The sequence below is a fragment of the Pseudonocardia sp. DSM 110487 genome (assembly GCF_019468565.1).
Classification (GTDB): Bacteria; Actinomycetota; Actinomycetes; order Mycobacteriales; family Pseudonocardiaceae; genus Pseudonocardia.
In genome coordinates, this window is the sequence record NZ_CP080521.1 from 5,896,562 (window position 1) to 6,801,719 (window position 905,158).

Here is a 905,158-nt window from a genome sequence, read left to right on the forward strand (position 1 = left end):
CGCCACCGGATACCTGCTCTGCGCGCTCGTCGCCCTGCTCTGCAGCCTCCCGTACATCCTGCTGGGACGGCACACGCCGTACCGGCCGGACACGTGGCGATGGGGCGAGTTCCTGCGCGGGTTCTGGATCAACCCCGTGCGCCACCCCGACTTCGGCTGGGGCTTCCTCACCCGGTTCCTGGTGAACCTCGGCAACGCGGTCGTACTGCTCTACCTGTTCTTCTTCCTGTCCGACGTCGTGGGGCTCGCCGACCCGGCCTCAGGCGTGCTGGTCCTCACGGCGATCTACTCGGTGGCGATGCTGGGCTCCGTCGTCGTCGCCGGTCCGCTCTCGGACCGCCTGGCCCGGCGGCGCGTGTTCGTCACCGGCGGCGCACTCGTCATGGCCGCCGCTGCCGTGCTGATCTCGGTGTGGCCGGTCTGGGCGGGTGTGGTGGTCGCCGCGGTGGCGCTCGGGATCGGGTTCGGCGCGTACAGCGCGGTGGACTTCGCGCTGCTCACCCAGGTGCTCCCCGCGGCGCGCGACCGGGGAAAGGACCTCGGCGTGCTCAACATCGCCAGCTCGCTCCCCCAGGTCCTCGCCCCGGTGATCGCCGCACCGATCGTCACCGGTCTGGGCGGGTACGCGGCGCTCTACCTCGTGGCGGCGGCGATCGAGGTCACGGGCGCGGTGCTGGTCTACCGGATCCGCTCGGTGCGCTGACCCCGGGGCGCTGACGTCTCACGACGAGACGCTCTGCCCACCGCTCCAGATCGGCTGCCGATGCGCCGTGGGCCCGCAGCCATCCGGCGGTCCCCCCGGAATGGCCGTCGACGACGTCGAGCACGTGTTCGATGGCCTCCGGCGTGCTCAGGCCGGCCAGCGCAGCGCGCCCACCGGGGAAGCCCGCGGCAAGGGCGTGCCGATCGGCGATCAGCGCCTGGTTCTCCTCGGTGCGCCGGTAGTCGGCCACGACCGCGTCCCGGCGCACGCCCGCGGCCCGCAGCAGCAGCGCGGTGACGACGCCGGTCCGGTCCCGTCCGGCGGCGCAGTGCACGAGCACCGGGGGCTCCGCCCGAACGACTGCCGTCACAGCCGCAACGATCTGCACCGGGTGCTCGCGGATCCACCTGCGGTAGAGCGCGAGGAACCACCGCCCCAGTTCCGTGTCGGGCGGCAGCACCGGCGCCGCCGCGCCCGCGGCCCTCGTGTCGTCGATCAGCGCAACCGGCAGCACGACCGTCGCGCCGACGGCGAGCGGGTGCGGCGCCACCGCGCGCTCGCGCGTCGATCGCAGGTCGAGGACCGTGCGCGGCGGCCAGGCCGCGATCCCGGACGGCGGTGGGTCGCCGGCCAGCGGCGCGTCGCTGCGGTAGAGCACACCCGCGCGGGTGGTCCGGCCGTCCTCGGTGGGGAGGCCGCCGACGTCGCGCACGTTGCAGAGGCCGGTCACGATGCCCATCGCTACCGATGGTGCGCCCGCTCGGTGGCCCCGCGGCGAACCAGGGATGAACGATCGACCTACGCCGGCAGCCACACCCGCATCGTCGACGGGCCGCGCTCGGCCCAGTCGTGGTACGGGACGAGCGGGACGTCGAAGGTCTCGCCGGCACCGGCAGGCTCCGCGTCCGGCCCGCCGTACGGCCACGGGCGGGAGTGAGCGGGTGACCGGCGCAGCCGCACGACCACCGCGCCGTCCACGTCACGGGGAGCGACCGCCGGGTCGAGCCGGACACCCGAGATGTCGTCGACCCGGCCCGCGCTCGCGGCCACCAGGTCGACCGACTCCAGGCACAGCACCTCGGGGCCGCGCTCCACGGCGAGGCATCCGCGCACGGCGTCGATCCGCGGGTCGGCGGCGGTGAACCGCGGGGTCACGGGCAGGTGCAGCTCGACGACGTCGCCGGCGCGGAACGCCCGCCGCACCAGCGCTGTCCCGGGTGTCACCGCCTCCTCGGATCCGTCCACGACGAGGCGCGCCCCCTCCGCCCACGCGGGCACCCGCAGCGAGAGCGTCCACGGCGCGGCGGCATCCTCGCGGACCCGGACCCGGATCACCCCGTCCCGCGGGTAGCCGGTCTCGACGTCCAGCGCGATCGCCATCCCGGACGGCAAGGTCGTCCGGATCGCGGCGGGGGCGTACTGGTGCAGCTGCAGACCATCGTCGTCGACGGTCGCGACGTACGCGGCGAGGCTCGCGAGGGTCCGCGCCACGTTCGGCGGGCAGCACGACACCTCGAACCACGGCGCACGCACCGACGACGACGCCCGCGGCGAGAGCTCCCCTGCGGCGGCAGGCGTGCCGGGCGTGCGCTGGTGCAATGTGTTCGCGTAGAAGAACGCCGTGCCCTCTGCCGACGACGAGGTCGCGACGACGTTGACCAGGTTCCGCTCGATGAGGTCCGCGTAGTGCGCGGAGCCCCGCGCGAGCAGGAGGCGCCAGCTGAACATGATCGACGCGACGGAGGCACAGGTCTCGGAGTAGGCCCGGTCGGGCGGCAGCACCCAGTCGTCGCCGAACGCCTCGTCCTGGTGGTGCGACCCCACGCCGCCGGTGAGGTAGGTGCGCCGCGCCACGGTGTTGTGCCACTGCGTGACCAGCGCCGCGAGGAGCTCCTCGTCGCCCCGTTCGACGGCGACGTCGACCGCGCCGGCGGCCAGGTAGCCGGCCCGCACCGCGTGCCCGCGGAGCACGGTCGCGTCCCGGACAGGAACGTCGTCCTGGTAGTAGGAGCGCCCGAACTCGATGTCGCGCAGCGTGCCGCGGCCGCGGCGCTCCACGAAGAGCGCGGCCTGGTCGAGGTAGCGCTCGTCGCCGGTGACACGGGCGAACTCGACGAGGGCCGGTTCGATCTCGGCGTGCCCGCACACGGACTCGATCCCGCCGGGCCCGAACACCACGCACACGAGATCGGCGGCGCGACGGGCGACCTCGACGAGCCCGTCGTCGGCGTCCGGCCGGGTGCGGGCCCGCGCGACGGCCGCCTGCAGCAGGTGGCCGATGCAGTACAGCTCGTGACCCCACTCCAGGGCCGACCAGCGCTCCCCCTGCCCCGGCCTGCCGAACTTCGTGTTGAGGTAGCCGTCGGGCTCCTGCGCGGCAGCGACCCGGGCCGCCACCTTGCGGAACCGGTCCTCGAGCGCGGGATCGCCGGTGCGGCCGATCTCCCACGCCACGGCCTCCAGGTACTTGTAGACCTCCGAGTCGGAGAACTCCCGCCCGCGCCGTCCGTCGGGGAGCTCGCCCGCGGCGGCGAGGTCGAAGTTGCCGATCCACCCCTCGCGCTCGAGCCAGTGCTCGATGTGGGCGAGTGTCGCGGTGCCGTTCACGTGCTGGCGCTCCGCCCAGAAGCCACCGGTGATCGTCACCTCGCCCAGCGCGAGCGGCCGCAGCCGCCCGCGGGTGGGCACGACGGGGCTCGCGATCAGCGTCATGTGGTCATCCCTTGAGTGCGCCCGACATGAAGCCGCGCACGTAGTGTCGTTGGAGCAGCAGGAACAGCACGATGCACGGGAGCGCGAGCACCACGACGCCGGCCTCGGTGGCGCCGTAGTCGACCACCCCCTGCACCTGACCGCGCAGGTTGGACACGGCGAGCGGCAGCGTCATGCGGTCGGTGTCGTTGATGAGGATCAGCGGCGCCATGAAGTCGTTCCACGCCGCCAGGAACGCGAAGAGACCCACCGTGATCAGCCCTGGCGCCGTGGCAGGGATCAGCACGCGCCACAGCGCCGTGAACGTCGAGCAGCCGTCGACCATCGCCGCCTCGTCGAGCTCGCGCGGCACGGCCTCGAACGAGATCCGCATCATGAACGTCGAGAACGGCAGCTGGAACATCGTCAGCACCAGCGCGAGCCCCACGAGCGAGTTCTGCAGCCCGACCCGCGTGAGCAGCACGTACAGCGGGATCAGCAGCGTGGCGTACGGGACCATGAGGATCGCGAGCGTCACCAGGAACAGCAGGTTCTTGCCCGGGAACGAGAACCGGGCGAACGCGTACCCGCCGAGCGTCGACACGACGAGCGTGAGCGCCACGGTGAGCAGCGAGACGAACGCGGAGTTCGCGAGGTACTGCCAGATCCCGGCCTGGTACTCCCCGAGCGCCCGGTAGTTGCCGAACCCCCAACCCTCCACCTGGCTGGTGCCCGCGTGCGGTGACACCGACGCCACGGCTGTCCAGACGATCGGGTAGAGGAAGATCACCGCAAGGGCGCCGGTGAACACCCAGTACGGGGTGCGCAGCACGATCCCCGCGATGCTCGTGGTGGGGGCGGGCCCGGTGCCGCGCGGCGGGGCGGCCTGCGCGGTCGCGCGCGTGATCTGCGTGGTCAACTCTCCTCCGGACGACGGAACGCGCGGATCTGCAGCACGTTGACCAGCACCAGCACGCCCAGCACCAGCACGGAGAGCGCGGCGGCGACGCCGAGGTCGTTCTGGCCCTGGAACGCGACCGTGTAAACCAGCTGCACCACCGAGATCGTGCTGTTGTCCGGGCCGCCCTTGGTGAGGATGTAGAACTGCTCGAACGCGAGCAGCGACCCGGTCACGCACAGCACGGTGCAGAGCGCGAGCGTGGGGCGCAGCAGCGGGATCGTGATGTGGCGGAACGTCTGCCACCGCCCGGCGCCGTCGATGCGGGCGGCCTCGTACACATCGGCCGGCACGGACTGGAGGCCCACGAGCATGAGCAGCATGTAGAAGCCCGCGTACCGCCACACGATCAGGAAGAGCGTGGACCACAGCGCGGCGTCCGGCGTGCCGAGGAACGTGGCGCCCATGCTCTCCATGATCGGCGCGAACGGGCCTGCGAACGGCGAGTACAGCACGTAGAACAGCAGCGAGGCCGACGCCAGCCCGAGCGCGCTGGGCACCAGGAACGCGGTGCGCATGAGGCCCTTCCAGCTGGTCGACTCCTGCACGAGCAGCGCGAGGCCCAGCCCGAGCCCGATGAGCAGCACGGTGGCGAGCACCGTGTACTTCAGCGTGAAGACCACCGAGTCGAGGAAGAACCGGTTGGTCAGCGCGCGGGAGTAGTTCGCGGGGAAGTTCCAACCCTGGTTGCCCGACAGCAGCGGCCACCGCGACGCCGACATGAGCAGCACGAGCAGCAGCGGGAGCACGAACAGGGCCGCGACGAACACCGCCGTGGGCGTGGCGTACAGCCAGCCCTGCAGCGCCCGGCCAAGGGGTCGCCGCCGGACGGCCTCGACAGAGGCGGTCACCGAAACCTCCTTCCCTACTCCGACATGTCGTGAGTGGTTACGCGCGCTACAGCGCGCATAACCGCTCACGAGTGCCGAAGGCGCTGCTACTGCTGGGACAAGACCGCGGTGATCTCGTCGTTGTTCTTCGCGAGGTCGGCACCGTTGCCGAGCACTGCATCTCGTACCAGCGTGAGCCACGGGCTGTTCGTGGCGTTGAACGCCTGCTGGAAGTTGGTGGCGACGGGTGTCTCGCCCTCCGCGGCCACCTCGTTGATCGTCACGAGGCGCGGATCCGAGGTCGCGTACTTGTTGTTCGAGAGGTCCGAGCGCGACACGACGTCGAGGTTCTTGCCCAGCACCTCGACCTGCGCGTCCTCCGACATCAGCCAGGACAGGAAGTTCCACGCCTGCGCTGCCTTCTCGGAGTCCTTGGAGATGCCGATCCCGTCGCCACCGACGAACGTGGAGCTGCCGCCGGTGGGGCCGGGGATGCCGGCCACGCCGACGTCGAAGCCCTGCGTGGAGGACAGCAGCGTGGCCGGGTAGAACTGCAGTCCGACCTTGCCCTCGGTGAAGCCCGCGGTCCACGTCGGACCCGCCTCGTCGCGCGAGGACGGCAGCACCGCACCGGACGCCCACAGGTCCCGCCACATGTCGTAGACCTGTGTGGCGGTGGGCGAGGCGAGCAGCGACTGCGTGCCGTCGGGGCTCATGACCTGATCCCCCGCGGCCCAGATGCTGGGGAACCAGGTGAAGACGAGACAACCGCCGCAGTTCAGGCCGGTGGCGGTGCCGTACGTGTCGGGCTTGCCCAGCCCCTGGATCGCCGTGGCCGCCGCCGCGTACTCCTGCAGGGACGCCGGCGCCTTCTCGGGGTCGAGGCCGGCCTCGCGGAACAGGTCCTTGTTCCAGAACAGCATCGACAGGTCGAGCACGAACGGGAGCACGTGCTCCTTGTCCTCGAACGTGCCGGCCGCGAGGTGCCCCGCGTTGATCGTGTCCTTGAAGGGGAGGCCGTCGACGTTCGCGCTGATGTCCTGGAACAGCCCCTGCTGCACCCAGTTCGGCACGTAGACGATGTCGGCGGCGAACAGGTCCGGCAGGCCACCCGCGCCGGCCGCGGCGCCCACCTTCGCCACATAGTCGTCGTTCGGCGTGACCGTGAGCTCGACCTTGTTCTGGTGACTCGCGTTGTACGCCTCGACCAGCAGGTTCGCCTGCTTCTCCAGCGGCGCCCTCGTCCACAGCGTCAGGGTGGTGCCGTCGTCTACCCCGTCCGGCCCGGCTGCCGTCGCGGCGCCCCCGCCCGCCTCGCCGCCGCCACCGCAGGCGGCCACGCCCAGCATCAACGCCGCCACGGCACCGGCGAGCACCGAGCGGACCCGGGTGGATTTCCTCATGCTGTGCTCCTCGTTGAGCAGGAAACCTTTGAGTATCGCTGTCGGCAAGCGACGATCACCGCACGCCGAAAGGTCGAAAACCTTTTCGGAAACCTAGTCGCGGTGGTGCCCGCGGTCAAGCGTGGATCGTTGTTACAGTGCGGGCTCCAGGGAGGTCGGATGACTCGCACGGAGCCGGCGCGCAACCCGAAGCCGGTGACGCTCACGGACGTCGCCCGGCTCGCCGGCGTGTCGGTCGCCACGGCCTCCAAGGCGCTCAACGGCCGCGACCAGGTCGCCCCCGCCACCCGCCAGCGCGTGATCGACGCGGCCGACCGCCTCGCCTTCAGCCCCAACCCCATGGCCCGCGGTCTGATCGCGGGACGCACCGGCACCGTCGGGCTGCTCACCAGCGACCTGGTGGGCCGGTTCGTGATCCCCATCCTCATGGGCGCGGAGGACGCGTTCGGCGCCGGTCAGGTCAACGTCTTCCTCTGCGACGCCCGCGGCGACGCCATCCGCGAGCAGCACCACCTGCGCGCCCTGCTCTCCCGGCGCGTCGACGGGCTCATCGTCGTCGGGGAGCGCACCGACCCACGCCCGTCGCTGGGGCCCGACATCCCGGTGCCCGTGGTCTACGTCTACGCCCCGTCCGACGACCCGGCCGACCTCTCGCTCACCCCCGACAACACCGGCGCCGCCCGCCTGGCCGTGGAGCACCTGGTCAGCAGCGGGCGCACCCGGATCGCGCACATCTCCGGCGACCCCGGCTACGCGGCGGCCGAGGACCGCGCCGTCGGCACCCGCGATGCACTCTCCGCCGCCGGCCTCGAGCTCGTCGGGGACGTCATGTTCTCCGAGTGGTCCGAGCACTGGGGCCGCGACGCCGCCGCGCTGCTGCTCGACCGCCACCCGGACGTCGACGCGATCCTCTGCGGCTCCGACCAGATCGCCCGCGGCGTGCTCGACACCGCCCGCGACCTCAGCCGCAGGGTGCCCGAGGACATCGCCGTGATGGGGTTCGACAACTGGGAGGTGCTCACCACCAACGCCCGCCCCCAGCTCACGAGCATCGACGCGAACCTGCAGCAGCTCGGCCGCACGGCGGCCCAGCGCGTCTTCGCCGCCCTGGACGGGGTGGACATCGGCCACGGCACCCAGTACCTGCCCACACGACTGGTGATCAGGGGCTCGACGATCGCCCGACGGTAAGGCCTACCGCCGGGCGGGCCCAGCGGCTCAGCAGGATCCCGGCGGCCCCGGCCGACTGCCCCACGACCAGGGCGATGCCGACGCGCGTACGGGTCACGCATCGAGCGCGCCGTCACCCACGGTGCTCGGGTACTCGGGCGGCAGCGGCGTGTTGCCGAGGATGATGTCGGCGGCCTTCTCCGCCAGCATCATCGTCGGGGCGTAGGTGTTGGCGTTGGTGATCGACGGGAACGCGGCGGCGTCGACGACGCGCAGGCCTTCGAGGCCGCGCACCCGCATCGTGACCGGGTCCAGCACCGCCTCGTCGTCGGCGCCCATCCGGGCGCTGCAGGACAGGTGGAGGCCGGTCCGCGCGGTGCGCGCGACCCACTCCATCACCTCGTCGTCCGTGCGCACGGTCGGTCCCGGCAGCCACTCGGAGCCCCCGAGCGCCGCCATGGCCGGCTGGGCGAGCACCTCCCGCGCGATGCGCACGGCCTCCAGCCATCGGGGCCGGTCGTCCGCGCCGGACAGGTAGTTGAGCCGCAGCGCCGGGTGAGCCGACGGACTCGACGACACGATCTTCACGGAACCCCGGGAGTCGGACCGCATGACCTCGACGTGCAGCTGGTAGCCGTGCTGGTCGACCGGGAACGACTCCTCCTCGCTCTGCATCAACATCGGCGCGAGCACGAAGAAGATGTCGGGGTAGCCGCCCGCCAACGCGCTTCGGACGAAGCCACCTGCCTGCATGGGGTTCCACGCACCCGGACCGGTGCCGCGTACCAGCGCCTCCGTGATGATCTTCGGCCAGTTGGCCTTGTTGCGCACGGTGGCAAGCGAAACCGGCGCGGTGCCCGTGTGCTGGATGTGCACGGCCAGGTGGTCCTGCAGTGACTCGCCCACACCGGGCAGGTCGTGGACCACCGGCACGCCGAGCGCCTCGAGCTCAGCCTTGTTGCCGACGCCGGAGAGCTGAAGGAGCTGCGGCGACCCGACCGCGCCCGCGGCGAGGACGACCTCGCGGCCACGCGCTACGGACTCTCCGCCCTTCCCGCGCTGGTATCGCACGCCGACCGCCCGGCCCCCGATGATCTCGATCCCGGTGACCCGCACCCGGGTCAGGACCTCGAGGTTGCCGCGCCGCCGCACCGGGTGCAGGTAGGCGCGGGCGGCGTTCTCGCGCCGGCCACCGCGGACGCCCTGGTCGAACGGCCCGAAGCCCTCCTGCTCGAGACCGTTGAGGTCCGGCAGCACGGTGTGGCCGGCCTGCCGGGCCGCGCCGAAGAACGCCTCGAAGATCGGCCCGTCCGCCGGGCTGCGCATCAGCGTGTGCGGCCCCCCACGCCCGCGTGTGGAGTCGATCTCGCCGATGCAGTTCTCGAGCCTGCGGAAGTAGGGCAGGCAGTGCGCGTAATCCCATTCCGGCGTGCCGGTCTCCGCGGCCCATCGGTCGAAATCCGCCCGGTGGCCGCGGGTGTAGAGCATCCCGTTGATGCTGCTCGAACCACCGAGCACCTTGCCGCGGGGATGATCGAGCCGCCGCGAATGCAGGCCGGGCTCCGGCTCTCCCGTGTAGCGCCAGTCGTGCCACCGGCTCCCGACCGGCGCGCCCATGGCGAGCGGGAGCTGAACCGCCAGGTCCCACGCGTGGTCCGGCTGGCCCGCCTCCAGCACCAGCACCCTGGTGCGAGGGTCGGCGCTCAGGCGGTTGGCCAGGATGCAGCCCGCCGTCCCACCGCCGACGATGACGAAGTCGTAGATCGTTTCAGCCACGTTCGTGTCGGCCACCGACGGGTCAACCCCCAGCTCAGCAAAAGGACCAGGAATGAACAGCCGGGCCACACTACTGACCTTTCCGGCGGCGCTTGCCGGCCGCCCACTGCCCTGAACGCACGAACGGCACTTTCGCCCGATTGGGGTGTACGAAAGTGCCGTTCGTGCGGAAACGGACGCGCTCAGTGCCCCGCGGATGCCTCCGTCGACGAGCCGCGGATGAAGAACGCACCCACGATCGCGAGCAGCGACAGGGACGCTGCCACCAGGAACGCGGCGTGCACGCCACCCGCCGTCTGTTCGACCAGCGACGCGCCCTCCTCGGCGAGCCCGGCGGACCCGACCGACATGATGCTCACGAGGAGCGCCACGCCGGCGGCGCCCGCCAGTTGCTGGGTGGTGCCGAAGATCGCGCTGCCGTAGGAGTACAGCCGCGGCTCGACCGCGCCGAGCCCCGAGGTGAACAGCGGCGTGAACACGAACGCGAGCCCCATGGACAGCAGCAGGTGGAAGCCCAGCACCTGCACCATCGAGCTCCCGGACGTGAACAGCGTTGTGGACCACAGCGCCGCGCTGACCGCGACCGTGCCCGGCACCAGCAGCGCCCGCGCGCCGAATCGGTCGTACAGGCGCCCGACGACCGGCCCGAGCAGCCCCATCAGCAGGCCACCAGGCAGGAGCAGCAGGCCGATGGTGAACGTCTCGAGCCCCAGCACGCCCTGCAGGTAGATCGGCAGCAACACGATGGTGCCCAGCAGCATGGCCATCATCAGCATCATCATCGCGCTCGCCACGGTGAACGTCGGCGAGCGGAACGTGCGCAGGTCGAGCAGGGCGCGGTCGGAACGCTGCAGCACGAGCTGCCGGGCGACGAACGCCGCGAGCCCCACCACACCGACGCCGAACGCCCCCCAGAGCATCACCGGCGAAACGCTCCCGCCGGAGTGGCCGACGCTGCTCAGGCCGTACACGAGACCGCCGAACCCGAGCACCGAGAGCACGACCGACGGCACGTCGATCGGCGCGGACATGGGCTCGCCGACGTTGGTGATCAGGCGCAGCCCCAGCAGCACAGCGGCGAGTGCGATCGGAAGGACGAGCCAGAACATGTATCGCCAGCCGAACTGCTCGAGCACGATGCCCGAGACGGCGGGCCCGATCGCGGGCGCGACCGAGATGACGATCGAGAGGTTGCCCATGACGGCCCCACGACGGGCCGGCGGCACGAGCGTCATCACCGTGGTCATCAGGAGCGGCAGCATGATCGCGGTGCCGCTGGCCTGGATGACGCGGGCGCCGAGGAGGACCTCGAAGCCCGGGGCGACCGCCGCGAGGAACGTCCCCGCGCTGAACAGCGCCATGGCGGCGCCGAAGAGCCTGCGCGTGGGCACCCGCCGGATCAGGAAGCCGGTGATCGGGATGACAACGGACATCGTGAGCAGGAACCCCGTGGTGAGCCACTGGCCCACGCTCGCGTCGACCACGAGCTCGGTCATCAGCGTCGGCAGCGCGACGCTCATGATCGTTTCGTTGAGGATGACGACGAACGTGGAGACGAGCAGCACCCCGATCACCGTGCGGTCGCGGAGGCTCAGCTGCCCCGCGGTATCGGGTGCACTCGACGCATGGTCGAGCACCTCGGACTGCTGGTTCACTTCGTCCCCCACGTGGTGTTCAGTCGGCGCCGGCCGGTGGTCCGTTGCGCCGGAAGTGGAATCTAGGGAGTAGGACCGACAAAACGCGCGGGATTAATCCCTTGCTGATCTGAGGCGCGCGTCACCGTCTACCCTCGATCGGGTGTTCCTGGTGAGCGGCGCCACAGGCAACGTCGGACGCGAGCTGGTGCGCGAGCTGGTCGAGCGGCGGCAGCCGGTCCGGGCACTGGCCCGCCGCGAGGGCGGGCCGATCGAGGGGGCGCAGCGCCTGGTCGGCGACCTCGACAAGCCCGAGAGCATCCGCCCCGCGCTGGAGGGCGTCACGGGCTTGTTCCTGCTCCCCGGCTACCAGGACATGCCGGGCGTGCTCGCCGCGGCCCGCGACGCCGGCGTGTCGCACGTCGTGCAGCTCTCGGGCGGTTCCGCCGGCAGCGGCGACACCGGCAACGCCATCTCGGCCTACATGATCCGCACGGAGGACGCGGTGCGGGCCGGCGGCATCCCGTGGACGATCCTGCGCCCGTACGGCTTCATGACGAACGCGCTCGAATGGGCGCCGCAGCTGACGGCCGGCGACGTCGTGCGGGCCCCGTTCGGCGGTGTCCGCGTCGCCGTGATCGACCCCGCGGACATCGCGGCCGTCGCCGCCACCGCGCTCCTCGAGGACGGCCACGACGGCCGGGTCTACGCGCTGTCCGGACCGGAGTCGCTGCTGCCCACCGACCGCGTCCGCGTGCTCGGCGAGGTGCTCGGCCGCCACCTGCGGTTCGAGGCGCAGCCCGACGACGAGGCATGGGCCGAGATGACGGCCCGCATGCCCGAGGCCTACGTGCGGGCGTTCTTCGACTTCTACGTCGACGGTTCGCTCGACGAGTCCTCGGTGCTGCCGACCGTGCAGGAGGTCACCGGCCGCTCGCCGCGGACGTTCGCGGACTGGGCCCGCGCCCACGCCGACGCGTTCCGCTGACGAGCGGCGCGGCTGCAGCAACTCCCTGGCGGCCCACTCCCGTCACAGAGCGTCGTTCTGTTCGGCCGTTCGAGTGATCTAGCCGGACCGGCCCAGCAAGATCTCCGAATCGCCCACGCGGAGCGATCATGTCCGGCAAAGTAGCCGTCACCAGCGAACGCGAAACTCGAACCAAAACCGCGAGTTGCACGACTCACCTTCATCGCATCGGAGTCGCGCGCGTCGACCCGGCGGCGATTCCGGCATGCCCAGACCCAACCGGGATAAGAAAGGAGAAAGGAGGTGAAACATGCAGAACCATGACGACGCTGTGACCGTCAGATCGGCCGAGCTGGATGCCGTGGGCATCGAGTACCTCGGATTGGCCAGTGGTCTCATCAAGTCTGGAAACATGGGTGGACCTGATCCGCAGAAGCTGAAGTACGGCCCGACTGCACCGTCGGACCCCGCACTCGAGCTTCAGAACCGCTGATCGAGTACGACAGAGGGGTCGCGCAGGCCACGCGGCCCCTCTGCTCCTCGATCACCAAAAGGCGCGACAGTTTACGGGACACGAACTACGGGGGTGCCGCATTGGCCGAATTCAGCCATATGGTGTCGGTCGTCCAGCAATATGATTCGATCGTGCTCTTCGACCGACAAACAGGGAGAATCTTTCGAATCTCTCCGGAAGCTTACTCCACACTACAACACCCCGACCCAGTCAGTGATCCCGAGAAGAGTTCGAACAAGATCGCACTTGTCCATCAACTACGCGAGCTGAGACTTCTTTCGGCGTGAGCCTCCAGAGAGGGCCAACGAGATGTCGTACGAAGACCATCTGGACGCTCTCGAGTTGTTCTTCGGACCTTGTACCCCAGCCTTCGACGTGCCGGACGACGTTGTGGACGACGCAGAGGAAGTGCTCGTCGCGCTCAAGCGCAGGGGTTACGCGAAGGCGTTCGCCAGCTTGCGGAGTCGTCGACTACGACCACCGTACAACGAAGATCCTCACCTATCCTTCTGCCTCCGCGTGGCGGACGCCACTCGATTGGCACTGGAGAGACGTGGCCATGACCTCGGGCACGGAAAATGTCTTCCGCGCAGCCTCGCGATCGCCACCGGCCTATGGGGAGCAGGAATACCCGCCACAATGAAGGTCGGGGTCACGAAGATCGCCAGCGACAGCACCTCGGAGTTTCATGCCTGGACCGAGCTTCAAGGCCAGCCCGTTGCACCCTACTGCGAGATTCGCGGCGTCTACGAACTAGTCGATGAGGTAACGCGGGGCGTCGACTCGGAGGTCCGGCAATGAACGAGACACCCGACCTGATCCGGTTCACACTCGACGGCGAACACGTAGAGCCGACAGCAGACGTCCTAGCGAAGACGAAAGTACGACTGTCATCAATTCCGGCAATGCTCTTTCGCGGCTTTGGCAACATTTTGGACCGACTTCCCTTTGTCGGCTTGTCGACAGTGCCGCCGACAACTCTCACGGGAGCATCGCCGGGACCAGATCGCCTCGGCCCGGAAGATCTCGGAGATCCATCGACCGAGCTCGACAGGAGCAAGGCACCCGCCCTTGCCGACGCCACACTCGAACTACTCAAGCACTCAATTCGAGGCACCCTTTCGACGAGTGGCTCACGACATGTGGGCGTGTGTTTGAGCGGCGGCCTCGACTCGTCGTTGATTCTTGTTGCAGCTGCTGAGATGAAGCGAACAGGCGAGCTGACCGAGGTATCTGCGTTTCACTATGATTGGTCAGCGGTCGTCGAGTGCGAGGGCGAGCGAGCATGCGCCGCCGATTTATGCCGCCGGCTCGACGTGGACCATTACGTCCTCGACCAGTCACGCCTCTCACTGGACGATATGCTGCGAATTTACGACCGACTCCCCAGCCCATACCCACAGACCTTCCACGTACAATTACTGGATGCCACTCGACTCGCTGATCGCATAGGCGTGGACGAGCTCCTGACAGGAGTCGGGGCCGAATTGCACTTCGCGGAGCCCAGCTCGGCCAGCACCATTCAGCGAGCAGCGCACCACGAAGGCGACGCGCGCGACTGGCTACTGTCTCCCGAACTCGATCCGGGAAATATGTCGGCTTGGGTCACAGAACGCGCAAGCGATGCTCGTGATCGAGGTTGGCGCAGAACAGTTCGCACGAGCGACCCTCGTTACGCAAGCCGCCTGGCCAGGCTGTACAGCTACCACGAGCTGCACACATGTGTAGCGCTCGAGTTCCTGCTCCACTCGTGCGAGACGAACCGACCCGCCCTGCACCACCCGTACCTGGATCCGAGATTCACGGTGTTCGCGAGCGCCATCCCGCACCAGCTGCACTGGTTCAGATGCGGCGGTGAGGTCTACAACAAGGCACTACTCAGAATAGCCCTCCGCAACAGCGCGCCGCCTTCGGTCAGTCTGAGATCATCCGGCGCACCCTACGAAGCAGTCGAGCAGCGCTATCTGCGAAACTCGTGGGACGACGTCGTGGAATTCTGGAACGAGCCGTGCATGCTCGAGCAGCTGGGCATGATGAACGCACAGCGGATGCGGGCCACCTTGAACAATCGGCGTGACTTCTTGCGGCGCAGCACTTACAATCTGCCGGTCATGCTCGTCGAGTCTTGGCTGCGGGCGAACCCGCACCGGATCGAAATCGACATGTGACGGAGGACTGGATGGCAGTCACGATGCCCACCCGCTCGTCGAAGCCTGTCGAGGACGCGGATGGCTCGATCGTCGCATCGTGGGAGCGCCGAGTTCGATGGCGCTCAGTCCCTGGTTCCCTGTATCGTGCGCTCGTCTTCACGGCGCGCTCGTCACCGCGCACCGTCATTGTGTCGCTCGGTTTGTCGACGATCCAGGCAGCCGCGTACGCCACGCTGTACGTGATCCTCAGCAGTGTGGTCCCACTACTCTCGGGCCTCACGAGCGCCGGTCAGCTCCTGTCGAATCCGGTAAGCGGCCTCCTGGCTGCAGGTGGCGCGCTTCTCGTTCTGCTGGCGGCAACGGCCTCGATAGGCGACTACGTGCAGTGGAAGCTGCAACAAGAGGTCTTCATCCATACCGATATGGCCACGTTGAAGGCGGCGGTCGACGTTCCGCTTGAGCAGTATGAGGATCCGAGGTTCTACGAGCTCATGCAGCGGTGCACCAACTCGGTAGGCCAGATTTCTGCCGCAGCGCCCCGGATCGTACAGGTGGTGGGCGATATCGCCGCGATTCTCGCGATCACGTTGACCCTTGCCACGCAGAGCGCATGGATCCTCCCCATCGCCGCGGCTGCGGCACTGCCGGCATTGATCACTCAGCTGTTGTCTGCGCGCCGCTGGTACCGCGTGGAGGCGGAGAACGCCTGGCCGGCCCGGCTCCGCTACTACCTGTCCAACGCGTCGCAGCGCAAGTCCGCGGCCGCCGAAATTCGCTCCCTCCAGCTCGGCGGCACATTCGAAGCCTGGTCGGTCTCTGCATGGGACGAAATGTATCGAGCAATGCGGAAAGCACGCAAGAAGCGTGCGCAGCTACAGCTCGTGGCGAGCACCCTCGGTGGATTGATCATGGTCGGAGGGGCCGGCATGGCCGCGTCGTCGGCAACCAGCGGGAGCGCGCTCGCGGCGATGGTCACCATCGTGTTGGGCCTGGCCCAACTCAAGGCCATGTTCGGGCAGATGTTCGGAAGGATGTCGGCGGTCGCGGACGTCTCCCTCTACCTGGGTGATGTCGAGACGCTCGAAGGGCTCGCCCGGCAGATCAACACCCGGCCGCGGCTCGCGCCTTCTCGCTCCGCTCCGTCGCGTACCTTGTCGTCGATCGAGCTCAAGAACGCGAGCTATTGCTACCCGGGATCGAGCCGTCGGGCGGTCTCCGACATCACGCTGACGCTGCGACCCGGCGAGCTGATTGCGGTGGTCGGGCACAACGGATCGGGGAAGACGACGCTGGCGAAGATGATCGCGGGCATGCTACCGGCCACTGCGGGCACGATCACGTGGAATGGACACGACTATGCCGATGTCCAGGAGACGGTTCGGGACGGCGTGACGATCCAGTACCAAGAACCCACTCGCTGGTGCTTCACGGTTCGTGAGAATGTATGGCTCGGAGACACCACCCAGGCCGCTGGCTCGGCGAGGATCGGAGAGAGTCTCCGCGACGCAGGCGCCGTATCGCTGGTTCGATCGCTCGACGACGGTATGGACACCCGGCTCGGGAAGGAACTCGGCCCGGGTTCGGACCTGTCGGGTGGCCAATGGCAGCGCTTGGCAGTTGCACGTTGCTTCTTCCGCGACAGCCAGGTGGTCATCCTCGACGAGCCCACCTCGTCGTTCGACGCCAACGCCGAGGCAGAGTTCCTGACCTCGATGCGTCGGCTGCTGAAGGGACGCGCAGGCCTGCTGATCACTCATCGCTTCTCGAGCCTCAGGCGAGTGGATGCCATTTACGTCCTGGACGACGGGAAGCTGGTCGAGCAGGGAACACACGACGAACTCGTCAACTTGAACGGGATCTACGCCGAGCTGTACCGGCAGCAGATCAAGAACCTGCTCGAGGGCGACGATGCCACGTCGGCTCGGTGCGGGTAACTCGACTTGGCTCGAGTTGGTGCGGCCCTCCGGGCCTGCTGACGCGCGCGAGCGCGTCGCATAGGTCTCGGAAGTCGCGGCGGACTACGCGCGGCGCGGTCTGGCGTGCCGCGACTCCCTTGCCGGCGGAGACCAGCACTCACATCACTCTGGCACTAAGCAGTCGAGCGTCATCTGCAGGCGAGCTTGACGGCGAGCCGAGGCCCTGCGGCCAAACGCATAGATGAAAGCCCATTGAGGTCCGTCATACTCAGTCGCCGCGTAGCCGAGCTTCTGCGCCACACCCTGGCCGACCGCATATGCACCTGTTGCCAGCCCAATCGCTCCATAGACCGTGAGCTCTGCGGAAACGGCTTCGGCGACGCCTGCAGCGGTCCCGATCGAGCCGACAACTGACTGTGGCTCGAGGAAGATGTCAGCGAAATCATTTTCCAGTTTCCCTGCGTCGAATTCCTGGCGCAGTCGTGCGATCACTTCGCCGCGCGTGGAACCGGCGCCACCACGAGAAAGCGAACTGCACACCTGGCTCATCCACTTAGCGAGGAGTACGTGGCCCTCGCTCCGAAGAAAGCTACTGATCTTCGTTCGATGAGACGCCTCAAGGTGGCGTAGAACGTGAAGTACTTCGGCCGTTAGCTCAGCGAGTTCAGTCGATTTCAGGGCAGGGCTATCCAAATTCTCCAGGAATGCTACGTCGGACGCCTGTCGAACAGACTCCAACAACTGATGAAATCGAGCCTCCTTCCGAGCCAGAAGGAATGGTGTGCGCGTTCCGGATTGCGCGATTGCCGCGTCATGGTTGTAGGCATCCCGCACTACACGCAGAACTATGTTTCGTGGCTCATCGGAGGCCGACATCGCGGTCTTGATCACACCGAATGGAAAGTGGTCCAATGCGTCGGGCGCACTTAATGCGCCGTAGATCGCATCCACCAGCTGCGGATTCTCCGCGAGATGCCGCTCCGCCCAAACATCGCCCCGCTCGTCCTCCGCGAGCGCGACACGCCGCTCATTGAGAGGTAGTAGTTCATCATTTGTCGCGATCGACTTAACGGCGTCATCAATCTCGGACACCCAATGCGCGCCGGCCCACCGGTAGTTATTGCGGAAGTGCCGGCTCATGATCCAATTCTCGCGTCCGATGATGCGAACTTTTCCAGCCTCGACGTACTTCACGAATTCTCGTGGACCAAGGCGACATCTGGTCGACGAGATTTCTACACTGGACGGCGCCCACAGCACAACTGGTGAACTTGCAGCCACCATCCGATGCAAGTTCCCGTATCCATGCTCTCCGTATTCACTAATATGACAGAATGTCCTGAAGATGTCAGGGTCACGCGCAGCCATATCAGGTAGCGACCGTTCTGGCGATCGCGTCGCGACGGACGGGGTCAGTTTCGTGACGATCATATGGCTTATCACTTACAGCGACAATCCATACCGAGTTGGCGCCATCGTTACGCACGGCATGCGACCAATTGCGTGGTGGGACTACTGCAACAGCACCGGTACCCGAAAAATGCTTTGAGTTGACTCTTGTGTCGGGTCCAGTGTCCCAATGCAAGGACCATTGATCGGAGTAGATGACACCGATCAACTCTCCCCGACTGACGTGGTAGTGATTACCGCGGATGCATCCCGGGCGGATCTCGCCAATATGGATGTCGCGCGCCGGCCCGATTTCGGAAAGGTGATCTCCGAGGATCGAGAAACTCAGCCCACGAACGTCTGTGGAGTCGTCCAACGCCTGAACGTACATCTCTTCCAATCTGACTCCGCTCCGCCCGGCCTGGTGCTCCTTCGGCCCCGCCACGCCGCCTGGGTCGAAGGCGGCAACTCACGGGTACTCTACGCGGCTCCGGCACCGTCAAGCCAACTGGCGCGACCAGCTCAATGGCCATAACGAGGGAGTCGGGAGGGGGAAAGGGGCCGGGCACCGAGCGTGCACCCCGCGAATCGTGGAAGAGGGCCGGATCTTGTCATCGCCGTCGATGTCGTCCATCAGCAGTGCGACCGGCTCACCGGCCAGGTCGACCCCGGGTCGCACTCACCGATGTCGAAGGACCTCGACCAGGCCGCGGCACAACATCTTTGATCTCCCCGGGTTAATGCCGGCAAAGCCGGCAGGCGCTACGTCTGAAGGCCACTGTACCGCCGAATTTTATGGGTGCACTTTTCAATCTCCGCCTTCGTCCTCGCGATCGCTTCGGCAACGATCCGCTCGGATGCGGAAGGGTCGGGGTTGGACTGGAGCTGATGCAGCCTCTCCCCCAGTTCCACACGCCTCGTTCGATTCAGCTCAACTGCTCGACGCGCTTCAGAGTCTGTAGCCACCGTGATCTCCTTGTTGCTTCGAGCATCGGTCAGCGTTCGTCAAAGATCCAACCGGCTCCTTTTGGTGCCAGTACCTCGCTCGCGAAGGCCAGATCGCCGACTGTTGAGTTGATCGACACGTGTCACACACAGCTCGGCCGAGCGCGGTGCTGCACCTTACGAACGCGGGCAGAGTGGATCAAGGGGCAACCTTCGGCAGTCGATCACGAAGAGCGACCATCGGTTCTTGGTCAACGGCCATACGGGCACCAGGCCGGCCGCCGACATCTCATCTGCTCCGCCTCGCTTCACCGATCACCGCTTCTGCGCTTCCGGCCGGCGTCAGATGCCCGATCAACTCCGCACCCGCCGGGTACGGGCGTTCCTCGGGCAGGCGGCGCTGTGCAGCGGCCAGGTCACCGGCACGTACGAGCCCGTGGACCTCGTGCGCGAGCGGTGTGACGTCCCGGATGGACACCGTCCACTCGTCGGCGTACCGGGCCGACGCCTCGCCCGACAGCCCCAGTTGGAGGGAGCGATACGGCAGCGGCGCGAGGTGCAGGCTGCGCTCGGGGTCCCACTGGACACGCGCGGGCGACTGGCGCAGCCGCCGTTTCCAGGTGGCCTCGTTCGGGTGGACACCGGCGTCGTAGTGCGACAGGCAGGAGTGGCGCAGCGCCCACTCGAACCCGTCACGGGTGATCTCGACGGCCAGGACCGTCTCCTGGTCCGGCTTGGTGGCCCAGCCGCAGCGGTACATCATCCACAGGAAGCTCGGCTTGATCCACGTCATCCGGTCGCGCTTCCAGGACGCGGGGAAGCGGCCGGTGCGGGCGGCCGGACCGCCGATGCGGGGCGCGTACGCCTGGTAGACGGTGACGGTGTCATCGGTGTGGAGGGCGCGGATCCGGTACCGCGGTTCGTCGTCCTTCTGCATCTCGGAAGGATCAGCCGCCGAGCACGGTCCGGGCCAGCTGTTTTGCTCAGCCGATCCGACCCACGCCACCGAAGAGGTAGACCTCGGCCGGCTCACCCGCGCCGGACACCACGGGCCGCCATCGCGAGCAGGACACCACACCGGGGTCGAGCAGCTCCATCCCGTCGAAGAACCGCTCGATCTCCCCGCGGGTGCGGGCCCGGATCGGGGTGCCACCGCGGGAGGTCGTCTCGCGCATCACCTCGAGCATCAGCTCGCCGTGGATCTCGGCCGTGGAGTGGGAGAGCACCAGATGGCTGCCGGCGGGCAGCGCCGCGACCAGCCGCGCCACCGCACAGGAGGCTTCGGCGTCGTCCATGATGTGGTTCACGACGCCGAGCAGCACCAGGCCGACCGGCTCGCCGAAGTCCAGCGTGCGCCCGGCGGCCGCGAGGATCGTCTCCGGGTCGCGCAGGTCGGCCTGTACGTGGTCGGTGGCGCCCTCGGGGGTGCCCACGAGCAGCACGCGGACGTGCGCCATCACCAGCGGGTCGTTGTCGACGTAGACGATCCGGCAGGTGGGGTCGAGCTCCTGGGCCACCTGGTGGGTGTTCTCCAGTGTGGGGAGCCCGGTGCCGATGTCGAGGAACTGGTGGATCCCGGCCTCGCGGACGAGGAACCGCACCGCCCGCTTCAGGAACGCGCGCTCGGCGCGAGCACCGGAGGCGATGTCGGGGATGCGCACCAGCACGGCGTCGCCCGCCGCGCGGTCGACGGCGTAGTTGTCCTTGCCCCCGAGCCAGTAGTTCCAGATCCGGGCCGACTGCGGGACGGAGATGTCGATCTGCGCCGGCTCCATGCCGCCATCATGGCGCAGCTCGGTTCAGGAACCGAGCGACCCCCAGAACGAGCGCAGCACCGCCACGGCCGCCGCCGGGTCCTGCAACATCCACCAGTGGCCTAGGCCGTCCAGCCGCTCCGTGCGGGCACCGACCCGCCTGGCGACCTCCCCGGATCGGGCCGGGTCGTCATACGGATCGGCGGTCGGCTGCAGCACGAGGCCTGGCGCAGGCGCCGGCCGGGCGAGCTCGTCGCCCCAGTCGGAGTGCGGATTGGGCACGGCCGATCGGTACAGGTCGAGAATGCAGCCGGCCATCGTCTCGTCGTAGGCCGCAGCGACGGCCGCCGCGTCCGCCGCCGGCACGCCCGCGGCCTGCAGGAAGCCTGCGCGCGCGTCCGGCCCCGCTCCCAGCATGGCCGCATTGCGCTCCTCACCCGCACCGGGCGTCTGCCACGTCTGCGCGAGGTCGTGCCAGACGTAGTCCGGGTGGAACACCCCGCCGACGTCGGTGGCCCAACTGCGCAGCGGCACGTCGTGCGCTGTGGCCACGCGCAGCACGAACCCGGCTCCCCAGTCGTGCCCCACGAGGTCGACCGGCCGATCGAGCCTGCGCAGCGCGTCGGCCAGCCACTGCGCGTACTCGTCCTTCGTCGCGCCGAAGCCGGCTGGGCGGGGCGTGCCGAAGCCGGGCAGGTCGACCGCGATGGTGTCGCCGTCGAGGTGGGCGCGCACCCCGCTCCAGAGCGCGCTCGTTTCGGGGACGCCGTGCACGAAGACCACCGTCATGCCGGCAATAGTCGCGCGTCGTGGCGGGGTCCGACAGTGCTCCGGCCGTAGATCGTCATGCCCAGATCGTCGGCGCAGCCGCCGGGGGACCCCGTGCCGACGAGGGCCGCCTCAGTAGCCGAGGTTCACGTGTGCGCGGTGGTGGTCCCCCGCCTCGATGAGATCGACGAACCCGAGTGCGTAGTCCGGGCCGGAGATCGCGCCGCCGTCGTCGGGCTGAACCACGACGTCGTCGCCGAGCCGGTAGCGGCCGAGTCGCTCACCGGGCACGTGCGCGCCGAACCGGGCGGCCGGACTCACGAAGACCCAGTCGAGCGTCGCGGGCGTGGCGGGGAGATCGTCGCTCACGAGCGCCGCTACGGCGATGAGCTCGTCGTGGTACTCCGCGGGGGCATGGCTGAGGTCAGCGACGAAGCGCTCCGCTCCGGGCGCGGGACGCAGCGACGAGAATCCGCCGACGACGTAGAGCGGTGCGCCGGCGGCATCCGCCAGACGCGCGATGGTGCCGTAGACCTCGCGGAACGGGCCGGCGAGTGCCCCGCGCGGAGCCAGCGCGCCCACGACGACGTCTGCGCCCTTGATGGCCGACGACAGCGCCGTCTCGTCGGTGCCGTCGCCTTGGACGTAGGTGACGTTCGGGATTCGCTCGTCCGGCAGTGAGCGGCTGAAGGCGGTGACCTGGTGGCCGCGAGAGGCGGCCTCGGCGACGATGGCTGAGCCGGCGTAGCCGGTGCCGCCGAGAACGGTGATGTGGGACATGAGTGCCTTTCTCAGGGAGTTTCTCGAGGAGCGATGGCGTCGAGCAGGACGCTGGGGTTACCGTAAGAGACCAGGTCTCCATTCGGAAGAAGGCACCTTGTGGTAACCCAGTCGGCAGAGCACGTCGTCCTCGGCAGTCCGTATCGCGCGGACTGTCCGGCCCGCAGGATCCTCGATCGGATCGGTGACCGGTGGACGGTGCTCGTGGTGGGCGTCCTGGCCGACGGCGAAGCGCGGTTCTCGGAGCTGAGTCGGCGGATCGAGGGGGTGTCGAAGAAGATGCTGACCCAGACCCTCCGTGGTCTCGAGCGCGACGGCCTCGTGCGCCGAACCGCCTATCCCGAGGTGCCGGTGCGCGTGGTCTACGCGCTCACGGATGCGGGCCGCACCCTGTGCGAACCGCTCCGCGCCCTCCAGGAGTGGTCTATCGCGCACCTCGGCGACGTGACGGCGTCGCAGGAGGCCTACGAAGGTCTGAGATCGAAGATCAAAGACGCCGGAGAACCGGTCAGAGCCCGTTCAAGGTAGAACGGAGAGGCCGCACCGACTCGGCCACAGCGGCCTACCGCCGGGGAGCAGGCGCGCTCTGGTCGAGCGCCAAGAGGGCGAGAAAGACCGACAGGCGCGTGGGCGGGTCGTCGAGATCGCGGTCCAGGGTCTCGGACAGGCGCCGCACCCGCGCATACGCCGATGGCCTGCTCGTCCCGATCCTGGTGGCGAAGGTGGTGACCACCCCGTCCGCCTCGACGTAGGCGCGCAGAGTGCGCAGCAGCTCGAAGCGCCGCGGCTCGGCCAACCGCAGCACCGGACCCAGCTGCTCATCCACGTAGGACAACACGTGGCTGTTGTCCCGCAGTCGCCACAGCAGCTTGCGCGCGCCGAGATGGCGAGACCGCCAGACGGCGTGTGTCGACGGATCGCGCGAGGCGTCGGCCACGTCGGCGGTCTGGAGAGCGTCGTGCAGCGTGTCGGCCAGCCCGCCGAACGTCTCCGCGGACTCGGCCGCGGCCACGACCCGGACGCGGCCCGCGGGTATCCGTGTGACGAGCGCGTCGACCACCTCGTGCTCGTCTCCGGCCGAGCGGCAGCCCACCACGACGCCGACCCGCCCCGGCCGCAGCGGGCCGACCAAGGCGGGGCGGCCAAGGCCGCGCACCGCGGAGGCCACGTCGCCGAGCAACTCGCGGTCGTGGCGCTCCCCCGCCCCGACGAGCACCAGCGTTGCGAACGGCCCCTCGGACGCCAGCCCGAGCGCGCGCGCCCGGGCGCGCAGCGAGCCCTCCATGGCGGGGGCGGCTCCGAGGATGTCCGCCAGCAGCCCGCCCCGCGCCTCCAGCCCGACGCCGGGACCTGCGCCGTCCGATCGAGTCAGCACCGTGATCGCGTCTGCGGCCTGGCTCAGCACCAACCCGACCCGTTCGGCGTCCGCATCCCGGCGCGGCACGACGATCCGGCCCCAGCGCTCGACCCGTGGGCCGACCGGCGCGCCGAACCAGCCCTCCGGCCCTGAGGGGCGACCCGGGCCGGTCGGCGGGGCCTGCCGGGAGCGCAGCGTCCAGTCCCGCAGCACGTCCTGCGCGGTGTCGCCGGCGAAGGCGAGCGCGCGGTGTCCGAGGTCCTCGAGCACCACCGGCTGCCCGAGCAGCGCCGACGCCTCGCGCACCACCGTGCTCACGCCGGCACCGTCGACCATCAGCGTCCGGAAGGTCTCGGTGACCCGCTGGGTGAACTCCAACCGCGAGTACTGCTCGTTGAGGATCCGCGCGTGCACGACCTCTGTGATCTCCACGAACCGCACCGCGTTGCGCAGCTCCACGAGCGGGAAGCCGAGCCCGCGGGCGGCCTGGACGAGCGGACCGGGCAGCGCCCGCAGGTGCTGCCCCAGCTCGATGACCAGGCCGACGGCTCCGGCGTCGCGCAGCTCGGCGACGTAGGTGGCGTGATCGAGCGTCGGATCGGCGACGGCGGCGCCGATGGAGAGCACGAGCTCACCGCCGCTCAGCGTGCCCGCAGGCTGACGCTGCTCGCTGACGTGCACCCAGCGGACCGGGCTGTCGAGCACCTCGCGGCCCGCGCGCACGACGGGCCGGCCCGCCCGCACCGGCGGAAGCTCCAGCACCTCGGCGACGGTGAGGACCACCGACGGAACTTTACAGAATGTAGGCGATGGCACCGAATCGGCGACGATCTGTCGGGTTCACCGGCGCCATTCGGTCGCCGCACACTGCCGGACATGGCGGCATCCATGAAGGCCGACGAGGCCGTGTCCACGCTGTACCACTGGGCGGGAGGTCCGCAGCGAGGGCTCTCCGCCCGCTTCTCCGACGTCACGGACCCGGCCACCGGTGAGGTCACCGCTCGCGTGCCGTTGGCCTCGGAGGAGGAGGCCGCCGCGGTCATCGCCACCGCGAAGGCCGCGTTCCCGGACTGGCGCGACACCTCCCTGGCCAAGCGCACCCGGATCCTGTTCGCCTTCCGCGAGCTGCTCAACGCCCGCGCCGGCGAGCTCGCCGCGATCATCACCGCCGAGCACGGCAAGGTACTGTCCGACGCCGCCGGTGAGGTCGCCCGCGGCCAGGAGGTCGTCGAGTTCGCCTGCGGCATCGCGCACCTGATCAAGGGATCGGCGACCGAGAACGCCTCCACCAACGTCGACGTCCACTCGATCCGCCAGCCCCTCGGCGTGGTCGGCATCATCTCGCCGTTCAACTTCCCGGCGATGGTGCCGATGTGGTTCTTCCCGGTCGCCATCGCCGCCGGGAACACGGTGGTGCTCAAGCCCTCTGAGAAGGTCCCCACCGCCGCGCTCTGGATCGCCGAGCTGTGGCGGGAGGCCGGCCTTCCCGACGGGGTGTTCAACGTCCTCAACGGCGACAAGACCGCCGTCGACGCCCTGCTCACCCACCCCGACGTCAAGTCGGTCAGCTTCGTGGGCTCCACCCCGATCGCGAAGTACGTCTACGAGACCGGCACCGCCAACGGCAAGCGGGTGCAGGCACTCGGCGGCGCGAAGAACCACATGGTCGTGCTCCCGGACGCCGATCTCGACCTCGCCGCCGACCAGGCCGTGAACGCCGGCTTCGGATCGGCGGGCGAGCGCTGCATGGCGATCTCCACGCTGGTCGCGGTCGGCGACATCGCCGACGTCCTCGTCGGCAAGATCGCGGACCGGGCCAAGGCACTGCGGACCGGCGACGGCCGTCGCTCCTGTGACATGGGCCCGCTGGTCACCATGGCCGCCAAGGAGCGCGTTACCGGCTACGTCGACGCCGGCGAGGCCGCGGGCGCCAACCTGGTCGTCGACGGCCGCACCGGCGACTTCGACGCCGACGGGAAGGGCTTCTTCGTCGGCCCCACTCTGTTCGACCACGTCACCACCGACATGAGCATCTACACCGACGAGATCTTCGGCCCGGTGCTCTCGGTCGTCCGCGTGGACACCTACGAACAGGCGGTCGAGCTGATCAACTCCAACCCCTACGGGAACGGCACCGCGATCTTCACCAACGACGGTGGCGCCGCACGGAAGTTCCAGAACGAGGTCGAGGTCGGGATGATCGGTGTCAACGTGCCGGTCCCGGTCCCGATGGCCTACTACAGCTTCGGCGGCTGGAAGAACTCCCTGTTCGGTGACACCCACGCCCACGGCACCGATGGCGTGCACTTCTTCACCCGCGGCAAGGTCGTCACCACCCGCTGGCTCGACCCCAGCCACGGCGGCATCAACCTCGGCTTCCCGCAGAACGCCTGATCGGAGGGACAGCGATGACCACGCTCGACAACTCCCCGACGCCGACCGCAACCGGCTCCGCCGCGGCCGAGTCCGCCGCGCGGCACCTCTGGATGCACTTCGCCCGGATGGGCGGGCGCGGCCAGGAGAACCCGATACCGGTGATCACCAAGGGCGAGGGCGTCCACCTGTGGGACGACCGCGGCCGACGCATCCTCGACGGCCTCTCCGGCCTGTTCGTGGTGCAGGCCGGGCATGGGCGCCGCGAGCTCGCAGAGGTCGCCGCCAAGCAAGCCGCGGAGCTGGCGTACTTCCCGGTGTGGGGCTACGCCACGCCACCGGCCGCGGAGCTGGCCGAGCGTCTCGCGCACCTCGCGCCCGGCGATCTGAACCGCGTCTTCTTCACCACCGGTGGCGGAGAGGCCGTCGAGTCGGCGTGGAAGGTCGCCAAGCAGTACTTCAAACTCGTCGGCAAGCCGTTGAAGCACAAGGTGGTCAGCCGAGCGTGGGCCTACCACGGCACCCCGCACGGGGCGATGGCGATCACCGGCCTGCCCGCGATGAAGAAGGACTTCGAGCCGCTCACACCGGGCGGGTTCCGGGTGCCCAACACCAACCTCTACCGCCACCCCGAGTTCGACGGCGACGTCGAGGCCTTGGGCCGTTGGGCCGCCGACCGCGTCGAGGAGGCCATCCTCTTCGAGGGCCCGGACACCGTCGCCGCGGTGGTGCTGGAGCCCGTCCAGAACTCCGGAGGCTGCCTCACCGCCCCGCCGAGCTACTTCGCCCGCGTTCGAGAGATCTGCGACCAATACGACGTACTGATGGTCTCCGACGAGGTCATCTGCGCCTTCGGCAGGCACGGCCACACCTTCGCCTGCGAGAAGTTCGGCTACACCCCGGACCTCATCACCTGCGCGAAGGGCATGACCTCCGGCTACGGCCCGCTGGGCGCGCTGATCGCCTCGGACCGCGTGATGGAGCCGTTCCTGCGACCGGGCGTGACGTTCCCCCACGGGTACACCTGGGGCGGACACCCCGTCTCCGCCGCCGTGGCGCTCGCGAACCTGGACCTGTTCGAGCGCGAGGGGTTGTTGCAGCGGGTGCTCGATCACGAACAGGCCTTCGGCGACACCTTGCGCACCCTGCTGGACCTACCGATCGTCGGCGACATCCGCGGCGACGGCTACTTCTGGGCCATCGAGCTGGTCAAGGACAAGCACACCCGTGAGTCCTTCGACACCGACGAGCGCGAGCGGCTCGTCCGCGGCTTCCTGCCCGGCGCCCTGTTCGACGCCGGGCTCTACTGCCGTCCCGACGATCGCGGCGACGTGGTCGTCCAGCTCGCTCCGCCGCTGATCTCGGGACAGGCCGAGTTCGACGAGATGACGGCCATACTGCGGCAGGTGCTCATCGACGCGACCTCAGTCGTGTAGCCCCGCCGCGACCGGGCAGACGCGGCAGGCCTGCACCCCGCGTCACCCCACCTTGACCGACAGCTCGGTCGAGCCCTTGAGCGGCAGCGAGAGGGATCGGAATCCCATGGCCGGGTCGCGCACGTACTCGAGGTAGTCGGGCTCGGCGTTGTCGTTCACCACGAGCGCACCCACCCGGAGCTGGGGCGCGACGATCTCCATCACCTGGCGGGCCAGCGTGGGCCCGCTCCCGACCGGCCAGCCGTCGATGAGCGCGAAGTCGACGGGCCCGCCCAGGTCGCGCAGTGTCTCGCGGGCGTCGCCGAGGCGCAGGTCGACGACGTCCTCGAGGCCCGCGTCGGCCAGGTTGCGCCGTGCGGTGGCCGCCTTCTCCGGCACGATCTCGGAGCCGATCACCGTGCCGCCGCCGTTGTCCCGGACCGCGGCCGCGAAGTAGATCGTCGAGACGCCGATCGACGTGGCGAACTCCACCACCCTTGTCGCGCCCGTGGCCCGGCAGAGCAGGTAGATGAGGTCGCCCTGCTCGGGGCGGATCGAGAAGCCGATGTCGGCGTAGTCGTGCGGGTCGGCGGAACCACCGCCCCGGCGCGGGCCTCCCGCCGTTGGCCTGCGACGTTCGGCGTGGAGCCGGTCGAGAACGGAGACGACCTGTGGATCGAGCACCGGGCTCGTGAGTGCTGGAATGGGCATATCACTTCATATCACGATATATCTGTGGCCGTCGCCCAGCCGGAACGTCCGCAGTGGAGTAGAACCTGCGGATGGCATTCAGGTTGACGCCACATGAACGCGGCTTCTACCCGCTGTTCACCCGGGCCGCGGAGAACATCGCCAGCGCGGCGGACGACCTCGCGGCGCTGGTGGCCGCACCGCCCGCGGAGCGGGCCGAGCTCGCGAGGCGGGTGAAGGATGCCGAGCACGCGGGTGACGACGTCACGCACGAGATCATGGTGAAGCTGAACAAGACGTTCGTGACGCCGTTCGACCGCGAGGACATCTACCGGCTCACCTCGTCCCTCGACGACGTGATCGACGCGATGGAGGAGGCCGCCGACCGCATCGTGCTCTATCGCCTCGGCGAGCTGCCCGCCGGGATGAAGACCCAGACCGACGTACTGAAGCGCGCGGCCGCCGCAACCGCGGAGGCGATGCCCCAGCTGGCGACCATGTCGAAGCTGCAGGAGTACTGGGTGCACGTCAACTCCCTCGAGGACGAGGGCGACGTCGCCTACCGCGCGCTCCTGGAGCAGCTGCTCTGCCCCGCCGACGAAGTCGACGCGGCGGGCGTGCTGACGATCCTCAAGCTCAAGGAGGTCGTCGACTCGCTCGAGGAGGCCGCCGACGCGTTCGAGACGGTGGCCAACACCGTCGAGAGCATCGCGGTGAAGGAGTCCTGAGTGGAGCTCGCCATCATCGTCGTGGTGATCGTGGTGGCGCTCGTGTTCGACTACACGAACGGCTTCCACGACGCCGCCAACGCCATCGCCACCTCGGTCGCGACGAGGGCCCTCACACCGCGCGCCGCGCTGATCATGGCTGCCGTGATGAACCTGGTCGGCGCGTTCCTCGGCACCGAGGTCGCCTCCACGGTCGGCAGCGGCATCATCGACCCCCCGCAGGGGAGCTCGGGCCTCGTCGTGGTGCTCGCGGCCCTCGTCGGGGCGATCACGTGGAACCTGATCACCTGGTGGTTCGGCATGCCGTCCTCGTCGTCCCACGCGCTGATCGGCGGGCTCGTGGGCGCCGCGGTCGCCGCCGCGGGCACGGTGCACTGGAGCGGCGTGCTGGACAAGGTCGTCATCCCGATGGTGCTCTCGCCGCTCGTGGGCTTCGCGCTCGCCGGGCTGCTGATGACGGCCCTGCTGTGGATCTTCCGGCGAGCCCACCCGCAGCCGCTCGCCCGCGGCTTCCGCTACGCACAGACGTTCTCGGCCGCCGCGATGGCGCTCGGCCACGGACTGCAGGACGCCCAGAAGACGATGGGCGTGATCGTGCTTGCGCTGGTCGTCGGCGGCTACCACCAGGGGTTCGAGGTGCCGTGGTGGGTCATCCTGCTCGCGGCCGGTGCGCTGTCGGCCGGGACGTACGCCGGCGGCTGGCGGATCATGCGGACGCTCGGTCGGCGGATCATCGCCCTCGACCCGCCGCGCGGCTTCGCCGCCGAGATGACCGCGTCAGCGGTGCTCTACACGACCGCGTTCGCGTTCGCCGCGCCGATCTCGACGACCCAGACGATCACGTCGTCGATCCTCGGGGTCGGCGCCACCAAGCGGCTCTCGGCGGTGCGGTGGGGTGTCGCGGGGAACATCCTGGTGGCGTGGGTACTGACGATCCCGATGGCGGCCCTCGCCGCGGCGCTCGCGTTCTGGGCCCTGCACCCGGTGCTGGGATGACCTTCATCCACCCCGTACGGCCCTGCCGGGCAGCGCGCCGGTGTCGAGCACGCCGTCGCGCACCACGAACCGGCCGCCGACCAGGACGTGCCTGATCCCCGTCGACGGGCGGGTGGTGTCGGTGTAGGTCGACCGGTCGCTCACGGTCTCCGGGTCGAAGACCGTGACGTCGGCGTCGCACCCGAGCTGCAGCCTGCCCTTGCGGCGCATCGCGGGAGCCGCCTCCTGGACGATCCGCGCCGGCACGAGCGTGCAGCGACGCACTGCCTCGGGCAGGCTGAGCAACCCCAGCTCGCGGACGAGCAACCGCATGGTGCGCGCGAACGTGCCCGCGGTGCGCGGATGGGTCGCCACCTGCGGCGGGAGCGGCCAGCGCAGCGGGTCGCGCTGGCCTGCCGGCCACAGTGGCGCGATCGCGTCGCTCGCCACCGCGGCGTCCGGGAAGGCGAGCGCCCGCTGCACGACACCGAAGGCGGCCGGGTCGGACTCGTCGGTCTGGTGCACGAACGCGAGCGCGCCCGGATCCTCCTCGCGCACCCGGCGCAGCTCGTCGGCGTCGGAGATGCGCCTGCCGAGCGCGAGGTGGCCGATCGAGCTCGGGGTCAGCCCTCGCCGGTGCAGCAACTCGGGCGCGAGGAACGCGGCCCCGATCCCGGTCATCCCCGCGCCGTACGGGTACGCCTCCGTGGTCACCGTCGAGCCCTCGCGCCGCACCTTCTCCACCAGCGCCAGTACGCGGTCGACGTGCCGTCCCGATGTGCTGTTCAGGTGGCAGTAGTGCATGTGCGCGCCGGTCTCGCCTGCCGCGCGCACGATCTCCTCCGCCCCGTCGACCGCGACGTGCGGGTCCGCCTCCACCAGGTCGCGGGCGTGCGTGTACGTCGGCACGCCGTGCCGCGCGGCCAGCGCCGCGACGGCGAGGTACTCGGCGGGGTCGGTGCCCGGCGCGTACCCGAGGAGCACGCCGATCCCGAGAGCACCCACCGCGAGGTCGGCCTCGAGGAGCCCGATGATGCGGTCGACGTCCCCGGGCGCGGCCGCCGCCTGCCAGCGCGGATCGCCGACGTGGGCGAGCAGCTGATCGAGGTCGGCCACCGCCGGCGCACCGGCGAGGACGTGCATCCGCGCGGCCGCCCACGACGTCGAGAACCCGTAGTTCACCGGCCGCCCCTCGCCCGCGGCCCTTCGGTAGGCGTGCTCCACCGGGAAGGCCCCTGCCTCCAGCTCGAGCGCCGTGGTGACGCCGTCGAGCGCCTGCAGCCGCTGGCCCGGGACGTCCTGGCTGTGGCTGTGCAGGTCGACGAAGCCAGGGGACACGACGAGCCCGGACACATCGACGGTGACGGTCCCGGCGAGATCCGAGCCGATCTCCCGCACGGTGTCGCCGGCGATCCCGACGTCGCGGACGGCGTCGAGCCCGGACTCGGGGTCGATCACCCGGCCGCGGCTGAGGACGAGGTCGTACACGGTGGACACCCCATGACCGTAGATCAGGGGGTGTCGATCGCATCCGTCACGCCGCTGCCGCGAGCTGTCCGACCTCCGGCTCGGCGGTCGGCCCATCGGCGTGCGTCTCGAGGTAGTGACGTGACAGTCCCCGGTAGTGGCGCGTGGTGAAGGCGACGAGCGTGAGCACCAGTCCGAGGATGCCCGCGATCGTGAACAGCAGCGCCAGACCGCGCTCGGGCCCGGTACCGAACCACGGGCCGAGCAGGTCGGCGCCCGCGCCGGTGGTCATGAACGGCACGAACACGAACTGCGCGATGGGGCTGATCAGGAACGCCGTGAGCGGCGACGCGGCCTGCTCCACGCTCTGCGCGAAGCCGAACACCCGGCCCTGCCGCTCGAAGGGCACCACCTTCTGCAGGACGGTCTGCTCGGCCGCCTCGGCGAAGGGCACGACGCACAGGTAGATGAACATCCCGACGGCGAGCAGCACGATCGAGGACCGCAGCGTGAAGACGCTGCAGATCGTCCAGAGCACGATGTTGGCCAACAGGATCGTGCGCACCGGGTTGCGCCCCAGCCCGCGCTTGCTGATGGCGAGCCCGCCGATGATGAACCCGGCGCTCAGCACGCCCCAGAGCAGCCCCCACACCTCGACCGACACCAGCGACAGCCCGTAGGGGTCTGCGAGCGCCATGAGGATGCCGCCGAGGAAGTTGTTGATCGTCGAGAACACGATCAGCGCGAGCAGGCCGGGCACTGCGGCGACCAGAGCGACGGTGCCGCGCAGGTCGGTGCGGCGGGAGCCGTCCGCTGCGTGCACCGCGCGCACCTCGGGGATCGACAAGGTCACGAGGTGCACGATCACGGCGCCGGTGGCCACGAGCGCCACCAGCACCACGGAGAGCATGCCCGACATGCCGATCAGGAGGCCGCTGATCACCGACGTCACGAGGAACGAGACCCCGGTCGTGGTGCCGACCATGCCGTTGGCGCGGTCGCGGCCGGACTCGGGCACCAGCAGCGTGACGACGGTGGACATCGCGATGCCGCGGATGTTGCCGACGATCACGCCGCTCATCAGCAGAAGCACGAAACCCCACAGCACGGGGCTCGCGGGGTCGCGGAAGGGCTCCGGCCCTGCGGCCAGGTAGACGACGAGGCTCGCGGCGTACAGCCCGAAGGACGCGGCACTGGAGCCGAGCATGACGTTCCGCTTGCGGTGGTGGTCGACGAGGCTGCCGAACCACACGCCGGAAAGCGCCGTGAGGCCAAGGAAGATGCCGGCGATGATGCCGGTGGCGAACACCGAACGGGTCTCGAGGTAGACCCAGAACGTCACCGCGAACCAGACCGTCATGTTCACGACGGACGCCACGAGCGTGTTGGCGAGCACGTGGTGGAAGGAGCGGCGGGAGCGGGGGCTGCTCGTGGCGGTCATGCTCATGAGACCACGGGGCGCCGCGGAACTCATCGGTCGCGGCGCGGGCGGTGTCGCTCGTAGTGCCGCGCCACCCGCGCGCGGTTCCCACAGCCGGCCGAGCACCACCCGCGCCGCGGGTGGTCCTTCCGGAAGTACAGGACGCAGCCCGGGCCGTGGCAGGCCCGGAGCAGACCGGCCTCCGTGCCACCGAGCAGGCGGGCCGCCGCGAGCGCGAGCTCGGCTCGGGAGCGGTCTGCCTCCCGCGGACCGGGGTGCCACCGGAGCACGGGGTGGCCGCCGTCGTCGAGCACGAGGGCCGGCGCACAGGTGGCGGCGTCCGCGTTCAGCGCCGAGAGCGCGGCGACGAGGTCGTCGGAGCAGGCGAGGGCGGCCGGTCGGTCGTCGTCGGTCACGTGGGCCGCGATGCGGCGGGTGGCGTCGCGCAGCCGCCGGAACGCGGCCAGGTCATCCGGCCCGAGCTCCGCCGCACCGGCGAGGCCGGTACTCGCGAACCAGTGCCGGAGTCGATCGACGCTGGTCAGGTCGTCGTGCACGCCCTGCCGGTCGGCCCAGACCGTGTTCATCAGCCGGACGGGCAGCGGCTCGTCGGGCAGCAGGTCGGCGATCTCATCGGGCACGGCGGCAGTCTAATGCAAAGATGGGTTGACACCATTAGGCCCGCCGTGATGACATCCATCTAACGTCAAGAACTACGACAACCATTAGGGGATGCCATGGCCTTCGCACCCGGCCACATCGCGCTGAACGTCACCGACCTGGCCCGCTCGACGGCCTTCTACCGCACGGTCTTCGCGTTCGACGTCGTCGCGGAGCGCGCGGACGGCGATCGCCGGTTCGCGTTCCTCGGCCAGGACGGCACGCTCGTGCTCACCCTCTGGGAGCAGAGCGCCGGCACGTTCGCCACCGACCGCCCCGGACTGCACCACCTGTCGTTCGAGGTGGCCGACATCGACGCCGTGCGCCGGGCGGAGACCGTGCTGAGAGGGCTGGGCGTCGACTTCGCCTACGACGGGATCGTCCCGCACGGTGAGGGTGCCGCGTCCGGCGGCGTGTTCTTCACCGACCCCGACGGCGTCCGGCTCGAGATCTACACCCCGACCGGCGCCGACGTCGCACCCGCGCCGACGCCCGCCGCCCCCACTTGCGGATTCTTCTGATCCGACCCGAGGAGGAGGAGACCACGGTGGATCATCGAGGCGAACGGGCGGTACAACGCCGGGCCGGGTTCCCGGACCGGCCGTGGGGCTCGGCAAGGGTCGGAGCGGCCGTGCCGCCGGTCGCGGCCGACTTCCTGCGCCGGCAGCGGCTGGTCGTGATCGGCGCCGTGACGCCGGACGGGTCGGTGTGGGCCGGCCCCCTGACCGGCTCTCCGGGGTTCGTCACCGCACCCGACGAGCAGACCGTCGCGGCGCGGCGGTCGCCCGTGCCCGGCGACCCACTGGCGGACGTGTTCGCGAGCGAGCACGACGTCGGGATGCTCGCGATCGAGCCGGCGAGCCGGCGCCGGATGCGGGTCAACGGGCGCGCCCGACAGGTGGACGAGCTGCTCGTCGTGCGGACGGAGCAGGTGTACGCGAACTGCCCGAAGTACATCCAGGCACGCGACGTCCAGGCGCACGTGACCACCGATCCGGGCGGCGCCGCGGAGTCCGACGGGCTCTCGCCGGACCAGCAGTCCTGGATCGCCGCTGCCGACACGTTCTTCGTCGCGACGCACGCCGCGGGGTCGGGCGCCGACGCCTCGCACCGCGGCGGCGGTCCCGGGTTCGTGACCGTGGCCGGCGAGCGGCACCTGAGCTGGCCCGACTACGTCGGCAACTCGATGTACATGACGCTCGGCAACCTCGAGCTCGACCCGCGCGCCGGACTGCTCTTCCTCGACTGGGAGCGGGGCCGGTCCCTCCAGCTCACCGGGCGCGCGTCGGTCGACTGGGACCAGACGCGCGCCGCTCGCGTACCGGGCGCCCAGCGCATCGTCGACTTCGAGGTCGAGCGGGTCGTGCAGATCGACGGTGCCGTTCCGCTGCGCTGGACGCCTCCCGAATACTCCAGTTTCAACCCCACCCGCCCTCACCCACCCGATGCGGTCACACCTGTGCACCGCGATTGACATGCACTGATGCGGATGTTGGCATGCGTCGCACCACCGCGAAGGAGCGACTATGACCACCAGCGCACACGCCACCCATGCCGATCATGCCCATACCCATGGCGCCGGCTGCGGCCACGACGCCGTGCCACACGGCGACCACGTCGACTACGCCCACGACGGCCACCTGCACCGCCTGCACGAGGGGCACTGGGACGAGTGCGAGCCCAGGGAGCACGCTGCACACGACGGGCACGACCACGTCCACGGCGCCGGCTGCGGCCACGACGCGGTGCCGCACGGCGACCACGTGGACTACGTGCACGACGGGCACCGCCACGCCGAACACGACGGGCACTGGGACGAGCACTAGCGAATGCCCGGAGGTCGAGTAGCCCCTGCCCCTCTTCCGGTGGTCGAGTAGCGCCGGCCCGCCAGGGCCGGCGCGTATCGAGACCACACGCCCGTCTCGAGGATGGTGGTCTCGATACGGGCCGGCGCTGGGCGCCGGCCCTACTCGACCACCGGGGCGCCGGGACGCTCTAACTCGCGCTCCGCCTCGCCAGCATCCGCTGCAGCACCACGAAGACCAGCAGCAGGAGCCCGATCACGATCCGGGACCACCAGGAGCTGAGGGTCCCCTCGAACGACAGGATCGTCTGGATCGTGCCCAGGACGAGCACGCCGAGCACGGAACCGAGCACGAACCCGGACCCGCCGGTGAGCAGCGTGCCCCCGATGACGACGGCGGCGATCGCGTCGAGCTCCATCCCCACGGCGTGCAGGCTGTAGCCCGAGAGCATGTAGTAGGTGAAGAGCAGCCCGGCGAGCGCGGAGCAGGCCCCGCTGATCACGTAGACGCCCACCCGGGCCTGCGCCACGCGCAACCCCATCAGCATCGCCGACTGCTGGTTGCCGCCGACGGCGTAGACCGTGCGTCCGAACCGGGTCATGTGCAGGACGTAGGCCGCCACCGCGACCACGACGAGCGCGACGAGGGCGCTCGGGCTCAGGAACAGGTCGTCGCCCAGCGGGACCGCGGTCTGCGCGATCGTCCGGAACATCGGGTCGGTGATCGAGATCGACTGGAGGTCGATCACGTAGCACAGGCCGCGCGCCAGGAACATCCCGGCGAGCGTGACGATGAACGGCTGGATCTCCAGGTAGTGGATCACCGCGCCCATCGCGAGCCCGAAGATCGCCCCGCCCGCGAGGACCATGAGCATCACGACCACCGGCGGCCAGCCGGCGCGCAGCAGGGCCGCCGCCACCATCGTGGACAGCGCGACGACCGACCCGACCGAGAGGTCGATGCCCCCGGTGAGGATCACGAACGTCATCCCGACGGCGAGCACGACCAGGAACGAGTTGTCGATCAGCAGGTTGAGCAGGACCTGGCCGGAGGCGAACGACTCGTACCGGAGGCTGCCCCCGGCGAACATGAGCACGAACAGCGCGAACGTGGCCGCCACCGGGAGGAAGCGGGTGGGAAGGCGCCGTGCGACCCGGGTGCGTTCCGCGAGCGCGGTCACCGGGAGGTCCCCGTGGTCTCGGTGGCAGTCGTCTCGGCGGGTGCGGCCTCGACCGGAGCGGCGGGTGGTGCTGCCGGCGGCGGCGAGGCCCCTTCCCGACGGCGGCGGCGCCCGAGCAGCGCCCGCACCTTCGGCGCCTGGGCCAGGAACACCAGGATCACGACGACCGCCTTGAACACGAGGGAGACCTCCGGCGGGATGCCGACCGAGTAGATCGTGGTGGTGAGCGTCTGGATGGTGAGCGCGCCGAGCAGGGTGCCCGCGATCGAGTAGCGTCCGCCCGCGAGCGACGTGCCCCCGATGACTACGGCGAGGATCGCGTCCAGCTCCAGCCACAGACCCGCGTTGTTGGCGTCCGCGGCGTGGACGTTCGCGCTGATCATCAGTCCGGCCACGGCGGCGCACAGCGCGGCGAAGACGTAGACCATCCACACGATGGTGCGCGACCGCACCCCGGCGAGCCGGCTGGCTTCCGGGTTGATGCCGACGGCCTCCACGAGCGTGCCGAGCGCTGTGCGCCGGGTCACGAGCGCGACCAGCGCGTACACCGCGGCGGCCATGATCACCGTCACCGGCACGGTGAGCAGGGCACTCCCGCCGATGCCGGAGAAGAAGCCGTTGTTGACGGTGATGATCTGCCCGTCGGTCACCAGCTGGGCGAGCCCGCGACCGGCCGTCATCAGGACGAGCGTCGCGATGATCGGTTGGATGCCGAGACGGGCGACGAGGAACCCGTTCCACGCCCCGAGCGCCACCGCGAGCCCGAGGGCCAGCCCGATGCCGGCGATCGCGGCACCGGGACCCGCGGGGTCGGGGCTGCCCGCGATCCACGTGCAGGCGACGGCCCCGGATATCGCGACCACGGCGCCGACCGACAGGTCGATCCCGCGGGTGGCGATCACCAGCGTCATCCCGAGCGCGGTGAGCGCCAGCGGCGCCCCGTTGTGCAGGATGTCGACCAGACTCCCGTAGAGCCTGCCGTCCTGCACGCGCACGGCGAAGAAGCTCGGCGTCACCGCCAGGTTGAGCAGCAGCAGCGCGACGAGCGGCCAGATCGGCTTGCGCAGGAACTCACGCACCGGCCTCACCCCCGACGGCGATCAGCTCCATCACGCGGTCCATGTCCACGTCCTCCCCCGCGAGCTCCGCGACGGGTCTGCGGTCACGCAGCACCAGTACCCGGTCGGACAGGCGGACCACCTCGTCCAGCTCCGCGGAGATGAACACGACCGCCATGCCCTGGCGGGCCTGCTCGGCCACGAGGGCCTGGATCTGGGCCTTCGCGCCCACGTCGATGCCGCGCGTCGGCTCGTCGAGGATGAGCAGGCGCGGCTGGGTGATCAACCAGCGCGCCAGCAGCACCTTCTGCTGGTTGCCGCCGGACAGGTTGCGCAGCAGCGCGTCCGGGTCGGCCGGCCGGACGTCGAGCAGCTCGATCCAGCGCCGGGCCAGCTCGTCCTGCTTGCGACCGGGGATGCGCCGCATCCACCCGCGGGACGCCTGCATGGCGAGAACGATGTTGTCGCGCACCGACAGGTCGCCCACGACTCCCCCGGCCTTGCGGTCCTCCGGGCTGAACGCGATGCCGGCGTCGATCGCCGCGCGCGGGTTGCGGATCCGGACCGCGCGTCCGCCCACCGTGATCTCGCCGTGATCGGCGCGGTCGGCGCCGAACAGCAGCCGGGCGAGCTCGGTGCGCCCGCTGCCGAGCAGGCCTGCGAGGCCGACGACCTCCCCGGGACGCACCACGAGGTCGACCGGCTCGATCGCCCCGGTGCGCCCCAGCCCGACGGCCTCGAGGACCGGGACTTCCTCCTCGTCGGCGGGTGCGGCCGGTGCGCGATCGAGGCGTTCCAGGACCTCCAGCTCGCGCCCGACCATCGCCGATACCAGCTGCCTCCGCGAGAGCTCCGCGGTGCGGTACTCGCCAACCAGCTTGCCGTTGCGCAGCACCGTCATCCGATCGGAGATCTCGTAGACCTGCTCGATGAAGTGCGAGACGAACAGGATCGCCACGCCGTCGTCACGCAGCCTGCGGACCACCCGGAAGAGCTCGGCAACCTCGCTCGCGTCGAGGCTGGAGGTCGGCTCGTCGAGCACGAGCACCCGCGCGTCCACCTCGACGGCGCGGGCGATCGCGACCAGCTGCTGCTGCGCGATCGGGTGCGCGCCGAGCGGCGAGGACGGGTCGAGGTCCAGGTGCAGCCTTCCCAGCACCTCGGTGGCCCGCCGCCGGGCGCCGCGCCAGTCGATGCGACCGGCGCGGCGCGGCTCGCGGCCCAGCAGGAGGTTCTCCGCCACCGACAGGTTGGGGCAGAGGTTCACCTCCTGGTAGACCGTGCTGATCCCGGCGGCCTGGGCCGCGGCCGGCCCGCTGAACGCCACCGGCTCACCCTGCACGCGGATGTGCCCCGCGTCCACCGGGTGCACGCCGGTGAGGGCTTTGATCAGCGTCGACTTGCCGGCGCCGTTCTCGCCCATCAACGCGTGCACCTCGCCCGGGTACAGCCGCAGGTCCACCGAATCGAGGGCCTGCACCGGCCCGAACGCCACGGAGATGCCGGTCATCTCCACCAGCGGACGCGGAGCCCTCTCCATCAGTACTGGCGGCTGGGCAGGGCGGCCTTGGCGGCGGCGGTGTCGAACGTCGTCTCCTCGGTGACGACGCGCGCCGGCACCTCCTCGCCCGCCTTGACCTTCTTGACCAGGTCCATCAGCTGCGGGCCGAGCAGCGGGTTGCACTCCACGATGAAGTTGATCTTGCCGTCGGCCAGCGCCTGCATGCCGTCCTTGACCGCGTCCACCGTGATGATCTTGATGTCCTGGCCCGGCACCTTGCCGGCCGCCTCGATCGCCTCGATCGCGCCGAGACCCATGTCGTCGTTGTGGGCGTACAGGACGTCGATGTCCGGGTTCGCCTTCAGGAACGCCTCCATCACCTGGCGGCCGCCCGAGCGCGTGAAGTCACCGGTCTGCGACGCGATGACCTGGTAGTTCGGGTTCTGCTTGATCACCTCGTTGAACCCCTCCTGGCGGTCGATCGCCGGGGCCGAGCCCGTGGTGCCCTGCAGCTCCACGATGTTCACCGGCCCGGCGGACGCGTCGACGTTCTGCAGGAGCCACTGCCCGGCCTTCTTGCCCTCCTCGACGAAGTCCGAGCCGAGGAACGTCTTGTAGAGCGACGTGTCGGGCGAGTCGACGGCGCGGTCGGTGAGGATCACCGGGATGTTGGCCCGCTTGGCCTCGAGCAGGACGGTGTCCCACCCGGACTCGACGACCGGGCTGAACGCGATCACGTCCACCCGTTGCTGGATGAACGAGCGGATCGCCTTGATCTGGTTCTCCTGCTTCTGCTGGGCGTCGGAGAACTGGAGGTCGATGCCGGCGGCCGCCGCCGAGTCCTGCACCGACTTCGTGTTCGCGGTGCGCCAGCCGCTCTCGGCGCCGACCTGCGAGAAGCCCAGCTTGATCGTGTCCCCACCCGCGGCGGGCGCGGACCCGCCGCCACCATCACCACCGCCGCCACCACACGCGGCGAGCACCAGCGCGGCCGCCGCTGTGATCGCGAGAGCAGCGGCCCGCTTACGGAGCGCGGGCAACGTCGTCGTTGTGCGCACAGCGCCTCCCAAGGCGTTCGTTTTGGACTGGCGGGACCGTCGGAATCGTGTGATGCCCGTCCCACCCGGCGGTCACTGTGAGCGCTAACATGCCCCGCCGTCAAGAGAAGCTCGCGTCAAGAGCCGATAACGTTCCACCCTCTCCAGCGGCGGCCGTGACGCACCGTGACGGGCGGCCGCCCCGTGTAATCCGGTTGAATGAACGGGTGCGTCACAACGGCACTGGTGACGATGAGCCGATCGGACCGATCCCCGGAGGCGGCGACGAATGGCCGCTGCCTCCGGACGGCAGCGCGCTCACCGACGATCTGGAACTGGGAGATGTCTGGGATTCCGAGGGCCCTGGGAGCACCGCGGCCGCCGCCCGCGGCTGCCTCTGTCCGATGCTGCCGAACGACCCGCGCGCCGGTCTCGGAGTGCTCATCGCACCCGACTGCCCGGTCCACCGATCCCGGCTGGAGTGATCCCATTCCCCCTCGGTGAGTTGTAGCGTTCGCTCCCGTGACCACGTACCCGATGCCGGTCCTCGCCGACGAGGAGCTGGCCAGCGCACGGGCCCGCCTCGAGGACGCCGACGTTCGGCTGCTGTCCGGTTCGGTGGTCGACCCGGCGGGGGTGATCAGGGCAAAGCACGTACCGGCACAACGGGCAGGCGCGTTCCACGTCAGCGGGATGGGCGCCTCGCCCAGCTGGAACGTGTTCTGCGTCGACAACGCCATCGCGTTCACCCCGCGGTTCGGGGTGGTCGGCGACTTGCGGCTGCGGGCAGACCTCACCGCCCTCCGCGTGCTCGGCGAGGGGCTCGCCTGGGCGCCCGCGGAGATGTTCGACCAGAGCGGGGCACCGGCTCCGGTCTGCACCCGCGGCCTGCTCCGCGGGACCGTGGCCGGGCTCGCCGAGCGAGGGCTCGACGCACGCCTCGGCTGCGAGCTGGAGATGGTGCTCACGCCGCGTAGCGGTCCGGGCTGGAACGCCTACGGGCTGGGTGCGCTGCTGGACATCGAGCCGTTCGTGCTCGACCTCCTCGCCGCCGCCGATCGAGCCGGCCTTCCGATCGAACAGCTCCACGCCGAGTACGGCGACAGCCAGCTCGAGTTCTCGATCAGCCCGACCGATCCGCTCACAGCCGCCGACCACGTCGTGCTGGCTCGCCTGCTCGCCTGCCGCGTGGCGCGCCGCCACGATGTCGCGGTGTCGTTCTCGCCGCTGCCGTTCGCGGGCGGCAGCGGGAACGGGGCACACCAGCACCTCTCGCTGAGCCTCGGCGGGGCCCCGCTCCTGTCGGGTGGCACCGGGCCCTACGGACTGACCGACGACGGGAGCGCAGCGCTCGGCGGGATCGTCGCCGGGTTGCCGGAGCTCACCGCGGTGTTCGCCGGGTCCGTGCTGTCGCAGCACCGGCTCCAGCCGGGTCACTGGTCCGGTGCCTTCGCCTGCTGGGGGTGGGAGAACCGGGAGGCCGCGGTGCGGCTCCTCGCGGCGACGCCGGGCAACCCGCACGGCGCAAGCGTGGAGCTCAAGTGCATCGACCCGTCCGCCAACCCGTACCTCGCCGCCGCAGCGTTCCTCGGGCTCGCGCTGGAGGGCCTCGCCGAGAGCGAGCCGCTGCCGCCGGAGGTCACCGTCGCCCCGGCCGAGCTCACGGCCGAGGAGGCGGCCCGCACGGGCACGGTGCGCCTCCCGGCGGACCAGGCCTCCGCGCTGGAGGCGCTGGAATCCTCGGACCGCGCCCGCCGCCTGCTCGGGGAGGAGATCCTCGAAGCGCTCATGGCCGTGCGCCGCTACGAGCTCGAGACCTACGGCGGAAAGGACGTCGAGGCGGTCGCCGAGAAGCTGCGGTACTCCTGGTCGGCCTGATGGGATCCGGGTTCGCTGACGTCGCCGAGCACGTCGGGGCGCTGCGGCTGGTCGACCACCACGTGCACGGCGCCTTCACCGCCGACCTCGACCGCGCGGAGTTCGAGACCCACCTCAACGAGGGCTCCCCCGAGCCCGTCCCGGAGTGGATGACGCAGTTCGACTCGCAGCTCGGCTTCGCGATCCGACGCTTCAGCGCCCCCGTGCTCGATCTCCCGCCGCACGCGCCCGCCGATGAGTACTGGGCACGCCGCGCCGAGCTCGGCGTCAGCACGGTCACCGAGCGGTTCCTGCGGGCCGCCGGGGTGTCGGACTGGCTGATCGACACCGGGTACGGCGCCGGAACGGTCCTCGACGTCGGCGGGATGGCCGCCGCGTCGAAGGGCCGCGGCCACCTGATCGTCCGGCTGGAGTCGCTCGCCGAGGAGCTGGCCGCCTGCGGGGTGTCCGGCCGCGCCTTTGCCGACGAGTTCGCGTCCCGGCTGGAGCGCGCCACGCGCCACGCCGTGGGGGTCAAGTCGGTCCTCGCCTACCGGGCCGGGTTCGACATCGACCTCTCGCCACCACCGCCGCACGCCGTGGCCGATGCGGCTCGCCGCTGGGTGGACCGCGGTGGAGGGCGCCTGGTCGACCCGGTGCTCCTGCGTCACGGCCTGCATGCCGCGGTGCGCCTCGGCCTGCCGATCCAGATCCACACCGGCTTCGGCGACCGTGACCTGGACCTGCACCGCGCCAACCCGATCCACCTGCTGGACGTCCTGCGCACGCCGGGCGTGGCGGACGTGCCGATCGTGCTCCTGCACTGCTACCCGTACCACCGAGAGGCCGGTTATCTCGCGCAGGCCTTCTCGAACGTCCACTTCGACGTCGGCCTCGCGATCAACCACGTCGGGGTGCGCAGCACCCAAGTGGTGGCCGAGTCCTTCGAGCTGGCGCCGTTCGCGAAGCAGCTCTACTCCTCCGACGCGTGGGGCCCGCCGGAGCTGCACCACCTCGGCGCCGTGCTGTGGCGGCGGGCGGTGACCTCGGTGATCGGCCGCTGGGTGGAGGACGGCGACTGGTCGGCCACCGACGCCTTGCGGGTGGTCGACATGGTCGGGCGCGACAACGCGCGCCGCGTCTACCGGCTGGGGTGAACGCCCACCGCTCGCCACACATCCCCCTGGGAAGATCGGCACGTGACCGACGCAGCGACCTCCGACGGCACCCGCATCGCGTACCAGACCTCCGGCGCTGGAACGCCGCTGCTGATGCTCAGCGGCCAGGCGAGCTCGCACCGGTGGTGGACGCGGGTCCGCGCGGAGTTCGATGCGTACCGCCGCGTCGTCACGGTCGACTACCGCGGCACCGGCGGCAGCGACGCGCCGCAGGGCCCCTACAGCACGCCGGGCTTCGCCGAGGACGCGATCGCGGTGCTGGACGACCTCGGCATCGAACGCGCGGACGTGTACGGCACGTCGATGGGCGGCCGGGTCGCCCAGTGGATCGCCGTGAAGCACCCGCACCGGGTGCGCCGCCTCGTGCTCGGCTGCACGTCACCCGGCGGAACCCACGCCGTGGAGCGCTCCGCCGCGGTCCGCAAGGCGCTCGCCACTCCCGACCCGGCAGCGCTGCGGCGCAGCCTGCTCGACCTCATGTACACGCCGGAGTGGCTCGCGCGAAACCCCGAGCCGTACTGGACGCTCGGCGACCCAACGATGCCCCGGCACGCCCGCCACCAGCACCTGCTCGCGAGCAACGCGCACGACGCGTGGGACGCACTCCCGCTGATCGCCGCGCCCACTCTCGTCCTGCACGGCGACCAGGACGAGCTCAACCCCACGGCCAACGCGCCGCTCCTCGCGGACCGGATCCCCGACGCCAGGCTGCACCTGATCGCCGGGGCCCGGCACGCCTACTTCGAGGAGCGCAGCGACGTCGCCGGTCCGGCGGTGCGGGAGTTCCTGACGGCTACGAGCTGACGGACGACGTTCCCGTCTAGGAAACCGCCCGGTCGGCGAGTGCCCGCACCTCACCCGCGATGCGCGGCCAGAGCGCGCGGGGCAGATCGTGTCCGACGCCGGGCAGGAGCACGAGCCGGGCGTCCGGCACGGCGCCTGCCGTCGCCCGGGCCGCCGACGGCCGCGCCACCGGGTCCTGCTCGCCGTGCAGCACGAGTGCGGGAACGGTCAGCTCGGCCAGCCGGCCGCCGTGCCACGGGGCGCCGATCTGGCGGCTCTGTGCCCGCGCGTCCCGGATCCCGCTCGTGACCTCGCGCTCGACGGCGGCCCGAACCTCCGCCTCGTCGAAGGGGTAGCCCGGCGACGCGATGGCGCGGGCCAGCGCGAGCCCGGCGGCGACGTCTCCCTCGGGTCCCTCGGGGAACTTCAGCCGCGACATCCGCAGCACGAAGCCGAGCCGGACGTGCCGCAGCTGGCCGATCCCGGCCGCGTCGCTGGGCATCGCGCCGGAGACCGTGATGCTGCGGACCCGGCTCGGGTGGCGCAGTGCGATGCGCTGCGCGAGCAGACCGCCCAGCGAGTGGCCGAACACGTGCGCGGAGTTCCAGCCGACCGCGTCGAGGACGGCCACGGCGTCGTCGGTCAAGTCCTCGGCCGAGTACGGCGCCGACCGCGAACGGAACAGCGCGGCGAACGGGTGGACGTTGTCCTCGTCGGGGAACCGGGTGGACTCCCCCGAGTCGCGCTGGTCGTACGCGACGACGTGGAACCCCTGCTCGACCAGCGCGGACACGAGCCCCTGCGGCCACCACGCCCGGGAGACGCCGAGGCCCATCACGAGCAACAGCGGGTCGCCACCCGTGCCGCCGAGATCGGAGTAGGCGATCCGGACCGTGCCGTTGCGGGCGTAGTGGGTGTTCACGACTCCTCCTCTTCTGCGATCGATGTTCGCAGAAACGAGGTTACGCTACTGGGTACGCTGTTCGCAAAACGAGGGAGGTCACATGCCGGACCGGCCACGCAGCATCTGGCTGCGCCCGGAGCGAGCCGGGCGCGGCCCCGTCCCCGAGCACGACCGCGCCCGGATCTCCGCCGCCGCGGTCACGCTCGCCGACGCGGACGGGCTCGGGGCCGTCTCGATGCGCAGGATCGCCTCGGTGCTCGGCACCGGACCCGCGTCGCTGTACCGCTACGTCGACTCCCGCGACGAGTTGCTGGAGCTGATGGCCGACGCCGTCGCGGGCGAGCTCGACCTGAGCCGTCCCCCGTCCGGGGACTGGCGGGCCGACCTCGTGGCGCTCGCCCACCAACTGCGGGACGCCTACCGCCGCCACCCCTGGCTGCTCGACCTCGTCCCCGGCCACGTCGGGATCGGCCCGCGAGCGGTCGACCAGCTGGAGTACGCCCTCGCCGCGCTGGCCGGGGTGGACGTCGCGGGCCCGGTCAAGCTGGAGGCCGTGGCGATGCTGAACGGCATCGTCGCACTGGCCGTGCGCACCGAGCTGAGCGTCGGCGACTCCACGGCGTCCTGGAGCGCTGCCCAGGCCGAGTTCCTCGGGGCGGTCGTCTCAGCGGGTGGCCACCCGCACCTGGCCGCGGCGCTCGCCGACGCGCCACCGGTGCCCGAGGACGCCATCCTCGATCGGATCCTGCCGCGCATGCTGGCCGGCCTCCTGGAGGCGTAGCCGGTCCCCGTCCGTGGCCCCTAGTCCAGGTTCGGCCGCAGCCAGTCCTCGACCTCCGCCTGCGGGAGCATGCGGCGCTCGGCGTAGTCGCGCAGCTGGTCGGCCCCGATCCGCCCGACCGTGAAGTAGCGCGAGTCCGGGTGAGCGAAGATCAGCCCGCTGACGCTCGCGGCCGGTGTCATCGCGTACGACGTCGTCAGTCCCATGCCGGCGTGCTCGGCGCCGAGCAGCTCGAACAGTTCCTTCTTGAGGCTGTGGTCGGGGCTCGCCGGGTAGCCGAGCGCGGGCCGGATGCCGCGGAACCGCTCGGCGTGCAGGTCGGCGAGGGCCGGGTCGGCGTCCGGCTCGAACCACGCCCGGCGGGCCTCGAGGTGCACCTGCTCGGCGAACGCCTCGGCCAGCCGGTCGGCGAGCGCCTTGACCATGATCGCCCGGTAGTCGTCGTGCTCGGCCTCGAACCGGGCGGCGAGCTGGTCGGCGCCGTGCACGGAGACGGCGAAGCCGCCGAGGTGGTCACCGGCAGGCGCGACGTAGTCGGCGAGGCAGCGGTTGGCCCGGCCTTCCGGCTTCACCGTCTGCTGGCGCAGCATCGGGAAACGCACCTCCCCCACATCGGGCACGGGGCCGGCAACGACGATGTCGTCGCCGTCGGCATGGGCCGGCCAGAACCCGTACACGCCACGAGCCTGGAGCGACGCGTCCGCGACGATCTCGTCGAGGAGCTGGTTGCCCTCGTCGAAGAGCTCGCGGGCCGCCGGCTTCTCCAGGATCGCGGGGAACTTCCCCTTCAGCTCCCACGCGAGGAAGAAGAACTGCCAGTCGATGAACTCCCGCAACACCTCGAGCGCCGGGGTGACGGTGCGGACGCCGGTGAACGCGGGCACCGGCAGGTCGTCGAACGGCACCCGCTCGCGGTTGGCCCGCGCCTTCGCGATCGTGAGCATCGGCCGCTGCTGGCGGGAGGCGTGCTGGACGCGCAGCCGCTCCTGCTCGACGCGGTTGTCGGCGTCGAGCTTCTCGGCGCGCTCGGGATCGAGCAGCTGGGACACGACGCCCGTGACCCGCGATGCGTCGAGCACGTGCACGGTGCTGGAGTCGTACGCCGGCGCGACCTTCACGGCGGTGTGCTGCCGGGACGTGGTGGCGCCGCCGATGAGCAGCGGCAGCTTGAGCCCGCGCCGGTTCATCTCCTGGGCCACGCCGACCATCTCGTCCAGCGAGGGCGTGATCAGCCCGGAGAGGCCCACGACATCGGCGCCCTCGGACACCGCGGTGTCGAGGATGACGTTCGCCGGCACCATGACGCCGAGGTCGATGACCTCGTAGTTGTTGCAGGCGAGCACCACGCCGACGATGTTCTTGCCGATGTCGTGCACGTCGCCCTTGACGGTGGCGAGCACGACCTTGCCCTGGCCGCGATCCTCCTGCGCCTGGCCGGAGAGCCGCAGCCGCTCCTTCTCCGCCTCCATGAACGGCTCCAGGTACGCGACCGCGCGCTTCATCACCCGGGCGCTCTTCACGACCTGCGGGAGGAACATCTTTCCCGCGCCGAAGAGGTCGCCGACCACCTTCATCCCGTCCATCAGCGGGCCCTCGATCACGTCGAGCGGCCGGGCGGCCTCGGCGCGCGCCTCCTCCGTGTCGGCCTCGACGAAGTCGACGATGCCGTGCACGAGGGCGTGCGACAGCCGCTGCGCGACCGGCGCCTCGCGCCACGACAGGTCCACCTCGCGCTTCGTGCCGGACCCGGTGACCTTGCTCGCGAAGGTGACCAGCCGATCGGTGGCGTCCTCACGGCGGTCGAACAGCACGTCCTCGACCAGCTCCAGCAGGTCGGCGGGGATGTCCTCGTACACCGCGAGCTGGCCGGCGTTGACGATGCCCATGTCCAGCCCGGCCCGCACCGCGTGGAACAGGAACGCGGAGTGGATCGCCTCGCGGACCACGTCGTTGCCGCGGAAGGAGAACGACAGGTTCGAGATGCCGCCTGACGTTCGCGCCCCCGGGCAGCGCTGCTTGATCAGCGGCAGCGCGTCGAGGAACGCCTTGGCGTATCCGTTGTGCTCGGCCATCCCGGTGGCGACGGCGAGCACGTTGGGGTCGAACACGATGTCCTCTGGCGGGAAGCCGATCTCCCGGGTGAGCAGGTCGTACGCCCGCCCGCAGATGGCGACCTTGCGCTCGGTGGTGTCGGCCTGCCCCTTCTCGTCGAACGCCATCACGACGACGCCCGCGCCGTACCCGCGGACCCGACGGGCGTGATCGAGGAAGACCTCCTCGCCCTCCTTCAGGCTGATCGAGTTGACGATCCCCTTGCCCTGCACGCACTTCAGCCCGGCCTCGAGCACGCTCCACTTGGAGCTGTCGATCATGACGGGCACCCGGGCCGCCTCGGGCTCGGTGGCGATCAGGTTGAGGAACGTGGTCATCTCCCGCTCGCTCTCGAGCAGGTCGGCGTCCATGTTGACGTCGATGAGGTTGGCCCCGCCGCGCACCTGCTCCAGGGCCACGTCGACGGCGGCCTGGTGGTCGCCGGCCTTGATGAGCCGCCGGAAGCGCGCGGAGCCGGTGACGTTGGTGCGCTCGCCGATCATCAGGAATCCGGTGTCCGGCCCGATGGTGAGCGGCTCCAGGCCGCTGAACCGTGCGACGTCCGGCGGCGCCGCCACCGTGCGCGGCGCCAGGTCCGACACCGCGGACGCGATCCGCGCGATGTGGTCGGGCGTGGTGCCGCAGCACCCACCCACGATGTTGACCATCCCGGCGCCCGCGAACTCGCGCAGCAGTCCCGCGGTCTCGTCGGGGGTCTGGTCGTAGCCGCCGAACGCGTTGGGCAGCCCGGCGTTGGGATGGCAGGCGACGTACGTGTCGGAGAAGCGGGCGAGCTCCGCGACGTGCGGGCGCATCTCGGCGGCACCGAGCGAGCAGTTGACGCCGACGACGAGCGGCGAGGCGTGCCGGACCGAGTTCCAGAACGCCTCGACGGTCTGCCCGGAGAGCGTCCGGCCGGACAGGTCGACGATCGTGACCGAGATCCAGAGCGGCAGGTGCGGCGCGACGTCGTGGGCCGCGGCGATCGCGGCCTTCGCGTTCAGCGTGTCGAAGATCGTCTCGATGAGCAGCAGGTCGACCCCGCCCTCGGCGAGCCCCGCGATCTGCTCGGCGTAGCTCGCGCGGACCTCGTCGAAACTCACCGCGCGGTGGGCCGGGTCGTTGACGTCCGGCGACAGCGAGAGCGTGACGTTCAGCGGACCGATCGAGCCGGCCACGAACCGCCCGCCCGCCTCGTCGGCGGCCTGGCGGGCCAGCTGCGCGCCGCGGACGTTCATCTCCCGCACGGCGGCCTGCATGCCGTAGTCGGCCTGGCCGATGGAGGTGGCCGTGAACGTGTTCGTGGTGGTGATGTCCGCGCCGGCCGCGAGGTAGCGGCGGTGGACGTCGAGCACGACGTCGGGACGCGTGAGGTTGAGCAGGTCGGGGTCGCCCGTGACGTCGTGGGTGTGGTCGGCGAACCGGTCACCGCGGTAGTCGTCGGGCTTCAGGCCCGCGCCCTGCAGCATCGTGCCCCACGCCCCGTCGAGCACGGCGATCCGCCGCTCCAGCAGCTGGGACAGGGCCGTCACACGATTCGACATCCGCGCGCACACCTCCGAGTGATCGGAGGCGCCCTTACAGCAGATCGAGCGGGCCGAGCGTGGCGGACTCACGTCCGTTGCAGCGCCTCTCGACCCGTCCGCGAGCCTACCGCGCGTCGCAACCCGGCCTTAGGCTGCGAACGACAATCATCTTCACTTAGGGGGTAGCGGTGGAGTACCACGAGTACTCGGCCTCAAGCGAGTACGTGCATCTGCTCAGCGTGCCGATGTGGACCGACCTGCGTCCCCGGCTGGCCGCTGCGCTCGCGGGCGTCGACCCGGAGGCCGGGCCCGTGCTGGAGCTGGGCGCCGGCAGCGGCCTGGGCACCGACGTCCTGCTCGACAGTCTCGGCAACGACGTCCTAGCCGTCGAGCCGTCCGCGTCGCTGCGCGGCGTGCTGCTCGCGCGGCTCGCCGACCGCGGCACCCACCGGGTCACCGTGTTCCCGGGCGGTGCGACCGACCTGCCACTACCGGGCCGGATCGCGGCCGTCGTCGGGATGCACATGGTGGGCCACCTCGCCCCGACCGACCGGAAGCGGCTGTGGGCCGCAGCCGCCGAACGCCTCTCCCCCGGCGGCCCGGTGGTGCTCAACGTGCAGCCACCCACCGCCGCCGAAGCAGTGCCGGAGTCCCCGTGGATGGGCGTGGCCGTAGGCGGGCTCCGCTACGAGGGCACCGGCAGCGCGGAACCCACCGGCCCCGACTCCGTGCGCTGGCGGATGCGCTACCGCACGCGGCACGAGGACGGCACCGTGCTGGCCGAGGCGAGCGCCGAGTACTCCTGGTGGATCGTCACCGCGGAGGGCCTCGCCGCCGAGCTGGCCGAAGCGGGACTGGTGGCGACGGTGGACGACGATCTGGTCGTCGCGCGGAAGGCGGGCGCATGACCACAGGCCTGTACGAACGGACCGCCGGCTACCGGCCGCACTACGTGATCGACGAACCGGGGTACCACGTCGTACCGCTCGCGGCGCTCACCACCGGGAGGGCATGAGGACCGCGACACGTACCCGTTCTTGTCGCGAGCGGCGGACGTGGGAGTGTCGGGCCCGTGCACGGCTCCACGCATGACCTGACCATCGGAATCTCGGAGGTGTCCAAGCGGTTCATATCGTCGCAACGAGGCGAGGCAGGCCGGGAGTGGGAGGCCCTGACAGCGTTGGCCGACCGAGCACCTGGGCTTGCTCCACGGCCGTTGCGCCGGGCTGTCGAAGAGGGCCGCCCGGTGGTCGTGATGTCCCGCCTGCCCGGCATACCGCTGGGCGACCGACCATTGACTCCACCCCAGGTGATATCGGTGGCCGATGCGACGACGGAGCTCCACGAGGCCCTCCCCGCTGGAGAGCTCAGCCGATTCCCCCGGCGCATCTGGCACCCTGCCGACGCGGTGGAGACGTTGCGGGCGTGGGGCGCTGAATCGCCTCCGAACCTGCAGGGCGACGTCCGGCGCGCCTTCGTCGTCGGCGCGGAATGGATCCACTCGGCAGACGCGTCGCGGCTTGCCTTCGAGGACGGGCGACAGGTCCTCGGCCAAGGCGATGGAAACATCGCCAACTTCCTCTGGGACGGGGAACGCTGCAGGCTGGTCGATTTCGAGGACGCGGGCCTCAGCGACCAGGCTTTCGAGATCGCCGACCTGGTCGAGCATCTGTCGACCTGGCTGCACGGAGTCCTTGCGGCGGAGGACCTGCTCCAGCTCCTCGTACGGTGCCCGGATGCCGCCGATCGTGTCCTTCAGGCACGCCGGGTCCTGGCCTTCTACTGGCTGAACATGCTCCTACCGGGCAAGCCCGCTCATCGACGCAACCCGCCGGACAGTTGCGAACGTCAGGCACGTCGCCTGCTCCGACTGCTTACGTGACGAGCTCGAACCCCGCTCGAATACCGCATGAACTGCCGGGCCTCTGCTTCCACCCGGCGCTGCAGATCAGCCCAGGTCTCGTCGCCCTCCGGTCGCCGGGCGGGTAGCTCCCAGCGCCGTCCGTCGCGGCCGATCCCGACGAGCTCCGGCGCGATCGGACGAGCGTCGAGATCGGCAGGCCTGCGCTCGCATTATTCGATCAACCTCATCCTCCCGACAACCCGCAAGCACGCGATCTACGAGAGCGGGCGGACGAACTGGCCATGATCGAAGCAACGATCCCGGTAACCCAAGCCCCGATAGAACTCGTGCGCTGCTACTCGCCGGCGAGAGCTCGACACCATCATCGTGTCGCACCCAGCTGCCGTTGCTATTGCCTCAGCGCGTTGCACCAGCCGCCGCCCGACGCCCTGACGTCGAGCGGCCCGCCGAGTGACCAGGGCAACGATCTGAGCCCACCAGCCGTTGCATTCGAACCGTGGCGTGACGTACATCGCGAGCACGCCCTTGAGTTCATCCCCGACACCCGCCACGAGGACGTGGCCGGCAGCGTCGTTCGCCCATCGCTCGAGTCGATCGACGAGGTCTCCTTCCTGCTCATATCCCAGCTCGCGAAGCATGTCCGCCACCGCCACCGCATCGCTAGGAGTCGCCGTTCTGATCACGAGTTCCACGCCGTCATAGTGGCCACTCCGGTCGGCTCAATCCACCGGCCGGACCGGAGTTCAGTCAACCAACCGGTCAGAAGGGCGGGGCGTCCGCGTCGTCGGGCGGGACGGTCTCGCCGTTCAGAGGGCGGTGGCGCGTTGGTTGCGGTCGAGGCGTTCCAGCCGACACGGTGAGGTCTTTCGGAAGGCGCCGCCGAGTTGGCCGAAGCGGGACTGGTGGCGACGGTGGACGACGATCTGGTCGTCGGGGTCAGGGACGGCAGGCTCGCAGCAGTGTGATCAGGGTGTCTCCGGGGTCGTACAGGATTCGGGCTCCATCGGTCACGACCTGCCGCGTGCCGGGATCGACAGGGGCAGCGTTCGCCCATTCAAGGGAGCTAATGTTGATCTCGACTTCGAGCCCTGTGTTGGTGCGGAAGCGCCGTTCGGTGATAGGTCCCCACGGCCGGACTCGGGTCGGTTTCCCGAGGTTGAGCTCGTCGGCCCACGTATTGTCGGCGTAGCGGGTGATCTCATCGGTGAGCAGGACGAGATCGATGTCCGAGTCGGGCCGGGCAGCGTTGCGGGCGCACGAGCCGACCAGCAGCAGGCCGAGCACGTCCTTGCGGGCAGCGGCCCAGCGAGTGATCCGCTCGATCACATCCTCGATCTCGGCGGCGCGCTCGGGCGAGACCATCGAGTCAGACGCGGGCTGTTCGCCGCGGTGAGTCACGGTGGCCCTCCTCGGTGCGTGTGGCGGCTCATGTCGGCTGCGCAGGTGGTCCGGTCGCCACGCGACCAATCGGTCAGAAGGGTGGCGGCTCATCCTCGTCGTCGGGCGGGATGATCTCGCCGTTCCAGAGCGCGGTGGCGCGTCGGTTGCGGTCGATCCGTTCCAGCCGCGCGGCCAGGTCCTTCGGAAGGCCCTTCCGGGCGGCGGCCTTGTCCGGGGGCAGGTCGTGGTCGGTGCGGTAGTCGTAGGGGTGGCTGTGGTAGCGGTGCCCGGTTGGGGTGATCCATTGGATGCGTCCGTCGGGTAGTGCGCGGACGGCCCAGCCGGGGGCGTGTTTCATGCGGTGTTCGTGGCCGCAGCAGCCGTGGATGTTGGGTTCGTTGGTGGGGCCGTGCGGGTAGGGGGTGATGTGGTCGAGGTGTCCGTCCAGGGTGCGGCGGCGGCAGATGGGGCTGCGGCAGTAGACGTCGCGGGCGCGGACGAAGTCGGCGAGTGCGGCTGGGGGCCGGTAGGTGGTGCGGCCGTGGTCGAGGATGGTGCCGGAGAGTGGGTCGTACACCAGTCGTTTGAGGGTGGCGTCGGTGGCGATGTGGCGGGCGTGGTCGGCGGTGATGGGGCCGTGTCCGACCAGTTCGCAGGGGTGGTTGTCGGCGCCGAGCAGGGTGGTGAAGGGGATCAGGACCTGGACGAGGGGTTTGCCGGGGTTGACCGGCCGCGGTGTCGGACTCCTCGTCGCTGCAACTCTCGCTCCCGGTCTCGTTGCCGGCGTCGCCGCTTCCTCGGGTGGCCTCCTGCGGATCGGCGGTCGCAGTGGCGCGGGCCGGATCAGCACCGTCGGTGTCGGCCCCTGTGTCGGTGTCGGCTGCAGTGTCGGCTCCACCGTGAGTGTCGGGTGCGGCGTTGGTGAGTCGCCCGGATAGCAGGGCGGCGGCCAGGTCGGCGCGGCGGGCGTCCATGCTGCGCGGATCATCTCGGCCGCAGCCGAGGGCGAGCCGGGTCAGCCACTGGTAGCTGGCCTGGGCGTCCGGGGCGGTCATCAGCGCCCACAGCGACGCCATCCCGTCGGGTTCCTCGGTGATCGACACTCGCCGGTCCCGCCGGGCGGCCTGGTGCCGCTCCGCAGCACCCTCGGGATCCACCGCGATCACCGCGCGTTTCAACGCCGCCTTCAACTGCCCCACCGTCTGGTCCGGCGCCCGGTCCAGGATGCGATGCTGCACCGCCCGCGCCTTCTCCACCGACAGGTAGTGGGTGACCTCGCAGATCGCGGCGACCCGACGCTCGTCCAGGCGGCCCCGCTGCCACACGGCCAGGGTTTCGGGCAGCACCTGTTCCAGCTGCACCGACCGCCCGATCCGGGTCTTGACGGTCAGCCGGGCCAGCTTCAACGCGAGCCCGACCTCGTCGGGGGCGAACCGGCTCATCGCGCACGCCTTGTCGGTGGCCACCATCGTCGAGTCGTCACCGGGGCGGCGGCGGGCGAACTCCGCCAGAACCCGGGCCTGGCGGGCCTGCGCCCACGCAGCCAAGCGTTCGAACCCGACCATCGCATCGACCAGCTGCGCATCCGACAACCCGGCCACCTCACGGGTATCGGAATCGATCTCCAGGGCGAACAACCCGGACGGGGCGGTGTTGCCCCAGGTGCGGTCCTCCACACCGGACCGCAGCTCACGTTCGATGGCCAGCCAGTCGAAGGCGTCCTCAAGTTGGGGATCGACGGGGTCGCCGGCCTCCACCTCGCAGACACTATCGAACATACGTTCGATCGTACCCGATCGGAGCCGACCTCGCAACGCCGTCCGGCCTCACAGGCGACCCTGGGGCAGCGATGAATCAGCCCCTGGTCGACGTGTGGAATCCACGGTGCCGACGCACGGTGCTCCCGCGCCGTGGCGGCACGGGCAGCCCGTGCCGGATGGCGCTACCGGCATCGATGCCGTACGCGAAGTCCGCCAGGACCGAAAAGCCGCGGCGGAGGGCTTCCAGAAGAATCCTGTGGTTCGTCCGGTTCGTCATGCCCCAAGCCTGCGCTGTGACGGCCTCACAACACAGTGGCGACGACGCCGCACATCGCTAAGATATCGCCATGCGTGATCCTCGCTCCGTCGCCGTCCTCGCCTACGACGGGATGTCGGCCTTCGAGACCGGCATCGTCACCGAGGTGTTCGGGATCGCATGGCCCGAGATCGACGTCCCCTGGTACCGGCTCACGATCTGCACCGAGACCCCCGAGCCCGTGCGGATGATCGGCGGCGCCACGCTGCAGACCCCGCACGGCCTCGACGCTCTCGCCGCCGCAGGCACGGTCGTCGTCCCCAGCGTGGCCGATCCGGAGCGCGAGCCCTCCCCGCAGGTCGTCGCGGCGCTGCGGCAGGCCCGCGACGACGGGGCGCGGCTGGTGTCCATCTGCACGGGGGCATTCGCGCTGGCCGGGGCCGGCCTGCTCGACGGGAGAAGGGCCACGACGCACTGGCGCCACAGCGACCTCCTGCGCCGCCGTTACCCGCGCATCGATGTCGACCCCGCCCCGCTCTACGTCGACGACGGCGACGTGTTGACCAGCGCGGGCTGCGCGGCCGGCCTGGACCTGTGCATCCACCTCGTGCGGCGCGACCACGGGGCGGCTGTGGCGAATGCAGTGGCCCGCAGACTGGTGATCCCGCCGCACCGCGAGGGCGGTCAGGCCCAGTACATCGAGAGCCCGGTCGTGGACGATCCCGAGGACAACCGGATCGCCCTCAGCATGACCTGGATGCTGGAGAACCTCCACCAGCCGATCACGCTCGAACAGCTCGCCGAACGCGCCCACATGTCGGCGCGCAGCTACCTGCGCCAGTTCCAGCGGTGCGCCGGCACCAGCCCGATCAAGTGGCTCATCGCCCGCCGCGTCCAGGCGAGCCTGCCCCTGCTCGAGCGCACCGATCTCGGGGTCGAGCAGATCGCGGCCGCGGTCGGGTTCGAGACGCCGGTGACGTTCCGCCACCACTTCTCCCGCGCGATGCGGACCTCGCCATCGGCCTACCGCCGGGTCTTCCGCCCGCGCGAAGCAGGCCTCCATCCGGCCGCCGACGCCGGTGAGGTCGCTCGCCCTTCGCAGGGGGTCGCGGGTACGCCGATCCCGAGCAAACCCCGTCCCGCTCGACCGCGGTCACCCGAACCGCAGCGGTCCGCCGCTGGCATGCCATCGCACTGACGCCGGTCGCGCCGACCATGGGTCTGGAGTTCGCCCACCGCAACGGATCTTCGTCACCCTGCGCCTCGTTGTTGCCAACTTCGCCCACGACGGGCTCTCGTCCGCTATGAAGACGGGCGATCCGAGATCACGAACGACCAGGGCGGACATCCGATCGTGACGCAGTACCACCCCCGACAGCCCTACCCCCCGTACGGTGCCGTCCGCGAGCGGCGCAACGGCATGGGCACAACCGCGCTGGTGCTCGGGATCGTCGCTCTGGCGCTGTCCTGGGTCCCGATCGTCGGCGTCCTATGCTTCGTGTTCGGGCTCCTCGGACTGATCTTCGGATCCATCGGGATCGCGCAGGCCGGTCGTGGCCTCGCCGACAACATGAGCAGCTCGATCGCAGGCGTTGTCACCTCGGTTCTCGCCATCGTGGTGCGGCTCGCGATCTACACGGCCATGGCGGTGAGCGCCCAGTCGGGCACGGCGCCGGTCTCGCCCCTCGCTGCGCCGGGCGCGGGTGCGCCGGCGGCGCCGCATCAGGGGCGGACGGAGTTCCGCGCCGGCGAGTCGGGAGCGACAGGCGGCTGGGTGGTCACCGTGAACGCATTGCAGCCGCAGCGTGAATCGCCTTCCCGTCCGCCGCTGCTCTGCTCGACGGTGACGCTGTCCAACACCTCCGGCGAGGAGAGGCCGTTCATCGGCGGAGCCGACTGGAAGATCGACGACCCGCAGCGCGTCCTGCACGCCCCGACGCCGGTCGGCGACAACGTGCTGGGCTTCGGGATGCTCCCACCCGCCGGCGAGGTCTCGGGCAACATCTGCTTCGAGGACCCCGGACTCTCCGGGACATACGTGATCATCTACGACAACCGCGGACCGGACTCGACGCCGCTGAGCTGGACGGTCTCCCGGTGACGATTGCCGTCCCACCTCGCCATCGGCCTACCGCCGGCCTTCCGCCTGCGGGAGGCCGCCCCTCCCGGCCGTCAACGCCGGTCAGAGGCACGGCGGCCCCACGCCGGGATCCCCAATGTGGTCGCGCCACTCCGCTTCGGTCAGCCGCCGACCGGCGAGACGGCAGGCGACCTGCGCCCACGCCTCCGGGTGTAGGTCCCACAGCGTCACCCCGTCGCCCGAGTCGACGGCCAGCTCGGCACCGTCCGGCCGCACGGCAATGCCGTCGACCGGGCCTGGCAGCGGGATCGGGCCGCCGATGAGGACGCGCGCGGCGACGTCCACCAGCCAGACGGCCCCGTCGCTGCCACGCGCGGCCAGCAGGCGGCCGTCGGCGCTGTAGGCGTAGTGCTCGACCCGGCCTGGGATCCCGGTGACCGGCTGACCGACGACGGCGAGCGTCCGGGGCTCGTGGAACTCCAGCCGCCCGTCGGACGTCGAAGCGGCGACGAGGCCGTTGGGACCGAACGCGGCCGACACCACACCGGATCGCTCCGCGAGCTGCGCGCCGGTCGCGACGTCGCGCGTCACCAGCCGGAGGTCCGCCGGCCACACAGCGGCGACGACGGTGCCATCGGGTGCGAGCGAGGCCTCCTCGCCGGCTCGCACGAGGACCCGGCCGGCGTGCTCGCCGGTCTGAACATCCCACGTGATCACGGATCCCGGCAGCTCGCTGTCACCCCACGCCGTCACGCTGCTGCCGCCGGATCCGGTCCCTCGCGGTGGCTCTCCGAACCCACCGTCGAGCTGCACGATCTCCCGGCCGCTGGGCACGTCCACGACGTGCCCGGTGCCGCCGCGCTCCTCCCAGACGACGATGCGCGCCGGGTCCGCAGTCCACACCGGCTGCACGTATCCCGCCAGCGTGCGAACGACCGCGCCCGACGCGACATCGACGATGGCGACGCCGCCTTGCCCTGTCGCGGCGAGCAGCCGGCCGTCGCTGCTGTACCCGCGCGGCACGCCCGCAACGGGGAGCTGCCTTCCGAGCGGACCGGCCCGGTCGAGCCTCCAACGCGCAAGCACCGGCTGCGCCGCGCCGAGCTCGACGAGCGTCGCGCCGTCGACAGCGAGCAGGAGCGCCGAGATCGGGCCGCGGTGCAGGTCGTAGCGCTCCCCCGTCGGGCGGCCGGTGGCCAGGTCGAGCGCGAGCACCCGTCCCGTCGCGTCGGCGCAGAGGACGACCCCTGCCGCTTCGGCGACCGCCGCCTGCTCGCACGTGCCGGAGACATGCGGGCGCACCCACGCGGGCCGGCCGTTGCCCCGGTCCCAGCGCGCCACGCCCCGGGTGCCTGCCGTGAGGACGTCCCGACCGCCGGCCAGAGTGGCGACGAATGCGTCGGAGGTGCCTTCCGGTGCCCCCGTCAGCTCTTGGAGGACGGTGCCGTCGGCGGGATCGACCACGCGGAGCGCACCCACCGGGGAGCCGACCACCAGCGCGCCGTCGGCTCCGAAGGCCAGCGCGGCGGTGGTGCGCACCCGGTCGGTCTCGGCCTCGGCTATCGGCGGCACATCCACGCGCCCGCCTGCGATGTCGACGATCATCGCGCGGCCCGTCCTACCGCCGGAGACGGCGATGTGCCGGCCGTCGACCGAGACCGCGACGGCACCGGCATCGAGCGCCGGCTCGGTCTCCGGCAGTAGCCTCCGGCCCGTCGCCACGTCGAAGACGTCGACGAGGGACCGGCCGCCGCGCACGTCCGAACCCTGCCAGGCGATCGTTGCGGCGGTCCGGCCGTCGGCGCTGACGCTCACGGCCGCACCGTCGGCTGCAAGCCCCGGCGCTGGGAACGCCTGGCGCACGGCGCCGCTGTCGAGGTCGACGGCCCGCAGCACCGCATCCTGGCCGACCGCGAGCAGGGTGCGCCCGTCCGGCAGCAGGGCTCCCGAGCGTGCAGGTCCAGCGGTGAGCGGGACGTATCCGAGGAAGCCCGGCGCCGAAGTGACGATCCCGAGGAGGCCCGCCGCCGTCGCGGCTCCGGGACGGCGCCGGTACGCCTCCGCGGCCAGCAGGGCCGCGAGGTCACGTCGGCTTCCGCGCAGCGCCGCGCTTTCCGCGACGAGGCGGTCGACCTGGGCGTTCGCCGCGGTGCGCGTGGCCTCACCCCGCTGGTGCACGGCGACGCCGCCGGCGGCGAGCGCCAGGACGAGGAGCCCGGCAACGGCGACGACCGCCACGCGCAGGCGACGGTTCTGCCGCGCCTGCTGATGCGCCCGGCGCCGTTCCGCTTCCTCGTCGGCGCCTGCGCTTAGCACCGACGCGTCGAGGAAGGCGCGTTCGAGCCTCGTGAGGTCCCGCTCTCCGCGTTCGACGGCGTCGGTGAGCCGGGCGCCGCGGTACAGCTCGCTCTCCGGCCGTCCGCGCTCCTCCCACTCCGCGGCGGCGAGGGTCAGGTGGCGCTGTGCGCGCCGGCCCGCGGCATCCTCGTCCAGCCATCGACGCAGCCGGGGCCACGCGCGCGTCAGCGCCTCGTGGGCGATCGTCACCGTGTCGACGTCGACTGTGACGAGCCGGGCGCGCACGAGCTGAACGAGCACCTCGCGCCGGACGGGGTCCGACCCGATGGCCGCCCACGGAACTCGGGTCGGGACCGGCTCACCGTCCTCGGCGGCGCTCACCAGCCGCAGCAGCAGATCCCGCAGCACCGCGCGCCGAAGCGCGGGGAGCGCGTCGTGCAGCTGGTCGGCGGTGCGCGCAACGGCGCCTCGGATCCCACCCGTGGCCCGGTAGCCGTCGACGGTCAGGGTCCGGCCCTGCATCCGGTGCCACGTGCCGGCGAGCGCGTGCGACAGCAGCGGCAACGGGCCGGCCTCACCGTGGACCTCGTTCAACAGCAGCTCGACGAGCCCGGGTTCGAGCCGCGCGCCCGCGGCCTGTGCAGGTCGTTCGATCGCCGCGCGCAGCTGCTCCTCGGTCATCGGGGTCAGCACGTGGAGCCCGCGCTCGGCCAGACGCGCGAACGCGGGGACGGCAGCGAGCCCGCCGACGTGGTCGGCCCGCAGGGTCACCACCACCGGACGCCCGGCCTCCGCGAGCTCGACGAGCCGGCCCAGGAACTCCTGCACGACCTGCGGTGCATGAACGGCGGTGAACAGCTCCTCGAGTTGGTCCACGACGACCGCAGACCGCGCGGGGGCGCCGGCCAGCAGACCGGCCAGCTCCGCCGCGGGCTCAGCGGCCGGCGTCACGAGCACGGCAGGTCGGCCGAGCGCCGGCACGATCCCGGCCCGCGCCAGCGAGGACTTCCCGCTTCCCGACGGCCCGACCACCACGAGCAGCGGCGAGACGGCCAACGATCGCAGGCAGGCGGCCGTCTCCTCCTCCCGTCCGAAGAAGCACACCGCATCGGTGGTGTCGTAACTCGCGAGCCCGCGGTACGGGCATCCGCCGCTCAGCGGCCGGGACCGGACGTCCAGGGCCCGGTCCTGCCGCAGGATCGCGCCCTCGAGGGCCCGCAGCTCGGCGCCGGGGTCCAGACCGAGCTCGCGACGGAGCAGGTCGCGCGCCCGCCGCAGCCCGGCCAGCGCCTCGGCCTGGCGGCCGGTGAGGTACAGCGCCTGCGCGAGCAGCGCCCAGCGGTGCTCGCGCAGCGGCTCCTCCGCGACCAGCGCGGTGGCGGCGGCGACATCCGGGTCGCTCGCCAGCTCGGCCGCGACCAGGTCCTCCTGCGCCCGCCGCCACAGCTCCTCCAGCCGCGCGACCTCGACCCGCGCCGGAGGCCAGGAGGGAAGGTCCGGCAGCGGCGCCCCGCGCCACAGCGCAAGGCCCGCGCGGAGGGCGACCGCGGCTCGGTCCGGCTGCCCCGCCTCGAGCAGGTCCCGTCCCTGCTCGGTGAGCAGCTCGAACCGGTGCACGTCGATCTCGTCCGCGGCGGGGGCGAGCCGGTACCCACCGGGCACCGTCTCGATTGCGGCACCACCGAGCACCGCCCTCAGCCGCAGCACGCACCCCTGCACGATCTTGCGCCACGACTTCGGCGGCGTCCCCTCCCAGAGCGCGTCGGCGATCCGCTCGGGTGCCAGTACCGCACCCGAGTGCATGGCCAGGACCGCCAGCACGACCCGGTCCCGGGGCGTCAGCCCCGCCGCGCCGTCGACGTGCAGCGGGCCCAGGAGGCCGATCGCCACCGCGGGAGTGTGCGGCCGCCGCCGTCGCGGGTCAACGGCCCCGATACCGGCCCGATACCCCGCCGCGCCCCGCGCCGGAACCGCCGGCTCCCACCGTGCAAGCACCGGCACCCGGCCGGACGCTAGGAGGAGCCATGTCCGCCCTGACCGCATTCGCCGCCGTCGCACTCGCCGGCGCCGCACTGTTCACCCCAGCAGCGACCGCCACGTCGTGCCCGCCGAAGGACGGCGGCTACACCGTCATGGACGATTACGTTCGCAGCCTCGTCTTCTGGCACCGGAACCCCGATTGGGGCTTCCCGATCCGGGACGTGCCGGCGCCGTCGTGCCGACTCCACACCCCGTGCTGAGCTCAGCCCACCTCGTCCCGCAGCAGCCGCGCCGCCCCGGCCAACGCTCGCATCTTCCCGAACGCGGAGTCGCGAGGCAGGTACTTCATGCCACAGTCGGGGGCGAGGACGAGCTGTGCAGGCGGGATGCGGTCGAACGCCCGCCGGGCCCTGGCCGCGACCGTCTCGACGCTCTCGACCTCGGGCGTGGACAGGTCGAGCACGCCGAGGATGATCGTCTTGTCGGTGAGGTCGGAGAGCACGCCCAGGTCGAGGCCGGACTGCGCGGTCTCGATCGAGATCTGGTCGGTGGAGCACCCGGCGAGCTCCGGCAGGAACGAGTAGCCCTCCGGCCGCTCGTGGATGATCGCGGCGTAGCCGAAGCAGATGTGCACGGCCGTGGTGCCGGTGACGCCGTCGAGCGCGGCGTTCAGCGCCTTCAGCCCGTAGGCGCGCGCGGCGTCCGGGCGGGCCTGCATGTAGGGCTCGTCGAGCTGCACGATGTCGGCGCCCGCGGCGAACAGGTCCTTGACCTCCGCGTTCACCGCGGCCGCGTAATCCATCGCGGCGGCCTCTGCGTCGGGGTAGTGGTCGTTCTGCGCCTGCTGCGACATCGTGAACGGCCCCGGCACGGTCATCTTGATCGTGCGGTCCGTGTGGGCGCGTAGGAACCGCAAGTCGGCCACCTCCACCGGCCGAGGCCGGGTGATCGGGCCGACGATCCGGGGCACCGGATTGGGGTGGCCGCTGCGGTCGAGCGCGGTGCCCGGGTTGTCGACGTCGACGCCTTCGAGCGCGGTGGCGAAGTGGTTGCTGTAGCTCTCGCGGCGGATCTCACCGTCGGTGAGGATGTCCAGCCCCGCCTCCTCCTGCAGCCGGATCGCGACGACCGTGGCGTCGTCCTGCGCCTCGGCGATGTGCTCCGGCGGGATGCGCCACAGCTCCTTCGCCCGCACGCGCGGCGGGAACCGGCCGGCGAGCTTCGCGCGGTCGATCAGCCACTCGGGCTGGGCGTAGCTTCCGACCAGGGACGTCGGCAGCAGCGGCAACGACACGTGTCCTCCTCGGGTCTGATGGATACGGTTAGGCCGTGAGCGAATTGCCGAAAGAGCTCCGAGAACTGATCGAATCCGGCCCTCTGACCCACCTGAGCACCATCAATCCCGACGGAAGCCCCCAGGTGAGCGTCATCTGGATCGGCCTGGACGGCGACGACATCGTGTCCGGTCACATGGCGCGGTATGCGAAGCAGCGCAACATCGAGCGCGATCCACGGGTGGTGCTGTCGTTCGTCGGGCCGCGCGATCCGAGCGCGGTGCTGAACCCGTACGCCGTGCTGCGCGCGCGGGCCACCGTCGAGCCGAGCGACGAGGCGTGGGACCTGCTCAACCGTCTGACCAAGGTCTACATGTCGCCCGACGACGAGTTCCCCGCTCCGAAGGGCCCCGGCTACATCATCCGCTACTCGGTCGAGCGGATCGGCGGCGTCGGGCCCTGGACGGATTCCCACTAGGTGGGGCACTAGGGCCTCAGGACGATCCGGCCGGCGGCGGTGCCCTCGGCCTGCCGCTGCCATGCCGCACCCACATCCGCGAGCGGCGCCACCTCGTGCGCCACGGTGAGCGTGCCGCCGGCCGCGTGCTCGGCGATCGCCGTGACGGCGGCGGCCCGCTGCTCGCGGGTGAGGGCGTTGTTGGTGTAGCCGAGCAGGCGAAGCGACCGGCCACGTAGCGTCGACGAGTCGATCGGGCAGGTCTCCGAGGCCGAGCTGCCGAGGTTCACCAGCCGCCCGTGCGGGCCCAGCGCCTTGGCCGCCGCGGCGGCAGGCGCCCCGTACAGCGGGTCGAGCACGAGATCGACGGGCCCGTCGGCGGCGGCGATGAACCGCTCTGCGAGCTCGCCGACGTCGTCGGTGTCCAGGGCCACGACGACATCGGCGCCCGCCTTCTCGGCCCTTGCCCGCGCGGCCTCCGACCGCGCACCCGCGATCACGCGGCGGGCTCCGGTGGCGCGGGCGAGCTGGACGGCGGCCTGCCCGACCACTCCCCCCGCACCGAGCACGATCACCTGCTCGCCGGGGGCGAGCTCGCCGCGCCAGGTGAGCGCCATGTGCGCGGCCACCGCCGACAGCCCGAGCGCCGCGACCTCAACCGGGTCGACGCTCGCCGGCAACGTCACGAGGTCCGCCTCGGGCACGGCGGCCCGCTCGGCCATGCTGCCGTCGCCAGGGGCCATCCCGGCGGACGTCGGGAACCACACCACCCGGGCACCGGCCCGTCCCACGCCCTGCACACCGGGGACGTACGGGGTGGCCGGCCGCCCGAAGTACGAGGTGCCGGTGGCGCACAGCAGGTCGAGCGGGGTGATCGGCGCGGCCAGCACGTCGACCAGCACGTATCCCTCTGTGGCCGCGGGCGGTTCCCGATCGGACACCACCGGCGGCCGACCGCAGTCCACGACCTGGGCGGCCCTCATGTGGCGATGTCCGGGTAGGGCAGCGAGAAGTGGGCGAGCTTCCGGGCGTACTCCTTCTGGAACCCGAGCGGCTCGTCGTAGTCGCGCTCGAACATGGCGATGAACAGCGTGAGCGTCAGGAACGGGTGCGCGCCCAGCTCGAACAGCTTCGGGTAGTCGTGCGCCGACAGGGCTTCGCGCTCCTCGTCGTCGAAGGCGAGCCAGGTGCTCTTCTCGGCATCGGCGCAGTTCAGGATCCGGTTGGCCTCCTCGGCCTCCCACCACGCGACCGTGCCAACGGGGTCGGCGCGGTAGCGCTCGACGAGGTCGGCGTCGCGGTCGACGGTGAAAAGGAACTTGTCCAGCAGGTACTTACTCATCGAGCACCCCCTGGGTACCAGGTGAAGTAGGCCTCCATCGTGTGGAACAGGTCGTAGGTGTCGACGTAGTCGGCCTTCTGCCCCTCCCCCGCGACGCCCATCATCAGCATGAAGTCCATGAACCCGTGGGTGGCGTTGCCGGGGGCGTGCAGGCTGTCGAGGGTGACCTCGGCGAGGCAGCCCTCGATGTCGCCCGAAGAGATCCACTCCACGGCCTTCTGGTCGAACTGCGGATCGGGGCCGTGCGGGCCGAACTGGCGCGGCCCGCCCAGCTCGAGGGACAGGTGCCCGGTGCCGATCACCGCGACGCGCTGGTCGGACGGCCACGACTCGACCAGCTCGCGGATCGTCCGCCCCAGCTGCACGAACCGCTTCGGCTGAGGCAGCGGCGGCGCGAAGATGTTGGTGTAGACCGGCACGATCGGCAGGTCGGCCTCGGGCCGCAGCGTGATGATCGGGCAGGTGATGGAGTGGTCGATCCGCAGCTCGTTGGAGAACGCCAGGTCGAACCCGGAATCCAGGCCCTCGCGCAGGATGTACGCGGACAGGTCCTCCTGGCCCTTCAGGACCATGCGCGGCAGGCCGAACTCGCGCTCCTCGTTGTACCAGTTGGCGTCGTACATCGGCGCCTTGCCGACGAGGAACTGCGGCATGTTGTCCAGCCACAGCTGGTGGAAGTGGTCGGACCCGACCATCACGAGCACGTCGGGCCGGGCCCGCGTGAGCGTCTCCCGGAACGCCTCGACCTTGCGCACCCACTCGTCCGCGAACGGCGGGCGGTCCTCGCCGGTGGAGGTGCTGGCGCGGTAGTAGAAGGGATGGTGGGTCGAGGCGATCACCGCCACCAGCTCAGCCACGGGGGCCTCCCGGCTCGTAGGGATCGGGATCGACGGACCGGTTGTTCAGGTCCACCGACAGGAAGATGTCGTTCGCCACGGGGTGGCGCAGCTCCTCGGCGAGCTGGCCGATGAGCCCGGCTGTGCGGGCGAGCAGCGCGAACCCGCGCAGCAGTTCCAGCGGCAGGCCCAGGTCGGCGAGGGCAGCACCACAGACGCCGGCGCCGTTCAGCGGGAGCGTGCGCCCGAGCACCTCCGGGTGCACCCGCCCGATCGCGGCGAACAGCTGCAGGTGCGGCCCGAACAGGCCCTCCTCGTGGGCGATCTGCATCAGCCGCGGTGTGCGCGGGTCGCCGTTCTTGTGCACGTGGTGGCCGAGGCCGGGCACGAACTTCTTCGCTCCGCGCTGTTCCCGGACGGTCCGCAGCGCGACCGCGTCCCAGCCGTCGTCGTCGATGGGCTGATCGTCCAGCCCGTCCAGCACGTCGTGCAGGAACCGCCCGGTGTCCTCGGTGACGCCGAGGAACCGGGACCCGCCGCCGAGCAACCCGGCCGCGAGCGCGCCCTGCACGGAGTCGGGTGCCGAGAGATAGGTGAGCCGGGTGACGATCGCGGTCGGCGTGAAGCCGTGATCGGCGAGCGCCGCCAGTACGGCCTCGAACACCCGCGTCTCGCCCTTCGTCGGGCGGCGTTGCGTGGCGAGCCAGAACGCGAGCTCGCCGAACCCGACGGTGCCCATGACGTCCTCGGCCAGGTCATGGCCGAGGAGGGTGATCTTCTCCAGGCTCGAGGCGCCCAAAGCCGTCGGATACTGCGCTGTGGGGTGCTCAGGCATGCTGGTCATCCTGCGGGGTCGAGAGCCATTTGCGCAGCTCCGTGCCATGCTCGTCCAGGTCGGGCGGCGGCAGCCGGTAGCCGGCAGGGGTGGCGGAGAACCGGATCGGGTGCCGGGTGGTGGGCATGGCCCGCTCCCCCTCGCCCGCCTGGACGACCGGGTCGAGCCCGAAGCGCTCGGCCATCGCGAACCCGCCGTCGATCGTCTGGATCGGCCCGCACGGCACCCCGACGGCCACCAGCTCCTCGAACCACTCCACCGCACCGCGCAACGCCAGCCGCTCGAGCAGGAGTGGGCGCAGCTCCTCCCGGTTGGCGGTGCGGTCGATGTTGCGCGCGAACCGCGGGTCGTCGGCGACGTCGGGGATGCCGAGCACCTCGCACAGCTTGCGGAACTGCCGGTCGTTCGCGGCGGCGATGATGATGTCGTCGTCGGCGGTCGGCAGGGGCTCGTACGGGAACACGCTCGGGTGCGCGTTGCCCATCCGGTAGGGCACCACTCCCCCGGCCACGTACGCCGAGCTGTGGTTGACCAGCCCGGTCAGCGCCGAGGACAGCAGGTTCACCTCGACCAGCTGTCCCTGGCCGGACCGGTCGCGGTGGCGCAGCGCGGCGAGGATGCCGATCAGCGCGTGGTTGCCTGCCATCACGTCGAACACCGAGATCCCGGCCCGGTACGGCGGGCCGTCCGGGTCGCCGGTGAGGCTCATCAGCCCCGACATCGCCTGCACCATGAGGTCGTAGCCCGGGACGTGGCTGCCCTTCCCGGCCCCGAAGCCGGTGATCGAGCTGTAGATCACGCCGGGGTTCGCGGCCCGGACCGCCTCGTAGTCGAGGCCGTAGCGGGCGAGGCCGCCCGGCTTGAAGTTCTCGATCAGCACGTCGGCACGCCGCGCCAGCTCGCGAGCCACCTCGGCGTCGGCCTCGTCGCGCAGGTCGAGCGCGATCGACCGCTTCCCGCGGTTGATCCCCAGGTAGTACGTAGAGGTTCCGTTGCGTTCCGGCGGGATCCAGGTGCGCGTGTCGTCGCCGGCCGGGCCCTCGACCTTGATCACCTCAGCGCCCATGTCGGCCAGCAGCATCGTGGCGTACGGGCCGGCCAGGACGCGGGAGAAGTCGGCGACCAGGAGCCCGGCGAGCGGTCCCGTCGCAGTCTCGGCCAATTCACGCACCCTTCGTCCGCGCAACGGACATCCGTCCGCCAGCGCGATCCTTCTCCCGTGCTCCGACGCCCGTCAAGGTCCCCGGTGGTCGAGTAGCGCCGGCCCGCCAGGGCCGGCGCGTATCGAGACCACATGCCAGTCTCGGTGGGTGGTGGTCTCGATACGGGCCGGCGCCGGGGCGCCGGCCCTACTCGACCACCGGGGGCGCTAGGAAGCGGTCACGGTGATGTGCGGGACCGTGTCCAGGCGCGCGAAGTCCGCGCTGATCTCCCCCGCGGTCTGCAGCAGCAGCGGGAGGTGGCGTTCCAGCAGGTACTCGACCGAGGTCTCGGCGGCGTGGCAGTTCACGTTGACGCCGGCGATCACCCGGCCCGAGCCGTCCCGCAGCGGAGCGGCGATCGACCGGATACCCAGTGCGAGCTGCTCGTCGGTGAGTGCCCAGCCGCGGGCCCGTACCTCGCGCAGCACCGCGTCGCGCTCGGCGCGGTCGGGCTGCCACCGCGGTACGAGGCCGGACCGCGTCGGCTCGGCGAGCACCTTTTCGAGCTCGTCCGGGGGCAGCGCCGCGAGCTGCACCTTCCCCAGTGACGTCGAGAGCGCCGGGAACCGGGTGCCGATCTGCACGGCGAGGGCGACGATCTTCGGCACGGCGACGCGTGCCACGTAGACGATGTCAGAGCCGTCGAGCTGGGCGATGGAGCAGGACTCGTCGGTGCGCTCGACGAGCCGTTCCAGGTGCGGGCGCGCCACCTCCCACAGCCCCATCGACCGCACGTAGGACACGCCGAGATCGAGGACCCGGGGGGTGAGGGAGTAGCCGCGCTCCGCGGTGCGGACGTAGCCGAGCTCCTCGAGCGTCAGCAGGATCCGGCGCGCGGTCGGGCGGGCGAGGTCGGTGGCGGTCGCCACCTCGGCGAGCGTCATCACGGGGCGTCCGGGGCGGAAGGCGGTGATGACCTCGAGCCCGCGGGCGAGCGCCTCGATGAAGTCGGGACCGGTCCCTGCGCGTGGCATCGCACGAGCGTAACCGGCATGTCCGCGAGGCGGACACCAGCACGACGGGCCGGATCGATCGGAGAGCGGATTGACACCCGGCGCGACCTGCACGAAGCTGCGCGTCCAGGGACGTCCGGTACGCGGACGTCCGTCCGTCGCAAAGGAGCGCCCGGTGCCGAACCAGCCCACGCCCGTCGTCCTGCGGGGCGGCACGGTCCTCACGGTCGACGCGACGCACACGGTGCTCCCCGGCCACGACGTGCTGGTGGTCGGCGAGACGATCGCCGCGGTCGGCCCCGGCCTCGCGGTTCCCGAAGGCACCGTGGAGATCGACGCCACCGGCGGCATCGTCATGCCGGGGATGATCGACACGCACCGGCACATGTGGCAGACGGCAATGCGCGGCTACGGCGCCGACTGGACGCTCACCCAGTACTTCGTCTGGTACTACCTCGAGTGGGGCAAGCTCTTCCGGCCGGAGGACGTGCACGCGGGCAACCTGCTGTCCGCGCTCGAGGCCATCGACGCGGGCGTCACCACCACCGTGGACTGGTCGCACGGGCTGCAGACCCCCGAGCACGCCGACGCCGCCGTCGACGCTCTTGCCGCCGTGCCCGGCCGGTTCGTCCTGGCATACGGCAACCTCCAGGACGCGCCCGCGAACTGGACCGCGTCACCCGGCTTCCGCGACTTCGTGACCCGTCGCTTCCCGAACGGGCGCGGCGACGACATGCTGGGCTTCCAGCTCGCCTTCGACGTTCTCGGCGACCCGACCTTCGCGGAGAGGCCGGCGTTCGAGGTGGCCCGTGAGCTGGGCGTTCCGGTCACCACGCACGCCGGGGTCTGGGGCGCCACCGGCGACGAGGGCATCCGGCAGATGTACGAGCACGGCTTCATGACCCCCGAGACCGTGTACGTGCACTCCGCATCGCTGTCGCCCGACTCCTACCACCGCATCGCGGCCACGGGCGGCTCCGTCTCGGTGGCCACCGAGAGCGAGCAGAGCGCGGGCCAGGGCTACCCGCCCACGTGGGCGCTGCGCGCGCACGGCATCCCGGTGTCGCTGTCGATGGACACCTCGGTGTGGTGGAGCGCCGATCTCTTCTCCGCGATGCGGACCACGCTGGGGGCCGACCGCTCCCGCGAGCATCTGGAGGCGCACGCGAAGGGCGAAACGGTCACCAACTCCTCGCTGCGGGCCGCGCAGGTGGTGGAGTGGGCGACCCGCGGCGGGGCCCGCGCGCTCGGCCGGGAGGACCGGCTGGGCAGCGTCGAGGTCGACAAGCTCGCCGACCTCGTGCTGCTCAAGAACGAACAGTCGCCGGTGATGTTCCCGCTGCTGCACCCGCACGGCCACGTCGCGTTCCAGGCCCAGCGCGGGGACGTCCACACCGTGCTCGTGAACGGGCGCGTCGTGAAGACCGACCACCAGCTCGTCGGGGCCGACCTGGCCGGGGCGCGGCGCGAGGCGGAGCGCACGGTGGAGTACCTGCGCGCGCAGCTCGGCGAGGAGGCGTGGGAGAAGGGGATGCACCCGGACGTCCCGGAGAGCGGGGGCCTCGAGAACCCCTACATGTACTCCGACTACCGCCGGGCCGGCGCGCAGGAGGTCCAATGACCCAGCGGGCCGCCCCCGCGCAGGCGGGCACGGCGGCGATCGCCATCGGCTTCACCGTCCTGTGCCTGTCGTACCTGCTCAACGCGATGGACAGGCAGGTGTTCTACCCGCTGGTGCCCGAGATCCGCGAGGAGTTCGGCTTCTCGCTCGACCAGGCCGGCCTGCTCGCCACCGGTTTCACGCTGGGCCTCGCGCTCACCGGCGTTCCTGCTGGCTACCTGCTCGACCGCATGTCCCGCAAGACGATCGTCGTCGCGAGCGTGGTCGTCTACTCCGCCGGAACGGTCGCCATCCCAGTCGCGGCGGGTTTCCTGGACATGGCGATCTACCGGCTGGTCTCCGGCGTGGGCGAGGGCGTGCAGGCCACCGCCATCTACGCGATCATCGGCGCCTACTACTTCCACCGCAGGGCCCTTGCGGCCGGGTTCATCGGGGTCGCGTTCGGTCTCGGCGTGTTCCTCGGCCCGGTCGTCGGGCAGGGGATGGCCGCCGCCACCGACTCGTGGCGCACCCCGTTCTACGTGTTCGGCGTCGCCGGCCTGGTCGTGGCGCTGATCCTGCTGATCACGGTGCCGCGGGCGATGAGCGAGGCCCTGGCGGGCCGCACCGGCGCGCCCGACGCGGCGGACTACGACCACGTACCGGCGAACCCGTACAACCGCAACTCGCTCGCCTTCGCGATCACGTCGGCGGTGTCCGGCCTGGTGTTCTACGGCTTCCTCGGCCTCTACCCGACCTTCCTGCGCGAGGAGCTCGCGTTCGCCCCCGGCCAGGCCGCGCTGGCGGCGTCGCTCGTCGGGTTCGGGGCGATGATGGCGCTCCCGGTGGGATGGCTCGCCGACCGCGTCGACCAGCGGGTACTCCTCGCGGTCGGCTTCGTGGGCACGGCCGCGTCCACGCTGCTCGCCTACACCGTTGCCACCGGCGCCGCAGCGCAGTACGTACTCGCGTTCCTGATCGGCACGTTCGCCAGCGGCGTGCTGTTCACCAACTGCACCACGGTGTTGCAGCGCTCGGTGCGGCCCGAGCACGTCGGGCGCGGGGCGGGGCTGTTCATCCTCACCTACTACGTCGCCGCCGCGGTGTCCGGACTGATCTTCGCCCGGCTCGTGGCCGGGATCGGCTGGCAGGGTGCAGGGCTCGTGCAGCTCACGCTGCTCCCGCTGGTGGGGATCGCCGCGCTCGTGCTCGTCGACCCGCGGCGGATGCTGCTGCCGCCCGCGCTGCGGAAGGCGTGAAGGTCAGCTCTGCAGGGCCGCGACCAGCACGATCACTCCGACCGGCAGCAGCACCGGCACCCGACGACTCGGTCCCCCGCCAATGGGAGCAGTCTGGCGGGTGCCCGGCGCCGAGCGGCTGTCGGGCTGGATCACGGAAAGGGAGCGGGTATGGCGCAGCGGGTCGGGATCCTCGGAGCGGGAGCGGTCGGCGGGATGCTCGCGGTCCTGCTCGCCGAGGCCGGTCACCAGGTCACCGTGCTGGCCTCGGAGCGCACCAGCACCGCGATCAACGTCAGTGGGCTCGCACTCCGCAGCCAGATGGTCGGCGATCGGCAGGCGCGAGTGCCCGCACGCCCCTACCTCACCGCACCGGTCGACGTCCTGTTCGTGGCGGTCAAGGCCCCCGACCTGCTCGCCGCGCTGGGCCGGGTGCCGGCCGCGCTGCTGAGCGACGCCGCCGTCGCGCCCCTGCTCAACGGGACCGACCACGTCGCACTGCTGCGGGCCGCCCTGCCGAAGGCCGCGATCGTGCCGATGACGGTGTCGGTCGAGGCCACGCGCACCGCGCCTGGCGTCATCGAGCACGTCTCGCCGTTCGTCGAGTACGCGCTCGCCGACGAGCGGGAACGCGCCGGCGTCGACCCGGAGGACCTGCTCCGTTCCGCGGGCCTCGACGTCGACACCTCCGCCGCCGACGAGGCCTCGCTGCTGTGGCGCAAGCTCTCGTTCCTCGCCCCGCTGGCCCTGCTCACCACCCGCGCAATGCAGCCGATCGGGCCGGCCCGCGACGCCCACCCGGATCTCCTCGACGGGCTCGTCGCCGAGACCGCCGCCGCGGCCGCCACGGCCGGTGCCGAGATCGACCCGGCGGTCGTCGCGAAGCGGATCGCCGGCCTGCCGGCCGGGATGCGCTCGTCGATGCTCAAGGACGCGATCGCCGGGGCCACCCTGGAGCTCGACGCCATCGCCGGCCCGATCCTGCGGGCGCTACCCGACGGCGCCCCTGTCACGCGTGCGGTCGTGGCGGAGATCGCCGAGGCCGCGGCCCGTCAGTGACCGACTAGTCCGGCCCGCCACCGAACCCGATCTCGTTGCCGTCCGGGTCACGGAAGATCGCCTTGCGGACGCCGTTGGAGTAGACCTCTCGCTCGGCCGCTTTCAGGCCTCGCCCAGCGATCTGGGAGATGCGGTCGTCGAAGTCGCCGACGAATACGGTGTGGCTGGCGTGCCCGGCGTGTTCCGGCCGCACCTCGATGAACACGTACCGATGCTCGGCGAGCTCCCACACCGCCTCTGCCTCGTTGGGGACGAACGACGGCGGGGCGCCGAGGAGTCGCTCGTACCAGGCGGTCGCCGCGGTGTAGTCGCGTACGGGGATGCCCGCGAACAGTTCGATGGTCACAGGGACACGCTAGAGGTCGCCGCCCTCGTCCAGCAGGCGCGTGACCTCTCGGCTGATCAGCCCGAGCCGGGCCTCCTTGACCAGCGGGATGGCGCGCCGGCGGCGGCGGACGTCGAGCAGGTCGATGTCCGCCGTGACCAGGTGCTCCTCCCCCTCCTGGGCCTCGGCGACGATCTCGCCCCATGGGTCGACCACGTGCGAGCCGCCCCAGAAACGCAGGTCCCCCTCGGTGCCGACGCGGTTCACGAACACGACGAAGAGCTGGAACATCCGGGCGTAGAAGCGGGTGATGTCGCGCCAGTAGGCGCGCGAGTCGTAGTGCTCGGGAAAGTTGCTGTGCCTACCCGCCCCGCCGGCTCCGCGGGCTCCGCCGGCTTCCATCCCCCGCAGCGCGCTCGCCGCAGGCACCAGCAGGACGCGGGCGCCGTCCTGCGTGGCGAGGAACGCCAGTTGCGGCTGCCAGGCGTCGTTGCACAGCAGCACCGCCACCCGGGTCCCGCCGGGCCCGGGGAACGCGCGCAGGTTCGGGCCGGGTGTGAAGTGCTTGCGCTCCTCGAACGACATGTAGGTCGGCAGGTAGAGCTTGCGGTGCAGGTGCACGAGCTCGCCGGAGGCGAAGAAGCCCGCGGTGTTGTAGGTGTGGATACCGGGTCCGTCCTCGACGAACCCTGCGAGCACCCCAGCGGCGCCCGCCTGACGCGCGATGTGGGCGAGGCGCGGGTCGTCCGCCCGCATCGACACGTCGTCGGGCAGGCCGCCGATCGAGTACCCGGTGAGGTGCAGCTCCGGGAAGACGACCAAGTCCGCCCCGTCCGCCACGGCCTCGGCGACGACCTGCTCGGCTCGCGCGACGTTCGCGTCGACGTCCCCGAGCGTCGCGTCGACCTGCGCGAGCGTGATCCTCAACCGTTGCCTCAGCCCGTGAAGCCGTTGTCCCGCAGGAACTGCTCGGCGACCTCCTCGGGCAGCTCGCCGCCCACGTCCACGCGCTCGTTGAGCTCGCGCATGAGCTCGGTGGTGAGCTTCGCGGCGATCGGGTTGAACACGTCGGCGAGCTGCGGGTGCTGGTCGAGCACCTCCTGGCGCACGGTCATCGCCGCGTTGTAGGGCACGAAGAACTGCTTGTCGTCCTCCAGGATCACCAGGTTGTTGGCCGCGACGGCGCCGTCGGTGGCGGTCACCTCACCGAAGTTGCAGTTCGTACCCGAGGCGATCTCCTGCGGGACCAGCGACAGCTCCAGCTCGGCGACCCCGTTGTCGGGCAGGTCGAAGCCGTAGGTCTGCTCGAGGCCGGGCCAGCCGTCGTCGCGGGTGAGGAACTCCGCCGCCGCGCACATCCGGCCCTGAGCCGGGTCGCGGTTGACGAGCGCGGCGTACTCGCTCAAGGTCCGCACGCCCAGCTGCTGGTCCCGGCCCTGGGCGGTGGCGATGGCGTAGGTGTTGTCCACCGGAGCCGGGGCGAGCCAGGCGATCCCGTTCCCCTTGTCCTCGGCCGCGACAGCGTCGTAGAGCGCTTGGTCACCCTTGGGAGCGGACTGCGGCTCGTGCCGCATGTGCGTGGTCCAGCCGGTGCCGGTGTACTCCCAGTACATGTCGATCTCACCGGCCGTGAGCGCGTTGCGCACGTTGGTGCTGCCGGTGATCGTGGTCAGGTTGCCGGCGCTCGCGCCGGTGGCCTCGAGTGCCTGCACCGCGATCTGGCCGAGCACGATCTGCTCGGTGAACTCCTTCGACCCGACCCGGAACGTCGCACCGGACAGATCGATCGCGGCGAGCGACCCCTCGCCGCCTCCACCGCCGGTCGCACCGCCGCCACCACCACCGCCGCACGCCGTGACCGCCAGCGCCGCCGCGGCGAGTAACGCCATGAGCCGGATGTGCATGGCCAGTCCTCCCTAGAGTCCCTTGGGCCGGAGTACGTCTTCGGCGACGCGGCCCAGGTAGTCGATGAACAGGGCGAGCACCGCCGTGAGCACGCTGCCGACGACCGTGACGATCGGCCGGTTCTGCACGAGGCCGGTGATGATGATCGTGCCGAGCCCGCCCGCGTTCGTCAGCGCCGCGAGCGCAGCGGTCCCGACGTTGATCACGAGCGCGGTGCGCAGGCCGGTGAGGATGACCGGCACCGCGAGCGGCAGCTCGATCCGCGCGAGGACGCCGCGCCGGCTCATCCCCATCCCGCGTCCCGACTCGATGACCGCGGGGTCCACCTGCTGAAGCCCGACCACGGTGTTGCGCAGCACCGGCAGCGCCGAGTACGCCACCAGCGCGACGACCGCGGGCCAGAACCCGATGCCCCACACGATCGCGAGGAGCACCAGCACGCCGATCGACGGCACGGCCTGGCCGATGTTGAACACGGCGACCGCCGGAGCCACCGCCCGGCGTGCGAACGGGCGCGTCAGCAGGATCCCGATCGGGACGGCGATCACCAGCACGAGCGCGGTGGAGACCAGCGTGAGCGTGACGTGCTGGACCACCGCCGGAAGGATGAAGTCCAGGGTGAGGCGGCGTTCCTCGATGCTGTCGAGGCTCTGGCTGCCCACGTACGCGGCGAGCGCGACCAGCACCACCACGAGCACGGCCGGCGTGACGAGGTACCCGGCGAGCGAGCGGCGGCGCGGGCGCTCGACCTCCTCGGCGATCGCTACGGTCATGGCGCCGGATCCGCTTGAGCCTCGAGCCGGTCGCGGGCGGCGCTGCGCTCACCGGTCCGCATCCCGCGGATGGCCTCGTTGATGGTGTCCATGTCGACCACGCCGGTGTACGCGCCCGAGTCGTCGGTGACCACGGCAGTGCAGTAGCGGGCGGTGAGCATCTCGTTGAGCGTGTCGGAGAGCGTCGCGTGCCGTCCGACGACGGCGATCGGCAGGCCGACCTCGGACAGCTTGCGCTCACCCACCCGTGCCAGGTGGTCGGCGCTCACCCAGCTGCGCGGGCGCCGCTGGTCGTCGAGCACGAGCAGGCACCCCTTGTCGCTCGCCAGCAGCCTGCGTCGGGCGTCGCCGGGGTCGGTGTCCTCGGCGACCACAACGGGCCACTCCCCCAGCTCGATGTCGCGTACCCGCGACAGCGACAGGCGCTTGAGCGAGGCGCCGCGGCCGATGAAGTCGGCGACGAAGTCGTCGGCCGGATTCACGAGGATGTGCTCCGGGGTGTCGTACTGGGCGACGTGCGAGCCCTCGCGCAGGATCGCGATCCGGTCGCCCATCTTGATCGCCTCGTCGATGTCGTGCGTGACGAACACGATCGTCTTCTTGATCTCCGACTGGAGCCGGAGGAACTCGTTCTGCAGCCGGTCGCGCGTGATCGGGTCGATGGCGCCGAACGGCTCGTCCATGAGCATGACGTCGGGGTCGGCGCTCATCGCCCGCGCCACCCCAATGCGTTGGCGCTGGCCGCCGGAGAGCTGCTTGGGGTAGCGGTCGCGGTAGACCGAGGGGTCCATCCCGACGGTCTCGATCAGCTCGTCCACGCGCTCGGCGATCCGGGCCTTGTCCCACTTCAGCAGCCGCGGGACCGTGGCGATGTTCTCCGCGATGGTCTGGTGCGGGAAGAGGCCGATCTGCTGGATGACGTAGCCGATGCGCCGGCGCAGGCGGTCCGGGTCGACCCGGGTGACGTCCTCGTCGTCGAGGATGATCCGGCCCGACGTCGGCTCGATCAGCCGGTTGATCAGCTTCATCGTGGTGGTCTTGCCACAACCCGACGGCCCCACGAAGATCACGATCTCGCCCTCGGGGATGTCGAGGGAGAGGTCGTCGACCGCGGGCTTCTGCTGCCCGGGGAAGCGCTTGGTGAGGCCCTCGAGGCGGATCTTGGTCCCGGTCATCGGATCCCCCTCGACGTGGTCAGGCGGTTGAGCAGCACGTAGAACAGGTCGAACAGCACGGCGAGGACGACGACCCCGAGCGTGCCGCCGAGCACGAGGTTGAGCGCGTTCGGGCTGGACAGGCGGGATACGCCCGCGAAGATGTCGTTGCCGAGGCCGGGCCCCTGGATGTAGGCGCCGATCGCGGTGATGCCGAGCGTGATCAGGGTCGACACCCGCATCCCGGTGAGGATCACCGGCCAGGCGAGCGGCAGCTCGATGCGCAGCAGGCGCTGGCCGCGGCTCATGCCCATGCCCTGGGCCGACTCGACGACGGCCGGGTCCACCTCGCGCAGCCCCACCACCGTGTTCGCGACGATCGGCAGCAGCGAGTACATCACCAGCGCGATGACGACCGAGGTCGTCCCGATCCCGAACACGTTGATGAAGAGGCCGAAGAGCGCCAGCGACGGAATCGTCAGGAAGACCGACGTGGTGGCGATGACGAGCTGCCGCGACCGCGGATGCCGGTAGGTGGCCATGCCAAGGCCCACGCCCACCACGGTGGCGATCAGCACCGCCACGATCGTGACGATCGCGTGCTCGATGCCCAGCTCGAGGAGGTTGTCCCAGCGGGTGGAGAGGTAGTCGCGGAAGTTCACGTCTCGCCCCGGAATCCGGCGCGGCGCGAACCCTGCACGACCACCTCCTGATCGACTCGTCGGGCGACTCTGACACGGTGTTGCCCAGGGCACAAGCGGAGTGCCCGAGCGGCAACACAGTCGAGACCTGTCACATGAGCGTCGCCGCCAGTGCCGCCGCCCGTTCGCGGAGGTTCGCGACCGCCGCTGCCATCTCCCGCTCGCCGAACCGGCCCGCCGGGCCCTGCACGGCGAGGATCGCCACCAGCTCGCCGCGCGGATCCAGCACCGGCACCGCGACGGCGTGCAGCTCGGCCTCCCGCTCGGCGCGGGCCTGCGCCCACCCCTGTTCCCGGACCCTGGCGACCTCGTCGGCGAGCCGCCGCGGGTCGGTGATCGTGTGCGGGGTGAGTGCGGGCAGTCTCGCCGCGATCGGCGTGCCCGTCCAGGCCAGGTAGACCTTCCCGGTCGCGGTGGCGTGCGGGACGCTCGGCCGGCCGATCTCGGCGACGCTGCGGACCGTAGACGGGCTCTGCACGAAGTCGACGGTGACGGCCGTGTCCCCGGCCGGCACCGACAGCGTCGCGGTCTCGCCGGTGGCCTCCCGCAGGGCGACCAGGTGCGGCCGCGCGATCTCCCGCAGCTCCACGCCGGCCAGCGCGGCGTTGCCGAGCTGGATCAACCGCAACCCGAGGCGGTAGCGCCCGGTGGCGGGCACCCGCTGCACGAGCTCGTCCCTCGCGAGGGTGGCGAGCAGGCGGGACACCGTGCTCGCGTTGATGCCCGTGCGCCGGGCGAGCTCGTTGGTACCGAGCTGCCCCGGCTCGTCGGCGAGCGCCATCAGCACCGAGACCGCCCGCTCGACGCCGGCGATCAGTCGTTCTGTCGATTCGTTAGCGCTGGTCATGCTACGGTCCTCGGGAAAATGGAAACGGCGTTGCCTGTACGGCAACACTCTTCGTCCCATGATGCTCCCGTAGATCGATGCCGCCCACCACCACCACAGGGCGGTACGGCGGAGGTGGCGCGTTGTCCGTATCCCTCACCGACCAGCTCGCCCGTGGCCCCGTGGTCTGCGCGGAGGGCTACCTCTTCGAGCTGGAGCGCCGCGGCTACCTGCAGGCAGGCGCGTTCGTCCCCGAGGTCGTGCTCGACCACCCGGAGCGGGTCACCGCATTGCACGAGGAGTTCGTGCACGCGGGCTCGGACGTCGTCGAGGCCTTCACCTACTACGCCCACCGCGAGAAGCTCCGCCACATCGGCAAGGAACACCTGCTCGAGCCGCTCAACCGGCAGGCGCTCGCGATCGCCAGCCGGGTCGCCGCCGACACCGGCACCCTGCTGGCAGGCGACGTCTGCAACACCAACATCTTCGACCCCGCCGACCCGGCGAGCGCCGGCCACGTGCGGGGCATGTTCACCGAGCAGGTCGGCTGGGCGGCCGAGACGGGCGTCGACTTCGTCATCGGCGAGACCTTCGGCTTCCTCGACGAAGCCCTGATCGCACTGGAGGTCATCCGCGAGGCCGGACTGCCCGCCGTCATCACGCTGAACCTGCACGACGTGCCGGCCACCCGCGACGGCATCGCCCTGCCGGAGGCCATGCGACGGCTCGCGGACGGCGGTGCGGCAGTGGTGGGGCTCAACTGCGGGCGCGGCCCGGCCACGATGCTCCCCCTGCTGGCAGACCTCGTCGCCGCCGTCGACGTCCCGGTGGCCGCCCTGCCGGTGCCCTACCGCACCGACGCCGAGCACCCCCACTTCCAGGGCCTCGTCGACCCGGCCTACCCGCTGCCGTCCGGCCGGCCGTTCCCGACGGCCCTCGATCCGTTCACCTGCAACCGCTACGAGATCGCCGACTTCACGATCGCCGCCGCCGACGCGGGCGTGCGCTACCTCGGCCTGTGCTGCGGGGCGGCGCCCCATCACGTGCGCGCCATGGCAGAGGCACTGGGCCGCACGCCCCCGGCCAGCCGCTACACAGAGGACATGTCCCGGCACGTCTACTTCGGCACGGACCCGGCGCTGGCCCGGCACAACCTCGAGTACGGCCGATCGATCTGATGCCTCGCTTCGTCGTCGTCGGCGCGGGGGTCCACGGGCTCTCGACGGCCTGGCACCTCGCCCGCCGCACCGGCGACGGCAGCCAGGTCCTCGTGCTGGACAAGACCGGCGTCGCCGCGGGCGCGTCCGGTGTCGCGTGCGGGATCGTGCGCAACAACTACTTCCAGCCGGCGATGCGCGAGCTGATGGCGCACTCGGTGGCGTCGTGGGAGTCCGACCCCGACGCGTTCTCCTACCACTCCGTCGGCTACCTCCAGGTCGCACCGGAGAAGATGCGGGCCGACGTCGAGCGGATCCACGCCGAGCAGCAGGCGATCGGCTACGACTCCGAACTGGTCGTCGGCGAGCGGGAGTGCACGGCCTACCTGCGTCGCCTCTTCGCCGACTGGCGCGCACCCGGCATCGAGGTCGTGCTGCACGAGAAGCGCGGCGGCTACGCCAACAACACCGCGGCGATCGCCGGGCTGGCCGCGAAGGCCCGCGCCGCAGGCGTCGAGATCCGCACCGGGGTGCGCGTGACCGGCCTCGACCTCGACCGCGGCTCCGGCGCCGTCAACGCAGTGCGCACCGACCACGGCACGATCGGCTGCGAACAGCTCGTCGTCGCCGTGGGTCCGTGGATCCGCGACCTGTGGGAGATGCTCGACCTCCCGGAGCTGGTCGACGTCACCGGGCGGGACGGCGTGGTGCACCCGGGCCGTCGGATGTGGACCTACCTCGCGCTGCAGGAGGGCACGCTCGGCGTCGACCCGCACACGTTCCGCACGAACGACGGAGCGCTGCCACCCGTCGTACACGTCGACTCGGACCAGCCGCTGCACGACGAGGACGGCCGGCTCGTCAGCGATGAGATGTGGGGCATCTACTACAAGCCCGACTTCGCCTTCGGCGGCGTGCAGGGCGGCGCCGCCCCGCTCCCGGTGCCCGGCCCGGCCGCGGACGTCGCGATCGACCCCTACGGACCGGCCAGCCCTGAGTTCAGGGTCGGCGCCGGCTTCGTGCGCATGTGGACCGCGGCGCTGGCCCACTGCCACGCACGCTTCGCAGGCGCCCGCCACCACTACCGCGACGTGCCGTCCGGCGGCATCGGCGCGTTCACCCCGGACAGCTTCCCGGTGTTCGACACCTTCCGCGACAACGCCTACGTGATCGCCGACTCCAACCACGGCTTCAAGATGCTCGGCGTGGGCGAGCTCGTGGCCGGCGAGCTGCTCGGAGAGCGCAGCGCGCTGCTGGAGCCGTTCCGCTTCGCCCGCTACCGCACCGGCGAGCTGCACCCGGTGAGCAACTCACCGTTCCCCTGGAGCTAGTGCCAAGCCGGACTTCGTGATCGTTCTTCTGATCGCAGGGCTGGGGGAGCATCTCGGCACTGCGGAGCCGCCGACACCGGTGCAACCCGGTGCCGGTCGACGAACCTGGTCCACCGGCCAGCCACCCCCGTCGACCGCGCGCCACCCGAGAACGAGCGCACCGGAGACACGGGGCCGGGCCGGCGAGAGCCTGTGATCGTCAGATTGGCGCCTTTCCCGACGTGGGGCGTCGGGTTTCGCGCCGAACCGCTGATCACCGCCTGGGCCGCGGTGCGTTCCGCGGAACGCGCCCCGGGGGGTGCGGTGGGGTGCCGGACGCTTTCATGGGCGCGCCGTACCCGGCCCCGGGTAGCCCCAGGCCTCACCCACCAGCCGAGGGCTGCCGGCGTGTTCCCACCGGTTCACCTCAACCCCCTTCCCCTTGCGGGGGTGGCTGGGTCGGGTGCACTACCGAATCATGTGGTTGCTCGGGCGGCCGTCCCCGACTGGGGGGCACGCCCGTTCCGGACGAGACCACCGCAATTTGGGAGCCACTTGACTGGCTGTGGTCCCGATCCTCGCCTCCTGGCCGACCCGGGAACCTGGGGCGTGACAGCGGGATCGGGACCTGCGCGGCACCCCTGCAGCTGGTGCCCCGCTCTTCCTGATCATGGGGCTGCCCGCGGCCCAGCCCCGGGGTGGTCTCGCCTCGATCATCCGGGAGAGGGCTGGGTGTGGAGGGTCGGGACCACAGCCAGTCGCGTGGCACCCAACCCGCGGCGGTCTCGTCAAGAACAGGCGTGCCCCCCAGTCGGGGACGGCCGCCCGCGCAACCCCAGGGTTCGGTAGTGCACCCGACCCAGCCACCTCCACACGGCAACGGGTCAAGGTGAACGGGAGGGAACACCGCCGAGGCCCGGATCACGGGCGGGCGCCGGGTGGCCCGGGCCGGGAACGGCGCGCCCACCGGCAGCCGCCCAACCAGACTCGACCCGATGGATCGACACGATCGCGCCTGACCCGGCCGCCCGACCGGCGGCGGGGCATGATCCGAACTAGCGGTTGTCCACGGCTGCCGCCACGACCATGAGCACCCGAAACTCCGGATCATGCACGGGAAGATCGCGAGTAGCGGGTGCTCATTGCTGCCGGCACAACCATGAGCAACCGATACTGCGGATCATGGGCGCGGCCACCACCGAACGGGACCCGCCAACAACACCGCAACAACCGTCGCGCGGTGGCAGTCCACGTTCCCCCGCCTCGACCAGCAAGATCACGAAGTCGAGCTGCAGTACTAGTGCGTCAAATCCACCGTGCCCACCACGGCGGCCAGCCGCTCGCAAGTGGTGGTGAGCTCCACCGCCGCGTGGGTGTCGGCGGCCTCCTGCACCGACTCCATGATCTCCAGGACGTGCAGGCCGAGCTCGTCGCCCGCCCGGTGCGGCCGGTCCTCCGCGATCGCGAGCGCCATGTCGGCCAGTCCGTAGCCACGGCCGGAGTCGACGTACCCCGCCGTGGCACCGATGTCCACCCAGCCGTCGTCGACCGCGGTGGCGGAATACAGCTCGACGGGGCCCGCGAAGTTGTTCGGGTCGGGCACCGACAGCGAGCCGCCGGTGCCGTACACCTCGATGCGGGGCAGCCGGGCCGCCCAGATGTCGAAGCTCATGATCAGCGTGGACACGGCGCCGGAGGTGTGCTCGAGGATCCCGGTGATCGTGGAGTCGACGGCAACGTCGAAGGAGGTGCCGGCCTTCGGGCCCGAGCCGATCGTCCGCGTGGCGGACGGGCGCGTCGACGCACCCACCACCCGCGCCACCGGGCCCAGCAGGTGCACCAGCGACGTCAGGTAGTACGGCCCCATGTCCAGCAGCGGACCGCCGCCGGGCTGGTAGTAGAACTCCGGGTCCGGGTGCCAGCGCTCGTGGCCAGGCGTGGTCATGAACGCGGTGGCCGAGTGCGGGGTGCCGATCCGGCCGGCGTCGACGGCGGCGCGCGCGGTCTGCACGCCGGTGCCGAGCACCGTGTCCGGCGCGCAGCCCACCCGCAGGCCGGCCCCGGCGGCCGCCTTGACGACCTCGCTGCCCTCCGCCACCGACGTGGCGAGCGGCTTCTCCACGTAGACGTGCTTGCCCGCGGCGAGCGCCGCCAGCGCGACGTCTGCGTGCGAGGACGGCAGCGTGAGCACGAGGACGGCGTCGACGTCGTCGGCCGCGAGCAGGTCCGGGAGGTCGAGCACCCGGGCCCCCTCGTGCTGCGCGGCGAGCGCAGCGGCCCGCTCCTGCTGCAGGTCGGAGACGGCGGTGACCCGCAGCTGCGGCAGCCGCGCCAGGCAGGCGGAGTACTGGCCGGAGATGTTGCCGGCGCCGATGACACCGACCCTCAGCGGCTGGCCCACAACATCCCTCGCTCGATGATCGTGGTGACGTTCTGGTTCCGGACCACGTTCATGTCGTGCCCCGGCGTGCAGACGAACACCCGGCCCTTGCCCCAGTCCCGCGTCCAGATGGCGGGCGACGTGATCGGCCGGTGCCACGGCTCCCACTCGTGCTTGCCCACGGTGGTGGTGGCGAGAACGGTGTTGTACTCGTCCGACAGCACCCAGTACTGCTCGGTGACGAGGTCGAAATCGGCGATCCCCTCCATGATCGGGTGGTTGGGCGCGGTGATCTCCACCCGGTACGGGATGAAGTAGTCCGACTGCTCGCCGGTGCGCTCCTCGGCCGCCTTGGGCGGGTGGCAGGCGAACTGCCCGCCGATCAGCTGCAGGTAGTCGCTGGAGTTCCGGTAGGAGTCGGCGATCCCGCCGTGCCAACCTGCGATCCCGGTGCCGCTCTCGACGGCGCGCGTCAGCCCGGCGAGCTCGTCCTTCTCGATGGTGCTCATCGTCATGCACTGCACGATCAGGTCGACGCCTGCCATGTAGTCGGACTCTGCGTAGACCTTCGGCGAGTCCTCGACCCGCACCGAGAACCCGTTGGCCTCGAGGTGCGGGATGAAGTGGTCGGTAGCCTCGACCGGGTGGTGCCCTTCCCAGCCGCCGCGCACCACCAGTGCCTGCCGTTCGCTCACGTATGTCCTTTCACTTGGAGAAGCCTGCGGTCATGCCGGCCAACAGGTGCCGCCGACCGACCACGTACAGCGCGAGGATCGGCAGCGTCGCGAGCACCACGGACGCGAGCACGGCGGGGACATTGATCCCGTACTCGCCCTGGAACGCCCACAAGGCGAGCGGGAGCAACCGCATCTCCTGGCTCTGGGTGAGTACCAGCGGCAGCAGGAACGAGTTCCACACCTGCAGTCCCTGGTAGATCGACACCGTGATGAGCGCGGGCTGGGTCAGCGGGAACGCCAGCCGCCACATCGTGGCCCACTCGCTCGCCCCGTCCATCCGCATCGACTCGAACAGCTCGTTCGGCACGTCACGGATGAAGTTGGCCAGAATCAGGACCGACAGCGGGATGGCGAACGCGATCGAGGGCAGGATCAACGCGAGGTGGCTGTCGTAGAGGCTCAGCCGGATGATGATCAGATAGACCGGGATGATCACCGCCTGCAGCGGGAGAGCCAGCCCCATCAGGAAGATCGTGTTGCTGAACCGCAGGAACGGGCTGCGTCCGCCGCGGACGATCGCGAACGCGGCCATGAACGACACCAGCACCGCGGGTACCGTCGCGCCGATCGTCACGATCACCGAGTTCGTGAAGTACCTCAGGAAGTCGGCCTCGAGCACCGCCTGGTAGTTCTCGAGGGTCGGCTCCGCGGGCAACATCGGGTTGCTCGTGTAGTAGGCCGACTGCGGCTTGAAGCTGGTGATGACGACCCAGTAGATCGGGATGATGATGATCGCGAGCCACACGTAGCCCGCGACACCCCCGAGGTAGTTGGGCCGCTGTGCGGTTGCGGGGCGCCGTCGCGGCGCCTGTGTCCGCCCCGGACGCGGCACGGATTCCTCCGGACGCGCGCCGGCGGTGGTGCTGGTCGGCGTGGCCACGTCAGGCTCCTTCCAGCCGGCTCTCGGAGGCGTCCTTACCGCCGAGACGCTGGACGCCCATCGCGAGCAGCACCGCGACGACGACGATGATCAGCGCGATCACGCTCGCCGGTCCCATCATGTTGCCCCGGAACCCGCGCAGGTACATGTCGAGCGCCAACACCCGGGTGGCGTCGCTCGGGCCGCCGAGGGTGAGCACGAAGATCAGGTCGAACAACGTCATCGAGCCGGCCACGATCATCGTCGACGACGTGATCATCGTGTACTTCAGCTGCGGCAGCGTGATCGAGAAGAACTGACGTATGCGCCCCGCGCCGTCGATCCGGGAGGCCTCGTACAGCGACGCGGGGATCTGGCGCACCGCGCCCTGGTAGATCAGCGAGTGGAAGGGGATGAACTGCCAGGACACGACGAAGACCACGGTCGCGATCGCGAGCACGGGATCGCCCAGCCAGTTCTGCACCAGGAACGGGATCCCCAGCGAGGCGCCGAGACCGAAGTTGGGATCCAGCAGCGCTTTGTAGGTGATGGCGATCGCCGCCGAGCTCAGCAGCAGCGGGGTGAAGAACAGCACCGCGAGCACGGCACGGTAGCGGTGCTGGCCCGAGATGAACACCCCGACGAGGATGCTCAGCGGGGTCTGCACCAGCCAGGACAGCGCCATGATCAGGAACGTGACGCCGAGCGAGTGCACCAGGCCGGGGTCGGAGAGCACCGCGGCCCAGTTCTCGAAACCGATCGGCGTGATCTCGCCGATGCCATTCCAGCTGGTGAAGCTCAGCAGGAGCACCCCGACCAGCGGGACGAGCCCGAACGCCGTGAAGAACACCAACGCCGGTAGCACGAGCCACGTGAGCGACCCGTGCTGCCGCGCACTGACCGAACCGCCGGTCACGACGAGGGGACCGCATTCATGTTCGCCGCGAACTGCTCCGGGGTGATCGACAGCGAGAACAGCTGCTCGATGTTCCTGAGCATCTCGTCCGCGGGGCCCGGCAGCAGCGCCTGGTCCCATGAGTGCACCCACGACGACGCCTGGGTTGCCGAGTCGTAGACGAACTGCTGGAAGGGGGCGTCGGGCCCGGAGAACTTGCTGTCGACCCCGTTGACGATCGGCACAGCGCCGCTGGCCACCCACCCGTCGATGTCCGCGTCGGTCAGCAGCCCGGACTTGAAGTACTCGCGCGCGATCGCCTTCTGCTCCTCGCTCGCCTGGGAGGACAGTGCCAGGAACGACGCCGGGTTGCCGACGCCGGTGCTCGGGTCACCCGCGCCGCCCTCGATCGCCGGGAACGGGATCCAGCCGAGCTTGCCGCTCGGCACGAAGTCGCCGCCCTCCTCCTTCATCGAGCCGTAGGTCCACGCGCCGTGCAGCATCATCGCGGCCCGGCCCTGGTGGAGCAGCGCCTGGTCGGCGTTGGCATCGGCGGCGATCGACTGGAAGCCGTTGACGAACCCGTTCGCCCGGACGAGGTCCTGCACCTTCGTCAGGCCCGCGATCGCGGCCGGGTGCGACCAGGCGTTCGGCTCGCCCGCGGCGATGGCATCGAAGACCTCAGGCCCGCCCTGGCGGTCGAACAGGAACTCCAGCCACATCATGTTGGTCCAGCGCGACTGCCCTGCGAGCGAGAACGGCGCGATCCCGGCGTTGTTGAACACCGGCACGAGCGCCATCAGCTCGCTCCACGTGGTGGGCGGCTGCGCACCGACCTGCTCGAACAGCTGCCTGTTGTAGAACATGACGATCGGCGACACCTGCTCGCACGGCACCGCGTAGATCTTCCCGTCGATGGTGGCCGCGCCGAAGGACGTCTCGAAGCGCTTCGACTTGACGTCGGGGTTCTGGGCGAACCAGTCGGTGAGGTCGTCCACCTGGCCGTTGCGCACGTAGTCGCGCAGGCCGCCGCCGCCCCACGTCCAGATGATCGTGGGCGCCTGGTTCGCGCCGACGGCCGTGCGGATGCGCGTCTTGTACGCGTCGTTCTCGAAGAACGTGGCCGCAAGCTGCCCGTCGGGGTGCGCGGCGTTGAAGGCGTCGACCGACGCCTTGCGGAGACCTTCCTGGGGCGCGCCGGTGAGGTACCAGATGCTGGCCTCACCGGCGCGGGCCTGGCCGGGGCCGGACGTCCCGCAGGCGGCCAGCGCGCTCGCACCGATCGGTGCGGCCATCGCCAGTGCCAGGAACGACCGTCGGGAAACCCGCTTCTGATCCACGTCGATCTCCGTTGCGCCAGGCCGCACCGGTGCGGCCGCTCGATCCGGACGGATGAGCTGCCGTGCGACAGCTCCGAAAACTTTCGAAACAACAACGCGTGAGCCGCACCATAATGAGCCCCCGTTCGGGGCGTCAAGGCCTGTATTCCAGGATGTTATCGACCGAAAATTTTCGATCCGAGGGTTCCCCGAACGCCCCCGCTGGCCGTACCGTGCGTGCATCAGGCACCGAGGCCGGAGGAGGCTCCCTGACCGGACCGCGTGTGTCTGCCGGCGGGCGGCAGACCGAACGAACCACGCTCGCGCAGATCGCCGCGTCGGCCGGCGTGTCGGTGGCCACCGTGTCCAAGGTCGTCAACGGCCGCCATGACGTCGCGGAGGACACCCGCGCGCTCGTCGAGGAGCTGCTGCGCGCGCACGCGTACGTGCCGCCGTCGGCCCGCCGGCCGGCGGGCGCGGACGCGACGGTCGAGCTGATCGTCCACGGCGGGTTCGGCGCCTACGCGATGGAGGTGATCCAGGGGGTCGTGCACGCGGGCGCGGAGGTGGGCGCGTCGATCGTGATCGGCCAGGTGGACGACGAGCATCTCCCCGCCGGAACGCCGCAGGGGTGGGCACGCCGCCTCGCCACGAGCGGGCGGGCCGGGGTCGTCATCGTGACCGGGGCCCTCACCAGCGCCCACATCGACGCCCTTGCGGTCACCGGCCTGCCACTCGTCGTCCTGGACCCCATGAGCCTCCCCCGGGTCGAGGTCACCAGTGTCGGCTCCACGAACTTCGCGGGCGGGCTGGCCGCCACCCAGCACCTGCTCGGTCTCGGGCACCGGCGCATCGGCTACGTCGGCGGGCCACCTGGCTCGGGCTGCAACCAGGCCCGCCTGCACGGGTACCGCGCCGCGCTGGAGAGCGCCGGGATCGCCACCGACCCCGACCTGGTCCACAACGCGCACTTCCACTACGAGGTGGGGCTGCACGCCGGTCTGCGCCTGCTGGACCTCCCGCATCGGCCCACCGCCGTCGTCGGCGGAAGCGACACCATCGCGCTGGGGATCATCGAGGCCGCCCGACTGCGCGGCCTGCGGATCCCGCAGGACCTCTCGGTCACCGGCTTCGACGACACCGAGCTCGCCCGCATGGCCTCTCCCCCGCTCACCGTCATCCGCCAGCCGCTGCGGGAGATGGGCCGCGTCGCGGTCAAGACCGTGATGCGGATGGCGGCAGGCGAGTCGCTCGACTCGCACCACGTCGAGCTGGCGACCGAGCTGGTCGTCCGCAGCACCACCGCACCGCCGGAGAACTGAATCCGGCGTCACCGCCGCCGATGGCCGGCGGCCTCGATCCGGAGCATCTGGATTCCGCCCCGCTGGAAGCGGTAGGGCACGTCCCGAAGCTGTGAGTTGTGGCCGAGCGCCCGGAGCTCGGCACGCAGGGCGTCGAGGAATCCCACCGGCTCCCCGGTTCCCTGCACGACCACGGGGAAGATCCGGACCTCGCGACGCGCCACGCGCACGAGTTCGGCGAGGGCCCGGCGATGCCAGTGCTCGTCCAACCGGTCGGCCCACGTGAACAGCAGGTGCGAGCACAGCACCAGATCGACGCTCCCGGAGGACAGCGGCAGGTGGGGTAGGGCGCCCGCGACGTACCGCTCGGGGCGGCCTTTCAGGTCGGCGAGGAAGAGCTCGGCCGCCGCCCTCCGCATGTCCGCACGCCGGCCGGGAGTGCCGTACCAGCCCCATTCGAACCGGTCCGCGTTCCGGTCGATCATCCGATCGCCCTCGTGGAGAGCCATCCGCACCCGCACGGCGAGTTCCTCGCGACCCATCGCGTAGGCGGGGTCGACGGCGAGGATCCGGCCATCGGTCTCGGCCGCGAAGCTGGACCCGCCCGCACAGCAGTCCAGCACCGAGCCGGTGAGATCGTCGGGGGCGAGGTCGAACATCGCGCGGTACTCCGCGCCCGACCGGGAGGTGACGAGCACAGCACAGTCATTGCAGCAAAGCCACTTTCACGCAACGAGGTTGCATGAAAGTGGCATTGCCGCAACGGGCTCAGACGCCCACTCGCTCCCTCGGCGGCTCGGGTGGGGTCGGCGTGCGGCCCTTCCGCAGCTTCCCCACTAGCGGGAACAGGAGCAGGGCGGCGATCACCAGGTACACCACGACCGACAGGGGCGTGGAGACCAGCGTGCTGACGTCGCCGTTCGCCAGCTGCAGGGCGCGGCGCAGCTGCAGCTCCGCGTCCGGTCCGAGGATCACGCCGATGATCGCCGGGAGCACCGGGAGGCCGTAGCGCCGCATGAGGAACCCGACGGCGCCGATCGCGAGCAGCACCAGCAGGTCGACGGGCTGACCGCTCACCGCGTAGGCGCCGACGCAGGCGAAGAACAGGATCCCCGCATACAGGTACGGGCGGGGCACCCGCAGCAGCTTCGCCCACACCGGCGCGAGCGGCAGGTTCAGCACCAGCAGCAGCACGAGCCCGATGAACAGGCTGGCGATGAGCGTCCAGACGAGGTCCGGCTCGTTCTCGAACAGCAGTGGGCCGGGCTGGATGCCGAACTGCTGGAACGCCGCGAGCATGACGGCGGCGATCGCGGTGGTCGGCAGGCCGAGCGTGAGCATCGTGGCCATCGTTCCCGCCGACGACGCGCTTGCCGCCGCCTCCGGGCCCGCCACGCCCTCGATCGCGCCCTTGCCGAACTCGTCGCGGCGCTTCGAGAGCCGCCGCTCCGTCACGTACGCCATGAACGTCGACATCTCCGCGCCGCCGGCCGGGATCGAGCCGAACGTGAACCCGATGAACGGGCCGCGCAGCCACGGCTTCCAGGTGCGGCGCAGGTCGTCGCGCGAGAGCCACGGCCGCCCGACGGGGATCGGCCGGTCCACGGTGCGCCGCAGGTGGGCGGCTACCCAGAGCGCCTCGCCCACCGCGAACAGCCCGACCGCCACGATCACGACGTCGATGCCGTCGGCGAGCTGTGGGATGCCGAAGGTCAGGCGCGCCTGGCCGGTGAGCGGGTCGAGCCCTACGAGGCCGATCGTCAGGCCGATCGCGAGTGCCGCGTACCCGCGGACCCGGGAGCTGCCGAGCACCCCGGAGACGGCGACGAACGCCAGCACCATGATCGCGAAGAAGTCGGGGGCACCGATGTTGACGGCGACCGATGCCACCAACGGCGCCAGCAGCACGAGCCCGAGCGCACCCGCGATGCCGCCGATGAAGTGCCCGATCGCGGCGGCGGCGAGCGCCTGAGCGCCGCGTCCCGCCCTGGCCATCGGGTTGCCCTCGATCGCCGCCATCACCGACGCGCTCTCGCCGGGGGTGTTGAGCAGGATCGACGTCGTCGACCCGCCGAACATGGCCCCGAAGTAGATGCCGGCGAAGAGGATGAACGCGCCCGTCGGGTCGAACGCGTACGTGACGGGCAGCAGCAGCGCCACCGCCATCGCCGGCCCGATGCCGGGCAGCACGCCGATCGCGGTGCCGAGCAGCACGCCGATCGCCGAGAACAGCAGGTTGGCCGGCGTCAGTGCGTGGCCGAAACCCTCGAACAGGAGGGTGAGGTTCTCCATCACGTCAGATCAGCCCCATGAGCGGTCCGCCGGGCAGGTCCACGCCGAGCAGCGCGTCGAACACGAGCCACGTCGTCAGCGAGACGCCCGCGGCGATCAGGAGGTCGCGTGGGAACGCACGCGAGCCGAGCGCGTATGTCGCGCCCCAGAACAGCACGGTCCCGGCGATCGGCCAGCCGAGCAGCGGGATCAGCGCCGCGGTCGCGACGATCACGCCGGCGAGCATGAGCACCGTGCGCTTGTCGGCGGGTACCGCGAGGTCCACATCCTCGCCTGCCTCGGCCTCCCCGTGGCCGCCGCGCAGCACGTCGAGCGTGAGCAGCACGGCGAGCAGCAGGAGCAGGCCACCCAGCAGGAACGGCACGGCGTTCGGGCCGAGCGGGTCGGAGGCGTTGCCGGAACGGGGCGCGGTCAGGACGTCGGCGAGCACGAGAACGCCTGCCGCGAACAGCAGGGCCGACACGCCCAGCTCGGAGCGCTCACGGAGCCACGGAACGAGCGTGTTCATGCCACCAACCCCAGGTTCCGCAGGACACCGGCGACGCGGTCGTTCTCGGAGTGCAGGAACGCCGCGAAGTCGTCGCCGGGCAGGAATGCGTCCTGCCACCCGTTGCGCTCGAGGGCTTCCTTCCACTCCGGCGACTCGCGCAGCGCGGTGAACGCCGCCACCAGCTCGGCGCGACCTTCGTCGGACAGGCCCGGCGGCGCGACGATGCCGCGCCAGTTGGCGAACTCCACGTTCACGCCCGCCTCCTTCAGCGTGGGCGCGTCGACGCCCGGCACGCGCTGCGCCGCGGTCACCGCCAGCACCCGCAGCTCGCCCGCCTCGATCTGGTCGGCGTACTCCGACAGCCCGGAGACACCGAACGCGACCTTGCCGCCGAGCACCGCGGCGAGCAGCTCGCCGCCGCCGTCGTAGGAGACGTAGTTGACGGCGCGCGGGTCGATCCCGACGCCCTCGGCCATGAGCATCGGCGCGAGGTGGTCCGGACCGCCCGGGCTGGACCCGCCGCCGACCGGCACCGCGCCCGGGTCGGCCTTCCACGTCGCCAGGAGGTCGTCGAACGTGCGCAGCGGCGAGTCCTTGCCGACGACGACGATCTCGGTCTCCTGCGTGAGCCGCGCGATCGGCGTGGTGTCGGTGAGCGTCGCGGGCGAGTCGTTGGTGTAGACCGAGCCGACCACGCCGAGGCCCATCGACATGACGAGCCGGTCGTTGCCGCTCTCGTTGACGGTGCGCCCGAGCCCCACCGTGCCGCCTGCGCCGGGCAGGTTGAAGACCTCCACCGCGCCGGTGAGCCCGGCATCCTCCATGGCCTTGGCCGCCGTGCGCGCCGTGATGTCGTAGCCACCGCCGGGCGCGTTGGGCACCAGGAACCGCAGGCCACGCAACTGCGTGCCGTCGCCGCCACCGGTGAGCCCGCCGACCGCCGGCGGTACCAGCAGCACCGCGGCGAGCGCCACGAGCACTGCGACCACACTCCGGGTCCGCATGTGTTTCCCTCTCCGTCGAGGTATGTCGTGGCGCACATCGTGAGCTGCGGCGACGCCGCTGTCTGCCTTGGTCGCACATCGGTCGTTGTGGTCGTTGTGGTCGTGAGACCCTCCGTCACGTGGCACGGACGCTGGCGCGGCAGTTCCTGGGCTGGCAGCTCGGGATCGTGGGGCTGTTGCTCGTCGCCGTCACCGCGCTCGCGGTGGTCCAGTCGGACGCCGCGTTCCGGGAGACGCAGGGGCGGCGGATGCTGTCGGTGGCGGAGGACGTGGCGGCCACGGCGGGTGTGCGCGAGCGGCTGGCCGCTCGCGACTACGGGCCGATTCCCGCGCTCGGCACGAGCGCCCGCAACCTCTCCGGCGCCGACGAGATCGTGATCGTGGACGCCGATCTGATCGTGCGCAGTGCCGCCGACCCGGCGCAGGTCGGTGAGCCGTTCCCGGCCGGGGAGAGCACCGCGCCGGCCGGGAGGGCGTGGGTCGGCAACCCGGACGGGCGCACGGTCGTGGCGCACGTGCCGGTGCTCGCCGACGACGGGCGCGTCGTCGGGCTCGTGGCCGCCCGGGTCGAGGCGCCACCGCTGCTCACCGGGCTCCTCGCCGCGCCAGGGCCGGCCGCGGCGCTGGTGGGGGTCGCGGTCGTGCTCGGGGTGGCCGGATCATTGCTGCTCGCGCGGCGCGTGCGCCGGCAGACCCTCGGCCTGGAGCCCGCCGAGATCGTGGAGCTGGTGCAGCGGCGCGAGGCGATGCTGCTCGGCGTGAAGGAGGGCGTGCTCGGGCTGGACCGGGCCCACCGGATCACGCTGCTCAACGCCGCGGCGCGAGAGCTGCTCGGGATCGACGCCATCGGCACCCGGGTGGACGAGCTCGGCCTTGACGACCGGCTGTGCGACGTCCTCACCGGCAGGGCGGCCGGCGCCGACCAGGTGGTGCTGCACGGCACCCGGGTGCTGGTGCTCAACCGGATGCCGGTGGTGGTCGACGGCGCGGCCGTCGGCGCCGTCGTCACGCTCCGGGACCGCACGGAGCTCGCGGCGCTCGAGAACCGCCTGGACGCATCCCGTCACGTCACCGACACGCTGCGGGCGCAGGCGCACGAGTTCACCAACCGGCTGCACACGATCTCCGGGCTCACCGAGCTGGGCGAGCACGAGGAGGTGCGGCGGTTCGTGGCGGGGATCGTGGCCGGGTCCGACCAGTGGCGCCGCGAGGTCACCGGGAGCGTCGGGGACGCCGCGGTGGCCGCGCTGCTGGTGGCCAAGGCGAGCCTCGCCACCGAGCGCGGGGCCGAGCTGCGGCTCGCGCCCGGCAGCCGGCTCGACGCCGTCGACCCGGCGCGCGACCCGGCGCTCTCGGCCGACCTGGTCACCGTGCTGGGCAACCTCGTCGACAACGCCCTCGACGCCGCGGGCCCCGGCTGGGTCGAGGTGGGGCTGACGACCGAGGATGAGGCCGTGCGCGTGACGGTCCGCGACTCCGGCCCCGGCGTGGCGTCGGAGCTGGTCGAGGAGGTGTTCCGGCACGGCTTCAGCACCAAGGCCGCCGAGCACGACACCGGTGGCCGCGGCCTCGGGCTGGCGCTCGCCCGCCAGGTGTGCCTGCGCCGGGGCGGGACGATCACCCTGCACAACGAGGGCGGCCCCAACAACGTCGGCGCCGTGTTCACCGCCTGCCTGCCGCTGACCTCGAAGGTGCCTGCATGATGCGGGTGCTCGTCGTCGACGACGACTTCATGGTCGCCCGCGTGCACAGCGGCTACGTCGCCCGGATCCCCGGCTGCGAGGTGGTGGGCGTCGCCCACACCGGCGCCGACGCCGTGCGGCTCGCCGGCGAGCTGCGGCCCGACCTCGTGCTGCTGGACGTCTATCTGCCCGACCGATCCGGGCTCGAGGTGCTGCGCGAGCTGCGCACCGGCTCCCCCGACGACCCGTTCGTCCTCGTGATCACCGCCGCCGACGACCCGGACACCGTGACGGCCGCCCTCCACGGCGGCGCAACGCACTACCTCGTGAAGCCGTTCGACGCTGCCGCGCTGCGCGAGCACGTGGAGCGGGTGGCGCGGGTGCGCGGGCGCCTCGCAGGCCTGCAACGGGCCGCGCAGGACGACATCGACAGCGTGTTCGGCGGCCGCCACGGCGGCACGACCCGGCTGCCGAAGGGCCTGACCGCGCCCACCGCGCAGCTCGTGGAGCAGGTGCTGCGCGTGCACGACGGTGACCTATCCGCGGCGGAGTGCGCCGAGCTCACGGAGCTGTCGCGGGTGAGTGCGCGCCGATACCTCGAGCACTTCGTCGCCACCGGCGCGGCGACCGTGCGCCTGCGCTACGGCGGCACCGGCCGGCCCGAGCGCCGCTATCGCTGGAGCGCCTGATCGGGATCTGTCGTATGGTCCGAACCAGTCATCAGACAAGCAACACGAAGAGCAGGACGCGGCTGAGGGGGCGGCGTGCTTCGACGACGGGACTTCCTGCGCGCGGGTGCCGGCGCACTCGTCACGGCGGGCCTCGCGGCCTGCGGCCGCTCCGGCGGCGGGGCCGACGGCGACCTGCGGCTCGTGCTGAGCAACCACGTGTGGAGCACCGCCATCCGCGAGCGGATCGGCGAGTTCGAGGACCTCGCCCGCCGGCGGGTGTCCATCTCGCTGATGACGGCCGACCAGGTCTCGTCCACATACAACGTCAAGCTCAACGCCAGCGCACCGGACATTGACGTGATGATGTACCGGCCGCTGCAGGAGCAGCTGCTCTTCGCGCGCAACGGCTGGTTCGCCGACCTCACCGACCTCGTCACGGGCGACGCCGGGTACAACTGGGCCGACATGCAGGAGGGAGCCCGCGAGCGGGTCACCAACGCCGGCCGCGTGTTCGGGGTGCCGACCGTCACCGAGCGGGCCACGCTCTACTACCGCCGCGACCTCGTGCCCGACGGCCCGCCCGCCACGCTCGACGAACTCTTCGCCACGGCGGCGCGGCTGCACGACCCCGCCGCCGGCCTCACCGGGTTCGCCGGGCGTGGCCAGCGCAACTTCGCGGTGAGCCAGTTCTCCAGCTACCTGTACTCGTTCGGCGGCGACTTCGTCGTCGACGGCCGCTCCGGCATCGCCTCGCCGGAGGCGCTCGCCGCCTACGAGTACTACGGGAGACTGCAGCGCGAGGCCGGGCCGCTCGGCGTCACCAACATGAGCCTCGAGCAGATCACGCCGATCTTCGCCCAGGGCAAGGCGGCCTTCGTGATCGACGCCGACTCGGTCTACAAGAACTTCGTCGACCCGAAGACCTCGCTGGTGGGCGACCGCACCGGCTTCGCTCCCTTCCCGGCAGGGCCCGCGGGCTCCCGGCCGTACAACATCGCGTCATGGGGTCTCGCGATCAACGCGTTCTCGGAGCGCCGCGACGCCGCGTGGGAGTTCCTGCGCTGGGCGACGAGCCCGGCCACGGTGGTCGCGCTGCAGCGCGCCGGTGTCCCCGGCGCGCGGACGTCCGCGTGGCAGGACCCCGAAGCCGGGGCGGCGTTCCCGGCCGACCTCGCCACCTCGATGGAGGCCGGTACTGCCACCGGCGTGCCCCGCGACCGGCCGGACGTGGTGCAGGTCGGGCGCGCCCGCGACATCGTCGGCCGCCCCATGGTGGCCGCCATCCTCGGCGAGGACGTCGTGGCGGCGGCGCGCGACGCCTCGGACGAGTTCGACGACTTCCTCGCCCGCGACGCTCGGCAGCGCCGGATCTGACGGGGAGGATCTAGTGGCTCGCACCCTGGAGCAGGAGAAACGCCGCCTGAAGTGGACGATGATCGCCCCGGCGGTGGCGTTCATCGGGCTGATGGTCGTGTTCCCGCTGGCCTACACGGCGTGGCTCAGCCTGACCGACGCGTTCGGGGCGGTGAACGCCGATACGCGCTTCCTCGGCCTGACCAACTACGCCGACGCGCTGGGTGACACCCGTCGGTTCTGGCCTGCGGTGGGTCGCACGGCGGTGTTCACCGTGGCCGCGGTGGCACTGGAACTCGTGCTCGGGCTGGCGCTGGCGATGCTCCTGCGCCGCCCGTTCCGCGGGATGCGCTGGATGCGCACAATCCTGATGATCCCCCTGCTCGCCACACCGGTGGCCGTCGGCGTGGTGTGGCTGCTGATCCTCGACCCGACCGTCGGGATCGCCAACGCGCTGCTCGGCCTCGTCGGCATCCCGCCGCAGCCGTTCCTCGGCTCGGCGGCGCAGTCGCTGCCCACGCTCGTGCTGATCGACGTGTGGCAGTGGACGCCGATGATGACGCTCCTGCTGCTCGCCGGCCTCACCACGCTCCCCGAGGAGCCGGAGGAGGCGGCGCTCGTCGACGGCGCCACTGCCTGGCAGCGGTTCCGCCTCGTCACGCTGCCGATGCTCGGCACCACGATCGTCACGGCGCTCGTGCTGCGCAGCGTCGACGCGCTCAAGACCTTCGACCTCATCTACGCCACGAAGGGCGCGGGCGGTGGGTCCAGCTACGAGGCCGAGACACTCAACGTCTACGCCTACGGCATCACGTTCGACTACTCGGAGTACGGGCTCGCCGCGGCCGTGCTCGTCCTGTTCACCGTGCTGATCATCGGGATCGTCGTCGTCCTCAGGATCCGATCGGAGAGGGCCGGATCATGACCGCCACCCTGTCCCGGCCCACGGCGGCCACCCCCGTGCGGCGTGCCGTCGATCCGCGCAAACGCCGCCTGGAGCGGATGCGGCTGGCGGCGATCACGCTGGTCAGCCTCGTGTTCGCGCTGCCGCTGGTCTGGATGGCGCTCGGGGCGTTCAAGACCAACGTCCAGATCAGCAACACCGCCGACGCGGTCGTCTTCACCCCCACGCTCGACAACTTCCGCACCGTCTTCGACCAGGGCGTGTTCCTCCCCGCGATGGTGAACTCGATCATCGTCGCGGTGGTGTCGACGGTGCTGTCCGCGCTGATCGCGGTGCCGGCGGCGTGGGCGATCGGGCGGTTCGGGATGAGCCGGGCCGGCGGCTGGGTGCTGATCGCCCGCATCATCCCGGCGATCTCGCTGCTGGTTCCCTGGTACTACGTGTTCGCGCGGCTGGAGCTCGTCGGCGGCTACGCCGTGCTGGTGCTGAGCCACATGTTCGTCTCGGTCCCGCTGATCACCTGGATCATGATCGGCTTCTTCGAGGGCCTCCCGGTGGAGCTGGAAGAGGCCGGCCGCGTGGACGGGCTCTCGGCGTTCGGCGCGTTCCTGCGGATCTCGCTGCCGCTCGCCACCGCCGGAACGGCCACCGCGTGCGTGCTCGCCACCGTGTTCAGCTGGAACAACTTCATCTTCGCGCTGATCCTCTCCGACGAGAACACGAAGACGCTCCCGGTGGCCCTGTTCAACTTCATCTCCTACGCGAGCGTCGACTGGGGCGGGCTGATGGCCGCCTCCACGCTGATGAGCGTCCCGGTCGTGCTCGCCGCGGTGTTCGGGCAGCGCTACCTCGTCGCCGGTCTCACTGCCGGCGCCACCAAGAGCTAACCAAGGCGAGCTAACGGAAGGATCTCCATGCGGATCGCCGGCGCGGACGTCATCGTCACCTGCCCGGGACGCAACTTCGTCACCCTCGAGATCACCACCGACGACGGCCTCGTCGGCTACGGCGACGCCACCCTGAACGGGCGCGAGCTCGCCGTGGCGAGCTACCTGCGCGACCACGTCGTCCCGCTGCTCGCCGATCGCGACGCCCACCGCATCGAGGACACGTGGCAGTACCTCTACCGCGGCGCCTACTGGCGGCGCGGCCCGGTGACGATGGCCGCGATCGCCGCCGTCGACGTCGCGCTGTGGGACATCAAGGCGCAGGCCGCGGGCATGCCGCTCTACCAGCTGCTCGGCGGGGCGAGCCGCACCGGGATCATGGCCTACGGGCACGCACGCGGGAGGGACGTGCCGGAGCTGCTGGACTCGGTACGGGCGCGCCGCGACGAGGGCTTCCGCTCGATCCGGGTGCAGTCGGGCGTCCCCGGCCTGGACACGATCTACGGCATCGGGAACCCCCTGGATCGGACCGGGCTGCCGTCCGAGGAGGTCTGGGACACCCGCGCCTACCTGCGCCACCTCCCGACGGTCTTCGAGGCCGTCCGGAACGAGTTCGGCCCCGAGCTCCCGCTGCTGCACGACGTGCACCACCGGCTCACCCCGATCCAGGCGGCCAAGCTCGGCAAGGCCCTCGAGCCCTACGACCTGTTCTGGATGGAGGACTGCACGCCGGCCGAGAACCAGGAGGGCCTGCGCCTGGTCCGCCAGCACACGACCACCCCGCTCGCCATCGGGGAGGTGTTCAACACCGTCTTCGACTACCAGACCCTGATCCGCGAGCAGCTCATCGACTACGTCCGCTCCGCCGTGACCCACACCGGCGGGGTCACCGCCATGCGCAAGCTCTTCGACTTCGCCGCGATCTACCAGGTGAAGTCGGGCATCCACGGGCCCACCGACATCTCCCCCGTCGGGATGGCAGCCGGCCTGCACCTCGACCTCGCGATCCACAACTTCGGCATCCAGGAGTTCGCGCCCCACACCGCCGAGACCTACGAGGTGTTCCGCCGCTCCTACACGTTCTCCGACGGCTACCTGCACCCCGGCGAGACCCCCGGAATCGGCGTCACCCTGGACAAGGAGGCCGCGGCGAAGTTCGAGTATCAGCCCGCCTACCTGCCCGTGAACCGCCTGCAGGACGGCACGGTCCACGACTGGTGAACCTTTTTCACCGCTTCCGCAGCCGGTCGGCCTGATCGCCGCCCACCTCGGTGGCGCGGCGCAGGTAGCGCTCGATCACCGCGAGCTCATCGTCCGTGAAGTCGTCGAGCGCCTCGGTGAAGGCCCTGCCGGGCTCGTCCCACACGGCTTCGAGTTCGGTAGCTCGCCGCGGGCTCAGCGAGACCAGCGACTTCCTCCGGTCCTGCGGGTCCGGTCGCCGGTCGACGAGACCGGCCCGCTCCAGCCGGTCCACCAGCCGGGTGGCGGAGCCCGATGTCAGGCCGGTTAGCCTCGCGATGTCACCGGTGGTGAGCGGTTCGGGCTCGAGACCGAGCAGGCTGACGCACTGCACGTCCGTCGGGTGCAACCCGAGCCGGTCGGCGAGGCCCTGGTTGAACAGGGTGTAGGCGGCATGGTGCCGCCGTGCGGCCGTGGTCACCGCCGCAAGAAGATCCCCACGATTCCCGTTTGACACGGCCTCTCAGCGCTCCTAGCTTTTACCTGCGTCACACAGCTACTGCGTCACCCAGGTAACTTACCGCGATCGGAGACCACTGTGCACACCCTGTCCAAGGCCGAGGCCCGCGAGCTGTACGGCCGCTGGGCCGAGCTCTGGCGCGGCGACTTCACCCACGCCGACGAAATCCTCGACCCCGGCCTCCTCGTGCACCAGGCGCGGCCGGACGGCAGCGACTCCGAGGCGACGACGGGCCCCGCACGGCTGATTCCCGAGATCGAGCAGACGATGGCCGCCTTCGGCGACATCGCCATCACCGTGGACGTCGGGCCGATCGTCGACGGTGATCTGCTCTCGGCCCGATGGACCATGCGCGCCACCTACGCGGGCGGGCTCCCCGGGGCCACCGCACCCGTCGGCACCGAGATCGCGTTCAGCGGCCAGGACATCCTGCGGCTGTCCGGCGGCAAGTTCGTCGAGTACTGGACCTGCACCGACGTCCTGGACGGCCTCAACCAGCTCGGCGCGATCGCGGGCCCCAACGGCCCGGCTCCGCGCCCATCCTGACCGAGGACGTTTCCGACGAGCCCTAATCCACCGTGAGCACCGTCTTGAGGCGGCCCTCGCGGGGTGTGCAGGCCGCCGCGAAAGCAGCGGCCGCGTCCATGGCCGGCCGCACGTCCGTGACCAGGTCGTCGGCCACCTGCGGGGACTCCCGCAGCTCGGCGAGGGCCCTGGCGAGCACCGCGCGGCGGTCGCGGGTGATGCCGCCCGCGATCCGCAGGTTGCGCCGCACCAGGGAGTAGACGTCGATCGGGTAGGCCTCGTGCACGGGGGATGCCGAAGCAGTAGATCGTGCCGCCGTCGGCGACCGCGCGCACGGCGTCGGCCACGGTGGCGGTCTGGTGCCCCACCGCCTCGACGATCACATCGGGCCGATCGCCTGCGCCGAGCGACGCCGCCCACGGGCCGCTGGCCGTCACCAGCACGTCGTCGAGGCCGAAAGCGGCGGCGTGCGCGGTGCGGTCGACCGGGTCGACGCCGATGACGGCCGCCGCCCCGCGCCGGTGCAGCGCCCAGGCGAGCAACAGGCCGATCGAGCCGAGCCCCAGCACCGCCACCCGACTGCCGCGCAGGTCGCCGAGCTGGTCGACCGCGTAGAGCACGCACGCCAGCGGCTGCGCCACGACCGTCTGCGCGCGCCGCCCGTCCGCGATGGGGTGCAGCCCGGACCCGGCCGTGACCACGAGCTCCGCCAGCGCGTCCGCCGCCGACGCCCAGCCGACCACCCGCTCCCCTACCACGACGCCGGGGTCGCGGGAAGCGTGCACCCGCCCGACGATCTCGTGCAGCGGGAAGCCCGGCGGCGCTCCCGCGGGCCGGCCACCCTCCGCCACCGCCTGACCGCCCGCCCGGAAGTAGGGCAGATCGCTGCCGCAGATGCCGCCGTGTTCGACGGCCACGAGCACCTCGCCGGGGCGCAGGTCGCCCGCGGCCGGGGCGGGCACCTCCACCGGTAGGAACGTCGACGGCCCCGTCAGCTGCTGTGCCCACACCCGATCTTGCCTACCGCGTCAGCGCGTCCGCCGCCATCCCTGTCCTGCCCCGACTCATGGCGTGCAGCCGCCGCAGCGACACGATGTGCAGGGCGACCGCCAGCGGGACCGCCGTCGTGGCGATGAGCGCGAGCGGCAGCAGTGCCACCGCCTCGGTTGACGGGGTGACGTCGAGCAGCCGAGCAGGCCCGAGCCCGGCGAGGAATGCGACCCCGACAGCGACCACCAGGTCGACGATGCCCATGATGTTGAACCACACCGCGCGTGCGTCGTAGATGCCACTGGCCAGGCGCCGCGCCACGAACGGCGCGGCCACCCCGATCGCGATGTCGCCGAGGGCGGCGGGAATCGCGAAGGCGGCGGGCAGCCCGCCCAGTGCCCACACGACGAGGAAGACGCCGCCGGCGACCCGCAACGTGTGCGGCCACGTCAGCAGGGCGGGAGCACCGGGGTCGGCGAGGATCCGACGCGCGACCGGGATGCGCGCCGCGACCAGCACCGCGGTCAGCGCCGCGACGGCGGCCAGCCCGATCCACGGCCGGTTGGCCCCGGGATCCTGGCGGAAGGCGCCGACAGCGGCGAGCGCGCCACTGGTCACGAGCCAACCGGCCCATACGGCGCCCGCGGCCGTGACGATCACAGTTGCCGTGCGCCGGCCCATGCCGACGGCGACCGCACCGCGGTACAACGCCACACCTGTCACGGCAGGTATTCCGACCACTCCCACCATGACCAATGCCCACACGTATACCGGTAGCTCGTACATTGGAGACGCCTCCCCGAATCTCTGGACAACGTGTTCGCTGTCGAACAAACTGTTCGACTGGGCCGGACCGCGGTCAACAAGCAGTCCGCCCTGGGTGTCCGCTACCGAACAGATCTCACGGAATGTCCGGGAGGCCGGCATGGCCGTCGCCGCAAACCAAGATCGACGCGTTCGCCGTACCTGCCGCATCCTGCACGAAGCATTGATCTCGCTCGTCCTCGAGAAGGGGTACGAGCGCATCACGGTGCAGGACATCCTCGATCGCGCCGACGTCGGTCGATCGACGTTCTACGCGCACTTCCGCGACAAGGAGGCGTTGCTGGTCGCCGGCTTCGACACCATGCGCGACGAGCTGCGGCGCGATCTCGACGCGATGCGGCCGGGCGTGCAACCGGCGGACCCGACCTCCCCCGCCGCCGCCGTCTTCGGACACGCCTACCGCAACCGGCGCGTCTACCGCGCGATGTGCGGCAAGCGGGGCGGCAACGTCGTCCGTCGACACCTGCACGGCGTCATCGGCGGCATGCTGCGCGAGCACCTGCGCCCGCACCTCGCCGCTGCCGGCTCGGACCTGCCCGTCGACGTGGTCGCCGAGTTCTGCACCGCCGCAATGCTCGGTCTGCTCGTCTGGTGGGTCGACCAGGACTTCCCACACGGCCCCGCCGAGCTCGCCAGCATGTACCGACGACTGGCCGCCCCCGGCGTGCTCGCGGCGCTCGGCCACGGATCTTGAGGGAATCACCTGCCGGGCCGCGAGCGCCGGCTGGGACGTCAAGCCGCTCGCCACCGGCATTCAACGGATTTGTGCGACGATGATCGAGAACTGCTCCGAATCAGACGCGATGGGAGGTGGTTCCCGAGTGGGCTCACACCCTGCGGACACGGTGCCGGACCGGGATCTGCACGACGCCGAGTCGATCTGGGAATACCACCAGATGGGCCACGCGCTCCGCCCTTGCGACGTGGCCATCGGGCTCGGCAGCCACGATCTCGGCGTGGCGGTCCATGCATCGGAGCTGTTCCACGCCGGCTTGTTCCCGGTCGTCGTATTCAGCGGGGCGACCAGTCCGACGACGCGGCAACGGTTCCCCCGTGGGGAGGCGGCGCACTACCGCGAGCACGCGATGAAGCTGGGCGTACCTGCGCAGGCGATCCTGGTCGAGCCGTACGCGACGAACACCGGGGCCAACATCGAGCTCTCGCGCAAGGTCCTCGCCGCCGCCGGACTGGAGCCGCGCTCGGCCTTGCTGATCTCCAAGCCCTACACGCAACGGCGCGCCTTCGCCACTGCCGGAAAGGTATGGCCGGAACTGCAGGTCGTGTGCGCATCCGAACGGTTGTCCTTCCCCGACTACCTGAGCGGTATCGGCGACCAGCGACTCGTGGTCGACATGATCGTGGGTGATCTGCAGCGCGTCATCGAATACCCGCGACGGGGATTCGCCGTCGAGCAAGACGTACCGATCGACGTGGAGAAGGCGTATGCGCGGCTCGTGGACCGCGGGTACACGAGCCGACTGCTCAGATGACCCGTCCTGGTATTCACTCCGCTGTTGGCGGCAACAGCTTCGGAATCGGCCGCCGGTGCATCAGGTCGAACCGCGCCCACATCGCCTCCGCCGCCTCGATCGACGCGTTGGTCCGGGCCGGGTCGACGGCGGCGAGCTGCGCGACGATCGCCTGGACCATGGCCATGCCCGCGGTCAGGGACGGGAAGAACGTCACGCCCTCGGCCGGGACCATGAGCACCCGATCCGCGGCACGGGCCAGCGCGGGGCTGGCCGCGTCGGAGACGACGAACACCCGGGCACCCCTGCGGTGTGCCTCGTTCGCGGCCCGGACGGTGTTCTCGATCAGGCGCCAGAAGCTGATCGCGACGAGGACGTCGTCGGCGGTGAGCGCCGCCACCGCGTTGGCGAGCCCTTCGGCGGTCACGGCCTGCACGTCGTAGCCCGCGAGCCGCGCGTTGTGCGCGAACGCGAGGCCGACGGAGGCGTAGCTGCCCTCGGCGACCACGACCGTGCGACGGGCGGCTGCGACGGCTTCGGCGGCGGCCCGGATGTCGTCCTCGTCGAACCGCCTGGTGAGCAGCGCGAGGCCGTCGAGATCACGGCGCAGCGAGGCCAGCCCGGGCGAGCCGACGCCCGTCCGCGCCTCGGCCACCTGCGGAGCCGTCAACGACGAGAGATAGCGCGCCCGCAGCTCCTGCTGGAGCGCGGGCCAGCCGGCGAAGCCCAGCGCCTGCGCGGTGCGGGTGACCGTGGCGACGTTCACGCCTGCGAGCTGGGCGAGCTCGGCGGTCGACCCGAACGAGGCCCTCCGCGGTTGCGAGATCAGCACCTCGAGCACGGCGGCCGACTTGGGCCGGAGCCCGCGCGGGGGCAGCCGGCCGCGCAGCCAGTACTCGAGGCCGTCGTCGGCGTCCCCGTCGGTCATGCGACCCATCATTGCAAAATCTGTGCAACATCCGTTGCATCTGCCGAAATTTGCACCATACGCTGCCGCGGTGACCCTGCTGGCACGCCTGGACCGCCTCCCCCTGAGCCGTCCCCACTACAAGCTGCTGCTCATCGGCGGGCTCGGCTACACGTTCGATGCGATGGACGCGGCGGTGGTCGCGTTCCTCCTGCCGAGCGCCAAGGAGGTCTGGCAGCTCGACAACGCCCAGCTCGGCCTGATCGGCTCGGCGGCGCCGTTCGGCTTCCTCTTCGGCGCGATCGCCGCGGGGATACTGGGCGACCGCATCGGGCGCAAGAAGGTCATGATGTACGCGCTGGCCTTCTACGCCGCGTTCTCGGTGGTCGCGGCGTTCGCGCCGAACTACGAGCTCTTCCTCGCCGCGAGGGTCCTCGCCGGGGCGGGGGCGGGCGCCGAGAGCGCGATCATCGCGCCGTTCCTGTCCGAGTTCGTACCGGCGCGCAGGCGCGGGTGGTTCGTGGGCGCGCTCGCAGGCTTCTTCTCCTTCGGTTTCGTGGCCGCGGCGCTGATCGGCCGGTTCGTCGTGACGCCGCTCCCGGAGGGCTGGCGGATCGCGCAGGTCATCACGGCGCTGCCGATCGTGATGCTGCTGTGGTGGCGCCGCTCCCTGCCGGAGTCACCGCGTTACCTGCTGGCGAACGGGCGTCGCGAGGAGGCCGAAAAGGTGGTCCTCGCCATCGAGCGGGACGTGGAGAAGGCCACGGGTCAGCCCTTGCCGCCGGTCCCCGCCGCGGCGGCGGAGCCCGCGACCGATACCCCGAAGGTCAACCTGCTGACCGCGCTCCGGTTCCTGTGGAGCCGGGCGATGGCGCGGCGCACCGCGGTGATCTGGACGATCTGGTTCGTCATCACCTTCTCCTACTACGGGTTCTTCTCCTGGATCCCCACGCTGCTCATCGAGCGCGGGATCACCGTGACCCGCAGCTTCGAGTTCTCGATCATCATCTACCTGGCCCAGATCCCCGGGTACTTCTCCGCGGCATGGCTCACCGAACGGCTCGACCGCAAGCACACGATCGCGCTCTACCTCTGCGGCTCGGCGGTCAGCGCGTTCTGGCTGAGCCAGACCGACGCCCCGTGGTCGATCACCCTCGCCGGGGCCGTCCTCTCGTTCTTCCTGAACGGCACCTACGCCGGGCTGTACTCCTACACCCCCGAGGTGTTCCCCACCTGGATCCGGGCCAGCGGAACCGGCCTGGCCAGCGCGTTCGGCCGGGTAGGCAGCATCCTGGCGCCCACGATCATCGGCCTGTCCGCCGCGAGCCTCGGGTTCGCCGGTGTCTTCGGGCTCACCACGGCCGTACTGTCCGTCGGCGTGATCTGCGTCCTCGTGTTCGGCCTGTCCACCGCGGGCCGCTCGCTCGAGGAACTCACCGAACGCGTGGAGGTGCCGTCGAAGTGACCGCTGGCTCGCTGCTGCTCCGCAACGCCCGGCTGCTCGACCCCGCCGAGGGGAGCTACGTCGAGGGCGACATCCGGTGCGCCGACGGCCGGATCGTCGAGATCGGTACCGGCCTCACGGCGCCCGACGTGCCCACCGAGGACGTCCGCGGCGCGGTGGTGATGCCCGGCCTGATCGACGCCCACGTCCACGTCACCGCGCTCACCGCCGACCTGAGCTCGCTCCCCTCGCTCTCCCCGTCGTACGTCGCGGCCCACAGCGCCCGGATCATGGGGCAGATGCTCGACCGCGGGTTCACCACGGTCCGCGACGCCTCCGGCGCCGACTACGGGCTCGCCGACGCGCAGGCGGAAGGCCTCGTCCGCGGGCCGCGCCTGCTGTTCTGCGGGCGGGCGCTCAGCCAGACCGGCGGGCACGGCGACGGGCGTCCCCGCGGCACCCACCGCCACGACGACCACCCGTGCTGCGCGGGCCTCGGCCGCATCGCCGACGGGGTGGACGCCGTGCGCGCCGCCGCCCGCGACGAGCTGCGCAAGGGCGCCCACCACATCAAGGTGATGGCCTCCGGCGGGGTCGCGTCGCCGACCGACCGCATCGACTCCACCCAGTACGCGGTCGAGGAGCTGCGCGCCATCGTCGAGGAGGCGACGGCCGCCAACCGGTACGTGGCCGCCCACGCCTACACCGCCCGCGCCGTGAACCGCGCACTGGAGGTGGGGATCCGCTCGATCGAGCACGGCAACCTGCTCGATGACCGCAGCGTCGAGCTGTTCCGCGACCGCGACGCCTTCCTCGTGCCGACGCTGGTGACCTACTGGGCCCTCAAGGAGGAGGGCCGCGAGTTCGGGCTCCCGGAGTCGAGCTGGCGCAAGGTCGACGAGGTGCTCGGCGCGGGCCTTGCGGCCCTCGAACGCGCCGCGCGCGGCGGCGTCAAGATCGTCTACGGCACCGACCTGCTCGGCGGCATGCACCGCCACCAGAGGCACGAGTTCCGGCTGCGCGCCGAGGTGCAGGCGCCGCTCGACATCATCCGGTCGGCCACGTCCGTCGCGGCCGAACTGGTGAACATGCCCGGCGAGATCGGCGCGCTGCGGCCCGGCGCGCACGCCGACCTCCTCGTGTTCGACGGCGACCCACTCGCCGACGTCGGTGTGCTGGTGGAGCCGAAGCACCTCCGGCACGTCATACAGACCGGCACCATCGTCAGCGGGTAGGACATGATCGACGTCACGTCCCCCATCCGATCGATCGGCTACGCGGTCGTCCGTCATGCACGCGACAACCGATGAGCGGGGGGTTCGATGATCCGGTTCGAGGTGGACCAGGTGTGGGACCTGTCGGGTAGGGCTGGGCTCCTGGTCACGGGTTGGATGCGCGACGGGGTGATCGGCCAAGGCACGTCCCTGCGCGACGAGTCGACACGGCGCACGTGGGAGGTGCTCGGCCTGGAGTTCCACGCGCCGAAAGACATGGACCGGAGGTGGGAAGCACTAGCGGGAGGCGGCCACCGGCTCGCCGGTCTCGTCGCGCACCGGACGCATGCGGCCCACGCCGGGACGCGCGTGGGTGGCGTACAGCGTGAGCCCGACGAACGTGAGCCCGCCGACGAGGTTGCCGACCACGGTGGGGAACTCGTTCCACACGAAGTAGTCGAGGATCGAGAAGTCGCCGCCGAGCATGAGACCGGACGGGAACAGGAACATGTTGACGACCGAGTGCTCGAAGCCCATGTAGAAGAAGACCAGGATGGGCATCCACATCCCGATCACCTTGCCCGACACGGATGTCGAGATCATCGCGGCGACGACACCGGTGGAGACCATCCAGTTGCACAGGACGCCGCGCAGGAACAGGGTGAGCATCCCGGCGGCGCCGTGGTCGGCGTAGCCCACCGTCCTCGCCGAGCCGATCTCGCCGAGCCGCTGCCCGACGTCGTTCGGGTCCACGGTGAAGGCGTAGGTGAGGATCACGGCCATCATGAGCGCCACGGTGAGCGCGCCTGCGAAGTTGCCGACGAAGACCAGGCCCCAGTTGCGCAGGACGCCCTTGATCGTGACTCCGGGCCGCTTGTCGATCCAGGCCAGCGGCACCAGCGTGAAGACGCCGGTCAGGAGGTCGAATCCCAGCAGGTACAGCAGGCAGAACCCGACCGGGAACAGCAGCGCCCCGACGAGCGCCGAGCCGGTCTGCACGGTGACCGTGACCGCGAACGCCGCGGCGAGGGCCAGGATGGCCCCGGCCATGTACGCCCGGATCATGGTGTCGCGGGTGGACATGAAGACCTTCGCCTCGCCCGCGTCGATCATCTTTCCGACGAACTCCGACGGGTTCACGTAGGACATACGGCACTCCTCAGCACTTTCACGGCAGGCCGCATCGAGTCTCGAAACCGGGTGTTTCCCTGTCGTTACAGCCCGACGATCATCACGTCACGCCCCGCTCACGGCCATCAGGTCCACCCGGTAAGGCGTGCGTATCGCGCACGTAACACGCGTGCAAAACGCGCCCGCGAGCCTGACGTCACCCAACGATCTTCGAAGGAGCGGGCCATCAATCCGATCATGAGCAAGTCCGACGCCGCCGACCTCGTCGTCGCCGCCCGGAAGCGCAAGGGCCTCTCGTGGGCCGGGATCGCAGGCGCCCTTGGCACCCCACTGGTGTGGACCACCGCGGCACTGCTCGGCCAGCACCCGATGACCGGCGAGCAGGCCGACAAGGCGTGCGAGCTGCTCGGCCTGGGCGAGGCCGTTGCCGAGAGCCTCCAGCTCCAGCCATCCCGTGGCACCGACCCGGCCGTCATGGCCGACCCCACGATCTACCGCTTCACCGAGGCCCTCGCGGTCTACGGGCCCGCGCTCAAGGAGCTCATCCACGAGGAGTTCGGCGACGGGATCATGAGCGCCATCAACTTCCGCGTCGACGTCTCCCGGCGGCCCGACCCCGACGGCGACCGGGTGGTCGTCACCTTCGACGGGAAGTTCCTCGACTACCGCTGGTGACGCGAGGTCAGCAGCTCTCCTCGAGCTTCACGGCCCCGAAGTCGATCCGCGTGTCGCGGGTGATCGTGGCGCCCGGGGGGACGTTCTGCGTGCACACCTTCCAGTTGCGGTCGGCGACCTGCATGCGGTTGGCACCCGTCGCGTCGTGGGAGGTGGTGACGGCGATCCCGAAGCCCGTCAGCTCCTGGATCGCGTCCTGCGCCTCCTGGAGGCCCGTGCCGACCAGGTTCGGCATCGTCCAGCTGGCCGCGGTCTGCGTGACGGGCGGCGCAACGCTCGGCGGGTAGGTGATGGTCTCCGGCGCCCGGGGCGGGACGGTGACGGTCTCGGTGACGGGTGGTTCTGCGGGTGGCGGCGCGCCGCAGGCGGTGAGCGCTGCCGCGGCGACGGCCGCGGCGGACATGGCGAGACGCACGGGGGAGCTCGTTCGAACGCGCCGCCACGGGCGGCCCCGCGCGCTCACGACCCCGCCCCCGTGCCGTGGCTTCCATCCGTGGCCGCATCGAACGCCCGGATCGCCGCCGCCAGCGCCGTGGCGCGTGCGGCGAGGAGACCGCGGCCGGCCTCGGCGTCCGCCTCCGCCGCGTCGTCGGTGGCGCCGCCCACCCGCTCCCACTCGCCGTGCCGCGCCACCACCAGACCCGGGGCGGGTGAGCGGTGGAACAGCGGTGGCGGGTCCGGTTCCCGCCACCCGACCGGCGCTCGGACCAGGTCCGGGTGGACGGCGAGGAGCAGCGAGGTCTCGAACCAGCCCGCGTGCCCCGGGGTTTGGGGCGGCTCGCCGGGCCCGGCGAGGGCCCAGTAGGAGCAGGCGCCCAGCGCTACGTCCGACCGCAGCGCGCAACGCTTCACGGCGAGCCGCACGACCTCGTCGTTGCCGGCGTGCCCGTTCACCAGCAGGACGCGGCGGAACCCGCTGAGCACCAGCGAGTCGAGCGCGTCGTCGAGGACGGCGAGCATCGTCGTGGCCGACAGCGACACCGCCGCCGCGAACTGGTGGTGCGGGCTGTGCCCGAACGGCAGCGCGGGCAGCCGGACGAGCTCCGGGCCACCGTCACCGATCACGCCGAGAGCCGCGTCGACGACGGCCTCGGCGAGCAGCGTGTCGGTACCCATCGGCAAATGCTCTGAGTGCTGTTCCTGGGACCCGATGGGGAGCACGGCGATCGCCCCGCGTTCCCCCGCGGCCCGCACGTCCCGCCACGGCTGCCGGTCGAGTCGGATCACACCCTCACAGTAGGTCCCGCGGGATGCTGCGCTCCCAGTCCCGGGAGAACATGCGGTGCTCGCCCTCGTACGCGTCGAGGTGGCCGTGCACCTCGAACGCCGTGGGCGTGGCCGTCAGGACGGTGCGGGTGACGGTGCGAATGCTCCAGCTGTCCCGGGCGAACGTCATCGACCACTCGACGTCCCCGCGCGGCGATGCGAAGTCGTCGGCCACGCTGCTGTAGCGCTCCACGACGCGCCTGCCGACCGTCATGCCGGTGTCGTCGTGGCGCAGCACCCCGCCGTCCTTGACGATCTCCAGCACGGAGCGGTAGTCGACGAGGTCGCGCGACACAGTCCAGCTGTTCTCCCCCGGGTCCAGCTGGGTGGTGGGCACGGGCTGCGCACCCTCCGGCTCGTCGAACGGACGGGGTGTGACCTCGTCGTCCTCCGTGGTCGGGCGGACGGGCAGCACCAGGCAGCTGGTTCCGGTGCGGATGGTGAGCTCGGCCGGTTCCGGCGGCGGCCAGGCTAGTGGCCAGTACGACGTCGACAGCGACAGCCGGATCCGGTGTCCCGGCGGGAACGCCTGCGCCACGCCGTTGAGCTGCACGCGCACGCGCCGGAACTCCCCCGGGCCGATGGGCTCGGGGGCGTCGTCGCTCTCCCGGTGGGTGAGGTTGAGGAGGCCGTAGGTCACACGGGTGGCGCGCCCGTCCGGTGCCACGTCGGAGAGCCGGGCGGCGATCGTCGCAACCGGCCGGCTCGCCGCGACCATCAACTCCACGGCGGGCGCACCGAGGATCTCGCAGCGCTCGTCGAGGGGGTCGGTCTCGAACACCAGTGAGCCGCCGTCCTCCTCGCGCTGGTCGTAGGGCAGGTCGGGCGGCGCGTTGTAGGAGGCCCACTTGCCGGCGAACTGCCCCACCGACAGCGGCGACTGCACGCTCACCTCGCCCGGCGCGACCTCCTCCCCTGCCGGCGCGATCCGGTACCGGGCCAGGGCGTGCGCGCGCGGCTCGACATGCGGCGACGGCCACCCCGGCTCGCCGACCCAGCGCCCCGGCCGCTCCTCGTACGCGGTGGACGGCGGCACGCTCTCCTGCATCCAGGTGTGCAGCACCGGCCCGTCATCGGCGCCGTTCTCGCAGTCCTTCAGCCAACGGTCGAACCAGCGCACCACCTCCTGCAGGTAGCCGATCGCCGGTCCCGGTACGCCGAGATGCGGGTACTTGTGCGACCACGGCCCGATCAGGCCCTTACGGGGCACGTCGAGGTGTTCGAGCACCCGGAACACCGCGTTCGAGTAGCCGTCGGCCCAACCGCTGGACGCGAACACCGGCACCTGGACAGCGGCGTAGTCCTCGCACACCGAGGCGCGCCGCCAGTAGTCGTCGCGGCGCTGGTGGGCGAGCCACTTCAATATCCACGGCTCCGCCTGCTCCAGCCGCTCGCGCCACATCTCCCGCCAGCGCTCCCCCACCACAGCAGGATCGGGCGGCAGCGTCGAGTAGGCGAACATCGTGCCGGCCTCCGCGAGGTTGTCCGACAGCAGGCAGCCACCCATGTAGTGCATGTCGTCGGCGTAGCGGTCGTCGGTGAAGGACGCGATGACGATCGCCCCGAGGCTCGGCGGGCGCCGCGCGGCCACCTGCAGCCCGGCGAACCCGCCCCACGAGATGCCCATGAGGCCGGTGCGCCCGGTGCACCACGGCTGCTCGGAGAGCCACTCCAGGGCCGCCTCGATGTCGCGGTGCTCCTGCTCGGTGTACTCGTCGCGGAGCACGCCGTCGGAGTCGCCGCTGCCGCGCAGGTCGAGGCGCAGGCAGGCGTAGCCGTGCCCGGCGAGGTAGGGGTGGTGGATCGAGTCCCGCACGGATGTGAGGTCGCGCTGCCGGTACGGGATCGCCTCGCAGACCGCGGGCACCGGATCGCCGTCGGACGAGACCGGCCGCCACAGCCGGCCGGCGAGCTCGGCGCCGTCGGGCATCGGGATGCGGACGGTCTCGGCGGTGCGGACCTCGTGCGGGAAGGATGTGACGAATCGCATCAGGTGAACTCGTAGGTCAGGGCGCTGACTGCGCGCTCGTACTTGGCCCGGAGCTCCGCCTCGTCGCGGGCTCCGACGATCACGTCGGTGAGCTCGAAGCTGTAGCTGTCCTGCCCGAGCAGCTCCGACAGCCGCTGCCCTTCGCGCGCCACCGGGGTCACGCGCACACCGGGGATCTCGCGCTCGATCCGCGCGACCTCCTCGGGACTCGGGCCGCGCCGCAGGACGCCGTCCTCGAAACGGCGGTGGTACCACTTCGCCGCGATCTCGTACGGGCCCTCGCCGTGGGGCAGGTCCGGAGCGCGCCCGAGCGCGAGCTCGACCATGGCGTGGTGGTTGGCGATGCCGTCGACGTCGGCGAACAGCTGGGCGTGCGACTGCGAGTGCCGCGGGTTGATCTCCAGCAGCGAGACGTCGCCGGAGTCGGGGTCGCAGAAGAACTCGACGCTGAACGTCGTCCAGTTCAGCCCGACGCGCTCGATCACGCGTTCGGACAGCTCCACGAGCCGCTTCCGGACGGGCTCGGGCAGCTGCGACGGGTACTGGTGGCGCAGGAAGCTCGACCGCCCCGGATAGGTGATCGAGTCCAGCACCCCGTAGACCACGACCTCACCGTCGTGCACGTAGCCCTCGGTGGCCGCCCGCGCCCCGGTCATCGCCTCCTCCGCCAGGCACGCCTGCCCGCCGACCTCGGCGATCTCCGGCGGGAGATCGAGCTGGTCGAGGATCCACTCGAACGGCCTGCCGAGCCGGCCGATGCCGTCGCGGATCTCGGCGACGGCGTCGGCGAACTGCCGGTCGTCCGACACGTGGAACGCGAGCTCCGACGAGTACGACTTCACCGGCTTGAGCCACATCGGGTAGCGCAGGCCGTCGGGCAGCCGTGGGTCGTCGAGGTCCACGAGCCCGAACCGGGGGTGCGCGTCGGTCACCCGCTGCTGCTCGACCCGGCTCCAGTACTTGTGCTCGCACTTCACGACGGATTCGAGCGAGGCACCGTGCAGGTTGTAGCGGGCCGCGAGCAGCGGGACGAGTGTGCTGATGGGGAAGTCCCAGAACCCGATCACCGCGTCCACCGGGGTGTCCCGCCCGTCCAGCGTGCGGATGGCGCGGTCGAGCAGGTCCGGGATGCTCACCTCGCCCTCCTGCATCTCGGCGTCGGTCAGCACCGGCACGAACGTCTGCCGCTCGTGGCCGGGCATGCGGCGCAGGAGCTCGAGGTTGGCCTCGTCGGCTCCGAGCACCGCGATCGTCGGATCGTCGGGTTGCTGGTCATCCACAACTGACCCGTAACCGCGGTGCCCCGCCCGAAACGTGCGGTTCAGTAGCGCACGGAGCTCTGCAGGAGCGGTGGGTACACGGCCGACTCCACACCGTCGACTGTGGTGCCCGCGAACTGCAGCATCGCCCGCTGCGACCCGTGCATCGGTGCCGGGTAGTCCAGGGTCGGGGCGGAGACCTCGTCCAGCACGCTGAGGTGCTCGGGCGCGAGGTTCACGTCGAGGGCGACGAGGTTGGCCTCGAGGTGCTCCACGCGCCGGGCCCCGACGATCGGCACGACGGTGCCGCCGCGGGCGCGCAGCCAGGCCAACGACACCGCGGCGGAGCTGGTGCCGAGTTCGTCGGCGACCGCGGCGACGGCGTCGATCACGGCGAACTCGTCCTCGGTGGGCCCGCCGACGAAGGCGCTGCGGGCGGAGTCGGTGACCTGTGCGCCGCGCCGGTACTTCCCGGACAGGAAGCCGTTCTTCAGCGGGCTCCACGGCACCAGCGCCATGCCCTGGTCGAGTGCGAGCGGCGCGAGCTCGCCCTCGACGGTGCGAGCGAGCAGCGAGTACTCGACCTGCAGCGCGATCAGCGGGGTCCAGCCCTTCAGCAGCGCCATGGTCTGGGCCTGGGCGGTGACCCATGCGGGGGTGTTCGAGAACCCGATGTAGCGGATCTTCCCCGCCCGGACCAGGTCGTCGAGGGCGCGCATCGTCTCCTCGATCGGGGTGTGCCGGTCCCAGTTGTGCAGCCAGTACAGGTCCAGGTGGTCGGTCTGCAGGCGGCGCAGCGTCTCGTCGAGCTGGGCGGTGATCGACCCTCGCCCCGCGCCGCCGCCGTTGGGGTCGCCGGGGAACATGTTGCCGAAGAACTTCGACGCCAGCACGACGTGTTCGCGCAGGCCGGGGCGGGCGGCGAAGAAGTCCCCAAGGATCTTCTCCGAGTGGCCGTTCGTGTAGAAGTTCGCGGTGTCGACGAAGTTCCCGCCGCGGTCGAGGTAGGTCGCGAGGATCTTCTCCGACTCCTCCACGCCGGTGCCGGCGCCGCCTGCATCTTCTCCGAAGGTCATGGCGCCGAGGGCGAACGGGCTGACGCGCAGGCCGGACCGGCCGAGGGTGAGGTAGTGGTCGAGAGGCATGAACCCATGCAACCGCCGGGCCGTTCGCCGCGGTATCTCGATCCGCGCCGCCTCTTGCACGATCCTCGCAACTTCGATCGGATCGACCCGTGACTGCCCACCTGGACGAGATGCGCGGCCTCATCGCGACGCACGCCCGGCCCGACATGCGGACGCCGATCCCCGGGCTGCTGCTGTCCAGGGTCGAGACGACGGAGCCGGACTACTCGCTGACCGACCCGCTGCTCGTCGTCATGGTGCAGGGGGGCAAGCGGCTGCTGCTCGGCGAGCAGGTGTTCGAGTACCGGGCCGGTCAGCTGCTCGTGGTCACCACCGGCCTGCCGGTCACCGGCCACTTCCTCGGCGCCACGCCGCGGACCCCGGCGCTGGGCATGGGGCTGGTGCTCCGACCGGCCACGATCGCCGAGCTACTGCTGGAGACCACGCCGGGGCGGTGGTCCCGCGGCCACCCGGGCCCGGCGATCGCGACCGGCGACGCCGGCCCCGACCTGCTCGACGCCGCGGCCCGGATGCTGCGGCTGCTCGATCACCCCGCCGACGCCCGCGTGCTCGCCCCGCTCGTCGAGCACGAGATTCTCTGGCGGCTGCTCACCGGCCCGCACGGCGCGATCGTCCGCCAGATCGGGCTCGCCGACAGCAACACGTCCCACGTCGGCCGGGCCATCCGGTGGATCCGCGACAACTACGCCGAGCCGATGCGGATCGAGGACCTCGCGCGGATGGCCGGAATGAGCGCCGCGGCGTTCCACCGGCACTTCCGCGCCGTCACGACCATGAGCCCCCTGCAGTTCCAGAAGCGCATCCGCCTGCAGGAGGCACGGTCGCTCCTGCTGGCGCGCCCGGACGACGTCGCGGGCGTGGGGCACCTCGTCGGCTACGACAGCCCGTCGCAGTTCAGCCGCGAGTACCGCAGGCTCTTCGGTGCACCGCCCGGGCAGGACGCGACGCGGCTGCGCGCGGCGGCCGAACCCGGACCCGCCCGGCACCTGCCCTGATCGACACCATGCGGGGCTAGCCCCGCGCCGCCGATAGGCGTATTTTCGCCGTCCTCCATCAAGCGGGACTCCACAGAGGACCAGAGGCCGGCGCGAACAAGGCGTCGTCCCCGATCGCCGCACTGACCGACCGCCAGCGCCACTCCACGAGGTCCCGTACCTCCTCCAGGCACGGCATCGATCAGAACGGAAGAAGATCATGCTTGCTCATCGACTTCTCCGCGGCGTCGGATTGGCCTTCGCCGCCGGCACCGCCCTTGCCCTTCTGCCGGGATGCGGTGGTGAGAGCACGCCCCCCAGCGACAGCGGTACCTTCTTCGGCCCGTCGCAACCTCTCGGAAACGGCACCGTCAGGACCTACACGACGCTCGACGATGGCGGGCGTCCGACCGAGGTCGGCCTGCGACTGTCGGCCACCGCCCTGGACGGTCTCCCGGAAACGAACACAGGTCTCCCACCGACGCTGATGCTCGATTTCCCCGACCAGGCGTCCGCGACCGCATTCGACCACGTCATGCTCAACTGGAACCCGCAGGGACACGAGCCGCCGGAACTGTTCGGCAAACCGCACTTCGACTTCCACTTCGACATGGTCGACATGGCGACGATCCAGGCGATCATCGCATCCGATCCGGACTACGCGGCCAAGGCCGAACGGGCGCCCGAGACGAAGTACGTGCCACAGGACTACGTCGTTCCGCCCGGCGCGCCTGCCGCTGCACAGGCCGTGCCCGGCATGGGTGTGCACCTGATCGACTTCAGCGACGGGAGTCTCGTCCCCGGCTCCTACGACTTCGAACACATCGTCATCAACGGCACCTGGGACGGTCGCTACACGTTCATCGAGCCGATGATCACCCGCGAATGGTTGCTGACCGACCCGACGTCCCAGCAACCCCTCAAACTCCCCCAGGCGTACCACAAGTCCGCCTACTATCCGACCACCTACGGCGTCCACGTCGACGAGCAGTCGAAGGACTACGTCATCTCGCTTGCGGGGATGACAATGCGTGAAGCCTCGTAGATCCAGAAAGGTGAAAACGGGCGGCCCGCAACGTGCTGCCCGGAGTGGCACGCCGTCCGGTCAACGGCCGACAACCTGGACCACGGCGTGGACGACCGCCGGTCCGTCGTTCAGCTCGGGATCGTTGTGCCGCGCATCCGGCACTTCGACGTAGGCCGCACCCGCTGCCTCCGCGACCGCCCGGCTCTGCTCGACCGGCACGATCTCGTCGGCCGCGCCCGCCACCACCGCGACCGGCACCCGCACCGACCGCACGTACTCCAGCAGCGGGAACCGGTCCCGCAGCAGTGCCCGCACCGGCAGGAAGGGGTAGGCGCGCACGCCGACGTCGGCCAGCGAGGTGAACGGGCTGCGCAGCACCAGCGCCCCGACAGGGCGTTCGGTCGCCAGCCGGGTCAGCGGCGCGCCGCCGAGGCTCTCGCCGAACAGCACCAGCCGATCCGGTGCGACACCGTGCTCCTCGACCAGGTACCGGTACGCCGCACCGACATCAGCGGCGAGGCCCTCCTCGGTGGGCGAGCCGGGGTTGCCGCCGTAGCCGCGGTACTCCACCAGCAGCACGTCGAAGCCCTCCGCCGCGAGGGCTTGCGCGAGCGGCACCCGCAGCACCCGCGAGCCGCCGTTGCCGGGCGCCACCAGCACCGTCCGGTCCCGGGCCGGGCCGGTCGCGGGCGCCCACCACGCGGCCAGGTCGAGCCCGTCCTCGGTCTGCAGCACCACGTCGCGGCCGCCGTCCAGGTACGCGCCTGCCGGCCCGTCCGGGCCCCCGAACGGCAGGTAGACCATCCGCCGCTGGAAGACCCATGCCAACGCGACGACCACAACTACCAGCACGACGACGGCGACGCCCACCCGCAACGCGGTACCCATGCTCCGCCCGATGATCAGAGATTTCGCCCGCACTCATGCTAGTCGGGACGGCCGTGGACACCCGATACTCGCGATCATGGCCGGGAACACGCACCTCGACCGGGTGCTGGGAATGCCGTCGATCGTGCTCTTCGGGCTCGCCTACCTGGTGCCGCTCACGGTGTTCACCACCTACGGCGTGGTCACCGAGCTCACCGCGGGGCACCTGCCTGCGGCCTACGTCGTCACGCTCGTCGCGATGCTCTTCACCGCCTACAGCTACGGGCTGATGGTGCGCGCGCACCCGTTCGCCGGCTCGGCCTACACCTACACGCAGTGGTCGTTCGGTCCCCACCTCGGATTCATGACCGGGTGGGCGCTGCTGCTCGACTACCTGTTCCTGCCGATGATCAACTACCTGGTGATGGGCATCTACCTGGAGGCCGCGTTCCCCGGCGTCCCGGTCGCGGTCTGGATCATCAGCGCGATCCTGCTGGTGACCGGCCTGAACGTCCTGGGCATCCGGCTCGTGGCGCGGATGAACTTCGTGCTCGTCGCGATCCAGGTCGTGTTCATCGTGGTCTTCCTGGTCGCCGTCGTGCGCACGACTGCAGGCACCGGCCTGCCGTCGCTCGTCGAGCCGTTCCTGCCGGACGGCGGCGAGGCTCCGGCCGTCCTCGGCGGGGCCGCGATCCTCTGCCTGTCCTTCCTCGGGTTCGACGCCGTGTCCACGCTCTCGGAGGAGACCCGCGACCCGCGCAGGCGCATCCCCCGCGCGATCATGCTGGTGACCCTGATCGGCGGCGCCCTGTTCATCGTCGTCTCCTACGCCGGGCACCTCGTCTTCCCGCGGTACTCGGAGTTCACCGACGTCGACTCGGCCGCCCTGGACGTCGTGGGGGCCGCGGGAGGCGCCGCACTGACGGCGTTCTTCACCGCCGCCTACATCGCGGGCTGCTTCGGCTCCGCGATGGCGTCGCAGGCGAGCGTGTCGCGCATCCTCTACGCGATGGGCCGCGACGGCGCACTGCCCGCGGCGGTCTTCGGCCGGCTGCACTGACGCTTCCACACCCCCGCACTCGCCACGGCGGTGGTCGGCGTGCTGTCCCTGATCGCGCTCGTCATCAGCCTCGAGCTGGCCTCCTCGATGATCAGCTTCGGCGCCCTGGTCGCGTTCTCTCTCGTCAACCTGTCGGCCGTCAAGCACTACGTCATCGACGAGGGGCGGCGGACACCGGCGAACCTGCTGGCCTACGCCGTGGTGCCGGGGATCGGCGTGCTGCTCACGCTGTGGCTGTGGACGAGCCTGTCGGGCACCACGTTCGTCGTCGGGCTCGCCTGGATCGCGGCCGGGCTCCTCTACCTCGCCGGGCTCACCCGGATGTTCACGCGGCGGCCGCCGGAGCTGCGGCTGAGCGAGGCCGAGCTCGCCGCGTGATGGTCGGTCGGCGCCCGTCGGCCGGCGTTCATCCGCCCGCCACCGCGGTGTGCTTCCCTTCCGCTGTGAACGTGTCGAAGCAGGCCCTCCGCGGCGCCGGCCTGGCGGCGGTCGCACTCGCCGTCGCCGGGTGCGCCGTCAACGACGAGATCTACGTCAGCAGTTTCACCGACTCCCACGGCCGTGCCTGCACGTTCGTCTACACCGCCCAGGAGGGCGAGAGCTACGGGGAGGGCCGGGACGTGGACGTGAGCCAGCTCGACTGCGAGTACGCGCCGCCCGGCCAGAGCCCCGGCCCGTCCACCACGACCCGCCTCGACTCCGTGCCGGGCCGCTGAGATCAGGCCACCGGGACCGCCAGCCCCTGGGCTCCCAGCTCAGACGTCACGAGGTCGGGCGCGGCCCGGTGCAGGTGGGCCAGCCCGATCTCGGCGCGGCGCACCCGCTCGCGAGACAGCTGGACGTTCAGCGCCTCGTGCTGCCCACCGCTGGGGTAGACGTCGGGGTGGTTGCGCAGCCCGAACTTGACGTAGATCGGCGCGAGCACCCGCACCAGCTCGGCGATCTCGTGGTGGCGGACGAACCCGCCGAGGGTGTCGGGTGACTCGATGTACATGTCGATCGGGATCTGCGAGGCGGCGCGGATCGAGGCGAGCCGGGGCAGAGTGAGGCCGGGAGGCACGTTGTAGGTGTCGGCGCCCAGATCCTGCATGAGCCGCACGCTCACCGGGTTGGACGCCATCATCTGCACCGACACCTTCACGACGAAGTCGGGGGCGATCAGGCCCGCTTCCTTCATGTGCTTGGTCATCAGGAGCAGGCCCTCGTCGGCGACCAGCGCGCCGCGCACGCCCAGCCCGCCCGCGCGCACGAGGTCCTCCATCGCGTACGCCAGCTGGTCGGCGCCCTCGTGGCGGCAGCCGACGGCGCCCCCGGCGGGGGTGCGCGCCTGGGCGCCGATGTCCCACGGCGCCCGCGGGCCGACGAAGAGGGACAGCTCCACCCGCCGGGCCGCGCAGGTCTGCACCATGTCGGTGATCTCGGCGTCGGTGGCCAGCATGATCCCGCTGCCGGAGGAGACGCGGTGCACCCGCACGCCCCGCTTGTCCGCCTCGTCGAAGACGGCCTCGAGGGCGGCCGGGCCCTCGACGCTGGGGATCTCGGTGCGGTACTGCGCCCCGTCCGGGAACCGCAGCGGCGAGTCGGGCAGGTCGTTGACCTCGCTGGCGGGGTAGCCCAGACGCGTCAACAGGTCGGCGACGGCGGATCTCGTGTCAGTCATCGCGCCAGATCTTGCGTTGTCAGACAAGCTCGGCGCAACGTGTGCTCATGAACAACATGCCGGAGTTCGCGGGGCGGACCGCCGTGGTCACGGGCGCGGCGAAGGTTGATGTACTCGTCGGGCCGGTCACCGGAGGCCTCTGCCCCGCTGATGGTCACTTCACACACCCAGTGTCCGCTTCACACAGGGCCGGCGTTGTGTGAAGCGGACACTGGGTGTGTGAAGTCGCCGTGGCGGCGCGCTGGGGCGGCGTGATCGGCACGCCGAGCCTCATGTCCGCCCCGGCGAGCACGGCCTCGACGTTGTCCATGGCGAGGCCGACCTGCGCGCGCATGTCCCCGGGGTGCTGCGGGCGCCCGTCGGCGTCCACGGATGTCTGCCCCGAGCAGACGAGCTGCCTGCGCCCGCCCTCGATGAGCTCGGCCTGGTCGAAGCCGATGTTCAGCGACCAGTTCCACGGGTTGACGGCGGTCCGTTGCATGCTGCCCTCCTGAAGGCGGGAAGCGCCGGCGTCATCGCCGGTGCCGCTGTCGATGGTCGCGCACGAGGCGGCGGGTCGGGCGCCGTCAGTGGTGCTCGGCCCGCTCCACGGTCGCCTGCAGCGCCGCCAGCAGCGCGCGGGCGGAGTCGAGGGACAGTTCCACCGCCACGCGGGCGGCCGGGCCCTGATCCGGGTTCAGGAAGTCGATGTTCACGGTGTGGTCCCGCGGCGCGTGGACCGGGTGGTCGTAGTAGACCGTGGCCGTCTGCAGGGGGAACCAGCCCTGCGGACCCTTTCCGCTGCTCGCCGTGACGTCGAACTTCTCGGTGCTGTAGGTGCACACGGTGCGATCACACCTCCCCGTCGAGGTGCTTCGCGAAGAACGCCCGCACGCGCTGCCACCCGTCCAGCGCAGCCGCCACCCGGTAGGCGGGGCGGTCGACGGAGAAGAACGCGTGGCCCGCGTCGTCGTAGCGGTGGAACTCGTACTCCTTGCCGTGGGTCTGCAGCAGCTTCTCCAGCTCGTCGACCTGGTCGGGCGAGGGGTAGGAGTCCTCGTTGCCGAACAGGCCCAGCAGCGGGGCGCGCAGCTCGGCGGTGCGGTCGGCGAGGGGCTGCACCTGCAGCGGGAACCCCTCCGGCGGGGTGCCGACGACGAACGCGCCGTAGCAGTCGACGGCGGCCTGGATGTCGAGCTCCAGCGCGGACAGGAAGGCCTGCCGCCCGCCGGAGCAGAAGCCGATCGTGCCGACCTTCCCGTTCGACGTGGGCAGCGACCGCAGCCAGCGCGCCGCACCCGCGGCGTCACCGACGAACCGCGCGTCGGGCACCCCGCCCTGCGCCCGCGCGGTGGCGGCGGCGTCGTCGGGCTCCGCGCCGGGCGCCTCCCGGCTGTAGAGGTTCGTGCAGATCGCGTTGTAGCCCCAAGCGGCGAACCGGCGCACGATCTCCTTGGTGCCCCAGTCGTACCCGGGCATGTGGTGGATCACCACCACCCCGCCGCGGCTGCCCCCGTCCAGCGGGCGCGCGGTGTAGGCCTCGATCTCGTCGTCGTCCGCTCCTCGGATGCCGATGGTCTCGGCGAGCACGGCGTCGTGGCGCATGCGGATGCCTCCGGTCTCTCGATCGACGCCCCCAGGTCTACACCCCTGCGCGCAGCCCCAGCGCCCGGGACGCTTCCGCCGCCGCGGTGCGCAGCAGCCCCAGCTGGTGCTCCTGCTCGGAGTCGGGCAGGTGGGCGGTCAGCCCGCTCACGCTCAGGGCCGCGACGGTGGCGCCGGTGTGGTCCCGCACTGGGACGCTCAACGCCTTCACACCCAGCTCGACGTCGTCGCGGCTGACCGCGAACCCGTCCTCGCGGATCCGCCGCACGTCCTCGCGCAGCTGGTCGGCCGTGGCCTGGGTCGGCGAGGTCCGCCGCTGCAACGGACCCGCCAGGTAGCTCTCCACCTGCTCGTCGGGCAGGGTCGACAGCAGCAGCCGCGGGCCTGCGCCCAGGTGCAGCGGCAGCGCACCGCCGACGCCGAGGGTGTGGGTGGAGGCGTACCGGCCGTCGAGCCGCTCCACGCAGACCGCCTCGTCGCCGCGCAGCACCAGCAGGAACACCGTCTCGCCGGTGCGCCGGTAGAGCTCCTGCATGGCCGGCAGCGCCCGCTCGCGAACGGACAGCCGCCGCGCCATCGCGCTGCCGACCCGGAACGCCCCGATGCCGAGGCGGTACGTGCCCGGCGAGGGCCGTTCCACGAAGTCCCCGGCGGCAAGGGTGGTGAGGATCCGGTGGCAGGTGCTCTTGTTCAGCTCCAGCCGGGCGGCGATGTCACCGAGGGAGAGCTCGTCGGTGGCCTCGGCGAGCAGCTCCAACACCGCCATCGCCTTGACCAGCACCCGGACGGGCTCACCCGCACCCGCGGCCCTTTCGGCCATCTGCGGCTCCTCCGATCGTCGGATCGATCACGCTACGGCGCCGAACGCGAGCGTCGACGGGAGGTCGACGATGCCGGCGTCGGAGCCCAGCCCCTGCGCCACGAGGGCGGCGGCCGCAGTGCCCAGCCGCGCCGCGTCGCCCAGCGCACGCCCGGATCCGAGGCCCACCAGTAACCCGGCTGTGAAGGCGTCCCCGCAGCCCGTGGTGTCCACGACCGGAACCTCGAACGCCGGGATCCGCACGACGCCGCCGCCGTCCACGACCACGCAGCCTTCCGCGCCGGTCGTGACGATCACGGTGCCGACCCCGGCCGCCCGGGCCACCCCCGCGGCCTCGACCAGGTCGTCGTGGCCCGTCACGCCGCGGATCTGGTCGTCGTTGGGGAGTAGGTACCCGGTGTGCTCCCACGCGGGCCGCAGCACGTCCACCAGCTCCGGCCGGCCGACGCTGAGCAGGTCCATGCTCACGACCGTGCCGTGCGAGGCGGCGAAGCGGAGCAGGTCCGGGAGGGCGTCGCGGGTGAAGTCCCCCAGGACGTCCGGGCCGCCGACGTGCAGCACGTCGGCCTCCGCCACGAGGTCCAGGGGAACATCGGCCGCGGTGAGCGTCGCCATCGCGCCGGGGGCGTGCAGGGCGGGCCGCTCGCCGTTCGGCCGGATCGGCAGCATGGTCGCGGGCGTGGCGAGGCCCGGCCGGCGGGCCATGTGCCGCACGTCGACGCCGTGTCCGGCGAGCAGGTCGAGCAGCAGCCTACCGGTGACGTCGTCGCCGACCGGGCCGATGCTCACGACGTCGGCGCCGAGCTTGGCGAGGTCGACGGCGGTGCCGCCCGCGGTGCCGGCGGCCGTGATCCGGATCTCGTCGAGCACGCGGCGGCCCTGGCCGGGCGGGATGTCGGGGACCGGGCGGCCGAGGATGTCCAGGATGTGCGCGCCGAGGCAGATCACCTTCATGCCGGGACCTCCGTGCGGCGGCGGGCGACGGCGGCCAGCTCGTCACCGGTGAGCACCCGGGGTGTGCCCATGCCCGTCGCCGTGACGTGCAGCGTGCACAGCCACTCCAGCAGCCGGGCCCGGTCGTATGCCTGATCCAGCGTGTCGCCGTGGGCGACGGCGCCGTGGTTCTGCATGAGCGCAGCCGTGCGGCCCTGCAACGCCGCATGCACCGACCGGGCCAGCTCGGGAGTGCCGTAGGTCGCGTAGCGCGCGACCCGGACCGGTCCGCCCAGCTGCAGCACGTAGTAGTGCAGGGCCGGGAGCTCGTCGAGCACGGTTGACACCGCAGCGCTGTGCAGCCCGTGGTGGTGCACCACGGCGATGGCCTCGGTCGTGGCGTAGACGCCGAGGTGCATGGGCGTCTCGGAGGACGGGGCGTGCGGGCCGTCCACTCGGTTCCCGTCGAGGTCGACCACGGCGACGTCCGCGGGTTCGATCCGGTCGTACGCCATGCCCGACGGGGAGACCGCCACCAGCTCACCGACGCGGACGCTCACGTTGCCCGCGGTGCCCAGCACCAGCCCGTCGTCGAGCATGCGGCGGCCGCACGCCGCGACCTCCCGGCGGGCGGCGGCGAGCGCGTCCGCTCCCCCGCTCACCGCGCACCCGCCGCCACCGGGGTGGCCTGCACGTCGGCGGCCGGTTCCGGCTCGTCGTCCGGGACGAGCACGCCCGCGTCGCCGTCCCAGGAGACCTCGACCCGCTGGTCCACCGCGAGCGAGCCACCGGCGCCCGCGGTGTCGCGCACCTGTCCGGTGCCCCCGCCGTCGAACCGGACCAGCACCCGCCGGAACGCGCCGTGGTAGACGACGTCGGTGACGGTGGCCGACAGCACGTTCTCGACGTTCCCACCGGTGGTCGCCCCACCGGCCGGGGCGATCCGCAGCCGCTCAGGGCGCACCACCAGTGCCACCGGGCCGTCAAAGGCCGACGCCGCCGGCACCCGGAGGCTGCACCAACCGGTGTCGAGCCGGCCGGCGCGGACCCGGCCGGCGAACACGTTGGAGTCGCCGAGGAAGGTGGCGACGAACCGGGACGCGGGCGTCTCGTACAGCTCGGCGGGCGTGCCGGCCTGTTCGATGCGGCCCTCGCGGAACACCGCGATCCGGTCGGACAGCGCGAGCGCCTCGTCCTGGTCGTGGGTGACGAACACGAACGTGATGCCCAGCTCCCGGTGCAGCCGGGCGATCTCCAGCTGCAGCGACTCGCGCAGCTTCTTGTCCAGCGCCCCGAGCGGCTCGTCGAGCAGCAGCGCGCGCGGCTCGAACACGACCGCCCTGGCCAGCGCGACGCGCTGCTGCTGCCCGCCGGACAGCTGGGACGGCAGCCGCTCGCCGTGCCCACCCAGGTGCACCAGCTCGAGGGCCTCGCCGACCCGCCGGGCGATCTCGCCCTTGGCGACCTTGCGCTGCTTGAGCGGGAACGCGATGTTCTCGGCTGCGGTCATGTGCGGGAACAGCGCGTAGTTCTGGAAGACCATCCCCAGGTTGCGCCGGTACGCCGGGAGCTGCGCGATGTCGTTGCCGTCCAGGGCGATCCGGCCGGAGGAGATCGCCTCGAACCCGGCGATCATGTTCAGGGTCGTGGTCTTGCCCGACCCGCTGGGCCCGAGCAGAGTCATGAACTCCCCGGCCCGGATCTCCAGGTCGATGCCGTCGACGGCGGGGGCGGCCGCGCCGGGGAAGCGCTTGGTGAGGCCCTCGACCTCGATGCGGGCTCCGGACGGGACGTCAGGCACGGCGGGTCCTCCTGAGAGTGGCGGCCAGGGTCAGCAGGGCGGTGGTGAGCGTGACGACCACGGTGGCGGCCGCCGCGATCGTCGGGTCCACCTCGTTGGTCACGGACGTGAACATCCGCACCGGCAGCGTCTGCAGCTGCGGTGACTGGACGAACATCGACACCACTACCTCGTCGAAGGACGTGACGAACGCGAACACCGCACCCGACAGGACCCCGGGCATGATCAGCGGCAGGGTGACCGCGCGGAAGGTGGCGGGCGCGGAGGCGCCGAGGCTGGCCGCGGCCCGTTCCAGGGTGCGGTCGAACCCGCCCAGCGCCGACCCCACGTTCACGGTGACGAACGGGATCGCGAGCACCGTGTGCGCGATGATGAAGCCGACTGGCGTGCCGATCAGGCCCCACTGCAGGAACGCGGCGTAGACGGCGACCGCGACCACGATGCCGGGCACGATGAGCGGCGCGAGGAACAGCCCGTTCAGCACCCCGCGGCCCTGGAACGCCGTGCGGGAGAGGGCGAACGCGGCCGCGGTGCCGAGCAGGGTCGCGACCACCGTGACGATCACGGCGAGCTGGATCGACACCAGCAGCGCGTTGAGCCAGCTCTGCTCGGTGAAGAAGGTCTCGTAGTGCCGCAGGCTCCACGAGCTCGGCGGGAACGCGAAGCTGTCCTCACCGGAGAAGCTGATCGGGATGACGATCAGCGTGGGGACGAGCAACCAGGCGCCGATCAGGATGCCGAGCGCGACGAGCGCGCGGCGCAGGCCGACGGACCTCATGAGGCAGTACCTCCGACCAGGGCCGCGGGGGCGCCGCCGGTGCGGGTGAGCCGCTGCACGCCGGCCACCAGTACGAGGGTGACGACCAGCAGCGTCACCGCGAGCGCGCCGGCCGCACCGAAGTTCAGCAGCTGATTGACCTGGACCGAGATGAGCTGCGCCAGCATCGACTGCTGCGGCGACCCGACGAGCGACGGCGTCACGTAGAAGCCGAGCGACAGCACCATCACCAGCGTCGCGCCCGCGGCCACGCCGCGCAGCGACAACGGCAGGTACACGCGCAGGAACGCGTTGATCGGCCGGGCGCCGAGGCCCATCGCCGCATCGACGAGCCGCCGGTCGATGCCGCGCATGGCCGCGTACACCGGCAGCACCATGAACGGCAGCATCACCTGGGCCATCGCGATGCTGACACCCGCGGTCGTGCCCAGCAGGCGGGTCGGGCCGAGCCCGACCACCGCGAGCAGCGCGTTGACGACACCGGTGTCCTGCAGCAGCACGACCCACGCGAAGGTCCGCGCCATCAGCGACGTCCAGAACGGGAGCAGCACGAGTGCGGTGAGCACCGCCCGCCACCGGGGACCGACGATGGTCATCAGGTACGCGTACGGGTACGCACAGAGCACGCACAGCACCGTGACGACCGCGGCCATCCCGAGCGTGCGCAGCACCACCGTGACGACGACCCCATCGGTGGCGAGGCCGGTGTAATTGCCGATGCCGAACTCGGGCGTGCTCACCGAGAGCCAGGCCAGCCGGATCGCCGGGACCACGAAGAACACGCCGAGCACGATGACGGCGGGAAGCGCGAACAGCAGCAGCGCGCGACCCGCACGCCGCGTGCGGGACACCGCCGGGGGCGCGGGCGCCGCGGCCGCTGTCCCCGCCGGGCTGACCGACACCATGGACACACCCCAATTCGGTCGCCATGTGGCATGGGTTTCACGATTCGAAATGGCAGCGTCGCGGCCGAGCGGCGTGTTGTCAACCCGTCGAGGCGGCCGGTTACGTGGACGCAATCGGATCGATCAGGCCGTTCACGAGCGAAGCCTTGACTCCCCCGCCCTGCGCCAGCCATTCTCCTGGTGCCACATCATGAATCGCGTTCTGGATTGTGAAACGCAAAGGTGCGTTGCACCCTGTCGATCGAAGGTGGTCCCGTGCGCAACCGCAGGCTCGTCACCGCGCTGGCCCTCACCGCTGCCGTCAGCTTCAGCGCCACCGGGTGCTTCGCCACCGTCGGCGGGGGCTCGGCCGCGGGCGGCACCGTCGTGTTCAGCAACACCGGTGGAGCGCTCGCCGCGATCTTCGCCGAGACCGCCTACAAGGAGCTCGCATCAGAGGGCATCCAGGTGGCCGAGGAGTCCCCCAACAACGAGGCCAAGCTGACGGCGATGGTCGAGTCCGGCTCCCCCACCTGGGACGTCTTCTACTCCTCGCCCTACCGCACCGTGGCCAAGTGCGACGTGCTGTTCGAGAAGCTGGACAAGTCCAGGATCAACACCGCCGGGCTCGACCCCGCGCAGGTCACCGACTGCGGGGTGCCGGTGCTGAAGTCCGCGTTCCTGCTGGTCTACAACGCCGACAAGTACGGCGACCGGCCGCCGCAGAGCTGGGCCGACTTCTACGACACCACCAACTTCCCGGGCACCCGCGGGATCATGAACTACGCCAAGGACGCCGGGATGGAAACGGCGCTGCTCGCCGCGGGCGCGCCCGGCGACCAGCTCTACCCCCTCGACTACGAGCGCGCATTCGCCACGCTCGACAAGATCCGGCCCTCGGTGCGGTTCTACGACACCGGTGCACAGCAGACCCAGGCGCTCGAGTCCGGTGAGGTCGACATGATGCTGGCCTGGCCGGGGCGCGCCTACGAGGCGGCGAAGAACGGCGCCAACCTGAAGGTCGTCTGGAACCAGCCGCTCTACTACGAGGACTCGCTCGGCATCGTGAAGGGCGCCAAGAACCTCGACGCGGCGTACGCGCTGATCAACGCACTGGTCGACGTCCCGACCCAGGAGCTCATCATGCAGCGCCAGCCCTACGGCTCGCCCAACGCCAACGCGAAGCCCTCCGCCGACCCGCTGATCAACTCCTTCATCGCCACCAGCAACGTCACCGGCACGGAGGTGCAGCGCGACAACGAGTGGTGGGCGGCGAACCTCGACGAGGCCACCCGGCAGTGGACGGAGTGGGTGAACAGGTGAGGTTGCTCGGCTACGGCGACCGGCTCTCCGCCCCCGCGGGCGGGCGCATCGAGTTCAAGGTCAGCAGCGAGCTCCCGGAGTTCACGCCCTCCCTGGTGCGGCTACGCCGCGGCGGCTCCCCGGTGCACGAGTCCGACCTCCTGGAGCAGGAGGTCATCGCGGACCTCCCGGCGACGGTGCCCGGACGCGTCCAGGTGGCCCGCGCAGGCTCCTACGTCGAGGCGCCACTGCGTCCGGGCGCCGAGGTGTCCGGCGCCGGGCTCGCGGTCTGGCTGCTCCCCACCCGGCTGGACGGCGACCGGGAGCAGACCGTGCTCGCGCTCACCGCGCCCGGCTACCTGCTGTCCGTTTCGGCGCGCGGGTGCACGCTGCGCGACGCGGGTGGAACCGAGCTGGCCCGCCTCGCCGTGGCCCCGGTCGAACGCCAGTGGTCGTTCCTCGCGGCGACGATCTCCCCCGCCGGCGAGGTCCGGCTTGCCTTGCACCGCCCGGGAGGTGCTGCCCCGCGGGTTCAGGAAAGCCACATTCAGGGCCTCCAAGGCCAGGAAAGTGGCTTTCCTGAACCTCGGGGGACGGGCTCGTGGAGGCTCCGGGTCGGCGCCGGCCCGCGCGGGGGCTTCTTCAACGGCCGGGTGGCTCGGCCGGTCGTGTCCGCCACGAGCTGGACCGCCGACACGACCGACCGGCTCGCCGCGGGCGAGGACGCGGTCGCGCTCCTGGGCACCGACGGCGTCAGCGCCCTCGCGCTCGGCCGGGACCCCGCGGCCACCGCGGTGGCCGACGACGGGTCGCTCACCGCGGGCGGCACCGTCGTGAACCGGCCGGCGAGCGCAGTGCCCGGGCCGTTCTGGCGCTTCCGCGAGACCGACTTCCGGCGCGTGCCGGACGAGTACGACGCCCTGCACCTGCACGAGGACGACCTCGACGACGCCGGATGGGAGACCGATGTCGTCCTCACCGTTCCGGCCGATGCAGCCAGCGGCGCCTACGCCCTGAAGATCCGTGCGGGCGACCACGTCGAGCGCATCCCGTTCGTCGTCACCCCGCCCGACGGCGCTCCCCCGGCCCCGGTTCTCGTGGTGCTGCCGACCTGGACCTACCTCGCCTACGCGAACTGGCGCACCTACGCCGAGTTCGAGGAGGAGCGGGTCGCGCTCTACGGGGAGCGCCGCGGCGTGGATCCACGGGACCGCTGGCTGGCCCGCCATCCGGAGCTGGGCAAGTCGCTCTACGACGTGCACACCGACGGCAGCGGCGTCATGTACTCCTCCCGGTTGCGGCCGATGGTCAACATCCGCCCGGACTACTTCACGCCCACGACCCGCGGGTTGCGCCACTTCGCGCAGGACCTGTCGCTGCTGGACTGGCTCGACCGCCGCGGCGAGGACTACGCGGTGATCACCGACGACGAGATTGAAGACCGCGGCCCGGACGCGCTCGCCGGGCACCGCGTTGTGATCACGGGCAGCCACCCCGAGTACTCGTCGGCCCGGATGCTCGACGCCTACCAGGCCCACGTCGAGTCCGGCGGCCGGCTGATGTACCTCGGCGGCAACGGCTTCTACCACGTGACGGCCCGCCACCCGGGACCGTCAGGGGCGATCGAGATCCGCCGCGCCCGGGGCAGTCAGACGGCGTGGGCCAGCGGGGCGGGCGAGGAACACCTGTCCGGGACCGGCGAGCCCGGCGGGCTGTGGCGGTGGCGCGGCCGGGCACCGCAGCGCCAGTTCGGCGTAGGCATGACGGCACAGGGATTCGACAAGGCGAGCGGCTACCGCCGGACCCCGCAGAGCCGCTCCGATGCGGTCGCATGGGTCTTCGACGGCGTGGACGTGGGCGTCGGCGAGATCTTCGGTGACCACGGGCCCGGCCTCGGCGGGGCCGCGGGCGACGAGATCGACCGCGCCGACGTCGCGCTGGGCACCCCGGCCGACGCCGTCGTGCTGGCGAGCTCCGTAAGGCACTCCGCGAGCATCGTCCTGGTCCCCGACGACAAGACGATCTCCTATGCCGTGCCCACCGCACCCGATCCCCGGGTGCGGTCCGACATCGTCATCTTCGGCCGACCCGGCGGCGGCGCGGTCTTCGCAGTGGGCTCCATCGCCTGGTCCGCCGCGATGACCCACAAGGGCGGCGACAACGACGTCTCCCGGATCACCGCCAACGTCCTGGACCGCTTCCGCGACCACGCCGACCCGGTGGCCGGCGCATGAGGATCGTCGGTTACGCCGACCGGCTCTCCGTGCGCGCCGGGGACCCGATCGCGTTCCACGTCAGTTGCGCGCACGCGGACTACCGGCCGGAGGTCGTCCGGCTGCGGCGCGGCGGCTCGCCCCGCCACGGGCTCGCGCTCGTCGAGGAGAACGTCGTGAGCGGGCTACCGGCCCGACTGCCGGGGCGCGTGCAGAAGACCACGTCCGGCTCGTTCGTCGAGGCGGGCCCGGTCGGCCCTGTGGACGAGGTCGGGCTCGCAGTGTGGTTCCTGCCCACACTCCCCGGCACCGGCCCCCGGCCGCTTGTGGCCGTCGGGGACCTGGTCCTCGAGGTCTCCGCCGCTGGGATCGGATTGCGCCGCGGCTCGGCCGGGCTGGCCGTCCTCGACGCCCCGCCCGTCGAGCGGCAGTGGTCGTTCGCGACCGCGACCGTGGACGCCACCGGCGAGGTGCGGCTGTCACTGCACCGGCCGGGCCTGGAGCCGCACACCACGGCCGCTCAGGCGCCACCGTCCGCGGCCGGCGGGGTGCTGCGGATCGGCTCAGGCGGCACGGTGACCGGCGGGCTCGGCGCGACGTTCAACGGGAAGGTCGCCCGCCCGGTCGTCGCCGCGACCGCCTGGCCCGCGACGACGACGGCGGCGCTGGCGGCCGGCGCCAACCCGCTCACCCTGCTCGACCCGGCCACGACCAGCGCGCTCGACCTCGCAGCCGACCCCGGCGGCACCCGCGTGCCCGACCGCGGCGGGCTCACCGGCGGCGCGCTGATCAGGCACCTCCCCACCCGCGGCGTGCCCGGGCCGTTCTGGACCGGCGCGGAGGCCGACTTCCGCCGCGCCCCGGACGAGTTCGACGCGCTGCACCTGCACGACGACGACCTCGCCGACGCAGGTTGGGAACCGGATCTCAGCTGGGATGTCCCTACCGACCTGCCCAGCGGCGTCTACGCCCTGAAGACGACCGCGGGGGACGACGTCGACCGGATCCCGTTCGTCGTCACCCCGGCCCGGCACGAGGCGCCGGTGCTCGTGGTGCTGCCCACCTGGACCTACCTCGCCTACGCGAACTGGCGCACCTACGCCGAGTACGAAGCCGAGCGGCTGGTGATCTACGGGGAGGCGCGGGGGATCGACGAGCGGGACCGCTGGCTGGTCGCGCATCCTGAGTTCGGTCGCTCGCTCTACGACGTGCACACCGACGGCAGCGGGGTCTGCCACTCCAGCCCGCTGCGCCCGATCGTCAACATCCGGCCCGACTACTACACCCCCACCACCCGCGGGTTCCGCCACTACGCGCAGGACCTGCTGCTGCTCGACTGGCTCGACCGGCGCGGCGAGCACTACGCCGTCGTCACCGACGACGAGATCGAGCGGGAGGGAGCGGACCTGCTCTCCCGCTACGACGTGGTGCTCACCGGCAGCCACCCCGAGTACTGCTCGGCGGGCATGCTCGACGCCTACCTGGCGTACACGCACGCCGGCGGGCGGCTGATGTACCTGGGCGGCAACGGCTTCTACCAGGTCACCGCCCGGCACCCGGGTCACCCGGACTCGGTGGAGATCCGCCGCGGCCACGCGGGCGTGGCCACCTGGGTGTCCGACCCCGGCGAGGAGCACCTCGCGGCGACCGGCGAGCGGGGCGGGCTGTGGCGGATGCGCGGGCGCGCGCCGAACCTGCTGGCCGGCGTCGGGTTCACCGCGCAGGGCTTCGACTCCGGGTACGGCTACGCCCGCACCGAGGCGAGCGCGGACCCGTCGGTCTCGTGGGTGTTCGAGGGTGTGCCCGCCGGCGTCGGTGACGTCTTCGGCGTCGAGGGGCCCGGCCTGGGCGGCGCCGCCGGTGACGAGCTGGACCGCGCCGACGTCACGCTCGGGACACCGGCCGACGCCGTCGTGCTGGCCTCGTCCGTCGGGCACTCGGACAAGATCGCGCTGGTGCCCGAGGAGGCCGACCACGGCTACGCCGCGCCCCCGCCCGGCATCCACCCCAAGGTCCGCGCCGACGTCGTCCTCTTCGCGCGGCCCGGCGGCGGGGCCGTGTTCTCCGTCGGCTCGATCGCCTGGTCGAACGCGATGACGCACAAGGACGGCGACAACGACGTTTCGCGGATCACCGCCAACGTCCTCGACCGGTTCCGGGACGAGCCCGGCCCGGTAATCGGCGAGCAGTAAGGAGCAGGAGTGCCACTCACCAGCACCGACAAGGTGGCACACCTCGCCGATCGGGCGAGGTTCGTGCGCACCGAGACCGTCCGGCTCACCCGGATCGCGGGAGCAGGCCATTACAGCGCCGTGTTCTCCTGCGCGGAACTCTTCGCCGTCCTCTACTACGCACAGCTGCGCCTTGACCCGTCCCGCCCGGATTGGCCGGACCGCGACCGGTTCGTGCTCAGCAAGGGGCACGCGGCCATCGGCCTGTACCCGGTGCTCGCCGACCTCGGCTTCTTCGACCCGTCCGAGCTGGACACCTACACGCGCCTGGGCAGCCCGTTCGGCGACCACCCCGACATGCGCCGCATCCCCGGCGTCGACTTCTCCTCCGGCTCGCTCGGGCACGGCCTGTCGATCGCCGCGGGCATGGCCCTCGCGGGGCGGATGTCCGGGTCCGACCACCGCACCTACTGCATGCTCGGCGACGGCGAGCTGGCCGAGGGCCAGATCTGGGAGGCCGCCATGTCGGCCGGGCACTTCCGGCTCGGCAACCTCGTCGCGATCGTGGACGCCAACCAGCTCGGCATCGACGGCTTCGTCCGCGACGTCATGGCCGCCGAGCCCATCGACCGGCGCTTCGCCGCGTTCGGCTGGCAGACCCACCGCGTCGACGGCCATGACATCCCCGCCCTGCTGGAGCTGTTCGCCGGTCTACCGGGCGCCGCGGACGGCCCGCCGCAGCTCGTCGTCGCGGACACCGTGAAGGGCAAGGGGGTGGCCCGGATGGAGCTCTCCCCCGACTGGCACGTCGGCAACCTCGCCGGCGCCGACTACGACGACGTGCTGGCCGAACTCGGACAGGAGCGCGCATGAGCACCCAGGACCAGTCCGAGCTGTTCAACGGCACGGCGAACGTCGGTCTGAAGGACACCCGCTCCGTCGACGGCACCGACACCCGGGCGATCCCGGCGTTCGTCTTCGGCGAGGAGCTCGCCCACCTCGCCGACCACGACCCACGCATCGTCGTGCTCACCGCCGATCTCGCCCGCTCCAACCGGGCCACCGACTTCGCCGCCCGGCACCCGGAGCGGTTCGTCAACGTCGGGATCGCCGAGAAGAACATGATCACCATGGCCGCGGGCATGGCCGCGTCCGGCTACATCCCGTTCGCGGCGACCTTCGGCGCGTTCGCCGCGCTGCTGGGGGCCGAGCAGATCCGCACCGACTGCGCCTACCCCGGCATGCCCGTGCGGGTCGTCGGCCACCACTCCGGGATGTCCATGGGCTTCTACGGCACGAGCCACCACAGCCTGGAAGACCTCGGGATGATGCGCTGCATCGCCGACCTGACCGTCGTCTGCGCCACCGACGCCAACCACCTGCGCGCACTCCTGCGCCTGTCGCTCGACCACCCGGGCGCGATGTACATCCGGCTCGGCCGGGGCCGCGACCCGCAGGTCTACGACGAGGTGCCGGACCTGGCGATCGGGCGGGCCGAGACCGTCCGCGACGGCACCGACCTGACGATCATCGCGACCGGCTCCGAGGTGCACCCCGCGCTGCAAGCCGCCGACGAGCTCGCCGGCGCGGGCGTCTCCACCCGGGTCGTCGACATGTTCACCGTCGCCCCGCTGGACCGCGCCGCCGTGCTCGACGCCGCGCGCTCCACCGGCGCCGTCCTCACCGTGGAGGAGGGCAACGTCACCGGCGGCCTGGGCAGTGCGGTCGCCGAGTGCCTGTTCGAGGCCGGCGCACGGGTCCCGTTCCGCCGCCACGGCGTGTCCGACGAGCACGTGCCCGTCGGACCGCCCGCCGCGCTCTACGCCCACTACCGCCTCGACGGGCCCGGCATCGCCCGCATCGCCCGTGAGCTGCTCGACTCCAGCAAGGGAACCCCATGACGATCGCACCCGCCTCCGTCCTCGGCGAGCACGAGCTCGCGCTGCGCGAGCGGGCTCGCCAGGTGATCCCCGGCGGGATGTACGGCCACATGTCCGTGCAGGCGTTCAGCTCCGCACACCCCCAGTTCATGGCCTCCGGCGACGGCTGCCGGGTCACCGACACCGACGGGCGGACCTACCTCGACCTGATGTGCGGCTGGGGCCCGGTCGTGCTGGGGCACCGCCACCCGGGTGTCACCGCGGCGGTACTCGACCAGCTCGAACGCGGCGACTGCCTCGACGGCACCAGCCCCGTCGCGGTCGAGTTCGCCGAGCTGCTGGTGGACACGATCCCGTCCGCGGACTGGGCGATGTTCTGCAAGAACGGCTCCGACGCCACGACCACCTGCATCACCATCGCGCGCGCCGCCACCGGCAGGCGGAAGCTGTTGGTCGCTCACGGCGCCTACCACGGCGCGGTGCCGTGGTGCTCGCTGCGCGGCTCGGGCGTGACCGCCGAGGACCAGGCGCACCTGGTGCGCTACGAGTACAACGACCTGGCCTCCGCCGAGGCCGCCGCGGCCGAGGCGGGCGACGACCTCGCCGCGATCGTGGTCTGCCCGATGCGCCACGACATCAAGCGCGACCAGGAGCTCGTCGACCCCGCCTTCGCGCGCGGCCTGCGCGCGCTCGCCGACCGCACCGGCGCCGTCCTGGTCCTCGACGACGTCCGCTGCGGGTTCCGGCTCGACCTCGGCGGCAGCTGGGAGCCGCTCGGCGTCCGGCCGGACCTGTCGGCCTGGTCGAAGGCGATCGCCAACGGGCAGGCTCTGGGCGCCGTCACCGGGATCGAGGCGCTGCGCGACGCGGTCCGGACGATCTACGTCACCGGGTCGTTCTGGACCGCGGCGGTTCCACTCGCCGCCGGGCTGGCGACCCTGACCGAGCTGCGCAAGGGCGTGGCGCTGCCGGACATGGCCCGCACCGGGGCCCGGCTCCGGGAAGGGCTCGCCGCGCAGGCCGCCGCGCACGGGTTCGAGATCCGCCAGACCGGGCCGGTGCAGATGCCGATGCTCGCGTTCGCAGGCGACGAGGACTTCCGGCTGGTCACCGCCTGGGCCGAGGCCGCGGTCGAGCGGGGGGTGTACCTGCACCCATGGCACAACTGGTTCCTGTCCGCCGCCCACACGGACGCGGACATCGACGCGATCCTCGCGCGCACGGACGAGGCGTTCGCGGCCGTGCGCGGATGAGAGGACGCCCGGCCATACTCGGCGCGTGCCTGATGATCGGGAAGACCTGCCCGGCCCGTTCGACCTGACCGGGAGGACGGCGGTCGTCACCGGCGGCGCCCGCGGTCTCGGCCGGGGCATCACGCTCGCGCTGCTCGCGGCGGGCGCCGACGTCGTCTCGCTTGGCCGCTCGCCGCTGCCCGCCGAGCTCACCGACACCGCCGCTGCGCTGGGCAGGCGGCTGACCGCCCGCACCCTCGACCTCGCCGACACCGCCGCGATCACGGCGACCGCGCGGGACGTGCTCGCCGAGCACCGGATCGACATCCTGGTCAACAACGCGGGTGTGCAGGACCGGCACCCGGCCGTCGAGTTCCCGCTCGAGGCGTGGGACCACGTCATCGACGTCAACCTGCGGGCGGTCTTCCAGCTCTGCCAGCTCTTCGGCGGTCCCATGCTCGACCGCGGCGGCGCCGTCGTGAACGTGGCGTCGCTGCTGTCGTTCCAGGGCGGCATCACGGTGCCGGCCTACGCCGCCAGCAAGGGTGGGGTCGCCCAGCTCACGAAGGCGCTCTGCAACGAGTGGGCCGGCCGCGGCGTGAACGTCAACGCGGTCGCCCCCGGCTACATGGACACCGAGCTGAACTCCGCGCTCCTCGCCGACCCGGTCCGCCGCGAGCAGATATCCGCGCGCATCCCGGCCGGGCGCTGGGGCCGGCCGGAGGACGTCGGGAACGTCGTCGTGTTCCTCGCCTCCCCCGCCGCCGCGTACGTGCACGGCCAGGTGCTCGCGGTCGACGGCGGGTGGCTCGCGCGGTAGCCGCCTGTCACGTTCCACCGTTCTCGCTCGTCCTCGGTGAGACGGAAGGAGATCGATGAACGACACCTGGACACAGCCCATGGTGAACGCGATCGTGGTGCTCGGTGCCGTGATCATGGCGGGACTCGGGGTGTGGATGTGGGGCTGGCCGGAGGGCTTCGCCGCGTATGTGAACTTCCCGGTCCACGTGCACTTCCTGCACGACCTCGGCGTGTTCCACATCGGGGTCGCCATCGCGCTGCTCACCGCACTCGTGCAGCGGGACGCGATCGTCGTCGTGCTGGTCGGCTACACCGTGATCTGCGTGCTCCACGCGGGCAACCACGTGCTGGACCTGCACCTCGGCGGCCACCCCAGCCAGCCCGTCCTGATCGCGTTGCAAGCGATCATCGGCGGCGTCGGCGTTTGGTTGCGAGCCCGCCAGCTGCGACGGGCGCGAGTCTGATCATCCAGGTGGGTCGAGGGCGATGCCCGCGTTCTCCAGAGCCGCCTCGGTGAGCATGCGAGCGAAGGCGCGGTCGCTCGCTGAGGCCGTGGCCAGTGGCGCGTCGACGTCGACCATCGCGCAGGCCTCGAGCAACGTGTCGTCGTAGGCGGCGAGCAGCGCCACCGTGCGCACGCGCGTGGGCGGGCGGCAGTCTCGGACCAGTCGGTGCAGCCTGCGCAGGTTCGCGACCACGGACTCGATGCACGGACCCGTGGACAGGTCGGTGCGGCGCCTGCGCTCCAGGAACGACGTGACCACGGCGGGCAGTAGCCGCACGGTCAGCCATACGACCACGGTGGGAGCCACCGCGATCGCGACGTACAGGAGCAGCCCCTCGACGACCGGACGATCTCCCACCTCGGCACCTCCCCAACGAGGCATCGAATCGATTCGATAGGCACCGTACGCCGCTCTGCGTCGCGGGACAAGGCCGAGTAACGTCCGGGGCAGCGCGTGGTTGCGCCTAGGGTTCCGCTCGCCGTCCGCCGAGCACGGATGATCCACAATCAGGCCGGCGAGGGCTGGACCGAGCGGCGCCAGCACCTCACCGGCCGTGCCGGTGGGCCCACACCTGACGGGACAAAAGCCCTGAGGGCTCCTGATCCGACGCGTCCGCACCCGCGGACCGGCCCGAAGGAGCCCCACCGATGCATGCGCAGTCGCTCGGCCCGTTCATGATCGCCGCGGTGCTCGCGGCCGCCCTGCTGCACGCCGCCTGGAACTCCATCGCCCACGGCATCGGGGACCGGCTGATCGGGTTCGCCATGATCGGGATCGTCGACCTCGTGGGCGGCGGAGCGCTCGCCGCCTTCGCGGGCCTGCCACCCGCGGGTGCGTGGCCGTACATCGTCGCCTCGGCCGTGGTGCACATCGGGTACAACCTGATGCTGCTCGCCAGTTACCAGCTCGGCGAGTTCAGCCAGGCCTATCCCCTCGCACGGGGCACCGCGCCGCTCGTCGTCGCGCTCGCGTCCGTACTGGTGCTGCACCGGCCCCTCGCCGCGCAGGACCTCGCCGGCATCCTCGCGGTCTCCACCGGCCTCATCGGGCTCGTTCTCGCGGGCGGCCTCCCGGGGCGCAAGCAGCTGCCCGCGGTGGCGGCGGCGGTTGCGACCGGCCTGCTGATCGCCCTCTACACGGTGATCGACGGCGTGGGCGTGGCGGAAGGTCCGCTGCTCGCCTACATCGGTTGGATGTTCTTCCTCCAGGGCCCCGCGCTCCCCGTGCTCGCACTGGTGCGCCGCGGCCGCCGTCTGCCCGCGCTGCTGCGCCGCCACGCGCTGCCCGGACTCGCGGGCGGGGCGATCTCGCTCGCCGCCTACTCGATCGTCCTGTGGGCCCAGACGTCCGGCGCCCTCGCCCCGATCGCGGCGCTGCGCGAGAGCAGCATCGTGTTCGGTGCCCTCATCGGCGCGCTGGTCCTGCGCGAACCGCTCGGGCACCGGCGCGCGGCGGCGGCCGTCGTCGTACTGGCCGGGGTGTTGCTGCTGAGCGTCTAGCGCCCGCGGAGACGGTCGGTGACCCTGGGGCCGTAGCGCTCCATCACCCGCCTGCGCATGACCGGGTCGGTGCGCGGCACCGGCTCGAGGAACACCTCCTGCAGATCCGGGAACCGTTCGTGCAGCTCCGCGTCGATGTCGACGCAGGCGCGCTCCAGCTGCGCGACGCCGATGGCGTCGGCGAAGTCGAGCCGGGCGCACAGCAGCACCTGGTCGGTGCCGATGGTCATGGTGAGCAGGTCGACGACCTGGTCGACCTCCGGCCGCGTGGCGAGCGCATCGCGCAGTGCGAGGACGGTGGCCCGGTCGGCCTGGCGCCCGACCAGCAGACCCATGTTGGTGCGCCCGAGGATGTACGCGACGGCCGTGAGCAGCAGCCCGACCAGCAGCGACGCGAGCCCATCCCAGAACGACGAGCCGGTGAGCTGGTGCAGCCCGACGCCACCGAAGGCCAGCAGCAACCCGACGAGCGCGGCACTGTCCTCGAAGAACACGCTCCGCACCGTCGGGTCGTCGGTGGCGCGCAGCCAGCGCAGCGCGGTGGTGGACTCGGCGCGTGCCGCGGCGCGCACCTGCCGCACGGCCTGCAGCCATGAGATGCCCTCGAGCACGAACGACACCGCGAGCACCGCGTAGGCGACCCACGCGAGCGTCTGCTCGGCCTCATCGCCGAGGATCGTCCGGACACCCTCGATGATCGCGAACACCGCGCCGGAGACGAAGATGCTCACGGCCGCGATCAGCGCCCAGAAGAACCGCTCCTTGCCGTACCCGAAGGGGTGGCGTCGGTCCGGGCGGCGGGCCGAGCGCCGCAGCGCGGTGAGCAGGAGCAGTTCGGTGGCGGTGTCGGCGACGCTGTGCGCGGCCTCGGCGAACATCACCGCCGATCCAGTGAACGCCCCCGCCACGAACTTGAGCACGGCGATGGCCCCGTTGGCGGCCGTGGCCACCAGCACGGTGAGCGTGCTCTCCTCCTGTGCCACCCAGCGAGGCTAGTGCGCCGCTGTGTGCCGCACGCTCACCCCACGCGGGGACGTACCGCGTCCGTGAACCCGGCCGGGACGATGACGTCCTCCCGGCCCAGCTCGGCCACGGAGCTGCGCCCCAGCCCGAGCAGGGCGGAGTCGATGCCGCCGCGCAGGATGTCGAGGACGTTCTCCACGCCGGCCTGCCCGTTCGCGGCCAGGCCCCACAGGTACGCGCGGCCGATCAGGACGGCACGGGCGCCCAGTGCGAGGGCCTTCACCACGTCGCTGCCGCGGCGGATGCCGCCGTCGAGCAGGACCTCCACCTGGTCGCCGACGGCGTCGGCGATCGCGGGGAGCGCCCGGATCGATGCGGGCGTGCCGTCGAGGTTGTTGCCGCCGTGGTTGGACACCGAGATCGCGCTGACCCCCGCGTCGACAGCGCGCTTCGCCTCGTCCACCCGGAACACGCCCTTGAGCAGGAACGGCCCGTCCCACTGGGCACGCAGCCAGCGCACGTCCTCCCAGCTGGGCGGCGGGGTCTGCATCCACTGGCCGTATGCGCCGAAGAACGTGGGCTGGGGCTGGCCGGGGTCGGACATGTTCGGCACGGTGAGGTCGGGTAGCTGCCGGCTGCGGACCCAGTCGAGGAGCCACCGCGGGCGGGTGATCCCCTCCGGGGCGAAGCGGATCATTTCGCGGACGCCGAGCCGCTCCGGGATGCGCGGGCTCCCCCAGTCGCGGCCGTGGGAGAACGACCAGTCGGGAGTGAGGATCAGGCCGACGGCGCCGGCCGCGCGCGCCCGCTCGACGCGCCGCGCGATGTCGTCCCGGCTGCCGCACCAGTAGATCTGGAAGAGCGTCTGCGGGTTGGCCGCGACGACCTCCTCGACGGGCTTGCTCGCGAAGGAGGACAGCCCCATCGCGGTGCCCCGTGCCGCGGCCGCCCGCGCCACCGCGACCTCGCCGTCCGGGTGCACCGCCTGCACGCCGGTCGGCGAGATCAGGACGGGCAGGGACACCTGCTGTCCCAGGACGGTGGTGCCCAGCTCGCGCTTGCCGGAGAACCCGGCCGTGCGCGGCGCGAAGCCCAGCTCCTCGAAGGCGGCCTGGTTGTCGCGGACGGTGAGGCCCTTCTCGGAGCCGGCCACGAGGGCGCTGTACACCGACCGCGGCAGCCGCTTCTGCGCGCGTCGCTGCGCTTCGGCCACCGTCTCGAACCAGGCCCCACCCATGATCAGCCCTTCGCTGGACTTTCGACATGACGTGTCGAATTTGAGGGGACGATAGCGTCGCACCGTGACGGGAACAAGACCGGCGCGTCGTGGCCGCCCCCGCGGGACGAGCACGCGCGAGCTCGAGCTGATCGCGCTGCGCCTGTTCACCGAGCAGGGCTTCCACGAGACCACGATCGAGCAGATCGCCGCCGCGGCGGGCGTGAGCACCCGCACCTTCTTCCGCTACTTCGACGCCAAGTCCAGCGTGTTGTGGCAGACGTTCGACACCGAGGTCGAGGCGATCCGCACCGCACTCACCCAGGCACCCGACGACCTCCCGGTGATGGACGCCGTCCGCCACGCCGTGCTCGCCGCCAACCACTACCGCGCCGCCGACGTGCCCGAGCTGCGGATGCGCATGACCCTCGTCGGCACCGTGCCCGAGATCGCCGCCAGCGCCACCGTGCGCTACGACGCGTGGGAGCGGGCCATCAGCGAGTTCGTCGGCCGTCGCGTGGGGCAGCCGGCCGATTCGCTCCTTCCGCACGTCGTCGGCCGAGCCACGCTGGCCACGTGCCGGGCCGCCTACGAGCGGTGGGCGGTGCGCGCGGACGCAGACCTCGCCGTCTACCTCGACGCCGCGCTGCGCGCGCTCGCCGACGGCTTCCGCGAGCCGCTCGCCGAACCGGGGTCCGAACCCGCCTGATCCGCTCCTAGGAGCGCCCTGAACAACTCAGGCCTACTGCGCGGCGCCCAGGCGGCGCCCTCGCCGCGTTGGACGATCGCGCCGATACAACAGCGGTATCGGCGCGATCGTCCGCCTTGCGAGGACACCACCTGGACACCGCTCGCTACGGCCTGAGTTGTTCAGGACCCTCCTAGCAACATCCTCGGCAGCTCCGTGATCGCGCGGCGGAACGCGGTGGGGGTGCCGTTGAGGCGGGCCAGCACCAGGCTGCCCTCGATCCGGACGAACGCCTCCTCCGCGGCGAGCCGCGCATCGGCCGGGCGCGCGCCGCCGCGGCGGGCGGCAACGGCCATCGCCTCGATCCACGATGTGGTGATCTCGGCGGCCTTCGCGCGGATGCCCTCGGGGGCGCCGGAGAGCGTGAGCGTGTCGAGCACGCAGGGCAGCAGGCCGTCGGCGTAGATCTCGGAGATCCGCCGCGCCGACTCGACGACCCCCGCCGCGACGTCCGGGGCGCTCGTCATCGGCTCGATGGCGCGCGCGAACTGGTCCCCGACCCGGCCCATGACCGCTTCGGCCATCTGGACCTTCCCCTCGGGGAAGCGGTGGTAGAGGCTGGCTCTGCGGAGCCGGGCTCCGTCGGCGAGCGCGCCGAGCGATGCACCTTCGAAGCCCGCGACGCGGAACACCTGCGCGAGGCGGTCGAAGAGCTCGTCGTCGGACACGGTCTGCGGACGGGGCATGGGCCGACGTTACGGAACGAACGGTAAAGCCGCAGGGTCTACTTCCTCACATTGCAATACCGATCGTTCGGTAATACCGTCTCGACGTCAGCACCGGCCACCAGCGGAAGGGCTTCCGGCCATGTCGCACATCACCGTCGGGCACGAGAACAGCGCCGAGATCAACCTGCATTACACCGACCGGGGCACGGGCCAGCCGGTCGTCCTGATCCACGGCTACCCGCTCGACGGGGCGTCGTGGGAGAAGCAGGAGGATCGGCTGCTCGACGCCGGGTACCGCGTCATCACCTACGACCGCCGAGGGTTCGGCCAGTCCAGCAAGACCGCCGCCGGCTACGACTACGACACCTTCGCCGACGACCTCGACAAGGTCCTCACCACGCTCGACCTGAACGACGTCGTGCTCGTCGGCTTCTCGATGGGCACCGGCGAAGTGGGCCGCTACCTCGCCCGCCACGGCTCGGGCCGGGTGGCGAAGGCCGTCTTCCTCGCGTCGCTGGAGCCGTACCTGATCAAGACGGACGACAACCCGACCGGCGTGGACCAGGCCGTGTTCGACGGGATCCTCGCCACCGCCCGCAAGGACCGGTACGCCTGGTTCACGCAGTTCTACAACGACTTCTACAACCTCGACGAGACCCTCGGGTCCCGGATCAGCGAGGAGGCCCTGCGCAACAGCTGGAACGTGGCCGCCGGCGCTGGCGCGCTGGCCTCGTGGGCCGTCGTGCCGTCATGGGGCACCGACTTCAGGGCCGACATCCAGAAGATCGACGTGCCCGCCCTGATCGTGCACGGCACCCACGACCGGATCCTGCCGATCGACGCCACCGGCCGCGAGTTCGCCAAGCGCCTCCCGAACGCACGCTACGTCGAGATCGACGGCGCGCCGCACGGCATGCTGTGGACGCACGGCGACGAGGTCAGCGACCTGCTGGTGGAGTTCCTCGCCGGCTGACGATCATGTGGCGGGCGCTGACGCATGTCGGTGCCCGCCGCTACGGTCAGCGCATGGCTCTGCGCGCACGGGACATCATGACGACCCGCGTCGTCACGGTCGGCCCCGACGACACCCTCGACGTGGCCGTGCACAAGATGACCGAGCTGAGGTTCAGCGCTCTGCCGGTGATCGACCGGAGGTTCCGCCTCGTCGGGATGATCAGCCTGCTCGACGTGCTGCGCCACCGCGAGAACGGCGGCGCCGACTCCACGCGGGTCGGCGCCGTGATGAACCCCGACGTGCTGTCCGTACCGCCACGGGCGAGCCTCGGCCTGCTCGCCCACCGCCTGCGTTCCTACGGCGAGCTGCGCGTGATGCCCGTGGTCGACGGAGCCGTGCTCGTCGGGATCGTCACCCGCAGCGACCTGCTGCGCGCCCGCTCCCGGCCGGGCCCGCTCGGGCGGCTGGTGCAGCGCTTCACCGGCGACGACGACGTGGTGGGCCCGCTGCCGGCCCGCCGGAGGGCCGCCTCTCACCCGGGCACGGATCAGGTGCGCGCCGCCATGACGAGCGAGGTCGTCACCGCTCGCGCCACCGAGCAGACCGACGCGGTCGCCGCCCGGCTCGTGGAGCGGCGGCACCGCTCGCTCCCGGTGGTCGACGAGCAGCGGCGCCTCGTCGGGCTGGTCAGCGAGGCCGACCTCCTCGGCAAGGAGCCCCTGTCCGGGCGCACCAACGGCCGCACGGTCGCGTCGGTCATGACGAAGGACGTGATCACGCTCTCGCCCGACGACTCCATCTCGAGCGCCCGCCTCCTCGTCGCCGAGCACGGGCTGCGCATGGTGCCCGTGGTGGAGGACGGCCGGGTGGTGGGGGTGCTGAGCCGCAGTGACCTCGTGTAGTCGGTCCGGTGGTCGAGTAGCGCCGGCCCGTCAGGGCCGGCGCGTATCGAGACCACAGCCACGACCTACCTCGAGGTGAGTGGTCTCGATACGGGCCGGCGCTGGGGCGCCGGCCCAACTCGACCACCGGACATCGTCGGGCGCCGTCCCTACTCGACCACCATGAGCGCACTGACCGGTACCTCGGCCAGCACGATCCCCCGCCGCTGCCACGTGTAGCTGATGAACAGGCGGTCGCCGTCGAGCACCGCCGTCGGATACGAGTACTCCCCCGCGCCGCTGGTCAGGACACCGCCGTCGCCGGGGGCGAAGCCGCCTGTCGGGCCGGCTCCGTCGTCGAGGACCAGCACCTGCCGCCAGGTCCACCCGTCGTCGTCCGACACCGAGACGACCAGGGGGCAGCGCGGGCCCCAGTCGGACTCCGACGGGTTGTGCACGCAGGCCACCCGGCCCGACGGCAGCGCAACGGCGGCGAGCCCGGAGTTGCCGTTCGGCAGGTCGGTCGGTGCGGCCGTGGTCCAGGTTCGGCCGCCGTCCGGCGAATCAGACCGATGAGCGCGGCCCTCGGTACTGCGCATCAGCGCCACCGGCCTCGAGGCGCCCCACCACAATGCGGGCTGGATGTGGCCCGCACCGCGCAGGGCCGACCGGTCCACCGGGATCGGCGCGCGCTCCCAGGTGTGCCCGCCGTCGGCCGAGACGTCGACGAAGGGACTCCAGCGTGGCCGCTCACCCCACTCCTCGACCGATGCCGGGGCGAGCCAGAGCCCATCGGGCGTGCGCAGTGGCGGGTTCTTGACAGGGCCGCGACCGCCGGAGCGGTCGCCGGGCACCAGCTCGCGCACCGGCTCCCATGTCGCGCCGCCGTCGAGTGAGCGCGTGACGAGCGTGATCCACTCCGAGATCCGCTCGCCCGCCTTGCAGAAGAGCCACAACGCGCCATCGGGGCCCGGTGCGAGCACGGGGTTCCAGTGGGCAACGTCCCACCCGGTGTCGAGCGTCCTGATCCCGGCCGGCCCGGCGATGCGGATCCGGTTGTCGGGCGTGCCCTCGCGCGTGCCGGCGAACCAGGCGACGACCGGGCGCCCATCGACGACCGCGACCGTCGAGGCGTGGCATTGCACCCCCTCGTCGGGGGTCACGAACGAGCGCGTGATCACGCCACCGGGACGGGCCCCGCGAGCCGGGCGATCCGGTCGAGCGCGGCGGCCGGGACGTCGGGCGACGGCATGCGCAGCGCGCCGGTGCCGTGGCCGAGGTGGCGCAGCGCGGCCTTGATCCCCTCGACGGTGCCGGCCAGCGCGTCGAGCACGGCGTCCGCGCGGACCTGCGCGGCCCGTTCGGCCTCGGTGTCGCCCGCGGCCACGGCGTCGGCGAGCGCGGTGAACGGCTCCGGGAACGCTGCCGAGAGCCCGGACACGATCCCGGTCCCGCCGGCCCGCACGACCGCGGGAAGGGTGGTGTCGGCCCCGGACCACAACTGGGCGCCCGCCGGCAACGCGGCGACGTACTCGGCGAGCCGCTCGTTCGCCGCTCCCGAGAGCTTCACACCGGCCAGCCCGACATGGGCGGCGAGCTCGCCGAACTCCGCCGGGTCGAGGGCCACGCCGGTGCGCTCGGTGAAGAGGTACCCGTACACGCGCGCCGGGCCCGCCGCGTCGACCACGGCGGCCATGTGCCGGGCCACCGCCGCGGCGTCCACGGGGAGGTAGTACGGCGTCAGCGCCGCGATGCGGCGGCCGCCGAGCGCGACCGCGTCGCGGGTGAGCGCCACCGACTCGCGGGTGCCGGCCGCACCCACGTGCACCACGACCCGGTCCGGACCGTGCGCGTCGAGGGCGAGCTCGGTGAGCGTGCGCCGCTCTGCGCGGTCGAGCGCCGGGAACTCCCCGGTGGTCCCGGACACGAACACCCCGTCGACCCGCCCGGCGAGCGCCGCGTGGTGCGCGACCGTGGTGTCCCGGTCGAGCTCGCCGTCCGCGTCGAAGAAGGTCGGGACGGCAGCGAGGACCTCAGCGCGTGCTGATTCGGGCATGGGTCTCCCTCGGTTCGTGCGTGTCGTGGGTCAGGACGCGCGGCGCGTGCGCTCGGCGAGCACCGTGCGCATGCGGCCGCACGAGCCGTCGAGGTGCTCGTCCAGCGCGGCGAGCGCCGGTGCGAGCTCGCCCGTGCGGACGATCTCGGCGAGGTCGGCGTGGTCCTGCGCGATGGGGGTGAGGTCGCGATCGGTGGTGTTGGTGACGGCGAGCATCGCGGCGAAGAGCGGCCGGTGCAGGGCCCAGGTGGCCGCCAGCCTCCGGTTGCCGCCCATGTCGTAGAAGGCGCTGTGGAAGTCGAGGTCGGCGGCGGCGAAGGCGGGCGGATCGGCGTCGGCCGCCGCCGCGCGCATCCGGGCCACCGCGCCGTCGAGGGGAGTCCAGGTGACGCTCTCCCGCCGGGCGATCACGTCCCGGACCGCCCGTCCCTCCAGGGCGGAGCGCACGGCGTAGAGCTCGACGATGTCGTCCTCGGAGAGGCCACGGACGTAGACCCCGCGCCGCCGGGTCTCCACCAGACCCTCCAGCTCCAGCTGGCGCAGCGCGTCACGGACGGGGCCGCGGCTCACTCCGAACCGCTCCGCCATCCACCCCTCCACCAGGTGGGTGCCCGCCTCCAGCTCGCCGCGCACGATCAGCGCGCGCACCTGGGCGAGCAGCTGCTCACCCAACGGCGGCCGGTGGACGGGGCTGACGATCATCGGCACTCCTCGTTCGGATGCGGTAACCCTAGGCGCCCGCCCGGTCGACGGTCAACGTCAACCGTTGACGGTTAACCGTAGACAGGTCATAGTTTCGCCACCACCCACTCCGAGAGGGGCTGTCGCATGGCCGCGACCGTCGCGCAACCAGATCGCCGCTACGCCTGGAAGGTCACGGCGTCGAGCTTCCTGGGCAACACGCTGGAGTACTACGACTTCCTGGTCTACGGCACGGCAGCAGCCGTCGTGTTCCCCCAGGTCTTCTTCCCCGACAGCACCGGCTTCGTCGCGACCCTGGCCGCCTTCGGGACGTTCGCCGTCGGGTTCCTGGCCCGTCCGCTGGGCGGGCTGTTCTTCGGCCGCCGCGGCGACATGCACGGCCGCAAGTCCACGCTACTGGTCACGCTCACCGTGATGGGCATCAGCACGATCCTCATCGGCCTGCTGCCCGGGTACGACACGATCGGCATCTGGGCGCCCGTGCTGCTGGTGGTGCTCCGACTGGCACAGGGCTTCGCCGTGGGAGGCGAGTGGGGCGGTTCGATGATCATCGTGCTGGAGTCGGCGCCACCGAGCCGGCGCGGGTTCTTCACGGCATGGCCGAACACCGGCGGGTTCTCCGCGCAGATCCTCATCACGCTGTCGTTCGCGTGGGTCTACACGCTCCCCGAAGCGGACCTGCTGTCGTGGGGTTGGCGGGTGCCGTTCCTGCTCTCGGCCGTGATCCTGGTCGTGACGTTCTGGATGCGGCGCAGCCTGTCCGAGACCCCGGTCTTCAACGAGTCGGTTGCCCCCGTCGCCGGGGAGCCGGGCGCGAAGACCGGGGGCGGCACGATCGTCTCGACCTTCCGCGACGACTGGCGCAGCCTCCTGCTGATCCTCGGCCTGCGCTTCGCCGAGGCGCTGCCCTATTTCCTGCTCACCGTGTTCGCCCTGTCCTACGGCAACGGCACCCTCGGGATCGAGCGCAGCACGCTCAACAACGCCATCCTGGTCGTCTCCGTGCTGGCGTTCGTCTCGCACGGCGTGTTCGCCGCGGTGTCGGACCGCGTCGGCCGCCGCCCGGTCTACTTCTTCGGGTCCGTGGTCGTGTTCGTCATGGCCTTCCCGTTCTTCGGGCTGCTGCACACCGGGTCGTTCCTGCTGATCACGCTCGGCTACGTCCTGGTGCTCAACCTCGGGCACAACGCGATCAACGCGGTGCAGCCCGCCTTCTTCGCGGAGCTGTTCCCCGCCGACCGGCGCTACACCGGCGCCGCGGCGGGCCGCGAGATCGCCTCGATCCTCGCGGGCGGGCTCACCCCGTTCATCGCCACGGCGCTCGCCGGGCCCGACGGCACCCGCTGGCCGCTGGTGGCCGGCTACGTGATGATCGGTGCCGTGATCTCCATGATCGCGGTGTGGAAGGCGCCGGAGACGTTCCGACGCGACCTGCGCAAGACGAGCACCGCACCAGTAACCGCGACAGAGGCCGCGGCGACCGGCCACTGACCGGACCACTCCGCACGGTGGGGGCGCGGCGGCGAGTCCGCCGCACGCGCTACCGCCGGGACGGCCGGCGTGCCACGATCGGCCCGTGCCCGTCACACAAGGCTTCAACCACGTAGCCACCGTCACGTCCGATCTCGATCGGCTGATCAGGTTCTACGTCGAAGCGTTCGGGGCGACGTCACCTTCGAGATGGCGGCGACCGACGACCACCCGCGGATGGCGATCATCGACCTCGGCGGGGGCGCCGCGCTGAACGCCTTCGAAGTGGCCGAGGAGTCGATCGTCGGCGAGCGCCGGGCCATGGGTGGCCGAGGCCCGATCGACCACTTCGGACTCGCCGTCGACTCGCGCGCCACGCTCGACGTGCTGCGCGAGCGGATGGTGGCCGCCGGCGCGGAGATCGGCGAGATCCAGCGCCTCGGCGGCGAATGGTCGCTGTTCTTCCGTGATCCGGACGGCATGGAGCTCGACGTCTGCGCGCACGCCGGTCCGGACGGCACCGACTGACGAACACGGCGTCAGCCGGGGATCGGCTCCGGCCGCCGGAACACCCTTGCCGCCGCCACCTGGCCGCTGCCGTCGGGTGCGTCCAGCTCGGCGAGCTGCCGCGCCACGCGATCGTCGACCGAAAGGTACTTGCGCCCCGCGCGCAGGTCGGCGTCGTTCCGCAGCCGGATGATCAGCGGGAACGCGCTCAGCGCTCCGGCATCGAAGAGGCCGGTCGTGTAGATCAGCTGCACGCCCAGCGCGCGGGCCACGCCGAACTGCAGCTCCAGCAGGTAGCCGGCTGACGCGCGACCGATCGGGTTGTCCAGGAACAGCACGCCCGCGTGCGCCCGCCTGCCATGGCCGCGCTGGTGGGCGCGCAGGGCGGCCATCGTGCAGTACAGGACGATCGCGGCCGTCAGCTGCTGCCCGCCGGAGAACACGTCGCGGATCTCCGACACCCGCAGCCGCTCGGTGCGCAGCACCGCGTCGGGCTTGAGCATCTCCACGCGCACGCCCTTCGGCATCGCCGCGCGCACGCCCCGCAGCAGCAGTGACATGCCGTCGCGGCGGTCCCGGGCGTTGCCGGTGCGCTCGCCCGCGGTGCGGTCCACGACCTCGCCGAGCTCGTGCAGCAACGCGGCGTCGTCGACCTCGTCGAAGCGGATGCGCAGGAACTGCTGGCCGGACCAGTCCGAAAGGCCCTCGGGCAGCTCGGAGAGCCGCTGCGCGAGCCGCAGCGTGCGCAGGGCCTCGCCCACCATCCCGTGCAGGCGCGTCACGATCCCCGAGCGGTGCCGGCCGATCGTCGCGAGGTCGTCGTCGAGCGAGCGCAACCGGGGGCGCAGGGCCTGCTCCCACTCGGGCGCGAGCCCCGGCATCTCCGCGCGGGCCACCCCGAGGAGGTGGCTGCGCACCGGGCTCGCCACGGACGAGAAGCGGGTCTCCTGCGCGAACTGGGCCACCGCGTCCACGGCGGCGCGCACCGCGCGCTCGGCGGCCGCCCGGTCCCGTGCGGCGTCGCGCACGGCCGCCCGCAGCTCCTTCCAGCGCCCCAGCGCGGCGTCGACGTCACCCGCGAACGGGGCCACGCCCGGCTCCGCCGCCTCGACAGCGGTGTCGTCCAGGCCGGCCACCACGTGCCGGAACCCCTCGGCCGACGCCTCCGCCGCGCGGCGGGTGGACTCCGCCGCCGCGGCCGCGTCCCGGGCGGCGCTCGCCTCTGCGGTGGCCGCCCGCATGTCGCGCTCGGCCCGCTCGACCAGCTCGCGGCCCTGCTCGACATCGGTGGGCTCGCCGTAGGGCTCGACGGGCCGCGGACCCGCCGGGAACCGGCCGGCCTCCCGCTTGGCCACCGCGAGCTCCGCGCCCGCCTCCCGCAGTTCCTCGGCGCAGCGGGCGAGCGCCGACCCGGCCTGGGCCGTCGCGGCCCGGCGCGTGGCGGGGTCGGCGGCGTCGGGTGAGTGCAGCAGCGCGTCGGCGGCCGCCCGCACCTCGCCGGGCAGCTCGTCGAAGGCGGCCTGCGCCGCCCTCGCGTCCCGCTCCGCGTCGCCAAGGCGGGCCCGCAGGTCGGCATCGACCTCGGCAGCCGAGTACGCGGCCTCGGCGTTGCGGTACTCGGCCCGTAGCACCTCGAGGGCCCTGTCCGGAAGATCACCGTCCGGAAGATCACCGTCTGGCTCGACGCCATCCAGGGGCAGCTCCGCGAGTTCCGTCCGGCTCGAGTCGGCCACGGCCCGCTGCCGGTCCCGGACGCGGCGGGCATCGTCGGCGTCGCGGCGGGCGTCGGCCGCCTCGGCGCGCGCGGTCGCGGCCGCGGCCTCGGCACGCTCGACGGCGACCGTCGCGGCCCGCACCTGCTCGTCGAGCTCCGGTCGCCGCCGCACCTCGGCCAGCAGCGCGACGAGCGCGGCGGCGCGGGTCCGGGCCGCGTCGACGGCGGCGGCGAGCCGGGGCGCGTCCTGCTCGAGGCGGTCGGCCCGCTCGTCGAGCCCTGCGACATCGGCGTCGGCCACCTCGGCCTCCCGGGAGGCGCCCGCGAGGGCCGAGCGCGCCGTGTCGGCGGCCTCGGCGAGCACGTCGTGCTCCCCTGCCGGGTGCCGCTTCCGCCAGTCGCGCAGCCGGGCGAGCAGGGCGCGGTCGGCCTCGAGGCCGGCGCCGAGCGACTCCAGCGCCGCGGCGCGCTCGGCGGTCTCCCGATCCAGCTCGGCGCGGACCTGCTCGGCCGCCGCCTCGTCGACCATCGCCGGATTCGGCGACACCACGAAGTCGACGCCAGGAGCGTTCCCGCCTGCCTCCACCGACGCGGTGGCGCCCACGGCCACGGCAGCGCACGGCAGCAGCCGCGCCCGCTCCAGCTCCTCGCGGGCGCGCGGCGCGTCGTCGGGGTTGTTGAGCAGCACGCCCGCCACCAGGTGCGGGAGCCGCTCGACGACGACCGTGCGCTGTGCCCGCGGAAGCGTCGCGAGGTAGCGCCAGCCGGAGTACGCGGTGATACCGGCGCCCTCGAGCACCGCGAGCACCTGCTCGATCTCGGCGGGTTCGGGCAGCAGCCCGCCCTCCCCGAGGGCGCGCAGCGCCCGTGCGTCGCGGTCCTGGGCGGCGAGCAGCTCCGTGCGCCTGCGGTCCCCCGCGCCGATCGCCGCGACGAGGCGCTCCTCGAGTGCGGACGCGTCGGTGTCGGGCCGGATCTCCTCCACCCCGAGCAGGTCGGCGAGCCGCGGCTCGCCCGCCAGGGCGTCGCGGGCGGCGAGGGCGTCGGAGAGGGCGGACTCCGCGCGTTCCGCGGCCGCGCGAGCCGCATCGTCGGCGCGGCGGGCGGCACTGCGGCGCTCGTCGGCGGCGCGGCGGGCATGCCGCAGCTCGGTCAGCTCGGCGTGCAGGGCGGCCACCTCCGCCTGGGCCGCCGCCTCTTCTTCCCCGGCGGCGGCGCTCGCGGCGGCCACATCGGCGCCCTCGGCGAGGTGACCCGCCGTCACGGCCACGGCCGTGCGCCGCTCGATCCTGGCCAGCTCGGCGCGCGCCTGTTCGGCGGCGGCCCGGTGCGTGGCGGCCGAGCTGACCTGAGCCAGCTCGACCGACCGCGCCGCCTCGGCCCGCTCGTCGGCGGCCGCGGCGGCCTCCTCGGCCGCGGCGGCCGCGTCCTCGGCGTCGCGCACCATCGCCCGCAGTCCCGCGGCGAGCGCGCGGGCCGCGTCCTGGCGTGCCCGCAACGCGGGTCGCGCCCGCTCCTGCTCCGCGTCCACCACTCCGCGCAGCCGCCGCGCCTCGGCCTCGGCGACCCGGTGGCGCAGCACCGGCTCGACGGCCTGCCACGCCGCCACGTGCCGCTCGGCCTCGGCGTGGGCGCGCCGGGCCGCCGCCTCGACCTCCTGCGCGGCCGCCAGTTCCAGCGCGGCGACGCGGCGGCGCAGCTCGGTGGTGACCTCCTGCAGCCCGCGCTCACGCACCTCGGCGGCGCGCACCCGCTCCTGCGCGGCGTCGTGCGCCTGCGCCGCGACGGCCATCCGCTCGTCCTCGGCACCACGGCGGGCGACGATCGCCGCGGCGAGCGCGCGGGCGCCGTCCTGCGCCGCCGCCTCGTCGTGGCGGGCGGCCGCGGCGGCCCGCTCGGCCTCGGTCAGCGGGCCGAGGCGCGTCAACGTGCCCTCGACGAAGTCGCGCTCCTGTTCCAGGTCGGCCCGCTGCGCGAGCCGCGTGGCGTAGCCGGAGACGAGGTCGGCGAGGTTCTGCGGCTCCTCGGCGTCGAGCACGGCGCGCAGCAGGAAGTCGACGAACGCCTCGTCGGTGGGGAACGCGAACGCCTCCGCCGCCTCGCCCTCCCCCGCGTTCATCGCGCGCTGGTAACGGAAGAGCTCGGGGTCGAGGCCCGTGTCGGCGAGGTGGCGCGTCCAGTCCCGCGGCCCGGTCTCCCAGACCAGCTCCAGCGCGGGCAGCGCGCGGTGCCGCTCGGTGAGGCGGTCCTTGAACCCGGTGGTGGTGACGCGGCGGCCGTCGACGGTGAGCGGCAGGTCGTCGAGGCCGAAGCCGGGTGCGGGCCGGAACGAGTACCAGGCGGCGCCGAGCTTCTCCGGGTCCAGCGACGTGACGTGCCCGCGCCACTCGGACACCTTGCCGGTGACGAGCAGCTGCCCGGTGCCGGTGTGCATCCACTCCAGCACGACGTGCGCGACGTCCTCGCCGAGCACGAACTTCTCCAGCACGGTGGTGCTCGTCGTGCCGACGACCTGGCGCCGCCCGGGCAGGAGCACCGAGAACACCAGTTTGAGCAGCACCGACTTGCCGCCACCGTTCTCCAGGAACAGCACCGACGCCGGGGAGGGGCGGCGCGGCACGCGCTCCAGGTCGTCGGGCGCGAACAGGTCGACCTGCTGCGCCGCCTGCACAGCGGGGCCGACGCCGCGCAGGTCGAGCGTGACGTCCTGGTAGCGGGCCCCTGGCGGGCCGACCGAGAACAGCCGGACGCGGGAGAGCTCATACATCGGGCGCCTCGAGACCGTTCGGGGAGCGCAGGGCGCCGCGCGCCGTCGCGACCGGCAGCACGCCGAGCTGCAGCAGCTCGTCGAACGCGCGCTGCGCGGCGAGCTCGCGCACCTGCACCTGGTAGCGCGGGGTGGTGCGGTAGACGCCGCCTTCGGCGCCGACGGCGACGAGGAAGCCCTGGTCGGCGAGGAACCGCAGCGCCTTCCCCACGATCCCGCGGGTGGTCGCCTCGCCGGCGCGCCCGTCCTTGGTGGCCGTTGCCTCCGGCCTGCGCAGCCACGCCCGCCACGCCGCCTCCAGCTGCGGGGCGTCCGACAACGGGTCGGCCTCGCCGCCCGCCGTGCGCTCCTCGAGGGTGCGGCACGCCTCGCGCACGGCCCCGTCGACCTGGTCGACCGACACCCGGCCGACGTAGCTGTCGTCGCCGAGGTCGTCGGGGCGGGGGAAGGCCAGCGCGGCGGCGGCGAGGTGGGCGAGACCGTGCAGCATCTTGTCGCTCTGGCGGTTCTGCAGCACCGTGCGCCGCGCGTACTCGTCCATGCGGATCTCGAACACCGACTCCTCGACCGCGGCCAGCACGATCCCCGACTGCGGACCGACCGCGAGCACGACGAGGCCGAGCCCGGCCGCGACGCGCTGCACGGTGTCGGCGAACCCGTCGTCGTCGCGGTAGCGGCGCACCAGCTCCCCGTAGCCGGCATCGCGGGACGGCAGCGCCTTCGGCCGCATCCCGTGCGCGACGAGCCGCGCCGCGGACTCCACGTCCTGCGGCTGGATCTCCCGAGTCACGCGACCTCCTCGATCTCCGGCTCGCCCGCCAGGACGCCGGCCGTCGTGACCAGCAGGTCCGCCCCGCCGAACTCCGGGTCGCGCAGCACCGTGCCGTCGTCGATCGCGAGCAGGAGCGTCGGGTCGCCCTGGTTGCGGGCGGTCCCGACGCTCGAGCCGACCGCGTGCACCACGCGCAGTGCCACCAGCGTCGGCAGCTCGGGGTCGATCTCCCGCGCGTCGGTGAGCAGCTCGGAAAGGCGCCGCGCGCGCCCGGTGCCGAGCAGCCCGGCCGCCTGCTTCCAGAGGTGCTCGCCGAAGCGCTCCACGGCGGCGGGCGCGAGGTCGGGCTCCACCACCGGCTCCCCGAGCGGGTCGCGCTCGACGGGCGGGGTGAGCAGTGTCTCCACCAGCCCGGTGAGGCTCGGCACGCTCGGCACCCGCACGCCGGCCCCCGCGCCGAAGAACGCCGCGGCCGGCCCGGCGGCGGTGGCGGTGTCCAGGGTGAGGCACGGGCGCAGGAGCTGGCCGAACACGTCGATCGCCGCCCGTTTGGGCCGGCCGCTGAACTGCTGGCGGTCCTGCTCCGCGCGGAAGGTGGCGCCCGCCTCCTGCAGCCGTGCCTGCAGCTGGGTGTGCCGCTGGATGCAGTCGCTCACCACGTCGACGAGCTCGGCGGCTTGGCGGCGGCGCCCCGGCTCGGTGGCCTCGTCGCGGGCGTCGGCGATGTTCGCGAGGATCGCGGTCTCGGCCCGGTAGCGCGACTCGATGTGGGTCAGCGCCTCGTCGAGCAGCTCGGGCACCGCGGCGAGCCAGTCGACCGACCGGACGTCGCGGCGCGTGGCGTCGAGCTTCTGGCGGAGCGCCTCCGCGTACTGCACCGTGCGGTAGCGGGCCTGCTCGGCGGCGAGGCGCGCGTCGCCGAGGCGACCCCGGGCGATCAGGTTCTCCAGCTTCACCTCGGCCGCCACCTGGGCCGACTCGACGTCGGTGTCCAGTGCGCCGACCAGCACGTTGATCGCCTCGTCGGAGGCGCGCAGGTACACCTCGCCGTCCGGGGCGGCCACCTCGACGAGCAGCTTGAAGTCGAAGCGGCGGCGGACGTAGCGCCCGTCCTCGGTGAATGTTCCGTAGTCGACCTGGAACCCGCGGTCGAGGCTCCCGACGTTGATCAGGTTCTCGATCACCCACTGCGCGACGCGCTCGTGCTCCCCCGCGGCCGCGTCGGGCACCTGGGCCGCGACGAACGGCCGCAGCCGCTTCACGACCTGCGCCTGGTCTGCCCCGTGGTCGAAGTCCATGGCCAGCGTGACCTGGTCGATCGCTTGGAGGGCGATCTCGGCCATCTGGTAGCGCGTGGCGTCGACCCAATCGAGGCGGGTCTTGCGGGCGTCCAGGTCGTGCAGCGGCGCCGTGCAGGCGAGCGCCTTGAGCCGGCGGGTGACCCCTTCGTCCACCGCCCGCGGAGCGCCACCGTCCGAAACCACGGAGGGGCACTCTACGGGCGGCCCGGCCTCAGCTGCCGCGGTGGGTGAGCCGGTCGCGCAACCGGTCGACCAGCCCCACACCCGGTCCGGCGAGCTTGTGGAACAGCTCGGTGTGCGGCGCGTTCGGGTGCGGCCGCGTCGGGGCGAGCTTCTTCGCGGTCTCCACCTTCTCGCGCATCTCGACCAGCCGCTCGTGCGGGACCTGCGCGCGCAGCTGCGGGAACTGCTCGGACTCCTCGTCGTGGGCGTGGTGGCGCAGCTGCTCGGTCATCCGGCGCACGAGCCCGTCGAACCGGGGCTCGCTCGCGTCGATGGCCTCCAGCTGCTTCATGATCTCCTCGAGCTGCTTGTGCTCCTCGACGTCGTGCTGGACCTCCTTCTCGCCCTCCGGCAGGTGCTCGCGCATCGCGGGGTAGACGTACGTCTCCTCGGCGATCGCGTGCCGCACGACCTCGGCGATGACCGTGTCGGCGAGGTCGCGTTTCTCCCTGGGATTGGTGCTCCTGGCGATGCGGTCGAGGAGGTCGAGAGCCTCCCGGTGGTCGGTCGTCAGCGCGTCGACGACGTCGGTGGTGGTCTGCTGGGCCACGACGGGCTCCTTCGTGTCAGTTCGGGAACCCGGTGGTACCCCCGCCCGCCGGGAACCAACCTGTCCGGACCGGGTGATGCCAACGTCGGCGAGCAGGCCCGCGACGACCGCGAGGCACGCAGCACCGACGCCGGGCAGCGCGGTCGTCCCGAGAGCCGTGACCGTCCCCGCGAGCACGAGCGCGTGCACGACACCTGCCCGCACGAACACCGCGGTCTCCCCCGACGCCATGCGGATCCCGTGCAGGTGGGCCCGGAGCACCCACAGCCCGGGAACCAGCAGCAGCACCGGCATCCACGCCGCCGCGAGCGCCGCGGGGCCGTCGGGCACTGCGACGAGCGATCGGAGGTAGCCCTCGCCCGCTCCGGAGAGCACGACCACGGCGAACGCGAACGTGAACCCCGCGCCCAGCCAGGCGGCGACCCGCCGAGGCGCCCCGGACGCCGGGCAGCGCCGCAGCGCACGGGCGCAGACCGCCTCCCAGTCGGTGGCGGGCGAGGTGAACAGCATGATCAGCTCGTACAGCGCGGGCCACACCACGAGCGACGCCTCCGCCTCGTGGGCGTGGGCGATCCCGACCGTCGTGATCACCATCGGCGCCATGGCCAGCAGCCGGGTCGACGACAGGTGGGCGTGGACGCGCATCAGCGACAGCGGCTCCAGCGGCCGGGTGCCACCGGGAGCGGGAGCGCGGGCGGCGAGCAGGGCCGCCTCCAGGAAGGCGCCCGCCGACAGGGCGAGCCCGCCGGCCAGCGCACCGCGCTCGGGCCAGAGCGCGACGGCGACGAACGCGAGCGCGCCGGTGCCCACGATCCGCACCGCCGTCGCCGTGACGATCGGGCCGGTCCGCCCCGCATGGACGAGCCTGCCGTGCAGCTCGCGGCGCAACGCGACGCCGAGCGCGTTGGGCGCGAGCGCGACGAGCCCGTCGCGCACGTGCCGTAGTAGCGCCTCGTCCAGCCCGAACACGAGGCCCACGACCTGCGCGGCGGGCGGCACCGCCCCGAGCAGCAGCAGGACGAGGGCACCGGCCGCGCCGACGGCGAGGGCGTAGCGGCGCAGCCCGCGCCGGTCGGCCTCGAGGGCCACCAGCGGGGTGAGCGAGAGGGCAGGGGTGTTGACGACGACGAGCACGGCGAGGCAGATGCCGAGTGCGGCGAGGGCGCGGGCGCCGTCGGCCGACCGGGCGGCCGCCGCGTACACCAGGGGGATCTCGGCGACGAGGACCGACGCCCCGAACGCGGTGGGCAGCCACGTCCGCAGCAGGCCACCTTCCGTCAGCTGTCGATCCACCGAACAGCGGGTACCCGGTACGCACCCACAGCCGCTCGACGGCAGATTGGAGGAACGAGGAATGACGACCGCACCCCCGCATCGGTGCCACCCGCCACGGCGGGCGGTGCGCGGCACCGTCTACACCTGCTGGTGCCGGCGCCGCTGGCTGGCGTTCGACAGCGTCACGATCCGCGACGGGACCGTCTGCGCCCTGCGCCCGGACTGGCGAGCGGTCGGCGAGGCGCAGGAACTCTGATCGCAGCCACGCCGGCCCCGGCAAGTGCGAGAGCGCCCAGCGCGACACCACGGTGCCGGATCAGCCATGCCTGCGGGCTGTGCGCGTGTGCCTCGTCGTCGAACTCGCCGTGGGCGCCGAGGTCACCGGCGGGAGGCTGCCAGGTGTTCGTGCCGGGTGACGGCGGGTCGTGCGCCGGTTCCTGCTGGCCCGCGACGGCGGTGCGCGCCAGGTAGCGGTCCATCAGCGCGGGCGCGATCCGGTTCGCGAGGATGGTGGCAACGGTCGACGCGCCGACCCAGGTCGAGCGCCGCGGGCGCCGGGCCACCTCCGCGATGGCGCGTGCGGCGATCTCCGGCTGGTAGACCGGAGCCAAAGGCCGCGGCTGGTGCGCGATGCCGCGGTGGAGCACCTCGTCGAACTGGGGTGTGTTGACGCCGGGCAGGTGCACCTCGCACAGCCGCACCGGCGAGCGCCTGCACCGCAGCTCGGTGCGCACCGCCTCGGTGAACCCGACGATCGCGTGCTTCGCGCCGCAGTACGCGGCCTGCAGGGGGATGCCGCGGAACGCCAGCGCCGACCCGACCTGGATGATCACGCCCCGCCCGCGCGGGGCCATGTGCCGCAACGCCGCGCGCGTGCCGTTGACGAACCCCAGGTACGTGACCTCGGTGATCCGGCGGTACTCGTCGGGCGACAGGTCCTCGAAGAACGTGATCGATCCCGTGAACGCGTTGTTGACCCACACCGAGATGGGTCCGAGCTCGGATTCGACCCTGCGCGCCGCGGCGTCCACGGCGTCGGCGTCGGCGACGTCGGTGGGCACCGGGAGCCCCCGCCTGCCCGCCTCCTCGACATCGGCGACGGCCGCTTCGAGCCCGTCGGCTCCTCGTGCGAGCACGGCGACGTCGTAGCCGCGGACGGCGAACTCCCGCACCACCGCCCGTCCGATCCCGGCCGTGCCCCCCGTGACGACCACGACCGGGTGCTCGCCGTCCATCACCGTCGACCTCCTCCGGTTCGGCTGCACGCTCCGGGGTAGCCCACGGGGCGGCGTCGACACACGGAGACACGACATGAGCCAGCCACGCACGACTCCGTCCGGCAACGACCTCGCCGACGTCACCCGGGACGAGGCGGACGCGTACCGCCACGGCGAGGACCGCCCGCTCGAGGGCTACGTGCTCGTCATGGCGGTCTTCGCAGCGTTCGTCGCGGGTGCGGCAGGCCTTGCGGCGGCAACGGGGCGGCGGCTACCGAACGGGATCGGGCCCTGGGACCTCCTGCTGATCACCGCCGGCACGCACAAACTCTCGCGGACCCTCAGCAAGGACGCGGTCACGAGCCCGCTCCGCGTCCCCTTCGCGCGCTACTCGAGCACCGGCGGACCGGCCGAGGTCATGGAGGACGTCCGCACGGCGAGCGGAGTGCGGCACGCGATCGGCGAGCTGATCACCTGCCCGTTCTGCCTCGACATGTGGATCGCGACGGGCTTCGCGTTCGGGTACGTGTTCGCGCCGCGGGTGACCCGCCTCGTCGCCGCGACGTTCACCGCGCTCGCCGGCGCCGACTTCCTCCAGCTGCTTTACGCGAAGGGCCAGCAGGCGGCTGAATGATCCGGTTTGAATGATTGCGCTGAATGATCTGGTCGGCATGATCTGGGCGGCATGATCTGGGCGGCGGCGGGAACCCGGGGACCATGGCCAGCCGCGCCGACCGGGAACGGGCCGCGATGGTGGATCGCCTGCGCGGCCGCGGGATCAGCGACGACCGCGTCCTGGACGCGATGCGGCTGGTGCCGCGGGAGCGGTTCGTCCCCCGAGGGGTGGCGGGAGCGGCCTACCAGGACAACCCGCTGCCCATCGGCCTCGACCAGACGATCTCCGCGCCGCTGATCGTCGCGTTCAGCGCGGCCGCGGTGCAGGCAGGGCCCGACGCGCACGTCCTCGAGATCGGCACGGGATCCGGGTACGGCGCCGCGGTGCTCTCCCGGTGCCACCGTTCGGTGGTGACGATCGAGCGCCATGCCGAGCTCGCCGACAGGGCCCGCACCGTGCTCGAGTCGCTCGGCTACGACAACGTCGAGGTCCGCACCGGCGACGGCGCGCTCGGCGTGCCCGACCGTGCGCCGTTCGACGGCATCGTCGTCACGGCGATGGCCGAGGACGGGCCGCCGCCCGCGCTGCTGGAGCAGCTCGCACCGGACGCCGCGCTGGTCTGCCCGGTCGGCCGCCACGGGTCCGGGACGCTCTCCCGCTTCCGCAACGGCCGGGAGGAGAACCTCGGGGCCGTCGCGTTCGTGCCGCTGGTGACGGGCGGTGCGAGGTGACCGTCGCGGAGCGGGCGGACCAGGAGCTGCGCGACGCGCTCAAGCGGGTCGCCACGACGCTCAAGGCCGCCGGCGTCTCGTTCGCGCTCGCGGGCGGGTACGCCTCGTGGGCGAGGGGCGGCCCGGAGCCGGTCCACGACGCCGACTTCGTACTCGTGGAGGAGGACGTGCCGCGTGCACTGCAGGCGCTCGCCGACGCCGGCCTGCGCGTCGAACACCCGCCGGAGGACTGGCTGGAGAAGGTCTACGACGGCGACGCGCTCGTCGACCTGATCTTCCGGCCGGCCGACCTGCCCGTCACCCGGGAGCAGCTGGAGCTCGCGGACGAGCTGCGCGTCGACTCGGTGCTCATGCCGGTGCAGCCGGCCACCGACATCCTCGCCTCGAAGGTGCTCGCGCTCTCCGAGCACTTCTGCGACATGGGCCGGATCTTCCCGCACGCCAGGGCGTTGCGGGAGCAGATCGACTGGCCGGCCCTGCGGCGGCAGGTGGCGCACTGGCCGTTCGCACGGGCGTTCCTCGACCTGTGCGACGACCTCGACATCCCGCCCAAGGAGGAGGCACCGTGACAGTTCGCGTGGCCGCGGTCGGGGACGTCCACCTCGGCGAGGGCATGCACGGCTGCTACACCGACGACGTCGCCGCGCTGGAGGGCACGGCCGACGTGCTGCTGCTCGCCGGGGATCTCACCCGCCACGGCACGGTCGCCGAGGCGAAGGTCGTCGCGGGCGAGTTCGCCGGGTCCCCGGTGCCCGTCGTCGCCGTGCTCGGCAACCACGACCTGCACTCCGACGAGGTCGAGGGGGTCACGGCCGCGCTCGAGGAGGCCGGGATCACCGTGCTGGAATGCAGTTCCACGGTGCTGTCCCTCGACGGCGTGCGGCTGGGAATCGCGGGCACCGTCGGGTTCGGCGGTGGGTTCCCGAGCGGGATGGCGGCCGACTTCGGGGAGCCGGAGATGAAGGCGTTCGCCGCCCGCGGCCGCGCGCTCGCCGCCGGCCTCGGCGAGGCGCTGCGCACCCTCGACTGCGACGTGACCGTCGCGCTCACGCACTACGCGCCGATACCCGAGACGCTCGAGGGCGAGCCGCGGGAGATCTACCCGTTCCTCGGCAGCCACCTCCTCGCCGACGTCATCGACAGCTGCGGGGTGGCGCTCGCCCTGCACGGCCACGCCCACGCCGGGTCGCCCGACGGCCGGACCCCCGGCGGCGTGCCCGTGCACAACGTCGCCCGCCCACTGCTGCACCGCCCGTACCGCGTGTTCCCGGTCGAGCCGCCCGAGTAGGAGGACCGATGGACGACCCAGCCGACGTCCGTGCCGTCGCCCGGCCGCTGCGGACCGACTCAGGAGGCCAGTACTCAGCCCTCGACGCGCTCGTCGAGCGGGTGGCCGACGCCCGGCTCGTGCTGATCGGGGAGGCGTCGCACGGCACGCACGAGTACTACGCATGGCGCGACCGGCTCACCCGCAGACTCGTCACGGAGAAGGGCTTCGGTTTCGTCGCGGTCGAGGGCGACTGGCCCGACTGCCGTCGCCTGCACCGGTCCGTGACCGGAGGGCCGGAGGACGTCGACGAGGCCCTTTCCGGCTACGACCGGTGGCCGACGTGGATGTGGGCGAACGGTGCCGTGCGCGCCGCCGCGACCTGGCTGCGCGAGCACAACGACGGCCTGGCGCCGGAGCGGCGGGTCGGCTTCCACGGGCTCGACGTCTACAGCCTGCAGCGGTCGATGCGCGAGGTCGTCCGGTGGCTGCGCGAGCACGAACCCGACCACGCGGCCGCCGCCCTCGATGCCTACGCCTGCTTCGAGCCCTACGGGCCGGACCCGTTCGCGTACGCCCGCGCGACCCGCTGGGTGCCGGAGAGCTGCGAGGACGCGGTGGTCGAGGTGTTGCGGGGCATGTGCGAGCGGCACAGCTCCGATGACAGATCCGGCGACGACGACCGGGGCGAGCGTTTCGTCGCCGAGCAGAACGCCGCCGTCGTCGCGGGCGCAGAGCGCTACTACCGGGCCGCGGTACGGGGCGGGCCCGCATCCTGGAACATCCGCGACGTGCACATGGCCGACACCCTGGACCGGATCCTCGACCACAACGGAGCCGGTTCCAAGGGAGTGGTCTGGGCGCACAACACGCACATCGGCGACGCGAGGGCCACCGACATGGCGGCCGCGGGCATGACCAACCTCGGGCAGCTCGCCCGCGAGCGCCACGCCGACGACGGCGTGGTGCTGGTCGGCTTCGCCGGACACCGCGGGGACGTCGTCGCGGCATCGTCGTGGGGCGCGCCCGCAAAGCGCCTCCCGGTGCCGCCCGGGCGAGACGGCAGCGCCGAGGACCTCCTGCACCGCGCGCTCGGGGACGAGCCGTCCCTGCTGGTCTTCCCGGAGACCTACGACCAGCCGCGGTGGCTGCGCACCTCACTGGACCACCGGGCGATAGGGGTCGTCTACCACCCCGAGCAGGAGCGCTGGGGCAACTACGTCCCGTCGACACTGGGCGACCGGTACGACGCGCTGCTGTGGTTCGGCGAGACCACCGCGCTCGAACCGCTGCGCGCCGAACCGGCCGACGACCTTGAGCCGGAGACGGCGCCGACGGGACAGTAGTCAGACTGTCGCGTCGACCCGGTCCCGCAGCCCCGCGCCCGAGACCGCGGAGTTCGCGCAGTGGGCGCAGCAGAAGAACCGGCCGCCTGCCTGTACGCCGTGCCCGACGATCTTGCAGCCGCAGTGCTCGCACACCGGGGCCATGGCGTGGATCGCGCATTCGAAGCTGTCGAACACGTGGACCGCGCCCTGCGCCCGCACCTCGAACGTCATGTCGTAGTCGTTCCCGCACACCTCGCACGTAGCCATGGGCGCCGGGTACCCGGGGCGGTCGCATCACACCCGCGTGTCACTCCCAGGTGATCGCCTCGTCCCGCCGCCCGGCGACGAACTGGTCCAGCTCGTCGAGCGTGAGCGGCGCGGGCGGGGTGTGGCGAGCCATCCCGGCGAGCTGCCGGTGGAACCGGCCGAAGCTGCCGAAGTCCCGCGGGTGCAGGCGGGGGTCGACCCCGAGGAACGCGCCCCGCGTGCCGGCCCGGCCGAGCAGCTCGCGCCAGCGGTCGGCCGGCGCGACCCCGACGCCCTCGGTGCCGTGCTGGAACAGCGTCAGCAGGATCTCCGCGTAAGGGCGCGTTCCGTCCAGGTACTTCTCCAGTGCGTCCGCGGACGGCTCGACGGCGAACTCCGACCAGTACGGGACCAGACCGGTGGCGAGGACGAGGTGGGGATCGAGCAGCACGAACGACTCGACGAGGAGCCGGTCCTCCGGTCGGCCGCGGCGGCGGTACCACCACCGGTACAGCTCGGCGACGAGCGGGCTGAGGGCCGCCGGTTCGTCGAACGTGACGCGCCGCAGTCGCCACCCCCGCTCCCGCGCGAGCTCGCTCAGGTCGTCCGACAGCGCCGGGTCGAACCCCCACTCGGCCTCCGGGGCGTCGCCGTCCACGGGTGGCGGATCCCAGCTGCGGCGATCCACCCCGTAGCGCCGGAGGTAGTCGGCCACACGGGGGCTGCCGGTCCGGAACTCCTCGGCCGGCATGCCGCCCCACGCGCCGAACTGGAACACGTGGCGGTCGCCGAGCCGGGTGACCGGCCAGCGCAGGCGGCAGTCGGCGACCAGCAGCGTCGCCCCGCGGGGCAGTGTCTCGGTGAGGAAGTCCGTGAATGCCGGGCCGAGCCTGCGGCGTTTGATGCGGAAGTAGGTCATCCGGGCCAGTGACAGCCGGTCCTGGTTGGGGTCGTGCATGTGGTGCAGCGCGACGTCCGGGTTCGCGTCGAGCAGCATGCGGCCGGGGCCGGTACCCGCGGCGAGGCCGTGGCGCGGATCGTCGGGGGCCACCTGCGGCTGGGCCACCGGCAGCAGGAACGTCTGAGGCAGGTACGGGATGCCCACCGCGGCCGCCAGGTGTGCGAGCGCCCCGTTCGACGAGCCGACGATCGCCGCCGGGAACTCCCGCCGCGGGTACTGCCCCACCATCCAGCGCGCCAGCACCTCCGCGTTCACGGCGTGCAGCTCGCCGGGCGGGGCCGCCTCGCTGCCGCTGCCGACGCGGTACACCTGCTCGCGCAGGCGTTCTGGCAGCAGGTTGACGGCCGGGACGACCCGCTCGACCAGCGGGGCGAGCGGCCGCGAGAACGCACCCAGCGCCGGCAGGTCTCGCCCGTGCAGCGCCGCCGCGGTCCCCCGCAGGAACGCCGTCGCCGAGTCGAACTGCGCGATGCTCGCCGTCGCGGGCCGGGTGGTGGGCGCGTCCGGCCCTGGTGGCGGGCCACCGAGGAACGGCCGGATCGCCGCGGAGAGGGGTCCGGGCGCGGAGAAGTTCAGGGCGTGGCCCTGACCGGGCACCACCGCGAGCCTGCCGTCCGGCAGCGCGGCGGTCACCTCCTCCGCCCAGCCCTGTGGCACGACTCGGTCGCGGCCACCGCGCACGACGAGCACGGGACGGGTGATCGCGGGCAGGTCCTCCTCGATCCGGTGGGCGAACGCGTGCCGGGCGGTCCGCGCGACCCGCCGGAGGCCGCACGCGGCGTAGTCCCGCGCGATGACGGCCGCCAGCGCGGGACGCTCGCGGAGGCCGGTGAGCAGCAGGCTGCCGACCTGGCGGGCGACGCCGCGCCCGTCGAACGTCGGGCCGACGAGCACCGCGCGGCTCACCGCCCCCCGTGCGCGGGCCATCGCCGACACCGCCACCTGGCAGCCGATCGAGTTCGCGACGAGGGCGGGCGCGTCGAGGCCTACGGCGTCGATCCAGGCCAGCAGCGCGTCGGCCAGCCCTGGCACGTCGAGCGGCTCGGACGAGGGCTCGCTGCGCCCGAACCCGGGCAGGTCGACCGCGTGCACCCGGAAATGCGGCGCCAGTTCCCGCGCGAGCGGGAGCATGTACCGGCTGGACACCCCGAGGCCGTGCAACAAGACCACCACCGGGGCGTCGTCCGGGCCCCCGACCCTGGCGTGCACGCGCCGCCCGTCGACCCGGGTCCAGGAGCTCCGCGCGCTCATGCCGCCTCTAGGGCCAGCTGCCGCACGGGCGCGCTCCATGAGCCCGGGTCCGCCCAGACGAAGGTGTGCGCCCCGGGCACTTCCACGTACCGGCCCGCGGGCGCGGCAGCGGCCAGGCCGCGGGCCCACTCCGCGGTGCTGAGCCGATCGTCGACGCCGCGGAGTACGAGCAGCGGGACGGTCATCTCGGGCACGGACTCCTCGATGCGGTCGCGCAGGTGCACCCGCACCAGGTGCAGCAGCCCGCGCACGCCCGCCCGGCGCCATTCGTGCAGGTGCGAGCCGGTCAGGCCGGGCGGTTCGTGTTGCCCGTCGAGCCGCCAGCGCACCAGCATCCGCGGCAGCGGCCGGGCGATCGGAGCGACGGTCGGGCTCGCCAGTACCACCGCGACCACCCGGCGTGGCCCGGCCTTGACCGCCGCCCGCGCGGCGACCTGGGTACCGCTGGAGTGCCCCGCCAGCACCACAGGACCGAACTCCGCGGCGTCGAGCCACTCGACGACCGCGGCGGCGTAGCCGGGCACGTCGAGCTTGCGGGTCGGCTCCCCGCTCCCGGCGTACCCCGGCAGCTCGACGAGGTGCGCCCGCGTCCACCGGCCCAGCTCGGCGACAGCGGGCATCAGGTAGTCGGCCACGGCCATGCCCTGCACCAGCACCACTTCGGGTACGCCGGGGCGGGGCTCACCGACGGAGCGGCTGCGCATCCGGCCCGCGGAGGTGTCCCGGTGGCGTTCCAGCGCATCGGGCAGGGGTGGGCCGTCCGTCATGGATCTCGACTACCCGGCCGAGCGGCGATCATCCGGCGGAGTCGCTCGGGGATCGCCGGCGTCAGCAGTCGACGAGCGACGAGGTGGCCGGAGGCTCCCCCCAGGCCCGGTCCCGGGTGCGTCGAGGCGCCGATGTGCCACAGCCGCGGCACCGGCGTCGAGTGGCCTGCGCGCCAGAGGAAGTTCTGGTCCAGCTCGGCAGAACCTGCGTAGGGGTCGCCCGCGATCGCGTTCGGGTTGTACGCCGCGAGGTCGGCGGGGGTGATCACGTCCGTGGCGACCACCAGTTCGCGCAGCCCGGGTGCGTGCGCCGCGACCCGGTCGAGCACGCGATCGGCGTACCCGCGGGCCAGTGCCGCATCCCAGCCTGCCGAGACGTCGAGATCGCCCGCCGCGTCGCCCACCGGCGTGAACGGCACCTCCTGCAGCTGCAGCCACAGCGCGGCCGTCCCCGGCGGCACCCGGGAGGGGTCCAGTACGTGCTGCTGGCCGACCACCACCGTCGGGCGCCGCGGCAGCAGGCCCGCCTCCGCCTCGGCGCAGGCGATCGCCGTTGAGGCCGACCCGTCCGACAGGTGCACGAGCGGCACCGCCGCGAGTGCCGGATCGCGCCACGGCACCGGCCCGGACAGCGCGACGTGCACCTGCATCGCCGCCCGCCCCGGCCGGAAGCGCGCCGCCTCGTCGGCCACCGCGGACGGCACGGCACCGGGCGGCAGCAGCGACCCGTAGAGCGCGGCCGGTGTCACCGACGCGAGCACCGCCCGTTCCGCGGTGATGCTCCAGCGGTCGCCCGCGACCCCGGCGGCCACGCCGTCCACCAGCACGACCCGTTCGGCCCTGCGGCCGGTGTGCACGGTGACGCCCCGCTCGGCCAGCAGCCGCTCCCATGCGGTCACGAAGTTGCCGGCGCCGCCGACCACGACGGGAAGGCCGGCGGCGTGCAGGGTCGCGGCGAAGACCGGCACCATCAGGCCACCGGAGGCGCTGTCGGGCGCGAGACCCGCGTGCAGCAGCCACGGCGCCCAGAGCCGGTCGACCTCGGGGCCCCGGAAGTGGGTGCGCAGCCAGGCCCGTCCGCTGGTCGCGACCTCGCGCGCGTAGGCCGCCAGCTCGCGACGGCCGCCGTCGCGGGCGAGCCCCCACAGGGGGCCGAGCACGCCGGGCGAGTGCAGCTCGCTGCCCAGTAGCCCGCCGATGTGCGCGGCGTGCGCGCCGAACCGCTTGATCGCGGCGCGGTAGGCGTCCCGGTCGGCTGCGTCGGCGAAGCCGGCCACGGTCTGCTCGACGTCGCGGTGGGCGATCGTCACGTCCCCCGCGTCGGACACCGACGCCGCGACCGGACCGTCGGAGTTGGCGTACTCCAGGCCGTGCCGGTGCAGGTCGGCCCCCAGGTCGGCGTACACGGGGCCGGTGACGAAGAGCGGGTGCCACGAGGAGTAGGTGTCGTGCTGGTAGCCCGGCACCGTGCGCTCCTCGCCCGCGACGAACCCGCCGATCCGCTCGTGCTGGTCGACCAGTGCCACCGACCAGCCGCCCCGCGCGAGATGCGCGGCGGCGGCCATGCCGTTGATCCCGGCCCCGACGACGACGGCATCGACATGATCCACGCCATCCAACCTATGCCTTCGTACGATCCCGCGATGGACCTCAGATCGCTCCTGCGGCATGCCGCGGACGTCGCCGCGGACTACCGGGCTTCCCTCCCCGACCGGCCCGTGCAGGCGCCGACCGACCCTGACACGCTGCTGGAGCGGTTCGGCGGGCCGCTGCCCCGCACTCCGACCCCGCCGGCACAGGTCGTCGAGGAGCTCGTCGCCGCGGCCGATGGCGGGCTGATGAGCAGCGCCGGGCCGCGCTACTTCGGCTTCGTCGTCGGCGGCGCACTGCCCGCCGCCACCGCGGCGGACGTGCTCGCCGCCGGGTGGGATCAGGCCGGCTTCAACAACGCGCTCTCCCCAGCGGCGGTGGCCGCCGAGCGCGCCGCGAGCACGTGGCTGCTGGAGCTGCTGGGCCTGCCGGCCACCGCCACGGTGGGGTTCGTGACCGGCGCCCAGGCCGGCAACACCGTGGGGCTGGCCGCAGGCCGCCACCACGTGCTGCGGGCCGCCGGGTGGGACGTCGAGCGCGACGGCCTCCAGGGCGCGCCGCGGGTGCGGATCGTCGCGAGCGAGGAGCGGCACGCCACGATCGACCGGTCCGCGCGCCTGCTCGGCCTCGGCTCCGCCGCGATCGTCCCGGTGGCCGCAGGCCCGAACGGCGCCATCGACGTCGACGACCTGTCCCGCGTGCTCCGGATGGGCCCGGCCGGGCCGACGATCCTGTGCCTGCAGGCCGGCAACGTCAACACCGGCGCTGTCGACGCGCTCCTCGCGGCCACCGCCATCGGCCGCGTGCACGGCGCATGGGTTCACGTCGACGGCGCGTTCGGGCTGTGGGCGGCCGCCGCGCCCGCCCGCTCCCACCTCGTGGACGGCGTCGAGCTGGCCGACTCGTGGTCCTGCGACGGGCACAAGTGGCTGAACGTTCCCTACGACTGCGGCTTCGCGATCTGCGCCCACCCCGACGTGCACGTCGCCGCGATGAACTACACGGCGAGCTACCTCACCGGTTCCGGTGGCCCGGTGCCCATGCCGGGCGACCTCGTGCTCGAGTCGTCGCGGCGCGCCCGCGGCTTCGCCGTGTGGGCCGCCCTGCGGGAGCTCGGGGCCGAGGGGACGGCCGATCTCGTCGAGAGGTGCTGCCGGCTGGCCGCCCGCTTCGCCGCCGGGCTGGCGGACGGCGGATCGGAGATCGCGAACGACGTCGTGCTGAACCAGGTCCTCGTCGGCTTCGGGGGCGACGCCCGCACCGACGCCGTGATCGCCGCGGTGCAGCGCGACGGAACCTGCTGGATGGGTGGCACCACCTGGCGCGGCCGCCGCTACATGCGGATCGCGGTGTCCAACGCGACGACCACCGAGGAGGACGTGGACCGCTCCGTGGCCGCGGTACGTCGAGCGGTCGATCTTGTCTGATGTGTGCGTTAACATCCCGTCCCGCAACGGTGCGAGGGGGAGGTACAGCAATGATGCTGCGGCAGCGGGTGCTGGTGGCGAGCGGATTGGTGCTGGCGTGCACGGTGGCCACCGCTTGTAGCGAGGGCGACCCGGTCAGCACCGAGCGCGGCGGGCCGGGAGCCGAGGTCAAGACGATCGGGCTGATGGTCCAGGACCTGTCCAACCCGTTCTTCCAGTCGATGGCCAACGGGGTGAAGGCCGGGGCGGAGAAGATCGGCGCCACCGTCAACGTGCAGGACGGGCGACAGGACCTCGGCGCCCAGAACGAGCAGATCGACGCGTTGATCCAGCAGCAGATCGACGTGCTGCTGATCAACGCAGTCGACTCCGACGGCATCGGCCCCGCCGTCGAGCGGGCCAAGCAGGCCGGCATCACGGTCGTCGCGGTCGACGTCGCGGCGCGGGGCGCCGAGGCCCAGGTCACGCTCGACAACACCGCGGCCGGCAACCTCGCCTGCACCTACCTGGCCGACCAGATCGGCGGCGCAGGCGACATCCTGCTGATCAACGGCACGCCGATCTCGTCCGTGCAGGACCGGGTCACCGGCTGCAAGCAGGCCCTGCAGGCCTACCCGCAGATCACGATCGTCGCCGAGCAGAACGGCGACAACGGCCGCGCCGAGGCGCTCACCATCGCCACCGACATGCTCACCGCCCACCCGGACGTGAAGGGGATCTTCGGGATCAACGACCCCACGGCCCTGGGTGCCACGCTCGCCGCGCAGCAGGCCGGCATCGGCGGCCTGGTGATCGTCGGCGTCGACGCGTCCCCCGAGGCCGTCGCGGAGCTGCAGAAGCCGGACTCGATGTTCAAGGCCACCGCGGCGCAGGACCCCAACACCCAGGGCGCGATCGCGCTCGAGATGGCCCAGAAGCTGTTCGCAGGCGAGCCGCTCGAGCAGACGAACGTGCTGGTGCCGACCGAGATGATCACGCGCGACAACCTGGCGCAGTACAAGGGCTGGCAGTAGATCCGCGATGAGCGCCCTGGTCGAGATGGAGGGCATCGCCAAGTCGTTCGGTGGTGCCCCCGCCCTGCGGGGCGTCGACTTCGACCTGCGCGCAGGCGAGGTGCACGCCCTCATGGGGGAGAACGGCGCGGGCAAGTCGACCCTGATGAAGGTGCTCGCTGGTGTCCACGCCCCGGACGCAGGCACGATCCGGATCGACGGGGAGCAGGTCACCGTCTCCTCCCCGATCGAGGCGGCCGCCCTCGGGATCGCGATCATCCACCAGGAGCTCAACACCGTCCCAGACATGACGGTCGCCGAGAACCTCGCGCTCGGCGCCGAGCCGCGCACCCGCTGGGGTGGCCTCGACCGCAAGCGGGTGCTGCGCGACGCCGAGGAGAAGCTGGCGCGGGTGCGCGCCGACATCGACCCGCGGCTTCCGATGCGCAGGCTGTCGGTCGGCCGCCAGCAGGTGGTCGAGATCGCCCGCGCCCTCGCGGAGGACGCGCGGATCCTCGTGCTCGACGAGCCCACCGCGGCCCTGTCGGATCGAGAAGCCGGCCGGCTCTTCGCGCTCATCGGCGAGATGCGGGCCGCCGGGATGGGCCTCGTCTACATCAGCCACCGGATGGAGGAGGTCTGGCAGCTCGCCGACCGCGTCACCGTCTTCCGGGACGGCCGCTCGGTCGGCACGAGCGAGAAGGCCGAGATCACCCCCGAGCGCGTGGTCACGCAGATGATCGGGCGCAACGTCGAGGAGCTGTACGTCCACGACGACCGCACGCCGGGCGAGGTCGTGCTCAGCGTCCGCGGCCTCACCGACGAAGCGGGAATCGGGCCCGTCGACCTCGAACTGCGCGCGGGCGAGGTCGTCGGCATGGTCGGCCTCATCGGCGCCGGCCGCACCGAGATCGTCCGGATGATCTACGGCGCCGACCGCGCCCGTGGCGGCACCGTCGAGCTCGACGGCAGGCCGCTCGACCACCGTTCCCCCGCCACCAGCATCCGCGACGGCATCGGCCTGCTCCCCGAGAGCCGCAAGGAGCAGGCGCTCTTCCCGCTGATGTCGATCCGCGACAACCTGGTGGCCGCGGCCCTCGGCTCGCTCTCCCGGCTCGGCGTGCTGCGCCGCGGGGCCATCGGCGACGCGGCCCGGCGGCAGATGGATGCCCTGCGCATCCGGACCGCGCCGTCCCAGGACGTGGCGCACCTGTCCGGCGGCAACCAGCAGAAGGTCGTGCTCGGACGCTGGCTCACCGTCGGCCCCCGGGTGCTGATCCTCGACGAGCCCACCCGCGGCGTGGACATCGGCGCCAAGTACGAGATCTACCGGATCATCAACGAGCAGGTCGGCCGCGGCGTCGCCGTCCTCGTGGTCTCCTCCGACCTGCCCGAGGCGCTCGGCATCAGCGACCGCGTGCTCGTGGTGCGCGGCGGCCGGATCGTGGCCGAGCTCGACCGCTCGGAGGCCACGGAGGAGGCCGTCATGCTGCACGCGACCGGCGTCGCCGCCGGCACGCACAAGAACGGAGGCACCACAGGATGACCCGGACCGCACCCGCGGGCTCGTCCGCTCCCGAGGCCGCCGAGCGCCCACGGCGCGGCTTCGGCCAGGTGTGGGATCGCTACGGCATCCTCGTCGTGCTGCTGGCGATGATCGCCCTGATGGCGGTGATCGCGCCCAACTTCCTGAGCCTCAGCAACGGCTTCAACGTCGCCCGCGCCGTGTCGATCAACGCCGTGCTGGCGGCGGGCATGACGCTGGTGATCCTGACCGGCGGCATCGACCTGTCGGTCGGGTCCGTCATCGGCGTCGCAGGCGTGACGTCCGTGCTGCTGTGGAACGGCGGCGCCCCCAGCCTCGTCGCCGTGCTCGGCGGCATCCTGGTCGGGGCGGCGGCCGGCCTGCTCAACGGCCTGCTCGTGGCGTACCTCGCGCTGCCCGCGTTCATCGTGACACTCGGGGCCCTGACGTACCTGCGCGGCACCGCATACGCGCTCACCGATGGCCAGCCGCTGATCGCCGAGGGCGAGCTGGGCTTCCGCCTCCTCGGCAACGGCAACATCGCCGCGATCCCCTCGCCCGTGGTGGTCATGGTGATCACCTACGTCGCCGTGTGGTTCATCCTCGAACGCACCACGTTCGGCCGGCACATCTACGCCGTGGGCGGCAACGTCGAGGCCGCCCGGCTGGCCGGCATCAAGGTCAAGCGCGTGCTGCTCAAGGTGTACCTGCTCGCCGGGCTCACGGCCGGGCTCGCCGGCGTCATGTTCGCCGCCCGGGTCGAGTCCGGGCAGCCGCGGGCGGGCGAGGGCTACGAGCTCGACGCGATCGCGGCGGTCGTCCTCGGCGGCACCTCGCTCTTCGGCGGCCGCGGCCGGATCCACGGCACGTTCGTCGGTGCGCTCATCATCGGCGTCCTCAGCAACGGCCTCGTGCTGATGAACGTGCCGTTCTTCACCCAGCTGATCATCAAGGGCGCGGTCATCATCGTGGCCGTCGCGCTGGACAGCCTGAAGAACTGGCGATCCGGATAGAACGACCCCAACCAACCGGCGTGACGCCGGGTCGGTATCGGTGCGCGACCGCACCGACCAGCCGATCTGGAGCACCCCGATGGGTCTACAACGCGAATACCCGCCGCCTGGAGACCAGCACCCCGCCGTGAACCTCCCGCGTTGCGCGCATGGCCATTGACGTTGATCGCGGCGAGACGTGAAGATCGACACGACAACAGGAGGGCGCCAGCATGACGCGCGACGTGGAGTATCGGCAGGCCGCGTCCGCGGGCGACACCGCGGCGATGAACGCGCTCGGTGAGCTCGCGCAGCAAGCCGATCCACCAGATCTCGACGCCGCGCGCGAATGGTTCAGCAAGGCCGCCGACCTCGGCGACATCGCCGCGATGAACAGTCTCGGCTCGCTTTACCAAAACAAGATCGACCCGCCCGACCTCGCCGCCGCGAGACGCTGGTACGAGAAGGCCGCAGCCGGCGGCCATGCCGATGCGATGAACGAGATCGGGCGCATCTACCATGACGACAAGAAATTCGAGCCCGCTCGCGAATGGTACGAGAGGTCCGCCGCGCACGGCTGCAATGTGGCGAACTACAACCTGGGTCAGCTCTACCGGTACATGCTCGACCCGCCCGACCTCGAAACCGCGAAGCGGTGGTACGAGAAGGCCGCAGAGGGCGGCTATGGCGATGCGATGAACGAGATCGGGCGCATCTACCATGACGACAAGAAATTCGAGCCCGCTCGCGAATGGTACGAGAAGTCCGCCGCGCACGGCTGCAATGTGGCGAACTACAACCTGGGTCAGCTCTACCGGTACATGCTCGACCCGCCCGACCTCGAAACCGCGAAGCGGTGGTACGAGAAGGCCGCAGAGGGCGGCTATGGCGATGCGATGAACGAGATCGGGCTCATCTACCATGACGACAAGAAATTCGAGCCGGCTCGCGAATGGTACGAGAAGTCCGCCGCGCACGGCTGCAATTTGGCGAACTACAACCTGGGGCAAATCTATCGGTTCATGCTCGACCCGCCCGACCTCGAGACCGCGAGGCACTGGTACGAGAAAGCCGCGGAGGGTGGCCACGCGGACGCCTGCTTCAAGCTGGGGCATCTACTCCATACTCAGGATCCGAAGATGGCGGCGATGTGGTACGAAAGGGCCGCGGCCGCCGGCGTGGTACTTGCGATGAACAATATCGCCTTGCTGCTCGAAGGGCGGAATCGGGCAGCGGCCCTGGAATGGTACGAACGTGGTGCCGCAGCTGGTGAGGCCACAGCACGGCAGAACCTTGCTCGGCTGCGCGGAACCTCGAGCGCGGATTCGGCACCACCCGCGGTCGAGCGGACGGTCGTTCCCGCGCATGTGCGGAGGTCCGCACCGGTCCCGACATCGGGCCTCGGCGGGTCGCGGTCAGATTCGACCGGGGTGTCCGCACTGCTGAGTTCGCTGATCGCCGATTCGCCGTATCGGCGCAACGCGTTCCGGCTGGCGGGGCTGGACGTCGCGGTGGACCGTCGCGGGCTCGCCCGGCGAACGACCGAGCTGGAGGCCGGCGCAAGGCTGGGAGCGCCGCTGTCGAACAAGAAGACCGTCCTGCCGGTGACACCGGCTCCGGATCTGGCCGACGTGAAGGCCGCGCTGAACCAGCTTCGCGAACCGGTTCAACGACTGGTGCAGGAATGGTTCTGGCTCTGGTCGGACGAGCGCGCCGACCCGGCGATCGCGCGACTTGCCGCGGGTGATGCGGACGGCGCGGCGCAGGCGTGGCTGGACCAGATGAACGGCGATGACGCCGACGCCGGTATCGCCGCCCACAACATCGCGATCCTGCGTCACATCCAGGCGCTGGAGACGTCCGGCGGCGCGGCGGCAGCGACCTGGTTGGACGCATTGACCGCGTGGGACGCAGCGATCGTCAGCGATGCGGTGTGGCAACGGCTGCTGGCTCGGGCGGCTCAGATCGACGAGCGCAGGCTGTGCCCCTCTGCGGTCGACGAGCTGCGCGCCGAGCTACCACGAGCGCTGTTGAACGTGCACGCCACACAGATCGTGCGTGCCGCGGAGGACGGCGACACCGCTGCCGTCGACGTGCACGTCGCGGTGCTGGAGCGCTTCGCCGAAGAGGCCGGCCATCGCGACAGCGCGTTCACCACCGCGCTGATCGACGACGCTCGCGGATCCGCGGCTCGCACCCTCGCCGCTCGCGTCAAGTCGATCGCCGACGAAGAGCTCACCCACGCGGCGCGGGAGCCGAGCGAGGGGTCGGTGGCAGCCAACCGCATGCTGGACCGGACCCGGCAGCCCCTGCAGGCGATCGACCGGATCCGGCCGGCGGCCGACCCGGTCCGCAGCGGCGCGCATGACGATCTCGTACACGCCGCGCTGCAGTGCGACATCCGGTACTACAACGCGTCCAACGACGCCGCGGCCGGAGAACTGCTCCTGGAGCGACTCGCACCCATCGCAACCACCGACCAGACCCGTTCTCGACTTGCCGAACACTGGGCCGCGATCGCCCCAACGCTCATCGTCGCGCTCGTCGAGAAGGCGACCGGCGCAACCCAGGTCGACGCGAAGGTCGGAACGACCGAGTCACAGCAGCTGCTCGAGCAGGCCGAGCCGCTGTTCGCCCGGATCCGAGCGAGGGCCGAACCCGACGACGAACGGCTGGCCCAAGCACGTGATCTGGTCGCCAGGTCCGCCGCGTCGTGCGCGGTGGCGACCTTCAACGAGACCGCCGCGCTGTCGCCCACCGCCGAGCTGCTGGACCGGGCCAAGTCGCTCGCTGCCGGCAAGGACGCGACGGAGTACATCGACAAGCAGATCGCGACGTTGACCCAGATCCGGAGCGAACGAGCCGTTGCGACGACGTGCTGGTTCTGCAAAGAACGACCAGCGGTTCGAGGGAGAGCCTACAACATCCCGATGTATGGCGATGTGACCCACCATTGGAACACGAAGCGGTATCGCTCCACCACCGTCGAGGTACCACGCTGTGAAGATTGTTGGACAACGCACCGACCGGCAGCGAAATCAAGAGCCACAGTCGGGTGCTTCACAGGTCTGGGAGTCCTTTGCACGTCGATCGGGTTCATCCTCGCGCTTGCATTGTCAAGCACGTCGGCGGGCGGGTTCATGCTCTTCCTCGGGATAGCCGGCCTGGTCACCTTGGTGATCTCCCTCGTCGTCGGGTTCTCGACGGGCAACGAGGAGGAATCGAAGGCGATGCAGTACCCGCCCGTGGTCGAACTGAAGCGACGAGGTTGGGCGAAGGGGACCAGGCCGGCGTAGGCACCGAGCAGCAAGAGGGAGACATGAACGGAACGGACTTCACGCCCGTGCTGGTCGAGTTGGCCACCGGCGTGTGGCGGCTACGCGGCAAACTCGCCGCGAGCGAGCCCGGCGAGACAGACGATTCAGCGAAGCTGATGCGATCGCTGAAACGGCAACTGAACTCGATGGCGGACGCGTTGCACGATGCTGGCGTCGACGTTCAAGACCATACCGGCGAACCGTTCGACGCCGGGCAGTCCGTGGACGTGGTGGCCTATGCGGTGAGCAGTGAGGTGGGTCGCGAAACGGTGGTCGAGACCATTACTCCGACGGTGTACGTCAACGGCCACATCATGCAGCGTGGCCAGCTCGTCGTCGCCGGTCCCGATCCCGACCACGCGCCGGCACCCAACGACGGAGAAGGATGATCATGGACCGATCGACGGTCGATTTCGGAATCGACCTGGGCACGACCAACAGCGCGATCGCCGTGCTGCGCGGCGTGGACGCCGAGGTGATCAAGAACAACGAGGACGCCGACACCACGCCGTCAGCGGTGTGGATCGACCGCCGTGGACGGCTGCGCGTGGGTCGGGCAGCGCGGGACCGCGCCGAGTCCGACCCGGACAACACCGCGGCCGAGTTCAAGCTCCGCATGGGAACCGCCGGCCAGTCCGTGACCTTCGCGGCCAGCGGGCGTGTCCTCACCCCGACGCAACTGTCGGCCGAGGTGCTCAAGTCGGTGCGCGCCGACGTCCAGCAGCGGCTCGGCGAGGACATCGAGTCGGCGGTGGTGACCGTGCCCGCCGCGTTCGACATGAGCGCCTGTGACGCGACGCGCGCCGCTGCCGAGGAAGCCGGCCTGCGGTTGTCGCCGCTGCTGCAGGAGCCGACCGCGGCCGCGTTGGCGTACGGGTTCCAGTCCGCCGACGAGGATGCCCGGTGGCTGGTCTACGACTTTGGCGGCGGCACCTTCGATGCCGCGATCATCCAGTTGCGCGACGGCGAGTTCACCGTGCTCAACCACCGCGGTGACAACTACCTCGGCGGCAAGCTGATCGACTGGCGCATCGTGGATGAACTGCTGATACCCGCGGTCCGCAGTGAGTTCGGGCTACCCGACCTGACTCGGGGCAGCGCGCGCTGGAACCCCATCGTGAACAAGTTGAAGATCAACGCCGAGAAGGCGAAGATCCAGCTGTCGCGGGCTTCGTCGGCGGACATCGAAGTCGAGCTCGACGACGGCACCGGCCGACGACTCGACTTCTACTACGAGCTGCAGCGCGCCGATGTGCAGCGGCTGGCCGAGCCGCTGCTGGCCCGCTCGGTGAACCTGTGCCGCAAGGCGTTGGAGGAAGCGCGCCTGGCCCCCACCGACATCGACAAGCTGATCCTGGTCGGCGGCCCCACCCTCGCGCCCTCCTTGCGCGAATACCTGCGGGACGACCAGCTCGGACTCGGCATCGAGCTCGACATCAGCCAAGACCCGCTCACCGTCGTGGCGCGTGGCGCCGCGATCTTCGCGGGAACCCAACGGATTCCACAGACGGCCGCGCCGAGTGCGCCTCGGGGCGGCTTCACCGTCCGCCTCGAGTACCAACCTGTTGGGCCCGATCGGGAGCCGCTGGTGGTCGGCCGACTCGACGGCCCGGACGACGCCGGCCTCGAGGAGCTGACCGTCGAACTGGTCAACGCGGCCGCCCGCCCGCCCTGGCGCAGCGGAAAGGTACCCGTCGCCGACAACGGGGTGTTCGCCACGACGATCTGGGCGGAGACCGGCTGCACCAACACCTACACGATCGAGATCGCCGACGCGACCGGGCGCCTGCGCGAGGTCGCACCGAACACCCTGACCTACACCGTCGGCGCGATCGATACCCAGCCGCCCCTGATCCACACTCTCAGCGTCGGTTTCGCCGACAACACCACCGAACCGTTGATCGCGCGCAACACTCCCCTGCCGACCCGTGGACGGAAGCGGCTGCGCACCACTGTGCCCGTCCATCGCGGCGCCACCGGCGGATTGATCCGAATTCCGGTTCTGGAAGGGGAACACGCTCGCGCCGACCGCAACCGGACGATCGGCCGGCTCGACATCACCGCCGATCAGATCGAGCGCAGCGTGCCGCAAGGCAGCGACATCGAACTCACCCTCGAAATAGACACATCCCGGATGATGATCGCTCGCGCCTATGTGCCCTACCTCGACGCCGAGTTCGAGAACGTGATCGACCTCAACACCGAACAGGCGCCGGACCCGAACGACCTGCGGCAGAAGACTCAGGAGGAGCTGCAGCGGTTGGATGAGATCCGAAGCCAACAGGCGCAGTTCGGCGGCCCGACCGCCGAGCTTCTGCTCGATCGGATCGACCAGGAGCAAACCGTCGTCGACACCAAGAACCTCGTCAACGCCTCGGCCGGCGATCCGGATGCCGCCATTGCCGCCGGTCAGCGGCTGCGCGACCTGCGCGCCGCGATCGACGAGGTCGAAGACGAACTGATGTGGCCCAGGCTGGTCGCGGAGGCCAATGACCTCCTCGAGCACACGCGCCGGCTCGTCGACGACCTCGACGAGGACCTCTACCGGCGCGAGTTCGACCAGAACGAGATCGCCATCCGCCAAGCGATCGACAGCCGCGAAGCCGACCTGCTGCGGCAACGGATGGGCGAGCTACGCCGCATCCTGATATCGATGCTCGACCGCACCGGCGAGCTCCCGGTGCTCGTCTTCGACGGGCTGCGTGAGCATCGAGGTGCGATGACGGACCCCGTACGAGCCGATCAACTGATTGCCCAAGGTCATGCCGCGATCCACAACCGCGAGATCAACCAGTTGCGCACGATCAACGCACGACTGCGTCAATTGCTGCGGGAACCACCAACCGACGTCGACCCGTTCAGCACGATCCGAAAGGCGTGATACCCACCCCAGACCCGTGACGGGTGAGCTCAGCGGAAACGCCCTCCCTACCGAAGCCGCCTCGCGACGACGGCGGCCGCGAGCAGCGCCGCGCCACCCGCCACGGTGGTGGTCGCGGCCCATGATCCGCAGTATCGGTTGGTCATGGCTGTGGCGGCAGCCATGAGCACCCGCTACTTGCGATCTTCCCGTGCATGATCCGGAGTTTCGGGTGCTCATGGTCGTGCGGGCAGCCGTGGACAACCGATAGTTCGGATCATGCCCGCCGCCGGTTGGGCGGCCTGGGCGCGTCAGCGCGATCGTGTCGATCCATCGGGTCGAGTCTGGTCGGGCCCCTGCCGGTGGGCGCGCCGTTCCCGGCCCAGGCCCGCCGGCGCCCGCCCCGCGATCCGGGCCTCGCGCGTGTTCCCTCCCGTTCACCTCGACCCCGTCGCCTTGCGGAGGGGGCCGGGTTGGGTGCACTACCGAACCCTGGGGTTGCGTGGGCGGCCGTCCCCGACTGGGGGGCACGCCTGTTCTCGACGAGACCGCCGCCGGTGTGGGTGCCACGTGACTGGCTGTGGTCCCGACCCTCCATATCCCAGCCCTTCTCCCGGATGATCGAGGCGAACGACCCTGGGGCGGGGCCGCGGGCAGGTCCATGATCAGTAGGAACGGGACACCAGCCGCAGGGGATGCAGCTCAGGTTCCGAATCCACTGGCACACCTCAGATTCCAGGGGCGGCCACTGGGCGAGAACGGGACCACAGCCAGTCAAGTGGCACCCAAGCCGTGGTGGTCTCGTCCGGAACGGGCGTGCCCCCGCGTCGGGGACGGCCGCCCGAGCAACCACATGATTCGGTAGTGCACCCAACCCGGCCACCCACAGAAGGGGACACGGTCGAGGTGAACCGGATCGAAACGCCGGCAGCCGAGGACTGTCGCGTGAGCCGGGCTGCCCGGGCCGGGCACGGCGCGCCCACGAAAGACCCGGCACCCGGCCGCACCCCCGGGCGCGTTCCGCGGAACGGACCGCGGCCCAGGCGGTGATCAGCGGTTCGGCGCGAAACCCGACGCCCCGGGTTGGGAAAGGCGCCGATTTGATGATCACAGGCTCTCGCCGGGCGGGCCCGGCCTCGTGTCGCCCGGCGCGCTCGTTCTCGGGTGGCGCGCCCGGTCGACGGGCTGTCTGACCTACGACGGGGTGCGCCGGCCGACACGGGTTGCGCCGGCGGCTCCGCCGTGCCGAGATGCTCCCCCAGCCCTGCGATCAGAAGAACGATCACGAAGTCCGGCTGTAGTACTGGTGCTCCCGACTAGTCAGACGCAGCTGAGCGGCGGTTCAGCCACGCGATCAGCGGGATGGTCGCCCGGTAGGGCAGGCGCAGCAGCCGGCCCGCGATGCGGGGGTGGCGCTCCTCTTGTGCCACGCGGGCCCGCAGGTGCTCCGACCCGCTGTACCCGAGGGCCGGGACCGTGTCGCACACCTCGATCCCGCACAGGTGCTTGATGTTCTTGTAGCCGTACTGCCGCGGGCTCACGAGCCGAAGCGGGGCGCCGTGAAGGTTGTCCAGCGGTGCGCCGTCGAGCCGGTCCGCGAGCATGACGTCGTCGGCCAGCGCGTCACGCAGGTCGAGGACGGCACGCACGCCGTCTCTTCCGCGGGCAATGACGGCGACGGCGCCCGCGGGCCGGCAACGCGGGACCACGACCTGCTCCCAGAACCGCCGTAGCGACACCCCCGACCAATGCAGGTCGGTGGCCGTCCAGGTGGTGACGCAGTGCAGATCGGCCACCAGGTCGATCCGGGGGACGAGGCGATCCAGCTCGGTGAGCGGGACCCGCAGCTCGTGCTCGACCGCGCCAGTGACCGCGAGGGCCGGGTGGTCGGGCACAGCGGGGGGCCGCAGCCCGGGCTGGCCGAAGCGGGGGAAGTCGCGACGCCGGTGCTGGCCGGGCGGGAGGCTCCGCAGTCCCCCTGACGTCGACGGATGGGCTGTCTCCATGCTCGCCTCCGGTCTCCGTACGCTTGCGTATGGCGACACCATACGGTTCCGTACGGAAGCGGGCAATGCGCTTACGCAGTCAGCAGACGCCTGGCCGCCACCGCCGCGGCGAGCAGCGCCGCCCCGCCCGCCACCGCGAAGCCCCATGCGGAGCCGGCGATCCCGCAGACCCAGCCCAGGAGCGGCCCGCCGAGGGGCGTGGTCCCGAGGTTGAGCAACCCGTGCAGCGCCATCACGCGACCCTGCATCTCCGGCGCGCTGCGCAACTGCAGCAGGCTGCGGGCCATCGTGTTGAAGGCGATGTTGGCCACGCCCACCGCAACCAGGCCGGCGAGCGCGAAGGCGAGCTGGCCGGCGAGCGCCATCAGTAGGTTCGTCGCGCCGAGGGCGACCGTCCAGGCGAGCAGCCTGCGCCCGGTCACCGTCGTGCTGGACGCTGCTCCCACGGCCCCCAGCACAGCCCCGAATCCGAGGGCAGAGGTCAGATACCCGTAGATCGCCGCGTTGCCCCCGAGCACCTCGGCGGCGGTCACCGGGAGGATCACGCGAAAGTTCTGGCTGAACAAGCTCACCACCGCCACCAGCACGAGGCACGCACGCAGCTCCGGATGGCCCCATGCGTAGCGCAGCCCGGCCACGGCCTGCCCCCTGCCCCGGCCCGCCTTCGCGGCGCGGTGCAGCGCCGACCGGTCGATGCGGGCGAGCCCGACCAGCACGGCCGCGAACGAGACCGCGTTGAGCGCGAACGCCGCGCCCGCTCCCGCGGCCGCGATGACCAGTCCGGCCACCGCGGGACCGACCAGCCGGCCGGTGTTGTGGATCGTCGAGTTCAGCGCCTGGGCGTTGACGTAGTCGCCCGGCGGCACCAGGTCGGTGACGAACGTGTGGCGGGCGGGCGAGTCCACCACGGTCACGAGCCCCAGCAGCGCCGCCATCACGTAGACCAGGCCGAGGGTGGTGGCGCCGAGCATGGTGGTGACGGCGAGCACCCCGGCGAGGACGGCGCTCGCCGCCTGCGTGACGACGAGCAGCTTCCAGCGGTCGAGCCGGTCGACCAGCACGCCGCCCCATACCCCGAGCAGCAGCATGGGGAGGAACTGCAGGGCCAGCGCCGTGCCGACGGCGACGGGGTCGCCGGTCAGCTCCAGCACGAGCCAGTCCTGGGCGACACGCTGCATCCACGTGCCGACGACGCTCAGCGCGTGGCCGCCGAGGTAGCGGCGGTAGTTGGGGTGGTGCAGCGAGCGGACGGTCCGGGCGACGAAACCGGCACCCTTGCCCATAGGTCTGACACTAGACCATTACGGAAGCAGGAGGCCCCAGTAGCCGCCCCACAGGACGAACACGGCGCCCGCGCCCAGCAACAGCGCCGTCCGAGGCCCGTCTCCTCCGCGGCGCCACGTCCGCGCCGCGAGCGCCACGCCGGCTCCGGCCGCGACGACGGCCAGCGCCTGGAGTGCGAGCCACGGCAGCGGCCTGCCGGCGATCATCGGGCCGGGATCGAAGGCGTCACCCCGGCTCACCATCACGGATCCGAGGTAGAGCACGCAGCCCGGTACGGCGACGAGCCCCGCCCCGGCCAGCACCCGGGCCGACCACGGCGCAGGCAGCCCGGAGCGCCCGCGGATCCGGCGCCATGCCGCCGTGAGCCCCAGACCGGCGAACCCGGCCAGCATCACCGTGAGGGCGCCCGCCTGCACGGCCGCCGACTCGTACCACGCGAGCGGCGGCACGTCGGCCGACGTCCGCAGCTGCTCGCCGGTACCGGCAACGGAGGTCGGCGGGATGCGGCCCGCGGCGACGTCGGCCACCCACGATCCGACGAGATCGACGTAGCCGGGGGCGAACTCGCCTCCCCGCTCGTACCCGGTGGCGCTGGTGCGCAGGGCGTGCTCCGCGCCGTCGAACGTGCGCAGCGTGTAGTGGCCATTGCCGGCCTCGTCGAGGAACCGCCGGTAGGCGGCGGCGCTCTCGACCGGCGGCGTCGCCCGGTCCAGCGCGCCCCAGACGCCGAGCACCGGCAGTGTGAGCGCGCGCAGCGGCGGGCCAGGGTCGTAGTGAGCCTCCGTGAACACGCCGAGGCCTGCGGCCAGCCGGTAGGGCGTGCGCGAACTCGCGTCGACCAGCGAGCCGCGAACACCGGCGTGCTCCATCCGGCTGGCGTCGGCCCAGGTCTGCTGGCCAAGGGGCGCGATGCCGTTCGCCCCGACCACCACGACGAACGCCGTGCGCGGGTCGCGGGCGGCGGCCAGCGGCGCGACCCAGCCGCCCTCGCTCAACCCCCAGATCCCGACCTTCGCGGGATCGACCTCGGCCCGCCCCCGCAGGACCGCAGCGGCCGCGATCGCATCGTCGGCGAGCCGGGAGTAGGAGCGCTGGGTGAACGAGTAGCCCACTGTCCGTTTGTCGTAGGCGAGCGTGACGATACCGGCCCGCGCGAAGGCATCCGCCTCGGCGGCGAGGTCCTCCCGGGTGTGCGGTCCAGAGCCGTGCACCAGCACCATGCCGGGTAGCCCTGACTGGGCACCGGCCGGGACGTGCAGCGTTGCCGGGAGGGTCAGCCCGTCGACGGTTGTGACGGATAGCTGCATCTCCTGGACGGCGACGGGCGACGGTGGCGGCTGGCCGGGCAGCACGGCAAGGGTGGCGGCGGCGACGGCGGCGAGAAGGTTCACAAGAGGCCTCCTTAGTTGCAGAGCAATCTTTGCAGAAATTCTTATGCAAAGACAAGCCTGCTAGCTTCTGGTCCGTGGCACGTCAGGGAGAACCCCGAGAGCTCACCGATCCGGCGGCCCTGAAGGCGCTCGCCCACCCGCTGCGGCGGCGCATCCTGCGACAGCTCGACCGGGAGGGGCCTGCGACCTCCACCACGCTGGCCAGGGCGCTCGGGGAGAACACCGGGGCCACCAGCTACCACCTGCGCCAGCTCGCCGAGCACGGCTTCGTGGTGGACGTGCCGGACAAGGGTCAGGGCCGCGAGCGCTGGTGGCAGGCCAAGCGCCAGGACATCCGGTTCCCCCCGCGCAGCACGATGAGCGCCGACATGCGGGCGACGTTCGACGAGTTCACCCGTCAAGGCGTCGCCGAGGACATCGAGGCGTTCTCGCGGTTCCTCGAGCAGCGCGACGAGATGGGCGAGTGGAGCGACGGGCTGCTGTTCTCCCGGGGATCGCTCAGCCTGACCAAGGACGAGCTGATGCGGTTCTGGGCGGACTACATGGAGCTCCTCCGGCGCTACATCGCGGCAGCCGACCCGCCGACGGCCGGCGCCCGCCGACTGCTCGTGCGGTTCGTCGCCTTCCCGGACGTGGGCCCGAGGTCTGACAAATAGTCCATTATGGGCCGATGTCCGAGACCACAGCGTCCACCCGTCCGTCCGTTCCATCCGGAGCGGGAGTGATCGGCGTTGGCGCGATGGGTGGCCCCATCGCCCGTCACCTGGCCACCGCCGGGATCGACACCGTCGTCACCGATCTCGACCCGGCCGCCGTCGGCGCGGCCGCGACCCACGGCGCCGTCGCCGCACCGGACCCGGCCGGCGTGGCCGCCGCGGCCGGCGTCGTGATCGTCGTCGTCGCCACGGACGCGCAGCTGCGTGACGTGCTCACCGGGACACGCGGGGTGTTCGCCGGAGCCCGCCCCGGCACCGTCGTCCTGCTGTCCAGCTCCGCCCTGCCGGACACGTGCCGAGAGCTCGCCGCGGCCGCCCCGGAGGGCATCGACGTGCTCGACGCCGCGCTCACCGGCGGAGTCCGATCCGCCGAGGCGGGGCGGCTGACACTCCTGGTGGGCGGCGACCCCGCCGCCCTCGACGCGGCCCGACCCGTCCTGCCGCCCTGGACGGCCGCCGTGCACCTGCTGGGCGATGTCGGCGCGGGCCAGGTCGGCAAGACGGTCAACAACCTCGTGCACTGGGCGCAGATCGCCGCGATCGCACAGGCCCTCGAGCTGGGCAGGCGACTCGGTGGCGACGTGCGGAAGCTGCGGGCGGCGATGCAGGACAGCCCCACCGACAGCCGGACGCTGCGCGAGATGGACCAGATGCGCTTCACCTGGTTCGAGAAGGACATCGCGAACGCCGAAGAGATGGCGGCGGGCACGGACGCGGACCTGTCGATGGCACGCGCGTCGCTCGCCTTCATGCGGACGTTCGACATCGACGCGGCCCTGCGACTGCTCTCCAGCCGCGACCCAGGTCTTTACAGGCCACTGTGAGGAGAGTTACCTTCCAGCGCACCAATGGTCAGTCCGTTAGTCCTCTACCGCTCTGACCCTCCCGAGCTGCACCGCCGCAAATCCTGGAGACGACGATGTCACGACGATCGGCGCTTGCCAGCCTCGGCGCCGCGGGCCTGCTGCTGCTCTCCGGCTGCGGTGGCGCCCCGACGTCCGGCCCCGCCCCGGGCTCCGACCAGCCCACCGCCGCGGAAGCCGTGTACGCGGAGGCCGGCGCCCTCACCGGAACCGCGCGCCACGACCGCCTCGTCGAGCTGGCCGCACAGGAAGGCAACACGCTCTCGGTCTACACCTCGCTGAACGCCGACATCGCCGACATCGTGGTGCCCCAGTTCGAGCAGGCGACGGGCATCGACGTGGAGGTTTACCGCGCCGACTCGGAGACGGTGCTGCAGCGCACGCTGCAGGAGGCGTCGGCGGGCTTCGCCGGAGCCGATGTCGTCGAGACCAACGCCACGCAGATGGCGATCATCGCATCGCAGGGCCTCACCGGGGACTACGAGGGCGAGCAGCGCAACAAGATCAACGAGCAGTTCCGGTACGACGGCTGGACGCCCACCCGCTTCAACATCTTCGCGCCGGCCTGGAACACGAACCTCGTGCGCGCGGACCTGGTACCTCGCAGGTGGGAGGACCTCGCCGACCCGAAGTACGACGGGATCCTGTCGCTGGAGGTCAGCGACTACGACTGGTACATGACGCTCTACACCCACTACCGCCAGCAGGGCATGGCCGACGCCGACATCGACCGGTTCTTCGCGGACATGGTGCGGGGCTCGAAGGTGGCGAAGGGGCACTCCGGCCAGGTCGAGCTGCTCTCGGCCGGGGAGTTCGGCGTGGTCGCCGCCTCGTACACCTACCTGACCGAGAAGGCGCGGGCGAGCGGGGCGCCGGTGGACGACCAGCCGTTCGTCGAGCCGGTCGTGGCCCGCGCCAACGGCGGCGGGCTGCTGCGCAGCAGCACGCACCCGGCTGCGGCGATGCTGTTCATGGACTGGCTGCTGAAGGACGGGCAGCAGATCATCCTCGACAACGGCCTCACCCCGGCCGTGATGCCGGACGGCTCCGACCCCCTCGCAGGCCACCAGGTCCTGCCGGTCGACGTGCAGCAGCTCATCGACGAGGGCAACGACTGGTCCGTCCGCTACGACGAGGTCGTCCGCGGCGGCGAGCAGCTGCCGGAGAACTGACGGCATGGCGACCCTCGCAACCCGGGCGAGACAGCCGGGAGCCGCCGCGCGATGGCGCGAGGTGATCCTGCGGCCCCGCACCCTCGTCGCGGCCGCGACGACGGTCGTGGTCGGCTACTTCGCCCTGATCCCGCTGATCTACCTGCTCTGGACCACGTTCTCCGACGCGCAGGGCTTCAGCCTCGGCGGCTTCGCGCGCGCGTACGGCGACGCCCGCATCGGGGAGCTGGTCGGCAACTCGCTGTGGTTCGCGGCCGGGTCGGCGGTGCTGTCCCTCACCGTCGGCACGGCGCTGGCCTACTTCAACGTGCGCACCGACGTGCCGTTCAAGGCGCTCTTCTTCGCCGCGTCGATCATCCCGTTGATCATCCCGGGGATCCTCTACACGATCGCATGGATCTTCCTGGCCAGCCCCACGATCGGCCTGCTCAACAGCCTGATCGAGCCGCTCGTCGGGCCAGGGACATTCGACGTCTTCACGGTCTGGGGGATGATCTGGGTCGAGGGCCTGCACCTGTCCCCCATCGCGTTCCTCTTCATGGTGGCCGCGTTCCGGTCCACCGATCCCTCGCTCGAGGAATCGTCGCTGATGAGCGGCGCCACCCGCGTGCAGACCTTCCGGCGGGTGACCCTGCCGCTGGTCCGCCCGGCCCTCCTCTCGGCGGCCCTGATCATGCTGGTCCGCAGCCTGGAGAGCTTCGAGGTACCGGCGCTGCTCGGCCTGCAGAACGGCATCTACGTCTTCACCAGCCGGATCTTCCAGGTGCTGCGCAGCTTCCCCGTCGACTTCGCGGGGGCGGGTGCGCTGGCGGTCGGGCTGCTCGCGGTGGCGGCGCTCGGCATCTGGCTGTCCAACATGTTCAGCCGAGGCCACGGCGGCGGCACGATCACCGGCAAGGGCTTCCGCCCGCGCCCGATCGACCTGGGCCGCTGGAAGCCGGTGGTCGGCGGGGGCATCCTGCTCTACTTCTTCGTCACGGTGCTGGCCCCGCTGATGGTGCTGCTCTACACGGCACTGCTGCCTTACTACCGGCCCCCGTCGGCCGAGGCGTTCGCGTCGATGAACCTCGACAACTTCGTCGCGGTGTTCAACCTCCCCTCGGTGCCCACCGCGCTGAGGAACTCCCTGATCCTGGGCGGCGGCGCGGCCACGATCGTGATGGCTCTGATGGCGGTGGCCGCATGGGTGGTGGTGCGCTCCGGCATCCCGGGCCGCCAGATCCTGGACCACATCGCGTTCTCGCCGCTCGTGATCCCGGGGTTGGTGCTCGGCGTCGGGATCGCGTTCGTCTACCTTCGCAGCCCGCTGCCGATCTACGGCACGCTGCTCATCCTGCTGATCGCCTACTGCACCCGGTACCTGCCCTACGGCATGCGCTACGCGGTGAGCGGGATGCAGACGATCTCCACGGAGCTCGAGGAGTCGGCCCAGGTCAGCGGGGCCGGGTGGTGGGCGACGTTCCGCCGGGTCCTGCTGCCGCTCATCGCGCCCGCGCTGCTCGCGGGCTGGGTCTACATCTTCGTGGTGAGCTTCCGCGAGCTCTCCTCCTCGATCCTGCTGTACACGCCGGGCAACGAGGTGCTGTCGATCTCCATCTGGGAGCTGTACGCGAACGCGCGCTTCGGGGAGCTGTCCGCGCTCGGCGTGATCATGGTCCTCATCCTCGCCGTGCTGGTGGCGGTCGCCTACAAGGTCGGCGCCCGCGTCGGCCTCAAGTCCTGAACGGAGCTGTGACCGACCGTGTTGACGATCAGCAACCTCGTGAAGAGCTTCGCCGGGGAGGCGAGCAGGCGTCGGGCGACGGCGGGCCGGGTACTCGCCGTCGACGACGTCAGCCTCGAGGTCGGCGAGGGCGAGATGTTCACGCTGCTCGGCCCGTCCGGCTGCGGCAAGACCACCACGCTGAGAGCGGTGGCCGGCCTGGAACGGCCCGACTCCGGCCGGATCGCGGTCGGCGAGCGCACCCTGTTCGACGGCGCGAGCGGCCTCAACGTGCCCGCCAACCAGCGCGGGCTCGGCATGGTGTTCCAGTCCTACGCGATCTGGCCGCACATGACCGTGTACGACAACGTGGCGTTCCCGTTGCAGGTGCGCAAGCGCTCGCTCCGCCCGGGCAAGCGGGAGATCCGCGAGCGCGTGGCCAAGGTGCTGGAGACCATGGAGCTCGGCCACCTCGCCGACCGGCAGGCCACCAAGCTCTCCGGCGGCCAGCAGCAGCGCCTCGCACTGGCCAGGGCGATCATCATCGAGCCGCCGCTGATGCTGCTCGACGAGCCGCTGTCCAACCTGGACGCGAAGCTGCGCGAGTCGCTGCGCTACGAGCTCAAGCGCCTCCAGCGCGAGCTGGGCATCACGTCCATCTACGTCACCCACGACCAGATCGAGGCGCTCGCGCTCTCGACAACCGTCGCGGTGATGAAGGACGGCAACGTCCTGCAGACCGGGCGCCCCCGCGAGGTGTACGAGTCGCCGAACTGCAGGTTCGTCGCCGAGTTCATCGGCACGTCCAACTTCCTGCGCGGCCGCGTCACCGGCCGCGACGGCGACTGCGTCGACATCGACACCGACGCGGGGCGCGTCCGGCTCGAGTCGCCGGTGCCGGTCCCGGCCGGTGAGGAGGTGCTGGCGGCGATCCGCCCGGAGAGCCTCGAGATCAGCACGACCGGCTGGGGCAACCGCGTCAACGAGTGGCCGGGCACGGTGACCAACCGGGCGTTCCTCGGCGACGCGATCGACCACATCGTCCGGGTGGGCCAGAGCAGCCTGCGCGTCAGGGGCAACCCCTCGGTCTCGATCAAGCCGGGAACCGAGATCTTCGTGGCGACGGAGCCGAGCAAGGTCACGCTCGTACCGGTGGGTTAGGCCCTAATGGACTGGGCGCGACTGCTGCACAACCGGGACTTCCTGCTCTTCTGGTCCGGTGTCGTCCTCTCGCAGATCGGGACGAGGGCGACCGTCGCGGCCGGCCTCTGGCAGGTCTACGAGCTCACCGGATCGATCGCAGCGACCGGGCTCGTCGGCGGCGCCCAGGCCGTGGCGCTGGTCGTGCTGAGCCCGCTTGGCGGGGTGCTCGCCGACCGCTGGGACCGCCGCCGCCTGCTGCAGGCGAGCCAGGCCGTCGCCATGCTCGTGGCCCTCGCGATGGCCGCCGTCTCGCTGGCCGGCGTCGCGCAGGCGTGGCACGTGATCGCCGGGGTCCTGGTCACGACGGCGGCGGCCACGTTCGACCAGCCCTGCCGGCAGGCGCTGGTGCCGGCCCTCGTCCCGCGCGACGCGCTCCCCGCGGCGATCGCGCTGCTGAACCCCTCCCGCGAGGTCGCCGTGCTCGTCGGGCCCGCGCTCGGCGGCCTGCTCATCGCCGCGGACGGCCCAGGGCTGGTGTACCTGCTCGACGGGATCTCCTACGCGGCGCTCGTCGCCGTGCTGGCAGCGGTCCGCGTTCCACCCCTCCTCCGCGGGGACGCGCCGCGCTCGATCAGTGCGGAGATGGCCGAGGGCTTCCGGTACGTACGGCGGCGGCCGATCATCTGGTCGCTGTGCGGACTGGACCTGGTCCTGACCGTCTTCGGCGCCTACCGGGTACTGCTACCCGCCATCGCCGACCGCCTGGACATCGGGCCCGCCGGGTACGGGCTGCTGTCCGCGGCGCCCTCGCTCGGCGCGCTGCTCGCGACGTACGGGATCGTGCGGCTGGTCTCCCGGTCGCATCGGCTGGGCCGCGCGCTGCTCACGTCCACAGTCGGCTACGGCCTGGTCGCGATCGCGTTCGCGCAGGTCTCGGTTCTGGGCGCCGTCGTGCTGTTCGCGCTGCTGCTCGGTGCCTTCGACGCCGCCGCGACCACGATCCGGCACGCGGCGGTGCAGCTGGAGACGCCCGACGAGCTGCGTGGCCGGGTGCAGTCGCTCTACCAGATCACCTCCCGGGGCGGGCCTGCGCTCGGCGACGTCGTGATCGGCGTGGCCGCCGCCGCGCTCGGCCCGGTCACCGCGCTCACGGCGGGCGCGACGTTGCCGGTGCTGGCCGCGCTCGTGCTGCTCGCCCGGCCGAACGTCGTGCGCGACTACGCGGGGATCGCCGCGAAGGGGGCGGCTGCGTGAACCACCAGGTCGTGATCGTGGGTGGTGGACCGGTCGGCACAGGGCTCGCCCTCGAGCTGGGGCTGCGCGGGATCCGCTGCGTCGTCGTGGAGCAACGCACCGAGCTCTCGATGATCCCCAAAGGGCAGGGCCTGTCCCAACGCACGATGGAGCACATGTGGCGCTGGGGCGTGGCCGAGGAGATCCGCGCCGCCCGCACCATGCCGCCCGGGTACGCGATCGGCCAGGTCACCGCCTACGAGAACCTGATGGGCGAGTTCTGGGCGGCGCCGCCCGCGCGCGAGCTGGTGCAGCCCTACTACTTCCAGGCCAACGAACGCCTGCCGCAGTACCGCACGGAGGAGGTGCTGCGCCGCCGCCTCGCCACGCTCCCCCACATCGACGTGCGGCTCGGCCTGCGGGCCGTCGCGGTCGAGCAGGACATCTACGGCGTGCGCGTCACGACCGACGGCGACGGCGGGCGGGAGGTGCTGACCGGCGACTACGTCGTCGGCTGCGACGGCGGGCGATCGGTCGTGCGGGAGGAGGCCGATATCCCGCGCAGCGGCACCGACTGGGACGAGCTCGTCGCGCTCGTCGTCTTCCGCTCCCGCGAGCTGCACGAGGCGCTACGCCGCTTCCCCGACCGGTCCACCTACCGCGTGCTGCACCCGGCGCTGAAGGGCTACTGGATGTTCTTCGGGCGGGTCGACGTGGGCGGGCAGTTCTTCTTCCACGCCCCGGTCCCCCGGAACGCGCGGGTGGGCCGATACGACTTCGCCGGGCTGCTGCACCGCGCCGCCGGGTTCACGTTCGACTGCGACATCGAGCACGTCGGCTTCTGGGACCTGCGGGTGCAGGTGGCCCACACGTACCGGGCCGGCCGCGTCTTCATCGCGGGGGACGCGGCGCACACCCACCCGCCCTACGGCGGGTTCGGCCTCAACAACGGGCTGGAGGACGCGGTCAACCTCGGCTGGAAGCTCGCCGCCGTGCTGCAGGGCTGGGGCGGCGAGGACCTGCTGGAGTCCTACAGCCTCGAACGGCAGCCGGTCTTCCGCGATGTCGGGGAGGACATCATCGGCGGCTGGATCCGCGACGACCGCGTGTTCCTCGACTCGCACGACCCGAAGCTCGACCGGGCGGCGTTCGAGCACCGGTTCGCCGACGTGGCCGCGGGGTTCGGGCGGCGGCTGCGCGACTTCGAACCGCACTACGAGGGTTCGCCGATCGTCCTCGGCCCATCTCGCGGCGTCGTCAGCGCGCACGGGGAGCACACCTTCCGCGCCAGGGCCGGCCACCACCTCCCCCCGCTGCGACTCTCGGACGGGCGCAACGTCTTCGAGGCGCTCGGCGCCGGCTTCACGCTCCTGGCCTTCGACGCCGACACCGACGGGTGGGACGGGCTGCCCCTGACCGTCGTCCGGGACACGTGTGCGGACGGGCGGGAGGCCTACGGCACGCGGCTGATCCTCATCCGCCCTGACCAGTACGTGGCCTGGACCGGCGACGCGACGCCGGTGAACCCGGGAGCCGTGCTGCGGGCGGTAGCCGGGCGGTAGCCGCTGTGGATCAGGGGTGGTAGACCTTCGTGTGTTGATCAGCCGGCTCGTCCTGTCCGATCCGGTGAACTGACCCTGCGCGGAACGGGCGGACTCTCGTGGACACCACTCTCGCGACGAGGGTCGTCGTTCGGGTACTGGGCGACGACGGCCTGCCGGTCGGTGCGGGTTTCCTCGTCGGACCGGACGTGGTCGCGACGTGCGCGCACGTCGTGGCCTCGGCCGTCGGCGGGGACGCGTTCGGGCCGTCCGCGCCGCGCGGGCCCGTCCGGCTGGACTTTCCGATGTTCCGCGGGGCGGGCGCCGAGCAGGCCGTCGCGGCGGTCGCCGATGTGCGGGAGTGGCATCCCATCGGGCCCGACGGCTCGGGCGACATCGCGCTGCTGACGCTGCGCGAGCCGCCACCGTCCGGCGCCCGGATGCCGCCGCTGCGCCGGGTCGACCGGCTGTGGGGTCACGAGTTCCGCGTGCTCGGCTTCCCCGACGGGATGGCGGACGGCGTGTGGGCCACCGGCGCGATCCGCGGCGAGCAGGGCCTGCGGTGGTTCCAGCTGCAGGCCGCGGTCGGCGACCAGGCGATCGTCGAGGGGTTCAGCGGCTCCCCGGTGTGGGACGACGAGTCCGGCGCGGTGGTCGGGATGACCGTCGCCAGTGACGCCACCGGGAGCAGCACCACCGCCTACCTCATACCGATCGACCAGGTCATCGGCATCGACCCCGCGCTGCTGCCCTGCCCGTACCGGGGCCTGCGACCGTTCGGCGAGGAACACGCCGCCTATTTCTTCGGCCGCGAGCGAGACATCGCGCGGCTCGTCGACCTCATCGATCGCGAGCCGCTGGTCGCGGTGGCCGGGCCGTCGGGTGCCGGCAAGTCCTCGCTCGTCCGGGCCGGCCTGTTGCCGCGCTTGCGTGCTGCGGGTGACCTCGTCGCCGAGCTGCGTCCGGCGCCGCGGTCGCGACCCGAGGCCGCGCTGGTGGACGCGATCGCATCCGTCGTCGCGGGTGCGACCGTTCCGGGCGACGGCGACGCATCCGTCTCCGAGCTCGTCGCCTCCATCGGCGATGCCCGAGTCCTGCTCGTGGTCGATCAGTTCGAAGAGCTGGCCGCCGCGGACCCCGAGGGCGCGCAACGGCTGGTCGCGCTGATCGGCGAGCTGATCGGCGAGGCGGCGGGCGGCGAACGCCCTGCGGTCCGTGCGGTGCTGACCCTGCGATCGGCGACGCTGGACACCGTGCTCGCCCCGGGCACGGTCGACATGCTCGGCACCGGCACGATGCTGCTCGCGCCCATGGAGCGCGGGCAGCTGCGCGATGCCATCGTCGCGCCGGCCGAGCGTGCGCCCGGGCTCTCGTTCGAGGCCGGGCTGGTCGACCGGATCCTCGACGACGCCGCGGCCGAACCCGGCCAGCTGCCACTCGTCGAGTCGCTGCTCACCGAGCTGTGGGAACGCCGCGAGGGCGGCCATCTCACCGTGGACGCCTACGAGCGGGCCGGTGGTGTCGCCGGGGTTGTCGCGACCCATGCCGAAGAGGTGGTCGGGCGGTTCACCGACCCCGCCGACGAGGGCCGGTTGCGGCGGCTCTTCACCTCGCTCGCAACCTCCGACCGCGACGGCCGGTTCGTGCGCAGGCCGGTGCCGCTCGCCGAGCTCGCCCCCGACCTGCTCCCCCTGCTACCGCCGCTGACGGACGGGCGCCTGGTGGTGGTCGAGCGCGGGCCGCGCGGCGAAGATCTCGTCCAGCTCGCCCATCAGGCCCTGATCGCGCACTGGCCGCGGCTGCACGACTGGCTGGCCGAGGACCGCGACTTCCTCACCTGGCGCGCGCAGCTCGACCAGCAGCGGGAACGCTGGGACGACGGCGGGCGCGACGACGGCGCACTGCTGCGGGGCGCGGCGCTCGCCGCGGCACAGGACTGGCTGCCCCGCAGAACGGCCGACGTCGCCCCCGCCACCCATGACTACGTCCGGCGCAGCACCGCGCGCCAGCGGCGGGAGGTACGGCGGTGGCGCACCGTGACCGCCGTGCTCGCGATCCTCGTGCTCGCCGCGGCCGGCCTCTCCGCCGTCGCCGTCGCACGGGGCAACGAGGTCACGGAGCAGCTCCGGCTGGCGAATGCGGAGGTCATGGGTCAGGCGGCGCTCGGCCGCCAGCTGACGGATCCCGTGGCGGCCACCGCGCTGGCGCTCACCGCGTGGCGGGCCGACCCGGAGAACTCCGCGGCCCGCAACGCCATGGCACGGCTCGCGCTGGGCATGCGCTCGGTCGACCAGGTCATCCCCGACGTCGTCGACCAGGCGATCATCGCCTTCGGAACCAACGGCGACGGCGACACGATCGTGGTCCAGAACGGACCCGGCGTGCGCGTCCTCACCGGTACTCGCGGCGCTGCCGTGCAGAGCTGGGACCTTCCCGAAACACCCGGCGGGTTCACCAAGTACCTCGTCACTCCCGACGGTCGGACCGTCATCACCTCGGGCACCACGGGCGTGGTGTCCGTCTGGGACGTGGCGAACCGCACGGGGCCGGTGGAGGTGGGCGGCGCGGCGGGCCTGGCGATGGCGGAGACGCTCAGCATCTCGGCAGACGGGACCAAGGTGTACTGGCTGACGCGTCCGGTCGCCGGAGCCATCCAGCTGGTCATCTGGGATCTCGCGGCGAACGCCGCGGTGCCACACGGGCTCGGCCCGCTCGCCTCCCGCGACATCGATCTCGACTCGATCGCGATGACGGTCGACCCCCAAGTCGTGATCATCACGAGCGCGACGGCCGACGGGACACCGACGGGTGCGGTCGCCCGTTCGCTCGTGGACGGCGCGACGATCGCCACCGTGCCACCGGGAGTGCTCGTCGACGTCGGCTCCGGCAGCCAGATCCTCGCCTGCGTCGAAGGCGCGCCCTCCCAAGCCGTGTTGTGGGATCCGCTCACCGGACGCGAGGTGCGCCGGATCGACCTCCTTGCCGACTGCAGTCCCGCCTATCTGAAGGATCACCTAACCGCTGATTACAGCCATCTCCTGGAGACCCGCACCCGGGTACGCGATCGGGACAGCGACGACGCGCGGATCACCAGCATCGAGGACAGCCGGACCTTCGACCTGACGTCGCCGCCCTCAGCGGCCACGACCGTCACGCCCACGATGGCGTCCTCCTCGTCCTCCGCCGCCGGCACGTCCTTCATCCTCCCGGCAGACACCGCTGCTGATCGGATCGACGTCCTCGTCCCGCGCGGACGATCCGTCCTCCGCCTGCACGCCGTCTCCGACGTCACGGGGATGGAGCCGACCGTGCAGGCCGTCGGGCTGTCCGCCGACGGCCGCTACGAGGTGGTCTTGTCCCGCGACCGGTACACGGTGCGCGCACGAGGCACCCGGCAGGTCATCGCGACGCTCCCGAAGTCACAGCTCGCGGACCAAGGTGAACTCGGCCAGAGCCTCGAGGGCAACGAGCTGGGAATACTCACGAAGGCCGCGGATCACTGGTCGTACGCCGAGTACGCCATACCCTCGCTCTCGCTCATCGCTCGCTACCCCGTCCCGATCCCGACCGACCTTTCGATCCTCCAACTGATGTTGGCGATGGCCGTCTCGCCCGATCGCGTCGCCACGATCACCGAAGGCGTCCTGCTCGTGTGGAACCGCCGAACGGGAGAACGCGTGGGCAAGCCGATCAACCTGGCGACCGACGGGTTCCGGGCGGACTACTTCAAGACCCGCCAAGAGCTGGCTCTCGGCCCCACCGGTCAGGTCGCGGTGGTGGGTCCCGACGCGATCGAGTTCTGGGACCCGGTCGCCGGATCACGGATCGGCGAGATCCGGCCGGAGCCCTCCGGGACGTACCCCACGCTCATCACGATGAATCCCAGCGGGACGCTCTTCGCGACGGTTGCGATCGACTTCTCCGTGCAGGTCTGGGACTTCGACCGCAGAGTACCGGTCGGTGAACGACTCGAGCTTCCGACGCTCGGCTACGTGAAGGCGTTCACCGACGACGGCAACCTGGCCATCATGCAGGAAGCCGGGGACGGCAGCTTCCAGCTCGTGTTCTGGGACTGGAGGACCGGTCGACAGGGCGCAACGCTGCGGGTGGCCGAGCCGCACGACCTGAGCAATTTCACCGCGGCCGACGGCCGGCACTACGTGTTGAACGGGCAGGGCACCGCGCTTCCCGTCTTGCTCCCGCTCAACGCACGGGACTGGTTCGACCAGCTCTGCCGGATCACCGACCGCCCGTTCACCCCGGCCGAACGGGAGCTGCTGCCCGCCGAGGTCGACGACGAACGGCCGTGCGGCTGACTCACCCGGCGCGCAGGTACTCGCGGATCCTCTCGGCATCGAGCACGACCGACGGGTCGTACTCCGGCGCATCCTCGATCTGCTCCAGGTCGTTCAGGCCGCACTGCTGGTAGATCCGGTTGATCGCCGAGATCAGGCGCGCCGGGCGGCGGGGGTCGGCGTTGAAGTGCTGGTGGATCGTGTTCGGCGGCACGTAGATGACGTCGCCCGCCTCCCACTCGAAGCGCTTCACCTCGTCCCGGGGCTTCCAGTGGTAGGTGTCGGTGATCTCGACGTCGCAGTCCTGGTGCAGGTCGTAACCGCGGCCCTCGAGCACGTAGAGGCACTCCTCGGCCAGGTGCCGGTGCTTACCGGAGCGGCTGCCGGCTGGGATGATCTGCATGTAGGCGTCGACCGTCTCCATGCGCGTGTTGAGGTCCTCGTTGATCAGGTGCTTGAGCAGCCCCTGCCGGGACATCTCCCACGGCATGTCCGCCGGCTTGAGGATCTTGCGGCGGCCGGCGTTGCGCTGGGGCGCCTCGGCGGCGTCCTGGAGCAGGTTGGCGTACAGGGGTGCGTTCTCGGTGCCCGCCACCCATGCCGCCGTCTCCGACCAGGCCATCAGTAGCCCTCCGGCGGGTGGTTGAAGTCCTCTTCCTCCTCGCGGACCTCGAACCCGACGCCCTCCGGCGTCGGCTCGGTCTGGCGGGGCTCCACCTGCTTCTGGAACAGCATGTTCATGAACATGTACATCGGCTTGGTCTTGATGACCAGGGCGCGGGCCGGGCGGTGCGGGTCGGCGTTGAAGTGCTGGTGCACGCAGTTGTTGTGCACGATCGCGACGTCGCCCGCCTCCCAGTCGTAGCGCTCGCCGTCGTGGATCTCGTAGCCGTGGCCGTCGAGGATGTAGAACGCCGCCTCGTTGACGTGCCCGTGCTTCTGCGACTTCCCGCCGGGGCCGTACTCCTCCAGGTGGAGGTGGAAGGTCTGCGTGATGCCGTCCTTCGGCTCGACGTAGTGCCTGCTGTACGCCTGCGGGCCGTCGACGAACTTGATCTCGCTCGCCTTCCGCACGCGCGGCATCGAGCGCAGCCGCTCCAGTTCGGCGTTCAGGCCGTAGTCGCCCTGGACGGCGCGGACGAACGTGCGGTTCTTGTTGCTGTGGTAGAGCTCCTGGGGCGCGTCGTCGGGCGGCGACATCCCGACCTCCTCCCGATTGGACTGATAGTTTTACCTTAGTACATGCCCGCCAGCAGCTCGCGGTACCGCGCCGGCGCACCGAGGATCCGCTGCACGAGTCCGTCGAGCTCGGTACCGCCGAGGAAGGCGAGCTCGCGCTCCTGCTGCTGGGCCGCGGCGAGCAGGTCCGGGTTGGCCATCACGGCGGCCATCGCATCCCGCCAGCAGCCCGAGGCCGCCTCGTCCATGCGCGGCGGGCCCACGAGCGGGCGGCCGATCTCGATCAGCGCGAGGTGAGCGTCGATCAGGGCCCGCTGCTCGTCGTTCATCGGCACGTCACGGACCCACGGGACGTCGGCCCGCAGCCACGACGGCGACTCCTCCCCCATGCGCAGCACCGGGGTCTGCGTACCCTCCTCGATCGCCTGGCGGCGGCTGCCGGGGTTGCCGGACATGCCGTCGACGGCGCCCTGGAGGATCGCGAGCTCGGTCTCCCCCGACCCGGGGAACCCGGTCACCACCTCCGCGTTGATGTCGAACACCCTGGTGAGCAGGGAGGCGGTGACGTAGTCCTCCGCGCCCGGCCCGGTGGAGCCCCAGCGGAACTGCGGCGCGGCGCGCACCGCCTCGAACGTCTGATACGGCCCGCTGGCGCTCGTGACGATGAGCGGGGGCTCACTCACGACGCGGCCGATGTAGGTGAAGTCGTCGAGGGAGAACTGGGCGCCGTCCGCCCCGGCCAGCGACGAGCCACCGGCACCGACCCCGTTCATGATCGCGATCGTGGTGCCGTCGGCATTCTCGGTCAGGAGGTTGTTCAGGGCGAGCAGGCCGCCCGCGCCGGGCTGGTTCTGCACGGCGATCGTGGCGCCGGTCTGCTCCTCGAGGTACGGGGCGAGCAGCCGCGCGTAGGAGTCGTAGCCGCCGCCAGGCTCGTAGGGAACGACGAGCGACACGGTCTCCCCGTCGAGAGAGGAGCAGGCCGGCAGCGCTTCACCGGCGGCAGGGGCGCCGCTCGAACACCCCGCCAGCACGCCTGCCCCAACGCCCAGCGCGACCACGGCCGTGAGGCCCCGCCGACGGTCCCCCATCGTTCCCCCCTCAGTTGACGAGCAGGCCCGACGGCGTGGGCACGCCGAGCGCCAGCTCGAAAGCTACGTAGAGCACCACTGCGATCACAATGGCGTAGATCGCGCTGAAGATCCATGTGCGCTTGGCCGCGTACCGGAGGTACAGCAGCGAGAAGACCGGCGCCGTGACGTACAGGCCCGCGAGGTACAGCAGGACGAAGAACGCGGCCACCCATCCGAGGGCGAACGCCCACCGCAGAGGCCCTGCCGTGCGGAACACGTACTCGACGTCGTCGGGGTTCGCGTCATCCGGGACGGGCGACGGGGCCGGGCGCCGAAACCGCAACAGGGCCTGCACCAGGTGCAGTGCGGTGAGCACGACGCCTGCCGCGGTGACGAGGTGCGGGAACAGCGCCGCGCGGAACGACCACTGGCCTGCCACGAGGAAGGCCCCCGCGAAGAGCGCGAGCAACAGCACCGTCACGACGACGTCGGCCACCGCACCGGGCGGGGGGCGGCGCCCGCTCTCCACGGCCAACTCGGCCTGCGCGGTCACACCGTCTCCTCGCTCGTCCGCTGCCGGTGACGCAGCCTCCGGATCGTCGGGGCCAGTACCGCCACCACCATCGCCACCCCGATCACCAGGACGATCGGCCGGGTCAGCCATGACCACCCGTACAGCGAGTGGGAGAGGAAGAGGTAGCGCTCGGCGAGCGACCCGAGCACGACCGCGAGCAGGAACGGCACACGCGGCCAGTCGTACCGGATGCAGAGCACGCCGACGGCGGCGGCCCCGATCATCACGAGCACGTCGGCGAAGGAGTTGCTCGCCGTGTACGCGCCGAGGGCGAGGAGCAGCAGCAGGAACGGGACGAGGAGCGGGCCGGAGACGAACGTGAGTCGGGTGAGCGGCTTCAGGAGCAGGAACGCGGCCGCCACCGCAACGGCGTTGGCCAGCACCGTCACCCAGATCATCGAGAACGTGACGTCGAGGGACGTCGTCAGCATCTCCTCGCCGGGGTTCAGGCCCACGATGAGGAACGCGGACAGCAGCACGGCGCTCCCGGCGCCGCCCGGGATGCCGAACCCGATCGTCGGGATGAGCGACCCGCTGTCCTTTGCGTTGTTCACCGCGCCCGCCGCGATGACCCCCTCGATCGACCCCTTGCCGAACATCTCGGGGTTCTTCGAGCCCTGCTGCGCGGCGCCGTACGCCATGAACTGGGCGACGGTCCCGCCGAGGCCGGGCACGATGCCGACGCCCGTGCCGATGGCGCTGGAGCGGATCACGAGAGCCCAGTGCTGGAAGACATCGCGCACGCCCTGCCCCACGCCGGACAGGGAGGTGTCCGTGGCGTCGGTGCGGGCGATGCTGCGCCTGCTGAGCATGATCTGGAGCACCTCGGCGCCGCCGAAGAGGCCCACGACCAGCGGGACGATGCCGATCCCGTCCCAGAGGTAGAGCAGGTCGAACGTGTAGCGCGGCACGCCTTCCTGTGGGTCGAGACCGACCAGCGCGACGAGCAGGCCGAAGCAGGCCATGACGAAGCCCTTGAGCAGCGTGCGGCCGGACAGCGCGACGACGAAGGTCAGGCCGAGCACGGTCAGGGCGAAGAACTCGGGAGGGCCGAACGCCAGCACGACGGGCCTGATGACCGGAATGGAGAGCGCGAGCACCACGGCTCCGAAGACGGCCCCGAGCGCGGAGGACAGCAGCACGGCGCCGAGCGCCCTTCCCCCCTCGCCCCGCTTCGTCATGGGATGCCCGTCGAGCACCGTGGCCGCCGAGGTGGCCTCGCCGGGGACGCCGAAGAGCACGGACGTGATGTCACCGGTGGTCGAGGTGACGACCCACATCCCCAGCAGGAACGCGAACGCCTCGACCGGCTGCATGTCGTAGGTGAAGGGCAGCATCAGGGCCAGCGTCACGGCGCCGCCCAGGCCGGGGAGGATGCCCACCACGAAGCCGATGACCACCCCGAGGAGCATCAGCGCCAGGGGTGCGGGCTGGAGCACCTGCATGAGACCGTTGAGAGCATCGGTCAACAGCGGCACGACCGTAGTTTGGCACAACCTTCATACCTTTGCTGCGGCCAACCATCGCGACCTTTGGCATAATGGTAAGTCCATTCTGTGCGAAGGGGCTCCGTATGCCGCAGACGCCATCCGCCGGCACACTCGTCGTCGGAGCCGGCCAGGCCGGCGTCCAGCTGGTGGGATCCCTGCGTCGGCTCGGTGACGCGAACCCCATCACGCTGGTCGGCGCCGAACTCCACCCGCCCTACCAGCGACCGCCGCTGTCCAAGGAGTTCCTCTCCGGGTCCGCCGGTGCCGAATCCCTCGCCTTCCGCACGCCCGCCTGGTACGCGGAGCAACGGATCGACCTCCTCACGGGCGAGCGGATCGTCGAGCTCGCGCTCCCGGACGGCCGCCGCCCGGGTCTCGCGCGGACGACGGGCGGCCGGGCGCTGCACTTCACCCGCCTCGCCCTCACGACCGGTGCCCGGCCCCGGCGGCTGGACGTCGTGGGCGCCGGCCTCGACGGCGTGCACTACCTGCGCGACCTCGACGACGCGGTGCGGTTGCGCGAACGCATGACCGACGCTTCCCGCGTCGTGGTCGTCGGTGGCGGGTTCATCGGCCTCGAAGCCGCCGCGGCCGCTCGCGCCCAGGACAAGGACGTCACCGTCGTCGAGGCGGCCGACCGGCTCGTCGCGCGGGCGGTGGCGCCGGTCGTCTCCGAGTTCCTCCGGCAGGCCCACGAGCGCCGCGGCACCAGGGTGCTGCTGTCGGCCGGGGTGGTGGAGTTCGGCGGGTCAGGGCGGGTCGAGACCGTGCGGCTGACCGACGGACGCGAGCTGCCTGCCGATCTCGTCCTCGTGGGCGTCGGCGTAGTCCCGCGCACCGAGCTCGCCGAACGGATCGGACTGGAGTGCGACGGTGACATCGGCGGCGGCATCGTGGTCGACGCCGCCGCCCGCACGAGCGTCGCCTCCGTGGTGGCCGCGGGCGACTGCACCGTGCTCCCGCATCCCATGACCGGTGCCGGGCGCGTCCGCCTCGAGTCGGTGCCGAGCGCCGTGGCACAGGCCGGCACCGCCGCCGCCACGTTGCTGGGTCGCACCACCGACACCCGCACCGTGCCATGGTTCTGGTCGAACCAGGGCGACCTGCGCCTGCAGATCGCGGGCCTGTCCACCGGCTACGACCGCTACGAGGTACGCGGCGAGCCCGACAGCGAGAGCTTCGCGGTCCTCTACTACCGCGACGACGAGCTCATCGCCGTCGACGCCGTGAACGCTCCCACCGACTACCTGGTGGTCCGCAAGGCGCTCACGATGGGCAGGACGCTCCCGGCAGACAAGGCCGCCGACCCAGGAATCCCCCTCAAGACCCTCCTGGCCGGCTAGCCCGGCCCCGACCCGAATCCGACTCAGATGACGAACTCCTCGGTGGACTCGGGGGCGAACAGCTCCTCCGGCTCGTAGCGGCGCCTCGAGAGCCCCTGCTCGTGGTGGTAGCGCAGGAACGTGGACAGGGTCTTCTCGTTGGCCGCGAGCCCGTATGACCAGTAGTCGGCCCCGAGCAGCGACCGGGCCTCCTCCACCCCCTGGACGAGCCACGGCAGCATGAACCGCAGCGCCGAGGAGTCGTAGAGGTTCGCCATGGCCTCCCGCTTGGCGAGGTGCAGCGCCTTGGTGAGCGACTGCGCGACCCAGGGGTAGCGCTCGTACACGTCCCGGCGGACGACGACCACGTGCATGATCGGGAAGATGCCGGTGGCCGCGAAGTACTCCTTCTCGGCGGCGACCGGATCGTCGAACAGCCGCCGCACCGGGCCACCTGTGCGGAACGACGAGGGCACCCGCGGGCTGTAGAGGGCATCGATTCCGCCGTCGGCGAGCATTGCCGACAGGGTCGCGCCCTCCGGGATGGGCTCGATCCGGACGCGCCCGCCGAGGTCGACGGCGGCCTTCTCGATCCGGCCCGGCGTCTCCTGCCCGCCGGTCCGGTACTCGACCGAGTCGACCGGCACGCCGTGCCGGTCGGCGAGGATGCCGCGGATCCACACCCCCGCCGTGAGCTGCCACTCAGGCGTGCCGACCACCTTGCCCCGCAGGTCCTCCGGCTTCTCGATGCCCGATGCTGCGTGCACGAAGATCCCGCCGTGCCGGAACATCCGCGAGGGGTAGACGGGCAGCGCGACGAACGGCGCAGGGTCGAGGTCGAGGGACTTCACGTAGGACGACAGGGACAGCTCCGCCGCCTCGAACTCGCGGTGGCGCATCATCCGGAAGAACGTCTCCTCGACCGGCAGCCGCAGGTAGGTGAGGTCGATGCCGTCGGGCCGGATCGTGCCCTCGTACAGCGCCCGCGTGCGGTCGTAGTCGCCGCACGCGAACGCCAGTCCCAGCCGCCCCATCGCTACCGCCCCGCTGCCTTCAGCCGGGCGTCCAGCCGGGGGTACACCCGCCGCGCATTCCGTTCGAAGACCTGGTGGCGCTGCTCCTCGGTGAGATCCAGCCCGTCGACGTAGACCTTCGTGTCGTCCCACGCGACCCCGGTGTCCGGATCGGCGCCGCGGACGGCCCCGAGCATCTCCGAGGCGAAGAGGATGTTCTCGATCGGGATCACGCGGGCGAGCAGGTCGATGCCGGGCTGGTGGTACACGCAGGTGTCGAAGAAGACGTTGGACAGCAGCGTGGCGGGGTCCGGCCGGCCCATGCGGATCGCGAGGCCGCGGTAGCGGCCCCAGTGGTACGGGATCGCGCCGCCGCCGTGCGGGATGACGAAGCGCAGGTCCGGGAACCGGGTGAAGAGGTCGCCCTCGAGGAACTGCATGAAGGCCGAGGTGTCGGCGTTGAGGTAGTGCGCACCCAGCGCGTGGAAGTTCGGGTTGCACGATGCGGAGACGTGCACCATCGCCGGCACGTCGAGCTCGACCATCGCCTCGTACAGCGGGAACCAGTACGCGTCGGTGAGCGGTGGGGACGTCCAGAACCCGCCGGAGGGATCGGGATTCAGGTTGCACCCGACGAAACCGGCGTCCACGCTGCGGCGCAGCTCGGCCACGGCGTCGTCGAGCGAGCCGCCTGGCGTCTGGGGCAGCTGGCAGACCGCGGCGAAGTGCTCGGGGTACAGGCCGACGACCCGCGCGACGAGGTCGTTGCTGGTGGCCGCCCACGCCCGCGCCGTCGCGGGGTCGGGCACGTGGTGGGCCATCGACGACGCGCGCGGCGAGAAGAGCATCAGGTCGCCGCCCCGCTCGCGCAGGATCCGCAGCTGGTTGCCCTCGACGCTCTCACGGATCGCGTCGTCGCTGATCTGCGCCGGTGTGGGCGCGGGTGATGCCGGGTCCTCCAGCGCGGCCAGCTGGGCATCCCGGAACTTCTGCTGGGCGGCGGGAACGGTCGTGTAATGGCCGTGGCAGTCGATGATCACTGGGCGTCCACGTACGTCAAACCCTTGGCGGCGAGCGCATCCCGCATCGAGTTCACGTCCAGGCTCAGCTCGCCCTTCGCGTAGCGCTCCCGGGACCGGGCCTCGCGCTCCTCCCGCTCCTGCGAGGCGGCGATCACGTCGGCGGCCCTGGCCCGCGGCACGACCACCACCCCGTCGTCGTCGGCCACGACCACGTCGCCGGGCTCGATCCACTGCCCCGCGCACACCAGCCCGACGTTGACGTCGCCGAGCGTCTCCTTGACGGTGCCGAAGGCGCAGACGTGCCGGGCCCACACGGGGAAGCCCATCTCCCGCAGCTCGGCGACGTCCCGGCAACCGGCGTCGATCACCAGGCCGCGGACCCCCCGATAGGCGAGCGCGGTGGCCAGCAGCTCGCCGAAGTAACCCGCCGACGACGGGGTCGTCGGGGCGACGACCAGGAGGTCGCCGTCGGCGCACTGCTCGACCGCCACGTGGAGCATCCAGTTGTCGCCGGGCGGCACGCTGACGGTCACCGCGGTGCCGGCCGCCCTGGCACCGGGCCAGATCGGGCGCAGGGCCGGGTCGAGCAGGTGCGCTCGCCCCTGGGCCTCGTGGATCGTGGACACGCCGAACTCCGCGAGACCCTCGACCAGCGCCCGGTCGGTGCGGGGTGGATTGCGTACGACCAGACTCACCTGTCCTCCTCGCTGGCGCTCGTCGGCCACGTGAGTGTGACTGCTGTGTTGAATGGTGAGCTCGCAAGCTCGCTCACGTCTTCTCCTTCCACGGCAGCAACGAGATGTGGATCGCATCCTCCCCCGTCTCGCCCGCGAGGGCCCGGATCGCGTGGTCGACCTGATCGAGGCCGAAGCTGTGGGTGGCGAGGAGCTCGAGCGGGAAGCGCCGGGACGCCAGCTGTTCGAGGGCCAGCTCGACGGCCCGGTAGCCGTGCCCGCGCGCGCTGGCGAGCGTGATCGACTTCTCGGTCAGCTTCTTCAGCGGGAAGTCCGGGAACGCCGCGAGCTCGCCCTGGGTCACCATGATCCCCTCACGGCGCTTGAGCGCGTCGATCCCGAGCAGGACCGGCGCCGTGCCGGCCCCTGCGGTGCAGTCGAGCACCGTGTCGACACCCCGGCCGCCGGTGAGCGCCAGCACCCGCGCGAGCGGGTCCTCGCGCTGGACGTCGATCACGGCGTCAGCACCTAGCCTCTTGGCCAGGTCGAGTCGGGCGGCGTCCCGTGTCGTCCCGGTCACGATGATCAGCGACGCGCCGGCCTGCTTGGAGGCGACCACCTGGGACAGCCCCTGCTGCCCCGGCCCCTGGACGAGCACCGTGGACGCGTAGCCGACCCTGCCGGCGGACAGGGCCCACTCGATGCCGTTGGACAGCGGGGTGACCAGGCCCGCCAGTTCGGCCGACACTCCGTCCGGGACTTTGTGGATCACCGCATTCCAGGGCAGGTACATGTACTGCGAGAAGCCACCCCACAACCGGCCGGGGTTGTCCGCGGAGGTGTAGCCGTAGCGGCGGGCGTCGGGATTGGTGCGCCAGTCGGTGAGCTCGCAGTGCCGGTACTCCCCCGCGTGACACCACTCGCAGTGGAAGCAGCCCACGTAGTGCTCCACGAAAACCCGGTCACCCTCGCGCACGCCTTTGCGCTCGGTGAAGCCGCGGCCCGCTCGCGAGATGACACCGACGTTCTCATGCCCCATGATCACGGGAGCGGTGAAAGGTGGCTTCGCGTACATTCTCACGTCGGTGCCGCAGATCCCGGCCACCTCGACCTCGAGCAAGGCGCTGTCCTCGTCGATGTCGGGCGTCGGGAACTCGCGGAGTTCGGTCATGCCCGGTCCCGTCCGGACCGCAGCCAGCACCCGATCGGCCATCGACCCTGCCTCCTCATTTTGAGGTCTATTGGTAATACCATAGGGTGTCGGTGAGCGACCAGAGGGGATCGAGATGCAGGAACCCGGGCCCGTGCTGCGGACCGTCATCCGCACGCAGGGAGCCAACGAAGCGCTGAAGACCGGGGAGGTCGTTCCCCACGGGTTCCGCTTCGAGTTCGAGGAGGTGCAGGTCCTCGTCTCCGCCTTCCGGCGAATGGTGCGCGAACTGGCGTACGACGTGAGCGAGATGGCGCTGACCACCTACCTCGTCGCCAAGGAGCACGGGGTCGAGTTCACCGCGCTGCCCGTCTTCCTCACCCGCGGGCTGCACCACGGCGTGGCCCAGGTGTCCGCCGCGACCGGTATCCGGCACCCGAAGGACCTCGAGGGCCGCCGCGTCGGGGTGGATCGCGGCTACACCGTCACGACCGGGGTGTGGGCCCGCGCGATCCTGCGCGACGAGTACGGCGTCGACCTCGACAAGATCACGTGGGTGCTCTCGGGCGACGAGCACGTCGCGCAGTACCGGCACCCGGCCAACGTCGTGCCGGTCAAGCCGCCGCGCAGCCTGGAGGAAATGCTCCGCAGCGGGAAACTCGCCGCGGTGCTCGGGCCCCGCATCGACGCCCCCGACGTCGTGCCGCTGATCCCGGACGCGACGGAGGCCGCCCTCACCGCCGTCCGCGAACGTGGCCTGTACCCGATCAACCACCTCGTCGTCGTGCGCGACGACGTGCTCCGGCAGCGTCCCGACATCGCCGCCGACATCTTCGAGGCGTTCGCAAGCGCCAAACAGCTCTACGTCGACCGGCTGGGCAACGGGTCGATCGCGTCGCCGACCGCCCTCGACCGGATGTACCAGCGGGTGCTGGAGATCACCGGATCAGATCCGCTGCCCTACGGCATCGACCCCAACCGCGAGATGCTGGAGCACCTGGTCCGCACCGGTGTCGACCAGAAGATCCTCTCCCGGCCGGTGAAGCTGGAGAACATGTTCGCCGCCGGCACGCTCCGGCTCGAGGGCTGACGAGACCCTGCTAGACACCGTCGAGGAACTCCAGGACGCGGGCGGGAGCCGTCTCCCGCGTCTGCTCGGCCACCGGGACGTCCCAGTACTGGACGCGGGGGAGGCACTCCTGCAGGTAGCGCGCCGCCGACGGGGCGTGCGACTCGTCCTGACCCGGGACGATCAGCGCCGGGATGTCCAGGCGCAGCAGGTCCTCCGGCTCCGCGCCCGGCACGGTGTCCCGGTCGAACATCAGGCGTGCCGTGCCGGTCACGATGTGGGCGTAGCGGTCGGCGTCCTGCTTCACGTACGCCTGCGCGAAGGCGGGATCGGCGCGGATCACGCTGTTCCAGGGGCCGACGCGCGGGTCGGCCGAGAAGCCGGCATCCGTCTCACCCACGAGCGCGACGACGCCGTCCAAGCCGTGCGCCTGCACGTGGGCGAGGTGCCGGGCGAACCGGTCCTGCTGCTTCAGCCGGTACTTGACCCCGCCGGCCGGCGAGAACAGCACCATGGACCGCACGCGGTCCGGATGGGCCACCGCCGTGGCAGCGGCTGTCGAGCAGCCGACGCAGCCGCCCATGAGGTGGGCGCGTTCGATGCTCAGGTGGTCGAGCAACCCGATCGCCTGGGCGACGTAGTGGCTCCAGGACAGGCGTTCGATGCGCCCACCGGAACGGCCGGACTCGCGGCGGTCGAACGTGATGCACGTGTACTTCGCCGTGAGCCGTTCCAGCAGGTCGAGGCGGCGGTAGATCCCCACGGTCCGCCAGCTCTCGAGGGTGGAGTCGAAACCGCCCGGCGAGAACATGAGCAGCGGCGGACCGGACCCCGCCACCTCGTAGCGGGTCGGGATACCGTCGGCGACCGCGGTGGGCACGGTCACCGCCCTCCGGGGAGTTGCCGGGCCTCGCGGACGTCGTCGGCGTATCGCGTGAGCGCGTCGAGGGTGGTCCGCGCGACGTTGGCGTAGGTGCCCGGCGGCTCGTCGATCGCCGTGTCGATCATCGACGCCGCATAGCCGATGGCGGCGTGCGCCATGCGCATCCGGCCGTCGAGCCACGGCCCGCCGCCGAACCCCCCGAGCACCGGGACCGAGGCGGCCTTCGCGACCGCCGCGCCGACCACCGGCCCCGAGTTGGTGAAGTTCAGCAGCACGGCGCCCGCCTCCTCGAGTCGCCGCGCCGTCTCGATCATCTCGCCGGTCAGCTCCTCCGGCACCCGGTCGGCCGCGGACGGCGTCCCGGAGTACTCGACGCCGTAGCGCAGGGCGGTCTGCGGCGTGATGCCGAACTGCGCGAACACCGGGATCCCGGCGCGGGTGATCGCCGCGACGGCGTCGAGGTGGTCCGCGGCACCGTCGACCTTCACCAGGTCCACGCCCGCGTCCTTGACGAACCGGATCGCCGCGCGCACCGCCTCGGCTGGGCCCTCCTGGACCGGGCCGAACGGGAAGTCGGCGCTGACCAGTGCCTGCGAGACACCCCGGCGCACCGCCCGCGCCACGACGAGCATCTCGTCCATCGTGATCTCGAACGGGTTCGCGTGCCCCCAGAGGTTCACCCCGACCGTGTCGCCCACGGAGACGATCTCCACGCCGGCGCGGTCGGCGATCCGGGCGATCTGGTAGTCCCACGCCACGACGCCGACGATCTTGCGGCCTTCGTCCTTCATCCGTTGAAGGCTCCGCAGTGTGGTCCTCATGCGCCCAAGCCCTTCATGCGCCCGAGCCCTTCATGCGCCCGAGCCCTTCATGCACGCAGGGCCGTGAGCAGTTCGACGACGTCGCTCTCGTCCGCGCCGGGGAGCAGGACCCGCGCGTGCGGCCGCAGGGCCGCGACGGCCCGGTCCGCGCCGTCGTCGTCGGAGACGACGAGGCCCGCGGTCATGATGCTGCGCTGCCAGCAGGCCTTGCCGATCGTGTACGCGCAGTCCGCTCCCGCGTCGTCCGTCGCGATCATGACGACGACGTCGGCACTGGCGAGCTCGTCGGCGAGCGTGGCGGGCCGGCCCTCGATCCCGCGCAGCGTGACGGTGCCGTCGGCAGGCTCGCAGACGTAGAACCGAGCGTTGGCCCACGGGAGCTCCGCGGTGTGGCCGACGACCTCCGCCGCGCCGTCGTCGAGGGCGATGATCCGCGGTGCCCGCGCGGGCGCGACCGGGCGCTGGATGCGGTAGCGGGCCTCGGCCGCCGTCGCCGCACGGGCGCAGCTGCTCGGGAGGGTCGGATCGACGTAGGTTCGGGGGGCCATGCGCCTACACCGACGCGATCGGCATGCCGGGGTTGACGCGCACCGCGTCCTTGCAGGAGTCCAGGAAGGCCTCGGCATGGGGCAGCACGACGGCCGCCGAGCGCACGCGGTGGTGCTCCGGGTCCACCCCTGGCGGGGTGGCGCCGTGGTCGCGCAGCGCGATCGCGGCCTTGCGCAGCTTCTGCCGCGCCTTGATGATCCCGGCGTCGGCGGGGACGAGCCGCTCCTTGGTGCGGTCGGCGATCGGACCCATGCTCTCCTGCAGCGACGCGTCCTGGATCGCGATGCCCTTGATGCCCGAGTAGTACTCCCCCGCGCGCTGCTTCTCCCGGTCCATCAGGTAGTCGTTGTCGCGGTTGGCCACCGGGCGGTAGGTGCCGGGGATGTTCTCGCTGTGCACGCCGTGACCGTCGATCATCGCCTGCCGCTCGGTGGCGGTGAGCGCGCGGACCGGGTGGTAGTCGAAGCTGTAGACCCAGCAGTTCTCGTCGTCGATCGGGATCCAGAAGTGCCCGTGGATCGGGTGGTCGCCCCGCGGGGGCACCATCGTGAACGACGGCATCACCCAGGGCGTGATCCGCCAGTAGTACTTGCCGTCCTCCGCGTTGCGCCGGGCCCCCACGAAGAGGCCGCCGTCCGAGTCGGCCACCTCGAAGAAGGGCTTCTTGTCGTTCTGGTTGTACTCGTTGCCCTTCGCGCCCCTGAACAGTGGATCGCTCTTCAGGCCGCCGGAGTGCAGGAACGTGACGTGGCTGGAGTCGATGCCGCCCTCGAAGGCCTGCAGCCAGTTGCACTGCTGCAGGCGTTTCGACGTGTAGGTCTGCTCCGGAGGCACGAGCGCGAACTCGAACTCCGGCAGCGGGGGTCGCTTCGCCGGGTCGCCCATGTACGTCCAGAGGATGTCGCCGATCTTCACCAGCGGGTACGCCGTGAGCTTGACGTTCCGGCAGAAGCTCGAGTTGTCCGCCTCCGACGGCACCTCCACGCACTGGCCGGTGACGTCGTACTTCCACCCGTGGTACGGGCAGCGCAGGCCGCCGTCCTCGTTGCGTCCGAACCACAGCGAGGCGCCGCGGTGGGCACAGAACTCGTCGATCAGGCCGTAGCGGCCGAGGCTGTCGCGGAAGGCGATGAGGCGCTCGGACAGCAGCTTGAGCCGCACCGGGGGACAGTCGTCGTCGGGGAGCTCCTCGGCGAGGCACGCCGGCATCCAGTACTGCCGGAAGAGCTCCCCCATGGGCGTGCCCGGCCCCGTGCGGGTCAGCAGTTCGTTGATGTCCTGGCGAAGCACGAGCGTCTCCCCCTCCGGCGTGTGGACTAACCGTTATACCTACCGCATGCCCTCACGGTTGCACAGGAGGCACATCGACCGTCAGCCCATCGAGGTCGGGAGTCACGGTGAGCTGACAGGAGAGCCGGCTCCCGTCCCGCCGCTCCGAGACCGCGAGGTCGAGGAGGTCCTCCTCCATGTCGCCGGGCAACCCGACCGCCGATGCGAACTCCTCGCGCACCCAGACGTGACAGGTCGCGCACGACGCGTTGCCACCGCATTCGCCGACGATGCCCGGCACGCCGTTCTTGACCGCGGCCGCCATCACCGACTCACCGACCGGCGCATCGACGGCGAACTCCTGACCGTCGTCGCCGATGTAGATCACCTTCGGCACGGTTGCGACGCCTCCCTGGCTTGGTCTGTCCATTAGACCACGGGCCTCTTCCGAGGACCAGCGCCACGATTCGTGACGTTCGTGCCCGGCCGTGCCGCCGGGGCCCACTGTCCGTAAGGGCATACAATGCGTGAGTGACGAGGCCGGGAACCACCTCCCCAGCAACGGATGGCGGCGCCGTGCCGAACAAGGGTGACCTGCTCAGCAGGGTGAGCGTCGGGCGCATTTCCGAGGTCATCGTCGATCAGGTCCGCTTGCTGATCCGCTCCGGGCAGCTCACTGCGGGTGACCGGCTGCCGAGCGAGCGGGAGCTGTGCGAGCGGTTCGGGGTCAGCCGCGTCACCGTGCGTGAAGCACTCCGCGTGCTCGAAGCCAACGGTCTCGTCGACATCCGCGTCGGCGCCCGTGGCGGCGCCTTCGTCACCGCACCCACCAGCCGCATGGTCGGCGAGGGCATCGCCGACCTCATCTCGCTGTCGAGCCTCTCCGCGCTCGAGGTCACCGAGGCGCGCATGGTTTTCGAGCTGGGCCTCGTGCCTCTCGTGTGCGAGCGCGCCACCGAGGAGGACATCGCGGCGCTGTACGAGATCTGCGACCGCAGCACCGCGGCGCTCCATTCCGACGACTACCCGCTCACCCTGTCCGCCGAGTGGCACAACCGGTTCGCCCGCAGCAGCCACAACCGCGCGATCGCGCTGCTCGCCGAGTCACTGCACGACCCGATGATCCGCTCGCTCCAGGAGGCGCGCTCCACCGAGCCGGCCCATGGCCGGCGCGGCGCCGAGGAGCACCGCGCCCTGGTCGACGCCGTCGCCGCGCGCGACGCGGAGCGCGCCACCGAGCTGATGCGGGTGCACCTCACGCGCACGGCATCCCGGGTGTCCGGCCCCGAGGACGCGAGCTGAAGATCAGCGACTTGATCGTCACCGGCACCGTGTTCGACGGGTACCGCACGCGGCCGATGTCGACGTAGTCGAAGTCGCGCAGCATCAATCCGTCGACCACGAGGACGTCCGTGGCGACGCCCAGCTCCTCGCACAGCAGCCGGCCCAGCGTCATGGCGACGTCGCCATCCAGCACCACGTACACGGGCCTGCCTTGCTCGATCCGCTCACCGAGCCCGTCACGCAGGCCGCAGGCGAAGGCGTGCAGGCGCTGGTAGCGCGGCCGCCCGCTCCACGACAGCGCGAGCGCGACGTCCCCGGCGTCGAGCGCGGCGAGGTGCCGGCGGATCGCGGACGCGACCGCGGCGCTGTCCACCACCTCGCCCAGCTCGTAGGCGGGGCGGGCCACCTGCAGGTTCCGGCGAGGCAGCAGGGCGTCGGGGTCGGAGATCCAGCAGGTGTTCCCGGACAGCTGCACGCTGTGCTCGGACGCGCCCAGCGCCGTGGCCCGGATGCACTCCCCCGCGGGCAGCAGCGGCCACGGCAGCGCGCCGGTGTCGACGCGGCGGCGCAGCGCCCGGCCGAGCGGATGCCCCAGGTCTCCGAACCGCGTCTCCTCGCGGCCGTAGACGTACTCCGCGACACCGCCGGAGAACATGAGGCCGTCGAGGCGGCTGAGGTCGCCCGGCGGGTCGGTGAGGAGGAAGGGCACCGCCGCCTGCCCGCCGGTGACGGCCGCGACGACCACGTCGGCCATCGCCTCCGCGACCTTCTCCAGCTCGTCGTCGCCCGCGCGGTCACCGACCTCGAACCCGTACCCGGCCCGCGCGGCGTGCGACCGGCCCGCCGGATCGAGGCGCACGATCGTGTCCACCCCGTCGACGACCACGAGCCTGCCGCCGACGTGTACCGCCGCGGTCGCGACGACCCGCCCTGCGTCCAGTACGGCGATCTTGGTCGTGCCGCCACCGACGTCGACCAGCAGGATGCGCGAGCCTGCGTCGTACGACGCCTGCGCCGCTCCGGACCCGTAGGCGGCGAGCATCGCCTCCATGTGGTGGCCCGCGGTGGCCGTCACCAGCGTGCCGCCGCGATCGGCCAGCACCGTCGCGATCGCCTCGGCGTTGCGGCGCAGCAGCGCCTCGCCGGTGAGGATCACGACGCCGGTGTCGACGTCGGCCGGGTCGACGCGGGCCTCGGCGTAGGCCGTGTCGATGATCGCGCCCAATGTCTCGGCGTCGATGTGGTCGTTCGCGTACGGCGTGAGCGTCACCGGCGACCGGTAGACCGTGTCGCGCCGGACCACGACGTAGCGGCTGGTCAGGTCCTCCCCGATGCGCCGCAGGTGCAGCCGGGAGAACACGACCTGCGTGCCGGAGGAGCCGATGTCCATCCCCACGCTCGCCAGGACGACGTTGTCCTGCTGCCAGATCGGGTTGTCCTCGATCGGAGTCAGGGGGTCGTGGTCGTGGTGGTGCTCCCTCACACCGCGACGGCCTTGGAAGGGAGCGTCGCGAGCTCGGCCTCGTAGAACGCCTCCATTCGCGGCTGCATGCCGTGCTCGGCCAGCGCCTTGCGGAAGGTGTCCCTGACAACCGGCGACTCGTCGGCGTAGTCGATCTGGTCGCCCCCGACGCGCATGCTGATCCAGGCCTTCGGCACGCCTTGCGCGTTGCGCACCGACACCACCTCGTGCTTGAAGGCGAGGTAGCGGGCCGGTTCGGTGCCGCTGTTGAAGTGCTGGTGGAACCACATGTTCGGCGGGACGATCAGGGTGCCGGGGCCCCAGTCGTAGCGGCGCGGCTCCTCCCCTTCCGGCCACATCATGCTGTAGCCGTTGCCGGACAAGACGATCACGTGCGCGCCCGGCCCGTGCCGGTGCGCCTTCTTGTACGTGGCCGTCGGGAACTGCGAGATGTGGCTGTTCATCGACCCCTTCGCCATCGCGAAGCGGATGTGCCCGCCGCCCGCGCCGCGCTCCTTCGCCTCGATCAGCGGGAGGTTGACCGCGTCCGCCACGAAGTTGGTGTCGAGCAGCAGGCCCTTCTGCTCGCCCTTGGGGGCGAAGTAGTCGGGCTCTCCCGCGAAGCGCTTCGGGAAGTCGTGCGCGGTGCCGAAGACGAAGTCGACGTCGTCGTAGAGGTTGAGGACGGGCGGGAGGTTCGTGGAGGCGACGTAACGGGCCGCCTGCCGCCCGGAGCCGTTGAAGTGCTGGTGGTTGGCGTTGAGCGGGATCGCGAAGAGCGCGCCGGGGCCCCACTCGAACGTCACCTCGGCGCCGGCGTCGTTCCACACGCGGGTGGAGCCGTGCCCGTCGAGGACGAGGATCATCTCCTCGAAGAGCTGCCGCTGCGGGGCCAGCTCGCCGCCGGCCGGGATCTCGCAGACGTAGCAGTCGTTCGACGTCCGGGTGGCCTCGTGGTTGATGAACACGCCCCGGCCGCCGCGCCGCGCCCACGGCTTCAGCTCGACCGTGCGCAGGTCGGGGACGTAGTGGGCGGCGATGATCTCGAGGCCCTCCGCCGCGACCCAACGGGTGTACGGGGAGTCCTTCTCGGTGGCGAACTTGGCGGCGAGGTCATCGGTGACGAGGGCGTCCTTGGCCATGGGACGGGACAGTAGCAAGCTTGACAGCTATTGGTCTAACCACTAGACCTTAAGCGTCGCAGCGGCGCCAAGGAGGCCACCGTGGGTGAAGACGGACGCGTGTTCGTGCGCGGCCTCGAGTCCGACAAGTACGAGCTCGAGGCGTTCCGCCGCCGGCAGCTCTCACACCCGCGGGTGCGGGACGAGAAGGTCGTCACAGACCACGGCGAGGCCGTCGCCCACTCCGGCAGCAACAAGCAGTCGCGCACCTGGTGGCGGATCGGGCCCGGCGACGAGGAGTTCCTCACCCAGACGCTGCAGGTGCACTTCGTCGAGATCGACGGCCACGGCAGCAACCGAGGCCACGGCCACCAGAACGAGGCCGCGTTCTACATCCTCGAAGGCGCCGGGTACGAGATCCACGACGATGAGCGCTACGACTGGAAGACCGGCGACTTCGTCTTCGTCCACACCGACTCGGTGCACCGGCACTTCAACCCCTACGACGAGAAGGCGCTCACCCTCGTCGTGAAGGCGAAGAGCAGCTGGATGTTCCTCGGGTTGCTGCAACAGGGCAGGGGTGGCCCGGTCGAGCGGCCCGACGAGTTCGGCCCGCGCGAGGACTGGTCGCAGATCTGGACGCCCGGCGTGCTCGACCGCCAGAAGGTGATCAGCGTCGAGGACACCGCATGGGAGGACACCGAGCTGGGCCGGGTCCGGGTCATGACCAGCCCGGAGACCGACCACGCGCGCCTGTTCAGCGTGGACGCGTTCGAGTGGGCGATCGAGGCCGGTGAGCACACCCCGCGCTACTGGAAGATGGCCGACGAGGTGCTCTACGCGCTCTCGGGCGACGGCTACTCCCTGCACTGGGAGGTGCAGGCCGAGATCGCCGAGAGGTACTACGCGCACATCGCCAATGAGCCCACCCGCCACGAGTTCACCCAGGGAGACGTCCTCTACGTCCCGCAGAACACGGTGGCCCAGCACTTCGCCGCCGACGGCACGCCGCTTCGCCTGCTGAGCTTCCAGAACCGCTTGTTCAAGCACCTGGGCTACAACGCGGTCAAGGTGTTCTAGCGATCCGGATCGGGGTGTACGTGGGAGACATCGAGCGGCCGGTCGGGATCGCTCCCGGGCCTGCCGCCTACGGGAGCGACCTCGTGGTGGACCTGTTGCGGGCGCTGGGCACGCGCTACCTGCCCCTCAACCCCGGATCGTCCTTCCGGGGACTGCACGACTCGCTGGTCAACCATGGCGGCAACCGCGACCCGCAACTGCTGCTGTGCCTGCACGAGGAGATCGCGGTCTCGCTCGCCCACGGGTACGCGAAGGGTTCGGGCCAAGTCGGCGTGGCCGCGGTACACGACCTGGTCGGGCTCATGCACGCCTCGATGGCCGTCTACGACGCCTTCTGCGACCGGGCGCCGCTGCTCGTCCTCGGCGGTAGCGGGCCGGTCGACCCCGCGCTGCGGCGCCCGATCGACTGGGCCCATTCGGCCACGACGCAGGCCGAACTGGTCCGCGACTTCGTCGTGTGGGACGCCGAGCCTGCCACCCCCGCCGCCTTCGTCGCCGACGTGCTGGCCGCCCACCGCCGCGCCGCCAGCACCCCCCGCGGCCCGGTGTACGTCTCCCTGGACGCGGGGGCGCAGGAAGCACCGCTCCCCCAGCCGGTGCCGCTCCCCGACCTGGCGCTGCACGCCCCGGCCGCGCACCTCGCCGCGGACGGAGCGAGCGTCGAGCGCGCCGTCGACGTGCTGCTCGGCGCGCAGCGCCCGATCGTCACCGCAGGCCCGATGAACTGGGACCCGGCGGCCACGCCGGTACTCGTCGAGCTGGTGGAACTGCTCGGTGCGGCCTACGTCGAGGACCGCAACGGCGTCTCCTTCCCCACTGTGCACCCGCAGAACGGCACGGGTGACGCGGGTTGGTTCGAGCGCGCCGATGTCGTGCTCGCCATCGGCGTACCCGACGTACCGGGCCGGTTGCGCCGCCGCGGGCGGGGTCGCGCGAGCGGGCCTGCCGTGCTGCCGGCGATCGTCGACGTCTCCACCGGGCACCTGGACCGGCGCTCATGGAGCAACGCGTTCTCCACACCGTTCCCGCGGGCCGCCCAGCTGCTCGCCGACCCGCTGACCGGGGCTCGGCAGCTGCTCGCCGCCTTGCGGGAACGTCCGCCGGACGCCTCGGCCCGGCGCGAGCAGGTCGTCGCGCAGGTCAGCGCACAGCGGGCCGCGCGGCAGGAGCGTCGGGACGCCCTCCAGATCACGCCCGCCCGACTGGTCGCCGAGCTCTGGGCGACCGTGCGCGACGTCCCGCACCTGCTCTGCCTGCGCAACACCCGCAGCTGGCCGGAGGGCGTATGGGAGCTGCCGGGAGCGGGGAGCTACCTCGGCCATTCCGGTGGCGGGGGCGTCGGGTACGGACCAGGGGCTTTCGTCGGCGGGGCACTGGCGGCGCGCGACCGCGGCCTGCTCGGCGTGGGGATCATCGGCGACGGCGACCTCCTGATGGCCGCGGGTGCACTGTGGACCGCCGTCCACTACCGGATCCCGGGGCTACTGGTCGTCAACGACAACGGGTCGTTCTACAACGACGAGCCGCACCAGGCCGCCGTCGCGCGCGAGCGCGGCCGGCCGCAGGCGAACAGCTGGATCGGCATGCGGATCGCCGATCCCCCGATCGACATCGACGCACTCGCCGCGTCGTACGGGTGCTGGACGGCCGGCACCGTGACCGATCCGGGGGACCTCGCAGGTGCCTTCGCCAAAGGGCTGGCCGCGGCCCAGGAGGGACGGCTCGCCGTCGTGCACGTGAGAACGGAGCCCACATGACCCGCGTGTTGGGGAACGTCGGCCGCGGCAAGGCTCCGGTGCATGCCCAGATGTCGATCGGCGGGCAGTGGCGCGATGCGGCGTCCGGTGACCGGCTGGATTGCATCGACCCCACCACGGAGGAGCTGCTCGGCACCGTCCCGGCCGGGGGCGCCGCCGATGCCGACCTCGCAGTGCAGGCCGCTCAGGAGGCTTCTGGGGCCTGGCGGGCGCTGGGCTGGACCCGGCGGGCGGCGCTGCTGCGGGGTCTCGCCGCCGCCGTCGCCGAGGCCGCCGAGCCGCTCGCCCTGCTCGACGTCCTCGACAGCGGCAACCCGATCGCCGGCATGCGCGGCGACCTCGAGTCGACCGTCCGGGAGCTGCACTACTACGCAGGCCTCGCGGGGCAGACCCACGGCACCAGCACGCCCACCGGCGCGGAGACCGTGTCGTTCACCCAGCGCGAGCCCTACGGCGTCGTCGTGCGGATCGTGCCGTTCAACCATCCGTTCAAGTTCGCCTGCGGCAAGGCCGCGGCCGCGCTGGCGGCGGGCAACGCGGTGATCGTGAAGCCGGGCGAGCAGACGTCGCTCTCGGCGATCGCGCTCGCCGAGGTGGCCGAGGCCGTCCTGCCGCCGGGCGTGCTCACCGTCGTGACCGGCACGGGCGCCGAGCTCGGCGAGGCGCTGGTCGCACACCCAGATGTGCAGCGGGTCGCGTTCACCGGCTCGGTGCCGACCGGCCGGCGGATCCTGGCCGCGGCCGCACGGAACCTCGCGCACGTCACCCTCGAGCTCGGGGGCAAGAACCCGTTGATCGTCTGCCCCGACGTCGACCCGCGGAAGGCCGCCCACGACGCCGTGGCCAGCATGAACATCGCGCGCAGCAACGGGCAGTCCTGCGGCTCGACGTCCCGGATCTACGTGCACGAGCGCATCCGCGACGCGTTCACCGACGCGCTGGTGGAGCGCGTGCGGGAGCTGCGCGTCGGCGACCCGTGCGACGAGACCAACGACGTGGGACCGGTCGCGTTCGCCGCCCACCACGCCCGGGTGCTCGACCACATCGAGCGCGCGAAGGCCTCCGGGGCGACGGTCGCGACCGGCGGATCGCGGCCGTTCGGTCTCGACCGCGGCTACTTCGTCGAGCCCACCGTGTTCACCGATGTCACCGACGACATGCCGATCGCGCGCGAGGAGGTGTTCGGGCCGGTCATGGCGGTCATGGGCTTCTCCGACCTCGACGACGCCGTCCGGCGGGCCAACGACACCCAGTACGGGCTCACCGCGAACGTCTACACCCGCGACCTACGCGTGGCGCACCGGCTCGCCGACCGGCTGCAGGCCGGCTACGTCTACGTCAACGGCACCGGGCGGCGCCCGCCCGGCTCCCCCTTCGGCGGCTGGAAGGCGAGCGGCCTCGGCAAGGAGAACTCGCACGAGGAGCTGCTCTCCTACACCCGCGAGAAGACGATCACGATCACGTTGCCTGCCGACGACCCCGACGGGAGCTGACGGATGCCCAACAGCACCCATTCTTGGGCTCCTTACGACAAGCCGGTCTGGGGCTCGGACGTCATGGCCGACGCCCTGCGCAGGCTCGACCTGCCCTACATCGCGCTCAACCCCGGCTCATCGTTCCGCGGGTTGCACGACTCGCTCGTCAACTACGCGGGCGACGAGATGCAGATGATCGAGTGCCCGCACGAGAAGATCGCCGTCGCGCTGGCCCACGGCTACGCGAAGGCGAGCGGGCGCGCGATGGGTGTGATCCTGCACGACCTGGTCGGGCTGTTGCAGGGCACGATGGGCGTCTACTACGCCTACATCGACCGCGTCCCCGTGCTCGTCCTCGGCGGTTCCGGCCCGGCCGACCACGAGCGGCGCAGGCCCTACATCGACTGGATCCACTCGGCGAACGTGCAGGGCCATGCGGTGCGCGAGTACACGAAGTGGGACCACGAGCCGCGCTCCATCGAGTCGGTGCCCGGCGTGCTGGCCCGCGCATACCGGATCGCCACCACCGCCCCTGCCGGGCCGACGTACGTGGCCCTCGACGCGGGCTTGCAGGAGGACCCGGTCGAGGAACCGGTGCCCGTGGACGACGTCGCCGCGCTCGCCGCCGCCCCGGCACCGGTGGCCCCGGACCCGGCGGCGCTACGGGCGCTCGCGCGGGAGCTGTGCGCGGCGAAGCGGCCGGTGATGGTGCTTGCCTACCCGGGCCGCGACCCGGCGTCGTTCGGGCACCTCGTCGACCTGGCGGAGCTGGTCGGAATCGGGGCGGTGGACATGCACTGGCGGCTCAACTTCCCCACGCGACACCCGCTGTGCGTGAGCGACACCGACATCGTCGACGAGGCGGACTGCGTGCTCTTCGTCGACGTCAAGGACATGGTCAAGCCCACGCACCGCACCGACCGGTTGGCGCGGCGCAACGTCTCGCGGCTGGCGCCGGGTTGCCGGGTGCTCTCCATCGGGTTCGGCGACATGGGCATCTCGTCCTGGAGCGAGGACTACGCCCAGCAGATCCCGGCCGACCACGCGGTCATCGCCGACACGGCGGTGGCGCTGCCACTGCTGCTCGAGGAGTGCCGCGCCGTCCTTGCCGATGACGACTCGCGGCGGACGGCCGAGCGCGCGTCCTGGACGCGCGCGCTCACCGAGCTGCACGAGAACACGTGGGCGCGCTGGGCCCGGGACGCCGCCGCGGCGGCCGAGGAGACCCCGGTGGCGACGGCGCAGCTCGCCGCCGCCGTGTGGAACGTCATCGAGGAGCACGACTGGGTGCTCACCGCGGGTACCGCCGCGGACTGGGCGCTGCGCCTCTGGGACTTCGACGCCCCGCACCGGCACCCCGGCAAGCAGCTGGGCACCGCGACGCAGATCGGCATCTCGCTCGGGGTGGCGCTCGCGCACAAGGGCACCGGCCGGCTCGTCGTGGACCTGCAGCCCGACGGCGATCTGATGTTCGACGTCGGCGCGCTGTGGGTCGCGAGCCGCTACCGGCTGCCGCTGCTCGTGGTGATGTTCAACAACCGCGCCTACTACAACGACTGGGAGCACCAGGAGAAGCTCGCCGCCCAGCGCGGCACGCCGGTCGAGCGCGCGCACATCGGCATGGCGATCGCGGATCCGGAGCCGGACTTCGCGACGATCGCGACCGGCTTCGGCTGGTACGCCGAGGGCCCGATCACCGACCCCACTGGAGTGGAGGACGCGGTGCGCCGGGCGGCCGCACACGTGCTGGAGACCGGCGGCCCCGCCTTGGTGGACGTGGTCTGCCAGCCGAAGTAGCCCGTCAGACGTATGCCAGGCGCAGGGCGACCGGCGCCGGCGCCTCGGTCTGCGCTACGCGGACGTGAAGTCGGTGGACAGGGCCAGATCGCGCCATTGGTCGAGTTCCTTGGCGACACCGGCGAGCTTGCCTTCGACCAGGGTCACGCAATCGTTGCCCAGTTGCAGGCGGACCGGCGGTTCGGCGGTGGCGGCCAGTCGCCGGATGGCGGCCGCGGCCTTGACGGGGTCCCCTGGCTGGTGGCCGTTGTTGGCCTCGATCGCGGCGTGGAGCTTGCCGACCGTGTCGGCGTAGGCCGGGATTCTCCGGTCCGGCCTGCCCATGCTGCCCGCGGACAGGAACTCGGTACGGAAGGAGCCGGGCTCCACCACGGTGGCGTGGATGCCGAGCGGAGCCAGTTCGGCGTGCAGCGCCTCGGTGATCGCTTCGACCGCGAACTTGGAGGCGCTGTAGAGACCGCGTCCCGCACTGGAGACGAACCCGGCGCTCGACCCGATGTTGATGATGCGTCCCGCCATTTGCGAGCGCAGCGCGGGAAGCGCGGCCCGGGTGACGTTGAGCAGGCCGAACACGTTGGTGTCGAACAGCGCGCGGGCCTCGGCGTCGGAGATCTCCTCGACGCCGCCGAACAACCCGTAGCCGGCGTTGTTGACCAGCACGTCGATCCGACCGAACCGTTCGATGCCCGCCGCAACGGCCATGGCGGCCTGCTCCTGGTCTGTGACGTCGAGCCGCACGGCCAGCAGCGCCTCGCCCGCCTCGGGAAACGCCTCGACGACAGCTCGCGGGTCCCGGGCGGTCGCGACGACCTCGTCCCCGTGGGCGAGTGCCGACGCGACCAGCTCCTGGCCGAAGCCGCGGGAGGCACCGGTGATGAACCAAACGGACATGGCTACTCCAGATGTGGGAACGCCCAGGTGGACGTCGTCGCCGGCAAGGGTCGGTCGCCAAAAGCGCGGCCGGTTGCTTCTCTCACACCCGGCCGGGTTGTTCGCGGGTGGCGGTGTAGCTGCCCAGCAGGGCGAGGGCGTGATCCTCGGGGCTGCCGGGCTCGGCGTGGTAGACGACCAGGTGCTGGAAGGGAGCGCCGCTGATCGACAGGTTCTCGAAGCGTAGGGACAGTTCGCCGACGACCGGGTGGTCGAAGTGCTTGGTGGCGGCCGTTTTGGCCCGCACCTCATGGCGAGCCCACAGCCGGGCGAAGTCAGGGCTCTTGAGTGACAGCTCCCCCACCAGCTCGACCAGCCGTGGGTCGTCAGGATCGCGGTTGGCCGCGCGTAGCGCCGCGATACACCCCTCACCGATCGTGGCCCAGTCCCGGTAGAACGTGCGGGCCTCCGGTTTGAGGAAGATCGCACGCAGCAGGTTGGTCTCCTCTCCCAGCCAGCAGAACAGTGCCTCGCCGAGCGGGTTGGCCGCGAGGAGATCCATGTATCGCCCGTAGACGAGCGCCGGGGTGTTGGGCCAGGTGGCCAACAGCCCGACCAGTCCAGGGGAGGCGTACTCGCGGCGGCGCGCGCGCCGGGAGCGCCGCGACGTGCCCGGACTGGCAAGGTCGCGCAGGTAGGCGGCCGCCTCGTCCTCCAGCAGCAGCGCCTCGGCCAGCGCTTCGACGACCTGCTGTGACGGGTGTTTGTCCCGGCCCTGCTCCAGCCTGATGTAGTAGTCGGTGCTGACCCCGGCCAGCAGCGCCACCTCTTCTCGCCGCAGGCCAGGCGTACGGCGCGTCCCGGAGGGCATGCCGTGGTCCTCGGGCCGCACCAGTGCCCGCCGGGCCCTCAGGAACTCCCCCAGCCGGGGAGTAATGCCCCGCTCCTCCGTCACATCACTCCCATGCTCGTTCGACGAACCGAACAACCTCCGTCGTGATCCCCTGATGCCCCACGTTAGGGAGCATCACCGTGACCTGGGTGGCCCAGCCACACCCACCCTCGTCGTCCACCGATGCTCACCGGTGCTCGTCGACACGAAGGTGAGCGGCGACGGCATCCGGCCGGTCGAGGGGCACGAGATGGCCACTGCCGGCCACCACCTCCCCCTCCAGCTCGTCGGCGATCGGCTGCAGCTGCCGGTACAGCCGGTCACCGATGACGCCCCCGCCGATGGCGAGGGTCGGCACGTGGAGCCGGCCGGCAGCCCCGACGGCGTCCGCGTTCTGCGCAGCGGCCCGGTAGTAACCGAAACCGCAGCGCAGGGCGTCCCGGCCGGTGTACGCCCGCACGAAGGCCTCCCGCACGTGCTCGGGCACTCCTCGGCCCCGGTGTGTCCCGGACTCGAGGAACCAGTCGACGTACTCGGCCTCGTGCCCCTCGAGCACGGTCTCCGCCAGGCCGGGGACGGCGTGGAAGCCGAACCACCACGGCGGGGTGGAGAACCCGCCGGGAAGGCCCGGGAGCAGCGCCTCCATGAGGACGAGACGCCGCACCCGCCCCGGGTATCGCGTGCCGAGCAGGAACGCCGCCGAGACACCGGCGTCGATGGCGACGACGTCAGCGCGGTCGATCCCCAGCGCATCGAGCACACCGACCATGTCGGCGGCACCGGTCGCCGCGTCGAATCCGCTCTGCGCACGGGCGCTGTCCCCGAGTCCGCGAAGGTCTGGGGCAACGACCATGCGGCCCGGCACCAGTAGTGGCACGACGAGGCTCCAGACCTGCCAGGTGTGCGGCCAGCCGTGGATCAGGAGCACGGCCGGCCCGTCGCCGTCCACCGCCACGTTCAGCGCGGTGCCGTTCGTGCGGATCCGCCGCAGTTCCACGTCGTCGCCCTTCCGCTTACCATCGGTTACCTACTGAAGGATGGTGACCACGACGTGCGGCCACAAGACGGCACTTCACGCCCACCTGGTAACCGCGGGGTGACCGGCGACCTCTTCGACCCCGCCTGCCCGACCCGGCAGCTGCTGGATCGCATCGGCGACAAGTGGACATCCATGCTGATCAAGGTGCTCGCCGAGGCCGACCCACCCGACATGGGATTCGCGAGCCTCGCTCGCAGCGCCCCCGGCATCTCGCACAAGATGCTGTCGCAGACCCTCAAGAACCTGTGCCGGGACGGCCTCGTCGCGCGGCGGGTCGAGGCGACGGTCCCGCCCCGCGTCCACTACTCGCTCACCGACCTGGGTCGCTCCTTGGACGGGCCGCTGAGCGCACTGCGGGTCTGGGCGGAACGACACATGGCGGTCATCGACGCGAACCGGAGGAACTAGCCCGAAGCGCCTACGTTGCCGGACCCCGTTCGCGGGTGGCCGCGGCCATGATCCGCAGTATCGGTTGCTCATGGCTGTGCCGGCAGCCATGAGGACCCGCTACTCGCGATCTTCCCGCGCATGATCCGAAGTTACGGGTGCTCATGGTCGTGCGGGCAGCCGTGGACAACCGCTGGTTCGGATCATGCTCGCCGTCGGTCGAGCGGCCGGGGTGGCGCGATCGTTTCGATCCGTCGGGTCGGTCTGGTCGAGCCCCTGCCGGGGGGCGCGCCGTTCCCGGCCCGGGCCCCCCGGCGCCCGCCCCGTGATCCGGGCCTCGCGCGTGTTCCCTCCCGTTCACCTCGACCCCGTCGCCTCGCGGAGCGGGCCGGGTTGGGTGCACTACCGAACCCTGGGCGTGGGCGGCCGTCCCCGACGCGGGCACAGGCCCGTTCTCGACGAGACCGTCGCTGCCGGGTGCCACGCGACTGGCTGTGGTCCCGACCCTCCACACCCCAGCCCCTCGCCTGATGATCACGGCAAGACCACCCCAGGGACAGGGCTCCGCGCAGGTCCATGATCAGCAGGATCGGGACACCAGCCGCAGGGGATGCAGCTCAGGTCCCGATCCCGCTGATCACGCCCCAGATTCCAGGGCTGGCCAGCGGGCGACGACGGGACCACAGCCAGTCGCGTGGCACCCACACCGGCGGCGGTCTCGTCCCGAACGGGCGTGCCCCCTAGTCGGGGACGGCCGCCCGAGCAACCACATGATTCGGTAGTGCACCCAACCCGGCCACCCCGAGAAGGCGACAGGGTCGAGGTGAACCGGATCGACACGCCGGCAGCCCGGGGGCTGTCGCGTGGGGCCGGGCGGCCCGGGCCGGGAACGGCGCGCCCACGAAAGACCCGGCACCCGGCCGCACCCCCGTGCGCGTTTCGCGGAACACACCGCGGCCCAGGCGGTGATCAGCGGTTCGGCGCGAAACCCGACGCCCCGCGTCGGGAAAGGCACCGATCTGATGATCACAGGTCACCCCGGGCCAGCCCCGCCCGACGCACTCGTTCTCGGCTGACGCGCCCGGTCGACGGGGTGGCCGGCCGGAGACGGGGTGCGTCGACCGACACGGGTTGCACCGGTGTCGGCGGCTCCACCGTGCGAGACGCTCCCCCACTCAGAAGAACGATCACGAAGTCCGGCTGTAGTACCAGGACGGCATGCCACTCCGGGCTCGCATTCCGACGGAACGCTCACACCAGGATGATCGGGTTGCTCAGCGCGGCCATGTGCCCGCCCGGATGCCGCACCTCGACGCGGACGAACACCGACTCCGCCGCGCTCGTGCGCCACTCCACGATGCCGGGTCCATCGCCGGGCAACGACTCGCCATGGACCCGTCCCCGATCGGTGTGAACGGTGACGGTGCCGGATGGGACACCGCGGACGCTCACCCGCATCGACGCGGGTAGGCCGGAGGTCGGCAGCCGCTCACCGATCCCGGCGGTGCGATCACCCGCGGAGATCTCGACCGAAAGGTCGACGGCAGCCGACTCCGCGACCCAGCTCCGACCGGCACGGATTCCGGCGAGGATCACATCGGCGCTCAGCTCGTCGGCGAGCACGACGGTGTGCGGCGTGGCGATCTGCCCCTTCAGGTGGGCGTCGCTGTTGCCCATCGCCGGCCTCCACCCGCCACGGTGGACATCGGCAGCCAGAGCGCGGCCCCACTCGGCGAGCGCCGCCTCGTTGTCCGCATTCCAGGGCAGGTCGGAGGCCCACTGCCCGTTCCACACCTCCACCGCGTCGAAACCGTCGTAGGGGTAGGTGAAGGTGCCCGAGGGGTACGGCGCGTGCGGATGCGCGGCCACGCACAGTCCACCGGCTCGATGCACGTCGTCCAGGTACCGCTCGATCACGTCATCGCGCAGGCCGTACCGCCACTCCACGAGCTGACCGGGCTCGATGCCGAGCGCGAGCCAGTGCCCGGTCCTGGTGGTGACCTCCTGGCCGAGGATCACGACGAGATCGTCCGTGGCGAGCCCGCCCCACGCGCCGTGCGCGTCGGCGGTGTTGTGCTCGGTTGTCGCGACGAAGTCGAGGCCCGCCTCCCGGGCGGCGGCCGCGAGCTGCTCCGGCGTGAGGTCGGCGCCGTTCGAGTGAACCGAATGCACGTGGCAGTCGCCGCGGTACCACCGACGGGCCCAGGCGGGGTGTCGATTCGGCGCCCTCCCGATTGTCGTCATGTCGTCGCTGCTCATACCGAGAGGAACGATCATGGCGCACCGCAGGACGTGGGTGCTGGCGCTCGCCGCTGTCGCATCCCTGATGACGGCGCTGGACGCGCTCGTCGTGTCCGCATCGCTCACCACCATCCAGGCCGATCTCGGTGCCACCGCCGAGCAGCTCGAATGGACGGTCAACGGCTACAACCTCGTGATGGCCGTGCTGCTGATGCCGGCGGCGGCCCTCGGCGACCGGTACGGGCGGCGCCGCATGTTCGCGGCCGGGATCGCCCTGTTCACCGTGGCGTCGGCGGCGTGCGCCGCGGCGCCCGACATCGTGGTTCTCGTCCTCGCGCGGGCTCTGCAGGGCGCGGGTGCCGCGTTCGTCAGCGCACTGGCGATGACGCTGGTGAGCGCCGCCTTCCCGCCCGAGCGACGAGGCAGCGCGATCGGGTTCCTGCAGGGCGGTTCCGGGATCGCCGTGCTGGCCGGGCCGGGCCTCGGCGGCGCGATCACCCACACCGTCGGCTGGGAGTTCATCTTCTGGCTCAACGTTCCGATCGGCCTGCTGGTGCTCCCGCTGATCCTCGCGAAGTGTGGCGAGAGCCGCGGCGCCGACACCGCGCTGGACGTGCGCGGGCTGCTCCTCGTCATCGGTGCGGTGTTGGGCCTCGTCTGGGCGCTCGCCCGCGGCAACGCGGTGGGCTGGGCGAGCGGCGAGGTGCTCGGCGCGTTCGCGCTGGGCGGCGCGGCGCTCGTGGCGTTCGTCGTCTGGGAGCGGCGGGCGGCCGAGCCGATGTTCCCGATGCGGTTGCTGCGCTGCCGCGGCTTCGTCGCGGGCAACGTCGCCACGGCGGGGCTCTTCGCGTCGATCTTCGGGGGGCTCTTCTTCTACTCCCAGCTGCTGCAGACCGGCCTCGGCCTCACGCCGCTGCAGGCCGGGCTCGGCCTCGTGCCGTGGACGTCGACGCTGATCGTGCTGGGCCCGCTCGCCGGCAGGCTGGCCGACCGGATCGGCAACCGGCCCCTGATCGTCACGGGGCTGCTGACCACCGCGGCCGGGATCGCATGGGTCGCACTCGTTGCCCGCCCGGGGATGCCGTACGGCGAGCTCGTCGCCCCGTTCCTGCTGGCGAGCATCGGCGGGTCGATGTCACTCGCGCCCACCGCCAACGCCGTGCTCGGCGCCGTCCCGCCGGCCGACATCGGCAAGGCGTCGGGTGTCAACGCGATGCTGCGCGAGCTCGGCGGCGTGCTCGGGCTCGCGGTGTTCGTCGCGATCTTCACCGGAACCGGCAGCTACGCCTCCCCCGCGGCGTTCGTCGACGGCTTCGGACCGGCCATGGGCACCTGCGCCGCGCTCGTCGCCCTGAGTGCGGCGGCCGTGGCCGTGCGGCGCCGAGCCGGCACGAGGGCGATCCCGGTTGCTCCCGAGCATGCCGTGCCGTAGAGATCCGCTGTGACCCTCTCCACCCCGGCGCGGCTGCTGCGCCTGCTCAGCCTCCTGCAGGGACGGCGCGAGTGGGCGGGCACCGAGCTGGCCGAGCGGCTCGGGGTCACGGACCGGACGGTGCGCCGCGACGTCGGCAGGCTGCGCGAGCTCGGCTACCCGGTCGAGGGCACCACCGGCACCGCGGGCGGCTACCGGCTCACCTCTGGCGAGGACCTGCCGCCCCTCCTGCTCGACGACGACGAGGCCGTCGCGATCGCCACGAGCCTGCTCGGCACGCTCGGCGACGGGGAGACGCGAGGACGGGCGCTCGCGAAGCTCACACAGGTGATGCCGGGCCGGCTGCGCGGGCGGATCGCCGCCGTCGGCGCGTCGGTGGTGTCGGTGCCCGACCACCGCGCTTCGCGCATCGACCCCGCGGTCCTCTCCGTGCTGGCGGGCGCCGTGCGCGACCGCGAGATCGTCCGGTTCGCCTACCGCCGCCGCGACGGCACCGCCACCGATCGCCGGGTCGAGCCGCACCACGTGGTGGCGACGTACGGACTCTGGTACCTGATCGCCTTCGACACCCGGGCCGGCGACTGGCGGACATTCCGGGTGGACCGCATCGACGGCCCCGAGTCGGTGCGCCTGCGGTTCACCCCGCGCCAGCTGCCCGCGGGGGACCCGGCCGACCACGTGCGGCAGACGATCACAGCGACGCCCTACCGCTACACCCTGCGCGCCACCGTCCCGGCGCCCGCGGAGGACGTCCGCGCCCGGCTGCCGATGTCGATCCCCGCCCGGATCCAACCCCTCGACGAGGGCTCGTGCACCGTGTCGCTGGGTGCCGACGCGCTCGACGAGCTCGCGCGCGACGTCGTCACGCTGGGTCCGGGGACCCGGCTGGATGCCTCCCCGGATGTGCTGGCACACCTGCGGGACGTGGGCCGCTGGCTCCTCGAGCAGGGCTAGATCTAGGTTGGATCTGGGCTAGATCGGGGCTCCGAGCGGCAACGCCGGGAGCTTCGCCTCGTGCTCGAACGCGGCCTTCTCCACCGCGGCCCAGCGCGCGCGGACGGACGGCCGCTCCAGGCCGGTGACGACCCGCAGCCCTGCACTCGCCGCTTCCACCAAGGCGACGCGCGCGTGGTGGTGCAGCTCGGGCGCGCCGAGCGACTCCTCGAACCGGCGCAGCAGGGTCCAGCCGATCACCTCGGTGACCTCGGTGCGCTCGCCGGCCTCGAGCAGATCGAGCGCCCGCCCCGCGGTGGCGGCGACGAGAGCGTCGAGGACGGCCCCTTGACTCACCACCCGGTTCAGCCGCGCGGGCGCGAGCAGCAGCCCGCCCACCAGGTCGGTGCCCGCCGCCACGGCCCCGGCGACGTCGAAGGCGCCGGCCGTGCGGTGGTCGAACTGGCCCTCCCGGCGGCCGCGCCCGCCCGACGGCCCGACCAGCAACGGTCGTACCTGGGACGGCACCTGGAGGAACTCCGGCTCCAGAAGGAGCTGCAACCGCTGCAGCGCGGCGGCCTGCTCCGTCGCCGCTACCAGGGTGGCGGCACCGTCGAAACCGTTGCCCTCGCCGTTGGATGACCCCTCGCCGTTGGATGACACGGTGCGCGCGTACCGGCGCCGCTGACCGCCCACCAGCTTGGCCACGGCGGTGGCCTGGTGCCGGTGCAGCAGGTAGAGCAGCAGGAACCGGCGCTCGATCTCGTTGCTGTCGCTCCCGGGCGGCACGACACCGGGGCCGAAGCGGGCCAGTGCCGCGGCCCGCACGTCCACGATCGCCTGCAGCGCCCCCATGGGCTCGCTCGGCGCGATCCACGTGGCGCCGCACGCGTCGGCGGCGTCGTCGAGGCGCGCGTCGGCGTCGGTGATGTAGAGCGACGGCTCGCTCTCCACGGGCGGCGCGTCCCCGTAGAGGGCCGCGATCTGCCGCAGATCCCACGGCCCGAGGCCGGTGGCGTACGGGCGGGTGGCCGCGGGGTGACCGTCGGCGTCCAGGTCGAAGATCGGGCCCGGGTAGTCCATCACCGACGGCGCCTCGTGCGCGTGCGAGGCGAAGTTGTGGGCCAGGCCGAGCGCGTGCCCGATCTCGTGCGCCGCGAGCTGGCGCATCCGGGCGTCGACCACCGAGCGCACCCCGGCGGCGCCCACGCCCCCCGCCGCGTACGGCGCGAGCACGGCCTCGGTGATCGCGCGCAGCTGCTCGACGCGTTGCGAGCCCAGCCGCACGACCCCGCGCAGGATCTCCCCGGTGCGCGGGTCGACCTGCGTCATGCCGTACGACCAGCCCCGGTCGGCCCGATGCACCCACAGCACGACGTTGCGGCGCGGGTCGTCGAGATCGGCGCCGTCCGGCAGCGGCTCCACGCGGTAGGCGCCGGTGAACCCGGCCGCAGCGAACGCCTCCTGCCACCAGTTGCCGCCCGCCAGCACCGCGTCGCGGATCGGCGCGGGCATCCCCGGGTCGAGGTGGAAGACGACCGGCGCACCGTCGAGCCGGAAGCGGGTGGCGAGTGCCGTTTCGGCGTCCTGCTCGTCGATCCGGTCGAAGCGGTGCACGGTGAGGTGCGGCATCGCCCCGATCGTCGGGTCGAGCGGTGCCGGCCGGTAGCCCGGCGCGGGCAGCGGGCGCAGCACCACCTGCTGGTGGACGGTCACGGTATCGCCGGGCGCCGGAAACCCCAGCGGGCCCGGACGCATGCTGCGGGGCGAGTGCCCGTTCGCGGTGTCGGACCGCGGTGCCGGCCGGTCCGGTCGGAACGTGAGTACCGCGTCGAGCACGAGGACATCGCCGCGGTCGTCGCCGTAGCGGCGGGTCTGCTCCACGCCGGAGAGTTCGGGGTCGAGCACGAACCCGGTGCCCGCTGCGTCGGTGAGCAGCCGGGCGGCGCCCACCAGGTCGAGCGTGCCGAGCGGCGCGGCGTCGAACGTGTCCGGGCCGGTGACGGCGCAGCGCGCGAGCGCGGACGAGGCGAACGACCGCGCTGCCGCGGCCCGGGCGTCCTCAGCGTCGCCCCCGGCCGCGTCGACACAGTGCCCGAACGCGGTGTTGAGCGCCGTGACGACCACCGCGTCACCTCGCGGCTCGGCCCGGCACAGCAGCGACGGGCCCACCTCGCCACGGTCGACACCGATCGTCGACATCCCGATGCCGCCGGTGATCGTGGTGTGGACCAGGAACTGAGAGGTGCCCCATTCGCTGCTCGCTGCGCTGCTTGTCACTGGGGCACCGAGTCCAGGAGCCGCCGCGTGTACTCGTCGCCCGGCTCGGCGAAGACGTCGGCCGTGGGGCCGGATTCGATCACCCGGCCACGGTAGAGGACGACGACGTCGTCGCAGACCTGCTGCACCACAGCCAGGTTGTGGGAGATGAAGAGCATCGTGAGGTCGTGCTCGTCCCGCAGCCGGGCGAGCAGCCGCAGCACCTCGGCCTGCACCGACACGTCGAGCGCGGAGGTCATCTCGTCGGCGATCACGACGTCCGGACGCGTGATCAGGGCACGGGCGATCGCGATCCGCTGCCGCTGGCCGCCGGAGAACTCGTGCGGGTAGCGGTCGGTCGCGTCGGCGGGCAGCGCGACGTCCTCCAGCGCGGCGGCGATCGCGTCCCGGTGGCGGCGCACGCGGCAGCGGACCGGGTCGAGGGCCTCGGCGAGCGTCTGCCCGATGGTGCGTCGCGGGTCGAGCGACGAGTACGGGTCCTGCGGTACCAGCTGCACCGCCCGCAGGAACGCGCGCCGCTCCCGGCGCCCGAGCGCGCCCACGTCGGCGCCGCGCAGCAGGATCCGACCACCGGCGATCGGGACGAGCCCGAGTATCGCGCGGGCGAGGGTCGTCTTCCCGGAGCCGGACTCCCCGACGAGTCCGACCGTCCGGCCGGCACCGATGCGGAGGCCGACGTCGTCGAGCGCGGTGGTGGCGCCGAACCGGACGCTCACCCCCTCGGCCGTGAGCACGTCCGCGCTCATCGGTACGCCGCCCGGCTGCGGTCCAGCTTGGGCACCGCGTCGAGCAGCATCCGGGTGTAGGGCTCGGTCACCTTGCCCGCCCGCAGCGCCTCCGCGGTCAGTTCCTCGACCACCACCCCGTCCTTCATGACGAGCACGCGGTGGCACAGCTGCCCGATCACGCCGAGGTCGTGGGAGATGAAGAGCATCGCGGTCCCGTCCTCGGTGTTGATCCGGGCCAGCTCGCGCAGGATCTCGGCCTGGACGGTGACGTCGAGCGCCGTGGTCGGCTCGTCCGCCACGAGCAGCGCGGGCTCGCCCGCGAGTGCCGTAGCGATCATGGCGCGCTGCCTCATCCCTCCGGAGAGCTGGTAGGGGTGGGAGCGGAGCAATCGCGCGGGATCGACGATGTGCACGGCGGCGAGCAGGTCCGCGATGATCTTCCGGGCCTCGGCCTTCGAGTGACCGCGGTGCACCCGCAGTACCTCGGTGAGCTGAGTGGCCATCCGCAGCGCGGGGTTGAACGTCGTGCCGGGGTCCTGGTAGATCAGGCCGATCCCGGTGGCGAGATCGCGGCGCGGTGGGTTCTGCCGCATGTCCATGCCGGCCACCTGCAGGTGCGTGGCCTCGGCTGTGAGCCCGTCGGGCAGGAGGCGGGCGAGCGCCATCGCGGTGAGCGACTTCCCGCTGCCGGACTCCCCCACCACGCCGAGGATCTCCCCGCGCGCGATGTCGAACGAGACCCCGCGCACGAGCGGGACGCCGTCGCCGCGGCGCACGACGAGGTCGCGGACGCTGACGACGGCATCAGCGGTCGGGGCGCCGGCCACCCCGGCGCCGGCCTCCGCGGGCACCGACCGTGTCCGCGTTCGGAGGCGCGGGTCGGCGGCCGCGGCGAGGCCGTCCCCGATCAGCATGGCCGCGACCGACATCAGCACGATCATGAGCGCTGGTCCGACCACCTCGATGGGGCGCGAGTAGATCGCGGGCAGCGCCGCGGCCAGCAACGAGCCGAGGTCGTAGTCCGGGATCTGCACGCCGAGTCCGACGAACGACAGCGCCGACATCGCCACCAGGCCGGTGGAGAAGGTCGCCGCGAGCTGGATGAGGAGCGGCTCGGCCATGTTGGGCAGCAGGTGGCGCCCGATCATGGCCCATCCGGGCACGCCGGTGAGCCGGGCCGTCGTGACGAAGTCGCGTTGGTGCAGGGCCGCGCCGAGGTTCGCGGTGAGCCGCGCCGTGGCGGGGATGTTCGCCAGCCCCACGGCGAGCACGAGCTGCCAGCGCCCGGCCCCGAGGATCGCCGCGAGCACCACCGCGACCAGTAGCTCCGGGTACGAGACCGCGATCTCGACGATCCGCAGCGCGGCCTCGCGCACCCGGCGCGGCACGATCCAGACGGCGGTGCCGATCAGCACACCGACCACCATCGAGAGGGCGCTGGCGGCCAGCGCCATCACGAGGCTCGATTGCGCACCCACCAACGCCCGCGCGAGCATGTCGCGCCCGAACGCGTCGGTGCCCAGCCAGTGGTCGGCCGACATCGGCCGGTTGGTGTGGGGGCTCAGGCCGTCGGCCGCACCCACGAGCGTCAACGACGCGATCACGGCCGTGGCCGCCGTGACCGCGAGCAGTCCGGTGCCGACGCCGAGCGCGACGTTCCACCTCAGCCGGGGACGGCCGGGCACGCCTGGTTCGATCACCGCGGGATCAGCCATGGCGCACCCGCGGGTCGACGATGCCGAGCACGATGTCCACGGCGAGGGTGAGCAGTGCGGAGAGCACCGCGAGGACGAGCACGATCCCCTGGATCAGCGGGTAGTCCTTCGCGGTCACCGCGTTGACGATCCCGAGGCCGAGGCCCGGCCAGCTGAACACGGTCTCGACGGTGATGGCGCCGCCGAGCATGCCGATCAGGATGATCCCGCTGAGCGTGAGGGTGCTGGTCAGCAGGTTCGGCAGCGCGTATCGCCCGTACGTCCGCAGCGCGCCGAGCCGCCAGCCGCGGGCGGTGCGCAGGTAGTCCTGTTCGAGCACCACCGCGGTCTCGCGGCGCACCACCCGGGCGATGAAGCAGATCGACGGGATCGAGAGCGCCATGAGCGGGAGCACGAGCGAGATCCCCACCCGCGAGCGGGAGTAGGCAGGCGGCAGCACGTGCAGGGACACCGCGAACACCAGCACCAGGAACGTGGCCATGACGTACGGCGGGATCGCCGCGACCACCGCGGTCGTGTAGCCGAACGCGCTGTCGAGGAAGCGCCTGCGCCCGCCGCGGGTGAGTACCCCGACCGCCATGCCGAGGGGCACCGCGACCAGCAGCACCACGACGAGGGACGCGAACGCGAGCCCCGCCGTGAACGGCAGCCGCCCGAACACCACGTCGGCGACCGGCGCGTTGAGCGAGAAGGAGTGGCCCATGTCGCCCTGGAGCAACCCGCCCACGTAGTCGACGAACCGCTCGGCGAGCGGGCGGTCCAGGCCGAGCTCGGCGCGCACGGCCTCGATCTGCGCGATCGTGGCGTCCGGGCCCGCGGCGCTCACCGCGGGGTCGCCCGGGATCAGCGGGACGATCACGAACGTGAGCACCACCGCCACGACGACCGTGCCGGCGAGGCCCGCCAGCCGCCGCGCGACGAACGAGCGCGTCATCCGTCGATCACTCGCAGGGTGGCGAAGTCGACGTACTCGCCGAACGTCGAGACCACCACGTGCGGCGAGGTGATGTAGGTCGTCGGGTTGCCGGCGAGCGGGACCACGTCGCTGCGCTCGAACAGCGTGCGTTGCGCGGCCTCGAACGCGGCGCAACGGGCGGCCGGGTCGGTGGCCGCGAGGCCCTGGCTGAGCGCGGCCTCCCCCTCCGGGTTCGCCGAGGCGCTGTAGTTGCGCCCGCCGGCCTCGACGGCCGGGCCGATCACACGGTCCAGTGATGCGCTGATCGAGCCGACGGAGTTCAGGTCGCCGAGGAACACCAGGTCCCAGTCGGAACCGCCTTCCGCGATCGTGCTCCAGAACGTGGCGTTGTCGACCTTGTTCATCCGCACCTGGGCGCCCGCGTCGGACAGCACCTGGAAGATGTAGTCGGCACCGCCGCTGTAGGACGGGTTGGCGGTGTTGCCGAGCATTGCGATCTGGACGCCGGGCAGCACAGCGGCGGCCGCGGCCGCGTCGTGCGGCTGCGGCAACGAGGGGTCGGTGCTCGCGCAGGCGAAGCTCGCGGGCACCACCGTGGTGAGCACCTCGGCCGTGCCGTCGGAGAACACGGTGTTGAAGGCGTTCTGGTCGATCGCGGCCGCCACCGCCCTCCGCAGGTCCGGCCGGTCGGCGAACACCCGGCCGGGGCGCTGGTTGAACACCACGTACGTGGTGGCGGAGGTGACGTCGTAGCGGTGGTAGTCCGGCTGCCCCTCGAAGCGGGCGATCGTGTCCTGGTCGCTGAACTGGCCGAGGTCGACGTCCCCGGCGAGGATCTGGTTGGCCACGGTGGAGGGGTCGGTGGAGATGCCGATCTCGATGGACCGCGGCGGGGTGCCGACGAGCGCCGTGGAGAACGCGGGCCACGCGTCGTACCCCTCGCGCAGCGAGAAGGTGTAGCCCATCCCGGCGTTGGCCTCGGAGAGGGTGTACGGACCGGAGAAGGCGCCCGGGACCCGGCCCGCCGCGAGCCCATCGGGGTCGGCGAGCCCGGCCGGGCAGACGATCCCGGTCTGCGCGATCGCGAGCCCCTGCACGAGCGTGGTGAACGGCTGGGACAGCGTGATCCGCACCTGCTTGCTCGCGTCGTCGGCCGCGATCGCCGGGTCGCCCTGGCCGAACACGAGGTTCTTCCACGTGGAGGCGGTCTCGGGCGCCGCGAGGTGGTTCAGCGATGCCGCCACCACCGATGCCGTGATCGGCGTGCCGTCGGAGCAGGTGGCGCCATCGCGGATCGTGAAGACGTACTCCGACGCCGACACCGTCTCCCACTGCGACGCGAGCCCGCCGACCAGCGTCGACGGGCCGTCGCGGCGCAGGAGGGTGTCGTAGAGCAGGCTCACCATCTGGAACGTCTGCTGGCCCTGCGCCCGCGCCGGGTCGAAGCTGGACGGGTCGCTGGCCAGTACCGTGCGCACCACGGTGTCCTCGGGATTCCCCGTGTCACCGGAACAGCCCGCGAGCAGCAGTGCGACGGCGCTCACCAGTGTGGCGGCGGCGGTGCGCAAGCGACGGTCGTGCGCTTTCGGCAACGGGACCCCTCCTTCGACGGCGCGCGTGATCGAAGCAAGCTCAGATGTCAGATGTGTGTCGTGATCACACCCGGGCGTTAACTCGAACGTGATCCCGATCATGACGGGTGAACACGGAACGCGCAGCCCCTCGGGAACGACATCCGGGGTGACTAGGGAGGTCGCGGTGGCGGCGAGGCGCGCGGGACTGTCGCCCGCGGTGGTGGCGCAGGTGGTACTGGGTGCTGGCTTCCTGGCCCACCTCGTGGTCGTGGAGGTGCTCTTCGCCACCGCGGGCAGCGGCAAGAACTCGGTGCTGACCGTCGCCAAGTTCTTCGCATTGCACGCTGCCTCGATCATGATGCTGCAGCTGGTGCTGGTGGCGCGCCTGCCGTTCCTCGACCGGCGCATCGGCATGGACCGGCTCACCGTCTGGCACCGCTGGGTCGGCTTCACCCTGGCCTGGACCGTGCTGACGCACGCGACGCTCGTGGTGCTCGGCTACGCGGTGCTCTACTCGATGCCGGTGCTCGCGACGTTCCTGAGCCTGGCCGGTGTGGTGGCCTCACTGCTCGGGATGTGCGCCGCCGCCATCATCCTCGCGATGGCGGCGTTCTCCCTGCGCTACGCCCGCAGGCGGATGCAGTACGAGACGTGGCACGCGCTCCACATCGGCCTCTACCTCGCCGTCCTGCTCGCGCTGGTCCACCAGGGGCTCGAAGGCACCACGTTCGCGTCCTCCCCCGCGGCGCGCGCGTACTGGTGGACGGTGTGGGCTCTGGTGCTGCTCGCGTTCCTCTCCGGCCGCGTGGCGCTGCCGATCTGGCGCAACGTCCACCACCGGTTCCGGGTGATCGCGGTCGTCCCGGAGTCCGACGACGTCGTCTCCGTCTACGTCACCGGGCGTGATCTCCACCGCCTGGGCGCCCGCGCGGGCCAGTTCTTCATCTGGCGCTTCCCCGCGCACAACGGCTGGTGGCAGGCCAACCCGTTCTCACTCTCGGCCGCGCCCGACGGGCGGACCCTGCGACTCACCGCCAAAGCCGTCGGCACGACGAGCGCGGGACTGCGGCAGCTTCCCGTGGGCACGCGCGCGTTCCTCGAAGGCCCCTACGGCGCCTTCACCGCCATGCACCGCACGCGGCCGGCCACCCTCCTCGTCGCTGGCGGCGTGGGGATCACCCCGATCCGCGCGATGCTCGAGGAATCGAGCGGGCCGACCGTCGTCCTCTACCGGGTGCAGACGATGGCCGACGCCGTCCTGCTCCCCGAGCTGCGGTGGCTCGCCGACGAGCGCGGCGCCCGGCTGCACGTGCTCGCCGGGCGGACCGGCAGCGGCAATCCGCCCCTGGCCCCGTTCGAACCGGCCAACCTCGCCGCGCTGGTGCCCGACATCGCCACCCGCGACGTGTACGTCTGCGGCCCACGCGCCATGACCGATGCCGTGCTGCGCAGCCTCCGCGAGCTGGGGGTGCCCCGCGGTCAGGTGCACGCGGAGCGGTTCAGCCTCGCATGATCCTCTTGGTGCGGATCGCGCCTCGGTGTGCGCGACTAGCCTCGACCGCATGAGAATCCTGGTGACCGGAGCGACCGACGGGCTGGGCCGGTACGTGACCACGGAGCTCACCAAGTCCGGGCACCGCGTCCTGGCGCACGGCCGGAACCCGGAGCGGCTGCGCGCGCTGCACGACGAGCTCGGCGTCGACACGGTGCAGGCCGAGCTCGGCGAACTGCGGCAGGTGGACCGGCTCGCCGACGACGTGCTGCAGCGGCTCGACCACCTCGACGTGCTCGTCAACAACGCGGGCATCGGCGCGGGCACCGACCACAGCAGGCGCGAGGAGAGCGCCGACGGGATCGAGCTGCGCTTCGCCGTGAACTACCTGGCCGGCTACCACCTGGCGCGCAGGCTCGTGCCGCTGCTGGCGGCCTCGGCCCCCGCGCGCGTGGTCAACGTCGCCTCGATCGGGCAGGAGGCGATCGACTTCGCCGACCCGCTCCTCGAGCGCTCCTACGACGGCATGCGGGCCTACCGGCAGAGCAAGCTCGCCCAGATCATGGCCACGATCGACATGGCCGTCGAGCTGCGCGACACCGGCGTCACCGTCAACGCACTGCACCCCGCCACACTCATGCCCACCACGATGGTCAGGCAGGGGTGGTCCGGGCGCGCGGTGAGCACCCTCGAAGAGGGCGGCACCGCGACGCTGCGCCTGATCCTCGACGAGGGACTGGCGACGACGACGGGCCGCTACTTCGACAGCAACACACCCGACCCCGTCGACCCCGACCCACAGGCGAACGACGCCGAGGCGCGCAGGCGGTTGCGAGAGCTGTCCGACGGGCTCGTGACCGCTGCGCTCAGCCGCGCACCGCGGTGACCACGACGGCGGTGAAGTGCATCGGGAAGCGGCCGCCAACCGCGTCGACGGCGGCGCCGATGCCCGCCAGCAGTTCGTCGCGGGCCGCCACCGGGAACAGGTGGTGTCCGCCGGATGTGGGCACGAACTCCAGCCACTCGTCACGGATGTAGATCCGGTCCCAGTCGAACCGCCACTGCTCCGGCTCGCCGAACCCGCCCGCCTGCCGCACCCCGTCCTCCGCCTTGGTGAAGAACGCCGAGTACGCGTCGAGGCCGGGGATCGCCCCCTTCGCGAAGGGCGTGTCCGGTAGCGCCCGCCGGTACACCGCGGCGAAGGCGTCCCCCAGGTCGGCCGGGGGCTGGAACACGTACCAGAACAGGGCGAGCCGCCCACCGGACCGCAACACCCGCGCAGCTGTGGCCGCGCCCACGACCGGGTCCACCCAGTGCCACGCCATCCCGGCGACGACGGCGTCGAACGTCCGGCCTGCGGGGTCCCAGTCCTCGAACCTCGACTCCTCGACCTCGAGCCCGTGCCTGCGGGCCCAACCGGCCATGCGCGCGTCGGGCTCGACGCCCAGCACCGTGCACCCGGCGGCCTGGAACTGCCGGGCCGCGATGCCGGTGCCGCATCCCACGTCGACGACGTTCGGGCCAGGGCTCGCGGCGACGATCCGCTCCACCATGGCCTGCGGGTAACGCGGGCGGGCCCGGTCGTAGCGTTCGGGGTCCGCGCCGAACGACTCCGCGACGTGGCGGGCCCTGTGGGATTCGGAGTGGGACTCGGACGGTAGAGTGGGCATGCGCCCACTCTAGTGGGCACGCGCCCACTCGTCGATGGAGGAGGGCGGACATGCCGACCGGAGTGGCCTTGCGCGACGCACGCGAGCAGCTCTTCGCCGCCGCGGAGCACGTGCTGCTGCGCGCCGGGCCGAACGGGTTGACCAGCAGGGCGGTCACCGACGAGGCGGGCGTCGCGAAGGGTGTGCTGCACCGGCACTTCGCCGACTTCGACGCCTTCCTCGCCGAGCTCGTCCTCGACCGCATCGCCCGCCTCGACGAGCGCGCCCTCCGCGAGTCCGCGGGCACCGGCGCGCTCGCGGAGAACCTCACCACCGTGCTGACGGACGTGTTCGGACCGGTCGCCGTCGGGATCGTCGGCCTCGTCACCTTCCGCGACGGCCTGCGGGCGCGGTTGCGCCGGGCCGGGTTGACCGGCATCCCGTTGCTCGCGCAGGCCGCGGCCATGATCGCCGCCTACCTCGCGGCGGAGCGCGATCTCGGCCGCATCGCGGCGGACGCCGACGTCGACACCCTCGCGCTCACGCTGATCGGCAGTGCCCACCTGTTGTTCGCGGGCCAGGAGGCTCCGCCGGCGGCCGAGGAGGTCCGCAGGATCGTGACCGCTGTCGTCGGATGAGGACATGATGGCCGCGTGGTGATCCATGTCGTGGGAGCCGGTATCGCCGGGTCGGCCGCAGCGCTCGCGCTGCACGGGGTGGGCGCCGAGGTGGTGGTCCACGAGGCGCACCCCGACACGTCGACCGACGCGGGCGCGTTCCTCACGCTCGCCGAGAACGGGATGCGCGCGCTGCAGGCGATCGGGGCGGACGAGGCCGTCCGGCGGGCCAGCGCGCCGCTGCGCACCATGCACGTCGCCGACGGCACCGGCGCCGAGCTCGCGAGCCGCCCGCTGGGCGAGCCCGGCGGACCAGGGTTCCGCTACCTCACGCGGGCCCGGATGTGCGCGGTGCTGCAGGACGAGGTGCGCCGTCGCGGGATCCCGCTGCGGCACGGCGAGCGGCTCGTCGCGACCGCACCCGACGAGGACGGGATCAGCGCCGCCTTCGCCGACGGCGCCCGCGCCCGCGGCGATCTCCTGATCGGCGCCGACGGACTCCGGTCGATCGTGCGCACACAGCTGGACCCAGGGGCCGCGCCGCCCCGCTACGTCGGATCCCAGATCTTCTACGGCGCCACCCCCGGCACTCCCCCTGACGTCCCGACCGACCGGTTCCATTTCGTCCGAGGCGGCGTCGCGTTCGGCTACATCGCCACCGAACGGGAGGGCACGTGGTGGTTCGCCCGGGTGATCGGCCCCGAGCTCGACCCGGACGAGCTGGCGACCGGAGGCTGGGCCGCGCACCTCGGCGATCTCCTCGCCGACGAGCCGTTCCCGCGGGCGATCGTGCGCGCCGCTGACCGGGTGCTGGTCACCAACGCGTACGACCTCGCGAACGTCCGCGTGTGGCACCGGGAGCGCGCGGTGATCATCGGGGATGCCGCCCATGCGGCATCGCCGGCCACCGGGCAGGGGGCGTCCATGGCGCTCGAGGACGCGGTCGCGCTGGCGGAGGCGATCCGCGACGCGGAGGGGATCGGTGCCGCCCTCACCGCGTACGAGGAACACCGCCGCGGCCCGGTGGAGGCCAACACCGCGGCCAGCGCCCGGATGTGAGGATTCGGGATGGTCGAGCTCCGCCAGCTCCAGTACTTCCTCGCCGTCGCCGAGCGCCTGAGCATCACCGAGGCCGCCCGCGACCTGCAGATGGCCCAGCCCGCGCTCAGCCAGGCGATCACGAAGATGGAGCGCCAGCTCGGCACGGTCCTGTTCGACCGCAGCAGGCGCCGGCTGCGCCTGACGACCGCGGGTGCCACGCTCGTCCCGGAGGCCCGCCAGCTCGTCGGCCGCGCGCGAGTGCTGGAGTCGACTCTCGGCCGCGACGGCGGGCAGCGCGCGTACCTGCGGATCGGCTGCATCGCCTCCGCCGTGTCCGGTCTGCTCCCCCACGTCCTGCCGCGGTTCGTCACGACGCACCCGCACGTCGTTGCGCTCGTGCAGGAGATGGGGCAGCGGGCGCAGCTCGCGGCGCTGCGCGACGGCGCGATCGACGTCGGGATCTGCCGGATGCTCACCGCCGACGACGGGGTGGAGCTCACGCGCCTCGCCGACGAGCCGCTGCACTGCCTGCTGCCGGCAGGCCACCGACTCGCCGCAGGCGACGCGGTCCACCTCGCCGACCTCGCCGCCGAGAACCTGGCCTGCTTCCCGCGCGACCTCGCCCCGGTCGCGCACGACACGATCGTGAGCGCCTGCGTGCGGGCCGGCTTCTCGCCGCGGATCACGCAGGAGGCGGTCAACGATCAGACGCTGCTGGGCATCGTGGCGTGCGGGCTCGCCGTCGCGCTGGTGCCGCGCTCGACCACCCTGCTGCAGGTCGGCGGCGTGGTCGCCCGGCCGCTGACCGATCCCCTCGCCGTCACCCCGCTGTCGGTGGTCGTCAGCGCCACCGCGACATCGCCCACCGGGGCGGCGTTCCGGGACGCGCTGGTCGCGGCCTGATCAGGCGGCTCCGGCTCACGTTGCGGCGGCGAACCGCGCCGGGCTCATCCGCGCGATGCCGAACGGGGTGCCGCCCTCGAGCGCCAGGTCGGCCGCGATGGCGCCGAAGACCGGAGCCATCTTGAACCCGTGCCCGGAGAACCCGGCCAGCACAACAACGGACGGGGCGTCCGGCAGTACGCCGACCACGGCCGTGCGGTCCGGGGTGTAGCCGTCCATGTAGACGTTGTGCCGGATCGGCTCGGGGTGCAGCCCAGGCAGGAACCGGCGCACGGCGTCGGACAGCGGGCGCAGCGCGGCGTCGGGCAGGTCGCGCGTCAGATCCTGCGCCCCGGCGAGCGGCTCCCACACGTCGGCGAACCCGCACTTCACGGACATGCCGTCGAGCACGGGGCAGCCGAACAGGTGCACGCCGTCGGTGTCGCGGACGAAGGCCGGGAACCGGTCCGGGCCGTATGCGGGCAGGTCCGCAGGGGCGAACCAGGTGAGCACGATCGGCTTCACGGTGACGGCGACGGCAGGCACCAGCTCGCCGGTCCACGGCCCCGCGGTGACGACGACCCGCCGCACCCGGTACCGGGCGTCGTCGGTGAGGATCGTGACCCCGCCGTTGCCGGGCTCGATCCCGCGCACCGCCGTGTGCTCGTGCAGCCGCGCGCCGAGCGCGATGGCCTGCTGGGCCGCCGCGAGCACCGCCAGTTCGGGTCGGAGCATCCCGCCCGCGGCATCGAGGATGCCGATCTCGCCGTCGTGCAAGCGGTGCTGGGGATAGCGGACCGCCAGCTCGTCGGGGCCGAGGATCTCGTGCTCGAGGTCGTGTTCGGTGACCGAGCGGCGCACGTTGACCATGGGCGCGAGGCCGGGCAGGCCGATCGAGAGGCATCCGGTCGGGATGAACAGGTCCCGCCCGGACGCCTCCGCGAGCTCCCACCACAGCTCGCGCGCCCGGCGCAGCAGCGGCACGTACTCCGGGCCCTCGTGATAGGCCATGCGGAACAGGCGCGACTCGCCGCCCGCCGCCCCGCGGTCGTGGGCGATGCCGAATTGCTCGAACCCCAGCACGCTCGCCCCGGTGCGGGCGAGGTGCCATGCGCTCATCGCGCCCATGGCCCCGAGCCCGACGACGGCGACGTCCGCATCCAGCCGGCCGGTCATGCGATCTTCCCTGCGACGTCGGCGGCGGCCCTGCGGGTCCACCCGAGCACGAACGGCAGCACGAGGGCGACGAGGCCCAGCGCCGTCCAGCCTGCTGCGATCGCCCACGCAGCGCCGACCAGCACGATCAACGGGGTCAGCGCGACGCTCGCCGTCTCGACCGGAGCCACCGGCAGGTACGCGATCCCGAACTCCTCGAGCGTGCGGCTCTCCAGGTCGGGGTCGACCATCCGCAGCAGGGCGATCGAGGTGGCGACCGACCCGGTGGCCCAGCCCCACGTGAAGATCGCCTTCTCGAACCATGCCCCGTGCATCAGGGTGGGCGCGACCCACCGGAACATCGCAAGGCAGAACGCGAGCCCGACGACGAAGAGGATCGTGAGCGGGAGCCAGTTGTCGGCGACGAACCGCGGCACGATCGAGGCGATCCCGCAGACGATGAGGATGTCGGTGGCCACACCGGAGATGCTGCGCATCGTGCGCGGGCAGGCGTAGGACCAGGCGGGGGTGCGCCGCAGCGCGGTCTTGACCAGCAGCCCCACGAGGAAGGCCAGCGCGAACACCGGCGGCGAGAACTGCGGGTACAGCGCGGTGGACAGCTGGGCGACCCCGTACGCGGCCGCGGACACCGCGGCGACGATGCACACCTGCAGCCCGAGCGGCTCGATGGAGGACGCTGTTGTCGTCGCCGAGCCGATCGAACCCCGCTCCGCGGGATCGCGCACGAGTCCCGACCGCAGCGACTCGGGGAGGTCGGCGAAGTCCCCTCCCCGCTGTGTGTGGCCGCGCCGGGCGCCCCAGTTGGCCCAGACGATCCCGCCGACGACCCCGACGAGCAGCCCCACGGTGGCCGAGGTGAAAGCCAGCGTGCTCGCCTCGGCCCACCCCGCGTCCTCGAAGACGCTGCCGATCGCCGCCGCGGACCCGAACCCGCCCGCCCAGCCGGCGAACAGCAGCAGCCCGAACCCGTCGGGCGTGCCGAACACCGGTCCGAAGATCAGCAGAGCGAGCAGCATCCCCAGCCCGACCTGGAGCGCGTACATCCCCATCGAGTACAGCGAGAACGCGCCGGTGGACCGGCCGAAGCCGCGCACGCCCACGTCGTCGGAGAGGGCGAGGCACGCGAAGATCACCGCGATGAGCACGGAGGCGTAGGTGCCGAGCTGGTCCGAGAACGGCAGCACACCCAGCACCTTCGGGCCGAGCAGGAGGCCGAGGAAGCCGGCGATCACGCTCGCGGGCAGCATCAGCCGCTGGGCCATCCCCACCCACCTGCGCACGAGGGTGCCCAGCAGGAGCAGACCGCCGATCAAACCGGCGTCCGTGAGCAGGGACCACGGGCCGTACGACATACGCGCCTCCCGGTTCGAGTGGAGGCCTTCCTATCAAGGTCGTCGCAGGTCGGAGAAGGTCAACGGCATACGACCCGGCTACTGACGTCCTACGCGTCGCCGATGACTCGGACGGCTGACCGAGCGTGCACTGGTTCATCACCGGCCATGAAGGAGTGCGCGCTCGGAGTTGTGGTCCCCCGGACGGGTCCGGCGCGTCGCCAGGAGCCGCCCGCCGCCTCCGCTACCTTCCGCGTCGCTAGTGTCACGCACAGTGAAGGGGACGAGGATGGCGGGCAAGTTCGAGGTGTACAAGGACCGCGCAGGCAAGTTCCGGTTCCGGCTGAAGGCGTCCAACGGCCAGGTCGTCGCCACCGGTGAGGCCTACGAGACGAAGGCGTCGGCCCTGAAGGGGTGCGAATCCGTCCAGAAGGCCGCGGACGGCGCCCCGATCGTCGAGACCGACTCGTAACTCGCTCGTCGTGAGCGGCGGCTACCGTTGACTGAAACATTCGTTTCAGTGGGGGTGGCCGAATGTGCTTCTCACTCGACGGGCGTACCGCGCTCGTCACCGGTTCCGTCCGCGGCCTGGGGCTGGAGACGGCACGCGGGCTGGCGCACGCAGGAGCGCGGGTCGTGCTCAACGGGCGCGACCAGGCCACGCTCGACCGCGCCGCCACGCAGCTCCGGGCCGACGGCCTCGACATCGGCGCCTGCGCCTTCGACGTCACTGCAGGTGGGGACGCCCAGAGGAGATCGCGGGCGTCGTGGCCTTCCTGGCCAGCGACGCCGCCTCGTTCGTCACCGGACAGACCATCGCCGTCGACGGCGGCATGACGACGACGTTCTGATCAGCGGCCCGCCGCGATCTCGAGGATCGGGGTGGCCGTGGTTCGATCCACCCGCGGACAAGGGCACCGAACCGACCACCGAGCAGAACCGTGTCACCGGAGTGAGGATCGTGCCTACACGTCAGATCTCGCTCCGTGCCGAGAGCGCCGTGCAGCCCCCTGCAGAGCTCTTCGTCCCGGCCCAGCGCGAACCCCTCGACGACGAGCCCGACCGTTCGCCCGATCCACCCGGCCCGACGGCCGGCGAGGCGAGGATTCGGGCTGTCCGGTCGCATCCGGTTGCGATCGCGGCAGTGCTGCTCTCCGGGCTGCTCGGCGTGGTGACCATCGGAACGTTCCCCGAGCCGGACCGAGCCACGACCCGGAACGCACCTTCGACCGCGCCGGAACGACCACTCGACGACACCCAGAGCACCAACGGAGTCGGGACGACCTTCGTCGTCGCGCCGCCAGGAACGTCGGTGACCCTGCCCGGGCCGAACTCGCGGGACTGGGTGGCACCGGGTGCCCGCAGCGACGGCGCGCTGGTGCGGGCCGACCTGGCCGAGGAGTCGATCGAGTTCAGGGCGGCCAACACCCAACCCGGCCGGCCCGGCGCGTTCCGGCTGTCGTGGAACGGCGCAACGCCGCAGTACGCGAGCGGCGATGCCACCACCATGCTGGGCATTCGTCCCGGCGGCTGGGTCGCGTTCGTCGTCCGCCCTCTCGGCTCCGCGGCCGAGCTCGTCGTGCATCTGGGCGGGAGTGAGGTGGCAGTCACGGTGGACACCGAGCACGGCTCCACCCGCCACACCGTGTCCGCCCCGGCCGCGATCGCGACCGTTGCACTGCCTGCCGCCACCGCGACCACGGTGACGATCACCGCCGAAGGGAACCAGGACGTCGCCGTCGCGACCGCCGAGCTGCGGGACACCCCGTCCACTCGGTGACGCCATTCGTCCGAATGCGTTCGCCAACTCGTACCCATATCCGGATTCTCACCGCACGACAGCGTCCGCTCGGCCCACTGCCCGTGGTTTCTTGAACCGCCACCCACCCTCCGCCGTGCCTGCCGGTGACCTTGAAACCGTGCGCGACCGAGGGGAAGTGATCGTGTGCGACACAGTGCGGATGGGCGCAGCGTGGATGGGCGACTGTTCCAACAGACCGCGCACAGCCCGTCGTACTTCGAGCTGTCGAGACGCATGGGCGAGCACGGCAGACAACTGATCGACTTCTGCATCCCGTGCAATCCGTACTTTCCGACGAAGGGGATGTTCGAGCAGCTGGCCGGAGATCTGGAGAGCATCCTCAAGTTCTATCCGAGCGACGCCGACACGATCACCGGACAGCTCGCGCGGGTTGTCGGGCTCAACCCGAGCACGATTGCCATGTCCAACGGATCGACCGAGCTCATCACGTGGATGGACCACCTGTGGGTGACCGAGAGCATCGCGATCCCGATCCCGACGTTCGGCAGGTGGACCGATCAACCGATGGAGACCGGCAAGCGGGTCGACATGTTCCCGCTGCACGAGCGCGACGCCTTCGAGCTGGACATCGACCGGTACATCTCGTTCATCCGGTCGCGCGGATCGCGCGTCGCCGTGCTGTGCAATCCGAACAACCCGGACGGCGGCTACCTCCCCCACCAGGAGATCATCCGGTTCCTCGACGAGCTCGCTGACCTCGACCTGGTGGTGATCGACGAGTCGTTCATCGATTTCGTGGATGCGGAGCAGAACCCCTCCGTCGCGGCGGAGGCGACCATCCGCCCGAACGTCGTCGTGCTCAAGAGCCTCGGCAAGAACTTCGGCCTGCACGGGATCAGGTTCGGATATATGGTGGCCAACCCCGGTCTGGCCGGGATGATGCGCAAGACGCTCCCGAAGTGGAACCTCAACTCCCTCGCCGAGGCGGTCGTGTTCATGCTGAAGGAGCACCGCAACGAGTACGACGAGAGCCTGCGCATGCTGGCGAACGACCGCTTCAGCATGGGTGTGGAACTGGCGAGGCTGCCCGAGCTCAGCGTGTACTCGTCGCAGGCGAACTTCCTGCTGGTGAAGCTCGCCGACGGCATCGACGGCGGCGAGTTGCGCGACTACCTGATCTCGCAGCACGGAGTCCTGGTGCGTGAATGCGGCAACAAGCTGGGCATGAGCAGCCAGTTCCTGCGCCTCGTCGTGCGTCCTTCGCAGGACGTCATCCCCCTGGTCGAGGGCATCCGCTCCTTCATGGTGTCCCGCTGGAGGACCGATAGCCGCGTCTCGGCCCTGCACAGCATTTCCGGCGAGCCTGCTCCGGAACTCCCCCGCCCGCGCTCCCCGGAGCATTCAGGACCGATGACGATCGTCAACGGCCACCGGTCACGGGGTCGCCACCGGTGACCCGCTCGGTGACCCCGGCCGGGCCGGCGCCGCCGTCGATCACACGCGACGCATGACGTAAGCCTGCGCCGCCATGCGTCGATCGCTCCGGCCGCCCCGTCTCTCTAGCGTCGCTAACGAATCGCCCGGTCAGCGACGACGGGAGCGCCATGCACACCAAGGCAGCCATCATCCGGGAGACCGGCAAACCGTGGGAGCTGGTGGAGCTCGAGCTCGACGAGCCGCGCGCGGGTGAGGTCCTCATCAGGTTCGCCGCGTCCGGGATGTGCCACTCCGACGAGCACCTGCGCACCGGCGACGCCCTGTGCCGGTTGCCGATCGTCGGCGGGCACGAGGGCGCGGGGGTCGTCGAGGCCGTCGGCCCGAACGTGACGCGGGTGCGGCCGGGTGACCACGTGGTGTGCTCGTTCATCCCGGCCTGCGGTACCTGCCGCTACTGCTCATCCGGCCGGCAGAACCTCTGCGACCAGGGCGCGCAGATGGTCACCGGGATGCTCGGCGACGGCACGTTCCGGTTCCATGAAGACAGGGGCGACGACCGTGTCGCCGACCTGGGCGGGTTCTGCATGCTCGGCACGTTCTCGCAGCGTGCGGTGGTCTCCCAGGCGTCCTGCGTGCGGATCGACGACGACATCCCGTTCGAGGTCGCGGCCCTCACGGGCTGCGGGGTGCCGACCGGCTGGGGCTCGTCGGTCTACGCGGCGGGGGTACGGGCCGGCGACACCGTGGTGATCTTCGGGGTCGGCGGGGTCGGGTCGAACGCCGTGCAGGGCGCGAGGCACGCGGGCGCCACGCACATCGTTGCCGTGGACCCGGTCGCGTTCAAACGCGAGAAGGCGCTGGACTTCGGGGCCACCCATACGTTCGCCGACGCGGCCGAGGCGCACGAGGCCGTCGTCGACCTGACCCGCGGGCAGCTGGCCGACCACGCCATCTGCACCGTCGGGGTGCTCACATCGGAGGTCGTGTCGCAGGCGGCCGCGATCGTCGGGAAGGGCGGGCAGGTCACCGTCACCTCGGTCGGCCGCAGCACCGACACCCATGTACAGCTCGCGGCCAACGGAATGCTGGTCGGCTACCAGCGGCGAATCCAGGGCCACGTCTTCGGGATGTGCAACCCGCTGCTCGACATCCCGCGGCTGCTCGACCTCTACCGGGCGGGCCGGCTGAAACTCGACGAGCTGATCACGCGCAGATACGGCCTCGACGAGATCAACCAGGGGTACCAGGACCTGGAGGATGGCAAGATCATCCGCGGCGTCCTCGTGCACGAGGACTCTGAGGTGAAGAGCGCAGGTCGATGACCGTCCACACGCTCCAGGGCGACGCGCGGGTCCGCACGCAACGGCGCAGGGTCCTGATCTCCGGGACCATCGGCACCACGATCGAGTACTTCGACTTCCTGCTGTTCGGCCTGATCGCCCCGGTGGTGTTCAACCAGCTGTTCTTCCCGCAGGCCGACCCGCTGGTGGGCACGATCGCCGTGCTCGCGACGTTCGCGGTCGGCTACGTCGCGCGACCGCTCGGCGGGCTCGTCTTCGGGCACTTCGGCGACCGCGTGGGGCGCAAGCCGATCATGTTCGTCACGCTGGTCCTGATGGGCGCCGCCACCACCGGGATCGGGCTGCTGCCCACGTACGCGGCGATCGGCGTGGCGGCGCCGATCCTGCTCACGCTCCTGCGGTGCGTGCAGGGATTCGCGCTCGGCGGCGAGACGGTCGGCGCCACGATCATGGCGACCGAGAGCGCGCCGCAGGGCAAGCGGGGCGGCTATGCGGGCACGATCCAGATCGGCGGGGCGCTCGGTTCCGTGCTCGCGTCGCTCGCCGCCGCCCTCGTGGCGAGCATGCCCACCGAGGATGCGCTCGCATGGGGCTGGCGGGTGCCGTTCCTGCTCAGCGCGGTGCTCGTGGTGGTCGGCGTGTACGTCCGCACCCGGATCGACGAGTCGCCGGTGTTCCGGAACGCGGTCCGGGAGGCCCCGCCGAAGGCGCCGCTGCTGGTGGCGCTGCGCGAGGAGCCGAAGGCCTGCCTCACCGTGTTCCTCTGCGTGATCACCGAGACCAGCATGCTTCAGCTCTTCACCGTGTACGCGCTGGTCTACGGCGGCAGGGAACTGGGGATCCCGACCTCGGTGATGTTGAACGGCGTGCTCATCGGCAACATCGTCGGCATCGCGATGAACCCGCTCTTCGGGCGCCTGTCCGACTTCATCGGCCGCCGCATCCTGATCGCGAGCTCGCTGGTCATCGGCGCGCTCTACACGGCGTTCGCGTTCTTCCCGATGCTCGCCAGCGGCAACACCGTGCTCATCGTGCTGGCGCTGGCGATCCCGCCCGCCCTCATCCAGACGATGATCTTCGCGACGGAGGCCAGCTTCTTCGCGGAGCTCTTCCGCGGGGCCGCGCGCAGGTTCTCCGGGCTGGCGGTGAGCCGTCAGGTCGGCGGTGTGATCGGGGGGCTCTTCCCGCTGATCGCGGCGGGGGCCTACGCCGCAGCGGGATCCGTATGGGCGGTGGTCGGCTACTACGCGGCGATCTCGGTGGTATCCCTCGCCGCGGTCCTCTCCGCCCGCGAGACCCATCGGGAGGTTCTCGGCTGACGAGGGCGCAGGGCAGGCTGTTCGGAGTATCGGGTGCTCATGGTCGTGGGGACAGCCATGGACAATCGGAACTTCGGATCATGCCCGCGGGCGGGACCCGGCCGCGGCGGTGCCCGTGATCAGCAGGAACGTGACATGAGCCGCGTGGGTGCGGCTGAGGTCACGCTCCGGTCGATCATGCCGGTGTGCGTGATCAGAGAGGTGGGAACGGGACGTACCGCTCGCGGCGATCAACCGCGTGTGATCGGTCCGAGAAGCACTCCGCTGCCGGCGCAACGACCGTGCTGTGCTGCCCAGTTGGATCAGGGGCTGGCCAGGGCGCGGCACACGGAGCGTGTGACGCCCGCCCCGGCCGACGTCGACGCGCCCGGTCCGCGATCAAGGGCAGATGGTCGCTCCCGGACATCACCTGGGGCAGCCGCATCGCTCAGTCCTGCTTGTCGCCGTACTCGTCGTGGCGGTGGAACCACGGCTGGCGCCGTTGTTCGTTGCGGCCGCGCGGCGCCCGGTCGAGCCACTGGTACATGCCCCAGAGGGTGTCGATGCCACGCTCGTAGGCGGAGTACGTGTGGAACACGACGCCATCGTCGAGCACGAAGGCGCTCACGCCAGGGGACTCGCCTGGGTCGTATGCGTCGTCGGTGGTGCCGCCGTGGGGTAGCTCGGCGGCGTCGACCCGGTAGGGCCGGAAGTTGTGCTCGGCCCTACCGGCGACGAGTTGGTTCTCCCGGAACGACACGCCGAAGTCGAAGTTGAAGTCACTGTCGGCGGAGGAGACCCAGGGGAAGCTCCATCCCATGCGTTTCTTGTAGGCGGCGATGACGTCGATCGATGTGCGTGAAACCGCTGCCAGGGCAACGTCGTGGTTCTCGAGGTGCACCCGGAACCCGTCGTAGCCATCGGCCATGGCCGAACAGCTCGGGCAGCCGTTGGCGTCGTGCGACGGTGTGAACATGAAGTGGTGCACGAGAAGCTGTGACCGGCCTCCGAACAGGTCGGCCAGTGAGATCGGGCCGCGCTCGCTCTGGAACCGGTAATCCTTGTCGACCCGCACCCAGGGCAGCTCCTGGCGCCTGCGGGTCAGCTCGTCGCTGCGACGGGTGTGCTCCTTCTCGATGGCCAACAGCCGCAGCCGGCCATCCCGCCACTCGTCACGGGTGCCCACAGCATGCGGTGTCCTCTCTCGACTTCCATCGTCATTGGTCTTGCCGGTCAGGTCGTTCATCGTGTGCTCCGTTTCGAACTCCCTCGTCGATCGGACTCGCCCACCGACGAGCGGGAGGCCGCGAGATTCGACATCGCGGCCGAAGATCTTTTACAGCTGGTTCAGCCGCGCCTCGAGGTAGGCGCGCTCGACGTCGGTCGGGGCAAGCGCCACCGCGTGGCGGTAGGCCTCGGCGGCCCGCTCCTTCGCGCCCAGCCTGCGCAGCAGATCCGCGCGCGTTGCCGGCAGTAGGTGATAGCCGTCGAGCTCGCCCGACGCGGCCAGCTCCTCGACCAGGGCGAGCCCGGCCGCAGGGCCATCTACCATCGCGACGGCGACCGCGCGGTTGAGCCGGACCACCGGCGAGTGGGCGAGTGCGAGCAGGTCGTCGTACAGCCGCACGATCTGCAGCCAGTCGGTCGTCTCGACGCTCGCGGCTGTCGCGTGGCAAGCCGCGATCGCCGCCTGGAGCTGGTACGGGCCAGGTGTGGCCGGCAGTAGACGCAGCCCCGCGGCGATCTTGGCTCTGTCCCAGCGCGAGCGGTCCTGCTGGTCCAACGTGACCAGAGCACCCGCCGCGTCGACACGTGTCGAGCGCCGCGCGTCGTGCAGCAGCATCAGCGCGAGCAGGCTCCGTGCCTCCGGCTCGGGCAACAGCCGCACCAGCAACCGGGCCAGCCGGATCGCCTCGGCACTGAGGTCCGACCGCACCAAGCCGGCGCCTGTGCTGGCCGCGTACCCCTCGTTGAACAACAGGTAGACCACCGCGAGGACCGCGTTCAGCCGTTTCGACAGCAGGTGTGCAGGCGGCACCTCGTACGGGATGCCCGCCTCGCGGATCTTCTTCTTCGCCCGGGTGAGCCGCTGGTACATCGTCGGCTCCGGCACCAGGAACGCGTGCGCGATCTCCACGGTCGTCAGCCCGACCAGCGTCCGCAGCGTCAACGCCACCCGCGCCTCGAACGGCAACGCGGGATGGCAGCAGGTGAAGATCAGCCGCAGCCGGTCGTCCCGCACCTCGTCCGGCTCCTCCGGCTCGTCGACGGCACGAGCCAGAACGGCCGCCTCCCGCTGCTTCGCCGCCCCACTCACCTCACGTCGGAGGCGGTCGACCGCGCGGTTCCGCGCCGTCGTGGTGAGCCAGGCACCCGGGCTGCGCGGCACGCCGTCGCGACGCCACCGTTCGAGTGCCACCGCGAATGCGTCCGCCGCGCAGTCCTCCGCCAGGTCCCAGTCGCCGGTCACCCGGATCAGCGTCGCGACGACCTGTCCCCACTCGTTGGCGAAAGCCTCGGCGACTGCCGCCTCGATCGCGTCGGCTACTCCCACACCGGCCGGACCTCGATGGTGCCGAACGCGGCGAACGCATGCCCCGCAGCGACCTCGATCGCCTCGTCCAGATGCGCACACTCGATCACGATGAAGCCGCCGATCAGGTCCTTGGTCTCCGCGTACGGCCCATCCGACACGAGTGTCTCACCACCTCGTACCTGCACCTTCGTCGTCGCTGTCGGCCGCAGCCGGGCACCGCCCTTGAACATGCCACGCGCCTGTACGTCGGCGAGCCATGCCTGGTGCCCCGGCCACGCGTCGATCTCATCCGGCGACTCCGAGTGCTCCTCACCGTGCCAGATCACCAGTGCGTACTTCATCTTCGCCGCGCCTCCTCGACGAGGCCGGCAAACCTCGGAAAGGAGCCGGCCGCCACCGACACGGTCCCACAGACGGACCTGCCGAGGCTCGGCTCCGAGGTCGGACAGTCGCGGCCCATCCCGCTCGAGTGGCGCCGCAGCAGTCCCGATTACCTACCCGGCGTCGCCTGACGCGGCACCGGCGGGCACGACGCACGTGGTGGGCGCCAGCCGGATGCGCTCGGTGATCCGCGCCGCAGCCGCGATGAACACCGAGGGCGATGGCGCCAGTCGAAGAGACCGAACTCGAGGTCCATCGGCCCATCGTGGTCAACTGGTGGTTGCGTTGTCATGCGAGGAGGTGCGGTGCGGTACGTGGCGATCGGCGACAGCTTCACCGAGGGGGTCGGCGACGAGCTCCCGGACGGGGCCGTGCTGGGGTGGGCAGACCGGGTGGCGGCGGGTCTCGCGGCCACGCATCGCGGCGACGTGCGGTACGCCAACCTCGCGGTCCGCGGGCGCCTGCTGGCGCCCATCGTGACCGAGCAGCTCGAGGCGGCGCTGTCCCTCACGCCTGCCCCGACCCTGATCACGCTGAACGGCGGCGGCAACGACATGCTGCGCTCGGGCGGCGACGTGGCGAGCCTGGTCGATCTGACCGAACGGGCAGTGCGACGCTGCGCGGACACGGGCGTGCGGCTCGTGTTGATCAGCGGCGCCGACCCGTCGGACCGGCTCCCCTTCGGGCGGAGGATCCACCGGCGCGCCGCTGCGCTCACCGCGGGCATCGCGGCACTGGCGGCCGCACACGGGCTGGAGTTCGTCGACGTCTTCCACGACATCGAGATCCGCCGCCCCCAGTACTGGTCGGCGGACCGGCTGCACCTGAACGGCGCGGGCCACCAGCGGGTGGCCGAGCTCGTGCTCGCGGCGCTCGGCGAGGGCCCGGCGGCCCAGGCGGCGAGCTCGGGATCGGCTGCTGCGCGCGGGCTGCTCGCCGAGGCCCGGTACTACCGCGAGCACGTGCTGCCGTGGATCGGCCGCCGCCTCCGTGGCCGGTCGTCGGGTGACAACCGGGCAGCGAAGCACCCCGCCTGGATCCCCGTCCCGGCCGTCGATCACACGCCCGGATAGCACGTCGCGGCCGGTGCACGCCTCCTGACCTGCGGTAATCCACCCGTTCGGTCGCTCGCTGGCGATCGGGCCCCGGCGTAGGTTCGGCCGCCCTCCGACGACCAACGCAGATCCGGGAGGCCCGTCATGACGGCTACGCAACCTTTGGAGCACGTGTCGTTCGAGAAGCCGGACGAGGTCCGGGAGGGCACGAACTGGCGGATGGAGCTGGTGAACCTCGCCGGGGGTGCCCAGGTCGGCCGGATCTCCCTGCAGCCGGGCTGGAAATGGTCCAACGACGTGAAGCCGGTGGCAGGCACCGACCTGTGCATGGCCCCGCACCAGCAGTACATGGTGAGCGGGCACATCCACGTCGCGATGGCGGACGGCACCGAGCTCGACGCCGGTCCCGGCGAGATCACGTCGTTGCCGCCGGGACACGACGCATGGGTCGTTGGCGACGAGCCATGCGTGGCCATCGACTGGCAGGGCGCTTCCGTGTGGGCGGCGCGCGCGGAATAGCCCGATCACCGGTCCGCCGCTCGTGGAACGGGCAGGGCACGGGGCGCGCCACCTCGGTTCCGCGAGGCGCGGAGCACGCGCGGAACGACCTCGGCCCCCGCCGTCGCGGCCCCGGCCCAGCCCAGGACGACCAGCCAGGAGAGTGGGTCCAGCGGCGTGCAGCCGAAGAACCTGCTCAGCCCCGGCGTCTGCACGACGGCGGCGAGCGCGACGAGCGAGCCCGCGGCCGTCGCCAGGACAAGCGGGCTGTGCCGACCGGCCCACGCCGTCTGGCCGAGCTGACTCGTGATCAGCGCGGCCAGCCCCATCGTGCTCGCGCGGCGCTCGGAGCGGGTGAGCGAACCCGCCGCCCACGCTCCGGTGGCGCCTGCCGCCGTCGCGGCGCCGCGGACCAGCACCATCTGCCGGACCGAGCGGGTGAAGCCGCGGTGCGGGCCGGCCAGCAACACATCCCTGAGCGGATGGCCGGCCAGGGGTCCGCCCTCGCCGTTGCCGCTCGCGCCGCGGCGTGACGACACCGCGACGGCCAGCGCCGGGAACATGTCGGTGAGCATGTTGACCAGCAGCAACTGCCGGGTCCCCAGCGGAGACCGGCCGCCGAACGCGGTGCCGAGGACCGTGAAGGCCACCTCGCCCGCGTTCCCGCCGACGAGCACCGACACCGCGTCGCGCACCCTCGACCACATGGCCCGGCCCTCCGCGATCGCGTCCACCAGGCGGGTCAGGTCGATGTCGGTGAGCACCACGTCCGCGGCCTTGCGCGCAGCAGGCGACTCGGTGCTGGTCACCGCGATGCCGACGTCGGCGAGCCGGATCGCGGCTGCGTCGTTGATCCCGTCACCGGTCATCGCGAGCGTGGCCCCGGCCCGGCGCAGCGCCGCGACCAGCGTGAGCTTCTGCTCCGGCGACAGCCGGGCGAAGACCGCCGCGTCGCGCACCATCTCGGCGCGTTCGGCCTCGGAGGCGCGGGCGAGCTGGGCGCCGGTCACGACGCGGTCGGCGCCGGGGACACCCGCCTGGGCCGCGATCGCCGACGCCGTCTCCGGGTGGTCGCCGGTGGCCACCACCACCCGGATACCGGCGGCCCGCAGCTGCTCCACCGCGGCGACGGTCGATCCGCGGACCGTGTCGGCGAGGGCGACGAACCCGCGCAGGGTGAGCTTCCGCGCGGCCTCGTCGAGGTCATCGGGGACCTGCCCGATCTCCCGCTCGGCCACCGCCAGCACGCGCAGTCCCTCCGCGGCGAGCTTCTGCGCCCGCTCCTGCGCGGCGCCCGCGCGGGTGCAGCGGCGCAGGACCACCTCCGGCGCGCCCTTGACCACCAGGTGCCCGTCGCGGACGGCCGCCGAGAACCCGCGCCCGGTGCCGAACGGAAGGCTCGTCTCCGGCTCGTCCGACGCGAGCACCCCGTGCTCCGCCGCCGCCTCCACGACCGCCCGGTCCGTCTCGTGTGCCTGCTCGTCGCCGCTCCCGACGGCAGAGGCGGCGAGCCGGAGCAACCCGTCCTCGCCGACCCCGCCGTCCCGGCCGACCGGCACCAGCCGGACCACCCGCAACCGGTTCTCGGTCAGGGTGCCGGTCTTGTCGAAGCAGACGGTGTCGACCCGGCCGAGCGCCTCCAGCACCCGGGCGCTGCGCACCACGGTCCCGCGCCGGGAGAGCCGGCGCGCGGCGGCCATCTGCGCGACGGTCGCGACGAGCGGCAGCCCCTCCGGCACCGCGGCGACCGCCACCGCGACGCCCGCCCCGACGGCCTCCCGCAGCGGTCGCCGCCAGAGCACACCGAGCCCGGCGACGAGGGCGCCGCCGGCGAGGGTCACCGGCAGCACGGCCCGGGTGAGCTCGCCCAGCCGCGCCTGCACCCCGGCCGGTGGCGGCGCCGTTCCGGCGGCGGTGGCCGCCCGTCCCGCCTGGGTCGCGTCGCCGGTCGCCACCACGACGGCCCGCCCGGTGCCCGCGACGACGGTCGTGCCATCGAAGAGCATGCACGTGCGGTCCGCGACGTCCGCGCCGGGCGTGGGCTCCGGCGATTTGGTGGCCGAGAGCGACTCACCGGTCAGGCTGGACTCGTCGACCTCGAGGTCGGACACCTCCAGCAGCCGCGCGTCGGCGGGCACCACGTCCCCGGCCTCCACCAACAGGACGTCCCCGACGCGGAGCGCGGTTGCCGGTACGTCCTCGCGCCGACCGTCGACCTCGCGGTGCGCCACCACCTCCTGCTGCAGCAGCAACGACTCGAGCGCCGTCTCCGCTCGCATCCGCTGCATGCTGCTGATCAGCGCGTTGCCGACCACCACGCCGCCGACCAGTACGGCGTCGGTGATCTCCCCGAGGATCGCCGTTGCCACGGCCCCGGTGCCCAGGATCGGCGTCAGCGGGTCGTTCAGCTCGGATGCGACCGTACGTCCGAAGCGGGCGGGCCACCGGACGACGGGCAGCCCGGACACGAGTGGCAGGAGCAGGCCCCGCCTGCCGTCGGCCTCCCGCGGCCGATCGCCCAGGCGGGAAAGTACCTGCTCGGGGTCGAGGGCGTGCCACGGTGTGTGCACCGTCGCGGGCGGCGGAGGCTGGGCGTCGAGCCGCACCGCCTCCCACGCCCCGCGCGCCATCAGCACCGCGGTGGCCAGCTTGCCGGGTGTGACGGCTTCCTCCTGCCCGCGGCGTGGGTCGCCGACCGCGGCGAGCAGGGCGCCGAGGACGTTGCCGGTGATCGCGCCGTTGACCGCTCGCCTGCTGATCTCGCGGGCCTGCTCGGTGGCGGAGACGACGCGGCACGCGTCGGCGAGACCGGGCCCGGTCACCAGGTCGGCGCCCCATGCCGGCGCGGAGTCGGTGCGGACAGAGGCAACGCCGACGTCCGCCGCCATCAGCGCCGGACCGTCCGCAACGGACACGACGAGCACGCCGCGCCCCTCGCCCTGCAGCCGCCGCACGGTGTCCACGAGTGGCTCGCCCGTCGGCGCGACCTCGTCGGCGAGACCGGCGATCTCGTGCGTCCCGGCGTGCTCGGTGAGCACGACCCGGTGACCGGCGCTGGTCGCGGCCTTGACGAGCGCCTCGGCGTGCGGATCCGGTTCCGGGGCGACGACGGCCGTCCCGAGGCGCTGGTCACCGTCCAACACCGCCCTGATCTCGCCTCCGGGCGCGTCCGGCGACGGCTCGGGCGGGCCCAGCCGAACGTCGCCCCTGCGGTCGGACCCGCCAAGCAGCCGGGCCGCGGTCGCCCAGATCGCCTGGTCGTCCCGGCCTTCTGCCTCGGCGGTCGCCCGCACCACGATCGGCGGACCGGTGCAGAGTGCGCCGCCATCGAGGACGACGGTGTCGATCCGGTCCAGGCGACGGAACGCCGAGCCGTCCATGGGGAGCACCCCGCGCCGGCACATCAGCAGGTCGAGCACGGACGCGAACGACTCCCGGGCCAGCGTCGCGCCCCTGGGGGTCAGCGCCTTGAGCAGGTCCGCCGACCGCCCGGGCTCGCGGGTCAGCGCGAGCAGGCCGGCCGCCGCCGCGAGCGACGTGGGGCTGAGCGTCGACTTGTACGACTCGATCGGTCCGGGCGGGAGCGGGACCGGCCGCTCCCCCGGGGGCGGGATCGGCTCGCCGGACTCGGCCACCAGATCCGGCCGGCACAGCTCCGGTTCCCGGCGACGCCACACGCTGCGCCGAGCCAACACTTCGAGGGCCCGCTCGTACGCCGCGGCCGCGTTGAGCGCCGGAACGGTCGGGCTCTGCGTGAGCGCGTGGAGCAGGGCGCTCGCGCCGGTGAACACGAGATCGGTGCCGGTCGGCCCGATCCGCGCCGTGATGCGATCGGTGAGCCAACGCTGCTGGTCGAGCAGGGCGAGCAGGAGGGTCGCGTGCCGGGTGAGCGCGGGCACCGGGAGGACCTTCCCGGCGAACGCCACCCCGATCGCGGCCGTGTCGACGGCAGCCGTGACGAGCGCGGCCAGTAGCGGTTCGAGGTCGGCCGGGTGCTCGTCGTGGCGCGGGAAGACGTGCTGCCCGCCGCGTGCCTGCTCGATCGCGGTCACCACGCCGAGGACGTCCTCGAGCCGGATCCGCCGCTGGTCGAACGAGACGAGGACGCGGCCGACGACGTCGTTCACGGTCGCCCACTCGACACCCTCCAACCGCTCGAGCTGCCGGCGAAGCGTGCGCCGAACCTCATCGCCGCCCTCGACCGCCGGCTCGGCCAGCTCGACGTGCGCGTGGCCGCCGTCGACCCAGACCCGGCGGTGGTGCCGCTCCTCGGACGGCTCGAACAGTGCCCGGGCAGCCTCCGCCACCCGCTCCGGCCGACCATCGGCCAGCGGGTCCGAGCCGGTCACCGCGGTGCCGGCGAACCGGACGCCCTCGACCGCGACGCTGCGTGCGAGCCGCATCGAGCCGCCGGCGACGGCCACGGCGGTGCCGGTGCCGACCTTGGCCGTGCCGGCCACGAGGCCCGCGGTCACCCCGACGCCGGCCACGGTGACGTTCACGGCGGCTTCCGCCGCTCGACGGGCGACGGCGGTGATGCTGGGCAGAGCCACCGGATCTCCTTGCGCGAACGACGATGCGTAGGCCGATTACCCACGTTGCTCGTCGCCAAGGCAGCCCGCCGGTGGTTAGGCGTTCAGGGGATCAGGACGGTCTTGCCGGCCAGCCGCCCGGCGGCGGCCTGGTTGTGGACGGCGGCCAGCTCGTGAAGCGGCCGCCGCTCGGAGACCTCGATCTTCAGATCTCCCGCGTCGACGCGGGCGACCAGCTCGGCGAGCTGGGCGGCGTCGCTGCGCGTGAACATCCGCACCGTCCGCACGCCGCGTCCGGCATCTTCCGGGCCGGGCGTGGTCGTGCTGATGAACGCTCCGCCATCGGCGACGAGGTCCACCAGCTGCGCGATCTCCTCGGGGCTGGTGGGCACCAGGTCCGGGCTGGTGGGCGCCAGATGCAGCACCACATCGAACCGCCGCCCGGCCAGCGCTGTGCCGACGGGGGTGGTGGTGTAGTCGATGATCCGGTCCGCGCCGTAGGAGCGGACGCGGTCGTGGCTGCGTGGCCCGGCGACCGCGGTCACGGTCGCGCCGGCCTTCGCGGCGAGCTGGACGGCGTAGCCGCCCACCGCGCCGCCCGCGCCGTCGACGAGGACGCTCTGCCCCGGCTTCAGGTCGGCGTGCTCGAACAGCGCCTGCCAGGCCGCCAGCCCGACCGACGGCAGCGCCGCCGCATCGGCGAGCTCGCCCGTGCGCGGGGCGGCGGCGAGCGCCTCAGCGGGCGCGGCGACGTACTCGGCAGCCCCACCGGGCGCGTTCGGCGGCAGGAACGCCACCACCGCGTCGCCGACGCTCCAGCCGCTCACGTCCGCGCCGACCTCGGTGATGACACCGGCCACGTCGTAGTTCGGAACGTGCGGGAGTGCCACCGGGAACACCTCCGCCAGCTTGCCCGCGCGGATCGCGGCGTCCAGCAAGTTGAACGCGGCGCCTGCCACCCGCAGCACCACCTGCCCCTGGCCCGCCACCGGACGGTCCGCCTCCTCCTGGACCAGCACGTCGCCGGCGCCGTAGGAGTGGTAACGCACTGCCTTCATGATCTCTCCTCCAGATTTGCTTCGAAGTCGAAGCACACATCCCAAGGTAACGTGCTTCGAACTCGAAGCAACGTGATGCTCACCACACTGCTTCGAATTAGAAGCAAGTGGGCGTGAGGAATGATGGAGGGATGACCGAGGGCCTCGATCCCCGGCAACTAGGGGCCTACTTCGCGCTCTCGGAAGCCGCCAGCCTGCTCCTGCACCAGGTCGACCAGCACCTGCGCGCCGAGGGCGGCCTCAGCTACGTGCAGTTCCAGCTACTGGCCCGGCTCGCCGACGCGGGCGGCCCGCTGACCATGACACAGCTGGCGGACGGCGTCGTCTACAGCCGCAGCGGCCTGACCTACCAGGCCGGACTGCTGGAGAAGGCGGGTCTCATCACCCGCGCCCCCAGCCCCGACGACGAGCGCGCCACCCTGGTGGCCATCACCGAGGAGGGCCTTGCCCTGTTCGGCCGCGTCCTGTCCGGCCACGTCCAGGTCGTCCGCCGCATGCTGCTCGACCCGCTGTCGGACGAGGACCTGAATCAACTCGGCGACATCATGACCCGCGTCCGCGACCACATGCGCGCCCTGCCACCCCGCTCGGCGGCCCCGCGCAGGGGCCGCTCCGCGCGCTCGTCCTGATCCGAGTCAGCGTGCGGCCCTCCGCAGGTCTTCCACGTCGGCAGGGGTGATCGGCATCCCGGGGAACGCCGCCAGCCTGGCGAGGGGGAAGTTGCCCACGACGTGGTGCATCTCCGGATCGGTGAGCAGGCTCGGGCCCGCCACTGAAAGACGCTCCTGAAGCAGCCGCGAGCCCACCGGGTGGGCCAGCCACTCCACGAGGCTGGCGTCCTCGGCGAGGGGCGGCGCGGGCTCCGATGAGCCGACCGTGACGGTCGCGCTCAGGCGAAGGTCCCGGGAGGAGGCGCCCACGGCGACGTCGTACTCCCCGCCCTCGAGCACCCACCGCCCCTGCACCGGGTGGAAGTAGGACAGGTCACGGGTGGTCAGGGTGAGGTCGACCCGCCGGGACTCCCCCGGCGCCAGCGCGACCTTCGCGAACGCCTTCAGCTCCCGGACCGGGCGGGCGACGGCCGACCCCGGAGGGCTCACGTAGACCTGCACGACCTCCTTGCCGTCCCGCGATCCCGTATTGGTGACCGTCGCCGCGACGGTCACGCCCTGCTCGTCGACGGTGATATCGAGATCGGTGTAGCCGAAGCTCGTGTAGGACAGCCCGTGGCCGAAGGGGTAGGACACCTCCTGCTCGCGCGCGTCGTAGCCCCGGTAGCCGACGAAGACGCCCTCGCCGTAGCGCACCACCCCGAGCTCACCCGGGAAGTTGAGGTGGGACGGGTTGTCGGCCAGCCGCAGCGGGATGGTCTCGGCCAGCCGGCCCGACGGGTTGGCCCGGCCGGCGAGCAGGTCGGCGATCGCCCCGCCACCCGCCTGCCCCAGCAGCCAGCCCTCGAGGATCGCGGGGGCGTGGTGGGCCCAGTCCGACACCTGCACGGTCGACCCGTTGGCCAGCACCACGACCATCCGCGGGTTGACCTCCGCCACCGCGGCCAGCAGCGCGATCTGCGCCGAGGGCAGCCGGATGTGCCGCCGGTCGAAGCCCTCCGACTCGTCGCTCGCGGGCAGGCCGAGGAAGAGCACGGCCACGTCGGCGGCGCGCGCGGCCTCGACGGCCTCGGCACGGAGCGCCTCGTCGTTCGCGGAGTCGTCGAGGCCGAACCCGGCGGCGAAGACCGCGCGGTCGCCCGCGACCTCCCGGACCGCGGTCCACGCGTCGTCGAGGCGGGTGGGGTTGACCTGCGAGCTGCCCGCTCCCTGGTAGCGCGGGGTGCGCGCGAACTCGCCGATCACCGCGACCGTGGCCGCGGGGTCGAGCGGCAGCAGCGGGGCCCTGCTCCCATCGGCACTGGCCACCGCGTCGTTCTTCAGCAGCACCGCGCAGTCCGCCGCCGCCTCGCGGGCCAGCGCGTGGTGGGCGGCGGCGTCGAAGGTGCCGCCCTCGCGGACCGCGGGCAGGGAGCGGTCGAGCAGCGTGAGGATCCGCTCGACCGCGCGGTCCAGCACGGCCTCGTCGAGCTCTCCCGCACGCACCGCCGCCACGATCTCCGCGTCGGTGACGTGGCCGCCCGCCGCCGGCATCTGCAGGTCCAGCCCGGCGCGCAGGGCGGCGACGCGGTCGTTCACCGCGCCCCAGTCGGACACGACGACGCCGTCGAAGCCCCACTCGGTGCGCAGGACGTCGGTGAGCAGCCACGGGTGTTGCGAGGCGTACGTGCCGTTGACCTTGTTGTAGGAGCACATCACCATCCACGGCTTCGCCTCGCTGACGACCCGCTCGAACGCGGCGAGGTAGATCTCCCGAAGCGTGCGCTCGTCGACCTCGGCGCTGACGCGCGCCCGGTCGGTCTCCTGGTTGTTGGCGGCAAAGTGCTTCACGCACGCACCGACGCCCGCGCTCTGGATCCCCCGCACGAGCGCTGCGCCGAGCACCCCACTGACCAGCGGATCCTCCGAGAGGTACTCGAAGTTGCGCCCGCACAGCGGGGAGCGCTTGATGTTGATGCCCGGCCCGAGCAGGACCGCGACGTTCTCGGTGCGCGTCTCCGCGCCGAGCGCCTGTCCCACCCGCTCCACCAGGCCGGCGTCGAACGAGGAGCCCAGCGCCACGGCCGGCGGGAAGCAGGTGGCGGGCACCGAGTCGGCGAGGCCGACCTGATCGGCCGATGTGGACTGCTTGCGCAGCCCGTGCGGCCCGTCCGTGACCATCACGGCGGGCACGCCCGCGCGCTCGACGGCCTTCGTGTGCCAGAAGTCGGCGCCCGAGCACAGCGACGCCTTCTCCTCCAACGTCAGCTCCGCCAGCAGCGCCGGCACGTCCAGGTTCGCGAAGGTCGTCATGGACCCACTCTCTCAATACTTCGGGCGCGGGTCAGGCCCTCCGGAGGTGGTTCCGAGTTCCGTGGAATGCGCAGGCACTGCGGATGATCACCCTGCGTTCGCGGTCCCATCGACGAGGGTCACATGGCGTGGGGCACGAAAGAGCTGGTCGAAGACGCGGACGCGGTCGAAGGCCATGGCGTGGTCGCGGCCGCGCAGCTCCAGGCCGCCCCGCTCGTGCTCGGGCATCTCCAGCACGACACGGTCCAGAGCCGCCCGCAGGGCCTCGACGTCGCCTGCCTCCACGATCACGGCCGTGTCGCCGACGGCCTCGCCGGTGCCGCCGGTCAGGGTGGTGATCACCGGCCCGCCGCCGGTCAGCAGCTTCTCGGTGAGGGCGATGCCGAAGGTCTCCACGAAGTCGGGCTCGGGCTTCGTGGGGAGGGCGTAGGTCGCGCACCCGCGCATCAGGAGGGGCTTCTCGTCGTCGTCCACGTCGGTGAGGAAGACGATCCGCTCGTCGTCTCCCGCCAGTGCCCGGACCTCGGGCAGCGCGGGCCCGGTACCCGCGATCACGAGCTTCACCCGATCCCGCGCCCGGGACGCGGCGTAGGCGGCCACGAGGTCGTGGACGCCCTTGGCCCGGGTCACCCGCGACAGGAAGAGCACGTAGCCGTCGCGTTCGAGACCGCGCCGGGCGAGCGCGGCCTCCACCGCCGCAGGGTCGAGATCGGTGTAGGCGGAGGTGTCGATCGGCGGGTAGCTGACGGTGACGCGGTCGCGGCAGGCCCAGGCGAAGCGGGTGCCGCAGTGGGCGTCGACGGCCTCCGCGGCGAGGACGATCTGGTCGCGCGTGAACTCGGACACGGCCAGTACCTCGTCGTGCGCGAGGTAGGTCGTCAGGACGACGGCGGCGGCGCCGAACCGCCCTTCGCGCAGGCAGGACGTGATCACGTTCGTGACGTCGGAGCCAACGGCCTTCGCCATCGTGTGCACGTCCGCGGGGAACCCGGCGGCACGGGCGGACGCAACGGCGTCGACCACGACGTTCGCGTGCGGTGACAGGTACATCGACAGGCACGTGGTCGGGATCGGCTCGGCGAGCAGTTCCACGAGCCGCCCGGTGAGCCCGGCGAGGTACCGGCCGTCCGGCACCCGGTAGTCGCCGACGGGCTCTGGCCGTTCCACGGTGATGCCCTCGGAATAGGGCAGCAGGCGGTCCAGTGGTTTCAGTGGCAGCCCCGCGGCCTGCAGCGCGGGAATCGGCCACGTGAGCAGCCGGACGTCGGTGAAGCCGCGATGCAGCGCCACCTCCGCCAGGTTGCGGGCCTCTCCGGAGTGACCGCAGATCACCGGATCGGCCCGCACGACGATCACGAGTCGGCGTTCGTTCATGATCGGCCACCTCCCGCACGGTCGGACAGGGATGGTGGCCGGGCCGCGCTCCCCCACGGAGACGGCTCCGGCCCCAGCTCGAGCTGCAGCACGCCTCCGGCGTGCACGTCAGCGGCGCTGAGATGGGTGGCCCGCAGGGGCCGCCCGTTCAGCCGCGCCGACTGGACGTACTGCACGGGCGGCGTCTCCTCGATGCCGTCCGCGCCGACGGGCACCTCGCGATGCCCGCTGGTCTCGATCACGAACTCGCCCCCCGCCACCTGCAGCGCGGCGCGGGCGAACGCGGGCGCGTTGACCAGGAACAGGCTCTGCCCCGCGATCGGGAAGAGACCGAGCGACGCCCAGACGTACCACGAGCTGAGGCCACCCGAGTCGTCGTTGCCGGGCAGGCCACCGGCACCCGTGCCGAACTGCCAGGTCAGCGCCGCGTGCACGATCTCGGCGGTGCGGTCGGGCCGCCCGGCGTAGTGGTAGGCCCACGGCGCTTCCATGTCCGGTTCGTTGTTGAGCCCCTCGAACCGGTTGAGCGCGAAGCCCGCGGCCATCTCCTCGGCGGAAGGGCGCTGGCCGGGCTGCTTCACCGGGTCGGCACCGAACCCGAAGAACGCGTCGAGCATGTCGATGAACGCCTCGTCGCCGCCGGCCAGCGCGATGCGCGCCCGCATGTCGTGCACGAGCCGGAACGAGTAGTTCCACTTGCCGCCCTCGTAGAACTCCGAGTCGCGCAGCAATCCCGTCGACGGGTCGAAGGCGTTGACCCACCAGCGGCTGCGCGACTCCAGGTCGTCGGCAAGGCGCTTGTCGCCCAGCGCCCTTGCGACCGTGGCCGTGCAGTGGTGGCCGTACGCGAGGTCGAGCGTGTGCGAGATCGGGTGCACGATGCCGTGCTCGAAGAAGTCCTCCCCGTAGAGGCGGCGCAGGTCGTCGGCCATGTGCACGAGCGCCCAGCTCCAGTCGATGCCGGGGAGCCCGAGCGCGTGCGCGTCGGCCAGTGTCGCGTGCGCGAGGGCGCTGGCCTGCCGGAAGAAGCGGTCCGCACCGCGCGCCATCCGGTAGCCGATCGGGAAGTTGCCCTCCTCCTCGCACACCCGGATCAGCGATTCGAGCAGGTCCGTTGCCCGGGCCGGGGCGATCGTCAGCAGCAGGGGGATCTGGGTCTTGTAGAGGTCCCACATCGTGCAGATGTCGAACGCGAACGGACCCGAAGCGGGCCAGAACGGGCTCTCGTCGTCGCCGAAGCACGGCTTGATCAGCGAGTGGTAGAGCGCGGTCGCCATCACCTGCCGCCGGGCGGGCGTGCCCCCGTCGACCTGCACGCGACCGATGTGCTCGGCCCAGCGCGTTGCGGTGCGGGCGCGGACCGCGTCGAAGACCGGCTCGGCGCCGTTGCACTCGCGGTCCAGGTTCTCGCGCGCCTGGTCGCAGCCGCGCAGCGAGAAGCCGATGCGCACCTCGACGACGTCTCCGGCGCGGACGGGGCCCATGAACAGCAGCCCGAACGGGCGCAGGGTGGTCTGCCGGATGCTGTCGAAGTCGAGCCGGGTGCCGCCCTCGATCAGCCTGCGGTCGTGCCAAAGCATCTGCCGCCAGCCGGGCGAGTGGACCTCGAGGTGCATCGACAGCGGCACCCCCTCCATCACCACAGTGCCCTGCGCGCGGCCGTGCCCCATGCTCTCCACGTGGGCCCGCAACGGCACCGTGCGACCGAGATCGATCGCCAGCCCGCCGCACGACAGGTCCACCACCACGCGGGCGCTGCGACTCTCCGGGAACGTGTAGCGGTGGACGGCGATCTTCTCGCCCACCGTGATCTCGCAGTGGATCCCCGTGTCCAGGGTGGTGGCGTAGTACCCGGCCGCCGCGGTCTCGTCGCGCAGGGCCCACGCCTCGCCGAGGTCGTCGAGGGGCTGCACCATCGGCGTGACCCGCACGTAGTTGTAGTACTTGCGGATCGCCCCGGTGCCCGACTGCTGGAAATGCGTGAAACCGGACGCCTGCAGCGTCTCGAACATCTCCTCGGGCACACCCTCGGTGTTCTTGCTGTAGCGCCCGTAACCGGTGGGATAGGCCCCGGAGTAGGCGCAGGCCGACACCATGCCCAGCGGCGAGGTGGCACCCGGGTGGGTGTTGCCGACCTGCGGTTTCGGCCACCACCACGTGGCGGCGAGACCGCTCGCGGGCGGAAGGCTGGTCGCGGCGGTCCCGAGGAAGGGATCAACGTTGTCGAGAATGGCCAGACTGTAGATCGGCGACCGCTACCGCTCGGTTACGGCGGAGTTACGCGTGGTGATCTTGCTTTATGCCGCCGCGGTGCCGATCAACCCTTCCCTCGTGACCAGCGCAGCGAGCGCGGCCTCGTCCATCCCCTCGGTGTCATCCGGGCGCATGGGCAGCACCATGTGGCGGCTCTCGGCGCTCGTGTCGTGCACGACGATCTCGGTGTCGCCCGGCAGCTCCAGCCCGAACTCCGCCAGCACCGCCCGCGGCTCCCGGACGACGCGCGCCCGGTACGCCTCGCTCTTGTACCAGGACGGCGACGGCCCCAGCAGCGCGATCGGGTAGCACGAGCACAGCGTGCACACGAGCACGTTGTGCCTGGTGGGGGTGTTCTCCACCACCGTGAACCGCTGCGGCTGCGGCCCGCTGCTCAGTGAGAACCCGAGCTCCTCGAGCCCCCGGTTCCCGTCGGCGAGGAGCCGCTCGCGGAACGCCGGGTCGACCCAGGCACGCGCCACGACGCGGGCGCCGTGTGCGGGCGACCCGGACGACACCCGCCCGATGATGGCGTCGAGCTGCTCGTCGCTGGTCAGGCCGGCGCCGATCAGCCGTTCCTCCAGCCCGCGGACGCGGACGGCGATCTCGGAGTTCGAGTGCTGCCCACTCATGCGACCACCTCCAGGTAGGACTCCCACAGCTCGACCTGCACCCAGTGCCCGCCCGGCGGCCCCCACAGGTCCTCGGCCGCGAAACGGACCGTGTAGACGGGCTCCACCCGCGCGTCGGGCAAGCCCTGCGCCCGTTCGTCGGCCAGCGGCCACGTGCCCTGCACCTCCACCACCTCACCGACCTGCCCACGGGCGTAGCGGGGCAGCCGGGTGTGGTGCGGCGGGTCCACGGTCGTGGTGCGCACGCGGTCGCCAGCCATGAACCGGGGCTCAGTCATGGCCAGCGGTGTCATGGCCCGCGGTCAACGTCTCGATCGCGTGGAGCCAGCGCTCGTAGTAGGACGCCGCGAGGTACTCGGCGGGCGGCATCCGCTCGATCGCGTCGCGGAACTGGTCGAGGTTGTAGACCCCGGCCCGCAGCATCGCGACGTTGAGCGCGTAGACCCGCGCCTCCCAGTCGGCGTGGAACGGAGGCTCGTCCGCATCGACGATGATCGGCCCGAAGCCGGACTGCCCCCCGACGTCGTTGACCCGTGACATGACGCACAGCGTATCCGGATCCGCGCGGCGGGCCAGCGGTTCGACCCGTGCGCATACCGCGCAGTACCGCCGAGATCGTGACCTAGAGCACTTGTCAGAGGGGTCAAATCTGCACAGAACACGCGGCGCAGCCAAGCCGTTGCGTATATCGCGCAGCCGTGAGACGGTTGCGGCTCTTCTCGGCAGCCATCCTCGAGAGGTCGACGATGACCCCTGATCGATCGTCCGGACCACGGCTGGACCGCCGTTCGGTGCTCCGCCTCTGCCTGGCCACCGCGGCCGGCATGGCCACGGTTCCGCTCGCCGGCTGCGCAGGCCCGACCGGCAGCCCCGGCCCCGACACCGTGGTGCTCGGGCTCAACCGCTCCCTGGCGAGCCTGGACAACAAGCTCAACCAGTTCGACGCCGCGGTCACCGTGCAGCGGGCGGTGCGGCAGGCCCTCACCGCCATCGGGCCCGGCATGACCGCGCAGCCGGTGCTGGCCGAGGAGTTCGTGCAGTCCTCCCCCACCAGCTGGTCGGTGCGGCTGCGCGACGGCGTGCGCTACTCGGACGGCAGCCCGGTCGAGGTGGCCGACGTCGACACCGCGGTGCGCATGTACGGCCAGGTCAACGGCTCGTTCATCGCGGGCCTGTTCCCCGAGCTGCCCACCGTCCACCCGGTCGACGAGCGCACGTTCCGGCTCGAGACGCTGGAGCCCGTTCCAGTGCTCGATCTGCTGATGGCCAACATCCTGGTCACCCCGGCCGCGGCCAACCGCCCCGAGCAGCTCACCGACGGCATCGGCTCCGGCCCGTTCCGCGTGGTCGCGGCCAACGGCGGCACCGGCGAGTACACCCTCGCGGCCAACGAGAACTACTGGGGCCCGCGCCCGTCGCTCGCGTCCGTGCAGGTCCGGTTCGTGCCGGAGGAGTCGAGCCGGGTCGTCGCGATGCGCAGCGGCGAGCTCGACGTCATCGACAGCATCACGCCCGACTCCGCCGAGCAGCTCGAAGGCCTGCCCGGCGTCGTCATCGAGCGCTCGCCGAGCACCCGGACCAACCAGCTCTTCTACAACTTCCGCAAGCCCGCCGGGCACCCCCTCGCCGACGTGCGCGTGCGGGAGGCGCTGACCTACGCGATCGACGGCGACGCGCTCGCGCAGCAGGTGCTGGTCGGTTCGGTCACGCCGGCGACGGGCCTGGTCTCGTCGAGCCTGGTGGGCGCGGTCGAGACGGGCGGCTACCGCTACGACCCGGCCCGGGCCCGCCAGACCCTGGACGCGCTCGGGGTGCGGGACCTGGAGCTCGTGATCATCTGGGAGTCCGGTGAGTTCCCCGCCGACACGTCCGTGATGGAGGCGGTGGCGGCGATGCTCGGCGACGTCGGCGTGCGCACCCGGCTGCAGCAGTTCCAGCCCGGCGGCGACATCCAGCAGTGGCGGCAGGGCCGCGGCGGCGACTGGGACATCCTCGGCAACGGCTATCCCGGCCCCACCGGCGAGGCCGCGACGTCGCTACAGGGCATGTACGGCGGCACCCCAGAGAAGGAAGCCACCCGCGACACCTACCAGGGCTACGTGATGCCCGAGATCGCCGCAGGGCTCGCCGCGGCGGCCCGCGAGCCCGATCCCACCCGGCGGCTCGCGATGCTCGCCGACACGCAGCACGCGATCTGGGCCACCTGGCCGTGCCTGTGGGCGTTCGTCCCGGACGTCGTCCTGGCCCGCCGGGAGCGGGTCAGCGGCATCGCGCTGCAGCCCACCAACTCCTACGACATCTCGTCCGTCCGGCTGGAGGCCTGAATGCTGCGCTACCTCGGCCTCCGCGTCGGGCAGGGACTGCTGACCGTGTTCCTGACGGTCTCGACGGTGTTCCTGCTGGTCCGCCTCGCCCCCGGCGACCCGGCCGCCGCCTACGCCCCTCCGAGCGCCACCACCGAAGACCTCGAACGCGTGCGCGCGCAGTTCGGGCTCGACCAGCCCCTGCTCACGCAGTACGGCGTGTTCCTGCGCAACCTGATCCAGGGCGACCTGGGCACCAGCTACTCGTTCCAGGCCCCCGCGTTGGACGTCGTGTTGGGCAGGCTCCCGTACACGACGACCCTGGCGACGTCGGCGATCCTGCTGACGACCGTGGTGGCGGTGCCGCTCGGCGTCTGGATGGCCCGGCGCGCCGACACCATGCGCGAGCTCGCAGGCAACCTGGTCACGATCGCCGGCCAGTCCATGCCGGACTTCTGGACCGGCATCATGCTGCTCACCCTGTTCGCCGTGGCGGTGCCGATCCTGCCCGCCTCCGGCTTCGCGACGTGGGGCGGGCTGGTGCTGCCCACCGTGACGATCGCGATCCTGCAGGTCGCGCTCATCTCGCGGCTCGTGCGGCGCGAGATGGTCGGCGCGCTCGGTTCGCCGTACCTCGCCGTCGCCCGCTCCCGCGGATACGGCGAGCACTTCCTGATCTGGCGCTACGCGATGGCCAACTCCGCCATCCCGGTGCTCACCGCTCTCGGCACCCGCTTCGCCGCGATGCTCAACGGCGTCGTGGTCGTCGAGGTGGTGTTCTCGTGGCCCGGCGTCGGCTCCCTGGTCGTGCGCGCCCTGGAGACCCGGGACTACCCCCTGATCCAGGCCACCGTGCTCGTCACCGCGGCGCTCGCCATCGGCGTGCAGCTGCTCGTCGATCTCGCCTACCCGCTGCTCGACCCGCGGGTCCGACTCGGAAAGGTGGCCAACGCATGACTGCCGTCTCGGCGGTGACACCCGCCCTGCGCGCCGCAGCGCCCGCCGTACGCCGGGCGAGGACGCTGCGCATCAAGGCCTGGATCGGGCTGGTCTGTACCGCCCTTGTGGTGCTGCCGGTCGTGATCGCGCCGCTGCTGCCCCTGCCCGGTCCCGACGCGCAGGACCTCTCCGCGCGCCGGCTGCCCCCGCTCACCGACGGGCACCTGTTCGGCACCGACCAGCTCGGCCGCGACCTGCTGTCCCGGGTGCTGCACGGCGGCCAGGTGTCGCTACTGGTCGGGCTGCTCGCCGTGCTGGCGTCCGGGCTGATCGGACTCGCCCTCGGGGCGCTCGCCGGTTACCTCGGCGGGTGGGTCGACAGCGTCGCCTCCCGGCTCGCCGAGGCCCAGATGGCGCTGCCGCTGTTGATGATGCTGCTGCTCGTCGTCGCGCTGTTCGGCTCGTCCGTGCCGGTGATCACCGCGGTCATCGCCGTGGCCCAATGGCCCGAGGTCTTCCGGCTCACCCGCTCGCTGGTGCTGGTTGAACGGGGGAAGCCGTACATCGACGCCGCGCGGGTGCTCGGCCTGCACCGCATCACGATCCTGGCCAGGCACGTGCTGCCCAACGTCGTCCGGCCGGTCTCGCTTGTGGTGCTGCTCCTGCTGGCGCAGGCGGTGCTCCTGGAGAGCGCGCTGAGCTACCTCGGCGCCGGGCCGGAGCGACCGTTCGCCACCTGGGGGCGGATCGTGTCCGACGGCCAGGACTACGTCACGACGTCCTGGTGGATGGCCACCCTGCCCGGCCTGGTGATCGTGCTGCTCGTGGTGGGGGTCAACCTGCTGGGCGACGGCCTGCGCGACCGGTCCCGCCGGCCTCGGACGTCGGGAGGGAAGGGATGAGCGAGCTTGCGAGCGAATCGATGTCACAGCGCCCGCGCGAAGCGCCGGCCGAGCGTCAGCGAGGCCGAGCGAAGAGCGCGCCGCTGCTGGAGGTCTCCGACCTGCAGGTCGAGCTGATCACCGGCGACCGGATCGTCCGCGCGGTGGACGGCGTCTCGTTCACCGTGCGGGCCGGGGAGACCGTCACGCTGATCGGCGAGTCGGGGTCGGGCAAGTCGACCACCGCGATGGGGCTGCTCGGGCTGCTGCCCGCGGGACTCGCCGTGTTGTCGGGGTCCGCGCGCTTCTGCATCTCCGACGTGGTCGACGTCGTCGCTCGACCCGATGCCGTCCGGAGCATCCGCGGGCGCGGGGTCTCGCTGGTCCCGCAGGACCCGATGACCGCGCTCAGCCCCGTGCACACGATCGGCCGCCAGCTCGGCGACGCACTGCGTCTCCGCGGGTTCTCCCGGGCGCAGATCCGCGAGCGCGGCATCGCGCTGCTGGAGCAGGTGCACATCCCACGGGCCGAGTCGCAGTGGAGCGCCTACCCCCACCAGCTGTCCGGCGGCATGCTGCAGCGCGTCCTCATCGCGATCGCGCTGGCCGGCGAGCCCGCCCTGCTCGTCGCCGACGAGCCGACGTCGGCCCTCGACGTCACCGTGCAGGCCGGGATCCTGGACCTGCTGATGGAGCTGCAGGAGCGCACCGGGATCGGGATCCTGCTGATCACGCACGACCTCGGTGTCGCCCGGCTGGTGTCCGACCGGATCCACGTGATGCGCGACGGCCGGTTCGTGGAGTCCGGCGAGGTCGAGCAGGTCGTCGACGCACCCCGCGAGGAGTACACCCGCGAACTGCTCGCCGCCGTGCCCGCCCTCGGCGAGTGGGACGACGAGAAGGAGGCCACGGCATGACCGCCGATCAGCTGGTCGTCGAAGGGCTCGTCGTCGAGTACCCGACCCAGGGCGGCCCGTTCCGCGCGGTCGACGACGTGTCCTTCCGGGTGCCGCGGGGCGGCTCGCTCGCCGTGGTCGGCGAGTCCGGCTCCGGGAAGTCGACGATCGCGCGCAGCCTGGTGCGGCTCGTCACCCCGACCTCGGGCCGGATCCTCCTCGACGGCACCGACGTCGCGCAGATGCCCGAGAGGTCCCTGCGGCCCCTCCGGCGGAAGATCCAGATGATCTTCCAGGACCCGTACGGGTCGCTCGACCCGCACATGACGGCCGAGGAGATCGTCGCCGAGCCCCTCGCGCTGCGCGGAATGCGCAACAAGTCCGAGCGCGCCGCGCAGGCCGCCACCCTGCTCGACCGGGTCGGCCTGCCCGACTCCGCCCGCCACCGCATGCCCGCCGAGTTCTCCGGCGGCCAGCGCCAGCGCATCGGCATCGCCAGGGCGCTGGCCAGCGACCCCGAGCTACTCGTGTGCGACGAGGCCACCTCCGCCCTCGACGTCTCCGTGCAGGCGCAGGTGCTGCGCCTGCTGCAGGAGCTGCGGGAGGAAACGGGCCTCACGTTCGTCGTGATCTCCCACAACCTCGGCGTCGTGCGCGAGCTCTCCACGGAGATCGTCGTGCTCTCGCGGGGCCGGATCGTGGAGTCCGGGGCCACCCGCGACGTCCTCGCCGCGCCGCGGCACGAGATCACCCGGGCACTGCGCCGCGCCGCACTCGACCCAGCCGCCATCCGCGGGCGCAAGCCGCGCGCCCACGCCTGAAGGAAGGACCTGATGAACACGGCCACCCTGCCCGGTCAGACCGACGGCGTGCTGCGCCCCCACCCCGGCGAGCCCGACCGCACCGACGCGTTCCTCCCGGCGCCCGACGTGCAGAACCACGCCGCCAACCTGATGGAGCTCCCCGGAGGCGACCTGGGCTGCGTCTGGTTCGGCGGCACCCAGGAGGGCGTGCCGGACATCGGCGTGTGGTTCTCCCTCCTCGCCCCCGGGGCCACGGCGTGGAGCGCCCCGGTGCGACTGTCGGACGACCCGACCCGCTCGGAGCAGAACCCGCTGCTCTTCGTCGCGCCCGACGGTGTGGTCTGGCTGCTGCACACCGCGCAGGTGGCCGGCAACCAGGACACCGCGGAGGTCCGCGTGCGCACCTCCACCGACGGCGGCACGACCTGGAGCCCGACGCGCACCCTCTTCCCGGCCGGCCCGGACGGCGGTGTGTTCGTCCGCCAGCCGATCGTCGTGCTGGCAGGAGGGCGCTGGCTGCTGCCGATCTGGCACTGCGTCACCCCGCCGAGCGGGCGCTGGGTCGGTGACCTCGACACCAGCGCCGTCCTCGTCTCCGACGACGCGGGCGCTACATGGCGCGAGGTCCCCGTTCCCGGCAGCACAGGCCAGGTGCACATGAACATCGTGCCGCTGGCGAACGGTGAATTGCTCGCGCTCTACCGCAGCCGCCGCGCCGACTTCGTGCACGCGTCCCGGTCCACCGACGGCGGCGACTCGTGGTCCGCGCCGGAGCCGCTCGACCTGCCGAACAACAACTCGTCGATCCAGTGCGTCGCCCTGCGCGACGGCCGCCTCGCGCTCGTCTACAACCACAGCAGCGCGGCCGACGCGACCGGCCGGCGGACGTCGCTGTACGACGAGATCGACGACAGCGGGGACGACGGCGCCGTGCGCGAGGGCGCGTTCTGGGGCGCGCCGCGGGCCCCGATGTCGCTCGCCTTCTCGTCCGACGGTGGCCGCACCTGGCCGGTGCGCCGCGACCTGGAGACCAGCGACGGCCACTGCCTCACCAACGACTCCGCCGGCAAGCGCAACCGCGAACTGTCCTACCCCGCGATCCGGGAAGCCGCCGACGGCGGGCTCCACATCGCGTTCACCTACTTCCGGCAGGCCATCGAGTACGTCCACCTCACCCATGGGTGACCGGCACGCCGTCGTCACCGGGGTGAGCTCGGGCATCGGCGAGGCGATCGCCGCCCGGCTCCTCGACGACGGATGGCGCGTCACGGGACTCTCCCGATCCGCACCCAGCGCGGACGTCACCTGGCTGCGGGCCGACCTGGCGGACACCGCCGCCCTGCCCGATCTCCTCGCCGACGTCGGCCCGGTCGACGCGGTGGTGCACGCGGCAGGCCTCCAGCGCACCGCGCCACTCGGTCGGCTGTCCGCCGCCGACGGTGCCGCGATGTGGCAGGTCCACGTGCAGGCAGCCACGGTGCTGGTCGACTCGCTCGTCTCGCGGGTCGTCGACGGCGGCCGGATCGTGCTGCTGGGCAGCCGCACCGCCCGCGGCGTCGCAGGCAAGAGCCAGTACTCCGCCACCAAGGCCGCCCTCGACGGCCTCGCGCGCTCCTGGGCCGCCGAGCTCGTATCGCGGCGGATCACCGTCAACGTCGTCGCGCCGGGCCCCACCGACACCCCGATGCTGCGCGACCCGGCCCGCTCGAGCACGCCGGTCGTGTCACCGCCGCTGGGGAGGCTGATCCAGACCTCGGAGGTGGCGGCCCTGACGGCCTTCCTGCTGGGGCCGGATGGAGGGTCGATCACGGGGCAGTCGATCGTGATGTGCGGGGGTACGTCACTTCCTCGTTGAGACCGTCTCCTGACCACTCCTGCTGGTCAGCGGCGACCAGCGACTCGCCAGTCGAGACCCGTGGCCTTCGGTGAGCGGGTGTGAGAATCGGCTGTATGGGGGGCACCGAGCCAGCAGCGTTCCCTCCACGGGGGTTCCGCCGGTTCTGGTTCGCAGAGTCAGTCTCCTCGTTGGGGACATACGTCACCCTGCTCGCGCTGCAGACCATCGTCGTCCTCACCCTGGGCGGTTCGGCCCAGGACGTCGGATGGCTGAACGCGACCCGCTGGCTCCCTTACCTCGCTTTCGGGCTGGTCGTGGGCGCGCTCGTCGATCGATGTGCACGACGACCTGTCATGATCGTCACCGATCTCGTGCGCGCTGTGCTCCTGGCCGCGATCCCGCTCGCCTGGGCCACCGGCACACTGTCACTGGGTCTGCTGCTGGTGATCGTCGCGCTCTACGGAACGGCGTCGCTGGTCAACGACGCCGCCTCGATGGCGTTCCTTCCCCGGCTCGTGCCCCGCCAACACCTGCAACGAGCTCACGCGCGCATCGATGGCGCCGACGCTGTCGCGCAGACCACCGGCCCCGCGCTCGCCGGCGTGCTGGTGAAGCTGGTCGGGGCACCCCTGACCGTGCTGGTCGACGCCGCGAGCTACCTGTTCGCCGCCTTCGTCATCGCAACCCTGCCGGTATGTGAATCCCCGACCGACGCGGAGGCGCCATTGCCGAACCTGCGGCGCGAAATCGGGGAAGGGATCGCCTGGGTTTACCGACGGTCAGGGCTTGCCCTGCTGGCCGTGGCGACCCACGTCTGGTTCGCCGGGGCCGCAGTCATGGGTGCGGTCGTCGCACCCTTCGCGCTGATCAGCCTGGGGCTGAGCCCGGTCCAGTTCGGCATCGTCGCCGCGCTCGGCGGGCTGGGCAGTGTTCTCGGTGCAGCTACCTCCGGTGCCGGCGGGCGGCGCCTCGGCACCGGAGGCGCCATCATCGCCGCTCACCTCGTCACGACCGCCGGTGTTGCCCTGATGGCAGTGGCAGGCCTGGGGACGGCGGGGTGGGCCGCCGCGGTCGTGCTTGGGATCGGTCTGGCTGGGCACGGCTTCGGCATCGGGTTCAGCAACTCCCATGAGATGAGCTATCGCCAGACCCTCACCCCAGACGCGTTGCAGGCCCGCACCAACACGACGATGCGTTCGTTCAACCGCGCCGTCATCGTGGTCGTCGCACCCCTTGGCGGGCTATTGGCAGACCTCACCAGCGCCCGCTCAGCACTTCTCCTCGCGGCCGGTGTCTTCGGTCTGTCCGCCGTCATGCTGCTGCTCTCACCATTCCGAACCGCAACCGCGGTCTGAACGCACCCGGCCCTTCTTCGGCCTAGCGAGCCGGGCCTCGGCGTTCGTGGTCATCTCCTCGAGCCTGCCGAACTGGACGGGGTCGACGCGCAGGAAGCGGCAGCGGGTGCAGGCGTGTTCGTGGACGCAGGGGGTGCCGTAGGGACGGTGGCGTCTCGTGATCACTCTCCTTGTGCTCGTGGGGGCGAGAGCGCTCAGATCGACCGTGCCAGTGGGGTTTCTAGCTATCCGATGCTGTCGTGAAGGTTCGGGCTTGCGGACCTTTGAATCGGGCGATGGCCTCGGCGAGTAGGCCACGGAATCGGTACTCATCTGCCGGGCCAGCGGTTCGCCGCGGCGTGCCATGTCCAGCCGCGTTCGCAATCACGAACGCATCGATCACTCGAACAGACCTGCCGCTCGAACATCCTTTCGAATAAACTCGAGGGCGTGACGGAAACCGCGCCGACCCTGTCGTCCTGCACCCTCTCCACGGACAACCCCGAACCATTCTCCGACCAGGGAGAAACGTGTCCCGTGGTGACGAATGCGATGCCAAGAACCGGCGTCGACCCACCAGATACCCCGCTTGATTCCAGCATGATCGTCGGCTGGATCGGGCTGCTGGGCGAGGTTCGCCGGGATGCGTCGGATGCAGAGCGGATCGATCAACTCCACGCCCTCGAACGCCTGAAATCCGCCGCCGCGGCCGCGCAAGCCCGGATCACCGTCGACCTGGACGCGTCGGTGCGAGCCGCGCACGCCGCCGCCGGCATCCCCACCGACCGGCAAGGCCGCGGGGTGGCCGCACAGGTGGCACTGGCCCGCCAGGAATCGGCCTACCGCGGCGGCCGCCACCTCGGCCTGGCCAAAGTCCTCGTCGGCGAGATGCCCCACACCCTGGCTGCCCTCGCACACGGCCACCTGTCGGAATGGCGCGCCACCCTGCTCGCCCGCGAAACCGCCTGCCTATCCAGGGAACACCGGCAGTTGATCGACACCCAGCTGTGCGCCGACCCGGCCGGACTGGTGGGCTGGGGTGACCGGCGACTGATCAACGAGATCAGCAAGATCGCCTACCGGCTCGACCCGGTCGCGGTCACCAAACGCCGAGCCAAAGCCGAAGCCGACCGCCGCGTCACCTGCCGGCCCGCACCTGACACCATGGCCCGGCTCACCATCCTCGGCCCCGTCGCCCAGGTCGTGGCCATGTACGCCGCCCTCTGCAGAGCCGCCGACACCGCCATCGCCACCGGCGACGGGCGGACCCGCGGGCAGCTCATGACCGACACCGCCATCGAACGGATCACCGGGCAAGCCACCGCCGCCACAGTCCCGGTCGAAGTCAACCTGATCATGGGCAGCACCACCCTGTTCGGCGCCGACGACCAGCCCGCCCACCTCGCCGGATACGGGCCCATCCCCGCAGACCTGGCCCGCAGCCTCGCCGTCTCCGCCGCCGAAGCCGAGGCCGCCTGGCTGCGGCGCCTCTACGCCACCCTCGACACCGGGCGACTGATCGCCATGGACTCCACCCGGCGGACCTTCCCGGCCGGGCTCGCGAAGTTCATCGAGGTCCGCGACCAGTACTGCCGCACCCCATGGTGCGACGCCCCGATCCGCCACATCGACCACGCCCAACCCCACCACCAGGACGGCGTGACCTCCGCGGACAACGGCAACGGGACCTGCGCCCAGTGCAACTACGCCCGCCAAGCGCCGGGCTGGGAGATCCGACCCGAACCCGGACCCCGACACACGCTCAAGGTCACCACACCCACCGGGCACAGCTACCGCAGCACCGCGCCCCCGCCGCCCGGCCACCCACGATCCGAGCGCCGCGGTCCGACGAGCCCACGGTCTCGCCGCACCCGTGTCACCTCGAAGTGACCTCGAGCACGATCTTGCCGACGTGCGCGTTGCGGGCGAGCTCGGCCTGCGCCGCGAGCGCCATGGTCCAGTCCAACGTCCGATCGATGATGGGCCGGAGCACCTCGGCAGCTCCGTCCAGGTCGATGCCCGCGCGCAGTGCCGCGACGAGGTCGGCCTTCTCGGCCAGGGTGCGGGTCCGGAACGTGACACCGATCAGCTCGAGGCGCTTGCGCGCGAGTTCCTCCAAGTCGAGCACGCCCTCGGCGCCGCCCAGCCGTCCCACCCCGACGATTCGCCCCTTGATCGCGGCAGCCCGGATGTTCGCGGCGAGGTAGGGCCCTCCGACGTGGTCGACGATGACGTCCACGCCGGCGCCGCCGGTCGCTTCGAGGACGCGGTCGGCGAAGTCCCGCTCCGAGGTGTCGATCAGCTCGTCGAGGCCGAGCTTCTCCACGGCCCCGGCCTTGGCCGCGGACCGGCTGGTGCCGAAGATCTTCCCGGCACCCAGACACCGGGCGACCTGAACGGCCTGGGTACCGACCCCTGCCGTCACGGCGTGCACGAGGACCGTCTCCCCGGGGGCCATTCGAGCGGCGGTGGCGAGGGCGTTGTGCTCGGTCATCAGGCCGGCCACGGCCGCCGCCCCCTCGACATAGGACCACGCGGGCGGGATCGGAATCGCCATCGCCGCCGGGAGGACGATCTCCTCGGCCAGCCCGCCCGACACCATCGCCATCACCCGGTCGCCCGGTGCGATCCCCTGCACGTCCCCGCCGACGGCGACCACGTCACCGGCAGCGTCCATGCCCGCGATCGCGGGTCCACCGCGCGAGCCGGCGGCGACGTAGCGGCCTGCCCTGGCGAGCAGGTCCGCCCGGTTCACCGACGCCGCACGTACACGCAGTCGCACGTCCGTGGGGCCGACGCTCGGCGCGTCGACCTCACCCATCTCCAGCGTGGCCTCGCCGTCCACCGGCTTGATCAACATTGCTCGCACCGCCATGCAACTGTCATACAGGGCCGTGTTCCGCCTCGCGCCGGGTGAGCACCACAGGGCCGTCCTCGGTGACGGCCACGGTGTGCTCGGAGTGGGCCGTGCGCGAGCCGTCGGCCGACCGGATGGTCCAACCATCGGCGTCGTAGATGATCCGGTCGGTCGTACGCGCGAACCAGGGTTCGAGCGCGAGGGTCAACCCCGGCCGCAGCTTCAGGCCGCGGCCCGCCCAGCCCTTGTTGGGAACGTGGAGCTCCTCGTGCATGGTGCGACCGATGCCGTGACCACCGAACTCGGCGTTGACCGGATAGCCGTAGTCGCGGGCCACCGCCCAGATCGCCGCCGAGATGTCACCCAGGCGGTTGCCCGGACGTGCCACCTCGATCGCCGCCTCCAACGCCTCCTCGGTGGCACGGATGATCCGCAGGTCCTCCTCGGCAGCGGTGCCGACGACGATCGTGCGGGCCGAGTCGGCCACCCAGCCGTCGATGCCGACCGCGAGGTCCGCGCTGAGCACGTCCCCGTCGCGCAGCGTGTAGTCGTGGGGCAAGCCGTGCAGGACGGCGTCGTTGACGGACAGGCAGATCACGTTGCGGAACGAGCCCTTGCCGAAGGACGGAGCGTAGTCCCAGTAGCACGACTCCGCCCCGCGCCGTTTGATCATGCCGCGCACGTGGTGTTCCAGGTCCAGGAGGTTGACGCCCACGTCGGCGAGCCGGCCGACCTCGGTGAGCACCTCGGCGACGAATCGCCCGGCGACATGCATGCGCTGGATCTCCGCAGGTGTCTTCAGTTCGATCACGAATACCTCGCGTCATGGGTACTGGTATTTCTATACCGGCACCGTAGCACGCACCTGGTATAGAAATACCAACCCGGCTCGCCGGCCGATCAGCGGGCGGACCGGGCCTGGATGGCGGTGATCGCGACGGTGTTGACGATGTCGGTGACGGTCGCGCCGCGGGACAGGTCGTTCACCGGCCGCGCCAGGCCCTGCAGCACCGGCCCGATCGCCACCGCGCCCGCGCTGCGCTGCACGGCCTTGTAGGTGTTGTTGCCCGTGTTGAGGTCCGGGAAGACCAGCACCGTGGCGCGGCCCGCGACCGCGCTCCCGGGCAGCTTGGTGCGCGCCACCCCGGGGTCGACGGCGGCGTCGTACTGGATCGGACCCTCGACCGGCAGCTCGGGCGCACGTTCACGCACGAGCGCCGTGGCGCGTCGCACGTGCTCGACGTCGCTGCCGGCACCCGACTCGCCCGTCGAGTACGACAGCATCGCGACCCGGGGCTCGATCCCGAACAGGCCGGCCGTACCGGCGGCGGAGATCGCGATGTCGGCGAGCTGCTCGGCCGTCGGGTTGGGCACGACCGCGCAGTCGGCGTAGGCCAGCACCCGATCGGACAGGCACATGAGGAAGGCACTCGACACCAGCGATACCCCCGGTGCGGTCCGGATCACCTCGAACGCCGGCCGGATGGTGTGGGCCGTTGTGTGCGCGGCACCGGACACGAGGCCGTCGGCGCGGCCCTGGTGCACCATCATCGTCCCGAAGTAGGTCGGGTCGGCCATCAGGTCGAGCGCCACCGGCACCGCCACGCCGCGGTGCCGGCGCAGATCGGCGTACACGCGGGCGAACGGCTCCCGCCACGGCGAGGTCACCGGGTCGACGCACCGGGCCGCCGAGACGTCCACCCCCAGCGCGGTGGCCCGTGCGCGCACCTCGTCCTCCCGACCGAGCAGCGTGAGGTCGGCGACGCCCCGCAGCAGCAGCTGCTCGGCGGCCTGCAGGATCCGGTCGTCCTCGCTCTCGGGCAGCACGATGTGCCGCCGGTCGGCGCGCGCCCGCTCCAGCAGCTGCTGCTGGAACATCAGCGGGGTCGTCCGCGTCGGGCGGGTGACGGCGAGCTGCTCGCGTAGCCGCTCGTGGTCGACGTGGTCCTCGAACAGGGCGATGGCCGTGGCGATCTTGCGCGCGCTGTCGACGCCGATCGCGCCGCGCACCTCGCGGACGGCCGCGGCCGTCTCGTACGTGTCGGCGTCGACCGCCAGGATCGGGATGCCGGCGACGTCGAACCCGGGGGCCAGCCGGCGGACCGGCGCGGCGACCATCCCGCCCGAGAGCAGCAACCCGGCCACCGACGGGTATCCGGCGGACGCGCCCGCGGCCAAGATCCCCGCGACGATGTCGGCGCGGTCCCCAGGGGTGATCACCAGGTCCCCTTCGGCGATGCGGTCGAGGAAGGCCGGGAGGCCCATCGCCCCGACGATGACCCGCGCGACCTCGCGCGGGGCGGCCGGGGCGACGACCGACCGGGCGCCCAGCCGGTCGGCGATCTCCGCGACCGTCGGCGCCGCCAGCAGCGGTACCTCGGGCAGCACACCCCATGGCAGCTCCCCCACCGCCGCGGGCATCCCGCCCCGCACCGCGTCCAACTGGTCGCCACCGACGCGGTTGCAGACCACGCCCAGCACCGCGCACCCACGATCGGCGAGCACCGCGACACCCTGGTGGGCCGCCTCGAGCACCTGGCCGGCGGAGCGAGCGCGCCCGCCGACCACCAGCAGGACGGGCGCGGCGAGGTTGCGCGCCGCGTCGACGTTGAGGTCCAGCTCGACGAGCGGCGATGCGGACGTGAAGTCGCTGCCCTCCAGCAGCACGACGTCGGCTCCCGCACCCACGCGCGCGCACCCGTCCAGCACGCGGGCCAGCAGGCGCTCGTACCCGTCCCGCCGGTCCGCATCGTGCAGGTCGTCGGCGGTGAGCGCGAACGAGCTGGAGTACGCCTGCGGCAGCGCGTACCGGCGACGGACGAGCTCGACGTCGGGGTCCGGCGGGTCGGCGGCGGCGACCAGCGGCCGGAACAGCGCCAGCCGTCCGGCGTGCCGCGACAGCACCTCCGCCAGCCCGAGCACCACGGCCGACTTGCCGGTGCCGGCCTCCATCGCCATGACGTACACGTGCCGGGTCACGCGACCATCTTCGACGGCCCGGCGACGGACCGCCCGGCGCGGCCCGCTCACGCCGAGTGGGCGCCCCCATGAGTCCGCTCTCCTGCGGCGAGATCCCGTACGTAGTCGCGCAGAGTGCGAGGCCGACGTCCGAGGATGGTCTCGAGTACCAGCCCGTTGCCGCCGTGCTCGTGCTCGTCGTAGGAGCGGAACACCTCGGCGAACAGAGCCAGCTGCTGCGCGTCGAAGCGGCTCCCGGCCACCGCGGCCCAGCTGTCGAAGTTCAGAGCGGTGGCGCGCACCGGTCGGCCGAGGATCTCACTGATCACGGCTACGACCTCGTGGCGGTCGAGCATCTCACCGCTGCACAGCTCGAATGTCCCGTAGTCCAAGCGGTCCTCGGTGAGCGCGATCGCGGCGACCTCGGCGACGTCGCGATAATCCACCCGTGCGATCCGCGCGGTGTTCGAGTAGGGCTCGGCGAGCTCGCCGCGTTCGAGTACGCCCGGCCACACGAGGCCGATGTTCTGGTACAGCGTCACCGGCTGCAGCACGGCGAAGGTCAGTCCGGACCGGAACAGGGCGTCTTCGACGGGCCGCTTGGAGACGTGGTTCTCCAGCCGGTCGGATGGGTGCGCCACCCCGGAGAACACGACCTTCCCGACACCGCCGCGCTGTGCCGCGGCGACGACTTCGAGTCCGAGCTGTGCCTCGTCGGCGACGAAGGCCGGTCCGATGTGGAAGACGGCGTCGACGCCGCGCACTGCCTCGTCGAGGCTGTCGGGATCCCGCAGATCGCCGTGCACGACCTCGACGGCGCCGTTCTTCTGCGCGGTTGCGGCCTGGTCCTCGCTGCGGACCAGGCCGCGGACGACCGCGCTGCGCCGGGCGAGCTCGGGCACCACGAGACCGGCGATCCGTCCGGCGGCGCCGACTACGAGAACCGTCGGGTTCGTCGTTGTCACGCTTACTCCAAGATCTTGGGTGAGATGCACACCCCGAGCAGACCGCGGGAAGACAACCGGACCAAGGGGCGGTTCACTCTGACTGTCATCAGCGATCGTGATGAGTCGGAGGAGCCCTGGTGGAGCTGCGCCAGCTGCGGTACTTCGCGGCGGTCGCGGACGCCGGCACGTTCGTGCGCGCCGCCGAGCGGCTGCACATCGGGCAGCCGGCGGTGAGCCAGCAGCTCGCCCGGCTGGAACGCGAGCTCGGCGTGCGGTTGTTCGATCGCTCCACCCGGCACGTCCGGCTGACGTCGGCCGGGGAGCGGCTGCTGCCGGAAGCACGGGCCGTGCTGGCGGCAGCGGACCGGGTACGGGCCGTCGCCGACGACGTCGCGCACGAGACCGAGGCGGTACTCCGGCTGGGCAGCAGCCACGGCCTCGGGGATCGGCTGTACCGGATGCTCGACGAGCTTGCCGTGCTCGCGCCCGGGGTGTCAGTACGGCTGACCCGGGCCAGGCAGGAGCAGCGGCTGGCCGCGGTGCGTGCGGGGGACCTGGACGCGGCGTTCGTGCGGGTGCTGGAGTCGGCGCCCGGTCTGGAGCTGGTGCCGATCTGGCGGGAAGGGCTCGTGGTGGCGCTGCCCGAGCAGCATCCGCTCGCCGCGGCCGACACCGTGCACGTGGAACAGCTCGGCGATCTGCCGGTGCGCCTCGCGCCCGCCCGGAACAACCCGCCGTTCCACGCGATGATCACCGCGGCCCTGCGGGACGCGGGCGTCGATCCGCCGGCCGGACCGCCGTTCACGACGTTGCAGGACACCCTTGCCGAGATCGGTGCCGCGCCGCCGTCGTGGACGGTCTTCTACCACCGGGCGGAGCTCCCGGTGGTACGGCGGGTGGCGTTGCGGCCGCTCGCCGACCTCACGTTGCCGATCTCGCTCGCCGTTCTGCCCGGTGTCCCGTCCCCGCAGCTGCGGATGCTGCTCGCCGCCTGCGCCCGCGTCGCCGCCTATTGAGCGGGCACCGAGACTCAGCGCAGCAGGCCGTGCTCCCACGCCCACCCGGCGATCTCGACACGATTGCGCAGACCCAGCTTGGTCTGGACGCGGTTGAGGTGGGTCTTCACCGTGCTGAGCGCGAGGTGCATGTCCGCGGCCACCTCGCTGTTGGTCCACCCGCGGGCGCCCCGCACGACGACGTTGCGCTCCTGCTCACTGAGCATCCCGGCCGCAACGGGGTCGAGCGGTCGCCCTGCGATGAAGTGCTCCAGCAGCCGCACCGTGATCGGTCCGCGACGACGGCGAACCGGTCGACGAGGTCGACGAACCCACCAACCATCTCGACATCCGCCACCAGCTCGACCTGCTCGAACTTCTGCGTTCACTCGATGTCACCTGCGTCATCGCACTCCACGACCTCAACCTCGCCGCCCGATACTGCGACCACCTCCTCGTCCTCGACCACGGACGCGTCGCCGCCGCAGGAGCCCCGTCCACAGTGCTCACCCCAGACCTCGTGAGAACCGTCTACGAAGTCGACGCCCTCATCGACCACGAGCCGACGAGCGGAGCAATCCGCATCACTTATCAGAGCACCAGTGGTCGGACGCACACGCCGGCCGGTGCTCCGGCCGCGCCGAGGCGCTGATCCTCGGACCGGACAGCGCGAACCTGTGGACCGCGGCGGGCAGGCGGCGCATCGGCCACGGCCGTACGGAGCAGCGTCGCCCCACTCGTCGCGCCCGCGGCTGCGTCCACAGTTGCCGTTCCTCAGCGACGCAACCCGCCCGCTGCGCGTCCTTAGGTTGCCCATCATGGACAGAACGCCGGGCACCAACCCGTGACCGTGACCACTGCCGGCCAGGCCGGGACCGCCGAGCCGACCGAGACCGATCTGCTGGTCGAGGGCATGACCTGCGGGGCGTGCGCCGCGCGCGTCGAGCGAAAGCTGCGCAAGCTCGACGGCGTGCAGGCCAACGTCAACTTCGCCACCGGACGCGCGAGCATCACGCACCCCGTCACGCTCGGCGTTGACCAGCTCGTGGCCGCCGTCGAGGGCGCCGGGTACACCGCCCGCCTCTCCGAGCCGGTCACCCGCGAAGACCCGGCCGAGGCGGCCCACGAGCGGGACCTCGCGGCGCTGCGGCAGCGGCTGGCCGCCTGCGCCACGCTCTCCCTACCGGTGGTCGTGCTGTCCATGGTGCCGGCCGCGCAGTTCCCGTTCTGGCAGTGGACCGCGCTCGCCCTGACCGCGCCGGTCGCGCTATGGGGCGCGCTGCCGCTGCACCGCGCGGCACTGGTCAACCTGCGCCACGCGTCTGCGACGATGGACACCCTCGTGTCGGTCGGCACGCTCGCCGCGTTCGGCTGGTCGATCTACGCCATGTTCTTCGGCACCGCGGGCCAGGCCGGTCACGTCCACTCGCTCGACCTGTCGCTGGCCCCGAGGTACGGCGGCGGACAGGTCTACCTCGAGGTCGCCGCCGCCGTCACGACGTTCGTGCTCGCCGGCCGCTACCTGGAGGCCCGGGCGCGCCGCCGGTCCGGCGCCGCCCTGCGCGGCCTTCTCACACTCGCGGCCACCGACGCCAGGGTCCTGCGCGACGGCCAGGAACACACCGTGCCGGTCGAGCGGCTCACCGTCGGCGACGAGTTCGTGGTGCGTCCCGGCGAGAAGATCGCCACCGACGGAATCGTGGTGGACGGATCCTGCGCCGTGGACACCGCCGCGATCACCGGGGAGCCCGCGCCTGCCGACATCGCGCCGGGCGACGACGTCGTCGGCGGGTGCATCGCGCTCGACGGCCGCCTCGTCGTGCGCGCCACGCGCGTCGGCGCGAACACCCAGCTCGCCCGCACCGCCGCGCTCGTCGAACGGGCACAGACCCAGAAGGCGGCCGCGCAGCGCCTCGCCGATCGGATCTGCGGCGAGTTCGTGCCCGTCGTGCTCCTGTTCGCTGCCGGCACATGGGGGTTCTGGATGGGCCTCGGCGCCACCCCGCACCACGCGTTCGCGGCCGCGGTCGCCGTCCTGATCGTCGCCTGCCCGTGCGCGCTCGGGCTCGCCACCCCGACCGCCCTGCTCGTCGGCACCGGACGCGCCGCGCAACTCGGCGTGCTCGTCACCGGACCGGCCGCGCTCGAGTCGACCCGCCGCATCGACACGATCGTGCTCGACAAGACCGGCACGGTGACCACCGGGCAGATGAACGTCATGGACGTCGTGCCGGCCGACGGCGAGCACCTCGACGAGGTGCTCGCGGTGGCCGGGGCCCTCGCCGGAACTTCGGCGCACCCGGTGGCCCAGGCGATCGCCCGGCATGCCGGCACCGGCGGCGACGCCCGCGACGTCGTCTCGCTCGATGGCCTCGGACTGCACGGCGTGGTCGACGATCGTGACGTCCTGCTCGGGAGGCTCCGCCTCCTCGAGGAGCGCGGCGCCACCGTCCCGGACGGCCTCCGGACCTCACTCGCGGACGCCGCCGCCATCGGCCACACCACGGTCCTGCTGGCCTGGGACGGGCGCGCCCGCGCCGTGGTCGTCGTCGCGGACACCGTCCGCCCGACGAGCGCCGCCGCGATCGCCGAGCTGCGCCGCCTCGGCCTGGAACCGGTGCTGCTGACCGGCGACGAACCCGGTGCCGCGCACGCCGTGGCCGACGCCGTCGGCATCACAACGGTGGTGGCCGAGGCGCTGCCCACCGAGAAGGTGGACGTGATCGAGCGGCTGCAGGCCCAAGGCCGGGTCGTGGCGATGGTCGGCGACGGCGTCAACGACGCCGCCGCGCTCGCCCAGGCCGACCTCGGCATCGCCATGGGCACCGGCACCGACATCGCCATGTCCGCCGCGGACATGACACTCGTGCGGGCCGACCTCACCGCGGCCGCCGACGCCGTGCGCCTATCCCGCCGCACCCTGGCCGTGATCAAGGGCAACCTCGCGTGGGCGTTCGGCTACAACATCCTCGCCCTGCCCGTCGCGGCCGCCGGGATGCTGCACCCCATGCTGGCCGGGGCGACGATGGCGGCCAGCTCCGTGCTCGTCGTGACCAACAGTCTCCGGCTCGCCCGGTTCTCACCGGCCGGCGAGCCGGGAACTCGTGATCTCACGGCGCGACCTTCTCCCCGGTCGGGGTGACCGCGAACCACAGGCCCTCGGCGCCGTTGGCCCCCGTGTCGTCGTGGGCGCCCCGGTCGCCGGCGACCGTGTAGAGCGGCCAGCCCGCCAGCGTGACCTGCAGAGCGCCGTCCTCGCGTCGGAGCGTGCCGACGTGCTCGGGCTTGATCCCGAGCAGGTCGGGTTCCTGCCCGTCGGGCACGGTGACGGGCACCCACCGCTGCGCGCACTCACCGGTACACCGTGACACCGGCGGGTTGTTGCCGTCCGCATCGGAGCGGTACACGATCCGGCCGGCGCCGTCGAGCGTGCTGGTCCCGAGCGCCGCGCTCTGGATCGCCCAGAGCTGCAACCCACCGCTTCCCTGGTGGTGCAGCTGCGACGGCGCCTGGCGCTGCTGCTCGCCCTGGTGCTGGTCATGCTCCTCGCCGGACGCGCCTGCCAACGCGGCCGGCGTGGCCGGGTCCGGGGTGACCATTCGGCCGACCTGCCACCCGACCGCCGCGATGAGCGCCATCGCGGCGACGAACGCGGCGACCCGGGCGGCGGCGGTGGGAGTACGCGGCGTGGCGCGCGGTCGGTCCGGCGCGGGGACCGGGGTGAGGTCGGTGTCCACGACAGGTGAAACTAGGGACGCGTACCGGGCGCGAGTTGCGAGCCTGAGGACCCGAGACGGCGGGCACGGCCCGGGAGGCGGCGAGCGGGGTGGCGCTGCTCCGTCCGGCGGTGGCCGGTGCGCCGACTGCGCGACGGAGCCCTCAGGTTCGCGAGGCCAGGCCCGTGAATCCGCCTGTCGACGCGGTGCACCCTCGTGGGCAGCGCTCGGCCGCGTCGGTCGACCGTTGGCCGCGCCGATACCCGCACTCGGTATGCCCCTCGACGCCCTGCTCGATGCCCGGGCCCGACGCCGCGCCGTCGCCGAGCGATGACCGCCGCCGCAGCGGCGATAGACATCGATCGAGCGGTTCCTGGTTGCACGCAATCCTCGTCCCCCATCAGGTGACACGGGTCTCGGCAGTCCGTCCGGCACGGGGTCCGGGCCCTACCGGCGCGTACCCTTCATCGGGTTGCCTGTGGTTCATGGAGGGACGAGGACATGCTGGGCGGATTCGTCGGCAAGGCCGCGGGGGTGGTGGCCAGTGGTCTCGTCGGAGCGGCCGCCTACGACGGGGTGAAGCGCCTGGTGCGCAGCGACACGCTGCACGGGGCGGCGGTCACCGTCACCTCGTGGGGGCTGCGCGGGGCCCGCGCCGCCGAGGCGGGCGCCGAACGCGCCCGGCTGGCGACCGCGGACATCGTCAGCGAGGCGCGGGAGCGGGTCGGCGAGCAGACTCCGCCGCCCGGCGCGCCCGCCCACGACCACGAGCACTGATTTCGTGCCGCTGACCGTCGTCTCGGATGCCGCAGGCCGGGTCCGGTTCGCCGTGCCCGAGCTCGCCGGTAGCCCCCCGCTCGCGGTTGCCGTCGAGGACGCCGTCGACGCCGTCGCCCACGTGCGGCAGGTGCACGCATACCCCCGCACCGGGAACGTGGTCGTCTGGTACGACCCCGAGCGTTGCGACCACACCGAGCTGCAGGAGGCGATCGGGAAGGGCCTCGGCGCCGACCCGGAGGCCACGGTCGAGCGCACGCCCCGCTCGGCCGACGTCCGCAACGGCGACCTCGTGCGGCTCGTGGTCGGCGGAGCCGCGCTGGCCGCGCTGGGGATCCGCCGCTTCGGGCTGCGTCGCCCGCCCGTTCTCGGCGCGACCAGCCGCACCGTCGCCACCGGCGTCACGATCTTCACCGGCTACCCCTTCCTGCGCGGGGCGCTGCGGTCGCTCGCCGGAGGACAGGGCGGCGGGACCGACGCGCTGGTGTCGGCCGCGACGGTGGCGAGCCTCGTGCTGCGCGAGAACGTCGTGGCCCTCACCGTGCTGTGGCTGCTCAACATCGGCGAGTACCTGCAGGACCTGACGCTGCGTCGCAGCCGCCGGGCGATCTCCGAGCTGCTGACCGGCACCCGCACCCGCACCTGGGTCCGGCTCGCCGACGGCACCGAGCTGGAGGTCGACATCGACCAGCTCGGCGTCGGCGACGAGGTCGTCGTGCACGAGCACGTGGTGCTGCCGGTGGACGGCGTGGTCGTCGAGGGCGACGCCGTCGTCGACCAGGCTGCGATCACCGGCGAGCAGCTGCCGGTCTCGGTGGGTGCCGGCACCGCGCTCCCGGCGGGGTCGGTGGTGCTGCGCGGACGAGTCGTGGTGCGGGCCACCGCCGTCGGCCGCGACACCGCGATCGGCCGGATCATCGCCCGCGTGGAGGAGGCCCAGCACGACCGGGCCCCCATCCAGACCGTGGGTGAGACGTTCTCGCGCCGCTTCGTACCCGCATCCTTCGCCCTCGCCGGGCTGACGCTGCTGGTCACCCGGGACGTGCGCCGGGCGATGACGATGCTGCTCGTCGCCTGCCCCTGTGCGGTCGGGCTCTCCACCCCGACGGCGATCAGCGCCGCGATCGGCAACGGGGCCCGCCGCGGCATCCTGATCAAGGGCGGCGCGCACCTCGAGGCGGCCGGCCGGGTCGACGCGATCGTGTTCGACAAGACGGGCACCCTCACCCTGGGGCGGCCGATCGTGACCAACGTCGTGTCCTTCCACGACGACTGGTCCCCCGAGCAGGTGCTCGCCTACGCGGCGAGCTCGGAGATCCACTCCCGGCACCCGCTGGCGCAGGCGGTGATCCGCTCCACCGAGGAGCGGCACATCACGATCCCGCCGCACGAGGAGTGCGAGGTGCTGCTCGGCCTCGGCATGCGGGTCGAGTCGGACGGGCGCACGCTGCTGCTGGGGAGCCGGGAGCTGCTGCGTGGGCAGAAGGTGCCGGTCAGCCGCAAGGCGCACGACTGGGTGCGCCGGCTGCAGCGGTCCGCCGAGACGCCCCTCCTGCTTGCCGTGAATGGCGAGCTCGTGGGGCTGGTGTCGCTGCGGGACACGGTCAGACCGGAGTCGCGCCAGGTTCTCGACGCGCTGCGGGCCGACGGGGTGCGCCGGATCGTGCTGCTCACCGGCGACCACCCGGGCACCGCGGCCGCGGTCGCCGCCGAGCTCGGCATCGACGAGTACCGGGCCGAGGTGCTGCCCGAGCAGAAGCAGGACGTGGTGCGCGACCTGCAAGCCCAGGGCTACACCGTCGCCGTGGTCGGTGACGGCACCAACGACGCACCCGCGCTCGCGCTGGCCGACATCGGCATCGCGATGGGCGTCGGCGGCACCGACGTGGCGGTGGAGACTGCCGACATCGCCCTCGCCGGCGACGACCTGCGACACCTCCTGGACGTGCGAGACCTTGGCCGGCGCAGCATCGGTCTGATCCGGCAGAACTACGGCATGTCGATCATGGTGAACGCGGCAGGACTGCTGGTCTCGGCGGCCGGCGCGTTGAGCCCGGTGGTCGCCGCGGTCCTGCACAACGCATCCTCCGTCGCGGTCGTCGCCAACAGCTCACGACTGATCCGCTACCAGCTCCCCCGCACCACTACCTGATCCGCGACCCGCAGTGGGGCTGCTCTGCCTGCCGCCTCAGTACTGTCGCTTCGGATGACCAACACCGAGATCGAGATCACCGCAGACCTGGTCCGCGGCCTGCTGCAGGAGCAACATCCAGACCTTGCAGGGCTGGGCATCCGCGAGGTGGAGGGCGGCTGGGGCAACCAAATGTGGCGCCTCGGGGACGAGTTGGCCGTGCGCATGCAGCGCATGAACCCCACCCCGGAGCACCAGCTCAAGGAGCGGCGGTGGCTACCCGTGCTCGCCCCGCGCCTCCCGCTCCCGGTGCCGACCCCGGTGCGGTTCGGCGAACCGTCCGAGCGCTTCCCCAAGCACTGGACCGTGATGACGTGGGTTCCGGGCGAGCCGCTGAACCACGGCTCGATCAGCCGCGGCGTCCACGCGGCCGACACGCTGGCGGGCTTCCTCCGGGCGCTCCATGTGGAGGCGCCCGCCGAGGCGCCGATCGCTACGGACCGCGGTGCCCATCCCAGGAACTGCACGAACGGCTTCGAGAACTTCTTCCAGGCCGTTGTCCCCGACGACGTCGCTGCCGACGTCCGGGCCGTCTGGGACGACGCCGCTGCGGCCCAGGCGTGGGAGGGCCCGCCGGTGTGGGTTCACGGTGACCTCCATCCCGCGAACGTCGTCGTCTCGGACGGAACGCTCTCGGGCATCGTCGACTTCGGTGACATGTTCGCCGGCGACCCGGCGTGGGACCTCGCCGCCGCATGGGTGCTGCTACCCGCGGGCACGGCCGCACGATTCTTCGACATGTACGCGCGTGCCGACGAGGCGGCGATCCGGCGCGCCCGCGGGCTGGCCGCCATGAAGAGCCTCTTCCTGATGCTCATGGGGCAGAACGGAGATCGAGGCCTTCCCGGCGGCAAGCCGAACTGGGGACCGGCAGGCCGGGCAGCACTTGATCGTGTTCTGAAAGGGGTCTGAAACGCGCCCGATCACGCGCCGAGGAGGCCGTTGCCGACGAACTCGCCTGCCGCGCATCCCGGCGGGATGACGAAGACCGCCGACCCGACATGGGTGATCCACAGGTTCATCACGTCGGACTCCGCGAGGCGGGCCTGCACCGGCACGAACGCGGTGGCCGCGTCCGCCTGGTAGGCGGCGAACAGCTGCCCGGCGTCGGGCGTCCCGTCCGGGGCGGGCCCGTCGTCGTAGCTGTACCCGCGCCGCAGCATCCGCTCGGCCGGGTTGCGCGCCTTCGCCCGGACGACGTGCGCGCTCGCCGCCACCACCGGCATACCGCGCTCGTCGACCATCCGGGGATCGACCTCGTCGAACTCGCCGCCACCGGTCACCGGGGCGCCCGTGTCGAGCCGCCGGGCGGTCGCCATCTCCTTCCCGACGCGGCCGAAGTCGTCCCACGTGTCCAGGTCCATCCGGATCCGCCGCAGCACCAGCATGCTGCCGCCGACCAGCCACGACGGGCCGTCGCGCACCCACACGGCCTCGGACAGCTCCGGCGAGCCCGGGGCCGGGTTGGCCGTGCCGTCCCGCTGACCGAAGAGGTTGCGCGGCGTCGTCCCCACCGGCTCCGAGCCGCGGGCGGGGTTGAAGCCGCGCTGGGTCCAGCGCACCGATGTGATGCTGCGGGCGTCCCGGACGAGGCGGCGCACGGCGTAGGACAGCGGCACCGGATCGTCCGAGCACACCTGCAGGAGCAGATCACCGCCCGACCACCGCGGGTCCAGCCGGTCGGTCGGGAACGCGGGCAGCTCACGGACGACCGCGGGGCAGTCTCCGCCACGACCGAGCGCGTCGAACAGGCCCGGCCCGAACCCGAAGGTCACCGTGAGCCGTGACGGCAACGCCGGCAGCTCGGGGTCCTCGGCCGCCAGTGGAGGGCGCGCGCTCATCAGCCGCGCGGCGTCGTCGCTGAGCAGCCGCAGCAGCCGCTCCACCTCGGGACGCCCGGTGCCGGGCAGCAGGTCGAGCGCGAGGAAGACTGCGTGCGCCTGCGCCGGATGGGTGTCGATGCCGGGCTGGTGGACACCGTGGAACGGAACGGTCTCGGCGCCCACAGGTGGCGCCGCAACGGGCGCGACGTCCGCACCGTCGCCCCGGGCGGCGAGCGCCGCTGCGGTGCCGCCGCCAACAGCGGCGGCGGCACCTCCCAGCAGCAGGGCCCGCCGGCGGAGCGAGGGACCCTGCACGCTCATCCGTGCGCTCCGCCCTCGTAGTTCTCCTGCCCGCCGCTGGTCTCCTTGGCCAGGGCGGTGAACGGGACCGTGGAGCCGTCGGACAGCGTGAGGGTGACCTCGACCTGGTCACCGGGCCGGATCGGCGACGCCAGATCCATGATCATGATGTGGTCGCCGCCGGGCGCGAGCACGCGCGGCGCGCCGGGTTCGACGGCGAACCCGTCGGCCTTGGGCCGCATGACCATCGCCCCGTCGGCCCCCATCGCGACCTCGTGCAGCTCCGTGCGCGGTGATGCCGAGGTCTGGGCGGACAGGATCGTCACCGGGCCGGTCCCTGTGGTGCTGAACGTGCCGAACACCGCGGTCATCCCCGGCTCGGCAGTCTTCACCCACGGATCGGTGACGGTGACGGTCGGTGCCGCGACGGCGGCAGGCGCTGCCGACGGTGGCGGAGCCGCCGGTGCGGCCGGCGTGCCGCCGGCACACCCGGTCAGTGCGAGCGCGGCAGCGCAGGCCGTCGTGATCAACACCAGCAGCCCGCGATGGGGTCGTGCGGGAAGAGACATGTGAGATCCCTCGGATCGGTGTGTGGATCCGACCCGGGCGGACGCCCCGGGCCGGTGAGGCGCGTCGCGACACGCCTCACCGACGGTGGGAACCGGTCAGGTGCGTGCCGCGAGGGGGCGGCGCGGCGGCCCGCGCCTGCTGATGTCGTGCAGGGACGCACCCAGCCCGAGTGGGACGTCGTTCGGCAGGGCGGCGACCGCCTGCCGGCTCACCGGGAAGGGGCGGAACGGATGCAGCACCGCTACCGGCAGAAGCACCCTGGCGACATGGCTGACAAGCCGCTCGCCGTGGCTGAGGAGAACGGCGAGGACGACGGCCGCGATCCCGTGCGCTGCGAGCATCGGAACGGAGAGGACGTGCTCGGCATGCGCCCCGTGGGCCGGCGCGGCGAGCACGAACGCGACGTGCAGCAGGACCTGGGTCGTGAGCAACGCAGCGGTGGTGGCGACGGGGCCGCGGGGTCGCTGGGCGAATGCCGAGGACATCGCGTCGACGAGCGCCACCAGCACCAGGACGAACAGGACGTCCGGCGGCTCGCCGTGAGCCGTGATGTGCGCGCCGAGGGTGAGACCGACGGCCGACGCGGAGAACGCCACGGAGCGGAGCCGGCGGGCACCGCTCGACGTCGACATGGGCGGGGAGTCTACGACGGCCTCGCCGGGCGCCGACCCGAAACGAGGCAACCAGGCGTCCCCGCCATGGAGGCTGCGCCGGATAGCCGCGCCGGATAGCTGCGCCGACCGCCCGCCGACGGCAACGTGACGGCCGGCCGATCGACAGGAACCAGGGCGCCGTCGACGCCGACCCCCTCCCCGTGAGGCCCGCATGAGTCCGGCGAGCTCCGCGAGGACCGGGAACCTCGTCGACGACCTGCCCTGGCGGCCGGCCGGCACGCCGCCGCCGGCGCGGCGACCGGACCGGTCGGTGCGATGAGGCGACAGTCGGCGCGAACCTGAGGGCGCACCGCGCGAACGGAAGAAGGCAGGCGGCCGAACGGCGGGGCGAAGGACCGCTCGACGCCGTTCGCGGAACATCCGGCGTCGGCGGCTCTCAGCTTTCGCAACCCGGACGTGGCCGGCGTTCCTAGATTGCAGCACCACTTTCGCGGTTCTCGCCCGCGCCGACAACTGTGACCAGGTCCCACCCGACAACCACCTCGAGGAGCCGCTGCGACCGTACGGGGACAGGCGTGGCGCCGGCGGCCACCGACGGCCCGACGGCTGCCGCGGCGCCCGCGCTCCCCGGCGAATCAGGAGGCATGCCGGTCTGGCCGTGGATCCCGCAAGCGGAGTACGCCCCCCGCCGATGGCCACTTCACACACCCAGTGGTTGCTTCACACAGGGCCGGCTTTGTGTGAAGTCCGTGCTGGGTGTGTGAAGTCGGCTGTGGCGGCGCCACGGGCTGGTGTGATCGGCAGTTCGGCGTGTTCCCGTGTCCTTTTCACCCGTTTTGTACCGAGGCGTCGATCATGTGCGGCGGACCGGCCTTCGGTGGCGCCGCGCGCCCGAAGGGCAGGCCCCCGGCCTGCCCGCGTTGTGCTGCCCGTAGGGGCCGCAGAGGCTCGGAGGTCAAGGGTCGCGCAGCGATCGCGGAGCTTCGCGCAGCGCCCTTGAGCTCTGAGGGGCGGCCCCGCACAATGCGCGGCGCCACCGAAGGCCCTGGCACGCGCGCGACCACAGTTCCCGTTGCCCGGACACCTCATCGAAGGCGGCGTGACCGGATTCGGCAACAACCTCCGGCACAGCCATGGACAACCGGAACAACGGATCATGGGCGCGACCACCACACCGGACCGGCCCCCAGTAGCAGTGCCGACGGTCCAGGCCCGCCGCACTTCTTCAACCGCTCCTAGCCCGGACACAGTCCGGGCTCGTCGATCGGGCTGAAGATCAGTTGCAGGCAGCCGCCGCCGTACACGCGCTCGACGTGCATCCCGTACACCGCGCGCACCGTTTCGACGGTGAGGACCTGCTCCGGCGAGCCCGTGCCGACGACCCGGCCCCGGTCGAGCAGGACGAGTGCGTCGCAGTAGCGGGCGGCGAGGTTGAGGTCGTGCAGGACGACCACGGTGGTGACCGGCAGCCGGCGGACCAGGCGCAGGATCTCGTGCTGGTAGCGGATGTCGAGGTGGTTGGTCGGTTCGTCGAGGAGCAGGTGCTCGGCCTGCTGGGCCAGCGTCCGCGCGACCAGGACGCGCTGCCTCTCCCCGCCGGACAGCGTGGCGTACCGACGGTCCGCCAGGTGCCGAGCGCCCACCCGGCTCAGGGCGTCGGCCACCGCGCGGTGGTCCTCGCGGGTGAACGGGGCGAGGGCCCGGCGATGTGGGGCGCGGCCCAGCAGCACCATGTCCGCGACGGTGATCGGCAGATCCGACGGTGTCTCCTGGGCGACCACCGCCAGCCGTCGGGCGAGGTCCGCTCCGCTCAGCGTCGCGACCGGGTCGTCGTCGACGGTGACCAGACCGGCGCGCGGGCGCAGGGCCGCGTACAGGGTCCGCAGGAACGTGGTCTTCCCGCTGCCGTTGGGCCCGATCAACCCGACCACCTCACCCGGCCCGGCGCACAGCCCGACGCCGTCGATCACCAGTGTGCCGTCGTAGGCGAAGGAGACATCGGTTGCGGAGATCATCGTTGGGTGCCCGTCGGGTAGTGGGGGTCAGCGGGTCGGGTCGAGCCGGCGGACCAGCAGGAACAGCAGCGGCGCCCCGGCCAGCGCGGTGACGATGCCCAGCGGGAGTTCCTGCGGGACCAGCGCGATCCGCGCGAACACGTCGGCCCAGATGAGAAAAATCGCGCCCAGCAGAGCGGCCACCGGAAGCAGCCGGCGGTGGGCGGTGCCGACGCACAGCCGGGCGACGTGCGGGATGATCAAGCCAACGAACCCGATCCCGCCGGACGCCGCCACGAGGGCTCCGACGCAGAGCGCGACCACGACCATGGACCGGGCCCGTAGCCGGGTCGGGGAGATCCCCAGCGACTGCGCGGTGTTGTCGCCGATCGACAGCGCGTCCAGGTGGCGCGCCCAAGCCATCAGCAGAACCAGCGAGGCCGCCACGACCGCCGCGGTGACCAGGGCGGACCCGCCGCTGGCCAGCGTCAGCGAGCCGAGGATCCAGAACAGCACGGCGCGGCCGGCGTCCGGATCGTCCGAGGCGAAGATCAGGAACGAGGTCATCGCGTAGAGCACGTATCCGATCGAGACACCGGCGAGGACCAGCCGGGTCGACGTCATCTGGCCACCGACGCGGGCGAGCAGGAACACTCCCGCCCCCGCCAGCAGCGCACCGACGAACGCGCTGCCGGCCAGTGAGCTCGTGCCGATCCCCGCGCCGAACCCGAAGAGGATCGACGCGGCCGCCAACGTCGAGGCCCCGGAGGTCACCCCCAGCAGGTACGGCTCGGCCAGCATGTTGCGGGTCATGGCCTGCAGCACGACCCCGGAGATCGCCAGGCCGGCTCCCGCGACGGCACCCAGCAGCACGCGTGGCACGCGCAGCAGCCAGACGATGGCGTCCTGGGCCGGGGTCCAGGTGACCTCCTGCGGAATGCCGATCAGCGGGCGGCTCACGATCTGGGCCACCGTGCCCAGCGCGATGCCGACCGGCCCGATACCCACCGCGGCGGGCAACGAGATCAGCAGCACGAGGGTCAGCCCTCCGACCCAGATCCAGGTGTGCCGCCTCCGCCGGTCGTAGTCGAGGTCGTCGATCTCGGGCGGATCCGCCGCGGGCGGGAGCGCATCCGGCGTCACGCCGACGGGGCGCGTCATGTCGTCCTCTCGGAGCGGAGCGTCAGCGCGGCACCCAGGGCGAGCAGGGTGAGCAGGCCGAACACCGTGGCAGCGCCCAGGTAGCCCCCTGTGGCCAGCCCCGCCGCCCCGACGGCCGCGCCGAGGAACAGGGCCAGGCTCATGCTGGAGGAGTTGAGGCTCAGGGCCGTTCCCCGCACCGCGCCGCAACGGCGCACCAGCAGGGTCACCACCGCCGCCGCGATCACCGCGTGGCTCGCCGACAGCGCCGCGGTGGCCAGCAGCGTCATCCACAGCACCGGCGCCAGGTACACGGCGAACAGTGCGACAAGCGCCGTCAGCAGGCTGATGCGCATCGCGCGGTGCGCCCGCTCGTCGGATTCCGTGGTGTTCACCAGCCGGCCTGCGACCAGGTGGCCGATGAAGAACGACCCCCCGCTGAGGGTCCACACGAATGCGAACGCTCCGGGCGCCAGGCCGAACTTGTCGGTGTAGAACGGGGCCAGGAACGCCAGGTGCCCCATGAAGGCCCCGGTTCGCCCGAACGCCACCAGGAGCAGCGGGCGCGCACCCGGCACTGCGGCCAGCATGCGGAAGGCCGCGAAGTACCCGGGGCGCTCCTCGCCGGTGACGTGCGCCTCGCGGCCGTAGCGGAGCAGGACCGGCGTCAGCAGCAACGCCACCACCGCGACCGCGATCAGGTCCCCCTGCCAGCCCCACCACAGCGCGGGGAACGCGATCAGCGGCGCGGCCAGCGTCGCGGCCAGCGTCTGGGTCGTCATCACCAGCGTCGCGGCTCGGCCGGCGGCCGGGCCGGTCCCGAACCGATCCGCGGCCGCAGTGGACAGGGCCGGGTAGAGCGCCGCGTTCGACGCGCCGATCACGAGGCAGAACGCGGCCAGGGCGGGGATCCAGGCCAGCGTTCCGACGACGGACGCCGCGGCGAGCAGCACCAGCGCCCCGGCCGCCACCCGGCCCGGCGCGATCCGCCCGATCAGCGGCGCCACCGCGATGCCCACCAGCACAGCGCCGATGCCACCCAGACCGCGCAGCGCGCCCACCGCCGCATCGCCCTCGCCGGTGGCGTCGGCGATCGACACCAGGAAGGTGCTGAACACCGTGAACGGCAGAAGTCCGACCGCGGAGGCGAGCAGCGCAGGCCAGATCGCGCCGGCGATCCGCCGGTCGCTGGGCAGCGGCTCGGCCTGCGCCCCGGTCCCCTTCGTCGGGGTCGTGTTCTCGGTCGTGCGGACGGCGTGGCCGCGCTGCGTGCCCTCGCCCGGTCCCCGATCGTGGTCGTTCACTGCGCTCCCGAAATCTCCGCGCGGATCATGCTCAGGTCGTCGTCGAAGTCCTGCACCAGGAAGGCGTCGGAGAACCGCTCGCCGGGGCGCGCCTGGGTCGCGCGTATGAGCTTCTCCTCGTAGTTGGTGAGGAGCGTGTCGATCGTCGGGCACGGCGAACCCAGGTGGCGCGCAACGCCTTGGATGATCTTCGTGCGGTAGTAGTCCTCCTTCGGCATCCTCGGGACGTCCCACTCCCCCGCGCTGTCGACGAAGATCGGCCGGATGGGGATCGCCGAGAAGTCGAAGTACCGCCCGTTCTCATCCGGCTCGGAGAACGGATCGACCAGCAGCGAGGCGTACCGCACGTACACCAGGTACTCCTGGTGGATCAATGGCAGCTGTTCGAAGCGGTCGATGTCCTCAGGGCGCACACTCTCCGGGCGCACGGGATAGCTGTCCTCGACCATGAACCGGAGCAGGTTGACCCCCGTGGCCCCCATCTTCGCGACGAGAGCGGTCAGCTCCTTCCACTGCGCCACCATGTCGCGGATCAGCGACGGTGTGATCGGGCCTTCGGGGAACAGCTTGTAGACGTATTTGGTGTGTTCGGGCTCGCCGAACACCGCGTTCAACGACACCTCGTTCATGAATAGCGGTGGGTGGACGTACAACGAGATGTTCCTGCTCTCCGCCTCCACCGGGCGGTCCATGACCTCCACCGCGATGCCGAGTTGCTCGTGCAGCCCGCCCAGCCCGTCGACGCCGCCCGATCGGCCGTCAGACGAACCCAGGTACAACTTCCTCTTGACCCCGGCGGTCAACACGTGGGGTGACGGAGATCCGTCCCACCAGCGGGTGTCGCCCAGATAGCTGGAGAAGCTGACCACCTCGGCGTTCGCCCCCTGCCTTCGCAGGTAGTTCCGCACGAGGCTGTTGGAACCGAAGGTGGGCGAGACGAGGACGACGCATCCGAGCCGCCGCAGGACGCTGCGATCCAGCCGGTCCAGTACCGCGACGTACGCGTCGGCGGTGACCGTCAGGACGAGGGTGCGCCATTCCCCGTTGACGCTCTCGTAGCGCCGGAAGACCTCGTCGAGGGCGCATTCCCCGGCCAGCTCGTGGTGCGTGTCGTTCTGGACGTCCACGCGGAGCACGCCGCCGCTCTGCGCCAGCGCCGAGAAGAACGTCTCCGACCGGTGGGACTCTCGGCCCGCGATGCCGACGGCGCAACCCAGACGGTTCTTCATCATGACGGCCAACTGCACGGACGTCGGTCCGGTTCCGGCGATCAGGACTCGCCCGAAATCGTTCATCTGCCACCTTGTCGATCAGCCTGGAAGACGTTCACGCCTTCACGTACAGCGCGATGTCGAACACCTGCTCCGGACGGCGGATCGTGTCGACCAGCCGCCACTTCCGCTGATCGACCTGCCGCATCGGGAAGTTGAACAGCGACTTCAGGCGATCGCCGAACCTCATCGCCACGACGACCTCGTCGCGAGTCAGGGCGTGCAGCAGATCCAGCAGGTCGTACTTCGCCTCGACGGTCGAGCTGAAGATGATGTGGGTCGCCTCGCCGGTGAACGGGAGTGCCTCCACGGGGACGTGCTCCAGCCTGATGTTCTGTTCCAGGCCGCCACCCAGGTGCTGCACGACCCGCCGTCCGAGCTCGACGGCCTCGACGTCGATGTCGATGCCGACCACGCCGGCCCCGATGCGCTCGGCGAGGTAGAGCGGCGTCATCGGGAACGACCCGGAGCCGACGAGCAGCACCTTGGACGCCGAGGTGAGCTCGAAGGCACCGAACTCCTGCTCGATGCAGGACTCCACGTTGGCGAAGTAGCCGGCCGAGCGGGCGCGACCGTCCAGCAGGTCGAGCGCCCGGTACTTCTCCATGATGGCGGCGCAGCGTGCGGACTGCGTGCGCAGATCGGCCACCAGGTCCGCGAAGCCGGCAGGCCCCTCTCGTTCGAGAGCGGTGAGCGGACCCTGGTTGTGCTCGTCGGTCACGAAGGCCGAGAACTCGCCCATGAGCTGCTCGAGCTCCGCGGCGCGGCGGGTCGATCCGTCGTAGCCCTGCGCGAGCGCGCTGAACCGCTGCCGGTAGTCGGTCAACGCGAGGAGCAGTTCCCGCCCGTCACGCATGGACGAACGCCTTCCCCTCGGCCACGATCCGGACCGATCCGGCGACCGTGAGTTCGGCCAATCTGCCGTGCTCGCAGATCGCCGTCACGTGCATCGTCCCGCCGGGCTGGATCACGTCCGTCGCGACCGGACCCCGCTCCTTCAGCGCCAGGTAGGCCCCCAACGACCCCGTGCCGGATCCACAGCTCCGCTCCCACACCATGCAGTCCAGTGACGGGATGTGCACGAGCGGAGTGAGCCGCTTGCGGCGCGACTCGTACACCATGACCCCGATCAGCGGAACGCTCCAGGACTCCCCCAGCCGCAGCGCCGTCGCCTGCGCCCGGTCCCTGGTCTCCTGGTCGACCCGATCGGCCTCGATGACGACATGCAGCGAGTCCTCGTACAGGACGAGCACCGACCCGCCGTCGGCCGTCCACGGCTGCACCCGGCGCGGGAGCGGCACCGCGAGCTCGCAGAAGTAGTCCGGATGCCGGCGCTCGACCCGGCACCTGACGACGTCCTCCGCCCCCGACGCCTCCAGTAGGACATCCGTCGGGCCGGTGGCGCCCAGGCCCTCCTCGTACGCGGTCACGGCGGCGAGCGCCATGCAGGCGTTGCCGCAGAACTCGCCGGCGGCCATGTGCAGGCCGGCGTCCGCCCCGGGCGACGTCGGCTTCCGGACGAACCCGACCTGCTCGGCGTACACGTGCCCGGCCGACATGATCGCCGTCGCGATGCCCCGGTACTCCTCGACCGGATGCTCGGACCTGACCAGCAAGGTCATGTTCTGGGTCGGGCTCACCTTGACGAAGTCGATCTCCCTGCTGATCACCGACCTTCCCCGGCGATCTGGTCGGCCAACAACTCGAGCCCGTCCACGGCGAGCGGACTCGCCGAGGTGTAGAAGTAGTTCAGCGGCAACAACGCCCGGTCATCGGCTATGGCGCCGAGGCCGGCCAGCTCCGGCCGACCACGCAACTCCGCCACCACGTCGCTGTCGGTCTCCAGCGCCGAAGAGCCAGTCGGGACGAACAACGCGAACACCAGATCCGGAGCCGAGTTCACGATCTCCTCCGAGTTCGGCTCGAAGTAGCGCTTCTGCACGTTGTTGAACACGTTGTCCAGCCCCAGCACCCGCATCTGCTCCGACACCAGCGCCTGACCCCCATAGGCCCCGAGCGGGCCATCCGCGGTCACGTACAGCGGGATCGCGCTCTGCCCGGACCGGCCCGCCGTCTGCTGCTCGACCGCCGCGACCCGCTCCCGCAGACTCTCGATCGCCTTCGCTGCGACCTGCTCGGTCCCGAAGAGCCTTCCGTAGGCCTCGATGTCGCGGTAGATCAACTCGAACGCGGACAGCCCTTCCACCGAGGCGGCGTTCACGCCCGCGCAGTAGCCGCTCACCGTCAACAGCTGCACCCCGGCCTGGGCGAGCCGGTCGGCGAGCGCGTTGATGTCGGTCGCCGACGAGATGTCCGTACCGATCGCGACGTCCGCTCCCGTGGCGACGATCGTCTCGAACGACAGGTCGTGCGAGTCCTCCAGGACCCGCTCCGCCCGCTCCACCACAGGGCGCACCTCAGGACCGAAGGGCGCCTCCAAGGTCCCGGCGTAGTGCGTCACCGCAGCACCCGCTCCCGCCGCGACCAACAGCCCCGGCGCCTCCGACCCGATCGCCAGCACCCGCTCGGGCGGCGAATCGAAGGCGACCTCCCGCCCGCAGCTGTCCACCACGATCGATCCCGTGCCGCCCTCCGGGCCGGCCCCACACCCGGCGACCAGCACCACCCCCGCCACAACAGCGACACCGGACCGGAAACGCCCCATCAGACCGACTCTCCACTCTCGTCTACGCGTCGAAGGCCCGGGCCGTCCCCAGGGCCCTTACCGCTCAGGGAAGGTCTCGTTCCAGCCGGCACCGACGCGCGCACCACGCGTCGGTCGGCCCGCCGAACCGACGCCACACGCACCGGTCGACCGGTCGCGCACCTGTGGCAGCCAGGGCGAACCGCGTGCCGACGTCCATGGGAGGCCCTCGCAACGTCGCCAGCATCGAGTTGAAACCTTCCACGAAACTAGAGTGGAACGATATTCATTGTCAACACGATGGAAGGGGACGCCCATGTCCTCCACTGTCAGCCGTGCCGCCGAACTCGATCTGGAGGAGCTGGTGGCCTCCGTCGGGCTCGCTCGTCCGGCGCCGCCGATGGACACGCCGGGACCTGCGACCACGTCGCTGCCTCCGTGTTCGGCCCCTCGAGCAGAACGAACCCACCGCCAAGGGTGCTTCGTCTCGGACGTCCTCGATAGCCGCCATAGTCTCGGTAGTCTCCCGGCGTGGGCCTCGTCTCTTGGCGCGAAGAGTCCGAGCTGGGCGCGTGGACGCAGCTCACCTGGCGGCAGAGCGCGCTCGCCGGGCTGGTCGAGTGCGTGTGGCTGTTCGACGGCAAGCTCCGGCGGCGGCGGGAGCGTCACTACCCGACGGGCGAGCTCGACCTGATCGTGCAGCTGGACGCGCCGTTCCGCATCGTCGAGGGCCAGCCCGCGGCCACGTGTCCGCCATCGAATCTCTCAGGGCTCATCGTGGCTCCACTCGTGATCGAGAGTCCCCCCGTGAGGTCTCGCGTGCTTGGTGTGCGCCTTCGGCCGGCAGGCGCGTTCTCCCTCTTCGGTATTCCGCTGCACGAGCTGACCGGGGCCACCTTGGATCTGCAGGACCTGATCGGCCGCGAGTCGGGCCGCCTTGCCGAGCGCCTTGACGAGGCGGGTTCCGACAAAGCGCGCTTACTACTCCTGGCCCGGTGGACCGCGGAACGGCTCGCAGATCGCCCGAGCACCGATCCTCGCGTCGCCTACGCCGTCTCGGAGATCGAGCGCGCCGGCGGGAAGGTGTCGATCGCGAACATCCTCGGGCGGATCGACGCCGCCCCGAAACGCTTCACCAGCTTGTTCGAGCAGCAGGTCGGCGTGAAGCCGAAGCTCTTCTCCCGCGTCGTTCGGTTCCGCGAGCTGGCGTCGGCGCTTCGTGCCGGGACCGGCTCCTTCAGCCAGCTGGCGCTCGCGCACGGCTACTACGACCAGTCGCACATGAACGCGGATTTCAGGGAGTTCGCGGGCGTGTCGCCAGGCCAGTTCCTGGCCGCCACATCGTATCCGGAATCCCTGAGCGTGGCGGCCGACTGAGCGGCGGCGGTTTTTTCCAAGACTCGATCCCTGGTTGCTTCTACCGTGGAGGCGGCCACTTCCAGGGAAGACCGAGCCGAAAGGAACACCGTCAAATGTCTGAATCGAACCTTGTGAGTGTGGTGGGTGTGCTGCCTGTCACTGACCACGCGAACGCCGTGACGTGGTATCAGAAGTGGATTGGGCGTGCCCCCGACGTCGAGCCCATGGACGGTATCGCAGAGTGGCAGCTGTCCGAGAACGCTTGGATCCAGGTGACCGTTGAACCCGAGTCCGCCGGCCACACCACGGTTGTCGTCGGGGTCAAGGACATCGACGCCCAGCGCTCTGCGTGCGCAGCTGTCGAGATCGCCGTGGGCGATGTCAGCGACTATGGATTCGTCAAGACCGCGGAAGCGGTCGATCCCGCAGGCAACAAGATCCTGTTCGTGCAGGAGTCACAGGAGGCGTAGCGGTCAGGGTCCCGGCGATTGGGGTGCCGACATCGTCGGCGGGGTGTCGGTGGAGCAGATCACCGATTTCGGCCGGGACCGCTGGTTCAATGCGCCCGAGGCGGTGGCCTACGGCCTGGCCGACGAGGTGATCGGCGACCCGGCCGAGGGCCCGGAGTCCGGCACCCCGGCGTAGTCGGGCAGCTCGACGCCGTTGATCGCGCGCTCGACCAACTCCATGAGGGCCTCCATGTCGGGCTCCGCGTCCGGCTCGGGAGCCTGGAGGCTCTGCACGTGCATCCGGCCGATCTCCTGGTTGGCCTCGACGAACGAGCGCATCCGCGCCTCGTAACCCGCGAACCCGGCCTCCGGATCCCACCCGGCGGCAGCCAGCTCTCCTGCCAGTAGATAGGCGCCGACCAGGGCCAGCCCGGTACCGCCGCCCGACATCGGCGACGAGCTGAACGCCGCGTCCCCGAGCAGCCCCACCCGTCCGCTCGACCAGCGGTCCATCACGACCTGGGCGACCTGGTCGAGGTAGAAGTCCGGGGTGTCGTAGAGGTGCTCGAGGATGCGCGGGGTCTGCCAGCCGAAGCCGGCCATCCGCTCGCGCAGCATGCGCTTCTGGGCAGCGACGTCGCGGTAGTCGACGTCGAAGTCGGCCGAGGGGAAGGAGAACATGGCCATCGCCCGGGTGGCGTCCTGGATGGGCCGCAGGCCGGCGGAGCGCCCGGACTCCTGGTAGTCGATCAGCCAGCGATCCAGCCCGAACTCGTTGGGCACGCTGTAGAAGGCCAGGACGAGCCCGAGGTGGCGGATGAACCGCTCGCGCGGCCCGAAGACCATCGTGCGCAGCGCCGAGTGCAGCCCGTCCGCGCCGATCACCAGGTCGAAGCGTCGCCGGTCGCCGCCCGCGAAGGTCACGTCGACCCCGTCGGCGTCCTGGGTGAGCTCGGCGATCCGGTCGCCGAACACGTACTCGACAGCGTCGCGGGTGTCGTCGAAGAGCACCTGGGACAGGTCCCCGCGCAGGATCTCGATCTCCGCGATGTACCCGTCACCGCCGTGGTCGTCCGCGCGGTGGGTCTCCAGCACGTTCCCGTCCACGTCCACCGTGTATGCGCCGGCGGTGTCGGTGCAGGCGGCGCGCACCGCCGCGTCCAGCCCCATGCGCCGGATGACCTCCTTGGCCACCCCGCGCGCGTCCACCGCCTGTCCACCGGGACGCAGCTCGGGGGCCCGCTCCACCACGGTCACCTCGGCCCCCCGCCGGTGCAGCCAGTGGGCCAGCGCGGGCCCCGCGATGCTCGCCCCCGCCACCAACACCCTGATACCGCTCAACGGTGCCCCCTTGCTCGTCCGCTTCGTGTCGATGATGTGGGGCTGGCCCGTCGGTCCGCCCCCATCTGGACAGGGAGACTCGGGCGCGGCCAGGAACTCATCGCTGCGCGCGGTTACATCTAGGAAACCGGCGAGGCTCGGCTCAGCCGAGCAGGCCTGTATCGAGCACGCCGCCGTCGCCGTCACCGCCGCTGTCGCCGGACGACTCAGACTCGTCGCCGAACGACTCGGAGTCGGCGGCCAGGAGACCGGTGTCGAGAACTCCTTCGTCGCTGCCGACGCCGAGGAGACCGCCCTCGTCCCCGCCGCCTGTGTCGTCCGCGCTCGTGTCGTCCCCGCCCGTGTCGCTGCCGCTCGTGTCGCGACCTGAGCCGCTGCCGAAGGCGGTGTCGTCCCCGCCGCCGGCGCCTCCGGATCCGCCGGAGGCCGTGTCGTGGCCGCTCGGCTCCGGGGAAGCGGACGCGGCACCGGCGCCGTCTGCCTCCGGGTGGGCGGGGTCGGTGCCGGTCGGGACGCCTCCGAGGGCGCCAGGCGACACGACGGGTGCGGCGTCATCGAGTGAGCCGGCGCTGGCGGCCGGGTCGATCACGACCGGTTCGGGAGGTGCCTCTGCGGAGACCTCCGGGTCGAGCAGGCCCTGGCCCGGGTAGGCACCGTCGCCACCGTCGCCGCCCGCGAAAGCCGTCTCACCGGCGGTAGGTTCGGAGTCCGCGAAGATCGCGACGCCGAGCGCCGCGCCCGCCGCGAGGACGGCACCGCCCGCGATGGCGCCGCGTCGAACGGCCCCGCGCTTGTCCGGTTCACCTCCGGGGTCCACAGCCAGCCTGTGTTGCGGCTGGGCCGAGCGGTCGGCGGCCTCGGGTGCGTGGCCCTCCCGGTTCAGAATCGCGGCGGCGCTGAACACCTCCGTCGCGGCTTCGTCCGCCCCGGCCTCGGATGACATCCTGGACATGGCGACAGGCTCCCCCTCAGAGTGAACAGGCGTCCAGCCGTAGACGCATGATCGGAACGCGCTGAAGCCGGTGAGGCTACCGACGTGTTGACCATGCCGCTCACCAGGCCGCCGCCGTCCCATGGAGCGGCGCCAGTCCGGTGGAGGGCCACCTCACGCGCAACCGCGGCGCCGAAGATCGTTCGGAGCCCGGCGCACCACGCTCAGGCACGGATTCGGGCCCGACGGTGACACCTGCCGCCCCGGCAGCGGGTGAAGGCGGCGAGGGTGGGCGACGAAAGAGGAGCGGCGTGCCGCGGGTGTCCAGGGCCGACACGGCGCGATGCGCGAAGGGCATACGCCAAGCCAACTCATCGGCCTGTCGACGGCGGCGGCGCACGCCGACGTCTCCACGCGGACGCTGCGCCGCTACATCGCCCAAGGCCAGCTCATCGGCTACCGGGTGCGCAATCACCATCAGATGTCCAGGCGCGGGGAGCGTGGGCCCGCTCCCCGGGTGAAGCGCGGCTGTCGAGAACGCAGGCCTTCGGGGCTTCTGCTAGCGAAGCGTGTTCAGCTCGTCGAGGGCGCGATGGCCGCGCTTGATCACCCCTGGAACGACATCGTGGCGCCCGTGACGGATGGGGATCTCGAGCATGTGGAGGATATGTGCCGCTGCGAGCACCGCCGCCCCCTCCCAGCCGACCAGGTCGAGGATCCTCGTCCACAGCCGCCTTCGGACACCACCCAGCAGCGGATCTTGGAAGGTGTACCACACGAGGGTGGTGAGATCAGTCGCCCGCGTGCCGCTACCTGCGTTCCCGATATCCACGACCGCCACCACCGCGCCGTCACGGACCAGGACATTGCTGGGGGTTGAGAGATCGGCATGGACCATGTCAGGTGCCTCTCGTGGTGGTGGGACGTCGACACACACGAGCCGCAGGCGCTCGACCAGAGCCGACACCGCGGAGGAATACCCCGAGAGCCTGGCCACGGACTGGCGGAGACGCGACTGCTCCGGCGTCTCGTTGAAATCCAGCCCGGCGACAGCCGATTCCTGACCGGTGGCGACCCGCCAGGCGTACGACCAGTGGTCGTAGGACTCGGAGGCTTGGCCAGCCTGGAGTTCGATGATCTCCATCAGCTGCTCGACGAGGGATGGGGTCAGCTCTGGCGCGGGAGCCGCGTCAACGAAGTCCATCAGATGCCATACATGAGTGGCTGTGGCCCCCACTCCGAGCCAGGCCGGCGTGGGATAGCCGTGCCTACGCATGTGCTCGACCACTCTCTGGGCTCGCAACGTCTCGTCCAGGTGGTTGGGGTGTGCCCGGAGCTCTGCTTTGAGCACGGCATTTGCCCTTCCGGCCAACTGGACGCGCATGGCACCCGCATTGACGCCTCCGGGTAGGCGACTGAGAAGAGTGACCTCTGCCCCGACCACGCTGGCCACGTCGTCCAGGACCTCGGCCGGCAGCTCTTCGGGATGGGTGCCCTGGCTCATCGGCTCGAAGGGCCGATGACCGTCTCGGTTCTCGGCGCTCACCTCGTGTCGCTCAGTGGCGTCGTGCGAGGTCGGAGTGACGGTCGTGGCCGTCGGATAGCGGCAGGTCCCAGGCCGCATGATGCCTTTCTGATGCCCTGCGAGATGCAGTTACGGTCGTTCATCCAGCGCTCGCCGCGCCGGGCGCCAGACTTGCTCGAAGTCTGCCTCTGACACCTCGACGACGTGCCCTTGGCCGTCGGTTTCGATGTCGGAGAGGTTCGCCTCTGCAACCGTTCCCTTTCCGTACCGACGCTCGTACTCGCGCATCTCTGCAAGTGTCCCATGATCGCGGAGGTGCAGAACTTCAACGAGGGTCTCTGCCGTGACAGGGTGACTCTCACGGTCACGCACTTCAACGTGGCGGAGCGCCCAGCCGTCGTCACCAACCTCGACGTACGTGGTCGCTTCAAGCTCTGGCTCATCCCATCGGAACCAGCGAGGCATTCCTCAACGATACGGGGATACAGCGGGTGGCTTCGCTGAGGTGAAGCGATCGGGGTGTGTGAGGACGTCCTGGACCTGGACCGTGGAGTGGTCCACGTGCGGCGCACGGTGATCGAAGTAGCCGGCCACACCTCGTTCAAGCCGTTCCCGAAGTCGGACGCCGGGCGCCGCTCGGTGCCGCTGCCGGGATGGGTGGTGAGCCTCCTACGGGAACACCTCGACGCGTACCGCTCGGCCCGGCCGGACTGCTGTCGCCAACGCCGTAGGGCAAGTGGGGCTGGCGGCGCTGCTCGTCGACTGTCCGGGTCGTTTCGTTGCCGACCAACCAAAAATCCCAGTTGACATTGGGCTGGGCGAAGGTCTCGTCGTTGCATCACGCCAGGCGTGGGCCACGACGACGGCGGGAACGAGCAGGCGGCGCCCCTCTTCCAGCGCGTGCCGCGAGGTCCTCGAGCGTGAACGCCCCGTGCTCGGCCTGCCAGTGCACACCCCGGCCTGAGACTCAGACGATCTGTCAGTCAGGGTCCGCGGCGTTGACCGCTATCCAGTGCCGGTGAGCCAAGCGGTCTCGGCCTGGTGGAACGCGTCGAGCTCGGCCGGCCGGTCGTCGCCGAGCAGGTCCTGACTCACCGTCACGCCGCGGGTCGACTGGATCCAGGTGAGGAACCGGTATGACGGCCGAAGCCCAGCGAGCTGGGCCACGTCCACCGGGAGCGCCTCACCTGCATGGACGGGGCGCAGCTCGTCGCGCTCCAGCAGGACCTCGAAGCTCATCAGCCTCCACCGTCCTTCGTCCCGAACGGCACGTGAGAAGAACCGGCAGTAGGCGTGGAAGTCGACCTCCACTCCCTCCACCGTGGTCCGGTTGAAGATCTTCGCCGGGCTCTCGACCGTCGCCCGGTCGCCCTCGACCCGCGCGTAGGCGGGGAAGACCCAGTGCTTGCTGTTCCCGGTCCGCCTCATCCACGTCTTCGTCGCCTCGACGTAGGCCTCGCCGCCGCGTCCGTCGTACCACGTGGTCCGGACGTAGGCGTCGTCGTGGAAGCAGTCACGCATCACGTCGAAGAGTCGCTGGTCGCGGGCGAAGCGTTCCCGCCTCACCAGGTCGAAGAGCTCCTCGCGATCCAGGAGGACTGCCAGCCGCTCGCCGTGGTCGGGGTTCACCATGTCGTCCCCTCGTTCACTGCCGATAGCCGAGCACGGCCTTCACCTCGAGGTACTCCTCGAAGCCGAACCGCCCGAACTCTCGTCCGTTCCCCGACTGCTTGTAGCCGCCGAACGGCAGGCTGCGGTCGAACGGAGCGCCGTTGAGGTAGACGCGGCCCGCTCGGATGCGGTTGGCGACCCTGCGGGCGTGGTCGGGGTCCTTCGACTGCACGAAGCCCGCCAGCCCGAACGGCGTGTCGTTCGCGATCTCGACGGCCTCGTCCTCGGTCTCGTAGAGCAGGATCGAGAGCACGGGGCCGAAGATCTCCTCGCGCGCGATCCGCATCTGCGGCGTGACGTCGCCGAAGACGGTCGGGCGGACGTAGAACCCCTCGTCGAGCCCGTCGGGGCGCCTCGGGCCGCCGACCACGAGCGTCGCGCCCTCGTCGATCCCCGACTGCACGAGCGCGGTGATCTTCTCCAGCTGAGCCTGGCTCACCACGGGCCCCATCGTGGTCGACGGATCGAGCGGGTCCCCGAGACGGACCTCCTCGACCGCCCGTCGCGCCGCGGCGTACGCCTCGTCGCGCTGCGAGCGGTGCACGAGCATCCGGGTGGGCGACTGACAGTTCTGGCCGCCGTTGGTGAAGCACGAGTGCACCCCGGCGACGACCGCGGACTCCAGGTCCGCGTCGGGCAGGATGATGTTGGCCGACTTGCCACCGAGCTCGAGCGCGACGCGCTTCACCGTGTCGGCCGCGAGCTTGGAGACCCGGATGCCGGCGCCGGTCGAGCCGGTGAGCGAGACCATGTCGATGTCGGGGTGCGCCGCGATCGCCTCGCCGACCGTGGGACCGTCACCGTTGACGAGGTTGAACACGCCGGGCGGCAGCCCGGCGTCGTGAATGACCTCGGCGAGCACCATGGCGCTGAGCGGCGCGTTCTCGCTCGGCTTGAGCACCACGGTGCATCCCGTGGCGAGGGCCGGGGCCACCTTCGACGCGACCTGGTTCAGCGGCCAGTTCCACGGCGTGATGAGACCGCAGACGCCGATCGGCTCGCGCCGCACGATCCCGGCTCCCATCTCCTCCTCGAAGCGGTAGTCCGCAAGCACGCGGGCCGCCTCCTCGAAGTGGAACAGCGCCACCGTGGCCTGGCGTTCCGTCGAGAACGTGATCGGCGACCCCATCTCGCGCGTCATCGTCCGGGCGATCTCGGGCAGCCGAGCCCGGAAGCCGGAGATGATCCGCTTGAGGTACTCCAGCCGTTGCTCCACGCTGACCTGCGAGTACGCGGCGAAGGCCTCGCGCGCCGCCACCACCGCGTGGTCGACGTCCTCGGCCGTCCCGAGGCTGATCGTCGCGAACGTCTCCTCGGTCGCGGGGTCGAGGACGCCCAAGGTCCGCGGCGCGGCCGGCTCGACCCACGCACCCCCGATGTAGAACAGGTGCCTGGTGGACATGTCGCTCTCCAACCTCCTGACGAGCGTGGTCACGGTGTCGCCACGGTGAGCGGGACGTCGACGCGCGAGCAGAGCTCGTGGAACGAGATCCCCCACGTCTCCCGGACGAGGACCTGGTCCCCGCCGGTGATCTCGAACGTGGCGACGTCGGTGTAGATCCGGTCCACGCACCGCAGCGCGGTGAGCGGATACGTGCATTCCGTGACGAGCTTCGGCTCGCCGGTCCTGGTGAACAGCGACATCAGTACGAAGACCTGCTTGGCGCCCACGGCGAGGTCCATCGCCCCGCCGACCGCCGGGATCGCGTCGGGCTCGCCGGTGTGCCAGTTGGCGAGATCCCCCGCTGCCGAGACCTGGTAGGCGCCGAGAACGCACAGGTCGAGGTGGCCGCCTCGCATCATGGCGAACGAGTCGGCGTGGTGGAAGTACGAGGCGCCGGGCAGCTCGGTCACCGGGAACTTGCCGGCATTGATCAGGTCGGGATCGATCGCGTCGCCCGTCGCCGCCGGCCCCATGCCGAGCATGCCGTTCTCGGTGTGGAGGATGACCCCCGACTCCGGGGGGAGGTGGTCGCCGACGGTCGTGGGCTGACCTATGCCGAGGTTGACGTACGCCCGGCGGGGAATGTCGCCCGCGAGCACCCGGGCCATCTCGTCCCGTCCGAGCGGGCCACGGTCGGTGTGCTCGACGATGCTCGGAGACACCACGCTCATGACGGCACCTGCACGATCCGGTGGACGTAGATGCCTGGGGTGACCACGGCCTCGGGATCGAGCACTCCGGGCTCGACGACGTGCTGCACCTGCACGACGGTGGTCGTCGCGGCCGTCGCCATGACGGGAGCGAAGTTGCGTGCCGTCTTGCGGTAGACGAGGTTCCCGAGGGTGTCTGCGGTGTGGGCGCTGATGAGCGCGACGTCGCCGGCGATGGGCAGCTCGAGGACGTACGTGCGGCCGTCGATCTCGCGGGTCTCCTTTCCCTCCGCGAGGAGGGTCCCGACTCCGGTGCGGGTGTAGATCCCGCCGATCCCGGCTCCGGCGGCGCGCATGCGCTCGGCCAGGTTCCCCTGGGGCGCGACCTCGAGCTCGATCTTGCCGCTGCGGTACAGCTCGTCGAAGACCCAGGAGTCGGTCTGCCGGGGGAACGAGCACACGATCTTGCTCACCTGCCCGGCCGCGAGCAGCGCCGCGAGCCCGGTGTCCCCGTTGCCCGCGTTGTTCGACACGACGGTGAGGTCTCGCGCTCCCTGGCGGATCAACGCGTCGATCAGGTCGAACGGCATGCCGGCCGTGCCGAAGCCGCCGACCAGCACCGTCGAGCCGTCGGCGATGCCGCTGACCGCCTCGTCGGCAGAGGTGCAGAGCAGCGTCATGCGACGTTCTCCAGCACGACCGCCAAGCCTTGACCCACACCGATGCAGATGGCTGCCACGCCCCATCGTTCGCCGGACTCCACGAGCCGCGCCGCGAGGGTCCCGAGAATGCGCCCGCCCGAGGCACCCAGTGGGTGCCCGATGGCGATCGCCCCGCCCTTGGCGTTGACGACCTCGGCGTCCCGCAGCCCGAGCTCGAGCCAGGCGTCGACACAGGCGATCGACTGGACGGCGAACGCCTCGTTCAGCTCGACGGCGCCGATGTCGTCCCAGGTGATGCCCGCCCGCTCGAGCGCGTCGTTGGCGGCCTCGACCGGGGCGTAGCCGAACTGCTGCGGCTCCAGCGCCGCCCAGCCGCGACCGGCGATCCGCGCGACCGGGTCACGACCGATGGCCGCGGCCGCGCTCGCCGAGCCCAGCAGGACCGCGCTCGCGCCGTCGTTCAACGGTGAGCAGTTGCCGGCGGTGATCGTCCCGTCGGGCCGGAACGCCGGCTTCAGCCCGGCCAGCGCCTCGAGCGAGGTGTCGGCACGGATGCTCTCGTCCCGGACCAGGTCGGTGCCGGGGACGGGCACCACGAGGGCGTCGTAGAAGCCCTTCTCCCACGCCTCCGCCGCGAGGCGGTGCGAGCGAGCGCCGAACTCGTCCTGCCGCTCGCGCGAGATCGAGAACTTCTCCTGCAGCTGTTCGTTGCACTCGCCCAGCGAGGCCGTCCACTCGGCGGGCATCCGCTCGTTCACCAGACGCCAGCCCAGCGTCGTGGAGACGGCGGTGACGTCGCCTGCCGGGAACCGGCGCGACGGCTTCGGCAGGACCCATGGCGCCCGCGTCATCGACTCCACGCCTCCGGCGATCGCGATCTCCGCGTCGTCGACCTCGATCATGCGTGCGGCCATCATGGCGGCGTCCAGCGACGAGCCGCAGAGCCGGTTCACCGTGGTGGCGGTCACCGAGACGGGCATGCCCGCCAGCAGCACGGCCATCCGGCCAACGTTGCGATTGTCCTCGCCGGCGCCGTTGGCGTTGCCCCAGAACACGTCGCCGACCTGGCTGGGGTCCAGGCCCGGCGAGCGGTCGAGAAGTGCCTTCAGCGCGGTCGCGGCCAGATCGTCGGTCCTCGTGTCGGCCAAGGCTCCGTTGAAGCGACCGAACGGGGTCCGGACCGACGCGTACACGAATGAGTTGCTCACCGCGTCGTCTCCACTTCCTGCCCCCTATCCGGAGGCGTCGTGTCGTGCCAGTTCGGTAGGACGTGCCGCCCGACGAGGTCGAGCGTGTGGCGGGCGACGTCCGGCGGCGTGCCGAACGGGGCGACCCGCAGCTGGACGGACGTGACCCAGGGCGGACGGGAGGTGGAACGGCCGAGGGGCCGCGTGGTAGCTCTCCCCTACCCACGTGGAGTCGAATCCGTGCTGCTCCGCGCGGGCGAGCATCGTGACCGTGCGATCCACCTGTGCGCGGACCGACTCCTGGGAGCTCAGGTCGAGCGCGACCCCCAGCCGCATTCAGCTGGCGCTCTCTGCTCGCTTGATGACGTCGTCGTAGGAGAAGTTGTTGAACGCCGTGAACATCTCGTCGGTGTAGATGTCCTTCGCCGGGAACTTCTTGATCAGTCCGGCCGAGGCCATGAAGTCGAGCGAACGGGTGAACGCAGCGTCGTCGATCCGGCCCAGGGTCTTGTCGTCGAAGCCCTGTCCGTCCAGGCGGACCTGGAGGACCTTGATCCCGTCAGCCAGCGCTTTCTCCTCCGGGTCGGACCCGCGGGTCTCCGGGTGGAGCTTCCACAGGTCGCGGATCGCGGCCTCTGGGTTGGCCTTGGCGAAGACGAACGCCTTCGCCACCGCACGACCGAACCGTTCGAGGACGTCCTTCTTGGCGTCGAGGTTCTTCCGGGTCGTAGCGAAGCCGCCGCCCCACGCGTCCGCCGTCTCCTTGATCGGAAGCGGCGTCAGGGTGACGCCGGCGTTCTTGACGGCCTGGTACTGGATGTCCCAGAGTGCCAACGCATCGACCTGTCCGCTCTTGATGGCGTTGATCTGCTGGGCGCCGGCACCGATCGGCACCAGGCTGGCCGCGTTCTCGTCCATCCCGTTGAGCTTCATCGCGGTCCGGGCGAATGTTGCGCCGGAGCTCGCGACCGCGGTGACGCCGATCTTCTTACCCTTCAGGTCGGCGATGCTCTTCACGGCCGAACCGGCCGGCACCTGCAGGCTGTAGATCCACTTCGGCCAGTAGGAGCCGAAGTAGGCCAGGTTCAGGTCCTTGTCGTGCCCGATGGCCACGGGCTCGACCGTCATGAGGCCGAGGTCGGCTCCGCCGCCGGCGACCTGCTGCGCGGCCTGGGTGGCCGACGGGAACAGGTTGGTCGTGACCTTCAGACCCTCCTCCTCGTAGAAGCCCTCGGCCTCCACGACGGCCATGACCGCAAAGCCGGCGTTCCAGCTGGGGGACGCCATCGCGAAGTTCACCGGCGTCAGCTCGCCGGACTCGGCCGAGTCGTCGGATCCGCTGTCGGAACCGCACGCACTCAGCGTTACGGCCGCGCACAGGACGGCGACCGCACCACTCACGAACTGCATCGTTCGTCTGGTCTTCACGATGGAACCTTCCACTTACTGGGTGGGGAGCGGGTAGGTGTCTTCGTTGAGCACTCGGCCCGGCGTCCGGGAGAAGTCCAGACGCGGCGGACAGAAGATGTCGATCAGCTGGTTGGTCCCCGAGCCCACGGCCTCGCTGGTGTGGATCATGGGCGGAGGGATCACGGCCACCGAAGGACTGCCGCACCGCAGGTGCCGGTCGTCGCGCCACTCGCTGCGACGCTTCGACCACGGGGTCCGCAGGTGGTGGACGTACTCCCCCTCCACAGCGAGCGAGCACTGCTCGAAGTCGTCGTGGTCGTGCGGCGAGAGGCTGTCCGGATCACGCGGTCCGATCCTGGGCGCCAGGAAGTTGACCATGAAGGTGCTGCACCGCACGATCTGGCCCGGGCGGACGGCGTCTTGCGTCACCGTCAGGTCGGCCAGTCGGTAGGGCCGGATGCGATAACCCTCCGGCGGGTCCGGCCACGGCTCGAACGGCTTGACGTTCGGGTGCGGTTCTGCGTACGAATCCCGGTTGCGCGCCTTGTCCAGCAGGTCGGTGGACCGAGAGCTGAACAGCCGCACGACGGTGCAGTCGTCGACGCCGACGATCGTGCTGCTGCCCGGCGGAACCATCACCACCGCCTTGCCCGAGACCGACGCGGCCTCCCCCGACGCGCGGACCTCGACGCTGCACTCCTCGTAGGGGAGGATCACGACGTACTCGTCCGGCTGATCACCCCGCTCCAGCACGTCGCCGGCGACCAGCGTCGTGTGGGCGAGCACGAAGTTGTGTCCGCGGAAGTACCACGTCGACGATCCGCCAGGGGTCGTCTCGTCGGGATCGCCCGTACCGAGGTCGGAGAACTCCACGTCGGGTGGGGTGGCCAGGGTGGTCATCGCCTGTCCTTTCGGGTCAGCGGCAAGATGCCGGTTCAGTCGTCCAGGCCGAGCAGGAAGGCCGGGTTGTCGCAGAAGATCTGCCGCAGCGACCTCTCGTCCAGGCCGAGGTCCAGCAGCGCGGTCGCGACGCGGATGTAGGAGTCCACCGGCAGCGGCCGATCCTTCTGACCGAGGTCGGAGGCGATCACGGTGTGCTCCGGGCCGATCTTCTCGATCCAGTCCAGAAGGATCTTGGGATCCCACTTCTTGGTCCCCTCGGGGTCGTAGAAGCCGGTCTCGTGCTCGACGAACGCTCCGTAGCCGACGAGCTCACGGCACTTCGCCTCGTCCGCACCGATGACGTAGTCGGGATGGTTGAGCAGCATCCGGGTGACACCCTTGTCCTTGGCCGCGGCAAACAGCTGGGTGATCGACTCGGTCTCCATGTGACCGCCGGTCACCATCGCGCCGCTCTCCTTCACCAGGTCGAGCACCTCGTGGACCTCAGGGATGAGCTCAGCGTTCTCCTGGTGGATGTCGACCCGGGACGACGGCACCTCGACGCTCGCCGTGGGAAAGCCGACGCCCTCCGGATGACAGTCGATGTGCCGGCCGGCCGAGAACGTCGGAAACCACACGGCCCTGCCCCCCATGCGCAGTGACATGGCCACCGCCTGCGGGTTGATGCCGCCGACCATGCTGTTCAGGGTTATGCCCCCGAAGACCGGGGTGCTGATCTTCGCCAGCCGGTCGCGCATCGCGAGCAGGTCCATGACGGTGTTGTGGTGGTGGGACTTCACCAGCACGCCCCGCATGCCGAGCCGCTCGCCGTCCTTGCCGGCCTCGGCATGGTCGATGCGTCGAGGGAACGGGTTCGGGCCGGAATGGCAGTGCAGGTCGACGCAGCCGTTCAGCAGCTTGATGACGGCGGGTGAGTCGGTCATGAAGTCTCCAGGCGTCGACAGTGTTCGCATCACAGACTGAGAGTTCGCCATCCGGTCTGTCAAGAGAGTGGTTCGGACCATGCTTCGACGGAACCCCTGGAATATCTTGCTGTGAGACGCAGGTCCTGCCTACCCTCCGTCCGTACTGCGAACTACACGCGCACCTTGCGGACATTCAACGAGACGGGTGAAACCCAATGGCGGAGGACCAGGACGAGCCGGTGACTGCTCGCGAGCAGGACATCCAGGCGGTGAGCCGGACCGCGCAGATCCTCGGACTGTTCGGTCCGGAGACTCCGGAGCTCTCCGTCGCGGAGGCCACCCGCCGGCTCGGTCTGAAGCGGACCACGGTGCACCGCTACTTCAGCTCGATGATCAGCTCGGGCCTGCTCGAGCGCGTGGAGGACTCCGCACTCGTCCGTCCCGGACGGTCGATCCTGCAGCTCGGCAGCTTCACGCTGGGACAGCAGCGCATCATGCAGATGGCGCCGGCCTACCTGCGCGAGCTCGCGCTCGAGATCAAGGTCAGCACCGTGCTGTCGCTGTGGGGCGCCTCCGGCCCGGTCGTCTCGCTGGTCGAGGAGGCTGACCATGCCACCCTGGTGACGGTGCGCGTCGGCTCGCAGCTCGCCCTGAACTCCTCGCAGGCCAAGGTCTTCCTGGCCTTCCTCCCCGACCAGTTCCATGCCGACCGGCTCACCGGCAGCCTCCCCGAGCCCGAGCGCACCGAGACTCGCCGTCGTATCGAGGCGATCCGGCAGGCCGGGATGAGCAGCAACGTCAACCACCGCGGCATCTGCGTCCTCGCGGCGCCGGTGTTCGCGGCGGCCGGGATCTGCGCCACGATCGCGGCCATCGGCACCGAGCGGATGCTGCCGGAGGCGCTGGACTCCCGAGAGGCCACGGCGTTGAAGGCCGCCTGCAAGCAGCTGACCAAGGAGATGGGCGGCAGGTGGCCCGAGGCGACCGACTGATGCTGCCAGCCCGACAACCCAGGCGCGGGCAGTCAGCGCCCGAACCAGGTGAGGAAAGACAGACATGCCGACCAGCACCGACACCGACTGCGTGATCCGCTTGGACTCGCTGTCCATGCTCTACCCGACGAAGTCCGGCGGGACCGTCCAGGCTCTCGACGATGTCTCCCTCAGCGTCCGAGCCGGTGAGTTCATCTCCATCGTCGGCCCCAGCGGCTGCGGCAAGAGCACGCTGCTGCGGATCATCATGGGCCTGTCCCGCCAGACCTCCGGACAGGTCACCTTCGAGCCGTCGGAGGACACCCACCGCAACCAGCTCGGGATGGTCTTCCAGCAGCCGCTGCTGCTGCCATGGCGCACCGTGCGGAAGAACCTGCTGACGTCGCCGGACCTTCACCACGCGCGGGACGCCGCGACCCACGCGAAGGCCGCCGAGCTGCTGGTCATGCTGGGCCTGGAGGAGTTCGGCGACCGGTACCCCCACGAGCTGTCCGGCGGGATGCAGCAGCGGGTCGGGATCGGCCGCGCCCTGATGCACGACCCGCGCATCCTGCTCATGGACGAGCCCTTCGGCGCCCTCGACGCGATGACCCGCGACCAGATGGGACTGGACCTGCTGAAGATCTGGGACCAGGACCGCAAGACCGTGCTGTTCGTGACGCACAGCATCCCCGAGGCGGTGCTCCTCGCCGACCGCGTCGTGGTCATGACACCGCGACCCGGCCGGCTGGCGGACGTCGTCGAGGTCGCGCTCCCTCGACCGCGGCGGCTCGAGAACATCAACACGCCTGAGTTCGGCGCGATCGTCCTGAAGATCCGCAAGCTGCTCGACTCCGAGCACAGCGCCCACTAGGAGACCTGATGTCCACCCACACCAATCGCCGCGCAGCCGGCCGAGAGGCACTCGCCGTCCCGGACGGCGAGACCGTGCCGGTGGGGGCGCCCACGAGCTTGGACAACCCGGTCCGAAGCCGACGCCGCCGAGTACCGGAGATCACCTACAGCGTGCTGGTGTTCATCGGGCTGTTGGTGGTCTGGCAGGCCATCGTGAAGATGTTCGACGTCTCCAACATCCTCGTCCCGGCGCCCACCGCCGTCGTCGGCTCCCTGGTCGACGGCTTCCAGGACGGCAGCCTGATGACCCACTCGGTCGTCACCCTGAAGGAGATCCTGATCGGGTTCGGCATCGCGGTCGGCTCGGCGCTGCTCTCCGCGGTGCTCATCACCCAGTTCCGGGCGGTGGAGCGCGTGCTCTTCCCGCTGCTCATCCTGACCCAGACCATCCCGAAGGTCGCCATGGCGCCTCTGCTGATCGTCTGGTTCGGCATCGGGATCAGCTCGAAGGTGCTGACCGTGGCCCTGATCGCGTTCTTCCCCCTGCTCATCAACGCCATCCTGGGATTCCGGTCCGCCGCCTACGAACAGGTCGAGATGCTCCGGTCCTTCGGCGCGTCCCGCATGCAGGTCATGCGGCACCTGCAGATCCCGTCGGCGCTTCCGCACATCTTCGCGGGACTGGAGGTCGCCGTCATCCTGTCCGTGACCGGCGCCGTGGTCGCGGAGTTCGTGGGCAGCTCCGAAGGTCTGGGCTACCTGATCCAGGCGAGCAACTTCACCCTGGACGTGGCCAGGACCTTCGCGGTGATCGTCGTGCTGTCGGCCATCGGCATCGCACTGCACGCGGTCGTCGTGCGGCTCGGCAAGTGGCTGGTCTTCTGGACCGCCACCCCCACCGACACCGCCGGCGAGGTCTGAGCCCATGGCACGGGTGCGCGACGGGATCAACGGCGGCACGCTCGGGACCTGGATCAAGCTCTCCAGCCCCGAGAGTGTCGAGATCATGGCTTACGCGGGCTTCGACTTCGTGGTCATCGACCTCGAGCACACGACACTGGACCTGGGCGCCGCCTCGACCCACATCGCGATGGCCCGCGCCCTCGGGGTGTACCCGCTCGTCAGGGTGCCTGACCACGGCCTCAGCGTGATCCAGCGGGTCCTGGACGCCGGCGCGGCCGGTGTGGTCGTGCCGCACCTCGACACGGTCGAGCAGGCCCGGGCGGTCGTGCGCGCCACCTGCTTCCCGCCGCGCGGCGACCGCGGGTCCGGCGGCACCAGCCGAGCGGGTCGCTGGGGGCTGCTGCCGCGGGCGGACTACCTCGAGTACGGCAACGAGCAGGCCCTGTGCATCGTCCAGCTCGAGAGCGAGGTGGCGATCAGGAACACGAGGGAGATCCTGGCCCTCGACGGCATCGGTGCCGCGTTCGTCGGGACGGCCGACCTTGCGATGTCGATGGGCGTCGCGGCGGGAAGCGACGAGGTGGACCGGCTCGCCACGTCCGCGCTGGCGGCCGCTGCCGCGGCAGGTGTTCCCATCGGCACCGCGTCCGCCACGATTGACCAGGCCCGGGCCGCACTGGCCCGGGGCTACGACTACGTGGTGGTCAGCAACGACACCTCGATCCTCGCCAGCGGAGGCCGGACGATCGTGAACGCGCTGAAAGCGCCCGTCGCCGAGCGAGTCGCTCGATGAGCGCGCCACGTGTCGCCATCGTGACGGGCTCGAGCTCCGGGATCGGAGAAGGGATCGCCCGCGCGCTCGCGGCCGACGGCTTTACCGTCGTGGTGACCTCGTCCACCTCGGTCGACGCCGGTGAGCGGCTCGCGGCCGAGCTCCCGGGGACCAGCTACATCCAGGCCGACATCGCCGATCCCTCCGACGCCGTGCGCCTGGTGGAGACGGCCGTGGAGCGGCACGGCCGGCTCGACCTGCTGGTGAACAACGCCGGGGTGTCGCGACCCGTCCCCCACACCGACCTGGATGCGATCACCGCTGACGACTGGCACCGGATCCTCGGCGTCAACGTCGTCGGGACGTGGCAGGTCTCCGTCGCCGCCGTGAAGGTCATGGAGCCCGGCGGCCAGATCATCAACATCACCTCGGTGGGCGGCTCGCGCCCCCTCGGCAGCTCGATCCCCTACTCCGTCAGCAAGGCCGCCCTCGACCACCTGACGAGACTGCTGGCCAAGGCCGTGGGTCCAGACATCCGGGTGAACGCGATCGCCCCGGGGCCGGTCGAGACCCGACTGACCTCGGACAGCCTCGCCACACGGGCGGCGCGCACGGCGGCAATGACACCGCTGGGCCGGCTCGGGCAACCATCCGACGTCGCAGCGATGGTTTTGGCGCTCATCAAGGTCCCCTTCGTCACCGGTGAGGTGATCCACGTCGATGGCGGCATCAACCTCGTCACCCACGTCGACGCGCCTCGCAACGACGACGAGTGATCCGTGAGCCCGTTCCGCCCCGCTGAGCGGGCGCGTCCGCATCGGACGATCCGTCCGGCGACGTCTTCGGGGAACTGAGCGCTCGGAATGACGCAATTGAGCCGGAGGACGAGGGCGACCATGAGGACGAGGATCGATCTCGTGGCGGGCGGGAGGGGGAGAACGAGCTGTAGAAGGCGGCCCTTCAGGTAGGGGATGCTGAGGCGCAACCGTCGGCGAGTGCGACCTCCGGGTTACGGAGCCGCTCCGCGACGAAGAAGCGTGCGCTCGCCGTGCGGCAGGTCTCCAGGATGGCACTGGCAGGCAGGGGCCGGCGGCGGTTGGCACCGTGGACGTGACCAGATCTGTGACCCGAACGGGCCGACAAGCGTCAGCACCTGGTGCTCTGGGTGAGACGGCGCCGACGAGCTGCCGAGGTCGCGAGCCCGACCCCGACCGCGCTGACCACGCCATGATCCGCGTCCTGACCACCTACCCGCACGCCCAGGTCATCCCTACTCGGCCGCTCCCACAGCGTCCGAGCGGTCGATCCACCGGCCGATCCCGCTGGGGCTGTTCGAAGACGCCGAACCCGCCGCGCTGCACCTCGCTCACCGGCACGGCCTGCTGGGAGGGGTCGCCGGCGCGGGCAAGAGCGGGGTACTGAACGTCATCCTCGCCGAACTCGTCGCCTGGAGCTACAGCCGTGGGTGTCCTGCCTCGGCAGGCTCGCCACCACACCCGACGCTGCCGCCGCTCTTCTCGCCGACGCGGTGATGGTCCTCCAAACCCGCGCCCGGCAGTTGGCCGACCACGGGCAACGGCTCTGGATGCCTGCGGCCGGCACTCCGGCGCTGATCATCGTGATCGACGAGTATGCCGAGCTGACCGACGAGTCCCCGGTAGCGATCACCCACGCCGACTCGATCGCTCGGCGGGGACGGGCCGTCGCGGTGACCCTGCTTGCCGCGACCCAGCCAGAAGGCGATGGGCTCCGGCGCCGTGCGCTCGCAGATGGATGTACGGGTCTGCCTGCGAGTACGGGAACGCCGCGACGTCGATCTCATCCTCGGCCAAGGCATGCTTGCCGCCGGATGGGCCGCCGACACCCTCAACGCGCCCGGCAAGTTCCTCGTCTCGACCCCGGAACACACCACGCCCCGCCGGGCCCGCGCCTACCGCCTCGACGACGACACCGTGGCCGCCATCGCCGCCCGCCACGCCCCACACCGACCCGAACTCGACGAGCTGTCGCAAGGCGCTGCCGACCTGAGTGGCGACGAGGAGGAAGGCGACTCCCACGAGACGAGCCCGGACGATGCGGCGGCCTCTTTGTGGGCCGCGCTGCGCGACGCGCCCGAGCACGGCCGCTCAGTGAAGGACCTGATGACCGCCACCGGTATGGGCCGCAGCTGGGTCTACGCGCGCCTACAGGAACTCGCCGCCGCAGGAGCCGTCACCCAAGTCGCCCGTGGTCGCTGGTTCCTCGTCGATGACGGCACCGCGTCGCGGTGAGCGCATCGTCCGGGCGGATGTCCACGACGCGAAAACGGCCCTACGCGCAGGCGCGCGCGAGCCGTGGACGTCCGCGTGGACGAGTCACGCAACGACGAACCCGCTCAGGCGGCGCCACGAACGATCGTCAGGTGTCGCCATGACGACGAAGTCGGGCAACGGCCGACGGGGACAGGTCAGAAACCGCGCAACTGCGGCGCCCCGATCGGAGACAGGACGTCGTGCTGCGCATGGGCGACGACTCGTCGGCCTGGCGGTCGCGGCTGACTATGCGGACGTCTCCACGCGGACCCTGCGGCGCTACATCGCACACGGCAGGCTCACCGGCTACCGCGTCGGACCGCGCCTGATCAAGGTCGACCTCAACGAGCTCGACGCGATGGCCCGCCCCATCCCGACTGCGCGCGGCCATGGCGCCGCGGGCCGGAGCCTGGCACGCGAGTAGGCCATCTGGCACACAACTGGCACGAAAAAAGGTCAGCCCCGGGATTACCGGGGCTGACCTGGTCTAACGCTGGTGGGCGATACTGGGATCGAACCAGTGACCTCTTCGGTGTGAACGAAGCGCTCTCCCCCTGAGCTAATCGCCCGTGCTGGCGAAGACCTTACCTCACGCGAAGAAGGGGCTCTGCAACCAGGTCCAGCGTCCCAGCCCCACCAGCGATGCGACCAGGTAGAAGGCGTTGAGCAGGTACAGGGTGGCCACCACGACCAGGCCGGTGAGGGCGAGCACGGCCAGGCGTACGAGCAGGGGTTGGCGGCCGAGCCAGTCGGTCCATGCGTCGTACTTGCCGCGGGCGAACGTGAGCACGCGGCGCGCCCAGTGGAACTCGGTGGCGAGGATGGCGAGACCGGCGAACACGACGAGCCAGCCAGGGCCGGGGTACGGGATCATGATCACACCCGCCGCGAGGACGAGCCCGCCCAGCACGGCTACGCCCACCCGGTAGCTCCGCCGCAGCGTGGCCTTCTCCTCGATGCGGGCTCGGAAGCTCGGCTTCTTCCCGTCCTCGATGCCGCTCAGTTCTCCACCTGCCTCGTCCGACCTGCCCTCGAATCCTACTGATCCGGGAGCGGGTCGGTCGCCGCACGTCGCACCCGCGGAACCGCTCGTCGTAGGGGACTGCGCCGTCAGGGTGACCGATGGCCCGTGTCGAGGGGACATCCGTCCTCGACCCGTCACGCCTTCCACGGACGGTCGTTTTCCGCATGACGAGCCACGCGGGACCCAGAAAGAGGACGCACGATGCGCGACGAGCACACGGTCATCTGCTCACCGGCGGTGTTCGAACTGATCGCTCCGGACGCCGCGGCGGTGCCTGTCAATGTGGAGCTGACCTACAACAGCCGGGACCCGTACGCCGTCCAGGCGTCGTTCCGGACCGGCTCCACCACGGCGGTCGAGTGGGTCTTCGCCCGCGATCTGCTGCACGACGGGCTGATCGCCGCGGCGGGGACGGGGGACGTCCGCGTCCAGCCGGTTCCCCTCAACCCGGGCAAGGTGCAGCTCGAGCTCTCGTCGCCGTCGGGGTACGCCGTCTTCACGACGTGCGCCCAGACCCTCGGCGAGTTCCTGCACCGGACTTACCTCGCCGTGCCGGTCGACACCGAGTACTCCTGGCTCGACTTCGACATGGCCCTCTCCGATCTCCTCAACGACCCGGCGCGCGACTAGAGCGCAGGTCAGAGGCCCTCCGCGCAGCAGAGGGGGGGTGGTTTGAACCCCCCTCGGGACCTGCGCTAAGGTTCTCTCATCGCCGCAGCGGAAACGCTGCACACGCGGACGTAGCGCAGCTGGTAGCGCATCACCTTGCCAAGGTGAGGGTCGCGGGTTCGAGTCCCGTCGTCCGCTCGGAGGAACCTCGGTCCCGTCGGACCTCCACGGATCGAAATCCACGGACCTCTCCAAGGGCGAGGATCCAGACTCCGGCGGAGTGGCCGAGTGGCTTAGGCAAGGGCCTGCAAAGCCCTGTACGCGGGTTCGATTCCCGCCTCCGCCTCGGGCGATTAGCTCAGTGGGAGAGCGCTTCCTTGACACGGAAGAGGTCACTGGTTCAATCCCAGTATCGCCCACCAGGATTGGTGCAGGTCAGCCCCGGCAAAGCCGGGGCTGACCTTTTTCGTGTCAGCCTGCGTGCCAAGATGCCTCGCCGCCATCCGTCGGAGCCATACCCCGTTCAGCCGGTGTGCGCTAACCCGATAGCGCCCTGCTCAGCACTGCAGGCATGGTGATGCCCGTGAGCTCGAGGCCGAAGTTGCATCTCACGGTCGGCTTGCCCGGGGTGGGCAAGACGGCCCTTGCTCGCGAGCTGGAGCGGGCCAGCGGTGCCTTGCGGCTGACACCCGACGAGTGGATGCTGCCGCTGTTCGGGGTTCGGTGGGCCGACTTCGCCGGGAAGCGCGACGTGCTGGAAGGTCGGCTGATCTGGGTTGGCCACCAGGTGTTGCGAGCGGGCGGGTCCGTGATCCTCGACTTCGGCTGCTGGTCCAGCGACGAGCGATACGCCCTCCGCGCGATCGCCGACCTCGCCGGAGCCGACTTGGAGCTGCACTACGTGAATCTTCCCGAGGATGAGCGCAGGAAGCGGGCAACGGCGCGGTGGCGCGAGGCTCCGGAGGAGACCTTCGAGATGACCCTCGACGACCACGAGCGGTTCCGCACCTCGTTCACGCCACCCACGACCGACGAGCTCCAAGGCTGCTCAACTCCCCCGCCTCCAATCCCGTTCGAGAGCTGGCCCGCCTGGGCCTCTGACCGGTGGCCCACGCTCCCGCGCCTGGACATCTGAGCGGTGATCATCCAGGCGCCGAGGCGGCTCGGGCCAACAGGCCGCCAGGCCCTCAGCTGACCCGCGCAAGGGCAGCCGCCGCCGCGAGCGTCAACGGCGGGCCACCGTGACGGCGTCGACGACCATGTTGCGTCGCCGGCGGGAGTAGGTCGACGAGCGCCTGCGCACCCTCGCGGCAGGTGGGTTCGGGACCGCCTTACCGAGGTGGTGCACCCGCTGATCCGGGGCTCCGGAGCTTCAGCCAGCCTGTGACGCGGCGGATGGCGTCGCCGCGCTCTCCTGGTCGGTCGTCCAGTTGCCGAGGATGCGCAGCGCATCGGCGGTGGGGGAATCGGGCTCCATCGTGTAGACGAACAGGCTGAGCGCCGCGTCTCCGGCGACTGTGAAGGACTGCGACTCGAAGATCAGCTCACCCACCAGCGGATGCCGGTAGCGCTTCTTCCCCCGCCGGTACCGGAGCACGTTGTGCGAGGCCCACAGGGTGCGAAAGAGCTCGCTCTTGGCCGACAGCTCGCCGATGAGGGCGAGCAGCTCCTCGTCGGTGCTATCGCGCCCGGCGGCTTCGCGCAGCAGGGCGACCCCGTTACGCACGGCCAGCTCCCAGTCGATGTAGAAGTCCTGCGCCCTGGGGTCGAGCAGCTGGAACCGCAGGTAGTTGAACCGCTTCCCGTCGCCGCGGGCGAGGTACTGCTTCGCGTGCGGGTAGACCTCCCAGCCCAGCCGGTTCGCCGTGACGATGTCGAAGCGGCCGTTCAGGATGAGAGCCGGCACGTCCATCGCATCGACCACTCGCTGGAGGATGACGTCCTGCCCAGCCATCCTCTGCCGTTTCGGCTTCGCGGCGCGGGGCCCGGACGGGCGCAGCGCGTGGACCAGGCTGAGCAGGTGCTCGTGCTCGACCTCATCCAGCCGTAGGGCCCGCGATACCGCGTCAAGGATCTCTTCGGAGATGCCGTGGACCCTGCCGCGTTCCAGACGGGTGTAGTAGTCCACGCTGATCCCGGCGAGGTAGGCGACCTCCTCGCGCCGCATCCCGGCCACGCGCCGCATGCCCGGGAACGGGGTCATGCCCGCCTCCTCCGGGGTGACACGCGCGCGACGGGTGGTGAGAAACCCTCGCAGCTCCGCCTCATAACCCACGACATTCACGGTACGCGCGCTGCTGGGTTCCTGGGAGGCACTGACAGACCCAGGGACGCCGCCTCACTGCCACTAGCCCGGCGGAGCAGATGTTATTGAGAAGTGAACGGCGGATCGTCCGCCGATATACGGCATGGGCGATCAGATCGGCAGGGGCAGACACAGGAGACCTCGCTCACTTTCTGATTCGCGCCGGGGCGATCGGTCTCCGTGTTCACGGCGAGCCGCCACGCCCGCAGAACAAAGCAATGGAGGTATGACATGACGAGCAAGACACTGACCGTGCCGGCGGTGGCACTGGGCACGTGGGCCTGGGGAGACAGCGGCGAGGCAGGCGACGGCTACTTCGGCAGCCGGTTGACCGCATCCGGCCTGCGAGGGGTCGTCGAGAAGGCGCAGTCCAACGGGTTCACCACGTGGGACACCGCCGTGGTCTACGGCATGGGCCGCTCCGAGACGGTCCTCGCCCAGGCGCTGAAGGGCTACGACCGCAGCGAGTACCAGCTGTCCACGAAGTTCACCCCGCAGATCGCGGGCGACGGCGACGATCCGGTCGCGGACATGTTGGAGCAGAGCCTCGACCGAATGGGCACGGAGTACGTGGATCTGTACTGGATCCACAACCCTGCCGACGTCGCACGGTGGACGTCCCTGCTGATCCCGCTGCTGAAGAGCGGCAAGATCAGGCATGTCGGCGTCTCGAACCACAACATGGAGGAGATCGCTCTTGCCGATCAGATCCTCGGCGAGGCCGGCTTCCGTGTGGAGGCAGTCCAGAACCACTACAGCCTCCTGTACCGGAGCTCTGAGCGCGCGGGCATTCTCGACCACTGCCGCGAGCACGACGTGCGGTTCTTCTCCTACATGGTCCTCGAACAAGGGGCGCTGACCGGCACGTATGGTCCGGCCCACCCGTTGCCTGAAGGCAGCAGTCGGGCGGCCGCGTACAACGGCATCCTGCCCCGGCTGCAGGCGCTGACCGAGCGGATGGGGGCGATCGGCGAGGACCGAGGCGCGTCCGCCGCCGATGTCGCCACCGCCTGGGCCATCGCCAAGGGGACCACCCCGATCATCGGGGTCACGAAGGCGGGTTACATCGACGGTCTGAGCAGGGCCTGCGGCATCGAGCTCGCCGACGAGGAGATCGCGGAGCTGGAGGCGCTGGCAGATGCTACGGACGTCGACACGCGCGGCGGCTGGGAGCGCGAGATGTAGCTGACCGTGGAACTCGAGCGCGTAGTTCCAAGATTCCGGTGAGAAGGGCAACCATGATGCGAACCCCCGAAGAGACGTTCCGTGCCATTCTCGACGGCGCCTGCCGGCTGCAGAACGGTGACCGCACTCAGGTCGACAAGCTGGCCGAGTTCTACGCCGAAGAAACCGACGTGCGACACCCGATGGCCCCGCTCGGCGACACCCCGCTGCTCAGCCGCGAAGCACTCCGGCAGCACTTCGCCACGGCGGGGCCGGCCGGCTGGGCGGGTTTCCGCGTCGAGGACGTACGCGTCCACCACACTGCCGATCCCGAGGTGGTCATCGGCGAGTTCACTTACCGCGGCGACGCGGGCTGGGCCGCGCCGGGCATAATCGTCTTCCGGATCCGCGACGGGCTGATCGTCGAGTCGCGGGACTACATCGACCACCTCGGGCTCGCTCGTGCCACCAACACGGTCGACGCCCTCTGCGCGCAGCTGACAAAGGCCTAGTGTGGGCGGTCTCAGCCGAGGCTGGATCGGGCGATGACGTTGGTGATGCTGATGTGAACTGCCGTGAAGCCTTCTTGTACGAATGATTGAACGATGCCCTCTGCGGGTTGAGAGGGGTAGTAGCGTTCGGCGATGCCCGCGGCGACGTGTTTGATCTGGTCGGGCTCGGCGGAGGTTCGGGCATGTCCCTCGATGGTCACGAAGCCGTAGGGCTGCCGCTCATCGCTGACGCAGACCGCGATGCGCGGGTCACGGGCCAGGCTCTTTCCTTTGATGCTCCCGGGCGACAGGGCGAAGGCGAGTTCATCGCCGTCGAGGATGAAGCAAACCGGGGTGACATGGGGTCGCCCGTCGGCGCGGGCGAGCGCTACGTGGGCAAGCCTTGTTCCCCCCGCGACGAAGGATCGCCATTCGTTGTCGGTCATCGTTGCCATTGGTACTTTTCCTTTCATTCGATCTTGCGATCAGGACGAACCACGACCGGGAGCGCCGATCTAGGCCGGGAAGCGCCAGCGGGTGGCGCTGAACCCTTCCTCCTTGCCGAATGCGAACACCTGCGCCGGCTCAACCGCGTAGACGTGCCGAGGGTCTTCGAGGGCGGTGTCGGCCGGATCGTAGAATTCGCCATCTCTGACGAACGGGTGCCACCACGGATACTTGGCCGGAAACAGGTCCGCAACTTTCTGCAGCCGGGCCGCGTTCCGAACGAGATGGGCGGTGCCTTCGAGAACCAAGTCGACATCATGACCGGGCACCGTGACCGCGCAGCCGTTGTTCCGCAAAAGGTTGCGAGTCTTGCGGGACTGCCGGAAGGTGACGAAACAGACCGTTCCTTCGAGCCAAACCCCCAGCACCGGCACCACGTGCGGTCGCCCATCCGGGTCGGTGGTTGCGAGCAGGAAGTCCTCCGCCTCGGCCACCCGCGTCCGCACGTCCGCCCAGCTGAGCGCCGTCAGGGGTGTGCCGCGAGGGCTGGACAGTTGCTCGGGGATCGGGTCCGATTCCGTCATGCCCAACCGCGGGCGGGATGGCCGGCCGCCGTGGGCTGCCGCGTCCGGAGGGGGTGTGCCGCAGGTCGTCATGCCGATGACTCTAAGGATCGCCCGTGCATCAAGAAAAGCGATTGCTTCCGATCATAATGATCGCTATTTGCTATGGTGTGAGGCATGGCTGACGTCGAGCTGCGCCACCTGAGAACCATGGCTGCCATCGCAGAGGAAGGGACGTTCGGCCGAGCGGCGGGGCGGCTCGGCTACACGCAATCGTCGGTGAGCCAGCAGATCGCCGCGCTCGAGAAGGCCGTCGGTGGCGCCGTCTTCGACCGACCAGGAGGTCCGAGGCCGGTCCGGATCACGCCCCTCGGCGAGGTGGTACTGGCCCACGGGCGCGATCTGCTCACGAGGGCGGAAGCGCTCGCCGACGCCGTCGATCGCTTCAGGGCGGGTAACGGCCGGATCGACATCGGCACCTTCCAGGCCGTGTCCAAGCTGATCCTGCCGACGGTCGTACGCCGGCTGCTGGACGAGCACCCCGGCTGCGACATCAGGCTGTCCGAGGTGGGACGACCGGAGGATCCGGAGATCGGAGATCTCGACCTGTTGTTCCACTACGGCCGGATCGAAGGCGACGTCGAGCACGTCGAGCTGCTCGACGAGCCGTACCTCCTGGTGGCAGGCGCCAGCGCGTTCCCCGATGGTCCAGTACAGGTGAAGCTGCTCGACGATGCACCGATGGTCGCCTGGCCTCCCACCTATCACCAACGATGGTTGGAGCGGGCGCTCGCCAGCCACGGCGCGCGGCCACGGATCGTGTTTCGAACCGCGGGCCACGAAACGATCTTGTCGATGGTCCGGGCGGGCATAGGCTCGGCGGTGGTGCCGTGGCTCGCCCTCCACGGGTCCGATGCCTGGTCCGACGACATGCTCAGCATCCACCAACTGCGACCGTCGCCCGCCACCACGTGGTACCTGTGCTGGCCGGCCGGACGCACCCAATCGCCGCTCGCGGCCCGGGCCATCGACATCGCCGTCGAAACCGCCAACGAGCTGATCGACCAGATGTGACATCGGACTAGCTGGTCAGATGCTCCGCACAGACCTTCCTACGTTCGCTCGTTCAGCAGCCGTCGGCGCACCCGCAGCCGTGATGGCCGCCGTCCTCGTCGACGTGGACGGGCGGACAGCACGTCTCCCCGCGCAACGCCTGCCGGCCTTCGCGGATCGCCACCGCCGCGAGACCGAGTGCGACGACGGGGTCGGCCCACCACCAGCCCAGCGCGGAGTTGAGCACCAGCCCCAACAGCACCGCCGCGGACAGGTAGGTGCACAGCAGCGTCTGCTTGGAGTCGGCGACGGCGGAGGCCGAGCCCAGCTCGCGACCCGCGCGCCGTTGCGCCCGGGACAGGAACGGCATGACCACCACGCTGATCGCCACCAGCACGATGCCGACGGTGGAGTGCTCGGGAGGGTCGCCGCCGACGAGCGTCCGCACCGCCTCCACGGTGACGTACGCCGCGAGCGCGAAGAACGAGCCCGCGATCACCCGCAGCGCCACCTTCTCCCGGCGTTCCGGGTCGGGGCCCGCGAACTGCCAGGCGACCGCGGCAGCCGAACTGACCTCGATCACGGAGTCGAGCCCGAACCCGATCAGCGCGACCGAGGACGCGATCGTCCCCGCCGTGATCGCCACGACGGCCTCGATGACGTTGTAGGTGATGGTGGCGGCGACGAGCCAGCGGATCCGTCGTCGCAGCATCGCACGGTGATCGGCGGCCATCCCCGCGCTGCTCACGGCACCACGTCCAAGGGCTGAGCGGCGGGCTCGCCGTAGACGGGGCACAGCGCCACCGCGTCCCCGGTCTCCGAGAGCAAGAGCTCCGCGCTACGCAGCAGGTCCATCAGCTCCGGCCGGGTCAGCGAGTAGAACGACTGCCGCCCCTCCGTCCGGTAGTCGATCAACCCGCAGTCCCTCAGGCACGCGAGGTGCTTCGAGACCGTCGACTGCGCCAGGCCGAGCGACCGGGTCAGATCGACCACTCGCGCCTCGCCGTGCGCCAGCCGCCGCACGATCGCCAGCCGCGCCGGTTCGGCCAGCGAGCGGAACAGCGCCACCGCCGGCGTCAGATCTTGCCCACAGCAATCCATCGTCACGAGGCGATGCTATCCCGAACTGGCGATGATCGACCTCGGGGCGTGCCCGCTTGCGTCCCGGGCCGACAGCGCCCATGATCCGCGCGATGGCTGCGGATCACTGGGAACTGCCGAACACCTACCGGAGTGCTTCCGGGCAGGTCCGGTGGAACCGGTTGGGTCCCGCGGGTGCGCCGCCGGTCGTCCTCCTGCACGGCACGCCGTTCTCGTCCTACGTGTGGCGGGACGTGGCCCGCGCCATCGCCAGTCGGCATCGCGTGTACGTCTGGGACATGCCCGGCTACGGGGCGTCGGAGAAGTTCGAGGGCCAGGACGTCTCGCTGGCCGGCGAGGCGGGCGTCTTCGCCGAGCTGCTCGACCGGTGGGAGCTGACCGAGCCGATCGTGATCTCCCACGACTCCGGCGGCGCCATCGCGCTCGGCGCCCACCTGCTCGACGGGGTGCGGTACCGGTCGCTGGCGCTCGTCGACGCCGTCTCGCTGGCACCGTGGGGAAGCGACTTCTCCGCGCTCGTCGGCGAGCACGCGGACGTGTTCGCCCGCCTCCCCGCGGCGGCGCACGAGGCCCTTCTGCGTGAGTACGTCGGTTCGGCGAGCAGCCAGGGACTGCGCCCGGCCACGCTCGAGGATCTCGTCGCGCCCTGGACCGGCTCCGACGGGCAGGCCGCCTTCTACCGCCAGCTCGCCGTCCGCCTCGGCGACCGGAGCTACACCGACGCGATGCGCGACCGGTACGCCACGATCGACGTCCCCGTGACCGTGTGCTGGGGCGAGGACGACACCTGGGTCCCGGTCGAGCGGGGGCGCGAGCTGGCCGCGCTCATCCCGGGCGCGCGGCTGCACGTCATTCCTGGCGCGGGCCACCTCGTCCACGAGGACCGGCCCGCCGAGCTGACTGCCGCGCTACTCGAGTTCCTCAGGCCGGTGGGGTCGCCTTCTCCCCCTTCGGCGTGACCACGAACCACCTGCCGTCGGCACCGTTCTGGCCTGCCGTCGCGAGGGAACCGTCGTCGTCGTGGTGGCGGTAGAGCGGCCACCCGGCGAGCGTCAGCTGGGAGCTGCCGTCCGGCCGCTGCAGCCGCCCGACCAGCTCCTCCTTCACGCCCGCGAGGTCGAGCTCCTGGTCCGGAGGGGCCGTGACCGGGATCCAGGTCTGAGCGCACGCGTCGGTACAGGTGGACGTCGGCGGGGTCACACTGTCGGCGTCCGAGCGGTAGATCAGGTGGCCGGAGCCGTCGGTGAGGATGATCCCGAGCGGGCCGGTCTGCACGGCGTACAGCGTGGGAGCGGGGACCACCGGGGAGCCGGGGTCGCCAGATCCGTGACCGCCGGATCCATGACCGCCGGATCCGTGACCGCCATGGCCGCCGCCGTGACCCTCTGGCGCCGCGGCCGAGGCCGCCGCTTCCGGGGCCGGCGGCTCCGCCGGCGCCGAGGTACCGCACGCGGCCGCGCCGACGATCATCAGGAGCAGGACCGGCGCGGCCAGGAAACGGGACAATGGGGAACGCGTCACGGAGCCCGATCCTGCTTCAACTACGCCGGGGCACCGCCGCGCTGAGGGGCGGCAGTCGCTCGGCGGCATCCGTCGCGCCGTCGGCGGTTGTCCTCACCGGCTACCGGACGTGCACGGCGAAGCCCGTACCGCCTGGCACGAGGTCGGGGCGCAGGACGAGGTTCTCGTCGTAGTCGCCGCTGTCCTCGGCACGGAACGCGATCGGTGCGGCGTCCGGCAACTCGCGCAGCCGTGCACGCAGGCGCTCGGCGACTTCCGCGCAGCACCCGGGCGTCATCCGGTCCGCGCCCGCCACGACGAACGGCGGGAGCGCGGACATCCCGGTGTAGAAGAGCGTGCTGTGGGTCAGCGGGAAGAGCAGGTGGTCGATGTCGCCGTGGACACCGCGAGGGCCGAGGCTCGGCTCCGGCGCGCCCACCGTCACCACGACGAGCGCGCGCTTGCCGCGCATCAGCCCGTCGCCGTAGCGGCGGATCCGCCCGGTGTCCGGGTGCCGCACACCGTAGGCGAACCCCTTGACGAAGACGCGGTCGAACCAGCCCTTGAGGATCGCGGGCATCCCGTTCCACCAGATCGGGAACTGCAGCACGACCGCGTCGGCCCACCGGAGCTTGTCCTGCTCGGCGCGGATGTCCGCGCTGAGCGTCCCGCCGCGGTGGGCTCGCTCGGACGCCGCGGCGACCAGGAGCCGCTCCCCCTCCGCCGCGGCGAAGTCCTCCCGATCGACGACGGGGTTCCAGCCCATCGCGTACAGGTCGGACACGCACACCTCGTGGCCCTGCTCACGCAGCTCCCGCTCGCCGTCGGTGCGCAGCGTCCCGCTCAACGATCGCGGCTCCGGGTGGGCGAAGATCCACAGCACGTTCATGCACCCGATCGTCACCGGCGGGCCGCCGGGTCGTCGACCGGCAGGAATGCCCCATCTCGTCAAGATCCTGCCGCCGGTACGGTCGCCGAATGAGCGTGATCGACGCCATCCGGCGGCTGGACGAACGACGGCTCGAGCGGGTCCTGCGCGGCCGGCCCCGGCCGGAGCACGTCGGCATCGTGATGGACGGCAACCGTCGATGGGCCCGCCAGGTCGGGTTCGACGACCCGCGGATCGGGCACCGCTACGGCTCGGAGCACGTCTCGACGCTGCTTGGCTGGTGCCACGACCTCGACATCCGGCAGGTGACGGTGTTCGTCGCATCCACCGACAACCTCGCGAAGCGGGAGTCGGACGAGGTGGCACACCTCATGCAGCTCGTCGAGGACGTCGTCGCAGAGCAGCTCGCGCGCCCGTCCAGCCCGTGGCGGGTGCACCTCGCGGGCCGGCTCGACATGCTCCCCGACTCCACGCGACACGCGCTCAAGCACGCCGCCGAGGTCACGCGGGAGCGGCCGACGAACGCCGACGTCACGATCGCGATCGCCTACGGCGGCCGCGAGGAGATCGTCGACGCCGTGCGATCGCTGCTCGACGAGGAGGCGCGGGCAGGCACGACCGCGCGCGAGCTCTCCGAGCGGCTCACCGACGCCGACATCGCCGCGCACCTCTACACCGCGGGGCGGGCCGATCCGGATCTGATCATCCGGACGAGTGGCGAGCGGCGGCTGTCCGGGTTCCTCATCTGGCAGTCCACCCGCTCCGAGCTGCACTTCTGCGACAGCTACTGGCCCGGGTTCCGGCGCATCGACCTCCTGCGCGCCCTGCGCGCCTTCGCCGATCGGCGGGCCGGAACATAACGACAATCATTGTCGTTTAGGGTGGAGTTCACGAAGCCGACCCGTTGCAGGAGGCAGCCATGCGCCGCGACATCCACCCCGCCTACGGTCCCGTCGTCTACCAGGACCGGTCCACCGGCCAGGCGTTCCTCACCCGCTCGACGGCGACGTCGGCGGACACGATCGACTGGGAGGACGGCAAGACCTACCCGCTGATCCGCGTGGACATCACCGCGTACTCACACCCGTTCTGGACGGGCGCACAGCGTGTCCTCGACTCGGCAGGGCAGGTGGAGAAGTTCCGCCGCCGCTACGGAGGGCGCAGCCGCGCTTGATCATCCATTTGGTGCGCGGGCGGCCGGATGTGGCCGCCCGCGCACCGGTCCGGCGATCAAGCTCCGATCCGCCGCTGTCACGGCGCGGGCAGGACCTGGCGTGGCAGCAGCTCGGTGACGACGGTGCCGTTGCGCGCGTCGCGGGGCCGCCATTCGCGCGGGTAGCCGAGCGACGCCTCCACGAAGCGCACGCCGTCCTCCCAGGTCACGCGCGGGATGTGCAGGTGCCCGTACACGACGGCGGCAGCGCGGTAGCGGACGTGCCAATCGGCGGTGCGGGTCGTGCCGCACCAGAGCGCGAACTCGGGGTGGCGCAGTACGTCGGTCGGGTGGCGGGTGAGCGGCCAGTGGTTGACGAGCACCGTCGGCAGGTCCGGGTCGCACGCGTCGAGCTTGCGCTCCGACTCCTCGATGCGCGCCGCGCACCAGGCGGCCCGGTCCGGGTACGGGTCCGGCTGCAGCAGGTGCTCGTCGGTGCACACCACGCCGGCCGCGTACGCGGCGGCGAGACCCTCCTCGACCGTCGTGGTGCCGGCCGGGAGGAACGAGTAGTCGTAGAACGCGAAGAGCGGCGCGACGGTGACCGGGCCGCCGGGGCCGTCCCAGATCGGGAACGGGTCCTCAGGGGTGAGCACGTCGAGCTCCCGGCAGGCCTGCACGAGCGCGAGGTAGCGCTGCACGCCGCGCAGCTGCACCGGATCCTTTCCCCGCGTCCACAGCTCGTGGTTGCCGGGCACCCACAGCACGCGGGCGAACCGCTCGCGCAGCAGACCGAGCGCCCACGCGACGTCCGCGACCTCCTCGCCGACGTCACCCGCCACGATCAACCAGTCGTCGGCGCTGGTCGGGCGCAGGGACTCGACGACGGAGCGGTTGTCCGGGTAGCGCACGTGCAGGTCGCTGACGGCCACGAGCCGGGGGTCGGTCACCCCACAGTCGTACCTGACGCTCGGCGCATCGGGTGGCCAGGATCGACTTACCGGCGGTAACTTCGGTCGTATGAACGCGGTTGCAGAGGTGCGGCGGGCGATCCGGTGGGGGCTCCGGCACGGGTTCATCCGGAAGGCGCTGGGGAAGCGCCGCCGGGAGGGCGACATCACCGCCCGTCTCATGCTCGACGCCGCCTTCGTCGCCGATCCGTTCCCGCACTACGCGACGATCCGCGCGCAGGGCCGCTTCGTCGACAACGGGATCGTGCTCAACACCGCACACCACGACCTCGCCACGGCTGTCCTGCGCAGTCCCGACTTCGGTGTCATCGGAGGCCCGAGCGGGCCCGCACCCGCCCCGCTGCGCTATGCCGTGGCCGCCGCAGGCCGCGGACCGCTGGGGCCGGTGGAACCACCGTCGATGCTCTCCACCGACCCGCCGGACCACACGCGCTACCGCAAGCTCGTCACCAGGGCGTTCAGCGCCAAAGCGGTCGCCGCGCTGCGATCGCGCACCGAGGAGATCGCGGCCGAACTGCTCGCCGAGATGGCGGCGAAGGGGGCGGCGGCCGACCTGATCGAGGACTACGCGAGCCTGCTACCGGCCACCGTCATCGCCGAGATGCTCGGCGCCCCAGTCGAGATGCGTCGCCAGTTCCTGCGCTGGGGGGAGGGCGCGGCGCTGTCCCTCGACGCCGGGCTGACCTACTCGCAGTTCCGTCGTTCGGAGCGCGACATCGAGGCGTTGCAGGAGTGGATGCAAGGACACTTCGCGCACCTGCGCCGCCACCCTGGCGACAACATCCTCTCCGCGCTCGTCCACGCCCACGACGACGGGGAGCGGCTCACCGAGGACGAGCTCACCAGCATCGCGATGCTGCTACTCGCCGCCGGGTTCGAGACCACGGTGAACCTCATCGGCAACGGCGTCGGCCTCCTCACCGCCCACCCCGACCAGCTGGCCCTGCTGCGCGCCGAGCCGCAGCACTGGCCCCGTGCGGTCGACGAAGTGCTGCGCGTCGACTCCCCCGTCCAGCGCACGGGTCGTGTCGCGCACCGGGAGACGGTGGTCGCAGGCGATCGAGTTCGGGCGGGACAGTTCGTGGTGCTGATGCTGGGCGGCGCCAACCGCGACCCGGCCGTCTTCGCCGACCCCGACCGGTTCGACGTCACGCGCCCGAACGCGGGCGAACACCTCGCCTTCTCCAGCGGGCCGCACTTCTGCCTCGGCGCCGCGCTCGCACGGATGGAGGGAGAGGTCGGCCTGCGGGCGCTCTTCGACCGGTTCCCCGACCTCACCATCTCCGGCCCGCCCCGCCGCCGTCCCACCCGGGTGCTGCGCGGCTACGCGACGATGCCGGTGCGCCTCTCCCCCGCCACGGTCGGAGCCTGAGGAGGCTGTTCGGTCCCGAGGTACAGCTCGGCGATCGCGGGATCCCGCGTGGATCCCCGAGCCGGTCACCCCTGCCTGACGGTGACGTCACCACTGCCGGAGACGGCGCTGATCGGCGGGCCCGCGGGATCCACCGGGACGTCGACGGTGGCCTCGCCGTCCTGCGACTTCGCGGTCACCGCGTAGCCGCCTCCTCCCGGGGCGACGATCACGGTGATGTCACCGTCGTCGGAGCTCAGCTCGAGACCACCGCGGGTGTCCTCGACGGTCAGGTCACCGTTGCGGCTCCCCGCCCGGACCGTCGTGCCGTAGGGCACGGTGATCTCGTAGCCGGCCTGGCAGGTCGGGGTGCCGATGGCCAAGTCCTCCGGGCACTGCGCAGCGACGGTCAGGGTGTCGCCGGACTGCTCGATGCGCTCCCCCGGCCGGTCGCCGTCGGTGTACTCCACGGCTCGGCGCACCTCGACATCGCGCCGGTCGGCTCCGGTGACGCGGGCGGTGATGGCCGCTGATGTGCTGCCGACCTGCCATGCCCCGGCATCCTCGATGTCGAGGACGACGGTGGCGACGCCGCCGCGGTAGGTGTCGGTGCGCGGCGGCTCCGCCGTTGCGGTGGTCGCGACCCGGCAGCCGGTGAGCGCCATGGCCGTGCTCAGCGCGGCGGCCGCCAGCGCGAGTGTGCGGATGTCAGCGGCGCGCATGGCGAACCTCCTGGTTGACGATGGTCAGGGTGATGAGGGCCGCGGCGGCGGCGAGTACGAAGGTCGGGTGGGGTCCGGCGAGCTCGCCTGCCTGGCCGCGGACCGCGCCCATGAAGTCGACGGCCGGCACGCCGTTGGCGACGGCGTACCAGAGCATCAGGTAGACCAGCTGGAAGAGCCGGGAGCTGCGGCTGATCGAGCCGAGCAGGAGAGCGAGCGCCGGGATGAACGCGGCACCGCCCGCCCATGCCGCGACGCCCGCGAGGTCACTCTCCAGCAGCATCCGCAGCAGTGGCCCGATCCCGGCGAGCGCGGCGATCGCCGTGCCGGCGGCCCACTCCGCGAGCAGCCGCCGCCTCGCCGCGGCGCCTGCGCCCGTGAGCAGGTGGACGTCGTGCTCGTACCGATGGGCGCCGAGGCGCGACCACACCAGTACCGGCCACACCCAGGTGAGCAGCAGCGTCAGGTGGGATCCGCCGGTCGCCGGGACGTCCAGAGCGACGACGGTCAGCGCCAGCAGTCCCAGCCACCACCAGCGCGGCAGTCCCTTCAGGAGCACGCGCAGCTCGCCCGCGCACAGCGCGACCAGTGGGCGGCCGAGCGCGACCGGGGTCAGCGGCCGCGCGGTCGCGGTGAACGCCGGTGCACCGACCGGGTCCGCGGCCTCCGTGGGCGTCGGCCGGGCGGTCGGCTCGCGTTTCCCTGCAGTGTCGAACCTCGTGAACCACAGCGCCGGGACCACCGCGGCCAGCGCGGTGGCGAGGAGGAGGCCGAGCTGTTGGGCGACCAGTCCCACGCCGACGTCCCACCCCGACCAGTGGAACAGGCCCAGTCCACCCTCCTCGCTGGTCAGGCCGATCGAGATCTCCGCGTCGACGCCCGGATGCTGGGCGAGCAGGTCGGCTTGCATGCTGGCGCCGATGGCGTCCAGGCCCGTCGTGCCCACCCCGGCGAGGAACAGGAGCAGGTAGCCGAAGAACCAGACCACGTTGCCCGCCCCGCCCCGCAGCGGCCGAACCGACTCGAAGACCAGCGCCGATGCCGCGGCCACCCCCAGGAACGGGAGGCACAGCAGCGGGAACGGCAGCCACAGCGCCACCAGGTCGACCCCGTCGGACTCGCCGCGCAGCAGGAGCATCCCGAGCCCGGTCAGCGCCAACACCCCGGCCATGGCCGCCAGCACCATGAGATTGCTGAGGTACTTCCCCAGCAGGTAGCCGGCCCGGCTCAGCGGCGTGGCCGCCAGTACCTGGCCGACCCCGGTCGCGGCGTCCCTCGCGATCGTGTTCTTGACCGCGTAGAAGCCGCACAGCGAGAGCCACAGACCGGCGACCATCGCCAGCATCACGCCGAGGTAACCGCTGTCGTACGCGCCGCGGAACTCGCCGATCTTGACCATCGTGTAGCCGGTCGACGGGGGCGGGGCGGCCAGGTAGCCAAGGCCCGCCGCCGCGAGCAGCATCACCACGAACGCTGGCCGTCGCGCGCGGTCCCGGAAGTCCGCCATGGCGATCGCGCAGAGGACAGGGGCCCTCACGTGACCGCCCTCCACATCGGGCTCGCCTGCGGGTGCGGGGCGGCGGCGACGTGCACGGCGTGCAGGTAGGCGTCCTCCAGGTCCGGACGCACCGGAATCGCGCCTGCCATCGGCACGGCCGGGGCGAGCACCCGTGCACGGATGCCGTCGGCGGCGCGCGCCACCCGGCTGACCAGGTGACGCGCGCGCAGCTCGGCGAGCCCGTCCGCGGGGAGGCAGGCTTCCCACACCATCCCGTCGACGGCCCGCAGCAGCGCCTCCGGTGAGCCGCGGGTCCGCAGCCGCCCGCCCACGAGGACCGCGATGTCATCCGCGACCGCCTCCACGTCCGACACGATGTGGGTGGACAGGATCACGATCCGATCCGCCGCCAGCGCGCCGAGCAGGTTGCGGAACCGCATCCGCTCCTCGGGATCCAGCCCGACGGTCGGCTCGTCCACGATCAGCACCGCCGGGTCGTTCAGCAGCGCCTGGGCGATCCCGACCCGCTGACGCATCCCGCCGGAGTACTTCCCGAGGGGCCGCCGGCTCGCCTCGGTGAGGTTGACCAGCTCCAGCAGCTCGTCGACGCGCGCCGTCGCGGTCCGGCCGGTGAGCCCCTTGACGGCGGCCAGGTAGCTCAGGAACTCACGGGCGGTGAGGTTGGGGTAGACGCCGAAGTCCTGCGGGAGGTAGCCGAGCCTGCGCCGCAGGCCGCCGGGCCGGGCCACGATGTCGGTCCCGTCCCAGGTGACCTGGCCTTCGGTGGGGCGCGTGATCGTGGCGAGGATGCGCATCAGAGACGACTTCCCGGCGCCGTTGGGGCCGAGCAGGCCGAGGATGCCGGGGCCGATGCGCATGCTCACGCCGGCAACGGCCTGCTTGCCTCCCCGGTAGGTCTTGGTGACGTTGCTGAGCTCCAGCTGCATGGGACACAGGGGATCGCGCGGCGGGCCGCGTGGTCACTACGACCAGTACGCCGAGAGCGGGTATGGCCAGGCATACCCCCGGACTAGGGCCAGCCTGCTGGGGGCGGTGACATCGCTGGGCTAGCGTGCTCTCGGCATGCAGGCTCGAACACCGCGGACACCGCTCGACGCGGTCATCCGGCGCCGGTTCCTCGTCACCGGCTGGCCATGGCGGTCACTGGGCTACCTCCTGACCACCCCGGCGGTGGCGGTGGCGGCCGGGATTCCGCTGATGTTGCTCGGCCTGCCGTGGATCGCCCTTCTCCTGCAGCTGGCCGAAGGAGGAACTGGGTGGCCGCTCGGCACCGTGATGTTGGCCGTCGTCCTCGGCGCGGTGCTGATCGCGGCCGGCGGCCCGCTGGTTGCGCTCCCGCTGGCGATCCTCGAACGGTGGCGGCTGCGCCTCGTCGACGCCCGCCCGGCAGACTCCGGGCACCGCAGGCCACCCGACCACGGCCTGTGGCCGTGGCTGCGAACCCGCTACACCGAGGCGGCCACCTGGCGCGCGCTCGGCTACACCGCGCTGCTGGTCACCGTGGCACCGCTGCTCTACGCGGTCGGTTTCCTGCTGGTGGCGATGGTCGGTGTGCTGGTCTCCAGCCCGCTGCTGGTGGACGGCACCGATCCGGTGACGCTCGGCTTCGGCGAGGTCACCCGCGTCGAGGACACGCTGCCGTACGCACTCGCCGGCTTCGCGCTCCTCCCGACGGTCCCGTACGTGTTCGCGCTGGTCGCGGGTGTGCACGCGGCCGCGGCGCGGACGCTGCTGTGCGCCGGGGACTCCGCGGAACTGCGCGCCAGGCTCGTCGAGGTGTCGCGCTCACGGGCCCGGCTGGTGGACGCGTTCGAGGCCGAACGGCGCCGCATCGAGCGGGACCTGCACGACGGCGCACAGCAGCGGCTCGTCGGGCTGACCCTCCAGCTCGGGTTGGCGCGGCTGGACCTGCCTCCCGACTCCCCGGCGGCCCGGACCGTGGCCGAGGCCCACACGCAGGCCAAACAGCTCATGGCCGAGCTGCGGCAGCTGATCCGGGGCATCCACCCGCAGGTGCTCACCGACCGCGGGCTGGCCGCGGCCCTGCGGGAGCTCGCCGACGACGCCGCGGTCCCGGTGACCGTCAGCACCGACCTCCCCAAGCGGCTGCCGGACCACGTCCAGCACGCGGCCTACTTCGTGGTGGTCGAGGCGCTCACGAACGTCGCCAAGCACGCGCAGGCGGCCTTCGCGAGCCTGACCGCGCGGGTACGGGGCGGTGTACTGGTCGTGGAGGTCCGCGACGACGGGCGGGGCGGCGCCGACCCGGCGCGTGGCAGCGGGCTGACCGGGATGGCCGATCGGGTCGCCGTGGCCGACGGCAGAATGCTGCTGTCCAGCCCGCCCGGCGGGCCGACCGTCCTCTGTGTGGAGCTCCCGTGCCAGCAGCGCGAACCGCCGTCCGCGTAGTCCTCGCGGAGGACGGCGTACTGCTGCGGGAGGGGCTCGCCGGGCTGCTCGGCCGGTTCGGGTTCGACGTCGTCGCCGCGGTGGGCGACGCGGAGGCGCTCACGGCGGCCGTCGCCGACCATCCGCCGGACCTGGTGATCACCGACATCCGCATGCCGCCCACCCACACCGACGAGGGACTGCGCGCCGCGGTGGCGCTGCGCCGGGTCCACCCCGCGCTGGCCGTTGTCGCGCTCAGCCAGTACGTGGAGCAGAGCCTCGCCGCGGACCTGCTGGAATCCGGCGACGGACGCCGGGTCGGCTACCTCCTGAAGGACCGGGTCGTCGACGTCGAGGAGTTCGTCGCCGCGCTGCGCCAGGTCGTGGACGGTGGGGTCGTGATCGACCCCGAGGTGGTGCGGCGGCTGCTGCGCCGCCGCCGCGACCCGCTGTCTCGGCTGTCGCCGCGCGAGCGCGAGGTACTCACCCTCATCGCCGAAGGACACTCCAACACCGCCATCGCGCGGCAGCTCGTCATCTCCGAGCCCGCGGTCGGCAAGCACGTCGGCAACATCCTCGCCAAGCTCGACCTCCCTCCGGACGACGACACGAACCGCAGGGTGCTGGCCGTGCTCGCCTACCTCAGGACCGAGCAGTGATCACCCGCCCAACGCGGCGATGACGGCCTCGGCCTGGCGTTGCAGGGACGCGAGGCGGGCGGCTCCGCCGTCTGCCTCGGCCCGCCCGCCCATCACACCGCCCGCGTAGCGGGTGTAGACGCCGGCTCCGATGCAGGCCGAGCGCCAGCGGGCGAACGCGACGTAGAAGTCGAGCTCGTCCTGGAGCGTCGCGAGATCGCGGCCGGAGCGCTCGGCGTAGCGAGTGATGAGGTCGACACGCTCCGGGTAGCCGTCGACGAGGCTGGGACCGGGGATGGTCGGCGGCACGTCGTCCCCAGGGCGTCCCCATGACGCGAGCAGCCAGCCGAGATCGGCGAGCGGGTCGCCGATGGCGGCAAGCTCCCAGTCGAAGACCGCGCGCACGCGCCCGTCTGGACCGACGGCGAGGTTGCCGAGCCGGAAGTCGCCGTGCGCGATGCACGCCTTCGACGGCGCGAGATCGGCGGCCCGCTCGACCAGCAGGGCATGGGCACCGTCGACGGCCGACAGGTCCGGCACGGCCGACTCGTGCACCTGCCGGTGCCAGCGGCGCAGCTGGCGCTCCAGGTAGCGGCCGGGGCGGCGCAGGTCGGCGAGCCCGACGGCGTCCGGGTCGACGGCGTGCAGGTCGGCCAGCACGTCGACGGCGTGCAGGCCCGCGGTCCGGCGGGCCGCGGGCGCGAGTCGGTGCCCGGACGCTTCGTCGCCCAGCACGTCCCCGTCGACGAACTCGGTGAGGTAGAACTCGGCGCCGATCACGTCCGGATCGCCGCAGAACGCAACCGGCGGCGGCACGGGCACCGCGGTGGGCGCGAGTGCGCTGATGAACCGCCACTCGCGGCCCATGTCGTGCGCGGTGGCGAGCACCATCCCGGTGGGCGGGCGGCGCAGCGCGAACCGGCGGCCGGCGGCGTCGATGATCCGGTAGGTGAGGTTGGAGTGGCCACCGGAGATCTGCTCGACCACCACCGGCCCGTCCCCCACCGCCACCCGCGGCACCTCGCGGCGCAGCCAGTCGGACAGCGGCCCGGGCGGAACGGCGTCGGTCATGCTGTCTTGCCTACCGCAGCGGGAGAACCAGCGTGGTGAGGAGGTGCTCCAACTCCGCATCCGGGTCGGCGGTCAGGCCGGTGTGCACGGGGCCGGCCTGGACGATCGTGCTGCGCGGCGCGGTCAGCCTGCGGAAGCGGCGGCCGCGGTCCTCCCGGCCGGCAGGCGCCGCGTGCCGGGCCTCGACGCGCTCGTGCTCGCAGTGCCCCTGCACGGCCTCGAGCGCGGCCGTGATCATCGCGGGATCTGCGTCCGGGTCTAGCGCGTGCAGGCGCGCCACGTCGAGGTGGACGCGGGCGCCGAGGAAGTCCAGCGGGCGGCTGTAGAGGACGACCCCGGCGTTCAACGACTCGCCGCGCTCGATCCGCGGCACGACCCGCAGCAGCGCGTACTCGAAGGGGTGCCTCGCTGTCATGCCCGCCCCGCCCAGAACGGCGTGCCGGGACCGCGGGTCGCGGGCGGGCCGGACGCGGCGCCCCGTTCGGCGATCGCCGCGCGGACGCCGGGCAGCCAGGCATCGCGCGCGTCACGGCGGGCCACGAGCTGCGTGACGAAGGCTCCGCGCACCTCGTCGACGTCGGCGAAACCGGGCTCGTCGGCGAGCCACTCGTCGGGCACCGCGTCCGCCGCGGCTCGCACCAGCTGCGGTGTGACCCGCTGCGCGAGCGCGGCGTCGGCGGCGTCGAGGTCGGGCGCGCAGCCCAGCAGCACGTGGTCGGCGGCGTCGTAGGCCCGTTCCACCCACGCCGCGGCCCCGGACCAGGCGTGCTGGAACGTCAGCGTGGCGCCGTGGTCGATCAGGTACGGGTTGCCGTGCCAGAAGAGCATGTTGGTGTTGCGCCACGACCGGTCGACGTTGCCGACGAGCGCGTCGAACCAGAGCACGCGCCCCGCGAGGCCCGGGTCGACGGGGAACGCATGCGGGTCGAGGTCGAGCGCGCCGGGCAAGAAGTCGATCCCGAGGTTGAGCCCGGGGCTCGCGCGCAGCAGCTCCTGCACTTCCTGGTCCGGTTCGGCGACGCCCAGTGACGGGTCGAGCTCGACGGTGACCAGCTCCGGAACCGGCAACCCCAGCCCGCGGGCGAGCTCGCCGGTGACGATCTCCGCGACGAGCACCTTCCGCCCCTGCCCCGCCCCGGTGTACTTCACGACGTACGTGCCGAGGTCGTCTGCCTCCATCAGCCCGGGCAGCGACCCACCCTCACGCAACGGCGTGACGTACCGGGTGGCCGTGACGTGGCGGAGCACCGGATCATCCTCGCACTCGCCCGGAGAAGGACTGTGGGGCCGCTCTGCCCGAGCGACCCCACTCCCCGGGTGCCGGCTCAGCGACGGTGTGCGGCCACCTGCTGCGCCATCATCGGCTGCGGCGCGTGGTACCGGTCGATCTCGCGGCGGTGCTGTGCCTGCCGCCCGCGCACGAGGTGGTCGATGCTGTAGCGGCCGGGGCCGGCCGCTCCGAGTGCGATGAGGCCTGCGCCGATCACGCCGACGAGCTCCCAGCCGCCGTTGGAGATGAAGATGCCGTTGGCGCCGTGGACGAAGACGGCGGCGCCGATCATGATGATGAGCTGCAGCCCGCACATCAGCGGGGTGAGGGCGCCCAGGATCAGCAGCACGCTGCCGACGAACTCGACCACCGTGACGAACGACGCCGACACGATCGCGAGCGGGATGCTCAGGTTCTCGAATCCCTCCGTGGTGCGGCCGATGCCGTTGATCACCATCTTCTGATAGCCGTGCGCGAACATCACGACACCGATGAGGACGCGGGTGAGCAGCAGAGCCCAGTCACGAGCTGGCGCGGGAAGCGGGCGGTTCAACAGATACCTCCATACGTTCTGTGATCGAAGTAACTCGACGAGTGATCGCAGTTAACCCAATGGAGGCGCACGGACACGACCTGTCAGCCGAGGACGGCGACGGCCGAACGGATCTACGCGACGAGCTGAACCGGCGGTAACAGAAGAACGTGCAACTGCACGTACGCGGTCAGTCACCCCGCGCAAGGGACCGCTCATCGTGATCAAGCCGTTACCGAACGTGTGTAACGCTCGTGCTTCGCACGACGGGCCTCACAACCGCCTGTGACGGGTCCCGCTAGGCTCCGCGCCTTGATGATCCCGCCGGAGGATCGAGGAGCGGGGAGGCCCCATGGGCACTGAAATGGACTGGTCGGCCGAGTGGGTCAACAGCCTCGTCTGGATCGGCGGGGTATTCGTGGCGACCCTGCTCGCCTGCGCCCTGCTGATCGTGCTGCTCTCGCGGTACACGGTGTGGGGCCGACAGTTCCGCCGCCTGACTTTCCCCTACTTCTCCCCGCGCGGACCGGAGGGCAGGCGACCGCTGCTCAGAGTGCTGCTCGTGCTGCTGCTGGCGGTCATCTCGGTGCGCTTCACCGTGCTGAACTCGTACTGGTTCAACGGCTTCTACCAGGCGCTGCAGCAGTCCGATGCCCCGACATTCTGGCGGTACATGGGTATCTTCGCCGTCCTGGCCACGATCGCCGTCACCCACTTGCTGATCGAGTACTACGTCCAGCAGTCGCTCGTCATCCGGTGGCGGGTGTGGCTCACCGACCGGGTGATGAGCGACTGGCTCGACGGCCGCTCCTACCACAAAGGCCGCTACACCGAGGCCGCCGTGGACAACCCGGACCAGCGGATCCAGGAGGACACCGCCTCGTTCCCCGCCGACTCGGTGACACTCGGCGTCGGCGCGGTCAGCTCGCTGGTGTCGCTGGTGTCGTTCACGATCATCCTCTGGTCACTCTCCGGTCCGTTCCCGATCTTCGGGATCGAGATCCCGCGTGGGATGACGTTCGTCGCGTACGTCTTCGTGATCGTCGCGACGGTGATCGCGTTCCGGATCGGGCGGCCGCTCATCCTGCTGAACTTCCTGCAGGAGCGCTACAACGCCTCCTTCCGGTACGCGCTCGTGCGACTGCGGGAGAACTCAGAGAACGTCGCCTTCCAGCGCGGTGAGCGGGTCGAGAGTGGGATCTTGGGCAGCCGCTTCGGCGATGTGATCGCGAACGCGTGGGCGCTCGTCTTCCGGAATCTGAAGTTCCAGGGCTTCAACGCCGTGGTCACGCAGATCTCGGTGCCGTTCGCCTACCTCATCCAGGCGCCTCGCTACTTCAGCGGACAGATCACGTTCGGGGAGATCTATCAGACCGCTGACGCCTTCGCCCAGGTGCAGGGCGCGCTGTCCTTCTTCCGCAACGCCTACGACGCGTTCGCGAGCTACCGCGCCGTCCTCGACCGCCTCACGGGCCTGATGGACGCCAACGAAGCCGCCCGCGCGCTACCGACCGCGACAGTCGAAGAGAGCGACGACCTGCAGATCCGCAACCTCACCGTGCGCCGACCCGACGAGCGGGTGCTCGTCGACGACCTGGACCTCGAGGCAGCCGCCGGCGCGACGCTGCTGGTCACCGGCCCGTCCGGCGGCGGGAAGACCACCCTGCTGCGCAGCCTGGCGCAGCTGTGGCCCTACGCGAGCGGTTCTGTGCGCCGCCCGACCGAGGACGGGTCGCTCTTCCTCCCCCAGCAGCCGTACCTGCCGCTGGGCACCCTGCGCGACGCGCTCGCCTACCCCGGACCCGCAACCGAGATGGACGACGCCCACGCGGCGGAGCTGCTGCGGAAGGTGTACCTCCCGCAGCTGGCCGACCAGCTCGACGACGAGGACGACTGGGCCCGCCGCCTCTCGCCGGGCGAGCAGCAGCGCCTCGGGTTCGCCCGCATCCTGGTGGTGCGGCCCAAGGTGGTGTTCCTGGACGAGGCCACATCGGCCATCGACGAGGGCCTCGAGCAGAGCCTCTACACCCTGCTGCGCGAGGAGCTGCCCGACATGGTCATCGTCAGCGTCGGGCACCGCAGCTCGCTGCGCCGCTTCCACGACGAACTCCTCGAGCTCGACGCCGAGGGACGCTGGGAGAGGTCCGCGCTGCAGCACTGAGTCGTGAGTGGATACGCGTGCTATAGCGCGCGTATCCACTCACGAGCTCGTGATGGTGCCACCCGTTCCACTACCAGGACGCCAACGAGCCGTCCTCGTGCCGCCACAGTGGGGTGCGCCACGAGTGGCCGTGCTCCGCCGCCCGCCTCACCTCGGCCTCGTCCACCTCGATGCCGAGACCAGGGCCGGTGGGCCGCTCGATGCTCCCGTCCACGAAGGTGAACGGGCTCGCGTCGACGAGGTAGCCGAGCAGGCCGCTGGAGTCGCCGTAGCCGATGCCGAGCGACTGCTCCTGGATGAGGAAGTTCGGCGCGGCGAAGTCGACCTGCAGGCAGGCGGCGAGCGCGATCGGGCCGAGCGGGCAGTGCGGGGCGAGCAGGACGTCGTGGGTCTCGGCCATCGCGGCGATGCGCCGGGTCTCGGAGATGCCGCCCGCGTGGCTCACGTCCGGTTGGGCGACCGCGATCCCCGCCTCGAACGCGGGCCGGAAGTCCCACCGGGAGTAGAGGCGCTCCCCGGTGGCGACCGGGATCGTCGTGGCCTGCACGACGGTGTCCAGGTCGCGGGTGTGCTCTGGCAGCACCGGTTCCTCGACGAACAGCGGCCGCAGCGGCTCCAGCAGTGGCAGGACCCGGCGCGACATCGCGGTGGAGAAGCGGCCGTGGCAGTCGATCGCGACGTCGACGTCCGGGCCGACGGCGTCGCGCACGGCCGTGACGCGGTCGATCACGCGCTGGATCGCGGCCGGGGTGTCGAGGGGGGCGAGCAGCTCGGACGGCGTCATCTTCACGGCCGTGAGGCCCTTCTCGACCTGCGCCCGCGCGGCGTCGGCGAGCTCGGCGGGCTCGCTGCCGTGCACCCATCCGTAGACGCGGGCGCGGTCGCGCACCGCGCCGCCGAGCAGCTGATGCACGGGAACGCCGAGGGCGCGGCCCGCGATGTCCCACAGCGCCTGGTCGATGCCGGAGACCGCGGAGTTGATGACGGGACCGCCGCGGTAGAAGCCGCCCTTGGTGAGGACCTGCCAGTGGTCCTCGATGCGGCTGGCGTCCTGGCCGACGAGGTATTCCATCGACTCCTCGACGGCGCGGGCAGTGGTGGCCGCCCGGCCCTCGACGATCGGCTCGCCCCAGCCGCTCACCCCCTCGTCGGTGTCCAGGCGCAGGAACAGCCAGCGCGGCGCGACGGGGAACAGTTCGTATCCGACGATCTTCACGCGTCAGTCCTACCCTGCGGGAAGACGAGGATCTTGCTCGCCTGCGCGGTACCGCGGGCGAGCGCCTCGAAGGACGCGGGGCCGCCCTCGAGGTCGGTGCGGCCCTCGATCAGGGTGTCGAGGGCGTCCGGGACCGTCGCGGCCCACCGCGCGGTGTCGCGGAACTCGGCGGCGCTGTAGCAGAAGCTGCCCACCACCGAGCGTTCTTTCGTCGAGATCTCGTACGCGGCGACGTCGAGCGTGGGCGTTCCCATGCCGACGAGGACGACAGTGGTGCCGATCGGTGCGCAGGCGAACGCGGCGGCGAGCGTCTGCGAGCTGCCGACGGCGTCGACGATCAGCGTCGGCTCGCCGTCCAGCGCCGCGTGCACGGCGGCCGCGAAATCCTCGGTGGCCGACGGGTTGACGACGGCCGCGCCGAGCCGGGCGTTCAGCTCCCGCCGGTGCGATCCCGGCTCGGACACGGCCACCCGCTCGGCGCCCTGACGCCGCGCCGCGAGCACGCAGGCCTGCCCGATCGGCCCCCCGCCGATGACGAGGACGGACTCGCCCTCCCGGCACTCGCCGCGGACCAGCGCGTGGTAGCCCACCGCCAGTGGCTCGACGAGCGCCCCGTGCTCGATCGGCATGCCGTCCGGGAGCTTCACGGCGTTGCGGGCGGGCACGGCCATCCGCTCGGCGAAGGCCGACCGCAGCTCGGGCGTGACACCGACGATCCGCTTGTCCGGGCACGACTGCTCCCGTCCCACTCCGCATTGCCGGCACTCGCCGCACCACAGCACCGGGTTGACGGTGACGGCGTCGCCGACGGCCAGTTCGCCGCCGGCCTCCGGCCCGACGGCGAGCACCCGCCCCACCGTCTCGTGGCCCATGACCTGGCCGCGCACGCGCCTGCCGTTCTCGCCGGTGTAGCCGTGGACGTCGGAGCCGCAGATCCCGGTGGCGACCACCTCGATCAGCACGTCAGCGGGCCCTGGTTCCGGATCGGGCACGTCCTCGACGTTCAGTCTCCAGAAGTCGGCAAGCACCAGTGCACGCATGGGTCCGACCCTATGCCGGGGCTCGCGGATCGGCGGCCGGGAAGATCAGTCGCGGTCGTACTCGTCGTGGCGGCGCAGCCAGCTCATCGCCGGACCGTCCGCGCGGCCGGGCGGTTGCTCCCAGTCCTCCTGACGGCCCCGGGCGGTGAGGTCGAGCCAGTTGTAGGTGCCGTTGAGCTGGTCGATGCCGCGCTCGAAGCAGGCGTAGGTGTGGAAGACGCGGTCGCCGTGGCGGAGGAACGCGCTCACGCCCATCTCCGAGCCCGTGTAGCCCTCCCATGCGGGGTTCTTCCGCACGAGCTCGGCGAAGCCGGTGTAGTTGTACTCGACCGGCGCGATCGCCGGGTCGAAGCTGACGTGGAAGTCGTAGTTGAAGTCGCTGCCGTGCGACGAGTACCAGGGGATCGTCCAGCCCATCCGCCGCTTGTAGCGTTCGATCTCCGCCAGCGGTGCCCGGGAGACGGCCGCGAACGAGGTGTCGCGCGCGTGCAGATGGGTGAGGTCACCGATGGTGTCGATCCAGAACGAGCAGGCGGGGCATGCCTCGCCCGCGCCGGGGTCGAGCATGAGGTGGTACATCACCAGCTGGCCCCGGCCCTCGAACAGGTCCCGCAGCCCGGCGGTGCCGTGCGGTCCGTCGAAGGTGTAGGCCTTCGTGATCTCCACCATCGGCAGCCGCCGCCGGGCGGCATTGACCTGGTCGCGGTGGCGGGTCAGCTCCTTCTCCTGCGCGAGCAGCTCGCGCCGGGCCACGAGCCACTGCTCGCGTGTCGTGATCTCCGGGTCGGACATGGTTGTCTCCTCTCTCGGGTGTGTCACTTCTTCGCAGGTCCGCGCTATCCGGCCACCGCTACCGGCTGGCCACTTGCAACCGGTGCGGAGTCCTCGACCACGGGTGGCTCGAGACGACTGGTGGCCCACGCGACGGGAACGGCGACGACGGCGATCACGAGACCGGTGAGGATCGCGGCGGAGGCGGTGAAGCTACCGACGGCCACGCCACCGGCGAAGGAGCCGAACGCGATGCCCAGGTTGATCGCGGAGGCCGGCAGTGACTGGGCCAGCTGGCCGCCAGGGCCGGCCAGTGCGACGACGCGGTACTGCAGCGACGGGCCGCTGCCCATGACGAAAGCGCCCAGTGCCAGCAGCAGCAGCGCCACGAGGAACGGGTTGGTGCCGAAGAGGTGGAGCGCGGCCAAGGATCCCGTGGCGCCGACGGCCGCCACGATGAGGGTGAGCCCGGCATTCCGGTCGGCGAACCGGCCGCCGCCGAACGAGCCCACCGCGGTGGCCACGCCGTACGCCAGGAGGAACACGCTGATCAGCGCGCCGGATACTCCGGTGACCTCCTGCAGGAACGGCACGATGTAGGTCATGGCCGCGAAGGCGGCCCCGAACACCAGCGCGCACAGGGCGAGCACGGCGAGCACCCGTGGGGCGAAGGCGTACCTGACCTGGCCGTCGACGCCGACGCCGGTGTTGGGCACTGACGGAACCAGCGCCACCGTGGCGATGAGCGTGGTCGCCAGCAGCACGACTATCGCGGTGTAGGAGCCGCGCCAGCCGATCGCGTGGCCGAGAAGGGTGCCCAGCGGCACGCCGACCGCGGTGGAGACGGCGAAGCCGGAGATGACCACTGCGAGGGCCCGGCCTGCCCGGTCACGCGGGACCACGGCGATGCCCGCCGCGAACGCCGCTGCGTCGAACAGCCCCGCGAACGCGCCGGTGAGGGTCCGTGCCACGAGGGTGAGGTCGTAGCTGCTGCTCAGCGCCACGACGAGGTTGCATGCGATGGCCAGCACGAGCGTGCCGCACAGGATCGTGCGCCTGTTCAGCCTGATCGTCAGTGCGGTCAGGATCGGACCGCCGATGGCCAGCCCCAGCGCGAAACCGGTCACCAATGTGCCCGCCGTGGAGACGGAGACGCCCAAATCGCCTGCGACGAGGTCCAGCACCCCGACGACGAGCATTTCCGAGCTGCCCATCACGAACGCTCCCAGGAAGAGCATGGTCAAGGCGCGGGCCGCGCTGCGGGGGCTCACCGCAGTTTGCTGAGTACTCACGAGACTTTCCCTTCTGTCCTGTGGACTTTGCCCACCGACGAAGGAGGCCGCCCGGGATGGACATCGGCCGGGCGAAGAAGTTCGAGGAGGCGTCAGAGCTCGCGGAGGCGGCCGGACAAGTAGCGGCGCTCGGCCTCGGTGGGGGCGAGCTTCCGGGCTTGCTCGTACGCCGCCTTGGCCTCGGCGGTACGGCCGGCCCGGCGGAGCAGGTCGGCCCGGGTGGCGGGAAGCAGGTGGTAGTCGTCGAGCCGGCCGGACGCCGCGATCTCGTCGACGAGGGCAAGGCCGGCCGGGATGCCGTCGGCCATCGCGACCGCGACCGCGCGGTTGAGGTCCACGACCGGGGACGGCGCCAGTCGTGCCAGCTCGGTGTACAACGTGGCGATCTGTGGCCAGTCCGTGCTCGCCGCATCGGGCGCGGTCGCGTGGCACGCAGCGATCGCGGCCTGCACCTGGTAGGGCCCGGTACGCCGCATCGCGAGCGCCTGATCGAGCGTCTCCACTCCCTCCGCGATCAGCGTCCGGTCCCAGCGGGATCGGTCCTGGTACTCCAGCGTGACCAGCACGCCGTCCTCCGTGCGGGTCGTCCGGCGGGCCTCGTGCAGCAGCATCAGCGCGAGCAGTCCGCGCGGCTCGGGTTCGGGTGGCATCAGCCGGACCAGGATCCGGGTCAGGCGGATGGCCTCGGCGGTCAGGGCCCGGCGTACGTCCTCCTCGTCCGGCCCCTCGCTGTAGCCCTCGTTGAAGATCAGGTACAGCACCGCGAGCACGGCGGCGAGTCGCTGTGGCAGGAGCTCGGCCGGTGGGACCCGGTACGGGATGCCGGCCTCCTGGATCTTGCGCTTGGCGCGGACCAGGCGTTTCGCCATCGCGGGCTCGGCGGTCAGGAACGCGCGGGCGATCTCGGCAGTGGTGAGGCCGGCCAGCGTGCGCAGGGTGAGCGCGACCCGGGCCGGGAACGGCAGCGCAGGATGGCAGCAGGTGAAGATCAGCCGCAGCCGCTCGTCCGGGATCTCCTCGATCGGCGGCACGTCCGGGTCGCGAGCCAGCACGGCGAGCTGACGGAGCTTGGCCGCACCGGCGGCGGCACGGCGCAGCCGATCGGTCGCCCGGTTGCGGGCCGTCGTGGTGAGCCAGGCGCCCGGGCGGTGCGGGACGCCGTCGCGCGGCCAGGTCGCCAGCGCGGCGGCGAACGCGTCCTGCGCGCAGTCCTCGGCGAGGTCCCAGTCGCCGGTGAGCCCGATGAGGGTCGCGATCACCTGGCCCCACTCGTCGCGGTAGGCGGCGGCTACGGCCGTCCGGACGTCGTCGGGTGCGGTCATTCCCAGACCGGGCGGATCTCGACACCGCCCCAGCGCGCGTACGGATGGCCGGCGGCGATCGCGATCGCCTCGTCCAGATTCGCGCACTCAATGATCACGATCCCGCCCACGAAGTCCTTGGTCTCGGCGAACGGCCCGTCCGATACAAGGGTCTCGCCGTCGCGAACCCGAACTGTGGTCGCGTCCACCACCGGCCGCAACCGCTCACCAACCAGCTCGGCGCCGCGCCGCTCCAGGTCCGCCTCCCAGGCCTGGTGCACCGGGTCTGCGGCCAGCTCCTCGTTGGTCGGCTGGTTTGTCTCGTCGTCACAGATCAGCAGCACGTACTTCATGCGGGCCGATTCTGCCCCGACGGAACGCGGGGCGGTGCCGACCAGTTTCGGGCACAGGTGGTGTCCATACATTCGTGAGAACGACAGGAGAGAACGTGGAGCTGCTGGCGCGGGCGCGGGACGGGGACGGGGAGGCGTTCCGCGAGCTCGTCGAGCCGTACCGGCGTGAGCTCCAGGTGCACTGCTACCGCCTTCTCGGCTCGGTGCAGGACGCCGAGGACCTGCTGCAGGACACGCTGCTGGCCGCGTGGCGCGGCATCGGGGGCTACGAGGAGCGGGCGTCGCTGCGGACCTGGCTGTACCGGATCGCGACCAACCGCTGTCTCAACGCGCTGCGGGCGGGCGCCCGCCGTCCGCCCGGTTACGCGGGCTACCGACCGGAGGTCCCGTTGCCAGAGCCGTCGCACCGGCGAGCGGAACCGAGCTGGCTGGAGCCCTACCCCGATGTGCTGCTCGACGAGACGCCCGGCCCGGAGGCGCGCTACGAGCTCAGGGAGTCGGTGTCGCTGGCGTTCGTGGCGGCGCTGCAGGAACTGCCGCCGAGGCAGCGCGTGGTCCTCGTGCTGCGGGACGTCCTCGGCTTCCGGGCCGCCGAGGTGGCGCGCATCCTCGACACCACCGAGGACACGGTGACCAACGCGCTGAAACGGGCCCGGCGGGCGCTGCCGGGTCCCGCCGCCGAACGGGCTCCCCTGCCGAACTCACCGGGGGAACGCCGGATCGTGGACGCGTTCGTCCGCGCGTTCGAGGCCGGCGACGTCAATGCGGTCGTGGCACTGCTGACCGACGACGCGTGGCTCACGATGCCGCCGCTGCCACTGGAGTACCAGGGCGTGGACGCCGTCCGGAACTTCCTGGCGACGGTCGCGCTGCGGGACGGCGTCCGGCACGTGCTGGTTCCGACGCGGGCGAACGGCCAGCCGGCGTTCGGCTGCTACGTCCGCGACCCGCGGACGCCGATCCCGCACGCGCACGGGGTGATCGTGCTGACGCTCGCGGGCGATCGGATCAGCGCGCTGACCCGGTTCCTGGACAACTCGCTCCTGACGACGTTCGGGCTTCCCCGGTCGCTGCGAGGGCTGCGATGAGCACGCGCATGACGTCCACGCAGGCGTGGGTGTTGGGGCTCGCATCGCTGGCATCGTTCATGATGGCGCTCGACAGCCTGGTCGTGACGACGGTGCTGAGCACGATCCGCCAGGACCTTGCGGCATCGATCGAGTCGCTCGAGTGGACCGTCAACGCGTACAACCTGACCTTCGCGGTGCTGCTGCTGACCGGCGCCGCACTGGGCGACCGGTTCGGCAGGTGCCGGGTGTTCGCCATCGGGCTGGCGGTGTTCACCGTCGCGTCGGCGGCCTGCGCGCTGTCCCCCGACATCGGCGTCCTCATCGCGTCCCGTGCGCTGCAGGGTGTGGGTGCCGCGATGGTGTTGCCGCTGTCGCTCACCCTGATCACCACATCCTTCCCGCCCGCTCAGCGGGGCAAGGCGATGGGGCTGTACCTGGGCATCACCGGCCTCGCGACGTTCAGCGGGCCGTTCATCGGCGGCGTGATCGCCGAGGGGCTGGCGTGGCAGTGGATCTTCTGGCTGAACGTGCCGGTCGGCATGGCCGCGATCGTGCTCACGGCGCGACGCGTCGATGAGAGCGTCGGCCCGAACAACCGGTTCGACGTGGGCGGGGTCGTCCTCGTGACCGCGGGCGCGTTCGGCATCGTGTGGGGTCTCGTCCGGGGGAACGCGGCCGGCTGGAGCAGCGCGGAAGTGCTGGCGGCGCTGGTGCTCGGGGTCGCGCTGGTGGTCGCCTTCGTGCTCTGGGAGCGACGGACGAAGGCGCCGATGCTGCCGATGCGGTTCTTCCGGCTGAGGGCCTTCGCCACGGCGAACCCGGCGAACTTCTGCGTGTTCGCCTCGCTGTACGGAACGCTGTTCTTCCTCGCGCAGTACTTCCAGACCGCGCTCGGGGACGGCCCGCTCGCCGCCGGGCTGCGGTTGATGCCGTGGACCGCGACGCTGATGGTCTGCGCGCCGATCGCCGGGCGACTGGCCGACAGGTACGGCGAGCGAACGTTCGTGGTCATCGGCCTGCTGCTCCAGAGCGTCGCCATGGGCTGGATCGCCGTGGTCGCCGACACCGACACCGCCTATCTCGAATTGCTGCCCGCGCTGGTCGTCGGTGGGGTAGGACTGACCATGGCCATGCCGGCGGCGCAGAAGGCGGTGGTCGGAGCGGTGCAACCACAGGAGATCGGTCAGGCGTCCGGCGCGTTCATGATGTTGCGGATCCTCGGCGGCGTGTTCGGGGTCGCGGTCACGGTCGCCGTCTTCGCGGGTAGCGGCGGCTACGCGTCGGCCGAGGAGTTCAGTGCGGGATTCGCAGCGGCCATGACGGCGGTCGCCGCGTTCGCGGTCGTCGGCATGCTCGTCGCACTCGGTGTGCCGGGCAGGCGGCCTGCTGCCGTCACCGCGGCAAGCGTGGAAACTCGAGGATGAGAGGGCATAGCGCTGTGTCAGAGAAAGACCTGAAGGGTCAGGCCGAACAGCTTCGGAAGCTGCACGGTGGGGAGATGCTCGTGCTGCCCAACGTGTGGGACGCGGCCAGCGCCAAGGTCGTGGCCGAGGCGGGGTTCCCCGCGGTCGCCACCGCCAGCGCCGCCGTCTCGGCGATGCTCGGCTATCCCGACGGCGAGGGTGCGCCGTGGGAGGAGATGTTCGCCGCGGCCGGGCGGGTCGCGCGGGCGGTGTCGGTCCCGGTCACGGTGGACGCCGAGGCGGGATACGGGATGCAGCCCCGTGAGCTCGTGGACCGGTTGCTGGAGATCGGAGCGGTCGGCTGCAACCTGGAGGACAGCGACAACCGGGCCGGCGGCCTCGTCGACGCGGAGAAGCACGCCGGGTGGCTCGCTGCCGTTCGCTCCGCGGCGGACGACGCCGGAGTGCCGATCGTCATCAACGCCCGCGTCGACACCTTCCTGCCGGGCAGCGGGATCGCCGAACCGGACCGGATCGCGGAAGCGGTACGACGGGGCCGGCTCTACCGGGAGGCCGGCGCCGACTGCATCTACCCGATCCTCGTGCGGAGCAAGAGCGACCTCGCCACCCTCGTCGCCGAACTGCCCGGCCCGATCAATGGCAACACCGGTGACGAGCTGGACCTGGCCACGCTCCGGGAACTGGGCGTCGCGCGGGTGTCCTACGGTCCCCTCTTCTACTACACCGCCATGGCCAACCTGAAGACCGCTGTCCAGGAGCTGCTGGCCTGAGCCCGTCCCGGTGGTCGAGCAGGGCCGGCGCTACTCGACCACCGGAATAGGGGGCTACTCGACCTGCGGCCCCTTACGCGAGCGCGGCGGCGGTCCACCGCGTCAGGTCCTCGCCGCGGATCGCCGCCGCCATCAGGTCGGGGAAGAGCTCCGGGGTGCAGGCGAACGCGGGCACGCCCAGTGCGGCGAGCGCGGCGGCGTTGTCGTGGTCGTACGCGGGCGCGCCGCTGTCGGACAGGGCGAGCAGCGTCACCACCTGCACCCCGGACGCGACCAGCGCCCCGACCCGGCGCAGCAGGTCGGCCCGGGCGCCGCCCTCGTACAGGTCGCTGATCAGCACCAGCAGCGTCTCGGTGGGCCGGGTGACGAGGGACTGGCAGTAGGCGATCGCCCGGTTGATGTCGGTGCCGCCGCCGAGCTGGGTGCCGAAGAGCAGCTCGACGGGGTCGCCCAGCTCGTCGGTGAGGTCGGCGACGGCCGTGTCGAACGCGACGAACCGGGTGCGCAGCGCCGGCATCGACGCCAGCACCGCCCCGAACAGGCCCGCGTAGACCACCGACTCGGCCATCGAGCCCGACTGGTCGACGGCGAGGATCACGTCGCGCTGGACGCTCCGGCGGCGCCGTCCGTGCCCGATCAGCCGCTCCGGCACGATCGTGCCCAGTTCCGGGGAGAAGTGCTGCAGGTTGGCCCGGATCGTCCGGGCCATGTCGATGTCGCCCGGGCGCGGGCGGCGGGTGCGCGCGGAGCGGTCCAGCGCGCCGGTGACGGCGGCGCGGGTTCGATCGGCGATGCGCCGCTGCAGCTCGGTCATCACGGTGCGCACGACCTCCCGCGCGGTCTCCTTCGTCCGCTCCGGCAGCACGCCTTTCAGCGACAGGAGCGTGCCGACGAGGCGCACGTCCGGTGTGACGGCGGCGAGCAGCTCCGGCTCGAGCAGCATCCGGGTCAGGCCCAGCCGCTCCACGGCGTCGCGCTGCATCACCTGCACCACCGAGGTCGGGAAGTACTGCCGGATGTCGCCCAGCCAGCGCGCCACCTGGGGCGCGGAGCCGCCGAGGCCGCCGGTGCGCGGCCCGTTGCCCTCGCCTCCCCCGCCGTCGTAGAGGGCGGCGAGGGCGGCGTCGACGCGGCGGTCGTCGGGGTTCAGGCCGACGCCGGTGCCGTCCGCCGTGTCGTCCGGGCCGCCGCCCAGCACCAGCCGCCAGCGGCGCAGCCGCTCGTCATCGGTCATGCGCTCACCCCCAGCAGCCGCGCGAACACCGGGATCACCAGCTCGGCCCGCTTCTCGTCGATCCCGTCGGCGACGCGGGCCGTCGGCACCGCGCCGGTGAGCGCGGCGGCCCGCTCCCCGATCGCCCGCTTCTCGGGGTCGCCGAACGCGCCGAAGGTGCGCCGCAGGAGCGGCAGCACCTCGTCGAACTGCTCGGCCGCCACCTCGGCGAGCCAGCGGTCGACCAACCGCAGCAGCCGCTCGTCGTGCACGAGCAGCAGCGCCCCGCCCGCGAAGAACCCCTCGACGTACGCGCCCGCGTGCGCCGAGGGGGTACCGGGGGTGAGCGCGCGGGCGAGCCGCCGCTCGACCTCGTCGGCCCCCATTCGGTCGGTGTCGGCCAGCAGCCGCGCCAGCCTGCCGGCGAGCAGCGGTGGCAGCGCGGGGCGCTCCGCGAGCCGTTCGAGGGCCGCGAGCCAGCGGTCGGTGGCCGCGTCGCCGAGGAGGCCCGTGACGCCGTGCACGCCGTCGACCAGACCGGACAGGCGGGCCGCCTCGTCGTCGTCGATGCCGTGCGCCGCGGGCGGCAGGGCCGCGCAGATCCGGGCGAGCACCCGCTCTGCGACGGTGCGCAGCGCGCCGGTGTCGGTGCCGCGCACGTCGCCGTAGCGGGTGGCGCGGGCGAGCGCCGGGAAGGCGGACATGAGGTGCGCGACGTCCGCGTCGCCGGCGGCCCGCGCGTCCAGAGCCGCGAGCGCGTCCGGAAGGGCATCCGGCAGGTCGGCGAGCAGGCAGCGCTCGACCGCGGCGGTGACGTCGGCGAGCGCGGGTGCGTCGGCGACGGCGGCCCGGACGCGGGCGGCCGCCGCCCCTGCCACTGTGGTGCCGTGCACGCCTGCCGCCACGAGGTCGACCTCGAACTCCGGCTGCCACGCGAGCTCCCACGTCTCGCGGAAGGTGCCCGTGCTGCGCCGGACGCTCGTGGCGGGCCGTCCCCACGGGATCCCGAGCACGCGCAGCCGGTGCAGCAGCCGGGAACGCTCCAGCCCACCCGGGTTGCGCAGGTCGAGATCGAGCTCGCGGGGCAGCACGTCGCGCTTGAGGCGCAGCCGGCGGGCGGTGGCGGCGAGGTCGGCGGCCAGCGGCGTCAGCGGGGCGTCGTCGGGGACCGCGCCCATCCGCTCGCCCACGACGAGGCGGCGGGTGACGAGGTCGAGCTGCACCACGTCACCCCCGCACAGGACCGAGAGGGTCGCCTCGGTGACCTCGGCCAGCCCGGCGGACACCCGGTCGCGCAGCGCGGCCAGGGTGTCGGCGAGACGCACGGCCTCGATCACGTGCGCGGTGGAGACGGGAAGGTCCTCGGCACGCAGCACGCCGGCCACCGCCGTGAGCCAGCGCGCGGTGACGTCCTCCTCGGTGGCGAAGAGGTGGTGGTACCAGCCGGGTGACGACACGCCTGCGCCGTAGCCGCTCGACGCGGCCAGCCGCCCGTGCGTCCACGGCACCCATGCACAGGCCGTCTTGCGCTTCGGCAACCCGCGCAGCAGGGCCTGGTCGCGGGACGCGGGCGGGAGCGGGTCGGTCAACGCCGGCACGTGCCACGCGCCGCAGACCACGGCGATCCGCTCGAAGCCGTCCTTGCGGGTGCGGCGCAGCACGGTGCGCATGTAGGCCTCGCGACGCGCGTCGTGCTCTTCGATCGGCTCGTCCGCTCGCAGGGCGGCCATGGCCTCGGCGATCACGTCGAACGCGGGCTCGCCGCCGCGCCGGTGCTCGATCATGTCGTCCCACCAGCGCTCGGGGTCGTCGTAGCCCGCGACGGCTGCGAGGCGGGCCAGAGGGTCGCCGGAGCCACCGGGGCGGCCGCCGAGGGCGAACTGGTGGGCGGCGGGCAGGTCGCAGAACCGCACCGGCACACCGGCCGCCACCGCGTACCGGATGGCCTGCCACTCAGGGCTGAACACGGCGAAGGGCCAGAACGCGGCCCGGGAGACGTCGTCGACGGCGTAGGCGAGCAGCGCGACCGGCGGCGCGAGGCCGGGGTCGGCGGCCATGCGGACGACGCCGTCGGCCTCGGGCGGCCCCTCGATCAGCACGACGTCCGGTTGGAACTCCACCAGCTCGGCGGCCAGCGCCCGTGCCGAGCCGGGCCCGTGGTGGCGGATCCCGAACAGGCGGGTCGTCACCCCGCGACCTCCAGGCCTGCCCGGTAGAAGTCGGCCCACCCGTCCCGCTCGCGCACCACCGTCTCCAGGTACTCCACCCACACAGCGCGATCGGCCACCGGGTCCTTGACGACGGCGCCGAGGATGCCGGCGGCCACGTCGGGCGCCCGCAGCACGCCGTCGCCGAAGTGCGCGGCGAGCGCGAGGCCGCCGGTGAGCACGCTGATCGCCTCGGCCGTGGACAACGTGCCCGACGGCGACTTCACCGCCGTGCGCCCGTCCTCGGTGCGCCCGGACCGCAGCTCCCGGAACACGGTGACCACCCGTCGGATCTCGGCGAGCGCCGCGACGCCGGACGGCAGCTCGAGGGAGGCACCCAGCTGCGCAACCCGGCGGGCGACGATCTCCACCTCGGCGTCGGCCGTGTCCGGGAGCGGCAGCACCACCGTGTTGAACCGGCGGCGCAGGGCACTGGAGAGCTCGTTGACGCCCCGGTCGCGGTTGTTGGCGGTGGCGATGAGGTTGAAGCCCGGCCGGGCCTGCACCTCCGTGCCGAGTTCGGGCACCGGCATCGTCTTCTCGGACAGGATCGTGATCAGCGCGTCCTGCACGTCCGCGGCGATGCGGGTGAGCTCCTCAAGCCGGGCGATCTTGCCGTCACGCATGGCGCGCAGCACCGGACTCTCCACCAGCGCGGCAGGGCTGGGACCCTCCGCGATCAGGCGGGCGTAGTTCCAGCCGTAGCGGATGGCCTCCTCCGCTGTGCCCGCGGTGCCCTGCACGAGCAGCGTGGAGTCGCCGCTGATCGCGGCCGCCAGGTGCTCGGAGACCCAGGTCTTCGCCGTGCCCGGCACGCCGAGCAGCAGCAGCGCGCGGTCGGTGGCGAGCGTGGCCACGGCGACCTCGACCAACCGCCGCGGCCCGACGTACTTCGGCGTGATCTCGGTGCCGTCGGGCAGGGCGCCGCCCAGCAGGTACGTGACCACCGCCCACGGCGAGAGCCGCCACGACGGCGGGCGCGGCCGCTCGTCGGCGGCGGCGAGTGCCGCGAGCTCGTCGGCGTGGTCCTGCTCGGCGTGCGGCCGGAGCACGGCTGCAGTCATGAGAGCTCCTCGTGCATCTCGCGGCGGAAGGTGAGGGTGGCGGCCAGCTCGCGCCACCATGGGGCGGCGCCGACCGGCAAGGCCGCCATGGCGATCGGGTGGCGCAGACAGCTGAGCGGGACGGTGCGCCCGGCGGCGCGGGCGGCGCCGCCGAGGCCCCGGTTGCCGGGATGGGCCGTGAGCCAGTCGAGCACCGCGGTGCCCAGCTCCGCGGTCCACGGGGCGGGCAGCAGCGCCACCGCGGAGGCCATGGTCTGCGGGGAGAGCTTCGCGGCGAGCACGGCGACCGCAGGCCCGTGCAGCCGGGCGGGCAGCAGGCGCACCATCTGGATGACGGTGCCGTCGATGGCCGCCGGGTCGGCGGCGGTGAGCAGGGCGGCGCCCCAGAGGGCGTCGCGCTGCCTGCCGGCGGCGAGGACCCAGCCGGCCCGTAGGGTTCCCGGGTCCGAGCCGATGACGGGGCGGGCGATCGCCTGCTCGGGTGTGCCGTACCGCGCCCAGTGGTCGAGCGGGGTGGCGCCGATGATCCGCCGCAGCAGCTCGGCGGGGTGCCGGACGCCGCCGGTGTCGCGAAGGAGATCGGCATCGACCGGATCGGGCAGGGTGACCGCCCACCGTTCGCCGTCGTGCCGCACGAACCGGGCAGCGCGCTCGCGCATCCGCCCCGCGAGGCGCGAACCGGGCAGCCGGGCCAGCAGTTCCGCGGCCGTCTCCCGGACCTGGCCCGCGCGGTCGTCCAGAGCCGCCTCCAGGAACGGCTCGTCCGCGGGATCGAGGTGCTCGCCGAGGACGGCGAGGAAGTCGGCGCGGTCGCCTGCCGGTTCACGCGGCCAGGCCGACGCCAGTGCGGCGCGGGCGGCGACCGGATCGGCCGTGAGCGTGCGGCGAAGCCACTCCCGCCGCTGCAGCGGGCCGCCGTACTCCCATGCTTGCTCCTCCCGCGCCGCGACGAGGAACGACCACTCCGGGTTGCGCTCCCCCAGCCAGCTCCCGGCCGGGCCGGCGACGGCCGCGAGCGGCGCGCGCAGCGCAGGCCTGGTGCGCGCGGCCTCGGCCAGCGCGGGCAGGCGCTCCGGCGGCACCCGCATGTCCTTCGCGTGCACGGCCTGCAGCCACTCGCCGAGGAGCTCTGCCGGCACCCGCGGCAACCGCCGCAGCGCCGCGGGCGGGACGAGGGGACGCCCGTCGCGCTCGGCCACCGGCATCCGCGAGTCGGGCCGAGCCGGCGCGCGCCCGGCCCGCCGGTAGTTCGCGAGCACCGCCGCCGCCGTCAGCAGGGCCTCCTCGGGCGCTTCCGCCACCAGCGGCCGCAGGGCCGCGGGCAGACCGGCAGGGTCGGGCCGCCGCCGCTGGGTGCCGAGCAATGCGGCGCTGACGAGGTCCTCCCACGCGGTCACAGCCGCACCACCCGGTCGCCGTCCCAGCAGGTCAACGGGCGCAGCCCGGCGGCGTTCCACTCGCCCGCGACGGTGACGGGGGCGCCCGCCGACACGGCGAGCAGCGGCCACGGGTCCACGCGCTCGGCCAGCGGGAGCGCGGCACCTTCCGGGTCGACGAGCGCCCAGCCCTCGCCGTCGGCGACGGGGGCGACGTCGGCGAGGACGACCGGCCAGCGCTCCAGCCACGGGTCGACTGCCAGCGCCTCGGGGAAGGAGTGCAGCGCCGCCAACACCGAGTCGCCCGCGGGACGGCCGGAGCGGACCGGCTCGCTCACGTCGGCGACAAGGGCCCGCAGCGGCGCGGCGCCCGGGTAGAACGCCAGCTCGCCGCGAACCGTGTGCCCCGCGGGGAACGTGCGGGGCAGCGGCTGGCCGGGCGGGGCGAACGCGAGCACGAGCGCGGGGCGGCGGGTCGCCTGCCCGCGCAGCCAGGTGCGCCGCGTGGTGAGGCGCTCGGTGACCTCGTCCGTGACGGCGGCGACCAGCCACTCGTCGGCCACCCGCTCGCCGGACGCGAGGACGTCTGCGGTGTCGGTGGGGAAACCCAGCCGCGACCGGACGGTGGCGGCGAGGTCGGCGGGCAGCGTCGGGAGCCGGGTGCTGGCCTCCGCGAGCACGTGCAGCAGTGCGAGCTCGGTGAGCAGCCGGCCCGGCCAGTCGCGCCCCCTGCCGATCAGGCCAGCGGCGCGCCGCAGCCCACCGGCCAGGCCGGGCGCCTGCGCGTCGACCATGCGGGCGGCGACGCCGTACAACTCCTCGACGTCCACGCCTGCGAGGCCGCCACGAACCCGGTCGACCAGCCATTCCCGCAGCTCCGCCGCGCCCGCGGCGACGCGCTCGGCGCGCTGCTCGGCACGCCGCGCTGCCGCTTCCGGGTCGCGCGGCGCCTCCGGCCGCTCGGCCCCTCGACGGCCCCGCAGCGCCCGCTCGGCCAGCCACCCACGGACCCACTCCGGCTCCTCGCCGGCCGGCACCGCGCCCTCCGTCCAGAGGAGCAGCAGGCCGAGCGCGTGCTTGCAGGGGAACTTGCGGCTCGGGCACGAACACCGGAACGCGGGCTCGGCCAGCTGGACACAGGTGAGGTACGGGTTCTTGCCGCTGCCCCCGCACGCGCCCCACACGGCGGCGTCGGAGGCGCCGAGGCCGGTCCATCTGGTGGCCGCCGCCTGCGTGCGTCCGGCCGCGATGGACGGCGGATCGGGTGCGACGGCGAGCACCTGGTCCACGCTCCACCGCACCCGCGCCACAATAGGACGCACCGGTGACAGTCCCGAGGACCCGTGGGGGGTGCGCGGCGACCGCGGGCCGATTACCGTCCCCCGGCGTGGAGCACGAGGAAGACGCACACATGGACGGGCCGCGCACGCTGGCGATCGACATCGGCGGGTCCGGGCTCAAGGCGATCGTGCTGACGCCCGACGGCGAGATGGCCAACGAGCGCGTCCGCCGGGAGACGCCCTACCCGTGCACCCCTCCCGTCCTGCTCGACGAGCTGAGCGCGCTGGTGGCGACCCAGCCGGAGCACGACCGCATCTCCGTCGGGTTCCCCGGCGCCATCCGCAACGGCCGGGTTCGCGAGGTGCCCGCGTTCTCCCGGCGCGGGCCGGGGCTGCCGCCCGACCCCGAGCTGGTCGCGATGTGGACCGGCTTCGAGTTGGAGTCCGCGCTCGCGGAGCGGTTCGCCAAGCCGACCCGCGTGGCCAACGACGCCGACGTCCAGGGCTGCGCGGTGATCTCCGGCCGGGGCATGGAGCTGGTGATCACGCTCGGCACCGGCATCGGGTGCGCTGTCTTCTTCGACGGCATGCTGTTGCCGCACATGGAGCTCTCGCACGGCACGTTCGGCGGCACGTCCATCGAGGTCGCCTGCGGCGACAACGAGCGGCACAAGATCGGCAAGGAGGCCTGGCGGGCGCGGGTGCTCGAGGCGCTCGACGCGTTCGAGGCCATGGTGCTGCCCGACCACCTCTACATCGGCGGCGGCAACGCCAAGAAGCTCGACCCCGACACGATCGGCCCGAACCGGACGATCGTGCCCAACATCTCAGGGCTGCTGGGCGGCATCGCCCTCTGGGAACGGACGGGTGACAGCACGCGCGTCCCGACCGGTGCGACGACCTGAGGACGCGGCACTATTGCGTCCGTGCCCATGACCGACATCACCAGCACCCCCGAGTGGACGGCCCTCGCGGAGCACCACGCCGCCGTCGCCGACCGGCACCTGCGTGAGCTCTTCTCCGACGACCCCGAGCGCGCCACCGCCCTGACCGCAACAGGGGCCGACCTCGTCCTCGACTACTCCAAGCACCGCATCACCCGCGACACGCTGCCGCTGCTCACCGCGCTCGCCCGCGCCGCCGGGCTGCCCGAGCGCACCGAGGCGATGTTCGCGGGTGCCCACATCAACACCAGCGAGGACCGCGCGGTCCTGCACACCGCGCTCCGAGCCCCGCGGGCCACCGCGCTCGCCGTCGACGGCCAGGACGTGCCCACCGACGTGCACGCGGTGCTCGGCCGGATGGGCGAGTTCACCGACGCCGTGCGGTCCGGGGCGTGGACCGGGCACACCGGTGAGCGGATCCGCGCCGTCGTCAACATCGGGATCGGCGGCTCGGACCTCGGGCCCGTGATGGCCTACGAAGCGCTGCGCGCCTACGCCGACCGCTCGTTCACCATGCGGTTCGTCTCCAACATCGACCCCACCGACATCGCGGAGGCCACCCGCGACCTCGACCCGGCCACCACCCTGTTCGTCGTCTCGTCCAAGACGTTCACCACGCTCGAGACGCTCACCAACGCCAAGGTCGCAAGGCAGTGGCTCGTCGACGGGCTCGGCGGCGACGAGTCGGCCGTGGCCAAGCACTTCGTGGCCGTGTCGACGAACGCGAAGGAGGTCAGCGGGTTCGGCATCGACGAGGCCAACATGTTCGGCTTCTGGGACTGGGTCGGCGGCCGCTACTCCGTCGACTCCGCGATCGGGCTCTCGCTCATGGTCGCGATCGGCAAGGAGCAGTTCGCCGAGTTCCTCGCCGGCATGTACGCGATGGACTCGCACTTCCGCAAGGCGCCCCTGGAAGAGAACCTGCCGGCGATCCAGGGCCTGCTCAACGTCTGGTACGTCAACTTCTTTGGCACCGAGACCCACGCGGTGCTCCCCTACAGCCAGTACCTGCACCGGCTGCCGGCCTACCTGCAGCAGCTCACGATGGAGAGCAACGGCAAGTCCGTCCGCGGCGACGGCAGCCCGGTCACCACGGTCACCGGGGAGATCTTCTGGGGCGAGCCGGGCACCAACGGTCAGCACGCGTTCTACCAGCTGCTGCACCAGGGCAGGCGGCTGGTGCCGGCCGACTTCATCGGCTTCGCCCAGCCGAACCACGTGATCGACGTCGAGGGCGACGGCGACATGCACGACCTGTTCATGTCCAACCTGTTCGCCCAGACCCAGGCGCTCGCATTCGGCAAGACCGCCGAGGAGATCGCGGCCGAGGGCACGCCCGCAGGCGTGGTGCCGCACAAGGTGATGCCGGGCAACCGCCCGTCATCCACGATCCTCGCGCCGAAGCTGACCCCGGCCACGCTCGGCCAGCTCATCGCCTTCTACGAGCACGTCACATTCGTCGAGGGCACGATCTGGGGCATCGACTCGTTCGATCAGTGGGGTGTCGAGCTCGGCAAGGTGCTCGCCAAGCAGCTCGCTCCGGTGCTGGTCGCCGACAAGGCCGACACGGCGGGTCTCGACGCCTCCACCGCGGCGCTCGTGCGCCGCTACCGGGAGATGCGGGGGCGCCCCGCCTGATCTGATTCACGAGGACGATGGCTCGACCAACTGACGATCACCCCGCCGGGATGCGGGGACCGATTCCGCTCCCGGGCCCGCGCCCCGGGCTCGGCGTGGCCGTCGCCGTCCTCCTCGGGCTCGCGGCTATCGCCGGGCTCTGGGCCGCGTTCACCGGCGTCGGCCCGGCCATGCTCGACGCCGCTGTGCTCGACGAGTCGGTCGAGTCCCGCACCGACCTGCTCACCGCGGCGGCCGTCGCCGTCACCCACCTGGGCAGCACGGCCGCGATGGCGGTACTCGCCATCGCGGCCGGCATCCGGCTGTGGCTCACCGACCGGCGCGCCGACGCCGTCTTCGTCATCGGCGCGATGGCCGGCGCGCAGCTCACCTTCCGGGGTCTCAAGGAGCTGCTGGACCGCCCCCGCCCACCTGCGGACGGGCGCTTGGTCCACGCGGTCAGCGAGTCGCTGCCGTCCGGGCACGCCACCACGGCCGTCGTGGTGATCGGCACGCTCGTCGTGCTGGCCTGGCCGGGTCGCACCGCGGCCGTCCGCGCCGGGATGGTGGCCGCCGCCACCGCGTGGGTCGGCGCGGTCGGACTCACCCGCATCTACCTCGGCGTGCACTGGTTGAGCGACGTGCTCGCAGGGTGGCTGGTCGGGGGCGCATGGCTCGCGATCTGCGTCGCCGCCTGGAGCTGGTGGCGCGCGCGGGTAACCATGTCCGCCCCCTGAGCGAGAGCACTGTGAGGCCGCGGCGGTATCCCTGATCAGTGGCCCGTCTGGTGGTGGTCCTCATGGCCGGCTTCTGGCTCGACGTGGTGGGCGTGATCGTCGTGTGCGCCATTGTGATCCGGCTGGTCTCCAACGCCGAGAAGGAGCACCACGGGGGCCCGCCCAAGAAGGACGATCAGAAGTGACCCTGCCGCAGAACGCAGGACTCGTCTAGGAACCGGTGGCGCTCGGCAACAGCGCCGGGCACCCGGACGTTAGGTAGGCCGGGTCGTACTCGAAGTGCCACGGCTCGTTCTCGTAGCGACGGCACCACCCGAATGCGGAGCCGTTGCGCTCGACCCATGCCGCCGACGCGAGCGGCTGGACGTCCACCGCGATCCCGACGACGTGCATCGACTCGTCGGGTTGGAGCACGTACCGGCTGGCCAGCTCCGCGTCACCGAACCGCTCCACGGCCTCGGCGAACTGGCGCGCCTGCTGGTCGCGGCTGCGCTTGCCGTCGTTCAGGCACAGCTGCACGCCGTCCTCGCCCGCCGCGGCGCGTAGCCGCTGCCACGCGGCGAGCGTGTCCGGCGGCAGGCGTTCGGGCTGCTCGTCGACGTAGCGCGCGTCGAGGGGGCAGACGGGACCGGTCTCCGGTCCGGGCATCTCCTCGACGATGGCTTGGGGCCGTCCCACGACCCGCTCCCACACGAGCACCACCCGCCCCATCGCGCCCAGCGCCGTCAGGGCGGAGAGCGCGCCCAACAGCGACGCGAGCAGCATGCCGATCACCGCGCGCCTTGTCCTTGTTTCGCGGGCGGTGGGCACCGGTTCGAAACTACCCAATTCCGGACAGCCGCGATCACCCGAGCTCCTGCGCCACCACCGCCGCCGCTTGCGCGAGCAGGGCGTTGTCCCGGGTCGCGTCCTCGGTCGCCCGTGACGTCAGCACCGCGAGCGCGATCGGGGCCGCGCCGGGTGGCCACACGATCGCCACGTCGTTCGCGGTGCCGTAGCTCCCCGTCCCGGTCTTGTCACCCACCCGCCAACCGGCGGGCATTCCGGCGCGGATGCGCTCGTCGCCCGTCGTGTTCCCGACCAGCCACTCGGTGAACAGCGTGCGATCGGAGGGATCGAGGTGGTCGCCGAGCACGAGTGTCCGGAAGCTCCCCGCGATCGCCCGCGGGGTCGTGGTGTCGCGCTCGTCGCCGGGTACCGCGGTGTTCAGCTCCGGCTCGGTGCGGTCGAGCCTGGTGACACCGTCGCCGAGCGAGCGGGCGAACGCGGTGATGCCGGCCGGGCCCCCGACGTCGGCGAGTAGCAGGTTGCCGGCGGCGTTGTCGCTGTAGCGGACGGCGGCGTCGCACAGCTCGCGGATCGTCATCCCCTCCGCGACGTGCCGCACCGCGATCGGCGAGGGGTCGATGAGGTCGGCCTCGGTGTAGCGCACGCGCCTGTCGAGGTACTCGGGCGGGGTGCGGTGCAGCACCGCGGCCGCGGCCAGCGCCTTGAACACCGAGCACATCGCGAATCGCTCGTCGGCGCGGTAGGCGAGCTCCCGGCCGGTGCCGGTGTCCAGCGCGTAGACGCCGAGGCGGGCGTCGAAGCGCTGTTCCAGCTCGGGTAGCCGGTCCGTGCGAACGGGCTCTGGGGCCGGCGGCGCGGGCGGGGGCGGGGGCACGGTCGGCGACGCGCACCCGGCGAGCGGCAGGAGCAGTGCCGCACCCAGCACGGCGCGGCGACGAAGCTTTCTCTCGATCACGGGCGACAGGCAAGCAACGACCCATCGATAGCGCAAATATGACGACACGCCGACCGCGATATGGATCGGCTATCGCCGCTGCTACCGTCCCGCCCGTGGATCTCCTCCGGCACCTGGAGTTCTTCGTCGCGATCGCCGAGGAGGAGCACTTCGGGCACGCGGCGGCCCGGCTCGGGATCGCCCAGCCTCCGCTCTCGCAGGGGTTGCAGCGGCTGGAGCGGGCACTCGGCGTGGTGCTCGTCGACCGCAGCTCGCGGGGAGCACGGCTCAACGCCGCTGGCCGCGATCTCCTCCCCCGGGCCCGCGCCTTGCTGGAGGACGCGGAGGACCTGCGCCGCGCGGCGGGCGCGCACGGTGCCGCACCGGTGCGGATCGGCGCCGTACCGCAGCTCCCGATCCGGACGCTCGCCGTGCTCGTCACCGCGTGCAGTGACCCACCGGAGATCGTCACCGCGCCCTCGACCGAGCTCCTCGACGCGCTCTCGGCGGGCCGGCTCGACCTCGCCATCGTCATGCACCCCGCGCTGCTGGGTTCGCTGCAGAGCGGACCGGTCCACCGGATGGCCACCGCGCTGCTCGTCCCCGCAGGCCATCCGGCGGCGACGACACCGGGCCCGGTGGTCATGCGGTCGCTGCGCGGCCTCGCGCTCGCCACTCCCCCACGCTCCAACGGGCCGGCCGCGCACGACCTGCTGCTCGACACCCTGGAGCAGCGCGGTCTCGTCACCACCCCGGTGAACGCGCCGGACGACCGCGCCGCCCTCGCGCTCGTGGCTGCCGGCAGAGCGTTCGCGATCACCGCCGACCCGGATCTCGACGCGCCCGGCGTCGTCCGGCGCGAGGTCGCGGGCGAGCCCCTTCCGCTGCGCCTGCGCGTGGCGTGGCGAGGTCACCGGCCCGCCGTCCTCGACGCAGTGCTGGACGCGCTGCCATGACCCATCTGGAGCGGGAGATCAGGCGCACCTTCGCCGACGCGGGCGTCCACGGCAGGCTGCACGCCGCGCCGATCGGCGGGCCTGCCCGCGAGGTCGGGGTCGACCCGGACGAGCCGGTGGTCATGGCCTCGGTGTACAAGCTGCCGCTGCTCGTCGCGTTCTGCCGGCGCGTCGACGCCGGCGAGATCGACCCCCGCGAGCGGGTGACCGTCGACCCCGCCGAGCGGACGGCGGGCCCCACCGGCCTGTCCGTCATGCGCGACCCCGTGACGATGTCGTGGCGCGACCTCGCCTGCTCGATGATCTCGGTGTCGGACAACGCGGCGGCCGACGTGCTCCTCCGGCGCGTCGGCCTCGCGCACGTGAACGAGACGCTGAGCGACCTCGGGTTGGAGCGCACGCGCGTGCTCGGCGGCACGGCGGACGTGCTCGACAGCCTCGTGGCGGACACCGCCGCCAGCGACACCGCCGCCGCCTTCCGGGCGCTGACCAGCAACGACGCCGCACCGGCCGTCCGCGCCTACGACGCCGTACTCGCCAGCGCCACCACGCCGCGCGAGATGACCCGGCTGCTCGCCGCCGTCTGGTCCGACCGCGCGGCCTCGCCGCGGCAGTGCCGGCTGGCCCGCGAGCTCCTCGGCGCGCAGGCGTGGCAGCACCGGCTGCGCTCGGGCTTCCCGCCGGTCGGGGTGCGCGTCGCCGGCAAGACCGGCACCCTGGCCGCCGTGCGCAACGAGGTCGGCGTGGTGCAGTTCGACGGCGAGCGCCCGGTCGCGGTTGCGGTGTTCACCCGGGCCGCCCGCGCCGAGGAGCTCGTCCCGCGGGCCGACGCGGTGATCGGCCAGGCCGCCCGCCTGGCCGTCACGGACCTGCGCTCCGGTCGCCTGTGAACCTAGTGTACTAGTGACTCGCCGTGACCAGCCGGACGGCGACGGTGGCCAGCACCAGCCCGGTGAACTGCTGGATGCGCGCCTTCACCAGCGGGCGCCGCAGCCAGCGGCCGAGCCGGTCGACGACGGCGACGTACAGGCCGAACCAGGCCACGAAGAGAGCCGCGAAGATCCCGGACAGCAGCAGAGCCTCGGCCCGCGGCGAGCCGCCGTCGGTGGAGAGGAACTGCGGCAGGAACGTGATGAAGAACAGCGCCACCTTCGGGTTGAGCGCGTTCGACAGGAACCCCTGCCGCACGTAGGCCGACCATCGCTGCGGAACCGCGAGCGCCTCGTCTGCCTCCGCCGGGCGGCGGGCGGACCGCAGCATCTGGACGGCGAGCCAGAGCAGGTACCCCGCGCCGACGATCTTCAGCGCGGTGAACGCCGTGGCCGAGGCAACCAGCAGCGCCGAGAGCCCGAGCGCGGCGGCCCCGCCGTGCATCGTCACTCCCAGCGCGCCACCGAGCATGGTCAGCAACCCACCCGTGCGACCGCCGCGCAGCGAGTTTCCGGTGATCAGCGCCTGGTCCGGGCCCGGCATCATGATCAGCACCAGCGCCGCGATCGCGAACGTCGTCGTCATGGAAGAAAGCATCGCGCCGCACGACCGATTAATCTAATGTCGATTCTTTCCACAACTCATTGATATTCTCTATGAATGGTCACCCTCGTCCAGCTCCGCGTCATCGACGCCGTCCGGCGGCACGGATCGGTCACCGCGGCCGCCGAGGAGCTGCACTACACCCAACCGTCGATCAGCCACCACGTGTCCCGGCTGGAAGCCCAGACGGGTGCCACGCTGCTCCAACGGGTGGGACGCGGGATCCGGCTCACCGAGGCAGGCCTCCTGCTGGCGGACCGCGCGGCCGAGATCATCGGCAGGGTCGACTCGGCCGCGGCGGAACTGTCCACGCTCACCGGCCTGCACGCGGGGCGCGTGCGGCTGGCCGGCTTCGGCTCCGTGATGAGCTCGCTGGTGCCGCGGGCAGTCTCCCTGCTCGCCCGGCGGCACCCCGGCCTCGAGCTCGGCCTGGCCGACATGCACCCCGAGGACGGGCTGAGGCAGCTGCGCGCGGGTCACGTCGACGTCGCCGTGATCTTCCGGTACGACGACATGGCCCCCGAGGACGCGGGCGTCCGCCTGACCCACCTGCTCGACGACTCGCACTTCCTGCTCACGACCGGCGGCGGGACCAGCCTCGCCGACCACAGCGACGGTCCCTGGATCGCAGGCTGCGAGCGATGCCGCAACCACCTCGTGGAGATCTGCGAACAGGCCGGGTTCTCCCCGCGCCTCGCCCACACCACCGACGACATGGTGGTCATCCAGAGCCTGGTCGCCGCCGGCGTGGGGGTCACCACGATCCCGGGGCTCGCCCTGCGCGCGCACCGCAATCCGGCGATCACCGCCACCCGGCTCGGCGTCCCGCCCCGCCGGATCCACGCGGCCACCTACGGCGCCCCGCCCGACCCTCCGGCGACCGCGGCGCTCGTCGCCGCCCTCGTCGAGGCGGCGGCCGCGCTCAGCGCAGGGTGACCAGGTGCCCGCTCTCGAGCGCGACGAGCACCGCGCCGTCGGGTGCCACGGCCAGTCCGTGCGGCTCTTCCCCCTCGCCGAGGTCGTGCAGCGCGGTGACGGTGCCCCGTTCGTCGAGATGGGCGAGGGCACTCGCCGCCCACAGCGTGACCCAGCACCCACCGGCGCCGTCCGGCGCGACGGCGTGCGGGCGCGCCGCGCGGTCGGGCAGGTCGAACTCCCGCGGGGCCTCCCCCGGGACGAGGCGGCCGACGCGCCCGGCGCCGATCTCGGCGAACCACAGCGCGTCGTTGTCGGCGGCGATCCCGACGGGCCCACACCCGGGGTCCGGAAGCGGGTGGAGGGTGATCTCGCCGGCGGTGTCGACCCGCCCGAGGGCGGCTCCCCGGTTGAGGGTGAACCACATCGCGCCGTCCGGCCCGGCCGTGATCATCGCGGGCATGCCGCTGTCACCCGGCACCGGCATCAGCGCGACCTCCCCGTCCGGGGAGAGCCTGCCGACGGCGTCCGCCCCGATCGCGGTGAACCACACGCCTCCGTCGGGCCCGAGCGCGATCCCGTACGGCCCGCCTCCCACGGGAAAGCTGCGGTGGGTGCCGTCGATGCGATCGATGCGGTCGTCGCCGCCACGGGTGACCCACGCGGCCCCGTCCGGCCCGAGCGCGAGCAGCGACGGCCGGGAGTCCGGATTGCCGAGGTCGTGCAGCTCGGGCGGCCCGGCGGGCGGCAGGCGGGCGACCTGACCGGAGTGGACGAGTGTGATCCACGCGACGCCCGCCGCGTCGACGGCGACGGCGTACGGGCCCGCGCCGGGTTCACCGACCGCGATTCGGGTGAGCACCAGACCTCCTAGACGCGACTCATGTCGCAATAGGAGGATAGCGCCGTGCCCACCACGCGACGCCCCGCCGCAGCGGGCAATGCACCCTCTGTCTGTTGGCGCTCCTGTTGTCAGTCGAACTGCTCAACCGTGCTATGAATCGGCACCGCTTTCCCGAGCTGCCACATTTCGTAGTTCCCACATTCTGCCGTGATCTCGGCCGTCGCCTGAGCCGCGGTGAAGAAGTCGTCGACCACCGGCGAGGTGCGCGATGCCGCCACCGCGAGGCACACCTGGTCGGGCGCCAGATCCGGGATGGGCACAAAGCTGATGTCCGGATGTGAGTAGAACACGGTCGCCGAACGGGCCAGGAACGAGATGCCCCGGCCGGCGGCGACGTGCTCGAGCGTCTCGTCCACTCCGCGCACCAGGTATCCGGCGTTGGGGTGCGGGCGCCTGGTGGGCTGCGTGCTCGTGTCGCCATGCCAGACCAGCGGCTCGCCGGCCAGGTCGGCCTCGGTGATCTGCTCCTTGCCGGCCAATCGGTGGCCTGCGGGCAGCACCGCCACCCGCGGCTCGGTGTACAGCGGAGTCAGGCGCAGGCCGGCCTCGTCGATGGGCAGCCGCACATAGCCGACGTCGATGCGGCCGTCCAGCAGCATCGGGGCCTGGTCGTCCGATTCGATCCGCTGCACGTCCACGACCACGTCCGGGTGCCGGGCCTCGAACGCCCGCGCCGCCGGGATGACCGGGATGCCGGCCCGAAAGCCGACCACCAGCCGCCGGCTGCCGCGAGCGGCCGCGGACACCCGGCGCCGGACCGCGTGCGCGGAGGCGAGCAGCGGACCGGCGTCGTCCAGCAGTTGTCGGCCCGCCTCGGTCAGCGCTACGCCGTGGCGATCCCTGGTGAACAGGGAGGCGCCGAGATCCTGCTCCAGCGCGCGAATCTGGCGACTGAGCGCCGGCTGCGCAATATGCAGCTCATCGGCGGCGCGGCCGAAGTGCAACCGGTCGGCCACGGCGACGAAGTAGCGCAGTTTGCGCAGGTCCAGATCCATGGCGCCTCCCGGCCTGGTGATGCCTCGAGGGTATCACCACGGCTGAAAGAAGTCTTGGACACCCACTCAGGCCGATGGCAGCCTCAGAAATTGAGCGCCGTCCAGGCGCGTCATTCGACGGCGTCGACGCCACCACCGTTGGCAACGACGGGGTGGGAATGACGTCCTATCCACCGCGTCCTATCCACTCCAGAAAGCAGGCACTCCATGAGCAGCATCAGCATCATCGGCCTGGGGGGCATGACCCGCGCCATAGGCGCCCGCGCGGTCGAGGGCGGCAACGCCGTCGAGGTCATCGGCCGCGACGCGGCCAAGGCCAAGGACCTGGCCGCCGCGCTCGGCGGCGGCGCCACGGCCGGGACATTCGGCACCGTCCCGGCCGGCGACCTCGTCATCCTCGCCGTGCCGTACGCCAGCGCCGTGCCGGTCGTCGCCCAGTACGGGGACGCGCTGGCCGGCAAGGTCGTCATCGACATCTCCAACACCTCCAACGCCGACGCCACCGGGCTGGTTACCCCTGACGGCACTTCCGGTGCGCAGGAGATCGCCAAGGCTGTACCGGCGAGCGCGTACGTCGTGAAGGCGTTCAACACCGTCTTCGGCCACATCCTGGCCCAGGGCGGCCCGCTGGACGTGCTCTTCGCGGGCGACGACGCGCGGGCCAAGGCGAGCGTGTCGGCGTTCATCAAGAGCCTCGGGCTGCGCCCGCTGGATGCCGGCGGCCTGGAGGTGGCGCGCTGGATGGAAGGGGCCGGCCTGCTGATGATCAGCCTAGCCCGCCATGGCGTAGGGAACTTCAACTTCTCCCTCGGCGTCAACCTTCCCGGCTGAGCGCCCCGCACCGCCACTTCTCGCGCCACATCATTCACAAGGAGCAGTAGTGCGCGTTTTCGTCACTGGCGGGACCGGCCATTCCGGTTCGTACATCATCCCCGAGCTCATCGCCGCCGGGCACGAGGTCACCGGCCTGGCCCGGTCGGACACTGCCGCGGCGGTGCTGTCCGCGCATGGCGCGAAGGTGCGTCGCGGCGACCTCCAGGACCTCGACGGACTCAAGGAGGCAGCCGCCGACTCCGACGGCGTCATCCACGTCGCGCACAGGCAAGACCTGCTTCCCTCCGGCGGGATCGACGCCGTGGCCGCCGCGGAGATCCCGATCATGCTCGCGTACGGCGAGGCACTCGCGGGAACCGGAAAGCCGCTGGTCGCAGCCGGGAGCATCGGCTCGCCCGGGAACTGGGGGAACCTGGGCCGGCCGTCGACCGAGGAGGACCCGGCCCTTCCCGTCGGCGACGAGCACAAGGGCACCCTGCGGGCTCGTAACCTCGTGGAACGCGCCGTAATCGGCCTCGCCGAGCGGGGAGTGCGGTCTTCGGTCGTGCGGATTGCCAACATCGCGCACAGCACGACCGATCGTGCCGGCTTCCTCCCCATGCTGATCGCGCTCGCGAAGGAGAAGGGCTTCGCCGGCTACCCCGGAGACGGCGCGAACATGTGGAACGCCGTGCACGTCCGCGATGCCGCCTCTTTGTTCCGCCTGGCGCTGGAGAAGGGCCCGGCTGGCAAGTATTGGCACGCGGTCGAGGACGGGGGCATCCCGCTCCGTGAGATCGCCGAGGCCATCGGCAGCCGCCTGGGCATGCCCGCCGTGAGCATTCCCATGGACGAGCTGATGGTGCCGGGACACTTCGGGTTCCTCGCGAACATCGTCACGCAGAGCTACCCGGCGTCCAACCTCGTCACCCGCCGGACCCTCGGCTGGCAACCCGCTCAGCCCGGCCTGCTCGCCGATCTGGACAACGGCCACTACTTCTCCGCCGGCTGACAGCTCAGGTGTACCGGCCAAGTCTCACGTACGACGAGGAGCAACCATGACCACGTTCGCCGCGCACCGCGACACCTTGGAATCCTTCGTCGACTGCATCCACGGCGGCGCGGACAAAGAAACCCTCAGCCGTTTGCTCGCCGAGAACGTGGTGCTGTACAGCCCGCTCGGCAGTGAGCCGATCACCGGCCGCGAGGTCGTCGTGGAGACCATACAGACCGTCAACAGGCTGTCGGTCGACGACACCTATGAGGAGGTCCTCAGCGGCGAGGCCCACCACGCCGCATTCTTCCGGCTGCAAATCGAGGACGCCGCGGTCAACGGAGTATTTTCCGTCCTGCTCGACGCGGATGGCAAGATCGCCGAGGTGACCATTTTCTGGCGCCCGCTGCCGTCCGGCGTCGAGTTGCAGCGGCGCCTTGCGCATGTCCTCGGCATGCAGCCCTGGGAACTGCGCACGAACGGGGAGTGACGACGAAGGCCGTGCGCTCACTCGCGCGCACCTGGGCTGGGGAACTGAAGGGCCGCGGTATCCGGGTGAATGTCATCAGCCCCGGCTCGATCGAGACCGCGGCCATGAGCACCGTCGCGCCCGAATTCCGGGAGCAGCTCATTTCCGCCATCCCCCTAGGACGGCTGGGGACCAGTGAGGAGATCGCGGCCGCCGCGCTGTTCTTCGCCTCCGCGGACGCCAGCTTCATCACCGGCGCCAACCTGGTCGTCGACGGCGGGTCCGGCCAGGTCTGAGGCTCAATGGTTGGGCAGTCGACCCACCGAAAGTGAGCACCCGTCCATGAGCAGCATAAGCTTCATCGGCCTCGGAGGCATGACCCGCGCCATAGCCGCCCGCGCGGTTGAGGGCGGCAACGACGTCCCTACGACCTGAGTCGTTCAGGACCCTCCTAGCACTAGAGCTCGACTTCGTGATCTTGCTGGTCGAGGCCCGGGAACGTGGACTGCCACCGCGCAACGGGCGTTTCGGCACTGTTGCCGGTCCCGTTCGGCGGTGGCCGCGGCCATGATCCGCAGTACCGGTTGCTCATGGCTGTGCCGGCAGCCATGAGCACCCGCTACTCGCGATCTTCCCGTGCATGATCCGGAGTTTCGGGTGCTCATGGTTGTGGGGGCAGCCGTGGACAACCGGTAGTTCGGATCATGCCCGCGGCCGGTCGAGCGGCCGGGGTGGCGCGATCGTGTCGGTCCGTCGGGTCGGGCGGCTGCCGGTGGGCGCGCCGTTCCCGGCCCGGGCCGCCCGGCGCCCGCCCCGTGATCCGGGCCTCGCGCGTGTTCCCGCCGGTTCACCTCGACCCCGTCGCCGTGCGGGGTGGCTGGGTTGGGTGCACTACCGGACCCTGGGGTTGCGTGGGCGGCCGTCCCCGACTGGGGGGCACGCCCGTTCTCGACGAGACCACCGCGGGTTGGGTGCCACGCAACTGGCTGTGGTCCCGACCCTCCACACCCCAGCCCCCTCTCCCGGATGATCGAGGCGAAACCACCCCGGGGGCAGGGCCGCGGCAGTTCCATGATCAGCAGGAATGGGGCACCAGCCGCACGGGGTGCCGCGCAGGTCCCGATCCCGCTGATCACGCCCCAGACTCCCGGGGCGGCCAGAGGCGCGAACGGGACCACAGCCAGTCAAGTGGCACCCAAGCCGCGGTGGTCTCGTCCGGGACGGGCGTGCCCCCGCGTCGGGGACGGCCGCCCACGCCACCCCAGGGTCCGGTAGTGCGCCCAACCCCGGCCACCCCCATGAGGCGACGCCGTCGAGGTGACCGGTGGGAACACAACGGCGGCCGGGGCTGGTGGGGTGAGCGCCGGGTGGCCCGGGCCGGGTACGGCGCGCCCACGAAAGACCCGGCACCCGACCGCACCCCCCGGGGGCGCGTTCCGCGGAACGCACCGCGGCCCAGGCGGTGATCAGCGGCTCGGCGCGAAACCCGACGCCCCACGTCGGGAAAGGCGCCAAGCTGACGATCACGGCCCTCGCCGGCCCAGCCGGCTGTAGTACTAAACGCCCAGCCAGGTCAGCACCGCCATCACGCGGCGGTGGTCGTCGCTTGACGGGGGCAGGCCCAGTTTCGTGAAGATCGACGAGATGTGCTTCTCCACGGCGCCCTGGCTGATCACGAGGCTGCGGCCGATGGCGGTGTTGGTGCGCCCCTCCGCCATCAGCCCCATCACCTCGCGTTCCCGCGGGGAGAGCTCCGCGAGTGGGTCGCGGCGCCGGCGGTGCGCGAACAGCGCCGAGACGACCTCGGGGTCGAGCACGGTGCCGCCGTCGACCACCCGCTGCAGGGCGTCGGACAGGTCGGCGAGCTTCGACACCCGGTCCTTCAGCAGGTAGCCGACTCCCCCGCCCGCCGTGAGCAGGTCGGACGCGTAGGACTCCTCGACGTACTGCGAGAGGACCAGGATCGCCGTGCCGGGCACGGTGCGACGCACCTCCAGCGCGGCGCGCAGGCCCTCGTCGGTGAAGGTCGGGGGCATCCGCACGTCGACGACGGCTACGTCCGGCTTGTGCTCCTGCACGGCCGAAACGAGAGCGTCGCCGTCGCCGACAGCGGCGACGACGGTGGCCCCGGCCTCGTCGAGGAGGCGAACCAACCCCTCCCGCAGCAGGAGGGAGTCCTCGGCGAGCACGACACGCATTCAGTGTTCCCCACTCGAGGTCCGACACCTGTCTCGAGTGGGGAACACTACCGATCAGCCCCCACGCCACGCAGGGGGATCTCGGCGGTCAGGACGGTGGGGCCGCCGGGCGGGCTCACCACGTCGAGCGCGCCCTCGACGGTGGCCAGCCGGTCGGCGAGCCCGGCGAGCCCGTGGCCCTTGCCGAGGTGGGCGCCGCCGCGGCCGTCGTCGCGCACCTGCACCAGCACGCGGTCGGAGTCGGCGGTGACCACGACCGTCACGAGTGAGGCGTTGGCGTGCTTCGCGACGTTCGTGAGCGCCTCGGTGACCACGAAGTACGCCGTGTTCTCGACCGCGGCGGCGAGGCGCTGCCCCTGCGGCAGCGCGACGTCGAGCGAGACCTCCACCGGGCAGCGCGCGGCGGCGGCCGCGAGGGCGGGCCCGAGGCCGCGGTCTGCAAGGATCGGCGGGGCGATGCCGCGGGAGAGGGCACGCAGCTCGTCGAGCGCCTCGCGGCTCTGCTCCAGGGCCTCCGCCACCAGCGGGCGCGCCTTCTCCGGGTTGTCGTCGAGCCGGCGGGCCACCGTCTCGAGGTCCATGTTCAGCCGGACGAGCCGCTGCTGCGGACCGTCGTGGATGTCGCGCTCCAGCCGGCGCAGGGTCTGCGCCTCGGCCTGGACGGCGGCGCGCCTGCTGGACTCCAGCTGGGTGGCCCTGGCACGCAGCGCGGCGGTCTGGTTGGTGAGCAGGCCACGGGCCAACGCGGCCCGCGTGGCCACCAGTCCCCGGATGACCAGCGGCGCCGTCGCCACCATGATCACGCCGAGCACGGTGTTGATCGCGATCTCGCCCAACCGGAAGTCGTAGCCGAAGATCAGCCAGAACAGGCCACCATCGTCGTCATCGTCGGGCAGCGCCCACTGCCATGTGACGTACAGCAGCGAACCGAGCCCGCCGACCGTCCAGACCACGGCGATGACGAACATCGCGAGCCGCACGGGGAACGCGACGACGGCGTGCAGCAGATCGCGCCACGACTGCGGGTCGGCGAGCATGCTGAACAGCCGGCCGATCCCCCGGCCACGCGTCTCGCGGTAGTGGTGCGGGGGCAGGGGGCGCCCCGTGGCCCACTGGGCGCCGCGCCGCTCGACGGTCGCCAGCCCGCGCGATGCCCGCAGCGTGCCGGCGAGGATCGGCAGCCCGAGCCACACCACGATGGTGCCGACCCCGGCGGCGAACCCCACCACCGCGATCACGAACGCGACGATGCACAGCGGTAGGCCACCGAGCAGGTAGCCGTAGCCCCGCCAGAACCGCTGGGCGCCGGTCGTCGGCCCCGTGACGGGCACGTATTCGGTCATACCGCCACTCTCATCCCCCGGCGCGACGCAACCCAGCCGGTGCGCCTCCCCGCTGAGGGTAGGGCGAACCCGAATCCCGACGTGAATAGGCTGATCACCATGGACAGTCAGACCTGGGAGCGGGTCGACGGGTATTTCGCCGGCCAACTGCTCGGCCCGGATCCTGTGCTCGACGCGGCGCAGGAGGCGAACGCACTCGCCGGGCTGCCCGCGATCGACGTCAGCCCCGCGCAGGGCAAGTTGCTGCACCTGCTCGCCCGCACGGTCGGCGCCCGCCGGATCCTCGAGATCGGCACACTCGGTGGCTACTCCACGATCTGGCTCGCCCGCGCGCTACCGGCCGACGGGGAGCTCCTGACGTGCGAGATCAACCCCGCCCATGCCGGGGTGGCCCGCGCCAACGTCGCGCGCGCCGGGCTCGAGGGCGTCGTCGACGTGCGGGTCGGGCCCGCGCTCGACACCCTCCCCACCCTCGACGGCCCGTTCGACCTGGCCTTCATCGACGCGGACAAGCAGTCGAACGCGGAGTACTTCCGGCACGCGCTCCGCCTGTCCCGGCCGGGCACGATGATCATCGTGGACAACGTCGTTCGCGGCGGCCGGGTCGCCGACTCGTACAACGCCGACCCGGACGTCCGCGGCACGCGCGCGGTCGCCGAGACGATCGCGCAGGAGCCGCGCGTCGACGCCACCGTCGTCCAGACCGTGGGGAGCAAGGGCTACGACGGCTTCCTCGTGGCACTCGTGACCTAGACAGCCACTTAGCTATTTGCCAGAGTCTCTTCGTGCTCGACGTGGATCTGGTGAAGGCGCTCGCCAACGACAAACGCCTGCTGATCCTGGACTGGCTGCGCGACCCCGAAGCGCACTTCCCACCCCAGCGCGACGGCGACCTGGTCCGCGACGGCGTGTGCTCGCTGTTCCTCGCCGAGAAGCTCGGGGTCAGCCAGCCCACCTGTGGTGAGCACCTGAAGATCCTCAGCCGCACGGGCCTCATCCACGGCAAGAGGATCAAGCAGTGGGTCTTCTACCGGCGCGACGAGGAGCGGATCGAGCAGGCGAAGAGGCAACTGGCCGGGCAGTGGTGAAACGACTTCACACACCCAGTGGGCACTTCACACAGCGCCCGCCTTGTGTGAAGCAGGCACTGGGTGTGTGAAGTGCGGTGTGACGCCGCTGGCAGGCGCTCGTCGAGGTGCCGGCGGTAGCGTCCAGCCCATGGAGCCCTCCGACCTCGCCGACGTCCTCTCCGCCGTGCGCGACTTCGTCCGCAAGGAGGTCGTGCCGATCGAGGAGGAGATCGACGCCGAGGACGCGATCCCGGAGCGCGTGATCGCCACGTGCAAGGAGATGGGCCTCTACGGGTTCGCCATCCCGCAGGAGTACGGCGGGCTCGGCATGACGCTCACGGAGGAGGCGCAGCTCGCGTTCGAGCTGGGGTGGACCACGCCCGCGCTGCGCTCGCTCTTCGGCACCAACAACGGCATCGCCGGGCAGGTGCTGCTGGTCGGGGGCACGGAGGACCAGAAGAAGGAGTGGCTGCCGCGACTGGCCTCCGGCGAGGTGACGGCGTCGTTCGGGCTCACCGAGGCCGACGCGGGCTCCGACCCGGCGGGGCTGGCCACCACAGCCCGCCGCGACGGCTCCGACTGGGTTCTGAACGGGTCGAAGCGCTACATCACCAACGCCCCCGTGGCGGAGGTGATCATGGTGTTCGCCCGGACGAACCCGGACGCCCTCGGCAACCGGGGCATCTCGACGTTCCTCGTCCCGTCGGGCACGACGGGCCTCTCGATCGGGCCGAGGGACCACAAGATGGGCCAGTTCGGTGCCTGGACCGCCGACGTGTACCTCGACGACGTGCGGGTGCCTGCCGAAGCGCTGGTCGGTGGCGCCGAGGGCGTCGACCGAGGATTCCAGACCGCGGCCAAGTGCCTCGCCCATGGCCGCGCGCACATCGCGGCGCTCTGCGTCGGGATGGCGGGACGCCTGGTGCACGAGTCGGTCGAGTTCGCGAAGACCCGCGAGCAGGGCGGGCGGCCGATCGCGTCGTTCCAGCTGGTGCAGGGTCTGATCGCCGACTCGGTGACCGACCACATGGCCGGCCGCTCCCTCGTCCTCGACGTCGCACGGGCCTACGACGCGGGCACCGACAAGGTGCAGGGCCCTTCGGTCGCCAAGTACTTCGCGAGCGAGATGGTGGGCCGGGTCGCCGACCGGGCGGTGCAGGTCCACGGCGGCGCGGGCTACATCCGCGGCGTCGCGGTCGAGCGGTTCTACCGGGACGCGCGGCTGTTCCGGATCTACGAGGGCACCAGCCAGATCCAGCAGGTGATCATCGCCCGGCAGTCGCTGGGGGACGCCGCCCGCGGATGAGCGGATCTTGCCGAGATCCCGGAAGTTGACCAAGGTGCTGTACATGGCCGACTTCCTCTCCGACCTCACGCGCACGGCGCTCGCCCGCGAGCCCATCCCCCGCGACGCGGCGCTGCGGGTGCTCGCGGGCGACGACGAGCTGCTCGACGTCGTCGCGGCGGGTTCGCGCGTGCGCCGCACGTTCTTCGGCCGCCGCGTGAAGCTCAACACGATCATCAACCTCAAGAGCGGGATGTGCCCCGAGGACTGCGGCTACTGCTCGCAGCGGCTGGGATCGGAAGCGGAGATCCTCAAGTACACCTGGGTCGCGCCGGGCGAGGCGGCGAGCATCGCCGACCGCGCTGTACGGGCGGGCGCCAAGCGGGTGTGCCTGGTCGCGAGCGGCCGCGGGCCGGGCGGCCGCGACATCACCCGCGTCGAACGCACGATCGACGCGATCAAGGCCGACCAGCCCGGCGTCGAGGTTTGCGTCTGCCTCGGCCTGCTCTCCGACGGGCAGGCCGACAGGCTGCGGGCCGCGGGCGCGCACGCCTACAGCCACAACCTCAACACCAGCGAGGCCCGCTACGGCGAGATCTGCTCCACCCACACCTTCGCCGACCGGGTCGACACGGTGGCGCGGGCCATCGCCGCCGGCCTCTCCCCCTGCTCCGGGGCGATCTTCGGGATGGGCGAGTCCAACGACGACGTGCTCGATCTCGTGTTCGCGCTGCGCGACCTCGACCCGGACTCAGTGCCGGTCAACTTCCTGATCCCGTTCGCAGGCACCCCTCTCGAAGGCCACTGGGAGCTCACGCCCGAACGCTGTCTGCGGATCCTCGCGCTCTTCCGGTTCGTCTTCCCCGACGTCGAGGTCCGGCTCGCAGGCGGCCGGGAGATCCACCTGCGCAGCCTGCAGCCGCTCGCCCTCCACCTCGCCAACTCGATCTTCCTCGGCGACTACCTCACCAGCGAGGGGCAGCCGGGCGCCGACGACCGGCAGATGATCGCCGACGCCGGGTTCGTCATCGAAGGACTCGACGAGCAGAGCCTGCCGGACGCCCGCCACGACCTCGTGGTGCTGCGGCGCCGGGGCGCGGGTACCGACTTGCCGGCTAACGCCTGACGTCGTACCGGTCCAGGTTCATGACCTTGTCCCACGCGGCCACGAAGTCACGCACGAACTTCTCCCGCGCGTCGCGGCAGGCGTAGACCTCGGCGATGGCCCGCAGCTCGGAGTTCGACCCGAACACCAGGTCGACGCGGCTGGCCGTCCACCTGAGCTCGCCGCTGACCCGGTCCCGGCCCTCGTAGGTCTCGGCTCCCTTGGCCGTCGGCGTCCACGTGGTGCGCATGTCAAGCAGGTTCACGAAGAAGTCGTTGGTCAGCGACCCGGGCGTGGAGGTGAGCACGCCGAGCGGGGACCGCCGGTGGTTCGCGCCCAACACGCGCAGGCCGCCGACGAGGACGGTCATCTCGGGCGCGCTCAGATCCAGCAGGTTGGCGCGGTCGACGAGCAGGAACTCCGAGGGCAGCCGGTTGCCCGTGCCGCGGAAGTTGCGGAACCCGTCCGCACGCGGCTCCAGCGGGGCGAACCACTCCACGTCCGTCTGGTCCTGCGTCGCGTCCGTCCGCCCCGGGGTGAAGGGGACCCGCACGTCGTGGCCTGCGTTCCGCGCGGCCTGCTCCACGGCGGCACACCCGCCGAGCACGATCAGGTCGGCCATCGAGACCTCTTTGCCGAACGAACGCTGGATCTCCTCGAGCGTGCGCAGCACCGGCGCGAGCTCGGCTGGTTCGTTGACCTCCCAGTCCCGTTGCGGCGCAAGGCGGATGCGCGCGCCGTTCGCGCCGCCGCGCTTGTCGCTGTTGCGGAACGTCGACGCCGACGCCCATGCCGTCGAGACCAGCTGGGAGATCGACAGTCCCGAGGCGAGGATCTGCCGCCCGAGCGCGGCGATGTCCTCGGCGTCGACCAGCTCGCGGGAAGGAGCGGGCACCGGGTCCTGCCAGATGAGCGTCTCCCGCGGCACCAGCGGCCCGAGGTAGCGCTGGATCGGGCCCATGTCCAGGTGCGTCAGCTTGAACCAGACCCGGCCGAACGCATCCGCCAGCTGCTCCGGGTTCTCGTGGAACCGGCGCGCGATCGGCCCGTAGACCGGGTCGAGCCGCAGCGCGAGATCCGTGGTCAGGATCGTCGGGGCGTGGGTCTTCGCCGGGTCGTGGGCGTCCGGCACGGCGCCGGCCCCTCCGCCGCCCCTCGGGATCCACTGCCACAGCCCGCCGGGGCTCAGCGCCACGTCCCACTCGTATTCGAACAGGGTCCGGAAGAAGCTGTCGTCCCACCGCGTAGGCGTGGGGGTCCATGTCCCCTCGAGCCCGCTCGTGACGGTGTCCGGCCCCTTCCCGGTGCCGTGGCCGCACCGCCAGCCGAGCCCCTGCTCCTCGATCGGCGCGCCTTCTGGTTCGGGGCCGAGGTGCTTGTCCGGGTCGGCCGCGCCGTGGGTCTTGCCGAACGTGTGGCCTCCCGCGATCAGGGCGACGGTCTCCTCGTCGTCGAACCCCATGCGCCGGAACGTCTCGCGGATGTCCCGCGCGGACGTGATCGGGTCCGGGACGGTGTTCGGGCCCTCCGGGTTGACGTAGATGAGGCCCATCTGGTCGGCGGCCAGTGGCTTCGCCAGGTCCCGGACGCCGCGATGGCGCTCGTCGCCGAGCCAGGCGCGCTCAGGGCCCCAGTAGACGTCCTCGTCGGGCTCCCAGACGTCCTCCCTGCCACCGGCGAAGCCGAAGGTGGTGAAGCCCATCGACTCGAGGGCCCGGTTGCCCGCGAAGATCATCAGGTCGGCCCACGAGATCTTGCGCCCGTACTTCTCCTTCACCGGCCAGAGCAGGCGGCGCGCCTTGTCCAGGTTGCGGTTGTCCGGCCAGCTGTTGAGCGGCGCGAACCGCTGCATGCCCGCGCTGGCGCCGCCGCGGCCGTCATCGACCCGGTACGTCCCCGCGCAGTGCCACACCATCCGGACCACGAGCGGGCCGTAGTGGCCGAAGTCGGCGGGCCACCAGTCCTGCGATGTGGTCAGCACCTCGTCGACGTCGCGCGCCAGCTCGTCGAGATCGAGGGTCAAGAACTCGGCGGCGTAGTCGAAGTCCTCGCCCATGGGGTCGGCCGCGGGCGGACGCTTCCGCAGGATCGTCAGGTCGAGCTGGTTCGGCCACCACTCGCGGTTGCTCGTGGGCCGTGGCGGGCGAGGGCGGGGCGCGACCGGTGCTGGGAGGCCGAGCCCGCCTCCGCTCCGCTCGTCGACAACGGCGTCCGGATGTACATCCGTCATGGTGGAGAACCGCCTTTGGTTCTGCGTCACAGGCCGGTACGCGCCACCCTAGGTACTTTTTCCGGGCTCCGTCACGCTCCTATCGGCCAGGTCCGCGCCTCCTGCGCGCGTACCGCCGACCGCATGCCGATCACGGTGGCGAGGAACGCGAGCAGCAGGGCAACCAGCACGCCGAGGTTCGCGTACGCCCACGGCCCCTCCCTGCCACCGAACGGGCCGAGCAGGTAACCCTGCCAGGCCAGCCAGGCCGCGGAGCTGTTGACGACGAGGCCCCAGCCGAGCAGCGTGCAGACGATCACCACGGCGATCGGGAACGGCCGCACGTCGCCGTAGCGCCCCGCGGGGTCGAAGAGCGCGGTCTCGTCGTAGTCGCCGCGCCGCAGCGCGATGTCGGCGAGCATCACGCCGCACCAGGCCGCGACGGGCACGCCGAGCGTGATCAGGAAGCCCTGGAACTGCCCGAGGAACTCCCCGCCGAAGAAGACGGCGTAGATCGTGGCGAAGATCATGATCCCGCCGTCGATCAGCGCGGCGACGTAGCGCGGCACGCGCACGCCCATCGCGAGCATCGCGAGGCCGGACGAGTAGATGTCCAGCACCGCGCCGCCGACCAGGCCGAGCACCGCCACCAGCGCGAACGGGACGAGGAACCAGGTGGGCACCGCGGCGGTGAGCGCACCGATGGGGTCGGCGGCGATCGCCTCCGAGAGCTCGGTGGACGAGCCGGCGAGCAGCAGCCCGAACGCGAAGAGGAGCAGCGGCGCGAGCGCCGACCCGACCGTCGTCCAGACCACCACCCCGCGCCCGGACGCGCTGCGCGGCAGGTAGCGGGAGTAGTCGGCGGCGGCGTTGACCCAGCCGAGGCCGAACCCGGTCATCAGCATCACCAGCGCGCCGAGGACGTCCTGGGCCGACCCGCTCGGCAACGCGACCACGGCCGCGAAGTCGACGTCGTCGACGACGAGCAGGATGTAGACCACGGTGAGCACCGCGGTGACGACCGTGATCACCGTCTGCAGGCGCATGATCAGCTGGAAGCCCAGCACTCCCGCCGCGACGGTGAGCGCGGCCACCACGACCAGCGCCACCAGCAGCGTGCCTGTGCCGCCACCCCAGCCGAGGCGGGAGAACACCGTGGCCGTCGCGAGCGTCGCGAGGGTGGTGAGGACGGTCTCCCAGCCCACCGTCAACAGCCAGGAGATCGCCGACGGCAGGCGGTTGCCCCGCACGCCGAACGCCGCCCGGCTCATCACCATCGTCGGGGCCGATCCGCGCTTGCCGGCGATCGCGACGAATCCGACGAGCAGGAACGAGAAGACGATGCCGACGATCCCGGCGGCCAGTGCCTGCGCGAACGAGATCCCGAACCCGAGCGCGAACGCGCCGTAGCTCAGCCCGAGCACCGAGACGTTCGCGGCGAACCACGGCCAGAACAGCTGGCTCGGGCGGCCGTGGCGCTCGGCGTCGGAGATGACGTTGATGCCGTTCTCCTCGACGCGCAGCGCCGACGGCTGCCCCTCCACCACGGAGGTGAGGTTAGTGCACGATCAGTGCTCCGCGGGCCGGATGTGGTACTCGAAGACCAGCCCACCGATGGCGATCAGCAGCAGCACGAGGCCGATCACCAGCAGCCACACGTGCCAGAAGGCGAGCGCGACCCCGCAGAGCGCGGCGCACGCCGCCACCCCGATCGGCCAGTAGCTGCCCGGGGAGAAGAAGCCCACGTCCCCGGCGCCGTCGGACACCTCGGCCTCCGGGTTGTCCTCAGGGCGCTCTTCGAGCCGCCGGGAGACGAACCGGAAGTACGTGCCGATGATCAGCGAGAGGCCACCGGTGAGGAACAGCGCCGCGATGCCGACGGGCTCGCGGGCCAGCACGGTGTAGACGATCGCCGCGAGGAAGAAGAACGCGGTGATGATCTCGAAGATGCGGGATTCGACCTTCATGGCGCGCCTCAGCTCCCCGACGTGACCGGCTGCGACGCGGAGCGCTGCGTGCGGTCGGTGTTGAACGGGTAGGTCGTGTAGGCCTCGGGCGTGCACAGCTGGCCGCAGCCGAGCCGCTGCAGCGCCTCACCCGCGGTGTACGGGGCGCCGGAGTCGGGGTTGACCTGCTGCCGCAGTGCGAGCCACTGGTCGAACAGCGCCGGCGAGATCGCCCTGACCTCGAAGTTCATCATCGCGTGGTAGGTGCCGCAGAGCTCGGCGCACCGGCCGACGAACGCGCCCTCACGGTCGATCGAGTCGATCTGCCACACGTTGTCCTGGTCGTTGACCTCGGGCATCGGGAAGACGTCGCGCTTGAACAGGAACTCGGGCACGAAGAAGCTGTGGATCACGTCGTTGGACCGCTGCGAGAACTCGATGCGACGCTCGGTGGGCAGCACGAGCAGCGGGATGGTCTCGCTGGTGCCCAGCGTGCTGACCGGCGGCCCCTCCGGGGTCGGCGCGTCCGGGTACTCGAACTCCCAGTTCCACTGGAACGCCGTGACGTCCACCCGCAGGTCGGGCTCCGGCGCGTCGATGTCGACGTGGTTCTGCACGTTGACGGTGAACGCGAACAGCACCGCCACGATGATCGTGGGGATCACCGTGAAGGTGATCTCGAGCGGCAGGTTGTACTGCGTCTGCCGCGGGACGCTGTCGTCGCCCTTGCGCTTGCGGTGGAAGATGACCGCCCAGAACATCGCCGCCCACGTGACCGCGCCGACGACGAGTGCCGCGACCGCCGACCACGTCCACAGCTGGCGCATCGCCTCCGCCTGCGGAGTGACGCCAACAGGCCACCCGAAGCGCAGAACCTCCTCCACCGAGCAACCGGTGGTGAGCGGGATGATCAGCAGCGCCAGCCCGGCCAGCTGGACCGCACGCCTCATCGGGCCCCGCCTCGTCGCTGAGCGACGGTCTCCCCCGCGCTGTGCTCGGCCCACTGCTCGCCGCCCTCCTGAACCCGTAGCTGCGTCTTCCGGCCGGCTTCGACCACGCGTAGAGACTAGCCGAGCAGGTCATCGGAGACCGGCCCGGGTGGGCGGAATCCGGTGGCGTCCGAGGCCGTCTCGTGCCGGAATGACATCGTGGTCGAACTCGCCGCCCCCATCACCCTCGACGCGGTCGCACCCGACGACGAGCGCGCGTTGCGCGACTGGTTCGCGGTCCTCACGGCGGCGCAGGCGCACGACGTGCCCACCGATCCGCCGCCGTGCTGGGTGGAGCACCGTGCGCGTCTGGTTGCCACCGACCCCGGCTACACCGAGACCGCGTGGCTTGCGCGGACCGGCGCCGGGGAGGCCGTCGGCGTCGCGGTGCTCGCACTGCCCATGCTCGATAACCCGGAGGTCGCGCTCGCCGAGCTCGTCGTGGTCCCGCGACACCGCAGGCGCGGCATCGGCCGCATGCTGCTGCGCCGGTTCGGCGACGCCGCACGGGCCGCGGGCCGGGCCAGGCTGATCATCGAGGCACGGGAGCCGCTGAACGAACCGGGGCCTGCACCCGCGTTCCTCGCCGCGGCCGGGGGCCGCAAGGCCCTCGCCGATCAGCGCAGGCGCCTCACGCTGCCCCCTGCTGACCTGTCACGGCTCGAGGCGGAGGCACGCGCGGCCGCCGCCGGGTACGACCTCGTCCGGTGGACCGGTGACACGCCGCCGGAGTGGCTCGACGACATGGCGGCGCTGAAGGCCCGGATGTCCACCGATCCCCCGCTCGACGACCTGAACTACGGCCCCGAGCGCTACGACGCCGACCGGATCCGGGCGCTCGACGCGGCACGGGCCGCGCGAGGCGTGCTGCGCACGGTCACGGCCGCGCGATCGCCCGGCGGCAGGCTCGTCGCCTACACCGACATCTTCCAGACCACCTCGGTGGCCTGGCACGCCCAGCAGGGCGACACGCTCGTCGCACCCACCCACCGCGGCCGTCGGCTCGGGATGCTGGTGAAGCTCGCCAACCTGGAGTGCGTGCTGCAGCAGTCCCCCGAGATGCGGGTCATCGACACCTACAACGCCGACTCGAACCCCTGGATGGTGTCGATCAACGAGGCGATGGGTTACCGGCCCTACGACCGGCTGGGCGAGTGGGAGATCGACCTGTAGATGGTCGGCGGACTTCCCAGAGGATCGGTCAGGCCAGGGGCCCGGACGGTGGCACACCTTCACCAGGGCCTTCGGTGGCGCCGCGCATCGTGCCGGGCCCTCAAGATCGGCGATCCGGTGCACCCACAGCTGCCCGACCCGCAGCCAGCGCACCGAATCGACGATCTTGCGCGCGGCGCCCCCACCGAACAGCGGGGCGATCCGATTACCGAGCCCGGTCTCCGCCTCAGCCCCCTACCTCAGGCAGGCAGCACGCTCTCGATCTCCGCCGCCGCCTCCGGACCGTAGGCGTCGCCCAGACGGGTCAGGGCCGTCGCGCGGTCCCAGGTCCACACCTGCGGGCCGTCGGTCTCCAGCACCTGCACGGCGATGAGGGACCCCAGCTGCGCGGCGCGCTCCAGCGACAGGCCGCCCGACACGGCGGCGAGGAAGCCGGCCCGGAACGCGTCGCCGACACCGGTGGGGTCGACCTTGCCGGTCTCGGGGACCACGCCGACCTTCAGCGTCTGGGGACCGTAGATCTCCACGCCGTTCTCGCCGTGCGTGGTGATCCGGATCTCTACCTCGTCGGCGACCTGTGCCTCGGTCCAGCCGGTCTTCTTGAGCAGGAGCTCCCACTCGTAGTCGTTCGTGAGCAGGTAGCGGGCGCCCGACACGAGCCGCCGGATCTCCGGCCCCTCCATGCGGGCGAGCTGCTGCGACGGGTCGGCCGCGAACGGGATGCCCAGCTCACGGGCCTCGTCGGTGTGGCGCAGCATCGCGTCGGGGTCGTTGGCACCGACCAGCACGAGCTCGATCCGGTCGGCCAGTGGGGCGAGGGAGATCTCGCGGGAGCGGGCCATCGCGCCCGTGTAGAAGGACGCGATCTGGCGCATGTCGTCGTCGGTGGTGCAGACGAAGCGGCCCGTGTTGACGTCCGGGCAGACCAGCACGGCCGAGCAGTCCACGCCGTTGGCCTCGAGCCGGGCCCTGTACTCACCGAAGTCGGCACCCACCGCGCCGACCAGCAGCGGCGAGCGGCCGAGCACGCCGAGGGCGTAAGCGATGTTGCCTGCCACCCCGCCGGGCCGGATCACCATGTCGTCGACCAGGAAGCTGAGCGAGAGCCGATCGAGCTGCTCGAGCACGATCTGGTCGGCGAACCGACCGGGGAAGTGCATCAGCTGGTCGGTGGCGATGGACCCGGTCACGGCGATAGGCACGGGGAGTCACCCTACAGACGCGAGGACCCCGGCCGAGAGGTCCGGCCGGGGTCCTTCGAGGAAGCCGCGATCAGCTCAGTCAGTTGAACGAGTCGCCGCAGGCGCAGGAGCCGCCCGCGTTCGGGTTGTCGATGGTGAACCCCTGCTTCTCGATGCTGTCGACGAAATCGATGACAGCGCCCTGCAGATACGGGGCGCTCATCCGGTCGACGCCGACCTTCAGGCCGTGGTAGTCGCGGAACAGGTCGCCATCGAGCTCGCGGTCGTCGAAGAACAGCTGGTAGCGCAGGCCGGCGCAGCCACCGGGCTGGACGGCGATGCGCAGGTGCATGTCGTCGCGGCCCTCCTGGTCGAGCAGCGCCTTGGCCTTGACGGCGGCGGCGGCGGTGAGCTCGACGCCGTGCGTCTCGGTCTCGACGGCGGTGGTGTTGTCGACAGTCATGACTCTCCCCAACAGCGTGCGGCGCGATCCTGTTCCCAGCGTACCTCTGGCACCTCCGCTCGCCCGTGCAACGGCTGCACCGTGACGCGCGCCACGCTCAGAATCGATGTTCGCTCCGCAAGCGCCGCTCAGCTCTTGCTCCACTGGCGGGCAACATGCTCGGCGAGCGCGGCGAGGGTGCCTGCCGGGTCGGCCATCGACGCCTCGACGCTGCCGGCGTGCTCTGCCACCCCGTACGCGGAGTCGACGCCCACCGCGGCGGCCTCCCGCCGCCCCACCGACACCTGCCCGGCGAGCACGACGCACGGCAGCCCGCGGTCGGCGGCGCCGCGCGCGACGGCCGTGATGAGCTTCCCGCGCAGCGACTGCCAGTCGAAGCTGCCCTCGCCGGTGATGGCGAGCTGGGCCTTGTCGAGCTCGGTGTCCAGGCCGACGAGGTCGCGCACCAGCCCCGCCCCCGACACCCGCCGTGCGCCGAGCGCGAGCAGCGCGGCGCCGAGCCCACCCGCCGCACCGGCACCCGGCTCGTCCCGCACGTCCACGCCGAACCTGGCGGCAAGCACGTCGGCGAAGCGCGCGAGCGCGGCGTCCAGCTCGGCGACGGCAGCGTCGTCGGCGCCCTTCTGCGGACCGAAGACGGCGGCGGCGCCGTGCTGCCCGAGCAGCGGGTTGTCGACGTCGGCGGCCGCGATGAGCTGCACCCCGAGCTGGACGGTTCCCTCCAGGCGGGCGCAGCGGGCCAGTGCGACGCCGCCGCCTGAGAGCGGAGCACCGTCCTCGTCGACGGGCACGGCACCCAGCGCCGCCAGCATTCCGGCACCCCCGTCGGTGGTGGCCGAGCCGCCCAGCCCGATGACGACCACCCGGACACCCGCGTCGCGCGCGTCCGCCACCAGCTCGCCGACACCGCGCGAGGTGACCGTCCGCGCGACCTCGGGGATGCGCCGCTCCCGCGGCACCAGGTGCAGCCCGCACGCGGCAGCCGACTCCAGGTAGGCGGTGTCCTCGATCCGCAGCCAGCGCGCCGCTACCGGGTCACCGAAAGGGCCCGTGACCTGCAGCTCGTGCCACTCGCCTCCGCGCGCGGCGTGCAGCACCTCGACGAAGCCGGTGCCGCCGTCGGCGAGCGGGAGGAGCCGCAGTTCGTCGTCCGGGGCGGTCCGACGCCAGCCCGTCGCGATCGCCTCGGCCGCCGCCGTTGCGCTCAGTGTGCCGCCGAAGGAGTCAGGTGCCACGACCACTCGCATGGCGGGCACGGTATCGCCCGTAAGGTGATGTGTGTGAGGTTCCTGCGCCGTTCCACGCCGTCGACGGTCGGCGCTGACTCGTCCGAGTCCGCGGCGCCGACGCCCACCGATTCCGATCGGGCCGAGCCCACCCGCACCGTCGGGAAGGGCCGTCCCACACCGAAGCGCCGCGACGCCGAGGGCAAGCGCCGGGGACCGGCCGCTCCGCCGCCGCGCACCCAGCGCGAGGCGGCCCGGTTGGCCAAGGCGAACCGGCCGAGCAAGGAGCAGCGCCGCGCGCTCGCCAACGAGCGGCGGGAGCGGATGGCCGCTGGCGACGAGCGCTACCTGATGCCGCGCGACCGCGGGCCGGTCAAGGCCTACGTCCGCGACGTGGTCGACTCGCGGCCGCACATCATGGGCCTGTTCATGCCGCTCGCGCTGGTCGTGGTGCTCTCGCTGCTGGTTCCGGTCCCGGCCGCCCAGCAGTACCTCAGCCTGTTCAGCCTCGTCGCGCTCAGCACGATGATCGTCGAGGGGATCTTCCTCGGCGTCTCGATCACCCGGAAGGCGCGGGCGAAGTTCCCCGAGGAGCAGATCGGGGGTCTCTCCACCGGCTGGTACGCCTTCACGCGGGCGAGCCAGCTGCGGAGGCTGCGCATCCCGAAGCCGCGGGTCCAGCGGGGCGCGAACCCCTGAGCGGAGCTTTGCGGAGCGAGCATCGATGCTGACTCGCACCCTGGTCCTGGGCGGCACCCGCTCGGGAAAGTCACGCCACGCCGAGGACCTGCTGCCTGCGGACGAGCCCGTCCGCTACGTCGCGACGGCTCGCCGTCGCGAGGACGACGCGGAGTGGTCGGCCCGCATCGACGTTCATCGCGCCCGTCGGCCCCCGTCCTGGGCCACTCTCGAGGATGTCGACGTCGCCGCGGTCGTGCGCACAGGCGGCGGGCCACTCCTCGTCGACGACCTCGCCACCTGGCTCACCGGCGTGCTCGACGACGCCGGGGCCTGGGACGCGCCCGCCGTCCCGCCGGCCGTGGGCACTGCCGTCGAGGAACTGGTGACCGCGGTCGCGGCGACGCCGGGCCGCGTCGTGCTGGTGTCGGCCGAGGTAGGACTCGGCGTCGTGCCCAGCACACGGGCCGGCCGACTCTTCCGCGACGAACTCGGGGCGCTCAACTCCGCGCTCGCCGCCGTATGCGACGAGGTCGTCCTGCTGGTCGCCGGCCTGCCGCTGCGCCTGAAGTAGACGGGCCTGAAGTAGACGGGCCTGAAGTAGACGGCGCGTCGGCCTCACGGCGCCGAGGTGCGAGTCCTGGCCGCGACGATGCCGGCCCCCGCGAGTGCGGCGATCACCATGACCACCGCGAACCCGGTCGAACCGGCGACCAGACCGGTCGCGTCACTGACGAATCCGGCCGTGAGCGGGAGGACGGCGGCCGGGACGTAGCCGCCCACGTTGAGCGCCGCGTTGGCCTCGGCCAGACGCGCCGACGGAACGTTCGCGCTGATCGAGGTGAGCCCGCCCAGCTGCCCCATCCCCTGACCGGCCCCGGCCAGCACGGCCGCGACCGCGAGCAGCGCGATCGACGACGCGTGCAGCGACAGGACCAGGGTGGTCATGCTGGCCACGGTCGACGCGGCGCCGGCCAGCAGGACGGCGCGTACCGGAAACCGTTGTGCGGCGAACTGGACGCCGGCCGCGGCGAGGAACATCACGAACGCCAGCGCCCCGGCGACGATCCTGTTGGTGGTGGCCAGCAGTTCGGCGAGTACGGAGGGCCCCAGCGACAGCACGAAGGAGGTCGCCGTGATCCCCGGCGCGAACACGGCGATCCCGAGCAGCACCGCAGTGCGCCCCTGCGGGTGCACCGAGGGCACCCGGATCCATGCCCGCGCCGCGGCGGAGCGGTCCGCGCGGGGCAGGCGCATGCGGATCACCGCCACCAGCGCGGAGGCCAGCAGGACGATCTCGACGACGAAGATCGTCACCGTCGGGCCGGGCATGGCCTCGGACAGCACTCCGGCCAGGAGCGGACCCGACCCGGCACCGAGAACCATCGCCGAGGACGACGCCAGCGCGGCCAGGCGCCTCAGCCCGGCGCCGGCGAGATCGGTGACCGCGGCCATCCCCGCCGACACTGTCGCGCCTACGGCAATTCCCGCGAGGAACCGCGCGAGAGCGAGCATCAGCACCGACCCGGCCGTCGCGAAGAGCACGCAGGCGACGATCGCCAGCGCCACCGCGGGGACCAGCACCGGCTTGCGGCCCACCCGGTCGGACACGACGCCGGCCACCAGCAATGCCGCGAGCAGGCCGCCGATGTACGCGGCGAAGACCGCGGTCAGCACGCCGGCGGAGAACCCGATCGAGTCCGCCCACACCACGTACAGCGGCGTCGGCGCGTTTGAGAGGACGAACACCGCCATCACGGGCCAGGCTGCGAGCCAGACGCGTCGGGCCGTCGGGGTGTCCTCGATCGCGATGGACGCTGGCTTCGGCATCGGCCGCCTCGCTCCAGTAGTTCGACTTTTCTCGTACTGAAGTCACGGTAGCCGCAGATGACAGCCAGTACGATAGAAGTCGTACTGGAGATGTTGTGATCTGAGGAGCACCCGAGATGGACGTCCTCCCGCCCCCGCTGCCCGAACCCGCACTGGACGACATCCGCCTGGAGGACGTGTTCGGCGCGCTCAACGAGCCGCTGCGGCTGGGCGTCGTGCGCAAGCTGCTCCTGGAGTCACCCGACACCGGCCGCCCGTGCGGCTGGTTCGGCATCGCCCGCCCCAAGTCGACGCTGACCCACCATTTCCGGATCCTGCGCGAGGCCGGGGTCACCCGGCAACGCCAGTACGGCCTGGAGCGGCGCAGCGAGGTCCGCATCGCCGACCTCGACATCCGCTTCCCCGGGCTGCTCGACCTCGTCCGGCTCTGGCAGCCTGCCACCTGACACCGAGTTCGCTGCTTGGCGGTACCCGGCCCACGAGCGCCGAGCCGAGCGCTGTAGGAACTCATCGTGGATCTGCCTGCCGTCATCGCCCCCGACGTCGACGCGCGGCGGGCCGCTGTTGCCCGCCACGCCGAACTGGACGTGCCCGCCGGGGCGCTCGGCCGGCTCGCCGAGCTGGGGGTCTGGCTCGCCGCGGCACAGGGGGCCTGCCCGCCCCGCCCGCTCGCGCGGCCGCGGGTGGTGGTGATCGCGGGCGACCACGGGATCGCGGCGGCAGGCGTGTCCGCGTACGCGCCGGGCGACACGGCCCGGCAGGTCGCCGCGATCCGCGAGCACACCGCGCCGGTCAGGGTGCTCGCCTCGGTGGCTGGGGTGTCGGTGCGCGTCGTGGACGTGGCGCTCGACGCCGACGGCGACGACCGCCACCGGGTACGACGCGGCAGCGGCCGGATCGACCGCGAGGACGCGCTCTCGGCAGACGAGACCGAGAAGGCGTTCGACGCCGGTCGGGCGCTGGCCGACGAGGAGGTGGACGCGGGCGCCGACCTGCTCGTGCCGGCCTCGCTCGGGGTCGGGGCCACCACCCCGGCGGCCACGCTCGTGGCCGCACTGACCAGCACCGAGCCGGTGGCCGTGATCGGGCGGGGTAGCGGGATCGACGACGCGGGCTGGATGCGCAAGGCCGCCGCCGTCCGCGACGCGTTGCGCCGGGCCCGTCCGCACGTGCGTGACCCGCTGGCCCTGCTGCGGGTCGCGGGCGGCGCCGACCTCGCCGCGCTCACCGGGTTCTGCGTGCAGTCCGCGCTGCGGCGCACACCGGTGCTGCTCGACGGGCTCGTCGTGGGCGCCGCCGCGTTGCTGGCCGACGAGCTGGCGAAGGGGGCCCGGGAGTGGTGGATCTACGCCCAGCGCTCCCCTGACCCCGCGATGGCTCTCGTCGAGGAGCACCTGGGCCTCGCCCCCGTGCTCGACCTCGGCGTCCGGCTCGGGGACGGCACCGGCGCCGTGGCGGCCGTGCCGCTGCTGCAGATGGCAGCGCGGCTGCTGGCGGAGACCGACGCCGGTTGAGGTCGCTCAGGTTCGCGCTCGGCCTGCTGACGGTGCTGCCGGTGGGTCCGGTCGAGCCGACCGCCGCGCTCGGGGCCGGTGCGCTGCGCTGGGCCCCGGTCGTCGGCGCGGCACTGGGCGCGGCCGCGGGCGGGCTGCTCGTCGGGCTGGCCGCGCTCGGCGTGCCGCCGCTCGTGGCGGGCCTGCTCACCGTCGGGTTCCTCGCGCTCGCAACCCGCGGCATGCACGTCGACGGCCTGGCCGACACCGCGGACGGGCTCGGCTGCTACGGCCCGCCGGAGCGCGCGCTCGCCGTGATGCGCGAGGGCGGCGTCGGCGCGTTCGCGGTGGTGACGCTGGTTGTGGTGCTCGGAGCCCAGGCCGCTGCGCTCGCCGAGCTGGCGTCCAGCGGGCCGTCCGCGGTCGCCGCCGTCGCGCTCGCCGCGGCCGCAGGCCGGGCGGGATTCTGCTGGGTGGCCCGGCGCGGGGTACCCGCTGCCCGGCCCGGCGGGCTCGGCGCGCTGGTGGCCGGCTCGCAGCCGTGGTGGGCGGCCGCCGTCTGGTGGACGGCGCTGGCCGCCGCCGGCCTCGCGCTGGGCCTGCGCGCGGCGATCGGGGTGGTGCTGGGCGCGGCACTCGTCGTCGCGCTGTCCTGGCACACGGCCCGCCGCTTCGGCGGCATGACCGGCGACGTGCTCGGCGCCGCCGGTGAGCTCGCGACGACGGCGGTTCTCGTGGCTCTGTCGACCGGCTAGCGAATCCAGGCTACTGAAACCGCGCCATCTGGACCTTCCTCAGCTGATCGGCGTCGAGGTGTCGGGCGGGAAAGTCATCGGATTGGCGAGCGGCCATGGTATCGGGTCCCCATATCGGCCGCTGCGGCGAGCATTGTCGACCAGATCCGAATTGAGTGGGACCCGCGGCTCGGGGTTGACGTAGTCGAGGTAGGCGTATTTCAGGCTGGCCGCGTCCCGGTACTCGGCCAGAGCGTCTCGCCACTCCAGCGGATTTCCACCTGCTGCGCCCTGACGGGCGATCTGGGCAAGGGCGTGCTGGGAGCCGAGGTCATCACCGGTCACGTCGGGATCGACCTGGTCGTCCCGGAAGGAGTCGAGGGCCGCCACCTGTCCGGTCTGGTCTGTGACCGCATCGAGATCGGGAGTGTCGGCGGGAAGCGCGCCGGCCTGCTGGTAGGCGCTGACGATCAGGCGACTGAAGTCGAGCTTCTCCCTGCCCAGTACGTGTTCGAGCGTGCGTTGCCAGTCGGCTGTCGCTTCGGGCTCGAACCCGCCCGCCGCCTTGTCGACCGCCGCCGACAAGGCATCACCGACCCAGCCGGGAGCCGCCCCGGCCGCAAGTTCCCCGGCGCGACCGAGTGGGATGTCATAGACGGCCGACACGTTGTCGTAGACGGCCGAGCTGGCGGCATCAACGGACTCGTGGGCGTGCATCGCCGAGCGGAAGTCTGCGGTGTTGACCGCGTTTGCAACGCGGCCCGCCTTGGCCAACGCGGTCGATGGGTCCAGCGGCCCCTCGATCGCTTGCACAATCTGATGGCGGGTGTAGGCCTGTGAGGCCGTGTGCAGGGCGATCAGATCTCGGTCCGGCGCGCCTGGCTCGCGCCCTGCCGCGACAAAGGTGAGTACATCCGCTGCACCGCCTCCGCTGGGCTCGAGCTCGGACAGGTACCCGTCGATGGCCTGAGCGGCCAAAGGCATCTCGGCTCCCGAGCGCGTTTCGGACGTGCTGAACGCGTCGATGTGCTCCGCGACGGTCATCGCGATCGTGTCGCTGATCGCGCTGCCCTTGGGGATCTCCTCGCGCCACCCGTGCGGATCCTGGGCCAGGTCGACGAACAAGTCGTGCGCGATCCGGGCGTTCTCATCGGCATCGGCTGCGGTGGGCGCCGTCCGAGCGGTGGCCCGCTCCAGCAACGCGACTGCGCCGGAGTCGTCCAGGTGCTGGGTCAGCAGCAGCCCGCGGCGGAAGTCGCGATCCCCGACCAGCGCTTGGGCACCGTCGAGGTTGCGCGACACGGCGGTCATCACCTGCGCAGCAGTGTGTCCGGCCTTCTCTATCGACGCCATCGCGGCGGGATCCTGGCCGTACGTGTACAGGGGTGCGGCGTTGCGCAGTTCGATCGCTGCCCGCGAGACGTCCAGGGCCCGCCTGCCAGCGGCCTCCTCGACGCCGGAGCCCGCCGGCACCGCGGATTCCGCGAAGCTGCCGAGGAGGAGGTCTCGAGTGAAATCGCCGGTCGGGAAGTCCAACGGAATGCCGGGCTCCCCGGCATTGACCTTCGATGGGGGCGGCTTGGCGCATCCCACCGATGCGATCGCGGCGACCAGCACAACGGCCACGAACCCGACAGCGCCCCACTGAAACCGCACCATCTGGATCCTTCCCTGTGCGAGGTGTCGGAGGAGATGGTCATCGGCGAACCTGGATAGCTTGCGATCGCGGCTGCCAGCACGCTCGCAGCTATCGTGGCGCGGGTGCGGCCGTGGCCAACATCCGCGCGGTCATCCTGCTGCCAATGCAGCCAACGATGAGCTCGGCGAGCCCGGGCGCGGTATAAGACTTGTTCGGCTGCGGAGACCGCGCACGCTCGACCTCGTTTTCGACGTGAACATGCAGCAGTCGCCTGGGCTGAGCCGGTCCGGTTGCCAGGAAAAGATGAGCGCTGTACGGCGGCGCCGTCGGCGTGACGGTGACCCAGTAGCGATTATGGTCGAAACCTGTGACGCCGGGCCGATATCGGGGATCGTGACTGACTTCGGCAAGACTCGCCCCGGCCGCGTCGATGATCGTCGCGATGACGCCTTTTCCACGCCATCGGCACGACCCCGGACCGCGCTCAACTGGAGCCAGCGTGACCGGCGCCACCTCCCGGAAGAGAGGGTGGCGGAACGGCGAGCAGAGGTCGAAGTCGTCCATCGGGAAGTCCTCCCGGGAGCCGCCGGTCGGGGAGTCCAACGAAATGCCGGGCTCCCCGGGGTGTGCCTTCTCCGCGGGAGGGCTGGAGCATCCCGCCGATGCGATCGTGGCGACGAGCACGACGACCATCAGGCGGACGGCACCCCACTGAAACCGCGCCACTAGATTAGACCCTTTCATGTGCGAGGTGCCGGAAGAGAAGCCATCGATTTGGAGACCGGTAGCCTGCGATCGGGACTGCCAGCATGCCCGCAGCTATCGCGGGGCGGGCGCGGTCGTGGACAACAGTTCCTCTTGCATCCGGCTAGCAGTGCTCGTTGCGATGAGCCTGGCGACCCCGGAGGCGGGATAGGCTCGGTCCGGCTGCGGAGACGGTGCCCACTCGTCCTCGGATTCGACGTGGATGTGCAGTAGGCGCCGGGGCTGGGCCGGCCCGGTCGCCAAGAAGAGATCTGCGTTGTACGGCGGCGATGTCGGTGTGGCGGTGACCCAGTAGCGATTACCTTCAAGTCCTGTGTAGCCCGGTCGATACCGGGGATCGTGACTGATTTCAGCGAGGGTCGCCCCGGTCTCGTCGATGATCGTCGCGAAGACGCCATCGCCGCGCCACCGGCACGATCCCGGGCCGCGCTCTGCCGGAGCCCGCGTGACCGGCGCCCACTTCTGGAAAAGGGAGTGAGTGAACGGGGAACAGAGGTCGAAGCGGTCGACGGGGAAGTCGACCCGGGAGCCGCCGGTCGGGGAGTCCAAGGAAATGCCGGGCTCCCCAGGGTCGGGCACCTGCGCGGGAGGACCGAAGCATCCTGCCAATGCAATCGTGGCGACTAGGACGACGGCCACGAACCGTATAACACTCCAATGGGACCACATTTTCGAGGCCTTCTCCATTTGACCGGAATTGATGGTGCCGGACTGGAAGGTCATCGGACTGCGAGCGGCCATGGAATCGCTTGCCCATATCGGTCACTGTGGCGGGCGCTGTCGACCACCGCCGAATCCAGTGGGGCGCGCGGCGCGGGGTTGGCGTGGTCGACGGCGACATATCCCAGTCTGGCCGCTTCCCGGTACTCGTCCAGAGCGTCTTGCCAATCCTTTGGATTTCCGCCTGCCGGGCCGTGACGAGCGATCTCGTCAAGAGCCGTTTGGGAGCCGGGCTCATCCTCGATCACGTCGGGGTCAGACTGGTCGCCACGGAAGGAGTCGAGGGCCGACACCTGTCCGGTGTGGTCGGTGATCGCGTCGAGATTGGGCGTGTCTGCTGGGAGGGCACCGGCCTCCTGGTAGGCGCTGACGATCAGGTGGTTGATGTCGAGCCTCTGACGTCCCTCGATGGCTTCCAGCGCGCTTTGGCCCTCGGAGCCGGCCGTTGCTGCGGGCTGGAACCCTGCCACCGCGTTGTCGACCACGGCCGACAACGCGTCGCCGACCCAGCCAGGAGCCGCCCCCGCCGCGAACTCCACAGCCCGGCCGAGTGGGATGCCAGCGACGTTGGAAGCATTGTCGTAGACGGCCGACCAGGCGGCATCCTCGGATTCGTATGCCTGTACAGCCGAGCGGAAATCCGCGGTGTTGACCGCCTTTGCGATGGTGCCCGCTTCGGTCAGCGCGGTCGACGGGTCCGCCCCATCCTCGATGGCCTGCATGACGTGATGGCGGGTGTAGGCCTGGGCGGCAGCGTGCAGAGCGATCAGATCCTCGTCCGGCTCACCCGGCCTGCGCCCGGCCGCGACGAAAGTGAGCAGATCCGCGGCATCACGCGGGCCGAGCTCGAGCTTCGACAGGAACTGGCCGTCGATCTCATCGGACGGACGCACCGCCGAGCCCCCGGCATACCTGATGAACGCGTCGACGTGCTCGGCGGCGGTCAGCGCGATCTCGTGGCTGATCTTGCTGCCCTTGGCGATCCCCTCACGCCACCCGTAGGGATCCTGGGCCAGGTCGAGGAACAGGTCGTGGGCGATCTTGGCGTTCTGATCAGCGTCGACCCTTGTGGGCGCGATCCGAGCAGTGGCCCGGTCCAGCAACGCGACAGCCCCCGTCTCGTCGATGTGCTGGGTCAGCAGCAGCCCGCGGCGGAAGTTGGGGTCCTCGACAAGCCCTTGGGCAGCGTCCAGGTTGCGCGACACGGCAGTCATCACGTCCGCGGCGTTGCGTGCGGCATTCTCGATCGCCCCCATCACGACGGGATCGTTGCCGTACGCGTACACGGATGAGGCGTTCCGCAGCTCGACCGCTGCCTGCGAGATTTCCAGGGCCCGCCTGCCAGCGGCCTCCCCGAAGGCGGTACCTACCGGCACCGCGGACTCCTCCAGCAACTGGCTCATGGCCTCGTACTGAGCCACGCGGTCGGACAAGGCTTGGGACGGCCCCGTGGCCGGCAGGTCGTACAGCGGGGCGAACGGGTCCTCGAGCAGGATCCGCAGCGCCTCGGGCATGGGCGTGTCGTCGTCGTTGACCTCACGCCGGTTCGGGTCGGTGTACGCACTCAGGGTGGTCGCCACCGCCGTCCGCGCTCGTTTCGCCCCGTCCTTGATCCCGAAGGGGACCAGCACGGCCAACGCCGCGATCGTGCCCGGCCCGGCCGTCTCGACGGACTGTCGGACGTACTCCTGCTGCTGCACGGTCATCGGCTGCCCCGCCTCCACCTGCGCGGCGATCTCCTGCAGTCTCGCGGTCGCCCGATCGACCATCGCGTCCGCGACCTTGGGATCGGCCACCCCGGCGCGCAGCAGCTCGGCATCAGCCGCCGCGGTCGACGGATCGAGAGTTGTCGCGATGGTCATGATCTGCAACGGGCCGCCGGCGGCGACAGGCTGTGCGATATTGCGGGTTTCGATCCCGGCGCGGCTGGCGTCCTGGAGCTCGCGGATGCACTTGGCTGCGGCCGCGTCCCGCCGGCCGGCTGCCTCGTCGGCCTTTTGCTGCGCGGCGCGCAGTGCCTGTTCGGCCTGGTCGGCGGCGCCTCGGGCGGCGTTCTCGCGCCCGACGGCGTCGGTGCGGCGTTGTTCGGCGGCCTGTGCTCCGACGGCGTCCATGCGCGCTTGGGCGTCGGCCGCTTCGACGGCGTGCCGGTCGGCGTCGGAGCGCGCGGCGGTCTGGTCGGTGGAGGCCCGGTCGCGCGCCTCGGTGGCGGTGGTCGCCTCGGCCTGCGCGGCGCGTGCGGCGTCCTGTGCGGCGGCGAGCTCGGTGGCGTAGGTCGCGAGGGCCTGGCTCGCCTTCCCGTAGGAGGCGGCGAGCGTGGTCAGGTCCGGGCCGGTCTCGGCGAGCAGCGTGGAGAAGCCGTCTGCGGCCTGGCCGGCCCACATCTGCGGGCCGACCCCGGACTCGATCGAGCGCAGCCGCGAGGCGATCTCCTGCGCGCGGCCCTCCACCGTCCCGAACAGGGCGGAGAGGCGCCGCGCCGCTTCGGGGTCGCCTGGCACCGGGGTTACCGCTGGGGCCTGCGGGTTCATGGCGTCTCCGGGCTGGTTGCGTCGTGCACGGTCGCTGCGCCGGCGCAAGTATGGGTCGCGGCGTCGGCGTGCATGGGGCGTTTGGCGAAATTCGCAGCCATGGTCGGCTCCGGACCTGGCTCAGCGGCCGGCTGCGGCGCGGAGGGCCTCTTCGGTTTCCTCGTACGTGCGCGCGGCCTCGTCGAGGAAGATCCCCATGGAGTCCATCGCCTGCTGCACCTGGGTGGCGCCGGCCTGCCACTCCTGCCAGCGGGTCTGGAACGCCGCCGACGCCGCGCCCTCCCAGGTGGAGGCGAGCGCCTGGATCTGGCCGGTCAGCCGGCCGAGGATGTCGTTGACCTCGGCGGCGCCTGCCTTGACCGTGGTCGCCTGCTGCCGCAGTTCCTCCGACTGAACACCGATGCGGGCCATTGCGCTCCTCCTTCGGGAGGCCGGGCAGGCACCCCTGCCCGGCACGTCTCGTGTCGGGAGGACGGTCGCAGCTGGGCCCGCCACGCTGAAGGAAGAGTTCTTCCCGGACCTGGTGGTCTCACAGAGCCGCACACCGGCGCTGTGCGCCCGGCCCGGGGGTCGAGATGGCGTCCAGCGCGGTTCGGAGAACATCGAACAGCGCTGGATGCGATCTCGGCGGGTGCGTATGCCCTTGCCACCCGGGCTGGGCCCGTCTCGGCCCTGCACACCGGTCCGGGGGCGAGGGCCGGCTAAGCCGGGACCAGGGTGCGCATCCAGCTGTGCGTGTCGGCGGCCGCCCCGCGCTGGATGTCGGTGAGGAGCCTGCGCAGCTTCAGGGTGATCGGGCCGGGCTGTCCGCCGCCGATGACGACCTCGCCCTCGTTGTGCTTGACGCGCCCGATCGGCGTGATCACCGCGGCGGTGCCGCAGCCGAAGACCTCGCTGATCCGCCCGTCGGCGGCGCCCTCGAGCCACTCCTGGCCCGAGACCCGGCGCTCGGTGACCTGGCAGCCCAGCTCCTTGGCGAGCACGAGCAGCGAGTCGCGGGTGATGCCGGCGAGGATGCTCCCGGTGAGCGCCGGCGTGACCACCTCGACGTGATCGCCGCTGCCGAAGACGAAGAAGAGGTTGTTGGAGCCCATCTCGTCGATCCAGCGCCGCTCCTCGGCGTCGAGGTAGGCGACCTGGGCGCAGCCGTGCTGGGTGCCCTGCGCCTGTGGCAGGAGCGAGGCGGCGTAGTTGCCGCCCGCCTTCGCGGTACCGGTTCCGCCGAGGGCCGCACGGGTGTAGTCGGTGGACAGCCACACGTCGACCGGCTCGACTCCGCCGGGGAAGTACGGGCCGGCCGGCGAGGCGATCAGGGCGTACAGGTACTCCGCGGCCGGGCGCACGCCCAGCCCGACCTCGGTGGCAATCATGAACGGGCGCAGGTAGAGCGACTCCTCGCCGCCTGCGGGCGGAACCCACTCCCGGTCGACGCTCACGAGCTCCTCCAGCGAGGCGAGGAACAGCTCGTCGGGCAGCTCGGCCATCGCCATCCGCGCCGCGGACGCCCGGAAGCGGGCCGCGTTGGCCTGCGGGCGGAAGCTCGCGATGGAGCCGTCCGGCTGCCGGTAGGCCTTGAGCCCCTCGAAGATCTCCTGCCCGTAGTGCAGCACCATCGTGGCCGGGTCGAAGCTGAGCGGCCCGTACGGCACCACCGCCGCGTCGTGCCAGCCCATTCCGGCGGTCCACCGGATCGTGACCATGTGGTCGGTGAAGTACCGGCCGAACCCGGGGTCGGCCACCATCTCCGCCCGCCGGGCCGTCGGGACCGGTGACCGGTGAGGGGTGCGGGAGAACGGCACGCTCATACCGGAGACGGTACTAGGCGGCACAACGGTCGGACGTCCGACCATCGTGGGAACTACCGCACGTGCGAGGGGACGAACGGCGGCTTCGCCACCGTGCATTCGAGGGCACGGCCGCGGACGTCGACGGTCACCTGGTCGTCGAGACCGACGCCGGAGGCCGTGTCGACGAGGGCCAGCGCGATGCCGGTCTTCAGAGTCGGGGAGAACGTGCCGGAGGTCGTGACGCCGACCCGCTTCCCATCCGCGAGCACCGCCATGCCGGCGCGCGGGACGCCGCGCCCGGTGGCCCGCAACCCACGCAGCCGCCGCGACGGCCCGGCCTCCTTCTCGGCGAGCAGCGCCTTGCGGCCCCAGAACTCCGGCTTGGACCAGCCGACGGCCCACCCGCTGCCCGCCTGCACGGGGGTTATGTCCTCCGAGAGGTCCTGGCCGTGCAGCGGGTAGCCCATCTCGGTGCGCAGGGTGTCACGGGCGCCGAGGCCCGCCGGGCCACCGCCGAGCGGCTCGGCCGCGGCGAGCAGGGCGTCCCAGACGCGCAGGGCGTCGTCGGCGGGCACCAGCAGCTCGTAGCCGCGCTCGCCGGTGTAGCCGGTACGGCAGACGCGCACCCCGGCGACATCGGCGAACGCCATGTAGTCCATGCCCGCGAGGTCGGCCGCCCCCGGCAGCACGGTGACGAGCGCCTCGGCGGCCCTCGGCCCCTGCACGGCGAGCACGGCGAGGTCGCGGTGCCGGTCGGTGATGCTCACCCCGTCCGGCGCTGCCGCCCGCAGGAGCTCGGCGACGCGGGCCGCGTTGGCGGCGTTCGGCACTGCCAGTACCTCGTCGGGCCCGACGAGGTAGACGATGATGTCGTCGACGACGCCGCCGGACTCGGTGCAGCACAGCGTGTACTGCGCCTTATCCGGCCCGATCTTCCCGAGGTCGGCTGTGAAGCAGCGGTTCACGAACTCCGCTGCGCCCGGTCCGGTGATCGCGAGCTTGCCGAGGTGGCTCACGTCGAACACGCCGACGGCCTCTCGCACGCCGGTGTGCTCGGCCACCGTGCCCGCCGGGTAGGCGAGGGGCATCGACCAGCCCCCGAACGCGCCGAGTGTGGCGCCGAGCGCGGTGTGCCGGTCGTGCAGCGGGCTGGTGAGGAGGTCGGCCACGCGGCGAACCTACCCGGACTCGGGGGTACGCCCACGACCGAGCAGCGTGCACAGCGTCCACCCGACGGCGAGCGCGACGACCGTGATCACCACCTGCCGGGTGGGCAGCAGCGCGGCGAACACGACGCACAGCACCACGCCGAGCACCGCCGGGACGCGTGACCAGCTGCGCTCCGCAGGCGGCAGCCGGAGCGCTGCGACGTTGATCACGGCGTGGTGGACGAGCACCGCGCAGGCCGCGAGCGCGATCGCCGCCACCGGGCCGGCCAGCGCCGCGATGCCGATCGCGACGACGCCACCGGCGACGTCGGCGCGCCACGGGATGCCGCGCGACGAGATCGCGGCGAGACCGCCCGGCAGCTCCCGGTGCCTGGCCATGGTCAGCGCGGTGCGGCTCGCCCCGACCAGCACGGACAGCAGCGCGGCGCCCGCCGCCACCGCCGCCCCTGCCCGGACGAGCACGCCGAGCGCGCTCGTCTCCCCCGCGTCGACCACCGTGACGAGCGGGGTGGCCTCGGTGGCGAGGCGGTCCGTGCCGAGCCCGACCATCAGGGCCGCGGCCACGAGCAGGTAGGTCAGCAGCGTGATGCCCAGCGCCAGCGCTATGGCCTGCCGGACGGTGCGCCGGGGATCGCGCATCTCCTCGCCGAGCGCCGCGATCCGCGCGTACCCGTCGAACGCGAAGAAGACGAACGCGGCCGCGGTGAGCACGCCGAGGCCGCCCCCGGGACCGGGAACCGCCTCCGCGTCCGGTGTGGCCAGCGTGCTGACTGCGGCGGGGTCCGGTCCGAGCAGCCCGATCACCACGACGACCACTAGCACGGCCAGAATGCCTCCGACCAGCGCGTATGCCCCTCGGGCCGTCCACCGCACACCTGAGATGCTCAGCACGGTGACGGCGACGATCACCAGCACCGCCGCCGGCAACGGCCGCGAGGGCAGGACGTAACTGCCGAACACCCCGGCTGCCGCGGCCGCCGAGGACGTCCTCCCGACCAGGAACGCCACGCCGGCGAGCCGCCCCGCGCCCGGACCGAGCAGCTCCCGGCCGTGGACGTACCCGCCACCGCTCACCGGGCGGGCGGCGGCGAGGTCGGCGGCGGAAGCCGCGTTGCACACGGCGACGATCGCCGCGAGCAGGACGGCGAGCAGCAGCAACGGCCCCGCGGCGGCCGCGGCCGGCGCCCAGACCGCGAACACACCGGTGCCGAGCATCGCGGCCAGCCCGAGCACCGTGGCGTCGGCCGTACCCAGTCGGCGCTGCACGCTCGAGGACACGGCGCCCACCCTTGCACCCGAACCTGCCGGGTCCGACGGCACGTGGGTGTCATTAGCATCTCGAACCGGTCTCGCCACCCATCTCCCGAGAGGACCAACGCGTGTCCACCGAGCTGCACCTCGCGGACGGATCGCCCGCCACCGCCGACGCCGATGCCGTGGTCATCGGCCTCCTGCCCGCGGCCGACGGGGAAGATCGCCCGCGCCTCGCCACAGGGGCGACGGAGATCGCCGAAGCGTTCGGCGGCGAGGCAGAGCTCATCGGCCTGCTCGCCGTGCTCGGCGCCACCGGCAAGGCCGACGAGGTGGTGAAGCTGCCCACCCGCGGGGCGATCACCGCGCCGCTGCTGGTCGCGGTCGGGCTCGGCGCCCCCGACGAGGGCGGCGAACCGTACGCCGAGCAGGTGCGGCGGGCCTCTGGGTCCGCGGCACGCGCGCTCGCCGGCACCGAGCACGCCGTGAGCACGCTCGGGCGGCTCGACCTCGGCGCGGCGGCGGAGGGCACGCTGCTCGGCGCGTACACGTTCACCGCGTACCGCTCGAACGGGGGTGGCCGCGCGCCCGTCGGCAGCGTCGGCCTGCTCGCCGACGGCGGGCAGGAGGACGTCCTGCGCACCGCCACCGCGGTGGCCACCGCCGTGCGCACCGCCCGCGACCTCGTCAACACCCCGCCCAATGACCTCTACCCCGAGACGTTCGCCGCCCGCGCCAAGGAGCTCGCCGAGGCAGCGGGCGTCGAGGTCGAAGTGCTCGACGACGAGGCCCTCGCAGCGGGCGGCTACGGCGGTGTGCTGGGCGTGGGCAGCGGGTCGTCCCGCAAGCCGCGGCTGGTGCGGCTGCGGTACGCGGGCGGGTCCGAGCCCCGTGCGAAGGTCGCGCTGATCGGCAAGGGCATCACCTTCGACACCGGCGGCATCTCGATCAAGCCGGCCGCGAACATGGACCACATGACCTCGGACATGAGCGGCGCGGCGGCCGTGATCGCCACCACGGTGCTCGCGGCGCGGCTGCAGCTGCCGGTGGCCGTCACCGCCACCGTGCCGATGGCGGAGAACATGCCCAGCGCCACCGCCTACCGGCCCGGCGACGTGCTGCGGATGTACGGCGGGAAGACCGTCGAGGTGCTCAACACCGACGCCGAAGGCCGGCTCGTGCTCGCCGACGCGATCGTCCGCGCCGCCGAGGACGAGCCCGACTACCTGGTGGAGACGTCCACGCTCACCGGTGCCCAGCAGGTGGCGCTCGGGATGCGCACGGCCGGCGTGATGGGCAGCGACGACTTCCGCGACCGCGTGGCCGCCCACGCCCGCGCCACCGGCGAGGACGGCTGGGCCATGCCGCTTCCCGAGCACATGCGCGGCGAGCTGGACTCCCGCGTCGCCGACATCGCGAACGTCACCGGCAGCCGCTGGGGCGGGATGCTCGTCGCCGGCACGTTCCTGCGCGAGTTCGTGCCCGACGGCGTGGCGTGGGCCCACATCGACATCGCAGGCCCGAGCTTCCACACCGGCGGGCCGTACGGCTACGTGACCAAGGGCGGCACCGGGGTGCCCGTCCGCACCCTCCACGCGCTGCTGACCGACATCGCGCGGAACGGCTGACCCCACCCCGGCGAGTGCGCGGCGGCCTCATCGTCGGCATGATCATCGGACCGGTGCTTGGCCGGCCACATACGGCCGTGGACGCACCCATCTGGTGATCTTCGTGGTTGATGCGGGCCGGTCGGTGCCCATGATCATCGGTTGGGTGCATTGCCGGCCGTATTTGGCCGTTTTCGCGCCGACGCCTAGATCATGGCCGCGGAGCCGCCTTCGGTGGCGCCGCGCGCCCTCCGGGCAGGCCCTTGGGCCTGCCCGCGTGGTTTGCCCGGAGGGGTCGCAGAGGCTCACGGGTCAAGGGTCGCGAAGCGATCGCGCAGCGACGCCGGAGGCGCCCTTGAGGCGTGAGGAGCGGCCCCGCACGATGCGCGGCGCCACCGAAGGCCATGCAGGGAAACGCCACCGAACCGTCCGTTCGCCGGACTCGCGGCTCAGGACTCGAGGTCGGCCTGGCCGGCTCGCTTGCGGAGGATGCGTTGGCGGGCGTCGTGGTCGCGCATCCGCTGCGGGTAGCCGACCAGCTGCACGTCGTAGATCGGCATCGCGAGCGAACGGGCGAACTTCCGCGCCGCCGCCGGGGCGGGCACGCGCCGCCGCGTCCACGCGCCGTCCTTGTCGACCAGCAGCAGCGTGGTCTCCGTGACGGTGGTGCGCGGCTCGACGAAGCCCTCGACGCCCTCGTGCGACGTGGCCCAGGCGCGCAGGTGCGCCAGCCCGTCGTCCGCGGACGATCCGCGCGTGCCGATCCGGCCGTTCGTCAGCCTTGCCAGCAGGCCCATCCGACCCACCTCCCGAACGCCTCAACGCACGAGCCCGGTGATTCGCTCCCGGACCACCAGGCGCCGCGCCCGGCACCGGTGGATGACAAGATGGCTTCGGCGGCGTGACATGCCGCTGTCCACACCCGTGGCAGCCGATCGGTAGGGAGTACTCACGTGCCCGAGCACAACGCGGACCTGGTCGTTCTCGGCGGGGGTTCGGGCGGCTACGCCGCCGCGCTGCGCGCCGCCGAGCTGGGCATGTCCGTGGTGCTGGTGGAACGCGACAAGCTGGGTGGCACCTGCCTGCACTACGGCTGCATCCCCACCAAGGCGCTGCTGCACGCCGCCGAGGTGGCCGACGCCGCGCGCGATGGCGACAAGATCGGCGTCAAGAGCTCCCTCGCCGGCATCGACATGGCAGGCGTCAACGGCTACAAGGACGGCGTCGTCGCCAAGCTCTACAAGGGACTGCAGGGGCTCGTGAAGTCCCGCAAGATCAACCTCGTGGAGGGCACAGGGCGGTTCGAGGGCCCGAACACCGTCGTGGTGGGTGATGATCGTTACGTCGGCCGGAACGTGGTGCTCGCCACCGGCAGCTACGCCAAGTCGCTCCCCGGGCTCGACATCGGCGGCCGGATCATCACCAGCAACGAGGCCATCCACCTCGAGTCGGTGCCCAACCGGGTGGTGGTACTCGGCGGCGGCGTGATCGGCGTCGAGTTCGCGTCGGTGTTCCGTAGCTTCGGCGCAGAGGTCACCATCGTCGAGGCGCTGCCCCGACTCGTCCCCAACGAGGACGAGTTCGCCTCCAAGCAGCTCGAGCGCGCGTTCCGCCGTCGCAAGATCGCGTTCAAGACCGGCGTGAAGTTCACCGGCGCCAAGCAGACCGACGACTCGGTCACCGTCTCGCTGGAGTCCGGCGAGGAGATCGAGGCCGACCTGCTGCTCGTCGCCGTCGGCCGCGGACCGAACACCGCAGGCCACGGCTACGAGGAGGCCGGCATCGCCATGGAGCGCGGCTTCGTGCTCGCCGACGAGCGGCTGCGCACCAACCTCCGGAACGTGTACGCCCTCGGCGACATCGTCCCCGGCCTCCAGCTCGCCCACCGCGGCTTCCAGCAGGGCATCTTCGTGGCCGAGGAGATCGCGGGGCTCGCACCGGCGCCGATCGACGAGGCCGGGATCCCGCGCGTCACCTACTGCGAGCCGGAGGTCGCGTCCGTCGGACTCACCGAGGCGCAGGCCCGCGAGAAGCACGGCGACATCCAGACGCTCGTCTACGACCTGGCCGGCAACGGCAAGAGCCAGATCCTGCAGACGCAGGGCGCCATCAAGCTGGTCAAGGCCGGAGGCGAGGGCACGCCGGGCCCCGTCGTCGGGATCCACATGATCGGCGCCCGCGTCGGGGAGCTCATCGGCGAAGCGCAGCTCGTCTACAACTGGGACGCCCAGGCCGAGGACGTCGCGGCCCTCGTGCACGCCCACCCCACCCAGAACGAGGCGTTCGGGGAAGCGCACCTCGCGCTCGCCGGAAAGCCGCTCCACAGCCACAGCTGACCCGGCCCACGAACCCCGAACCGCAGGAAGAGGAGCTCCGACCCGAAATGGCCTTCTCCGTCCAGATGCCCGCCCTCGGTGAGAGTGTCACCGAGGGCACCGTCACCCGGTGGCTCAAGCAGGAGGGCGACCGGGTCGAAGTCGACGAGCCGCTGCTCGAGGTGTCCACCGACAAGGTCGACACCGAGATCCCATCGCCCGCAGCGGGCGTCCTGCAGCGCATCGTCGCGGGCGAGGACGAGACCGTCGAGGTCGGCGGCGAGCTCGCCGTGATCGGCGACGCCGACGAGGCGCCCGCAGGCGACTCCGGCGGCGACGTCGAGACCCCTGCCGAGAACGCGACCCCGGCCGAGGAGGTGGCCGAGGCGGACGAGGAGCCCGCCCCCGCCGCCGCTCCGTCCGAGCGGGACGAGCCCGCGCCTGCGCCGCAAGCCGCCACCGCGCCTGCCGGCGAGGGCACGGCCGTCCGGATGCCCGAACTCGGCGAGAGCGTCACCGAGGGCACCGTCACCCGGTGGCTCAAGCAGGTCGGCGACCGCGTCGAGGTCGACGAGCCGCTGCTCGAGGTGTCCACCGACAAGGTCGACACCGAGATCCCCTCCCCCGTGGCCGGCACGCTGTTGGAGATCACGGCGAACGAGGACGAGACCATCGACGTCGGCGCGCAGCTCGCCGTCATCGGCGACGCCGCTGCGGGCGGCCAGCAGGCCCCGGCTCCGGCTCCGGCTCCCGAGCCCGCCCCTGCCCGCGAGCCGGAGCCGCAGGCACCTCGGGCCGAGGAGCGCCCCTCCGGCGACGGCGCGGCACCTGCCGAGGCCCCCGCCGAGGAGCCGGAGCAGCCCGCCGCGCAGGGCAACGGAGGCGCGCCCTACGTCACGCCACTGGTGCGCAAGCTCGCCGCCGAGCACGACGTGGACCTGTCCACGATCTCCGGTTCCGGCGTCGGAGGCCGCATCCGCAAGCAGGACGTGATGGCCGCGGCCGAGGCGAAGAAGCCCGCCCCGGAACCGGCCGCCGCGCCCACCCCGGAACCGTCCGCTCCGGCACCGGCCGCGCAGGCGGCCCCCGCGGGCGCTCCCGCGCGGCAGGTGCCGAAGCCCGCCGCGGGCGCTCCCGAGCCGGGTACCACCGTGAAGCTGCCGCGCCTGCGCCAGGTCATCGCCCAGCGGATGACCGACTCGCTGCGGATCTCCGCGCAGCTCACCACGGTGCAGGAGGTCGACGTCACGCGGATCGCGGCGCTGCGGGCCCGCGCCAAGGGCGAGTTCGAGCGGCGCGAGGGCGTCAAACTGACGTTCCTGCCGTTCTTCGCGAAGGCCACGGTCGAGGCGCTCAAGGCGTTCCCGCAGATCAACTCGTCGATCAACGAGGAGACCAAGGAGGTCGCCTACCACGGGGCCGTGCACCTGGCCATCGCGGTGGACACCCCGCGCGGCCTGCTCGTGCCGGTGATCAAGAACGCCGAGGACCTCAACATCGCCGGGCTGGCCCGCAAGATCGCGGACGTCGCGCAGCGCACCCGCGACGCCAAGATCGGCCCCGACGAGCTGTCCGGTGGCACGTTCACGATCACCAACATCGGCAGTGCGGGCGCGCTGTTCGACACGCCTATCATCAACCAGCCGCAGGTCGCCATCCTCGGCACGGGCAAGATCACCAAGCAGCCGACGGTCGTGACCGGCCCCGATGGTGACGACGCCATCGCCATCCGCTCGGTCTGCTACCTGCCGCTCACCTACGACCACCGGATCGTCGACGGTGCCGACGCAGGTCGGTTCGTGAGCGCGATCAAGGCCCGCCTCGAGGAAGGCGCCTTCGAGGCCGACCTGGGCCTGTGACCCGGGTCGTGAGTGGATACGCGTGCCTGAGCGCGCGTATCCACTCACGACCTCGGAGTCGCGGGACCGATCGGGTTCCGCGAAGATCTCGGGCGTGCGTGTCGTAGTCGCCGGCTCATCCGGCCTGATCGGTACCGCCCTCGTCGCCGACCTCCGGCACGCGGGCCACGAGGTCCTGCGGCTCGTCCGGCGCTCCCCCGCCGCTCCGGACGAGCGCGGGTGGGACCCGCCTGCGGGCCGCATCGACGACGGCACGTTCGACGGTGTCGACGCCGTGGTCAACCTGGGCGGCGTGGGCATCGGCGACCGGCCGTGGAGCGGGGCGCGCAAGCAGTTGCTGCGCGACAGCCGCAACGTCCCCACCGAGGTGCTCGCGACGGCGGTCGCGCGGTACCGGGTGCCGACGCTGCTCAGCGCATCGGGCGTGCACTTCTACGGCGACACCGGGTCGCGTCTCGTGGACGAGGCGGCTCCGTCCGGAAGCGGGTTCCTCGCCGAGGTGTGCCGCGACTGGGAGGCCGCGACGGCCCCCGCCGCCGAGGCCGGTGCCCGCGTGGTGCTGATGCGCTCCGCAGGCGTGCTCGCCCCACACGGAGGGCTGCTCGGGCGGCTGCGGCCGCTGTTCTCGCTGATGCTCGGCGCCCGGATCGGCACGGGCCGCCAGGCGTTCCCCTGGATCTCCCTCGACGACGAGGTCGGGGCGATGCGATTCCTGCTGGAGCGCGACGAGGTGGCGGGCGCGGTGAATCTCGCGGGCCCGGAGACCGCGACGAACGCCCAGTTCACCTCGGCACTCGCCGAGGTGCTGCACCGCCCCGCGCCGTTCGTCGTACCCGGGAGCGTGCTGCGCGCCGCACTGGGGCAGCTCGCCGAGGAGCTCGTCCTCACCGGCCCGTTCGTCGTGCCGGCCGTGCTGCAGAAGCACGGCTACCCCTTCCGGCACCTGACGATCCGCGATGCGCTCCAGGCGGCGGTCGAGCGTCCGTAAAACTGCGCGTCCCGAAAACTTGCGCAGCACGCAGGTTTTTCGATAACCTCGTGCCATGGCCGGACTGCGGGAACGCAAGAAGCAGGAGACCCGTGCGGCCCTCAGCTGGGCCGCGCTGCGCCTTGCCGTCGAGCGCGGCATCGCGGGCGTCACCGTGGACGAGATCGCCGCCGAGGCCGGCGTCTCCCCGCGCACGTTCAACAACTACTTCGCCAGCAAGTACGAGGCGATCGTGTGGCGGCACCTCGACCGCTTCGCGCACGTCGCCGAGCAGTTGCGCACCCGCCCAGCCACCGATCCGCTCTGGACGGCGCTCACCGACGCCGTCCGAGCCGTGTTCGGCGCTCCCGACCCCGCCGAACCCGGGCCCCCGGCCGAATGGACCGCCGGGGTGCGGCTGCTCATGGCGCAGCCCGAACTGCGCGGCGAGTTCGTGAAGGCCGCCGCCGCGGCCGAACGCGAGCTCGCGGCGGGCGTGGCGGAGCGGACCGGCACCGATCCCGACCACGACATGTACCCGCGGCTCGTCGCCGCGGCGGTCGGGACGGCCGTCCACGTCGCCAGCGAGCAGTGGCTGCGGGCCGACCCGCCCGTCGCGCTCGCGTCCCTGCTCGACGACGCACTGCGCCAGTTCGCGGCCGGCCTGCCGGATCCGCGCCCGATCTAGATCTACATCCTCCAGATCCAGCGTGCCGCGCTCGCGGGACGCCGACCCGTCCTGCCCTGAGGAGGGCCATGTCGTACGACGTCGTGATCGTCGGTTCCGGGCCGAACGGCCTGCTGATGGCGGGCGAGCTCGCCCTCGCCGGTGTCGACGCGGTGGTGCTGGAGCGCCTCCCCGAACCGAGCACGCGACCCAAGGCCAACGGACTGGTCGGCCGGGTCGTGGAGGCGCTCGACCGGCGGGGCGTGTACGAGCTCTTCAGCGGGCACGACGGGCCACCGCGTCCGGTGCCCCATTTCCCGTTCGGGGCGATCCCCCTGGATCTCACCCCGCTCCCAGGGCACTCCTTGTACGCCCTGCCGATCCAGCAGCGGCGGATGGAGCAGCTGCTCGCGGACCGCGCCGCCGCGCTCGGCGTCCGGATCCGGCGCGGGCACGAGGTGACGGCGATCAGCCAGACCGCGGACCTCGTGACGGTCGACGTGCTCGGCACGGAGGGCCACTACCGGCTCGACACGCGATACCTGGTGGCCGCGGACGGCGGTACGAGCGCCATCCGCAAGCAGCTCGGCATCGGGTTCCCCGGGATCACCGACGACGGGTTCGTCTCCCGGGTGGGCCGCGTCGGTATCGCCGCTCCCGTGGCCGCGTCCGAGACCGGCGAGCTGGACGTCCCTGGCATCGGGCGGCTGACCCCTGCGTCGTTCACGCGGACCGAGACCGGGCTCTTCGCCTACGGGATGTTCGAGCCGGGTATCTACCGCGTGAGCGCGTTCGAGTGGGGCGAGACCGGCGTCGAGGACAGCGACGACATCCCGCTCGACGAACTGGCCGCCGCCCTGCATCGGGTGCTCGGCACGGAGCTCCCGCTGATCCCGCCACCGGGCGGAGGCCAGCACGACCTGCGGCGGCGGGTGGGCGTCAACTCCCGGCAGGCCGAGAGCTACCGGGCCGGCCGCGTGTTCCTGGTCGGCGATGCCGCCCACGTGCACAGCGCGGTCGGCGGCCCCGGCCTCAACCTGGGCATGCAGGACGTCCTGAACCTCGGCTGGAAGCTCGCGGCCGCCGTGCACGGGTGGGCGCCAGCAGGCCTGCTCGACACCTACGAGAGCGAGCGCCGCCCCGCGGGCGAGCGCGTGATCATGCACACCCGTGCCCAGACCGCGCTGCTCTCCCCCGGCCCGAACACCACCGCCCTGCGGTCGCTGCTCACCGAGCTGCTGGACGACACCACGGCGACCCGCCGCGTCGCGGATCTCATGGCGGGCGCCGACGTGCGCTACCCGGCACGGTTCGAGGGGCCGGCCCACCCGCTCACCGGCAGGTGGGCGGAGGACCTCCCGCTGCGCGTCGACGGCCGGGAGACCCGCGTGGCCGAGCTGCTCAGGGCCGCCCGCCCGGTGCTGCTCGACCTCACCGGACGGGCAGAGCTCATCGGTGCGGCGTGCGGGTGGACCGACCGGGTCGGCGTCGTGACCGCCACGACCCCGGAGCCGCCCGCCGACGTCCTGCTCGTCCGTCCCGACGGGTACGTCGCATGGGCCGGTGAGCACCACGTCGCGGGCCTGCGGCAGGCCCTCCACGCCTGGTTCGGCGCGCCGGCCATCTCCAGTGCGGGGGTAGCGTGAGCCGCATGGTCACCCGCTCCTGCCGCCGCAGCGCCGAGCCCCTGCGGATCGACCGCCTCGGCACCGTCGAGTACCGCGCCGCGTGGGATGTGCAGCGCGCCAACGCCGACGCCCGCCGCGACGGCACCGGGCCCGACGTGCTGATGCTGTTGGAGCACCCGTCGGTCTACACGGCGGGCAAGCGCACCCAGCCCGAGGACCGGCCGACCGACGGCACACCGGTGGTGGACGTCGACCGCGGCGGCCGGATCACCTGGCACGGCCCCGGCCAGCTCGTGGGCTACCCGATCGTCGGGCTCGCCGAGCCGCTCGACGTCGTCGACTTCGTGCGGCGTCTCGAAGAGGCCCTCATCCGCGTGGTGCACGACGCTGGGGTTCCCGGGGCGGGCCGCGTGGACGGGCGCAGCGGTGTCTGGCTGCCCGCCGACGACCGGCGACCGGAGCGCAAGATCGCCGCCATCGGCGTCCGCGTGCAGGGTGGGGTCACCCTGCACGGCTTCGCCCTCAACTGCGAGCCCGACCTCGGCGCCTACGACCGGATCGTGCCGTGCGGCATCACCGACGCGGGCGTCACGTCCCTTGCCGCCGAGCTGGGCAGGCCGGTGCCGGTCGCCGAGATCATCGACGCCGCCGGCGCGGCCGTCGAGGCGGTCCTCGACGGCACGCTGCCGGTGGCCGGGCACCCGGTGGCGCGGGCGGCCGCGCCTGCCGGGCTGGACCTGCGCCTGCACCCCGCGCTGGGTTAGCCCCCGCTGGGTCAATCGAGCTGCGGGGCCACCTGCGACGCGATGAGCTCCACCTGGTCCAGGTCGGCCAGGTCGAGCAGCTGCAGGTAGATGCGGGTGATGCCCGTCTTCTCCCGCCACTCCCCGAGCCGGTCGACCACCTCGGACGGGGTGCCGGCGATCCCGGCCGCGCGCAGGTCGTCCACCTTGCGCCCGATCGTCAGTGCCCGGCGGGCAACCTCGGCGTCGTCCCGGCCAACCGCGATCGTCTGGGCGACCGAGCGCACGATCTCGGACGGGTCGCGGCCGATGGCCTCGCAGGCCAAGTCCACCCGCCCGAACTGCGTCGCAACGACGTCCATCGGCGAGAAGCCCACGTTGAACTCGCTCGCGAACCGGGCCGCCAGCGCGGGTGTGCGCTTCGGGCCGTGGCCGCCGACGATCACCGGTGGGTGCGGCTGCTGCACCGGCTCGGGCAGCGCGGGCGAGTCGGTGACGCTGTAGTGCTCCCCGCTGAACGAATACCGGTCGCCTGGCAGCGTGCCCCACAGCCCCGTGATGATCTCGAGCTGCTCGGCGAGCCGGTCGAACCGTTCGCCGAGGCCGGGGAACGGGATGCCGTACGCGGCGTGCTCGGCCTCGAACCAGCCGGCACCCAACCCGAGCTCCACGCGGCCGCCCGACATCTGGTCGGCCTGCGCCACGGCCACCGCGAGGGGCCCTGGCAGCCGGAACGTGGCCGAGTTCACGAGCGTGCCCAGCCGGATCCGCGACGTCTCGCGGGCCAGCCCGGCGATCGTGAGCCACGCGTCCGTCGGCCCGGGCTCACCGGAGACGTCGCCCATCTTCAGGAAGTGGTCGGAGCGGAAGAACGCGTTGTAGCCGGCCGCCTCGGCGGTGGTGGCGACGCGCAACTGGTCGTCGTAGCTGGCCCCTTGCTGGGGCTCGGTGAAGATCCGCAGGTCCACGTGATGAACCTAGCCCCGCCCTGCGTGCAGCGTCGGTGCAACCTCCGATCGGCGCGCTGGTGGGGCGTAGCCTGGGGCCGTGACGATCGCACCCGAGGGTCGCAAGCTCCTGCGCCTGGAGGTCCGCAACAGCGAGACCCCGATCGAGCGCAAGCCGCCGTGGATCCGTACGAAGGCCCGCACCGGACCCCAGTACACCGAGCTCAAGTCGCTCGTGCGCTCCGGCGGCCTGCACACGGTGTGCGAGGAGGCCGGCTGTCCCAACATCTATGAATGCTGGGAGGACCGGGAAGCCACCTTCCTCATCGGGGGCGAGCAATGCACCCGCCGCTGCGACTTCTGCCAGATCGACACCGGCAAACCCGCCGAACTCGACCGCGACGAGCCCCGGCGCGTCGCGGAGTCCGTGCGCACCATGGGGCTGCGCTACTCCACGGTCACCGGCGTCGCCCGTGACGACCTGGAGGACGGCGGTGCGTGGCTCTACGCCGAGACGGTCCGCCAGATCCACAAGCTCAACCCCGGCACCGGCGTCGAGCTGCTGATCCCCGACTTCAACTCGAAGGACGACCAGCTCGCCGAGGTGTTCGGCGCGCGCCCCGAGGTGCTCGCGCACAACCTCGAGACGGTGCCGCGGATCTTCAAGCGGATCCGTCCCGCGTTCCGCTACGACCGCTCGCTCGAGGTCATCACCAAGGCGCGGTCGGCGGGGCTGGTCACCAAGTCGAACCTGATCCTCGGCATGGGCGAGACCCCCGACGAGGTCACCGCCGCGCTGCACGACCTGCACGAGGCCGGCTGCGAAATCATCACGATCACCCAGTACCTGCGCCCCTCGGCCCGCCACCACCCGGTGGAGCGCTGGGTCAAGCCCGAGGAGTTCGTCGAGCACTCGAAGACCGCCGAGGAGATCGGATTCGCGGGCGTGATGGCCGGGCCGCTGGTGCGCTCGTCCTACCGCGCAGGCCGGCTCTACGCCCAGACGGTGGCCCACCGCGGCGAGGAGCTCTCCCCCGACCTGGCCCACCTGGCGGCCGAGGGCCCGGCGGCCCAGGAGGCGAGCTCACTGCTGGCCCGCTGAGCGGCACGGCGCGCTCACTCGGCGACCGTGACGGCCCGTCGCTCGCGGTGCAGTGCGACTGCGCCCACCACCAGCGCGACGCCGGCCACCTCCAGCGCGGTCGGCAGCTGGGCGAGCACCACGATCCCGATCACGGTCGCGGTGGCCGGCAGCAACGAGACCAGCAGGGCGTACGTGGCGCGCGCCAGCCGCGCCATCGCCAACTGGTCGCACACGTAGGGGATCACCGACGACGCGATGCCCACCCCGATGCCCGCCGCCAGCGCCACCGGGTCGACGAACGCGGGTGCGGCGTCCAGGAAGCCGATCGGCGCCGCCACGACCGCAGCGACGAGCATGGCCAGCGCCAGGCCGTCGATCCCCGTGACGTGCGGGTTCTGCGCGACCCGGTGGCCCAGCACGATGTAGAGCGCGAACAGGCCCGCATTGGCCGCGGCGAACGCGAAGCCCCACGGCTCGGCGACCAGGCGCACGTCGGAGAGCAGCCAGACACCGACCACCGCCAGCCCGAGCGCTGCCCCATTGCGGAGCGTCCGCGCTGCGAGCGCGGCCAGGACGATCACCGGAAGGAACTCGATCGCCGCGACCGTGCCGAGCGGAATCCGATCGATGGCCAGGTAGAACGCGCTGTTCATGACCGCCAGCACCGCGCCCCACCCGAGCACGAGCCGGCGCGTGCCGGCGTCGAGCCTTCCCCACACCCGCCACGGCCTGCGCCACAGCGCGAAGACCAGGCCGGCGGCGGCGATCCGCAGCCACGCCACGCCGAGGACGTCGACCCGCGCGAACAGCAGTACCGCGAACGCCGGACCCAGGTAGTGGAAGACCGCACTCACCACGAAGTACGCGTGCGGGGGCACCCGGTTGCGCTGCATCGGCCTATCGTTGACGGCCCGACCGGCGAGAACCATGGGCATCGGAAGGCGGAGGGGCCTCATGACTTCGTCGCGCTCACCTCGCATCGCGAATGGCCTTCCGGACGGAAGGTCGGTGATCGACGAGACGAACCGGCGCATTCTGACCCTGCTCTGTGACGACCCGAGGCAGAGCACCGCACAGCTCGCCCGCAGGATCGGGATGTCCGCTCCCGCCGTTCGCGAGCGCGTGTCGAAGCTGGAGGAGACCGGGGTGATCCGCGGCTACCGCCTCGACGTCGACCCGGCCGCGCTCGGCCTCCCGATCACCGCGTGGGTGCGGGTACGCCCCGGCCCCGGCCAGCTGCCGAAGATCGTGGAGCTCGCCGGCCGGGTCCCCGAGGTCAGCGAGTGCCATCGGATCTCGGGCGAGGACTGCTTCCTGATGAAGGTGCACGTGCCGGCCATCGACGCCCTGGAGAGCGTCCTCGACCGGTTCCTGCTGCACGGGCAGACCATCAGCTCCTTCGTCGTCGCGACACCGGTGCCACCGCGCACACCTGGCCTCGACGGCGTTGTCGGCAACCACCAGTAGTGCACGTATCCTCGTCACATGGCCGGTGGGAAGCCCGACAAAGCAGCCAAGCAGGAAGCCAGGCGCGCGCGGCGCGCGGCGTCCAGGGCGCGCTACAAGCAGATCTGGCAGGCGTTCCAGATGCAGCGCCGCGAGGACAAGGCGCTGCTCCCGATCATGGTGGGCGTGCTGCTGCTCTCCGTGGCTGTGGTCTTCGCGATCGGGCTGATCTTCGACCTGCAGTGGATCCTGCTGCCGCTCGGCATCGCCCTCGGCGTGCTGGCGGCCGTCAGCATCTTCGGCAGGCGGGTGCAGCGCAACGTCTTCAGCAAGGCCGACGGTCAACCGGGCGCTGCCGGCTGGGCGCTGGACAACCTGCGCGGCCAGTGGCGGGTCACCCCCGGCGTCGCGGGCACCACCCACCTCGACGCCGTGCACCGGGTCATCGGCCGGCCCGGCATCATCCTCGTCGCCGAGGGTGCCCCCCACCGCGTCAAGAGCCTGCTCGCGCAGGAGAAGAAGCGCACGGCGCGCGTCGCCGGCACGATGCCGATCTACGACGTGATCGTCGGCAACGACGAGGGCCAGGTGCCGCTGGCCAAGCTGCAGCGCCACCTCATGAAGTTGCCGCGCAACATCAACCGCCAGGAGATGGAGTCGATGGAGGCGCGCCTCGCCGCCCTCGGCTCCCGCGCGGCGGCCATGCCCAAGGGTCCGATGCCGGCCGGGGCGAAGATGCGCAGCGTGCAGCGCACGGTGCGGCGGCGCTGAGCCCGGCCCGCGCCTGGCATTGTCGGCGCGGGCGCGAGCTGGCGGGGTTGGCGCGATTCTCGAGTGCCGTCGCGTTGGTCGGTCAGAGATGCACGATCGAGGTCCGGCCGAGCACTCGGGGGCATCCGCCACCGAAAGGCGAGTGGGCGCGCGCGCTGCGGTGTGAGAGGGGCCGGGTCGGAGAAGTACCGATCGGGTGGGCGCGTTGCGAGATGCTCGTTTGGCCTCCCGGACCTGCGTGCGAGCACTCGCGTAGGGAGCGAGGCAACTATCCAGTGGCCGCCCTACCAGGGATGATCGGGACCACAGGATAGTTGTGTAGGCACCCGGCAGACGGGCTCGTCCAGGACATGCCCCCGCGTCGGGGACGGCCGCCCGCGCAACCACGGAGTTCGGTAGTTCTCCCAACCCGGCCACCTCCACATGCGCGGGGTCGAGGTGAACGAGCGGACTACGGGGGAGGCCTGGAGCGGTGCACGGCCGGCACTGCCGGGCTGGGTGCCGGGACGGCGCGCCCAAGCCGCGCCTTCCATGATCAGATCGACACCATGAGTCTCGGTTCAAGATCGGACACCCATGGTGTCGACATGACCATGAAACGGGGCGCGAGGCGCCCGTGATCATTCCGAGGTTCGGCACAGCGCCGAAAGCACAGCTCGCTCAGCCCTCCGCGCCGAGAGCCACCGCCACGCGCGTCACGAGTTCCTCCGGCTCGGCCGTGCTCGGGTCGGTCAGGTACGTCTCGGTCACCGGGCCGACGGGGCGGTGGCCGTGCTCGCGCACGTTCTCCAGCAGTGCGGTGTAGGCCAGCGGGAGCTGCGGGTACGGCCCGACGTGCAGGGTGGTGGCCCATGGCCCGCCGGGCAGTAGGGCGTCCCCTCCGGCCGCGGGCACCCCCACGTGCACGTCGAACTCGTCCACCAGATCGAGCGGGAACACCGCGACCAGCGGGGCGCGCCCCGCCTCCGCGAGCTCCCGCAGAACGACCCGGCACAGGGCGCCGGTGTCCTCGTCGAGGGCCACCGCTCGCACGCGGCCGGTGCGACCGTTCAGCCGCACCGGCGCCCGGTCGGTGATCCCCACGGCGTACGGGACCCGCTCCGGCGCCCTGCGCAGCGCGTCGAGCGTGCGCAGGGCCTGCTCGCGGCGGGCCAGCTCGGCGGCCAGCCGCTCCCGCTGCTCGCCGAGCACCGCGGCCACCGTCGCGTCGTCGGGCGCCGAGAGAACCTCCCGCACCACCGGCAGCGGCACGTCGAGTCCGCGCAGCAGCGCGATCGTCGTGGCCGTCCGCACCTGCTCGGCGCGGTAGTAGCGGTAGCCGGAGTGCTGGTCGACCGATGCCGGCACGAGCAGCCCCTCGGCGTCGTAGTGCCGCACGGCCTTGACCGTGAGGCGCGCGAGGCGGGCGAACTCGCCGATCGGCATCAGACCCATCGGCTGACCGGCACCTGCAGGAGCGTCCGCAGTTGCGCCGGCGGCGTGGTCGACGGATCGGTCAGGTAGACCTCCGTGTGCGGGCCGGCCGGCACGAGGCCCGCCCGTTCGACGAACGAGTACAGCGCCGCGAGCGACGGCCCCTCGTCGGCGTACGGGCCGCGGTGCAGCAGGCGCGCCACCTGCCGCGGCTCTTGGTTGCGCAGGTTCACCGGCGCCCCGAAGCGGCGACCGGCCGTCTCGACGGTCTCCGGGACGGCGGGCGGCGGCGCGGGAACGGACAGGCGCCAGTGCCAGCCGTCCGGCCGGTCGAGGTCGAAGCGCAAGGGGTCGCCGTCCTGGCTGTAGCTGCCCTCGAGCGGCACGTCCTCGCGGGCGCCGAGCGCCGCCCGGACGGCGAACAGGGCGCGGACGGCCGAGGTGAACGCGGGCGCCTCGGGGGCACCGGTGCCGTCGACGGTCAGCACGGCGCGGGCAGGCAGGTCGACGAACTCAGGGGCGGTGGTGTCGGTGTGCATGGCCGGAAACGCTCGGGTCTCCCCCACGGGGAGGGTCAAGCCCTGCTGCGGACGACGACGGTGCGGGCGGCGCGGTCGTGCCAGCCGCGGCCGTCCTCGTCACGGGCGAGCGCCGGCAGCACGAACGCGATCATGGCCGTGCGCAGCAGCGCCCGCGGCACGCCGATCACCGCCGAGGAGTCCACCGAGGCCACCCGGATCCCGAACGCGGTCTTCCCCGCGCTCGCGCCGAACACGGCCACCGGCACGGCGGTGAGCAGGTACCAGATCCCCAGCACCGACCAGCCGAAGTTCGGGTCGCCCAGCGCGCCGGGCCCCGTGAGGAGTGCCGCGATCCCGTACGCCAGGAACCAGTCGATCGCGAGCGCCGCGACCCGGCGCCCCAACCCCGCAACCGAGCTGACCCCGGTGGCAGGCAGGCCCAGCCGCTCCCCCGGGTACGGCCCGCCCGCCTCCGCAGCGGCTCCGGGCAGCCAGGACTGGATCCAGCGGGCCATGACGCTCAGCCTATCGGTGTGACGAGGACCCACCTCGCGGCCGAGTCCGTTAACGTCTGCGAAACCAACGAGTGACGACCGGGCAACAACGCCCCCATAGGTTCGCCGCCGACGAAGGCAGTCCTACCCGACCAGCGTGTCGCATGAAGGAGTCAGTGGGTGTTCAGCAACTCCGAAGAGGTCCTGAAGTACATCTCGGACGAGGGTGTCGAGTACGTCGACATCAGGTTCTGCGACCTCCCCGGAGTGATGCAGCACCTCACCGTCCCCGCGTCCACCGCCGGTGACCTGCTCGAGAACGGCGCCGCGTTCGACGGCTCGTCCGTCCGCGGCTTCCAGGCCATCAACGAGTCCGACATGGCGCTCTTCGCGGACGCCGCCACGGCCCGGCTCGACCCGTTCCGCAAGCACAAGACGCTGAACATCAACTTCTTCGTGCACGACCCGATCACGGGCGAGCCCTACAGCCGCGACCCGCGCAACGTCGCCCGCAAGGCCGAGGAGTACCTGCGCGCCTCCGGCGTGGCGGACACCGCGTTCATGGCGCCCGAGGCCGAGTTCTACATCTTCGACTCGATCCGCTTCGGCTCCAACCCGCAGGAGTCCTACCACCACATCGACTCCGTCGAGGGCTGGTGGAACACGGGGCGCGAGGAGCAGGGCGGCAACCTCGGCTACAAGATCAACTACAAGGCCGGCTACTTCCCGGTGCCGCCGGTCGACCACTACGCCGACCTGCGCGCCGACATCGTCAGCAACATGATCGCCAGCGGCTTCACGGTGGAGCGCGAGCACCACGAGGTGGGCACCGCCGGCCAGGCCGAGATCAACTACAAGTTCAACACGCTGCTCCACGCGGCCGACGACATCATGCTGTTCAAGTACCTCGTCAAGAACACGGCGTGGGCGAACGGCAAGACGGCCACCTTCATGCCGAAGCCGCTGTTCGGTGACAACGGCTCGGGCATGCACGTCCACCAGTCGCTCTGGAAGGACGGCCAGCCGCTCTTCCACGACGAGTCCGGCTACGGCGGCCTGTCCGACATCGCGCGCTACTACGTCGGCGGCCTGCTGCACCACGCCCCGAGTCTGCTGGCGTTCACCAACCCGACGGTGAACTCCTACCACCGCCTGGTGCCCGGCTTCGAGGCCCCGGTCAACCTGGTCTACTCGGCCCGCAACCGCTCGGCCTGCATCCGCATCCCGCTCTCCGGCAGCAGCCCCAAGGCCAAGCGCATCGAGTTCCGCTGCCCCGACTCGTCGGGCAACCCGTACCTCGCCTTCTCGGCGATGATGATGGCCGGTCTCGACGGGATCAAGAACAAGATCGAGCCGCCGGCCCCGATCGACAAGGACCTCTACGAGCTCCCGCCGGAGGAGGCCAAGGACATCCCGCAGGTCCCGGGCAGCCTGGGCGCCGTGATCGACCGGCTCGAGGCCGACCACGACTACCTGCTCGAGGGTGGCGTGTTCACGCCCGACCTGATCGAGACCTGGATCTCGTACAAGCGGGAGAACGAGATCGACCCGCTGCGGCTGCGCCCGCACCCGTACGAGTTCGCGCTGTACTACGACGTGTGATCCCCACGTCGCCGTGAACTGACGGCACGCCCGAAAATGGCGGTTGACCTGCGGAAGCGTCTCATGACGCCTCGCCGATCAGCCGCCATTTTCGTGGTCAGCCGCCGTTCACAACGCGTAGGGAGCACCCGCCGTCCATCACCAGTGCCGTACCGGTCATGTAGCGCGCCGCGTCCGAGCAGAGGAAGGCGACACCGTCGGCCACCTCCTCCGCGGTCTGCAAGCGGCCGAGCGGTACGGCCGTGGCGGCGCGGGCCGCGTACTCGGGCTCGGTCTCGAGCTGCCGGCGGGCCATCCCCGCGGCGACGATCCCGGGCGACAGCGCGTTCACCCGGATCCCGAGCGGAGCGAGTTCGGCGGCCATCGCCCTGACCAGCATCAGCACACCCGCCTTGCTCACGCTGTAGGCACTGATGTCGGGCCAGGGCTGTTCCCCGACCCAGGAGCTGATCATCACGATGCGTCCGCCTCGGGAGGCCATCTGCCGGGCGGCCGCCTGGGCCGGCAGGAAGCACCCCGTCAGGTTCACGTTCAGTTGTGCCTGCCAGTCCCGCGCGCTCACCTCCAGGAACGGCGCGGAGCGCACGATGCCGGCCGCGCAGACCAGAACGTCGACGTCGACGAGCTCGGTGAACACCTCGGAGACCGCACGGGCGTCGGAGACGTCGACGTCCCGGTACCTCCATGCCGCGGTTCCGAGCGACTCCCGCAGCCGCTCGCCGGCGCTCGCGACATCCAGCACCGTCACGCGGTAGCCGTCGGCGAGCAGTCGCCGGCAGACGGCCGTGCCAATGTCGCCCGCCCCGCCGGTGACGACCGCATGCTGCGCTTTCTCCGTGCCGCTCATGCCGGCCGCCGCGCGGTGACGCGAATCCGGCCGGCCACCGGGAGGGCGATCCAGCCGCCGTCGGACACGGGTTCGCCGTTCACCGCGACGTCGGTGAACGCCAAGGGCAGCCGGAGGCGCACCGACGCCGGGGGCAGCCCGGTGTCGGCGAGGGCGAGGTCGAGCTGCACCGCACCGTCCACGTCCACCCGGGCGTCGAGGTCGATCGGCCCGAACCGGGTGGGCGTGGCCAGGGCGCGGATACGGGCGCCCGGGTGCAGCCACGCGTCCGGGACGCCGGGCAGCACCTGCAGGCCGTCGCCGGCCTCGAACACCAGCAGGTGGCGCACGAGCCGGACGAACTCCGCGGACGCCCAGTTGTGCGGCATGTCCCCGCAGATCTGGCCGTGGCCGGAACCCGTGACCGACTGCTCCTCCCGCCACACCAGGGTGGGCGCTGCATGGTTCGCGAAGGCGTAGAGGTAGTCCACCGCCTTGTCACCGCGTCCGGCATAGAGCCAGGCGTGTGCGGTGAAGGACGCGGCGTAGCTCCAGACGGCGCGGTACGGGAGCCAACCCGTGGTGAGCGGGATCCCCTCCTCGTCGTCGCGGGAGTCGAGCAGGGCCAGCAGGTCGGCGACGATCTCGTGATCAGGGGGCAGGATCTCGCCGGGCCAGATGGCCTGGCACAGCGCCCACACGGCCGACTCGGGCTGGATGCGGTGCTGGCGCCCGACGACCTCGTCGGCGACGCGGTGATGGAAGTGGTGGGAATGCACCCCGGTGGCCGCCGGGATCATCGGCAGGTACGGCAGGCCGTCCGGCGTCACACCGCGCAGCTGCCGGGCCCGCTCCCGGAAGCGCTCGTCGAGCCGGTCATAGAGCTCGGTGATGCCCTCGCGGCCCGGCAGCTGCAGCCGCTGCGCCGCGCGGGCCGCGCTGCGCAAGCCGGCGAGCGTCCAGATGGTCGTGGTCAGCTCGGCACGGCGCCCACCCACACCGCCGTCGGCGAACGCCTCCGGCATGAGCCCGGCCAGCGGGTGATCGGCCGGGAGGGCGTCGGCCTCGCGGTTCAGGGCGGCGATGTGCTCCACCGCGCGGCGGACCGTGGGCCACAGCGCCCGCAGGCCGTCGTCGTCGCCACGCAGCTCGTGCTGGCGCACGATCGTGAACACCGCGATCGCGGTCTCCTTGATGTGCGGGTCAGTCACCATCTCGGTGATCGAACCGTCCGGCTTGACCCGGCGCAGCAACGCCTGGATCCCGGCGTCGGCGCTCTCGTGCCAGCCCAGGTACCTCGCGGCTTCGAGGATGAAGTGCCCGTCGGCGATCCACAGGCCCCGGTAGATGGTGGGGCCGACCTGCAGTACGGGGAGTCCGTCGACGTGCTCGGCGGCCTGCAGGAGGTTGCGCGCCGCGGCGGTGAGGACATCCATCACGGCCGGATCGGGCACTTCCAGCACGGCGGGGCTGAGCGGAAGCTCGTCCCAGAAGCTGCGCGTCTCGGCCAGGGCGGCCCGGGCGTCGTCGAACCGGAGGTCGTCGGCGGCCCCGTCATCGAGCGGGACGATGACGGCCCCTTCGGTGGCCTCGCCACCCCGGAGCACCTCGGCCAAGGTCGCAAGCCCCGACGCGGGCACGAATCCCGTGGTGTGCGCCCGCAAGACGCGCTGCGGGCTGCTGACCAGGGCAACCGGCGCCGTAGCCTCCGCAGCGTCCTCGCTCGCCGTGTCGTCGGGCCAGATGCCCAGCCGCGGCTCCGCGCCCGCGGGGAAGGAGCTGATCGCGTGGGTGGGTGCCTGCCCGGGCGGGGCGTAGACCCGCTCCCGGTCGTGCACGTCCAGGTGCAACCCGGTGAGGAGCTTGTCGACGTCCGCGTGGGCCGCAATGCGCCACAGGGTGACGTCGCTGCGCCGACCGTCGGAGTCGACGTGGGCGAACGTCGTGAGGGTGAGGGTCTGGCGCGGATAGGTGATCGTGGTGGTGACGATCGCCCGCCGTGGGCTCTCGACCGTCTGCTCCACCGACAGCGGCGCGTCGTCGGTCTGGGCACGCAGGGCGACGACCCGCTCGAACAGCCACGCCTCGTGGTGCACCTTCCGGAACCCGTACAGCAGCGCGCCGTCCTCGCGCACCAGTGACTTGTGGCGGTCGAACGGGCGGCCAATGAGCGTCCACCGGCTGCGCGGCGCGTATCGGAAGTCGATGACGGGGGACGAGTGTGCCGCGCGCGAGGGAGCGATGCCCAGATCAGCGCTCATGTCAGCCTTTGACCGATCCTTCCAGCATTCCGCGGATGAAATGTCGTTGGGTGAACAGGTAGACGGCGATCACCGGCAGCGTGATGAGCAGCGCCCCGGCCGACAGACCGGCGACGTCGACGGTGCGCTCCCCCACGAACAACCCGAGCCCGGCCGGGGCGGTGCGCAGCGCGGGGTCCTGGATCAGCACAAGGGCGAGCAGGAACTCGTTCCAGCTCCACAGGAAGAACAGCGTGGCGAGGGTGCTGATCGCGGGGCGCGCGGTCGGCAGCAGGACCCGCCACAGAGTGGTCCAGCTGGAGGCCCCGTCGATCCGCGCCGCCTCCAGGAGCGATCGGGGCGAGGACAGGAAGAACGCCCGCATCCAGAAGGTTCCGAACGACACCGACAGGGCGATCTCCGGGAGGATGAGCGCCCAGTAGGTGTCGGTGAGGCCCAGCGAGCGCAGGTCGTAGTACAGCGGCACGACCGTGGCCTCGAAGGGCATCACCAGCCCGATGAGGAACAGGTAGAACAGCGCCGTCGAGCCCCGGAAGCGCATGGTGCCGAAGGCGTATCCGCTGAGGATCGAGAGCAGCGTCGCGACCGGGACGACGACGACCGCCACGAGGGCGCTGGAGCTCATCAGGTCGGCGAAGCCACCGACCTCCCAGGCCCGCACGAAGTTCTCGAAATGGAATTCAGTGGGGAAGGACAACCCTGTCACGGTGCTGCCGGGTTTCTGGAGGGCGATGGTGAGGATGTTCACCAGCGGCAGCAGAACCACTGCGCTGAAGAGTGCGAGCACCACGTAGATGACGGCGCGCTCGAGGCGGGCGGTCATGTCCTGTCCCTTCCGAGCCGGGTGATCAGCAGGAGTGCCACGAACGTGATGGCCATCAGCACCACCGCCACGGCGCAGGCGAGGCCCACCTCGCTCTCGCGGAACGCCAACCGGTAGATCTCGACGGCCGGCACCGTGCTGGCGTTGCCCGGGCCGCCGTTCGTCGTGACGTAGACGAGGTCGAAGTTGCGCAGGGCATAGATGGCGGTGATCGTGAGTGCGACGGTGACCTCCTGGCGCAGCCCCGGCAGCGTGACGGCGAAGAACTCCCGCACCGGTCCTGCCCCGTCCATCCGGGCGGCCTCGTACAGGCTGCGATCGATCTTCTGGGCGCCGGACAGGAACAGCAGCATGCACAGGCCGTACATGACCCAGGTGCCGACCAACCCGACGGCCGGCAGCGCCAGGTCGAAGTCGCCCAGCCAGGCCCGGGTGACGCCGTCGAGCCCGACGAGGCGCAGCAGCTGGTTGACCGCGCCGTCGTCGGCGTACATCCACCGCCACGCCACGCCGACCACCACCATCGCGATGACCTGCGGGAGGAAGAGCACCGACCGGAAGAAGGCCAGGCCCCGGATCTCGTGGCGGCTCAGCAACGCGGCCAGCACCAGTCCCAAGGCCACCGGCAGCGCGCAGGTGAAACCCAGGAAGGCGAGCGAGTGGACGAAGGCCGCCCGCAGGTCTTCGTCCCGCAGCACCTCGACGTAGTTTTCCAACCCGGTCCACGTGCCGACGGTGATGCCGTTCCAGTCGAAGAACGACAGCCACACGGTGTGCAGCAGGGGCAGGAGCACGAAGGCGGCGTAGACGGCCAGGGCGGGCAGCAGGTACAGGTACGCCACCCGGCTGGGCTCGAGGCCGCCCCGTCGACGACGGGAGTCACCGGCCGCCGGGTCGCGCCGCTTCGCCCGCGTGGTGGCCGGATGGACCCGTGCCTCGTCGGTTGTCGTCACCATGTCCGCTCTACTTGTCGGCCTGGAACTCGGCCCAGTCGGCCTGCACCGCCGCGATGAGGCCCTCGGCGGTCTGCTCGCCGCCCAGTAGGCGCTGGACCTCGGGGAACAGCGTGTCGTCGCCCATGGACGGGGTCGCCCAGTCCACGTACAGGGCCTGCCCGTCGGCCGCCGCCACCTGCTGCCAGCCGGCGAGCGTGCCCTCCTGTGCGGTACCGGCCGGGGCCGTCGCGGCGCTGTCCCGCAGTGCTGGCAGGTATCCGCCCGCGAGAAGCTCCGGAGCGGCGTCTGCGGAGATCATGAAGTTGATGAACGCCGCCGCGACGTCCGGGTGTTCGGTGCGGGTGGAGATGCCGAACGGCGAGGTCAGCGCCGCGGTGGCCCGGGCCGGATCGCCGGCCGACACCGGCGGGAGCAGCATGAACCCGGCGTTGCCCGCCATCTCCTCGTCGATCCGGGCCTGCGCCCAGTTCCCGGTGATCATGAAGACGCCCTCGCCGTTGATGAACTTCGTCGTGCCGTCCTCGTAGGCGGTCCCGTTCGCCGACGGAGTGATGTAGCCGGCGTCGACCCAGGACTGCAGCGTGCTCGCGGCCTGCTTCACCCCGGGACGGTCCAGCGTGGCGCCGGGCTCACCGTAGATCCACGACCGGATCGCCTCGACGTCGTCGTACTGCGCGATCAGGTCGGTGAGCAGGTGGTTGCCCGGCCACCCCTCGAGGTTGCCGAGCTGGATGGGCACCTCGCCTGCCGCCTTGGCCGCCTCGAGCGCCGCGACGAACGTCGCGAGGTCGGGCATCGCGGGGTCGATGCCGAGCCGCGTGAGCTTCTCCCGGTTGTAGTAGACGCCGACGAGGTTTCCGCCGAGGGATGCGCCGTAGAGGTCGCCCTGCCCGAAGGTCATGCCGTCAGGGGTGAACCGCAGCTGGTCCAGCAGGCCGGGGCTGAACCGATCCGCCCACCCGTAGGCCTGCGCGTAGTCGTCCAACGGGCGCAGGAGACCGGCCTGCACCAGCGGCCCCATCATGACGTGGGCCTGCCCGACCTGCGCGATGTCGGGCGGGTCGTTGGACGACATGACGAGCTTGACGTTCTTGCCGTAGTCGGCGAACGCCGAGTAGCGGGGCTCGATCGTGACGTTGGGGTGCGCGGCCTCGAACGCCTCGATGAGCCTGGTGATGGCCTCGCCGGTGCCGTCTGCCTCGAAGTGCGTCAGGGTCAGGCTGATCGGCTCGCCGTCGGGGACGACGGTGGAGATGGGCTGGTTTTCGCGGGTCTCAGGGGCATTCGCCCCCGGCGTGAGGCTGCACGCCGCAAGGGCGGACGCCGCGACACCGACGATCACCGCCAGCCACATGCGGCGCGGGGAGTGCGCGGATTCGAGCATGAGTGACCTCGTTGTCGGAAGGGCGGTAAAACCGGTCAGACCACAATGCCCAGACGTATTCGCAGCGTCAAGGTCCACGCCTCAGCGGTCGGGCGCGACCTGCTCGAAGACCTCGTTCAGCAGATGATCGAGACTCACGGCGGGGCCGAGCCGTTCGAGCTCGCGCCGCGCCAGCGCGTCCAGGCTGGCGTCGTAGTCGGCGCCGTAGAGCCGTTGCGCCACCGACAGGTGCTCCAGCATCGCCTGGCTCGCCCGCGCCGGGTCGTGCTCCCGGATGGCCTCATAGATCTGCCGATGGAAGGGCTCACCCGCACGGACGACCTCCGGGTCGGCCAGGCTGCGCAGCATCTGCTCGAACGCCAGCCCCGACACCGAGGCGAACATGACCTCGATCACCGAGTTCCGGGCGATCCGCGCGATCGTGGCGTGGAAGACGATGTCCTGGCGCGCCTTGCCGATCACGGTGTCCGCGTGGTCGAACCGCTCCAGGGTGACCCGCAGCTCGTTCAGGTCCTCTGGCGTCGCCAGTCGCGCGGCGGCCGCGGCCGTGACCGTCTCGACCATGATGCGGGCCTCCGCGACCTCCCGTGGAGTCGCGTTCCGGCGGCGGTAGAAGGAATCCAGCGGACGGGCGCCGTCCGCGACGCGTGGCGGACGCACGAACGTACCGCGGCCGGGCACGACGTCGAGCAGGCCACGCTCCTGCAGGCTGCGCAACACCTCCCGCACGATCGGCCTGCTGACGTTGTACCGCTCGGCGAGCACCCGTTCCGAGGGCAGCTGGTCCCCTGCCGCGAGCCTGCCGGAGAGCAGCTCCTCCTCCAGCCGGCCCTCGAGGGCGAGCCGCGGGGGGCGGACCCCACGGGAGGGCGCGTCGGTCATACCGGAACGGTAGCCACGAATGCCCCGCTACCGACGATGCGGGTCTCCGGGTCGGCGAGGACGTGATCGCGCAAGCGGATTCCGAAACCCGGGCCTGCGGCGGGCCGCACCCGACCGTCAGCGACGTCGGGGAGACCGTCCACGATCTCCGGCCACCATCCGTGGAAGTAGGAGCGGGTGAACTCCTGCACCTCGACCCCCGGCAGGTGACTCGCCAGCGCCACACTGGCCGCGAAGACCAGCGGACCACTGCAGTCGTGCAGCGCCAGTTGCCGGCCCGCGGCCTGCGCGGCCGCAGCCACCTCGAGCGCCTCCGTGACGCCCCCGACCCATCCGACGTCGACGATCGCGACGTCGACGCCCTCGGCCGCGAGGAGGTTCCGGTGCGCCATCGCACCGCCGAGCGTCTCCCCCGCCGCGATCGGGACCGAACTCTGCCGGCGCAGCTCCGCCAGCCCGTGTACGTCGTCGGGCCGCAGTGGGTCCTCCACCCAGAACGGCTCGAACTCCGCCACCGCCCGCAGAATGCGCAGGGCGGGCGCGGGTTGCCACAGTGCGTGCAGCTCGACGGCGATGCCCATCCTGTCGCCCACGGCCGAACGGATCCGGCGCAGGGGCTCCAGACCTGCCGCCAGGTCGGCATCGTCGATTCTCTGCCCGTCGCTGCTCTCGGCGGCCCGGTCGAAAGGCCAGATCTTCATGGCTGAGATGCCCTGGGCGAGCAGGTCTTCCGCCAGTTCGGCCGGCCGGTGCAGGAAACCCGCGAGATCCTCGTAGCGGCCGGGGGTTCCGCCGGCGACGACGCCCCAGTTCTGGGAGGACTGCCCCGACGTACCGCGCATGTACAGCGGGCCGGCACAGGTGTTGTACACGCGAATGCTCTGCCGGACCCGCCCCAACAGGTCGGCCACCGGCAGCCCCGCCGCCTGTCCGGCCAGGTCCCAGAGGGCCAGGTCCACGGCACTGCGGGCGCGCGTCTCCGCACCACTGCCGGCGTAGCCGACGTAGCCGGTCGCCACACGGCGGATGCTGTCGCGATCACCTGCGTCCAGGCCGATGATCCGGGGCGCCAGTTCCTGGTGCACGACGGTTTCCACCGCCGCCGCGCCGTAGAAGGTCTCACCGAGGCCGACGAGCCCGGCATCAGTGTGGACGCGTACGTAGAGCAGGTTGGGCAGCGGCGGGAGGCGCACGGTTTCAATCCCAATGATCTTCACGACGCTCCGGGGCTGTCGGTCACCAGCCAGCGGCCTGACCGGTCAGACCGGATGGTGCCCGAGGCGACCAGCGCGGTCAAGGGACTACGCCGACGTGTGATCCGCTGACGGCCTTCGTCGTGCAGGGGGGTCAGCGGATGGCCGGTGGCAGTGCGCCGAGAATCGCCGCGAGGCTGTGCGGGTCGCGGCGGGCGATGTTGTGACCAACGGGAATATCGTGAACCCGCCAGCCCGAGTCGTCGCGTAACCGTTCGGTCAGGGTCACGAACGGGCTACCTGGCCACGCGCCACCGCTGATGAACGTGCGGCTGAGCGCGGGCCTGGGGTTGCCTTCCAGCCTGATCGACTGAACGAAGCTCGCCATCGGGTGTGGTCGCGCGCGAGGGTCGAGCCCGTCAGGGACTGCGACCCATCGGCCGTCGGCGCGGGCGCCGGCTATGAACAACTCCCGGAAGCTTTCGCTGGTCAGAGACCAACACGAATCCCCGTCGTCCGGGACGTAGGCGTCGATGAAGACGAGTTGATCGAGGCGGTGACCGAGCCGGTCCGCGACACCGGCGATCACCATCCCGCCGTAGCTGTGCCCGCACAGCGCGAGTGGCGTTTCGTCGTGACGATCGATGATCGCGGCTACCTGGTCGATATGGGTGTCGAGGTTCGGCGGACGGTCCGCGTCGACCGGGCCGTCCAACTCCAGCCCGGACAGGGTCACCGCCTCGACGTGGTGGCCCTCTCGGTGCAGCTCGGCGGCCACCGAGTCGAACACCCATCCGCCTTGCCAGCCACCCGGCACCATCACGAACTTCACCGCGTCATCGTAGTGCTGGAGCCATAGCTCGTGATCTTGCGAACCACTAGCCCTGTGGGCCCAGCCAGCGCGCCGCGGCCTCGAAGGTGTCGGACGGCGAGCTGTTGAAGGCGATCGCGGCGTCCGGTGCGTGCCGGCGCACGAGGTTGACGACACGCTCGAAGAGGTCGAGCAGCTCCTCGGGCTTGCGGACGCCGCCGCCGATGACGACCACCTCCCACGGCCGGCTGGCGAGCGCGTCGGTCACGACCGCCTCGATGTCGTCGCTCCCGTCGAGCCCGAACAGGCAGGTTTCGGCCCCGATCCCGGCGTCGGCGAAACGAGCCATGGAGACGGCGAGTGCATCGGCCACGGCCGCGGGATCCCATGGCCCGGGCACCCGGTACGGGTCGAACCCGATCACCAGGACCCGCGGCTCGGGAGCGGAGGTGTTCACCCGTGCAACGCTAGCCGCCGTAGGTTCGCGGTCATGGACGCCACCGCGATCACGCACCGGTTCATCGATGTGCACGGCCTGCGGATGCACCTGGCCGAGGCCGGGCCGGAGGACGGGCCCGTCGTCCTGCTGCTGCACGGGTTCCCGGAGTGCTGGTACTCATGGCGACACCAGCTGGTGGCGCTCGCGGCGGCCGGGTTCCGCGCCGTCGCCCCCGACCAGCGCGGTCACGCGCGCAGCGACGCACCCGCCGCGATCGAGGACTACACGATCCTCCACCTGGTGGGCGACGCGATCGGGGTGCTGGACGCCGTCGGGGCCGAGCGGGCCGTCGTCGTCGGGCACGACTGGGGAGGCCCGGTCGCTTGGCACACGGCGCTGTTGCGGCCCGACCGCGTGCGCGGCGTCGTCGGGTTGTCGGTGCCGTTCCGCCCACGCGGCTCGGTCCGCCCCACGGACGCGTTCGCCCGCCGCTTCGGCCCCGGGTACTACATGCTGCATTTCCAGACGCCCGGCCTGGCCGACGCCGAGCTGGCCGCCGACCCGCGCACCACGTTCCGGCGGCTGCTCTCGGCCACATCAGGAGGAACGCCGCCGCCGCTGCCGGTGGTCGAGCCGGGCGGCGGCTTCCTGGGTTTCCTGCCCGAACCGGATCGCCTGCCTGCCTGGCTCACCGAGCAGGACCTCGACGTCTACGTCGAGGAGTACCGCGACCGCGGGTTCACCGGCGGGCTCAACTGGTACCGCAACATCGACCGCAACTGGGAGCTCACCGCCGCATGGCACGAGACCCTCGTCACCCGGCCCGCCCTGTACCTGGCGGGCGAGCACGACCTCGTGATCGCCGGTGTCCCCGCCGACGCCCTCGCCGACTCGCTGCGCGGCACGCTCCCCGACCTGCGCGGCGTCACCGTCCTGCCGGACTGCGGGCACTGGACCCAGCAGGAACGGCCGGAGGAGGTCAACGCCGCGATCGTCGAGTTCGCGGGCGGCGTCAGCTGACGGGCCGGGGCACTAGGCCGCGCCCATGATCCGCAGTATCGGTTGGTCATGGCTGTGGCGACAACCATGAGCAACCGATACTTGCGATCTTCGCGTCCATGATCCGGAGTTTCGGGTGCTCACGGTCGTGAGAGCAGCCATGGACAACCGACCGTTCAGATCTTGCCTCCCACCGGCCCGGGCGCCAGGACGGTCGGGGTGCGATCGTGTCGATCCAACGGGTCGATCTGGTCGAGTGCCTGCCGGTGGGCGCGCCGTTCCCGGCCCGGGCCGCCCGGTACCCGCCTCGTGGTCCGGGCTTCGCGTGTGGTTCTGCCGGCTGCCTCGACCCGGTCGCTTTGCGGGGGTGGCTGGGTTGGGTGCACTACCGATTAGTGGGGTTGCGTGGGCGGCCGTCCCCGACGCGGGCACAGGCCCGTTTCGACGAGACCGTCCTGCCGGGTGCCACGCGACTGGCTGTGGTCCCGACCCTCCACACACCAGCCCTTCTCCGGGTGATCATGGCCAGGCCACTCCAGGGACAGGCCCCACGCGCAGGTCCATGATCAGCAGGACCGGGACACCCGCTGCAGGGGTGCCTCGCCGGTCTGAACACACCGGCTGCAGGGATGCAGGCCAGGTCCCGATTCCGCTGATCACACCCCAGATTCCAGGGGGTGGCCAGGGGCGGACGACGGGACCACAGCCAGTCGCGTCGCACCCAAACCGCGGCGGTCTCGTCCCAGACGGGCGTGCCCCCGCGTCGGGGACGGCCGCCCACGCAACCACATGATTCGGTAGTGCACCCAACCCAGCCACCCCGACAAGACGACCCGGTCGAGGCGAACCGGCGAGAGCACGCCGGCAGCCGGGGGCTCGCGGGTGAGACCGGGGCTATCCGGTGCCGGGTACGGCGCGCCCATGAAAGCGTCCGGCACCCAACCGCACCCCCAGGGGAGGCGTTCCGCGGAACGCACCCGCGACGCCAACGATGATCAGCGGCTCGGCGCGAAACCCGACGCCCTGCGTCGGGAAAGGCGCCGACCTGATGATCACAGGCTCCCCGACCGCCCGACCCGGGCCCTGAGTCGCCTGGCGCGCTCGTTCTCGGCCGGCGCACCCGGTCGACGGGGTGTCTGACCTGCGACGGGCTGCGTCGACCGACACGGGTTGCGTCGGCAGCTCCTCCGTGCCGAGTTGCGGCCCGAGCCCTGCGATCAGAGGAATGATCACGAAGTCCGGCCGCAGTACTAGGCGCCGTTGAACACCGGCGGCGCATAGCCGGACGGCTTGTCGCCGATCCCGAGCCCCGGACTGACGATCCAGGACTGGTACCTCGCGGTGAACATCGAGTACACCGACGGCAGCTGCGGTGCGCTCGCCTCGTCGAGCAGGCGGCGGGCGTCCGCCGGGATCTCGAAGTGCAGCGCCGCGAGGTTGCTCTCCAGCTGGGCGGGACTGCTCGCCCCGACGATCACCGACGCGACGGCGGGCTGGGTCGCCGCCCAGTTGATCGCGACCTGGGCCATGCTGCGGCCGAGATCGGTGGCCACGGTCTCGAGCGCCTCCACCACCTTCCATCCATCGTCGGTGATCTCCAGCCCGGGTGTATCGGGGTTGCCCAGGCGGCCGGAGCCCGTCAGCGCCGACCCGTTGCGCCGGTACTTGCCGGTGAGGACGCCGCCGCCGACCGGGCTCCACGCGGTGATCCCCATGCCGAGGGACTGGGCCATCGGCACGAACTCCGGCTCGATGCCGCGCGCGATCAGCGAGTACGGCAGCTGCACCGTGACCATCGGGGTGAGCCCGTGCGCCTCGGCATAGCTCTGCGCGCGGGCGGCGTACCACGCGGGCACGTCGGACAGCCCGGCGTACCGGATCTTGCCGGCGCGGACGAGGTCGTCGAGGGTGCGCACGACCTCCTCGACCGGCGTGATGCGGTCCCAGGTGTGCAGCAGGTAGAGGTCGAGGTAGTCGGTGCCGAGGCGGCGCAGCGTCGCTTCGAGGGCTCGCATGATGTGCTTGCGCCCGTTGCCGCTCGCGTTCGGGTCGGCCGGGTCGACCGTGTTGGTGAACTTGCTGGTGAGCACCAGACGGTCCCGGACCCCGGCCTTGGCGATCAGCCGCCCGAGGATGTGCTCGCTCTCCCCCGCCGTGTAGAAGTCCGCCGTGTCGATGAAGTTGCCGCCCGCGTCGAGGTAGCCGCGGAAGATCGGTTCCGCCTCCTCCTCCGTCTTGCCGTATGCGGCGTGGAAGCCGCCAGTGCCGAAGTTCATCGTTCCCAGTGCCATCCGGCTGACCCGCAGTCCTGACCTGCCGAGCAGGTAGTAGTCGCTCATCACGCCTCCACCGTGGCTCGACAAAATTGGACCCGCAAGTCCAATCAGGGGCGACCCCTCAGGAACGCGATTCCGGTGTCCAACGCGGCCTCGAGGTGGGCCGTGCCGCCGGTCGACATCAGGATCAGCACGCCCCCTTGGACGCCGGCCACGAGCGCCGCCGCCGAGCGGTCGGCGTCGATCCCCGCATCGATCTCGCCCGCACCCTGCATGTGCCGGACACCGGCGGCGAGCTCGTCCTGCCAGCGCTGGATCAGCTCCGTGACCACGGCCTGCGCCCCGGGCGTGCTGCGCCCCAGCTGTGACGTCACGACGCCGAGCGGGCAGCGGCTGCCCTGCCCCCGGTACCGGGCCACCACGGTGTCTCGCCATGCGCCCCACGCCCGCCACGACGTCAGCTCGCCCAGCTGAGGCTGCTGGTCGGCGAGGACGCGGTCGGCCTCGTGGCGGGCCACCGCGAGCAGCAGCTCGTCCTTGCCTTCGGGGAAGTAGTGGAAGAGCTGGCTCTTGCTGGTCCTCGTGCGCGCACGGATGTCCTCGAGCGTGGTGGCGGTGACGCCGTGCTCGCGGATCTGCGCGGCCGCCCCCTCGATGATCCGCCGGCGGGTGGCAGCACCCTTCGCGGTGAGCACGCGTGTCATCTCACACTCCCCATGTCAGAGGCCTGCGTTCAGCGCGCGCAGCAGGCGCGTGAGCTCGCCGCGCTCCTCGGGTGCCAGGTGGGCGATGAGCCGTTCCTCCGCCGCGAGGAACTCGGCGATGTCCCGGTCGATCCGCTCGCGGCCCGCGGGCGTCAGCTCGACCGCCGAGGTGTGCCCGCCGGTGGTGCGCCGCGTCTCGACCAGGCCTGCCGCCTCGGCGCGCGCCACCCGTTGACTGATCGCACCGCCCGTGACGAGGCACGCCTGCGTGAGCTCGGCGGGCGTCATCCGGAACGGCGCGCCGGACCGCCGCAGGGTGGCGAGCAGGTCGAACGTGGCGCTGTCGATCCCCAGCGCCGCGAGCGTGCGCCTGCGATGGTCGGCGAACGCCTTCGCGATGCGCAGCACGCGCGCCACGACCCCGATCGCCCCGACGGGCACGTCCGGGCGCTCGCGCGCCCACTGCTCGGCGATCTCGTCCACCGCGTCGCGGCCCCCGTGACCCACCCCGCCGACTTTAGCCCTAAAGATTTGCTACCGTCGAGGCGTCCAGTCTTTAGAGCTAAAGAGGAGGGATCATGACCAGGACCGCAGTGGTCACCGGGGGCGCGACCGGCATCGGGCGCGCAGTGGCCGAACACCTCGTCGGGGAGGGCGCCGAGGTCACGATCGTCGGACGCAGGCGGGACGTCCTCGCCGCGGCCGCGGCCGAGATCGGCGCGAAGGCGGTGGCCTTCGACGCCGCAGACCCGGCCTCCGTCACCGCCGCACTGCCGCAGCTGCCGGACCCGATCGACGTGCTGGTGAACGCCGCGGGTGCCAACACCGACCTGCGGGCCGACCGGCCGGCCGACGAGCTCGTCGCAACCCGAGCCTCGTGGCTGGCGAACTTCGAGGCGAACGTGCTCACCGCGGTGCTCGTCACGACCGCTCTGCTGCCCCGGATCGCCGACGGCGGGCGGATCGTCAACCTGGGTTCGGTCACCGCGCGGTCCGGTGGCGGCAGCTACGGCGCGGTCAAGGCCGCGGTCGAACCGTGGACCAGCGAGCTCGCCTTCCAGCTCGGCACGCGCGGGATCACGGCGAACGTGGTGTCACCCGGTCCGACGGAGGGCACCGAGTTCTTCGGCGGTGCGGACTTCCCGCCGGAGCGCCGCGCCTTCGCGGAGAGCCGCAGCGCGGACGGCAGGCTCGGGCGGGCCGACGAGGTCGCCGCGCTCGTCGCGTTCGTGGCCTCGCCGCAGGCGTCGCACCTCACCGGTCAGGTGCTTCACGTGAGCGGCGGCATGCACCTGGGCCGCTAGTGTCTAGTCGACCTCGATCGGCGGGCCCTCGAAGATCCCGAAGCTGACCACCCAGTAGGCGATGTAGAGGGCGAGCAGCGTGACGCCGTGCCAGCGTCGCAGCCGTCCCGTGAAGATGAAGTAGGCGCCGAGGCCGGTCACGACGATGAGGGCAGGCAGGTGCCATGTGAGCACCGCCGGTTCGACCACGATCCCGCCGGCCAGCAGGATGATGCCCAGCTTGCCCGTGACGGAGAAGACGACGCTGCCGACGACGTTGCCCACGCCGATCTCCGGCACGCCGCGGCGGATGGGTTCCACGGTCAGGAAGATGTCCTCGATGGTGAGGACGGCGGTGGCGATCGTCGCGCCGAAGAGGGTGCCCTCGAGCCCGTAGGCCTCGAGGATGCCCTCGGTGCCGATGCCCGTCACCGTGGCGCCGATGATCAGCCCGGCGAGGGCGAGCACGGCGAGTCCGAGCCGGATCCAGCCGGAGCGGGCCCCGGTGGTGACGAACGGCATCGCGTCGGAGAAGGCGTTCGGCCGCTCCTCGTCCGGGGTGTCCGGGGTGTCCGCAACCGCCGTGCCGCCCCCGGTGGCACGGGCCGCCGCGTACGCCTCGTACATCTCGGCGTCGCGGAAGACCGGCGTGTCACTGCGGTACTCGCGCGCGGCGACGTAGGCGATGAACACGACGAAGAGCGCGAGCAGGATCACGCCGTGCACCGCGGTGAGCGGCGCCATCACGGTGAACGCGATCATCACGAGCGGCGCGGCGCCCAGGACGACGACGTACTCGCGCGGGATGTTCACGCGGGTGGGGGTCAGGATGGCGGCGAGCGCGAGCACGACGCCGGTCATCGAGAGCGCGGTGCCGAACACGACGCCGAGCGCAACGCCCTCGAGGTCCTCCAGGTTGAGCGCGACCCCGAGGAAGACGTCGTCGAACTCGATGCCGGTGAAGATGATCGCCAGCAGGAACACCGACACCCGCAGCCCGCTCGCGATCCCCACGAGGTAGCCGATCAGCTTCTCGGCGCTGTAGATCAGCAGCACCGCGCCGGCGAGGAAGACGAAGATCGACGTCACGGGACCACCTCTCGTGGATGCGGGCGGGGTGTCAGTTCGGTCTCGCGCTGACGAGCCGGGTCATTCGCGGCGGACACCACGGCGGCGACGAGCTCGTGGTCCGGGGAGAGGTGGCAGACCGGATCGGTGCGCGCGGCGTCCCCGGTGAGCTGGAACGCCTGGCAGCGGCAGCCGCCGAAGTCGAGCTCGCGGCGCTCGCAGCCACGGCACGGCTCGGGCATCCAGTCCGTGCCACGGAACCGCTGGAAGAGCGGCGACTCCTCCCAGATCCAGTCAAGGGACCGCTCTCGCACGTTCGCGCGGGGCAGCGGGAGCTCGTGCGCGGCCAGGCAGGGCAGGGCGTCGCCATTGGGCGCGACGACGAGCTGGCGGCTCGCCCAGCCACCCATGCAGGGCTTGGGGTAGCGCTCGTAGTAATCGGGGAGGATGTAGAGGATCTGCATCCGGCCGCTCAGCCGCTCCCGCGCGGCCCGCACCACCTTCTCGGCCCGCTCGAGCTGCTCCCGGCTCGGCAGCAGGGCGTCCCGGTTGCGCCATGCCCAGCCGTAGTACTGGGTGTTGGCGAGCTCGACGCGGTCGGCGTCCATCGCCTCGACCAGGTCGAGGATGCCCTCGATCCGATCCAGGTTCTGCCGGTGCAGCACCACGTTCACGGTCAGCGGCCAGCCGAGCTTCTTGACGGTGCGGGCCGCGTCGATCTTGCGCTCGTACGACGGCGTGCCGGCCAGCCGGTCGGACAGGACCGGCTCGTCGGCCTGCACGCTGATCTGCACGTGGTCGAGGCCCGCCTCGCGCAGCCGCTCGGCCCGAGATGCGGAGAAGCCGAGCCCGCTCGTCACGAGGTTCGAGTACATCCCCAGCTCACGGCCGGTCCGCACCAGCTCGACGACGTCGCGGCGCCGCAGCGGCTCCCCGCCGGACAGGTGCAGCTGCAGCGCACCTAGCTCTCGCGCCTCGGTGAACACCCGCTGCCATTCCGCGGTGGTCAGCTCGTCGGCGTAGCGGGCGAGCTCGAGCGGGTTGGAGCAGTAGGCGCAGTGGAGCGGGCATTCGTACGTGAGCTCGGCCAGCAGCGCGAAGGGCCTATCCACGCTCGACCTCCACACACCGTCGCTCGACGAGCCGGGCGAGGAACTGCCGCACGTCCTCGTCGACGACCCGGGAGTACCGCGCGTTCAGCTCGGTCACGATCTCGGTCACGGTGCGCTGCCCGTCGCAGAGCTCGAGGATGTCCGTGCCGGTCGCGTTCAGGACGACGACGGTCTCCGGCGAGAGCAGCACGTGCCGCTCCCGCGCCGGGTCGAACGTCAGCCGGACGTGCGGCGCGAGGAGCGGACGGTCATGGCTGTCGATGAGCCTGGTCTGCGTAGTTCTGTTCGATGGCATCGAGCATGCTCCAGAGGACGTCGTTCTTGAACGCGAGCGCCGCCACGGCCGCAGCCTGCTCGGCAGGCGTTCTGCAGTGCTCGGTGACGACCTCGAGGGCGTGCTCGGAGTCGCGGGGCGCCTGGGTCAGGCGGGCCCGGAAGTAGGCGAGCCCGGCGGGGTCGATCCACGGGTAGTGCCGCTCGAACGCGGCGAGGCGCTCGGCCATCAGATCCGGCGCGAACAGCTCGGTCAGCGACGATGCGACCGCCTCGACCCACGGCCGGGTGCGGGCGAACGTCACGTAGGCGTCCACCGCGAAGCGCACACCGGGCACGACGTGCCGCTCGTCGGCCACCTCCGCACGTGAGAGCCCCACCGCCTCGCCGAGGGAGAGCCACGCCTCGATCCCGCCCTCACCCGCAGCGGTGCCGTCGTGGTCGACGATGCGGCGGATCCAGCGGCGGCGCACCTCCGGGTGCGGGCAGTTGGACAGGATCGCGGCGTCCTTGCGGGGGATGTTGGCCTGGTAGTGGAAGCGGTTGGCCACCCATCCCCGCACCTGCTCGCGGCTCAGCGAGCCCTCGTTCATCCGGCGGTGGAACGGGTGCAGCGCGTGGTAGCGCTGCGACTGGGCGCGCAGCGCGGCGACGAACTGATCGGTATCCGCAAGGGTCGCCGTCATACCTGCACCTCCATGCCGTCCACCGCCACCTCCATGCCGTTGTCCTCCACGGCTCGCCGCTCGCGCGAGTCGTCGAGCAGGATCGGGTTCGTGTTGTTGATGTGGATGTAGATCTTTCGGGCTATCGGCAGCGGGGCGAGCTGCGCGAGGCTCCCGCCGGGACCGTCGATGGGCAGGTGCCCCATCTCGCGCGACGTCTTGCGGGCCAGGCCGAGCTCGATCAGCTCGTCGTCGCGCCAGCAGGTGCCGTCGACGAGCAGGCATGAGCAGCCCTCCACCTGGTCGCGCACCGGGGTGAAGGACTGCATGCCCGGCAGGTGGACGGCGGACCGGCCGGTGCGTTCGTCGGTCAGGCGGTAGCCGACCACCCGGCCCTTCTCGGAACCGGAACCGAAGCGCGCCCGCTTGCTCGTCGGCACGTCGAAGGCCCGGTACGACAGCCCGTCGCCGAGCGAGACGTCGGCGTCCGGCACCACCGGGTGCCAGCGCACCGGGCAGTAGGCCTCGAGCGTGCGCAGGATCGACGTCCCGTCGGCGAGCGTGGCGCGCGCAGCCTCGGTCGAGTGCACGTCGATGCCCCGCCCCTCCCGCAGGAGCAGCAGACCGAGCGTGTGGTCGAGCTCGGCGTCGGTGAGCAGCACCGCCTGGATCGGCGTCGTGCGGCCGTCCCGCGGGCGCAGGGCGGGGAACGACTCGATCTGGGCCCGGATGTCGGGGGATGCGTTCAGCAGGAACCAACGCCGCCGGTCGGCGCTCACCGCAACAGACGACTGCGTGCGGGGCCGGCATGGCCGGGTGCCGTCCCGGACCGCCCGGCATCCCGGGCAGTCACAGTTCCACTGCGGGAACCCGCCACCCGCGGCCGACCCGAGCACGCGAATCCACACGCCGGCATCCCCCTCCTGGGGGACGCCCTTTGGGCGCCCCCCGGACTCGGTATCAGTCGTCCATCCGGGCGACGTACATCGTCACCTCGGGCGCGCACGCGAATTCCTCGAACTCGGGGGTCTCCCATTCAGCGAGCTCCACAGGGTCACCTCCTTTCGGTCGCCGGATCACGAATTCGCCGTGTTCATGTCACCGCGTCACTCTTCAGGGCATCACTCTTCAGGCAGGGCAAAGGTGATGAGCGCGCTGCCGTGGCCCGCGCCGAGCATGCCGGGCAGGAACCCCTCGGCCCATCCGCCCCAGCCGACCGGCACGGCCACGTACTGCCGTCCGTCCACGCTGAAGGTCGTGGGGCTGCTGTGGTGGCCGCTACCGCACTGGAACTGCCACAGCTGCTCCCCGGTGCGGGCGTCGAGCGCGACGAACTCACCCGTCGGTTTGCCGGCGAACACCAAGTCGCCGCCCGTGGCCAGCGTTGAGGCGCACATCGGGAGCTCGTTGCGATAGCGCCACTTCTCCTCGCCAGTGGCGTCGAACGCGCTGATGGACCCCGCCATGTCCTCGATGTCCACCTGAACGCCCGCGCCCCAGTAGGGGATGCTCTCCTTGAACTCGCGCCGGCGGCGGGTGGCCGTCGCACCCGTGTCCTGCACCGGCACGTAGAAGAGCCCCGTTCGCGGGCTGTAGGACGCGTGGGTCCATTCCTTGGCGCCGGCCGGTCCCGGGTAGAAGTGGACCGGTTCTCCTTCCTTGTCGGGGTAGACCTTTGCCGTGACCTGGCCCTCCCTCGTGATCGCTCCCCACGTGATCCGGTCCACGAAGGGCGTGATGCTGACCCGCTCGCCGTTCGTGCGGTCCAGCACGAAGAAGTAGCCGTTCTTGTCGAAGTGCCCGAGCAGCCTGCGGTTCTCGTGCTCGAACAGGATGCACTCGGCGATGCTGTCGTAGTCCCACACGTCGTGCGGTGTGCACTGGTAGTGCCAGCGGATCTGACCGCTGTCCACGTCGACGGCGACGATGCTGTCGGTGAAGAGGTTGTCGCCCTCCCTGACCTCGCCGTCGAAGTCGGGCGCCGGGTTGCCGGTGCCCACGTACAGCAGGTTGGTCTCGGCGTCGAAGGTGCTGGTGAGCCAGCAGTTCGCGCCGCCACGCTGCCACGCCTCGCCGTCGGGCCATGTCTCGGAGCCGGGCTCGCCGGGCTTCGGGACCATGTAGCAGCGCCACTGGTGCTCGCCGGAGTCGACGTCGAAGGCGTCGAGGTGGCCGCGCGTGCCGAACTCGCCGCCCGAGCTGCCGACGATGACCAGGTTCTTGACGACCAGCGGGGCGACCGTGGCGCTCTCACCGGCGCGCACGTCCCCGTAGGTCTTGTCCCACACGCGCTTGCCGTTGGTGGCGTCGAGCGCGAGCACGTGGGCGTTCGCGGTGACGAAGAAGACCTTCCCCTTGGCCACGGCGACCCCGCGGTTCACGTTCCCGCAGCACAGGGACACGTCGAACGGAATCGCGTGCTTGTAGCGCCAGATCTCCACGCCGGTCTTCGCGTCGAGGGCCCACACCCAGCCGTCCCAGCCGGATACGAACATCACCCCGTCGACGACGACGGGAGCGGCCTCGAACGAGTACGTCGACGCGCCCGCGATCAGGCCGCTCGTGCCGGCCTGGAAGACCCACGCCGGAGTCAGGCGCCGGACGTTCTCCGTGTTGAGCTGGTCCAGCGGGCTGTAGCGCTGCCCGTTGTAGGCCCCGTAGTAGGTGAGCCAGTTCTGCGGTTCCTCGCGAGCGTTGAGAATGCGCTCGTAGGTGACTTCTGCCACGACTGGTGGCGCGACATCCCCACCGGGAGTCTTGTAGTTGAGGAGTCCCTGGTCGATGGCCTCGCCCGCGTCGACGTAATCAGCGGTCGTCATATCCTCTCCTCCTTCCTATGGCCGCGGCTGTTCGGGTCGGTCGAGTCGGGCCTCCGGTGGAACGTCGCCGAGTACGACGATCGCGCCCGTGAGTCCCCGTCCCTCGTCGTTTCCGGTGGGCGAGCTGAACCAGTAGTAGCCCGGTCCGTCGAGGTTGAGCGTCGCCCGTCCCCGGGAATGGTTCACCAGCCAGATGAACTTCCGGTCGCCGTTGCTCGGCAGGAGCGCGCAATGCGTGTTCAGGTCGTCGTTGATGAGTGTGAGCTCGATATCGCCGCCGTGGGGCAGGACCAGGACCGACGGGTCCCAGCACAGCTCGTCCGGGTTGATCCGGATCGTCGCCTCCATGCGGCCGTCGCTTCTCTCCGTGGCCTGTGCAATGTTTCCGGTCGCCAGAACGCTGCCCAGCGCCGCCTTGTTCTGGCCATCCAGGCCGAGCTTGCCAAGCAGGGCTGTACGCTCCTGCGCGGTACTCGTCACCGGCTCCACCTCCTCATTCGGAACTTTGTCGGAATAGCTCCTCAAGCGGCCTCTGGTTTGAGAATGACCTTGGTGAATCCCTCGGCCTGCCGCTCGACGCTCTCGTAGGCGGTCGGCGCCTCCGCGAGCGGCAGCTCGTGGGACACGACGAATCCGGGGCTGGCCCGGCCCTGCATGATCAGGTCACGGAGCTGCCGGTTGTAGCGCTTGACGTTCGCCTGCCCCGTGCCCAGCCGCAGGCCCCTCTCGAACACCGCGTCGAGGGCGGGCGACAGCCGGCCGGGGTCCGACGGCACGCAGTGCCCTGGCACACCGAGCGAGCCTGCGGGGCGCACGATCTGCGCGAGCCTGCCGAGTGCAGGGTCGGGCGCCGCGGCACCGGCGGGCTGGTGGCCCACCGCGTCGATTCCCCGGTCGGTGCCCTCCCCACCGGTCAGGTCCTTGATCTGCCGGACCGGGTCGCCTTGCGCGAGGTCGATCGGGATCGCGCCGATCTCCCTTGCCATGGCGAGCCATGCGGGCACGCGGTCGGCCACGAAGACCTGGGCGGCACCGCGGAGCAGGGCGGCGTAGGCGGCCATCAGGCCGAGCGGTCCGGCGCCGAACACCGCAACCGTCTCGCCCGGGGAGACGCCCGCGAGCTCGCATCCGTGGTAACCGGTGGAAAAGATGTCCGCGAGGAGCGCGTAGTCCGACTCGTGATCGATTCCGGCGGGCAACGGCAAGCAGTTGAAGTCCGCATAAGGCACTCTGAGGTACTCGGCCTGACCTCCCGGATAGGGTGGGATCGCGGAATTTCCGCACACGCCGAGCGGGATGCCCTGCGGGTTCAGCGTCAGGCAGAAGCCGGTGAGGCCGGTGACGCAGTTCTTGCAGAAGCCGCAGGCGATGTTGAACGGCATCACCACGCGATCACCGTGCTCCAGACCGGTGACGCCACTGCCGACGTCCTCGACGATCCCGAGGTTCTCGTGGCCGAACACGGTCCCCGGCTCCGCCGCGGTCCGGCCCTCGTACACGTGCAGATCCGAGCCGGAGATACCGGTGGAAGTGATCCTTACGATCACATCGTTGGGGTGCTCGATCCGCGGGTCGGGGACCTCCTCGACGGCGACGTCGAAAGGCTTCCGGTACACCACCGCCCGCATGAACCCGGTACCTCCACTCGTGGCCGTCCTGTCGCGCGTTCAGCCCCTAGGAGCGCCATCACCCGATCGTTAGCCTGGGTCGCGCCTCGACGTGGCGGCAGGGCAATCGGGCGGCGTTCATTCGGGTGGTGATCTCCGATCCTGGGGCGCTCGTGCCGTCACCCATAGGGAGATGGGATGAACGGTGCGAAAGGCCCAACGAGCGGGGCGCCACCCGCAACGAACGGCGTGGCGCTAGCAGACGACGACCTCCGCACCACGAGCGACGCATGGGAGCGCTTCGCCGCCGGGGCGGAGTCCGTGGACGGGGTGCGGCCCGAGATCCTCATGTCCTGGTACCGGTGCCGCGAGGAGTACGAGGTCGACCCGCACCTGGACCGTGCACCTGCCGCCGCGGAGGTGGGTGCCCACTCGATCGACCACGACGTGGTGTACGCCGAGCTCGGCGGGATGGCGGCCTCGGCGGCCCTGGAGGTGGAGGGGCTCGACGGCGTGGTCACCGTGGCGGACGGCGCCGGCCGGATACTGGCGACGTGGGGCAGCAGGCGCATCCTCCACCAGGCCGCCGACAGCAACCTCGCCCCGTGGTCGACGTGGTCGGAATGGGCGAGCGGCACCAACGGCATGGGCACCGCGCTCGAGAGCCACCGCCCGGTGCTGGTGCGCGGGCCCGAGCACTGGTGTCAGGGCTTCCAGGGCTGGGTGTGCGCAGGCGTCGCGGTCCGGGACGTCGTCACCCACGAACCGCTCGCCGTGCTCGACGTCTCCTGCTGGCAGTCGTCGCTGTCGGCCGCCGTACTGCCGTGGCTGGCGAAGGTCGCCGCATCCACCGAGGCGAAACTGCGGAAGCGGGCCCACCACAGCGGCACGGTCCTCGCGGCCGCCCTCGCCGACCTCCGCGTCGCACCCGAGACGCCGCTCGCGGCCGTGGACATGGCCGGGAACGTCGTGCTCGCCAACAGCGAGGCCGCGGTGCTGCTCGGTACCCCCGCCGACCAGCCCGCCTACGCGCCCGCGCACCGTTTCACGCCCCAGCTCTCGGCACTGCCGATACTGGTGCGGCGGGCCGTGGAGCGGGCGAGGAAGGACCCGGACTGGACGGGGTCGACGCAGGTATACGTGCCCTTCCTGGACCTCACCGTCCCGATCGTCGTCCGCCCGGTCTTCACCGGAACCCACCTGATCGGCATGCTGCTCGCGTTCGGGTCCGCCGGTTCCGGTGGCTGCGACCAGCCGGCCGGATACCTCGTTCCCGCCGCCACCACCGGCCCGCTGCCGAGCCGCGTCGTCGCGCTCAGGGACGATCGCTGGGTCCTGCTCGACCCGCGCGAGATCCGCTTCGCCGAGGCCGACCACAACTCCGTCTGGCTGACCACCGACCACGGGCGGCTGGTGGCCGCAACGCGGGGCCTCGACCGGCTCGAACAGCAGCTCGAGGACAAGGGCTTCCTGCGCGTCCACCGCCGGTTCCTGGTGAACCTCGGGCGGGTGCGGGAGGTCGAGCAGGGGTTCAAGGGCGCCCTGTTCCTCGCCACCGACGCGCGCACGCGCGAGACGGTGCCGGTCTCGCGCCGGCATGCGTCGCAGCTGCGTCAGGCGTTCGGGCTCTGAGCGCCCGGTCCGCTCAGAGCTTGAGCAGGATGTTCGAGCAGGTGGAGAGGTCGATGCCCTTCTCGTCGACGTCCAGGCTGGTCAGGACGCCGTCCTCGACGATCGCCGCGTAGCGCTTCGAACGCCGCCCGAGCCCGAAGCCGCTGCCGTCCAGCTCGAGGCCCATGGCCGCGGTGAACTCGCCGTTGCCGTCGGAGAGCAGCAGGATGTCGTCGGCGCCGTGGGCCTTGCCCCATGCGTCCATCACGAACGGGTCGTTGACCGCGACGCACGCGATCGTCGTGATGCCCTTGGCCTTCAGCTCGTCCGCCCGCTCCACGAAACCGGGCAGGTGGACGTTCGAGCAGCCCGGTGTGAACGCGCCGGGCACGGCGAACAGCACGACCTTCCCCGTGCCGAGCGCCTCGCCGGTCTTCACGACGGTGGGGCCGTCCGGGGTCATCGTGCGCAGCTCGGCGTCGGGGAGCCGGTCGCCAACGGAGATCGTCATGCGTTCAACCTACGCCGGACGCTCCGCCCGCTCGGCGAGCGAGTGAGCGGCACCACGCGGCACCACGACCACGGGCACCGGCGAATGGCGCACGATCCGCGACGAGCGGGAGCCGATGAAGACGTGCTCGAGCGGCCCCACGGTGCTGGAGCCGACGGCGAGGATGTCCCCGTCGTCCCAGCCGATGTCCTCGATCGCCCCCGCCCAGTCGGTGCCGTGGCCCACCGCCGCCGCGAGCGCCGACGGCTGCCGCGGCAGCCGCTCGACCTGCTCCAGGACGGCGCGCTGGGCCCGCTCGACGTCCTCGGCCCACTCGCGCGCCACTGCGTCCTCGGCGCGCGAGCCGATGCCGGCGGTCAGCGGCGTGCGCGGGCGCACGGCGAACGACGCGACGCGCAGCGCGGCCTTGGCCCGGGCGGCCACCCCGGCGACGGCGACGACCAGCTCGTCCGCGCCGTCGGTGGCGCCGAAGGCGGCGGTCACCCTGCGCACCGTGGCATCGGCCCTGCAGCGGAACCCGCGGGGACCGAGCACCACCGGGAGCGGCGAGCTGTGCAGCAGCCGGTCCGCGACGCTCCCGAACGCGACGCGGCCGAGCACCCCCGCCGTGGACGAGCCGAGCACGAGCAGGCGAGCGCCGTGCTCCCGCGCGACCTCGAGGAGGCCCGCCGACGTCGACCGCGCCCTCGCGACGAGGAACGAGGCGGGGCGATCACCGGGCACCATGCCCTGTGCCTGCTCGATCGCCTCCTGCGCGGCGCGGTCGAGGTACTCCTGGTACTCGGCGTCGATCCGCGCCATCCCGGGCGGCCACGGCGGCGGCACCACCGTGCACACGAGGAGGTCCTCGTCGAGCGAGCGGGCGATCATCATGCCGAGGTGCACGGCGGCGGTCGCGCGCTCGTCGCGCGGCAGCCCGACGAGGACCGTCATGACAGATCCCTGTCGCCGGTGTGCAGCCGCGAATGCCGGATCCCGTAGGTGAAGTACCAGACGAGCACGATCGCCACCCAGATCCCGAAGACCGCGATCGTGATCGGTCTCAGGTTGGTGATGATCCAGAGGCAGCCCAGTACCGACAGGACCGGCGTGACGGGATAGCCGGGCACCCGGAACCCGCGGGGCAGATCGGGTGCCGTGCGCCGCAGGATGATCACGCCGACGGACACCACGAGGAAGGCCACCAGGGTGCCGATGCTCGTCATCTCGGCGAGGAAGTTGATCGGAAGGAAGCCCGCGAGCAACCCGACGGCGAGCGCGACGACGATCGTGTTGTTCACCGGCGTCCTGGTCCGGGTGTTCACCTGCTGGAAGAAGCGCGGCAGCATCCCGTCCCTTCCGATCGCGAAGAGGATGCGGGTCTGGCCGTAGAGCACCACGAGGGTGACGCTGAAGATCGAGATGATCGCCCCTGCCGCGAGCACGGTGCCCGGCCAGCTGGCGCCGACCACGTTCTCGAGGATGGCGGCGAGCCCGGCCTCCTGTCCCTCGAACTCCCCCTGCGGCTGCGCGGCGACGGCGACCAGCGCCACCGCCACGTAGACCGACGTCACGATGACCAGCGCCATGATGATGGCCAGCGGCATCGTCCGGCGGGGATTCTTCACCTCCTCGCCAGCCGTCGACGCGGCGTCGAGGCCGACGAAGGCGAAGAAGATGATGCCGGCGGCCCCCGTGATGCCCGCGACCCCGTACGGCGCGAAGTCGGCGAGGTTGTCGGAGTTCCAGCCGGTCACACCGAGGACGACGAACATCACGAGCACGGCGAGCTTGATGACGACCATGATCGCGTTGACGGTCGCCGACTCGCTTGCGCCCCGGATGAGCAGCAGCGCACACAGCGCCACCAGCACCACCGCCGGCAGGTTGACGAGCCCGCCGCCCTCGGGCGACTGGGACAGCGCGTCCGGGATCTGGACGCCGAACAGGTTGCCGAGCAGCTGGTTGAGGTACTGCGACCAGCCGACCGCGACCGCCGCGCCCGACACGCCGTACTCGAGCAGTAGGCACGCCGCCACCCCCATGGCGACGACCTCCCCGAGCGTGACGTACGCGTAGGAGTACGAGGACCCCGACACCGGTACGGCACTGGCCAGCTCCGCGTAGCACAGCGCGGTGAGGCCCGCGACGACCGCGGCGATCACGAAGGACCACACCACGGCCGGCCCGGCAACCGGCACGGCCTCGCTCAGGATGAAGAAGATGCCGGTCCCGATCGTCGCGCCGACCCCGATCATCGTGAGCGGGAACAGCCCGATGGTCCGAGCGAGCTGACCACCGCCGTGGCCGTCGACACCGGTCTCCGCCGCCATCACGTCCAGCGGCTTGCGGCGGAAGGCCTGCTGCATCAACGAAGCCATGGCCATCTCCTCGGTCGGGGTTCACCACGATCCAGGGTGGCCGGGTGGGATGCGAGCCCCCGAACGGAGGCTGCCCACTGTGGTCGAGATGGCATCGAGTGCTGCTCAGGGGCGGCGCGAACCGCGCTCACCGCCATCTCGATGGCAGGTTTCCCGAACGGGCCCGTCGCTCACCCCCGCACCACTCGCCGCCACGGTTGGTGGGAGCCTCATCACATGTCCCTGGTCAACCACCACCCCGCTCACGGCGAGCGGCAGATCGCGGGCGCCGTCTTCGAGCGGCTGGAACGCATTTGACGGCTCGCGCGCGGCAGCCGGCCGTCCACCTCGCCAACCTCGACCTGAACCTCCTGGTCGCGCTGCGCGAGCTGCTGCGCGAACGGAACGTCACGCGCGCGGCGGCGCGGATCGGCATCTCGCAGCCCGCGGCGAGCGCGGCGCTGTCGCGGCTGCGCCGGCACTTCGACGACGAGCTACTGGTCCGCGCGCGCTCCGGTTACACGCTCTCGCCGCTCGCGATGCAGCTCGCCGAGCAGGTCGAGACGGTGTGCGCCGCGGCCGAGCGGCTCTTCGCGACGGGCAGCGCGTTCGACCCGAGCACCTCACGCCGGGAGTTCACGCTCCTCATGGCCGACTACACGATCGCGGTGCTCGGCCGGCACCTGTCGACCGCGATCGGCGCGCAGGCACCCGGCGTCGACCTGCACGTGCGGCTCGTGCGGGAGGCGTTCGCCCTCGACTTCGCCGAGACGATCACCCTGATCGACGGCATGGTCTCGCCGCCGGTCGACCGCTTCGAGCTGCCGTCCGTGCACTCGGTCGAGCTGTTCACCGACCGCTGGGTCTGCATCGCCGACGCCGCCAACCCGGACGTCGCCGACGGCATCACGATCGACCGGCTCGCCGAGCTGCCGTGGGTGGCGCCGTTCCAGCCCGACCGCGGCAACCCGACGGCCGCCCCGATGAGCCGGCAGCTGGCGCTCTTCGGCATCCGCCCCGACATCCGCGTGCGCGTCGAGAGCTACCAGGCGGTGCCCCACCTCGTGGCCGGCACCGACCGGGTCGCGCTGCTCCAGGAACGGCTCGCCGCGCAGGTGGCCGGCCCGCTCGGGCTGCGCGTTCTGCCCTGCCCCGGCGACCCCGAGCCGATCGTCGAGCGCTTCTGGTGGCACGCCGACCGCGACGGCGACCCCGCGCACCGGTGGCTGCGCGAGACCGTGATCGTCGCGGCGACTCGCCTCTGAGCTGCGTTTATCTGTTCAATTGATGGCGCATAGACGGATTGACTATTTCCTCGCGCTCACCGCGGCTTCCTACGTTGTGACGCATGCCGCACCCGCTCACCGACCTCCCGGTCCGCACCGTCACGCGTCCACAGGGGAGCGCGACGCACGAGGTCACCGCCGATGTGTGCGTCGTCGGTGCCGGGATCGCGGGCCTCTCCGCGGCTGTCGAGTCGGCGCGACTGGGCCGCTCCGTCGTGCTGGTCGACGCGCTCCCGGTGCTCGGCGGCCAGATGGTCAACTCGCTGATCGGCCTGTTCTGCGGCGTCTTCGGCAACGCCCCCGAGCACCGCCGGCTCACCCACGGCCTCTTCGACGGCCTGTTCGCCGACCTCGAGGCCACCGGTGACCTGTTCTACAACCGCGGCCACACCACCACCGTCGGCTACGACGAGGTGCGGCTCGGCAGGTGGGTCGAGCAGACCGTGGCCGCCAACGGCATCCAGGCGATCACGGGTGCCGTGATCGTCGGCGTGACGCGCTCGGCCGACCGGATCGACGCCGTCCGCTTCGCCACCCGCTACGGCACCGTCGAGGTCACCGCCACCGGCTTCGTCGACGCGAGCGGTGACGCGGCGCTCGCCTGGGAGGCCGGCCTGCCGTGCCGGATCCCCGAGCGCGAGATCTACGGCAGCCAGCAGCTCGTCGTCGAGCACCTCGACGAGAGCCGGCGCCCCGACCCCGGCGAGCTGGCCGCGCGGATCGGCGCGAAGGCCGAGGAGTTCGGCCTGCGCCGCCACGACGGGCTCGCGTTCTTCTTCCCCGGCCGCGGCACCGCCGTGCTCAACATGACCCACATCGAAGCCCCGCTGCACCCGATCGCGGCGGCCGACGCGCAGATCCGCGGCAAGGAGCAGGCCGACCGCGCCATCGCGCTGCTGCGCGCCGAGTTCCCCGAGGTCTTCGGCAGGGCGCGGGTGCGCAGCTACGGCTTCCCCGGGCGCCGCCAGACCCGGTGGGTCGCCGCCGTCCACCAGCTCACCGTCGACGAGGTCCGCGCGGGCACCCGCTTCCCCGACGCCGTCGCCCGCACGGCGTGGCCGATCGAGCTGCACGACACCCCGCAGGGATACGTGTGGGAGACGTTCGGCCCCGACCACGTGCACTACGTGCCTCTGCGCGCGATGACACCACCGGACGTGCACAACCTGCTCGTCGCGGGCCGCTGCATCGACGGCGACGCTGCGGCGCTCTCCAGCGTGCGGGTCATGGGCCCGTGCGGAGCCGAGGGCTTCGCCGCCGCTCACGTGCTCGACCTCGCAGGCAAGGACAGCGTGCACGACGTCGACAACGGCGACCTGGCCGAGCGCGTCGCCCCGAACGTCGAGGGCTGAGACCCCAGGAGAGGCAATGACGCTATCCGAATCCACCACGCGGGTCACCGCCGCCGACGAACGCCGCTCCGCCCGCGGCGGCGCGTTCTCGATGTTCGTCGACAGCTTCGACGTGTACCTGCCCGCGCTCGTACTGCCCGCGGCGATGGCCTACTTCATGCCGCCGGACCTGCCCACGCCGATCCGCGCCACGTTCACGACGGTGCTGTTCACCGTCGGGCTGCTCGGCCGCCCGATCGGCAGCGTGATCTTCGGGAACCTGTCGGACCGCATCGGCCGCAAGCGGGTCACGATGCTGTCGGGCTGGGGCTTCACGATCGTCACGCTCCTCATGGGCCTGCTGCCGGGCTACGCGGCGTGGGGCTACGGCGGGATCGCCGTGTTCGCGGTGCTGCGGCTGATCGGCGGGATCTTCCTGGCGGGCGGGTACGCGGCCCCGATCCCGCTCGCGCTCGAGCAGGCCCGGCCGCACCGCCGCGGCCGGGTCGGCGCATTGATCGGCATCGGGGCGCCCGGTTCGTTCCTCCTGATGAACGTGCTGCTGTTCGGAGTCCTCGAAACGGTGCCGCACGACGGGTTCCTGTCCTGGGGCTGGCGGGTCCCGTTCTTCGTGGGCTTCCTGCTCGGGCTGGTGTACCTCTGGCACTACAGCAAGGTTGTCGAGGACGAGGAGTCGATCAAGCAGCGGCGCGCCGCCTCCACGCGCCAGCCCGTCGTCGAGCTGTTCACCACGCACCGCAAGCTGATCACGTCGGTGTTCCTGTTCACCTGCGGCTACTGGTTCGCGACCCAGATGTCGGTGTCGTTCCTGACGACATTGCTGGTGCAGGTGCTGGGCCGCAGCGCGACGCTCGGCAGCGTGCTGGAGATCGTCTCGTCGATCGTCACGATCGGGATGATCGTGGTGCTGGCCGAGATCTCCCAGCGGATCGGGCGGCGGGCCCTGCTGATGCGCTGGGCACTCGTGATGACCGTCGTCGTCGCTGCGGCCTTCGTGCTGCTGGTCGTGGCGGCTCGCAACGGCGCGCCGGAGTGGGTGATCGGGGTGCTGTACGTGGTGGCGAAGGTCGTGCCGTCGGCGCCGCTCGGCGTGATCCTGGTGTACCTGAACGAGCGCTTCCCGTCGTCGGTGCGCGCGTCGGGCTACGGCATCGGCTACATGTTCGGGCTGATCCTGCCGGGCCTCTACACCGTCTGGCTGCTCGCCCTCTCGGCGCTGATGCCCTACGAGTTCACGCCGGTGGTGCTGATCCTCTTCGGCGGGCTGCTCATGTTCACAGCCGTGCGGCGCGGCCCCGAGACCCACCCGGTCCGATGATCCTCACCGACGACGACAAGGCCATGCGCGACGGGGCCGAGGGCCCGGCCGTCGCCGCCGCGATGGACCTGCTCATCCGCTACGGCGAGGCCCTCGACGCCGAGCGGCTCTGCGACGTGCGCAACGTCGCAGGCACCACCACCCAGCCCTCGCCTGCCAAGGCGAAGCTGGTGGCCGAGGGCGGCTGGGAGAAGGCCTTTTCGGTGATCAATCTCGACGCCGACGAGGCGTTGCCGATTCCGGACATGAAGGTGCCCACCTGCCAGCTGCAGCAGGGCTTCGGGCCCGACTCGGTCGGCATCGCGCCCTACCCCGAGCGGTTCGTGGAGCTGCAGTCCGACGCGGAGGCCTTCTACGGAAGGCGCGGGGTGCACATCCTCGCCACCTGCACGCCCTACCAGGTGGGGAACCTGCCGACGCGTGGCGAGCACTGCGCGTGGATGGAGTCGTCGGCCGTCGTCTACGCCAACTCCGTGCTCGGGGCGCGCACCAACTGCGAGGGCACCGCGTCGACCGGTGCGGCGAGCCTCACCGGGCGCATCCCGTGCTGGGGCAACCACCACGACGCCCACCGGCGCGGCACGCACCTCGTGCGCGCCGACGTGCCCGTGTCCGGGTTCCGCGACTGGGGCATGTTCGGCTACTTCGTCGGCGAGCTGGTGCAGGAGGCGCGGCCGGTCGTGGTCGGCGAGCTGGCCCGGCCGGACCTCACCGAGCTCAAGCACTTCGGCGCGGCCGCGGCCTCGTCCGGCGGGGTGGAGCTGTACCACGTCCCCGGCGTCACACCGGAGGCTCCGGACGTCGAGGCGGCGTTCGGCGGAGCCGTCCCAGAAGCGGTGGGATACGGCGCCGCTGAGCGTCGGCGCGTCTACGAGACGCTCAACGACCAGGGCGACTGCACCGACGTCGACTTCGTGCTGCTGGGCTGCCCGCACGCCTCGCTCGACCAGATCCGCGCGGCCGCCCGCGCGCTGGAGGGCCGTCGCCTGCACTCCGGCACCCAGCTGTGGATCATGGCGCCGCGGGCGCTCAAGGACACCGCCGACCGCAGCGGCTACACCGCCGTCATCGAGGCCGCGGGCGGCAAGGTGCTCGCCGACTCCTGCCCGGCGATGTCGCGCTCGGCTCCGCCCGGCACGAAGGTGTTCGCCACCGACTCGGCCAAGCAGGCCCACTACCTACCCGCGATCCTCGGCATCGAGGCCTGGTTCGGCACCACCGAGGAGTGCGTCGACGCCGCAGTCACCGGGCGCTGGAGGGGCGAGCTGTGACCGTTCTACGTGGGCGCACCGTGGTGCCCGGCGTCGTCGAGGGCGAGGCGCTGGTCTCGCACGAGACGATCTCCGGCTGGGGCGGGATCGACCCCGCCACCGGCACGATCATCGAGCGCCGCCACGAGCTGTGCGGCGTGTGCTTCACCGGCAAGATCCTGGTGTTCCCCGGCGCGAAGGGCTCGTCGGGCTGGTCGGGCTTCTTCCAGACCACCCGCCTGCAAGGCACCGCCCCCATCGGGATGATCTTCACAATCACGACGACGAAGGCGGCACTGGGCGCGGTGGTGACCAGGGTGCCGGCCCTGACGGACCTGGACCGGGATCCGACGGAGGCGATCAGGACGGGCGACCGGCTCCGCCTCGACGCGACGGCCGGCACGGTCGAGATCCTCCCGTCGCGACTTCACACACCGGGTGCGGCCTTCACATAGGGCGGGCCTTGTGTGAAGTTCGGACTGGGTATGTGAAGTTGCGCCGGCCGCGACCGTCAGCTGCCGTCGGCCCGCACCAACGTCCGGATCTCCCGCAGCGCGACCGAGACCGTCGCCAGGTCCGACCTGCCGCACGTGGCGATCTCGTCGAGCAGGCGCAGGCACCGCATCGCCGCCGTGTCGGTCGTCGCCATCCACTCCCGCACGTGGTCGCGACCGTCGCCGCCCGGCCAGCTGCCCCGCATGATCTCGGCCGTGATCGCCGAATGGACGACGTGCAGGTCGTCCCGCAGCGCCGCTCTGGCGAGCGCGGGCCAGCGTTCGTCGCGCGGGAGGTCGAGGATGCGATCCCGCAGCCAGTCGAGGCGCAGGTACTCGCCGAGCGCGAAGTGGACCGCCGCCACCTCCCCCACCGGATGCCCGGTCGACCGGGCGACGGACGTGATGTCGAGGGCCGAGATGAGGTCGCGTGACATCCGCACCGACCTCGCCAGGTTCTCGGGCACGCCCGCGTCGGCGTGGCCGCGGACCGTCCGGTCCAGCGCGTGGCGCCGGTCCTCGCTGATCAGCCCGGGGATCAGCGGCCTGAGCTCCCGGACCCCCTGCTCGAGGAACTCGATGGCGTCGCCGACGTCGAGCGGCTGCGGGCGGTTGCGCAGCAGCCACCGGGTGGCCCGCTCCACCAGCCGGCGCAGCTCGAGGAACAAGGAGATCTGCGTGCGGGTCGGGATGACGCCGTCGAGCGCTTCGAGCTGTTCCCACAGCGCGCTCATCCCGAAGATCTCCCAGGCCGCCGCGTGCGCGCGCACCACTTCGGGCGCCGAGAGGCCCGTCTCCTCCGTCAGACGCGACACGAACGTCATGCCCCCGCGGTCGACGACGCCGTTCGCGAGGCGCGTCGCGATGATCTCCCGCCGCAGCGGGTGCTCCTGGATCTGCCGCGGGTAGCGCTCACGCAGCACGTCGGGGAAGTACCGCTCGAGCTCCCGGCCGAGGAACGGGTCCTCCGGCAGGTCGGAGTCGAGCAGCTCGTCGTACAGCTGGATCTTGCTGTGGGCGAGGAGGACCGCGAACTCCGGCAGCTGGAGGCCACCGTTGATCTCGGCCCGGCCCATGAGCTCGTCGGTGCCGGGCAGCTGTTCGTGTGCCCGGTCGAGCCGGCCCGAGCGTTCCAGCGCGTCCAGATAGCGGGCGTGGACGTCCCGCATCGCGGGCGCCTGGGCGGAGTCGAGGTGAACCGCCCTGGTCAGCGCATCGCTGTCGTCGAGCACGTGGGCCACGACGTCGTCGGTCATTGCCGCGAGCAGATCATCACGCTGCTTGTCCGTGAGGTCGCCGTCGCGCACCACCCGGTCGAGCAGGATCTTGATGTTGACCTCGCGGTCGGAGCAGTTCACGCCGCCCGATGAGTCGACGACGTCGGCGTTGATCTGGCCGCCGTGCAGGGCGTACTCGGTGCGGCCGCGCTTCGTGAACCCCATGCTCCCGCACTCGCCGACCACCCGGCACCGCAGCCGGGTGGCGTCGGCCCGGACGGCGTCGTTCCTCTTGTCGCCGACCTCGGTGTTCGATTCGGCAGACGCCTTGACGAACGTGCCGACACCCCCGTTCCACAACAGGTCGACCGGGGCTTCGAGGATGGCGCGGACCAGCTCGTCGGGCGAAAGGGACTCGGCGTCGACGTCGAGGGCCCCGCGCATCTCGTCGGACAGCACTACCTCCCTCTCCGTCCTGGAGAACACGCCTCCCCCGGCAGAGATGAGCCTGCGGTCGTAGTCCGCCCATGACGAGTGGGCGATCCGGAACAGCCGCGCGCGTTCGTCGTAGCCGCGCTCCGGGTCCGGGTCGGGATCGACGAAGATGTGGCGGTGGTCGAAGGCGGCCACCAGCCTGATGTGCCGCGACAGCAACATGCCGTTGCCGAACACGTCACCGGACATGTCCCCGATCCCGGCGACGGTGAAGTCCTCGCTCTGCACGTCGATGCCGAGCGACCGGAGATGCCGCCGCACCGAGACCCACGCGCCGCGAGCCGTCACGCCCATCGCCTTGCGGTCGTAGCCGGTGGATCCGCCCGAGGCGAACGCGTCCCCGAGCCAGAAGCCGTACTCGTGGGAGATCGTGTTGGCGAGGTCGGAGAACTCCGCGGTGCCCTTGTCGGCGGCGACGACCAGATACGGGTCGTCGCCGTCGTGACGGACGACGCGGGCCGGCGGCACGACCCGGCAGTCGACCACGTTGTCGGTGACGTCGAGCAGCCCCCGGACGAACGTGCGGTAGCAGTCCGCGATGTCGGCCTGTGCCTTGACGGTCTGCGACTTCACGACGAACGCACCCTTCGCCCCGACGGGCACGGCGACCGCGTTCTGGACGGTCTGGGCCTGGACGAGACCGAGGATCTCCGTGCGGAAGTCTTCGGGCCGGTCCGACCAGCGCAGCCCACCCCTGGCGATGGGACCGCCGCGCAGGTACACGCCCTCGACCCGCGGCGAGTACACGAACGTCTCGCACGCGGGCCTCGGCGACGGCAGGTCGGAGACGGCGTGCGGGTCGAGCTTGAAGGCGAGCGATGCGGCCCCGGCGGCGAAGAAGTTCGTCCGCAACGTCGCGGTGACCAGGTTCAGGAGGCTGCGCAGCACGCGGTCCTCGTTCAGCCGCTCCACCTGGTCGATGCGCCGCTCGATCTCGATGACCGCCTGCTTGGCGGCGAGGCCGCGGTCCTCCCGTACATCGAGGTCGGGATCGAACCGGAGGGCGAAGAGCTCGACGAGCAGCGCCGCGATCCCGGGGTTGTCCACGAGCGTCGTGGCCATGGCGTCACGGCTGAACGTCGTGCCGACCTGCCGCAGGTACCTCGCGTACGCACGGAGGACGGTCGCGTCCCGGCCGCGCAGGCCGGCGCGGAGCACGAGCCGGTTGAACCGGTCGTTCTCGATCTCGCCGCGCCACACCGCGGCGAGCGTCTCCTGGAAGCGTTCCCTTGCGGGGACGTCGAGCTCGCCGAGATCCTCGTGGCGCAACCCGAGGTCGTAGATCCACACCGGCCGCGCGCCCGCAGGCCGGATCTCGTACGGGCGTTCGTCGACGACCCGCGTCCCCATGTTCTCGAGGAGCGGCACGACGTCGGAGAGCATCAGCGGCTCGCCGTAGCGGTAGAGCTTCATGCGGGGCAGTGGGTCGATGCTGTCGAGCAGGAAGTAGAGATGCATGGCGAGGCCGTCCGGCGGGTCCCCTGCCAGCAGGGTCTCGAGCCTGCGGATGTCGCCGACCGCCGTCCGCGGCGTGTGGTCGTCCTGGTAGCCGGACGGCATCGCCTCCGCGTACCGGCTGAACAGCAGCACCCCCTGCTCCTCGCCGAACTCCTCGACGAGCGCGTCGGCGAGATCGTCGGTCCACGTGCGCAGCGCCGAGGTGAGCCGAGCCTCGATCAGCGAGGTGTCCAGGTCGGGCACCGTGCCGGGCTCGACGTAGATCACGAAGTGCAGACGTGCCACCGCGGAGTCGGTCACGACCGTCGACTCCTCGGCGTGCACGCCGTGGAACGTGCTCATGAGGACGTCGCGGATGCACACCCGCGCAGCCTCGTTGAGCCGGCCAAGTGGCAGGTCGACGAAGCAGGAGAAGAACCTGCCGAAACCGTCGCGGCGCACGCGCAACCGGAGCCGCTGCCGGTGCTGCAGCTCCAGGAGCGCCATGGCGTCGCCGTACAGCTCGTCCACGCTCGACTGCAGGATCTCGTCCCTCGGGTAGCCGTCGAGGACATCGACGAGGACCTGCGCCTCGTAGGTGTGGTGGGGATCCGCGGCGCGATCGAGCACCGCCCTGATCTTCCGCCGCACGATCGGGATCTCGCGAAGGGCGGCCTTCGCCACGCTCCTGGGGTAGAGCCCGAGGAAACGGCGCTCGCCGACCGCCCGCCCGTTCTCGTCGATCCGCTTGACGCCGACGTAGTCGAGATGGCTCCCACGCTGGACGGTGGCGCGCGAGTTGGCCTTCGTGATGTTGAGCAGGACCGGTTCCGGGATCTTCCGCTGCACGTCGGGCGGCAGCGTGGAGAGCGGATGGGACACGACTTTCCCGGGAACGTTGCGCAGGATGCCGAGCCCCGATCCGGCGACGGCCCGCAACACCTTCTCGCCGGACCCGTCGACCAGCTCGTACTCGCGGTAGCCGAGGAACGTGAAGTGGTCGTCGGCGAGCCACCGCAGGAACTCCGCTGCTTCCGCCCGCTCCCGAGGGTCGACGATGGGCGCCTCGGACCGGAGGCTCTGCGCGATCGACACCGCTCGATCCCGCATCGCGGCCTGGTCCTCGTTCGCCGCTCGAACGTCGCCGAGCACGCGGACCAGGTCCCGCCGGAGCTGCTCGAGCACGGCCGGGTCGGCCTGGCGGTCGATCTCGATGTGGTGGAACGACTCCCGGACCCCCTCGCCGTCGCTGATGGCGAGCAGTTCCCCGTCGGCGCCACGCACGACCTCGAAGACCGGGTGGAGCGCGATGTGCACCCCGAACCCGTGCCGGTCGAGCTCGGTCTCGAGCGACTCCGGGATGTACGGCATGTCGTCGGTGACGATCTGCACGACGGTGTGCGGGCTCGCGAACCCGTCCTCGTCGAAGGTCGGCGAGCAGACCGCCATGTTCAGCGCGCCGGGCCGACGGCGGCGCGCCAGCCGCAGGTGGGCGAGCGCGGTGCCGAACAGGTCGGGCACGGCGCGGGCGGCGAGGTCCTCGCCCGCGACCCGCTCGTAGTACCGATCGAGCAGCGCGAGGTACAACCGCGCGCCGTCCCCACCCATGCGCTTCGACGCGTACTGCCGCACGCGTTCGAGAACCTCGGACCGATCGTCGTGCGGGATGGCACGCATGCCTCGCTCCTCCGACTCGCCTCACCGAGAAGACTCCACCTTCCCGGCCGTCTTGGGGAGTCGCTCTCCCTTGTGCATTCGGGCCGCTCGGCTCATCCTCGGCCTGGCACGCACGAGGGAGCGGCCGATGGCAGGAACCCCACCGGACCCGTACGGCGACTACGAGTACGACCTGGTCCACGAACCAGGCATCGAGTTCGAGGTGCCGCACGAGCAGCACCACGACAGCAGCCCACCGCCGAAGCCCGATCCAGGCGGTGACTACGGCTACGACGAGGCCCACGACTGCAGATCGGTAGGGGACGGCTAGCCCTAGCTACCATGATCAGTGGAATCGTGACATGAACCGCGCGGCAGCGGCCCATGTCACGATCCCACCGATCATGCCCGGACGGGTGCGATGTCGCGGGCGCTCACCGCGGACCGGGTCAGGTGTTGTCCAGCACGAACGCCCGCATCAGCTCGGCGCACTCCGCGGCATGGGTCTCGAGCAGGAGGTGTGCGCCGTCGTAGATGTGCGCGTCCATGCGCTCGAGGGCCCGGTGGTAGGCGAGGACCTCGTTCACGTCGAAGTACGGGTCGTGCCGACCCCACAGCACGAGCGCCGGGGGCTGGTGGGCCTGGTGGTACTCGGCGAGCTCGTCGAAGCGGGCGACATGGTTGGCGTAGTCGGTGAACAGCGCGAACTGCGCGTCGAGGTTGCCGGGTCGGGTCATGCGCTCCCAGTCGAGGTGCCACGCCTCGGGAGGGGGCAGCTCGCGCAGGTACTCGGGGAGACCGAGGAGGTACTGGTCGCGTGTGCCAGCGAAGTTCAACCAGTCCGGTAGCGCGGCGCGCGTGTCGTCGCTCGGGTCGGCCCAGTACGCCTTGGCGTCGTCCCACTGCTCGCCAAGGCCGTCCTCGTGGGCGTTGCCGCTCTGGACGATCAGGCCCCGGATGCGACCCGGAGCCCGGGTGGCCAGGTGGTAGCCGACCGGCGCACCGAAGTCGTGCAGGTAGACGAAGAAGCGCTCGACCCCGAGCCTGCGGAGCAGGTTCTCGATCGTCCATGACAGGTTCTCGAAGGTGTAGGCGTACTCATCGACGGTCGGCGACGAGGACAGGCCGAAGCCGGGGAGATCGGGCACGACCACATGCGCGACGTCGGCCAGCGGCGGCATGACCTCGCGGAACCCGTGCGACGAGTTGGGGAACCCGTGCAGCAGCAGCACCGTTGGCCGGTCAGGGCGCCCGGCCTCGCGGTAGAACACCTCGAGGCCATCGACGTCGGTCTGTCGATGGCAGACCTTGTGGATCTTCCGCATCGCCATCCTCCCCACGTGTCTGTAACCCTTTATTACCCAGATACCGGTTAGTCAGTCGTGTCGGGCGACGAGGATCGCGCCCGCCGCGCCGACGTCGGGTTGACAGGGATGTCGAGAACGGTCAGGCGGCTCCGTCTCAGGGGCAGATGCGGCCACCGTGGCCCTACGACAGCAAGGAGACCCAGCATGGCGATCCAGCGGATGGACAACGTCCTCATCGTTGTCGAGGATCTCGACGCCACCATTTCGTTCTTCGTCGAGCTCGGCATGGAGCTGGAGGGCAGGGGGTCGGTCGAGGGCCCTTGGGTGGAGCGCATCATCGGGATCGACGACGTCCGAGAGGAGGTCGCAATGCTGCGGACCCCGGACGGCCACGGCCGAATCGAGCTGGCGATGTTCCACACGCCGGAGGCGATCCGCAGCGAGCCGAAGGATGCACCGGCGAACACGCTGGGCATCCGTCGCGTCATGTTCGCCGTCGACGACATCGAGGACGTCGTTGCCCGCCTGCGCACCCACGGCGCCGAACTCGTCGGTGAGCTGGCGGAGTTCGAGAACAGCTATCGGCTCTGCTACGTCCGCGGCCCCGAGGGCATCATCGTCGGGCTGGCCGAACAGGTCGGATGAAGGCCGCCGAACGAGCCGTGGATCGAGCGCGGCACGAGCCCGCAGCCCGTCCCCGCCCGGACACCAGGTCCTCGGAGTTAGTGTCCCGGCAGGATCTCGACGTACCCGTCCGTCCCATGCACGCGGATCCGCTGCCCGTCCCGGATCAGTCGGGTGGCTTTCTCCACCCCTACGACGGCCGGTAACCCGTACTCCCGTGCGATCACTGCCCCGTGTGTCATCAATCCTCCGACCTCCGTCACCAGGCCTGCGATGGCGACGAAGAGGGGCGTCCAGCTCGGGTCCGTGTGGGCCGTGACGAGGATGTCACCCGGTTCGAGATCAGCATGGGCCATGTCCAGGATGACGCGGGCGCGTCCTTCGATGGTCCCGGCGGAGACCGGTAGGCCGATCAGGGCGCCGGTCGGCACGTCGTCGCGTCGGTACGCGCCGGCGATGCCCTCGCCATCCGAAGTCAGCACCCGGGGTGGCGTGAGCGCGTGGTACGACCGGAACGCGTCCTTGCGCTGCTGGATCAGCTCGTCATCCACCCGGTTCGTGCGCGCGACGTCGTGGAGCTCCTGGAACGTGAGGTAGAAGACGTCCTCCTCCTCGGAGAGCACGTTGGCCTGCACGAGGCGTTCGGCCTCTTCCAGTAGGGCCTGCTTGTAGACGAAGTAGCGGCTGACGATGGCGTACTTCGGGTACTCCCGGTAGCCGATGAAGGTCCGGACCCGCCCGATCATCCGCTTGGTCTCGTAGGCCTTGTGCTCACCGTCCGGCAGTGCCCGGAGATGGTCGAGCACCTCCTGCGCCTTCTTCTGGGCCTTCCGCCGTCCTTGCTCGAAGCGCCGCTCGGCGGCGCCCGGCTCGAAGTTCCTGACGTTGTCGAGGATCACGGGCACGAGCGTGGTGGGGCGTTCGCGCCAGCGCGGCCTCGTGATGTCGATCTCGCCGACGCAGCGCATGCCGTACCGGTCGAGGTAGGCCTCGATGGCGTGGCGCGCTTCGGTCCCGCCCGCGAACTTCGGAAGCTCGTCCAGGAAGCCATCGTCCTCGACGCCCTGCAGGAACGCCACCACCTCGGGATGCGGGCGGATCACGTCGGCGACGTCGAGCAGCGCCAGTCCCATCTCCGACGTGACGTTGCCGGGGGCCGACAGCGTGAGGGTGTCGGCCGCATTCTTCTCGCCCAGCCATTCCTGCAGCTGGTCGTTGAGCCACCAGGTGGCCTCCATCCCCGCCATGATCACCTGCATGCTCGATGGATCACCGAGGACTCGCTTGTGCTCCTGGAACGCCTCCAGCAGGAAGTCGAACAGCGCCGGTCCGGTCTTCGTCCGGATGTCGCGCCGCAGGGCGGCGATGGAGGCCTGGCTGCGCGCGATCAGCTCGGTGACGATGGCCGGATCGGTCTCGATCGGGGCGGACGCGCCCGTGGCCGGCGGCCCGCCCGGACCAGCCTCCGGGAGCGTCGGGACGAAGTCGTCGCGGTCGAGGACGGTCTCCAGCGCGTCCCTCATCAGCGGATCGCCCCTCCCCACCACCTCCAGGAGGCCGGCGCGGCTCGCGGGCGATGCCAGGCGCCGGGTGACGTCGACGAACAGCCTCCCGCCGGCCTCGTGCATCGGCACCATGGCCGTCAGCTGCCACACGGAGAGCCCCAGTGGCTTCATGGGGTCGGTCATCATCTGCTGATGACCAACGGAGACGTAGACGTGGTTCTCCCGGTCATGGGCCACGGGGATGGGGAACAGCGTGGTGATCGGCCGGCTCTGCACGATCTGGAAATCATCGTCGGCCAGGCACCATTCGATGTCCTGCGGGCGGCCGAAATGCGCTTCGATCCGCCGCCCGAGCTGTACGAGCCGCACGACCTGCGCATCCGTCAGCGCCGGCTGCTCCTGCCGCTGCGGGTCGATCGCCACTTCCTGCGTCCCGCCGGCCGGCAGCGCGTGAACGGCACGCTTCTTGGCGGCGATCGCCTCGGCGACGACCTCGCCGTCGCGCACCCTGACGACGTCCGGGTTCACCAGGCCGGAAACCAGGGCCTCGCCGAGGCCGAAGCCGGCGTCCACGGTGGCGACCTTCCGGTTGCCCGTGACGGGGTCGGCCGTGAACAGGATGCCGGCCGCATCCGGGAAGACCATCTGCTGCACGACCACGGCCATGCGGACCGTGCGGTGGTCGATGCCGTTCCGCATGCGGTAGGTCACGGCCCGCTCGGTGAACAGCGACGCCCAGCACCGGCTGACGTGCTGGAGGATCGCCGCCGGTCCCACGACGTTCAGGTACGTGTCCTGCTGGCCGGCGAAGGAGGCCGTCGGAAGGTCCTCTGCCGTCGCGCTGGATCGGACGGCGTAGGCGGCTTGCTCGCCGAGCCGGGCGAGCGCGCGGGTGATCGCGGCCGCCAGATCGCCCGGCACGGCAATCCCTTCGACGGTCCGGCGGATCTCGGTGCTGAGCGTGCGGATCGCCTCCCGGTCATCCGGGTTCAGGCTCGACAGCCGATCGAGCCGATCGTCCATCGACGGTGCTTCGGCCAAGACCCGTTGGAAAGCGTCCGTCGTCACGCAGAAGCCATCCGGCACCCGGATGCCTTCGATCCGCGAGAGCTCCCCCAGGTGCGCGCCCTTGCCGCCAACGGCCGCGACCTGCGTCTGGTCGATCTCCTGGAGACCCACCACGTATCCCATCCCCGCCGCCCCTCTTCCGTTGGTCCCGGCTCGCAGCGGCCGATTATGGAGCACGAATCAGAACCTCATGAGAGCCGCGAATCGCGTATAAAGTGAAAGTGGGCAGGAGCCGTCTACCGCCCGCGCGAGCTCATTGGAGACGAGACATCATCGACTCGACCAGCCGATGGAGCGCCGGATTCGGGTTGTCCGGACTCCAACACGCATGCAACGTCACCGAATGCGCATCGGCGGCAGCGAGTTCCCGGTACCGAACCCCGTGCACCCCCATCGCTGTGATCGACCGCGGCACGAGCGCGCATCCCGTCCCGGCCCGCACGAGTGCGAGCATGGTCGGCACCTGCGACACGAGCTGGCTCACCCGGTACCGGTTCATCCCGATCATGGCGGCGCAGATGTCGTGGAGGTACCGCGAGCCCTCTGGGCTGTAGCCGATGTACTCGTCGGTGACGTCGGCGAGGGCGACCGGCCCGTCCGCCGTGGCGAGTGGATGCCCGTCGGGCACCGCGAGCACGAGGTCCTCCGAGTGCACGAGCACGGACGCGAACTGCTCCGGGATCGGTGGCCGGACGAGGCCGAGGTCGAGCTCCATCCCGGCGAGCAGGTCGAACTGGCCGGGGCTCGCCAGCTCGGTCAGCGCGACGCTCACGCCGGGGAGCCCCTCGTGCACGCGCGCCAGGAAGTCGCCGAGCACCGCGTAGGCGCCGATCGCGGTGAACGCGAGCCGTAGCGCGCCGGTCTCCCCCTCAGCGGCGCGCCGGGTGGCCTCGGGCGCCGCGTCGATCAGGGCGAGCGCGCGGCGGCAATGCGCGAGGAAGACCTCGCCGGCCGCGTTGAGCCGCACCCCGCGGCCAACCCGGTCGAAGAGCGCCACGCCCAGCGCCGTTTCCAGGGCCTGGACCTGGCGGGACAGCGGCGGTTGGGTCAGGTTGAGCCGTGCCGCGGCCCGCCCGAAGTGCTGCTCCTCCGCGACGACGACGAACCCGCGGAGCTGGTGCAGCGACACATCCATGCCACGCACGGTATCGGTCCATGCGGAATCGGGCTTGGACGTGCATCACGGGATGCGCTTACCGTCGCCGCGTGCCCCGACTCGCCGTCGCCATGACACCCGCACGCTTCGCCGACGTCTGCGATGCCGCCACCCGTGAGCTCCTCGAGGAGCGTTTCGAGGTGACGTGGGCCGGAGAGCGGCTGGAGCTCGTCGCCGGCGCCGACGTCGTGCTCACCAGCTGGGGCACCCCCCACCTGGACGCCGCGCTGTGCCCGCCGGTCGTCGCCCATGCCGCGGGCTCGGTGAAGCGGCTCGTCGACCCGGAGGTGTTCGACCGGGGCGTCGCGGTCTTCTCCGCGGCCGGCCGGATCGCATGGTCGGTGGGCGAGTACTGCCTCGCCGCGATCCTGACGCTCGCCCGGCAGCTCCCCCGCTTCGACACGGCGATGCGCGCGGGCGAGTGGAAGCCGGGGTACCTGCGCGGCCACGAGATCCGCGGCCGCGCGGTCGGGCTGCTCGGGGCGAGCTCCACGGCCAGGGCGCTGATCACGCTGCTGAAGCCGTTCGGCTGCGACATCGTCGTCTACGACCCCTTCCTCGACGCCGACCGGGCCGCGGCGCTCGGCGTGCGGACCGCCTCGCTGGAAGAGGCGCTCGCCTGCCCGATCGTCTCGGTGCACGTGCCGAACGTGCCCGAGACGCGCGGCATGGTGAGCCGCAAGCTGATCGAGGCCCTCACCGACGGGGCCGTCCTCGTGAACTCCTCCCGGGGTCCGGCCGTCGACCAGGAGGCACTGCTCGAGCACGTGCTCGACGGCCGGATCTCCGCCGCCCTCGACGTCTACGACGTGGAACCGCCTGCGCTCACCCCCGAGCACCTCGCCGCGCCGAACCTGCTGCTGTCCCCGCACGTCGCGGGCGACACCACCGAGGGCCACCTCGCGCTCACCGGATACGTCATGGCCGACGTGCTCGCCTACCTCGACCGGGGCGAGTGTGGACCGAGCTTCGTCGACCCGGCCTCCTGGGCCATCGCCGCCTGATGACACGCATCCGATCCGTCGAGGTCTTCCCCGTCGCCGTCCCGTTCGCCAAGGACTTCGTGCTCGGCAGCGGCGCGGTCGGCACCCAGGAACGCGCCGGGCAGGTGATCTTCGTGAAGATCGTCACCGAGGACGGCGTCGTCGGCTGGGGCGAGCAGCGCGCGCTGCCCAGCTGGAGCTACGAGACCGCCGAGACCATCGCGGTGGTGATCAAGCGGTACCTGCAGCCGCTGCTTCTGGAGCTCACCCCGTTCGACGTCGAGCTGTTCCACCGCAGGGCCAACCGGGTGCTCAGCCCCTCGGTGTCCAACGGCTTCCCCTTCGCAAGGGCCGCGGTCGATCTCGCCATGCACGACGCCGCGGGCCGGGCGGCAGGCCTGCCGGTGCACGCGCTGCTCGGCGGCCGGGTCCGCGAGGAGATCCCGCTCTGCTCGGCCATCGGCGTGGACGGTCCGGCCGCGGTCCGCGAGCGGGTGCAGCAGTCCGCGGACTACGGCGCGTACAAGGTCAAGATCGCGGGCGACCCGGACGCCGACGCCGCGGCGGTGCTCGCCGTCGCGGAGGTGGCGGCGGGCAAGCCGCTCTGGCTGGACGCCAACCAGTCCTACCGGCCCAGCGCGCTGAGAGGCCTGCTCGGGGCGATCGGCGACGTGCCCGGCCTGCACTGCGTCGAGCAACCGGTGCCCAGCACGGACGTGCTCGGGTTGCGCCGCCTGCGCACGATGATCGACCTCCCGGTCGCCGTCGACGAGGGCAGCTTCACCGCGGCCGACCTCGCGCGCGTCGTGCAGCTGGAGGCCGCCGACCTGGCCGTGATCAAGATCGCCAAAGCAGGTGGGATCCGCAACGCGCTCAAGACCGCGCAGGTGGCGATCGCCAGTGGCCTGGAGCTGCTCGCCAGCGGCCTGACCGACTGCGGGATCGGGTTCGCCGCCGCGCTGCACCTGTTCAGCCAGCTCGACCTCGCGCTCCCCGCCGAGCTCAACGGCCCCGAACTGCTGGCCGACCTCTACGTCGACGGCCTGCGGATCACCAAGGCCGTCGCCACCGTGCCCGACGCGCCCGGCCTCGGCGTCGAGGTCGACGAGGAGCGCATCCGCGCGGAAGCACTGGACCTGTTCACCTGACCGATCGGGAGCCGACGATGCCTCACCGACTCACGCGCCGTGACCTCCTGAAAGTTGCTGCGCTCACCGGACTGCTCGCCGGCTGCGGGTCCCGCCCGGACGGCGCCGCGACTTGGTCGATGTGGTCGAGCAGCCCCGAGGAGGCCGAGGTCTGGGCCAACTTCAGCCAGTACGTCGAGCAGCGGCTCGGCGTCCGGTCGGTCCCGAACCTCACCCCCTCGAACGGCTACCCGACCAAGCTCGACCTGCAGCTCGTGAGCGGCACGGCGAGCCTCGTCACCGCGATCAACGGGCAGCTGCTGCCCACCTACGCGGCACGGGGCGCGCTCCGCCCGCTCGACGACCTCATCGCCGCCGACCCCGACTTCGACGCCGACGACTTCTACCCGCCCATTCGCGCCATCTCCTCCTTCGCCGGCCGGCCCTACATGGTCGGGTTCGACGTGGCGCCGAACGTCCTCTACGTCAACAAGACGCTGCTCGCGGAACGCGGCATCGACGCGCCGTCGCTCACCGAGCCGATGACCTGGGCCCGGTTCCGGGAGCTCGCCATCGAGCTCAGCGCGCCGCCCGACCGGTACGGGTTCACCTCTGCACCGGACATCGACAACCTCATCTCCTGGATCTACTGCGCGGGCGGCAACGTGATGAACGCCGACGCCACCGCGGGCGCACTGGACGAGCCGGAGGCGATGGAGGCATTCGACTTCCTGGTCGGCCTGTTCGTCCGCGACAAGGTCACGCCGCCGATCACCAGCCTCGTCCCGACGAACGCGCGCGCCAACTTCATGGAGGGCAACGTCGCGTTCATGCAGAACGGCCCGTGGCAGGTGGTGAACGTGCGCAAGGCCGAGTTCGAGTGGGACATCGTGCCGTTCCCCGCCGGGCCTGCCGGCAGCATGCCGCGAGTGTCCGGGTCCGGCTTCGCCATCCCGGCCGCCGTCGGGGGCGCTGATCTCGAGCTGGCATGGACCCTGCTCAAGACGCTCACCAGCACCGGCGCGCTCAACATCTACGCCGGGGCAGGCCGCAACAACCCGGCCCGATACTCGGCGGGCTCCGCGTTCCAGCCGCCGCCCGCGAACGTCGGCATCGTCCAGCGGATCCTCGCCGGCGAGATCGCCGGCGGGCACCCGTTCGAGGTCACCACCAACTGGAACCAGATCAAACAGATGCTCGACCAGGACCTGCCCCGCGGCTTCCTCGGGCAGCTCACCCCGGCCGAGGTGGTCGCAGGCCTGACCCCGCGGCTGGACGTCCTCATGACCCAGCACCAGGACAACGTGCGCCTCGCCGAGCTGCGCAAATGAACAGCGGCTGGCGCCGCTTGAAGGAGGGCAACGTGGCCGTCCAGACCGTCCCGAGAACCACGACCCCGCCCGGCCCACCCCCGCCACGACGGCGGAGGCGCGACGGCCAGGCCCGCGCGGCGTGGCTGTTCCTGCTGCCGAGCTTCATCGGGTTCGCGGTGTTCACGGCGGGCCCGGTCCTCGCCGCCGGGGTGATCTCGCTGCTGGACTGGAACCTGTTCAGCCCGCCGACGTTCGCCGGGCTGGACAACTTCTGGCGCCTCGGCGACGACCCGACGTTCTGGTCGGCGCTCGTCAACACCGGCTACTTCACGCTCGCCAGCGTGCCGCTGACCATCGCGGTGAGCCTGGCGCTCGCCCTCCTGCTCAACCGGGGGCTGCGGCGGATCGCGGTGTTCCGCTCGCTCCTGCTGCTGCCCTACGCCACCATCACCGTGGCCGTGGCGTTCGTGTGGATCTGGCTCTACATCCCCACCGGCGGGCTCGTGAACGCCGTGCTCGGACTGGTCGGCATCGACGGGCCCGCGTGGCTCATCTCCGACACGTGGGCGATGCCCGCGCTGATCCTGATGAGCGTCTGGAAGGGCTTCGGCTTCGGCATGGTGGTGTTCCTCGCCGGCCTGCAGGCCATCCCGCAGCAGCTCTACGAGGCCGCGCGGGTGGACGGCGCGAGCCCGTGGCAGAGCTTCCGCTCCGTCACGATCCCGATGCTCTCGCCGTCGTTCTTCTTCGTGATCGTCACGTCGATCATCGGGTCGTTCCAGGTGTTCGACCAGGCGCTGATCATGACGAACGGCGGTCCGGGCACCGGCACCACCACGCTCGTCATGTACATCTACCGGACCGGCTTCGAGAACTACGAACAGGGATACGCCGCCGCGCAGTCGCTGGTGCTCTTCGCGTTCATCGCCGTGATCACCGGGATCCAGTTCCTCCTCCAGCGAAGGCTGGTCCACTATGACAACTGAGCTCACTCGCAGATTGGTCGTCTTCACCTGCTTCCTCGTCACCGCCGTCACGCTGATCCCGGTCGTGATGATGGTGATCGTCGCCTTCCAGTCCGACGCCGAGTCGATGGCCGCCACCCCGTCGTTCTGGCCGACCAGCTGGCACCCGGAGAACCTGGAACGCGCCTTCGACCTCGTGCCGCTCGGGCAGTACCTGCTCAACACCGTGATCTTCGCGGGCGGCACAACCCTGCTGGAAACGGCCACGGCGGCGCTCGCGGCGTACGCGTTCGCGCGGCTGGAGTTCCGCGGGCGGGGCGTGCTGTTCGGGATCTACCTCGCCACGCTCATGATCCCGACGCAGGTGACGCTGATCCCGCAGTTCGTGCTGGTGGCGAAGCTGCAGGGGATCGACACGTGGGCCGGGATGATCATTCCGCACGCGTTCACCGCGCTCGGTGTGTTCCTGCTGCGCCAGTTCTTCCTCGGCATCCCCCGCGACTACGAGGAGGCGGCCCGCATCGACGGCGCGAACCGCTGGCAGGCGTTCACGCGGATCATCCTGCCGCTGGCCGTGCCCGCGATCGCGACGCTCGCGGTGTTCAAGTTCATCGGCCAGTGGAACAACCTGCTCTGGCCGCTCGTCATCTCCAACACCGATGCCACCCGCACCATCCCGGTCGGGCTGCAGGCCTTCCAGGACACCCACGGCACCCAGTGGAACCTGCTGCTGATGGCCGCGACGGTCACGACGGTGCCCCTTATCGTGATCTTCTTCCTGACGCAGCGCTGGTTCGTCAGGGGCATCACCATGAGCGGGTTCGGAGGTCGCTGAGATGACATTCGTCTGGTCCGTCTTCACGAAGCCATGGTCGGCGCTGCCCGCGGATGAGCTCGGCCCGCTGGTGGCCGGGCTCGGCTTCACCGGCGCCGAGGTCCCGGTGCGCGAGAACGCGCACGTCACACCGGGCGAGGCGGAGGAGCGGCTGCCCGGCTTCGTCGAGCGGATGCGCGCCGAGGGCGTCGACATCATCAGCATCGCGGGCGACCTCGCCGAGTCCACGTTCGCCGCCTGCGCGAGTGCCGGCGTGCCGCTCATCCGGATCATGGCCAGGCTGGGGCCGGACGGTTACGCGGCCTCGGTGGCGCGGGTCCGCAAGCAGCTGGAGGAGGCCGCGCCACTGGCCGAGCGGTACGGCGTGCAGGTCGGCGTGCAGCCGCACCACGGCCGCTTCGTCTCCTCCGCGCTGGGCGTGGCGCAGCTGCTCGACGGGCTCCCGGTCGACCGGTTCCGCGTGGTCTGGGACGCTGGCCACGACGCCCTCGCAGGCGACGACCCCGGCGTCACACTGGAGCTGGTGGCCGACCGGCTGGCAATCGTCAACCTCAAGAACGCCGTCTACGCGCGATCCGACGGAGGGTGGAGGCACCGGTGGGTGCCCGGCCCGGACGGCATGGCCGACTGGTCGGCGGCGTTCGCGGAGCTGGCCCGGCTGGGCTGGACGGGGCCGATCTGTCTCTCCGGCGAGTACTCCGACTCGGCTGTCCCGGTGGAGGACCGGCTGCGTTCCGACCTACGCGCCGCCCGACTCGCGTTCCAGGATGTCGGCTAGCGCGTCCGGTTGCGAGACGTGCGGGAAGTGTCCCGCGTCGATCTCGATCGGCTCGACCCCGAGGCGCTCCCTCGCGGCCGTTCCCATCCACGCTGGCCGCAGCGTCCGGTCCTGCCGGGGCAGCACATACGTCGACGGCCGGGCCGGTGGCGCGGAGGGGCGCTCCGCGTAGACGGCGGCCGGGTAGAACAGGCGAATCGTCGTGAGCGCCCAGCGCAGGGTCTCCAGGTCGCAGTCGTGGAAGCCGAAGTACGCCGCGACGACCGGGTCCTCGGTCGACTCCCGGCCGAACCGGCGCCACTCCTCGTGAACCAGCTCCGAGCCCGCACGCTCGATCTGCTCCAGGAAGCTCGCACCGCCGCCGAAGTCGGGCACCGCTGCGGCGAGCCACACCAGGTGGGCGGCGTCCAGGCCATCCGCGACGGCGGGCAGCAGGAGGCCTGCGCCGGAGTGGGCGACCACCACCGGCCGGGCCACTGCTCCCCCGACCTGGTCGGCCGCAATGCGGGCGTAGTCGGCGGCTAGCAGGTCGGGACGGTCGACCGGGAGGTCCACGACCAGCGCCTGGTGGCCCCGGCTCGCGAGGGCAGCCACCAGCCGCTCCCAGCCGGCTGTCGACTGGGTGGTCCCGTGCAGCAGGACGTAGTCCATGCCGACAGCCTGGCCGGGCATCCCCGTCGACGCGAGCGGGTTCGCCACCGGCGGAGCGGGACTAGTGTCCCGGGAGGACCCCGCTCAGCTCGTTCGGGGTCGCCGGCAGGGTGACCGACGCCGTCTTCGTGCCCCCGGCGATGTCGACGGCGTGCACCGTGTCGGTCGCCGGTTCGCTCACGTAGGCCGTGCCCTCCCGCACGAAGATCGCTGGGCGGGGCTGCTGCCATTCGATCGGCTCCTGCCACGGGGCGACCACCGGGATCGTCCGCGTGACGGCGCCGGCGACCGGGTCGATCACATGGATCTGCCCGTCGGTGCCGAGTACGAGGCCTTCGCCCTGCGGGCCGCGGGCCAGCGAGCGGAAGGTGTAGCTCGTGCCGATGTCGACCAGCCGGAGGCTCGCGTCCCTCGTGTCGATGAGCGAGATGACGGTGGGCCGTTCGAGCTCGGCGTGCTCGTCCTGCTTGTAGTCGCCGAGGGTGATCGGGGAGGCGTCGGAGCCGGCTTGGTTCCCGATCCGGCCGTACGGCGTCGGGCTGGTGATCTTGGTGAGCACGCCGTCCCGGTAGACGAGCGCGCCGGTCTCGCAGCCGATCACGACCGCCTCCCCCTGGGCGGTGGCCTCGCCGTGCACGCCGGGGCAGTCCTCGTTCCGCGCGATCTCTCGGCGCTGCGCGTCGAGCACGACGATGCCGGGGCGTTCCTCCTCGTTCCCGATGGTCGTCACGAGCTCCCCGTTCGCGAGCTCGACGGCTACCCCGTGGTGCGGCTCGGGTGTCGTGTGTTCGCGGACGTTCGGCGTACCGGTGCCGAACGTGGCCGGGTCGATGACCCGGACCTGCCCGGTGCCGTCGGTGAACAGCACGGTGCGGCCGCCGTGGCGCACCACGTGCCCCGGCTCGGCGCCGGGGAACTCGACGTCGGTGAGCGTCGCGGCGGCGGCGTCCAGCACCTGGAAGCCGGTGGAGGTCGACACGAGGACGTGCCGGTCGTCACCCGCCGGGTTGACCCGGTTGAAGCCTGTAAGGGGGATGTCCTTCGCCAGCTGCAGAGTCGTGCCGTCGAGGACGTGGATGCCGCCGTCGTAGGTGGTGACCAGCGGCTCGGTCACCGTCGGAGCGGCCGCCTGCTCGGGTGCGCCGCCGCACGCGCCGAGCACCAGCAGCCCGGCCGCGAGCACCGCGAGGCGGGATGGAATGGACATGCGATCGCCTTCCGTCGTGATCTTCAGGTCCCGAGAGCGCGCGCGATCGCATCCGCGTTGGCGCGCATCATCTCGAGGTAGGTGGCCGCGCCCCCGCCGTCGCGGGTCAGGGACTCGGAGTAGAGCGGCACGACAGCGACGTGCACGCCGGCGCGGTCAGCGAGGACGCGGGCGAGCCGGTCCGGCTGCGAGGAGTCGGCGAAGACCGCCGGCACGCCGGCGGCGCGCACCGCCGTCGCGAGCGACTCCAGGTCCGACGCGCTCGGCGAGGCCAGCGTCGTGCCGCCGGGGATGACCGCCCCGACGACCTCGAACCCGTACCGCTGCGCGAGATAGCCGAACACGTGGTGGTTGGTGACGAGCTTGCGCCGCTCCGGCGGGATGCGACCGAAGCGGGCGACCAGCTCCGCGTCGAGCTCCTCGACCGCGGCGCCGTAGTTGGCGGCGTTGCGGAGCACGGCGGCCTCGTCGACCCCCTCGACGTGCTCGATCACGTGGTCGGCGACGAGGTCGACGAGCCGCCGCACGCGCTGCGGGTCGGTCCAGAAGTGCGGGTCGGGGCTGCCGTCCGTGCTGAACGGCAACGGGTCGACGGCCTCGGCCGCCGCGAACGTCGGCACGCCGTCCGCCCGGGCCGCGTCGACGTGGCGCTGCACGCCCTCCTCGAGCCCGAGCCCGTTGTGCACGACGAGCCCGGCGCGTTCGAGCCGCGCGGCCTGCTGGGCCGAGATACCGAACGAGTGCGGGTCGGCGTCGGGCGCCATCAGCACGGTGACCTCGGCCTGGTCGCCGACGATGTTGCGGGTGACGTCGCCGAGGATGTTCGTCGTCACCACCACCGACCGCTCCGGTGCTGCGGCCCCGCACCCGGTGAGCGCGAGCAGCAGCGCGGCGGCGACCGCCAGCAGGCCCTTCATCGCCCGGTCTCCACCATGTGCGTCACCGCGCCGCCGAGGTCGAACGTGCGGGCCACGCGCAGCGCGTCGCCGTAGTCGATCTCGTGGACGACGCCGGTCGCCGGGTCGTTGACATACGCGCGGGACGCGTCGACCGCGATCGTCGCGCCTGCGGCCACGGGCGCGGAGAGCAGCGGGTTGCGGGCCAGCTCCCGGCCCGACGCCGGATCGAGCGCGTGCAGCACGCCGTCCGCGGTGAGGGTGAGCAGCGGCGTGCCCGCTCCGGCCGTGGTGACCGCGACCACGGGGCCGGTCTCGTGGAGCGTCCAGGTCCGGGCACCCACGTCGAGCGCCCAGATGCCGGTCTCGCCCGCGATGGCGGTGAGCGTCGCGCTGCCCGGCCGGTGGTGGAACTCGCGGGCGCGCCCGACGTCGAGGCGCGGGTAGGGGACCTTCTCGCCCCGGAACGCGCCATCGGACTCCGTGACCAGCAGCGCCCCGTCGGCGCACCCGAGCACCACGGCTCGGCGCGCGGCGGCCGCGCCCTCCGGCTGCGGGCAGGGCTCCGCGAGCGTGGCCACCTGCGCACCCGCCCGGTCGTGCACGGCGACCTGCTCGGCCGCCACGAGCACGTGGCCGCCATAGGGCACAGCAGGCCCGGGCAGCGTCGAGAGTTCGGCGACCGTGCCCTCGTCCAGCTGGGCGCGGTCGAGCAGCCGCACCGTGCCGTCGGCGAGCGTGAGGGCGGTGACGGCCGGGTCGCCGTTCGCCGCGACCGGTCGAGCCGCGGGCACCGCCCCGACCTCGCGCACGGCCGCCCGGTAGTAGTGGACGTGGTCGCCGTGGTCGACCATCCAGGACCCGCCGTCGACGACGCGGACCGAGCCGTCGGAGGCGCCGACGTACGCGTGCCGCCCGTCCCCGGCGAGCGATGTGGCATCCACGCGGGCCACCTCGTGCACCTCCTCGGTGACGAGGTCGAGCACCCGGACCACCCCGTCCCCGGCGACAACGAGGCGCGGCTGCGCCTCGGCCGTCTCCTCGGCGCCGGCCACGAAGCCGTGCGGTGGCTCCTCGGCCGGCTCGGGCGGGGCTCCGCAGGCCGTGATGACGGCGGCGACGAGCGCGAGGACCGCCGCCCTCATGCCGGCCGTCCGCGCAGGTGGGACGCGAGCGCGGAGAGGAAGAAGAGGACGACCGCGACGGCCGCGATCGTCGCGCCGGCGGCGGTGCCGCCGTGCCAGGACACAACGAGGCCCAGCACCGTGGCGGCGCAGCCGACGGCGGCCGCGCCGAGCATGATCGTCCCGATCCGCCGCGCCCACAGCACCGCGGCCGCCGGTGGGGCGATGAGCAGCCCGAAGACCAGCAGTGTCCCGACCACCCGGAACGACGCGACGATCGCGAGCGTCACCAGCGCGAGCAGCACGGCATGCGCCAGTGCCGGGCGCAGCCCGAGCGTGCGGGCCTTGCGCGGGTCGAACGCGAGCGCGACGAACGCGCGGTGGCCGAGCAGCGAGACGACCGCGGCGACGGCCAGCGCGACGGCCAACTGCGCCACGTCGGCGGGACCGACGGCGAGCACGTCGCCGAACAGGAACCCGGTGAGGTCGACGGCGAACGAGTCGGAGTGCGACACGACGATCACGCCGACCGACAGCATTCCCACGAAGAGCAGGCCGATCGCGGTGTCGCGGCTGAGCTGCGGGGACCGTCCGATCAGCGAGATCCCGGCCACCATCACGCCCGCGCTGACCGCGGCCCCGAGCAGGATGCTCTGGCCGGTCAACGACGCGAGCGCCACCCCGGGCAGCAGCCCGTGCGACACGGCGTCGCCCAGGAACGCCATGCCGCGCAGGACGACCCACGTTCCGACGAGCGCGCACACGAGCGACACGAGCACCCCGCCGACCAGCGCCCTGCGGACGAACGACACCCCGAACGGTTCGAGCAACCACTGCAGCACGCTTGGTACCGTAACGACAATGATTTTCGTTTTCGAGAGGTTTGTGAGATGAGCGATGCGCTCGTGGTCCGCGACCTCGTGGCGGGGCACGGCCGCCCCGCCCTGCACGGGATCAATGCCCGCATCCCGCGGGCCCGGGTGACGGCCGTCCTCGGTCCGAACGGAGCAGGCAAGTCGACCCTGCTCGACGTCCTCGCCGGGGTTCTCGCGCCGAGTTCGGGCGGTGTGGAGCGGATCGTCGGCCGCTCCCCCGCCTACGTCGTGCAGCGCAGCGCGGCGCCGGACACGCTGCCGATCACCGTGCGCGCGACGGTCGCGATGGGCCGCTGGGCGTCCCGCGGCCCGTGGCGACGGCTCACGGCGCGCGACCGGGCCGTAGTAGAGGACTGCATGCGCCGGCTGGGTGTGCACGACCTCGCCGACCGGTCGCTCGGCACGCTATCCGGAGGGCAGCGGCAGCGGGCCCTCGTTGCGCAGGGGCTCGCCCAGGAGTCGGACCTGCTCCTGCTGGACGAGCCCGCCGCCGGCCTGGACACCGACGCCCGCCGGTACATCGACGAGGCGCTGATCGAGGAGGCCGCCAACGGCGTCACGGTGGTGGCGGTAACCCACGACCCGGCCGCGGCAGCGCAGGCCGACTACTGCCTGCTGCTGCGAGACGGGCGCCTGATGGCGGAGGGTCCACCGCCCATGGCGTTACTTCACACATCGAATCCGCACTTCACATAGGGCGGGCCTTGTGTGAAGGCAGTACAGGGTGTGTGAAGTGGCGCCGGATCAGACGCCCGCCTCCATCCGTGCGGCCACGTCGGCGCGGAGGGCCTTTTTGTCGATCTTGCCTACCTTCGTTGTGGGGAGCTCGTCCACCAGTTCCAGGTGCTCGGGGAGCTTGAACCTCGCCACACCGGCGGCGTCCATCGCTTCCCGCACGTCGACGAGGGTGACGGTGGTGCCGGGGCGCGGCACGACGTACACGCAGACCCGCTCGCCCAGGACGGTGTCGGGCATCGCGACCGCCGCGACCTGACTCACGGCGGGCAGCTGGTAGACGAGGTTCTCCACCTCCTCGGCGGAGATCTTCTCCCCGCCGCGGTTGATCATGTCCTTGTCCCGGCCCTCGACGATGAGGTTGCCCTCGGGCGTGCGGCGGCAGATGTCGCCGGAGCGGTACCAGCCGTCGGCGGTGAACGCGCGCGCGTTCTGCTCGGGGGCGCGGTAGTAGCCGCGCGGCGTGTACGGGCCGCGGGTGAGCAGGGAGCCGGGCTCGCCGTCGGGGACGTCCTCGTCGAGCTCGTCGACCAGCCGCACCTCGTCGTCCGGGCTGAGCGGGCGGCCCTGCGTGGTGCAGATGATCTCCTCGGGGTCGTCGAGGCGGGTGTAGTTGAGCAGGCCCTCTGCCATGCCGAACACCTGCTGCAGGGTCGCGCCGAGCACTGGGCGCACGCGGCGGGCCAGCTCGTCGGCCAGCCTCGCGCCGCCCACCTGCAGCACGCGCAGCGACGGGAGCGACCCGTGCTCGGTGGCGTGCTCCAGCCAGCGGCCGGCCACCGCGGGCACCACCGCGGTGTGTGTGACGCCCTCGGCCGCGATCGTCGCGAATGCCCGCACCGGCTCGGGCGAAGGCAGCATCACGACCCGGCCGCCGGACAGCAGCGTGCCGAGGATCCCGGGGCACGCCAGTGGGAAGTTGTGGCCTGCGGGCAGGCTCACCAGGTACACCGTCCCGGCGTCGAGATCGCACATATCCGCGCTGGCCAGCGCGTTGTAGGCGTAGTCGTCGTGGGTGCGGGCGATCAGCTTCGGCAACCCGGTCGTCCCGCCGGAGAGCAAGAACACCGCGACGTCCCGGCTCTCCGGGTGCGGGCCCGACCACGCGGGGCCCGGCTCGCCCAGCCCGCGCAGGTCGTGGTGGCCCGCGGCGACCTCCTCACCCGCCACGAGCACGTGCCGCAGCGACGGCACCTCGGTGACGAGCCGCGCGGCGAGCGACTGGTGGTCGAAGTCGCGCAGCCGGTCCGGCACCGCGATCGCGGCCGCCTCCGCGTGCTCGGCGAGATAGGCCAGCTCGGCGCGCCGGTGGGCGGGCAGCGCCATCACCGGCACGATCCCCGCGCGCAGGCAGGCCAGCGTGAGGACGACGAACTCCCAGCTGTTGGGCAGCTGCACGACGATCCGGTCGCCCGGCGCGAGACCGAGGCCGATCAGGCGGGCTGCCATCGCGTCGGCGCGATCGGCCAGCCCGGCGCGGGTCAGGCGCAGTCCGCCGTCGACGAGTGCGACGGCGCCCGGGTCGCGCTCGGCCGCCTCGCGCAGCAGCTCGCCGAGCGCCCTGCCCTGCCAGTAGCCCGCCGCGACGTACCGCCGCGCGAACTCCTCCGGCCAGGGGACGACACCTTCGCGGACCATCACGAGACCTCCGTATCGGCGGTGATCACGGCATCGAGTGCGATCAGCCCATCAGCGGTGACCCGCAACGGGTTGACCTCGACGTCCTGCAGGTGCGGGTGCGCGTGCAGCAGCGCCCCGAGCGCGGCGACGAACCGGCCGAGCGCGGCGCGGTCGAGCACCGGGCCGCCGCGCCAGCCGTCCAGGAGGGCGCGCCCGGCCAGCTCGTCGGCCATGCCCGCCGCGGCGTCCGGGCTGATCGGTGCGACGCGGACGGCGACGTCGGCGAGCGCCTCGGCGACCGTGCCGCCCAGCCCGACGAGCACCACCGGCCCGAACACCGGATCGCGGCGGGCACCGACGACGAGATCCACGCCCGGCGACGCCATACCCTCGACGAGCACCCGGTCCGCCCCGATCGCGTCCAGGGCCTCGTCCAGCTCGGCGGGCGTGCGCACCCCGAGCCGCACCCCGCCGACCTCGGTCTTGTGCAGCACGGCCGCGTCCAGCAGCTTGACCGCGACCGGCCCACCCAGCTCGGCGAGCGCGCGGTGCGCTGCATCGCGCCCCGCGCAGGCGCGCCGAGCGGGCACAGCGACACCCAAAGCGGCGACGACGCGCTTGGCGGCATCCTCATCCCACGGCCCCACCCCGAGCTCGGCCCCGGCGTCAGCAAGGTGGCCATCCTGCAACGAGACGGCAGTATGGCCACCTTGCAGCCATCCGTGGAGCCCCCGGCCCGCGTCGGACAGCAGAGCGGCCACCGCCGTTGCCACGCCTGTCGGGTCGGACATCGTCGGGATGCCCCGCGCCAGCAGGGCATGGCGGGCCGCCGTCACCTCGGGACCCGAACCGCCCATGCCCACGACGAGCGGCACCTGGGCGTCCGCGGCGTCCACCGCGGCGGCGAGGTCGAGCGCATCCGGCTCGTGCAGCGCGTACCCGGCCACGACGTCCACTGCGGGGTCCGCCGCCACCGCGCGCAGCACGCCCCCGAACTCCGGGCCGGGGCGACCGGTGTCCACGGGGTTGCGCTGGTAGGTCAGCGGCGGCAGCAGCTCACCGACCGCAGCCTGCGTAGGCGGCGTGAGCTCGGGGATGTCGATGCCCCGCCCGCGCAGGTCGTCGAGCAGCAGCAGCCCGGGGCCGGCCTGTGCCGTGAGCACCCCCACCCCGGACGCGCCCGCGGGCAGCCGCACCAGCGAGAGCGCCGCGACGGCGTCGACCAGCTCCCGCTCGGACCCGACGAGCACGGCGCCTGCCTGGCGGAGCGCGGCGCGGGTGGTGCGCCACGACGTGGCGAGCGCGCCGGTGTGCGACTGCGCGAAGGCGCCCACGTCGTGCCGGCCGACGACGAGCGCGACCACCGGCTTGCGGGCGGTCAGCCGGTACACCGCTTCGAGCAGCCGCGGCCCGTCGGCCACCGACTCGACGTGCAGCGCCACCGCTGTGGTCGCCGGGTCGTCGGCGAGGTGGTCGAGCACGTCGGGGGCGCCGACGTCGACGGCGTTGCCCAGCCCGACGGCGAGGCTCACCCCGTGCCCGGCCTCGGCCAGCAGGAACGCGAGCGCGTGGTTGACCCCGCCGCTCGCCGCGACCACCGCGACCCGGCCGGCCGGCACGTCCGCCGCGCCCGGCACGAAGGTCGCCGTGAGAGCGCGGCCCGGGACGAGGAAGCCCGAGGTGTTCGGGCCCAGCACGCGGACGCCGGTCTCCCCCGCGACCCGGGCGAGCGCGGCCTGGTGCCGCTCCCCCTCCGGCCCGGCCTCCGCGAACCCGCCACCGCACACGACGGCGGCCCGCACGCCCCCTGCCGCCGCCTCGGCGAGCGCGGATGCGGTGACGGCGGCGGGCACGCACAGCACGGCGAGATCGATCGCCCCGTGCTCGGCGGCCGCGGCGGCGACGGACGGCGCCATCCCCCCGTCCCGGGGGTTGACCAAGGCAACCGGCCCGGGGAATCCGGAAAGGGACCGAGCCATGACGGCCCCGAGCTTGGCGCGGTCCCGGGAGGCCCCCACGACGGCGACCCCACCCGGGTTGAACAACCCCGACAGCAGCGTGGCTCCGCGGTGCTGTTCCGAGGGCCCCGGGACGGCGATCTGGCTCCCTGGTGCGCTCATGATCGGCTCACCAGATCGGCGCGGCCCGACAGGACGGTCGTCAGGGCACGGTCCTCGTCCGTGTCCGCCTCGACCAGTACCGCTGTGCGGCCGTGGACCAGGCGGGCCTCCTCGCACAGCAGCGTGCGGGTGAAGGCGGCCCCACCGTGCACCGCGATCAACTCCGATCCGGCGGCGACCTCTCGCACCCGGTCCCGGGCCGCGGGCAGCCCGGACTCGTCGGCCGGGGCTTCCACCCGCACGGCCTCCGTCGGCACCTCTGGCAGCAACCGGCCGGGGAAGGTCGTGTCGTCAGCCGTCAACGGCGTGTCCAGGGGCTCGGCCCCGTGCCTCCCCACCCACGCCCGGTGGGAGGCGGCCACGAACCCGGGGTCGCGGCGGGCGAGCCGCGCGTCGGTGATGCTGCGGGAGAGGAAGTGGTAGGCGAACTGCCACGGCTCGAACGCGTCGTGGTAGCGCCCGAAGTGTTCCCACCAGGACAGCGACGGGCGCGCGGAGCCCTGGATCGCGTCGACCGACGGGCGAGCCGCTGCCTCGTACGCGGCGAGCGCGGCCGGCAGGTCGCCCGGGTGCGCCGTGAGCGCCCGCGCGAGCGCGACCGCGTCCTCCATCGCCATCTTGGTTCCCGACCCGACGGAGAAGTGGGCGGTGTGCGCGGCGTCGCCGAGCAGGGCGACCGGCTGGGGCTCGAGGGTGGTCCAGCGGGCCGTCCGGCGGGTGCGGAAGTTGCCCCACCGCGAGTTGTTGACCAGCAGCTTGTGGCCCTCGATCTGCTCGGCGAACACCTCTTCCAGGTACGCGCGGGTCTTCTCGTCGCTGGGCCCGGGCGGCTGGGACACGTCGAACTCGTCGAGCCCTGCTGCCCGCCACGACTCCTCGTCGGTCTCGACGATGAAGGTCGAGACGTCGGCGCTGATCGGATAGCCGTGCACGGCGAACACGCCGTGGGGGCCGCGCTCGTGCACGAACGTGAGCCCGTCGAACAAGTAGTCGGTGCCGAACCAGATGAACTTCGCCGTGGCGGTGTCGACCGTCGAGCCGAACGCGGGCTCCAGCGCCGTGCGGAGCTGGGAGCCGGTGCCGTCGGCGGCGACCACCAGGTCGTAGCCGCGCAGGTCGGCGAGGCCCACCTCGGTGGAGAACCGCAGGTCGGCGCCGAGCCCGCGGGCGCGCTCCTGCAGCAGCCCCAGCAGCGTGCGCCGCACGATCGCGGCCATGCCGTTGCCGCCGCAGCGGATCCGCTCCCCCTTCAGCCGCACCTCGATGGCGTCCCAGTGCCGGCCGTGCGCGTCCAGGGCCTCGCGCAGCACCGGGTCCGCCTCGAAGATCCCGGCGAGCGTGCGGTCGGAGAACACCACGCCGAACCCGAAGGTGTCGTCGGCGCGGTTGCGCTCGAACACCGTGACCTCGATGGACGGATCCAGCTTCCGGATCAGCGCGGCCAGGAACAGTCCGCCCGGTCCCCCGCCCGCGACGGCGACTCGCATCAGACCTCCGAACGATCGGCGACAGGCTTCACGGCACGGTGTCCGTGCCAGGCGTTCGGCCCCACGGCCCGCACGCGCGGCACCAGCGCGATGAGCAGGACTCCGACCAGGGCCGGCACGGCGAATCCGTAGAAGTTCCATTCGAACCCGAGCCCGCTGGCGGCCACCCAGCCACCGAACAGCGGCCCGACGATCGCCCCGGCCCGCCCGACGCCGAGCGCCCAGCCCAGCGCCGTGGCCCGGATCGCCGCCGGGTAGTGCACGGCGACGTAGCCGTTGACGAGGATCTGCGTGCCGACGCTGCCCAGCCCGGCGACCGCGACGGCCAGCAGCAGCACCGCCGTGTCGAGCCGGAACGACAGCAGGAGCAGGCAGCCGGTGGCCGCGAGGAACGCCGCCGCCGTGACCGGCTTCGGGCCGAACCGGTCGGCCAGCGCCGATGCGCCGACGGCCCCCACGATCGCGCCGACGTTGAGCACCAGCAGGAACTGCAGCGCCGATCCGAGCGGGTAGCCGGCCTGCCGCATGATCTGCGGCAGCCAGGTGTTCAGCCCGTACACCAGCAGCAGGCCGCAGAAGCTCGCCGCCCCGAACAGCAGCGTGGCGGTGCGGTAGGACGGGGTGAAGAGCACCCGCGGGCCCGCCCGCTCGGCGGGCGGCTCGTCGAGCGCGACGCCGTACCGCGCCGCCAGCTCCTCCGCCTCGGCGCGGCGCCCCTTCGCCAGCAGGAAGCCCGCCGACTCCGGCAGGTACGCCGCGGCGAGCGGCAGCACGAGCACCAGCGGGGCGACGCCGATCCAGAACATGACCCGCCAGCCCTGGTCGGCCACGAGCGTGAGCGCGAGGACGGCGGCCAGCACGCCACCCACCGAGTAGCCGGCGAACATCAGCGCGTTGTACAGCTGCCGCCGGCCTCGCGGGGCGTACTCGACGGTGAGCGCGATGGCGCTGGGCAGCACGCCGCCCAGGCCCAGCCCGGCGAGGAAGCGGAACAGCCCGAGCGTCCCGGCCGACGGCGCCAGTGCGCACAGGCCCATCGCCACGGAGAACCACACGATCCCGACCAACACGATCTTCCGGCGGCCGACGACATCGGTGATCGCGCCCGCGGCGAGCGCGCCGATCAGCATGCCGGCAAGGGCATAGCTGCCGATCGCGCCTGCCTCCGCCGGGCCGATCCCCCAGCCGGGCTCGGCCAGCAGGCTCGGCAGCACCGAGCCGTAGACGATCAGGTCGTAGCCGTCGCAGACGATCGTGAGGAAGCAGATGGCGACGACGGCGAGCCCCGATCGGGACGGCTTGACGCCGGACTCTGCGCTTGCCACAGGCACGCACCTCCGGGACACGGGCGCCACCCTCGTCGGCGGCGTGCGTCGGAACAATACAACGCAATGCCGACGGCCGTCCAGATTCCGAAACGCTTACGTCCCGCCCAGTCGATCGCCGGCTCTCATCGCACTCTCATGAGCTGCGCCGGAGCCGACCCTCGTTCCTCGTCCTCCCCGTTCCGGCTGCGCGGACCGGGCCGAGCTGGCGGCGGATCTTCGCCGCCGGCCTCGGATTGTGGGCGGCGACCGTGCTGGTCACCTTCGTGACCGGGAACGCGAACCTGACTCAGTTCCCGGCCGCGTCGGCAAGCATCTCGAGCCGGTCGCGGTACCTCGCCCACCAGGCCGCGTCGCCCTCGGCCATGTTGTCGCCTGTCCGCCGCATGCCGACCGCACCGTCGATCAGCTCCCGCACGATGTCGGCGTGCCCGGCGTGGCGGTGGGTCTCGGCGATCACGTGCACGAGGACCCGGTGCAGGGTGATGCGAGGCTCGGTCCACCAGGGCACGTGTCCGGTCGCGTCCAGCGGCAAGGCCTCGATCGTGGCGTCCGACAACGCCCACGTCCCGCGGTAGAGGCCGACGATGTCCTCGCGCGACTCGTCGGCCGTCGCATACATGTCCGCGTTGGGTTCGGCGTCCATCCCGAACCACGGTCCGGGCACGTCGAAGGGCCGGTCGAACACGGCGCTGAAGTACCCGAGCTCGACGCCTGCGAGGTGCTTGACCAGCCCGAGCAGGTTGGTACCGGTCGGGGTCAGCGGTCTGCGGATGTCGCGCTCGCCGAGTCCGTCGAGCTTCCACAGCATCGCGTTGCGGGCAGCCTGCAGGTAACGGTGGAGATCTGCCTTCGGATCCAATCAACCCTCCGTGAGGAACTCGCGCACGAGCCGGGTGAACGCCTCGGGCGCTTCGAGATGCGGCAGGTGCCCGCTGCCGGGCACGACGACCCGGGTGGCGCCGGCGTCGAGCGCGCCGCTGTGGGCGTGCACGTCGGGGATGTCATGCTCGCCGACGACGATCAGCGTCAGCACCGCGATCTCGCCGAGTCGCGGCAGGGCGGGTGCGTCCGGGGGGCGGTCCAGCTCCACCGGCGGGCGCAGGTTCTGCGGGTTCGCCGCCACCTGCGCATCCCACGACTCGCTGTGGAGCAGACCTTCGTGGCTCAGGACGACAGGCGACCCGGCTCTGGGTACCGCGGCGTGGACTCCGTCGACGGCGAGGAGATCCATCCGCCCAAGCCTACGACGCCACCGGCGCGACCTCGACACCCAGCGCGGTGGCGCCGACGAACTGGCGCGCGGTGATGCTCCCCGCCGTCATGATCGGACACAGGGCGAAGTCGGACACAGGGCGAAATCAGAAAGGCGGGGGTTCGTCCTCGTCGTCGAGTGGGGCGGCCTCGCCGTTCCAGAGGTCGGTGGAGCGGCGGGCGCGCTCGATCCGCTCGAGCCGGTCGGCGAGGTCCTTGGGAAGGTCACGTTTCGGGGCCTTGTCGGGCGGCAGCTCATCGTCGGGGCGGTAGTCGTAGGGGTCGCTGTGATACCGGTGCCCGGTCGGCGTGATCCACTGGATCCGGCCGTCCGGCAGCGCCCGCACCGCCCACCCGGGGGCGTGTTTCATCTGGTGCTCGTGTCCGCAGCAGCCGTGCAGGTTCTTGTCGTTGGTCGGTCCGTCCGGGTAGGGCTCGATGTGATCGAGGTGGCCGTCCAGTGCGCGACGGCGGCAGATGGGACTGCGGCAGTACACGTCCCGGGCGCGCACGAAGTCGGCCAGCCCGGCCGGGGGCCGGTAGGTGGTGCGGCCGTAGTCGAGCAGTGTGCCGGACAGCTTGTCGTAGACGAGGCGTTTGAGGGTGGCGTCGGCCGCGATCTCCCTGGTCAGGTCGGCCGGGATGGCGCCGTATCCGACCAACTCGCAGGGCTGGTCGTCTTTGCCGATCAGGGTGGAGAACGGCATCAGGACCTGCACGAGGGGCTTGCCCGGGTTCATTGGCCGCGGCGGTGACCCGCCCCCGCCGCCCGGCGGTGCGTGCCCTCCGGCGCCGCCATCGTCGGACCGGTTCGCGGCGCTGCCGGCTGTGCTGCTTCCGCTGCCGCCGCCCTGGCCGGCATCGGCACCGGCTGCGTTCGCGTCGGCTGCGTTGGCGTCGGAACTGTCGGTGTCGGCCTCGGCTTCGAAGTCGGTGACAGTGTCGAAGTCGGTGACAGTGTCGAAGTCGGTGACAGTGTCGAAGTCGGTGACAGTGTCGAAGTCGGTGACAGTGTCGAAGTCGGTGACAGTGTCGAAGTCGGTGACAGTGTCGAAGTCGGTGACAGTGTCCGCCTCACTGTCGTGGTTGCTGTCGGGGGCGGCCCAGGTGAGGCGGCCGGTGAGCAGGGCGACCATCAGGTCGGCGCGGCGGGCGTCGATGCCGCGGGAGTCGTCCTTGCCGTAGCCGTGGGCGAGGCGGGTGAGCCACTGGTAGCTGGCGTGGGCGTCGGGTGCGGACAGCAGCGCCCACAGTGTGGCCATGCCGTCGTGTTCCTCGCCGAGGGAGACGCGGCGGTCGCGGCGGGCGGCCTTGTGCCGTTCGGCGGCGCCTTCGGGGTCGATGCGGATGACGGCCCGTTTCAGGGCGGCCTTCAGCTGGCCCACCGTCTGGTCGGGGGCGCGATCGAGCACGCGGCGTTGCACCGCCCGAGCCTTGTCGGCGGACAGGTAGTGGGTGGCGTCGCAGATCGCGCCGACCCGGCGTTCGTCCAGGCAGCCCTGCTGCCACAACGCGAGGGTTTCCGGCAGCACCTGCTCCAACTGCTGTGCCCGGCCGATGCGGGCCTTGGCGGTCCCGCGGGCGAGTTTCAGGGCGAGTCCGACCTCGTCGGGGGCGAACCGGCTCATCGTGCAGGGTTTGTCGGTGGCGACCATGGTGGGGTCGTCGCCGGGGCGGCGGCGGGCGAACTCGGCCAGCAGCCGGGCCTGGCGGGCTTGGGCCCAGGCGGTGAGGCGTTCGAATCCGACCATCGCGTCGATCAGCTGCGCGTCGCTCAGCCCGTCCTCGCACTGGGTGTCGGTGTCGATTTCCAGGGCGAAGAACCCGGAGGGGCTGGTGTTGCCGAAGGTTTGGTCGTCCCCGCCCTGGCGCAGTTCGCGTTCGATCGCCGCCCAGGCGAAGGCGTCCTCCAGCTCGGTGTCGACCGGGGTAGCGGGGTCGTCGGCGATCGCCGCGGACCCACAGCCGGTATCGAACATATGTTCGAGTCTAGCAGGATGTGATCGCGGTCGCAAGGATCACGATCGCAGCCACCCCCGACAGGAGCAGTGGCGTCACGGTCCTCCAAGGAGGCGCGGTCCCACCTCACGGGCCTGCCCGCGCACGCCGACGCTCCCCGCCGACGGGAGCAGCGGCTCCAGCAGCGCCCACGGCCCGTCGGTCATCGTCGAACCGGAGTGGAAGTGCCGCGGTGAGGGACGGACACCACCCCGCGCCCCGCGACCGCTTCACCGAGGTGCCCGGACGCCCCTGCCGGCACGCGCTCCGTTCTGCCGCGGTGCTCCCGTTCACCGGCGTATTTCGGTCAGCTAGCCAAGAGCCAACGGCGGCGTGTTGCCGCACGTTGCGCCTTCGGCGTACTGCGGGGTCACGGCGAAGACGAACTCGTACACCCGATCATTTCCGGGGCCATCGGTCACATAGGACTCGCCGATACGAATCCCGTTGCGCATGAGCAGTTCCTGGTGCACCGGAAAGGCCGTTCCGTCATTGTTCACCGGGCTGCCGAGCACCTCGAGCGCCCACGTGTCGCTCCCGATGATGGCTGGCCGGAACTGGGCCAGCCAGCGGGCCTCGCGCAGGTAGATGCCCGGCATCCCGTTCGCCGCCTCCCAGCGCGCGATGTCCGCGGGGTCACGTCGAGCCAGTAGCTGGTTCCAGCCCGTGCGCAACAGCACGACGTCGCCCCGCTCGATCGCGCCTATCCCGCCGAGTTCCATGGCCGCGGTGAGATCCTCGACGGTGATCCGGTAGGTCTCGCGCAGCAGCGGCTTGCCGTTGGTCGCGGGTTCGGCGAGGTCGCCCGCCGGGCCGTTCGCGAGCTTGACGCCGAGCACGTCCAGGAGCACGCCGCGGGTCACGACCGGACCCATGTGCTCGTTACCGAGTCTGCTGGTTCCATGGCCCTCGGCGATGTCGGGCCCACGCAAGCCGTTGTAATAGAACTCGGCCGCGCCGATGTGGTTGAGATTGTCCAGCTGACTCGCGATCTGGTACGTGGTCGCCAACGGCACCGGGTGCTTCGGAGACAGCTCGGCCACGAACCGCTCCTCGTGATAGCTGAGCTTGTTGGCAGCCAGCGGTTCGGTGCTCATCACTATCCCGCCGCCGTCCTGATACCCCGGCGGAGGCTGATACCCGCTGATCGTGAGCCGCTGCTCGTAGGTTCGGCGGGGATCGGTCTTGAACGCCGGGAAACCGTTCCACATCAGCTCCCCCAGGTTGTACGTCCGAACCTCGGGGCGAGCGCCCAGCACCGCCAGCGCCGCCGCCGTCTTCTCCGGGGTCACCTCGTTGAACGCACCCCGCTGGTCGTCGGGGCCATACCGGCTCGGTGCCCAGTCCCCCAGGTTCGCCGGGTCGCTGTAGTCGAACGGCGTGTCGTCGAAGTCAGTCGGTGGGGCATCTCGGGAGGCCCCGATCGCGGTCGCCGAATCCAGCCCGACCCCGGCGATCGCCGCGACACCGACGGCGCCCGCAGCACCGGCCATCCGGATCGTGTCGCGCCGGCCGAACTGATGCTTGCTGAGGAAGTTGCGGAGCAGGTCAGGATTCATGGTCGCCTCCCAGCCGCGGTCGCAGGCCGTTTCCGTCCGGACAGGACACGCGCTCGAACTACATGCCCCAGAGGACGAGGACGTACACGCGTTGCTGGCTGGCGCACCCGATGCCGAGCACCTGGAGCTCCCAGGCGCCGCGCCGTCGAGGCTGTTGCTGGTCGAGTGCCCGACGGTCGTCCAGATTCCGTAACGCTCAGCAGTTCAGGAGGCCTGCGCGAGCTCCCCGAGCACCCCGTCCACGTACGCCTCGGCGGGCGCGCGCAGCAGCCCGTGGGCCTCGAGGAACACCTCGTGGGCCGCCCGGCCCGACCAGCCCTCCGGCAGCAGTTCCGGCGGTAGGTCGGGGTCGCGGAAGGGGAAGCGCCGGTAGTCGTGCACCAGCCGCATCCGCGCCACGAGGGCCTCCCGCCCCGCGAGCCCGTGGCGGTAGGCGGCGAGGCGGGGCCGGTACTCCGCCAGCAGGACCGCGTAGTCGCGGTCGAGCCCGGCGAGGTCCCACGCGCGGCTCGCCATGTCGCGGTCGGCGGCCGGCCCGTCCGACCGGGACCGGAGCACGTCCAGCCGCACCGAGGCGTGCTCGGCGATGTGGCTGCGCACCTCGGGTGTGCGATCGTGCGGGCTGATCCAGACCGACGGGGCAAGTGGCCCGAACCCCAGCCACGCCAGCTGCTTGCGCAGCCCCTCGCGCAGCGCCCGCTCGGTCTCGGGAACCTGGTAGATCACGGTGTGCCACTGCCCGTCCCACGGCCCGGTGGCACGGTCGAAGATCCGGGACCGGCCTTCGTCGAGCAGCCGCCACGCCGTGCCGGTGAGCACGTAGACGGTCTCGCGCCCGTCGCGGCGACTGTCGAGCCAGCCCTCCTTGCGCAGCCGAGCGGCCACCACCCGCACCGTGGGCTCCGGGACGTCGAAGCAGGCCATGAGCGCCACGAGCGCTCGCAGCCGGACCTCGCCGCCCCGGTAGCGCAGGTAGTCGCCGAACAGGTCGAACACGAGCGAACGCGCTTTCACGCAGGTCAGCATATCCGTGACATGAGACAGACGGGCGTCGCGCGATCGTCCGGAACCGCCGAAGGCCGCCCAGAAGCGCACCGCGAAACAGCCGGGCTACTGATCCATTCGCGAGCGCTCCGTCAACACTTGGACCAGCCGGTGTTCCTGGCGCGCGCCAGGGGGCAAGCTACCAACGCTCATCCGAGCGGCGACGACGTGCCACGAGTGATCCCGATGATCCAGTGCCACTACGGCGTACCTTCAGCCGATATCTGGAAGTCCGGCGACGACTGTGTCGGGATCAGCGAGGGAGCATACGACTTCGGGCTTCCCGCCTTCGGCGCGGTGATGCGCGTCATCGACGAGCAGAACCGGTCCGCGGCGGACAAGTGCGACCCGAACGGGGAGCCGGCGACCGTCGGCGTGCTGCTGACGATGACCGACCCCTTCGCCGGCAGCCGCGCACTCCACGAACTCGAAGGCATGGCCGCAGGGCAGCGCATGGCCAATGGAACGGGCTGCCTGCACCCCGTGAAACTCGTCGTGGGGCTGGCTGCCATGTGACGGCTGCGCGTGCGGCGGGGGGCAGTTCTGCCCAAGTGATCGGCGGCATCGACATGGGGAGAGCCCCCTTGTGAACCGAGGTCAGAATGTGGCGATCGGGTCGACCGGGCTGCCGGACGTACCGGCGAAGCGGACTGGCGCAACCGCGAGGTGGAAGTCCCACTGGCCGAGCTCGGCAGCCGTCGTCGCGCACACCTCCACGTCGCAGTTGTCGAGCATCCACAGACCCACCGCGACGAGGCCCACGGCGTGAACCGGCATCAACACGTCGTCGTACCCCGACGGCTGAACGCCCTGGGGGGTGTCGGCGACGAGATCAGCGGGCCCGCCGGTGGCGCGGTGCTGTCCCGGACCATCAACCTCGTTGGCATGGTCTCCAGCCGGGACGACGTGGTCCCCTCCAGCTGGGCGAGCAGCAGGCGCATGGCCGCCCGCCCCATCTCGTAGGTCGGGATCGCGACCGTCGTGAGGGTGGGCCGGACGTACCGCGCGATCGGCGTGTCGTCGAACCCGACCACGGAGACGTCCTCCGGCACGCGGCGCCCGGCGTCGGCGGTCGCGGCGTAGGCGCCGAGCGCGATCCGGTCGTTCGCGCACAGCAGGGCGGTGGGCGGCGGCACGGCGGCGAGGATCTCCCGCGTGGCTGCGTAGCCGCTCTCCTCGGTGAAGTCGCCGTACCGCACGACCGGCGCGCCGAGGCCTGCGACCTTCAGCGCATCCCGGTAGCCCTGGGCACGGTCCTGCACGGTAGTGGACGAGGCCGGCCCGCCGAGGAACGCGACCCGGCGGTGCCCGATCCCGATGAGGTGCTCGGCGGCCTCCCGGCTCGCCGCCACGTTGTCGACGCGCACCGACGGGTGAGCGGTGAGGTGCCGGCCGACGGCCACCAAGCCCGTGCGGTACGTGCCGAGCACCGCGGTGCGGTCGGGCGCGTCGGCCCAGCCGCCACCGGCCACCACGATCCCGTCGACGCGGGACTTGATCAGGGTGTCGAGGTAGCCGGAGATCTTGGCGGGGTCCCGGTCGGTGTTGCAGAGCACCACGCGGTAGCCGTGGCTCGACGCCGCGTCCTCCACGCCCCGAACGAGCGGCGGGTAGTAGGAGTTGGAGATGTCCGGGACGACGAGGCCGATCGCGGACGAGCGCTGCTGCAGCAGGGCGCGCGCGAGATCATTGGGCCGGTAGCCGAGCTGGTCGATCGCGCGCTCGACCCTGTCCCGGGTCTCCTTGCGCATCGGGACGGCGGCCGAGGCCGGGCTGAGCACGCGGGACACCGTGGCAACGGATACACCCGCCGCCGCGGCCACGTCCCGGATGCTGACAGCAGCCTTGCTTCTCGGCATCGACCCATCGTCCTCAGGGAACCAGCACGACCTTCATCGGGTCACCCTCGCGCTCACGCACCACGCGGAACGCCTCGGCGATGTCCTCGAGCGGGAACCGGTGGCTGACGAGCTCCTCGCCGCGCAGTCCGCCACTCGCGGCCATCGCCATCGCGCGCTTGACGTTGTTGCCACCCTCGCCGCGCGAGGTGTACATCGAGATGTCGCTCCGCACGGCCGCCGACAGGTCGAGCGTCACCGGGCCGGGGTAGAAGGCGACGAACACGATCTTCCCGGCGCGCTTGGTCATCCCGATGCACTGGTCGGGCACGCCGGGACCGCCGGAGGTCTCGATCACCCAGTCGGCACCGTCGCCGCCGGTCAGCTCCCGCACGCGGGCGACCGGGTCGGTCTCCCGGGCGTTGATGATCTCGGTGGCACCCAGCCGCGCCCCGAGCTCGAGCCGGGACTCGCGCGTGCCGACCAGCGTCACGCTGCGGGCCGCGAGCTGGCGGCACAGCTGCACGGTCATCAGCCCGATCGGTCCGGGCCCGACCACCACGACGTCCTGGCCGGCCATGTACCCGCCTGCCACGTCGATGCCGTAGAGGCCGGTGCCCGCGGTCGTCACGAGGACGGCGTCGGCGAACGAGATGTTCTCCGGCATCTTGTAGAGCGCCTTGACGTCGTGCACGGCGTACTGGGCGAACCCGCCGTCGACGGTGATGCCGCTGGCCCGCTGCCCCTTGCCCGGCTTGGCGTAGTTCAGGCAGGCGGTGTACTTGCCGATGATGCAGTTGTCGCAGCGCCCGCAGCCGGCGTGCACCTCGATGGCCACGCGGTCGCCGACGGCGAACTCGTCGACGGACTCGCCGAGCGCCACCACCGTGCCGGCCCACTCGTGGCCGGGGGTGAACTCGCCGAACGGCGGGGTCTGCGGGAAGTGGCCGTCGAAGATCTTCAGGTCGGTGCCGCAGGTGCCGCACATCGCGACCTCGACGAGCACCTGGTGCGGGCCGGGCCGGGGCACCGGGCGGTCGATCACGCGGATGTCGCCGGGGCCGAAAAGCACGGCGGCACGCATGCTGTCCGGGATCGGGCGCGTGGCGGTGGGTGCTGTCTGGACGTCGGCGGTCATGTCACTCCTCGGATCGGTATCGCTGTGGCGGTCGCGCGGGTCGGCAGGTGCCGCAGAAGGGCGTCGGCGGCCTCCACCGCGAGCCGCGGGTCGTTGATCGACAGGTCCAGCTCGCCGTACTCGACGTGCGGGGCGAGATCTGCCCGCAGCCGGGCGACGAACGCGGCGTTCGCCTCAGGATCATGCAGGATGCCGCCGGGCGAGCCGACCTCGGACCAGCCCTTCAGCGGAACGAGGACGGCGGTCGGTCCGGTGGCGGCGTTCGCGCGTTGCGCGAAGAGGGCACCGAACCGGTCCAGCTCCGCCGCCCCGGCCCGGACGTTCGTGTTCTGCGAGTTGTGGTGGTGCACGGGCCGGCCGCGCAGGTGCGCCGGAATCGTGTCGGCGGCGCCGAAGCAGAAGTACTCGCACCCGCCGGGCACCAGCACCTGCGGGATGCCCCGCTCCCCCGCGGCGGTGAGCCTGCCGGGACGGACGGGCGCGTAGATGTCGGCGGGCTCGATCTCACCCAGCAGTTCGTGCGTGGTGAGGTCGAGCACGCCCGCGAACATGCCCTCGGCGACCAGCCGCTCCATGGCCGACCCGCATGCGCCGGAGGCGTGGAACGCGACCGTGTCGACGCCGGCCGCCCGCAACCGGTCGGTCGCGGTGGTGACCGCGGCGTGGGTGTTGCCGAACGCCGTGGTCGCGACGAGCGGGCGGGCACCGTCGAGCGGTGCCGGCCTGCCCGCCGCGACCATCCCGGCGACCGCGGCCGCCGCCCCGCGCAGGACGGGGGCGGTGACCGCGTTGGGACCGCCGAGCAGGTCGGCGACCGAGAACATCATCGTGACGTCGCTGTCACCGACGTAGCCGCGGACGTCTCCGGAGGCGACCGTGGACACGATCACCTTCGGCACCCCGTACGGCAGCGACCGCATCGCCGCGGCCGCCACAGCGGTGCCCTGGCTGCCCCCGATCGCGAGCGCGCCCGCGAGCTGCCCTGCGCCGTGCCAGATGCGCAGCAGGAGACCCGCGCCTGCGGCCATCTCGGTCATCGCCCGATCCCGCCGGGTGCCCTCGCGCAGGTCCGCGAGTGACGCCCCGGCGGCGTGCGCGACGGCCTCGGCGGGGATGTCGCGATCCGGGTCGGTGAGCTCGGTGGGCCGTAGCCCGACGTCGACGAGCCGGGTGGGGATCCCGAGCTCGGCGAGCACGTCGCGGAGGTAGAACGCCTCGCCCGCCTTGGTGTCCAGGGTGGCGAGCACCGCGACGAACGGGCCCATCAGCGGACCCCTGCGAGGAGGACCGCGTCGTCGGGGGGCGCGACGACGTGGTCCCCCTCGCCAACCTCGTCTGCCATCAACCGTGCCTTCCCCATCGGGGTCGCCCGGGAGTCAGCGCCAGCGCGCGTCGCCGGCCTGCACGCCCAACGAGTCGACGGCGTCGATGACGGGGCCGGCATCGACGAGCTGCTCGTAGACGGGGGGTTCGTTCTCGAGGATCCCGAGCTCGCCCATCCGGCGCATCGTCGCCTTGATGCGGGCCTTGTCGAGCCCGGTGTTGACCGGGAACACGGCCTTCTGGGTGAGCAGGGTGTCGTAGGCCTGCGAGATGACCTGCTCGTCGAACTGGGTGGTCGCGGCGACGATCCGGACCGTCTCGTCCTTGTTCTCGTACATGAACCGGTGGGCGCGGGTCAGTGCCGTCATGAACCGGACCGCGACGTCCCGATTGGCCTCGAGCCACGCGCGCGACACGAAGTAGGTGCCGTAGTGGTACTCGGGCACGATCGAGTCCAGCTCGGCGATCGTGTGCATGCCCGGGTTGTCGCGCTGCACCGCGATGGCCTGCTCGGTCTGCAGGATCGCGTTCTGGATCCGGCCGTCCACCAGGGCGGAGTTGTAGGACTGCGCGTCGACCGGGATGTACTGGACGTCGTTCGGCGTGAGGCCGGCCGACTGCAGGACGAGGCGGGTCATCACCTCGCGGAAGGCGCCGACCTCCTGCACGCCCACCTGGCGGCCGCGCAGGTCGGCCGCGGTCGCCACGTCGGCGGGGGCGACCGCGGAGACCGTCAGCTTGTCGGTGTAGGCGCCGATGACGGCGACGTCCCCGCCGCCCGCCGATGCGTTCACCACCGGCTCGATGCTGGCGGCGCCGATCTCCAGCGCGCCGCCGACCACACCCTGCACGACCGAAACGCCCGAGCGCAGGTTCTGCGCCTCGACGGTCAGGCCGACCTCGGAGAGGAAACCCTTCTCGATCGCCACGGCGAGGTCGGCGTTGGCGAAGCTGGTGACCCCGGTCGGGAGGCCCACCCGGATCGCCTGCCCCTCGGGCCGCGGCTCGCCGCCGCTCTGGGACGGGGCGTCGCCGAATGCCCCGCATCCGGCGAGCGTGCCCGCCACGGCGAGGGCGGCGAGCGCGGTACGAAGACGTCTTGCGGGTCGTCGCATGGATCAGTCCTTTGCTGCCCACCGCACGACTTGTGCGCTCGGCCCATTCGAGCAAGTGCTGCCGGTGTGGTGCCGAGCAGCGAGATCAGCAGGATCGGGACGAAGGTGCGGTCGGTGCGGAAGCTGTTGGCGTTGGTGACGATCAGATTGCGGAGGCCTGCGATGGCCGTGTAGACCTCCGCGACGATCACGCCGATCAACGCGCGTCCGATGGCCAGCCGCAAACCGGTGACAACATACGGCAGCGCCGAAGGCAAGATCAGGTCGCTCCACCCTCCTGCTCTCTCTGGAGCAGCAGGACTGCGCCACCTCGACCAGGTGGCGGCCGGATCCACGGCAACCGGCGCATGCGCCCTCCCGGCTCGCGAGCCGCCTCGTCTGGGCGTATCGTCCGGTTCGACTTCGGAAATGTCGTTCCGCTACGCGGAATTTGAGCTCATCGGGGAGCTGGCATGACCACTCGACCCACCGGGAAGGCAGCGGCGAACGAGGGGACGACCGAGCCGCGTGGGCTGCGGAGAGTCGTCTTCGGCGCGCTCGTCGGCACCGCGCTGGAGTGGTACGACTTCTTCATCTACGGCACCGCGGCGGCGCTCGTCTTCAACGTGCTGTTCTTCCCCCAGAGCGACCCCGCCATCGGCACGATCACCGCGTTCGCCACGTTCGGCGTCGGGTTCGTGTTCCGGCCGCTCGGCGGGATCCTCTTCGGGCACATCGGCGACCGCATCGGGCGCCGGGCAACGCTCATCATCACCACGCTGGTCATGGGGCTCTCGACCGGCGTCATCGGGTTGCTGCCGACCTACGAGACGATCGGCGTATGGGCGCCGGTGCTGCTCGTGCTCCTGCGGGTGCTGCAGGGGCTGGGCGCAGGGGCCGAGTTCGGCGGCGCGTCCACCCTGCTCGCCGAGCACGCACCGGCGCACCGCCGCGGCTACTACTGCTCCTACGCCCAGACCGGCGTGCAGGTCGGCCTCGTGCTCGCGACCGTGTCGTTCCTGCTGGTCGGCCTGCTCGACGACGAGCAGTTGTACAGCTGGGGCTGGCGGGTGCCGTTCCTGGTGAGCTTCCTGATGATCGGGGTGGCGCTGTACGTGCGGCTGCGGGTCGAGGAGTCGCCGGTCTTCCGGCGGATGCTCACCGAGCAGCAGGTGATCAAGCTGCCGGTGCTGGAGACGCTGCGCAGCTACCCGCGGAACCTGCTGATCGGTGTGGGCGCCCACATCGCCGACACCGCATGCGCCTACCTCTACGCCACGTTCACCGTCTCCTACGCCACCAGCACGCTCGGGATCTCCCGTCCCGTCGTACTGACCGGCGTGATCATCTTCGGGGTGGTCGTGATCGCGCTGCAGCCGGTGTACGGGGCGCTGTCCGACCGCATCGGCCGCAAGCCGCTCAACCTGTTCTCCATGGTGTTCACGGCGGTCTTCATCTGGCCGTTCTTCCTGCTGCTCCAGACCGAGCAGCCGGTACTGGTCGTGATCGCGCTCGTGATCGCCACCGCGCTCGGGTGGGCCCCGGTGATCGCGGTGCAGCCCGCGTTCTACGCGGAGCTCTTCGGCGCGCGGGTGCGCTACAGCGGGTTCGCCACCTCACGGGAGGTCGGCGCCGCCCTTGCCGGGTTCACCCCGCTCATCGCGGCCGCGATGGTGGCCGCGGCGGGCGGTGCCCCCTGGGTCGTCGCGGCGTACATCGCGGGCCTCTGCGTGATCTCCCTGATCGCGTTCGTGGCCGCTCCGGAGACCAAGGACATGGACATCGAGGAGGCGGGCCCGTCGCGGCTGGGAGCGAACCGGTGACCTAGCTGCTGCCGGGCGGCGGGCCTCCGGTGGCGGCCTTGTGCAGGACCTCCGGTGGCGCTCCAGACCGGCGGTCGTGGAGGGACTTCCTGATCGAGTTCCGTCACAAGCTGGCGCCGATCTCCCTGCCGACGACCTTTGCCGCTCACTCCGAGGTGCTGAACTGCACGTCCAGGTGCTCGTGGATGGCGGCCGCCTGGAACGCCCTGGCCACCGGCGAGCCAGGACCATCGATCACGATCTTCAGGGCGATGCCCCGCTGCATGGCGTGCTCGTGGGCGTCGACGAGCACGGCGAGGCCTGCCGAGCCGAGGAAGCTGACGCCGGTCAGATCGAGCACCACGTCAGTGGGCGCCGTCGAGCCGGCGACGTCCATGACCTCGTCGAGCGCCGCGCGCAGCCGCGGACCCGAAGCGATGTCGATCTCCCCGCTGACGGTCAGCACGCTGACCGCTCCGGTCTGGACCGGCGTGATCGTCACCATCCTCCGGCTGCTCCACTCGTCGTTGAGGTCCCACTCGGGCGAGCGAAGAACCATACCCCGAATGGAGGAGGGTGGGGACGGTTCGTGATCAGACCTGCCGTGCGGCCCACTCGCGCAGCGTGGTGGTACCGGTGCGGACGACCGCCGGGTCGGGCGGAGGGGCCTGCGCCGCCCCGGGCGGCGGCGGGAGGTACGCGGCGGCGACGCCCGCGGCAGCCTCCGGTCCGAGATGCGGCGCGAGCATCCGCTCGTACTCGGCCGGCTCGACCGTGCGCCAGCGCACCGGCCGGCGCAGCGCGAGCGCAAGTTCCGCCGCGGCCTCATCGCCGGTGAGCGCCTGCGGCCCAGCCACGACCTGCAGAGGCGGCGGGACCGGCGCGCGCACGGTGTACGCCGAGGTGCCCCCGCGGGTGGTCTACGAGCTGACCGAGCAGGGGCACAGCCTCAGCGGGATCCTGCACGCCATGCTCGTCTGGGGCGAGGAACACCCGGAGGCGGGTGGCTGAACCGGCGGCCCACAAGATCGGCGAGGTTCGCGGCTACCGGACCTGCTGACCGGCGAGGCGCGCGTAGACGTCGCCGGAGCGCCCGAGGGGGCGGACGCGCTCGAGCAGGCGAACCAGGTCCGCGGCCTCGAGCCAGCCGTCGGAAGCGAACCGCATGGTCTCGACGGGCGAGTAGTTGTACCGGTAGTCGCCGAGTTCGCGCACCCGCTCCAGCACGGCGAGGGCACGCTCGTGCGTGGGCGGCAGGTACTCGAACGACAGCGCGGGCAGCGGCTGGGAGAGCCCGGCCAGCACGTCCGCTTCGAATCCCTCGACGTCGATCTTGCAGAACGCCGGCACGCCGTGTGCGGCGATCAGCTCGTCGAGCGTGGTCACCTCCACCTCGACGGAGCGGTCCCACCGCACCCGCGCGAAGCTCCGGTCGGCCGCCACCGACTCCCGCCAGTCCTGCGACATCGACGACACGGTCGGCGTCGCGGTCGACACCCCCAGCCGGGCCCGCCCCACCTGGGCGCCGATCGCGCGGGGCTCGATCGTGACCTCGCGGTCCCGCGCGAAGAGCAGGCGCAGCACACGCAGGCAGTCCGGCTGCGGCTCGACGGCCACCACGCGCGATCCCAGCCGCCGCCACGTGCGCACCCGGCCACCGACGTGGGCGCCGATGTCGAAGGCGAGGTCGCCCGGACCGAGGAACTCGCCGTAGAGGCGCACCGCGCGGCGGTGCTTGGCGGGCTGACCGTGGTAGATGACCAGCGAGCGGGCGATACCCCATGCGCGGGCGAGCATCCGCAGACCGTACCGTTCTCGTCGCAGCACGAGACGGACACGGGAGGTGGGACCGTGACCGCAACCCCGCTTCCCACCCCCGCCTCCGACATCGTCGCCCGGCTCAGGGCGGCCGGCTGCGTCTTCGCCGAGGACGAGGCCCGGCTGCTCCTCGGCACCGCCGGCACACCCGCCGAGCTCGCCGCCATGGTCGAGCGGCGCGTCGCGGGCCTCCCCCTCGAGCACGTGCTGGGCTGGGCCGAGTTCGCCGGGCTGCGCATTGCGGTAGACGCGGGCGTCTTCGTCCCCCGGCGTCGCACCGAGCTCCTCGCCAGTGAGGCCGCGGCGCTGGCCGGGCCAGGGGCGGTCGTCGTCGACTTGTGCTGCGGCTCCGGCGCCGTCGGCGTCGCGGTGGCCGCGGCCGTGCCCGGCATCGAACTGCACGCCGCCGACGTCGACCCGGCGGCGGTGCGCTGCGCCCGCCGCAACGTCACCGGCGTTGGCGGGCACGTGTACGAGGGCGACCTCGACGCTCCCCTGCCCGCGACCCTGGCCGGCCGGGTGGACGTGCTGGTCGCCAACGCCCCCTACGTCCCCACCGACGCCGTCGGCCTCATGCCGCCCGAGGCCCGGCTGCACGAGTCGCGCGTCGCCCTCGACGGCGGCGCCGACGGGCTCGACGTCCAGCGCCGCGTGGCCGCCGCCGCTCCCCGCTGGCTCGCCCCGGATGGGTATCTGCTGATCGAGACGAGCGAGCGCCAAGCCCCGCACACGGCCGCGGCGATCACGGCCGCAGGCCTCGTCGCGCGCGTGGTGCACGCGGCGGAGCTGGACGCGACGGTGGTCGTCGGTCGACGCTGACCGCTGACTCACACACCGATCGCGCACCGGACCCCGGGCTTGCGCTGATCCGCCGACTTTCGGCGAGGGCGCGTGAAGAGTTGCTCGATTGTGCGGCTGGGCGTCGCAGCCTCGCCCGTGTTCCCCGCGAACACCTCACCCGGTCAGTCAGCGGTGATGCCCCAGCGCGAACCCCAGGGAGCCAGCGGGATCAGGACGCGTACCACCTCGCTGCCGCTCTGGCTCAGCGTGTACTTGATCTGCACCGGATGCGACGGGATGACCTCCCGGACCACCAGCCCGTGGCTCTCGAGCGACCGCAACCGCGCGGAGAGCAGGCGCGTCGAGATTCCGTCGACCTGCGCACGGATCTCGGTGAACCGCGTCGCGCCCCGACCGATCGCGAGCAGGATCGCGCCGTTCCACTTCGCGCCCACCAGCTCGACCGCGTTCTGGAACGTCGCGCAGTCGGCGTCGGTGATCTCGAGCTTGCTGTGCGCCGGCCGGATCTGAGCGTCCATGATAACCAATAGTAACCCGGTTACCAGCGAGGTGCGAGCCCCGACGGTGGACGCGAGCATGGACGTCGTCCCGGTGCGCTCCATCCGCAACCAGTTGGAAAGAGACACATGTCGTACCTGCTCCACATCGACTCGACCGCGTTCGACGCCGAGTCCTTCTCACGCCAGGTCGCGCGATCGTTCCGCGACGCCTGGCAGGGCGCCGTCGTGTACCGCGACCTGGCCGCCACCCCGGTCCCGCACATCACCGCAGCCGGCGTCTCTGCCCGGCTCACCGACCCGTCCCGGCACACCCTCGAGCAGAAGGCGGCACTGCTCATCCAGGACGAGCTGATCGAGGAGTTCCTGGGCGCGACCGCCTACCTGTTCACCGTCCCGATGTACAACTACACGATGCCCTCGACCTTCAAGGCGTGGCTCGACCAGGTCGTCGTCGTCGGTCGGACCATCGCCTTGCCGGACGGTCCGCCCGCGGCGGGGCGCCCGGCCGTCGTGGTCTCCGCGCGAGGCGGATCGTATGAGCCGGGCGTTCCCAACCACGGCATGGACCATCTCCTGCCCACCCTGGAAACCGTCATGGGTCCCCAGACCCTCGGCCTCGAGATCCACGCGATCAAGCCGCAACTGACACTCGCACCGGTGGTCCCCGCGATGGCCGAGCTCATCGATCTCCACACGGCATCCGTGGCCGAATCCCACGTCGAAGCCCGCCGGCTGGCCCACGTGCTCACCCGCTGAGCGACCAGGCGGGCGGTTCGCTCGCGCGTACCGGCGGGCGACCTCGGCGAAGGCCTGCTTCGGTTCCCACCGTCCGTCCGGCAGTGCCTTCACCACCCCGAACCCGGCCATGTCGAGGTCGTGGCGGGGGTCGGGGTGGTGCGGGAAGTCGGGCATCACGAACGTGAACACGAAGCAGCCGTGCACGCCCGCGTCGGCGTAGAGGTCGATGAGCTCGGCGAGGTACGCCGCCTGCACGCTCTCGTCGCGCACGTGTCCGTCGCGGACGCGCGGCGGTTGCGCGAACCAGTTCACGATGAGGAACGAGCCAGGGCCACGCCGGGCGGCCCCGACGTGGGCGCCGCACCCGAACTCGGTGACGATCATCGGCTTCCCGGCCTCGGCCGCCCGGGCGCGCAGCCGCCGCTCGTAGCCGGCCGGATCGTCGCCGAGCCGGTAGAGGTTGACACCGACGACCTCGAAGGCCGACCAGTCGACCTCCTCCCAGAAAGCGGCGGCATACGTCACTGGCCCGGCGAACTCCCGGCGCGCCACGGTCACCAGCTCGGCCAGGAGCGCGTTCAGCCTTCGGGTGATCCGGCGGTCGAACAGCCGCCGCCACCGCAGGATCACCTGCAGGCGCAGGAAGACCCAGCGGCCGGGCACCATCCCCCGCGACGAGAGCGAGAACTCGCTGCCGACGAGCAGCGTGACGCGTCCCGGGTGGCGGCGCCGCAGCTGCTCGGCGTCCGCCGCTACGCCCGCGAGGTGCACCCGCAGCCGGGCCGGACGCGCGTCGGGGAGGTAGGGCCGGACGTAGACGTCCAGATCGGCCTCCAGGGCCTGCCGGGAGGCGTCGGCCAGCCGGCCCCGGTCCGTGCCGATCAGCATCACCGCGGTGCAGTGCAGGTCCTCGCGGATCACCCTGAGGGCGGCCCGGACCTCGTCGGCCGGAATCCCCTCGACGGAGTAGGAGATGCCTCTGACCGTGAGCCCGCCCATGCGCCGAACGTAGCGGCCATGATCCGGGTCGAGGGGAGAACCGATACCCCTGTCGCGGCACTCGATACCTCGGAACGAGCGTCAGTCGTCGTGAACGTGCCGGGTACCGTCGCACGCAGGGGAGGGACGAGATGAGGAACGAGGCCTACTGGGCGCGCTACGAGTCCGTGATCGACCAACAGATCCGCAATGCCGAGGAGCGCGGCGACTTCGCCGACCTGCCCGGCAAGGGCAAGCCGCTGCCCGGCATGGACGGCCCGTACGACGAGAACTGGTGGATCAAGGGCTGGATCCAGCGCGAGGGCGTCCCGTCCGAGGCCCTGCTGCCCACCCCGCTGCAGCTGCGCAAGGAGAGCGAGCGGCTCCAGGAGACGGTGCGGGACCTGCCCACCGAGGAGGCCGTGCGTGCCGTGGTCTCCGAGCTGAACCGGCGCATCGCGGAGTGGGTCCGCGCGCCGTCGGGGCCTGCGGTTCCGGTGAAGCGGGTCGACCCCGAGGCGATCGTGCAGGGATGGCGGGCCGAGCGTTCGGCCCCGCCACCCGCGCCGGCAACCGGTAGGCCCACCCGCACGCGCTGGTGGCGCCGGAAGTAACGCACGTCACGCCCCCAACCACATTCGTGCACAAGCGGTCTTCCTGCTCGACGAGATCGAGCCGCCAGGAGGACGACCGTGTTGCGCTTGGGAGCCGAGGATCCGTACCAGGTCGGCCCGTTCCGGTTACTGGGCCGGCTGGGATCCGGTGGGATGGGTCAGGTCTTCCTCGGAGTCGGCCTGCACCGCGAGCTCGTCGCGGTCAAGCTGATCCACCGCACGTTCGCGTCCGACCCGGGCTTCCGGGCCCGGTTCCGCCATGAGGTCACGGCGGGCATGCGGGTGCGCGGCGGCGGGACGGCGCCGGTGGTCGCGGCCGACCCCGACGCCCCGATCCCGTGGCTCGCCACCGAGTACGTGCCGGGGCCGAGCCTCGACCGGGCCGTGCGCGAGACGGGCCCGCTGCCGCAGCGGACGCTGCACGTCCTCGCGGCCGGGCTGGCCGCCGCGCTCACCGGCATCCACGCGGTCGGTCTCCTGCACCGTGACGTCAAGCCGCCGAACGTGCTGCTCGCGGGCGACGGTCCGCGGCTGATCGACATGGGCATCTCCCGTGCGGTGGACGCCACGCAGCTCAGCGCGACCGGTGCCGTCGTCGGCACGCCCGCGTTCATGTCGCCGGAACAGGCCGAGGGCCTGGAGACCGGCCCTGCCTCGGACGTGTTCTCCCTCGGGGCGGTGCTGGCCTACGCGGCGCTCGGACGCGGCCCCTTCGGCGACGCGAACCCACTCGTCATGCTGCGGCGCATCGTCGACGACCCGGCCGACCTGCACGGGCTGGCCGGCCCGCTGCGCGGCCCCGTCGAGGCGTGCCTCGCCAAGCGGCCGGCCGACCGCCCGACCGCGGCCGAGCTCACCGCGCTCCTCGGCCCGGTCCCGACGCCGCCCTGGTCGTGGCTGCCGGCGTCCGTGGCCGCGCTGTTCCCGCCGCCACCGGACGTCCCGGCCCTCGTCGCGGCGAGCCACGCCCGGCAGCCGCCGGTCCCCGCACGCCGCGCGGTCGGCCGGCGTGCGCTCCTGGTCGGCGGCGCCGGCGTGCTGGGGCTGGCCGCGCTGGGCGGCACCGTCGCCCTCGCCCGGACCGTGCTCCCCCCGCCACGCCCGCCGGCCGTTCCGGACGTGCGGAGCCTGCCCGTCGCCCCGACGCCGACGTCCCCCGCCCCCGCATCGGCGGCCGCATCCTGGACCGCGGAGGGTCCGCCCACGACCAGCGCGCTCCGCACCGACGGCCACACGGTGTACGCGGGCGGCAAGGGCACCGTCGTCGCGCTGGACGCGACCACGGGGCGGAAGCGCTGGGAGTACACGGCACCGCCCGGCGGGGTCGGGTTCGACCCGTCCCAGGTCCGGTTCGCGATCGCCGACGGCACGGTCTACCTCGCCACCAACGGCGCCGCGATCGCGCTCGACGCGGCAACCGGCCGGGAGCGCTGGCGGCTCGTGTCGGACCTGACCGAGGGCTACCGGTCACTCGCCGGGATCGACGTGATGGCAGGCCCGGGCGTCGCCTACTTCGCCCACGGCCCGACCCTCTTCTCGATGGACCCCGCCACCGGCGACACGCGCTGGACCCACGTCGTCGACGGCAACTTCGCCGCCTCGCCCGAGATCGACGGCGACCACGTGCTGATCAGCAACGGCAACGGCGTCGACGCGCTACTGGCCGCCACCGGTGAGCTGGTGTGGCGCCGCCAGCCCGACGGCGGCAACGCCACCGAGCTGGGCGTGGCCCACGGGATCGCGTTCCTCACCGTCAACGTCGGGGGCGTGGTCGCGCTCGACACACCGACCGGGGCCGTGCGCTGGCAGGCACCCGTCGGAAGCGGCGACCTCGCAGGCGCCGAGGCGGACCGGCCGGTGGTCGTCGACGACGCCGTGATCGTGCGCGGACGCGACGAACAGCTGCACGCGTTCGAGATCAGCGACGGCACGCCCCGCTGGTCGCTGCCGGACCGGACGAACGGCGGCGGCACCGCCAAGGTCGCGCCGTTCGCGTTCCGCGACTCGACCGGTGGCCTCGTCTACACCGGCGACGACCGGGGCCGGATCTACGCGTTCGCGGTCGCGTCCGGCACGCGGCAGTGGGCGTACGCCCCCGCCGCCGGTTTCAACCCCGTACAGGTGATCACCGCCGCCGACCGCGTCGCCTTCGTCGCGGGCTTCGACGGCCGGATCTCGGCCATCCGGCCGGAATGAGGGACCCACGATGACGATCACGCATGCGCCACACCCCACCGACCCGCGCTCCATCGGCCCGTACCAGGTGCTCGGCGTGCTCGGCGTCGGCGGCATGGGCCAGGTCTACCTCGCGGCCGGGCCATCGGGACCCGTCGCGCTGAAGGTGGTGCATCCCGGGCTCGCCGCCGACCCGCGGTTCCGGACGCGCTTCGCGCGGGAGGTCGAGGCCAGTCGCCTGGTACGCGGCCCGTGGACAGCGGCCGTCGTGGACGCCGACCCGGACGCGAGCACGCCGTGGCTGGCCACCGAGTACGTCCCGGGCGTGCCGCTGAGCCGTGCGATCGTCACGACGGGCCCGCTCCCGCCACCGGCCGTCGCCGCGCTCGCGGCGCACCTGGCCCGCGCACTGACCGCGATCCACGAGGCCGATCTCGTGCACCGCGATGTCAAGCCCGGGAACGTCCTGCTCACCGCCGATCGGCCCAGGATGATCGACTTCGGCATCTCCAGAGCACTCGACGGCACGCGCATGACGAGCACCGGCATGGCGGTGGGCACTCCGGCGTTCATGTCCCCCGAGCAGGCCGACGGCAGCGAGCTCACCACTGCATCGGACCTGTTCTCGCTCGGGTCGGTGCTCGTGTGGGCCGCGACCGGAACAGGGCCCTTCGGCGAGGGCAACCCGGTCACGCTCCTGCGTCGGATCCTCACCGCGGAACCGGGTCTTGGTGCGCTGACCGGATCGGTCCGCGAGCTGGTGGCCGAGTGCCTGCGGCGGGACCCGGCGGACCGGCCGGCCGCTGCCGAACTGGCCGCCCGCCTGCCGCCCGCGCCGGTCGGAGGTGGGTGGCTCCCGCCCGCCGTCGCCGCGCTCGTTCCGGACCCCACCCGGTTCGCGGGGCCGCCTGCGCCCCCGCCGCTGCCCGCTCGCCGGGTGACGCGACGCGGCCTGCTGGTCGGGTTGGGCGCCGTACTGGCGACGGCGGCGGTCGGCGGCGCCGGGGCCGCGGCCGCCGGGCTGTTCCGCGGCGGCTCCGACCCGGTCACCGGCGGCCCGGCCAGGCCGCTCGCTCCGCGGTGGACCTACCCCACCGGCGGACCGGTGAGTTGCATGGCCGCGGGAGACGGTGTCGTCTACGCGGCGGGGGCGGACGCCGTGGCGCACACGGTCGACGTCCGCACCGGCCACGCCCGGTGGACGTACTCGCTGCGCGGAGGGGGCAGCCGCCACGTCCCCGCGGTCGTCGACGGCACCGTCTACATCGACGACGACCGGCTGACCGTGTACGCGCTCGACGCCACGGGTGCGTTGCGCTGGGAGGCCGACGGGCGGCTGATCGCGGCGAGTGCCGGGATCGTGTTCGCCAGCACCACCGACGGCACCTCCCGTGATCAGGTCACGGGCTACGACGCGGCCACCGGTGGGGTGCGGTGGAACTCACCGGTCGAGGACGCCCTCGGCATGGCCTTCGCCCTCGACAATCCCGGGGCCACCTCGGACGGTCGCGTGCACGTCGGGCTGGAGAACGCGCTGCGCACGCTCGATGCCGCCACCGGCAAGACGCTCTGGGAGCAGCCGCTTCCCGACCTGGCGACCGTCACGGCAGGCAGTTCGACCGTCTACGGAACGGGCGGCGCGGCGACCGCGGACTCCGTCCTCGTGGCGTTCGACGCCGCCACCGGTCGCGAACGCTGGCGCCGGGCCGTCGAGGACCGGTACGGCGAGATCGCGGTCCACGACGGAACGGTGTACGTCGACGGAGGCCACGGCGTCGGCCTGTCGGCGCTGGACGCGGAGACCGGCGAGCCCCGATGGGAGCTCGGGAGGGGCACGCCTTTCACCCGCGCGATGTACGGCACGGCTCCCGTCGTCGCGGGCGACACCTGCTACATCGGCGGCATCCGCATCGGCGGACTCGACGCCGACCCCGCGTTCACGCTGTTCGCCCACGACACCGCCACCGGCGAAGAGCGCTGGTCCGTCGACCTCGCCCTCGACACGGGCTACACCGCCTCCATCGCGCTCGTCGGCGACACGGTCGTGCTCGGCTCCGAGCGATTCGACGCCACCTCGGGCGCGATCGCGGCCATCGCCTGAGGTGGACGGCGCCTAGGAGGGTCCTGAACAGCTCAGGCCGTAGCGAGCGACGTCCAGGTGGTGTCCTCGCAAGGCGGACGATCGCGCCTATACCGCTGTTGTATCGGCGCGATCGTCCAACGCGGCGAGGGCGCCGCCTGGGCGCCGCGCAGTAGGCCTGAGTTGTTCAGGGCGCTCCTAGTTTCCTGAGTCGTTAGTTAGCTTAAGAAGTCGTTGGCAGTAGGCGCCGATCGAGTCGAGGATCTGTTCGGCGGTCTTGGTCCAGACGTAGGGCTTGGGGTCGTCGTTCCAGTGCTTGATCCAGGTGCGGATGTCGGCTTCGAGTTCGGCGACGTTGCGGTGGACGCCGCGTCGCAGCATTCGGGTGGTGAGTTCGGCGAAGAGGCGTTCGACGAGGTTGAGCCAGGAGCTGCTGGTCGGGGTGAAGTGCAGGTGGAAGCGGGGGTGGCGGGCCAGCCAGCGGCGGATCTCGGGGGTCTTGTGGGTGGCGTAGTTGTCCAGGATGAGGTGCACGTCGTGCTCTGCGGGGACGTCGCGGTCGAGCTGGGCGAGGAACTCGCGGAACTCGGTGGCGCGGTGACGCCGCTGCAGGCTGGCGTGGACATGGCCGTTGGCCACGTCGAGTGCGGCGAACAGGCTGGTGGTGCCGCGCTGATCTACAGGGCGGATGTAGGTGTGGGTCTGGCGCTGCGGGTTGGCGGGCATCATCGGTAGCACCGGCGCGGACCGGTCCAGGGCCTGGACCTGGCTCTTCTCGTCCACGCACAGCACCACAGCGCGCTCGGGCGGATCGAGGTACAGGCCGACGACGTCGTAGAGCTTGTCCACGAAGTGCGGGTCGGTGGACAGCTTCCAGTAGTCGACCTTGTGCGGTTTGAGCTCGAACGCCCGCCAGATGCGTGACACCGCGGTCTGGGTCAGCCCGGTGCGGGCCGCCATCATCCGGGTCGACCAGTGCGTGCCCTCGTCCGGCGGGGCCTGTTCCAGAGTGGCGATCACGACCTGCTCGACGTGGGCGTCGGTGATCGTGCGCGGCCGGCCCGGCCGATCCTCATCGGACAGCCCGGCCAGCCGGTCGGCCACGAACCGGGCCCGCCACTTGCCCACCATCTGTGGGGTCACCGAAAACTCGGTGGCCACCGCCTTGTTCGTCGCGCCCTCAGCGCACGCCAACACGATCTTGGCCCGAAGCGCGAGCGCCTGCGCACTCTTCGGACGGCGCGCCCACCGCTGCAGCGTCTCGCGTTCGTCGTCGGACAGCTCCAGCTTCGCGGTCGGTCGCCCCGTCCTCGCCATCGACGAAGACTACCAGAAATTATATTACGAATTAATGACTCAGGACACTAGCGTCCCGAACCGGAAGTCCACCACATAACTCGACGGCCCAGCTTCCCGCTGGCCACACCGGCGATCCGGCCGAGTACGCCCGGTACGAGGCCGGCTCGCCGGCGCACCCAGCGGAAACCTGGATCCGCCGATTTATGCACCGGACTTCCGGTTCGGGACACTAGCGCCGCGGCTGCTCGCTCGGCCCCACGTGATCGGCGAGCCACTCCGTGAGGGGCCGCAGCTCCCGCCACGTGCTCGCCACCCGGTCGAGGGTGCCCGGCTCGTGCAGCACGTCGTCGGGCTCCCAGGCGCGCCACGCGTAGAGGCCCTTGTGCCGCAGCAGGTCGATGCGCGGGTGATCCGCGTCGAAGCCCTTGGGGCGGGTCTTGAGGGTCTCCCCCGCGAGGGTCAGCCCCTGCATCGTGGCGATCCTCTTCTCGAGGTCGCCGCCGCGGCGGTCGTCGGCCACGGCCGTGCGGTAGCGGGCGAGCTGGTCGGGCGCCATCCGGTAGTAGCCGCCGGCGACCATCAGGCCGTCTGAGCCGACCTGCACGTAGAACGGCCCGACCGTGGCGCCGCAGTGCGTCTTGTACGGGGTCTTGTCGTTCGAGAACCGGACGTCGCGGTACGGCCGGAAGATCTTGCCGGCGCCGAACTCGGGCTCCAGCGCGGCGAGCAGCGCCTGCATCGGCTCACGGACGTCCGCCTCGTACACGGCGCGCTTGTCGGTCCAGTAGACCTTCGAGTTGTCGGCGATCAGCCCGTCGTAGAACTCGACGACGGCCTCACCGAAACCCGTGAAGCTCATGGTGTGCGGTCCCCCACCTCGGCTGTGTGCCTGTCCCCCGCGTCCTTGTCCGTGGCGTCCTCTTCCAGGGCGTCCTGGTCCTTCGCGTCCTGGTCCTTCGCGTCCTCGTCCTTCGCGTCCTCCGTACCCTCCGCCTTCGTCTCCTGGGCAGGCGAGTCGGAGTCGGCGTCCGGCGCGGGCTCGGCGGGCGTCGCCGCGCCGTCGAGCACCTCACGGGGCTTGCGGACGAGCGCGATGTAGAGCACCGCCGCCGCGAACACCAGCACGGAGACGACGACGTTGATCCGGATGTCGCCGAACACGCGGGTGGCGTGGTCGGTGCGCATCTGCTCGATCCAGAACCGGCCCGCGGTGTAGCCCGCGACGTACAGCGCGAACGCGCGGCCGTGGCCGAGCCGGAACCGGCGGTCGGCCCACACCACGAGCCCGGCGACGGCGAGGTTCCACAGCAGCTCGTACAGGAAGGTCGGGTGCACCACCTGGACGGGCGTGTGGTTCAGCGCGACGCCGCCGAGGGCGTCGGGGAGCCCGGTGGCGGGGTCGACCCGGTCGTAGATCTCCAGCCCCCACGGCAGCGTGGTGGGCGCGCCGTAGAGCTCCTGGTTGAACCAGTTGCCGAGCCGGCCGATCGCCTGGGCCGCGACGATGCCCGGCGCCACCGCGTCGGCGAAGAACCCGAGCGGCACGCCGTGGCGCCTGCACCCGATCCAGGCCCCGACGGCGCCCAGGGCGACCGCACCCCAGATCCCGAGGCCACCCTCCCAGATCCGGAGAGCGCCCAAGGGGTCACCGCCCGGGCCGAAGTAGGTCTGCCAGTCGGTCATCACGTGGTAGACGCGGCCACCGACCAGCCCGAACGGGACCGCGAACACGGCGACGTCCGTGACGGTGCCCTGCTGCCCGCCGCGCGCCACGAAGCGCCGCTCACCCCACAGCACCGCGACGACGATGCCGGCGATGATGCAGAGCGCGTAGGCGCGGATCGGGATCGGGCCGAGCATCCAGACACCGCGGTCCGGACTCGGGATGTTCGCCAGCACGGTGACGACGGCAGAACTCACGGCGACACGGTATCCCCCACACCCCAGCACCGGTCGGCGCGGCCCTCAGCCGGCTGCGAAGTAGTGACCCTGCTTCAGGTCCGTGAGGAGACCGTGCCGCGTGGGCTCCCATCCCAGCAGCGCGCGCGTCAGGTCGTTCGAGGCGGGGAAGTCGGCGCCGAAGAACCGGCCGATCCAGCCGAAATGGTCGCTCGCCCGGTCGGCGGGGACGGACACCACCGGTATGTCGAGGCCCTGCCCGATCGCCTCGGCGATATCCCGGGTGGGCACGCCCTGCTCGGCGACGGCGTGCAGGACCGAGCCGGCGGGAGCGCGGTCGACCGCGAGGCGGACGAGCGCCGCGGCGTCGAGCTGGTGCACCGCGGGCCAGCGGTTCGCGCCGTCCCCGATGTAGGCGGAGACGCCCTTGTCCCGGGCGATGCCGACGAGGGTTGCGACGAAGCCGTGATCACCCGCGCCGTGGACCGTCGGCGCGAACCGCACGACCGACGAGCGCACGCCCCGGTCGGCCAGCGCGAGCACCGCCTGCGCGCTCGCGATCCGCGCGTAGCCGCTCGGGTCCGGCAGGTCGCGCTCGGTGGCGACGCGTCCGGCGGGGAACCCGGCGAACCCGGAGGCGATCAGGAGCGGCCGGTCCGTGCCCTGGAGGACCGCCCCCATCGCATCGATCGCGTGCAGGTCCAGCTGGGCAGCCCGCTCCATCTGCGAGAAGTCGTGATGGTAGGCGAGGTGGACGATCCCGTCCGACGCCTCCGCACCCGCGCGGAGGCTGTCGAGATCGTCGAGACCGCCGCGAAGCACCGCTGCCCCGAGCGCGGCGACCGACGCCGCCGCGGTGTCCGAACGAGCAAGACCGAGGACCTGGTGTCCGGCAGCGAGCAGCTCGGGCACGACGGCCGAGCCGATCCAGCCGGATGCCCCGGTAACGAAGACGCGCATGTGACCCTCCTAGTGATGACACTTGATGACATCACGCTACTCCGTGATGTCATCAGGTGCCATCACTAGGATCGTGTCATGGGTCGCTGGGAGCCGAACGCGAGCGGGCGGCTTCGCGCGGCCGCGCTGGAGCTCTACGTCGAGCGCGGCTACGAGCAGACCACCGTGGCCGAGATCGCCGCGCGTGCCGGGCTCACCGCAAGGACGTTCTTCCGGCACTTCGCCGACAAGCGCGAGGTGCTCTTCGCCGGCTCGCCGCTGCAGGACACGCTCGTGAGCGCCCTCGACGACGCCCCAGGCTCCGCGTCGCCGATGGAGGCCGTCGCGGCGGCCCTCGACGCCGCCTCCGAGGTGCTCACCGACCGCGAGTTCTCCCAGCGGCGCCAGCTCGTCATCAACGCCAACGCGGAGCTGCAGGAGCGTGAGCTGATCAAGCTGGCGACGCTCTCCGCGGCGCTGGCCGATGGGCTGCGCCGACGCGGCGTCCCCGACCCGACAGCACGGCTGGCGGCCGAGGCCGGGATCGCGGTGTTCCGCGTGACGTTCGAGCGCTGGCTCGGCGAGCCGGAGGACCGGGGTCTGGCGACGGTCATGCGCGAGTCGTTCGACGAGCTGAGGGCCCTCACCGCCCCTGGCGGATGAACCTCGCTCAGGCCGGCTGCGGGGCGCGGCGCACGCCGCCCGCCAGCTCCTGCGCCAGCGCGCGCACGCCGCCGGCACCGCCGTTCTCCGCCGCCGTGACGAACGCGGAGCCGACGATGACGCCGTCGGCGAATCCCGCGACCTCCGCGGCCTGGTCGGCCGACCGGACACCGAGCCCGACCGCGATCGGGAGCGACGTGTGCGCGCGGCACCGGGCCACGAGCGTGGGGGCGCTGCTCGCGACGGCGTCGCGAGCACCGGTGACGCCCATCGTGGAGGTGGCGTAGAGGAAACCGCGGGTCGCGGCCGCGGTGGACGCGATCCGCTCCTCCGTGGACGAGGGCGAGACCAGGAAGGTCCGGTCCAGGCCGTGCGCCTCGGAGGCGGCGAGCCACTCCTCGGCCTCGTCGGGGATCAGGTCGGGCGTGATCAGGCCGAGCCCGCCGGCAGCGGCGAGGTCACGGGCGAACGCGTCGACGCCGTAGCGCAGCACCGGGTTGTAGTAGGTCATCACGACCGCCCTGCCGCCCGCGGCGCTGATCCGTTCGACGACCGAGAACACGTCGCGCAGCCGGAAGCCGGCCCGCAGGGCGGTGTCGGCGGCCGCCTGGACCGTGGGGCCGTCCATCACCGGGTCCGAGTACGGGATGCCGACCTCGAGCAGGTCACAGCCGCCCTCGGCCATCGCGGTGAGCAGTTCGACGGATCGGTCGACGGTGGGGTAACCGGCCGGCAGGTACCCGACGAGGGCACCCCGGCCCTCCGCCCGCGCGGCCTCGAAGATCTTCTGGACGGCACTCATCGCGGCGGCCCCTCCGTCAGGCTGGCCTCCGCGATCGCGGTGCCACTCGCGTCCTCGGCGCTCTCCTCGTCGGAGATCATGCCGAACCACTTGGCCGCCGTATCGACGTCCTTGTCCCCGCGCCCCGACAGGTTCACGAGGATCACCGCCTCGGGCCCGAGCTCCTGGCCGAGCTTCAGCGCGCCGGCCACGGCGTGGGCCGACTCGATGGCCGGGATGATCCCCTCCGTGCGCGAGAGGAGCGCGAACGCGTCCATCGCCTCGGCGTCGGTGATCGGGCGGTACTCGGCCCGGCCGATGTCCTTGAGCAGCGCGTGCTCCGGCCCGACACCGGGGTAGTCGAGCCCCGCGGAGATCGAGTGCGACTCGGCGGTCTGCCCGTCCTCGTCCTGCAGCAGGTAGGACAGCGCGCCGTGCAGCGCGCCCGGGGAGCCCGCGGTCAGGGTGGCGCCGTGCCGCCCGGTCTCCACGCCGTCACCGCCCGGCTCGAGGCCCACCAGCCGCACGCCGGGATCGTCGAGGAACGCGTGGAAGATCCCGATCGCGTTGGAACCGCCGCCCACGCACGCGGCCACGACGTCCGGCAGCCGCCCGACGCGTTCGAGGACCTGCTCGCGCGCCTCCAGGCCGATGATCCGGTGCAGGTCGCGCACCATCGTCGGGAACGGGTGCGGGCCCGCGGCCGTACCGAGCAGGTAGTGGGTGTCCTCGACGTTGGTGACCCAGTCGCGCAGCGCCTCGTTGATCGCGTCCTTCAGCGTGCGGGAACCGGTCTTCACCGGCACCACCTTCGCGCCGAGCAGCCGCATCCGCGCGACGTTGAGGGCCTGCCGCTCGGTGTCGACCTCGCCCATGTACACGACGCACTCCAGGCCGAGCAGCGCGCAGGCCGTGGCGGTCGCGACGCCGTGCTGGCCCGCGCCGGTCTCGGCGATCACGCGCTTCTTGCCCATCCGCTTGGTGAGCAGCGCCTGCCCGAGCACATTGTTGATCTTGTGCGAGCCGGTGTGGTTGAGGTCCTCGCGCTTGAGCAGGATCCGCGCGCCGCCTGCGTGCTCGCCCAGCTTGGGCGCGTCGGTCAGGGGTGACGGGCGACCGGTGTAGTCGCGGTGCAGGCGGTCGAGCTCGTCGAGGAAATCCCGGTCACCGCGGGCCTTCTCGTACACGGTTGTGAGCTCGTCAAGGGCCGCGATCAGCGCCTCCGGCACGAACCGGCCGCCGTAGCGACCGAAGTGGCCCCGCTCGTCCGGCTCGTGCTCCGACGGGTGCGCCACCCCGTCGCTCGCCTTGCTGTGCGTACTCACCGCACCATTCTCGAACACGACGGGTGGAAGCCGGCAGCCACCAGGCCGCGCACCGCCCCGCCCGGGTCGCCGCTGGTGACGAGGCCCTCGCCCACGAGCACGGCGTCGGCACCCCACCCGGCGTATGTGAGCAGGTCACCCGGCCCGCGCACGCCCGACTCCGCCACCCGCATCACGTCGGTGGGCAGGCCGGGGGCGATCCGTCCGAAGATCGTCCGGTCGACCTCGAGCGTGTGCAGGTTGCGCGCGTTCACCCCCATGACCTTCGCGCCCGCCTCGAGGGCGCGGTCGGCCTCCTCCTCGGTGTGCACCTCGACGAGCGCGGTCATCCCGAGCGACTCGACCCGGTCGAGCAGGGCGTCGAGCGCGTTCTGCTCCAGCGCGGCGACGATCAGCAGCACCAGGTCGGCGCCGTACGCCCTCGCCTCGTGCACCTGGTAGGGGCTCACCACGAAGTCCTTGCGCAGCACCGGCACGTCGACCACCGCGCGCACCGCCGCGAGGTCGGCGAGGGACCCGCCGAAACGGCGCCCCTCGGTGAGCACGCTGATCACCCGCGCGCCGTTCTCGGCGTACGAGGCGGCCAGCTGGGACGGGTCGGCGATCTCCGCCAGATCACCCTTCGACGGGCTCCGCCGCTTCACCTCAGCGATCACCCCGATACCAGGGGCACGCAGCGCGGCCATCACATCCCGCGGGGGCGGGGCCGCGGCCGCCCGCCGCTTGATCTCCGCGAAGTCGACCTCGGCCTCACGCGCCGCGAGATCGGCCCTGACACCGTCAACGATGGAATCGAGGACACTCGCTCCGCCGTTCGTCATGGCAGCTGTCCCCCTCTCCGGATAGGGCCGGGCGCGAATCATGCTAGACAGGCTCACTTCGCGGCCCGTCGCCAGGATCGTCCCCCGCGTCGCCGGGCGGTGCCTCAGCGGGGTCGACCGACGGGTCACGGCCCTCGTCGAGCTCCTGCCACGCGGCCCGATCCGGGTCGCGTTCCACCCGCCGCTCCCCCGGCGCCGCATACCGTGCGCCGAGCCGCGGCAGCCGCCGCTCCCGCACGAGCACGACGATCCCCACGGCGAGCAGCAGGACCGCCCCGGCGATCGCCAGCATCGGCGCGCCCGTGGTGTCGGTGGGCTGGTAGCGCAGCTCGTCCACGGTCACGCCGGCCGACGGCTGGGGCAGCGACGCCGCGGATGCGTCAGTGGCGTACGGGTCCATGAGCAGCGCCCGCACACCGAACAGCAGCACGCCGACGCCGGCCAGCCCGAGCAGCACGCCCACCAGCCTGCGCAGCAGACCGCCGGTGGCCACCACGCCCGCCACCCCGGCCAGCGCCAGCAACGCGGTGCCGCCCAGCCACGGCGCCACCTGCGCACCCGTGAGCTCCACCGGTGCCGCTCCAGGCGGCATCACCCGATACCAGACGGTGGCCGACCCCGCCCAGAGCAGCGCAGCCGCCAGCGCGAGACCGGCACACGCTGTGCCGAGCGCGCGAGGATCCGGGCGATGGGTCACCGCGGAGTGGTGGACGCCGACCCCGACCCGGGCGCGGCAACCGGTTCCGGCGTCGGGCCTGCATCTACGGGCATCTCGCTCCCCGGCTCCGTCAATGTCGCCGCGGTGGCCACGGCCGACAGCACGGCCCGCGCCTTGTTCAGGCACTCCGCGTCCTCGGCCGCCGGGTCGGAGTCGGCCACGATCCCCCCGCCCGCCTGCACGTACGCCACGCCGTCGCGGACCAGCGCCGTGCGGATCGCGATCGCGGTGTCGGCGTCGCCCGCGAAGTCGAGGTAGCCCACGATCCCGCCGTAGAGCCCGCGCCGCGTGGGTTCCAGTTCCTCGATGATCTCCATGGCCCGCGGCTTCGGCGCGCCGGAGAGCGTGCCGGCCGGGAAGCAGGCCGTGACCGCGTCGAACGCGATGCAGTCGTCGCGGAGCCTGCCGGTGACCGTCGACACCAAGTGCATGACGTGGCTGTAGCGCTCCACGGCGAAGAAGCTGCGCACCTTGACCGTGCCGGGCTCGCAGACCCGGCCGAGGTCGTTGCGCCCGAGGTCGACGAGCATCACGTGCTCGGCGCGCTCCTTCTCGTCGCTGCGCAGCTCCTTCTCCAGGAGGAGGTCCTCCTCCTCGTCGGCGCCGCGCCAGCGGGTGCCGGCGATCGGGTGCGTCGTCGCCGTGCCGTCCCGCACGGTGACCAAGGCCTCCGGGCTGGAGCCCACGATGTCGAACCGCTCTCCGGCCGCGGACTCCAGCCGCAACAGGTACATGTACGGGCTGGGGTTGGTGGCCCGCAGCACGCGGTAGACGTCGAGCGGGTCGGCCCGGCAGTCGGCCTCGAACCGCTGCGACACCACCACCTGGAACGCCTCGCCCGCGCGGATCTGCTCCTTGGCCTCCTCCACCGCGGCATGGTGCTCTGGCGCCGAGCGGCGGCGGGTGAATCGCGGCTCCGCGGGCCGGAACACCGCCACGGTGGACGGCGCGGGCGCGGCCAGCTCGGCCGTCATGCGGTCCAGGCGGGCGACGGCGTCGTCGTAGGCCTCGTCCACCCGCTCGTCGGTGGCGTCCCAGTTGATCGCGTTGGCGATCAGGGTGACCGTGCCCTCGTGGTGGTCGACGGCGGCGAGGTCGGTGGCCAGCAGCATCACCAGCTCGGGGATGCGCAGGTCGTCGACGGCCAGCTCGGGCAACCGTTCCAGCCGCCGCACCACGTCGTAGCCGAGGTAGCCGACCATCCCGCCGGTGAGCGGCGGCAGCCCGGGCAGCCGCTCGCTGCTCAGCTCCTCGACGACCGTACGAAGGGCGGCGATGGGGTCACCCGAGGTCGGAAGGCCGACCGGCACCTCGCCGGTCCACACCAGCTCGCCGTCCACCGCCGTGAGCGTGGCCCGGCTGCGGGCGCCCACGAACGACCATCGCGACCACGACCGCCCGTTCTCCGCCGACTCGAACAGGAACGTGCCGGGCCGGTCACCGGCCAGCTTGCGGTAGACCCCGAGCGGGGTCTCGTCGTCGGCGAGCAGCCGCCGGGTCACCGGGATCACCCGGTGACCGACGGCCAGCGCACGGAACTCCTCGCGGCTGGGGGTGACCGCTCCGAGGGCACCGGGCGGTGCGGAAACGGTCATGCCTCCATTATCTCGACCACGAACAGCGTGTTCCCGTCGGCGTCGCGGAAGGTGAACATCGGTGGCACGCCCGGGTAGCGCAGCACCTCCGGGTCGATGTCCACGCCGGCGGCGCGCAGGTGCTCGTGGTCGGCGGCGGCGTCGGCGGTGCTGAAACGGATGCCCGTGTCCACGCCGGTGCGGTCGGCCGCCACGAGCGCGATCGACGTGCTCGCTCCCGCAGGAGCCACGGTCAGCCATCGCCCGCCGCCGAACGGGCCGTCAAGGCGCTTCTCGAAACCGAGCGTGCCGACGTAGAACGCGAGCGCCTCGTCCTGGTCGCGCACCGGGATTCCCACGGCGGTGACGTCGGTGATGCGGGTGCCTGCCATCTTCGTCCTCCTCGATCGGATGAACTCGCACCCGGGACGTCGACGCCGTGACGACACTCTCGACATCCCTGCGGGAAGTTCTCAGGTCGGGAGCGAGAAAATGGGGCTGTGTCGAATTACGCCGGGGCCCTACCCGACGACAGCAGCGCACCCCGCCGGCGCGGACGGCGTCCCGGCGGCGGCGATACCCGCGCCGCGTTGCTCGACGCCGCCCGCACGGTCTTCGCCGAGCGCGGCTACGACGGCGCCACGGTTCGGGTGATCGCCGACCGTGCCGGCGTGGACCCGGCGATGGTCAACCACTGGTTCGGCGGCAAGGAGCCGCTGTTCGTCGCGGCCCTCGACCTGCCGGCCGACCCCGGCATGATCCTCGGCGAGGCGCTGCCGGGCGATCCCGAACAGCTCGCGGAGCGGATCATCGCCCGGATCCTGCGGGTCTGGGACGAGACCGGGGGCGCCCAGCTCGCCACGCTGCTGCAGAGCATCGCCAGCCACGAGGTCGCGGCAAGCCTGCTGCGCGAGTTCATCGGGCGCGTGCTGGTGGGGAAGGTCCTCTCCAAGGTCGCGCCGGACCGGCCGGAACTGCGCGCGAGCCTCGCCGGCTCGCAGATGTTCGGGCTCGCGTTCGTCCGCTACGTGCTGAAGGTGGAGCCGCTCGCCTCCGCCGACCACGCCACGATCATCGCCGCGGTGGCGCCGAACCTGCAGCGCTACCTCACCGGGCCCCTGCCGTGAGCCCGTCCACGAAGGCCCCGAAGCGCTCCCTGCGGTCGGGCGAGCACAGGAACGGGCACGTCATGCAGTACGCGTCGGAGGGCCGTTCCACCTCCGGCTCGGTCTTGTAGTACAGGCAGCACGCGGCCCGCACCGGCACCGTGTAGGTCTCGGTGCCCCACTGCAGGCGTTCGTGCCCGCCGCGGTCGCGCACGCGCGCCCCCTGCGCGGCGAGCGCGTCCACCAGCGCGGCGCCGATGGCCCGCGCCCCGTCGCGGTCCACACCCGCGTAGAGCGGCGCGTAGTGGGCGGCGCTCCGTACGGCGTCGGCTGCGCTGTTCCACAGCGGCACGAGCCCGTATCGGGTGGCGGCGCGCACGCCCTCCAGCAGCGGGCGCAGCGTCGCCACGGCGTCGGCGGCCACCCGGTGGAGCAGGGCGGGCAGGTCGGGCAGCACCTCGGCGTCCGGCAGGTCTGCTGCCGGGTCGTCGGGCAGCACGAGGAGCGTTGCGTCGCGCACAGCGAGCAGCTCGGTCTCGCCGTGGACGGCCAGGTTCCCGGCCCCCACGTCCCATGCCCTGCGTTCGAGCACCAGCGCGGCCGTCACCCGGCCCAGCACGGCGTGCACGAGGGTGCCGCCCACCGTCGTGGCCGCCACCGAGGCCAGCCGCGCCGGGTTGTCCCGCTCCCGCGCCCGCTCACACCACTCGGCGACGTGCGGCAGGAGCTCGGCCATGGGCGTCCAGCCCGGCTCGGCGGGCACGCCGACGCGCGGCGCGTAGACGTCCGGGTACTCCGGCCGCAGCCCGCGCAACCGATCGACGGTGGCCGCCAACGCTCCCATGAGGTGAGGCTAACCTGATCATCGCGGGCGGTGGAAGTGCGGTCTCAGGCCGGGCGTCGGGGGTCGATGAAGCCCGACTCGTAGGCGGCCACCACGGCCTGGGTCCGGTCGCGGGCACCGACCTTGGTGAGGACGTTGCCCACGTGCGTCTTCACGGTCCCGACGCCGACCACCAGCTCGCGGGCGATCTCGGCGTTGGACAGACCCCGCGCCATCAGGCGCAGCACCTCGCCCTCCCGCTCGGTGAGCCCCGCGCCGCGCAACGCGTCGCCGCCGCACCGGCCGATCGTGGCGACGAGCTCGCGCACCGCGGCCGGGAACAGCAGCGACTCACCCTCGGCGACAGTGCGCACCGCCTGCACGATCTCGGCAGGCCGGGCGCGTTTGAGCAGGAACCCGGTGGCACCGGCCTGGAGGGCGTCGTAGACGTAGCCGTCGTTGCCGAACGTCGTGAGCATCAGCACCCGCGGCCGATCGGCCCCCCTCGACTCCACGAGGTGCCGGGTGGCCGTGATCCCGTCGACCTTCGGCATCCGCACGTCCATCAGGACGACGTCCGGCTCGAGCCTGCGCACGAGCCCGGGGACCTCCGCACCGTCGGCGGCCTCGCCGAGCACCTCGATGTCCCGTTCGGCGTCGAGGATCCTCCTGAGCCCCGCCCGTACCAGCTCCTCGTCGTCCACCAGCAGCACGCGGATCGCCCGACCGTTCACGCCCGCATCCTCGCGGGTCCGAACGGCAGACGGGCGGCGACGCGCCAGCAGAGCCCGACCCCCGCGAGTCGCGATCTCGATGCGGCCGAGTCGCGCTCAGGAGTGCGCGTCGACCACTTGGATGCGCACCCGCTTGTTGCCCTTGCCCTTCGACTCGGTGCCCGTCACCCGCACCGCCCCGACCTCGGCGGTGCTCGCGACGTGCGTGCCGCCGTCGGCCTGCTTGTCCAGCCCGACGATGTCGATCACGCGCAGCGGGTCGATCTCCCGCGGGATGAGGTTGGCCGCGGTGCGGATCAGCGCCGGGTCGGCGTCGGCGGCGTCGCGTCCGAGGAACTCGACGACCACGGCCCTGGCCGCCGCCAGCTCGTCGTTGATCCGGGTTTCCAGGCGCTTGCCGAGCTCCGCGGAGATCGACTCGAGCGGGAAGTCCAGCCTCCCCGACCCGGGCTCCATGTTGCCGCCGGTGACCGGGATCGCGAACTCGGACCACACCACCCCGCACAGCACGTGCAGCGCGGTGTGGGTGCGCATCAGCAGGTGCCGGCGCGACCAGTCGATCTCGCCGGCGAGCCCGGTGCCTGCGGCCGGCAGGTAGGCGGAATCCAGCCAGTGCCAGATGCGGCCCGCTTCCCGCTTCACCTTCGTGACGGCGACGGGGCCACTGCCCCAGTCGAGCGTCCCGAGATCGTGCGGTTGGCCGCCCCCGCCCGGGTAGAACGCGGTACGCGCGAGCGCCACGCGGCCGGCCTCCCGGTCGACCTCCGTGATCGCGGCCTCGAAGGAGCGGAGATAGGCGTCGGTCGCGAAGAGCTCCTCGGTCACAAGGCCGACAGTAGGACGTCGGCACCGGCCCGCCGCGGGCGGCTCGCACACCAACATCGGTGGCGGCACACCAACTGCAGTTGCTGTGCGACCCCCACAGTTGCTGTGCGACCGCCCTCTCGGCGACCGCCGAGCCGCTCAGCGGTCGGCGGCGAGCAGGACGTCGGCGTCGAAGCAGGTGTGAGTGCCGGTGTGGCACGCCGGGCCGGTCTGGTCGACCACCACGAGGAGGGCGTCGCCGTCGCAGTCGAGACGCACCTCGTGCACGTGCTGGACGTGCCCCGAGGTCTCGCCCTTCACCCAGTACGCCTCCCGGGACCGCGACCAGTACGTCGCGCGGCCGGTGGTGAGCGTGCGGTGCAGCGCCTCGTCGTCCATCCACGCCACCATCAGCACGTCCCCGGTGCCGCGCTCCTGCACCACCGCGCAGACCAGCCCGTCCGGCGTGCGCTTGAGCCGGGCGGCGATCCCCTGGTCGAGGGCGGACTCGGCCACCCGACTCATCGGACCTCCACACCCGCGGCCCGCAGGCCGCCCTTGACGTCCTTGATCCGCAGCTGCCCGAAGTGGAAGACGCTGGCGGCGAGCACCGCGTCGGCGCCGGCGCTGATCGCGGGCGGGAAGTGCTCCACAGCGCCCGCTCCCCCGCTCGCGATCACCGGGACGTCCACGACGGCACGCACCGCGCTGATCATCTTCAGATCGAAGCCGGCCTGCGTGCCGTCGGCGTCCATCGAGTTGAGCAGGATCTCCCCCACGCCCAGCTCCTGGCCACGCGCGGCCCACTCCACGGCGTCGATCGCCGTGCCGCGGCGCCCGCCGTGCGTGGTGACCTCCCAGCCGGACGGGGTGGGCTGCCCGCCCTCCGGAACCTTCCGCGCGTCGACCGACAGCACGATGCACTGCGCGCCGAACCGGCGGCTCGCCTCGTGCAGCAGCTCGGGACGCAGGATGGCCGCGGTGTTGATGCCGACCTTGTCGGCCCCCGCCCGCAACAGCGTGTCGACGTCATCGGTGGTGCGGATCCCGCCGCCAACCGTGAGCGGGATGAACACCTGCTCCGCGGTGCGCCGGACGACGTCCAGCATCGTGGCGCGCTCCCCCGACGACGCGGTGACGTCGAGGAACGTCAGCTCGTCAGCACCCTCGGCGTCGTAGACGCGGGCCATCTCCACCGGGTCGCCCGCGTCGCGCAGGTCGGTGAAGTTGACGCCCTTCACCACCCGCCCCGCGTCGACGTCGAGACACGGGATCACGCGTACGGCAACCCCCATCAGCCGGCCGCCCGTCCCGCCGGCGCCACGGCCCGCACCGCCTCGAGTGCCTCGGGGAGGGTGAACCGGCCGGCGTAGAGCGCCTTGCCGACGATGGAGCCCTCGACGTTCACGCCTGTGGCGGCCAGCTCCGCGAGCGCCACCAGGTCGGCCACCTCCGAGATCCCGCCGGACGCGATCACCGGCGCCGGCGTGGCGGCGGCGACGTCACGCATCAGGTCCAGGTTGGGGCCGCGCAGCATGCCGTCCTTGCTGACATCGGTGACCACGTAGCGGGGGCATCCGTCGCGGTCGAGCCGTTCGAGGACCTCCCAGAGGTCACCGCCGTCGCGGGTCCAGCCGCGGGCCGCGAGCCGGTGCTGCCCATCCACGATCCGCACGTCCAGCCCGACGGCCACCCGCTCGCCGTGCTTCGCGATGGCCTGCGCGCACCACTCCGGGTCCTCCAGTGCTGCGGTGCCCAGGTTCACGCGGGCGCAGCCGGTGGAGAGGGCGCGCTCCAGCGAGGCGTCGTCGCGGATACCGCCGGACAGCTCCACCGCCACGTCCAGCTCGCCGACGACCTCGGCCAGCAGCTCGGCGTTGGAGCCGCGTCCGAACGCGGCGTCGAGGTCGACGAGATGGATCCACTCGGCCCCGTCGCGCTGCCACTGCAGCGCGGCCTCGCGGGGAGCGCCGTACCCTGTCTCGGTGCCGGCCTCGCCCTGGACCAGCCGGACGGCCTGGCCGTCGGCGACGTCGACGGCGGGAAGGAGCGTGAAACTCACACGACGAGCCTACCGAGCGTGCACGGGCGGTTCCGGCGCAGCTCCAGAGGGCTGCGCGCAACGGCGGAGCGGGTGAGCCCACCGCGGCGCGGTGTCGGCGCGGGTGCCTCCGAACCGGGGCGGTCCCGCTGATCGGCTTCCGGCGCGCGCCGGGCGGCGCCAAGTGCGCTCCTAGGATGGGCGCGCCGAGCCGTGATCGGAGGGAGCCGACAGGTGAAGGTCTTCGCGTCCTGGACAGACTGGGCCTCCGCCGAGCAGGCCCTCGCCGCCCGCCTGCCGGCTCCGACCGTGGCAGTTCTGGCACAGGCGTATGCGCTGGCCGAGGACCGCCACGGTGACCAGACCCGGCCCGCCGGCGAGCCCTACGTCCAGCACCTGCTGGAGGCGCTGGAGATCGCCGTGGACTCCGGCGCGACCGATCCGGACGTCCTCGTGGCCGTGCTGCTGCACGACGTCGTGGAGGACACCCCGTGCACGCTGGACGAGGTTCGTGCGGCGTTCGGTGACCGGGTCGCCGAACTCGTCGCGTGGGTGACCAAGCCCGAGGGCGCCGAGCCCGGGCTGAAGCAGCGCTACCTCGCCGGGTTCGCCTCAGCGCCTGCCGACGTGCTCACCGTCAAGCTCGCCGACCGGTACAGCAACGTGCAGCGACTGCACACGCACCCGCGCCCCGCGAAGCGGGTGGCCTACTACGCCGAGACCGTCCGATACGTCCTGCCGCTCGCCGAGCGATCCCCCTACTTCCGGGAGCGGTTCGGCCAGTGGGCGGCGCACTTCGCGCCGCAGCTGGGCGGCTAGTACAGCCCGCCGCCGCGATGAGTCGGCGCGAGACGTGCACAGGGGCCCCGGCAGAGGCGACGGTGCGCATCTCGGAATGATCACCGCCGCTGACGCACCGGTAGCTAGCCGACCACGTCGCGCAGCCAGTTGCGCAGCAACGTGGCGCCGGCGTCGCCGGACTTCTCCGGGTGGAACTGGGTGGCCGCGAGTGCGCCGTTCTCGACGGCTGCCACGAAGTCCTCGCCGTGGTGCGACCAGGTGACCAGCGGCGGCTTGAGCACGTCCGACGCCTCCAGCTCCCAGCGCCGCACGCCGAAGGAGTGCACGAAGTAGAAGCGCGTGTCGGCGTCGAGGCCGGCGAAGAGCGTGGAGCCGGCGGGAGCGCGCACCGTGTTCCAGCCCATGTGGGGCAGGACGTCGGCCTTGAGCCGCTCGACGGTGCCGGGCCACTGCCCGCACCCGACCGTGCGCTCGCCCCATTCCACACCGAGGTCGAAGAGCACCTGCATGCCCACGCAGATGCCCAGCACCGGACGGCCGCCCGCGAGCCGCCGCTCGATGATCCGCGGGCCGTCGACGCCGGACAGCCCCGCCATGCAGGCGGCGAAGGCGCCCACGCCGGGGACCACGAGCCCGTCGGCCTCCAGCGCGGCATGCGGATCGGCCGTGACCGTGACGTCGGCACCCACCCGCTGCAGTGCGCGTTCCGCGGAACGCAGGTTGCCCGATCCGTAGTCCAGCACGACGATCCGTGTCACGGGTTCAGGGTAGTCGGCACTCCCGCGTCTAGAGCGACGAGAGCCAGGCGGCCCAGCGCGGGTCGGCCATCTTGATGCGGCTGCGCATGAGCTTCCACACGCCGTACTTGTGGTAGTCGAAGTCCCACGCCGAGTTCAGCTTGTTGGTGACGCAGCCCCACAGGCCCCACTTGAGATCGGCGAGCGCACCGAACACTTGAACACGTGCGACTGTCGGCCAGCTCGCGTTGCCGTAGTAGGCCTCGATCAGTTCCATCGTCTCCCGCTCGCCGTAGAACATCTCGGTGAGCAGCACCGCGATCTCGTACGCCCGTTCGTTGTCGGACGCGAACTCGAAGTCGACCATCCTCATCGGTTCGCCGTCGGCGATGAGGAAGTTGCCCGGCATCGGGTCGTTGTGGCACGGGGCGAGATCGAGCCCGGACGCGAGCACCGCCTGCCGGGCCGCGCCGTACTCGGCGAGCAGCACGTCGATGTCGCGCGGCAGCAGGACGTCCAGGTCCCTCGCCTGCTCCAGGTGCTCGTCGATCATGTCGAAGACGGTCTTCGTGCGGCCGAGCGGTTCGGCCGAGTGCAGCACGCGGTAGAGGCCCATCACGTGGCTGGCCAGCTCGGGGCTCTTGAAATCCCCGGTGGTGCAGGCCCGGTAGCCCTCCAGGAACTCGATCACCTCGACCCCGCTGACCTTGTCGAACAGCACGACCTCCGGACCGATGCCCAGCGCGCCCGCCCGGCGGGCCGCCTGGTTGGCGACGTCGCGATCGATGAACGCCTCGGTACCGGCGCCGGGGATCTTGACGAAGTACCGCTTCGGCTCGCCCTCCACGGTGAGCCGCCAGTTGCTGTTGCTCAGTCCGCCGGACACGGGCGCGTAGTGGACGCGCCGGCCCGCCCACCGGGGGATCTCGGCCACCACCTTCTCGACGGCCCGCTCGCCCTCGGTGCGCGCCGTGCCGACGAGCCGGTCCGTGGGCTCTGGTTCGAAGGTCATCTCGTCCCTCACAGGTTGCGGACGCGGTCGTCGAAGTGCGGGTCCCGCAGGCCGGCGCGGGCGCGCACGAACTGCCAGTCGGAGTACTTGACGTACTCGTGCGTGCCGGGCGAGCACACATCGGCGTAGAGCCCGATCAACCCCCAGCGGACGCAGTCGGCGATGCCGTACATGCGGCACCTGTCGAACAGCGAGGCGTCCCAGCTGCCCCAGTACATCTCGAACACGGGCCGGGCATCGACGTCGAAGGGACGGATCTCGTGCAGGAGCACGCCGAGGTCCTGCAGCGGGTCCATCACCGCAGCGCAGTCCCAGTCGACGAGCCGCAGTTCACCGTCGGCCAGCACGAGCACGTTGGACACGTTGCCGTCGCCGTGGCACGGCACCACGTCGTAGTCGGCCGCCTCGATCCGCTGCTCCGCCGACGCGAGCAGGCGCGCGATCCAGGCGAAGTCGTCGGGGAGGGTGGCTCCGGCGTCGAGCGCGAGCCGGTGGGCGGCGCGGACGTCGTCGAACACGGTCGCCCGGCGTGGGAACGCGGGCAACGCGTGCACGGCCTTGCGCAGCGCGACGAGTCGCTCGGCCCGGTCGGGGTCGTCGAACAGGTCCAGCGTCGCGGTGGCGGCCAGTTCCGTGAGGTCCTCCAGGACGAGGACGCCCTGCTCGGGGTCCGCGGCGAGCACGCGAGGGCCGATGCCGGCGTCACCGGCCAGCCGCGCAGCCACGAACGCGGCGGGAATGTCGATGTAACCGCTCGCGTGCGGTGCCATCGCCTTCACGAACCGGCCGGACGGGAGGCGGAAGCGTTCCGAGTCGGCGCCCCACCAGCTCGGGCTGGCCATCGTGACGGCCGGCTCGAGCTCGCCGCCGACGGCGAGTCCCGCGCGTACGAGGCGGTCTCTCACCTGCATCACCGCACCTCCTCCTCGAACGGCCAGTGCAACGACACCGGCCGGTGGGTCTCGATCCACTTCGTCAACCTGAGGACGTCCTGGTCGGCGAACCGCCTGCCCGCGATCTGCACGCCGACGGGCATGCCGTCGGCGAGGCCGAAGCAGACCGACGTCGCCGGCTGCCCGGTCTGGTTGAACCACGCGGTGAACCCGGTGTGGCCCAGCGGGTGCGCCGGGTCGGCCCCGGGAGCGTCCGCGGGGAACCCGACGACCGGGAGCACCGGGCTTAGCACGAAGTCCAGGTCGTCGATCGCGGCCGCCAGCCGGGCCTGCGCGGCCATGACAGCCTCGGTGTCGCGGGCGAACCGCGTGGCTGTGATCTGGGCGGCGCCTGCCGCCCAGTCCGCGACCACCGGGAGGACGAGGTCGCGCGCCTCTTCGGGCAGCGACTCCCATTCGGTGCGCGCCCGCACCTGGAACAGCCGGTCGAGCGCCGGATGAGGATCGTGCTCGAACGGCGCGGGCACGTCCTTCACGACCGCTCCGGCCGACGCGAGAGCCGACGCGGCGGCGCGCACGACGGCCAGCACCTCGTCGACGGGTTCGGGCCCGGCGCCGAGGTCGGTCAGCAGCCCGATCCGCAGCCCGCGCGGATCGAGCGGTTCGTCGAGGCGGTCGTCGTTCTCGGGCGGCAGGCTCCAGATGTCGCGCTGGTCCGGGCGCGTGAGCACGCGATAGAGGGCGATCACGTCGTCGACCGTGCGCGCCATCGGACCCGCCGAGCGCATGGTCGACGGCGCGAGGTGCGGCACCCGGCCCTGCGTGGGCTTCAACGCGACGAGGCCGCACTGCGCCGCGGGCAGCCGCACCGAGCCGGCGATGTCGCTGCCGACGGCCCCGAACCCGACGCCGGCGGCCAGCGACGCGCCCGCGCCCGCGCTGGAGCCGCCCGGGTTGCGCGTGAGGTCCCACGGGTTGCGCGTGATGCCGTAGAGCGAGCTGACCCCGGCGGCCAGCATCCCGAAGTCCGGCATGGTGGTCTTGCCGACGATGACGGCGCCGACCTCCTTCAGCCTCGCCGCAGGCGGCGCGTCCCATGTGGATGCGGGCAGCGCCGCGTTGGCCGCCGTACCGTGGCGCCACGGCATGCCGACGGTGTGCACGCTGTCCTTGACGGTCACCGGCACGCCGTCGAGCGCACCGAGCGGCCGGCCATCGGCCCACCGGCGGGTGGCGGCCTCCGCCGCGGCGCGCGCCCCGGCCTCGTCGACGTGGGCCATCGCGTTGATCGCCGGGTTCACGCGGGCGATCCGGTCGAGGGTCGCCGTGAGGAGATCGGTCGGGGTCAGCTCGCCACGCGTGAACAGCGCGGCGAGGTCGTCGATCGTGTTCATGTGCCTCCGAGGTCCCCAGCGAGATCTATTGCGAGCAGCCGCTCGGTCACCGAGGTGAGCGCCGTGACGCCGTTCAGCAGGTCGGCGTCCGCGGTGTACTCCGCCTCGTTGTGCGAGATCCCGTTCCTGCTGGGCACGAACAACATCACCGTCGGCACGACGTCCTTCAGGTTGACCGAGTCGTGCCCGGCCATGGTCAACATACGGCGGCTGGAGAGCCCGGTCACCGCGATCGCCGCCTCGGCGAGCTCGACCCCCTCCAGCGGGTAGGCGGTCGAGGGCCGCACCGACGCCGAGTCGATGCTGACGCGCACCTCGCCGTCACCGTCGACGGCCGCGATCTCGGCCATGAGCTGCTGGTGCGCCTTCTCCAACACGTCGGGCTCCTGCGAACGCAGGTCGACGTCGAGCCGGACCCGCGCCGGCACGACCACCGGCGAGTTCGGTTCGACGGTGAACCTGCCCACCGACGCCAGCAGCTGACCTGGTTCGAAGGAACCCGTGAGCTGCCGGGCGGCGAGCACGAGCCGGCTCGCGCCGACCAGGGCGTCGCGCCGGTCCGCCATGTGCGTCGCGCCGGTGTGCGACTGGTCGCCGTGCACCGTGATCGCGTACTTCCGGGCCGTCCAGTTGCCGGTGACGACGCCGATCGCGCAGCCCTCGTCCTCGAGCGTGCGTCCCTGCTCGATGTGGATCTCGACGGCCGCGGCCGCGGCGGGCGGGGTGCCGGTTCCGGCGAACCCGCTGTCCCGCAGGGCCTCTTCGACGGTGACGCCGCGCGCGTCGGTCACCGCGAGCACGGCGTCCGCGTCGAGCGTGCCGCAGTAGACCCCGCTGCCCATCAGGCTCGGCGAGAACCGGGCACCTTCCTCGTTGAACCAGTCGACGACGGCGAGGTTCCGCGCCGGCACGAGGTCGCCTGCCTCGACTTCACGGCGCAGCGACACCGCCGCGTGTGCGGCCGCGAGCACCCCGTACGCCCCGTCGAAGCGGCCCGCGGTCGGCTGACTGTCCAGGTGCGACCCGGCCAGCACGTACGGCCGGCCCGGTACCCACTCCACGGTCCCGAAGAGGTTGCCCGCCCGGTCGACGACCGGGCGCAGCCCGTGCCGCCCGAACCATTCGACGAGCCACCGCCGGGCCTTGCCGTGCTCGGCGGTGCCGGCCTGGCGGTCGACGCCACCGCCCGGCGTCGCCCCGATCCGGGAGAGGGCCGCGAAGTCGGCGAGAAACGGCTCACCCATCGGCGGGTTGCGGCACGAACGTGGGCGCCGGGTCACTCACCCGCACCGGGTTGCGCGCGACCTCGAACATCGCGTCGACGCGAGCCTTCTCCTCGGCCGAGGTGCCGGTGGCGGCCGACACGACGAGGAACACGACGAGGTTCACGGCGAGCCCGATGATGCCGCCGGTGATGCTGCCCAGTACCGCGATGTCGTCGGGATAGATGATCGTCAACACCATCGCGACCCCGAAACCGGAGAGCATCCCGGCCAGCGCCCCGTGCCGGTTGCCGCCCCGCCAGAACACGCCGAGGAACAGCGGCACGGCCAGCTGCACGATGCCCTGGTAGGAGATCTGGGCGAGCAGCTGCAGCCGGTCGAGGTTGAACGTCAGGTAGGCCACCACACCGGCCAGCGCCATGAACACGATCATGCTGCTCTTCGCGATGCTCGTCAGCTGGGCGTCCGAGAGCTTGCGCTTCTCGGAGTCGACCAGGTCGTTGGCGATCTGCAGGCCGCACACCTGCACGCTGCCGTCGATGTGCCCCATCGATGCCGCGAAGACGATCGTCAGTCCGAGCCCGAGCAGCCACGTGCCGCCATACGTTTCCATGATCGTGAACCAGCCGGCCTGCGGCTGGGCCGCGACCTCAGGCATCGAGGTTGCGGCGATGCCCAGGAGCATCAACAGCGTGTAGAAGACGCCGGAGATGAGCACCGTCCGTACGGTCGCGGCCTTGACCGTGCGCACCCCGGACGCCGTGTAGATCCGCTGGAAGCTGGTGGGCCAGCACAGCGAGCCGACGACGCCGGTGAAGATGAGGCTGAACAGGTAGAGCGGCCCGTACTGGCCGCCGTCGCCCGGCACCTGCAGTATCTCGCGCGGCAGCTCGGCCAGCGTGGCGAAGCTGATCGGGCCGCCGCCGAGGCCCGACAGCAGGAACACGCACAGCACCGCGGAGAAGACGTAGGCGACGATGCCCTGGAAGGCGTCGGTCATGATCAGGCCGCGCATGCCCATGCGGACCGTCCAGTACTGCCGGATGACGATCACGGCGAGCCCGATGACCAGGCATGCGGTGACCGACCAGCTGCCGCCGGAGGCGTACTGGAAGATCTCACCGAACGCCTGCATCCCCAGCACCACCCAGGGGAACAGCGAGACGATGCCGATCACGCTGGCGACGACCTTCACCGGGCGCGAGTCGAACCGGAGGCCGAGCAGGTCGGGCTGCGAGCGCAGGTTGTAGCGGGCTCCCCAGCGCCATGCGCGGGTGGCCATGAAGTACATCATCGCCACCCCGAGGATGGAATACGCCAAACCGTAGAAACCGAACACCCCGGACCCGGCGGCCAGCCCGAAGAACGCGATGAAGGTGGCGCCCGGCCACCAGGAGTTCACGTAGCACATGGCCACGTACCACGGACCATAGCTGCGTCCACCCACCGAGTACTCGTTGAACGATGGCGTGGTCCGCTGCTGGGTGCGGTACAGGATGAAGATCACGATGCCGTAGAAGACGGCGAGCATTCCGAGCATGACCAGCATGTCATTCTCCTGCGATCGGAGCGGCCGGGACGAGGGACTCGTCGAGCTCGCCGCGGATGTCTTCGACGATGTAGAGCCCCCAGAGCCCGAACCCGAGCAGCAGTCCGTCGATCAACCAGTATGCGATCGAGAACGGGACGCCGAGAATCGGCGTGGCGATGCCGCTCGCGCCGAGGTAGAACGGTGGAAAGAGCGCCAGCAACAACGCTATCCCGTAGCCGACACCGAAGAACGTCACCACAGTCCGCCGGCTCAAGCCGCGAATGAACTCCCGCATCCACTGACTCCTTAGTTGACGAGTTCGAGCACCGAGTCGTGCAGCAGCCCGTTGGACGCGATCCCGTTCCCGCAGTCGAAGTCGCAGGTACCGTCCAGGCTCGTGAACCGGCCGCCGGCCTCAGCGATGATCACCGGCATGGGTGCCAGGTCGTAGGCCTTGGTCGTGTAGTCGACGATCGCCTCGGCGTGGCCGCACGCCACCATCGCGTAGCCGTAGGCGTCGCCCCAGGTGCGCAGGATGACCCCGCGCGAATTGAGCTGCCTGATCGTGTCCGGCGCCCAGTCCTCGAGCCACGTCGCCATCACGTACGAGCCGTCCAGGCGGTCCCGGCCGGAGACTCGCGCCGGGGCACCATTGCGCCAACACCCTGCGCCCTTCTCCGCATGGATCAGAACACCCGCGCTCGGGAGGTTGATCGCGCCGAACGTGATCTCGCCGTCCTCCTCGAGGGCGAGCAGATTGGCATAGAGCGGCACCGAGCGGATGAACGACTTCGTGCCGTCGATGGGATCGACGATCCAGCGACGCCCGCTCGAACCGACGTGCTCACCGAACTCCTCGCCCAGCACGCCGTCGTCCGGAAAGCGGCGGGCGAGCGCCTTGCGCAGGAACAGCTCCACCTCTCGATCGGCTTGCGTCACCGGCGACCCGTCGTCCTTTGTGTCCACCCGGTAGCTCGCCTTCTCGTACCAGTACTTCGCGATTTCCCCGGCCTCGGATATGATGTCGACCGCCGCATCGGCTGTGCGCGAGAGCGAGAGTTGCACGTCCTCAGGTTCCGGGTAGACCATTTCTGGTCCCACTCGCCCCGTGTGAAACGCAGGTAACGCCATGGCGTTCCGGGGCACACCTTGTGAACCGCTCGTTACGATCGGGGCACCCATATTGTTCGGGCACCTGGCAGCGGCTAGAACTGGTCTCCGGTACAGGCCGTGCCTCCGTGAGGTGCCGATGTCGCAGGTGGAACACACCCACGCCGCGCTCCTGCGCCTCTGTGACGAGCTGCAGCAGCGTGCCGTGGCCCGGCTGCCACCCGAGCGCGACCTCGCCGCTCGCCTCGGCACGTCGCGGACGACCGTGCGCAAGGCCCTCGACATGCTGGAACGAGACGGCGTGATCCGGCGGGTCAGGGGCCGCGCGGGAGGCGCCTACCTCAGCCGCGTCGCGCCGGCACCGCTGTCACCGGAGGAGGCAGCGCCGTTCTGCAGTGGCCGTCCGCTGCAGCGCAGCCTGGGCACCGTCAAGGGAATCCCGCAGCTGTTGCACGAGCAGGGCTTCCGCGACGGCACCCAGGTGATCTCGGCGGGAATCGGCCGCCCGAGCCTCCGCGCGGCCCAGCACCTGGGTCTCTCGCCCGACACGGAGGTGGTCTCGCTGCTGCGGCTGCGGTTCGCCGACGGCGACACCCTCTCGCTGGAACGGATGTACCTCGCAGGCGAGCGGTGCACGGGCATCCTGGGAACGGCGCTCGACTCGGTCTACGAGCTCCTGAGTTCGAACCTCGGGGTCACCGTGTCCGTCACGGACGAGTCGATCGAGCTGGCCACCATCGGCGAATCGGTCGGCGCCATGCTCGGACAGGCGGCGGGTACGCCGGTCCTGCGGCTCGAACGCGTCGGCTACGACCAGCACGAGCGGCCCGTCGAGTACTCGGTCGACCTGTTCCGTGCGGACCGCACCCGGTTCAGCGGGCGCCGTACGGCCTGAGCGGAACCACTGGCGCGGGATGGCCGCGCTCTAGTGTCCCGAACCGGAAGTCCGGTGCATAAATCGGCGGAACCAGGTTTCCGCTGGGTGTGCCGGCGAGCCGGCCTCGTACCGGGCGTACTCGGCCGGATCGCCGGTGCGCCCAGCGGGAAGCTGGGCCGTCGAGTTATGTGGTGGACTTCCGGTTCGGGACACTAGGTCACGGGCCGAGCAACGCTGCCGGCACGACGGCGATGCCGTCCGGCCTCCGATAGGCCTCTACGCCCGTGGTCACGACCACGGCGTCGAGCAGGTCGGGTCCGAGCGCGCCCTGCAGCCAGCGAAGATGACGAACATCGCTGTCGCCGACCAGTGCGCTCAGCTTGACCTCGATCGCAACTACTCGGTGGTCGGCGCGCTCGACGATGAGGTCGATCTCCCGCTCGCCTCCCTTCGTCCGCAGATGCCGGACCGAAGCCTCGGCGGCCTGCGCCTGGACGCGCACGCCGAGCACCACCAATGCCTCGAACAAGTGCCCCAACAGGGGCCCGTTCCTGGGTACGGGTGGACCGACCGGGGCAGCGTCGAGCAATGCCCCGACGTCAGCGCCCAGCAGCCGCGCGGCAAGGGCCGGATCCGCGAGGTAATGCTTGCCCGGCGCTGCCAGGCGCGTGAGATGGTTGCGGGTAGGCAACCACGCCTCGACCGGATCGAGGATCCACAGCTGTTCGAGCACGTGGCGATAGGCCGCCGTGGTGGAGCGGGCAGGCGACTGACTGTTCCCGCCAACCGCCGCATCCCGGATGGACTCGAAGCTCGCCGTAGTAGCGGTGGCGGCTGCGTACGCCGCGAGCCACCGTCGAAGCCCCGCAAGGTCCCGCAATGGCCGGTCCTGCTCAGCGAAGTCACGCTCGACGATCCGATCCAGGTATCCGTCGAGCTGGGCTCTCCGCGCTCGTCCCGAGACGCCACGCAGCCCGGGCAGCCCGGACGCCACGATCTCCTCCGCATAGTCGGCGAGCCGTAGCGGGGACGCACCCTCCACAGCAGGGCGGGTACCTGTCAGAAGCTCGGCGAGACTCACCGTTGGTGGGACGAGCCGGCGCTCAGTGAGGCTGAGCGGCCGCATCCGCATGGTGACGATTCGGCCCGCACCTGAATGAGTCGGCTGCTCGATCGGAGCGGCCGAGCCGGTGAGGAGGAATGGGCCGCCCCCGGGACGGTCGTCGACCGCCCGCCGGACCACGTCCCAACTCGACGGGAACCGCTGCCACTCGTCCACCAGGACAGGGCCGGGCCCCGCAACCAGCCGCGCCGGGTCGGCAGCGATCACCGCCCGAACGGCAGGGTCGTCCAAGCGGTGCACAGTGGCAGCCCGACGAGATGCCGTCGCCGTCTTGCCGACGCCTTTCGGACCTTCGAGCGCAATCGCCGGGAGCTCGGGCAGCAGGGCATCCAGCTCATCGTCGATCGTACGCCGAAAGTACTGGTCCACGCGCCAACGCTACAACTGGTCGGATACCTACGCTACAGTTCGTCGGCTTTCTACGCTCCAACTGGTCGGGCTCAGCGGCCCCGCAGCCAGAGCTCGGCAGGGTCGGCTCCGGGCCGGAATCCGCAGCTCAATGCCATCTCCGCCGCAGCCACGAACCCGTTCGCGAGGTCCCGCGGCCGGTGCGCGTCACTACCGAACGAGACAGTTTCGCCGCCTGCGTCCCCCCACCACCGCACCACGTCGGGGGCGAGCGGAACCCGGGTGTTGATCTCGAGGGCGCGTCCGCTCGCCGCCAGCACCGCAAGCACATCGCGGAACTCGTCCTCGAAGTCGGCAGGCCGGAACGGCCCGGCGGAGGCGGGCCAGTGCCGCACCGGGTAGTCGATGTGCGCGAGCACCTCGAACGGCGCCTCCGATGCGACCATCCGGCGGGCCTCCGCCAGGTAGTCGCGCACGACGTCGGCGGCCGGCCGGGAGATCATGGCATGGTCGACCAGCCGCGGCTCGTCGCGCCCACCCACCGAGTGCACCGACCCGAGCACGCGCTGGAACCGTCCGCCGTCGAGCAGCGCGGCCGTCTGCTCCGGGTGCCAGTGCGGCTCGGACAGCTCGACGCCGGTCAGCACGCGCAGCCCCGGGTACCGCTCCCGGCAGCGCCGCACGCAGTCGAGGTAGCCCTCCACGTCCAGGTCGCGCGGGGCGATCCGGCCGTCGGGGCGCAGCCAGCGGCGCAGCACGTCGGACATCGGGTCCTGCGCTCGCACGACCCAGGGCGTGAGGTCCGCGTGCTCGGTGAACGCCACCGACGGCAACCGCAGCTGCGCCGCACGCGCGCAGGTGGCGTCCATCGCGCCCTCGACGGCGTCCCATGACCACTCCGTGTGGACGTGGTTGTCGGCCGGCATCGCTGCGCGGCGGAACCTCAGAGCGTGCCCTTGGTCGACGCGATCCCGGTGATCCGCGCGTCCGGCTCCACCGCGGCGCGCAGAGCGCGGGCGACCGCCTTGTACTCGGCCTCGGTGACGTGGTGCGGGTCACGCCCGTCCAGCACGCGGACGTGCAGGGCGAGGTGGCCGTGGAAGGCGAGCGACTCGAACACGTGCCGGTTGAGCACGGTCGGGTAGTGGCCACCGACGACGAAGCCCTGCATCACGTCCGGCTCGCCGGTGTGCACCGTGTACGGGCGGCCCGAGACGTCGACGACGGCCTGGGCGAGCGCCTCGTCCATCGGGATCCAGGCGTCGCCGAAGCGGCGGATGCCCTGCTTGTCGCCCAGCGCCTGCCGGATCGCCTGCCCGAGCACGATCGCGACGTCCTCGACGGTGTGGTGGACGTCGATGTGGACGTCCCCGGATGCGCGGACCGTGAGGTCGAAGGCGCCGTGCTTGCCGAACGAGTCGAGCATGTGGTCGTAGAACGGCACGCCCGTGGCGATCTCGGTGGTGCCGGTGCCGTCGAGATCGATCTCGACGAGCACCTTCGACTCCTTTGTGGTCCGCTCCACGCGGCCGATCCGGGTCATCGCTTGATCTCCTGGTTCACGACGTCCCCAGCGACCTGCAGGAACGCATCGTTCTCCTCCGGGGTGCCGATCGAGACCCGCAGGTGCTCCGGGATCCCCACGTCTCGGATCAGCACTCCGCGGTCGAGGAACGCCCGCCATGCGCGGGGCGCGTCGGCGAACCGCCCGAACAGCACGAAGTTGGCGTCGCTGGGCACCACGTCGTAGCCGGCGGCGGCGAGCGCGGGCACGACGCGTTCGCGTTCGGCGCGCAGCAGCGCCACCGAGCCGAGGGTGGCGCCTGCGTGGCGCAGCGACGCACGCGCGGCGGCCTGGGTGAGCGCGGACAGGTGGTAGGGCAGTCGCACAAGCTGCAGCGCGTCGACCACGGCGGGCGCCGCCGCGAGGTAGCCGAGGCGGCCCCCCGCGAACGCGAACGCCTTGCTCATCGTGCGGCATACCACGAGCTTGTGGCCGTGGGTCTCCAGCAGTCCGATCGCGCTGGGCCGGTCGGAGAACTCGGCGTACGCCTCGTCGACCACCACCATCCCGGGGGCGGCGTCGACGAGCGCGGCCACGTCGTGCGGGTCGATGCTCTGCCCGGTGGGGTTGTTCGGGCTGGTCAGGAACGTGAGGTCGGGGGCGCGCTCGCGCAGCACCGATGCGGCCTCCCGCACGTCCAGGGAGAAGTCCGAGCGGCGCGGCGCGGCCAGCCACTCGGTGCGCGTGCCCGATGCGATGATCGGGTGCATCGAGTAGGACGGCTCGAACCCCACCGCGACGCGCCCCGGGCCGCCGAACGCCTGCATGATTTGCTGGAGCACCTCGTTGGAGCCGTTGGCGGCCCAGACGTTCGCGCACGTCAGCGGGACGCCGGTGGACGCGGTGAGGTAGTCGGCGAGGTCGGTGCGCAGACCCACCGCGTTCCGGTCCGGGTAGCGGTGCAGCTCCTCCGCCGCCACGTGCACTGCCTTCGTGACGTCGGACACCAGCTCCGGCGGCGGCGGGTACGGGTTCTCGTTGGTGTTGAGCCGCACCGCCACCTCCAGCTGCGGAGCGCCGTACGGGCTGCGGCCGCGCAGGTCCTCGCGCAGCGGCAGATCGTCGAGGGTGACGTCGCCTCCGACCGTGTCGTGAACGGCCGTCATCGAGCGAACCTCGCCGTGACCGCTTCCCCGTGCGCCGGCAGGTCCTCCGCACCCGCGAGCGTGACCACGTCGTCGGCCACGGCCCGCAGGGCGTCCTCGGAGTACTCGACCACGTGCACGCCCTTCAGGAACGTCTGCACGGACAGACCGGCGGAGTGCCGGGCGCAGCCGCCGGTGGGCAGCACGTGGTTGGAGCCGGCGCAGTAGTCACCGAGCGACACCGGCGCGTACGGGCCCACGAAGATCGCGCCCGCGTTGCGCACGCGCAGTGCGACGTCACGGGCGTCGCGGGTCTGGATCTCCAGGTGCTCGGCGGCATAGGCGTCGACGACCGTGAGGCCCGCGTCGAGGTCGTCGATGAGCACGACGCCCGACTGCCGCCCGGTGATCGCCGTGCGGATGCGCTCGCCGTGCTTGGTGGCCGCCACCCGCAGCTCCAGCTCGCGATCGACCGCCTCCACGAGCGTCTCCGACGTTGTGACCAGGACCGATGCCGCCGCCGGGTCGTGCTCGGCCTGGCTGATCAGGTCGACCGCGACGTGCACCGGGTCGGCGGTGTCGTCGGCGAGCACCGCGATCTCGGTGGTGCCGGCCTCGGCGTCGATCCCGATCAGGCCGCGCAGCAGGCGCTTGGCTGCGGTGACGTAGATGTTGCCCGGCCCGGTGACCATGTCGACCGGCTCGAGCTCGGCGCCGTCGGTGTCGGCGCCGCCGTAGGCCAGCAGCGCCACGGCCTGCGCGCCGCCGACGGCCCACACCTCCTCGACGCCGAGCAGCGCGGCCGCGGCCAGCACCGTGGGGTGGGGCAGGCCGCCGTGCTCGGCCTGCGGCGGCGAGGCCAGCACGATCGACCCGACGCCCGCGGCCTGGGCAGGCACCACGTTCATGACCACGCTCGACGGGTAGACGGCGAGCCCACCCGGGGCGTAGAGGCCCACCCGCTGCACCGGCAGGAACCGCTCGGTGACGGTGCCGCCGGGCGCGACGTGGGTGACGATGTCGGTGCGCCGCTGGTCGGCGTGCACGCGACGGGCGCGCTCGATCGAGGTCTCCAGCGCAGCGCGCACGGCCGGGTCGAGCGCGGCCAGCGCACCGTGGCACGTCTGCGCCGGCACCCGCACGGCGCTCGGGCGCACGCGCTCGAACCGCTCCGCGAACTCCAGCGCCGCCTCGACGCCACGCTCGCGCACCGCGTCGACGATCGGCCGCACCTGGTGCAGGGCCGCGTCCACGTCCTGCTCGGCCCGTGGCAGCAGCGAGCGCAGGCGAGCGGTACGGGGCAGGGGTGCACCACGCAGGTCGAGTCGCCGAAGCATGTGGCCCAGCGTAATCCGCCCCGAATCCCGCACATGGGAGCCGTACTGCTGTTCATGGCCCTCGGTGGGGAGCATCACGTGTCCGCGTAGCACTCCCCTGCTCCGGCGATCGCCAATCCTTCGCGGTCACCGTCGCCGAGACCGGTCGTGTCCGACGTGGCGTGCATGACCTGGGTCGGGTCCTTCACGTGGTCCAGTCCGACCAGGTGGGCCAGCTCGTGGAGCATGAGACCGCGCGCCACGGGGGCCCTCGCGGGATCGGCGAGAGCCTCGGTGAACCATGCGCGGTTGAGCCCGACCCACCCCGTGACGTAGCGCGCCGACTCGGGGGTCCCCGACGGGGTGACCACGGTCCGGGACGCGACACCGGCGACCTCCTCGTCGGGGTAGGTCACCTCCGAGTTGTCCACCCAGTCGACGAGCACCGGCGCCCACCGGTCGCCGTACCGCTGCGGCTGGACCGATTCGCGGTCGTCGTCCACGCGTTCCGTGGTGAGCCCGTCGTCGACGAAGGCGAGGCCGGTGGCCGCGCTGATCTCGGCAACGGCCTCACGCAGCACCTGCTCGCCCCCCGCGGGCATCTCGTCCGGGTTCAGCACCCAGTGAATCGGCCGGCACGGGTCGAAGCGCATCGGCGATCCGTCCGGACGCGACGAGTTGAACGCGCGCTCACCGGTGGCCGTCGTGTTGACCGGCGGCAGGACCCGATCGGGGTAGCGCGAGTCGGCCGGCAACGGCGGGTACTCCGAGCGGACGACGGGCGGCGGGTCCGGGCTGTCTGCGGCGGGCGCGGCCGACCCTGGCACCACGACGACCCCCGGTGTGACCAACCGGGCGACCGGCGCCACGAGGACCAGCACGACCGCGACCGCCACCCCTGCTGCGATGTAGACGCCCTGGCGCCGCGGCCCGGCGACCCCCCGCGCCGCCGGACCCTGCCGCTGGTCACGACGAAACACTTCCGGTTTCCGCACGGACCCGATCATGGGGCACGTGCCGGGGAGGGGTCCCCGTCAGGTGTCCGAGTGGCACTCGCCCGCCCCTACCGCCGCCAGGCCAGCACGGTCGCCAGGGCCCAATCCCGTCGTGTCGGACGTCGCGTGCATGACCTGCGCCTTGTCCTCGACGTGGTCGAGGCCGACGAGGTGGCCGAGCTCGTGCAATGCCACACCGCGCGCGATTCCCGCCCACTCCGCGTCGCCGAGCGCCGCGGCGAACCAGGTGCTGTTGAGTGCCACGACACCGGTCACGTAACGCTCGGACCCCGGCCCGCTCGGGGCCACGTCGTACGGGGCGGCCACGCCTGCGACCTCCTCGCCGACGAACGCGAGCTCCCGGTCGTCCGCCCAGACGATGAGCACCGGTACCCAGCGCGTGCCGTACCGCTGCGGCTGCACCAGCTCCCGGTCCTCCGAGATCCGTTCCATCGTGAAGCCGTCGTCGACGAAAGCGAGACCGGTGGCCGCGCTGATCTCGGCGATCGCCTCGTGCAGGAGCGGGAGTCCCCCTTCTGGCATGCCGTCCGGGTTGATGACGTAGTGCACGGGGCGGCACGGGTCGAAGGCGATCGGGGTGCCGTCCGGCTCCGTCGCGACGAACGCGTGCTCGCCGGAGCCCGCGGCGTCGACCTCCGGGAGGAGCCGCCGGAACGAGGCGTCGGCCGGCAGCGGCGGATACCCCGCCTCGGCGAGCTGTGCCGCGGTCGGCACGTCATGCGCGGGCGCAGCGGTGCCGGCCACCGGGCGCAGCTGGGCCGCCGCGGCCAGCACGAGGAACACCACGACCATGACGATCGCCACAGCCGCGCTGGGGTCGATCCGCCTGCGCGGCCGCGGCGGCGCCGGCACCCCGAGGCCGTGCAACCGGTCCACGCGGTCGAGCTCGGTCAGCGCCCTCGCCATCCGGCGGTAACGACGTCGCGCCTGCACCTTCTGGACCACTCCCACGACAACCCCCTCTTCGCGGGATCGATGATCGCCGCGGAAGCTGGGAGGGGTCCCCGGCTCAGTCGCGTGCAGAGGCGTGCCATTCGGGCCGTCAGGCGGCGAACGCCGCCATCACCCCGGCCGCGACGGCCGCACGCTCCACCATTCCGTCGACGCTGACGTGCTCGTGCCTGGCGTGCGCCCCACCGCCCACGGCACCGAGCCCGTCGAGCACCGGAAGGCCGAGGGCAGCGGCGAAGTTGCCGTCGCTCGCCCCGCCGACCGCCATCTCGGGCAGGTCCACGCCGAGCCGGGCAGCCGCCGACCGGGCGAGGGCGTACATCGCCGCGATCGGTGCGCTGCGCTCCATCGCCGGCCGGTTCCAGCCGCCGGTGACCGTGATCGCGGCGCGCGGGTCGTGCGCGTGCAGGCCTGCGAGCAGCGCGTCGATCCGGTCCTGCGCGGAGAGGGACGGGACGCGCACGTCGATCGACGCGGCGGCGGAACCTGCGACGACGTTGGGCCGGGTGCCTCCCCGCAGCACCCCTACGTTGACCGTCGTGCCCTCGGCGAGGTCGGTGGCCGCGTGCAGGGTGCGGACGGCGCGAGCGATCTCGTCGATCGCGCTCACGCCCGCGGCCGGGTCGAGCCCTGCGTGCGACTCGACCCCGCGCACGTGCACGTCGAACAGGCCGACGCCCTTGCGCGCGGTCTTCACCGCGCCGCCGCCTGCGCTGGCCTCGAACACCAGCACGGCCGCGGCGTCGGCGCACGCGGCCTCGATGATCGGCCGGGAGAACGGGCTGCCGATCTCCTCGTCCCCGGTGAGCACGAGCCGCAGCGGCGGGTGCGGCACGCCGGCCGCGCGCAGGGTCCGGATCGCCCAGACGGCCTGCACGAGCCCGGCCTTCATGTCGAACACGCCCGGTCCGCTGACGACGTCCCCGTCCACCCGGACGGGCCACGCGTCCAGCGTGCCGGCGCTCCACACGGTGTCGTAGTGCGCGAGCAGCGTGAGGCGGGCGCCGGCGCCGTCGTAGTCCAGTACGGCGACGTCCCCGTGCGCGGTGGCCTCGTGGTGGGTCCGCGCCGCCGGTGCGCCGAGCCGGTCGGTCAGCCACGCCTCCAGGTACGCGAGGCCCTTGGCGAGCAGCACCGGGTCGTCGCTCGGGGTCTCCCGCTCGACGTAGGAGACGAGGTCGGTGACCATCTCGGCGCGGTGGGCGGCGAGCAGCCGGTGCAGCGCCGCGACATCCACCACGTCCAGCACCGACGGGGCGGGCACGGTCATCGAAGGGCTCCCGCGAGGTCGGCGATGCGCCGCTCCGACATGGCCGCGCCGGCCTCCAGCTCGGCGATCTGTTCGACGAGGCGCTCGAGGCCCGGCACCGCGATTCCCCGCTGAGCCGCGCGGTCGAGCACCGGCCGGTAATGCGTGGGCACCTCGGTGGGCCGGTGCCGCACAGCCAGGTCGCGCCAGATACCGCTCCGGTCCTTGGCCTGCGTGCGCAGCCATGCGACCAGCGCGTCGGTGGCGGCGTCGGCCGCGGCCGGGTCGCGACCGGTGTACGGGGCGGGGTCGAACGCGTCGAAGGGCTCGAGGGCGATCCCCTCCGCACCTGCCACCGCGTAGACCTCCCCTGCCAACGCGTGCATGACGCCGCGGTGCTTGTCGATCAGCTCGGCCATCGGCGCGTCGGCGAGGGCGGTGGCGACCAGCATCGCGCCGAACCCGAGCTTCGACCACAGGTACCCGGAGACGTTCCCGGTGGCGCGAGCGGGCCCCCATGACTGCAGGTCGGCGACGAGCTCGCGCACCCGCGGCGAACCACTCCCGTCCAATTCACCGACGACCAGCGCGCCCAGCCCGCCGTCGCGGATCTCCCCCGGCGCCACGACGTCGGCGAACAGGTTGACGAAGGCGCCCACGGTGCGCTCGGTCCCGACCCGGGCGGCGATCGCCTGCTCGTTCAGCCCGTTCTGCAGCGAGACGACGTATCCGCCGGGCGCGAGGCGTGGCGCGATCCAGTCCAGCGCGCGGTCGGTGGCCTGCGCCTTGACGGCGAGCAGGACACGTTCGACGCGCTCGGGCCCCGGCTCGTCGGGCGTGAGCGCGGCGGCCACCGGCACGGCGGTGCGCTCGTCACCCCGGCGCACGACGATCCCGTGCTCGCGGATCGCGCGGACGTGTTCGGCGTCGGCGTCGACCACGGTGACCCCGTGCCCGGCGCGGGCGAGGTGGTGGCCGAGCGTGCCGCCGATGGCCCCGGCCCCGACGATCACGTAGCTCACGAGAGACCCTCCTGCAGAACGGTCGTGGTCGGGTGGTGGATCGGCAGGGCGGTGGTGCCCGCGGTCGCGCCGCCGTCCACCCGCAGCACCGCGCCGGTGACGAACGCCGCCTCGGCGCTCGCGAGCCAGACCACGGCGGCGGCGATCTCGTCGGCCTGCCCCGGCCGCCCGAGCGGGTTGACCGCCACGGTGGCCGCGTACTCCGGCGTGACGGGGTTGACCGGGCTGGCGACCTCGACGAACCCCGGTGCCACCGCGTTGACCCGCACGCCCTGCGCGGCGAGCTCCACGGCGCAGGACTTCGTGGCCATCTCCAGCGCCGCCTTCGACGTGCAGTAGTGCGCCGCCCCTGGCCGGGCACGTGTAGCGGCGCCGGAACTGATGTTGACGACGGCCGCCGGCCGTCCGGAACGGGCGACGGCGAGCGTGAGCAGCACGGGGGCGCGGACGTTCACGTTCTGCACCCGGTCCCACACTGCCGCGGTCATGTCGGCGAGCGGGGTCGCCGGGTAGATACCCGCCGCGTTGACGAGCACGTCGACCGGTCCGGCCACGGCCACCGCCCGCTCGACGACCTCGCCGCAGCCCGGGTCGGCCAGGTCGGCGACGAGCGCGCGGGCACCGATACGGGCCATCTCCGCGTTCAGCTCGGGGCCGCGGGCATCGACTCCGGTGACCGCGTCGCCGCGCGCGGCGAACTCCTCCGCGGCGGCGAGCCCGATGCCGCCCGCAGCGCCGGTGACCAGCACGTGCCTCATACCAGCTCGGTCCCCTTGGTCTCGGGCATCGTCGCGTAGACGGCCACGCCGATCAGGGCGGCGACGGCCACGTACAGCCATACGTAGCCGCCGAGCCCGTTCGCGCTCATCCACGTGGTGATGTACGGGGCGGTGCCGCCGAAGATCGCCACCGCGAGCGCGTAGGGCAGCCCGATGCCGGTGCTGCGCACCTCGGCGGGGAACTGCTCCGCCATCACCACGGCGCAGTTGGCCGAGTAACCGGCGATCAGGGTGACGCCGATCAGCTCCACCACCAGCAGTGCCCAGAACCCGCCGACGAAGAGCAGCTGGAACAACGGCCAGGACAGCACGACGAACCCGATCGCGAACGCGAGCAGTGTGGGTTTGCGCCCGTAGCGGTCCGACAGCAGGGCCACGAACGGCAGCAGGCACAGGAAGTACGCGATCGCGAGGGTGTTGGCGAGCAGCGCCTGCTGGATCGGGATGCCGATCGCCTTGCTGGCGTAGCCGGGCATGTAGCTGATCCACACGTAGTAGGTCAGGGTGCCCGCGATCGTGATGCCGACGACGCGCAGCGCGGCGACGGGGTGCTCGGTGAGCATCCCGACGATCGGGTGCCTGCCGCGGGTGCGGCCATCGCCGCTGGCCCGCCGGAAGCTCTCGGTCTCCTCGACGCTCACCCGCAGCCACAGCCCGACCAGGCCGAGCAGACCGCCGATCCCGAACGCGATCCGCCAGCCCCACGCCTGCATCGCGGGCTCGCTGAGCGTGGAGGTGAGCACGAAGCCCATGAACGACGCGATGAGCGCACCCGCTCCGACCGACACCTGCTGCCATGAGCCCGCAAAAGCCCGCCGTCGGGGAGCGGCCGACTCCACGAGGAACGACGAGGACGAGCCGAACTCCCCGCCCGCGGAGAACCCCTGCACGAGCCGGGCGAGCAGCAGGATCAGCGGCGCCGCGATGCCGATCGCGGCGTAGGTCGGGGTGATCGCGATGACGAACGCCGCCCCGGCCATCAGGCTGATCGTGAGCATCAGCCCCTTCTTGCGGCCGTGCCGGTCGGCGTACGCGCCGAGCACGGCACCGCCGATGGGGCGCATGACGAACCCGACGGCGAACACGGCGAGGGTCGACAGCAGTGCGGCCGTCTCGTCGCCCGGCGCGAAGAACTGACCGGCGAAGACCGGCGCGAGGGTGGCGTAGACGGCCCAGTCCACCCACTCGACGGTGTTGCCGATCGAGCCGGCCACGATCGCCTTGCGCTGAGCCGGAGTGAGCCGGGTGCCGATGGCGGTCTCGGTCATGATCGGTTCTCCTGGTCGAGCATGTCGGCGGCCAGCGCCGCGATCTCGGCGTGGGTGGCGAACCAGACGCCCGAGTGGCCCGCGATGTGCCCGATCAGGTCGCGCAGCACGACGAGGCGGGATCGGTGGCCGATGACGTGCGGGTGCAGGGTGAGCTGGAAGAGCCCGCCCTCGGCGTGGGCGGCGTCGAACTCGTCGCGCCAGATCTCGAACAGCGCCCGCGGCGAGGTGTAGGGCCGCAGCCCGGTGTAGCGGTCCATCGTCAGGTACGGGGCGTCGTCGCGGATCCACTCGACCGGGATCTCGACGACGCCGGTGCGGCGGCCGTCGGCGAGCAGCTCGTACGGCTCGTCGTCGGCCATGAGCGACGAGTCGTAGCGCAGCCCGAGCTGCTCGATGATCGAGAGGGTGTTGTCGGAGAAGTCCCAGCTCGGGGTGCGGATGCCGACCGGGCGGGTGCCGGAGAGCTTCTCCAGGACGTCGATAGCGCGGCCGGTGAGGTCGAGCTCGTCGGCGCGCTCGAGCAGCATGTTGCGCTCGTGGATCCAGCCGTGGACGGCCACCTCGTGCCCGCCCGCGGCGTAGGACTCCACCTCGCCGGGGTGCAACAGCGCCGACACCGCGGGCATGAAGAAGCTGGCGCGAACCCCGTGCTCAGCGAGCAGCGCGAGAATCTTGGGCGCCGCCACCCGCGAGCCGTACTCGCCCTGCGCGAGCTTGCCCGGGCGGGTCTCGGCGTCGCGGAGCGGGATCGTCTCGTGATCGGAGTCGAACGAGAGCGCGACGGCGACGCGCGAGCCTCCCGGCCAGCTCGGAGGCACGAGCCGCCGCCCGGCCCGTACCCGGTGCACGTGGCCTCGCCAGGTGGGCTCGTCCCACTGCCACGGTTCGCTCATGCCGCTCCCTCGTCCGACCCGAGTTGATCCGCACGTGGCCGCCACTATTTGCCAATGGCAACGAGGCCGCAATCCCGAGGCGTCCCGACGCCGCGATCTGCGAGAGTGCGGCCATGGTGATCACTAGTTCCGGATCCCAGCATGTCGCCCTCGTCACCGGCGCCAACCAGGGCATCGGTGCCGCCACCGCCATCGCACTCGGCCGCAGGGGCACCGCGGTGCTCGTGGCCTACTTCCGTCCCGGCGACGACGAGGGCCAGCCCGCCGAGTACAACCGCCTGCGCCGCGGCGACGCCGCCGACGTCGTCGCGGAGATCGAGCGGGCAGGCGGCCGGGCCTACGCGGTCGAGGCCGACCTGCGCGACCCGGCAAGCCCTGCCCTGCTGTTCGACGCCGCCGAGGAGCGGCTCGGGCCGGTGGACATCCTGGTCAACAACGCGAGCGGCTGGGTGCAGGACACGTTCAAGCCCGCCGAGATCGACCGGTTCGGCCGGCCGATGCGGCAGGTCACGGCGGAGACGTTCCAGCGGCAGTTCGCCGTCGACGCGATGGCGCCCGCGCTCCTGATCGCGGAGTTCGCGCGCCGCCACCGCGCCCGCGGCGGCACGTGGGGCCGGATCGTCGGGCTCACCTCGGGCGGGCAGCACGGCTTCCCCGACGAGGTGTCCTATGGCGCGGCCAAGGCGGCGCAGGAGAACTACACGATGTCCGCCTCGGTGGAGCTCGCACCCCACGGCGTGACCGCCAACATCGTCTACCCGCCGGTCACCGACACCGGGTGGGTCAACGACGAGGTGCGCGCGGGCGTGGAGGCGAGCACGGAGCACACCCACGTCGCCACGCCGGACGAGGTGGCCGAGGTGATCGCGTGGGTGGTGTCGGAGGAGGCCCGCCTGGTCAACGGCAGCATCGTGCGCCTGCGCTGACCAGGTCGTGAGTGGATACGCGCGCTATAGCGCGCGTATCCACTCACGAGGACCGGAGGTCCAGGCCCAGGTCGAGCGCCTGCACGGAGTGGGTGAGCGCGCCCACCGACAGGTAGTCGGCGCCGGTCTCGGCGTAGGCCCGCGCGTTGGCCAGCACCAGCCCGCCGGACGACTCCAGCTTCGTGGGCCGATCGCCCCGCCGCCGGACGGCCTCACGGGTGCGCTCGACGTCGAAGTTGTCCAGCAGCACCAGCTCCGCCTCGAGGGCGAGCACCTCGTCGAACTGGTCGAGGGTGTCGACCTCCACCTCGTACGGGAGGTCGGGCGCCGCGGCCCGGGCGGCGGCGAGCGCGGCGCCCACCGAGCCTGCGGCCGCGACGTGGTTGTCCTTGATCAGGACGGCGTCGCCCAGCCCGAGCCGGTGGTTCACCCCGCCGCCGCAGCGCACCGCGTACTTCTCCAGCAGCCGCAGCCCGGGCAATGTCTTACGGGTGTCGCGGATGCGGGCGCTGGTGCCGGTCACGGCATCGACCCAGGCCGCGGTGGCCGTGGCAACGCCGGACAGGTGGCAGAGCAGGTTGAGCGCGGTGCGCTCGGCGGTGAGCAGCCCGCGCACCGGGGCCCGGACGGTCAGGGCGGACTCGCCCGCGGCGAGCCGGTCGCCGTCGGCACGGGCCTCCAGGACCTCGTAGTCGCCGACGACCTCGTCCAGCACGGCGCGCACCGCGGGCAACCCGGCCAGCACACCCGGCTCGCGCGCGGCGAACGCGGCCACGGCCACGGCATCGGCGGGCACGGTCGCCGCGGTCGTGGCGTCCGGGCCGTAGCGCAGGTCCTCCTCGAGGGCGGTCGCGACGACCCGCCGCAGGTCGGCGAGGTCGGGCCCCAGCAGCGTGCCGGTCATGCCGCCACCGCCGTCCCGGCCTGGACGACCGGCCGACCGTCGGCGTCGAGCGTCAGCACGAGGCTCGCGCGCTGCCACTGATCGTCCCGGTCGGGGAAGTCGGTGCGCACGTGGCAGCCGCGGCTCTCCGTGCGGGTGCCGGCCGCGGCGAGCACGGCCTGCGCGAGCACGGTGAGCGCGGCGTCCTCCACGCCCGCCCGGTCCGCCGGGACGCCCACCGCGGTCGCCTCCTCGATCCGGTCGGACGCGGCGGCAAGGCCTGCGGCGTCCCGGCCGATGCCGGCCGCGGCCGTCATCGCCTGCTGCACGACCGCGCGCGGGGCGAGCGGGGCCGCCGGCGACGCGACGAGACATTCGCCGGGCGCGGGCCGCACAGCCGCCCGGTCGGCGGCCACCGCCCGCGCTGCCCGGGCCCCGACCACCAGCCCTTCCAGCAGCGAGTTGGACGCGAGCCGGTTGGCGCCGTGCAGGCCGGTGCGCGCGACCTCGCCTGCGGCGTAGAGCCCCGGGACGGACGTGCGCCCGTGCAGGTCGGTGACCACGCCGCCGCAGGCGTAATGCGCGGCCGGGGTGACGGGGATGGGCTCGCGGACCGGGTCGATCCCGGCGGCCCGGCACGCGGCGTGGACCGTCGGGAACCGCCGGGCGAAGTCCGGGATCGCCGTGGCGTCCAGGTGCACGCAGTCGGCGCCGGTGGCGGCGAGCGTGCGGGTGATCGCCGCGGCCACGACGTCGCGCGGGGCGAGGTCGGCGAGCGGGTGCAGGTCGGTCATGAACCGCCGGCCCGCGCGGTCGAGCAGCACCGCGCCCTCACCGCGCACGGCCTCGGTGACGAGCGGCCGCCTGCCCACCGCCGGCCCGGTGTAGAGGACGGTGGGGTGGAACTGCACGAACTCCAGGTCAGCCACCGTTGCGCCGGCCCGCAACGCGAGCGCAAGGCCGTCGCCGGTGGCCGTGGCCGGGTTGGTGGTGCTCGCGTACAGCTGGCCGTAGCCGCCGCTCGCCAGCAGCACCGCGGGCGCGCGCAGCATCCCGGGTCGGCCGGCGTCGTCGAGCACGGCGAGCCCGCTGACCGTGCCGCGTTCGTCGCGCAGCGCGTCGACGGCGACGTGGCCTGCGAGCAGCGGGAGCCGCCGGTCGGTCGCGGCGGCCACCAGTGCGCGCTCGACCTCGGCTCCGGTGGCGTCGCCGCCCGCGTGCACCACGCGGAACGCCGAGTGCCCGCCCTCGCGGGTGCGGGCCAGCCGTCCGTCCGCACCGGGATCGAAGGTCGCACCCCGCGCCCGCAACCGGGCCACGGCGGCCGGGCCGTCGGTGAGGATCTCCGTGACGGCGGTGAGGTCGGAGAGGCCGGCCCCGGCGACGAGCGTGTCGGCGACGTGCGCCTCGACGCTGTCCCCTGGCACGTCCCCCAGCACCACGGCGACCCCGCCCTGCGCGTAGCGGGTGGACCCGGCGTCGGCGGCGTCCTTGGTCACGACGACGACGCGCAGGCCGAGCTCGGCGGCGTCCAGCGCGGCGGTGAGACCGGCGACCCCGGACCCGACGACCACCAGATCCGCCTCGGCCTCCCAGTGCGCGGTCATTCGCCACCCCCCGGCTTCCCGATCTCGATCATTCGCCGCACGGCGGCACGGCCGCGCGCGGCGAGCTCGGGGTCGACGTGCACCTCGTCGCGGCCCTCGCGCAGCGCCCGCAGCAGCTTCTCGGGGGTGATCATCTTCATGAAGCGGCAGGAAGCGCGGTCGTTCACGGCGCGGAAGTCGATCTCGGGCGCGGCCTTGCGCAGCTGGTGCAGCATGCCGACCTCGGTCGCCACCAGCACCGACTTCGCGTGCGATGTGCGTGCGGCGTCGAGCATCCCGCCCGTAGAGAGGATCTTGACCCGGTCCGCGGGCACCGCGCCCGTCCCGGCGAGGTAGAGCGCGGAGGTGGCGCAGCCGCACTCCGGGTGCACGAAGAGCTCGGCGTCGGGGTTCGCCTTGGCCTTCGCGGTGAGGGTGGCGCCGTTGATACCGGCGTGCACGTGGCACTCCCCCGCCCAGACGTGCATGTTTTCCCGCTGAAGGACGCGGCGGACGTGCGCGCCGAGGAATTGGTCGGGAAGGAACAGCACCTCCTTCTCGGCCGGGATCGAGGCCACCACCTCGACGGCGTTCGAGGAGGTGCAGCAGATGTCGGTCTCGGCCTTCACCGCGGCCGTCGTGTTGACGTAGCTGACGACCACCGCGTCCGGGTGCTCCGCCTTCCAGGAGCGCAGCTGATCGGCCGTGATCGAGTCGGCCAGCGAGCATCCCGCGGCGGCGTCCGGGATCAGCACCGTCTTGTCCGGGCTGAGGATCTTCGCGGTCTCGGCCATGAAGTGCACGCCGCAGAACACGATCGTCGACGCGTCGGACTCGGCCGCGATCCGGGATAGCGCGAGGGAATCGCCGGTGTGGTCGGCGACGTCCTGGATCTCCGGCAGCTGGTAGTTGTGCGCCAGCACCACGGCGTCGCGGCGGCGGGCGAGGGCACGCACCTCGTCGGCCCATCCAGTTTCGAGCGACCCGCCGAGTTGGGGCTCGGCGATCGTCGGGCTTGCGGTCATGACCCCTCCCAGTTTTCGACTGTCAGTCGGAAACAGGAGCGATACTAACAGCGGGATCGCCGCGGTGCCCCCTCCTCGTGACCGGGGCCTCACCGGGACGCAATCTGGCGTTCACGGCGGGGACGGAAGCAGACGCCCTACGATCCGTTCATGACGCGCCCGACCGAGCACGAGGTGCTCGCCGCGGTGCTCCAGATCCGCTGCGGGTCGCTCCAGGTGCTCGCCTGGCAGCGCGCGCTGCCCCCCGACGCCGGCCGCTGGGCCCTGCCGGGCGGCCTGCTCGGCGACGACGAGGACGTCGAGCGGTCGGTCCGCCGCCAGCTCGCGGAGAAGGTCGACCTGCGCGAGGTCACCCACGTCGAGCAGCTCGGGGTGTTCAGCCGGCCGGGCCGGGTGCCGGACGTCCGGCGGGTCGCCACCGCGTTCCTCGGGCTCGTGCGGTCCGACGCCGATCCGGCGGTGCCGCCGGACACGCACTGGCATCCCCTCGCGGCGCTACCGCCGACCGCGTTCGACCATGCCGAGATCATCGCGGCCGCCCGCGACCGGCTGCGCGCGAAGCTCTCCTACACCAACCTCGGGTTCGCGCTCGCTCCCCGCGAGTTCACGATCTCCGCCCTGCGCGACCTGTACGCCGCCGCGCTCGGGCACCCGGTGTCGGCCACCAACCTGCAACGCGTGCTGACCAGGCGCCAGGTCCTCGAACCGACCGGTGAGGTCGCCCCGCCCGGGCCCGTGGGCGGCAGGCCCGCGGCGCTCTTCCGGTTCACCGACCGCACCCTGCGCGTGACCGACGCATTCGCCGTGCTGCGACCGCCCAGCGAAGCAACCCGCGGAGTCGTACCGTAACGACGTGGCCGAGACGCTCCCACTGTTCCCGCTGGGCACGGTGTTACTGCCCGGAGCCACGCTGCCGCTGCACGTCTTCGAGCCCCGTTACCGTCAGCTCACGCTCGACCTCGTCACGGGCGCTGTGCCCGACCGCGAGTTCGGCGTCGTCGCCGTCCGGGAGGGCTGGGCACCCGACGACGACGGCATCGCCGGGCTGCACACCATCGGCTGCACCGCGGTGCTGCGCGACGTCGAGCGGCTGCCCGACGGCCGCTTCGACCTCGTCACCCACGGCGCCCGCCGGTTCCGCCTGCTCGATATGGACGCCGACTCGAAGCCGTACCTGATGGGCTCCGTCGAGCACCTCCCCGACGACCCATCGGACGACGCGGCCGTCGGCGAGCTCACCCGCATCCTGTCCACCGCCGCCCGCGCCGCGCACCGCCGCTACTGCACCACCGCATGGAAGGCGGGCGAGTGGGCAGAGCCGGAACCCGATGTCGAACCGGGCGCTCTCCCGCACGTCCTCGCCGCCGACTGCCTGCTGCCGGTCAGCGACCGCCAGCGCCTGCTCGAGCTGACCTCCCCCGTGGAGCGGCTGCGGCTGGTACGCGTGTTGCTGGCCCGCGAGGCCAGCCTGCTCGCCGAGCTCCACGCCGTCCCCGCACCGATCACGACGTACGCGGTGGACCACAGCGTCAACTGAGACGCGGTGGTCGTCACCGCGCCTCCGTCGCCAGCGCGCCCACGGCAGGGGCCGCGGTCGATGCCGGTCGGCGATCAGCGCGGCGGACGATCGCGACCTGCGCCAGCGCCACCCCGCCGAGCATCACCGCGCCGCCCAGGATCTGGGCCGCCGCGAGCCCCTCCCCGAGGACCAGGTAGGCCAGCCCGGCACCCACCACCACCTCCAGGGTCAGCACCAGGCTCGCCGCCGTCGGCGGCAGCAGCCGCTGCGCGGCCACCGCGAGCAGCACACCCCCGGCCGTGCCGACCAGCCCGACCCACGCCACCAGCAGCGCGACCGGTACGGCGACGCCGTTCAGGTCCACGTCCCGCAGGAGCGCGTCGAGCGGGAAGGGTGCGATCGCCCCCGTCAGGAGGAGGGTGCCGGCGCTCACCGTCGTGCCCCACGCCGCCAGCACCAGCGGGTCGTGCCGGCGCAGCCCTCGATCGGCCAGCACGAACCGGGACGCCATGGTCACCGCGGCCAGCAACCCCAGCACGAAACCGGCCCCATCCAGCGCGAACCCCGCCCACGCGCGCCCCACCAGCCCGAGCCCGAGCAGCGTGGCCGCGATGCCGCCCCACACCAGGCCCGACACCGGCTCCCGCCGCACGAACCGCACCCACAGCGCCACCAGCACCGGAGCCAGGTACTCCAGCAGCAGCGCCACCCCGACCGAGAGCCGCGACAACGACATCATGAACACCACCTGGTTGGCCGCCAGGCTGATCACGCCGTAGGCGCCGACCAGCCACCAGTCGCGCCGCGCGACCCGCAGCCGACCGCGGCGCACCACCACCGCGACGACCATCAGCGCGGCGGCAGCGACCAGCAACCGCGCCTGGACCACGTTCACCGCCGGCATCCCGGTGGCCCCAAGCGCCTTCATCGCCGCCGCCGCGCTCCCCATCGCCAGCGCGGCACCGAGCGCCAACCACAAGCCCACGAATCGACCGGTCGAGCGCTGCACGCTGGTGTTCACGGAACCCAGCCTGCTGTAATGCCCTAGTGCAATTCAACCCTTACGGTGGCACCGCGGCACAGCTCGCGGTCGCCCTCGTCAACGCCGGTCCCGCGGCGCCGCCGGACGCCCTCGACGAGGTACTGGCGACCTACGACTACCGGCCGGCGGACGAGGTCGACCTCGCCGAGGCCCGGGAACTGACGCGCTGGGCGGACCGGCTGCGCGACGTCTTCGCCGAGACCGATGTGACCCGGCGCGTCGACCTGGTCAACGAGCTCCTCGCCGCCGTCGCCGCCCCGCCCTACATCTCCCAGCACGACGGACGGGCCCCGCACTTCCACTACGCCGAGCACGACGCGCCCCTCGTGCACCGCGTCACGGCCTACACAGCGGGCGGCCTCGCCCACGCCCTCTGCGACGACCCCCACCGCATCGGCCGCTGCGACCGCCCCGGCTGCGGCACCGTCTTCGTCGACACATCCCGCAACGGCAGGCGCCGCTTCTGCAGCACCCGCTGCGCCAACAGCGCCCACGTCGCCGACCACCGCCGACGCCGCCAGGAGCGATGACCGGCGCTGTCGGTCGGTCCCCCGGCGTGCGGGCGGACACGCGACGCGGGCACGATGTACCCGGAGGTGATCACGAATGACTGCTCGACCGGCGTTCGACCGGGAGTTCTGGGAAGAGCGGTGGTCGCAGGTCCTGAGTGATCACGGGGAGCAGATCGCGCAGCGGCCCCCGAACACGCACCTCACCGGCGCGGTGGAGGGCCTGCGGCCCGGACGTGCGCTCGACGCGGGGTGCGGCCACGGATCCGACACGCTCTGGCTCGCCGGTCGCGGGTGGCGGGTCACGGCCGTCGACTTCTCCGCGGCCGCCCTGGCACACGGCCGGTCGACCGCCGAATCGCTCGGTGCCGACATCGCCGAGCGCATCGACTGGGTCGAGGGCGACCTCGCCACCTGGGCCCCGCAGCCCGGCCGGTTCGACCTCGTGACGTGCCTCTACGTCCACATCGCGGGCTCGGTGGAGGAGATGGTGCGACGCATGGCGGCCGGGGTCGCGCCCGGCGGCACGCTCCTGCTGGTCGGCCACCGTCCGGTCGACCCGGCCACCGGGGCGCCCACGCCCGCGGCCGGCCAGGTGCAGGTCGACGTCGACACCACGGTCGCCGCGCTCGATCCCCACGGCTGGGAGTTCGCCGTCGCCGAGAACCGGCGACGGGTCCAGTCCGGCAGCGGCGTCGACGCCGTCATCTGCGCACGCCGGCTCGCCTGACGGCAGGTGGCGCACCCGGTAGGGCTCAGCGGCTGGCGCGCTCACCGTGCCGGCTGCAGCGCGCCGTCCAGCCCGTCGGCGTCACCTGCACAACCATGCGCCGCGCGCAGTCCGGGCAGAACCGCGGCGGCTCCAGCATCCGGCGGTCCGCGCAGCGTGCGTGAGCGCCTTCTGCCGCGGGCTTCCCGCACTGGTCGCAGAACATCGGTCCGCTAGATCGTCTCGCTCAGCGCCTTGATCGGCATCTGCAGCTCGCCGAGCAAATCGATGTCCGACTCCGCCGGGCGGCCGAGCGTGGTCAGGTAGTTGCCGACGATCACTGCGTTGATCCCGCCGAGCAGGCCCTGGCGCGCGCCAAGGTCGCCGAGCGTGATCTCCCGCCCGCCCGCGAACCGCAGCACGGTGCGCGGCAGCGCCAGCCGGAACGCCGCGACGGCGCGCAGCGCGTCGCGCGCGTCGAGGGGCTCCAGGTCGCCGAAGGGGGTGCCCGGGCGCGGGTTGAGGAAGTTGAGCGGGACCTCGTCCGGGGTGAGCGCCGCGAGCTGCCCGGCGAACTCGGCACGCTGCTCCATGCTCTCCCCCATCCCGAGGATGCCGCCGCAGCACACCTCCATCCCGGCCTCGCGCACCAGCGAGAGAGTCTCCCAGCGCTCCTCCCACGTGTGCGTGGTGACGACGTTCGGGAAGTGGGAGCGGGCGGTCTCCAGGTTGTGGTTGTAGCGGTGGACGCCCATCGCGGCGAGCTGGTCGACCTGCTCGGGCGTGAGCATGCCCAGCGAGCAGGCGATGTTGATGTCGACCTCGTCCTTGATCGCCGCGATGCCGGCGGCGACCTGTGCCATCAGCCGCTCGTTGGGCCCGCGGACGGCCGCGACGATGCAGAACTCCGTGGCCCCGGTCTTCGCCGTCTGCTTCGCCGCTTCCACCAGCGACGGGACGTCCAGCCATGCCGAGCGCACCGGCGAGTCGAACAGGCCCGACTGCGAGCAGAAGTGGCAGTCCTCGGGGCAGCCGCCGGTCTTCAGGGAGATGATCCCCTCGACCTCGACTTCCGGCCCGCACCAGCGCATCCGGACCTCGTGCGCCAGCTCCAGCAGCGGTTCGAGGGCCTCGTCGGGGAGTCGCAGGACGTCGAGCACCTGCTCCTCCGACAGGCCGACGCCCTCGTCGAGGACCTGGGACCGAATGGAGTCGAGGATGGCGAACTGCGTCGTCGTCACGCGTCGGGAGTCTGCCATCCGCCACCCAGTTCGGGCGCCAGACTGTGACGTGCGACGGCCGCGAACCTCGCCGGGTCCAGCGCGGCCGCGCCGACGGGGAGCGCGCCGAGCAGCGGGACGCCGCTGGTGGCGGGCAGGTCATCGAGGTTGCAGCGGGCCGCGAGGTCCGGCTCGGCCGGCCACGCGCCGACCACGACCCCCGGACAGGTCAGCCCGCGATGCCGCAGCGCCTCGACGGTGAGCTCGGTGGCGTTGAGCGTGCCCAGCCCGGCCGCGGCGACCACCAGCACCGGAGCCGCGAGCAGCGCGGCGACGTCGACGAGGGTGCCGTTGTCGGTCATCCGCACCAGCAGCCCACCGGCCCCCTCGACGAGCACCAGGTCGTGGTCCGCGGCGAGCGCGGTGGCCGCGTCGGCCGCCGCCCGCGGCGTGACCGGAGCCATCCCGGCGCGGCGGGCGGCGGTCGCGGGCGCGAGCGGCTCGGGATAGCGGGCGAGCTCGCGGCCGGTGATGCCGGGCACGAGCCGCTGGACGGTGGCGACGTCCCCGGGCTCGCCGTCCGCCACGCCGGTCTGGGCGGGCTTGAGCACGGCCACCCGCTCCCCCCGGGCGGCCGCGACCGCGGCGATAGCCGCCGTGACGATCGTCTTGCCGACCTCGGTGCCCGTGCCGGTGACAACAACGATCATGCGTTGGCCGGCGCGAGGACGTCGGCGAGCACCGAGCGGACGTGCGCGAGCTCGGCGTCGGTCACCGTGGCGCGCGCGGTGAGGCGCAGCCTGCTGGTGCCCTCGGGCACCGACGGCGGCCGGAAGCACCCGACGCGAAGGCCGCGCTCGGCGCACCGGCGGGCCGCGGCCACTGCGACGTCGGGCTCGCCGAGCACGACGGGCACCACCGCGGACGGCGGCGCGGGCACCCCGGCGGCCTCGGCCAGCGCGGCGGCCACGCGCAGCACGGCGCCCGGCCGCTCGGGCTCGCCGCTGAGCACGGCAAGTGCCGCCTGCGCGGCGCCAACGGCAGCCGGTGCGAGGCCGGTGTCGAAGATGAACGAGCGGGCGGTGTCGACCAGGTGCGCGGTGACCGCCGCCGGCCCGAGCACCGCACCGCCCTGCGCCCCGAGCGCCTTGGACAGCGTCACGGTCGCGACCACGTCGTCGGCGCCCGCCAGCGCCGCGGCGGCGAGCAGCCCGCGCCCGCCCGGGCCCACCACGCCGAGCCCGTGCGCCTCGTCCACGACGAGCAGCGCGCCCCGGCGGCGGCAGACCGCGTGCAGCTGCCGCAGCGGCGCCAGGCCGCCGTCCACGCTGTTCACGCTCTCGGTGACGACGAGCGCCCGCTCCTCGCTCCGCGCCGCGAGCACCGCGTCGATCGCGTCCGGGTCGTCGTGCGGGACCACGGCGACGCGTGCCCGGGAGAGCCGGCAGCCGTCGATGAGCGAGGCGTGGTTGGCCATGTCCGACACGACCAGCGCGTCCGGCCCGGCGAGCGCGGTGAGCACACCGAGGTTGGCGGCGTAGCCGGAGGAGAACACGAGCGCGGCCTCGGCCCCGCAGAACGCCGCGAGTTCCGCCTCCAGCTCGGCGTGCAGGGCGGTGGTGCCGGTGACGAGCCGGGAGCCGGTGGAGCCCGCACCCCAGGTCCGCGCCGCCCGCACCGCGCCCTCGACGACCCTCGGGTCGGTGGCGAGGCCGAGGTAGTCGTTGCCTGCGAGGTCGAGCAGCGGCTCACGCGGTGTCCTGGGCCGCAGCTCCCTGCGCAGCCCGGCGGCGCGGCGGTGGGCGGCGTGCGGTTCGAGCCAGGCGAGCGGGTGCGCGGGATCGGGGGACGTCACGAGCGCAGACGGTAACCCGCGTACCAAGATGAGTGCATGACTGCGATCCGGTGGGCGACGTTCGACTGTTTCGGCACCCTCGTGGACTGGCGGCACGGCATCGCGAACGGCATCGACCTGCTGTTCCCCGGGCAGGGCGATGAGCTGCTCGAGGCGTACAACGGCCACGAGCCCGCAGTGCAGACCGAGTTCCCCGGCCTGCGCTACCGCGAGGTGATGGCCGAGGCGCTGCGCCGCACCGCCCGCGACGCGCGGCTCGACCTGCGCGCGGACGACGCCCACGTGCTCGGCGACACCATCGCCTACTGGCCGGTCTTCCCGGAGGTGGCGGCGAACCTGACCAGGCTGCGCGAGGCCGGGTGGCGGATCGCCCTGCTCACCAACTGCGACCAGGACATCATCGGCGAGACGCAGCGCCGGCTGGGCGCCCCGGTCGACGCGGTCGTGACCGCGGAGATGGTCGGCTCGTACAAGCCGAACCACAACCACTTCACCCGCTTCGCCGAGTCCTTCGGGGCCACGCGGGACCGCTGGGTGCACGTCGCGCAGAGCTACTTCCACGACATGGAGCCCGCGAAGGCCCTCGACGTGTCCCGGGTGTGGGTCAACCGGAACTCCGACGAGCACGATCCGTCAATCGCCGACGCCGTCCTGCCCGACCTCGACGGCCTCATCTCGACCGTGGAGAGCGTGCACCGGAAAGCGCAGCGGTGAACGCTCAACCGGGCATCTTCGCGCTGGGCACCCCGGAGCACGGCTACCTGGAGTTCGACCTCGCCCCGGACGCCGAACCGATCGCGCTCGTGCAGGCCGCCGCCGGGCTCGTCGGTCCGCTGTCGACCACTGGCGGGGTCAACCTCGTCGTCGGGTTCAGGCCGGAGCTGTGGGCGGAGGTGGCCGACCCGGCCGACGTGCCCGCCTCCGCGCGCGGGTTCGAACAGCCGCTCGTCGGCGCGGGCGGCTGGACGATGCCCGCCACCCAGCACGACGCGTGGATGTGGGTGGCCGGCGGCGACCGGACCGCCGTGTTCGACAACGGGCGCGCGATCGTCTCCGGTCTCGCGCCGGTGGCCCGGCTGCGCCGGGAGACGACGGGCTGGCTCTACCGGCACGACCGCGACCTCACCGGCTTCATCGACGGCACCGAGAACCCGTCGCTCCTCGAGGCGCCCGCCGTCGCGCTCGTGCCCGCGCAGAAGCCGGGGGCCGGCAGCAGTGTGGTGCTCGTGCAGATGTGGGAGCACGACGGCGACGGCTGGGAGAGCCTCCCCACGCACGCGCAGGAGAACGTCATGGGCCGCACCAAGCCCGACAGCATCGAGCTCGACGACGAGACCAAGCCCGCCGACAGCCACGTCGCGCGCACCGTGCTCGAGGTGGACGGTGAGGAACTGCCGATCTTCCGGCGCAACGTGGCCTTCGGCGGCGTCTCGCGGCACGGCACCGCGTTCGTCGGGTTCAGCCGCGACCAGTGGCGCCTCGAAGAGATGCTGCGGCGCATGGCCGGAGTCGGCGACGGCGTGCGCGACGCGCTGACCCGCTACACCCAGCCGGTCACCGGGGCGTACTACACGGTGCCGTCGGTGGACGCCCTGGCCCATTTCGCCCCGCCCGACGAGGACTGAGCGGGCCGCAGGTAGGTCACATCGCGGCGATGCGGCCGGAAGCCCGCGCGGTCGTACACGCCGAGCGCGCCGGTGGGGTTTTCCGCGTCTACGGTGAGGGACGCGGTGGCGTAGCCCTGGTCGGCGGCGCCCTGCAGCACGCTGGCCAGCAGCGCACCGGCGATCCCGCGCCCGCGGTGGGCGGGGAGTGTGCCGACCGTCCCCACGTAGAGATCACGAGTGCCGCTGCGCGCGGTGGCGGCCGGGAACTCGTAGCTCAGGATGTACCCGGCGATGAAACCGTCGCCGGTGAGGGCGACGACGGAACTCTCAGGGCGGAACGCGCGGGCGCCCGTGCGCTGGTGCGCCCATCCGGTGGGGCCGATTGCCGCCGATCCCCAATGGTCGGCGAACGCGCTGTTGTGTGCCAGGCGCAGCGGCTCGTCCCACCGCGCCGCGTCGTAGGGCCGCCCGAGCACGGCGATGGTGATCCCGGCCGGTGGCGAGATCGGCTTGACCGGAACGGTGAGGTCGCGCACGAGCTCTGACCACCACCGCACGGGCCGCATCCCGGCGCGCTCGGCGAGTGCGATCGCGTCGGCCCCGGACTCGGCCAGCCGTGTGACGACCGCCGCGCCCAGTTCGTCGGCCCGCCGGTGTGCCGCGGCCGTCAGCGCCGTGCCGATCCCGCGCCGACGGTGGCGCGGGTGCACGGCCGCGTCGACGACCAGGCGCAGGCCCAATGGTGGCCCGACGCGCAGGCGGGCCACCATATAGGCCACCGCCCGGTCGTCCCCGTCGAGCACGAGGAGGGTGTCGCGCTCCAGGTCGAGATCCGGGTCGGCGAGCTCCTCGGCGCAGTCCTCGGCGTCGAAGTTCTCGTCGCGCCGGTCGACATCCTCGACGGCCTCCAGCAACGCGGCCCACCGCGCAGCATCCGTGGCCTGCATCGGGCCGGCCCGAAGGCCGTCGGGGAGGTCGATCACCACGACCGCACGGTACGCCCGATCATCACTCGGGCCTGCGGAATTCCTGCGCCTCCTCGTCGAGCACGAGCACGCGCGCCGTCGGGATGTCGAAGAACAGCCCGACCAGCGCGGCATCGACGCCCTGAGATCGCAGGTCCGCCAGCTGCTGTGCCACGTTCACCATGGCCAGCGCCTCGACCTCGCCGTAACCCGCGGCGAGCGCGGCCCGCCCGACGGGATGCCCGGCGCGCAGCGCGTCCAGGCTGGGAGCGCCCGAGGCGAGCCAGTCACCGAGCGGGTCGCCCGGCTGCCGGGCCCCGTCGAGCAGCCCGCGCATCGCGCCGCACCCCGAGTGGCCACACACGGCGACCAGGGGGACGCGCAGTACCTCGGTGGCGTAGTGGAGCGCGGCGCGCATCGACGTCCCGGCCACCAGGTTTCCCACGTTCTGCACGGTGAACAGGTCGCCTGGCCCGCTGCGAGTGATCATGTTGGGCTGCACGCGCGAGTCGGCGCAGCACAGCAGCAACCCCTTCGGCTCCTGGCCATCGGCGAGCTTCTCCAGGGTCGGCCGGATCAGCTCCGCGGCATCCGCGTGGTACGCGGCGACGCCGGCGAGGAGCGGCGCGCGCGGGGTGCGGTCGACCTCCTGCCCCGGTGTCCCTTGCCATTGCGACCAGGTCGCGTAGCGGTGGCGGGGGCGATCGCCCTGCTCACGCGCCCCAGGTTCGGTCACGACGACCTCCGCTCCGGCCCCGCGCTGGCGGGCCGTCCAGGCGTCCAGGTGGTCGAACGCCGTGTGGTCGAGGTAGTCCACGACGAGCTCCACGCGCACCGGTGCGCCGGCCGGCACGGTGGCGAGGGTGCGCGAGAGCGCGGGCACCGACAGGAAGCTCAACGTGCCCTCGACGATCACGCGCCACGGCGCCGCGCCATCGGGTTCGACGACCCGGACGCGGGCGCGCACCGCGCGCCGCAACATCACGAGGCCGGCGAGCACGAGGCCGATCACGACGCCCTCGAGCAGGTTCAGCGCGAGCACGCCCACGACAGTGCCGAGGTATACGACCAACTCCCCGTGCGAATGGGCGGCCCGGATCTGCTCGGGCTTCACCAGCTGTGCCCCGACCACCACGAGCAACCCCGCGAGAGCGGCGAGCGGGATCAGCTCGACCACGCCCACCAGCGCGATCCCGAACACGGCGACCCACACGCCGTGCAGCACCGCGGAGGCCCGAGTCCGGGCGCCCGACTTGACGTTGGTGGCGCTACGCACGATGACGCCGGTGACGGGCAGCCCGCCCAGCAGGCCGGAGACCGTGTTGGCGGCGCCCTGCCCGATCAGCTCGCGGTCCGGATTCGTGCGCCTCCCGGTGTGCATGCGGTCCACCGCGACGGCGGAGAGCAGGCTCTCGACGCTCGCGATCAGCGCGATCGTCAGCATCCCGCCCGCGATCCCCAGCCATGGCAGGTCCGGCAGCAGCGTCGGCAGCGTGATCGCCTCGAGCAGGTTGACCGGGAGATCGACCCGCGGGACGTCGGGCAGGAGGAACGCGACCGCGGTGGCGGCGATGACGGCGACGAGTGCGCCCGGGAGCACCCGCGCCCCGCGGGGCAGCCGCGGCCACAGCAGGAGCAGCGCGATCGTGACGGCGCCGATCAGGGCGGCGCCCGGCCGGACCTGCGTCAGCTGGGCAGGGAGCTCGGCGAGCGCGCCGAGCGCCCCCGTCGGCGGGCTCCCGCCGAGCACGACGTGCAGCTGCGAGAGCGCGATCGTGATGCCGATGCCGGCAAGCATCCCGTGCACGACGGCAGGCGGGATGGCCTGGCTGAACCGCGCGATCCGGGTGCAGCCGAAGAGGATCTGGAGCAGCCCGGCGCCCGCGGTGATCAGGCAGGTGGTCTGCCAGCCGAAGCGGGTGACGAGCTCGGCCACCACGACGGTGAGCCCGGCGGCCGGGCCGCTGACCTGCAGCGGGGAGCCCCCGAGCAGACCGGCGACCACGCCGCCCACCACGGCGGCGATCAGCCCGGCCATGAGCGGCGCGCCGGAGGCGAGGGCGATCCCCAGCGACAGGGGTACGGCGACGAGGAAGACGACGAGCGAGGCGAGCACGTCGGTCCGCACCGCATCACGGCGGCGGGGCGGGGCGTGCTGGGCAGGGCGTGCTGGGCGGGGCAGGGATCTGGTCATCTCGAGACTCCGAGCAGTCGACGTCGGGACGGCCGGCGGCAGTGCACGGTGAACGGGGAACGACCTCCTCCCGCTGTCCGTTCCGCCGGTTTCGTCTGATCCGAGACCGCGCGGACCCGTTTAACCTGGCATTCATGTTCATCTGCAAGCCCGTGATCCATACTGGTCACAGGCTCGCCCGTTCGGACCATTCGCGGCCCGTTTTGCCCCCTTCGTGGGTAAATGGGGACCACACGATCCGGTGATCCTGGGTTGGTGTGCGCGCGGGTGGGATCGAGCCGATCGGTCCCATTACCCTCGGCCGCCATGAGCACCGTCGCCGACACCGATCACCCGGCGCTCTCCCGCCGCCGCGAGCTCGGCGCCACGAGCGCTCGCTCGCTGCTGCTCACCGTGCTCGGCGAGTTCCTCCTCCCCCGCGACCAGCCCGTCTGGACACAGGTGCTCATCGACGTGCTCGGCGGCCTCGGTGTGGAGCCCAAGTCGGCCCGCCAGGCGCTCGCCCGCACCGCCGCAGAGGGCCTGCTCGTGTCCGGCCGCTCCGGCCGCCGCGTCCGCTGGTCGCTCACCGAGCAGGGCCGGACGCTGCTCTCCGACGGCGCCGCCCGGATCTACGGCTTCGGCACCGCCGTGCCCCCGTGGGACGGGCGCTGGCTGGTGCTGCTCGTCAGCGTGCCGGAGGCCCGGCGCCAGCTGCGGCACCGGCTGCGCACCCGGCTCGCATGGGCCGGCCTCGGCTCACCGGCCCCCGGCGTCTGGCTCACCCCGGACCCGGGCAAGCAGGACGAGGCGGCGGACGTGATCGCCGACCTCGGGCTCACGGCCGTGACAAGCTCCTTCGTGGGCCCCTTCGGGGCGATCGGCACCGAGCGCCAGGTGGTGGAGCAGGCCTGGGACCTCGCCGAGGTGGAAGCGGCCTACGAGGAGTTCCTCGACGGCTTCGCCGACGCCACGCCCGCGGAACCGGCCGACGTGCTCGTCCACCAGATCCTGCTCGTGCACGCGTGGCGCCGCTTCCCGTTCCTCGACCCCAAGCTGCCCGCGGAGCTGCTGCCCGAGGAATGGGCGGGCGCCCGCGCCGCCGCGCTCTTCGACACCCTCTACGCCCGCTGGGACGGGGAGGCGCAGCAACACTGGCAGAAGATGGTCGAGCAACTCGCCTGACCAGCCTCTTCACACACCCACTGCGGACTTCACACAGGGCCGGCCTTGTGTGAAGCCCGCAGTGGGTGTGTGAAGTCGGTCAGCCCAGGCAGCCAGGGCCCAGCAGCGCCTTGAGGTCGCCCATCAGCGCCGACGAGTGGGTGACCTTGAGCCCGTCGTCGAGCTTCCACGTGGTGGTCTTGCCGCCGTAGAGGAGGTTGAGGTGTACCTCTGACGTGCCCGGGTGGTGGGAGAGGACCTCCTTGAGCTTCGACACCCGCTGCGGGGTGACGAGCTCGGTGCGGATGCTCACCTTCACCGGGGCACCTGCACCGCCGGCCCCCGACGAGAGGTCGGGCACCGCGAGGTCGGCGACGATCAGCGAGACGCGGTCGTCGCGCTTGTTGACCCTTGCCTTGACCAGCACGATCGCGTCCTCGGCCACGTCGACGCCGACCACCTGGTACGTGCGCGGGAAGAACAGCACCTCGATGCCGCCTGCGAGGTCCTCCAGCTGCGCGGACGCCCACGGCTCACCGTTCTTGTTCACCCGCCGGTTCACGCCGGTGAGGATGCCGCCGATCGTGACCTGGTGGCCGTCGGAGATCCTGCCGTCGGACGAGCCCTCGAGGATCGACGAGATCGACATGTCCGACTTGGACAGCAGCACCTGCTCCAGCCCCTGCAGCGGGTGGCCGGAGACGTAGAGCCCCAGCATCTCCCGCTCGACGGCCAGCCGGTGCTTCTTGTCCCACTCGTCGTCGGGCACCTTCACATCGAACACGGCGTCGAGCTCCGACGGGCCCGAGCCGTCCATCGACCCGAACAGGTCGAACTGCCCCATCGAGGCGGCCTTCTTGGTGGTCATCACCGCGTCGATGGCATCGGCGTGCACGAGCAGCAGGCCCTTGCGCGGGTGCTTGAGCGAGTCGAAGGCGCCGGCCTTGATCAGGGACTCGATGACCTTCTTGTTGCAGACCACCGCGTCGACCTTGCGCAGGAAATCGGAGAAGTCGGTGAACGCCCCCTTCTCCTTGCGGGCCGCCACGATGGCGTCGACGACGTTCTCGCCGACGTTGCGGATGCCGCCGAGGCCGAACCGGATGTCGTCGCCGACGGGCGCGAAGTTGCGCACCGAGTCGTTGACGTCCGGCGGCAGCACGGTGATGCCCATGCGGCGGCACTCCGCCAGGTAGACGGCGGCCTTGTCCTTGTCGTCGCGGACCGACGTGAGCACCGCGGCCATGTACTCGGCCGGGTAGTTGGCCTTGAGGTACGCCGTCCAGTACGAGACCAGGCCGTACGCCGCGGAGTGGGCGCGGTTGAACGCGTAGTCGGAGAACGGCAGCAGGATGTCCCACAGCGTCTTGACCGCGGCGGCCGAGTAGCCGTGGTCCTTCATGCCCTGGGCGAAACCCTCGTACTCCTTGTCGAGGATCTCCTTCTTCTTCTTGCCCATGGCGCGGCGCAGCAGGTCGGCCTTGCCGAGTGTGTAGCCCGCGAGCTTCTGGGCGATCGCCATGACCTGTTCCTGATAGACGATCAGGCCGTAGGTCTCGCCGAGGATGTCCTTGAGGGGCTCCGCCAGCTCCGGGTGGATGGGCGTGACCTCTTGCCGGCCGTTCTTGCGGTCGGCGTAGTCGTTGTGGGCATTGGCGCCCATCGGGCCGGGCCGGTACAGCGCGCCGACCGCGGAGATGTCGTCGAACTCGGTGGGCGCCATCCGGCGGAGCAGGTCGCGCATCGGCCCGCCGTCCAGCTGGAACACGCCGAGCGTGTCGCCGCGGCCGAGCAGCTCGTAGGTCTTCGGGTCGTCGAGCGCGACGCTCTCGATCTCGAGCTTCGGCTTGCCGTTCAGCTCGATGTTGTCCAGGGCGTCGTCGATGATCGTGAGGTTGCGCAGGCCGAGGAAGTCCATCTTCAGCAGCCCGAGCGTCTCGCAGGCGCCCATGTCGAACTGCGTGATGATGGCGCCGTCGGCCTCGCGGCGCTGGATCGGGATGACGTCGATCAGCGGCTTGCTCGACATGATCACGCCGGCGGCGTGCACACCCCACTGCCGCTTGAGGCCCTCCAGGCCCCGCGCGGTGTCGATGATCTCCTTGACCTGCGGGTCGGCCTCGTAGAGCGCCCGGACCTCGGTGGCCTCCGAGTAGCGCTTGTGGGACGGGTCGAAGACGCCGGAGAGCGGGATGTCCTTGCCCATCACGGCGGGCGGCATCGCCTTGGAGATGCGGTCGGCCACCGCGTAACCGGGCTGGCCGTAGAGCACCCGCGCCGAGTCCTTGATCGCGGCCTTCGCCTTGATCGTGGAGTACGTGATGATCTGCGCGATGCGGTCCTCGCCGTACTTCTCCGTCGTGTAGCGGATCATCTCGCCGCGCCGACGTTCGTCGAAGTCCATGTCGATGTCGGGCATCGAGATGCGCTCGGGGTTCAGGAACCGCTCGAAGATCAGCTTGTGCTCGATCGGGTCGAGGTCGGTGATCCCGAGGACGTACGCCACCAGCGAGCCCGCCGCGGAGCCACGGCCGGGGCCGCACCGGATGCCGACGGACTTGGCGTGCTGGATGAGGTCGGCCGTGACCAGGAAGTAGCCGGGGAACCCCATCTGGATGATGACGCCGACCTCGTACTCGGCCTGCTTGCGGTACCGCTCGGTGACACCGTTCGGGAACCGCTTGTGCAGCCCGCGCTCGACCTCCTTGACCAGCCAGCTCTCCTCCGTCTCCCCCTCGGGGACGGGTGCGCGCGGCATGAGGTCCTGGCCCTCGGTGAACCCGACGTCCACCCGCTCGGCGACGAGCAGCGTGTTGTCGCAGGCCTCGGGGAACTGCGGGTCCCACTGGGCCCGCATCTCGGCGGCGGACTTGAGGTAGAAGTCCTGTGCGTCGAACTTGAACCGGTTGGGGTCGGCGAGGGTCTTGCCGGTCTGCACGCAGAGCAGCACCTCGTGCGGCTTGGCGTCCTCGGCGTAGGTGTAGTGCAGGTCGTTGGTGGCCAGGCCCGGCAGGTCGAGCTGCTTCTTCAGCCGGAACAGGTCCTCCTGGACCTGCTTCTCGATCGCGATGCCGTGGTCCATCAGCTCGCAGAAGAAGTTGTCCTTGCCGAAGATGTCGCGGTAGTCGCTCGCGGCCTGGACGGCGTCGTCGTAGCGGTCCTGCTGCAGCAGCCGCTGCACCTCGCCGGACGGGCACCCCGTGGTGGCGATGATCCCCTTGCCGTAGGTCTCCAGCAGCTCCCGGTCCATGCGGGGCTTGTAGTAGTAGCCCTCGAGCGACGCCAGTGACGAGAGCCGGAAGAGGTTGTGCATCCCCTCCGTGTTCTCGGCCAGCAACGTCATGTGGGTGTACATCTCGCCCGGGTTGTCGTCGCTGACCTGCTGGCCGCCCAGCGTGGCGCGCTTGCGCTCGTGGCGGGACCCCGGCGAGAGGTAGCCCTCCATCCCGATGATCGGCTTGACGCCGTGGGCGTTGGCCTTGCGCCAGAACTCGTATGCCCCGAACACGTTGCCGTGGTCGGTCATCGCCAGCGCGGGCATCTCCATCCGCGCGGCCTCTTTGAACAGGTCGTCCAGCCGCGCCGCCCCGTCGAGCATGGAGAACTCGGTGTGGGTGTGCAGGTGGACGAAGCTGTCGGTGCTGCTGGCCGCCATGGGGTGGGGGGCTCCCTCCTGGCGCCGCCGGGGCGGCGCGCGAACATGCAGAACCTGACCTCCGCCACCCGATGGCGTGGCCGCCGGGCGACGAGGGTGCTGGGGACGGCTCAATCTAGCTCTGGCCCCCGACAGTTCCGCGAACCCGGTACCGCCCCCGCCGAACCCCCTGCTCACCCCGCCGACCGGCGTGTCGGCCACACGCCCCATCGACGCGTTGCGCGCGCTGAGACGGGGTGCGCGATCCGACGAAGGGTGCGTGGAGCGACGATCTCTAGACTCGTACCGATGTCCGCCTCGCCGTACGCCGAACTCGTCGCGCGGGTTCTCGTGCGCAGCGAGGAGCTCGAGCTGCGGGGCGGGCGCACGCGGGTGTGGGTGTACGGACCGGACGACGCCGCCCGCCGGATCGTGTTCGTCCACGGCCTGCGGGGCGACCACCACGGGCTGGAGCCGATCGTCGCCCACCTCGACGGCGCGCGGGCCGGTGTCCAGGTCATCGTGCCCGACCTGCCCGGGTTCGGGGCGTCGCAGGCGTTGCCGTCCGACCGGCACGACATCGACGGCTACGCCGCCTGGACGCGCGAGCTCCTCGCAGCCGTCGCGCCGGCGGGCGACGCGGTGCTCGCGGGCCACTCGTTCGGCTCGATCGTGACGGCCGCCGCGGTCGCTCGCGGCGCCGCGGTACGGGGGCTGGTGCTCGTCAACCCCATCGCGGCATCGGCGTTGGCCGGGCCGCGCCGGGTCATGACCGGGCTCACGGTCGCCTACCACCGCTTCGCGGGCGCGCTCCCGGAGGGCACCGGAACGTGGCTGCTGCGCCACCCGCTCATGACGCGGATCGCGAGCGTCGCCATGGCCACCACCCGCGACGCGGCACTGCGCCGATGGATCCACGCCGAGCACGGCCGGTACTTCTCCACATTCGCCGACCGGAAGACGCTCCTGGAGGCGTTCCACGCGTCGGTGCGCCACGACGTCGCGGAGTCGGCGGCGGCGGTGGGCGTGCCGACGCTCCTCGTGGCCGCGGAACGCGACGACATCGCCCCGCTCGCCGCCCAGCGGGCACTGGCCGCGCGGTTCGCCGACGCCCGCCTCGCCGTGGTGCCGGCCACAGGGCACCTCGCCCACTACGAGGCGCCCGCGGCCGTCGCCCGCGAGATCGAGGCCTTCCTCGCGGCGCTGCCGTGAAGGTTCTGATCGACTGCCGGTACGTCCGCACCGGCCATCACGACGGGATCAGCCGGTACACCGTCGGCCTCGCGACCGCGCTCGCGACGCTGCACCCCGGCGTCGAGCTGCTGGTGAGCGACGAGCGCCAGCTCGCCGCCCTGCCGGACCTGCCGTGGCACCGGGTGAGCGCGCCCACGAGCATCCGGGAGCCGCTCGTCGCGCGGCAGGTGCGCCGCATCGGCGCGGACGTCGTGTTCTCCCCCATGCAGACGATGGGCAGCTGGGGCCGCGACTACGCGCTGGTACTCACGCTGCACGACCTCATCTACTACCGCAACCGCACCCCGCCACCGGAGTTCACCCTGCCGATCCGGCTGCTGTGGCGGCTCTTCCACCTCGCGTGGTGGCCGCAGCGGGCGCTGCTGAACCGGGCCGACGCCGTCGTCACCGTCTCGGAGACGACGGCGGCGGCGATCGCGCGGCACGGCCTGACCCGCCGCCCCGTCACCGTGGTGCCGAACGCGCCCGACCAGGCGCGGGACCTGCCGCGCGCCCCGCGCACCGGGGCGCTGGTCTACATGGGCTCGTTCATGCCGTACAAGAACGTGGGCACACTGGCCGGCGCGATGCCGGCGCTCCCCCACCACGAGCTGCACCTCATGAGCCGGATCGCCTCGGACGAGCGCGCGCGGCTCACCGCGCTCGCACCGGGCGGGACGCTCGTCTTCCACGACGGCGCGAGCGACGAGACGTACCGGGACGTGCTGCGCGGCGCCACGGCACTCGTCTCGGCCTCCCGGGACGAGGGTTTCGGCATCCCGCTGGTCGAGGCGATGGCGCTGGGCACACCGTTGGTGGTCAGCGACATCCCGGTGTTCCGCGAGATCGGCGGTGACGCCGCTGCCTACGTCGACCCGGACGACGTCCACGGCTTCGTCCAGGCGGTGAAGGAGCTCGACGACCCGGGGGTGTGGGAGCGGCGCTCCGCGGCGGCGCGGGCGCAGGCGGCTCGCTACAGCTGGGAGTCCTCCGCCCGCGTCCTGCTGGCCCTCCTGGAGCGCGTCGCGTCCTCCCGCCGCTGATGCCGGCGCGAGTTGGCGGGAACGGCGCGTCCAAGCCGCGCCTCACATGATCAGATCGACACCATGGGTCTCAGCCCAAGATCGAACACCCATGGCGTCGACATGACCATGAAACGGGGCGCGAGGCGCCCGTGATCATTCCGAGGTGCGGCTCAGCGCCCCACCAGGGCGATCCGCCTTCATCTCGGAGCGATCACCGGCGTCACGCCGCCCGCCATGCCCCCACCGCCTCGCGGCCGAGCACCCGGGCGTAGATGCCCTCGAACCGGTCGAGGGTGGCCTCGACCCCGTGGGCGGCCACGATCTCGCGGCTCGCGGCGCCCATCCGGCGCCGGGTGGCGGCGTCGCCCAGCAGCGCGGCGAGCCGCGTGCCGAGCTCCTGCACGTCGCCGGGGGTGTAGAGCCAGCCGTTGCGGCCGGGCCGCACGAGGTGGGGCAGCGCCATGGCGTTGGCGGCCACCACCGGCAGGCCCGCGGACATCGCCTCGAGGGTGACGAGGCTCTGCAGCTCCGCGATGCCGGGCATGCAGAACACGTCGGCGCCCGCGTACGCCTCGAGCAGCTCCTGCTCCGAGACGAAGCCGCGGAAGCGCACCCGCTCCCCCATGCCGAGCTCGGCGGCGAGCGCGGTCCACTCCTCGCGGCGCCCGCCGTCACCGACGATCTCCAGCCGGGCGGCGAGCCCGGCAGGCAGCGCGGCGAACGCCCTGATCAGCTCGTCGACCCGCTTCTCCTGGTCGAGCCGCCCGACGAACAGCACGGTGGGAACGGGGCCGGGGGTGTGCGGGATGGTCTGGTACCGGTCGGCGTCGATCCCGTTCGACACGGGGAAGGCGTCGGCGAGGCCTGCGTGCCGCACGAGGAGCTCGACCGCGCGCGGGGTGGGCGCCGTCACGACCTGGGCCTTGCCGAAGACCCGGCCGAGGTCGTGCCATGCCCACTTGTTGAACGCGCGTCGCAGCGGCCGTGGGATCGGGCTGTAGCCGATGAGGTTCTCCGGCATGAGGTGGTTGGTGGCGACGAGGGGGCGGCCGGTGCGGTGCGCCGCCTTCACGACCCCGCGCCCGACGACCATGTGCGCGTTGGTGTGCACGACGTCGGGGTCGATCTCGTCCATCAGCGCGGTGGTGGCTGGGAAGGCCTCCCACGGCATGCAGACCTGGAAGCCATCGTGCTGGTAGTAGCGGTAGGAGCGCACGCCGTGGACGGTGACGCCGTCGCGGGTCTCACGCGACGCGGGCCCGGTGGGTGACGGGGCGACGACGTGGATCTCGTGTCCGCGCCCTGCGAGTCCGGTGGCGAGGCGCTCGGCGAAGCGGGCGGCGCCGTTGACGTCGGGCGGGTACGTCTCCGCGCCGATCAGGATCCGAAGCGGCTTCACGGCATGTGTCCTCTCGGGATGGTGACCGGTGCTGGGGATCACCGGCGGTGCACGGAATCGGCCGGGCGCGCCTGCGCGTCCGGCTGGGACGAATCGGACGACTGGGACGGTGGGGCCGGCAGCGGCGCTGCCGCGGCACCCGGGCCGGTGCGGGCGGCGCGCGCGGCCGCCGCATCGGGGTGGTGGCGGGCGAGCGCGATCACGCCCGCCGTTGCGGTGATCGCGGCGCCGGCCAGCAGCACCCATGTCTCGGCGGGCGTCGCGACGCCCTCGCCGAGCAGTACGGCGCCGAGCAGCACGGCGACGATCGGGTCGACGACGGTCAGGCAGGCGATGACCACCTCGGGCGGTCCGGACGCGAACGCCTGCTGCACGAGCCACCCGCCGACGAGCACCGCGGCCCCCGCGCCGGCCACCGCGGCGAGCACGGGCAGTTCGAGCGGCCCGACGTCGCCCGCGATGACCGACTGTGACACCGCTCTGACGAGCGCCGACACCAGGCCGAACGCCGCTGCACCCGCCGTCGCGCACGCGACGCATCGGACCCAGCCGGAGCGGGCGAGTCCCAGCCCGGCGAGCGCGAGCACCGCAGCGGCGACGACGAGGCTTGCGATCAGGGTGGCCTGGTCGGGCGGGGGCGAGCTGACGGCGGTGCCGGCCGCGGCACCGACGAACACGGCGACGCCCGCGATCGTCAGAAGCACCCCCACCAGCACGCCCGGCGCGGGCCTGCGGTCGGTGCGCATCGCGGTGAGCAGCACCGCGATCGGGACGGCGAGCACCCCGAGCGGCTGCACGACCGACAGCGGCGCGAGTACGAGCGCCGTGGCGTGCAGCACGGACCCCCCTCCGGCGAGGGCGAGCCCGGCCAGCCATCCTGGACGGCGGGTGATCTCGCGCAGACCGCGCAGCGACAGCACCTTGCCCGGCCGGTCGTCCTCCTCGCGGCGCGATCCGGCGGCGACGGCGCTGTGCTGCAGGACCGCGGCCCCGGCGAAGCACGCGGCGCCGAGGAGCGCGAGCGCGATGGCGAGCCATGGTCCGGCGAGCTCGCTGATCGTCCTGATCATGCGGCACCCCGCAGCCTCGGGGACACGGGGACCGGGTCGAGGACGCGTTCTGCCGCGAGCCGGGTCGCCCGGGCCGCCATCACCAGCACCACCATCACTGCTGCATAGAGAACACGCTGCACCCCACCGAGGAAGGGAAAAACCGGTGAACCCGCGATAACGATCGGAACATGATTCAGCAGAAAGAAGATGCTGATCACGCCCGCGATCGCGGCCGCCCAGCTCAGCGGAACCGCCGCCGGCTGCCATGCGGGTGCCGACCGGGCGCGCACGGCCACCAGCAGCGCAGCGAGCGGCAGCACCGCGAACACCCAGCCGCCCGCGGTCCGGTGCAGGGTGGACACCAGCCCGGGCGGGGTGCCGGGGGTGTGGGTCGGGAACAGCGCCACCAGCACGAGCGCCACGGCGGCGCTGACGAAGAGCAGGGCGGGAACCCGCGGGTCGGGCAGGCCTGCGCGCCGCAGGCCCGTCGCGAGCGCCACGCAGGCCACCGCCATGCTGATCGCGGCGCCACCGAGCAGCGCGTAGCCGCCGGGTTGGAACACGTAGTCGCTGATCACCGTCGTGAGCGGATCGAGCGACCCGATCGTGCTCATGTGCAGGAACCCGATGGGGAGGAGCGCGACGATCACGGACGCCGTCACGATCGACTCCCCCGACCACACCACGCCGGCGGACTCCCGCCCGCTCCCCCCGGTCGACGTCATGGGCATACCGTGCCAGCCCAGCTCTGAGACGGACATCAGGATCTCCACCGAGTCCATCCGGGGGTATTCCCCCATCCCCTTGCCGGGTGACGCGGCCTCATGAGGGCGGCTGCCCGTCGTCCGGCAGCGGGTCGGCATGTTCGACCTGTTCCGGGAGCAGCGGCGAGAGGGCCAGCTCGCGCGCGGTCACCCCGGTGGGCGCCGCGTGCACGGCACGCACGTCCGGTCGCGCGGCCATGGCGTCCAAGCCCGCCCGCTCGGCCTGTACGACGAGCGCGAGCACACACGGCGTTGCCGGGTCGGCCAAGGCCATGGCCTCCGCCGCTGCCACGTCCGCCGCCCGTCCGGCCTGCCGCTGCGCATCGGCGGCGGCCTGCTCCTGCGCGCGCCGCCGCGCGGCGTCGAGCGCGGCGGGCACCGGCATGCCCTGCTCGAGGGGTTGGAACCGCAACGCGGTCTGCACGCGGGGCATCGGCACCCGCAGCACCGCCGTCACGGGCGTCGTGCCCGCGACGGCCGGGACAGCAGCCGACGCCGGCAGCTCTGCGGTGAACTGGACGAGCGCGAGCGCCGCCGTGCCGGGCGCGGGCAGCTCGGCGGGCAGCCGCTGCAGGTAGGCGGCCACTTCCTCCCCCGGTTCCGGGCCGAGGCGCACGGACCCGGTGACGGGCGCCGGTACGCTCGCGGGGACCTGAGCACCCGCGTACCAGGCCGCGAGCAGCACGACCACCGCACACGCTGCCAGCACCCCCGCCCTGGCCCGCCCGGTCACGCTTCACCCCCTGCTCATGGCGACGTCCGACCCCCCAGTGTCCGACGTCGGCGCTGAACCGATCCCCCCGGGGGGTCAGTCGCGCAACAGATCGAGGGCTCGCTCGAGGTCAGCGGGATAAGGGCTGGTGAACTCCACCCAGCGCCCGTCGGCCGGGTGCTCGAAGCCGAGCGAGCGGGCGTGCAGCCACTGCCGCTGCAGCCCGAGCCGCTTCGCGAGCACCGGGTCGGCCCCGTAGGTGATGTCGCCGACGCAGGGGTGGCGCAGCGCCGCGAGGTGCACCCGGATCTGGTGGGTTCGCCCGGTCTCCAGCCGCACGTCCAGCAGGGACGCCGCGCGGAACGCCTCGATCGTGTCGTAGTGGGTGACGCTGGGCTTGCCGCCCGCCACGACCGCGAACTTGTAGTCGTGGCGCGGATGCCGGTCGATCGGGGCGTCGATCGTGCCGCTGGACGGGTCGGGGTGGCCCTGGGCCACGGCGTGGTAGCGCTTGTCGACCGTGCGCTCCTTGAACGCCCGCTTGAGCACCGTGTACGCGTGCTCGGCCGCCGAGACGACCATCACCCCCGTGGTGCCGACGTCCAGCCGGTGCACGATGCCCTGCCGCTCGGCGGCGCCCGATGTGGAGACGCGGTAGCCGAGCGCGGCGAGCCCGCCCAGCACGGTGGGACCGGTCCAGCCGGGGCTCGCGTGCGCCGCCACCCCGACCGGCTTGTCGACGACGATGATCTCGTCGTCGGCGTGCAGCACGGTGAGCCCCGCGACCACCTCCTCAGGGCCCGTGATGGGCGTGACCGGCTCGGGGTCGGGCAGCCGCACCTCGAGCCAAGCGCCGGCGGTCAACCGGTCGGACTTGCCCGCGGCGCGCCCGTCGACGTCCACGCGGCCGTCCTCGGTGAGCGCGGCCACCGCCGTACGGGAGAGGCCCAGCAGCCGGGACAGGCCGGCGTCGACGCGCATGCCGTCGAGGCCGTCCGGGACCGGGAGCTGGCGGGTGTCACTCACCGGTCGGCTCACCCTTCCCGGCCTGCTCGCGGCCAGGCCGTTTCGACGCGGTGCGCGTGCCGTCGAGCTCCCTGCCGAGCAGGGCGAGCAGCACGAGCAACACACCCCCGGAGACGATCGAGGAATCGGCCAGGTTGAACACCGGCCACACCCGCCCGTCGGGCGCGAAGAGCGACACGACGTCGACGACGTGCCCGTGCAGGGGGCCGGGTGCGCGGAAGAGGCGGTCGATGAGGTTGCCGAGAGCGCCGCCGAGCACGAGCCCGAGCGCGACGGCCCATCCCGTGGAGCGCAGCCGCCGCGCCACGCGCACGATCACCACGACCACGGCGATCGCGACGATCGTGAGCACCCACGTGTAGCCGGTGGCGAGGGAGAAGGCGGCGCCGGGGTTGCGGATGAGCTGCAGGTAGACCAGGCCACCGAGGATCTCCACCGGCGCGCGGCCCTCGAGCTGCGCGACGGCCGCCACCTTGGTGACGACGTCGAGGGCGAGCACGGCCACGGCGATCAGGGACAACAGGCGGACCTTCGGTCCGGTCGGGTTCGCCGACAGTTCACCCGGCTCTGATCCCGATTCTGATCGCTGACTCGCGTGCTCACTCACACCCGCCATCATCCCCTACCGTCCGTCGACTCCCGCCCGGCGTGCCAGCGGGCGAGGCGACCGCGCTGGTCGACGGCCCGGATCCGGTCCTCGGCGGCCTTCCTCGCCTTGGCCGTGGTGACGACGAGCAGCTGGTCGCGCTCGCGCAGCCGGGTGTCGTCGGTGGGAGTGAAGCCCTGTCCGTTCCGCACGACGAGGCTGACCATCGCGCCACGGGGCAGGCGCAGCTCGCGCAGGTATACCCCACGCAGTCGCGACCCCGCCGGCACCTGGATCTGCAGCAGGTCGGCGGACATCTGGTCGAGCGGGGCGGCGTCCACGGAGAGTTCCCGCGGCTCGGCCTCCCGCGACACCCGCAGCAGGCGCGCGACCAACGGCAGCGTGGTGCCCTGCAGCAGGGTGAGCCCCACGACCAGCACGAACACGACGTCCACCAACGCCTGTCCGCTCGGTGCTCCCTCGATGAACGCGACCAGCGCGAACACGATGGGCACCGCCCCGCGCAGGCCGGCCCACGACAGGAACGCCTGGTCCCGCCACGGCACCCGGAACGGCGCCGCGGCGGCCAGCACCGACAGCGGGCGCGCGGCGACGATGAGGACCACCCCCGCCACGAGCGCCGGCACGATCGCGTCGACCAGTCGGGGCGGCGATGCGTAGAGACCGAGCAGCACGAACAGCCCGATCTGGGCCAGCCAGCCCATCCCCTCGGCGAACGATCGGACGTCGCCCCGGTGCGGGAGGTCGGCGTTGCCTAGTACCAGCGCCGCGACGTACACGGCGAGCAGGCCCGACGCGTGCGCGAATTGCCCCGCCGAATAGGCGAGGACGCAGACGGCGAGCGTCGCGAGCGGGTACAGGCCGGTGGCGGGGAGTGCGGCTCGGCGCAGCGCCCACGCCCCGCCGAGCCCGAAGAGCACACCGAGCACGCCGCCCGCTGCCAGCTCGTACGCCACCAGCGCCGGTGTGAGCCAGGTGATGGGATCGTCGGAGGCCAGCAGGACGACGGCGATCACAACGGGCGCGTCGTTGGAGCCGGACTCCAACTCCAGCACCCCGGCCAGCCGCGGTGAGACACCCACCCCGCGCAGCACGCTGAACACGGCGGCGGCGTCGGTGGAGGCCAGAACCGCGCCCCACAGGAACGCGGCCCGCCAGTCAAGGCCCAGCAGCAGGTGCAGTGCCACCCCGACCACGCCGATGCTGACGGCCACCCCGATGGTCGAGAGCGCGACGCCCACGCCCAGCGACGGCCGCACGGCTTTCCAGCGCGTGGTCAGCCCGCCCTCGGCGAGAATCAGTACCAGCGCAGCCCACCCGATCGACTCGGTGAGCGGGGCGTCGGAGAACTGGATGCCGACCACGGACTCGCCGAGGAGGATCCCCATCCCGAGGTAGAGCAGCAGCGAGGGCAGCCCGAGGCGGACCGAGACCCGCACGGCGAACACCCCGAGCAGCACAACGGCGGCCGCGACGCCGAGCACCATCTCCAGGCTCGCCATGCCCACCTCCGCGCCCACGTCCGCCCGCACACGGTATCGGCGCAGGTCGCGGGGCCTGCCACAGGTAACTCAGTCGGTGGGCACCCGTGGCGGGCGGGGGGAGCTGGTCAGTGCCGCGGTGCGGCGGGTGGGCGGGTGGTGAGTGCGGTGAGCTGCTGGATGTCGTGGCGGAGGCGGAGGGCGGCGATCGCCTCCGGGTCCGGTGGCCCCCCGCGGCCCAGCAGCTCCCCAAGTTCACGCAGGTAGATCTCGTGCCCGGCAGGCGACACCAGGAACAGCATGCGGGCAGGCTCGGGTCCGGGGTTGGAGAAGGCGTGCGGGCAGCCGGCCGGGACGAACATGAAGCTGCCCGGGCCACCGCGGTGGGTGGTTGCGCCGGAGGCCGACTCCCAGCTGCGCCAGTCGCCGTCGGCCCGTCCGACGGGGTGGAAGGCGAGCAGGTCGAGCTCGCCGTCGAGGACGTAGAACACCTCCTCGGCCTCGGCGTGCAGGTGGGCGCCCACGTCGAAGCCCGGGGCGACGTCGGCTTCGAACGCCGACCAGATCGTCGACTGCTCGGCACCGACTTTGAGGGTCATGTTCTGGATCTTCGTGCCGGCGCCGGGAGGCAGTACCAGTCCGTCGGTCACATCGACTCGCTCTCGTGCTCGGTCGTGCGGTGCGGGGTCCCCGCCGATCACCGGAACGCTAGCCAGCCACGACGTGGGCGGTCCTGGTACTGGGACTGCTAGCGTCGACGACGTTCCATGATCGGTGAGGAGCCCGCATCGACGTGAGCAGCGACCGGGCCGCCCGCCAGGCCGAGCTGGGCGCATTCCTGCGATCGCGCCGGGCCCGGTTGCGCCCCGCGGACGTCGGGCTCCCGGCGGATCAGCACCCCGGCCGCAGGCGCACTCCCGGGCTGCGCCGCGAGGAGGTCGCCGAGCTATCCGGAGTGGGCGTCACCTGGTACACCTGGCTGGAGCAGGGGCGCAACGTCACCGCGTCCGAGCAGGTGATCGACGCCCTGGCTCGCGCGCTACGGCTCGATCCGGCCCAGCACCGGCACCTTCGCACCTTGGGCGGGTTGGCCACCGACCCGGCCGTCGGGGCCGTGGAGGTGGTGCGCGACCGGTTGCAGCGCCTGGTCGACGCGGCGGCTCCCAGCATCGCCTCCGTGTACGACGTCCACCTGGACTACGTGGTCTGGAACGACGCGTACCGGCAGCTGCGCCACGACCCAGCCACGTTGCCCGAGGACCGCCGCAACCTGCTGTGGATGATGTTCACCGATGCCGGGAGCCGGGCTCGACTCGGTCGTTGGGAGCCTGCGGCGCGGGCCGTGCTCGGGCAGTTCCGCGCCGCTGCAGGGCGTCGCCCGGCCGACCCCCGGTTCGCCGCGATCGTCGCCGGGCTGGCCGAGGAGAGCCCCGAGTTCCGGCTGTGGTGGACCCAGCACCCGGTCCGCGAGTTCCGGCCCGCGACCATCACCGTCGACCATCCGGCGATCGGGCCACTGGAGCTGGAGATGTTCCAGCTCCGGCCGGTCGAGCACCCCGAGTTGCTCATGGTCGTGCAGGTCCCGGCGAACCCGCACGACCGGGACCGGGTCGCGGCGTTCCTCGGGCGGGCGCGGGACGGCCCGGCTGCCGGCCCCACTCCGATTGACAGCGCGGACGGGGGGTTGTCCCCACCCCAGCCCGGGGGACGAGCGGGATGGTGTCCCCCCGCTCCGGCTCCCTAGCCTGCTCGCATGGTCATCGCGTCGCCCGTGGAGGGCGCCCCCGCGGCACCCCCGCCGCACCGCGACCCGCTCCGGGCGCTGGTGGCGCCGTCCACCTGGCTCTCGGCCGCCCACCTGCTGCTCGACGTCGTCGTCGGCACGGCGTCGGCGTTCGTGCTGGGCATGGGGCTGTTCTTCAGCATCGCCCTGTTCCCGCTCGCGCTGGCCGGGGTGCCGGTGTGGATCGTCACCGCGTGGGTGAGCGCCGGGATGGCCCGCCTCGAACGCGCGCGCTACCGCATGCTGCTCGGCGTCGAGATCGGCGTGCATCCCCTGCCGGCCTTCCAGCCCAACCCGCTGCGCTACGGCGGGGTCCTGTGGCGCGACCCCGGTGTGCGCAGGCGCGCGCTGCACCAGCTGATCGCCGCGCCGGTCGGGGTGCTCACCAGCGGGATCACCTACGCACTGCTGTCCGGTGCGCTCGCGTTGCTGGCCATGCCGCTGCTCGCCATCGCGGGCCCGGCCGACGGCACCGTCACGTACGGGATCCCGTTCGTCGACACCAGGGCGGGGCGGGCGATGCTCGCCGGGCTCGGCCTCGTCCTGCTGCTCGCCGCCCCCGCCGTGCTGCGCGCGCTCACGGCCGTCGACACCGCCATCGCCCGCGCCCTGCTCGGCCCGGTGCCCGATGCACTCGCGCGCCGCGTCGACGAGCTCGAGCGCAGCCGCGCCCGGGTCGTCGACGCGGGTGAGGCGGAGCGGCGCAGGCTGGAGCGTGACCTGCACGACGGCACCCAGCAGCGGCTGGTCGCGCTGGGGATGACGCTGGGCAGAGCGAAATCGCGGTACAAGAAGGACCCCTCGGCCGTCGGCGAGCTGCTCGACGACGCCCACCAGCAGGCCAAGGACGCCGTCACCGAGCTGCGCGGGCTCATCCGAGGCCTGCACCCGCCCGTGCTCACCGACCGCGGCCTCGACGCGGCGCTCTCCGCGATCGCCGTGCGCTGCCCGGTGCCGGTACAGCTCACCGTCGAGATCGACGAGCGCCCCAGCTCCACTGTGGAGGCGATCGGCTACTTCGTGGTGGCCGAGGCACTGACCAACGTCGCCCGCCACTCCGGCGCATCCCATGCCTCGGTCGCGGTGCGCCGGGAGCGCGGCGGGCCGGTCTGGATCACCGTCACCGACGACGGTGTAGGCGGCGCCGACCCCGACCGCGGCACCGGCCTGCGCGGCCTCGCCGACCGCGTGTCCGGGGTCGACGGCCAGCTGCGCGTCGACTCCCCCGTCGGCGGGCCCACCGTGCTCACGGTCGAGCTCCCCACCGCGCCGGCAGGGCTCACCCCGTGACCACTGACTCGATGACAACTGCGCGGGTCACTGTCGCGGAGGACTCGGTGCTGCTGCGAGAAGGGCTCTCGCGGCTGCTCACCGAGGCCGGGTTCGAGGTGGTGGATGCCGTCGGCGACGGGGAGGCGCTCCTGCGGTCGGTCGCCGCGCGACAGCCCGACGTCGTCCTCGCCGACGTCCGGATGCCGCCCACGCACTCCGACGAGGGGCTGCGCGCTGCGCTGGTGATCAGGTCCCGGTGGCCCGCGGTGGCCGTGCTCGTGCTGTCGCAGTACGTGGAGGAGCGATATGCCACCGAGCTGCTCGCGGGCGACACCCGCGGCGTCGGCTACCTGCTGAAGGACCGCGTGGCCGACGTCGAGACGTTCGTCGAGGCGCTGCACCGCGTACGGGCGGGCGGCACCGCCCTCGACCCCGAGGTCGTCTCGCAGATCTTCGCCCGCTCGCGGCGGGCCGCGCCACTCGCCGCGCTCACCCGGCGGGAGCGCGACGTGCTCGCCCTGATGGCCGAGGGCCGCTCCAACGCCGGGATCGCCGCTGAGCTCGTGGTGAGCGAGGGCGCGGTCGAGAAGCACATCAGCGGGATCTTCGGCAAGCTCGCCCTCCCCGCGGCGCCCACCGACCACCGGCGCGTGCTCGCCGTGCTCAAGTATCTGGAGGACTGACCGGTGATCGCACCCGCGCCCGCGAAGGCGCATCCAGCGGTGGTGACCGCCGCCGTGCTCATGGTCGTGCTGGTCTGCGGCACGGGCGCGTTCGCGCTGCTGTCCGAGGTGGTGACCAGGACCGTCGAACGCACCAACGCGTTCGCCCCGGCCACCGAGCGGCTCGTGGTCGACGCCGACGGCGACGTCACGCTCGGCCCGAGCCCCGATGGGCAGGTCCACGTGTACACGGTCGTCCGGCACGGGCTGGGCGAACCCGAGATCGTGCAGGAGTCCACCCCCGCAGGCATCCGGTTGGGCGCCCGCTGCGGCGAGTTCCTCGCCGTCCGCTGTGACGTCCGGCACGAGGTCCAGGTGCCGCCCGGGTTCGAGGTGATGATCGACGGCATCGACGGCGACGTCGCCGCGAGCCGCCTGACCGGGCCCCTGACGGTCGACCGCCTGACCGGCGACATCACCGCCGTCGACCTCAGCGGCCCGCTCGACCTGCGAACGAGCGAGGGCGAGATCACCGGCGAGGCCCTGCGCGCCGAGGAGCTCATGGCCACCTCCGACACCGGCGACGTGCGGCTGGAGCTGGTGGTGCCCCCGCGATCGGTCGAGGTCACCACGGCCAGCGGCGAGGTCGACCTGGCCGTGCCGGCCGACACGACCTACCGCGTCGACGCCAACACCGACGCCGGCGAGGAACGCGTGCTCGTGCCGCTCGACTCGACCTCCACCCGAACCCTGCGGGTCAACGGCGTCGACGGCGACGTGACCGTCCGCCCCACCCGCTGAGCGGTCAGGCGACCGTCCAGGAGAGCGTGGCGGCCGTTCGGGGCTGGTCCAGCCGCTCCAGCTCCTCGGCCACCTCGGGCACGGCCTCCTCCGGCAGGCACAGCCTCCTGGTGACCCACGCCGGGTCCTGCCGGGGCGGCACCTCCCGCTCCCACCGCCGCACGACGGGGTCGACGCCGATCTCGCGCAGCACGGCGGCCGCGTCGTCGGCCGTGGCGGGGCGGGGCCGGTGCAGGTCGTGGAAGCGCACCCAGAGCGGGTCGAGCCACGCCATCGGGTGCTGCGTCATCATCTCGACCACGACGCCCCGATGGGCCGCCGCCGTGAGCGCCGCGAGGAAGGGCACGAGGTCCACCACGTTGTGCAGCACGTGGTGGCAGACCACCACGTCGGCGGTGCCGGCCTCGGGTGCGGCGCCGGGCCACCTGCCGAGCACCGTCCGGTGCGGGATGCCGCGGGCGCCTGCCTCGGCTGCGAACGCGTCGAGCATGTCCTGCTGCTGGTCGGCGCCGGTGAGGTGGCCCGCCTTGCCGGCGAGCGCGAACGACGCCGCACCGCCGCCGCAGCCGACGTCGAGCACGCTGCCGCCGTCGGGCAGCAGCGCCTGCGCGGCCCGGAGGGACGGCGTGTCGACGGGCTCGGCAGGGGGTGTGAAAAAGGTGACCTCGTGGTGCCACGGGTCGGCGGGCGCCCGCGCGAGGATCTCCGGCGGGATCCCGCGACCCTCCTGGAGCTCGGCCCACCGCGTGGCCGCCGGTCCCCCCATGGGTGACGAGTATGCCTCCCGGTCGCCCGCCGGACAGCCCGATCAGGCCATGAGTTCGGCCAACCGGGCGGTCAGCGCGGTCCGATCGCCACGCACCGCGACGACCTTGTCCCGCCCGCGCGCCCCGACGACGATCTCGAAATCACCGCGGCGCACCCCGAACGCCGTGGCGAGCGCCGCCACGACGGCAGCGTTCGCCGCACCCTCGACGGCCCGCGCTCGCACGGCCACGACGAGGGCCGGGCCACGCGGGCCCGCCCACGTTCCGCCGACCTCGTCCCGGCGGGCACCGGGGCGGACGCGCACGGCAATCCGCATGCCGTCGCCGGCAGGCGCCGTCACCGCGAGACCCGGGTCCGGACGCGGGGCGCGGCGTGGGCGAACTCCGGCGGTCGAGTAGGGCCGGCGCCCCTGCGCCGGCCCGTACCGAGACCACGACCACTCGACGTGCCCGAAACCCGGACTCGCGTGCACCCAGAGCCCGACTCGCGTGCACTCACACCGCGACTCGCGTGCATCGAGAGCGCGACTCGCGGGTCAGGCGCGCGCCACCAGGGCGGCGAGCTCGGCGCTCGTGCCGTCCGGGGATGCGACCGTGCCGCGCAGGGTCGGCTCGGGTGCCGACCCGTAGGACACGCTCGTCGCCAGCACCTCCCCCGCGACGAACGCCTCGTGGGCGCGCACCGCGTCGAGCACGGCGGCCGGGCCGTCGAGGGTGAGGCCGATCCGGTCGGCGACGTCGAGCCCCGCGTCGCGGCGGGCCTGCTGCACCACGCGCACGACGTCGCGCGCCGTGCCTTCGGCGGCGAGCTCCGGTGTGATCGCGGTGTCGAGCACGACCAGGCCGGTGGAGCCGGGAAGCGCCGTGGTCGACTCCGGGTCGGCCGCCACGAGCTTCTCGGTGAACTCACCCTCGAGCAGCTCGATGCCCGCCGCGGTCACGGTGCCGGCGTCGTTGCGAGCCCACTCCCCCGACTTCACGGCGCGGATCACCTTCTGGGTGTCGCCACCCAGCCGCGGCCCGCATGCGCGGGCGTTGACGGCCACCTCGAACCGCCCGTGGGCAGCGACGTCGGTGGTCAGGGCGACGTCCTTGACGTTCACCTCGTCGCGCAGGATGTCGGCGAACGGGGCGAGCGACTCGGCGTCGGCGGCGGCCACCGTGAGCCGGGCGAGCGGCAGCCGCACCCGCAGCCCGCGCGCCTTGCGCAGCGAGAGCGCGGCAGAGGCCACCTGCCGCACCCGCTCCATCGCGGTGACGAGGGCGTCGTCGTGGGGCAGCTCGTCTGCTGCCGGCCAGTCGACCAGGTGCACCGACCGCTCCCCCGTGAGCCCCTGCCAGATCTTCTCCGTGACGAGCGGCAGCAGCGGGGCGGCGACCCGGCAGGTCGTCTCCAGGACGGTGTGCAGGGTGTCGATCGCGTCGGCGTCGCCTGCCCAGAAGCGGTCCCGCGACCGCCGGACGTACCAGTTGGTCAGCGTCTCGGCGTGGTCCCGCACCCGCTCGCACGCGCCGGCGATGTCGTACACGTCGAGCGCCGCGGTGAGCTCGTCGACGAGCGCCGCGGTGCGGGCCAGGACGTACCGGTCCAGCACGTGCGGCGAGTCGGTGCGTCGCACGCCCCGCCGCCCTGCGTAGAGCGACAGGAAGTACCACGTGTTCCACAGCGGCAGGATCGCCTGGCGGACGCCCTCCCGGATGCCCTGCTCGGTGACGACGAGGTTGCCGCCGCGCAGGATCGGGCTGGCCATGAGGAACCAGCGCATGGCGTCGGCGCCGTCGCGCTCGAACACCTCGTTGACGTCCGGGTAGTTCTTGCGCGACTTGGACATCTTCTGCCCGTCGTCGCCCAGCACGATGCCGTGCGCAACGCAGGAGCGGAACGACGGCCGGTCGAACAGCGCCGTGGCCAGCACGTGCAGCGTGTAGAACCAGCCGCGGGTCTGCCCGTTGTACTCGACGATGAAGTCGCCAGGGTAGTGGTGCTCGAACCAGTCGGCGTTCTCGAACGGGTAGTGCACCTGGGCGAACGGCATCGAGCCGGACTCGAACCAGCAGTCGAGAACCTCCGGCACCCGGCGCATCGTCGATTTGCCGGTCGGGTCGTCGGGGTTGGGCCGGGTGAGGTCGTCGATGTAGGGCCGGTGCAGGTCTGTGGGCCGCACGCCGAAGTCGCGCTCCAGCTCGTCGAGCGAGCCGTAGACGTCGGTGCGCGGGTAGGCCGGGTCGTCGGACACCCACACCGGGATCGGCGAGCCCCAGTACCGGTTGCGGGAGATCGACCAGTCGATGGCGTTCTCCAGCCACTTGCCGAACTGGCCGTCCTTGATGTGCCCCGGCACCCATGTGATCTGCTCGTTCAGCTCGACCATGCGGTCCCGGAAAGCGGTGACCTGCACGAACCACGAGTCCACGGCGCGCTGGATGAGCGGGTTCCCGCAGCGCCAGCAGTGTGGGTACGGGTGGTCGTAGGTCTCGTGGCGCAGCAGCACCCCGAGCACGTGCGGGGCGCCGTGCTTGAGGTCGGCGACGATGTGCGGGTTGGCGTCGAACACCTGCATGCCGGCGTACGGCGGCACGCGCTCGTCGAACTCGCCCTTGCTGTCCACCGGAACGACGACCGGGATGCCCGCCGCGTCGGTGACGACCTTGTCCTCCTCACCGAACGCCGGCGCGATGTGGACGAGGCCGGTGCCGTCGTCGGTGGTGACGTAGTCGGCGGCCAGCACGCGATGGGCGTTCTCCCAGCCGGTGAAGAAGTCGAACGGCGGGGTGTAGGACAGGCCGAGCAGCTCCGAGCCGCGGAACGTCCGGATGACGTCCGGCTCCTCGCCGAGCTCGCGCGCGTAGGCGGCCAGCCGCGCGGCGGCGAGCACGTACCGCTCCCCGTTCACGGCCACCAGGGCGTACTCGACCTCGGGGTGCACGGCCATCGCCAGGTTCGACGGCAGCGTCCACGGCGTGGTGGTCCAGATCAGCGCGAGCGCACGGTCGAGGTCCGATCCGGGCGCGTGCAGCCGCAGCCCGACGGTGACGGCAGGGTCCTGCCGGTCGAGGTAGACGTCGTCCATCTTGGTCTCGGTGGCCGACAGCGGCGTGCCGTCGTGCCAGCAGTACCAGAGGACGCGGAAGCCCTGGTAGACCAGACCCTTGTCCCACAGGGTCTTGAACGCCCACATGACGCTTTCCATGTAGTCCAGGTCGAGCGTCTTGTAGTCGTTGTCGAAGTCGACCCAGCGGGCCTGGCGGGTGACGTACTCGCGCCACTCCCCCGTGAAACGCAGCACGGACGAGCGGCAGGCCTCGTTGAAGGCGGCCACGCCCATCTCGTCGATCTCGGCCTTGCTCTTGATCCCGAGCTGGTGCTCGGCCTCGACCTCGGCGGGCAGGCCGTGGGTGTCCCAGCCGAACCGGCGTTCGACGTGCTTGCCGCGCATGGTCTGGTAGCGCGGCACGACGTCCTTGACGTAGCCGGTGAGCAGGTGGCCGTAATGCGGCAGGCCGTTGGCGAACGGCGGGCCGTCGTAGAAGACGAACTCGTTGCTGCCGTTCTCGCCGACGGGACGGGCGTCGACCGAGGCGCGGAACGTGTCGTCGCGCTCCCAGGCGTCGAGGACCACACGCTCGAGCGCGGGGAACGACGGGTGCGCAGGAACCGAGGGGTAGCGGGCGCTCATCTGCGGTGGTGCTCCTCGTGCATGGCTGGTGCTGCTGCCGGCACGGGGACGACGCTCACGCGAGCGCCGCGGTACCACCCCGCTTGCCGTCCCGTAGCGGGACGGCCTCTCGTTCGGACGGCTGTGACGGGCCGCTCCCGTCCGGTTCTACTCCGCCCCGAAGGGACGTTTCTTCCGGAGGCTCCCCGGTGATGGCCGGATCAGCGCCTGTGTGACAAGGGTAGCGCCATGGCGCCACCCGGTATTCCGAGGGCTCATGGTCGTGTCCGGCTTCGCACCGCTCGCCATGTCCCGCCCCCGCGAGGACAGCGCACGCTATGGGGTGCGCTGTGGGGCGTTCAGCCGAACGGTGACCGTGACGCGGCCGCTGGCATCGCGTCGGGCGACGGCATGGCCTGTGCGGTGGTCGCACGAGACCTCCCACAGACGACGATCGAGATCAAAGGCGCAGCAGGACGATGCTGTAGCTGACGATCCACGTGACCCATCCGAGCCAACCGATCAGGCCGACGAGCGCGATCCGGTTCCTCCCGTCGACGTTGTACGGGCTGGCCGAGCAGCCGAAGCGATACCGAACCGGAGCGCCTCCACGCAGGTGAACGTGACGTTCTGCATGAGCACGCCGGCGAAGCCGACCAGCGCCCACGCCCCGGTCCCCGGCCCGTCGCGCCACAGCACGGCGAGCAGGCCTGCGGCGAACAGGGTGAGGAACAGCCACGTGGCCGGCGCGAGGACCGATGGCCTCTTCAGCGCGTCGCCCACCGTGGCGAAGTCGTCCGTGACCTCGTCGAGGCTCCTGCCCGACACCGGCAGCGGCAGCCGGGCGCGGACATAGACGATGTTGATGGCGATCCCCACCAGCACGAACCCGATACCGCCCAGGCCCGCCAAACCCGGGAAACTCACCGCGAGTAGGGATCGCCGCCTGCCGCGATGGTGCGGAGCGCGGCTTCGAGGTGGCCGTGCAGCAGCCGGAACAGCCCCGGCCCGAAGCTGATCCGCGCGACCCCGGCCTCGACGAGTTCGGTGAGCGATGGCCCGCCCGGCAGGTACGCGAAGTTGACCGGCACGCCGATCTCGTCGACGAGTGCCCGAGCCACGGCGAGGTCCAACCCGTCGACCACGAGCGGGTAGACGCAGTCGGCGCCGGCATCGGCGTACGCCTTTCCGCGGCGCACCGCCTCGGCGATTCGTTCCTCGCGCGATCCTGAACCGTGCAGGAACACGTCCACCCTGGCGTTGATCACCAGTTCGGGGGCGGCCGCCCGGACGCCTGCGAGCAGCTGCGCCTGTTCCCCGACCTGCACGAGCTCGCCGGTCCGGGCGTCGGAGTCCTCCAGGTTGCAGCCGACCGCGCCGGTGGCGAGCAGCCGGGCGGCGATCTCTTCGGCGGGCAGCCGGTAGCCGCGTTCGATGTCGGCGGTCACCGGAACGTCCACGGCCGCAGCGATCCGGGCCACGGCTGCGAACATCTCGTCCGGCGGCGTGTTCTCGTGGTCGTCGTAGCCGAGAGTCGGGGCGATCGCGGCGCTTGCGGTGGCGACGGCGGGGAAGCCGGCCGCCACCACCGCGCGAGCTCCGGCGGCGTCCCACACGTTCGGCAGGATCAGCGGCTTGCCCGGCACGTGCAGCGTGCGCAGCCGGTCGGCCAGTTCCGTCCCGGCGGCGACTCGTTCGGTCGATTCGGTCCCCATGCTTCGACCCTAGGAGCGATTGGCACAGTTGGTATATGGCCCAAGTTCATGCCTTCTGAGTGGGCCAATGTGCGAGGCGGTCTCGACCTGCACCTCGACTTCGACCCGGCCGGACGCGGCCGGGTCGAAGTCGAGCCGGGCTGGAACGCGCGCTGCGGGCAGCGGTCCGGGAGGGCCGCCTGGCACCCGGCACCCGGCTGCCGCCGACCCGTGTCCTCGCCGGGGAGCTCGGGGTGGCCCGCGGCACTGTCACCGCGGCCTATGACCAGCTCGTCGCGGAGGGGTACCTGTCCGCGCGGCGCGGGGCCGGCACCGTGATCGCCGACATGCCCGTCCCTTCCGGGAATCGCGCGGAACGCCGGACGAGGGCCGTCCCGCCGGTGCCGCCGGTTCGGCACGACCTGATGCCGGGACGGCCGGACGTCTCGGCGTTCCCGGTGCAGGCGTGGCTGCGCGCCGCGCGCACCGTGCTGCCCCGCGTGGAGACGGCGGCGTTCGCGATCGGCGACCCGAGGGGGCGCCCAGAGCTGCGCTCGGCGCTCGCCGAGTACCTGGGCCGTACCCGGGGCGTCATCACCGACCCGGACAGGATTGTGATCACGTCCGGTTTCATGCAGGCGCTCAGGTTGATCGCGCGGGTCCTTCACGACCGCGGGTGCGCGGCCATCGCAATGGAGGACCCGTGCCTGCCGATCCACCGGGAGGTCGTGTGCCGCGCCGGGCCAGGAATCGTGCCGAGGTCCGCGTAAGCGGGGCCGCGGTCGGCGTCCAGCTGCTGCTGGAGCTCCCGATCGGGGGACCGACCGAGGAAGAGGTCCTGCGCACGGCCGCCGGACGCGGCGTGCGGATCGCCGGGATGCGGGCGGCCTGGCAGGACGACCGGCCGACCCGGCCTGGCGGCATCGCGGTCGGGTACGCCACCCCAGCCGCCCATGCCTGGTCGGACGCACTCGACGCCTTGATCGACGTGCTGCGCACCGCCGTTCCGGCTCACGCACCCGGTCTGCGCCGACGCGGCCCATCGACGGGAGGCGTGGGCGGAAGCGGAGTGCGCCAGCCGAAACCGGGGACGTGAGCTGCCGCAAGATCGCGCGGTCAGCGCGCTCCTCCGCTACCTGGTGGCCGGCTCCTGGGCGGCGAGCGTGCGGACCGGGGTGCACCAGCCGCACGGGGTGAAGCCCAGTTCGACGGCCTCGCGGACGGGCAGCGGAATCGTGGCCTTCCCGGCGAGGGCGCGGCAGCTGCTCAGGTGGTACCGCGGCTGCTCGTCGACGACGAGCACCTCGGCCTCCAGCCCAGCGACGACCGCCGCCGCAGCGGGATCACGCTGCTCCTCCTCCGGCGGCTCAGCATCGGCCGCGGGTGGCGCGGCATCGGCACCGGCATCGGCGGCCGCGCCGTTCGCGGCGGCTGCCGGGGTGTCAGCACCCTTCTGCTCCCCCGCAGGCTCGGCGGCCGCGTCCGCGTCTCCTGCCGCCTCGACGCCGGCGGCCGCGGTCTCGGGGGCCGCAGGGGCCTCCTCCCCGGCCGGCGCCTCGCCCGCGGACGGCGCGGCGTCGGCGCCGCCCTTCTCCTCGGGCGCGCCCTCCGGTTCGCGGGCCGCGGACGCCGCCGTGACCGGGTTCTGGTCGCTCTGGTCCGCGGCGTCCGATCGGCCGCTCGTGACGGCCTCGGTGGGCGGCGTGGACGCGCTCTGCCCGGCGGCGGGGGCGACCGTTGTGGCCGCGTCGTCCCCGGCGGAGCCTTCATCGGACGTGCCCGTCGAAAGGGTGGAGGCAGTAGTCGGGACACCCGTTTTAGTCACGCTGAGTGACGAATCACCGCTCGACGCGGTGTTCTCGCTGGAAGCGCTGGACGGTAGCTCCGCAGAGGCGGACGGTTGCACGACGGGCATCACGACGGTCTTCGTGGTGTCCGAGGTGTCGTCGTACCGGTCACCGGTCGGTCCCTCACCGGCGCGGCCGGGGACGTCGACCGACCGCGGGATGACCGGAAGCACCTCTGTGACCGGCTCCGGGTCGTGAGTGCGTACGCGTGGAGGCTCCGCGACATGGGCCGCGGCTGCCTCCGCACCGGCCCGTACCGCGCTCCGCCGCTGCAGCCAGTCGATGAGCAACACCGCCGCGGCGGCGACGCTCACACCGACGGACACCCAGGCCCACAGGACGCTGCCTGACAGCAGCGCCACGACCAGCAGGCCGAAGGCGATCAGAACGAGGATCAGGACCAGCAGCAGCACGTCTCACTCCGTCTTGCGGAGGTGTGGCGCCTCTTCGGCCACACCACCCGGGGTCGGTCGAGGTCAGCTCCCGGCGTCGGCGCGCTGGCCGTAGCCGGTGGAGGCGTATCCGCCGTTCGAGCTGGACCGGCTGTCGGACGGCGCGGCGGAGCCACGCTCCCCGAGGTCGCGTAGCTGCGACTCCAGGTACGTCTTGAGTCGGGTGCGGTACTCGCGCTCGAACGTGCGTAGCTCGTCGATCTTCTTCTCGAGCACCGACTTGTCGCGCGTGATCGTGCCGATGATCTCGGCCTGCTTGCGCTCGGCGTCACCGACCAGCGTGGCGGCCTTGTCGCGCGACTGGCGCTCGAGGGTCTCGGCCCGGGTGCGCGCGTCGTTGAGCATCGTCTCGGCCCTGGCACGGGCGTCGTTGACGAGGCCGTCGGACTTGGCGCGGGCCTCCGACAGGAGCTGTTCGGACTTGGTGCGCGAGTCCGTGAGCATCGCGTCGGCCTCGGACTTGGCCTCGGCGGTGAGCCGCTCTGCCATCTCCTGGGCCATGCTCAGGACCTTCGCGACCTGGACGTGGCTGTCGCCACCTTCAGCGGCGTCACCGAACGACGGGCGCTGTGGTGGCTCCTGCCGCTGGATCTGCTGAGTTGGCGGCGACACCGCACTCATCGCAGCAGGCCGCGAGCGGGCCTCCTCCAGGTCGGCCTGCGCGTTCCCGAGGCGCTGCTCGAGCTGAGAGACCTGCTCGCGCAGGTCCTCGTTCTCCTCGATCAGGCGAGCCAGCTCGGCCTCGACCAGGTCAAGGAACGCGTCGACCTCGTCCTCGTTGTACCCCCGCTTCCCGATCGGGGGCTTGCTGAACGCGACGTTGTGGACGTCGGCGGGCGTCAGCGGCATCGGATCACCTCATGTGCAGTCCTCGGCGGCGGCACCGTGTGACTGGGGCTCACAACGGCGTCGGCTGGGCAACGTTCATCAGTATGAACACCACCAGCAGTAGAACCATAATCGACAGGTCCAGTCCAACGCCGCCGATCCGGAGGACGGGGATCACTCTCCGCAACAACTTCACAGGCGGGTCGGTTGCTGTGAAGATCAGCTCGAGAGCGACGGCACTGGGACCCACCGGCACCCACTGGCGCGCGAAACTGCGCACGAGCTCCACCACGATCCGGCCCACGAGCAGCAGCCAGAAGAAGAACAGCAGGTAGTAGAGGACGAACTGGATGACGAGGGGCACGTCGCCGATCCTAGCCGCGGGCCCTGTCCTCACTCGCCCCGGAAGCCACGGTCGGGGTCGGTACCCCCGCCGGAAACACTCCGCTGGGCGAGCATCCGCGCGTCGTCCGCCGACACCTCGACGTCGGCGGGTGTCAGCAAGAACACCCGGTTGGTGACCTTGTCGAACCCGCCGTGCAGGGCGAACACGAGGCCGGCCGCGAAGTCGACGAGCCGCTTGGCCTCCGCCGCCTCGAGCTCCGTGAGGTTCATGATCACCGGGACGCCGCTGCGGTACCGCTCGCCGATCGTGCGCGCGTCCCGGTAGCTGCGGGGCTGCAGCGTGGTGATGCGGCTCAGCGCGGCGGCACCGGTGGCGGGACGCTCGCGCTGCTCGGGCACGGCGGTCGGCACCGAGCTCACCGACCGGAGCGGCGGTTCCTGCAGGTCAGGGTCCATGGCGAGCGCTCCGCGAACCGGGGAGGCGACGCCGGCGGGACCACGGCCCACCGGCCGGTCGGCGACGACCGGACGCGCCGGGCGGCGGTCCCACTCGTCGTCGTAGCGATCGCGCCGGGCCTGGTCGGAGTCGTCCTCGTAGGTGAAGCGGTCGTCCCAGCGGTCGTTCGCGTAGTCGCGCGACGAGCGCCGGGGCTCCGGGTAGCGGTCGGCAAGGGGTTCGTCGGCGTACTCGCCCAGCTCCTCGGCGGGCACCATGCCGAAGTAGGCCTTGAGCCGGTACATCGCGCCCATCCGCGCTCCCATCATCGACTGCCGACGGCCGGTCGCTGCCCCAGCGACCGACGATCACCGCGAGGTTAACGGTCGTTCCCCCACAAGAGCCGTTCCGACACGCACGAGGCTCGATCCGTGCCGGATCGCGGCCTCCAGATCGGCGCTCATCCCGGCGGAGAGGACCGTGGCCTGCGGAAACCGATCACGAAGCGCGGCCGCCGCGGCGGCGACGTCCGCGAACGCGGCGTCCGGATCGGCGCCGAGCGGGGCCACCGCCATCAGCCCGGCGAGACGCAGCCCGGCGCACGAGACGACGTGTTCGGCGAGCCGGATCAGGTCCGCCCGGGGCACGCCTCCTCGCAGTGGGTCACCGTCGACGCTGTACTGCAGCAGAATCGGTAACCGATCGGTGCGCCCACCGGTCTCCCGGTGGCGCCGTACGGCCGCATCCAAAGCGTCCGCCAGCCGGATGGAATCCACCGACTCCACCCGATCGGCCCAGTGCACCACCGACCTCGCCTTGTTCCGCTGCAGGCTCCCGACGAGATGCCAGCGCGCACGCGCCTCCGGACGCAGCTCGGCCACCGCGGCGGCCTTCGCCTCCGCCTCCTGCACGCGGTTCTCCGCGAACGCGGTGAGCCCGAGGTCCAGCAGTGTCGCGACGTCCTCGGCCGGCACCGTCTTGGTCACGGCGAGAAGCTCGACCGAGCCCGGCGCGCGACCGGCGGCGACACACGCCGCGTCGATCCGCTTCCGGACTGCGTCGAGCCGCCGCGCGAACTCCTCACGTCGATCCACGGGCACCATCGAACCCTCCTGCCTGCCGGGGGAAACGCACCCCCCTGCTCAGGCACCCGCCATCCGCTCGTCGTGTCTCGGACCTTCGGTGGAGTCCCTAGCTCAGGGCCTTCGGTGGCGCCGCGCATCGTGCGGGGCCGCCCCTCCGGGCAAACCACGCGGGCACGCCAGAGGCCTGCCCGGTAGGGCGCGCGGCGCCACCGAAGGCGGTCTCCCTGCATGATCAAGGCATCGGCACGAAACCGGCCAAATACGGCCGACCACGCACCCAAGCGATGATCATGGGCACCGACCGGCCCGCAACAACCACAAAGATCACCAGATAGGTGCCCCCGCGGCCACATATGGCCGGCCAAGCACCGATCCGATGACCACGCCGACGACGAGGCCGCCAAGCCCTCAAGATCGGCGATCCGGTGCACCCACAGCCGCCCGACCCGCAGCCAGCGCACCGAATCGACGATCTTGCGCCCGACGAGGCCAACAACCGCGGCGACGGCACGCCTGACCGCCGCGACAAGTACCTCAAGGTTGCCAGCCGACACTCAGGTACTGCTCGGGGTGATCTCCGAAGGTCACGCACCCGTTCTCGGTTCACGCTGCCCGTCGACGAGCCGCGCGGACCGACAAGGGGTGCGCGAGCCGAGACCGGGTGTGCGAAGGCAAGGCAGATCCGCGACCACCCGCCTCCTGGCGGCGCCGCGCGCCCAGAGGGGCAGGCCCCCGGCCTGCCCCCACCGCATGCCCCAGGGGCCGCAGAGGCTCACGGGTCAAGGGTCGCGCAGCGACGCCGGAGGCGCCCTTGAGGCGTGAGAGGCGGCCCCGCACACTGCGCGGCGCCGCCAGGAGGCCCCACCGATAGCCGGCGCCCTGTCAGCAGCACTGTGAGACCCGTGTCACCTCGGGTCGAGCCAGGTGATCGCCGCCTGGCGGCCACTGCGCGGGTCGCGGCGGTGGCTGTACAGCTCCGGGGTCTCGCGCGTGCAGCGCGGGTCGCCGCCGATGCGGGCCACGCCCAGCTCGGTGAGCTGGTGGTAGAGGCCGGCGCGCAGGTCCAACCCCGGCGTGCCCCGCCGGGTGCGCACGGCGCTGCCGGGCAGCAGCGCGTCCACCTCGGCGCGCATCTCGGCGGGCACCTCGTAGCAGCCGCCGCAGATCGCCGGGCCCAGCAACACCTCGAGGGCGTTCCGGCGGGCACCGAGCGCCTCCATGGCGACGACGGTGGCGGGCACGATCCCGGCGGCGGCCCCTGAGCGTCCGGCGTGGGCCGCCCCCACGACCCCGGCGCCGGGGTCGGCCAGCAGCACCGGCACGCAGTCGGCCGCCAGCACGGCAATGCCCACCCCGGGCAGGGCGGTGACGACCGCGTCCGTTGCGGGCACGTCGGGCGTGTCGGGAGCGGGCACCGTGTCGATGGTGGCCACCCGGGTGCCGTGCACCTGCTCCAGGAACACGACCGGAACGCCCAGCTCGCGCCGCAGCCGCTCGCGGTTGGCGGCGACTGCGGCGGGGTCGTCCCCGACGAGCGCGGAGAGGTTGAACGAGGCGTAGTCGCCGCGGGAGCGGCCGCCCGCCCGGGTGCTCACCACCCGCCGGACGCGAGGGCTCACCTCTTCATGAACGGCGGCACGTCCACGTCGTCATCGAGGTCCGTGACGTCCACCGGCTGCGTGTAGAGGTGAGCCGTGGAGCGTTCCGACACGTGCGGACGCTGCGGCTCGGGCACCGGCTGCTCGTACCCGGGCTCGCGGCGCTGGGTGTCCGGCTGGCGCTGGGAGTGGGTGTACCCGCCGTTGGCAGGGGCGGCAGGCGGGAGGGTGCCTGCCTGGTTCGGGGTGGCCGGGGCCGACGGCTGGCTCGTGACGGGCGCGCGTCCGCTGGTGTAGGGGGCGGACTGCGCGGCGGCCGAACCGTAGCCGGCGCCGTTGCCGCTCTGGGCGGCGGTCGACGGTGTGGTCGGCTGCGGGGTGCTCGCCGCGGGCGCCGAGGTCGGCGGGGTCGCGGGCGCGTTGGCCGGGTTGGACGCCGGCGGTGAGCCGTTCCCCCCGGCGGGGGCGCCACCGTTCCCGGACGACGTGGTGCCGCTCACGCCGGCGGCGATCACGCCGGACGAGGCCTTCTCCTGCGACTTGAACGCGCTGGGTTCGAGCTTCTTGTGCGTGGGCCCGCCCGCCTCGAAGCCCGCGGCGATGACCGTGACGCGGACCTCGTCGCCGAGCGAGTCGTCGATCACCGTTCCGAAGATGATGTTGGCCTCGGGGTGCGCGGCCTCCTGCACGAGCGAGGCGGCCTCGTTGATCTCGAAGAGCCCGAGGTCGGAGCCGCCCGCGATGGACAGCAGCACACCTTGCGCGCCGTCCATCGACGCCTCGAGCAGCGGCGAGTTGATCGCCTTGCCCGCGGCCTGCACGGCCCGGCCCTCCCCGCGCGACGAACCGATGCCCATCAGGGCGCTGCCCGCCCCGGACATGACCGACTTGACGTCGGCGAAGTCGAGGTTGATCAGACCAGGGGTCGTGATCAGGTTCGTGATGCCCTGCACACCGGAGAGCAGCACCTCGTCGGCAGAGCGGAACGCGTCCATCAGCGAGACGCCCACGTCGCCCAGCTGCAGCAGCCGGTCGTTGGGGATGACGATCAGCGTGTCGCACTCGTTGCGTAGGGAGGTGATGCCGTCCTCGGCCTGCCCCGCCCTGCGGCGGCCCTCGAAGGTGAACGGTCGCGTGACGACGCCGATCGTGAGCGCGCCGAGCTTGCGCGCGATCGACGCGACAACGGGTGCGCCGCCGGTGCCGGTGCCGCCGCCCTCGCCGGCGGTGACGAAGACCATGTCGGCCCCCTTGAGGACCTCCTCGATCTCCTCGCGGTGGTCCTCGGCGGCCTTGCGGCCGACCTCGGGGTTGGCGCCGGCACCGAGGCCGCGGGTGAGCTCCCGGCCGATGTCGAGCTTGACGTCGGCGTCGGACATCAGGAGGGCCTGCGCGTCCGTGTTCACCGCGATGAACTCGACGCCCTTCAGGCCGACCTCGATCATGCGGTTGACGGCGTTGACGCCGCCGCCACCGATGCCGACGACCTTTATCACGGCCAGGTAGTTGTGCGGGGGCGTCATAAGGGCGCACCTTCCAGTCAAGCTCGGGTCCGTCCCCGGGGGTCCGGGCCATCGGGGGAGAACGCTAGGTCTCGTCCCGGTCTCGGTCCAGCAGGCGCGCCGCTGGCACGCCAGCCCCCAAAGGGGTCGATCTTCAATGCCGATCTTCCCCTCCGGCCCGTGAGAAGGGGCGAGCGGGGGCCGGTCGTCACCATAGCGGGCGACTCGACGACACCCGACCGGTGCGACTAGTGCTTCCCATCGGAGGTCACCAGTGCCTCAGCGGCGGACGGTCGGGAGGTCCGGGCTCGTCACGTCGTAGACCGTGCCGGGCTGCGTGAGCAGCGCGGCGAGGACGACGACCTTCTCCTCCGCCCGGTCCGGCGTGCCCCAGCGGATCTCCTTGCCGTCGGCGAGGCGCAGCGTGACCTGGCCGGGAGCGCCGGGGGCCACGACGCTTGCGCCCGCGGTCTCGACCTGCGCGCGCAGGGAGTCGGAAAGGGACGTGAGCACCGCCACTGCCGCGAGAGTCGCCGGGTCGCCGGTGCGCGGCGTGGTCGTCAGCCGGGGCACGCCGGGCGCGGGTGCGCCCCGGTACACGACGCCGGAACGGTCGACGAGCGCAGGCCCCTGGGACGTCGAGACGGTCGCCACCGGAATCCGTTCCGTGACCGTGACCGTGACCGTGTGCGGCCACGACCTCCCGACGTACACCGACTCGACAGGGGGCAGTGCCGCCACGCGCGTGGCCACGGCCTCCGTGTCGACTGCGGCGAGCGGGATCCCCGCCGGCACGGCGGCAGCAGCGATGACATCGGCCTGCGGCACCGTGGCGACGCCGGTGACCTCCACCGCCTCGACCTCGAACAGGCCCACGTCGTAGAGCAGCACCCGAACACCGAAGCCGAGGCCGACGAAGAGCACCAGCCCGACCAGCAGGGCGGCGAGGCGGCGGCGCCGGTAGCGCGCCTTCGACACCTGACGGGGAGTGGGTCGCTCCGGCTCACGCGGCGGGCGCGGGACCGGCCGTTCGGCAACGGCGCGATCACCGCCGCGATCACGCCCGCGATCACTCCCGCCCCGCCCACGACCCGGGCGCCCCATCACGGCTCCCGCTTCTCCAGCTCCAGGAGGATCTCCGGCGCCAGCACGGTGACGTCACCGGCGCCCATCGTGACGACGAGGTCGCCCGCCGTGGCGATCCCGGCCACGACGGCGGGCACCTCCTCCCAGCGGGGCACGAACCGCACACGGTCGCGTGGCAGCGGCACGGCGTCGGCGATCAGTGCTCCGCTCACCCCCGGCTGCGGGTCCTCCCGAGCGCCGAAGACGTCGAGGACGACCACCTCGTCGGCGATCCCGAGCGCCTCGCCGAACGCGGCGGCGAAGTCGCGGGTGCGGGAGTAGAGGTGCGGCTGGAACGCCACCACGACGCGGCCGTGCCCGTCGACCACCTGGCGCGCGGCCCGCAGCTGGGCCGCGACCTTGCTCGGGTGGTGGGCGTAGTCGTCGTACACCGCAACGCCCGCGGCCCGGCCGCGGAACTCGAACCGCCGCCGCACACCGTCGAACGCGGCGAGCCCCGCGAGCAGCGCGTCGGCGCCCGCCCCCAGCTCGACGCCCGCGAGCAGCGCGCCCAGCGCGTTGAGCGCCATGTGCTCCCCCGGTACGGCGAGCCGCAGGATGTGCTCGTGGCCCTCGTGGTGGAGCACGATCCGGGCGCCGGTGCCGTCGGGGCGGAAGTCGACGAGCCGCGCGTCCGCCACGGCGTCGCGCCCGTAGCGGCGCACCCGGATGCCCCGCGCCTCGGCGCGGGACGCGAGAGCCGCGGCGCCCGGGTCGTCCAGGCAGGTCACCAGCACGCCGCCGGGCAGGATCCGGCCGAGGAACTCGTCGAACGCGGCGACGTAGGCCTCGGCGCTTCCGTAGTGGTCGAGGTGATCGGCCTCCACGTTGGTCACCACCGCGACCGTGGGCGAGAACGCGAGGAACGACGCGTCGCTCTCGTCGGCCTCCACGACGAACACGTCGCCGCTGCCCTCGTGCGCACCGGACCCGGATGCGGCCAGGTCGCCGCCGATCGCGAACGACGGGTCGAGCCCGCAGTGCTGCAGCGCGACGGTGAGCATCGACGTGGTGGACGTCTTGCCAGCCGTGCCGGTGACGGCGGCGAGCCGCCGCCCCTCGGTCAGCGCGGCGAGCGCCTGCGCGCGGTGCACGACCGGCAGGCCGCGCTCGCGGGCGGCGGCGAGCTCCGGGTTGCTCTCGCGGATCGCGGACGACACCACCACCGTTGCGGGCGGCTCCGGCAGGTGCGCCGCGTCGTGCCCGACGGCGACGTCCGCGCCGAGCGCGCGCAGCGCCAGCACGGTGCGGGAGTCCTTCGCGTCCGACCCGGACACCGCGGTTCCCCTGGCCAGCAGGATCCGCGCGATGCCGCTCATCCCGGCGCCACCGATCCCGATCAGGTGTACGCGCTTCTCGAGCACTGATTCGCGCGCAGGCTCGCTCATCGATCCCTCCACGGCGGCAGCACTTGGGTGGCGGGCTCCGGGGCGGCCCCGACCAGTTCCAGAACCATGCGGGCGAGAGTGTCAGCCGCGTCGGCGTGCCCCGACGAGCGCGCGGCCGCGCCCGCATCGGCCAGCAGGCGCGGGTCGCGCAGCAGCGGCACCAGCTCGGCCACCACGCGCTCGCCGGTGAGCTCCGCGTCCGGGACGAGCACGCCGCCACCGGCTTCGACCACCGGCCGGGCGTTGAGCGACTGCTCGCCGTTGCCGTGCGGCAGCGGCACGTAGACGGCAGGCAGGCCCACCGCCGACACCTCCGCGACGGTCGTCGCGCCCGCCCGGCAGAGCACGGCGTCCGCGGCGGCGTAGGCGAGGTCCATCCGCTCGATGTACGGCACGCCGACGTACCCCCGCGCGGGCGGAGCGGGCTCGCCGCCCTTGCCGTGCGCGTGCAATACCGCGATGCCGGCCCGCAGCAGCTCGGGCAGCGCAGCCGCCACCGCGGTGTTGAGCGTGCGGGCGCCGAGCGAGCCGCCGAACACCAGCAGCACCGGTCCGTGCGGCTGCAGGCCGAAGAACTTGCGGGCCTGCGGGCGCAGGCTCGGGCGGTCCAGCGCGGTGATCGACCGCCGCAGCGGCATCCCGACCACCCGCTCACCGGGCAGCCCGCTGCCCGGCACCGCCACCGCGACGATGTCGGCGAAGCGGGCGCCGACCTTGTTGGCCAGGCCGGCACGGGCGTTCGCCTCGTGCACGACGATCGGCACGCGCCCACGGGCACCCAGGTAGGCGGGCAGCGCGACGTAGCCGCCGAACCCGACCACGGCCTGGGCGCCGACGCCGGTGAGCACCTCGCGCACCCGTGTGACCGCCCTGCGGACCTTGCCCGGCAGTCGCAGCAGGTCGGCACTCGGCTTGCGCGGCAGCGGCACCGGCGGGATCAGCTCGAGCGGGTAACCGCGGGCCGGGATGAGCGTGGTGTCCAGGCCCTTCTCGGTGCCCAGCGCGGTGATGCGCGCGTCCGGCCGCAGCGCGCGCACGGCGTCGGCGAACGCGAGCGCGGGCTCGATGTGCCCGCCGCTCCCCCCACCCGCGACCACTATCGACGGGCCGGTCATCGCACCCGCCCCCGCTGGACCGGCGCCCGGTACGGCTCGGGCAGCGGCAGCCGCAGCAGCCGGGCGACGCGGCCCTGGCCGTGCTGCTTCAGCGCCGCGATGGCCTCCGGTTCGTGCCGCGCCGCGTTCGCGAGCACCCCGAAGACGAACATGGTGACCACGAGGGACGTACCTCCAGAGGAGATCAGCGGGAGCTGCAACCCGGTCACCGGGAGCAGCCCGACGACGTACCCGATGTTGATGGCGGCCTGCGCCACGAGCCACGTCGTCGACGTCGCCACGACCAGGCTCAGCCACGGGTCGGCGCTGCGTGCGGCGATCCGGATCCCGGTGTAGGCGAGCGTGGCGAACAGCGCGAGCACGGCGAACGCGCCGATGAAGCCGAGCTCCTCGGCCACGATCGCGAAGATGAAGTCGTTGTGGGCGTTGGGCAGGTAGCTCCACTTGGCCCGGCCCTGCCCGAGCCCCTGCCCGAACAGCCCGCCGTCGGCGAGCGAGTACAGCGCCTGGCGGGCCTGGAACCCGGCCTGCTGCGGGTCCGCGCTCTCCGGGGAGAGGAACGCCGTGATGCGGCTCATCCGGTACTCGGCGGTGAGCGCGAGCGCGACGGCCCCGGCGACCGCGCCGCTGGAGAGGGCGAGGATCAGCCGCATCGGGGCGCCGCCGAAGTAGAGCAGCGCGACGAGCACGATGCCGAGCGAGATCGTCATGCCGAGGTCGGGCTGCAGCACCAGCAGCGTGAGCAGCACGACAGTGACCGGCACGACCGGCGACAGCGCGTACTTCCAGCGGTGCATGACGGCCCGGCGCGCGACGAGCACGTGGGCACCCCACAGGGTGAGCGCCACCTTCACCGCCTCCGACGGCTGCACCGAGAACGTCCCGAACGTGAACCAGGCGCGCGACCCGTTGCGGGTCTCACCGACGAACAGCACCGTCACCAGCGCCAGCGCGCCGAGTACGAGCGCGGCGGGGGCCAGCGACCGCAACCTGCGCGGGGAGACCCGCAGCCCGAGCCAGAACATCAGCAGGCCGGGCACGCAGAACATCAGCTGCCGGGTGAACACCGAGTAGGACGAGCCGTCCGCGGTGAGCGACTGCACCGACGACGCCGACAACACCATGACCAGCCCGAACAGCGTGAGCAGGCCGAACACGCCGAGAACGAGGTGCAGCGATGTGAGCGGGCGGCGCAGCCACTGGCCGAGGGCCGCTGCGGTGCGACCGATCGCGACGCGCATCCCGTTGGGGCGCACCGCGATCCTGGCGGCCGCACCCTTCGTCGTCCTCGTCGAAGCGGCCTTCGTCGCACCCTTCGTCGCCGTGCGCACCGACCGGGAGCGCTCGCCTCCGGACGTCCGTTCGCCTGCTCGCGGCCACGGCACGGTCACGGCGCTCCCAGCCCGGCCGCTGCTTCCGCGAACCGCACACCGCGATCCGCGTAGTCGGCGAACTGGTCCATGGAGGCCGCGGCCGGGGCGAGCAGGACGACGTCGCCGGGCCGGGCCAGCGCGGCGGCCCGCCGGACGGCGGTCGTCATGACGTCGGTCGACGGCGTGGGATCCGACATGGACGCATCGTCGCCCGGCACGACCTCGGCGACGGGGAGGTCGGGCGCGTGTCGCGCGAGGGCGGCGAGGATCTCGGCGCGGTCGCTGCCGATCACGACGGCGGCGCGGAGCCCGCGTGCGTGCCGCGCGACGAGGTCGTCCACGGATGCGCCCTTGAGCAGCCCGCCGACGATCCACACGACCGGCGCGGGGGCCTGCACGGCGAGCGACGCGGCGGCGGCGTGCGGGTTGGTGGCCTTGGAGTCGTCGACGTAGCGGACGCCACCGACCGTCGCGACGACGCCGCCACGGTGCGGGCCGGGCCGGAAGTCGTCCAGGCCTGCCCTGACGGCGTCCGGGCCGACACCGGCGGCCCTGGCGAGTGCCGCGGCGGCGAGCGCGTCGACGATGCCCGGCGCGCCGGGCGGGTGCACCGTGGCGACCTCGGTGAGCGGCCCACCATCGAAGGCGCGGTCCACGAGCATGCCGTCGACGACACCGAGTTGGTCGGGCCCCGGCGCGCCGAGGGTGACGCCGACCCGCCGGGGTGCGGGCGACTGGACGAGCAGGGCGGCGGCCGCGGGGTCGTCCACCCCGGCGACGGCCACGTCCGCCCGCAGCGCCAAGGCCTTCGCGGCGGCGTACGCGGCGAACGAGCCGTGCCAGTCGAGGTGGTCGTCGGCCACGTTGAGCACGCACCCGGCGAGCGGGCGGATCGACGGCGACCAGTGCAGCTGGAAACTCGAGAGCTCGACGGCCAGCACCTCGTGGCCGGCGCGCACCGCCTCCACCACCGGATAGCCGATGTTGCCGCAGGCCACGGCGTCGCGGCCGGCGGCGCGCAGGATCGCGGCCAGCATGCCGGTGGCGGTGGTCTTGCCGTTCGTGCCGGTGACCGCGAGCCACACCGGCGGGTTCCGCAGCGCCTGCCCGAGCCACCAGGCCAGCTCCGGTTCCCCCACCAGCGGCGCGCCCGCCGCCGCGGCCGCCGCGACGAGCGGGTGGTCGGGGCGGCGGCCCGGAGATGTGACGACGAGCGCGGTGCCGGCGGGCACGCCGTCCGGGTCGCCGCCCGCCTCGGCGCCGGGCGGAAGGTCGGTGAGTGCCGCGGGCCGGGCGTCTGTGACGGTGACCCGCGCCCCGAGCTCGACGAGCGCCGCAGCGGCCGCGAGCCCCGACACCCCGGCCCCGGCCACGAGGACCCGGGCGCCGGACAGGTCGTCGGGAGTCATTCGCGGTCACACCCCAGCGGTTGTCGGCCATCGAGAAGGCTGTCGTAGGGAAGGTCGTGAGTGGATAAGCGTGCTATAGCCGTCGTATCCACTCACGACCCGGTCAGCCGCCGCCCGCGGCCGTGAGCCACTCCTGGTAGAAGAGGCCGAGGCCGAGGGCCGCGCACATGGCCGCGAGCAGCCAGAACCGGATGATCACCGTGGTTTCGGCCCACCCGGCGAGCTCGAAGTGGTGGTGGAAGGGCGCCATCCGGAACACGCGGCGGCGGGTGGTGCGGAACACCGCGATCTGCACGGCTACCGACAGCACCTCCACCACGAACACGCCGCCGATCACCACCAGCAGGAGCTCCGTGCGCGTGACGATCGACAGGCCGGCGATCAGCCCGCCGATGGCCAGGGAGCCGGTGTCGCCCATGAAGATGCGGGCGGGCGCGGCGTTCCACCAGAGGAACCCGATGCAGCCGCCCATCGCCGCGGCCGCGACGAGGGCGACGTCGAGCGGGTCGCGCACCTGGTAGCAGCCCGCCGCGCTGGCGATCGCGCAGTTGTTGCGGAACTGCCAGAACCCGATGATCGTGTACGTGGCCAGCACGATCGCGCCGGTGCCCGCCGCGAGCCCGTCGAGCCCGTCGGTGAAGTTCACCGCGTTCGACCACCCGGCGATGATGAGGTTGGCCAGCAGCACGAAGCCGATGGCGCCGAACGACAGCACGGTGATGTCGCGGACGAACGAGAGGCTGTCCGAGGCGGGCGCGAGCCCGTCGGCGTTGGCGAACCGCAGCGCGAGGATGCCGAAGATCGTGGCCGTGAGGACCTGGCCGACGGTCTTGGAGGTCTTGTTCAGGCCCAGGTTGCGGGCCCTGCGCAGCTTGATGAAGTCGTCGAGGAAGCCGACGATCCCCAGCGCCGTGGTCAGGAACAGCACCAGCAGCGCCGACGCCGTGATCGGCTCGCCGGTCAGCACGTGCGAGGCGATGTAGCCCAGCCAGATCGCGAGCAGGATCGCGACCCCGCCCATCGTGGGCGTGCCCCGCTTGGCCTGGTGGCTCTGCGGGCCCTCGGCCCGGATCTCCTGCCCGAATCCCTGCTGGGAGAAGAAGCGGATCAGGTAGGGCGTCAGCAGGATCGAGACCGCGAGCGCCACGCCCGCGGCGATGAAGACACCTCTCACCGGGGCACCGGTCCCGGTGTCCGCAGCAGCCCTTCGGCCACGCGTTCCAGCCCGGCCGCCCGGGACGCCTTCACGAGCACGACGTCGCCGGGCCCGGCCTCTGACCGCAGGAGCTCTACCGCCTCGTCCACGTCCGCCGTTCTTCGGGCTCCCGGGTAGTCGGCGGTGCCGACGGCGACGAGCCGGTCGATGCCGAGGGTGCGCGCCAGCGCGGCGATCTCGGCGTGGGCGGCGGCGGTCGTGTCGCCCTGCTCTGCCATCGTGCCGAGCACCGCCCACGTCCGTCTGCTGCCCTCGCCGAGCGCGGCGAGGGCGGCGAGCGCGGCGCGCATCGACTCGGGGTTGGAGTTGTAGGCGTCGTTGACGACCGTGAGGCCGTCCTCGCGGTCGGTGACCTCCATCCGCCACTTCGACGCGGGCACAGCGGCGCTCAGGGCCGCGGCGATGCCATCCGGCGTGCCGCCGACCTCCAGTGCGACCGCCGCGGCTGCGAGCGCGTTGCCGACGTGGTGCTCGCCGACGAGCCGCAGCGCCACGGGGGCGCGGCCGGCGGGCGTCACGAGCGTGAAGCGGGCCCGTCCGCGGTCGAGCCGCACGTCCTCGGCACGGACATGGGCGGCGCCGCCGCAACCGAAGGTCACGACCCGGGCCGCCGTGCGGCCGGCCATCGCGGCCACGAGCGGATCGTCGGCGCCCAGCACGGCGACCCCGTCCGTCGGAAGGGCCTCCACCAGCTCGCCCTTGGCCCGCGCGATCGCCTCCACCGAGCCGAACTCGCCGACGTGCGCGCGCCCGACGTTGAGCACCACCCCGATCCGGGGCGGGACCGCCGCGGCGAGCCGTGCGATGTGGCCGACCCCGCGGGCGGAGAACTCGAGCACGAGGTGGCGGGTGCCTGCGCCGGCGCGCAGCGCCGTCCAGGGCAGGCCGAGCTCGTTGTTGAACGACCCGGGCGGCGCGACGGTGGGTCCGAGCGGGGCGAGCACCGCGGCCAGCAGGTCCTTCGTGGAGGTCTTGCCGGAGCTGCCGGTGACCCCGACGACCGTTGCCGGCGACGCCCGCACCGCGTGCCCGGCCAGCGCCGCGAGCGCGGTCAGCACGGCGGCACCGGCGCCGTCGTGGTCGGACTCGTCGAGGTAGGTGCCGGTCTGGCGCGCCACCGGCTGCGCGATGACCGCGGGCGCGTCGACCTCGCGCCCTGCGAGCACGCCCGCGGCCCCTGCCGCCATCGCGGCCGCGGCGTAGGCGTGCCCGTCGGCCCGCTCGCCCGGCAGGGCGACGAACAGACCGCCCGGCCCGATCGCGCGCGAGTCGAACTCGACGGCGGTCACCCGCTCGTCCCCTGAAGCCCGGTGGAGGCGTCCACCGGTGACGGCGGCGACGTCGGCCAGCCGCATCTCGATCATGCTCTCGTCCTGCTCATCGAGCGTATCCGATCATCCGGGTGCACGCGGCCCGTTACCGCGTGCCCTGCAGCGCCACGGCAAGCTCCGCTGCGTCGTCGAAGGGGTGCTTGACGCCCATGACCTCCTGGCCCGTCTCGTGTCCCTTACCCGCAACGACGACGGCGTCTCCCGGCTTCGCACACGCCACGGCGGCAGCGATCGCGGCACGCCGGTCGCCGATCTCCATCAGGTCGCCCGCGCGGGGCTCGGCCTCCGCTCCCGCGAGCATCGCCGCGCGGATCTCGGCGGGGTCCTCGGTGCGCGGGTTGTCGTCCGTGACGATCAGCAGCTCCGCGCGTGCCGCGGCCGCGGCGCCCATCAGCGGGCGCTTGCCGCGGTCGCGGTCACCGCCGCAGCCGAGCACGACGATCAGCCTGCCATCCACCTGCGGGCGCAGTGCATCGAGCAGCGCCGCGACGGCTCCCGGCTTGTGGGCGTAGTCGACGATCGCGAGGAACGGCTGCCCCTCCTCGATGCGCTGCACCCGCCCTGGCACCGCCACGTCGGCGAAACCCGCTGCGGCGACGGCGGCGGGCACCCCCACGGCGTCGAGACACGCGAGCGCCACCGCGGCGTTCGCCACGTTGAACACGCCGGGCAGCTGCAGCCGCACGGTGAGCCGCTCGCCGTCGGGGGCGAGCGCGGTGAACGACTGGGTGCCGTCCGGGCCGGTGCGCGCGTCGACGGCGCGCCATGACGCCTGCCCCGTGGTGGACACGGTGATCGCGCCGGGCGTGCGGGCGGCGAGCCGCTTGCCCCACTCGTCGTCGACGCACACGACCGCCCGCTCGGCGCGCCCGTCGAAGAGCGCCGCCTTGGTCTCGAAGTAGTCCTCCATGTCGCGGTGGAAGTCCAGGTGGTCCTGCGACAGGTTGGTGAAGGCCGCGACGGCGAAGTGGGTGCCGGCCACGCGGCCCATCGCGAGCGCGTGGCTGGAGACCTCCATCGCCACGTCGGTGACGCCGTCCTCGGCCATCACGGCGAAGAGGGCCTGCAGGTCCGGCGCCTCGGGGGTGGTGAGCGCCGTGGGCAGGCGGCGGCCGTCGATCCGCGTGCCGACGGTGCCGACCAGCCCCGCGGTGCGGCCCGCGGCCGCGAGTCCCGCCTCGAGCAGGTGTGCAGTGGTGGTCTTGCCGCTGGTGCCGGTGACGCCGAGCACGCGCAGCTGCGCCGTCGGGTCGCTATTGACGAGCGCGGCCACTGCGCCGAGCACATCCCGCGGCCGCGGGTGCACCAGCAGCGGGACGCCGGCCAGCGCGGGACGCCGGGCCCCCTCCTGGTCGGTCAGCACGGCCACCGCGCCCGCCGCGATCGCCACGGCCGCGTAGTCGGCCCCGTGCGCGCGCGAACCGGGAAGTGCCGCGAACAGGTCACCGTGGCGCGCGTCGGAGGCCCGCAACGTGACACCGGTGACGGTCGCCGCGCCCCTGGCCGACACCCCGACGGCGGCGCCGAGCTGGTCGAGCGGCACCGGGCGCACCACCCGCGGACGCGGCGGTGCGCCGGCCGGGGCGGGGGGAGCTTCGTGCGCGGGCGACACGTCGCGGAAGGCTACCGGCGCGCCACCCGGCGCCCCTGCGCGCACCGCCCGTGCGTCACCCCTCCGCGCGCCGGACGGCGGGCCTCGCGCGTCCGTCGGCGGAAACGATCACAGAGCGTGGCCACACCCGGTGGTCGAGCAGGGCCGGCGCCCCAGCCCTCCGGTGGTCGAGTAGGGACGGCGCCCCGGCGCCGTCCCGTATCGAGACCACCATCCTGCAGGTGGAGGTGGTCTCGATACGCGCCGGCCCTCGCGGGCCGGCGCTACTCGACCACCGGAGGGCGGGTCGCTAGGGCAGCTGCAGGACCTGCACCGGGGGCTGCTGGCCGCTCACCGGCAGCCGCTCCCGCTGGGCGAGGTAGGTGCCGATGTCGTGGAACAGCGGCGCCGCGCTCGTGCCCGGCTTCGGGGCGTCGAGCATGATCGCGATCACGTAGCGCGGGTTCTCTGCAGGCAGCATGCCCGCGAAGTTGATCCAGTGCAGCGACCTGGAGTAGCAACCGCACGCCGGGTCCACCTGCTGCGCGGTGCCCGTCTTCCCGGCCACGACGTACCCGGGCACTGCGGCCTGGTAGCCGGTGCCGCGCTGGCCGTGCGTGTCCTGGGTGACGGCGGTGAGCATCGTCCGCAGCGTGGCGGCGGTCTCGGGCGTGATCACCCGCACCGGCCCGGGCGAGGGCGGCGTGACCCGTACGCCGTCCGGCCCCGTGGTGCTCTCGACGATCCGCGGTGGCACGCGCATCCCGTCGTTGGCGACCGTCTGCAGGATCCCGGCCAGCTGCAGCGTCGTGACCGTGAGGCCCTGCCCGATCGGCAGGTTCCCGAACGTCGACCCGGACCACGACTCCCGCGGCGGCACCTGGCCTGGCTCCTCGCCCGGCAGGCCCACACCGGTGCGCTGGCCGAGGCCGAAGCGGGCGAGCATGTCGGCGAAGCGCTCCTCCCCCACCCGCTGCGCCGTCATGATCGTGCCGACGTTCGACGACTTCGCCAGCACCCCGGTGAGCGTGTACTGCTCGGTGCCGTGGTCCCACGAGTCCCGGATCGTGCGGTCGGCGACGCGGATGCTGCCCGGCACCGTGAGGACGTCGTTCGGCGTTGCGACGCCGTACTCCAGCGCCGCGGCCATCGTGATGACCTTGTTCACCGACCCGGGCTCGAACGTGTCCTGCACGGCGGTGTTGCCCAGCTGCCCCGGCGCCGCCGTGGACAGGTCCCGCGGGTCGAACGTCTGGCCGTTCGCCATGGCCAGCACCTCGGCGGTGTGCGCGTCGAGCACCACGGCGGATGACGTGGTCTTCGCCTCCGTGCGCTGCACGTAGTCCGAAAGCGCCTGCTGCACGGTGTACTGCAGGTCGGAGTCGAGGGTGAGCTGCAGGTCCGAGCCCTGCACCGCGGCCCGCTCGAACCGGGTGCTGCCCGGGATCACGGCGTTCGAGTCCTCGGCCGTGTCGACGACGCGCAGCCCCTCGAAGCCGGCGAGCAGGTTGTCCTGGGAGCTCTCGAGTCCCACGCGGCCGGTGAGCTTGCGCTCGTCGGTGTTCCAGGTGGCGGCGCCGACGACGTTCGCGGCGAGCGTGCCGCCGGGGTACTGCCGGTCCTCGCGCCGCTCCTCCGCGATCTCGGGGAACCGCTCCCGCAGGGTGCGCGCGACGTCGGGGGTGACGAGCTTGGCGAGCACGACGTAGCCGCGGTCGCTCGTGAGCAGGCCCGCGAGCTCGTTCTGGTCCTGCCCGGTGGCCTGCGCGATCGCGGCTGCCATCTCCGCGGTGTAGCGGGGGGCGTCGGCGCCGCGGGTCTGGGCGATCATCCGCGGGTTGGTGACGAGGGCGCGCGCGTCCACGCTGAACGCGAGGGGCTCGCCGGTGCGGTCGAGGATCGCGCCGCGCTCGGCGGGCAGCCGGATGTTCGTGGTCGACTGGCGTTGCGACGCGGCGCGCAGCTCACCCGCTTCCACGGTCTGGACGACCACGAGCTTGAGCGTCGCGATCGCCAGCACCACCACGAGCAGCACGCGGCCGATCCGGAGCCTGCGGGCACCCAGCGCCGCCTGGTCGGGCGAGCGGCGAGGCGCGGACGGCCTCGGGGACGGTGCATGACGTGCCGCCGCACCGGCGGCCCTTGGCCGGGGCGGGGCCGACGGCATCAGCCCGCGTCCGTCCCGCCGCCGCCCGCGCGGGCCCCTGTGCCCGTCCCGGCGGTCTGGCCGGCCCGGTCCCGAGTCGGCTCGCCGCCGTCCACCTCGGGCGTGCCTTCCTCCTCCGGCTCCGGAGCCGCCAGCTGCGCCGTGCCGTCGCGGGTCGTCTCGTCGCGGGCGGCCTCGTCGGGTGTCGGCTCGTCGCGGGCCGCCTCGTCGGGTGTCGACTCGTCGCGGGCCGCCTCGCCGGGTGTCGTGCCGCCCGGCTCCGCCCCCTCCGTGCCGCCTTCAGCGGGCGGCTGCGCGCCCTCGGGCGGCGCGGGTGGGGCCGGTGGCGGCGGGGCGACCGCCGCCCGCGGCTGCCCGACGACCTCGACGTTCCCGTCGGGGGCCACGACGAGTCGCGCCGGATCCCGCACCGGCACCATGCCCAGCTCGCCTGCGCGGCGAGCCAGCTCGGGCGCCGAGGCGAGCACGGCGACCTCCTGCTTGAGCCGCTCGGCCTGCTCGCTCAGCACCCGCGCCTCCGCGGTGGCGTCCTGCAACCGGTAGGAGTCGGCGGCCGCAGCCGTCGACAGCCACAGCGTGGCCACCAGCCCGACGGCGAGCAGCACCATGATCAGCAGCACGAACTGCGGCCGGCCGGCGGGGGACGCGGTCCGCACTCCCGCGACGCGCCGCACCCGCTCGTCACGGCGCGCGTACGCCTTCTGCTGGGCCGACCGGCGCGTGGACTGCCCCGCCCCGGCCGCGGGATCGGAGACGGGCGCGGCCGACGGGGCGACGACGGTGTCGTCGGCGAAGCCCCGCTGCGCCGGGATGGCCGCGGTGCGGCCACGGACGGCGGTGCGCCCGCGCTCGGTGACCGGAGCACTCATGACACCACCACCACCACTTCCTGCTGGACCGTCACGCCGCCTCCCGGATGCGCTCGGCGGCACGCAGGCGGACCGGCGCCGCCCGCGGGTTCTCCCTGATCTCTTCCTCGGTCGCCTGCTCGGCACCTCTGGTGAGCAGGCGCAGCTCCGGCCCGTGCCCCGGCAGCTCGACCGGGAGGTCCACCGGCGTGCGGGACGACGCGCCCGCCGCGAGCTCCCGCTTGACCATGCGGTCCTCCAGCGAGTGGTAGGCGAGCACGACGATCCGCCCGCCGACGGCGAGCGCGTCGACGGCGGCGGGCAACGCGGCACGCAGCGCGTCCAGCTCGCCGTTGACCTCGATCCGCAACGCCTGGAACGTGCGCTTCGCGGGGTGACCGCCGGTTCGCCGGGACGCGGCGGGGACCACGTCGTAGAGCAGCTCGACGAGCTCGCTGCTGCGCTGCAGCGGCGCCTTGGCCCGCCTGCGCGCGACGGCGGCCGCAATCCGGCCGGCGAAGCGCTCCTCGCCGTATTCGCGCAGCACCCGGGCCAGTTCGGGCACCGAGTAGGAGTTGAGGACCTCGGCCGCGGTGGGACCCGTGGTCGGGTCCATCCGCATGTCGAGGTCGGCGTCGCGTGAGTAGGAGAAGCCGCGCTCCTCCGCGTCGAGTTGCAGTGACGAGACACCGAGGTCGAACAGCACGCCGTCGACCCGGGGAAGCCCCAGTTCCCCGAGCACGTCGGCGATGCGGTCGTACACGGCGTGCACGAGGTGGATCCGGTCGGCGTGGGCCGCGAGCCTGCGCCCGGCCATCGCGAGCGCCTCCGGGTCGCGGTCGAGCCCCACCAGCGTGAGCCGGGGATGCTCGGCGAGCAGCGCCGCGGCGTGCCCACCGAGACCGAGGGTGGCGTCGACGAGGACGGCCGGCCGGTCGGCGAGCGCGGGGCGCAGCAGTTCGGCGACCCGGGGCAGGGCCACGGGGACGTGCCTGGCCCCAGCTGGCCCGCCCTCGTGGTTGTGCTGCCCCACCGCACACCTCCCTGCCCCGTGTCGCCGCCCCCGCGATTGCCCCCGCGCTGGCTACCGGCCCCGTCAATCCCGTGATGCCTCCACCCGGCAGACCTGGCACCGGGGAAGGTGCGCCAGGGCTACCGGGTGGGGGCACCGCCGGGTTCGATGTCACCCGCGTACGCCTCGTGCTCTCAGATCAATCCGGGGAGCACCTCCTCCTGAGCCTTGGCATAGGTGTCCTCGTGCTGTTCCTGGTACGTCTGCCAGGCCTCGGCGTCCCAGATCTCGGCGCGGGTGAACGCGCCGATCACCACGCACTCCTTCGTCAGCCCGGCGTACCGGCGCAGCTCGGGGGTGATGGCGATGCGCCCCTGGGAGTCGGGGTTCTGCTCGTCGGTGCCGGAGAAGAGGTTGCGCTGGAAGACGCGGGCCGACTCGCTGGTCAGCGGAGCCGACGCCACCTTCTGCGCGAGCTCGGTGAAGGCGTCTCGCGTGAACACGTACAGGCAGTGGTCCTGCCCCTTCGTGATCATCAGCCCGCCTCGCAGCTCGTCGCGGAATCTCGCGGGCAACGTGAGCCGCCCCTTGTCGTCCAGCTTCGGGGTGTAGGTGCCGAGAAACACCGGCCCCACCTCCACCTGCGGCCCCGTTGTGCCCCAGCGATCACCACATTACCCCACTTCGCCCCACCGTCAACTCCGACAACCGCTCGGCGATCGGGAAAGAAGGCGGAAAATCCCTGGTCAGAGCCGGTGGGGCAAGGTGGGGGACCACCCGCTCGCGCGACGGCTGACAGACACGGACGGTGAGCATCAGACCCGACCGGACGCCCGATCGACCCTGCAACTGCCCGCATTCCGCCCCCCGTACGGCGCACGGAGAGCGCATCGACGGACGTGGTGGGGCAGAGTGGGGAAACTCTGCCGTACCCCATCGGAGGGAGGTACGAGCAGCGGTTTGACAGACTGGACGCGCGTCTCGCCCCCACGGGACGCTGAATGACCACGGAGGAGGTCGCGTGACCGAGCTTGCGAGGTCACCGGAGGCGCAGTCGTGACCGCCACGAGCAGCCGCCCCGGGCTCGACGGCGACACCGGTGCCGGGCTTGGTGATGTGGCGGACCTGTGTGGCCGGGTCGCCGGCAACGTGCAGCGGGTCATCGTCGGCAAGCCGGACGTGGTGCGCGTGGCGCTGGTCGCGCTCCTCGCGGAGGGCCACCTGCTCGTGGAGGACGTGCCGGGCGTCGGCAAGACCTCACTTGCAAAGGCGCTCGCCCGCTCCATCGACTGCTCGGTCAGCCGCGTGCAGTTCACCCCTGACCTGCTTCCGGGCGACATCACCGGCCTGTCGGTCTTCAACCGGCAGACGTCGGAGTTCGAGTTCCGCCCCGGCCCCGTCTTCGCCAACATCGTGATCGCCGACGAGATCAACCGCGCGTCCCCCAAGACGCAGTCGGCGCTGCTGGAGTGCATGGCGGAGCACCAGGTCACCGTCGACGGCGCCACCTACGCGCTCGCCAGCCCGTTCATGGTCGTTGCGACGCAGAACCCGATCGAGATGGACGGCACCTACCCGCTCCCCGAGGCCCAGCGCGACCGCTTCACCGCGCGCGTCAGCGTCGGCTACCCCGACCTCGCGGCCGAGCTCGCCATGGTCGAGGAGCACAGCGCGGCCGAACCGCTCGACATGCTGCGCCCGGTCACCGACGCCCGTCGGGTGCGCATGGTGATCGACGCCGTCCGCCGGGTCCGGGTCAGCCCCGAGGTGCGCCAGTACTGCGTGGAGCTGGTCGGCACCACCCGCCGCATCCCCGACGTGCGGCTCGGCGCGTCCCCAAGGGCCACGCTGCAGCTCGTGCGAGCGGCGAGGGCGCAGGCCGCGCTCGCCGGCCGCGGCTTCGTGGTGCCCGACGACGTGCAGGCCGTTGCGGTACCGGTACTGGCCCACCGGCTGCTGCTCACCCCCGACGCGCTGGCCTCCCGCCGCTCCGCCGTCGACATCGTCCGCAGCCTGCTCGGCCGCCACCCGGTACCGGCGCCCCGGGGCAGCTGAGGGTGGCGCCCGGCAGCCGATTCTCCGGCCTCACCACCCGCGGGCGCTGCCTGCTCGCGGGCGGTGGCGCCACCACCGTGTGCGCCGTCATCCTCGACGAGCGCGACCTGCTGCGCGTCGGCGTGTTCGTCGCGCTACTGCCGCTGCTCGCCCTGCTGCTCGCATCCCGCACCCGCCGCACGGTCCGGGTCGAGCGCGCCCTGGAACCACCGCGAGGGCCGGTCGGCTCGCCCGTCGACGTCGAGCTGCGGCTCGAGGGCGGCCCGCTGCTCGGGGCGCTGCGGCTGGTCGACGCCGCACCCGACGCCGCGGGCCCGCAGGCCGACGCCCCACCGCGCTTCACGGTGCATCGGCTCTCCAGCCGCGGCACCGCCACACTGACCTATCCCCTGCGGCCCGTGCTGCGGGGCGTGCACCGGGTCGGCCCGCTCACCGGCACCGCCACCGACCCGCTCGGCCTCGCCGAGTTCGACCAGGAGCTCGCCGGGCCGCAGCGGCTGGTCGTCCTCCCCCGGGTCGTCGCGCTGCGCGGAGTGCCGCCCGCGCTGGGCGCGGGCGAGGGCACGGCGGGCGCGGCACTCAACCACCAGGGCCAGGGCACCACCGACGTGCTGGTCCGCCCCTACCGGCAGGGCGACGAGCTGCGCCGGGTGCACTGGCGCAGCAGCGCCCGGCACGACGAGCTGATGGTGCGGCTCGAGGAGCGGCCGTGGCGTGGCGGGATGACCCTGCTGCTGGACCGCCGCGACGCCGCCCATCGCGGGCGGGGCGCCGACTCGAGCCTCGAGTTCGCCGTCAGCTTCGCGGCCAGCGTGTGCATGCACCTCTTCGCCCGTGGCGAGCCCGTCACCCTCGTCGCCGAGGACGGCGTCGAGCTCACCCCGCCGGGCTCGGCGTCCGGCCGCGAGCAGCTGCTCGACGCGCTCGCCGGCCTCCGCCCGTCCGCCCGCGGCGACCTCGCGGGGCCGGAGCTCACGGCGGGTGCCGAGGTGCTCGCCGTGCTGGGCGCGGTCGCCCCGGGCCAGATCGAGGCGCTGTGCTCGCGGCACCCGGCCGGGGGCCACGCCGTGCTCTGCGACACCGCCACCTGGGATCCGGCGGGCGGCCGCAGCAGCGCCGCCGAGAGCTCCTCCGCGCTGCGGCGCGCCGGCTGGCACGTCGCGGTGGCCACCGCGGCGATGACGCCCGCCCAGGTGTGGGACCAGCTGGTGGCAGGCGCGGCACCCGCCTTCTCGGGGCGACGATGACGCGATCGGCCACCCCACCGCCGCGCCGGGATCCAGGGCCTCCGCCGCCCGGCAGGCGAACGACCGCGCAGGTGCCCCGCCAGCGTCCACCCGCCCCCGACCCGGCACCGGCGACGCCCACCGCGAGTCCGTCCGCGGCGAAACCGGCCCCGTCCGACGCCCCGGCCCGTCGCGTCCCGTGGGTCGCCACGCTCGCGGCCGGGCTGGCGGTGCTGCTGGCCGGCGGGCCGGTCACCGCCGTCGTCCAGGGAGGCTCCTGGTTCGGCTACGCGCTCGTGGCCGTCGTGGTCGTGGTCGCCGTCGCCCTGCTGCTGCACCGCTTCGGCGCGGTCGTCACCGTGATCGGCCAGTCCGCGGCGGTGCTCGTCGTCGTCACGATCTTCTTCGCCGACGGCGCGCTGCTCGGTTTCCTGCCGGGCCCCGCGGCGTTCGGGCACTTCGGCGCGCTCGTCGCGGGCGCGGGCCAGCAGATCGACACCAGCACGGCGCCCGTAGCGGCCACCCCGGAGATCCTCTTCCTCACCACGGTCGCGTTCGGGCTGCTCACGATCGGCGTGCACGTCGCCGCCGTCAGCGCCGGAGCCCCCGCCGCGGCGGGCGTGCCGCTGCTCGCGGTCTTCGCGGTACCCGCGGCGCTGGCCGACCAGCTCCTCCCGTGGTGGGCGATGGCGGGCGCGGCGGCGGGGTTCGGCGTCCTCCTGGTCGCCGCGGGCGGGTTGCACAGCCAGCTCACCGGCGGCACAGCGCTCGTCGCCGGTGCCGTCGTCGTGGCGCTCGGCGTCGGCGTCATCACGCCGTTCATCGGCACGGCCGGGCGGTTCGCGGGCGGCGGCGGGGGCGGGGCGGCCGGCTCGATCGGCCTCACTCCGTTCACGGCGCTGCGCGGCCAGCTCGAGCAGACCACCCCGTCCGAGCTGTTCGAGGTGCGCGGCCTCACCCGCCCCACGTACCTGCGCGCCCTGACTCTGCGCCAGTTCGTCGCGGACAGGGGGTGGGAGGCCACCCGGCCGGCACCGGGGATCCCGCTACCCGGTCCGGTGCAGCAGCAGCCGGACGTGCCGGGCGAGTTCGTCGACGTCCGGATCACCAACGATGCCTACCGCGACTACTGGCTCCCGCTCTACGGCGAGCCCATCGACGTCGCCGATCTGCCCGAGACGCAGTGGCTGTACGACGCGGCCAGCGGCACCGGCTACACGGGGCGTCCCCGCCAGGAGGACGGCTGGCGGCAGCGCGCGATCCTCCCCACCCCGGCGATGCAGGACCTGCGTGCGGCACAGGGCATCGACGGCGTGGGCCTCGAGTACCTCGACACCACCGGGGTGGACCCACGCGTCGGCCAGATCGCGCAGGAGGTCATCGGCAGCGCCGGGCCCGGGTTCGACCGCGTGTTCGCCATCCAGAACTGGTTCGCGGGGCCCGGCTCGCAGTTCACCTACAGCCTCCAGACCGCGCCCGGCTCCGGCGACGACGCGCTCGTCGAGTTCCTGACGGCCGGCAAGACCGGCTACTGCGAACAGTTCGCCTCGGCGATGGCCGTGATGCTGCGGATGGTCGGCGTGCCGTCACGGGTCGCCGTCGGATTCACGGCGGGCGTGGACCAGGGTGACCACCGCACGATCACCACCGCCGACGCGCACGCATGGGTGGAGGCGTGGTTCCCACGCATCGGCTGGACCGCCTTCGACCCCACCCCGCTCACCGACGGCCGCCGGATCGACCCGCCCTACGTCGAGGAGGCCGAGGCCGAGCAGGCGGGCCAGGAGAGCGCGCAGGCCGAGGAGCCGGTGACGCCCGAGCCGCAGTCCGGCGACGACCAGGCCGACCCCGAGCCCACCTCGCCAGAGCCGACGGAGCCACAGGCCGCGCCATCGATCGCGTCGCCGGGAATCGACATCCCGCTGTGGCCGTTCGCCGCCGCACTCGTGGCGATCGTCGTCGCACTGGTGCCGGCCACGATGCGGATCCGCGATCGCAGGCGCCGTCTCGCCGCGGTGGCGCGTGGCGGCGCCGATGCCGCGGGCGCGGGCTGGGAGGAGCTACTGGCGGAGTCGACCGACCGCGGTGCCGAGTGCCCGCCGAGCGACACCGTCCGCGCCGCCGCCCGCCGTCTGGTGCGCGAACACCACCTCGAGCCGGAAGCGCAGCAGGCGCTGCGCCAGGTCATCGGCGCGGTCGAGGCGAGCTGGTACGGCGGAACCCACCCCCGGTCGGGCGAACTCGACGAGCCGGTGCGCGCCGTGGCGGCCGGGATCGCGGCACGGAGCGGGCTGTCACTGCGCGGCCGGTTGCTGCCCCGTTCGGTGGTGCAACGGGTGCGGGAACGCCGGTCCCAGAACCGTGCCGGTGCGGGCGCCGGCTCCGAGGCCGTCACCACCCGCTGACAACGCGGCGCCGGCCTGCCGACGCGACGACAGACTCCGCACATACCGGAACGGGATGTGCGGAGTCTGTGGGATGCGTGAGGCGGCTATTCCTGCTCGAAGCGGCGGCGGAAGCGCTCTTCCATCCGGCCGGTGAAGCGGTTCTTGTCCGGCTCGGCGTTCTTCGCGGGTGCGGCCTGGCCGTTCGCGCCCACCGAGGTGACGGCGAGTACGGCTCCTCCGAGCATCATGAGGAACCCGATCACGCTGACAACCGGGAAGCTGCCCAGCCACAGCTGCTGCACGGCGACGCCGACGACGAGCAGCACGAGTCCGACGACGAACAGCGCCACGCCCTGGAGGCGGCGGCGGCGCGTCGGCTTGCGCAACCGTCCACCACGTACGGTCGACGCGAACTTCGGGTCCTCGGCGTAGAGAGCGCGCTCGATCTGTTCGAGCAGCCGCTGCTCGTGCTCGGAGAGGGGCACGGCTTCACCTCCGGCACTGTTCATCCTGTCGGGTCATATTCCATGGTGCCGGAACGACGCGACGAGCGCCCAGGCTGGGCGTCTGATGATGAGGATACGAGCCAGAAGCCCCGCCGACTACCCGGACTCGTCGAGCGGACGGGTCGATCTTTCCGGATCACCGGATGCACAGGGTGATCGGCACCCCCTCGGTGCCCTCCGATCGACGTCATCGCAGGTGTGAGACCTGGGAACGGATCAGGAGGCGGACCGGGCACCGCGCGTGCCTAGTCCGTCACATCAAGTCCGCTCGTCGCGACATTCCCGTGTCCCAACCGTGATCGCTTCGTGATCAGCCTCGAGCGGTAGCCGAGCGGTTGCCCCGATGCGCCGAGCGCGCCCCGGGGGTCGGCGTCAGGCGCGGCGGGCGAGGGCGTGCATGCGGGCGGCGACGTCCAGCAGGGGCGGGGCGGCAGCGGCGAGCTGCTCCAGCTCGGCGGCCTCCCGCGCGGCCGCGGGCCCACCGTCCCGCACCGAGCCGGGGATCCAGCCGTCCAGGACGCCATCGCCCTGCAGGACCTCGACCCGCAGCGCTCCGGCGGATTCCAGGATCCTGCGCAGGGCACCCGCGTCGAGGCGCCTGCGCAGCGCGTCGCCGGGCCCGAGCCGCCCGTCGGGGTCGAGCAGCAGCGCCCGCGCCTCGGCGAGCTTGCCGGCGAGCGTGCGCGCCAGCACCGCGGCGTAGCGGCCGGCGACGAGCACGGAGACCGCCCCTCCCTCGGCCGCGGCGGTGGCGAGGGCGGACGCAGCGACCACGGCGTCGTCGACGACCTCCAGGAGGCCGTGGCCGAGCACGAGGTCTGCCCCGCCTGCCGGGGCGACGTCGGCGAGCGCGTCGACGTCGCCCTGCACCGGGGTGACGAGCTCGTGCACGCCCGCGTCGCGGGCCCTGCGCTGGAGGGCGGCGAGCGCGTTCGGGCTGTTGTCGACGACGGTGACCGCGCAGCCGAGGCGCGCGAGCGGCACCGCCCACGCGCCGCTGCCGCCTCCGACGTCGAGCACGCGAGGCGTCCGCCCCGGCCTGCGGTCGCGTACGCTGGTGATCTCGGCCGCGAGCGTGCGGTGCACCGCGCCACCGTCGACGCCGGCCACCTCGGCCGTCGGACCATTCACCATGCGAGCCTCACCGGCGGCAGCCTAGTGGTCCCCGCCGGAGGTGCGGTGCATGTATCGGCGGATCCAGGTTTCTGCTGGGTGTGCCGGCCTCGTACCGGGCATACTCGGCCGATTCGCCGGGACGCCCGGCGGGAGACTGGGCCGTCGAGACACGTGCCACACTTCCGGCCGAGACCACTGGGTGCCACGGGCGCTCACCTGAAAGAGGTAGGTTGATCGCCGTGCTCGTGGTCGCCACATTGAGCTTGAAGGGCGGGGTCGGCAAGACCACCGTCGCGCTCGGGCTTGCCGGCGCGGCGCTACAGCACGACGTGCGCACGCTCGTGGTGGACCTCGACCCACAGGCCAACTCCACGATTGCGCTCGACCCGGGCCCCACGACGGCCACGGTGGCCGACGTGCTCGACGAGCCGCGCCGCTCCGTGCTGCACCGCGCGATCGCCCCGAGCGGGTGGGGCGACGGCCTCGACGTGCTCGTGGGTGCCGAGCAGACCGAGCGGCACAACCATCCCGACCCGAGCCCGAAGCAGCTGAATCAGCTGCGGCGGGCGCTGCAGCGGCTCGTGGACGCCGACGGCTTGCTGGGCGACCCCGCAGGTGACGCCGACGAGCCGTACCGGCTCGTGATCATCGACTGCCCGCCGTCTCTCGGGCAGCTCACCCGCAGCGCGCTCGCCGCGGCGCACCGCGCCGTGCTCGTGACCGACCCCACGATGTTCGCGGTGTCCGGCGTCCAGCGCGCCTTCGACGCCGTGCAGACCGAGCGGCAGCGGGGCAACAACGACCTGCAGCCCCTCGGCGTGCTGATCAACCGGGTGCGCCCGCGCAACACCGAGCACGAGTTCCGCATCAGCGAGCTGCGGGAACTGTTCGGCCCGCTCGTGCTCACCGGGGTGCTCCCCGACCGCTCGGCCATCCAGCAGGCCCAGGGCGCGTGCATGCCCATCCAGCGCTGGGACACGCCGGGCGCGCGCGAGGCATCCGCCGTGTTCACCCTCCTGCTGGGCCGCGTGCTGCGCAGCGACCGCCGCCGCGACCCTGCCGAGGCACTGATGGCACCGCCCGCCACCCGCTGACCCCGCGACCTCATGATCAGCGATTAGGTGCACGGGCGGCCATATCCGGCCGCCAATGCGCCGGGCCGATGATCAAGCCCCGGTTCGCTCAGCGCACCGGCACCGACGCCGTGACGAGACCCACGAACTGCTCCGCCTGGCGGAGCATGTCGTCGGCGTCGCGCCGGCTCACTAGCCGCGCGATGCCGGCCTCTGCCGCCGCCCGCGTGGCGGAGCATGCCGAGAAGAAGGCCGCCCATTCGGCGAGCTCCGGCGACACCTCGGCGAGGAGCTCCCACACGTTGCGGGTGGCCCCGCGGCGGGGCTGCGGGCGCGCCCGCACCGCGAGCACCGCGGCCGCCGCACGCAGCGCGGCGAGGTAGGCGGCCGGGTAGCGGAGCAATGGGTCCTCGGCGCCGTGGGCCTCGGCGAGGCCGTCGGCGGCCTGGCGCAGCAGGCCGAGCGCCGCGCGCGACGTGGGTGCCGCCGCGGCCGGGCGAGGACCCGAACGCGCCCGGGCGGGGCCCGTGCGCTGCGTGGGCACGCGCGCCGTGGTGGTGATGGTCATCGTGGCCTCCTCCAAGTCCGTGATGGGCGCGTCTCAGTCGGCAACCCGCACGAGGTCCCACACGCCGGGGCCGGCGCGCATGCGCAGCACGAACTCCCGGGCGGGCGCCTCCGGCTCGCCAGCCGACCGGGCCAGCACCCGCCAGCACCGCATCCGGTCGCCCCCGATCGGCATGGGCGACGGGAACGGCCACGGCGACTCCTCGATCCACCGCTCCTGGACATCGGTGATCAGGTAGCGCGGGCCGCGGCGCATCGGCCTGCGCTGGAACTCGACGGGCTCACCGTCCTGCCACCGCACCTGCACCGGCGTGGGTTGCCGCGATCCGAACAGGCTCATCGCTCACCCTCGCTCATCGCTCGCCCTCACTCACCGGCTTACGCTCCTCCCACCGGCACGGTTCGCCGCACCCGGCGGCGGGGCGCTTCCCCCGCCCCACCAGCCGGGGCGTCGAGATCGAACGCATGTTCGATCGAGGTCCAGTGAAGCGCGCCGCGGCCTTCGCGTCAAGTCCGGGGCCACCACGGTGTGCCTGGGCGCCCGGACGTGGTGTGATGGGCGGGTGACCAGGGCTCCGGCGCGCCAGCTCGTCCAGCTCGGGCCGGACGAGCTCGCCGACCGGCTCACCGAGGCGTTGCACGTCTACGTCGCCGCGATGGGCTATCCCCCCAGCACCGCGCGCCACCGGCGCACGCTCTGGCTGGAGCACGTCCGCAGGCCGGGCTGGCGGGCGGTCGGCTGGCTCGACGCCGCAGGCACCCTGCTCGGCATCGCGTACGGCTACGCGGGCGGGCCGGGCCAGTGGTGGTACGAGGAGGTTCGCCGCGGCCTCGTCGCCGCGGGCCCGGAGGCCCAGCGCTGGCTCGAGGACTACTTCGAGCTCACCGAGCTGCACGTCCGCCCCGACGCGCAGGGCCACGGCCTCGGCGAGTCGTTGCTGCGGGCGCTGCTCGCGGACGTCCCGAGCGCCCGGGTGCTGCTGTCCACCCCGGAGTACGGCGTCGACGCCCCGGGCCGCGCATGGCGGCTCTACCGGCGCGCCGGCTTCCAGGACGTCCTGCGCCAGCACCGGTTCACCGGCGACGCACGCCCGTTCGCCGTGCTCGGCCGCGACCTCCCCCTGCCCCCGGCACGCTGAACGCCTCTACCCCACGAACGCCACTGGCGTGCGAGCGCACGCTCCCCCGCGGGGCCGCGCCGGTTTGGCACGATGCACCCGTGCCCTCATCCCGCATCCGGATCCTGCCGCTGCTCGGACTGGTGCTCGCCGCGCTCGCGCTGAGCGGGTGCGCCCGGGTGCAGGCCGCGCTCGCGGTGCAGCCCGACGACACGGTCACCGGGCAGATCGTCGTGGCCACGCCCGAGACCGGGCCCGACGACCCCGGTCCGGCGATCACGCTGCCGCCCGACCTGGAGTCCGACGTCGACGTGTCGGAGTACCGGCAGGACGGCTACGCGGGATCCGTGCTGAGGTTCGACGGGCTGACGTTCGCCCAGACCGCCGAGCTCGCGCAGGCGGCAGGCCCGGCCGGCAGCAAGGTGCGGTTCGAGATGCGTCGCGCGGGCAGCCGCGTGCTGGTCGGCGGGGCCGTCGACCTCACCACGGTGTCGGTCGACCGGGCGGACTTCCAGCTCAAGATGAACTTCCCGGGACAGGTCCTCGAGGCCAACGGGGACGCCGACTCCAGCGAGGTGGCCTGGACGTTCACCCCGGGCGAGGTCGGCGACTTCTCGGCCGTGGTGGCCTACCCCGACCCGCAGGCGCCGTCGCCGCTCAACTGGACGCTCGGGCTGGCCGCCATGGTGGCCCTCGCGGCCGCCGCGGTGGTGCTGATGGCCCGCCGTAGCCGCAACCCGCCGGTCAGCAGCCCGTGAGCGCGGGGGCGGCGCGGCGGGCGCCGAGGCCGAGCCGCTGCACCAGCTCCACCGTGGCCAGCGAGCGGTTCAGCGTGTAGAAGTGCAGCCCGCGCACGCCCTCGGCGAGCAGGCGGGCGCACATCTCGGCCGTGACGTCCATGCCCTCGGCGCGGAACCCGGCCGGGTCGTCGGCGTAGCGCTCCATCCGTTCGACGAGCGCGGGCGGCAGCGGCGCCCCGGACAGCTCAGGGCCGCGACGCAGCGTGCGCACCGTGGTGAGCGGCATGATGCCGGGCAGGAGCGGAACGTCGTCGCAGCCCGCGGTGGCGAGCCGGTCGCGCAACCGCAGGAAGCCCTCGGGCTCGAGGAACAGCTGGCTGATCGCGAAGTCGGCGCCCGCCCTGATCTTGGCGACGAGCCGGGTGAGGTCGGAGTCGAGGTCGGACGAGCGCGGGTGCCCGTACGGGAACGCGGACACACCCACGCAGAAGTCGCCGAGCCTGCGCACGAGACGCACGAGGTCGTCGGCGTAGGTCAGGCCCTGCGGGTGCGGCACCCACTCGCCGAGCGGGTCGCCGGGAGGGTCGCCGCGCACCGCGAGCACGTTCGAGATCCCGGCCGCGGCATAGGCACCGATCACCTGGCGCAGCTCGGCCACCGAGTGCGACACGGCCGTGAGGTGCGCCATCGGCACGAGCGTGGTGTCGGTGGCGATGCGCGCCGTGGTGCGGATCGTGCGGTCCCGGCTGGACCCGCCCGCCCCGTACGTGACCGATACGAACGCCGGATCCAGCGGCTCGAGGCGCCGGATCGCGCGCCAGAGCTCGGCCTCCCCGGCCTCATCCTTCGGCGGGAAGAACTCCACCGAGAACACGGGCCGGTCGCGGCTGATCCGCTGGGTGACCTTCACGTGCTGGAGCGTAGTCGCTGCGCGGCACGCGTCCGTTTCGCTCCGTCGTCCCTGGATCCAGCGACTCGCGGGCCTGGTGACCCGCGGTTACGCTCGGCCCCGTGCCCCGCTCGACGCGAACCCCGCTCCCCCGCCCCCGGCCCGCGGGATGGTCCCCGTGAGCCGCGCGGGCACCGTGCACCACCCACTCCCGGAACCCGGCGGGCAACCCGCCGACTCCGAGGTCGTCGCCGCGATCCAGGCGGCACTGACCACCTACCTGCGCAGCCGCACGGCCGACGCCGGCACGATCGACCCGGTGTTCGGGGAGGCCACCGAGGCGCTCGCCGACTTCGTCCTGCGCGGTGGCAAACGGATCCGCCCCACGTTCGCATGGTGGGGGTGGCGCGGCGCGGGAGGGCCCGTCGAGGCGCCCGAGGCCCTCGCGGTGCTGCGCGCCATCAGCGCACTCGAGCTCATCCAGGCCAGCGCGCTCATCCACGACGACCTGATGGACGCATCGGCCACCCGGCGCGGCAGGCCGACCGTGCACGTCGAGTTCGCCCGCAAGCACGCCGCGGCGCGCTGGCGCGGCCAGCCGGCCCGGTTCGGCGCGGCTGCCGCGATCCTGCTCGGCGACCTCGCCCTCGCGTGGGCCGACGACATGCTGCACGCCGCGGGCCTGTCCCCGGCTGCCATGCGCCGCGCGGCGCCCGCGTGGCGGGCGATGCGCACCGAGGTGCTCGGCGGGCAGTACCTGGACGTGCTGCACCAGTCCACGGGCGACACGTCCGTGCGGGCCGCCCTGCAGATCGACCGCTACAAGACCGCCGCCTACACCGTCGAGCGGCCGCTGCACCTCGGGGCCGCGATCGCGGACGCGCCACCGGAGTTGGTGAGCGCCTACCGCCGGTTCGGCGCCGACATCGGCGTCGCGTTCCAGCTGCGCGACGACCTGCTCGGCGTGTTCGGTGACCCTGAGGTCACGGGCAAGCCCGCAGGCGACGACCTGCGCGAGGGCAAGCGCACGCTGCTCGTGGCCGTCGCGATCGAGCGGGCGGAGCAGCGGGGGCAGCAGGACGCGCGCCAGGCCATCCTGGAGGCCGTCGGCGACCCCGGGCTCGACGACGCGGGCGTCGAACGGGTGCGCGGGCTGCTCACCGAGCTCGGCGCCGTGCAGGCGGTCGAGCAGCGCATCGCCGCGCTCACCGGCTCCGCGCTCGACGCGCTGTCGGCGGCCGACGTCGCAGAGCCCGCCGCGTCGCAGCTCGCCGAGCTGGCGGTGACGGCCACGCGGCGACGCAGTTGACCGGGGTACGCAGTTGACGTACCGCGTCCCCGGACGCACCGACCACGTCGTGGTCGTCGGCGCCGGGCTCGCTGGGCTCTCCACCGCGCTCCACCTGCTCGGTGCGGGCAGGCAGGTGACCGTGCTGGAACGCGCCGATCACCCTGGCGGGCGGGCCGGGCGGCTCGACCTGCGCTCGCCGCACGGGACCTACCACGCCGACCCGGGTCCGACGGTGCTCACGATGCCCGAGCTGCTCGACGAGGCGTTCGCAGCCGTCGGTGAGAAGCGCGACGAGCGCCTCGACCTCGTGCGGCTCGACCCGGCCTACCGCGCCCGCTTCGCCGACGGCTCCACGATCCACGTGCGCACCGACGCCCATGCGATGGCCGAGGAGGTCCGCACGACCTGCGGCCCGGCGGCGGCCGCCGGGTACGAGCGGATGCGGGCGTGGCTCACCAGGCTCTACGAGGTGGAGATCGACCGGTTCATCGGCGCCAACCACGACTCGCCGCTTGGTCTCGTCGGCCCCGACCTCGCCCGGCTCGCGGCGCTCGGCGGCTTCGCCCGGCTCGGCCCGCGCGTGGCCCGGATGCTGCCCGACGAGAGGCTGCAGCGGATCTTCTCGTTCCAGTCGCTGTACGCGGGCGTGCCGCCGCACCGTGCGCTCGGCGCGTACGGCGTGATCGCCTACATGGACACGATCGCGGGCGTGTACTTCCCCCGCGGCGGGATGCGGCGGGTCGCCCAGTCGCTGGCCGACGCCGCCGTCGCCGCGGGCGCAATGATCCACTACGGCCGCGCCGCCACCGGTCTGGAACGGCGCGGCGGGCGCGTCACCGCGGTCCGGCACACCGGCGCGGAGGGCGGCGAACGCCTGCCCTGCGACGCGGTCGTGCTCACCCCCGACCTGCCGGTGGTGCACGACCTGATCGGGCGGGCGCCGCGCCGACCGGTGCCGCTGCGCTGGTCGCCGAGCGCGGTCGTGCTGCACGCCGGGCTGCGCACGCCGCGCCCGGAGCTCGCCCATCACACGATCTCGTTCGGCGCGGCATGGCGCCGGACGTTCCGGGAGATCATCGACGATGGCAGGCTGATGAGCGACCCGTCGCTGCTGGTCACCCGCCCCACGGCCACCGACCCAGCGCTCGCTCCCGCCGGATCGGAGCTGCTCTACGTGCTGGCACCGTGCCCGAACCTCGCGCATGGCGGCATCGACTGGGCCCGCGTCGGCCCCGCCTACCGCGACGAGCTGCTCGCCGTCCTCGCGGACCGCGGGATGGAGCTACGGGCGGACCTCGACGTCACCAGCCTGGTGACACCCGCGGACTGGGCCGCGGCCGGACACGCCGCTGGCACCCCGTTCTCGGCCGCCCACACGCTCGCGCAGACCGGACCGTTCCGCCCGCGCAACCTCGTCCGTGGGCTGGAGAACGCCGTCCTCGCGGGCTGCGGCACCACCCCGGGCGTCGGCATCCCGCCGGTACTGATCTCCGGGCGGCTCGCCGCACAGCGCATCACGGGTGCCGCCCACCGGCGGTATACGCGGGCGCGCAGGGTACCCACCGGGGGCTGACATCGGTCATGCGAGCATGGATCGCGTCATGAAGCCACCATCACCGGTCGACGGGTCGACGCTCCCCGACACGGCAGCGGAACGCGCAGCCGCGCCAAGCGGCGCGCCCGACATCCTCGACGTGCCGCCCCCCGTCGAACCCGCTCCCGCCGTACGGCGATCGTGGCGTGATCAGTTGGGGCACCCGGCCAGCCAGCCGCTGCTACTCGGGTTCACCGCCGCGCTGATGCTGCTCATCGGCGGTTTCGGCGCGGGCGGCGTGCTGGTCCACGATCCGGTCCTGACGAACTCGCCGCTCGGCTTCTGGCGTTACGGGCACGGCCGCGAACTGGCCAGCATCCTCATGTACGGCGGCGTCGGCCTGATGGTGTGGGCGTGGATCCTGCTGGGCCGCGAGGTGCTGGCCCACCGGGCGCGTGGCCGTGCGGTGCTCGTCACAGCCGCCGTCTGGATGGCGCCGCTGCTGTTCGCGCCGCCGCTGTTCACCCGCGACATCTTCAGCTACCTCGCACAGGGTGGCCTTCCGCTGGCCGGCTTCGACCCGTACGCGGTGGGTCCTGAGGCGCTGCCGGGGATCTTCGCCGACAACGTCCACTACTTCTGGCAGGACACCCCCGCGCCGTACGGGCCCCTGTTCATCCTGATCGCGAAGGCCGTGGCGTGGCTCACGGGCGACACGATCATCCTCGGCGTCGTGCTGATGCGGCTAGCGCTGCTGCCCGGCCTGCTGCTGTTCGTGTGGGCGCTGCCGGAGCTCACCCGCCGCCTCGGCGGCCGGGTGTCGGTGGCGCTGTGGGTGGCCGTGGCCAACCCCGTCATGGTCATCCACATGGTGGGCGGCGGCCACAACGACCTGCTGGTGGTCGGCCTGCTCACCGCGGGCGCACTGGTCGCGTTGCGCGGTGGCCACATCGCCGGGATCGCGCTCGTCACTGGCGCGATGGCGGTGAAGGCCAGCGCCGCGATCGCGCTGCCGTTCCTCGTGCTCGTCTGGGCCGCGCACTTGTCCGGTTCGCAGCGGGTCCGGATCGCCAAGGCGATCGCGGCGGGCGGTGCGGTCTTCGTCGCGGTGTTCGCCGCGTGCACGCTCGCCGCCGGTGTCTCGCTCGGCTGGCTGCCGGCCCTGAGCGCACCGTCGATGATCGTCAACTGGATGTCGCTCCCCACCGCGGTCGGCGAGTTCACCCACTCGCTGATCAGCATGATCGTGAACGTCCCGAAGCAGCCGTTCATCAACGTCGCGCGCGTGCTCGGCGGGATGCTGCTGGTCTACATCGCGGTGCGGCAGTGGTGGGCGGCGCGCGTCGGTGGGCCGGACGCCATCCGCCGGGCAGGTGTGGTGCTACTGGCCACCGCCGTGCTGTCCCCCGCGATGCTGCCGTGGTACGTCAGCTGGGGCATGGCGCTGCTGGCGGCCGCCGCGTGGTCGGTGCGCGGGCTGCAGATCACCGTGTTCTTCTCGGTGATGCTCACCATCTGCTACTACTCCAACGGCGAGGACGCGCTCTACAACCCGCCCTACCTCATCGCATGGGGGCTGGTGGGCCTGCTCGCGGCCGTGTCGCTCGTGCGCCCCGACCCGCTGCACCTGTCGGCGGGCGCTTGGCAACGGGCCCGGCAGCCGTTCCCCGCGGCCGTCGTCGACGGTGCCGAACGCGGCACGAGCTGAGCTCGCCGCCGCCGGGATCACCGACCCGGCGCTACGGGCCGGCTACGCCGTCTGCCGGGCGCTGAACGCCCACCACGGGCGCACGTACTTCCTCGCAACGCGGCTGCTCCCGGCCGCGCGGCGGCCGGCCGTGCACGCGCTGTACGGGTTCGCGCGGTACGCCGACGAGATCGTCGACGACCTCGGCGACACCCGCCCCGCCGCCGAGAAGGCGGCCGAGCTCGACGCGCTGGGCCTCCGGTTGCAGCGGGCGCTGGCCGGGGCTCCCGCGGAACACCCGGTACTCGCCGCCGTCGCCGACACCGCCCGGCGGTACGCGCTCGATCCCGCCCACTTCGCCGACTTCCTCGCGTCGATGCGGATGGACACCGAGATCACGGAGTACGCCACGTTCGACGAGCTGGGCCGGTACATGCACGGCTCGGCGGCGGTGATCGGCCTGCTGATGCTGCCCGTCCTCGGCACGACGGTGCCGAGGGAGGAGGCCGAGGAACCGGCCGCGGCGCTCGGCGTGGCGTTCCAGCTCACGAACTTCCTGCGCGACGTCGGCGAGGACCTCGACCGGGGCCGCGTCTACCTGCCCACCGAGGAGCTCGCGGCGTTCGGGGTCGACCGCGAGCTACTGGCCTCCTGCCGCCGCACGCGTACGCAGGACCCGCGGGTGCGCGGGGCACTGGCCCACCTCGTGGCGCACACCCGTGCGGTCTACCGCCGCGCGGCACCCGGGATCGGGATGCTCGAACCGGTGTCGCGCGCGTGCGTTGCCTGTGCGTTCACCCTCTACCGCGGCATCCTCGACGAGATCGCGGCCACCGACTACGACATCCTGAACCGCCGTGTCTCGGTCCCCCGGCGCACCCGCATCGCGGTGGCCGTCCCGGGCCTCGTCCGCGCACTTGCCGCGCGCATCCGGGCCTGACCAGCTACCGCGACACACCCGCACGGAGACCGCGACTCGCGGACGGGGAGCCTTCGGCCCCGCGTCAGAAGGCCATGGCCTGCGCTCTGCGCTTCACCTCGCGGTGCCGGCCGGCGCGCAGGGAGGCCACCGGGGTACCCGGCAGCGAGTCGTCCTCCTCGAAGAGCCAGCGCAGGATGTCCGGGTCCGCGTAGCCACCGTCACGCATGACGGTGATGGTGCCCGACAACCCCTTGATCACCGCGCCGTCGTCCCCGAGGAAGTCGGTCGGGACGACGACCGCTCCCTCGCGCCGGAACGACAGCAGATGGCCGTCGCGGACGAGCTGGTGTACCCGGGAGACCGGCTGGCCCAGCAGCTGTGCGACCTCCGCCACGGGCAGGGTCGCGATGTCCTCCGACAGGCCGACAACGTCGTTCACGGGGCGATACGATGCCACAGGCGCGCCGCGAGGGCGAAGCCGAAAGCGCGGACGGTACCGTCATCGCGTGAACGCCCCGCCTGCCGCGCTGCTCGACGCGCGCTACCGGGTGGGCTCGTTGCTCGCTCGCGGCGGAATGTCCACGGTGTACCGGGGCACCGACACGCGGCTGGACCGGCCGGTCGCCATCAAGGTGCTGGATCCCCGGCTGGCGGCCGATCCCGCGTTCCGCGGCCGGCTCGAGCGCGAGGCCCGTTCGGCGGCACGCATCGACCACCCCGCCGTCGTGGACGTGTACGACCAGGGCCAGGCCCCCAGCGGTGCCGGCACCGGCCTCGGCGGTGACGGGCCGCTGCTGTTCCTCGTCATGGAGCTGGTGGAGGGCGGCACGCTGCGCGACGTCCTGCGGGCTCGGGGCGCGCTCGGGGTGCCTGCCGCGTTCGCCGTGATGGAGCGCGTGCTCTCCGGTCTGGCGGCCGCTCACCGGCTCGGTCTCGTGCACCGCGACGTCAAGCCGGAGAACGTGCTGATCAGCCGCACGGGCGAGGTCAAGGTCGCCGATTTCGGCCTTGTCACCGCGAGCTCCCAGGCCCCCAGCACGGCCGGGATGATCATGGGTACGGTCGCGTACCTCTCCCCCGAGCAGGTCGCCACCGGCAACGCCGACGCCCGCAGCGACGTGTACGCGGCCGGGATCATGCTGTACGAGCTGCTCACGGGGGCACCGCCGTACAGCGGCGACACCGCGATCTCGGTGGCCTACCGGCACGTGAACTCCGACGTGCCGCCGCCGTCGCAGATCGCGGGCGAGGTACCCCCCGAGCTGGACGAGCTCGTGCTGCGCTGCACCCGCCGCGACCCTGCCGTCCGGCCGATCGACGCGGCGGCGATGCTCGCGGAGCTGCACCGCGTGGCCGTGCGGCTGGAGGTCCCGCGGGTGCCACCGCCCGTGCCGCCCCCGCGTCCGGTCGAGGAGCAGGACACCGTGCCCGCGGCGCCCGAACGCCTTGCCGCCGGTACGGCCGTCAGCGCCGCCCTCCCCGCCCCGGGACCGCGAGGCACCCGCGCACTCCCCCGCCCGCACGACGGCGACCCGAGACCGCACGTGCGGGCCCGGAAGCGCAGCCGAAAGGCCTTCGCGGTGTGGACGGCGATCGTCCTCGTGCTGGCGCTGCTGGTCGGCGTCACGGCGTGGTGGCTGGGCAACGGGCGCTTCACGGAGATGCCGAGCCTCGTGGGGCTGGAGGCCGCGGCGGCGCAGCAACTGCTCACCGACTCCGACCTCGTCGCACGGGTGACCGAGGCCTACCACGACGACGTCGCGGAAGGCCTCGTCAGCGCCACCGACCCGGCCGCGCTTGCGCAGTTGCCGCGGGGCAGCACCGTCCAGGTCACCGTGTCGACCGGGCGTCCCACGGTGCCTCGGATCACTCCGGGCACGTCGGTGGCCGACGCTGAGCAGGCGCTGCGGGACGCCGGCCTCACACCCGTGCACGGCTCGGACGACACCGACGACAGCGACTCCGTGCCCGAGGGCGCCGTGCTGCGGACCGACCCGAAGGCCGGCACGGAGCTGCGGGTCGGCGAGCCGGTGACGATCGTGGTGAGCGGCGGCGAGTCGGACACGGTGAAGGTGCCCGACGTGGTCGGCAAGGGCTTCGACGACGCCGCCGACATCCTCGACGAGTCCGACCTCGACGCCGAGGGCCGCAGCGCGATCCCGTTCCTCGGCCGCAGCGACGGCCAGGTGGTCGAGCAGAGCCCGCGCGCGGGCACGACGGTGGAGCGCGGGTCGACGGTCACCCTCACCACCGTCTGAGAACACCGGCCTGACGGGTTCCCGTGGCTCAGCCCCTGAGCATCTCCGCCACGAGGAACGCGAGCTCGAGGGACTGCTGGGTGTTCAGCCGCGGGTCGCAGGCGGTCTCGTAGCGGCCTGCGAGGTCGGCGTCGGAGATCTCCTGTGCGCCGCCGAGGCACTCGGTGACGTCCTCACCGGTGACCTCGACGTGGATGCCACCAGGATGGCTGCCGAGCGCGCGGTGCACCTCGAAGAAGCCCTGCACCTCGTCGACGATCCGGTCGAAGTGGCGGGTCTTGTAGCCGGTGGTGGACTCGTGGGTGTTGCCGTGCATCGGGTCGCACTGCCAGATCACCTTGTGCCCGGAGGCCTCGACCTTCTCCACGATCGCCGGGAGCACGTCGCGGACCCGTCCGTTGCCCATCCGGCTCACGAGCGTGAGCCGGCCGGGTGTGGCGTGCGGGTCGAGCCGCTCGACGTACTCGACGGCCAGCTCCGGCGTGGTGGTGGGGCCGATCTTTAGCCCGATCGGGTTGGACAGCAGCTCCGCGAACGCGATGTGGGCGCCGTCGAGCTGGCGGGTGCGCTCGCCGATCCACAGGAAGTGCGCAGAAAGGTCGTACAGCCGCGGCTCGGGGCGGGTGGTGTCCAGGCGCAGCAACGAGCGCTCGTAGTCGACGAGCAGCGCCTCGTGGCTGGCGTAGAACTCGACGCTGTGCAGGTTGTGGTCGTCCACGCCGCAGGCCGCCATGAAGTTCACGGCGCGCTCGATCTCGGTGGCGATGTCCTCGAACCGCTCCCCCGCGGGCGAGGTGCGCACGAAGTCCTTGTTCCAGTCGTGCACCATCGTGAGGTCGGCCATGCCGGTGGCGGTGAGCGCCCGCACGAGGTTCATCGCTGCGGCGGCGTTGGCGTAGGCGCGCACCATCCGCGACGGGTCCGGCACCCGCGCCTCCAGCGTGGGGTGCAGCGAGTTGACGATGTCGCCGCGGTAGGACGGCAGGCCCAGCGCGTCGACCGGGGCGCTGCGCGGCTTGGCGTACTGCCCGGCGATCCGCCCGACCTTCACCACCGGCATCGACGCGCCGTAGGTCAGCACGACGGCCATCTGCAGCAGCGTGCGGATGGTGGCCCGGATGTGCGGCTCGGTGTTGTCGACGAACGTCTCGGCGCAGTCGCCGCCCTGCAGCAGGAACGCCTCACCCCGCGCGACGGCGGCGAGTCGCTCCCGCAGCCGGTCGACCTCGGGCGGGAGTGTGACCGGCGGCACACTCTCGAGCACGGTCCGGACGTGCGCGACGTGCTCCGCATCGGGCCACTCCGGCTGCTGCGCGGCCGGACGCGCCAGCGCGTCGTCGAGGCGTGCCCGCAGGTCAGCGGGCAACGGAGGCAACTCGGGCAGCACCTCGACCGGTGCGTCGATCGTCCAGTTCACGATGTCCAAGACTAGCGGGGCACACCGGGGACCTATCGCGACCACCCGTTCGGCCGGATTCCACAGAGGATCCCGGGGAACACCCGGAAGCATGTCAACCCTGTTGTGGATACTCGCCGTGGTCCTCGTCGTCGCAGGCGTGTTCGCCCTGGTGCGCGGGCAGATGCTCTGGGGAATCGTGCTCATCATCGTCGGCCTGCTGGTCGGACCGGGCGGGGTGAGCGTCTTCACCTGACCGCGGAGGCGGCCTCAGCGGGCGGCCTCAGCGGGCGGCCACCGCCGCCTCGATCGCCTCCCACCGCCTGTGGTTGAGCCGCGCGTCGGCGAGCGCGTCGTGCGCGTCGGCCGTGGGCGGCGGTAGAGGCGGCCGCCCGGCCTCCTCCCAGCGCTGCCGCAGCTCGCGCGTGAACCGCGGCAGCGCCCGCGGCAGCGCCGGCATGGCGCCCCACAGCTGGCACAGCGCCACGTGGTCGTACGCCGCGATCCAGGCCCACAGCTCCACCTCCCCTGGTGCAGAGGTGAGGAACTGCAGCAGGTCGGCGCGCAGCTGGGCGCGTGACCGCCATGCCTGGTCGGCTGGCGAGGGCAGCTTCGGCAGCACGTTGGCGCGAACCCATGCACCGGCCCGGGTCGGGTCGAACTCGGTGGACACGGCGTAGAACTCGCGCCCGTCCTCCCCGACCACGCCGATCGACACCAGGTCGATCGTCGTCCCGTCCTCGATGAACTCGCAGTCGTAGAAGAACCGCACGTCGTGAGGTTAGTTGACGATGCTCACCACACGTACGGCGCTATTCGTCTGAGTCCTCTTCCTCCGGCTGCGGCGTGTCCTCGTCGGCGGACTCCGCTGCGCCGCCCGCCGCGGGGGTTTCCGCGTCTGCGACGGCAGGGCCTCTCGGCGCGGACGTCTTCGGCGCGGACTCCCCCTCTTCCTCCCCCCGATCCGGGGTGGCAGGCGCGTTCACTGCCGCGGCGGGCGGGGGTGGGGGCGCGGGCGCCCGGGTGGTGGCTCGCGGCCGCTGCGTCGGCCGCGCCGCGGGCTCCGGTTTCGGTTCCGGCTTCGGCTCGGGCTCGGGCTCGGCCGAAGGAGGCGGCGCCGGGGCCGCCTGCACGGGCGGTGGCGGGGCCGAGGTGGCGGTCGCCGCCGGTGGCTGGATCAGTCCGGTGAAGCTCTGGCGCTCGGCCGTGGGGCCCTGCAGCCATGACGCCAACGTCGTGGTCGTCGCGATCACGACCACGGCGACGGCCGCGAACACCGCCCACGGTTTCACGCCGGCGAACTGGCCGAGCGGCTCGGGCGCGGGCCCCACCACGGCCGGGATCTCGGTGGTGGGCCGGTCGTCGAGAACCGCGACGGACGTCGGGTGCTCGTCGACGTCGTCGGGCCCGGATTCGTCGAACCCGGATTCGTCGTACCCGGCGGCGGGCTCGCCCTCGTCCGCCGTGCCCGAACCGAGCAGAACGTCCTCGTGCTCCGCGCCGACGAGTGCGTCGTCGGCCCGCAGGGGGTCGTCCTGCTCTCCCACACCCGACCATCGCGCCACGACAGCACGGTATTACTCGCCCGTAACGCGGTTTCTCCTGGGTACTTGAGCGCGTCCCGGAGGGTCGTGCTCAGAGCGCTCTCAGCTGGCCCGGGTGCCGGGCACGCGGCTCGAGCCCCGGCCGTCCTCGTCCTCGCCGTCGGTCGGGATGGGCGGCGTCGGGCTCGCGCTGTCCGATCCCGCGGACGCGGCGGCCGCCTTCTCCTTGACCGACGCCGCGTAGAGGTCGACGTAGGTCTGCCCCGACAGCTCCATCAGGGCGTACATGATCTCGTCGGTCATCGAGCGCTCGATGAACCGGTCGCCCGCCATGCCCGCGTACCGGGAGAAGTCCAGCGGCGGGCCGATCCTGATGCGCACCTTGCGCGGCCGCCAGATCCGCGACCCGATCGGGTTGACCTTGTCGGTGCCGATCATCGCGACCGGGACCACCACGACGTTCGCCTCGAGCGCCATCCGCGCGACGCCGGTCTTCCCCTTGTAGAGCAGCCCGTCGGGGGATCGGGTGCCCTCGGGGTAGATGCCCAGCAGGTTGCCCTCGCGCAGCAGCCGGACGGCGGTGTCCATCGCCGCCTGCGCCGCCGACCCTCCTGATCGGTCGATGGGCACCTGACCCACCCCGGTGAAGAAGATCTTCTTGAGCCACCCGACGAGCCCTGGCTGGATGAAGTACTCGCGCTTGGCGAGGAACGTGATGCGCCGCGGAACGAGCAACGGTAGGAAGAACGAATCGGCGACGGCGAGGTGATTGCTCGCCAGAATGGCCCCGCCCCGCGCGGGGACGTGCTCGACGCCCTCGATCGAGGGCCGGAAGAACAGTCGCAGCAGCGGGCCGAGGAGCACGTATTTGGACCACCAGTACAGCACCTGGGCGTGCCCCCTCCAGCTCGACGGCGCCAGCCTACGGAGCGGCGCGAGCCGCCGACAACGGGCACGAGGTTATCGAGACGGATCGGCGGGCGAACTCTTCCCTTTCCCCCGTGCGGCCGTGTCAGGATGGGGTTCCCCGCCGCGCCGGCCCGCACCGAGGGAGGAGGCCGCGTGAACCGCGATCCCGACGAGCGTCCCCAGCCCGACGGCGCGGCGCCCGACGAGTTCGATTCGATCGTGGCGCTCTGGCGGAACGAGGGGGACGTACCCGAGTGGCCGGACGACGAGGCCAGCAAAGACGAGGGCCCCAAAGACGAGGCCCCCAAGACCGGCACGGCTCCCGCGGACCTCGACGAGCCCACCGCCACCGCTCCTCAGCCTGCGCCCCCGTCGCCGCCGCGCTCCTACTCACCCCCGACGCTGCCGGAGGACGAGCACTTCGTCCCGCCGGAGCCACCACCGCTGCCGCGGCTGGGCCCGCCCGCGTTCGTCGGGCTCACCCTGATGGCTCTCGGACTCGTACTGGTCGTCGTGCCCGGCTGGATGGGCGTCCCCGACCCGTACGGCCTCCCGCTCGGCCTTGTCGGGATGGCGGCCGGCCTCGGCTGGCTGGTGCTGCGCCTGTGGCCCGACCCCCCGGACCGCGGCGACGACGGCGACGACGACGGCGCGGTGGTCTGATTCTCGTTCCGACCGACGGCGCGTTCGCCGGAATGGTCAGGGGCGGTGCGCGAGCTCCCGGGCGAGCTGCGCCGCGCCCACAACGGCCGCGGCCTCGCCCAGCTGAGCCGTCCGGATGCGGGCAAGCGGGCGGCGGCCCGCGCCGGTCACCGTGGCCGCGTAGTGCTCGCGTGCCTCGTCGAGGAAGAGCGGCGCCGAGACCGACACTCCCCCGCCGATCACCACCAGCTCCGGGTCGAACACGTCCGCCACGAGCGCGAGTCCCTCGCCCAGCCAGCGGGCGAGCTCGTCCATCGCGTCCATCGCCACCGGGTCGCCGTCGCGCGCGGCGCCGGCCACCCGCTGGCCGGTGACCCGGCCCGGGTCGCCCGTCACGAGCCTGCGCAGCAGCGGCGAGCGGCCGGGGTCGCGGGCGAGCAGCTCGACGGCCGTCGTGGCCAGTGCCGTGCCGCTGCAGTAGCGCTCCCAGCAGCCGCTCTTCCCGCACGGGCACGGCCTTCCGTCGGGCACCACCCTCAGGTGCCCCAGCTCGGGAGCCACCCCGAACGCGCCCCGGTACAGCTCACCGTCGATCAGCAGGGCAGAACCGATGCCGGTGCCGAGCGCGATGAACACGACCGTGCCGGCCCCGGACGCGGCGCCGAAGTGCCGCTCGGCGAGCGCGGCCGCGTTCGCGTCGTGCTCGACGACGACCGGCAGTCCGATCCGGTCGGCGATCCGGTCGGCCACGGGCGCGTCCCGCCAGGACAGGTGCGGCGCGAACCGGACGCCCCGCCGGTCCGGCGTGACGAACCCGGCGAGCGCGAGCCCGACCGCCGCGATCCGGTGCCGCGACGAGAGCTCCCCGATCACGCCGGCGAGCGCCGCCTCGAGAGCGCCCTCGCTGCGGGGCGTCGGGGTGCGCGCGGTGTCGTGGACGTTCCCCTCGGCGTCGACGACACCGGCCCGCACGCTCGTCCCGCCGACGTCGACGCCGATGGTCAGCACGGTCATGCGGCCGCCGTCGTGCGAATTGCCGTCATGAGGATTGCCGTTCGACCCTGATCCGCTGCACTCGGCGCGAGGGCGGCCGCTCGGCAGCGTCGGCTGCCGCGGGAGCGGGGGCGCCTTCTTCGAGGGCCGTCCGCAGCACGGCCACGAGCCCCGCGGCGTGCTCGGCCAGCCGCACCGCGAGTTCGGGGCGTTCCCCGCGCAGCGCGGCGATGACGGCGCAGATCGGGCAGGAGGCACACGTGTCGGGTGCGTCGCTCACGGGTTCCCCGCCCGCTGTGCGCAGCCGGTCGAGCACGGGGTCGATCCGGTCGAGCGCGGCCATGGCGAGCACCCGCAGGTCCTCCCCGATGCCCTCGTGGCCGCCGCAGCCGTCGGCCGCGGTCACCGGAGCCAGACCGCGGGGTCGGGGACGAAGGCGACACACAGGTCGTCGCCCGCGACGTGGGCGCTCGTGACCGTGCAGCGGCGCAGCACGGACGGCAGCGCGATCATGCGGCGCGTGCCGCCGGTGGTGACGGCGAGGTCGTCGTCGAGCCGGACGAGGTCCACCGGCCCGCTGGCGACGCCGGGCAGCCGCAGGACCAGCTCGAACGCCGAATCGAGCGATGTCCCGCTGCCGGCTGTCCGGTTCACCTGCAGCAGCGGCGCGGCCGGGGTGACCGCCGGGGCGACCGGGTCGTCGGCGCCGTAGAGGCCGACGGCGAGTTCGCGCAGCGCGGCCAGCCCTGTCGGTTCGGCGGCGGTGTGCTCGGCCACCTGCAGCGGCATCGGCAGCGCCTCGAGCTCGGCGAGCACCGCGGTCTGCTCGGCGTACCGATCGCGCAGCCAGCGGCCCGCGGGCCCGCGCAGCGACGACGGCGCCTCGGGCACGATCCGGTTGGCGACCAGCCCGTCCACCCGCAGGCCGTGCAGCGCCAGCGCGGTGAGGGTGCGGCGGGTCTCCGCGGCCACCACCCGCTCCGGGGTGAGCACGAGCCGGATCGACGTCGTGTCCTGGTCGGCGAGCAGCCGGCGCAGCCCGTGCAACTGCTCGGCGAGTGCGTCCAGCGCGCCGATCGCGCGGTCCCATGCCGGCTGCGCGTCGCGGCCGGCGGCGAGCCCGCTGATCAGGCCACGGACGGCCCTGCGGTGGGGCGGGAACAGCCGCTCGAGGTACGTCGAGAGCGCTTCGGGCAGGCCGAGCAGCCGCAGCGTCTCCGCGGTGGGCCCGCAGTCGACGACCACGACCTCCCACAGCCCGCTCTCGGCGAGGCGGCGCACCTCCCCCAGTGCGAGCAGGTCCTCGACACCGGGCAGCACCGTGAGCTCGTCGGCCATCAGCTCGTCGACGCCCGCGCCTGCCATCAGCGTGCCGAGGTGGTCCTGGAGCCGGGCCCATGCGCCGTCAAGCAGCGTCCGCGTGTCGACGTGCGCGGCGTAGAGGCCGGGGTCGAGCTCCGTGGGCTCTCCGCCCAGCTCGGATTCGAACGCGTCCCCGAGCGAGTGCGCGGGGTCGGTGGAGACCGCCAGCACCTTGCGGCCGGAGCGCGCGAGGTGGGCGGCGGTGGCCGCGGCGAGGGTGGTCTTGCCGACGCCTCCCTTGCCGGTGAACAGGACGACGCGCACGACCGGGAAGGGTAATCGCGGGATCAGGCCGGGGCCGTCACGGGGCGCTCTCGACCCGCCGCTTCAGCCCCTTGAGCGCCGTATCGATGATCACCTTCTCCGCCTTGCGGCGCAGCATGCCGATCATCGGGATGTTCAGGTCGACGGCGAGCGAGTAGGTCACGGTGGTCTCCCCCTCCGTGCCTGCCAGGGTGTACGAGCCGTTCTGCGCCTTCTGGATCTGCCCCTTCACCAGCGTCCAGCTCACCGAACGGCCGTCGGGCGCCCAGTGGTAGTCGAGGGTGTAGGAGTCCTTGATCGGGCCGGCGTCCATCGTGAACCGGACCCGCTCGGCGCGCCCGTCGTCGCCGCTGCTGAGCACCTCCACGCTCTTCACCTGCGAGGCCCAATCGGGATAGGCGGGGAAGTCGGCGATCACGGCCATCACGCGCTCCGGCGGCGCGGCGATGGTGATCGAGGAGGTCGTAGCGTCGGCCATGGCGGGCACGTTACCGGGGGGTTCACCAGCGGAGCACGTATGGAGTGCCGGTGGCGCGGAAGTGGCCGACGTTGACGCATTCGGTGCGTCCCACGCGCACCCGCGGCGCGAGCGGCTGGTGGACGTGCCCGAAGAACGCCGCGCGTGGCCGGTCCCGGTGCACGACGTCCAGCAGCGCCGGCGATGACGCCTCGGCCCGGCGCGTGACGACGTCGAACGCGAGCTCCGCAATGGCCGGCGGCACGTGGCTGCACAGCACGTCGACGCGGGCCAAGGCCTTGACGGCCGCGGTGAACTCCGCTGTCCGCAGCAGGTGCGGCGTCCAGGGGCCACCCGCGCGCGGCTCGACGCCCGGTGGCAGCGGCACGCCGCCGACGAACCCGAACCGCAGGTCGCCGATCTCCAGCACCTGGCCGTCGGCGAGCGTGAGCCCAGGACCGGCGTAGCGCGGCCACAGCCGGGGCATGTCGACGTTGCCGGGGATCGCGTAGGTCGGCGCGGTGAGCGCACCGAAGAGCCGGTCGTACTGCTCCCGCACGGCGTCCTCCACGACGGCGGGCGCGTCGGGCACCCGCGCCCACGCGTCCCGGACGAAGCGGATCAACGCGTCGCGCTCACCGGCCGTGCGGAGGCGGCCGAACTCGGTGCTCACCTCGGGGCCGAGCACGCGCCCGAGGATGCCGCCCGCCGGGTCGCGGTAGTCGACGTAGTCGATGAGATCGCCGAGGACGACGAGCGCGTCTGCCCCGTCACCCGCCCGTGCGAGGGCGTCGGAGGCGCCGTGCACGTCGGAGACCACGTGCACCCGCATGGGATCAACGCTACCGGGGCGGCGGCTCCCCCGGCTCCCGGCCCGCTTCGAGCCGCTCCTTGCACGCGAACGCGATGGCCTTGGCGGCGCGCTGGCGCCTGCCCACCTCGGCGGCCGCGCGCCGCGGCGGCGCCGGACGCGGCAGCCCGTCCGGGCCCTGCGGGTCGGCACGCAGGTAGTAGTGCAGGAGAGTGCCGTCGAGCACCGGCTCGAGCCACACCTCCATGCTCCCGACGAGCGCGCCGCGCACCGTCCACCGCATGCCCTGCACGCCGCGGTCGGTCATGACCTCCAGCTCCAGGTCGGGCCACAACCGCTGCCACCGGGAGGGCAATGCGAACTCCGCCGCCACCACCGAGGGCGGCACCGCGAGGAACGTCTCGTCCACCACATCCACCGACGCCACGGCGCGAGCCTAATGAACAGGTCCTGCCGACCACGCCTACTCCGAGGTAGGTTTCGGGAAACGGGAGCCAGTGCCGGCCAGGAGGACACCGTGCGCGAGTACAGCGTTCCAGCCACGTTCCGCGTGGGTGACGAGGAGAACCTCCTCGACGTGGTTTACGCGAACGCCGACGAGCACGGGTCGGTGGTCGTGTACCGGCGCCAGGACACCCCTGGCGAGTGGTCGGACGTCACAGGCGCGCAGTTCGCCGACGAGGTCGTGGCGGTGGCCCGCGGCCTGATCGCCGCCGGCGTACGCCCCGGCGACCGCGTTGCGCTCCTCTCACGCACCCGCTACGAGTGGACCCTGATCGACTACGCGATCCTCGCGACGGGCGCGGCCACCGTGCCGATCTACGAGACGTCGTCTGCCGATCAGATCCGCTGGATCCTGTCCGACTCCGATGCGGTCGCCGCGATCGTCGAGTCCGGCAAGCACACCAGGCTGGTCGAGAGCGTGCGTGCCGAGTGCCCGGGCGTGCGGAACGTCTGGCAGATCGAGCCGTCCGACGGCGGGCCGGGTGCCGTCGACGCGCTCGTGGCGCTGGGCGCGGACACCCCCGCCGACGAGGTGCGGGCCCGCAGCGCAGGCGTGAGCGCCGACGACCTCGCCACCCTGATCTACACCTCGGGCACCACCGGCCGCCCCAAGGGCTGCGAGCTGACCCACCGCAACCTGGTCAGCGAGGTCAAAGGCGCCGTCAGCATGCTGCCGGAGCTGCTGTCCGACCGCGGCTCGGTGCTGCTGTTCCTGCCGCTCGCGCACGTGTTCGGCAAGGTCATCCAGTGCGGCGCCCTCTACACGCGCACGGTCGTGGGGCACACGCCCGACGTGCGGCAGCTCCTGCCCGACCTCGCCTCGTTCCAGCCGACGTTCCTCCTCTCCGCGCCACGCGTGTTCGAGAAGGTGTTCAACAGCGCGCGCCAGCGCGCCCACGACAGCGGCAAGGGCCGGATCTTCGACATGGCCGCCGACACCGCCATCGCCTGGAGCCGCGCCAAGGACACCGGCGGACCCGGCCTCGCCCTCCGCCTCCAGCACGCGCTCTTCGACCGGCTGGTCTACGGCAAGCTGCGGGCGGTCGTCGGCGGGAAGGTGGTGGCCGCGGTGTCCGGTGCGGCCCCGCTCGGCGAGCGCCTCGGGCACTTCTTCCGCGGCATCGGCCTGCCGGTCCTCGAGGGCTACGGGCTCACCGAGACCACAGCGGGCGTCACGCTCAACGCGCTCGGCGCCCAGCGCATCGGCACCGTCGGGCGGCCGCTGCCTGCCCAATCCGTCCGGATCGCCGACGACGGCGAGGTGCTGCTCAAGGGCCCGATCATCTTCCGCAGGTACTGGAAGAACGAGGCCGCCACCGCCGAGGCGCTCGAGGACGGCTGGTTCCACACCGGCGACATCGGCGAGCTCGACGACGCCGGCTTCCTGCGGATCACCGGCCGGAAGAAGGAGCTCATCGTCACGGCCGGGGGCAAGAACGTCGCCCCGGCCGTACTGGAGGACCGGCTGCGCGCCCACCCGCTGATCAGCCAGTGCATGGTCGTCGGCGACGGGCAGCCGTTCATCGGCGCGCTCGTCACGATCGACGCGGAGGCCCTGCCCGGCTGGCTCGAGCGCGCCGGCAAGCCCGTCGGCACGCCCATCACCGACCTCGTCGACGACCCCGACCTGCGCGGCGAGATCGCACACGCGGTCGAGGACGCCAACAAGGCCGTGTCACGGGCGGAGCAGATCCGCGAGTTCCGCATCCTCCCGGTGGACTTCACGGAGGCGGGCGGTGAGATGACGCCCACCATGAAGGTCAAGCGCGCGGTCGTGGCCAAGACGTTCGCCACCGACATCGCGAGCATCTACAGCGGGGCGAAGGCCCCTGCCTGACCTGGGGTCAGAAATAGTGACTGCGGGGACCGACGGCGCGGCCGGTGCTGCCCAGCAGCATCAGGACGACTCCGACGATCAGCAGGATCCCACCGAGGTAGGTCAGTAGCTGGATCCCGAGCAGCCAGCCCAGTACCAACAGGATCACGCCGAGAACAATCACGTTTCCTCCTCGTCCCGATCGCCCGGCCGACGGTGTGGCCGGCGGAAACGATCGGACCAGCGCAGGAGTACCCGGCTGTTTTCCAGGCAATCGGGCGGTTCAGCGAACCCGGTGGGTGAGCTCGTCCGTCCGCTGTGTACGGCCGGTGCGCGCGAGGTGCTCCAGCAGCGGCACCGCGACCCGGCGGGTGGTACCGAGTGCCCGGCGGGCCTCGCTGAGCGTGAACGTCGGCCCGGCCCCGCGGAGCAGGTCCACCGCCCGGTCTGGCGCGTCCGGCAACAACACGACGCCGTCCGCGATCGCGACCAGCTCGCCCGCCCGGACCAGCGCGGCCAGCTCGCGCGGGCCGAGGCCGAGCTCGGCGAGCCGGTCGGCCTCCGGGGCGCGGAACGGGTTCGCGGTGAGGTCGGCGCGCAGCTTCTCCAGCGCTGCGCGGACCGGCTCTGGGAGCCCGCGGGCGCCGCCCAGGTGGACGCGGCCGTCGCGCAGCTGGAGGGTCCTGGTGCCCGCGGCGGTGAGCACGGCGGCGACCAGCCCCGGCGTGGGCAGGTCCGCGGCGCGCCGGGCGGCCTCCATGGTGAGTCCGGGGTCGAGGGGCTCGGCGGCGTCGTGAGCGCGGACCGCGGCGGCGAGCGCGTCGACCGCCTCGTTCGCGCGCCCAGGCGCGACCAGCCATCCGTCGGCGACGACCGCGTCCACCTCGGCACGGGCCACACCCATCGCCGCAAGATCCGCGATCCGGACGATGCCGCGGCGACGCAGCTCACCGGCCGCGGTGCCCACGTCGGGCTCTGCGAGCTCGGCGGCCCGGCGCGCCGCCGCCCCGCGACGGCGCAGCGCGGGCGGAAGCACGTCGAGCACCTCGACGCCGGCCACGACGGCCCGGCGGCCCGGGTCCCGCAGCACCGCCCGGTCCCCGATCCGCAGCGGCAGCCGGCGTTCGGGCCGCAGCCGGGCGAACCCCGGGGCCAGCGGACGGACGTGCACCGCGACCGCCGCCGAGCCGACGTGCAGCATCACCTCACGCGGCAGCGAGCCCGGTTCCGTGCCGCGAACTCCGCGCAGGGCCGCGTCGAACTCGGCGGGCGCGAGCCATGTACCCGGGGTGAGCAGCGCGTCGCCACGGCTGGCCGCCTCGCGCGGGACTCCGCGCAGGTTCACCGCGATCCGCGCCACCCCGCGCGCTTCCTCGACCGGTCGGCCGAGGCTCTGCAGCCCTCGGACGTGCACCCGACGACCGGCCAGCTCCAACTCGTCGTCCACGCGGATCGTGCCCGCGCCGAGCGTGCCCGTGACGACCGTGCCCGCACCCCGGATGCTGAACGCGCGATCGACCCACAGCCGCACGTCGGCACGCGGATCGGGCTCGGAGACCCCGGTGACAAGGTGGTCGAGGGCGGCGCGCAGTGCGTCGAGGCCCTCGCCGCGGGGCGCGCAGACCTCCACCACGCCGGGCACGCCGAGCGACGAGCGGGCGAGCTCGGCGAGCGCGTCCTCCCGAGCCGGCTCCGGATCGAGCAGATCGCACCGCGTGATCACGAGCAGGCCGTGCTCGACCCCGAGTGCGTCCAGCGCGTCGAGGTGCTCGGCCGACTGCGGCATCCACCCCTCGTCGGCGGCGACCACGACGAGCGCCGCCGGTACGGGGCCTGCCCCGGCGAGCATCGTCGTCACGAACCGCTCGTGCCCCGGCACGTCGACGAAGGCGAGGTCGGTGCCCGACGGCAGGCGGGTCCATGCGAACCCCAGATCGATCGTGAGCCCCCGGCGCCGCTCCTCGGCAAGCCGGTCGGGCTCCATGCCGGTCAGGGCGCGGACCAGCGTCGACTTGCCGTGGTCGACGTGCCCTGCCGTGGCCACCACGCGACTGGTCACGGTCGGGCCGCCCGTACGCATTCGGCGAGGGTGTCGTCGTCGGCGGGGGCCAGCGCGCGCAGGTCGAGCAGGCAGCGACCGCCGTCGAGGCGCCCGAGCACGGCGGGCACGCCGGCGCGCAGGGCCGCCGCGAAAGGCTCGGGCAGCGACAGCGCGACGCTGGGGATGACGACGCCGGGCGCGCCTCCGCCACCGACCGTGGCGTCGGAGTCGACGACCCGCACGTCCATCCCCGGCAACCGGGTGACGAGCGCCTCCGCCCTGGCGCGCAGCTCGGCGACCGGAGTGTCGAGGGCGGCCCGTACGGGCGGTACCGGCCCGCGCAGCGTCGCCTCCAGCGCGGCGAGCGTCAGCTTGTCCACCCGCATCGCGCGGGCGAGCGGGAACCGGCGGACGCGCTCCACCAGCTCGGAGTCACCGAGGATCAACCCCGCCTGCGGACCGCCGAGCAGCTTGTCGCCAGACGCCGTCACCAGGGCGGCCCCCGCGGCGAGCATGCCGGCGGCGTCGGGTTCGTCGGGCAGGAGCGGGTGCGGGGCGAGTAGGCCCGACCCGATGTCGACGACGACGGGAACACCGAGGCCGGCCAGCTCGGCGGGCGCCACCGCGCTGGTGAAGCCGGTGAGGGTGAAGTTCGAGGGATGCACCTTGAGCACGAACGCGGTGTCCGACCCGATCACGCGCTCGTAGTCGGCGAGATGGGTGCGGTTCGTCGTGCCGACCTCGCGCAGCCGCGCCCCGGTCGACTCGATCAGGTCCGGGATCCGGAACCCGTCGCCGATCTCGACGAGCTCGCCCCGCGAGACGACGATCTCCCGGCCGGCGGCGAACGTCGCCGCGACGAGCGCGAGGGCGGCCGCCCCGTTGTTGACGACGTGCGCAGCGCGGGCGCCCGGAACGGCGGCGAGCAGGGCGTCGATCACACCGGCGCCGCGGCGGCCGCGGGATCCGGTGGCCAGATCCAGCTCGACGTCACAGGTACCGGCGGCGACGGCAAGGGCTTCGCGCGCGGCCTCGCCGAGCGGGGCGCGGCCGAGGTTGGTGTGCAGCACGACCCCGGTGGCGTTGAGCACCGGCCGCAGTGTGGTGGCGGCGGGCGGCAACGCGTCGAGGGCGGCGCCGACGACGTCATCCGGAGGCAGGGCCCCCTCCCGGACCCGCTGCTGCGCCGCCGACACGGCCTGCTTCACGAGCTGCCGGCCCAGCCGGACGGCGGCCGCGGCGATCCGGGGATCGGCGAGCACCGCGTCCGTGCGGGGCACTCGACGGCGCGGGTCGCTGAGCACGGTCCGAGCCTACGATCCACGCATGGTGGACGCAGTGAGGTGGACGCGGTGACGCGGCAGGCGGACCCCGTCCGGCTCACCCGGTTCAGCCACGGGGCCGGCTGCGGATGCAAGATCGGACCCGGTCGGCTCGCGGAGATCCTCGCGACCGTCACCCCCACCACCCATCCGGACCTCCTCGTCGGCACGGAGTCAGGAGACGACGCGGCGGTCTGGCGGCTCGACGCCGACCGTGCGCTCGTCGCCACCACGGACTTCTTCACCCCGGTCGTCGACGATCCGCGCACGTGGGGCCGCATCGCCGCGACCAACGCCGTCTCCGACGTCTACGCCATGGGCGGGCGCCCGCTGTTCGCGCTGAACATCGTGGCCTGGCCGTCCGAGGTGCTGCCGGCCGAGATGCTCGGCGAGGTACTCGCTGGTGGGGCGGACGTCGGCCGCGAGTGCGGGTTCGCCGTGGTCGGTGGCCACTCGATCGACGACCCGGAGCCGAAGTACGGGCTCGCGGTCGTCGGCGAGGTGCATCCGGACCGGATCCTCACCAACACCGGCCTGCGCCCTGGCGACGCGCTCGTGCTCACCAAGCCGCTGGGCATCGGGATCGCGACCACGGCGGTCAAGGCCGGTACCGCGCCCGACGCGCTGCTCGACGCCGCCGTCGCCACGATGTGCATGCCGAACGACGCCGCCGCGGCGGCCGCGCTCGCCGCGGGCGCGGCTGGGTGCACGGACGTCACCGGGTTCGGGCTGCTCGGCCACCTGCGCAAGATGGCTGCGGCGTCCGGGGTGGACGCGGTCGTCGAGATGGGCGCCGTGCCGCTGCTGCCGGGGGCTCGCGAGCAGGCCGAGGCCGGGTTCGTGCCGGGTGGCACCCGGCGCAACCGGGAGTGGGTGGCGGAGGTGCTCGACGTCGCGCCCGGCATCGGCGAGACCGACGTCATGCTGCTCGCCGACGCCCAGACCTCCGGCGGGTTGCTCTTCGGCGCCGAGCCCGAGAAGGCCGCGGCGGCGGTGGCCGAGCTGCGCGAGCAGGGGGTCGAGGCGGCGGTGATCGGGCGTGTGGCTCCGGGCCGAGGACGGATTCTGGTTCAGCCCTGACTGCTGGGCCGTTCGGGTGGTCGCGGGTGGACCGGGCCCAGGCCAGCCGGAAGTGTCGGGGGTCGATCGTATGTTCGAATCATGCCGGGAGTGGCGGAGCTGATCGACCAGGCGGTGGACCTACCGCCCGGTCCCCGGCTGGCCACCCTGCTCGCCGACCTGCCGTGGAATCAGGTGCCGAACGCGCGGCTGGTCGAGGTCCTGCAGGCCCGGTCTCGGCAGCTGGCCCACGACCAGGCGTGCCTGTTCGCCGGCATGGCCGAGATCGCCCGCGCCACCCCGGTCACCGGACTGCCCGACGCGGCGGTCTCCCGGACCGACGAGGACTTCGAGTGGGCCTCCCACGAGATCGCCGCCGCGCTGACCTGGACCCCCACCACCGCCGACCGCGAACTGGGCTTCGCCCTGACATTGCGGGGCCTGCCGCCGGTGTACGCCGCCCTGGAACAGGGCCTGATCGACCGGGGCAAGGCGAAGGTGTTCTGCGATCACCTGGACCCGGCCCGCAGGGAACTCACCCCGGCCCAGATCCGGCGGCTGTGCGAACACTTCGTGCCGCTGGCCCCCCGGTGGACCGCCCGCCAGCTGTCCCGGCGGTTGTTGGCCGCGATCCAGGCCATCGACCCCGACTACCACCGCCGCCGCTACCGGCGCGGGCTGCGTGAACGCGGGGTGGTGCTGTTCCTGAACGGGGACGGCACCGCCACCCTGTCCGGGGAAGGCCTCCCGCCGGACGAGGCGGCGGCCGCGGCCGCCCGCCTGGATCGGCTGGCCGAGGCGGCGAAACGGGCCGGACACCCCGGGCGGCTGGGCCAGATCACCGCCGATCTGTACCTGGGCATGCTGGACGGGGCGTTCCACGGGCTCACCGAGGCGCAGATCCTCGACCGGCTGCTCACCAGCCGCCGGCCCGACGACCGCGACGACACCGATGCCGGCATCGGGGACACCAGCGACCCGGAACGCGGCAGCGAGGCTGCCGACGCCAAGGCCGGCGCGGGGTGGGAGCCGACCGGCGCAGCGTCGAGCGGCGCAGAGCCGGGCCGCGCAGAGTCGGGCGGTCGGAACCGGGCCGATGAGAGCCCGACCGGCGAGGGCCCGACCGGCGAAGGGTCCACCGGCGACGAGCCGGCCAGCCCGACAGTGGCAGGCGCGACAGCGGCAGGCGCGACAGGGTCCGGCCCGTCCCCGACCGCGGCGAGACCAGCCGGCACCGGTGAGGACCGCTGGCGCGGCGAGCGGATCGGCATCCGCCAAGGAATTGAACTGCGGGTCGGACTGGCCACAATGCTGGGCTGCGACCAGCGCCCCGCCGAGATCCCCGGCCTGGGCCCGATCGACGCCCAGACCGCCCGCACCGTGGCCACCCGGCAACGCCGCGGCGCGCGGTGGCACTTCGCCATCCTCGACACCCACGGCTACCTACTACTGGCCGGACCACTACGCCGCAGGCCCCGCGACAAGCCGCCCGGTCAAGGCCCGCCGGACCGGGTACGCGGCGGGGTGGTCGAGCTGCACCTCACCCTGGCCGAGCTGCGCCGCTTCGCCGCCGACCCCGACCTCACCAGGGACTGGACCGGAGTGATCGCCGAGATCGCCGACCGGTGGGCCGACCGCCACCGCATGTGGCGCGAACTCGGCAAGGATCCGCGGGCCCGGTTCGCCCGCGGCGCCCTGGCCGACCACGTCCGGATCCGCGACCGCAGCTGCGTCGGACCCGGCTGCGACCGCCCGGCACGGCGCTCCCAACTCGACCACACCATCGACCACGCCCACGGCGGGCACACCGTGCAGGCCAACATCGGACCCGGCTGCTGGCGCCACCACCCCGACAAAGACCGCGGCTGGACACTCACCCAGCCCGAACCGGGACACTTCGTGTGGATCTCCCCACTCGGCCGCACCTACCGCACCCGCGGCGAACCGATCCGGCCCGACCTACCCGACCCGGACCCACCACGGGACGGGACCGACCAACGCCAGGACCCCGATACCGAGCCGGGAAACCCACACCAGCTGCGCATCCTGTGGCGCGAAGGCCGCAACCCAGCCCCACCACCCCCACCGGAACCCGACACCGAGGAGGACCCGCCGTTCTAGTGGTGTGCCTCAGAGGGTTGACCCGGTAATCGGCTCGACCAGGTGATCGGCCACGCTGCGTGACAAGCCACTACAACCGCGCCAGTGTGCCCGCGATCAGCGTGGCGACGGCACTCTCCAGGGTGGCGCGCAGGTCCAGGCGGAGTTCGACCAAGGTGGGGTCGACCTCGTAGGCGGCGAGCGCGCCGGCGGAGGGTTCGCAGTAGGTCGACAGGGCACCGGCCAGGATCAACGTCATCAGGGACACCGTCCGGGCGCCGTCGCCGAGTTCCGGCACGTGCCGGCGGATGAGGTCGCTCATGGTCGCGATGGCGGCGACGGCGGACCGCTTGTGCCGCACGACAGCCTCGACGGACACGTTGTGTTCCAGCACACCGGTCTGTGCGTTGATGAGATCGCACAACACCGTCTGGCGTGCGAGCGACGCGCTGAGCACCGCGGCCACCTGGTCGCCGCGCTCCCGTGCTGACAGGCGCGGCTCGACACCCGCGGCCAGCTCGTCCGACACCTCCGCCAGCCACCTCGCCAGGGCGCGCTCCAGCAGTTCGAACAACACCGCTTCACGGGACTCGAAGTAGCGCAGCACGTTCGACTTGGCCAGGCCGACCCGCCGGCTCAGCTCGTTGAGGGTCACGTCCGCCACCGGCATCTCGTCGAGCATCGCCGCCGCCGTATCCAGGATCGTCCGGCGCCGGATCTCGCGCTGCTCCTCACTGCGCGCTCGCTGGAACGTCATGCGCCACAGCTTACAGACCGGCGGTCCCTTGACAACAGCCCACCGGTCTCTTACTGTCGAAGCCATAAGAGAACGATGGTCTATAAGGAGTGCGGCATGAGCTGGACTGAGCGCGAAATCCCCGACCAGAGGGGCCGCGTGGCGATCGTGACCGGCGCCAACACCGGCCTGGGCTTCGAGACCGCACGAGCACTGGCGGACCACGGGGCGACGGTGGTACTGGCCGTGCGGGACGTCGAGAAGGGCAAGCAGGCGGCCGCCCGCATGATCGGCGACGTCAGCGTGCAGGAGCTGGACCTGACGTCGCTGGAGTCGATCCGCGCCGCCGCGGCCGACCTGCACGGGACGCACCCGGGGATCGACTTGTTGATCAACAACGCCGGGGTGATGTACCCGCCCCGGCAGACGACGCGGGACGGGTTCGAGCTGCAGTTCGGCACCAACCACCTCGGCCACTTCGCGTTCACCGGCCTGGTGCTGGACCTGCTGCTGCCCGTTCCGGACTCGCGAGTGGTGACGGTCAGCAGCGTCGCCCACAACATCCGGGCTGCGATCCACTTCGACGATCTGCAGTGGGCGCGGTCCTACAGCCGGGTCGCGGCCTACGGGCAGTCGAAGCTGGCGAACCTGATGTTCACCTACGAGTTGCAGCGCCGGCTCATGCCGCACGGCACCACGATCGCCGCGGCCGCCCACCCGGGTCTGGCCGACACCGATCTCGTGCGCAACTCCCCCGCAGCCCTGCGGGTGATCGGTCCCGTGATCGCGCCCCTGATGAGCCAGAAGCCGGACATGGGGGCACTACCGACACTGCGGGCGGCCACCGACCCCGCCGTCCTCGGCGGCCAGTACTACGGCCCGGACGGGAGGGGCGGACACCGAGGCCACCCACAGGTCGTCGCGTCCAGCCCGGCGTCCTACGACGTGACCGCCCAGCAACGCCTGTGGGCCGTCTCCGAGAACCTCACCGGCGTGAACTTCCCCGTCTAGCCGCTTGTCACGCAGCCTTGGCCGATCACCTGGTCGAGCCGATTACCGGGTCAACCCTCCGAGACACACCACTAGTGTCCCCGAACCGGCAGGCAGATCGACTGCCGTTGGCGGAGGCGGACGGGAATCGAACCCGCCTGACCGAGCTACTCGGCCACGTCGGTTTTGAAGACCGCGGGGGCCACCAGGCACCCTGACGCCTCCCTCGCGACGCGAGGGTCGACCGCTACCGACCTTCGCGCTCGATGCGGTCGGCCCGAGCGTAGACGTTCATCGTCGGCCCGCACAGGAAGCCCACGAGCGTGGCCCCGGCCTCCGCCGCCCATCTCACTCAGGCCTCGACCTCGGCCCGCTCCCGGTCGTCGAGCCGGTGGCGCTGCGGAACGACGGTGTCGGCGGGGTCGGCAGCAGAGGCCAGACCGGCGTGGAACACCGCGAACCGGGTGGCGAGCGAACCGGCGAGAACTGCGAGCCCGGACACCACGGCAATCGGACGACGGCGCCGCCCGACCAGGGCGCCGACAGCGCCGGCGGCGGTGAGAACGCGGGCCGCCTGCCTCCAGCGACCGGCGCGGCCGGTCGTGTACCTGGCGCCGAGCTGGCCCAGCCTGCGCTCCATCACCTCGCTGGCCGCCAGCTCGGCGGCTGCACCGATCACCGCCAGCCGCGCGACCGGCCCGTTCTCGTCGGCTCCCACCCCGGCCAGCCCGAGCGCGCCGCCCGCGGCGACGGCGCTCGATGCGAACACGATCGGCAGGTCGCGGTGCGCCTCGTGCCATGCGGGCACCGCGGTGTTGCTGATCAGCACGGCCGTGTAGGTGGTCATCGGCCCGCCCAGCGCGGCGGCGCCCACACCCGCGGCGCGACCCAGCCGGGGGGCGACACCGCTCAGCTCCGACGCGGCGGCGAGCGCGGTCAGCCCCGAGAAGGGCGCCAGGATCCACGAGCCCACCGACAGCGGCGAGGTGACCTTGAACATCCGGAGCATGTTGAGGAACCGGGCGGGCCGGCCGAGGTCGTGGACCAGCAGCCCGGCCCCGGCCAGTGCTCCGCCCGCCGCGCCGAGCCGCGCGACCCGCGTCAAGGCCGGACGCCCCGTGGCCGCGGCGAGTTCGGCGATCACGGCGGACGCCCCGGCCGTTCCCCCGCAGAAGAGGTAGGCGGGCACATCCGGGTTCTTCCAGGTGGGCCGGTTGAGTACGGGCTTGCCGTAGTAGGACCGGGTCATCGCCGCACCCCGGCGAACGCCGCGACGATCGCGGCCACCGCACCGGCGGCCGCGAGCGCGGCGCGCTTCCACATCGCCGGCAGGTCGCGCGTGGTCACCACCGGATCCGGTGGCAGGCCGTAGACCTCCGGTTCGTCGAGGAGCAGGAAGAACGCGCCGTCGCCGCCGACCCCGTCGGCCGGGTCGTGGCCGTAGAGGCGCGCCTCGGCGACGCCGGCCTTGTGGAGCACATCCACCCGCTCCGCGGCCCGCTCGCGTAGCTCGTCGAGCGGGCCGAACTGGATCGAGTCGGTCGGGCACGCCTTGGCGCAGGCGGGCTCCATGCCGGCGCCGAGCCGGTCGTAGCAGAGCGTGCACTTCCACGCCCTGCCGTCCCCTGGCCGGATGTCGATCACGCCGTAGGGGCAGGCAGGGACGCAGTAGCCGCAGCCGTTGCAGATGTCCTCCTGCACGACGACGGTGCCGAACTCGGTGCGGAACAGCGAGCCGGTCGGGCAGACGTCGAGGCACGCCGCGTGCGTGCAGTGCTTGCACACGTCCGAGGCCATCAGCCACTGCATCTCGCGGTCGGTTTCCAGGGCGCCCTGCGGCACGGACGGCATCCCGAGGTCGACCGCGTCTGATCGTGGCCGAGTCTGCTCGACGAACGCGACGTGCCGCCACGTCGAGGCACCCAGGCCCGCCGAGTTGTCGTAGGACATCCCGGTCAGGTCCAGGCCGTCCTCCGGGACCAGGTTCCACTCCTTGCAGGCCACCTCGCAGGCCTTGCAGCCGATGCAGACCGAGGTGTCGGTGAAGAAGCCGACCCGCTGTGGGTGCTCGGCGTCGTACCCGGCCTCGGCGGCCGGATCGGCCAGCGGGGCGGCCAGCCGCTGGTCGAGGGTGTATTCACCCACGTCGCCCTCCGTCCGTCGTCGCGTCTCTTGTGGTCGCGTCCGTTGTGGTCGCAGCCATCCCGGTGCGCTCGGTGATGCCGGCCCGCCGCTGGTAGGTCTCGACCAACGCGAGGCGCGCAGGGCCGCGCGGACGCCGTCCGGGGCGGATGTCGCAGGTGTCCGCCTTCGTGGGCTGGATGTGCACGTTCGGGTCGAGGATGATCGGCAGCAGCTCGTTCGCCGCGTCGCCGGTCGAGATCCCGTTCGGTCCCCAGTGGTAGGGCAGGCCGATCTGGTGGATCGTGCGCCCACCCACCCGGAGAGGCCGCATTCGCTCGGTGACGAGCACCCGCGCCTCGATCGCCGCGCGCGCGCTCACGATCGTCGCCCAGCCCATGTGCTCGAGGCCCCGCTCGGCCGCGAGCGCCGGGGAGACCTCACAGAACATCTCCGGCTGCAGCTCGGACAGGTACGGCAGCCACCGGCTCATCCCGCCCGCGGTGTGGTGCTCGGTGAGCCGGTAGGTGGTGAACACGTACGGGAAGACGTCCGCTCCCGGGGTGCCGTCGCTCGGGGCGTACCGGTTGAGCCGGTGCGGGAACACCCGCCGGGCCGGGTTCGCCTGCTGTCCGTAGAGCGGGTTCCCGACCGGCGACTCTGCGGGCTCGTAGTGGGCGGGCAGCGGGCCGTCGGCGAGCCCTGCCGGCACGTAGAGCCAGCCGCGGCCGTCGGCCTGCATGATGAACGGGTCGGTGCCGGCGAGCGCGTCCTGCCGCTCGGCACCCTCGGGTGGCTGGTAGTCGGGACGTTTGGTGGCCTCGAAGTCGGGGACGTCGTGGCCCACCCACTTCTCCTGGTCGGCGTCCCACCAGACGTAGGCCTTGCGCTCGCTCCACGGTCTCCCGTCCGGGTCGGCGGACGCACGGTTGTAGAGCAGGCGGCGGTTGGCGGGCCACGCCCAGCCCCACTCCGGCGCCACCCAGTTCTGCTCCCCGCCGGGTCTGCGGCGTGCGGTCTGGTTGACCCCGTCGGCGAACGCGCCGCAGTAGATCCAGCAGCCGCAGCGGGTGGAGCCGTCGGCCTTCAGCGCGGTGAAGGCCGACAGCGGCGCGCCGTCACCGTCCCAGCCGTTGATCTCGGCGAGCACCGCCTCGGCGTCCGGCTCAGCGTGAGGGCCGATCGTCGGGTAGTCCCACGTCAGGTCGAGGACGGCCCGGTCCCGCTCGGCTTCCCCGGGTGCGGGTGTCCCGCGGTCTTCGGCCGCGAGCTTCTCCCGGATCCTCCGGCCGAGGTGGTAGTAGAACCACAGCTCGCTGCGCTGGTCGCCCCGCGGCTCGACGGCCTTGTGGTGCCACTGCAGCAGCCGCTGGGTGTTGGTGAACGTGCCGTCCTTCTCCACGTGCGCGGCGGCGGGCAGGAAGAACACCTCGGTGCCGATGTCCTCCGTCGTGAGCTCGCCCGACTCGATCTCCGGACCGTCCTTCCAGAACGTCGCGCTCTCGACCATGTACAGGTCGCGCACCACGAGCCACTTCAGGTTGGCCAGCCCGATCCGGTTCATCCGCGAGTTCGCCGTGCCCACCGCGGGGTTCTCCCCCACCAGGAAGTAGCCCTCTGCTCCGCCGTCGGCCTGCTTGACCACGGTGTCGTAGTTGGAGTGCCCGCTGGTCAGCCGGGGCAGATAGCCGAAACAGAAGTCGTTCTCCGCGGTCGCCGCCTCGCCCCACCACGCCTTCAACAAGCTGACGATGTAGGTGTCCAGGTTCCCCCAGAACCCCGTGCTCCCGGCGCCCGACGAGATGTACTCCCGCAGGTCCAGGTGCTCGTGGGCGTGGGGCATCGGCAGGTACCCCGGCAGGATGTTGAACAGCGTCGGGATGTCGGTCGACCCCTGGATCGACGCGTGCCCACGCAGCGCGAGGATCCCTCCACCGGGACGGCCGATGTTGCCCAGCAGCAGCTGCAGGATCGAGGCCGTCCGGATGTACTGCACGCCGACGGTGTGGTGGGTCCAGCCGACGGCATAGGCGATCGCCGTGGTCCGGTCGGGCCCCGAGTTGCGGGTGACGATCTCCGCGATGCGGAGGAACTCCCGCTCCGAGATGCCGCAGATGTCGGCGACCGTCGCCGGTGTGTACCGGGCGAAATGCCGCTTGAGCAGCTGGAACACGCAGCGCGGGTGCTGCAGGGTGTCGTCCCGATGCGGCATGCCGTGGAACGTCCCACCACCGGAGCCTGCCGTCTCGGTCGACGACGAATCCCTCATCCGCTCCCCGTGCGCGTCACCGCCGGGGGCGTCGCGCTGCATTGTCGCCCACTGGTCGCGCAGCCCGGCTGCCGCCGCGACCTCAGCGCCCTCGTACTGCCACGTCGACTGGTCGTAGTGGCGTCCCTCGGCGTCGAAGCCCGAGAACAGCCCGTCGAGGTCCTCGGTGTCGCGGAAGTCCTCCCGCAGGATCATGGGCGCGTTCGTGTAGTGGACGACGTAGTCGCGGAACCACCTGTCGTGCTCCAGCACGTAGTGGATCAGCCCGCCGAGGAACGCGATGTCGGTGCCGGCGCGCAGCGGGACATGGACGTCCGCGAGGGCGCTCGTCCGGCTGAACCGGGGGTCGACGTGCAGGATGGTCGCGCCGCGCGCCTTCGCCTCCATCACCCACTGGAACCCCACCGGGTGGCACTCGGCCATGTTCGAGCCCTGGATCAGGATGCAGTCGGCGTTCTGCAGGTCCTGCTGGAACGTGGTGGCGCCACCGCGGCCGAAGCTGGTCCCCAGACCGGGGACGGTGGAGGAGTGTCAAATACGGGCCTGGTTCTCGATCTCCACAGCGCCGAGGGCGGTGTAGAGCTTCTTCATCAGGTAGTTCTCTTCGTTGTCCAGTGTCGCGCCGCCGAGGCTGGCGAAGCCCAGCGTCCGGTTCAGGACCCGGCCCTTCTCGTCCCTGTCCTCCCACGTCCGCCGCCGCGTCTCGATCACCCGGTCGGCGATCATGTCCATGGCCGCGTCGAGGTCGAGGTCCTCCCACTCCGTGCCGCCCGGCCTGCGGTAGCGGACCTTCGTCTGCCGGGTCGGCGCGGTGACCAGCTGATGGCTGGCAGACCCCTTCGGGCACAGGCGGCCCCGGGAGATCGGGGAGTCGGGGTCGCCCTCGATCTGCGTGACCCGATCGCCTTCGACGTAGACCTGCTGGCCACAGCCGACGGCGCAGTACGGGCAGACCGATTTCACCATCCGGTCGGCCGTCTCGGTACGGGCGGTCAGGCTCCGGCTCCGGGCGGATTTCGCGGCCGCGCCCCGGCCCAGCCGATCACGCCCGGCGAGCTGACGGACGACGGGCCACAGATCGATGAAGGTCCGCGCACTCACGTGCAGGGGCTTCTCCCGATGGCACCGCAGGAAACATGGGATCGGCTAACGGTCGAGCAATGCGCGGTCACCTCTCAGCAGGGCACGCAGCCGAGCCACCCGCGCGGGCCATGCCCATTCCTTCCGCATCCACGCCCGGCCGGCGGCCCCCATCGCCCGCGCGCGGTCCGGGTCGGCGAGCAGGCGCGCCACCGCGGACGCGACGGCCGTCACGTCGCGCCCGTCGACGACGTGGCCGGTGCGCCCCTCCTGGACCGTCTCGGGCGCCCCGCCCGACTCGCCCGCGACGACCGGGAGCCCGGCGGCCGCCGCTTCGAGGAGAACGATGCCGAGACCCTCGACGTCGAGGCCGCCGCCGCGGGTGCGGCACGGCATGGCGAAGACGTCGCCGACCGCGTGATGGGCCGGCAGGTCGGCCGCGGGCACGCCGCCGGCGAACACGACGTGCTCGTCCACCCCGGCGGCCCGGACCAACCGCCGCAGCCGCGCGGCGGCTGGACCGTCGCCGACGACGAGCAGCCGCGCTCCCGGTACGCGATCGCGCACGAGCGGCATGGCGCGGATCAGCATGTCCTGCCCCTTGCGCGCCACCAGCCGCGACACGCACACCACGAGCGGCGCGTCGCCGACGCGGTAGCGCCTGCGCAGCTCCGCGCGCGCGGCCGGGTCCGGCCGGAACCGCTCGGTGTCGATCCCGGCGGGCAGCACCTCCAGTGCCGCCTGCGGTCCGAACGCGGCCGCGACCCGGGAGCGGGTGTAGCGGGAGATCGTGGTGAGCACGTCGGCGTCGGCTCCGATCCGGCGCAGCGTCTGGCGTCCGCCGGGCAGCATCGACCAGCCGACCTCGTGACCGTGTGTACTCCCGACCACGCGCTCGACGCCCGCGCGCCGGCGCAGGTGCGGGCCGAGCAGCGCGAGCGGCGCCGCCGCGCCGAACCAGACGGTGGTGGCGCCGTGCTCGCGGGCCAGCGCGATGGCGCGGGCGGCCACGGCGGGGACGGGGAGCATGAGCGACGTCTCGTGCCGGTGCACCGGGACGGGCGAGGCCGCGTCGAACTCCGCTGCTCCCGGCCACGCGGGTGCGTAGACGGCGAGCTCCCCGCGGGGCAAACGGTCGGCGAACGCGTGCAGGTAGGTCTGGATTCCGCCGGTGCGGGGTGGGAAGTCGTTGGTCACGAGGAGCGTGCGCGCCACCGCGCGACGCTATCCGTTCGCACCGGGCGATCGGGCGGCGGCCGGTCCACCCGGCCGGCCGCCGCCCGTTCCGGGGAGCGGACGAGGTCTTCTCGCTACAGGCGGCGCGCGCCCGTGAGCGGACGACGGGAGATGTCCGAGTACTTGACGACGTCGCCGGTCTGCGGAGCGTTGATCATCATGTTGTTGCCGACGTAGATGCCCACGTGGCTCACCGGCTGGTAGAAGAAGAGCAGGTCGCCGGGCTGGAGCTGGTCGCGGGACACAGGAGCGCCCACCCGAGCCTGCTGGCTGCTCGACCGCGGCAGCGTGATCCCGACCTTCTGGAACGCCCACGACGTGAGACCCGAGCAGTCGAACGAGCTGGGACCTTCCGCGCCGTAGCGGTAGGGCTTGCCCAGCATCTCGACGGCCGCCTTCGCCGCCTGCACGCCGGCGCCGGAGCCCGCGATGACGCTCGGCCCCGTCAGCGTGGGGCCGTTGCGCTGGCGCCGCTGCTGCGGGCTGAGCCGGTCGAGGAGGCGCTGGGCCTCGTCGATCCGCTTCTCGGCGTCGCGCTTGCGGTTCTCGACGTCCTCCTCGGCCTTTGCCGCCTCGTCGGCGGCCGCCTGCGCACGCGAGACGGCGGCGTCGGCCTCGATCCGCTTCTGGGCGGTGTCGTCGACCTTCGCCAGCAGCTCGTCGAGCTTGTCCTGGTACTCGGACGCGAGGGTCTCGATGGCCGACATCTGGTCGAGGAACTCCTGCGGCGAACGGCTCGCGAGCAAGGCGTTGAGCTGATCGAGGTTGCCGCTCTCGAACGTGGACAACGCCACGCTGTCGATCTCGATGCGGAACTGTTCCTCGTCCAGGACCGCGGATTCGAGGGCCGCCTTGGCGGGGTCGACCGCGGCCTGCAGCGTGCCGAGTTCCGACTGCCGCGCCGCGAGGGCGTCCTTCGCGGCGTGCCACTCCTCGGTGAGGGCCTCCGCCTCGTGGTTGACCTGCTCGAGCCGCTGCGCGGCGTCCTGCGCGTTGTCGGGCGGGTCCTGCTGTGCGGCGGCGGGGGAAGCGCCGACCAGCAGCGACATGATCAGGATCAGGCCGACCGACCCGACCGAAGAGGCCGACCGGCCGGGGCGACGCAGGCGTCGCAGGATCGGGAAGAAGGGCTTCCGAGGCCCCGACGAGGTGCGTCGACGCGACTCCACGCGGACGAATCTCCTCTCGCGACCCCGCGTGATTACCCGATCGGGGGAAGGGGGAGCGCCGATCGGGGTATCGCGCGGTGACCTCACGTTGCCACTCGCTGTCGAATGGCTGACGCGCCGTAAGGTCTCGCGGAGATTACGGAGCAGCGCGGGGCACGTCCAACCCGGGGGTCACTTGCCGTGGCGCGCGGCATGACGTCACCTGCATGCACGCAGCGCAGCGAATATGCCGCTTACGTGGAGTTCTGATCACCCTGCGTCACGGACGGCTCCCCCGTTCCCCGCATCCCGTGGCGTTCGGCGCGGTGTGGTGGCCACCAACCGCAATCTCGGCACCAGTCCTTGATCGGCCAGCACAGCGAGCGCACGCCGCTCCGGTGCGTCGAGCTGCACGATCGGCGCGCCGGACGGCGCTTCCGGGTCATGATCCGCGGGGGCCGCCGGCGCCGGAGCACCCAGCAGCACGCCGATCACGCACTCGCCACATGCCACGCCGCGCACGGCACAACCGTCACAGTCGATGATCATCTCTGCTCCCTCGACGGTTCGGACGAGCCGGTCGCCGTCCGATGCGCGCGACGTTAGGAGCGACCTCCGACAATTCCACTCCGAGCAGAAGCCCGGTGGCCTTGGAACGCGCCGCTACGCGACCAGCGGGCGGGTCGGCTATCCCCGCACCAGCCGGGTGAGCAGCACCGCGGAAGGCACGGCGTGGGCGCCGCTGCGCCGGACCGACTCCACGACGGCTCGGTCGGACGTGGCCACCACGACGGGCCTGCCCTGTGGCTCGGCCGCCACGAGGTCGCGGATGACGTCGTCGGCCAGCACGCCCGCGTCGCTGAAGAGCACCCGCACGCCACGAGATCCGCGCGGCGGCGCGGTGATCACTCCGGCGCCGTCGAACACGACGGTGATCTCCACCCCGGTGCGCGCCGCGAGTACGCCGAGCTGCCCGACGAGCCGGGACCGCTGGTCGGCGAGTGGGAGCTCGGGATAGCCGGTCTTGCTGACGTTGTAGCCGTCGACGACGAGGTGCAGCGACGGCACGACGAGCAGGGCGTCCAGCTCGGCGACGGTGCCGACCGCGGTGCCACCCCGCGTGGTGCGCGCGCCCGCGACCAGATCGCCGGGACGGGGCCCGCCACCACCGAGCGCGAGCTCGCGCCGCAGGCCGGTGAGCGCGCCGCCGAGCGTGTCCATCAGGAGCGCGAGGCGCACCTCGTCGGCCTTGCGTGCCTCCCGGGCGGCCTGCCGCGCGGCGGCCACTTCGGCCGCGGCCCGGTCGGCGCGCCTGCGCTCGGCCTCGGCGCGTTCCCGTTCGCGGTCGCGCTCGGCGACGGCGGCGGCGAGCTCGCGTTCGGCCCGCTGGCGCAGCTCGTCGGCCGCGCGCTCGGCGGCGGCCTGCGCGTCTCGGGCTGCCCGCAGCGTTGCCCCCTGCTCGGAGACACGGCGGCGCAGCTGCTGGTACTCGTGGTCGCGCTGCTGCCCGGCCGTGCGGGCCTGGGCGCGGGCCTCGGTGAGCTCGCCGCGCAGGCGTTCGAGCTCGACGGTGAGCTTGTCCACGCGGGAGAGCGCGGCGTCACGCTCCGCACGCAGCTCCCCCGCCTCGCCCCGGCGTGCTGCCGCCGCCACGGCCTCGCCCGCGTTCTCGTCGTCGTTCAGGAGTGCCGCGGCGGCGGCCATGAGCGGGTCGTCCGCGGCAGTGGTGAGCTCGCCGGGGCGATGCTCCTCCCACCAGGCCACGACGGCCGTGCGGAACGCCGCGGACGCCTCCAGCTCGGCGGTGAGCGCTGGGCCGCCGAGCTTGGCCCGCTTGGCGGGCGTGAACCGCGCCAGCCTCCGCAACGGCACGGGGACGTCCACGGCCGGCATCGCGCCGACGGCCGTGGCGGCGAGATCGGCGAGCCGGGAGCGCACCGCCTCCGGCAGCCTGGCCCAGTCGACCTGCCCTGGCGACAGGGCGGCCGCGCCCTCCTCGGGCGGGCCGGCCGTGCCGTCGGACCTGGACATCGCTACAGGTTATCTGCGTTCCGGCCAGTTCACCGGTGACGCCGCGGTCACAATCCGTACGGAGAGACCCCGAAGAACTGTCGGAGCGTGTCGCTAGCGTCCCCGCCCGTGCCTGCCCGCTCCCCCCAGCTGACGTTCGACGAGCTCGGCACCCCGCTCCGCGACGTCACGTTCGTCGTTCTCGACCTCGAGACCACGGGCGGGTCGGCGGGGAACGACTCGATCACCGAGGTCGGCGCGGTGAAGGTGCGGGGCGGCGAGTTGCTCGGCGAGCTCGCCACGCTCGTCGACCCGGGCACCGGCGTGCCGCCGGGAATCGTCGCGCTCACCGGCATCACGTCCGCGATGATCGCGGGCGCGCCCCGGCTGCCGGAGGTGCTCCCGTCCGTGCTGGAGTTCCTGCGCGGCACGGTGCTGGTGGCCCACAACGCCCCGTTCGACGCCGGGTTCCTGCGTGCGGCGTGCGAGCGGCACGGTCAGGTGTGGCCCCGCCCGCCGGTGCTGTGCACGGCGCGGCTGGCCAGGGTCGTCCTGACCCCCGACGAGGCGCCGAGTGTCCGGCTGGGCGCACTCGCCGAGCTCTTCGGCACTGCCACGCGCCCCAACCACCGCGCACTCGCCGATGCCCGCGCCACGGTCGAGGTCCTGCACCGCCTGCTGGAGCGCGTCGGCAACCTCGGCGTCCAGAGCCTCGAGGAGCTGCTCGCACTCGCGAAGGAGTCCGCGCCGCACCGGCCCACCCAGCAGCAACGGCGCAAGCGGGTGCTCGCGGAGCGAGTGCCGTCGGCGCCAGGGGTGTACCTGTTCCGGGGCCCTCGTGACGAGGTGCTGTACGTCGGCACCAGCGGCGACCTGCAGCGCCGCGTGCGCAGCTACTTCACCTCCGGTGAGCGGCGCAGGCGCGTGCGCGACATGGTGGCGATCGCCGAGCGCGTCGACACCGTCGTGTGCGCCCACGCCCTCGAGGCCTCGGTGCGGGAGCTGCGGCTCATCGCGGCGCACCGCCCCCGCTACAACCGTCGCTCCAAACGCCCGAACCACACGTGGTGGGTGGCGCCGACGGCCGAGGCGTTCCCGCGGCTGTCCGTCGTCACCGCGCCCCGCGACGGCGCACTCGGGCCGTTCCCGTCCCGGCGTGCGGCCGCCGCGGCCGTCGACACCGTGCTCGACGTCGTGCCACTGCGCCCGTGCACCCAGCGCATCCCGGCGAAGGGTGCATCGGCCGCTCCGTGCGCCCTGCACGAGATGGGTCGCTGCGCCGCGCCCTGCGCGGGTCTGCAGACACCCGATGAGTACGCGCCCGCCGTCCGCGCGCTGGCCGATCTGGTCGACGGCCGCGACGACGCGCCGTTGCACACCGTGGCCGCCGAGATCGACGCGCTCGCGGGGAAGGAGCGGTTCGAGAACGCGGCGCGCAGGCGCGACCAGCTGGCGGCGCTGATCGTCGGGCTCGGGCGGTCGCAGCGGCTGGCCGCGCTCGCCGCGCTGCCGGAGGTGATCGGCGCCCGGCCGGACGGCAGCCGTGGCTGGGAGATCGCGGTGGTGCGGTACGGGCGGCTCGCCGCCGCGGGCGTCGCCCGGCGCGGGGTCGCCCCGATGCCGGTGATCGACGCGCTGCGGCTCGGTGCGCAGACCGTCCTGCCCGGCGCCGGGCCCTTGCGCGGCGCCACGGTGGAGGAGGTCCGGCTCCTGCACCGGTGGCTCACCACGGGCGGCACCCGCCTCGTCGCCAGCGAACCGGCGTGGACCGAACCCGCCCGTGGCGCGGGCAGCTGGGGAGCCTGGGCGGAGCGGGCCCGGCCCCTTGAAGTGGACTAGGTGGCTGGTGCCTTTCGGTGGTTGGTGGTTGGTGTCAAGGGCGCTGCGCGTCGCTGCGGATCGCTGCGGATCGCTTGACCTGCGAGTCTCTGCGGCGCCTACGGCCAGTACTACGCGGGCAGGCCGGGGGGCTGCCCTCTGGGTGCACGGCGCCGCCAGGACCCGCACCTGCTCTGCGCTGGGGTGGAGATCATTCCGGGAACTCCACAAACGCCCTGTCGAGGACCGGGACGAGTGGCGCCGCGCACCAACCGGGCAGGCCTTTGGCCTGCCCGCGAGTCTGACCGGAGGGGCCGCAGAGGGACGGCTCCGCACAATGCGCGGCGCCACCGGAGGCCCTACGAAGGGCGCCACCGGAGGGCTGACCGCCACGCGAAAACACCAGCCACCTGGGCTAGAGGTCGTCGAGGTGGGTGCGGATCGTCGTGATGGTGATCCGCTCGCCGTAGCTGATGTCCGTGCCGATGGTCGTCAGCCCGAGATCCATCAGGATGTCGAGGGCGCGCTGCCAGTGCCCGCGGGCGTGATCACGCTCGCCCAGCAGGCGATGGGCGTGGGCGAGACCGTCATGGGCGCGGATCTCGCTCACGGGCTGGCCGAGCTTCGCCGCGAGGTCGAGCGACTGGGTGAAGTAGGCCAGCGCCCGCTCGGCCCAGCCGGCGGTGCATGCGAGCCTGCCGAAGCCGTGCACGGCTTCGTACTCCCAGTTCGGGTTGCCGACCTCACGGGCGAGGTCGAGGGCCTGCTGGTAGTTGGACGCGGCCTGCGCGTCGTGGCCCTCCTCGCGGTGGGCGCACGCCAGTCCGATCAGGCAGCCGAGGGTGCCCCGCTGGTCGCCCACCGCGCGGGAGATCCGCAACGACTGTTCGAAGCACTCGATCGCCCGCTCGAACCGGCCGCATGTCCGGTGCGCGTAACCGAGGCCGTGCAGCGCCAGCCATTCGCCGTTCCGGTCGCCGTGGGCGCGAGCGAGGGTGAGGCATTCCTCGAACTCGCCCGTCGCAGGCTCATCGTTGCGGAGGTGGTGCCATGCGAGGAAGTACAGCGCATCGAACTCGACGTCGTGATCCAACACGTGACGGACACCCGCCCGCGCCGCCGCGAAATGATCATTCGCGCGCCCGTACGCGCCCTGCAGGCTGCGGAGCGCGCCGAGCGACGTCAACGCCCTCACCTCCCCGAGGTGGTGGCCTGCGGCGTGGGCGGTGGCCGCGGCGAGTTCGAAGAGCTCGGCGGCGTGCTGCAGCCTGCTGTGGAACCACCAGTGCACCTTGCCGAGCTGGATCAGCGCGTCGGCCTCGCCATGACGGTCGCCGACGGCCCGCGCGGCGGCCAGCGCGCCCTGGTGGAGGGTCGCGGCTTCGGCGCTGCGCCCCTGGTCGTACAGGTAGCGGTGCACGGCGGCCCCCACATGCGCGACGTGCTCGGGCCAACCGTGCTCGGCGGCGTGCAGCGCGACGGCGACCAGGTTCGACAGCTCTCCTCCGATCCAGGCGCCCGCGCGAGCCGGGTCGGGGAAGGAGGGGACCGCGGTGCGCGCCCTGGGTACGTCCGGCCGCCTGCTCCGTTCGTGCGGGTAGGCGACGTCCATCGCCGCCGACGCGGCGTGCCGGTAGTAGTCGAGCAACCGGGTGACCGCCGCCCGGCGGTCGGGCTCAGCGTCCTCGCGGATCGACGTCGCCCGTGCATGGTCCCGCACCAGGTCGTGGAAGCCGAACCGGCCGGGCGACGGTTCCTGCAGCAGGTGGGCGTCGATGAGCTGTTCGATCAACCGGTCGGCGGCGCTCGGGCCGGCATCGAGCAGGGCCGCCGCCGCGTACCGATCCAGGTCCGAACCGGGGTGCAACGCCAGCAACCGATAGGCCCGCCGGACCGGCTCATCGAGGTCCTGGCACGACGACTCCAGAGCCGCGGCCACGCTGCGCGAGCCCGCCTCGAGTTCGACGAGGCGATTCCGGTGGTCCCGCAGCCTCTCGGCCAGGTTCTCGACCCTCCACGCCGGACGCGAGCGCAGCCGGGCCGCGGCGATCCGCAGCGCGAGCGGGAGCCTCCCGCACAGCGCGACGACCTCGGCAAGCGCCTCGACCGCCGCGCCCTCGGTGCGGCGCTCCCCCGCAGCGCTGACGAAGAGGTCGATGGCGTCCTGGAACGGGAGCACGTCGAGCGACACGACGCGGGTCTGGTCGAGGCCGATCAACCTGCGCCTGCTGGTGACCATCACCAGGCACCCCGGCGTCCCGGGGAGCAGCGGAGCCACCTGCGCTTCGCTCGCCGCGTTGTCAAGCAGGACGAGTACCTTCCGACCCGCCATCCGGCTGCGGTAGAACGCGGCGCGGTCGTCGAGATCGCGGGGAACCTGGTCGCCCGGAACCCCGAGTGCCCGCAGCATCCGATCCAGCGCGTCGCCCGGTTCGACCGGGGCCACGCCGTCCGTGTACCCGTGCAGGTCGAGGAAGAGCTGCCCGTCCGGGTAGTGGCGGGCCATCCGGTGCGCGGCGTGCACCGCGAGCGCCGTCTTCCCGACGCCGGCCATCCCGTCGATCGACGTGATCACCACCGATGTCGCGTCCCCGATCCGGCCGAGATCCGCCAGCTCGGCCACCCGGCCGGTGAACGACGGCGGGGACGCGGGAAGCTGGCGTGGCGTGGCATCCGAAGTCGCGGGCGGTGTCGAGGGCGGTGTCACGGGCATGGCCTGCGCGGACCGGCCCGGTGCGCCGATCGCCCTGCCGCTCCGGAGGGCACCGATCAAGGCGGCCCGTTCCGTGTCGCTCAGCTCCAGCGCCGTCGCGAGCAGCTCCAGCGACGAGCTCCGCGGCCGCGCCGCGTCGCCCGACTCCAGCCGCCGGATCGATCGGACGCTCATGCCGGACCGCTCGGCCAGCTGCTCCTGGGTCAACAGCGCACGTTCCCGCCACGCCCGCAGGCTCACGCCGATGGCCACGATGAATCACCTCTCGGGGTGTCAGGCTACGGTCGCGCCCGGAACGACTAAGGTCGGCTCAGTCCGAACCTGAGGGAGCCGTCGTGATCACCGCGATCGTCCTGGTGCACACCGCCACCGACCGCATCCCCGAGACGGCGCAGGCCATCGCCGACCTCGACGGGGTGTCCGAGGTCTACTCCTGCGCCGGCGACGTCGACCTGATCGCCGTCGTCAAGGTCGCCGAACACGAGCAGCTCGCCGACGTGATCGCGGGGCGGCTCAGCAAGATCGAGGGCGTGCGGCGCACCGACACCCACATCGCCTTCCGCTCCTACTCCCGCGCCGACACCGAGGCCACCTTCTCCGTCGGCCTCGACTGAACGCGACTCGCGTACACGCAGACCGCGACTCGCGGGCGGCCAGGGCTTCGCCCGCCCGCTTGTCGCGCTCTACCGTTTGTGGGCGGTCGAGACCTCGATCCAGCGGGTCAGGAGGCGGTCGGCCGCTCCGGAGTCGATGGCGGCGGCGGCGCGTTCGAGCGCCCCGGGGAAGGCGTCGGCCAGCCGCGCGGGCGGCCCGTCGAACGCCACCAGCGCACCGGCGGCGTTGAGCAGCACCGCGTCGCGCACGGCGCCGGCGCGGCCGCCGACGAGCGCGCGGAAGACCTCGGCGTTCTCGGCCGGGCTGCCGCCGCGCAGCGCCTCCCGGGTGGCGGGTGCGAGGCCGAACGCGAACGGGTCGACGCTCTCCTGCCGCACCTGACCTCCGGCCACGACCCAGACGGTGCTGGTGGTCGTGGTGGTGAGCTCGTCGAGGCCGTCGTCGCCGCGCACCACCAGCGCCGACGCCCCGCGCCCCGCGAGCACCTCGGCGATCACGGGCGCGAGCCGGGGGTCGGCGCACCCGACGAGCGCGGCGGGCGGCTGTGCCGGGTTGGTGAGCGGGCCGAGCACGTTCATCGCGGTGGGCACGCCGAGCTCACGGCGCGGAGCGGCCGCGTGCCGCATCGCCGGGTGGAACACCGGCGCGAAGCAGAAGCCGATGCCGACCTCCGCCACGCAGGCCGCGACGCCATCGGGCGGCAGATCGATCGCGACACCAACGGCCTCGAGCACGTCGGCCGCCCCGCTGGAGGACGACGCGGCCCGGTTGCCGTGCTTGACGACCGGCGCCCCCGCCGCCGCCACGACCACCGCGCTCATCGTGGAGATGTTGACGGTGTGCGCCTGGTCGCCGCCGGTACCGACCACGTCGACGGCCGGACCGGGCACGGTGACCCGCCGGGCGTGGCGCAGCATCGCCTCCGCGAGCCCGGCGATCTCGGCAGCCGTCTCCCCCTTGGCGCGCAGCGCGACAAGGAACCCGGCGAGCTGGGCGGGGGTGGCCTCTGCCGAGAGCACCCGGTCCATCACCCACGCGGTGTCGGCGGCGTCCAGGTGCTCTCCGCGGATCAGCCGGCCGAGCAGACCCGGCCAGCTGAGGCTGATCTCAGCCACGGAGCGCGAGCGACGAGGACCGCCGCAGCACGTCGGCCACCGTCTCGGCGGCGGTGAGCGGGTCGAGCGGGTGCACGAGCACCGCGTCGGCCTGCGACCACGTGGCGAGCCAGCGGTCGTCGCGCCGACGCACCGTGACGATGATCGGCGGGCAGTCGTCGATCTCGTTCTTCAGCTGACGGGAGACGCCCATGCCACCGGTGGGCTGGGCCTCGCCGTCGAGGATGAGGAGGTCGAACTCGCCTGCGTCGGCACCCTGCAGCACCTCCGCGATCCCGCTCGCCTCGTGGAAGCGCACGCGGGGGAGGTCGGGTGCGGGACGCCGGCCGACGGCCATGATGATGGCCTCCCGGACCTCGGGGCGGTGGCTGAACACCAGCACGGTCAGGGTCTCGTGCGCGACGGGGCTGCTCACGCCGACGAACTCTAGTGTGACGTGCTCGTCCGCCGGGTCCGGCCTGCCCCGGGGGTAAAGACGACAGCGTGTAGAAGATGGTCCATACTGCCCGGGTGACGACTGCGGCTCCCACCATCAGCGCGCGAATCCACTCGCTGAACCGCCCCAACCTGGTCAGCGTCGGCACCATCGTCTGGCTGTCCAGCGAGCTGATGTTCTTCGCAGGGCTGTTCGCGATCTACTTCACGGCGCGCGCACAGAACCCGCCGGACCTGCCGTGGCCTCCCCACACCCACCTCGACGTCCCCTACGCGCTCGTGGTGACGATCGTTCTCGTCGCGTCGTCGTTCACCTGCCAGTTCGGGGTGTTCGCGGCCGAGCGCGGTGACGTGTACGGGCTGCGCCGCTGGTACCTGCTGACCCTGCTCATGGGCACGTTCTTCGTGCTCGGGCAGGCCAACGAGTACCGGACGCTGGTCGAGGAGGGCACGACCCTCTCTTCGGACGCGTACGGCACCGTCTTCTACCTGGCCACCGGCTTCCACGGCCTGCACGTCACCGGCGGGCTGATCGCGTTCGTCTACCTGCTGATCCGCACCAAGCTCGGCAAGTTCACGCCACAGCAGGCCACCGCCGCGATCGTCGTGTCCTACTACTGGCACTTCGTGGACGTCGTGTGGATCGGGCTGTTCGCCGTCATCTACTTCATCCGCTGATACCCCGACCGTTAGGGCTGGACGACGCCGACGATGACCACCACACCCCCTTCGAGGAAGCCCCGTGGGCCGCGCAGCCGGTTCCGCCGCCGCGTGGCGGGCGCGCTGGCGCTGGGGATCGGCCTGCTCACCGCGGGTGGCCTGTACACCGCCTTCGCCCCTGAGCCGCAGGTCGCCACGGCGCAGGAGGGCGACGCCGCGCAGATCGCGCAGGGCGAGCAGATCTACAACAACACCTGTGTCACCTGCCACGGCTCCAACCTGCAGGGCGTGCAGGACCGCGGCCCGAGCCTCATCGGCGTCGGTGACGCTGCCGTCTACTTCCAGGTCGCCACCGGCCGCATGCCGCTGGCCCGCCAGGAGGCGCAGGCCCTGCGCAAGCCGCCGCCCGCCCAGTTCGACCCGCACACCGAGGAGGGCGCGGCCAACATCGAGGCGTTGGGCGCGTTCATCCAGGCCAACGGCGGCGGACCCACGCGGCCGAACGTGGAGGGCCTCGCCCTGCGCGGCGACGACCCGGCGCGCGGCGGCGAGCTGTTCCGCCTCAACTGCGCGTCCTGCCACAACTTCACCGGACGCGGTGGGGCCCTGTCCTCCGGCAAGTTCGCGCCGAACCTGGACGCGGCCACCGAGCTGGACATCTACACGGCGATGCTCACGGGCCCGCAGAACATGCCCAAGTTCTCCGACCGGCAGCTCGCGCCGGAGGAGAAGGAGGACATCATCGCCTACGTCATGTCGGTGACGGACGGGAACAACAACCCGGGCGGCGACCCGCTGGGCGGGGTCGGGCCGGTGTCGGAGGGCCTCGTCGCCTTCATCGTCGGCATCGCCGCGATGGTCGGGTTCGCAATGTGGTTGGGGGCCAAGTCATGACCACCTCGCACCAGCATCCACCCTCGCCCACCGCGGCCGAGGTCGAGGACATGACCCTCGAGCAGCGCGCGAAGCTCGCCGGGGATCTCGACGACGTCGACGTCGTCCACAACCAGCGCAAGTGGCCGATCCCCGGAACGCGCGCCGAGAAGCGTGCCGAACGGGCCGTCGCACTGTGGTTCGCGATCTCCGCGCTGTCCGGCCTCGCGTTCCTCGTCGCGTTCGTGGTGTGGCCCTTCGAGTACGTGGCGCCCGGCGAGCCCGGCTATCTGATGTACACGCTCTACACGCCGGTCGTCGGCTTCACGTTCGGGCTCTCGGTGCTCGCGCTCGGCATCGGCGTGATCGCTTACATCAAGAAGTTCTTCCCGGACGAGGTGTCGGTCCAGCAGCGCCACGACGGCGCGTCCGACGACGTCGCCCGGCTCACCGTCACCGCGCAGCTGGTGCAGGCGGGCAAGGACACCGACATCGGGCGGCGCAAGCTGATCGTCCGGGCCGCGGGCGGCGCCGCAGGTGTGCTCGGTCTCGGGCTGGGCGTCGCGGCCGTCGCGCCGCTGGTGCGCAACCCGTGGAAGGGCGGCGACGAGGCCGCGCTGTGGGTCACCGCCTGGAAGCCGGTCAACGGAGAGACCGTCTACCTGCGCCGCGACACGGGCGACGCGCACGAGGTCTCGCTCGTCCGTCCGGAGGACCAGGATCCCGGCTCCATGGAGACGGTGTTCCCGTTCCGGGAGTCCGACCGCGACGACGAGGAAGCCCTGATCCGCGGCCTGCGCGGCTCGGACACTCCCGTCATGCTGATCCGCCTGCGGCCCGACCAGGTTGTCGTGCACCGAGGCGGCCAGGAGAACTTCAACTACGGCGACTACTACGCCTTCTCCAAGATCTGCAGCCACCTCGGCTGCCCCACCTCGCTGTACGAGTCGCAGACCAACCGGATCCTCTGCCCGTGCCACCAGTCGCAGTTCCTGGCCACGGAGTACGCCCGGCCGGTTTTCGGTCCGGCGACCAGGCCGCTCGCCCAGCTTCCGATTACAGTGAATGACGAGGGATACCTCGTGGCCACGGGCGACTTCGCCGAGCCCGTCGGCCCGGCCTTCTGGGAGCGGAGGTACAACCCGTGAGTTCCCTGACCACGCCCACCGGGTCGGGCGCCAACGCCAAGGTGATCGGCGCGCTCGACGAGCTCGACCAGCGCTACCACCCGGCGGCAGGCCTGCGGAAGCAGTTCAACAAGGTCTTCCCGACCCACTGGTCGTTCATGCTCGGTGAGGTCGCCCTCTACAGCTTCATCGTGCTGTTGCTCTCGGGCACCTACCTGGCGCTGTTCTTCGACCCCTCCATGGAGGAGGTCACCTACAACGGCGCGTTCGAGAACCTGCGCGGCATCCACATGTCGCGGGCGTACGAGAGCTCGCTGCAGATCTCGATGGAGGTCCGGGGCGGGCTGTTCGTCCGGCAGGTGCACCACTGGGCTGCGCTGCTGTTCATGGCCGCGATGGTCGTGCACATGTTCCGCACGTATTTCACCGGCGCCTTCCGCAAGCCGCGCGAGGCCAACTGGGTGATCGGCGTGCTGCTGCTGTTCCTGGGCTTCTTCGCCGGGTTCACGGGCTACTCGCTGCCCGACGACCTGCTGTCCGGCACGGGCCTGCGGATCGCATCGGGCTTCATGCTCGCCGTCCCGGTGCTCGGCACGTGGTCGCACTGGGCGATCTTCGGTGGCGAGTTCCCGGGCACCGAGATCGTCCCGCGGCTCTACATCGTGCACGTGCTGCTCATCCCGGGCATCCTGCTCGCGCTGATCGCGGTGCACGTCGGGCTGGTCTGGTACCAGAAGCACACGCAGTTCCCCGGCCCCGGCCGCACCGAGGGCAACGTCGTCGGCGTGCGGATCCTGCCGGCGTTCGCCGCGAAGGGCGGCGCGTTCTTCGCGGTCACCGTCGGCGTCACGGGGATCATGGGCGGGCTGTTCCAGATCAACCCGATCTGGAACTTCGGCCCGTACAACGCGGCTCACGTGTCCGCGGGTTCCCAGCCCGACTGGTACGTGCTGTTCACCGAGGGGATGCTGCGGATCTTCCCGCCGTGGGACATCTACATCGGGGACTACAACATCCCGCCCGCGTTCTGGGCGAGCCCCGCGTTCCTCCCGATCCTCTACACGCTCGCGGGCGCATACCCGTGGATCGAGCGGAAGTTCACCAAGGACAACGCCCTGCACAACCTGCTGCAGCGCCCGCGTGACGTGCCGGTGCGCACGTCGCTGGGCGTCATGGGCATCTCCTTCTACACGGTGCTGGTGCTGTCGGGAAGCAACGACCTGATCGCGTACTTCTTCGACATCTCGCTCAACGCCACCACGTGGGCGGGCCGCATCGGGGTACTGGTGGTCCCGCCGATCGCGTACTGGGTGACGTACCGGATCTGCATCGGCCTGCAGCGGGGCGACCGTGCGGTGCTCGAGCACGGCATCGAGACCGGCGTCATCAGGCGCCTGCCGCACGGTGAGTTCATCGAGGTGCACCAGCCCCTCGGCGGCGTCGACGACCACGGCCACGCGATCCCGCTGGAGTACCAGGGCGCCCCGGTGCCCAAGCGGATGAACCAGCTCGGCATGGGCGGTGCGCCGGTCCCCGGCTCGCTGCTCACGCCGGACCCTGCCGCGGAGACCGCCGCCCTGGAGCAGGCCCGGCACGAAGAGGCCGAGCGGGAGGCGGCGGCCCGCAACGGGCACCAGCCCGCCGAGGTCGCCACCCGCACCGAGCAGCGCGAGGCGATCGGCCAGCAGTAAGGCAGTCCAGAACGAATCGAAGGCCCCGCCGGGCAACCGGCGGGGCCTTCGTCATTTGACGGCACCAGTTACTACGATCTCGTATATTCTGATTTCGTGACTTCGCCCTCCGCGTCCCGCGGTTCTGCGCTGCTCGCACTGCAGCGCGCCACGCACGCCACCCTGCAGATCCTCATGTCCGAGCTGGTCGACCTCGATCTCACCGCGTCGGAGGTCAACGCCCTGGCGATCCTGGCCGACGGTCGGGGCCGCACAATCTCCGAGCTCGGCGCCGCTGCCGGCAGCCGTCCGACCACGCTGACCAGCGTGCTGGACCGGCTGGAGCGCCGGGGCCACATCGCGCGCGGCGCCCGCCCGGGCGACCGCCGGGTCGTGGTCATCGAGCTGACCCCCACCGGCCGCCTTGCCGCCGACACCATCCGGCAGACCCTGGCTGCGATGGAGTCCCGCGCGCTCGACGGCTTGCCCGACGAGTCCATCGCCGCCTTCCACACCGTCCTGCGCGCTCTGGCCGAGGTGCCGTCATGACCGAGAAGGTCTTCGACGAGCTGATGGCGGCGGCAACAGCGGCCGCCGGCACCTTCGGACACCGCGAGCACGTCCACCTGACCTGGCTCGCGGTGCGTCGCGTCGGTATGCCCGCCGCTGTCGCGCTGGTCAGTGACGGTATCCAGCGCACGGCACGCTACGCGGGAGCGCCCCAGAAGTACCACGCCACGATCAGCCGGGCGTGGGTGGAGCTGGTGGCCCACCACGCGGCAGAGCGCGAGGAGCCGGACTTCGACACGTTCGCCGGGCGGCATCCTGCGCTCCTCGACAAGCGCCTGCTCACCCGGTTCTACCGGTCCACGACGCTCGCCGGCGCACAGGCCCGCACCGGTTGGGTGGAACCCGACCTCTCCCCCTTCCCGTGGAAGGTCAGCGACCTTAGAGCCTCGGCGAGCAGCACGGCCAGGTACAGCACGAGGTAGGCGTCCGGCCAGACCGAGATCAGGCCGGTGGCGGGGATCGGGCCGACGACCGGGCCAGGCAGGGCCGTGACCACCGCGACGGTCGCGGCGAGCACACCCGCCAGCCCCGCCGCCGCCCAGCGGTCGCCTGCCAGCACCCGGCCGCCGAGCAGCACGGCGAGGGGGACGACCCACACGTAGTGGTGCGACCACGCGAACGGCGCCAGCGCCGCGGAGGCGAGCCCGCAGAGCGTCACCGCGAGCACCTCCTCCCCCGCACGGTGCGCCCGCACGGCCAGCACGATCGTCACGGCCCCGAGCGCGGCGGCCGTCACGAGCCATGGCAGTCCCTCGGCGCCGAGGCGGGCGAGCAGCCCGTTCAGCGCGTGGTTGCTGGGTCCCGCGACGTCGGAGATCCGGTTCGCCGCGAGGAAGGTGCCGTCGAACCAGAACGCCGCCGAGTCGGCGGGCGCGAACAGGAACCCGAGCCCGGCCGCCGCAACGAAGGTCGCGAGGGCCGTGGCCGCCGCCCGCCACCTCCGGGTGGCCGCCAGGTACACGACGAACAGCAGCGGCGTCAGCTTCACGGCCGCCGCGAGGCCGATGCCCACGCCGCGCAGGCGGCTCCCGGGCCTGCCCAGGAGGTCTCCGACCACGAGGGCGAGCAGCACGATGTTGATCTGCCCGAGGTAGAGGGTGGTGCGCACCGGGTCGAGCGCCGTCGCGACCACCGCGAGCAGCACGACCACGGGCCACCCCGCCCGGGGCACGCACCGGTGCACGACGAAGGCGATGAGCGCCACGCCCGCGGCCGTCCACAGCACCTTGAGCAGGTCCAGCGGCAGCAGCGCGAGCGGCGCGAACAGGACCGCGGCGAACGGCGGGTAGACGAACGGCAGGTCCAGCAGCACCCCGCCCGCGTACAGCGGGGCGCCGTCGAGCACGTGCTCCCCGCCCGCGCGGTAGACCTGCAGGTCGATCAGCAACGCGTGCGCGTCGGGCCACAGAACGAACACCACGGCCTGCGCGACGAGCACCAGCGCGGCGGCCCCGATGAGGAGGCCCGCGGGCATTTTCACTCGGGGAGGTCGAACTCGCCCGCGTCCACGCCCTTCACGAACGCGTCCCACTCGGCGGCCGTGTACACGTGCGGCTCACAGTCCGGGTCGTTGGCGCGGCGCAGCGCCGCACCGCCGTCGGGCAGCCGGGCGATCTCGACGGCGTCGTCACCGCTGCTGGTCCTGCTGCGCATCCAGACGACGTCCTCGGGCACGCGCGAAGTCATGAGTGGTCGAACTCCCCGTTCCGGACAGCGTTGAGGAAATCCCGCCAAGAAGTGGCGGAGTGCAGGTGGGGGGCGCGGGCACGGTCCTTGGTGTCGCGGACGGCCACACCGGTCGGGGTCGGGGCGACCTCGACGCAGCTGCCGCCGTTCTCGCCGCTGAAGGTACTCGTGCGCCACTCAAGGCGATCCCAATGCACGGCGCCACCTTCCTGATCACAGCTCCCCAGCGATGCGCTGGATGACCTCTCGCGACTCCACCGGGGCCAGCGCGAGGGTCCGCAGCCTCTCGAATTTGAGTCTAGCCAGCGTGACGGCCGGTTCCTTCTCCAGGTGGGTGGCGCCGAGGGCGTGCTCGACGTAGGCCATGTCGGGCTCACCGAGATCGCCGAAGCTGAGTATGTAGAAGCCCGACGCGAGCGACGGATGCGCGCCTCGTCCCATGGGAAGCACCTGCAGGGAGACGGTCGGCAACTCACTCGCGATCAGCAGATGCTCCATCTGAGCCCGCGACGTGGCCCTGCCACCGACGGGATTGCGGAGCACAGCCTCATCGATGATCGCCACGAGCTGGAGCGGGTCGTCGTCGGACTCCAGGCGCTCCTGCCGAATCATGCGTACCTGGATGTCGCGCTCGCGCTCGTCGGCGGAGCGGGGCAGCGGCGAGGCCTCGTACAGGGCGCGGCTGTAATCGGCGACCTGCAGCAGGCCCGGCACGAACCCCGCCGCGTACTCCTGCACCTGCGTCGCCTCGGTCTCGTAACCCACGTAGGAGTTGTCGCCCAGTCCGTAGGCCCGGTACCAGCCCGGTTTCGCCGCCTCCCGCGCCAACTCGAGCATCTCGGCCCACTCGTCCCCGGCGTCGTACAGGTCGAGCATGCTCTTGACCAGGTGCACATCGGCCTTCTGCTGCCCGTTCTCGATCCGGCTGAGCCTGCTCGCCGACGTGTCCAGCGCGGGTGCCGCCTCGTCCAGCGTCAGCCGGGCCCCCTCCCGCAACTTCCGCAACCTGCGTGCCAGGATGCGTCGTCTGATCGACGCCCCGTTCCGCTTCGCCCCCATGCGCCCTCCGCGTCCGGCCGATGACCGATCGTGGCATCGGGAACGGGACAGGTGGGATTCCCACTCCACTGATCATTCCGAGATCCCCCTCAGCGCCCTCGCAAGGGCGACCAGCCGCAGTTCGGATCGATCAGCACCGTGCCCAGCCGGGCGCCGCGGTCACCGGGTCGTGGTGATCTTTCTATCGTCGCGGTATTGACCTCCCGTGCCCGCAGGATCACGCTGGGTGCTCAGGGGTGCGGTGGGAGCGAGCAGGAAGGTCCGATCGGGGTGTTCGCGGCTGAGGTCGATGGTTGCCCGGGCGACGGGTACGTCGCCGTGCGGGTGGCCGGCGACGTCGACACGGGCACCCGGGCCGCCCTCACCGACGCGCTGGAACGAGCACTGGCCGTCGGCTCCCGATCGGTCCTCGTCGATCTCACGGGCGTGCAGTACTTCGCCGCCGCCGGGGTGCACTGCGTCGAGCGCGCGGTGGGTGCGCTCGAAGCACGCGGCGGCGCGGCACACGTGGTCTGCCCCCAGCCCGGGGCGGCGTGGCGGGTGGTGTCGCTGCTCGGGCTGCAACGCCAGTGGCTGGTGCACCAGGATCTCGAGGCCGCTGTCGCGGGCTGCATCTCGCGCCAGTAGGAGTTGTGCTCCACTCATCCCATGAAGGTCGACGCGATGCTGCGGGGCACGGGGCTGGCTGAGCTGGCGGCGGAGGCGCGGGAGCGGGAGGCCGCCGGGATCGACGGCCTGTGGAGCTACGAGGGCCCGCACGACCCGTTCCTGCCGCTGATGCCGGTGGCCGAGCACACCTCCCGGTTGGCGGTGGGCACCGCGATCGCGGTCGCCTTCGCCCGCAACCCGATGACCACGGCCTACGTCGCGAACGACCTGCAGGTCCACTCGAAGGGCCGGTTCCTGCTCGGCCTGGGCAGCCAGGTGAAGCCGCACATCGAGCGCCGCTTCGCGATGCCATGGAGCCACCCGGCGCGCCGCATGCGCGAGTACGTGCAGGCGCTGCACGCCATCTGGGCCGCGTGGGAGACCGGTGAGCGGCTGGCGTTCCGCGGCGAGTTCTACGCCCACACCCTGATGACGCCGTTCTTCTCCCCGGCACCGAGCCCGTACGGGCCGCCTGCCGTGTACCTGGCCGCCGTCGGCGACCAGATGACACGGGTGGCGGGCGAGGTCTGCGACGGGCTGCTCCCCCACGCCTTCACCACCGAGCGCTACCTGCGCGAGCGCACCCTCCCGGTCCTGGAGGAGGGGCTCGCGGCGAGCGGGCGCAGCAGGGCCGAGTTCGCGATCGCGTTCTCCGGGTTCGTCGTCTCCGGGGCCACCGAGGAGGAGACGGCCGCCGCCGCGCGCGGCGTGCGCGAGCAGATCGCCTTCTACGGCAGCACGCCCGCCTACCGCCGGGTGCTCGACCTGCACGGCTGGGGCGAGCTGGGCGACGAGCTCAACCGCCTCTCCCGCAGCACGGACGCCGAGCGCTGGCAGCGCATGGGCGAGCTGATCGACGACGAGGTGCTGGGCACGTTCGCCGTGGTCGCGGAGCCGGACCGGCTGGGGGACGCGATCCTGCACCGCTTCGGCGGCCTCGTCGACCGGTTCACCTTCTACGCCCCCTACGAGCACAAGCCCACCCTGTTCGCGCCCGCCACGGAGGCGCTGCAGCGGGAGTGATCGCCCGGCGGACGTGTTGGGCGATCACTCGCGGGTACGACGCCCCCCGGAACGTGTCGTCGTCACGCAGGGGGAGGCGGTGTCTGTCGTAGCCGCGGGGCAACGGGCCCCGATGGGTGTGGTCCTCGAGTACACGGAGCTCGGTCGGGACGTCCGATGGCGGCCAGGGGAGCGCCTCGAGCAGCTGTTCGAGGAACAGCGCGACCGGATGCCAGAGGCGCACCTCGCGGTGGATGCCGCGGACGAGACGCTGACGTACCCGCAGCTGGACGCCAGGGCCAACCGGATGGCCCGGTACCTCCTCGACATCGGGGTCGGCCCGGGTGACCGTGTCGCGTTGCTCGTCGACCGGGCGGTGCAGGCCTACGTGGGGATGCTGGCCGTGCTGAAGGCAGGCGCCGCGTACGTCCCGCTCGACCCCGGGTTCCCGCGGGACCGCCTGTCCTACATCGTGACGGACGCGGGCGTGGGCGTGGTGCTGTCGGTCGAGCACCTGCTCCCCCACCTCGGGGAGGTCGATGCGGACGTCGTGTGCCTCGACACCGTCGCAGCCGAGATCGAGGCGTACGACGACACCCGGCCACCCGCGTCCGAGGACCGGCCGAAGAACGACGTCGCGTACGTCATCTACACCTCGGGATCCACGGGACGGCCCAAGGGCGTCGCGATCGAGCACGCGAGCATCTGCAACTTCGTCCGCGTCGCCGCGCAGGTGTACGGCGTGCGCCATGACGACCGGATGTACCAGGGCCTGACGATCGCGTTCGACTTCTCGGTCGAGGAGATCTGGGTGTCCTGGATGGTGGGGGCGACACTCGTGCCCAGACCGTCCGGCCCGAGCCTGCTCGGACCCGAACTGCGGGAGTTCCTCACCGAGCGGCGGGTCACCGCCATGTGCTGCGTGCCGACGCTGCTCGCCACACTCGACGAAGACCTCCCCGACCTGCGCTTCCTGCTCGTCTCCGGGGAGGCGTGCCCGCACGACCTGATCGTGCGCTGGCACCGCAACGGCAGGCGGTTCCTCAACGTCTACGGCCCGACCGAGACGACGGTGACCGCGACGTGGACCGTCGCCGACCCGGACCGGGCGGTGACGATCGGGGTGCCGTTGCCCACCTACTCGATCGTCGTGCTCGACCAGGACGACCCGCACCACGCGCTGCCACCCGGCGAGGTCGGCGAGATCGGCATCGCCGGGATCGGGCTGGCCAGGGGCTATCTGAACCGCGACGACGCCACCGCGAACGCGTTCGTGCCGGACTTCATCGGCATCCCGGGCAACCCGTCCGGCCGGATCTACCGCACGGGGGACCTCGGCCGGGTGAACGCCGACGGGGAGATCGAGTACCTGGGCCGGATCGACCTTCAGGTCAAGATCCGGGGCTACCGGATCGAGCTGACCGAGATCGAGTCCGTGATGCTGCAGGTCCCCGGCGTCGCGCAGGCGGTGGTGGACACCTACGAGGCCGTGCCGGGCACCGTCGAGCTGGTGGGCTACTACAGCACGCGCGACGACGCGGGCGGCCTGGACCCGGCGGAGATCACCGGGCTGCTGCGGGACCGGCTCCCGGCCTACATGGTGCCGACCTACCTGGAGCACCTGCCCGTCATCCCGATGACGACGAGCGACAAGGCGGACCGCAAGCGGCTCCCGCCCCCCACAACCCGCACGGCCGTCGATGAGCGGGAGCACCGCGCTCCGACGACCGGCACCGAGGAGGCCATGGCCGATGCGCTTGCCCGGACCCTCGGGACGGAGCGGGTCTCCGTCGACAGCCACTTCTTCGACGACCTGGGGGCGAACTCGCTGCTGATGGCGCAGTTCGCCACCCGGGTCCGCGAGGAGACGGATCTGGCCCCACCGGCGATGAAGGACATCTACCTCAACCCGACGCTCGCGAAGCTCGCCGCGGTCGTCGGCGACGGTGGGGCGCGGACCGTGTCCACGGAGGAGGTCGACCAGGCCGGGACTTCCCGGTACGTCCTGTGCGGGGCCCTGCAGGTACTCGCCTTCCTCGCCTCGACGGTCGTCATGTCGGGCGTGCTCGTGGTGGGCCTCGAGCTGCTGACCACCGCGAACGGGTTCGTCGACCGATGGCTGCGGGCACTCGCCTTCACCGGCACGAGCTTCGTGGTGCTGACCGCACTCCCGATCGCGGCGAAGTGGCTGCTCGTCGGGCGCTGGAAGGAAGCGGACTTCCCCCTGTGGGGGCTGCGGTACCTGCGCTTCTGGATCGTGAAGCTGCTGGTCCGCGCGAACCCGATGGCGCTGTTCGCCGGGTCTCCCCTCTACAACGCCTACCTGCGCGCGCTGGGTGCCCGCATCGGGAGGAACGTCGTCATCCTGTCCCGCAACGTGCCCGTCTGCACCGATCTGCTGACGATCGGCGACGACACCGTGGTCCGGAAGGACACCTTCTTCAACGGCTACCGGGTGGACGCGGGCCGGGTCCGGACCGGCTCGGTGACGATCGGCTCCGACGCGCTGGTGAGCGAGCACGCGGTGCTCGACATCGGCTCGTCGATGGGCGACCGGACGCAGCTGGGCCATGCCTCGTCCCTGCAGACGGGGCAGGCCGTACCCGACGGCGAACCATGGCACGGGTCCCCCGCGGAACCGTCCGATGTCGACTACCGGCGGGTCGGCCCGGCCCGCTGCGGTCGGCTGCGCCGGTTCCTGTTCGCGTCGGCGCAGCTGGCGGGCGTGCTGGTCTACGCGCCGATCCTGCCGGCGCTGCTGCTGCCGCTGATCACGGACCTACCGCTGATCGCACGCACCTGGAGCGATGAGGTCGCCGCCGGGACGTCGGCGGGCTTCTACCTGGAGGCGCTGGCCTACACCGCCGTGCTGTACGTCGGCGGTCTGGTGCTCGGCCTCGCGCTCATCATGACCGTGCCGCGGCTGCTGAACCTCGGCCTGCGGCCGGACACCGTCTATCCCCTGTACGGGATCCGGTACTGGTTCCAGCGGGCCCTCGCGCGCGCGACCAACTCCCGCTTCTACACCTACCTGTTCGGCGACAGCTCGGCGATCGTGCACTACCTGCGCACCCTCGGGTACGACGTGGGCAAACCGCTGGTGCAGAGCGGCTCGAACTTCGGTGTCGAGGTGCGCCAGGAGTCGCCGTTCCTGAGCTCGGTGGGCCGGGGGACGATGGTCTCCGACGGCCTGTCGATGATGAACGCGGAGTTCTCGAGCACGTCCTTCCGGGTGCGACGCGCCGCGCTCGGGGAACGCAGCTTCCTCGGGAACAACATCGCCTACCCGGCGGGCGGCCGGACGGGTGAGAACTGCCTGCTCGGCACCAAGGTGATGGTCCCGCTGGACGGCGAGGTGCGGGAGGGGGTCGGGCTGCTCGGCTCGCCGAGCTTCGAGATCCCCCGCACGGTGGAGCGAGACCACGCATTCGACCACCTCGAGACCGGGGAGGAACGGCGCAAGCGCCTCCGGGCGAAGAACCGGCACAACGCCGCGACGGCGGGGATCTTCCTGCTCGCCAACTTCGTGAACCTCTACGTCGTCGGGTTGGTCAGCCTGTTCGCGCTGGACAACTTCGGGCGGTTCGGCGTCCTCGCCGTCGCGGCGGCCACATTCGTCTCCTTCGTGGTCAGCATCGCGTTCTTCGTGCTGCTCGAACGCGCCGTCACGGCGTTCCGGGCCATGCGACCCCGGTTCTGCTCGATCTACGACCCGTACTTCTGGTGGCACGAGCGGTTCTGGAAGATGAGCGCCGGGGCCTACCTGGCGCTGTTCAACGGCACCCCGATGAAGAACCTGCTGTGGCGGGCGCTCGGTGTGCGGATCGGGCACAAGGTGTTCGACGACGGCTGCGCAATTCCGGAGAAGACGCTCGTCACGATCGGCGACCACGCGTCGCTCAATGCCGGGAGCACGATCCAGGCCCACTCGCTCGAGGACGGCACGTTCAAGTCCGACTACATCACGATCGGCCCGGGCTGCACGCTCGGCACGTACGCGTTCGCGCACTACGGGGTCACCATGCAAGAGGGTTCGGTGCTCGACGCCGACGCCTTCCTGATGAAGGGCGAGGACGTGCCCCCGCGGGCGCGATACCGCGGGAACCCGGCCCGGGAGGCGGCGGTCTCATGACGGTGCGGTCACACCGAGCGGTGCTGGCGGTCGTGGCGCTGGCGGCTGTGGCCGTCGGAGTGATCCTGATCGGTCGCAGCCCCGAGCCGACGGACATCCCGGTCGCCGACCGCTGCGTGGCGGAGCCGGGCGCGACGCAGCGGGACGTGGACACCGACGACAGCCCCGAGGCGCCGTGGGAGCACGTACCCGGGCAGGAGGTCACGGTCTACTTCACGACCGGGGAGCTGCCGCCCCGGTACGCCGCCTTCGTCGAGGAAGGCGCCGCGCTCTGGTCGCGGAGCCCGTGCGTCGAGGCACTCGCCGTCCCCGAGTGCCCGGACGGGGCGAACTGCTCGACCGTCGTCGCGGAAGCCAGGGAGGACAGCCGCAGCGACGACACGGACGGGGAATCCGAGGGGGTCGATCGGGCTGGGGTGCGCCTGGCCAACACGATCTCGCTCTACACCGACGTGCTGGACACGCAAACCGACAACGGCGCGCTGGCCACCGTCGTGCACGAGATGGGGCACGCGCTCGGTCTGGTGCACCGCGACGACCCCGACTCGGTGATGAACGCGGTGACCGACGACGACACGGATCCGAGGCCGGATGCCGTCGACTTCGCGAATCTCGTCGTGCTCTACGGGGCGCAAGCCGGTTGAACGCTGATCGCAGGATCCGCTCGACGCGCGACACGGGTCGCGGCGCTCCTCGGCAGCTTCCTCGGCAGCTTCGGCCGCCCCGTCGAGCGCTTCAGCCGCCACGCCCCCGCGAGCACGACGACGCCCTCCTCACATCCGCTACTTGCGAGCTGCGCCGGAAGTGATCCGCGCCGTCTACCTGCGGCTGTTCACTCTGCCGTCCGCGTGCGAGTCGTTCGGATGTCCTGTCACTGGGTCATACGGGGACCCTCACTCCCCGGCGTGCTCCGGTCGGGCGGACCTGCCCCAACGAATGTTGCGTCCTAGCCCATAAGACTCGGCACCCGGCCGAAACAGTCATCGTCATCGTTTCCGTACGGCATCGGTCGAACGTTGCAGCTCATCTTGCGTCGTTACGCCCGATGGCCGTGTCCGGGCGCCGCTCGTCCCCCGCTTCGCGTAGATGGCTGCGGGCTGTAACGGTCCTCGCGGCCATGCGGGTGACGGTGCGTAACTGCCGACGCGGCCTTCGAGGAGAGGCGCAAGGATCGAAGGCGGGTCTCCGCCGGACCGATCGTCCGGCCGGAACGTCCACCGAACCGTCGTCCCAGGGGGACACCCATCTCGTTTCCAGGGTTGGGCGCCGGTTGGAGGGGGAGGGGGATGGAAGGTCGGCCGCGACAGGAGTCGAGGCACCGCGCCGGCGACAGTCCGCGTCCGGCTCTCCGCCGGCTCGCTGCGGAGCTGGACGATCTGCTGCGCACCGTCGCAGAGGTCAGGGCGTCTCGTCTTCGGCAGCTAGCTGATGCTCGATCTGCTCGACGCGGTCCCGCAGCTCCCGGATCTCCTGACCCAAGCAGTCGAGCGCGTGCAGGACCGGATCCCTGACCTCGTCCTCGTGCGGCTCCGGCGATTCACCGCGTAGTACGTGGTCGAGGTAGTCGGACGGCCATCCCAGGGCGTCCGACACCGCGGCGAGGGTCTGTGGCCGTCGGCGGCGCGGGTTGAGGTTGTTCTGCAGCTCCCGGATGGTGGTCAGCGACAGCCGGGCGCGGGACGCGACGTCCATCTGCGTCATTCGCGTCTCGGCCATGCGGCCTCGGATCGCCGCTGCGACAGCGTCCCAGTCCTCGCCGCTCGGCCGTTCCGCGTCGGTCACGCGCAGAGCCTAGGGCCAGCGGCTGCGTTGATCGAACCCCGCTTTGAGCGTCAAACTATTGGCATCAATATTGTGTCAACTGGTGCTAGCCTGAGGGCTGAGGGAGGGGAACGATCATGGTCATGCTGGAGCACGTCGATCTACCCGCTCGCCCGCGCGTCACCGGCCCACTTCCCGGTCCGCGCTCTGCCGAGCTACTGGCCAGGCAGGATCGGCGCGAGTCCAACGCTCGGGTCTACCCGCGGCACATTCCGATCGCGATCGACGAGGCATGGGGCAGCTTCGTCCGCGATCTCGATGGGAACGTCTTCATCGACTTCCTGACCGGAGCGGGCGTGCTCTCGCTCGGTCACAACCATCCCGAGCTGGTGCGCGTCGTGACCGCGCAGCTCGGTCGGTTCGCGCACGGGCTCGACCTGCCGACGCCGGCGAAGGACGCGTTCACCGAGGCGCAGCTGTCGATGCTGCCGCCGACGATGCGCGGTCGGACTCGGGTGCACTTCTGCGGGCCGACCGGGGTCAACGCAGTCGACGCTGCGATCAAGCTGTGCAAGACCGCCACCGGACGGTCCGATGTCGTGTCCTTCCAGGGTGGGTTCCACGGCACCACCCACCTCGGGATGGCCGTCACCGGCGTCGTCGCGAACAAGCAGCCGATCGCCAACGGGGTTCCGGGCGTGCACTTCTTCCCATACTCCAACTGCGCGGACTGCCCGATGGGGCTCACCCGCGACATCTGCGCCACGAACTGCATCGGCTTTCTCGAGCGGTCGTTCCGCGACCCGAATGCCGGGATCCCACTCCCGGCGGCCGTGCTCCTCGAGCTGGTGCAGGGCGAGGGCGGGGTCGTCCCGGCCGACCAGGATTTCGTCCACCGGCTGAGGACGTTGACCCGCAAGCTCGACATCCCGCTCGTGGTCGACGAGGTGCAGACCGGGTGTGGCCGCACCGGCTCCTGGTTCGCCTTCGAGCAGTACGGCATCGAGCCAGACGTGATCATCGCGTCCAAGGCGCTGAGCGGGATCGGCCAACCGATAGCGATCATCATGTACGACGAGCGGCTGGACACGTGGGCGCCGGGCGCCCACACCGGCACGTTCCGGGGCAACCAACTGGCGTTCGCCGCCGGGGCGGAGGCCGTGCGCATCATCCGCCGCGACGACGTGCTGGGCAACGTCCGGCGGCGCGCCGCGCAGTTCCACGCTCGTCTCGACGCCCTGCGCGACCACCCCTGGGTACGTGACGTGCGGGGCGTCGGCCTGATGTGGGGCATCGAGCTCGCGACTCCGGCGACGGGGGGCCCGCCCGGCCTCTCCGCCCGCGTGCAGTCGGAGGCGCTCACCGAGGGCCTCATCGTCGAGCTCGGCGGACGCCACGACTGCGTGGTGCGCATGTTGCCGCCGCTCAACGTGACGGCCGAGGTCGTCGACATCGCGTGCTCGATCCTGATCGCCGCCATCGAGCGGTGCAGCGCAGAACCGGGGTTCCAGTGGGTCGGGCGGAGCGCAGCCACCGCCGGAACGTGAGGGATCCACGCGTCCATCCCCGGCGCGCGCCACGTGGACGCGACCTGTGGGGGAAGTTGTGTTCGAGTCATCCGGGATCGCGGCTGTCGGGACCGACCTCGACCGGCTCGCGGGATCGGCGCCATGACGGCGGGGCAGCGGGCCCGGACGGACACCCGTCCGGATGCCGCGGATGTGGTCCTCCGGTGCGCGGAGTTCGATCAGGACATCCGATGGCGGCCCGGGGAGCGTCTCGAGCAGCTGTTCGAGGAGCGGTGTGCCCGCTTGGGCGAGGCCGGTCTCGCACACCACCTCGCGGTGGACGCCGGCGATGAGGAGCTGACCTACGAACAGCTCGACCGGCGGGCCAACCGGTTGGCCCGATACCTGATCGGCCTCGGTGTCGGCCCGGGCGACGCCGTCGCGCTGCTCGTCGAGGGCGCGGTCCAGGTCTACGTCGGAATGCTCGCAGTGCTGAAGGCGGGCGCGGCATACGTCCCGCTCGACGCCGCGTTCCCGCCGGACCGGCTGGCCTACATCCTGGAGGACGCCGGGGTGGGCGTGGCGCTGACGGTCGAGCACCTCCGTCCCCTCCTCGATGGGGTCGACACGCAGGTCGTGTGCCTGGACGCCGTCGCGTCCGAGATCGAGGCGTGCGAGGACGGCCGGCCGAGAATCGACGAGCGCCGCGAGACCGCGGACGAGCTGGCATACGTCATCTACACCTCGGGTTCCACCGGCCGGCCGAAGGGCGTCGCGGTCGAGCACGCGAGCATCTGCAACTTCGTCCGCGTCGCGGCGCAGGTGTACGGCGTCCGGCAGGACGACCGGATGTACCAGGGCCTGACGATCGCGTTCGACTTCTCGGTCGAGGAGATCTGGGTGTCCTGGATGGTGGGGGCGACACTCGTGCCCAGGCCATCCGGCCCGAGCCTGCTCGGACCCGAACTGCGGGAGTTCCTCGCCGAGCGACGGGTCACCGCCATGTGCTGCGTGCCGACGCTGCTCGCCACACTCGACGAAGACCTCCCCGACCTGCGCTTCCTGCTCGTCTCCGGGGAGGCGTGCCCGCACGACCTGATCGTGCGCTGGCACCGGGAGGGCAGGCGGTTCCTCAACGTCTACGGCCCGACCGAGACGACGGTGACCGCGACGTGGACCGTCGCCGACCCGGACCGGGCGGTGACGATCGGGGTCCCGCTGCCCACCTACTCGATCGTGGTGCTCGATCCGGACGGCCCCCGGCGGGCGCTGCCGCCCGGCCGGGTCGGGGAGATCGGTATCGCCGGGATCGGGCTGGCCAGGGGTTACGTGGGCCGTGAAGACGCGACCGCGAAAGCATTCGTCCCGGACTTCCTGGGCATTCCGGGCAACCCCTCGGGCCGGATCTACCGCACGGGCGATCTGGGCCGGGTGAACGCGGACGGGGAGATCGAGTACCTGGGCCGGATCGACCTTCAGGTCAAGATCCGGGGCTACAGGATCGAGCTGACCGAGATCGAGTCCGTGATGCTGCAGGTCCCCGGCATCGCGCAGGCGGTGGTGGACACCTACGAGCCAGTACCGGGCACGGTCGAGCTGGTGGGCTACTACAGCCTGCGTCACGACGCGAGCGACGTGGGCCCCGCGGACGTCTCCACACTGCTGCGGGACCGGCTCCCGCCCTACATGGTGCCGGCCTACCTCGAGCTCCTTCCCGTCATCCCGATGACCACGAGTGACAAGGCGGATCGCAAGCGGCTCCCGGCCCCGACGACCCGCGGCATCGACGAGAGGCGGGAGCACCGCTCCCCCACGACCGGCCCCGAGGTGGTCCTGGCCGGTGCGCTCGCCCGGACCCTGGGTGTCGGCCGGGTCTCGGTCGACAGCCACTTCTTCGCTGACCTGGGCGCGAACTCCCTGCTGATGGCGCAGTTCGCCGCCCGGGTCCGCGAGGAGACGGACCTGCAGCCGCCTGCGATGAAGGACATCTACCTGCATCCGACGGTCGCGAAGCTGGCCGCCGTCGTCGACGACCGTCGGTCGACGGCCGTGTCCACCGACGAGGTCGTGCCTGCCGGGACGTTCCGGTACGTCCTGTGCGGGACGCTGCAGGTGCTCGTCTTCGTCGCGTACACGTGCGTCATGTCGGGCGTGCTCGTGACCGGCCTGGAACTGATGACCGCGGCCAACGGGTTCGTCGATCGATGGCTGCGGGCGGTCGCCTTCACCGGCGCGGGCTTCGTCGTCCTGTCCGCGCTGCCGATCGGTGCGAAGTGGCTGCTCGTCGGGCGGTGGACGGCCGGCGAATTCCCGCTGTGGGGAGGGCGGTACCTGCGCTTCTGGATCGTGAAGCTCCTGGTCCGTGCGAACCCGATGGCCATGTTCGCCGGATCCCCGCTGTACAACGTGTACCTGCGTGCGCTCGGCGCCCGGATCGGGAAGAACGTCGTGATCCTTTCGCGCAACGTGCCCGTCTGCACCGATCTGCTGACGGTCGGCGACGACACCGTCATCCGCAAGGACTCGTTCTTCAACGGCTACCGCGCCTACGCCGGGCGGATCCAGACCGGCCCGGTGACCCTCGGATCGCGTGTTCTCGTGAGCGAGCACGCCGTGCTCGACATCGACTCGGCGATGGGCGACGGCGCCCAGCTCGGGCACGCATCGTCCCTGCAGACGGGGCAGTCCGTGCCGGACGGCGAGAGCTGGCACGGGTCCCCGGCGGAACCCTCCGGTGTCGACTTCCGAGGTGTCGGCCCGGCCCGGTGCGGGCAGTTGCGCCGATTCGCGTTCGCGCTCGCCCAACTGGTGAGCGTGCTGCTGTACGCGCCGATCGTGCTGGCGCTGCTCCTGCCGGTGATCGCGGGCCTCCCGCTGATCGCGCGGATCCGGACCGTGGAGGTCGACGCGGTGAGCTCGCTGGACTTCTACACCGGGGTACTGCTCTACGCGGGTGCGTTGTTCGCCGGGGGGCTCGCGCTCGGGCTCGTCACCATCGTGGCAGTTCCCCGCCTGCTGAACCTGGGTCTGCGGGCGGAGACCGTGTATCCCCTGTACGGGATTCGCTACTGGATCCAGCGGGCCCTCGCCCGGACCAGCAACTCCCGCTTCTACACCTTCGTGTTCGGCGACAGCTCGGCCATCGTGCACTACCTGCGGGCTCTCGGGTACGACCTCGGCACGCCCGTGGTGCAGAGCGGGTCGAACTTCGGTGTCGAGGTGCGGCACGAGTCGCCGTTCCTGACCTCGGTGGGTACGGGGACGATGGTCTCCGACGGCCTGTCGATGATGAACGCGGAGTTCTCGAACACCTCGTTCCGCGTCAGGCACACCGCGATCGGGGCGCGGAGCTTCCTCGGGAACAACATCGCCTACCCGGCGGGTGGCAGGACGGGTGAGGACTGCCTGCTCGGCACCAAGGTGATGGTCCCGCTCGACGGCGAGGTGCGCGAGGGCGTCGGGCTGCTCGGATCGCCCAGCTTCGAGATACCCCGGTCCGTCCAGCGGGACCACGCGTTCGACCATCTCAAGACCGGAGAGGAGATGCGCAGGCGCTTGCGGGCGAAGAACCGGCACAACGCCGTCACCGCCGGGATCTTCCTGCTCGCCAACTTCGTGGACGGCTACGTCGTCGCGGTGCTCAGCATGCTCGCGCTCGACAACTACGGACGCTTCGGCTTACTCGCGGTCACAGTGGCCGTACTCGTCTCCCTCGTGTTCAGCATCGCGTTCTTCGTGCTGCTCGAACGTGCCGTCACCTCCTTCAGGGCGATGAAGCCTCGGTTCTGCTCGATCTACGACCCGTACTTCTGGTGGCACGAGCGGTTCTGGAAGATGAGCGGCGGTACGTATCTGGCGTTGTTCAACGGCACCCCGATGAAGAACTTGCTGTGGCGGGCGCTCGGGGTTCGCATCGGGCACAAGGTGTTCGACGACGGTTGCGCCATGCCGGAGAAGACGCTGGTCACCATCGGTGATCATGTCTCGCTCAACTCAGCGTGCACGATCCAGGCCCACTCGCTCGAGGACGGCACGTTCAAGTCCGACAACATCACGATCGGCCCGGGCTGCACGCTCGGCACGTACGCGTTCGCGCACTACGGGATCACGATGCGAGAAGGCTCGGTGCTCGACGCCGACGCCTTCCTGATGAAGGGCGAGGACGTGCCCCCGCGGGCGCGATACCGCGGGAACCCGGCCAGGGAGTATCGCGATCCCACTTCCGAGCGCCCGCTCCCGGCGACCGGCTCATGAAGGCGGAGTCACGGCCCAGGCCGGCATGGGGCTTGCTGGCGTCCGCCGCCGCGCTCGTGGCAGCTGCCGCCGCAGGTCTGATTCTCATCGATCAGAGCAGCGCCCCCGGTCCGCCGGAGGGTCCTGTAGACGGCCGGTGCGTGGCGCAGCCGGGCGCGGAGCAGCAGGACGTAGACACCACCGACAGTCCTGAGTCGCCGTGGGGGCATGTTCCGGGACAGGAGGTCACCGTCTACTTCGCGACCGGAGGCCTACCGTCGCGCTATGCCGCCCTCGTCGAGGACGGGGCATCCCTCTGGTCGCGAAGCCCGTGCATCGAGGCCGTCGCCCTCGAGGAGTGCCCGGTCGGCGCGAATTGTTCGGCAGTCGTCGCGGAGCCCCGGGAGGACCGCCGCGGCGACGACACCGACGGGGAATCCGAGGGAGTGGACAGGGGCGGGGTGCGCCTGGCCAACACGATCCGGCTCTACCCGAATGTGCTGGACCGCTCCTCGGACAACGGCGCGCTGGCCACCGTCGTGCACGAGATGGGGCACGCGCTCGGTCTGGTGCACCGCGACGACCCCGACTCGGTGATGAACGCGGTGACCGACGACGACACAGATCCGAGGCCGGATGCAGTCGACTTCGCGAATCTCGTCGTGCTCTACGGGGCGGAAGCCGGTTGAACGCGTTCCAGAACGGGAACAGATTGCCATCCGACCTGCGGAAGGATTCATCATGCTCGCAGTCGTCGCAGCTGTCCTGTTCGGCCTCGCGCTGATCTTCGAGCTCGCCGGGGTCTCCCTCGAGGTGATCACGAGCACGGTGCTCGTCACCGCCGGCCTGCTGTGCCTTGCGCTCTACTTCGCCGGTGTCGGCTCGCGCGAGGTCGTCTATCGCCGCCGCAGCCGCCGCTGAACCGACAATCCCGGACACCCTCCTCTCACACCCGCTCCATGACCCGCGGAAGGATGCTTCATGCTCGCCGTCGTCGCTGCCGTTCTGTTCGCCTTCGCGCTCCTGTTCGAGCTACTCGGGACCTCTCTCGAGAGGATCACGAGTTCGGTGCTCGTCACCGCCGGCCTGTTCTGCGTCGCGCTGTACTTCGCCGGGGTCGGCTCGCGCTCGGTGGCCTACCGCCGCCGCGCCCGCCGCTGATCGCACAATCCGCTTGACCCCGCCGCGACGCTGGCGGAGTGCGGGCTGGGTTCGGGCGGCTGTGGGCGGCGTCGGCCGTCTCCAACGTCGGTGACGGGGTCGCGCTCGCGGCGGGGCCGCTGCTGCTGGCGTCGCTGACGTCCGACCCGGCGCTCGTCGCGGGGGCGATGTTCGTGCAGCAGCTGCCGTGGTTGCTGTTCGCGCTGCCGGCAGGCGTCTACGTCGACCGGCTCGATCGGCGGCGCGTCGTCGTGCTGGGCAACCTGGTCCGGGCCGCGGTCGTCGGTGGGCTCGCGGTCGCCGTGGCGACGGGGGTCGCGACGGTCGCCGTCGTGTACGCCGCCCTCTTCGTGGCCGGGACGATGGAGACCCTCGCCGACAACGCGAGCACCGCGTTGCTGCCTGCCGTCGTGGCCGCCGAGGACCTGCCGCGGGCGAACGCGCGGCTCATGGGTGTGCAGCTCGTCGGCAACCAGCTGCTCGCCCCGCCGCTCGGTGCCGCCCTGTTCGTCGCGGCAGCGGCGCTGCCCTTCGGGCTGAACGCCGCCACGTTCCTGGTGGCTGCGGTGCTGCTGGCCTCGCTGCGGGGCCGGTTCCGGCCCGAGTCGACCCAGCCGGAGTCGACACAGCCGCACCGCCCGCTGCGCCATGACATCGCCACCGGCATGCGCACGCTGCTGGCCCACCCGGTGCTGCGGATGCTCGCGGTGTGCCTGTGCCTGATGAACGTCACGCTCGTGGGCGCGTTCGCGATCCTCGTGCTCTACGCGCGCGAGCGGCTGGGGCTCACCGAGGTCGGGTTCGGCCTGCTGCTCGCGTCGAGCGCCGTGGGTGGGATCGCCGGCACGGTCGTGGCGGCGCGGCTGCAGCGCCGGTTCGGCACCGCGCTGCTGCTGCGCGTCGGCCTGGTGATCGAGACCTGCACGCACCTGTCGCTGGCGCTCGCCCGCGTACCGTGGGTCGCGGTCGCCACCATGGTCGTGTTCGGCGTGCACGCGAGCCTGTGGGGCATCCTCTCGCTGTCCTGGCGCCAGCGCGTGGTGCCCGACGCGCTGCGCGGGCGCGTCAACAGCGGGTACTTCCTGTTCTCGGTGGGTGGCGCCGCCATCGGCGCCCTCGGCGGCGGGTTCGTGGCCCGCGGCCTGGGCATCACGGCGCCGTTCTGGATCGCGTTCGGCGGGATGGTCGTGCTCACCGCCGTGGCATGGCGGCGCTTCAACCCGACGCTCCTCGACGAGCCCGTTACCCGCGCCAACTGAACTGCGGCTCGTAGCCCAGCACGCGGCGCGCCTTGTCGATCGACAGCATCGTCTCGTGCTCGCCGAGCTCCTTCGTCACCGGCACCCCGGGGTAGACCTCGGCGGCGAGATCCGCGCTGCGGCGCGACATCACGCTGTCGGCGTTGGCGATCACGAACACGTCCACCCCGGTGGCCTCGTGCTCCAGCGCGCGGCGGACGGCCTGGGCGCCGTCGCGGCCGTCGATGTAGGCCCACAGGTTCCAGCGCCGCGCCGACGGGTCGGCGTCGAAGCCGGGGAACCGCTCGTAGTCCTGCGGGTCCATCACGTTGGAGAACCGCAACCCGATCATCTTCATGTCCGGCACCCAGCGGCAGAAGTGCCGCGCCATCTCCTCCTCGAGGCTCTTGACCAGCGAGTACGTGCTCTCCGGCCGTACCGGGTACTCCTCGTCCACCGGGATGTAGGGCGGCGGCACGTCGAAGGGCAGCCCGAGCACGGTCTCGCTGGACGCCCACACCACGTTGCGGATGCCGGCGGCGCGGGCGGCGGCGAACACGTTGTACGTCGCGGTGATGTTGTTCGAGAACGTCGCGGCGTTCGTGGTGAGGCCCGGCGCGGGGATCGCGGCGAGGTGCACGACCGCGTCGACGCCGTCGTGGCGGTCGTCCACGGCGGTGAGGGCCTCGAGGACCTGGCCGTGGTCGGTGAGGTCGACGCGCACCGACACAGCGGCCGCCGATCCGGGGGCGGGCACGCGGTCGAGCGCCACGACCCGGTAGCCGTGGTCCTGGAGGTGGCGCACGACGTGGCGGCCGAGCTTCCCGCTGCTGCCGGTGACGGCGACGGTGGTCATGGTGCCTGCCTATCACACGACCTCGATGCGTCTGTAGCGGATTTACTCTGGTTCAGAGGTACAGTGGCGCACATGGTCACCTCTCCCACCGCCGACGCGGTGTCCGAGACGCTGCTCCCGGCGGTCGGCGCGGTGCGCCGGCTGCTGCGCAGGCTGGCCGGGCCGTTCGTCACGACCGCGCCGCTCGGGGTGCCGCTCGACGTGTCGACGTCGCAGCGCGAAGTGCTCATCCTCGTCGGCAAGCGCGCGGGCAGGTCGGTGGCCGAGATCGCCGACGAGCTGGGGCTGGCGCCCAACAGCGTGTCGACGATCGTCACGCAGCTCGTCGGGGCCGGGCTGCTGGTCCGGGAGACCGACCCGCAGGACCGCAGGGTCGGACGGCTCAGCCTCACCGCCCCCGCGCAGGAAGCGCTCGACGCCGCGCGGGCCCGCAGGCGCGGGGTTCTGCACGAGGCGCTCGACCGGCTCAGCCCGCGCCAGCTCGCCGACCTCGCCGCGGGGATCGACGCCCTGGAAGCGTTGGCCGAGGAACTGCGGACCCTGGAGCGTGAGCGGTGAACGAACTGGCCGTGGAGTGCAGCGGGCTGGTGCACCGGTTCGGCGACACGGTGGCCGTCGACCACCTCGACCTGAACATCCCAGCAGGCGAGGTGTTCGGCCTCCTCGGCCCCAACGGGGCAGGCAAGACCACCACGATCCGCGTGCTCAACACGCTGCTCCCGGTGCAGGAGGGCAGCGTGCGGGTGTTCGGGTTCGATGTCCGGCGCCGGGCGATGGACGTGCGCCGACACCTGGGTTACGTGCCGCAGCAGCTCTCGATCGAGGCCGCGCTCACCGGGCGGCAGAACGTCACGTGGTTCGCGCGCTTGTTCGACGTGCCGCGCGCCGAACGGGCGGACCGGGTGGACGAGGCCATGGATGCCATGGACCTCCTCCACGTCGCCGACCGCCGCGCCGGCACGTACTCGGGCGGGATGATCCGCCGGCTCGAGCTGGCGCAGGCCCTCGTCAACCGGCCCGCGCTGCTCGTGCTCGACGAGCCGACGGTCGGCCTCGACCCGATCGCGCGGGCAGGCGTGTGGGAGCGGGTCCGCCAGATGCGGGCCGACTACGGCATGACGGTGCTCCTCACCACGCACTACATGGAGGAGGCCGACGAGCTGTGCGACACCGTGGCGCTCATGCACCACGGGCGGCTGCAGACCGTCGGCTCCCCCGCCGAGCTCCGCGCCGCGATCGGCCCGGACGCCTCGCTCGAGGAGGTCTTCCGCCGCTACGCGGGCGCCGGGCTGGCCGATGACCACGGGGCAGAGAGGGTGAGGGATGTCCGTCGTAGCCGCACAACCGCCCGCAAGCTGGGCTGAGCCCATCCGCCTGCTCGTCACGCGCACCGCAGCGCTCGGCATCGTCGAGCTGCAGAAGCTGCGCAGTGACAACACCGAGCTCGTCACGCGGATGGTGCAGCCCGTGCTGTGGCTGCTGATCTTCGGGCAGATCTTCAGCCGGATCCGGGCGATCCCCACCGGCGATCTGTCCTACCTGGAGTTCCTGACCCCCGGGATCCTCGCGCAGTCCGCCCTGTTCGTCGCGATCTTCTTCGGGATCCAGATCATCTGGGAACGCGACGCCGGCATCCTCACCAAGGTCATGGTCACCCCCACGCCGCGAGCCGCCATCGTGATGGCCAAGGCGTTCGCGGCGGGGCTGCGCGGGCTCGCCCCCGTGGTCGTGCTCGTGCCGGTGGCGTTGCTGCTGGGCGTCGGCATCACCGTCAACCCGCTGAAGCTGATCGCCGCCGCCGTCGCCCTCATGCTCAGCGCGGGCTTCTTCTCGTGCCTGTCCATGGCGATCGCCGGCGTCGCGCAGACCCGCGACCGGCTGATGGGTATCGGCCAGCTCATGACGATGCCGCTCTTCTTCGCCTCCAACGCCCTGTACCCGATCGACATCATGCCGACGTGGCTGCAGGTGATCAGCCAGGTCAACCCGCTGACCTACCTGGTGAACGCCCTGCGCGGGCTGCTGGTCGACGCCCCGGCCAACCTGTGGGCCGACTTCGGCGTGCTCGTCGGCTCCGCGGTGATCGGGATCGTGGGGGCGGCTGCGCTCCTGGGCAAGCTGGTGCGTTAGCCGGCTTCGCCCCGCTGCTCGATCATGTTCGCGATCCGCTCGAGCCCGGCCGCGGTCATGTCGAACTTGGCGCGCATCTCAAGGAACCCCGCGTCGACCTTGCGGAACTCCTCGTCGATGCGGCGGAACCCGTCGTCCACCTTGTGCTCCAGCGCATCGAAACGCCGGTCCACCGCGTCGAAGCGGCGGTCCACGGCGTCGAAACGGCGGTCTACAGCGTCGAATCGTTCCCGCGTCTGCCCACCGAGCGCGTTGATCGCCGAGCGGTTCGCGTCGACCTTGACCGCCAGGTCTGCGATGTCTCGATCGCGAGCGGCGGCGAGGTGCCTGGCCGCGGCCGCGTCCTGGCGGGCGACCTGTGCATCGGTCGCAACCTGGCCCATGCGGGCCTCGAGCGCCGCGACGCGCGCCTCGATGTCGTCGGGAGCGGGCATGCCCGGAGCGTACCGGCGCCGCTCCGGGCGCCGGATCGCTTCCGGAGAATTCAGATCAACCTGCTGCGCAGCGCGGCGGCCGCGTCGTCGAGCACCTCCCGCCCACCGTCGAGGAGCCCTGCCATCTGGAGGAAGCCGTGGATCATCCCGTCGTAGTTGCGGTGCTCGGCGTCCACACCGGCGTCCCTGAGCCGCTGCGCGTAGCGGGCGCCCTGGTCGCGCAGCGGGTCGTACTCGGCGGTGACGACGAGCGCGGGCGGGAGCCCGCTGAGATCGGGGGCGAGGCCCGGCGACACGCGCGGGTCGAGGGCGTCGTCGGGGCCGGTGAGGTAGTGCCCCCAGAACCACTCCATCCACGCCACGGTGAGCACCGGCCCGTCGGCGTTCTCGGTCATCGACGGGCTGTCGTCGTGCCGCTCGGTGGCGGGGTAGACGAGCAGCTGGAACGCGATCGAGGGGCCGCCGCGCACCTTGGCGAGCTGGGACACGACGGCCGCGAGGTTGCCACCCGCGCTGTCGCCGCCGACCGCCAGCCGCGAGGCGTCACCGCCGAAGTCGCCGATCTTCTCCGCCGCCCACGCCGCGGCGGCGTAGGCGTCGTCGACCGCTGCTGGGAACGGGTGCTCGGGCGCGAGCCGGTAGTCCACGGCCGCGACGAGGCACCCGGAGCGGTTCGCCATGGCACGGCAGGTGGCGTCGTGGCTGTCGAGGTCACCGATCACCCACCCGCCGCCGTGGAAGTAGACCAGCACGGGCAGCGGCCGTTCGCCCTCTGGGACGTAGAGCCGCACCGGGATCGGCCCCTCCAGCCCGGGCGCGGTGGTGTCGACGACGTCGACGACCTCCTCTGGAGGGCCGGCGAGCTCCCGCAGCTGAAGGATCATCTCGCGGTTCTGCTCGACGGTCATCGTCTCGGGCGGAGGCAGCTCCTCCTTCGCCAGCTCGGCGAGCAACGCCTCCACCTGCGGGTGCAGTGCCATGGTCAGACCTCCATGGTGTCGAGGAAGCCGAGCACGTGATCACGCACCTCGGCAGGTCGTTCGAGCTGCGGCAGGTGGCCTGCCCCTTCGACGAGCACGAGGCGGCTTTCGCGCAGCCGCGCGGTGAACTCCTCCGCGTAGACGGGGCTGACGAGCCGGTCCTGCGCGCCCCACAGGAGCAGGGTGGGCGCGGCGATCCGGTGGATGCGCCTGCGCAGGCCCTTGTCCGGGATGGGCCAGATGAAGTGCAGGATGCTCGCCATCCGCATGGAGGCCTCGAACAGCGCCTGCGGGTCGTCGGCCGGTGGGACGAGCGTGGCAGCCAGCGGGCCGTCCGGGTCGGCGAGCAGCAGTCCGGGCAGTGAGCTCGCCGGTACGCCCGCGATGTCGGGGACCGGGGCGTCGTCCCGCCAGAACCCGATCGGCGCGATCAGCACGAGCCTGCGCACGCGCTTCGGGTTGTTGGCGGCCAGCTCGGCGGCGACCATGCCGCCGAAGGAGTGACCGACGACCTCGACGGTGTCCAGGCCCAGCACGTCGAGCAGCTCGTCGTAGAACAGCACGAGCTCCCAGAGGCCGGGCAGGTGCGACAAAGCGTCGGACGATCGCGCGCCGGGATGCTCGACGGCGTGGACGGTGTGCCCGGCGGCGAGCGCCTCGAGCAGCGGGTTCCATACGAGGCCTCCTGCGCCGTGCAGGAAGAGCACCGGGTCGCCCGTGCCGGCGATCAGGACGCGGGCCTGGATCGGGCCGACGTCGACGGTGCGCTCCACGACGTCGGCGATCGATGCGGTCATCGCTCCCCCTCTCAGGCCTGGGCCCCGGCCGGTCTGGCGCTGCGGTCGGTGGCACCGGACGGCCACCAGCGGTGCGTCCAGCCCTCGGCGTCCCAGATGTGCCGGATCCGGGGTATGACCTCCTCCGCGAACAGCGTGATGTTCTTCTCCGTGAGCGCGTGCGGCATCGACCCGATCTGCAGCAGCGCGTGCAGGTTCCCCACCCGAAGGGTGTGGGCCAGTTCGACGAGCCGGTCGGCCACCGTGGCCGGGCTGCCGGCGACGATGAAGCCCTCCTCGGTGAGCGTCTTCCAGTTCTTCTCCAGCGCCGCGGCGGCGGCGACGGCACCGGGCTGATTGGTCTTGATCGCGAACTCGGTGCTCCTGCGGGTGCGATAACCGGGAGCCTCGAAGAAGTACGGCGGGATGTGCAGGCATTTCTTGAAGAAGTACGAGCAGTGCTCGAGATACTCCTGCTCGGCGCGCTCGTCGGTTTCCGACACGCAGATCAACTGGGCGAACCCGGCCCGGAACGGGTTACGGTCGACACCCATTTCGTCCATCTTCGCCCAGAAGCCGTCCATCAGCCGCTTGCCGAACTTCGCACCGAAGAACGAGAGGTAGCTGTAGGTGTAGTCCTTGGTGCCCGCGAGCTCCCAGGTCTCCACCGACCCGCCGCCCGCCAGCCACACCGGCGGGTGCGGCTTCTGCAGCGGCTGCGGCCACGGATTGACGTAGCGCAGCTGGTTGAACTCCCCGTTGAAACTGAACGGGCCCGGACGGGTCCAGGCCTGGATGATCAGCTCCTCCGCCTCGCGGAACCGGGGCCTGGTCTGCGTCGGCGGCACGCCGTAGCAGAAGTTGACGTCCATCGACGTGCCCACCGGGAAACCCGGCGGCGAGCCGCCCGTTCGACAGGACGTCGAGCATCGCGAACTCCTCCGCCACGCGGGTGGCAGGCGAGTACAGGGCGAGGGTGTTGCCCAGCACCATCAGCGCGCTGCCGTTCGGCGTGCGCCGGGCGAGAGCGGCGGCCATCAGGTTGGGAGAGGCCATGAAGCCGTACCCGTTCTGGTGGTGCTCGTTGACCCCCACCCCGTCGAACCCGAGCCGGTCGGCCAATTCCAGCTCGTCGAGGTTCCACTGGTAGTACTGCGCCACCTTCTTCGGATCACAGAGCTCCGAATTCGGCGGGGTGACCCAAATACTCTCGTACTTCGTCTCGAAGTCGGCGGGAAGGTCGCGGTAGGGCATGAGGTGGAAGAAGATCGACTTCATGGAGATCCTTCTGCGGCGGCGGACGTAGCGACGGCGATACCTCACGTGCCACTTTCGAGTGGATCATTGGCATTGCTATGCGTCAACCGCCGAATCGGTCGAAGTGCCGTCGCGCGCAGCCGTGCAACGCGACACGCCGGGGGCGGTACACGGCGCCGACGTGACAAGGGTTACGCTGCGGTCATGCGTATCGCTCTCGCCCTCGACGCGGCAGTACCGCCGCGCGCCGGCTGAGCCAGGTCGCCGGCGCGCCCCGCTCCCCCACCACCCGAGGCCTGGCTCGGCAACCACCATCCGTGGACCCCGGAGCCGAACAATGACTGTTCTCGATCACTCCCGCCGCAACACATGGGCACCCCGCCTCCAGCGCCGCCACGAGATCGTGACCACCGGCGGCATGCAGGGCGTCCTCGACATCGGCACCACGCTGCGCGCATGCGGGTACCCCGTCCGCGAGTTCGCCGTCGAGGTCCTCGACGGTGTCCCGTACAGCTCGGTCACCTGCATCGTCTCGCTCACGGCCGACGAGTGCGACACCTTCGCCGACCGCCTCGGCGCCGTGCCCGCGGTCGTCTCCGTCGAGCCCTGCTGACACGACTCGCTCGCTCAGAGCGCGACTCGCGTGCACGCAGAGCGCGACTCGCGGAGAAGTGGGCACACCTCGTCCGCGAGTCGCGGTCTCGATGCAGTTGAGTCGCGGTCTTGGTGCACCGGTCAGTCGCGGGCGACGTTGGCCCTGAGCTGATCGAGCACGGCGGCGACGCGCTCCAGTTCGGCGTCGGACAGGTCGCCCCGCAGCCGCTTGTCGAACTCGACCGCGGCCGCCCGCATCCGGTGGAACGCCGCCTCGCCGTCGGCTGTCAGCTCTACGACGTGGATGCGCCGGTTCTGCGGGTCGCGCCGCCGCGTGACGAGCCCGCCCTCCTCCATCGCGTTGAGGTGGTGGGTGAGCGTGGCCCCCTGGATCCCGACGGCGGCGGCGAGGGCGCGCTGGTTCGCGGTCTCGCGGGTCTTGAGCGCCAGCAGGATCAGCCAGACGTGCTCGGAGCCGTCTGCGGCGGCGAGTGCCTCACCGAACGCGCGGCTGACTTCCTTCGCCGTGCTCGCGAGCCGGCGACCGATCGGCATCCCCCGTGGTGGTGCGGACATGGCCGGAGCCTAGCAGAAGCGTTCGACATCGAACGTATTGACGCTTAACCGTTAGATGCCTATCGTTTTGGCATGACCACCACCGAGAACGAGATCCGCGAGCTGGGCCGCCGCTGGGCCGAGGCCGAGCAGCGCGGCGACACCGACGCCCTCGCGACCATGAGCACCGACGACTTCACGTTGGTCGGACCAGCTGGGTTCGTCCTGGAACGGGAGCACTGGTTCGCCGGCTACCGTTCCAGAGCGCTCCGGATCCAGTCGCTGACCTGGGACGACGTGCGCGTCCGCGACTACGGCGACACGGCTGTCGCGATCGGCGTCCGCATCCAGGAGGCCACCTACCAGGGCCACCCGGCCGGCGGCAGGTTCCGCGGCACCCACATCGCCGCCCACCGCGACGGTCGCTGGCTCATGGTCGGGGTGCACCTGAGCCCGATGGCCGGCCCGCCGTCCGCCTGACATCGCGAGGAGGCCCTGCGATGCGCGTCAGCCTGAGCATCACCCAGTTCCCGACGAGCGCCGAGCACACGCCGATGGATCGGATCGTGCGCGTCGCCGACGAGGGCGGCATCGACACCGTCTGGGTGGCCGACCACCTCGCCCAGTACGCCCCCGGCACCGAACCGACCGACCCGCACCTCGAGGCCTACACCACACTGGGCTGGCTCGCGGGCCGCAGCCGGCGCGTGCGGCTGGGCGCGATGGTCAGCCCGATCACGTTCCGGCCGGCCGCTCTCCTGATCAAGGCGGTCAGCACGCTCGACGCCCTCTCGGACGGCCGCGCCTGGCTGGGCATCGGCGCCGGTTACCACGAGCAGGAGGCGGCGCACATGGGCATCCCGATGCCGCCGACGGCCGAGCGGTTCGAGCGGCTGGAGGACACGCTGCGGCTGGCCCGCCAGATGTTCGCGGGCGACGACTCCGCCTTCGAGGGCACGCACGTCCGCGCCGAGCGACCGCTGAACCACCCGGTCCCGGCGCGCAGGCCGCGGATACTGATCGGCGGCGCCGGGGAGCGGAAGACGCTGCCGCTGGTGGCCCGCTACGCCGACGCGTGCAACCTCTTCGACATCCCCGACGGCGGCGTCACGCTGCGCCGCAAGCTGGCCGTCCTCGCGCGCGCGTGCGAGGCGGTCGGCCGCCCGCGGGAGGAGATCGAGACCACCGTCGGCACGGCGCTCGTCCCGGACGAGACGCCCGAGGCGTTCGCCGGGCGCTGCGCGGCACTGGGCGAGCTGGGCGCCGAGCACGTCGGCGTCATCACCCGCACGCCGTGGACCGATGCTGACCTGGCCCGGCTGGTGGATGGCGCTCGACTGCTCGCCGGTTGATCATGAGCGCCAGCGGTCCAGCACGGCGTCGACGGCGGCCCGCACCCGGGCCCGCGCCTCCTCGCGCGGGACGCCCGCCATGAGCAGTTCGTCGTAGTCGGTGTCCTCGTGTCGCACGGAGGCGACGACGGCGCTCACGAGCGCTCGCTCCTCCAGCGCCCGGCCTGCGGCACTGCGCCCGACCCGGCCGCTGCCCCGCACCGCGGCGTGGGCCGCGATCGCCTCGGCTCGAGCCTGCGGACACCCCGGGAACAACCTGTTGATCTCCTGCCCCATCCGCTCGGTGAGCTCGACGTCCTGGCGCTCCCGGCGCTCCCGATCGCGCTCGCGCTGTCGCTGCCGCGCGTCTTCGTCGGCGAAGCAGCTCGCCTCCGCTGCCCGCAGCGCGTCCTCCTCCACCAGTAGTCCCTGGCGCTCGTACCGTTTGCGCGACCGGCTCCACCGCACGACCACGGCGGACAGGCCGCTCGCCTTCTTCGCCCGGCGGGTGAGCGCGGCGTCGCCCGCGGGCAGGAACACGAGCGTGTCGAGGTCGGCGCACGTGAGGCAGAGCGGCCCCGCGTCCTCCATCACGAGGAACTCGCCGTTCTCCGCGGAGCAGCCGGTGCAGATCCAGTCCCGCACGGGCGAGATCACCACGAGGTCGGGCGGCCGGCTCGCGCGCTCGACCACCCGCTCGCGCTGCGCGTCGGTCAGCTCGCCGGAGATCCAGTGCGTGCGGAAGGCCCGCTCGGTGGCCTCGTCCCCGCCGACGAACTGCAGCGCCCTTCGATCCCGGGTGGCGCTCACGTACGCCGTCTCACTGGCCCGCAGGCCGCGCTCCTGCGCCCACTGGCACAACGCGTCCATCGCCGTGGCCAGGTTCTGCGGGCGCAGGGTGCGCAGGGGTTCGAGGTGCTCGGTCCGCCCCTGCCGCCAGTGGTCCAGATGGTTCTGCGTGAGCCAGCCCAGCCGGCAGAACACGTCGAGCGGTGACACCGACCGGCCCGCCGCCAGCTCGTCCTGCGCCGCGTCCACCACGCGTTGCCGAAGTGACGGCAACTCCCCTCCCGATCACCCCTTGGTCGCCCCGTGCGCCGCATCCAGCATCTCGGCCAGCTCGGCGACCTTCACCCGCTCGGCGCCGCGCAGCCCGCCGCGGCGCACCTCCTCCGCGTCGAGCCGCAGCCACGACGTCCAGTCCACCGGTCGCAGCCCGTGCGCCGTGAGTGCCGCGCGCAAGTCTGCCGGATCGGGGTGCGCGGGGTCGGGCAGGCCGGGGAGATCCTCCAGCAGCTTGGCCACGGTCTCCAGCGCGTCGGCCTTGTTCGTGCCGATCACGCCGGTGGGACCGCGCTTGATCCAGCCGGTGACGTACGCGCCGGGCACCGGCTCGCCGTCACGCACCACACGCCCGCCCACGTTCGGAACGGTGCCGGTGGTCGCGTCGAACGGCAGCCCGGGAATCGGCTCGGCGTCGTACCCGATCGCCCGCACGACCAGCCCGGCGTCGAGGGTCTCGCGCTCGCCGGTACCCACCACTCGGCCGTCGACGATCGCGTTGCGCTCGACGACCACGCCCGCGACGCGTCCGCCCGTCCCGATGATCCGCACCGGGGAGCGCAGGAACCGCAGGTGGATCCGCCTCGGCTTGCCGGCGGGCTCGGCCGCGGACCAGTCCCCCAGCATGTCGAGCATCTGCCGGTGCCGCCGGTCCTCCGGCTCCTCGACACCCGCGGCCAGCAGGCCGTCGTCGTGCACGAACACGTCGGCGTTCGCGAGCTCGCCGATCTGGCGCAGCTCAGCGGGTGTGAACCGGATGTGCTGCGGCCCGCGCCGGATCAGCACGTGGATGTCGCGGACGGCGCTCGAACGCAGGACGTCGAGCACCGGGTCCGGGACGTCGGTCTCGGCCATCTCGTCAGCGGTCTTCGCCAGCACCCGTGCGACGTCGAGGGCGACATTGCCCGCTCCGACCACGACGGCGCCCGGATGGTCGAGCAGGGGCTGCAGCTTCGTGTGGTCGGGGTGGCCGCAGTACCAGCTGACGAACGCGCCCGAGCCCAACGAACCGGCGAGCTCCTCGCCGGGGATGCCGAGGGCCCGGTCCACCGAGCTGCCGGTGGCGTGGACGATCGCGTGGAAGTGCCGCCTCAGTACCTCGAGCGGCACCCCGCCGTCCCCTACGTGCACTCCGCCCAAGAACTCGATCTGGGCAGGGTCGAACGGCTTCTGCAACACGCGGATGACGTTCTTCATCTTCACGTGGTCGGGCGCCACGCCGTACCGCACGAGGCCGTACGGCGCCGGCAACCGGTCCAGCACCTCGATGCCGACCGGCATGTCGGCGGCCAGCAGCGCGGCGGCGGCGTACAGCCCGGACGGGCCCGCTCCGATCACCGCGACCCGGGCCTGTCGCTGCTGCATGTGGTTCATCTCCTGTGGTGGTGGAGTCAGTCCGGGAACGGACCGAGCGGTGCGAATCGGGGTGCGCGCCGCTCGAGGTAGGAAGCCACCCCCTCTCGCAGGTCCGCCGACCCGATGAAGCGGTCGACGTGCCGGTAGGAGGCCTGCAGCGCTTCGTCGAACGTGGAGTCCTGCGCCTCGAGGACCTGCCTCGCGATCACGGCCATGGCACGTGGGCTGCAGTGCAGCGCGAGGTCGCGCGCGTAGGCATGCGCCGCATCGAGCACCTCGGCCCGCGGGACGACGCGGCTCACCAGACCCAGCTCACGCGCCTCCCCTGCGTCGAACGTACGGGCCGAGAGCAGGAGGTCGAGCGCGCGTTCCGACCCGACGAGGCGGGTGAGCGTCCACGCGATCCCGTACTCGGCGACGAGTCCGCGGCGGGCGAACGCGGTGGAGAACCGCGCCGTGTCGGCGGCGAACCGGACGTGGCAGAACAGCGCCTGCACGAGCCCGACACCCGCGCAGGCCCCGTTGATCGCGGCGATCAGCGGCTTCGGGAACCGGCGGGGGACGTCGACCGGGTAGTGCGGCAGCCGGGCGTCCTCCTCACCCAGCCCGCCGAGGCGGGAGATGTCGGCGCCGGGGCAGAACGTGCTGCCCGCGCCGGTGACCACCACCGCGCGCACCGTCTCGTCGGCCGCCGCCTCGGTGAGCCGCCCGTAGTAGGCCTCGTACATGTCGTCGGCCCAGCCGTTGCGCCGCTCCGGGCGGTTGAAGGTGAGGGTGAGAACGCCGTCAGCGTCGCGGTGGGCGAGCACGGCGTCCCGCGCGCCGTCGGTGCCCACCTCCTCGGTCACACCCCGACCCTAATGCCCGGCGACCGCCGAGCGGGCGGCGAACGTGCGACGGAAGTCGGCCGGGGACACACCCACCACCTTGCGGAAGTGGTGGCGCAGCAGCGCTCCACTGCCGAATCCACTGCGCTCGGCCACCTCGTCGATGCCCATGTCGGTGTCCTCCAGCAGCCGCTGTGCCCGCAGCACCCGCTGCAGGGTGATCCACTTGTGCGGCGTGGTGCCGGTCTCGGCGACGAACCGGCGGGCGAAGCTGCGGTCGGACATCCGCGCCCGGCGCGCGAGGTCGGACACCGAGTGCTCGACGTCCAGGTGCTCCAGCACCCAGTCCAGCACCGGCGCCAGCCCCTCGGACCGGCACACCGGCACCGGCATCTCGACGAACTGCCGCTGCCCGCCGTCGCGCTGCGGCGGCACGACCATCCGCCGGGCGATGACGTTGACCACCGCGCTGCCCAGTTCACGGCGCACAAGGTGCAGGCACGCGTCGATGCCTGCGGCCGTGCCCGCGCTCGTGATCAGGTTGCCGTCGTCGACGAACAGCACGTCCGGGTCGACCTTGGCGCGCGGGTAGCGCTCGCGCAGCTCGTCGGCGTTGTCCCAGTGCGTGGTGCACGGCCGGTCGTCGAGCAGGCCCGCCGCGCCGAGCACGAACGCACCCGAGCACACGCTGAGCAGGGTGCTGCCCGCCGCCGCGGCCGCGCGCACCGCGTCGAGCACCTCGTCGGAGAACTCCCGTGCCCGCGTGGCCGACACCGCAATGAGGTCGGCGCCACGCAACCCGTCGAGACCGTGGGACGGCACCATGTCGACGCCGACCGACGTGCGAATGGGTTGACCCGCCACCTCGCCGCACACCCGCAGCTCGAAGGGCGGCACCCCGTCCGCGGAGCGGTCGATGCCGAAGACCTCGCAGATCGTGCCGAACTCGAACGGGGTGACCGGAGGGATCACGAGCGCGGCGACGGTGGACAGCATGCCGGCGAGTGTAGTGGCAGGATCTTTGCTTCGGTAGTCAGTCCTGCCACTGGTGGCAGGAACTTTCCGAGCGGAAAATTACTGCCATGACCACAGCGATCGTCCTCCTCCTCGTCGTCGCCACTCTCGTCGCCGTGTCGATCGTGCGTCCGGGCGAGCCCGCCGAGTTCCCCGGTGCCTCCCGAGACCGTGATCAGGAACGGCAGCTCGCCGACTTACGCGCCATCGCCGATCACTCCACGTGGAACGCGGCGAGGCGAGCGGCTTCGACCTCCACGTCCCCTGCCACGTCTGGTTTCAGCGGCTGGAAGGGCTCGCACCGCACCTCGCCGTCGGTGTAGCGCCATGTGCCCGCGACCTGGCCGTCGACGAGGAACGTTGGCACCGACTGCGGGATGTTCCGCGCGAACACCCGCGGCCGGTGCTCCTCGGGCAGGATCTGCGCGCGCCGGGCGTGCACCAGCAGGTTGGCGTCCCACTGCCCGAGGAACCGCACGGGAGCTGGCGTGTCGGCGGGCGGCAACGGCGCCTCCGGCACGTCCACCAGCTCGCCGCCCGTCTCGGCGCGGTAGCGGCACAGCTGCATCCGGGCGAGCACGGCCCGCGTGGCGGTGATGCTCCACCCGCAGAACGAGGCGATGTCGGCGGCCGAGGCAGGCCCGAATCCGCGCAGATAACTGGCGACGAGGAGCTCCGTGGCGCGCTCCCCGGTGACCGCGGGCTCAGGCGCGGCCACGGTGTGCTCGGCCAGGCCGTAGACGTGGGCCCGGGGGGTGCCCCACGTGCCGGCCGGGGGAACGCGCACCAGATCGACCCACAGCTGAACACCTGGCCAGACCGCCCGCGGGTGCCCGGCGGCGGTCAGCCGCTTCTGGATCTCGGCCTGCTTCATCGGGCCGTCGGCGAGGTGGGAACGGACGGTGGCCGCGATTGCCGGCATGTCGACCTCGATCCGGTGGGCGCGCCGCCACCATTCCCGCCGCGCCTGCCGTACCGCCTCCGTGAAGGGCCAGTAGTCGGCGGGCGAGACCATGTGGATCGTGCAGCGCATCACCCATGCCTGCACGACACGGCCTGCGAGCAGCGCCTCGGTGAGCGTGTGGCGGCGGAAGCCCGCCAGCCGCGACCACAGCCCGACGTAGCCCGACGGCGCGTACTGCGTCTGCAACCCGGCCACCTGCTCGACGGCCTGCTGCGGGCTCAGCTCGGCGCGCTCCAGGAGCAGCTGCCGGGCCAGCACGGCTCGGTTGAGCTCCCGAGCGGAGAGCACGCGTTCGACCATGCCGGCAGTCTGCCGGTCGGCACCGACAACCGGTCACCCACGCTGCGCGAGCAACCGGTCGACCAGCTCCCCCGCGTGCCCGGGCGGGCCGCTCGCCTCGGCGGTGAGCGCGAGGTTCGCGGCCATCCGGTCCGGGTGCACCCCGAGCCCTTCGAGGGATGCACGCAGCCGAGCGGCCGCGCCCCCTGTGGCCCGCAGCAGCTCGGCGAGCGTCTGCCACTCGGCGTGCCACGGGCCCGCGGCCCGCTGGTGCTCGTGGTCGGCCGCGGCAAGCAGCACGGCCGCGAGGCCGGGCGCCCTGCGCGCGGCCGCTCGTGCGGTGACGGCCGCGATCGGGTTGCGCTTGTGCGGCATCGACGACGAGTCGCCCGGCGCCGCCTCCGACACCTCGCCCAGCTCCGTGCCGGAGAGCAGCACCACGTCGGTGGCCGGCTTGGCGCAGGCGCCCGCGGCGACGGCCAGAGCCCCGGCGAGCTCCCCGATCCGGGTCCGCTCCGTGTGCCACGGCGGGGCGTCGGCGAGCCTCAGAGCACGGGCGAGCGACGCGGCGACCGCCGGTCCGCGCGGGTGCAGGGCGGCCAGCGTGCCGGCCGCCCCGCCGAACTGCACGGGCAGCGAACGGATCACCTCAGCGAGCCGGGCGCGCGCCCGGTCCAGCCCCGCGCACCAGCCCGAGGCGACCAGCCCGAACGTCGTCGGCAGCGCCTGCTGCCCGAGGGTGCGGGCGATCATCGGCGTGTCGCGGTGCCTCCGCGCGAGGTCGGCCGCGGCGTCGGCGACCCCGCGCAGGTCGTCGAGCACGACCTCGCCCGCCCAGCCGACGAGCAGCACGGCCGCGGTGTCCATCACGTCCTGGCTCGTGGCGCCAGGGTGCACCGAGCGCCCGGCCTCCCCTGCCGCCGAGCGGAGCATCCGCACCAGCGGTATCACCGGGTTGCCGCCCTCGACAGCGGCCCGGCCCAGCGCCGCCGGGTCGACCTGGAGCGCCGCCGCGGCCACCTCGATCCGGTCGGCGTCCTCGGCGGGGACGACCCCGTGCTCGGCCGCGGCCCGCGCCAGCGCCACCTCGACCGCGACGAGCGCAGCCACCCACGAGGCGTCGTCGAGCCGGGCGGCCACCCGATCGGCCCCGAACAGCGGGTCGAACAGCGCACTCGTCATGAGGCGGAACCGTACGACCTGACCCTCCCTCACGTGCGCCCTGGTCGGCCTCGGGAAGGAGCGCGGTCGCACACCGATTTCGGTGCTCACACATCGACTGCAGTCGGTGTGGGAGCGCAGTAGTCGGTGTGCGAGCCGAACTGCACGCCGCGCTACAGCCGCGTGGGGCTGAACGCCGCGCGGTCGAGCGGGACGTCGGCGGGCAACGGACCGCCCGTCACCACCGCCGCGGCGAACGCCGCGAGCGCAGGCGCCGTCTCGATCCCCGATCCGCCCTGGCCTGCGCAGAACCAGAACCCGGGGTGCTCGGGCCACGCCCCGATCACCGGAAGCCGGTCGGGCACGAACGACCGAAGCCCCGCCCACGCCGTGCGCACCGAGCGCAGGCCGAGCCCGGTGACCTCCTCGACCCGCTCCAGGGCTATCGCGACGTCCAGCTCGTCGGGACGCACGTCGTGCGGCTCGACCGGCGTCTCGTCGGCGGGGCTGACCAGGAGCCCGTCGCCCTCCTGCTTGAAGTAGAAGCGCTCGGGCGTCTCGATGACCATCGGCAGCCTCGCCCCGTCCGGCGCGCGGAGCCGGGCCGGGTCCGGCACCCGGACCAGCGCGATCGTGCGCCGGTACGGCGTGAGCCCGATGTGCGGGACCCCCGCCCGCACCGCGACGGCGTCCGCCCACGCGCCGGCGGCGTCCACGACCTCGGCCGCACCGATCACGTTCCCATCCGGACCGGCCTGCACCTCCCACCCGGAACCGCTTCTCCGCACGCCGGTGACCGGGGCACCCGTCCGGACCTTCCCACCGCGGCGGAGGAGCCCTCGGATGAAGGCCTGGTGCAGCGCCTCGGCATCGATGTCGGCCGCGCCCTCCACGACGGCGGCGGCACGCACAGCGCCCGGCCGCAGCGCCGGACACAAGCGCTGCGCCTCTGCCGGGTCGATCGCGACGGGGCACCCCGGCTCACCCGCCTGCTCGGCCAGGTCGGCGGCCAGCTCCGCGGCACCGTCGGCATCGAACGCGACGTGCAGCAGCGCGCGGGGCGTGAGCAGCGGCGGCGCATCCAACTCCGCCTCGAGCCGCGCGAACCGCGGACCGCTCGCCGCGACCAGCGCGCGCAGCGGCGCCGAGCCATGGCCGGGGACATAGGTTGCGGCGGAGCGGGCCGTCGAGTGCCGGGCGAGCGCGGTCTCGGTCTCCACCAGCAGAACCGAGCGGGTGGCGGCGAGCTCGTAGGCGATCGAGGCGCCCGCGATACCACCCCCGACCACGACGGTGTCGAAGTTCGTCACCCGCCGACGCTAGCCCGGGAAATTCCGTGGCGCGCCCACAACGGCAGGCTTATCGTCCTCGTCATGCGCCTGTAGCGACGGCCGCTCCACTGCGGCAAGCACGGCCAGGGCCCTCCCGCCCGGCCGCTCCCGTTCCAGCCACCCGGCCGGCCCTGGACCAGATCCGGGCGCCGTCTCGGCTCTGCTGCGCCGGCCCCGTCATCCTGCAGGAGGCACCCCATGCCAGACCCGTTGCTCTCGTCCCTGCTCGCCACCGTCGACAACACGCAGGGCGAACCGAACCCCGCCGACGCCGCTCCGGCGCCGGCCAACCGAGCGGCCCGCCGCGGCCGCGCGGGCAAGAACGCCCCGAGTGGAGCCGTCCACGCCGGCTCCTCGGGTCACGCCCGCGCAGCGCAGGGCCGCCGGATCAACCCGGTGCGGCGCACTGGTTGATCCACAGCCGGTGCCGCCGGTCCCGCGTCAACTATCACCCATTTGTTGCACGCGGGCCGGTGGTGCCGGGCGGGCGACCGAGCAGCACGAGTGCCGCATGGTGAGGCGCGCTCGCGTCCTGCTGCTCGGTCGTCCGCGGCACACGATGCCCCCTCCCGCCAGGCCCCCTACGGGTCCCTGTCGCACCTGCCCTACCGAGAGTCGATCTCCAGCCCCAGGTCCCGACAGCTACCGCTGCGGCCGCGCCGAACTCGACGTCGTCTTCAGGCCGGCGAGGCGTGATCGGGCCGTCATCGGCCTCCCACCGGAACGGGAGCAGGCCCGGTAGTTCCGCGGTCATCGCTGGGCTGCCGAGGGGATGACGCGGGGATGGCGTTGTCGATGAGGACGGCGGCGATGGCGGCGGCGGTGGGGAAGGAATCGCTGTTGAGGACTCGGGTGCGGGCCGAGGCGCCGTCGATGAGCAGCGCCAGTTGTTCGCCGAGTTGTTCGGGGTTGGTGGCGCCGGCTTCGCGGGCGGTTTCGGTCAGCCGCGCGGCGATGGCGGTCTTGTAGTCGCGTGCGTACTGGGATGCGGGGTGTTGGGGGTCGTGGAGTTCGACGGCCGCCGCGATGTAGGGGCACAGGGGCGTGGACGCGGGCATCTCGAAGGCGGCGAGGAGTCGTTCGCGGGGAGTGCGGTCGGTGCGGTCGAACACCCCGGGCATGACGTCGGGATCGAATCGGCGCAGGTATTCGGCGACGAGTTCGTCCTTGCTGGTGAAGTGCTGGTAGGCCGTGCGCTTGGACACCTGGGCCGCGGCGCAGAGTTGGTCCATGCCGGTGCGGTTGACGCCCTGATCGCGGAACAGCTGCTGTGACGCGCTGAGGATGCGCTCGCGTGCGCCCCTGCCGCGGCGCCGGCCCAGGGGGCCCTTCGCCAACTCCGTCATGCCGCCAGCGTAGACCGTTCGGTACGGATCGGTCTACATAGCTTGCGCTCCGACCGGTCGTCGGGTACGTTACGTACACAGTCTGGTGTGCATAAGTGCCGAACTGTTCCGGATGACCATCAATTCAACGGAGTGATCGTGGGAAAGCTCGATGGCAAGGTCGCGGTGATCACCGGCGGATCCACCGGATTGGCACTGGCCGGCGCCAAGCTGTTCGTCGAGGAAGGCGCGCACGTCTTCATCCAGGCCCGGCGGCAGGAAGCGCTGGACGACGCCGTCAAGCTGATCGGCCGCAACGTCACCGCCGTCCAGGGTGACGCGGCCGAACTGGACGACCTGGACCGCTTGTACGACACCGTCAAGCGGGAGAAGGGTTCGATCGACGTGCTGTGGGCCAGCGCCGGGATGGGCGAACCCGCCGTCCTCGGCGAGATCACCGAGGAACAGTTCCACCGCGCCTTCTCGCTGAACGCGCGCGGCACCCTGTTCACCGTGCAGAAGGCACTGCCGCTGATCAACGACAACGGCTCGATCTTGATGACCGGATCCAACGCCTCCCTCGGCGCCTTCCCCGGCTGGAGCCTCTACGCGGGGAGCAAGGCCGTCCAGCAGGCCTGGGCCCGCGTCTGGCTCAACGAACTGCGCGACCGCAAGATCCGGGTCAACGTCCTGACCCCCGGCCAGGTCGCCACCGCCAAGCAGGAAGAAGTGTTCGACGAGGCAACCATGGCCGCATTCGAGTCTCTCATCCCCCGCGGAAAGATGGGCCGCCCCGAAGAAATCGCGACCATCGCCCTGTTCCTCGCCTCCGACGACTCCAGCTACGTCAACGGCATGGAACTGGTCGCCGACGGCGGCGTCACCGCCATCTGAACCACACACCATCGCGCTCACCGAGATGGTGGTGCACGGCTGGGACCTGGCCATGGCCACCGGCCAGCCCGTCGAGCTGCTCGAACCCACACTGCAAGCCGTCTGGGAGTACCTGACCGAGTTCCTGCCGACCCTGTCGGACCTGGTCCGGGCCTTGTGGGGTGCGGCGGTGCCCGTCCCGCCGGACGCGTCCCTGCTGGACCGCATCGTCGGGATGGCCGGCCGCAAGCCGTGAACGAGATCAATTCTCGGTTCGAGAGTTCATTGCCCTGATGACCTGGCACGCCGACCCGGACCTGCGGGTCGGCGTGCCGACCGGGTCTCATACACGACGAGGAGAAGCCATGACCACGTTCGCCCAGCACCGCGCCACCGTCGAGTCCTTCGTCGACTGCATGCACGGCGGCGCGGACAAGGACGCTCTCGCCCGTGTCCTCGCTGAGAACGTGGTGCTGATCAGCCCGCTCAGCGATGAGCCGCTCACCGGCCGCGAGGCCGTCACGGCAGCCATCCAGGGCGTCTCCACGGTGGCGGCGGACCTCATCTACAAGGAGGTCCTCAGCGGCGAGACCCACCACGCCGCATTCTTCCGGCTGCAGATCGAAGACACGGCGGTCAACGGGATGGACTACATCCTGCTCGACGCGGACGGCAAGATTGCCGAGGTGACCATATTTTGGCGCCCGCTGCCATCCGCCGTCGAGATGCAGGGTCACCTCGCGCCTCTCGTCGGCATGCAGCCCTGGGAACTGCGCACAAAGGGTGCGTAACGATCACGGGATGCCCTCGTCCTATGTCCCTATTCAGAATGGCGGCGGTTCACGCATCCCAATCTACGGCGGAACACGAGACAGAGCGACACCTCGAGAACAGGAAGAGAGCACACCTCATGAGCAGCATCACCCTCATCGGTACGGGGAACATGGCCCGTGCCATTGGCACGCTCGCGGTGGCCGGCGGCAACACCGTCGAGGTCATGGGACGCGATCAGTCCAAGGTCGATGACCTGGCCAAGGCTCTGGGCGGCAGCGCGACGACGGGCAAGTGGGGCGCCGTCCCGGCCGGGGACATCGTCATCACGGCCCTGCTGTACGCCGGTGTCGTTCCGGTCGTCGCCGAGTACGGAGACGCCCTCGCGGGCAAGGTCATCGTCGACATCAGCAACCCCTTCAACGCCACGTTCGACGGACTGGCCCACAGCGAGGAGACGTCGATCGCGCAGGAAGTCGCCAAGGTGGCCCCGGCCGGCGCGAGCGTGGTGAAGGCGTTCAACACCATCTTCCGTAGTGTCCTGGAGAAGGGCCGGCCCGACGTCTTCATCGCTGGCGACGATGCGCGGGCCAAGGCGGGCGTGGCGGCATTCATCGAGAGCCTCGGGCTGCGTCCGCTGGATGTCGGCGGCCTGAAAATGGCGCACTGGCTGGAAGGAATGGGCGTGGTCACGGTGGGCCTCGCCGGCAACGGGGTTGGCCACTGGGACTTCGCACTCGGCGTCAACGAATTTACCGGCTGAGCAGACTCTCGCGATGAAGCTCGGTTTCGTGATTCCCATTGTCGGGCCCGCCGTCAGCGGCGCCCCCGGCCTGAGCGCGTTCTGCCGCGGACTCGAGGACCTCGGCTACGACACCCTGTGGGTCGGCGATCGCCTGGTCACGCCGGTTGATGTGGACAGCAGCTATCTGGCCAAGGGGCCGCAGATGACCCGCTCCCTCGATCCGGTGCTGCTGTGGACCGTCGCCGCGGCGGCGACCAGCCGGATGCGCCTGAACGCCAGCACGCTCAGCACGTTCTACTACGAGCCGCCGCACCTGGCCCGGCTGCTGACCACGCTCGACGTGCTCAGCGACGGCCGCCTTGGCGTTGGTGTGGGGCTGGGGTGGATGAAGCAGGAGTACGACAGCGCCCGCAACGCGGACTGGCAGCGGCGCGGCAAGATGCTCGATGACATGCTGGCGTTCCTGCACGCGTGGTGGACGACCAATCCCGTGTCCTGGGACAGCGAGTTCTTCACCTTGCCACCGGTCCACGCCGACCTGCGTCCGGTCCAGGCGGGCGGGCCACCCATCTGGATCGGCGGCGCCAGCGAGGCCGCGATGCGCCGGGTCGGCCGCAGCGGGGTCGGTTGGCTCGGGTTCGAGGTCGACGGTCGGGACGGGGGCGCCGACCGCCTGTGGTCGATCGCGCGCCGAGCGGCGCAGGACGCCGGCCGCGATCCCGACGCGCTGAAGACGGCCATGCGGATCAACCTCGAACCGGGCACGTCCGTCGGCTCGCTCGCGGACAAGTTGCAGCGGTACGCCGAGTCCGGTGTTGATGAGGCGTTCTTCGATGCCTACGCGGCGTTCACCAGCCTTGACCAGATGCTCGACTTCGCCGGCCATGTGATCGCGCGTACCGCCGGTTGTGACCACCGAAGAACGACACCGATGGTCTCGACGACTGGGAACCGGCTACCGAGCAGCACCTCGTCCACCGCGACCCAGTTCGGCGCGCCGCTCATTCCGCCGGCCCCAGTTGGACGGCAATGTCGGCTGGCACCCGCACTCCCCGACGGCAGATGTCGGCGTCGAACCGCCGGGCCAGCGGGTCGTGGGGATTGGCGAGCAGTACGACAACGTCTCTGAGTAGCGGCGGGTCCAATCGCCGCACGGCGCCGGGGAACGCACTGGGCAACGCGGTGATCGGCACCAGGGCAACACCCAGACCGGCGGCCGCCAGATGTGCGGCGGTCGTGGCATTGCGGGTACGGGTGAGCACGGTGAGGGCGACGCCCCGTTCCGCCGCGACGTCATCCAGCCAGGCACCCAACCCATTGTCTGGGTGGTAGCCCACCATCGAGCGCTTGGCCAGCTGGGTGAAGGTGACCGGCTCGGGCCCGGCACCACCCGCCATCGCCGCGACCACCTCTTCACTACCCACGAGGCTTTCGAATCCCGCCCAACGCGAGGGCCGTGGCCCGACCGCCAGATCGACCATTCCGGAGCCGACCAGATCGGCGAGCCCATCGGCGCTGGACAGCTCGGTCAGCCCCAGATGCACACCGGGGCGGCGCCGGTGCCAGGCCCGTAGCACCGGCGCGAGCAAGCCGGCGGTCATGCTTTCCGCGCACCCGATCCGCAGCTGCCCACCTGCGCCGCGAGCGACCGCTCGGCCGGTGGCGACGGCGCGTTGCGCTGCGGCCAGCGCCGCGCGAGCGTCCGGCAGGAGCGCCCGGCCCGCGACCGTCGGACGGACGCCACGGGACAGCCGCTCCACGACCGACGTGCCGATCTCTCGCTCCAAGGCCGCGATCTGGTGCGACATGGCCGGCTGCGACATGTGCAATCGAGCGGCGGCCTCGGTGACCGACCCGAACTGGCAGACGGCCACGAAGCACTCCAGGGCACGCAGGGTCGCCATTCGCCAATACTATGGTTGGTAGCGATAACCATCATGGCGCGACGGGACTACTGCCGGCCGGTGCGGTGCTGATCTCGGTGAACCCGACAGCAGGAGGACACCGTGGCAGTCTCGATCAACGGCAAGAAGCTGCTCATCGTCGGCGGCGGTTCGGGCATCGCCGCCCGCCTGGCTGTGGACGCAGCCACCGCAGGTGCCGAGGTCATCGTTGCCGCGCGACGGCATCACGAACCAACCAGCTCGGGCACGGGCGCCGTGATCAAGACCGCTCGCGTGGACCTCGGCGATGAAGACTCGGTGCGGGAGCTGGCCACCCACGTCGGCGGGCTCGACTACCTCGTCACGATGGCCGCCGACCACGCCAACGGCCCGGTGACCGAACTGGATCGCGCCGCCGTTGCCCGCGCGTTCGACGCCAAGGTGCTCGGACCGATCCTGCTCGCCAAGCACCTCTCCCCACAGATCCGGCCCGATGGCGCGATCTTGCTGTTCGCCGGGGTAGCGGGGTGGCGCCCTGCACCGGGACTCACCGTCATGGCGACGACCAACGGTGCGGTTGCCTTCCTCGCCAAGGCACTCGCCGTCGAGCTCGCGCCGATCCGAGTCAACGCGTTGTCTCCGGGCATCGTCGACTCAGGGGCATGGGACCACATGGCCGAAGGCCGCGACCGGTTCTTCGCCGATGTCGCCGCCCGCAACCCTGCCCGACGCATCGGGCAACCTGCCGACATCGCATCGGCGGCGCTACTCGCTCTCACCAACCCGTTCCTGACCGGAACCACCCTGCATGTCGACGGCGGGGGCCATCTCAGCTGAACCATCCAGGTGGCTCCGCCAGCGCGCGCCGAGGCCACCCGTTCTGGCCGAGGCTGCCCCGATCACGCACCTCAGGCGATTGACATCCACCGCTAGCTCAGCGACTATTGAGTCAATGTTTGCCGAGCAAAACGAGCTGGTCGATCCCGGACCCCGCGTGGCGTGGGCGACCACACCGCGTCCGCCCACGCCGCCCGCGAGCTGACCGATCGGATCGGCCGCCTCGCCCCAGCGATCCGTCCCGCCGAACCGCCCGCCTCATGAGGAGGACCCCGTGCAGGTGCGCCACCGCCGAAGTGACCTGTCCATCGATCAGCAACTCGCCCTCACCACGGCCGCGTCGAATCTCGCCCGCCAGTTCGATGGCATCTTCGGCAGGGAGACCATCGAACGGTTCCTGCACAGCTCCTACGACGAGTTCGCCATCCGGGCCGCGGTGAAGAACTACCTGCCGCTGCTCGCAGAACGCTTCGCCCGCCAGCGGCTGCGGGCACTGGCCAAGGTCGAGGGCAAGCACGACGACGGCGTGCCGGTGGTGCTGTTCCTCTGCACCCACAACGCCGGCCGCTCCCAGATGGCACTCGGGTTCTTCACCCACCTCGCGGGCGACCACGCCGTCGCCTGGTCCGGCGGCTCCGACCCCGCGGGCCGGATCAACCCGTCGGCGATCGCGGCCATGGGCGAGCGGGACATCGACATCTCCGCCGAGTACCCGAAGCCGTGGACCGACGAGATCGTCCGCGCGGCCGACGTGGTCGTCACGATGGGCTGCGGCGACGCCTGCCCCGTTTTCCCCGGCCGCCGCTACGAGGACTGGGACATCGACGACCCGGCCGGCAAGGACGTCACGGACGTCCGCCCGATCCGCGACGAGATCGAACGCCGCGTCCGCGCGCTCCTCGCCTCGCTCGAGGTGCCTGCCCGTGCCTGAGAATGTGTTCGAGAAGCGCGGAGCGGGCCGCCCAGGGCAGCCGAGACCAGCTGGATCCCCGGCGTCCGCGGCCCACATGCGGGCTTCTCGAACACATTCTGGAGTGCCGCTGACGCGCAGGCTGCTCGCCGAGTTCCTCGGCACCGGGCTGCTCGTGGCCATCGTGATCGGGTCCGGCATCGCCGCGGGGCGGCTCTCCCCCGACGACACCGGCCTCCAGCTGCTGCAGAACTCCCTGACCACGGTGTTCGGGCTCGGTGTGCTCATCCTGCTGTTCGGCCCCGTGTCCGGGGCGCACTTCAACCCGGTGGTGTCCGCGGTCGACTGGGCGCTCGGCCGCCGTCACGGCTCGGGCCTGTCGGCAGCTGATGCGGCCGCCTACACCGCCGCGCAGATCCTCGGCGGAACCGGCGGAGCCGTGCTGGCCAACCTGATGTACGAGCTCCCACCGGTGACGATCTCCGGAACCGCCCGCGACGGGCTCGGGCTGTGGCTCGGCGAGTTCGTGGCCACCGCGGGGCTCATCGCGGTGATCGTGGCGCTCGCGCGCAGCGGACGGGCCGCGCTGTCCGCGGTCGCCGTCGCCTCGTGGATCGGCGCCGCCTACTGGTTCACCTCGTCCACCTCGTTCGCCAACCCCGCCGTCACCATCGCCCGGATGTTCAGCGACACCTTCGCCGGCATCGCACCCGGATCCGTGCCGGCGTTCGTACTGGTGCAGATCATCGGTGCGACGATCGGCGCCGCCCTCGCCGTCTCGCTCTATCCCGACGCCCGCGCCGCGGCCGGCGACATCGTCGTCCCCCACGAGGCCCGCACCGTCGCCGAAGGGACCACCCCGTGACCGAAACCCCCCGCGTCCTGTTCGTGTGCGTCCACAACGCAGGCCGCTCCCAGATGGCCGCCGCTCTGCTCGAGCACCACGCGGGGGGCCGCGTCGATGTGCTCTCCGCCGGTTCCGCTCCCGCCGACGCCATCAACCCCGCCGTCCGCGAGGTCATGGCCGAGATCGGGATCGACCTGGCCGCCCAGAAGCCGAAGCTGCTCACCACCGACGCGGTCGAGGCCTCCGACGTCGTCATCACCATGGGCTGCGGCGACGCCTGCCCCGTCTTCCCCGGCAAGCGCTACCTCGACTGGGAACTCCCCGACCCCGCAGGCAGGACACCGAGCGAGATCCGTCCCATCCGCGACGAGATCGACAGCCGCGTCCGCGCGCTCCTCACGGAACTCGCCCCGGCATCCGCCTGAGATCAGGCGCCCGCCGGAACCTTGTCGAGAAAGCCGTGGACGCCCGTGATGCGGCCGTCCTCGCCCACAGCCACGACGTCGAAGCCGATCACCAGCGGCTCGGCGCCCTCCGGGCCGAGGCCCCACCGGAAGCGGCAGACGTCGTGGTGGGCGTCGACGTCGCCGACGGGACCGAACCGCATGCCGGGGAACTGCTGGTGCACACCCGCGATAAGGGCGTCGAGCGCCTCGGTGCCGGTCACGTCGGCGAGCGGGTCGACATAGCGGGCGTCCGGGGCGAACGCCGCCTCGATCGCCGCGCGCCGCTCGGCCGAGTCGGTCGCGTTCCAAGCCTCCAGGTAGCGCTGCGCGATGGTGGCGCCGGGGGTCGTGGTGGTCATCGTGGTTCCTTCCTGTCGTTTGCTGACAGGGAAGAGCCTCGCCCGGGAGACGTGGTCCGGTCGATCACCTCGGAGGTAATGAGCCACAGCGCCGCAGCGGAGTGGACCGTCGACGCCGGACCGACATGCGGGGCCATCGGAGATTCTCCCGGATAACCCAGTGGGTCACGCGCCGTGCGAACGCCATCCTGAGCGTCGTGATCCTCATCGTCCCCCACGACGTCCTGCGCCCCCGACGCCCTGACGAGCACTTCGCGGCGGAGGCCGCCGCGGCGCGCGACATCGGCTGCACGGTCGCGCTGGTCGATCACGACACCATGGCAACGGGTGACGGCGCGGATCGTGCCACGGCGCGGGTGCCTGCCGGCGCCGACGCGGTGTACCGAGGCTGGATGTTGAGCAGCACGGCGTACGCCGCGTTCGCGGACGCGCTGGCCGCCCGGGGCACCACACTGCGCACGAACTCCGCCGGCTACCGGACGGCCCACGAGCTTCCCGGCTGGTACGAGATGTTCGCCGGTGTCACTCCGGCCACGGTGTGGACGGCGGGAACCGACCGGTCGGACTTCGACCGGGCCTGCCGGGAGCTCGGTGCGGGCCCCGCGGTGCTCCGCGACTACACCAAGTCGATGAAGCACTACTGGGACGAGGCCGCCTTCCTGCCCGACGTCGCCGATCGGGACGCGGCGTGGCGGGTGGCGTGCCGGTTCGCCGAGCTCCGCGAGGTCGTGGAGGGCGGTTTCGTGCTCCGCCGCTTCGAGCGGTTCGTCGGCACCGAGGTCCGCACGTGGTGGGTGGACGGAACCTGCCGGGTGGTCACCGCACACCCGGACACCCCGGCCGCTCCCGTCCCGGACGAGATCGACATCCCACCGCTCGCACCTCTCGTCGCGGCGCTCGACCTGCCGTTCGTCACGGTCGACCTCGCCCTCCGGGACGACGGTCGCTGGCGCGTCGTCGAGCTGGGTGACGGACAGGTCAGCGACTGGCCCGCCGGAATGCCCGTCACCGTGCTCGTGGATCTGCTCGCCCGTCACTGAGGCTCCCCGTTACCGAGCAGATGCTTGACAAGCGCCGCCGCGCTATCCATCATCTGCTTGATGGATAGCGAAGTACGGCCGGCTCGCCGGCGCCTGAGGGCGGAGGACCGGCGGCAGCAGATCGTGGAGACCGCCTTCACCATGGTTGCGGAGAAGGGGTTCGAGGGCCTGCGCACTCGCGATGTCGCGGCGCACGCGGGGATCAACAGCGCGACGCTGCACCACTACTTCCCCACCAAGGAGGCGCTGGTCGAGGGGGTCGCGGCACACCTGGAGGCGCGGTACAGGCACCGCCGGTCACCCGAGCTCGCAACGGACGAGGGCGCTCCGGCCGCAGTTCGCCGGCTGCGGCAGGAGTTCGCGGACGTCGCCTTCTTCTGGCGCGAGGACCAGCGCACGTGGGCGGTCTCGCGCGAGTTCATGCTGCGCGCGCCTCGTGACGAGGCCGTGGCGGACCTCGTCACGCGCCTGAACGAACGGTGGTGCGCCGGCGTCGAACGCGTACTCGCGGAAGGCCGGGACGCAGGCGTGTTCCGGGGCGGGCTCGACCCGGCAGCGGCGGCCCTCGCCGTCGTGGGCGCGCTGTGGGGCTCGATCGTGCTCACACGCCCCACGCAGGAGCGGTTCGCCGCCGTCTGCCGCGAGATCGAGGCCGGCCTCACCGGGGAGAAGAAGTGACGCAACTGCTGGCAGGGCGGGTCGCCCTCATCACGGGCGCAGGCCGGGGCATCGGCGCGCGCACCGCGCAGCGGTTCGCCGAGTGCGGCGCGAAGGTCGCCGTGAACTACCTCCGCAACCAGGCCGCCGCGGAGTCCGTGGTCCGTGCGATCTCCGACTCCGGCGGGAGCGCGCTCGCCGTACGGGCGGACGTTCGCGAGGCCGACGCGGTCGCGGCCATGGTCGCCTCCGTGACCGAGCGCATGGGGCCGCCCGACACCCTGGTCCTCAACGCCGACGCGGGCGGGTTCCGGCCGGCCCCGGTCATGCGGCTCGAGACCGATGCGTACGAGTCGCGGCTGTCGGACGAGATGCGGGCAGCGTTCACCCCGGTGCGAGCCGTCGTGCCGGGCATGCTCCGGATGGGGCACGGCACGATCCTCGCCATCAGCAGCGCGCTGTGCCGCGCGCCGGTGCCCGGCTTCTCCACCCTGGCGGTCAGCAAGGCCGCGCTCGAGTCGTTCGTCCGCGCGCTCGCCGTGGAGCTCGGTCCGCACGGCATCAGGGTCAACACCATCGAGGCGTCGATGATCCAGGGCGAGAACAGCGCCGTCGTCGGCGACGAGCAACTGGAGGAACTGCGGGACCTGGTCCCGCTGCGCCGCCTCGGCCGACCCGACGACGTCGCGGGCATCGCGACGCTCATCGCCTCGGACCTCGCGGGCTTCGTCAACGGCGCGGCCGTACCCGTCAACGGCGGCCAAGTCCTCTACTGACCGACAGGAGTGTCCGAGATGACCGTCATCGAGAGCGACAAGGGCGTGATCACCCAGATCAACGTCTTCGACGTCGAGCCGGGCAAGGTCGACCTGCTCGTCGCGACCCTCAAGGAGGCGGCGGGAACCGTCACCCACGTACCGGGCTGGATGTCGATCAACATCCACGTCTCCCTCGACCGCACGAAGGTCACGAACTACGCCCAGTGCACCAGCAAGGAGGCGTGGGACGCCGTCATGGAGGTGATCTACGCCAAGGGCTACATCGACCGGCTCACCGCCATCGCGCGTCCCCATCCGTGCCTCTACGACGTCGTCTGGACGCTCGACCGCAGCCAGGTGACGTCAGGCGGGTAGCCCTCACCCCGTCGCGCCGACGAGTCGCGGCTCCAGCGCGGGTGATCTCCACGGCCACCCCGTGGGTTATCGTCACGACGCAGCTCGTGCTCGTACCTCTTCCGGAGGAAGGTTCAGTGACCGACCGACCCGTGCCAGACCTCCGTCCCGACATCCCCCACGGCGCCCGGATCTGGAACTACTGGCTCGGCGGCAAGGACAACTACGCCGCCGATCGGGAGGTCGGCGATGCGGTGAGGTCGGCGTTCCCGGAGATCGTGGACATGGCGTTCAAGTCCCGCCAGTTCCTGAACCGGGCGGTGCGCTACCTCGCGGGCGAGGCCGGGATCCGCCAGTTCCTCGACATCGGCACCGGCCTGCCCACCATGCAGAACACCCACGAGGTGGCCCAGTCGGTCGCGCCCGACGCGAAGATCGTCTACGTCGACAACGACCCGCTCGTGCTCGCCCACGCCCGCGCGCTGCTGGTCAACACGACTCCCGAGGGCGTCACCAAGTACGTCGACGCCGACTACCACCACCCGGATCGCATCATCGCGCAGGCTCGGGAGATCCTCGACTTCTCTCGGCCGGTCGCTGTGATGTTCATGGGCGTGTTCGGCTACGTCCCCGACTACGACGAGGCGAGCTCGATCGTCTCCCGGGTGCTCGACGCCGTCCCGCCGGGCAGCTACCTCGTGCTCTGGGACGCAACCAACACCAGCGAGGCCGTCATCAGGGGCGAGCGGGCGCAAGCCGAGCTGGGGTCGCCGTACCAGCTGCGCACCGTCGAGGAGATCCGCGGCTGGTTCACAGGCACCGAACTGATCGAGCCGGGGCTCGTGCCCATCACCCAGTGGCGACCGGGCGCTGTCGAGATCGGCCAGATCGAGCACATCGACGCCTACTGTGGCGTCGGCCGCAAGCCCTGACCGAGCCGCTCCCATGACCGTCGTGTGGTGGGCCGCCCCGGTGGCGCCAGGTGACGCCCATGGGCTCGTGGCATTGCTGGACCGCCAGGAGCGCGACCGGCTCGACCGCTTCCGCCGCCCCGCCGACCAGGCTCGCTACCTCGCGGCGCACGCCCTCGTGCGGTTGGTGCTCGCCGACGCCGTCGGCACGTCCGCGGCAGCGCTGGCCTTCGACCGCACCTGCCGCTGCGGCGAGCAGCACGGCAAACCGGTGCTGCCCGGCGGGCCCGGGTTCTCCCTGACGCACGCAGGCGACCTCGTCGGCGTCGCCGTGCACCCCGGCGGGGACGTCGGGCTCGACGTCGAGCAGGTCCGCGAGCTCGGAGACCTGGAGGCGATGGCCGCCCACGTCTGCTCGCCCCGCGAGTCCGCCCCGGACGCCGAGGCCTTCTTCACGCTCTGGACGCGCAAGGAAGCCCTGCTGAAGGCGGTCGGCACCGGGCTCGCCACGCCCATGTCGGCCATCACGCTCGGCCCGGCGGGCGTGCTCGCGTGGACCGGGGAGGACGCGCCCCGAGAGCCGCTGTGGCTCGCCGACCTGCACCCCGGCGAGGGGTACCACGCCGCCGTCGCCGGCACCGGCGCGCGGCCGGAGGTCACCGAGCGTCGCGGGGACGATCTCCTCGCCGCTCAGGCGCGGTAGAGCTTCTCCGCGTACGAGGGCCCGTAGTACTCCTCGAGCTCGTCGAGAGGGGTGTCCTTGCGGGTGAGGGCCTTCGCGATGCGCGCCGTCGACGGGATCGCATCGTGGTCCCACGTCTCGGGCTGCCAGAGCTTCGAGCGCATGAACGCCTTCGCGCAGTGGTAGAAGACCTCGTCGATCGCCACCTCGAGGGCGAGGATCGGCCGGTGCCCCTTCACCACCATCTCGTCGAAGTACGGGGCGTCGCGCAGGAGCCGGGCCCGCCCGTTGATCCGGAGGGTGTCGCCGCGGCCGGGCACGAGGAAGATCAGCCCGACGTGCGGGTTCGCCATGACGTTGCGGTAGCCGTCGACCCGCCGGTTGCCGGGTCGCTCCGCGATGGCGAGGGTGCGGTCGTCGATCACGTGGGCGAGCTGCCCCGCCGGGTCGCCCTTCGGGGAGACGTCGAGGTTCCCCGTGGCGTCGCTGGTGCCGATCAGGCAGAGCGGGGAGTGCTCGAGCCACATCCGGTCGATCGGGTCCAGCACGTGCCGGACCTTCTCCGCCGCGGCCTTCATGGGAGCGCCGACGACGGCTTCCAGCTCGGCGACGGTGGTGATCTCGGCGCTGGTGATCTCGGCGCTGGTGATCTCTGGGCTGATCTCTGCGGTTGCCACGTCTACGGCACGCTACGGCCAGGACTGTCGGTCCGTCCAGGGACAATGGCGAGGTGTCCGCGCGTTGGGTCCTGCACCTGGACATGGACGCGTTCTTCGCCGCCTCCGAGCAGCTCACCCGTCCCACGCTGCGCGACCGGCCGGTGCTGGTCGGCGGTCTGGGGCCGCGCGCGGTCGTGGCAGGCGCCAGTTACCAGGCACGCGTGTTCGGGGCGCGTTCGGCCATGCCGATGGGCCAGGCGCGGCGGCTCTGCCCGCACGCCGTGGTGCTGCCGGCGCGGTTCACGTTGTACAAGGAGCTCAGCTCGCGGGTGATGGCGGTGCTCGCCGACGCCTCCCCCGTGCTGGAGCCGGTGTCGATCGACGAGGCCTTCCTCGAACCGCCCGCGCTGGCCGGAGCATCTGCCGCGGACGTGGAGCGGTTCGGCATGCGGCTGCGGGCCGACGTGCGCGCGGCCACCGGGCTGCCGGCGTCGGTCGGCGCGGGGTCGGGCAAGCAGCCGGCGAAGATCGCTTCTGAGCTCGCGAAGCCCGACGGGCTGCGGGTGGTCGCGCCCGACGTGGAGCGGGAGGTGCTGGGGCCGCTGCCCGTGCGCTCGCTGTGGGGCGTCGGGCCGGTGGCCGAGGCCGGGCTGCGCAAGCTCGGCGTCCACACGATCGGCGAGCTCGCGGCGATGGACCTGCGCGAGGTCCACGGCCTGCTCGGCACGGCGATCGGCACCGAGCTGCACCGCCTCGCCCGCGGCATCGACGAGCGCCCGGTGGCCCCACGTGGGGCGGCCAAGCAGGTCAGCGCCGAGACCACGTTCGACATCGACCTCACCGCGATGGCCGCCGTCCACGACGCGGTGGCGCGGATGACCGAGGCCGCGCACCGCAGGCTCGTCGCGTCCGGGCGGGCGGCGCGCACCGTCACGGTGAAGGTGCGCAGCGCCGACTTCACCACGTCCAGCCGTTCGGAGACGGCCGGCATCGCGAGCACCGACCTCGGCGCCCTCACCGCCGTCGCGCAGCGACTCGCCCGCACCGCCGTGCCGGAGGGTGGGGTGCGGCTGATCGGCGTGTCCCTCGCCGGGCTCACCGACGACCCGCCCCCTGCGCTCTTCGAGCCTGCCCCCGAGGCCGCCCCCGCCGCGCCGGTCGAGTTCGCCGATCCGGCGCCCGAGCACGACGCTCCCGCCGAGCGCCCGTGGCAGGCGGGCGACGACCTCGCCCACGCCGAGCACGGGCACGGGTGGGTCCAGGGAGCGGGCCACGGGCGCATCACCGTGCGGTTCGAGACGCGCAGCACCGGCCCCGGCCGCGCACGCACGTTCGCCGCCGACGACCCGGCCCTGCGTCGCGCCGACCCGTTGGCGAGCCTCGCCTGAGAGCGACCGGGGGCGGGTGCGCCTACGCCGGTGGGCGCCAGGGGCGCGGGGGGAGTACCGGGAGGCCGCTCGGAGCGCACTGGCCCCCGCGTTCCCCGCCCAGCCGGAAGATCAGCCAGCCGGTCAGGGCCGCGAGGATCGAGCCCGTGAGGATGCCGATCTTCGCGTCGGTCACCAGCTGTTCGTCGGTCAGGGCCAGCTCCGTGACGAACAGCGCCACGGTGAACCCGATGCCGGCGAGCCCCGCGCCGCCGATCAGCTGCCCCCAGCGCAGGGTGTCGGGCACCCGGCCGAGGCCGGTGCGCAGCGCGACCCAGGTGCCCAGCGAGACGCCGACCAGCTTCCCGACCGTGAGCCCGACGATGATGCCCCAGGTCAGGGGTGAGGTGAACGCCGCGGCGAGCGTCTCGCCGGTGATCACGACCCCCGCGTTGGCCAGCACGAACACCGGCACGATCACGTAGCTGCTCCACGGCTGGATGCGCAGCTGTAGCCGCTCGTTGGGCGACACGACCTCCGTGACCGCCGCCTGCGCGGCCATCGCCCGCTCCGGGCTGGGATCGAGCATGAAGCTGCTGCCGAGCACCTGCGCCCGCATCACGTCACGCAGCCGAGGGGCGTAGGCGTTCACGAGCAGACCCATGACGACCCCGACCACGCTCGGGTGCACGCCGGAGTCCAGCACCGCCAGCCACATCACCACACCGATCAGCACGTAGATCGGGGTGCGCCAGAACGGCGCGAAGCGCAGTCCCAGCAGCGCCAGGAACAGCACGACCGACAGCACGAGCGAGGTGATCTGCACGTCCTCGGTGTAGAAGATCGCGATCGCCGCGACGGCGCCGATGTCGTCGACGATCGCGAGCGCGAGCAGGAACACGCGCAGCTGGTCGGGGCAGCGCGGGCCGACCAGCGCCAGCACACCGATCACCACAGCGGTGTCGGTGGAGATCGCGATACCCCACGCCCCGGCCGCAGGGCCACCCGCGTTGAACATCAGGAACAGCAGGGCCGGCACGACGAGACCACCGATCGCGGCGATCGCAGGGGCGGCCAGCGCCCGGAGGCCGCGCAGCTCGCCGAGCACCATCTCCCGCGAGATCTCCAGCCCGACGCTGAAGAAGAACAGCACCATGAGGCCGTCGTTGACCCAGTGCCGCAGGTCGAGCGCGAGCGCCGTGTCACCGACGGTCAGCGCGACCTCCATGTGCCAGAACTCCTCGTAGCCCCACCCGAGGTTGGCCCACGCCAGCGCCAGCACGGCCGCCGTGAGCAGCAGCACCGCCGACCCGGACTCGGTGCGCAGGAAGTCGCGCGCGGCCCGGCTGAGGTCGCCGCGCTCGGCTAAGGTCGTCACCGTCACGGCGTGATCCTGCCATCCGGCGACACCCGCCCCGATCAGCCGTCAGGGAGGCACGATGCCGCTCGCACCCCGGGTCGGCAGCTACGACCACCTCCAGGGTGTGCTCGGTTCCGAGCTCACCCTCGTCGAGTACGGCGACTTCGAGTGCCCGTACTGCCGCCGCGCCTACCCGATCGTCGAGGAAGTGCGACAGCGCCTCGGCGACCGGCTCGTGTTCGTGTTCCGGCACTTCCCGCTCGCCGAGCTGCACCCGTTCGCGCTGTCGGCGGCCGTCGCGGCCGAGGGCGCGGCGCTGAAGGGTCAGTTCTGGGCGATGCACGCCAGGCTCTACTCCGGCGACGAACCGGCCCTGCGGCAGGAGGACCTGCGCCGCTACGCCGAGGAGATCGGCATCCCGCCGGAGAAGGTGCTGTGGCCTGCCACCCGGTTCGTCGAGGACCGCGTCGAGGCCGACTTCAACTCCGGCGTCCGCAGCGGCGTGCGCGGCACGCCCACGTTCTTCGTCAACGGGGAGATCTACCGCGGCTCGGTCTCGGTCGAGCATCTCGTGGAGGCGCTGGAATCCACCGTTCCGGCGACGGTCGGCCCCGCCCTGTAGACCTCCGGGAACACGCACCGCGGCGCGCCGCGTTCGCATGATCACAGGTCGGCGGATGGGGGGCCACAATGGAGGGCGTGAAGCGTTCGGGCCGGCTGGGTCTCGCGACGCTGCTGCTCGCGGTGATCGCGCTGCTCGCGCTGGCGCGCTCGACCGTGATCATGGTCTACCTGGGCGTCACGTACTTCCGCGAGGTCAACCCGATCTCGGTGCCATTGAGCTACTACGCCTTCGTCGAGGGCGGTGAGCAGCTGTTCTTCTCGGCCGCGGTGGCGCTCGCCGTCGGGGCGCTCGCCGTGCTGGTCGGGATGGCGCGCTCCGGCGTGCGGATGGCGGGCCGGCCCACCGTCCTGCTCGCGGTGTGGGCGCTCTGCCTCGTGCTCGCCGCGGTCTTCCCCGCCGACGACTCGACGCGGATCATGACCTTCGGCGGCTGGGTGCACCAGTTCGCAGGCGCCGGCATCCTCGCGCTCCTGTCGTTCGCAGGCCTCGCGGCCGCGGCCCGGCTCGCGGAGAAGCCGGAGTGGGCGCCCGTCGTCTCCACCGTCCGCACGCTCTCGATCGCCGCCGCCGTGCTCGCCGCCGCGTACGTGGCCAGCAGGCTGGACGACGTCGTGCCCGGCATCTTCGGCCCCGTCGACGTCGGCGGCGTCCTCCAACGGATGGTGCTCGGGTTCCACGCCGCCGTGGTGGCGGCGCTGGCGGTGCAGCTCGTGCGCGTGTCGTGGCCCGCGGTGTGGCGGCGCGCGGCCGCGACCGCGCCGCCCGCCCCGCCTGCGGTCGCCCACCGCACCCCGCCGCTGACCCCGTAGCGAGTTCTCCTCACCGGAAGAGGGGGCCGGCGCTGTTCGGCCTGCGGGAATCAGCCCGTCTTGTCGGTGACGCCCGCGGCGTCGAAGGTGGCGACGTCCTGCGTGGCCTGGGCCGCGCTCTGCAGCACCGGGAGGGCGAGCAGGGCCCCGGTGCCCTCACCGAGACGCATCCCGAGGTCGAGCAGCGGGTCGAGGCGCAGGTGGGAGAGGGCGCGGGTGTGGCCCGGCTCGGCCGAGCGGTGCCCGGCCACCCAGTACGCGCGCGCATCCGGACTGAACGCGGCCGCGGCGAGCGCGGCGGCGCCCGCGTTCACCCCATCCAGCAGCACCGGAACCCGCAGCGCGGCACCGGCGAGCACGAAGCCGGCCAGCGCGGCGTGCTCCAGCCCACCGACGGCGGCGAGCACACCGAGCGGGTCGGCCGGGTCGGGCCGGTGCCGGGCCAGCGCCGCGGCCACCACGGCCGTTTTGCGGGCGAGCGTCTCGTCGTCGATCCCGGTGCCGCGGCCGGTGGCCTCCCCCGGTTCGGCTCCGGTGAAGACGCTGATCAGGACGGCGGCCGCGGTGGTGTTGGCGATACCCATGTCACCGGTGACGAGGCAGCGGTTGCCGGCCGCGACGAGGTCGCGTGCCGTCTCGATCCCCACTTCGACCGCGGCAAGGGCCTGCTCGCGGGTGAGCGCGGGACCCGTCGCCAAATCGGCGGTGCCGTCGGCGACCCGCCGCGGGAGGAGGCCGGGCGCCGGATCAAGGGGCGCTGCCACGCCGACGTCCACCACGCACACCTCGACGCCGAGGCGCCGGGCGAAGGCGTTCACCACCGCTCCGCCCGCGAGGAAGTTCGCCACCATCTGCGCCGTGACCTCTTGCGGCCACGGCGTCACGCCCTGGGCGTGCACGCCGTGGTCGGCGGCGAACACGGCCACCGCCGCGGGCTCGGGTACCGGCGGCGGGCAGGCCGCTGCGATCCCGGCGAGCGTGACGGCGAGGTCCTCGACCCTCCCGAGCGCGCCGCGCGGCTTCGTCATCCGGTCGAGGCGCTCCGCCGCGGCGGCCCGTGCTGCGGAGTCAACGGGCTCGATCGCGGCGACGGTCTCGGTGAGCAGGTCCATCGGCTCCTCCCCTGGCAGGCCTCGGCGTCCGTAGCTGTCGTGGTGCACGGCCCAGCGCAGGGGGCGGCGGTGCGCCCAGCCCGCGGTGGCGAGCTCCGGCTCGTCCGGGAAGACGTCGACGTGCCCGACGCAAAGGTAGGCCACCAGCTCCAGGTGCGGCGGCAGGCCGAGCAGTCGGGCGAGCGCTCGCTCGTCGCCGAAGCTGACCCAGCCAACGCCGAGGCCCTCCGCCCGGGCGGCGAGCCAGAGGTTCTGCACGGCGCCGACCACCGAGTACGGCGCGGTCTGCGGCTGGGTGTGGCGGCCGAGGACGTTCCGGCCGCCGCGCGTCGGGTCGCAGGTGACCGCGATGTTCAGGGGCGCGTCGAGGATCGCCTCGACCTTGACGTCGCGGAACGCGGCCGCCCGCGCCGCGGGCAGCGACGCGGCGTAGGCCTCGCGGGCGGCGGCGACGTGGGCGTGCACCCGCTCACGGACGACGCGGTCCCGCAGCACGAGGAAGTCCCACGGCTGGGAGAACCCCACCGACGGTGCCGCGTGCGCGGCCTCCAGCACCCGGGTGAGCACGGAATCCTCGACGGGATCGGACAGGAACCCGGTCCGCACGTCCCGCCGTGAGTGCACGACGTCGTAGAAGGCTCGTGAGTGGATACGCGCGCTATAGCTCGCGTTTCCACTCACGACCTGGTCAGCGGAGGCCATGTCCTCGACCGTTGCGCTTCGGGGGGACGATCAGGGTCGCCAGGTAGGGGCCCTGCTCGTCGGGGTCCAGGTCGGTCGCGGGGCGGATGTCCTCCTCCGGCAGACCGAGCCCCGCGCCGTACACGGCCTCGTCGATCCGGCCGGTGGCGCGCAGCGCTGCGAGGGTCTCGGGCAGCATCCGGCCGAACTTGTACGCGGCCACGGCGTCGCCTCGTTCCAGTGCCTCGCGGAACCGCTCGGGCCCGGCCGTCATCGGGAACAGGGCGAGCGGCTCCCGCCCCTCGACGAGGGGTGTTCCGGAGCGCGCCGCGAGGTCCTGCATGGCGGTGATCCCGGGGACGAGCCGCACCTCCAGCTCGCCCAGCACACCTCGGACGGACGCGGCGAGGTAGCTGAACGTGGAGTAGACGCACGGGTCGCCGATCGTCGCGAACACGGCCGTGCCGCCGGGGCGCGCGGCGAACCAGGCCGCGACCTGCGCCGCGGCGGCGTCCCACGTGCGCTCACGGCGCTCGGTGTGCTCGCGGTCGTGCAGGGCGAATACCACGCGCTCCACCCGCCACGCCTCCGCGTAGTAGAGGACGGTCTGCTCCGCGCGGCCCGTCTCCCCCGTGTCGGCGACCGGCACGAACACGACGTCGGCCTTGGCCAGGAGATTGGCCGCCTTGACCGTGACGAGCTCGGGGTCGCCCGGGCCCACTCCCACACCGACCAGCGTGTTCATTGCTGGCCCTCCAGGTCGCCTTCGAGGTCGAGATAGGTCTGGCGGAGCCGGTCGAGCACGGCGTCGTCCGGCTTGGCCCACATGCCGCGGTCGGCGGCCTCGAGGAGGCGTTCGGTGATCCCGCGCAGGGCCCATGGGTTGGACTTCTCCATGAACGCCCTGTTGGTCTCGTCGAACACGTAGCTCTCGGCGAGCTGCCCGTACATCCAGTCGTCGACCACACCCGCGGTGGCGTCGTAGCCGAACAGGTAGTCGACGGTGGCGGCCAGCTCGAACGCGCCCTTGTAGCCGTGGCGCTGCATCGCCGCGATCCACTTGGGGTTCACGACGCGGGCCCGGAAGACGCGCTTGGTCTCCTCGGCCAGCGTGCGCGTCTTCACCGCCTGCGGCACCGCCGAGTCGCCGACGTACGCGGCGGGCGAGCGCCCGGTGAGCGCCCGCACCATCGCCACCATGCCGCCGTGGTACTGGAAGTAGTCGTCGGAGTCGACGATGTCGTGCTCGCGGGTGTCCTGGTTCTTCGCCGCCACCGCGATCCGCCGGAACGACTGCTCCATGTCGGATCGGGCCTCGCGACCGTCGAGCCCGCGGCCGTAGGCGTACCCGCCCCACACCGCGTAGACCTCGGCGAGGTCGGCGTCGCTGCGCCAGTTGCGGGCGTCGATCAGCGGCAGCAGGCCCGCGCCGTACGCGCCCGGCTTCGACCCGAAGATCCGCGACGTGGCGCGGCGGCGGTCACCGTGCCGCCCGGTGTCCTCCTCGACGTGGGCGCGCAGGTAGTTCTGCTCGGCCGGCTCGTCGAGCTCGGCGACGGCGCGGATCGCGTCGTCGAGCAGCGTGATGACGTGCGGGAACGCGTCGCGGAAGAACCCGGAGATGCGCACGGTGACGTCGATGCGCGGCCGGCCGAGCTCCTCGAGCGGGACGACCTCGAAGCCGGTGACGCGGCGGGATGCGTCGTCCCAGACCGGGCGGCAGCCGATGAGCGCGAGGATCTCGGCGAGGTCGTCGCCCTGGGTACGCATGGCACTCGTGCCCCACACCGTGAGCCCGACGCTCGACGGGTAGGTCCCGGTGTCTGCGATGTGGCGGGCGACCAGCGACTCGGCGAGCGCAGAGCCGATCTCCCATGCGCTGCGCGACGGGATCGCCTTGGGGTCGACGGAGTAGAAGTTCCGCCCGGTCGGGAGCACGTTGACCAGCCCGCGGGTCGGCGAGCCGGACGGCCCCGCCGGCACGTACCCGCCGTCGAGGGCGTGCAGGACGGCGGTGACCTCGTCGGTGGTGCGCTCCAGTCGCGGGACCACCTCCCGGCAGCCGAAGTCGAGCACCGCGACGACGGAGGGGATCTCCTCCCCCAGCAGGTCGGCGCACACGGCGGCGGGCTCGACCCACCCCCGCTCCTGCAGGCCGACGACAAGGGCCCGAGCGACCCCCTCCAGCACGTCGACGAGATCGGCCCCGGTGACGGCGGGCCCCGGCGCGACGGCGAGGAGCTGCCCCATCCGACGAACGGCGCGTTCGTCGGAATCATCTCGTGTCTCAGGGCGCTCGCCCGGCGCTGCGAGGAGGGCCTGTTCATCGAGATCCGCCCACGTCGCGAGGGCCGCGCGGAGGCCGGGGAGGGCCTGCTTGCCGCCCCAGACCTGGCTGGCGCGCAGGATCGACAGCACCAGGTTGACCTGGGCCTCGTCGCGCGGGGGGCCGCCGAGGATGTGCAGGCCGTCGCGGATCTGGACGTCCTTGACCTCGCAGAGGTAGCCGTCGATGTGCAGGACGAAATCGTCGAAGGACTCCTCGCCGGGCACGGCGTCTACGTGCAGGTCGTGGTGCAGCTGCGCCGCCGTCACGACCTCCCAGATCTGCGTGCGCAGTGCGGGCAGCTTCGCCGGGTCCATCGCCTGGACCGTGGCGTACTCGTCGAGGAGCTGCTCCAACTTCGCCATCTCGCCGTACGTGTCGGCGCGGGCCATGGGCGGGACGAGGTGGTCCACGACCACCGCGTGGCCGCGGCGCTTGGCCTGCGTGCCCTCGCCCGGGTCGTTGACGATGAACGGGTAGACGAGCGGTAGCTCCCCGAGCACCGCGTCCGGGGCGTCCTCCGCGGCGAGCCCAAGGCCCTTGCCGGGCAGCCACTCGAGCGTGCCGTGCTTGCCGAGGTGGATCACGGCGTCGGCGCCGAACTCCTCGTCGAGCCAGCGGTAGGCGGCGAGGTAGTGGTGCGACGGGGGCAGTGCCGGGTCGTGGTAGATCGCCACCGGGTTCTCGCCGAACCCGCGCGGCGGCTGGATCATCAGCACCACGTTGCCGAACCGCAGCGAGGCCAGCACGATCTCGTCCCGGTCGACGTAGAGCGAGCCCGGGGGCTCACCCCAGTGCTCGCGCATCCCGTCGGTGAGCGCGGACGGGAGCGCGTCGAACCAGCGCCGGTAGTCCGAGAGCCGGACGCGCGCCGGCGCGGCCGCCAGCTGCTCCTCGGTGAGCCACTCGACGTCGTGCCCGCCCGCCGCGATCAGGGAGTGGATCAGCTCGTCGGAGTCCTCGGGGAAGTCGCCGACCTGGTAACCGGCGTGCCGCAGGGCGCGCAGCAGCACGACGGCGGACGCGGGCGTGTCCAGCCCGACCGCGTTGCCCACCCGGGAGTGCTTCGTCGGGTACGACGAGAGCACCACGGCGACCTTCCGTGCCGCCACCGGGGTGGCGTGCAGCCGCGCGTGGCGCACCGCGAGCCCGGCCAGCCGTGCGGCGCGCTCGGGGTCGGCGCGGTAGACGGGGATGTCGTCGCCGGGTTCTGTCTCCTTGAACGAGAACGGCACCGTGATCAGGCGCCCGTCGAACTCCGGGATCGCCACCTGCATCGCGGCGTCCATCGGAGAGAGCGCCGCGTCGGACTCGGCCCAGGTCGCGCGGGAGGTCGTCAGGCACAGGCCCTGCAGGACGGGAACGTCGAGGGTGGCGAGCGCGCCCGCGTCCCACGAGTCCTCCTCGCCGCCGGCGCTCGCGTCCGCGGCCACCGTCCCTCCGGCGGCCAGCACCGTCGCGACCAGCGCGTCGGCCCCGCCCAGCAGCCCCATCAGCTCCGGCTGGGCTCCCCGCAGGGAGCCGCAGAACACCGGCAACGCGTTCGCCCCGCGCGCCTCGATCGCGTCGCACAGGACGTCGACGAACGCGGTGTTGCCACTCGTCTCGTGGGCCCGGTAGAAGACCACGCCGACGGTCGGCTTCGCCGGGTCCTGCGCCCGGTCGCCGTGCACGCCGAACTCGGGCATGGCCTCCGGCGGCTCGAAGCCCTCGCCGGTGAGCAGCACGGTGTCGGAGAGGAAGCGGTGCAGCTCGCGCAGGTTGGCGGTGCCGCCTGCGGCGAGGTAGGCGAGCGCCTCGGACGCAACGCCTGCCGGCACGGTGGACGCGGCCATCAGCTCGGCGTCCGGCGCGGCCTCCCCGCCCAGCAGCACGACCGGCAGCCCCGAGGCCGCCAGCGCGTCGACCCCCTCCGGCCAGGCCCGGCGCCCGCCGAGGAGCCGCAGCACGACGACGGCGACGCCGTCGAGCAGCGGAGGCAGCCCGTCGGGATCGACGCGGGCCGGGTTGGCGGTGCGGTAGAGCGCCCCCGAGCTGCGGGCGGCCAGCAGCTCCGTGTCGGCGGTGGAGAGCAGCAGCACGGGCTGCGTCATCAGCGTTCCTCCCGAGGGTCCGCGCCCTCTGCTCGGCGGAGTCGTGACGGCGGCGAGTGTCTGGCTCCCGGGGACATGCCCCGGTGACAGTGGCGGGACCGCGCCGGACTCGCACCGGCTTCCTGCACTGCCGTCGTGCAGAACTGGAACACACGGCGGGTCCGCCGGTCAACGCGTCGTGAGGATGCCGACCCTTCGTTCGGCGGTTCTCCTCCCGCAGGCCGCCGTTCACGATCGCCCCACAGGCTGAGCCGGGGGTGGGGCGTGGGGGATCTCAGCAGGCGGCATTTCCTCGGGGCAGCGGTCCTGCTCGGGGCGAGCGCGAGCCCGGCGTGGGCGGCGCCGCGGTTCCCCGCCGACCCGTTCCGGCTCGGCGTCGCGTCCGGCGACCCGCGCCCCGACGGCGTGGTGCTCTGGACACGGCTGGCCCCCGACCCGCTCGCCGTCGACGGCCGCGGCGGGATGCCGGACCGGACGGTGCAGGTGGGCTGGCAGGTGGCCGAGGACGAGGGCTTCACCCGGGTTGCGCAACAGGGAGACGTCTCGGCCACACCGGAGCTGGGGCACTCGGTGCACGTCGAGGTCGCCGGGCTGCGGCCAGGGTGGCAGTACCACTACCGCTTCCGCGTGGGAGGCGACATCAGCCCGGTGGGCCGGACCCGCACCGCACCCGGCTCCCCGGTCGACGAGCTGGCGTTCGCGTTCGCCTCCTGCCAGTGCTGGTACGAGGGCTTCTACACCGCCTACCGGCACATGGCCGCCGAGGACCTCGACTTCGTGGTGCACCTCGGCGACTACCTCTACGAGTACGGCGTCGGCGAGAACGCGGGCGTGCGGAACATGCGGCTCGACGCGTCGTTCCAGCGCGAGACGGTGTCGTTGCCCGAGTACCGCAACCGCTACGCCCTCACCAAGCTCGACGCCGACCTGCAGGCCGCCCACGCCGCGTGCGCCTGGATCCAGACCTGGGACGACCACGAGGTCGAGAACAACTGGGCAGGCGAGCTGGCCGAGCCCGACCGCGACGGCCTCCCCGACGGCGACCGGGCGTCCTTCAGGACGCGCAAGGCCGCGGCGTTCCAGGCCCACTACGAGCACACGCCGCTGCGGCTGTCGCAACGCCCGTCGGAAGCGACCAGCGAGCTCTACCGGAGGCTCGGCTTCGGCGGCCTGCTGGACCTGCACGTGCTCGACACCCGCTCGTTCCGTTCCGACCAGGTGTCCGACACCACCACCGACGAACGCCACGATCCGGCTCGGACGATGCTCGGTGAAACGCAGGAGCGGTGGCTGCTCGACGGCGCCGCCGGGTCCCGCGCGGTGTGGAACGTCCTCGCCAACCAGGTCCTGATCGCCCAGGCCAACCGTTCCCCCGCCGGGAAGCGGTTCGGAAACGACTCATGGGACGGCTACACCGCCGCCCGCGGCCGCCTACTGGGCGGCATGCACGAGCGCGGCGTCGCCAACCCGGTCGTCCTCACGGGCGACATCCACCGCAGCGTCGTGTGCGACCTGAAGCTCGACTTCGACGACGAGCGCTCCGCGACGGTCGGCACCGAGTTCGCCGGTACCTCGATCTCCTCCGCGGGGGACGGCGAGCCGATCGACCAGCTGGGCCGCGACTGGCTCGCCGCCAACCCGCACATGCGGTTCCACAACTCCCAACGCGGCTACGTCAGCTGCCGGGTCACGCCGCGGGCATGGCGGAGCGACTTCCGGGTCGTCCCGTACGTGACCAGGCCGGACGCGCCGGTCGAGACGGCGGGCAGCTTCGTCGTCGAGGCGGGGCGACCGGGCGCGTCACCCGCCTGACCCCGGCGGTGGGGGCACACAATCCCGCGAGTCGGGGTCTCCGTGCGCGCGAGTCGGGGTCTCCGTGTGCACGCGAGCCGCGCGTGGACGGGTGGGGTTTTCCTCACCCCGGCGTGACCGGCGTACTCCAATGACCCGGGGCCGCAGGAGCGGGACGCTCCATCCGTGATCAGGAGCGAGCCGGTGGGGGTAGTGCGGGTGGCGGTGTGGAGCGCGCGCCACCCGTGGTGGGCGATCGCGGGCTGGGTCGGGTTCCTCCTGCTCTGCGTGGGCGCGGGGGCGGCCACCGGCACGAACCGCGGCTCGCTCGCCGACTTCCGGGTCGGGGAGGCCGGTCGCGCCGAGGCCATCGCCGAGGAGGGCGGGCTCACCCCGCCGCTCGTGGAGCAGGTGCTGATCACCGGACCGTCCGGCGCCCTCGATCCGGCCGCCTGGGAGGTGGCGGCCCGGATGCGGCCGTTGCCCGAGGTCGCGGCCGTCGGCGAGCCCGTTCGGTCGGCGGACGGCGGCGCGGTGCGCGTTCCCGTCACGATGGCGGGCGACCCGGACACGGCACGGCGAGCGGTGGGCGCGCTCGAAGCGCAGACGGCCGCGGTCCAGCTCGCGCACCCCGACTTGCGGGTCGCCCAGACCGGCAGCGCGTCGAGGTCCGCGGGGGTGAACGAGAACCTCGGCCATGACCTCTCCCGCACCGAGATGATCAGCCTCCCGGTGACGTTCGTGATCCTCTTCCTCGTGTTCGGCGCCGTGCTCGCCGCGGCGGTTCCGGTGCTGCTGGCCGTGTCGGCGTTCGTGGGCTCCGTCGGTCTGTACGCGGTGGCGTCATGGGCGTTCCCGGACGCGGGCGGTGCGGCCGTCAGCGTGGTGTTCCTGCTCGGCATGGCCGTCGGCGTCGACTACACGCTGTTCTACGTCAAGCGGGTGCGCGAAGAGCAGGCGCGTGTCGGCGGGATCTCCCCCACCGCCGCCGTCGAGGCCGCCGCCGCCACGTCCGGCCGGGCGGTCGTGACGTCGGGGATCGCGGTCATCGCCTCGCTCTCCGCCCTCTACGTCGTCGACGACGTGATCTTCTCCTCGATCGCCACCGGCGCGATCCTCGTCGTCGCCGTCGCGGTCGCCAGCTCGCTCACCGTGCTGCCCGCGCTGCTCGTCGTGCTCGCCAGGTGGATGCGGCCGCGCCACAGGCATGCCCGGGGCTCGGAGGGCAGGTGGGCCGCGGTGCTCCAGCCCGCGCTGCGCCGTCCCGGCATGACGCTGGTGGCCGGGCTGGTGTGCGTCGCGGCGGTGGCGCTGCCGGCCATCGGCATGCGGCTGGGCACGGAGGGAGCGGGGACGTTCCCCCGCGGCATCCCCGCCGTCGAGACCTATCACCGGCTCGTCGCGGCGTTCCCGGACGCCGGTCCCGCGCACGTCGTGGTCGTGCGCGCGAGCACGGGCGCCGACGTCCCGGCCGCACTCGCCACGCTCGCCGCCGGTGCCGAGGACCGGTCGACCCCGGAGATCCGCGCGAGCGCCGACGGGACGACCTGGACCGTCCGGCTGCCCGTCCCGCACGCCGAGAACTCACCCGCGGCACTCGCGTCGCTGGAGCGCCTGCGCGGGGTGCTCCTCCCCGCGACCCTCGCCCTGCCGGGCGTCGAGTACGCGGTGACCGGCGAGGTGGCGCGCGGAGTCGACTACGCGGCGCACCAGAACGCGCGCATCCCATGGGTCGCCGGGCTGGTGTCGATCGCGACGTTCGTCGTGATGCTGGTGGCGTTCGGCTCGGTGCCGCTCGCCCTGGTGGGGGTGGCTGTCAACCTCGCCGCCGTGGCCGTGTCGTGGGGCGTGCTCACGCTGGTGTTCCAGGGCACGTGGGCCGAGAACCTGCTGGGCTTCACGTCCACCGGGTTCGTCGGTTCCCGGATGCCGATGATGATCTTCGCGATCCTGGCCGGCCTCTCCACCGACTACCAGATCTTCGTGGTGAGCCGGATCCGCGAGGCCGTGCTCCGCGGCGTGCCGACCCGGCAGGCCGTTCGCGACGGGATCATCGGCTCCGCGAGCGTCGTCACCAGCGCGGCCGTGATCATGCTGTCGGTGTTCGCGAGCTTCCTGTTCATCGACCGGATCGAGCTGAAGCAGGCCGCCGTCGGGCTGTCGGTCGCCGTGCTGTTCGACGCGATCGTGCTGCGGATCCTGATCCTGCCGTCGGTGATGACCCTGCTCGGCGAGCGCACCTGGTGGCCGATGCGCCCGGTCCACCGGCACGCGGACTCCCCGGTCCCCGCGCCCGTCTGACTATCATGTGCGCGATGCGCACAGAGGACGCCCCGAGTCACAGTCGGAACGGCCACGGCCCTCATTTCGTGCAGTCCGTCGCCCGTGCGCTGGCAGTACTCCGGTCGTTCTCCGGCGAGCGGCCGAGGCAGTCGCTCTCGGACGTGGCGAAGGCGACCGGCCTCGACCGCGCGACCGCGCGCCGGCTGCTGCTCACGCTGGCCGACCTTGGGTACGTGGCGAGCGACGGACGCACGTTCGAGCTGACCCCGCGCATCCTCGAGCTCGGCTACGCGTACCTGTCCGGCATGTCGCTGCCCGAGATCGCCACGCCACACCTGCAGAAGCTCGCCTCGGAGCTCAACGAGACGGCGGCGCTGGCCGTGCTGGACGGCGACGACATCGTCTACGTGGCGCTCGTCCCCAGCGCCCGACTCGCCGCCGTGAAGATCAACATCGGCACCCGGTTCGACGCGTACGCCACCTCGATGGGACGGGTCCTCCTGGCGGGCCTGCCCCAGCCCGAGCTCGACCGTTACCTCGACCGGCTGCACCTCACCACGCGCACCGAACGGACCGTCCGCACGGTGGAGCAGCTGCGGCGCGAGATCGAGAAGGTGCGTTCCCAGGGCTGGGCACTGGTCGACTCGGAGCTGGAGGAAGGGCTGCGGGGCGCGGCCGCCCCGGTGCGCGACCGGGCGGGACGCGCGATCGCGGCCGCGAACGTGTCGGTGCACGCGGGGCGCACCACGCCCGAGCTGGTGGAGCGCGACCACGTGCCGGCGATCCTGCGCACGGCCCGGCTCATCGAGGCCGACCTGGTAGGCAACGCCTTCCACCACTAGCTGACGCGGATCCAGACCTTCCCCGGAACCGACCGCACCGACTCGAACGCCTCCCCCGCCTTCTCCAGGGCGAACTCGGCCTGCAGCACGCGGTGCGGGGCGACGTCGGCGCGTTCGAGGACCTCCACCGTGCCGGCGAAGTCGCGGGGGTGGTCGTAGATCAGCGAGCCGACGATCCGCAGCTGCCGGTAGACGATCGTCCAGCTGCTCAGATCGAGGGTTTGCCGGTTCATCCCGATCAGCACCGCGGTGCCGCCGGTGGCGAGCCGCTCGAGCGCGGGCGGGAGCGCGGCGGGCACGCCCGACGTCTCGAACACGAAGTCGACGGCGGCAGAGCCCGCGGGCTTCGCGCCGAGTGCGTGGGCGAGCTCGCGGCGCCCCTCGTGGGGTTCGACCACCTCGGGCACCGCCCCCATCGCGAGCAGCGCGACACAGAGGAAGAGGCCTTGCGAACCGGCCCCGACCACCAGGCAGGTATCGCCGGGTGCGATGCCGGACCGGCGGATCGCGGCCCGCGCGACGGTGAGCGGCTCGGCGCCCACGAGATCGTCGATCCGGACGTGACCGGCCACCGGGAACGCGAACTCCGCGGGCACGGCGACGCGCTCCGCGAGCAGGCCCGGCGTGTTCATCCCGAGGATGACGCGGTTCGGGCAGGCCGAGGTGAATCCGGCGAGGCACGCGGCACAGCGCAGGCAGCAGTAGTTCGGCTCGATGGCCACCCGCTGACCGGGTCGCCGGTCGCGCACGTCGCGGCCGACGTCGACGATCTCGCCGACGCCCTCGTGGCCGAGCACCCACGGCGTGTGTGGCACCGGCCGGGTGCCGGCGTAGACGCCCAGGTCGGAGCCGCACAACCCGACACCCATGACGCGCACGAGCACGTCACCGGGCCCGCATTCGGGCTCGGGGAGGTCGACGATCTCGAGCTCGCTCGGTCGTACCAGCGCCGCTGCCTTCACGTGGACTCCCTGTTCAGGATGCGCACAGTTGCGCGGATACCGCCCAGAGTAGGACCCGTCTCCTGGCGCGCTCAAGTCCGCGTACGCCGCTTGACGGCGCCGTCGGCTGCTTCTAGCCTCTCCCCACCCTGTTGCGCACAGTTGTGCGCATCGTGCACAGCTTCAAAGGAGAAGACCGTGGAACGCACCCCGAGGAAGGCCGCCGCCAGCGGGTGGGTCGGCAGCGCGCTCGAGTACTACGACTTCTTCATCTACGCGCAGGCCGCCGCCCTCGTGTTCCCGGCGATCTTCTTCCCGCAGGGCAACCCGACGGTCGGCGTCGTTGCCTCCCTCGCGACGTTCGGCGTCGGGTACGTGGCCCGCCCGCTCGGCGCGTTCGTGCTGGGTCAGTGGGGCGACAAGCACGGCCGCAAGAACGTCCTCGTGCTGTGCATGCTGATGATGGGCATCTCGACGTTCCTCGTGGCGCTCCTGCCCACCTACGAGTCGGTCGGCGTGCTCGCCCCGACGCTGCTGGTGATCCTGCGCCTCATCCAGGGCTTCGCCGTCGGCGGCGAGATCTCGGGAGCCAGCGCCATGATCGTCGAGCACGCGCCGTTCGGACGCCGCGGCTTCTACGCGAGCTTCACGCTCCAGGGCGTGCAGGCGGGGCAGATCCTCGCGGCCGCGGTGTTCCTGCCGATGTCGGCGTTCCTGCCCGACGAGGCGTTCCAGTCCTGGGGCTGGCGGGTGCCGTTCCTGCTCAGCGCGCTGGTGGTGGTCGCTGGCTACGTCATCCGCCGCCGCGTCGACGAGACGCCGGCATTCCGCGAGGAGCAGGAGCAGAACGCCGTGCCGAAGGCGCCGATCGTGCAGGTCGTCCGCGAGAACGGCTCCGACATGCTGCGCGTGATCGCCATGGCCCTGATGAACATCGTGCCGACCACCGCGACGGTGTTCGGCGCCACCTACGCCACCAGCAAGGCGTACGGCCTTGGCTTCAGCCCCACGACGTACCTGTGGATCTCCGTGGTCGGCAACGTCGTCGCGGTGCTGCTGATCCCCTTCGTCGGCAACCTCAGCGACCGCATCGGGCGCCGCCCCTGCATCATCGTCGGCTCGCTGGGCTCTGGCGCGCTCTCCTTCGCGTACCTGTGGGCGGTCAGCGAGGGGAACGTCGGGCTCGCGTTCGTGCTCGCCATCCTCATGTGGGGCGTGGTGTACCAGGGCTACAACGCGATCTTCCCCGCCTTCTACCAGGAGCTCTTCCCCACCCGCACCCGCGTGACCGGCTTCGCCGTCTCCCAGAACATCGGCACGGCGATCACCGCCTTCATGCCGACGCTGTTCGCGGTCCTGGCGCCGTCCGGCTCGAACGTGCCGCTGATCGTCGGCTCGTTCACGTTCGGGTTCGCCGTGCTGGCGGCCGTCTCGGCGTGGTCGGCGCGCGAGACGTTCCGGATCCAGCTGGACGACCTGGGCGCAAAGGACGCCACGCCGGTACCGGCCGACGACTACGCCCGGCTGCGGGCCGCGTCGGTCTGATGGCAGTCCCGCGCATCGTCGTGGCCGGCGCCGGTCTCATCGGGCGCCGGCACGTCGCGCTCGTGCAGGAGAACCCCGGCTGCGAGCTCGCCGGCATCGTCGACCCGGCTCCCGTGGCCGCGTCCCGCTACGGCTCGATCAGCGAGTTCTTCGCCGCCGAGGGCACCGACGACGTCGGGGTGATCGTCGCGACGCCCAACCGGCTGCACGTGCCGATCGCGCTGGAGTGCGTCGAGCGCGGGGTGCCCGTCCTCGTCGAGAAGCCGATCGCCGACACCGTCGAGGACGGGGCTCGGCTCGCCGAGGCGGCGGAGAAGGCGGGCGTTCCGCTGCTCGTCGGCCATCACCGCCGCTACAGCCGATTGCTGGAGGCCGCCGCGCGGACGGTGGCCTCCGGTGCACTCGGGCGCGTGGTGGCCGTGCAGGGCAGCGCGCTCTTCCACAAGCCCGACGACTACTTCGACGCCGCGCCGTGGCGGCGCGAGCCCGGCGGCGGTCCGATCCTCATCAACATGATCCATGAGGTGGACGACCTGCGGGCGGTTTGCGGCGAGATCGTCGCGGTGCAGGCCATGGCCGCGAACGGGACGCGTGGGCACGAGGTCGAGGACACGGTGGCCATCGCGCTGCGCTTCGCGAGCGGCGCGCTGGGCACCTTCCTGCTCTCCGACACCGCCGCCGCGCCGTTCAGCTGGGAGCTGACCTCAGGGGAGGACCGCAGCTACCCGCAGGCGATCGACGCCGACTGCTACGTGATCGCCGGGACACGCGGCTCGTTGCGGGTGCCGACGATGCGCCTCACGACCTACCCCGGCGCCCCGTCCTGGTGGGAGCCTCTCGACACGGCTGTGGTCGAGGTCGAGGAGGCCGATCCGCTCGCGCGCCAGCTCGCTCACTTCTGCGACGTGATCCGCGGGGCCCCACCCCGCGTCACCGGTCGGGACGCCGTCGAGACGCTGCGCGTCACGCTCGCCATCGCCGAGGCGAGCCGCACGGGCGAGCTGGTCGAGGTGTCGTGACCGGGCACGACGACGCGGGCGAGTTCTTCCACGTCCACACCGAACTGCTCGGCTCGCCCATGAGGAGAGATCGTGAATCGGATCGCCCTGCACCACTCGCCGGTGCTCCCGCTCTCCCCCGTCGAGCTGGTCGCCCTCGCCCGCGAGGCCGGCTACTCCTCGATCGGGATCCGGGTCGCCTCGGCCGACGAGGCCGAGCCGTGGTGGCAGCGCGGCATCGGCTCGCCGATGCTGCCCGCGCTGGTCGACGCGTTGCTCGAGTCGCGGGTCACGGTGCTCGACGTCGGCCGGGTCGAGCTGGGCCCCGAACTGCACCGCGTCGACTACGCCCACCCCTATCTGCGCGCCCTTGAGCTGGGAGCCCGGCTCGGGGCGCAGTTCGTCACCGCCCGCGCCACCGCGCAGCCCGGCCAGCGCGAGCACTTCGCCGCGCTCGCCGAGCTGGCTCAGCGCTACGGCCTGCGGCCGCTCCTGCACGCCGTGCCAGGCACCGGCGCGCCGACGCTGCACCACGCACTGGACGTCGTCGGCACGAGCGGCGGCGGTGTGGTGCTCGACGTGCTGTCGCAAGCCGGGCTAACCGCGGACGCCGTCGACCAGACCGTCGTGGAGCTCGGTGACCGGCTCGGCTACGTGCGGCTGCTGGTCGGCGAGCTCGAGCAGGGCAGCCCTCCCCATGGCCTGCTCGCGACGCTGCCCCCGCAGGTGCCCCTCGCGATCGGCACCGATCAACCCGGTTGCGTCGGCGGGAACCGGGTCGACCGCCTGCGGGCGGTGCTGCACGCCGTGGACGGGCTCCTGCGCCATCCCCGGGCAGCAACTCGCGACTAGCGCCGCACCACCGCCTCGGCGAGCCCGCGCGCCTTCGCCCCGATGTTCCGGGCACGGTCCCGCTCGGCCGATCCTGCGTCATCCGTGACGTTGGCCGCGATCAGCTCGGCGGCCGTGGTCGCGGCCGCGGCGGCCAGGTGGACGGCCGCGGCGGCGTCGCCGTGCAGGTTGGGGTTGCCGCTGCGGGCGAGGTCGGCGGCCAGCACCGCCACCTGCCCGGCGAGCTCGGTGATCCGCGCGGGCACGTCGATCGTCTCCCGGCGGGCGGCGGCGACCACATCGGCCCGGCCCGGGTCGTCGCGCGGCAGGCGGGTGGCGGCGAGGTAGGCGCCGTATGCCGCGGCGTCCGCGTCGGCGAGCGGGGCGACGGTGGCGCGCAGGGCGTCGGCGCGGTCGGCCGCCGAGCCGTCGTCGCCGAACCTGGCGGCCATGCCGGCGAGCGCGGCCGCCAGCGCCGTGGTCAGCGCGGCGGCCCCGCCCCCACCCGGGGCCGGGGTGCGCGCGGCCGCGGCGTCGAGGAGCTCGCGGACGGTCATGTCGAGCAGGGAGCGGTCGGCCATGGGGATCAGGTACCCGGTGTGGTCACCGCGCCGTCGGCGAGGCCCGCCACCGGCCCGACGACGACCACGGCCGGCGGGTTGATCCCCTGCTCGCGCACCGCGTCGGCGACGGTGGCCAGCGTCGCGCGGAGGGTCCGCTGGATCCGCATGGTGCCGTCCTGCACCACGGCGACGGGTGTGTCGGCCGGGCGGCCGCCCGCGATCAGCGCGTCGGCGAACGCGCCGATCCGCTCCACCGCCATCATCAGCACCACCGTGCCGCGTAGCCGGGCGAGCGCGGGCCAGTCGACGAGGCTGCGCGGGTCGTCCGGCGCGACGTGCCCGGAGACCACCACGATCTCGTGCGCCACCCCACGGTGGCTCACCGGCACGTCGGCCACGGCAGGGGCGGCGAACGCGCTCGTCACGCCCGGCACCACGGTGACGGCCACGCCGGCCTCGGCGCACGCCATGGCTTCTTCGAAGCCACGGCCGAACACGTACGGGTCCCCGCCCTTGAGGCGCACCACGAACTTCCCGGCGCGGGCGTGCTCGATCAGCAGCTCGTTGATCCGCGCCTGGTTCATCGCGCGGCCGTACGGGATCTTGGAGGCGTCGATGACCTCGACGTGCGGATCGAGCTGATCGAGCAGATCGCGCGGGCCGAGCCGGTCGGTGACCACGACGTCGGCACGCGAGAGCAACCGCCGCCCGCGCACGGTGATCAGATCCGGGTCGCCCGGCCCGCCGCCGACGAGCGCGACCCCGGGCCGCACCGGCTCCGCGGCGTCGTCCACGACCCCGGCGTGCAGCGCCTCGACCACGGCCGTGCGCACCGCGGCCGAGCGGCGCGGGTTGCGCCCGGCGAGCACGCCGACGGTGAGCCCGCCGTGGCGCCCGACCGCCGGGGTGACCGCGCTGCCCTGCGGAGCGTCATCGGCGCGCACGCAGAACACCCGCCGCTCCTGCGCCTCCGCACCGACCTGGGCGTTGACGGCCGAGTCGTCCGTGCACGCGATGGCGTACCAGGCGCCCTCAAGGTCGCCGGCCCGGAAGCCGCGTGCCGTCCACCGCAGCTCGCCCGCGGTGGCCATGGCCTCGACGGCCGGGGTGACCTCCGGTGCCACGACCTCGACATCGGCCCCCGCCGCGAGCAGCCCGGCGAGCCTGCGCTGCGCGACGACGCCGCCACCGACCACGACGACGCGGCGGCCGGCCAGGTTCAGGCCGACGAGATAGGTGTCCACGCGCGTCATCATCCCGCGATCACGTGACCGTGTCCGTGTCCGTGCCCATGTCCGTGTGACGGGTCGTCCGGGTGGTGGTGCGGGGTCTGCGCGGCGCCGAGCTTGTCCTCGAACCCGGGCAGCAGCACGCGGTAGGCGCAGGTGTCGCAGTTCATCCGGATGTCGCCGTGCAGCGCCTCGCGGTAGCGCTCCAGCACCAGCTCCGCGAGCTCCGGGCAGTCGCCGATGTGCCGCGCCACCCGCACGTCGACGTCCGGGTGCCGGTCCGCGAACGCGCGGGCCTGCTCCCCCACCCTGCGCGGCAGCACCCCGTCGAACAGGAAGTACGGCGCCACGACCACCCGCCGCGCCCCCAGCGCCCGGCAGCGGGCGAGCCCGCCGGCCACGTCAGGGCCGGTCAGGGAGACGAACGCCGGCTCGACGAAGTCGTACCCGCGGCCCTCCTGCAACAGCCGCGCGACCTTGCAGATCTCCGCGTTGGCGTCGGGGTCGGTTGAGCCGCGGCCGACGAGCAGCACGGCCGTTTCCCGCGCCGGCGCGACCTCGGCGACGCGCGCGGCCACCACATCCTGCAGGAGCGGGTGCGGCCCGAGCGGGCGCCCGAAGACGTACGCCGTGGCCGGGTCGCGCACAACCTCGCGCTGCAGGGCCGCCGGGATGTCGCCCTTCGCGTGGCCTGCCGCGACCAGCACCATCGGCACAGCCGCCATCGTGGTGTTCCCGCGCTCGGACAGCTCCGTCCACGCCTGGTGGACGGTGGGCGCCGAGAGCTCGATGAACCCGCCGGCCACGTCCACGTCGAGCATGTCGCTCATGCGGCCGGTGAACGCGACGAACTCCTCGACGCCGGTCGCGTCGACCGTGCCGTGTCCGACGAGCAGCAGGGGCGATGCCATCAGTCCACCGCCCTGTCGTCATCCGCGTAGAGCAGGGCGTTGACGGCGGCCGCCGCGACGGCGGCCCCACCCCGCTCACCGCGGTTGCTGACGGCCGGCAGTCCCGACGCGCGCAGCGCCGCCTTGGCGGCCACCGCGCCGACGAACCCGACCGGAAGGCCGACCACGAGCGGCGTGCGCACCAGGCCGTCGGCGGCGCAGCGCACCAGCTCGTGCAACGCGGTCGGCGCATTCCCGATCACCCACACCGCGCCGTCCGGGTGCTGCGCGACGGCGGCGCGGATCCCGGCCGCGGACCGCGTCAGCCCCGGTTCGGGGCCCGCGGCGAGGTCGAGCGCCACGACCGCCGGGCGGGCGGTGATCCCGGAGGCCACCATCCGCACGTCGGTGACCAGCGGCGACCCGGCGAGCAACGCCTCCCGGCCCGCCTGCAGGGCGTCCTCCGCGGCGACCAAGTCGCCGGCCCATGTGGTGTCGGCACTCGTGTGCACGACCCGCTCGACGACCGCGCGCGTGAGCGGCGGCAGATCAGAGGTGTCGAGCCTGCTGCGCAGGATCGCGTAGGACTCCTGCTCGATCGGATGCACGGCGACGCGCGCGTTCACGGTTCTCCTCCCCGGGGTGTCCACGCCCGGACGGGGTCGGTGGTGGGTGTGCCGCGCGAGGTCTGGCTCCCTGCGGAGGTTCGCAGGTGACAGTGGCGGGACCGCCCCGGAATCGCACCGGGTTCCCACACGGCCGGCCGAGCCTAACCCGACGCATGCCCTCGCTCCCTCGCCGCGTGCGCGACGTCGCACCTCCGCGGCGATTCCGTCGAACCGACGGGCGACGGTGCAGCGGGCGCACGACTCGCGCACATCCAGAGCGCGACTCGCGGGAGCTCACGACCGGGCCACGAGCTGCGCGGCAATCTCAGCTCCAGCGATAACCCCGCGGCGTCACCATCCGCCCCGCCACCATCCGCGTCGCCGACGACCCGACGACCACGGTCGTGAGCATGTCGACCTCGGCGGCGTCGAACTCGACCAGGGGGGCCGTCCACACCCGCTGCCCCGGCCGCCCGGCCTGCCGGACGGCGCCGACCGGTGTGGTCGGCGGGCGATGGGCGCGGAAGGCGTCGAGTGCGGCGCCGAGCTGCCAGTGGCGGTCGCGGCTGCGCGGGTTGTAGAAGCAGGTGACGAGGTCGGCATCAGCGGCGGCCGCGACGCGACGTTCGATCACCGGCCACGGGGTGTGCAGGTCCGACAGCGAGATCAGCACGTGGTCGTGCCCGAGGGGGGCGCCGAGCAGTGCGGCGGCGGCGAGCGCGGCGGTGACACCGGGGACGCCGACGACCTCGATGTCGGCACCCGCCTGCTGCAGCGCCGGGCTCGCCATCGCGTACACACCCGCGTCGCCGGAGCCGATCAGCGCAACCGCGCGACCCTTCGCGGCGAGGGCGACGGCGTCCGCCGCGCGCTGCTCCTCGTCGCCCAACCCGCTCGCGTGCACCTCGGTGCCAGGGCGGAGCAGGTGGCGGATCTGCTCGACGTACTGGTCGAGCCCCACCACCACGGACGCACGGCGCAGCTCCGTCCCGGCGCGGGGCACCCGCAGGTCGGCCGCGCCCGGCCCGAGCCCGACGATCGCGAGGCGGCCCCGGGGTCGGATCCGCGCGGCCGCGACCGTGACGTTCGCGCCCTTGATCTTCTCGACCACCAGCTCGACCGGCGCCCCGCCGCCCAGCTCCGCGGCGGCGTGCAACGCGGCGGCCTCGGCCACGCTCGCGGTGCCCACCTCGGCGCGCACCACCTCGCTCGGGTTCGGCACGGCGACCTCGGCCAGTACCTCGGCCGGGTAGGTCCGCAGCTCCGCGGGCGCGATCGCGGCGAGGATCCCCGCCTCGTCCGCCTTGAGGTCGACGCTCGCGTACGCCCGGACGGCACGCAGGTCGACCCCGTGCTCGGTCTCGATGCGCCGCAAGGCGGCACTCACGGCGGCGGCCGGCACTCCGCGCGCGGCCCCGATCCCGACGACGAGCGTAGGCGGCACGACCCGGGTCACGCCGCCCACGAGCCGATCGGTGACGACGACCCGGTGCGGTTCCCGGACGTCAGCAAGGTGGTTCTGCTGACGTCCCGGGGTGGGCGGCAGCGGGAAGGCAAGGGGGTTCTCCACCACCGCCGTGCCGTCCAGCAGTGCGCGGCCGGCGGCCGCCGCGTCGCCGTCCACCACCGCGTCGAGGGCGACTGCCAGATCGTGGACACCCGTCGTGGCGGTGGCGTCGGAGGCCGTCGTGATCACGGGCTGGGCGCCGAGCAGTGCGCCGACCCGCTCGGCGAGCGCGTTGGCGCCGCCCTCGTGCCCACCGGCGAGGGCGACGGCGAACCGGCGGGCCTCGTCGACGCACACCACGCCAGGGTCGGCGCGCTTGTCCTCCAGCAGCGGAGCGACCAGCCGGACGGTGGCGCCGGTGGCGAGGAAGAACACCGCCGCGTCCAGCCGCGGCCACAGATCGGGCAGCTCGTCGAGCGGGTGGACATGGGCGCCGAGGGCGGGCGCGACCTCGGCCGCCGCCCGCCGCCCCGCCTCGGTGACGGCGAACAGCGCGATCCTCGGAGACCTGCGTGCATGGTCGACCATCAGTGCTGCGTCCCCCACATGACGGTGATCGGGTTGGTGGCGGCGAGCCGGACGGAGCCGTCCGGCAGGTCGGCGAAGCGGGACGCCGCGAGCTGCACGCCGTCGACGGTCAGGCCGGCGGCCCGCAACGCCGCGCGGGTGGGCGCGATCCGGTCGATCGCCGCGAGCGCCACGACGACCCGCTCGGGTCCGGCAGCCGCCGCGGCGGCGACGACCTCGGGGCCGCCCCCTCCGACGAACACCGCGTCCGGGCGGGGCAGCCCGGCCAGCGCCGCAGGGGCCTCGCCCGCCACGACGCGGACGTCGACGCCGTGGGCGGCCGCGTTGGCGGCGACGCGCTCGGCGTCGTCGGGCCGCCGCTCGACGGCGAGCGCCGCCGCGCCGAGCCGCGCGCACTCGACGGCCACCGAGCCGGACCCGGCACCGACGTCCCACACGAGAGCACCGGGATGCGGGGCGAGCCGCGCCAGCACGAGCGCCCTGACCTCGGCCTTCGTGACCATGCTCGCGCGGTGGTCGAACGCGTGATCGGGAAGCGCCCACCCGCCCGCCGGCGGGACGGGCTCGCCGCCCGCGTGCCAGCCGCGGGGCGGCACCGCGTCCGGGTCGCGCAGGCTCAGCACGACGGTGAGCGGGTGCCACTGGCGATCGGCGGCCTCGACGGCCGGCAGCGTGACGAGCCGCTCGTCCGGCCCGCCGAGGTCCTCGGCCACCACGAGCGTGCGCGGCCACCCCTCGAGGGCGGCGCCGATCTCCGCGGGCCCGGCGCCCGGCGCGGTGAGCACGGCGACGGCGGGCCGCGCCCGGCAGACGTTGGCGGCCGGGCGCAGGTCCCGCCCGTGCGCGCTCACGACGGCGACGTCGTCCCACGAGCGGCCGAGCCGGGCGAACAGCAGCTGCAGGCTGGAGCGAGCCGGCAGCACGACGGGCTCGTGCCCCCGCTCGCGCAGCAGCCGCACGATGCCGAAGAACCCCGGATCCCCGCTGGCGAGCACGACGCCCCGCCGCCCGGTCAGCCGCTCCAGACCGGCCTCGACCGGCCCGAGCACGACCCGCTCCGCTGCGGCCGGCACAGGGACGGCCTCGAGATGCCGAGCAGCCCCCACGACGACCTCGGCACAGGCGAGCGCATCCCGCGCAGGCACGGAAAGGGGCTCCCCATCGATCCCGATCACAGTGAGCGTCTCCGACGAACGGCGGTCGAGGGCAGGGCTCATGAGGTCCGGCGCGCCCGCAGTTCGCGGCGCGCCGACCGGTCCGGCTTGCGGAACGTGTGGAAATGCCCGGGGTGGTACAGGTGGCTCCTCGTTCCCGCCGCCGCGAGGGCCGGACCCACCAGGAACAGGGTGTGCCGCCACAGCTTGTTCTGCTTGCACACGTGCTCGACCTCGTCGAGCCGGCACCGCAGGGTCAGCTCGTCGGGCCAGCTGGTGCGGTGGGCGACGACCACCGGGGTGTCGTCCGGGTAGCCGCCCGCCAGCAGCTCGGTGACCATCTGCCCGGAGCGCGCGGCGGAGAGGAAGATCGCCATCGTCGTGCCGTGGCGGGCGAACTCGCGCAGCTTCTCCTTCGGCGGCATCGGTGTCTTGCCGCCTTCGAGCCGGGTGAGCACCACTGACTGCGCGACCTCCGGGATGGTCAGTTCCCGGCCCGCGACCGCGGCGGCCGCACCGAACGCCGAGACCCCCGGCACGATCTCCACCTCGAGCCCGAGCTCCTCGGCCGCGTCGTACTGCTCCTGCACAGCGCCCCACAGCGACGGGTCACCGGAGTGCACGCGTGCGACCTTCAGGCCCTCGGCTGCGGCACGCCGGTAGAGCGCGAGGACGTCCTCGTGCGCGATCTGCGAGGAGTCGACCAGCTCCGCGTCGGGCCGAGCGTGCTCGGTGACGCACTCGGCCATCACCAGGCTGGCCGCCCAGATCACCACGTCGGCCTCGGCGATCCGCCGCGCTCCCCGCACCGTGATGAGGTCGGCCGCGCCCGGCCCGGCCCCCACGAACGACACCTTCCCACGCTCCACGCCGGTCAGTCTGTGCCGCGGGGCGCCGCGGAGTCCATGCAGACGGCTGGACTGCGACGTTGCGCACTCGGCCGTGTCTAACCCGGCCGCAGCGCCCGCCCCGCCGACGCGACGGCGGCCTCGGCATAGCTCTCCATGGGCTCGTCGCCCATCAGCACCACGCAGTCCTGCAGGCCACCGAAGGCGATGGTCGCCCGCACGCGGTCCGCCGGCAGGTCGCTGCCCGCCAGCAACCGATCCACCTCGAGGCGCCGGTAGAGCACCTCGGTGAGCGTGCCCAGCCGGGACAGGACCGTGGGATCGCGCAGCACGCTCTGCAGCAGCTTGCGGTGGCGGTAGCACAGCTCCAGGTACCTGCGGAGGATGGCATCGGGCTCACCCGGCCCCACCTCCCGCACGTGGGCGAAGAAGTCCTCGAGATCGTCGATCAGCGGCTGGGCCAGGTCGGCGATCAGCTCGTCCTTGGACGGGAAGTGGTAGTAGAGCGCCGCCTTGGTGATGTCGAGCCGCTCCGCGATCTGGCGCAGGCTCGTCTGTTCGACCCCGTTCTCGGCGAACAGCTCGATGGCGACGGCGCGGATGTCCTCTCGCGTGTCGGCGTTGCGGCGCGGCACGTCGCGCAGCCTACCGGTTATCTACTTGCCGCCCGGTCAGTTCGTTCCTTACCGTGCGGCAAGTAGGCAATGAGAGGACCCCATGACCCGCACGATCCTGATCTCCGGCGCGAGCATCGCCGGGCCGGCACTCGCCTTCTGGTTGCACCACCACGGCTTCCGACCGGTCGTCGTGGAGCGCGCACCCGCCATCCGGGACGGCGGCTACCCGATCGACGTCCGCGCCGGTGCGCTCGAGGTCGTCGAGCGCACGGGCCTGCTGCCCGCGATCCGCGAGGCACACGTCGACACCAGAGGCGGGACGTTCGTCGGCGCGCGCGGGCGGACGATCGCGCGCATCACGCCGGACGAGTTCACCGGCAGCCCGGCGGGCCGCGACGTCGAGCTTCCCCGCGGCGACCTCGCGCGCCTGCTCTACGAGCGGACGCGCGACGATGTCGAGTACCTGTTCGAGGACACGGTCACGGCACTCGAGCAGGACGCGGACGGCGTTCACGTGACGTTCCGCAACGCGCCGCCGCGCGCCGTCGATCTCGTGATCGGGGCGGACGGGCTGCACTCGACCGTCCGCGGGCTGGTCTTCGGGCCGGACGCCGACTTCCGCCACGACCTCGGATTCGCCTTCGCCGGGTTCTCCCTCGACCCGGCGACGAGCGCCGTCTGGAACCTGGAGCGGGAGTTCGTCGCACACAACACCCCGGGACGGATGGCCGGCGTCAACGCGGTGCGCGGGCAGCAGAGCCTCACGGCGATGTTCGCCTTCGCGACCCCGCCCGGGTTCGCGGTCGACCCCCGGGATGTCGCGGGTCAGCGGGACGCCGTGGCCGCCGCGTTCGCCGGCGGTGGCTGGGAGGTCCCACGGCTGGTCGCCGCCATGCGGACCGCGGAGGACTTCTTCTTCGACACCGTGAGCCAGATCCGGATGCCGCGGTGGAGCAGCGGACGGGTGGCGCTGGTGGGCGACGCCGCCTACGCCCCGGCCCTGCTGTCCGGCCAGGGCACCAGCCTCGCCTTGATCGGCGCGTACGTGCTGGCAGGTGAGCTCGCCGCGGCCGGAGGCGACCCGGCGATCGCCTTCACCGCGTACGAGCGGGCGCTGCGCCCGTTCGTCGAGCGCAACCAGCGGCTCGCGACCTCCGGCGCCGCCACGCTGGTCCCGGGCACGCGCACCGCCCTCTGGCTGCGCAACGCCGTGCTCACCGCGCTCCCGTACCTCGGCCCGGCCAAGCGGCTGCTCAGCGGCCGGATCGACGAGGCAGCGCGGTCCTTCCCGCTACCGGACTACGCGCTCCATTGAAACGCCACTCTCACGCGGTGAGGCTGCGTGAAAGTGGCGTTTCAATCCCCCGACGGGTCTCAGGCGGCCGTGCTGCGATCGGCGTCCAGCGCGCCGGCCGAGGTCTCCAGGGCCGTGTCCAGCACCTGGAGGCGGCGCCGCGGGTTCATCAGGTTGCCGCCCATGGCCTGCAGGTCGGCGGGCCCCGGGGTCAGCACGGTGACACGGGTGCCCAGGTCGCGCACCGCGCGCACCTCGGCGTCGAGCCAGCGGGTGAGCAGCCGGCGCACCTGCCGCTCCACCACCGCGACGGGATCGGTCGGTCGGTCGTAGGAGTAGCTGGCCATGGGCGCGAGGACGTACACCTCGTCCAACACGGGCGCACCCGGCCGCGCGAGCAGCGCCAGCGACGTGGACGACGCGACGCCGCCGTCGACGTAGCGGCGCCCCTCGATCACCTGCGGTGCGAACCAGCCCGGGATCGCGCAGGACGCGAGCACCGCGTCGGCGACCGAGGCCTGCGGAGCGCCTGCGCGCCCGAACACCACCCGGCGCCCGGAGTCGTAGTCGACTGCCACCACCCACAGCGGCTTGCCGGGAACCCAGCCGTCCGCCCGCGCCCCGCCGCGCGCCTGGAGGGCGTCGACCATCCGCACGAGCGACGTCATCCGCCGCCGCCCCAGCGGCAGCAGGCCGGACGCGGCCACCACGGGGTTCATCCGGCACGGCGAGACGGCGGCCAGTGCGACCAGCCAGGGCGACCCGAGCAGCGGCAGCGGCACGGGCATCCGCCCGTCCCCGGACTCGCGCTCGATCGTGCGCAGCTCCGGCAGCTCGGCGGGCCTGCGGTCGGAGCCGGCGGCCGGGTCGGCGCCCCGCTGGTGGGCGAGCAGCTCCGGCACGTCCATGCCGCACCGCAACGCCGCACCGAGCACGGCTCCCGCACTCGTGCCGAGCACGAGATCGAGGTCGCTCAGCGGCCGGTCGAGGCGTTCGACGAGGAGCGGGAGCACACCCGCCGTCCAGGCCGACCCGAGCAGGCCACCCGCCCCGAGAACGAGGCCGACGCGCGCGTGCCGGCGGGAGCGGGACCGAGGTGTGCGGATCTCCGGCACGACGACCTCCTCGCTGAGCGTCGGTTACTCAACAGTAGCAAGGAGAAGCCACCTGGGGCGATCCACTGATCAGGGATCACGGCGACCGGCCCGCGACGGGGTGTGACCGGTCGTCGAAGCGGACGACGGTGGCGGCAAGCGCCGCCGCTTCACGTCGCGATCCGCTCGGTGGACTCCTCGGCCGAGTCGAGCCAGACCGTGCTGGTTCCGGTCGGGGTGACGGTGTGTCCGTAACGGGAGCGGTGGGGCATACCGTGGGCGACCCATGCGCGGTGCGCCGCGAGGATCTCGTCCCCGATCGATCGGGAGCCGCTCTGAAGTGCGGTGCCGTGGCTGTCGATCTCGACTCAGGAGCCGTCGTCAGTGCGCAAGATGCAGGTACCCCGGTCGGGCAGGCGCAGGGACTGCACGACCCCGGGGACCCGGAGGGCGAGCTGGAAGCCGAAGTCGGGATCGTCGAGGAGTTCTGGATCGAGATCGGCGGCGGCGCGGCGCATCGCCGTCCGGTCGAACGATGCGAGGCTCTCCCCAGATGTGCGAAACGGGTCGGTGACGTGCGGTCGAAGCCACATGAAATGGCCTGGAATGGAATAGAACCGACCCACGAGGTTGCCGTCGCCGTCGCGGCAAGCCGCGATCAACGTGCTCGACGTGACGGCGCGTAGGTCGGCCACGAGCCGCCCGTCGTCGGCGAGTTGCCCCCCACGCTCCGGGGACGGCGGGTACGGCGCAGGTGGCGAGGATTCGGTCGAACGGTGCGCGCTCTGGTACGCCGTCCGCGCCGTCGCCGGCCACGAGAGTAGGTGTGAACCCAACTGACATGAGCGTCTCACGTGCCGCGTCGACGAGTTCCGGGTCGATGTCGATGCTGGTCACAGCCTCGCTGCCGAGGCGGTGGCAAAGTAGCGCTGCGTTGTATCCGGTCCCGATCTCCAGCACCGTGTGGCCGGGCGCGGCGTCGAGCATGCCCAGCGTGCCAGCGTCGCTGGGACTTTGCGTGCGTCATCGCCACGGTACGGCCCCGCGCGACACTCTGTCTCCGCAGCCTGACACTCGGACCTCGCTTCAGCCGCTTTCGTCGACTCTGCGTAGCACGCGGCTCGTTCGCGAATCTCCTCACCTGAAACACCGGAGGTTCGCGTGCCCGAGTAATGGACGGCGTGGTGGGTCACGCTGCAGCACGACGACACGCCGAGCCCGTGGAGACATGCATTACGTGGAGGTGACCTGACCGACCAGGTCGAGCATCGCAGCCCACGGGAGCGGACGACCGCCGGGCGGCGCTTGTCGCGGCTCATCAACGGGCCAGACGGATTCGCCGTACACCAGGTGGACACCTACGGAGCGCAGCGTGGCGAGGTGGCCGGCCCACGCGGGATGTCGGACGTGCGCGGCGCTCACTCGCGGAAAGACGATCACAGGGACATCCGGATCACCGATGGCCTCGTTCGCAGTGGCGAGGGCCTGGTTGTCCGAGATGCCGAGGGCGAGCTTCGCGACCGTGTTGGCCGACGCCGGCGCCACCACGCAGCACGCGAGTTCCGGATGCGGGCGCGGCTCGTCGGGAAGCCTCGGGCGATCGCGGACCGGCAGGCCGGTGGCCTTCTCGATTCGCCTCAGCTCCGCACCGTCTGACAACCACCGGCTCGCCGTTGGGGTGAGGGTGACGGCAACCCGCCAGTCCAGCCGTAGTGCAGGCTCCACGAAGCCGTTCCAGATGGTGCGTAACCCACCGGTCGCACACGCCACCAGCCCGACGACCATTCGATCAGCCACCACGCTTCGCTACCCCTTCTCCGGCCCACGGATCTGAGGCGCGCTCCGGACGAAGCGCGCCACCGCGGCGGGCTCCCCCGCGGGATGGGTGTGCAGGAACGACGCGTGCACGCCGCCATGGACGAACCCCTCCGGCTCCGCCCCGCGCCAGGCCCAGGCTGCGGCCTCGCCGGCGCGCGGCGTGACCGACCAGTGGTGGAACTCGTGCCCCGTCACGCGCGCGCCCGCCGGGTGCAGCGCCGAGTCGGCGAGCGCAACGGCGTCGCGATAGCCCAGCGTGAGCCGCCCGGCGCGGGTCGCCGCGGCCGGGAGCACGCCGCACATCGGCGAGCCGTCCAGCGTCTCGCACAGGTACAGCAGCCCGCCGCACTCGGCGTGCACCGGCGCTCCCGACGCCGCCAGCTCCCGCACCGCGGCGAGCAGTGGCGCGTTGGCGCCGAGTTCGGCGACGTGTTCCTCCGGAAAGCCGCCGGGCAGCACGAGCGCGCCGGTGCCCTGAGGGAGGGCGGGGTCGCGCAGCGGGTCGACGGTGACCGGCTCCGCTCCGGCCGCGGCGAGCAGCTCGACGTGCTCGGCGTAGCCGAACGTGAACGCCGGGCCCCCGAGCACCGCCACTACCGGCCCGCGACCGGGTGGACCGTCACCGACGGCGTCGCGCGGCGACCACGCCGGGCCGGCCGGCAGCGGCGCGGCCAGCCCGATCACGGCGTCGAGGTCGACGTGTGCCGCCACCAGCTCCGCCATCGCGTCGACGGCGGCGGTGGCGGCTCCCCCGTGCTCCGCGGCCGTCACGAGCCCCAGGTGCCGGGACGGGACTTCGAGGGCGTCGCGGCGCGGGAGGGCACCGAGAACGGGCAGCCCCGCCTCCTCGGCGGCGGCGCGGAGCACGTCCTCGTGCCGCGCGCTGCCCACCCGGTTGAGCACGACGCCCGCGATCCGCAGGGCCGGGTCGAAGGAGCGGAACCCGTGCAGCAGCGCGGCCAGGCTGCGCGACTGGCCGCGGCAGTCGACGACCAGCAGCACCGGCGCCCCTAGTAGCCCCGCGACCTCGGCGGTGGAACCCGCACCATCGGGGATGCGCCCGTCGAACAGGCCCATCACGCCCTCGACCACGGCGATCTCGGCGCCCGCCGACCCGTGCCGGGCCAGCGGGGCGATCCGGTCGGCACCGACGAGCACCGGGTCGAGGTTGCGGCCCGGCCGCCCCGCGGCGAGCGTGTGGTAGCCGGGGTCGATGTAGTCCGGCCCGACCTTGAACGGAGCCACGGCCGTCCCCCGCCGCCGCAGCGCCGCCATGAGCCCGGTGGCGACGGTGGTCTTGCCGCTGCCCGATGCGGGCGCGGCGACCACCACCGCTCGGGTCACTGCGCTGATGGTGAGCTCGCGAGCTCGCTCACTGGTGGCCGAGCACCGGGTGCGGCACGTACGGCGCCTCGAGCGCGGCGATCTCCTCGTCCGACAGCTCCACGCCGACCGCGGCGACCGCGTCCTCGATGTGGCCGGGCTTCGTGGCCCCGACGATCGGCGCCGAGATCGCCTCCTTGTGCAGCATCCACGCGAGCGCCACCTGAGCCAGCGGCAGGTCACGGGCCTTGGCGACGTCGGCGACCGCCTGCACGACCGCGTCGTCGGACTCGGTGTACATGTTGTCGGCGATCGGGTCGCTGGCGGCGCGGGTGGTGGTGCGCTCCTCCGGCAGCCGGGCGAGCCGTCCGCGGGCCAGCGGGCTCCACGGGATCACGCCGACGCCCTGGTCGAGGCAGAGCGGGTGCATCTCCCGCTCCTCCTCGCGGTAGATCAGGTTGTAGTGGTCCTGCATCGAGACGAAGCGGGTCCAGCCGCCCAGGTCGGCCGTGTGCTGGGCCTTCGCGAACTGCCACGCGTACATGCTGGAGGCGCCGATGTAGCGGGCCTTGCCCGCGCGCACGACGTCGTGCAGGGCCTCCATCGTCTCCTCGATCGGGGTCTCCGGGTCCCAGCGGTGGATCTGGTAGAGGTCGACGTGGTCGGTGCCCAGCCGGCGCAGCGACCCGTCGATGCTGGCCATGATGTGCTTGCGCGACAGCCCGCGGTCGTTGGGCCGGTCGCTCATCGGGAAGAACACCTTGGTGGCGAGCACGTAGTCATCGCGGCGCGGGAAGAACTCACGCAGCAGGGTGCCGGTGAGCTCCTCGCACACGCCGAGCGAGTAGCCGTCGGCCGTGTCGAAGAACGTGATCCCCGCATCCACGGCGCTGCGCACGAGCGGCCGGGAGGCGTCGATGTCGAGCACCCACTCCCGCCAGGTCGGGGTGCCGTAGCTCATCATCCCCAGGCAGATCCGCGAGACCTGCATACCGGTCGAGCCGAGTCGCGTGTACTCCATGCGATCTGTCTACTCCTGGCCGGTGACCTCGCGCTCGTAGGCCCGCAACGTCTCGACGAACAACCGCCGTTGCTCGGCTGTCAGCGGCTCCATCGCCACCTTCCAGGCGTGCCCACCGGCGGCGAGCCAGTCGGTGACCGACCGCTCGTGCGCGGGCGCGATGCTGACGATCGTGCGCCGCCGGTCGGCGTCGTCCTCGCGGCGTTCGAGCACCCCCTGCCGGGAGAGGTCGGCGACCATCAGGCTCACGGTGGCGGGCGCGACCTCCAGCCGGGCCGCCAGCTCCTTCACCCCCAGCGGGCCGTCGAACACCAGGTAGGCCAGCAGCGACAGGTGCCGGGGCGCGAGCTGCAACACGCGCAACGGCTCGGGCGGCGGGATCCGCTTCGCCCGGCCCACGAGCCGGGGCATGAGCAGGAGGAGGGCGCGAGTGGCCTCGTCGACGCCGTACGCGTCACCGGACACGCCTCACCTCCGATCTGCATTCTAGCGACTAGCGTGATCGCCATGGACGTCACCGATGTGCCCGAGCGCCGACGCTACGAGGCCCTGATCGACGGCGAGCTTGCCGGTATCGCCGAGTACCGCGCGTCCGAGCGGATCGTGACGTTCATCCACACGCAGGTCATGTCCGAGTTCGAGGGCAAGGGCGTGGCGAGCGGGCTGATCCGCGCGGCGCTGGACGACGTGCGCGCGCACGACAAGAAGGTGCGCGCGGTGTGCCCGTTCGTGAAGGGGTTCCTGGACAAGCACTCCGACGAGTACGGCGACCTGGTGGCCTGAGGCCGCGCTCACGGTGGTCGAGTAGGGACGGCGCCCCAGCGGGCCGGCGCTACTCGACCACCGGAAGAGGGGGCCGGCGCTACTCGACCTGCGCGGTCCCGAATCACCACTCGATCCCGCGCTGCCCCTTCTGGCCCGCGTCCATCGGGTGCTTGACCTTGGTCGTCTCCATCACGAGGTCGGCGGCCTCGATCAGCTCCGGGGCGGCATCCCGCCCGGTGATCACCACGTGCTGGCGGCCGGGGCGGGCGGCGAGCACCTCGACGACCTCGCGCACGTCCACCCACCCCCACTTCATCGGGTAGGTGAACTCGTCGAGCACGTACAGGTCGTGCGCCTGCGTCTCGAAGCGGCGGCGGATCTCCGCCCAGCCCTCGGCCGCGGCGGCGGCGTGGTCGTCCTCGGAGCCCTTCTTGCGCGTCCAGGACCAGCCCTCGCCCATCTTGTGCCACTCGACCGGCCCGCCCTCGCCGGTCTGCTCGTGCACGCGGCCGAGTGCGCGGAACGCGGCCTCCTCGCCGACCTTCCACTTCGCCGACTTCACGAACTGGAAGACCCCGATCGACCAACCCTGGTTCCAGCCGCGCAGCGCCAGCCCGAACGCGGCGGTCGACTTCCCCTTCATCTCCCCCGTGTGGACGACGACCAGCGGCCGATTGCGGCGCTGGCGGGTGGTGAGCCCGTCGGCCGGAACCGTGACGACCTGCCCCTGCGGCATGTTCCCCTCCTCCGTCGGGTCGTGAGTGGATACGCGAGCTATAGCGCGCGTATCCACTCACGAGGTGGGCCTTACGCGGCGCGCGCCGCCCGGACGACGCCGGCCACCTGATCGGCCGACAGCTCCGCGAGACCGAGTGCGGCTCCGCCCGCCGCGGCAGCCACGCGGGCGGCGAGGCCGAGCCGGACGGGGCCGCTCTCGCAGTCGACCACGATCGTCGCCACCCCGTCGGCGGCGAGCAGCCCGGCGGCGCGGCACGCGTCGGCAACCGGGTCGCCGCCAGGGCGGGCCGCCACGGTGGCGCGGCCGTCGGTGAGCAGCACGAGCAGCGCGCGGCGGCGCGGGTCCCGCAACCGCTCCACGCGCAGCACGGCCCGCGCCCGCAACAGCCCGTCGGCCAGCGGCGTGCGGCCACCGGTGCGCAGCTGCGCGAGCCGGACCTGAGCGGCGGGCACGCTGGACGTCGGCGGCAGCACCAGCTCGGCTCCACCCGCCCGGAACGCGACCAGCCCGACCTTGTCCCGGCGCTGGTAGGCGTCCCGCAGCAACGACATGACCGCCCCGCTCACCGCCGCCATCCGCTGCCGGGCGGCCATCGAGCCGGACGCGTCCACGGCGAAGAGCACGAGGTTGCCCTCCCGGCCCTCGCGCTCGGCGCTGCGCAGGTCGGCCGCGTGCAGCCGCAGGCCGGCGCCGGTGCGGCCGCGGCCCCGCTGGTGCGGGGCGGCCGCGGCGATGGTGGCAGGCAGATGCAGGTCGGCGGCGCGCCGCGGCGCGGTCCCGGACGCGCGGACCACCCGGCCGGTGTCGGTGCGCGCCCGCGACCGGCGCCCGGGCGCTCCCTCCCCGATGCCCGGCACCTGCAGCAGCCGTGCCCGGAACGGCGCCGACGCCGGCGGCGCGGCCTGAGGCCGGCCGTCACCCGCCGGGCGCGGCGCCGTGCCCGAGTCGGAGTCGCCGGAGGCCGGGGACTCGCCGGGTTCAGGGGCGCCGCCGCCAGGTCCGCGGTCGTCCGGGCCGTCCGGTGGCTCCTGCTCGTCCGCATCGCGAAGCGCGTCGTCCAGGGCCTGCTCGTCCATCCCCGGCTCGTCGAACGGGTCGCGGCGGCGCCGGTGCGGCAGCGCGAGCCGCGCGCCCACGCGCACGTCCTCCTCCGCGACGGCGCCCGCCCCGCGCCACGCCGCATGGGCGATCGCGGCGCGCGCGATCACGAGGTCGGCCCGCATGCCGTCGACGTCGAAGGCCGCGCAGACGGCGGCGATGCGGCGCAGCTCGGCGTCCGGGAGCGCGACGGCGCCGACCCGGTCCCTCGCCTCGGCGATCCGCTGGGCCGTGCCCCGCTCTTCGTCCTGCCACCCGGCGACGAAACCGGCAGGGTCGGCCTCAAACGCGAGCCTGCGCCGCACGACCTCCACCCGCGTCTCGACGTCGCGCGCCGCCCGTACCTCGACGGTGAGCCCGAACCGGTCGAGCAGCTGCGGGCGCAGCTCGCCCTCCTCCGGGTTCATCGTGCCGACCAGCAGGAACCGCGCAGCGTGCGAGACCGACACGCCGTCGCGCTCCACGTGGGCCCGGCCCATGGCGGCGGCGTCGAGCAGCAGGTCCACCAGGTGGTCGTGCAGCAGGTTGACTTCGTCGACGTACAGCACGCCGCGGTGCGCGTCGGCGAGCAGGCCCGGCTGGTAGGCGCGCACGCCCTCGGAGAGGGCGCGCTCCAGGTCGAGGGAGCCGACGAGGCGGTCCTCGGTGGCACCCACCGGCAGCTCGACGAGCCGGGCCGGGCGGACGTCGGCCGCGCCACCCGGCGGGTGTGGCCCGTCCGGGCAGGCCGGGTCGGGCGCGCCGGGCGCGCAGCCGAACCGGCAGCCGGGCACCACGTCGAGCGCAGGCAGCAGCGCCGCGAGCGCGCGCACGGCCGTCGACTTCGCGGTGCCCTTCTCCCCGCGCACGAGGACGCCGCCGACGCCAGGGTGCACGGCGTTCAGCAGCAGCGCGAGCCGGAGGTCGTCGTGGCCGACGAGGGCGGAGAAGGGGAACTGCGGACCGCTCACCCGGGCGAGCCTGCCAGACCGGTGGTCACCACCGGGAGGTCCGCGGGCGCACCGTGATTGATGACATGTTCAAGTGCGCGGATGTCGATGTGCGTCTCGACGAGGTCCGCCAGCACGTCGAGCTGGGCGGTGCGCTGCGCCGCGAACGACGTGTCCGGCGCCGGGACGAAGCCGGTCCGCCCGGCCTGGTCGGCGATCCGGCGCAGCAGGGCGCGGCGGAACCCGTCATTCTCCAGCAGCCCGTGCCAGTGCGTCCCGAGGACGGCGCCCGCGTCGGATCCCTCGCCGTCGAGCAGGGGCGGGTCACCGCTGTACACCACCCGGCCGTGGTGGATCTCGTAGCCGCGCACCGGCTCGCCCCACGCCGTCGACTCGGGGTTGCCCAGGTGCTTGTCGACCTCGAACTCCACCTCGAGGTCCAGCAGGCCGAGCCCGTCGGCGTCCCCACCCTCGACGCCGTGCGGATCGAGGATCCGCTTCCCGAGCATCTGGTATCCCCCACAGATGCCCAGCACCGGCCCTCCGGCGGCCGAGTGCGCGACCACGGCGTCGGCGAGCCCCGTCCGCCTCAGCCAGGCGAGGTCGGTGACCGTGGCCTTGGAGCCCGGCAGCACCACGAGGTCGACGTCGGCGAGCCGGGACGGCTCCGTCACGTACCGGACGGCGACGCCGGGCTCGGCGGCGAGCGCCTCCGCGTCGGTGGCGTTGGAGATCCGCGGCAGCCGCACGACGCCCACTCGCAGCCACTGCGACCCGTGCGGCGGCGCCGGCCTGCCGAGCACGCCGTCGGCCACCGCGGACAGCGAGTCCTCAGCGTCCAGCCACAGCCGCTCCTCCCACGGCAGCACGCCGAGCGTGGGGCGGCCGGTGAGCGCGGCGAGCTGGTCGAGGCCCGGCGCGAGCAGCGTCGGGTCGCCGCGGAACTTGTTCACGACGAACCCGGCGATGCGGGCCTGGTCGGCGGGGTCGAGCACGGCGAGCGTGCCGAAGAGGTGGGCGAGCACGCCGCCGCGGTCGATGTCGCCGACGATCACGACCGGCAGGTCGGCGGCCTGCGCGAGGCCCATGTTCGCGATGTCGTTCCCCCGCAGGTTGATCTCCGCGGGAGAGCCCGCGCCCTCGCAGATCACCACGTCGAAGCGGGCGCGCAGGTCGGCGAGGCTCGCCGTGACCACATCGAGCAGCGCGGCTTTGCGGCGCTGGTAGGACCGGGCGCTGACCGTGCCGTCCACCCTGCCGCGCACCACCACCTGGGAGCTGCGGTCGCTGCCCGGCTTGAGCAGCACGGGGTTGAACGCGACGCTCGGCGCGAGGCCGCACGCGAGCGCCTGCACCGCCTGCGCGCGGCCGATCTCGCCGCCGTCGAGCGTGACGACGGAGTTGTTCGACATGTTCTGCGCCTTGAACGGCGCCACCGCGACGCCCCGGCGGGCGAGCAGCCGGCAGATCCCGGTGACAAGGGCGCTCTTGCCGGCGTCCGAGGTGGTACCCGCCACCAGCAGAGCTCCGACCATCACGCCAGTATGGTCGGGGCGTGAGGTTCCTCCTGCGGCCCGGGTGGATCGCGCTCATCGTGGCGGTCATCGGGTTCGCGGCCGCCGCGTTCACGTTGCTCGCGCCATGGCAGTTCGGCCGCGAGGCGCAGCGCGACGCCCAGCAGCGCGCGATCGACGCCGCGTCCGTCACCGCTCCCGTGCCGCTCGCGGACCTGGTGCCCCCCGGCGACTCGGTGACGTCCGATGACGAGTGGCGGCAGGTCACGGTCACCGGCACGTTCGAGCCGGACGGCGAGGGGCTCGTGCGGCTGCGGGTGGTGGACGGCCAGCCCGCCGTCGAGGTGCTCACCCCGTTCCGCACGGACGACGGGCGCCTCGTCGTCGTGAACCGCGGTTCGGTCACCGCGGCGTCCGGCGCCACCGTCCCGGACTACCCGGCGCCGCCCGCAGGCCCCGTCACGCTCACCGCGCGGCTGCGGCTCGACGAGACCGACCCGCAGGGCCGCGCCGCGATCGAGACCGACGGGCACCGCCAGCTCTACGCGGCCGACTCCCGGACCCTCGCCACCGCGACCGGCCTGCGTCTCGAACCCGGATTCCTGCAGCTCGCCGACGGGCAGCCGGGCGTGCTGCGCCCGCTCGACGTGGCCCCGACCGCGGGCGGCGGCGCCCCGTTCACGAACTTCTCCTACGCCCTGCAGTGGCTCACGTTCGGCGTGATCGCGCTGGTCGCCCTCGGCTACTTCGTCCGGCTGGAGCTGCTGCAGCGACGCGGCACCGACCGACGCACGGAGCGGGCGGCGCTGCGCCGCGCCCTCGCGGGCGAGGACGAAGGGAATCGATGATGTCCTCCGTGATGTCCGCGGCCCGTGAGCTGCTGGATTCCGTGCGGGCCGAGCTGGCGCCACGGGACGCGGAGAACCGGCTGACGCCGCTCATCGCCGACGGCGCCGCGCCGCGGTCGGTGTTCGCGGCCATCGCCGCCGAGGAGCTGCACATCGTGCCCAGCGACTGGCGCAGCCTGCACACCCTCGCCGCCCGTTGCGACACCGCGGCCGCCCGCAGCTACTTCAGCGGTCTCGCGAGCGGTGAGGAGGCAGCGCTGGCCAAGCTCGCGCCGCTGGCCGCGGCCGCCGGCCTCGACGACGACGCCGCCAACGCCTACGAGCCGCGTGCCGGATGCCAGGCCTATCCCGCCTACTTCGCGTGGCTCGCGCTGAACGCACGCCCCGCCGAGGTGGCCGTCGCGCTCACCGCCAACTTCGGCGCGTGGGGAACGTACTGCGCCGCGATCGCGCGCGGGATGCGCGAGCACTACGGGTTCGACGACGACGCGTGCGGCTTCTTCGACTTCTTCGCGACCCCGCTGCCGGACGACCAGGCGGTGGCCGTGGTGCAGGCGGGCTTCGACGCCGGCACCCTCGACCGGGACGCCGCCCGCCGGTACGCCCGGCTGTTCCAGAGCTACGAGCTGATGTTCTGGAACACTCTCGCCGAGCCGGCCTGAGCACCCGCGCGGCGCCGATGAGCCGCACGCGCGATGCGGCAGGCCTGCCTTCCCCTTCCCTTGTCCTTCCCTGATGCCGCCCTGACGTTCCTCGAACATTCGGCGGTCATCGTGGACTCATGCGCATCGCGCCGTTCCGACCACAGGTGGCGGGCGACCCCACAGTCTCGGAGAGCGAGATCGTGCGGCGCCTGCTCCAGCGGGTCTGCCTGGGCCCGCGCCGCGACGAGCTGGACGCGGCGCGGGCGGCCGGGTTCGACGCGACGCTGGCGAGGCTGCTGTCCGCGCCGGGGCGCGATCCCGGGGTGGACTCGACGCCGCCACCGGCCTTCCCACCGCCCGAACCGCCGGCACGGAAGAACAACCCTGATGCCCGCAAGGATCAGCGGCGGGAGGGGATCGCGCAGTCGCGGCGGCTCGGGGTGTGGTGGCTGGACCGGATGGCGGCCGTGGACGAGCCGTTCCCGGAGCGGATGGCCTGGTTCTGGCACGGGCACTTCGCCACCAGCGCGCAGAAGGTGCGCCACCCGCAGCTGATGTTCGCGCAGAACGAGACGCTGCGCCGGCTCGGCCGCGGCGACTTCCGCGCGCTCGCCCAGGCGATGGTCGTCGACCCGGCGATGCTGGTCTGGCTGGACGGCGGCGGGAACCGGGTGGGCAAGCCGAACGAGAACCTGGCCCGCGAGTTCATGGAGCTGTTCACCCTCGGCGTCGGCAACTACACCGAGGACGACGTACGGGAGGCGGCCCGCGCGCTGACCGGATGGCGGGTCGACGTCCGCAGCGGCGCCGCGCGGCTCGACCTCGACGACCACGACGCCGGACCGAAGTCGGTGCTGGGCACCACGGCCGACTACGACGCGCCCGGGCTGGCCGACCTGCTGGTCACCCGGCCCGCCTCGCCCCGTTTCCTGGCCGGGCGGGTCTGGCGCCGGTTCGTCTCCGATGCGCCCCCGGACCCCGCCACCCTGGAGGCACTGGTGGCGGCGTACGGCCCGAACCACGACATCGCGGCCATGGTGCGCACCGCGGTGACGTCGCAGGCGTTCCGGTCCGCGTCGTCGGTGCTGGTCCGCCAGCCGGTGGAATGGCTGGTCGGGGCGCTGCGCGCGCTGCGCCTGCCGGCATCCCGGGTGAAGCCCGCGGCGCTCACCGGCGGGCTGCGCGACCTCGGCCAGACCCCCTTCTTCCCACCGGACGTCGGCGGCTGGCCGGCCGGCACGCCCTGGCTGTCCACGGCCGCGGCGCTGGCCCGGGTTCGCATGGCGCGGGCGTTGACCGCTGTCGCGGACCTGTCCCCGGTGGCCGACGTGCCGGCGCCCGGGCGGGTCGAGGCCACCGCCGCACTGCTCGGGCTGCCCGGTTTCACCGCGCGCACCGCGGCCGCGCTGGCACCGCTCGCCGGGCGCCCGCCGGACCTGGTCGCGGCCGCCCTCGCGTCCCCCGAGAACACGATCAGCGCCTGAGCCGGAGGACCCGTGAACACCCTGACCCGACGCAGGTTCCTGGCCTACAGCACCATGGCGACGGCCGCCGCCGCGGCAACCACCGCCGGCTGGATGGAGCTGGCCGACCGCACCCGGACCGATCCGCTCCCGCCGGGCGCCCCGGTGCTCGTCCTGGTCACGCTGTACGGGGGCAACGACGGCCTCAACACGGTGGTGCCCGCGGCCGACCCGGCCTACCACTCGGCCCGCCCCGACCTCGCCTACGACGAGGGAGAGGTACTCGACCTCGGTGAGGGGCTGGGCCTCAACCCCGGCCTGGCCGCGCTCAAGCAGCAGTGGGACCGCGGCACGCTCGCGATCGTGCGCGGAGTGAGCTACCCGAAGCCCGACCGCAGCCATTTCCGCTCCATGGACATCTGGCAGACCGCGGATCCGGTGCACCCCACGTCGACCGGGTGGATCGGGCGCTGGCTGGACGCGAGCGGCAACGACCCGCTCACCGCGATCTCCCTGGAGCCGGTGCTGCCGCCGTTGCTCGCGGGGGAAACCACCACCGGTGCCGCGCTGCCGCTGCGCGGCCTGGTGCTGCCGGGCGGCGCGCTCGGCACGGCGTTCGCGGCGATGGGGTCGGGCGCGCCTGGGGAGTCCGCGCCGCAGGCCACCGCCGCGCGGTCCATCGCCGACCTGCACCGGACGGTGGACACGTTCGGCCCCGCCGTCGACGACGACGGCGGGGCCGGCGGCAGGACCGGCAGCGGGGCGCTCGCCGCGCAGCTCGACGTGGTGGCCCGCTGCATCGAGGCGGGTGCGCCGAGCCGGGTGTACTCGGTCAGCCTCGGCGGCTTCGACACGCACGCCGACGAGCGCGGCACCCAGCAGGAACTGCTGTCCGAGGTCGACGCGGCGGTGTCCGGATTCCTGACCCGGATGACCAGCTCGGACCGCGGGCGGCAGGTGGTGCTGATGGCCTACTCCGAATTCGGGCGGCGGGTGGCCGCGAACGCCAACCAGGGAACCGACCACGGCACCGCGGGCCCGGTACTGATCGCCGGCAGCGGCGTACGCGGCGGGTTCATCGGCGAGCAGCCCAGCCTGACCGACCTCGACGACGGCGACCTGAAGGCGACGACCGACTTCCGCGACGTCTACGCCACCCTGCTCACCCGCGTGCTCGGCGCCGACCCGGAGCCGGTGCTCGGGAAGGGACGCACCGAGCTGCCGCTGTTCACTTCCGCCTGACCGGGGCCGCCACCCACAACCGCCGAGATGGCAGCCTGTGCTGTTCGATCTTCGCCACACAGCACCCCGCGCCATCTCGGCCGCGCCCCGCGCCCCGTTTCATGGTCATGTCGACACGCAGGTCCGGGAGGCCAAACGAGCATCTCGCAACGCGCCCACCCGATCGGTACTTCTCCGACCCGGCCCCTCTCACACCGCAGCGCACGCCGCCCCCACTCGCGTTCCGGTGGCGGATGCCCCCGAGTGCTCGGCCGGACCTCGATCGTGCATCTCCGACCGGCCAACGCGACGGCGCTCGAAGATCGCGCCAACCCCGCCAACTCGCGCTCAGATGGCGGCTCGCGCCGCTCACCGAAACCGCCCTCAATGCCATCTCGGCCTCGACTGCCCGGGCATGATCGGCGTATGCGGTTCTCCAGCCGCTCCCGTGCGGTTCTGCGACCACTCTCGTCGATCACACCCGCCTGCGACGATCACCGTCACGCCGGTCCCCGAAGCGTCACGGTGAACGCGACCCCGCCCTCGGGTGCCGGGCCCGCCGAGATCGTCCCGCCCATCCGGGTCACCAGCCCGTGCGCGAGAGCCAGCCCGACCCCACCGGTGCCGGTCGGGCGGCGTCCCCGGTAGCGGTCGTGCAGCGCGCCCCGCTCGAACACGACCGCGTAGTCCTCGTCGGACAGTCCCGGCCCGGAGTCGCGCACCTGGAGGGACCCCTCGTCCAGCGCGGCGAGCACCAGCACGGAACCGGCCGGGGTGACCCGCAGCGCATTCTCCGCCAGCCCGTCGAGCACCTGGCGCAGCCGGCGCGGGTCGGCCCGCACCGGCGCCGGACGCCCCGGCGCCTCCACCCGCAGCTCGACGCCGGCGGCCCGGGCGCGCAGGTCCCACACCTGCCCGGCCTCGGTCACCAGCGCGGTGAGATCCACATCGGTCAGATCCACGGCGAAGTCGTCGGCCTCCAGGCGGGCCAGTTCCATCAGGTCGGTGACCAGACGCTCCAGCCGGTCCGCCTCGCGCACGATCGTCGCCCCCGCCGATGCCACCTCGGCCCCCGTGACGATCTCGTCGGCGAGCGACTCCCCGAATCCGCGGACAGCGGTCAACGGAGTGCGCAGCTCGTGCGACACCGACAGCAGGAACCGGCGCTGCCGATCCTCGCTGTGGGCCAGCGCGTCCGCCAGCTCGTTCACCGCCCCGGCCACCTCGGCGACCTCGGCCGGCCCACGGACCGGCACCCGGACGTCCCGCTCGCGTCTGCGCAGCCGGTGCGCGGCGGCCGCGACCGCGCGGAGCGGTCGCCCGGACACCCGCCCGACCACGGCGCCGACCAGCACCGCGACCACGACCCCGATCAGCACGGCCAACCCGATGTTGCGCCGCAGCGCCCCGACCGGTCCGGAGTCGACGGAGCGCACCAGGGCGAACGCGCCGGACGGGCTCGGCCGCGCCTCCACCAGGTAGACCGTCCCAGCGACGTCGGCGGAGCCGGACACCGGCGTCCCGGCCTGCGCGCGATCCGCCCTGGCGCGGGTCAGGGCGGTGCGGACCGGCCCGTTCCCTGCTCGCGGCGTGTCGAGCCGCACGACGGCCACGTCCTGCGCTCGCAGCACATCGACCACCCGGCCGAGGTTCGCCACCCCGCGCGGCCGCGGCGGTCCCTCGGCGAGCTGGGCGGCGACCACGTCGGCCTGGTCGGCCAGCACCTGGCGGGTCACCTGGCGCGCGGTCATCGTGACCAGCTGCAGCGACACGATCGCGGCGACCCCGACCGCGGCGAGGGCGACGACCAGGCACGCAGCCGTGACCCGCCAGGCCAGCGACGTCGGCCGTCCGATCATCGCCCGTTCCCGGCCTCGTCCGCCGCGTACCCGACGCCGCGCACGGTGCGGATCGGGCTCGGCCGGCCGAGCTTGACCCGCAGCTGGGCGACGTGCACGTCCACCGTGCGCATCCCGGCCCCGGCCGCGTAGCCCCAGACCGCGGACAGCAGCTGCTCGCGGGAGAACACCCGGCCCGGCGTGCGCATCAGGTGGGCCAACAGGTCGAACTCGGTCGCGGTGAGCGACACCTCTTCGTCGCCCGAGTGCACCCGCCGCCGGTCGACGTCCAGCCGGACCCCGCCGACGACGAGCACGTCCTCGTCGGCGGCCATGGTCCGGCGCAGCACCGCGCGGACCCTGGCCGCCAGCTCCCGCGGGCTGAACGGCTTGGTCACGTAGTCGTCGGCGCCGATCTCCAGGCCGAGGATGCGGTCGACCTCGTCGTCGCGGGCGGTCACGAATAGCACCGGTGTCCGGTCCTGTGCCGCGCGGAGCCGTCGGCACACCTCGATCCCGTCCAGCCCGGGCAGCCCGACGTCGAGCACGATCGCCACCGGCCGGTGCCGGCGCACCGCGGCCAATGCGGCCTCGCCGTCCGACTCGGCCAGCACGCCGAAGCCGTCCCGGCGCAGGTAGAGCGCCACCAGCTCGACGATCGCGCGGTCGTCCTCGACCACGAGGACCAGTCCCCGCTCCCCCGCCGACGTCATGTGCCGATCGTGCATCGTTGCGCGCGGGGGGCGACGCGCGGGGCGAATGCGTAGACCGAGCCGGTCAGCCGATCTCGCGCAGGTCCTTGTCCTTCCCCACGCCTTCCGACGAGCGGCGCGTTCGTCGGATAGGTACCGACGAACGCGCCGTTCGTCGGAACGAGGCCGCTATCGCTGCGGAGAGGATCGCAGCGGCAGCACCTACCAGGCGGGACAGGCGGGCCGCACGGGCGAGATCAGCGGGCGTGGGCGGTGGGCCTTCGCCGAGGCGGGGGCGCTCCTCGACCCCGTGCGGGTAGACCGTGCGCCCGCCCAGCGTGACGCCGAGAGCTCCGGCGGCAGCGGCCTCCACGGGCCCGGCGTTCGGGCTCGGATGTGCCGACCCGTCGCGGCGCCACGCGACGAGGGCCGCGCGGGGTGACCCGCCGACGGCGGGCGCGAGCCCGGCGAAGAGGAGCGCCGACACCCTGGCCGGCACCAGGTTGGCCACGTCGTCCAGCCGCGCGGCCGCCCAGCCGAAGCGCCGGTACCGCGTCGACCGGTAGCCGACCATCGCGTCGAGGGTGTTCACCGCCCGGTACGCGAGCAGGCCGGGCACCCCGGCGACGGCGCCCCACAACAACGGCGCCACCACGGCGTCGGAGGTGTTCTCCGCCATCGACTCGGTGCCTGCGCGGGACATTCCCGCGGCGTCGAGCGCCGCCGGGTCGCGCCCGCAGAGCGACGGCAACCGGGTGCGAGCGGCCGCGAGATCTCCCGCGACGAGCTCGTGGGCCAGCGCGGCTCCGTGGGCGGCGAGCGACGAGCCGCCCAGCACCGCCCATGTCGCCAGCCCCGTCAGCGCCACGCCGGCGAGCGGACGGCGCGCGGCCACCCGCTCGGCGAGCACGCCGAGGGCCGCCGCGCCTCCGACGAGCGCGGCGACGTAGAGCACCCCCGCGGAGCGCCGGTCGGCGTACCAGCGCGCCTCGAGGGCGGCAGCGGCACGACCGAACCCGGCGACCGGATGCCCACGGCGTGGATCACCGAGCAGGGTGTCGGCCAGCGCCCCCACGAGCAGCCCGGCCGGACGGACCCACCTCGGGCCCACCACCGCGGTCAGTCGCCCGCGACAGCCTGCCCGAGGCGCAGCCCGTGCAGGCGTTGCGCCTCGGTGGCGATTTGATGGAGGGAGCATGGCCAGCGTTCACCAGAACCGCTGGCGGTACGGCAGGACGTGCACCGTCCCAACCGGTCCGGCTGGTGTGCGGCGAGCAGCCGGCGCCACACCTCGGGCATGCCGGCCATGACGTCGGCGATGCCGCCGGCCGACTCAGGTTGCGTCACGACCGGTCCAACACTCGCAGGTCAGGCGAGCTATTCCAGGTCGTGCCACCGGTCGGCGAACGGCGGATCTCGCACGCTCGGCCGCGCGTGACCTGAGTCATAGCAATGCTCACGACCGATCGTCGGACGGCGATGCCCGTTGAGCGCGAGCGCAACGTGACTCAGAGTGTGTACTCGCCCACGGGCGAGGTAGACCCATCAGCGTGCAGTTCGCTCTCGCGCCCCCGCAGCTCGACGCGGCGGATCTTGCCGGAGATGGTCTTGGGCAGCGCCGCGAACTCCAGCCGGCGGATCCGCTTGTACGGGGCCAGGTTCTCGCGCGCGAACTCGAGGATCGACCGGGCCGTCTCCTCGCTCGGCTCGTGACCCGCGGCCAGCACGACGTACGCCTTGGGCACGGCGAGGCGCACCGGGTCCGGCGACGGCACGACCGCCGCCTCCGCCACCGCCGGGTGCTCGATGAGCACGCTCTCCAGCTCGAACGGGCTGATCCGGTAGTCCGAGGCCTTGAACACGTCGTCGGAGCGCCCGACGTAGGTGATGTAGCCGTCGGAATCGCGGGATCCGACGTCGCCGGTGTGGTAGTAACCGCCCGCCATCGCCTCGGCGTTGCGCTCGGGGTCACCGTGGTAGCCGACCATCAGCCCCAGTGGGCGGTCGGACAGGTCGATGCAGATCTCGCCCTCGTCGGCCGGCTGGTCGGTTGCGGGGTCGAGGAGCACGACCGGGTAGCCGGGGATCGGCCGCCCCATCGAGCCGGGCTTGACCGCCTGGCCGGGCGGGTTGCCGATCTGGAGCGTGGTCTCGGTCTGCCCGAAGCCGTCGCGGATGCGCACGCCCCACGCCTTCTCAACCTGCTCGATCACTTCGGGGTTGAGGGGTTCACCCGCCCCGACGACCTTGGTGGGCGGGTTCGCCAGGGTCGACAGGTCGGCCTGGATCAGCATCCGCCAGACGGTGGGCGGCGCGCAGAAGCTGGTGACGTTGCAGCGGTCCAGCACGTCCAGCACGGATTCGGCGTCGAACCTCGCGTAGTTCATGACGAGCACGCACGCCTCGGCGATCCACGGCGCGAAGACGTTGCTCCACGCGTGCTTCGCCCAGCCCGGCGAGGAGATGTTGAGGTGGATGTCGCCGGGCTGCAGGCCGATCCAGTACATCGTCGACAGGTGCCCCACCGGGTAGGACGCGTGGGTGTGCTCCACGAGCTTCGGCTTGGCCGTGGTGCCGGAGGTGAAGTACAGCAGCAGGGTGTCGCTGCCGCGGGTGACGCCGTCGGGCGTGAACTCATCGGAGGCCGACGCGCTGTCGGCGTAGTCGAGCCAGCCCTCCGGCGCGCCGCGCACGGCGATGCGCGTGTAGTCGCCCTCGACGTCGTCGAACTTGCCGGCGTCCGTCCCGCCCACGACCACGTGCTTCGCCCCGCCGCGGTCGAGCCTGTCGCGCAGGTCGGTCGCGGTGAGCAGGGTGGTGGCCGGGATGACGATCGCGCCGAGCTTCATCGCGGCGAGCAGGGTCTCCCACAGCTCCACCTGGTTGCCGAGCATGAGGATGATCCGGTCGCCGCGGGCGACGCCGTGCCCGCGCAGCCAGTTGGCCACCTGGTTCGAGCGGGCGGAGAGCTCGGAAAAGGTCCAGTGCGCTTCGCTGCCGTCCTGCTCCACGATCCAGAGCGCGCGGGCCGCGCCCCGCTCGGGGTCGGCGGCGACGGCGTCGAAGTGGTCGATCGCCCAGTTGAACTCGTCGATCTCGGGCCAGCGGAAGTCACGGTATGCCGTGTCGTAGTCCTCGCGGTGCGCCACGAGGAACTCGCGGGAGGCGTAGAAGTTCTGTGCGGACGGGTTCATGACCTCACCTCGAAGTAGCCGCGCTGCCGAGCCGACCTTAGTGCCCGGTCCAGGGACACCAGTGATTCCCACGACCCGTGGCTCACCCCCGAACGGACAGGTCAGGCACCCGATCCCTCGGACGCGCCGGGCGCGCCGGCCGTGGGCATCACCCGTACGGCCCTACGGTGACTCGGTGATCTCGACCGGCCGACGCGCCTCTCGCCCGACCGTCGCCGGAACGATCGTCACGAGCCTGCTCGCCGGGCTCCTCCTCGCGGGGTGCACCCCGTCCGCCGCGCCGGGCGTGAGCACGTCCGCCGGGCCGAGGCCACTGCCCTCGACCAGCACGGCGCCCCCGGACGAACCGGTGTCGACGGAGGCGGAGCTGCCATGGCCCGCGGCCACCGCGGCGGACGCGGCGGCGTTGCAGGCCCAGGTGGATCGCGGTTCCCAGCCATGGCTGCTGGACCCCTCCGAGGTGGCCATCGCCTATGCGGCAGCCGCCCACGACTGGCCCGACGCCGAGGCGTACCCGGGCCCCGACGGCACCAGCGTCGACGTGCGCAACGCCGACGGCGAACGCCTCACCCTCAGCCTCGCCCAACCCGGACGGACGGGCAATGACGGCATCTGGGTCGTGACGGCGGAGCGCGCGTAACTCTGTCGTCGCAACGGCGTTCACCCTGTGTGCTGTGACGAGTACTTACTCGCTTGTTCGGGTGAAGTCCCCCCACGAGTGCAGCGTTCGTGGGGCATGCTGCGATGCAGAGGGTGACGCCGCCGCTGCACGAGCGGGCGGCCCCGGTGCCCAGGGGGCGACGATGACGAACGACCTCGTCCAACAGGACATGTTCACGGTGCTACACGGCCAGCCCGCGCCAGTCGTCACGCGCTGGAGCTACAGCGCATACGACCCGTTCGCGGTGTCCCTCGCGGTTCGCACGAGACATGACCGGTGGGTCGAATGGCTCATCGGGAGAGAGCTCGTGATGGCCGCGCTCGACGAGCCGACCGGCGAGGGTGACGTGCGGATGCGCCCGCTCACGGTGCAGGGCTACGACATCGTCGAGATCGAGATCCGGTCGCACGACGGGCGCGCGGTGCTCGAGGTCGACCACGAGCTGCTGCGGTCCTTCGTCGGGGCCACCCTCGAGATGGTCCCCGCCGGCGCCGAGGCCGACCGGATGGACCTCGACGGCGAGATCGCCCGCATCACGCGCAGCTGCGCGGAGTAGGACCTTCGCCCCCGCTGGTCGAGACGCTGGTCGAGTAGGGCCTACGCCGGCGCGTAGGCCCTACTCGCCCACCGGGAGCACCTCAACCCCAGGCGTCGGGCCCCGCGTCCTGCCGGCCGTCCACCCCCGCCGTTCCCCCGGACTCCGGATCGCGGTCGATCCGTTCGGCCGCCGGCTCGGCACGGCGCTCCCCGGCCCTCGGCTCGCCGGGTAGGCCGGGGTCGAACACCTCACCGTCGGCGCGGACGTCCCGGGCCGCCTGCGCGGCCGCGTCGACGGCCTCGGGATCGGCGTCGAGCGCTTCGTCCACCTCCGGGTCGTCCAGCTCGGGTGCGCCCGCCACGGACGGCTCCAGCGCCACCGGCGCGTCCGGATCGCCGGTGGTGTGCACCGCGGCCTCCTCGGCGCCTGCGGCTCCGCCGTCGACGCCGACGTCCACCCCGTCCATGGCGTCGGGCGTCTCCAGCGCGGCACCCTCGCCGGCGAGCTCGATCCGGCCGGACCGCTCGGCGTCGACGGGCTCGTCCCCGCTCTCGGCGCGCAGCCGCTCGTCGAGCGATGCACCCTCGCGCATGCCGCGCGCGGTGACCTCGTCCTCCTCTGCCAGGTAGGGCCGGTCGGGCGGCGAGTAGCCCGCGTCGAGGCCGTCCCGGTCGCCGGCGGGCGCCGCGAGGTGTTCCTCGCTCTCCAGCTGGACCGACGCACCCAGATCGGGCGCCTCCGGCTGTTCCTCGTAGTCGCGCTGCGCCATGACGACGTGCACCTCCTGTCGTCGTGCTGCGTTCGGATCTCGCGTACCCGGGGCCGGTGCCGTCCACACGGCGGCGCCGGAAGATCAGGGCGAGCGCCGTCACGGCACCCGGCGACGATCCGGGCAACCACCGGGCATGATCCCGTGGTGCCCACCGACACGCGCGACCCTCGCCTCGGCCGGGCGCGGGCGGCCGTCCTCGGATCGCTGGTCGTGGCGGTCGCCTCGACGCTGGCCTGGCCGGGGATCGGGGTGGTGCGCTTCGAGGCGCGACCGCTGTGGCAGGTGCTCGGCTGCGCCGGCATCCTCGCCGTCGCGGCCACGCAGGCCGCGGCGCTCTACGCCGCGGCCACCCCTGGTCTCGCGGAGCGGACGCGTCGCCGGTTCGTCGTCGCCTTCCTGGTGGCCACCCTCGTGTCGGTGCCACTGGCGGCACCCGTCGCCACCGAGAGCGTCGAGGGCTGGGACACATGGGCGTGGCTGGGTGCCGCGGTGATCGGGTCGGTCCCGCTGCTGATGCGCACCGCACTCGCGGCAGCCGTCTCCGTGCTGACCACCGCGCTCTCCGCTGGCATCGGGGCGGTCACCGGCGGCTCCCCCGCGACCTTCGCGGTCATCACGGCCGGGATGGGGGTGAGCCTGCTCGCCATCCACGGGCTGCCCGTCGTGCTGTGGCACCTGGTCCTCGAGGCCCGCGACGGGCGCGAGGCGCGGGCCCGGCTCGCCATCACGGAGGAGCGGCTGCGGTTCGCCCGCGACGTGCACGACCTGCTCGGGCACCACCTCTCGGTGATCGCCCTGAAGGCCGAGCTCGCCCAGCGGCTCGCCGCCGTCGACCCGGAGCGCGCCGGCCGGGAGGCGGGTGAGGTCCGCGAGCTCGCGGCGGCTGCGCTCGCCGAGATGCGCGAGGTCGTGCACGGCTACCGGGCGGTCGACCTCGGCGCCCAGATGGACGCCGTCGCGCGGGTGCTCGGTTCCTCCGGCGTGCGCTGCACGGTGACCGGTGACGCAGGCCCGCTCCCGGAGGCCGTCGCCACCGGGCTCGCCGCGACGGTCCGGGAGGCAGGCACCAACGTGCTGCGTCACAGCCGGGCGACGTGGTGCAGGATCGATCTCGTGCGGGGCGTGGACGCGCTGGGCGTGGACGAGGTGCGGCTCACCGTCGCGAACGACGGCGCGGGCGAAGCACGCCCTGACGCGTACAGCTCCGGGCTGCAGGGCCTGTCCGACCGGCTCGCCACGTCCGGTGGGCGGCTGCGCACCGACGTCACGGACGGGGTGTTCACCCTCGACGCGGTGGTGCCGGTGCGTGCACCGTGATCCGCGTCCTGCTCGCCGACGACGAGGAGCTCATCCGTATCGCGGTCGCCGCCCTCCTCGGCCTCGAGCCCGACCTCGAGGTCGTCGCCCATGCCGGTGACGGCCGCGGCGCCGTCGATGCCGCCGTGGCCCACCGCCCGGACGTCGCGGTGGTCGACCTGGAGATGCCGGGGCTCGACGGCATCGCCGTCGCCGCGGAGCTGGCGACCGCCGTGCCGTCCTGCGCGGTCGTGATCCTCACCGGGCACGGCCGCCCACCCCACCTGCAGCGCGCGCTGGCCGCCGGGGCGAAGGGGTTCCTCCCGAAGGGTTCCCCCGGCGGCACGCTCGCCGACGTGATCCGGCGGGTGCACGGGGGCGCCCGCTACGTCGACCCTGCCCTCGCCGCCGACGCCCTCACCGCCCAGCCGTGCCCGCTCACCCCGCGCGAGCTCGACGTCCTGCGGGAGGCCGGCGCCGACACCCCGGTCGCGGTCGTCGCGCGCCGCGTGCACCTGTCCCAGGGCACGGTCCGCAACCACCTGGCCGCGATCACCGCGAAGCTCGCGGTCCCCACCCGCGCCGAGGCCTACCGCACCGCCCAGGAGCAGGGCTGGCTCTGACCCCCTCCCTGTGGTCCTGCCAGGGCGCCTCCGCTATTTGATCGCCCGGAAGCGGAACGCCTTCGGGACGGTGTCGACCTCGATGCCGCCGAGGCCTGCCGCGCCGAGGCGATCGGGCAGGCCGTCCGGATCGACGACCGTCATCGTGTCGCCGATGTGGATCAGCCGGAACCGCAGGTTGAGCCGGCTGTCGAGGCCCGCGAACACGCCGCCCGGCCGCAGGACGCGGGCCGCCTCGGCGAACAGCCGGTCCTGCTGCTCCGGCGACGGAACGTGGTGCAGCATCGTGAAGCAGACGACCGTGTCGAAGGACGCGTCGGGGAACGGCAGGTCCGCGCCGTCACCGGTGTGCACGTCGACGCGGTCGCCGAAGCTCGAGCGCACGCCGTCGGCCAGGTCCGGGTCCACCTCCACGGCGGTGAGGCGCCCGCCCTTCCCGGCGAGCCAGCGGGTGGTCACGCCGTAGCCCGGCCCGATCTCGAGCACGTCGCCGTCGAGCGGCACAGTCCGGCACACCCACGGCAGTACCTCACCGTGCATCCGGGTGGCCCACGCGTCGGAGCGGCAGATCCGGCGGTGCAACAGGTTCATCGGCACCCCCGGGAGGCTAAACCGGACCACGCTTGTCCGGCACCGGCTAGCCTGCCGTCCCGTGTCGCGCTCCGGCCACCCCCCCGGTCTGCTCGCCCCACCGCTGGGCGCCGCGCTCGTCGGCCGGTTCGCGCTCGCCCGCGGCCACCGGTTCGCCGAGCACGTCCACCCCACCCACCAGCTCGCGTGGGCGGAGCGCGGGGTGCTGTCGATCTCGGCGGGCGACACGACGTGGGCGCTCCCGCCCACCCGCGCGCTGTGGATCCCGGCAGGCGTCCGGCACACCACCGCGGCGGCCGCAGCCACCGCGATGCACAGCCTCTACCTGCGCCCCGCACGGGCTCCCACCGGCTTCGACCGGCCCACCGTGCTCGCCGTGGCTCCCCTGCTCGCCGCCCTGATCGGGCATCTCGGTGAAGCCGAGCTGGGCGACGCCGAGCGCGCCCGCGCCGAGGCCGTGCTGTTCGACCAGCTCGTGCCCGCCCCGGTGGCGTCGATCGAGCTCGCCCTCCCCACCGACGACCGCGCCCGCCGGGTGGCCGACGCCCTGCTCGCCGACCCGGCCGACGACCGCGGCGCGGAGGCGCTGGCCCGGCTCGCCGGCACCAGCCCACGGACGCTGCACCGCCTCTTCCAGGACGCCACCGGCTGCGGGCTGGGCGAGTGGCGCCTCCGGGCGCGGATCCGTGCGGCCCTTGAACTGCTGGCCACGGGCCTCCCGGTGGGTGTCGTGGCCAACCGGGTCGGCTACCGCACGCCGAGCGCTTTCGTGGCGGCCTTCCGCAAGGTGCTGGGCACGACGCCGGCGCAGGTCTTCGGCCCGTCCGGGTCGTGAGTGGATACGCGCGCCCCAGCTCGCGTATCCACTCACGACCTCAGTGGCCGGACCGCATCATCGACGCGCTCGGCTGACGGGAACCCGCACCGACCGCCCGTCCGCCGACATCCGGCCTCGGCGCCTCGTGTCTTCGAGCATTCCGGCCCAGCGCTTCGACCAGGCCGATGCCGACGTCGGGCTCATGCTCATCACGGCGAGCGACCGGAGGACGGCCACGTCCAGCAGGGCGGTGTCGTCGTCCGACAGCTTCCCCGTGCCCGTCGTGGTGAGTGCCTTCCGGAGCCCCTTGGTGTCGAGCTCGGTGTCCAGGCGCAGGTCGGCGAGGTCGTCGGGGTCCTGCACGACGGCACCCGCTGTCGACATTCGCACGATCACCCGTTCGATAGTGCCGCATGTGGAGCGCGTCCGGCGGGCACTCCTGGCCCATGACGGACCGATCGCACGGCATCGCCCCTTCCGAGCTCGCCGACGACGTCCTGCGCCGCGAGCTGGCCCACCTGCACGAGACCCGCCACGACACCGTGCTCGACGGCAGCGAATCCGCCCTGCGGGCGCACACCGAGCGGATGCTCGCGCTGGAGCAGGAGTTCCTGCGGCGGTTCCCGGACCGCGGCGCCCCCGACCCACGGCGCACCCGCGCCGGCAGCCGGGAGAGCGCGGGCCAACCGGTGCCCGGACGCGACCTCCGCTGACTTTTCGCGACCTAGTGCTTCCCGACGGTCTCCCGATTGCCGCGGGTGGCCACGGCCACCGCGACCGCCGTCGTGACCGGGACGGACGCCACCAGGCCGATGCTCCCCACCAGGGTGCGCACCACCTCGGTGGCGATGACCTGCGTGGTCAGCACGTCGCCGAGGCCGCGCTGGTTGGCCGAGAAGACCAGGAGCAGGGGAAGCGTGGTTCCGGCGTAGGCGAGCACGAGCGTGTTCACCGCCGACGCCACGTGGTCGCGCCCGATCCGCATGGCCGCGCGGAACAGCGCGATGCTGCGCAAACCCGGGTCCGCCTGCCGCAGCTCCCAGACCGCGGAGGTCTGGGTCACGGTCACGTCGTCGAGCGCCCCGAGGGCGCCGATCATCAGGCCGGCCAGCACGAGCCCGCGGCTGTCGACACCCGTACCGAGCGCCGCGGCGAGGTTGGCGGTGTCCTCGTCGGCACCGCTGAGCTGAGCGAGGTGGGCGAACGTGGTGCCGAGCAGCCCGATCAGCACCAGGCTCACCAGCGTGCCCAACACGGCGGTCGAGGTCCGCGCCGAGAAGCCGTGGGTGAGGTAGAGCGCTCCGAACATGATCACGCAGCAGCCGACGACGGCGACCGCGAGCGGGTCGCGGCCGGCCAGGATCGCGGGCAGCACGAACGCGATCAGCGTCGTAGCGGTGAGCGCGAGCGCCGCGATCGCCGCGAAGCCGCGCCGTCCGCCGAGCCCGATGACGGCCGCCGCGAAGAGCAGCGCCAGTACCAGCAACGGGGTGTCGCGTTGGAAGTCGACCACCGCGTAGGCCGTCGGTTCGGTCAGCTCGTCGTCCGGCACGGAGAGGACGACGTCGTCCCCGGCTCCGAACGGCGCCTCACCTCGAACGATCGAGACCTCGGTCTGGATGCTCCGCCCGGCGAGCGGTCCCTCGGCGATCGCGACGGTCAGGGTCAGGCAGCCCTCCGCGCTGGGGTCGTCCGTACAGGGGGCCTCCGTTGCCGTCGTGACGTGTCCGTCGACGCGCACCGCGGTCACGTCGTCCGCCGCGGCGGGCTCGCCTGCCGGATACAGCAGCACGAGACCCACCGCCGTCGCGATGGCACAGGGCACCAGCAGCGCCGCGATCAGCATCCGCACCCGGCGATCGGCCGGCGGCGCGGGCGAGTGCCCGTGGCCGTGGCCGTGCCCTTCCAGAACGTCGCCGTCGAGTCGGCGGTGCCGGGCCGGGCGCCGCGCGTGGCGATCCGTGGAGCTCACGCGCCAGATCCTCACCGGCGCCCGGTGGCGCGCGCGCCCCGGGTGCCGCTACTCCTCCTACCGCGCGGTCAGGACGCCAGCTCCTGTGCGCCGGTCCACCGGAGGGCGAGCCAGTTGCGGAAGGGGCCCGGCCGGTTGGTGATCACGCCGTCCACGCCCGCGACACCCGCCGCGCCCCACTCGTCGGGCTCGTCGAGGGTCCACGGGTAGACGCTGTAGCCGGCCTCCCGCAGTCGCAGCGCGAGGCCGGGCATCTCGATCGGCAGCTGGCCGATCGGGTTGCAGCCGGCGGCCCCGAGCTCCTGCAGGCGCTCCATGAGCCCGTCGAGGTGCTCGGGGCGGTAGACGAGCAGGGCCCGCGGCAGCTCGGGCGCGACGTCGCGGGCCGCGGCGACCGTCTCGGTCTCGAAGCCCTGCAGGATCGTGCGGCCGGTCAGCCCGTGGCGCCGGATCGTGGCGACCGACCCGTCCATCTGCGCCGCGGTCCAGCTGCCCTTGAACTCCACGAGCCAGCCGACGTCCGGGTGCGCGGCGCCCCACTCGGCGACCTCGGTCAGCGTCGGCACGCGGGCGCCGGCGAACCCGGGCCCGAACCAGCTGCCCGCGTCAGCGGCGCCGAGCGATTCCGAGCTGGTCAGGGCGACGTCCGCGGCCATGCCGGTCGTCCTGAGCGCCGATCCGTCGTGGATGATCACCGGGACGCCGTCGGCCGCGATCCGCACGTCGATCTCGATCAGGTCGCTCCCGGCGGCGACGGCCGCGTCGAAGGCCGCGATGGTGTTCTCCGGCGCCGACGACGAGTCGCCGCGGTGCGCGATGGTGCGGATGTGGCCCGGCTGCGGGCGAAGGGACTCGGGGAGCAGGTCGCTCGGGACCGCCCTAGAGGTAGCGCGCAACGTTCTGCTCATACGAGGTCTTGATCTCCGTGGCGGCGGCGGAGAACGCCGTGGCCGGGTTCTCGTTCTGCAGGACGATCTTCTGGATGGCGGTCGTGAGGTACTGGTCGCCGGACGGTACGAAAGCGCGGGCCCAGTCCTGCACGCGGGTGGTGGCGAGCTGGTCGACGGCCGTGCGGGCCAGCGGCGTCTGCGCGAACACGGCCGCCATGTCGGGGCTCTCGATCGCCGAGGTGCGCACGGGCATGTAGCCGGTGCCCGCCGAGAAGTGCGCGGTCTGCGCGGTGTCGGTGAGGAACTTCAGGAACATGCCCGCGGCGAGCTGCTGCTCCGGCGACCTGGCCGATGCGATCGCGACGCCCGTGCCGCCCGTCGGGCAGCCGGGCCCGGCCGGGCCCTTGGGCAGGAAGCCGGCGCCGACCTCGAACTGCGCCTGCGCCAAGATGCCGCGCAGCGAGCCCGTGGACGCCATCGTGCAGGCGGTGACGCCTGCCGAGAAGTCAGCGACGTACCCGTCGTCGCCGCCCTGGGTCGGGGCCGCGACCTGCTTGTCGTGAACCAGGGCCCGTACGTACTCGCCGGCGTCCAGGGTCTCCGGCTTGTCGAGGGTGAGCGTCCACTCCTGCGAGTAGGACCCGCCCCGGCCCCACATGAAGTTGTAGAACCACCACGCGCCCCACGAATTGGCCGTTCCGAGGCCCAGCGGCGGTCGTCCGACGACCTGCGCCAGCGCGGGCGCCCACTGCTCGAACTCGTCCCACGTCTCGGGGGCGCGGTCGGGGAGGCCTGCGCGCTGCCAGACGCCGCGGTTGTAGTAGAAGAGCGGTGTCGACCGGGCGTACGGCGCCGCCCAGTGCTGGCCGTTGAACGCGTAGTCGTCGTAGAGCGTGGGGATGTAGTCGCCGGTGTCGATCTGCAGGTGCCGCGCCAGCCCGTCCAGCGGGATGATCTGGCCGTTGATCATGTAGCGGAACCACCAGACGTCGCTGGCGCCCACCAGGTCCGGCGTGTTGTCGGTGCCTGCGGCCGCCTGGAACCGCTGCGCGACCTCCTCGTAGTTCTTGCCCGCCGTGACCAGGTTGACGGTGATGCCCGGGTTCTGTTCCTGGAATCGGCGGATGTACTCCTTCTCCAGCTCGATCGAGGTGCCCGGGTGGTTGCTCCACCAGGTGATCTGGGAGGCCGGCTGCACCCCGGACCAGTCGATGTCGGCCTGCGCCGCCCCGCCCGACTCGGAGATGCTCGGCCCGCCGCACGCCGCGAGGGCGGCCGTGCCGCCCAGCAGGGCGCCGAGGCGCAGCAGCCCGCGCCGGGAGAGTTCGGGTGTGGTCATGTCGTGCCTCTCAGTGGAGAAGGGTTCAGCCGGTGACGGCGCCGGTGACCAGCCCGGCGACGATCCGGCGCTGGAGGAGGAAGAACACGGCGAGGACGGGCACGGTGACCAGGACGGTGCCTGCCATGATCACGCCCCAGTCCGGGACGCCGTCGAAGTTCATCAGCAGGGTCAGCCCGACCGGGAGCGTCATCATCTCCGGCCGGTCGATCACCAGTAGCGGCCAGAGGTAGTCGTTCCACTCGGTGACGATCGAGACGAGCCCGACCGCGGCGATCGTGGGCCCCGAGAGCGGCACGACGAACCGCCACAGCCGCCGCCAGTGCCCGGCGCCGTCCAGCTCCGCCGCCTCGAGGATCGAGCGGGGCAGTGTCAGGAAGTGCTGGCGGAACAGGAACGTGCCGAATGCGCTCGCCAGGCCGGGGATGATCAGGCCCTGGTAGGTGTTGAGCCAGCCGAGCTGGGCCACCAGCGCGTAGTTCGGGATGAGCACGATCTGCTGCGGCACGAGCAGCGCGCACACCACCACGTAGAAGAAGAACCTGCGGAACGGGATGTCGACGAACACCAGCGCGTAGGCCGTCATGAGCCCGAGCAGCATCTTCACGCCTGCCCCGAGCACCGTGGTGATCGCGCTGTTGACGAAGAACATGCCGAACGGGACGGTCTGCGTGGCTGTCACGTAGTTGGTGGGTGCCACCGAGTCCGGCAGCCACTGGATCGGTATGCGGTAGAGCTCGTCCATGCCCTTGAAGCTGGCGAGCACCATCCAGACCAGTGGCAGCACCATCACGGCCACCGCGAGCGCCATCGTGAGGTACCCGCCGACGGCCGGCCGCCCGGCCCGAGCCCGCGGGTGCGCGTCCACGATCATGAGTAGTGCACCTTCCGCTCCACGAAGCGCAGCTGCGCCACGGTGATGACGAAGAGCACCAGGAACAGCATCGTGGCGATCGCCGACGAATAGCCGGCCCGTCCGCCCGCAAATCCCTCGAGGTAGATCGAGTACATCATCGTGGTCGTTCCCTCGAGCGGGCCGCCGTCGGTCATGGCGCGAATGATGTCGAAGGACTGCAACGACGTCAGCAATGTGGTGATGCCGAGGAAGAACGTGGTGGGCCCGAGCAGCGGCAGCACCACGGAAACGAACGATCGAATGGGTGACGCGCCGTCGAGTGAGGCCGCTTCGAGCAGATCGCGGGGCACCGCCTGCAATCCCGCGAGATAGATGAGCGCCACGTACCCGACGTTCTTCCACAGGTACACGATGATGATCATCACCAGCGCCCACTGGGGGTCGGTGTACCAGTCCGGCGAGCCGATGCCGACCGCCCGCAGCAACGCCCCCAGAACGCCGAAGTTCGGGTCGAACACGAACAGCCACAGCAGCCCGACCGCGACACCGGACAGCACGTACGGTGCGACGACGATCGTGCGGGCCGCGCCGCGAAAGCGCAGCTTGCGGTTCAGCAGCACCGCGAGCAGGAGACCGAGCACCATGCCCCCGCCCACCGTGGCGAGCGTGAAGATCACTGTGACGGTGAGCATGCGCGGGGTGCCGGGGTCGGCGAAGAAGTCGGCGTAGTTGGCCAGGCCCACCGGTCTCGCGGTGGGCGAGCCGAGGTTCCACTGCAGCGTCGAGAGGTAGAACGACTGCACCAATGGCCGGTAGGTGAACACGACGAGCAATGCGATGTTCGGCCCGGCGAGCAGGGCGAAAAGCAGCCAGTTCCGCAGCCGGTTGCGGGATCGGGCACGCGGCTGGGAACGGCGCGTACGGTGCGTCCCGGCCCGCCGGACCGGGGTTTCCGGCGGGAAGATTGCGGTGGCCATGTGGGGAGAGGTCCTCCGTTGTCGATGCGCGCTCAGCCTAAGCCGCGGGGACGGCCGTATCGAGCGCGCAACCGCAGAAGTCCGATGTTCGCGAAATGATGTCAGCTATTGTTCACGTGCCGTTTCCGCGATCCCTGGGCGGTTCATCCGTACGCCACCGAGAAGACAGCCGGAGATCTGGATCACGGGCGCCGCCCGCCCGCCTTCGCCGGCTCCGGCACGCGACGCGAGACACATCAGACGTCTGGACTTGACAGCGGTGATCGCCATCACCGAGGTTGTCGGCCATGGGTGGCTACGCGCGCCGGAGCGTGTCCTCGCAGGGTCCACGGGGTCTGCGAGGACCGCAGAGCGAGCGCGGAACCATCGGGAGGCGCGGCTTCCTCGCGGCCGCGGGGCTGGGGGTGGCCGGGCTGGCGGCGTGCGGCCGCGCCGACGCCGCCACCACGGGCAGCATCACCACGGCCACCTACATCCCCAAGTCCTACGACGACCTCTACCCGGGCGTCCAGACGTTCATGGACACCCTCGCCACCACCAGCGGCGGGCGCCTGACCTGCGACATGTACGACGCGGGCACCCTGCTCGGCGCCGAGCAGCTGCTCCCGGGGCTCATGCTCGGGGTGGCCGACGTGATGTTCCAGACCAGCTCGTACGTGTCTTCGAGCTTCCCGATCCTCGGGGCGATGGAGCTACCGTTCGGCGCGGAGGACTACGCGAAGCAGCGCCGGGCGATCGACCCGGGCGGCCCGCTGTTCACACTGGTCAACGAGCATCTCGCCGGGCAGGGCGTGCGGCTGCTCGGCGGGATGCCGTGCACGTTCGAGTACCTCTGGACGATCGGCAGGCCGATCCGGCGCCCCGAGGACGTCCGCGGCCTGCGGATCCGCGTGGCGGGCGAGATCGAGGGCGAAACCGTCAAGGCGCTCGGCGGGGCGCCGGTGTTCATGGGCTCGTCGGAGGTGTTCGAAGCCCTGGAGCGCGGCACGATCGACGGGCTGATGAGCTACCTCGGCACGGTCGTGTCCCGCGACCTGCAGGAGATCGTCCGCTACGGCACGCGTGCCCACTTCGGTGCGTACACCGTGGACGCGTACTGCCGGAGCGACTGGTACGCCGCTCAACCGCCCGAGCTGCGCGCGGCACTCGACGAGGCAGGGCGCGCGCTCTACCGGGACGGCACCGAGGTGATGGTCGGCGTGCACGAGGGCGACTACATCGCGCAGGTCCTGGAGGGCGGAGTCGAGATCGTGGAGCCGGACGGCGCGGAGCTGGAGGCGTTCCGGGCGGCGGTCGAGCCGGTGTACGGGCGGTGGGAGCACCTGATCGGCGACGTGGGTGTCGCCACCAGGGCCGTCGACCTGATCAACAACGCGTAGGGGGAACCGTGGCGGGGATCCGCCGGGCCGTACTGGCCTGCACATGGGCGATGGCCATCGTGGCGATGGCCATCGTCGGGCTGATGATGCTCACGATCACCTACGACGTGGCGGCCCGCTACCTGTTCGCCGCCCCCACGGACTGGGCCTACCCGCTCAACTCCACGGGCGTCCTCGTCGCGACGATGCTCGCGGTACCGCACCTCTACGCCACGGGCTCTCACATCTCGATGGACCTGCTGTACCGCGCCATGCCGGGGCGGGCGCGCCGGGCGGCCGACATCCTCACCACCGCGGCCACGGCGTTCCTCGGGCTCGTGCTCGCGGTCACCGCGTTCCGGTCGATGACCGTGGCGTACGCCGGCGGGCTCACCGGTGCCGGCACCTTCAACATCCCGCTCTGGATGCCGGATGCCGTGCTGACCCTGTCCGGGGTGTTCCTCGTGCTGGTGGCGCTGCTGTTCCCGGCCGCGGCTCCGGACGCGGCACCGGGCGAGGCGGAGGCCCCGGCCGAGGCGCAGGGGGTGGCGTGATGGTCGCGGACGGACTGATCGTCACCCTCGCCGTGGTGCTGCTGCTGGTGCTGATCGCGCTGCGCACACCGATCTTCGTGGCGCTCGGCGTCGCGGGCGTGGCCGGGCTGCTCGGCCTCGGCGGGTTCACGGCCGTCGAACTCGTGCCGCTCGCGCTCGTGTCGCAGCTGCAGGAGTACGCGCTGGTGGCCGCGCCGCTCTACATCCTGCTCGGCGAGGCGCTCGCCGTGAGCGGGCTGGGGCGGGACCTGTTCGCCGCCGCGCACCGCTGGTTCAACCGGGTGCCCGGCGGGCTGGGCGCGTCCGCCGTCGGGGCGTCCACGGTGTTCGGGGCGATGTCGGGCGTGAGCATCTCCTCGGTGGCCGTGATCGGCCGGATGGCCGTGCCGGAGATGCTGGAGCGCGGGTACAAACCGGCGTTCGCGAGCGGCGCCGTCGCCGCGTCCGGCGCGCTCGCGATGCTGATCCCGCCGAGCCTGATGTTCATCCTGTACTCGTCGATCACCGGCGAGAGCGTGGCGCAGCTGTTCGCGGGCGGACTCGTCCCCGGCCTCGTGCTGTCGGCCATGATGATCGTGTACATCGTGGTGCGCGCGAAGGTGGCGCCTGCGAACGCCCCCGTCGACCCGGACCGCTTCACGTGGCGCGAGCGGTTCGCCGCGATCGGGCGCATCTCCCCCGCCCTGCTGCTGATCCTGCTGGTGCTCGGCTCGATCTACACCGGGATCGCGACGCCCACCGAGGCCGCCGCGGTGGGCGCGCTCGCCGCGTTCGCCGTCACCGGGGCGATCTACCACAAGCTCGGCTGGGGGAACCTGAAGCGGATCTTCGTCTCGACGGCGCAGGTGACCGCCGCCGTCCTCGCGATCGTCGGCGCCGCGTTCGTGTTCACCCAGATGCTCGTGCTCGCCCGCGTGCCCGACGCGTTCACCGAGTTCATCGTGGGCCTCGACGTCCCGGCCACCGTGATCATGATCAGCATCATGCTCGTGCTGATCGTGCTCGGCTGCCTCGTCGACGCGGCGTCGCTCCTGCTCGTCGTCACCCCGATCCTGGTGCCGGCGATCGAGGAGCTGGGCTACGACCCGCTGTGGTTCGGCGTGCTGCTGGTGGTGAACCTGGAGATCGCGGTGATCACGCCGCCGGTCGGGCTGAACCTCTACACGATGAAGTCGGTGGTGCCGGAGCTCGACCTCGCCGACATCTTCCGCGGCATCGCCCCGTACGTCGCGATCGAAGGTCTCCTGCTCGCAATCATGATCGCGTTCCCGCAGCTCGCGACCTGGCTGCCAGGGCTGCTGTCCTGAGCCGGCGACAGCGGATCATGTGGTGTACGCCGTGGTGTCGACGAGCCAGAGCGCGTCACCGTTGTGCTCGGAGACATAGAGGCGCCGCCCGTCCGGGGCGATGGCGAGGGAGCGAGCCTCGCCCTCGAGCGGCACCGCCTCCACCTCCTGCCCCGTTGTCGTCTCGATGACGCGCACGTACGGATCGAGTGAGTCGATTGCGTAGAGGTACGCGCCGTCGGGCGAGACCACCATCCGCGACGGGCCGCCAGACGACCGTGGCAGCTCGAATCGACCGATTGCCCGCCGGGTCCGGCCGTCGAGTACGACGATGCCGTCTCGGCACGAGACGTAGACGCGGCTGCCGTCGGGGGCTACCGAGATGTCGGTCACGTACTCGAGTGCGAGGTTGTTCACGACCGCGAGGGACGCGGCGTCGACCACGAGAACCCCCTGAGACGACGACATCCTCGTCACGTACAACGTCTGGCTGTCGGCGCTGACGACGACCTCGAAGGGGCCGCGGCCGAGCGGCTCGGTGGCGCGCACTGCTCCGGTGGCGGTGTCAATGGCGAAGATCCGATCCTGGTCGTTGCCGCTCGCATACACGGTGCGTCCGTCCGGGGCCACCGCCGGGTGGTAGGGCCTCTCCCCGACGGGAAACTGCGCGAGCAAGTCGCCCGTGCCGAGATCGAACCTGCCTATACCCTCGTGCTCGACTGCGTACACGCTCTTCCCGTCAGGGGCCGGCGCGAAGCCGCCGATCCGACTGGCGGACGGCGTGATCCGCGCGGTGGCGGCACCGGTGGCGGGATCGACCACGAGCAGGCCGTCGACGCCCGCGACTGCGATGATGTGCGCTCCATCTCGGGTGATCTCGACGTCGTAGGTCCCCTCGCCGAGCCATCTGGTCTCGACGTGTCGGGCCTTCGAGGGCTCGGGGAGAGGGCTCATGACGACGGCGGGCGCGGCCACCAAGGCGGCCACGAGCGCGCAGCTCACCACGATCATCCCCCGCCGCCACCCCCTGGGCCTGCGCGCCCGCGGGGTCTCCACCCGCTTGACCGTCGGCCCCGCAGTGGACTCGGTCCGCTCAACGAGCTTCCGCTCCGCCAGCCGCGCAGTGGACTCGGTCCGCTCGACCAGCTCCGGCACCGCCAGCCGCGCAGTGGACTCGGTCCGCTCGACCAGCTCCGGCACCGCCAGCCGCGGAATGGCCCCCAGCCGCTCGACGAGCTCCGGTGCCGTCGGACGGCGGGCCGGGTCGCGGGCCAGGCAGGCCTCCAGGTGCGGACGCAGCTCGTCGGGCACCACGGATACGTCCGGATCCTGCTGGCTGACCCGCATCAGCATCGCGAGCGGGTTGGCCGCCGTCCCGAACGGACCCGTACCGGTCGCCGCGAAGGCGAGGATCGACGCGAGCGAGAACACGTCGGACGGCGCCTCGGGTTCCGCACCGAGGGCCTGTTCGGGCGACATGAAGGCGGGGGTGCCGATGACGTCCCCGGTGCGGGTGATCTTCGTGGCGTCGACGGCGCGGGCGATACCGAAGTCGATGAGCCGCGGCCCGTCGCTCGCGAGCAACACGTTGCTCGGCTTCAGGTCGCGATGTACGACGCCACTCGCGTGCAGGGAGGCGAGCGCGGCGGCGAGCTTGCGGGCGAGTGGCAGCACCGTGGGCAGAGGCAGCGGGCCCGACCGGGTCACTTCTTCCTCGAGGTTCGGGCCGTCGACGTACTCGGTGGCGAGCCACGGCCGGGAACCGACCGGGTCAGAAGCGAGTACGCGCGCGATCCATGGCCCGTTGACGGCGCCGGCGGTGGCGATCTCGCGGGCGAACCGAGCCCTGAACTCAGGGTCGCCGATGAGCTGCGGATGGATGACCTTGATCGCGGCCTGGCCGCCGGCTTCGTCGCGGCCGAGGTACACCACGCCCATGCCTCCGGAACCCAGCCTGCCGAGCAGCACGTACGGGCCGATCGTGGACGGGTCGTCCGGACCGAGTTCGACCATTAGCCCCCCAGCAGCGTGAACCCGCGCGCCAGGCAGCATAACGTCGCTTTACCGCTGGTCGGGACGTGATCAAGTCGACGTCATGAGTCTCCCGAGGACGCCTCAGCGCCGCTCCACGATCCCGCGCACGAACGCAGCCTGGCCCGCGTGCTGGGCGCAGTCGTCGATCACGCTCACCAGACGGACGCCGAGGGTGACGGGCGGGTCCCACGCCTCGTCCACCACGCGGTCGAGATCGGCATCGGTGAGGCCGCCGACGTAGTCGAGGGTGCGCGCCGCGACCGCGTCGTAGTAGCCGGTGAGCAGCTCCGGCGATTCCACCCGCACCTTCGCGACCTCGTCCGAGCTGTGCCCGTAGCCGATCGACCCTACCCGGAAGGGCAGGGCGAACCGGTCCGCCCAGCCCTGCGTGGTCCACACCTGCTCGGTGCCGGCCACCCCGGCCACGTGGTCGTCCTGTACGCGGGACAGGTGCCAGACCAGCCAGCCGATCGAGTTGGCCTCGTCGTCGATGCGGTACGCGAGCTGGTCGGCGGAGAGCCCGTCGGCGGCACCGTGCACCTCCTCCCCGATCCGGGAGAACGCGTCGGTCAGCAAGGCAGCAACATCCACGCCACGACCCTACGACGCAGGAGATGCGCAGGCGTCGATGCGTCACGGGGTGTGACCGCCGGTCACACTATCCGCCGCTTGTGGAACGCGTTACTGTCGGCGCGCGCATCGGGACGGGCGGCAGGAGGAGCGGTGGACGAGCAGGCGCCCGCGCCGTTCTACGTCGACACGTCCCGCGCCTCCATCGCCCGCGTCTACGACTACCTGCTGGGCGGCAAGGAGAACCTCGAGGTCGACCGGCGGGCCGCCGACGCCATGCGGAACGTCGTCCCCGAGGTGGGGGAGATCGCCAAGGCCAATCGGTGCTTCCTGCGCCGCGCCGTGCGGTTCCTGGTGCGTGACGCAGGAATCCGGCAGCTCCTCGACATCGGATCCGGGCTGCCGAGTGACGGCAACGTCAACGAGGTGGCGCAGGCCATCGACGCGGGCGTCCGGGTGGTCTACGTCGACAACGACCCGGTCGTGTTGGCGCACGCGAGGGCGCTGCTCGCCGTCGACGAGCAGACCGCCGTGGTCACGGCAGACCTGCGCAGGCCCGAAGCGCTCTTCGAGCAGGTCACCGCGCTGGGGCTGCTCGACCTCGACGCACCGTTCGCGGTGCTGCTCTCCGGCGTGGTGCACCACCTGTCCGACGACGACGATCCGGTCGGGATCCTCGCCGCCGTGCGGGAATGGCTCGTCCCTGGCAGCTACATGGCCCTGTCGCATTTCCTCGACGACGGCAAGTCGCGCGCCTACGCGCTCGAGCTCGCGTTCCTCCACGGTGGCCTCGGTTCGGGCCGCTTCCGCACGTGGAAGGAGCTCGGCGGCTACTTCGACGGGCTCGAGCTCGTGGAGCCCGGCCTCGTGTACGCGAACGACTGGCGCCCCGACGAGTTCACCCTCGCCGAGAGCCCGGTACACACGCTCTACGCGGGCGGCATCGGCCGCAAGCCGTGACGCGGTGCCCGGCCGAACCGCCGCGCCGGGTCACCGATCGGGTGAAGTTTCAGTTCGTCAGGTCGTCGAACTCGCCGTCCTTCGCGCCCGCGACGAAGGCGGCGATTTCCGCACGCGTGTACACCAGCGCGGGCCCGTGGGGGTCCCTGGAGTTGCGCACCGCCACGGCACCGCTGTCCAGGGCGGCAACCTCGATGCAGTCACCGCTCGGGTTGCTGGCGCTGCTCTTGCGCCACGCCACGGCACCCAGCTGATCCGCCGCGATGCCGTTGTCCTCGACCTGGTGCATTTGCGCCTCCCCGATGCTCGTTGCAGATGTACGCGCCGAATGTACTTGCAGACGCGCTTGCGTCCGCAAGCCGGACTGGGGACACTCGTATCCATGAGCAGTGGCGATCACGCTGGTCGACGTCCTGTCGACACGATCACCGTCACCTGCTCGATCGACTCGCGCGCCCATGAGGTGCCCGACGCCGAGCTCGCGGCGGCGGCCCGGAGCAGCGACGGCCACTACCAGGCTCTCTGCGGCCACATGGTGGCCGCGGCGCCGATGGTCGAGCCGGACGGCCAGCCGTGCCTGCTGTGCACCGCGATCGTCGAGCGCACGGAAGCCACTCGCCGTGCCGCGCGCCAGCGCATCCTCGGCTGACCTCTCCCGACCGGCCTGCGGCCTCGAGCCCGCCGGAGCGAAGCGCCGGAAATCGGATGGAGCGAACAGCACCCGCCCGGGCAGGGCGGGTGCTGCCGCCGGCCGGAGCGAACCCCGGCCAGACGCGCCCGCGGCCGGGGGGATCACCGCGGACGCGTGGTTGACTCCGTACCCGCCGCCCGTTCGTTACGTCCCGAGCTGCAGGTTCCCGCTCACCGATCAGCGGTTGGTGCAAGCGGGTGGCGCGGACGAGGGTGGAGTGGCCGTCAACGACCATCCGCCCTTGATCAGGGTCATCGGGCCGAGTGGCCGCGGCGCGCGTCGTGCAGGGCCGGGACGTGCTCGTCCGCCCACCGGGACACCACGTCCACCACATCGAGGAGGCTCCGGCCGAGCGGGGTGAGCGCGTAGTCCACCCGCACCGGCACGCCCGGGGTGACCGATCGCGTGACCAGCCCGTCGCGCTCCAGCCCGCGCAGCGCCTGGGTGAGCACCTTCTGGCGGGCGCCCGCCAGTGCGCGGGCCAGCTCGCCGTGGCGCCGGGGACCGTGGCGCAGCGCGACGAGGACGAGCGGCACCCACTTGTCGCCGAGCCTGCCGAGGACCTCCTGCGTGGGGCAGGCGGCGACGGCCGCACGGTGCTGGTCCCGGCGCTCGTCCCGCCACTCGGCGGCCGTCCGTGTGGTCACGAAGGATCCCTCCGGTGCCATGGGCTCTTCGAAGTGCCTACTGCCGCCAGTTCTACCTGTCGCCATAGCGTCGCGGCCATGAGACCCACGATCGCCGTTCTCGGCACCGGCGCTGTCGGCACGACACTCGCCACCGCGCTGGCCGGAGCGGGATACGCCGTGACGGCCGGATCGCGCGACCCCGGCCGCCGTGCCGCGACCTGGACGGCTCCCGTACCGCTCGCCGGGCTCGCCGATGCGGCGACGCACGCCGACCTCGTCGTCAACGCCACGCCTGGCCGTGCATCCGTCGACCTCCTGCGCCCGCTCGCCCCACAGCTCGCGGGCGCCGTGCTCGTCGACGTCGCCAACGCGGTGGAGCAAGGGCCCGACGGGTTCGCCTCCTCGCTGCGCTACCCCGCGTCGAGCCTCGCCGAGGAGCTGCAACGGGCGCTGCCGGACACCCGCGTGGTCAAGACCCTCAACACGATCGGCCCGGCGGAGGCGATGGTCACGCCCGGTGCGCTCGCGACGCCGCCGTCGGCGTTCCTCTCCGGTGACGACGGCGCCGCAAGGCAGCTCGTCGCGGCGGTGCTCGCCGACATGGGCTGGCGACCCGAATGGATCATCGACCTGGGCGGGCTCGCCACCGCCCGGGTGACGGAGGCGTTCATGCTGCTCGTCCGCCCGCTCGTGCACGCGCTCGGCCCGGTCCCCTTCGGGCTCGCCGTGGCGCGCTGAACGGGCTCGGACTCCCGAAGGCCTGCAGCTACGTCGTGGGGGCGAGCTCGAACAGGCTGGACCCGGGTAGCGGCACGATCTGGAGCCGCGCGCCGGCCGTGGTCCTCGCATGGCCCGCGGATCCTGCGAGGATCGCAGCCGGCGCGCGTCAGCGAGCCGGAACTCTCGGAGGCCGGGATGAGCGAGCGCACAAGGGCTGCCGGGAGCCGGCTGCTCCCCCTGTACGCGGCGGGCTTCGTCACCGCCTTCGGCGCCCACAGCATCGCCGCCAGCCTCGGCGGCTACACCGAGGCGGAGCACGCCTCGCTGCTCACCCTCGGTCTGCTGCTCGCGGTCTACGACGGGGCCGAGATCGTCCTCAAGCCGGTCTTCGGGGCGCTCGCCGACCGGATCGGCCCACGGCCGGTCCTGCTCGGCGGCCTGCTGGCCTTCGCGGCGGCATCCGCCGCCTTCGTGGTCGCGGGCAATCCGGCGCTGGTCGGCGTGGCCCGGTTCGGCCAGGGGGCGGCCGCGGCGGCGTTCTCCCCGGCAGCGGGCGCGATGGTCGCCCGCCTCACCCCGCAGACCGGGCACGGCAAGGCGTACGGCGGCTACGGCGCGTGGAAGGGCATCGGGTACACCCTCGGCCCGGTCCTGGGCGGAGTCCTGATCACCCTGGGCGGCTACCCCCTGCTGTTCGGCACGCTCGCCGCGCTGGCGGTGGCCGTCGCCGTGTGGGCGGTCCTGGCGGTCCCGGCGGTGCCGCCGCTCCCCCGTGCCCGGCAGACCGTGCTCGACCTGGCCCGCAGGCTCAGCACCAGCGGGTTCGTGCGGCCCACGCTCACACTCGCTGGGGCGACGGCCGCGCTGGCGGTCGGTGTCGGTTTCCTGCCGGTGGCGGGGGCGGCGAGCGGGCTCGGGCCACTGGTCACGGGCGGGGCCGTGTCCGTACTCGCCGCCACGGCCGCGCTGGTCCAGCCCCGCGCGGGCCGTGCACGCGACAACGGCCGGATCTCCGACGGGCCCGGCATGGCGACAGGACTGGCATTGGCCGCGGCAGGCATGGTTGGCGGGGCCGCGCTGCCCGGCCTCGTCGGGCTCCTCGCGGCCGCTGTCCTCATCGGTGTCGGGACCGGGCTGGCGACCCCGATCGCGTTCGCGCACTTGGCCGCCAGCACCCCGGCCGAGCGGCTCGGGCAGACGATGGGTGCCGCCGAGGTCGGCCGGGAGGTCGGCGACGCGGGCGGCCCTCTGCTGGTCGGCGCCCTTGCCGCGGCAGCAACAGGCGCACTCGGCTTCGGCCTGCTCGGGCTTGCCGTCGTGCTCGTCGTGCTGGCAGCGGCGGTCGCACGGACGACGGTGCGCCCGTGAGACTTGCGGTGCAATCTCGTAATCAGGTGAGACGTTCGGCGTCAACCACCTGGCGCATTTCCTGCTGGTGCGCGAGGTGCTGCCCACGATGCGGGCACCGGGCAGGGTCGTGTTCGTCTCCAGCGCCACGCACGACCCGGCCCGGCGAACCGGCTTCCCGCCGCCCCGCTACACCACCGCTCGCGAGCTCGCGTACCCCACCGCCGGTACGGAGAGCGCCATGCGCGCGGGACAGCGCCGCTACGCCGCGTCCAAGCTGTGCAACGTCATGTCCGCCTACGAGTTCGCGAAGCGGGTCCCGGCGAGCACCGCGACGTTCAACGCGTTCGATCCCGGCCAGATGCCGGGCACCGGCCTGGCCCGCGAGCTTCGCGGTGTCCGAGCGTTCGCGTGGCATCGAGTCATGCCGGCGCTGACCCTCGTGCCGGGGATCAACCGCCACACACCGAAACGGTCCGGCGCCGCGCTCGCGCGGCTCATCCTCGATCCGCGGCTGGCCGGTACGACCGGGAGATACTTCAACGGCACGCGCGAGGTCCGCTCCTCGGCCGAGTCGTACGACACCGGCACGTCCGGGGATCTGTGGGAGACCAGCATCGCCCTCATCGAGGAGCGGCGGCGATCGCGCTGCGGGTAGTGCGGCGAGCCAGCCGCCATCCCTGCGCGCGGCTGCGCTCCCGCCAGTAGTGGGCGTACCGGCCGCCGCGGGCGAGCAACTCGTCGTGGACCCCCTGTTCCACGGCCCGTCCCCGGTCCAGCACGACGATGTGGTCGGCCGCGCGCAACGTGTGCAGCCGATGCGCGATCACCAGCACGGTGCGGTCGCGGGACAGGGCCGCCATCGCCTGCTGCAGGGCGTGCTCGTTCTCGGCGTCAAGGGCCGCGGTCGGTTCGTCGAACAGCACGATCGGCGTGTCCTTCAGCAGTGCGCGGGCGATCGAGATGCGCTGCCGCTCCCCGCCGGACAGCCTGCCGCCGCCCTCCCCCACCGGCGCCTCCCAGCCACCGGGGAGGCGTTCGACGACGTCGTCGACCCGCGCCGCGCGGGCCGCGGCGTACACCTCCTCGTCGGTGGCGTCGGGCCGGCCGATCCGGACGTTGTCGAGAACGGTTCCGTCGAACAGGTAGACGTCCTGGAAGACGACCGAGATGAGCGACGTGAGGTCCTCGGTCCGCAGCTCGCGGACGTCCACACCACCCACCCGCACACCGCCGGAGTGCGGGTCGAAGAACCGCGCGATCAGCTTGATCACGGTGGTCTTGCCCGCACCGGACGGGCCGACGAGCGCGGTCATCCGGCCCTGCGGCACCCGCATCGACAACCCGTCAAGCACCGGCGATCCGTCGTAGCCGAACCGCACGTCGTCGAGCTCGAGGTCGACACCGCACGTCGGCCGCGACACCTCGGGCTCCGGCAGCGGCTCGGTGCCGAGCAGCGCGTTGATCTCGCCCAACGCGTTCTCGGCGATCCGGATCGCGCCGCCGAGCTCCGCGACGAGCACGACCGGCTCGACGAACCGGGCCGCCAGCACCAACAGCGCGATCAGTTCCGCGGTGCCGAGCGAGCCGCCGAGCACCAGGTACGTGCCCAGCGCCAGCAGCACGATGAACGTCGCCTGCGCGATGAAACCGAGCCCGACGACGCCGGGGATGCCGACCCGCAGCATCCGGCGCCCCGCCCCGTGCTGGGCCGCGAGGGCGACATCGAGCGCGGCGTGCCCCTCCACCGTGCGGCCGAAGGCCCGCAGCACCGGCTGGGCACGGGCGAACTCGACGATCCGCCCGGCCGCGTCGGCGTGTATCCGGTCCGCGTCGCGGTCGGCGGCCTGCATGCCGCGGCCCGCGATCCGGTACACCACGGCCACCGCGACCGCGGCGACGGCCATCGCGACGGCCAGCCGCCAGTCGAACAGGAACATGGCAAGCACCACGACCAGCGGCGTGACCGTGGCGTCGACCACCTGCCGCAACAGGTGCGCAGGCACGCCCATGACGTCGAGCACACGCTGGCCGGCAAGGCGCCCCAGTCCGCCCACGCGATCGGCGGTGAACCAGGCCAGCGGCAGCCGCGCGACCGTGTCCCCGATCCGGTGGTGCAGGTCCCGGCTCAGGTTCGCCCCGGTCCCGAAACCGGCCAGCGTGCCCGCGTAGTTGACGGCGGCGAATCCGATCCACAGCACCGCGAGCGCGATCACCCACGGCCATGCCCGTTCCGGTGTGCCGCCGAGCAGTTCCCCCAGCACCGGGACCAGCAGGACGAACGCCACCCCCTGCAGCACCGCCGCGGCGGTGAGCAGGCCGAGCAGCCTGCGCAGGGCGCGGTCGTGCTCAGGGCCCAGTGCGGTGAACAGTCGGCCGATCATCCTCGTCCCCCCATCAGCGCGCCTGCGCCTGTCTGTTCCTGCAGCCGCCACATCCGCGCATACCGGCCCTCGGCGGCGAGCAGCTCCTCGTGCGTGCCCTGCTCGACGATCCGGCCACCGTCGAGCACCACGATCCGGTCGACGCCGACCACCGAGGCCAGCCGGTGCGCGACGACGAGCACGGTCCGCCCGGCCGCTAGCTCTGACAGTGCGTCCTGGATCAGGGCCTCCGACTCGGGGTCGGCGTGAGCGGTCGCCTCGTCGAGCACCACGATCGGGGTGTCGGCGAGGATCGCCCGCGCGATCGATATCCGCTGCGCCTCGCCACCGGAGAAGCGGACGTCCCGGCCGACGATCGAGTCGTAGCCGCGCGGCAACGCGGCGATGCGCGCGTCGACGGACGCGGCCCGCGCCGCGCGGCGCACCGTCTCCTCGTCCGCATCGGGACGGGCGAGGCGGATGTTGTCGCGCACGCTGGCGTCCAGCAGCTGGACGTCCTGCAGCACGAACGACACCTGCCGGTACAGCTGGTCCGGCGCGATGTCGCGCACGTCGACGCCGCCGATCGTGACGGCGCCCTCGGTCGGGTCGAAGAACCGCGGCAGGAGCTTGGCGAGGGTGGTCTTGCCCGAACCCGAATGGCCCACCAGCGCGGTCACGGTGCCCGGCTCGAGGACCAGGTCGATGTCGCGCAGCACCGGCCGTTCCGCGTCGTAGGCGAACGCGACGCCGGACAGCTCCACCCGGCCGCCCTCCGGCCGTCGCGGCTCGGCCGGCACCGCGAGCTCCGGCGCCACGAGCAGCGTGCCCACCCGCTTCGCCGCCGCGCTCGACTTCTCCACGTCGTGGCTGTAGTAGTGCAGCGCCTGCAGCGGCCCGGCCAGGCCCAGCCCGAGGATCGCGAACGGCAGCAGCTCGATCGCCTCGAGGTGCCCTCCCGAGACCAACGCCGTGCCACCGACCAGCACCGTGAGCAGGACCGTGACCGGACTGAACGCCAGCTCCGCCGCCGCGGTCGCCCGGTAGCCCTTCGCGATCCATGCGAGGAAGAACTCGGCGAAGTCGTCGGCGGCCTGCGCGTACTGCCGGTGCGCGCGCCCCGTCTGCCCGAACATCTTCACGACGGCGATGCCCTCGAAGAACTCGACGACCCGGCTGCTGATGCGCTGCTGCGCGGCGTCGAAGGTCGCCGACTGCCCCTCCATGGTCACCGCGGCCCGTACGAACAGCGCGACACCCGCCGCAATCGGGATCAGCAGGATCAGCGCCATCTGCCAGTCCGCCCAGAACAGGTAGGCCAGCGTCACGAGCGGCGTGATCACGCTCGCGGTGAGGTTCAGCAGCGCGTGGGCCACGAGGTGGTGCATCGTGTCGACGTCGTGCTGGACCGCCTTCCCGATCCCGCCCGCGCCTCGATCGGTGAACCAGCCCAGTGGCACCCGGCCGAGCCGATCGACGAGGCGCCGCCGCACCGACAGCTGGAAGTCCAGATCCGCGCGGTGGGCGAGCGCGCCCGCCACCGTGCTCAGCAGCAGCCACCCCACGAGCGCGCCCGCCGCGACCGCGGCGACCGCCCATGCCCGGCCCTCGTCGGTCGGGCCCGCCGCCAGCAGCACCCTCGCCAGCTCCGCCACGGCGGCGAACGGCACGACGGCGACCACCGCCGCAACGGCCTGCAGACCGACCGCCGTACCCAGCCGCGCCCGGACGGGCCGCAGCAGTTCGCCGAGACCTATCGCTTGCTCCTCCATCGTGCGCCTACCCCTCCAAGGCCAGATGAGTTTCGCTACCAAAAGTATCGATACCAACAGTATCGCAAACGTCAGCCGGCTCGCACCGTCTCCGCGGCCGGCGTCTGGCGGATCCCGGGATGGACGAACGTGAAGACGGCCAGGCCCGCCAGCAGGACCGTGCCGAGGAGGTAGGGGGCGACGGGCGCGATCTCGTACAGCCCGGTGCCCAGCAGCGGGCCGAGCATGAAGGTGATCGCGTTGCTGGTGCCGACCAGCCCGACCACGGCGCCCTGCTCCTCCCGGGTGGCGAGCAGGGTCGGTGCCGCCATGATCCCGGGCAGGCCGAACCCGAGGCCCGCGCCGAGCACGGCCATCGCGGCGCCGAGCAGCGGTCCGTTCCCGGCGACGGCGACGAGCGCCATCCCGGCGGTCATGACGACCGCGCCCAGCCGGATGAGTCGCAGCGGCGGCCACTTCAGCCGCGGCACGGCCACGGCCTGGACGAGGATGAGCGCGCTCGCCCCGGCCAGCACCACGAAGCCGGTGGCCTGCCCGGTCTGCTCCGTGGCGAGCCGCAGCCTGTCCTGCACGAGGAAGCCGATCGTCATCAGCACGATGCCGAAGGCGAGGTACATGCCGAACCCGGTGGTCAGGAACGGCCACATGCGACGGTCGAACGGGCTGACCTTCACCGAGGGCCGGCGGTCCAGGTGGGCCTGCGGCCTCGGGAGGCCGAGCCAGGCCAGCACGGCGACCACGGCGAGGATGGCCGGCGCCACGTAGATCGGGACCAGCAGGCCCGCGCCGCTCAGCACTCCACCCAGCGCTGGCCCCGCCGCGAGGCCGAGACCCTGCGCCGCGCCGACCATCGACATGCCCCGCACCCGCTCGGCCGTCCCAGAGGTCACGTCGGCGACGTAGGACTGAGCGGTGACCGGCGTCGCCGCCCATGCAACGCCGAACACGACGCCCCGGCTGAGCAGGATCAGCGCGAACAGCAGCGGCCCGGCGAGCACGCCTGCCAACCCGGCCTGGGCCGTCGCCGCGAAGGCCAGCAATCCGAGCATCGCACCGACGAGCGAGATCAACAGCACCGGCCGGTGGCCCCACGACATGCTGCGACGGCTCCAGAACGAGCTGGTCAGCACGACGCCCGAGGCCCCGACCGTCCACACGATCCCCAGCGCCAGCTCGCTGAACCCGAGCTCGCGGGACAGCGGCGGGAGGATCGGGTTGAGCATCTGCTGCCCGGTCATCAGGCCGAACACGGCCAGGCAGACCAGCAGGATCGGTCTGTTCCCCGCCACGGCCGCGCTCACCCGGCCAGCGCGCGCCGCAGGGCACCGCCGAGCTCGGCGATCTGCCGCTGCGACACCTCGGCGGACGCGATCGCCTGCGATCCGTGGAACGTGCCTGCCCACTGGTGCAGCTCGACCGGGACGCCCGCCTGGAGCAGACGCAGCGCGTAGAGGATGTCCTCGTCGCGGTTCGGGCAGAACTCCGCGGTGGCGATGTAGACGGGAGGAAGGCCGGACAGGTCCTCGGCCCGTGCCGGGGCCGCGTACGGCGACGCGGGCGCGCCGCCCAGGTAGTGCCGCCACGCCGCGGCGAGCCGGTCGCGGTTCCACCACGGGGTGTCGGTGAAGTTGCGCGCCGACCACGTCTCCATCCGGTCGTCGAGGCCGGGCTGGTTGAGCAGCTGGAAGCGGATCGGCGGCCCCTGCTCGTCACGTGCCCGCAACGCCACCCCCGCCGCCAGGCCGCCGCCTGCGCTGTGGCCGCCGACCGCGATCCGGTCCGGGTCGACGCCGAGCTCCGCCGCGTGTTCGGCCGTCCAGGCCAGCACGGCGTATGCGTCGTCGAAGGCCGCCGGGAACGGGTGCTCGGGGGCGAGCCGGTAGCCCACGGAGATCACCACGGCGCCGGATCCGCCGGCGAGCCGGGCGGCCCACGGGTGCTCGGTGTCGCGGTCACCCACGACCCAGCCGCCGCCGTGCAGCCAGACGATGGCGCCGTGCGCCTGGTGCGGGCGGTAGATCCGCACCGGCACGTCCACGGCCGCGGGGACCGTGCGGTCCTCGACCTCCATCCCCGCGATGTCGGGTGCAGGCACGGCGGCCACGAGCTCGGCGAAGATCTTGCGCGTGGTGACCGGGTCGTCGGGGTCGATCTGCGGGAGCAGCGGGACGAATGCTTCCAACTCGGGATCCATGTCGACCATCCTCACGGTCACCGCCCGGCCGATCACCCGCCAACCGCCGCGCATTCGGCCCCGTTCGCGCACCGATCGGCGCCTATCCTCGGGCGGGTGGAGGCACTGGTCGCACGGCTGTCGCACCTCGATTCCCACGTCGAGGGCGCCCTCCGCGTCGTCATGGTCTACGACACCCTGATGCGCCGACGGGTCGATCTCCCCGTGCTCGCCCGCACGTCGGCCGGCCTGGCCGAGTGCGTGGCAGGCCTCCGGCTGCACGGCACGGGCCATGCGATCCGCTTCGCACCCGACGGCAGGGAGGCGTCGGACCTGCCGGGAGCCGCGTCCACCTCGGTACCCATCACGCTCGACGAGGAGGAGATCGGCACGGTGTGGCTGGAGCGCCCCGGCGTCCCCGGCCCGCTCGACGATGTGGTGCTGGACCGGCTCGCCATCGCCGCCGCCGCGGTCGTCGAGCGGTACGGCCCTGCCCACACCACCATGGCCGACCCCGCCCTCGTCGAACTGGTGATCAGCGCCGACACCGACGACGCGGCCAGGAGCAGGGCGCTGCGGCTACTGGGTTTCGCCGCGGACCTGCCGGTCCACGTCGTCGCCGTGCGGTCGCCGCTACCGCTCGACCGGGTCGGCGGCCTGATCTGCCCGGCCCGCCCGGTGAAGGCGGCGCCACTCGCCGACATGGGCGTCGTGCTGGCGACCACCGTCGACCAGAGCCGGTTCCCGGCCGATGTCCGGGCGGGGATCGGCGGAGCAGGCAGCCCCGACCGCTCCTGGCGGGAGGCCCGCACCGCGCTTCGCTTCACGACCTCGCACCAGCCGGTCGTGCGCCACGGCGATCTGGGTGCGCTGGCGCTGCTCGCCCAGATCCCCGATGACGACGCGCGGGCCAACCCGGACGTCGCGGCGATCGCCCTGCTCGCCGCCAACCCCGACGACCTGGAGACCCTGGACGCCTACTGCGCCACCGGCTCCCACCGCAAGGCGGCCGAGCTGCTCCACCTGCACCACAGCAGCGTCGCCCGCCGCCTCGACCAGCTCGGGAAGGCACTGGGAGTCGAGCTTGCCGAGCCCATCGGGCTGACCCGGGCCAGGATCGCGCTGACCACATGGCGGCTGCTCGACGATCGCGGGTAGGGAACGCGCGCTGGGTGCGCTCGTCGCAGCCTCCCTGGCCCCTGCGAGGACCACGACCTGTGAGCGTCAGCGCGCGCTCACGCCACGACGTGCCGGGAGGGCCGCGGCGAGCAGCTGGGCGAGGTGCATCGAGGGCCGGGACCGCAGGTCGTCGATCTGCGTACGGCACGAGAAGCCGTCGGCGAGGACGACGGCGTCGGTGTCGGCGTCGAGGGCGGGGAGCAGGTTCAGCCCGGCCACGGCCACCGACACCTCGTAGTGGCCGCGCTCGACGCCGAAGTTCCCGGCGAGGCCGCAGCACCCCGCCACCGCGTGCACGGCGGCTCCCGCGCGGACGAGCAGGTCCCGGTCGGCCGTCCAGCCCATAACGGCGTGCTGGTGGCAGTGCGGCTGGGCCACCACCGTCGTGCCGGTGAGATCGGGCGGCGTCCAGCCGGGCTGGTCGGCGAGCAGCTCGGCGAGCGTCCAGGTGTTGGCGGCGACGGCGCGGGCGTCCGCGCTGTCGAGCAGGTCCACCGCGTCCTGGCGGAGCACCGCCGTGCACGACGGTTCCAGCCCGACGATCGGGGTGCCGGCGGCGACGTGTCGCGCCAGCTCCTCGACCGTCCGGCCGAGGATCCGCCGCGCCGCGTCGAGCTGGCCGGTGGTGATCCAGGTCAAGCCGCAGCAGACCGTGTGTTCGACGTACCGCGGGGAGAACCCGGCGTCGACCAGGACCGCCGCGGCCGCCTCGGCGACCGCGGGGCTGAAGTTGTCCGAGAAGCTGTCGACGAACAGCAGGACCGGGCGCCCCCCGACGGCCTCGCGCCTGCGGGACGGGTGCCGCCGGAACGGGGTCCGCGCGAACCGGGGGATGGACCTGCGCTCGTCGACGCCTGCGAGCCACAGCGCGGCCCGCCGGAGGCCTGGCACCGCGAGCAGGCCGTTGGCCAGCGGTGCCGCACGCCCGACCATGCGCGCCCAGCGCGGCAGCCTGCCGAGCGAGTAGTGGCTCCGGGGCCGCAGCCGCCCCCGATAGGCCCTGTGAAGCACCTCGGACTTGTAGGTGGGCATGTCGATGCCGGTCGGGCAGTCGGAGGTGCAGCCCTTGCAGGACAGGCAGAGGTCGAGCGCTTCGTGCACCTCCGGCGCCCGCCAGTCCGGCCGGTCACCGCGGATGAGCTCCTGCAGGACCCGGGCCCGGCCACGGGTCGTGTCCTTCTCGTCGCGGGTGGCCAGGTAGGACGGGCACATCACCCCGCCGGTCCCGGAGTTGTCGGCACGACACTTGCCAACGCCGGTGCAGCGGTGCACGGCACGGGCCAGATCGCCGTCGTCGTGGATCAGCGGGAAACCGGTCGACCGCACCGCGAACGCCCCGTCCACGCGCACCGCTGCCGTCGCCGGATCCGGATCGACCAGCACACCGGGGTTGAGCAGCCCGTCCGGGTCGAAGGCGTGCTTCACCGCGGCGAAGAGCCGGATCGCCCGCTCCGAGTACATCAGCGGGAGCAGCTCGCTGCGGGCGCGCCCGTCGCCGTGCTCACCCGACAGCGTGCCCCCGCACCGCGCGACCAGCGTCGCGGCGTCCTTGAGGAACGCGCCGAACGCCGCCGACCCGCCCCGCTCCCCGAACGGGAAGTCGAGGCGGACGTGGATGCAGCCCTCGCCGAAGTGCCCGTACGGCGCGCAGGACAGACCGTGCTCGTCGACGAGCTCGTCGAAGCCGGTCAGGTACTCCCCGAGTGCCGCTGGCGGGACGGCCGCGTCCTCCCAGCCGGGCCAGGCCGGGCGTCCGGACGGTGCGGTGCCCGCCAGGCCTGCTCCGTCCTCGCGGATCCGCCACAGCCGCCCGGCGGGCTCCGGATCGTCGACCACGACCGCGTCGACCGCGCCGATGTCCCGGATCAGGGCGTCGGCGCGGTCGAGCACCGAGCTCCGGTCATCGCCCGCGAGCTCGACGAACAACCATGCGCGGCCCGCCGGCAGATCGGGTATGCGGGACGGCCCGCGACGGGCCCGGATGACGTCGACCAGCCGCGAGTCGAGGCCCTCGCAGGCCGTCGGCCCGTGCGCGACGACGGCAGGAGCGGCCGTCCCCGCGGCGACGATGTCGTCGAACCCGAGGACGACCAGCGTCCGGTACGCCGGATCGCCCACCAGTCGCACGGTCGCCTCGGTGACCACCGCGAGGGTTCCCTCGGAGCCGACCAGCGCCGCCGTCAGGTCGAACCGCTCCGGGAGCAGGTGCTGGACCGCGTAGCCGGAGACCTGACGGCCGAACCGGTCGAACTCGGTCCGGGCGATGGCGAGGTTGCCCGCCATCGTCGCGTGGAGCCGGTCCGTCAGGCCGTCCGCGCCGTGCGCGATCGGCCGGCCTGCGCCGTCCCGACCGGTGCGCAGGGCGTCCCCGCCCCCGGTCACGGCGCGCAGCCCCACCACGTTGTCCGAGGTCCGCCCGTAGCCGAGGCTGCGTGCCCCGCAGGCGTTGTTCCCGATCATCCCCCCGATGGTGCAGCGGGTGTGGGTGGACGGATCGGGTCCGAACCGCAGCCCGTGCGGGGCGGCGGCGCGTTGCAGTTCCGCCTGGACGACGCCCGGCTGCACGACCGCCGTGCCCGCTTCCGGGTCGACGTCGAGCACGCGGTTCATGTACCGGCTGAAGTCCAGGATCACGCCCGGCCCTACGGCGTTCCCGGCGACCGACGTTCCCGCGCCACGGGCGGTCACCGGGACTCCCGCGCCTCGGCACAGGTCGAGTACGGCCTCGACCTCGTCCGCGTGGCGGGGCAGGACCACGGCACGCGGCGGGATCCGGTAGAGGGAGGCGTCCGAGGAGTACCGGGCGCGCGTGCCCTCGTCGTCGGCGACCTCCACCCCGGCCCTGCGCAGCAGTGAAGCGATCTCGGGGGTGCCGGTGTGGATGGACAAGGCGATCTCCAGCGCTCGAGCCGTTCTGTGGTCTGCGCAGCGTCAAGGCGCGCTGCGCAGGTGACGGCCGGCGCGCAGGAGCCACCATTGGTGGGCGCGGCAGGGAGCAAACCTGCGACCGCTCGGGTGCAAAGGGCGCTGACAACGCCCCACAACCTCTACCAGCAACGACCGTTCCCGCACTGGTACCACGATCCCCGTCAGCCACCCTACTCAACAGGGTTTCGTGTCACGAAGTGCGTCACAGCAACGAGGCGGACGTGCGGTCGGAGGCTCAGGCAGCGCCGGAGGTATGAGCGTCTCGGGTTCATCGCTGCTGAACCTGCGGATGTGAACCGGAAGGTAGCCCTCGGCAGATCCACCCCTCGCGATCTGGTGTCTGACGCCGGCGATGGCCGTCCCCCGGGCTCGGTCGGGGGTCGTGACGGCGCCCGGCGGCCGCTCCCTTGCGGAGGTTCGCGAGTGATCACCAGCGCAGCACGAGGTATGACCGGCGGTAGCGGCCGAGCAGTTGTAGCGGTGATCCCTCCTCGGGCTGGAGGAGGCCGCGGTGCTCGAGGTCGACCGTGCATCGCGCGTTGTAGGACAGCACCCAGGCGGCGGCTGCGACGGCTGCCGCCTGTTCGGCGCGGGTGAAGGGTGTGGGTCGCGAGCTGTCGTAGTCGGCGAGGTATGCGCCCACCTCGTCCGGAGTCGGCGCCGCGGCGCCACTGGCGCCGCCCTCCGGAAACGCGCCGGCTGACAAGCCTGCGATGACGGGCTCGGGGCGTGCGACGAGGCTGTCCCAATCAAACGATGCCACCACCTCGTCACCGGCGAAGCGCACGTTCTGGCACGCCCAGTCCGAGTGTCCGATGACCGTAGGCTCGGGTGGCTGTGCCGCCAGCACGTCAGCGGCCTCTCGCGCGAGTTGATCAAGCCAGCGGTGCTCGTCCGGGATGGTCGAGACGTCGAAGATCGGATCATGCGGCTCGGGCCACGGACCGTCCTGGTAGCGAGCCCATGCTGGTGCGTCGGTGACCAGCGAGCCGGCCGTGACTCCGCGAAGCGTGTCGACCTGCGCAGCGAGCGAGGCCGCGAGGGAACGCCGGACGGGCGGGTCGTGACCGTTGCCCGGGTGACCGCGATCGAGGAGTGACTCGATGGTGGCGATCCGTCCCTCGGTTGGGGCTGGGCCGTCGAGGGGCACCGGACATGGGAATCCGGCCTCAGCGAGGAGCCGTTGGCAGCGGGACGCTGCCGCCAGGCGATCGGTGTTCACGGGGCTGCGATGGATCTTGAGCACGACCGTCGAGCCATCCTGGAGGCGAAGCCCGTAAACCGGGGCAACCCTGCCCGACGTGAAGATGACGTCGTTCACGTCCATGTGCAGACGGGATCGCAGGTGCCGTTCGAGCCAGGCGCGAATCTCGTCCGCGCTGACGTCGCCGAACACGGCGCGCTCAAGGCCCGTCGCCTGCGGCATGGCTACCTCCTCATCCGAATTCGGGGGGCTCGGGGCGCAGCCCCCTACAGCGTGGGGCAGCGGATGCCGGCTTCTCTGCACCAACCGCCTCTCTCGTCGGCGCCCAGGAGGGGCGACCATCTCAGTCGGCAACATCTCCAGCGAGGGCTGGGTGTCCCAGGCAGCTGGGACGGGCGCCGTTCAGTCATCTGTCGCGAGCGCGACCAGCTCCGCGAGGCTGCCATCGCGGTGTCGACCGTCACGAGCGCGTCGGCCTGGAGCTTCGTAAGGGCGATGTACTCAGCGTCGTAGGTGGTCTCCCACCCGTGCTCCCGTGCGATCTTCCAGGCGGTGCGCCGCGAAACCCGGTCACCGAGCAGGCGAATCTTCAGCTCGGTGAGGCGCTCGTAGCGGCGCAGCGCCTCCCGTTCGGTGAGCTCACCTCGGCGCACGGCCTCGAGCAGCAGGCACAGCGACTGGGAGCGGAGCAGGTTCGGTCCGACGAGCCGGTGCGCGGGATTGATGGCGACATCGTCCGCGACGATGTGCAGGAGCGTGGGGGCATCGATCACGTAGCGGCTCATAGCGGCGACCCTAGGACGGTCTCGTCTGCCGACGGGCGTTCACGGCGCTCGGCAAGGCCGGATATCGCGATCGTGCTGCGCCGCGAGGGCGGGGTCGACGAAGGGCGGACTGAGGATCGCGCTGATGGAGTGTGACCACCTTGTCTGAACCAGCGATCGGTCCTCGTGGTCGTCATCAATGAGCCTTAGGTGAGTGCTGTTGCTGACCACGTGGTGAGAGAGCGGGTCAGCGGGCCTTTGCCGGCGTAGACACGGACCCGCAGTGCACCACTCGGCAGCTCGTCGATCGTCCTCGCTGCCCCTGCCGACCAGGCCGGGACCGCGTCATGAAGCGCGCGTAGCCGAGGGTTCGCGTCACAGCTCGTGTCATGCGACCGGGCTGCAAGGCGGCGTTCCGGATAGAACCGCTGGTGGAGCCTGGTGGGCGCGGCAGGGATCGAACCTGCGACCGCTCGGGTGTAAAGGGAGCGCGCTGCGCCGCACGGAGCCTCTACCTGCGACAACGCTTCGCTGCCAGGTCTCCGCAGTGGCTCACAGCCACCGCGTTCGACAGCAGTTCGCACCACGACTGGCTCCATGCGCGGACGCCGCGTCAGGGTCGGCTGAAGCCGATAGGCGCCGCTGGCCGTGCGGGAGCTGACTCGCCCGCTAACACCTGGTGGCTTCGATCCGACTAGATCCGCAGGAAAGCCAGCGCTCTCGGAGCGGTGACCACGGGCATCAATTGGAGCCAGATTACGATCATGGCCAGTCGACGACCTAGGTGGGTCAAGATCGTTGAGCCACCGACCTTGTCTCGCCGCAAGCCAAGTGGCGAGATGGCGCATCTAACGGATCCCGACGCCGGTGGCCAAACGCTCTGCGGCAAGCCGCACAGCGTGCATGCCGCGACGTACTCAGCCCGACCCAAGGTGGCTCGCGGTACATGTCGGGCGTGCCTGCGTACATCCCGGGGCCGCGCCGAAAGCGACGACGTTGCCCCGACCGATCCGAAGCGTGAAGGAGCGAAGACGTCGCGGTCGGGCAGATCGGCGAGCCGAAGGCAGGCGTCGACCAACTCGCTGCTCGCAAACGACATGTCGGTCCAGCGGAGTCGAAACAGAAGGGGCGCTGCAGCCGCAATGGCCGACGAGCTGACCGGCGAACCGCAGTCGACGTCTGTAAGAGCCTACGGCGGCGGCTTGCCCTCCCTGGGCAAGAGGGCACGGTAGACGGTCAAGCTATTGGGCCCCACGGAGAGATTCCGTCGTCCCCAAGGTTTCGCAACTAAACCGACGGCCGAATTCCGCGAGAATGGCCCGAACCGCGAACCCACCGAGAGTAGGAAGACGTGCGTCACTTGCAACATGCTTAAGAGTCCGAGCGAGTTCGGAAAGAGCAGGCGAACGAAGGATGGCAAACTTACAAGCTGCAAGGCCTGCACCAATAGGCGCAACTCCGAGTCCAAGAAGCGGAACGGGCGCAGAGGTGAGTCGCGACTGGAGAGCAACACGGCAATCAAACTCTCCCGCGAACTACAACGCATGCAGATGGCGAACTGGCGGGCAAGAAGAGACAATCGACCGGCACCGTATAGCCAGCACGAGTATTCGCAAGTAGCTGAACTGTTAAGGGCAGAGAAACAGCCCAATTCATGTATTCACTGCGGCGAACCTGCACCACGGGCCGGCACAAGTGGCCGATACCCCAAGTATTGCAGCACGGCGTGCGCGAACAAGACACGGTGGGTCAAGGAACTTGAGTCGCGGCCAGATATGTTCTGCCTCCAATGCGGAACACGTCTTCGGGGAATGCGCTCCGATGCAAAGTGGTGCAGTGCTGCGTGTCAGAGCTACGCTGGCCGGCGCTCGCGCGGCGAGGTAGTCGAGAACACCGGTCATTGCCGTTCTTGCGGCGTGTCGCTCTTCGGACAACGATCAAGCGCTCGCGTCTGCCGATCACGGAGATGCGCCGCCTGGTTCTCTCGGCATCCAGACCAGCTTCACCCCTCGACCAGCGAGCGTCAATGCAAGTTTTGCAAAGCGTCGATCGATAACCGGCCAACACACAGCCAATACTGTAGCGGAGCATGCACTCAGCGCCACTTCCATTCACGATCGAAGGACCGCCTCAACGCAAGGAGACGCGAGTATTGGGCTTCACCAGAATCAGATCTCTACCGACGCGGGCAGGCGGAGTACCGCCGCATCAATCGTGCTCATTACCGCGAACTCGCCCGCCGCTCCCGAGCTCGCCATCCAGGCCGCTACCGCAACTATTATCGACGATGGTACGAAACGCAAGATCCCATCATCTTCCGAAATTCTGCACATTCACGTAGAGCCAGACTCCGTGGAATGCACGGAAGCAGTCCAGGCCTAGACGCTGTCGAATGGGCGAAACTGGTAGCGCGGCACAACGGGCGATGCGCGTACTGTGGGGAACCGCCGCCTGCCGGCGAAGAACTTGCCCGCGATCACGTCATCCCTTTAACCCGCTATTCCGGGGCCGACTTTGGACCGGACCGCATCGGCAACGTCTTACCCGCATGCGGGCAATGCAACTCGCGAAAGTACAACAAGCTCCTTGCCGAGTGGCGGTACCGGGACGGCGTTCGCATCGCCTGCATGGGATAGACGCATCCCGCTCCTCCGACCGAGTGCCTCAGATTGGACGTCGTCGAGCGGGCACCTGACTCGAAGCAGGTGCTGCTTCGCCGAAGACAGGTCCCGACGGAAAGACTCCTATAAGGCAGGCCCTCCTTTAACATGTCTCCACTCCTACCATTAGTCGGATCGACCCGAGCAATCGAAGCTTTGTATAGCCCGATGAATCCGACCGCGTACTAGAAGCGCTTCATCAATCCGGTTCTCAGGCGTCACGAGCATCCGCTGCGTCTTCGATTGCGAACTTCAATGATCGTTCCGCGCTATCGAGAAGGTCGGCATACGTGAGGACGGTCAGGCGACTCAGGTGCGCGTTATACGATCTGATCGTCTGTTCAATCTGCTCCCGCGTTGCCCCTGAGCTAAATTCACGCCCTGGGTGCCCTATCACGACTGTACCGCGGGCCCGGCGAAGGTCTAGATCCATCGATAGCTCGTTGTGGTAATGCGTTCGCAATGCGGCGCCATGTTCATCAAGTGCACGGAGATAGTTCAGGCACTGATTGACCGCTTCATGGACTTCGCTTCCCACGATGTAATGGTTTCGGTACTTCTTAACAAGCGACGCCGACGGCCCCTTCAGTTCGACTATCTCAAGGCTGCCGTCTGCGCAGATTAGCGGGATATCATACTGGTCCATAGGGACAAGGTTCCGCCTGTCGGCCACCGCAACATATTGCCCGCCGAAGAGCCAGTATCGTGAACCGATTGCTGCATGCAGCTTCGTCTCGTTCGCGTCTGGATCCAAGGCGAGACGCTGCAGTTCGGCCACCAGCATTCGACGGGAGCTGATAACCGCCGCCTCTGCGACAGACAGCCCCTCAGCCGTGGAGGTAATCCCGGCAACAAGGCCGCGCACTGCCGCCCCTCGTGAAAGTGCGCGCCCAAGGCCAACGGCGCCGGGATCCGCCTGCGGATTGGCACGTCGCCCCCTGTCGACAGCTGCCCAGTAGGCTCGAATCCCAGCAACAAACGACTCGAATGACAGATCTGCGTTCGGTTCGCGCACGGCACCGTTCTCACTGTTCACAGCAAGTAAGCAAACCGAATCGACTAGCTGGTCAGCCACCATGCGCGTAAACACTTCGCCAACCGCTTCGATAAGCGACTTGGATTTGTCGGTGACGGGAGTGTCCGATGATGTGCGATCCAGGGCCGCATGGATTCTAGACTCCCTGGTCGACGGCGAATCTTCCAGGAGAAACAGAATGGCGATGCAAGGCTTGTACGAAGACGCGTCACCTTCAAACAATCTATTGGTACTCGCGGCGATTGCCACGATCTCATCGATACGGCCCCATACGTTCTTCCGCGCAGCCGACAGAGTCAGCTTAATTTCGATAAGCGCAACCGGAACGTCGTCGCTAAAAATCGCCAGATCCCAGCGGTGCGGGGAGATACTGTACCCCCCAGCTTGTTCGAGACGCACCTCTGGCGAGACAGCGTTTTGATCGATTCCTGCCGCTATCAGATCATCCGCCAAAGCAATGGTAAGGTCTCGAAAGAGCTGATGGCGAAGCCCCACAGGCCTCTCAACTCCCGAGCCGCTTAGCTGTTCCCAAAGTACGTTCGAAACGCTGCGAGCTTCGTGGACCACAGAAATTCCTCGCTCGTATCGGTGTCGGCACACAGAGGATGATAATTATCAGCTTACACGCGACATGCAAAGTCGAGCATAGACGTCGACATGACGTCACTATCTGCCACTGCGAGCGCTGGAAATGTTCCAGCGCCGCGCAACTCGAAACGGACGGCGGAGCCATCCCAGCCAACCTCTCAACAGAGCTGATGATCGCTGTTGTCGGCCCCGCCGGAGGGAGGGCCGGGTCTGGGCGGAGCCCAGGAGCAGTCCTGCGTGTTCCGAATGGTCGGTGCCGGGCCGCATACTCGGCGTCGTGTCCACGCTGGTCCTGCCGCCTTGGGTCGTGCCGCCGCTGCACGCTGTGGAGGAGTGCGATCGTGTGGCACGGCGGTCGATGGAGCTACCGCGGTATCGCGCCACTCGGCGGGACTTCGGTGTCGCTGCAGCGCTGGTCTAGTTGACGCTGGGAGACGTGTCGCCGTTGACGGAACGATTTGGTGGCGGCACGTGGGACCCACCGGACGCGAGGCCAGAGGACTCGACTGCGACGTGGTGTAGCTCAGTCACGTACGAGATGGCGCGCTCGGAGAGCTGGGTCGCGCTCTCGCGTGCGGCCGACGCTCCCCCGCCATCTGACGACGATTGGCGCCGGCTCGGAGTCGACCCAGCACCAGCGAAGCAGTGCGACCGGGAGTACGCCTACGGCGTGTGGCGGGCACTGGCGTGGCTGCTCGGCGTCCGGGAGGACTTCCCGATCTACACCAGCTGGCACCGCTCCGCGGAGATCCCTCACGACCGGCCGCATCTAAGGGCAACGGTCTACGGCGGGAAGCCGGACGCGGCCTGGCACGCTGCGGAGCAGGCCGCACAGGATCAGGCGCACCGGGACGCCGCTCGCGCTGTCGGCGATGGCCGCCCCGCTCGCCGCCTGGCTGTGCTGGGCAGGGGCGGAGCGTGTGAGCGCTCGTGATGCCTTCCTGCTGCCTCGCAGCCGCGATCGGTGCTAGCCAGTTCCATCCCGTCGACCTGGCGCAGCCCGACCGCGCGGACGCTCGCGGGCGGCCCTCAATGAAACCGGTGGCTGACGTCGCCAAGCTCCGCCCGGGGGCGGCTGGGTGGTAGCCCTCTGGGAGGTTGACGGGATGGCACGCCCGCTCATCCCGGAGACCTGCCCGCCCGGCGAGGGCGCTCGCGTCCGTTCAGCTGCAGGCGCAACTGGCCGCACCCCGCTGGCGCCTCGTGGCGTCGGCTGATCGCACAGCTTACGCACGCCCTACTTACGCAGTACCGTCGACTGCTTCGGCCGACGAGAGGGTTCTGGTGACGCTGATTACCTCAGCTATGTTAGCTAAGCTTATCGCGCCGGTCGCCGGGACAGCGTTTCGGGAAGTGGCGAGAAGCGCGGGGAGCGCATTTGCGGCACGAAACAAGGTTGGCCTACCTAGCAGGTCGCGAGTCGCTGAGCTCACTGACTTCGTCGAACAACAGCTCAAGCGCCACTCACACGACGGAATCTCCGATGCTGTTTCCTCATACGTAGCTTCACCGGAGTGCATCACACTCATTGAGCATCTTTTGATATTCCGAGCTCTTGGTCGGCCCATATCCGAAGATGGACCACTTCGACGCGAACTGGCTGCCGGTGCTGACCGTTATGATCTACTCAGCCTTGAAGATCAGGACGCTCTGTTCAGAATTCTCCTAGGCGCAGCCGACGCAGTCCTAACGTACGCAGGAGTTACTGGCGATGAAGGACTGCGCCAACAGCCGACAGAGTCTTCGACGCTAATAAGTGAAGCATATCTCCAATCAATCGATACTCAAGTCGCACTCTTGACTCGGCCGCTCCGAGTCACAATTTCAGAGGTGGACTCTGCCCTACGAAAGTACGCCGCCTCGCTGCGATCCATTTCCGGCAAACTACAACCGCCCAACTTCGATGGCACTGAATCCGTTCCTCTGGACCGACTTTTCGTCGTTCCAAGACTGAAGCAGGTAAACAGGATTGAAGGACGCGAGCTCGATCTTGAAGACCTCATCACTGAGAGGCGAGTCGTTGTTCTTGGCGATCCAGGAGGCGGCAAGACAACGCTCACGAAGAAGCTATCCCAGGATTTGGTGAAGGGCTCCATCCCGACGGCGAATCCAACAGTTCCCCATGAAACAATATTCCCGTTCGTGGTTGTACTACGAGAGTTCGGCGCCTTCCTGGCACGATCATCCGGGTCGGTCGCCGAATTCATATCCGAGACCCTCCGTGTCACTTACCAGGTGACTCTAACAAGCGACTCGATCGAGTACATTCTGTCAGTGGGCCGCGCATACGTGATCTTCGACGGTCTCGACGAGCTGCTCGACCCCAGCGACAGGCAGCGGGTCGCCGACATCGTGACAGCGTTCGGCGTACTGTATTCGAGTACTGGCATTCTTGTCACTTCAAGGCGCGTCGGCTATCTTCAGGCTCCGCTCCCTGCAGACGATTTCACCATTGTGAGTCTTGACGGCTTCGAGGCGGCGCAGGTCGAAGCATACGTCCGGAACTGGTTCTCACTTTTGCCCGGACTGCCGGACGAGCGTCGAGCCGAGATGGTGAGACAGTTTATCGAGGATTCGAGAGCGGTTCCAGACCTGTGCTCAAGTCCATTGATGCTCGCACTTATTTGCACTATTTACCGTTTCGAGGGATATATCCCCCGAAACCGACCGGACGTGTACGAGAAATGCACGAAGATGCTGTTCGATCGATGGGATAGACACCGCGGACTGCGCGAACAATTTGAATTTGAAGCCCACGTTGAGCCCGCACTGATGTCACTTGCTCACCGCATCTATCTCGACTCGGATCTTCAGTCTGGTGTCACGGAGCGTGGACTAGTATCTGCTGCCGCGGATTATCTTGATGAATGGCAGTACGGTGATCGTGTCCTCGCAGAACGCGCGGCTGAGCAGTTCGTCCGGTTCTGCAGAGGTAGGGCATGGGTATTCAGTGACGTCGGCTTGACGCCGGACGGCGAGTCTCTCTACGCCTTCACGCACAGAACGTTTCTAGAGTACTTTACTGCAGCTCACCTTGCCCGAACAGTGACCTCAACCGACGAACTGTTGTCCACGTTGCTTGAGAAAATTCGTATGAACGAGTGGGATGTCGTGGCCCAGCTCGCACTTCAAATTCGGGCGAAGAGTCGTCAAGGCGGCCCTGACGTTGTGGCAACGAGCCTGCTCGAAAGTGCAGAACTATGCAGCGAAGAGGAAGAGAAGCGAAATATTCTTGCCTTTATCTCTCGCTGCCTCGGCTTTCTTCCGCTTTCCCCTCGCTGCGCCCGCGGCTTTGGCTCAACCCTTATTGAGTTGGCGTTGGGCCTGGAGATCCAGGAGAAAGCACCACAGACTGGCTCACGTAGCCGCATTCTCTCAGAAGCGCTTAAAGGGATTGTAGAGAGCGCACTAGAGGCTCGGGTAGCGCTCGGCGAAAGCGCTGCACAGTTCCTGCTCGGTAGACTCGAGAGCCTGATCGGCGAAAGACCAGAGGTACAGGACCCTAACCCTGCGCACGAGATAACCGTCTCCGCGGCATGGTCGTTAGGACGCCGGTGCGCTAGTCTCCAGGCGACTAGTGAGATCGGCACCCGTCTCGCTGCCGCGGTTGGAGACCAACTTGCTGCAAACTATCGGTCGTGGGGTAAATGGGCGGCAGTAGCATTATACTGGGGAGGGCAACTCTCCCCGCTCGAAGTCGTAGATGCGATTCCACCACAGTCTTGGCGATTCAGCTCTCCACAAGCAGGCCTCAACATTTCCCTGGTGCAGCCAGTCTACTCCGCACTGGCGGACGTTCTAAGCGAGGAAAAGAATATAGCGAAGGAAGAATTCGCTAAAGCGACATCCCTTGTCCACGAGTACGCTCAGCGGGCAGCAGAGGCGATCCCGCTATCTGGCGCCGATTTCGGCGCTGACACAACACCTCTACAGAGCCTACTTGAGTCCACATTCCTCCGGCGGAATCAAGATGAGAATGCACCTGTACTGCAGAATCCCCTGTCCGGGCAAAACATTCTTGATTCGGGCCTGCTTCTGGCGACTTTTTTCGAACGGCAAGAAGATGCCGAAGTAGTCGACTCCTTGACACCTTTGCTCGGTCGTCTCCGGCAACTAGAGCCGATCCTCCGTGCTCGGGCACAGGGTGGCGGGGGCCATCGCGCCGCAGCCGAGGCTGTAATCCCTGCGGGCAAGCACCGGGATCTCCTCCTCTCCTGGGCGGCAGGAGAAGTCGACTTCCTGCTACCCCTGGCGTCCGCGACGGACGGCTGATGGATGGGATCGCGCAGTGCGGCTCGGAATATGCAGCCGCGAGCCGCGCTTGCGGCTGCATCGGGCACAGCGCTGCGCGGCGCCGCCTTGAACAAGGAAGGCAAGTGTGAACACGCGGGCCGTGGCTCTCGGTGGCTCGGTGGTTCGTGGCTACTTGGTCGACGCAGTGCTGCTCGTCGATGCCGCGCTGTCGTCGCAACGCAGCCTTACGGGCAGGTGCCTGCGGAGATCGCGGACTTGACTGCGCAGCGGCGGACGCCGTCCCGCCGCTGCCCCTCTGTCGCGCTGACGGCCCGAACGCGAGGCCGCTCACCCTCGGCGCCCAAAATCAAACCCCACTCGCGCATCAGGTCGAACGCCCTCTTCACCGTCGATGGCGAAAGCCCACGCTCGACTGCCAATGCCTTGACACCTGGGAGGTGGCCGTCCGCGGCGTACTCGCCTGATGATTCTCTCCCGCAGCTCGACCGCGAGCCGCTCCCGCGGACTCCGCGGCCGGCGCAGCACACGGCCGACGTCATCGGTCGGCACTGCTGGCCGCGCCGGGCCGCGCTGAGCAAGCACAGCAGCCGCCCGTTGGTCCGCCTCCGCCACCCATGCCGCGTAGACCCGGAGCGTGGTCACACCGCCCCCACCGTGCCCGAGCCGGCCGGCAACGGTCCGCACGTCGACGCCGGCTGCGATGAGCTCGGTCGCGGAGTAGTGCCGCAGGCAATGCAGGTGCGTGTCGATGTCGAGCCGCTTCGCGAGCCGGCTGTACCGCTGCGACACCGATGAGGGCACGAGCGGCCGGCTGCTGTCCGGCGCCAGCGAGAACACGAAAGCGTCCCGTGCGAGCGGCACGTCGAGGGCCTCGCACCGCGCCGTGCAGCGCTCGTTGTGCTCCGTGAGCGCGGTGACCGTCTCCGGGTCGAGGGCGCACCCGGCGTTGCTGGTGGGTCTTGGTGTCCTTCTCGAACCGCTCCGTCCCGTGCTGCGCGATCGCGCGGCGGATCGTGGAGAACTGCGCCGGGCAGATCCACGTGCGACCAGCGCAGGCCACACAGCTCCCCCCGGCGGGCGCCGGTGACCATGGTCAGCCAGACGAGCATGCCCCAGTCCGGGTCCTGCCACGCCTCCTCGACGATCTGCGCCGCTTCTGCGGGTGTCGGGGGCTGCGGATCAGGCGCGGTGGGTCGGGGAGCGTCCACGAGCTTGACCGGGTTCTGGCTCACCCAGCGCCAGCGCACGCCCTTCTCGTACGCGCTGCACAGGACGAAGTGGATGTGCCGGATCGTCGTCGACGACAGGCCGTTGCAGCGGTGCGGGCGGCATCGCGAGTCGCACTCGTGCCGCCGCGGCGTCCGGTGGTCGACCAGGCCTCGGGAGCGGTCGCAGTGGACGCGGCAGCGGCGCAGCTCGGCGTAGAGCGAGTCGAGGACCTCGACGTCGACCGCGCCGGCCTTGAGCCTGCCGACGAACGGCCGGATGTGCTTCTCGGCGTACTTGGCGTACATCTTCCGCGTCGACTCGGCGACGTCGAGCGTCTCCAGGTAGCGGTCCAGCAGCTGGTCCAGGGTGGCGTTCGTCCGCGGGTGCTTGCGCTCGTCGACCTGGGCGGCGAGCCGGCGGACCGCCTTCTCCGCCTCGTCCGCGGCCTTCGGGCCGGCGGGGATCACTTCGCGGAGGAAGTGCCGCCGCCCGGTGAGCGGATCCGTGCCGGCGTAGACGACGGCCCTCAGGGAGCCGGAGGGCAACTGCTCGACGCGCCCGCGGGACCGCGTACGGCGCTTGTAGGTGGCCATGGCGCGGACGCTAGGAGCGGCTCGCACCACGAACGGCACCACGCGAGCGAACTCGCAGGTCAGCGACCTGCAAATGTCCTGGTCAGATCGGTGGGCGCGGCAGGGATCGAACCTGCGACCGCTCGGGTGTAAACCGAGTGCTCTCCCGCTGAGCTACGCGCCCGGTGCCGGACCGCTGAAGCGGTCCGCGCATGTTAAGCCACCGAGGCCAACGCTTTCTTCCACGCGTCCTGGTCGCGGGCCTCGCCGGGGGCGTTCACCTCGGCGAACCGCACGATGCCTTGCTGGTCCACGAGGAAGGTGCCGCGCACGGCCATGCCGCGGTCGGCGTTGAACACGCCGTAGGTCTTCGCGAGCTCGCCGTGCGGCCAGAAGTCCGACAGCAGGGGGAACTGGTAGCCCTCCTGGTTGGCCCACGCCTTGAGGGCGAACACGTGGTCGACCGACACGCCGAGCACCTGGACGTCCTCGTTCTGGAAGCTGCCGATGTCGTCCCGGATGGCGCACAGCTCACCGGTGCAGATTCCGGAGAACGCGAACGGGTAGAAGACGACCAGCACGTTGCGCCGGCCGCGGAACGACGAGAGCGTCACGTCCTGGTTGTTCTGGTCCTTGAGGGTGAAGTCGGGTGCCTCGGTGCCGACCTCGGGCGCCATGAGCAGGTCTCCTCGCTGCGAGCGGTGCGTTCTCCGAGGAGCCTAGTCGGGCGAGGTCGCCCACGGCGCGGATGGGAGGCACGGATGGGCACTGCGGACTGGTTCCTCACGCGGCCCGAACGCGGGAACCCGGCCTACCGGCAGCCGGACTGGCGCGAGGGCAACGACGTCCGCGCCCACGTGCACGGCACCGCCTACTTCGCCCGCCTGGTTGCGGAGGTGCGGGCGCTGCGCCCCGGCGACCACCTCCTCTTCACCGACTGGCGCGGCGATGCCGACGAGCTGCTCTGCCCGGAGGGGCCCACGGTCGGCGAGCTGTTCTGCGACGCCGCGCGCCGCGGGGTGGTCGTCAAGGGCCTGATGTGGCGCTCGCACGCCGATGAGCTGTCCTACAGCGGGCAGGAGAACCGCCAGCTCGGTGACGAAGTACACGCCGCGGGCGGCGAGGTCCTGCTCGACGAGCGGGTGCGCCGGGCGGGCTCCCACCACCAGAAGCTGGTGGTGCTGCGCCACCTGGACGACCCGGGCCGGGACGTGGCGTTCGCGGGCGGGATCGACCTGTGCCGCTCACGCCGCGACGACCACACCCACCGCGGCGACCCGCAGGCCGCGCCGATGGCCGCGGCCTACGGCGAGCACCCGCCGTGGCACGACGTGCAGCTCGAGGTCCGCGGCCCGGCCGTCGGCCTGCTCGACGCGCTGTTCCGGGAGCGCTGGGATGACCCGCACTCGGTCGACGTCCACAACCCGATCGCCTGGCTGCGCGACCGCCTCTCGAACACGGACATGCGGGCCGACCCGCTGCCCGAGCGGCCACCCGACCCGCCGCCGGCCGGGCACGCGACGGTGCAGGTGCTGCGCACCTACCCCGCCGTCCGGCCCGGCTACCCGTTCGCCCCGCACGGGGAACGATCGGTGGCACGGGGCTACGGGAAGGTCCTCCGCCGCGCCCGGCGGCTCGTCTACCTCGAGGACCAGTACATGTGGTCGCCGCACATCGCGCGGCTGCTCGCCGAGGCGCTACGGCGCAACCCCCGGCTGCACCTCATGGTGGTCGTCCCCCGCCACCCGGACGTGGACGGCCGGTTCGCGCTGCCACCCAATCAGGTGGGCCGGGTGCAGGCGATCGAGGTGTGCGAGCGGGCCGCCCCCGACCGGGTGCACGTCTACGACCTGGAGAACCGCGAGGGCACCCCGGTGTACGTGCACGCGAAGGTCGCTGTCGTCGACGACACGTGGGCGTGCGCGGGCAGCGCCAACCTCAACCGGCGTTCCTGGAGCCACGACAGCGAACTGTCCGTCGCAGTGCTCGACGACGAGCGCGACGACCGCGAGCCGGTCGACCCGGGCGGGCTGGGCGACGGAGCGCTGCGGTTCGCCCGTGACCTGCGGCTCACGCTGCTGCGCGAGCACCTCGACCGCAGGCACGGCGACGATGCCGACCTGCTCGACCCCGACGACGCCGTGCGCGCCGTTGACGCCGCCGCCGAGGCCCTCGACGCATGGCACGACGGCGGCCGGGGTGGACCCCGGCCGCCTGGGCGGTTGCGCCACCACCGGCCCGAACGGATGCGCAAGCGCACCCGGTTGTGGGCGGTGCCGGCATACCGGCTCGTCTACGACCCGGACGGGCGACCGTGGCGCGATCGGATGCGAGGACGCTGGTGAGTACTCAGCGCCCTCTGTTCACCCTCGAGCCGCTCCGCTCAGCGCCGTCTGTTCGCTGCGCAAGCTCCGCTCAGCGCCGGGACTTCGCCGCCTTCGGCGACACCAGCCGAGATCCCACCCAGCCCTCGCTGACCGTGATGTTGGAGGTCTGCGAGAGCCCGGCCGTGGGCGCGGCCTCCGCGATGTCGCTGGGCTCCACGTGCCCGGGGCGCCCCGTCTTCGGGGTGAGCACCCAGATCACGCCGTTCTCGGCGAGCGGACCGATCGCGTTGATCAACGCATCCACGAGGTCCCCGTCGCCGTCGCGCCACCACAGCAGGACGAGGTCGATGACATCGTCGGCTTCCTCGTCGAGCAGATCGTCGCCCGCTCTTTCCTCGACGGCGTCGCGCACCGCCTCATCGACGTCGCTGTCCCAGCCGAGTTCCTGGACAACCATGCCCGGCTCGACACCGAGCTTTCCCGCGATGTCGGACGTACGTCCGGCATCATCCGCGGCGACCACGCGTGTACCCCTTTGCCTCGTGCACTGCTCGCAGCCGGCGCCCTGCCCCCCGACTCCGGCTCGTCGGTTGCGGAATCCGAACACGACGACTGTCCGGCGCGCAACCACTCGTTACGAGATCGAGCGCCGAGGGGCACGATAGGGGACGACACCAACAGAGACCTACTCAGCTCTACCAAGGCAGGGAGATCCCTTGACCGGCCAGAACACCGACGGCACCGGGCCGCGGCGCGTGCACGTCATCCGCGACGGGCTTGCCGCCCACCTGCCGGACATCGATCCCGAGGAGACGGCCGAGTGGCTCGACTCCTTCGACGCGGTGCTGGATGCCGCGGGGCAGCAACGGGCCCGCTACCTGATGCTGCGGATGCTGCAGCGGGCGCGCGAGCGCCACGTCGGCGTCCCGTCGCTGACCAGCACCGACTACGTCAACACCATCCCCACCGACCGGGAGCCCTGGTTCCCAGGCGACGAGGAGACCGAGCGCGCCTACCGCCGCTGGATCCGCTGGAACGCCGCCATGACGGTGCACCGCGCGCAGCGCCCGGGCATCAGCGTCGGCGGGCACATCTCGTCCTACGCCTCGTCGGCCACGCTGTACGAGGTCGGGTTCAACCACTTCTTCCGGGGCAAGGATCACCCGGGTGGGGGTGACCAGGTCTACATCCAGGGCCACGCCTCCCCCGGCATCTACGCGCGCGCGTTCCTCGAGGGGCGCCTCACGGAGGACCGGCTCGACGGGTTCCGCCAGGAGCTCTCGCACGGCGGGCCGGGCCACGGGCTGCCGTCGTACCCGCACCCGCGGCTCATGCCGGACTTCTGGGAGTTCCCCACGGTGTCCATGGGCCTCGGCCCGATGAACTCGATCATGCAGGCGCGGTTCAACCGCTACCTGGAGAACCGCGGCATCAAGGACACCTCGCACCAGCACGTGTGGGCGTTCCTCGGCGACGGCGAGATGGACGAGCCGGAGTCGCGCGGTCTGATCCACATCGCCGCGACGGAGGGCCTGGACAACCTCACGTTCGTCGTCAACTGCAACCTGCAGCGCCTCGACGGACCGGTCCGCGGCAACGGAAAGATCATCCAGGAGCTGGAGTCGTTCTTCCGGGGTGCCGGCTGGAACGTCATCAAGGTGATCTGGGGCCGCGAGTGGGACGCCCTGCTGCACGCCGACCGCGACGGCGCGCTGATCAACCTGATGAACCAGACGCCGGACGGTGACTACCAGACCTACAAGGCCAACGACGGCGGCTACGTGCGCGACCACTTCTTCGGGCGCGACCCGCGCACGAAGGCGCTCGTCGAGCCGATGAGCGACGCCGAGATCTGGAACCTCAAGCGCGGCGGGCACGACTACCGCAAGGTCTACGCCGCGTACGCGGCGGCGCTGGAGCACCACGGCCAGCCCACGGTGATCCTGGCCAAGACCATCAAGGGCTACGGCGTGGGCCCGAGCTTCGCCGGGCGCAACGCCACCCACCAGATGAAGAAGCTGTCGCTCGCCGACCTCAAGCAGTTCCGCGACGAGCAGCGCATCCCGATCTCGGACTCGGCGCTCGAGGAGAACCCGTACCTGCCGCCCTACTACCACCCGGGCGAGGACGACTCGGCGATCCAGTACATGCAAGAGCGTCGGCGCACGCTCGGCGGGCCGCTGCCGTCGCGGCGGCGGACGGCGAAACCGCTGGTCCTGCCGGGCGACAAGGTCTACGACATCGTGCGCAAGGGCTCGGGCAAGCAGGAGGTCGCCACCACGATGGCGTTCGTCCGGCTGCTGCGCGAGCTCGTGAAGGACCCCGAGATCGGCGGCCGGTTCGTGCCGATCATCCCGGACGAGGCTCGCACGTTCGGGATGGACTCGATGTTCCCGACCCAGAAGATCTACAACCCGAACGGGCAGCAGTACACGTCCGTGGACGCCTCGCTCATGCTCGCCTACCGCGAGAGCGAGCAGGGCCAGCTGCTGCACGAGGGCATCAACGAGGCCGGCTCCGTCGGCTCGTTCACCGCGGCGGGCACGTCGTACGCCACGCACGGCGAGCCGATGATCCCGGTCTACGTCTTCTACTCGATGTTCGGGTTCCAGCGCACCGGCGACTCGATCTGGGCCGCCGCCGACCAGATGGCCCGTGGGTTCCTCGTCGGCGCCACCGCGGGCCGCACCACGCTCACAGGTGAGGGCCTGCAGCACAACGACGGGCACTCGTTGCTGCTCGCGGCCACCAACCCGGCCGTCGTCTCCTACGACCCGGCGTTCTCGTTCGAGGTGGCGCACATCGTCAAGGACGGGTTGCGGCGCATGGTCGGGGAGGACGCCGAGAACGTCATCTACTACCTGACCGTCTACAACGAGCCATACGTCCAGCCTGCCGAGCCCGAGGATCTCGACGTCGACGGGCTGCTGCGCGGCCTGTACCGCTACGCGGCCAGCCCGCGCGCGGAGGGGCCGCAGGTGCGCCTGCTCGCGTCCGGCGTCTCGATCCCGTGGGCCCTGCAGGCCCGCGACATGCTGGCCGAGCAGTGGGGGGTGGGCGCCGAGGTGTGGTCGGTGACGTCGTGGGGCGAGCTGCGCCGCGACGGCGTCGCGTGCGAGCAGCACAACCTGGTGCACCCGGACGCGGAGCCGCGCGTCCCGTACATCAGCCGCGCGCTCGCGGGCGACGCACCTGTGATCGCGACGTCGGACTGGATGCGCGCGCTGCCCGACCTGGTACGCCAGTGGGTACCCGCGCCGTTCACGAGCCTCGGCACCGACGGCTTCGGGCTGTCCGACACCCGGCCCGCCGTGCGACGGCACTTCAACGTCGACGCCGAGTCGATCACGGTGGCGGCGCTGGAGACGCTCGCCGCGCGCGGCGAGTTCGACCGTGGCGCGGTGGCCGAGGCCGCCGCGAAGTACCGGATCGACGACCCGCAGGCGGCCGGTCCGCAGACGAGCGACAGCGGCGTGGCCTGACTCGCACTCGACCCGCGCACGGAGAGCCGCGTTCCCGCCCTATCAAGGGTAGGAACGCGGCTCTCCTTTGTGAAAATGCCGGAAAATCACTGGTCATTGACTCTCGGCAGGGAGGCCCGAACACGATACGCTCCGGCGCGACGCCGCCAGCGAGTGATCGCGAAACGGCGTCCCGACCGGGGCGCGGAGCGTTCGCGCCAGGCGGCGCGAGGCCGGGGGCAGTGCCCCGGCACAGGTACGAGGAGAGCAGGAATGGCAGAGGGCACCGTCAAGTGGTTCAACAGCGAGAAGGGCTACGGCTTCCTCGCTCCTGACGGTGGTGGCGCGGACGTGTTCGTGCACTACTCGGCGATCCAGACCAACGGATACAAGAGCCTCGACGAGGGTCAGCGCGTGTCGTTCGACATCGAGCAGGGTCAGAAGGGTCCGCAGGCCACCAAGGTCACGCCGCTCGGCTGAGAGCCGATCTCCGCAGGTCCCGGCCAGGGCGCCGGTTCGCCTCTCCACCTCCGCAGCCGCATCGGCGCGGTAGGAGACGCGTTCAGGGCCGCCGTTCGAGCGGCCCGCTGATCAATCGCCACAGTACGGCCCCGGTGGTCGAGCATGACCGGCGCCCCAGCGTCGGCCGGTGTCGCTCGGGCCGAGCAAGGCGAGCGCCAGCGAGCCCGGGTCGAGACCGGACCACCACCGCCGACGTCGCGCCGTGCGATGCTGCCCAGCGTGACCGACGACGGTGCGCGGGGGTCCTCCGGGGTGTCCCCGGCCACCTTGCGCAAGCTCGAGCTGGCTGCGGGTGACCTGGCCGCCGCCTGTCTCGCGGCCATGGCACAGCGTCTGCCGTGGTTCGCACGCCTGTCGGCGGACCTGCGTGCGGGCGTCCGGCTCGTCACGCAGACCGGCGTGGCCAACTTCGTCGCGTGGATCGGCAAGCGCCAGGCCGAAGAGTCGGGCGGAGCGCTGCGGCTCACCGCCGAGGCGTTCCGGATCGCACCGCGCGATCTCGCGCGCCGGCTGACACTCTCGCAGACCGTCGACCTCGTCCGCATCGCGACCGAGGTCTTCGAGGAGCACCTGCCGCCGCTCGCGGCCGACGAGGCGGAGCGGCGCGCGCTCGTCGAGGGCGTGCTGCGCTTCGGCCGGGAGATCGCGTTCGCCGCCGCCACGGTATACGCCGGCGAGGCGGAGAGCCGCGGCGCCTGGGATGCGCGGGTCGAGGCACTCGTCGTCGACGCCGTGGTGCGCGGGCCGGGCGGGGAGTCCGCCAACACCGCGCGCAGCTGGGTCGACGGCCTGGTCTCGCGCGCGTCCGCGCTCGGCTGGGATCCGGCCGAACCGTTGCGCGTCGTCGTGGGCAGCCCGGCTCCGGAAGCCCACGAGGAGGTGCTCTCAGCGCTGCGCCGCGAGGCCGACCAGTCGGGCCAGTCGGTGCTGGTCGGCGTGCAGGGCAACCGGCTCGTCGTGCTGCTGTCCGAACCGCCCGGCCTCGACACCGGTGGGGACATCGGCACGGTCGTCGAGGCGTTCGGGCCGGGCCCGGTCGTCGTGGGACCGCGCGCCGCCGACCTCCCCGGCGCGCACGCCAGCGCCCGCGCCGCGATCGCCGGCCTGCGCGCGGCCCCCGCCCGCCCGGATGCGCCCCGTCCGGTGGCCGCCGACGACCTACTGCCCGAGCGTGCGCTCGCGGGCGACGTGGTCGCGCACCGCAAACTCGTGACCACCGTCGTCGATCCGCTGGCCGCGGCAGGCGGCGAGCTGCTGACCACCCTCGAGGCCTTCCTGGAGAGCGGGAGCGCCCTGGAGGCATGCGCCCGCGCGCTCTTCGTCCATGCCAACACCGTGAGGTACCGGCTACGGCGCGTGACCGAACTCACCGGCCTCCGGCCCACCGACTCCCGCGACGCGCTCGTGCTGCGCATCGCTGTCCTCGCGGCGAGGCTCCACCCGCTGGACGGCACCTGAGCTGCACAGATCCCACAACCGGGTGAACGAAACGAGCCCGTATACCCGGATGCTCAGGGGGAGTCGTTGGAGGAAACCTCCAAACTACGTGCGTCGAGTTCGTCGGCCAGACGCATTCCCGCACCCACCCCGGTCCGGGTTTCCTACGTGACGTGATTGCCCTGCTCGCACCCGGCCAGGGATCTCAGACCCCGGGCATGCTCGCCCCGTGGCTCGACGACCCCTCGGCCGAAGAGACCCTTGCCCGATGGTCCGATGCCACCGGTCTCGACCTGCGCCGGCTCGGCACCACCGCGGGCGCCGACGAGATCAAGGACACCGCCGTCACGCAGCCGCTGGTCGTGGCGACCGCGCTGCTGGCGGCGGCCCGCCTCACCGCGCGCGCCGCGAACGGCGGCGCCGCGCTGCCGGCCGCCGCGCCCGCTGCCGGCCACTCCGTCGGGGAACTGGCCGCCGCCGCGGTGGCCGAGATCCTCACCGCCGACGCGGCCGTGTCGCTCGCCGCCGTACGCGGACGCGAGATGGCCGCCGCATGCGCGCTCGCCCCCACCGGCATGAGCGCCGTGCTCGGTGGGAAACCCGACGAGGTGCTGGCGAAGCTCGCCGAGCTGGGTCTTGACCCGGCCAACCGCAATGGGGCAGGTCAGGTCGTCGCTGCCGGGCCGCAGGACGCGCTGGCCCAGCTCGCGGCCGCACCGCCCGAGCGCGCCCGGGTGATCCCACTGCCCGTTGCCGGTGCGTTCCACACCCGGTTCATGGAGCCCGCCGAGGACGCGATGCGCGCCCACGCGGAGAAGGTCACCCCCGCCGACCCCGTGCGCCCATTCCTGTCGAACGCCGACGGCGAGGTCGTCACCGATGGCGCCGAAGCGCTGCGCCGGCTCGTCGCGCAGGTCACCCTGCCGGTCCGCTGGGACGCCTGCATGGCACGCCTGCGCGAGCTGGGGGTCACCGCGGTGATCGAGCTGCCGCCCGCCGGAACGCTGGTGGGTCTCGTCAAGCGCGATCTCAAGGGCACGGCGACGCTGGCCCTCAAGACACCTGACGACCTCGACAAGGCCGTCGACCTCATCACCGAGCACGCGGGAGCCGACACGTGACGGACAGGATCCAGACCAGGAACATCAGGCTCCGCACCGCGCCACTCGTTGCGGGCGCCCGGATCCTCGGTCTGGGCAGCACGCAGCCCGAGAACGTCGTCACGAACGACGACCTCGCGCAGCGGATGGAGACCAACGACCAGTGGATCCGCGAGCGGGTCGGCATCCAGAGCCGCCGCATCGCGGAGAAGGGCACGCTGCTCGTCGACATGGCAGCCGAGGCCGGGTCAAGGGCGGTGAAGGACGCGGGCATCACGCCCACCGAGATCGACACGGTGATCGTGGCGACCTGCACGATGCCGAACGGCATCCCGAACGCCGCCGCGCAGACCGCGGAGCGGATCGGCATCCCGGCACCCGGCGCGTTCGACCTCAACGCCGCGTGCGCCGGCTTCTCCTACGGCATCGGCACGGCTGCCGACCTGGTGCGCAGCGGCTCCTCCCGGCACGTGCTGGTGATCGGCGCCGAGAAGCTGTCGGACTGGATGGACTGGACCGACCGCTCCACTGCGATCATCTTCGCCGACGGAGCAGGCGCCGCCGTCGTGGGTCCGGCCACGGACGAGGCGTCGGTCGGCATCGGCCCGCTGACCTGGGGCAGCGCCGGCGACATGGCGCAGACGATCCGCATCAACGCCGACACCAACGCACTCTTCCAAGAAGGCCAGGCCGTCTTCCGCTGGGCCACCACGAAGATCGCGCCGGTGGCGTTGAAGGCGATCGAGCTGGCCGGCCTCACTCCCGCCGACATCGACGTCCTCGTGCCGCACCAGGCCAACCTGCGCATCGTCGAGGCCGTGGCCAAGCGGCTGCGCAAGGACGGCGCCCGCGACGACATGGTCGTCGCCGACGACATCATCCACTCCGGCAACACCTCGTCCGCCTCGATCCCGCTCGCGTTGGACCACATGCGGGCCGACGGGCGCGTGCGCTCGGGCGACATCGCCCTGCTCGTCGGGTTCGGCGCCGGCCTGTCCTTCGCAGGCCAGGTCGTCGTCCTTCCCTAGGATCCCACTGATCAGCTCCAGTCCCCCACCAGAAGGAGAACCCACCGTGGCCGACAACACCGAGATCCTCAGCGGGCTCGCGGAGATCGTCGAAGAGGTCGCCGGCATCGACACCGCCGAGGTGGCGGCCGACAAGTCCTTCGTCGACGACCTGGACATCGACTCGCTGTCGATGGTCGAGATCGCCGTGCAGGCCGAGGACAAGTTCGGCGTGAAGATCCCCGACGACCAGCTCGCCGAGCTGAAGACCGTCGGCGACGCGGTCGACTACATCGCGAAGAACCAGTGACCCGCCGCGGCGGGACCGGGAGGCGACATGAGTCCTGAGGTCGACGTAGTCATCACCGGGCTCGGCGCGACGACCCCGCTCGGTGGGGACGTCGCATCGACCTGGGAGGGCATGCTCAGTGGGCGCTCCGGCGTCCGGCGGATCAACGACCGGTTCGACTGGATCGATCGCTACGAACTGCCGGTGAAGATCGGCGCGCCGATCGCCACCGAGCCCACCGATGTCCTCCCCCGGGTCAAGTCCCGGCGGCTGGACCGGGTCGAGCAGCTCGCTCTCGTGGCCGCGCAGGAGGCCTGGGCGGACGCCGGGGCACCCGAGGTCGAACCGGAGCGGCTCGGTGTGGTGGTCGGCACCGGCATCGGTGGCGTCACCACCCTGCTCGCGCAGGACGACCTGCTCGAGACCGAGGGGCTGCGCAAGATCTCCCCGCTGACCGTGCCGATGCTTATGCCCAACGGACCCGCCGCGTGGGTGAGCCTCGAGTTCGGCGCGCGTGGCGGTGTGCACGCGCCGGTTTCCGCGTGTGCCACCGGCGCGGAAGCCCTGGCCTGGGCGCTCATGCTGATGCGCAACGGCGAGCTGGACGTCGTCATCGCGGGCGGCGCGGAGGCCTGCATCACCCAGCTCACCGTCGCGGGCTTCGTGCAGTCGCGCACGCTCTCGCAGCGCAACGACGACCCGGAGCGCGCGTCCCGTCCGTTCGACACCGGGCGCGACGGGTTCGTGCTCGGCGAGGGCGCCGGGATCATGGTGCTGGAACGGGCCGAGTTCGCGGCCGCGCGCGGCGCCGCCGTGCACGGCAGGCTCGCGGGCGCCGGCCTCACCGCCGACTCGTACCACATCACGGGCCCGGAGCCGGAGGGCATCGGGCAGTCGCGGGCGATCGCCAAGTCCGTGCGCGACGCGGGGCTCGAGCCCACCGACATCGGCCACGTGAACTGCCACGCCACCTCCACGGTGGCCGGCGACGTGGGCGAGACCCGCGCGGTGCGCAAGGCCCTCGGTGACCACCCCGTCCTCACCGCGCCGAAGGGAGCCTTCGGGCACCTGGTCGGAGCGGCGGGTGCGGTCGAGAGCATCATCACCGTCCTCTCGATCAAGGAGGGGATCATTCCGGCCACGCTCAACCTCGAGCAGCTCGACCCCGGCGTCGAGCTCGACGTGGTGGCAGGCGAGCCGCGCAAGGTCGACCTGCAGGCAGCGGTGTGCGACTCGTTCGGCTTCGGCGGCCACAACGCCGCGGTCACTTTCACGAAGGTCTGAAACCCGCCGGTCGAGTAGCGCCGGCCCCCTCTTCCGGTGGTCGAGTAGCGCCGGCCCGCCAGGGCCGGCGCGTATCGAGACCACATACCGGTCTCGAGGGTGGTGGTCTCGATACGGGCCGGCGCTGGGGCGCCGTCCCTACTCGACCACCGGGCTGGTGCCCCTCACTAGCAGGCTTCTCTCGCGGAACTGCCGCCCCCGGTCACGTCGATCAGGGGCGGCGTTCCGCGCATCGGCAACGTCGAACGCCAGCAGATGCGCCCGACCGGCAGGTCCGACGGCGCGTTCTCCACCGCCTGGGTGCTGATGAACCGCACCCGCACGAGCCACCCGTCCTCGGGATCCGGGTCGATGCGGTCCACCCGGATCGAGCCGTCCTCCGTGGTGGCGTACGCCTTCTGCCACTCGGCCTCGACCAGCGCAGCCGCCCGCGCCGGCACCACCGTCGCGCGCCACCGCTCGTAGTCGCGCCCGTTGATCGCGTCGTAGTGGCGCTGCAGCTGCGCGCGCACCGCTTCGGCCGCCGGATGATCCGCGGCGTCCGGGGAGAGCTCCACGTCGCTCGATCCCACACCCTCTGCCGGTATCTCGGGCGGCCCAGAGCCGCCCCGCGACGCGAGCGCCGCGGCGCCGCCGACCACCACCAGCGCCGCGAGGACGATCGCGACCACCGCCGTCGTGCGCGTCACCGGCCCACGCCGTGTGCATCCACCGCAGACCCCCTCCTGGCTGATCGGTGATCAGTGTGCCTGGCCGATCCTCGGCGTGCCGGTCGGCCCCGCTGGTCGATACGCGCCGGCCTCCATGGCAGGCGCGTATCGAGGCCGGAGCCACCATTTGCCTCGATGACGGGGTCTGGATTGGGGCACAGACGGTCTAGTGCACGCCCTCCATGTGCCGCGAGATCCACGGGGTGAGCGCGAGCAGGAGCAGCCCCACCACGATCACGACCAACCCGTTGACGCCGAAGTAGGCGAACTCGGAGTCGACCGAGTAGAACTGCGCGAGCACCCCGGACAGCGACGTCCCCAGGCCCACCGAGAAGAAGTACAGCGCCATCATCTGGGCCCGGAACGACTCCGGCGCGAGCTTCGTGGTGACCGAGAGCCCGATCGGCGACAGCATCAGCTCGGACACCGCGAACAGCCCGAGGATCACCAGCACGGCGATCGCGGGCGTGCTGCGGCCCGTGCCGCCCGCGAAGATCAGGAAGGCGAGGAACGCCACACCCATCCCGATCACGCCGTAGGCGAACTTGCGCGGCGTCGACGGCGCCCGCCGGTCGAGGCGCGTCCACATCGCCGCGAACACCGGGGACAGGATGATGATCCAGATCGGCTCCAACGACCCGATCCACGACGACGGCGCGGTCCAGCCGAAGATGTTCCAGTTCATCCGCTCGTCCGAGTACACGGCGAGCACCGTGAAGATCTGCTGGAACAGCGACCAGAACGCGGCGTTCGCGATGAAGAGCGGGATGTAGGCGCGCACCTTGGTGCGCTCGCTGTCGGTCACCTTCGGGCTCGCGAGCATCGTGGCGAAGTACGCGATCGACGCGAGGACCAGCACCACGCTGATCACGCGCGGCAAAGCGGCCAGCGTCACCACCTCGGTGAACACCACAACGGCGAGCACCACCACGATCGCGATGCCGATCCCGATCGCCTTCGGCCGCGCCGAGGCGGGCAGCGGGTTGGGGGCGTGCTTGCCCGCCGTGCCGAGGTTGCGGCGGAACGCCGCGTACTGGGCGAGGCCGAGCGCCATGCCGACCGCCGCGGCGCCGAAACCGACGTGGAAGCCGATGTTGTCCTGCAGCAGGCCGGTGACGAGCGGCCCGACGAACGCCCCGAGGTTGATGCCCAGGTAGAACAGCGTGAAGCCGCCGTCGGCGCGCGGGTCGCCCTTCGCGTAGAGAGTGCCGAGCAGCGACGACGCGTTGGCCTTCAGCGCCCCGCTCCCCAGCGCGACGAGCACGAGCCCCACCGCGACGCCGGAGAGCCCTGGCAGCACGGCGAGCGCGAGGTGGCCCAGCATCACGACGACGCCGCCGTAGAAGACCATGCGCTCCATGCCGAGCACGCGGTCGGCGAGCCACCCGCCGAGCACGGTGCTGAGGTACACCGTGCCGCCGTAGGCGCCGACGATGCCGGTCGCGGTGGCCTGCGGCAGGCCGAGCCCTCCCTGATCCAGGCTGTAGTACAGGTAGTAGCCCAGGATGAGGAGCATCCCGTAGAACGAGAAGCGCTCCCACAGCTCCACGCCGAACAGGTTGGTGAGCCCGATCGGGTGGCCGAAGACGGTCCGGCTCGGCACGCCGGACGGCTGGACGGTTTCCGTCACCGCTGCCCTCTTTCCCTCGAGGAACGGCGGAGGATCGCCCCGCCGCGATCAAGGGCGATATTAGTGCGAACAGACCGTCAACGGGTGGCCACGGGCGGTACGCGCGATATGTCCGCCGATGGCGTCAGCCCACCTGGTGCAGGAGCGTGCCCGCGGCCCCGTCGCCGGCCAGCCGGAACGGTTCGAGCGCGTCGTCCCACGCCGAGCCGAGCAGCTCGTGCACCCGCCCGGCGAGACGGCTCGCAGGCACCTCGGCCAGCAGGCTGCGCAGCCGGTCCTCCCCCACCACGATGTCACCGTTGGCGCTGGTGCGCCCGTTCCACAAGCCGAGCGTGGGCACGTGGCAGAACCGCTCGCCGTCGACCCCGTGGCTCGGCTCCTCTGTCACCTCGAACCGCAGCATCGGCCATGCCCGCAGCGCGCCCGCGAGCGCACCACCACTGCCCGCCGGCCCGGTCCAGGTGCACTCGGCACGCAGCTGCCCGGGAGCAGCGGGCTGCGGAGACCAGTGCAGCGAGACCTTGGTGCCGAGCACGCCGGAGATCGCCCACTCGACATGCGGGCAGACCGCAGTTGGCGACGAGTGGACGAAGACCACGCCGCGTGCGTTCACTGCAGACCTCCAACGTCGACGAGGAACGTCTTCCCCTACGTCCTCGCGTGCGTTCGGTCCGCCGATCTCAGTTGTGGTGATCAGTCTGCCGGGTCGCCCACGACACGTCCAAACACGTCCGCCAACCCGGGCGTGTCGCAGCGCTGATTTGTCGCAGTGCTGATCGCCCACGCTCGACTCCGCCGAGCGGTCACCAGTCGGGCAGGCCCGCGCCGTCGAGGTAGCTGTTGTCCTCGAGCACGGCGCGCCGCGACACGCGCACGGGCGCCTCCTCGGCGTCGCGGCGGAAGCGGTTGCCGCTGATCCGCACGTCGGACGGGCTGCCCGGCTCGTCCTCGCGGACCGTGTAGCGCCCGCCGCCGAGCACGTTGCCGCGGATCACGATCGGCCCGTCGTCCCGCCCCGCCGTCCGTTCGGGGTCGAGCAGCACGGCACTGCCGCGTCCCGGCCCACTCCCCACGTCGACCTCGTTGTCCTCGACGAGCACGTCCCGGCCGTTGCCGCGCACCACGAGGGCCGACGCCTCCCGGCCGGGCGACGTGACGAAGTCGTGCACGGTGCTGTTGCGCAGCCGCGAGGACTCGCCGAGCCGCGCACCGTCGCCGGTCACGCCGGTGATCTCCAGCCGCTCCCCGCTCCACCGATCGCCGCCGATGGCCGCTTCCGGGAAGTCTCCGGTCAGTGTGACGTCCTCGATCCGGACCGAGCCCCGTGCGGTCGTGACGATGCCGAAGGGCTGCGTACCGTCGCCGACGATCCTGCTGCGGCGCACCACGACCTCGGGCGCGTCCACGACGACGCCGCCACGGATCTCCCACCCGTCGAGCACAACGCCGGAGGAGGTGATCGTGCGGGCCGCGGTCGGGCACAGGCGCAGGCCGGCCGGCACGCCGACACTGCCCCGCTCGGGCGCCTCGTACGGGCCGGCCGCCGCGCATTCGAGCGCGGCCGCGGCCGGCGCGAGGGCCACCGTGGGTGGGTCGAGCGCGGGGAACGTCGTGCCGTCGGTGGCGATCACGACGCCCGCGACGGCCACGACGCAGGTGGCGAACCCGAGCCAGGCACGGGCGTTCGCGCGCCCGGTCGCCGTGCTCATGGCCGCCTCTTCATGGCGGAAAGGGTACGACCGGATGGTCGCAAAGTCGCCGTTAGGTCTCTACGAAGAGTGAATCGTTATCACGATGTGTAGTGACGGATGCCGTCCCGATCCTCGACCGTGACCAGCTCCCGTTCTGCCAGCACCTCCAGGTGCGCGCTGGTCTCGATGGTGGCGAGCATCCGGTTGAACAGGTCGAGATCGGCGAAGGGCGTGTCGCGCCGGGTCCACAGCAGAACGCCGGCCACCTCGTAGCCCGTCGAGTGACCGTCCTGCACGGCGGCGAGGGTGGTGTCGAGTCGCTTCGCGTGATGGGCGATCAGCTCGTCCACGCGCTGGTGCACCCGCATCCCGGTCGGACCGTGTGCGGGCAGCAGCACCGCGTCCGGCCGCGACCGGACGAGCTCGAGCGACGTGAGGAAGTCCGCCAGTGGGCTCCTCCCGGGTGCCGGCTCCAGCCCGAGCGACGGCGTGATCCGCGGCAGCACGTGGTCGCCGGAGAACAACAGCTCCCCCACCGGGTCGGCGAACACGACGTGGCCCTGGGTGTGCCCCGGCGTGGCGACCGCCTCCAGCACCCGCTGGTCCGGGGAACCCTCACCCAGCAGGATCCGCGCACCGTCGTCGATCCACTCATCGGGGAACTCGTACTCGGCCGGGTTGTCCGGCGGGGCGAACCGCTCCAGCTGACGGACGATCTCGTGCGCACCCGCCCGCAGCAGCTGCTCCAGCTGACCACGTCGCTCACGACGCGGCTTGGAGAGCTCCTCGAGCCCGGGCTGCTCGCCGCGCCCCAACGCCACGCGCATGCCGAACTCGCGGCGCAGCACCACCGCCTGCGTGTAGTGGTCGCGGTGAATGTGCGTGACGAGGAAGCGGCGCACGTCCGGAAGCCCCGCGCCGATTCCGCCGAGCGCCGAGGCCAGTGCCTCCCTCGCCTGGTCCAGCGCCCACCCGGCGTCCACCAGGGTCAGGCCGCCGCCGTCGGCCAGCGCGTAGACGTTGACCGCCCGCAAGCCGTCGTTCGGCAGCGGAAGCGGGATGCGGTACACGCCCGGCGCGCACCGGTAGATCCCCGCAGCCGTCCAGTCACCAGCCGGGTCATCCTCGACGATCACGCGGCCCTCCTCCCGATACGCCTCGACACGCTACGTCCCGCCACCGCGGACGCACGCGGGTGTGGTGAGCTGCACAGCGCGATCCCCCATGCCCCGGAGGTGCACCGTGCTCGACCACATCGCCGTCCAGGTCTCCGACGTCGCCGCGGCCGCCGCCTTCTACCAGCGGGTGTTCGGCCCGCTCGGCGTCCGCGAGGCGATGCGCTTCCCCCGCGACGGGAACCTCGTCGTGGGCTTCTGCGGCCCGGACGGCGCCCCGCGCTTCTGGCTGGGTCCCGCCGCCCCCGGCCCCGAGCGTGAACTGCACGTCGCATTCGCGGCCCCCACCCGCGAGGCCGTCGATGAGGTCCACCGAGCTGCCCTCGATGCCGGCGCCGAGGTACTGCACGCCCCGCGGGTCTGGCCGGAGTACCACCCCGGCTACTACGCCGTGTTCGTGCGCGACCCGGACGGCAACAACGTCGAGGCCGTGCACCACGGAGGTCCGGCGACCTAGTGTCCCGAACCGATGCCGCCGGCTCCGCTGGCTCGCCCCGGCATGATCACCGGATGGGCACAGGGTGCCGGCCGTGCGCGGCCGTCGGCGCACCAGGCCGTCGAATCATGCCCGTCGTGGTGCGGGCCCTACACCGGTCTGATCATCAGCTGGGCGCGGAGCCGGCCGCATACGGCCGCCAACGCGCCGGGCAGGCGATCAGCCTGCCTGGTGCCCACTGGCCTCCCCGGAGTCAGTCCTCAGGAGCGCTCCAGCCGAGCGCCGAGCCGAAGCACGACCACAAGCAAAGCAAGGTGCAGCACCGTCGCGACCGTCTGCGCGACCGCATCGGCCGGCGGGAAGTGCGACAGGTGCAGCGCGTGATACGCGGCGTGCGGCACCGCGGCCACCAGGCTCGCGATCGCGGCGAGGCGCACCGTGGCCCGATCGGCTCGCAGCGCGGCCCCGGCCAGCACCGCAGCCAGCGCGAGGTTCAGCGCGCCGACGTCGCGGACGAGATGCTCGTTGAAGGGCGGCAGCAGCGCCACCCAGGCATGCCCGGGCAGCGGGAAGCCCTCGTAGAACACCAGTGGCGCCACCAGCGCCCACGTGCCGACCATCCCTTGCGCGGCGGCGAGCACCCAGAGGATTGCCACCACGCTGCCCCGCACGTCCCGCTCCACACGCTCGATCACAGTCATGCCGCGCTCCCGCACCGACGAACCTGTCAGCAGAAGAGACGCCGCAGGGCGTCCGAATGTGACGGCGGCCCATGACAGCACGGAGGGGGCCGACTCCGCGTCGGCCCCCTCCGTCAGGTGGGAATCAGCTGCAACCGCTGGTGGAGCCGCAGCCCTCGCACAGGTAGCAGGAGCCCGCCGGGCGCATCTTGGTGCCGCATGTCATGCACAGCGGCGCGTCGGCCGCCTTGCCCAGCCGCAGCTCCAGGAGCTCGGTGGAGCTGCCGACCTCGACGGGCGCGGGAGCTGCACCCTTCGGCTCCGCCTCCTTCTCGGACGCGGGAGCGGCGTCGACCGAGGACCGCAGGCCCTCCACGTCGACCTCCCCGAAGCCCGAGCCGTAGTCGGTGGCCGCGACCTGCGCCGACCGCTCCTCGGCGGAGAAGATGCCCAGCTCCGCGCGCTTCTCGTACGGCAGGTGGTCGAGCGCCAACCGACGGAACAGGTAGTCGAGCACGCTCGTGGCGATCCGGACGTCCGGGTCGTCGGTCATGCCTGCCGGCTCGAAGCGCAGGTTGGAGAACTTCGAGACGTAGAACTCCAGCGGGATGCCGTACTGCAGACCCACCGAGATCGACATCGAGAAGGCGTCCATCACGCCGGCGAGCGTGGAGCCCTGCTTGCCGAGCTTGACGAAGATCTCGCCGAGCCCGTTGTCGGGGTACGAGCCGGCGGTGAGGTAGCCCTCGGCCCCGCCGACCGTGAACGACACCGTCTCGCTCGGCCGCTTCTTCGGGAGGCGACGCCGCACCGGGCGGGCCTCCACCACAATCGGTGCAGCCTCCGCCGTCTCCGTCTTCCGGGCCTCCTTGCCCGCCGACAGCGGCTGGCCGACCTTGCAGTTGTCGCGGTAGATGGCCAGGGCCTTGAGGCCGAGCTTCCAGCCCTCGAGGTAGATCTTCTCGACGTCCTCGACGGTGGCCTCCTCCGGCATGTTGACCGTCTTGGAGATCGCTCCGGACAAGAACGGCTGCACCGCGGCCATCATCCGGACGTGACCCATCGGGGCGATGGACCGCTCGCCCATGGCGCAGTCGAACACCTCGTAGTGCTCCGGGCGCAGGCCGGGTGCGTCGATGACGTGGCCGTGCTCGGCGACGAACTCGACGATCGCCTCGACCTGTTCGGGCTGGTAGCCCAGCTTGGCCAGCGCCCGCGGCACCGTCTGGTTGACGATCTGCATCGAGCCGCCGCCGACCAGCTTCTTGAACTTGACCAGCGCAAGGTCCGGCTCGATGCCGGTGGTGTCGCAGTCCATCATCAGGCCGATCGTGCCCGTGGGCGCGAGCACCGACGCCTGGGCGTTTCGCCAGCCGTTGCGAGCACCCACCGCGAGGCACTCCTGCCAGACCTTCGTGGCGAGCTTGTGGACCGGGGTGCTCGCGGGCAGCGTGCGCACGTCGTCGTTGGCGGCGGCGTGCTTGCGCATGACGCGCTGGTGCGCGTCGGCGTTGCGGGCATATCCCTCGTACGGCCCGACGACGCCGGCGAGCTCGGCCGAGCGCTTGTAGGCCGCGCCGGTCATCAGTGAGGTGATGGAGGCGGCGAGCGCCTGGCCACCCTCGGAGTCGTAGGCGTGGCCGGTGGCCATCAGCAGCGCGCCGAGGTTGGCGTAGCCGATGCCCAGCTGGCGGAACTTGCGGGTGGTGTCGGCGATCGGATCGGTGGGGAAGTCGGCGAAGCAGATGGAGATGTCCATCGCCGTGATGATCAGCTCGACGGCCTTCTGGAAGCGCGCGCCGTCGAACCGGCCGTCGTCACCGAGGAACTTCAGCAGGTTCAGCGAGGCGAGGTTGCAGCTGGAGTTGTCCAGGTGCATGTACTCCGAGCACGGGTTGGACGCCGAGATGCGGCCCGACTCGGGGCAGGTGTGCCAGTCGTTGATCGTGCCGTCGTACTGGATGCCGGGGTCGGCGCACGCCCACGCGGCCTGCGCGATGGTGCGGAAGAGCTTCTTTGCCGGGATGCGGTCGATGACCTCGCCGGTCATCCGGGCCCGCAGCCCGAACTCGGAGTCGGCCTCGACCGCGCGCATGAACTCGTCGGTGACGCGGACCGAGTTGTTGGCGTTCTGGTACTGCACCGAGGCGATGTCGGAGCCGCCGAGGTCCATGTCGAAGCCCGCGTCGCGCAGGACGCGGATCTTCTCCTCCTCCTTGGCCTTGGTGGCGACGAACTCCTCGATGTCGGGGTGGTCGACGTCCAGCACGACCATCTTCGCGGCCCGCCGGGTGGCACCGCCGGACTTGATGGTGCCCGCGCTGGCGTCGGCACCACGCATGAACGACACCGGGCCGGACGCCGTGCCGCCGGAGGACAGCAGCTCCTTGGAGGAGCGGATGCGGGAGAGGTTGAGGCCGGCCCCCGAGCCGCCCTTGAAGATCAGCCCCTCCTCGCGGTACCAGTTGAGGATCGACTCCATCGTGTCGTCGACCGCGAGGATGAAACACGCGCTCACCTGCTGCGGCGAGCTCGTGCCCACGTTGAACCACACCGGCGAGTTGAAGCTGAACACCTGGTGCAGCAGCATCCAGGTGAGCTCCTGGGCGAAGATCTCCCCGTCCTCTTCGGTGGCGAAGTAGCCCTGATCCATCCCGGTGCGGTGGTAGACGTCGACCACCCGGTCGATCAGCTGGCGCAGGCTCGACTCACGCTTCGGCGACCCGACGGCGCCGCGGAAGTACTTGCTGGTGACGATGTTGGTGGCGTTGATCGACCAGAAGGCGGGGAACTCGACGCCGCGCTGCTCGAAGTTGACCGTGCCGTCGCGCCAGTTGGTCATGACGACGTCCCGGCGCTCCCAGGTGACCTCGTCGTAGGGGTGGACACCGGGCGTGGTGTAGAGCCGCTCGACGGTGAGCCCTGCCTGCTTGCCGGACTTCGCGGTGCTCCTCTTGCCGCGTCCGGATGCGGCGCCGACGGTCTCGGTCATGCTCTCCCTCTCATTGCGTGCGCATCAGCGGGCTGGGGTCCACGGATGCGCACTTCCTGCGGTGCGGCGGATGTGTGGCGGCGGTGCATTTCGACGTGGTCCGGCATCGGTCGGGCATGCCGGACCACCGGCCGGCGGCTGCCGGTCCGGTCGGGACGGGATGTGCTGGCGTCAGAATGTGTTCGAGAAGCCAGCATGTGGGCCGCGGCCGCCGGTGATCCAGCAGGTCCCGGCTGCCCTGGGCGGCCCGCTCCGCGCTTCTCGAACACATTCTCAGTCGGGCGGGTCGGCGCCCGGTGGTCTGCGCAAGTCGGAGATCTCCTTCTCGAAGTCGTCGATCGAGGAGAACGACTTGTAGACGCTGGCGAAGCGCAGGTACGCCACCTCGTCGAGCTCGCGGAGCGGGCCGAGGATGGCCAGGCCGACCTCGTGACTGGGGATCTCGGCGGTGCCTCCCGCGCGGACGGCCTCCTCCACGCGGTGGGCGAGCTTCTGGAGCGCGTCCTCGTCGACGGGCCGCCCCTGGCAGGCCCTGCGGACCCCGCTGACGACCTTCTCCCGGCTGAAGGGCTCGGTGACACCGCTGCGCTTGACGACGGCGAGCACGGGCTCCTCCACCGTCGTGAAGCGTCGGCCGCACGCCGCGCATGACCTCCTGCGGCGGGTGGCCTGGCCGTCGTCGACCTCCCGGGAGTCGATCACCCGGCAGTCCGAGTGGCGGCAGAACGGGCAGCGCATCGGCTTCCTCCCCCTCCTGCAGAACCCCACCTGTTGTCGAACGACACGAGTGTAACCACAACATGTAGGGGCAGGGGAAGCAGGACACCCCTATTGGTGCCGCCGTGTCGACCGAACGGGACGAACCCCACGACATCGCCACATCACCGCCGCAGAGCGTCAGCCGGACGTCACCCTGAGCACCTGCCCGGGGTGCAGCGGCACCGACCCGAGCGAGTTGTCGGTGACGATCCGCTCGGCGAGCGTGGCGACCTCCGGACCGGACGCCCCCGGCGCGATCCGTCGCGCGATCTCCCATGGGGTGCGCTCGGCGCCGACCGTGACGACGACGGTGCCCTGCGGCGCGCGGACGGACTCCTCCGCCATGCGGACCGCCGCGGCGGAGTCGGCCAGCACGCCGAGCGCGACCACCGCCGCCGCTGCCGCGATGGTGACGGCGATCCCGGCGAACACCCGGCGCACCCGGTCGAGCGACACCATTCCGCGCGGCACGGCGAGCGGCCGCCGCGCCAGCGTGCGCACGCCCGGCACGGGCAACGGCACCCGGCGGCCACCGGACGGCATCCGCGGACGCTCGGCCTCCGCGGGCCGCACCACGAACGCGCTCACCGCGGGCCGGACGGGCTGCGGCCGGCTCGCCCGCCTGCGCCGCCGCTCCCCCGCCCGCCGGTCACGCACCGGCTGCACGATCACTCCCAGCTCCTGCACACCCCGCTCGTACATATCGCCGCCTCCGCTTCTTGTGCCGTGGCGCAGCCTGAACAAGTGCTCGAACGTCTGTGCGAAGAGTGTCTACCACCGCGGTCCGACAGAATCGAGAATCGCGGGCGTGTCGTTCGAACATGTGTTTGGCGACAAGCCCGATCGGGGCTACCGTCGTACGCGACGACGGTGGCGGCCGCATCCACGCGGCACCCACCCACACCAGCGGGCGGCCGGCGCGCCGCCCACGAGGAGGAGGCGCAGCAGATGGCACGGGACGACCCGGGCAACGGGACCGGCGAGACCGCGCAGGTGAGCACGTTCCCCGACCCGCCCGCCGAGCCCGCGGGCCTCACGCCGCGGCAGCGCAAGGTCCTCGAGGTGATCCGCGACTGGGTCGAGAGGTTCGGCTACCCGCCGAGCGTGCGGGAGATCGGCGACGCCGTCGGCCTCACCTCCACCTCATCGGTGCACCACCAGCTGCGAGCGCTCGAGCGGAAGGGCTACCTGCGGCGCGACCCCAACCGCACCCGCGCCGTCGACGTACGGGGGCCGGAGGACACCACCGACACCCCCGCCACCACGCCGGAGGAATCCGGCACGCGCGACCTGCACCCCGCGCCCGCGATGGTCCCGCTCCTCGGCAACATCGCCGCCGGTGGGCCGATCCTCGCCGAGCAGGCCGTCGAGAGCGTCTTCCCGCTCCCCCGCGAGATCGTCGGCGAGGGCACCCTGTTCCTGCTCAACGTCCGCGGCGACTCCATGATCGAGGCCGCCATCACCGACGGCGACTGGGTCGTCGTCCGCCAGCAGCCCGTGGCGGAGCAGGGTGAGATCGTCGCCGCGATGATCGACGGCGAGGCCACCGTCAAGACTTTCAAGCGCCGCGACGGCCACGTCTGGCTGATGCCGGCCAACGCCGCCTACGACCCGATCCCCGGTGACGATGCCACGGTGCTCGGGCGGGTCGTGGCGGTGTTGCGGAGGCTCTGAGCGGTTTCCGGCCCGGGAACTGAGTGATCGATCGTTCCGAGATTGCGGTTCACGCCGCTCCGAGGGCGCCGAACTGCACCTCGGAACGATCATGCGGCGCGAGCCGTGGCCTGGTCAGCCGCGGCGTAACCGGCCACGCAGCGAGGCCGCGGCCGCCACCAGCAGCAGCAGCCCCACCACCGTGCCGCCGCCCAGCGCGGCCGGCAGCCAGGATGGCGGCCCGGGGTCGGGGACGACCTCCGGGGCGGGTGGGAGCGCGGCGATCGGCTCGGCTTCGCCCGCGAGCCCGGTGGCACCGGCCACCGCGCGGATCTCGCCGTGCAGGCCGCGGCGCGTCTCCGAACCGGAGAGCAGGGTGCCGTCCGGCTCGAACGCGATGGCCTCGCCCTGCGGCTCGTCCGGCAAGGGGATGCGGACGGGGCTCAGGTTGAATGCGGCCACGAGGTCGCCCCCGCTCACCGGGAAGAGCCACGCGTCGGTGTAGGTGCGCACCGCGGCTACCCTGCCGTCGGCACTCAGCGCCGCGCCCGTCACCAGGCGGGATCCGATCCCGCCCACCGGGCCGCCGAGGGTGTCCGACGCGGGCAGGGCCATGTCCCCCACCGGCAGCAGCGGAGTCGGGCCCTCACCCCGAGGCGGTTCGGCCGTGCGGTAGAGGCCCGCGGGCCGCCCGACCTCCTTCGTGATCACGAACGGGCGGCCATGGGCGTCCACCAGGAGGGCCTCCGCGTCGTGCGGCCCGTCGGGGTAGGTCAGCCGGTGCAGACGGGCGTCACCGCGCTCGGGCAGGACGACGACCGCCACGGTGTCCCGTTGACGGTCGTTGTCCCCGAGGTCGGCGACCCACAGGGCGCCGTCGGGCCCGATCGCCAGGTCCTCGACGTCGTAGGGATCGACGTCGGAGGTGCGCGTGTCGATCACCCGGCAGTTCGACCGGTCGATGCGGTGGACCTGCACGCGCCGGCCACCGTCGCTGACGGCCCACAGCCCGCCCTCGTCCACGACCATGCCGGACAGCTCGCCGAGCCGGGGGTCGTCCACGGTGCACAGGGGCTCCGGCGCGGGCGCGCCCGTGAGCGCCAGTGCGACGAGCAGACCGATCAGCGGGCAGCGCCGTTCCGCACAGCGCCGTTCTCCCGGGGCGCCACTCCGACCAGGGCGTACGGCAGCACGGCCGTGGCCAGCTCCGCCCCGACGCGGGCCCGCATCCGGGTGCCGTCGGGCGTGTGCTCCTCGCTCAGCACCTCGCCCTCGGTGTGCACGCGGGCGACGAGCGAGCCCTGCACGTACGGCAGGAGCAGGTCGACCTCGACCTCGGGCGTCGGGAGCAGCTCGGCGACCCGCTCGCGCAGCAGCCGGATTCCGTCACCGGTGTGGGCGGAGACGAACACCGCGTCCGGCAGCAGGTGCCGCAACCGGGCCAGCTGGAGCTCTCCGGCCGCGTCGGTCTTGTTGACCACGAGCAGCTCGCGCGGCATCGCGCCGTGCTCCTCGCCGATCTCGACCAGCACCTGCCGGACGGCCTTGATCTGGTCCTCCGGAATCGCGTCGGAGGCGTCGACGACGTGCAGCAGCAGATCGGCGCCCGCGGTCTCCTCCAGCGTGGAGCGGAACGCCTCGACGAGCTGGTGCGGCAGGTGCCGGACGAACCCGACGGTGTCGGTGAGCGTGTAGGTGCGCCCGTCGCTGGTGGACGTGCGGCGCGTGGTGGGGTCGAGGGTGGCGAACAGCGCGTTCTCGACCAGCACGCCCGCCCCGGTGAGGGCGTTGAGCAGGCTCGACTTGCCGGCGTTGGTGTAGCCGACGATCGCGACCGACGGCACGTCCTGGCGCCGCCGCACCCCGCGCTGCGTCTCGCGCACCTGCTTCATGCCGGAGATCTCGCGGCGGAGCTTGGCCATCCGGTTGCGGATCCGGCGCCGGTCGAGCTCGATCTTGGTCTCACCGGGCCCGCGGCCACCGATGCCGACGCCGCCCGCGGCCCGGCCACCGACCTGCCGCGACAGCGCCTCACCCCACCCGCGCAGGCGCGGGAGGAGGTAGGAGAGCTGCGCCAGCTCGACCTGGGCCTTGCCGTCCTTCGAGCGGGCGTGCTGGGCGAAGATGTCGAGGATCAGCGCGGTGCGGTCGATGACCTTGACCTTGAGCTTCTCCTCCAGCTGGCGCAGCTGGCCGGGCGAGAGCTCGCCGTCGGCGATCACGGTGTCGGCTTCGGCGGCGTGCACGGCGTCGCGCAGCTCGTCGACCTTGCCGGAGCCGATGTAGGTGGCAGGGTCGGGCCGCGACCGGCGCTGGACGAGGCCGTCGAGCACCTGGGAGCCCGCGGTCTCGGCGAGCCGGGCGAGCTCCGCGAGCGAGGCGGTGGCCTGCTCGGCCGTGCCCTCGGTCCAGACCCCGACGAGCACGACGCGCTCGAGGCGCAGCTGGCGGTACTCGACCTCGGTGACGTCGGCGAGTTCGGTGGAGAGACCCGCGACCCGGCGCAGCGAGCTGCGCTCCTCGAGCTCGTAGTCGCCCCGGGTGGGCCGAAGCAGGTCGTCGGCGGTGATGGACAGGACAGGTTCAGTCATCGTGGTAGCCATGCTCCCACGTCAACGCTCCGGACGTCCTGTCTGATTCCGCGCGTCGCCGGGCGGCGGCTCCGCCGGGTAGATCGAGAGGTAGACCGCAACGGCTTCGCCGGCAGGCGACTCCGGGAGCGCGGCGTAGCGGTCGAGCAGCCCGGACAGCTCGGAGCGCAGCGCGGCCGCCTCGGCCGGGGCCAGCCGGACCGCGAGCCGGCTCTGCTCCAGCGCGCCGATTCCGACCTCGGTGACCTCGTCCAGATAGGCCTGGAGCACCGCCTCGCCGAGCGACGGATCGCGCTCGGCGCCTTCCAGCGACCAGGACAGCCGGGTGCCCCGGTACGGGATCTCGGTCGAACCGCGCGGGCCCGGCCGGGCCGGGAGCGCCTCGAGGAACCCGTGCCGGACCAGCCGACGAACGTGGTGCAGCGTCGTGGCCGGGTCCCGGTGCAGCCGGTGAGCGATCTGCGCGTTCGTCAACGGCTCCTGCAGCGTCAACCGGATGATCCGCAGCCGGACGGCGGAGGCGAGCGTGGCGATCTCCGCCTCGGTGGCCGGCCTGCGCTGCGTGGACACCCGTGAACCGTACCGATTGACGCTTTCCAATCGGTCATCCACGATCGGGGGATGAGCCTGTGGCGGCACCGTGACTTCCTGCTGCTCTGGGCAGGCGAGACGGTCAGCCAGGTCGGCACGATGGTCAGCCACCTCGCGTTGCCGCTGCTCGCCGCCACCTCGCTCGGCGCGACGGCCTGGGAGATGGGGCTGCTGGTCGCCGCGGAGCGCGGGGCGTTCCTGCTGGTGGGACTCCCCGCGGGGGTGGTCATGGACCGCGTGCGGCGACGGCCGGTGATGATCGCCGCCGATCTGGTGCGGTTCGTCCTGTTCGCGAGCATCCCGCTGGCGTGGGCGCTCGGGGTCCTGACGTTCGCGCAGCTACTGGTCGTCGCGCTGCTCGCCGGCGTCGCGACGGTGTTCTTCGACGTCGGCTACCAGTCCGTGCTGCCGGCCGTCGTCGGGCGCGCGGGCCTCGTCGACGGCAACGTGAAGCTGGAGTCGACGCGTGCCGCGGCCGAGACGGCCGGGCCCGCGCTGGGCGGTGGGCTCGTGCAACTGGTCGGCGCGGCGGCCGCGGTGCTGCTCGACGCGGTCACCTACCTCGTCTCCGCCGCGTTCCTCCTGCGGATGCGCACCCGGGAGGCGGTCCCCGCCCGCGACCCGGCCCGCTCGCTGCGCGCCGACATGGCCCAGGGACTGCGCTACGTCCTCGGTCACCCGCTGCTGCGCCCGATCACGCTGTGCACCGGCACCGCCAACCTGTTCAGCGGGGTGCTCGCCGCCGTGTCGGTGCTGTTCCTCGCCCGTGAGCTGGGTCAGCCGCCGGCGGTGATCGGGCTGGTGCTCGCCGCCGGCAGCGTGGGCGGGGTGCTCGGCGCGCTCACCGCGGGCCGGTGGATCCGCGGGCTCGGGCAGGGGCGCACCGTCGTCACGGCGCTGCTGGTGACCGGTCCGGTCGCCCTCGTGCTCCCCCTCACGACGCCGGGCGCGGGGCTCGCGTGGTTCGCGCTGGGCATGGCCGCGGTCTGGTACGGCGGGGTGGTCTACAACGTCGCGCAGGTGAGCTTCCGCCAGTCGGTGTGCCCGGACCATCTGCTCGGCCGGATGAACGCGAGCATCCGGTTCCTCGTGTGGGGCACGATCCCCATCGGCGGGTTGCTCGGCGGCGCGCTCGGCGAACTGCTCGGGCTGCGAGCGACGCTGCTGGTCACGGCGGTGGGCATGGTGCTCAGCCCGGTGTGGGTGGTCGCCTCACCGCTACGGCGCCTGCGTGACCTCCCGGATGCCGTGCCTCAGGCCTGAGACCACCAGGAGGGCGTCAGCTCACCGTGCGCCACGAGCACGGCGGGACCATGCAGGACCGTGGTGCCTGCCTCCACCGTGACGCGCAGCCGCCCGCCCGGCGCTCGCACCGTGACCGTCCCGGTGTCCCGGCCGACGTGCCGCAGCACCGCGACGACGGCGGCCACCGTGCCAGTGCCGCACGAGCGGGTCTCCCCCACCCCGCGCTCGTGCACCCGCATGGCGACCTCGTCGCCTTCGAGCGCGGTGACGAACTCGACGTTCACCCCATGCGGGAACAGGGCGGGATCGTGGCCGGGTGGCCGGGTGAGGTCGAGGCCGTGCAGCTCCACGTCCGTGACGCAGGCGAGGTGCGGGTTGCCGACGTCGACCGCCACGCCGGCGAACGCCTGCCCGTCGACGCTGGCCGTGCTCTCCTCGCCGGCGGCTGCCGGGCCCATGTCGACTGAGATCTCCTCGCCTGCCACGCGCACCGTGCGCACCCCTCCCCGCGTGCCCAGGCGCACCTCGGTGCCGGGGAGCCAACCGGCGTGCTCCAGGTAGCGGGCGTAGACGCGTACGCCGTTGCCGCACATCTCGGCGATGCTGCCGTCGGCGTTGCGGTAGTCCATGAACCACTCGACACCCGGTTGGGGTGCGGGTCCCTCACCCAGCGCGTCCCAGCGCACGACCCGCAGCACGCCGTCGGCCCCGAGGCCGCGGCGGCGGTCGCACAGCGCCGTGACCCTGGCCGGCGTCAGGTCGAGCTCGCCGTCGGGGTCCGGGAGCAGCACGAAGTCGTTCTCCGTGCCGTGTCCCTTGCTGAAACGCACCACGTCACGAGCCTACGTGCCGCAACGCTGCCCCGAACGGGTCGGGGCCGGCGCCGTCCAGCCAGTGGATGCGCCGGTCGCGCCGGAACCACGAGCGCTGGCGGCGGACGAACCGGCGGGTGGCCACCACCGTGTCGGCCGCCGCGGTGGCCAGATCCCCTTCGCCGTCCAGTGCGGCCACGACCTGCTGGTACCCCAGGGCCCGTGACGCGGTGCGGCCCTCGCGGAGCCCGCGCGCGAGCAGTTCACGTGTTTCGGCGACGAGCCCCGCCGCGAACATGCGGGCGACGCGGCGCGCGATGCGCAGGTCGAGCTCGCCGGTCGGACGGTCGATCCCGAGCAGCACGGCGTCGTAACGGGGTGTGCCCGATGTGGGCAGACGGGCCGGGAACGGCTTCCCGGTGAGCGCGACCACTTCGAGGGCCCGCACGATCCGGCGGCCGTTCGAGGGCAGCACCACCTCGGCTGCGGCCGGGTCGACCGCGGCGAGCCGGCTGTGCAGAGCGGCGGGCCCGCGCTCGGCCAGCTCGGCCTCCAGCTCGGCCCGCAGTGCGGGATCGGTACCGGGAAACTCCAGGTCGTCGATGACCGCCTGCACGTACAGGCCCGACCCGCCCACCAGGACCGGTGTGCTGCCCGCCGCGAGCAGTCGCTCGACGACGTCGCGCGCCTCCCGCTGGTAGGCCGCAACCGCGGCCGTGTCGGTGACGTCGAGGACGTCGAGCAGGTGGTGCGGCACGCCCGCCCGTTCGCGGGGCGTGAGCTTGGCCGTGCCGACGTCCATCCCGCGGTAGAGCTGCATCGCGTCGGCGTTGACCACCTCGCCGCCCAGCTCCGCAGCCAATGCCACCCCGAGGTCGGACTTGCCGGTCGCGGTGGGGCCGACGACCGCGATCAGCCGGGTCATGTGCTGGGGGTCCATACCGCGACGTGGTAGGTGGCGCCGTGCGGCGCCGCCGAGTACAGCAGCTCACCCCGCCAGCCGGGGCCGGTCACCTCGGCGAGCACCTGCCACGGAGCTCGGCCGGTGGCGTACAGCGATTCGGCAAGCCCCGCGTCGAGTCCGGCGAGGGCATCCACGTCGGCGGCGGCCAGCGCCGCCACCACCGTGTCGTCGAACGCTGCCGCGGTGTCCCGGAGTCGGACGAACCGGGGATCACGCCCGACGCCGACCGCCGCCCCGTCTCCGATCACCAGCAACCCGACCGGTTCCGGGTCGGACGCACACTCGGCGGCGAGGGCGGCCCCGAGCGCGGCGCAGTCCGGCCCGGGAGCGTGCGGGGGCAGTAGCTCGCCCCTGACGGACACCACCTCGCCGGTCCCGGCCGCTGCCCAGCCCGCGATCAGCAGCGGCAGCGGGAGGCAGGGGTCGGACCCGCCGCCCGACGTCGGGCCGAGCGTGACCTCGACGCCGACGCCGAACCCGCGGAAGCTGCCCCTCGCGTGCGGCCCGACCGTCCGTCGCCCGCCTGGATCGGAGCCCACCGCGATCCAGCGCCGCGCCGCACCGGCCAGCCGCGTGGCGGCATCGGCGACGGCCGCGCGCAGCTGCCGCACGCCCGCCGACGCGCCGGTCGCCAGCTCCGGTACGAGCAACGGCGGCTCGGGGAGCACGGCGACCATCGTGAGCACGGAGCGCAGCGTAAGCGGCGCAAATCGTCGCCCCTGAATCGACACCGACCGGGCCATCCGGCGCGCGGCGCCCGTCCGGGCTGTTCCGGTCGGCCCGAAGAGCTGTTTGAATCGCGAACGGCCACCGGTTCCGCGAAACCGGCTATGGCCGGTGTGCACGGCCCCGTCTCCGGACGGGGCGCCCGCCGCTCGCGGCGGGCCGGAGCGAGGAGGACGACCGTGTCGGAGCATCAGGGGAGCGGAACACCGGAGCCGGCGGAGGAGCGGGCACCGGATCAGGGGCAGATCAGGCGGCAGGCGGCCCGCGGCGAGGGAGCCGGTGCCGAACCCGGCGCCGACGTGGAGGCATCGGCCACCGCCCCCGCCTTCGACGCCGACAGCCCGGTGCACCCGATCGCGTACAGCGGTCCGGTCACGGAACCTCCCGGCGCGCCGCCGATCGGGGCAACCGCCGAACCCGCGGCGCCACCCCCCGCACCCGATGCCTCGGAATCGGTGGCCCCGGCTCCACCCGTGCCCGGGCCGCCCGCGGCGGCGCCGCCACCGATCCCCGCGCCACCGATCCCCGCGCCACCGATCCCCGCGCCACCGATCCCCGCGCCAGCGGCTCGGCCCGCGCCGCCGGTCGCTCGCCCCGAGCCGGTGCCGTCGCCTGCGCGGCCCGAGAGTGCCGCCCACGACCCGGCGCCTGCCCCACCTTCGGCTGCCGATCCGGCACCCGCCGCGCCCCCGACCGATCCGGCACCTCCCGCACCCTCGGCGGTTCCTACCGCCGGCCCCGCCGAAGGACTGGTCCCACCCCCCGACCCCCGGCCCGCGCCGGGACCGCACGACCGGCCGGCCGTACCCGGGCCGCCGCCCGCGAGGCCGGCACCTCCCCGTCCGGCACCACCTCCTCGTCCTGCCCCGCCGGCCCGTCCCGCGCCGCCGCCCGCCGCGCGTCCCGAGCCCGTACCCGTTCCGGCGGCCGAGCACGTGACGCACGCCACCGTCGCCCAGGCGAGTTCGGACCCGGGCCGCTGGGGCCGCGTCGACGCCGAGGGCACCATCTACGTCCGCACCGCCGACGGCGAGCGGGTCGTCGGATCGTGGCAGGCAGGTGAGCCGGAGGAGGGGCTCGCCCACTTCGCCCGCCGGTTCGACGACATGCTCACCGAGGTCGAGCTGCTCTCCACCCGGCTCGCGGCGGGCGGCGGCGACCCGAAGCACACGCTGACCAGCGCGAAGACGATCCGCGACGGGCTGGACGATGCCACCGTCGTCGGCGATCTCGTGGGCCTGCGCGCCCGCCTCGACGAGCTGGTGGCCGATGCGGAGGCCGCGGTGGGCGCCGCCCGCTCCGCCCGCGACGCGCAGCGCAGCGCGGCCGTTGCGCGCAAGGAGGCCCTCGTGGCCGAGGCAGAGACGCTCGCCGCGGAAGCCACGCAGTGGAAGCAGGCGGGCGACCGGTTCAAGTCGATCCTCGACGAGTGGCGCACGATCCGCGGCATCGACCGCAAGACCGACGAGCTGCTGTGGAAGCGGTTCTCGAAGGCCCGCGAGTCGTTCAACCGGCGCCGCGGCTCCCACTTCGCCGACCTCGACCGCCAGCGCGCCACGGCGAAGGCGCGCAAGGAGGAGTTGGCCCTCGAGGCGGAGAAGCTCGCCGACTCCGACGACTGGGGCCCCACTGCCGCGCGGTTCCGCGACCTGATGGCCGAGTGGAAGGCGGCGGGCCGCGCCCAGAAGGAGGCCGACGACACGCTGTGGCAGCGCTTCCGCACCGCCCAGGACGCGTTCTTCGCCCGGCGCTCCGACACGTTCGCCGAGCGTGACGCCGAGTTCGCGGCGAACGCCGATGCGAAGAAGGCCCTCCTCGTGGAGGCCGAGAAGATCGACGTCTCGGACCCGGCGGCGGCACGCGCCGCTCTGCGCGGGATCCAGGAGCGCTGGGAGGAGATCGGCAAGGTCCCGCGCGACGAGATCCGCCCCCTCGAGGCCCGCCTCCGCGCCGTCGAGGAGAAGGTTCGCGACGCGGCCAACCGCCAGTGGCAGCGCACCGACCCGGAGGCCGAGGCACGAGTGGCGCAGTTCCGCGAGCGGGTGGCCCAGTTCGAGGCCCAGGCAGAGAAGGCACGGGCCGCGGGCGACGCCCGCCGTGCTCAGCAGGCCGAGAGCCAGGCCGACCAGTGGCGCGAGTGGCTGGCGACGGCGGAGCAGGCGGTCCAACACCGCTGATCACCGGCTCGGTGCATGGACGGCCACATCCGGCCGTCCACGCACCGACCTGCCGATCACGTCACTGGCTCCCCGCCGAGCCAAGGCAAAGATCACCGCCTCGGTGCAACCCCGGCCACATTGGGCCGTCGAGGCACCCATCTGATGATCATGCCCGACCCGCCGCAGGCCAGTGCCGGCAAGATCATCGGACGGGCGCATCACCGGCCACATATGGCCGCTCAGGCACCAATCCGACGATCATGGCTACCGACGACAGCCGGCTTGGTGCCCGCCCAGACCGAGATCATCGCCTTGGTGCATCCGCGGCCGCATGTGGCCGCTCTTGCACCCGTCCGATGATCTCGGCCGCGAGTTCGGCGAAACGGCCACGCGGAGGCCGGTCCGCGCGCCACCCTGCGGGCATGACCATGCACCCGACGCTGCTGAGACTCCTCCAGGCCCAGGACGGCCTTGTCACCTCCGCACAGGCCGAGGAGCACGGGTTCCCGACGCGGACACTGCGCAGGCGCGCCCAGGACGACGGCTGGGAACGAGTGGCGCCTCGCGTGTACCTGGCCGGTGGGCGCGAGTACGGCGATCGCCCCCGCATCCGGGCGGCCTGGTTGTGGGCCGGCGACACCGGCGTGGTGTCCGGGCCCGCCGCGGCGTGGTGGCACGGGATGCTGGACCGAGGTCCGTCCGAGGTCACGGTCACCGTGCCGCGGCGCGTCGGCCTCCGGGGCTACCCGGGCGTCAGGGTGCGCAGACGGGACCTCGATCCTGACGACGTCACACATGCGAAGGGCATCCGGCTGACGGGTCACGCGCTCACGGCCCTCGAGACCGCGATCACGGTGCCGGACGGCTCGGCCTTCCTCGACCGCGCCCTGCAGAAGCACGTCCCGTTCCATGACGTGTACCTGGCCTACTGCCGCAACATGGGCGCCCGTGGCTTCGCCCGCGCCGCCGCACTGCTCACCGCCGCCGCCGACCGCGCGGACTCCGCAGCGGAACGGATCCTCGTCACGCTTCTCCGCGCGGCCGGGATCACCGGCTGGACGCCCGGACTCCCGTTCCAGCAGTGGAAGATCGACATCGGGTTCCCTGCGGAGCGGATCGCAATCGAGATCGACAGCTGGGCCTGGCACACCGACGTGCAGCGCTTCCGCACCGATCGCTTCAAAGGAAACGCCCTGGTCGGAGCCGGCTGGACCCTCCTGCGCTTCACATGGCACGACCTGACGAACCGCCCCGACTACGTCATCGCCCAGATCCGGGCCGCCCTGCACACGGCCGCCGCCACCGCATGATCACCGCCCGGGCGCATAGACGGCCGCATACGGCCAGCGAAGCACCCAACGGATGATCACGGGCACCACCCGGCCCGCCGCGCCCACGAAGATCACCAGATAGGTGCCCCCACGGCCGTATGTGGCCACCGAGGCACCCATCGGCTGATCACGGCCTCACCTCGGGCCGGCAGCACCATGAAGATCACCAGATCGGCACTGCCACGGCCACATACGGCCGCCCACGCACCCGTCTGGTGATCACACCTCAGCGGCGCGTTGCGATCCGCACCCAGGCGCCCGCCAGCACCAGCACGGCGAGCACCGCAAGCACCAGGCCGATGCCCGCCCCGGTGCCGCCCGCGGGCACCCCGACCTGCCGCGACCAGATCGCCCACACCCCGGTGACCACGGAGAACCCGCAGCCGACGGCCGCGAGCCAGGCCAGGCCGAACCAGCGCACGGCGAGCGCGAGCGCCGAGCAGACGAGACCGAACGCGAGCGACGTGCCCGCGAAGAGGGGCGGGAGCAGGCCGAGCGGGGCGAGGCCCGCGAGCACCTCCCAGCCCTGCACCGATCCGGTCCACGGCAGCATCAGCGAGCCGATCAGCACGAGCATCGCCACCGAGACGACGAGAGCCGAGGGGCCCGGGTCGATGCGGTGTTCGGCGCGCCGCTCCGCGCGGCGGAGCTCGGCGTCGAGGGCTGCGAGCTCGTCGGGCACCTTGCGTTCGTCTCCCTCGTCGGTCACCCGTTCACCCCGCAGGCGGGCGCGGCCGCCGCGGGTTGAACGGGGGGCGCACCGAAGCCCGGCAGGCCGAGCCCGGTGGCAGCACCACCGGGACGCGTGCCGGCCTCGTGGACGTCGCCCGCCCGCGTGCGCCGGTGGGTCAGGACCGGGCCGTCGGCCACCAGGTGGTGCGGCGCGCCGTAGCCAATCGCCACTTCCACCACATCGCCGGGCCGGATGGACAGGTCACCGGGGGCGAAGTGCACGAGCCTGCCGTCGCGGGCCCGGCCGCTCATCCGGCGGGTGGCGCCGTCCTTGCGCCCCTCCCCCGTGGAGACCAGCACCTCGACGACCCGGCCCTCGAGGGCCCGGTTCTGCTGCCAGGAGATCTCCTCCTGCAGCGCGACGAGTCGCTCGTAGCGCTCCTGGACGACGGCCTTCGGCTGCTGGTCGGGGAGCGTCGCGGCAGGGGTGCCGGGTCGTGGCGAGTACTGGAACGTGAACGCCTGCGCGAACCGGGCCTTCTCGACCACGTCGAGGGTGGCCTGGAAGTCCTCCTCGGTCTCGCCGGGGAAGCCGACGATGATGTCAGTGGAGATCGCGGCGTCGGGCAGCGACGCGCGCACCTCGTCGAGGATCGACAGGTACCGCGACGGGCGGTAGGAGCGGCGCATCCGGCGCAGCACGTCGTCGGAGCCGGACTGCAGCGGCATGTGCAGCTGCGGGCACACGTTGGGCGTCTCGGCCATCGCGGCGATGACGTCGGAGGTGAAGTCCCGGGGGTGCGGCGAGGTGAACCGCACCCGCTCGAGGCCATCGACGTCGCCGCAGGCCCGCAGCAGCTTCGCGAACGCGCCGCGGTCGCCGAACTCGACTCCGTAGGAGTTGACGTTCTGCCCGAGCAGGGTCACCTCCAGCACGCCGTCGGCGGCGAGCGCCTGCACCTCGGCGAGCACCTCGCCGGGGCGGCGGTCCTTCTCCTTGCCGCGCAGCGACGGGACGATGCAGAACGTGCACGTGTTGTTGCAGCCCACGGAGATCGACACCCAGCCCGCGTAGGCGGACTCGCGCCGCGCGGGCAGCGTCGAGGGGAACACCTCGAGGGACTCGGCGATCTCCACCTGGGCGGCCTGGTTGTGCCGGGCCCGCTCCAGCAACACGGGCAGCGCGTGCACGTTGTGGGTGCCGAACACGACGTCGACCCATGGCGCGCGCCGCACGATCTCCGCGCGGTCCTTCTGCGCGAGGCAGCCCCCGACGGCGATCTGCATGCCGGGCCGCCCGTCCTTCACCGGCCGCAGGTGACCGAGGTTGCCGTAGAGCCGGTTGTCGGCGTTCTCCCGCACCGCGCACGTGTTGAACACGACGACGTCGGCGTCCTCGGACGCGGACCGCTCGTAGCCCGCGGCCTCGAGCAGTCCGGCCATCCGCTCGGAGTCGTGCACGTTCATCTGACACCCGTAGGTGCGGATGGTGTAGCTGCGGCTCACAGAACGAGGGTAGGCCGTGGCCGCCCGGTCGACCGCACCGGCCGGGGCACGGCAGGATGCCCGCATGGTGGAGCGCCGCACGGTCCTGCGAGGCCTGCTGTCCGGCGCCGCAGCGCTCGGCGTGCTCGGGGTGCCGGGCTGTTCCTCGCGGTTCACGGGCGTCCGGCTCACGCTCGCGACCGGCGGTACCCAGGGCGTCTACTACAACCTCGGGAACGCGCTCGCCGACGCGTGGCACGCGCAGCTCGGCCTCGACGCCCGCCCCGCCGTTCTGTCCACGGCGGGATCGGTGGACAACCTGGAGAAGCTCGCGTCCCGCGCCGCAGACGTCGTGTTCAGCCAGGTCGACACGGCGGCCGACCAGCTCGCGAACACCCCCGCGGACGATCCTCGGTCGATGCGCGCCCTCGCCCGCATCTACGACGACGTCGTGCACGTCGTGGTACCCGCGTCGTCACCGGTCACGACGCTCGCCGGCCTGCGCGGCGCCCGGGTGTCCGTCGGCGCGCCCGACTCCGGCGTGCGGGTGATCGCCGAACGCCTGCTGGCCGCGGCCGGGCTCTCCCCCGCCACCGACTTCCAGGATCTGCAGCTCGGGATCAACGAGTCGGTCGAGAGCATGGCGAGCGGTGAGATCGACGCGTTCTTCTGGGTCGGCGGTCTGCCCACGCGGGGCGTCGACGCACTCTCGCAGACACTGCCCATCCGGCTGCTCAACCTGGAGGACCTGATCACGCCGGTGCGCGCCACCTACCCGGTGTACGCGGCGGGCACCGTGCCCGCGCAGACCTACGGCATCCCCGAGCCGATCACTACCCTGCTCGTGCGCAACTTCCTGATGGTCAGGGCGGACATGCCGGACGACGTGGCGAACGCGCTGGTCCAAGGCCTGTTCGCGGCCCAGGAGCAGCTCGCGGCGGTGAGCCCGGCGGCGCTCACGATCGACCTGCGGGCCGCGATCGGCACCCAGCCGGTGCCGCTGCATCCCGGCGCCGAGCAGTTCTTCCGGTCGGAGAAGGACCCCTAACCCGCGTCCTTGAGGGCGGCCAGCTCCGCGGCCGTGCGCCTGATCATGCCGCGAAACAGGTCCTCGCCATGGTCGTTCATCGGGGCGAGGTGGCCGACGAGCTCGAGCATCACGAGCCCGTGCATCTGAGCGCGCAGCTCGTAGAACAGGGCCAGTGCGCCGAGTGGCAGTGGCACCTTCGTCGTGTCGACCTCGGCGAGCCGCTCGGTACCGGGCTGCAGGGGCACCCGTGCGAGCTGCTCGGCGCTCCACCCGTCGAACACCACCTCGAGGAACGGCTCGGCCAGGCTCACCGACGCGCTGATCACCTCCTCGCGCGACGGCGGCTCGTACCCGGGCACCGGAGTGCCGTAGAGCAGCAGGAACGCCGGACGGTTGGCCAGTGCCCAGTGCCGGTAGGCGTTGGATGCCGCGAACAGCCGCTCTGCGTGTGGACGGCCGCGGGTGGCCACCGCGGCGTCCATCACCGAGGCGGCGAGCGCACGGTGCCCGTCGATCACCAGCGCGGTGAGCAGCTCGTCGCGGCTGTCGAAGTAGTGGTAGAGCGACTGCACCGTCATCCCGACGGCCCGCGCGACGCCCCGCAGCGACAGCCCGCCGGGACCGCCCTCGGCCAACTGCTCGAGCGCGGCGGCCTTGATCTCGCGCACGGTCTCGGCCCGTCGCCGGTCCCGCACGGATCCTTCAACTAACACCGACAGTTCTCCTTGACACTGTTAGACAACCGGACGCATACTGGCGCCGCTCGAAGAGACTAACACTGTCAGGCAGGAGCGGTGATGCGCACAGTTCTCGCGGACGCCCGGCGCGGGCATCCGGGCCTCTACGGGTTGACGATCGCGATGGCGGCCCTCGCGCTCGGGACCGCGGTTCTCGCGGTGTTCGACCAGCGCGAGCTGCTCGGAGCACAGCTCTGGTTCAAGCCCCTCAAGTTCTCCATCTCGATCGCGCTCTATGGGGCAGCACTGGCGTGGATGCTCTCCCGGCTGCCGCAACGGGGGATGTGGCGCGCCGGCTGGATCATCACCGCCGGCGCCGTGCTCGAAATGGTGATCATCGTCGGGCAGGCGGCGCGTGGCGTGCGCAGCCACTTCAACGACGACAGCGTGTTCGACGCGGCGCTCTACTCGATCATGGGAGCGACGATCACCGTGGTCTGGCTCGCGACCGTCGCCATCGCACTGCGGTTCCTCCGCGAGCGCTCCGCCGACCGCGTGACGGCCTCGGCGGTGCGGCTCGGGCTCCTCGTCGGGCTGGCCGGTATGGCCATCGGATTCCTGATCTCCGCCAACGGCGGGCACGCCGTCGGCGTGCCGGACGGCGGACCCGGCCTGTTCCTCGTCGGATGGAGCACCACCGGCGGCGACCTGCGGATCGGGCACTTCGTCGGCATGCACGCGCTGCAGCTGCTTCCGCTCGTCGCCGCCGGTCTCGCGGCACTGGGCCATGACCGGCTCGACGAGGCCAGCGGGCTCCGCATCGTCCGGATCGCCGCGGCCGGCTATGCCGGGCTCGTCGTGCTGGTCACCTGGCAGGCGATGCGCGGGCAGCCGCTGCTCGCGCCCGACGCCGTCACGCTCGCCGCCCTCGGCGCCCTGCTGCTGGGCACCGGCGTTGCGCTCGCGGGCGCGCTGCGCCGCTCCCCCGTCCCCACTACCGCCTGAGGTACCCGTGGATCCCCAGCTGCTGTTCTCGCTCACGTTCCCGCTCGCGGCGCCGTTCTGGGCGCTGATGATCCTCGCCCCCGGCTGGTCGGTGACGCGCCGGATCATCGGCTCGCCGCTGATCGTCGTGCCGCCGATGCTCGTCTACGCGGCGCTGGTGCTGCCGCAGTTCGCCACCGTGTTCGCGGCGGTCGCCTCGCCAGAGCTCCTCGGCGTCGCGGCACTGCTCGGGACGCCGCTGGGCGCCGCGGCCGGATGGGCCCACTTCATCGCGTTCGACCTGTTCGTGGGCCGATTCATCTACCTCGACAGCCGGGAGCGCGGCATCCATCCGCTGGTCGCCGCCCCGGTACTGGTGCTGACGATCCTGCTGGCTCCGCTGGGGCTGCTCGCGCACCTGTTGCTGCGCGCGGTGCTCCCCCACCGCCGGCTGCAGCAAGGTGGCCTTACTGCGACCCAGCTGCAGTAAGGCCACCTTCCTGCAACTCGGGGTCATCGGCGCGCTCCCCGGGGGCCGACGGGAACCTCGCCACCACCCGCAACCCACCGCCGGACGGCAGCTCGAGCGCCAGCTCTCCGCCCGCAACTTCCAGGGTGCGCGCGGCGATCGCGAGGCCGAGCCCCGAGCCCTCGGTGTTCCGCTGGGCCGGGCTGCGCCAGAACCGGCTGGTGGCCCGCTCGAGCTCCTCGGGAGCCATCCCGGGCCCCGTGTCGCGCACGGCGATCTCCACGCGCCCGTCGACGGAGGCGGTGCGCACGGAGATCGCGCTCCCCGGTGGGGCGAACTTGACCGCGTTGTCCAGCACGGCGTCCAGGACGGTCTCGATCGCGCCTGCGGGCCCCACCACCTGCAGGCCCGTCACGCCACCACGGACCAGCTGCAGATCCATGTGCTCGGCGAGCGGGCGCCACGCGTCGAGGCGGTCCTCCACGCCCGCGTCGACGTCGGCGACGACCGGGGGCGCGGTGCGCTCCGCCCGCGCGAGCGCCAGCAGCCCGTCGAGCAGCATGGACAGCCGCTCGGCCTCCTCCAGTGCGGCGGCGTGGTCCTCGGCCGCTGCCGTATCGACGTGCCCGTCGAGGTTGGACAGGCGGAGACGCAGCGCAGTGAGCGGGTTGCGCAGCTGGTGGCTCGCGTCGGCGACGAACGCCCGCTGGGCGGCGTAGGCCTGCGCCACGGTCTCGGCCATCCGGTCGAACGACACCGACAGCCGCCGCAGCTCGGGCGGCCCCGAACCGTCGGCCATCGGCTCCGGGTCGGCCCCGGCCAGCACGGCGGTGGCAACCCGGCCGGTGCCCTCGTCGAGGCGCCGGACCGGGCGCAGGATCCAGCGGACGATCGGCAGCGCCACGACGACGCCCATCGCCAGCGCGGCCAGACCCGCCGCGACGACGAGCGACCACACCCGCAGCTCCTCGGTGCGCAGCGCGTCGGTCGAGGAGATGGTGACGGCAGCTCCGCGCACCTCGGTGTCCACCAGCACCGGCTCCGCGAGCACCAGCGGGCGCTCGTCCCACGGCAGGATCAGCGGATACACCTCGGAACGACGGTTGGCGAGCGCGAGCTCCACCCGCTCCCGCGCGTCCCCGTCGAGGACCGGCGGGGGCTGCCGCGACGACGCCACGAGCCGGCCGTCCTCGTCCAGGACGAGAACCGCCACCCCGTAGACGGCGTCGTACCGTTCGAGCTCGGTGGCGAGCCCCGTGGTGTCGGCCTGCGTGATGGGCCGCTCCGCGAGCGAGGCGTAGAAGATCGTGTCGGTGAGGCGGTCGCTGAACATCGCGAGCTGCCGGGCCTGGGCATAGGACAGCGCCAAGGGCACACCCAGCCCGGCGGCGAGCAGCCCCACCAGGAACAGCACGATCACCAGCAGGCGGGCGGCCATGGCTATTCCGAACTCGCGGCGTTGGGGTTGCCGAGCCGGTACCCCACGCCACGGACGGTCTGCACGAACTCCGGCTTGCCGAGTTTGGTGCGCAGCGTGGCGACGTGCACGTCGAGCGTGCGGTTGGCGCCCGCCCACGACCGCCCCCACACCTCGGCGACGATGCGGCTGCGGGTGCACACCGCCCCGCCCGCGGTCGCGAGCAACGCGAGCACCTGGAACTCCTTGCGCGTCAGGTTGACCGGCCTGCCACCGACGGTCACCGCGTGTTTGTGCAGGTCGACCCGCACGCCGTCGATCTCGATCACGTCGTCGGACCCGCTCGGCGTCGCGAGCCTGCGGCGCCGGTACACCGCGTGCACCCTGGCGACGAGCTCGCCGATGTCGTAAGGCTTCACGAGGTAGTCGTCGGCGCCCGAGTGCAGGCCGAGGATGCGGTCGTCCACTTCGCCCCTTGCCGACACGACGATCACCGGTACGTCGCTCACCCCGCGAATCGCCCGGCACACGTCGACCCCATCGACATCGGGCAGACCGAGGTCGAGCAGCACGATGTCGACGCCGGCCAGCTGGTCCTCCGCTCCCCTGCCGATGGCCACCCGCGTGGTCGTCATGCCGTGCCGATGCAGGGCTGGACGCAACGCGGCCGCCACCCGATCGTCGTCCTCGACCAGCAGGATGTGCACGTTCCCACCCTTCCCAACCACCACAGGCGTTATCGGAGCGCAACCCTATGGGTTGCTCAAGGTGCTGGACTGGACCCAGCGCCGCGCCCTAGCTTCCCGCCATGCCCGGAGGCCCCGCATGACCCCTACGCCCATGATCCGGATCGCGTCCGTCGACAAGCACTTCGGCGAGCTGCACGTCCTGCGTGACATCAACCTGGAAGTCGCGGCCGGACAGGTCGTCGTAGTACTCGGCCCGTCCGGGTCGGGCAAGTCCACGCTGTGTCGCACGATCAACCGGCTCGAGCCGATCGACAGCGGCGTCATCGAGATCGACGGGCAGGCGCTGCCCGCGGAGGGCAAGGCCCTCGCCGCCCTGCGCGCTGACGTCGGAATGGTCTTCCAGAGCTTCAACCTCTTCGCGCACAAGACGATCCTCGAGAACGTCACCCTCGCCCCGCTGAAGGTGCGCAAGGCCGACAAGGCCACCGCCGAGAAGGAAGGCATCGCCCTTCTCGAGCGGGTCGGCATCGCCAACCAGCGCGACAAGTACCCGGCCCAGCTCTCCGGCGGCCAGCAGCAGCGCGCCGCGATCGCCCGCGCGCTCGCCATGAAGCCGAAGGTCATGCTCTTCGACGAGCCCACCTCCGCCCTCGACCCCGAGATGGTCCAAGAGGTGCTCGACGTGATGACCACCCTCGCCAAGGAGGGCATGACGATGCTCGTGGTCACCCACGAGATGGGCTTCGCCCGCCGCGCCGCCAACCGCGTCGTCTTCATGTCCGACGGCGAGATCGTCGAGGATGCGCCACCCGACACGTTCTTCTCGAACCCCACTTCCGCCCGCGCCAAGGACTTCCTCGGCAAGATCCTCACGCACTGACAGTCCCCTAACCACGACTGGAGTCCAGTTCTCATGAAGATGCGCACCCTTGCGGTGGGCCTGATGGTCAGCGCACTGGCCCTCAGCGCCTGTGGGCGAGAAGGCAGCCCCACAGCCCCAGCCGCGCCCGGCGGCGAACCCGCCGCCGAGCTCAGCTACCCCGTCGCCGAGAACGTCCAGGTCGCCGGCTCGCCTGTGTTCCAGGCCATGACCCAGCGCGACCGCGTCGTCATCGGCGTCAAGGAGGACCAGCCAGGACTGGGCTTCAAGGACGCCACCACCGGCGAGTTCTCCGGCTTCGACATCGAGATCGCGCGCATGGTCGCTGCAGGGCTCGGCTTCGGTCCTGACCAGATCGACTACAAGTCGATTCCCTCGGCAGCTCGCGAGGACTCCATCTCCCGCGGCGACGTGGACTACTACGTCGGCACTTACACCATCAACGACAAGCGCAAGCAGCTGATCTCCTTCGCCGGCCCGTACTTCCAGGCCGGCCAGAGCATCCTCGTGCGCGCCGACGAGACCGCGATCACCGGCCCGCAGACCCTGAAGGGCAAGAAGGTCTGCTCCGCCTCCGGCTCCACCCCGATTCAGCGGGTGCGCGACCAGGGGCTCACCGAGCCGGAGAACATCGTCGAGTTCCAGACCTACACCCAGTGCGTCGACCAGCTGCTCACCAACCAGGTCGACGCCGTCACGACCGACGACGCCATCCTCGCCGGCTACGCCTCCCAGCAGCCCGACGAGCTGAAGCTCGTCGGCGAGCCCTTCTCCGAGGAGCCCTACGGCATCGGCCTCAACAAGGACGACTCCGCGCTCCGCAACAAGATCAACGACCTCCTGGCGGCCGCCGAGTCCGACGGCACCTGGCAGAAGATCTACGACAACACCCTTGGCCTGTCCGGCACCCCGGCCAGCCCGCCCCAGCTCGAGCGGTACTGAGCTCACGGGTGGGGCCCGCGCATACGCGTGGGCCCCACCCGGCCGCGCCCCGTCCCACTGAGGAGTGACCGCCCTGAACGTTCTGCTGGAGAACCTCGACCTCTACGGGTCGGCGTTCCTCGAGACCATCCGGCTGTTCGTGATCGCCGCGATCGGGTCACTGGTGCTCGGCACGCTACTGGCCGCGATGCGGGTCAGCCCCGTGCCGGCGCTGCGCTGGTTCGGATCGACCTACGTCAACGTCTTCCGCAACACGCCGGCCACACTGGTGCTGTTCTTCTTCGCCTTCGCCTACCCGCGGCTGGAGATCCTGGATCTCTCCTTCTTCGCACGGGCGGCCACCGGCCTGATCCTCTACACGGCCGCGTTCGTGTGCGAGGTGGTCCGTTCAGGCATCAACACCGTACCCGTCGGGCAGGCCGAGGCCTCCCGAGCTCTCGGGTTCACGTTCACCCTGACCCTGTCGCAGATCATCCTGCCTCAGGCGATCCGCTCGGTCGTCCCGCCGCTGTCCAGCGTGGAGATCGCACTGCTGAAGAACACCACGATCGCCTCGGGCTTCTCGGTGTTCCAAGCCGGCTCGATCTACCAGACCCTCAACGAGCAGGGCTACAGCACGTTCATCGGCCTGCTGTGGGTCGCACTGGGCTTCATCATCCTGGTGACCCCGCTGGTGCTGTTGCAGCGCCGCCTCGAGAAGCGCTGGAGCGTGTCCCGATGACCGCCGTCCTGTTCGACGTTCCAGGGCCCCGCGCCCGCGCCCGCTATCAGCTGGCCGCGGTCGTGGGCGGGCTCGTCGTGGTCGCGATCCTGGCGTTCGTCCTGTTCCGCTTCGCCCAGAGCGGCCTCTTCACCGCCGAACAGTGGGACTGGATCACCTACGAGCGAATCCAGCTCACCCTGCTCCAGGGCCTCCTCGCCACCCTGCGCGCCTTCGCGGTCGGCGCCGTGCTCGCCCTGGTGTTCGGCGCCGTGTTCGCCACGGCACGGCTCTCCGACCACGCGTGGATCCGCAACCCAGCAGCGGCGATCGTGGAGTTCTTCCGCGCCATCCCGTTGCTGATCCTGATGTTCCTGTTGTACTTCGGGATGGGCATCAACGCGTTCTGGGCCGTGGTGCTGGGGCTCATGCTCTACAACGGCTCAGTGCTCGCCGAAGTGTTCCGGGCGGGGATCCTCTCCGTACCGCGGGGCCAGAGCGAGGCCGCCTACGGCCTCGGCATGCGCAAGACCCAGGTGATGACGGCGGTGCTGTTGCCGCAGGCCCTCACCGCGATGCTGCCGACGATCATCAGCCAGCTGGTGGTGCTGCTCAAGGACTCCGCGCTGGGCTTCATCATCCAGTACGAGGAGCTGCTCTTCGTGGGCCGCCAGCTCGGCAGCCAGCTCCAGCTCGACGCGCCGATCATCCCCGTGGCGATCGTCATCGCGTTCATCTACATCACGATGTGCCTCCTGCTGTCCGCCGGGGCCAACCGGGCGGAGCGGTGGAGCCGCCGCCGCGGCCACACCTCGGCGGAGATCGCGCACGCCGACGTGACGGACACCCGCGCGGGTGCCGCCTGACCAGCGCGTCCTGTACGAACGAACGGCCCGTTCATCCGCATCCAGCGGATGAGCGGGCCGTTCGGTTCTGGCGGCCGCCAGGACGTTATCCCAGGTTCTCCACCACCACCGGCTCGATCCCCTCCTCCGCCGGCAGGTTGAACCCGAGCACCTGGGCGTAGAAGCTCAGCTCGGAGTCCAGCGCCCTGCGGATGTTCTCCGCCCGCCGGAACCCGTGCTGCTCGCCCTCGAACAGCAGGTATGCCACCGGCGTGCCGCGTGCGCGGAGGGCGTCGACGATCATCTCGCTCTGGTTGGGCGGGACGACCTCGTCCTCCGCGCCCTGTAGCACGATCAGCGGGCGGGTGAAGCGCTCGACGTGGTGGATCGGCGAGCGCTCCACGTAGACGTCGCGGGCCTGCGGGTACGGGCCGACGAGGCGGTCGAGGTAGCGGCTCTCGAACTTGTGGGTGTCGGCGGCGAGCGCCTCGAGGTCGGCCACGCCGAAGTGGTCAGCGCCCGCCGCGAACGGGGTGTCGTCCCTGGCAAGGGCGGCGAGCGTGGTGAACCCGCCCGCCGAGCCGCCCCGGATGCACAGCCGGTCGCCGTCGACCCTGCCCTGCTCGGCGAGTCGCCGAGCCGCCGCGAGGCAGTCGGCGACGTCGATCACGCCCCACTCACCCAGCAGCTCCTGTCGATAGGCGCGCCCGTATCCGGTGGAGCCGCCGTAGTCGACGTCGACGACTGCGAAGCCGCGACTCGTCCAGTACTGCACGCCGACGTTCAGCACGGGCGTCGCCGCCGACGTCGGTCCGCCGTGGATCTGCACCAGTAGCGGCGGGAGCTCGCCCTCCGGGCCGCGCGAGCCCGCCGATGCGGGCGGGTAGAACTGCGCGTGCGCCTTGCGCGGCGCACCCGAACCGTCCACCGAGTCGAACGTGATGTGCTCGGGCACCGAGATCTGGGCCGGCTCCAGGCCGAGGTCGCGCGGCGGACGCAGCGTCTCGACCGCGGACGTCGTGACATCGACCCGGTGCACGCCGGGCTCGGCGCCGGGGCTGCCCGCGACCACCACCACCGTGTCCGGTCCGGCCGCGCGCACGGCCGCGATCGCCGAGAACGGCACCTCCAGGTCGGCGACCGTGCCGTCGGTCTGCCGGACCGCGAGCCCGTCGCGGCCCTGACGCCACCGCCCGAACACGATCCGGCCGTCGGCGAGCCGTACGTAGCGGGCCGAGCCGAACACCCACGCGGGCTCACCGATCTCCGCGTCGAGGCGCACGACCGGCACGATGTCGGCGCCGGGGGTCCAGCGGTAGAGGTTCCACCAGTCCGTGCGGTCGGACAGGAAGAGCAGCGATCCGTCCAGCTCGAAGCGCGGCTCCAGGACCGACTCCCCCGGTCCGCCGGCCACCACCGTCTCCTCGCCCGACTCCAGGTCGCGGACGATGAGCTGGGTGTCGTCCCACGGCATCGACGGGTGGTTCCACTGCAACCAGGCCAGCGTGGTGCCGTCCGGGCTCAGCCGGGGAGCGGCCACGAAGTCCGGGCCACTGACGAGCACCTCGGGCTCCGAGAGGCGATCCGCCGCGAGCCGGACCACCTCGTTGCGCACGTCGGCCGCCGACGGTCCGGTGTGGCGCTCCCGGACGCAGACGATCGTGGTGGCGTCCGCGGCGACGTCGCCGTCGGCGTAGCGGTCCGCTCGCGGGGCCGCCGGTTCAAGGGTGATCGGCTCCGGCTCGCCCCCTGGGGCCAGCCGGTACAGGCGCTGGTCGGCCCAGTCGGCGAACCACACGACGCCGTCCCGCACCCACCAGGCCGCACCGCCGTACTCGTGCACCGCCGTACGCGCGTTCCGGCCGTCCGGCAGCAGGTCGGCGGTGGCGCCGTCGGGGGTGCGGCGCACCAGCTGCGTACGGCCGCCCTCGGCGGGCCGCCCCTCGGCCCACACCACGTCGGCGCCGTCGACCCGCACCTCGCCCAGCCGCACCGCCGCGGCCGTGACCAGCTCGGACGTGATCGGGGTGGGCCACGACCCGTAGGGCCGCTCGGAGATCGTCACGCCGACACGCTAGCGGGCACTGGACCCGCGTAGCGTGGGCGGCACCGGACGCCGACCGAGAGGAGCCGCCGTGACCGAGCCGTCGAAGGAGCGGACGCCGGAGCCGATCGAGGCCGAGATCGTGCCGGACGCCACCCCTCCGGCCCCGCCCGCGCCCGACTACGACGAGCACGGCGTGCCGAGCCTCGACCACCTGCGCGACAAGATCGAGAGCCGCTACGCCACCTCGCTGGGGATGACCGAGCTGGCGGAGGGCACCGCCGCCGGGCGGAGTGTGGAGGAGCAGGAGGCCGAGCGGGCTGCGAAGGCGAAGGCGAAGCTGGAGGAGCTGCGTCGATCGCTCGGCTGACAACGAGCGACCGCGGCCCCGGCCAGGCGCCGATCTAGCGGCGACGCACGCGCAAGGCCATCCACAGCAGGCCGAGGGCCTCACACAGCGCCCGCGGCCGCACGACCGGCAGCACCCCGAGCGCCCCGGTCAGGCCCGGCCACCAGCGCACCGATCCGTCCGGCCGGGCGGTGCCGAGGGCGGGCCTGCGGCAGGCCAGCACGGTCGGGGGCAGGGTGGGGTGCTGCGTCGCCAGCCGGGGGTCCCGGCATGAGCGCACCGTGACGGGCACCCGGAGCAGGTCGGGGAGCTCGCGCGCGATCTGAGAGCAGCTCGGGCAGGACACATCAGCCACGACGACGACGGCGGCGATCACGGACGGAGCATCGCAACCACGAGCGCACCGGTGCAGGTCAGGGCCAGCAGCGGCCGAACGATCCGCTCGGCGCTCGCCCACACGGCCGTCCACGACCCGTCGTCGCTCCACGCGTTCGACAGCAGCGGCATCGCGAGCCTGCCGAGCGCGAACCCGCCGGCCAGGGCGAACGCGGCCGGGAGCGGGACGACCAGCAGTACGGCCGCGAGCACGAGGTGCGGCAACGCCGACGGCGAGTAGGTGCGCATCCCCGTTCCCATCTCGAACCCGAACTGCAGCGCGCCCCACCGGCGCAGGTGTTGCACGTCCTCCGGCACGAGTCGCGCGTTCTGCGGCACGGGGAACCGCACGAGCCCGACCTCCCGGAGCAGGACCGGCACGGCGACCAGCGCGAACAGCGCATACCGCGCGGGAGCGGGCAGCAGCACCTGGGGCAGCGCCCCCACCGCGCCCGCCACGAACGTCACCACCAGGGCACCCAGCAGCAGGCCGGTGCCGAAGAACCGGACAACGGGCTCGTCGCGCCAGACCGACGCGCTCAGCAGGAACGCCGAGTTGTGGCTTCAAGTGCTGCCGGAGTTGGCGAACCCCGCCGCGGCGCCCGCGACGAGCAGGAGCGCCACCCCACCCGTCTTCCCGGCCGCCACCGCTACCACCACCAGTGCCACGGCCGCCGTGACCGGATGCAGCGCCCAGCGGATCGTCACCGGTTCACCCGCGCAGGATCGGGGCGCCGCTGCCCTCTGGCAGCTGGCAGGCCGCGATCGTGATGCCGGTGTAGGTGTCGCCGCTGGCGAACACGACGTCGGTGATCGCGTCCGAGCAGCGGTAGCCCTTCCACCGCCACGCGTTCTTGCCCTCACACTCGGTGGCGAGCCGGGTGCTCTCCATCTCCTCGCCGTTGATCTCGTAGAAGCCCTCGCGGTGGTACCCGCTCGCGCAGGGGTGGCTGCCCCGACGCCACCCGCCGTAACAGACGGCCGGCGCGTCGTCGAACGGCCAGTTGTTGGCCTCCTCGGCGTAGGACGCGGGCTCGCAGCTGGTGTGCTCGGCGCGGTTCACGCCGGCGGGCACCGCCGCGGCCGTCCGGCGCTCGAGGTACCAGTCGAGCGGCACGAGTGCGGCTGCCGTCGCCCCGATCACGAGCCCACGCAGGACCGCCCGTCGCGACGGTCGGATCGACCGCAGTCGCGCCACCACGACGCTCGGGAGCGCGCCGGGAGGCGGCGCGGAGGTGCGCGGGATGTCGTCGAGTCGAGTCATGCAAGGCTCCCCACGCGGAACAGGGCGGGCAGGTCCGCGTCGGCGTCCACGAAGCTGCGCTGCACGACCGTGCCTGCGGCGTCGAGCTGCAGGACGGTGGGCGCATAGCCCTCGAACAGCTCGGCCCGCGCGGCCGGGTCGCTGATGAGCTCCGCCCCGGGGTGCGCCGCGAAGGCGTCGGACCGGTCGACGAGCGCGACGACCCGCACCCCGGTGTCGGTGATGTCGGCGAGGGCGTCCCACACGGCGTGACACAGCGCGCAGTCGGCGTCCAGCACCGCCACGAAACCGGCTCGCTGGCCGGGACCGGGACGGACCGACGGCGGTGCCGCCCTGCCGACGACGGCGGCATATCCCGAGAGGCCGATCTCGCGGGCGGCCTCCAGCGCGCGCACCCGCGCGTACACGGCTACGAGCGCGACGAGCGCGAACGCGGCGACGAGCAGCGCGAGCAGCGCCACGGCCATCTGTGCCGACATGACTCAGCCCACCCACATGGCGTCCAGCGCGGCGAGCGCACCGAGCACCTGGTCGTCGGTCAGCGGAAGCGGCGGACGGCCGGATTCCGGGCCGTGCAAGACGAGGTCCATGGCGGCGCTCGCGCCGGCGAGCACGTAGCGCCACTCGTGGACGGTGCCGGCGACGAGCGCCGATGCCCCGTTGTCGAGGAGGCGGTCCGCGCGCCACAGCTCGCCGGCCGGCAGGCGCAGGCCGGTCCAGTCCGGGAGGGTCGGCAGTGCGTCGACGGCCCGCCGCGCCACGAGCGTCGCGCGGTCACCTCTGCCGATCAGCGACACGCCGGCCTGCCGCAGCAGCAGGTCGGAGGTCGGGACGAGCGTGGCGCCCTCCGGGGCATCGGTGAACCGGAAGGTCTCGAGCAGCGCGGCGAGGGCACCGTCAGCAGGGGCGGGGCCCCCGAACCACGTGGTGGCCTCGTGGTGCGGCCCGACGAGCACCAGCGCGGCGTCGGAGCGGTCGAGGGCCTCGAACACCACGGCGTCCGCACCGCGCAGCGCGACGCGCCGCTCCCGCGCTCCGGGCAGCACGTGCGTCGGGATCACGCGGTGCTCGCCCCGCGGCGCCAGGAAGAACTGCCGGGCCGTCCGCGGCCCGGTGAACCTGGTGCTGGCGTACCAGCGCAACGGGCCGAACACCTCGGGGACGGCGAGGACGACCCTGGCTCCCGACGGCGCGATCCGCGTCATCCGGGGCGGTGCCCCTACCGGGGGCGTCGCCCCGCCTACCGCCGCCGTCATCCTCGTGCCCTCCCGTCCTCCGCGCCGTGTGGGGCGCCGTCCGGGACAACGAGCACGGATCAGTGACGTGACGCGATCAAGGCAACACGTAGCGTTGCCATCCGGGTGATGTTCGAGGGCGCTGCGTGGCCGGTACGAGCCATTCGAGTGAAAGGGCCGCCGGTCCCCGTGGAGACCGGCGGCCCTTTCGGCGTTCATGCGCTGGTGGTCAGGCCCCCGAGCGCTTGAAGATCTTCTTACCCAGCCAGACGACCGGGTCGTACTTGCGGTCCACCACGCGCTCCTTGAGCGGGATGAGCGCGTTGTCGGTGATCTTGATGTGCTCCGGGCAGACCTCGGTGCAGCACTTGGTGATGTTGCAGTACCCGAGGCCGTGCTCCTCCTGCGCGGCCTCCTGGCGGTCGGCGACGTCGAGGGGGTGCATGTCGAGCTCCGCCACGCGCATGAGGTAGCGCGGGCCGGCGAAGTTCTCCTTGTTCTCCTCGTGGTCGCGCACCACGTGACAGGTGTTCTGGCACAGGTAGCACTCGATGCACTTGCGGAACTCCTGGCTCCGCTCCACGTCGACCTGCTGCATCCGGTACTCGCCCGGCGCCAGCTCGGGCGGCGGCGCGAAGCTGGGGATCTCACGAGCCTTCGTGTAGTTGAACGACACGTCGGTGACGAGGTCCCGGATCACGGGGAACGTCCGCAGCGGCGTGACCGTGATGACCTCGTTCTCCTCGAACGTCGACATCCGGGTCATGCACATCAGCCGCGGCCGGCCGTTGATCTCCGCGCTGCACGAGCCGCATTTGCCGGCCTTGCAGTTCCAGCGCACGGCGAGGTCCTGGGCCTGGGTCTGCTGGAGCCGGTGGATGATGTCGAGGACGACCTCGCCCTCGTTGACCTCCACCGGGTAGTCGACGAGCTCGCCCTTGTCGTCGTCGCCCCGCCAGACCCGGAAGTGTGCCTCGTAGGTCATGCCTTCTCCCCTGCCCCGGCGCGGTGCCCGCCCAGCTCCTCGCCCGTGTAGTACTTCTTCAGCTCGTCGAGCTCGAACAGGTCGAGCAGGTCGGGCCGCATCGGCACCTGCTCCTGACGCACCAGGTGGATGTCGTCCTCGCCGTTCGCGGACAGCACCAGCAGCAGGTGCCGCCAGTCGGAGTCCATGACGGGGAAGTCGTCGCGGGTGTGCCCGCCGCGGCTCTCCTGCCGCTCCAGCGCGGCCTTCGCCACGCACAGCGACACCAGCAGCATGTTGCGCAGGTCCAGCGCCAAGTGCCAGCCGGGGTTGAACGCCCGGCCGCCCTCGACCGTGACCGTCCGCGCCTTCGTCGCGATCTCCTGGAGGGCCTTGAGCGCCAGCTCCATCTCGTCGGACTTGCGGATGATGCCGACGAGGTCGTTCATCGTCTTCTGGAGCTCGAGCTGCACGACGAACGGGTTCTCGCCACCCTCGGTGGCGCTGGAGAACGGCAGCAGCGCGCGGTCCTGCGCCTGCGCCACGTCGTCGATCCGCACGGCGGGGCGCACCCCGGCGAGCGCGTCGACGTATTCGGCCGCACCGAGCCCGGCGCGGCGGCCGAACACGATGAGGTCGGACAGCGAGTTGCCGCCGAGCCGGTTGGAGCCGTGCATCCCGCCGGCGACCTCGCCGGCCGCGAACAGGCCCGGAACCTTCGACATCGCGGTGTCCGGATCGACCTCCACGCCACCCATCACGTAGTGGCAGGTGGGGCCGACCTCCATCGGCTCCTTGGTGATGTCGACATCGGCCAGCTCCTTGAACTGGTGGTACATCGACGGCAGCCGCTTCTGGATCTCCTCGGGCGACAGCCGCGACGCGATGTCGAGGAACACACCCCCGTGCGGACTCCCCCTGCCCGCCTTGACCTCGGAGTTGATCGCGCGGGCGACCTCGTCGCGGGGGAGGAGCTCAGGGGGACGCCGGTTGTTGTCGGCGTCGGTGTACCAGCGGTCCCCCTCCTCCTCGGTCTCGGCGTACTGCTCGCGGAACACGTCCGGGACGTAGTTGAACATGAACCGCTCGCCCTCGGAGTTGCGCAGCACACCGCCGTCGCCGCGCACCGACTCCGTGACCAGGATCCCCTTCACCGACGGCGGCCAGACCATGCCCGTCGGGTGGAACTGGAGGAACTCCATGTTGATCAGCGTGGCGCCCGCCCGGAGTGCGAGGGCGTGGCCGTCGCCGGTGTACTCCCAGGAGTTCGAGGTCACCTGGTAGCTCTTGCCGACGCCACCGGTGGCCAGCACGATCGCCGGCGCGTCGAACCGGACGAACTTCCCTGTGCTGCGGTAATAGCCGAAACAGCCCGCGATCTTGCCGTCGTCCTTGAAGATCTCGGTGATCGTGCACTCGTGGAAGACCCGGATGTTGGCCTCGTAGTCGCCGGTCTCGGCGTAGTCCTCCTGCTGCAGCGACACGACCTTCTGCTGCAGCGTGCGGATCATCTCGAGACCGGTGCGGTCACCGACGTGCGCGAGGCGGGGATAGGTGTGCCCGCCGAAGTTGCGCTGGCTGATCTTGCCGTCCTTGGTGCGGTCGAAGAGCGCACCGTAGGTCTCCAGCTCCCAGACCCGGTCCGGGGCTTCCTTGGCGTGCAGCTCGGCCATCCGCCAGTTGTTGAGGAACTTGCCGCCGCGCATCGTGTCGCGGTAGTGCACCTGCCAGTTGTCGTTGGGGTTGACGTTCCCCATCGCGGCGGCGCATCCGCCCTCGGCCATCACGGTGTGCGCCTTGCCGAAGAGCGACTTGGAGATGATGGCGGTGCGCTTGCCCTGCGCCCTCGCCTCGATGGCTGCTCGCAGCCCGGCACCACCTGCGCCGATGACGACGACGTCGAATTCGTAGCGTTCGATCTCTTCAGTCATCTGCCACCGCCCTCAGTTGATGATCCGCAGGTCGGGGATCCAGCCCGCCGCCACGGCCATGATGTAGAAATCGGTGAACGCCAGCGTCCCGAGCGTGATCCAGGCGAGCTGCATGTGCTTGGCGTTGAGCCGGGAGACGAACTGCCAGCCCTTGTAGCGCAGCGGGTGCTTCGAGAAGTGGTTGAGGCGGCCCCCGATGATGCTGCGGCACGAGTGGCACGAGATCGTGTACGCCCACAGGAACACGACGTTGACCAGCAGGATCACGTTGCCCAGGCCGAACCCGAAGCTGCCGTCGGCCTTCCCGAAGGCGTAGATCGCATCGTATGTGTTGATCAACGAGATGATCGCGGCGATGTAGAAGAAGTACCGGTGCAGGTTCTGCACGACGAGCGGGAATCGGGTCTCCCCCGAGTAGCTCCGGTGCGGCTCGGCGACGGCGCAGGCCGGCGGCGACAGCCAGAAGGCCCGGTAGTACGCCTTCCGGTAGTAGTAGCAGGTGAGCCGGAAGAGCAGCAGGAACGGCAGCGAGACCGCGGCGTAGGGCAGGAACCAGACGTCGGGGAGGAACTGCCCGAAGTGCGAGGCGTGCGGGTCGCACCCGAACGAGACGCACGGCGAGTAGAACGGCGTGAGGTAGTTGTACTCCGCCACGAAGTAGTTGCTCTGCAGGAACGATCGCACGGTCGCGTACGCGACCCACGCCGTGAGCCCGACGAAGGTCGCCAGCGGTGGCAACCACCACCGGTCCGTGCGAAGCGTCCGTGCCGTGATCTGCGCCCGGCCGGCGGACGCGTCTGTGGTGGATGACACGTCAGGTTCCCTAGTTTCTGTGCGGTACGACGCCGTCCGCTCCAGGCCGCGGCGTCGGGACGTCTGGATCTCGCCGGAGCCTACGACCGACCCGGCGCGCGACGCGTATCGGGCTGTCACTCTGCGTTCCCATCGTGACGCGATTCACGCAGCGAAGGGTCGATTCGCCATCCAGGACATTAGAGTGCCCGACGTGGGCCGCGACGATGGCGAGCGCGGCGCGGGCGGCAACGCGACGGCCGTCGCGCGTCGCGCACTGGCGCCGATCGGCTCCCGGCCACCCGCCGTGCTCGTGGTGCTGGCCGCATTACTGGTCGCCGGCACGATCATCGCCTCGGTCGTCGGCACGGTCTCGCTCCTGCGCGGTCCGGGAGTGGCCGCTCCTCCGCCCGTCCCCGTGGCAGCGCCCCCGGACGTCGCGACGCCCCCGGCCACCCCGGCGACGGCTCCCCCGGAGGCAGCTCCGACGGCGGCGCCCACAGCGGCCCCACCCCCGCCGCCCGCCGACGCGCGCAGCGTGTTCCACGACCCGGCGCTGCACACCTTCGCCGATCCGTTCCTGGCCGGGCCTGCTGTGTCGTGCGAACAGCGCACCCCGGCTCCTGATGAGACCGAGAGCGTCGCCTGCGACCTCGGCGGCGGCCGTACCGCCGTGTTCTCCCGGATGACGACGCCCGACGCGATGCGCGACAAGCGCCAGGGCATCAGCGCAGGCCAGCAGGCCCAACGCGGCACGGTGGTGTCGGTGCGGTGGCGTTACATCGAGGGCCGGACGGATACCCGCGCCGGGATCCCGCCCGGTCAGCCGGACCGCGGCGAAGGCGTCCGGGTTCGGTTCGTGGATCGCGCGGGTGTGCCCAGGCTGTACTTCGACCAGGACGCGACGGGTTGCACCGGCGATCTCACACTGACCCAGCCCACCGGGAACGACCGCGCCGACCTGGAGACGCTGCGGACGTACTGGGCCGATCCAGCGGAATGACGCGGGCGGCGACCGCAACCTCGGATCACGAGCCGTGCGCCAGCGGCCGCCGCTAGCGGCCCTGGGCGATTGACGCCGCTTCCCATCCTTCCTACACTTTCCATCTAGAAAGTAGATGCTGATCGGAGGGCCATGTCCGGAACACACCCACTCGACCAGGTCGCCGACGCGCGGCGCAGTCTCGCCGCGCACGCCGGGTTTCCCCGCTCCTACTGGACGATCTACGGGATCGTGCTGGTGCTCGCCGCGGGGATACCGATCTGGATGTCGTACCTGCCCTCCGACGACTGGGAGTACCTGTCGTGGGCGCTCGCCGTCGTGGGAATCGGCTCGGCGGTCTACTCGGTGGTCCGGCGGCGCCGCTCCGGGGTGTACCTGCCCCGTCGGATCAGTTCCTACCCGACGGCCCACAAGATCTGGCTCGCCGGCATCGTCGTCACCATCGGTGGGTTTCTCGGAATCCACCATCTCGTCGAGCACGCTCAACGCGACGTCGCGCTCTACATGCTCGCTCCGGTCGCCGTCGCCGTGTTCATCGCTCAGGTGGCGACCCGTTCGGCGATGCGCGCCGACATCGAGGCCGGCCGGGTCATCTCGTGAGCCATGACGGTCCCGGACCTGCCGAGCGCGCCACGATCTCGGGCCGGGATCCGCTGCTGGAGACCGGTCCACGGCTGGCGTTGTGCGCGCTGTTGCAGGGTGCCGAGTGGGTCGACTTCGCCACCGCCCGCGACATGCTCGCCGTGAGCGATTCAGCGATCTCCAAGCACAGCCGCACCCTCGAGGACGCCGGCTACCTCGACGTCCGCAAGGGTTCGATCGGGCGTCGTCCCCGCACCTGGTTCCGCCTCACCGCCGTCGGACGGGTGGCTCTCAGCGGCCACCTCGCGTGGCTGACCGAGCTGAGTCAGGCTCACGGATCGTCCGCACCGGAAACCGAGGTGGACCTGAGGCAATAGTGGGCCCGCGGCGTCAGCGGCGGTGGGTCGTCGCTGACAGGTAGTCCCGGTTCAGCTGCGAGATCACGTCGAGCGGGATCTCCTTCGGGCAGGCCACCGCGCACTCGCCGGTGTTGGTGCACCCGCCGAAGCCCTCGGCGTCGTGGGTCTTCACCATGCGGATCACGCGGTCGGACCGCTCGGGCTGCCCCTGGGGCAGCTCGCCGAGGTGCGTGATCTTGGCGCCGAGGAAGAGCGAAGCGCTCCCGTTCGGGCACGCGGCCACGCAGGCCCCGCAACCGATGCAGGCAGCCGCGGTGAACGCGCGGTCGGCGTTGCGCTTCGGCACCGGCGCGGCGTGCGCCTCGGGCGCTGCCCCGGTGGGGGCGGAGATGTAGCCGCCGCCCGCGATGATCCGGTCGAAGGAGGTCCGATCCACGACCAGGTCCTTGACCACGGGGAACGCCGCCGCGCGGAACGGCTCCACGGTGATCGTCTCGCCGTCGCGGAAGTGCCGCAGGTGCAGCTGGCAGGTGGTGGTGGCCTTCTGCGGGCCGTGCGGCTCGCCGTTGATCACCATGCTGCAGGCGCCGCAGATGCCCTCGCGGCAGTCGTGGTCGAACGCCACCGGCTCCTCGCCGTCGAGGATCAGCTTCTCGTTGAGGACGTCCATGAGCTCGAGGAACGACATGTCCTCGTCGGCGTCGTCGACGCGGTAGGCGACCAGGCGACCCTTGTCCTCCGCATTGTCCTGGCGCCAGATCCGCAGGTTCAGTCTCACTTGTAGCTCCGCTGGCTCGGGGTGACGTAGTCGAAGTTCAGGTCCTCCTTGTGCAGGACCGGGGCCGCGCCCGTGTACTCCCAGGCCGCGACGTAGGAGAACCGCTCGTCGTCGCGGGCCGCCTCGCCGTCCTCGGTCTGGGACTCGGCGCGGAAGTGCCCGCCGCAGCTCTCCTCGCGGTGCAGCGCGTCGAGGCACATCAGCTCGCCGAGCTCGAGGAAGTCGGCCACCCGGCCGGCCTTCTCGAGGGACTGGTTCAGCGTGGCCGCCGAGCCGGGCACCTTGACGGTCTGCCAGAACTCGCGCCGCAGCTCGGGGATGCGGTCCAGCGCCTTGCGCAGGCCCTCCGCGGTGCGCTCCATGCCGCAGTGGTCCCACATGAGGTGCCCGAGCTCGCGGTGGAAGGAATCGACGGTGCGGTCGCCGTCGATCGACAGCAGCTTCTCGACGCGGCCCGCGACGGCCGCCTCGGCCTCGCGGACCTCAGGAGCGTCGGTGGCCACCGGCTCGACACCGCGGGCGAGGTAGTCGCCGATCGTGTTCGGGAGCACGAAGTAGCCGTCCGCGAGGCCCTGCATCAGCGCGGACGCGCCGAGGCGGTTGGCGCCGTGGTCGGAGAAGTTCGCCTCGCCGACCACGAAGAGGCCGGGAACGGTGCTCTGCAGGTCGTAGTCGACCCACAGCCCGCCCATCGTGTAGTGGACGGCCGGGAAGATGCGCATCGGCACCTCGTACGGGTCCTCGCCGGTGATGCGCTGGTACATCTGGAACAGGTTCCCGTACTTCGCCGCGACGGCCGGGCGGCCCAGCCGGCTGATCGCGTCGGCGAAGTCCAGGTAGACGCCGAGGCCGGTGGGCCCGACGCCACGGCCGGCGTCGCAGACGTTCTTGGCGGCGCGGCTGGCGATGTCGCGCGGCACCAGGTTGCCGAACGCGGGGTACTGGCGCTCGAGGAAGTAGTCGCGCTCGGCGTCCGGGATGTCGCCCGGCGCCCGCGTGTCGCCTGCCTTCTGCGGCACCCAGACGCGGCCGTCGTTGCGCAGCGACTCACTCATCAGCGTGAGCTTCGACTGGTGGTCGCCGCTCACCGGGATGCACGTCGGGTGGATCTGCGTGTAGCAGGGGTTGGCGAAGAGCGCCCCCTTGCGGTGCGCGCGCCAGCTGGCCGTGACGTTGCAGCCCTTGGCGTTGGTCGAGAGGTAGAAGACGTTGCCGTAGCCGCCGGACGCGAGCACCACGGCGTCGGCGAGGTGGCTGCGGGTCTCCCCCGTCACCAGGTCGCGGGCGACGATCCCGCGGGCCCGACCGTCCACGACGATCAGCTCGAGCATCTCGTGCCGCGGGTACATCGTGACGCCGCCGGCGTCGATCTGGCGCTCGAGTGCCTGGTAGGCACCCAGCAGCAGCTGCTGGCCGGTCTGGCCGCGGGCGTAGAAGGTGCGGGAGACCTGGGCACCACCGAAGGAGCGGGTGTCGAGCAGGCCGCCGTACTCGCGGGCGAACGGCACGCCCTGGGCCACGCACTGGTCGATGATCTGCACGCTGATCTCGGCGAGGCGGTGGACGTTGGACTCCCGCGAGCGGAAGTCGCCGCCCTTCACCGTGTCGTAGAACAGCCGGTAGATGCTGTCGCCGTCGCCGCGGTAGTTCTTCGCGGCGTTGATGCCGCCCTGCGCGGCGATCGAGTGCGCGCGCCGCGGGCTGTCCTGGTAGCAGAAGGAGCTGACCTGGTAGCCGAGCTCGGCGAGCGTGGCCGCGGCGGACCCACCGGCGAGGCCGGTGCCCACGACGATGATCTTCATCTTGCGCTTGTTGGCCGGGTTGACCAGCTTGACGCCGAACCGGCGCCGCTCCCAGCGCGTCTCGATGGGGCCGTCGGGCGCCGCCGTGTCCACCAGCGGCGATCCGGTGATGAAGTCGGAGTAGGAAGCCCCGGATTTTGAACTCATGTCACGCCACCAATCCGGTCAGCACGGCGAACGGGACGGAGAGGAATCCGGCCACCAGCACGACCGCGACCCCGAGTGCCACGCCCTGGAGCGTCTTCTGGGTGGTGGCGCTGGACCGGCCGAACGTCTGCAGCGCGCTCCACACCCCGTGCCGGACGTGGAAGCCGACGGCCACCACGGCGAGCGTGTAGAAGAGCGTGACGTACCAGCGCTCGGGAGCGAAGTCGGCCACGACGTTCGCGTGCACCTCGCCGTGCACGCCGTGTGGGTTGAGCGTGCCGGTCGTGAGGTCGAGCAGGTGGTAGACGACGAACAGCGCGATGATCACGCCGCCCCAGCGCATGGTGCGGGCGGCGTAACTGCCCTGCACCGGCTTGCGGTGGGCGTAGCGCACGGGGCGGGCCCGGTGGGCACGGCGCGCCAGGATCGTGGCCGAGACGATGTGGGCGACCACCGAGACCGTGAGCACCACGCGCACGAGCCAGAGCACGGTCTCGTACGGCAGCGCGGGCTCGCCGACCTCGCGCAGCCATGCCGCGTAGGTGTCGATCGCTTCTGCCCCGAGGAAGATCTTCAGGTTGCCCACCATGTGGGCCACCAGGTAGAGCAGCATCACCGCGCCCGTGGCCGCCATCACGAACTTGAGCTGCATCGACGTGCGGCGCGGCGGGCGGCCCGCACGCACTGCGGGGCGCTGTTCCACGGTCACCATGGGATCAGCGTTCATAGCGCAGCCGCCCACCGTCCAATGCATCGAATGCGTTCTTGCGATGTCCGTAGGCTATGAGCGTGACGTTCACGCAGCTCGCGTACTTCCTCGCCGTGGCCGACGTGCGCAGCTTCACGCGAGCGGCGGAATCCGTGGGCGTGGCCCAGCCCACGCTCTCGCGGCAGCTCAAGGCGCTCGAGACCGAACTCGGCGCCGAGCTGGTGGACCGCGGCGCCCGCGACGGCCCCGCGCTCACACCTGCGGGGGAGGCACTCCTGCCGCTCGCCAGACGGATGCTCGCCGACGCCGACAGCGCCCGCACCGCCGTGGCCGAGATCGTCGGACTGCGCAGCGGCCGGGTACGCGTGGGTGCCACCCCGTCGCTCTGCATCGGGGTGCTCGCCGACGTGCTGCGGGTGTTCCACGAGCAGCACCCGCAGATCCACCTCGAGCTGGCCGAGGACGGCTCGCAGCCGCTCGTGCGCTCGCTCGCCCGCGGTGAGCTCGACCTCGCGCTGGTGATCGTGCCCTCCGCGGGTGTCGACCCCGCCCTGCACACCACGCCCGTGCTGCGCGAGCGGCTGTCGGTGGCCTCCCCCACATCGGAACGGTCACCGTCCTCCCGCGGCTCGATGAGCGTCCGCGAGCTCGGCAGGCGATCGCTCGTGGTGCCCCGCCGTGGCTACGACGTCCGCGAGACCACCCTGCAGGCCTTCGCGGCCGCCGGAGTGGAGCCCCGGTTCGCTGTGGAGGGCGGCGAGATGGACGCGGTGCTGCGGATGGTCGAAGCGGGCACCGGCGTGGCGGTGGTGCCCGACCTCGTGTTCGCCGGACGCCCCCGGCTGCGCCGCACCGTGCTGACGCCGCCGATCTTCCGCACGGTGGCGCTCGCCCGGCGGGCCGACCTCACCCCCACCCACGCCATGCGCGCGTTCCGCGCCACGCTGCTGTCGTTCCTCGCCGTGCTATCGGCCGGCGACGGGTTCACCGGGGACGTGCAGGTGCTGAGGCCGGCCGCGGAGTGAGCTTCGCCCGGCGGCGGGAGCGGCCGAGCAGTACGGTCGCCAGGGTGGCCGACGCCGACATCCACTTCTACTTCGACCCGGTCTGTCCCTTCGCATGGATGACCAGCAAATGGGTGCGGAAAGTGCAGGCCCAGCGCGACTACCGGGTCGACTGGCGGTTCATCTCGCTGCGGCTGCTGAACGCCCACGTCGACTACGGCGAGCACTTCCCACCCGGATACGAGGCCGGACACGCGGCCGGGCTGCGCCTGCTCAGAATGGCCGCCCGCACCCGCGCCGAGTTCGGGCGGGATGCCGTCGGGACGCTCTACGCAGCGCTCGGCGCGCACATCTTCGACGGCGAACCGCCGACCGGCTCCGACGCCGCCGTGCGGGAAGCGCGCGGCACCCGCGAGTTCGTCGAGCCGGTGCTCGCCCAGATCGGGCTGCCCACCGCGCTGGCCGATTCTCTCGACGACCTCGGCTGGGACACCGACGTACAGGCCGAGACCGACGAGGCGCTCACCCTCACCGGGAAGGACGTCGGAACCCCGATCCTGCACTTCGAGCCTCCCGGCGGGGTGGCCTTCTTCGGCCCGGTGATCAGCCGGTTGCCGAGCGACGAGCAGGCGGCCGAGCTGTGGGATCACGTGGTCGGGCTCGCCCGCTTCCCCGGCTTCTCGGAGTTGAAGCGCAGCCTCCGGGAGCGCGTGCAACTGCGCGCCCTCGGCGGCCGCGGCGACGAGGCCGGCGTGCAGGAGGACTGGCACGGCGGGAGCCGCCGGCTGAAGAGGTGATCGCGCGCCCAGCACGGTGCTCACGAGGCCCGCGGGCACCGTGCAGGCCCGCGGCCGGCGCGTAGATCAGTCTTCGGGGGTCTCGCCGTCGCCCAGCTCGTCGGCCTCGGCCCCCCGCTCGGCCAGCGCCTCCTTCACCACTCGGTACGCGATGCCGGCGCCGTACCCCTTGCGCGCGAGCATCCCGACCAGGCGACGCGCGGCGGAGGTCCGCTGCTCGGGGGTGCCGACGGCGAGCGAGCGCAGCTTGCGGTCGACCAGCTCGCGGGCCCGTCGCTCCTCGGACTCCTCGTCGACCTCGGCGAGCGCCTCACTCGCGTCCTCGTCGCCCACCCCCTTGCGCCGCAGCTCCATCGCGATCGCGCGGCGGGCGAGCCCGCGGTGGGCGTGGCGCGAGCGCACCCACTGCCCGGCGAACGCGGCGTCGTCGATCAGGCCGACCTCGTCGAACCGCTCCAGCACCGTGTGCGCCGCATCGTCGGGCACGCCCTTGCGCCGCAGCGCCTGCGCGAGTTCCTGACGCGTGCGGGCGCGGTCGCTGAGCAGGCGCAGGCACAGCTCACGGGCGACCGCCACGGGGTCGGCGTCGGGGGCGAGCTCCGCCGGTTCCCATCCGCGCCGGCCGCGGGGGCGCCTGCGCGGGTCGTGGCCTTCGCCCGCTCCTGGGTCGGCGATGTCACCCACCGGTGGCTCCGGTGGTTCTGCGGACGGCGCCCGCCGCCGGCCGCGCACGCCGGGGTTCTCCCCCGCTCCCCGGTCGTCACCCCGCTTCGAGTCGCGCCCGGGCGCGCCCGCCACCCGCCGGGAGGAGCCCTGCTCGGGGCCGCCGCCCGTGCTTCGCCGGCCCCCGCGGGTGGTACGCCGGTTCAGGGCGCCGGAACCGAGCTCGACGACCGCGACGTCCTCGCGGCCCGCCCCCAGCGTCGGACTGTCGAACAGCGCCACGGGATCTCCCGGTGCACCGGCTCGCGTGCCGGCGTCCGAGCCAGGAGCGCCGAAGTCGGCGACCGGAGCGGCGGTGACGTCTCCTGCGCCCCCGATCTGCCGCAGATCGGCGGGCGGGACAGGAACCGGGCTCTCGTCCACCCGATCCGGAGTGGCCTCCGTCGCGCGCGGCTCGCCGAAGCGCGCGACCGGTGCGCCCGAGCTCTCCGCACCCCCGTCGCCGATCCCGTCGAGCCGGGCGACCCGCCCGTCGGCCATGCTCAGAAGTCGACGGGAGCGGGCAGCGGCTCGGCCTCGGCGTCGAGCCGAGCGCCGATCCCGAGCTTCTCCTTGATCCGCTTCTCGATCTCGTTGGCGACGTCGGGGTTGTCGCGCAGGAACTTGCGGGCGTTCTCCTTGCCCTGCCCGAGCTGGTCGCCCTCGTAGGTGTACCAGGCGCCGGACTTGCGGATGATCGCCTGCTCGACACCCACGTCGATCAGCGATCCCTCGCGGCTGATGCCCACCCCGTAGAGGATGTCGAACTCGGCCTGCTTGAACGGCGGCGCGACCTTGTTCTTGACGACCTTGACGCGCGTGCGGTTGCCGACCATGTCGGAGCCGTCCTTGAGCGTCTCGATGCGGCGGACGTCGAGCCGGACCGAGGAGTAGAACTTCAGGGCCTTCCCACCCGTCGTCGTCTCGGGGGAACCGAACATCACGCCGATCTTCTCGCGCAGCTGGTTGATGAAGATCGCCGTGGTGCCGGAGTTGCTGAGCGCACCGGTGATCTTGCGCAGCGCCTGGCTCATCAGCCGGGCCTGCAGGCCCACGTGGTTGTCGCCCATCTCGCCCTCGATCTCAGCGCGCGGGACGAGCGCCGCGACCGAGTCGATGACGATGATGTCGAGCGCGCCGGAGCGGATCAGCATGTCGGCGATCTCGAGGGCCTGCTCACCGGTGTCGGGCTGGGAGACGAGCAGGGCGTCGGTGTCGACGCCGAGCGCCTTGGCGTACTCGGGGTCGAGCGCGTGCTCCGCGTCGATGAACGCGGCGACGCCGCCCGCCGCCTGCGCGCTGGCCACCGAGTGGAGCGCGACCGTGGTCTTACCGCTGGACTCAGGGCCGTAGATCTCCACGACGCGCCCGCGAGGCAGGCCGCCCACCCCGAGCGCGAGGTCGAGCGCGATCGACCCGGTGGGGATCACCCCGATCGGCGGGCGGGTGTCGTCGCCGAGGCGCATCACCGACCCCTTGCCGTGGTTCTTCTCGATCTGCGCGAGGGCGAGCTGCAGCGCCTTCTCGCGGTCGGGTGTGCTCATCGCCGGGTCTCCACCTCAGTGCTCGGACGGGTCTGTCTGTTGGCGTCGACGGTAGGGGGCGCCACCGACGATCTGCGGGTGCGGTTGCGATCTGTGGACAGCCGCACCGCGATGTGAATGGAATCGTAGCGAACACGTGTTCGATCGACGAGAGGACACGCCGAGCGGTTAAAATGCCGCGCTCGCCGGCCTGGCTCGGCTGTCGGTGGCAGCCTCTACGGTCGCACCGTGAACCGCACCGACCGCCTGTACGCCCTGGTCGAAGAGCTCCGGGCCTGCGCTCCGCGCCGCCTCAGCGCCCGCGCGCTCGCGGCCCGCTTCGAGGTCAGCGCGCGCACGGTCGAGCGGGACATCTCGGCGCTCCAGCAGGCCGGGGTGCCGATCTACGCCGACGTGGGCCGCACCGGCGGCTACACCCTCGACAAGAGCCGCACACTGCCGCCCCTCAACTTCACGCCCGCCGAGGCGGTCGCGGTCGCCATCACGCTCAGCCGCGCCGAGGGCTCGCCGTACGGCCGGTCAGCGCGCACCGCCCTCCACAAGATCCTCTCGGTGATGCCTGCGGTCGACGGCGCCGCCGCCCGCGAGCTCGCCGACCGCATCCGGTTCCTGTCACCCGCCGAGCCGGATACGCCGGCCTCGGTACCCGCGGTACTGGAGGAGGCCGTCGCCACGCGCCGGGTCGTGCGGATCGAGTACACCGATCGGTCCGGCCGGGTCACCGAGCGTCCCGTGGAACCGGTGGCGTTCACCGCGGGGACCCGGTGCTGGTACTTCCTCGGCTGGTGCCGCCTCCGTGGAGAAGGCCGGGTGTTCCGCACCGATCGAATCCGGAACGCCGTCCTGCTCGACGAGCCGGCGCCGCACCGCAGCTTCGAGGAGCTGAAATGCGACATACCCGACGACGTGGTCGTGCGCGCCCTGAACCTGGTCTGAAACACCGACACGGGGTTGTCGCGAGGCGGGTCGATGGTGGCGCCATGGCAGAGAACAACGCACTCAACACCGTCGCCTGGTTCCAGATCGGAACCGAGGACCCCGCGGCCGCCCATGAGTTCTACGGCGGCCTGTTCGGCTGGAGCTTCGCCCCGGACCCGAGCTCGGGTCCGGGCTACGACCTCATCAGCTACGCAGGCACCGAACGCCCAGCGGGCGGCGTCATGAGCACCGCGGGAGGCGCGGACAACCACGCGACGTTCCTGGTGCTCGTCGAGGACGTCGCCGCGGTCTGCACCCGCACCGAACAGCTCGGCGGCAAGGTCCTGAACCCGCCTGTGACGACGCCCAACGGGCTGGTCTTCGCCGACCTGCTCGACCGTTCCGGCAACCGATTCGGCGTCTTCACCCCACCATCGGCCTGACGGCCGTCAGCGACGTGCCGACGGCACGTCGTAGGCGTCGCAGACGACCTTCCACACCACCCGTGGCTCGATGCCGGCCTCGAGCGCCTCCTCGACGGTGCGGCCACCCAGCTCGGAGAACACGTGGTCACGGGAGACCGAGTCGGCGCGGGCGATGCCGAACTCGGTCTCCATCAGCTCCCGGAAGTAGGTCATTCGCACCCGACCACGGTAATGGCACCCTGCACAGGTGGACCTGCTGCCCGCTGTGTGGACCGCGCTCGGCGGAGCCACCGAGGAGCTCGCCCGGATCCGGATCACCGGGCCGCCCGCGGTGCTGCGCTCCGCGTTCCCCGTCACCGCCGTGGGGGCCGCCGCGGTGGGCGCGAGCCTCCTGGCGGCGACGCGGGGGGTGCCGGTCGCCGTCGACACCGCGGCGCTCGCCGTCGCCCTGCGCAGCGAGCGCCACGTCCGGCTCGACGGGCGAGCCGTCGGCAGCCCGTTCGATCCGCTGTCGGCATTCCACCGCACGTCGGACGGCTGGCTGCGGCTGCATGCCAACTACCCGTGGCACCGGGCCGCCGCCCTCGGTGTGTTGGACTGCGCCGAGGGCGACGTCCCGGCCGCGATCGCGGCGCGCGGCGCGTACGAGCTGGAGTCCGCGCTGCACGACGCGGGCGGGGTGGGCGCCGCGGTGCGCACGGAGGAGGCGTGGCGCGCGACCGCGGGCCCGCCACCCCCACTCGTCGAGCGGCAGGTGCTGGGCGACGCTCCGCCGCGTCCGAACCGCAGGCCGCGCGTGCTCGACCTGACCCGGGTGATCGCCGGGCCGGTCGCGACGCGCACGCTCGCCGTCCACGGCGCGGACGTCCTGCGCGCCGACGCACCCGACCGGCCCGAGATCCCCTTGCAGGCCTACGACACGCTGCCCGGCAAGCGCAGCGCCCTGCTCGACCTCGCGACGCACGGACCGGTGCTCGAGGAACTGCTGTCCGGCGCGGACGTCGTGGTCAGCGGCTACCGCCCGGGCGCACTCGACCGGTTCGGCCTCGCCCCCGCCGAGCTGGCGCGGCGGTTCCCGGGCCTGGTGATCGTCACGCTGTCGGCATGGAGCCACGAGGGGCCGTGGGCGCGCCGGCGCGGCTTCGACAGCCTCGTGCAGGCAGCATGTGGGATCGCCGACGCCGAGGGCGCCGACGGCGCCCCCGGCGCCCTGCCCGCGCAGGTGCTCGACCACGCCACCGGATACCTGGCCGCGGCAGGCGCCCTCCTCGCGCTCGACGCGCAGCGCCGCGACGGCGGAACCCACCACGTTCGGCTCGCACTGGAAGGCACCGCGGCGTGGCTGCAGTCCCTCCCCCGTGAGACGCCCGCGGACGTGCCCGACATCGATGCGGCACCGAGCCTGGTCGAGCTGGACGCGCCGGAGGGCCGCCTGACTCTCGCCCGCCCACCCGGCACCATCGACGGCCGGCCCTTGACCTGGCCCGCCCCGGCCCCCTCGTACGGCACGGCCGCACCGCGCTGGGACCGCCCCGCAGCCTCATGATCACCAGCTGGGTGCAGCCACGGCCACATGTGGCCGGCACCGCGCCGAACCGATGATCACGGTGCCGGCCGCTCGGAACCAGGTGCGCCGGCGAGCCCGGCCGGTGGCCACGACGTCCGATCGGCCGGTAGCGTCGTGTCCGTGATGCCCGTTCTCGCGCAGGACCCCACCGGCCTCTCGTCGCCGGTCGGGCGACTAGTGGTGCTGTTCGGGCTGCTGGCGTCGCTGGTCGTGCTGCTGCGCTGGTGGTGGTACAACCGGCGCCGCTGATGCGGCCTGGTACGGCGCGAGGTACCCGCACATCCCGAGCGTGGTCTGTGGCGGCGGCTCGACCCTGGCCACGGCAGCCGCTCGCAGGTGCGAGTGGTCGCCTGCGGTCAGCGCGTCGATCTCCCGGCCGGTGCGCGCGGCCGCGGCGGCCGCCCCGTGCCGCCAGCGTTCCCGCCAGGCCGCGAGCTGCGGGTGGGTGAGCGCGGCCGCGGCCGCGTAGAACCGCTCCAGCGCGCCGGTGTCGCCTGCCTCGGTGCGCCCGCGCAGCTCGAGGAACCCCTCCACCGCGAGATCGCGCCGCACCCGGGCCGGCGCGGCGACCGCCCGCTCGTAGGTCTCCCGGTCCACCAGGTGCGCGGGCGGGAAGGTCAGCACCGCGTCCCCGGCCTCCGGCAGCCCCGAGTTCTGCATGAGGACGATCACCTGCAGGTCGCCGTCGTTCACGGCGCGGTGGACCGTGCCGGGGGTGAACCACACGACGTCGCCCGGGTGCAGCGGCTGCTCCGCCGCCCCGCTCGCCGTTAGCGTCTGCAGGCGTCCGCTGCCGCCGGCCACGATGTAGCACTCGGTGCAGCACAGGTGGACGTGCGGGGACCCGCCGCACAGGCCGTCGGCCGCGTCCCAGTCGTAGACGCGCAGCGCGGTGATGCCGACGGCTCCAGGCAGGTCCGGAGAGCTCACGAAACGTGCTCCGCGGCGAAGGCCTCGATCTCCGCGCGCGTCCAGATCCGGTCGGCGACGACGAACCGGTGCGCGAGCACGATCGACTCGCCGGGTGGGAGGACGATCTCCTCGTGGAAGGCCGGTGACGGGTTGAGCCCGGGGAACGGGTCGTTGCGCACGAACCAGGTGATCCGGCCCCTGCTCGTCGTGCCCGCGAAGGCGAGGACCGTCGCGCCGCCGTCGACCTCGTCGTGCTTGCCCGTGTAGGCGAGCCACGGCGACTTGGCGGTGCCCATCGTCTCCGGACCGCCGCCCCCGTCGGCGGCGATGATCTCGCCGCCGATGAAGTCGCGCGGGCCGCGCCAGAACCAGCCGGTGTAGCCGGCGTTGTGGCGGCCCGCGGTGGTGGGGCTGCCCAGCACCAGCGGCTCGTCCCGGACGGTGGTCAGCTCGGTCCAGACGTCGAGCATCCACGTGCCCCGCTCGGGTTCGACGCCGTGGAAGCGCAGCGTGCGGCGTTCGGAGGCCCACTCATCGCCGGTGGACGCCACCCAGGTCAGCTCCTCGGAGAGCGTCAGCTCCGCGCCGGTGAGCTCGATGAGGCCGAACGCGTCGTGCCGCATCGACCCGACGTTGTCCTTCGGCGTGTAGCCATGGCCGTGGACGTAGGTGTTCCCGCCCCAGAAGTTCTGCCCCGACACGTGCGACCAGGTCATCTGCAGGCCCTTGTGCCAGCGGTGGTCGTGCGGCCGGTACGCCGACACGAGCCCGCCGGTCAGCGTGCGGATGGGGTGCAGGTACGGCTTCGGCGCCTCGAACGCGGGGATGTCCTCGCCGTAGACGTAGCGGGCGATCTCCACGTCACCGACGGCCACGCCGACCGCTGTGCCGTGCTCGTGGGTGACGGTGAGGCGGGTCATCGGGCGATCTCCTGGTAGCGGCCACCGCCGTCGAGGCGGTCGTAGAACGGGTTGCCGGGCGCGAGCTCGGAACGCAGCACCGGCCTGCCGGTGATCGCGGACTCGTACAGGCCGGTGATCAGCTCCATGGTGCGCCTCCCGTCGCGACCGCTGGCCGGGGGTCGCTCGCCCCGGTCCATCGCGTCCAGGAACGCCGCCAACTGGGCGGTGTGGGAGCTCGGGACGTCGGCGGTGGGGAGCCAGCCCGTGGCGTCGACGCCGTCGCGGGGCGTCCACGTCCAGTTCGAGTTGTCGTACCCGTACAGGTGCGAGACCTCGACGGTGGCGTCGGTGAAATCGAAGCGCAGGTAGCTCTCCTGCCGCGGCGAGAGCACGCTGTTGACCACCGACACGAGCGCGCCCGACTCGAACGCAACCGCCGCGATCGAGACGTCCTCGGTGGCGACGTCCCGGTCGAGCGTGCCCATGAGCGCGCGGATCTCGCGCCAGTCGCCGAGCAGCGAGAGCATGAGGTCCATCTGGTGGATGCCGTGGCCCATCGCCGGGCCGCCGCCCTCGGTCTCCCATTTCCCCCGCCACGGCACCGCGTAGTAGTCGTGGTCGCGGTACCAGAGCGTGTGGCAGACGCCGACGAGCGGCCGCCCGAGCGTGCTGTCGGCGATCTGGCGGCGCAGGGTCTGCGCGGCCGAGCCGAAGCGGTGCTGGAAGACGTACCCGACGTACGGGCCGCCCTCGCGCTCGTGCGAGGCGAGGTCGTCGTACTCGGCGAGCGAGAGCACCGGCGGCTTCTCGCACCACACCCACGCGCCCGCGGCGAGGCTCGCCAGCACGCCCTCGTGGTGGGCGGCCGGTGGCGTGCAAATCACCACGAGGTCAGGGCGGGCCGCCTCGAGAGTGGCCGCGAGGTCGGTGGAGTGGTGCGGGACGTCCCATTCGGCCGCGAACGCCGCTGCCCGGTCCCCGTCGGCGTCGACGACGGCCACCACCTCGGCGCGGTCGGCGAGCGCGCGCAGCGCCGGCAAGTGCCGCCCTGCGGCGATCCCGCCCGCCCCCACGATCGCGACCCGATGTCTCGTGCCCATGTGACTCCCTCGCCGGCTGCGGCTCGCAGCCTCGCCGCCGCTGAGCGGACTGTCAAGAAAGCGCTTCCCGCCCACGGGCGGAGCCCGCCGCCACCAGGTACGGCACGGCGATCACCGCGGCCAGCACCCCGAGCACCGCGTACGACGCCCCGGCGACGACGAGTCCGGCCGCGACGCCCCCGACCGCCCCGCTCACGTTCATCGCGACGTCGCCGAGGCCCTGCACGCCGGCCCGCACCCGGACCGGCACCGACTCGGTGAGCAGCGCGGACCCCGCGACGAGGCCACCCGACCAGCCGAGCCCGAGCAGTACGAGCCCTGCCGCGAGCAGCCCGGTGTCGGCCGGGCCTGCCAGCGCGCAGAGCACCCCCGACGCCAGCAGCAGCGCCGCCGCGAGAGCGAGCACGAGCGGTCGCCCCGCGCGGTCGGCGAGCCAGCCGAACAGCGGGCTCAGCGCGTACATCCCCGCGACGTGCAGGCTGATCACCAGGCCGACGACCGTGAGCGTTGCGCCACCGTGGTCCATGTGCACGGGCGTCATCGACATCAGCCCGACCATCAGCAGGTGGCCAACGACGATCCCGCCGAGCCCGAGTAGCGCGGCGGGCGAGGCCAGCAGGGCGGCCCGCACCTCGGCCGCGCCCGGCGGAGGGCCGGCATCGGACTTCTCGGCGCCGCGGGCGAGCAGCAACGGGTCCGGGCGCAGGCCCACCCAGGTACCGAGCGTGGCGAGCGCGAACGCGCAGGCGCACAGCAGGAAGGGGCCCGCGGCGGGCTCCAGCCCGATGGCACCGGCCGCTGCCTGGACCGGGCCTGCGAGGTTGGGACCCGCGACCGCCCCCACCGTGGTCGCCCAGACCACCATGGCGAGAGCGCGGGCCCTGCGCTCGGGGGCCGCGAGATCGGTGGCGGCGAAGCGGGCGGCCAGCCCGGCCGCCGTGGCAGACCCGAGGAGCACGAGCGCGACGAGCAGGGCGGGCGCGCTGCCCACCGACACGGCGACCACCGCACCCGCCCCGCCGAGCGCCGCCACGCCGTAGCCGAGGCTCAGCGCGGGCCGCCTGCCCGAGCGCGCAGCCACCCGGGACACGACGAACGACGCCACGGCGGCCCCGATCACGGTGCCGGTCTGCGCGAGCCCGCCCACCGCCTCGGAGCCGGACAACCGGCTGGCGACCAGTGCGCTGACCGCGATCGCCGCGGCCACGCCCACCCCGCCGAGCACCTGGGCGGCGGCGAGCACGGCGAGGATCCGGCGCTGAACGGCGGTGTCGACGGGCACTGCTCGATCCTGAAGTGCCGCTGCGGGCGACGCCAGCCGGTTCCGTGCGACCTCGGCTACACCGCCTTGTGGAAGCCGCCGTCGACGAGGAAGTCCGCGCCCGTCGTGCTGGCCGAGCGCGGGGACGCGAGCAGCGCGATCATGTCGGCGATCTCCTGCGGGTCGAGCAGCCGCCCCGTATTGACCGCCATCGCCTCCGGTGCCGCCCGCTCCAGGACCGACTCGCGGTCGGTACCGAACGCGGCGGCGAGGACGTCCGCGGCGCCGCCCTCGTCGGTCCACCACGGCGTGCGGACGGGCCCCGGCGAGACGGTGTTCACCCGGACGCCCTGCGAAGCGAACTCCTCCGACAGGGTCTTCGTCAGGTTGGTGAGCGCCGCCTTCGCCGCGGCGTAGTCGGCGTTCATCGCGCCGGGCTGGCGCGCCGATGCCGACGACACGTTGACGATCGACCCGCCCCCGCGTTCCAGCATCACGGGGATCGCCGCCCGGATCGCCCGGACCACGGCGAACAGGTTGAACTCGAACATGTCCCGCCAGTCGGCGTCGCTGACCGGGAGGAAGGAGAAGCGGGGAAGGGACGCCCCGGGCGGCGGCCCGCCCGCGTTGTTGACGAGGATGTCGAGACCTCCGAAGACGTCGACGGCGTGCGCGACGACGGCGGCAGGGGCGTCCGGAGCGGTGAGGTCGGTGGGCACGTGTACGAGCGAGGGCCCGGCGAGCGCGTCGAGCTCAGCGCTGCTCTTGCGGGACGCCACGACCACATGGGCGCCCTCGGTGTGCAGCGTGCGTGCCGTCGCGAGACCGATGCCCTTGCTGCCGCCGGTGACGACGGCGACCTTGCCCGTGAGGTTGAGTTCCATACCCACGAGCCTCGCGACGGTCAGCCTCCGGTTCTGGCGGAGATCGGACCCGGGATGCCGGCGTCCGATTCCCGCTGATCGAGGTGTGCGGGGTGGTCGGCGTACTCCAGTGCGAGGCCCCCGGCGCGCGACAGCCGGGTCATGGAGACCGCCGCCCCGATCAGGAGGATCACCCCGATGTCCTCACCGAGCTCCTCGACGTGGTAACCCATGACGAAGCCGGTCCCCTCGTTCCCCGCGGCCATGAACAGGCCCTGTACGACCTCGAGGCCGAGCCCCGCTGCGAGCATCAGCGCGATGCCCCCGACCAGCAGCCCGCGGGGCCGGGCGTGGACCCGGACGGCGAGCGCCACCACGGCGGCGGCGACGCCGAGGCCCGCCAGCGCCCCCGGGATCAACCAGTAGAACGGGAAGTCGCTGGTCTCGGTGACCACGAGACGGCCCAGCTCCTCGGAGCGCTCGTGCAGCTGGCTCTGGTCGTCCAGCGAGAGGAAGGCGAGCACGCCCGCGGTGACCAGCCAGTACACCGCCCCGGGCGTCCCGGCGTTCCGCGCCGCCACGAACGCCGCGAAGTGCGCGAGTGCCGCAGCGGCGAGCAACGCCACGCTCCACCAGGTGGGCAGGTTGTGCTCGACGAGCAGGTCGACGTAGAGGCGTAGATCGCGCAGCAGGGGGTGCGCGGGATCGGCGAGCACGAACCCGAGGCTGAGCAGGGTCAGCGCCACGCTCACCCCGCCGAGCCACCACCCGAGAGCCCTGAGGCGCATCGGCACGGCGTCCCGGCCGCGGGCCGCCCTGCGGTGCCGCACCGTGAGCGCGTCCCCGGCGCGGGACAACACCAGTGCGCGCACAGCCGCGGCCAGCATCAGCGCGGCACCGACGTTCTCGCCCAGCTCCCCGAGGTGCGCGACGAGCACGGGGGCGAGCACGGGCCCGGTGCGCCCACCGAGCAGCGCGGCGACGAACTCCCCACCCACCGCCGACACCATGAGCAACACTCCGCCATCGGCGAGCAGGCGGCTCGACGGGGCGCCCACCCGTGCCGCCAGCACTAGCAGTACCGCGGCGACCACTGGTACGACGACCGCCGCCATCGCGAACCAGTTCCGGGTGAGCGCGCCCTCTCCCAGCACGAGGCGGCCGACCCCGCCGAGCCTGCGGTGCACGCCGCTGAGCTCGGCAAGCGAGAACGCCCCGACGACCCCGGCGCCCGCGAACCAGGCACCTGCACCGAACACTCCGCCGGCCCTGGCGGCCACGCCGGTCACCGCACACGCGAGCGCGACCGTGAGCAGGAGCGCGGTGCTCCACCAGGTCGGCAGGGTGTTCTCCCCGAGCACGTCGAGCCAGCGCGCGAGCTCGCCGCGCGCTTCCGGATCAGGACTGATCAGCGTGACGGCGAAACTCACGGCGGTGAGGACCACCGAAACAATCAATACCTGTCCGACCGGCCGGAAAGGCAACGGCCGGGAACCAGAAACGATCATTGGCCGACTCCTCGCCTCGAGCGCGTGGCTGAACGAAAGAGCAAGGCGAGGTTGCCACACGACATCGGAATGCCGCGGCAGGCGGGGCGTCAAGAAATGCGCGTGTCGTTCATGAAATGAATCTGATCAATCGCTACCTCAGACCCAGTTGTCCGGGTACTTGTCGCGCACGGCGCCCAGCTCGATCCCGTGCTCGAGCAGGGCCTTCGCCGAGCACAGCGCGGTGGTGTAGCCGCCGGTCGACCCCGCGACGTAGTCGATCACGTCGTCGCCCGTTCCGCCGAAGCCGGACTCGGTGACCGTGACCACGGTCCCCTCCTCCCGCGGCGTGAACCGGAACTCGACGGTCGGCCCATCACCACCACCCGTCGCCACGACGAACCGCTCGGGTGCCTCGAACTCCTTCACCACCACGGTGTCCGACACCCCGTACATCTCCCACTCCCACCGCACGGTGGCGCCGGGCGCGAGCGGCCCGCTGCTCTTGGTGAACCAGAACCGGGTGGTGGTCGCCGGGTCGGCGAACGCCGCGAACACGTCCGCGGCCGGCCTGCGGATCAGGGTCGAGACCTCGACCTTCGGCATGTCAGCTCCTCCAGGCCTCTGCGGGCACCGGCGGAAGCGTGGCGCCGGTCTCCATCAGCGTCTTCAGGTCGGACAGCAGGTACGGCCAGCCGCTGCTGACCATCGCCCGCATCGTGCTGCCTGCGGGGAAGTCGTCGTGGACGACGGTGAGCTTGACCGACTCCCCGAAGGGCTCGATCTCGAACGTCACCCGCGACCGGCTCTCGCCTGCGAGCGTGGCGCGCACGTCGTCGTCGATGCCGTTGAGGCCCGCCCACTCGAGCGTTGGCGTGTGCCAGGTGTAGGCGAGCCTGCGGGGCGGCTCGGCCTCCAGCACGACCTGCTCGGGATCGACGATGTGGTGCCCGTCCTGCTCCCAGACCATGGCCGAGCCCGGCCGCCAGTCCGTGTCGAACGAGACACCCCAGTACCGGCGCGTGAACGCCGGGTCCGTGAGCGCCTTCCAGAGCCGCTCCGGCGTGGTCTTGATGAACGTCGTGTAGACGAATGCGGGTTCGTCCGTCATCGGTGACTCCAATGCCTGCTTGAGGTCGGCGAGCGCCTCCACGCGCCGCCGGTCGTACTGGTGGATCCAGCGGTCGGCGATCGCGTGGATCCCCACCGCATTGAGGTAGTGCAACTTCTCCCTGCCGTGCCGGACGGTGGTGACGAGGTTGGCCCGCTCCAGCACCGCGAGGTGCTTGCTGACCGACTGCCGCGCCATGTCGAGGCCGGCGCACAGCTCGTTCAGCCGCTGCCCGTTGCGGGCGTTGAGGCTGTCGAGCAGCCGCCGACGGCTCGGGTCGGCCAGCGCCTTGAAGATCTCGTCCATCCCCGCCTCGTCACTCATGCAGCCAATCGGCTGCCTTTACGATAGGCAGCCGATTGGCTGCATGTCAAGGACGGCGCAGACTGGCGGGGTGACCGTGATCGCCATCCCCTTCCACCTCGACGAGCACCTGCCCGACCTGGAGCTCCCGCTCACCCCAGACCGCACGATCGCCCCGGAGCTCCCGCCCGGCGCCCCGTGGGAGCGGATGGCGGTCCTCTACGAGGAGGTCGCCGACGCGGTGGCGACCGAGGTGCGGGCGGGCCGCGTCCCGGTCGTGGTCTCAGGCGACTGCACCACCTCGCTCGGCGTCGTCGCCGGCCTGCAGCGGGCCGGCCGCGACCCGCGCGTCGTCTGGTTCGACGGCCACGGCGACGTGCACACCCCGCAGACGACGGCGTCGGGCTACCTGGGCGGGTTCCCGCTGCGCCAGCTGGTGGGCGAGTCCGACCGCACGGCCCCCGACCGGCTCGGGTTGCGCCCGGTGCCCGAGGAGGACGTGGTGCTGGTCGACGCGCGGGACCTCGACCCGCCGGAGGCGGACTACCTCGCGCACTCGAGGATCCGGCGCGCGCCGGTCGACGAGGTCGGCGACGTACCGGGTCCGGTGTACCTGCACGTCGACGTGGACGTGACGGACTCCGGCGACCTCCCAGGGCTGCTGTTCCCCGCACCCGGAGGCCCGGCTCTGACCGCGGTGACCGATGCCGTCCGCAACATCGTGGCCGCGGGTGGCGTCGCCGCTGTCGGGCTCGCCTGCACGTACCGGCCGGGCAGCGGTGCGGACCGGCTGCTCGCCGGGCTGGCGGCCGAGCTCTCAGCCCTCCAGTAGCCGGGACGCGGCGCGGCGGGCCTGGTCGATCGCGTCGGCCTGCCCGCCCGCCGTCACGGCGACGTTCGCACCCTCGTAGAGCAGGTGCAGCTGCGCGCCGAGGTCCTCGGCGCCGCCCACCAGCTCGGTGAACAGTGCGCGCGTCGCCGCCTTCTCGGCGCGGATGACCGGCTCGCCCGGATGGCCGGTGCCGCCGATCTCGGCGTTGGCGTTGACGAACGCGCAGCCGCGGTCCTGCTCGGCGAGCCACGCCTCGAGCGCGTCGAAGACGGCGAGCGCCCGGCCCGGGCCCGGCGGCACCCGATCCACCTGCTCGCGGACGAACGTCTGCCAGCGATGGGCCCGCCGCCGCAGGTACAGCGCGACCAGGGCGTCCTTGCTCCCGAACCGGTCATAGAGGGTCTTCTTGGTGGTGCCGGCGACCTCGGCGATCAGATCGACGCCGACGGCCCGGATGCCACGCCGGTAGAACAGCTCCGCCGCGGCGTCGAGGAGCCGTTCACCCGCGGGCGTCAGCGGCATGACGTCGAACTGTGTGCTCATACACTGCGAGTATACAGACCGGTATGGTTACCTCGCTACCATGGACCGACAGGCGCACGCGGTGACAGGCACGGCACTCGTCGTGCTGTGGAGCTCGGGTTTCATCGGGGCGGAGCTCGGCACCCGCTACGCCCCCGCCGACACGCTGCTGGCCTGGCGGTACGTGGTGGCCGCCGCGCTGCTCGCCGGGCTCGCGGCCGCGCTGGGCACCCGCCTGCGGCCGCGGGCGCTGCTGCGGCAGGGCACGCTCGGACTGCTCTGCCAGTGCCTGTACCTGGGCGGGGTCGTCACCGGCGTCGGCCTCGGCGTACCCGCGGGCACCACGGCCCTGATCGCCTCCGTGCAACCGCTGCTCGTCGCCGCCGCCGCGGGCCCGATGCTCGGCGAGCACGTCGGGCCGCGCGGACGCGTCGGGCTCGTGCTGGGCCTGGCCGGGGTCGGCTTCGTCGTCGCCGGTGACCTCGGCCTCGGCGACGCGCCGTGGTGCGCGTTCCTGCTGCCGGTGGGCGGGATGGCGGCGCTCACCACCGGCACGCTGCTGGAACGGCGGTGGCGCCCGGCCGAGTCGCCACTGGAGTCGCTCACGGTCCAGACGGTCTTCGCCGCCGGCGTCTTCCTCGCGGCCGCCGGGGTGGGCGGGCACCTGCAACCGCCTGTCGCCCCGGAGTTCTGGTGGGCCGTGGCCTGGGTGGTGGTGCTGTCGTCCTTCGGCGGTTACGGCGCGTACCTGCTCGTGCTGCGGCGCGGCGGGGCCGTCCGCGTGAGCACCCTGCTCTACCTCACCCCGCCCACGACGATGCTGTGGGCGTTCCTCATGTTCGGCGAGGTACCGGGCCCGCTCGCGGTGCCAGGGGTAGCGGTCTGCGCCGTGGGGGTCGCGCTGGCGCTGACGGATGGTCGGTCGAGCAACCGGCCGGTGGTCGCGGCGCGAGGTTCAGGAACGCCGCGTTCCTGAACCCGGGATGTCCTCGCGTGGCCGGAACTGTCGGGGCACAGGCGCATCATGGGTTCCGTGAGTGCGCTCCACGGTTTCTCCCCCGCCACCCGCGAGTGGTTCCGCGGAGCCTTCGCCGCGCCCACCGCCGCCCAGGAGGGCGCATGGGCGGCGGCGCAGGCGGGCCGGCACGCGCTCGTCGTCGCTCCCACCGGCTCCGGCAAGACCCTCGCCGCGTTCCTGTGGGCGCTCGACCGGCTCGCGGCCGGTCCACCTGCCGACGCGGCTCACCGCTGCCGCGTGCTGTACGTGTCCCCGCTCAAGGCACTGGCCGTCGACGTGCAGCGCAACCTGCGCTCCCCGCTCGCCGGCATCCGCCAGTCCGCCACACGGCTCGGCCTGCCGGTCCCCGACATCACGGTGGGCATGCGCACCGGCGACACCCCGGCCGACGAGCGCCGCCAGTTCGCGCGCACCCCGCCCGACGTGCTGGTCACCACACCGGAGTCGCTGTTCCTGCTGCTCACCTCGGCGGCGCGCGAGTCACTGCGCGGGGTGCAGACCGTGATCGTCGACGAGGTGCACGCGGTGGCGGCCACCAAGCGCGGCGCGCACATGGCGCTGTCGCTCGAGCGGCTCGACGAGCTGCTCCCCCGGCCCGCGCAGCGGATCGGGCTCTCCGCAACCGTGCGGCCCGTCGACGAGGTCTCCACGTTCCTCGCGGGCGCTCGCCCGGTGGAGGTGATCCAGCCGCCCATCCCGAAGACGATCGAGGTGTCCGTCCAGGTGCCGGTGCCCGACCTCGCCGCGCTCGACGAGCAGCCCGCGGTGGGCAGCTCCGACGAGGAGGTCATCGGGTCCGCCGCGGGCACGGCGCAGCGGCCGTCGATCTGGCCCGCCGTGGAGCGGCGGCTACTGGATCTCGTGCGGGAGCACCGGTCCACGATCGTCTTCTCCAACTCGCGGCGGCTGGCAGAGCGGCTCACGGCCCGGCTCAACGAGCTGGCGGCCGAGGAGGTCGAGGAAGCCGTCGATCTGGACGCCTTCCCCGCGGAGGCGATCGGCCAGTCGGGCATCGGCGGCGGGGCCATGCCCACGGTCGCCAAGGCCCACCACGGGTCGATGTCGCGCGAGCAGCGCACCCTCGTGGAGGAGGAGCTCAAGAGCGGGCAGCTGCCGTGCGTGGTGGCCACGTCCAGCCTCGAGCTGGGCATCGACATGGGCGCGGTCGACCTCGTCGTCCAGGTGGAGGCGCCGCCGAGCGTGGCGTCCGGGCTCCAAAGGGTGGGGCGCGCCGGCCACCAGGTCGGTGCGATCTCGCGCGGGGTGGTCTTCCCCAAGTACCGGGGCGACCTCGTGTCCTGCGCGGTCGTCGCCGAGCGGATGACGACGGGTGCCATCGAGTCGATGCGCTACCCGCGCAACCCCCTCGACGTGCTCGCCCAGCACATCGTCGCCATGGTGGCCCTCGAACCGTGGCAGCTCGACCACCTCACCACGGTCGTCCGGCGGGCGGCGCCGTTCGCGGCACTGCCGGAATCGGCGCTGCACTCGGTGCTCGACATGCTCGCGGGCCGCTACCCGTCGGAGGAGTTCGGCGAGCTGCGCGCCCGCATCACGTGGGACCGCGTCACCGACACGCTGCAGGGCCGCCCCGGTGCGCAGCGCCTCGCCGTCACCTCGGGCGGCACCATCCCCGACCGCGGCCTGTTCACCGTCATGACGCCCGGTGGGGCCGACGGGCGCGGCTCGCGGGTGGGCGAGCTCGACGAGGAGATGGTCTACGAGTCGCGGGTCGGCGACACGTTCCTGCTCGGCACGTCGAGCTGGACGGTGCAGGACATCACCCACGACCGTGTGATCGTCACCCCGGCGCCGGGCCAGCCCGCCCGGATGCCGTTCTGGAAGGGCGAGCAGATCGGGCGGCCCCTCGAGCTCGGGCGGGCGGTCGGGGCGTTCGTGCGCGAGATGGCGGGCCTGTCCGACGAAGCGGCGCGCGAGCGGGCCGCGGCAGCGGGCCTCGACGAGTGGGCGATCGACAACCTCGTCGCCTACCTGCGTGAGCAGCGCGAGGCCACCCGCCACGTGCCGAGCGACCGCACCATCCTCGTCGAGCGCTTCCGCGACGAGCTGGGCGACTGGCGGCTGGTCGTGCACTCGCCGTTCGGGTCCAAGGTCAACGGGCCGTGGGCGCTCGCGATCGCGGCCCGGATGCGCGAGCGGCGCGGCGTGGAGGTGCATGCCTCCGCCGCCGACGACGGCATCGTGCTGCGACTGCCCGACGCCGTCGACGACTCCGGCGCCGAGGTCACGCCCACCGCCGAGGACGTGCTGCTCGAGCCCGCCGAGGTCGAGCAGATCGTCGTCGCCGAGCTGGGCGGATCCTCGCTGTACGCGTCCCGGTTCCGGGAGTGCGCGGCCAGGTCGCTGCTACTCCCCCGCCGCGACCCGCGCCGGCGCACACCGCTCTGGCAGCAGCGGCAGCGGGCGTCACAGCTGCTCGCCGTGGCGGGGCGGTACGAACAGTTCCCGGTCACGCTCGAGGCGATGCGCGAATGCGTGCAAGACGTCTACGACCTGCCCGGCCTGCGCGAGCTCATGACCGACGTGCAGGCGCGCAGGGTGAAGGTCGTCGAGATGACCACGCCGTCGCCGTCGCCGTTCGCGCGCAGCCTGCTGTTCGGCTACGTCGGGATGTTCCTCTACGAGTCCGACGCGCCGCTCGCCGAGCGCCGGGCCGCTGCACTGTCGCTCGACTCCACGCTCCTGGCCGAGCTGCTGGGCTCGGAGGCCATCCGCGAGCTGCTGGAGCCCGAAGTCGTCGCCGAGGTGGAGGCGCAGCTGCAGCGGCTCGCCTCCGACCGGCACGTCCGTGACGCCGAGGGCGCCGCCGACCTGCTGCGGTTCCTCGGCGCCCTCACCACCGCCGAGGCCGCCGCCCGTGGCGCCCGAGAGGAGTGGATGCACGAGCTGGAGGCCGCCCGGCGGGCCATCCGGGTGCGGATCGCGGGCGAGGAACGCTACGTGGCGATCGAGGACGCCGGGCGGGTGCGCGACGCGCTCGGCGCCGCGCTCCCCGTCGGGGTGCCGGAGGCGTTCACCGAGCCGGTCGCCGACCCCCTCGGTGACCTCGTGCTGCGCTACGCCCGCACCCACGGGCCGTTCGCGGCGGCCGAGTGCGCCACCCGGTTCGGGCTCGGGGTCGCGGTGGTGGCGGGGGTGCTCGACCGGCTGGTCGGCACCGGACGCCTCGTCCGCGGCGAGCTGCGCCCGCTCGCCCTGCAGCCCGCGGCCGCACACGCCGTAGACCCGGTCGAGTACTGCGATGCCGAGGTGCTGCGTCGGCTGCGGCGGGCCTCGCTCGCCCGGCTGCGGTCCGAGGTCGAGCCCGTGGAGCAGCAGGCACTCGGGCGGTTCCTCCCCGCATGGCAGGGTGTCCAGTCGGCGCCGGGCGGGGAGCGGCGCGGCCGGATGCGCCGGGCACCGGGCGCGGAGGACGTGCTCGGCGTGGTCGAGCAGCTCGCCGGGGCACCGCTGCCGGCGAGCGCGCTGGAGTCGCTGATCCTTCCGGCGCGGCTGCCCGGCTACACCCCCGCGCTGCTGGACGAACTCACGGCGGCGGGCGAGGTCACCTGGACCGGATGCGGCCCGCTCGGCGGCACCGACGGCTGGCTCGCCGTCGCCCCCGCCGACGTCGCCGACCTGCTGCTGCCAGAGCCCGAACCCGACACCGTCACCACGCCGCTGCACCGCGCGGTTCTCGCCGCACTGGGCCTGCCCGACCTCGACACCCCACCCGTCGGCGGCGGTGCGCTCTTCTTCCGCGAGCTCGCCGACCGCGCGGCGCGCACCCTGCTCGACGACGGGGAGCAGGCGCCCGCCGACGACGCGGTGGTCGGCGCGGTCTGGGACCTGGTGTGGGCAGGCCTCCTCACCAACGACACCCTCACCCCGTTGCGAGCTCGCCTGGGCGGCGCCGGCCGGTCCGCGCCCGCCCACCGCGCGCGGCGCGGCCCCGGCCGTGGCCGCTACGCCCAGCTGCGGGCCGGGCGCCCCGCCATGCCCACCCGCACCGGCGCGCCGTCCGTCGGCGGACGGTGGTCGCTCGCGGTCGCTCGCGACCCCGATCCCACCCGCCGGGCCCACGCCCGCGCCGAGGCGTTCCTGGAGCGCCACGGTGTGCTCACCCGCGGCGCGCTCGGCACCGAGCGGGTGAGCGGCGGGTTCGCCGGTGTGTACCGGGTGCTGCGGGCGATGGAGGACTCCGGGCGCGCCCGCCGCGGGTACGTCGTCGAAGGGCTGGGAGCGGCCCAGTTCGCCGTGCCCGGCGCGATCGACCGGCTGCGGGCCCTGTCGCGTCCCGAGGGCGGCGCGGAGTCACAGCCCAGCAGCGTGGTGCTCGCCGCCGCCGACCCGGCCCAGCCCTACGGGGCCGCCCTCGCATGGCCCGCCACGGTCGGCGAGAGAAAGCACCGCCCCGGCCGCAAGGCGGGCGCGCTCGTGGTGCTCGTCGAGGGCGCTCCGGCGCTGTACGTGGAGCGGGGAGGGCGGTCGCTGCTGTCGTTCGGCACCGAGCGGCACGAGCTGGTCGCGGCCGCCCACGCACTCGCCGGTGCCGTGCACGAGGTGTGGCTCGGCAGCCTGGCGGTCGAGCGCGCCGACGGGGTCGGTTCCCTCGGCTCCGACCTGGCCGAGGTGCTCACCGAGGCTGGGTTCCGGGTCACGCCCAAGGGGCTGCGCCTGCGCGCCTGACCGCCCTCGACCGGACCTCCGGCATGATCCCGTCGCGGCACGTCACCCGAACGGGTCGGTCGCGGAGGAGGAACGGGTGGCAGAGCACGGGGGGCCCGGCGACGAGACCGAGCGGCGGCGCGAGCGGCGACGGCGGCGGCGCGAAGAGCGCCGGGACACGGCCGAGGCGGTCGGCGACACCTGTGAGCTCCTCGATTCCGTCCGGTCCTGCGGCTCCGGTTGCGCGCGGCTCGGCGGGGGGCGTGGCGGTGGGGGTGGGGGTGGCGACGGCTGCAACTGCGACGGGCCATGCAACTTCCCCCTGTTGCGCGTCTCGCCCCTGCTCCTGCTGGCGGCGGCCGTGGTGCCGGCGCGCGGGGCGAGCGCGCTGGTAAGCGCAGCGCTGCTCGGCTACCAGCGGTGGCTGAGCCGCTTCACGCCCACCTGCCCGTCCACACCGAGCTGCAGCGCCTACGCACTCGCCGCCGTCGCGCGCCACGGGGCGCGTCGCGGGCTCCGGCTGGCCGCCGCCCGGGTACGGGCCTGCGGCTGAGCCGGTCCGCACGCTCGTCGGGCGACCAGCCGTGGAATCCCGACGCGCGGCGGATGCCCCATGGCCCGCTCGGCGAGGACGATCAGTGGTGCCCGCACCGCCTGCCGTGGAGGAACCCATGAGCTACCTGTTCGACCCCGAGCTCGCCGCCGCGGTGGCGATGATGCCGGTCGTCGAGATCTCCGACGTCCCGACCGCCCGTGCGCACGTGGCTGAGATGTTCGCCTCCGCGTTCGGCGAGCCCGACCGTTCCGGCGTGCAGGTCCGCGACGAGCTCGTCCCCGGGCCGGACGGCGCGCCCGACGTGCGGCTGCGGATCTACACCCCGGACCGCCTGGTGGCGCCCGCGGCGATCTACGACGTCCACGGCGGCGGTTTCATACTCGGGTCGATCGACTCGTTCGACGGGCCCAACCTGCGACTCGCCCGCGAGCTCGGCGTCACGGTCGTCACCGTGGACTACCGGCTCGCGCCCGAAAACCCATACCCGGCCCCGCTGGAGGACTGCTACGCCGGGCTCGTGTGGGTGGCGAAGAACGCCGACGCGCTCGGCATCGACCCGGACCGGATCGCGATCCACGGCGAGAGCGCGGGCGGTGGGCTGTGCGCCGGCCTCGCCCTGCTCGCCCGCGACCGCGGCGGCCCGTCCATCGCGTTCCAGTACCTCGGCGTACCCGAGCTGGACGACCGCCTCGACACGCCCAGCATGCGCGCGTTCACCGACACACCGATCTGGAACCGGCCGAACGCCATCGTCAGCTGGGACTCCTACCTCGGCCCTGGGAGGCGCGGCACCCCCGACGTCCCGATCTACGCCGCACCGGCCCGGGCCACCGACCTCACCGGGCTGCCGCCTGCCTACGTCTCGGTGATGGAGTTCGACCCGCTGCGCGACGAGGGCATCGCCTACGCGCATGCCCTGATGCACGCCGGTGTCTCGGTGGAGCTGCACGCGTTCCCGGGGACGTTCCACGGCTCGGCCATGGTGGAGCAGGCCGCGGTGAGCCGGCGCGAGGCCGACGAGGCGCTCGTCGTGCTGCGCCGCGCCCTCAAGATCTAGAGAGCCGCCGCGCGAGCAGGGCGAACCGGGCGCGGAAGCGGTCGCCGGGCTCGTCGAGGCTCCAGCCCAGCTCGTTCTCGACGTGCGCGAGCCGGTCGGCCACGGAGCTGTGGTGCAGGTGCAGCAGCGCCGCGGCCTTGCGCAGCGACCCGGTACGGCAGAAGGCCTCGAGCGCGGCCACGTCGGTGGCAGGCAACGCGTCCAGCGCCGCGACGTCGGGCTGGGCGCGGAGCCGTTCGGGTGGCAGCTCACCCAGCAGGACGACTGACCCCAGCTCGGCGTGATCGATGATCGCGTCGTCCGGGGTCGCGAAGCGCAGGGCGAGCTTCGCCTGCTTCCAGGACGAGCGGGCCTCCAGCCCCGGCACCGGCCGGCCGACGCCGACCCGTACCGCCGGTGCGGCGTCGTGCTCGCCGGCCCGCTCTGCGTACGCCGCCCGGAGGTCCGGCACCACCGAGGCGGCCGACACCCGCGGCTGCAGCAGCATGACGGCCCGCCCCCCGATGACGGCCACGCGGGCCGCCCGCAGGGGCCGCCCGCGGGTGACGAGCGCGACCGCGGCCGCGCCCGGATCGCCGTCGGCCGCGACGGCGAGCGCGCGCACCGGGAACTCGGTGTCCAGGCCGAGCAGCCGCAAGGCCCTCGCCCGGTCCTCCGGCGCCTCCCGTTCGGCGAGCACGAGCTCGACGAGGCCCGGATCGGCCAGGTCCGGGGCGGGCGTCCGCCGATGCGGGACCACGAGCAGGCGGGCGCTGATCACGAGCCGCTCGAGCACGAGATCGTCCAACGGGCCGTGGCCGCTGTCCCTGGCGAGCCACACCCGGCCGATGTCGGGCCCGATCTCGACGATGCCGGTGATTGCGACTTCGCTTGCCGGCGAGCCGTCCGGGCGGAACCGCAGCGGCTCCACGCCCGGCCGGTCCATGCCGGCCGGACACTCGGCGAGCGCCGCCGTCGCGCGCACCAGCTCCGCCGGTGTGGCTCCGCGCTCCACGAGGGCGTCGAAGTAGGCGATCACGCGCACCGCCGCCTCGGCGTCCGCGTCGACCGCCGAGAGCCGCAGTAGCAGACCCTTCACCCGGCCAGCGTACGGCGCGGATCAGCGCCGACGGCGGCTCCGACGATGCCCGGACGAATGCCGCCGCTGTGCCCGGGCCCGCGTCCCCGGATCGCTGCGGGCAGCGGTTCGGGTTGCCGCAAGGCCACCTTCCTGCAACGGGCCCTTGGCAGGCCGGAGCACCAGCCATTGCTGCACCAGCGTCCAGGCGCTGTTCGTGAGCCAGTAGAGCAGGATCGCCACCGGGAACGGGAAGAACGCCCCGCCGACCATGACGCCGAGCGGGAAGACCCATGGCGTCCACCGCATGATCCCGGCGAGCGGGCCGTCCGCAGGCTGTTGGCGCAGCGACAGCCGGGCCGTGAGATGCGTCGCCAGTGCGGCGAGCAGGATGAGCGGCACGGTGACGGCCGCGACCTCCCAGCGCTCGATCCCGGCCACGTCGAGGTGCGGCATGCTCAGGTATGCCGGGAGCGGCACCCCGAACAGCCGGGCCTCGAGGAACGAGCGGACCTCGTCGGCGCCGAACGCGTAGTTGGCGAGCTGGGCGTTCGTGAAGCTGGTCAGCACGTGCAGCAGGCCGAAGAACACCGGCACCTGCAGCAAGGCCGGCAGGAGCATGCTCGTCGCGCTCACCCCGTTCGCCCGCTGGAGCGCATTCGTCTCCTGCAGGAGCCGGGCCGGATCGTCAGCGTGCCGTTTGCGAAGGTCGGCGAGTCGCGGCGCGAGCTCGCGCATCACCCGGGCGGACCGCACCTGGGAGAGCATCGGCCGGATCAGCAGCGCTCGGAGCGTCAGCACGAGGAACACGACGGAAAGTGCCCACGCGGCGCCACTCGCGGGGCCGAGCAGGAATCCGAACAGCTGGTGCCAGCACCACATGACACCGGAGACGGCGAAATAGAGAGGGTCGAACAAGGCGGTATCGAACAAAGCGGTATCGAACAAGGCAGCACTCCACGGAAGCCGGATCTGACGGATGCGTCGACCGGCGGCGTGGATCTGCCTACGCCGCCGGGAGGAGCTCCGACGGCGCTCGGGAGCGGGTGTGCCCGGGGGCGTCCGGGTCGCGATGGCGGGGCACGGGCCTGCGGGCAAGGGCCCGATGGTGGTCGCGGGCGGCGACGACCGGGCCGGTGCCGGTGAGCGCGGGCAGGACGCTGGCCACCTCGCTGGCCACGGCCCATGCGACGACGAGGGTGCCGATGGCACCGACGAGAAGGGCCGGCTCGGCGGTGCTGCCCGCCAGCATCGCGAAGATGGCTCCGGCGAGAGCGACGAGTCGCAACACCGGAGCCATGCCCGCCACGCTACCGGTAAACGGTGGCGGCCGGATCACGGTCGCGGCAGGCTCCACGGCGTGCTCACCGTCGCGCCCGGCCCGCTACGCCCCTGGTTCACGCCCGAACGACCGGGCCCGCTGGTCTTCGAACACGTCGCGCGCACCGGCCACGGCCGGGTACGAGTGGACCGCTGGCCCGATCCGCGGGTGGTGGTCGCCGAGCTGCCCGGCAACCTCTCGTTGCGCGGCGACCCGGAACACCTCCCGTCGCCGGACCTGGCCGAGCTCACCGGCTTCGTCGACGCCCCACCCGAGTGGCTGCCCGCCCTGCGCGCTTCCGACCCCGGCACCGCGCCGTGGGATCGGCTGATCGCCGTGCTGCCCGCCGACGCACCGACCCCGGAACCCGACCCGGACGTCCGGCTGCTCACCAGCGACGACGCACCCGCACTCGCCGGTCTCAGCACCGACAGCGCGTGGATCGCCGAGACGTGGGGCGGCGTTGCGGGCATGCTCGCGGCGGGCGTCGCCCGTGGCGTGCTGGTGGACGGGAAGATCGCCGCGATCGCGGTGCCGTTCTACCTCGGCGGGACCTACGAGGACATCGGTGTGGTCACCGAGCCCGACCACCGCAGGAAGGGGCTCTCCAGTGCGTGCGCCGGCGCGCTGATCGGCGACATCCGCGCCCGCGGCCATGTGCCCACGTGGTCGACGTCGCCGGACAACCTCGGCAGCCGCGGCGTCGCGGCCCGGCTGGGCTTCGTGCACGAGCGCGACGACGTCCTCTTCGCGCTCCGCACGCCGATCCCGACCTCTTAGTGTCCCCCGCCGGAAGTCCGCCGAATAATTCGGCGGCCCAGGCCCACGCTGGCCGCACCGGCCGACGGCCCGAGTACGTCCAGTACGAGGCCCGCCGTCCGGCGCACCCAGCGAGAACCTGGATCCACCGACTTACCCAACGGACTTCCGGCGGGGGACACTAAGGGCTCAGCAGGCCCCGCTGGTAGCCCGCCGCCACCGCGGACGCGCGGTCGCGCACCTCGAGCTTGGCGTAGATGTGCAACAGGTGGGTCTTGACCGTGGCCTCGCTGATGAAGAGCCGCTGCGCCGTCTCCCTGTTCGTGGAGCCGGCCGCGACGAGCCGCAGCACCTCCAGCTCCCGCGCGGACAGCGCGTCCCGCGCCGGGCCGCGCACCTGGCCCATGAGCCGGCCGGCGACCGCGGGCGAGAGCACCGCCTCGCCGCGGTGGGCCGCCCGCACGGCGCGCAGCAACTCCTCGCGCGGGGTGTCCTTGAGCAGGTAGCCGGTGGCGCCCGCCTCGATCGCGGGGAGCACGTCCCGGTCGGTGTCGTAGGTCGTCAGCACGAGCACCCGTACGTCCGGCGCCGTGCGGCGCAGCTCCCCGATCGCCTCGACGCCGCCCATGACCGGCATCCGCAGGTCCATCAGCACGACGTCCACCGGGGTGGCCCGCGCCCGCGCCACCGCCTCCGCGCCATTGCCCGCCTCGCCGACCACCCGCAGGTCCGGCTCCCCGTCGAGCACGCCACGCAGGCCGTCGCGGACGACGGGGTGGTCGTCGACGATCAGCACCCGGATCGGATCCATCACCTGACCTCCGCCGGGATCGCGGGCACGCTCGCGCTCAGCGCCGTGCCCTCACCCGGCGCGCTCTCCACGCTGACGGTGCCGGCCACCCGCCGCACCCGCTGTTCCATCGCGACCAGCCCGAACCCGGATCCATCCACCGCGCCAGGCATCTGCTCGGGCACGAAGCCGCGCCCGTCGTCGCGGACGTCGAGCACCACCACGTCGTCCATGTAGGACAGCGTGAGCCCGACGCGGCTGGCACCCGCGTGCTTGCCCACGTTGGTGAGCGCCTCCTGTGCCGCTCGGAACAACGTGACCTCCAGCTCTGGCAGCAATGGGCGCGGATCCCCCGTGGTGTCGAGGATGAGCTCGACGCCGCGCGCCTCCGCCCACCGCTTCGCCATGTCGGCGATCGCGTCGGGGAGCTGTGTCTCCACGAGCTGCCGCGGTCCGAGCGCGTCCACCGAACGGCGGGCCTCGGTGAGGCTCTCGCGGGCGAGCGCGCTGGCGGTGTCGATGTGCCGGCGCCGTACCTCCGGATCGCCGTCGGCCACACCGGCCGCCTCGAGCTGGGTCACGATGCCGGTGAGCCCCTGCGCGATCGTGTCGTGGATCTCCCGCGCCAGCCGCGCCCGCTCGTCGAGCACGCCCGCCTCGCGGGCCTGCGCGAGGAGCCGGACGTGCAGCGCGGCGTTCTCCTCCATCGTGTCCGAGAGCCGCCGGTTGGCCTCGTTCAGCTCGACGATCATCTCGCGGCGGCGCTGCGACTGCTGCGACGTCAGCATCCCGAGGTAGGTGAACCCTCCCCCGAGGGCGACGTTGACGAGGATCAGGCCGATCCAGCCCGCGAAGTAGCCGGGGGTGATCGGCGAATCGGCGAGGCTGCCGCCGAGCTGCGAGTACGCCACCATGGTCGCGGTAACGACGATGCCCACCCAGCGCCAGCGGCCGTGCAGGTACGCGAAGGAGTGGACGTAGCCGGCGAAGGCCTGGAACGCGTAGAACGGCGACTGGTAGGTCAGCACCGCCATGAGCGCCAACAGCCCGACCATGTACACCGCGCCCCGGCGGGTGCTGGTCGCCGCGGCGCAAGGCGACTCATGCCGGACGAATGCGGACGACCATGCCGCCGTGACCAGCACCAGCGATCCCGTGACGAGCCAGTACGGCAGTGTCGGCGGGATGGCGATCGGGGTGAGAGCCGTACCGATGACGAGCCCGGCGTAGGGCACGACCCGCTCGATCGCGGAGTCGACCTTGTCCGCGTGCTCGTCGAGCTCGTCCCCGGCGAGCATCCCGGCCGCCCGACGAGCGGCGTCGGACGTGATCGCCCGCGCCTGCTCCGTCACCACCTCACTCCCACCGGAACAACCTAACCGCCACGCCGGCTGCGACGGCCGCGGTCAGCGCCATCACCACGAGCTGGACCGGATCGGCACCGCCGCCCGTCCAGGCGCCCTGCAAGGCGCCGGCGCCCGGCGGAACGAACTCGCCGATCCGCACGACGACGTCCGGCAGCAAGAACTTCGGCAGGTACACGCCGGCAAAGAACTGCGTCAGCATGAAGGCGACGGTGCCCATGCCGGCGGCGACCCGGGCCCGCGGCGCAACGGCCGCGATCACCAGGCCGATTGCGAACACCGCGGCCGTCCCGCAGACGAAGGCCAGCCCGAAGCCCAGCGGGTGACGCGGTGCCGGTACTTCGAACACCGCGACGGCTACCGTCACCATCAGGACCGTGCCTACGGCGACGGCCACGAAGTTGAGCAGCAGCTGGACGACGAGCACCGCGGCGGGGCTCGCCGGCGTCGCCGACAGCCGCCGGAGGATCCCCTTCTCCCGGTACGTGGCCAGGCCGGTCGGCAGGTTCTGCAGGCCGAGCACGGCGATGCTGATCGCGAGCAGCGACGGCGCGTAGAAGTCGACGAACCGCATTCCGCCGAACACCTCGGACGGCTCGCGCAGCGCGCGCACCGCGCCGAGGCCCGCGAGCACTGCGGCCGGCAGACCGACACCGAGCAGCGAGGTGAACTTGTCGCGCAGGAACAGCCGGGTCTCTGCCCGGGCCAACGCGAGCAGCGGCTGCACATGGTTCACCCGCTGCTGGTGCTGGGCCGGCCGGGTCACGATCTCGGTCATGGCGAGAACCTCATTCCTCACCTGGCACTGCCGGTCAGCGCGAGGAAGGCGTCGTCGAGGGTCGCCTGGTCCAGGCGCAGGTCGATGACGACGACCTTCTGGCGGGCGAGCGTCGAGGTCACAGCGGTGAGCAGCTCGCCGTTGCCGGTCACCTCGACCTGCTGGCCGCCACGCCGCACGGACGCGACCTCTGGCAGGGCGGTTAGCACGGCGTCGTCGAACGACCGCGACGGGCGGAAGCGCAGCCGCTGGGGGAGGCTCGCGACGAGGCCGGCCGGGCTGTCGATCGCCACGACCCGCCCGGCGTCGATCACGGCGAGCCGGTCGCAGAGCCGCTCCGCCTCCTCCATGAAGTGGGTCACAAGCACGACGGTGACGCCGGCGTCGCGGATCTGTTCGATGGCCGCCCACGTGTCGCGGCGGGCCTGCGGGTCGAGCCCGGTGGTCAGCTCGTCGAGGATCGCGACCCGCGGGTTGCCGACGAGCGCCAGCACGATCGACAGCCGCTGCTTCTGCCCACCCGACAGCTTCCCGAACGCGGTCTTTCGCTTGGCGTCGAGACCCCAGCGCTCGATCAGCTCGCCGGGATCGACCGGAGCCGGGTAGAAGGACGCGAACAGCTCGACGGCCTCGCCGACCCGCATCTTCTCCGGCAGCTCGCTCGCCTGCAGCTGGATGCCGAGCGCGCGGCGAACCGCGGTACGGTCGCGCTGCGGGTCGAGCCCGAGCACGGAAATCGTGCCCCCGTCGGCGGAGCGCAACCCCTCGATGCACTCCACCGTGGTGGTCTTCCCCGCGCCGTTCGGGCCGACGATGCCGAAGATCTCCCCCTCCTCGACGGCAAAGGAGACGTCGCGTACCGCGATCTGGTCGCGGTAGCGCTTGTGCAGTTCGTGTACCTCGATGACGGCCACTCCCGAAGCGTGCTGCGTCGGCGATCCGCGCGAATCGATCGTCTTGCCACGACGATTCCGACCGGGAGGCGGAGCCGGGGCCCACCGATCGGTGGATGCCCTCTGCCGGTCAGCTGCATCAGCACTGCACCAGAACCTGGAGGCGCCGACTCGCTCGACGCGGGTCGGAGCCGCGCTACCGTCGCCCACGTGCCCGAAGGCGACACCGTCCACCTCACCGCGAAGCGGTTGCGTGCGGCGCTGGCCGGGCACCTGCTGGTGCGTGGCGAGCTACGCCACCCGCAGCTCGTCGAGCACGATCTCGCGGGTCGCACCGTGCTCGACGTCGGGTCCGTCGGCAAGCACATCTTCACCCGGTTCGACGACGGCCGGAGCCTCCACAGCCACCTGCGCCTGGACGGCGCATGGCACCTCTACCGGCCCGGCATGCCGTGGCAACGCCCCGCCCACCAGGCCCGCGCCGTGCTGGAGACGACCGAGCGCACGGCCGTCGGGTTCGCGCTGCACGACCTGGAGCTGCTGCCCACCGCCGAGGAGGACCGGCTCGTCGCGCACCTGGGCCCCGACCTGCTCGATCCCGCATGGAGCGACGACCACGCCGCCGAGGCGCTGCGCCGGTTCACCGCGCGCGGGCAGTCCGAGCTGGGGCTCGTGTTGCTCGAGCAGCGGGTGATGGCCGGCGTGGGCAATCTCTACAAGACCGAGGTGTGCTTCCTACTCGGCCTCTCCCCGTGGACGCTCGTGCGCGACGTCCCCGACCCGGCCGCCGCCATCGCCCTCGCCCGCGATCTCCTGCTGCGCAACGCCGACCGCCCGCAGCAGTCCACCACCGGCGAGCTCGCCCGCGGCCGGCAGCACTGGGTGTACGACCGCGGCGGACAACGCTGCCGCCGCTGCGGCACCCGCATCCGCACCGCGAAGCAGGGCGACGGCGTCTACGCCCGCATCGCCTGGTGGTGCCCCACCTGCCAACCCGGCCCCGCCCCGACACCGCACACCCCGACTCGCGCGCACTGATCCCGCGACTCGCCTACATCGAGACCGCGACTCGCGGAACGACGACGCCGCCCGGCCCCGGTGGGGCGGGCGGCGTCGGGTGTTGCGTCTGCTGCTCAGGCGGTGCCGGACTGCTGCTGCTTGTTGAGCTGGGTGGGGGCAGCGGCCTGGTCGCCCGCGGTGACCTCGCCGGCAACGGGCGTGCCGTGCAGGGAGGCGCGGATCTGCTCCAGGCGGCTCGCGCCGGCCATGTCCACCGTGGACTGCTGGACCTCCAGCATGCGGCCCTGCACCGAGTTGGCCGCCAGGTCGGCCTGGCCGAGTGCGTTGGCGTAGCGGCGCTCGATCTTGTCGCGGACCTCCTCCAGCGACGGGGTGTTGCCCGGCGCCGCGAGCTCGGTCATCTGCCGCAGCGAGGCGGCGGCCTGCTCCTGCATCTTGGCCTGCTCCAGCTGGCTGAGCAGCTTGGTGCGCTCGGCGATCTTCTGTTGCAGCAGCATCGAGTTGCGCTCGACGGCCTGCTTGGCCTGCGCGGCGGCCTGGATGGACTGGTCGTGCAGCGTCTTGAGGTCCTCCACGGACTGCTCCGAGGTGACCAGCTGCGTGGCGAACGCCTGTGCGGCCTGCTCACGCTGCTGGGCGGTGGTCTCGTCGCCCGCGGCGCGGGCCTGGTCGGCGAGCACGAGCGCCTGCCGCGCGGAGGCCTGCAGCTTCTCGATCTCGCCGAGCTGCCGGTTCAGCTTCATCTCCAGCTGACGCTGGTTGCCGATCACTGCCGCCGCCTGCTGGGACAGCGCCTGGTGCTGACGCTGGGCCTCCTCGATGGCCTGCTGGATCTGGATCTTCGGGTCGGCGTACTCGTCGACCTTGGACGAGAACAGCGCCATCAGGTACTTCCAGGCCTTCGTGAAACCGTTGGCCATCTGCTCCGCCCTCCGAGTGCGGCGCGCTCGCCGCTGCCTGTCCGTCGTTCCGGCCACCCGACCTGCCTGCCGGATGCGCTGGGCCCCATCGTGGCACCGGATCGGCCCGGCTTCCACTGATCGGCGACGATATCGGGGATCATCCGGAGGTCGCCGTCGGGGCGACCCGGACCTCAGGCTACCGGGCGGAGCCGGAATACGAGGGCGTCCGACACTCGGCAGACACAGTTCGGGCGCCCGCTTGTGAAGCGGGCGCCCGAATGGAGCAGGTGGGAACTCTCAGGCGGCGCGAACCGACGCCAGCGCAACGGGCTGCGGAGCGACCGGCTGCGGAGCGGCGGGGCGCGGCGCCACCGGGGCGACGGGAGCGACCGGCGCGGCGGGGGTGAACGGACCCTCGTCGGCGGCGGTGGCCAGGCGCAGGTCCATGTGGCGCAGCCCGATCGGGCGGCGCAGCCGGGTGGCCTCGGCCGCCACGGCCTCGGCGGCGATGGCCTCTGCGGCCTCGGCGAGCAGGTCGCTGAGGGCGATCTCGAGGGCATCGCAGATCGCGGCGAGCAGCTCGCTCGACGGTTCCTTGCGACCGCGCTCGACCTCGGAGAGGTAGCCGAGGCTCACCCGCGCGCGCCGCGACACGTCCCGCAGCGTGCGTCTGCGTGCCGTGCGCACGCGCCGCAGGCTGCCGCCGATCGCCTCTCTCATCAGCACCGCCATGCGACCCTCCTCGTCGTCCGCCGGGAGCGGCCGCCCGATCCCGGTGAGATCACCGTACCGACTTCCGGCCCGCCGCGTCGCCGTGCTCGCGGGCGCGGCGCGTCCGCCCACGGCGAACACGCGCTCAACCAGCGGCCGTCGCCGCGGCCCGCAGCCGCAACGCCCGCAGCACGTAGTCCACCCCGGTACCGACGGTGAGCGCGATCGCGAGACCGAGAACGGCCCATCGCAGGACCGCGACGACGCTCGCGGCGCCGAGCAGCTCGGGCAGCGGGAGCAGGAACAGCCCGATCGCGATGGCCTGGCACAGCGTCTTGGCCTTGCCACCGCGGCTGGCCGGGATGATGCCGTGGCGCAGCACCCAGAACCGCAACGCCGTGATGCCCAGTTCCCGGCCCATGATCACGATCGTGACCCACCACGGCACCTGCGCCAGCACGGACAAGCCGATGAGCGCGGAGCCGGTGAGCGCCTTGTCGGCGATCGGGTCGGCGATGGTGCCGAACGCGGTGACGAGGCCGCGGCTGCGCGCGAGCTCGCCGTCGAACCGGTCGGTGATCGCGGCGAGCACGAAGACGCCGGTGGCGGCCAGTCGCCAGCCGACGTCGATGCCGTCCTCGGTGAAGAGGACGACGAGGAAGACCGGTACCAGCAGCAGCCGGACACCCGTCAGGACGTTCGCGATGTTCAGCAGCGGCGGGGGACTCGCCGGTGCAGAACTCACCCCGACCCCCTCGCCCCCGCGGCAGCGAGCTCGCTGCGCGCAAGACGCTCACGCGGGGACACGAGCAGGTCGGTGCCCTCCGTGCCGACGACGACGGCGCGCACCAGCTCACCCACCTCGAGGCCGGATCCGCGCTCGAGCACGCACTCGCCGTCGACCTCGGGGGCCTGGTGGTCAGCGCGGCCCGTGCACTCGAAGTCCTCGTCCTCCTCGGCCTCGACGAGCACCGTGACCTCGGTGCCGACGCGGTCCTCGGCGCGCTGGGCCATCAGCTCCTCGACGAGCGATGTGATGTACCCGACACGGCGCGCGATCTCCTCCGGCGGCAGCTTGCCGTCGTAGCCGGCGGCCTCGGTGCCGTCCTCGTCGGAGTATCCGAACACGCCCACGGCGTCGAGCCGCGCTCCGACGAGGAACGCCTCCAGCTCGGCGAGATCCTCCTCGGTCTCCCCCGGGAAGCCGACGATGACGTTGCTGCGGATCCCGGCCTCCGGCGCGAGCGCGCGTACCCGCTCGCAGAGACCGAGGAAGTCCTCCCGCCCACCGAACCGCCGCATCCGGCGCAATACCGAGGGGCTCGCGTGCTGGAACGACAGGTCGAAGTACGGGGCGACGCCCGGCGTGGTGGCGATGACCTCGAGTAGGTCAGGGCGCAGCTCTGCCGGCTGCAGGTACGACACCCGCACCCGGTCGATCCCTGGCACGTGGGTGAGCCGCGGCAACAGCCGCGCGAGCGCGGTCGTTCCGCCGGGCAGGTCCTTGCCGTAGGACGTGGAGTTCTCGCTGACGAGCACCAGCTCGCGCACGCCGTGCATGCCCAGCCACGCCGCCTCGGCCACGACGTCGTCCGGCGCGCGCGAGACGAACGCCCCGCGGAACGACGGGATGGCGCAGAACGCACAGCGGCGGTCGCAGCCGGAGGCGAGCTTGAGCGGGGCGACGGGGGCGTCCGACAGCCGGGTGCGCGCGAGGTTCGGCACCCAGGCGTGGCCGGGGACGGCGACGTCGCCCGCCGCGGCTGGGCGTTCGACCGGGGAGATCGGCAGCAGCGTGCGCCTATCGACCGGGACGTGCGGGGCGGGTGCGTGGCCGCCGAGCACGTCACCGAGCCGCTCGGCCAGCTCCGGGTAGGCGTCGAACCCGAGCACGGCGTCGGCCTCGGGCAGGCTCTCGGCCAGTTCGGCGCCGTAGCGCTCCGCGAGGCAGCCGACGGCCACGACCTTCGCCCCACGAGGGGCGGCCGCGTCGGACGCCGCGAGCAGGGTGTCGATCGAGTCCTTCTTGGCCTGCTCGACGAACCCGCAGGTGTTCACGACGATGACGTCGGCGGTGCCGGAGTCGGCGTCCACCAGCTCCCACCCGCTGCCGGTGAGCCGGCCTGCGAGCTCCTCCGAGTCGACCTCGTTGCGAGCACAGCCGAGGGTGAGCAGGGCGGCACGCCGCGGAGCGTCGGGTTGGGGCACGGACACCAGGGTATCTGCCGCGGTTCTCTAGTCTGACGGCTCGTGGCGACACCACTCGTGCGGCGGGCACGCACCGCCGACGTCCGGACCATCAAACAGCTCGTGGACTCCTACGCCGGACGAGTGCTGCTCGCCAAGGAGATGATCACTCTCTACGAGGCCGTCCCTGAGTTCCTGGTGGCGGAGCTCGACGGCGAGGTGGTCGGCTGCGGCGCGCTGCACGTGCTGTGGGAGGACCTCGGCGAGATCCGCACGGTCGCCGTGCACCCGCGCGTGCTCGGGCACGGCGTGGGGCACGCCATCGTCGGCAAGTTGATCGAAGGCGCGCGCGAGCTTGGCCTGCAGCGCCTGTTCGTGCTGACGTTCGAGAAGCACTTCTTCTCGCGCCACGGGTTCGAGGAGATAGACGGCACGCCCGTCGAGCCGGACGTGTTCGCCGCGATGCTGCGCTCCTACGACGCCGGTGTGGCGGAGTTCCTCGACCTCGCCCACGTCAAGCCGAACACCCTCGGCAACGTCCGGATGCTGCTCCACTTGTAGGTAATCTCGGGGGATGACCGCCTCCGTCGTCGAGGGCGCGTTCCGCACCTGCGGGCGCGCGCCGGCGGCGTGGCTGCGCCCGTACGTCAGCGCGTACACCGGCTACCGGCAGGAACCGACCCCGCCCTCGGTCCACCAGGGCGTGGCGTCGGCCCATCTCACCTTCCTGTTCTGCCTCGACGGCCGCGTCGAGATGCTCAGCAACGCCGATCCGAGCAAGCCACCGGGCAGCTTCGCCGCCGCCGTCGGCGGCCTGCACGACGGCCCGGCCCGGATCGCACAGGGCGCTCCGCAGACGGGCCTGCAGCTGCGGCTCACATGGCGCGGCGCCCGTGCGCTGCTCGGTGTGCCGGCAGGGACCCTGGCCGGTGACACCGTCGATCTCCGCGACCTGCTCTCCGGCCGCGCCACCGCGCTGCTGGACCGGCTCGCATCCGCCGACGGCTGGACGGAACGGTTCGACCTGCTCGACGCCGAGCTTTCCCGAATCCTGCGGCGCGGGCGCGGCGAGAGCGGCGTGCTGCCGGAGGTCGGCTACGCGTGGGACCGGCTGGCCGAGACCGGCGGCAACCTCCGCATCGAGGAGCTGGCGCGCGAGGTCGGGTGGAGCAGGCGGTATCTCGCCGACAAGTTCCGCGCCGAGACCGGGCTCGCCCCGAAGGCCGCCGCCCGCGTGATCC

The 905,158-nt window shown here is 72.0% G+C and carries 850 protein-coding genes, 6 tRNA genes, 8 pseudogenes and 2 riboswitches (2 of these 866 cut by a window edge); of the genes and pseudogenes, 354 read left to right on the forward strand and 510 right to left on the reverse strand.

The features are described 5' to 3' along the window. On the forward strand, nucleotides 1–703 hold the 3' portion of the coding sequence (locus K1T35_RS27495; protein WP_220254714.1) for an MFS transporter. The gene continues 521 nt to the left of window position 1, outside the view; only the last 703 of its 1,224 coding nucleotides appear in the window; its start codon lies off the left edge, out of view; its stop codon occupies nucleotides 701–703. On the opposite strand, the gene K1T35_RS27500 is transcribed toward K1T35_RS27495, so the two are convergent. The 5 genes from K1T35_RS27500 to K1T35_RS27520 all read right to left on the reverse strand — a co-directional run bounded on the left by K1T35_RS27500 (nucleotide 660) and on the right by K1T35_RS27520 (nucleotide 6,585). Further along, entirely contained in the window at nucleotides 660–1,442 is a 783-nt protein-coding gene (locus tag K1T35_RS27500) for a tyrosine-protein phosphatase (protein WP_220254715.1), read from the reverse strand. The genes K1T35_RS27495 and K1T35_RS27500 overlap by 44 nt on opposite strands. Before the next feature lie 59 nt (nucleotides 1,443–1,501). Beyond that, nucleotides 1,502–3,415: a glycoside hydrolase family 127 protein gene (locus K1T35_RS27505; protein WP_220254716.1), complete on the reverse strand. Its 1,914-nt coding sequence runs from the start codon at nucleotides 3,413–3,415 to the stop codon at nucleotides 1,502–1,504. 4 nt (nucleotides 3,416–3,419) lie between these two features. Next, nucleotides 3,420–4,313, reverse strand: coding sequence for a carbohydrate ABC transporter permease (locus K1T35_RS27510; protein ID WP_255620786.1), 894 nt, complete (start codon nucleotides 4,311–4,313; stop codon nucleotides 3,420–3,422). Continuing rightward, nucleotides 4,310–5,203 carry a carbohydrate ABC transporter permease gene (locus K1T35_RS27515; protein WP_220254717.1) on the reverse strand — a complete coding sequence of 298 codons (894 nt, stop codon included), beginning with the start codon at nucleotides 5,201–5,203 and terminating at the stop codon, nucleotides 4,310–4,312. The genes K1T35_RS27510 and K1T35_RS27515 overlap by 4 nt, the downstream gene beginning before the upstream one ends. 86 nt (nucleotides 5,204–5,289) lie before the next feature. Beyond that, nucleotides 5,290–6,585, reverse strand: a complete 1,296-nt coding sequence (locus K1T35_RS27520; RefSeq protein WP_220254718.1) for a sugar ABC transporter substrate-binding protein — start codon at nucleotides 6,583–6,585, stop codon at nucleotides 5,290–5,292. Between the two features lie 159 nt (nucleotides 6,586–6,744). On the opposite strand from K1T35_RS27520, the gene K1T35_RS27525 reads away from it, so the two are divergent. Beyond that, nucleotides 6,745–7,776: a LacI family DNA-binding transcriptional regulator gene (locus tag K1T35_RS27525; protein WP_220254719.1), complete on the forward strand. Its 1,032-nt coding sequence runs from the start codon at nucleotides 6,745–6,747 to the stop codon at nucleotides 7,774–7,776. A gap of 93 nt (nucleotides 7,777–7,869) precedes the next feature. Here the strand turns inward: K1T35_RS27525 and K1T35_RS27530 are convergent, their stop codons facing one another. Further along, nucleotides 7,870–9,531 carry a choline dehydrogenase gene (locus K1T35_RS27530; RefSeq protein WP_220254720.1) on the reverse strand — a complete coding sequence of 554 codons (1,662 nt, stop codon included), beginning with the start codon at nucleotides 9,529–9,531 and terminating at the stop codon, nucleotides 7,870–7,872. Nucleotides 9,532–9,713: 182 nt separating this feature from the next. Beyond that, complete coding sequence (locus tag K1T35_RS27535; protein WP_255620788.1) at nucleotides 9,714–11,198, reverse strand: DHA2 family efflux MFS transporter permease subunit; 1,485 nt, start codon at nucleotides 11,196–11,198, stop codon at nucleotides 9,714–9,716. A 130-nt stretch (nucleotides 11,199–11,328) separates the two neighbouring features. Here K1T35_RS27535 and K1T35_RS27540 point away from each other — a divergent pair, with 130 nt between their 5' ends. From K1T35_RS27540 to K1T35_RS27560, 5 genes are all read left to right on the forward strand, one after another. Next, the gene (locus tag K1T35_RS27540; RefSeq protein WP_220254721.1) at nucleotides 11,329–12,153 is read left to right on the forward strand and encodes an NAD(P)H-binding protein; all 825 of its coding nucleotides are present in this window, start codon (nucleotides 11,329–11,331) and stop codon (nucleotides 12,151–12,153) included. Between the two features lie 289 nt (nucleotides 12,154–12,442). Further along, entirely contained in the window at nucleotides 12,443–12,625 is a 183-nt protein-coding gene (locus K1T35_RS27545) for a hypothetical protein (RefSeq protein ID WP_220254722.1), read from the forward strand. A gap of 330 nt (nucleotides 12,626–12,955) precedes the next feature. Beyond that, nucleotides 12,956–13,447, forward strand: coding sequence for a lasso peptide biosynthesis B2 protein (locus K1T35_RS49815; RefSeq protein ID WP_220254723.1), 492 nt, complete (start codon nucleotides 12,956–12,958; stop codon nucleotides 13,445–13,447). Continuing rightward, complete coding sequence (locus tag K1T35_RS27555; RefSeq protein ID WP_220254724.1) at nucleotides 13,444–14,814, forward strand: asparagine synthase-related protein; 1,371 nt, start codon at nucleotides 13,444–13,446, stop codon at nucleotides 14,812–14,814. The genes K1T35_RS49815 and K1T35_RS27555 overlap by 4 nt, the downstream gene beginning before the upstream one ends. A gap of 11 nt (nucleotides 14,815–14,825) precedes the next feature. Beyond that, a complete protein-coding gene (locus K1T35_RS27560; RefSeq protein WP_220254725.1) occupies nucleotides 14,826–16,730 on the forward strand; it encodes an ATP-binding cassette domain-containing protein in 1,905 nt (634 codons plus the stop codon). Between the two features lie 144 nt (nucleotides 16,731–16,874). Here K1T35_RS27560 and K1T35_RS27565 read toward each other — a convergent pair whose 3' ends face one another. The 5 genes from K1T35_RS27565 to K1T35_RS27585 all read right to left on the reverse strand — a co-directional run bounded on the left by K1T35_RS27565 (nucleotide 16,875) and on the right by K1T35_RS27585 (nucleotide 22,348). Then, entirely contained in the window at nucleotides 16,875–17,906 is a 1,032-nt protein-coding gene (locus K1T35_RS27565; RefSeq protein ID WP_220254726.1) for a hypothetical protein, read from the reverse strand. A gap of 1,429 nt (nucleotides 17,907–19,335) precedes the next feature. Beyond that, entirely contained in the window at nucleotides 19,336–19,983 is a 648-nt protein-coding gene (locus K1T35_RS27570) for a DUF4291 domain-containing protein (protein ID WP_220254727.1), read from the reverse strand. A gap of 46 nt (nucleotides 19,984–20,029) precedes the next feature. Continuing rightward, nucleotides 20,030–20,821, reverse strand: coding sequence for an SAM-dependent methyltransferase (locus tag K1T35_RS27575; protein WP_220254728.1), 792 nt, complete (start codon nucleotides 20,819–20,821; stop codon nucleotides 20,030–20,032). Between the two features lie 24 nt (nucleotides 20,822–20,845). After that, on the reverse strand, nucleotides 20,846–21,589 hold the full coding sequence (locus K1T35_RS27580) for an alpha/beta fold hydrolase (RefSeq protein WP_220254729.1): 744 nt from the start codon (nucleotides 21,587–21,589) through the stop codon (nucleotides 20,846–20,848). A gap of 111 nt (nucleotides 21,590–21,700) precedes the next feature. Then, a complete protein-coding gene (locus K1T35_RS27585; RefSeq protein WP_220254730.1) occupies nucleotides 21,701–22,348 on the reverse strand; it encodes an NAD(P)-dependent oxidoreductase in 648 nt (215 codons plus the stop codon). Nucleotides 22,349–22,447: 99 nt separating this feature from the next. On the opposite strand from K1T35_RS27585, the gene K1T35_RS27590 reads away from it, so the two are divergent. Continuing rightward, entirely contained in the window at nucleotides 22,448–22,876 is a 429-nt protein-coding gene (locus K1T35_RS27590; RefSeq protein ID WP_220254731.1) for a helix-turn-helix domain-containing protein, read from the forward strand. Between the two features lie 34 nt (nucleotides 22,877–22,910). Here the strand turns inward: K1T35_RS27590 and K1T35_RS27595 are convergent, their stop codons facing one another. Then, complete coding sequence (locus K1T35_RS27595; RefSeq protein WP_220254732.1) at nucleotides 22,911–24,488, reverse strand: PucR family transcriptional regulator ligand-binding domain-containing protein; 1,578 nt, start codon at nucleotides 24,486–24,488, stop codon at nucleotides 22,911–22,913. Nucleotides 24,489–24,581: 93 nt separating this feature from the next. On the opposite strand from K1T35_RS27595, the gene K1T35_RS27600 reads away from it, so the two are divergent. Further along, entirely contained in the window at nucleotides 24,582–26,099 is a 1,518-nt protein-coding gene (locus K1T35_RS27600; protein WP_220254733.1) for a CoA-acylating methylmalonate-semialdehyde dehydrogenase, read from the forward strand. Between the two features lie 14 nt (nucleotides 26,100–26,113). Then, nucleotides 26,114–27,514, forward strand: coding sequence for an aspartate aminotransferase family protein (locus K1T35_RS27605; protein WP_220254734.1), 1,401 nt, complete (start codon nucleotides 26,114–26,116; stop codon nucleotides 27,512–27,514). 42 nt (nucleotides 27,515–27,556) lie between these two features. Here the strand turns inward: K1T35_RS27605 and K1T35_RS27610 are convergent, their stop codons facing one another. Then, nucleotides 27,557–28,204: an O-methyltransferase gene (locus tag K1T35_RS27610; RefSeq protein WP_220254735.1), complete on the reverse strand. Its 648-nt coding sequence runs from the start codon at nucleotides 28,202–28,204 to the stop codon at nucleotides 27,557–27,559. Nucleotides 28,205–28,275: 71 nt separating this feature from the next. Between K1T35_RS27610 and K1T35_RS27615 the strand changes: the two genes are divergently transcribed. Together K1T35_RS27615 and K1T35_RS27620 are read left to right on the forward strand one after the other, a co-directional pair. Next, nucleotides 28,276–28,911, forward strand: coding sequence for a DUF47 domain-containing protein (locus K1T35_RS27615; protein WP_220254736.1), 636 nt, complete (start codon nucleotides 28,276–28,278; stop codon nucleotides 28,909–28,911). Continuing rightward, complete coding sequence (locus K1T35_RS27620) at nucleotides 28,912–29,907, forward strand: inorganic phosphate transporter (protein WP_220254737.1); 996 nt, start codon at nucleotides 28,912–28,914, stop codon at nucleotides 29,905–29,907. It begins immediately after the preceding gene. 3 nt (nucleotides 29,908–29,910) lie between these two features. Here K1T35_RS27620 and K1T35_RS27625 read toward each other — a convergent pair whose 3' ends face one another. The 3 genes from K1T35_RS27625 to K1T35_RS27635 are packed head-to-tail and all read right to left on the reverse strand — an operon-like array spanning nucleotide 29,911 to nucleotide 33,414. Then, nucleotides 29,911–31,383, reverse strand: a complete 1,473-nt coding sequence (locus K1T35_RS27625; RefSeq protein ID WP_255620789.1) for an amidohydrolase family protein — start codon at nucleotides 31,381–31,383, stop codon at nucleotides 29,911–29,913. Between the two features lie 37 nt (nucleotides 31,384–31,420). Further along, a complete protein-coding gene (locus K1T35_RS27630; protein ID WP_220254739.1) occupies nucleotides 31,421–32,794 on the reverse strand; it encodes an MFS transporter in 1,374 nt (457 codons plus the stop codon). A gap of 29 nt (nucleotides 32,795–32,823) precedes the next feature. Continuing rightward, nucleotides 32,824–33,414 (reverse strand): ABATE domain-containing protein, encoded by a 591-nt coding sequence (locus tag K1T35_RS27635; protein ID WP_255620790.1) that lies wholly within the window; start codon nucleotides 33,412–33,414, stop codon nucleotides 32,824–32,826. Nucleotides 33,415–33,510: 96 nt separating this feature from the next. On the opposite strand from K1T35_RS27635, the gene K1T35_RS27640 reads away from it, so the two are divergent. From K1T35_RS27640 to K1T35_RS27650, 3 genes are read left to right on the forward strand one after another with little or no spacing between them, the layout of a single operon-like run. Beyond that, a complete protein-coding gene (locus K1T35_RS27640) occupies nucleotides 33,511–33,954 on the forward strand; it encodes a VOC family protein (protein ID WP_220254740.1) in 444 nt (147 codons plus the stop codon). Nucleotides 33,955–33,980: 26 nt separating this feature from the next. After that, nucleotides 33,981–34,907: a pyridoxamine 5'-phosphate oxidase family protein gene (locus tag K1T35_RS27645; protein WP_220254741.1), complete on the forward strand. Its 927-nt coding sequence runs from the start codon at nucleotides 33,981–33,983 to the stop codon at nucleotides 34,905–34,907. Nucleotides 34,908–34,959: 52 nt separating this feature from the next. Then, nucleotides 34,960–35,259: a hypothetical protein gene (locus K1T35_RS27650; RefSeq protein ID WP_220254742.1), complete on the forward strand. Its 300-nt coding sequence runs from the start codon at nucleotides 34,960–34,962 to the stop codon at nucleotides 35,257–35,259. A 169-nt stretch (nucleotides 35,260–35,428) separates the two neighbouring features. Here K1T35_RS27650 and yjfF read toward each other — a convergent pair whose 3' ends face one another. The 4 genes from yjfF to K1T35_RS27670 are packed head-to-tail and all read right to left on the reverse strand — an operon-like array spanning nucleotide 35,429 to nucleotide 40,017. Next, complete coding sequence (gene yjfF / locus K1T35_RS27655) at nucleotides 35,429–36,418, reverse strand: galactofuranose ABC transporter, permease protein YjfF (protein WP_255620792.1); 990 nt, start codon at nucleotides 36,416–36,418, stop codon at nucleotides 35,429–35,431. Continuing rightward, nucleotides 36,415–37,497 carry an ABC transporter permease gene (locus K1T35_RS27660; protein WP_220254743.1) on the reverse strand — a complete coding sequence of 361 codons (1,083 nt, stop codon included), beginning with the start codon at nucleotides 37,495–37,497 and terminating at the stop codon, nucleotides 36,415–36,417. The genes yjfF and K1T35_RS27660 overlap by 4 nt, the downstream gene beginning before the upstream one ends. After that, complete coding sequence (locus K1T35_RS27665; RefSeq protein ID WP_220254744.1) at nucleotides 37,490–38,986, reverse strand: sugar ABC transporter ATP-binding protein; 1,497 nt, start codon at nucleotides 38,984–38,986, stop codon at nucleotides 37,490–37,492. Before K1T35_RS27665 ends, K1T35_RS27660 begins: the two co-directional genes overlap by 8 nt. Nucleotides 38,987–39,015: 29 nt before the next feature. After that, nucleotides 39,016–40,017 (reverse strand): ABC transporter substrate-binding protein, encoded by a 1,002-nt coding sequence (locus K1T35_RS27670; RefSeq protein ID WP_220262894.1) that lies wholly within the window; start codon nucleotides 40,015–40,017, stop codon nucleotides 39,016–39,018. Between the two features lie 519 nt (nucleotides 40,018–40,536). Between K1T35_RS27670 and K1T35_RS27675 the strand changes: the two genes are divergently transcribed. Genes K1T35_RS27675 through K1T35_RS27685 form a run of 3 tightly spaced genes read left to right on the forward strand, consistent with a single transcriptional unit; the run spans nucleotide 40,537 to nucleotide 43,853 of the window. Beyond that, nucleotides 40,537–41,892 carry a glutamine synthetase family protein gene (locus K1T35_RS27675; RefSeq protein ID WP_255620793.1) on the forward strand — a complete coding sequence of 452 codons (1,356 nt, stop codon included), beginning with the start codon at nucleotides 40,537–40,539 and terminating at the stop codon, nucleotides 41,890–41,892. Beyond that, nucleotides 41,892–43,028: an amidohydrolase family protein gene (locus K1T35_RS27680; RefSeq protein WP_220254745.1), complete on the forward strand. Its 1,137-nt coding sequence runs from the start codon at nucleotides 41,892–41,894 to the stop codon at nucleotides 43,026–43,028. Before K1T35_RS27675 ends, K1T35_RS27680 begins: the two co-directional genes overlap by 1 nt. A 42-nt stretch (nucleotides 43,029–43,070) precedes the next feature. Next, nucleotides 43,071–43,853, forward strand: coding sequence for an alpha/beta fold hydrolase (locus tag K1T35_RS27685; RefSeq protein ID WP_255620796.1), 783 nt, complete (start codon nucleotides 43,071–43,073; stop codon nucleotides 43,851–43,853). Between the two features lie 16 nt (nucleotides 43,854–43,869). On the opposite strand, the gene K1T35_RS27690 is transcribed toward K1T35_RS27685, so the two are convergent. Further along, a complete protein-coding gene (locus tag K1T35_RS27690) occupies nucleotides 43,870–44,754 on the reverse strand; it encodes an alpha/beta fold hydrolase (protein WP_220254746.1) in 885 nt (294 codons plus the stop codon). 82 nt (nucleotides 44,755–44,836) lie between these two features. Between K1T35_RS27690 and K1T35_RS27695 the strand changes: the two genes are divergently transcribed. Further along, nucleotides 44,837–45,517: a TetR/AcrR family transcriptional regulator gene (locus K1T35_RS27695; RefSeq protein WP_220254747.1), complete on the forward strand. Its 681-nt coding sequence runs from the start codon at nucleotides 44,837–44,839 to the stop codon at nucleotides 45,515–45,517. Between the two features lie 20 nt (nucleotides 45,518–45,537). Here the strand turns inward: K1T35_RS27695 and metH are convergent, their stop codons facing one another. Next, nucleotides 45,538–49,152: a methionine synthase gene (gene metH, locus K1T35_RS27700; RefSeq protein ID WP_220254748.1), complete on the reverse strand. Its 3,615-nt coding sequence runs from the start codon at nucleotides 49,150–49,152 to the stop codon at nucleotides 45,538–45,540. A 170-nt stretch (nucleotides 49,153–49,322) separates the two neighbouring features. Here metH and K1T35_RS27705 point away from each other — a divergent pair, with 170 nt between their 5' ends. After that, a complete protein-coding gene (locus tag K1T35_RS27705; RefSeq protein WP_220254749.1) occupies nucleotides 49,323–50,042 on the forward strand; it encodes a bifunctional 2-polyprenyl-6-hydroxyphenol methylase/3-demethylubiquinol 3-O-methyltransferase UbiG in 720 nt (239 codons plus the stop codon). A gap of 206 nt (nucleotides 50,043–50,248) precedes the next feature. Beyond that, nucleotides 50,249–51,016: a phosphotransferase family protein gene (locus tag K1T35_RS27710; RefSeq protein WP_255622685.1), complete on the forward strand. Its 768-nt coding sequence runs from the start codon at nucleotides 50,249–50,251 to the stop codon at nucleotides 51,014–51,016. 236 nt (nucleotides 51,017–51,252) lie between these two features. Here the strand turns inward: K1T35_RS27710 and K1T35_RS27715 are convergent, their stop codons facing one another. The 4 genes and pseudogenes from K1T35_RS27715 to K1T35_RS49820 all read right to left on the reverse strand — a co-directional run. Then, complete coding sequence (locus tag K1T35_RS27715) at nucleotides 51,253–51,690, reverse strand: GNAT family N-acetyltransferase (protein WP_220254751.1); 438 nt, start codon at nucleotides 51,688–51,690, stop codon at nucleotides 51,253–51,255. 244 nt (nucleotides 51,691–51,934) lie between these two features. Continuing rightward, nucleotides 51,935–52,396, reverse strand: a complete 462-nt coding sequence (locus K1T35_RS27720) for a nucleotidyltransferase domain-containing protein (RefSeq protein ID WP_220254752.1) — start codon at nucleotides 52,394–52,396, stop codon at nucleotides 51,935–51,937. 73 nt (nucleotides 52,397–52,469) lie between these two features. Then, the gene (locus tag K1T35_RS27725) at nucleotides 52,470–53,276 is read right to left on the reverse strand and encodes an HNH endonuclease signature motif containing protein (RefSeq protein WP_220254753.1); all 807 of its coding nucleotides are present in this window, start codon (nucleotides 53,274–53,276) and stop codon (nucleotides 52,470–52,472) included. A 46-nt stretch (nucleotides 53,277–53,322) separates the two neighbouring features. Beyond that, nucleotides 53,323–54,156 (reverse strand): annotated as a pseudogene (locus K1T35_RS49820) (DUF222 domain-containing protein); the annotation flags it as partial. 329 nt (nucleotides 54,157–54,485) lie between these two features. Between K1T35_RS49820 and K1T35_RS27735 the strand changes: the two are divergent. Then, nucleotides 54,486–55,592, forward strand: a complete 1,107-nt coding sequence (locus K1T35_RS27735) for a GlxA family transcriptional regulator (protein WP_220254754.1) — start codon at nucleotides 54,486–54,488, stop codon at nucleotides 55,590–55,592. Nucleotides 55,593–55,748: 156 nt separating this feature from the next. Next, nucleotides 55,749–56,495 (forward strand): DUF4190 domain-containing protein, encoded by a 747-nt coding sequence (locus K1T35_RS27740; protein ID WP_220254755.1) that lies wholly within the window; start codon nucleotides 55,749–55,751, stop codon nucleotides 56,493–56,495. A gap of 81 nt (nucleotides 56,496–56,576) precedes the next feature. Here the strand turns inward: K1T35_RS27740 and K1T35_RS27745 are convergent, their stop codons facing one another. Beyond that, a complete protein-coding gene (locus K1T35_RS27745) occupies nucleotides 56,577–60,662 on the reverse strand; it encodes a BTAD domain-containing putative transcriptional regulator (protein ID WP_220254756.1) in 4,086 nt (1,361 codons plus the stop codon). Between the two features lie 134 nt (nucleotides 60,663–60,796). Between K1T35_RS27745 and K1T35_RS27750 the strand changes: the two genes are divergently transcribed. Beyond that, nucleotides 60,797–61,012, forward strand: a complete 216-nt coding sequence (locus K1T35_RS27750) for a hypothetical protein (RefSeq protein ID WP_220254757.1) — start codon at nucleotides 60,797–60,799, stop codon at nucleotides 61,010–61,012. Nucleotides 61,013–61,014: 2 nt separating this feature from the next. Here the strand turns inward: K1T35_RS27750 and K1T35_RS27755 are convergent, their stop codons facing one another. Then, nucleotides 61,015–62,046 (reverse strand): 5-methyltetrahydropteroyltriglutamate--homocysteine methyltransferase, encoded by a 1,032-nt coding sequence (locus K1T35_RS27755; protein WP_220254758.1) that lies wholly within the window; start codon nucleotides 62,044–62,046, stop codon nucleotides 61,015–61,017. Between the two features lie 35 nt (nucleotides 62,047–62,081). Between K1T35_RS27755 and K1T35_RS27760 the strand changes: the two genes are divergently transcribed. Next, a complete protein-coding gene (locus tag K1T35_RS27760; RefSeq protein WP_220254759.1) occupies nucleotides 62,082–62,504 on the forward strand; it encodes a PPOX class F420-dependent oxidoreductase in 423 nt (140 codons plus the stop codon). Between the two features lie 8 nt (nucleotides 62,505–62,512). Here the strand turns inward: K1T35_RS27760 and K1T35_RS27765 are convergent, their stop codons facing one another. The 6 genes from K1T35_RS27765 to K1T35_RS27790 form a co-directional block, all read right to left on the reverse strand. After that, entirely contained in the window at nucleotides 62,513–63,466 is a 954-nt protein-coding gene (locus K1T35_RS27765) for a zinc-binding alcohol dehydrogenase family protein (protein ID WP_220254760.1), read from the reverse strand. After that, on the reverse strand, nucleotides 63,463–63,825 hold the full coding sequence (locus tag K1T35_RS27770) for a hypothetical protein (protein ID WP_220254761.1): 363 nt from the start codon (nucleotides 63,823–63,825) through the stop codon (nucleotides 63,463–63,465). Before K1T35_RS27770 ends, K1T35_RS27765 begins: the two co-directional genes overlap by 4 nt. Beyond that, a complete protein-coding gene (locus tag K1T35_RS27775) occupies nucleotides 63,822–64,682 on the reverse strand; it encodes an extradiol ring-cleavage dioxygenase (RefSeq protein WP_220254762.1) in 861 nt (286 codons plus the stop codon). The genes K1T35_RS27770 and K1T35_RS27775 overlap by 4 nt, the downstream gene beginning before the upstream one ends. Beyond that, a complete protein-coding gene (locus K1T35_RS27780) occupies nucleotides 64,675–65,496 on the reverse strand; it encodes a citryl-CoA lyase (protein WP_220254763.1) in 822 nt (273 codons plus the stop codon). The genes K1T35_RS27775 and K1T35_RS27780 overlap by 8 nt, the downstream gene beginning before the upstream one ends. After that, nucleotides 65,489–66,658, reverse strand: a complete 1,170-nt coding sequence (locus K1T35_RS27785) for a CaiB/BaiF CoA transferase family protein (RefSeq protein WP_370645146.1) — start codon at nucleotides 66,656–66,658, stop codon at nucleotides 65,489–65,491. Before K1T35_RS27785 ends, K1T35_RS27780 begins: the two co-directional genes overlap by 8 nt. Before the next feature lie 207 nt (nucleotides 66,659–66,865). After that, nucleotides 66,866–67,672: an IclR family transcriptional regulator C-terminal domain-containing protein gene (locus tag K1T35_RS27790; protein ID WP_220254765.1), complete on the reverse strand. Its 807-nt coding sequence runs from the start codon at nucleotides 67,670–67,672 to the stop codon at nucleotides 66,866–66,868. A 154-nt stretch (nucleotides 67,673–67,826) separates the two neighbouring features. On the opposite strand from K1T35_RS27790, the gene K1T35_RS27795 reads away from it, so the two are divergent. The 3 genes from K1T35_RS27795 (at nucleotide 67,827) to K1T35_RS27805 (ending at nucleotide 71,548) form a co-directional block, all read left to right on the forward strand. Next, nucleotides 67,827–69,272, forward strand: coding sequence for an amidohydrolase family protein (locus tag K1T35_RS27795; protein ID WP_220254766.1), 1,446 nt, complete (start codon nucleotides 67,827–67,829; stop codon nucleotides 69,270–69,272). Beyond that, a complete protein-coding gene (locus tag K1T35_RS27800) occupies nucleotides 69,269–70,510 on the forward strand; it encodes an MFS transporter (RefSeq protein ID WP_220254767.1) in 1,242 nt (413 codons plus the stop codon). Before K1T35_RS27795 ends, K1T35_RS27800 begins: the two co-directional genes overlap by 4 nt. A gap of 150 nt (nucleotides 70,511–70,660) precedes the next feature. Then, nucleotides 70,661–71,548, forward strand: coding sequence for a ketopantoate reductase family protein (locus tag K1T35_RS27805; protein WP_220254768.1), 888 nt, complete (start codon nucleotides 70,661–70,663; stop codon nucleotides 71,546–71,548). 4 nt (nucleotides 71,549–71,552) lie between these two features. Here the strand turns inward: K1T35_RS27805 and K1T35_RS27810 are convergent, their stop codons facing one another. The 7 genes from K1T35_RS27810 to K1T35_RS27840 all read right to left on the reverse strand — a co-directional run bounded on the left by K1T35_RS27810 (nucleotide 71,553) and on the right by K1T35_RS27840 (nucleotide 77,253). Continuing rightward, nucleotides 71,553–71,894, reverse strand: coding sequence for a VOC family protein (locus K1T35_RS27810; RefSeq protein WP_220254769.1), 342 nt, complete (start codon nucleotides 71,892–71,894; stop codon nucleotides 71,553–71,555). A gap of 9 nt (nucleotides 71,895–71,903) precedes the next feature. Next, complete coding sequence (locus tag K1T35_RS27815; protein ID WP_220254770.1) at nucleotides 71,904–72,800, reverse strand: nitrilase-related carbon-nitrogen hydrolase; 897 nt, start codon at nucleotides 72,798–72,800, stop codon at nucleotides 71,904–71,906. 8 nt (nucleotides 72,801–72,808) lie between these two features. Further along, nucleotides 72,809–73,777 (reverse strand): glycine betaine ABC transporter substrate-binding protein, encoded by a 969-nt coding sequence (locus K1T35_RS27820; RefSeq protein WP_220254771.1) that lies wholly within the window; start codon nucleotides 73,775–73,777, stop codon nucleotides 72,809–72,811. A gap of 12 nt (nucleotides 73,778–73,789) precedes the next feature. Continuing rightward, nucleotides 73,790–74,551 carry an ABC transporter permease gene (locus tag K1T35_RS27825; RefSeq protein WP_220254772.1) on the reverse strand — a complete coding sequence of 254 codons (762 nt, stop codon included), beginning with the start codon at nucleotides 74,549–74,551 and terminating at the stop codon, nucleotides 73,790–73,792. Next, nucleotides 74,548–75,726 (reverse strand): ABC transporter ATP-binding protein, encoded by a 1,179-nt coding sequence (locus tag K1T35_RS27830; RefSeq protein ID WP_220254773.1) that lies wholly within the window; start codon nucleotides 75,724–75,726, stop codon nucleotides 74,548–74,550. The genes K1T35_RS27825 and K1T35_RS27830 overlap by 4 nt, the downstream gene beginning before the upstream one ends. Continuing rightward, entirely contained in the window at nucleotides 75,723–76,367 is a 645-nt protein-coding gene (locus K1T35_RS27835; protein ID WP_220254774.1) for an ABC transporter permease, read from the reverse strand. Before K1T35_RS27835 ends, K1T35_RS27830 begins: the two co-directional genes overlap by 4 nt. A 130-nt stretch (nucleotides 76,368–76,497) precedes the next feature. Further along, on the reverse strand, nucleotides 76,498–77,253 hold the full coding sequence (locus tag K1T35_RS27840) for an IclR family transcriptional regulator (protein WP_220254775.1): 756 nt from the start codon (nucleotides 77,251–77,253) through the stop codon (nucleotides 76,498–76,500). A 77-nt stretch (nucleotides 77,254–77,330) separates the two neighbouring features. On the opposite strand from K1T35_RS27840, the gene K1T35_RS27845 reads away from it, so the two are divergent. Further along, complete coding sequence (locus K1T35_RS27845; protein ID WP_220254776.1) at nucleotides 77,331–78,410, forward strand: homocysteine S-methyltransferase family protein; 1,080 nt, start codon at nucleotides 77,331–77,333, stop codon at nucleotides 78,408–78,410. Beyond that, nucleotides 78,410–79,720, forward strand: coding sequence for an FAD-binding oxidoreductase (locus K1T35_RS27850; RefSeq protein WP_220254777.1), 1,311 nt, complete (start codon nucleotides 78,410–78,412; stop codon nucleotides 79,718–79,720). The genes K1T35_RS27845 and K1T35_RS27850 overlap by 1 nt, the downstream gene beginning before the upstream one ends. 1,276 nt (nucleotides 79,721–80,996) lie before the next feature. On the opposite strand, the gene K1T35_RS27855 is transcribed toward K1T35_RS27850, so the two are convergent. The 5 genes from K1T35_RS27855 to K1T35_RS49085 are packed head-to-tail and all read right to left on the reverse strand — an operon-like array spanning nucleotide 80,997 to nucleotide 85,910. Beyond that, the gene (locus tag K1T35_RS27855; protein ID WP_220254778.1) at nucleotides 80,997–82,100 is read right to left on the reverse strand and encodes a Gfo/Idh/MocA family protein; all 1,104 of its coding nucleotides are present in this window, start codon (nucleotides 82,098–82,100) and stop codon (nucleotides 80,997–80,999) included. Next, nucleotides 82,085–82,774 (reverse strand): ThuA domain-containing protein, encoded by a 690-nt coding sequence (locus K1T35_RS27860; protein ID WP_220254779.1) that lies wholly within the window; start codon nucleotides 82,772–82,774, stop codon nucleotides 82,085–82,087. The genes K1T35_RS27855 and K1T35_RS27860 overlap by 16 nt, the downstream gene beginning before the upstream one ends. 10 nt (nucleotides 82,775–82,784) lie before the next feature. Continuing rightward, nucleotides 82,785–83,648: a carbohydrate ABC transporter permease gene (locus K1T35_RS27865; RefSeq protein ID WP_220262897.1), complete on the reverse strand. Its 864-nt coding sequence runs from the start codon at nucleotides 83,646–83,648 to the stop codon at nucleotides 82,785–82,787. A 49-nt stretch (nucleotides 83,649–83,697) separates the two neighbouring features. Further along, a complete protein-coding gene (locus K1T35_RS27870) occupies nucleotides 83,698–84,591 on the reverse strand; it encodes a carbohydrate ABC transporter permease (protein ID WP_255620800.1) in 894 nt (297 codons plus the stop codon). Then, the gene (locus K1T35_RS49085; RefSeq protein ID WP_255620801.1) at nucleotides 84,588–85,910 is read right to left on the reverse strand and encodes an extracellular solute-binding protein; all 1,323 of its coding nucleotides are present in this window, start codon (nucleotides 85,908–85,910) and stop codon (nucleotides 84,588–84,590) included. Before K1T35_RS49085 ends, K1T35_RS27870 begins: the two co-directional genes overlap by 4 nt. 263 nt (nucleotides 85,911–86,173) lie before the next feature. Here K1T35_RS49085 and K1T35_RS27875 point away from each other — a divergent pair, with 263 nt between their 5' ends. Continuing rightward, entirely contained in the window at nucleotides 86,174–87,211 is a 1,038-nt protein-coding gene (locus K1T35_RS27875; protein ID WP_255620802.1) for a LacI family DNA-binding transcriptional regulator, read from the forward strand. Nucleotides 87,212–87,219: 8 nt separating this feature from the next. Here the strand turns inward: K1T35_RS27875 and K1T35_RS27880 are convergent, their stop codons facing one another. The 4 genes from K1T35_RS27880 to K1T35_RS27895 form a co-directional block, all read right to left on the reverse strand. After that, nucleotides 87,220–87,888: a methyltransferase domain-containing protein gene (locus tag K1T35_RS27880; RefSeq protein ID WP_220254782.1), complete on the reverse strand. Its 669-nt coding sequence runs from the start codon at nucleotides 87,886–87,888 to the stop codon at nucleotides 87,220–87,222. A gap of 70 nt (nucleotides 87,889–87,958) precedes the next feature. Then, nucleotides 87,959–89,482: a tripartite tricarboxylate transporter permease gene (locus K1T35_RS27885; RefSeq protein WP_220254783.1), complete on the reverse strand. Its 1,524-nt coding sequence runs from the start codon at nucleotides 89,480–89,482 to the stop codon at nucleotides 87,959–87,961. Between the two features lie 4 nt (nucleotides 89,483–89,486). Then, nucleotides 89,487–89,990, reverse strand: a complete 504-nt coding sequence (locus tag K1T35_RS27890) for a tripartite tricarboxylate transporter TctB family protein (RefSeq protein ID WP_220254784.1) — start codon at nucleotides 89,988–89,990, stop codon at nucleotides 89,487–89,489. Beyond that, the gene (locus K1T35_RS27895) at nucleotides 89,987–90,976 is read right to left on the reverse strand and encodes a tripartite tricarboxylate transporter substrate binding protein (protein WP_220254785.1); all 990 of its coding nucleotides are present in this window, start codon (nucleotides 90,974–90,976) and stop codon (nucleotides 89,987–89,989) included. Before K1T35_RS27895 ends, K1T35_RS27890 begins: the two co-directional genes overlap by 4 nt. A 119-nt stretch (nucleotides 90,977–91,095) precedes the next feature. On the opposite strand from K1T35_RS27895, the gene K1T35_RS27900 reads away from it, so the two are divergent. The 6 genes from K1T35_RS27900 to manD all read left to right on the forward strand — a co-directional run bounded on the left by K1T35_RS27900 (nucleotide 91,096) and on the right by manD (nucleotide 97,694). Beyond that, a complete protein-coding gene (locus K1T35_RS27900) occupies nucleotides 91,096–92,679 on the forward strand; it encodes an ATP-binding protein (protein WP_255620803.1) in 1,584 nt (527 codons plus the stop codon). Further along, nucleotides 92,676–93,347 (forward strand): response regulator, encoded by a 672-nt coding sequence (locus tag K1T35_RS27905; RefSeq protein WP_220254786.1) that lies wholly within the window; start codon nucleotides 92,676–92,678, stop codon nucleotides 93,345–93,347. The genes K1T35_RS27900 and K1T35_RS27905 overlap by 4 nt, the downstream gene beginning before the upstream one ends. Nucleotides 93,348–93,422: 75 nt before the next feature. Further along, nucleotides 93,423–94,703 (forward strand): sugar ABC transporter substrate-binding protein, encoded by a 1,281-nt coding sequence (locus K1T35_RS27910; protein WP_220254787.1) that lies wholly within the window; start codon nucleotides 93,423–93,425, stop codon nucleotides 94,701–94,703. Between the two features lie 13 nt (nucleotides 94,704–94,716). Continuing rightward, a complete protein-coding gene (locus K1T35_RS27915; protein ID WP_220254788.1) occupies nucleotides 94,717–95,607 on the forward strand; it encodes a carbohydrate ABC transporter permease in 891 nt (296 codons plus the stop codon). Next, a complete protein-coding gene (locus K1T35_RS27920; RefSeq protein ID WP_220254789.1) occupies nucleotides 95,604–96,473 on the forward strand; it encodes a carbohydrate ABC transporter permease in 870 nt (289 codons plus the stop codon). The genes K1T35_RS27915 and K1T35_RS27920 overlap by 4 nt, the downstream gene beginning before the upstream one ends. A gap of 27 nt (nucleotides 96,474–96,500) precedes the next feature. Then, the gene (gene manD / locus K1T35_RS27925) at nucleotides 96,501–97,694 is read left to right on the forward strand and encodes a D-mannonate dehydratase ManD (protein WP_220254790.1); all 1,194 of its coding nucleotides are present in this window, start codon (nucleotides 96,501–96,503) and stop codon (nucleotides 97,692–97,694) included. 7 nt (nucleotides 97,695–97,701) lie between these two features. Here the strand turns inward: manD and K1T35_RS27930 are convergent, their stop codons facing one another. Next, nucleotides 97,702–98,133 (reverse strand): MarR family winged helix-turn-helix transcriptional regulator, encoded by a 432-nt coding sequence (locus K1T35_RS27930; protein ID WP_220254791.1) that lies wholly within the window; start codon nucleotides 98,131–98,133, stop codon nucleotides 97,702–97,704. Between the two features lie 117 nt (nucleotides 98,134–98,250). Between K1T35_RS27930 and K1T35_RS49090 the strand changes: the two genes are divergently transcribed. Continuing rightward, nucleotides 98,251–98,718, forward strand: a complete 468-nt coding sequence (locus K1T35_RS49090) for an ester cyclase (protein WP_255620804.1) — start codon at nucleotides 98,251–98,253, stop codon at nucleotides 98,716–98,718. 22 nt (nucleotides 98,719–98,740) lie between these two features. Here K1T35_RS49090 and K1T35_RS49095 read toward each other — a convergent pair whose 3' ends face one another. From K1T35_RS49095 to K1T35_RS27940, 3 genes and pseudogenes are all read right to left on the reverse strand, one after another. Continuing rightward, nucleotides 98,741–98,983 carry a hypothetical protein gene (locus K1T35_RS49095; RefSeq protein WP_255620805.1) on the reverse strand — a complete coding sequence of 81 codons (243 nt, stop codon included), beginning with the start codon at nucleotides 98,981–98,983 and terminating at the stop codon, nucleotides 98,741–98,743. Between the two features lie 55 nt (nucleotides 98,984–99,038). Then, a pseudogene (locus K1T35_RS49825) lies at nucleotides 99,039–99,707 on the reverse strand (alcohol dehydrogenase catalytic domain-containing protein); the annotation flags it as partial. 10 nt (nucleotides 99,708–99,717) lie between these two features. Continuing rightward, nucleotides 99,718–100,401, reverse strand: coding sequence for a hypothetical protein (locus tag K1T35_RS27940; RefSeq protein ID WP_220254793.1), 684 nt, complete (start codon nucleotides 100,399–100,401; stop codon nucleotides 99,718–99,720). Between the two features lie 211 nt (nucleotides 100,402–100,612). On the opposite strand from K1T35_RS27940, the gene K1T35_RS27945 reads away from it, so the two are divergent. Continuing rightward, a complete protein-coding gene (locus tag K1T35_RS27945; protein ID WP_220254794.1) occupies nucleotides 100,613–101,206 on the forward strand; it encodes a TetR/AcrR family transcriptional regulator in 594 nt (197 codons plus the stop codon). Nucleotides 101,207–101,357: 151 nt separating this feature from the next. Next, complete coding sequence (locus K1T35_RS27950; protein ID WP_255620807.1) at nucleotides 101,358–102,002, forward strand: YdcF family protein; 645 nt, start codon at nucleotides 101,358–101,360, stop codon at nucleotides 102,000–102,002. 13 nt (nucleotides 102,003–102,015) lie between these two features. On the opposite strand, the gene K1T35_RS27955 is transcribed toward K1T35_RS27950, so the two are convergent. Beyond that, nucleotides 102,016–102,909: a MurR/RpiR family transcriptional regulator gene (locus K1T35_RS27955; RefSeq protein WP_220254795.1), complete on the reverse strand. Its 894-nt coding sequence runs from the start codon at nucleotides 102,907–102,909 to the stop codon at nucleotides 102,016–102,018. A gap of 70 nt (nucleotides 102,910–102,979) precedes the next feature. Between K1T35_RS27955 and K1T35_RS27960 the strand changes: the two genes are divergently transcribed. Next, nucleotides 102,980–104,353 carry an MFS transporter gene (locus K1T35_RS27960; protein ID WP_220254796.1) on the forward strand — a complete coding sequence of 458 codons (1,374 nt, stop codon included), beginning with the start codon at nucleotides 102,980–102,982 and terminating at the stop codon, nucleotides 104,351–104,353. Then, nucleotides 104,350–105,567 carry an amidohydrolase family protein gene (locus K1T35_RS27965; protein ID WP_220254797.1) on the forward strand — a complete coding sequence of 406 codons (1,218 nt, stop codon included), beginning with the start codon at nucleotides 104,350–104,352 and terminating at the stop codon, nucleotides 105,565–105,567. Before K1T35_RS27960 ends, K1T35_RS27965 begins: the two co-directional genes overlap by 4 nt. Nucleotides 105,568–105,843: 276 nt before the next feature. Here K1T35_RS27965 and K1T35_RS27970 read toward each other — a convergent pair whose 3' ends face one another. Then, nucleotides 105,844–106,695, reverse strand: coding sequence for a formate/nitrite transporter family protein (locus tag K1T35_RS27970; protein ID WP_220254798.1), 852 nt, complete (start codon nucleotides 106,693–106,695; stop codon nucleotides 105,844–105,846). 219 nt (nucleotides 106,696–106,914) lie between these two features. Between K1T35_RS27970 and cynS the strand changes: the two genes are divergently transcribed. Further along, on the forward strand, nucleotides 106,915–107,352 hold the full coding sequence (cynS, locus tag K1T35_RS27975; RefSeq protein ID WP_255620809.1) for a cyanase: 438 nt from the start codon (nucleotides 106,915–106,917) through the stop codon (nucleotides 107,350–107,352). A 7-nt stretch (nucleotides 107,353–107,359) separates the two neighbouring features. On the opposite strand, the gene K1T35_RS27980 is transcribed toward cynS, so the two are convergent. The 5 genes from K1T35_RS27980 to K1T35_RS28000 form a co-directional block, all read right to left on the reverse strand. Next, nucleotides 107,360–107,767: a PASTA domain-containing protein gene (locus K1T35_RS27980; RefSeq protein WP_220254799.1), complete on the reverse strand. Its 408-nt coding sequence runs from the start codon at nucleotides 107,765–107,767 to the stop codon at nucleotides 107,360–107,362. 44 nt (nucleotides 107,768–107,811) lie between these two features. Further along, entirely contained in the window at nucleotides 107,812–108,579 is a 768-nt protein-coding gene (locus tag K1T35_RS27985) for a creatininase family protein (RefSeq protein ID WP_220254800.1), read from the reverse strand. Nucleotides 108,580–108,583: 4 nt separating this feature from the next. Then, entirely contained in the window at nucleotides 108,584–110,608 is a 2,025-nt protein-coding gene (locus K1T35_RS27990) for a CocE/NonD family hydrolase (protein ID WP_220254801.1), read from the reverse strand. Beyond that, on the reverse strand, nucleotides 110,608–111,810 hold the full coding sequence (locus tag K1T35_RS27995; RefSeq protein ID WP_220262901.1) for an acetyl-CoA carboxylase biotin carboxylase subunit family protein: 1,203 nt from the start codon (nucleotides 111,808–111,810) through the stop codon (nucleotides 110,608–110,610). The genes K1T35_RS27990 and K1T35_RS27995 overlap by 1 nt, the downstream gene beginning before the upstream one ends. Nucleotides 111,811–111,929: 119 nt before the next feature. Next, complete coding sequence (locus K1T35_RS28000) at nucleotides 111,930–113,012, reverse strand: aldo/keto reductase (RefSeq protein ID WP_220254802.1); 1,083 nt, start codon at nucleotides 113,010–113,012, stop codon at nucleotides 111,930–111,932. A gap of 110 nt (nucleotides 113,013–113,122) precedes the next feature. Here K1T35_RS28000 and K1T35_RS28005 point away from each other — a divergent pair, with 110 nt between their 5' ends. Together K1T35_RS28005 and K1T35_RS28010 are read left to right on the forward strand one after the other, a co-directional pair. Continuing rightward, a complete protein-coding gene (locus K1T35_RS28005; protein WP_220262902.1) occupies nucleotides 113,123–114,007 on the forward strand; it encodes an AraC family transcriptional regulator in 885 nt (294 codons plus the stop codon). Nucleotides 114,008–114,239: 232 nt separating this feature from the next. Further along, entirely contained in the window at nucleotides 114,240–115,031 is a 792-nt protein-coding gene (locus K1T35_RS28010) for a DUF5602 domain-containing protein (RefSeq protein ID WP_220254803.1), read from the forward strand. A 60-nt stretch (nucleotides 115,032–115,091) separates the two neighbouring features. On the opposite strand, the gene K1T35_RS28015 is transcribed toward K1T35_RS28010, so the two are convergent. Beyond that, nucleotides 115,092–115,901, reverse strand: coding sequence for an alpha/beta hydrolase (locus K1T35_RS28015; protein WP_220254804.1), 810 nt, complete (start codon nucleotides 115,899–115,901; stop codon nucleotides 115,092–115,094). A gap of 76 nt (nucleotides 115,902–115,977) precedes the next feature. On the opposite strand from K1T35_RS28015, the gene K1T35_RS28020 reads away from it, so the two are divergent. The 3 genes from K1T35_RS28020 to K1T35_RS28030 all read left to right on the forward strand — a co-directional run bounded on the left by K1T35_RS28020 (nucleotide 115,978) and on the right by K1T35_RS28030 (nucleotide 117,656). Continuing rightward, nucleotides 115,978–116,940: an APC family permease gene (locus tag K1T35_RS28020; RefSeq protein ID WP_220254805.1), complete on the forward strand. Its 963-nt coding sequence runs from the start codon at nucleotides 115,978–115,980 to the stop codon at nucleotides 116,938–116,940. A gap of 39 nt (nucleotides 116,941–116,979) precedes the next feature. After that, on the forward strand, nucleotides 116,980–117,318 hold the full coding sequence (locus tag K1T35_RS28025) for a hypothetical protein (protein WP_220254806.1): 339 nt from the start codon (nucleotides 116,980–116,982) through the stop codon (nucleotides 117,316–117,318). 71 nt (nucleotides 117,319–117,389) lie between these two features. Next, nucleotides 117,390–117,656, forward strand: a complete 267-nt coding sequence (locus K1T35_RS28030) for a hypothetical protein (protein WP_220254807.1) — start codon at nucleotides 117,390–117,392, stop codon at nucleotides 117,654–117,656. 2 nt (nucleotides 117,657–117,658) lie between these two features. Here K1T35_RS28030 and K1T35_RS28035 read toward each other — a convergent pair whose 3' ends face one another. From K1T35_RS28035 to K1T35_RS28080, 10 genes are all read right to left on the reverse strand, one after another. Beyond that, nucleotides 117,659–118,600: a U32 family peptidase gene (locus K1T35_RS28035; protein WP_220254808.1), complete on the reverse strand. Its 942-nt coding sequence runs from the start codon at nucleotides 118,598–118,600 to the stop codon at nucleotides 117,659–117,661. 154 nt (nucleotides 118,601–118,754) lie between these two features. Next, complete coding sequence (locus tag K1T35_RS28040) at nucleotides 118,755–119,081, reverse strand: RidA family protein (protein WP_220254809.1); 327 nt, start codon at nucleotides 119,079–119,081, stop codon at nucleotides 118,755–118,757. 85 nt (nucleotides 119,082–119,166) lie between these two features. Then, on the reverse strand, nucleotides 119,167–119,424 hold the full coding sequence (locus K1T35_RS28045) for a DUF6295 family protein (protein ID WP_220254810.1): 258 nt from the start codon (nucleotides 119,422–119,424) through the stop codon (nucleotides 119,167–119,169). A 7-nt stretch (nucleotides 119,425–119,431) separates the two neighbouring features. Beyond that, a complete protein-coding gene (locus K1T35_RS28050) occupies nucleotides 119,432–120,184 on the reverse strand; it encodes a dienelactone hydrolase family protein (protein WP_220254811.1) in 753 nt (250 codons plus the stop codon). Nucleotides 120,185–120,221: 37 nt separating this feature from the next. Further along, the gene (locus K1T35_RS28055) at nucleotides 120,222–121,004 is read right to left on the reverse strand and encodes an IclR family transcriptional regulator (RefSeq protein ID WP_147260370.1); all 783 of its coding nucleotides are present in this window, start codon (nucleotides 121,002–121,004) and stop codon (nucleotides 120,222–120,224) included. 27 nt (nucleotides 121,005–121,031) lie between these two features. Next, nucleotides 121,032–121,958 (reverse strand): carbohydrate kinase family protein, encoded by a 927-nt coding sequence (locus tag K1T35_RS28060; RefSeq protein ID WP_220254812.1) that lies wholly within the window; start codon nucleotides 121,956–121,958, stop codon nucleotides 121,032–121,034. Beyond that, nucleotides 121,955–122,599, reverse strand: coding sequence for a class II aldolase/adducin family protein (locus K1T35_RS28065; RefSeq protein ID WP_255620811.1), 645 nt, complete (start codon nucleotides 122,597–122,599; stop codon nucleotides 121,955–121,957). The genes K1T35_RS28060 and K1T35_RS28065 overlap by 4 nt, the downstream gene beginning before the upstream one ends. Then, nucleotides 122,596–123,738, reverse strand: a complete 1,143-nt coding sequence (locus tag K1T35_RS28070) for an ABC transporter ATP-binding protein (RefSeq protein ID WP_220254813.1) — start codon at nucleotides 123,736–123,738, stop codon at nucleotides 122,596–122,598. Before K1T35_RS28070 ends, K1T35_RS28065 begins: the two co-directional genes overlap by 4 nt. Then, the gene (locus K1T35_RS28075; RefSeq protein WP_220254814.1) at nucleotides 123,731–124,516 is read right to left on the reverse strand and encodes an ABC transporter permease; all 786 of its coding nucleotides are present in this window, start codon (nucleotides 124,514–124,516) and stop codon (nucleotides 123,731–123,733) included. The genes K1T35_RS28070 and K1T35_RS28075 overlap by 8 nt, the downstream gene beginning before the upstream one ends. Beyond that, nucleotides 124,513–125,421, reverse strand: coding sequence for an ABC transporter permease (locus K1T35_RS28080; protein ID WP_220254815.1), 909 nt, complete (start codon nucleotides 125,419–125,421; stop codon nucleotides 124,513–124,515). Before K1T35_RS28080 ends, K1T35_RS28075 begins: the two co-directional genes overlap by 4 nt. A 255-nt stretch (nucleotides 125,422–125,676) precedes the next feature. Between K1T35_RS28080 and K1T35_RS28085 the strand changes: the two genes are divergently transcribed. From K1T35_RS28085 to K1T35_RS28120, 8 genes are read left to right on the forward strand one after another with little or no spacing between them, the layout of a single operon-like run. Then, entirely contained in the window at nucleotides 125,677–126,723 is a 1,047-nt protein-coding gene (locus tag K1T35_RS28085; RefSeq protein ID WP_220254816.1) for an extracellular solute-binding protein, read from the forward strand. Continuing rightward, nucleotides 126,720–128,936, forward strand: a complete 2,217-nt coding sequence (locus K1T35_RS28090) for a N,N-dimethylformamidase beta subunit family domain-containing protein (protein WP_220254817.1) — start codon at nucleotides 126,720–126,722, stop codon at nucleotides 128,934–128,936. Before K1T35_RS28085 ends, K1T35_RS28090 begins: the two co-directional genes overlap by 4 nt. After that, nucleotides 128,933–131,107, forward strand: coding sequence for a N,N-dimethylformamidase beta subunit family domain-containing protein (locus K1T35_RS28095; RefSeq protein ID WP_220254818.1), 2,175 nt, complete (start codon nucleotides 128,933–128,935; stop codon nucleotides 131,105–131,107). Before K1T35_RS28090 ends, K1T35_RS28095 begins: the two co-directional genes overlap by 4 nt. A 9-nt stretch (nucleotides 131,108–131,116) precedes the next feature. Further along, nucleotides 131,117–131,959, forward strand: a complete 843-nt coding sequence (locus K1T35_RS28100; protein WP_220254819.1) for a transketolase — start codon at nucleotides 131,117–131,119, stop codon at nucleotides 131,957–131,959. After that, nucleotides 131,956–132,987, forward strand: coding sequence for a transketolase family protein (locus K1T35_RS28105; protein WP_220254820.1), 1,032 nt, complete (start codon nucleotides 131,956–131,958; stop codon nucleotides 132,985–132,987). The genes K1T35_RS28100 and K1T35_RS28105 overlap by 4 nt, the downstream gene beginning before the upstream one ends. Then, the gene (locus K1T35_RS28110; RefSeq protein WP_220254821.1) at nucleotides 132,984–134,219 is read left to right on the forward strand and encodes an aminotransferase class III-fold pyridoxal phosphate-dependent enzyme; all 1,236 of its coding nucleotides are present in this window, start codon (nucleotides 132,984–132,986) and stop codon (nucleotides 134,217–134,219) included. Before K1T35_RS28105 ends, K1T35_RS28110 begins: the two co-directional genes overlap by 4 nt. Nucleotides 134,220–134,244: 25 nt before the next feature. Beyond that, nucleotides 134,245–135,018 carry an SDR family oxidoreductase gene (locus tag K1T35_RS28115; RefSeq protein ID WP_255620813.1) on the forward strand — a complete coding sequence of 258 codons (774 nt, stop codon included), beginning with the start codon at nucleotides 134,245–134,247 and terminating at the stop codon, nucleotides 135,016–135,018. A 55-nt stretch (nucleotides 135,019–135,073) separates the two neighbouring features. Further along, nucleotides 135,074–135,463, forward strand: coding sequence for a hypothetical protein (locus K1T35_RS28120; protein ID WP_220254822.1), 390 nt, complete (start codon nucleotides 135,074–135,076; stop codon nucleotides 135,461–135,463). Here K1T35_RS28120 and K1T35_RS28125 read toward each other — a convergent pair whose 3' ends face one another. Beyond that, on the reverse strand, nucleotides 135,464–135,862 hold the full coding sequence (locus K1T35_RS28125) for a hypothetical protein (RefSeq protein ID WP_220254823.1): 399 nt from the start codon (nucleotides 135,860–135,862) through the stop codon (nucleotides 135,464–135,466). Between the two features lie 290 nt (nucleotides 135,863–136,152). Here K1T35_RS28125 and K1T35_RS28130 point away from each other — a divergent pair, with 290 nt between their 5' ends. Continuing rightward, nucleotides 136,153–137,004, forward strand: coding sequence for a DMT family transporter (locus tag K1T35_RS28130; protein WP_220254824.1), 852 nt, complete (start codon nucleotides 136,153–136,155; stop codon nucleotides 137,002–137,004). On the opposite strand, the gene K1T35_RS28135 is transcribed toward K1T35_RS28130, so the two are convergent. Further along, nucleotides 137,001–137,987 carry a cation diffusion facilitator family transporter gene (locus K1T35_RS28135; protein ID WP_220254825.1) on the reverse strand — a complete coding sequence of 329 codons (987 nt, stop codon included), beginning with the start codon at nucleotides 137,985–137,987 and terminating at the stop codon, nucleotides 137,001–137,003. The genes K1T35_RS28130 and K1T35_RS28135 overlap by 4 nt on opposite strands. Before the next feature lie 35 nt (nucleotides 137,988–138,022). Continuing rightward, nucleotides 138,023–139,204 carry a pre-mycofactocin synthase MftD gene (gene mftD, locus K1T35_RS28140; RefSeq protein WP_220254826.1) on the reverse strand — a complete coding sequence of 394 codons (1,182 nt, stop codon included), beginning with the start codon at nucleotides 139,202–139,204 and terminating at the stop codon, nucleotides 138,023–138,025. 64 nt (nucleotides 139,205–139,268) lie between these two features. Here mftD and mftR point away from each other — a divergent pair, with 64 nt between their 5' ends. After that, the gene (gene mftR, locus K1T35_RS28145; protein ID WP_220254827.1) at nucleotides 139,269–139,892 is read left to right on the forward strand and encodes a mycofactocin system transcriptional regulator; all 624 of its coding nucleotides are present in this window, start codon (nucleotides 139,269–139,271) and stop codon (nucleotides 139,890–139,892) included. Between the two features lie 161 nt (nucleotides 139,893–140,053). On the opposite strand, the gene K1T35_RS28150 is transcribed toward mftR, so the two are convergent. Continuing rightward, nucleotides 140,054–140,617, reverse strand: a complete 564-nt coding sequence (locus K1T35_RS28150; protein ID WP_220254828.1) for a TetR/AcrR family transcriptional regulator — start codon at nucleotides 140,615–140,617, stop codon at nucleotides 140,054–140,056. Nucleotides 140,618–140,738: 121 nt separating this feature from the next. On the opposite strand from K1T35_RS28150, the gene K1T35_RS28155 reads away from it, so the two are divergent. Both K1T35_RS28155 and K1T35_RS28160 read left to right on the forward strand, forming a co-directional pair. Then, nucleotides 140,739–141,572 carry an alpha/beta fold hydrolase gene (locus tag K1T35_RS28155; RefSeq protein ID WP_220254829.1) on the forward strand — a complete coding sequence of 278 codons (834 nt, stop codon included), beginning with the start codon at nucleotides 140,739–140,741 and terminating at the stop codon, nucleotides 141,570–141,572. A gap of 53 nt (nucleotides 141,573–141,625) precedes the next feature. Beyond that, nucleotides 141,626–142,456, forward strand: a complete 831-nt coding sequence (locus K1T35_RS28160; protein WP_220254830.1) for an HPP family protein — start codon at nucleotides 141,626–141,628, stop codon at nucleotides 142,454–142,456. Nucleotides 142,457–142,605: 149 nt separating this feature from the next. Here K1T35_RS28160 and K1T35_RS28165 read toward each other — a convergent pair whose 3' ends face one another. Genes K1T35_RS28165 through K1T35_RS28175 form a run of 3 tightly spaced genes read right to left on the reverse strand, consistent with a single transcriptional unit; the run spans nucleotide 142,606 to nucleotide 145,193 of the window. Further along, nucleotides 142,606–143,598 carry a sialidase family protein gene (locus K1T35_RS28165; RefSeq protein ID WP_220254831.1) on the reverse strand — a complete coding sequence of 331 codons (993 nt, stop codon included), beginning with the start codon at nucleotides 143,596–143,598 and terminating at the stop codon, nucleotides 142,606–142,608. Nucleotides 143,599–143,612: 14 nt separating this feature from the next. Beyond that, a complete protein-coding gene (locus tag K1T35_RS28170) occupies nucleotides 143,613–144,491 on the reverse strand; it encodes a dihydrodipicolinate synthase family protein (protein ID WP_220254832.1) in 879 nt (292 codons plus the stop codon). Between the two features lie 30 nt (nucleotides 144,492–144,521). After that, on the reverse strand, nucleotides 144,522–145,193 hold the full coding sequence (locus tag K1T35_RS28175; RefSeq protein ID WP_220254833.1) for a GntR family transcriptional regulator: 672 nt from the start codon (nucleotides 145,191–145,193) through the stop codon (nucleotides 144,522–144,524). A 126-nt stretch (nucleotides 145,194–145,319) separates the two neighbouring features. On the opposite strand from K1T35_RS28175, the gene K1T35_RS28180 reads away from it, so the two are divergent. The 3 genes from K1T35_RS28180 to K1T35_RS28185 all read left to right on the forward strand — a co-directional run bounded on the left by K1T35_RS28180 (nucleotide 145,320) and on the right by K1T35_RS28185 (nucleotide 147,191). Beyond that, nucleotides 145,320–146,684 carry an MFS transporter gene (locus K1T35_RS28180; protein WP_220254834.1) on the forward strand — a complete coding sequence of 455 codons (1,365 nt, stop codon included), beginning with the start codon at nucleotides 145,320–145,322 and terminating at the stop codon, nucleotides 146,682–146,684. Between the two features lie 85 nt (nucleotides 146,685–146,769). Further along, entirely contained in the window at nucleotides 146,770–146,937 is a 168-nt protein-coding gene (locus tag K1T35_RS49830; RefSeq protein ID WP_370645148.1) for a VOC family protein, read from the forward strand. Then, nucleotides 146,874–147,191 carry a VOC family protein gene (locus K1T35_RS28185; protein ID WP_220254835.1) on the forward strand — a complete coding sequence of 106 codons (318 nt, stop codon included), beginning with the start codon at nucleotides 146,874–146,876 and terminating at the stop codon, nucleotides 147,189–147,191. The genes K1T35_RS49830 and K1T35_RS28185 overlap by 64 nt, the downstream gene beginning before the upstream one ends. Nucleotides 147,192–147,202: 11 nt before the next feature. Here K1T35_RS28185 and K1T35_RS28190 read toward each other — a convergent pair whose 3' ends face one another. The 5 genes from K1T35_RS28190 to K1T35_RS28210 all read right to left on the reverse strand — a co-directional run bounded on the left by K1T35_RS28190 (nucleotide 147,203) and on the right by K1T35_RS28210 (nucleotide 157,006). Beyond that, entirely contained in the window at nucleotides 147,203–151,651 is a 4,449-nt protein-coding gene (locus K1T35_RS28190) for a hypothetical protein (protein WP_220254836.1), read from the reverse strand. Then, a complete protein-coding gene (locus K1T35_RS28195; RefSeq protein ID WP_220262905.1) occupies nucleotides 151,644–152,381 on the reverse strand; it encodes a hypothetical protein in 738 nt (245 codons plus the stop codon). Before K1T35_RS28195 ends, K1T35_RS28190 begins: the two co-directional genes overlap by 8 nt. A 56-nt stretch (nucleotides 152,382–152,437) precedes the next feature. Next, on the reverse strand, nucleotides 152,438–153,907 hold the full coding sequence (locus K1T35_RS28200) for a hypothetical protein (protein WP_255620814.1): 1,470 nt from the start codon (nucleotides 153,905–153,907) through the stop codon (nucleotides 152,438–152,440). 28 nt (nucleotides 153,908–153,935) lie between these two features. Next, a complete protein-coding gene (locus K1T35_RS49105) occupies nucleotides 153,936–155,789 on the reverse strand; it encodes a hemerythrin domain-containing protein (protein WP_255620815.1) in 1,854 nt (617 codons plus the stop codon). A 164-nt stretch (nucleotides 155,790–155,953) separates the two neighbouring features. Continuing rightward, complete coding sequence (locus tag K1T35_RS28210; protein WP_220254837.1) at nucleotides 155,954–157,006, reverse strand: SDR family oxidoreductase; 1,053 nt, start codon at nucleotides 157,004–157,006, stop codon at nucleotides 155,954–155,956. Between the two features lie 76 nt (nucleotides 157,007–157,082). Here K1T35_RS28210 and K1T35_RS28215 point away from each other — a divergent pair, with 76 nt between their 5' ends. The 5 genes from K1T35_RS28215 (at nucleotide 157,083) to K1T35_RS28235 (ending at nucleotide 160,948) form a co-directional block, all read left to right on the forward strand. Further along, complete coding sequence (locus tag K1T35_RS28215) at nucleotides 157,083–157,622, forward strand: DUF1360 domain-containing protein (protein ID WP_220254838.1); 540 nt, start codon at nucleotides 157,083–157,085, stop codon at nucleotides 157,620–157,622. 83 nt (nucleotides 157,623–157,705) lie between these two features. Further along, the gene (locus tag K1T35_RS28220; protein ID WP_220254839.1) at nucleotides 157,706–158,335 is read left to right on the forward strand and encodes a protein-L-isoaspartate(D-aspartate) O-methyltransferase; all 630 of its coding nucleotides are present in this window, start codon (nucleotides 157,706–157,708) and stop codon (nucleotides 158,333–158,335) included. Then, nucleotides 158,332–158,904: a nucleotidyltransferase family protein gene (locus K1T35_RS28225; RefSeq protein WP_255620816.1), complete on the forward strand. Its 573-nt coding sequence runs from the start codon at nucleotides 158,332–158,334 to the stop codon at nucleotides 158,902–158,904. The genes K1T35_RS28220 and K1T35_RS28225 overlap by 4 nt, the downstream gene beginning before the upstream one ends. Then, a complete protein-coding gene (locus K1T35_RS28230; RefSeq protein ID WP_255620817.1) occupies nucleotides 158,901–159,623 on the forward strand; it encodes a metallophosphoesterase in 723 nt (240 codons plus the stop codon). The genes K1T35_RS28225 and K1T35_RS28230 overlap by 4 nt, the downstream gene beginning before the upstream one ends. Nucleotides 159,624–159,631: 8 nt before the next feature. Next, nucleotides 159,632–160,948, forward strand: a complete 1,317-nt coding sequence (locus tag K1T35_RS28235; RefSeq protein WP_220254840.1) for an erythromycin esterase family protein — start codon at nucleotides 159,632–159,634, stop codon at nucleotides 160,946–160,948. Here K1T35_RS28235 and K1T35_RS28240 read toward each other — a convergent pair whose 3' ends face one another. Genes K1T35_RS28240 through K1T35_RS28255 form a run of 4 tightly spaced genes read right to left on the reverse strand, consistent with a single transcriptional unit; the run spans nucleotide 160,949 to nucleotide 165,765 of the window. Then, nucleotides 160,949–161,197 (reverse strand): hypothetical protein, encoded by a 249-nt coding sequence (locus K1T35_RS28240; protein WP_220254841.1) that lies wholly within the window; start codon nucleotides 161,195–161,197, stop codon nucleotides 160,949–160,951. A 40-nt stretch (nucleotides 161,198–161,237) separates the two neighbouring features. Then, a complete protein-coding gene (locus K1T35_RS49110) occupies nucleotides 161,238–163,388 on the reverse strand; it encodes an alpha/beta fold hydrolase (protein WP_255620818.1) in 2,151 nt (716 codons plus the stop codon). Next, nucleotides 163,385–164,155, reverse strand: coding sequence for an alpha/beta fold hydrolase (locus tag K1T35_RS28250; protein ID WP_220254842.1), 771 nt, complete (start codon nucleotides 164,153–164,155; stop codon nucleotides 163,385–163,387). The genes K1T35_RS49110 and K1T35_RS28250 overlap by 4 nt, the downstream gene beginning before the upstream one ends. After that, nucleotides 164,152–165,765 (reverse strand): NAD(P)/FAD-dependent oxidoreductase, encoded by a 1,614-nt coding sequence (locus K1T35_RS28255; RefSeq protein ID WP_255620819.1) that lies wholly within the window; start codon nucleotides 165,763–165,765, stop codon nucleotides 164,152–164,154. Before K1T35_RS28255 ends, K1T35_RS28250 begins: the two co-directional genes overlap by 4 nt. A 33-nt stretch (nucleotides 165,766–165,798) precedes the next feature. Between K1T35_RS28255 and K1T35_RS28260 the strand changes: the two genes are divergently transcribed. From K1T35_RS28260 to K1T35_RS28290, 7 genes are all read left to right on the forward strand, one after another. Beyond that, on the forward strand, nucleotides 165,799–167,172 hold the full coding sequence (locus K1T35_RS28260; protein ID WP_220254844.1) for a pyridoxal-dependent decarboxylase: 1,374 nt from the start codon (nucleotides 165,799–165,801) through the stop codon (nucleotides 167,170–167,172). 50 nt (nucleotides 167,173–167,222) lie between these two features. Continuing rightward, nucleotides 167,223–168,185, forward strand: coding sequence for an ABC transporter substrate-binding protein (locus tag K1T35_RS28265; protein ID WP_220254845.1), 963 nt, complete (start codon nucleotides 167,223–167,225; stop codon nucleotides 168,183–168,185). 7 nt (nucleotides 168,186–168,192) lie between these two features. Next, nucleotides 168,193–169,710 (forward strand): sugar ABC transporter ATP-binding protein, encoded by a 1,518-nt coding sequence (locus K1T35_RS28270; protein ID WP_220254846.1) that lies wholly within the window; start codon nucleotides 168,193–168,195, stop codon nucleotides 169,708–169,710. Next, nucleotides 169,707–170,702, forward strand: coding sequence for a ribose ABC transporter permease (locus K1T35_RS28275; RefSeq protein ID WP_220254847.1), 996 nt, complete (start codon nucleotides 169,707–169,709; stop codon nucleotides 170,700–170,702). The genes K1T35_RS28270 and K1T35_RS28275 overlap by 4 nt, the downstream gene beginning before the upstream one ends. A 212-nt stretch (nucleotides 170,703–170,914) precedes the next feature. Next, nucleotides 170,915–173,977 (forward strand): tetratricopeptide repeat protein, encoded by a 3,063-nt coding sequence (locus tag K1T35_RS28280; RefSeq protein WP_220254848.1) that lies wholly within the window; start codon nucleotides 170,915–170,917, stop codon nucleotides 173,975–173,977. Nucleotides 173,978–174,000: 23 nt separating this feature from the next. Further along, a complete protein-coding gene (locus K1T35_RS28285; protein WP_220254849.1) occupies nucleotides 174,001–174,387 on the forward strand; it encodes a hypothetical protein in 387 nt (128 codons plus the stop codon). 2 nt (nucleotides 174,388–174,389) lie between these two features. Continuing rightward, nucleotides 174,390–176,879: an Hsp70 family protein gene (locus tag K1T35_RS28290; protein ID WP_220254850.1), complete on the forward strand. Its 2,490-nt coding sequence runs from the start codon at nucleotides 174,390–174,392 to the stop codon at nucleotides 176,877–176,879. 1,295 nt (nucleotides 176,880–178,174) lie between these two features. On the opposite strand, the gene K1T35_RS28295 is transcribed toward K1T35_RS28290, so the two are convergent. From K1T35_RS28295 to K1T35_RS28305, 3 genes are all read right to left on the reverse strand, one after another. Further along, a complete protein-coding gene (locus K1T35_RS28295; protein ID WP_255620820.1) occupies nucleotides 178,175–178,864 on the reverse strand; it encodes a molybdopterin-dependent oxidoreductase in 690 nt (229 codons plus the stop codon). Nucleotides 178,865–178,935: 71 nt separating this feature from the next. Next, nucleotides 178,936–180,147: an MFS transporter gene (locus K1T35_RS28300; protein ID WP_220254851.1), complete on the reverse strand. Its 1,212-nt coding sequence runs from the start codon at nucleotides 180,145–180,147 to the stop codon at nucleotides 178,936–178,938. Between the two features lie 18 nt (nucleotides 180,148–180,165). Continuing rightward, the gene (locus tag K1T35_RS28305) at nucleotides 180,166–181,539 is read right to left on the reverse strand and encodes an alpha/beta hydrolase (RefSeq protein WP_255620821.1); all 1,374 of its coding nucleotides are present in this window, start codon (nucleotides 181,537–181,539) and stop codon (nucleotides 180,166–180,168) included. A 74-nt stretch (nucleotides 181,540–181,613) separates the two neighbouring features. Between K1T35_RS28305 and K1T35_RS28310 the strand changes: the two genes are divergently transcribed. The 8 genes from K1T35_RS28310 to K1T35_RS28345 all read left to right on the forward strand — a co-directional run bounded on the left by K1T35_RS28310 (nucleotide 181,614) and on the right by K1T35_RS28345 (nucleotide 194,225). After that, nucleotides 181,614–182,195, forward strand: coding sequence for a transcriptional regulator (locus K1T35_RS28310; RefSeq protein ID WP_220254852.1), 582 nt, complete (start codon nucleotides 181,614–181,616; stop codon nucleotides 182,193–182,195). Between the two features lie 14 nt (nucleotides 182,196–182,209). Further along, nucleotides 182,210–183,079: an NAD(P)-dependent oxidoreductase gene (locus K1T35_RS28315; protein WP_220254853.1), complete on the forward strand. Its 870-nt coding sequence runs from the start codon at nucleotides 182,210–182,212 to the stop codon at nucleotides 183,077–183,079. Nucleotides 183,080–183,174: 95 nt separating this feature from the next. Next, nucleotides 183,175–184,290, forward strand: coding sequence for an ABC transporter substrate-binding protein (locus K1T35_RS28320; protein WP_220254854.1), 1,116 nt, complete (start codon nucleotides 183,175–183,177; stop codon nucleotides 184,288–184,290). A 4-nt stretch (nucleotides 184,291–184,294) separates the two neighbouring features. Then, nucleotides 184,295–186,013: an iron ABC transporter permease gene (locus K1T35_RS28325; protein ID WP_220254855.1), complete on the forward strand. Its 1,719-nt coding sequence runs from the start codon at nucleotides 184,295–184,297 to the stop codon at nucleotides 186,011–186,013. An 18-nt stretch (nucleotides 186,014–186,031) separates the two neighbouring features. Beyond that, nucleotides 186,032–187,153, forward strand: a complete 1,122-nt coding sequence (locus tag K1T35_RS28330; RefSeq protein ID WP_220254856.1) for an ABC transporter ATP-binding protein — start codon at nucleotides 186,032–186,034, stop codon at nucleotides 187,151–187,153. A gap of 6 nt (nucleotides 187,154–187,159) precedes the next feature. Then, nucleotides 187,160–188,389 (forward strand): MFS transporter, encoded by a 1,230-nt coding sequence (locus K1T35_RS28335; RefSeq protein WP_220254857.1) that lies wholly within the window; start codon nucleotides 187,160–187,162, stop codon nucleotides 188,387–188,389. Further along, on the forward strand, nucleotides 188,386–189,930 hold the full coding sequence (locus tag K1T35_RS28340; protein WP_220254858.1) for an FAD-dependent monooxygenase: 1,545 nt from the start codon (nucleotides 188,386–188,388) through the stop codon (nucleotides 189,928–189,930). The genes K1T35_RS28335 and K1T35_RS28340 overlap by 4 nt, the downstream gene beginning before the upstream one ends. Nucleotides 189,931–190,028: 98 nt before the next feature. Beyond that, a complete protein-coding gene (locus tag K1T35_RS28345; protein ID WP_220254859.1) occupies nucleotides 190,029–194,225 on the forward strand; it encodes a trypsin-like peptidase domain-containing protein in 4,197 nt (1,398 codons plus the stop codon). A gap of 1 nt (nucleotide 194,226) precedes the next feature. On the opposite strand, the gene K1T35_RS28350 is transcribed toward K1T35_RS28345, so the two are convergent. Genes K1T35_RS28350 through K1T35_RS28370 form a run of 5 tightly spaced genes read right to left on the reverse strand, consistent with a single transcriptional unit; the run spans nucleotide 194,227 to nucleotide 198,499 of the window. Next, nucleotides 194,227–194,826 (reverse strand): cupin domain-containing protein, encoded by a 600-nt coding sequence (locus tag K1T35_RS28350; protein ID WP_220254860.1) that lies wholly within the window; start codon nucleotides 194,824–194,826, stop codon nucleotides 194,227–194,229. Then, entirely contained in the window at nucleotides 194,826–195,404 is a 579-nt protein-coding gene (locus K1T35_RS28355) for a cupin domain-containing protein (protein WP_220254861.1), read from the reverse strand. Before K1T35_RS28355 ends, K1T35_RS28350 begins: the two co-directional genes overlap by 1 nt. Nucleotides 195,405–195,439: 35 nt before the next feature. Continuing rightward, complete coding sequence (locus K1T35_RS28360; protein WP_220254862.1) at nucleotides 195,440–196,474, reverse strand: tripartite tricarboxylate transporter substrate binding protein; 1,035 nt, start codon at nucleotides 196,472–196,474, stop codon at nucleotides 195,440–195,442. 10 nt (nucleotides 196,475–196,484) lie between these two features. Next, complete coding sequence (locus K1T35_RS28365) at nucleotides 196,485–197,009, reverse strand: tripartite tricarboxylate transporter TctB family protein (RefSeq protein WP_220254863.1); 525 nt, start codon at nucleotides 197,007–197,009, stop codon at nucleotides 196,485–196,487. Beyond that, nucleotides 197,006–198,499: a tripartite tricarboxylate transporter permease gene (locus K1T35_RS28370; RefSeq protein WP_220254864.1), complete on the reverse strand. Its 1,494-nt coding sequence runs from the start codon at nucleotides 198,497–198,499 to the stop codon at nucleotides 197,006–197,008. Before K1T35_RS28370 ends, K1T35_RS28365 begins: the two co-directional genes overlap by 4 nt. Before the next feature lie 104 nt (nucleotides 198,500–198,603). On the opposite strand from K1T35_RS28370, the gene K1T35_RS28375 reads away from it, so the two are divergent. Next, nucleotides 198,604–199,863, forward strand: a complete 1,260-nt coding sequence (locus tag K1T35_RS28375) for an NAD(P)/FAD-dependent oxidoreductase (RefSeq protein WP_220254865.1) — start codon at nucleotides 198,604–198,606, stop codon at nucleotides 199,861–199,863. Between the two features lie 23 nt (nucleotides 199,864–199,886). Here the strand turns inward: K1T35_RS28375 and K1T35_RS28380 are convergent, their stop codons facing one another. The 4 genes from K1T35_RS28380 to K1T35_RS28395 all read right to left on the reverse strand — a co-directional run bounded on the left by K1T35_RS28380 (nucleotide 199,887) and on the right by K1T35_RS28395 (nucleotide 203,722). Then, nucleotides 199,887–200,876 (reverse strand): ABC transporter substrate-binding protein, encoded by a 990-nt coding sequence (locus K1T35_RS28380; protein WP_220254866.1) that lies wholly within the window; start codon nucleotides 200,874–200,876, stop codon nucleotides 199,887–199,889. A gap of 2 nt (nucleotides 200,877–200,878) precedes the next feature. Beyond that, complete coding sequence (locus tag K1T35_RS28385; RefSeq protein WP_220254867.1) at nucleotides 200,879–201,895, reverse strand: amidohydrolase family protein; 1,017 nt, start codon at nucleotides 201,893–201,895, stop codon at nucleotides 200,879–200,881. Further along, entirely contained in the window at nucleotides 201,892–202,572 is a 681-nt protein-coding gene (locus K1T35_RS28390; protein WP_370645149.1) for a 4-carboxy-4-hydroxy-2-oxoadipate aldolase/oxaloacetate decarboxylase, read from the reverse strand. Before K1T35_RS28390 ends, K1T35_RS28385 begins: the two co-directional genes overlap by 4 nt. 73 nt (nucleotides 202,573–202,645) lie before the next feature. Next, a complete protein-coding gene (locus K1T35_RS28395; RefSeq protein WP_220254869.1) occupies nucleotides 202,646–203,722 on the reverse strand; it encodes a zinc-binding dehydrogenase in 1,077 nt (358 codons plus the stop codon). 115 nt (nucleotides 203,723–203,837) lie between these two features. Here K1T35_RS28395 and K1T35_RS28400 point away from each other — a divergent pair, with 115 nt between their 5' ends. After that, nucleotides 203,838–204,791, forward strand: coding sequence for a hypothetical protein (locus K1T35_RS28400; RefSeq protein ID WP_220254870.1), 954 nt, complete (start codon nucleotides 203,838–203,840; stop codon nucleotides 204,789–204,791). Nucleotides 204,792–204,801: 10 nt separating this feature from the next. On the opposite strand, the gene K1T35_RS28405 is transcribed toward K1T35_RS28400, so the two are convergent. From K1T35_RS28405 to K1T35_RS28425, 5 genes are read right to left on the reverse strand one after another with little or no spacing between them, the layout of a single operon-like run. Then, nucleotides 204,802–205,656, reverse strand: a complete 855-nt coding sequence (locus K1T35_RS28405; RefSeq protein WP_220254871.1) for an alpha/beta fold hydrolase — start codon at nucleotides 205,654–205,656, stop codon at nucleotides 204,802–204,804. Continuing rightward, nucleotides 205,653–206,474, reverse strand: a complete 822-nt coding sequence (locus K1T35_RS28410; RefSeq protein ID WP_255620823.1) for a 3-methyl-2-oxobutanoate hydroxymethyltransferase — start codon at nucleotides 206,472–206,474, stop codon at nucleotides 205,653–205,655. The genes K1T35_RS28405 and K1T35_RS28410 overlap by 4 nt, the downstream gene beginning before the upstream one ends. Nucleotides 206,475–206,521: 47 nt before the next feature. Beyond that, nucleotides 206,522–207,022 (reverse strand): hypothetical protein, encoded by a 501-nt coding sequence (locus K1T35_RS28415; protein WP_220254873.1) that lies wholly within the window; start codon nucleotides 207,020–207,022, stop codon nucleotides 206,522–206,524. Between the two features lie 4 nt (nucleotides 207,023–207,026). Then, nucleotides 207,027–208,313 carry an aromatic ring-hydroxylating dioxygenase subunit alpha gene (locus K1T35_RS28420; RefSeq protein ID WP_220254874.1) on the reverse strand — a complete coding sequence of 429 codons (1,287 nt, stop codon included), beginning with the start codon at nucleotides 208,311–208,313 and terminating at the stop codon, nucleotides 207,027–207,029. Between the two features lie 52 nt (nucleotides 208,314–208,365). Continuing rightward, complete coding sequence (locus K1T35_RS28425) at nucleotides 208,366–208,689, reverse strand: 2Fe-2S iron-sulfur cluster-binding protein (protein ID WP_255620824.1); 324 nt, start codon at nucleotides 208,687–208,689, stop codon at nucleotides 208,366–208,368. Nucleotides 208,690–208,823: 134 nt separating this feature from the next. Between K1T35_RS28425 and K1T35_RS28430 the strand changes: the two genes are divergently transcribed. After that, nucleotides 208,824–209,594, forward strand: a complete 771-nt coding sequence (locus tag K1T35_RS28430) for a FadR/GntR family transcriptional regulator (RefSeq protein ID WP_220254875.1) — start codon at nucleotides 208,824–208,826, stop codon at nucleotides 209,592–209,594. On the opposite strand, the gene K1T35_RS28435 is transcribed toward K1T35_RS28430, so the two are convergent. Together K1T35_RS28435 and K1T35_RS28440 are read right to left on the reverse strand one after the other, a co-directional pair. Next, nucleotides 209,548–211,059: an ethanolamine ammonia-lyase reactivating factor EutA gene (locus tag K1T35_RS28435; RefSeq protein WP_220254876.1), complete on the reverse strand. Its 1,512-nt coding sequence runs from the start codon at nucleotides 211,057–211,059 to the stop codon at nucleotides 209,548–209,550. The genes K1T35_RS28430 and K1T35_RS28435 overlap by 47 nt on opposite strands. Next, nucleotides 211,056–212,180, reverse strand: coding sequence for a hypothetical protein (locus K1T35_RS28440; RefSeq protein ID WP_220254877.1), 1,125 nt, complete (start codon nucleotides 212,178–212,180; stop codon nucleotides 211,056–211,058). Before K1T35_RS28440 ends, K1T35_RS28435 begins: the two co-directional genes overlap by 4 nt. An 81-nt stretch (nucleotides 212,181–212,261) precedes the next feature. On the opposite strand from K1T35_RS28440, the gene K1T35_RS28445 reads away from it, so the two are divergent. Genes K1T35_RS28445 through K1T35_RS28460 form a run of 4 tightly spaced genes read left to right on the forward strand, consistent with a single transcriptional unit; the run spans nucleotide 212,262 to nucleotide 218,268 of the window. Then, nucleotides 212,262–213,239, forward strand: coding sequence for a cupin domain-containing protein (locus K1T35_RS28445; protein ID WP_220254878.1), 978 nt, complete (start codon nucleotides 212,262–212,264; stop codon nucleotides 213,237–213,239). Nucleotides 213,240–213,259: 20 nt separating this feature from the next. Continuing rightward, nucleotides 213,260–214,996: a thiamine pyrophosphate-binding protein gene (locus tag K1T35_RS28450; protein WP_220254879.1), complete on the forward strand. Its 1,737-nt coding sequence runs from the start codon at nucleotides 213,260–213,262 to the stop codon at nucleotides 214,994–214,996. Then, on the forward strand, nucleotides 214,993–216,489 hold the full coding sequence (locus K1T35_RS28455) for an aldehyde dehydrogenase family protein (RefSeq protein ID WP_220254880.1): 1,497 nt from the start codon (nucleotides 214,993–214,995) through the stop codon (nucleotides 216,487–216,489). Before K1T35_RS28450 ends, K1T35_RS28455 begins: the two co-directional genes overlap by 4 nt. Nucleotides 216,490–216,492: 3 nt before the next feature. Next, on the forward strand, nucleotides 216,493–218,268 hold the full coding sequence (locus K1T35_RS28460; RefSeq protein WP_220254881.1) for a thiamine pyrophosphate-binding protein: 1,776 nt from the start codon (nucleotides 216,493–216,495) through the stop codon (nucleotides 218,266–218,268). Between the two features lie 54 nt (nucleotides 218,269–218,322). On the opposite strand, the gene K1T35_RS28465 is transcribed toward K1T35_RS28460, so the two are convergent. From K1T35_RS28465 to K1T35_RS28475, 3 genes are all read right to left on the reverse strand, one after another. Next, complete coding sequence (locus K1T35_RS28465) at nucleotides 218,323–219,159, reverse strand: oxidoreductase (RefSeq protein WP_220254882.1); 837 nt, start codon at nucleotides 219,157–219,159, stop codon at nucleotides 218,323–218,325. A gap of 82 nt (nucleotides 219,160–219,241) precedes the next feature. Next, a complete protein-coding gene (locus tag K1T35_RS28470; RefSeq protein WP_255620825.1) occupies nucleotides 219,242–220,093 on the reverse strand; it encodes a helix-turn-helix transcriptional regulator in 852 nt (283 codons plus the stop codon). Between the two features lie 124 nt (nucleotides 220,094–220,217). Next, nucleotides 220,218–221,027, reverse strand: a complete 810-nt coding sequence (locus K1T35_RS28475) for an alpha/beta fold hydrolase (RefSeq protein ID WP_255620826.1) — start codon at nucleotides 221,025–221,027, stop codon at nucleotides 220,218–220,220. A gap of 99 nt (nucleotides 221,028–221,126) precedes the next feature. Here K1T35_RS28475 and K1T35_RS28480 point away from each other — a divergent pair, with 99 nt between their 5' ends. Then, nucleotides 221,127–221,477 (forward strand): helix-turn-helix domain-containing protein, encoded by a 351-nt coding sequence (locus K1T35_RS28480; RefSeq protein ID WP_255620827.1) that lies wholly within the window; start codon nucleotides 221,127–221,129, stop codon nucleotides 221,475–221,477. Between the two features lie 1,230 nt (nucleotides 221,478–222,707). Here K1T35_RS28480 and K1T35_RS28485 read toward each other — a convergent pair. Next, complete coding sequence (locus tag K1T35_RS28485; RefSeq protein ID WP_370645151.1) at nucleotides 222,708–223,829, reverse strand: CehA/McbA family metallohydrolase; 1,122 nt, start codon at nucleotides 223,827–223,829, stop codon at nucleotides 222,708–222,710. Between K1T35_RS28485 and K1T35_RS28490 the strand changes: the two genes are divergently transcribed. Continuing rightward, nucleotides 223,732–225,129, forward strand: a complete 1,398-nt coding sequence (locus K1T35_RS28490; protein WP_220254885.1) for a DHA2 family efflux MFS transporter permease subunit — start codon at nucleotides 223,732–223,734, stop codon at nucleotides 225,127–225,129. The genes K1T35_RS28485 and K1T35_RS28490 overlap by 98 nt on opposite strands. Before the next feature lie 9 nt (nucleotides 225,130–225,138). Then, nucleotides 225,139–226,083 (forward strand): YafY family protein, encoded by a 945-nt coding sequence (locus K1T35_RS28495; RefSeq protein WP_255620830.1) that lies wholly within the window; start codon nucleotides 225,139–225,141, stop codon nucleotides 226,081–226,083. Between the two features lie 18 nt (nucleotides 226,084–226,101). Here K1T35_RS28495 and K1T35_RS28500 read toward each other — a convergent pair whose 3' ends face one another. From K1T35_RS28500 to K1T35_RS28520, 5 genes are read right to left on the reverse strand one after another with little or no spacing between them, the layout of a single operon-like run. Further along, nucleotides 226,102–228,342, reverse strand: a complete 2,241-nt coding sequence (locus tag K1T35_RS28500) for a zinc-dependent metalloprotease (RefSeq protein ID WP_220254886.1) — start codon at nucleotides 228,340–228,342, stop codon at nucleotides 226,102–226,104. Further along, nucleotides 228,339–229,088, reverse strand: a complete 750-nt coding sequence (locus K1T35_RS28505) for an ABC transporter ATP-binding protein (RefSeq protein WP_220254887.1) — start codon at nucleotides 229,086–229,088, stop codon at nucleotides 228,339–228,341. The genes K1T35_RS28500 and K1T35_RS28505 overlap by 4 nt, the downstream gene beginning before the upstream one ends. Then, nucleotides 229,085–230,785 carry a dipeptide/oligopeptide/nickel ABC transporter permease/ATP-binding protein gene (locus tag K1T35_RS28510; RefSeq protein WP_220254888.1) on the reverse strand — a complete coding sequence of 567 codons (1,701 nt, stop codon included), beginning with the start codon at nucleotides 230,783–230,785 and terminating at the stop codon, nucleotides 229,085–229,087. Before K1T35_RS28510 ends, K1T35_RS28505 begins: the two co-directional genes overlap by 4 nt. Further along, complete coding sequence (locus tag K1T35_RS28515; protein WP_220254889.1) at nucleotides 230,778–231,719, reverse strand: ABC transporter permease; 942 nt, start codon at nucleotides 231,717–231,719, stop codon at nucleotides 230,778–230,780. Before K1T35_RS28515 ends, K1T35_RS28510 begins: the two co-directional genes overlap by 8 nt. Continuing rightward, complete coding sequence (locus tag K1T35_RS28520; RefSeq protein ID WP_220254890.1) at nucleotides 231,716–233,293, reverse strand: ABC transporter substrate-binding protein; 1,578 nt, start codon at nucleotides 233,291–233,293, stop codon at nucleotides 231,716–231,718. The genes K1T35_RS28515 and K1T35_RS28520 overlap by 4 nt, the downstream gene beginning before the upstream one ends. A gap of 166 nt (nucleotides 233,294–233,459) precedes the next feature. On the opposite strand from K1T35_RS28520, the gene K1T35_RS28525 reads away from it, so the two are divergent. Next, on the forward strand, nucleotides 233,460–234,788 hold the full coding sequence (locus K1T35_RS28525) for a ferric reductase-like transmembrane domain-containing protein (protein WP_255620831.1): 1,329 nt from the start codon (nucleotides 233,460–233,462) through the stop codon (nucleotides 234,786–234,788). A gap of 49 nt (nucleotides 234,789–234,837) precedes the next feature. Continuing rightward, nucleotides 234,838–235,653 (forward strand): SDR family NAD(P)-dependent oxidoreductase, encoded by an 816-nt coding sequence (locus tag K1T35_RS28530; protein WP_220254892.1) that lies wholly within the window; start codon nucleotides 234,838–234,840, stop codon nucleotides 235,651–235,653. On the opposite strand, the gene K1T35_RS28535 is transcribed toward K1T35_RS28530, so the two are convergent. Continuing rightward, on the reverse strand, nucleotides 235,634–236,437 hold the full coding sequence (locus K1T35_RS28535; protein ID WP_220254893.1) for a class I SAM-dependent methyltransferase: 804 nt from the start codon (nucleotides 236,435–236,437) through the stop codon (nucleotides 235,634–235,636). The genes K1T35_RS28530 and K1T35_RS28535 overlap by 20 nt on opposite strands. Before the next feature lie 50 nt (nucleotides 236,438–236,487). On the opposite strand from K1T35_RS28535, the gene K1T35_RS28540 reads away from it, so the two are divergent. Genes K1T35_RS28540 through K1T35_RS28550 form a run of 3 tightly spaced genes read left to right on the forward strand, consistent with a single transcriptional unit; the run spans nucleotide 236,488 to nucleotide 238,977 of the window. After that, on the forward strand, nucleotides 236,488–237,054 hold the full coding sequence (locus K1T35_RS28540; RefSeq protein ID WP_220254894.1) for a TetR/AcrR family transcriptional regulator: 567 nt from the start codon (nucleotides 236,488–236,490) through the stop codon (nucleotides 237,052–237,054). Between the two features lie 15 nt (nucleotides 237,055–237,069). Next, nucleotides 237,070–238,092, forward strand: a complete 1,023-nt coding sequence (locus tag K1T35_RS28545; protein ID WP_220254895.1) for an NAD(P)/FAD-dependent oxidoreductase — start codon at nucleotides 237,070–237,072, stop codon at nucleotides 238,090–238,092. Between the two features lie 9 nt (nucleotides 238,093–238,101). Beyond that, entirely contained in the window at nucleotides 238,102–238,977 is an 876-nt protein-coding gene (locus K1T35_RS28550) for a LysR family transcriptional regulator (protein ID WP_220254896.1), read from the forward strand. A 15-nt stretch (nucleotides 238,978–238,992) separates the two neighbouring features. Here K1T35_RS28550 and solA read toward each other — a convergent pair whose 3' ends face one another. Together solA and K1T35_RS28560 are read right to left on the reverse strand one after the other, a co-directional pair. Further along, nucleotides 238,993–240,132: an N-methyl-L-tryptophan oxidase gene (gene solA / locus K1T35_RS28555; RefSeq protein WP_220254897.1), complete on the reverse strand. Its 1,140-nt coding sequence runs from the start codon at nucleotides 240,130–240,132 to the stop codon at nucleotides 238,993–238,995. Next, entirely contained in the window at nucleotides 240,129–241,484 is a 1,356-nt protein-coding gene (locus K1T35_RS28560) for a sodium/glutamate symporter (protein WP_220254898.1), read from the reverse strand. Before K1T35_RS28560 ends, solA begins: the two co-directional genes overlap by 4 nt. A 253-nt stretch (nucleotides 241,485–241,737) precedes the next feature. Here K1T35_RS28560 and K1T35_RS28565 point away from each other — a divergent pair, with 253 nt between their 5' ends. The 7 genes and pseudogenes from K1T35_RS28565 (at nucleotide 241,738) to K1T35_RS28590 (ending at nucleotide 247,282) form a co-directional block, all read left to right on the forward strand. Beyond that, nucleotides 241,738–241,935: a DUF1508 domain-containing protein gene (locus tag K1T35_RS28565; RefSeq protein WP_255620832.1), complete on the forward strand. Its 198-nt coding sequence runs from the start codon at nucleotides 241,738–241,740 to the stop codon at nucleotides 241,933–241,935. A 62-nt stretch (nucleotides 241,936–241,997) separates the two neighbouring features. Continuing rightward, nucleotides 241,998–242,153, forward strand: a pseudogene (locus K1T35_RS49115) (SDR family NAD(P)-dependent oxidoreductase); the annotation flags it as partial. A gap of 44 nt (nucleotides 242,154–242,197) precedes the next feature. After that, nucleotides 242,198–242,314, forward strand: a pseudogene (locus K1T35_RS49120) (SDR family oxidoreductase); the annotation flags it as partial. A 110-nt stretch (nucleotides 242,315–242,424) separates the two neighbouring features. Then, nucleotides 242,425–243,243 (forward strand): hypothetical protein, encoded by an 819-nt coding sequence (locus tag K1T35_RS28575; protein ID WP_220254899.1) that lies wholly within the window; start codon nucleotides 242,425–242,427, stop codon nucleotides 243,241–243,243. 192 nt (nucleotides 243,244–243,435) lie between these two features. After that, complete coding sequence (locus K1T35_RS28580; protein ID WP_255620833.1) at nucleotides 243,436–244,680, forward strand: histidinol-phosphate transaminase; 1,245 nt, start codon at nucleotides 243,436–243,438, stop codon at nucleotides 244,678–244,680. 149 nt (nucleotides 244,681–244,829) lie between these two features. Continuing rightward, nucleotides 244,830–245,984 carry an NDMA-dependent alcohol dehydrogenase gene (locus K1T35_RS28585; protein WP_220254900.1) on the forward strand — a complete coding sequence of 385 codons (1,155 nt, stop codon included), beginning with the start codon at nucleotides 244,830–244,832 and terminating at the stop codon, nucleotides 245,982–245,984. Further along, nucleotides 245,981–247,282, forward strand: a complete 1,302-nt coding sequence (locus K1T35_RS28590; RefSeq protein WP_220254901.1) for an MFS transporter — start codon at nucleotides 245,981–245,983, stop codon at nucleotides 247,280–247,282. Before K1T35_RS28585 ends, K1T35_RS28590 begins: the two co-directional genes overlap by 4 nt. A 427-nt stretch (nucleotides 247,283–247,709) precedes the next feature. On the opposite strand, the gene K1T35_RS28595 is transcribed toward K1T35_RS28590, so the two are convergent. From K1T35_RS28595 to K1T35_RS28605, 3 genes are all read right to left on the reverse strand, one after another. After that, on the reverse strand, nucleotides 247,710–248,447 hold the full coding sequence (locus K1T35_RS28595) for a DUF899 domain-containing protein (protein WP_255620834.1): 738 nt from the start codon (nucleotides 248,445–248,447) through the stop codon (nucleotides 247,710–247,712). A gap of 150 nt (nucleotides 248,448–248,597) precedes the next feature. After that, complete coding sequence (locus K1T35_RS28600) at nucleotides 248,598–249,815, reverse strand: RNA polymerase sigma factor (protein WP_220254903.1); 1,218 nt, start codon at nucleotides 249,813–249,815, stop codon at nucleotides 248,598–248,600. Further along, nucleotides 249,806–250,138 carry a YciI family protein gene (locus K1T35_RS28605; RefSeq protein ID WP_220254904.1) on the reverse strand — a complete coding sequence of 111 codons (333 nt, stop codon included), beginning with the start codon at nucleotides 250,136–250,138 and terminating at the stop codon, nucleotides 249,806–249,808. The genes K1T35_RS28600 and K1T35_RS28605 overlap by 10 nt, the downstream gene beginning before the upstream one ends. Nucleotides 250,139–250,483: 345 nt before the next feature. On the opposite strand from K1T35_RS28605, the gene K1T35_RS28610 reads away from it, so the two are divergent. Both K1T35_RS28610 and K1T35_RS28615 read left to right on the forward strand, forming a co-directional pair. Next, nucleotides 250,484–251,251, forward strand: coding sequence for an SGNH/GDSL hydrolase family protein (locus K1T35_RS28610; RefSeq protein ID WP_255620835.1), 768 nt, complete (start codon nucleotides 250,484–250,486; stop codon nucleotides 251,249–251,251). Nucleotides 251,252–251,377: 126 nt separating this feature from the next. Then, nucleotides 251,378–251,752 carry a cupin domain-containing protein gene (locus K1T35_RS28615; RefSeq protein WP_220254906.1) on the forward strand — a complete coding sequence of 125 codons (375 nt, stop codon included), beginning with the start codon at nucleotides 251,378–251,380 and terminating at the stop codon, nucleotides 251,750–251,752. Between the two features lie 5 nt (nucleotides 251,753–251,757). Here K1T35_RS28615 and K1T35_RS28620 read toward each other — a convergent pair whose 3' ends face one another. Beyond that, nucleotides 251,758–256,284: a cation-translocating P-type ATPase gene (locus K1T35_RS28620; protein WP_220254907.1), complete on the reverse strand. Its 4,527-nt coding sequence runs from the start codon at nucleotides 256,282–256,284 to the stop codon at nucleotides 251,758–251,760. A gap of 83 nt (nucleotides 256,285–256,367) precedes the next feature. Next, nucleotides 256,368–257,321 (reverse strand): NADP-dependent oxidoreductase, encoded by a 954-nt coding sequence (locus K1T35_RS28625; RefSeq protein ID WP_220254908.1) that lies wholly within the window; start codon nucleotides 257,319–257,321, stop codon nucleotides 256,368–256,370. A gap of 131 nt (nucleotides 257,322–257,452) precedes the next feature. Between K1T35_RS28625 and K1T35_RS28630 the strand changes: the two genes are divergently transcribed. Next, nucleotides 257,453–257,950, forward strand: a complete 498-nt coding sequence (locus K1T35_RS28630; protein WP_220254909.1) for a MarR family winged helix-turn-helix transcriptional regulator — start codon at nucleotides 257,453–257,455, stop codon at nucleotides 257,948–257,950. 6 nt (nucleotides 257,951–257,956) lie between these two features. Here K1T35_RS28630 and K1T35_RS28635 read toward each other — a convergent pair whose 3' ends face one another. The 6 genes from K1T35_RS28635 to K1T35_RS28660 form a co-directional block, all read right to left on the reverse strand. Next, on the reverse strand, nucleotides 257,957–260,224 hold the full coding sequence (locus K1T35_RS28635) for a glycoside hydrolase family 3 C-terminal domain-containing protein (protein ID WP_220254910.1): 2,268 nt from the start codon (nucleotides 260,222–260,224) through the stop codon (nucleotides 257,957–257,959). A gap of 87 nt (nucleotides 260,225–260,311) precedes the next feature. Beyond that, nucleotides 260,312–261,598, reverse strand: a complete 1,287-nt coding sequence (locus K1T35_RS28640; RefSeq protein WP_220254911.1) for a glycosyltransferase — start codon at nucleotides 261,596–261,598, stop codon at nucleotides 260,312–260,314. After that, nucleotides 261,595–263,844 carry a glycoside hydrolase domain-containing protein gene (locus K1T35_RS28645; RefSeq protein ID WP_370645523.1) on the reverse strand — a complete coding sequence of 750 codons (2,250 nt, stop codon included), beginning with the start codon at nucleotides 263,842–263,844 and terminating at the stop codon, nucleotides 261,595–261,597. The genes K1T35_RS28640 and K1T35_RS28645 overlap by 4 nt, the downstream gene beginning before the upstream one ends. Nucleotides 263,845–263,895: 51 nt before the next feature. After that, nucleotides 263,896–264,483: a nitrile hydratase subunit alpha gene (locus K1T35_RS28650; RefSeq protein WP_220254913.1), complete on the reverse strand. Its 588-nt coding sequence runs from the start codon at nucleotides 264,481–264,483 to the stop codon at nucleotides 263,896–263,898. Further along, entirely contained in the window at nucleotides 264,480–264,761 is a 282-nt protein-coding gene (locus tag K1T35_RS28655; RefSeq protein WP_220254914.1) for an SH3-like domain-containing protein, read from the reverse strand. The genes K1T35_RS28650 and K1T35_RS28655 overlap by 4 nt, the downstream gene beginning before the upstream one ends. Further along, nucleotides 264,754–265,023 (reverse strand): SH3-like domain-containing protein, encoded by a 270-nt coding sequence (locus K1T35_RS28660; RefSeq protein WP_220254915.1) that lies wholly within the window; start codon nucleotides 265,021–265,023, stop codon nucleotides 264,754–264,756. Before K1T35_RS28660 ends, K1T35_RS28655 begins: the two co-directional genes overlap by 8 nt. 206 nt (nucleotides 265,024–265,229) lie before the next feature. On the opposite strand from K1T35_RS28660, the gene K1T35_RS28665 reads away from it, so the two are divergent. The 9 genes from K1T35_RS28665 (at nucleotide 265,230) to K1T35_RS28705 (ending at nucleotide 275,366) form a co-directional block, all read left to right on the forward strand. Then, nucleotides 265,230–266,807 (forward strand): ABC transporter substrate-binding protein, encoded by a 1,578-nt coding sequence (locus K1T35_RS28665; RefSeq protein ID WP_220254916.1) that lies wholly within the window; start codon nucleotides 265,230–265,232, stop codon nucleotides 266,805–266,807. Then, nucleotides 266,808–267,743, forward strand: coding sequence for an ABC transporter permease (locus tag K1T35_RS28670; RefSeq protein ID WP_220254917.1), 936 nt, complete (start codon nucleotides 266,808–266,810; stop codon nucleotides 267,741–267,743). It begins immediately after the preceding gene. After that, a complete protein-coding gene (locus tag K1T35_RS28675) occupies nucleotides 267,740–268,627 on the forward strand; it encodes an ABC transporter permease (RefSeq protein ID WP_220254918.1) in 888 nt (295 codons plus the stop codon). Before K1T35_RS28670 ends, K1T35_RS28675 begins: the two co-directional genes overlap by 4 nt. Further along, nucleotides 268,624–269,523 (forward strand): ABC transporter ATP-binding protein, encoded by a 900-nt coding sequence (locus tag K1T35_RS28680; RefSeq protein ID WP_255620836.1) that lies wholly within the window; start codon nucleotides 268,624–268,626, stop codon nucleotides 269,521–269,523. The genes K1T35_RS28675 and K1T35_RS28680 overlap by 4 nt, the downstream gene beginning before the upstream one ends. Further along, a complete protein-coding gene (locus K1T35_RS28685) occupies nucleotides 269,520–270,323 on the forward strand; it encodes a dipeptide/oligopeptide/nickel ABC transporter ATP-binding protein (RefSeq protein ID WP_220254919.1) in 804 nt (267 codons plus the stop codon). Before K1T35_RS28680 ends, K1T35_RS28685 begins: the two co-directional genes overlap by 4 nt. Nucleotides 270,324–270,335: 12 nt before the next feature. After that, on the forward strand, nucleotides 270,336–271,490 hold the full coding sequence (locus tag K1T35_RS28690) for an exo-alpha-sialidase (protein ID WP_220254920.1): 1,155 nt from the start codon (nucleotides 270,336–270,338) through the stop codon (nucleotides 271,488–271,490). Then, on the forward strand, nucleotides 271,483–272,160 hold the full coding sequence (locus tag K1T35_RS28695) for an SDR family NAD(P)-dependent oxidoreductase (protein ID WP_220254921.1): 678 nt from the start codon (nucleotides 271,483–271,485) through the stop codon (nucleotides 272,158–272,160). Before K1T35_RS28690 ends, K1T35_RS28695 begins: the two co-directional genes overlap by 8 nt. Nucleotides 272,161–272,255: 95 nt before the next feature. Further along, the gene (locus K1T35_RS28700) at nucleotides 272,256–273,497 is read left to right on the forward strand and encodes an MFS transporter (protein WP_220254922.1); all 1,242 of its coding nucleotides are present in this window, start codon (nucleotides 272,256–272,258) and stop codon (nucleotides 273,495–273,497) included. 429 nt (nucleotides 273,498–273,926) lie between these two features. Beyond that, on the forward strand, nucleotides 273,927–275,366 hold the full coding sequence (locus K1T35_RS28705) for a DUF222 domain-containing protein (RefSeq protein ID WP_220254923.1): 1,440 nt from the start codon (nucleotides 273,927–273,929) through the stop codon (nucleotides 275,364–275,366). Here the strand turns inward: K1T35_RS28705 and K1T35_RS28710 are convergent. From K1T35_RS28710 to K1T35_RS28725, 4 genes are all read right to left on the reverse strand, one after another. After that, nucleotides 275,353–276,351, reverse strand: coding sequence for a zinc-binding dehydrogenase (locus tag K1T35_RS28710; protein ID WP_220254924.1), 999 nt, complete (start codon nucleotides 276,349–276,351; stop codon nucleotides 275,353–275,355). The genes K1T35_RS28705 and K1T35_RS28710 overlap by 14 nt on opposite strands. 7 nt (nucleotides 276,352–276,358) lie before the next feature. Then, nucleotides 276,359–277,144, reverse strand: coding sequence for a type I methionyl aminopeptidase (map, locus tag K1T35_RS28715; protein ID WP_220254925.1), 786 nt, complete (start codon nucleotides 277,142–277,144; stop codon nucleotides 276,359–276,361). 89 nt (nucleotides 277,145–277,233) lie between these two features. Further along, nucleotides 277,234–279,312: a phosphate acetyltransferase gene (pta, locus tag K1T35_RS28720; protein ID WP_220254926.1), complete on the reverse strand. Its 2,079-nt coding sequence runs from the start codon at nucleotides 279,310–279,312 to the stop codon at nucleotides 277,234–277,236. 47 nt (nucleotides 279,313–279,359) lie between these two features. Further along, on the reverse strand, nucleotides 279,360–280,256 hold the full coding sequence (locus K1T35_RS28725) for an NmrA family NAD(P)-binding protein (RefSeq protein ID WP_220254927.1): 897 nt from the start codon (nucleotides 280,254–280,256) through the stop codon (nucleotides 279,360–279,362). 119 nt (nucleotides 280,257–280,375) lie between these two features. Here K1T35_RS28725 and K1T35_RS28730 point away from each other — a divergent pair, with 119 nt between their 5' ends. Further along, the gene (locus K1T35_RS28730) at nucleotides 280,376–281,254 is read left to right on the forward strand and encodes a LysR family transcriptional regulator (protein ID WP_220254928.1); all 879 of its coding nucleotides are present in this window, start codon (nucleotides 280,376–280,378) and stop codon (nucleotides 281,252–281,254) included. Nucleotides 281,255–281,268: 14 nt separating this feature from the next. Here the strand turns inward: K1T35_RS28730 and K1T35_RS28735 are convergent, their stop codons facing one another. Both K1T35_RS28735 and K1T35_RS28740 read right to left on the reverse strand, forming a co-directional pair. Further along, complete coding sequence (locus K1T35_RS28735) at nucleotides 281,269–281,517, reverse strand: response regulator transcription factor (RefSeq protein WP_255620837.1); 249 nt, start codon at nucleotides 281,515–281,517, stop codon at nucleotides 281,269–281,271. A 101-nt stretch (nucleotides 281,518–281,618) separates the two neighbouring features. Beyond that, complete coding sequence (locus tag K1T35_RS28740) at nucleotides 281,619–281,792, reverse strand: hypothetical protein (protein WP_220254929.1); 174 nt, start codon at nucleotides 281,790–281,792, stop codon at nucleotides 281,619–281,621. A gap of 354 nt (nucleotides 281,793–282,146) precedes the next feature. Here K1T35_RS28740 and K1T35_RS28745 point away from each other — a divergent pair, with 354 nt between their 5' ends. Next, nucleotides 282,147–284,375 (forward strand): cation-translocating P-type ATPase, encoded by a 2,229-nt coding sequence (locus tag K1T35_RS28745; protein ID WP_220262919.1) that lies wholly within the window; start codon nucleotides 282,147–282,149, stop codon nucleotides 284,373–284,375. Here the strand turns inward: K1T35_RS28745 and K1T35_RS28750 are convergent. Then, nucleotides 284,344–284,970 carry a hypothetical protein gene (locus K1T35_RS28750; protein WP_220254930.1) on the reverse strand — a complete coding sequence of 209 codons (627 nt, stop codon included), beginning with the start codon at nucleotides 284,968–284,970 and terminating at the stop codon, nucleotides 284,344–284,346. The two genes, K1T35_RS28745 and K1T35_RS28750, sit on opposite strands and share 32 nt — an antisense overlap. Nucleotides 284,971–285,450: 480 nt before the next feature. On the opposite strand from K1T35_RS28750, the gene K1T35_RS28755 reads away from it, so the two are divergent. From K1T35_RS28755 to K1T35_RS28765, 3 genes are read left to right on the forward strand one after another with little or no spacing between them, the layout of a single operon-like run. After that, nucleotides 285,451–285,726 (forward strand): DUF1490 family protein, encoded by a 276-nt coding sequence (locus K1T35_RS28755; protein WP_220254931.1) that lies wholly within the window; start codon nucleotides 285,451–285,453, stop codon nucleotides 285,724–285,726. A gap of 4 nt (nucleotides 285,727–285,730) precedes the next feature. Continuing rightward, nucleotides 285,731–287,878, forward strand: a complete 2,148-nt coding sequence (locus tag K1T35_RS28760) for a cation-translocating P-type ATPase (RefSeq protein WP_220254932.1) — start codon at nucleotides 285,731–285,733, stop codon at nucleotides 287,876–287,878. A gap of 54 nt (nucleotides 287,879–287,932) precedes the next feature. Next, nucleotides 287,933–288,829, forward strand: a complete 897-nt coding sequence (locus tag K1T35_RS28765) for an aminoglycoside phosphotransferase family protein (RefSeq protein WP_220254933.1) — start codon at nucleotides 287,933–287,935, stop codon at nucleotides 288,827–288,829. Nucleotides 288,830–288,840: 11 nt separating this feature from the next. Here the strand turns inward: K1T35_RS28765 and K1T35_RS28770 are convergent, their stop codons facing one another. The 10 genes from K1T35_RS28770 to K1T35_RS28815 all read right to left on the reverse strand — a co-directional run bounded on the left by K1T35_RS28770 (nucleotide 288,841) and on the right by K1T35_RS28815 (nucleotide 299,598). Continuing rightward, a complete protein-coding gene (locus K1T35_RS28770; protein WP_220254934.1) occupies nucleotides 288,841–290,061 on the reverse strand; it encodes a Dyp-type peroxidase in 1,221 nt (406 codons plus the stop codon). Then, nucleotides 290,058–290,609 (reverse strand): copper chaperone PCu(A)C, encoded by a 552-nt coding sequence (locus tag K1T35_RS28775; RefSeq protein ID WP_220254935.1) that lies wholly within the window; start codon nucleotides 290,607–290,609, stop codon nucleotides 290,058–290,060. The genes K1T35_RS28770 and K1T35_RS28775 overlap by 4 nt, the downstream gene beginning before the upstream one ends. A 96-nt stretch (nucleotides 290,610–290,705) precedes the next feature. Further along, entirely contained in the window at nucleotides 290,706–291,242 is a 537-nt protein-coding gene (locus K1T35_RS28780; protein ID WP_220254936.1) for a hypothetical protein, read from the reverse strand. A 1,217-nt stretch (nucleotides 291,243–292,459) separates the two neighbouring features. Further along, a complete protein-coding gene (locus K1T35_RS28785) occupies nucleotides 292,460–293,239 on the reverse strand; it encodes an ABC transporter ATP-binding protein (protein WP_220254937.1) in 780 nt (259 codons plus the stop codon). 27 nt (nucleotides 293,240–293,266) lie between these two features. Beyond that, nucleotides 293,267–294,379, reverse strand: a complete 1,113-nt coding sequence (locus K1T35_RS28790; protein WP_220254938.1) for an iron ABC transporter permease — start codon at nucleotides 294,377–294,379, stop codon at nucleotides 293,267–293,269. Further along, nucleotides 294,376–295,662, reverse strand: a complete 1,287-nt coding sequence (locus K1T35_RS28795; RefSeq protein WP_255620841.1) for an MFS transporter — start codon at nucleotides 295,660–295,662, stop codon at nucleotides 294,376–294,378. Before K1T35_RS28795 ends, K1T35_RS28790 begins: the two co-directional genes overlap by 4 nt. Further along, nucleotides 295,659–296,957, reverse strand: a complete 1,299-nt coding sequence (locus tag K1T35_RS28800) for an opine metallophore biosynthesis dehydrogenase (protein ID WP_220254939.1) — start codon at nucleotides 296,955–296,957, stop codon at nucleotides 295,659–295,661. The genes K1T35_RS28795 and K1T35_RS28800 overlap by 4 nt, the downstream gene beginning before the upstream one ends. Nucleotides 296,958–296,988: 31 nt before the next feature. After that, nucleotides 296,989–297,789 (reverse strand): class I SAM-dependent methyltransferase, encoded by an 801-nt coding sequence (locus K1T35_RS28805; RefSeq protein ID WP_220254940.1) that lies wholly within the window; start codon nucleotides 297,787–297,789, stop codon nucleotides 296,989–296,991. Then, nucleotides 297,782–298,603, reverse strand: coding sequence for a hypothetical protein (locus K1T35_RS28810; RefSeq protein WP_220254941.1), 822 nt, complete (start codon nucleotides 298,601–298,603; stop codon nucleotides 297,782–297,784). Before K1T35_RS28810 ends, K1T35_RS28805 begins: the two co-directional genes overlap by 8 nt. Continuing rightward, on the reverse strand, nucleotides 298,600–299,598 hold the full coding sequence (locus K1T35_RS28815) for an ABC transporter substrate-binding protein (protein WP_220254942.1): 999 nt from the start codon (nucleotides 299,596–299,598) through the stop codon (nucleotides 298,600–298,602). The genes K1T35_RS28810 and K1T35_RS28815 overlap by 4 nt, the downstream gene beginning before the upstream one ends. Before the next feature lie 510 nt (nucleotides 299,599–300,108). On the opposite strand from K1T35_RS28815, the gene K1T35_RS28820 reads away from it, so the two are divergent. The 3 genes from K1T35_RS28820 (at nucleotide 300,109) to K1T35_RS49635 (ending at nucleotide 301,581) form a co-directional block, all read left to right on the forward strand. After that, the gene (locus tag K1T35_RS28820) at nucleotides 300,109–300,954 is read left to right on the forward strand and encodes a DUF6597 domain-containing transcriptional factor (protein ID WP_370645152.1); all 846 of its coding nucleotides are present in this window, start codon (nucleotides 300,109–300,111) and stop codon (nucleotides 300,952–300,954) included. Nucleotides 300,955–301,049: 95 nt separating this feature from the next. Next, on the forward strand, nucleotides 301,050–301,406 hold the full coding sequence (locus K1T35_RS28825) for a VOC family protein (protein WP_220254944.1): 357 nt from the start codon (nucleotides 301,050–301,052) through the stop codon (nucleotides 301,404–301,406). Then, complete coding sequence (locus K1T35_RS49635) at nucleotides 301,327–301,581, forward strand: ATP-dependent Clp protease proteolytic subunit (RefSeq protein WP_304940829.1); 255 nt, start codon at nucleotides 301,327–301,329, stop codon at nucleotides 301,579–301,581. The genes K1T35_RS28825 and K1T35_RS49635 overlap by 80 nt, the downstream gene beginning before the upstream one ends. Here K1T35_RS49635 and K1T35_RS28835 read toward each other — a convergent pair. The 12 genes from K1T35_RS28835 to K1T35_RS28890 all read right to left on the reverse strand — a co-directional run bounded on the left by K1T35_RS28835 (nucleotide 301,515) and on the right by K1T35_RS28890 (nucleotide 314,032). Then, complete coding sequence (locus K1T35_RS28835; protein ID WP_220254946.1) at nucleotides 301,515–302,726, reverse strand: FAD-dependent monooxygenase; 1,212 nt, start codon at nucleotides 302,724–302,726, stop codon at nucleotides 301,515–301,517. The two genes, K1T35_RS49635 and K1T35_RS28835, sit on opposite strands and share 67 nt — an antisense overlap. Before the next feature lie 142 nt (nucleotides 302,727–302,868). Beyond that, nucleotides 302,869–303,678 (reverse strand): hypothetical protein, encoded by an 810-nt coding sequence (locus K1T35_RS28840; protein ID WP_220254947.1) that lies wholly within the window; start codon nucleotides 303,676–303,678, stop codon nucleotides 302,869–302,871. A gap of 538 nt (nucleotides 303,679–304,216) precedes the next feature. Then, complete coding sequence (locus K1T35_RS28845; RefSeq protein ID WP_255620854.1) at nucleotides 304,217–305,203, reverse strand: phosphotransferase family protein; 987 nt, start codon at nucleotides 305,201–305,203, stop codon at nucleotides 304,217–304,219. A gap of 108 nt (nucleotides 305,204–305,311) precedes the next feature. Continuing rightward, nucleotides 305,312–305,647 carry a hypothetical protein gene (locus K1T35_RS28850; protein WP_220254948.1) on the reverse strand — a complete coding sequence of 112 codons (336 nt, stop codon included), beginning with the start codon at nucleotides 305,645–305,647 and terminating at the stop codon, nucleotides 305,312–305,314. Nucleotides 305,648–306,187: 540 nt separating this feature from the next. Further along, entirely contained in the window at nucleotides 306,188–306,814 is a 627-nt protein-coding gene (locus K1T35_RS28855; RefSeq protein WP_220254949.1) for a nuclear transport factor 2 family protein, read from the reverse strand. A gap of 13 nt (nucleotides 306,815–306,827) precedes the next feature. Then, nucleotides 306,828–308,255, reverse strand: a complete 1,428-nt coding sequence (locus tag K1T35_RS28860; RefSeq protein WP_220254950.1) for an aldehyde dehydrogenase family protein — start codon at nucleotides 308,253–308,255, stop codon at nucleotides 306,828–306,830. Between the two features lie 29 nt (nucleotides 308,256–308,284). Continuing rightward, nucleotides 308,285–308,968: a 3-oxoacid CoA-transferase subunit B gene (locus K1T35_RS28865; protein ID WP_220254951.1), complete on the reverse strand. Its 684-nt coding sequence runs from the start codon at nucleotides 308,966–308,968 to the stop codon at nucleotides 308,285–308,287. Beyond that, entirely contained in the window at nucleotides 308,965–309,627 is a 663-nt protein-coding gene (locus tag K1T35_RS28870) for a 3-oxoacid CoA-transferase subunit A (RefSeq protein WP_220254952.1), read from the reverse strand. Before K1T35_RS28870 ends, K1T35_RS28865 begins: the two co-directional genes overlap by 4 nt. Next, on the reverse strand, nucleotides 309,624–310,817 hold the full coding sequence (locus K1T35_RS28875; RefSeq protein WP_220254953.1) for a thiolase family protein: 1,194 nt from the start codon (nucleotides 310,815–310,817) through the stop codon (nucleotides 309,624–309,626). Before K1T35_RS28875 ends, K1T35_RS28870 begins: the two co-directional genes overlap by 4 nt. A gap of 315 nt (nucleotides 310,818–311,132) precedes the next feature. Further along, nucleotides 311,133–312,224, reverse strand: coding sequence for an ABC transporter substrate-binding protein (locus K1T35_RS28880; RefSeq protein ID WP_220254954.1), 1,092 nt, complete (start codon nucleotides 312,222–312,224; stop codon nucleotides 311,133–311,135). A gap of 15 nt (nucleotides 312,225–312,239) precedes the next feature. Beyond that, nucleotides 312,240–313,106, reverse strand: a complete 867-nt coding sequence (locus K1T35_RS28885) for a hypothetical protein (protein ID WP_220254955.1) — start codon at nucleotides 313,104–313,106, stop codon at nucleotides 312,240–312,242. 35 nt (nucleotides 313,107–313,141) lie between these two features. Then, nucleotides 313,142–314,032, reverse strand: a complete 891-nt coding sequence (locus K1T35_RS28890; RefSeq protein WP_220254956.1) for a DUF6282 family protein — start codon at nucleotides 314,030–314,032, stop codon at nucleotides 313,142–313,144. A gap of 197 nt (nucleotides 314,033–314,229) precedes the next feature. On the opposite strand from K1T35_RS28890, the gene K1T35_RS28895 reads away from it, so the two are divergent. The 7 genes from K1T35_RS28895 to K1T35_RS28925 all read left to right on the forward strand — a co-directional run bounded on the left by K1T35_RS28895 (nucleotide 314,230) and on the right by K1T35_RS28925 (nucleotide 320,230). Further along, entirely contained in the window at nucleotides 314,230–315,006 is a 777-nt protein-coding gene (locus tag K1T35_RS28895) for an IclR family transcriptional regulator (protein ID WP_220254957.1), read from the forward strand. 64 nt (nucleotides 315,007–315,070) lie between these two features. Further along, complete coding sequence (locus K1T35_RS28900) at nucleotides 315,071–315,859, forward strand: ABC transporter ATP-binding protein (RefSeq protein ID WP_142099979.1); 789 nt, start codon at nucleotides 315,071–315,073, stop codon at nucleotides 315,857–315,859. Nucleotides 315,860–315,867: 8 nt separating this feature from the next. Further along, entirely contained in the window at nucleotides 315,868–316,761 is an 894-nt protein-coding gene (locus K1T35_RS28905; protein WP_220254958.1) for an ABC transporter permease, read from the forward strand. Nucleotides 316,762–316,765: 4 nt separating this feature from the next. Further along, nucleotides 316,766–317,536, forward strand: a complete 771-nt coding sequence (locus tag K1T35_RS28910; protein WP_220254959.1) for an HpcH/HpaI aldolase/citrate lyase family protein — start codon at nucleotides 316,766–316,768, stop codon at nucleotides 317,534–317,536. Next, on the forward strand, nucleotides 317,533–318,291 hold the full coding sequence (locus tag K1T35_RS28915) for an SDR family NAD(P)-dependent oxidoreductase (RefSeq protein ID WP_220254960.1): 759 nt from the start codon (nucleotides 317,533–317,535) through the stop codon (nucleotides 318,289–318,291). The genes K1T35_RS28910 and K1T35_RS28915 overlap by 4 nt, the downstream gene beginning before the upstream one ends. 966 nt (nucleotides 318,292–319,257) lie before the next feature. Beyond that, nucleotides 319,258–319,785 (forward strand): hypothetical protein, encoded by a 528-nt coding sequence (locus tag K1T35_RS28920; protein WP_220254961.1) that lies wholly within the window; start codon nucleotides 319,258–319,260, stop codon nucleotides 319,783–319,785. Between the two features lie 139 nt (nucleotides 319,786–319,924). Further along, the gene (locus tag K1T35_RS28925) at nucleotides 319,925–320,230 is read left to right on the forward strand and encodes a helix-turn-helix domain-containing protein (RefSeq protein WP_220254962.1); all 306 of its coding nucleotides are present in this window, start codon (nucleotides 319,925–319,927) and stop codon (nucleotides 320,228–320,230) included. 70 nt (nucleotides 320,231–320,300) lie between these two features. Here the strand turns inward: K1T35_RS28925 and K1T35_RS28930 are convergent. Both K1T35_RS28930 and K1T35_RS28935 read right to left on the reverse strand, forming a co-directional pair. After that, nucleotides 320,301–320,375 (reverse strand) — tRNA-Val (locus K1T35_RS28930). Between the two features lie 20 nt (nucleotides 320,376–320,395). Then, the gene (locus tag K1T35_RS28935; RefSeq protein WP_220254963.1) at nucleotides 320,396–320,950 is read right to left on the reverse strand and encodes a TIGR02611 family protein; all 555 of its coding nucleotides are present in this window, start codon (nucleotides 320,948–320,950) and stop codon (nucleotides 320,396–320,398) included. Nucleotides 320,951–321,031: 81 nt separating this feature from the next. Between K1T35_RS28935 and K1T35_RS28940 the strand changes: the two genes are divergently transcribed. From K1T35_RS28940 to K1T35_RS28960, 5 genes are all read left to right on the forward strand, one after another. Further along, on the forward strand, nucleotides 321,032–321,460 hold the full coding sequence (locus K1T35_RS28940; RefSeq protein ID WP_220254964.1) for an SsgA family sporulation/cell division regulator: 429 nt from the start codon (nucleotides 321,032–321,034) through the stop codon (nucleotides 321,458–321,460). Nucleotides 321,461–321,564: 104 nt separating this feature from the next. After that, nucleotides 321,565–321,637: transfer RNA gene (locus K1T35_RS28945), tRNA-Gly, on the forward strand. A gap of 76 nt (nucleotides 321,638–321,713) precedes the next feature. Then, nucleotides 321,714–321,785, forward strand: a tRNA-Cys gene (locus tag K1T35_RS28950). 1 nt (nucleotide 321,786) lies between these two features. Continuing rightward, a tRNA-Val gene (locus K1T35_RS28955) sits at nucleotides 321,787–321,861 on the forward strand. A 161-nt stretch (nucleotides 321,862–322,022) separates the two neighbouring features. After that, nucleotides 322,023–322,574, forward strand: a complete 552-nt coding sequence (locus tag K1T35_RS28960; RefSeq protein ID WP_220254965.1) for an AAA family ATPase — start codon at nucleotides 322,023–322,025, stop codon at nucleotides 322,572–322,574. 237 nt (nucleotides 322,575–322,811) lie between these two features. Here the strand turns inward: K1T35_RS28960 and K1T35_RS28965 are convergent, their stop codons facing one another. Next, nucleotides 322,812–323,642 carry a helix-turn-helix transcriptional regulator gene (locus tag K1T35_RS28965; protein ID WP_370645153.1) on the reverse strand — a complete coding sequence of 277 codons (831 nt, stop codon included), beginning with the start codon at nucleotides 323,640–323,642 and terminating at the stop codon, nucleotides 322,812–322,814. A 333-nt stretch (nucleotides 323,643–323,975) separates the two neighbouring features. Here K1T35_RS28965 and K1T35_RS28970 point away from each other — a divergent pair, with 333 nt between their 5' ends. Beyond that, entirely contained in the window at nucleotides 323,976–324,929 is a 954-nt protein-coding gene (locus K1T35_RS28970) for an aldo/keto reductase (RefSeq protein WP_220254967.1), read from the forward strand. Between the two features lie 53 nt (nucleotides 324,930–324,982). Then, a complete protein-coding gene (locus K1T35_RS28975; RefSeq protein WP_220254968.1) occupies nucleotides 324,983–325,420 on the forward strand; it encodes a nuclear transport factor 2 family protein in 438 nt (145 codons plus the stop codon). An 11-nt stretch (nucleotides 325,421–325,431) separates the two neighbouring features. Here K1T35_RS28975 and K1T35_RS28980 read toward each other — a convergent pair whose 3' ends face one another. Beyond that, entirely contained in the window at nucleotides 325,432–325,845 is a 414-nt protein-coding gene (locus K1T35_RS28980; protein ID WP_255620856.1) for a PPOX class F420-dependent oxidoreductase, read from the reverse strand. Nucleotides 325,846–325,914: 69 nt separating this feature from the next. Beyond that, nucleotides 325,915–326,430, reverse strand: a complete 516-nt coding sequence (locus K1T35_RS28985) for a pyridoxamine 5'-phosphate oxidase family protein (RefSeq protein WP_220254970.1) — start codon at nucleotides 326,428–326,430, stop codon at nucleotides 325,915–325,917. Nucleotides 326,431–326,586: 156 nt separating this feature from the next. On the opposite strand from K1T35_RS28985, the gene K1T35_RS28990 reads away from it, so the two are divergent. Beyond that, on the forward strand, nucleotides 326,587–327,483 hold the full coding sequence (locus tag K1T35_RS28990) for a LysR family transcriptional regulator (protein ID WP_220254971.1): 897 nt from the start codon (nucleotides 326,587–326,589) through the stop codon (nucleotides 327,481–327,483). A 52-nt stretch (nucleotides 327,484–327,535) separates the two neighbouring features. Here the strand turns inward: K1T35_RS28990 and K1T35_RS28995 are convergent, their stop codons facing one another. Then, nucleotides 327,536–328,195 (reverse strand): cation diffusion facilitator family transporter, encoded by a 660-nt coding sequence (locus tag K1T35_RS28995; RefSeq protein WP_220262922.1) that lies wholly within the window; start codon nucleotides 328,193–328,195, stop codon nucleotides 327,536–327,538. Between the two features lie 11 nt (nucleotides 328,196–328,206). Next, nucleotides 328,207–328,563: a helix-turn-helix transcriptional regulator gene (locus K1T35_RS29000; RefSeq protein ID WP_220262923.1), complete on the reverse strand. Its 357-nt coding sequence runs from the start codon at nucleotides 328,561–328,563 to the stop codon at nucleotides 328,207–328,209. 92 nt (nucleotides 328,564–328,655) lie between these two features. On the opposite strand from K1T35_RS29000, the gene K1T35_RS29005 reads away from it, so the two are divergent. Continuing rightward, nucleotides 328,656–329,522 (forward strand): alpha/beta fold hydrolase, encoded by an 867-nt coding sequence (locus K1T35_RS29005; RefSeq protein ID WP_220254972.1) that lies wholly within the window; start codon nucleotides 328,656–328,658, stop codon nucleotides 329,520–329,522. Here the strand turns inward: K1T35_RS29005 and K1T35_RS29010 are convergent. Both K1T35_RS29010 and K1T35_RS29015 read right to left on the reverse strand, forming a co-directional pair. After that, complete coding sequence (locus tag K1T35_RS29010) at nucleotides 329,485–330,084, reverse strand: hypothetical protein (RefSeq protein ID WP_220254973.1); 600 nt, start codon at nucleotides 330,082–330,084, stop codon at nucleotides 329,485–329,487. The two genes, K1T35_RS29005 and K1T35_RS29010, sit on opposite strands and share 38 nt — an antisense overlap. Nucleotides 330,085–330,184: 100 nt before the next feature. Further along, on the reverse strand, nucleotides 330,185–330,952 hold the full coding sequence (locus tag K1T35_RS29015) for an NAD(P)H-dependent oxidoreductase (protein WP_220254974.1): 768 nt from the start codon (nucleotides 330,950–330,952) through the stop codon (nucleotides 330,185–330,187). An 89-nt stretch (nucleotides 330,953–331,041) separates the two neighbouring features. Between K1T35_RS29015 and uppS the strand changes: the two genes are divergently transcribed. Beyond that, entirely contained in the window at nucleotides 331,042–331,812 is a 771-nt protein-coding gene (gene uppS, locus K1T35_RS29020) for a polyprenyl diphosphate synthase (protein WP_220254975.1), read from the forward strand. A gap of 59 nt (nucleotides 331,813–331,871) precedes the next feature. Next, nucleotides 331,872–332,126 carry a type B 50S ribosomal protein L31 gene (locus K1T35_RS29025; RefSeq protein WP_220254976.1) on the forward strand — a complete coding sequence of 85 codons (255 nt, stop codon included), beginning with the start codon at nucleotides 331,872–331,874 and terminating at the stop codon, nucleotides 332,124–332,126. A gap of 77 nt (nucleotides 332,127–332,203) precedes the next feature. Here K1T35_RS29025 and K1T35_RS29030 read toward each other — a convergent pair whose 3' ends face one another. Next, the gene (locus tag K1T35_RS29030) at nucleotides 332,204–333,055 is read right to left on the reverse strand and encodes a metallophosphoesterase (protein ID WP_255620857.1); all 852 of its coding nucleotides are present in this window, start codon (nucleotides 333,053–333,055) and stop codon (nucleotides 332,204–332,206) included. A gap of 70 nt (nucleotides 333,056–333,125) precedes the next feature. Between K1T35_RS29030 and K1T35_RS29035 the strand changes: the two genes are divergently transcribed. Next, nucleotides 333,126–334,448: a cytochrome P450 gene (locus K1T35_RS29035; protein WP_220254978.1), complete on the forward strand. Its 1,323-nt coding sequence runs from the start codon at nucleotides 333,126–333,128 to the stop codon at nucleotides 334,446–334,448. A gap of 65 nt (nucleotides 334,449–334,513) precedes the next feature. Here the strand turns inward: K1T35_RS29035 and K1T35_RS29040 are convergent, their stop codons facing one another. From K1T35_RS29040 to K1T35_RS29050, 3 genes are read right to left on the reverse strand one after another with little or no spacing between them, the layout of a single operon-like run. After that, nucleotides 334,514–335,149: a DUF4097 domain-containing protein gene (locus K1T35_RS29040; RefSeq protein WP_220254979.1), complete on the reverse strand. Its 636-nt coding sequence runs from the start codon at nucleotides 335,147–335,149 to the stop codon at nucleotides 334,514–334,516. Then, nucleotides 335,136–336,686, reverse strand: coding sequence for an ABC transporter permease (locus tag K1T35_RS29045; protein ID WP_220254980.1), 1,551 nt, complete (start codon nucleotides 336,684–336,686; stop codon nucleotides 335,136–335,138). The genes K1T35_RS29040 and K1T35_RS29045 overlap by 14 nt, the downstream gene beginning before the upstream one ends. Beyond that, nucleotides 336,683–337,594: an ABC transporter ATP-binding protein gene (locus K1T35_RS29050; protein WP_220254981.1), complete on the reverse strand. Its 912-nt coding sequence runs from the start codon at nucleotides 337,592–337,594 to the stop codon at nucleotides 336,683–336,685. The genes K1T35_RS29045 and K1T35_RS29050 overlap by 4 nt, the downstream gene beginning before the upstream one ends. A gap of 136 nt (nucleotides 337,595–337,730) precedes the next feature. Here K1T35_RS29050 and K1T35_RS49125 point away from each other — a divergent pair, with 136 nt between their 5' ends. Then, the gene (locus K1T35_RS49125; RefSeq protein WP_255620858.1) at nucleotides 337,731–339,077 is read left to right on the forward strand and encodes a sensor histidine kinase; all 1,347 of its coding nucleotides are present in this window, start codon (nucleotides 337,731–337,733) and stop codon (nucleotides 339,075–339,077) included. After that, entirely contained in the window at nucleotides 339,047–339,715 is a 669-nt protein-coding gene (locus K1T35_RS49130; protein ID WP_255620860.1) for a response regulator transcription factor, read from the forward strand. Before K1T35_RS49125 ends, K1T35_RS49130 begins: the two co-directional genes overlap by 31 nt. Here K1T35_RS49130 and K1T35_RS29060 read toward each other — a convergent pair whose 3' ends face one another. The 4 genes from K1T35_RS29060 to K1T35_RS29075 all read right to left on the reverse strand — a co-directional run bounded on the left by K1T35_RS29060 (nucleotide 339,716) and on the right by K1T35_RS29075 (nucleotide 342,588). Beyond that, nucleotides 339,716–340,765, reverse strand: coding sequence for a phosphotransferase family protein (locus tag K1T35_RS29060; protein ID WP_220254982.1), 1,050 nt, complete (start codon nucleotides 340,763–340,765; stop codon nucleotides 339,716–339,718). 10 nt (nucleotides 340,766–340,775) lie between these two features. After that, nucleotides 340,776–341,180 carry a DUF3037 domain-containing protein gene (locus K1T35_RS29065; protein WP_220254983.1) on the reverse strand — a complete coding sequence of 135 codons (405 nt, stop codon included), beginning with the start codon at nucleotides 341,178–341,180 and terminating at the stop codon, nucleotides 340,776–340,778. Beyond that, the gene (locus tag K1T35_RS29070; RefSeq protein WP_255620861.1) at nucleotides 341,177–342,013 is read right to left on the reverse strand and encodes a HipA family kinase; all 837 of its coding nucleotides are present in this window, start codon (nucleotides 342,011–342,013) and stop codon (nucleotides 341,177–341,179) included. The genes K1T35_RS29065 and K1T35_RS29070 overlap by 4 nt, the downstream gene beginning before the upstream one ends. Before the next feature lie 77 nt (nucleotides 342,014–342,090). Further along, the gene (locus K1T35_RS29075) at nucleotides 342,091–342,588 is read right to left on the reverse strand and encodes a DoxX family protein (protein ID WP_220254984.1); all 498 of its coding nucleotides are present in this window, start codon (nucleotides 342,586–342,588) and stop codon (nucleotides 342,091–342,093) included. Between the two features lie 331 nt (nucleotides 342,589–342,919). Between K1T35_RS29075 and K1T35_RS29080 the strand changes: the two genes are divergently transcribed. After that, nucleotides 342,920–344,728, forward strand: coding sequence for an ABC transporter ATP-binding protein/permease (locus K1T35_RS29080; RefSeq protein WP_220254985.1), 1,809 nt, complete (start codon nucleotides 342,920–342,922; stop codon nucleotides 344,726–344,728). A gap of 70 nt (nucleotides 344,729–344,798) precedes the next feature. On the opposite strand, the gene dgoD is transcribed toward K1T35_RS29080, so the two are convergent. The 6 genes from dgoD to K1T35_RS29110 all read right to left on the reverse strand — a co-directional run bounded on the left by dgoD (nucleotide 344,799) and on the right by K1T35_RS29110 (nucleotide 350,701). Continuing rightward, nucleotides 344,799–345,944, reverse strand: coding sequence for a galactonate dehydratase (dgoD, locus tag K1T35_RS29085; RefSeq protein WP_220254986.1), 1,146 nt, complete (start codon nucleotides 345,942–345,944; stop codon nucleotides 344,799–344,801). Next, nucleotides 345,941–346,984 (reverse strand): zinc-binding dehydrogenase, encoded by a 1,044-nt coding sequence (locus K1T35_RS29090; RefSeq protein WP_220254987.1) that lies wholly within the window; start codon nucleotides 346,982–346,984, stop codon nucleotides 345,941–345,943. The genes dgoD and K1T35_RS29090 overlap by 4 nt, the downstream gene beginning before the upstream one ends. Nucleotides 346,985–347,029: 45 nt before the next feature. Further along, nucleotides 347,030–347,776: a DUF899 domain-containing protein gene (locus K1T35_RS29095; protein ID WP_220254988.1), complete on the reverse strand. Its 747-nt coding sequence runs from the start codon at nucleotides 347,774–347,776 to the stop codon at nucleotides 347,030–347,032. A gap of 44 nt (nucleotides 347,777–347,820) precedes the next feature. Next, nucleotides 347,821–349,047: an MFS transporter gene (locus K1T35_RS29100; protein WP_220254989.1), complete on the reverse strand. Its 1,227-nt coding sequence runs from the start codon at nucleotides 349,045–349,047 to the stop codon at nucleotides 347,821–347,823. A 92-nt stretch (nucleotides 349,048–349,139) separates the two neighbouring features. Beyond that, the gene (locus tag K1T35_RS29105; RefSeq protein WP_220254990.1) at nucleotides 349,140–350,369 is read right to left on the reverse strand and encodes an RNA polymerase sigma factor; all 1,230 of its coding nucleotides are present in this window, start codon (nucleotides 350,367–350,369) and stop codon (nucleotides 349,140–349,142) included. Further along, nucleotides 350,366–350,701: a YciI family protein gene (locus tag K1T35_RS29110; RefSeq protein ID WP_220254991.1), complete on the reverse strand. Its 336-nt coding sequence runs from the start codon at nucleotides 350,699–350,701 to the stop codon at nucleotides 350,366–350,368. The genes K1T35_RS29105 and K1T35_RS29110 overlap by 4 nt, the downstream gene beginning before the upstream one ends. Before the next feature lie 74 nt (nucleotides 350,702–350,775). Between K1T35_RS29110 and K1T35_RS29115 the strand changes: the two genes are divergently transcribed. The 3 genes from K1T35_RS29115 to K1T35_RS29125 are packed head-to-tail and all read left to right on the forward strand — an operon-like array spanning nucleotide 350,776 to nucleotide 353,965. Then, nucleotides 350,776–351,789, forward strand: coding sequence for a sigma-70 family RNA polymerase sigma factor (locus K1T35_RS29115; protein ID WP_255620862.1), 1,014 nt, complete (start codon nucleotides 350,776–350,778; stop codon nucleotides 351,787–351,789). An 8-nt stretch (nucleotides 351,790–351,797) separates the two neighbouring features. Further along, on the forward strand, nucleotides 351,798–353,195 hold the full coding sequence (locus K1T35_RS29120; RefSeq protein ID WP_220254992.1) for a DHA2 family efflux MFS transporter permease subunit: 1,398 nt from the start codon (nucleotides 351,798–351,800) through the stop codon (nucleotides 353,193–353,195). A 14-nt stretch (nucleotides 353,196–353,209) separates the two neighbouring features. After that, nucleotides 353,210–353,965 (forward strand): isocitrate lyase/phosphoenolpyruvate mutase family protein, encoded by a 756-nt coding sequence (locus K1T35_RS29125; protein WP_255620863.1) that lies wholly within the window; start codon nucleotides 353,210–353,212, stop codon nucleotides 353,963–353,965. 73 nt (nucleotides 353,966–354,038) lie between these two features. Here K1T35_RS29125 and K1T35_RS29130 read toward each other — a convergent pair whose 3' ends face one another. From K1T35_RS29130 to K1T35_RS29150, 5 genes are read right to left on the reverse strand one after another with little or no spacing between them, the layout of a single operon-like run. Continuing rightward, nucleotides 354,039–355,199, reverse strand: coding sequence for a VWA domain-containing protein (locus tag K1T35_RS29130; RefSeq protein WP_220254994.1), 1,161 nt, complete (start codon nucleotides 355,197–355,199; stop codon nucleotides 354,039–354,041). Continuing rightward, complete coding sequence (locus K1T35_RS29135) at nucleotides 355,196–357,367, reverse strand: DUF5682 family protein (protein WP_220254995.1); 2,172 nt, start codon at nucleotides 357,365–357,367, stop codon at nucleotides 355,196–355,198. Before K1T35_RS29135 ends, K1T35_RS29130 begins: the two co-directional genes overlap by 4 nt. Continuing rightward, nucleotides 357,364–358,449, reverse strand: a complete 1,086-nt coding sequence (locus K1T35_RS29140) for an AAA family ATPase (RefSeq protein WP_220254996.1) — start codon at nucleotides 358,447–358,449, stop codon at nucleotides 357,364–357,366. Before K1T35_RS29140 ends, K1T35_RS29135 begins: the two co-directional genes overlap by 4 nt. Next, nucleotides 358,446–359,846: a DUF5691 domain-containing protein gene (locus tag K1T35_RS29145; RefSeq protein WP_220254997.1), complete on the reverse strand. Its 1,401-nt coding sequence runs from the start codon at nucleotides 359,844–359,846 to the stop codon at nucleotides 358,446–358,448. The genes K1T35_RS29140 and K1T35_RS29145 overlap by 4 nt, the downstream gene beginning before the upstream one ends. Then, nucleotides 359,843–361,126 (reverse strand): SWIM zinc finger family protein, encoded by a 1,284-nt coding sequence (locus K1T35_RS29150; protein WP_255620864.1) that lies wholly within the window; start codon nucleotides 361,124–361,126, stop codon nucleotides 359,843–359,845. Before K1T35_RS29150 ends, K1T35_RS29145 begins: the two co-directional genes overlap by 4 nt. A gap of 86 nt (nucleotides 361,127–361,212) precedes the next feature. Here K1T35_RS29150 and K1T35_RS29155 point away from each other — a divergent pair, with 86 nt between their 5' ends. From K1T35_RS29155 to K1T35_RS29170, 4 genes are read left to right on the forward strand one after another with little or no spacing between them, the layout of a single operon-like run. After that, a complete protein-coding gene (locus tag K1T35_RS29155) occupies nucleotides 361,213–362,010 on the forward strand; it encodes an ROK family protein (RefSeq protein WP_220254998.1) in 798 nt (265 codons plus the stop codon). A gap of 27 nt (nucleotides 362,011–362,037) precedes the next feature. Beyond that, nucleotides 362,038–363,687 carry a glucose-6-phosphate isomerase gene (gene pgi / locus K1T35_RS29160; protein WP_220254999.1) on the forward strand — a complete coding sequence of 550 codons (1,650 nt, stop codon included), beginning with the start codon at nucleotides 362,038–362,040 and terminating at the stop codon, nucleotides 363,685–363,687. Nucleotides 363,688–363,737: 50 nt separating this feature from the next. Further along, on the forward strand, nucleotides 363,738–364,403 hold the full coding sequence (locus K1T35_RS29165; RefSeq protein ID WP_220255000.1) for a phosphatase PAP2 family protein: 666 nt from the start codon (nucleotides 363,738–363,740) through the stop codon (nucleotides 364,401–364,403). A 38-nt stretch (nucleotides 364,404–364,441) separates the two neighbouring features. After that, nucleotides 364,442–364,588: a hypothetical protein gene (locus K1T35_RS29170; protein ID WP_220255001.1), complete on the forward strand. Its 147-nt coding sequence runs from the start codon at nucleotides 364,442–364,444 to the stop codon at nucleotides 364,586–364,588. 25 nt (nucleotides 364,589–364,613) lie between these two features. Here K1T35_RS29170 and K1T35_RS29175 read toward each other — a convergent pair whose 3' ends face one another. Beyond that, complete coding sequence (locus K1T35_RS29175; RefSeq protein WP_220262927.1) at nucleotides 364,614–365,168, reverse strand: D-alanyl-D-alanine carboxypeptidase family protein; 555 nt, start codon at nucleotides 365,166–365,168, stop codon at nucleotides 364,614–364,616. A 79-nt stretch (nucleotides 365,169–365,247) separates the two neighbouring features. After that, nucleotides 365,248–366,144, reverse strand: coding sequence for a class A beta-lactamase (gene bla, locus K1T35_RS29180; RefSeq protein WP_220262928.1), 897 nt, complete (start codon nucleotides 366,142–366,144; stop codon nucleotides 365,248–365,250). Between the two features lie 98 nt (nucleotides 366,145–366,242). On the opposite strand from bla, the gene K1T35_RS29185 reads away from it, so the two are divergent. Together K1T35_RS29185 and K1T35_RS29190 are read left to right on the forward strand one after the other, a co-directional pair. After that, entirely contained in the window at nucleotides 366,243–367,082 is an 840-nt protein-coding gene (locus K1T35_RS29185) for a LysR family transcriptional regulator (protein WP_220255002.1), read from the forward strand. Continuing rightward, nucleotides 367,079–367,972, forward strand: coding sequence for a serine hydrolase (locus tag K1T35_RS29190; RefSeq protein ID WP_220255003.1), 894 nt, complete (start codon nucleotides 367,079–367,081; stop codon nucleotides 367,970–367,972). The genes K1T35_RS29185 and K1T35_RS29190 overlap by 4 nt, the downstream gene beginning before the upstream one ends. A gap of 10 nt (nucleotides 367,973–367,982) precedes the next feature. On the opposite strand, the gene K1T35_RS29195 is transcribed toward K1T35_RS29190, so the two are convergent. Continuing rightward, a complete protein-coding gene (locus K1T35_RS29195; protein WP_220255004.1) occupies nucleotides 367,983–368,597 on the reverse strand; it encodes a LysE family translocator in 615 nt (204 codons plus the stop codon). 75 nt (nucleotides 368,598–368,672) lie between these two features. Here K1T35_RS29195 and K1T35_RS29200 point away from each other — a divergent pair, with 75 nt between their 5' ends. Next, on the forward strand, nucleotides 368,673–369,551 hold the full coding sequence (locus K1T35_RS29200) for a LysR family transcriptional regulator (RefSeq protein ID WP_220255005.1): 879 nt from the start codon (nucleotides 368,673–368,675) through the stop codon (nucleotides 369,549–369,551). Here K1T35_RS29200 and K1T35_RS29205 read toward each other — a convergent pair. Then, nucleotides 369,538–370,392 (reverse strand): virginiamycin B lyase, encoded by an 855-nt coding sequence (locus K1T35_RS29205; protein ID WP_255620866.1) that lies wholly within the window; start codon nucleotides 370,390–370,392, stop codon nucleotides 369,538–369,540. The genes K1T35_RS29200 and K1T35_RS29205 overlap by 14 nt on opposite strands. 110 nt (nucleotides 370,393–370,502) lie before the next feature. Beyond that, nucleotides 370,503–371,429, reverse strand: a complete 927-nt coding sequence (locus K1T35_RS29210; RefSeq protein WP_220255006.1) for a LysR family transcriptional regulator — start codon at nucleotides 371,427–371,429, stop codon at nucleotides 370,503–370,505. Between the two features lie 207 nt (nucleotides 371,430–371,636). Here K1T35_RS29210 and K1T35_RS29215 point away from each other — a divergent pair, with 207 nt between their 5' ends. From K1T35_RS29215 to K1T35_RS29230, 4 genes are read left to right on the forward strand one after another with little or no spacing between them, the layout of a single operon-like run. Continuing rightward, nucleotides 371,637–372,260: an NADPH-dependent F420 reductase gene (locus K1T35_RS29215; protein ID WP_220255007.1), complete on the forward strand. Its 624-nt coding sequence runs from the start codon at nucleotides 371,637–371,639 to the stop codon at nucleotides 372,258–372,260. Nucleotides 372,261–372,309: 49 nt separating this feature from the next. Then, nucleotides 372,310–373,254 (forward strand): SDR family oxidoreductase, encoded by a 945-nt coding sequence (locus K1T35_RS29220; protein ID WP_220255008.1) that lies wholly within the window; start codon nucleotides 372,310–372,312, stop codon nucleotides 373,252–373,254. Nucleotides 373,255–373,300: 46 nt separating this feature from the next. Then, nucleotides 373,301–373,726 carry a hypothetical protein gene (locus K1T35_RS29225; protein ID WP_220255009.1) on the forward strand — a complete coding sequence of 142 codons (426 nt, stop codon included), beginning with the start codon at nucleotides 373,301–373,303 and terminating at the stop codon, nucleotides 373,724–373,726. Beyond that, nucleotides 373,723–374,001, forward strand: a complete 279-nt coding sequence (locus K1T35_RS29230) for an SDR family oxidoreductase (RefSeq protein WP_220255010.1) — start codon at nucleotides 373,723–373,725, stop codon at nucleotides 373,999–374,001. The genes K1T35_RS29225 and K1T35_RS29230 overlap by 4 nt, the downstream gene beginning before the upstream one ends. A gap of 1,260 nt (nucleotides 374,002–375,261) precedes the next feature. Here K1T35_RS29230 and K1T35_RS29235 read toward each other — a convergent pair. Together K1T35_RS29235 and K1T35_RS29240 are read right to left on the reverse strand one after the other, a co-directional pair. Continuing rightward, on the reverse strand, nucleotides 375,262–375,903 hold the full coding sequence (locus tag K1T35_RS29235) for a response regulator transcription factor (protein WP_220255011.1): 642 nt from the start codon (nucleotides 375,901–375,903) through the stop codon (nucleotides 375,262–375,264). A gap of 47 nt (nucleotides 375,904–375,950) precedes the next feature. Further along, nucleotides 375,951–377,246, reverse strand: coding sequence for a sensor histidine kinase (locus K1T35_RS29240; protein WP_220255012.1), 1,296 nt, complete (start codon nucleotides 377,244–377,246; stop codon nucleotides 375,951–375,953). Between the two features lie 99 nt (nucleotides 377,247–377,345). On the opposite strand from K1T35_RS29240, the gene K1T35_RS29245 reads away from it, so the two are divergent. The 4 genes from K1T35_RS29245 (at nucleotide 377,346) to bioB (K1T35_RS29260) (ending at nucleotide 380,727) form a co-directional block, all read left to right on the forward strand. Next, entirely contained in the window at nucleotides 377,346–377,999 is a 654-nt protein-coding gene (locus tag K1T35_RS29245) for an O-methyltransferase (RefSeq protein WP_220255013.1), read from the forward strand. 32 nt (nucleotides 378,000–378,031) lie between these two features. Beyond that, nucleotides 378,032–378,334, forward strand: a complete 303-nt coding sequence (locus K1T35_RS29250) for a helix-turn-helix transcriptional regulator (RefSeq protein ID WP_255620867.1) — start codon at nucleotides 378,032–378,034, stop codon at nucleotides 378,332–378,334. A 130-nt stretch (nucleotides 378,335–378,464) separates the two neighbouring features. Further along, nucleotides 378,465–379,622 (forward strand): acyl-CoA dehydrogenase family protein, encoded by a 1,158-nt coding sequence (locus K1T35_RS29255; protein ID WP_220255014.1) that lies wholly within the window; start codon nucleotides 378,465–378,467, stop codon nucleotides 379,620–379,622. A 43-nt stretch (nucleotides 379,623–379,665) separates the two neighbouring features. Beyond that, the gene (gene bioB, locus K1T35_RS29260; protein WP_220255015.1) at nucleotides 379,666–380,727 is read left to right on the forward strand and encodes a biotin synthase BioB; all 1,062 of its coding nucleotides are present in this window, start codon (nucleotides 379,666–379,668) and stop codon (nucleotides 380,725–380,727) included. Here bioB (K1T35_RS29260) and katG read toward each other — a convergent pair. The 4 genes from katG to coxB all read right to left on the reverse strand — a co-directional run bounded on the left by katG (nucleotide 380,717) and on the right by coxB (nucleotide 385,811). Beyond that, nucleotides 380,717–382,936 (reverse strand): catalase/peroxidase HPI, encoded by a 2,220-nt coding sequence (gene katG, locus K1T35_RS29265; RefSeq protein WP_220255016.1) that lies wholly within the window; start codon nucleotides 382,934–382,936, stop codon nucleotides 380,717–380,719. The genes bioB (K1T35_RS29260) and katG overlap by 11 nt on opposite strands. Before the next feature lie 71 nt (nucleotides 382,937–383,007). Beyond that, complete coding sequence (locus K1T35_RS29270) at nucleotides 383,008–384,462, reverse strand: cytosine permease (RefSeq protein ID WP_220255017.1); 1,455 nt, start codon at nucleotides 384,460–384,462, stop codon at nucleotides 383,008–383,010. 21 nt (nucleotides 384,463–384,483) lie between these two features. Continuing rightward, nucleotides 384,484–384,882, reverse strand: coding sequence for a cytochrome c oxidase subunit 4 (locus K1T35_RS29275; protein WP_220255018.1), 399 nt, complete (start codon nucleotides 384,880–384,882; stop codon nucleotides 384,484–384,486). Nucleotides 384,883–384,890: 8 nt separating this feature from the next. After that, nucleotides 384,891–385,811 (reverse strand): cytochrome c oxidase subunit II, encoded by a 921-nt coding sequence (gene coxB, locus K1T35_RS29280; protein ID WP_220255019.1) that lies wholly within the window; start codon nucleotides 385,809–385,811, stop codon nucleotides 384,891–384,893. Between the two features lie 198 nt (nucleotides 385,812–386,009). On the opposite strand from coxB, the gene K1T35_RS29285 reads away from it, so the two are divergent. After that, entirely contained in the window at nucleotides 386,010–387,023 is a 1,014-nt protein-coding gene (locus K1T35_RS29285) for a GNAT family N-acetyltransferase (RefSeq protein ID WP_220255020.1), read from the forward strand. Between the two features lie 239 nt (nucleotides 387,024–387,262). Here the strand turns inward: K1T35_RS29285 and K1T35_RS29290 are convergent, their stop codons facing one another. The 3 genes from K1T35_RS29290 to K1T35_RS29300 all read right to left on the reverse strand — a co-directional run bounded on the left by K1T35_RS29290 (nucleotide 387,263) and on the right by K1T35_RS29300 (nucleotide 389,914). Further along, entirely contained in the window at nucleotides 387,263–388,183 is a 921-nt protein-coding gene (locus tag K1T35_RS29290; RefSeq protein ID WP_220262931.1) for a carbohydrate kinase family protein, read from the reverse strand. 121 nt (nucleotides 388,184–388,304) lie between these two features. Beyond that, on the reverse strand, nucleotides 388,305–388,667 hold the full coding sequence (locus tag K1T35_RS29295; protein WP_220255021.1) for an iron-sulfur cluster assembly accessory protein: 363 nt from the start codon (nucleotides 388,665–388,667) through the stop codon (nucleotides 388,305–388,307). Between the two features lie 128 nt (nucleotides 388,668–388,795). Beyond that, complete coding sequence (locus K1T35_RS29300; protein ID WP_220255022.1) at nucleotides 388,796–389,914, reverse strand: glycerate kinase; 1,119 nt, start codon at nucleotides 389,912–389,914, stop codon at nucleotides 388,796–388,798. Between the two features lie 33 nt (nucleotides 389,915–389,947). Here K1T35_RS29300 and K1T35_RS29305 point away from each other — a divergent pair, with 33 nt between their 5' ends. Then, nucleotides 389,948–390,592, forward strand: coding sequence for a DUF3043 domain-containing protein (locus tag K1T35_RS29305; RefSeq protein WP_255620868.1), 645 nt, complete (start codon nucleotides 389,948–389,950; stop codon nucleotides 390,590–390,592). Between the two features lie 25 nt (nucleotides 390,593–390,617). Continuing rightward, nucleotides 390,618–391,145, forward strand: coding sequence for a bifunctional adenosylcobinamide kinase/adenosylcobinamide-phosphate guanylyltransferase (locus K1T35_RS29310; RefSeq protein ID WP_220255024.1), 528 nt, complete (start codon nucleotides 390,618–390,620; stop codon nucleotides 391,143–391,145). A gap of 44 nt (nucleotides 391,146–391,189) precedes the next feature. On the opposite strand, the gene K1T35_RS29315 is transcribed toward K1T35_RS29310, so the two are convergent. After that, the gene (locus K1T35_RS29315; RefSeq protein ID WP_220255025.1) at nucleotides 391,190–392,401 is read right to left on the reverse strand and encodes an MFS transporter; all 1,212 of its coding nucleotides are present in this window, start codon (nucleotides 392,399–392,401) and stop codon (nucleotides 391,190–391,192) included. 116 nt (nucleotides 392,402–392,517) lie between these two features. Here K1T35_RS29315 and K1T35_RS29320 point away from each other — a divergent pair, with 116 nt between their 5' ends. From K1T35_RS29320 to K1T35_RS29330, 3 genes are all read left to right on the forward strand, one after another. Beyond that, nucleotides 392,518–392,847, forward strand: a complete 330-nt coding sequence (locus K1T35_RS29320) for a helix-turn-helix transcriptional regulator (protein WP_220255026.1) — start codon at nucleotides 392,518–392,520, stop codon at nucleotides 392,845–392,847. Nucleotides 392,848–392,910: 63 nt separating this feature from the next. Further along, on the forward strand, nucleotides 392,911–393,915 hold the full coding sequence (locus tag K1T35_RS29325) for a nicotinate-nucleotide--dimethylbenzimidazole phosphoribosyltransferase (protein ID WP_220262932.1): 1,005 nt from the start codon (nucleotides 392,911–392,913) through the stop codon (nucleotides 393,913–393,915). After that, a complete protein-coding gene (locus K1T35_RS29330) occupies nucleotides 393,912–394,649 on the forward strand; it encodes an adenosylcobinamide-GDP ribazoletransferase (protein ID WP_220255027.1) in 738 nt (245 codons plus the stop codon). Before K1T35_RS29325 ends, K1T35_RS29330 begins: the two co-directional genes overlap by 4 nt. 39 nt (nucleotides 394,650–394,688) lie before the next feature. On the opposite strand, the gene K1T35_RS29335 is transcribed toward K1T35_RS29330, so the two are convergent. The 7 genes from K1T35_RS29335 to K1T35_RS29365 all read right to left on the reverse strand — a co-directional run bounded on the left by K1T35_RS29335 (nucleotide 394,689) and on the right by K1T35_RS29365 (nucleotide 404,517). Next, complete coding sequence (locus tag K1T35_RS29335; protein WP_220255028.1) at nucleotides 394,689–396,254, reverse strand: hypothetical protein; 1,566 nt, start codon at nucleotides 396,252–396,254, stop codon at nucleotides 394,689–394,691. A 121-nt stretch (nucleotides 396,255–396,375) separates the two neighbouring features. Next, nucleotides 396,376–396,831, reverse strand: coding sequence for a hypothetical protein (locus tag K1T35_RS29340; RefSeq protein ID WP_220255029.1), 456 nt, complete (start codon nucleotides 396,829–396,831; stop codon nucleotides 396,376–396,378). 920 nt (nucleotides 396,832–397,751) lie between these two features. Then, nucleotides 397,752–400,283 (reverse strand): hypothetical protein, encoded by a 2,532-nt coding sequence (locus K1T35_RS29345; RefSeq protein ID WP_220255030.1) that lies wholly within the window; start codon nucleotides 400,281–400,283, stop codon nucleotides 397,752–397,754. 120 nt (nucleotides 400,284–400,403) lie between these two features. After that, nucleotides 400,404–400,694 (reverse strand): WXG100 family type VII secretion target, encoded by a 291-nt coding sequence (locus K1T35_RS29350; protein ID WP_220255031.1) that lies wholly within the window; start codon nucleotides 400,692–400,694, stop codon nucleotides 400,404–400,406. 290 nt (nucleotides 400,695–400,984) lie between these two features. Beyond that, nucleotides 400,985–402,088 carry a branched-chain amino acid aminotransferase gene (locus K1T35_RS29355; protein WP_220255032.1) on the reverse strand — a complete coding sequence of 368 codons (1,104 nt, stop codon included), beginning with the start codon at nucleotides 402,086–402,088 and terminating at the stop codon, nucleotides 400,985–400,987. Between the two features lie 53 nt (nucleotides 402,089–402,141). Then, nucleotides 402,142–403,239: a glycine cleavage system aminomethyltransferase GcvT gene (gcvT, locus tag K1T35_RS29360; RefSeq protein ID WP_220255034.1), complete on the reverse strand. Its 1,098-nt coding sequence runs from the start codon at nucleotides 403,237–403,239 to the stop codon at nucleotides 402,142–402,144. Nucleotides 403,240–403,248: 9 nt separating this feature from the next. After that, a complete protein-coding gene (locus tag K1T35_RS29365; protein ID WP_220255035.1) occupies nucleotides 403,249–404,517 on the reverse strand; it encodes an APC family permease in 1,269 nt (422 codons plus the stop codon). Nucleotides 404,518–404,618: 101 nt separating this feature from the next. On the opposite strand from K1T35_RS29365, the gene K1T35_RS29370 reads away from it, so the two are divergent. Next, complete coding sequence (locus K1T35_RS29370) at nucleotides 404,619–406,118, forward strand: leucyl aminopeptidase (RefSeq protein ID WP_220255036.1); 1,500 nt, start codon at nucleotides 404,619–404,621, stop codon at nucleotides 406,116–406,118. A 428-nt stretch (nucleotides 406,119–406,546) separates the two neighbouring features. Here K1T35_RS29370 and K1T35_RS29375 read toward each other — a convergent pair whose 3' ends face one another. Further along, nucleotides 406,547–406,894, reverse strand: coding sequence for an oxidoreductase (locus K1T35_RS29375; protein WP_220255037.1), 348 nt, complete (start codon nucleotides 406,892–406,894; stop codon nucleotides 406,547–406,549). 156 nt (nucleotides 406,895–407,050) lie between these two features. On the opposite strand from K1T35_RS29375, the gene lpdA reads away from it, so the two are divergent. The 6 genes from lpdA (at nucleotide 407,051) to lipB (ending at nucleotide 414,297) form a co-directional block, all read left to right on the forward strand. Beyond that, nucleotides 407,051–408,433, forward strand: coding sequence for a dihydrolipoyl dehydrogenase (gene lpdA, locus K1T35_RS29380; protein WP_220255038.1), 1,383 nt, complete (start codon nucleotides 407,051–407,053; stop codon nucleotides 408,431–408,433). A gap of 47 nt (nucleotides 408,434–408,480) precedes the next feature. Further along, the gene (sucB, locus tag K1T35_RS29385; protein ID WP_220255039.1) at nucleotides 408,481–410,271 is read left to right on the forward strand and encodes a 2-oxoglutarate dehydrogenase, E2 component, dihydrolipoamide succinyltransferase; all 1,791 of its coding nucleotides are present in this window, start codon (nucleotides 408,481–408,483) and stop codon (nucleotides 410,269–410,271) included. Nucleotides 410,272–410,365: 94 nt separating this feature from the next. Continuing rightward, nucleotides 410,366–411,259 carry a TIGR01777 family oxidoreductase gene (locus K1T35_RS29390; RefSeq protein WP_220255040.1) on the forward strand — a complete coding sequence of 298 codons (894 nt, stop codon included), beginning with the start codon at nucleotides 410,366–410,368 and terminating at the stop codon, nucleotides 411,257–411,259. A gap of 55 nt (nucleotides 411,260–411,314) precedes the next feature. Continuing rightward, complete coding sequence (locus K1T35_RS29395) at nucleotides 411,315–411,926, forward strand: TetR/AcrR family transcriptional regulator (protein WP_220255041.1); 612 nt, start codon at nucleotides 411,315–411,317, stop codon at nucleotides 411,924–411,926. Nucleotides 411,927–411,994: 68 nt separating this feature from the next. Beyond that, the gene (locus K1T35_RS29400) at nucleotides 411,995–413,551 is read left to right on the forward strand and encodes an FAD-dependent monooxygenase (protein WP_220255042.1); all 1,557 of its coding nucleotides are present in this window, start codon (nucleotides 411,995–411,997) and stop codon (nucleotides 413,549–413,551) included. A gap of 5 nt (nucleotides 413,552–413,556) precedes the next feature. Further along, nucleotides 413,557–414,297: a lipoyl(octanoyl) transferase LipB gene (lipB, locus tag K1T35_RS29405; protein ID WP_220255043.1), complete on the forward strand. Its 741-nt coding sequence runs from the start codon at nucleotides 413,557–413,559 to the stop codon at nucleotides 414,295–414,297. Nucleotides 414,298–414,308: 11 nt separating this feature from the next. Here lipB and K1T35_RS29410 read toward each other — a convergent pair whose 3' ends face one another. Beyond that, the gene (locus K1T35_RS29410; protein WP_220255044.1) at nucleotides 414,309–415,244 is read right to left on the reverse strand and encodes an LLM class F420-dependent oxidoreductase; all 936 of its coding nucleotides are present in this window, start codon (nucleotides 415,242–415,244) and stop codon (nucleotides 414,309–414,311) included. Nucleotides 415,245–415,323: 79 nt separating this feature from the next. On the opposite strand from K1T35_RS29410, the gene lipA reads away from it, so the two are divergent. Then, complete coding sequence (lipA, locus tag K1T35_RS29415; RefSeq protein WP_220255045.1) at nucleotides 415,324–416,325, forward strand: lipoyl synthase; 1,002 nt, start codon at nucleotides 415,324–415,326, stop codon at nucleotides 416,323–416,325. Nucleotides 416,326–416,339: 14 nt separating this feature from the next. Here lipA and K1T35_RS29420 read toward each other — a convergent pair whose 3' ends face one another. After that, nucleotides 416,340–417,200 (reverse strand): DMT family transporter, encoded by an 861-nt coding sequence (locus tag K1T35_RS29420; RefSeq protein ID WP_220255046.1) that lies wholly within the window; start codon nucleotides 417,198–417,200, stop codon nucleotides 416,340–416,342. A gap of 115 nt (nucleotides 417,201–417,315) precedes the next feature. Here K1T35_RS29420 and K1T35_RS29425 point away from each other — a divergent pair, with 115 nt between their 5' ends. Next, nucleotides 417,316–417,774, forward strand: a complete 459-nt coding sequence (locus K1T35_RS29425; RefSeq protein WP_255620870.1) for an Lrp/AsnC family transcriptional regulator — start codon at nucleotides 417,316–417,318, stop codon at nucleotides 417,772–417,774. Nucleotides 417,775–417,792: 18 nt separating this feature from the next. Then, on the forward strand, nucleotides 417,793–418,524 hold the full coding sequence (locus tag K1T35_RS29430) for a DUF4191 domain-containing protein (protein ID WP_220255048.1): 732 nt from the start codon (nucleotides 417,793–417,795) through the stop codon (nucleotides 418,522–418,524). Between the two features lie 660 nt (nucleotides 418,525–419,184). On the opposite strand, the gene K1T35_RS29435 is transcribed toward K1T35_RS29430, so the two are convergent. Genes K1T35_RS29435 through K1T35_RS29445 form a run of 3 tightly spaced genes read right to left on the reverse strand, consistent with a single transcriptional unit; the run spans nucleotide 419,185 to nucleotide 420,973 of the window. Then, nucleotides 419,185–419,958, reverse strand: a complete 774-nt coding sequence (locus tag K1T35_RS29435; RefSeq protein ID WP_220255049.1) for a MerR family transcriptional regulator — start codon at nucleotides 419,956–419,958, stop codon at nucleotides 419,185–419,187. Then, nucleotides 419,949–420,476 carry a GyrI-like domain-containing protein gene (locus tag K1T35_RS29440; RefSeq protein WP_220255050.1) on the reverse strand — a complete coding sequence of 176 codons (528 nt, stop codon included), beginning with the start codon at nucleotides 420,474–420,476 and terminating at the stop codon, nucleotides 419,949–419,951. The genes K1T35_RS29435 and K1T35_RS29440 overlap by 10 nt, the downstream gene beginning before the upstream one ends. Before the next feature lie 35 nt (nucleotides 420,477–420,511). Further along, a complete protein-coding gene (locus K1T35_RS29445) occupies nucleotides 420,512–420,973 on the reverse strand; it encodes an RDD family protein (RefSeq protein ID WP_220255051.1) in 462 nt (153 codons plus the stop codon). A 159-nt stretch (nucleotides 420,974–421,132) separates the two neighbouring features. On the opposite strand from K1T35_RS29445, the gene glnA reads away from it, so the two are divergent. Continuing rightward, a complete protein-coding gene (glnA, locus tag K1T35_RS29450) occupies nucleotides 421,133–422,554 on the forward strand; it encodes a type I glutamate--ammonia ligase (protein WP_220255052.1) in 1,422 nt (473 codons plus the stop codon). A 97-nt stretch (nucleotides 422,555–422,651) separates the two neighbouring features. Here glnA and K1T35_RS29455 read toward each other — a convergent pair whose 3' ends face one another. The 9 genes from K1T35_RS29455 to K1T35_RS29495 all read right to left on the reverse strand — a co-directional run bounded on the left by K1T35_RS29455 (nucleotide 422,652) and on the right by K1T35_RS29495 (nucleotide 432,147). Then, nucleotides 422,652–423,401 carry an SDR family NAD(P)-dependent oxidoreductase gene (locus tag K1T35_RS29455; RefSeq protein WP_220255053.1) on the reverse strand — a complete coding sequence of 250 codons (750 nt, stop codon included), beginning with the start codon at nucleotides 423,399–423,401 and terminating at the stop codon, nucleotides 422,652–422,654. Next, entirely contained in the window at nucleotides 423,398–425,641 is a 2,244-nt protein-coding gene (locus K1T35_RS29460) for a hypothetical protein (protein WP_220255054.1), read from the reverse strand. Before K1T35_RS29460 ends, K1T35_RS29455 begins: the two co-directional genes overlap by 4 nt. Before the next feature lies 1 nt (nucleotide 425,642). After that, nucleotides 425,643–426,464, reverse strand: a complete 822-nt coding sequence (locus K1T35_RS29465; protein ID WP_220255055.1) for a carbohydrate ABC transporter permease — start codon at nucleotides 426,462–426,464, stop codon at nucleotides 425,643–425,645. Next, nucleotides 426,461–427,420, reverse strand: a complete 960-nt coding sequence (locus tag K1T35_RS29470) for a carbohydrate ABC transporter permease (RefSeq protein WP_220255056.1) — start codon at nucleotides 427,418–427,420, stop codon at nucleotides 426,461–426,463. Before K1T35_RS29470 ends, K1T35_RS29465 begins: the two co-directional genes overlap by 4 nt. Nucleotides 427,421–427,427: 7 nt before the next feature. Next, nucleotides 427,428–428,804 carry an ABC transporter substrate-binding protein gene (locus K1T35_RS29475; protein ID WP_220255057.1) on the reverse strand — a complete coding sequence of 459 codons (1,377 nt, stop codon included), beginning with the start codon at nucleotides 428,802–428,804 and terminating at the stop codon, nucleotides 427,428–427,430. An 81-nt stretch (nucleotides 428,805–428,885) separates the two neighbouring features. After that, entirely contained in the window at nucleotides 428,886–429,686 is an 801-nt protein-coding gene (locus K1T35_RS29480; RefSeq protein ID WP_220255059.1) for a FadR/GntR family transcriptional regulator, read from the reverse strand. Beyond that, the gene (locus K1T35_RS29485) at nucleotides 429,683–430,879 is read right to left on the reverse strand and encodes a mandelate racemase/muconate lactonizing enzyme family protein (RefSeq protein WP_220255061.1); all 1,197 of its coding nucleotides are present in this window, start codon (nucleotides 430,877–430,879) and stop codon (nucleotides 429,683–429,685) included. Before K1T35_RS29485 ends, K1T35_RS29480 begins: the two co-directional genes overlap by 4 nt. Before the next feature lie 154 nt (nucleotides 430,880–431,033). Further along, on the reverse strand, nucleotides 431,034–431,711 hold the full coding sequence (locus K1T35_RS29490) for an alpha/beta fold hydrolase (protein ID WP_255620871.1): 678 nt from the start codon (nucleotides 431,709–431,711) through the stop codon (nucleotides 431,034–431,036). A 46-nt stretch (nucleotides 431,712–431,757) separates the two neighbouring features. Beyond that, nucleotides 431,758–432,147, reverse strand: coding sequence for a hypothetical protein (locus K1T35_RS29495; protein WP_220255062.1), 390 nt, complete (start codon nucleotides 432,145–432,147; stop codon nucleotides 431,758–431,760). A gap of 33 nt (nucleotides 432,148–432,180) precedes the next feature. On the opposite strand from K1T35_RS29495, the gene K1T35_RS29500 reads away from it, so the two are divergent. Further along, entirely contained in the window at nucleotides 432,181–433,149 is a 969-nt protein-coding gene (locus tag K1T35_RS29500; protein ID WP_220255063.1) for an alpha/beta fold hydrolase, read from the forward strand. Nucleotides 433,150–434,378: 1,229 nt separating this feature from the next. Here the strand turns inward: K1T35_RS29500 and K1T35_RS29505 are convergent. Genes K1T35_RS29505 through K1T35_RS29515 form a run of 3 tightly spaced genes read right to left on the reverse strand, consistent with a single transcriptional unit; the run spans nucleotide 434,379 to nucleotide 436,615 of the window. Then, nucleotides 434,379–435,467, reverse strand: coding sequence for an aldo/keto reductase (locus tag K1T35_RS29505; protein ID WP_220255064.1), 1,089 nt, complete (start codon nucleotides 435,465–435,467; stop codon nucleotides 434,379–434,381). 44 nt (nucleotides 435,468–435,511) lie between these two features. Next, nucleotides 435,512–436,108: a TetR/AcrR family transcriptional regulator gene (locus K1T35_RS29510; protein WP_220255065.1), complete on the reverse strand. Its 597-nt coding sequence runs from the start codon at nucleotides 436,106–436,108 to the stop codon at nucleotides 435,512–435,514. A gap of 15 nt (nucleotides 436,109–436,123) precedes the next feature. Beyond that, a complete protein-coding gene (locus K1T35_RS29515) occupies nucleotides 436,124–436,615 on the reverse strand; it encodes a MarR family winged helix-turn-helix transcriptional regulator (protein WP_255620872.1) in 492 nt (163 codons plus the stop codon). 71 nt (nucleotides 436,616–436,686) lie between these two features. Between K1T35_RS29515 and K1T35_RS29520 the strand changes: the two genes are divergently transcribed. After that, nucleotides 436,687–437,412, forward strand: coding sequence for an SDR family NAD(P)-dependent oxidoreductase (locus K1T35_RS29520; RefSeq protein WP_220255066.1), 726 nt, complete (start codon nucleotides 436,687–436,689; stop codon nucleotides 437,410–437,412). Nucleotides 437,413–437,415: 3 nt separating this feature from the next. On the opposite strand, the gene K1T35_RS29525 is transcribed toward K1T35_RS29520, so the two are convergent. The 9 genes from K1T35_RS29525 to K1T35_RS29565 form a co-directional block, all read right to left on the reverse strand. Further along, nucleotides 437,416–438,480, reverse strand: a complete 1,065-nt coding sequence (locus K1T35_RS29525; RefSeq protein WP_220255067.1) for a sodium:calcium antiporter — start codon at nucleotides 438,478–438,480, stop codon at nucleotides 437,416–437,418. Next, nucleotides 438,477–439,571 (reverse strand): pyrroloquinoline quinone biosynthesis protein PqqE, encoded by a 1,095-nt coding sequence (gene pqqE / locus K1T35_RS29530; protein ID WP_220255068.1) that lies wholly within the window; start codon nucleotides 439,569–439,571, stop codon nucleotides 438,477–438,479. Before pqqE ends, K1T35_RS29525 begins: the two co-directional genes overlap by 4 nt. Beyond that, complete coding sequence (gene pqqD, locus K1T35_RS29535) at nucleotides 439,564–439,866, reverse strand: pyrroloquinoline quinone biosynthesis peptide chaperone PqqD (RefSeq protein WP_220255069.1); 303 nt, start codon at nucleotides 439,864–439,866, stop codon at nucleotides 439,564–439,566. Before pqqD ends, pqqE begins: the two co-directional genes overlap by 8 nt. Further along, entirely contained in the window at nucleotides 439,820–440,530 is a 711-nt protein-coding gene (gene pqqC / locus K1T35_RS29540; protein ID WP_220255070.1) for a pyrroloquinoline-quinone synthase PqqC, read from the reverse strand. Before pqqC ends, pqqD begins: the two co-directional genes overlap by 47 nt. Then, the gene (gene pqqB / locus K1T35_RS29545; protein ID WP_220255071.1) at nucleotides 440,527–441,417 is read right to left on the reverse strand and encodes a pyrroloquinoline quinone biosynthesis protein PqqB; all 891 of its coding nucleotides are present in this window, start codon (nucleotides 441,415–441,417) and stop codon (nucleotides 440,527–440,529) included. The genes pqqC and pqqB overlap by 4 nt, the downstream gene beginning before the upstream one ends. A gap of 52 nt (nucleotides 441,418–441,469) precedes the next feature. After that, the gene (gene pqqA, locus K1T35_RS29550) at nucleotides 441,470–441,559 is read right to left on the reverse strand and encodes a pyrroloquinoline quinone precursor peptide PqqA (protein WP_246121799.1); all 90 of its coding nucleotides are present in this window, start codon (nucleotides 441,557–441,559) and stop codon (nucleotides 441,470–441,472) included. 71 nt (nucleotides 441,560–441,630) lie between these two features. Next, on the reverse strand, nucleotides 441,631–443,328 hold the full coding sequence (locus K1T35_RS29555) for a PQQ-dependent dehydrogenase, methanol/ethanol family (protein ID WP_220255073.1): 1,698 nt from the start codon (nucleotides 443,326–443,328) through the stop codon (nucleotides 441,631–441,633). Between the two features lie 15 nt (nucleotides 443,329–443,343). After that, a complete protein-coding gene (locus tag K1T35_RS29560; RefSeq protein WP_220255074.1) occupies nucleotides 443,344–443,808 on the reverse strand; it encodes an MSMEG_3727 family PQQ-associated protein in 465 nt (154 codons plus the stop codon). A 41-nt stretch (nucleotides 443,809–443,849) separates the two neighbouring features. Continuing rightward, nucleotides 443,850–444,956, reverse strand: a complete 1,107-nt coding sequence (locus K1T35_RS29565; RefSeq protein ID WP_220255075.1) for a glutathione-independent formaldehyde dehydrogenase — start codon at nucleotides 444,954–444,956, stop codon at nucleotides 443,850–443,852. Nucleotides 444,957–445,184: 228 nt separating this feature from the next. On the opposite strand from K1T35_RS29565, the gene K1T35_RS29570 reads away from it, so the two are divergent. Then, a complete protein-coding gene (locus tag K1T35_RS29570; protein WP_255620876.1) occupies nucleotides 445,185–446,567 on the forward strand; it encodes a DNA-binding protein in 1,383 nt (460 codons plus the stop codon). A gap of 13 nt (nucleotides 446,568–446,580) precedes the next feature. Here the strand turns inward: K1T35_RS29570 and K1T35_RS29575 are convergent, their stop codons facing one another. The 3 genes from K1T35_RS29575 to K1T35_RS29585 are packed head-to-tail and all read right to left on the reverse strand — an operon-like array spanning nucleotide 446,581 to nucleotide 449,423. Then, nucleotides 446,581–447,057 carry a peroxiredoxin gene (locus tag K1T35_RS29575; protein ID WP_220255077.1) on the reverse strand — a complete coding sequence of 159 codons (477 nt, stop codon included), beginning with the start codon at nucleotides 447,055–447,057 and terminating at the stop codon, nucleotides 446,581–446,583. A gap of 9 nt (nucleotides 447,058–447,066) precedes the next feature. Beyond that, nucleotides 447,067–447,990, reverse strand: a complete 924-nt coding sequence (locus K1T35_RS29580) for a universal stress protein (RefSeq protein ID WP_220255078.1) — start codon at nucleotides 447,988–447,990, stop codon at nucleotides 447,067–447,069. Further along, nucleotides 447,987–449,423 carry an APC family permease gene (locus K1T35_RS29585; protein ID WP_220255079.1) on the reverse strand — a complete coding sequence of 479 codons (1,437 nt, stop codon included), beginning with the start codon at nucleotides 449,421–449,423 and terminating at the stop codon, nucleotides 447,987–447,989. Before K1T35_RS29585 ends, K1T35_RS29580 begins: the two co-directional genes overlap by 4 nt. A 287-nt stretch (nucleotides 449,424–449,710) precedes the next feature. Between K1T35_RS29585 and K1T35_RS29590 the strand changes: the two genes are divergently transcribed. From K1T35_RS29590 to K1T35_RS29610, 5 genes are all read left to right on the forward strand, one after another. Next, the gene (locus K1T35_RS29590) at nucleotides 449,711–450,661 is read left to right on the forward strand and encodes a LysR family transcriptional regulator (RefSeq protein ID WP_220255080.1); all 951 of its coding nucleotides are present in this window, start codon (nucleotides 449,711–449,713) and stop codon (nucleotides 450,659–450,661) included. Nucleotides 450,662–450,744: 83 nt separating this feature from the next. After that, nucleotides 450,745–452,034 (forward strand): FAD-dependent oxidoreductase, encoded by a 1,290-nt coding sequence (locus K1T35_RS29595; protein WP_220255081.1) that lies wholly within the window; start codon nucleotides 450,745–450,747, stop codon nucleotides 452,032–452,034. Nucleotides 452,035–452,050: 16 nt separating this feature from the next. Then, nucleotides 452,051–453,352: an MFS transporter gene (locus tag K1T35_RS29600; RefSeq protein ID WP_220255082.1), complete on the forward strand. Its 1,302-nt coding sequence runs from the start codon at nucleotides 452,051–452,053 to the stop codon at nucleotides 453,350–453,352. Then, a complete protein-coding gene (locus K1T35_RS29605) occupies nucleotides 453,349–454,623 on the forward strand; it encodes an aconitase X catalytic domain-containing protein (RefSeq protein WP_220255083.1) in 1,275 nt (424 codons plus the stop codon). Before K1T35_RS29600 ends, K1T35_RS29605 begins: the two co-directional genes overlap by 4 nt. Beyond that, nucleotides 454,620–455,057 (forward strand): aconitase X swivel domain-containing protein, encoded by a 438-nt coding sequence (locus tag K1T35_RS29610; protein ID WP_220255084.1) that lies wholly within the window; start codon nucleotides 454,620–454,622, stop codon nucleotides 455,055–455,057. The genes K1T35_RS29605 and K1T35_RS29610 overlap by 4 nt, the downstream gene beginning before the upstream one ends. A gap of 56 nt (nucleotides 455,058–455,113) precedes the next feature. On the opposite strand, the gene K1T35_RS29615 is transcribed toward K1T35_RS29610, so the two are convergent. Then, nucleotides 455,114–459,922 (reverse strand): NAD-glutamate dehydrogenase, encoded by a 4,809-nt coding sequence (locus K1T35_RS29615; protein ID WP_220255085.1) that lies wholly within the window; start codon nucleotides 459,920–459,922, stop codon nucleotides 455,114–455,116. 127 nt (nucleotides 459,923–460,049) lie between these two features. Between K1T35_RS29615 and K1T35_RS29620 the strand changes: the two genes are divergently transcribed. Further along, complete coding sequence (locus K1T35_RS29620) at nucleotides 460,050–460,232, forward strand: hypothetical protein (protein ID WP_220255086.1); 183 nt, start codon at nucleotides 460,050–460,052, stop codon at nucleotides 460,230–460,232. A gap of 118 nt (nucleotides 460,233–460,350) precedes the next feature. On the opposite strand, the gene K1T35_RS29625 is transcribed toward K1T35_RS29620, so the two are convergent. Continuing rightward, complete coding sequence (locus K1T35_RS29625; protein ID WP_220255087.1) at nucleotides 460,351–461,226, reverse strand: alpha/beta fold hydrolase; 876 nt, start codon at nucleotides 461,224–461,226, stop codon at nucleotides 460,351–460,353. 186 nt (nucleotides 461,227–461,412) lie between these two features. Here K1T35_RS29625 and K1T35_RS29630 point away from each other — a divergent pair, with 186 nt between their 5' ends. Continuing rightward, nucleotides 461,413–461,853 (forward strand): VOC family protein, encoded by a 441-nt coding sequence (locus K1T35_RS29630; protein WP_220255088.1) that lies wholly within the window; start codon nucleotides 461,413–461,415, stop codon nucleotides 461,851–461,853. Between the two features lie 77 nt (nucleotides 461,854–461,930). On the opposite strand, the gene rph is transcribed toward K1T35_RS29630, so the two are convergent. Further along, a complete protein-coding gene (rph, locus tag K1T35_RS29635) occupies nucleotides 461,931–464,528 on the reverse strand; it encodes a rifamycin-inactivating phosphotransferase (RefSeq protein WP_220255089.1) in 2,598 nt (865 codons plus the stop codon). Between the two features lie 130 nt (nucleotides 464,529–464,658). Further along, on the reverse strand, nucleotides 464,659–465,540 hold the full coding sequence (locus K1T35_RS29640; RefSeq protein WP_220255090.1) for a LysR family transcriptional regulator: 882 nt from the start codon (nucleotides 465,538–465,540) through the stop codon (nucleotides 464,659–464,661). 71 nt (nucleotides 465,541–465,611) lie between these two features. Here K1T35_RS29640 and K1T35_RS29645 point away from each other — a divergent pair, with 71 nt between their 5' ends. Genes K1T35_RS29645 through K1T35_RS29670 form a run of 6 tightly spaced genes read left to right on the forward strand, consistent with a single transcriptional unit; the run spans nucleotide 465,612 to nucleotide 471,562 of the window. Then, on the forward strand, nucleotides 465,612–466,565 hold the full coding sequence (locus K1T35_RS29645; RefSeq protein WP_220255091.1) for a hydroxyacid dehydrogenase: 954 nt from the start codon (nucleotides 465,612–465,614) through the stop codon (nucleotides 466,563–466,565). Further along, nucleotides 466,565–467,692: a mandelate racemase/muconate lactonizing enzyme family protein gene (locus K1T35_RS29650; protein WP_220255092.1), complete on the forward strand. Its 1,128-nt coding sequence runs from the start codon at nucleotides 466,565–466,567 to the stop codon at nucleotides 467,690–467,692. The genes K1T35_RS29645 and K1T35_RS29650 overlap by 1 nt, the downstream gene beginning before the upstream one ends. A 17-nt stretch (nucleotides 467,693–467,709) precedes the next feature. Continuing rightward, nucleotides 467,710–469,002, forward strand: coding sequence for a sugar ABC transporter substrate-binding protein (locus K1T35_RS29655; protein WP_220255093.1), 1,293 nt, complete (start codon nucleotides 467,710–467,712; stop codon nucleotides 469,000–469,002). Nucleotides 469,003–469,034: 32 nt separating this feature from the next. Continuing rightward, on the forward strand, nucleotides 469,035–469,970 hold the full coding sequence (locus K1T35_RS29660) for a carbohydrate ABC transporter permease (protein ID WP_220255094.1): 936 nt from the start codon (nucleotides 469,035–469,037) through the stop codon (nucleotides 469,968–469,970). Continuing rightward, nucleotides 469,960–470,784 carry a carbohydrate ABC transporter permease gene (locus K1T35_RS29665; protein ID WP_220255095.1) on the forward strand — a complete coding sequence of 275 codons (825 nt, stop codon included), beginning with the start codon at nucleotides 469,960–469,962 and terminating at the stop codon, nucleotides 470,782–470,784. The genes K1T35_RS29660 and K1T35_RS29665 overlap by 11 nt, the downstream gene beginning before the upstream one ends. Before the next feature lies 1 nt (nucleotide 470,785). Next, a complete protein-coding gene (locus K1T35_RS29670) occupies nucleotides 470,786–471,562 on the forward strand; it encodes a sugar phosphate isomerase/epimerase (protein WP_220255096.1) in 777 nt (258 codons plus the stop codon). On the opposite strand, the gene K1T35_RS29675 is transcribed toward K1T35_RS29670, so the two are convergent. The 5 genes from K1T35_RS29675 to aztB are packed head-to-tail and all read right to left on the reverse strand — an operon-like array spanning nucleotide 471,524 to nucleotide 476,279. After that, the gene (locus tag K1T35_RS29675) at nucleotides 471,524–472,261 is read right to left on the reverse strand and encodes an alpha/beta hydrolase (protein ID WP_255620879.1); all 738 of its coding nucleotides are present in this window, start codon (nucleotides 472,259–472,261) and stop codon (nucleotides 471,524–471,526) included. The genes K1T35_RS29670 and K1T35_RS29675 overlap by 39 nt on opposite strands. A gap of 13 nt (nucleotides 472,262–472,274) precedes the next feature. Continuing rightward, complete coding sequence (aztD, locus tag K1T35_RS29680; protein ID WP_220255097.1) at nucleotides 472,275–473,420, reverse strand: zinc metallochaperone AztD; 1,146 nt, start codon at nucleotides 473,418–473,420, stop codon at nucleotides 472,275–472,277. A gap of 23 nt (nucleotides 473,421–473,443) precedes the next feature. Beyond that, complete coding sequence (aztC, locus tag K1T35_RS29685; protein ID WP_220255098.1) at nucleotides 473,444–474,337, reverse strand: zinc ABC transporter substrate-binding protein AztC; 894 nt, start codon at nucleotides 474,335–474,337, stop codon at nucleotides 473,444–473,446. Further along, a complete protein-coding gene (locus K1T35_RS29690; protein WP_220255099.1) occupies nucleotides 474,334–475,461 on the reverse strand; it encodes a hypothetical protein in 1,128 nt (375 codons plus the stop codon). Before K1T35_RS29690 ends, aztC begins: the two co-directional genes overlap by 4 nt. After that, entirely contained in the window at nucleotides 475,458–476,279 is an 822-nt protein-coding gene (gene aztB / locus K1T35_RS29695; RefSeq protein WP_220262936.1) for a zinc ABC transporter permease AztB, read from the reverse strand. Before aztB ends, K1T35_RS29690 begins: the two co-directional genes overlap by 4 nt. A gap of 51 nt (nucleotides 476,280–476,330) precedes the next feature. On the opposite strand from aztB, the gene aztA reads away from it, so the two are divergent. Continuing rightward, nucleotides 476,331–477,011 (forward strand): zinc ABC transporter ATP-binding protein AztA, encoded by a 681-nt coding sequence (gene aztA, locus K1T35_RS29700; RefSeq protein WP_220255100.1) that lies wholly within the window; start codon nucleotides 476,331–476,333, stop codon nucleotides 477,009–477,011. A gap of 48 nt (nucleotides 477,012–477,059) precedes the next feature. Here aztA and K1T35_RS29705 read toward each other — a convergent pair whose 3' ends face one another. The 9 genes from K1T35_RS29705 to K1T35_RS29745 all read right to left on the reverse strand — a co-directional run bounded on the left by K1T35_RS29705 (nucleotide 477,060) and on the right by K1T35_RS29745 (nucleotide 489,427). Beyond that, a complete protein-coding gene (locus K1T35_RS29705; protein WP_220262937.1) occupies nucleotides 477,060–478,688 on the reverse strand; it encodes a (2,3-dihydroxybenzoyl)adenylate synthase in 1,629 nt (542 codons plus the stop codon). Beyond that, a complete protein-coding gene (locus tag K1T35_RS29710; RefSeq protein WP_220255101.1) occupies nucleotides 478,688–480,790 on the reverse strand; it encodes an acetate--CoA ligase family protein in 2,103 nt (700 codons plus the stop codon). The genes K1T35_RS29705 and K1T35_RS29710 overlap by 1 nt, the downstream gene beginning before the upstream one ends. Next, a complete protein-coding gene (locus K1T35_RS29715) occupies nucleotides 480,787–482,277 on the reverse strand; it encodes an FAD-dependent monooxygenase (protein ID WP_220255102.1) in 1,491 nt (496 codons plus the stop codon). Before K1T35_RS29715 ends, K1T35_RS29710 begins: the two co-directional genes overlap by 4 nt. Next, nucleotides 482,277–483,602 (reverse strand): aromatic acid/H+ symport family MFS transporter, encoded by a 1,326-nt coding sequence (locus K1T35_RS29720; RefSeq protein WP_220255103.1) that lies wholly within the window; start codon nucleotides 483,600–483,602, stop codon nucleotides 482,277–482,279. Before K1T35_RS29720 ends, K1T35_RS29715 begins: the two co-directional genes overlap by 1 nt. A gap of 289 nt (nucleotides 483,603–483,891) precedes the next feature. After that, nucleotides 483,892–484,464, reverse strand: a complete 573-nt coding sequence (locus tag K1T35_RS29725) for a DinB family protein (protein ID WP_220255104.1) — start codon at nucleotides 484,462–484,464, stop codon at nucleotides 483,892–483,894. After that, on the reverse strand, nucleotides 484,465–484,836 hold the full coding sequence (locus K1T35_RS29730; protein WP_255620881.1) for an alpha/beta fold hydrolase: 372 nt from the start codon (nucleotides 484,834–484,836) through the stop codon (nucleotides 484,465–484,467). Nucleotides 484,837–484,963: 127 nt separating this feature from the next. Beyond that, nucleotides 484,964–486,871, reverse strand: coding sequence for an HNH endonuclease signature motif containing protein (locus tag K1T35_RS29735; RefSeq protein WP_220255106.1), 1,908 nt, complete (start codon nucleotides 486,869–486,871; stop codon nucleotides 484,964–484,966). Nucleotides 486,872–487,165: 294 nt separating this feature from the next. Continuing rightward, complete coding sequence (locus tag K1T35_RS29740; protein WP_255620882.1) at nucleotides 487,166–488,146, reverse strand: cyclase family protein; 981 nt, start codon at nucleotides 488,144–488,146, stop codon at nucleotides 487,166–487,168. 471 nt (nucleotides 488,147–488,617) lie between these two features. After that, entirely contained in the window at nucleotides 488,618–489,427 is an 810-nt protein-coding gene (locus K1T35_RS29745; protein WP_220255108.1) for a PaaX family transcriptional regulator C-terminal domain-containing protein, read from the reverse strand. 207 nt (nucleotides 489,428–489,634) lie between these two features. Between K1T35_RS29745 and K1T35_RS29750 the strand changes: the two genes are divergently transcribed. Continuing rightward, nucleotides 489,635–489,973 (forward strand): hypothetical protein, encoded by a 339-nt coding sequence (locus tag K1T35_RS29750; RefSeq protein WP_255620883.1) that lies wholly within the window; start codon nucleotides 489,635–489,637, stop codon nucleotides 489,971–489,973. A gap of 81 nt (nucleotides 489,974–490,054) precedes the next feature. Here the strand turns inward: K1T35_RS29750 and K1T35_RS29755 are convergent, their stop codons facing one another. The 6 genes and pseudogenes from K1T35_RS29755 to K1T35_RS49835 form a co-directional block, all read right to left on the reverse strand. Beyond that, nucleotides 490,055–490,234 (reverse strand): hypothetical protein, encoded by a 180-nt coding sequence (locus tag K1T35_RS29755; protein WP_255620885.1) that lies wholly within the window; start codon nucleotides 490,232–490,234, stop codon nucleotides 490,055–490,057. Further along, a complete protein-coding gene (locus K1T35_RS29760) occupies nucleotides 490,234–491,316 on the reverse strand; it encodes a LacI family DNA-binding transcriptional regulator (protein WP_220255109.1) in 1,083 nt (360 codons plus the stop codon). Before K1T35_RS29760 ends, K1T35_RS29755 begins: the two co-directional genes overlap by 1 nt. A gap of 13 nt (nucleotides 491,317–491,329) precedes the next feature. After that, nucleotides 491,330–492,433, reverse strand: a complete 1,104-nt coding sequence (locus tag K1T35_RS29765) for a zinc-binding dehydrogenase (protein ID WP_220255110.1) — start codon at nucleotides 492,431–492,433, stop codon at nucleotides 491,330–491,332. Further along, entirely contained in the window at nucleotides 492,430–493,698 is a 1,269-nt protein-coding gene (locus K1T35_RS29770; RefSeq protein ID WP_220255111.1) for a Tm-1-like ATP-binding domain-containing protein, read from the reverse strand. The genes K1T35_RS29765 and K1T35_RS29770 overlap by 4 nt, the downstream gene beginning before the upstream one ends. A gap of 111 nt (nucleotides 493,699–493,809) precedes the next feature. Continuing rightward, nucleotides 493,810–494,871 (reverse strand): ABC transporter substrate-binding protein, encoded by a 1,062-nt coding sequence (locus K1T35_RS29775; RefSeq protein ID WP_255620886.1) that lies wholly within the window; start codon nucleotides 494,869–494,871, stop codon nucleotides 493,810–493,812. A 71-nt stretch (nucleotides 494,872–494,942) separates the two neighbouring features. Next, nucleotides 494,943–495,206, reverse strand: a pseudogene (locus K1T35_RS49835) (ABC transporter permease subunit); the annotation flags it as partial. Between the two features lie 117 nt (nucleotides 495,207–495,323). Here K1T35_RS49835 and K1T35_RS29785 point away from each other — a divergent pair. Beyond that, on the forward strand, nucleotides 495,324–496,673 hold the full coding sequence (locus tag K1T35_RS29785) for an MFS transporter (RefSeq protein ID WP_220255114.1): 1,350 nt from the start codon (nucleotides 495,324–495,326) through the stop codon (nucleotides 496,671–496,673). Nucleotides 496,674–496,818: 145 nt separating this feature from the next. Here K1T35_RS29785 and K1T35_RS29790 read toward each other — a convergent pair whose 3' ends face one another. Together K1T35_RS29790 and K1T35_RS29795 are read right to left on the reverse strand one after the other, a co-directional pair. Next, entirely contained in the window at nucleotides 496,819–497,211 is a 393-nt protein-coding gene (locus tag K1T35_RS29790; RefSeq protein ID WP_220255115.1) for an STAS domain-containing protein, read from the reverse strand. A 34-nt stretch (nucleotides 497,212–497,245) separates the two neighbouring features. Beyond that, the gene (locus K1T35_RS29795; RefSeq protein ID WP_220255116.1) at nucleotides 497,246–497,509 is read right to left on the reverse strand and encodes a hypothetical protein; all 264 of its coding nucleotides are present in this window, start codon (nucleotides 497,507–497,509) and stop codon (nucleotides 497,246–497,248) included. A gap of 34 nt (nucleotides 497,510–497,543) precedes the next feature. Between K1T35_RS29795 and K1T35_RS29800 the strand changes: the two genes are divergently transcribed. Continuing rightward, complete coding sequence (locus K1T35_RS29800; RefSeq protein WP_255620888.1) at nucleotides 497,544–497,663, forward strand: helix-turn-helix domain-containing protein; 120 nt, start codon at nucleotides 497,544–497,546, stop codon at nucleotides 497,661–497,663. Nucleotides 497,664–497,696: 33 nt separating this feature from the next. Here K1T35_RS29800 and K1T35_RS29805 read toward each other — a convergent pair whose 3' ends face one another. Further along, nucleotides 497,697–498,449, reverse strand: coding sequence for an FkbM family methyltransferase (locus K1T35_RS29805; RefSeq protein ID WP_220255118.1), 753 nt, complete (start codon nucleotides 498,447–498,449; stop codon nucleotides 497,697–497,699). A 54-nt stretch (nucleotides 498,450–498,503) separates the two neighbouring features. Here K1T35_RS29805 and K1T35_RS29810 point away from each other — a divergent pair, with 54 nt between their 5' ends. Beyond that, nucleotides 498,504–499,289, forward strand: a complete 786-nt coding sequence (locus K1T35_RS29810; RefSeq protein ID WP_220255119.1) for a putative protein N(5)-glutamine methyltransferase — start codon at nucleotides 498,504–498,506, stop codon at nucleotides 499,287–499,289. Nucleotides 499,290–499,432: 143 nt separating this feature from the next. On the opposite strand, the gene K1T35_RS29815 is transcribed toward K1T35_RS29810, so the two are convergent. After that, the gene (locus K1T35_RS29815; protein WP_220255120.1) at nucleotides 499,433–499,873 is read right to left on the reverse strand and encodes a helix-turn-helix domain-containing protein; all 441 of its coding nucleotides are present in this window, start codon (nucleotides 499,871–499,873) and stop codon (nucleotides 499,433–499,435) included. A 24-nt stretch (nucleotides 499,874–499,897) separates the two neighbouring features. Between K1T35_RS29815 and K1T35_RS29820 the strand changes: the two genes are divergently transcribed. The 5 genes from K1T35_RS29820 to K1T35_RS29840 all read left to right on the forward strand — a co-directional run bounded on the left by K1T35_RS29820 (nucleotide 499,898) and on the right by K1T35_RS29840 (nucleotide 506,377). Then, the gene (locus tag K1T35_RS29820; RefSeq protein WP_220255121.1) at nucleotides 499,898–500,527 is read left to right on the forward strand and encodes an FMN-dependent NADH-azoreductase; all 630 of its coding nucleotides are present in this window, start codon (nucleotides 499,898–499,900) and stop codon (nucleotides 500,525–500,527) included. 138 nt (nucleotides 500,528–500,665) lie between these two features. After that, on the forward strand, nucleotides 500,666–501,643 hold the full coding sequence (locus K1T35_RS29825) for a hypothetical protein (protein WP_220255122.1): 978 nt from the start codon (nucleotides 500,666–500,668) through the stop codon (nucleotides 501,641–501,643). After that, the gene (locus K1T35_RS29830; protein WP_220255123.1) at nucleotides 501,640–502,101 is read left to right on the forward strand and encodes a DUF1992 domain-containing protein; all 462 of its coding nucleotides are present in this window, start codon (nucleotides 501,640–501,642) and stop codon (nucleotides 502,099–502,101) included. Before K1T35_RS29825 ends, K1T35_RS29830 begins: the two co-directional genes overlap by 4 nt. A 78-nt stretch (nucleotides 502,102–502,179) precedes the next feature. Next, nucleotides 502,180–504,297 (forward strand): serine/threonine-protein kinase, encoded by a 2,118-nt coding sequence (locus K1T35_RS29835; RefSeq protein ID WP_220255124.1) that lies wholly within the window; start codon nucleotides 502,180–502,182, stop codon nucleotides 504,295–504,297. Between the two features lie 10 nt (nucleotides 504,298–504,307). Continuing rightward, nucleotides 504,308–506,377: a PQQ-binding-like beta-propeller repeat protein gene (locus K1T35_RS29840; RefSeq protein ID WP_220255125.1), complete on the forward strand. Its 2,070-nt coding sequence runs from the start codon at nucleotides 504,308–504,310 to the stop codon at nucleotides 506,375–506,377. A 177-nt stretch (nucleotides 506,378–506,554) separates the two neighbouring features. Here K1T35_RS29840 and K1T35_RS29845 read toward each other — a convergent pair whose 3' ends face one another. The 4 genes from K1T35_RS29845 to K1T35_RS29860 all read right to left on the reverse strand — a co-directional run bounded on the left by K1T35_RS29845 (nucleotide 506,555) and on the right by K1T35_RS29860 (nucleotide 510,514). Beyond that, on the reverse strand, nucleotides 506,555–507,673 hold the full coding sequence (locus K1T35_RS29845; RefSeq protein ID WP_220255126.1) for an IS630 family transposase: 1,119 nt from the start codon (nucleotides 507,671–507,673) through the stop codon (nucleotides 506,555–506,557). A gap of 211 nt (nucleotides 507,674–507,884) precedes the next feature. Beyond that, nucleotides 507,885–508,514, reverse strand: a complete 630-nt coding sequence (locus tag K1T35_RS29850; RefSeq protein WP_220255127.1) for a DUF2461 domain-containing protein — start codon at nucleotides 508,512–508,514, stop codon at nucleotides 507,885–507,887. Beyond that, the gene (gene lgt, locus K1T35_RS29855; RefSeq protein ID WP_220255128.1) at nucleotides 508,511–509,575 is read right to left on the reverse strand and encodes a prolipoprotein diacylglyceryl transferase; all 1,065 of its coding nucleotides are present in this window, start codon (nucleotides 509,573–509,575) and stop codon (nucleotides 508,511–508,513) included. The genes K1T35_RS29850 and lgt overlap by 4 nt, the downstream gene beginning before the upstream one ends. Nucleotides 509,576–509,620: 45 nt before the next feature. Then, a complete protein-coding gene (locus K1T35_RS29860; protein ID WP_220255129.1) occupies nucleotides 509,621–510,514 on the reverse strand; it encodes an SDR family oxidoreductase in 894 nt (297 codons plus the stop codon). Nucleotides 510,515–510,592: 78 nt separating this feature from the next. Between K1T35_RS29860 and K1T35_RS29865 the strand changes: the two genes are divergently transcribed. Next, nucleotides 510,593–511,156, forward strand: coding sequence for a TetR/AcrR family transcriptional regulator (locus K1T35_RS29865; RefSeq protein ID WP_220255130.1), 564 nt, complete (start codon nucleotides 510,593–510,595; stop codon nucleotides 511,154–511,156). Between the two features lie 7 nt (nucleotides 511,157–511,163). On the opposite strand, the gene trpA is transcribed toward K1T35_RS29865, so the two are convergent. From trpA to K1T35_RS29895, 6 genes are read right to left on the reverse strand one after another with little or no spacing between them, the layout of a single operon-like run. Continuing rightward, nucleotides 511,164–511,958 (reverse strand): tryptophan synthase subunit alpha, encoded by a 795-nt coding sequence (gene trpA / locus K1T35_RS29870; RefSeq protein ID WP_220255131.1) that lies wholly within the window; start codon nucleotides 511,956–511,958, stop codon nucleotides 511,164–511,166. Further along, the gene (gene trpB, locus K1T35_RS29875; RefSeq protein WP_255620889.1) at nucleotides 511,955–513,262 is read right to left on the reverse strand and encodes a tryptophan synthase subunit beta; all 1,308 of its coding nucleotides are present in this window, start codon (nucleotides 513,260–513,262) and stop codon (nucleotides 511,955–511,957) included. The genes trpA and trpB overlap by 4 nt, the downstream gene beginning before the upstream one ends. Beyond that, nucleotides 513,259–514,083 (reverse strand): indole-3-glycerol phosphate synthase TrpC, encoded by an 825-nt coding sequence (gene trpC / locus K1T35_RS29880; protein ID WP_220255132.1) that lies wholly within the window; start codon nucleotides 514,081–514,083, stop codon nucleotides 513,259–513,261. Before trpC ends, trpB begins: the two co-directional genes overlap by 4 nt. A 43-nt stretch (nucleotides 514,084–514,126) precedes the next feature. Further along, nucleotides 514,127–514,780, reverse strand: a complete 654-nt coding sequence (locus tag K1T35_RS29885) for a Trp biosynthesis-associated membrane protein (RefSeq protein WP_220255133.1) — start codon at nucleotides 514,778–514,780, stop codon at nucleotides 514,127–514,129. Continuing rightward, complete coding sequence (locus K1T35_RS29890; protein WP_220255134.1) at nucleotides 514,777–516,396, reverse strand: anthranilate synthase component I; 1,620 nt, start codon at nucleotides 516,394–516,396, stop codon at nucleotides 514,777–514,779. The genes K1T35_RS29885 and K1T35_RS29890 overlap by 4 nt, the downstream gene beginning before the upstream one ends. Next, nucleotides 516,393–516,767: a VOC family protein gene (locus tag K1T35_RS29895; protein WP_220255135.1), complete on the reverse strand. Its 375-nt coding sequence runs from the start codon at nucleotides 516,765–516,767 to the stop codon at nucleotides 516,393–516,395. Before K1T35_RS29895 ends, K1T35_RS29890 begins: the two co-directional genes overlap by 4 nt. Nucleotides 516,768–516,875: 108 nt before the next feature. On the opposite strand from K1T35_RS29895, the gene K1T35_RS29900 reads away from it, so the two are divergent. After that, complete coding sequence (locus K1T35_RS29900) at nucleotides 516,876–517,502, forward strand: TetR family transcriptional regulator (RefSeq protein ID WP_220255136.1); 627 nt, start codon at nucleotides 516,876–516,878, stop codon at nucleotides 517,500–517,502. On the opposite strand, the gene K1T35_RS29905 is transcribed toward K1T35_RS29900, so the two are convergent. From K1T35_RS29905 to priA, 6 genes are all read right to left on the reverse strand, one after another. Next, nucleotides 517,483–518,325: a hypothetical protein gene (locus tag K1T35_RS29905; protein ID WP_220255137.1), complete on the reverse strand. Its 843-nt coding sequence runs from the start codon at nucleotides 518,323–518,325 to the stop codon at nucleotides 517,483–517,485. The genes K1T35_RS29900 and K1T35_RS29905 overlap by 20 nt on opposite strands. A gap of 44 nt (nucleotides 518,326–518,369) precedes the next feature. Continuing rightward, nucleotides 518,370–519,038, reverse strand: coding sequence for a response regulator transcription factor (locus K1T35_RS29910; protein WP_220255138.1), 669 nt, complete (start codon nucleotides 519,036–519,038; stop codon nucleotides 518,370–518,372). A 96-nt stretch (nucleotides 519,039–519,134) separates the two neighbouring features. Continuing rightward, complete coding sequence (locus K1T35_RS29915) at nucleotides 519,135–519,863, reverse strand: alanyl-tRNA editing protein (protein WP_220255139.1); 729 nt, start codon at nucleotides 519,861–519,863, stop codon at nucleotides 519,135–519,137. A gap of 138 nt (nucleotides 519,864–520,001) precedes the next feature. Continuing rightward, complete coding sequence (hisI, locus tag K1T35_RS29920) at nucleotides 520,002–520,367, reverse strand: phosphoribosyl-AMP cyclohydrolase (RefSeq protein WP_220255140.1); 366 nt, start codon at nucleotides 520,365–520,367, stop codon at nucleotides 520,002–520,004. Further along, a complete protein-coding gene (gene hisF, locus K1T35_RS29925) occupies nucleotides 520,364–521,137 on the reverse strand; it encodes an imidazole glycerol phosphate synthase subunit HisF (protein ID WP_220255141.1) in 774 nt (257 codons plus the stop codon). Before hisF ends, hisI begins: the two co-directional genes overlap by 4 nt. Then, the gene (gene priA / locus K1T35_RS29930) at nucleotides 521,137–521,904 is read right to left on the reverse strand and encodes a bifunctional 1-(5-phosphoribosyl)-5-((5-phosphoribosylamino)methylideneamino)imidazole-4-carboxamide isomerase/phosphoribosylanthranilate isomerase PriA (RefSeq protein WP_220255142.1); all 768 of its coding nucleotides are present in this window, start codon (nucleotides 521,902–521,904) and stop codon (nucleotides 521,137–521,139) included. Before priA ends, hisF begins: the two co-directional genes overlap by 1 nt. A gap of 213 nt (nucleotides 521,905–522,117) precedes the next feature. On the opposite strand from priA, the gene K1T35_RS29935 reads away from it, so the two are divergent. After that, nucleotides 522,118–522,702: an HD domain-containing protein gene (locus K1T35_RS29935; protein WP_220255143.1), complete on the forward strand. Its 585-nt coding sequence runs from the start codon at nucleotides 522,118–522,120 to the stop codon at nucleotides 522,700–522,702. Nucleotides 522,703–522,806: 104 nt separating this feature from the next. Here K1T35_RS29935 and hisH read toward each other — a convergent pair whose 3' ends face one another. The 8 genes from hisH to K1T35_RS29975 are packed head-to-tail and all read right to left on the reverse strand — an operon-like array spanning nucleotide 522,807 to nucleotide 530,656. Next, a complete protein-coding gene (gene hisH, locus K1T35_RS29940) occupies nucleotides 522,807–523,442 on the reverse strand; it encodes an imidazole glycerol phosphate synthase subunit HisH (protein WP_220255144.1) in 636 nt (211 codons plus the stop codon). A gap of 28 nt (nucleotides 523,443–523,470) precedes the next feature. After that, complete coding sequence (locus K1T35_RS29945) at nucleotides 523,471–524,433, reverse strand: phosphotransferase (RefSeq protein ID WP_220255145.1); 963 nt, start codon at nucleotides 524,431–524,433, stop codon at nucleotides 523,471–523,473. An 8-nt stretch (nucleotides 524,434–524,441) separates the two neighbouring features. After that, nucleotides 524,442–525,344, reverse strand: coding sequence for a phosphotransferase (locus K1T35_RS29950; RefSeq protein ID WP_255622688.1), 903 nt, complete (start codon nucleotides 525,342–525,344; stop codon nucleotides 524,442–524,444). Then, a complete protein-coding gene (locus tag K1T35_RS29955; RefSeq protein WP_220255147.1) occupies nucleotides 525,344–526,720 on the reverse strand; it encodes an amidase in 1,377 nt (458 codons plus the stop codon). The genes K1T35_RS29950 and K1T35_RS29955 overlap by 1 nt, the downstream gene beginning before the upstream one ends. Further along, the gene (locus K1T35_RS29960; protein WP_220255148.1) at nucleotides 526,717–527,964 is read right to left on the reverse strand and encodes a M20 family metallo-hydrolase; all 1,248 of its coding nucleotides are present in this window, start codon (nucleotides 527,962–527,964) and stop codon (nucleotides 526,717–526,719) included. Before K1T35_RS29960 ends, K1T35_RS29955 begins: the two co-directional genes overlap by 4 nt. Next, the gene (locus K1T35_RS29965; protein WP_220255149.1) at nucleotides 527,957–529,492 is read right to left on the reverse strand and encodes a sodium:solute symporter; all 1,536 of its coding nucleotides are present in this window, start codon (nucleotides 529,490–529,492) and stop codon (nucleotides 527,957–527,959) included. Before K1T35_RS29965 ends, K1T35_RS29960 begins: the two co-directional genes overlap by 8 nt. Before the next feature lies 1 nt (nucleotide 529,493). Then, nucleotides 529,494–529,769, reverse strand: coding sequence for a hypothetical protein (locus K1T35_RS29970; RefSeq protein WP_220255150.1), 276 nt, complete (start codon nucleotides 529,767–529,769; stop codon nucleotides 529,494–529,496). Between the two features lie 11 nt (nucleotides 529,770–529,780). Then, the gene (locus K1T35_RS29975) at nucleotides 529,781–530,656 is read right to left on the reverse strand and encodes an inositol monophosphatase family protein (RefSeq protein WP_220255151.1); all 876 of its coding nucleotides are present in this window, start codon (nucleotides 530,654–530,656) and stop codon (nucleotides 529,781–529,783) included. Between the two features lie 67 nt (nucleotides 530,657–530,723). Between K1T35_RS29975 and K1T35_RS29980 the strand changes: the two genes are divergently transcribed. Continuing rightward, nucleotides 530,724–531,479 carry a GntR family transcriptional regulator gene (locus K1T35_RS29980; protein ID WP_220255152.1) on the forward strand — a complete coding sequence of 252 codons (756 nt, stop codon included), beginning with the start codon at nucleotides 530,724–530,726 and terminating at the stop codon, nucleotides 531,477–531,479. Between the two features lie 199 nt (nucleotides 531,480–531,678). On the opposite strand, the gene K1T35_RS29985 is transcribed toward K1T35_RS29980, so the two are convergent. The 12 genes from K1T35_RS29985 to K1T35_RS30040 all read right to left on the reverse strand — a co-directional run bounded on the left by K1T35_RS29985 (nucleotide 531,679) and on the right by K1T35_RS30040 (nucleotide 544,078). After that, nucleotides 531,679–532,953 carry an ATP-binding protein gene (locus tag K1T35_RS29985; RefSeq protein ID WP_220255153.1) on the reverse strand — a complete coding sequence of 425 codons (1,275 nt, stop codon included), beginning with the start codon at nucleotides 532,951–532,953 and terminating at the stop codon, nucleotides 531,679–531,681. Between the two features lie 71 nt (nucleotides 532,954–533,024). After that, nucleotides 533,025–533,858 (reverse strand): PHP domain-containing protein, encoded by an 834-nt coding sequence (locus K1T35_RS29990; RefSeq protein WP_220255154.1) that lies wholly within the window; start codon nucleotides 533,856–533,858, stop codon nucleotides 533,025–533,027. 17 nt (nucleotides 533,859–533,875) lie between these two features. Further along, a complete protein-coding gene (gene hisB / locus K1T35_RS29995) occupies nucleotides 533,876–534,475 on the reverse strand; it encodes an imidazoleglycerol-phosphate dehydratase HisB (RefSeq protein ID WP_220255155.1) in 600 nt (199 codons plus the stop codon). Beyond that, nucleotides 534,472–535,602, reverse strand: a complete 1,131-nt coding sequence (locus tag K1T35_RS30000) for a histidinol-phosphate transaminase (RefSeq protein WP_220255156.1) — start codon at nucleotides 535,600–535,602, stop codon at nucleotides 534,472–534,474. The genes hisB and K1T35_RS30000 overlap by 4 nt, the downstream gene beginning before the upstream one ends. Beyond that, entirely contained in the window at nucleotides 535,599–536,918 is a 1,320-nt protein-coding gene (hisD, locus tag K1T35_RS30005) for a histidinol dehydrogenase (RefSeq protein WP_220255157.1), read from the reverse strand. The genes K1T35_RS30000 and hisD overlap by 4 nt, the downstream gene beginning before the upstream one ends. Nucleotides 536,919–536,992: 74 nt before the next feature. Next, nucleotides 536,993–537,892 (reverse strand): hypothetical protein, encoded by a 900-nt coding sequence (locus K1T35_RS30010; protein WP_220255158.1) that lies wholly within the window; start codon nucleotides 537,890–537,892, stop codon nucleotides 536,993–536,995. A gap of 39 nt (nucleotides 537,893–537,931) precedes the next feature. Further along, nucleotides 537,932–538,864, reverse strand: a complete 933-nt coding sequence (locus K1T35_RS30015) for a matrixin family metalloprotease (RefSeq protein ID WP_220255159.1) — start codon at nucleotides 538,862–538,864, stop codon at nucleotides 537,932–537,934. A 91-nt stretch (nucleotides 538,865–538,955) separates the two neighbouring features. Continuing rightward, entirely contained in the window at nucleotides 538,956–540,134 is a 1,179-nt protein-coding gene (locus K1T35_RS30020; protein WP_255620891.1) for a M20/M25/M40 family metallo-hydrolase, read from the reverse strand. Further along, the gene (locus tag K1T35_RS30025) at nucleotides 540,131–541,135 is read right to left on the reverse strand and encodes a ketopantoate reductase family protein (protein ID WP_220255160.1); all 1,005 of its coding nucleotides are present in this window, start codon (nucleotides 541,133–541,135) and stop codon (nucleotides 540,131–540,133) included. The genes K1T35_RS30020 and K1T35_RS30025 overlap by 4 nt, the downstream gene beginning before the upstream one ends. Further along, nucleotides 541,132–541,893, reverse strand: a complete 762-nt coding sequence (locus K1T35_RS30030; RefSeq protein ID WP_220255161.1) for an SDR family NAD(P)-dependent oxidoreductase — start codon at nucleotides 541,891–541,893, stop codon at nucleotides 541,132–541,134. The genes K1T35_RS30025 and K1T35_RS30030 overlap by 4 nt, the downstream gene beginning before the upstream one ends. Continuing rightward, entirely contained in the window at nucleotides 541,890–543,182 is a 1,293-nt protein-coding gene (locus K1T35_RS30035; RefSeq protein WP_220255162.1) for an MFS transporter, read from the reverse strand. The genes K1T35_RS30030 and K1T35_RS30035 overlap by 4 nt, the downstream gene beginning before the upstream one ends. After that, nucleotides 543,179–544,078 (reverse strand): polysaccharide deacetylase, encoded by a 900-nt coding sequence (locus K1T35_RS30040; protein WP_220255163.1) that lies wholly within the window; start codon nucleotides 544,076–544,078, stop codon nucleotides 543,179–543,181. Before K1T35_RS30040 ends, K1T35_RS30035 begins: the two co-directional genes overlap by 4 nt. A 113-nt stretch (nucleotides 544,079–544,191) precedes the next feature. Between K1T35_RS30040 and K1T35_RS30045 the strand changes: the two genes are divergently transcribed. Continuing rightward, complete coding sequence (locus K1T35_RS30045) at nucleotides 544,192–545,004, forward strand: SDR family NAD(P)-dependent oxidoreductase (protein ID WP_220255164.1); 813 nt, start codon at nucleotides 544,192–544,194, stop codon at nucleotides 545,002–545,004. A gap of 43 nt (nucleotides 545,005–545,047) precedes the next feature. Here the strand turns inward: K1T35_RS30045 and nadC are convergent, their stop codons facing one another. From nadC to nadA, 3 genes are read right to left on the reverse strand one after another with little or no spacing between them, the layout of a single operon-like run. Next, nucleotides 545,048–545,908: a carboxylating nicotinate-nucleotide diphosphorylase gene (gene nadC / locus K1T35_RS30050; protein WP_220255165.1), complete on the reverse strand. Its 861-nt coding sequence runs from the start codon at nucleotides 545,906–545,908 to the stop codon at nucleotides 545,048–545,050. Beyond that, on the reverse strand, nucleotides 545,905–547,494 hold the full coding sequence (locus K1T35_RS30055; protein ID WP_220255166.1) for an L-aspartate oxidase: 1,590 nt from the start codon (nucleotides 547,492–547,494) through the stop codon (nucleotides 545,905–545,907). Before K1T35_RS30055 ends, nadC begins: the two co-directional genes overlap by 4 nt. Next, complete coding sequence (nadA, locus tag K1T35_RS30060; protein WP_220255167.1) at nucleotides 547,491–548,498, reverse strand: quinolinate synthase NadA; 1,008 nt, start codon at nucleotides 548,496–548,498, stop codon at nucleotides 547,491–547,493. The genes K1T35_RS30055 and nadA overlap by 4 nt, the downstream gene beginning before the upstream one ends. Before the next feature lie 150 nt (nucleotides 548,499–548,648). Between nadA and K1T35_RS30065 the strand changes: the two genes are divergently transcribed. Together K1T35_RS30065 and K1T35_RS30070 are read left to right on the forward strand one after the other, a co-directional pair. Further along, nucleotides 548,649–549,347 (forward strand): NUDIX domain-containing protein, encoded by a 699-nt coding sequence (locus tag K1T35_RS30065; protein ID WP_220255168.1) that lies wholly within the window; start codon nucleotides 548,649–548,651, stop codon nucleotides 549,345–549,347. Between the two features lie 4 nt (nucleotides 549,348–549,351). Beyond that, nucleotides 549,352–550,035 (forward strand): LON peptidase substrate-binding domain-containing protein, encoded by a 684-nt coding sequence (locus tag K1T35_RS30070; protein ID WP_220255169.1) that lies wholly within the window; start codon nucleotides 549,352–549,354, stop codon nucleotides 550,033–550,035. 13 nt (nucleotides 550,036–550,048) lie between these two features. Here K1T35_RS30070 and K1T35_RS30075 read toward each other — a convergent pair whose 3' ends face one another. Further along, nucleotides 550,049–551,038 carry a DMT family transporter gene (locus K1T35_RS30075; protein ID WP_220255170.1) on the reverse strand — a complete coding sequence of 330 codons (990 nt, stop codon included), beginning with the start codon at nucleotides 551,036–551,038 and terminating at the stop codon, nucleotides 550,049–550,051. Between the two features lie 26 nt (nucleotides 551,039–551,064). Here K1T35_RS30075 and K1T35_RS30080 point away from each other — a divergent pair, with 26 nt between their 5' ends. Both K1T35_RS30080 and K1T35_RS30085 read left to right on the forward strand, forming a co-directional pair. Further along, on the forward strand, nucleotides 551,065–551,589 hold the full coding sequence (locus tag K1T35_RS30080) for a CGNR zinc finger domain-containing protein (RefSeq protein WP_220255171.1): 525 nt from the start codon (nucleotides 551,065–551,067) through the stop codon (nucleotides 551,587–551,589). Nucleotides 551,590–551,665: 76 nt separating this feature from the next. Continuing rightward, entirely contained in the window at nucleotides 551,666–552,298 is a 633-nt protein-coding gene (locus K1T35_RS30085) for a bifunctional 2-polyprenyl-6-hydroxyphenol methylase/3-demethylubiquinol 3-O-methyltransferase UbiG (RefSeq protein ID WP_220255172.1), read from the forward strand. 25 nt (nucleotides 552,299–552,323) lie between these two features. Here the strand turns inward: K1T35_RS30085 and K1T35_RS49135 are convergent, their stop codons facing one another. The 4 genes from K1T35_RS49135 to K1T35_RS30100 are packed head-to-tail and all read right to left on the reverse strand — an operon-like array spanning nucleotide 552,324 to nucleotide 555,352. Next, nucleotides 552,324–552,503, reverse strand: a complete 180-nt coding sequence (locus K1T35_RS49135; protein ID WP_255620896.1) for a hypothetical protein — start codon at nucleotides 552,501–552,503, stop codon at nucleotides 552,324–552,326. A 7-nt stretch (nucleotides 552,504–552,510) separates the two neighbouring features. Then, nucleotides 552,511–553,536, reverse strand: coding sequence for a biotin synthase BioB (gene bioB, locus K1T35_RS30090; protein WP_220255173.1), 1,026 nt, complete (start codon nucleotides 553,534–553,536; stop codon nucleotides 552,511–552,513). Further along, nucleotides 553,515–554,207: a dethiobiotin synthase gene (gene bioD, locus K1T35_RS30095; RefSeq protein ID WP_220255174.1), complete on the reverse strand. Its 693-nt coding sequence runs from the start codon at nucleotides 554,205–554,207 to the stop codon at nucleotides 553,515–553,517. The genes bioB (K1T35_RS30090) and bioD overlap by 22 nt, the downstream gene beginning before the upstream one ends. Further along, the gene (locus K1T35_RS30100; protein ID WP_220255175.1) at nucleotides 554,204–555,352 is read right to left on the reverse strand and encodes an 8-amino-7-oxononanoate synthase; all 1,149 of its coding nucleotides are present in this window, start codon (nucleotides 555,350–555,352) and stop codon (nucleotides 554,204–554,206) included. Before K1T35_RS30100 ends, bioD begins: the two co-directional genes overlap by 4 nt. A gap of 36 nt (nucleotides 555,353–555,388) precedes the next feature. On the opposite strand from K1T35_RS30100, the gene K1T35_RS30105 reads away from it, so the two are divergent. Further along, nucleotides 555,389–556,066: an HAD family hydrolase gene (locus K1T35_RS30105; protein ID WP_220255176.1), complete on the forward strand. Its 678-nt coding sequence runs from the start codon at nucleotides 555,389–555,391 to the stop codon at nucleotides 556,064–556,066. After that, nucleotides 556,063–556,977, forward strand: coding sequence for a Dyp-type peroxidase (locus K1T35_RS30110; RefSeq protein WP_220255177.1), 915 nt, complete (start codon nucleotides 556,063–556,065; stop codon nucleotides 556,975–556,977). Before K1T35_RS30105 ends, K1T35_RS30110 begins: the two co-directional genes overlap by 4 nt. Here the strand turns inward: K1T35_RS30110 and K1T35_RS30115 are convergent. Continuing rightward, the gene (locus K1T35_RS30115; RefSeq protein ID WP_220255178.1) at nucleotides 556,920–557,945 is read right to left on the reverse strand and encodes a GNAT family N-acetyltransferase; all 1,026 of its coding nucleotides are present in this window, start codon (nucleotides 557,943–557,945) and stop codon (nucleotides 556,920–556,922) included. The genes K1T35_RS30110 and K1T35_RS30115 overlap by 58 nt on opposite strands. Nucleotides 557,946–557,967: 22 nt before the next feature. Then, a complete protein-coding gene (locus K1T35_RS30120) occupies nucleotides 557,968–560,118 on the reverse strand; it encodes a SulP family inorganic anion transporter (RefSeq protein ID WP_220255179.1) in 2,151 nt (716 codons plus the stop codon). Nucleotides 560,119–560,424: 306 nt separating this feature from the next. Here K1T35_RS30120 and K1T35_RS30125 point away from each other — a divergent pair, with 306 nt between their 5' ends. Further along, the gene (locus K1T35_RS30125) at nucleotides 560,425–561,282 is read left to right on the forward strand and encodes a PaaX family transcriptional regulator C-terminal domain-containing protein (RefSeq protein WP_220255180.1); all 858 of its coding nucleotides are present in this window, start codon (nucleotides 560,425–560,427) and stop codon (nucleotides 561,280–561,282) included. Nucleotides 561,283–561,361: 79 nt separating this feature from the next. Here K1T35_RS30125 and dnaE read toward each other — a convergent pair whose 3' ends face one another. Next, nucleotides 561,362–564,916 (reverse strand): DNA polymerase III subunit alpha, encoded by a 3,555-nt coding sequence (gene dnaE, locus K1T35_RS30130; protein ID WP_220255181.1) that lies wholly within the window; start codon nucleotides 564,914–564,916, stop codon nucleotides 561,362–561,364. Between the two features lie 288 nt (nucleotides 564,917–565,204). Between dnaE and K1T35_RS30135 the strand changes: the two genes are divergently transcribed. After that, nucleotides 565,205–566,107 carry an alpha/beta fold hydrolase gene (locus tag K1T35_RS30135; RefSeq protein WP_220255182.1) on the forward strand — a complete coding sequence of 301 codons (903 nt, stop codon included), beginning with the start codon at nucleotides 565,205–565,207 and terminating at the stop codon, nucleotides 566,105–566,107. Continuing rightward, complete coding sequence (locus K1T35_RS30140; protein ID WP_220255183.1) at nucleotides 566,104–567,171, forward strand: glycosyltransferase family 1 protein; 1,068 nt, start codon at nucleotides 566,104–566,106, stop codon at nucleotides 567,169–567,171. Before K1T35_RS30135 ends, K1T35_RS30140 begins: the two co-directional genes overlap by 4 nt. A gap of 202 nt (nucleotides 567,172–567,373) precedes the next feature. On the opposite strand, the gene K1T35_RS30145 is transcribed toward K1T35_RS30140, so the two are convergent. From K1T35_RS30145 to K1T35_RS30175, 8 genes are all read right to left on the reverse strand, one after another. Next, on the reverse strand, nucleotides 567,374–568,552 hold the full coding sequence (locus K1T35_RS30145; protein WP_255620901.1) for a glycosyltransferase: 1,179 nt from the start codon (nucleotides 568,550–568,552) through the stop codon (nucleotides 567,374–567,376). 38 nt (nucleotides 568,553–568,590) lie between these two features. Then, nucleotides 568,591–569,622 carry a hypothetical protein gene (locus K1T35_RS49140; protein ID WP_255620902.1) on the reverse strand — a complete coding sequence of 344 codons (1,032 nt, stop codon included), beginning with the start codon at nucleotides 569,620–569,622 and terminating at the stop codon, nucleotides 568,591–568,593. Next, a complete protein-coding gene (locus K1T35_RS30150; RefSeq protein WP_220255185.1) occupies nucleotides 569,619–570,329 on the reverse strand; it encodes a DUF998 domain-containing protein in 711 nt (236 codons plus the stop codon). The genes K1T35_RS49140 and K1T35_RS30150 overlap by 4 nt, the downstream gene beginning before the upstream one ends. Before the next feature lie 97 nt (nucleotides 570,330–570,426). Beyond that, complete coding sequence (locus tag K1T35_RS30155; RefSeq protein ID WP_220255186.1) at nucleotides 570,427–571,101, reverse strand: hypothetical protein; 675 nt, start codon at nucleotides 571,099–571,101, stop codon at nucleotides 570,427–570,429. Nucleotides 571,102–571,176: 75 nt separating this feature from the next. Then, the gene (locus K1T35_RS30160; RefSeq protein ID WP_220262940.1) at nucleotides 571,177–572,061 is read right to left on the reverse strand and encodes an RluA family pseudouridine synthase; all 885 of its coding nucleotides are present in this window, start codon (nucleotides 572,059–572,061) and stop codon (nucleotides 571,177–571,179) included. A gap of 37 nt (nucleotides 572,062–572,098) precedes the next feature. Then, entirely contained in the window at nucleotides 572,099–572,626 is a 528-nt protein-coding gene (gene lspA / locus K1T35_RS30165; protein WP_370645159.1) for a signal peptidase II, read from the reverse strand. 95 nt (nucleotides 572,627–572,721) lie between these two features. Then, a complete protein-coding gene (locus K1T35_RS30170) occupies nucleotides 572,722–574,215 on the reverse strand; it encodes a potassium/proton antiporter (RefSeq protein WP_220255188.1) in 1,494 nt (497 codons plus the stop codon). A gap of 107 nt (nucleotides 574,216–574,322) precedes the next feature. After that, nucleotides 574,323–574,844, reverse strand: coding sequence for a cupin domain-containing protein (locus K1T35_RS30175; protein ID WP_255620903.1), 522 nt, complete (start codon nucleotides 574,842–574,844; stop codon nucleotides 574,323–574,325). A 143-nt stretch (nucleotides 574,845–574,987) separates the two neighbouring features. Here K1T35_RS30175 and K1T35_RS30180 point away from each other — a divergent pair, with 143 nt between their 5' ends. Genes K1T35_RS30180 through K1T35_RS30195 form a run of 4 tightly spaced genes read left to right on the forward strand, consistent with a single transcriptional unit; the run spans nucleotide 574,988 to nucleotide 578,712 of the window. Then, the gene (locus K1T35_RS30180) at nucleotides 574,988–575,938 is read left to right on the forward strand and encodes a helix-turn-helix transcriptional regulator (RefSeq protein ID WP_220255189.1); all 951 of its coding nucleotides are present in this window, start codon (nucleotides 574,988–574,990) and stop codon (nucleotides 575,936–575,938) included. A 9-nt stretch (nucleotides 575,939–575,947) separates the two neighbouring features. Continuing rightward, nucleotides 575,948–577,267, forward strand: coding sequence for a sensor histidine kinase (locus K1T35_RS49145; RefSeq protein ID WP_255620904.1), 1,320 nt, complete (start codon nucleotides 575,948–575,950; stop codon nucleotides 577,265–577,267). Between the two features lie 11 nt (nucleotides 577,268–577,278). Next, nucleotides 577,279–577,932: a response regulator transcription factor gene (locus K1T35_RS30190; protein WP_220255190.1), complete on the forward strand. Its 654-nt coding sequence runs from the start codon at nucleotides 577,279–577,281 to the stop codon at nucleotides 577,930–577,932. Between the two features lie 3 nt (nucleotides 577,933–577,935). Then, on the forward strand, nucleotides 577,936–578,712 hold the full coding sequence (locus K1T35_RS30195) for a DUF4097 family beta strand repeat-containing protein (protein ID WP_220255191.1): 777 nt from the start codon (nucleotides 577,936–577,938) through the stop codon (nucleotides 578,710–578,712). 4 nt (nucleotides 578,713–578,716) lie between these two features. On the opposite strand, the gene K1T35_RS30200 is transcribed toward K1T35_RS30195, so the two are convergent. From K1T35_RS30200 to K1T35_RS30220, 5 genes are all read right to left on the reverse strand, one after another. Continuing rightward, nucleotides 578,717–579,478, reverse strand: a complete 762-nt coding sequence (locus K1T35_RS30200) for a class I SAM-dependent methyltransferase (RefSeq protein ID WP_220255192.1) — start codon at nucleotides 579,476–579,478, stop codon at nucleotides 578,717–578,719. A gap of 42 nt (nucleotides 579,479–579,520) precedes the next feature. After that, entirely contained in the window at nucleotides 579,521–579,820 is a 300-nt protein-coding gene (locus K1T35_RS30205; protein ID WP_370645160.1) for a DUF167 domain-containing protein, read from the reverse strand. Nucleotides 579,821–580,015: 195 nt separating this feature from the next. Beyond that, a complete protein-coding gene (gene ileS, locus K1T35_RS30210) occupies nucleotides 580,016–583,156 on the reverse strand; it encodes an isoleucine--tRNA ligase (RefSeq protein WP_220255193.1) in 3,141 nt (1,046 codons plus the stop codon). Between the two features lie 501 nt (nucleotides 583,157–583,657). Continuing rightward, complete coding sequence (locus K1T35_RS30215; protein ID WP_220255194.1) at nucleotides 583,658–584,062, reverse strand: hypothetical protein; 405 nt, start codon at nucleotides 584,060–584,062, stop codon at nucleotides 583,658–583,660. Then, nucleotides 584,059–584,850: an isocitrate lyase/phosphoenolpyruvate mutase family protein gene (locus K1T35_RS30220; RefSeq protein ID WP_220255195.1), complete on the reverse strand. Its 792-nt coding sequence runs from the start codon at nucleotides 584,848–584,850 to the stop codon at nucleotides 584,059–584,061. Before K1T35_RS30220 ends, K1T35_RS30215 begins: the two co-directional genes overlap by 4 nt. Nucleotides 584,851–584,909: 59 nt before the next feature. Between K1T35_RS30220 and K1T35_RS30225 the strand changes: the two genes are divergently transcribed. Both K1T35_RS30225 and K1T35_RS30230 read left to right on the forward strand, forming a co-directional pair. Beyond that, entirely contained in the window at nucleotides 584,910–585,599 is a 690-nt protein-coding gene (locus K1T35_RS30225; RefSeq protein WP_220255196.1) for an aminotransferase class I/II-fold pyridoxal phosphate-dependent enzyme, read from the forward strand. Then, nucleotides 585,560–585,925, forward strand: a complete 366-nt coding sequence (locus tag K1T35_RS30230) for a hypothetical protein (RefSeq protein WP_220255197.1) — start codon at nucleotides 585,560–585,562, stop codon at nucleotides 585,923–585,925. The genes K1T35_RS30225 and K1T35_RS30230 overlap by 40 nt, the downstream gene beginning before the upstream one ends. 36 nt (nucleotides 585,926–585,961) lie before the next feature. Here K1T35_RS30230 and K1T35_RS30235 read toward each other — a convergent pair whose 3' ends face one another. The 19 genes from K1T35_RS30235 to mraZ all read right to left on the reverse strand — a co-directional run bounded on the left by K1T35_RS30235 (nucleotide 585,962) and on the right by mraZ (nucleotide 608,123). Then, nucleotides 585,962–587,089 carry a hypothetical protein gene (locus K1T35_RS30235; RefSeq protein WP_220255198.1) on the reverse strand — a complete coding sequence of 376 codons (1,128 nt, stop codon included), beginning with the start codon at nucleotides 587,087–587,089 and terminating at the stop codon, nucleotides 585,962–585,964. A gap of 63 nt (nucleotides 587,090–587,152) precedes the next feature. Continuing rightward, complete coding sequence (locus K1T35_RS30240; RefSeq protein WP_220255199.1) at nucleotides 587,153–587,977, reverse strand: DivIVA domain-containing protein; 825 nt, start codon at nucleotides 587,975–587,977, stop codon at nucleotides 587,153–587,155. A 49-nt stretch (nucleotides 587,978–588,026) separates the two neighbouring features. Further along, nucleotides 588,027–588,320, reverse strand: coding sequence for a YggT family protein (locus K1T35_RS30245; protein ID WP_220255200.1), 294 nt, complete (start codon nucleotides 588,318–588,320; stop codon nucleotides 588,027–588,029). Nucleotides 588,321–588,349: 29 nt separating this feature from the next. Beyond that, complete coding sequence (locus K1T35_RS30250; RefSeq protein ID WP_220255201.1) at nucleotides 588,350–589,051, reverse strand: cell division protein SepF; 702 nt, start codon at nucleotides 589,049–589,051, stop codon at nucleotides 588,350–588,352. Between the two features lie 54 nt (nucleotides 589,052–589,105). Then, on the reverse strand, nucleotides 589,106–589,840 hold the full coding sequence (locus tag K1T35_RS30255; protein WP_220255202.1) for a YggS family pyridoxal phosphate-dependent enzyme: 735 nt from the start codon (nucleotides 589,838–589,840) through the stop codon (nucleotides 589,106–589,108). A gap of 887 nt (nucleotides 589,841–590,727) precedes the next feature. Then, complete coding sequence (pgeF, locus tag K1T35_RS30260; RefSeq protein ID WP_220255203.1) at nucleotides 590,728–591,420, reverse strand: peptidoglycan editing factor PgeF; 693 nt, start codon at nucleotides 591,418–591,420, stop codon at nucleotides 590,728–590,730. 17 nt (nucleotides 591,421–591,437) lie between these two features. Continuing rightward, nucleotides 591,438–592,943 (reverse strand): cell division protein FtsZ, encoded by a 1,506-nt coding sequence (gene ftsZ / locus K1T35_RS30265; protein WP_220255204.1) that lies wholly within the window; start codon nucleotides 592,941–592,943, stop codon nucleotides 591,438–591,440. Nucleotides 592,944–593,201: 258 nt separating this feature from the next. Next, nucleotides 593,202–593,900 (reverse strand): cell division protein FtsQ/DivIB, encoded by a 699-nt coding sequence (locus K1T35_RS30270; protein ID WP_220255205.1) that lies wholly within the window; start codon nucleotides 593,898–593,900, stop codon nucleotides 593,202–593,204. 125 nt (nucleotides 593,901–594,025) lie between these two features. Next, entirely contained in the window at nucleotides 594,026–595,435 is a 1,410-nt protein-coding gene (murC, locus tag K1T35_RS30275; protein ID WP_220255206.1) for a UDP-N-acetylmuramate--L-alanine ligase, read from the reverse strand. Next, nucleotides 595,432–596,550, reverse strand: a complete 1,119-nt coding sequence (murG, locus tag K1T35_RS30280; RefSeq protein WP_220255207.1) for an undecaprenyldiphospho-muramoylpentapeptide beta-N-acetylglucosaminyltransferase — start codon at nucleotides 596,548–596,550, stop codon at nucleotides 595,432–595,434. Before murG ends, murC begins: the two co-directional genes overlap by 4 nt. Then, nucleotides 596,547–597,941: a putative lipid II flippase FtsW gene (gene ftsW, locus K1T35_RS30285; RefSeq protein WP_255620905.1), complete on the reverse strand. Its 1,395-nt coding sequence runs from the start codon at nucleotides 597,939–597,941 to the stop codon at nucleotides 596,547–596,549. The genes murG and ftsW overlap by 4 nt, the downstream gene beginning before the upstream one ends. Next, nucleotides 597,938–599,332 (reverse strand): UDP-N-acetylmuramoyl-L-alanine--D-glutamate ligase, encoded by a 1,395-nt coding sequence (murD, locus tag K1T35_RS30290; RefSeq protein ID WP_220255208.1) that lies wholly within the window; start codon nucleotides 599,330–599,332, stop codon nucleotides 597,938–597,940. The genes ftsW and murD overlap by 4 nt, the downstream gene beginning before the upstream one ends. Before the next feature lie 103 nt (nucleotides 599,333–599,435). Continuing rightward, on the reverse strand, nucleotides 599,436–600,506 hold the full coding sequence (gene mraY / locus K1T35_RS30295; protein WP_220255209.1) for a phospho-N-acetylmuramoyl-pentapeptide-transferase: 1,071 nt from the start codon (nucleotides 600,504–600,506) through the stop codon (nucleotides 599,436–599,438). Continuing rightward, entirely contained in the window at nucleotides 600,503–601,912 is a 1,410-nt protein-coding gene (gene murF, locus K1T35_RS30300; protein WP_220255210.1) for a UDP-N-acetylmuramoyl-tripeptide--D-alanyl-D-alanine ligase, read from the reverse strand. Before murF ends, mraY begins: the two co-directional genes overlap by 4 nt. A 52-nt stretch (nucleotides 601,913–601,964) precedes the next feature. Next, complete coding sequence (locus K1T35_RS30305; protein ID WP_370645161.1) at nucleotides 601,965–603,491, reverse strand: UDP-N-acetylmuramoyl-L-alanyl-D-glutamate--2,6-diaminopimelate ligase; 1,527 nt, start codon at nucleotides 603,489–603,491, stop codon at nucleotides 601,965–601,967. A 289-nt stretch (nucleotides 603,492–603,780) separates the two neighbouring features. Further along, nucleotides 603,781–605,637, reverse strand: coding sequence for a penicillin-binding protein 2 (locus K1T35_RS30310; RefSeq protein WP_220255211.1), 1,857 nt, complete (start codon nucleotides 605,635–605,637; stop codon nucleotides 603,781–603,783). Continuing rightward, complete coding sequence (locus K1T35_RS30315) at nucleotides 605,637–606,506, reverse strand: hypothetical protein (protein ID WP_220255212.1); 870 nt, start codon at nucleotides 606,504–606,506, stop codon at nucleotides 605,637–605,639. The genes K1T35_RS30310 and K1T35_RS30315 overlap by 1 nt, the downstream gene beginning before the upstream one ends. Before the next feature lie 31 nt (nucleotides 606,507–606,537). Then, nucleotides 606,538–607,518, reverse strand: coding sequence for a 16S rRNA (cytosine(1402)-N(4))-methyltransferase RsmH (rsmH, locus tag K1T35_RS30320; protein WP_220255213.1), 981 nt, complete (start codon nucleotides 607,516–607,518; stop codon nucleotides 606,538–606,540). Nucleotides 607,519–607,691: 173 nt separating this feature from the next. After that, complete coding sequence (gene mraZ, locus K1T35_RS30325) at nucleotides 607,692–608,123, reverse strand: division/cell wall cluster transcriptional repressor MraZ (RefSeq protein ID WP_220255214.1); 432 nt, start codon at nucleotides 608,121–608,123, stop codon at nucleotides 607,692–607,694. A 430-nt stretch (nucleotides 608,124–608,553) separates the two neighbouring features. Here mraZ and K1T35_RS30330 point away from each other — a divergent pair, with 430 nt between their 5' ends. From K1T35_RS30330 to K1T35_RS30340, 3 genes are all read left to right on the forward strand, one after another. Further along, complete coding sequence (locus K1T35_RS30330; protein WP_220255215.1) at nucleotides 608,554–609,552, forward strand: MoxR family ATPase; 999 nt, start codon at nucleotides 608,554–608,556, stop codon at nucleotides 609,550–609,552. A 2-nt stretch (nucleotides 609,553–609,554) separates the two neighbouring features. Next, a complete protein-coding gene (locus K1T35_RS30335) occupies nucleotides 609,555–610,799 on the forward strand; it encodes a DUF58 domain-containing protein (RefSeq protein ID WP_220255216.1) in 1,245 nt (414 codons plus the stop codon). 71 nt (nucleotides 610,800–610,870) lie between these two features. After that, nucleotides 610,871–613,183, forward strand: a complete 2,313-nt coding sequence (locus K1T35_RS30340) for a transglutaminaseTgpA domain-containing protein (protein WP_220255217.1) — start codon at nucleotides 610,871–610,873, stop codon at nucleotides 613,181–613,183. Nucleotides 613,184–613,269: 86 nt separating this feature from the next. Here K1T35_RS30340 and K1T35_RS30345 read toward each other — a convergent pair whose 3' ends face one another. Beyond that, nucleotides 613,270–613,650, reverse strand: a complete 381-nt coding sequence (locus tag K1T35_RS30345) for a DUF3040 domain-containing protein (RefSeq protein WP_220255218.1) — start codon at nucleotides 613,648–613,650, stop codon at nucleotides 613,270–613,272. 393 nt (nucleotides 613,651–614,043) lie between these two features. After that, a complete protein-coding gene (locus K1T35_RS30350; RefSeq protein ID WP_220255219.1) occupies nucleotides 614,044–614,805 on the reverse strand; it encodes a bifunctional 2-polyprenyl-6-hydroxyphenol methylase/3-demethylubiquinol 3-O-methyltransferase UbiG in 762 nt (253 codons plus the stop codon). 221 nt (nucleotides 614,806–615,026) lie between these two features. Between K1T35_RS30350 and K1T35_RS30355 the strand changes: the two genes are divergently transcribed. Further along, nucleotides 615,027–615,881: a ParA family protein gene (locus tag K1T35_RS30355; protein ID WP_220255220.1), complete on the forward strand. Its 855-nt coding sequence runs from the start codon at nucleotides 615,027–615,029 to the stop codon at nucleotides 615,879–615,881. An 88-nt stretch (nucleotides 615,882–615,969) separates the two neighbouring features. On the opposite strand, the gene K1T35_RS30360 is transcribed toward K1T35_RS30355, so the two are convergent. Beyond that, entirely contained in the window at nucleotides 615,970–616,428 is a 459-nt protein-coding gene (locus K1T35_RS30360; RefSeq protein WP_220255221.1) for an SAV_6107 family HEPN domain-containing protein, read from the reverse strand. Between the two features lie 33 nt (nucleotides 616,429–616,461). Then, the gene (locus tag K1T35_RS30365; RefSeq protein ID WP_220255222.1) at nucleotides 616,462–616,767 is read right to left on the reverse strand and encodes a hypothetical protein; all 306 of its coding nucleotides are present in this window, start codon (nucleotides 616,765–616,767) and stop codon (nucleotides 616,462–616,464) included. A gap of 223 nt (nucleotides 616,768–616,990) precedes the next feature. On the opposite strand from K1T35_RS30365, the gene K1T35_RS30370 reads away from it, so the two are divergent. Next, the gene (locus K1T35_RS30370) at nucleotides 616,991–617,566 is read left to right on the forward strand and encodes an N-acetyltransferase (protein ID WP_255620906.1); all 576 of its coding nucleotides are present in this window, start codon (nucleotides 616,991–616,993) and stop codon (nucleotides 617,564–617,566) included. Between the two features lie 80 nt (nucleotides 617,567–617,646). Continuing rightward, entirely contained in the window at nucleotides 617,647–618,303 is a 657-nt protein-coding gene (locus tag K1T35_RS30375) for a DUF3153 domain-containing protein (RefSeq protein ID WP_220255223.1), read from the forward strand. Here the strand turns inward: K1T35_RS30375 and K1T35_RS30380 are convergent. Next, nucleotides 618,290–619,195, reverse strand: coding sequence for a methylenetetrahydrofolate reductase (locus K1T35_RS30380; protein WP_220255224.1), 906 nt, complete (start codon nucleotides 619,193–619,195; stop codon nucleotides 618,290–618,292). The genes K1T35_RS30375 and K1T35_RS30380 overlap by 14 nt on opposite strands. A gap of 148 nt (nucleotides 619,196–619,343) precedes the next feature. On the opposite strand from K1T35_RS30380, the gene K1T35_RS30385 reads away from it, so the two are divergent. The 4 genes from K1T35_RS30385 to K1T35_RS30400 are packed head-to-tail and all read left to right on the forward strand — an operon-like array spanning nucleotide 619,344 to nucleotide 624,626. Then, nucleotides 619,344–620,483: a polyprenyl synthetase family protein gene (locus K1T35_RS30385; RefSeq protein WP_220262947.1), complete on the forward strand. Its 1,140-nt coding sequence runs from the start codon at nucleotides 619,344–619,346 to the stop codon at nucleotides 620,481–620,483. Between the two features lie 13 nt (nucleotides 620,484–620,496). Continuing rightward, nucleotides 620,497–622,038: a phytoene desaturase family protein gene (gene crtI / locus K1T35_RS30390; protein WP_220255225.1), complete on the forward strand. Its 1,542-nt coding sequence runs from the start codon at nucleotides 620,497–620,499 to the stop codon at nucleotides 622,036–622,038. A 28-nt stretch (nucleotides 622,039–622,066) separates the two neighbouring features. Beyond that, nucleotides 622,067–623,707 (forward strand): polyprenol phosphomannose-dependent alpha 1,6 mannosyltransferase MptB, encoded by a 1,641-nt coding sequence (gene mptB, locus K1T35_RS30395; protein ID WP_255620909.1) that lies wholly within the window; start codon nucleotides 622,067–622,069, stop codon nucleotides 623,705–623,707. Next, the gene (locus K1T35_RS30400; RefSeq protein ID WP_220255227.1) at nucleotides 623,685–624,626 is read left to right on the forward strand and encodes a phytoene/squalene synthase family protein; all 942 of its coding nucleotides are present in this window, start codon (nucleotides 623,685–623,687) and stop codon (nucleotides 624,624–624,626) included. Before mptB ends, K1T35_RS30400 begins: the two co-directional genes overlap by 23 nt. 64 nt (nucleotides 624,627–624,690) lie before the next feature. Here K1T35_RS30400 and K1T35_RS30405 read toward each other — a convergent pair whose 3' ends face one another. After that, a complete protein-coding gene (locus K1T35_RS30405) occupies nucleotides 624,691–625,047 on the reverse strand; it encodes an Rv2175c family DNA-binding protein (RefSeq protein WP_255620911.1) in 357 nt (118 codons plus the stop codon). A 67-nt stretch (nucleotides 625,048–625,114) separates the two neighbouring features. Between K1T35_RS30405 and pknB the strand changes: the two genes are divergently transcribed. Continuing rightward, nucleotides 625,115–626,866 carry a Stk1 family PASTA domain-containing Ser/Thr kinase gene (pknB, locus tag K1T35_RS30410; protein WP_255620912.1) on the forward strand — a complete coding sequence of 584 codons (1,752 nt, stop codon included), beginning with the start codon at nucleotides 625,115–625,117 and terminating at the stop codon, nucleotides 626,864–626,866. A gap of 28 nt (nucleotides 626,867–626,894) precedes the next feature. Here pknB and K1T35_RS30415 read toward each other — a convergent pair whose 3' ends face one another. Further along, a complete protein-coding gene (locus tag K1T35_RS30415) occupies nucleotides 626,895–628,283 on the reverse strand; it encodes a class II 3-deoxy-7-phosphoheptulonate synthase (protein ID WP_220255229.1) in 1,389 nt (462 codons plus the stop codon). Between the two features lie 91 nt (nucleotides 628,284–628,374). On the opposite strand from K1T35_RS30415, the gene K1T35_RS30420 reads away from it, so the two are divergent. Then, nucleotides 628,375–628,518 (forward strand): GPGG-motif small membrane protein, encoded by a 144-nt coding sequence (locus K1T35_RS30420; protein WP_220255230.1) that lies wholly within the window; start codon nucleotides 628,375–628,377, stop codon nucleotides 628,516–628,518. 27 nt (nucleotides 628,519–628,545) lie between these two features. Here K1T35_RS30420 and K1T35_RS30425 read toward each other — a convergent pair whose 3' ends face one another. The 3 genes from K1T35_RS30425 to K1T35_RS30435 form a co-directional block, all read right to left on the reverse strand. After that, a complete protein-coding gene (locus K1T35_RS30425) occupies nucleotides 628,546–629,034 on the reverse strand; it encodes a polyadenylate-specific 3'-exoribonuclease AS (protein ID WP_220255231.1) in 489 nt (162 codons plus the stop codon). A 40-nt stretch (nucleotides 629,035–629,074) separates the two neighbouring features. Further along, on the reverse strand, nucleotides 629,075–629,827 hold the full coding sequence (locus tag K1T35_RS30430; RefSeq protein ID WP_220255232.1) for a hypothetical protein: 753 nt from the start codon (nucleotides 629,825–629,827) through the stop codon (nucleotides 629,075–629,077). Nucleotides 629,828–629,908: 81 nt separating this feature from the next. Then, nucleotides 629,909–630,694 (reverse strand): 1-acyl-sn-glycerol-3-phosphate acyltransferase, encoded by a 786-nt coding sequence (locus K1T35_RS30435; protein ID WP_220255233.1) that lies wholly within the window; start codon nucleotides 630,692–630,694, stop codon nucleotides 629,909–629,911. Nucleotides 630,695–630,868: 174 nt separating this feature from the next. Between K1T35_RS30435 and K1T35_RS30440 the strand changes: the two genes are divergently transcribed. Next, the gene (locus K1T35_RS30440; protein WP_220255234.1) at nucleotides 630,869–631,378 is read left to right on the forward strand and encodes a hypothetical protein; all 510 of its coding nucleotides are present in this window, start codon (nucleotides 630,869–630,871) and stop codon (nucleotides 631,376–631,378) included. A gap of 36 nt (nucleotides 631,379–631,414) precedes the next feature. On the opposite strand, the gene K1T35_RS30445 is transcribed toward K1T35_RS30440, so the two are convergent. Genes K1T35_RS30445 through K1T35_RS30470 form a run of 6 tightly spaced genes read right to left on the reverse strand, consistent with a single transcriptional unit; the run spans nucleotide 631,415 to nucleotide 635,671 of the window. After that, the gene (locus tag K1T35_RS30445; RefSeq protein ID WP_220255235.1) at nucleotides 631,415–632,371 is read right to left on the reverse strand and encodes an ROK family glucokinase; all 957 of its coding nucleotides are present in this window, start codon (nucleotides 632,369–632,371) and stop codon (nucleotides 631,415–631,417) included. Nucleotides 632,372–632,396: 25 nt separating this feature from the next. Further along, nucleotides 632,397–632,756: a hypothetical protein gene (locus K1T35_RS30450; RefSeq protein ID WP_220255236.1), complete on the reverse strand. Its 360-nt coding sequence runs from the start codon at nucleotides 632,754–632,756 to the stop codon at nucleotides 632,397–632,399. After that, nucleotides 632,753–633,976, reverse strand: coding sequence for an ArsA family ATPase (locus tag K1T35_RS30455; protein ID WP_220255237.1), 1,224 nt, complete (start codon nucleotides 633,974–633,976; stop codon nucleotides 632,753–632,755). The genes K1T35_RS30450 and K1T35_RS30455 overlap by 4 nt, the downstream gene beginning before the upstream one ends. Nucleotides 633,977–634,013: 37 nt before the next feature. Then, on the reverse strand, nucleotides 634,014–634,454 hold the full coding sequence (locus K1T35_RS30460; protein WP_220255238.1) for an SRPBCC family protein: 441 nt from the start codon (nucleotides 634,452–634,454) through the stop codon (nucleotides 634,014–634,016). A gap of 22 nt (nucleotides 634,455–634,476) precedes the next feature. Then, entirely contained in the window at nucleotides 634,477–635,265 is a 789-nt protein-coding gene (locus K1T35_RS30465; RefSeq protein WP_220255239.1) for a metallophosphoesterase, read from the reverse strand. Nucleotides 635,266–635,275: 10 nt separating this feature from the next. Beyond that, complete coding sequence (locus K1T35_RS30470) at nucleotides 635,276–635,671, reverse strand: polyketide cyclase / dehydrase and lipid transport (protein ID WP_220255240.1); 396 nt, start codon at nucleotides 635,669–635,671, stop codon at nucleotides 635,276–635,278. Between the two features lie 90 nt (nucleotides 635,672–635,761). On the opposite strand from K1T35_RS30470, the gene K1T35_RS30475 reads away from it, so the two are divergent. After that, the gene (locus K1T35_RS30475) at nucleotides 635,762–637,585 is read left to right on the forward strand and encodes a long-chain fatty acid--CoA ligase (RefSeq protein ID WP_220255241.1); all 1,824 of its coding nucleotides are present in this window, start codon (nucleotides 635,762–635,764) and stop codon (nucleotides 637,583–637,585) included. A 7-nt stretch (nucleotides 637,586–637,592) separates the two neighbouring features. On the opposite strand, the gene K1T35_RS30480 is transcribed toward K1T35_RS30475, so the two are convergent. The 3 genes from K1T35_RS30480 to selA form a co-directional block, all read right to left on the reverse strand. Next, nucleotides 637,593–637,748 (reverse strand): DUF6131 family protein, encoded by a 156-nt coding sequence (locus tag K1T35_RS30480; protein WP_220255242.1) that lies wholly within the window; start codon nucleotides 637,746–637,748, stop codon nucleotides 637,593–637,595. A gap of 99 nt (nucleotides 637,749–637,847) precedes the next feature. Next, a complete protein-coding gene (gene selB / locus K1T35_RS30485; RefSeq protein WP_220255243.1) occupies nucleotides 637,848–639,644 on the reverse strand; it encodes a selenocysteine-specific translation elongation factor in 1,797 nt (598 codons plus the stop codon). Then, nucleotides 639,620–640,909 (reverse strand): L-seryl-tRNA(Sec) selenium transferase, encoded by a 1,290-nt coding sequence (gene selA / locus K1T35_RS30490; protein WP_255620913.1) that lies wholly within the window; start codon nucleotides 640,907–640,909, stop codon nucleotides 639,620–639,622. The genes selB and selA overlap by 25 nt, the downstream gene beginning before the upstream one ends. A 48-nt stretch (nucleotides 640,910–640,957) precedes the next feature. On the opposite strand from selA, the gene selD reads away from it, so the two are divergent. Both selD and K1T35_RS30500 read left to right on the forward strand, forming a co-directional pair. Next, on the forward strand, nucleotides 640,958–642,007 hold the full coding sequence (gene selD / locus K1T35_RS30495) for a selenide, water dikinase SelD (protein ID WP_220255244.1): 1,050 nt from the start codon (nucleotides 640,958–640,960) through the stop codon (nucleotides 642,005–642,007). An 81-nt stretch (nucleotides 642,008–642,088) separates the two neighbouring features. After that, nucleotides 642,089–644,107: an HNH endonuclease signature motif containing protein gene (locus tag K1T35_RS30500; RefSeq protein ID WP_220255245.1), complete on the forward strand. Its 2,019-nt coding sequence runs from the start codon at nucleotides 642,089–642,091 to the stop codon at nucleotides 644,105–644,107. A gap of 70 nt (nucleotides 644,108–644,177) precedes the next feature. Here K1T35_RS30500 and K1T35_RS30505 read toward each other — a convergent pair whose 3' ends face one another. Then, the gene (locus K1T35_RS30505; protein ID WP_220255246.1) at nucleotides 644,178–644,843 is read right to left on the reverse strand and encodes a TetR/AcrR family transcriptional regulator; all 666 of its coding nucleotides are present in this window, start codon (nucleotides 644,841–644,843) and stop codon (nucleotides 644,178–644,180) included. Between the two features lie 96 nt (nucleotides 644,844–644,939). Here K1T35_RS30505 and K1T35_RS30510 point away from each other — a divergent pair, with 96 nt between their 5' ends. Continuing rightward, nucleotides 644,940–645,833, forward strand: a complete 894-nt coding sequence (locus K1T35_RS30510) for an SDR family NAD(P)-dependent oxidoreductase (protein WP_220255247.1) — start codon at nucleotides 644,940–644,942, stop codon at nucleotides 645,831–645,833. A 108-nt stretch (nucleotides 645,834–645,941) separates the two neighbouring features. On the opposite strand, the gene K1T35_RS30515 is transcribed toward K1T35_RS30510, so the two are convergent. From K1T35_RS30515 to K1T35_RS30545, 7 genes are all read right to left on the reverse strand, one after another. Next, nucleotides 645,942–646,037 (reverse strand) — tRNA-Sec (locus K1T35_RS30515). Between the two features lie 127 nt (nucleotides 646,038–646,164). Next, nucleotides 646,165–647,061 carry an NrfD/PsrC family molybdoenzyme membrane anchor subunit gene (gene nrfD / locus K1T35_RS30520; RefSeq protein ID WP_220255248.1) on the reverse strand — a complete coding sequence of 299 codons (897 nt, stop codon included), beginning with the start codon at nucleotides 647,059–647,061 and terminating at the stop codon, nucleotides 646,165–646,167. After that, entirely contained in the window at nucleotides 647,058–647,957 is a 900-nt protein-coding gene (locus tag K1T35_RS30525) for a 4Fe-4S dicluster domain-containing protein (protein WP_370645163.1), read from the reverse strand. Before K1T35_RS30525 ends, nrfD begins: the two co-directional genes overlap by 4 nt. Then, entirely contained in the window at nucleotides 647,950–651,303 is a 3,354-nt protein-coding gene (fdh, locus tag K1T35_RS30530; RefSeq protein ID WP_220255249.1) for a formate dehydrogenase, read from the reverse strand. Before fdh ends, K1T35_RS30525 begins: the two co-directional genes overlap by 8 nt. A gap of 45 nt (nucleotides 651,304–651,348) precedes the next feature. Then, nucleotides 651,349–652,497 carry a glycosyltransferase family 4 protein gene (locus tag K1T35_RS30535; protein ID WP_220255250.1) on the reverse strand — a complete coding sequence of 383 codons (1,149 nt, stop codon included), beginning with the start codon at nucleotides 652,495–652,497 and terminating at the stop codon, nucleotides 651,349–651,351. Nucleotides 652,498–652,592: 95 nt separating this feature from the next. Continuing rightward, entirely contained in the window at nucleotides 652,593–653,687 is a 1,095-nt protein-coding gene (locus K1T35_RS30540; protein ID WP_220255251.1) for an NlpC/P60 family protein, read from the reverse strand. A 666-nt stretch (nucleotides 653,688–654,353) separates the two neighbouring features. After that, nucleotides 654,354–655,697: an NYN domain-containing protein gene (locus K1T35_RS30545; protein WP_220255252.1), complete on the reverse strand. Its 1,344-nt coding sequence runs from the start codon at nucleotides 655,695–655,697 to the stop codon at nucleotides 654,354–654,356. Between the two features lie 108 nt (nucleotides 655,698–655,805). Between K1T35_RS30545 and K1T35_RS30550 the strand changes: the two genes are divergently transcribed. Further along, nucleotides 655,806–657,515, forward strand: coding sequence for a DEDD exonuclease domain-containing protein (locus tag K1T35_RS30550; RefSeq protein WP_220255253.1), 1,710 nt, complete (start codon nucleotides 655,806–655,808; stop codon nucleotides 657,513–657,515). Between the two features lie 394 nt (nucleotides 657,516–657,909). On the opposite strand, the gene K1T35_RS30555 is transcribed toward K1T35_RS30550, so the two are convergent. Continuing rightward, nucleotides 657,910–660,459: a tetratricopeptide repeat protein gene (locus tag K1T35_RS30555; RefSeq protein ID WP_220255254.1), complete on the reverse strand. Its 2,550-nt coding sequence runs from the start codon at nucleotides 660,457–660,459 to the stop codon at nucleotides 657,910–657,912. A gap of 83 nt (nucleotides 660,460–660,542) precedes the next feature. Between K1T35_RS30555 and K1T35_RS30560 the strand changes: the two genes are divergently transcribed. Continuing rightward, nucleotides 660,543–660,821, forward strand: coding sequence for an Lrp/AsnC family transcriptional regulator (locus K1T35_RS30560; protein ID WP_220255255.1), 279 nt, complete (start codon nucleotides 660,543–660,545; stop codon nucleotides 660,819–660,821). Nucleotides 660,822–660,890: 69 nt separating this feature from the next. Here the strand turns inward: K1T35_RS30560 and trpD are convergent, their stop codons facing one another. Together trpD and K1T35_RS30570 are read right to left on the reverse strand one after the other, a co-directional pair. Beyond that, nucleotides 660,891–661,937 carry an anthranilate phosphoribosyltransferase gene (gene trpD / locus K1T35_RS30565; protein ID WP_220255256.1) on the reverse strand — a complete coding sequence of 349 codons (1,047 nt, stop codon included), beginning with the start codon at nucleotides 661,935–661,937 and terminating at the stop codon, nucleotides 660,891–660,893. After that, the gene (locus K1T35_RS30570; protein ID WP_220255257.1) at nucleotides 661,930–662,352 is read right to left on the reverse strand and encodes a hypothetical protein; all 423 of its coding nucleotides are present in this window, start codon (nucleotides 662,350–662,352) and stop codon (nucleotides 661,930–661,932) included. Before K1T35_RS30570 ends, trpD begins: the two co-directional genes overlap by 8 nt. A gap of 77 nt (nucleotides 662,353–662,429) precedes the next feature. Between K1T35_RS30570 and K1T35_RS30575 the strand changes: the two genes are divergently transcribed. From K1T35_RS30575 to K1T35_RS30595, 5 genes are all read left to right on the forward strand, one after another. Further along, on the forward strand, nucleotides 662,430–663,050 hold the full coding sequence (locus K1T35_RS30575) for a heme-copper oxidase subunit III (RefSeq protein ID WP_220255258.1): 621 nt from the start codon (nucleotides 662,430–662,432) through the stop codon (nucleotides 663,048–663,050). A 33-nt stretch (nucleotides 663,051–663,083) separates the two neighbouring features. Then, a complete protein-coding gene (locus K1T35_RS30580) occupies nucleotides 663,084–663,926 on the forward strand; it encodes a c-type cytochrome (RefSeq protein WP_220255259.1) in 843 nt (280 codons plus the stop codon). Next, nucleotides 663,923–665,053 (forward strand): ubiquinol-cytochrome c reductase iron-sulfur subunit, encoded by a 1,131-nt coding sequence (locus K1T35_RS30585; RefSeq protein ID WP_220255260.1) that lies wholly within the window; start codon nucleotides 663,923–663,925, stop codon nucleotides 665,051–665,053. Before K1T35_RS30580 ends, K1T35_RS30585 begins: the two co-directional genes overlap by 4 nt. After that, on the forward strand, nucleotides 665,050–666,723 hold the full coding sequence (locus K1T35_RS30590) for a ubiquinol-cytochrome c reductase cytochrome b subunit (protein ID WP_220255261.1): 1,674 nt from the start codon (nucleotides 665,050–665,052) through the stop codon (nucleotides 666,721–666,723). Before K1T35_RS30585 ends, K1T35_RS30590 begins: the two co-directional genes overlap by 4 nt. Before the next feature lie 96 nt (nucleotides 666,724–666,819). Then, complete coding sequence (locus K1T35_RS30595) at nucleotides 666,820–667,251, forward strand: MarR family winged helix-turn-helix transcriptional regulator (protein ID WP_220255262.1); 432 nt, start codon at nucleotides 666,820–666,822, stop codon at nucleotides 667,249–667,251. A gap of 310 nt (nucleotides 667,252–667,561) precedes the next feature. Here the strand turns inward: K1T35_RS30595 and K1T35_RS30600 are convergent, their stop codons facing one another. The 4 genes from K1T35_RS30600 to K1T35_RS30615 are packed head-to-tail and all read right to left on the reverse strand — an operon-like array spanning nucleotide 667,562 to nucleotide 670,017. Beyond that, the gene (locus tag K1T35_RS30600; protein WP_255622693.1) at nucleotides 667,562–668,746 is read right to left on the reverse strand and encodes a glycosyltransferase 87 family protein; all 1,185 of its coding nucleotides are present in this window, start codon (nucleotides 668,744–668,746) and stop codon (nucleotides 667,562–667,564) included. Between the two features lie 2 nt (nucleotides 668,747–668,748). Further along, the gene (locus K1T35_RS30605; RefSeq protein WP_255620916.1) at nucleotides 668,749–668,958 is read right to left on the reverse strand and encodes a DUF397 domain-containing protein; all 210 of its coding nucleotides are present in this window, start codon (nucleotides 668,956–668,958) and stop codon (nucleotides 668,749–668,751) included. Then, nucleotides 668,955–669,155: a DUF397 domain-containing protein gene (locus K1T35_RS30610; protein WP_220255264.1), complete on the reverse strand. Its 201-nt coding sequence runs from the start codon at nucleotides 669,153–669,155 to the stop codon at nucleotides 668,955–668,957. The genes K1T35_RS30605 and K1T35_RS30610 overlap by 4 nt, the downstream gene beginning before the upstream one ends. Before the next feature lie 16 nt (nucleotides 669,156–669,171). Beyond that, complete coding sequence (locus K1T35_RS30615) at nucleotides 669,172–670,017, reverse strand: helix-turn-helix transcriptional regulator (protein WP_220255265.1); 846 nt, start codon at nucleotides 670,015–670,017, stop codon at nucleotides 669,172–669,174. A gap of 195 nt (nucleotides 670,018–670,212) precedes the next feature. On the opposite strand from K1T35_RS30615, the gene K1T35_RS30620 reads away from it, so the two are divergent. The 4 genes from K1T35_RS30620 to K1T35_RS30635 all read left to right on the forward strand — a co-directional run bounded on the left by K1T35_RS30620 (nucleotide 670,213) and on the right by K1T35_RS30635 (nucleotide 676,443). Then, nucleotides 670,213–670,644, forward strand: coding sequence for an STAS domain-containing protein (locus K1T35_RS30620; RefSeq protein WP_220255266.1), 432 nt, complete (start codon nucleotides 670,213–670,215; stop codon nucleotides 670,642–670,644). Nucleotides 670,645–670,665: 21 nt separating this feature from the next. Beyond that, the gene (locus K1T35_RS30625; protein ID WP_220255267.1) at nucleotides 670,666–671,688 is read left to right on the forward strand and encodes a TIGR03617 family F420-dependent LLM class oxidoreductase; all 1,023 of its coding nucleotides are present in this window, start codon (nucleotides 670,666–670,668) and stop codon (nucleotides 671,686–671,688) included. A gap of 79 nt (nucleotides 671,689–671,767) precedes the next feature. Then, entirely contained in the window at nucleotides 671,768–675,799 is a 4,032-nt protein-coding gene (locus tag K1T35_RS30630) for a Pls/PosA family non-ribosomal peptide synthetase (RefSeq protein ID WP_220255268.1), read from the forward strand. Continuing rightward, entirely contained in the window at nucleotides 675,796–676,443 is a 648-nt protein-coding gene (locus K1T35_RS30635; protein ID WP_220255269.1) for a matrixin family metalloprotease, read from the forward strand. The genes K1T35_RS30630 and K1T35_RS30635 overlap by 4 nt, the downstream gene beginning before the upstream one ends. Nucleotides 676,444–677,197: 754 nt before the next feature. Here K1T35_RS30635 and K1T35_RS30640 read toward each other — a convergent pair. After that, nucleotides 677,198–677,581 (reverse strand): helix-turn-helix domain-containing protein, encoded by a 384-nt coding sequence (locus K1T35_RS30640; RefSeq protein ID WP_220255270.1) that lies wholly within the window; start codon nucleotides 677,579–677,581, stop codon nucleotides 677,198–677,200. Between the two features lie 116 nt (nucleotides 677,582–677,697). Between K1T35_RS30640 and K1T35_RS30645 the strand changes: the two genes are divergently transcribed. The 6 genes from K1T35_RS30645 to K1T35_RS30670 all read left to right on the forward strand — a co-directional run bounded on the left by K1T35_RS30645 (nucleotide 677,698) and on the right by K1T35_RS30670 (nucleotide 685,721). Further along, nucleotides 677,698–679,107 carry an aspartate aminotransferase family protein gene (locus K1T35_RS30645; RefSeq protein WP_255620918.1) on the forward strand — a complete coding sequence of 470 codons (1,410 nt, stop codon included), beginning with the start codon at nucleotides 677,698–677,700 and terminating at the stop codon, nucleotides 679,105–679,107. 123 nt (nucleotides 679,108–679,230) lie between these two features. Continuing rightward, nucleotides 679,231–683,322: a Pls/PosA family non-ribosomal peptide synthetase gene (locus tag K1T35_RS30650; protein WP_220255271.1), complete on the forward strand. Its 4,092-nt coding sequence runs from the start codon at nucleotides 679,231–679,233 to the stop codon at nucleotides 683,320–683,322. Between the two features lie 140 nt (nucleotides 683,323–683,462). After that, entirely contained in the window at nucleotides 683,463–683,990 is a 528-nt protein-coding gene (locus K1T35_RS30655) for a matrixin family metalloprotease (RefSeq protein WP_220255272.1), read from the forward strand. 52 nt (nucleotides 683,991–684,042) lie between these two features. Continuing rightward, a complete protein-coding gene (locus K1T35_RS30660; protein ID WP_220255273.1) occupies nucleotides 684,043–684,222 on the forward strand; it encodes a hypothetical protein in 180 nt (59 codons plus the stop codon). A gap of 60 nt (nucleotides 684,223–684,282) precedes the next feature. Next, nucleotides 684,283–684,462, forward strand: a complete 180-nt coding sequence (locus K1T35_RS30665) for a hypothetical protein (RefSeq protein WP_220255274.1) — start codon at nucleotides 684,283–684,285, stop codon at nucleotides 684,460–684,462. 38 nt (nucleotides 684,463–684,500) lie between these two features. Further along, nucleotides 684,501–685,721: an MFS transporter gene (locus K1T35_RS30670; protein WP_220255275.1), complete on the forward strand. Its 1,221-nt coding sequence runs from the start codon at nucleotides 684,501–684,503 to the stop codon at nucleotides 685,719–685,721. Here the strand turns inward: K1T35_RS30670 and K1T35_RS30675 are convergent. Further along, nucleotides 685,705–686,556, reverse strand: coding sequence for an NAD(P)-dependent oxidoreductase (locus tag K1T35_RS30675; RefSeq protein WP_220255276.1), 852 nt, complete (start codon nucleotides 686,554–686,556; stop codon nucleotides 685,705–685,707). The two genes, K1T35_RS30670 and K1T35_RS30675, sit on opposite strands and share 17 nt — an antisense overlap. 72 nt (nucleotides 686,557–686,628) lie before the next feature. Between K1T35_RS30675 and K1T35_RS30680 the strand changes: the two genes are divergently transcribed. Genes K1T35_RS30680 through K1T35_RS30690 form a run of 3 tightly spaced genes read left to right on the forward strand, consistent with a single transcriptional unit; the run spans nucleotide 686,629 to nucleotide 688,686 of the window. After that, nucleotides 686,629–687,114, forward strand: coding sequence for a MarR family winged helix-turn-helix transcriptional regulator (locus tag K1T35_RS30680; protein WP_220255277.1), 486 nt, complete (start codon nucleotides 686,629–686,631; stop codon nucleotides 687,112–687,114). Continuing rightward, a complete protein-coding gene (locus K1T35_RS30685; protein WP_220255278.1) occupies nucleotides 687,111–687,920 on the forward strand; it encodes an ATP-binding cassette domain-containing protein in 810 nt (269 codons plus the stop codon). Before K1T35_RS30680 ends, K1T35_RS30685 begins: the two co-directional genes overlap by 4 nt. Beyond that, the gene (locus K1T35_RS30690; RefSeq protein WP_220255279.1) at nucleotides 687,880–688,686 is read left to right on the forward strand and encodes an ABC transporter permease; all 807 of its coding nucleotides are present in this window, start codon (nucleotides 687,880–687,882) and stop codon (nucleotides 688,684–688,686) included. Before K1T35_RS30685 ends, K1T35_RS30690 begins: the two co-directional genes overlap by 41 nt. Here the strand turns inward: K1T35_RS30690 and K1T35_RS30695 are convergent. The 5 genes and pseudogenes from K1T35_RS30695 to K1T35_RS49840 all read right to left on the reverse strand — a co-directional run. Beyond that, on the reverse strand, nucleotides 688,683–689,120 hold the full coding sequence (locus tag K1T35_RS30695; protein ID WP_220255280.1) for a hypothetical protein: 438 nt from the start codon (nucleotides 689,118–689,120) through the stop codon (nucleotides 688,683–688,685). The genes K1T35_RS30690 and K1T35_RS30695 overlap by 4 nt on opposite strands. A gap of 50 nt (nucleotides 689,121–689,170) precedes the next feature. Further along, nucleotides 689,171–690,100: an alpha/beta hydrolase gene (locus K1T35_RS30700; RefSeq protein WP_220255281.1), complete on the reverse strand. Its 930-nt coding sequence runs from the start codon at nucleotides 690,098–690,100 to the stop codon at nucleotides 689,171–689,173. Nucleotides 690,101–690,102: 2 nt separating this feature from the next. Continuing rightward, on the reverse strand, nucleotides 690,103–690,897 hold the full coding sequence (locus K1T35_RS30705) for an alpha/beta fold hydrolase (RefSeq protein WP_220255282.1): 795 nt from the start codon (nucleotides 690,895–690,897) through the stop codon (nucleotides 690,103–690,105). A gap of 11 nt (nucleotides 690,898–690,908) precedes the next feature. Further along, nucleotides 690,909–691,760, reverse strand: coding sequence for an LLM class flavin-dependent oxidoreductase (locus K1T35_RS30710; RefSeq protein WP_255620919.1), 852 nt, complete (start codon nucleotides 691,758–691,760; stop codon nucleotides 690,909–690,911). A 19-nt stretch (nucleotides 691,761–691,779) separates the two neighbouring features. After that, nucleotides 691,780–692,154: pseudogene (locus K1T35_RS49840) on the reverse strand (LLM class flavin-dependent oxidoreductase); the annotation flags it as partial. A gap of 316 nt (nucleotides 692,155–692,470) precedes the next feature. Between K1T35_RS49840 and K1T35_RS30715 the strand changes: the two are divergent. Next, complete coding sequence (locus K1T35_RS30715; protein WP_220255284.1) at nucleotides 692,471–692,746, forward strand: hypothetical protein; 276 nt, start codon at nucleotides 692,471–692,473, stop codon at nucleotides 692,744–692,746. A gap of 122 nt (nucleotides 692,747–692,868) precedes the next feature. Here the strand turns inward: K1T35_RS30715 and K1T35_RS30720 are convergent, their stop codons facing one another. Next, nucleotides 692,869–693,303, reverse strand: a complete 435-nt coding sequence (locus K1T35_RS30720; protein ID WP_220255285.1) for a MarR family winged helix-turn-helix transcriptional regulator — start codon at nucleotides 693,301–693,303, stop codon at nucleotides 692,869–692,871. Between the two features lie 72 nt (nucleotides 693,304–693,375). On the opposite strand from K1T35_RS30720, the gene K1T35_RS30725 reads away from it, so the two are divergent. Then, entirely contained in the window at nucleotides 693,376–693,762 is a 387-nt protein-coding gene (locus K1T35_RS30725; protein ID WP_220255286.1) for a nuclear transport factor 2 family protein, read from the forward strand. A 20-nt stretch (nucleotides 693,763–693,782) separates the two neighbouring features. Then, nucleotides 693,783–694,634: an LLM class flavin-dependent oxidoreductase gene (locus K1T35_RS30730; RefSeq protein WP_220255287.1), complete on the forward strand. Its 852-nt coding sequence runs from the start codon at nucleotides 693,783–693,785 to the stop codon at nucleotides 694,632–694,634. Here the strand turns inward: K1T35_RS30730 and K1T35_RS30735 are convergent, their stop codons facing one another. The 7 genes from K1T35_RS30735 to K1T35_RS30765 all read right to left on the reverse strand — a co-directional run bounded on the left by K1T35_RS30735 (nucleotide 694,635) and on the right by K1T35_RS30765 (nucleotide 702,586). Then, the gene (locus K1T35_RS30735) at nucleotides 694,635–695,675 is read right to left on the reverse strand and encodes a DUF2293 domain-containing protein (protein ID WP_220255288.1); all 1,041 of its coding nucleotides are present in this window, start codon (nucleotides 695,673–695,675) and stop codon (nucleotides 694,635–694,637) included. 12 nt (nucleotides 695,676–695,687) lie between these two features. Beyond that, nucleotides 695,688–697,040, reverse strand: coding sequence for an FAD-dependent oxidoreductase (locus K1T35_RS30740; protein WP_220255289.1), 1,353 nt, complete (start codon nucleotides 697,038–697,040; stop codon nucleotides 695,688–695,690). A 26-nt stretch (nucleotides 697,041–697,066) separates the two neighbouring features. Then, the gene (locus tag K1T35_RS30745) at nucleotides 697,067–697,879 is read right to left on the reverse strand and encodes an enoyl-CoA hydratase-related protein (protein WP_255620920.1); all 813 of its coding nucleotides are present in this window, start codon (nucleotides 697,877–697,879) and stop codon (nucleotides 697,067–697,069) included. Nucleotides 697,880–697,888: 9 nt separating this feature from the next. Beyond that, nucleotides 697,889–698,854 (reverse strand): GlxA family transcriptional regulator, encoded by a 966-nt coding sequence (locus K1T35_RS30750; protein WP_220255290.1) that lies wholly within the window; start codon nucleotides 698,852–698,854, stop codon nucleotides 697,889–697,891. Between the two features lie 232 nt (nucleotides 698,855–699,086). Further along, nucleotides 699,087–700,136, reverse strand: coding sequence for a winged helix DNA-binding domain-containing protein (locus K1T35_RS30755; RefSeq protein ID WP_255620921.1), 1,050 nt, complete (start codon nucleotides 700,134–700,136; stop codon nucleotides 699,087–699,089). Nucleotides 700,137–700,169: 33 nt separating this feature from the next. Next, entirely contained in the window at nucleotides 700,170–701,297 is a 1,128-nt protein-coding gene (pcaB, locus tag K1T35_RS30760; RefSeq protein WP_220255291.1) for a 3-carboxy-cis,cis-muconate cycloisomerase, read from the reverse strand. Between the two features lie 152 nt (nucleotides 701,298–701,449). After that, the gene (locus K1T35_RS30765) at nucleotides 701,450–702,586 is read right to left on the reverse strand and encodes an FAD-binding oxidoreductase (RefSeq protein ID WP_220255292.1); all 1,137 of its coding nucleotides are present in this window, start codon (nucleotides 702,584–702,586) and stop codon (nucleotides 701,450–701,452) included. 219 nt (nucleotides 702,587–702,805) lie between these two features. Between K1T35_RS30765 and K1T35_RS30770 the strand changes: the two genes are divergently transcribed. After that, complete coding sequence (locus K1T35_RS30770) at nucleotides 702,806–703,021, forward strand: hypothetical protein (RefSeq protein ID WP_220255293.1); 216 nt, start codon at nucleotides 702,806–702,808, stop codon at nucleotides 703,019–703,021. 290 nt (nucleotides 703,022–703,311) lie between these two features. Here K1T35_RS30770 and K1T35_RS30775 read toward each other — a convergent pair whose 3' ends face one another. After that, a complete protein-coding gene (locus tag K1T35_RS30775; protein ID WP_220255294.1) occupies nucleotides 703,312–703,953 on the reverse strand; it encodes a TetR/AcrR family transcriptional regulator in 642 nt (213 codons plus the stop codon). Between the two features lie 138 nt (nucleotides 703,954–704,091). Between K1T35_RS30775 and K1T35_RS30780 the strand changes: the two genes are divergently transcribed. The 5 genes and pseudogenes from K1T35_RS30780 to K1T35_RS30800 all read left to right on the forward strand — a co-directional run. Beyond that, on the forward strand, nucleotides 704,092–704,826 hold the full coding sequence (locus K1T35_RS30780; protein WP_220262955.1) for an SDR family NAD(P)-dependent oxidoreductase: 735 nt from the start codon (nucleotides 704,092–704,094) through the stop codon (nucleotides 704,824–704,826). A 25-nt stretch (nucleotides 704,827–704,851) separates the two neighbouring features. After that, entirely contained in the window at nucleotides 704,852–705,061 is a 210-nt protein-coding gene (locus K1T35_RS30785; protein ID WP_220255295.1) for a hypothetical protein, read from the forward strand. A 109-nt stretch (nucleotides 705,062–705,170) separates the two neighbouring features. Next, nucleotides 705,171–705,596 (forward strand): hypothetical protein, encoded by a 426-nt coding sequence (locus tag K1T35_RS30790; protein WP_220255296.1) that lies wholly within the window; start codon nucleotides 705,171–705,173, stop codon nucleotides 705,594–705,596. 119 nt (nucleotides 705,597–705,715) lie between these two features. After that, nucleotides 705,716–706,339 carry an NADPH-dependent F420 reductase gene (locus tag K1T35_RS30795; RefSeq protein ID WP_220255297.1) on the forward strand — a complete coding sequence of 208 codons (624 nt, stop codon included), beginning with the start codon at nucleotides 705,716–705,718 and terminating at the stop codon, nucleotides 706,337–706,339. A 13-nt stretch (nucleotides 706,340–706,352) separates the two neighbouring features. Beyond that, nucleotides 706,353–707,144, forward strand: a pseudogene (locus K1T35_RS30800) (TIGR03619 family F420-dependent LLM class oxidoreductase); the annotation flags it as partial. 178 nt (nucleotides 707,145–707,322) lie between these two features. On the opposite strand, the gene K1T35_RS30805 reads toward K1T35_RS30800, so the two are convergent. Beyond that, nucleotides 707,323–708,225, reverse strand: a complete 903-nt coding sequence (locus tag K1T35_RS30805) for a LysR family transcriptional regulator (RefSeq protein ID WP_220255298.1) — start codon at nucleotides 708,223–708,225, stop codon at nucleotides 707,323–707,325. Between the two features lie 102 nt (nucleotides 708,226–708,327). Between K1T35_RS30805 and K1T35_RS30810 the strand changes: the two genes are divergently transcribed. The 4 genes from K1T35_RS30810 to K1T35_RS30825 all read left to right on the forward strand — a co-directional run bounded on the left by K1T35_RS30810 (nucleotide 708,328) and on the right by K1T35_RS30825 (nucleotide 711,223). Beyond that, entirely contained in the window at nucleotides 708,328–709,041 is a 714-nt protein-coding gene (locus K1T35_RS30810; protein WP_220255299.1) for an SDR family oxidoreductase, read from the forward strand. A gap of 274 nt (nucleotides 709,042–709,315) precedes the next feature. Continuing rightward, nucleotides 709,316–709,972, forward strand: coding sequence for an arsenate reductase ArsC (locus tag K1T35_RS30815; RefSeq protein ID WP_255620923.1), 657 nt, complete (start codon nucleotides 709,316–709,318; stop codon nucleotides 709,970–709,972). A 103-nt stretch (nucleotides 709,973–710,075) separates the two neighbouring features. Next, nucleotides 710,076–710,816, forward strand: coding sequence for an MIP/aquaporin family protein (locus K1T35_RS30820; RefSeq protein WP_255620924.1), 741 nt, complete (start codon nucleotides 710,076–710,078; stop codon nucleotides 710,814–710,816). After that, nucleotides 710,813–711,223: an arsenate reductase ArsC gene (locus tag K1T35_RS30825; protein WP_220255300.1), complete on the forward strand. Its 411-nt coding sequence runs from the start codon at nucleotides 710,813–710,815 to the stop codon at nucleotides 711,221–711,223. Before K1T35_RS30820 ends, K1T35_RS30825 begins: the two co-directional genes overlap by 4 nt. Before the next feature lie 2 nt (nucleotides 711,224–711,225). Here the strand turns inward: K1T35_RS30825 and K1T35_RS30830 are convergent, their stop codons facing one another. Next, entirely contained in the window at nucleotides 711,226–711,603 is a 378-nt protein-coding gene (locus K1T35_RS30830; protein WP_220255301.1) for a nuclear transport factor 2 family protein, read from the reverse strand. A gap of 197 nt (nucleotides 711,604–711,800) precedes the next feature. Here K1T35_RS30830 and K1T35_RS30835 point away from each other — a divergent pair, with 197 nt between their 5' ends. The 6 genes from K1T35_RS30835 to K1T35_RS30860 all read left to right on the forward strand — a co-directional run bounded on the left by K1T35_RS30835 (nucleotide 711,801) and on the right by K1T35_RS30860 (nucleotide 716,026). Further along, a complete protein-coding gene (locus K1T35_RS30835; protein WP_220255302.1) occupies nucleotides 711,801–712,643 on the forward strand; it encodes an ATP-grasp domain-containing protein in 843 nt (280 codons plus the stop codon). Between the two features lie 60 nt (nucleotides 712,644–712,703). Beyond that, nucleotides 712,704–713,321, forward strand: coding sequence for a TetR/AcrR family transcriptional regulator (locus K1T35_RS30840; protein WP_220255303.1), 618 nt, complete (start codon nucleotides 712,704–712,706; stop codon nucleotides 713,319–713,321). After that, nucleotides 713,318–714,076 carry an SDR family NAD(P)-dependent oxidoreductase gene (locus K1T35_RS30845; protein WP_220255304.1) on the forward strand — a complete coding sequence of 253 codons (759 nt, stop codon included), beginning with the start codon at nucleotides 713,318–713,320 and terminating at the stop codon, nucleotides 714,074–714,076. The genes K1T35_RS30840 and K1T35_RS30845 overlap by 4 nt, the downstream gene beginning before the upstream one ends. Nucleotides 714,077–714,094: 18 nt before the next feature. Continuing rightward, nucleotides 714,095–714,433 (forward strand): antibiotic biosynthesis monooxygenase, encoded by a 339-nt coding sequence (locus tag K1T35_RS30850; protein ID WP_220255305.1) that lies wholly within the window; start codon nucleotides 714,095–714,097, stop codon nucleotides 714,431–714,433. Between the two features lie 116 nt (nucleotides 714,434–714,549). Then, nucleotides 714,550–715,344 carry an SAM-dependent methyltransferase gene (locus K1T35_RS30855; RefSeq protein WP_255620926.1) on the forward strand — a complete coding sequence of 265 codons (795 nt, stop codon included), beginning with the start codon at nucleotides 714,550–714,552 and terminating at the stop codon, nucleotides 715,342–715,344. 13 nt (nucleotides 715,345–715,357) lie between these two features. Then, a complete protein-coding gene (locus K1T35_RS30860) occupies nucleotides 715,358–716,026 on the forward strand; it encodes a 4'-phosphopantetheinyl transferase superfamily protein (protein WP_220255306.1) in 669 nt (222 codons plus the stop codon). Here K1T35_RS30860 and K1T35_RS30865 read toward each other — a convergent pair. Beyond that, entirely contained in the window at nucleotides 716,014–716,583 is a 570-nt protein-coding gene (locus tag K1T35_RS30865) for a pyridoxamine 5'-phosphate oxidase family protein (protein ID WP_255622694.1), read from the reverse strand. The genes K1T35_RS30860 and K1T35_RS30865 overlap by 13 nt on opposite strands. A 152-nt stretch (nucleotides 716,584–716,735) precedes the next feature. Here K1T35_RS30865 and K1T35_RS30870 point away from each other — a divergent pair, with 152 nt between their 5' ends. After that, nucleotides 716,736–718,052, forward strand: coding sequence for a DNA polymerase IV (locus K1T35_RS30870; protein WP_255620927.1), 1,317 nt, complete (start codon nucleotides 716,736–716,738; stop codon nucleotides 718,050–718,052). 22 nt (nucleotides 718,053–718,074) lie between these two features. Here K1T35_RS30870 and nhaA read toward each other — a convergent pair whose 3' ends face one another. After that, complete coding sequence (nhaA, locus tag K1T35_RS30875) at nucleotides 718,075–719,415, reverse strand: Na+/H+ antiporter NhaA (RefSeq protein ID WP_220255307.1); 1,341 nt, start codon at nucleotides 719,413–719,415, stop codon at nucleotides 718,075–718,077. Nucleotides 719,416–719,470: 55 nt separating this feature from the next. Here nhaA and K1T35_RS30880 point away from each other — a divergent pair, with 55 nt between their 5' ends. After that, nucleotides 719,471–720,013 carry a thioredoxin domain-containing protein gene (locus K1T35_RS30880; RefSeq protein WP_220255308.1) on the forward strand — a complete coding sequence of 181 codons (543 nt, stop codon included), beginning with the start codon at nucleotides 719,471–719,473 and terminating at the stop codon, nucleotides 720,011–720,013. A gap of 77 nt (nucleotides 720,014–720,090) precedes the next feature. Further along, entirely contained in the window at nucleotides 720,091–720,825 is a 735-nt protein-coding gene (locus K1T35_RS30885) for a DUF998 domain-containing protein (RefSeq protein ID WP_220255309.1), read from the forward strand. Nucleotides 720,826–720,875: 50 nt separating this feature from the next. Here K1T35_RS30885 and cobT read toward each other — a convergent pair whose 3' ends face one another. Genes cobT through cobN form a run of 3 tightly spaced genes read right to left on the reverse strand, consistent with a single transcriptional unit; the run spans nucleotide 720,876 to nucleotide 727,037 of the window. Continuing rightward, nucleotides 720,876–722,639 (reverse strand): nicotinate-nucleotide--dimethylbenzimidazole phosphoribosyltransferase, encoded by a 1,764-nt coding sequence (gene cobT / locus K1T35_RS49845; protein ID WP_220255310.1) that lies wholly within the window; start codon nucleotides 722,637–722,639, stop codon nucleotides 720,876–720,878. Beyond that, nucleotides 722,626–723,363 carry a precorrin-2 C(20)-methyltransferase gene (cobI, locus tag K1T35_RS30895; protein ID WP_220255311.1) on the reverse strand — a complete coding sequence of 246 codons (738 nt, stop codon included), beginning with the start codon at nucleotides 723,361–723,363 and terminating at the stop codon, nucleotides 722,626–722,628. The genes cobT and cobI overlap by 14 nt, the downstream gene beginning before the upstream one ends. Continuing rightward, entirely contained in the window at nucleotides 723,360–727,037 is a 3,678-nt protein-coding gene (gene cobN, locus K1T35_RS30900; protein WP_220255312.1) for a cobaltochelatase subunit CobN, read from the reverse strand. The genes cobI and cobN overlap by 4 nt, the downstream gene beginning before the upstream one ends. Nucleotides 727,038–727,070: 33 nt before the next feature. Continuing rightward, a riboswitch (cobalamin riboswitch) is annotated at nucleotides 727,071–727,187 on the reverse strand. 114 nt (nucleotides 727,188–727,301) lie between these two features. On the opposite strand from cobN, the gene K1T35_RS30905 reads away from it, so the two are divergent. From K1T35_RS30905 to K1T35_RS30915, 3 genes are all read left to right on the forward strand, one after another. After that, a complete protein-coding gene (locus tag K1T35_RS30905; RefSeq protein WP_220255313.1) occupies nucleotides 727,302–728,849 on the forward strand; it encodes an alkaline phosphatase in 1,548 nt (515 codons plus the stop codon). Nucleotides 728,850–729,014: 165 nt separating this feature from the next. Continuing rightward, a complete protein-coding gene (locus K1T35_RS30910) occupies nucleotides 729,015–731,129 on the forward strand; it encodes an MMPL family transporter (RefSeq protein ID WP_220255314.1) in 2,115 nt (704 codons plus the stop codon). A 14-nt stretch (nucleotides 731,130–731,143) separates the two neighbouring features. Then, the gene (locus K1T35_RS30915; protein ID WP_220255315.1) at nucleotides 731,144–731,953 is read left to right on the forward strand and encodes an IclR family transcriptional regulator C-terminal domain-containing protein; all 810 of its coding nucleotides are present in this window, start codon (nucleotides 731,144–731,146) and stop codon (nucleotides 731,951–731,953) included. Here the strand turns inward: K1T35_RS30915 and K1T35_RS30920 are convergent. Further along, nucleotides 731,950–732,915 carry a zinc-binding dehydrogenase gene (locus K1T35_RS30920; protein WP_220255316.1) on the reverse strand — a complete coding sequence of 322 codons (966 nt, stop codon included), beginning with the start codon at nucleotides 732,913–732,915 and terminating at the stop codon, nucleotides 731,950–731,952. The genes K1T35_RS30915 and K1T35_RS30920 overlap by 4 nt on opposite strands. A gap of 177 nt (nucleotides 732,916–733,092) precedes the next feature. Between K1T35_RS30920 and K1T35_RS30925 the strand changes: the two genes are divergently transcribed. The 3 genes from K1T35_RS30925 to K1T35_RS30935 all read left to right on the forward strand — a co-directional run bounded on the left by K1T35_RS30925 (nucleotide 733,093) and on the right by K1T35_RS30935 (nucleotide 736,289). Beyond that, on the forward strand, nucleotides 733,093–734,439 hold the full coding sequence (locus K1T35_RS30925) for an MFS transporter (RefSeq protein WP_255620929.1): 1,347 nt from the start codon (nucleotides 733,093–733,095) through the stop codon (nucleotides 734,437–734,439). Further along, entirely contained in the window at nucleotides 734,439–735,458 is a 1,020-nt protein-coding gene (locus K1T35_RS30930) for a Gfo/Idh/MocA family protein (protein ID WP_220255317.1), read from the forward strand. Before K1T35_RS30925 ends, K1T35_RS30930 begins: the two co-directional genes overlap by 1 nt. Before the next feature lie 72 nt (nucleotides 735,459–735,530). Continuing rightward, the gene (locus K1T35_RS30935) at nucleotides 735,531–736,289 is read left to right on the forward strand and encodes a sugar phosphate isomerase/epimerase (protein WP_220255318.1); all 759 of its coding nucleotides are present in this window, start codon (nucleotides 735,531–735,533) and stop codon (nucleotides 736,287–736,289) included. On the opposite strand, the gene K1T35_RS30940 is transcribed toward K1T35_RS30935, so the two are convergent. The 8 genes from K1T35_RS30940 to K1T35_RS30975 all read right to left on the reverse strand — a co-directional run bounded on the left by K1T35_RS30940 (nucleotide 736,286) and on the right by K1T35_RS30975 (nucleotide 744,230). Continuing rightward, entirely contained in the window at nucleotides 736,286–736,849 is a 564-nt protein-coding gene (locus tag K1T35_RS30940; protein WP_220255319.1) for a cyclodeaminase/cyclohydrolase family protein, read from the reverse strand. The two genes, K1T35_RS30935 and K1T35_RS30940, sit on opposite strands and share 4 nt — an antisense overlap. Nucleotides 736,850–736,854: 5 nt before the next feature. Then, nucleotides 736,855–738,084: a uroporphyrinogen-III C-methyltransferase gene (gene cobA, locus K1T35_RS30945; RefSeq protein ID WP_255622696.1), complete on the reverse strand. Its 1,230-nt coding sequence runs from the start codon at nucleotides 738,082–738,084 to the stop codon at nucleotides 736,855–736,857. Beyond that, a complete protein-coding gene (locus tag K1T35_RS30950) occupies nucleotides 738,084–738,971 on the reverse strand; it encodes a sirohydrochlorin chelatase (protein WP_220255321.1) in 888 nt (295 codons plus the stop codon). The genes cobA and K1T35_RS30950 overlap by 1 nt, the downstream gene beginning before the upstream one ends. Beyond that, entirely contained in the window at nucleotides 738,971–739,576 is a 606-nt protein-coding gene (locus tag K1T35_RS30955; protein WP_255620930.1) for a precorrin-8X methylmutase, read from the reverse strand. The genes K1T35_RS30950 and K1T35_RS30955 overlap by 1 nt, the downstream gene beginning before the upstream one ends. A gap of 59 nt (nucleotides 739,577–739,635) precedes the next feature. Then, a riboswitch (cobalamin riboswitch) is annotated at nucleotides 739,636–739,703 on the reverse strand. Nucleotides 739,704–739,883: 180 nt separating this feature from the next. Beyond that, complete coding sequence (gene cobJ, locus K1T35_RS30960) at nucleotides 739,884–741,593, reverse strand: precorrin-3B C(17)-methyltransferase (RefSeq protein WP_220255323.1); 1,710 nt, start codon at nucleotides 741,591–741,593, stop codon at nucleotides 739,884–739,886. After that, nucleotides 741,593–742,738: a precorrin-6y C5,15-methyltransferase (decarboxylating) subunit CbiE gene (gene cbiE / locus K1T35_RS30965; RefSeq protein ID WP_255620931.1), complete on the reverse strand. Its 1,146-nt coding sequence runs from the start codon at nucleotides 742,736–742,738 to the stop codon at nucleotides 741,593–741,595. The genes cobJ and cbiE overlap by 1 nt, the downstream gene beginning before the upstream one ends. A 68-nt stretch (nucleotides 742,739–742,806) precedes the next feature. Next, on the reverse strand, nucleotides 742,807–743,616 hold the full coding sequence (gene cobM / locus K1T35_RS30970) for a precorrin-4 C(11)-methyltransferase (protein ID WP_220255325.1): 810 nt from the start codon (nucleotides 743,614–743,616) through the stop codon (nucleotides 742,807–742,809). Between the two features lie 77 nt (nucleotides 743,617–743,693). Further along, the gene (locus K1T35_RS30975; protein WP_220255326.1) at nucleotides 743,694–744,230 is read right to left on the reverse strand and encodes a TetR/AcrR family transcriptional regulator; all 537 of its coding nucleotides are present in this window, start codon (nucleotides 744,228–744,230) and stop codon (nucleotides 743,694–743,696) included. An 82-nt stretch (nucleotides 744,231–744,312) separates the two neighbouring features. Between K1T35_RS30975 and K1T35_RS30980 the strand changes: the two genes are divergently transcribed. Continuing rightward, complete coding sequence (locus K1T35_RS30980; RefSeq protein ID WP_220255327.1) at nucleotides 744,313–745,527, forward strand: FAD-dependent monooxygenase; 1,215 nt, start codon at nucleotides 744,313–744,315, stop codon at nucleotides 745,525–745,527. Between the two features lie 59 nt (nucleotides 745,528–745,586). Here the strand turns inward: K1T35_RS30980 and K1T35_RS30985 are convergent, their stop codons facing one another. The 7 genes and pseudogenes from K1T35_RS30985 to K1T35_RS31010 form a co-directional block, all read right to left on the reverse strand. Further along, a complete protein-coding gene (locus K1T35_RS30985; protein ID WP_220255328.1) occupies nucleotides 745,587–746,621 on the reverse strand; it encodes a patatin-like phospholipase family protein in 1,035 nt (344 codons plus the stop codon). Nucleotides 746,622–746,968: 347 nt separating this feature from the next. After that, nucleotides 746,969–747,295 (reverse strand): hypothetical protein, encoded by a 327-nt coding sequence (locus K1T35_RS49165; protein WP_255622807.1) that lies wholly within the window; start codon nucleotides 747,293–747,295, stop codon nucleotides 746,969–746,971. Between the two features lie 40 nt (nucleotides 747,296–747,335). Beyond that, nucleotides 747,336–747,587 (reverse strand): annotated as a pseudogene (locus K1T35_RS49170) (methyltransferase domain-containing protein); the annotation flags it as partial. 246 nt (nucleotides 747,588–747,833) lie between these two features. Then, entirely contained in the window at nucleotides 747,834–748,385 is a 552-nt protein-coding gene (locus K1T35_RS30995) for a flavoprotein (protein WP_220255330.1), read from the reverse strand. A 21-nt stretch (nucleotides 748,386–748,406) separates the two neighbouring features. After that, nucleotides 748,407–749,762 (reverse strand): cobyrinate a,c-diamide synthase, encoded by a 1,356-nt coding sequence (locus K1T35_RS31000; RefSeq protein ID WP_220255331.1) that lies wholly within the window; start codon nucleotides 749,760–749,762, stop codon nucleotides 748,407–748,409. A 28-nt stretch (nucleotides 749,763–749,790) separates the two neighbouring features. Next, on the reverse strand, nucleotides 749,791–750,762 hold the full coding sequence (locus K1T35_RS31005) for an aldo/keto reductase (protein ID WP_220255332.1): 972 nt from the start codon (nucleotides 750,760–750,762) through the stop codon (nucleotides 749,791–749,793). 9 nt (nucleotides 750,763–750,771) lie between these two features. Then, nucleotides 750,772–751,173: a MarR family winged helix-turn-helix transcriptional regulator gene (locus tag K1T35_RS31010; RefSeq protein ID WP_220262962.1), complete on the reverse strand. Its 402-nt coding sequence runs from the start codon at nucleotides 751,171–751,173 to the stop codon at nucleotides 750,772–750,774. Nucleotides 751,174–751,269: 96 nt separating this feature from the next. Between K1T35_RS31010 and K1T35_RS31015 the strand changes: the two genes are divergently transcribed. Further along, a complete protein-coding gene (locus K1T35_RS31015; protein WP_220255333.1) occupies nucleotides 751,270–751,545 on the forward strand; it encodes a GNAT family N-acetyltransferase in 276 nt (91 codons plus the stop codon). Between the two features lie 103 nt (nucleotides 751,546–751,648). On the opposite strand, the gene cobO is transcribed toward K1T35_RS31015, so the two are convergent. The 3 genes from cobO to K1T35_RS31030 all read right to left on the reverse strand — a co-directional run bounded on the left by cobO (nucleotide 751,649) and on the right by K1T35_RS31030 (nucleotide 755,828). Next, a complete protein-coding gene (cobO, locus tag K1T35_RS31020) occupies nucleotides 751,649–752,263 on the reverse strand; it encodes a cob(I)yrinic acid a,c-diamide adenosyltransferase (RefSeq protein ID WP_220255334.1) in 615 nt (204 codons plus the stop codon). Between the two features lie 71 nt (nucleotides 752,264–752,334). Beyond that, entirely contained in the window at nucleotides 752,335–754,314 is a 1,980-nt protein-coding gene (locus K1T35_RS31025) for a putative cobaltochelatase (RefSeq protein ID WP_220255335.1), read from the reverse strand. Then, the gene (locus tag K1T35_RS31030) at nucleotides 754,311–755,828 is read right to left on the reverse strand and encodes a cobyric acid synthase (RefSeq protein WP_220262963.1); all 1,518 of its coding nucleotides are present in this window, start codon (nucleotides 755,826–755,828) and stop codon (nucleotides 754,311–754,313) included. The genes K1T35_RS31025 and K1T35_RS31030 overlap by 4 nt, the downstream gene beginning before the upstream one ends. A gap of 20 nt (nucleotides 755,829–755,848) precedes the next feature. On the opposite strand from K1T35_RS31030, the gene K1T35_RS31035 reads away from it, so the two are divergent. The 4 genes from K1T35_RS31035 (at nucleotide 755,849) to K1T35_RS31050 (ending at nucleotide 760,004) form a co-directional block, all read left to right on the forward strand. After that, nucleotides 755,849–756,655, forward strand: coding sequence for an SURF1 family protein (locus K1T35_RS31035; RefSeq protein ID WP_220255336.1), 807 nt, complete (start codon nucleotides 755,849–755,851; stop codon nucleotides 756,653–756,655). Nucleotides 756,656–756,663: 8 nt separating this feature from the next. Beyond that, a complete protein-coding gene (locus tag K1T35_RS31040) occupies nucleotides 756,664–757,317 on the forward strand; it encodes a transcriptional regulator (protein WP_220262964.1) in 654 nt (217 codons plus the stop codon). Nucleotides 757,318–757,436: 119 nt separating this feature from the next. Further along, nucleotides 757,437–758,783: a DUF1800 family protein gene (locus tag K1T35_RS31045; protein WP_220255337.1), complete on the forward strand. Its 1,347-nt coding sequence runs from the start codon at nucleotides 757,437–757,439 to the stop codon at nucleotides 758,781–758,783. Between the two features lie 12 nt (nucleotides 758,784–758,795). Then, the gene (locus tag K1T35_RS31050; RefSeq protein ID WP_220255338.1) at nucleotides 758,796–760,004 is read left to right on the forward strand and encodes a DUF1501 domain-containing protein; all 1,209 of its coding nucleotides are present in this window, start codon (nucleotides 758,796–758,798) and stop codon (nucleotides 760,002–760,004) included. 479 nt (nucleotides 760,005–760,483) lie between these two features. Here the strand turns inward: K1T35_RS31050 and K1T35_RS31055 are convergent, their stop codons facing one another. The 5 genes from K1T35_RS31055 to K1T35_RS31075 all read right to left on the reverse strand — a co-directional run bounded on the left by K1T35_RS31055 (nucleotide 760,484) and on the right by K1T35_RS31075 (nucleotide 765,707). Then, the gene (locus K1T35_RS31055; RefSeq protein WP_220255339.1) at nucleotides 760,484–761,842 is read right to left on the reverse strand and encodes a sensor histidine kinase KdpD; all 1,359 of its coding nucleotides are present in this window, start codon (nucleotides 761,840–761,842) and stop codon (nucleotides 760,484–760,486) included. After that, on the reverse strand, nucleotides 761,839–762,534 hold the full coding sequence (locus K1T35_RS31060; protein ID WP_220255340.1) for a response regulator transcription factor: 696 nt from the start codon (nucleotides 762,532–762,534) through the stop codon (nucleotides 761,839–761,841). The genes K1T35_RS31055 and K1T35_RS31060 overlap by 4 nt, the downstream gene beginning before the upstream one ends. Before the next feature lie 64 nt (nucleotides 762,535–762,598). Further along, nucleotides 762,599–763,627, reverse strand: a complete 1,029-nt coding sequence (locus K1T35_RS31065; protein WP_255620937.1) for a cobalamin biosynthesis protein — start codon at nucleotides 763,625–763,627, stop codon at nucleotides 762,599–762,601. Nucleotides 763,628–763,632: 5 nt separating this feature from the next. Beyond that, complete coding sequence (locus tag K1T35_RS31070) at nucleotides 763,633–763,860, reverse strand: hypothetical protein (protein ID WP_220263315.1); 228 nt, start codon at nucleotides 763,858–763,860, stop codon at nucleotides 763,633–763,635. Nucleotides 763,861–764,021: 161 nt separating this feature from the next. After that, nucleotides 764,022–765,707, reverse strand: coding sequence for an AMP-binding protein (locus K1T35_RS31075; RefSeq protein ID WP_220255342.1), 1,686 nt, complete (start codon nucleotides 765,705–765,707; stop codon nucleotides 764,022–764,024). A gap of 175 nt (nucleotides 765,708–765,882) precedes the next feature. Here K1T35_RS31075 and K1T35_RS31080 point away from each other — a divergent pair, with 175 nt between their 5' ends. Next, on the forward strand, nucleotides 765,883–766,347 hold the full coding sequence (locus tag K1T35_RS31080; protein ID WP_220255343.1) for a hypothetical protein: 465 nt from the start codon (nucleotides 765,883–765,885) through the stop codon (nucleotides 766,345–766,347). 163 nt (nucleotides 766,348–766,510) lie between these two features. Then, the gene (locus tag K1T35_RS31085) at nucleotides 766,511–766,924 is read left to right on the forward strand and encodes an SsgA family sporulation/cell division regulator (RefSeq protein WP_220255344.1); all 414 of its coding nucleotides are present in this window, start codon (nucleotides 766,511–766,513) and stop codon (nucleotides 766,922–766,924) included. Between the two features lie 82 nt (nucleotides 766,925–767,006). Here K1T35_RS31085 and K1T35_RS31090 read toward each other — a convergent pair whose 3' ends face one another. After that, nucleotides 767,007–767,675: a DUF5709 domain-containing protein gene (locus tag K1T35_RS31090; RefSeq protein ID WP_220255345.1), complete on the reverse strand. Its 669-nt coding sequence runs from the start codon at nucleotides 767,673–767,675 to the stop codon at nucleotides 767,007–767,009. A 147-nt stretch (nucleotides 767,676–767,822) separates the two neighbouring features. Between K1T35_RS31090 and K1T35_RS31095 the strand changes: the two genes are divergently transcribed. Both K1T35_RS31095 and K1T35_RS31100 read left to right on the forward strand, forming a co-directional pair. Beyond that, on the forward strand, nucleotides 767,823–768,995 hold the full coding sequence (locus K1T35_RS31095) for a sensor histidine kinase (RefSeq protein WP_220255346.1): 1,173 nt from the start codon (nucleotides 767,823–767,825) through the stop codon (nucleotides 768,993–768,995). Further along, nucleotides 768,992–769,597 carry a DNA-binding response regulator gene (locus K1T35_RS31100; protein WP_220255347.1) on the forward strand — a complete coding sequence of 202 codons (606 nt, stop codon included), beginning with the start codon at nucleotides 768,992–768,994 and terminating at the stop codon, nucleotides 769,595–769,597. Before K1T35_RS31095 ends, K1T35_RS31100 begins: the two co-directional genes overlap by 4 nt. 33 nt (nucleotides 769,598–769,630) lie before the next feature. On the opposite strand, the gene K1T35_RS31105 is transcribed toward K1T35_RS31100, so the two are convergent. Continuing rightward, a complete protein-coding gene (locus K1T35_RS31105; RefSeq protein ID WP_220262965.1) occupies nucleotides 769,631–770,188 on the reverse strand; it encodes a class I SAM-dependent methyltransferase in 558 nt (185 codons plus the stop codon). 61 nt (nucleotides 770,189–770,249) lie between these two features. Here K1T35_RS31105 and K1T35_RS31110 point away from each other — a divergent pair, with 61 nt between their 5' ends. Further along, entirely contained in the window at nucleotides 770,250–771,023 is a 774-nt protein-coding gene (locus tag K1T35_RS31110) for a helix-turn-helix transcriptional regulator (protein WP_220255348.1), read from the forward strand. 57 nt (nucleotides 771,024–771,080) lie between these two features. On the opposite strand, the gene K1T35_RS31115 is transcribed toward K1T35_RS31110, so the two are convergent. Next, entirely contained in the window at nucleotides 771,081–771,401 is a 321-nt protein-coding gene (locus K1T35_RS31115; protein ID WP_220255349.1) for a hypothetical protein, read from the reverse strand. Nucleotides 771,402–771,451: 50 nt separating this feature from the next. On the opposite strand from K1T35_RS31115, the gene K1T35_RS31120 reads away from it, so the two are divergent. Then, nucleotides 771,452–771,718 carry a DUF6158 family protein gene (locus K1T35_RS31120; RefSeq protein WP_220255350.1) on the forward strand — a complete coding sequence of 89 codons (267 nt, stop codon included), beginning with the start codon at nucleotides 771,452–771,454 and terminating at the stop codon, nucleotides 771,716–771,718. Nucleotides 771,719–771,729: 11 nt separating this feature from the next. On the opposite strand, the gene K1T35_RS31125 is transcribed toward K1T35_RS31120, so the two are convergent. The 5 genes from K1T35_RS31125 to K1T35_RS31145 all read right to left on the reverse strand — a co-directional run bounded on the left by K1T35_RS31125 (nucleotide 771,730) and on the right by K1T35_RS31145 (nucleotide 777,039). Beyond that, complete coding sequence (locus K1T35_RS31125) at nucleotides 771,730–772,977, reverse strand: YibE/F family protein (protein WP_255620940.1); 1,248 nt, start codon at nucleotides 772,975–772,977, stop codon at nucleotides 771,730–771,732. 68 nt (nucleotides 772,978–773,045) lie between these two features. After that, a complete protein-coding gene (locus K1T35_RS31130) occupies nucleotides 773,046–773,885 on the reverse strand; it encodes a glycerophosphodiester phosphodiesterase family protein (RefSeq protein WP_220255351.1) in 840 nt (279 codons plus the stop codon). Further along, the gene (locus K1T35_RS31135) at nucleotides 773,857–775,206 is read right to left on the reverse strand and encodes an ABC transporter substrate-binding protein (protein ID WP_220255352.1); all 1,350 of its coding nucleotides are present in this window, start codon (nucleotides 775,204–775,206) and stop codon (nucleotides 773,857–773,859) included. Before K1T35_RS31135 ends, K1T35_RS31130 begins: the two co-directional genes overlap by 29 nt. Before the next feature lie 25 nt (nucleotides 775,207–775,231). Next, nucleotides 775,232–776,080, reverse strand: coding sequence for a carbohydrate ABC transporter permease (locus K1T35_RS31140; protein ID WP_220255353.1), 849 nt, complete (start codon nucleotides 776,078–776,080; stop codon nucleotides 775,232–775,234). Next, entirely contained in the window at nucleotides 776,077–777,039 is a 963-nt protein-coding gene (locus K1T35_RS31145) for a carbohydrate ABC transporter permease (protein WP_220255354.1), read from the reverse strand. Before K1T35_RS31145 ends, K1T35_RS31140 begins: the two co-directional genes overlap by 4 nt. A 287-nt stretch (nucleotides 777,040–777,326) precedes the next feature. Between K1T35_RS31145 and K1T35_RS31150 the strand changes: the two genes are divergently transcribed. From K1T35_RS31150 to K1T35_RS31160, 3 genes are read left to right on the forward strand one after another with little or no spacing between them, the layout of a single operon-like run. Next, nucleotides 777,327–778,418, forward strand: a complete 1,092-nt coding sequence (locus K1T35_RS31150; RefSeq protein WP_220255355.1) for a TRAP transporter substrate-binding protein — start codon at nucleotides 777,327–777,329, stop codon at nucleotides 778,416–778,418. Between the two features lie 8 nt (nucleotides 778,419–778,426). Further along, nucleotides 778,427–778,951, forward strand: a complete 525-nt coding sequence (locus K1T35_RS31155; RefSeq protein ID WP_220255356.1) for a TRAP transporter small permease — start codon at nucleotides 778,427–778,429, stop codon at nucleotides 778,949–778,951. Then, a complete protein-coding gene (locus K1T35_RS31160; protein ID WP_220255357.1) occupies nucleotides 778,951–780,258 on the forward strand; it encodes a TRAP transporter large permease in 1,308 nt (435 codons plus the stop codon). The genes K1T35_RS31155 and K1T35_RS31160 overlap by 1 nt, the downstream gene beginning before the upstream one ends. A gap of 15 nt (nucleotides 780,259–780,273) precedes the next feature. Here the strand turns inward: K1T35_RS31160 and K1T35_RS31165 are convergent, their stop codons facing one another. Both K1T35_RS31165 and K1T35_RS31170 read right to left on the reverse strand, forming a co-directional pair. After that, nucleotides 780,274–782,250: a serine/threonine-protein kinase gene (locus K1T35_RS31165; protein WP_220255358.1), complete on the reverse strand. Its 1,977-nt coding sequence runs from the start codon at nucleotides 782,248–782,250 to the stop codon at nucleotides 780,274–780,276. Nucleotides 782,251–782,352: 102 nt separating this feature from the next. Further along, nucleotides 782,353–782,862, reverse strand: a complete 510-nt coding sequence (locus tag K1T35_RS31170; RefSeq protein WP_220255359.1) for a DUF664 domain-containing protein — start codon at nucleotides 782,860–782,862, stop codon at nucleotides 782,353–782,355. Between the two features lie 132 nt (nucleotides 782,863–782,994). On the opposite strand from K1T35_RS31170, the gene K1T35_RS31175 reads away from it, so the two are divergent. After that, nucleotides 782,995–783,801, forward strand: a complete 807-nt coding sequence (locus K1T35_RS31175; RefSeq protein WP_220255360.1) for an SAM-dependent methyltransferase — start codon at nucleotides 782,995–782,997, stop codon at nucleotides 783,799–783,801. A 49-nt stretch (nucleotides 783,802–783,850) separates the two neighbouring features. Here K1T35_RS31175 and K1T35_RS31180 read toward each other — a convergent pair whose 3' ends face one another. After that, the gene (locus K1T35_RS31180) at nucleotides 783,851–784,090 is read right to left on the reverse strand and encodes a DUF397 domain-containing protein (protein WP_220255361.1); all 240 of its coding nucleotides are present in this window, start codon (nucleotides 784,088–784,090) and stop codon (nucleotides 783,851–783,853) included. 93 nt (nucleotides 784,091–784,183) lie between these two features. Here K1T35_RS31180 and K1T35_RS31185 point away from each other — a divergent pair, with 93 nt between their 5' ends. Then, the gene (locus tag K1T35_RS31185) at nucleotides 784,184–784,450 is read left to right on the forward strand and encodes a hypothetical protein (RefSeq protein ID WP_220255362.1); all 267 of its coding nucleotides are present in this window, start codon (nucleotides 784,184–784,186) and stop codon (nucleotides 784,448–784,450) included. A gap of 293 nt (nucleotides 784,451–784,743) precedes the next feature. Here K1T35_RS31185 and K1T35_RS31190 read toward each other — a convergent pair whose 3' ends face one another. Next, on the reverse strand, nucleotides 784,744–785,139 hold the full coding sequence (locus tag K1T35_RS31190) for a helix-turn-helix domain-containing protein (RefSeq protein ID WP_220255363.1): 396 nt from the start codon (nucleotides 785,137–785,139) through the stop codon (nucleotides 784,744–784,746). A gap of 78 nt (nucleotides 785,140–785,217) precedes the next feature. On the opposite strand from K1T35_RS31190, the gene K1T35_RS31195 reads away from it, so the two are divergent. The 3 genes from K1T35_RS31195 (at nucleotide 785,218) to K1T35_RS31205 (ending at nucleotide 787,846) form a co-directional block, all read left to right on the forward strand. After that, a complete protein-coding gene (locus K1T35_RS31195; RefSeq protein WP_220255364.1) occupies nucleotides 785,218–785,859 on the forward strand; it encodes an NADPH-dependent F420 reductase in 642 nt (213 codons plus the stop codon). Between the two features lie 177 nt (nucleotides 785,860–786,036). Beyond that, a complete protein-coding gene (locus tag K1T35_RS31200; protein WP_220255365.1) occupies nucleotides 786,037–787,209 on the forward strand; it encodes an MFS transporter in 1,173 nt (390 codons plus the stop codon). A gap of 76 nt (nucleotides 787,210–787,285) precedes the next feature. Next, nucleotides 787,286–787,846 (forward strand): hypothetical protein, encoded by a 561-nt coding sequence (locus K1T35_RS31205; RefSeq protein WP_220255366.1) that lies wholly within the window; start codon nucleotides 787,286–787,288, stop codon nucleotides 787,844–787,846. On the opposite strand, the gene K1T35_RS31210 is transcribed toward K1T35_RS31205, so the two are convergent. The 4 genes from K1T35_RS31210 to K1T35_RS31225 form a co-directional block, all read right to left on the reverse strand. After that, entirely contained in the window at nucleotides 787,812–789,572 is a 1,761-nt protein-coding gene (locus K1T35_RS31210; protein WP_220255367.1) for an ABC transporter ATP-binding protein, read from the reverse strand. The genes K1T35_RS31205 and K1T35_RS31210 overlap by 35 nt on opposite strands. Then, on the reverse strand, nucleotides 789,569–791,323 hold the full coding sequence (locus K1T35_RS31215) for an ABC transporter ATP-binding protein (protein WP_220255368.1): 1,755 nt from the start codon (nucleotides 791,321–791,323) through the stop codon (nucleotides 789,569–789,571). The genes K1T35_RS31210 and K1T35_RS31215 overlap by 4 nt, the downstream gene beginning before the upstream one ends. 71 nt (nucleotides 791,324–791,394) lie before the next feature. Beyond that, a complete protein-coding gene (locus tag K1T35_RS31220; protein ID WP_220255369.1) occupies nucleotides 791,395–792,612 on the reverse strand; it encodes an MFS transporter in 1,218 nt (405 codons plus the stop codon). 8 nt (nucleotides 792,613–792,620) lie between these two features. After that, entirely contained in the window at nucleotides 792,621–793,517 is an 897-nt protein-coding gene (locus tag K1T35_RS31225; protein WP_220255370.1) for an alpha/beta hydrolase, read from the reverse strand. A 96-nt stretch (nucleotides 793,518–793,613) separates the two neighbouring features. Between K1T35_RS31225 and K1T35_RS31230 the strand changes: the two genes are divergently transcribed. After that, nucleotides 793,614–794,654 carry a CdaR family transcriptional regulator gene (locus K1T35_RS31230; protein WP_220255371.1) on the forward strand — a complete coding sequence of 347 codons (1,041 nt, stop codon included), beginning with the start codon at nucleotides 793,614–793,616 and terminating at the stop codon, nucleotides 794,652–794,654. A gap of 66 nt (nucleotides 794,655–794,720) precedes the next feature. Here K1T35_RS31230 and K1T35_RS31235 read toward each other — a convergent pair whose 3' ends face one another. The 3 genes from K1T35_RS31235 to K1T35_RS31245 form a co-directional block, all read right to left on the reverse strand. After that, nucleotides 794,721–797,564, reverse strand: a complete 2,844-nt coding sequence (locus tag K1T35_RS31235) for an FAD-binding and (Fe-S)-binding domain-containing protein (protein WP_220255372.1) — start codon at nucleotides 797,562–797,564, stop codon at nucleotides 794,721–794,723. 466 nt (nucleotides 797,565–798,030) lie between these two features. Further along, complete coding sequence (locus K1T35_RS31240) at nucleotides 798,031–799,029, reverse strand: phosphotransferase (RefSeq protein WP_220255373.1); 999 nt, start codon at nucleotides 799,027–799,029, stop codon at nucleotides 798,031–798,033. A 44-nt stretch (nucleotides 799,030–799,073) separates the two neighbouring features. After that, nucleotides 799,074–799,592, reverse strand: coding sequence for a type II toxin-antitoxin system VapC family toxin (locus K1T35_RS31245; RefSeq protein WP_220255374.1), 519 nt, complete (start codon nucleotides 799,590–799,592; stop codon nucleotides 799,074–799,076). Between the two features lie 2,336 nt (nucleotides 799,593–801,928). Here K1T35_RS31245 and K1T35_RS49850 point away from each other — a divergent pair. Continuing rightward, nucleotides 801,929–802,207: an HNH endonuclease gene (locus tag K1T35_RS49850; RefSeq protein WP_220255375.1), complete on the forward strand. Its 279-nt coding sequence runs from the start codon at nucleotides 801,929–801,931 to the stop codon at nucleotides 802,205–802,207. 235 nt (nucleotides 802,208–802,442) lie between these two features. Here the strand turns inward: K1T35_RS49850 and K1T35_RS31255 are convergent, their stop codons facing one another. Continuing rightward, nucleotides 802,443–803,762: a Shedu anti-phage system protein SduA domain-containing protein gene (locus K1T35_RS31255; protein ID WP_220255376.1), complete on the reverse strand. Its 1,320-nt coding sequence runs from the start codon at nucleotides 803,760–803,762 to the stop codon at nucleotides 802,443–802,445. Nucleotides 803,763–805,139: 1,377 nt separating this feature from the next. Between K1T35_RS31255 and K1T35_RS31260 the strand changes: the two genes are divergently transcribed. Next, entirely contained in the window at nucleotides 805,140–808,127 is a 2,988-nt protein-coding gene (locus K1T35_RS31260; protein ID WP_220255377.1) for an NACHT domain-containing NTPase, read from the forward strand. A gap of 309 nt (nucleotides 808,128–808,436) precedes the next feature. Here K1T35_RS31260 and K1T35_RS49855 read toward each other — a convergent pair whose 3' ends face one another. From K1T35_RS49855 to K1T35_RS31280, 3 genes are all read right to left on the reverse strand, one after another. Beyond that, on the reverse strand, nucleotides 808,437–809,240 hold the full coding sequence (locus tag K1T35_RS49855; protein ID WP_370645165.1) for a tyrosine-type recombinase/integrase: 804 nt from the start codon (nucleotides 809,238–809,240) through the stop codon (nucleotides 808,437–808,439). Between the two features lie 762 nt (nucleotides 809,241–810,002). Then, nucleotides 810,003–810,074, reverse strand: a tRNA-Val gene (locus K1T35_RS31275). A 31-nt stretch (nucleotides 810,075–810,105) separates the two neighbouring features. Then, nucleotides 810,106–810,567 carry a peroxiredoxin gene (locus K1T35_RS31280; RefSeq protein ID WP_220255379.1) on the reverse strand — a complete coding sequence of 154 codons (462 nt, stop codon included), beginning with the start codon at nucleotides 810,565–810,567 and terminating at the stop codon, nucleotides 810,106–810,108. An 84-nt stretch (nucleotides 810,568–810,651) separates the two neighbouring features. Here K1T35_RS31280 and K1T35_RS31285 point away from each other — a divergent pair, with 84 nt between their 5' ends. Further along, nucleotides 810,652–812,235 carry a phospholipase D family protein gene (locus tag K1T35_RS31285; RefSeq protein WP_220255380.1) on the forward strand — a complete coding sequence of 528 codons (1,584 nt, stop codon included), beginning with the start codon at nucleotides 810,652–810,654 and terminating at the stop codon, nucleotides 812,233–812,235. A 70-nt stretch (nucleotides 812,236–812,305) separates the two neighbouring features. Here the strand turns inward: K1T35_RS31285 and K1T35_RS31290 are convergent, their stop codons facing one another. Next, a complete protein-coding gene (locus tag K1T35_RS31290; protein ID WP_220255381.1) occupies nucleotides 812,306–812,740 on the reverse strand; it encodes a DUF3052 domain-containing protein in 435 nt (144 codons plus the stop codon). A 193-nt stretch (nucleotides 812,741–812,933) separates the two neighbouring features. Between K1T35_RS31290 and aceE the strand changes: the two genes are divergently transcribed. The 7 genes from aceE (at nucleotide 812,934) to K1T35_RS31325 (ending at nucleotide 821,317) form a co-directional block, all read left to right on the forward strand. Beyond that, nucleotides 812,934–815,699: a pyruvate dehydrogenase (acetyl-transferring), homodimeric type gene (gene aceE / locus K1T35_RS31295; protein ID WP_220255382.1), complete on the forward strand. Its 2,766-nt coding sequence runs from the start codon at nucleotides 812,934–812,936 to the stop codon at nucleotides 815,697–815,699. A 252-nt stretch (nucleotides 815,700–815,951) separates the two neighbouring features. Continuing rightward, nucleotides 815,952–816,158 carry a cold-shock protein gene (locus K1T35_RS31300; protein ID WP_075941971.1) on the forward strand — a complete coding sequence of 69 codons (207 nt, stop codon included), beginning with the start codon at nucleotides 815,952–815,954 and terminating at the stop codon, nucleotides 816,156–816,158. 249 nt (nucleotides 816,159–816,407) lie between these two features. Continuing rightward, nucleotides 816,408–817,658 carry a CdaR family transcriptional regulator gene (locus K1T35_RS31305; protein ID WP_220262967.1) on the forward strand — a complete coding sequence of 417 codons (1,251 nt, stop codon included), beginning with the start codon at nucleotides 816,408–816,410 and terminating at the stop codon, nucleotides 817,656–817,658. A gap of 152 nt (nucleotides 817,659–817,810) precedes the next feature. Further along, complete coding sequence (locus tag K1T35_RS31310; protein ID WP_220255383.1) at nucleotides 817,811–818,758, forward strand: ACP S-malonyltransferase; 948 nt, start codon at nucleotides 817,811–817,813, stop codon at nucleotides 818,756–818,758. Next, nucleotides 818,755–819,765 (forward strand): beta-ketoacyl-ACP synthase III, encoded by a 1,011-nt coding sequence (locus K1T35_RS31315; protein WP_370645166.1) that lies wholly within the window; start codon nucleotides 818,755–818,757, stop codon nucleotides 819,763–819,765. Before K1T35_RS31310 ends, K1T35_RS31315 begins: the two co-directional genes overlap by 4 nt. Before the next feature lie 46 nt (nucleotides 819,766–819,811). Next, a complete protein-coding gene (locus K1T35_RS31320) occupies nucleotides 819,812–820,054 on the forward strand; it encodes an acyl carrier protein (RefSeq protein ID WP_220255384.1) in 243 nt (80 codons plus the stop codon). Nucleotides 820,055–820,081: 27 nt separating this feature from the next. Then, a complete protein-coding gene (locus K1T35_RS31325) occupies nucleotides 820,082–821,317 on the forward strand; it encodes a beta-ketoacyl synthase (protein WP_220255385.1) in 1,236 nt (411 codons plus the stop codon). 167 nt (nucleotides 821,318–821,484) lie between these two features. Here K1T35_RS31325 and K1T35_RS31330 read toward each other — a convergent pair whose 3' ends face one another. The 5 genes from K1T35_RS31330 to K1T35_RS31350 all read right to left on the reverse strand — a co-directional run bounded on the left by K1T35_RS31330 (nucleotide 821,485) and on the right by K1T35_RS31350 (nucleotide 826,484). Next, on the reverse strand, nucleotides 821,485–822,006 hold the full coding sequence (locus K1T35_RS31330; protein WP_220255386.1) for a hypothetical protein: 522 nt from the start codon (nucleotides 822,004–822,006) through the stop codon (nucleotides 821,485–821,487). 187 nt (nucleotides 822,007–822,193) lie between these two features. Continuing rightward, entirely contained in the window at nucleotides 822,194–823,657 is a 1,464-nt protein-coding gene (locus K1T35_RS31335) for a peptide MFS transporter (protein ID WP_255620943.1), read from the reverse strand. Between the two features lie 124 nt (nucleotides 823,658–823,781). Beyond that, nucleotides 823,782–824,270, reverse strand: coding sequence for a DUF3145 domain-containing protein (locus tag K1T35_RS31340; protein ID WP_220255387.1), 489 nt, complete (start codon nucleotides 824,268–824,270; stop codon nucleotides 823,782–823,784). Between the two features lie 190 nt (nucleotides 824,271–824,460). Beyond that, nucleotides 824,461–825,366 carry a hypothetical protein gene (locus K1T35_RS31345; protein ID WP_220255388.1) on the reverse strand — a complete coding sequence of 302 codons (906 nt, stop codon included), beginning with the start codon at nucleotides 825,364–825,366 and terminating at the stop codon, nucleotides 824,461–824,463. 80 nt (nucleotides 825,367–825,446) lie between these two features. Further along, the gene (locus K1T35_RS31350; RefSeq protein ID WP_220255389.1) at nucleotides 825,447–826,484 is read right to left on the reverse strand and encodes an MBL fold metallo-hydrolase; all 1,038 of its coding nucleotides are present in this window, start codon (nucleotides 826,482–826,484) and stop codon (nucleotides 825,447–825,449) included. Nucleotides 826,485–826,590: 106 nt separating this feature from the next. On the opposite strand from K1T35_RS31350, the gene K1T35_RS31355 reads away from it, so the two are divergent. Next, complete coding sequence (locus K1T35_RS31355) at nucleotides 826,591–826,980, forward strand: VOC family protein (RefSeq protein WP_255620944.1); 390 nt, start codon at nucleotides 826,591–826,593, stop codon at nucleotides 826,978–826,980. Nucleotides 826,981–827,219: 239 nt separating this feature from the next. Here the strand turns inward: K1T35_RS31355 and K1T35_RS31360 are convergent, their stop codons facing one another. From K1T35_RS31360 to K1T35_RS31375, 4 genes are all read right to left on the reverse strand, one after another. Continuing rightward, on the reverse strand, nucleotides 827,220–827,660 hold the full coding sequence (locus K1T35_RS31360; RefSeq protein WP_220255391.1) for a hypothetical protein: 441 nt from the start codon (nucleotides 827,658–827,660) through the stop codon (nucleotides 827,220–827,222). Between the two features lie 124 nt (nucleotides 827,661–827,784). After that, nucleotides 827,785–830,631: a vitamin B12-dependent ribonucleotide reductase gene (locus K1T35_RS31365; RefSeq protein ID WP_220255392.1), complete on the reverse strand. Its 2,847-nt coding sequence runs from the start codon at nucleotides 830,629–830,631 to the stop codon at nucleotides 827,785–827,787. Between the two features lie 273 nt (nucleotides 830,632–830,904). Continuing rightward, nucleotides 830,905–831,369, reverse strand: coding sequence for a transcriptional regulator NrdR (nrdR, locus tag K1T35_RS31370; protein WP_220255393.1), 465 nt, complete (start codon nucleotides 831,367–831,369; stop codon nucleotides 830,905–830,907). 159 nt (nucleotides 831,370–831,528) lie between these two features. Then, on the reverse strand, nucleotides 831,529–832,092 hold the full coding sequence (locus K1T35_RS31375; RefSeq protein WP_220255394.1) for a hypothetical protein: 564 nt from the start codon (nucleotides 832,090–832,092) through the stop codon (nucleotides 831,529–831,531). A gap of 246 nt (nucleotides 832,093–832,338) precedes the next feature. On the opposite strand from K1T35_RS31375, the gene lexA reads away from it, so the two are divergent. Then, nucleotides 832,339–833,064, forward strand: a complete 726-nt coding sequence (gene lexA / locus K1T35_RS31380) for a transcriptional repressor LexA (RefSeq protein ID WP_220262970.1) — start codon at nucleotides 832,339–832,341, stop codon at nucleotides 833,062–833,064. Nucleotides 833,065–833,178: 114 nt separating this feature from the next. On the opposite strand, the gene K1T35_RS31385 is transcribed toward lexA, so the two are convergent. Genes K1T35_RS31385 through K1T35_RS31395 form a run of 3 tightly spaced genes read right to left on the reverse strand, consistent with a single transcriptional unit; the run spans nucleotide 833,179 to nucleotide 836,204 of the window. Next, nucleotides 833,179–834,105, reverse strand: coding sequence for a hypothetical protein (locus K1T35_RS31385; protein ID WP_220255395.1), 927 nt, complete (start codon nucleotides 834,103–834,105; stop codon nucleotides 833,179–833,181). 59 nt (nucleotides 834,106–834,164) lie between these two features. After that, complete coding sequence (hflX, locus tag K1T35_RS31390) at nucleotides 834,165–835,634, reverse strand: GTPase HflX (RefSeq protein WP_220255396.1); 1,470 nt, start codon at nucleotides 835,632–835,634, stop codon at nucleotides 834,165–834,167. Between the two features lie 21 nt (nucleotides 835,635–835,655). After that, on the reverse strand, nucleotides 835,656–836,204 hold the full coding sequence (locus K1T35_RS31395; RefSeq protein ID WP_220255397.1) for a transcriptional regulator: 549 nt from the start codon (nucleotides 836,202–836,204) through the stop codon (nucleotides 835,656–835,658). Nucleotides 836,205–836,255: 51 nt separating this feature from the next. Between K1T35_RS31395 and K1T35_RS31400 the strand changes: the two genes are divergently transcribed. Continuing rightward, nucleotides 836,256–837,488, forward strand: a complete 1,233-nt coding sequence (locus tag K1T35_RS31400) for an MFS transporter (protein WP_220255398.1) — start codon at nucleotides 836,256–836,258, stop codon at nucleotides 837,486–837,488. Here the strand turns inward: K1T35_RS31400 and dapF are convergent. The 4 genes from dapF to K1T35_RS49180 all read right to left on the reverse strand — a co-directional run bounded on the left by dapF (nucleotide 837,479) and on the right by K1T35_RS49180 (nucleotide 840,348). Further along, nucleotides 837,479–838,303, reverse strand: coding sequence for a diaminopimelate epimerase (gene dapF / locus K1T35_RS31405; RefSeq protein WP_370645167.1), 825 nt, complete (start codon nucleotides 838,301–838,303; stop codon nucleotides 837,479–837,481). The two genes, K1T35_RS31400 and dapF, sit on opposite strands and share 10 nt — an antisense overlap. 1 nt (nucleotide 838,304) lies before the next feature. Next, nucleotides 838,305–839,222 (reverse strand): tRNA (adenosine(37)-N6)-dimethylallyltransferase MiaA, encoded by a 918-nt coding sequence (miaA, locus tag K1T35_RS31410; protein WP_255620945.1) that lies wholly within the window; start codon nucleotides 839,220–839,222, stop codon nucleotides 838,305–838,307. After that, on the reverse strand, nucleotides 839,204–839,923 hold the full coding sequence (locus tag K1T35_RS31415) for a hypothetical protein (protein ID WP_220262973.1): 720 nt from the start codon (nucleotides 839,921–839,923) through the stop codon (nucleotides 839,204–839,206). Before K1T35_RS31415 ends, miaA begins: the two co-directional genes overlap by 19 nt. A 284-nt stretch (nucleotides 839,924–840,207) precedes the next feature. Further along, a complete protein-coding gene (locus tag K1T35_RS49180; RefSeq protein ID WP_255620946.1) occupies nucleotides 840,208–840,348 on the reverse strand; it encodes a hypothetical protein in 141 nt (46 codons plus the stop codon). Nucleotides 840,349–840,907: 559 nt separating this feature from the next. Here K1T35_RS49180 and K1T35_RS49185 point away from each other — a divergent pair. Next, nucleotides 840,908–842,149 (forward strand): DUF349 domain-containing protein, encoded by a 1,242-nt coding sequence (locus K1T35_RS49185; protein WP_255620947.1) that lies wholly within the window; start codon nucleotides 840,908–840,910, stop codon nucleotides 842,147–842,149. A 404-nt stretch (nucleotides 842,150–842,553) separates the two neighbouring features. Continuing rightward, nucleotides 842,554–843,441: a DUF559 domain-containing protein gene (locus tag K1T35_RS31425; RefSeq protein ID WP_220255400.1), complete on the forward strand. Its 888-nt coding sequence runs from the start codon at nucleotides 842,554–842,556 to the stop codon at nucleotides 843,439–843,441. On the opposite strand, the gene K1T35_RS49190 is transcribed toward K1T35_RS31425, so the two are convergent. The 3 genes from K1T35_RS49190 to miaB all read right to left on the reverse strand — a co-directional run bounded on the left by K1T35_RS49190 (nucleotide 843,442) and on the right by miaB (nucleotide 845,640). Next, nucleotides 843,442–843,570, reverse strand: a complete 129-nt coding sequence (locus K1T35_RS49190; RefSeq protein ID WP_255620948.1) for a hypothetical protein — start codon at nucleotides 843,568–843,570, stop codon at nucleotides 843,442–843,444. Between the two features lie 118 nt (nucleotides 843,571–843,688). After that, entirely contained in the window at nucleotides 843,689–844,171 is a 483-nt protein-coding gene (locus K1T35_RS31430) for a hypothetical protein (RefSeq protein WP_255620949.1), read from the reverse strand. Then, on the reverse strand, nucleotides 844,168–845,640 hold the full coding sequence (gene miaB / locus K1T35_RS31435; protein WP_255620950.1) for a tRNA (N6-isopentenyl adenosine(37)-C2)-methylthiotransferase MiaB: 1,473 nt from the start codon (nucleotides 845,638–845,640) through the stop codon (nucleotides 844,168–844,170). The genes K1T35_RS31430 and miaB overlap by 4 nt, the downstream gene beginning before the upstream one ends. Before the next feature lie 16 nt (nucleotides 845,641–845,656). Here miaB and K1T35_RS31440 point away from each other — a divergent pair, with 16 nt between their 5' ends. Beyond that, nucleotides 845,657–846,667, forward strand: a complete 1,011-nt coding sequence (locus tag K1T35_RS31440; RefSeq protein WP_255620951.1) for a TAXI family TRAP transporter solute-binding subunit — start codon at nucleotides 845,657–845,659, stop codon at nucleotides 846,665–846,667. Here the strand turns inward: K1T35_RS31440 and K1T35_RS31445 are convergent. Next, nucleotides 846,664–847,362, reverse strand: coding sequence for a TetR/AcrR family transcriptional regulator (locus tag K1T35_RS31445; protein ID WP_220255403.1), 699 nt, complete (start codon nucleotides 847,360–847,362; stop codon nucleotides 846,664–846,666). The two genes, K1T35_RS31440 and K1T35_RS31445, sit on opposite strands and share 4 nt — an antisense overlap. An 84-nt stretch (nucleotides 847,363–847,446) precedes the next feature. Between K1T35_RS31445 and K1T35_RS49195 the strand changes: the two genes are divergently transcribed. After that, nucleotides 847,447–848,331, forward strand: a complete 885-nt coding sequence (locus K1T35_RS49195; protein ID WP_255620952.1) for a hypothetical protein — start codon at nucleotides 847,447–847,449, stop codon at nucleotides 848,329–848,331. A gap of 67 nt (nucleotides 848,332–848,398) precedes the next feature. Continuing rightward, nucleotides 848,399–848,800, forward strand: coding sequence for an ABA4-like family protein (locus K1T35_RS31450; protein ID WP_370645525.1), 402 nt, complete (start codon nucleotides 848,399–848,401; stop codon nucleotides 848,798–848,800). Here K1T35_RS31450 and K1T35_RS31455 read toward each other — a convergent pair. Both K1T35_RS31455 and K1T35_RS31460 read right to left on the reverse strand, forming a co-directional pair. Next, the gene (locus tag K1T35_RS31455; protein ID WP_220255405.1) at nucleotides 848,778–850,217 is read right to left on the reverse strand and encodes a HAMP domain-containing sensor histidine kinase; all 1,440 of its coding nucleotides are present in this window, start codon (nucleotides 850,215–850,217) and stop codon (nucleotides 848,778–848,780) included. The two genes, K1T35_RS31450 and K1T35_RS31455, sit on opposite strands and share 23 nt — an antisense overlap. Nucleotides 850,218–850,219: 2 nt before the next feature. After that, nucleotides 850,220–850,903, reverse strand: a complete 684-nt coding sequence (locus K1T35_RS31460; RefSeq protein ID WP_220255406.1) for a response regulator transcription factor — start codon at nucleotides 850,901–850,903, stop codon at nucleotides 850,220–850,222. A 133-nt stretch (nucleotides 850,904–851,036) separates the two neighbouring features. Here K1T35_RS31460 and K1T35_RS31465 point away from each other — a divergent pair, with 133 nt between their 5' ends. The 4 genes from K1T35_RS31465 to K1T35_RS31480 all read left to right on the forward strand — a co-directional run bounded on the left by K1T35_RS31465 (nucleotide 851,037) and on the right by K1T35_RS31480 (nucleotide 854,273). Further along, the gene (locus K1T35_RS31465) at nucleotides 851,037–851,765 is read left to right on the forward strand and encodes an amino acid ABC transporter ATP-binding protein (protein WP_220262975.1); all 729 of its coding nucleotides are present in this window, start codon (nucleotides 851,037–851,039) and stop codon (nucleotides 851,763–851,765) included. Between the two features lie 33 nt (nucleotides 851,766–851,798). Continuing rightward, nucleotides 851,799–852,707, forward strand: coding sequence for a glutamate ABC transporter substrate-binding protein (locus K1T35_RS31470; RefSeq protein WP_220255407.1), 909 nt, complete (start codon nucleotides 851,799–851,801; stop codon nucleotides 852,705–852,707). A 73-nt stretch (nucleotides 852,708–852,780) separates the two neighbouring features. Beyond that, entirely contained in the window at nucleotides 852,781–853,428 is a 648-nt protein-coding gene (locus K1T35_RS31475; RefSeq protein WP_220262976.1) for an amino acid ABC transporter permease, read from the forward strand. Continuing rightward, nucleotides 853,425–854,273 (forward strand): amino acid ABC transporter permease, encoded by an 849-nt coding sequence (locus K1T35_RS31480; protein WP_220255408.1) that lies wholly within the window; start codon nucleotides 853,425–853,427, stop codon nucleotides 854,271–854,273. Before K1T35_RS31475 ends, K1T35_RS31480 begins: the two co-directional genes overlap by 4 nt. Nucleotides 854,274–854,358: 85 nt before the next feature. Here the strand turns inward: K1T35_RS31480 and K1T35_RS31485 are convergent, their stop codons facing one another. Beyond that, complete coding sequence (locus K1T35_RS31485) at nucleotides 854,359–856,317, reverse strand: S9 family peptidase (RefSeq protein WP_220255409.1); 1,959 nt, start codon at nucleotides 856,315–856,317, stop codon at nucleotides 854,359–854,361. Nucleotides 856,318–856,387: 70 nt separating this feature from the next. On the opposite strand from K1T35_RS31485, the gene K1T35_RS31490 reads away from it, so the two are divergent. Then, complete coding sequence (locus tag K1T35_RS31490) at nucleotides 856,388–856,666, forward strand: hypothetical protein (RefSeq protein ID WP_220255410.1); 279 nt, start codon at nucleotides 856,388–856,390, stop codon at nucleotides 856,664–856,666. Nucleotides 856,667–856,700: 34 nt separating this feature from the next. Here K1T35_RS31490 and K1T35_RS31495 read toward each other — a convergent pair whose 3' ends face one another. The 9 genes from K1T35_RS31495 to K1T35_RS31535 form a co-directional block, all read right to left on the reverse strand. Further along, entirely contained in the window at nucleotides 856,701–857,021 is a 321-nt protein-coding gene (locus K1T35_RS31495) for a hypothetical protein (protein ID WP_255620955.1), read from the reverse strand. Continuing rightward, nucleotides 857,018–857,491: a hypothetical protein gene (locus tag K1T35_RS31500; RefSeq protein WP_220255411.1), complete on the reverse strand. Its 474-nt coding sequence runs from the start codon at nucleotides 857,489–857,491 to the stop codon at nucleotides 857,018–857,020. The genes K1T35_RS31495 and K1T35_RS31500 overlap by 4 nt, the downstream gene beginning before the upstream one ends. A gap of 93 nt (nucleotides 857,492–857,584) precedes the next feature. Next, nucleotides 857,585–857,728, reverse strand: coding sequence for a hypothetical protein (locus K1T35_RS31505; protein ID WP_220255412.1), 144 nt, complete (start codon nucleotides 857,726–857,728; stop codon nucleotides 857,585–857,587). A gap of 4 nt (nucleotides 857,729–857,732) precedes the next feature. Continuing rightward, nucleotides 857,733–858,284 carry a hypothetical protein gene (locus K1T35_RS31510; RefSeq protein WP_220255413.1) on the reverse strand — a complete coding sequence of 184 codons (552 nt, stop codon included), beginning with the start codon at nucleotides 858,282–858,284 and terminating at the stop codon, nucleotides 857,733–857,735. Continuing rightward, a complete protein-coding gene (locus K1T35_RS31515) occupies nucleotides 858,281–858,763 on the reverse strand; it encodes a hypothetical protein (protein ID WP_220255414.1) in 483 nt (160 codons plus the stop codon). The genes K1T35_RS31510 and K1T35_RS31515 overlap by 4 nt, the downstream gene beginning before the upstream one ends. A 3-nt stretch (nucleotides 858,764–858,766) precedes the next feature. Continuing rightward, nucleotides 858,767–859,489: a hypothetical protein gene (locus tag K1T35_RS31520; RefSeq protein WP_220255415.1), complete on the reverse strand. Its 723-nt coding sequence runs from the start codon at nucleotides 859,487–859,489 to the stop codon at nucleotides 858,767–858,769. A 259-nt stretch (nucleotides 859,490–859,748) separates the two neighbouring features. Next, nucleotides 859,749–860,504: a succinate dehydrogenase/fumarate reductase iron-sulfur subunit gene (locus tag K1T35_RS31525; RefSeq protein ID WP_220255416.1), complete on the reverse strand. Its 756-nt coding sequence runs from the start codon at nucleotides 860,502–860,504 to the stop codon at nucleotides 859,749–859,751. Next, nucleotides 860,501–862,414, reverse strand: coding sequence for a fumarate reductase/succinate dehydrogenase flavoprotein subunit (locus K1T35_RS31530; RefSeq protein ID WP_220255417.1), 1,914 nt, complete (start codon nucleotides 862,412–862,414; stop codon nucleotides 860,501–860,503). The genes K1T35_RS31525 and K1T35_RS31530 overlap by 4 nt, the downstream gene beginning before the upstream one ends. Nucleotides 862,415–862,426: 12 nt before the next feature. Then, entirely contained in the window at nucleotides 862,427–863,227 is an 801-nt protein-coding gene (locus K1T35_RS31535; protein WP_220255418.1) for a hypothetical protein, read from the reverse strand. A 193-nt stretch (nucleotides 863,228–863,420) separates the two neighbouring features. On the opposite strand from K1T35_RS31535, the gene K1T35_RS31540 reads away from it, so the two are divergent. From K1T35_RS31540 to K1T35_RS31550, 3 genes are all read left to right on the forward strand, one after another. Then, a complete protein-coding gene (locus K1T35_RS31540; RefSeq protein ID WP_220255419.1) occupies nucleotides 863,421–864,209 on the forward strand; it encodes a hypothetical protein in 789 nt (262 codons plus the stop codon). 132 nt (nucleotides 864,210–864,341) lie between these two features. Next, entirely contained in the window at nucleotides 864,342–864,809 is a 468-nt protein-coding gene (locus K1T35_RS31545) for a hypothetical protein (protein ID WP_220255420.1), read from the forward strand. Further along, on the forward strand, nucleotides 864,806–865,168 hold the full coding sequence (locus K1T35_RS31550; protein WP_220255421.1) for a transcriptional regulator: 363 nt from the start codon (nucleotides 864,806–864,808) through the stop codon (nucleotides 865,166–865,168). Before K1T35_RS31545 ends, K1T35_RS31550 begins: the two co-directional genes overlap by 4 nt. Before the next feature lie 13 nt (nucleotides 865,169–865,181). On the opposite strand, the gene K1T35_RS31555 is transcribed toward K1T35_RS31550, so the two are convergent. Genes K1T35_RS31555 through K1T35_RS31565 form a run of 3 tightly spaced genes read right to left on the reverse strand, consistent with a single transcriptional unit; the run spans nucleotide 865,182 to nucleotide 868,589 of the window. Continuing rightward, complete coding sequence (locus K1T35_RS31555; RefSeq protein WP_220255422.1) at nucleotides 865,182–865,928, reverse strand: succinate dehydrogenase/fumarate reductase iron-sulfur subunit; 747 nt, start codon at nucleotides 865,926–865,928, stop codon at nucleotides 865,182–865,184. After that, on the reverse strand, nucleotides 865,925–867,877 hold the full coding sequence (locus tag K1T35_RS31560) for a fumarate reductase/succinate dehydrogenase flavoprotein subunit (protein ID WP_220255423.1): 1,953 nt from the start codon (nucleotides 867,875–867,877) through the stop codon (nucleotides 865,925–865,927). The genes K1T35_RS31555 and K1T35_RS31560 overlap by 4 nt, the downstream gene beginning before the upstream one ends. A 1-nt stretch (nucleotide 867,878) precedes the next feature. Continuing rightward, entirely contained in the window at nucleotides 867,879–868,589 is a 711-nt protein-coding gene (locus K1T35_RS31565) for a succinate dehydrogenase cytochrome b subunit (RefSeq protein ID WP_220255424.1), read from the reverse strand. Between the two features lie 77 nt (nucleotides 868,590–868,666). Here K1T35_RS31565 and K1T35_RS31570 point away from each other — a divergent pair, with 77 nt between their 5' ends. Then, nucleotides 868,667–869,611, forward strand: a complete 945-nt coding sequence (locus tag K1T35_RS31570) for a LysR family transcriptional regulator (RefSeq protein ID WP_220255425.1) — start codon at nucleotides 868,667–868,669, stop codon at nucleotides 869,609–869,611. Between the two features lie 44 nt (nucleotides 869,612–869,655). Then, a complete protein-coding gene (locus K1T35_RS31575) occupies nucleotides 869,656–870,387 on the forward strand; it encodes a hypothetical protein (protein ID WP_220255426.1) in 732 nt (243 codons plus the stop codon). 66 nt (nucleotides 870,388–870,453) lie between these two features. Here K1T35_RS31575 and K1T35_RS49860 read toward each other — a convergent pair whose 3' ends face one another. Both K1T35_RS49860 and recA read right to left on the reverse strand, forming a co-directional pair. Continuing rightward, nucleotides 870,454–871,590, reverse strand: coding sequence for a regulatory protein RecX (locus K1T35_RS49860; RefSeq protein ID WP_220255427.1), 1,137 nt, complete (start codon nucleotides 871,588–871,590; stop codon nucleotides 870,454–870,456). 2 nt (nucleotides 871,591–871,592) lie between these two features. Continuing rightward, on the reverse strand, nucleotides 871,593–872,633 hold the full coding sequence (recA, locus tag K1T35_RS31585; RefSeq protein WP_220255428.1) for a recombinase RecA: 1,041 nt from the start codon (nucleotides 872,631–872,633) through the stop codon (nucleotides 871,593–871,595). Nucleotides 872,634–872,861: 228 nt separating this feature from the next. On the opposite strand from recA, the gene K1T35_RS31590 reads away from it, so the two are divergent. Together K1T35_RS31590 and K1T35_RS31595 are read left to right on the forward strand one after the other, a co-directional pair. Continuing rightward, a complete protein-coding gene (locus K1T35_RS31590) occupies nucleotides 872,862–873,569 on the forward strand; it encodes a YafY family protein (protein WP_220255429.1) in 708 nt (235 codons plus the stop codon). Nucleotides 873,570–873,613: 44 nt separating this feature from the next. Then, nucleotides 873,614–873,994 (forward strand): VOC family protein, encoded by a 381-nt coding sequence (locus K1T35_RS31595; protein ID WP_220255430.1) that lies wholly within the window; start codon nucleotides 873,614–873,616, stop codon nucleotides 873,992–873,994. A gap of 6 nt (nucleotides 873,995–874,000) precedes the next feature. On the opposite strand, the gene K1T35_RS31600 is transcribed toward K1T35_RS31595, so the two are convergent. Then, complete coding sequence (locus K1T35_RS31600) at nucleotides 874,001–874,195, reverse strand: DUF3046 domain-containing protein (RefSeq protein ID WP_220255431.1); 195 nt, start codon at nucleotides 874,193–874,195, stop codon at nucleotides 874,001–874,003. Between the two features lie 28 nt (nucleotides 874,196–874,223). On the opposite strand from K1T35_RS31600, the gene K1T35_RS31605 reads away from it, so the two are divergent. Continuing rightward, nucleotides 874,224–875,522 (forward strand): CoA transferase, encoded by a 1,299-nt coding sequence (locus K1T35_RS31605; protein ID WP_220255432.1) that lies wholly within the window; start codon nucleotides 874,224–874,226, stop codon nucleotides 875,520–875,522. Nucleotides 875,523–875,717: 195 nt separating this feature from the next. On the opposite strand, the gene K1T35_RS31610 is transcribed toward K1T35_RS31605, so the two are convergent. The 8 genes from K1T35_RS31610 to K1T35_RS31645 all read right to left on the reverse strand — a co-directional run bounded on the left by K1T35_RS31610 (nucleotide 875,718) and on the right by K1T35_RS31645 (nucleotide 883,485). Further along, the gene (locus K1T35_RS31610; RefSeq protein WP_220255433.1) at nucleotides 875,718–876,473 is read right to left on the reverse strand and encodes a cupin domain-containing protein; all 756 of its coding nucleotides are present in this window, start codon (nucleotides 876,471–876,473) and stop codon (nucleotides 875,718–875,720) included. Next, nucleotides 876,470–877,375, reverse strand: coding sequence for a PmoA family protein (locus tag K1T35_RS31615; RefSeq protein ID WP_220255434.1), 906 nt, complete (start codon nucleotides 877,373–877,375; stop codon nucleotides 876,470–876,472). The genes K1T35_RS31610 and K1T35_RS31615 overlap by 4 nt, the downstream gene beginning before the upstream one ends. Continuing rightward, on the reverse strand, nucleotides 877,372–878,457 hold the full coding sequence (locus tag K1T35_RS31620; RefSeq protein WP_220255435.1) for a Gfo/Idh/MocA family protein: 1,086 nt from the start codon (nucleotides 878,455–878,457) through the stop codon (nucleotides 877,372–877,374). The genes K1T35_RS31615 and K1T35_RS31620 overlap by 4 nt, the downstream gene beginning before the upstream one ends. 52 nt (nucleotides 878,458–878,509) lie before the next feature. Beyond that, nucleotides 878,510–879,739, reverse strand: a complete 1,230-nt coding sequence (locus K1T35_RS31625) for an MFS transporter (RefSeq protein WP_220255436.1) — start codon at nucleotides 879,737–879,739, stop codon at nucleotides 878,510–878,512. 56 nt (nucleotides 879,740–879,795) lie between these two features. Then, complete coding sequence (locus K1T35_RS31630) at nucleotides 879,796–880,602, reverse strand: SDR family NAD(P)-dependent oxidoreductase (protein WP_220255437.1); 807 nt, start codon at nucleotides 880,600–880,602, stop codon at nucleotides 879,796–879,798. Between the two features lie 20 nt (nucleotides 880,603–880,622). Next, entirely contained in the window at nucleotides 880,623–882,011 is a 1,389-nt protein-coding gene (locus K1T35_RS31635) for a hypothetical protein (protein ID WP_220255438.1), read from the reverse strand. Between the two features lie 216 nt (nucleotides 882,012–882,227). After that, entirely contained in the window at nucleotides 882,228–882,674 is a 447-nt protein-coding gene (locus tag K1T35_RS31640) for an SRPBCC domain-containing protein (RefSeq protein ID WP_220255439.1), read from the reverse strand. A gap of 1 nt (nucleotide 882,675) precedes the next feature. Continuing rightward, entirely contained in the window at nucleotides 882,676–883,485 is an 810-nt protein-coding gene (locus K1T35_RS31645) for a metalloregulator ArsR/SmtB family transcription factor (RefSeq protein WP_220262978.1), read from the reverse strand. An 88-nt stretch (nucleotides 883,486–883,573) separates the two neighbouring features. Here K1T35_RS31645 and K1T35_RS31650 point away from each other — a divergent pair, with 88 nt between their 5' ends. Next, nucleotides 883,574–884,314, forward strand: a complete 741-nt coding sequence (locus K1T35_RS31650) for an arginase family protein (RefSeq protein WP_220255440.1) — start codon at nucleotides 883,574–883,576, stop codon at nucleotides 884,312–884,314. Here K1T35_RS31650 and K1T35_RS31655 read toward each other — a convergent pair. Continuing rightward, nucleotides 884,300–884,857: a TetR/AcrR family transcriptional regulator gene (locus K1T35_RS31655; protein WP_220255441.1), complete on the reverse strand. Its 558-nt coding sequence runs from the start codon at nucleotides 884,855–884,857 to the stop codon at nucleotides 884,300–884,302. The genes K1T35_RS31650 and K1T35_RS31655 overlap by 15 nt on opposite strands. 40 nt (nucleotides 884,858–884,897) lie before the next feature. Between K1T35_RS31655 and K1T35_RS31660 the strand changes: the two genes are divergently transcribed. From K1T35_RS31660 to K1T35_RS31675, 4 genes are all read left to right on the forward strand, one after another. After that, complete coding sequence (locus K1T35_RS31660; RefSeq protein WP_220255442.1) at nucleotides 884,898–885,812, forward strand: DMT family transporter; 915 nt, start codon at nucleotides 884,898–884,900, stop codon at nucleotides 885,810–885,812. 48 nt (nucleotides 885,813–885,860) lie between these two features. Then, nucleotides 885,861–890,543, forward strand: coding sequence for an ATP-dependent helicase (locus K1T35_RS31665; RefSeq protein WP_220255443.1), 4,683 nt, complete (start codon nucleotides 885,861–885,863; stop codon nucleotides 890,541–890,543). A gap of 76 nt (nucleotides 890,544–890,619) precedes the next feature. Then, nucleotides 890,620–891,075: a membrane protein insertion efficiency factor YidD gene (yidD, locus tag K1T35_RS31670; RefSeq protein WP_220255444.1), complete on the forward strand. Its 456-nt coding sequence runs from the start codon at nucleotides 890,620–890,622 to the stop codon at nucleotides 891,073–891,075. A gap of 118 nt (nucleotides 891,076–891,193) precedes the next feature. Then, the gene (locus K1T35_RS31675; RefSeq protein WP_220255445.1) at nucleotides 891,194–892,135 is read left to right on the forward strand and encodes an alpha/beta hydrolase; all 942 of its coding nucleotides are present in this window, start codon (nucleotides 891,194–891,196) and stop codon (nucleotides 892,133–892,135) included. Here K1T35_RS31675 and K1T35_RS31680 read toward each other — a convergent pair. The 3 genes from K1T35_RS31680 to K1T35_RS31690 form a co-directional block, all read right to left on the reverse strand. Beyond that, on the reverse strand, nucleotides 892,125–893,213 hold the full coding sequence (locus tag K1T35_RS31680) for a CdaR family transcriptional regulator (protein ID WP_220255446.1): 1,089 nt from the start codon (nucleotides 893,211–893,213) through the stop codon (nucleotides 892,125–892,127). The two genes, K1T35_RS31675 and K1T35_RS31680, sit on opposite strands and share 11 nt — an antisense overlap. Nucleotides 893,214–893,234: 21 nt before the next feature. Continuing rightward, nucleotides 893,235–894,110: a membrane protein insertase YidC gene (yidC, locus tag K1T35_RS31685; RefSeq protein ID WP_220255447.1), complete on the reverse strand. Its 876-nt coding sequence runs from the start codon at nucleotides 894,108–894,110 to the stop codon at nucleotides 893,235–893,237. A gap of 88 nt (nucleotides 894,111–894,198) precedes the next feature. Next, a complete protein-coding gene (locus K1T35_RS31690) occupies nucleotides 894,199–894,492 on the reverse strand; it encodes a DUF6412 domain-containing protein (protein WP_220255448.1) in 294 nt (97 codons plus the stop codon). Between the two features lie 60 nt (nucleotides 894,493–894,552). On the opposite strand from K1T35_RS31690, the gene K1T35_RS31695 reads away from it, so the two are divergent. Next, complete coding sequence (locus K1T35_RS31695) at nucleotides 894,553–895,293, forward strand: GNAT family N-acetyltransferase (protein ID WP_220255449.1); 741 nt, start codon at nucleotides 894,553–894,555, stop codon at nucleotides 895,291–895,293. Between the two features lie 160 nt (nucleotides 895,294–895,453). Here K1T35_RS31695 and K1T35_RS31700 read toward each other — a convergent pair whose 3' ends face one another. The 4 genes from K1T35_RS31700 to K1T35_RS31715 are packed head-to-tail and all read right to left on the reverse strand — an operon-like array spanning nucleotide 895,454 to nucleotide 899,118. Beyond that, on the reverse strand, nucleotides 895,454–896,083 hold the full coding sequence (locus K1T35_RS31700; RefSeq protein ID WP_220255450.1) for a response regulator transcription factor: 630 nt from the start codon (nucleotides 896,081–896,083) through the stop codon (nucleotides 895,454–895,456). Then, nucleotides 896,083–897,414 (reverse strand): sensor histidine kinase, encoded by a 1,332-nt coding sequence (locus K1T35_RS31705; RefSeq protein WP_255620962.1) that lies wholly within the window; start codon nucleotides 897,412–897,414, stop codon nucleotides 896,083–896,085. The genes K1T35_RS31700 and K1T35_RS31705 overlap by 1 nt, the downstream gene beginning before the upstream one ends. Before the next feature lie 4 nt (nucleotides 897,415–897,418). Continuing rightward, nucleotides 897,419–898,204: an ABC transporter permease gene (locus K1T35_RS31710; protein ID WP_220255451.1), complete on the reverse strand. Its 786-nt coding sequence runs from the start codon at nucleotides 898,202–898,204 to the stop codon at nucleotides 897,419–897,421. A gap of 17 nt (nucleotides 898,205–898,221) precedes the next feature. Then, nucleotides 898,222–899,118, reverse strand: a complete 897-nt coding sequence (locus K1T35_RS31715) for an ABC transporter ATP-binding protein (RefSeq protein ID WP_220255452.1) — start codon at nucleotides 899,116–899,118, stop codon at nucleotides 898,222–898,224. A gap of 189 nt (nucleotides 899,119–899,307) precedes the next feature. Here K1T35_RS31715 and K1T35_RS31720 point away from each other — a divergent pair, with 189 nt between their 5' ends. Next, the gene (locus K1T35_RS31720; protein WP_220255453.1) at nucleotides 899,308–900,135 is read left to right on the forward strand and encodes a DNA-formamidopyrimidine glycosylase family protein; all 828 of its coding nucleotides are present in this window, start codon (nucleotides 899,308–899,310) and stop codon (nucleotides 900,133–900,135) included. 95 nt (nucleotides 900,136–900,230) lie between these two features. Here K1T35_RS31720 and K1T35_RS31725 read toward each other — a convergent pair whose 3' ends face one another. From K1T35_RS31725 to rimO, 4 genes are all read right to left on the reverse strand, one after another. Continuing rightward, nucleotides 900,231–901,037: a PspA/IM30 family protein gene (locus tag K1T35_RS31725; RefSeq protein ID WP_220255454.1), complete on the reverse strand. Its 807-nt coding sequence runs from the start codon at nucleotides 901,035–901,037 to the stop codon at nucleotides 900,231–900,233. Between the two features lie 279 nt (nucleotides 901,038–901,316). Then, nucleotides 901,317–901,751, reverse strand: coding sequence for a helix-turn-helix domain-containing protein (locus K1T35_RS31730; protein WP_220255455.1), 435 nt, complete (start codon nucleotides 901,749–901,751; stop codon nucleotides 901,317–901,319). A 124-nt stretch (nucleotides 901,752–901,875) separates the two neighbouring features. Then, nucleotides 901,876–902,475: a CDP-diacylglycerol--glycerol-3-phosphate 3-phosphatidyltransferase gene (gene pgsA / locus K1T35_RS31735; RefSeq protein ID WP_220255456.1), complete on the reverse strand. Its 600-nt coding sequence runs from the start codon at nucleotides 902,473–902,475 to the stop codon at nucleotides 901,876–901,878. Next, on the reverse strand, nucleotides 902,472–903,938 hold the full coding sequence (gene rimO, locus K1T35_RS31740; protein ID WP_370645169.1) for a 30S ribosomal protein S12 methylthiotransferase RimO: 1,467 nt from the start codon (nucleotides 903,936–903,938) through the stop codon (nucleotides 902,472–902,474). The genes pgsA and rimO overlap by 4 nt, the downstream gene beginning before the upstream one ends. Before the next feature lie 42 nt (nucleotides 903,939–903,980). Here rimO and K1T35_RS31745 point away from each other — a divergent pair, with 42 nt between their 5' ends. Continuing rightward, nucleotides 903,981–904,478, forward strand: a complete 498-nt coding sequence (locus K1T35_RS31745) for an amino-acid N-acetyltransferase (RefSeq protein WP_255620967.1) — start codon at nucleotides 903,981–903,983, stop codon at nucleotides 904,476–904,478. 13 nt (nucleotides 904,479–904,491) lie between these two features. Further along, nucleotides 904,492–905,158: the 5' portion of an AraC family transcriptional regulator gene (locus K1T35_RS31750; RefSeq protein ID WP_220255458.1), read on the forward strand. It continues 164 nt past the right edge of the window; the window shows 667 of its 831 coding nt (coding positions 1–667); its start codon is at nucleotides 904,492–904,494; its stop codon lies off the right edge, out of view.

What these genes read in the sequence shown, in the direction of transcription:
- K1T35_RS27500 (WP_220254715.1), bottom strand. Translation starts at nt 1,442, where the DNA reads ATGGGCATCGTGACCGGCCTCTGCAACGTGCGCGACGTCGGCGGCCTC.
- K1T35_RS27505 (WP_220254716.1), bottom strand. Translation starts at nt 3,415, where the DNA reads ATGACGCTGATCGCGAGCCCCGTCGTGCCCACCCGCGGGCGGCTGCGG.
- K1T35_RS27520 (WP_220254718.1), bottom strand. Translation starts at nt 6,585, where the DNA reads ATGAGGAAATCCACCCGGGTCCGCTCGGTGCTCGCCGGTGCCGTGGCG.
- K1T35_RS27525 (WP_220254719.1), top strand. Translation starts at nt 6,745, where the DNA reads ATGACTCGCACGGAGCCGGCGCGCAACCCGAAGCCGGTGACGCTCACG.
- K1T35_RS27545 (WP_220254722.1), top strand. Translation starts at nt 12,443, where the DNA reads ATGCAGAACCATGACGACGCTGTGACCGTCAGATCGGCCGAGCTGGAT.
- K1T35_RS49815 (WP_220254723.1), top strand. Translation starts at nt 12,956, where the DNA reads ATGTCGTACGAAGACCATCTGGACGCTCTCGAGTTGTTCTTCGGACCT.
- K1T35_RS27555 (WP_220254724.1), top strand. Translation starts at nt 13,444, where the DNA reads ATGAACGAGACACCCGACCTGATCCGGTTCACACTCGACGGCGAACAC.
- K1T35_RS27560 (WP_220254725.1), top strand. Translation starts at nt 14,826, where the DNA reads ATGGCAGTCACGATGCCCACCCGCTCGTCGAAGCCTGTCGAGGACGCG.
- K1T35_RS27570 (WP_220254727.1), bottom strand. Translation starts at nt 19,983, where the DNA reads ATGCAGAAGGACGACGAACCGCGGTACCGGATCCGCGCCCTCCACACC.
- K1T35_RS27575 (WP_220254728.1), bottom strand. Translation starts at nt 20,821, where the DNA reads ATGGAGCCGGCGCAGATCGACATCTCCGTCCCGCAGTCGGCCCGGATC.
- K1T35_RS27580 (WP_220254729.1), bottom strand. Translation starts at nt 21,589, where the DNA reads ATGACGGTGGTCTTCGTGCACGGCGTCCCCGAAACGAGCGCGCTCTGG.
- K1T35_RS27585 (WP_220254730.1), bottom strand. Translation starts at nt 22,348, where the DNA reads ATGTCCCACATCACCGTTCTCGGCGGCACCGGCTACGCCGGCTCAGCC.
- K1T35_RS27600 (WP_220254733.1), top strand. Translation starts at nt 24,582, where the DNA reads ATGGCGGCATCCATGAAGGCCGACGAGGCCGTGTCCACGCTGTACCAC.
- K1T35_RS27605 (WP_220254734.1), top strand. Translation starts at nt 26,114, where the DNA reads ATGACCACGCTCGACAACTCCCCGACGCCGACCGCAACCGGCTCCGCC.
- K1T35_RS27610 (WP_220254735.1), bottom strand. Translation starts at nt 28,204, where the DNA reads ATGCCCATTCCAGCACTCACGAGCCCGGTGCTCGATCCACAGGTCGTC.
- K1T35_RS27615 (WP_220254736.1), top strand. Translation starts at nt 28,276, where the DNA reads ATGGCATTCAGGTTGACGCCACATGAACGCGGCTTCTACCCGCTGTTC.
- K1T35_RS27630 (WP_220254739.1), bottom strand. Translation starts at nt 32,794, where the DNA reads ATGACCGCCACGAGCAGCCCCCGCTCCCGCCGCTCCTTCCACCACGTG.
- K1T35_RS27640 (WP_220254740.1), top strand. Translation starts at nt 33,511, where the DNA reads ATGGCCTTCGCACCCGGCCACATCGCGCTGAACGTCACCGACCTGGCC.
- K1T35_RS27650 (WP_220254742.1), top strand. Translation starts at nt 34,960, where the DNA reads ATGACCACCAGCGCACACGCCACCCATGCCGATCATGCCCATACCCAT.
- K1T35_RS27665 (WP_220254744.1), bottom strand. Translation starts at nt 38,986, where the DNA reads ATGACCGGCATCTCCGTGGCGTTCGGGCCGGTGCAGGCCCTCGATTCG.
- K1T35_RS27680 (WP_220254745.1), top strand. Translation starts at nt 41,892, where the DNA reads ATGGGATCCGGGTTCGCTGACGTCGCCGAGCACGTCGGGGCGCTGCGG.
- K1T35_RS27695 (WP_220254747.1), top strand. Translation starts at nt 44,837, where the DNA reads ATGCCGGACCGGCCACGCAGCATCTGGCTGCGCCCGGAGCGAGCCGGG.
- metH (WP_220254748.1), bottom strand. Translation starts at nt 49,152, where the DNA reads ATGTCGAATCGTGTGACGGCCCTGTCCCAGCTGCTGGAGCGGCGGATC.
- K1T35_RS27735 (WP_220254754.1), top strand. Translation starts at nt 54,486, where the DNA reads ATGCGTGATCCTCGCTCCGTCGCCGTCCTCGCCTACGACGGGATGTCG.
- K1T35_RS27750 (WP_220254757.1), top strand. Translation starts at nt 60,797, where the DNA reads ATGTCCGCCCTGACCGCATTCGCCGCCGTCGCACTCGCCGGCGCCGCA.
- K1T35_RS27765 (WP_220254760.1), bottom strand. Translation starts at nt 63,466, where the DNA reads ATGAGGGCCGCCCAGGTCGTGGACTGCGGTCGGCCGCCGGTGGTGTCC.
- K1T35_RS27770 (WP_220254761.1), bottom strand. Translation starts at nt 63,825, where the DNA reads ATGAGTAAGTACCTGCTGGACAAGTTCCTTTTCACCGTCGACCGCGAC.
- K1T35_RS27780 (WP_220254763.1), bottom strand. Translation starts at nt 65,496, where the DNA reads ATGCCTGAGCACCCCACAGCGCAGTATCCGACGGCTTTGGGCGCCTCG.
- K1T35_RS27790 (WP_220254765.1), bottom strand. Translation starts at nt 67,672, where the DNA reads ATGCCACGCGCAGGGACCGGTCCCGACTTCATCGAGGCGCTCGCCCGC.
- K1T35_RS27800 (WP_220254767.1), top strand. Translation starts at nt 69,269, where the DNA reads ATGACCCAGCGGGCCGCCCCCGCGCAGGCGGGCACGGCGGCGATCGCC.
- K1T35_RS27805 (WP_220254768.1), top strand. Translation starts at nt 70,661, where the DNA reads ATGGCGCAGCGGGTCGGGATCCTCGGAGCGGGAGCGGTCGGCGGGATG.
- K1T35_RS27820 (WP_220254771.1), bottom strand. Translation starts at nt 73,777, where the DNA reads ATGCACATCCGGCTCATGGCGTTACTCGCCGCGGCGGCGCTGGCGGTC.
- K1T35_RS27825 (WP_220254772.1), bottom strand. Translation starts at nt 74,551, where the DNA reads ATGACCGTAGCGATCGCCGAGGAGGTCGAGCGCCCGCGCCGCCGCTCG.
- K1T35_RS27830 (WP_220254773.1), bottom strand. Translation starts at nt 75,726, where the DNA reads ATGACCGGGACCAAGATCCGCCTCGAGGGCCTCACCAAGCGCTTCCCC.
- K1T35_RS27840 (WP_220254775.1), bottom strand. Translation starts at nt 77,253, where the DNA reads ATGACCAGCGCTAACGAATCGACAGAACGACTGATCGCCGGCGTCGAG.
- K1T35_RS27845 (WP_220254776.1), top strand. Translation starts at nt 77,331, where the DNA reads ATGCCGCCCACCACCACCACAGGGCGGTACGGCGGAGGTGGCGCGTTG.
- K1T35_RS27850 (WP_220254777.1), top strand. Translation starts at nt 78,410, where the DNA reads ATGCCTCGCTTCGTCGTCGTCGGCGCGGGGGTCCACGGGCTCTCGACG.
- K1T35_RS27885 (WP_220254783.1), bottom strand. Translation starts at nt 89,482, where the DNA reads ATGGAGAACCTCACCCTCCTGTTCGAGGGTTTCGGCCACGCACTGACG.
- K1T35_RS27890 (WP_220254784.1), bottom strand. Translation starts at nt 89,990, where the DNA reads ATGAACACGCTCGTTCCGTGGCTCCGTGAGCGCTCCGAGCTGGGCGTG.
- K1T35_RS27895 (WP_220254785.1), bottom strand. Translation starts at nt 90,976, where the DNA reads ATGCGGACCCGGAGTGTGGTCGCAGTGCTCGTGGCGCTCGCCGCGGTG.
- K1T35_RS27905 (WP_220254786.1), top strand. Translation starts at nt 92,676, where the DNA reads ATGATGCGGGTGCTCGTCGTCGACGACGACTTCATGGTCGCCCGCGTG.
- K1T35_RS27920 (WP_220254789.1), top strand. Translation starts at nt 95,604, where the DNA reads ATGACCGCCACCCTGTCCCGGCCCACGGCGGCCACCCCCGTGCGGCGT.
- manD (WP_220254790.1), top strand. Translation starts at nt 96,501, where the DNA reads ATGCGGATCGCCGGCGCGGACGTCATCGTCACCTGCCCGGGACGCAAC.
- K1T35_RS27945 (WP_220254794.1), top strand. Translation starts at nt 100,613, where the DNA reads ATGGCCGTCGCCGCAAACCAAGATCGACGCGTTCGCCGTACCTGCCGC.
- K1T35_RS27955 (WP_220254795.1), bottom strand. Translation starts at nt 102,909, where the DNA reads ATGACCGACGGGGACGCCGACGACGGCCTCGAGTACTGGCTGCGCGGC.
- K1T35_RS27970 (WP_220254798.1), bottom strand. Translation starts at nt 106,695, where the DNA reads ATGTCCTACGTGAACCCGTCGGAGTTCGTCGGAAAGATGATCGACGCG.
- cynS (WP_255620809.1), top strand. Translation starts at nt 106,915, where the DNA reads ATGAGCAAGTCCGACGCCGCCGACCTCGTCGTCGCCGCCCGGAAGCGC.
- K1T35_RS27990 (WP_220254801.1), bottom strand. Translation starts at nt 110,608, where the DNA reads ATGCGATTCGTCACATCCTTCCCGCACGAGGTCCGCACCGCCGAGACC.
- K1T35_RS27995 (WP_220262901.1), bottom strand. Translation starts at nt 111,810, where the DNA reads ATGCCCGGCCACGAGCGGCAGACGTTCGTGCCGGTGCTGACCGACGCC.
- K1T35_RS28000 (WP_220254802.1), bottom strand. Translation starts at nt 113,012, where the DNA reads ATGCCTCTCGACCACTACCTCACCCTCGGCCGGTCCGGCCTGCGCGTC.
- K1T35_RS28005 (WP_220262902.1), top strand. Translation starts at nt 113,123, where the DNA reads ATGCGCGGCCTCATCGCGACGCACGCCCGGCCCGACATGCGGACGCCG.
- K1T35_RS28015 (WP_220254804.1), bottom strand. Translation starts at nt 115,901, where the DNA reads ATGGGTACCGCGTTGCGGGTGGGCGTCGCCGTCGTCGTGCTGGTAGTT.
- K1T35_RS28020 (WP_220254805.1), top strand. Translation starts at nt 115,978, where the DNA reads ATGGCCGGGAACACGCACCTCGACCGGGTGCTGGGAATGCCGTCGATC.
- K1T35_RS28035 (WP_220254808.1), bottom strand. Translation starts at nt 118,600, where the DNA reads ATGACTGACACGAGATCCGCCGTCGCCGACCTGTTGACGCGTCTGGGC.
- K1T35_RS28040 (WP_220254809.1), bottom strand. Translation starts at nt 119,081, where the DNA reads ATGCAACGGACCGCCGTCAACCCGTGGAACTGGTCGCTGAACATCGGC.
- K1T35_RS28050 (WP_220254811.1), bottom strand. Translation starts at nt 120,184, where the DNA reads ATGCGCCACGACGCCGTGCTCGCCGAGACCATCGGCATCCGAGGAGCG.
- K1T35_RS28055 (WP_147260370.1), bottom strand. Translation starts at nt 121,004, where the DNA reads ATGGCCGAAAGGGCCGCGGGTGCGGGTGAGCCCGTCCGGGTGCTGGTC.
- K1T35_RS28060 (WP_220254812.1), bottom strand. Translation starts at nt 121,958, where the DNA reads ATGAAGGTGATCTGCCTCGGCGCGCACATCCTGGACATCCTCGGCCGC.
- K1T35_RS28075 (WP_220254814.1), bottom strand. Translation starts at nt 124,516, where the DNA reads ATGAGGTCCGTCGGCCTGCGCCGCGCGCTCGTCGCGCTCGGCATCCTG.
- K1T35_RS28080 (WP_220254815.1), bottom strand. Translation starts at nt 125,421, where the DNA reads ATGGTGTCGGTCAGCCCGGCGGGGACAGCGGCCGCGGCGCCCGCGCCC.
- K1T35_RS28095 (WP_220254818.1), top strand. Translation starts at nt 128,933, where the DNA reads ATGAGGATCGTCGGTTACGCCGACCGGCTCTCCGTGCGCGCCGGGGAC.
- K1T35_RS28105 (WP_220254820.1), top strand. Translation starts at nt 131,956, where the DNA reads ATGAGCACCCAGGACCAGTCCGAGCTGTTCAACGGCACGGCGAACGTC.
- K1T35_RS28110 (WP_220254821.1), top strand. Translation starts at nt 132,984, where the DNA reads ATGACGATCGCACCCGCCTCCGTCCTCGGCGAGCACGAGCTCGCGCTG.
- K1T35_RS28120 (WP_220254822.1), top strand. Translation starts at nt 135,074, where the DNA reads ATGAACGACACCTGGACACAGCCCATGGTGAACGCGATCGTGGTGCTC.
- K1T35_RS28130 (WP_220254824.1), top strand. Translation starts at nt 136,153, where the DNA reads ATGCATGCGCAGTCGCTCGGCCCGTTCATGATCGCCGCGGTGCTCGCG.
- mftD (WP_220254826.1), bottom strand. Translation starts at nt 139,204, where the DNA reads ATGGGTGGGGCCTGGTTCGAGACGGTGGCCGAAGCGCAGCGACGCGCG.
- K1T35_RS28150 (WP_220254828.1), bottom strand. Translation starts at nt 140,617, where the DNA reads ATGCCCCGTCCGCAGACCGTGTCCGACGACGAGCTCTTCGACCGCCTC.
- K1T35_RS28155 (WP_220254829.1), top strand. Translation starts at nt 140,739, where the DNA reads ATGTCGCACATCACCGTCGGGCACGAGAACAGCGCCGAGATCAACCTG.
- K1T35_RS28160 (WP_220254830.1), top strand. Translation starts at nt 141,626, where the DNA reads ATGGCTCTGCGCGCACGGGACATCATGACGACCCGCGTCGTCACGGTC.
- K1T35_RS28170 (WP_220254832.1), bottom strand. Translation starts at nt 144,491, where the DNA reads ATGCCCGAATCAGCACGCGCTGAGGTCCTCGCTGCCGTCCCGACCTTC.
- K1T35_RS28175 (WP_220254833.1), bottom strand. Translation starts at nt 145,193, where the DNA reads ATGATCGTCAGCCCCGTCCACCGGCCGCCGTTGGGTGAGCAGCTGCTC.
- K1T35_RS28180 (WP_220254834.1), top strand. Translation starts at nt 145,320, where the DNA reads ATGGCCGCGACCGTCGCGCAACCAGATCGCCGCTACGCCTGGAAGGTC.
- K1T35_RS28185 (WP_220254835.1), top strand. Translation starts at nt 146,874, where the DNA reads ATGGCGGCGACCGACGACCACCCGCGGATGGCGATCATCGACCTCGGC.
- K1T35_RS28190 (WP_220254836.1), bottom strand. Translation starts at nt 151,651, where the DNA reads ATGTATGAGCTCTCCCGCGTCCGGCTGTTCTCGGTCGGCCCGCCAGGG.
- K1T35_RS28195 (WP_220262905.1), bottom strand. Translation starts at nt 152,381, where the DNA reads ATGCGGCCGAAGGCGCTGCCGTCCCGCGATGCCGGCTACGGGGAGCTG.
- K1T35_RS28210 (WP_220254837.1), bottom strand. Translation starts at nt 157,006, where the DNA reads ATGGACGGCGAGCACCCGGTCGTGGTCGTCACGGGGGGCACGGCCGGG.
- K1T35_RS28215 (WP_220254838.1), top strand. Translation starts at nt 157,083, where the DNA reads ATGAGCCAGCCACGCACGACTCCGTCCGGCAACGACCTCGCCGACGTC.
- K1T35_RS28220 (WP_220254839.1), top strand. Translation starts at nt 157,706, where the DNA reads ATGGCCAGCCGCGCCGACCGGGAACGGGCCGCGATGGTGGATCGCCTG.
- K1T35_RS28235 (WP_220254840.1), top strand. Translation starts at nt 159,632, where the DNA reads ATGGACGACCCAGCCGACGTCCGTGCCGTCGCCCGGCCGCTGCGGACC.
- K1T35_RS28240 (WP_220254841.1), bottom strand. Translation starts at nt 161,197, where the DNA reads ATGGCTACGTGCGAGGTGTGCGGGAACGACTACGACATGACGTTCGAG.
- K1T35_RS49110 (WP_255620818.1), bottom strand. Translation starts at nt 163,388, where the DNA reads ATGAGCGCGCGGAGCTCCTGGACCCGGGTCGACGGGCGGCGCGTGCAC.
- K1T35_RS28250 (WP_220254842.1), bottom strand. Translation starts at nt 164,155, where the DNA reads ATGACGGACGGCCCACCCCTGCCCGATGCGCTGGAACGCCACCGGGAC.
- K1T35_RS28260 (WP_220254844.1), top strand. Translation starts at nt 165,799, where the DNA reads ATGGACCTCAGATCGCTCCTGCGGCATGCCGCGGACGTCGCCGCGGAC.
- K1T35_RS28265 (WP_220254845.1), top strand. Translation starts at nt 167,223, where the DNA reads ATGATGCTGCGGCAGCGGGTGCTGGTGGCGAGCGGATTGGTGCTGGCG.
- K1T35_RS28270 (WP_220254846.1), top strand. Translation starts at nt 168,193, where the DNA reads ATGAGCGCCCTGGTCGAGATGGAGGGCATCGCCAAGTCGTTCGGTGGT.
- K1T35_RS28275 (WP_220254847.1), top strand. Translation starts at nt 169,707, where the DNA reads ATGACCCGGACCGCACCCGCGGGCTCGTCCGCTCCCGAGGCCGCCGAG.
- K1T35_RS28280 (WP_220254848.1), top strand. Translation starts at nt 170,915, where the DNA reads ATGACGCGCGACGTGGAGTATCGGCAGGCCGCGTCCGCGGGCGACACC.
- K1T35_RS28285 (WP_220254849.1), top strand. Translation starts at nt 174,001, where the DNA reads ATGAACGGAACGGACTTCACGCCCGTGCTGGTCGAGTTGGCCACCGGC.
- K1T35_RS28290 (WP_220254850.1), top strand. Translation starts at nt 174,390, where the DNA reads ATGGACCGATCGACGGTCGATTTCGGAATCGACCTGGGCACGACCAAC.
- K1T35_RS28295 (WP_255620820.1), bottom strand. Translation starts at nt 178,864, where the DNA reads ATGGAGACAGCCCATCCGTCGACGTCAGGGGGACTGCGGAGCCTCCCG.
- K1T35_RS28300 (WP_220254851.1), bottom strand. Translation starts at nt 180,147, where the DNA reads ATGGGCAAGGGTGCCGGTTTCGTCGCCCGGACCGTCCGCTCGCTGCAC.
- K1T35_RS28315 (WP_220254853.1), top strand. Translation starts at nt 182,210, where the DNA reads ATGTCCGAGACCACAGCGTCCACCCGTCCGTCCGTTCCATCCGGAGCG.
- K1T35_RS28320 (WP_220254854.1), top strand. Translation starts at nt 183,175, where the DNA reads ATGTCACGACGATCGGCGCTTGCCAGCCTCGGCGCCGCGGGCCTGCTG.
- K1T35_RS28325 (WP_220254855.1), top strand. Translation starts at nt 184,295, where the DNA reads ATGGCGACCCTCGCAACCCGGGCGAGACAGCCGGGAGCCGCCGCGCGA.
- K1T35_RS28335 (WP_220254857.1), top strand. Translation starts at nt 187,160, where the DNA reads ATGGACTGGGCGCGACTGCTGCACAACCGGGACTTCCTGCTCTTCTGG.
- K1T35_RS28350 (WP_220254860.1), bottom strand. Translation starts at nt 194,826, where the DNA reads ATGGCCTGGTCGGAGACGGCGGCATGGGTGGCGGGCACCGAGAACGCA.
- K1T35_RS28355 (WP_220254861.1), bottom strand. Translation starts at nt 195,404, where the DNA reads ATGTCGCCGCCCGACGACGCGCCCCAGGAGCTCTACCACAGCAACAAG.
- K1T35_RS28360 (WP_220254862.1), bottom strand. Translation starts at nt 196,474, where the DNA reads ATGGGGGACCGTCGGCGGGGCCTCACGGCCGTGGTCGCGCTGGGCGTT.
- K1T35_RS28375 (WP_220254865.1), top strand. Translation starts at nt 198,604, where the DNA reads ATGCCGCAGACGCCATCCGCCGGCACACTCGTCGTCGGAGCCGGCCAG.
- K1T35_RS28380 (WP_220254866.1), bottom strand. Translation starts at nt 200,876, where the DNA reads ATGGGGCGGCTGGGACTGGCGTTCGCGTGCGGCGACTACGACCGCACG.
- K1T35_RS28395 (WP_220254869.1), bottom strand. Translation starts at nt 203,722, where the DNA reads ATGACCGAACTCCGCGAGTTCCCGACGCCCGACATCGACGAGGACAGC.
- K1T35_RS28400 (WP_220254870.1), top strand. Translation starts at nt 203,838, where the DNA reads ATGCAGGAACCCGGGCCCGTGCTGCGGACCGTCATCCGCACGCAGGGA.
- K1T35_RS28410 (WP_255620823.1), bottom strand. Translation starts at nt 206,474, where the DNA reads ATGAGGACCACACTGCGGAGCCTTCAACGGATGAAGGACGAAGGCCGC.
- K1T35_RS28415 (WP_220254873.1), bottom strand. Translation starts at nt 207,022, where the DNA reads ATGGCCCCCCGAACCTACGTCGATCCGACCCTCCCGAGCAGCTGCGCC.
- K1T35_RS28440 (WP_220254877.1), bottom strand. Translation starts at nt 212,180, where the DNA reads ATGGCCAAGGACGCCCTCGTCACCGATGACCTCGCCGCCAAGTTCGCC.
- K1T35_RS28455 (WP_220254880.1), top strand. Translation starts at nt 214,993, where the DNA reads ATGACCCGCGTGTTGGGGAACGTCGGCCGCGGCAAGGCTCCGGTGCAT.
- K1T35_RS28460 (WP_220254881.1), top strand. Translation starts at nt 216,493, where the DNA reads ATGCCCAACAGCACCCATTCTTGGGCTCCTTACGACAAGCCGGTCTGG.
- K1T35_RS28465 (WP_220254882.1), bottom strand. Translation starts at nt 219,159, where the DNA reads ATGTCCGTTTGGTTCATCACCGGTGCCTCCCGCGGCTTCGGCCAGGAG.
- K1T35_RS28490 (WP_220254885.1), top strand. Translation starts at nt 223,732, where the DNA reads ATGGCGCACCGCAGGACGTGGGTGCTGGCGCTCGCCGCTGTCGCATCC.
- K1T35_RS28485 (WP_370645151.1), bottom strand. Translation starts at nt 223,829, where the DNA reads ATGGTGGTGAGCGATGCGGACACGACGAGCGCGTCCAGCGCCGTCATC.
- K1T35_RS28505 (WP_220254887.1), bottom strand. Translation starts at nt 229,088, where the DNA reads ATGAGCGCGGACGTGCTCACGGCCGAGGGGGTGAGCGTCCGGTTCGGC.
- K1T35_RS28510 (WP_220254888.1), bottom strand. Translation starts at nt 230,785, where the DNA reads ATGGCTGATCCCGCGGTGATCGAACCAGGCGTGCCCGGCCGTCCCCGG.
- K1T35_RS28515 (WP_220254889.1), bottom strand. Translation starts at nt 231,719, where the DNA reads ATGACGCGCTCGTTCGTCGCGCGGCGGCTGGCGGGCCTCGCCGGCACG.
- K1T35_RS28530 (WP_220254892.1), top strand. Translation starts at nt 234,838, where the DNA reads ATGAGAATCCTGGTGACCGGAGCGACCGACGGGCTGGGCCGGTACGTG.
- K1T35_RS28535 (WP_220254893.1), bottom strand. Translation starts at nt 236,437, where the DNA reads ATGCCCACTCTACCGTCCGAGTCCCACTCCGAATCCCACAGGGCCCGC.
- K1T35_RS28540 (WP_220254894.1), top strand. Translation starts at nt 236,488, where the DNA reads ATGCCGACCGGAGTGGCCTTGCGCGACGCACGCGAGCAGCTCTTCGCC.
- K1T35_RS28550 (WP_220254896.1), top strand. Translation starts at nt 238,102, where the DNA reads ATGGTCGAGCTCCGCCAGCTCCAGTACTTCCTCGCCGTCGCCGAGCGC.
- solA (WP_220254897.1), bottom strand. Translation starts at nt 240,132, where the DNA reads ATGACCGGCCGGCTGGATGCGGACGTCGCCGTCGTCGGGCTCGGGGCC.
- K1T35_RS28560 (WP_220254898.1), bottom strand. Translation starts at nt 241,484, where the DNA reads ATGTCGTACGGCCCGTGGTCCCTGCTCACGGACGCCGGTTTGATCGGC.
- K1T35_RS28585 (WP_220254900.1), top strand. Translation starts at nt 244,830, where the DNA reads ATGCACACCAAGGCAGCCATCATCCGGGAGACCGGCAAACCGTGGGAG.
- K1T35_RS28590 (WP_220254901.1), top strand. Translation starts at nt 245,981, where the DNA reads ATGACCGTCCACACGCTCCAGGGCGACGCGCGGGTCCGCACGCAACGG.
- K1T35_RS28605 (WP_220254904.1), bottom strand. Translation starts at nt 250,138, where the DNA reads ATGAAGTACGCACTGGTGATCTGGCACGGTGAGGAGCACTCGGAGTCG.
- K1T35_RS28615 (WP_220254906.1), top strand. Translation starts at nt 251,378, where the DNA reads ATGACGGCTACGCAACCTTTGGAGCACGTGTCGTTCGAGAAGCCGGAC.
- K1T35_RS28625 (WP_220254908.1), bottom strand. Translation starts at nt 257,321, where the DNA reads ATGAAGGCAGTGCGTTACCACTCCTACGGCGCCGGCGACGTGCTGGTC.
- K1T35_RS28630 (WP_220254909.1), top strand. Translation starts at nt 257,453, where the DNA reads ATGACCGAGGGCCTCGATCCCCGGCAACTAGGGGCCTACTTCGCGCTC.
- K1T35_RS28635 (WP_220254910.1), bottom strand. Translation starts at nt 260,224, where the DNA reads ATGACGACCTTCGCGAACCTGGACGTGCCGGCGCTGCTGGCGGAGCTG.
- K1T35_RS28640 (WP_220254911.1), bottom strand. Translation starts at nt 261,598, where the DNA reads ATGAACGAACGCCGACTCGTGATCGTCGTGCGGGCCGATCCGGTGATC.
- K1T35_RS28650 (WP_220254913.1), bottom strand. Translation starts at nt 264,483, where the DNA reads ATGAGTGGGCAGCACTCGAACTCCGAGATCGCCGTCCGCGTCCGCGGG.
- K1T35_RS28655 (WP_220254914.1), bottom strand. Translation starts at nt 264,761, where the DNA reads ATGACTGAGCCCCGGTTCATGGCTGGCGACCGCGTGCGCACCACGACC.
- K1T35_RS28660 (WP_220254915.1), bottom strand. Translation starts at nt 265,023, where the DNA reads ATGTCACGGGTCAACGACGTCGGGGGGCAGTCCGGCTTCGGGCCGATC.
- K1T35_RS28665 (WP_220254916.1), top strand. Translation starts at nt 265,230, where the DNA reads ATGACCCCTGATCGATCGTCCGGACCACGGCTGGACCGCCGTTCGGTG.
- K1T35_RS28670 (WP_220254917.1), top strand. Translation starts at nt 266,808, where the DNA reads ATGCTGCGCTACCTCGGCCTCCGCGTCGGGCAGGGACTGCTGACCGTG.
- K1T35_RS28675 (WP_220254918.1), top strand. Translation starts at nt 267,740, where the DNA reads ATGACTGCCGTCTCGGCGGTGACACCCGCCCTGCGCGCCGCAGCGCCC.
- K1T35_RS28680 (WP_255620836.1), top strand. Translation starts at nt 268,624, where the DNA reads ATGAGCGAGCTTGCGAGCGAATCGATGTCACAGCGCCCGCGCGAAGCG.
- K1T35_RS28685 (WP_220254919.1), top strand. Translation starts at nt 269,520, where the DNA reads ATGACCGCCGATCAGCTGGTCGTCGAAGGGCTCGTCGTCGAGTACCCG.
- K1T35_RS28690 (WP_220254920.1), top strand. Translation starts at nt 270,336, where the DNA reads ATGAACACGGCCACCCTGCCCGGTCAGACCGACGGCGTGCTGCGCCCC.
- K1T35_RS28695 (WP_220254921.1), top strand. Translation starts at nt 271,483, where the DNA reads ATGGGTGACCGGCACGCCGTCGTCACCGGGGTGAGCTCGGGCATCGGC.
- K1T35_RS28700 (WP_220254922.1), top strand. Translation starts at nt 272,256, where the DNA reads ATGGGGGGCACCGAGCCAGCAGCGTTCCCTCCACGGGGGTTCCGCCGG.
- K1T35_RS28710 (WP_220254924.1), bottom strand. Translation starts at nt 276,351, where the DNA reads ATGGCGGTGCGAGCAATGTTGATCAAGCCGGTGGACGGCGAGGCCACG.
- K1T35_RS28745 (WP_220262919.1), top strand. Translation starts at nt 282,147, where the DNA reads ATGACCTGCGGGGCGTGCGCCGCGCGCGTCGAGCGAAAGCTGCGCAAG.
- K1T35_RS28755 (WP_220254931.1), top strand. Translation starts at nt 285,451, where the DNA reads ATGCTGGGCGGATTCGTCGGCAAGGCCGCGGGGGTGGTGGCCAGTGGT.
- K1T35_RS28765 (WP_220254933.1), top strand. Translation starts at nt 287,933, where the DNA reads ATGACCAACACCGAGATCGAGATCACCGCAGACCTGGTCCGCGGCCTG.
- K1T35_RS28770 (WP_220254934.1), bottom strand. Translation starts at nt 290,061, where the DNA reads ATGAGCGTGCAGGGTCCCTCGCTCCGCCGGCGGGCCCTGCTGCTGGGA.
- K1T35_RS28775 (WP_220254935.1), bottom strand. Translation starts at nt 290,609, where the DNA reads ATGTCTCTTCCCGCACGACCCCATCGCGGGCTGCTGGTGTTGATCACG.
- K1T35_RS28780 (WP_220254936.1), bottom strand. Translation starts at nt 291,242, where the DNA reads ATGTCGACGTCGAGCGGTGCCCGCCGGCTCCGCTCCGTGGCGTTCTCC.
- K1T35_RS28785 (WP_220254937.1), bottom strand. Translation starts at nt 293,239, where the DNA reads ATGATCTCCGCAACCGATGTCTCCTTCGCCTACGACGGCACACTGGTG.
- K1T35_RS28790 (WP_220254938.1), bottom strand. Translation starts at nt 294,379, where the DNA reads ATGACGCGCCCCGTCGGCGTGACGCCGGATGCGCTCCCGCCCGCGGCG.
- K1T35_RS28800 (WP_220254939.1), bottom strand. Translation starts at nt 296,957, where the DNA reads ATGAACGATTTCGGGCGAGTCCTGATCGCCGGAACCGGACCGACGTCC.
- K1T35_RS28805 (WP_220254940.1), bottom strand. Translation starts at nt 297,789, where the DNA reads ATGCGTGACGGGCGGGAACTGCTCCTCGCGTTGACCGACTACCGGCAG.
- K1T35_RS28815 (WP_220254942.1), bottom strand. Translation starts at nt 299,598, where the DNA reads ATGGGGCGTTTCCGGTCCGGTGTCGCTGTTGTGGCGGGGGTGGTGCTG.
- K1T35_RS28825 (WP_220254944.1), top strand. Translation starts at nt 301,050, where the DNA reads ATGTCTGAATCGAACCTTGTGAGTGTGGTGGGTGTGCTGCCTGTCACT.
- K1T35_RS49635 (WP_304940829.1), top strand. Translation starts at nt 301,327, where the DNA reads ATGGATTCGTCAAGACCGCGGAAGCGGTCGATCCCGCAGGCAACAAGA.
- K1T35_RS28840 (WP_220254947.1), bottom strand. Translation starts at nt 303,678, where the DNA reads ATGTCCAGGATGTCATCCGAGGCCGGGGCGGACGAAGCCGCGACGGAG.
- K1T35_RS28850 (WP_220254948.1), bottom strand. Translation starts at nt 305,647, where the DNA reads ATGCCTCGCTGGTTCCGATGGGATGAGCCAGAGCTTGAAGCGACCACG.
- K1T35_RS28855 (WP_220254949.1), bottom strand. Translation starts at nt 306,814, where the DNA reads ATGGTGAACCCCGACCACGGCGAGCGGCTGGCAGTCCTCCTGGATCGC.
- K1T35_RS28860 (WP_220254950.1), bottom strand. Translation starts at nt 308,255, where the DNA reads ATGTCCACCAGGCACCTGTTCTACATCGGGGGTGCGTGGGTCGAGCCG.
- K1T35_RS28865 (WP_220254951.1), bottom strand. Translation starts at nt 308,968, where the DNA reads ATGAGCGTGGTGTCTCCGAGCATCGTCGAGCACACCGACCGTGGCCCG.
- K1T35_RS28870 (WP_220254952.1), bottom strand. Translation starts at nt 309,627, where the DNA reads ATGACGCTGCTCTGCACCTCTGCCGACGAGGCGGTCAGCGGCATCGCC.
- K1T35_RS28885 (WP_220254955.1), bottom strand. Translation starts at nt 313,106, where the DNA reads ATGACCACCCTGGCCACCCCACCCGACGTGGAGTTCTCCGACCTCGGT.
- K1T35_RS28890 (WP_220254956.1), bottom strand. Translation starts at nt 314,032, where the DNA reads ATGACCGACTCACCCGCCGTCATCAAGCTGCTGAACGGCTGCGTCGAC.
- K1T35_RS28895 (WP_220254957.1), top strand. Translation starts at nt 314,230, where the DNA reads ATGGCGGAGGACCAGGACGAGCCGGTGACTGCTCGCGAGCAGGACATC.
- K1T35_RS28900 (WP_142099979.1), top strand. Translation starts at nt 315,071, where the DNA reads ATGCCGACCAGCACCGACACCGACTGCGTGATCCGCTTGGACTCGCTG.
- K1T35_RS28905 (WP_220254958.1), top strand. Translation starts at nt 315,868, where the DNA reads ATGTCCACCCACACCAATCGCCGCGCAGCCGGCCGAGAGGCACTCGCC.
- K1T35_RS28910 (WP_220254959.1), top strand. Translation starts at nt 316,766, where the DNA reads ATGGCACGGGTGCGCGACGGGATCAACGGCGGCACGCTCGGGACCTGG.
- K1T35_RS28915 (WP_220254960.1), top strand. Translation starts at nt 317,533, where the DNA reads ATGAGCGCGCCACGTGTCGCCATCGTGACGGGCTCGAGCTCCGGGATC.
- K1T35_RS28920 (WP_220254961.1), top strand. Translation starts at nt 319,258, where the DNA reads ATGGGCTCCGGCGCCGTGCGCTCGCAGATGGATGTACGGGTCTGCCTG.
- K1T35_RS28925 (WP_220254962.1), top strand. Translation starts at nt 319,925, where the DNA reads ATGACGACGAAGTCGGGCAACGGCCGACGGGGACAGGTCAGAAACCGC.
- K1T35_RS28935 (WP_220254963.1), bottom strand. Translation starts at nt 320,950, where the DNA reads ATGTCCCCTCGACACGGGCCATCGGTCACCCTGACGGCGCAGTCCCCT.
- K1T35_RS28940 (WP_220254964.1), top strand. Translation starts at nt 321,032, where the DNA reads ATGCGCGACGAGCACACGGTCATCTGCTCACCGGCGGTGTTCGAACTG.
- K1T35_RS28965 (WP_370645153.1), bottom strand. Translation starts at nt 323,642, where the DNA reads ATGACCCCGTTCCCGGGCATGCGGCGCGTGGCCGGGATGCGGCGCGAG.
- K1T35_RS28970 (WP_220254967.1), top strand. Translation starts at nt 323,976, where the DNA reads ATGACGAGCAAGACACTGACCGTGCCGGCGGTGGCACTGGGCACGTGG.
- K1T35_RS28975 (WP_220254968.1), top strand. Translation starts at nt 324,983, where the DNA reads ATGATGCGAACCCCCGAAGAGACGTTCCGTGCCATTCTCGACGGCGCC.
- K1T35_RS28980 (WP_255620856.1), bottom strand. Translation starts at nt 325,845, where the DNA reads ATGACCGACAACGAATGGCGATCCTTCGTCGCGGGGGGAACAAGGCTT.
- K1T35_RS28985 (WP_220254970.1), bottom strand. Translation starts at nt 326,430, where the DNA reads ATGACGGAATCGGACCCGATCCCCGAGCAACTGTCCAGCCCTCGCGGC.
- K1T35_RS28990 (WP_220254971.1), top strand. Translation starts at nt 326,587, where the DNA reads ATGGCTGACGTCGAGCTGCGCCACCTGAGAACCATGGCTGCCATCGCA.
- K1T35_RS28995 (WP_220262922.1), bottom strand. Translation starts at nt 328,195, where the DNA reads ATGGCCGCCGATCACCGTGCGATGCTGCGACGACGGATCCGCTGGCTC.
- K1T35_RS29000 (WP_220262923.1), bottom strand. Translation starts at nt 328,563, where the DNA reads ATGGATTGCTGTGGGCAAGATCTGACGCCGGCGGTGGCGCTGTTCCGC.
- K1T35_RS29005 (WP_220254972.1), top strand. Translation starts at nt 328,656, where the DNA reads ATGGCTGCGGATCACTGGGAACTGCCGAACACCTACCGGAGTGCTTCC.
- K1T35_RS29015 (WP_220254974.1), bottom strand. Translation starts at nt 330,952, where the DNA reads ATGAACGTGCTGTGGATCTTCGCCCACCCGGAGCCGCGATCGTTGAGC.
- uppS (WP_220254975.1), top strand. Translation starts at nt 331,042, where the DNA reads ATGAGCGTGATCGACGCCATCCGGCGGCTGGACGAACGACGGCTCGAG.
- K1T35_RS29025 (WP_220254976.1), top strand. Translation starts at nt 331,872, where the DNA reads ATGCGCCGCGACATCCACCCCGCCTACGGTCCCGTCGTCTACCAGGAC.
- K1T35_RS29035 (WP_220254978.1), top strand. Translation starts at nt 333,126, where the DNA reads ATGAACGCGGTTGCAGAGGTGCGGCGGGCGATCCGGTGGGGGCTCCGG.
- K1T35_RS29040 (WP_220254979.1), bottom strand. Translation starts at nt 335,149, where the DNA reads ATGCGCGCCGCTGACATCCGCACACTCGCGCTGGCGGCCGCCGCGCTG.
- K1T35_RS29050 (WP_220254981.1), bottom strand. Translation starts at nt 337,594, where the DNA reads ATGCAGCTGGAGCTCAGCAACGTCACCAAGACCTACCGGGGAGGCAAG.
- K1T35_RS49125 (WP_255620858.1), top strand. Translation starts at nt 337,731, where the DNA reads ATGCAGGCTCGAACACCGCGGACACCGCTCGACGCGGTCATCCGGCGC.
- K1T35_RS29060 (WP_220254982.1), bottom strand. Translation starts at nt 340,765, where the DNA reads ATGACCGACGCCGTTCCGCCCGGGCCGCTGTCCGACTGGCTGCGCCGC.
- K1T35_RS29065 (WP_220254983.1), bottom strand. Translation starts at nt 341,180, where the DNA reads ATGACAGCGAGGCACCCCTTCGAGTACGCGCTGCTGCGGGTCGTGCCG.
- K1T35_RS29080 (WP_220254985.1), top strand. Translation starts at nt 342,920, where the DNA reads ATGGGCACTGAAATGGACTGGTCGGCCGAGTGGGTCAACAGCCTCGTC.
- K1T35_RS29090 (WP_220254987.1), bottom strand. Translation starts at nt 346,984, where the DNA reads ATGCGTGCACTGGTGCTTGCCGACTTCTGGAGACTGAACGTCGAGGAC.
- K1T35_RS29095 (WP_220254988.1), bottom strand. Translation starts at nt 347,776, where the DNA reads ATGTCCGACCCGGAGATCACGACACGCGAGCAGTGGCTCGTGGCCCGG.
- K1T35_RS29105 (WP_220254990.1), bottom strand. Translation starts at nt 350,369, where the DNA reads ATGACCGCACCCGACGACGTCCGGACGGCCGTAGCCGCCGCCTACCGC.
- K1T35_RS29110 (WP_220254991.1), bottom strand. Translation starts at nt 350,701, where the DNA reads ATGAAGTACGTGCTGCTGATCTGTGACGACGAGACAAACCAGCCGACC.
- K1T35_RS29120 (WP_220254992.1), top strand. Translation starts at nt 351,798, where the DNA reads ATGACGTCCACGCAGGCGTGGGTGTTGGGGCTCGCATCGCTGGCATCG.
- K1T35_RS29130 (WP_220254994.1), bottom strand. Translation starts at nt 355,199, where the DNA reads ATGACCGATGACGAGCGGCTGCGCCGCTGGCGGCTGGTGCTGGGCGGC.
- K1T35_RS29140 (WP_220254996.1), bottom strand. Translation starts at nt 358,449, where the DNA reads ATGACTGCAGCCGTGCTCCGGCCGCACGCCGAGCAGGACCACGCCGAC.
- pgi (WP_220254999.1), top strand. Translation starts at nt 362,038, where the DNA reads ATGACCGACATCACCAGCACCCCCGAGTGGACGGCCCTCGCGGAGCAC.
- K1T35_RS29165 (WP_220255000.1), top strand. Translation starts at nt 363,738, where the DNA reads ATGCGGGGACCGATTCCGCTCCCGGGCCCGCGCCCCGGGCTCGGCGTG.
- K1T35_RS29175 (WP_220262927.1), bottom strand. Translation starts at nt 365,168, where the DNA reads ATGCTGCTCGCGTCGCTGTTGGGCGCGCTCTCCGCCCTGACGGCGCTG.
- K1T35_RS29190 (WP_220255003.1), top strand. Translation starts at nt 367,079, where the DNA reads ATGACCCATCTGGAGCGGGAGATCAGGCGCACCTTCGCCGACGCGGGC.
- K1T35_RS29195 (WP_220255004.1), bottom strand. Translation starts at nt 368,597, where the DNA reads ATGACGACGACGTTCGCGATCGCGGCGCTGGTGCTGATCATGATGCCG.
- K1T35_RS29200 (WP_220255005.1), top strand. Translation starts at nt 368,673, where the DNA reads ATGGTCACCCTCGTCCAGCTCCGCGTCATCGACGCCGTCCGGCGGCAC.
- K1T35_RS29210 (WP_220255006.1), bottom strand. Translation starts at nt 371,429, where the DNA reads ATGGATCTGGACCTGCGCAAACTGCGCTACTTCGTCGCCGTGGCCGAC.
- K1T35_RS29215 (WP_220255007.1), top strand. Translation starts at nt 371,637, where the DNA reads ATGAGCAGCATCAGCATCATCGGCCTGGGGGGCATGACCCGCGCCATA.
- K1T35_RS29225 (WP_220255009.1), top strand. Translation starts at nt 373,301, where the DNA reads ATGACCACGTTCGCCGCGCACCGCGACACCTTGGAATCCTTCGTCGAC.
- K1T35_RS29235 (WP_220255011.1), bottom strand. Translation starts at nt 375,903, where the DNA reads ATGCGTGTCGTGCTCGCCGAGGACTCCCTCCTGCTGCGGGAGGGGTTG.
- K1T35_RS29240 (WP_220255012.1), bottom strand. Translation starts at nt 377,246, where the DNA reads ATGACCGAATACGTGCCCGTCACGGGGCCGACGACCGGCGCCCAGCGG.
- K1T35_RS29245 (WP_220255013.1), top strand. Translation starts at nt 377,346, where the DNA reads ATGGACAGTCAGACCTGGGAGCGGGTCGACGGGTATTTCGCCGGCCAA.
- K1T35_RS29255 (WP_220255014.1), top strand. Translation starts at nt 378,465, where the DNA reads ATGGAGCCCTCCGACCTCGCCGACGTCCTCTCCGCCGTGCGCGACTTC.
- bioB (WP_220255015.1), top strand. Translation starts at nt 379,666, where the DNA reads ATGGCCGACTTCCTCTCCGACCTCACGCGCACGGCGCTCGCCCGCGAG.
- katG (WP_220255016.1), bottom strand. Translation starts at nt 382,936, where the DNA reads ATGACGGATGTACATCCGGACGCCGTTGTCGACGAGCGGAGCGGAGGC.
- K1T35_RS29275 (WP_220255018.1), bottom strand. Translation starts at nt 384,882, where the DNA reads ATGAAGGTCGAATCCCGCATCTTCGAGATCATCACCGCGTTCTTCTTC.
- coxB (WP_220255019.1), bottom strand. Translation starts at nt 385,811, where the DNA reads ATGAGGCGTGCGGTCCAGCTGGCCGGGCTGGCGCTGCTGATCATCCCG.
- K1T35_RS29290 (WP_220262931.1), bottom strand. Translation starts at nt 388,183, where the DNA reads ATGCACTTCCCCGGTCGGTTCGCCGACCAGATCGTGCTCGAGCAGCTC.
- K1T35_RS29295 (WP_220255021.1), bottom strand. Translation starts at nt 388,667, where the DNA reads ATGACTGTCGACAACACCACCGCCGTCGAGACCGAGACGCACGGCGTC.
- K1T35_RS29300 (WP_220255022.1), bottom strand. Translation starts at nt 389,914, where the DNA reads ATGCGAGTGGTCGTGGCACCTGACTCCTTCGGCGGCACACTGAGCGCA.
- K1T35_RS29310 (WP_220255024.1), top strand. Translation starts at nt 390,618, where the DNA reads ATGCTGACTCGCACCCTGGTCCTGGGCGGCACCCGCTCGGGAAAGTCA.
- K1T35_RS29315 (WP_220255025.1), bottom strand. Translation starts at nt 392,401, where the DNA reads ATGCCGAAGCCAGCGTCCATCGCGATCGAGGACACCCCGACGGCCCGA.
- K1T35_RS29320 (WP_220255026.1), top strand. Translation starts at nt 392,518, where the DNA reads ATGGACGTCCTCCCGCCCCCGCTGCCCGAACCCGCACTGGACGACATC.
- K1T35_RS29340 (WP_220255029.1), bottom strand. Translation starts at nt 396,831, where the DNA reads ATGGACGACTTCGACCTCTGCTCGCCGTTCCGCCACCCTCTCTTCCGG.
- K1T35_RS29345 (WP_220255030.1), bottom strand. Translation starts at nt 400,283, where the DNA reads ATGAACCCGCAGGCCCCAGCGGTAACCCCGGTGCCAGGCGACCCCGAA.
- K1T35_RS29350 (WP_220255031.1), bottom strand. Translation starts at nt 400,694, where the DNA reads ATGGCCCGCATCGGTGTTCAGTCGGAGGAACTGCGGCAGCAGGCGACC.
- K1T35_RS29355 (WP_220255032.1), bottom strand. Translation starts at nt 402,088, where the DNA reads ATGAGCGTGCCGTTCTCCCGCACCCCTCACCGGTCACCGGTCCCGACG.
- K1T35_RS29375 (WP_220255037.1), bottom strand. Translation starts at nt 406,894, where the DNA reads ATGGGCCTGCTGGCAAGGCTGACGAACGGCCGGATCGGCACGCGCGGA.
- sucB (WP_220255039.1), top strand. Translation starts at nt 408,481, where the DNA reads ATGGCCTTCTCCGTCCAGATGCCCGCCCTCGGTGAGAGTGTCACCGAG.
- K1T35_RS29395 (WP_220255041.1), top strand. Translation starts at nt 411,315, where the DNA reads ATGGCCGGACTGCGGGAACGCAAGAAGCAGGAGACCCGTGCGGCCCTC.
- K1T35_RS29400 (WP_220255042.1), top strand. Translation starts at nt 411,995, where the DNA reads ATGTCGTACGACGTCGTGATCGTCGGTTCCGGGCCGAACGGCCTGCTG.
- lipB (WP_220255043.1), top strand. Translation starts at nt 413,557, where the DNA reads ATGGTCACCCGCTCCTGCCGCCGCAGCGCCGAGCCCCTGCGGATCGAC.
- K1T35_RS29420 (WP_220255046.1), bottom strand. Translation starts at nt 417,200, where the DNA reads ATGCAGCGCAACCGGGTGCCCCCGCACGCGTACTTCGTGGTGAGTGCG.
- K1T35_RS29430 (WP_220255048.1), top strand. Translation starts at nt 417,793, where the DNA reads ATGGCCGGTGGGAAGCCCGACAAAGCAGCCAAGCAGGAAGCCAGGCGC.
- K1T35_RS29435 (WP_220255049.1), bottom strand. Translation starts at nt 419,958, where the DNA reads ATGGGTCTGATGCCGATCGGCGAGTTCGCCCGCCTCGCGCGCCTCACG.
- K1T35_RS29440 (WP_220255050.1), bottom strand. Translation starts at nt 420,476, where the DNA reads ATGCACACCGACACCACCGCCCCTGAGTTCGTCGACCTGCCTGCCCGC.
- K1T35_RS29445 (WP_220255051.1), bottom strand. Translation starts at nt 420,973, where the DNA reads ATGGCCCGCTGGATCCAGTCCTGGCTGCCCGGAGCCGCTGCGGAGGCG.
- K1T35_RS29455 (WP_220255053.1), bottom strand. Translation starts at nt 423,401, where the DNA reads ATGAGCGGCACGGAGAAAGCGCAGCATGCGGTCGTCACCGGCGGGGCG.
- K1T35_RS29460 (WP_220255054.1), bottom strand. Translation starts at nt 425,641, where the DNA reads ATGAGCGCTGATCTGGGCATCGCTCCCTCGCGCGCGGCACACTCGTCC.
- K1T35_RS29465 (WP_220255055.1), bottom strand. Translation starts at nt 426,464, where the DNA reads ATGACCGCCCGCCTCGAGCGCGCCGTCATCTACGTGGTGCTCGCACTC.
- K1T35_RS29470 (WP_220255056.1), bottom strand. Translation starts at nt 427,420, where the DNA reads ATGGTGACGACAACCGACGAGGCACGGGTCCATCCGGCCACCACGCGG.
- K1T35_RS29475 (WP_220255057.1), bottom strand. Translation starts at nt 428,804, where the DNA reads ATGCTCGAATCCGCGCACTCCCCGCGCCGCATGTGGCTGGCGGTGATC.
- K1T35_RS29480 (WP_220255059.1), bottom strand. Translation starts at nt 429,686, where the DNA reads ATGACCGACGCGCCCTCCCGTGGGGTCCGCCCCCCGCGGCTCGCCCTC.
- K1T35_RS29500 (WP_220255063.1), top strand. Translation starts at nt 432,181, where the DNA reads ATGGACGCCACCGCGATCACGCACCGGTTCATCGATGTGCACGGCCTG.
- K1T35_RS29505 (WP_220255064.1), bottom strand. Translation starts at nt 435,467, where the DNA reads ATGAGCGACTACTACCTGCTCGGCAGGTCAGGACTGCGGGTCAGCCGG.
- K1T35_RS29510 (WP_220255065.1), bottom strand. Translation starts at nt 436,108, where the DNA reads ATGACACGCGTGCTCACCGCGAAGGGTGCTGCCACCCGCCGGCGGATC.
- K1T35_RS29520 (WP_220255066.1), top strand. Translation starts at nt 436,687, where the DNA reads ATGACCAGGACCGCAGTGGTCACCGGGGGCGCGACCGGCATCGGGCGC.
- pqqD (WP_220255069.1), bottom strand. Translation starts at nt 439,866, where the DNA reads ATGCCATCGAACAGAACTACGCAGACCAGGCTCATCGACAGCCATGAC.
- pqqC (WP_220255070.1), bottom strand. Translation starts at nt 440,530, where the DNA reads ATGACGGCGACCCTTGCGGATACCGATCAGTTCGTCGCCGCGCTGCGC.
- K1T35_RS29555 (WP_220255073.1), bottom strand. Translation starts at nt 443,328, where the DNA reads ATGACGACCGCTGATTACGTCGACGCGGGCGAGGCCATCGACCAGGGA.
- K1T35_RS29565 (WP_220255075.1), bottom strand. Translation starts at nt 444,956, where the DNA reads ATGCGGGCGGTGGTGTACCGGAAGCCTTTCGACGTCGCCGTCGAGGAG.
- K1T35_RS29575 (WP_220255077.1), bottom strand. Translation starts at nt 447,057, where the DNA reads ATGACGATCTCCGTTGGCGACCGGCTCCCCGACGCCGAGCTGCGCACG.
- K1T35_RS29580 (WP_220255078.1), bottom strand. Translation starts at nt 447,990, where the DNA reads ATGACGGTCCTCGTCGGGCTGCCGCGCGACGAGCGCGCGACCGCCGCC.
- K1T35_RS29585 (WP_220255079.1), bottom strand. Translation starts at nt 449,423, where the DNA reads ATGGCCATGGCTTCGTTGATGCAGCAGGCCTTCCGCCGCAAGCCGCTG.
- K1T35_RS29595 (WP_220255081.1), top strand. Translation starts at nt 450,745, where the DNA reads ATGCCGCACCCGCTCACCGACCTCCCGGTCCGCACCGTCACGCGTCCA.
- K1T35_RS29600 (WP_220255082.1), top strand. Translation starts at nt 452,051, where the DNA reads ATGACGCTATCCGAATCCACCACGCGGGTCACCGCCGCCGACGAACGC.
- K1T35_RS29605 (WP_220255083.1), top strand. Translation starts at nt 453,349, where the DNA reads ATGATCCTCACCGACGACGACAAGGCCATGCGCGACGGGGCCGAGGGC.
- K1T35_RS29615 (WP_220255085.1), bottom strand. Translation starts at nt 459,922, where the DNA reads ATGCGTGCCATCCCGCACGACGATCGGTCCGAGGTTCTCGAACGCGTG.
- K1T35_RS29620 (WP_220255086.1), top strand. Translation starts at nt 460,050, where the DNA reads ATGGCAGGAACCCCACCGGACCCGTACGGCGACTACGAGTACGACCTG.
- K1T35_RS29625 (WP_220255087.1), bottom strand. Translation starts at nt 461,226, where the DNA reads ATGCGGAAGATCCACAAGGTCTGCCATCGACAGACCGACGTCGATGGC.
- K1T35_RS29630 (WP_220255088.1), top strand. Translation starts at nt 461,413, where the DNA reads ATGGCGATCCAGCGGATGGACAACGTCCTCATCGTTGTCGAGGATCTC.
- rph (WP_220255089.1), bottom strand. Translation starts at nt 464,528, where the DNA reads ATGGGATACGTGGTGGGTCTCCAGGAGATCGACCAGACGCAGGTCGCG.
- K1T35_RS29640 (WP_220255090.1), bottom strand. Translation starts at nt 465,540, where the DNA reads ATGGATGTGTCGCTGCACCAGCTCCGCGGGTTCGTCGTCGTCGCGGAG.
- K1T35_RS29650 (WP_220255092.1), top strand. Translation starts at nt 466,565, where the DNA reads ATGACACGCATCCGATCCGTCGAGGTCTTCCCCGTCGCCGTCCCGTTC.
- K1T35_RS29655 (WP_220255093.1), top strand. Translation starts at nt 467,710, where the DNA reads ATGCCTCACCGACTCACGCGCCGTGACCTCCTGAAAGTTGCTGCGCTC.
- K1T35_RS29665 (WP_220255095.1), top strand. Translation starts at nt 469,960, where the DNA reads ATGACAACTGAGCTCACTCGCAGATTGGTCGTCTTCACCTGCTTCCTC.
- K1T35_RS29670 (WP_220255096.1), top strand. Translation starts at nt 470,786, where the DNA reads ATGACATTCGTCTGGTCCGTCTTCACGAAGCCATGGTCGGCGCTGCCC.
- aztD (WP_220255097.1), bottom strand. Translation starts at nt 473,420, where the DNA reads ATGTCCATTCCATCCCGCCTCGCGGTGCTCGCGGCCGGGCTGCTGGTG.
- aztC (WP_220255098.1), bottom strand. Translation starts at nt 474,337, where the DNA reads ATGAAGGGCCTGCTGGCGGTCGCCGCCGCGCTGCTGCTCGCGCTCACC.
- K1T35_RS29690 (WP_220255099.1), bottom strand. Translation starts at nt 475,461, where the DNA reads ATGAGGGCGGCGGTCCTCGCGCTCGTCGCCGCCGTCATCACGGCCTGC.
- aztA (WP_220255100.1), top strand. Translation starts at nt 476,331, where the DNA reads ATGAGCGATGCGCTCGTGGTCCGCGACCTCGTGGCGGGGCACGGCCGC.
- K1T35_RS29705 (WP_220262937.1), bottom strand. Translation starts at nt 478,688, where the DNA reads ATGGTCCGCGAAGGTGTCGTCCCCTGGCCGGAGGAGTTCGCGCGGCGG.
- K1T35_RS29710 (WP_220255101.1), bottom strand. Translation starts at nt 480,790, where the DNA reads ATGAGCGCACCAGGGAGCCAGATCGCCGTCCCGGGGCCCTCGGAACAG.
- K1T35_RS29715 (WP_220255102.1), bottom strand. Translation starts at nt 482,277, where the DNA reads ATGCGAGTCGCCGTCGCGGGCGGGGGACCGGGCGGACTGTTCCTGGCC.
- K1T35_RS29730 (WP_255620881.1), bottom strand. Translation starts at nt 484,836, where the DNA reads ATGGATCTCCTCGCCGTCGACGGAGTCCACGCCGCGGTACCCAGAGCC.
- K1T35_RS29755 (WP_255620885.1), bottom strand. Translation starts at nt 490,234, where the DNA reads ATGCCGGTTCACGCCGTGGGCCTCGTCGCGGTGGGTCTGTGGATGCTC.
- K1T35_RS29760 (WP_220255109.1), bottom strand. Translation starts at nt 491,316, where the DNA reads ATGCCGAGAAGCAAGGCTGCTGTCAGCATCCGGGACGTGGCCGCGGCG.
- K1T35_RS29765 (WP_220255110.1), bottom strand. Translation starts at nt 492,433, where the DNA reads ATGACCGCCGACGTCCAGACAGCACCCACCGCCACGCGCCCGATCCCG.
- K1T35_RS29770 (WP_220255111.1), bottom strand. Translation starts at nt 493,698, where the DNA reads ATGGGCCCGTTCGTCGCGGTGCTCGCCACCCTGGACACCAAGGCGGGC.
- K1T35_RS29775 (WP_255620886.1), bottom strand. Translation starts at nt 494,871, where the DNA reads ATGCGACGACCCGCAAGACGTCTTCGTACCGCGCTCGCCGCCCTCGCC.
- K1T35_RS29785 (WP_220255114.1), top strand. Translation starts at nt 495,324, where the DNA reads ATGACCACTCGACCCACCGGGAAGGCAGCGGCGAACGAGGGGACGACC.
- K1T35_RS29790 (WP_220255115.1), bottom strand. Translation starts at nt 497,211, where the DNA reads ATGGTTCTTCGCTCGCCCGAGTGGGACCTCAACGACGAGTGGAGCAGC.
- K1T35_RS29805 (WP_220255118.1), bottom strand. Translation starts at nt 498,449, where the DNA reads ATGCTCGCCCGCGCATGGGGTATCGCCCGCTCGCTGGTCATCTACCAC.
- K1T35_RS29815 (WP_220255120.1), bottom strand. Translation starts at nt 499,873, where the DNA reads ATGGAGCGCACCGGGACGACGTCCATGCTCGCGTCCACCGTCGGGGCT.
- K1T35_RS29820 (WP_220255121.1), top strand. Translation starts at nt 499,898, where the DNA reads ATGTCGTACCTGCTCCACATCGACTCGACCGCGTTCGACGCCGAGTCC.
- K1T35_RS29830 (WP_220255123.1), top strand. Translation starts at nt 501,640, where the DNA reads ATGAGGAACGAGGCCTACTGGGCGCGCTACGAGTCCGTGATCGACCAA.
- K1T35_RS29840 (WP_220255125.1), top strand. Translation starts at nt 504,308, where the DNA reads ATGACGATCACGCATGCGCCACACCCCACCGACCCGCGCTCCATCGGC.
- K1T35_RS29845 (WP_220255126.1), bottom strand. Translation starts at nt 507,673, where the DNA reads ATGGCGAGGACGGGGCGACCGACCGCGAAGCTGGAGCTGTCCGACGAC.
- K1T35_RS29850 (WP_220255127.1), bottom strand. Translation starts at nt 508,514, where the DNA reads ATGAGCTTCACGGGTTTCGGTGAGGCCGTCGTCGAGTTCTACGACGGG.
- K1T35_RS29860 (WP_220255129.1), bottom strand. Translation starts at nt 510,514, where the DNA reads ATGCGCGTCTTCGTTACCGGGGCATCCGGCTGGATCGGCTCGGCCGTC.
- K1T35_RS29865 (WP_220255130.1), top strand. Translation starts at nt 510,593, where the DNA reads ATGGGTCGCTGGGAGCCGAACGCGAGCGGGCGGCTTCGCGCGGCCGCG.
- trpA (WP_220255131.1), bottom strand. Translation starts at nt 511,958, where the DNA reads ATGAGTGCCGTCCAGAAGATCTTCGAGGCCGCGCGGGCGGAGGGCCGG.
- trpC (WP_220255132.1), bottom strand. Translation starts at nt 514,083, where the DNA reads ATGACGAACGGCGGAGCGAGTGTCCTCGATTCCATCGTTGACGGTGTC.
- K1T35_RS29890 (WP_220255134.1), bottom strand. Translation starts at nt 516,396, where the DNA reads ATGACCGTTTCCGCACCGCCCGGTGCCCTCGGAGCGGTCACCCCCAGC.
- K1T35_RS29895 (WP_220255135.1), bottom strand. Translation starts at nt 516,767, where the DNA reads ATGGCAGGCACCCGCATCACCGACGTCACCGCCGTGGGAATCCCGGTG.
- K1T35_RS29905 (WP_220255137.1), bottom strand. Translation starts at nt 518,325, where the DNA reads ATGGGAGCGTTGGCGGCCACCGTCGATCGGTTGCGCGGGCTGCGGCCG.
- hisI (WP_220255140.1), bottom strand. Translation starts at nt 520,367, where the DNA reads ATGAGTCGGGTGGCCGAGTCCGCCCTCGACCAGGGGATCGCCGCCCGG.
- hisF (WP_220255141.1), bottom strand. Translation starts at nt 521,137, where the DNA reads ATGGGGGTTGCCGTACGCGTGATCCCGTGTCTCGACGTCGACGCGGGG.
- K1T35_RS29945 (WP_220255145.1), bottom strand. Translation starts at nt 524,433, where the DNA reads ATGACCTTCGAACCAGAGCCCACGGACCGGCTCGTCGGCACGGCGCGC.
- K1T35_RS29950 (WP_255622688.1), bottom strand. Translation starts at nt 525,344, where the DNA reads ATGCAGGTGAGAGACCGCCTCGTACGCGCGGGACTCGCCGTCGGCGGC.
- K1T35_RS29955 (WP_220255147.1), bottom strand. Translation starts at nt 526,720, where the DNA reads ATGAACACGATCGACGACCTCGCCGCGCTGTTCACGCGTGGCGAGCTG.
- K1T35_RS29960 (WP_220255148.1), bottom strand. Translation starts at nt 527,964, where the DNA reads ATGGGTGAGCCGTTTCTCGCCGACTTCGCGGCCCTCTCCCGGATCGGG.
- K1T35_RS29965 (WP_220255149.1), bottom strand. Translation starts at nt 529,492, where the DNA reads ATGCTGGTCATGCTCGGAATGCTCGCCGTCTTCTACGGCATCGTGATC.
- K1T35_RS29970 (WP_220255150.1), bottom strand. Translation starts at nt 529,769, where the DNA reads ATGCGGGAGTTCATTCGCGGCTTGAGCCGGCGGACTGTGGTGACGTTC.
- K1T35_RS29975 (WP_220255151.1), bottom strand. Translation starts at nt 530,656, where the DNA reads ATGGGTGCCCCGATCGTAACGAGCGGTTCACAAGGTGTGCCCCGGAAC.
- K1T35_RS29980 (WP_220255152.1), top strand. Translation starts at nt 530,724, where the DNA reads ATGTCGCAGGTGGAACACACCCACGCCGCGCTCCTGCGCCTCTGTGAC.
- K1T35_RS29990 (WP_220255154.1), bottom strand. Translation starts at nt 533,858, where the DNA reads ATGCCGGCCGACAACCACGTCCACACGGAGTGGTCATGGGACGCCGTC.
- hisB (WP_220255155.1), bottom strand. Translation starts at nt 534,475, where the DNA reads ATGACCCGGATCGGCCGCGTGGAGCGGACCACAAAGGAGTCGAAGGTG.
- K1T35_RS30000 (WP_220255156.1), bottom strand. Translation starts at nt 535,602, where the DNA reads ATGACGGCCGTTCACGACACGGTCGGAGGCGACGTCACCCTCGACGAT.
- hisD (WP_220255157.1), bottom strand. Translation starts at nt 536,918, where the DNA reads ATGCTTCGGCGACTCGACCTGCGTGGTGCACCCCTGCCCCGTACCGCT.
- K1T35_RS30020 (WP_255620891.1), bottom strand. Translation starts at nt 540,134, where the DNA reads ATGACCGTGCCCGCCCCGTCGGTGCTGGACGTGGTGGATGTCGCGGCG.
- K1T35_RS30030 (WP_220255161.1), bottom strand. Translation starts at nt 541,893, where the DNA reads ATGAGGCACGTGCTGGTCACCGGCGCTGCGGGCGGCATCGGGCTCGCC.
- K1T35_RS30035 (WP_220255162.1), bottom strand. Translation starts at nt 543,182, where the DNA reads ATGACCGAGACCGCCATCGGCACCCGGCTCACTCCGGCTCAGCGCAAG.
- K1T35_RS30040 (WP_220255163.1), bottom strand. Translation starts at nt 544,078, where the DNA reads ATGAGCGAACCGTGGCAGTGGGACGAGCCCACCTGGCGAGGCCACGTG.
- K1T35_RS30045 (WP_220255164.1), top strand. Translation starts at nt 544,192, where the DNA reads ATGGTGATCACTAGTTCCGGATCCCAGCATGTCGCCCTCGTCACCGGC.
- nadC (WP_220255165.1), bottom strand. Translation starts at nt 545,908, where the DNA reads ATGACCGGCACGCTGCTGGGGCCCGACCTCGCCGACCTGCGGCGGGTC.
- K1T35_RS30055 (WP_220255166.1), bottom strand. Translation starts at nt 547,494, where the DNA reads ATGACCGCGCACTGGGAGGCCGAGGCGGATCTGGTGGTCGTCGGGTCC.
- nadA (WP_220255167.1), bottom strand. Translation starts at nt 548,498, where the DNA reads ATGACCGCAAGCCCGACGATCGCCGAGCCCCAACTCGGCGGGTCGCTC.
- K1T35_RS30065 (WP_220255168.1), top strand. Translation starts at nt 548,649, where the DNA reads ATGACGCGCCCGACCGAGCACGAGGTGCTCGCCGCGGTGCTCCAGATC.
- K1T35_RS30085 (WP_220255172.1), top strand. Translation starts at nt 551,666, where the DNA reads ATGACTGCTCGACCGGCGTTCGACCGGGAGTTCTGGGAAGAGCGGTGG.
- K1T35_RS49135 (WP_255620896.1), bottom strand. Translation starts at nt 552,503, where the DNA reads ATGTTCTGCGACCAGTGCGGGAAGCCCGCGGCAGAAGGCGCTCACGCA.
- bioB (WP_220255173.1), bottom strand. Translation starts at nt 553,536, where the DNA reads ATGGCAGACTCCCGACGCGTGACGACGACGCAGTTCGCCATCCTCGAC.
- bioD (WP_220255174.1), bottom strand. Translation starts at nt 554,207, where the DNA reads ATGATCGTTGTTGTCACCGGCACGGGCACCGAGGTCGGCAAGACGATC.
- K1T35_RS30105 (WP_220255176.1), top strand. Translation starts at nt 555,389, where the DNA reads ATGACTGCGATCCGGTGGGCGACGTTCGACTGTTTCGGCACCCTCGTG.
- K1T35_RS30120 (WP_220255179.1), bottom strand. Translation starts at nt 560,118, where the DNA reads ATGACCAGATCCCTGCCCCGCCCAGCACGCCCTGCCCAGCACGCCCCG.
- K1T35_RS30125 (WP_220255180.1), top strand. Translation starts at nt 560,425, where the DNA reads ATGAGCACCGTCGCCGACACCGATCACCCGGCGCTCTCCCGCCGCCGC.
- dnaE (WP_220255181.1), bottom strand. Translation starts at nt 564,916, where the DNA reads ATGGCGGCCAGCAGCACCGACAGCTTCGTCCACCTGCACACCCACACC.
- K1T35_RS30135 (WP_220255182.1), top strand. Translation starts at nt 565,205, where the DNA reads ATGTCCGCCTCGCCGTACGCCGAACTCGTCGCGCGGGTTCTCGTGCGC.
- K1T35_RS49140 (WP_255620902.1), bottom strand. Translation starts at nt 569,622, where the DNA reads ATGATCAGGACGATCAGCGAGCTCGCCGGACCATGGCTCGCCATCGCG.
- K1T35_RS30150 (WP_220255185.1), bottom strand. Translation starts at nt 570,329, where the DNA reads ATGACGTCGACCGGGGGGAGCGGGCGGGAGTCCGCCGGCGTGGTGTGG.
- K1T35_RS30160 (WP_220262940.1), bottom strand. Translation starts at nt 572,061, where the DNA reads ATGCGCGTCGACGCCGGCCTGTCCCGGCTGCTGGGCCTCTCCCGTACG.
- K1T35_RS30170 (WP_220255188.1), bottom strand. Translation starts at nt 574,215, where the DNA reads ATGGCGAGCCTGGAGATGGTGCTCGGCGTCGCGGCCGCCGTTGTGCTG.
- K1T35_RS49145 (WP_255620904.1), top strand. Translation starts at nt 575,948, where the DNA reads ATGGTCATCGCGTCGCCCGTGGAGGGCGCCCCCGCGGCACCCCCGCCG.
- K1T35_RS30190 (WP_220255190.1), top strand. Translation starts at nt 577,279, where the DNA reads ATGACAACTGCGCGGGTCACTGTCGCGGAGGACTCGGTGCTGCTGCGA.
- K1T35_RS30200 (WP_220255192.1), bottom strand. Translation starts at nt 579,478, where the DNA reads ATGGGGGGACCGGCGGCCACGCGGTGGGCCGAGCTCCAGGAGGGTCGC.
- ileS (WP_220255193.1), bottom strand. Translation starts at nt 583,156, where the DNA reads ATGAGCGCCCGCTACCCCTCGGTTCCTGCGCACCCGTCGTTCCCCGCG.
- K1T35_RS30220 (WP_220255195.1), bottom strand. Translation starts at nt 584,850, where the DNA reads ATGGGGACCGAATCGACCGAACGAGTCGCCGCCGGGACGGAACTGGCC.
- K1T35_RS30240 (WP_220255199.1), bottom strand. Translation starts at nt 587,977, where the DNA reads ATGCCGCTGACGCCCGCCGACGTCCACAACGTCGCGTTCAGCAAGCCC.
- K1T35_RS30250 (WP_220255201.1), bottom strand. Translation starts at nt 589,051, where the DNA reads ATGGGCGCGATGTACCGGCTCAAGGCCTACTTCGGCATGGTGCCCGCC.
- K1T35_RS30255 (WP_220255202.1), bottom strand. Translation starts at nt 589,840, where the DNA reads ATGGTGCCCGTGGATCGACGTGAGGAGTTCGCGCGGCGGCTCGACGCA.
- ftsZ (WP_220255204.1), bottom strand. Translation starts at nt 592,943, where the DNA reads ATGACGCCCCCGCACAACTACCTGGCCGTGATAAAGGTCGTCGGCATC.
- murC (WP_220255206.1), bottom strand. Translation starts at nt 595,435, where the DNA reads ATGAGCGAGCCTGCGCGCGAATCAGTGCTCGAGAAGCGCGTACACCTG.
- murG (WP_220255207.1), bottom strand. Translation starts at nt 596,550, where the DNA reads ATGACCGGCCCGTCGATAGTGGTCGCGGGTGGGGGGAGCGGCGGGCAC.
- murD (WP_220255208.1), bottom strand. Translation starts at nt 599,332, where the DNA reads ATGACTCCCGACGACCTGTCCGGCGCCCGGGTCCTCGTGGCCGGGGCC.
- murF (WP_220255210.1), bottom strand. Translation starts at nt 601,912, where the DNA reads ATGATCGAGATGCGGCTGGCCGACGTCGCCGCCGTCACCGGTGGACGC.
- K1T35_RS30310 (WP_220255211.1), bottom strand. Translation starts at nt 605,637, where the DNA reads ATGCCGTCGGCCCCGCCCCGGCCAAGGGCCGCCGGTGCGGCGGCACGT.
- K1T35_RS30315 (WP_220255212.1), bottom strand. Translation starts at nt 606,506, where the DNA reads ATGAGTGCTCCGGTCACCGAGCGCGGGCGCACCGCCGTCCGTGGCCGC.
- K1T35_RS30350 (WP_220255219.1), bottom strand. Translation starts at nt 614,805, where the DNA reads ATGGTGAATGGTCCGACGGCCGAGGTGGCCGGCGTCGACGGTGGCGCG.
- K1T35_RS30360 (WP_220255221.1), bottom strand. Translation starts at nt 616,428, where the DNA reads ATGACCATCACCACCACGGCGCGCGTGCCCACGCAGCGCACGGGCCCC.
- K1T35_RS30365 (WP_220255222.1), bottom strand. Translation starts at nt 616,767, where the DNA reads ATGAGCCTGTTCGGATCGCGGCAACCCACGCCGGTGCAGGTGCGGTGG.
- K1T35_RS30385 (WP_220262947.1), top strand. Translation starts at nt 619,344, where the DNA reads ATGGTCCCCGTGAGCCGCGCGGGCACCGTGCACCACCCACTCCCGGAA.
- mptB (WP_255620909.1), top strand. Translation starts at nt 622,067, where the DNA reads ATGAAGCCACCATCACCGGTCGACGGGTCGACGCTCCCCGACACGGCA.
- K1T35_RS30420 (WP_220255230.1), top strand. Translation starts at nt 628,375, where the DNA reads ATGTCAACCCTGTTGTGGATACTCGCCGTGGTCCTCGTCGTCGCAGGC.
- K1T35_RS30445 (WP_220255235.1), bottom strand. Translation starts at nt 632,371, where the DNA reads ATGACCGTGCTGACCATCGGCGTCGACGTCGGCGGGACGAGCGTGCGG.
- K1T35_RS30460 (WP_220255238.1), bottom strand. Translation starts at nt 634,454, where the DNA reads ATGGCCGACGCTACGACCTCCTCGATCACCATCGCCGCGCCGCCGGAG.
- K1T35_RS30465 (WP_220255239.1), bottom strand. Translation starts at nt 635,265, where the DNA reads ATGCGGGTGCACGTGGTCTCCGACGTGCACGGCGCCTCCGACGCCCTC.
- selB (WP_220255243.1), bottom strand. Translation starts at nt 639,644, where the DNA reads ATGCGTACGGGCGGCCCGACCGTGACCAGTCGCGTGGTGGCCACGGCA.
- K1T35_RS30500 (WP_220255245.1), top strand. Translation starts at nt 642,089, where the DNA reads ATGCCGGGAGTGGCGGAGCTGATCGACCAGGCGGTGGACCTACCGCCC.
- K1T35_RS30505 (WP_220255246.1), bottom strand. Translation starts at nt 644,843, where the DNA reads ATGACGTTCCAGCGAGCGCGCAGTGAGGAGCAGCGCGAGATCCGGCGC.
- K1T35_RS30510 (WP_220255247.1), top strand. Translation starts at nt 644,940, where the DNA reads ATGAGCTGGACTGAGCGCGAAATCCCCGACCAGAGGGGCCGCGTGGCG.
- nrfD (WP_220255248.1), bottom strand. Translation starts at nt 647,061, where the DNA reads ATGACCCGGTCCTACTACGGCAAGCCCGTACTCAACCGGCCCACCTGG.
- K1T35_RS30545 (WP_220255252.1), bottom strand. Translation starts at nt 655,697, where the DNA reads ATGTCCAGGTCCGACGGCACGGCCGGCCCGCCCGAGGAGGGCGCGGCC.
- K1T35_RS30575 (WP_220255258.1), top strand. Translation starts at nt 662,430, where the DNA reads ATGGTCCATACTGCCCGGGTGACGACTGCGGCTCCCACCATCAGCGCG.
- K1T35_RS30580 (WP_220255259.1), top strand. Translation starts at nt 663,084, where the DNA reads ATGACCACCACACCCCCTTCGAGGAAGCCCCGTGGGCCGCGCAGCCGG.
- K1T35_RS30585 (WP_220255260.1), top strand. Translation starts at nt 663,923, where the DNA reads ATGACCACCTCGCACCAGCATCCACCCTCGCCCACCGCGGCCGAGGTC.
- K1T35_RS30600 (WP_255622693.1), bottom strand. Translation starts at nt 668,746, where the DNA reads ATGCCCGCGGGCCTCCTCATCGGGGCCGCCGCGCTGGTGCTCGTCGCG.
- K1T35_RS30605 (WP_255620916.1), bottom strand. Translation starts at nt 668,958, where the DNA reads ATGACTTCGCGCGTGCCCGAGGACGTCGTCTGGATGCGCAGCAGGACC.
- K1T35_RS30615 (WP_220255265.1), bottom strand. Translation starts at nt 670,017, where the DNA reads ATGGGGGCGAAGCGGAACGGGGCGTCGATCAGACGACGCATCCTGGCA.
- K1T35_RS30625 (WP_220255267.1), top strand. Translation starts at nt 670,666, where the DNA reads ATGAAGGTCGACGCGATGCTGCGGGGCACGGGGCTGGCTGAGCTGGCG.
- K1T35_RS30635 (WP_220255269.1), top strand. Translation starts at nt 675,796, where the DNA reads ATGACGGTGCGGTCACACCGAGCGGTGCTGGCGGTCGTGGCGCTGGCG.
- K1T35_RS30645 (WP_255620918.1), top strand. Translation starts at nt 677,698, where the DNA reads ATGGTCATGCTGGAGCACGTCGATCTACCCGCTCGCCCGCGCGTCACC.
- K1T35_RS30650 (WP_220255271.1), top strand. Translation starts at nt 679,231, where the DNA reads ATGACGGCGGGGCAGCGGGCCCGGACGGACACCCGTCCGGATGCCGCG.
- K1T35_RS30660 (WP_220255273.1), top strand. Translation starts at nt 684,043, where the DNA reads ATGCTCGCAGTCGTCGCAGCTGTCCTGTTCGGCCTCGCGCTGATCTTC.
- K1T35_RS30665 (WP_220255274.1), top strand. Translation starts at nt 684,283, where the DNA reads ATGCTCGCCGTCGTCGCTGCCGTTCTGTTCGCCTTCGCGCTCCTGTTC.
- K1T35_RS30675 (WP_220255276.1), bottom strand. Translation starts at nt 686,556, where the DNA reads ATGACCACCGTCGCCGTCACCGGCAGCAGCGGGAAGCTCGGCCGCCAC.
- K1T35_RS30680 (WP_220255277.1), top strand. Translation starts at nt 686,629, where the DNA reads ATGGTCACCTCTCCCACCGCCGACGCGGTGTCCGAGACGCTGCTCCCG.
- K1T35_RS30690 (WP_220255279.1), top strand. Translation starts at nt 687,880, where the DNA reads ATGTCCGTCGTAGCCGCACAACCGCCCGCAAGCTGGGCTGAGCCCATC.
- K1T35_RS30695 (WP_220255280.1), bottom strand. Translation starts at nt 689,120, where the DNA reads ATGCCCGCTCCCGACGACATCGAGGCGCGCGTCGCGGCGCTCGAGGCC.
- K1T35_RS30700 (WP_220255281.1), bottom strand. Translation starts at nt 690,100, where the DNA reads ATGGCACTGCACCCGCAGGTGGAGGCGTTGCTCGCCGAGCTGGCGAAG.
- K1T35_RS30705 (WP_220255282.1), bottom strand. Translation starts at nt 690,897, where the DNA reads ATGACCGCATCGATCGCCGACGTCGTGGAGCGCACCGTCGACGTCGGC.
- K1T35_RS30715 (WP_220255284.1), top strand. Translation starts at nt 692,471, where the DNA reads ATGACTGTTCTCGATCACTCCCGCCGCAACACATGGGCACCCCGCCTC.
- K1T35_RS30720 (WP_220255285.1), bottom strand. Translation starts at nt 693,303, where the DNA reads ATGTCCGCACCACCACGGGGGATGCCGATCGGTCGCCGGCTCGCGAGC.
- K1T35_RS30725 (WP_220255286.1), top strand. Translation starts at nt 693,376, where the DNA reads ATGACCACCACCGAGAACGAGATCCGCGAGCTGGGCCGCCGCTGGGCC.
- K1T35_RS30730 (WP_220255287.1), top strand. Translation starts at nt 693,783, where the DNA reads ATGCGCGTCAGCCTGAGCATCACCCAGTTCCCGACGAGCGCCGAGCAC.
- K1T35_RS30740 (WP_220255289.1), bottom strand. Translation starts at nt 697,040, where the DNA reads ATGCAGCAGCGACAGGCCCGGGTCGCGGTGATCGGAGCGGGCCCGTCC.
- K1T35_RS30750 (WP_220255290.1), bottom strand. Translation starts at nt 698,854, where the DNA reads ATGCTGTCCACCGTCGCCGCGCTCGTGATCCCTCCGGTCACCCCGTTC.
- K1T35_RS30755 (WP_255620921.1), bottom strand. Translation starts at nt 700,136, where the DNA reads ATGGTCGAACGCGTGCTCTCCGCTCGGGAGCTCAACCGAGCCGTGCTG.
- pcaB (WP_220255291.1), bottom strand. Translation starts at nt 701,297, where the DNA reads ATGACGAGTGCGCTGTTCGACCCGCTGTTCGGGGCCGATCGGGTGGCC.
- K1T35_RS30770 (WP_220255293.1), top strand. Translation starts at nt 702,806, where the DNA reads ATGCCAGACCCGTTGCTCTCGTCCCTGCTCGCCACCGTCGACAACACG.
- K1T35_RS30775 (WP_220255294.1), bottom strand. Translation starts at nt 703,953, where the DNA reads ATGACGGAGTTGGCGAAGGGCCCCCTGGGCCGGCGCCGCGGCAGGGGC.
- K1T35_RS30785 (WP_220255295.1), top strand. Translation starts at nt 704,852, where the DNA reads ATGGTGGTGCACGGCTGGGACCTGGCCATGGCCACCGGCCAGCCCGTC.
- K1T35_RS30790 (WP_220255296.1), top strand. Translation starts at nt 705,171, where the DNA reads ATGACCACGTTCGCCCAGCACCGCGCCACCGTCGAGTCCTTCGTCGAC.
- K1T35_RS30795 (WP_220255297.1), top strand. Translation starts at nt 705,716, where the DNA reads ATGAGCAGCATCACCCTCATCGGTACGGGGAACATGGCCCGTGCCATT.
- K1T35_RS30805 (WP_220255298.1), bottom strand. Translation starts at nt 708,225, where the DNA reads ATGGCGACCCTGCGTGCCCTGGAGTGCTTCGTGGCCGTCTGCCAGTTC.
- K1T35_RS30830 (WP_220255301.1), bottom strand. Translation starts at nt 711,603, where the DNA reads ATGACCACCACGACCCCCGGCGCCACCATCGCGCAGCGCTACCTGGAG.
- K1T35_RS30840 (WP_220255303.1), top strand. Translation starts at nt 712,704, where the DNA reads ATGGATAGCGAAGTACGGCCGGCTCGCCGGCGCCTGAGGGCGGAGGAC.
- K1T35_RS30850 (WP_220255305.1), top strand. Translation starts at nt 714,095, where the DNA reads ATGACCGTCATCGAGAGCGACAAGGGCGTGATCACCCAGATCAACGTC.
- K1T35_RS30860 (WP_220255306.1), top strand. Translation starts at nt 715,358, where the DNA reads ATGACCGTCGTGTGGTGGGCCGCCCCGGTGGCGCCAGGTGACGCCCAT.
- K1T35_RS30865 (WP_255622694.1), bottom strand. Translation starts at nt 716,583, where the DNA reads ATGAAGGCCGCGGCGGAGAAGGTCCGGCACGTGCTGGACCCGATCGAC.
- K1T35_RS30880 (WP_220255308.1), top strand. Translation starts at nt 719,471, where the DNA reads ATGCCGCTCGCACCCCGGGTCGGCAGCTACGACCACCTCCAGGGTGTG.
- cobT (WP_220255310.1), bottom strand. Translation starts at nt 722,639, where the DNA reads ATGGCCTCCGCTGACCAGGTCGTGAGTGGAAACGCGAGCTATAGCGCG.
- cobI (WP_220255311.1), bottom strand. Translation starts at nt 723,363, where the DNA reads ATGAACACGCTGGTCGGTGTGGGAGTGGGCCCGGGCGACCCCGAGCTC.
- cobN (WP_220255312.1), bottom strand. Translation starts at nt 727,037, where the DNA reads ATGACGCAGCCCGTGCTGCTGCTCTCCACCGCCGACACGGAGCTGCTG.
- K1T35_RS30915 (WP_220255315.1), top strand. Translation starts at nt 731,144, where the DNA reads ATGCGCACAGAGGACGCCCCGAGTCACAGTCGGAACGGCCACGGCCCT.
- K1T35_RS30930 (WP_220255317.1), top strand. Translation starts at nt 734,439, where the DNA reads ATGGCAGTCCCGCGCATCGTCGTGGCCGGCGCCGGTCTCATCGGGCGC.
- K1T35_RS30940 (WP_220255319.1), bottom strand. Translation starts at nt 736,849, where the DNA reads ATGGCCGACCGCTCCCTGCTCGACATGACCGTCCGCGAGCTCCTCGAC.
- cobA (WP_255622696.1), bottom strand. Translation starts at nt 738,084, where the DNA reads ATGACGCGCGTGGACACCTATCTCGTCGGCCTGAACCTGGCCGGCCGC.
- K1T35_RS30950 (WP_220255321.1), bottom strand. Translation starts at nt 738,971, where the DNA reads ATGGCATCGCCCCTGCTGCTCGTCGGACACGGCACGGTCGACGCGACC.
- cobJ (WP_220255323.1), bottom strand. Translation starts at nt 741,593, where the DNA reads ATGGTCGACCATGCACGCAGGTCTCCGAGGATCGCGCTGTTCGCCGTC.
- K1T35_RS30980 (WP_220255327.1), top strand. Translation starts at nt 744,313, where the DNA reads ATGACCCGCACGATCCTGATCTCCGGCGCGAGCATCGCCGGGCCGGCA.
- K1T35_RS30995 (WP_220255330.1), bottom strand. Translation starts at nt 748,385, where the DNA reads ATGGTCGTCGGGCTGGTGGCGTGTGCGACCGGTGGGTTACGCACCATC.
- K1T35_RS31005 (WP_220255332.1), bottom strand. Translation starts at nt 750,762, where the DNA reads ATGGAGTACACGCGACTCGGCTCGACCGGTATGCAGGTCTCGCGGATC.
- K1T35_RS31010 (WP_220262962.1), bottom strand. Translation starts at nt 751,173, where the DNA reads ATGCCCCGGCTCGTGGGCCGGGCGAAGCGGATCCCGCCGCCCGAGCCG.
- K1T35_RS31015 (WP_220255333.1), top strand. Translation starts at nt 751,270, where the DNA reads ATGGACGTCACCGATGTGCCCGAGCGCCGACGCTACGAGGCCCTGATC.
- cobO (WP_220255334.1), bottom strand. Translation starts at nt 752,263, where the DNA reads ATGCCGCAGGGGCAGGTCGTCACGGTTCCGGCCGACGGGCTCACCACC.
- K1T35_RS31030 (WP_220262963.1), bottom strand. Translation starts at nt 755,828, where the DNA reads ATGGTCGGAGCTCTGCTGGTGGCGGGTACCACCTCGGACGCCGGCAAG.
- K1T35_RS31045 (WP_220255337.1), top strand. Translation starts at nt 757,437, where the DNA reads ATGCGCATCGCGCCGTTCCGACCACAGGTGGCGGGCGACCCCACAGTC.
- K1T35_RS31055 (WP_220255339.1), bottom strand. Translation starts at nt 761,842, where the DNA reads ATGATCGGACGGCCGACGTCGCTGGCCTGGCGGGTCACGGCTGCGTGC.
- K1T35_RS31060 (WP_220255340.1), bottom strand. Translation starts at nt 762,534, where the DNA reads ATGACGTCGGCGGGGGAGCGGGGACTGGTCCTCGTGGTCGAGGACGAC.
- K1T35_RS31075 (WP_220255342.1), bottom strand. Translation starts at nt 765,707, where the DNA reads ATGAACCCGTCCGCACAGAACTTCTACGCCTCCCGCGAGTTCCTCGTG.
- K1T35_RS31085 (WP_220255344.1), top strand. Translation starts at nt 766,511, where the DNA reads ATGACGAACGACCTCGTCCAACAGGACATGTTCACGGTGCTACACGGC.
- K1T35_RS31090 (WP_220255345.1), bottom strand. Translation starts at nt 767,675, where the DNA reads ATGGCGCAGCGCGACTACGAGGAACAGCCGGAGGCGCCCGATCTGGGT.
- K1T35_RS31105 (WP_220262965.1), bottom strand. Translation starts at nt 770,188, where the DNA reads ATGAACCTGTTGCACCGCCGGATCTGCCGCTCCGACGCGTGGGCCACC.
- K1T35_RS31120 (WP_220255350.1), top strand. Translation starts at nt 771,452, where the DNA reads ATGACGGACCGATCGCACGGCATCGCCCCTTCCGAGCTCGCCGACGAC.
- K1T35_RS31130 (WP_220255351.1), bottom strand. Translation starts at nt 773,885, where the DNA reads ATGAGCAGAACGTTGCGCGCTACCTCTAGGGCGGTCCCGAGCGACCTG.
- K1T35_RS31135 (WP_220255352.1), bottom strand. Translation starts at nt 775,206, where the DNA reads ATGACCACACCCGAACTCTCCCGGCGCGGGCTGCTGCGCCTCGGCGCC.
- K1T35_RS31140 (WP_220255353.1), bottom strand. Translation starts at nt 776,080, where the DNA reads ATGATCGTGGACGCGCACCCGCGGGCTCGGGCCGGGCGGCCGGCCGTC.
- K1T35_RS31145 (WP_220255354.1), bottom strand. Translation starts at nt 777,039, where the DNA reads ATGGCCACCGCAATCTTCCCGCCGGAAACCCCGGTCCGGCGGGCCGGG.
- K1T35_RS31150 (WP_220255355.1), top strand. Translation starts at nt 777,327, where the DNA reads ATGGGTGGCTACGCGCGCCGGAGCGTGTCCTCGCAGGGTCCACGGGGT.
- K1T35_RS31160 (WP_220255357.1), top strand. Translation starts at nt 778,951, where the DNA reads ATGGTCGCGGACGGACTGATCGTCACCCTCGCCGTGGTGCTGCTGCTG.
- K1T35_RS31165 (WP_220255358.1), bottom strand. Translation starts at nt 782,250, where the DNA reads ATGGTCGAACTCGGTCCGGACGACCCGTCCACGATCGGCCCGTACGTG.
- K1T35_RS31180 (WP_220255361.1), bottom strand. Translation starts at nt 784,090, where the DNA reads ATGCACCAGGTCGAGGACAACGGCATCGCGGCGGATCAGCTGGGTGCC.
- K1T35_RS31185 (WP_220255362.1), top strand. Translation starts at nt 784,184, where the DNA reads ATGAGCAGTGGCGATCACGCTGGTCGACGTCCTGTCGACACGATCACC.
- K1T35_RS31195 (WP_220255364.1), top strand. Translation starts at nt 785,218, where the DNA reads ATGAGACCCACGATCGCCGTTCTCGGCACCGGCGCTGTCGGCACGACA.
- K1T35_RS31200 (WP_220255365.1), top strand. Translation starts at nt 786,037, where the DNA reads ATGAGCGAGCGCACAAGGGCTGCCGGGAGCCGGCTGCTCCCCCTGTAC.
- K1T35_RS31210 (WP_220255367.1), bottom strand. Translation starts at nt 789,572, where the DNA reads ATGATCGGCCGACTGTTCACCGCACTGGGCCCTGAGCACGACCGCGCC.
- K1T35_RS31215 (WP_220255368.1), bottom strand. Translation starts at nt 791,323, where the DNA reads ATGGAGGAGCAAGCGATAGGTCTCGGCGAACTGCTGCGGCCCGTCCGG.
- K1T35_RS31225 (WP_220255370.1), bottom strand. Translation starts at nt 793,517, where the DNA reads ATGGATCCCGAGTTGGAAGCATTCGTCCCGCTGCTCCCGCAGATCGAC.
- K1T35_RS31240 (WP_220255373.1), bottom strand. Translation starts at nt 799,029, where the DNA reads ATGCCGCAGGCGACGGGCCTTGAGCGCGCCGTGTTCGGCGACGTCAGC.
- K1T35_RS31245 (WP_220255374.1), bottom strand. Translation starts at nt 799,592, where the DNA reads ATGAGCCGCTACGTGATCGATGCCCCCACGCTCCTGCACATCGTCGCG.
- K1T35_RS49850 (WP_220255375.1), top strand. Translation starts at nt 801,929, where the DNA reads ATGCACGGAAGCAGTCCAGGCCTAGACGCTGTCGAATGGGCGAAACTG.
- K1T35_RS31280 (WP_220255379.1), bottom strand. Translation starts at nt 810,567, where the DNA reads ATGGCGCCCGAGGTCGGCACCGAGGCACCCGACTTCACCCTCAAGGAC.
- K1T35_RS31285 (WP_220255380.1), top strand. Translation starts at nt 810,652, where the DNA reads ATGGGCACTGCGGACTGGTTCCTCACGCGGCCCGAACGCGGGAACCCG.
- K1T35_RS31300 (WP_075941971.1), top strand. Translation starts at nt 815,952, where the DNA reads ATGGCAGAGGGCACCGTCAAGTGGTTCAACAGCGAGAAGGGCTACGGC.
- K1T35_RS31305 (WP_220262967.1), top strand. Translation starts at nt 816,408, where the DNA reads ATGCTGCCCAGCGTGACCGACGACGGTGCGCGGGGGTCCTCCGGGGTG.
- K1T35_RS31325 (WP_220255385.1), top strand. Translation starts at nt 820,082, where the DNA reads ATGAGTCCTGAGGTCGACGTAGTCATCACCGGGCTCGGCGCGACGACC.
- K1T35_RS31345 (WP_220255388.1), bottom strand. Translation starts at nt 825,366, where the DNA reads ATGAGCACGGCGACCGGGCGCGCGAACGCCCGTGCCTGGCTCGGGTTC.
- K1T35_RS31360 (WP_220255391.1), bottom strand. Translation starts at nt 827,660, where the DNA reads ATGACTGTGATCGAGCGTGTGGAGCGGGACGTGCGGGGCAGCGTGGTG.
- K1T35_RS31365 (WP_220255392.1), bottom strand. Translation starts at nt 830,631, where the DNA reads ATGACCGAGACCGTCGGCGCCGCATCCGGACGCGGCAAGAGGAGCACC.
- nrdR (WP_220255393.1), bottom strand. Translation starts at nt 831,369, where the DNA reads ATGCGCTGCCCGTTCTGCCGCCACTCGGACTGCCGGGTGATCGACTCC.
- K1T35_RS31375 (WP_220255394.1), bottom strand. Translation starts at nt 832,092, where the DNA reads ATGTACGAGCGGGGTGTGCAGGAGCTGGGAGTGATCGTGCAGCCGGTG.
- lexA (WP_220262970.1), top strand. Translation starts at nt 832,339, where the DNA reads ATGGCACGGGACGACCCGGGCAACGGGACCGGCGAGACCGCGCAGGTG.
- hflX (WP_220255396.1), bottom strand. Translation starts at nt 835,634, where the DNA reads ATGACTGAACCTGTCCTGTCCATCACCGCCGACGACCTGCTTCGGCCC.
- K1T35_RS31400 (WP_220255398.1), top strand. Translation starts at nt 836,256, where the DNA reads ATGAGCCTGTGGCGGCACCGTGACTTCCTGCTGCTCTGGGCAGGCGAG.
- miaA (WP_255620945.1), bottom strand. Translation starts at nt 839,222, where the DNA reads ATGGACCCCCAGCACATGACCCGGCTGATCGCGGTCGTCGGCCCCACC.
- K1T35_RS31415 (WP_220262973.1), bottom strand. Translation starts at nt 839,923, where the DNA reads ATGGTCGCCGTGCTCCCCGAGCCGCCGTTGCTCGTACCGGAGCTGGCG.
- K1T35_RS31425 (WP_220255400.1), top strand. Translation starts at nt 842,554, where the DNA reads ATGACCATGCACCCGACGCTGCTGAGACTCCTCCAGGCCCAGGACGGC.
- K1T35_RS49195 (WP_255620952.1), top strand. Translation starts at nt 847,447, where the DNA reads ATGCGCACAGTTCTCGCGGACGCCCGGCGCGGGCATCCGGGCCTCTAC.
- K1T35_RS31450 (WP_370645525.1), top strand. Translation starts at nt 848,399, where the DNA reads ATGATCCTCGCCCCCGGCTGGTCGGTGACGCGCCGGATCATCGGCTCG.
- K1T35_RS31455 (WP_220255405.1), bottom strand. Translation starts at nt 850,217, where the DNA reads ATGGCCGCCCGCCTGCTGGTGATCGTGCTGTTCCTGGTGGGGCTGCTC.
- K1T35_RS31465 (WP_220262975.1), top strand. Translation starts at nt 851,037, where the DNA reads ATGATCCGGATCGCGTCCGTCGACAAGCACTTCGGCGAGCTGCACGTC.
- K1T35_RS31470 (WP_220255407.1), top strand. Translation starts at nt 851,799, where the DNA reads ATGAAGATGCGCACCCTTGCGGTGGGCCTGATGGTCAGCGCACTGGCC.
- K1T35_RS31480 (WP_220255408.1), top strand. Translation starts at nt 853,425, where the DNA reads ATGACCGCCGTCCTGTTCGACGTTCCAGGGCCCCGCGCCCGCGCCCGC.
- K1T35_RS31510 (WP_220255413.1), bottom strand. Translation starts at nt 858,284, where the DNA reads ATGACTCGACTCGACGACATCCCGCGCACCTCCGCGCCGCCTCCCGGC.
- K1T35_RS31515 (WP_220255414.1), bottom strand. Translation starts at nt 858,763, where the DNA reads ATGTCGGCACAGATGGCCGTGGCGCTGCTCGCGCTGCTCGTCGCCGCG.
- K1T35_RS31520 (WP_220255415.1), bottom strand. Translation starts at nt 859,489, where the DNA reads ATGACGCGGATCGCGCCGTCGGGAGCCAGGGTCGTCCTCGCCGTCCCC.
- K1T35_RS31525 (WP_220255416.1), bottom strand. Translation starts at nt 860,504, where the DNA reads ATGACCTACGAGGCACACTTCCGGGTCTGGCGGGGCGACGACGACAAG.
- K1T35_RS31530 (WP_220255417.1), bottom strand. Translation starts at nt 862,414, where the DNA reads ATGACTGAAGAGATCGAACGCTACGAATTCGACGTCGTCGTCATCGGC.
- K1T35_RS31545 (WP_220255420.1), top strand. Translation starts at nt 864,342, where the DNA reads ATGTCCGGAACACACCCACTCGACCAGGTCGCCGACGCGCGGCGCAGT.
- K1T35_RS31560 (WP_220255423.1), bottom strand. Translation starts at nt 867,877, where the DNA reads ATGAGTTCAAAATCCGGGGCTTCCTACTCCGACTTCATCACCGGATCG.
- K1T35_RS31565 (WP_220255424.1), bottom strand. Translation starts at nt 868,589, where the DNA reads ATGGTGACCGTGGAACAGCGCCCCGCAGTGCGTGCGGGCCGCCCGCCG.
- K1T35_RS49860 (WP_220255427.1), bottom strand. Translation starts at nt 871,590, where the DNA reads ATGGCCGACGGGCGGGTCGCCCGGCTCGACGGGATCGGCGACGGGGGT.
- recA (WP_220255428.1), bottom strand. Translation starts at nt 872,633, where the DNA reads ATGAGCACACCCGACCGCGAGAAGGCGCTGCAGCTCGCCCTCGCGCAG.
- K1T35_RS31595 (WP_220255430.1), top strand. Translation starts at nt 873,614, where the DNA reads ATGGCAGAGAACAACGCACTCAACACCGTCGCCTGGTTCCAGATCGGA.
- K1T35_RS31615 (WP_220255434.1), bottom strand. Translation starts at nt 877,375, where the DNA reads ATGACCCGCCTCACCGTCACCCACGAGCACGGCACAGCGGTCGGCGTG.
- K1T35_RS31620 (WP_220255435.1), bottom strand. Translation starts at nt 878,457, where the DNA reads ATGGGCACGAGACATCGGGTCGCGATCGTGGGGGCGGGCGGGATCGCC.
- K1T35_RS31630 (WP_220255437.1), bottom strand. Translation starts at nt 880,602, where the DNA reads ATGGAACTCAACCTCACGGGCAAGGTCGCCGTCGTCACCGGCGGCAGC.
- K1T35_RS31640 (WP_220255439.1), bottom strand. Translation starts at nt 882,674, where the DNA reads ATGCCGAAGGTCGAGGTCTCGACCCTGATCCGCAGGCCGGCCGCGGAC.
- K1T35_RS31645 (WP_220262978.1), bottom strand. Translation starts at nt 883,485, where the DNA reads ATGGACGAGATCTTCAAGGCGCTGGCCGACCCGAGCCGTCGGCGGCTG.
- K1T35_RS31655 (WP_220255441.1), bottom strand. Translation starts at nt 884,857, where the DNA reads ATGAGCACACAGTTCGACGTCATGCCGCTGACGCCCGCGGGTGAACGG.
- K1T35_RS31660 (WP_220255442.1), top strand. Translation starts at nt 884,898, where the DNA reads ATGGACCGACAGGCGCACGCGGTGACAGGCACGGCACTCGTCGTGCTG.
- K1T35_RS31665 (WP_220255443.1), top strand. Translation starts at nt 885,861, where the DNA reads ATGGGTTCCGTGAGTGCGCTCCACGGTTTCTCCCCCGCCACCCGCGAG.
- K1T35_RS31675 (WP_220255445.1), top strand. Translation starts at nt 891,194, where the DNA reads ATGAGCTACCTGTTCGACCCCGAGCTCGCCGCCGCGGTGGCGATGATG.
- K1T35_RS31690 (WP_220255448.1), bottom strand. Translation starts at nt 894,492, where the DNA reads ATGGCTCCGGTGTTGCGACTCGTCGCTCTCGCCGGAGCCATCTTCGCG.
- K1T35_RS31700 (WP_220255450.1), bottom strand. Translation starts at nt 896,083, where the DNA reads ATGGATCCGATCCGGGTGCTGATCGTCGACGACCACCCCGTCGTCCGC.
- K1T35_RS31710 (WP_220255451.1), bottom strand. Translation starts at nt 898,204, where the DNA reads ATGACCGAGATCGTGACCCGGCCGGCCCAGCACCAGCAGCGGGTGAAC.
- K1T35_RS31725 (WP_220255454.1), bottom strand. Translation starts at nt 901,037, where the DNA reads ATGGCCAACGGTTTCACGAAGGCCTGGAAGTACCTGATGGCGCTGTTC.
- K1T35_RS31730 (WP_220255455.1), bottom strand. Translation starts at nt 901,751, where the DNA reads ATGGCGGTGCTGATGAGAGAGGCGATCGGCGGCAGCCTGCGGCGCGTG.